We start from the raw sequence: 910259 nt of genomic DNA on the forward strand, positions 1-910259 counted from the left end.
CCCGGGCGAAGACCGAGCCCGAGCCGACGGCGTGGAAGGCGGTCTCCTCGTAGCGGCCGCCGGTGACGTCGTAGGAGAAGATCCGCCCGATCGAGGCGGCCAGGTCGTAGCCGGCGAAGAGCGGCACCACGGCCAGGCCCTGCATGGCCATCGGCAGGTTGTTGCGGATCAGCGCGGCCAGCCGGTTGGCCTTGCCGTCCATGGAGAGCGTCGAGCCCTCGATCTTCTCGTAGTGCTCCAGCTCGACCTGGTAGAGCCGGACCATCTCCACGGCGAGGCCCGCGGTGCCGGCGATGCCGACGGCGGAGAACTCGTCGGCGGGGAAGACCTTCTCGATGTCGCGCTGGGCGATCACGTTGCCCATCGTGGCGCGGCGGTCACCGGCCATCACGACGCCGCCGGGGAAGGTCGCCGCGACGATGGTGGTGCCGTGCGGTGCCAGGTCGCCCGCGCTCGGGGCGCCGGGACGCTGCGGACCGAGGTCGCGCGCACCGGGCAGCAGGTCGGGCGCCTGGTCGGCGAGGAAGTCGGCGAAGGACGACGAGCCCGGGGTGAGGTAGGCCGCGGGCAGGCGCGAGTCGTTCATTCGCCGCCCTTCTGGATGAACGACTTCACGAAGTCCTCGGCGTTCGTCTCGAGGACGTCGTCGATCTCGTCGAGGAGGTCGTCGACCTCCGTGTCGAGGGCTTCCTTGCGCTCGGCGACCGACGACTCGGTCGTCTCCTCGCTCTGCTGCTGCTCCTCGGTCTCCGACGAGCGCCGCGGCTGCTTCTGCTCTTGGGCCATGCTCCGACACTAGCGACTCGCCGGGTGCCGCGGGCCCCACCCCGCAGGTGCGTCCGCCGCGGCGCGAGATCAGCCGGCGAGCTCTCCCAGCAGGGCCTCGGCGGTCTCCGAGCGGTCGAGCAGGTCGCCGACGTGCGCCCGGCTGCCGCGCAGGGGGTCCAGGGTGGGCACCCGCTGCAGGGAGTCACGGCCGGGGAGGTCGAAGATGACCGAGTCCCACGACGCCGCGGCGACGTTCTCGGCGAACTTCTCCAGGCAGCGCCCACGGAAGTAGGCGCGGGTGTCCTCCGGCGGGTCGTGCATCGCGCGCTCGACGGCGTCGTCGCCGAGCAGCCGCTCGATCCGCCCGGCGGCGGCCATCCGGTGGTAGAGGCCCTTCTCGGGGCGCAGGTCGGCGTACTGCAGGTCGATCAGGGCCAGCTTGGCGTCGTCCCAGGCCAGGCCGTCGCGGTCGCGGTACTGCTCGAGCAGCTTCAGCTTCGCGACCCAGTCCAGCTCCCCCGCGCACTCCATGGGGTCGCGGTCGAGGCGGTCCAGCACCGACTCCCAGCGGGCCAGCACCTCGACGGTCTGGGCGTCGGCGTCCGAGCCGAGCCGGTCCTCGACGTGCTTGCGGGCCAGGTCGAGGTACTCCATCTGCAGCTGCACCGCGGTGAGCCGGCGGCCGTCGGCCAGCGTCAGCAGGTGCTGCAGCGACGGGTCGTGGGAGACCGCGCGGAGCGAGGCGACGGGACCGGAGACCATCAGCTCGCGGCCCAGGAACCCGTCCTCGATCATCGCCAGCACCAGCGAGGTCGTGCCGACCTTGAGGAACGTCGAGACCTCGGACATGTTGGCGTCGCCGATGATGACGTGCAGCCGGCGGTACTTGTCCGGGTCGGCGTGCGGCTCGTCGCGGGTGTTGATGATCGGACGCTTCAGCGTGGTCTCGAGGCCGACCTCGACCTCGAAGAAGTCCGCACGCTGGCTGACCTGGAAGCCGTCCTCGCGCCCGTCCTGGCCCCGGCCGACCCGGCCGGCGCCGCAGACCACCTGGCGGGAGACGAAGAACGGGGTCAGGTGGCGCACGATGTCGGCGAACGGCGTCGAGCGGCGCATCAGGTAGTTCTCGTGCGCGCCGTAGGAGGCGCCCTTGCCGTCGGTGTTGTTCTTGTAGAGCACGATCGGCGCGCCGCCGGGCATGCTCGAGGCGCGGCGCGCGGCGTCCAGCATCACCTGCTCCCCGGCCTTCTCCCACCGCACGGCGTCCAGGGGGGTGGTCACCTCGGGCGTGGCGTACTCGGGGTGCGCGTGGTCGACGTAGAGCCGGGCGCCGTTGGTCAAGATGACGTTGGCCAGCCCGAGGTCCTCGTCGGTCAGCTGGCTCGGGTCGGCGACCTGGCGCGACACGTCGTACCCGCGGGCGTCGCGCAGCGGCGACTCCTCCTCGAAGTCCCACCGCGCACGACGGGCTCGTACGGTGGCCGAGGCGTAGGCGTTGACCACCTGCGAGGAGCTGACCATCGGGTTGGCCGACGGCTGCCCGGTGACCGCGATGCCGTACTCGATCTCGGTGCCCATGACCCGACGCACGCTCATGCGCCGAGCCTACGCGCCACCCCCGGCCGGAGCCGGGGGTGGCGCGGGCGGCCGCTCAGAGGTACTGGCCGGTGTTGCTGACCGTGTCGATGGACCGACCCGGCTCGGTGCCCTGCTTGCCGGTCACCAGGGTGCGGATGAAGACGATCCGCTCCCCCTTCTTGCCCGAGATCCGCGCCCAGTCGTCGGGGTTGGTGGTGTTGGGCAGGTCCTCGTTCTCCTTGAACTCGTCCACGCAGGCCTGGAGCATGTGCGAGACCCGCAGACCGCGCTGGTCGTGGTCGAGCAGGTCCTTGATCGCCATCTTCTTGGCCCGGTCGACGATGTTCTGGATCATCGCGCCGGAGTTGAAGTCCTTGAAGTACAGGACCTCCTTGTCGCCGTTGGCGTAGGTGACCTCGAGGAAGCGGTTCTCCTCGGTCTCGTTGTACATCCGCTCGACGGTCGCCCGGATCATGCCGCCGACGCACGCGTCGCGGTCCCCGCCGAACTCGCGGAGGTCGTCGGCGTGCAGCGGCAGGGTCGAGGTGAGGTACTTGGAGAAGATGTCGCGCGCCGACTCCGCGTCCGGGCGCTCGATCTTGATCTTCACGTCGAGCCGGCCGGGCCGCAGGATCGCGGGGTCGATCATGTCCTCACGGTTCGAGGCGCCGATCACCAGGACGTTCTCGAGCGTCTCGACGCCGTCGATCTCGCTGAGCAGCTGCGGGACGATGGTGTTCTCGACGTCGGAGGAGACCCCCGAGCCGCGGGTGCGGAACAGCGAGTCCATCTCGTCGAAGAACACGATCACCGGGGTGCCCTGGCTGGCCTTCTCCCTGGCCCGCTGGAAGACGAGCCGGATGTGCCGCTCGGTCTCCCCGACGTACTTGTTGAGCAGCTCGGGGCCCTTGATGTTGAGGAAGTAGGACTTGCCCTCCGCACCGGTGCGCGCCGCGACCTTCTTGGCCAGCGAGTTGGCGACCGCCTTCGCGATCAACGTCTTGCCGCAGCCCGGGGGGCCGTACAGCAGGACGCCCTTGGGCGGCTTGAGCTCGTGCTCCTTGAACAGCTCGGGGTGCAGGTACGGCAGCTCCACGGCGTCCTGGATCTGCTCGATCTGCCCGCGCAGGCCCCCGATCGACTCGTAGGCGATGTCGGGCACCTCCTCGAGCACGAGCTCCTCGACCTCGGACTTCGGAACCTTCTCGTAGACGTAGCCGGCGCGCGGGTCGAGCAGCAGGCTGTCGCCGGCCCGGATCGTGTCGTCGCGCAGCGGCTGCGCCAGGCGGACGACGCGCTCCTCGTCGGCGTTGGCGATGACCAGGGCCCGCTCGCCGTCGGCGAGCAGCTCCTTGAACATGACGACCTCGCCGACCTGCTCGAACTCCAGCGCCGCGACCACGTTGAGGGCCTCGTTGAGCATGACCTCCTGGCCGCGGCGCAGCTCGTCGAGCTCGACGGCCGGGCTGACGCTGACGCGCAGCTTGCGGCCGCCGGTGAAGACGTCGACGGTGTCGTCCTCGTTGCGCGAGAGGAACGTGCCGAAGCCGGCCGGTGGCTGCGCCAGCCGGTCGACCTCCTCCTTGAGCTTCATGATCTGGTCGCGCGCCTCGCGCAGGGTCCCGGCCAGCCGCTCGTTCTGGGCGGTCACCGTGGCCAGGTTGCGCTGGGCGTCGGCCAGGCGCAGGTCCAGACCGCGCGAGGTGCCCGGCGACTCGCTCAGACGACGCCGGAGCTCACCGATCTCGGACTCCAGGTAGCGCACCTGGTTGGCCAGTCGTTCCTGCTCGCGGCCCGGGGTGTCGGGTCCTGGTTCGCTGCTCGACATGAGCCCACCTCCTGTCCGGTCGACCCTACCTGTGGGACCCGACGCCACGGGGTGCGTCCGGGCGTGGCGCGGACGGATCACCCGCCCGCGGGCGGTTCTCCCAGGTCGGCGACGTCGGCGGGGCGCGGGCCGGTGTAGTCGGGGCCGTACGCGCCGGGCGCCGGGCGCCGACGCTTGCGCGGCGGGCTCTGCCCGGGCGCCATCCGGCGCGCGGTCACCAGGAACGCCGTGTGGCCGATCATCGAGTGGCCCGGACGGACCGCCAGGCCCTCCACGTGCCAGTCGCGCACCAGCGACTCCCAGGCGTGCGGCTCGGTGAAGCCGCCGTGCACCCGCACGGTCTCGGTGAACTTCGACAGCTGGGTGGTGGTCGCGACGTAGGCGCAGACGATCCCGCCGGGCCGCAGCGCGCCGGCGGCCGCGTCGAGGCACTCCCAGGGGGCGAGCATGTCGAGGATGACCCGGTCGTACCGCTCCCCCGAGGCCGGCAGCTCCTCGGCCAGGTCGCCCAGCCGGAGCGACCAGGCGGGGTGGCTGGAGCCGTCCGGGCCACCGAGGAACTGGTCGACGTTGCGGCGCGCGACCTCGGCGAACTCCTCGCGGCGCTCGTAGGAGGTGACCTTGCCGTGGGGGCCGACGGCGCGCAGCAGCGAGCAGGTCAGCGCACCGGAGCCGACCCCGGCCTCGACCACGTCGGCGCCGGGGAAGATGTCGGCCATCGCCACGATCTGGGCGGCGTCCTTGGGGTAGACCACGGCCGCGCCGCGCGGCATGGAGACCACGAACTCAGAGAGCAGCGGCCGGAAGACGAGGTACTCGCCGCCGGCGGTCGAGGTCAGCGTGAAGCCCTCCTCGCGCCCGATCATGTCGTCGTGGTCGACCGAGCCCTTGTTGGAGAAGAACTTCTTGCCGGGCACCAGGGCGAAGTTGTGCTTGCGGCCCTTGGTGTCGACCAGGCGCACCCACTCACCGGTGCGCAACGGGCCGCGGTGCACCCCGCCCCAGGCCTCGGGGGGCACGTCAGGGCTGTCCTGCCGGGGGTCCTGCTCAGGGTCCTGCTGGGGGTCGTGCTGGGGGTCCTGCTCGTTCACCTTGCTCCTCCGGCGCCGCGGACGGCGCGATCGACGTCGGCCAGCGACAGGACGCCGTAGACCGACCCGTCCTCCTGCACCAGCAGGTACTCCCGGGCGGGTGCGCGGTTGAGGGCGGTGACCAGCTCCTCGCCGCGCAGCCCGACAGGGAGGCTGAGACCGGGCTCGAGGCTACGGGCCACGCTGGAGGTCGGCACCCAGGGGCGTCGGTCCTCGGGGGTCGCGACCAGCGCCGCCTCGTTGACCACGCCGACCGGGACCCCCGCGGCGGTCAGGGTCACGATGCCGCCGGCCTGCGCGTCCTGGGCGCGGCGCACCGCCTCGGCGAGCGGCAGGTCGTGCGGGACGCTGAGGGTGCGGCGGGCCAGGCGGCGCGCCTCGAGCGCCGGGAACCGGCTGCGCAGCCGGGCGTTGGCCAGCTCGGCGCTGGCGGTGGTCCAGATGAAGGCGGCCAGCAGGAACGCCACGACGTAGTCGGTGATGCCGGGGCGCAGGTCGAGGACGGCCTCGGCGAGCAGCGGCCAGGCCAGCAGCACGACGGCGGTCGCGCGGCCGGCCCAGGCCGCGACGACGACACCGCGCAGGGCGCTGCCGGAGACCTTCCAGACGGCGGCCTTGAAGACGCGCCCGCCGTCCAGCGGCAGGCCCGGGACCAGGTTCAGCACACCGATCAGCAGGTTGCCGGCGGCCAGGCCGAACAGGAACAGCCCGACCAGGCCCTGGTCGGCCTGCTGGTAGGCCAGCCAGGCCACGCCCCCGACGGCCAGCGACGTCAGCGGGCCGACGACGGCGACCCAGAACTCCTGGCGCGGCGAGCGCGCCTCGCCCTGCACGGCGGTCATCCCGCCGAGGAAGTGCAGCGTGATGGACGGGACCACCGTGCCGAAGCGCCGGGCGACCAGCGCGTGGGAGATCTCGTGCAGCAGGACGGCCAGGTAGAGCAGGGCCGCGAACACCGCCCCGGCGAGGTAGCGCAGCGGGCCGAGCCCGGGGCGTACGGCCTCGACCTGCGGGGCGAGGATCACCGCGAACACCGCCGCGAAGAGCAGCGTCGTGTAGGAGACCAGGATCTGGGTGCCCCCGACGGTGGCCAGCCGTACGGTCCCGACCGGGCGCGGGGCGGACGGCGGGGATGCGGGGACGGACACGTCCAGAACCTACCGGGACGCACGGCGCCGACCGTCGTCGGCGCGGCCTCCTAGGCTCGTCCCGTGACCGCCTCCCTGCCCGCCCCGGCCTCGCCCGCCGAGGCCGTCTCCACCCCGGTCGACGGTGTCGACGTGGTGGGGGCGCTGTCGCCGAGCCGGGCGGTCGACTTCGTGACCTGCCCCCTGCGCTACCGGTTCCGGACCGTGGACCGGCTACCGGAGGAGCCGTCGCTGGACGCCGCCCGCGGGACGCTGGTGCACAAGGTGCTGGAGGACCTCTTCGACGACGCCGCCCCGGACCGGACCCCCGCACGGGCGCGGGGGATGCTCGCGCCGACGTGGGAGGCGCTCGTGGCGGCCGAGCCCGCCCTCGCCGGCCTCTTCGAGGGCGACGGCCCCGAGGTGACGACCTGGCTGGCGTCGTGCGCGACCGTGCTGGACCGGTGGTTCACCCTGGAGGACCCGCGTCGCCTCGAGCCGGCCGAGCGTGAGCTCTACGTCGAGACCGTCACCGCCTCCCGGCTGCTGCTCCGCGGGTTCGTCGACCGCCTCGACGTGGCCCGCGACGGCGCGCTGCGGGTCGTCGACTACAAGACCGGGCGGGCCCCCGGACCGGAGCACGAGGCCAAGGCGCTGTTCCAGATGAAGTTCTACGCCCTGGTGCTGTGGCGCACGCGCGGCGTGGTGCCGGCGGTGCTGCAGCTGGTCTACCTCGGCAACGGCGAGGTGCTGCGCTACCGCCCGGACGTCGACGACCTGCTCGCCACCGAGCGCAAGGTCGAGGCCGTGTGGCGCGCCATCGTCACCGCCCGGGAGAGCGGCGAGTGGCTCCCCCGCCGCGGCGCGCTCTGCCGGTGGTGCTCCTTCCAGGCGCTGTGCCCGGAGTTCGGCGGCACTCCCCCGCCGCTGCCGCAGGACTAGCTGTGATGCCCAGCCAGGTTGTTCAACCTGGTGATGGGTGCGGCCTTCCCGATTGCTGAGTGGGGTCGGTGGTGGTTGTACTGGTGGACCCATGCTGGCAGAGCGGCGAGCCGGGCTGACTCGGAGTTGTAGAACTTCTTGAATGCCCAGTCCTCGGCCAGGGTGCGGTGGAAGCGCTCGATCTTGCCGTTGGTTTGAGGTCGGTAGGGCCGGGTCTTCTTCGGTGTGATGCTGAGTTCGGCGCAGGTCTCGCGCCACAAGTGGGACCTGTAGCAGCTGCCGTTGTCGCTGAGGACCCGTTGGACGGTGACGCCGCGCTGGGCGAACCAGGCGACCGCGTTGCGCAGCACCAGGACCGCGGTTTCCTTGGTCTCGTCGTCGTGGGCCTCGACGTAGGCGACGCGGGAGTGGTCGTCGATCACGGTGTGCAGGTAGCAGGTCCCGATGACTGGGTCGCGGTGCTTGCTGCGTGGTGTGCCGGTGCGCGCCACAGTTGTTGACCGGTTCTTCTGGCCTTGCTGGCGGCCGACGTAGCGCCATCCGCCGCCGTCGGGGACCTTGCCGAGCTTCTTGACGTCGACGTGGAGCAGGTCTCCGGGCTGCTCGTGCTCGTAGCGACGGATCGGCTCCCCGGTGGCACGGTCGATGTGGGTGAGCCGATTGAGGCGGCAGCGGACCAGGACGGCGTGGACGGTCGAGGACGCCATGCCGAGTCGGTCAGCGATCTCGACTGGTCCGAGGCGTTGCTTCCAGCGCAGGTGCACGATCTTGCGGACCACCGGTGCCGGCGTCCGGTTCGGTTGGCGGTGTGGTGCCGAGGACCGGTCGTGCATGCCGTCGGGTCCCTCGTCGCGGTAGCGGTCGGCCCACTTCTTCGCCGTGCGCCAGGAAACGTCGTAGCGCTCAGCAGCACGAACGGGCGGCCATCCCTGGTCGACGATCAGTCGCGCGAGTCGTAGTCGTGCGCGGGGGGTCAGGGCAGCGTTTGCATGGGTAGCGTGGGACACGAAGGCCTCCTTCGGTGGCGGAGCGGTTCCTAGACAGCTCCACTCCACACCGGGGAGGCCTTCGTCCATCTACAGGTCAGATCGTGTCGTCGCAGGATCTCGACCAACGTGCCTGGGCATCACAACTAGCCCGGCCCCGGGTCGACGCGGAAGACCGGCCAGCCGATCACCGTGCGCCAGGCGGCGCTGTCGTCGGTGTCGCGCGGACCGACCACGTAGGTCTCGCGGACGGGGCCGGCGACCGCCAAGGCGTGCTCGGCCACCCAGACGCCGAGCCGCGCGTAGGTCACCTCGATCGTGTCGTGGTCGCCCCGGTGCGTGGTCCGGGCCGTGTCGACCGCCGGCAGCGGCGTGGGCGCCACCCGACCGGTGGTGGGTGGGTCGAGCACGGGCAGGTGGACCAGGGCCTCGCCCCGCCCGGCCGTGAGGAGCGCGTCCTCGAACAGGCCCCCGGGCGGTCCGGTCGGTGCCGGGACGGCGTGGTCGAGCTCGGCCATCGCCCCGGCGTACCAGCCGAGCAGGTCGTCGAGGTCGACCACGGCCCTGACCGCGGCGACGACCTCCGCCGGCTCCGAGCGCAGCTCGACCTCGACGTCCTCCGGCGCGGGGTCCAGGAGCCGGCGCAGGGAGGCGACGGCGGCGCGGGTGCGGTCCAGCTCCTGCTCGAGGCGTCGGAGGTGCCCGGCCACCAGCGCGGCCCGCTCGTCGTGGTCGGTGGTGCGCAGGACCCGCGCGACGTCGGCCAGCGGCAGGTCCAGCCGACGCAGCTGGTGGATGACCTGGGCGGTCGGGACCTGCTCGAGCGCGTAGGACCGGTACCCGGTGACGGGGTCGACGTGCGCCGGCTCGAGGAGGCCCGCGTCGTGGTACCGCCGCAGGGTGCGGACGCTCAGCTGCGTCGTCCGGGCGAACTCGCCGATGGTCAGGGGTGCGGGCACGGCACGACCCTGCACCCTCCCCCGCGGGAGGGTCCAGCCCCTGGACCCTCCCGCAGGGGGAGACCCCACGGTGGTCGGACCCGACCACGCCGCGGTCGACCGATCCCCAGGAGCCCGTCATGGACCACCAGCACCCGCCCGCCGTCACCGCCTACCTGGCCGCCGAGGGCGACGCCACCGCCCTCGCCGCCTGCTTCACCCCGACCGGGGGCGTCAACGACGAGGGCCGCACCCACCTCGGCGCCGACGCGGTCGCGGCCTGGCACGCCGGCGCGTCCACCGCCTTCGAGTACACCTCGACCGTCGTGGGCCAGGAGCGACTCGGCGACCAGGCGTACCGCCTCACCAAGCACCTCGAGGGCGACTTCCCCGGCGGCGTCGTCGACCTCGACCACCTCTTCGCCCTCGACGGGGACAGGATCGCCTTCCTCTTCATCACCGTCCGCCAGGCGGCATCCTGACGACCCGGCCGCTCTCGACTCGTGATCTGGTGCCACCCGCTGACACCTGATCACGACCCGACCGGCCCCGTGGCGCGGCCCACGGGGTGCCACGGTCGATGGGTGATCTGCCTCCACCAGGTGCGTGGAGATCACCCATCGACCCACCGCGCCGGTCTCGTGACGCTCGCTCCTCGACCACCGGGGTCGCCGACTGCCTAGGCCCGGGCGGCGACGTCCTCGGCGGTGAGCTGGTGGGCGGTGATCTCGCCGCGGGCGATCTCCTCGACGTAGTGGCAGGCGACCCGGTGGCCCGGGCGCAGCTCGAGGAGCTCGGGGCGCTCGGAGTCGCAGCGGGTGGGCTGCTTGAAGGGGCAGCGGGTGTGGAAGCGGCAGCCGGCCGGCGGGTCCGCCGGGGAGGGCAGGTCGCCCTGGAGCAGGATCCGCTCGCGGGCGTCCTCGATCTCCGGGTCCGGCACCGGCACGGCCGACATCAGCGAGCGGGTGTACGGGTGCAGCGGCTCGTCGTAGAGGTCGTCGGACTCGGCCTGCTCGATGATCGAGCCGAGGTACATCACCGCCACCTCGTCGCTGACGTGGCGCACCACGGCCAGGTCGTGGGCGATCACCAGGTACGTCAGGCCGAGCTGCTGCTGCAGCTCCTCGAGCAGGTTCAGCACCTGCGCCTGCACGGAGACGTCGAGGGCGGAGACCGGTTCGTCGGCGATGATGAACCGGGGCTCGAGCGCGAGGGCCCGGGCGATCCCGATCCGCTGGCGCTGCCCGCCGGAGAACTCGTGCGGGTACTTCTGCGCCGCCGAGCCGGGCAGGCCGACCTGGTCGAGCAGCTCACCGACCCGGGTCCGCTTGTCGAAGTCGATCTTGTGGGCCTTCAACGGCTCGGTGAGGATCGTCTCGACGCTCTGCCGCGGGTTGAGGCTGGCCAGCGGGTCCTGGAAGACCATCTGCATGTCCTTGCGGGAGGCCCGCAGCTGCTCCCCCGACAGCGCCGAGACGTCCGTGCCGTCGAAGTGCACGGTGCCGGCCGTGATCGGGCTGAGCCGCAGCACCGCCCGGCCGAGGGTCGACTTGCCGCACCCGGACTCCCCCACCAGGCCCAGGCTGGTGCCGGCCCGGACGTCGAGGTCGACGCCGTCGACGGCGCGCACGGCGCCGACCGTACGGCCACCGAAGACCCCGCCCTTGATCGGGAAGTGCACCTTCAGCCCGCGCACCGAGACCAGCGCGTCGCTGGGTGCTCCCGGCGCGTCGGTGTCGGAGGAGGAGGGGGCGGCGCTCACGTGACGGCTCCAGCGGGTCGGGGGGTGGTGGGCTGCTCGACGGGGTGGAAGCAGCGCAGCGCACGCTCGTCGTCGGTCTCGAGCCGCGGCGCACGGCTGCGGCAGTCGTCCTGGACGTGCGAGCAGCGCGGGGCGAAGGCGCAGCCCTCGGTCCACGGCAGCGTCAGGGTGGGCGAGCCCGGGATCGGGGTCAGCGCGGACCCGCGGGGCAGGTCCAGGCGCGGGATGCTGGCCAGCAGGCCCGCGGTGTACGGGTGCCGCGGCCGCTTGAACAGCGGTCCGCGACGCGCCTTCTCCACGATCCGACCGGAGTACATGACGTTCACCTCGTCGCACAGCCCGGCCACGACCCCGAGGTCGTGGGTGATCATCAGCAGCGCGGCGCCCGTGTCGGCCACGAGGTCCTTGAGCACCTCCAGCACCTGGGCCTGGATGGTGACGTCGAGCGCGGTGGTCGGTTCGTCGGCAATGAGCAGCTGCGGCTCGCAGGCCAGCGCGATCGCGATCAGGACCCGCTGACGCATCCCGCCGGAGAGCTGGTGGGGGTACTCCCGCAGCCGGCGCCCCGGGTCGGGGATGCCGACCTTCTCCAGCAGCGCGCGGGCGCGGTCGTCGGCCTCGGCCTTGTCGACGTCCAGGTGGGCCCGCAGCACCTCCCGGAGCTGCACCCCGACCGTGACCACGGGGTTGAGCGACGTCATCGGGTCCTGGAAGACCATCGCGATCTCGCGACCCCGCATCTTCGCCATCGCCTTCGGCTCCAGGGACAGCAGGTCGCGACCGCGGAAGAGCACCTCACCGGAGACCCGGGCCGATCGCTTCGGCAGCAGCCCCATCACGGCCAGCGAGGTCACCGACTTGCCGCTGCCGGACTCCCCGACCAGGCCGACGTGCTGGCCGGGCCGCACCGAGAAGGACACCTCGTCGACGGCGACCACGTCGGGTCGGCCACGGCCGCCGAAGGCGATCCGCAGGTCGCGGACGTCGAGCAGCGGTGCGTCCTGGTCGGGTGCGGCAGCAGGGGCTGGTGTGGACGCGGGGGGCGTGGCGCTCACCGGGGTCACCTCCGGGTCCGGGGGTCGAGGGCCTCGCGCATCGCCTCGCCCAGCAGCGTGAAGCCGAGGGCGGTGATGGCGATCGCGAAGCCGGGGAGCAGGGCGAGGCGGGCGGCGGAGTCGAAGCGCTCCTGGGCGGCGACGAGCATCCGGCCCCACTCCGCGACGGCGGGGTCGGACTCCCCCAGCCCGAGGTAGGACAGGGCGGCGACCTCGATGATCGCGGTCGCGAGGTTCAGCGTGGCCTGCACGATCGTGGGCCCGATCGCGTTGGGCACCATGTGCCCGGCCACGATCCGCCGCTTGCGGAGCCCGAGGGCCCCGGCGGCCAGCACGTAGTCGGCCTTGCCCTGCGAGAGCATCGAGCCCCGCAGCAGCCGGGCGAAGATCGGCACCTGCGCGACGCCGATCGCGATCATCACGGCGTACGCGTTCTGGCCGAGCACGGCGACGATGCTCACCGCCAGCAGCAGGCTGGGCACCGAGAGCATGATGTCGACGAAGCGCATCACCGCGTTGTCGACCCAGCCGCCGATCCGGCCACCGAGCGCGCCGAAGCCGCCGGCGAGGGCGCCCAGCCCGGCGCCCAGGGTGAGGCCGATGGCGGTGGAGACCACGCCGTACAGCAGGGACTGGCGCGCGCCGTAGACGAGCTGGGTCCACATGTCCGAGCCGTAGCGGTCCAGGCCCAGCCAGTGGTCCTCGGACGGGCCCGGCACCGTGAGCGGGGTGACCTGGCCTGCGTCCTCGGCCGCACCCGGCTGGTAGGACGTCAGCAGCGGCGCGAACACCGCGACGAGCACGAAGAGCAGGATGATGACCGCGCCGGCGATGGCCGTCGGGTTGCGCCGCAGCCGACGGAACGCGCCGCGCCACAGGCCGACGCCGGGCTGGTCGGGGGCGAGACCGTTGTCCCCGGCGGGGTCCCCGCCGGGGGTGGCGGCCGCACCGGCCGCGGGGGGCAGGGTGACGCTCACGAGACCCTCACCCTCGGGTCGATGACGCCGTACAGCAGGTCGACGACCAGGTTGATCAGCGAGTAAATGACGGCGATGAAGATGATGAACCCCTGGAGGACCGGGAAGTCGCGGGTGGAGATGGCCTGGAAGAGGTAGCTCCCGATGCCGTTGAACCCGAACACGGTCTCGGTCAGCACCGCCCCCGACAGGAGCAGGCCGGCCTGCAGGCCGATCGTCGTGACCACCGGCAGCAGGGCGTTGCGCAGGACGTGCCGGCGGCTGATGGTGCCCCGGGAGAGCCCCTTGGACTCAGCGGTGCGGACGTAGTCCTCGTGCAGCACCTCGGCGACCGAGGCCCGGGTGATCCGCACGATGATCGCCAGCGGGATCGTGCCGAGCGCGATCGCCGGCAGCGCCAGGTGGAGCATCGCGTCCCACGCGGCGTCCCACTCGCGGGTGAGGAACCCGTCGAGGACGTAGAAGTTGGTGATGTGGGTGGCGTCGATGCGCGGGTCCTGCCGCAGCGCGGTCGGCAGCCAGCCGAGCCAGTCGGCGAAGACCAGCTTGAGCAGGATGGCCAGGAAGAACACCGGCGTGGCCACCCCGAGCAGGGAGCCGGAGACCACCGCGGTGTCGAGCAGCCGCCCCTGGTTGCGGGCGGCGAGGTAGCCGAGCGGGACGCCGACGACGATGGCGAAGACCATCGCCGTCAGCGCCAGCTCGACGGTGGCGGGGAACCGGTCGGCGAACGTGGTGAGCACGTCGGCCCCGCTCTGGATGGAGCTCCCGAAGTCCCCCTGCAGCAGCGCCTTGACGTAGGTCAGGTACTGCTGCAGGAGGGGCTGGTCGAAGCCGTAGGCCTCGTTGACGGCCACGATCGCCTCCGGGGTGGCCCGCTCCCCGAGCAGGGAGCGGGCGGGGTCCCCGGGAAGTGCCCGCACCCAGGCGAACAGCAGCACGGAGAGTCCGAAGAGGACCGGCACCATCAGGGCCAGCCTCCGGAGGGCGAATCGCAGCATCGACGACCTTCGGGTCTAGGAGGGGAGGACGGGGGTCAGCCCCGGGTCACTCCTGCACCGAGACGGCGTTCCAGACCTCGTCCTGCACGGGGCTCTGCTGGTAGCCGTCGACGTCCGGGCCGAAGGCCAGCGACGGGACGGGGTGCGCCAGCGGGACGCCCGGCAGGTAGTCCATGATCTCGGCGTTGATGTCCTCGTACAGCGGCTCCTGCTCCTCGGGGGTCGGCAGGCTGCGGGCCTCGCTCAGCGCGTCGAAGAGCTCCGGGTTGTCGAAGCCCCACTCGTTGCTCTCGGCCCCGAAGAAGACCCCGAGGAAGTTGTCGGTGTCGTTGTAGTCGCCGGTCCAGCCCAGCAGGTGGATGCCGTGCTGGTCGGTGCCCTGGATCTTCTCGAGGTAGTCCGGGCTCCAGGCGTCGGCGACCGGCTTGATCTCCAGGCCGACGGCCTCGAGCTGCGAGCGCACCACGTTGAAGGTGTCCTCGGGCTGGGGCATGTACGGCCGGCTGACCCCGGTCGGGTAGTTGAACTCGATGGTGGCGCCGTCGGCACCGGCGTCGGCCAGCATCTGCTGGGCGAGCTCGGGGTCGTACTCGTACTCGGTGACGTCGTCGTTGAAGCCCATCACGATGTCGGGCACGAACTGCGTGGCCGGCACGGTGCCCTCGGGCATCGAGGCGCTGATGATCTCGGGGATGTTCAGCGCGTGGGCGATCGCCTGGCGCACCATCGGGTCGTCCAGCGGCTCCTGCGCCTGGTTCATGCCGAGGTAGAGCACGTTGAAGGGGTCGCGGTCGACGACCTGGAAGCCCTCCTCCTCGAGCGGGGCGACGTCGGCGGGACCGACGAGGTCGTAGCCGTCAATCTCCCCGCTGCGCAGCGCGTCGGCCCGGGCGGTCGGGTCCTCGATGGCCACGACGACGGCCTCGTCGACCAGGGCCACGTCGCCCCAGTAGTCGTCGTTGCGGGCCAGGGTGACCTGCTGGCCGCGGTCCCACGAGTCGAGCGTGAAGGGACCGGTGCCGGTGGGGCGCTCGGTGGAGTACTCGCTGTTGCGGGGGTTGCCGGCCGCGTCGTTCTGGTACTCCTCGAGCGCCGTGGGGCTCTGCATCGAGAAGGCCGGCAGGGACAGCGCGGCGATGAAGCCGGCGAAGGGCTTGGCCAGGGTGACCGTGGCGGTGAGCTCGTCGTCGGCCGAGCAGGACTCGTAGATGGCGTCCCCGGCGTCTGGGCCGGTCGCGAAGCCGCGGAAGAGCGAGATGTAGTAGTAGGTGAGGTCCTCGGTCTGCGCCGAGCGCGGCATGTTGTACCAGCGCTCGAAGTTCGCGCAGACGGCCTCGGCGTTGAACTCCGTGCCGTCGTGGAAGGTCACGCCCTCCTGCAGGTCGAAGGTCGTGCTCAGGCCGTCCTCGGAGGTCTCCCAGCCGGTCGCCAGCAGGGGCGCGGGGTCCGCGGTGCCCGGCTCGGTGCCGACGAGCCCCTCGAAGATCTGCCGCGAGACGCGGAAGCTCTCACCGTCGGAGGCGAAGAACGGGTCCAGCGTGACCGGCTCGGCGGAACCGGCGAAGAGGAAGGTGCCGCCGCTCTGCTCGCTGCCGCCCTCGCTCTCCTCACGGTCGCTCTGGGCGCACCCGGACAGGACGAGCGCGGTGGCGGCCAGCCCGATCAGGCCGCTGCGCGTGGGAATTGGTGCGAGTCGCACTGGACACCTCACATCTTCGCGTCCCGCCCGGATGACGAGACAGATCCTGCGGGACACTAGTACGAGTGGTGTCCCGGGTCACCAGGCCACCACGCCGCGCCGGGTCGCGGTTCGGCAACGATCCGGCCGCGACCGGCCGGAGTGCTCAGCGGGAGCGGGAGCCGCGGCCGTCGCGGCGCGTCAGCGGCACCAGGTCGGCGGGGCCGATGCCCTGCAGGCTGTCGGCGAAGGAGAGCCTCGAGGCCGGCGGCACCGGCACGTGGTGCGGCACGACCAGCACCGGGCAGCCGGCCGCGGCCGCGGAGGCCGCACCGGTCGGCGAGTCCTCGATCGCCACGCAGGCCCGCGGGTCGAGCCCCAGCAGCGTCGCGGCTCGCAGGTACGGGTCGGGGTGCGGCTTGCCGCGCGGGACCTCGTCGCCGGTCACCACGTGGGCGAAGGACCCGGCCGGGAGCTGCTCGAGGACCGGCTCGACGAAGCGACGCCACGACATCGTGACCAGCGCGCACGGCACGCCGGTCTCCCCCAGGGCGCTCAGCAGCTCGCGCGCGCCCGCGCGCCAGGGCACCTCGCGCGCGACCTTGCGCACGACGCCGTCGAGCAGCAGCTCGACGATCTCGCGCGGCGAGAGGTCGAGCCCCATCCGCTCCCGGATGTAGACGCCCGAGTCCATCAGGTCGCTGCCGACCAGCGCCATGGCGTCGTCGTGGGTCCACGTCGCGCCGTGGCGGTGCGCCAGCTCCTGCTCGGTCTCGATCCAGTACGGCTCGGTGTCGACCAGCGTGCCGTCCATGTCCCACAGCACCGCCGCGGGCAGGGCGACGGTCGACTCAGTCATCGGGGTCGTAGCCGAGGTTGGGCGAGAGCCACCGCTCGGTCTCGGTGACGCTCCAGCCCTTGCGCTCGGCGTAGTCGGCGACCTGGTCGCGACCGATCCTGCCCACCACGAAGTACTGCGCCGCGGGGTGGCTGTAGTAGATGCCGGACACCGAGGCACCCGGCCACATGGCCATCGACTCCGTCAGCGTGATCCCGGTGGCCTTCTCCGCGTCGAGCAGCTCCCAGATCGTGAGCTTCTCGGTGTGGTCCGGGCACGCGGGGTAGCCCGGGGCCGGGCGGATGCCGTCGTACTTCTCGGCGATCAGGTCCTCGGGCGAGAGCCCGGCGTCGTCGGCGTGGGCCCAGAACTCGGTCCGCACCCGCTGGTGCAGGCGCTCGGCGAACGCCTCGGCCAGCCGGTCGGCCAGCGACTCGAGCAAGATGGCGTTGTAGTCGTCCTGGTCGGCCTGGTAGGCCGCGACCCGCTCGCCCAGGCCGATCCCGGCCGTCACCGCGAAGGCGCCGACGTGGTCGGGCAGGCCGGTGGCCAGGGGCGCGACGTAGTCCGACAGCGCGCGGTGCGGGACCCCGGCGCGGTGCTCGCCCTGCTGGCGCAGCTGGTGCAGCACCGCCCGACGCTCCTGGCGGTCCCCGTCGGCCCAGACCACGACGTCGTCGCCGTCGGCGTTGGCCGGGAACAACCCGTAGACCCCCCGGGCGGTCAGCCACTTCTCCGCCACGACCTGGTCGAGCATCTCCTGCGCGTCGTCGTAGAGCTTGCGCGCGGTCTCGCCGGTGGTCGGGTTGTTCAGGATGTCGGGGAAGCGGCCCTTCATCTCCCAGGCGTTGAAGAACGGCTGCCAGTCGATGTACTCGCGCAGCTCGGCGAGGTCGTAGGCCTCCAGCTGGTGCACCCCCGGCGTGCGCGGCAGCGGCACCTCGTAACCGCTCCAGTCGATCGGCGTGGCGTCGGCGCGCGCGTCGACGTACGGCAGGAGCTTGCGGGTGCCCTTGCCGGCGTGGCGGGTGCGCAGCGAGTCGTAGTCGGCCTGCACCTCGCCCATCAGCTTCTCGCGACGCTCGGGGCTGAGCAGGGCGGCCGCGGTCGGCACCGAGCGGGAGGCGTCCTTGACCCAGACCACGGGGCCGTCGTACTTCGGGTCCACCTTGACCGCGGTGTGGGCGCGCGAGGTGGTCGCCCCGCCGATCAGCAGCGGGATCGTCATCCCCTGGCGCTGCATCTCGGTCGCCAGGGTGACCATCTCGTCCAACGACGGGGTGATCAGGCCGGACAGCCCCACGATGTCGGCCCCGACCTCGCGGGCGGTGTCCAGGATCTTCTGCGCGGGCACCATCACCCCGAGGTCGATGACCTCGTAGTTGTTGCACTGCAGGACCACGCCCACGATGTTCTTGCCGATGTCGTGGACGTCGCCCTTGACGGTGGCCATGACGATCGTGCCGTTGGTCTCCTTGGCGGTGGCCAGGGCCGGGTTGTCGAGCTTCTCCTGCTCGATGAAGGGGATCAGGTAGGCCACGGCCTTCTTCATCACCCGTGCCGACTTCACCACCTGGGGCAGGAACATCTTGCCCGCGCCGAACAGGTCGCCGACGACGTCCATGCCCGACATCAGCGGGCCCTCGATGACCTCGATCGGCCGGCCCCCGCGGGCCTCGATCTCGGCGCGCAGCTCCTCGGTGTCGGACTGGACGTGGGCGTCGATGCCCTTGACCAGGGCGTGCGTGATCCGCTCCCCCACCGGGAGCCCGCGCCACTCCTCGGCGGCGACCTCGGCGACCTCGCCCTCCAGGTTGTGCGCCTCGGCGATCTCCAGCAGCCGCTCGGCGGCGTCGGGACGCCGGTTCAGCACGACGTCCTCGATCCGCTCGCGCAGCTCCGGCTCGACCTGGTCGTAGACCACCAGGGCGCCCGCGTTGACGATGCCCATGTCGAGCCCGGCGTCGATGGCGTGGAAGAGGAACACCGCGTGGATGGCCTCGCGGACCGGGTTGTTGCCCCGGAAGGAGAACGAGACGTTGGAGATGCCTCCCGAGACCTTGGCGCCGGGCAGGTTCTGCTTGATCCAGCGGGTGGCCTCGATGAAGTCGCGGCCGTAGGAGGCGTGCTCCTCGATGCCGGTGGCCACGGCGAAGACGTTGGGGTCGAAGATGATGTCCTCGGCCGGGAAGCCGACCTCGTCGACCAGGATCCGGTAGGCCCGCTCGCAGATCGCCTTGCGGCGCTCGAGGTTGTCGGCCTGGCCGTCCTCGTCGAAGGCCATCACCACCGCGGCGGCGCCGTGGCGGCGCACGACGTGCGCCTGCTCGCGGAACTTCTCCTCGCCCTCCTTCATGGAGATCGAGTTCACGATCGACTTGCCCTGGACGCACTTCAGCCCGGCCTCGATCACCTCGAACTTGGAGGAGTCGACCATCACCGGCACGCGGCAGATGTCGGGCTCGGCGGCGACCAGCTTGAGGAAGCGGTCCATCGCCGCGACCCCGTCGATCATGCCCTCGTCCATGTTGACGTCGATGACCTGCGCGCCGTTCTCGACCTGCTGGACCGCCACCGCGAGGGCGGTGTCGTAGTCGCCGTCCCTGATCAGGTTGCGGAAGCGGGCCGAGCCGGTGATGTTGGTGCGCTCGCCGACGTTGACGAACAGGCTGTCGTCCTCGACGGTGAACGGCTCCAGGCCCGAGAGGCGCAGCGCCGGGCGCACCTCGGGCACCTCCCGCGGCGGACGACCCTCGACGGCGCCGGCGATCGCGCCGATGTGGTCCGGCGTGGTGCCGCAGCAGCCGCCGACCATGTTCAGCAGCCCGGCGTCGGCGAACTCGCGCAGGATCGCGGCGGTCTCGTGGGAGGCCTCGTCGTACTCGCCGAAGGCGTTCGGCAGCCCCGCGTTCGGGTACGCGTGCACGAAGGTGTCGGCGATCCGGGACAGCTCGGCGAGGTGCGGGCGCATCTCCTGGGCGCCCAGGGCGCAGTTCAGCCCGACCAGCAGGGGCCGCGCGTGGCGCACGGAGTTCCAGAACGCCTCGGCGGTCTGGCCCGACAGGGTGCGTCCGGAGGCGTCGGTGATCGTGCCCGAGATGACGACCGGCCAGCGGCGGCCCTCGGCGGCGAAGACCTCCTCGATCGCGAAGATCGCGGCCTTGGCGTTGAGGGTGTCGAAGATGGTCTCGACGAAGATGACGTCGGAGCCGCCGTCGAGCAGGCCGTGCATCGCGGTGGTGTAGGCGGCGACGAGGTCGTCGAACTGCACGTTGCGCGCGCCGGGGTCGTTGACGTCGGGGCTGATCGAGGCCGTGCGCGTGGTCGGGCCGAGCGTGCCGGCGACGTAGCGGGGCCGCGCGGGGTCGGCGGCGGTGACCTCGTCGCAGATCCGGCGGGCCAGGCGGGCGGACTCGAGGTTGAGCTCGTAGGCGAGGTCCTCCATGCCGTAGTCGGCCAGCGAGATCGCGTTGGCGTTGAAGGTGTTGGTCTCGACCAGGTCGGCGCCGGCCTCGAGGTACTCGCGGTGGATGCCGCCGACGATGTCGGGCTGCGTCAACGTGAGCAGGTCGTTGTTGCCCTGCAGGTCGCGGTGCCAGTCGGCGAACCGGTCGCCGCGGTAGCCGGCCTCGTCGGGGCGGTCGCGCTGGATCGCGGTGCCCATGGCCCCGTCGACGACCAGGATCCGCTCGCGCAGCACCGCCTCGAGGGCGGCGGTCGGGTCCGGCCGGTGGTCCGGCCGGCTGACGCGGGTGACGGGGACGGTGGTGTCGCTGGCGGTGTCGCTGGCGGTGTCGCTGGAAGGCACCCGAGCTCCTCTCGTGCAGGTCTCACGTGGTGGACCGTCGTCTCACCGCGTGTCCATCGTGTCACCAGGGGCGGCACCGGCCGTAATCCCCGACGCGGTCTCCTAGGCTGTGCCGGTGATCGAGATCTCGCACACCACGGACCTGGTCGACCCGGTGGTGATCGCGGCCTTCGAGGGCTGGAACGACGCCGCCGAGTCCGCCTCCTCCGTGGTCGACCACCTGATGCACGTGTGGGGCGCCCGGGTGGTCGGCGCGATCGATCCCGAGGAGTTCTACGACTTCCAGGTCAACCGCCCCTACGTGGGCACCGACGAGACCGGCTTCCGCCGGCTGACCTGGCCGACGACGCAGATCGCGGTGGCCTCGCCGCCCGACCTGGACCGCGACGTGATCCTGGTCCGCGGCATCGAGCCCAACATGCGCTGGCGCCAGTTCTGCGCCGAGCTGCTGGCCGCGGTCGACGAGCTCGGCGGCGAGCTGGTGGTCACCCTCGGCGCGCTGCTCGCCGACACCCCGCACACCCGCCCGGTGCCGGTCAGCGGCACCGCGACCGAGCCGGAGCTCGTGGACCGGCTCCGCCTGGAGCAGTCGACGTACGAGGGCCCGACCGGCATCGTCGGCGTCTTCCAGGACTCCTGCGTGAAGCTCGACATGCCGTCGGTGTCCTACTGGGCGGCGGTGCCGCACTACGTGGCGCAGCCCCCGTGCCCCAAGGCGACCCTGGCGCTGATCGGTCAGCTCGAGGAGCTGCTCGAGGTGTCCATCCCGCTCGAGGACCTCGCCGAGGAGGCCCGGGCGTGGGAGCGCGGCGTCGACGAGCTGGCCGAGGACGACGAGGAGGTCGCCGACTACGTCCGCAGCCTCGAGGAGACCCGGGACACCACCGACCTGCCGGAGGCCTCCGGCGAGGCGATCGCCCGGGAGTTCGAGCGGTACCTCAAGCGGCGCCGCGAGGACGGCTGAGCGTCCTGCGCGACCGCCGGGTCAGAGGCTGAGGCCGAGCGCGGCGTCGAGCACCGCGTGGATCGTCGAGGACGCCTCCGGGTCGCCGGTGTCGGCGAGCCCCTCGGTGCCCAGGGTCGCGTCGACCCAGCGCTGCACGGCGGCGACGGCGGTCGGGGCGTCCAGGTCGTGGGCGAGCGCGGCGAGCACCTCCTCCACGACCGGCAGCGCGGGGGCGCCCGCACCGAGGGCCAGCGCCCGGCGCCAGGTCGCCAGGGTGTCGACGGCGTCGAACAGCTCGGCGTCGGTCCACTCCCAGTCGGAGCGGTAGTGGTGGCGCAGCAGGGTCAGCCGGATCGCCATCGGGTCGACGTCGCTGTTACGCAGCGCCGAGACGAAGACCAGGTTGCCGCGCGACTTCGACATCTTCTCGCCGTCGTAGCCGACCATCCCGGCGTGGACGTAGGTCTGCGCGAACGGCACGCCCGGGTGGACGACCTGCGCGTGCCCGGCGCACATCTCGTGGTGGGGGAAGATCAGGTCGCTGCCGCCGCCCTGCACCTCGATCGCGCCTCCCAGGTGCTCGGTGGCGATCGCGGCGCACTCGACGTGCCACCCGGGGCGCCCCGGCCCGAACGGGCTGTCCCAGGACGGCTCGCCCGGTCGCTCGGCGCGCCAGACGACCGGGTCCAGCGGATCCTCCTTGCCGGCGCGGTCCGGGTCGCCGCCGCGCTCGCCGGACAGCGTCAGCATGGTGTCGCGGTCCAGGCCGGACTCCTGGCCGAAGGCGGGGTCCGAGCCGACGCGGTGGTAGAGGTCGCCGTCGACGGCGTAGACCGCACCGGCCTCCTGCAGCTGCTCGATCATCGTCACGACCAGCGGGATGGACTCCACGGCGCCGACGTAGGCGTCCGGCGGGAGCACCCGCAGCGCGGTCATGTCGTCGCGGAACAGCTGCGTCTCGCGCTCGGCCAGCGCGCGCCAGTCCGTACCGACCTTGGTGGCGCGCTCCAGCAGGGGGTCGTCGACGTCGGTGACGTTCTGCACGAACGCGACCTCGCGCCCCGCGCTGCGCCAGGCCCTGTTCAGCAGGTCGAAGCCGACGTAGGTGGCGGCGTGGCCGAGGTGCGTGGCGTCGTACGGGGTGATCCCGCAGACGTAGAGGCGGGCGGGGCCGTCGGTCGGGGACGGCGTCTGCAGGCGGCCCGTCGTGGAGTCGTGGACCGCGACCGGCGGGCCGGCGGCGGGCAGGGCGGGCACCGCGGGGGCAGACCAGGAACGCATGGGCGCAGCCTAGAGGTGCCGGATCAGAACGGCGGCCACGGGATGGCGGGGTACTCCCCCCGCGGTGCGGGGAAGCAGCCGCGGTCCAGCAGGCGGCGTGCGCGCTGGTCGACGCAGGCGATCTCGAGGTCGGTGAGGTGGTCGGCCAGGGCCGCGCCGAGCCAGCCGCCGAGGGCCTCGCGCACGCGCAGCACGCCGGAGACCTCCTCGTCGCTCAGCGCGTCCCCGCGCCAGCCCCAGAGCACCGTGCGCAGCTTGTGCTCGTGGTGCAGGGCGACGCCGTGGTCCACGCCGTAGCGGTGACCCCCGGTCATCTCCAGCACGTGCCCGCCCTTGCGGTCGGCGTTGTTGACCAGCACGTCGAAGACGGCCATCCGGCGCAGCGGGGCGGTGTCCTCGTGGACCAGCGTGACGGCGCGGTCCATCTCGTCGAGACCGTCGAAGACCGAGAGGTAGCCGTCGGGCAGCTCCCCCTCGCCGACGATGGTGACGGCGTCCTGCTCGGGGTCCGGCTCCTGCCAGCGCTGCACCATGCCCAGGCCGTGCGGGCCCTCGGCCAGCCAGGTCTGCGGCACCACGTCCCACCCGGTGGCGCACGAGACCAGGTAGGCGGCGACCTCCCGGTCGGCCAGGGTCCCGTCGGGGAAGTCCCACAGCGGCCGCTCGCCGGCGGCCGGCTTGTAGACCACCGGCACCCCGCCGAGGTCGCCGAGGAAGGTGGCGTTCGAGGCCGGCATGATCCGACCGCGGAGCTCGAGGTCCCCCGTCGGGACCGCCTGCTCCTCGGGGGCGCTGCTCACGCGGGGTCGCGGCGCTTGAACCCGTTCGCGCGCACGCACAGGTGGCCGTCGGGGTCCACCGCGATGCCGCAGAACGGGCACGACGGGCGGCCGGCCTCGAGCACCTGCTCGGTGCGCTTGACGAAGGCACGGGCGGTGCCCGGCTCCAGCCGGACCAGCATCATCTCGTCGGGCTCGGGCTCGTCGGCCTCGTCCTGGTCGGGGCCGACGACGGCGGTCTCGACGAACGGGAAGACCTCGATCACCACGCGCTCGTCGTCGGGGTCCCACGACAGCGTCATGGTGCCGGCGCGGAACTCCTCCTCGATCGGCTGCTCGAGCGGGGCACCGTCCTCGAGAGCGACCGGGGCGACCGCGGGCACCAGGCCCTCGGTGCTCTCGCTGGTCATCACCTCGTCGAGCAGCTCGTCGACGCGTTCGGCGAGCGCGGCCACCTGCTGCTTCTCCAGCGCGACGCTGACGATGCGCGGCCCGGACCGGGCCTGGAGGAAGAAGGTCCGCGAGCCCGGCTCGCCGACGGTGCCGGCGACGAAGCGCTCGGGAGGGTCGAAGCCGTGGACGATGGGCATGTCGCTCACCCTATGACGTGCCCGAAGGGTGGGCGCGTCAGGCCGGGCCCGCTCCCCCGCCGACGGCGGCGTCCTGGGGCGCGGCGGCCTCCTCGCCGTCGGCCTGCGGGCTCGGCGCCATCCACGACAGGTCGCCGGCGTGGGTGTTGGAGGCCACGACGTACGGCCGGCTGCCGGTGTAGCGCACGATCGAGACCGACGCCGGGTCCACCGTGATCCGCTGGAACAGGTCGAGGTGCATGCCGAGGGCGTCGGCCAGCACCGCCTTGATCAGGTCCCCGTGGCTCACCGCCACCCACACGCCCCCGTCGCCGTGGCTGGCGGTCACCGCGGCGTCGTGGCGGCGTACGGCGGCCACGACGCGTGCCTGCATCGTCGCCATCGACTCACCGCCCGGGAAGGTCACCGCGGAGGGCTGCGACTGCACCGTCGACCACAGCGGCTCCTTGGCCAGGTCCTTGAGCAGCCGGCCCTGCCAGTCGCCGTAGTCGCACTCCACCAGGCCCTTGTCGGTGCTGAGCGGGACCTCGGGACCGTCGTCCGGGCGGGCGCGCAGGATCTCGCGGGCGGTCTGCTTGCAGCGCTCGAGCGGGCTGCTGACGACACCGGCGAGCGGCACGGGCCCGAGCCGCTCGGCGGTGCGCCGGGCCTGGCCGACGCCGGTCTCGTCCAGACGGACCCCGGGCGTCCGCCCCGCCAGGGTGCCGCTGGCGTTCGCGCTGGTGCGGCCGTGGCGGACGAGGATGACGGTGGCCATGGCCGCGAGCCTAGGGCGCGCCCGGTGGCGTGCCCGCGCGGCCCGGGCCTACCGTGGCCCGGTGATCGTCGACAGCGCCGTCTACCGCGACGGGTGCCGCCAGGAGCTCGACGTCGAGCCGCACGACTACGCGGCGCTGCGCTCGGAGGTCGAGGGCGCCCACGACTTCGTCTGGATCGGGCTGCACGAGCCGACGGCCGAGGAGCTCTCCCACGTCGCCGGCGCCTTCGACCTGCACCCGCTCGCCGTCGAGGACGCGGTCAAGGCCCACCAGCGCCCCAAGCTCGAGCGCTACGGCGACGGGCTCTTCCTGGTCCTCAAGACGCTCTGGTACGTGGATGCCGACGACGCCGTCGAGACCGGTGAGATCAGCCTCTTCGTCGGCGCCCACTTCGTGGTGACCGTCCGTCACGGCGACGGCTCCGGACTGCAGAGCGCCCGCACCTACCTCGAGGGGGAGGAGCAGGTGCTGACCCACGGTCCCTCCGCGGTGGTCTACGCGGTGTGCGACCAGGTCGTCGACGACTACGTGGCCGTGGTCGACGCGCTGCAGGTCGACGTGGACGAGGTCGAGTCCTCGGTCTTCTCCCCCGCCCGTACCGACGACTCGAACCGGATCTACGTGCTCAAGCGCGAGATCAGCGAGGTGCGGCGCGCGGTGCTGCCGCTGCGCGAGCCGATGCGACGGTTCTCGGTGGGCGAGGTGCCCGGCATCCGTCAGGAGGCCTCGCCGTTCTTCCGCGACGTCTCCGACCACCTCGCCCAGGCCGCGGACGCGGTCGACGGCCTGGACTCCCTGCTGTCCACCGCCTTCGACGCCTCCCTGGCCCGGATCTCGGTCCAGCAGAACGACGACATGCGCAAGATCTCCGCCGGCGCCGCCCTGGTCGTGGTCCCGACCCTGATCGCCGGCATCTACGGGATGAACTTCGACCACATGCCCGAGCTGCACTGGACCTACGGGTACGCCTACGCGCTGGCGCTGATGTTCGGCATCGCCGGCGTGCTGTGGTGGTTCTTCAAGCGCTCCGGCTGGCTGTGAGCCTCAGGCGTCGGGGTCGTCCTCGAAGCCGATGAGCCAGGTCAGGCCGTGCCGGTCGACCACCTGACCGTCCCAGGCGCCCCACGGGCGCTGCTGCAGCGCGTCCACCACCCGACCCCCCGCGGAGAGGTCGGAGAACCACTGCCGCAGCGTGGCCGCGGGCGCGGTGCCCAGGAGCGAGAACAGCAGGCCCTCGGCACGGAAGGCGCGCTCGTCGCTCGCGGCGTCCGCCGCGAACAGGGCCACGGGCCCGCCGGTGAGGTACCCGTGGGCGACGGCGTCGTCCGGACCGTCGGTCCTCGACATCTCGGAGAAGGTGTGGACCTGGACCGAGCAGCCGAACACGTCGCCGTAGAAGGCCAGGGCGTCGCGGGCCGTGCCCGGGAACGTGAGGTAGGGCGTGGGGGCGGTCATCCGCCGATGCTAGGCGCCGGGCGGGCTCAGGCCTGGAGCACGCCGAAGGCGACGAGCAGCAGCACGCCGGCGCCGAGCAGCACCCGGTAGACCACGAACGGGGTGTAGGAGCGGGTCGAGACGTAGCGCAGCAGCCAGGCGATGGCGGCGTACCCGACCACGAACGACACGACGGTGGCCAGCAGCGTCGGCCCCCAGCCGTACGGGTTGTCGGAGCCGGGCACGTCCTTGAGCTTGTAGAGACCCGCGCCGACCACGGCCGGGATGGCCAGCAGGAAGGCGTAGCGGGTGGCGTCCGCGCGCTCGTAGCCGAGCGCGCGGCCCATGGAGATCGTGGCCCCGGAGCGGGACACGCCGGGGACGAGCGCCGCGGCCTGGGCGGCGCCCATCAGCACGGCGTGCTTGAGCCCCAGCTTGTTCAGCCCGCGGTCGTTGGCGCCGTAGCGGTCGGCCAGGCCGAGCACGATCCCGAGCACGATCAGGGTGGTGCCGATGATCCACAGGCTGCGCAGCTGGCGGTCGATGGCGTCCTCGAAGAACAGGCCGAGCACCACGATGGGCAGCGAGCCGACGATGATGTACCAGCCCATCCGGGCGTCCAGCTGCCCGCGCAGCTCCGGCTTGACCAGGGAACGCGCCCACGTCGAGCCGATCCGCCAGATGTCGCGGCGGAAGTAGATCAGCACCGCCAGCTCGGTGCCGATCTGCACCACCGCGGTGAAGGCGGCGCCCGGATCACCCCAGCCGAACAGCTCGGGGAAGATCCGGAGGTGGGCGCTGCTGGAGATGGGCAGGAACTCGGTCAGTCCCTGGATCACCCCCAGCACCAGGGCTTCGAACAGGTCCGACACGGTCAGGACCCTAGACCGCGTGCGGGTCGCGTCGGCGGGCGGCGCGCGGATCGCTACGGTTGCGCCCATGCAGCAGCGACGCCTCGGGAGCAGCGGTCTGTCGGTCTCGCGGCTCGGGCTCGGGACGATGACCTGGGGCGCCGACACCGACGAGCACGAGGCTCGCGAGCAGCTGACCGCCTTCGTGGGGGCCGGCGGCACCCTGGTCGACACCGCCGCCGGCTACACCGACGGCGGTTCGGAGACCCTGCTGGGCTCCCTGATCGGCAGGGTCGTGGACCGCGACGACGTCGTGATCGCCACCAAGGCCGGGATCTCCCGTCGCTCCGGCGCCCGCGTCGTGGACACCTCGCGGCGTCACCTGCTGCGCACCCTGGACGCCTCGCTCGCCCGCCTGGGCGTCGACCACGTGGACCTCTGGCAGGTGCACACCTGGTCGGCCTCGGCCCCGATGGAGGAGACCCTGGCCGCGCTGGACCACGCCGTGGCGACCGGGCGCGCGGCGTACGTCGGGATCTCCAACTACGCCGGCTGGCAGACCGCCCGCGCCGCGACCTGGCAGCAGGCGGGCCCGGGACGCAGTCCGCTGGTCTCGACCCAGGTCGAGTACTCGCTGCTGAACCGCACCGTCGAGCACGAGGTGCTGCCGGCCGCCGACGCCCTCGGGCTCGGGGTGCTGCCCTGGTCACCGCTGGGACGGGGGGTGCTGACCGGGAAGTACCGCGCCGGCACGCCGTCGGACTCGCGCGGGGCGTCGCCGGTCTTCTCCGGCTTCGTGGGGGCCTACCTCGACGAGGACAGCGCCCGCGTGGTGGAGGCGGTCGCCCGCGCCGCGGACGGCCTCGGGTGGACCCCGTTGGAGGTGGCCCTGGTGTGGGTCCGTGACCGCCACGGGGTGACGGCCCCGATCCTCGGCTCGCGCACGGCCGCCCAGCTCACGGCCGCCCTCGGCACGGAGGCCAAGACGCTTCCCCGCGAGATCGCGACCGCGCTCGACGACGTCTCGGAGGCCTCGCGGTGAGCCGGGCGGGTCGACGTCCGCCCGGGCGCGCGGTGGAGTGGGAGTTCGACAAGGTCACCTTCGACCGCGAGTTCCCCCGCGGCGTGGTCACCAAGCTGCTGGTCGAGCGGGCCGAGCACGGCGGCTGGGAGCTCGACCGGGTGCGGATCGGGTCCGACGGGACCCGTCGGGTGGTGCTGCGCCGCAAGATCATCCGGCAGCTGCGACCCACGTTCTTCTAGGCCGGCTGCGGCGCTGCGGCGCAGCACCCCCTGACGGGGCGGGGACCAGGCTCAGGCCTGGAGACCCAGGGCGAACGCGACGTTGCCGGCCTCGTCGACGCTGGCGTCGAGCACCTTGTCGTCGAGCTGCGCGCTGGCGATCTCGTCCAGGAAGACCTTCGCCCCGTCCTGCTCGACGACCTGGTCGGTGGCGGCGGGCTGGTCGGCGGCGCTGACCGCGAACGACGGCTCGGGGCCGTCCTCGCCGGAGATGCGCAGGCCGGCCTCGGGCAGGCCCTGGTCGGTCGCGATCTGGTCGTTCAGGTCCTTCACGATGGTGCTGGCGTTCTCGGTGAGGGTGAGCATGTCGCTCTCCTTCCGATGGGGGGCTGGACGTCGTCCACCCTGCCGACCGAGCCCCCGACGTTCAAGTCGGGAGGCCGCCCGCGCGTGTCAGACCTCGTCGAGGAACCGGTCGAGCACCCGCGACCCGAACTCCAGCGCGTCGACCGGCACACGCTCGTCGATGCCGTGGAAGAGCGCAGTGAAGTCGAGGTCGTCGGGCAGCCGCAGGGGGGCGAACCCGTACGACCGCATCCCCAGCCGGGTGAAGTGCTTGGCGTCGGTGCCCCCGCTCATCAGGTACGGCGCGACGAGCGCCCCGGGGTCCTCGGCCAGCAGCGAGCGGCCCATGGCGTCGACCAGCGCGCCCTCGTACGGCGTCTCCCACGGCTTCTGGTGGCTGACGAAGTCGATGTCGACCGTGTCCCCGCACAGCGCGGCGAGGGTGTCGAAGAACTCGTCCTCGAAGCCCGGCAGGAACCGGCCGTCGACGTGCGCGGTGGCCTCCTGCGGGACCACGTTGACCTTGTAGCCGGCACTGAGCATGGTCGGGTTGGCGGTGTTGCGGATCACGGCGCCGAGCATCCGGGCGGCGCCGCCGAACTCCTCGACCAGCGACTCGGCGTTGGCCGGCGTGGCCTCGGTGCCGGCGAGGTCGGCGACCGCGGCCAGCAGCGTCTGCATCGCCGGCGTCAGCCGGACCGGCCACTCGTAGGACCCGATCCGCGCGATCGCGCCGGCGAGGTCGGTGACGGCGTTGTCGTGGTTCATCATCGAGCCGTGGCCGGCGCGGCCCCGTGCGGTGAGCCGCATCCAGGCCATCCCCTTCTCCGCGGCCTCGATCAGGTAGACCCGGCGCCCGCGCACGGTCGCGCTCCAGCCGCCGACCTCCCCCACGGCCTCGGTGCAGGCCTCGAGCTGGTCGGCGTGCTCACGGACGAGGACCTCGGCGCCCTTGTGCCCGCCGGCCTCCTCGTCGGCGGTGAACGCCAGCACCACCGGACGGTCGGGGACCGCGCCGGCGCGGGCACGGGCGCGGACCACCGAGAGCAGCATCGCGTCGAAGTCCTTCATGTCGACCGCGCCGCGGCCCCAGACGTAGCCGTCCTGGACCTCGCCGCTGAACGGGTCGACCTGCCAGTCGGCGGCCTCGGCCGGCACGACGTCGAGGTGGCCGTGCAGCAGCAGGGCGTCGGTGCGCGAGCGGTCCGCCCCGCCCCAGTGCGCGATCAGGGAGGTCCGGCCCGGCTCGGCCTCGACCAGCTGAGAGGAGATGCCGACCTCGTCGAGCAGCGCGGCGACGTGCTCGGCGGCCTTGCGCTCCCCCGGCCCGTCGGCGTCGCCGTAGTTGGAGGTGTCCATCCGGATCAGGTCGCGGCAGGTCTCGACGACCTCCGCCGCCGGGTCGTAGCCCGGGTCGCGGGGGCCCGTCGGGGTGCCGTCGCCGGTCGTCTGGTCGCCGTGGCTGCTCATGGCCTCATCGTGGCACCTGCGCTCCACCCGCCCGATGCGGGACCGGGCCGCGGCCTTTGCTAACGTTGCGCCCGCACTCGTCCGGGTGGCGGAATTGGCAGACGCGCTAGCTTGAGGTGCTAGTGCCCGTATTAGGGCGTGGGGGTTCAAGTCCCCCCTCGGACACCGACGAAGGACCAGGTCATCGGCCTGGTCCTTCTGCCGTCCCGGCCGAGATGACGCTCCCGGACAGCCGAGATGACGCTCGCGGCGCCTCGAGATGACGGTTCCGGACACCTCACCCCAGCGCGGCGAGGTGCTCGAGGAGGCGTACGGCCTGGACGCGGTCGGCACTCCGCTCCCGCCCACCGGCGGGGCGCGGCCGGCGTCAGTCGTGGTCGTGCAGCAGCCGGCCGAGTCGGTGCCGGCCACGGGCGACCTTGTCTGCCAGACCGAACTGGTGGCCTCGGTAGACCTGAAGCGCCGCGCGGACACCGAGTCGAGGGACCACGAAGCGCTGCTGCTCGTGGAGGTCGGCTTCGCCGTAGCCACGGGCGAACGCCTGTCGCGAACCCGGGTCGTCCCACCACAGCCCGTACGCCAGCGCGGACAGGTCGGCGGCGGGCGGGGCCCACCGGGCGTTGCCGAAGTCGATCACCCTCAGCACGTCGTCCCGGTCCACCAGCCAGTTGCCGACGCGGTAGTCACCGTGGCTGGGGACGTTCACGGGCTCCGGCGTCACGTTCAGCTGGTCGGCCCGGGTCACCGCGAAGTCGTGCTCCTCGGGGGTCAGCACGTGCGGGAAGTCGCGCCTCATCTTCTCCAGCACCCCGCGACCGCCGAACTCCGCGGGCCGTGGACGCGCCGGCATCGACCCGTGGAGTCGCTTGAGCAGGGCTCCCGCCTGGTAGTGGTGGTGCGGAGTGGGCACGCTCGGGGGCTGTCCAGGCAGCTCGGAGACGATCAATGCCCGCAGGTCGGAGTCGGCGTCGAGCAGGGACGGGGCGAGGTCACCCAGAGCGGGTACCCACCGGCGGTAGGCACGGACCTCGGCGTCCCAGGCGTGCTGCCGAGGCTCGGACTTCAGGAACCACCGCCGTCGTGCGGCGTCCTCGAGACGGTGCACACCCCGCCCGAGGGCGGACGCCATCCTGGACGACGGCGCCCGACCGACGACCCGCGGCCGGTCCAGCACCCGGTCCGTCCAGAGCCCCAGCGGCTCGGGCAGGCTGGCAAGTCGGTCGGGCGGCGGCGATGACATGGGTCCCCCGTTCGGCACAGATCTGGGTGGGGCCCACCCGGGCGACCCGATTCGCCTCGCGGAGCAGCAGGTGGGTGATCGACCCTATCCACGAGGCCCGGCTGAACGGCGCTCCCGCGCCCTGCACTTCGGTCCCGGCCGAGATGACGCTCCCGGACAGCCGAGATGACGCTCGCGGCGCCTCGAGATGACGGTTCCGGACACCTCACCCCAGCGCGGCGAGGTGCTCGAGGAGGCGTACGGCCTGGGCGCGGTCGCTGCCCGGCGGGTTGCGGTGGTGACCCCTGTTGCCCGGGAGCAGCATCACCAGCCAGAAGGTCGCCAGCAGCGCCCGCCGCTGTGCCAGTCGGGTCGCCGCGGGCCCCGTCAGCAGGCCGAGCCGGTCGAGGTGGGTGCGGAGCCCGTCCTCGGCGAGCAGGCCCGGCAGCACGACCGTGACGTGCTCGACGAGGTCGGCCACCTCGTACGGCAGGTCACCCACGCCGCCGTCCTCGTGGTCGACGACCCGGCAGGTCGAGCCGTCCCAGACGAGGTTGGCCAGGTTCCCGTCGCCGTGGGTCAGCATCAGCTCCTCCGGCGTCGGCGGCGCCACCGGCTCCTTCGAGAGCCAGTCCCCGGCCGCGACGAGCGCCTCACCGACGACGGCGTCACCGGCGTACGACGTCGCGCCCAGCGCGGCGTGCAGGTGCGCCGCCATCTCGACCGGGCCCGAGCGACGCGGTGGCAACGTGGCGAGCACGGCGGGCGGCACGGCCGTACGCATCCGGACCAGGGCGTCGAGGGCGGCGCGCAGCCGTGCCCCCGTCAGTGGTGTGCCGGCGAGCGGCACCCCGGGGACCCTGCTCATGGTGACCCGGACGGCGCCGTCGGCGACCTCGCGAGAGACGGGCCGCGGAGCCGATCCCGGGGCCCAGCGGTCCAGCAGGACCAGGTTGGTCCACTCGCGCTCGGCCTCGTCGCCGTGCCGCAGGGAGAAGGTCTTGACCACCGTCGCGCCGCGGAACCGGACCTGGTGCGTCGACTCGGCCACGCCCCCAGGGTGCCGGAAGCGTGTCCTCGGATGTCCGCGAGCGTCATCTCGGCTGTCCGCGAGCGTCACCTCGGCTGTCCGGAAGCGTCATCTCGGCGGGTGCGGACGGGGCGGACACGGGCGTCGGGGCGGGCCAGGTAGGCGCCGAGGTTGGCGCCGTACGCCGGGTCCTGCTCGCGGCGCTCGACCGCGGAGGAGGCGGCCAGCTCGGACCCGGGGGCGACCGCCCCGAGGGCGCGGGTGACCGGACGGGTCAGCCGGTGCACCCCGGTCCGGGAGTCGTGCACGGGGCCCAGCGGGTCCGGGTCGACCCCGGGCGGGGACAGCGCGTCCGGGTCGAGCCCGAGGCCGCACTCGGTGAGCCGGTCGGCCATCCAGAGCAGGGCCACGTCGGAGAGGCCGTGCCCGGGGTACCCGCCACCGACGTCGCAGTGCACGCCCGCGAACCAGACCTGCTCGACCCGCCTGCCCTCCGCCGCCGCGGCCGGGTCGTCCTGCCACAGCGTCGGCACGAACGGCCTGCGCCGCTCATCGACCGCCACGGCGTGGAAGGCGGCGTCCACCCGGCGGCTCAGGGCCGTGTCGTGGAAGCGCCACCGGCGGTTGACCCAGCGCACGGCCTCCAGGCGGCCCAGCGGGATGCCCAGCGCACCCACGGTGTCCCAGACGCCGACGGCACGGACCCTCGACTCGTGGGAGAACCGGGCCCGGAACTCGGTCGACACCTCACCGCTCGGGTGCTCTGCGCGGTCGCGGTAGAGCGCGTACGCCTCGTCCTGCCGGTCCGCGTGCTCGCGCCGCAGCACGCCGACGTTGCGCACCAGGCCGGCCAGGCTGCGGGCGGTGTAGGCGCCCCGGCTGAACCCGACCAGGAACAGCTCGTCCCCGGGCTCGAAGTGCTCGACGAGGAAGGCGTAGGCGTCCTGGACGTTGGCCGACAGGCCGAGGCCGAACACGCCGCCGACCAGCCGCTCGAGCGGGCGGGTGCCGACGCCCTCGACGTAGTGCCCGCGCTGGGCGACCCCGTCCGGGCCGTGCGCGGCCAGCGCCCGGTGCAGCCGCACCACGTTGGTCGGCGCGGCCTTGCGCGCGGTGTTCCAGGTGCCGTCGCAGCACACCACCAGACGGGTCATCGCCACCTCCACGAGCCGTGCTGCCGAACCTAGGGCACGGTGGCGCCGTCGACCAGCGTCGGAGGACGGCCGCCGGCTCCCGGGGCGTGTCCTAGGCTCGACCGGTGCCCCGTTCCTCCTCCCCCGCGCGTCGCGAGCGGCGCCGGCCCCCGGCGGTCAGGGACAAGCCGCGTCCCCGTCCGCACGAGCAGCCGCGCCCACCGGCCGTCGAGGTCCCCAGCGAGCCCTTCCGGGTCGCCTTCGTGACCGGCTCGACGCCCGACAAGTGGGCGCAGCGGTTCCGCGAGCGCTCCCGCCGCACCCTGGTCCTGGTGCCGGTCGAGGAGGCCGACCAGGAGCAGGTCGTCCGCGAGGGGCGGGCCGACATGGTCCTGGCCCGTCTGCCGGTCGACCGCGACGGCCTGCACTGCATCGCGCTCTACGACGAGCAGCCCGTGGTCGTGGTCGCCCTCGACCACGTCGTGACGGTCGCCGACGAGGTCACCACCGAGGAGCTGGCCGACGAGCAGCTCGTCCTGCCGGAGCGCTCGGGGTGGCGCCCCACGGTCGAGCAGCTGCCCTGGCCCCCGATGGAGGTCCCGGACGCGGTCGAGGTCGCCGCCTCGGGCTCGGGCGTGGTCGTGCTGCCGATGGCCCTGGCCCGCCTGCACCACCGGCGCGACGTCACCTACCGCCCGGTCACCGACCTGCCGCCGACCCAGGTCGGCCTCGTCTGGCCGCTCGACGTCGACGGACCCGACGTGCAGACCTTCGTCGGCGTCGTCCGCGGCCGCACCGCACGCAGCTCGCGCGACTGAGACCGCCACCCCCACCGGGCCCCTGACCGGGGTGACCCTGCCCGGAGGGGTGAGAACTTCAACGTAGATCTACACGCCCTGTCGAAGTACGGTGGTCCCAACACCTTCCCCCGAGGTGCCCGACGGGGCCGGCTGCTGCCGGCCCCGTCACATTTCTCCGGTCCTGGGGCGGCCGTCCGTCATCCCACGCGGACAGGAGGCCACGCTATGAGCATCGAAGACATGAACGACGACGCCACCCTCACCGTCGGCGACCTCGCCGCCCGCACCGGCGTCGCGGCCGGCACGCTGCGGATGTGGGAGCAGCGCCACGGGTTCCCCGAGCCGTCCCGGCTGCCCTCGGGCCACCGGCGCTACCGCGAGAGCGACGTCGCCGCCGTACGCCGGGTGCTGGCCGCCCGCGACCGCGGCGTGCGTCTCGAGCAGGCCGTCGCCGACGCGCACACGCTGCGCCGTGTCGGGGACTCGGTCTACTCGCTGCTGCGCACCCGCCACCCCGAGCTGATGCCGCACCAGATGACCAAGCGCACCCTGCAGTCGCTGTCCCACGCCATCGAGGACGAGTACTGCGCGACCAACGACCGGCGGCGCATCCTCGGCGGCTTCCAGACCACGTCGTTCTTCGCCGGTGCGGCCCTGCGCTGGCGACGTCTCGCCGAGATGAGCCGCTCGGCGGTCGTCTTCGCCGAGGACACCGACGACGAGCTGGAGATGCCCGGGCGGATCCAGCACGTCCCGATCGACGCCGGCAGCCGTTCACGTCGGGAGTGGTTCCTGGTCTGCGAGTCGAGCACCCTGCCGGTGACGATGGCCGCCTGGGAGCTCCCCGGGCAGGACCGCACGCCGGACCGCCAGCGCCGCTTCGAGGTGACGTGGAGCCTGGACCCGGCCGTCGTGTCCGACTCGGTCACCGCCTGCACCGAGATCGCGGCCGCCGCCGGCTACGAGGTCGAGGGCCCCGACCCGGCGCTCGCGGGTGCCGCCAAGGTCACCTCGGCCGGGCTGTTCCTGCGCGCGGTGTCCTACATCGACGCCGACCGGCAGCGCTAGCCCCCGGGCCTCACCAGGAGGTCGCCAGCGGGCGGCCCTCGGTGAACCCGGCCGCCGACTGCACACCGATCAGCGCCCGCTCGTGCAGCTCCTCGAGCGTGCTGGCCCCGGCGTAGGTGCAGGCCGAGCGGAGACCGGAGCAGATCTGGTCGATGAGGTCCTCCACGCCGGGGCGGGCGGGGTCGAGGTACATCCGCGACGAGCTGATCCCCTCCTCGTACAGACCCTTGCGGGCCCGGTCGTAGGCCGACTCCGACGCGGTGCGGTGCGCGACGGCGCGGGCCGAGGCCATCCCGAAGGACACCTTGTACGACCGGCCCTGGCCGTCCTCGACGAGGTCGCCGGGCGACTCGTGCGTGCCGGCGAACCAGGACCCGACCATCACCGAGGCCGCCCCGGCAGCGACCGCGAGCGCGACGTCGCGCGGGTGGCGCACTCCCCCGTCGGCCCAGACGTGGCCGCCCAGCTCCCGGGCCGCGGCCGCGCACTCGAGGACCGCCGAGAACTGCGGGCGCCCGACGCCGGTCATCATCCGGGTCGTGCACATCGCACCGGGCCCGACCCCGACCTTGACCACGTCGGCCCCGGCCTCGATCAGCGCGCGGGTGCCCTCGGCGGAGACCACGTTGCCGGCGACGACCGGGACCTGCGGGTCCAGCCCGCGCACGGCGGCCAGCGCCTCGAGCATCCGGCCCTGGTGGCCGTGGGCGGTGTCGACGACGAGGCAGTCCGCGCCGGCCTCGAGCAGCTCCTTGGCGCGGGTGGCGACCTCGCCGTTGACCCCGACCGCGGCCGCGACCCGCAGCCCGCCCCGAGCGTCGACCGCGGGGGCGTACAGGGTCGCTCGCAGCGCCCCGGTGCGGGTGAGCACGCCGGCGAGCCGGCCGTCCGGGTGCACCGCGACGGCCAGCGGCGCGCGGGCGGCGTCGATCAGGTCGAAGGCCGCCCGCGGGTCCGCGTCGGCGCTGATGGTGGCCGAGGCCGGACGCATCACCGAGCCGACCTGGGCGAAGCGGTCGACGTCGGCGCAATCGGAGGCGGCGACCACCCCGACCGGCCGGCCGTCCTCGACCACGACCGCGGCCCGGTGGGCACGCTTGGGGATCAGGGAGAGCGCCTCGGCCACCGTCTGGTCGGGGCGCAGCTCGATGGGGGTGTCCAGCACGAGGTGGCGGGACTTCACGAACGACACGACGTCGGCGACGACGCCGGTCGGGATGTCCTGCGGGACGACCACCAGCCCGCCGCGACGCGCCACGGTCTCGGCCATGCGGCGACCGGCGATCGCGGTCATGTTGGCCACGACGACCGGGATCGTCGCCCCGGTGCCGTCGCGGGTGGTCAGGTCGACGTCGTAGCGACTGGTGACGTCCGAGTGCCGGGGCACCATGAAGACGTCGTCGTAGGTGAGGTCGTGACCGGGGTTCTCCTGCAGGAAGTCCACGCCCCGACCGTACCCACCGGGCCGCTGCCCCGGGCCGGTCCCGTCCCGGTCAGGTCAGGTCAGGTCGACGCGACGCCGATCGCGCCGGAGCGGAAGGCCTCGACGAAGTGCGCGTGGTCCTCGCGGACCTGGTCGGCGTAGCCGAGACCGAAGTCGGTGACCCAGTCGACCAGCTCGCGCCGGCGGCCCTCGACGCAGTCGGCGACGGCCTGCTCGACCTGGAAGTCGACGAGGTCCTGGTCGCTGTCCTCGTCGGAGGCGCAGTGGATCTTCGCGGTGGCCCGCCCGAGCAGGTCGACGACCCCGGCGATCTCGTCGGGCTCGATCAGCCCGCCCCACTCGAGGTCGACCTCGTAGGGCGACACCTCGGCGACCACGAACCCCGCGCCGTCGAGCGAGGTGTAGCCCAGCAACGGGTCGGTGTGCGCCTGCAGCGCGCGCTGGCTGACCACCGTGCGGTGGCCCTCGTTCTCGAAGTACTGCTCGATCGAGTCGTCCTCGGCGTAACGGCTGACCGCCGGCACGTTGGCCTGCTTCATCGACAGCAGCACGTCGTTCTCCAACGCCTGGCTGTAGCCCTCGACCAGCACGTTGTACGCCGGGAGCCCGGCGCTGCCGATGCCGAACCCGGACTTGCCGACGATGTCGAGGACGTCGTAGAAGAGCGGGCGGTCGTGGCGCTTGTCCGCGGGGATCGTCTCGAGGTACTGCTCGAAGGCGCGAGCGACCTTGGCCCGCTCGGTCTTGGACAGCTGCCGCACCGTGGGGTGCTCGGCGAACCGACGCCCGCCGTCCTCGCCGACCAGCGTCTGGCCGCCGACCAGGCCGCGACGCGTCTGGCCGCGGGCCTCGAGCAGCGCGGCCCGGATCGGGCCCTCGGTGTTGCCGAGCGTGAGCGCGAAGTCCTCGTCGTTCTCCGTGTCGCGGTAGGCGTCGATCTGGGACAGGTAGGCCCGGACGTAGCGACCGATCAGCCGGCGCACGTCCTCCTCGGGCAGCGCCTTCTGCCACCCGGTCAGCGCCAGCGAGGCCGCGAAGCGCTGGAGGTCCCAGGTGAACCGGCCGAGATAGGCCTCGTCGAAGTCGTTGACGTCGAAGACCATCCGGCCGTCGGCGTTGAGGTAGGTCCCGAAGTTCTCGACGTGCAGGTCGCCGTGCACCCAGATCCGGCCGCTGCGCTCGTCGCAGAACGGGTCCGGGTCGCGGGTCACGTCGGCGTAGAACAGGCAGGCCGTGCCGCGGTAGAACGAGTGCGGGTCGGCGGCCATCTTGCGGAACTTCGTGCGGAACGCTGCGGGGTCGCGCTCCATCAACGACGCGAACGCGTCGTTGAGCACCGTCACGATGGTCTCGGTGCGGCGCTCGGCCGTACGGGGGGTCGCCATGGCGCCACCCTGCCACGCGGACGAGCGGTTGTACTCAGCCCACCCGGGTAGGACGACGGGCGCGTGCGCACCCCGCCCGGGGCGAGGGTGGAGCCATGAGCAACCACCACACCTCGTCCAAGAACACCAACGCCTTCTTCGTCCAGGCCGCGCTGTCGTTCGGCGTCGCGCTGCTGGCCATGGTCGTCGCCGTGCTGTACCTGCCGGTCGACCCCTGGGTGCGGGCCTTCCTGGCCCTGGGCACCCTGTTCCTGACCACCTCGGCGTTCACGCTGGCCAAGTGCGTGCGCGACAACCAGGAGAACCAGGCGGTCGTCCACCGCCTCGACGGGGCCCGGGTGGAGAAGCTCCTGGCCGAGCACGACCCGTTCCGCCAGGTCTCCTGACGCGGGAGCGCCCGGGGAGGAGGCCCCATGTCCCCTCCCCGGGCGCGGTCCGGGGACCCCGCGCCGTCGGCGCGGGGTCTCGACGCGTGGTCAGCGCAGCTGGGCGCTGGTCAGGCCCAGCACGCGGCGGGCCACGATCAGCTGCTGGATCTGCTGGGTGCCCTCGAAGATGTCGAGGATCTTCGAGTCCCGGGCCCACTTCTCCAGCAGCTCGGTCTCGGAGTAGCCGATCGACCCGGCCAGCTCGACGCAGCCGAGCGTGACCGCCGAGCCCACGCGGCCGGCCTTCGCCTTGGCCATCGAGGCCTCCAGCGAGTTGGGCTGCTTGTTGTCGGCCATCCAGGCGGCCTGCAGGGTGAGCAGGTACGCACCCTCCCAGTCGGCCTCCATCTCCAGCAGCCGGGCCGCCGCGGCGGACTGGTTCTGTGCGGGCCGGTCGTAGTCGACCTCGACGCCGGCCTGCGCGAGCAGGTCCCGGGTGAGGTCCAGCGAGGCCCGGGCGCAGCCCACGGCCATCGCGGCGACCAGCGGCCGCGTGTTGTCGAAGGTCGCCATCGCGCCGGCGAAGCCCTGCTTGGTGTCCACCTCCGGACTCCCGAGGAGGTTCGCGGCCGGCACCCGGCAGTCCTCGAAGATGATCGTGGCGGTGTCGGAGGCCTTGATCCCGAGCTTGTGCTCCAGCCGGTCCACCCGCATGCCCGGAGTGCCCTTGGGCACCACGAAGGACTTGATGGCGGCCCGGCCGAGGTCGCGGTCCAGGCTGGCCCACACCACGATGTGGTCGGCGCGGTCGCCGGCGGTGACGTAGATCTTCTCGCCGTCGATGACGTACTCGTCGCCGTCGAGGCGGGCGGTCGTACGGATGTTGGCGGAGTCCGAGCCGGTGCCCGGCTCGGTGATCGCCATCCCGGCCCAGACGCCGGCGAAGCGCTCGAGCTGCTCGTCGTCGGCCACCGAGGCGATGGCCGAGTTGCCCAGGCCCTGGCGCGGCATCGACAGCAGCAGCCCCACGTCGCCCCAGCACATCTCGGCGATCGAGAGGACCGAGGCGAGGTTGGCGCCGTTCCTGGTGCCGCCGGTCGAGGTGCGCTTGTCGGCCTTCGCGTCGTCACCGCGCCCGACGCCGTTCGCGCCGGCACCCTCGGCGGCGCCGGACTCCGACAACCCGTCGATCATCGAGGCGAGCATGTCGAGCTCGCGGGGGTACTCGTGCTCGCCCTTGTCGTACTTGCGCGACACCGGGCGCAGCATGTTCATCGCGACCTGGTGGGCCTGGCCGACCAGCGGCCGGAACTTCTTCGGCTCGTCGAGGCTGATCACTAGATCATCACGCTTCCTTCCATGACTCCGACGGCCCGCAGGTCGCGGTACCACCGCTCCACCGGGTGCTCCTTGACGAAGCCGTGCCCCCCGAGCAGCTGGACGCCGTCGAGACCGATCCGCATGCCCTTGTCGGCGCACGCCTTGCGCGCCAGCGCGGTCGAGCGCGCGGCGTCCCTGCCGGCGGCGACGTGCCCGGCGGCCTTGTAGGTCAGCAGGCGCATCGCCTGCAGCTCGATCGCGATGTCGGCGACCATGAACGCGACCGACTGGCGGTGGGCGATCGGCTCGCCGAACGCCTCCCGGTCCTTGACGTAGGGCGTGACGTAGTCGAGCACGGCCTGGCCGGTGCCGACCGCGAGCGCGCACCACGCGATCCGCGACAGGCGCACGCACTCGGTGTAGGTGGAGCCGTCGGCCTCGCCGAGCAGGGCCTCGGCCGGGACCTGCACACCGTCGAGGTGCAGCCGGGTGAGCGAGGCGGCGCGGACGCCCATCGCCGGGTCGGACTCGACGACGAGCCCGGGCGTCGACGACTCCACCAGGAACAGGCACGGTGACCCGTCGAGCTCGGCGCCGACGACGAACAGCTCGGCCTGGGCGCCCCGGACCACGGCCGACTTGAGCCCGTCGAGGCGGAACCCGCCGTCGGCCTCCCGTACGGCGGTGGTCGCCGGGGCCAGGACGTCGAAGAGGACCGCGGGTTCGGTGAGCGCGAGCGCGGCGGCGGGGACGTCGCCGTCGGTGAAGGACGGCAGGTACGTCTGCTGCTGGGCCTCGGTGCCCCACAGGCCCAGCGCGGTCGCGACCGACCCGGGGGCGAGGGCGGCCACGGCCAGGCCCATGTCGCCGTGCGAGAGAGCCTCGGCGACCAGGGTCGCGGCCATGGCGGAGCGTTCCTCGGAGATGCCCCCAGCTCCTCCGGGACGCCCAGCACGGGCAGACCGATCTCGAGGCCGGCCTTGAGGACCGGCCCGGGCGCCTCGCACGCCTCGTCGGCCTCCGTCGCCGCGGGCCGCAGCACCTCGGCGGCGTACTCGGAGACGAGGTCGACCAGCATCTGCTCGTCCTCGGTCGGGGTCAGGTCGAAGACCCCGGTCCGCGGCGCGGGCGGCACCCGGGTGCCCGGACGAGCGGCCGACCCGGCGCGGGCGAACGTCCGGCTCGCCGTGGTGACCGAGCGGAAGCCGGTCCGCGTGACGGTGAAGACGGCCTGCTCGGCCTGCTTGCGCAGTCCGACGCGGTCGAGGAGGTCGCTCTGGGCCAGCCGGTTGAGGCCGGCCACCACGAGCCCGATGGGGTCGCGCGACTCCGAGGTCGGCACCCCGTGACGGCCACCGGGCCGCAGCGTCTGGAGGAGGGACATGGGTTGAATGTAACTCCTAGTTACACTCAGTGCTACAGCGGTTCCCGTTCCCCCGGTCACACCGGCGGCGCCGTCGGCGCACGCGCGCCTAGGATCTGTCCCCGTGACCGAGCAGACCCCGCCCCACGCGCCCCACGGCCCCCTCCCCGACGGCGGGACGGTCCGTCCGATGACCCGCTGGGGCACCCCGGTCATGCACCGGCCCCAGGCCGCGGTCGTCGCCTTCGACGACACGCTGAGGACCCTGGTGGCCGACATGGTGGCCACGATGTACGCCGCCGACGGCGTCGGCCTCGCCGCCTGCCAGATCGGGGTGGACCAGGCGGTCTTCGTCTTCGACTGCCCCGACGACGAGGGCGAGCGCACGGTCGGCGTCGTCTGCAACCCACGCCTGGAGCTGCCCGAGGGCAAGGACCGGCGCCTCGACGTCGACGACGAGGGCTGCCTGTCGTTCCCGGGCGGGTTCGTCGAGTGCGCCCGGCCGGACACCGCCACGGTCGTCGGTCAGGGCGTGGACGGGACCGAGGTCGTCTTCACCGGGGACGGGATGCTGGCCCGCTGCCTGCAGCACGAGACCGACCACACCCTGGGCACGGTCTTCGGCGACCGGCTGCCGACCAAGGCGCGCAAGAAGCTGCAGAAGGCCCACGACAAGGCCGCCGCCGACTTCCCGCCCGACTGGCCGGTCACCCAGCCGTAACCGGACGGGTCAGGCGTAGCGGTGGCTCTTGGCCGAGTGGCCGGCCTCGCGGGTGCAGGTGCGCCCGCTGATCGCCTTGTGACCGCACAGGGCCTCGGTCGAGGTCTCGGCGCCGTCGGCGGCCGGGGCCTCGGGGGCGACCGGCGGTCGCTCCGTGGGGGTGCGGACCGTCTTCTTGGCGCTCTGGGTGGGAGTGGCGCCGGGACGCGGGGGCGTCGCGCCGCCGCGTGCGTAGTGGGCCTCGCGCAGGGCGCGCTGGGCGTCGAGCTTGCTCATCGGGTCATCACATCGCCGACTCTAGGCGCTGCCACCGACACCGGCCCGCAGGCGCTCCGTCGATCACGTGTTCGAAGCGCCACACCGCCCCTTCCCCTGGCGCCGCGGGTGCGCCAGCATGGCGCCATGCCCCTGGTCGACACGGTCGAGGTACGCCAGCCCGCACGCGACGACGTCGTCGGGCGGGCCTTCACCGTCGCGGGGGTCGGCGGCGGGTTCGAGGGGACCCTCCAGGTCCGCGTCACCGCCGGCGACCACGAGGTCGCCCGGGCCTTCGTCACCACCCGGGCCGGGGGTGTCGGCGCGGGCGACTTCACCGGGGAGGTCCGCCTCGACGAGCGGGTGCCCGACGGCACCCGCCTGGTCGTACGCGTCTCCGCCGACCGGGGCGGTCCGGGAGACCGGGACGCCGACCGCGTGGCGGTCACCTGCTTCCCCCGGTCCACCGGCTTCGTGGTGCACGAGGTCGAGCGCGGCGAGACCCTCACCGCGGTGCTGCGCGGCCTGGCCGGCCTGACCTCGGCCACCGTCGACGACGTGGTGGCGGCCAACCCGGCGATCACCGACCCCGACGTGATCGAGGTCGGCCAGCGGCTCACGATCCCGCTGCTGCCCGCCGCGCAGTGACGTAGCAGGCCACCGCGGCCGCGGCGGCCACGTTCAGCGAGTCGATCCCGGCCGCCATCGGGATCACCGCGCGCCGGTCGGCCGTCTCCTGCCACCGCGCCGAGAGCCCCGGCCCCTCCGATCCGAGCACCAGCGCGACCCGGTCCAGCCCGGCCACCGCCTGCTCCACCGGCACCGCGTCGCCGGCCAGGGTCAGCGCGACGGTGGTGAACCCGCGCGCGGACAGCGCCGGGAGCGCGTCGTGCCAGTCGTCGAGCCTCGTCCACGGCAGCGCGAAGACCGCCCCCATCGCGACCTTGACCGCCCGGCGGTAGAGCGGGTCCGCGCAGCGCGGCGAGAGCAGGACGGCGTCGAAGCCGAGCGCGGCGCCGCTGCGGAAGGCCGCCCCGACGTTGGTGTGGTCGACGAGGTCCTCCAGCACCAGCACCGACCGGGCCCCCGCGAGCACGTCGTCGAGCGCCGGCAGGGGCCGGCGCTCGAAGGAGGCCAGGGCGCCGCGGTGCACGTGGAAGCCGGAGACCTGCTCGGCCAGCGCCTCGGACACCACGAAGCACGGGGCCGGCGAGGCCGCCAGCACGTCGTCCAGCCCCTCGAGCCAGCGCGGCGCCATCAGGAAGGACCGGGCCGCGAAGCCGGCCTCGGCCGCGCGCCGCACCACCTTCTCCCCCTCGGCCAGGAACAGCCCGTGCTCGGCCTCGAGGTGGCGGCGCAGCGTGACGTCGCGCAGGTCGCGGTAGTCGGCCAGGCGGGGGTCGGTCGGGTCGTCGACCTCGATCAGCTCGGCCACCGGCTCAGTCCCGGGGCCGCGGGTAGGTGTCGGGACGGGCGACGGCCACGACCTCCCCGACCACGATGATCGCCGGCGGGCGTACGGCGTGGGCCCGCAGGTCGGCGTCGAGGTCCGCCAGGGTCGACAGCACGGTGCGCTCCCCCGGCAGCGTGCCCTCGACCAGGACCGCCACCGGGGTGGTCGGCGCCCGCCCGCCCGTGACCAGCGCGGCCGCGATGGCACCGGCGTTCTCGACGGCCATCAGCAGCACCACGGTGCCGCGCAGCCGGCCGAGCGCGGCCCAGTCGACCAGGGAGCCGGGGTGCCCCGGCGGCAGGTGGCCGGACACCACGACCAGCTCGTGGGCCACACCGCGGTGGGTGACCGGGATCCCGGCCCGGGCAGGCACGGCCAGGGCCGAGGTCAGGCCCGGCACCACCGAGACCGGCACCCCGGCGGCCTCGCAGGCCAGCACCTCCTCGTACCCGCGGCCGAAGACGAACGAGTCGCCGCCCTTGAACCGCACCACCCGCTTGCCCTCGAGCGCCCGGGCGACGATGAGCTCGTTGATCTGCTCCTGGCTGGCCGAGCGGCCCCGCGGCAGCTTGGCCACGTCGACCAGCTCCACCTCGGGCGCCAGCTCGTCCAGCAGCTCGCGGGGCGCCAGGCGGTCCGCGACGACGACGTCGGCGGTGGCCAGGGCGCGCCGGGCCGCGACGGTGGACAGCTCCGGGTCGCCCGGCCCGCCACCGACCAGGACCACGCCGGCCGAGGTGTCGAGCCCGGACCGGGCGGTGAGCCGGCCGTCCTGGAGGCCGTCCATGATCTCGTCGCGCAACCGGGCCGACAGCCGGGGCTCACGGTTGGCGAGCACCGCCACCGTCACCCCGCCGTGCCGGCCGACGGCCGGGGTCCAGGCGCTCGCGGTCGAGGCGTCGTCGGCACGCACGCAGAAGACCCGGCGCTCCTCGGCCGCGGCCAGGACCTCGGCGTTGACGTCCGGGTCGTCGGTGGCCGCGATCGCGTACCAGGTGTCGTCGAGGTCGGCCGCCTCGAACCGGCGCGGCTCCCAGGTGATCTCGGCGGTGAGGCCCTCCAGCGCGGGGGTGACCTCGGGCGAGACCACCACCACGTGGGCGCCGGCGCCGATCAGGGTGGGCACGCGGCGCTGGGCGACGTGCCCGCCGCCGACCACGACCACGCGGCGACCCGCCAGCCGCAGGCCCACGGGGTACGGCGGCGGCGCGGCGCGGTCGGCGGTCTCGAGGTCGTCACCGGGGGCCATGGGACCCAGTCTCTCGCGCACCGGCCCGCCGACCACCCGGCGGGTGGTGACCGGGCACCACCTCCTGGCTAGGTTCCGAGCCATGAGCTCACTCGACCGCCCCGTCAGCCCCGACCCGTACGAGCTGCTGCCCGCCGTGCCGTCCTTCACCGTGACCAGCGAGGATGTCCGCCAGGGCGAGCCGCTGAAGGACGACCAGGTCGCCCACCTCGGCAACACCTCCCCCAGCTGTCCTGGGAGGGCGCCCCGGAGGGCACCAAGAGCTACACCGTGACCTGCTTCGACCCCGACGCGCCGACCCCGAGCGGGTTCTGGCACTGGGTCCTGGTCGACCTGCCGGCCGACTGCACCTCGCTGCCGACCGGGATCGGGTCCGGCGAGGTCGACCTGCCCGGCAACGCCTTCATGTGCCGCAACGACATGGGCAGCAAGGACTTCGTCGGCGCCGCCCCGCCCGAGGGCGACCAGGTCCACCGCTACTACTTCGTGGTGCACGCCGTGACCGCCGACAGCCTCGGCGTCGACTCCGACGCCACGCCGACGTTCGTGTCGTTCAACCTCGTCTTCAACACCGCCGCGCGCGGCATCCTGCAGGGCACCTTCCAGCACTGAGCCCGGCACCCAGCCCGGCACCCAGCCCGGCACCCAGCCCCGTCAGCGCCGTCCCGGGCGTCTGAGCCGTTGTGCTCAGGCGCCCACGGCGCGTCGCGGCCACGATGGGGTGATGGCCCCCCGACCCGTCCTGCTGCGCTGGGCACCGCCCCTCGTGCTCGCGCTCACCGTCGCCCAGCTGGCGGTCGCGCAGTGGGTGCCGGGCATCGAGCGCTTCGAGGGCAAGGCCTTCGGCGCGCGCCTGCTGCTCTACCCCCTGCTGATGCTGGCCGTCCCCGCCGCCTGGTGGTGGCGGGCGCGACGCAGGCCGCCGGCCGACCGCACCGTGCCGTACGCCGCCTTCACGCTGGTCATGCTGCCGTTCCTGGTGGACGTGACGGGCAACAGCCTGGACCTCTACGACGCCGTGGTCTGGTGGGACGACCTCAACCACCTGGTGAACTGGATGCTGCTGACGGCCGGGCTCGGCCTCCTGGTCGGACCGGCCGTCCGGCCCCGGTGGGCGCTCGGGCTGATGCTCACCGGACTGGGTGCGCTCCTCGCGGTCGGGTGGGAGCTCGGCGAGTGGTTCACCTTCATCCGGCACGGCACCGAGCTCTCCGACGCCTACACCGACACCCTGGGCGACCTGGCGCTCGGGACGCTGGGCTCGCTGGTCGCCGCGCTGATGGTGACGAAAGTCCTTTACCGCGCCCCCCTCCGTCACTAGGTTCGGTCCACCGCGCCGGGCTCCCGCCCGTGGCGCCGTCTGGGCGGAGACAGCGATGACCGATCAACGAGCGACGACGGGGGCCGGGAGCGGCACCAGCAGCGGGGCCGGCAGCGGGACCGGGTCGGGCCCGGGCGACGCGGAGTACTTCGAGGAGCGCCAGCTCCAGCGCGGCGCCGCCGGGTGGGTGCTGCTGGCAGGGCTGGGGGTCGCCTACGTCATCTCGGGCGACTTCGCCGGCTGGAACTTCGGCCTGGCCGAGGGCGGCTGGGGCGGCATGCTGGTCGCCACGATCGTCATCGGCACCCTCTACTTCTGCATGGTGCTCGGCCTGGCCGAGCTGTCCTCCACGATCTCCACCGCCGGCGGTGGGTACGGCTTCGCCCGTCGCGCGCTCGGGCCGTGGGGCGGGTTCCTCACCGGCACCGCGATCCTGATCGAGTACGCCATCGCGCCGGCCGCGATCGCGAACTTCATCAGCGCCTACACCGAGTCGCTGTTCGGGATCAGCGGCCCGCTGGTCTTCGCGCTGTTCTACGCCGTCTTCATCGGGCTGCACATCTACGGCGTCGGCGAGGCGCTGAAGCTGATGTTCGTGATCACCGCGATCGCGGTCGTGGCGCTGCTGGTGTTCGTCGTCGCCGCGGCGCTGCAGTTCGACCCGGCCAACCTCACCGACATCCCCGCCGACCCCGACGCCGCGGGGTCGTCGTCGTTCCTGCCGCTCGGGGTGCTCGGGATCTGGGCCGCGCTGCCGTACGCGATCTGGTTCTTCCTGGCCGTCGAGGGCGTCCCGCTGGCCGCCGAGGAGACCAAGGACCCCGCCAAGGCCATGCCGCGCGGGATCATCGCCGCGATGCTCATCCTGGCGGCCTTCGCCGCCATGATCCTGGTCGTCGGCCCCGGCGCCGCCGGTTCGCAGAGCCTCACCGAGTCCGGCAACCCGCTGGTCGACACGCTCGAGACGGCGTACGACGGGTCGACCGCGGTGAGCACGTTCGTCAACGTGATCGGCCTGCTCGGCCTGGTCGCCAGCTTCTTCTCGATCATCTACGCCTACTCGCGCCAGACGTTCGCCCTCTCACGGGCCGGCTACCTGCCGACGGTGCTGTCGAAGACCGGCAGCCGCAAGACGCCGTACCTCGCGCTGATCGTGCCCGGGGTGATCGGGTTCGTGATGGCCGTCTTCAACCAGGGCGACCTGCTGATCCTGGTCGCCGTCTTCGGCGCCACCATCTCCTACGTGCTGATGATGACCAGCCACATCGTGCTGCGCTTCAAGGAGCCCGACCTCGAGCGGCCCTACCGCACCCCCGGCGGGATCGTGACCACCGGCATCGCCCTCGTGCTCTCGCTCGTCGCCGTGGTCGCCTGCTACGTCGTCGAGCCGCGCGTGATCCTGGTGACGGCCGGCGTCTTCGTGCTGGCCATCGCCTACTTCGGGCTCTACTCCCGACACCACATCAGGCAGGGGGCTCCCGAGGAGGAGTTCGCCGCCATCAGCGACGCCGAGAAGGGCCTCAAGTGACCGACCACTCCCCCACCTCCGGGACCGACACCCCCGTCAACGACCGGATGCTCACCCTGGACCGGTTGCGGCACCTCATCACCGGCGGCGAGATCGACACCGTGGTGATGGCCTTCACCGACATGCAGGGCCGGCTGCAGGGCAAGCGTCTGCACGCGGCGTACTTCCTGGACGTGGCGCTAAAGGCCGGCACCGAGGGCTGCAACTACCTGCTGGCCGTCGACGTCGAGATGAACACCGTCGACGGCTACGCCATCTCCTCGTGGGAGCGCGGGTACGGCGACATGGAGTTCGTCCCGGACTGGCAGACCCTGCGGCTGCTGCCGCACCTGCCGGGCACCGCGATGGTGCAGTGCGACCTCGCCTGGCTCGACGGCGAGCCGGTGCTGGAGTCACCGCGGACGATCCTGCGCCGACAGCTGGACCGGGCCCGCGACATGGGGTTCAGCGTCCACGCCGGCACCGAGCTGGAGTTCATCGCCTTCGAGGACACCTACGAGGCCGCGCACGACGCCGACTACCACCGGCTGCGCCCGGTCAACCAGTACAACATCGACTACTCGGTGCTCGGCACGACCCGCGTCGAGCCGCTGCTGCGCGACATCCGCAACCACATGTACGCCGCGGGGATGGACGTCGAGGGCGCCAAGGGCGAGTGCAACTTCGGTCAGCACGAGATCGGCTTCCTCTACAACACCGCGATGGTCACCTGCGACCACCACGTCGTCTACAAGACCGCCGCCAAGGAGATCGCCGCCCAGCACGGCCGGTCGCTGACCTTCATGGCCAAGTACGACCAGCGCGAGGGCAACTCCTGCCACATCCACCTGTCGCTGCGGGGCACCGACGGCGACCTCGTCTTCTGGGACGAGAAGAAGAACGCCCGGACGAAGCTCTACGACTCGTTCGTGGCCGGGCTGCTGTCGACGATGGCCGACTTCACGCTCCTGTACGCGCCCAACGTCAACTCCTACAAGCGGTTCGCCGGCGGCTCCTTCGCCCCGACCGCGATCGCCTGGGGCACCGACAACCGCACCTGCGCGGTACGCCTGGTCGGCCACGGCGCCTCGGCCCGCCTGGAGAACCGGGTCCCCGGCGGCGACGTGAACCCGTACCTGGCCGTGGCGGCGATGCTTGCCGGCGGCCTGCACGGCGTCGAGCAGGAGCTCAAGGGCGTGTCCGAGACCCAGGGCAACGCCTACGAGAGCGGCGAGGAGCTCGTGCCGCGCACCCTGCACGCGGCCCGGGAGCGGTGGGCGACCTCGGAGGTGGCACGATCGGCGTTCGGTGACGCCGTCGTCGACCACTACACCACCATGGCCGACGTCGAGCTCGCCGCGTTCGACGCCGCCGTCACCGACTGGGAGCGCCGCCGCGGCTTCGAGCGTCTCTGACCCCCGCCCCCGCACGACTGGGAGAAGAGCCCCATGAGCACCACCTGCACCGTCGTCGACCCTGCCTCGGGCCACGAGCTCACGGAGGTCGCGATGGCCTCGGTCGCTGAGACCGACGCCGCGATCGAGCGCGCCCACGACGCCTTCGCGGCCTGGCGCGCGGTGTCCCCCGGCGAACGTGCCCGGCTGCTGCGCCGCTTCGGCGACGTGGTCGACGCCCACCTCGAGGAGCTCGCCGATCTCGAGGTCCGCAACGCCGGGCACACCCGCGGCAACGCCCGCTGGGAGGCCGGCAACGTCCGCGACTGCCTGCACTACTACGCCGGGGCGCCCGAGCGGCTGCACGGCCGCCAGATCCCGGTGGACGGCGGCGTCGACCTGACCTTCCACGAGCCGCTCGGCGTGGTCGGCATCATCGTGCCGTGGAACTTCCCGATGCCGGTGCTGGCGTGGGGCATGGCCCCGGCGCTGGCCGCCGGCAACTGCGTGGTCGTCAAGCCGGCCGAGCTCACCCCGCTGACCGCGATCCGGATCGGGGAGCTCGCGCGCGAGGCCGGCCTGCCCGAGGGCGTGCTGACGGTCCTGCCCGGGGAGGGCCCGGTCGTCGGCGAGCGGTTCGTGACGCACCCGCTCGTGCGCAAGGTGTCCTTCACCGGTTCGACGCGGGTCGGCAAGCAGGTGATGGCCGGCTGCGCCGACCAGGTCAAGCGGGTCACCCTCGAGCTGGGCGGCAAGAGCGCGAACATCGTCTTCGCCGACACCGACGTGGCGGCCGCGGCGGCCGCGGCGCCGTACGCGGTCTTCGACAACGCCGGGCAGGACTGCTGCGCGCGCTCCCGGATCCTGGTCGAGCGCAGCGCCTACGACGAGTTCGTCTCCCGCCTCGAGCCGGCCGTGCGCGGCGTGCGGGTGCTGGACCCGGCCGACGAGGCCAGCGAGATGGGCCCGCTCGTCTCGGCCGTCCAGCGGGACCGGGTGCGGGGCTACCTGGACGGCGCCGAGGTGGCCTTCGCGGGCTCGGTGCCCGACACCGACGCCGCCGCCGGGGGCTTCTGGGTCCCGCCGACCGTGGTCACCGTCGACGACCCCGCGGCCCGGTTGTGGCGCGAGGAGGTCTTCGGCCCGGTCGTGGCGGTGATGGCCTTCGACGGCGAGGAGGAGGCGGTCGCGCTGGCCAACGACACCGAGTACGGCCTCTCCGGGTCCATCTTCACCGCCGACGTCGGGCGCGCCCTGCGGGTCGCGCGCGGCGTCGAGTCGGGCAACCTGTCGGTCAACTCGCACGCGGCGGTCCGGTACTGGACCCCGTTCGGCGGCTACAAGCAGTCCGGCCTCGGTCGCGAGCTCGGGCCCGACGCCCCGGCCTCGTTCACCGAGGAGAAGAACGTCTTCATCGCCCACTGATCCCCCACCAGCAGGAGAACAACCATGGCAGGACGCATCCAGGACCGGGTCGCGGTCGTCACCGGCGGCTGCTCGGGCATCGGCCTGGCGACCGTGCAGCGCTTCGTCGAGGAGGGCGCGAAGGTCGTCGTCGGCGACCTCGACGACGAGCGCGGCCACCAGCTGGTCGGCCAGCTCGGCGGGACCGACCTGCTGACCTACGTGCACACCGACGTCACCGACAAGGACCAGGTCGACGCGCTGTTCCGCACCGCCAAGGAGACCTACGGCTCGGTCGACATCGCGTTCAACAACGCCGGGATCTCCCCGCCCGAGGACGACTCCATCCTGGACACCGACCTCGAGGCGTGGAAGCGGGTCCAGGACGTCAACCTGACCAGCGTCTACCTGTGCTGCAAGGCGGCGCTGCCCTACATGCTCGAGCAGGGACGCGGCTCGATCATCAACACCGCCTCGTTCGTGGCGGTGATGGGTGCGGCCACCTCGCAGATCTCCTACTCCGCCTCGAAGGGCGGCGTGCTCACCATGACCCGCGAGCTCGGCGTGCAGTTCGCCCGCGAGGGCGTGCGGGTCAACGCGCTCTGCCCCGGCCCGGTCAACACCCCGCTGCTGCAGGAGCTGTTCGCCACCGACGCCGAGCGCGCCGCCCGCCGGCTCGTCCACGTGCCGATGGGACGCTTCGGCGAGCCCTCCGAGATGGCCTCCGCCGTGCTGTTCCTGGCCTCCGACGACAGCTCGTTCATGACCGCGACCACCTTCCTCGTCGACGGCGGCATCTCGGCCGCCTACGTCACCCCGCTCTGAGCGGGCGCCGGGAGGTGGGTGCACGCGTGGGGGCACCGGTCGTCGGGCTGACGACCTACCGCGAGCAGGCCGCGTGGGGGGTCTGGACCGAGCGGGCCGACCTGCTGCACACGGCGTACGCCGACGCCGTCGTCGCCGTCGGCGGACTGCCCCTGCTGCTGCCGCCCGTCGACACCGGCGACGTCCCGGGCGCCGCCGACGTCCTGGTCGCACGGCTGGACGCCCTCGTGGTCACCGGCGGCGCCGACGTCGACCCGGGCCGGTACGACGCGACGCCCCACGGCCGCACCGCCGGCTGGCGCCCCGACCGCGACGCGTGGGAGCTGGCGCTGCTGGCCGCCGCGGACGACGCGGGCCTCCCCGTGCTCGGCGTGTGCCGCGGGATGCAGGTGATGGCGGTGGCCGCCGGGGGCCGGCTCGAGCAGCACGTCCCGGACCGGGTCGGCCACGAGCAGCACTCCCCCGGCGGCGACGCGTTCGGTGACGTCGACGTCGCCACCCGGCCCGGCTCCCGCGTGGCCGGGCTCCTCGGGGAGCGCCTGACGGTGCGCTGCCACCACCACCAGGCCGTCGCCACCCACCCCGGCTGGGACGTCGTCGCCGAGGCCGCCGACGGCACCCCGGAGGCGATGGAGCGCCCGGGCGACCGGTTCTGCGTCGCCGTGCAGTGGCACCCCGAGACCGCCGCCGACGTCGGCCTGCTGGCCGGCCTGGTCCGCGCCGCCGCGGGCGGCGCATGAGCCCCCTGCGCCGCGCCCGACCGGTCGTCCAGCTCAGCGCCCACCGGTGCGGGGCCGGCCAGGACCGCACCCTGGAGAACACCCGGGTCGCGCTGGACGGGGCGCTGCGGCTCCCGGTGGAGTACGTCGAGTTCGACGTGCAGCGCTGCGGTGACGGCACCCTGGTCTGCTTCCACGACGACTGGGTCTGGGTCGGCGACCGGCGCCGGGACCTGGCCGAGCTGACGTTCGCCGAGTTCGCGGCCCGGGCGCCGCACTTCCTGCGCTACGACGAGGTGCTGCCGGCCCTGGTCGGCCACGCGCGCGCCCACATCGACCTCAAGTTCAGCGACCCCGCGGCCGTGGTCGACGCGGTCGGGCAGGCCGTCGCGGTGCTCGGCGCCGACGAGATGATCGTGACCACCCTCGACGACCGCACCGTCCGGGTGGTGCGCGACTGGGCCGACGAGCACGGCCACGACCTGCTGGTCGGGCTGTCCCTGGGCCGGCGGGTGCGCGGGCTCCCGCTGAACCGCCAGCTCCGGATCCGCGCCTCGGAGCTGCTGCCCCGCGTGCGGATCCTGAACTCGCGCGCGAACCTCGTCGTGGCCAACCACACCCTGGCGCGCCTGGGCATCGCCGCCTTCGCGCGGCGCCGCGGCCTTCCGCTGCTGGTGTGGACCGTCGACACCGAGGACTCCCTGCGCTACTGGCTGCGCCCGGGCCGGGCCTGGCTGGTGACCAGCAACGAGCCGGCGCTGGCGCTGCGCGTACGCGCCGGCCTGGAGCGGTCCCGCCGCGCCGAGCGTCGCCGTGGCCTGGAAGGATCGGAGCCATGACCGAGCCCGACCTCGTGACCGACGTCCTCGGCGAGCCGTGGACCGCGGAGACCATCGCCCTGACACCCGACGACGAGGGCGAGGTGGTCGCCACCCTGGTCCACCACGCCGCCGCCGTACCGTCCGGGCGGGCGGTGCTCTACGTGCACGGGTTCACCGACTACTTCTTCCAGGCCGACTTCGCGGCCTGGTGGGTCGAGCGGGGCTACGACTTCTACGCCATCGACCTGCGCAAGTACGGGCGGTCGATCCGCCCGCACCAGACCCCGAACTTCGTCTCGGACCTGCACACCTACGACGAGGAGCTGGACGCCGCCTGGGAGCGGATCACCGTCCGCGACGGCCACGACCGGGTGGTGCTGACGGCGCACTCGACCGGCGGCCTGATCGTCCCGTCGTGGGCCGACCGCCGACGGCCGGCCGCGCTGGCCGGGATGGTGCTGAACTCCCCCTGGCTCGACCTCCAGGGCAGCGCGCTGCTGCGCCTCGTCGGCCGCCCGGTGATCACCCAGCTCGGCCGGCTCAGCCCGCGCCGCCCGATCAGCCGCGAGGTCACCGGGTTGTACGGCCGCAGCCTGCACCGCGACCACGGCGGGGAGTGGGACTACGACCTCACCTGGAAGCCCGACACCGGGGTCGTCGTGTACGCCGGCTGGCTGCGCGCGGTGCTGCGGGCGCACGGCCGGCTGCACCGCGGGCTGGATGTCCGCGCCCCCGTGCTGGTGCTGTCCTCGGACGCCTCGAGCAGCCCCCGGGGGCTGGACGACGAGCGTCTGCACACCACCGACGTGGTCCTCGACGTGCACCAGATCCGTCGCTGGTCGAGCGCGCTGGGCAGCCACGTCACCTACGCCGCCGTGCCGGGCGCCCGGCACGACGTCGTGCTCTCGCGCGCCGAGCCGCGCGCGCGGGCGTACGACGAGATGGGTCGCTGGGCCGGCGCCTACCTGGACGACCCGGCCCCGGGGACACCGCGGGCTACCGACCAGTAGGGTCCGGCCATGGACCTCGTCACCCCGCTCTCCCTGGGCCGCATCGCGATCGGCGCCCTCAGCCTCACCCGCCCCACCGTCGCCGCCGGGCTGCTCGGTGCCGACCCGGCCGACAACCCGCAGCTACCGTTCATGACCCGGCTGTTCGGGGTGCGCGAGATCGCGCTCGGCGCCGTCACGCTGCTGGCCGCCGGCACCGCCCGCCGCGACCTGGTGGCCGCCGGGGTGCTGGTCGACCTCGGCGACGCGATCGCCTCGGTCGTCTCCTACCGCACCGGCGAGGTCAGCCCGCTCGGGGCGGCCCCGCTGCTGGCCGTCGCCCTCGGCGCCGCGGCCGCCGGCGCGATCGAGGTCAACGCCTCGCCGAGGTGACGCTCGCGGCGGGTCGAGGTGACGCTCGCGGCGGGTCGAGATGACGGTTCCGGACACCTCGGTGGTCCGTACCAAGAGCAGTCGTGTGCCCCAGCACGGTCCCTGGACCGGCGACAGGCACACGACCCGTACGGCCGGCGCCCCGCACCACGCACGAGTCGGGTCGTGGGTCAGCTGACGCGCCCGAGCGCGTCCAACGACCCACGACCCGGCACAACCGGCCGGCGCTGGTCATGCCCGGACCGCTCAGCGCAGCAGCGCCACCAGCGCGACGACGCCGACCACCACGATGACCCCGCGGAGCACCGGCGCGGGCAGGCGACGTCCCACGGTGGAGCCGATCAGGCCGCCCACCACCGACCCGGCGCCGATCAGCGCGACGACGAGCCAGTCGAGGTCGGCCACGAAGACGAACAGCACCCCGGCGACCGAGTTCACCCCGGCCGCGAGCACGTTCTTGACCGCGTTCAACCGCTGGAGCGGCTCGGGCACCCCGATCCCGAGCACGCCCATCAGCAGCACGCCCTGGGCGGCCCCGAAGTAGCCGCCGTAGACCCCGGTCAGGCCGACCAGCGGCCACACCCACCCGGCGTCGCGCGCCTCGGCGGACTCACGCGCCTCCCGCCGGGCCGCGACACGACGTGACAGCGCCGGCTGCACGACCACCAGCAGCACGCCCAGGCCGATCAGCACCGGCACGATCGTCTCGAAGGCCGAGGACGGCAGGGTCAGCAGCAGCACGGCGCCGACGGCCCCGCCGACCACGGAGGCCACCAGCAGCCGCAGCACCCGGGTCGACTGCCCGCGCAGCTCGCGCCGGTAGCCCCACGCCCCGGTCAGCGACCCCGGCACGAGCCCGAGGTTGTTCGAGACGTTGGCGGTCACCGGGGGCACGCCCAGCGCGAGCAGCGTCGGGAAGGTGATCAGCGTGCCGGAGCCGACGATCGTGTTGATGGTGCCGGCCCCGACACCGGCGAGCGCGATGAGGACGGCCTCCCACACCGTCACCGGCGGGTCAGGGCTGGGACGGGGGCGGTACGGCTCCCGTGTCGCCGCCGGGCTCGTCCCCTGTCCCGCTCTGGGCCTTGCGGGCACGGCCCGGGTTGGCGGCCTCCTCGGCCTCCCGGATCGCGGCCTGGACGGCGTCGTTGGCCGCCTTCTTGCTGGCGTCGACGGACGGCACCTCGGGCGAGGTGGAGCCCATGTCGACGCGGGTGCGCGGGCCGGGCAGGTCCTTCGGGATGCCCGACATCTCCGACATCGTCGAGCCCAGGCCCTCGAGGGCGCGGCCGATCTCGCTCGGCACGATCCAGACCTTGTTGGCGTCGCCCTCGGCGATCTTCGGCATCATCTGGAGGTACTGGTAGGCCAGCAGCGACTGGTCGGGCTGGCCGTCGTGGATGGCCTGGAAGACGGTCTGGATCGCCTGGCCCTCACCCTGGGCCTTGAGGATCTGCGACTCCCGGTCGGCCTGGGCACGCAGGATCGCCGACTCCCGGTCGCCCTCGGCGGTGAGGATCGCGGACTGCTTCATGCCCTCGGCCGACAGGATGGCGGACTGCCGCTGGCCCTCGGCGGTGAGGATCGCGGCGCGCTTGTCGCGGTCCGCACGCATCTGCTTCTCCATCGAGTCCTTGATCGACGGCGGCGGGTCGATGCCCTTGAGCTCCACCCGGTTCACCCGGATGCCCCACTTGCCGGTCGCCTCGTCGAGCACGCCGCGCAGGCGGGTGTTGATCTCGTCACGGCTGGTCAGCGTCTCCTCGAGGTCCATCCCACCGACGATGTTGCGCAGCGAGGTCATCGTCAGCTGCTCGACGGCCTGGATGTAGTTCGCGATCTCGTAGGTCGCCGCGACCGGGTCGGTGACCTGGAAGTAGATGACGGTGTCGATGGAGACCACCAGGTTGTCCTCGGTGATCACCGGCTGCGGCGGGAACGAGACGACCTGCTCGCGCAGGTCGATGCGGTAGCGGACGTTGTCGATGAACGGGACGATGATCTTCAGCCCGGCGTCCAGCGTCTGCTGGTACTTGCCGAACCGCTCGACGATGCCGGCGCGGGCCTGCGGCACGATCTGCACCGTCTTGGCCAGCAGGACGACGACGAACGCCAGCAGGATCGCCAGTGCGATGAGCACGGCCATGCGGTTCTCCTCAGGTTGTCCCGCCGTGGCGGGGGTCCGACGGCCTCGCGGGGTCCGGGCCAGGCGTGGGGGTCAGGGCGTGGGGTCAGGCCTGGGGTCAGGCCTCGAGCGTGGGGACGGGGTGGACGTACGCGGTCGCGCCGCGGATCTCGAACACCTCGACGGTCTCGCCGGCGGCGATGGTCAGGTGCTCGTCGTACGGCGCGGCCGACCACTCCTCGCCGCCCAGCCGCACCCGGCCGGCGGTCAGCCCGGTGACGGCCACCGTGACGGTGCCGCGGCTGCCGACCAGCTTGCCGTGGCCGAGGCTGAGCTCGGGTCCGCTCTTCAGGTGCCGCAGCACCGGCGGACGCACGAGCGCGAGCATGCCGACGGCGGTGATCGCGGCGATCACGACCTGCAGCACGACCGGGCCGCCGGCGAGCGCCACGACCAGCCCGCCCCCGGCGCCGACGGCGAGCATCACCAGCACGAAGTCCAGGCTGAGCATCTCGGCCGCGCCCAGCGCGACGGTGAGGCCGAGCCACACCGTCCACGCGTTCTCCGAGAGCCAGTCCATGACTCGATCCTATCCGGGTCGCGAAGCCACGTCCGGGACCTTGTGCTCAGCGGCGCCGTGGCTCACGGCGGGCCGCCCAGCGGTCGTCCTCGTGCCGCAGCTCCAGCGGCATCCCGAAGGTGGCCGACAGGTGCTCGCGGGTGAGCACGTCCTCGAGGGGACCCGCGGCGACGACGGCGCCCTGACGCAGCAGCAGCGCGTGGGTGAAGCCGGGCGGGATCTCCTCGACGTGGTGGGAGACCAGGACGGTCGCCGGGGCGTCGGGGTCCTGGGCGAGCACGGCCAGGGTCGCGACGAGGTCCTCGCGCCCGCCGAGGTCGAGCCCTGCGGCCGGCTCGTCGAGGAGCAGCAGCTCCGGGTCGGTCATCAGGGCGCGCGCGACCTGGACGCGCTTGCGCTCGCCCTCGCTCAGCGTCCCGAAGACCCGGTCGACCAGGTGCGCGGCGCCGACCTCGACCAGCAGGTCGTGGGCCCGCTCGTGGTCCAGCTCGTCATAGGACTCGCGCCAGCGGCCGACCACGCCGTAGGAGGCGGACACGACGACGTCGCGGACCACCTCGTGGCGCGGGATCCGCTCGGCCAGCGCGGCGCTGGTGAGGCCGATCCGGGGGCGGAGCTCGAAGACGTCGACGGTGCCGAGCACCTCGCCGAGCAGCCCGACCACCCCGTCGCTGGGGTGGATCTGCGCGGAGGCCAGCTGCAGCAGCGTGGTCTTGCCGGCGCCGTTGGGACCCAGCACCACCCACCGCTCGCCCTCGCGGACCTCCCAGCTCACCTTGTCGAGCAGGACGGCCCCGCCCCGTCGTACGGTCACGTCGGCGAGCTCGAGGACGGCGGACATGCCGCAACCCTATCGATCGCCGGAGGCCCGCGGTGACCGCCCGGGCGGCGGGCGTAGCGTCGGGCGCCGTGACCGACCCCTCCGTGCTCGCGGCCCCCGTCTCCCTGCGCCTGGCGTGGTGGGGCACGTCCTGGCTGCGGGGGGCCGTGGTGCCGGACCTGGTGCTGGACGCCGTGATCGGCGACGAGGCCACCCACGCCGTCGCGGGCCTCGACGAGGGCGGGCCGACCGAGACCCTGCTGGGCGGCCTGGCCCGGCTGCGCGCCGCCGGTGCCACCGGGCTCGGCCTGGCCCTGCCCCGCGAGGGCGACCCCCTCGGGCTGGGCGGGCCGGCCGGCTTCAACGCCGCGGCGATCGAGGCCGGCGAGGCCGTGGTGGTCGCCGGCGCCGGGGTCGGCCTCGTGCCGGGCGCCACCGGCGCCGCGACGACCTGGGTGGTGCACCCGGCCGGGCGACGCCAGCTCCCGGACGTCGGCGAGGCCGACCGCGGGCTGCGCGCCGCCCTGATCGAGACCGCGACGTCCCTGGCCGCCCTCGACGTGGCGCGCTGGCGCCCGGAGGTCGCCGACCGGCTGATGGACCTGCGCCACGGTCCCCGCCTCACCGGCCCGGACGGGGTGCCGGCGCGCTGCGTCGAGCTGGCCGCCCGGGGCGTGCAGGCCGTCGACATCGTCGACCTGGCGCTGGAGGACCACGGCGGGGCGGTGTCGGCGGCCGAGATCCTCGTGCGCGAGGAGGCCCTGCGCCCGCTGGAGCGGGCCGGGCGGCGGGCGCTGGTGGCGGCGGGCTCACCCGAGGTCTGGCCGCCGGCCTGACCCCGGCTGGACGCCGACCTCGGCCCACACCTCGACCAGGTCGACCAGCCGGCCTCCCAGCACCGAGGCCAGCACCACGACGGCGTGCGTCTCGGCACCGTCGGAGACCCGGGCGCGCAGCACCGCCCGGCCCCCTCCGTCGACCACCTCCTGGGGCTCGAAGCGCCACCGGCCCGGGTAGTCGCGGTTCAGCGCGACGTACGCCGTCGCGTCCAGCTCCTCCCCGGTGTGCTCGTAGCGGACGACCGCGTCGTCGGCCAGCAGCGCCCGCAGCACCGACCAGTCCTCGTCGTCGACGGCGGCGGCGAGGCGGGTGAGCAGCTGGGCGGCGGAGGGCTCCGGGGCGGCGGTCATCGCACCATCGTGGACCGCGCCGCCGACACCCGGCCGTCGCGACTAGCCTGACCTGCGATGACGGCCCCCTCCGCGACCCTGCTCATCACCCTGACCGGCACCGACCGGCCCGGCGTGACCTCCACCCTGCTCGGCACCCTGGCCCACGCCGGGGTCGAGGTGATCGACGTCGAGCAGATCGTGCTGCGCCAGCGGCTGGTGCTCGGGGTCCTGGTCTCCGTGCCGTCCGACACCACCCGCCTGGTGGCGGAGGTCGAGTCCACCGCGGCCGAGCTGGGCATGCAGGTCGAGCTCAGCCGCGGCACCGGCGACAACCGCTCCCGGCCGCAGGGCCGCAGCCACGTCACGGTGATCGGCGACCCGCTCACCGCCGTCGCCCTGTCCGCCATCACCGGACGGGTCGCGGCCACCGGCGCCAACATCGACCGGATCGAGCGGATGGCGCGCTACCCCGTGACCGCCATCGACCTGCACGTCTCCGGCGCCGACCCCGTCGAGCTGCGCGCCGCCCTGGCCACCGAGGCGGCCGCCCAGGGCGTCGACGTCGCGGTGCAGCCCACCAACCTGCTGCGCCACGGCATGCGGCTGATCGTGATGGACGTCGACTCCACCCTGATCCAGGGCGAGGTGATCGAGATGATCGCGGCGCACGCCGGCTGCGAGGACCAGGTCCGCGAGGTCACCGAGCGCGCCATGGCCGGCGAGCTCGACTTCGAGGAGTCCCTGCGCGAACGGGTCGCCCTGCTGGAGGGCGTGCCGGAGAGCGCGCTCGACGAGGTCTACGACGGGATCGTGCTGGCCCCCGGCGCGCGCACGATGGTGCGGACCCTGAAGCGGCTGGGCTACCGGTTCGCGATCGTCTCCGGCGGCTTCACCCAGGTCACCGACCGCCTGGCCGACGACCTCGGCGTCCACTTCGCGCGCGCCAACGAGCTCGAGGTCGTCGACGGACGGCTGACCGGGCGGATCCTCGGCGACGTGGTCGACCGGGCCGGCAAGGCGCGGGCGCTGGAGGAGTTCGCCGAGGCCGTCGGCATCGACGTCGCCTCCACGATCGCGATCGGGGACGGCGCCAACGACCTCGACATGCTGGCCGCGGCCGGGCTCGGGATCGCCTACAACGCCAAGCCGCGGGTGCGCGAGGCCGCGGACGCCTCGGTCAACGTGCCCTACCTCGACACGATCCTCTACCTGCTCGGCATCTCGCGCGAGGAGATCGAGGCCGCCGACGCGGCCGCGGGCGTGGTCACGCCCGCTCCCCCGGTCTGACCCGCCCCGGCCGGGACGGCCTCACCCGACGAGGACGACCCGCTCCCCGAATCCCGGTCGCAGCACCCGCACGCCCGGCGCGCGCCGGCCCATCGCCTCCGCGAACCGTGGGCCCGGCTCGACGAAGAACCGACGGTGCCGCGCGGGCAGCACCGCGCGCAGCCCGACCGGCCAGAAGGTGCCGTGGTGCACGCCCAGCGCGGCCGCGGCCTCCACCGCGGCGACGGCCGACGCGGCCTGGTCGGGGTCGAGGTGCGCCGCACCCAGGGTGGGGCCCCAGCCCCCGATCGGCACCAGCGCCAGGTCGACGGGCGCCACCTCGCCCAGGTCCACCCCGCTGCCGGTGTCACCGGGGTACCACGCGCTCACCCCGTCGACGGCGAGCCGGAAGCCGATCGCCGGCGGCGCCGGGCGGCCCCGCGTGCGCCGCCCGCGCCACGGGTCGCGGGTGCCGGGGTGGTCGGCCGCGTGCACCGCGAGCCGCACGCCCGCCACCTCGACCACGTCCCCGGGCGCCACCTCGACCAGCTCGCGTCCGCCGAGCAGTGCGGAGGTCCAGCGCCCGGCGCCGTCGCGCACCCCCCGGGGCGCGACCACGGGCACAGCCGGGTCGAGCCGGCGCAGCGAGCGGTGGTGCAGGTGGTCGTGGTGCAGGTGCGAGAGCAGGACGACGTCGGCGTCCCGCGCGCGGGCGGCCGGCAGCGGACCGGCGCGCCGCAGGTGGAGCAGGGAGCGGGTCAGCACGGGGTCGGTGAGCACGCGGACCCCGCCGAGCTCGACCGTGGTCGTCGCGTGGCCCCACCAGGTGACGGCGAGGGCGGCGTCAGCCACGCGCGACGTGGAACGCCTCGAGCCGGGCGCCCCCCGCGCCGAGGTCGGCCCAGGACCCGCCGACGGCGAAGACGGCGGCCGCGGCGGTCGGGTAGCCCCGCGCGAGCATCTCCGAGGTCGCCCCGTCGTCCCCCTCCCCGTCGTCGAGCAGGTGCGCGAGGTAGGCCATCGTCGGGTTGTGGCCGACCACGAGCAGGGTCGAGACCTCCTCGGACGTCTCCCGGACCAGGTCGAGCGCCGCCTCCGGGCCGGCGGAGTACAGGCCGGCGTCGTGGGTCACCCCGCCCTCCCAGCCCGCGGCGGCGGCCAGGGCGTCGTACGTCTGCCGCGTGCGCAGCGCCGCCGAGACCAGCGCGGCCCCGCGGGGGGCGCGACCTGCAGGCCCAGGCCGGCCAACCAGGTGCCCGCGGCGGCGGCGTCGGTGCGACCACGCGCCGACAGCGGCCGCTCTGCGTCGGTGGCGGCGGAGGGCTCGGCCTGCGCGTGGCGCAGGACGACGAGACGGCGGAGGCTCGCGTTCACCCGGCCAGCCTCCCAGCCTCCCGCCCGTCACCCAAACGACCGGGCCCGGCCGCGTCCGCGCCATGCCCTAGCGTTGCGCCCATGCCCCGAGGTCCCCTTCTCGTCGTCGGAGGTGCCGAGGACAAGCTGCGCCGACGCACCATCCTCCAGCGCTTCGTCGACCTCGCCGGCGGCCCGGACGCCCGGATCGCGGTGATCCCCACCGCCTCCTCCCTGGGCCCCGAGATCGTCGAGGTCTATGACGCCTTGTTCCGCTCCGCGGGCGCCGGTGAGGTCGTCGCGGTCCGTCCCGAGAACCGTGAGGACAGCCACGACCCGGCGCTGGTCGAGCGCCTCGACTCCTGCACCGGTGTCTTCATGACCGGCGGCAACCAGCTGAAGCTGTCCAGCATCGTCTGCGGCACCCCGGTCGGCGAGGCTGTCCGGGCCGCGCACCACCGCGGCGCGGTCGTCGCCGGCACCTCGGCCGGCGCGAGCATCCAGTCCAGCCACATGGTCGCCTTCGGCGTCGGCGGCACGACGCCCAAGCAGCGGATGACGCAGGTCGCCGCGGGCCTCGGGCTGATCGACTCCACCGTCGTGGACCAGCACTTCGACCAGCGCAACCGGTACGGCCGGCTGCTGATGATCGTGGCCCAGTCCCCCCAGCTGCTCGGGATCGGCGTGGACGAGGACACCGCGGCCGTCGTCGAGCACGTCGAGGTCGACGGCGAGGACCACGAGCTGCTGAGCGTGCTCGGGCGCGGCGCGGTGACCATCTTCGACCCGGCCCGGCTGACCACGAACGCCTACGAGGCCCGCCGCTCGGCCCCGCTGCTGGCCAGCGGCGTGGTGCTGCACGTGCTGCCCGAGGGCAGCCTGTTCGACCTGACCACGCGCAGCCTCGTGCCACCCGAGGCCGTGGTCGACCCCGGCGAGGCCGACGAGCTCGCCGCCGCCGGCAGCGACCTGCGCGCGCTGGCCCGCGACATCGCCGCCGGCGACGCCTCCCCCGGCGCGCTGCGCCGCCGCCGCGCCCGCTCGCAGGTGCGGCCCGCCCCGCGCGACGCCCACGACCTGGCCCCCGACCTGGCCCCCGACCTGGCCCCCGCAGCACCGACCACCGGAGGAGACCCCGCATGAGCGGACGACCCAGCCCCGACCTCGCGATCACCGAGACCCGCGTCTACCGCGGCGCCAACGTGTGGTCCTACGACCGGGCGATCCACCTGGTGGTGGACCTGGGCTCCCTCGAGGAGTTCCCGACCAGCACGCTGCCGGGGTTCACCGACCACATGATGACGATGCTGCCCGGCCTGCGCGAGCACTCCTGCTCCCGCGGTCGTCGCGGCGGGTTCGTGGAGCGGCTGCACGAGGGCACCTGGCTGGGCCACGTGGCCGAGCACTGCGCCCTGGCGCTGCAGCAGGTCGTGGGGCACGACGTGCGCCGCGGCAAGACCCGGGCGGTCAAGGGCACCACCGGCGTCTACAACGTCATCTACGGCTACGACGACGAGCAGGTCGGGCTGGCCGCGGGCCGCCTGGCCGTCCGGCTGGTCAACCACCTGGTCCAGGCCGACCCCGAGTTCGACTGGGACGCCGAGCTGGAGTCGTTCATCCGCCGCGCCCAGCGCACCGCCTTCGGGCCCTCCACCCAGGCCATCCTCGACGAGGCGATGAGCCGCGACATCCCGTGGATCCGGCTCAACCAGTACTCCCTGGTCCAGCTGGGCCAGGGCGTCCACGCCAAGCGGATCCGGGCCACGATGACCTCGGAGACCTCCGCGATCGCCGTCGACATCGCCTCCGACAAGGACCTCACCACCCGCCTGCTCGGCGCGGCCGGTCTGCCGGTGCCCAAGCAGGAGTCGGTGCGCACCGCCGACCAGGCCGCGCGGGTCGCGGTCCGGATCGGCTTCCCCGTCGTCGTGAAGCCGCTCGACGGCAACCACGGTCGCGGGGTCTGCCTGAACCTCGAGAACGAGGGCGAGGTCCGCGAGGCCTTCGAGACCGCCAAGGGCGAGTCGAAGCGCGGCGTGGTCGTCGTGGAGTCGTTCGTGACCGGCAAGGACTACCGCTGCCTGATCATCGACGGCCGCGTGGCCGCGATCGCGGAGCGGGTGCCGGCCTCCGTCACCGGTGACGGCATCAGCACCGTCGAGCAGCTGGTCGACACGGCCAACGCCGACCCGCGCCGCGGCGTGGGCCACGAGAAGGTGCTGACCCGGATCAAGGTCGACGCCGCCGCCGAGGCCCTGGTCGCCGAGCAGGGCTACGAGATGACCGCGGTCCCGCCCGAGGGGCAGGTCGTGAAGCTGGCGCTGACCGGCAACATGTCGACCGGCGGCATCTCGATCGACCGCACCCTCGAGGCGCACCCCGAGAACGCCGAGATCGCCGAGGAGGCGGCCCGGATGATCGGCCTCGACATCGCCGGCATCGACTTCATCTGCCCCGACATCACCGAGCCGGTCCGCGAGACCGGCGGCGCGATCTGCGAGGTCAACGCGGCCCCGGGCTTCCGGATGCACACCCACCCGACCATCGGCGACCCGCAGTTCATCGCCAAGCCGGTCGTGGACATGCTCTTCCCGCCGGGCACGCCCTCGCGGATCCCGATCGTGGCCGTGACCGGCACCAACGGCAAGACCACGACCTCCCGGATGATCAGCCACATCTTCAAGGGCATGGGCCACAAGGTCGGCATGACGTCGACCGACGGCGTCGTGATCGACGAGCGGCTGCTGATCCGCGCCGACGCCTCGGGCCCCCGCTCGGCCCGGATGGTGCTGCAGAACCCCCGCGTCGACCTGGCGGTCTTCGAGGTCGCTCGCGGCGGCATCCTGCGCGAGGGCCTGGGCTACGAGCGCAACGACGTCGCGGTGGTGCTCAACGTCGCCCCCGACCACCTCGGCCTGCGCGGCATCGACACCGTCGAGCAGCTGGCCGACGTCAAGGCCGTGCTGGTCGAGGCCGTCCCCCGCGACGGCCACGCCGTCCTGAACGCCGACGACCCGCTGGTCCGGGCGATGCGCCGGCGCTGCTCCGGCCAGGTCGTGTGGATCTCCATGGACGAGCCCGGCTCCGAGACCCGCGACATGATCGACGCCCACTGCCGCCGCGGCGGCAAGGCGCTCGTGCTCAACCCGTCGGAGCGCGGCGAGATGATCGTGGTCAAGCACGGCCCGCGCGAGATGCAGCTGGCCTGGACCCACCTGCTGCCGTCGACCTTCGCCGGCCGGGCCCGGATGAACGTGCAGAACGCCCTGGCCGCGGCGGCCGCCGCCTTCGCCACCGGCGCCCCGCTGCACGACATCCGCCAGGGCCTGCGGACCTTCTCCACCAACTACTACCTCTCCCCCGGCCGCTTGAACGAGGTCGAGGTCAACGGGGTCAACGTCGTCGTGGACTACTGCCACAACGCGCCGGGCATGAAGATGCTCGGTGACTTCGTGGACCGCACGGGCGACTCCATGGAGTCCTCGCACGCCCTGGCCCGGCCCTCGCGGATCGGCGTCATCGCCACCGCCGGCGACCGGCGCGACGAGGACATGCGCGAGCTCGGCGAGGTCGCCGCCCGCCACTTCGACGTCGTGGTCGTCCGCGAGGACAACCAGCTGCGCGGCAAGGAGCGCGGCTACGTGGCCGACCTGGTCACCGACGGCGTCCGCTCCGCGATGGAGGACGGCGCCCGGTGCAAGCAGGTCGAGGTGGTCCTCGACGAGATCGAGGCGGTCCGGCACGCCATGTCGCGCGCCAACGCCGGCGACCTGCTGGTCCTCTGCGTCGACAAGCACGCGGCGGTGATGAGCGAGCTGGAGAACTGGTCGCCCCAGGCCCAGGCCGGCTCGGGGGTCACCGACGAGTCCTCGCCAGGGGCCGACCCGGACTACTACACCGCCGACGCCTGAGCGGTCGCGGGACCCGGCCGTGGACGGCTTCACGACGTTCGGCACCCAGCACCTGGTGATGCTGGGCGTCGCCGCGGTCGGGCTGGTGCCCGCGGTGCTCGTCGGCCAGACCCGGCCCGACGAGGCGGCACGACGTCGTACGAGCCGGGTGCTGGCGGTCGTCCTGGTCGTCGTGCTGGTGCCGCTGCAGACCCTGGGCTTCCTGGGCGGGCGGTACGACGTGGACACCACCCTGCCGCTGCAGCTGTGCGACCTGGCCAGCCTCGCGGCGGTGGTCGCGCTGTGGACCCACCACCGCTACGCGGTCGGCCTGACGTACTACTGGGGCCTGCTGATGACGACCCAGGGCCTGCTGACCCCGGCGCTGGACACCGGCTTCCCCTCGGTCGCGTTCGTCGGGTTCTGGGCCCTGCACCTGCTGGTCGTCTGGTCCGCGGTGCACCTGACCTGGGGCGTGCGGCTGCCGCCGACGTGGCGGGAGTACGTCACGACGGTGGCCACCACGCTCGTCTGGGCCGGCGCGGTCTTCCTCTTCAACGGCGCCGCCGGCACCAACTACGGCTTCCTGGAGCGCAAGCCCGAGGGGTCCGTGCTCGACGTGCTCGCGGACTGGCCGACCTACCTGGCCCAGCTCGCGGTGATCGTGCTGCTGCTGTGGGCGCTGATGACCCTGCCGTGGACGCTCGTGCGCCGCCGGTCGCGTCAGCCCGCCTGAACCTCCTGGGCGGCCCGGGCGGCCCGGACCTTGTCCCGCAGCACCTCGGTGCCGTCGGGCGTCCCGCCGACCGAGGCGATCCAGTCGTAGCACTCCTGCCGCTCGGCGTGGCACATCAGCCCGACGACGTCGCCCGGGGCGGCCTGCGCGACCAGCGCGACCAGCGACTCGAGCTCGGTGTCGTACGACGCCACGTCGTCGGGCCCGACCCCGACGTGCCCGAGGCCCTCGCGCAGCCAGGCGTCGAGCTCGGCCTGGGTGCGGTCGCGGAAGTACTTCGCCTTGTGCCCGATCGCCACGAGGTCGGCGTCGCGTCCGGCGATCTCGCCGAGGGACTCGATCAGGTCGCGGGTCCGGTCGCCGACGACGCCGAGCCCGAGCAGCACCCGACCGCCGGGGCTGCGCACGCCGCGCATGATCTCGACCATCGCCTCCAGACCGACCTCGTTGTGCGCCAGGTCCATCACGACCGTGACCGGGCCCCGGTCGGTCGGCACCGTGAAGAAGTTCATCCGGCCCGGGTTGTGCTCGGCGTCGGGGGTGAAGTCGCGGAGCCCGCCGACCACGTCGTCGCGGTCGAGACCGGCGGCCAGCGAGGCCGACGCGGCGGCCAGCGCGTTCTCGACGTTGAAGCGGGACAGCCCGCTCAGCGTCATCGGCACCTCGACCAGCTCGACCAGCGGGTCCGGGTCGGCGTCGGGACGCAGCACGCAGATCCAGCCGTCGATCACCGTGGTGACCCGTCCGCCGGCGTCGAGGGTCTCGCGGACCGCGGGCCCGTCGGGGTCCCGGGTGAAGATCCACCACCGCGCGCGGGTGGTCCGCCGCATCGCGTGCACCCGGGGGTCGTCGGCGTTCAGCACGGCCCAGCCGTCCTTGCGCGTGATCCACGGGACCACGGCCTTGACCTCCGCGAGCTGGTCGACGGTGTCGATGCCGTGCAGGCCGAGGTGGTCGGCGGTGACGTTGGTGACCACGGACACGTCGTTGTGCACCAGCCCGATGCCCTTGAGCAGGATGCCTCCGCGGGCGGTCTCGGTGACCGCGAAGTCGACCTCCCGGTGGGCCAGCACCCGTCCGGCGCCGGAGGGACCGGAGTAGTCGCCGGCCTCGACCAGCACCCCGTCGACGTAGACGCCGTCGGTGTTCGACCAACCGACGTGCCGGCCGGCGTGACGGGCGACGTGCGCCACCATCCGGGAGGTGGTCGTCTTGCCGTTGGTCCCGGTCACCGCGACCACGGGGACCCGGGGGCGGATCGTGGTCGGGCGCGGACCGGGCTCCACCCCCCGTACGGCCTCCGCGGCGTCGGCGACCAGGTCCTCCAGCGCGGCGGCGTCGGGCGCCGTGCGGGCCGGGAGCCCGTCGAGCACGCCCGCGACGGCCTCGCCGAGGGCCCGGGCGCGGCTGCGGTCGCGCCAGGGGTAGGCCACCACGATCCGTGCGCTGTCGCTGGTCGGCCGCACCCGGATGCCGAGGCGGGTCGTGCCGGCCTCGCGGGCCACCTGGCGGACCAGCTGCTCGACCACCCGCAGCACCGCGCGCTGGCGGAAGCCGCTGCCGGGCGCCCCGGGGCGGACCCGGGTCAGGCCGACCCGCGTGGCGAGCCGGCGTACGGCGTCCTCGGGGGCGTCGGACAGCACACCGGTGTCCAGGGTCAGCTTGATCGCGGCGCGGGGGAAGTAGAGGTTCGGTCCTTCGAGGACGCGCAGCTCGACGAGGGAGGTCACCGCCCGCACGCTACCGGCGCGGAGCAGGCGGGCGAGGAGGGGTCAGGCACCCATCGCGTGGAAGCCGCCGTCGACGTGGACGATCTCGCCGGTCGTTGCCGGGAAGAAGTCCGACAGCAGCGCGCACACGGCCTTCGCGGTGGGGCCCTGGTCGGTGTTGTCCCACCCGAGGGGCGCGCGGTCGCTCCACATGTTCTCGAGCTGCTCGAAGCCGGGGATCGCCTTCGCGGCCAGCGTCTTCAGCGGCCCGGCGGAGACCAGGTTGACCCGGATCCCCTGCGGCCCGAGGTCGCGGGCCAGGTAGCGCGAGGTCGACTCCAGGCCGGCCTTGGCCACGCCCATCCAGTCGTAGGCCGGCCAGGCGACGGTCGCGTCGAAGGTGAGGCCGACGACCGAGCCGCCCTCGCTCATCAGCGGCGCGCAGGCCACCGACAGCGACTTCAGTGAGTAGGCGGAGACCTGCACGGCCTGGGCCACGTCGGGCCACGGCCCGTCGAGGAACTTGCCGCCGAGCAGCGTCTCGGGGTTGCCGAAGGCGATGGAGTGGACCACGCCGTCGAGGCCGTCGACGTGCTCGCGGACCGCGTCGGGCAGCGCCGCGAGGTGCTCGTCGTCGGTGACGTCGAGCTCGAGCACGGGCGGCTCGACCGGCAGCCGCTTGGCGATGCGCCGGGTGATGCCCAGCGCCCGGCCGAAGTTGGAGATCAGGACGGTGGCGCCCTGCTCCTGCGCGATCCGCGCGGTGTGGAAGCCGATGGAGGAGTCCATGGTCACCCCCGCGACCAGGATCCGCTTGCCCTCGAGGAGTCCCGCCATGTCAGTGTCCCATCCCTAGTCCGCCGTCGACCGGGATCACGGCCCCGGTCACGTACGCCGCGTGGTCGCCGGCCAGCCAGGTCACCGCGCCGGCGACCTCCTGCGGGGAGGCGTAGCGCCCCAGCGGCACCTGCTGCTTGATCGCCGCGCGCTGCTCGTCGGTGAGCACGCCGGTCATGTCGGTCTCGACGTAGCCGGGGGCCACGACGTTGGTGGTGATGCCGCGCGAGCCGAGCTCACGCGCCATCGAGCGGGCCATCCCCACCAGGCCGGCCTTGGAGGCGGCGTAGTTGACCTGGCCCGGCGAGCCGAGCATCCCGACCACCGAGGAGATCAGCACGATGCGTCCGCGCTTGAGCCGCAGCATCCCCTTCGAGGCCCGCTTGACCAGGCGGAAGGTGCCGGTGAGGTTGGTGTCGATCACCGACGACCAGTCCTCCTCCGACATCCGCAGCAGCAGCGTGTCGTGGGTGATGCCGGCGTTGGCGACCAGCACCTCGACCGGGCCGTGCGCCTCCTCGACCGTGCGGAACGCGGCCTCGACCGCCTCGGGGTCGGTCACGTCGCAGCGCACGTCGAGCGTGCCGTCCGGCGCGCCGCCGTTGCGGGTCGTCACGGCCACGCGGTCGCCCTGGGCCACGAAGGCCTCGGCGATGGCGCGGCCGATGCCACGGTTGCCGCCGGTCACGAGGACCGAGCGGCCGGACGGGGCCTCGGGTGGTGCGGGGGTCTCGTCGGTCACAGGCAGCGACGCTAGCGATTACCCGCAGGTAGCCCTAACGGCAGGTCGGCCGAGCCGGGGTCCCGGTCACTCGTCGTCCTCGAGGCGGAAGCCGAGCTTCATCCCGACCTGGTAGTGCTCGACCGTGCCGTCCTTGATCTGGCCGCGGACCTGGGTGACCTCGAACCAGTCGAGGTGGCGCAGCGTCTGGCCGGCGCGCTCGACGCCGTTGCGGATCGCCTCCTCGATGCCCACGGGGGACGTGCCGACGATCTCGGTCAGGCGGTAGGTGCGGTTGCTCATGCGCGGAGTGTAGGCGCGCCGCCGACGGAGGGTGACGCGTCCCACCCCTGAGGGGCCGGGATGGGTGCACGCACCGACGTACTCTCGAGACATGGCCCGAACCCCGCACGACGACGGCGCGGTCCGCATCACCACGGCCGCCACCAGCCGCTCCGCCGACATCGCCACCCGCCAGCGTCGCTACCTCTGGTCGATGAGCCTGCGGTCGGCCTGCTTCGTCGGTGCCGGTCTCGCCGCGCTCGCCGGGATCGGCTGGCTGTGGCCGATCCTGATCGCCGGTGCCATCATCCTGCCCTACATCGCGGTGGTGCTCGCGAACGCGGCCACGACTCGGACCGACGTCTTCGAGCTGCAGCAGGTCATCGCCACCGACCGCCAGCTCGGTCCCGCCGGCCCGCGCGACTGACGGTGGAGCCGGACGTCTGCTCGGCCAAGGGCTGCCGCGCGCCCGCCGAGCACCAGCTGCGCTGGAACAACCCCAGGCTGCACACGCCCGAGCGCCGCAAGACGTGGCTCGCGTGCGAGGAGCACCGCGAGCAGCTCGAGCACTTCCTGGGCTCGCGGGGGTTCCTCAAGGAGACCGTCGCCCACGTGCCCGACGGCATCGAACCCTCCTGAGGAGCGGGCCCTAGCCGCCGATGGCCGACATCGGCCGGTCCGGCTGCAGGAACGTGACGTCGTCGATCCCGTGGCCCGCCGCCTTCGTGCCCATCGCCACGACCCAGCGGTCGGCGATCTCGTCGTCGGTCGCCCCGCTGCGCAGCGCCGTGCGCAGGTCCGACTCGTGGCGCGCGAACAGGCAGTTGCGGACCTGGCCGTCGGCGGTGAGCCGGACCCGGTCGCAGTCGCCGCAGAACGGGCGGGTGACCGAGGCGATGACACCGACCGTGCCGGGTCCGCCGTCGACCAGGAACTTCTCGGCCGGGGCGCTGCCCCGCGGCTCGACGGCCGGGGTGAGGGTGAACACCTCGGCCAGGCGGGCGAAGATCTCCTCGGCGGTGATCATCCCCTCGCGGCTCCAGTCGTGCTGGGCGTCGAGCGGCATCTGCTCGATGAAGCGCAGCTCGTAGCCGCGCTCCAGGCACCAGCCGAGCAGCTCGGCGGCCTGGTCGTCGTTGGTGCCGCGCAGCAGCACCGCGTTGACCTTGACCGGGCCCAGCCCGGCGGCGTCGGCGGCGGCGAGGCCGGCCACGACGTCGTCGAACCGGTCGCGGCGGGTGATCTGGTGGAAGGTCTCGCGGCGCACGGTGTCGAGGCTGACGTTGACCCGTGCGAGCCCGGCCGCGGCGAGCGCGCCGGCGTTGCGCTGCAGGCCGAGGGCGTTGGTGGTGATCGACTGCTCGACGGTGGGGTCGAGGGCGTGCACCTGCTCGACGATGCCGACCAGGCCCCGGCGGATCAGCGGCTCGCCGCCGGTGTAGCGGACCTCGCGGACGCCGAGCTGCTGCACGCCGATCCGGACCAGGCGGACGACCTCGTCGTCGGTGAGCACCTCGTCGGTCGGCAGCCAGTCCAGGCCCTCGGCGGGCATGCAGTAGTTGCACCGCAGGTTGCAGCGGTCGGTCAGGGAGACGCGGAGGTCGCTGGCGACGCGGCCGAAGCTGTCCTCGAGTGCGCGGGTCTGCATCTCCCCACCCTAGGGCCCCGGCGGTTGGTCGTGGTCGCCGCCGGCGCATGTGGGGCCGCTGGATAACCTGGTGCCTGTGAGGTCGCTGCGGTTCCTGCTCAGCCGGCGCTGGGTCCTCCTGGCACTGGCCATCGCCGTCGTCGCCTACGCGACCTGGTGGCTGGGCGGGTGGCAGTTCGACCGCCTCGCGGACCGCCAGGACAGCAACGAGGTGGTCCGGGCCAACGAGGAGCGCGAGCCCGCGCCCGTCGAGGACGTCCTCGCCCCGGGCGGCGACGTCGGCGACAGCGACGAGTGGCGGGTGGTCAGCGCCACCGGGCAGTACGCCGTGGACGACACCGTGATCGTCCGCTACCGCACCCGTGACGGCGCCGCCGGCGTCGACGTCGTGGTCCCGCTGGTGACCGCGGACGGCACGTCGCTGCTGGTCGACCGCGGCTGGCTGGCGACCGAGGCCGCCGGCACCGCGCCGTCCGCGGTCCCCGAGCCGCCCAGCGGGGAGGTCACCGTCACCGGCTACGTCCGCGCCGACGGCGAGGGCGACAGCACCGGCGTCGTGGACCAGCAGACCCGCGCGGTCAACAGCGCGAGGATCGGCGAGGCGCTGGACCGCGAGGTGTACGGCGGGTTCGTCGAGCTCCGCTCCGAGGACCCGGGCCCGGCCACGGCCCTGGAGCCGGTCGAGCTGCCCGAGCTGGACAACGGCCCGCACTTCTTCTACGGCCTGCAGTGGTGGTTCTTCGGCCTGCTGGCCATCGGGGGGTTCGGCTACCTGGCCTACGACGAGTGGCGCGGCGGGGGCCCCCGGGGCCCCCGCCGTACGTCGTCCCGCCCGGGCGCCGACGCCCCGAGCGACGAGCCCTCCCCCGCCGGTCGGGCCGGTCTCAGCGGGCGCTGACGACCTCGTCGGTGGCGAACTGCGTGCGGTAGAGGTCGGCGTACAGGCCGCCACGCGCCAGGAGCTCGGCGTGCGTGCCGCGCTCCACGATCCGGCCCTGCTCGAGCACCAGGATCAGGTCGGCGTTGCGCACGGTCGAGAGCCGGTGGGCGATGACCAGCGAGGTCCGGCCCTCCAGCGCGGCGTCGAGCGCCCGCTGCACGGCGGCCTCGGACTCGCTGTCGAGGTGGGCGGTGGCCTCGTCCAGGACGACCAGCGCCGGAGCCTTCAGCAGCAGCCGGGCGATGGCCAGGCGCTGCCGCTCGCCACCGGAGAGCCGGTAGCCGCGGTCGCCGACCACGGTGTCGAGCCCGTCGGGAAGGCTGCGGATCATCGGCTCGACCTGCGCGGCGCGCAGGGCCTCCCAGATCTCGTCGTCGCTCGCTCCGGGCCGGGCGTAGGCCAGGTTGGCGCGGATCGTGTCGTGGAACATGTGGGCGTCCTGGGTGACGTACCCGACGGCGGCCTCGAGCGACTCCAGGGTGACGTCACGCACGTCGTGGCCCCCCACCCGCACGACGCCCTCGCGGGGGTCGTAGAGGCGCGCGACGAGGTTGGTGACCGTGGTCTTGCCGGCGCCGGACGGGCCGACCAGCGCCACCATCTGCCCCGGCTCGGCCTTGAAGGACAGGTCCTGCAGGACCGGGCCGCTGTCCTCGCGGCCCTCCTTGCGCGCCACCGACTCCAGCGAGGCCAGGGACACCTCGTCGGCCCGGGGGTAGCGGAACGACACGTGGTCCAGCTCGAGGCTCGAGGAGCCGGGCGGGAGCACGCCGGCGTCGGCCTTCTCCTCGACCAGCGAGGGCAGGTCCAGGACCTCGAAGACCCGGTCGAAGCTGACCAGGGCCGTCATCACGTCGATGCGCACGTTGGCCAGGCCCTGCATCGGTCCGAGCAGGCGCAGCAGCAGCGCACCGAGGGCGATCAGGGTGCCGGGCGAGAGCTGCTGCTGGATGGCGAGGTAGCCGCCGACGCCGTAGACCAGGGCGGTGGCCAGGGAGGGCACCAGCGTCATCGCGGCGAAGAACAGCCTGGTCAGCAACGAGATCCGCACGCCCAGGTCGCGGACCCGGTCGGCCTTGGCGGCGAAGAGGACGTCCTCCTCGCTGCGCCGACCGAACAGCTTGAGCAGCATCGCGCCGCCCACGCTGAACCGCTCGGTCATCGCGTTGCCGAGGTCGGCGTTGCCGTCCATCTGGTCGCGGCTCATCCCGGCGAGCCGACCGCTCACCCAGCGCGAGGTCAGCAGCAGCACCGGGAACAGCGCGAGGCAGAGCAGGGTCACCTGCCAGCTCAGCGCCAGCATCGTCACGCCGACCACCACGACCGAGACGGTGTTGGAGACCGTGCCGGACAGTGTCGAGGTGAAGGCCCGCTGGGCGCCGATGACGTCGTTGTTGAGCCGGCTGACCAGGGCGCCGGTCTGGGTCCGGGTGAAGAACGCCAGCGACTGGCGCTGCACGTGGGCGAAGACGCGGGTCCTCAGGTCGTAGATCAGCCCCTCGCCGATCCGTGAGGAGAGGTAGCCGCTGACCACGGACATCGCGGCCGTGAGGACGGCGAAGAGCGCGATGCCGGAGGCCAGCAGCACGACGACGGAGACGTCACCGTCCAGGACCCCGTCGTCGATGACCCGCTGGATCAGCAGCGGCGGCACGACCACCAGGGCGGCCTCGAGCACCGTGAACAGGAGGAAGACCGCGATCAGCCGGCGGTGCGGTCGCGCGAAGCTCACGACGCGGCGCAGGGTCTGCCGCTCGATCTTGCTCTCGACGGCCGACCGGTCCGAGCGCAGGTACCGGAAGGAGGCACCGCCGCCACTGCTCATCAACGACAACACGTCCTCCGGACACGATCGACGACGCCGCCTCGTCGCGGTGTCCTGGTCACAACCCCGTGGGGGGTCTGGTTGTTCCGCACCCGACCTCGGCCGGGGGTCAGCCGGGTCCCCCGGCGCCCAGCGCCCGGAAGCGGCGCACCTGCGCCTCGCGCTCGAGCCGGCACTGCTCGGCGAGCTCGCGGCCGGCGGCGCCCTGGAGCAGGGCCTTGGTCTCCGTGACGACCTCGGGCGCTGGCCCCAGCAGGGCGGCGACCAGCTCCTGGACGGCCGCGTCGAGCGCGTCGGCGGGGACGCTGCGCAGCGCCAGGCCGATCGCGACGGCCTCGGGGCCCTGCACGGTGCGTGCCGTCGCGCACAGCTCGAGCGCGCGGGCGTACCCGACGGCCTCGACCAGCGGCTTCGTGCCCCCGAGGTCGGGCACGAGCCCGAGGACCGACTCCTTCATCGAGAACCCGACGTCGTCGGTCACCACCCGCAGGTCGCAGGCCAGGGCGAGCTGGAACCCCGCGCCGATGGCGTGGCCGTGCACGGCGGCGACCGACACGAAGCGCGGGTCGTGGAGCCAGGTGAACCCGGCCTGGTAGTCGGCGATGGTCGCGGCCATCGCCGCGTCGTCGAGCGCGAAGAGGTCGCCGACGGCCTCGACGCCGTCGGGTGCGCCCCCGGGCAGGAGGAGGCTGCGGTCCAGGCCGGCCGAGAACGACGCACCGGCGCCGCGGAGCACGACCACGCGGACGCTGCCGGGCAGGTCCGCGCCGAGGGCGGCCAGCGCCCGCCACATCGTGGGCGTCTGGGCGTTGCGCTTCTCGGGCCGGTCGAGGGTGACTGTGGCGAGCGCGCCGTCGAGGTCCAGGTCGAGGCGGAGCCCGGCGCGGGCGAGGTCGTCGGGGCTCATGGCCGTGAGTGTAGGCAGCGGCGCCGACATCCCGCCCGGGCCGCTCCTGGCTCAGGCCAGGGAGACCAGGTCGGCGTAGTCCGGGCTCCAGAGGTCCTCGGTGCCGTCGGGCAGGATCAGCACCCGGTCCGGCTCCAGGGCCAGCACGGCACCCTCGTCGTGGGTCACCAGGACGATCGCGCCCTGGTAGGCCCGGATCGCGCCGAGGACCTCCTCGCGCGAGGCCGGGTCCAGGTTGTTGGTGGGCTCGTCGAGCAGCAGCACGTTGGCGCTCGAGACGACCAGCGAGGCCAGGGCCAGGCGGGTCTTCTCACCGCCGGAGAGCACGGCGGCCGGCTTGTGGGCGTCCTCGCCGGAGAACAGGAAGGAGCCGAGCACGCTGCGGGCCTCGGTGTCGGTGAGCTGCGGCGCCGCGGACTGCATGTTCTCCAGCACCGACCGGCTGGTGTCCAGGGTCTCGTGCTCCTGGGCGTAGTAGCCGACCTTCAGGCCGTGGCCGGGCAGCACCTTGCCGGTGTCCGGGGCGTCGACCCCGGCCAGGATCCGCAGCAGGGTGGTCTTGCCGGCGCCGTTGAGCCCGAGGATGACGACCCGCGAGCCGCGGTCGATGGCCAGGTCGACGTTGGTGAAGACCTCCAGCGAGCCGTACGTCCGCGACAGCTCGGCGGCGGTGAGGGGGGTCTTGCCGCAGGGCGCGGGGGCCGGGAAGGCGATCCGGGCCACCTTGTCGTCGGCGCGCTCGGCCTCGACACCGGCCATCATCTTCTCGGCACGCTTGAGCATCGACTGCGCGGCCTGGGCCTTGGTGGCCTTGGCGCGCATCTTGTTGGCCTGGTCGGTCAGCGTCTTGGCCTTGGACTCGGCGTTGACCCGCTCGCGCTTGCGTCGCTTCTCGTCGGTCTCGCGCTGCAGCAGGTAGCGGCGCCAGCCCATGTTGTAGACGTCGATCGTGGTGCGGTTCGCGTCGAGGTGCAGGACCTTGTTGACGGTCTCCTCGAGCAGGGCGTTGTCGTGGCTGATCACCACGAACCCACCCTGGTGGGCCTTGAGGTGGTCGCGCAGCCAGCCGATCGAGTCGGCGTCGAGGTGGTTGGTCGGCTCGTCGAGGATCAGCACCTCGGCGCCGGAGAACAGGATCCGGGCGAGCTCGACGCGCCGGCGCTGGCCACCGGAGAGCGTCTTGAGCTGCTGGTCCAGGATCCGGTCCTGGATCCCCAGGCTGGCCGCGATCGTGGCGGCCTCGGCCTCGGCGGCGTACCCGCCGGCGGAGTGCAGGTCCGCGTCGGCGCGGGTGTAGCGCTTCATCGCCCGCTCGCGGACGTCGCCGTCGTCGCTGCCCATCTCCTCCTCGGCGGCCCGGAGCCGCCGGACGACCTCGTCGAGGCCGCGCGCGGACAGGATCCGGTCCCGGGCCAGGACCTCGGGGTCGCCGACGCGCGGGTCCTGCGGCAGGTAGCCGACGTCGCCGGACGTGGTGACCCGGCCGCCGGCCGGCTGGGCCTCGCCGGCGAGGATCTTGGTCAGGGTCGTCTTGCCGGCGCCGTTGCGCCCGACCAGTCCGACCTTGTCGCCGGGGCCGACGCGGAAGCTGACGTCCTCCATCAGCAGGCGGGCGCCCGCGCGGACCTCGAGCTGGTGGGCGGTAATCATCTGGGTCACTAGTGTAGGGATCCCCGCGCACCGGGCCGGTGCCGCGGGTCGACGTCGCGCCCGAGGTGTGACCCGGGACTCAGGAGACGGCGTGCGGTTCAACCCCAAGGCCCGGCTGGACACGCGACGCGTGCGCGACACCGGCGGCTCCCGAGGGCGAGCGGGAGGTCGTACGGCGGGTGCGGCCCGCGGCGGGTCGGGCCTGCCGGTGTCGCCCGGTGCGCTCGGCGGCGGCGGGATCGGCCTGCTCGTGGTCGTGGGGGTCGTCCTGCTCCTGGTGCAGGTGCTCGGCGGCGGGGGCGGCGGGAGCGGCGCGGTCGACGGTGCGCTGGACACGAGCCGGGTGGGCGGCTCGGACCGGTACGCCTCCTGCGCGACCGGGGCGGACGCCCAGGCCTCCGCCGACTGCGCACGGGTGGCGGTGGAGAACTCGCTGACCGACTTCTGGACCGACGAGCTGGGCTCCCGCTTCCGCGCCGAGGAGGCCCTGGTGACCTTCGCGTCGTCGGTCGACACCGGGTGCGGGGCGGCGTCGTCGGCCGTGGGTCCGTTCTACTGCCCGGCCGACGAGACGATCTACCTCGACACCGACTTCTTCGACGAGGTCCTCGAGCGTCGCCTCGGCGGGCCCGACGGCGGGTTCGTCGAGCCGTACGTGCTGGCCCACGAGTACGGCCACCACGTGCAGAAGGTCCTGGGGACGATGGGGCGGGTGCGGACCCAGCAGGGTCCGACGAGCGACGCCGTACGCCTGGAGCTGCAGGCCGACTGCTACGCCGGGATGTGGGCGTCGGCGGCCACCACGACCGACGACGACAGCGGCGAGGCGCTGGTCAGCGAGCTCACCGAGCAGGACGTCCAGCAGGCCCTCGCGGCCGCGCAGGCCGTGGGCGACGACCGGATACAGGAGCGCACGCAGGGACAGGTGACCGAGGAGACCTGGACGCACGGGTCGGCGGCCTCGCGGATGCGGTGGTTCACCACGGGCTTCGAGCGGGGCTCGCTCGAGGCGTGCGACACGTTCGCGGCCACCAGCCTCTGACGGACGCGACCGCGGGGCGGGTCAGCCGATCAGGGCGTCGACCGCCTCGGACTGGCGCTGCAGCGAGCGCAGGTAGGGCGCGACCGACGGATGGCGGAACTTCCCGGCCAGCGCCCCCTCGCCCGTCGCGACCCGGGCGAGCGCCCAGTCGGCGCGGGTCAGCGCGGTGTAGACGGCGGTGACCCGGGCGCCGAGGAGCACCTCGTCGGCCGTGGCGAGGTCGGTCGGGAGGCCGAGCAGGAACGCGTCCAGGAGCGGGGGCAGGTCCTCGCGGGCCGCGAGGGAGTAGTAGCCCAGGTCGCTGCCGACCGGGCCGGTGCCGAGGCTGCCCCAGTCGACGGCCAGCACGTCGTCGCCGTCGCGGCCGCGCAGGTTGGCCGGCGTCGGGTCGCCGTGCTGCAGGACCTGGGGCAGGGCGTCGACGCGGTCGAGCCACGTGGAGCGCCGCGACCAGAGGTGGTCGGCGACGTCGGACACGGTGGTCCGGGCCAGGGTGGTCCAGCCGCCGCGGGCGGCCACGCGGCCGAGCCGGTCGCGCAGCTGGTCGCGCGCCAGCGGCACCCCGGCCCGGGGCACCGGTGCGCCAGCGAGGCGGCCGAGGGCGTGGGCCACGAACAGCCCGCTGGTGCACGCGTCCTCGACCCACTCCTGGGTCAGGGTGATCCCCTCGTCGTCCTCCTCGACCGCCAGGTGGCCGTCGGCCCGGCTGCGCACCCCGGGCAGCCCGGCGGCCAGGCCGCCGGCGACCACGTCGGCCTCGCGGCGCCAGTAGGCGAAGTGGTGCGGGTCGGCGAGCTCGGGCAGGTCGAGCGGGCCGGGGGCGGCCAGGCGCTTGACGACCAGGGCCCGCTCGGGCGTGGCGGTGCGCCACACACCCACCGTCGAGGGGCCGGCCGCCCCGGGCAGCGGGTGCCAGCCGGGCTCGGGCTGCCACATGCCTGGACGCTAGCCGTCCGGGGCGCCGTCGGGCCGCCCGTGGCGCGGGACACGCCGGGGAGCCGGTCAGGCGTTGACCACGCGGACCAGGGCCGAGGCGGCGCGCAGGGCCGCGTCGCCGAGCACGCCGCGCCGCGGGTCGGGGACGTCGAGCCACGGCTCGTGCACCGTCAGGCGGCGCAGCCGGGCGTCGGCCAGCACCTCCTCCACAGCCGGCCGGTCGCCGCCGACGACCACCGGCCCGCCGTCGCGGGCGATCTCCTCGAGGACACGCGCGGCGTGGTCGGCGGCGGCCTCGTAGGCCTGCCGCGCCTGGTTGTCGCGGCGCCGTGCGAACCGCTGCTGCGACTGCCCTCCCGCCTTGGTGCGGCCCTGGACGTGGCGCTGGCCGACCTTGGAGGCGGCCGTCGAGGTGCCGCGCATCGCCGCGACGGCGAACCCGCCCTTGCGCACCAGCAGCAGGCCCCACTCCCCCGGCACCGCGTCGCGCACGGCGGCGGCGAACGTCCCCGCGTCGGGCGACCCGTCGTACGCCCGGCCGAACGGCAGCCGTGCGGTGAAGGTCGACCCGTCCGCCGCCGACCCCACCAGCGCGCCGTCCTCGACGAGCAGCACCAGCTCGCCGTGGCGCACCCCGACGTTGCCGACCCACCGCTCCACCCGCTCCGGTGGCACCAGCACGGTGGTGGGGGTCGTCATGACGGTGACGCTAGCCGGGGGCTACTGGCCGAAGACCAGCCGGAACCGCTCCAGCACCACCGGCATGTCCGGCTCGAAGCCGCCCGCGGACCCCGCGAAGAACGCGGCGTGCACCTGGCGCCAGTGCGCCAGCGTCCGGTCGCCCTCGCCCTCGTCCCGGGCGTGCTCGTCACCCACCTCGGAGAACGGGACCACCTCGACGGCGGTCGTCTCGACCAGGGCCCGGGGGTGGCCGGCGCCGTCGAGGACGATCCCCATCTCGCCGACCCGGGGCAGCGGCGCGTCCTCGGCGTCGTAGTCCGCGCGGGCGGAGGCGGTCGCGGTCTTGGTCCCGTCGACGACGAGCTGGACCAGCTCGTCGGCCTGGGCGGGCGTGCGCCCGAACGACCACGTCGGCGGGGTCACCGCCTCCAGGGTCGAGGACGGCAGGTAGCCCGGCAGCGTGGTCAGCTTGCCCCGGTGGCAGGCCAGGCCCCAGAACCGCTCGACCGCGCCCTCGTCGGGCGCGGCCGGCTCGCCGGCGTCCGGTGCCTGCGTCACCTCGGCGTGCTCAGACGTTGAAGCCGAGGGCGCGCAGCTGCTCGCGGCCGTCGGGGGTGATCTTGTCCGGGCCCCACGGCGGCATCCAGACCCAGTTGATCGCGACGTCGTTGACCAGGCCCTCGAGCGCGGCGTGCGTCTGGTCCTGGATGACGTCGGTCAGCGGGCAGGCCGCGGAGGTCAGCGTCATGTCGATGACGCAGTTGCTGCCCTCGTCGACGTGCACGGCGTAGACCAGGCCGAGGTCGACGACGTTGATGCCGAGCTCGGGGTCGACGACGTCCTTCATCGCCTCGGTGACGTCGTCCTCGCTCGGCGCGGCGCTGCCGGCCGGCTGCGCGGTCGCGGCCTCCGGCACGGGCGGGAGGTCGGTGTGGTCGGGGACGACCGTGGTCGCCTCGTCGGTCTTCTGCTCGGTCATGCTGACTCCTCCATCACGTTGGCGGTCGCGTCCTTCCAGGCCATCCAGGACAGCAGCGCGCACTTCACGCGTGCCGGGAACTTCGCCACGCCGGCGAAGGCGATCCCGTCCTCGAGGACGTCCTCGTCCGGCTCGACCTGGCCCTTGCCCTGCATCAGCGTCAGGAAGTCCTGGTGGATCGCCAGGGCCTCCTCGACGGGCTTGCCGATGACCAGGTCGGCCATCACCGAGGTCGACGCCTGGGAGATCGAGCATCCCACGGCGTCGTACGAGACGTCCTGCACCACCGGGCCGTCGGGCCCGTCGGTGAGGTGCACGCGCAGGGTCACCTCGTCCCCGCAGGTCGGGTTGACGTGGTGGACCTCGGCCTCGTACGGGTCGCGCAGGCCCGCGTGGTGCGGGTTCTTGTAGTGGTCCAGGATGATCTCCTGGTAGAGCGCGTCCAGGTCGTGTCCGCCGGTACTCGTCGTCATCACTGCCCCAACCGGAAGTAGGAGCGGGTGTATTCCAGGGCCTCGACGAGCGCGTCGACCTCCTGGGGCGTCGTGTAGAGGTACGACGACATCCGCGTCGAGCTCTGCACGCCGAAGCGGGCGTGCGCGGGGCGCGCGCAGTGGTGGCCGGCGCGCACCGCGACGCCGCGCGAGTCGAGCACCTGGGCGATGTCGTGCGGGTGCACGCCGTCGAGCTCGAAGCTGATCGCTCCCCCGCGCTCCACCGCCGGGTCGGTCGGGCCCATCACGCGCAGGCCCGGGACCGTGGCGAGACCGTCGAGGGCGTACCGGGTGATCGCCTGCTCGTGGGCGGCGACGCGGTCCATGCCGAGGTCGCGCAGGTACTCCAGCGCGGCGCCGAGGCCGACGGCCTCGACGATCGGCGGGGTCCCGGCCTCGAACTTGTGCGGGATGCCGGCGTACGTCGAGGCCTCCATCCGGACGGTCTCGATCATCTCGCCGCCGCCGAGGAACGGCGGCAGCTGGTCGAGGACCTCGCGGCGGCCCCAGAGCACGCCGATCCCGGTCGGGCCGACGCACTTGTGGCCGGTGAAGACCAGCACGTCCGCGCCGGAGGCGACCACGTCGACCGGCATCTGCGGCACGGCCTGGGAGGCGTCGACCACGACGAGGGCACCGACCTCGTGGGCGCGCCGGGCGATCTCGGCGACCGGGTTGACGGTGCCGAGCATGTTGGAGACCCAGGTCAGCGAGACCACCCGGGTGCGCTCGGTGATCAGCGAGTCGATGTCGGACAGGTCGAGCTCGCCGTCGTCGGTCAGCCCGAACCACCGCAGCGTCGCACCCGTGCGCTGCGTGAGCAGCTGCCACGGCACGATGTTGGAGTGGTGCTCCATCTCGGTGACCAGCACCTCGTCGCCGGCGCCGAGCGACCCCACGCGTGACGACCAGTCACCCTCGGCCCAGGCCAGGGTGTTGGCCACGAGGTTGAGGGCCTCTGAGGCGTTCTTGGTGAAGATCACCTCGTCCCGCGAGGGCGCCCCGATGAACGAGGCCACCGTGTCGCGGGCCTCCTCGAACGCCTCGGAGGCCTCCGCACCCAGCTGGTGCATCGCGCGCGCCACGTTGGCGTTGTGGTGCTCGAGGTGGTCGACCATCCGGTCGATCACGCACTGCGGCTTCTGCGAGGTGTTCGCGCTGTCGAGGTAGACCAGCGGCTGACCGCCCGCGAGGGTCCGCGAGAGGATCGGGAAGTCCTTGCGGACCACCTCGAGATCGGGGAGCAGGCCTTCCATCAGGTGTCCTCTCGGGTCGGGTGCGGGGGCGTACGGCGGTGGTGCGGGCGTGGCTCAGCCGTGGGCGGCGGCGCTGGCCTTGATGTACTTGTCGTAGCCCTCGGCCTCGAGCTGCTCGGCGAGCTCGGGGCCGCCCTGCTCGGCGATCCGGCCGTCGACGAAGACGTGCACCTGGTCGGGCTGGATGTAGCGCAGGATCCGCGTGTAGTGCGTGATCAGCAGGACGCCCTTGCCGGGCTGGGCACGGAAGCGGTTGACGCCCTCGGAGACGATCTTGAGCGCGTCGATGTCGAGGCCCGAGTCGGTCTCGTCGAGAATCGCGACCTTGGGGTTCAGCAGCTCGAGCTGAGCGATCTCGTGGCGCTTCTTCTCGCCGCCGGAGAAGCCCTCGTTGACCGAGCGGGTGCCGAAGGTCGGGTCGAGGTTGAGCTGCTCGAGCGCGGCGTTGACGTCCTTGACCCAGGTGCGGAGCTTGGGGGCCTCGCCGTCGAGCGCGGTCTTGGCGGTGCGCAGGAAGTTGGAGACCGACACGCCGGGGACCTCAACGGGGTACTGCATGGCCAGGAACATCCCGGCCCGCGCCCGCTCGTCGACGCTCATCGCGAGGACGTCCTCGCCGTCGAGGAGGACCTCGCCGCCGGTGATGTCGTACTTCGGGTGGCCGGCGATGGAGTAGGCCAGGGTCGACTTGCCGGAGCCGTTGGGGCCCATGATCGCGTGGGTCTCGCCGTCGCCGATGGTCAGCGTGACGCCCTTCAGGATCTCCTTGGGGCCGTCATCGGTGGCGACGGAGACCTGCAGGTCCTTGATCTCGAGGGTGCTCATCTGGTGGTTCTCTCTTCCGGTCGGTACGTGAGGTTCAGCTGGGACGGACGCCGTTGAGCGTCGTGGAGGTGTCGACGTAGACGTCGCCGTCGCGGACCTCGGTGGGGAACGTGGCGACCGGTTCGGTCGCCGGGAAACCGGTCGGCCTGCCGGTGCGCAGGTCGAACCGGGAGCCGTGCAGCCAGCACTCGATCTGGCAGTCCTCGACCTCGCCCTCCGACAGCGCCACGGCGGCGTGGCTGCACAGGTCCTGGATCGCGTAGACGTCGTCGCCGTCGCGGGCCACGGCCAGGGTCAGGTCGCCCACCTCGACGGCCAGGCCCTCGTCGGGCTTGACCTCGTCGAGCGCGCAGGCGCGCACGAACCCGCTCACACCGGGACCGGCTCGTAGCCCTTGAGCACGTTCTTGGCGAGCTCGTCCTCGACGGTGGCGGTGAGCCGCTCCTCGATCTGGGGGACGCCGACCTTGCGGATCAGGTCCTGGAAGAAGCCGTGCAGCACCAGCCGGCGGGCCTCCTTGTCGGAGACGCCGCGCGAGCGGAGGTAGAACAGCTGCTCGTCGTCGAAGCGGGCGGTGGCCGAGGCGTGCCCGGCCCCCTCGATCTCGCCGGTCTCGATCTCCAGGTTGGGCACGGAGTCGGCCTGGCAGCCCTCGGTGAGGACCAGGTTGCGGTTCTCCTCGTAGGTCTCGATGCCCTCGGCGACCTGGCGGATCAGGACGTTGCCGATCCACACAGTGTGCGCGCCCTGGCCCTGCAGCGCGCCCTTGTAGAGGACGTTGCTCTTGGTCTTGGGTGCGTTGTGGTCGGCGAAGAGCCGGTGCTCGAGGTGCTGGCCCTCGTCGGCGAAGTACAGACCGAGCAGCTCGGCCTCGCCGCCGGGGCCGGAGTACTCGACGTTGGCGTGCATCCGGACCAGGTCGCCGCCGAAGGAGACGCTGGTGTGGCGCACGGAGGCGTCGCGGCCGACCTGGATCGCGTCGCGACCCAGGTGGACCGCGTCGTCGTCCCAGTCCTGCAGGCTCAGGACGTTGACCTGCGAGCCCTCCCCGGCCAGCACCGAGGTGATCGCGCAGTAGCGCGCCGACCCGGTGTGCACCAGCACGACGGTGGCCTTGCTGTGGTGCCCGAACCGCAGGACCAGGTGGCCCCAGACCAGGTCGTCGACCGACTCGCCGTGCAGGCGGATGATGACGGGCTCGTCGATCTCGGCCTCGGCCGGGACGTCGAGCAGCGTCGCCCCGCCCGAGTTGGCCGCGGCCAGGGCCGCGGGACGGTCGCTGGGGGCGATCTCCCCCAGCTCGCGCGCCTCGGCCTGGCTGATCGTGGTCACCGTGACGCCCTCGGGGACGCTCTGCTCCCAGGTCAGGCGGGTCTCGGAGGCCTCGCCGTCCAGGATCCCGCGCAACCGCTTGAGCGGGGTGAAGCGCCACGTCTCCTCGCGCCCCGTCGGCACCGGGTGGTCGCCCAGGTCGTAGGAGGGCGGGGGGTTCAGGTGCGAGACGATCCGCGGGCGGTCGTCCTGCTCCAGCGCGGACTGCACGCTCTCGCGGGCGGCATCGGTCACAGTCACAGGCGTTCGGTGTCCTTCTGGTTCGGGGGTGTGCGGGGCGGGGCGGGCGGCGTCAGCCGACCGCGCCCTCCATCTGCAGCTCGATCAGGCGGTTGAGCTCCAGGGCGTACTCCATCGGGAGCTCCTTGGCGATCGGCTCGACGAAGCCGCGCACGATCATCGCCATCGCCTCGTCCTGCTCCATGCCCCGCGACATCAGGTAGAAGAGCTGGTCGTCGGAGACCTTCGAGACGCTGGCCTCGTGGCCCATCGAGACGTCGTCCTCGCGGATGTCGACGTAGGGGTAGGTGTCGGAGCGGCTGATCTGGTCGACCAGGAGCGCGTCGCACAGCACGTTGGACTTGGAGCCGTGCGCACCCTCGTTGACCTGGATCAGGCCGCGGTACGACGTGCGCCCGCCGCCCCGCGCCACCGACTTGCTCAGGATCGAGCTCGAGGTGTGGGGAGCCGCGTGGACCATCTTGGCCCCGGCGTCCTGGTGCTGGCCCTCGCCGGCGAACGCGATGGACAGGGTCTCGCCCTTGGCGTGCTCGCCCATCAGGTAGATCGCGGGGTACTTCATCGTCACCTTGGAGCCGATGTTGCCGTCGACCCACTCCATGGTCGCGCCGGCCTCGCAGGTGGCGCGCTTGGTGACGAGGTTGTAGACGTTGTTCGACCAGTTCTGGATGGTCGTGTAGCGGCAGCGGCCGCCCTTCTTCACGATGATCTCGACGACCGCGGAGTGCAGCGAGTCCGAGGAGTAGATCGGCGCGGTGCAGCCCTCGACGTAGTGCACGTAGGCGTCCTCGTCGACGATGATCAGGGTGCGCTCGAACTGGCCCATGTTCTCGGTGTTGATCCGGAAGTAGGCCTGCAGCGGGATGTCCACGTGGACGCCCTTGGGCACGTAGATGAACGAGCCGCCCGACCACACCGAGGTGTTGAGCGCGGCGAACTTGTTGTCGCCGACCGGGATCACGGTGCCGAAGTACTCGGCGAACAGCTCCGGGTGCTCCTTGAGCGCGGTGTCGGTGTCGAGGAAGAGCACGCCCTGCTCCTCGAGGTCCTCGCGGATCGAGTGGTAGACGACCTCGGACTCGTACTGCGCGGCGACGCCGGAGACGAGGCGCTGCTTCTCCGCCTCGGGGATGCCGAGCTTGTCGTAGGTGTTCTTGATGTCCTCGGGGAGGTCGTCCCAGGTCGCGGCCTGCTTCTCGGAGGACCGCACGAAGTACTTGATGTTGTCGAAGTCGATGCCGCCGAGGTCGGAGCCCCAGGTCGGCATGGGCTTGCGGTGGAAGAGCTTGAGGCCCTTCAGGCGGAGGTCCAGCATCCACTGGGGCTCGGACTTGAGGTCCGAGATGTTGCGCACGACCTCCTCGGACAGACCGCGCTTGGCGGTCGCGCCCGCGACGTCGGAGTCGGCCCAGCCGAACTCGTACCGGCCGATGCCCTCGAGCTCGGGGTTGCGCTCGTCGATGGTCGTCATGAGATGACCTGCTCCTTCATGTCGGGTACTGCGGTCGGGATGCACGTGGTGCAGACCCCGTCGCCCTGGGCGATCGTGGCCAGACGCTGGACGTGGTGGTCCAGGACCCGGCTGATCGCCTGGGTCTCGGCCTCGCACAGCTGGGGGAACTCGTGGGCGACGTGGGAGACGGGGCAGTGCTGCTGGCACAGCTGCTCCCCCACGGGCCCGTCGTGGACGGAGGCGACGTAGCCCTCGTCGGTGAAGACGCGGGCCAGCACCTGCGCCGGGCTGAGGTCGGGCCGGGTGTCGCTGACCTCGGCGAAGCGCTCGCCGACGAAGGCGACGCGACGCTCGGCGAAGGCGCGCACGGCGTCCTCGCCCCCGGTCTCGGCCAGGAAGCGCAGCGCCTGGGCGGCCAGGTCGTCGTAGGCCTGGTCGAAGCCGTCACGCCCCTCCGGCGTCAGCGCGAACGCCTTCGCCGGCCGCCCGCGCCCGCGAAGGGCACCGGGGCGGGGGTCGCGAGCCTCCACCGCGCCCTCCTCGACCATCTGGTCGAGGTGGCGGCGCACGGCGGCGGGCGTCAGGGACAACCGTTCGGCCAGGTCCGCCGCGGTGGACGGACCGTGGTCGAGGATGGACCTGGCGACACGTTGTCGGGTCGTCCGGTCGATTTCCACAACGTCAGTGTGCCTTTATTACCTGGAGCCGTTCAAGTAAGGCCACCCTCACTCCCCTCACCCGCCCCCCGGGGGTCAGGACGGTCCGGGCCGGGTCCGCCGCAGCCACAGCAGCCCCAGCACGGGCAGCACCAGCGGGACAAACCCGTACCCCTGCCCGAAGTGCGACCAGACGGTCGGCTCGGGGAAGAGGTCGGTGCGGACCAGGCTGAGCGCTCCGACGGCGACCACCCCGACCAGCTCGACGGTGCAGGCCGCCACCGCGACCCGCCAGGCGCGGGTCCCACCGCGCAGCAGGCTCGCGGTGGCGACGACGTAGACGACGGCGGCCAGGAGCGAGAGGCCGTACGCCAGCGGCGCCCGCCCGGCGTCGGTGGCCAGCTGGAAGACCGAGCGGGCGGTCGCGGCGGCGGCGAAGACGCCGTAGACGAACACGAGCGTGCGGCCGGCGCCGGAGGACAGCTCGGTGCTGCGCGCCATCAGACCCCCGCCGCCCAGATGTCGGCCAGCCGCAGCTCGAGCGCGACCACGGTCAGCGCGGCGAGGAGCACCACGCCGGTGCCGGCCCGGGACCGCTCGGCCAGGGACCAGAACGCCCCGATCGGCAGCGCCACCAGCAGGCCGACCAGGTAGCCGACGAACAGCACCTCGTCGACGTCGTTCTCGGTCACGACCAGCAGCACCACGCCGACGACGAGCTGGACCAGCACGGCGGCCTCGGCCAGGGCGAGGACCGTGAAGGTGCGGTCGCCGATCGGCTGGTCGCGGACCATCTGCACGGCGGCGGCGGCCGCCCCCAGCACCGTGAGCGCGAGCACGGCGACCACGACCCAGGTGTTCACGAGGGCCCAGCCTAGACTCTGGGTGTGTCGGTCCCCGCAGCGTCGCCCCCCACCCCGGGGACCTCGCCGCTGACGTCTGCGCCGGGCCCGGTCGCGGCCTCCGCGGCGGTGGAGGTGCGCGGCCTGGTGATGCGCTACGGCCGCACCACCGCCGTCGACGGGCTCGACCTCGACGTGGGCACCGGCACGATCACCGCCGTGCTCGGCCCCAACGGAGCCGGCAAGACGACGACGCTCGAGACCTGCGAGGGCTACCGCAGGCCGCAGCAGGGCACGGTCCGCGTGCTCGGCCTGGACCCCGTCCGTCAGCGCCGTGACCTGCTGCCGCGGATCGGCGTGATGCTCCAGGACGGCGGCGCGTGGAGCGGTGTGCGGGCGCTGGAGATGCTGCGTCACGTCGCCTCGCTGCACGCGCACCCGCTGCCGGTGGAGCTCCTGGCCGACCGGCTGGGCCTGCACGAGTGCGGGCGGACGCCGTACCGGCGGCTCTCCGGGGGCCAGCAGCAGCGCCTGGGCCTGGCGATGGCCCTGGTCGGGCGGCCCGAGCTGGTCTTCGCCGACGAGCCCACCGCCGGGATGGACCCCGCCGTGCGCCGCTCGGTCTGGACCCTGCTGGAGGAGCTGCGCGCCGACGGCGTGACCGTCGTGCTCACCACGCACTACCTGGAGGAGGCCGAGCGTCTCGCCGACCAGGTCCACATCGTCGACCGGGGGCAGCTCGTGGCCTCCGGCAGCCCGCTGCAGCTGACCCGCGGCGGGCGGGTGGCCACCATCCGGCTCGTCGTGACGCGCCCGTTCCCGCCCGGGGCGCCGGAGTCGCTGCGCGCCGCGCTCGGCGAGGGTGTCGAGGTCCGTCAGCTCGACGAGCTCAGCCTGGTCGTCTCCGGCCCCGCCGACGCCTCCACCCTCGGACGGGTCTCGCGCTGGTGCGAGGACAACGACGTGCTGCCCGAGTCGCTGACCCTGGGCCAGCGCAGCCTCGAGGACGTCTTCCTCGAGATCACCGGACGGGAGATGCGCGGATGAGCCATGCCCCCGTCGGCACCGCCACCGGCACCTGGACCCCGCGTCCCGGCGCCGCACCGGTCGTGCGCCAGGTGCTCGCCCAGGCCCGGATGGAGTCGCGGCTGCTGCTGCGCAACGGCGAGCAGGTGCTGCTGGCCGTGGTGATCCCGGTCGTCGTGCTCCTCGGCGGCGTCGTCGGCGCCGACCGCGTCGGCCTCGACTTCTCCCGCCCCACGGTCGACGTGCTCACCCCGGGGGTGCTGGCCCTCGCGGTGATGTCGACCTCGTTCACCTCCCTGGCCATCGCGACCGGGTTCGAGCGCCGGTACGGCGTCCTCAAGCGACTCGGCGCCTCCCCGCTCCCCCGCAGCGGCCTGCTGGCCGGCAAGGTGCTCGCCCTGCTCGCGGTCGAGACGCTGCAGGTCGTCGTGATCGGCACCGTCGCGCTGATGCTGGGCTGGTCCCCCGCGACCTCGGCCACCGCGGTCGTCGGCCTGGTCCTCGCGCTGGTGCTCGGCACCGCCGCGTTCGCCGGTCTGGGGCTGCTGATGGCCGGCGCGCTGCGTGCCGAGGCCACGCTCGCCGCGGCCAACCTGGTCTACCTGCTGCTGCTCGTCGGCGGCGCCGTCGTCCTCCCGCTCTCCGCGTACGGTGGAGCCGGCGAGCTGGTGCAGTGGCTCCCCTCGGCCGCGCTCGGCGACGCCGTCCGGGCCGCGCTGCTCGACTCCCGCGTGGCCGTCGTCGACGTCGTCGTCCTGTCCGCCTGGGCCGTGGTCTCCGCGGTCCTCACCGCCCGTACCTTCAAGTGGGAGTGACCCCGTGAGCAGCACCGGCAGCACCCGCAGGACCCGCAGCACCGCCCCGGCCGTCGTCCGGCGGGGCCTGGTCCCGCTGGCCTGGGCCAGCCTGGTGGCCAACGTCGTGATCGTGGTGACCGGTGGCGCCGTCCGCCTGACCGCCTCCGGGCTCGGCTGCCCCACCTGGCCGCGCTGCACCGACGCCTCCTTCCGGCCGCACGGCTCGCTGGGCATCCACGGCGCCATCGAGTTCGGCAACCGGCTGCTCACCTTCGTGCTGGTCGCGATCGCGATCGCCACCGTGGTCGTCGCGTGGCGCAGCGGCCGACGCGTGGTGCGACGGCTCGCGGTGCTGCTCTTCCTCGGCATCCCCGCCCAGGCCGTCATCGGCGGGATCACCGTGCTGACCGACCTGAACCCCTGGGTCGTGGCACTGCACTTCCTGGTGTCGATGGCGATGATCTGCGCGGCCGTGCTGCTGGTGCGGGAGGCCCGCCGCCCGGGCCAGGCGCCGTACGCCCCCCGCAGCCCGCTGGCGCCGCTGGCCTGGTCGACGTTCGCGGTCGGCTGGGTGGCGCTCTACCTCGGCACCGTGGTGACCGGCTCCGGCCCGCACGCCGGCGACCTGGACGCCCCGCGCAACGGGCTCGACCCGGCCGCGGCCAGCCAGGCGCACGCCGACGCCGTCTTCGTCCTGCTCGGTCTCAGCGTGGCGCTGCTGCTGGTGGTCCGGATCCGCACCGCCGCCGGCCCGCTGGCCGACGCCGAGGCCCGGCGCTCGGTGAGCGTGCTGATGGCGGTCCTGCTCGCGCAGGGCACCGTCGGGTTCGTCCAGTACGCCACCGACCTCCCGATCGTCCTGGTCGCCCTCCACATGCTGGGCGCGGCCCTGATGGCCGCCGCCATGACGTGGGTGCTGGTGGCGCTGCTGCGCCCCGAGCCCGCGTACGACGCCGCCCCGGTCGTCGACGAGCGCCGGCAGCGCGGCGAGCCGGTCGGCGTCTGACGCGTCCCGCCTGGCCGGGTCGCTGCTTGGCCGGGCGGCCGGGTGGGCCCGCCGGGCCCAGGAGCCCGACCTGACGGGCAGGTTTCGAGCTTGTCAGGCCTTGCAAAGGCCGACAAGCTCAGAAGTCCCCGGCCGACCGGGGACTTCGCGCCCCCGTCGGCCCTCAGCCGATCAGCGGGTCCAGCGCGACGGCGACGAACAGCAGCGACAGGTAGAGGTTGCTGGAGTGGAAGAGCCGCATCGGCTGGATCACGCCGAGGTCCTCGGTGCCGCGGGTGCGGGCGAGCATCCGGTGGGCCTCGAGCAGGAAGCCGGCGCCGAGGACGGTCGCGGCCACCGGGTAGAAGATGCCCGTCCCGGCCACGGGCCACAGCGTCAGCGACACCGCGACCATCACCCAGCTGTAGGCCACGACCTGGCGCGCCACGGTGCGCGCGGGGGCGACGACCGGCAGCATCGGCACGTCCACGCCGGCGTAGTCCTCGCGGTAGCGCAGGGCCAGCGCCCAGGTGTGGGGCGGGGTCCAGAAGAAGACGACCAGGAACAGCACGACCGGCGTCCAGGCCAGCGACCCGGTCACCGCGGTCCACCCAATCAGCGCCGGGAAGCAGCCCGCGAGGCCGCCCCAGACGATGTTCTGGGTCGTCCTGCGCTTGAGCAGCATCGTGTAGACGAGGACGTAGAACGCGTTCGCGCCGACCGACAGCGCGGCCGAGAGCGGGTTGACCCAGACCAGCAGGACGATCGTGGAGATCACCCCGAGGGACAGCGCGAAGACGAGCGCGGAGCGGGGCGCCACGATGTGGCGGGGCAGCGCGCGGCGGCGCGTACGGCGCATCTGCTCGTCGATGTCACGGTCGTAGACGCAGTTCAGCGCCGAGGCGGAACCGGCCGAGAGGGCGCCGCCGACGACGGTGGCCAGCACCAGCCCGAGCGGGGGGATGCCACGCGCGGCGAAGAACATCACCGGCACGGTCGTCAGCAGCAGCAGCTCGATGACCCGCGGCTTCGTCAGCCCGACGTAGGCGGCGGCGACGTCCTTCCAGCCTGCCTTCGACGAGGACGACCCGTCGACGGCCGAGGCCGACTGTCCGACGTGGGTCAACACAAGTCCTGAGGAATAGAAGGGGGCCGCGCGGCGATGCACCTAGGCGGGCGAGGCGAGCAGCCGAGACACCTATCAGTGTACCGGTGACCCTCAGTAGGGTCGTCCTACGCAGGCTCCGGGCGTGCACCCGGCGGTGACCCCGCCCACACGCCAGCCCCGCCACCCCGACATCCCCCGCGAGAGGATCCGCGTGACCATCACGAAGCTGGACTGGACCGAGACCGACGACCGCGCCGTGGACACCGCCCGCGCGCTGGCCATGGACAGCGTGCAGCGGGTGGGCAACGGCCACCCGGGCACCGCGATGAGCCTGGCTCCCGCGGCCTACCTGCTGTTCCAGAAGGTGATGCGGCACAACCCCGCCGACCCGCACTGGCCCGGCCGCGACCGGTTCGTGCTGTCCTGCGGCCACTCCTCGCTCACCCTCTACATCCAGCTCTACCTCGGCGGCTGGGGCCTGGAGCTCGAGGACCTGCGCTCGCTGCGCACCTGGAACAGCAAGACCCCGGGCCACCCCGAGTTCGGCCACACCGCCGGCGTCGAGACCACCACCGGTCCCCTGGGCCAGGGCATCGGCAACGCGGTCGGGATGGCCATGGCCGCCCGTCGCGAGCGCGGCATGCTCGACCCGAACGCCGCCGAGGGCGAGTCGCCCTTCGACCACCAGATCTACGTCCTGGCCAGCGACGGCGACATCGAGGAGGGCGTCAGCTCCGAGGCCAGCTCGCTCGCCGGCACCCAGCAGCTGGGCAACCTCACCCTGATCTACGACGAGAACAAGATCTCGATCGAGGACGACACCGACGTCGCGCTCAGCGAGGACGTCCCGGCGCGCTACGCGGCGTACGGATGGCACGTGCAGGTCGTCGACTGGGTCAACGGCAGCGGCGCCTACACCGAGGACGTCCCGGCGCTGCACGAGGCGCTGCGCAAGGCCGAGGCCGTCACCGACCAGCCCAGCATCATCGTGCTCCGCACGATCATCGCCTGGCCGGCGCCGAACGCCCAGAACACCGGCACCGCCCACGGCTCCGCCCTGGGCGAGGACGAGGTCCGTGCCACCAAGGAGGTCATGGGGATGAACCCCGACCTGACCTTCGACGTGGCCCCCGACGTGCTGGCGCACACCCGCTCGGCCGTCGAGCGCGGCAAGGACGCCCAGCGGGAGTGGGACGCGGCGTTCCAGCACTGGACGACCAAGAAGTCCGCCGACGTGGCGCTCTTCGAGCGGATGCAGACCCGCACCCTGCCCGACGGCTGGGACGCCGACCTCCCCGTGTGGGACGCCGACCTGAAGGGCACCGCGACCCGCAAGGCCTCCGGGGCCGTCATCAACGCCATCGCGCCGCACGTCCCGGAGATGTGGGGCGGCTCGGCCGACCTCGCCGGCTCGAACAACACCACGATCGAGGGCGCGCCCTCCTTCATCCCCAAGAGCCGCTCCACCGACATGTGGAAGGGCGACCCGTACGCCGGGCGGGTGCTGCACTTCGGCATCCGTGAGCACGGCATGGGCGCGATCCTCAACGGCATTGCGGTCCACGGCGGCACCCGCGTCTTCGGCGCGACGTTCCTGACCTTCTCCGACTACATGCGCCCCTCGGTGCGGCTCGCCGCCCTGATGGGCCTGCCGGTGACGTACGTCTGGACCCACGACTCGATCGGACTCGGCGAGGACGGCCCGACCCACCAGCCGGTCGAGCACCTCGCCGCGCTGCGGGCCATCCCGGGCCTCGACGTGGTCCGCCCGGCCGACGCCAACGAGACGGCCGCGGCGTGGAAGACCGTGCTCGAGCACACCGACCGCCCGGCCGGCATCGTGCTCACCCGGCAGAACGTGCGGACCTTCCCCCGCGACGCCGAGGGCTTCTCCGACACCTCCAACGTGCACCGGGGCGGCTACGTCCTGCGCGACGTCGACGGCGGGGAGCCCGACGTCGTGCTGATCGGCACCGGCTCGGAGGTCCAGCTCGCGGTCGAGGCCAGCGACCTGCTCGCCGCCGACGGCGTCCGGGCCCGCGTGGTCTCCATGCCGTGCCGCGAGTGGTTCGACGAGCAGGAGGCCTCGTACCGCGAGACGGTCATCCCGCCGACCGTCAAGGCCCGCGTCTCCGTCGAGGCCGGCATCAAGCTGGGCTGGCGCGAGATCGTCGGCGACCACGGCCGCAGCGTCTCCATCGAGACCTTCGGCGCCTCGGCCGACTACGAGCGCCTCTACACCGAGTACGGCATCACCGCGCGCGCCGTCGCCGACGCCGCGCACGACAGCATCACGGCCGCCGGCTGAGCCACACCCCGGCCCCGGCCCCCGGGGCGCCACCCGCGCCCACCCACCGGTACGACACCGCAGCACGCAGCACTACGCAGCCAGCGGCTGCACGGAAGGAACACCATGAGTGACCGACTGAAGACCCTCGCCGACGCAGGCGTTTCCATCTGGCTCGACGACCTGTCCCGCGAGCGGATCGAGTCCGGCAACCTCGCCGAGCTCGTCGAGACCAGGTCCGTGGTGGGCGTGACCACCAACCCGACGATCTTCGCCGGGGCGATCGCCGACGGCGAGCGCTACGCGGACCAGGTGCGCGGCCTCGTCGCCGACGGCGCCGAGGTGGACAAGGTCATCTTCGAGCTGATCACCGAGGACGTCCGCAACGCCTGCGACATCCTCAAGCCGGTCGCCGACGGCTCCTCCTCCGACGGCCGCGTCTCGATCGAGGTCGAGCCGACCCTGGCCAACGACACCGAGGGCACGATGGCCTCGGCCCGCGCGCTGTGGAAGGCCGTCGACCGGTCCAACGCCCTGATCAAGATCCCGGCGACGCTCGAGGGACTGCCCGCGATCACCGCCGCGATCGCCGAGGGGATCAGCGTCAACGTGACGCTGATCTTCAGCGTCGAGCGCTACCGGTCGGTGATGGACGCCTACCTGACCGGGCTCGAGCAGGCCCGTGAGTCCGGCCTCGACCTGGCCCGGATCCAGTCCGTGGCGTCGTTCTTCGTCTCGCGCGTCGACTCCGAGGTGGACTCCCGCCTGGAGAAGATCGGCACCGACGAGGCGACCGCGCTGCGCGGCGAGGCCGCCGTGGCCAACGCCCGGCTGGCCTACGCGGCCTTCGAGGACGTCGTGGCCTCCGACCGCTGGAAGCAGCTCGCCGAGGCCGGTGCCAACGTGCAGCGGCCGCTGTGGGCCTCGACCGGCGTCAAGAACCCGGACTACCCCGACACCCTCTACGTGACCCAGCTGGTCGCCGACGGCACCGTCAACACGATGCCCGAGAAGACGATGGACGCCTTCGCCGACCACGGCGAGGTCGAGGGCGACACCGTCAGCGGCCGCCGCGAGCAGGCGCAGTCGGTCTTCGACCGCCTCGAGGCGGTCGGGGTCGACCTTCAGGACGTCTTCCTGACGATCGAGCACGAGGGCGTGGACAAGTTCAAGACCTCCTGGACCGAGCTGGTCGAGACCGTCCAGGGGCAGATGGACGGCGCGAAGTGACCAGCTGGAGCCGGGTGTCCTCCACGGACCCGGCGCTCGAGCTGGTGGTCGGCTCCCCGGACGGGTCGGCGTACGACGCCGTGCTGGGGGGCCTGGTCGCCGACGGCGTCGCCTCCGGCATCGCGGCCGGGGACGCCACCCTGTGGGGCCCCGCCGCCGAGGACGAGGCCGGCAAGCGCCTGGGCTGGACGTCGCTCAGCACCCGGTCCCGACCGCTCGTCGACGAGGTCGCCGCCCTGCGCGAGGAGCTGCGCGCCGCCGGCGTCACCCGGGTCGTGCTGTGCGGCATGGGCGGGTCCTCGCTGGCCCCCGAGGTCATCTGCGAGGCCGCCGGCGTCGCGCTCGACGTCCTGGACTCCTCCGACCCCGACTTCGTCCGGGCCGCCCTGGTGCGCCTGGACGAGACCGTCGTCGTGGTCTCCAGCAAGTCCGGCGGGACCGTCGAGACCGACAGCCAGAAGCGGGTCTTCGAGCAGGCGTTCACCGACGCCGGCATCGACCCCGCGGGCCGGATCGTGGTCGTCACCGACCCCGGCTCCCCGCTCGAGCAGTCCGCCCGGGAGGCCGGCTACCGGGTCTTCCTGGCCGACCCCGAGGTCGGCGGGCGCTACTCCGCCCTCACCGCCTTCGGGCTGGTGCCCAGCGGCCTGGCCGGCGTCGACACCGGCCGTCTGCTCGACGAGGCCGAGGCCGTACGCCCCCTGCTCGAGGCCGACTCCCCCGACAACCCGGGCCTGCGGCTCGGGGCACTGCTCGGGGCGGCCAACCGGGCCGGCGCCGACAAGATGGTCCTGGTCAACGCCGGGGCGTCGTACGCCGGCTTCGGCGACTGGGCCGAGCAGCTCGTCGCCGAGTCCACCGGCAAGGACGGCAAGGGCATCCTGCCGGTCGTCGTCGGCCGCGAGGACGCGCCGAACCTGACCGCGAGCACCCGGGACGAGGTCCTGGTCACCTTCGGGCCCGACCACGCCGCCGGCGACGCCGACGCGCCGTCCTCCGGGTGGGGAGCGCACGTCGACGCGACCCTCGGCGCGCAGCTGCTGCTGTGGGAGCACGCCACGGCGGTCGCCGGTCGGGTGATCGGGATCAACCCCTTCGACCAGCCCGACGTCGAGAGCGCCAAGGCCGCGGCCCGCGAGATGCTCGACGGCGGCGGCACCTCGCCGACCCCGCTCTTCACCGAGGGCGCGATCACGGTCTACGCCTCCGAGGGCTGGCTCCCGCCGGGCGTCGACGACGTCGAGCACGCCGTCCGTGCCCTGCTGGCGCACCTCGACCCGGACCACGGGTACGTCGCCGTGCAGGCCTACCTCGACCGGCACCGCGACGCGACGCTGGCCCGGGTCCGCGACGGACTGGCGCGCCGCACCGGTCGGCCGACCACCTTCGGGTGGGGACCGCGCTTCCTGCACTCGACCGGGCAGTACCACAAGGGCGGACCGGACACCGGGGTCTACCTTCAGGTCACCGGCGAGCCCGAGGCCGACCTGGCCGTCCCCGGTCGCGAGTTCACGCTGCACGAGTTCCTCACCGCCCAGGCGGTCGGCGACGGGTCCGTGCTCGCGGCCAAGGGACGACCGGTGCTGCGCCTGCACCTGTCGTCCCCCGCCGAGCTCGACGTGGTCCGGCAGGTCCTCGGCTGATGGCCGACGTGTCACACCGGCCCGAGCCGCTGGTCGAGGTGCAGCCCGACGCCGCCGCCCTGGCGACCGCGGTCGCCGGGGAGCTGCTGAACCGGCTCGCCGACGCCCAGGCCGAGGGACGGGTGCCGCAGGTCGTCCTGACCGGCGGCACCATCGCGACCGAGGTCCACCGCCAGGTGGCCCGCCTCGCCGCCGGCGCGGACGTGGACTGGACCCGGGTCGTGCTCTGGTGGGGCGACGAGCGGTTCGTCGCCCCGGACTCCGAGGAGCGCAACGCCGTGCCCGCGGTCGCGGACCTGCTGGGCCCCCTCGGGGCGACGCAGGTGCACCAGGTCCCGTCGACCCAGGACGTCTCCGACGTCGCGGCCGCTGCGACGGGCTACGCCGAGTCCCTGGCCGCGCACGGACCGGACCGGTTCGACGTGGTCATGCTCGGCATCGGGCCCGACGCCCACGTCGCCTCGCTGTTCCCGGGCCACGACGCGCTGGCGACGACCGGGCAGGCCACCGTCGCGGTGACCGACTCCCCCAAGCCGCCGCCCGAGCGGGTCAGCCTGACCTTCGACACGCTCAACCGGACCCGCTCGGTCTGGGTGGTCGCCAGCGGCGAGGGCAAGGCCGAGGCCGTGGCCGCCGGGCTCGCGCCGGAGGGCACCGTGACCGCCACCCCTGCCCGGGGCGTGCGCGGCGAGGACGAGACGATCTGGTTCCTCGACACCGCGGCGGCGTCGCTGACCTGATCCCGGCACCGGCCGCGACGACAGCAGCGGATCACTGCCACCAGGTGGCAGTGATCCGCTGCTGTCGTCTGGATCCCGGGGGGGCGGGCTGGTCCGCCCGGTGGGGCTCTAGAAGATGATGTCGCCGGACTTGCGGCGCGAGCGCAGCAGCGACAGGGCCTCGTCGAGGATGTCGGCGGCCTCGGCGTCGGAGCGGCGCTCCTTCACGTAGGCCAGGTGGGTCTTGTAGGGCTCGATCCGCGGCGCCGGCGGCGGGTTGGCGGAGTCCATGGACGCCGGCAGCCCGCACTTGGGGCAGTCCCACTGCTCGGGCGCGGTGGCCTCGATCGAGAACGTCACCACCGAGCGGTGCCCGTGGGAGCAGAAGTACGTGATGGCCTGGCGGGCCGCGGCCTCGCCGCGCTCGGCCTCGCCCATCGGTCCGGCGCCGACCCGGCTTCCCCGGATCGCGTTCCCTCCACCTGCCATGTCTGGTCCCCTCGGGTCGGTGCTGCGTCGTGTCGGTGGTGCGTGGTCAAGGTGGAGCGGTGCTGCGGGGTCGAGCAGGTGGTGCAGGTGCGGGTGGTGCGGCCGGCTCAGTAGGCCAGCAGGAGCCCGAGCGCGATGACGCAGGCGAACCAGATCACGCCGATGCCGACGGTGAACCGGTCGAGGTTGCGCTCGGCGACCGAGGAACCGCCGAGCGAGCTCGACACACCACCACCGAACATGTCGGACATGCCGCCGCCCCGCCCCTTGTGGAGCAGGACCAGCAGGATGAGGATGGCGCTGGTGGCCACGAGCAGGATGGTGAAGAGCGTCGTCACGGTCGGTGATCCTACGTCAGGTCGGGGCTGGTCAGAGGACCGGCATGTCGTAGAAGCGACAGATTCCGCTGAACTCCTCGACCTGGAGGCTCGCGCCGCCGACCAGGCAGCCGTCGACGTCGGGCTGCGCCATGGTCGCTGCGACGTTGCTCGCCTTGACCGAGCCGCCGTAGAGCACCCGCAGGCCGTCGGCCGCGGCGTCGCCCAGGGTCTCGCGCACACGGGCGCGGATCGCGCCGCAGACCTCCTGCGCGTCCTCGGGCGTGGCGACCTCGCCGGTGCCGATCGCCCAGACCGGCTCGTAGGCCACGACCAGGCCGGCGACCTGCTCGGCGTCGAGGCCGGCCAGCGACCCGTCGACCTGGGCCAGGGTGAAGGGCACCTGCTCGCCGGCCTGGCGGACCTCGAGGCCCTCCCCCACGCAGACGATCGGCGTGACGCCGTGGGCCAGGGCCGCCTTCGCCTTCGCGTTGACGACCGCGTCGCTCTCGTCGTGGCGCTGGCGGCGCTCGGAGTGGCCGACCACGGCGTAGGAGCACCCCAGCTTGGCCAGCATCGAGGCCGACACCTCGCCGGTGTAGGCGCCCGACTCCTCGGCCGAGACGTCCTGGGCGCCGTAGCGCAGTGACAACCGGTCGCCGTCGACCAGGGTCTGCACCGAGCGCAGGTCGGTGAACGGCGGCACGACCACCACCTCGGACCGCGACGGGTCGTGCCGCTTGTCCGACAGGGTCCAGGCCAGCTTCTGGACCAGGACCACCGCCTCCTGGTGGTTGAGGTTCATCTTCCAGTTCCCCGCCATCAGCGGGGTGCGGGCAGGGGTCGTGGCCACGGGTCAGTCCTCCAGGACGGTGATGCCGGGGAGGGTCTTGCCCTCCAGGTACTCGAGGCTGGCGCCGCCTCCGGTCGAGATGTGTCCGAACGCGTCCTCGTCGAAGCCGAGGGTCCGCACGGCCGCGGCGGAGTCGCCGCCGCCGACGACGGACAGCCCGTCGACCTGCGTGAGCGCCTGGGCGACCGCGCGGGTGCCGTCGGCGAACGCGCCGACCTCAAAGACGCCCATCGGGCCGTTCCAGAACACGGTGCGGGCGTCGGCCAGGGCGCCGGCGAAGGCCCGTGAGGCCTCGGGGCCGATGTCCAGGCCCATCGCGTCGGCCGGGATCTCGCTGGCCGGCACGACCGAGGGCTGCGGGGTCCGGTCGCCCGAGGGGAACGCGGTGTCGACGACGACGTCGCTGGGCAGCAGGATCTGTACGCCGGCCTCCTCGGCACGCCGCAGGTAGGCGCGGCAGACGTCGAGCTGGTCCTTCTCGAGCAGGCTCGCGCCGACCTCGTGACCCTGGGCGGCCAGGAAGGTGAAGACCATGCCCCCGCCGATCAGCAACCGGTCGGTCTTCTCCAGCAGGTTGTCGATGACGCCCAGCTTGTCGGAGACCTTGGACCCGCCGAGGACCACGACGTACGGACGCTCCGGCGACTCGGTGAGCCGGCGCAGCACCTCGATCTCGGTCGAGACGAGCTGGCCCATCGCGTGCGGCAGCCGCTGCGCGACGTCGTAGACGCTGGCCTGCTTGCGGTGGACCACGCCGAACCCGTCGGACACGAACGCGTCCGCCAGGGACGCCAGCTGGTCGGCGAACGCGCCCCGCTCGGCGTCGTCCTTGCTGGTCTCCCCCGGGTTGAACCGGACGTTCTCGAGCACGGCGACGCCACCGTCGGACAGGGCGTCGACGGTGCTCCGCGCGCTGTCACCCACGGTGTCGGTGGCGAACGCGACCGGTGAGCCGAGCAGCTCACCGAGCCGCTCGGCGACCGGGCCGAGGGAGAAGGCCGCGTCGGGCGCACCCTTCGGTCGGCCGAGGTGCGCCACGACCACCACCCGTGCCCCGGCCTCGGCCAGGGCACGGATCGTGGGCACGCTGGCGCGGACCCGGCCGTCGTCGGTGATCCGGGTGCCGTCGAGCGGGACGTTCAGGTCCGAGCGGACCAGGACCCGCTTGCCGGTGACGTCCCCGAGGGAGGCGAGGTCCCCCACGTCAGAGGGAGGTGCCGATGTAGTCGATCAGGTCGGCGAGGCGGTTGGAGTAGCCCCACTCGTTGTCGTACCAGCCGACGACCTTGACCTGGTTGCCGATGACCTTGGTCAGCGGCGCGTCGAAGATGCACGACGCCGGGTCGGTGACGATGTCGGAGGACACCAGCGGGTCGGTCGAGTAGCGCAGGAAGCGGCCGTCGGCGGCCTTCTCGACGATCGCGTTGACCTCCTCGACGGTGGTCTCGCGGCCGGCCTCGAAGGTCAGGTCGGTGGCCGAGCCGGTCGGGACCGGCACGCGCAGCGCGTAGCCGTCGAGCTTGCCCTTGAGCTCGGGCAGGACCAGGCCGATCGCCTTCGCGGCGCCGGTCGAGGTCGGCACGACGTTCAGGGCGGCGGCCCGGGCGCGGCGCGGGTCCTTGTGGATGTTGTCCTGCAGGTTCTGGTCCGCGGTGTAGGCGTGCACCGTGGTCATCAGGCCCTTGACGATGCCGAGGTCGTCGTTCAGCGCCTTGGCCATCGGGCCGAGGCAGTTGGTGGTGCACGACGCGTTGGAGATGACGTGGTGCGAGGCCGGGTCGTAGTCGCCGTGGTTGACGCCCATCACCACGGTGAAGTCCTCGTTGGTCGCGGGCGCCGAGATGATGACCTTCTTCGCGCCGGCGTCGAGGTGCGCCTTGGCCTTGGTGGCGTCGGTGAAGAACCCGGTGGACTCCACGACGACGTCGACGCCCAGCGCGCCCCAGGGCAGGTTGGCCGGGTCGCGCTCGGCGTAGGCCTTGATCTCCTGGGTGCCGACCATGATCGCGTCGTCGGTGGCGCTGACGTCGGCGTCGAGGCGACCCAGGATCGAGTCGAACTTGAGCAGGTGCGCGAGGGACTGGTTGTCGGTGAGGTCGTTGACCCCCACGATCTCGATGTCGAGCCCCGAGGCCCGCACGGCCCGGAAGAAGTTGCGGCCGATCCGGCCGAATCCGTTGATGCCTACCCGTACGGTCACTGCACGCTCCTGAGTCGCTCGTGTGTCGCTCGTGGTCCGAGCCGTCCGGGCCCCCTGCGGGCGCCCGTCTCCGACCCTATCGCTCCACACCGACGCCGACCCGGGCGTCCCGGCGTACGTGCCGGTAACCGGCCGTGCGGCGCTCAGGCCTCGTCGGCGAGCATGTCCTCGGTCAGCGAGGCCTCGGTGTCGGGCAGACCGAGGTCGTGGGCCTGCTTGTCGGCCATCGCCAGCAGCCGGCGGATGCGACCGGCGATCGCGTCCTTGGTCAGCACGGGCTCGTGCAGCTGGCCGAGCTCCTCGAGGGAGGCCTGCTTGTGCTCCAGGCGCAGGTGGCCGGCGAGCTTGAGGTGGTCCGGCACGTCCGCACCGAGGATCTCCAGGGCCCGCTCCACCCGGGCGCCGGCGGCGACCGCGGCGCGGGCGGAGCGACGCAGGTTGGCGTCGTCGAAGTTGGCCAGGCGGTTGGCGGTGGCGCGCACCTCGCGGCGCATCCGGCGCTCCTCCCAGGCCATCAGCGACTCGTGCGCGCCGAGGCGGGTCAGCAGCTGGCCGATGGCGTCGCCGTCCCGGATGACCACCCGGTCGACGCCGCGCACCTCGCGCGCCTTGGCCGGGATGCCGAGCCGGCGGGCCACGCCGACCAGGGCCAGGGCGGCCTCCGAGCCGGGGCAGGTGATCTCCATCGAGGACGACCGGCCGGGCTCGGTCAGTGATCCGTGGGCCAGGAACGCCCCGCGCCAGGCGGCGACGGCGTCGCACGTCCCACCGGAGACGACGGCGGGCGGGAGCCCTCGTACGGGCCGGCCGCGCTGGTCGACCAGGCCGGTCTGGCGGGCCAGGGCCTCGCCGTCCTTGACCACGCGCACGATGTAGCGGCTGCCCTTGCGCAGGCCGTTGGCCTGCACCATCACCACGTCGGACTGGGTCCCGTACACCTCCGCGAGGTCCTTGCGGAGCCGGCGCGCTGCGGCGCCGGTGTCCAGCTCGGCCTCGACCACGATCCGTCCGCTGACGATGTGCAGCCCGCCGGCGAACCGCAGCATCGAGGCGACCTCGGCCTTGCGGCAGCAGGTCTTGGTGACCGGGATCGACGAGAGCTCTGCCTTCACCTGAGCCGTCATCGCCATGGCGCGATCCTGCCACGACCGTCAATCACGTCCGACCACTGGCAGGTGCCGGGCGAGCGGGCCTCAGGCGAGCGGGCCTCAGGCGCGAGGACGGCCGAGCGGGACCTGCTCGGCGGCGCCCGCGAAGATCCGGGCGTACGCCGCGGCCAGCAGCGCCGGGTCGTGGTGCGGCGAGCCGTCGTCGGCGCCCACGTCGTCGACCACGAGCCGGGCGCCCAGGGCCTCGACGGTGTCGGCGAGGTCCTGCTCGTGACCGGCGACCCAGGTCCGGTCGGCCAGCACGGTGTGCACGCGGAGGTCCGGGGCGTGCTCGGCGAGGACCGCGAGGTGGTCGGCCGGGGCGAAGCCGGGGGTCTCCCCCTCCTGCTCGGCCAGGTTGAGCACGACCACCAGCCGCGCGTCGGTCGTCTCCAGCGCACGGCGCAGCGCCGGCACCATGAGGTGCGGGATCACCGAGGTGAACCACGACCCGGGGCCGAGCACCACCCAGTCGGCGCCCGCCAGGGCGGTGAGGGCCTCCGCGCTGACCGGCGGGTCCTCGGGCACCAGGCTGATGGTGTCGATCAGGCCCTCGGTGGTGGCGACCTCGACCTGCCCGCGCACGGTGGTCAGGGCCGAGGGGTCGTCCTGCAGCCCCCGGACGGTGGCGGTGATGTCCATCGGGCACAGCGCCATCGGCAGCACCCGCCCCTTGGCGCCGAGCAGCCGGCCGACCCAGTCGAGCGCCTCGACGGGGTCGCCGAGCTGCTCCCAGAGGCCGACGATGAGCAGGTTGCCGATCACGTGGCCGCGCATCTCGCCGTCGCCCTCGAAGCGGTGCTGGAGGACCTGCGACCAGGTCACGCCCCAGGCGTCGTCGCCGCAGAGCGCGGCGAGGGCCATCCGCAGGTCACCGGGCGGCAGCACCTGGAACTCCCCGCGCAGCCGGCCCGACGAGCCGCCGTTGTCGGCCACGGTGACGACGGCGGTGAGGTCGTCGACGGTCAGGTCGTCGACCAGGAGCCGCAGGGCGCTCAGCGAGGCGTGCAGGCCGTGGCCGCCGCCCAGGGCCACCACGGCCTGCGCCCGCTGGTCACTCACGCCCGAGGTCCCGGTGGACGACGCGGACGTCGTGGCCCAGCGCGGCGAGACGACGCCCGGCCTCCTCGGCCATCGCGACGCTGCGGTGCTTGCCACCGGTGCAGCCCACGGCGACCCGCATGAAGCGCTTGCCCTCGCGCAGGTAGCCCTGGGCCACGGTGTCCAGCAGGGGCACGTAGCCGTCGAGGAACTCCGCGGCACCGTCGCGGCTGTAGACGTAGGCGGCGACCGCGTCGTCGCGGCCGTCGCCCTCGCGCAGCTCGGGCTGCCAGAACGGGTTCGGCAGGAACCGCATGTCCGCCACGAAGTCGGCGTCGACGGGGATGCCGTACTTGAAGCCGAAGCTGATCACGGTGAGCTTCAGCCGCCGGGTGCTGGCGTCGCCGAAGGCGTCGTCCACGCGGTCCGTGAGCTGGTGCACGTTGAGGGTGGTGGTGTCGATGACCAGGTCGGCCTCCGCGCGCAGCTCGGCGACGGCGACGCGCTCGCGGTGGACCCCGTCGAGCAGGCGTCCGCTGCCCTGCAGGGGGTGCGGGCGGCGCGCGGCCTCCTGGCGCCGCACGAGCACCTCGTCGGCGGCGTCGAGGAAGACCATCGAGGCCGTACGCCCGTGGGCGCCGTGGGCGAGCTGCGCGCGCAGGTCGGTGAAGAACGACCCGGAGCGGACGTCGACGACCACCGCGATCCGCTGGGTGGTCCCGAGGTTCTGGTCGACCAGGCGCACCACGTCGGGCAGCAGCGCCGGCGGCAGGTTGTCGACGACGTAGAAGCCGAGGTCCTCCAGCTCCTTGGCCACGGTGCTGCGCCCGGCGCCGGTCATGCCGGTGACCACGACGAGCTCCCCCGGTCCGCTGGCCCCCTCGCGCTCGCTCATGCGTCCTCGATCTCGCCGGTCGCGGTGTTCACGGTTATCCCCACGGGGCCATCCTGCCCGGCGCCGGCCTTCCCGGCCCCGCCCGGTGCCGCGGCCACCGACTCCTTGATCGCGGCAGCGGTCCGGGGGCCGATGCCGGGCACCTGCGCGATCTCCTCCACCTCGGCGGTGCGCAGCTTCTTCAGGGACCCGAAGTGCTTGAGCAGGGTCTTGCGCCGCACCTCACCCAGGCCGGGCACGTCGTCGAGGGCACTCTCGACCATCGACTTCGAGCGGCGGTTGCGGTGGTGGGTGATCGCGAAGCGGTGCGCCTCGTCGCGCAGCCGCTGCAGCAGGTAGAGGCCCTCGGAGGAGCGGGCCAGGATGACGGGGTCCTCCTCCCCGGGGACCCAGACCTCCTCGAGCCGCTTGGCCAGGCCCACCACGGGGATGTCGTCGATGCCCAGCTCGTCGAGCGCCCGCTGGGCGGCGGCCACCTGGGGCGGGCCGCCGTCGACCACGACGAGGCCGGGGGCGTAGGCGAACTTGCGGGGCCGGCCGGTCTCGGGGTCGACCAGCATCGGCCCCTGGTCGCCCTCGACGCGCTCGGACTTCGCCTGCTCGTCGAGCAGCCGCTTGAAGCGTCGGGTGATCACCTCGTGCACCGACGCCACGTCGTCCTGCCCGTCGACGCCGCGGATCACGAACCGGCGGTACTCCCCCTTGCGGGACAGGCCGTCCTCGAAGACCACCATCGAGGCCACGACCTCGGTGCCCTGCAGGTTGGAGACGTCGTAGCACTCGATGCGCAGCGGGACGTCGTCGAGCTCCAGGGCCTGCTGGATCTCCTCCAGCGCACGGTTGCGGGTGGTGAGGTCGCTGGCGCGCTTGGTCTTGTGCAGCACCAGCGCCTGGCCGGCGTTGCGGGCGACGGTCTCCTGCAGCGTCTTCTTGTCGCCGCGCTGGGGCACGCGGATGCGCACCTTCGCCCGGCGCAGGTCGTTCAGCAGCTGCTCGAAGGTCTCGACGTCGGGCGGCAGCTCGGGCACCAGGATCTCGCGCGGCACCGCGTCGGCGTCGCCGGCGTAGAGCTGGAGGAGGAAGTCCTCGACCAGCTCGGGGGTGCCGCCGTCGTCGGTGCGGTCCGCGACCCAGCCGCGCTGGCCGCGGATCCGTCCGCCGCGGACGTAGAAGATCTGCACGGCGACCTCGAGCGGGTCCTCGGCCAGCGCGATCACGTCGGCGTCGGCGCCGTCGGAGAGCACCACGGCCTGCTTCTCCAGGGCCCGGTTCATCGCGCCGAGGTCGTCGCGCAGCCGGGCGGCCTTCTCGAAGTCCATCTCCTCCGAGGCGGCGTACATCTCCTGCTCGATGCGGCGCAGGAACGGGCGGGTGCGACCGCCCATGAAGTCGCAGAAGTCGTCGACGATCTGCCGGTGGTCCTCGGCGCTGACGTTGCCGACGCACGGCGCCGCGCACTTGTCGATGTAGCCGAGCAGGCAGGGACGCCCGATCTGCTGCGAGCGCTTGAAGACGCCGTTGCTGCAGGAGCGCATCGGGAAGACCCGCAGCAGGACGTCGACGGTCTCGCGGATCGCCCAGGCGTGGCTGTACGGCCCGAAGTAGCGGGTGCCCTTGCGCTTGGCGCCGCGCCCGACCATCACCCGGGGGAACTCCTCGCCCGTGGTGACGGCCAGCCAGGGGTACGACTTGTCGTCGCGGTACTTGACGTTGAAGCGCGGGTCGTACTCCTTGATCCAGGAGTACTCCAGCTGCAGCGCCTCGACCTCGGTGTTGACCACCGTCCACTCGACGCCGGCCGCGGTGGTGACCATCGAGGCCGTGCGCTGGTGGAGGTTGGAGATGTCCTGGAAGTACGACGAGAGGCGGGCCCGGAGGTTCTTGGCCTTGCCGACGTAGATCACGCGGCCCGACGCGTCCCGGAACCGGTAGACGCCCGGCTGGGTCGGGATCGAGCCCGGCTCGGGGCGGTAGGACAGGGGCCCGCGGGAGCTGCGCGAAGGGCGGGCGGGAGTCACGGGCCAACCCTACGAGCGGGCTCCGACGCCCCTGCGGGCGGTCGGGCGCCAGGTCTGCCCGGCGGGCCGGTCAGGCGAGGCTGATCTCGCCGCCCTCGACGGTGACCTCGACGGCCGGCAGCGGGGAGCTGGCCGGTCCCGACTCGGGCTCACCGGTGTCGAGGGAGAACAGGCTGCCGTGGCAGGTGCAGCTGATCCCGGCCTCGTCGATGCCGGTCACCGGGCAGCCCTGGTGGGTGCAGATCGACGAGAACGCCTTGAAGTCGCCCTCGGTGGGCTGGGTGAGCACGACGCCCTGCTCCTCGAGGATCACGCCGCTGCCGACGGGCACGTCGGCGGTCGCGGCGAGCGGGCCGTCGGCCTGCGGTGACGGCGCCGCGCTGGCCGGGGAGTCGCCCGCCGAGTCGGACCCGCCGCAGGCGGCGAGCACCGGCGCGGCGAGGCCGAGGGTCGCGGCACCGCTCAGCGCACGGCGACGGGACAGGCAGGGGGGACGGACGGCGTCGGCCACGACGGGCTCCTCGAGGGTTGTGCGGGCACCGGGGACGGTCTGCGGCTGAGCGTAGCCAGCGCCCGGTCGGGCAGACGGTCAGGCCGAGCGGGAGGTGACCTTGGTCGCGGCCCGCTTGCGGGCCGGGGCGGTCGCCCCGGTCGAGGCGGCCGAGGCCTTCTTCTCCGCGGCCGCCTTCTTGGCGGCGGCCTTCTTCCCGGCCTTGGTCTTGGGCTCCGGGGGCGGCGGCGGCTTGCGCGGGGGCCCCGGCTGCGTGGCTCCCCGGCCCTCGATCAACGGGGCGAGGAACTGCCCCGTATAGCTGCCCTCGACCTGGGCGACGTCCTCGGGCGTGCCCTCGGCGACGACCTGGCCACCGCGCGACCCACCCTCGGGGCCCATGTCCACGACCCAGTCGGCGGTCTTGATGACGTCCAGGTTGTGCTCGATCACCAGCACCGTGTTGCCCTGGTCGACCAGCCTGCCCAGGACCAGCAGGAGCTTGCGGATGTCCTCGAAGTGCAGCCCGGTGGTCGGCTCGTCGAGGACGTACACGGTGCGCCCGGTGGAGCGCTTCTGCAGCTCGGCTGCCAGCTTGACCCGCTGCGCCTCGCCCCCGGACAGGGTGGTGGCCGGCTGGCCGAGGCGGACGTACCCGAGCCCCACCTCGACCAGCGTGCTGAGGTGGCGCGCGATGCCGGGGACCGCGGCGAAGAACTCCGCGGCCTCCTCGATGGGCATGTCGAGCACCTCGGCGATGGTCTTGCCCTTGAAGTGCACCTCGAGCGTCTCGCGGTTGTAGCGGGCGCCGTGGCAGACCTCGCACGGCACGTAGACGTCGGGCAGGAAGTTCATCTCGATCTTGATCGTGCCGTCGCCGGAGCAGCCCTCGCAGCGCCCGCCCTTGACGTTGAAGGAGAAGCGGCCCTGCAGGTAGCCGCGGACCTTGGCCTCCTGGGTGGAGGCGAAGAGCTTGCGGACGTGGTCGAAGACACCGGTGTAGGTGGCCGGGTTGGACCGCGGCGTCCGCCCGATCGGCGACTGGTCGACATGGATGACCTTGTCGACGTGCTCGAGGCCGGTGATCTTCTGGTGCCGGCCGGGCACGGCGCGGGCGTTGTAGATCTGCTTGGCCAGCGACGTGTAGAGGATGTCGTTGACCAGCGTCGACTTGCCCGAGCCCGAGACACCGGTGACGGCGACGAAGAGCCCCAGCGGGAAGCTGGCGGTGACGTCGTGGAGGTTGTGCTCCTTGGCGCCCACGACGGTGAGCTCGCGGCCCCGGGTGCGGGGGCGGCGGACCTCGGGCACGGGGATCTCCCGGCGTCCGGAGAGGTAGAGCCCGGTCATCGAGTCGGGGTGGGCGTACAGGTCCTCCACGGTGCCGCTGTGCACGACCTGGCCGCCGTGCTCACCGGCAGCGGGACCGAAGTCGACGACCCAGTCGGCGACCTTGATGGTGTCCTCGTCGTGCTCGACCACGATCAGGGTGTTGCCGAGGTCGCGCAGGCGTACGAGGGTCTCGATCAGCCGCTGGTTGTCGCGCTGGTGCAGCCCGATCGAGGGCTCGTCGAGGACGTACAGCACGCCGACCAGGCCGGCACCGATCTGGGTCGCGAGACGGATCCGCTGCGCCTCGCCGCCCGAGAGCGACCCGGAGGGCCGGTCGAGGGAGAGGTAGTCGAGGCCGACGTCGAGCAGGAAGCGCAGCCGCTCCTGGATCTCCTTGAGCACCTGCTCGGCGATCTGGCGCTCACGGGTGCTGAGCTCGAGGGTCTCCAGGAAGGCGGCGGCCTCGTTGATCGGCAGCGCGCACACCTCGGCGATGTTCATCTCGCCGTGCTCGGTGGAGCCCATCGTCACCGCGCGGATCACCGGCTTGAGCCGGCTGCCCTGGCAGGTGGGGCAGGGCACCTCGCGCATGAACCCCTCGAAGCGGTCCCGGCTGGTGTCGGTCTCGGCCTCGCGGTGGCGGCGCTCGATGTAGGGCCGCACGCCCTCGAAGGCGGCGTGGTAGCTGCGCTGCCGGCCGTACCGGTTGCGCGTGACGACGTGCACCTTGGTGCTGTGGCCGTCGAGCACCGAGCGGCGCGCCTTGGGCGAGAGGTCGTCCCAGGGCGTGTTCAGGTCGAAGCCGAGCTCGTCGCCGAGGGCACCGAGGAGCTTGAGGAAGTAGTCGGCGACGTGCGCGCCGGACCACGGCTGGATGGCGCCCTGGCCGAGGGTGGCGGTGCCGTCGGGCACGACCAGCTCGGGGTCGACCTCCATCCGGGTGCCCAGGCCGCTGCAGGCCGGGCAGGCGCCGAACGGTGAGTTGAAGGAGAACGAGCGGGGCTCGAGCTCGTCGGTGTCGAGGACGTGCTCGTTGGGGCACGACATCTTCTCGCTGAACCGCATCTCGCGCTGCGGGTCGCCGTCGGGGAGGTCGACGAAGTCGAGCAGGACCAGGCCGTCGGCGAGCCTGAGCGCGGTCTCGACGGAGTCGGTCAGCCGGCGCTTGGCCGTCTCCTTGACCGCGAGGCGGTCGACGACGACCTCGATGGTGTGCTTCTTCTGCTTGTCCAGGGTCGGCGGCTCGTCGAGCGCGTGGGTCTCGCCGTTGGTGCGGGCCCGGCTGAAGCCCTGCACCTGGAGCTGCTTGAAGAGCTCGAGGTACTCGCCCTTGCGGCCCCGGACCACCGGGGCCAGCACCTGGAACCGGCGGCCCTCCTCCAGCGTCAGCACCCGGTCGACGATCTGCTGCGGCGTCTGCCGCTCGATCGGGGCGCCACAGGTGGGGCAGTGCGGGTGCCCGGCGCGGGCGTAGAGCAGGCGCAGGTAGTCGTAGACCTCGGTGATGGTGCCGACCGTCGAGCGCGGGTTGCGCGAGGTCGACTTCTGGTCGATCGACACCGCCGGCGAGAGGCCCTCGATGAAGTCGACGTCGGGCTTGTCCATCTGGCCCAGGAACTGCCGGGCGTACGCCGAGAGCGACTCGACGTAGCGGCGCTGCCCCTCGGCGAAGATCGTGTCGAAGGCCAGCGACGACTTGCCGGAGCCCGACAGACCGGTGAAGACGATCAGCGAGTCACGAGGGAGGTCGAGGGAGACGTCCTTGAGGTTGTGCTCCCGGGCGCCCCGGATGATGAGCTGGTCAGCCACGCTGGTCCTTCCGGTGCTCGGTCCGCGCCCGGGTGGGTCACGGGCTGGTCGAACACATGTTCGTCGTCACGACGCCCGGCGCGCAACTCCGCGCGTCGTCCGTGTTTCAGGTTCTCACGGGAGGCCGACACCCCTTCCGGGTGACCGCTCGGTGCAGCACCATGGGCGCGTGAACCCCGCGGACGTCGCACCACCCCCGCCGACGGGGCGGTCCGGGGCGGCCAGGCTCCCCGACCTCGAGGACGCCACCCAGCGCCTGGTGCGCCGCGTCGACGAGCTGCCCGACGAGTCGTACGCCGCCCGCTCGCTGCTGCCCGGCTGGACCCGGGGCCACGTCGTGGCCCACCTGGCGCTGAACGCCGAGAGCCTCGAGGGCGTGCTGCGCGGGGCGGCCGCGGGCGGGGAGCCGGCGATGTACCCCTCGCAGCGCCGCCGCGACCAGGACATCGAGGACCTCGCCGACGCGACGCCGGGCGAGCTGCGCGAGCGGCTGCTCGCCTCGGTACGGCTCTTCCTCGACGCGGTCGGCGACTTCCCGGAGGAGCGCTGGGAGTCCGGGTTCCGCCGGCTGCCGGACTCCCCCGACCTCCTGCCCGCGCACGCCGTGCTCGGGATGCGCCACCGCGAGGTGGAGATCCACCACGTCGACCTCGACGCCGGCTACACGCCCCGGGAGTGGCCCGGGTCGTTCGTGGTCGCCACGGTGGAGGCGCTGCGCGTGCGGGCACCGGGCGTCACGCTGCTGGCCACCGACCTCGGCCGCTCCTGGCACGCCGAGCGTGGCCGGGTGACCGTGAGCGGGCCCGGCCCCCAGATCGCGTGGTGGCTCAGCGGCCGCGGCCGCGGCGAAGGACTGACCAGCAACGGCGGCGACCTGCCGCGGATCCAGGAGTGGTGACATGAACGAGCAGCAGACCGGGCAGGACGAGTACGTCGGGGACGTCGCGCCGGGCGGGCCGGCCCAGACCCGGACGGCCGGGTGCCTGCGGATCACGAAGGTCGCGGTCGACCCGGAGATGAGCAACAACTGCTACCTGCTGCGCTGCGAGGACACCGGCGACCAGGTGCTGGTCGACGCCGCGGCCGAGCCCGAGCGCCTGCTCGAGCTGGTCGGCGACGGCGGCCTGGCCACCGTGATCACCACCCACCAGCACTGGGACCACCACCGCGGTCTGGCCGCCGTGGTGGCGGCCACCGGCGCCGAGGTCGTCGTCGGCTCCCCCGACGCCGACGCCGTGACCGAGCAGACCGGCGTCACCGTGACGCGTTCGGTCGGGCACGGCGACACCGTCGCGGTCGGGTCCTGCTCGCTCGACGTGATCGCCCTGGCCGGCCACACCCCCGGCTCGGTCGCGCTGCTGTTCGAGGACGCCGAGCGCGGCGACGGCCGCGCCCACCTCTTCACCGGCGACTCCCTCTTCCCCGGCGGCCCCGGCAAGACCGCCGGGCCGGCGGAGTTCACCTCGCTGATGGACGACCTCGAGGCGCGGGTCTTCGACCGTCTCCCCGACAGCACGTGGTTCTACCCCGGCCACGGCGACGACTCCACCCTGGGCGACCAGCGCCCGCAGCTCGGCGAGTGGCGCGCGCGGGGCTGGTGACCTGGCGCGGCCACCCAGGCGCAGCTGTAACGCTGTGTTACTTCGTCTCGCGCATCGTCCTGACGTCGGACCAGGTGAAGTAACACAGCGTTACAGCAGGCGGACCCCTCCGCTTGGCCCCCACCGGTAAAAATTGTGCATGAGGATCATGCGCAGTGCCGCCGCGATCGGCGTGGCCCGGAAGCTCTACACCGAGGCCCAGAAGCCGGAGAACCAGCGCCGGATCAAGGAGGCCGTCGAGAAGGTCAAGGCCCGGCGTGGGCAGCGCCCGGTCCGCTAGGACTCATCCCGGCTCCACGGGCAGCCACAGCTCGCAGGTGGCGCTGCCGGCCTCCGGGTCGTAGGCCAGCATCGCCACGATCTCGGGCCCGGGACGCAGGCGCCACGGCTGCGAGGGGAACCACGTGGTGGCCGTCGCGGCCCAGGCCTCCTGGAGGGCCTCGGGGTGCGGCCCCTCGGTCCGGAACACCGCCCAGGTGCCCGCCGGCACGTCCAGCACGTCGAGCCCCGCGGGTGGGGCACCGGTCGTGGCGACGCCGTGCAGGTAGGTGAGCTCGGTGCCCTCCGCACGGTCGGGGTCCAGGTCGTCGCTGACCGCGAGCACCCCCGTCGGCTCGGTGTCGTTGAGCGCTCTGAGACGCGCGGTCTCCTCGGGCGCGATGCCGGCGACGTGCTCGGCGATGCGTTGGTTCACGCCGGTGTGCACCAGCGGGACGCGCGCGGCGTGGCCGACGAGGCGCAGCGCGGGTAGGTCGGTGATGCGGGTGTCCATGGGGACGCTCCCTTCGACGGTCAGGTGGAACCTGATCCGCGGTTGTGTACGTAGTGGACCCCCGTCGCGTCGCGCGTCACCGGGGCCGACGGCGTGCACGGCGCGGAACGCGCGCCCGAACGTCTCGGTGGAGCCGTAGCCGTACCGCACCGCGAGCGTGAGCAGGTCGGTACGCGTCCGCACCAGGTCCGCCGCGGCCAGCGCCATCCGGCGTCGGCGCACGTAGTCCGACAGCGGCATCCCCGCCAGCGACGAGAACATCCGTCGCAGGTGGTGCTCGGTGGTGCCGAGCGCGGCGGCGACGTCGGCCGCGTCGACCGCGACGGACGGGTCGTCCGCCAGCTGTGCCTCGACGGCGTCGACGGCCCGGTTCAGTGCAGCGATCATGGAGTCCTCCTTCCGAGTCCCATCCTGGTCGGGCGGCCCGTCCCCGGACCCGATGATCGCGGTCGGATCCGGTCGGGTCGTACCGACCCGTCCCGCGTCCGACCCGGCGACCTCCACCCTCGCTAAGGTCGATCCCGTGACGGAGGACGGCGAGCAGGTCATCGCGACCACCGGGTTGACCAAGCACTACGGGCAGGTGCACGCGCTGACCGACCTCGACATCGAGGTCGGCAGCGGCGTGACCGGCCTCGTCGGTGCGAACGGTGCCGGCAAGTCGACGCTGATCAAGATCCTGCTGGGCCTCCTCGAGCCGAGCTCGGGCCGCGCGACCGTGCTGGGTCACGACATCGCGTCCGAGGCCGAGGAGATCCGCCGCCTGGTCGGTTACATGCCCGAGCACGACTGCCTGCCGCCGGACGTCAGCGCCAGCGACTTCGTGGTGCACATGGCCCGGATGTCCGGCCTCGGCGCCTCCGCCGCGCGCGAGCGGTCCGCCGACGTGCTGCGCCACGTCGGCCTCGACGAGGAGCGCTACCGCCCGATGGGCGGCTTCTCCACCGGGATGAAGCAGCGCGCCAAGCTGGCCCAGGCCCTGGTCCACGACCCGCGTCTGGTCTTCCTCGACGAGCCGACCAACGGCCTGGACCCGGCCGCCCGTACGGACATGCTGCGCCTGGTCCGCCGCATCGGCAGCGACTTCGGGATCGCCGTGCTGGTGACCTCCCACCTGCTCGGCGAGCTGGAGCAGGTCAGCGACCACGTCATCGTCCTCGACGCCGGCCACCTGCTCCGCTCCAGCGCGACCGGCGACTTCCTCGAGCAGACGGGCAGCCTGCTCGTCGAGGTGGTCGGCGGGTCGACGGAGCGGGACAGGTTCGGGGAGGCACTGGCCGCGGCGGGGCTGCCCTGCCGCCCGCGCGGCACCGCCATCGTGATCGACCCGGCGCCGCAGCTGCCCGTCCACGACCTCGTCCGCGACACCGCCGCCGACCTGGGGCTCGGGCTGATGCGCCTGCAGCCGGACCGCCACCACCTCGAGGACGTGTTCCTCCAGGGCCCCGCGTCCGCACAGGAGGAGGTGGCCCGTGGCTGAGCGCACCGGCGTCATCCACGACCTGGGCTACCGCCGCTACGACGGCCCCCGCGACGGGACCGCGACCATCGCGCGGACGCTCTACGTCACCGGGCTGCGTCACGCCTTCGGCCTCGGCCGGTCCGGCAAGTCCAAGATCCTGCCGTTCCTGCTGCTCGGGCTCTGCACCCTGCCCGCCGCGGTCGTCGTCGGCGTGGTCACGCTGATCAGCCTCGACGAGCTGCCGATCGGGTACGCCTCCTACACCACCCAGACCCAGCTGCTGGTGAGCCTCTTCGCCGCCGCCCAGGCACCGGTGCTGTTCTCCCGCGACCTGCGCCACCGCTCGATCGTGCTCTACCTCGCCCGCCCGCTGCCGGCACCGGTCTTCGCCCTGACCCGGTGGCTGTCGCTGACCAGCGCCCTGCTGGTGTTCACGCTGCTGCCCCTGCTCGTCCTGTACGTCGGGGCGCTGCTGGCGGGCCTCGACGTCTCCGAGCAGACCACCGCACTGCTCAAGGCGGTCGCGCTCCTGCTGCTCACCACCACGGTGGTGGCCGGGATCACCGGCCTCATCTCCTCGGTGTCGCTGCGCCGCGGCTTCGCGATCGTCGGGTCCATCGTCGCCCTGGTGGTCGTGCCCGGCGTGGTCACCGCCGTCCAGGCGATCGCGTCGGCCGAGGGCGCCGACGACGTCGGGGTCGCGGCGGGGCTGGCGTCCCCGTGGTCGCTGCACAGCGGGCTCGCCGACGCGTGGGACGCCGGCGTCACCGTCTTCACCCCGCCGGACGGCGGGTGGGTCGTGGCGTACCTCGCCGTCGCCGTGCTGGTCGCGGCCGTCACCACCGCCGCCCTGGTCCGGCGCCTGATGAAGGTGGCCTCGCGATGAGCACCCTGGTCCTGGACTCGGTGTCCCGCTGGTTCGGCAACGTCGTCGCGGTCAACGACGTGTCCCTGACGATCAGCCCCGGCGTCACCGGGCTACTCGGCCCGAACGGCGCCGGCAAGACGACCCTGATGGCGCTGATGACGGGGTTCCTGGCCCCGTCGGCCGGCACCGTCCTGCTCGACGGGCAGCCGGTGTGGCGGCACACCGAGGCGTACCGGCAGATCGGCCTGGTGCCCGAGCGCGAGCTCAGCTTCGGCTACCTCACCGGCCGCCAGTTCGTGCGGGCCAACGCCGACCTGCACGGGCTCGACGACGCCGGCGCCGCGACCGAGAGGATCCTCGGGGTGGTCGACATGGTCGAGCCCGCGAGCCGGAACCTCGACACCTACTCCAAGGGGATGCGCCAGCGGGTCAAGATCGCCGCCGCCCTGGTGCACGACCCGGCCCTGCTGCTGCTCGACGAGCCGTTCAACGGCGTCGACCCCCGGCAGCGGATGCACCTGATGGACCTGCTGCGCCGGCTCGGCGACGAGGGCCGCACGGTGCTCTTCAGCTCCCACATCCTCGAGGAGGTCGAGCGTCTCGCCCGGCACATCGAGGTCGTCGTCTCCGGGCGGCACGCCGCCTCCGGCGACTTCGGCGCGATCCGCCGGCTGATGACCGACCGCCCGGTGCAGTACGCGGTGACGTCCAGCGACGACCGCGCCCTGGCCACCGTCCTGATCGCCCAGCCGTCGGTCCGGGCCGTACGCCTGCGGCCCGATAGCGGCCTCGACGTCGAGGTCGCCGACCTCGGCAGCTTCGCGGTCGGCCTGCCGCAGTGGGCGCGGGCGCACGGCCTGACCCTGCTCGACCTCTCCCCCAGCGACGAGTCGCTGGAGAGCGTCTTCGCCTACCTGGTGAACCGATGACCGGCCCGATGACCAGCCCGATGACCGGCCCGATGAGGAGTGCCGCGTGAACGCCACCATCGTCCGGCTCGCCGCCCAGGCCCTGCTCGGCCGCCGCCGCTTCTGGCTGCTGCTGGCCCTGCCGGTGCTGCTGGTCGGGCTGACCGTGCTGATCGCGGCGCTGACCGACCGGGAGGCGGCCTGGCCGCTGCTGCCCGGCCTCGGCTACCCGATCGTGCTCCCGCTGGTGGCCGTGCTCGCCGCGTCGTCGGTGCTGGGGCCCGAGGTGGACGACGGGTCGATCGTCTACCTGCTGTCCAAGCCGATCAGCCGGCACGCCGTCGCCCTCAGCAAGTGGGTGGTCGCCTGGGCCGCCACCCTCGTCGCCGGGGCGTTCCCGCTGTTCGTGGCCGCGCTCGTCGCCGGTGGCGGCGACCGTGCGCCGGCGATGGGCCTGGCCGCGGTGGTGGCCGGGACGACGTACTCCGCGCTCTTCCTCGCCGTCTCCGCCCTCACCCGGCACGCGGTGATCGTGTCGCTGCTGTTCGTGCTGATCTGGGAGGGGCTGCTCGGCAACCTGCTCAGCGGCGTCGCCTGGCTCAGCGTCGCCCAGTGGGGCCTGCGGATCGGGTCCGAGGTGTCGGCGGAGCTCCCCGACCCGACGAACCTGGTGTGGGCGGTGCTGGCGAGCGTGGTCGTCACCGTCGGCGGGGTGTGGCTGGCGGGCGACCGGCTGCGGTCGTTCTCGCTGCGCGGCGAGGACTGACGCACTCAGCGGTCGCGTCCGGACCGCCGGCACGGCGTCCGGTCGCGGCTGGGTGGCGGCCCGCCCTCAGGCCCCCGAGGCCGTCCCGGTGCCCTGCCGTTGCGGCATGTCCGCGTCGTCGACGACCGGCCCCCACACCTTGATCGCGATGAGGGCGAGGCTGCCCGTGGTCACCAGGGTGACCGCCAGACCGGCGGTCGCGGTGCCGCCCAGGGCGACGGCGACGTAGCCGAGGGTCGAGGCGACGACCGCCAGGCCCATGTAGGGCAGCTGCGTGGTGACGTGGGTGATCACGTTGCAGCCGGCCCCGGTGGCACTGAGGATCGTGGTGTCGGAGATCGGGGACGCGTGGTCGCCCGCCACCGCCCCGGCCAGCACCGCGCCCAGCGCGGGCAGCAGCAGCTCGGGGGCGTCCAGGGAGTTGATGATCCCGCCGGCCAGCGGGATCAGCAGACCGAACGAGCCCCACGAGGTGCCGGTGGCGAAGGCCATGGAGGCGGCGAGGAGGAACACGATCGGCACCAGCCAGGACGGTGACAGCGCGGAACCCTCGATCAGGCCGGCGAGGTACTCCCCGGTGCCGAGCTCCTCGATCAGGGCACCGAGCATCCAGGCGAGGACCAGGATGCTGACCGCCGGCATCATGGACTTCACGCCCTCGAGCCAGCCGCGGCCCAGCGTGCTGGTGCCGAACCTGGGGTTCTCGGAGGTGTCGCGGACGTAGTAGTACAGCGCCGCGGCCAGACCGAGGACACCGCCGATGATCAGGGCGAAGGTGACGTCGGTCGAGGCCAGGATGTCGACCGCCGACCAGGAGCCGGCGGCCCGCTGCCCGGTCCACACGATGCCGCCCAGCACGCCCACCACCAGCAGGACGAACGGCACGATCAGGGCCAGCTTGGCGCCCGGCCGGTGGACCGGGAGGTCCTGGGCGAGCTGCCCGGGGATGTCGTCGCTCTCGTCGAAGCACCTCCCCTCGAGGATCGCGCGCCGCTCCTCCGCGCGCATCGCCCCCAGGTCGAGCTGCAGGACGGCCACGAAGGCGACCAGCAGCAGCGCCGCGAAGGCGTAGTAGTTCGCCCCGGCCGCCTGCAGGAACGCCGCGATCTCGCTGAGGTCCAGCGACGAGGCCGCGACCTCGGTCCCGATCAGCCCGAGGATGAACGCGCCCCAGCTGGAGAACGGCGCCAGCACCGCCACCGGGGCCGAGGTGGAGTCGACCAGGTAGGCCAGCTTGGCCCGGGACACCCGGTGGGTGTCGGTCACCGGCCGGCTGACCTGTCCCACGGCGAGGGCGTTGAAGTAGTCGTCGACGAAGATCGCCACGCCCAGCCCCGCCGGCAGCAGGGTCGCCCCCCGCCGGGTCCTGATCTTGGTCTGGGCCCAGTCGGCGAAGGCGCGGGTGCCGCCCGACATCATGATCAGGGCCGTGATCACGCCGAGCATGAGCGTGAAGACCAGGATGTAGACCTTGGTGGTGTTCACCGCCCCGTCGACCCAGAAGATCTCGGCGAACGCGCCCAGGACCTGCGTGACGGTGCCCCAGGGCGAGAAGCCCTCGATCAGGAGGGCGGCGGCCACCACCCCCAGACCGAGGCTCAGCAGCACCTTGCGCGTCGCCACCACCAGCCCGATGGCGATCAACGGGGGGACCAGGGTCAGGATCGGGACGGTGTCGACCATGCGAGCTCCTCTGCCGAAGGTGGTCTAGACCCTAGGCCCCGGGCAGCCCCGCCACCAGGATCCCCGGCCCGACGCGTAGTGCTCCCCTGGCTCTGCCCCTCCCTGCGGCGCGAGGACCGAGGCCCTGGACGACCGAGCTCCTGGCGACCAGGGTGACGGGGTGAGCGACCCCTCTGCCGATCATGCGCCGGAGTCCGGTCCGGGCGCGGACGCCTTCGCGCCCGGCTGGGCTGACGACGACCGCCCGCGCATCCCCCGCGTCGCCGGGGAGCGCGAGGCGCTCGCGGCCTACCTGGAGCACTTCCGCGCGACGGTCGAGATGAAGAGCCGCGGCGTGACCGCGGAGCAGGCCCGGAGCCGACCGGTGCCCCCGTCCACGCTGTCCCTGCACGGCCTGGTCCGCCACCTCGCGGACGTCGAGCGGTGGTGGTTCCAGCAGAACTTCGAGCGCCGCGACGTCCCGTCCCTGTTCTTCAGCGACGACCACCCTGACCTCGACTTCGACCCGCCGGCGGACGCCGACTTCGCAGCCGACCTGCGGGCCTGGCGCGCCGACTGCGCCGTCTCCCGCGAGAAAGTCGCGGCCCACGACCTCGACGACACCGCGCGCCCCCTCCACTGGCACGAGGACGTCGACCTGCGGTGGCTGGTGCTGCGGATCATCACGGAGTACGCCCGGCACTGCGGGCACGCGGACCTGGTGCGGGAGAGGATCGACGGGCGGGTCGGGGAGTGACGGGCTAGGCGGAGCCGGCGTCCGTCCCCGCCCAGACGGGCGCGACCTCACGACGGTAGCGACGCCCGAAGAGCCCACCGAGCACGGTCAGGACGGGGCCGGGGACGTGCTCCCGGAGCGCGGCCGAGTCGGTCGACGAGGGGGTGTCCTGCATCCACGCGAAGAAGGTCCCCGCCGTGGCCGGGCCCGAGCGGCGACTGAACCTCCTCCCCATGTCCTTCACCGCGGGATGGCTCTGGTGCTGGACCAGGGGCGCCTCGGTCTCCTGCTCCTCGTGGTCGAGGTGGGTGACCGTCGTGCCCTCGAGCCTCGCCATCGCGACACCGGCAGCGTCGGCGTCCGAGCGGCTGGCCGAGTCCCTCAGCTGCCGCATGACGTCCCCGGCGAGCGCCAGGTCAGCGGCCATCGCGTCGTGCTCGGCGTCGAAGGAGTCGATGGTCGGTCCGGTGACCCCGATCGCGGTCAGTGCCGGCCAGGCGATCTCGTGCTCGCCCTGGTGGTGCTCGGTGAGCTGGGCCTCGAAGTTCTCCCAGGCCCGGTGCAGCGCCGCGGCCCGGTCCCGGTCACCGTCCACGAACGCGGCCAGGGCGCTGCGGAACCGGTGGAGGTCTCGTCGAACGGCCCGATGGATCAGCTTGTTCATGCTCATGCCTGGAGTCGACGGGTCCATCTCAGCACGCTAGGAGCGCGGGGAGACCCGGGGGAAGAGTCGTCGGTCAGGCCCGTCCCGGACGTTGGGCCCCTCGGGCAGGTCGTGGGACACGCGGCGGTCCGTGTGGCGGCACGCCGGGCCTGGGCACAACGGCCCCTGGTCCGCTCGGCTCGGGAACGCGTACATTGCTCGTCGCGAGCCGCCCGGCCCGCCGGCCGGAGAGCGCCGAGCTCCACCCGCTCCGTGCCGCCAGGTCCCTGGGTGGAGATGGGATGCCCGAGTAATACGGCCCCGCAGTCCGCTGCGGAGCCTTGGGGTGAGCTCAGCACGCTGAGCGGGCACCGTCAGCCCGAACCCGACAGGTCACATTCCGCAGGCGTGGACGAAGGGTCCACCCATGTCTGTCGTCACACGCACGCTCGCCGTCCTGCTCGGCACCCTGCTGTTCACCGGTCTGCTGGGCGCACTGCCCGCGGAGCACGGTGGGCAGTCCGCCGAGGCAGCCACCGTCAAGACCACCGAGAAGCAGCGGCTCCGCGCCACCAAGGTCGCGCTCGCCCAGCGCGGCGACCCCTACCGGTACGGCGCCACCGGACCGAACGCCTTCGACTGCTCCGGCCTGACGAAGTTCTCCTACGGCCGGACCGGTCGCACGATCCCGCGGACCACCGACCAGCAGAAGGCCGGCCTCCGCGCGATCGCCAAGTCGAACAAGAGGCGGGGCGACATCATCGTGTTCGTCTCGAACGGCGACGCCTACCACGCCGGCATCTACCTCGGGAAGAACCAGATCGTGCACGCCAGCCGCTCCGGCACCCCGGTCAAGATCGACCCGATCTGGACCTCCTCGTACGTCGTCCGCCGCCCGTGAGGGACTGAGCCGGGCCGCCGGCCCGGCTCAGCGGTGCCCCACCACCGCGTGGGGCACGTACCCGTCGGACAGCTCGGCGACCTCGTCGTCGCCGAGCTCGAGGTCGACCGCCGCGAGGGCGTCGGTGAGGTGGTCCATCCTGGTGACGCCGATGATCGGTGAGGTCACCACGGGCTGGGCGAGCAGCCAGGCCATCGCCACCTGCGCCATCGACACGCCCCGCCGCTCGGCGACCGCACCGACCCGCTGCACCACCGCGGCGTCCTCGTCCCGGTAGAGGGTCGCGCCGAACTCGTCGGTCTCGGTCCGTGCGGTGGTGCTGTCCCACGGACGGGCCAGCCGGCCGCGCGCCAGCGGGCTCCACGGCAGCACTCCGAGGCCCTGGTCGGCGCAGAGCGGCAGCATCTCCCGCTCCTCCTCGCGGTAGAGCAGGTTGTAGTGGTCCTGCATGGACACGAACGGCGTCCAGCCGTTGACCACCGCGACGTGCTGGGCCTTGGCCATCTGCCAGGCCCACATCGACGAGGCGCCGAGGTAACGGGCCTTGCCGGCCTTCACCACGTCGTGCAGCGCCTCCATCGTCTCCTCGATCGGCGTCACGGGGTCCCACCGGTGGATCTGGTAGAGGTCGACGTGGTCGACGCCGAGACGGGTCAGGGAGTGGTCGATCTCGGTCATGATCGCCTGGCGCGACAGCCCGGCGCCGTTCGGCCCGGGCCGCATCCGTCCGTGCACCTTGGTCGCCAGCAGGTAGTCGTCGCGGTCGGCGACGTCACGCAGGATCCGGCCGGTGAACTGCTCGCTGCTCCCGCCGGAGTAGACGTTGGCGGTGTCGAAGAACGTCAGGCCCGCCTCGAGCGCCGCCACCACGATCTCGCGGGCGGCGGCCTCGTCGAGCACCCACGGGTGCCCGCCGCGGGCCGGGTCCCCCCAGCTCATGCAGCCCACCGTCAGGCGGGGCACCTCCAGGCCGGTCCGTCCGAGTCGCGTGTAGTCCATGCCTCCATCCTGCGTCACCCCTCCGGACAGACCTAGGGTCGCGGCATGAGCACCCCCGGGACCACCAGCAACCAGTACGCCCTCGACGACCGGGTCGTCCTGGTCACCGGTGGGGGCAGCGGCATCGGTCGCGCCGTCGCGCACGCGTTCCTCGCCAACGGCGCGCGGGTGGCCGTCGCGGGCCGCCGGCGCGAGCCGCTCGAGGAGACCCTGGCGCCGTACGACGCCGACCGCGGGCTGGTCGTGGTCTCCGACGTGTCCGAGGACGAGCAGGCGGCGGCCATGGTGCAGGCCGTGCTGGAGCGGTGGGGCCGGCTCGACGTCGTGGTCAACAACGCCGCGGCGTACGCCAACGGGCCGTTCGACGAGATCGAGCTGGCGACGTGGGAGACGGTGCGCTCGGCCAACATCGACGGCTTCGTCCACGTCGCACGCCACGCCCTGCCCGAGCTGGAGAAGGTCGGCGGCAACCTGGTCGTCGTCGGGTCGGTCTCCGGGATGCGCGGGGACTGGGGCCAGGCGGTCTACAACGCCACCAAGGCCGCGATCATGAACTTCGTGCAGTCGCTCGCCCTCGACTACGGCCCGCGCGGCGTGCGCCTCAACGCCGTCGCCCCCGCGCTGACCATCACCGGGCTGACCCAGGCCGTCGCCGACGACCCCGAGGCGCTCGCCAAGGCCGAGGACCGGATCGCGCTCGGGCGGCCGGGCCGGCCCGAGGACGTCGCGCCGGCGGTGCTCTGGCTGGCCAGCGACGACGCGGCGTACGTGACCGGGGCGTGGCTGCCCGTCGACGGCGGGACGACCGCCTCGACCGGGCAGGCGCACTGAGGCCCCCGGTGGACCCGGTGGATCCCACACGGCTGCTGGCCGAGCAGGACCTGGTGGATGAGGACCTGCGCGACTGGCGGATGCTGATCGACCGTCTCCACGCCAGCTTCGACACCGGTGACTTGGGCGGCACGGTGCGGCTGGTCGCCGGGCCTCGATCTGGTTCCAGCCCACCGACGCCCACGAGACGCCCCGGCAGCGCTGGCACCTCGACCTGCGGGTGCCGCCGGAGGTCGCCCCGGAGCGGATCGCTGCCGCGGTCGCGGCGGGTGGGGAGCTGGTCGACGACTCGGCCGCCTCGGCGTTCTGGGTGCTGGCCGACGCGCAGGGGAACCGGGCGTGCGTGACCACGTGGGAGGGGCGGTAGCGCGTCCGGGGCGGGTCTCACGACGCTCGCTTCGCTCGCTCCTCGACCACCGCGCCTACAGGACGGCGTCGGCCACCCGGCGTACCTCGTCGGCGCTGCGCAGGCTGAGCAGCAGCGTGGTCACGCCGGTCTCCTCCCACTCGGCGACCTTCTCCCGGACCTCGGCGGGCTCGCCGATGATGTGGAGGTCGTCGACCAGGGAGTCCGGGATGAGCGCGGCCGCCTCGTCCTTCCTCCCGTCCAGGTACAGCTCCTGGACCTCGTCGGCCAGCGCCTCGTGGCCCATCCGCACGAACACCTGCTTGTGGAAGTTCTGCTCCTTGGCGCCCATCCCGCCCATGTAGAGCGCGACGGTCGGCTTCATCGCCTGCACGACCCGGTCCTTCTCGGCGGCGTCGGCGACGACCTGCAGGTGGCAGGAGGCGGCGATCTCGAAGTCGGCGCGGCTGCGGCGGGCGCCCGGGCGGGCGAAGCCCTCGTCCAGCCAGTCGCGGTAGAGGTGCGCGCTGCCGGGCGTGTAGAAGAGCGGGATCCAGCCGTCGGCGATCTCCGCGGTCTGGGCGACGTTCTTCGGCCCCTCCGCGCCGAGCCAGATCGGCACGTCGGCGCGCAACGGGTGCACGATCGGCTTGAGCGCCTTGCCCATCCCGGTCGCGTCGTCACCGACGTACGGCAGCGGGTGGTGCGGGCCGTCGTTGGTCACCGGGCCCCGCCGGGCGAGCACCTGACGGACGATGTCGACGACCTCGCGGGTGCGGGCCAGGGGCTTGGCGAACGGTGCGCCGTACCAGCCCTCGACTACCTGCGGGCCGCTCACGCCGAGCCCGAGCACGACCCGGCCGCCGCTGAGGTGGTCGAGGGTCAGGACGTGCATCGCGATCGAGGCGGGCGTCCGGCCCGACATCTGCACGATCGAGGTACCGAGCCGCAGCCGGCTGGTCTCGCGGCCCCACCACGCCAGCGGCGTGAAGGCGTCCGAGCCCCACGCCTCGGCGGCGAAGAGGGCGTCGAACCCCGACTCCTCGGCGGCGGCGACGAGCTCCGCGACCCCGGTGGGGGGCTGCGCGCCCCAGTACCCCAGCTGCAGACCGAGCTTCATGGCCGCCACCCTGCCAGAGACGCGGCCCCCGTAGGCTGAGCGACGTGATCGAGCTCCGGACCCCCACCCAGATCGAGCAGATGCGACCCGCCGGACGGTTCGTGGCCTCGGTGATCACCGCGCTGGAGGAGAAGGCCGACGTCGGGGTCAACCTCCTCGAGCTGGACGCCCTCGCCCACCAGATGATCCGCGACGCGGGCGCGGAGTCCTGCTACATCGACTACCACCCCTCCTTCGGCGCCTCCCCGTTCGGCAAGGTGCTGTGCACCTCGGTCAACGACGCGGTCCTCCACGGCCTCCCCCACGACTATGCGCTCGCCGACGGCGACCTGCTCTCGGTCGACTTCGCGGTCAGCCTCGGCGGCTGGGTCGCCGACTCCGCCCTGTCCGTCGTCGTAGGGACCCCCCGGCAGGAGGACCTGGACCTCATCGAGACCACCGACCAGGCGCTCGCCGCCGGCATCGCGCAGGCCGTGCCGGGCAACCGCCTCGGCGACATCTCCGCCGCGATCGGCGAGGTCGCTCGCGCGGCCGGCCTCGGCGTCAACCTCCAGTTCGGCGGCCACGGCGTCGGCAAGACGATGCACGGCGAGCCGCACGTGCCCAACGACGGCCGCGCCGGGCGCGGGCTCAAGCTGCGCGAGGGCCTGGTCATCGCGATCGAGCCGTGGTTCCTGCACACCACCGACGAGATCGAGTTCGACCCGGACGGCTGGACCATCCGCTCGGTCGACGGCTCCCGCGGCGCCCACATGGAGCACACCATCGCGATCACCGGCGACGGGCCGCTGGTCCTCACCGCCCGCGACTGAACGTCACCCGGTGGTGCGGTAGCGCCCCCGGTAGAACAGCAGCGGGTCGCCCGGGGCCTCGCCGGCCAGCGTGAGCACCCGGCCGATGACGACGTCGTGGTCGCCGGCCTCGTGGACGTCCTCGATGGTGCAGTCGACATGACCGAGCGTGCCGGCGAGCACCGGCGAGCCGGTGCGCGACGAGGGCCGCCACTCGACCTCGGCGAACTTGTCGACGCCCTTGCTGGCCATCGTGTTCGACACCCACGCCTGGTCGCTGGCCAGCAGGTTCACGCAGAACGACCCGGTCTCACGGATCAGCGGCCACGCCCGTGAGGTCCGCGACGGCACGAACAGCACCAGCGGCGGGTCGAGCGAGACGCTGGAGAACGACTGGCAGGTCAGCCCGACCGGCACGCCGCCGTGGACCGCGGTCACCACCGTGACGCCGGAGGCGAAGCGGCCGAGGACGTCGCGGAACGCGCGTGAGCCCTCGGCGTGGCCGACCGGCTGACCGGCGGTCGGGTCGTCGGAGACCAGGTCGCGCCCGGCGTCACCGAGCCACGCCTCAAACAGCTCGGGGCACGGCTGCCCGCGGTCGACCTCGTACGACGGCCGCGGCCCGCCGTCGGCGGGGTCCGGCTCCGGGAGGGCGGCTGAGCTCATGGGACCCACCGTAGTCCCGCACGGCCCCGTCCCCGGCGGCCGGTCACCCCAACCAGGGGGCCGCGCGGCGGCTGTGCGCGGCCTTCTTCGCCGGGTCCATGCCCTCGTAGGACCGCGCGATCATCGAGCTGCGCGGGTTGCGGGTGAAGACGTCGAGGTGGTCGCGCACGAACGTCCAGTACAGCGCGTCCCAGTCCTCGCGCCACTCCCCCGGCCCGAAGTCGGTCATCTTCTTCAGGTAGTTGCTGCCGGAGACGTACGGCTTGGTGGTGATCATCTCGCCGGTGGCGAACTGGGACATGGCGTAGACGTTGGGCACCATCACCCAGTCGTAGGCGTCGACGAACATCTCCATGAACCACTCGTAGACCGCGTCGGGGTCGGTGCGCAGCAGGCACATGGCGTTGCCGAGGACCATCAGCCGCTCGATGTGGTGGGCGTACCCCCGCTCGAGCACCCGCTCCAGCACCGCGTCGACCGGGTCCAGCCCGGTCTCGGCGGTCCACCACCCGTCGGCCAGGGGGCGGCCGTGGCCGAGGTGGTTGCGGCTGCGCATCTGGCGTCCGTGACGGACGTACGTGGCCCGCATGTACTCGCGCCAGCCGATGACCTGGCGGACGAACCCCTCGACCGACGGCAGGTCGACGTCGTGCTCGTCGGCGGCGGCCAGGGCGCGCTCCAGCACCAGCGCCGGTGACAGCAGCCCGATGTTGAGACCAGGGGTCAGCAGGCCGTGGAAGACGAAGGGGTGCTGGGTCGAGACGGCGTCCTCGTACGGCCCGAACTGGGTGAACCGCTCCTCGAGGAACTGCTCGAGCACCTGCTCGGCCTCGCGGTGCGTGGTCGGCCACGCGAAGGTCACCGGGTCCCCGGGGGCGTCGGGGAAGTGCTCGGCCACCCACGCCACCGCGTCCTCGACCGCGGCGTCCCGCTCGCCGCCGAAGAGCGCGACGTCGGGGACGGGGTGGTTCTTCGGCAGCTTCTTGCGGTTGTCCTCGTCGAAGGACCACTTGCCGCCGACCGGCTCGTCGGACTCGACCAGGACGTCGAGGCGGCGCCGCTGCCAGGCGTAGAAGTGCTGCATCCGCGGCTTCTTGCCGGCCGTGCCGAAGTAGGTGGTGAGGTCGTCGCGGGTGGCCAGGAAGTTGGGGGTGTCCAGCCAGGTGTGACCCGCCTCGGCGTCCCCTCCGAGGGTCAGCCCGGCCTCGTCGAGGGTGGCCTCGACGTCTTGGGAGAGCCAGTCGTCGACCACGTCGTAGGCGCTGACCTCGGTGGCGCCGAGGTCGGCGAGCACGCGGCCGGTGGCGGCGCGGCTGGTCGTGCGCCCGTCGCTGCCGACCAGCTCGACGGCGTGCCCGGCCTCGTGCAGCCGTGCCGCGAAGCGGGCCGTCGAGGCGCGGTGCAGGACCAGCTTGTGGCTGTGGAAGCCGTACTGCCGGAACAGCAGGTCGTGCTCGACCAGGACGAACGTGGTGCCGTCCGGTGCGTCGAGGTGCTCGGTGAAGAGCTGGTGGGGGTAGACCAGCCGGACCGGTACGGACGTCGCCATGCGCGCGAGGCTAGCCACGCCATACTCACCCCCATGACCAGCACCGCGACGCCGCCGGCCCTGGAGGGCTGGACCCTCGGCGACCACACCGACGACGAGGGCACGACCCACCCGACGTACCGCCGCGGCAGCGGGCCCGGCGTCGTGGTGATCCACGAGATCCCCGGCATCACCCCGCAGGTCGCGGCCTTCGCGCAGGAGGTCGTCGACGCGGGGTTCACCGTCGTGATGCCGCACCTGTTCGGCACGCCGGGGCGCGGGATGAGCCCGGCGCACGTGGCGCAGGCCTTCCGCCAGGTCTGCGTGAGCCGGGAGTTCACCAAGCTCGCCACCGGCGAGACGACCCCGGTCGCGGGGTGGCTGCGGAGCCTGGCCCGCACGTTGCACGCCGAGCTCGGCGGACCCGGCGTCGGCGCGCTGGGGATGTGCTTCACCGGCGGCTTCGCGCTGGCGATGATGGTCGACGACAGCGTGGCCGCGCCGGTGCTGTGCCAGCCGTCGGCACCGTTCCCGGTCGGCAAGGCCCGGGCCGCCGACCTCAACCTGTCGCCGGACGACCTGGCGACGGTCAAGCGGCGAGCCGCCGGCGGCTGCTCGGTGCTGGGGCTGCAGTTCGCCAAGGACCCCGCCACGGGCACCCGCTTCGACACCCTCGACCGCGAGCTGGGCGAGGCGTTCCTGCGCGTCGACCTGCCCGGCGTCGGGCACTCGACGGTGACCATGCAGCGCCAGCAGGTCGCCGTCGACCGGGTGCTGGGGTTCTTCGGCGAGAAGCTCAGGGACTGACGGTCTCCTGGGGCGCCTCGAGCACCTCGACCTCGTCGCCGACCGCGATCCGGCCGGACTCCAGCACCCGCAGCACCGACCCGCCCCGGCGGCGCAACGCCTCCTGGGCGCCGCGGCCGATCGTGTCGTCGAGCAGCTTGCAGGGCGCTGCCACCCGGACCACCTCGAGCAGCGCCTCCCCCACCCGCAGCCGGGTGCCGGGCGCGGTCGGGACCGTCCCGGTGTCCACGGTGACGTTGCGCCGGGTCAGCCCCGCCGGCACTGGCGCGCCGAACCGCTCCTCGGCCTCGGCCAGCGCCTCGGCGCTCTGCACGGTCACGTGCCGGTGCCGGCTCCCGTGGTAGCGGTCGCCGACGATGCCGGCGCCGGCCTCGGCGTGCACCTCGGGCACCTCCCGCATCGGGAGCCGACGGCCCTTGGCGACGTGCAGGGACTGGACGCGCGAGCTCACGTGCGGAGCGTACGTAGCCGGAAGGAACGAAGTCGGCGGCGGGTCCGGCCGTCGATCCGGTCGTGCAGGTCAGCCCGGTGCCGCCCAGGAGGTTACGGACTTCGTTCCTTCCCGCTCCGCGTGACCCGGCCGTTCTGTGGCGTGCCAGACCTGGACCCCGAGGGCTGGTTGGATCGACAGGTGTGGCTGAGTGAGGTGGGACCCGACGACGTCGCCGACCTCACCGCGTTCCTCGGCGAGGTCGACCTGACCCTGAGCGGCCTGGACGCTCCGACCGTCCGGCTGTGGGTCGGGCGCGACGCGGAGGGGCGGGTCGTCGCCAGCACCGGCTACGAGGTCAGCGAGGACGGGCGGCACGCGCTGCTGCGCAGCGTCGCCGTCAGCCCCGCGGCGCGGTCGGCGGGGCTCGGCAGCGAGCTGGCCCGGTTCGCACTGGCCCGCGCGGCCGGGGACGGCGCGCGTACGGCCTGGCTCTTCAGCCGCCGGTCGGGGCCGTTCTGGCAGGGCCTGGGGTTCGCGCCGGCGGACCGGGACGAGCTGGCGGCCGTCCTGGCCGCGACGCACCAGGTCCGGCTGTTCGCCGCGACGGGGCAGCTGGCGCGCGAGGTGGCGTGGTCGCGCCCGCTGCCTGTGTGACGGGCGTACACGGACAGGCACAAGTCGGCTCGGGCGTCCCCGCGGGTCGCGGAACCGCAGGTCAGCGAGGCGTAGGCTCACCCCGACGGACTTGTGCCTGTCGGTGTACGCCCACCCCTGGTCCTCGGGGACCCTGTCGAGGCTGGCCTCTCGGACTCCACGATCGCCCGCCGCAGAGGGCCGGGCCCCATGAGAGGAACCTCAGTGAAGATCGTCCTCGCCGCAGCTCTCGCGGCCGTCGTCCTGTTCGGTGGCGGCATCGTCGCCGGAACGACTGTCGGCTCCTCGAGCACGTGGGAGACGTTCCACGGCACCGTGGGCAGGGTGAACGCCCAGGGCACAGCCATCATCCTGGACGACGTCACCGGGTTGGACGCGGACTCCCTCGACGCCGGCTCGCTCGCCGCCGCCCTGGTCGATCCGGCTGGCAAGGCGACCGTCAGCGAGCAGGTCGAGGCCCTCTACGACACCGAGCACGACATCGTCTACCTACCTGCCTGAGTGGCAGGGGATCCCGTCTGGGGACCCGTGACGTCGTGGCAGCACTCCCCCGCGGTGCCAGCTCACCCGACGAACCGTGGCTTGCCGAGCGCGCGAACGGTGCCGGCAACACCCGGGCGTCGTCGGTGCCGCCAGCAGAAGCGGACAGCGTCGACAGGACGATGGCGGACCCAGTCAGGGTCCGACATCACGCGGGCGGTCAGCTCGACATCGAAGTCGCTGATCCCCCGGAGCCCGTGGGCCCGGATCAATCTCCGGTACTGCTGTTCCACCTCGACCACGGGTCGACCTCGGGAGGTCTCCTGCATCCGGACCCAGTCGTCACATGGATCGGTGACCACGTCGCCTCCTCTCGTGCAGACCCCCGGCGCTTCCGGGAGGGCTACCTCATAGACGCACCGAGAGCCGACCTGGTTGCTTGGCGGGGTGGGTCGTCGACGTCCCGATCACTCGACACCGGGGTGACGGGACGGAACGGGGCCTCGCACCCGCACCACGAGGGCCGGCCGCCCGCCTCCCGTCCTTCAGCCAGGCCCGACCGGACGGGTACCGATCCGGGGCCACGGCAGTGCTAGAACATGACCCGTGGCTCTGACGTCCTGCGGCGACCGCTCGGCCGCGGCCTGGCTCCGAGAACCGACTACCCCGTGGGGAACGTTGGTGACGTTCGGTCCCCAGGTGTTCCCGACCTATGCGCGGGTGCGTTTCCTGCCCGACCCGACCGCGCCAGGGCAGTCGGAGAGCGACGTGGACGTCGATGCCCCTGATGACCTCGACGTGGTCCGCGACGTCGTCACAGTTCTGGCCGCGCATACGCGCACTCCTGATGACGTCTACTTCTGCCTGTGGGACGGGTGGGGCACTCCACCAGGACTGGAAGGACGACCGAAGGTGGCGGTACCGAACCGCCTGTTCTTCATGTTCCGGGGCGCACTCGCCGACATCGGCGACTGGGGCACACCCCGGATGGAACACGCCGTGGTCGGACACACGCCTCCGCCGGCGTTCATCTGGCCTGCCGACCACGCCTGGTGCTTCGCGTTCGACGTCGACCCGCACTACGCGGGCATCGGCGGTGCCGCCGCTGCCGTCGCGGATCTGATCGGACATCCGACCCTCGACGCTGTCGAGGCTGACCCCGAGAAGGCGCAGCCGCTCTACCGGTAGCACCGCGGCTGTGGTGAGGGTCTGACAGCATCTCTTCCACCACGGCGAGCGAACACGACACGGATGACCCGTCCTTCGGTCACGCGACGTCTGAGGCGATCAGCGACGGCGACCGCTTGGCTGGACCACTGGTTGGACCGGTCACGAGCGGCACGCATCCGGCTCACAGCGTGGCCGGACGGCACGTGCAGCGGCCACCCACAGCTCACCCGCCCCCCGCCGCCTAGGCTCCCCCGCGTGCCGGAGATGCCCGAGGACCTGCTCGCCCACGCCCGCGCCGCGACCGGGTTCATGCCCGAGGACGAGGGCCTGCTGCTGCACAGCACCGCGCTGGCCCGCCTGCCGCACGGGCCGGTGCTGGAGATCGGGACGTACGGCGGCAAGTCGGCGATCTACCTCGGCGCCGCCGCCCGCGAGGTGGGTGGGGACGCGTGCGTCTTCACCGTCGACCACCACCGCGGGTCGGAGGAGAACCAGGCCGGCTGGGAGCACCACGACACCTCGCTGGTCGACCCCCGCACCGGGCTGATGGACACCCTCCCGCTCTTCCGTCGCACACTGCACGACGCCGGCCTCGAGGACCGCGTCGTCGCCGTCGTCGGTCGCAGCACGACGGTGTCGCGCTGGTGGGCGACGCCGCTGGCGATGGTCTTCGTCGACGGCGGGCACGCCGCCGAGCACGCCCACGCCGACTACGCCGGGTGGGCACGGTGGCTGCAGACCGGCGGGCTGCTCGTCGTGCACGACGTGTTCCCGGACCCGGCGGACGGCGGGCGGCCGCCGTACGAGGTCTACCTGCGTGCCCTGGACAGCGGCGACTTCACCGAGGTCGACGCCCTGGGATCGGTGCGGGTGCTGCGGCGTGACCGCGGCGACGCCGGCGACCCGGTGCGCTGAGCCTGTCGGTCTCGAGACGCTTGCTCCGCTCGCTCCTCGACCACCGGGCGTGCCCGCGAGCGTCGTCTCGGCTGTCCGCGAGCGTCATCTCGGCTGTCCGCGAGCGTCATCTCGGCTGTCCGGGAGCGTCATCTCGGCGGGCGAGGAGGTAGACGCGCTCGCGCTGCTCCCCTCGGGCGGTCACCGGGCCGCGGTGGTACCACTCGACGTCGACCAGACCGGCGTCGGCGAGCAGGGCCGCGACCGAGGCGGGGTCGTGGCGGACGAAGTCCAGGTCGACGTCGGCGTCGAACCACGTCCCGGCGTGCTCCAGTCCGGAGCCGGCGTGCAGTGCGACCACCAGCAGGCCGCCGGGTCGCAGCGGGCGGACCAGGGCGGCGAACGCCTCGGGCAGCTCGGCCGGCACCGAGTGCACCAGCGAGTACCACGCCAGGACGGCCGCCCAGCCGTCGTGGTCGCGGGGCCGGACCAGCCGCCGGAGGTCGCCGACCTGGAACTCGGCGTCCGGGAACCGCGCCCGGGCCTGATCGACCATGCCCGGTGACAGGTCGAGGCCGTGAGCCTGGGCGCCGGCCGCGGCGAGGTACGCCGTCACGTGGCCGGGACCGCAGCCGACCTCGACCACGGGACCGCCGTCCGCCACGGCGTGCGCGGCGACCCGGTCCAGCAGCCACCGCTCGAGGACCAGCCCGTCGAGCTCGTCGGTCAGGGCGTCGGCGTAAGCGGCGGCCACCGCGTCGTACGACGTCCGCACCCGCGCGTCACGCGCCTCCGGCCCGCCCTCCGGCAGCGCCACCTCCGCGACCGCCCCCGCACCGGCACCACCCGCACCAGCACCGACACCACCACCGGCACCGTCGTCGACCGGGCCCAGCAGGTGCACCCAGCGACGCTCCCGCTGGCCGGGGCGTCGCTCCAGCTCGCGGACCACGGGTTCGTCGCGGGAGGCCAGCCGGGCCAGCACCTCCTCGACGTCACGCCGGTCGGCGAAGGCGTGCAGCCGCTCGGACCGGGTCCGCAGCTCCCCGGGTGCCTGCGCACCGCGCAGCAGCAGCAACGTCACGACAGCGGCCTCGTCGTCACCGAGGTCGAGCGCCTCCGTCAGGCGCTGGTGGTAGCGCAGGGTGCGACGGCCCTTCTCCGACCAGACGATCCGCACCAGCTCGTGGTCCTTGAGCCGCCGGGCGACCTGCTCCACCGTCGCGTCGTCGTAGTCGACGACGGGCTCGCGGCTGCTGGTCTGGTTGCAGGCGCTCCGCAGCGCCTGCCCCGACAGCGGGTAGGACGCCGGGACGGTGCGCTGCTTCTCCAGCAGCGCGCCGAGGACGCGCTGCTCCTGGTCGTCGAGCCGGGGCAGGGTCACGCCGCCGACACTAGGCCGTCCCGGGTGCCCGGCGCTCGTGCCCCGCGGGAACGTCGTGGCAGCCGCACTCGAGCAGCAGCTCGGCGAAGTCGGGGGCCAGCGAGGTCCCGCGCATGATGCCCGACCCCGGCGTCGAGTGCCCGTAGGTCTCCCCCAGCGCGTCCACCGCCAGGATCACCGCGGCGCCGGTCCACGCGGTGAGCTCGCGCGGCCAGTAGACGTCGTCGCCGTAGACCCAGCCGGTGAAGTAGGCGCCCGACTCGTGCCGCAGGTGCTGCATGTCGACCAGCAGCGCCCGGGCCCGCTCGTGGTCGCCCTCGGCGTCGAGGGCCATCACCAGCTCGCAGGTCTCGGCCCCGGTCACCCAGGGGTTCGTGTCGACGCAGTGGATGCCGAGCCCGGGCACCACGAAGTCGTCCCAGCGCTCGTCCAGCAGCGCACGGGCGGCCGCGCCGCGCACGGCGCCGCCGAGGACCGGGTAGTACCAGTCCATCGAGAAGGTGCTCTTGTCCAGGAAGAGGTCCCGGTGCTCGCGCACGGCGTGGCCGAGCCGGCCGCCGGCCAGCTCCCAGTCGGGCTGCGGGTCGCCCAGCAGCTCGGCGATCGCGACGCCCGCGCGCAGCGACTGGTAGATGCTGGAGGAGCCGGCGAGCAGGGCGTCGGTGACGTCCTCGTCACCGGTCACCGGGACGCCGTCGACCCAGAACTGGCACCACGCGATGCCGCCGAACGGAAGCTGCCGCGAGACCACCCAGTCCAGCGCGGACCGCACGACCGGCCACATCGCCTCGACGAAGCGGCGGTCCCGGCGGACGAGCCAGTGGTGCCAGACGCCGACCGCGACGTAGGCGGCCATGTTCGCCTCGCCGCGGTCGTCCTCGACGACACCGGCGACCACCTTCCAGGGGAAGGAGCCGTCGGCGCGCTGCTGCGGCGGGACCCAGGCGTACGCCCGCTCGGCCGCCGCGACCTCGCCCCCGACCAGGAGGCCCATCGCCGACTCGACGTGGTTCCAGGTGTCGGTGTGGGCCCCGACGCTCCACGGGATCGCGCCGTCGGGCTCCTGCACCGAGGCCACTGCGGCCGCCGTGGCCGCGACCTGCTCGGGCCCCAGGACGCCGGCGACGAACGGCAGGTCGTGCCGCGCCGTCACGCGGCCGCCGGATCCGCCGCGTCCGGCTTGGTGAGGTAGAGCACCAGGCTCTTGCCGATCAGCGGGTCGAGCACCGCGCCGGCCCAGCGCAGCACCCGGGGCTGCTTCATGATCTCCCAGACCAGCAGCTTGTGGTAGGTCGCCGGGACGGGGTGGTCGTCCTGACGGACCCCGACGGCGCACTTCAACCACCAGTACGGCGTGTGCAGCCCGTGGGCGTACCCGGTGCCGGCGTGCTGCATCCCGGCGTTCTCGAGCTTGCCGACCAGCTCGGCGTCGGAGTAGATCCGGATGTGGCCGCCGGGGTTGTCGTGGTACTCCTTCGACAGCTTCCAGCAGACCATCTCCGGCAGCCACCGCGGCACGGACACCGCCATCGTGCCGCCCGGGCGCAGGACCCGGACCAGCTCGGCGATGGCACCGAGGTCGTCGGGCACGTGCTCGAGCACCTCGGCGGCCACCACGCGGTCGAACTCGCCGTCGGCGAAGGGCAGCGCGAGCGCGTCGCCCTCCTTGGTGTCGGCCTCGGCGCCCGCGGGCACCTCGCCCTCGGCGCGCATCGCGGCGAAGAGGTCACCGACGCCGGCGAGCTCGTCGGCGTCCTGGTCGAAGGCCACGACGTCGGCCCCGCGGCGGTACATCTCGAAGGCGTGCCGGCCGGCGCCGCACCCCATGTCGAGCACGCGGTCGCGCGGGCGCAGCCCGAGCCGGTCGAAGTCAACGGTGAGCACGGGTGGTCCTCCTGGAGCGGGAACGGGGCAGGGAGCGGCGGCGTACGGCGGTGGGCTGCGGGCCGGCGGCGACGGCCCCGGCCAGGACCTCGGCGAGGGAGGCGGCGGCGGCGCGCCAGCTGAAGTGCTCCTCGACCCGGCGGCGCCCGGCGCGACCCATCGCCGCGCGGCGGTCCGGGTCGTCGAGGAGCGCGGCGAGAGCGGCGCGCAGGGCCTCCACGTCACCGGGGGGACGAGGTCGGCGCACTCGCCGTCGGTGCCGACCACCTCGGGGATCGCACCGGCGCGCGAGACCACCAGCGGGGTGGCGCAGGCCATCAGCTCGACCGTGGGCAGCGAGAAGCCCTCGTGCAGGGACGGGACGCAGGCGACCTCGGCGGAGCCCATCAGCGCGACCAGGTCGGGCTCGGACAGGTCGTGCACGAAGCGGACGGACTCGCCCAGGCCGAGCCGCTCGACGAGCTCGGAGGTACGCCCCCCGGGCCGCGTGACCAGCACGAGCTCGACGTCGCGCTCGGTGCGCAGCTTGGCGAAGGCCTCCAGCAGGACCGGGACGCCCTTGAGCGGGGCGTCGGCGCTGGCCATCGCCAGCACCCGCCCCGGCACCCGCGGCGCGGTCGGCGGCACGAACGCGTCGTCCACGCCCAGCCAGGACACCCGGACCCGTGCGGGGTCGACCCCGAACTCGGCGACCACGTCGTCCCGTGACGCCCCGGAGGGCACCACCACGGTGGTCGCGGCCCGCGCCACGCGGGCCTGCATCCCGAGGAACCCGTACCAGCGGCGCAGCGAGAGCCGACGGCGCAGGGTCGGCGCCGCCGCCAGCTCGATCCGACGGTCGAGGGTGATCGGGTGGTGGATCGTGGTGACCAGCGGGAGCCCGTCGGCCTCGACCTCGAGCATGCCGTAGCCGAGCACCTGGTTGTCGTGGGCGACGTCGAAGTCGCCGGCGCGCTCGCGCAGCAGGCGGGCGACGCGGGTGGAGAAGGTCTTGGGCTCGGGGAACCCGCCGGTGAGCATGGTGGCGACCTCCTCGACGTCGACGAGGTCGCGCATCTCGCGCGGGTGCGGCACCCGGAACGGGTCGGGCTCGCGGTACAGGTCCAGGCTCGGCACCTCGGTGAGCAGCACGCCCTCGTCGAGCTCGGGGTAGGGCTGGCCCGAGAAGACCTCGACCTGGTGGCCCAGCCGGACCAGCTCGCGGCTGAGGTGTCGCACGTAGACGCCCTGACCCCCGCAGTGGGGCTTGCTGCGGTACGACAGCATCGCGATCCGCACGGGGGGCAGCCTAACCGGCCGGTAACCGGGACCTGCGTCCAGCCCGGCCGGGCTCGGCGCGCGGCCCGGTCGGCGTCAGGTGCCCGGCGTGTACCGGTAGCCGGAGCCGTCCACGGTGCGGATCCAGTCGCGTCCGGGGGCGGCGCGCCTCAGCTTGCGTCGCAGCGACGCGACGTGCACGTCGACCAGGAAGTCGGACTCCATGAAGTCGCCCTGCCACACCTCGCGCACGAGCTCGGTGCGCCACCACGTCCGCAGCGGAGGCTGCAGCAGGGCGGCGAGCAGGTCCACCTCCGAGGGCGTCAGCGGGAGCGGCTCGCCCTCGAGCAGCGCCACGTGGCGTACCGGGTGCAGCAGCAGGCCGCCCCCGGCGTCCAGGACCCCGGCGACCGGGGCGGGGCCCGGGCCCGGGCCCGGGGGGAGCCGGACGGGGTACGGGACCGGCGCCGGGGCCGGCGCTCCCGCCGCGGCGCGGGTCACGGCCTCCGGCGCGGTGACCGAGCGGGCGACGCCCTGGCGCGGACGCCGCAGCAGGGCCGAGGCCCGCGCGACCAGCTCGCGTGGCGAGCAGGGCTTGACCAGGTAGTCGTCGGCCCCGACCTCGAGGCCGAGCAGCCGGTCCAGCTCGGCGTCCCGGCTGGTCACCATGATCACGTACGCGTCACTGACGTCGCGGATCCGACGACAGGTCTCGATCCCGTCGATGCCCGGCATCGACACGTCGAGCGTGACCAGGTCGGGGTCGCCCAGGTGCACCATCTCGACCGCCTCCTCGCCGCTGGCCGCTGTCTCGACCGCGAGACCGGCGCGGGTGAGGGTCGTGCTCATCAGCTCGCGCTGGTCGGCCTGGTCGTCGACCACGAGCGCGCGGCGCGGGGCCGGCGACGCCGTGCGCCCGGCGCGGTCGTCGTCGCTGACGGGGCGCGACGGGGAGGTCATGGCATCCCGATCCAAGCACAACGCGGCGCCCGGGGGCCGCTCCTCGGAAGACCGGACGAGTTCGCCCGTTCCGGTTGCCGCGACCCACCTCGTCGGTGAGACTGACGTGGACCGGTCGGGGGGCCCGGTCATCCCGCCCCCCGTGCTCCCCGGACAGGACTCCCCCCATGCCTGGTGCCCCCCAGTCCCTCCCCCACGACGCCCACCAGCAGCCCACGCCGCCCGGCCAGCAGGCCACGGTCCACCCGCTGGTGACGCCCTCGGCCCGCGCGCTGCGCGCGGTCGAGGACCAGCGTCAGCGCGCCCTCGACAGCCTCGCGCTCGAGGACTCGGGCCAGCAGGAGCGGTTCGACCGGATCACCCGGCTGGCCTGCCGGTCGCTGTCGATGCCGATGGCCTACATCACCGTGCTGGACCGCGACCGGGCCTGGTGGCCCAGCGCCGCCGGCTTCCCCCGGGCACCCCCTCCTCCGCACCGCGCGACGAGACCCTGTGCGACACCACCCAGGGCCTGGGCGACACCCTGGTCGTCGAGGACGCCCGGCAGGACCCCCGCTTCGCGGACCTGCCCATGGTCGAGGCCGGCATGCTGGTCTCCTACGCGGGCGTGCCGCTGCGCGACTCCATGGGCCACGTCCTGGGCAGCCTCTGCATCTCGGACACCAAGCCGCGCCGCCTCGACGCCGACGACCTCGACACCCTCACCGACCTCGCCCGGTGGGCCGAGCAGGAGCTGACCGCCTCGAGCGAGATGCGCCAGGCGCGCCAGGTGCAGACCTCGATGCTGCCGGTGCTGCCGGTCTCCACCGAGGAGTGGGAGGTGGCCGGGATGTGCCTGCCCGCCCTCGCCGTCGGCGGCGACTTCTACGACTACACCGTCACCGACGACGTGCTGCACGTGATGCTCGGCGACGTGATGGGCAAGGGCACCGGCGCCGCCCTGGTCGGCGCCGGTATCCGCGCGGCGCTGCGCGGCACCACCCCCGCCGTCGTCGCCGGCGTCGACCTCGGGGTGACCACCACCCAGGTGGCCCGCTCGGTGAACACCGACCTCGAGCGCGCGGAGTCCTTCGTGACCCTGGTCCAGGCCGCGGTCGACCTCGACGACGGCACGGCCCGCTACGTCGACGGCGGCGCCGGGCTCGGACTGGTCGTGCACCACGACGGCACCTGCACCCGCCTGTCGAGCCTCGACCGGCCGATCGGGGTGCTGCCCGACGACCACTGGACCGAGCACGAGCTCGACCTCCACCCCGGCGACCGCCTGGTCCTGTTCAGCGACGGCCTGCTCGACCTGCTCGAGGACCCGATGACCTGGTGGGAGCCGGTCGAGGCGATGGTGCGCGAGGCCGAGGACGTCAGCGACCTGCTCGGTTCGGTGGGCCTGCTGGCCAGGCGTCGCACGCCGCTGGACGACGTCACCGCGGTCGGCGTCTTCCGCACCCCCCGGTTCCACGGGCCCCGCCCCGTCCGCCTCGATGGTGGGGCATGAGCCGCCGGCTGCTGCTGATCCGCACCATCGTCCTGGTCACCGCCCTCCTGGGGGTCAACTACGTCACCTGGCGGTGGCTGTTCTCGGTCAACTGGTCTTACTGGTGGATCGCGGTCCCGCTGGTGCTGGCCGAGACCTACAGCCTCGTCGACTCGCTGCTCTTCGGGTTCGGGATGTCCCGCCTGCGCGAGCGCGGTCAGCCCCCGAGGCGCCGGAGGACCTCACCGTCGACGTCTTCATCACCACCTACAACGAGCCGCTGGAGCTCGTCGAGCGCACCGCGGTGGCCGCGCGCGCCATCACCTACCCGCACCGGACCTGGATCCTGGACGACGGCAGCCGCGAGGAGATGCGCGACCTCGCGCAGCGTCTCGACATCGGGTGGATCACCCGCAGCGCGGACTGGGCCGGGCACGCCCGGCACGCCAAGGCCGGCAACCTCAACAACGCGCTGCTCGCCACCGAGGGCGAGTTCCTGCTCATCCTCGACGCCGACCAGGTCCCCTCCCCCGACATCCTGGACCGCACCCTCGGCTACTTCGACGACGAGAAGATGGCGTTGGTGCAGACGCCGCAGTGGTTCGAGAACGTCCCGGACCACGACCCGCTCGGCAGCCAGGCCCCGCTGTTCTACGGTCCGATCCAGCAGAGCAAGGACGGGTGGAACTCCGCGTTCTTCTGCGGCTCGAACGCCGTCATCCGCCGCGAGGCGCTGATGCTGCTCGGCGTCAGCCGCTACGTCGGCGAGGTCGAGGTCGGCGTGCACCGCGCCCTGCGCACCGCGCGCACCGTCGTCCGCAGCGCCCTGCGCGGCCTCGACGAGGACGACGCCGTGGTCCGAGACGCGCTCGAGGCCATCGAGTACGAGGTGGGCAAGGCCCGCCGCCGCCTCGGGCGGGGCGAGGCCCTGTTCGACGTCACCTACCGCTTCCAGGAGCGGGTGGCGGTGATCCGGCGCCGCCTGGTCTCCGCCGACCTGGTGGCGCTCCAGGCCGACCTCGCCGTGATCGCCGAGCTCGAGGGCATCGCCGCCGACCCCGACCTCGACCTGGCGACGGTCGACGAGGACGCCCTGCGCCGGATGTCGCAGCGCGACTTCTCCCCGCTCGGCGCCGTCGACACCGTCGAGGCCCTGGTCCGCGCGGTCGACGTCGACCGCGGCGACGAGGCGCAGGCGATCATGCCGATGGCCACGATCTCGGTCACCGAGGACATGGCGACCTGCATGCGGCTGCACGGCCTCGGCTGGCACACGGCGTACCACGACGAGGTGCTCGCCGTCGGGCTCGCCCCCGAGGACCTGCAGACCATGCTCACGCAGCGGCTGCGGTGGGCGCAGGGGACGATCCAGGTGATGCTGCGGGAGAACCCGCTGACCCAGCGCGGCCTCAACCTGGCCCAGCGGCTCATGTACTTCGGCACGATGTGGAGCTACCTCGCCGGGTTCGCGGCCCTGGTCTACATCGGCGCGCCGGTGCTCTACCTGGCCTTCGGGGTGCTGCCGGTGCAGGCCTTCAGCGCCGACTTCTTCTGGCGGCTGATCCCGTTCCTGGTCTTCAACCAGCTGCTGTTCACGGTGGTCGCCAACGGGCGGCCCACCTGGCGCGGCCAGCAGTACTCGTTGGCGCTCTTCCCGGTGTGGATCCGCTCGGTGACCTCCGCGGTCGGCAACGTGTGGTTGGGCCGGTCCCTGGACTTCGCGGTCACCCCGAAGACCAAGCAGGCCCAGGAGTCCCTTCCGTGGCACCTGGTGAAGCCCCAGCTCTGGGCGATGGCGATCCTGCTGGGCGGCGCGGTGGTCGGCGTCGTCCGGCTCGCCGTGGGCCAGGCCGAACCGCTGGCCACCGGCATCAACCTGTTCTGGGTCGCCTTCGACCTCCTCATCTTCTCCGTGATCATCAGCGCCGTGCGCTACCGCGGGTTCGACCCGGCCGTCCACGGCCTGCCGACCCCGCCGCGCGGCAGCTGCGACGCACCCGACCGGGCCGAGCAGGTCGCCCGGATCGTCCACCAGCACACCGACCAGACCCAGGGAGCCTCATGATCGAGTTCGGAGTCGACACCACCAGCGAGGGGATCGGGGTGGTCACACCGCGGGGACGGCTCAACATGGTCTCGGCGCGCCGCCTCAAGGACCTGCTCGCCGAGCTCGTCGACGGCGGCACCACACGGATCGTGGTGGACATGGGAGAGACCACCTTCCTGGACTCCTCCGGTCTCGGCGCGCTGATCGCCGGGCTCAAGTCGGCCCGGCAGGCCGGCGGCGACCTCCGCGTCGCCCGGCCCACGCCTGCGGTGCACAGCGTGTTCGAGATGACCAACCTGGACCGCGTCCTGCGCGCCCGCGACACCGTCGAGGGGGCGTTCGATGCCTGACCCGGCCCTGGACCCGGTCGGGTCCGAGGAGGGTTCGTCGACCCGGTTCGAGGTCGAGATGGCTGCGCACGAGGGTGCCATCGACCACGCGCAGGACCTCGTCGAGAAGCTGTTCGGCGAGCACCCCGACGTGTCGGGGCGCGACCGCTTCCGGTTCGAGACCGCGGTCGTGGAGGTGCTGGCCAACGTCGTCGAGCACGCCTTCTCCGGTGACGAGGCCTCCGGCCAGCGACGCCTGCGGCTGACGCTCGCGGCGACCCCGACCGAGCTGACCGCCCTGCTCGCCGACAACGGCGAGCCCGCGGGCGTGGACCTGAGCGCGGTGATCATGCCGGGCGAGGACGCGGAGTCCGGACGCGGTCTCGCGCTCGCCCTCGCCGCCGTGGACGACCTGCAGTACCGCCACGTCGAGGGCAGGAACTACTGGGACCTGCGGTGCCACCGCGACACCTGACCACCGCCGGGACCGACCGGACCGGACCTGCGCTCCTGCTGGTCGTCCTGCTGCTCGCCGTGCTCGGCCCGCTGCTGGCCGCGGCACCGGCGGGAGCGGTCGACACCGAGGGCGACCCGTCCCCGACCGCGCCGCCCGCGGCGCCGCTCGGGGCGCCCTGGTTCGGTCCCGGCCTGGACTGGACCGACGACCGCGCCGACGAGTACGCCGACCGCCTCGGCGAGGTGCCCTCCCTGTACGGGCAGCGCGTCCACTACCCGCTGGAGGGAGACGACCGCACCTTCCTGCGCCAGTTCGTCCAGCAGGCCGCCACCCAGGGCGCGGTCGCCGTCGTCGACCTGGAGCCGCAGGTCGCGCTCGACGACCTGACGGCGGCGGACGCCCAGGACCTGGCCGACGAGCTCGCCGGGCTGCACCGCGAGCTCGACACCTACTTCCTGGTCCGCTTCGCCCCGGAGATGAACGGCTCGTGGGTCACCTGGGGCCAGCAGCCGCTGAAGTACGCCGACGCGTTCCGGACCGTGGCCGACGCCGTCCACGCGACCACCGACCAGGTCGCGATGGTCTGGTCGCCGGCGTACGGCTCGGGCTACCCGTTCGGTGACGCCTTCGGCGCCGTCGGCAAGAGCGGTCCCTCGGACACCGCCGCGCTGGACACCGACGGCGACGGGGCGCTGACCGACGCCGACGACCCGTACGGCCCCTACTACCCCGGGGACGAGGCCGTCGACTGGGTGGGCCTGTCGTTGTACTACTTCGGTCAGCGCGGCGCGTTCGGCGACAACGACCTCCCCCGCGACGGCGAGTACGCGGAACGCCTCGACGAGGAGTGGGGCTACGCCACGACGCAGGACCGTGACGTGCGGGAGCCGTTCTACGAGCGCTTCGCACGCGAGGACCAGCCGATGCTGGTCGAGACCGGGGCGCTGTTCAACCCCGACGGCGCGAAGCAGGACGAGACCGCGCTCAAGCAGGCGTGGTGGTCGCAGGTGCTGGCCGAGGCCGAGGACCACCCGCTGGTGGCCGGGATCACCTGGCTCGAGCGGGTCCGGGCCGAGGCCGAGGTCGGCGGGGCCACCGTCGACTGGCGGGCCGCCGAGATCGGCGACCTGGCCGAGGCGCTCGGCGAGGACCTGGCGGCCTCGGACGTCACCCTGGGCCCGATCACCCGGGTGCTCGACCTGGAGACCGGTGCCGAGGCGACCGCCCAGGGACGCCAGCCGGCCGACGTCGGCGCCGAGATGGGCTGGATCGTCTTCTGCGTCGTGCTCGGTGCGCTGCTGTTCCTGCTGGCCGGGGTGGTCGGGCGGCTCGTGCCGTCCTGGCGCTACCCGGACGAGCACGACCCCCGTGACCGCCGCCTGGACCTGTTCCGGGGCTTCATCATCCTGGCCGTGGTGGTCACCCACATCGAGGTGGCCGGGCCCTACACCTACGTCACCCTCAACGCCGTCGGCGCGATCACCGGCGCCGAGATGTTCGTGCTGCTCTCGGGCGTCGTGCTCGGCATGATCTACGAGCCGACCGTCCGCAAGCTGGGCGAGCGGCGTACCGCGGTCGCGATGTGGAAGCGCGCGCGCAAGCAGTACCTGGTCTCGCTCGCGGTGATCGTCCTCGTCTACGTCATCGGGGTGCTGCCGTTCGTCACCACCGCGGCGATCACCACGTTCACCGACCGCGGCACCGGCGAGGACGGCTCCTCGACCGCGGGTCAGGTCTACGACCTCTACGCGAACTTCCCGCGCCTGTTCGACTACCCGCCGCCGTGGTACGCCGTGAAGCAGCTGCTGCTGCTCGAGATGGGCCCGTGGGTCTTCAACATCATGGGGCTGTTCGTGGTGCTGAGCCTGCTGCTGCCGGCCATGATGTGGCTGGTCCGCCGCGGGCTGTGGTGGCTGCTGCTCGCCGTCTCCTGGGTGGCGTTCGTCTACATGGCGCTGAACGAGGTGCACTGGCTGCCGTCGCAGTTCGAGTTCGTCTTCCCGCTGCTCACCTGGCAGGTCGCGTTCACGCACGGCCTGGTGCTCGGCCACTACCGGGCGCGGGTGCAGAAGGCGCTCACCGGACGCTGGGGCGTGCTGGGCTGCACGGTGTTCGTGGTCGGCTACGCGGTCTCGCTCGGCTGGATCTGGCTCGGGCACCGGTTCGGGGTGCCCACCCCGTTCCCGGACTCCTCCTACGCCTGGCTCTACGCCAACGCCTACACCCGGATCTTCCTGCAGCCCGGCCGGCTGGTCGACCTCGCGTTCATGCTGGTCGTCACGTACGCCGTCCTGACCCGGATGTGGAAGCCGATCGACCGGGTCATCGGCTGGCTGTGGATCCCCCTGGGGCAGGCCAGCCTGTACGTCTTCATCGTCCACGTCTTCTTCGCCCTCGCGGTCGCGAACGTGCCGGGCCTGGACCGGGCCGTGTGGTGGCAGGGGCTGGTCGTGCACACCGTCGTGATCGGCCTGGTCTGGGTGATGGTGACGAGGAAGGTCCTGTTCTCGGTCATCCCGCGCTGAGGACCCGCGCCGACCGGCCCCCCGCGCCACGCCTAGGGTCGTGGTCGATGTCGACGACCCCGCGCTCCCCGCTGCGGTCGGTCGTTCTCGTCCTCGCGGTCACCGTGGTGCTGAGCGCCGCGCTCACGGCGGTGCAGGTGCCCTCGCCGGTCCTCTTCGCGGCCGTGATCGGCGGGATGGCGCACGCGCTGACCTCGCCGACACCCCTCGCCCTGCCGGGGTGGGGCGTCGTGGTGGCGCAGGGCCTGATCGGCATCACCGTCGGCGCGCTCGTCGACCTCGCGACCCTGCAGCGTCTCGGCACCGAGGCCGTCCCGGTGGTGCTGGTCGTCGTGGGCACGCTGGCCCTCAGCATCGGCGCGGGCCGGGTGCTGGCCCTGCGCCGGGACGTCTCCCCCACCACCGGCGTGTTCAGCCTGGTCGCCGGCGGGGCGTCCGGCGTGGTCGCGGTCGCGCGGGACCTCGGGGCGGACGACCGGGTGGTGACGGTCGTGCAGTACCTGCGCGTCCTGGTCGTGCTGCTGACGATGCCCGTCGTCACCGCGCTGGTCTTCCACCCGCCCTCCGGCGACGGCACGCCCGGGGAGGCCGGCGCCGGCCTCCCCGCCGACCTCGCCTTCGTCGCGACCAGCCTCGTCCTCGGGCTGCTGGTGGCCCGGCTGGTGCCGGTCAGCACGATGAGCCTGCTGGGGCCGCTGCTGGTGTCCTCCGTGCTCGCGGCCGGCGGTTGGCTCGGACCGGTCTCGGTGCCGACCGCGCTGGAGTGGCTGGCCTTCGCCCTGATCGGGGTCCAGGTCGGGCTGCGGTTCACCCGCGCCAGCCTGGTCAGCATCGCCCGGATGCTGCCGGCCGTGCTGGCGCTGATCGCGGTCGTCGTGGTCGGCACCGCCGGGCTCGGGGTGGTCCTCACCTGGCTCACCCCGGCCGACCCGCTCACGGCCTACCTGCCACCACGCCGGGCGGGCTCTTCGCGGTGCTGGCGATCGCCGCCGACAGCGGCGCCGACGCCACCTACGTGATGGCCGTGCAGCTGCTCCGGCTGCTGGTCATCCTGGCGATCCTGCCGCTGCTGGCCCGCTGGCTCCGCCGCGCTAGCGACTGACCGGGCCGGATCGTCCGCCCCGGACCGCCGAGATGTCGCTTGCGGACAGCCGAGATGACGCTCGCGGCGCCTCGAGGTGACGATTCCGGACAGGGCTGCGGTCGATGGGTGGATCGCGTGCACCCGGTGCGTGCGATCCACACGTCGACGAGGCGGGCGCCCGGTCAGCGCAGGTGAGCGTAGAGCGCGTCGCGGTCGATCACGCGCCGGGCCTTGGCGCGGTAGCGCAGGATCTGGGTCAGCCCGACCGCCCACAGGACGTACTGGGTGCTCATCGCCCACCGGAACGCCTCCGGCGTGTACGCCGTGCTCGGCCCCGGGGTGCGCCAGTCGAGCACGAGCCCGATCGCCACGACCAGCAGCAGGCTGGCCAGGAAGCCGCCGACGTTGATCATCCCGGTGGCGCTGGCGAGCCGGTCGGCCGGGTTGGAGGTGCGGCCGAGGTCGAAGCCGACCATCGACCCGGGACCGCCGATGCCGGCCACGACGACCAGCACCACCAGCATCCACAGCGGCGCCTCGCCCGGCCAGAGCAGGACGACGGTCCACACCGCAACGATGCTCACCACGATGCTGATCACCAGCGTCGAGCGGTGCCACGGGTGGCGGCCGACCATCCAGCCGACCAGCGGACCGGCCGCGGCAAGGGCCAGCACCATCACGGTCAGCAGGGTGCCGGCCTCGGTGGGCGTACGCCCCTCGCCGCGCACCAGGAACGGGTAGCCCCACAGCAGCGCCAGCATCGTGGAGCTGAACTGGGTGGTGAAGTGGACCCAGAAGCCGAGCCGGGTGCCCGGGTGCGCCCAGGACGCCGCGAGGCTGGCGCGCACCGCCGAGAGCGACAGCGCCGCCCCGCTCAGGCTGCGCTGGGCCGGGCTGTCGCGCAGCACGACCAGGCCGACCACCCCGAGCACGAGACCCAACGAGGCCGTCGCGAGGTACGCGGTGGTCCACCCGACGGTGCTCAGCGCCCAGGTCATCGGCAGCGCGGCACCGATCGCGCCGAGCTGGCCGAGCGGTCCGGTGAGCTGCGTGACCAGCGGGATCCGCCGGGGCGAGAACCAGCTGGCCACCAGCCGCAGCACGCACACGAAGGTGAGGGCGTCGCCCATCCCGACGAAGAACCGCGCCAGCAGCGCGAGCCCGTAGGTGTCGGCCAGCCCGAAGGCGGCCTGCGCGGCCGAGAGCAGCAGGACGCCGGACAGCAGCACCCGGCGCGGGCCGAACCGGTCCACCAGGAGACCGGTCGGGATCTGCATGCCGGCGTAGACCAGCAGCTGGAGCATCGTGAACGTCGCGAGCTGGGCGGCCGAGATGCCGAACCGCTCGGTGGCGTCGAGGCCGGCCACGGCCAGGGAGCTGCGGTGGAAGACCGCCAGCAGGTAGATCAGCAGCCCCACGGTCCAGACCGCGAGGGCGGCCCGCAGCGGCGGTGCGGCGACGGGTGCGGGCACGGTCCGCCCGCTCACCGCCCGCTCGCTCGGTCGCCGCGGCTCACTTGGTCGCCTCCATCATCTGGCGGAGCTCCTTCTTGAGGTCCGAGATCTCGTCGCGCATCCGCGCGGCGACCTCGAACTGCAGCTCGGCGGCCGCGCCCCGCATCTGCTCGGTGAGGTCCTGGATCAGCTGGGCCAGGTCGGCGCTCGGCATGCCGGCGAGGTCCTTGGCCTGTCGTCCCGACGCCTCGGCCGACAGCGCCGGCACCGGCTGCTTCGCCTTGACCCCACCGGCGCGGCCCTTCGCGGCGGTCCCGGCCCAGGTCGCCAGCAGCGCCTCGGTGTCCTCGCCCTCGCGGGACAGCATCTCGGTGATGTCGGCGATCTTCTTGCGCAGCGGCTGCGGGTCGACCCCGGCCTCGGTGTTGTACGCGATCTGCTTGTCGCGACGCCGGTTGGTCTCGTCGATCGCCTTCTCCATGGAGGGCGTGATCTTGTCGGCGTACATGTGGACCTGGCCCGACACGTTGCGAGCCGCGCGACCGATGGTCTGGATCAGCGACTTGTCCGAGCGCAGGAAGCCCTCCTTGTCGGCGTCCAGGATCGACACCAGCGACACCTCGGGCAGGTCGAGGCCCTCGCGCAGCAGGTTGATGCCGACCAGGACGTCGTACTCGCCCATCCGCAGCTCGCGGAGCAGCTCGATGCGGCGCAGGGTGTCCACCTCGGAGTGCAGGTAGCGGGTGCGCAGCCCGGCGTCGAGGAGGTAGTCGGTGAGGTCCTCCGACATCTTCTTGGTCAGCGTCGTGACCAGGACCCGCTCGTCCTTCTCGGTGCGGGTGCGGATCTCGTGGATCAGGTCGTCGATCTGGCCCTTGGTCGGCTTGATCACGACCTCGGGGTCGATCAGGCCGGTCGGTCGGATGATCTGCTCGACGGTGTCGCCCTGGACCTTGTCGAGCTCGTAGTCGCCCGGGGTGGCCGAGAGGTAGATGGTCTGCCCGATCCGCTCCAGGAACTCCTCCCAGCGCAGCGGCCGGTTGTCCATGGCGCTGGGCAGCCGGAAGCCGTGGTCGACCAGGTTGCGCTTGCGCGACATGTCGCCCTCGTACATCCCGCCGATCTGCGGGACCGCGACGTGCGACTCGTCGACCACCAGGAGGTAGTCCTCGGGGAAGTAGTCCAGCAGGCAGTTCGGCGCCGAGCCGCGGCTGCGCCCGTCCATGTGCATCGAGTAGTTCTCGATGCCCGCGCACGACCCGACCTGCCGCATCATCTCGATGTCGTACGTCGTGCGCATCCGCAGCCGCTGCGCCTCGAGCAGCTTGCCCTGCCGCTCGAAGACGGCCAGCTGCTCCTCGAGCTCGGCCTCGATCCCGGCGACCGCGCGCTCCATCCGCTCCGGCCCGGCGACGTAGTGCGTGGCCGGGAAGACGTACAGCTCCTGGTCCTCGGTGAGCACCTCGCCGGTCACGGCGTGCAGGCTCATCAGCCGCTCGATCTCGTCGCCGAAGAACTCGATCCGCACCGCGTGCTCCTCGTAGACCGGGAAGATCTCGAGGGTGTCGCCGCGGACCCGGAAGGTGCCGCGGGTGAAGCTCATGTCGTTGCGCGTGTACTGGATCTCGACCAGCTGGCGCAGGATCGAGTCGCGGTCGCGCTCCTCGCCCACCCGCAGCCGCAGCATCCGGTCGACGTACTCCTGCGGGGTGCCCAGGCCGTAGATGCACGACACGGTGGAGACCACGATCACGTCGCGCCGGGTCAGCAGCGAGTTGGTCGCCGAGTGGCGCAGCCGCTCGACCTCCTCGTTGATGGAGGAGTCCTTCTCGATGTAGGTGTCGGTCTGGGGGACGTAGGCCTCGGGCTGGTAGTAGTCGTAGTACGAGACGAAGTACTCGACCGCGTTGTCCGGGAACAGCTGGCGCAGCTCGTTGGCGAACTGCGCGGCGAGGGTCTTGTTGGGCTGCAGGACCAGCAGGGGACGCTGCACCTGCTCGGCCACCCACGCCACGGTGGCCGTCTTGCCGGTGCCGGTGGCGCCGAGGAGGACGACGTCCTCGACGCCGCCCTGGATCCGCTTGGTGATCTCGGTGATGGCCGCCGGCTGGTCACCGGCGGGCTGGTAGTCGGAGACGACCTGGAACGGCGCGACACGGCGCTCGAGATCGGTGACGGGACGCATGGGTCGAGCCTACGTCCGCGCGCCGACACCCCTCGACTACGTTGGGCCGGTGAGGTCGAGCAGGGTCCGGCTGACGGGCCGGGCGGTACGCGTGCTGCGGCGCACGCTGCTGACCGTCTTCGGCGTGCAGGTGGCCCTCGCGCTGACCATGTCGCTGGTCGACTCCTACCGCCGGCGCGGCAAGCGGCCCCAGCCGTTCCCGACCACCGCGCCGCGCACGGTGACCGTCGGCGACAGCGAGGTGACGACGTACACCTTCGGGCGCGACCTCTACGACGACATGATCGCCGCGATCGAGGGCGCCCGCCGCCAGGTCCTGTTCGAGACCTACATCTGGAAGGGCGACGCCACCGGCGAGCGGTTCAAGCAGGCCCTGTCGGACGCGTCGGCCCGCGGGGTCGACGTCTACGTCATCTACGACGGCTTCGCCAACCTGGTCGTCTCCCCCGTCTTCAAGCACTTCCCGGCGTCGATGAAGGTGCTGCGCTACCCCGTCTACTCCGCCGGGTGGCGCTTCTTCGACCTCAAGCGCTACGGCCGCGACCACCGCAAGATCCTCGTCGTCGACGACGACATCGGCTTCGTCGGCGGCTACAACATCGGCTCGGCCTACGAGACAGAGTGGCGCGACACCCACGTGCGCGTGGTCGGCCCCGGCGTGCACGACCTGGAGCGTGCGTTCGCGGACTTCTGGAACCTGCACCGCCGTCGCCGGCTGCGCCACAGCGAGCGGCCCCTGCTGCTCGAGACCGCGGCCACGTGGGAGCCCCGGATCCGCGTGCACCGCAACGTCCCGCGGCTGTGGCTGTTCCCGATCCGCGGCATGTACCTCGAGGTGATCGCCCGCGCCTCGACCCGGATCTGGATCACCCAGGCCTACTTCCTGCCCGACCAGGACTTCGTCGACGCCCTCAAGAACGCCGCCCGCCGCGGGGTGGACGTCCGCCTCCTGCTGCCCCTGAAGTCGAACCACATCGTGGCCGACTGGATCTCGCGCGGGTACTTCTCCCAGCTGCTCGACGCCGGCGTCCGGGTGTTCCGGTTCCGGGAGGCCATGGTGCACGCCAAGACGGCCACGGTCGACGGGGCCTGGAGCACCGTGGGCACCGCCAACATCGACCGGCTGAGCCTCTCGGGGAACTACGAGGTCAACCTCGAGGTGATCGACGCCGGGCTGGCCGAGACGCTGGAGGAGGTCTTCGCCCTCGACGAGTCGCACTCGCTGGAGCTGACCCAGGGCGAGTGGGAGGCCCGGGACCTGCACCGACGCTTCACCGAGGCGTTCCTGCGCCCGCTGCGCGCCCTGCTCTGAGACCGACCGCACCGGGCGGTCCGGCCCTCAGTCGAGGCTGACGCCGGCGTCCGGGTTCCGTCTCTGCGCCCGGCCGAGGTCGACCTGGGCGACGACCTTGGCGTCGAGCTGGCGCGGGGTGAAGTTGACCGCCCAGCCGCCCTCACGCGCTGCGCCGCAGACGACCTGACCCGTCAGGGTCCGCGGGTCGGGCAGGCAGGCGAGCGACTCGATCCTCCGGCCCCCGACCTGCACGCGGGTGGCGCCCTGCTCGCCCACGTAGTCGACGTCGGCGTAGACGGCGTCCACGAAGGCCCGGCCCGCCACGGTCCCCTCGGCGTTCGTGACGCCCTCGAGGGTGTAGGTGAGCGCGACCAGCAGCGAGGAGCGCAGCAGCGGCACCGGCACCGGGTCCGTGCCGATCTGCGGCTCCTCGGGCAGCCGCACCCGCCCCAGGCTGGTCTGCACCTGCAGGTCGGTGACCGACGGCGGGCCGTCCACCTGCAGCGTCGGGTAGGCCGCGACCGTCACCTCGTCGACGCCCTCGGCGGGGCGCAGCCAGTGCGTGACGTCCACCGAGCCGTCCGGCTGGACGACGGCGTCGACGTAGGCGCCGGGACCGGGCAGCCGGACCGGCGCGGACAGCGGGGCGGCAGCGACCAGCTCGGGCTCGTCCGCGGCCGGCGCGGCCTCGTCGTCGCGCCCGCGGAGCAGCACCACCAGCGCGACGACGAGCGCCAGCGCCACCACCGCGACGACCGTGGTGCTGGGACCGGACCGCGAGTCCCCCGACGCGCTCATTGCGCACCTCGCCCGGGCAGCGCGGTCACGACGGCCAGGTTCTGGTACCCGCCCTCGTCGGGCAGGAACGGCGGCGCGCAGGTGACCAGGGTGACCCGGGCCGGGCCGTCCGCCGAGAGGATCCGGGGGTGGGAGCCGAGGTCGTCGAGCGGCACGAACCGGCGCGACGTCACGGCGTACGAGGTGGTGCGACCGCCCGCACGTACCTCCACCTCGTCACCCCGCTCGACCGTCAGCAGTCGGGCCGACGGGCCGAGCCCCTCGTCCTCGGAGTCGACGTGCCCGGCCAGGAGCACGGAGCCGAACGGGTCGCCGACCCGGGCGCTGCCCTCCCACCATCCCAGGAGGTCGACGTCGGAGGGCACGTCGAGCAGGCCGTCCTCGCGGGTGCCGACCGGCACCACCTCGAGCCGGTCGGTGCCGGGGAGGCGTACGGCCGTGGGCACCCGCGCCGTCACCGAGCCCGCCCGGGTGGCCGGCGAGGCCTTCACCTGACGCTGCTCGGGCTCGTCGGGCCGGGCCGCCGCGTCCTCGGCCCCGGTGTCGGACGAGGACCCGCCGTCACCGGCCGGCGCGCACCCGCCCACCACCAGCGCCAGGAGGACCGCCGGGACCGTCGGGTGCAGGACGGTCCACGGACGCGTCCTCGAGGCGGGCACCGGGCTGCGGGGTGGTCGCGGGATCGGTCGGGTCAGCGTCCGCCGACGACCGCGGTCAGCAGGTCGCGGGCGAGGCCGGCCGAGGACCCGGTCTCGATCCGGCTGGGAGCGACGCTGCCGTCGGAGGCGAGGGCCGCGGAGTGGGACACCGCGCGCATGGAGTTGTCCTGGGGCGCGCCCACCGCGTAGACCATGGTGACGGTCTCGGCCGGGAGGTCGACGTCGATCGGGCCGAGGAACGCGCCGCGGTCGGAGCCGCTGGGCAGCAGCGCCACCTCGTGCCCGCCCGAGGGGACGTCGGCCTCGGCGTACTCGCCGTTGGCGATGTTGGTGAAGACCGCCTCGCCGTCGACGTGCACGTCGGCCGGCGGTGCGGTCGCGGTGTGGGCGAGCACCACCCGGGCCTTGTCGGGGCCGATCGGGGCGTCGGGCACGGCGTAGGTGCTGACCACGGGGTCCCCGCCGCGGGCGGCCGGGAGGTGGAGGACGACGTCGGTGGCCGCGCCGGAGGCCACCCGCACGTCGACGTCGATGCTCCAGTCGTCGTTGCTCAGGGTGAGCTCCTGCGCGCCGGCGGGCAGCTCCCACGGGCCGACCACGTCACCGGTCGCGACGCCCTGCTCGACCTGGCGGCCGTCGATCTCGACGGCGATCTCGGTGCCGGGCACGGCCTGCACGAGGAAGAGCTCACCGTCGGGCTTCGCGGCGCTGGCCGGGGCGCCGGGCGCGGCGCCCAGCAGGGCCGTGGCGAGGACCGCGGCGGTGCCGGTCGTGGCGATGGTGGTGCGTCGTCGCTGCATGTCGTCGGTCCCCCAGGCGGCCGGATCCCGACCGCGGGAGCTGCGGTCGGGTGAGCGTGGCCGGTCAGGTGGTGCGCCTCACACCACGCCCCCACGTCGGCCCCGACGATAACAGCGGCGGCCGACACCCCGGCCGCCGTCGGCCTTCTTGCCCAGAATGGGCTAGGGGCGGGTGGTCCGTGAGGGCAGGTGCGTGCGTGGGGCCATCCGGGCGCCGTGCCGCGGCCGGTGCAGCCGCGAGGCCGCGAGCAGGGCCACCACGCGACCTCGCTGGGGCCGCCACGGCTCGAGGTAGGCCCGCATCTCGTCGTCGTCGAACGGCTCCCCGGTCAGCGCCCACCCGACGTCCTTGGCGACGTGGTAGTCGCCGAAGGAGACCGCGTCGGGGTCGCCGAAGGTCCGCTGGCGCACCTCGGCACTGGTCCACACCCCGATCCCGGGCAGGGAGCGGAGCCGCCGCTCGGCCTCCTCGGGGCGAGGGCCACCAGCCGCTCGAGGGTGTCGGCGACGCGGGCCGCCGTGACCACGACCCGGGAGCGGGCCGGGTCCACGTGCATCCGCAGCCACTCCCAGGACGGGACCGCCCGCAGCCGCTCGGGCGTCGGCTGCACCCACAGGTCCAGCGCGGGCCCCGGGCCGGGCGCGGGCTCGCCGAAACGGCGCACCAGCATCCGGAACCCGGCGAACGCCTCCTGGCCGGTCACCTTCTGCTCGATGACCGCCGGCACCAGCGCCTCGAGCAGCAGGCCCGTGCGCCCCAGCCGCAGGTGCGGGTGACGTCGGAGCGCGTCGGCCAGGACCGGGTGTCGCGGCTCGAACCCGGACCAGTCGTCGGAGGCGCCCAGGAGGTCCGGGACGGAGCCGAGCACCCAGTCGGCGCCCGGCCCCCAGGCCGCGGCACGCACCTCGGTGCCGCCGGCCCGCGGCTCCAGGGCGAGCGTCGCGGGCCCCTCGGGCGTACGGATGCCGCGCCAGTGCCGCCCGGCGCCGTCCACCCGGTACGTCGGGTCGCCGCCGCCCCGCCGGTGCAGGCCCAGCACCTGGCGCAGGGAGCAGGGCGTCGCGGAGCGGTGGACCAGCGTGCGGGCCCCACCCGTCTCCTCGTGCACGTCCCGACGCTAGCCGAGGGCGCCGACACGACCCGGGCAGGTGGGCGCGGCTGTCGGCGGCAGCGGCCAGACTCGGGCCATGCTGCTCACCGAGGTCGTCACCACGTCGTCCGCCGTGGCGGCCACCCGCTCGCGCAAGGCCAAGGTCGCCGCGCTGGCCCCGGTGCTCGCCCGGGCGCAGGCGGAGGGCGGCACCGACCTGACCACGGTCGTCGCCTACCTCGGCGGCACGCTGACCCAGCGGCGGACCGGCCTCGGCTGGCGAGGGCTCGGGGCCCTGCCCGAACCGGCCGCGGAGTCGTCGCTGACCGTCACCGAGGTGGACGGGGCCTTCGAGGACCTCGCCGCGCTGGCGGGCTCCGGCTCGCAGGCCGCCCGCGCCGACGCGGTCGCGGCGCTGTTCGGTCGCGCGACCGCCGAGGAGCAGGCCTGGCTCCAGGGCGTGGTCACCGGGGCCGTGCGCCAGGGTGCCCTGGACGCGCTGGTCCAGGAGGCGCTCGCGGTCGCCGCCGAGGTGCCGCTGACCGCCGTGCGCCGCGCCGCGATGCTGGCCGGATCCACCCGGGACGTGGCCGCGCTGGCGTTCGCCGGGGAGCAGGCGCTGGCCGGTGTCGGGCTGGAGGTCGGCCGCCCCGTCCTGCCGATGCTCGCCGGCACCGCCCCCGACGTCACCGCCGCCCTCGCCAAGGCCGGAGGCGGGGAGGTCGCGGTCGACACCAAGCTCGACGGCATCCGGATCCAGGTGCACCGCGACGGCGACGACGTGCTGATCACCACCCGCACCCTCGACGACATCACCGCCCGGCTGCCGGAGGTGGTCGCGGTGGTCCGGGCGCTGCCGGCGACCCGCCTGGTGCTGGACGGCGAGGCGCTGGCCGTGGGGGACGACGGCCGGCCCCGTCCCTTCCAGGAGACGGCCTCGCGCACCGCCCAGGCCTCCGGGGTGCAGGTGACGCCGTACTTCTTCGACGTGCTCCACCACGACGGCCGCGACCTGCTCGGCGCGCCCGGCCACGAGCGGGCCGCCCTCCTGGAGTCCCTCGTCCCGGAGCGGCACCGCGTGGGCAGGGTGGTCACCGACGACCCGGTCACCGCCAAGGACTTCATGGACGCCGCCGTCGCCTCCGGCCACGAGGGCGTGGTGGTCAAGAACCTGGGGGCCACCTACGAGGCCGGCCGCCGCGGGTCCGGGTGGGTCAAGGTCAAGCCCCGGCACACGCTCGACCTGGTCGTGCTGGCCGTCGAGTGGGGCTTGGGGCGCCGCGAGGGCTGGTTGTCGAACCTGCACCTCGGGGCCGCCGACGGCGAGGGCGGGCTGGTCATGCTCGGCAAGACCTTCAAGGGGATGACCGACGAGATGCTCGCCTGGCAGACCGAGCGGTTCCTCGGCCTCGAGACCGGCCGCTCGGGCCACACCGTGCAGGTGCGGCCCGAGCAGGTGGTGGAGATCGCCTACGACGGCGTCCAGCGCTCCACCCGCTACCCCGGCGGCGTCGCCCTCCGCTTCGCCCGCGTGCTGCGCTACCGCGACGACAAGCCGGTCGGCGAGATCGACACCGTCGAGACGGTGCGCGCGGGACTCGGCTGACGGTCCGCAGGCCGCCCGGCGTCCACAGCACGGGCCCACGAGCGGCCGTCCACACCCCCGCACCCACACCCTCCCCCGCCCGCCCCGACCGGGCGACGGTGGAGCCATGGCCCTCGCAGCGATCGAGCACCCGACCCCCGTCCACCTGCTGGCCGACGCCGTCGACCTCCTCCAGGCCACCGCCCGGGTGCGGCCTCGGCCGACCGACCCGGCGACGGTGCGGTGCCTACGCGCGCTGCTGCGGGACCTCCTCGTCGCGGCGGGCGAGCTGGAGGACGTCCTGGCGGCCGCCTCGCCCACCCCCCTGGCCGTCGTGCCGGTCACCGACGCCGGCGAGGGCCGTCCCGTCCGGCCGGGGTCGCTGCAGGTGGTCCCGGCTGGTGCCGAGGTACGGGTGCGGGGCCGGGGGCCGACCGTGGAGGGCGACCTGGTCCGCGCCGCGCTGCACCACCGCGCCGGTGCCACGGGCGGCCCGGCGCAGGAGCACCTCGGCGCGCTGCTCTGGTCGGCGCTGGTGGCGCTGTCCCGCGACGGGCTCGACCCGCCGACCGCGCTGCCCACGCCGCTGGGGGTGGTCGGCCGCACCGGCTGACGCCACGCCGGTGTTGCAACACCCAGTTGCACGAGCCGTACACTCCGCCCATGAGCACGAGCGGGCCCACCGACGGCCGTCGCCGGGCGGCGGTCGCCCGTCGCCGCGCACGCGAGACCGAGATCATCGCCGCGACCCGTCGACTCTTCGACGAGCGCGGGACCGGCGACGCGCAGATCGAGGACGTCGCGCGGGCCGTCGGGATCAACCGGGCGATCGTCTACCGGCACTTCACCGGCAAGGAGGAGCTCTTCGCGCTGACCCTGGTCAGCTACCTCGACGAGATGCGCGAGGCGCTGGCGGCGGCGTCGGCCACGGACGCACCCGCCCCGGAGCGGTTGCGCGCGCTCGTCTCCGCCTTCGTCGGGTACGGCGTGGCCCACCCGGCCTTCGTCGACTGCGCGCAGGCGTTGATGCGCCGTCAGGGAGCCGACCTGCTCGACGAGATCAGCGAGGGGGCGTTGTTCCGGCTCGGTCGCTCGATCTCGTCCTGCCTGGCCACGCTGTCGACGGTCCTCGAGGACGGCGACCGCGACGGCGTCTTCCGCGTGGAGGACCCGACGCTCCTGGCGAACATGCTCTACGCCAGCGGGCTCGGGGCGCTGCAGCTGGCGCGCGTCGGCATCCTGGTCAAGGAGGCCGCACCCGGCATCCCGACCGTCGGCCAGGTCTCGGCCGAGCAGGTGCGCGACTACCTCGTCGGCTCCGCACTGGCCCTGGTCACGCGCCCGGACGCCGCGCCGGCACCGCCCGCCCCCTGAGCCCAGCCGGGCACGAGGTCGGGCGACGCCGGCAGCTCACGCGTCGCGCGCGTCAGGGGCGCTCGAGGATCGCGGTCACGCCCTGGCCGCCCGCGGCGCAGACCGAGATCAGGCCCTTGCCCGAGCCCTGCTGCGAGAGCAGCTTGGCCAGCACGTTGACGATCCGGCCGCCGGTCGCGGCGAACGGGTGGCCGGCCGCCAGCGACGAGCCGTTGACGTTCAGCTTCGCGCGGTCGATCGCGCCCAGCGGGGCGTCCAGGCCCAGGCGCTCCTTGCAGAACACCGGGTCCTCCCACGCCTTGAGGGTCGAGAGCACCTGGGAGGCGAACGCCTCGTGGATCTCGTAGAAGTCGAAGTCCTGCAGCGCGTGCCCCTCGCGCTCGAGCATGCGCGCCATCGCGTAGGCCGGGGCCATCAGCAGGCCCTCCCCGCCGTGCACGTAGTCCACGGCCGCGGTCTCGTAGGCCGTCAGGTAGGCCAGCACGGGCAGACCGCGCTGCTCGGCCCACTCCTCCGAGGCCAGCAGCACCACGGAGGCACCGTCGGTCAACGGGGTCGAGTTGGCCGCCGTCATCGTGGCCGCCGCGCCCTTGCCGAAGACCGGCTTGAGGGTCGAGAGCTTCTCCACCGAGGAGTCGGGACGCAGGTTCTGGTCGCGCTCCAGGCCACGGAACGGCGTGACCTGGTCGTCGAGGAAGCCGGACTCGTACGCCGCGGCGAGGTGCTGGTGGGAGGCGACCGTCAGCTCGTCCTGGGCCTCGCGGGTGATCTGCCACTCCAGGGCGGTCAGCGCCTGGTGCTCCCCCATCGACATCCCGGTCCGCGGCTCCCCGTTCTGCGGGATGCTCGGAACGAGGTCGCCGGGGCGGATCTTCGCCAGCGCGGCCACCCGGCCCTGCAGGCTCTTGGCCCGGTTGGCCTCGAGCAGGACCTTGCGCAGGCCCTCGCCCACGGCGATCGGCGCGTCGGAGGTGGTGTCGGAACCGCCGGCCAGGCCGACCTCGATCTGGCCGAGGGCGATCTTGTTGGCGACCTGGATCGCGGCCTGCAGGCCGGTGCCGCAGGCCTGCTGGATGTCGGTGGCGGGCGTCTCGGCCGACAGCTTCGAGCCCAGGACGGCCTCACGGGTGAGGTTGAAGTCACGCGCGTGCTTGAGCACCGCACCGGCCACGACCTCACCCAGACGCTCGCCCTCGAGCCCGAACCGGGTGACCGCGCCGTCGATGGCCGCGGTCAGCATGTCCTGGTTCGAGGCGGTGGCGTAGACGGTGTTGGAGCGGGCGAAGGGGAGGCGGTTGCCACCGATGACGGCGACGCGACGGGTGCTGGAGATCATGGGCTCATCCTTGTCGGAGCCTGCCCACGAGGGGAAGGCGGTGAGGGGGAGGTCACGCAATGTGGACTCCGAGTTACACATAGAGTTACATGATCGATCCGACCTTGCACGCACCGACCGGAGGACCGCACGCATGAGCGACCGCTACCAGGGCTTCACCAGCACGCCGATCGGGAGGCTGCTGGTCAAGAACCTCGGCCTGCCCGCCCCGATGCGGCTCGACCGCTACACCGAGGGCGACCCGCTGGTCCACGGCACGGTGCTGGTCGGCGGGCGGGGCCGGCTGGCCGAGTCGCTGCCGGGGCTGCTGGCCGAGCTCGACGTCACCACGGCGACGGCCGCGGCCGAGGGTGCCCGGTTCAAGGGCCTGGTCTTCGACGCCACCGGCCTGACCGGCAGCGAGCAGCTGCACGCGCTGCGCGACTTCGTCACCCCGGTGATGCGCAGCCTGGAGTCCTGCCCCCGCATCGTCGTCGTCGGCACCCCGCCCGAGCAGGTCTCCGGTGCCGAGCGCGTCGCGCAGCGGGCCCTCGAGGGGTTCACCCGCTCCCTCGGCAAGGAGGTCGGCCGGGGCGGCACGGTCCAGCTGGTCTACGTCGCCGAGGGCGCCGAGGCCGCGACCCTGAGCACGCTCGGCTTCCTGCTCTCCCCCAAGTCCGCCTACGTCTCGGGCCAGGTCGTCCGGATCGGCGCCCACGGCGCCACCGACGCCGCCCCGGTCGCGGACTGGACCCGCCCGCTCGTCGGTCGGGTCGCCCTGGTCACCGGTGCCAGCCGCGGGATCGGCGAGCAGATCGCCCGGGTGCTGCACCGCGACGGCGCCACGGTCGTCGGCGTGGACGTGCCCCAGGCCGCCGACGGGCTCGTCCGGCTGATGGACGAGCTCGACGGCGACTGGCTGACCCTCGACATCACCGCCAAGGACGCGCCGCAGCGCATCGCCCAGCACCTGGCGGACAAGCACGGCGGGGTCGACGTGGTCGTGCACAACGCCGGCATCACCCGCGACAAGAAGCTGGCCAACATGGACGAGTCGCGCTGGGACTCGGTGATCGCGGTCAACCTCACCGCGCCGGAGCGGATCACCCGCGAGCTGCTCGACCAGGGGGTCCTCCACGACAACGGCTCCGTCGTGGGCGTGGCCTCGATCGCGGGCATCGCCGGCAACGTGGGCCAGACCAACTACGCCGCCTCCAAGGCCGGCGTGATCGGGCTGGTCGACTCCCTGGCCGACGACCTCGAGCGCGGGATCACGATCAACGCCGTCGCCCCGGGCTTCATCATCACCCAGATGACCGCCGCGGTGCCGTTCGCGACCCGCGAGGTCGGCCAGCGCCTGAACGCGATGTCGCAGGGCGGGCTGCCGGTCGACGTGGCCGAGACGATCTCCTGGTACGCCAGTCCCGGCTCGACCGCGGTCAACGGCAACGTCGTCCGCGTCTGCGGCCAGATGATGCTGGGGGCCTGAGGTGGCCACGACCACCGTGGACGGCTCGGCCGGCCTCACCACCCTGCTGCGCGCCGCGCTCCCCTCGCTGCCCGTCGTGGGCGGCCTGCCCGGCGTCCGCAAGGCCTCCGCGGCCGGGTTCGAGGGCCTGTCCTACGACCGGCCGCCGGTCACCGTGCGGCGCGAGGACGTCGACACGTACGCCCGGGTGTGCGGCTTCCCGGTCAAGGACACCGTCCCGCTGACCTACCCGCACCTGCTGGCCTTCGGACTGCACATGGCGATCATGACCGACCCCGCCTTCCCGGCCCCCGCGGTCGGGATGGTGCACGTCGAGAACGCCGTCACCCGGCACCGGCAGCTCTCGGTCGGCGACCGGCTCGAGGTCGGCACCCGGGTCGGCCCTCCCGGGGCGCACCCCAAGGGCACGACCTACGCCTTCACCACCGAGGTCCGCGACGCCGACGGCCTGGCCTGGGAGAGCACGTCGACCTACCTGCGCCGTGGCCGCGGCGACGACACCGCGCCGGCCGGGACGACGTTCCCCGACGCGCCCCCGACCGGGACGGTCTGGCGCCTGCCGGCCGACCTCGGCCGGACCTACGCCGCCGTGTCGGGTGACCACAACCCGATCCACCTCTACCCGCTGACGGCCAGGGCGCTCGGGTTCCCCCGCCAGATCGCGCACGGGATGTGGACCAAGGCCCGCTGCGTCGCGGCGCTGGAGAACCGCCTGCCCGACGCCGTCCGGGTCGAGGTGGCCTTCAAGAAGCCGGTCCTGCTGCCCGGCAGGATCGCGTTCGGCTCGGCCAGGCTGGAGGGCGGGTACGCCTTCTCACTCACCAGCCCGAGCAGCGGTGCACCCCACCTGGCCGGCCGCACCACCGCGCTGTGACACCGACCCTCACCCTCACCCTCAGCCCGAGGTTGAGGGTACGGGTCGGGCCGGGGTGTGGCGGCGACCGAACGACGCGATCGTCGCCGCGCCCAGCAGCGTCAGCCCGGCCGAGGCCACGATGGCGGCGTCGAAGCCGACCCTGACGTCCTCGGGCAGCTGCGCGACGGTGGCGAAGAGCGTGATCCCGCACGCCGCGCCGAGGTAGCGCGCGGTGTTGTTGGCGCCCGAGCCCATCGCGGCCCGGGCCGGCGGGACGCTGGCGACCGCCTCGCGGCCGAGGGTGGCGTTGAGCGCCCCGGTGGCGACGCCGGCCACCACCATCGCACCCGTCAGCTGCCACAGCGCCGAGTCGGCGCTGACGCCCAGGCAGAGCAGCTGCCCGACGGCAACGCCGACCAGCAGCACCGCGATCGCCCGGGGGCCGCTCGGCGCCACCCTCAGCCGCGGCAGCAGCACCGAGGCGGCGACGCTGGTGAGGGACCAGCCCAGGACGGGCACCGTGGCCACCGCGAGCCCGCGGTCGAGGCCGGCGTCGACCAGGGTCGGGAGGTAGGACGTGGTCCCGATGATGCCGAGGCCCAGCACCAGCGACCCCGTGGTCGCGGCCCGGAACCGCGGGTCGCGCAGCAGCGCCGGGTCGAGCAGCGGCGCCGGCACCCGCCGCTCGACGGCCAGGAACCCCAGCAGCGCGGCCACCGCGACGACGCCGAGCAGCACGGTGAGCAGGTCGACCCCACCGCGGCCCTGGGTCAGCGCCGCGACCAGCGCGGTCGCGGCCAGGCTGAGCAGCGCGAGGCCGGGGAGGTCCACCCGCCCGGGCACGCCCGGGGGTGCCGGCACCCCGCGTCGCGTGGGCACGACCGTGGCCAGCACCAGCACGGCGGTCACGGCGTACGTCTCCCGCCACCCGCTGGCCCACGCGGCGTCCAGGTCGAGCGCGAGCGCCAGCAGCGAACCGGCGGTGATGCCGACGCCGACCGAGGCGCCCCACACCGCGGTGGCCCGGGTCCGGGCCGGGCCGGGCTCGGTGGAGCCGGCCAGCAGCGCCAGGCCGCAGGCCAGGACGGCGGCGCCACCGACGCCCTGCACCACGCGAGCACCGACGAGCAGCCAGGGTTCCCAGGCCAGGGCGCAGACCGCGGCCCCGCCGCCCATCAGCACGAGGCCGCCGAGGTAGACCCGGCGGCGGCCGCGGGTGTCGCCGGCCACCCCGGCGGCGAGCAGCGCCGCGGCGAGGCCGACGCTCATCGAGCTCAGGATCCAGGCCCGCGCCGCCGGCCCGGCCCCGAGGTCCGGTGCGCTGCGCGCCAGGGTCGCGATCGGGGTCACGTAGGTGACCAGGACCAGTGCGGTGCCGACGGCGACCCAGGTCAGGGTGCGGTCGCGGCCGACGGCCCGAGTTGGTTTGACTTCCGAACTCACTCGGGTGACGCTAGCAGGCGTGAGCGCCCCGAGCACCCCTCGCCAGGTCCCGCTGGCCGACCTCCCCGGCCGCCCCTGCCCCGCGGCCGCGGCGCTCGAGCTGGTCGGCGAGCGCTGGTCGCTGCTGGTGGTCCGCGAGCTGCTGCTGGGCTCGCGCCGCTTCACCGACGTCCTGCGTGGCACCGGCGCCCCGCGCGACCGCGTCACCGCCCGGCTCCGGTCGCTGGAACAGGCCGGGCTGGTCCTGCGGCGCCGCTACCAGGAGTCGCCGCCGCGCGAGGAGTACCTGCTGACCGAGGCCGGGCTGAGGCTGGCGCCCGTCGTGGACGCGCTGACCACGTGGGGCCGGACGTACGCCGTCGCCCCCGACGACCCCCTGCGCGACGGCTACCGCCGGGTCGGGCTCAGCGGTCCCGACGCGGACGGATGATGCCCTCCTGGGCGACCGTGGCCACCAGGACGCCGTCCGGGGTGAAGACGCGGCCGATCGAGAGGCCGCGACCGCCCTGCGCCGAGGGCGACCACTGGTCGTAGAGCCACCACTCGTCGACCTTGAAGGGCCGGTGGAACCAGATCGTGTGGTCCAGCGAGGCCATCATCACCTGGGTCGGCAGCACGGGGTGCGCGGCCAGGGAGGCGCCGAGCAGGCTGACGTCGCTGGCGAAGGTGAACATCGCCAGGTGCACCGTCGGGTCGGCCGGCAGCTCACCGCGCACCCGCATCCACATCCGGGACTGCGCCGGGTGGGCCGGGTCGCGCTCGAGACCGTGCTCGGAGCTGCCCAGGAAACGCATCTCCATCGCGCCCCACTCGTTGTCGAGCGAGTCGACCTCGGTGTTCCCGGCCCGGCGCATCAGGTCCATCATGTCGACGCCGGCCTCGGGTCCGGGCGTGGTCGGCATCTGGTCCTGGTGGTCGAAGCCCTCCTCGTGCCGGTGGAAGCTGACGGTCTGGTAGTAGATGACCCGGCCGTGCTGGCGGGCCTCCACCCGTCGGGTGAGGAAGGACCGCCCGTCGCGGATCCGCTCGACGGCGTAGATGATCGGCACGCCGTAGTCGCCGGCGAGCAGGAAGTAGGAGTGCAGCGAGTGCACCTGGTAGCCCTCGTCGACCGAGCGCATGGCCGCGATCAGCGCCTGGGCCGCGACCTGCCCGCCGTAGACGCGCTTGCGGCGGGTGACCGGTTGGCTGCCGCGGTGCAGGTCGACGTCGAGGGTCTCGATGTCGAGCAGGCGGACCAGCTCGGCGGTGCGCTCGACTCCGTCGGTGGTCTCGCTCACTGCTCGCCCTCCGGGTTCTCCAGGCCGGCCAGGAACCGTTCGAACTCCTGGCCGATCTCCTCGCCGGTGGGCAGCGGACGGTCGGAGGCCAGCAGGTTCGAGCCGCTCTCCTCGGCCCGCTCGAAGGCGTCGTACTGCCGCTCGAGGGCGGCGACCACCTCGCCGACCTCCTCGTTCTGGGCCAGGTAGTGGTCGATCTCGGTCTCGCGCTGCTCGGCCTGCGAGCGGAGCGCGTCGAGGGTGATGGTCAGCCGCCCGAGCTTCTCGACCTGCTCCAGCAACGTCACCGCGGCCTGCGGGTAGTCGAGCTGGGCCAGGTAGTGCGGGACGTGCGCGACGAAGCCGAGGGCGTCGTGGCCCCACTCCCCCAGGCGCACCTCGAGCAGCGCCTGGGCGCTGCCGGGGATCCGCAGCTCGCCGCGCCACGGGCTGGTGCCGGTCACCAGCTCGGGGCGGTTGGCGTGGTGGGTGACGGTGATCGGGCGGGTGTGCGGCACCGCCATCGGCACCGAGCCCATCCCGACGACGCGCGTGACGCCGAACCGCTCGACGACCTCGCGCACCGCCCGCGCGAACGCCTCCCAGCGGGTGTCGGGCTCGGCGCCGTGCAGGAGCAGGTACGGGGTGCCGCCGCTGTCGTGCAGCAGCCGGACGAGCAGCCGCGGCGCCTCGTAGCCGGCGTAGTGGTCCTGGACGAACGACATCGGGGGCCGGCGGGCGCGGTAGTCGTGCAGCTCGTCGACGTCGAAGGTGGCCACGACCGGGCCGACCGCCGGGTCGGCGCCCGCGGCGCCGGGGCCGTCGAGCGGGCCGGTGTCGCTCGTGCCGGAGGTGTCGGCGCTGGTCTCGGCGACCGGCATCGACGTCACGCCGGCCTCGTCGACCGCGACGAGGTGCCGCGCGGCGAGGGCGGCGGCGTTGCCGGCGTCCAGGAAGCCGTCGAGCACCAGCACCATCGTCAGGTCCGTGACGCCCTCGAGCGCGGGGACGTCGTCGACGATGTGGACCAGGCGTGGGGATGTCACCTCCCCACGATAGTTGCCGGGGCGGGTCAGCCCGCGTCCGCCTCCGCCGTGCGCCGTCCGAGCCGGCTGTGCCTGCGCCCGTAGACGAAGTAGACGACCACGCCGAGGGCCATCCAGAGGCCGAAGCGCTCCCAGGTCTCCCCGGTGAGGTTGAGCATCAGGTACAGGCACATCAGCACCGACAGCGTCGCCACGACGGGCGCGAGAGGCGTCCGGAACGAGCGCGGGAGGTCGGGACGGGTCCGGCGCAGCACGACGACGCCGATGCTGACCAGCACGAACGCGAAGAGCGTGCCGATGTTGACCAGGTCGGCCAGGGTGCTGAGCGGGACGAAGCCGGCGATGACGGCGACCACGACCCCGGTGGTCAGGGTGATCCGCGAGGGGGTGCCGTACCTCGGGTGGACCTTGGCGATGCTGCGCGGCAGCAGGCCGTCGCGGGCCATCGCGAAGGCGACCCGGCTCTGGCCCAGCATGAGGATCATCGCCACCACGACCAGGCCGATGCAGGCCGCGACGGAGATGACGTCGCCGACCCAGCTGACCCCGGCCGCCGAGAACGCGGTCGCCAGCGGCGCAGCGTCGTCGGGGTCGATGTCGCGGTAGTCCTGCACCCCGGTGACCACCAGGCTGACGGCGATGTAGAGGACCGTGACGATGGCCAGCGAGCCGAGGATGCCGATCGGCACGTCGCGCTGGGGGTTCTTGGCCTCTTCGGCGGTGGTGGCCACGACGTCGAAGCCGATGAAGGCGAAGAAGACGATCGCGGCGCCCGCGATCACGCCGCCGAGGCCGAACACGGCCGGCTCGACGCCGAGCAGGGAGGTGATCAGCGGCAGGTCGCGGAACCCGCCGCCGGACTCGGCGACCGGCTGGGACTCGGGGATGAACGGGACCCAGTTGGACGGGTCGACCAGCGAGATGCCGATGACGATCACCGCGGCGACGGCGGCCAGCTTGATGGCCACCACCACCTGGTTGAACCGGCTGGAGAACTTGGTGCCGCGCACCAGCAGGCCTGCCACCACCAGGGCGATCACGACGGCCGGCAGGTTGAGCAGGCCGTCCTCGGCGCTGGCGAGCGCCGTCGGCACCTCGAACGGGGTGCCGGCCAGCAGCTGCTGGAGGTAGCCCGAGAAGCTCGTGGACAGCGCGGCGGCGCCGATCGTGAACTCCAGGACGAGGTCCCAGCCGATGATCCAGGCGACCAGCTCGCCGAGGGTGGCGTAGCTGAAGGTGTAGGCCGACCCGGCGACCGGGACCGTCGAGGCGAACTCGGCGTAGCAGAGCGCGGCGAGCCCGCAGGCGACGGCGGCGATCGCGAAGGACAGCGCCAGCGCCGGGCCGGAGTTGGTGGCGGCGACCGTGCCGGTCAGCACGAAGATGCCCGCGCCGATGACGACGCCGACCCCGAAGACCGTGAGGTCGAGCGCCCCGAGGTCCTTGCGCAGCCTGGTCTCGGGGTCGTCGGTGTCGGCGATGGACTGCTCGACGCTCTTGGTCCGGAACAACCCGGTGTCTCTGCTCACCGGGAGACGGTAGGACACCGGGGCGGCGTCCGGGACGAGGCGCCCGGGGGGCGGGACGTCCCGGGTCAGGCGTCCCGGGTCAGGCGTCCGGGGTCAGGCGGTGGGCTCGACCCGGTCCCGCTCGGCGGTCTCGCCGTCCAGCGCCGAGATGCTCTCCACGATCCCGAGGGCCAGCGCCTGCGGCGTCAGCCCGAGCCGCTCCAGGATCACGCCGCGCTTGGCGTGGCCCAGGAACTCCTGCTCGATGCCGTGCAGCCGGACCGGGGTGGTGACCCCGGCGGCGTTCAGCGTCTGCAGCAGCACCGCGCCGCAGCCGCCGACGACCCCGTTGTCCTCGATGCTGACCACCAGGCGGTGCTCGCGGGCCAGCTCGACGATCGCGGGGTCGACCGGCTTGACCCAGCGCGGGTCCACGACGGTCGCGCCGATGCCCTGGTCGACCAGGCGCTGCGCGACACCGACCGCGGTGGTCGCCATCGAGCCCACCCCGACGAGGAGCACGTCCCGCGCCCCCTCGCGGACGAGGACGTCGGCGCCGCCGGCCTTGCCGACGGCCTCGAGGTCCTCCGGCGGCGGACCCTTGGGGTAGCGCACCACGGTGGGGGCGTCGTCGACCTCGACGGCCTCGTCGAGCAGCTCGCGGAGCCGGGTGGCGTCCCGGGGAGCGGCCAGCCGCAGGCCCGGGACCACCTGCAGGACCGACATGTCCCACATCCCGTTGTGGCTGGCACCGTCGTCGCCGGTGACGCCGGAGCGGTCGAGCACGAAGGTGACGCCGCAGCGGTGCAGCGCGACGTCCATCAGGATCTGGTCGAAGGCCCGGTTCAAGAAGGTGGCGTAGACCGCGAAGACCGGGTGCATCCCGCCCATCGCCAGCCCCGCGGCCGACGTGGCGGCGTGCTGCTCGGCGATGCCGACGTCGAAGGTCCGCTCGGGAAACCGGGCTTGGAACTTGTCCAGGCCGACCGGGTGCACCATCGCGGCCGTCATCGCGACCACGTCGGGGCGGCGGCGGCCGACCTCGACCATGGCGTCGGCGAAGTGGTCGGTCCAGATCCGGCCCTTGGGCGACTCCTGGCCGGTGTCGACGTCGAAGGGTCCCGGGGAGTGGAACTGGTCGGCCTCGTGCCGCTCGGCGGCGTCGTAGCCGAAGCCCTTGCGGGTCAGGGCGTGCACGATCACCGGGCCGTTGAAGCGCTTGGCCTTCGCCAGCGCCTGCTCCATCGCGGCGCGGTCGTGGCCGTCGACCGGGCCGACGTACTTCAGGCCGAGGTCCTCGAAGAGCCCCTGCGGCGCGATCGCGTCCTTGAGGCCCTTCTTCATCGCGTGCAGCGCGTCGTAGGCCGCGGCGCCGACGCCGGGCACGGCGGTCAGGCGCTTCTTGACCTGGTCGAGCAGCTGCTCGTAGCGCGGGTCGGTGCGCAGCGAGGTGAGCGCGGTGGCCAGGCCACCGACGGTCGGGGTGTAGGAGCGGCCGTTGTCGTTGACCACCATCACCAGGCGGCTGTCGCCGGCGACCGCGATGTTGTTCAACGCCTCCCAGGCCATCCCGCCGGTCAGCGCGCCGTCCCCGATCACGGCCACGACGTGACGGTCCTCGCCACGGATCGCGTACGCCTTGGCCAGGCCGTCGGCGTACGACAGCGCGGTGGAGGCGTGGGAGTTCTCGACGATGTCGTGCGGGGACTCCGACTGGCTGGGGTAGCCCGACAGGCCGCCCTCCTGGCGCAGCCCGGCGAAGTCGCCCGCCCGACCGGTGAGCATCTTGTGCACGTACGCCTGGTGGCCGGTGTCGAAGACGACGCGGTCGCGCGGGGAGTCGAAGACCCGGTGCACCGCGATCGTCAGCTCGACCACGCCGAGGTTGGGGCCGAGGTGCCCCCCGCCGCGCGCGCAGGTGCCGATCAGCAGGTCCCGGATCTCGCTGGCCAGCCCGGTCAACTGGTCGTCGGAGAGCTCCCGCAGGTCGCGCGGGCTCTGGATCGACTGGAGGAGGGACATGCCGGCGAGTTTACGGCCCGGAGACACCCCCGACCGGTTCCCGGGCCCCGGGTACGGCCCCCGCGGCGGCCTCGTGTTGCCTGGACCACGTGGACGACCCCCTCGAGAGCTGGCTGCTGACCGGTGCGGAGCGGGGCAACCGGCACACCCGGTTGGTCGACCGCGTCCCGGGGAACGCCTGCACGCCCCTGGTCCACGGGGCGACCTACTTCGCCCGCCTGCTCGCGTGCGTCGAGCAGCTGACCGACGGCGACCGCCTGTTCTTCACCGACTGGCGCGGCGACCCCGACGAGCGCCTCACCGACGCCGGGCCGACCGTCGTGGAGATGATCGGGGACGCGGCCCGGCGGGGCGTCGAGGTGCGCGGCCTGGTCTGGCGCTCGCACGGCGAGAAGATCAAGATGAACCAGGAGAGCAACGAGGCCCTGGACGTCGCCCTCGAGGACGCCGGCGGCCGGGTGGTCCTGGACCAGCGGGTGCACCGGTTCGGCAGCCACCACCAGAAGCTCGTGGTGCTGCGCTCGCCGACCTCGCCGGAGCGCGACGTGGCGTTCGTGGGCGGCATCGACCTGTGCCACAGCCGGCGCGACGACGCGCGGCACCTCGGCGACCCCCAGCCCCTGGCGATGGCCGACGAGTACGGACCGACGCCCCCGTGGCACGACGTGCAGCTCGAGGTCCGCGGACCAGCGGTGGGCGCCTTCGAGACCGTGTTCCGGGAGCGCTGGGAGGACCCCGCCAGCCCCGTCACCGGCAACCCGCTCGCCCGGGTCCGCGACGAGCTCCGCGGCGCCCGCCTGCGTACGGCCCCGCTGCCTGCGGAGCTGCCGGACCCCGCGCCCGCCGGGACGCACACCGTCCAGGTGCTCCGGACCTACCCGGCGGCCCGGAGCGTCTACGACTTCGCACCCCGGGGCGAGCGGTCCATCGCCCGCGGCTACTCCAAGGCGCTGCTCCGGGCGACGCGCCTGGTCTACGTCGAGGACCAGTACCTCTGGTCCGCCGACATCGCCGAGCTGCTCGCCCGGGCGCTGACGGCCAGCCCGCAGCTGCACCTGGTCGCGGTCGTGCCGAAGGTGCCGGACCACGAGGGCGCCCTGGCGGTGCTCCCGAACCGCGTCGGCCAGCTGCAGGCGCTGCAGGTCTGCCGGGCCGTCGCGGCCGACCGCGTCCACGTCTACGACCTCGAGAACGAGCAGGGCACGCCGATCTACGTCCACGCCAAGGCCTGCGTCGTCGACGACGCCTGGGTCAGCGTGGGCAGCGACAACATGAACCGTCGTTCCTGGACCCACGACAGCGAGCTGAGCGCTGCCGTGGTCGACGCCGAGCACGACGGCCGCGCGCCCGCCGATCCGCGCGGGGACGGCACCGGCGCACGTCGCTTCGCCCGCGACCTCCGGCTGCTGCTCGCCGCCGAGCACCTCGGGCTGGATCCCGACCGGCCCGACCAGGTCGCTCCTCTCCTCGAGCCGCAGTCGTTCGTCGACGCCATGGCCGCCTCGGCGGACCGGCTCGACGAATGGCACCGGGGCGGCCGGGTCGGCCCCCGCCCACCCGGCCGCCTGCGCCGGCACGCGCCGCCACCGGTGCCGCGGTCGACCAGGCTCTGGGCGACGCCGGTCTACCGCCTGCTCCACGACCCGGACGGCCGACCGTTCCGGATGCGACGGGCAGGGGAGTTCTGACCCTCCCCGCACCCGCGACGGGCGACGCCGCCTCCCCCGGTCCGCGGCGGGTGGGAGCATGCCGCGTGAGCACCTCGACCCGCCCGGCCCGTACGAACCGCGCGCACCGCATCGTCGGCGGCACCCTGGCACTGCTGCTCGGCCTCGCCGGCCCAGCAGCGGCCTCGGCGGCACCGGCGCCGGCCGAGGAGGCTGGGGCGTCGCCGCTCGCGGTGACCGGCTACGTCATCCAGTGGGCCCGCCCCGCGGTCGTCCGGCGCGACGCGGACGCCCTGACCACGGCGACGGTGGCCGGGGTCGAGATCGCCCGCGACGGGGCCTCGGTCGGCACCTCCACGCGGGCCGCCCGCCGGCTGCTGCGCACCGCACGCGGGTCCGGACTGCGCGCGGAGCTGATCCTGAGCAACTACTCCGAGCGCGTCGGCGGCTTCGACACCCGCGCCGCCGACCGCCTGCTGCGCAGCGCGGAGAACCGTGACCGCGTCGTTGACTCCGTGGTCGACCAGGTGGTGGGCCAGGGGTGGGACGGGGTGAACGTCGACCTGGAGGCGCTGCGGGCCCGGGACGCCCACGGCCTGGTCGCGCTGCTGCGCGCGCTGGACGACCGGCTGCCCGCGGACCGGGAGGTCTCGATCGACGTCTCCGCACGCACCAGCGAGCAGTCCTACCGCGACGCGGGCTACCGCCTGTCCGCGATCGGCGAGGCCGTCGACGTCTTCCAGCTGATGGCCTACGACCTGCACGGCCCGACCTGGTCGCGGCCCGGCCCGATCGGGCCGCTGGACTGGCAGCGGCGGGCCGCCGAGGTCGTCCTGGGCTCCGTGCCGGCCGGGAAGCTCGACCTCGGCGTCGCCGGGTACGGCTACCGGTGGACCGGCCGGCTCACCGGTCGCAGCCTCACCGTGAGCCAGGCACGAGCCGCCGTCGAGCGGGCCGGCGTCGAGGCGCGGTACGACGGGGAGGCCGGCGAGTGGACGGCCACGCTGCCGGGCGGCGACGTCCTGTGGTGGTCCGACGCGCGGTCGTACGAGCTCCGCCGGGAGCTGGCCACGGCGCTGGGGCTGCACGGGGTCGCGTTGTGGCGGCTCGGGTCGGCCGACCGGCTGGTGGCCTGAGGATCCCGCTGGTTCAGCCGAGCCCGCGCGCCTCGGCGACCAGGGCGGCGTACGCCGGGTCGGCCAGCAGCAGCGGCAGCGCCTGCCGCGCCAGCGCCGACAGCGGCAGGTCGCCCAGCGTGCCCGGGTCGACGAAGACGATCCGTCGGCCCTCCCGGCAGTCGACGTCCGCGTCGGTGGCGGTCGTCGCGGCGAGGTGGACGTGGACCGGGTCGGTGCTGGCGTACCCCTCGTGAGAGACGGCCAGCTCCCGCCACGCCCGCAGCGCCCCCGGCGCCGGCCTCAGGCCCGTCTCCTCCTCCAGCTCGCGGTACGCCGCCTCCAGCACGTCCTCCCCCTCCTCGACGTGGCCGCCCGGCAGGCTCCACCGCTCCGGGTCGATCACCGGGTGCTCGTCACGCTCCTGGAGCAGCAGCCAGCCGCGCGCGTCGACGAGCAGGGCACTGGCGAAGCGGCGCACGGGATCTCCTCCTGGTCGAGTGCGACGAGCCTAGGCCCGGCGAGCCCGGTCCCCGCGCACTCGTGTCATGAGACGCAGGCGATCCAGCCCCCAGGACCTGCTTCTCGTGACACGTGTGGCGGGATCAGAGGCGGGCGGCGAAGCGGCGCCCGCGCAGCGCCTCCTCGACCAGGCCCACCGCGCGGCGCAGCCCCTGCAGCCGCGCCTCCTCGTGCAGCCAGGTCTGGACCGCACCCTCGACCGCCGAGGCGTCGACGACCTTCGGCAGGTCGGCGCGCGCCTCGCTGAGCGCCCGGTGGACGGCGTCCCGGCTGGCCTCGACGTGGTGGACGGTGAACCGGGCCAGCACGACCGGCTGGTCGCGCACGGCGCGGTGGCCGCGGTACTCCGGCGGGCACTGGTCGAGCAGCCACGCCGTCGCGGAGCCCACCCAGCCGGGAGCGTCCGGCGGGCGCACCTCGACGGGCCAGCCGGGCGGTGCGACGGAGGAGCTCACGGGTCCGAGCCTACGTCGAACAGGTGTTCGAGCGCCAGCTCGGAAACCCCGGCTCTCAGCCGGCCAGGAAGCTGAACCGGACCTCGCGCTCGGGGTTGTCGACGTTGAGGTCGACCAGGCACACGCTCTGCCAGGTGCCGAGCGCCATCCGGCCGCCCAGCACGGGCAGGGAGGCGTACGGCGGGACCAGCGCCGGCATCACGTGGGAGCGGCCGTGCCCCGGGCTGCCGTGACGGTGGCGCCAGCGGTCGTCGGCGGGCAGCAGGTCCGCCAGCGCGGCGAGGAGGTCGTCGTCACTGCCGGCGCCGGTCTCGAGCACGGCGAGCCCGGCCGTCGCGTGCGGGACGAAGAGGTGCAGCAGCCCGTCTCCCCCGTCGGCTGCGTCGCCGAGGAAGTCCGCGCAGTCGCGGGTCAGGTCGAGGACGACCTCGCGGTCGCCGGTGCGGTAGGTCCTGGTCTCCGACTTCACGTCCCCGATGGTGCCAGCGGCACCCCGGCCCCGCCGCCCCGGGGGCTCACCGCTCCATCGCCCGCTCGAGCCGTTCGACCTTGGCGGTGAGCTGGCCGTCCCAGCCCGGCCGCACGTCGGCCTTGAGGACGAGCGAGACCCGCGGGGAGACCGCCGCGACGGCGTCCACGGCCGCCTTGACCACGGCCATCACCTCGTCCCACTCCCCTCGATGTTGGTGAACATCGCGTTGGTCTCGTGCGGCAGGCCGGAGTCGCGGACGACCCGGACGGCGGCGGCCACGGCCTCGGCCACGCCCCCGCTCTCGTCGGCGGTGGCCGGGCTGATGCTGAAGGCGGCGATCATGTGGTCACGGTAGCCGGGCGGGGCGGGCCTCGGTGATCGTCCCGATGCTCCGCCGGCACCTCCAACCCGGGCAGGTCGCGTCGCAGCCGGGCCAGGGCGTCCCGGGCCTGGGACTTCACGGTGCCGACGGCGATCCCGAGCGCGGCCGCCGTCTCGCGCTCGGTCAGGTCGTCGAAGTAGCGCAGGACCAGCACCGCCCGCTGACGTGGCGCGAGCCGCCCGAGCGCGAGCCGCAGGTCGAGCGCTGCGTCCCGCTCCGGGCCCGCGGCGGCGCGCTCCGGAAGCTCGGAGCGGGACTCCTCCCGCCACCGGCGTCGTCGCCACCTCGAGACGCACTCACGGGCCACGATGCGACGCACGTACGGCTCGGGGTCACCGACCAGCCGTGACCAGTGCGGCACGGCCTTCACCAGCGCCACCTGCACGACCTCCTCGGCGTCGTGGTGGTCGCCGGTGATCAGGGTGGCCGTGCGGACCAGCGCGGGCATCCGGGCCGCGACGAACGCCTCGAACGACGCCCTGCCGTCGGTGCTCAGCTCACGGTCGGACACGTCGCCTCCACAGCACCAGACCAACCAGGCCACCGAGCGTGGCGGCCGCGACGGCACCAGCGAGCAGGCGCGGGTCCGGGTGAGATGCGGCGTCCGGCGCCCGGTAGGTCGGAGCGGCGAGCGCGTCCCGGGCAAGGACCAGGGAGTAGTACGACGGATCGTGCTGCTCGGTCAGCCCGGCGGGGAAGCCGGTGCTCACGTCCAGCGACGCGAACGCCGTGGTCTGCTGGTCGCCCTCACCTGCCCGCGGCCCCATCGTCCGCGAGACCACGACGTGGTTGTCGTCGCGCCACCCGGCCACACCGGCCCAGCTCCCGTCGCCGACCTCCCGCAGACGCACCGTGCTGCCGGGTGGACCCAGCGCCCCGACCAGCACCGTGGCGGGTTCCCCGGTGGACAGGTTGGCGCGACCGTCCGGGTCCTCCAGCACCGCGATCCGGGTGCCGTCCGGAGAGACGTGCACCGGGCCGGAGGTCAACCGGGACAGCCGCCACGCCCCGTCCGGAACAGCACCACCGGTCGGACCCAGGACGTCGAAGCGCCCATCACCCAGGACCAGGCCGCCGTCCGCCCCGGTGGCCCCTCCGATGCCGTTGAGCCGAGGGAACGCGCGCTCCTCCCCGGTCGACGGGGTCCAGGCGACGGATCCGCCGCTCGTGGCGGAGTTGCCGCGCGGCGTCCTGACGGCGTACCAGGACAGCCACAGCCGGTCACCCGACCACACCAGGTCCGCGCCGTTCACACCGTGGTCGGTCGGCACCGGACGTCGGACCACCTCGCCGGTGACGGTGTCGTACACCGCGACACCCGCCAGCACCGGCCCGCGTCGCACCGGCTCCTCCCGGGTCTCCCCGACGTACCAGTAGGCGACCCGGCGCCCGTCGTCGGACAGCGCCGGCACGGTGGAGTCGTCGAGAGAGGAGGAGGTGACCGCCGGGAGGTCGGGGAGGTCGAGGAACGCGTACTCCCCGTGGCGCCGGACACGCCCACGACGCCCGCTCGGTCCCCGCCCCAGAACGCCCCGTCCTGGGTCGGGACGACGGCGACGAGCGGGCCGGGCGGGTCGTCGGCCGTCGGCAGCCACCGGCTGGGCCGGTGGAACGCGTCCGGCAGCCGCAGCGCGGTCTGCGCGTCGGCTGTCGGCAGGTCGGCCGGGTCGGGGACCCGCAGCCATCCGCTGCCCAGCACCGCCAGCACGACGGCGGTGGCGACCACGCCGATCAGCACGGACCCCGCCCGCCGCCGGCGGCCGTACCGCCGTCCGCGTTCCCACAACCCCGTCGGAGGGGTGGTCACGGGCGCGCCCGACACGAGCTTCTCGAGCTGGTCCTGCAACGTGGGCACGGGTCCTCCTGGGGCTCGATCGGGCGCTCTCACCCCTCTATACGCACCCACCGGGACTGGAGGAGGGGTCCGCGCGCCGATCTTCTCGACTCAGGTGGTCAGCAGCACGACGCTGCGCACCAGCAGCACCAGCGCGGAGGCCGCGCAGACGGCGAGGACGGCGGGTCGGACCCGGGCGAGCGGGATCCGTCGGCGCAGCCGGCTGCCGGCGAGGGTGCCGACGAAGAGCATCGGCAGGACGGCCAGCGAGACCCAGAAGTGCGACAGCGACAGCTGGCCGCCGAGGCCCAGCCCGAGCAGGCTGATCGCCGAGCCGGTGGTGAAGTAGACGGCCAGCGTCGTGCGCATCCGCTGGGGCGGGCTGTGCTGGTAGAGGATCGCCAGGGGCGGTCCGCCGACCGAGCTGGCCGTGCCGGCGAACCCGCCGAGCAGCCCGGCGCCGAGCAGCGTCCCCCGGTTGAGGGGGACCGTCACCGCCCGCCAGGTCAGCACGACCGCGGCGAGGACGACCAGCCCGATCAGCACCCCCAGCGCGGCGGGCGAGATGGCGGCCACGGCCGCGACAGCCGCGACCGTGCCGACCAGGCGGGTCGGGAAGGTCCAGCCGAGGCCGCGCCAGTCGATGTCGTCGTGGTCGCGCCACAACGTCACCAGCGGCAGCGCGGTGGCCAGCCAGAGCAGCACGTCGGGCATCAGCTCGGGCGCGACCAGGGTGATCACCGGGGCGGCGACCAGCCCGAGCCCCAGCCCGACGAGGTTCTGCACGACGGCCCCGACGAGGACCGCGCACAGCACGACGGCCAGGACGGTCAGCGGCTCCCCGAGGAGCGTGACCGTCCCGGCCGTGGGCGTGGTGGTGCTCAGCTGTTGCGGAGGTTGCGGAGCACAAACTGCATGATCCCGCCGTTGCGGTAGTAGTTCGCCTCGCCGGGGGTGTCGATGCGCACGACCGCATCGAACTCCACGGTCTCGCCGCCGTCCTTCGCCGCGGTGACCTTGACCGTCTTGGGCGTCCGGCCCTCGTTCAGCTCCGTGACACCGGTGACCGAGAAGGTCTCCTCACCGGTCAGGCCGAGCGAGTCGGCCGACTGGCCCTCGGGGTACTGCAGCGGCAGCACGCCCATGCCGATCAGGTTCGAGCGGTGGATGCGCTCGTACGACTCGGCCACCACGGCCTTGACCCCGAGCAGAGCGGTGCCCTTGGCGGCCCAGTCGCGCGAGGACCCGGAGCCGTACTCCTTGCCGGACAGCACGACCAGCGGGGTGCCGGCCTCGGCGTAGCTCTCGGAGGCCTCGTAGACCGAGGTCACGTCGCCGCCCTTGGCGAAGTCGCGGGTGAACCCGCCCTCGGTGCCGGGCGCGAGCTGGTTGCGCAGGCGGATGTTGGCGAAGGTGCCGCGGATCATGACCTCGTGGTTCCCGCGGCGCGAGCCGTAGGAGTTGAAGTCACGCTGGCCCACGCCGTGGTCGGCGAGGTACGTGCCGGCCGGGCTGTCCTTCTTGATCGCGCCCGCGGGCGAGATGTGGTCGGTCGTGACCGAGTCGCCGAGCTTGAGCAGCACCCGGGCGCCCTCGATGTCGGTGACCGGCTCCGGCTCGGCCGGCATCCCGTCGAAGTACGGAGGACGCCGCACGTAGGTCGAGTCCTCGTCCCACGCGAAGGTGTCGCCCTCCGGCGTCGGGAGCGACTGCCAGCGCTCGTCGCCGGCGAAGACGTCGGCGTAGTCGGAGGTGAACATGTCCGAGGTGATCGCGGAGGCGATGACCTCCTCGACCTCGGTCGCCGAGGGCCAGATGTCCTTCATGAACACGTCGTTGCCGTCGTGGTCCTGGCCGAGGGGCTCGGCGAACAGGTCGACGTCCATCGACCCGGCCAGCGCGTAGGCGACCACCAGCGGCGGCGAGGCCAGGTAGTTCATCTTCACGTCCGGGTTGATCCGGCCCTCGAAGTTGCGGTTGCCCGAGAGCACCGAGACGACGGCGAGGTCGGCGTCCTGGACGGCCTGGCTGACCTCGGGGATGAGCGGGCCGGAGTTGCCGATGCAGGTGGTGCAGCCGTACCCGACGAGGTTGAAGCCGAGCTTGTCGAGGTACGGCGTCAGGCCGGCCTTCTCGTAGTAGTCGCTGACCACCTTGGAGCCGGGCGCCAGCGACGTCTTGACCCACGGCTTGCGGTCGAGACCCTTCTCGACGGCGTTCTTGGCCAGCAGGGCGGCACCGATCATCACCGACGGGTTCGAGGTGTTGGTGCACGACGTGATCGCCGCGATCGTCACGGCGCCGTGGTCGAGGTCGAACTCGGTGCCGTCCTCGAGACGCACGGGCACGGACTTGCTGGGGCGTCCGCCGTCCTTGGGGGCGGCGGAGTGGCGCGGCTTGCCGCTGCCGTTGCCCGAGCTGCTCGACGGGGCGTCGCTGGCCGGGAAGGTCTCCTCGAGCGACTCGTCGACCCCGCTGTCGGAGGTCTCCTCGTCGTGCTCGACGTAGTCGGTGAGCGCGCCGCGGAAGGACATCTTGGCGTCGGAGAGCGCGACGCGGTCCTGGGGCCGCTTCGGGCCGGCCAGGGACGGCACGACGGTGGAGACGTCCAGCTCGAGGCGCTCGGAGAAGCGTGGCTCGGCCGACGGGTCGTGCCAGAGGCCCTGCTCCTTGGCGTAGGCCTCGACCAGCGCGACCTCCTCGGGCGTGCGCCCGGTGAGCTCGAGGTACTTCGTGGTCTCCTCGTCGAGCGGGAAGACCGCGATCGTCGAGCCGAACTCCGGGCTCATGTTGCCGATCGTGGCGCGGTTGGCCAGCGGCAGCGCCGAGACGCCGGGGCCGTAGAACTCCACGAACTTCCCGACGACGCCGTGCTCGCGCAGCATCTCGGTGATGGTCAGCACCAGGTCGGTGGCCGTGGTGCCCTCGGGCAGGTCGCCGTTGAGCTTGAAGCCGACCACGCGCGGGATGAGCATGGAGACGGGCTGGCCGAGCATGGCCGCCTCGGCCTCGATGCCGCCGACGCCCCAGCCGACCACGCCGATGCCGTTGACCATCGTGGTGTGGGAGTCGGTGCCGACGCAGGTGTCGGGGTAGGCCAGCGTGGTGCCGTCGGCGTCCTCACGCGCGAACACGACGCGGGCGAGGTGCTCGATGTTGACCTGGTGCACGATGCCGGTGCCCGGGGGGACGACCTTGAAGTCGTCGAAGGCGCCCTGGCCCCACCGCAGGAACTGGTAGCGCTCGCGGTTGCGCTCGTACTCGATCTCGACGTTGCGCTCGAAGGCCTCCGGGGTGCCGAAGACGTCGGCGATCACGGAGTGGTCGATGACCATCTCGGCCGGCGCCAGCGGGTTGATCCGCGACGCGTCGCCGCCGAGCTCGGTCATCGCCTCGCGCATCGTGGCGAGGTCGACCACGCACGGCACGCCGGTGAAGTCCTGCATGATCACGCGGGCCGGGGTGAACTGGATCTCCTGGCTCGGGTCGGCGTCGGCGTCCCAGCCGGCGACCGCCTTGATGTCGTCGGCGGTGATGTTCTCGCCGTCCTCGGTGCGCAGGAGGTTCTCCAGCAGCACCTTGAGGCTGAAGGGGAGCGTGTCGACGTCGAGGCCGTCACCCTCCACGGCGTCGAGGCGGAAGATCTCGTAGGACTTCCCGTCCACGTCGAGGGAGCTCTTCGCCCCGAAGCTGTCCTTGCTGGCCATGCCCGTCATCTCCTCTGTCACGTCAACCTGCGTCGCGGGACCCGCGCGCCCATCCTGCCGCCGCCGCCCGGGTCGACGGTAGGAAGGTTGCCCTTACCGCGGATCACCCGGGGACCACGAAGTCTCTTGACATCAAGATACATCATCCCTGGGCCAGCTCGGCCACGTCCTGCCACTGCTCCCAGGTGGCGAGACGCCCCTCGTAGTCGGCCCTGGCGATCCCGAGCGGCGCGACGCCCAGGAAGCAGCGCAGCGGCGGCTCGTCGGCGTCGACCAGCCGCAGCACGGCCGCGGCGGACGCGACCGGGTCCCCGGGTCCCGACGTCGAGCGCGCCTTGCGGTCCTCCTCGACCCTGGCCCGGAAGGCGTCGTACGCCGGCAGCGCCTCGCTGTGCCGGGCAGAGGACCCGGACCAGTCCGTGGCGAACCCGCCGGGCTCGATGATCGTGACGTGGATGCCGAAGTCGGCGACCTCCTGGGCCAGCGACTGGCTGAACCCCTCCAGCGCCCACTTCGAGGCGTGATACGCCCCGATCCCCGCGAACGCCGAGATGCCGCCGATGGACGACACCTGCAGGAGGTGGCCGCTGCCCTGCTCACGCAGGAACGGCAGCGCGGCCTGCGTCACCCACATCGCGCCGAAGACGTTGGTCTCCATCTGGTCGCGGAAGTCGGTCTCGCTCAGCTCCTCGGTGAAGCCGAAGTGGCCGTACCCGGCGTTGTTGACGACCACGTCGAGGCGACCGAACGCCTCGTGCGCCCGCGCCACGGCGGCGAAGTCGGCGTCCCGGTCGGTGACGTCGAGCTGCAGCGGCAGGACGGCGTCGCCGTAGCGCTCGACCAGGTCGTCGAGAGTGGACGTGTCGCGGGCGGTGGCGGCGACGCGGTCGCCGCGCTCGAGGGCGGCGATGCTCCACTCGCGGCCGAAGCCGCGGGAGGCGCCGGTGATGAACCAGGTCTTGCTGTCAGCAGAAGTCTCAGCCATGTCGACGACGCTAGTCCGACGGCATTGACCCGCGGATCATCCGGCGCGGACCTGGCCGTGCAGTCGGTCGACGACGGCCCGGTGACGTTGCTGCTGGGGCGCCGAGGGGCGGGAGCGACGAAAGAACGTACAGTGCCCGCTTCCGGTCACCACCCAGTGGACATCGCGCCAGGTCAGACGCCTGTCGCGCTGGCCGACGAGGGCCAGATCGGGCTTGTGTACGTTCTTTCGTCGCCTGGACCCGGTGGCCCGGGGCGGAGCGGTCAGTGGTGGTTCGGCCCGTCGTCGGACCCGTGACGGTGGTGGTTCGGCCCGTCGTCGGACCCGTGCCGGTGGTGGTTCGGCCCGTCGTCGGACCCGTGACGGTGGTGGTTCGGCCCGTCGTCGGACCCGTGGTGGCCGTGGTGGCCGTGGTGGCCGTGGTGGCCGTGGTGGGGGCCGTCGTCGGCACCGTGGCTGGCGAAGGCGGCGGCCGGGGCGAGGGCGATCAGGACAGCGGCGCTGCCGGCGGCGAGGGTGCGACGGATGTTCATGGGGTACCTCCAGGAGACGGGTGGTGCGGACGTGTCGAGCGTCGCCCAGCGGGGGTACCAGCCGACAGCGGACCTTGGGGCTGGTACCTGGGCCTGGCCTCTGGCCATACCTCGGCGGGATCGATCTCGCCAGGGTTGTCGATCTGGGTGGATGCTGTTCGTCGTCTCGGGTGTCAGAGCAGTTCGACCGACCGGGGCGACCCCGGTCGCCACATCCCGAAGGAGACACCCTCATGGCCCAGTACCTCGTCCTGATCTACGAGTCCGAGAACGACTACGCCAACGCCGCACCCGAGGTCTACGGCGAGGTGATCGCAGCGCACAACCGGTTCAGCGAGCGGTGGGGCGACGCCATCCTCGGCGGCAACGCCCTGCAGGGCAGCGACACCGCGACCACCATCCGTGGCGACGTGGTCACCGACGGCCCCTTCATCGAGAGCAAGGAGATGCTCGGTGGCTACTACCTGGTCGAGGCGGCCGACCTCGACCAGGCTCTCGAGATCGGGAGGTCGTGCCCGGCCGGCTTCGGCGGGGTCGAGGTCCGCCCGGTGATGGTCTTCGGCTGAACCGGCAGGACGGGCCGGTGGACCACGGGCAGGAGCAGGAGACCGTGCCGGACGTGGTCCGCCGGGCGCTGGACGACGCGCACCGTCGCGAGTGGGCCTTCGTGCTCTCCGCGACGGTGCGGGTCGCCGGCAGCCTCGACCTCGCGGAGGAGTGCACCCAGGACGCCTACGTCCGGGCGCTCGAGGTGTGGACCCGGGACGGTCTCCCCCGCAACCCCGGCGCGTGGCTCACCACCACGGCGCGCAACCTCGCCACGGACCGGCACCGGCGAGCCGCCGTCCTGCGCACCAAGCTGCCCCTGCTCGCGGGGGACGCCCGGTCCGCTCCCCCGGCCGACATCGACGAGACCACGGCCGACGCCCTCGAGGAGGAGATCCCCGACGACCGGCTCCGGCTCGTGTTCACCTGCTGCCACCCGGCCCTGGCCCGTGAGGCGCAGGTGGCACTCACCCTCCGCCTGGTGTGCGGGCTGACCACGAACGAGATCGCGCACGCCTTCCTCGTGAGCGAGTCGACCATGGCGGCCCGGGTCACCAGGGCGAAGAAGAAGATCGCCGCGGCGCGGATCCCCTACCGGGTGCCGGCGGGCCACGAGCTGGCCGAACGCCTCGATGCCGTGCTGACGGTGCTGCACCTCGTGCTCGCGACCGGGCACACCGCCCCCACCGGCGACCTCCTCCAGCGCGTGGACCTCGTCGACCGTGCGGTCGACCTCACCCGGGCGCTGCTCGGGCTGATGCCCGACGAGCGCGAGCTCCGCGCCCTGCTGGGGCTCGCACTGCTCGGTCGGGCCCGCGCGGTCACCCGGGTCGACGCCACCGGGGCCTTCGTCCCCCTCGAGGAACAGGACCGGCGCCGCTGGGACGGCGCCCTGGTCGCCGAGGGTGAGCGGCTGGTGCGGGACTCGCTGCGCGGTGGCCGACCGGGCCGGTTCGCGCTCCAGGCCGCGATCGCGGCCCTGCACACCGCCGCGCCGAGCGTGGACGACACCGACTGGGACGAGGTGGTCACGGTGTACGACCTGCTGCTGCGGGTCTGGCCGTCACCGGTGGTCGAGCTCAACCGCGCGATCGCGGTCGCCTTCCGCGACGGCCCGGAGGCCGGCCTCGCCGAGCTCGACGCGCTCGAGGACGCACACGGCACGACCCTGGACCGCTACCACTACCTGCCCGCGACCCGGGCCGACCTGCTGCGGCGACTCGGACGGACCGCCGACGCGAGGGCGGCGTACGAGCAGGCTCTGGCCCGGTGCGACAGCGAGCCCGAGCGCGTCTACCTGCGCCGACGCCTCACCGAGCTGGGCCTCAGCCAGGGCAGGCCCTGAGCTAGCCGGACCTCTCCAGCAGCGCCACGCACTCGACGTGGTGCGTCATCGGGAACAGGTCGAGGGCGCGGAGGCTGCGCAGCTCGTACCCGAGCCCGGCGAAGGTGGCGACGTCGCGGGCCAGGGCGGCCGGGTCGCAGGCCACGTACGCCACCGCGCGGGGGCCGCGGGCGACCACCTGCTCCACCACCACCCGGCGGGCACCGGTGCGCGGCGGGTCCAGGACGACCAGGTCGACCTCCGGCGCCGCACCCGTCGCCAGCACCTGCTCGACCGGCCCGGCGTGCACCTCGGCGCCGGGGACGTTCTCCGAGGACAACCGTGCCGCCTCGGCGTCGGCCTCGACCAGGCTCACCAGCTCGGTGTCGCCGACCGCGTCGGCCAGGAACCGGCCGAAGAGGCCGACCCCGGCGTACAGGTCGAGCGCGCGCTCGCCCGACCGCGGCGCCAGCGCGGCCAGCACGGACTCCACGAGCACCCCGGGCGCCCCGGGGTGGACCTGCCAGAAGCCGCCGTCGGCGACGGCGAAGGTGTGCGGTCCGACGTCGTACGACGGGGGCCGGTGCGCGTCGAGCAGGCAGTCCTCCACCTCGACGACCTCGTGGGAGCGGTGCACGCGCATCCCCCGGCGTCCCCCGGGCAGGTCGACGTAGTGGTGCCGGGTGCGCCAGCGCAGGCCCTCGTCGTCCCCGGGCACCGCCTCGACGGTGACGTCCACGTCGAGGCCGGCCAGGCGCGCCAGCTGCTCGCGGACCACGGCCGCCTTCAGGTCGCGCTGCGCCGGGAGCGCCACGTGCTGGAGGTCGCACCCGCCGCAGAGACCGGGCCCGGCGTACGGGCAGGGCGCCTCGACCCGGTCGGCGGACGGCGTGCGGACCTCGACGGCGTCGCCGCGCCAGAACCGGTCGCCGTCGGAGCCCTCGGTGACCACCAGCACCACCTGCTCGCCGGGCAGGGCGTGCCGCACGAAGACCACGCGGCCGGCGTCCTCGCCGGCGCGCGCGTCGAGCCGGGCCACGCAGTGCCCGCCGTGGGCGACGGGGCCGACCTCGGCCTCGAACCGCTCCCCCACCCGGACCCGGCCCTTCGGCGTGCGGGCGCGCGCGGGTCGGGCCCCCGTACGCGTCCCGGGGCGACGTCCGCGGCGGCGGTCGGGCGCGCTCATCGGCGCGACGGCTCGTCGGCTCGACCGCGACGCAGGTCGCCGGGCTGGACGCGCTTGCCCTCGCGCATGACCTTCTCCTTCGCGATCCGCGACGAGCGCAGCTGGTAGGGCACCGAGATGACCATGACGCCGGGCGCGAAGAGCAGCCGGCCCTTGAGGCGCAGCGCGGTCTGGTTGTGCAGCAGCTGCTCCCACCAGCGGCCCACGACGTACTCCGGGATGTAGACCGCGACGACCCCGCGCGGGTTGGCGCGGCGGATCTCCGTGGCGTACTCGACGATCGGCTTGACCAGCTCGCGGTACGGCGAGTGCAGCACCTTGAGCGGGACCCCGAAGTTGCGCTGCTCCCACGCCGCCAGCAGCGCCGCGGTCTCCCGGGCGTCGCTGGAGACGTAGACGCCCTCCAGCACGTTCGGCCGGGTGGCCTTGGCGAAGGCCAGGGCGCGCAGCGTGGGCTTGTGCAGCTTGGAGACCAGGACGATCGCGTGCACCCGGGTCGGCAGGATCTTGTCGGTCTCCTCGGCGGCGAGCTCCTCGGCGACGCTGTCGTAGTGCCGGCGGATCTTGCGCATCAGCGCGAAGAAGAAGCCCATCGCCAGGATGGTGATCCAGGCGCCCTCGAGGAACTTGGTGACCAGGATGATCACCAGCACCACCGCGGTGAGGCTGAGCCCGACGGTGTTGATCGCCCGCGAGCGCAGCATCCGGCGGCGGGCGGCGGGGTCGCGCTCGGAGCGCAGCAGCCGCGTCCAGTGCCGGATCATCCCGAGCTGGCTGAGATTGAACGAGACGAAGACGCCCACGATGTAGAGCTGGATCAACCGGGTCGGCTGGGCGTCGAAGGCGAGGATGAGCACGATCGCCATCGCGGCCAGGAAGACGATGCCGTTGGAGAACGCCAGCCGGTCGCCGCGCGAGCCGAGCGCGCGGGGGGCGAACCCGTCCTGGGCCAGGATCGAGCCGAGCACCGGGAAGCCGTTGAAGGCGGTGTTGGCCGCCAGGACCAGGATCAGCCCGGTCATCACCACCACGAAGTAGAAGCCCGGCGGGAAGTCGCGGAAGATGCCCTCGGCGATCTGGGCCATCAGCGCGTCCTGCCGGAAGCCCTCGGGCACCGGGGTCCCGTCGGCCTGGATGAGCCGGTCGATCTCGGTCGGGTCGACGTAGCGCACGCCCATCTGCTGGGCCAGCACGATCACGCTCATCATCATCGAGATCGCGATCAGGCCGAGGAGCAGCAGCGTGGTGGCGGCGTTGCGGCTCTTGGGCTTGCGGAAGGCCGGTACGCCGTTGCTGATCGCCTCGACCCCGGTCAGGGCCGCACAGCCCGACGAGAACGCGCGGGCCAGCAGGATCAGCAGCCCCATCGTGGTCAGCGCACCGTCGAAGCCGGGGTCCGGCAGGATCGTGAGGTCGGCGCTGGCGACCCGTGGCAGGTTGCCGGTGAGCAGCTGGAGCAGGCCGATCCCGCACATGCCGAGCACCGCGACCATGAACAGGTAGGTCGGCACCGCGAAGAAGGTGCCGGACTCCCGGATCCCCCGCAGGTTCAGCGACATCAGGATGATCACCATCGCGCTGGCCGCCAGCGGCTCGTGGCCGGACAGGAACGGCAGCGCCGCGGCGGCGTACTGGGCCCCCGAGGAGATCGAGACCGCGACCGTCAGCACGTAGTCGACCAGCAGCGCGGAGGCCACGGTCGTGCCGGCCGTCCGGCCCAGGTTGACGCTGGCGACCTCGTAGTCGCCGCCGCCGCTGGGGTAGGCGTGCACGGTCTGGCGGTAGGAGGCGACGACCGCGGTCATGATGATCGCGACCGCGATGCCGACCTTCCAGGACCACGTGTAGGCCGAGACGCCGGCCAGGGACAGCATGATGAAGATCTCGTCGGGGGCGTAGGCCACCGATGACAGGGCGTCGCTGGCGAAGACCGGCAGCGCGATCTTCTTCGGCAGCAGCGTCTCCCCCAGCTGCGAGCTGCGCAGCTTGCGTCCGAGGAGGATGCGCTTAGACACGTCGCGGACACCCACGGTCGGGAGAGTACGGCACCCGGCGCCGCCCCGACGCCGCGCGGGATACGGTGCTCCGGTGCATGTCGTGATCATGGGTTGCGGCCGGGTCGGCTCGACCTTGGCGCGCAGCCTCGAGGACCGGAACCACACCGTCGCTGTCATCGACAGCGAGCCGGACGCGTTCCGACGCCTCGGCCCGGGGTTCAACGGCGACAAGGTGGCCGGGGTGGGCTTCGACCAGGAGGTCCTGGAGAAGGCCGGCATCCGTCGCGCCGACGCGTTCGCGGCCGTCAGCAGCGGCGACAACTCCAACATCATCGCCGCCCGGGTCGCCCGCGAGACGTTCGGCATCGAGCAGGTCGTGGCCCGGATCTACGACCCGGGCCGCGCCGAGGTCTACCAGCGACTGGGCATCACCACGGTCGCCACGGTGAAGTGGACCGCCGACCAGGTGCTGCGCCGGCTGGTGCCGGCCGGCGCCGAGCCGGACTTCCGCGACCCCTCGGGCACGATCCGGGTCGACCAGGTCCCGGTCCCCCTGTCGTGGGTCGGCACGCGCACCCGCGACCTGGAGGAGCAGTCCCGCTCCCGGATCGCGTGGCTGGACCGGCTGGGCGAGGGCGTCCTGCCCTCCTCGGAGTCGGTGGTCCAGGAGGGCGACCTGCTCCACCTCGTCATCCGCGAGGAGAACGCCCAGCACGCCTACCGCGTCATCGAGCGCGGACCCGAGCAGGAGTGAGGAACCAGCCATGAGGGTCGCCATCGCCGGAGCGGGCGCCGTCGGGCGCTCGATCGCCCGGGAGCTGATCGGCAACGGCCACGAGGTCCTGCTGATCGACAAGTACGCCTCCGCGATCCGCCCCGAGCGGGTGCCCGACGCGGAGTGGCTGCTCGCGGACTGCTGCGAGCTGTCGTCGCTGGAGGAGGCGCGCCTGGACCGCTGCGACGTCGTCATCGCCGCCACCGGCGACGACAAGGCCAACCTGGTGACCTCGCTGCTGGCCAAGACCGAGTTCGGGGTGCCGCGCACCGTCGGGCGGGTCAACCACCCCAACAACGAGTGGCTCTTCAGCGAGGCCTGGGGCGTCGACGTCAACGTCTCGACCCCGCGGATCATGTCCGCGCTGGTCGAGGAGGCCGTCACCGTCGGCGACCTGGTCCGGCTGTTCACCTTCCGCCAGGGCAACGCCAACCTGGTCGAGATGACCCTGCCGCCGGAGTCGCCCTACGTCGGCAAGCAGGTCGGCCTGATCCCGTTGCCGGACAACTGCGCCCTGGTGACCATCCTGCGCGACGGCCAGGTGTACGTGCCCGACGCCGAGCAGCCGGTCGAGGCCGGGGACGAGCTGCTGTTCGTGGTGCCCGACGTCGGCGAGGACGAGCTGGAGCGGCTGCTGGCCCCGGCCAACCACCCGGCCGGTGGCGCCCAGCGGCCGGCGGGCCAGGCCTAGGCCCGCCTCAGGACCGGTCAGCCACGGGACCCGTCAGCTCGCCGGGGAACCGGTGGCCTGCTCGATCGGGGTGCGGTCGCGGGTCAGCACCCAGATCATCGCGCTCCAGGACGCGATCCGCAGCGGCCAGCCCAGGCCCAGGCGCAGCACTCCCAGGACCAGCACGGCCAGGTCGATGTCGATCACGCCGGACCAGCCGGCCAGCCAGACGGGGCCCTGCAGCCCGGCACCGATCGCGCCCGGGAGCAGGAAGATCCAGGTGAGCCGGCTGCACAGGCCGACGACCTGGCGGTCGGCGTGCCAGGCGGTCGGGTCCCCCGTGACGCTGCCCAGCAGGAAGCCGACGAACGGCCAGCCGACCAGGCAGGAGCCCGCCATCACCACCGTGTAGCCGGTGGAGACCAGGATGCCGGGCAGGAAGAAGGCCAGCGCCTGCTCGGACTCGCTCCCGCCGGAGGCGGCTGCGAGCCGGACGAAGAGGTAGCCGATCCCGATGGCGAACAGCGCGTTCAGGACGAACTGCACGGTCGAGCGCTGCACCAGCCGGACCACCAGCATCACCACGGTGACGGCGAGGCTGGCGACCAGCGCGACCGGGAGCTCCTTGGTGGCCAGCCAGATCACCGTGAACAGCGCGCCGGGCACGCCGGCCTCGACCATCCCGCGGCGGCCGCCGAGCGCCCGGGCCATCTGCGCGCGGACCAGCGCCTCGACGGAGTCGATCCCCGCGACGCCCGGGGCGTCGGGCGGGCCGGGCGTGCCCGGCGGGGTGCCGCCGACCGGGCCGCTCACGGCAGCAGCTCGTAGCGGGGGTTGTACATCGTCCGCACGCCGCCGTGCCGCCCGACCCGGCCCTGCACGCGCAGGGAGCGGCCGGCGTGGACGCCGGTGATGTGTCGGCGACCGAGCCAGACCACGGTGATCGACCCGGAGCCGTCGGCCAGCTCGGCCTCCAGGGCCGGCACGCCGCCGCGCGGGCGCAGCGTGATCATTCGCAGGTTGCCCTCCAGCCGCACCGGGACCCGGTCGGGGGCGTCGCCGATCCGCTGGACCGGCACATCGACCTCGGGTGTCGCCTCACCGGGCTCGCGCTCGGCGTCGTCACCCCCACGACGCCCGGGACGCTCGGCGTCACGCGAGCGGCGCAGCGACCTCACGGCCGGGGGTCCCCGTCGGGGCCGGTCCCACCCGCGGCCTGCTCTGGCTGCTGCTGGTCGGGCTGCTCGGGCTGCTGCTGGACGGGCTGCTCGGGCTGCTCGGGCTGCTGCTGGGCGCCCTGCTGCTGGGCGCCTTGCTGCTGGGCCAGCGCCTGCTTGGGGTCGGCCGCGGGCCGCTCCACGCGGCGGGCGTTCTCCGGCAGCTTGATCGGCAGCGGCTCGCCGGGCGGGACGGGGTTCTGCCCGCGCCGGACCACGACGCGCTCCAGGATCTCCTCCCAGGCCACGGCGGCCTCGGCGTCGACGGCCGGTCGTCCGATGAAGGTCGCGCGCAGCATCCAGCGCGGGCCGTTGATCCCGACCACGCGGGACTGCTGCACCCCGACGGCGCCGTCGGGGGTCCGTACGCGCACCTCGCAGGCCAGCTCGGGGCCGAAGCGGCCCTCCTGCTCGGTGGCGGTGCCGCCGCGCCGGGCCATGTCGGCCGCGATCCGCGGACGCACCTCGGACCACAGGTCGCCGTTGCGGGAGGCGGCGAACGCGCGGACGTCGAGCGCCCCGTCGCGGCCGGCCAGCACGACCGACTGGACGTCGCCCGAGGCCTCGTCGACCTGCAGCCGCAGGTCGCGGCCGGGCTCGCCCTGGAGGAGCAGCGAACCGAGGTCGACGCGCTCGGTGCCGTCGTCCCCGAGCTCGTCGACGTCCCAGGGCCCCGGGTCGGGCTCGGTCGGCGGTGCGACGTCGACGCCTTGGTCACCGTCGTCGGTGGTGGACTTGCGGCGGAACCTCACTGCTCTTCTCCTCCTCGCGACGCGGGGTCGTGGCCCCCGGTAGAACCGTAGCCTCCGCTGCCGCGCTCGGACTCCGGCAGGCGGTCGACCTCGACGAACCGCGCCCGCTCGTGGCGCTGCACCACCAGCTGGGCGATCCGGTCGCCCCGGCGCAGCCGCAGCGAGGTGACGGGGTCGTGGTTGACCAGCAAAACCCGGATCTCACCCCGGTACCCCGCGTCGATCGTCCCGGGCGTGTTCAGCACCGAGAGCCCGTGGCGCGCGGCCAGGCCCGAGCGCGGGTGGACCAGCCCGACGTACCCGGGCGGGAGCGCCAGGGCGACCCCGGTCGGGACGAGGGCCCGCTCGTGCGGGCCGAGCTCGACGTCGACGGTGGTGCGCAGGTCGGCGCCGGCGTCGCCCGGGAGAGCGTACGACGGCAGCGGCAGGTCGGGGTCGAGGCGGACGAGGGCGATCTCCAGCTCGGGGCCGGGCGTGCGGGACGGCTCGGCCGTCGGGTCGCCCGCAGAGCCGGTGTGGTGGTCGTCGCTCACGGCGGGAGGCTAGCCGGGGGGCCGCGTGCCGTGCCTGGCCCGGGGTGGGACCCTGGGAGGGTGACCGCGCCCTCGACCACGCCGACCCAGCGCCCCGACGGCGCCGCGGGCCACGACGAGCGCCTCGGCGTGCCGCTGCGCTGGTGGGTCCAGGGCACCATGCTCGTCGCGTCCCTGTGGCTGGCCCTGGTCGTGGCCACGCCCGCCGTGGTGGCGTTCGGGGTGGCCGGCCTCTGCCTGGCCCTGCTGGCGGGCCTGCTCATGGCCTACGGCTCCGCGGTCGTGCGGGTCGACGAGTCCACCTTCCGGGCCGGGCGCGCCTCGATCGCCGGCCGCCACCTCGGTCGGGTCGACGAGCTGGACGCCGAGGCGACGCGGCTGCTGGCCGGCCGGGACGCCGACGCCCGCGCCTACCTGCTGCTGCGCCCGTACCGCAAGCGTGCCGTGCACGTCGAGGTGCTCGACCCGCGTGACCCCACGCCGTACTGGCTGGTCAGCACCCGCCACCCCGAGCGGCTCGCGGCGGCGCTGCGCGCGTTGGTGGCTCGCAGCGCCGGCGGCTGAGCCGCCCGTCCCGTCCTGCCTGCCCCAGCCCCTCCGGCCCGTCCGTGCCGCCCCGCGGGGGGTGCCTGCGCCCCGGGCGGGCTCGATAGCCTGGGTCCATGGCATCGGAGAGCTCCAAGATCTGGTCCGTCTTCTCCCTGGCAGCGGCGCTCGGCGCCGCCACCGTGGCGAAGAAGGGCCTCAACACGACCTGGCAGAAGGCGACCGGCAAGCAGCCGCCCGCCAACCCCGCCGACCCGGACGTCGACATCTGGGAGGCGGTGGCCTGGGCCGCGCTCAGCGGCACGCTGATCCAGATCGCGCGGATGCTCGCGACCCGCAAGGCCGCGAACTACTACGCCCGCTCGACCGGTCACATGCCCCCGGGCCTGGGTGCGGACCGGTTCGACCCGGACGCCCCCGAGCCGGCCGCCTGAGCCCTGCCGGACGGCCCCGCACGCACGACGGCCCCGGTCCCCCTGGAGGGGGCCGGGGCCGTTCGCGTGCGTGCGCCGCTGGTCAGGCGCAGTCGCGGCAGATCATCTTCTTCTCGTCCGCCAGCTGGCTGCGGTGGTGCACCAGGAAGCAGCTCATGCAGGTGAACTCGTCGTCCTGCTTGGGCTTGACCTCGACGGCCAGCTCCTCGTGCGAGAGGTCCGCGCCAGGCAGCTCGAAGGACTCGGCGGCCTCCGCCTCGTCCTCGTCGACCTTGCCCGAGTTCTTGTCGTGCCGTCGCGCCTTGAGCTCTTCGATGCTCTCCTCGGACTGGTCTTCCTCGTTCTTGCGCGGTGCGTCGTAGTCGGTCGCCATGTGCCCTCACTCACTCCCTTCGAGATGTCTGCTCGCCCCCTCCGGCGGGGCAGATTGTGCACCATCGCCCCGCCCCGAGGTCCAGGGGGTCAGCAGGTGGTCACCGCGAGGGTGACTCGACACACGCGCCGCGGGCGGCAGTGAGCGGTCAACGCCCCCCGGCCCGAGGCTATTCCCCCGCCGACGGGGTGCCCGAGGGGCCCAGGGCGGGGGCCGCGACGGTGGCGGCGAAGCCCGACTCGTGGACCGCGACCCACAGGTCCTCGAACCCGTCCTCGGGCCCGCACACCACGAGCTCGCGACCACCGACACCGGTCGTGACCTCGAACCTGGCGCCCGCGGCCCGGGCCACCAGCCCGGCGGCGGCGTGGTCCCAGAGCCGGGTGCCCTCCTCGAGGTAGCCGTCGAGGCTGCCGCGGGCCACCAGGCACAGGTCCAGCGCGCACGACCCCAGCCGCCGCACGTCGCGCACCCGCGGCAGCAGGGCGGCCAGGGCGGCGCCCTGGCGGGCGCGGAGGGCGGCGTCGTAGGAGAACCCGGTGCCGATCAGGCGCTGCGCCAGCGGGGCGCGGGCGCGGACGAGCAGCGGGCGGCCGTCGCGGGTGGCGCGGACGACGCCGTCGGCGTCGGGGCGCGCGACGTACTCGGTGCCCGTGGGCACCTCGAGGACCACCCCGGCCACCACCGTCGCGGTGCCCGCGTCGTCGGTCACCTCGGCGGCGATGCTCACCGCGTGCTGCGGGAGGCCGTAGAGGAAGTTCACGGTGCCGTCGATGGGGTCGACGATCCACCGCACGCCACTGGTGCCGGCGAGGTCGTCGCCCTCCTCGCCGAGCACCGCGTCGTCGGGGCGCGCGTGGGCGAGCCGACGCCGGACGAGCTCCTCACAGGCCCGGTCGACCTCGGTCACGGGGTCGACGTCGCTGCTCTTGGTGGCGGCCACGGTGACGCCCTCGGACCGGTCGCGGACCAGCGCGGCCGCCTCCCGGGCGACGTCGAGGGCCAGGTCGGCCAGCGCGCCGACCTCGGCGGGGCTCACGCGTCGCGTCCGCAGAGCGCCGGTCGCGGGCCCTTCCCGTTCGCACAGCACTGCGCGGGGCAGACGTCCCACATCGGGCCGGTCTCCCCCACCGAGGACCGGGCGACGTCCTCGCCCCGCTCCACCGCGGCCCGCTCGGTGAGCAGGTCGCGCACGACGGCCACGAACCGGGGGTCGGTGCCGGCGGTGCCAGCCCGGCGCATCGGCAGGCCCAGCTCGTCGGCGGTCTCGAGGGCCTCGGTGTCGAGGTCGTAGATGACCTCCATGTGGTCGGAGACGAAGCCGACCGGCACGAGGACCACGGCCGGCGTCGCACCCTCCTCGACCAGCTCACGCATCCGGTCGTTGACGTCCGGCTCGAGCCACGGCATCTGCGGCGGCCCGGAGCGCGAGCAGAAGACCAGCTCGTGCGCCCGCTCGACGCCGGTCACCTCGGCCACCCGGCCGGCGACCACGCCGGCGACGTCGAGGTGCTGGGCGACGTAGGCCCCACCGCCCTGCTCGGGCGGGCCGGAGGCGTCGTTCATCGAGTCGGGGATCGAGTGGGTCACGAACAGGATCCGGGCACCGGCGCGGGCGTCCTCCGGCAGGTCGGCCAGTGCGGCCAGGGTGGCGTCGACGACGGGGTCGACGAACCCGGGGTGGTTGAAGTAGTGGCGCAGCTTGTCCAGGCGGGGCGCATCGGGGCCCTCCCGCCCGGCGACGTCCTCCACCGCGTCGTACAGGTTCTCGCGGTACTGCCGGCAGCCCGACCACGACGAGTAGGCGCTGGTGACGAAGCAGGCCGCCCGGGTCACGCCGTCGGCGGCCATCTGCGCCAGGGCGTCGGTCAGGTACGGGTCCCAGTTGCGGTTGCCCCAGTAGAGGGGCAGCGCGATCCCGGCCTCGTCGAGGTCGACGCGCAGCGCGTCGAGGAAGGCCCGGTTCTGGTCGTTGATGGGCGAGCGGCCGCCGAAGGCGTAGTAGTGCTCGCCCACCTCGACCAGGCGCTCCCGCGGGATGCCGCGCCCGCGCGTCACGTTCTCCAGGAACGGGAGCACGTCGTCGGGCCCCTCGGGGCCACCGAAGGAGACCAGCAGCAGCGCGTCGTACGGCGCGACGTCCGCCACCTGCCGATCGGCCGGGGCTGGTGCGGGCGTGGTGGTGTCGTGGCTGGTCACGTCCTCGATCCTAGGAGGGGCCCGGACAGCCCCTCTGTCACCCGTCCGGTGACGTCGCGCAGGCAACGCCGCCGCGCTGGCGTAGGCTCGCCGCACCGTGGGACGACGACGAGCAGGCGCCGGGCACCACGCCCGGCAGGGGAGGTGGGACGCGTGCCGCAGCTGACCCTGGTCGGCGTGAGCGACGACCGGACCCGTCTGCTGCTCGTCGACGACGCCGGGGACGAGTTCACCCTCGCTCTCGACGGACGCCTGCGAGCCGCCCTGCGCGGAGAGACCTCACGCCTCGGCCAGTTGGAGATCACCATGGAGTCAACCCTGCGTCCCCGCGACATCCAGGCCCGGATCCGGGCCGGGGAGTCACCCGAGGCGGTGGCCGAGGCCGCCCAGACCACGGTCGACAAGATCATGGCCTTCGCCGGCCCGGTCATGGCCGAGCGCCAGCACGTCGCCGACCGCGCCCAGAAGTCGTCGCTGCGCCGCGGCGGCGAGTCCTCCGGCGGCGCGCGCACCCTGGGCGAGGCGGTCGCCACCCACCTGCGCACCCAGCAGGTCGACCCGTCCTCCGTGGAGTGGGACGCCTGGCGGCGCGAGGACGGCCGGTGGACGCTGACCGGCACCTACCGCACCACCCGGCGCGAGGGCGTCGCCTCCTTCACCTTCGACGCCCCGGGCTCCTACGTCACCCTCGACGACGACGACGCCCGCTGGCTGGTGGGCGAGCAGGTCACGGCCGCCGCCGCGGCCTCCCCCGCCACCACCGGTCCGCGCAACCCCGGTGACGACCTCAGCGCCGCGCGTGCCCGGCGGCGTGCCACCGGACCGGTCGAGGACGAGCTGCCCCTCGGCGACGACGCGATCGAGCTCGTGTCCGGTCCTGCGCCGGCGATGCCGGTCCTCGGCGACGACGACGACACCGCGACCACCCCGGCGGTCCCCGCCGACGACTCCCCGGTGCCGACCACGGGTGCCGACGCCGACGAGGTGCCGCTGGCCGAGCCGGCCGCCCGGGTCGAGGCCCCCGCCGCGACGCTGCCGCCCGCACCATCCGAGCCGGCCGCAGCCGACGGGCCGGCTGCGGGCGGGCCGGCCGCGGGCGACCAGACGGCCGACCAGACGGCCGACCAGGGGGGCGAGCCCGACGAGGAGGACCCGCCCCGCCGACCGGTGACCAAGAAACGCGGCCGCGCCTCCGTGCCGAGCTGGGACGAGATCATGTTCGGCGGACGCGACCAGTAGCCCGTGACCCGCTAGCCTCCGCCCATGTCGTACTTCGTGACCGGCGCCACGGGATTCATCGGTCGTCACCTCGTCACCGAGCTGCTCGCGAACCGCGAGGGCGACGTCTTCGTCCTGGTGCGTGAGGGCTCCCGGGACCGCCTGGACACGCTGCGACGCGGGTGGGACAGCGACCGGGTCGTGCCGGTCCTCGGCGACCTCGGCCGGGAGGGCCTCGGCGTCGACCCGGCCTGGGTGGCCGAGCACGCCGGGGAGGTCGACCACGTCTTCCACCTCGCCGCGATCTACGACATGACGGCGGACGCGGCGACCAACGAGGCGCTCAACGTCGACGGGACCCGGCACGCCCTCGACCTGGCCGAGGCGCTGGACGCGGGCTGCTTCCACCAGGTGTCGTCGGTGGCCGTCGCCGGCGACTTCCAGGGCCGCTTCGACGAGACGATGTTCGCCGAGGGCCAGCACCTGCCCTCGCCGTACCACCGCACCAAGTATGAGTCCGAGCGGATCGTGCGCGAGGAGTCCTCGGTGCCGTGGCGGGTTTACCGTCCGGCGATCGTGGTCGGCCACTCCGAGACCGGCGTCATGGACAAGGTCGACGGGCCGTACTACTTCTTCCCGGCGCTCAAGGCCCTCCGCGGCGCGCTGCCGTCCTGGGTGCCGCTGGCCGGGATGGACCTGGGCCGCACCAACCTGGTGCCGGTCGACTACGTCGCTGCCGCGATGGACCACCTCGCGCACCTGCCCGGTCACGACGGCGAGGCCTTCCACCTCGTCGACCCCGACCCGCAGCCGGTGGTCGAGGCGTTCAACGCCTTCGGCACCGCGGCCGGTGCGCCCACGTTCCGCACCCCGGTGGAGTCCGGGCTGGCCAAGGTCTCCTCCCGCCCCCTGCTCCCCCGGGCGCTGCGCCCGGCCTCCCTGCTCAACGCGGTCGTCCGCACCGCGCCCGCGCAGGTCCTGCTCGACCAGACGGTTGGCCGCCTCGGCCTGCCGGCCGAGGTGCTCGCGCACACCTCGTTCACCGCCGTCTTCGCCTCCCGACGCACCGAGGAGCTGCTCGCCGGTTCCGGGATCGCGGTGCCCGACCTCGACTCGTACGCCGCCCTGCTGTGGAGCTACTGGGAGGAGCACCTCGACACCGCGACCGCCCGCGACCCGAAGGCGCGCGCGGCGCTCGAGGGCAGGCACGTGCTGATCACCGGCGCCTCCTCCGGGATCGGCCAGGTCGTCGCGCTCAAGGTCGCCCAGGCCGGCGGCATCCCGGTCCTGGTGGCGCGCGGGAAGGACAAGCTGGAGGAGACCCGGGCCGCGATCGAGCTGCGTGGCGGCACCGCCCACGTCTACCCGTGCGACCTCTCGGACCTCGAGGCGATCGACACCCTCTGCGCGCAGCTCGCCGAGGACCTCCCCACGATCGACGTGGTCGTCAACAACGCGGGCCGCTCGATCCGGCGCTCGCTGCGCCTCTCGGAGGACCGCTTCCACGACTTCGAACGCACCATGCAGCTGAACTACTTCGGCGCGATCCGGCTGGTGATGGGCCTGCTGCCCCTGATGCGCGAGCAGCGGTCGGGCCACGTGGTCAACATCAGCTCGATCGGGGTCCAGACCTCACCGCCGCGCTTCTCGGCCTACGTCGCCTCCAAGGCCGCGCTCGACGCCTGGAGCAACGTGGTCGCCTCCGAGCTGGTCGGCGACGGCGTCACCTTCACCGGCATCCACATGCCGCTGGTGCGGACGCCGATGATCGCGCCGACCAAGCTCTACGACAAGTTCCCCACGATCTCCCCCGCCCAGGCCGCCGACCTGGTGATCCGGGCGGTCGTCGACCGGCCGCACGAGATCAACACGCTGCTCGGCAACGCCGGCGCCGTCGTGCACACCGTGGCCCCGAAGGCCGCCTTCCGGGTGCTCAACATGGCCTACCACGTCTTCCCGGACTCGGCCGCCGCCAAGGGGGCCGTGCCCGAGGGCGGCGTCCGCGAGACCGAGCAGATCGTGCTCGCCCGGGTTCTCCGCGGCGTGCACTGGTAGCCGACCGACCGACCGACCGGCCGGGCGGTCGTCAGTCGTCGCGCGCGACCGGGCGGGCGGGGTCGCTGACCCAGTCGCTCCAGCTGCCGGCGTACAACGCGCCGGGGACGCCGGCGACCTCCAGGGCCAGCAGGTCGTGGCAGGCGGTGATGCCCGAGCCGCAGTACGCCACCACGGGTGCGCCCGCCAGGGCGCCGGCCCGGGCGTAGGTCTCCTGCAGCTGCGCCGCCGGCAGGAACCGGCCCTCGTCGTCGAGGTTGGCACCCGTCGGCACGTTCACCGCCCCGGGCACGTGGCCGGCCACGGCGTCGACCGGTTCGTGCCGGCCCGCGTAGCGGGGCTCGTCCCGGGCGTCGACGAGCACGGCGTCCCCGCGCGCGACCTCCGCCGCGTCGGCCACCGGCATCGCCCCCGGGCGGGGGGTGAAGCTCCCGCCGCGCGAGGGACGTTCGGCGGTGGCCGTCCGCTCGACCTCTCCCCCGGCGGCGACCCACGCCGACCAGCCCCCGTCCAGCACGCGCACGTCGCCGTGGCCCAGCCAGCGCAGCAACCACCACGCCCGGGCGGCGGCGCGCCCGGCCCAGTCGTCGTAGACCACGACCGGGCGGCCGTCCTCGACGCCGACCCGACGCAGCGCCTCGGCCAGCCGGTCGGGGTCCGGCAGGGGGTGCCGGCCGCCCCGGCCGTCGGGCGCGACCGGCCCGGCCAGGTCGGTCGGGAGGTCGACGTACGCCGCCCCGGGCACGTGACCGTCGGCGTAGGCGGCGGCCCCGTGCGCGTCCCCGAGCCGCCAGCGGACGTCGAGCACGATGGGGCTGCGCGGTCCTCGGCGGCGGGGGTCGTCGCGGGCGAGCAGCGCCCGCAGCGCGGGGACGTCCAGCAACGGGGTCGGGGGCACCGGCCCCATCCTGCCCGAGTCGGCCCGCGCGGGAGGTCCGTGGGACGATCCCGCCCGTGGCCGAACTGCACTTCTTCACCGGGACGATGGACTCGGGCAAGAGCACGCTCGCACTGCAGACGAACCACAACCACGCCGCCCGGGGTCGCGCCGGGCGGATCTTCACCGCCCACGACCGGGCCGGCGAGGCGACCCTGTCCAGCCGGCTGGGCCTCACGCACGAGGCGATCGAGGTGCAGGCCGACTTCGACTTCTGGCGCTACGTGGTGGACTCGCTGACCCGCGGCGGCCGGATCGACTACCTCGTCTGCGACGAGGCCCAGTTCTACACCGCCCTGCAGGTCGAGCAGCTGGCCAAGGTCGTCGACGAGCTGCAGGTCGACGTCTTCGCCTTCGGCATCCTCACCGACTTCCGCACCTCGCTGTTCCCCGGCAGCGCCCGGCTCGTGGAGCTGGCCGACCGCACCCACGTGCTCCAGGTCGAGGCGCTGTGCTGGTGCGGCAAGCGGGCCACCCACAACGCCCGCACCGAGGACGGCGTGATGGTCCTCGAGGGCGACGTCGTGGTGGTCGGCGACGTCGAGGGCGACGTCGTGGTGGCCCCCGGCCCGGGCGCGCCCGGCGAGCCCGAGGTGGCGTACGAGGTCCTCTGCCGCCAGCACCACCGGCGGCGGCTGACCGCGGCGCGGGCCCGCGCGGTCAGCCTCGGCGTCGACCCGCTGCCGTTCGGCTGAGCCCGGCCAGGCGGACCGGCCCTCAGGCCAGCGCCCGGGGCGGCGCCAGCGGGACCTCCCACCGCACCTCCGTGCCCTGGCCGACGCCGCCGCCGAGGGTGAGCCGGCCGCCGTGGCGCAGGGCGCGGTGGCGCATGTTGCCCAGTCCGCTGTCGCGCTCGGGGTCACCGATGCCCCGGCCGTCGTCGCGCACCACCAGGACGACGGCGTCGTCGCGCACCGTCACCTCGACCCGCAGCGTCGTGGCCTGGGCGTGCCGACCGGCGTTGCTGATCGCCTCGGTCAGCACGGCGAGCAGGTCCGGCACGACCGCGTCGGGGATGCCGGTGCGCACCGGCCCGGTGAAGCGCAGGTAGGGCCGGAAGCCCAGCACCGGCTCCGACCACGCGACCACGTCGCAGACCTGCTCGTGCACGTCGCGCGTCTGACCGGCACGGCGGAGCTGGTGGATCGCCGTGCGCAGGTCGCGGATCGTCTCGTCGATCTGCTCCACGGCGTCGTCGAGGCGCTGCGCGTGCTGCTCGGGAGGCAGCCGTCCGATGGACTCCAGGCCGAGGCCGACCGCGAAGAGGCGCTGGATGACCACGTCGTGCAGGTCGCGGCCGATCCGGTCCCGGTCGCGGAGGACGGCCAGCTGGCGCTGGTCGGCCTGCGCCTGGGAGACCTTGAGCGCCAGCGACGCCTGCTGGGCGAACCCGGCCGGCAGCGCCGACTCGAGCCGGTCGAACCGGTCCCGGTCCACCGGCTCCCAGCCCAGCCCCAGCGCGCCGCGCGCGCCGTCGGCCTGCAACGGGACCACGATGCCCGGTCCGAGCCGCGGCCAGCCGGGGATCAGCCCGTGCCGGGAGACCCGCTGGTCGCGCGAGAGGTCGTCGAGGCGCAGCGGCTCACCCGAGCTCAGCACGCTCCGGGCCATCGACTGGTCCAGGGGCAGGGTCCGCATGTACTCGATGTCGATGTCGGCCCCGGACACCACGCGCAGCTCGAGCCCGTCCTCGTCGGCACCGGAGATCACCCAGGAGACCGTGGCGCCCGCGAGCTCCCGGGCGCGGTCGGCGACCAGCTGCAGCGCGTCGATCTCGGTGGTCTGCTCCAGCAGGCGTGCGGTGATCTCGGCGGTCGCGGCGAGCCACCGCTCGCGGCGCCGTGCCTCGGAGTGCAGGCGCGCGTTCTCGATGGTGACGCCGGCCGCCGCCGCGAGCGCGACGACGATCTCCTCGTCCTCCTCGTCGAACGTCGTCGAGGCCACCAGGCGCAGGTGCCCGAAGACCTGGTCGCCCACGCGGACCGGGACCTCCATCCACGCCCCCGGCACCAGGAGGTCCTCCCCCGGCGGCGGCGCGGTGCCGTGCTCCATGAAGAGCCGTGACGGCTCGACCGAGTCCGGTCCGACGACGCTGAGCACGACGTACCGGGCCCGGACGAGGGACGCCCCGAGGTGCACCAGGCGGGCCAGCAGGTCGTCGACCTGCCCGGTGCGCGCGAGGCCGATGACGGCCTCGAGCAGCAGGCTCCACCGGTGCGTACGGCCCTCTGTCACCGGCTCCCGGTCCGGTCCCTGCTCCACCCGTCGCCCGCGCTGCTCAGGACCGGTCGGGCAGGTTCTTGGTGGCGAAGATGGCGGCCTGGGTGCGGCTGTCGAGCCCCAGCTTGGCCAGCAGCGAGGAGACGTAGTTCTTGACCGTCTTCTCGGCCAGGAAGATCGTCGAGGCGATCTGGCGGTTCGTCATCCCCTCACCGATCAGGGCCAGGATCTTCTGCTCCTGGCCGGTGAGCTGGTCGATCGCCGAGGCCTGCTGGGCGCCGGTGCGCAGCCGCTCGAGGACGGCGGTGGTCACCGCCGGGTCCAGCGTCGACTGCCCGGCCGCGACCCGGCGCACGGTGTCGATCAGCTCGTTGCCGCGCACCTGCTTGAGGACGTAGCCGGCCGCGCCGGCCATGATCGCGGAGAACAGTGCCTCGTCGTCGTCGAAGGAGGTCAGGATCAGGGCGGCGATGTCGGGGTTGGCCGAGCGCACGTCGCGGCACACGTCCACGCCGGACCCGTCGGGCAGGCGACCGTCGAGGACGGCGACGTCGGGTGCCAGGGCCAGGATCTGCTCGACCGCCTCGACCGCCGAGCCGGACTCCCCCACGACCTCGATGCCGGGCTCGGAGGAGAGCAGGTCGCGGATGCCGCGGCGGACGATCTCGTGGTCGTCGAGGAGGAAGACCCGGACGGGTCGCTGCGACCCTGGCTCCGGTCCGGTCACGTCGGGTTCGGCCACGTCGTCACGATAGCCCCACCTGCCCCCCTGACGCGGGAGAACTACTCCCAGAAGACCCGCTCGACCACGGTCCGCACCCGGCGGGCGCTGCGCAGGTAGTCGTTGACCATCGCGTCCGTCGAGGCCGGCGGGTAGCCGAGGACCGCAGCCACGGCCGCCCGTTCGCGCACGTCGCGCGGCAGCTCGTCGCCACCCTTGGCCCGCACCAGCGTCACCGCGTTGCGGGTCCTGCTGGCCAGACGCCAGCCGTCCGCCAGCACCGCGGCGTCGTCGGGGTCCACCAGACCGGCCTCGCTCGCGGCCTCGAGCGCGGCCAGCGTCTGCGGCGTGCGGAGCGCCTGGACGCGTCCGGCGTGGCGCATCTGCAGCAGCTGCACGCTCCACTCGATGTCGGCCAGCCCTCCCCGGCCGAGCTTGAGGTGCAGCCGGGGGTCCGCGCCGCGGGGCAGGCGCTCCTGGTCGATGCGCGCCTTCAGCCGACGGACCTCGAGGACCCCGTCGTCGCTGATCCCGTCCGCGGGGTAGCGAACCGGGTCGATCAGGGCGTGGAACCGGTCGCGCAGCCCCCGGTCGCCGACGACCGCGTCGGCGCGCAGCAGCGCCTGCGCCTCCCACGTCTGCGACCACCGGGCGTAGTAGGCGGCGTAGGACTCGATCGTGCGCACCAGGGCGCCCTGCCGGCCCTCCGGCCGCAGGTCGGCGTCGACCACGAGGGGCAGGTCGGCCCCCGGCTGGGCGAGCAGCCGTCGTACGTCGTTGGCGACCGCCTGGGCGAACCCGGCCGCGGCGGCGGGGTCGGCGCCGGGCACCGGCTCCTGGACGAACAGGACGTCGGCGTCGCTGCCGTAGGACAGCTCGAACCCGCCGTAGCGTCCCATCGCCACCACGGCCAGGCGGGCGGGCTGCTCGTCGAGGCCGCGCTGCGCGGCGACCCCGCGGGCCACGACGTCCAGCGTGGCCTGCAGGGTGGCGTCGGTGAGCCGGGAGAGCCCGCGCCCCACGTCGGCGACGTCGGTGAGGCCGAGCAGGTCGCCGACCGCGATCCGGAACAGCTCACGGCGACGCACCACACGGATCGCGCGCACCGCCTTCTCGCTGCCGTCCTGGCGGGACGCGGTGGCCGCCATCTCGTCGCCGACGTCCTCCGCGGAGCGCGGGGCGAGGTCCTCGAGCAGCATCCGGACACCGCGGGGCTCCCGCTCGAGCAGGTCGGTGGCGTAGCGCGACGTCGAGAGCACGTGCGCCAGCCGCTCGGCGACCTCGCCCTCGTCGCGCAGGGTGGTGAGGTACCACGGGGACTCGCGCAGGGCCTCGCTGATCCGACGGAAGCGGAACAGCCCGGCGTCGGGGTCGGGGCCCTCGGCGAACCAGTGCAGCATCACCGGCAGCAGGGTCCGGCGGATCGAGGCCGTGCGCGAGACGCCGTCGGTGAGCGCCTCGAGGTGGCGCAGCGCGGCCTCGGGGTCGTCGTAGCCGAGCGCGGTCATCCGGGTGCGTGCCGCGGCCGAGGAGAGCCGGACCTCGGTGCCGGGCACCTGCGCCACGGCGGTCAGCAGCGGGCGGTAGAAGAGCTTCTCGTGCAGCCGGCGCACCTCGCGCCGGTGCCCCTGCCAGGCCTTGACCAGGCTCGCCGACGGGTCGTTGAAGTAGCCCATGCTGCGCGCGAGGCGCCGCAGCGCGACCTCCTCGTCCGGCACCACGTGGGTGCGGCGCAGCTGGTGGAGCTGGATGCGGTGCTCGAGGGTGCGCAGGAACGCGTACGCCCGGTGCAGCTGCTCGCCGTCCTCCCGCCCGACGTAGCCGCCCCGGGTCAGGTCGGCAAGGGCGCTGAGCGTGGTGGGGGCGCGGATCGTCTCGTCGGCCCGACCGTGCACGAGCTGGAGGAGCTGGACGGCGAACTCGACGTCGCGCAGGCCGCCCGAGCCGAGCTTGAGCTGGCGCTCGGCGTCCCGGGCCGGGATGTGCTCGACGACCCGGCGGCGCATGGCCCGGGCCTCCTCGACGAACCCGTCCTGGTCGGCCGCGGTCCACACGAACGGCGTGACCACGTCCAGATAGTCCTGGCCGAGCGACCGGTCGCCGGCCACCGGGCGGGCCTTGAGCAGCGCCTGGAACTCCCACGCCTTCGCCCACCGCGCGTAGTAGCCCTCGTGGCTGGCCAGGGTCCGGGTCAGTGGACCAGCCGAGCCCTCCGGGCGCAGGTTGGCGTCGACCGGCCAGATCGTGCCCTCGCCGGTCTGCTCGGAGCAGATCCGCATCGTCTGCGACGCCACCTGGGTGGCGGCGCGGGTGGCGGCGTCGGGAGAGGCGCCCTCGACCGGCTCGTGGACGAAGACGACGTCGACGTCGGAGACGTAGTTGAGCTCGTGGCCGCCGCACTTGCCCATCGCGACCACGGCCAGCCGCGCCAGGGCGTGCTGCTCGCCGACGCGGACGCGGGCCACGGCCAGCGCGGCCTCGAGCGTCCCGGCGGCGAGGTCGGCCAGCTCGGCGGCGGCGTCGTCGACGGCGACGTCGTGGGTCAGGTCGCGGGCGGCCAGGCGCAGCAGCAGCCGGCGGTACTCCACCCGCAGCGCGTCCACGGCCTCGGCGTCCGGTGAGGTCGAGACCGGGAGGTCGTCGCCCGGGTCGGCGCCCACCGACCGCAGGAGGTCCGCGCGCAGCGCCCAGGCCGGCGGCCGGGTCGAGCCCAGGGTCGGGTCGGTGAGCTCCAGGGCGTGCTCGGGATGGCGCACGAGGTGCTCGGCCAGGGCCTCGCTGGCGCCCAGCACGCCGAGCAGCCGCATCGCGAACCCCTCGTCGTCGACGAGCTCGCCGTGCAGCACCCGCCCCCCGCCCTCACGGGCCTCCTCGGCCGCCTCGAGCAGCCGCACCAGCGCGGCGGTCGCGGCGTCGGGGTCGGCGGTGCGTCCCAGGATGGCCAGCAGCGCGTCGGGCGGCGGGGGGCCGTACCGCTCCAGGGCCGCCAGGTCCCGGCGTCCGGCCTCGAGGTCGCTGAAACCGAGGCGTGCCAGCGACCCGCGCCCGCCCGGCGTCCGAGCAGTGGAGGGGCTCATCGGGGCCGGGCTCAGATGACCGGCAGCATCGTGTCGCGCTCGTAGGCGGAGACCTGCCCGCGGTAGTCGGCCCACTCCGCCCGCTTGTTGCGCAGCACGAAGTCGAAGACGTGCTCGCCGAGGGCGTCGGCGAGGAGCTCGGAGTCCTCGGCGATCAGGATCGCCTCCTTGAGGCTCTCCGGCAGCGGGTCGATGCCCAGGCTCTGGCGCTCGCGGTCGGTCAGCGTCCAGACGTCGTCCTCGGCCTCGCGGGGGAGCTCGTAGTCCTCCTTGATGCCCTTGAGCCCGGCCGCGAGCACCACGCTGTAGGCCAGGTAGGGGTTGCACGCGGGGTCCAGGGTGCGCAGCTCGACGCGGGTGGACTGGCCCTTGAGCGGCTTGTACATCGGCACCCGGACCATCGCGGAGCGGTTGTTGTGGCCCCAGCAGATGTAGGACGGCGCCTCGGTGCCGAACATCATCCGCTTGTAGCTGTTGACCCACTGGTTGGTGATCAGGCTCAGCTCGGGGGCGTGCTTGAGGATGCCGGCGATGAACTGACGCCCGGTGCGCGAGAGCTGGTACTCCGCCCCGGCCTCGTAGAAGGCGTTCTGGTCGCCCTCGAAGAGCGACAGGTGCGTGTGCATGCCCGACCCGGGGTGGGTGGTGAAGGGCTTGGGCATGAACGAGGCCCAGATGCCCTGGCTCAGCGCGACCTCGCGGACCACGGTGCGAAAGGTCATGATGTTGTCGGCCGTGCTCATCGCGTCGGCGTAGCGCAGGTCGATCTCCTGCTGGCCGGGGCCGTGCTCGTGGTGGCTGAACTCCACCGAGATGCCCATCGCCTCGAGCATCGTGATCGCCTCGCGGCGGAAGTCGGCGCCCATCGACTGCGCGGTGTGGTCGAAGTAGCCGCTGCGGTCGACCGGGATCGGGTCGACGCCGGGCTCCGGGGCGTTCTTGAAGAGGTAGAACTCGATCTCGGGGTGCGTGTAGAAGCTGAACCCCAGCTCGGAGGCCCGTGCCAGGTTCCGCTTCAGCACGTTGCGCGGGTCGGCGTAGGACGGCGACCCGTCCGGCATCACGACGTCGCAGAACATCCGCGCGGTCGAGGGGCCCTCGTCACGCCACGGCAGGATCTGGAAGCTGGTCGGGTCCGGCTTGGCCAGCATGTCGGCCTCGTAGACCCGGGCGAAGCCCTCGATCGCCGACCCGTCGAAGCCGATCCCCTCCTCGAAGGCCGACTCCAGCTCGGCCGGCGCGACGGCCACCGACTTCAACGACCCCAGCACGTCCGAGAACCACAACCGTACGAACCGCACGTCGCGCTCCTCGAGCGCCCGCAGCACGAACTCCTCTTGCTTGCCCATGGCCGCGAGCCTAGGGCACCCCGCCTCCGCCGAGATGACGCCCGCGGACAGCCGAGATGACGCTCGCGGCGCGTCGAGGTGACGGTTCCGGACAGGGACGGGCCCCGATGGTCGAGGACGAGCGCGCCCGGTGGTCGAGGAGCGAGCGCAGCGCCCGGTGGTCGAGGACCGAGCGTCTCGAGACCAACCTCCGCAGGTCGATGGGTGATCCCCGTGCACCTGGTGAGTGCAGATCACCCATCGACCGAGCTGGGTCGGCCTTAGTCCTCCGGTGGAAGGTGACCTCGTTGTCGGCGTGGACCTTCATGTCGTAGGCGGGGTCGTGGGCTCTGGCGTGGTGGTGGGGGCAGAGCAGGCGTCCGTCCTCGATGTCCGTCTTGCCGCCTTGGGAGAACTTCTTGTCGTGGTGGGCGTGACACAGACCCGGTGGCCAGTCGCACCCTTTGGCGGTGCACGACTTGTCGCGGGCGTGCAGGGCGTAGGTCTGGGCGGCGGTGAACCGGCGTCGGGCCCGGCCCTGGTGCAGGACCTCGCCGTTGCCGCCCAGGACGACGGGGATGATCCGCGCCTCGCAGGCCAGGCGCATGGCCTGGGCGGCGGTCATCGGGGTGCCGTCGTCCAGGGTCGCGGTCCCGAGTGCGGTGGTGAGGAGGTCGAAGGTGGTGGTCGTGATGAACGTGCCGTCGGTGCGCCCCAGCTTCGGGGCGTTTGTGCGGGGGTAGTTCTCGATCAGCTCGCAGAACGCCTCACCCAGCTTCTGGGGTGACGGGCGGCCCTTGACCCACTCCCGCTTCTCCCCTGACTCATCGGGGGTGCAGTTGACGTGGCCGGGGGCAGCGAACCCGTGGAGGAGCTTCTGCAGCATCTTGGCCTGGGCCTCGGGGATGGTGAACCGGCCATGCGCGGTGCCGTGGCCGTCGAACGACAGGCTGAACCGCCGCTTCTGCGCCGCCCTCGCCTCGGCTGCCTCCAGCCTCTTGCGGTCGATCTCCTCCCCGACCTGGGGTGCGATCAGGGTCAGGATGTGGGTCCCGAGCTGCCTCAGCTCGGTGGGGTCGAACTCGACGGCGACCCGACCAGGGCCTCCGCGGCTTGTGTCACCAACCCCGCGTCGAGGTCGTCGGGGAGGTCCTCCAACGCGTTGACCACGACCCGGACCTGCTCCGCGTTCATGGACCCGGCCGCCAGGGCGTCGCGGACCTTCGTCCACCGGGTCTCCAACGCGGTCGCGAGCCTGACCTGGGCCGCGGACACGTTCTTCTGCGACCGGGTCGCGTTCGCGGCCCACACCCCGGTCGAGGTGCACCCGGTCTCGGCGCCGACCTGGACCTCCTCGGCGTGGGCCAGGGCAGCGAGCCTGAAGGAGGCGACCTTCGCTTCCAGCACCGCCAGCGACTGGATGGTGTCCCTGGTGGTGGCGGCGTCCAACGCGAACAGGGGCCGCTCCGCCAACGCCGACACCGAGGCCGACAGGGCGCGGACACCGCACGGCACGGGGTGCCCGGTAGTGGTGTCCTTGTCGGTGGCCATGCATCAATCCAAGCACCCGCCACCGACAGCCCTGGGGTGTTTCCACAGGTCAGAGGCGGCTGTCCCCACCCAGGACGAACACATTCGATCAAGCGTTCAGTAACAGTCGCCGGTGCTGGTCTCGAGACGCTCGCTCCTCGACCACCGGGGCTTCGCTCGCTCCTCGACCACCGGGGCGGTCGGCTCAGGGCGCCGCGGCCTCGGCGACGGCGGCCTCGACGTCGGCGAACGCCTGCTCGAGGTCGCGGCGCGTGTGGCGGCCCCGGGGGATGCCCACCGGGGGCGGCAGGCGGTCGGGGGCGGGCGGCGCCGGCTCCCGGAGCAGCCGGAACCAGGAGCGGACGACCGCGGACGGCTCGGTGGCGTACGCCTCCTGAACCGACCGCACCGCCTCGGCCCGGGTCGCGGGCGTACGAGACAGCCGCCAGCGCTCGACTGCGACCTCGGCGCTCTCGCGCTCGTCGGCAGCCGCACCGCGGACGAGCCGGTCGAGTCCGTCGAGGACCAGCTGCCGGTTCGGGGCCCCGGAACGAGCCGGGTCGCGCGCGTCGGCCAGCAGCCGCGCGAGAGTCGTCCGGCGGCGGACGTCGGCGGGGTTGCGCCCCGGATCGGCGCCGTCGGCCTCCCGCGCCGCGTGCCGGGCGGCGTCGTACCGGCCCGACCGCGCGAGCACGACCGCGAGCTCGGCCCACTCGGCAGCGGCTTCGAGCCACCGCCCCAGCCGCAGGTCGACCTCGACGAGGCGGCGCCACAGGCCGGCATCGGCGGCGAGCGACGGCGTGGCGCCCAGCCACGTCTGGAGAGCGTCGGCGGCCTCCGACAGGTCACCCAGCTCGAGGCTGCGCTGCACCGACGCCGACGCGCACGCGGTGGCGTAGGGGTCGCCGAGAGCCACGCGCAGCTGGCCCTCGTTGTTGAGGCTGAACGGGAGGTGGCGCCGGTAGCCGATCGTGTCGGCGCTCCCCCGCGCCTGCGTCATCAGCTCCACGCACTCCTGGTGCCTGCCCTGCAGGTACTCGCACCCGGCGAGGTCGCTCAGCACGTGCACCTGCCGGACCACGTCGCGCGCCGTGGTGGCCGCGACCAGCGCGGCCCGGTAGCGCTCGGCCGCGGCCCCCGGCTGCCCGGACAGCACCAGGGCCACGGCGAGCGCCGCCGAGGCGCTCGCCCGGGCGGCGGGGTCCGCGCCGTCCTCGGCCCGGGCGGTGAGCGCACGGCCGGCCACCAGCGCGGCCTCCAGGTCGCCCTGGTGGCATCGCGCCAGCACGAGCAGCTCGCCGGCCCGCTGGTAGCGCGCCTCGTCGGTGCCGTCGACCAGCCGCATCAGCTCGGCTGCGACCTGCTCCGTACGGTGCAGCTGCCCGCACGCGTACGAGGCCTCGGCGAGCACGAGGAGCCGCCGCCCGACCGGGCCACGGTCACCCGTCCCCGGGGCCACCGCGCCGGCCCCGGCACCCGCCGCACCCTTGTCGTCGACGGGGAGGTCGAACCGCTCCAGGACCTCGTTCGCCCGGCCGGCCACCAGGAGCACCTCCAGCACCTCCAGCTCGACCCGGTCGAGCGCGGGGCCGTGCACCAGCGGCCTGAGCCGCTCGAGCCACCGGAGCGCGCCGGTCGGGTCCCAGCCGTCTCGTGCGGCGCGCGCGGCGAGCGGGTACCACCGCCTGCCCAGCACCGGGTCGGCCAGCGGCTCGACGTGCTCGGCGACCTCGACCGGGTCCGCGTCCGCGGCGACGAGCCGGTCCACCAACGCACGATGCAGACGCTCGCGCTCGGCATGGCTCGTCGCGTCGTGGACCACGCGCCGCACCAGGTCGTGACCGATCCGGTACGTCTCGTCGGGGCCGTCGGCGCTGGTCACCAGCCGGTCGGCGCTCAGCCGGGTCGCCAGGAGGCGTACGTCCGCCACGTCACGAGCCGCGGGGAGGAGGTCGGCCAGCAGCCGCAGACCGCAGGGACGCCCTGCCACGGCGAGGACCGTCAGCAGCTCGTGAGCGTGCACCGGCAACCGGTCGACCTGGGACGCGACGACTCCCGCGACCGGGCCGGCGAGCACCACGGACGCGGGCGGCGGCTCCCCCGGCCGCCACCGGCCGAGCAGCGCGTGCACGGACGCCTGGGCGACCAGGGGGTTGCCCCCGGCGTGCGGGACCACGATCCCGGCCAGCCAGGCCGGCGGCGTGCCCCCGCCGGCCCGGCGCCACGCCTCCTCCGCCAGCAGGCCGGTCTCGTCGGGGTCGAGCGGGGCGAGGGTGACCACGTCGGTCGGTGCCGCCGAGGGGACCGGGCCCTCCTCCGAGCCCCACGTGACCACGAGCGCCGCCGCGCACCGGCCCGCCGAGGCACCCAGCTCGTGCAGGAGCCCGACCGACACCTCGTCGAGCCGGTCGGCGTGCTCCACGACCACGACCACGGGGCGGCGTCGGGAGCGGCGGACCAGCACACGGCCGACGGCGGTCTGCGCCAGCTCCGGCGCCAGCTGCCCGGCCTCGGGGTCGAGGGGCCGGGGTGTCGCGCCGGCGCCCAGCCCGAGGACGGGCCCGAGGACCGCGGCGTGGTCCGGCAGGTCGGGCAGCGCGCGGGCGAGCGCCTCGATCCAGACCGACCGCGCCGACCCGCCACGGATGCCCAGCAACCCGCCCAGGAGGTCCCGCCAGACGCCGGCAGCACGTCCCCGCGGATGGTCCGCCACATCCACGTGCACCGGGACGAAGCCGCGCGTCCGGGCGCGGTCGAGGGCCTCCCGGGCGACCCGGGACGTCCCGATGCCGGCCGGGCCCTGCAGCGTGAGCACGCCTCCCCGTCCCCCGCGGCACCGTCCAGCAGCTGCTCGACGCGCGCGACCTCCGACCGCCGCCCCACCAGGAGCGGCAGCGGCTCCGCCGCGGGGTGGGACCGGGCACGTCGCCGACCCGCGACCGGGTGGACCAGCACCGGGGCGTCGCAGCCCTTGACCGCGAGCCGCCGGGGCCGCCCCTGGGCCCGCAGGCGTGGCGCCGCCACCTCCCAGGTCCGGTCGTCGGCCAGGATCCGCCCGGCCTCGGCGTGCTGGGCCAGTCGAGCGGCGACGTTGACGACGAGGCCGGTGTGCGTCGGGAACACCCGGGTGGTGGAGCCGAGGACCGCGGCGAACACCGGACCCGTGGCGATCCCGACGGCGACCTGGGGCTCGTGGCGCCGCAGCTCGACCATCGCGTGCGCCGCGCGGGCCGGGTCGTCCGAGTGCGCGACCGGTGCTCCCAGCACGACCATGGCCAGCACCCCCTTGTCGCCGCCCGAGACCTGGACGACCTCGCCACCGCTGGCGAGGACGAGGTCGACGAGCGTGGCCACGCGGTCGAGGAACGGACGCAGCCCGCCGGGGTCGACGGGTGGGTACCGGACGAACGCCACGGTGACCGTCCGGTGGCTGCCCTCCAGCGCCCGCCCCCGGTGCAGCCGCTCGAGCAGGGCCGCCGGGAGCAGGGCGTCGACGGCCGGACGCGTCCCCGACGGCCGGGCCCCGGTCAGCCGGGTCCCGGTCAGCCTCGGACCCACCCGGGTCGGCCCGGTCGCTGCGGCCCCGGACCGCCACGGACCAGCGGAGCCGTCGACCGCGACCGACCCGGTCGCTGCGGCCTCCTGGGCGGCGTGGGCCAGGTCCAGCCCCGGCCCCACGTGCACCGGGAGCAGCCGACCGCCCGACCGCGCGACGGCGGTGGCCACCGCGCCGCGCGCCACCCCCAGGCGTACCTGGAGGCTGAGCGAGCCCCCGGGTACGGCGACGGCCTCGGTCGCGGCGGTGAGCTGCTGGACCCGCTGGGCTGCGTCCAGCGCGGCCCGCACCGTGGTCCGGGGCGGCCCGTCGAACAGGATCGACAGGCTGTCGCCGCCGAAGGCGACCACGTCGCCGCCGGCCTCGACGACGAGGTCGGTGACGCCCTCGAAGTAGCCGCGCAGGACCTGGCTGAGCCGTTCGGTGCCGTGGCTGCCCCAGACCGACAGACGCTCGGTCAGCGAGGTGAACCCGGCCAGGTCCACGGCCATCGTGGTCGTGTCCTGCACCAGGGTGGTGCCCTCGACGAAGAGGTCGTGGGCGAAGCACCGCGCCGGTGCCAGCGCTGTCACGTCCACGCCTGCTCCTCGCCGCCTCTCGACCGGCGGTGCCGGACCCCCCGGGTCAGCCCGAGCACCCCGCGGTGACGATCGGGCTCCGCGCCGAGATGCGCTCGCGGTCACCGGCACGACCGGTGACCACGACGCCGCGGTCGACGCACTGGATGTCGGTGTCGCCCTGGGCGAAGAGGTAGACCCGGTCCGCGCGCCCGTCCCGGTCATGATCGCGGGGGGCGCGGACGGCGACCGGGGCGGCCTCACCGAGACGGACCCGCTCGAGCTGCCGGACCTGGAGGCGCGGGCTGCCGAAGATGCGGACCGGCAGCAGGTCCGCCGCCACGTGGGGCTGGACGACGTTCTCGGTCGAGCCCGGCAGCAGGTCGACCCGGGCGCCGCGGACCGGCAGCCCGCAGTCGACCGCGCGGAGCTCGACGAAGATCCCGCCGCCCGACCCCCGCGGGGCGAGCCCGAGCAGGTCACCGGTGCGGACGCCGGTCAGGGCGACCGAGAAGGGCGCCGTGGTGAACACGTAGTTGTCGCTGCGGCCGGGGTCGCCCCCCGCCGGTCTGGGCGTCTCCACGGCGCTCCGGGCGGGGGTCGTCGCGGACCCCGCGAGCCTGGCCGGGTGGGCAACCCCCTCGGCGTCGGTGAAGACCACACCGCCGGTGTCCTGGTCCAGGGACGCGGAGTCGAAGCCGTCGAACCCGGCCGGGGCCTCCCAGACCTGGTACCTCACCGGGGAGAACGCGTCGGGCGGCACCGGCACCGTCGCGGGGTCCTGGCCGCCCCCGACGTCGACGAAGGTGGCCCACCCGGCGACCGCACGCAGCCGCCCCCGGCACGTGTCCGCGCGGGTGGCGCCGTCCGGCGCGACGACGACCTCGCCCACGGCCGAGTCGTGGAAGCTCCACCGGGCCTCGGCGGGCGGGACCGGGACGGCTGCGGCGACAGCGGCGAGTGCGGTGGAGGCGACGCCGGCGGCGACGGTTCTGCGGAGCTTCATGGCTCTTCTCCCGGGGGTCGGGCACGGGGACCACCCCTCGGGACGACGGTAGGCCGCTCGGGAGGGGAGGTCAACGCACCTCGGTGGCGGGCGTGCGGACCGGGACGGACCGGTCGGCACGCCCCGGTGCTCCGACGCTGCCACCGGGGTCTCCCACGCTCTGTCGCCCGGCCGACACCCCGGACGTCGGCCTGCCGACAGCACGTCGCGTCCTAGTCGTCGAGGCCCGCCCGGCGGGCCAGCACCGCACGGTCGAGCACGGCCAGCTGGCCCCGTCCCCGCGAGACCGCACCCTGGTCGGCCAGCCTCCCCAGGACCTCGTTGACGGTCGCCCGCGACCCACCGGCGAGCTCGGCGATCTCGCGCTGCGCGAGGGGGATGCGTACCGGCCCGCCGGCGCCGTCGTCGTAGACCTTCGCCAGGTCCAGGAGCCGCCGCGCCACCCGGCGGTCCACGCCGACGTACAGCGCCTCCAGCAGCCGGTGGCTGAGCCGGTCGACGTGCTCGGCCAGCAGCTGGGTGAGCATCCGGTCCACCGACGGGTCGGCACGGCGGAGCGCGTCGAAGCTCGTGTACGGCAGTGCCCGCGTCTCGGTCGCCTCGAGGGCCACGGCGGTCGCGGTCCGGGTGCGGTGGGTGACGAGCAGCCCGAGCTCGCCGAAGACCCGGCCCGGCCCCATCACGTCCAGCATGCACAGGTCGCCGGCTGCGGTGGTGACCCGGACGGCCACGGCGCCGCTGCTGACCTGGTGGAGGGAGTCGGCGGCGTCTCCCTCGTGGAACAGCACCTCGCCGCGGGCGAACGTACGCCGGCGGCTGGCCTGGGCGAGGCCCTGTCGCTGGGCCTCGGGGAGCCCGTCGAACAGCGGCCAGTCCACCTCGTCAGTCAACCACCGCTCGGGCTGCCGTCAAGGGCCGCGCGGCACGGCCGTCGCGGTGTCGGGCACCCGACGTCCGTGCTGTCGGCGGGCGGACACCGCCGGCGTCCGCGCGGTCGCAGCATCGACGTAGCGCCCCACCACCACCCGGCGCCACCCGATCCGGACACGAACGGAGCTGAGACAGATGGACACCCTGACCCGCGACCTCCCCCCGCTGGTGCGCCGGCACCTGCGCACCGAGCTGCTCCGCCTCGCCCGGGCCGAGGAGGACGCCGCCGCCGAGGTCGCGGCCACGGTCCGCTACTGGGAGACCTGCCCCGCGACCGTCTCGGGCCACCGCGAGTGCGCCGCCGTCCTCCGGGTCGCGGCCGACGCCGTCGGCACCGGCCCATCTTCCCCGGCCGCGACCGGACCGGGTCCGGGCCGTGCGTAGCGGACCTGCCGGACAGGGCCGCGACCCTCCGCCGACCCGGCCCCAACCCGACCCCCAGCGACACCCCGCACGACCCGCACCACCACCCGCACCACCCGTTCCGCCGCACCCGCGGCGACCACACCAACAGGAGAACGCCATGAACCGCACCACCTTCCGTGCCCTGACCGCTCCGGTCCTCGCCGCCGGCCTGCTGACCGGGCTGGCCACGGTGCCGGCCCACGCCGCCGAGCCGCGCAACGACCTGTTCAGCCGGGCCGACAACCTCACCCCCGAGCGCTGCAACGCCGTCCAGGAGGGCGACAACTTCGAGGCCACCGGACAGACCGGCGAGCCGACCCACTTCGGCGCCGCGTCGCTGCCGGTGCAGTCGGCCTGGTCGAAGTGGGAGGCCCCGAGGAGCCGGACCGTCGTGATGAACACCAACGGCAGCGACTTCGACACCATCCTCGCGGTCTACCGCGGCAACCGCCTGCAGCAGCTGAGCCCCGTCGCGGTGGACGACGACGGCGGCAACGGCAACAACAGCCGGGTCAGCTTCGACGCCTCGCGGGGCGTCACGTACCGGATCGCTGTGGAGTCCTACGGGGCCGCGCAGGGCAACTACGTGCTGAAGGTCATCTGCTGACCTGTCCCGCACGACCGCCGTGACACCACGGCACCCCGTCCCGCAGCCGGGCCGCCCCGCGGTCCGGCTGCGGGCACGTCCGGGTCCCCCGGCGAATCAGCGGCGAATCAGCGGCGAACCGGCGACGGTTCAGCGACGGTCGCCTGCGAGCCGGACCAGCGCCGCCGCGAGCGGCCGCCAGGAGGCGTGCAGCTCGTCGCGGGCGGCAGCGATCCCGGCCAGGGCCTCGTCGACCGGACCGTCCCCGTGGACCGCGCGGGAGAAGGGCGCCCAGGAGGCGACGACCTCCTCGTCGACCTCCGGGTGCGGCTGCACCCCCCACACCGACGGGGCCAGGCGTACGGCCTGCACCTCGCCGCCCGGCGCGCGGGCCAGCACCCGGGCGCCGTCGGGCACCTCGGTGACGACGTCGCTGTTCCAGTGCACGGCGAGGGCGGCGTCGGCGACCGCGCCGAGCAGCGGGTCGGCGGAGGCGTCCTCGGCCCACCCGACGTCGAGCACCCCCATCTGCTGGCCGCGCGGGTTGCGGACCACCGCGCCGCCGAGCGCGACCGTGCACAGCTGGTGGCCCAGGCAGATGCCCAGCGTCGGGACGCCGTCGGCCGCCGCCCGGGCGATCAGCTCCTTGGTCGGCACGATCCACGGGACGTCGTCGTCGGTGGCGCCCATCTCGCCGCCGAGCACGAGCAGCGCGTCGTGGTCGGCCAGGTCCACCGGCAGCGCCTGGCCCAGGTAGGGCCGTCGTACGTCGAGCTCGGCGCCGGCGTCGACCAGCCACCGCCCGACCCAGGCCGCGGGGGCGTCGTCCTCGTGCTCGACGACCAGCACCCGCACGGCCGCACCGGCGCTCACCGCTCGTCCCCGGAGGGCACGCGCGCCTCGATCTCGGCCAGCCAGGCGGCCGGGCCGACGTCGGAGGGCATCCGCCAGTCCCCGCGCGGCGACATGGTGCCGCCGGCGCTCACCTTGGGCCCGTTCGGCAGCGCCGAGCGCTTGAACTGGCTGGCGAAGAACCGCCGGCAGAACACCTGGAGCCAGGCCCGCACCGTCGCGAGGTCGTAGGCCGTGCGCCGTTCCTCGGGGAAGCCCGGGGGCCACTCCCCCGCGGTCTCGTCGTGCCAGGCGTGCCAGGCCAGGAAGGCGATCTTGCTGGGCCGGTAGCCGCGCCGCAGCACGTGGTAGAGCGTGAAGTCCTGGAGCGCGTACGGCCCGACCGTGGCCTCGGTCGACTGGGGCTGCTCGCCCTCGGCGTGCGGCACCAGCTCGGGGGTGATCTCCTGCGACAGCACCTCGCGCAGCACCGCCCCGGTCTCGTCGTCGAACTGCGACGAGTCCGCCACCCAGCGGATCAGGTGCTGGATCAGCGTCTTGGGGACGCCTGCGTTGACGTTGTAGTGCGACATCTGGTCGCCCACGCCGTAGGTGCACCAGCCCAGCGCCAGCTCCGACAGGTCACCGGTGCCCACCACGATCCCGCCGCGGTGGTTGGCCAGCCGGAACAGGTAGTCGTAGCGCAGCCCGGCCTGGACGTTCTCGAAGGTCACGTCGTAGACCGGCTCGCCCCCGGCGAACGGGTGGTCGAGGTCGGACAGCATCTGCCGCGCGGCGGGCACGATGTCGAGCTCCTCGAAGTGCACGCCCAGCGACGTGGCGAGGCGGGTCGCGTACGACTTGCTGGTCCCGCCCGTGGCGAACCCCGGCATCGTGATCGCGTGGATGTCGGTGCGCGGGCGACCGAGGCGGTCCATCGCGCGGGCGGCGACGATCAGCGCGTGCGTGGAGTCGAGGCCGCCGCTGACGCCGATCACGACCTTCGGCTGCCCGATCGCCCGCAGCCGCTGCTCCAGGCCGGCGACCTGGATGCTGTAGGCCTCGAAGCAGTCCAGCGCGAGCCGCTCCGCGTCGTCGGGCACGAACGGGAAGCGGTGGACCGTGCGTCGCAGGCCGACGTCGCCGGTCGGCGGCCCCAGCTCGAAGGGCACCGTGCGCAGGCCGGCCACGCGCTCGGCGTGGGTGCGCCGGTTGTCGTCGAAGGTGCCCTGGCGCAGCCGCTCCTGGCGCAGCCGGTCGAGGTCGACGTCGGCCACGCTGCGCCGCGGGCCCTCGGGGAACCGCTCGGACTCCGCCAGCAGGTCGCCGACCTCGTAGACCATGGTCTGGCCGTCCCACGACAGGTCGGTCGTCGACTCGCCCTGGCCGGCGGCGGCGAAGACGTACGCCGCGGCGCACCGGTGGCTGGCGCCGCGCACCAGCAACCGGCGGTCCTCGGCGCGGGCCACCGTGATCGGGCTGCCCGACAGGTTCGCGAGCACGGTCGCCCCGGCCAGCGCGGCCTCGGCCGACGGCGGCACCGGCACCCACATGTCCTCGCACACCTCGACGTGCAGGACCAGGCCGGTCACGTCCGTGGCGGCGAAGAGCAGGTCGGGCCCGAGCGGGACGTCCTGACCGGCCAGGCGGGTCGTCGCCCCGCGGCGGTCGTCGGCCGGGGCGAACCAGCGGCGCTCGTAGAACTCGCGGTAGGTCGGCAGGTAGGACTTCGCCGCCACCCCCAGCACCCGTCCGCGATGGATCACCACGGCGGCGTTGAGCAGCCGGTGGCCGTCGCGCAGCGGCGCTCCGACGACCAGGACGGGCAGCAGGTCGCGGCTGGCCTCGACCAGGTCGTCGACCGCGTCGGTGACGGCCTCCAGCAGCGTGTCCTGGAGGAAGAGGTCGTCGACGGAGTAGCCGGTCAGGCACAGCTCGGGGAAGACGGCGACGGCGACGCCCTCGGCGTCGCACTCCCGCGCCTGCGCGAGCACCCGTCGGGCGTTCTCCGCGGGGTCGGCCAGCGCCACCGGCAACGTGCAGGCCGCGACCCGGGCGAAGCCGTGGGCGTAGGCGGAGAAGAAGTCCACGCGCTCACTCTAGGGACCGGTACGGGTCGTGCGCCGATGAGTCCGGCGGCCCCGCACGGTCGGTCCTGCCATGACGCGCATCGACACGCCCCTGAGCACCTGCCTGTGGTTCGACGACCGGCTCGAGGAGGCCGTCGCCCACTACACGTCGATCTTCCCGCGGTCCTCGGCCGGGGCGATGGCCCGCAACCCCGACGGCACCGTGCTCGGCGCCGAGTGGGTGCTCGACGGGATGCCGTTCCGCGGCATCAACGGCGGGCCGGTGCACGCGCACTTCAGCGAGGCCGTCTCGGTATCGGTGCAGTGCGCGGACCAGGCCGAGGTCGACCGCTACTGGGACGCCCTGGTCGACGGCGGGGAGGAGTCGCGGTGTGGCTGGCTCACGGACCGGTTCGGGCTGTCGTGGCAGATCGTCCCGCAGCGGCTCTACGACCTCCTCGGCGACCCGGACCCCGCCCGCGCGCAGGCCGCCCTGCGGGCGATGCTCACGATGTCGCGGATCGTGGTCGCCGACCTCGAGGCGGCGGCCGACGCCGCGGGCTGACCGACCACACGGGGGTGTCGGCCGCCCGGCCTACGATCGCGGCATGGTCGTGCGTGCGGGAGTGGTCGTCACCGGAACCGAGGTCCTCACCGGGCGGGTGGCCGACGCCAACGGTCCCTGGTTGGCGGAGCGGCTCCGGCTCCTCGGCGTCGACGTCGGCCGGATCGTGGTCGTCGGCGACCGTCGTGAGGACCTCGCCGGCGCGATCCGGTTCCTGGCCGCCGACCACGCGCTGGTCATCACCACCGGCGGGCTCGGTCCCACCGCCGACGACCTGACCGCCGAGGTCGTGGCCGAGGTCCAGGGCCGCAGCGCCCACCTCGACGCCGCGCTGGAGGAGCAGATCACCGAGGTCGTCGCCTCCCTGCACGCCCAGCGCGGCTGGGGCGAGCCCGGCCGGGCCGCCGCGGTCGGGGTGCGCAAGCAGGCGATGGTCCCCGAGGGCGCCCACGTCCTCGCCCCGGTCGGCACCGCCCCCGGGCTCGTGGTCCCGCCCGCGACCGGCGACGGCCCCCGGTCGTGGTGCTGCCCGGTCCCCCGGGCGAGCTGCGCCCCATGTGGGACGACGCGGTGACCGACGACCTGGTGCGGGCCGCGCTGGCCGGTGCCGCCGAGCTGCGCCAGGCCACCGTACGGCTGTGGGGACCGCCCGAGGCCGAGCTCGCCGAGGTGCTGCGCGCCCACGAGGACGGCCCGAGCGCCGACGGCTTCGCCGACCTCGAGGTCACCACCTGCCTGCGCGACGGCGAGCTGGAGGTGGTCACCAGGTACGCGCCCACGGCGCAGCCGGCCTACGACGCCCTGCTCGCGGCGCTGCACGCCCACTTCGGCGCCCAGGTCTTCTCCGACGACGACCGCACCGTCGACGAGGTGGTGGCCGACCTGCTGCGCGGGCGCGGGGCCACCGTCGCCACCGCCGAGTCCTGCACCGCGGGCCTGCTGGCCGGTCGGCTCGCGGACCGGGCGGGCTCCTCGGCCTACCTGCAGGGCGGGTTCGTGACCTACGCGAACGAGGTCAAGACCTCCCAGCTGGGCGTCGAGGAGGCCCTGCTCCAGCGCGTCGGCGCGGTCAGCGAGGAGGTCGCGGTCGCGATGGCGCGGGGGGCGCGGGAGCGGCTGGGCACCACGTACGGGATCAGCGTGACCGGTGTCGCCGGGCCCGACGGCGGCACCGCGGAGAAGCCGGTCGGTCTGGTCCACGTCTGCGTCAGCGGACCCGACGGGGACGAGCCCCGCGAGCTGCGGCTCGGGGGGTCCCGGGCGCACGTACGGGCCCGCACCGTCGTCAGCTGCCTGCACCTGCTGCGCGAGCTGCTGACGACGGCCGGACCCGTCTGAGCGTCCCTCGGGGGACCTGTCAGGCGACCATGCCGTGCGGGTCGATGACGTACTTCGTCGCGGCACCCGCGTCGAACTCCTGGTAGCCGCGGGGGGCGTCCTCGAGACCGATCGTCTTGGCGTTGACCGCCTTGGCGATGTCGGCCTTGCCGGCCAGGATCATGTTCATCAGCTGCCGGTTGTACTGCTTGACCGGGCACTGGCCGGTGGTGAAGGCGTGCGACTTGGCCCAGCCGAGCCCGAGCTTGACCCCGATCTGCCCCTCCTTGGCGGCGTCGTCGACGGCCCCCGGGTCGCCGGTGACGTAGAGGCCCGGGATGCCGAGCGAGGCACCGGCCCGCGAGACGGTCATGATGTCGTTGAGCACCGTGGCCGGGGCCTCGGCCGCGCCCTCGCCGTGGCCGCGGGCCTCGAAGCCCACCGCGTCGACCGCGGCGTCCACCTCGGGCTCGCCGAGCAGCTCGGCGATCTTGTCGGCCAGGCTGCCGTCCGTCGAGAGGTCGACGGTCTCGCAGCCGAACGTCTCGGCCTGGCGCAGGCGGTCGCCGATCATGTCGCCGACGATCACCCGGGACGCACCGAGAAGCTGCGCCGAGAAGGCCGCGGCCAGGCCGACCGGGCCGGCGCCGGCGACGTAGACCGTCGAGCCCGTGGTGACCCCGGCGGTGTAGGCGCCGTGGTAGCCGGTCGGGAAGATGTCGGAGAGCATCGTGAGGTCCAGGATCTTCTCCAGCGCGGCGTCCCGGTCGGGGAACTTCAGCAGGTTGAAGTCGGCGAACGGGATCATCACGTACTGCGCCTGGCCGCCGAGCCAGCCGCCCATGTCGACGTAGCCGTAGGCGGCGCCGGCGCGGGCCGGGTTGACGTTCAGGCAGATGCCCGTCTTGCCCTCGTTGCACATCCGGCAGCGCCCGCAGGCGATGTTGAAGGGCACCGAGCAGATGTCGCCCTCCTTGACGAAGAGCACGTCGTCGCCGACCTCGATCACCTCGCCGGTGATCTCGTGACCCAGGGTCTGGCCGATCGGGGCGGTGGTGCGGCCGCGGACCATGTGCTGGTCGCTGCCGCAGATGTTGGTGGTGACGAGCTTGAGGATCACCGCGTGCGGGGCGGCCTGCTTGACGCCCATCGCGTCCGCCACCTCCTTCGGGATCTCCAGCTTCGGGTAGTCGACGGTCTCGATGCTGACCTCGCCGGGGCCCTGATAGGTGACGATGCGGTTTCCGGACATGGTGGTCCTCCCTCTGCCCCGCGCACGGGGCCTGACGTGACGTACCTGGCGCCCCACCGTCCCACGCCGCGTGGTCCACGTCACACCCCAGATGGCCTACGTCCCACCTGGTGGCGCGGGGCCCGCCGCGCACTAGCCTGGGACGGTGACGACCAGCCCCCAGGAGACTCCCCCGTACGCCTCCGGCGCGCCCGCCGACGCACCTCACGACGGGCCCGCGCAGCCGGCCCGGCCGCGCCGGGTCCGGACCGCGCACCTGCGGGAGATGAAGGAGCGCGGCGAGCGGTTCTCGATGCTGACCGCCTACGACCAGTACGCCGCCGAGATCTTCGACGAGGCCGGCGTCGAGGTGCTCCTGGTCGGGGACAGCGCCAGCAACAACGTGCTCGGCCACGACACCTCGCTGCCGATCACGGTCGAGGAGCTGCTGCCCCTGACCGCCGCGGTCGCCCGATCGGCACGCCGCGCACTCGTGGTCGGCGACCTGCCGTTCGGGTCCTACCAGGCCTCGCCGGAGCAGGCGTACCTGACGGCGGCCCGTTTCATGAAGGAGGGCCGCGCCCAGGCCGTGAAGCTCGAGGGCGGCGTCGAGATGGTCGGGCAGATCGAGCGCCTCTCGCGCGGGGGCGTCCCGGTGATGGCCCACATCGGCTTCACCCCGCAGTCCGAGCACGCCCTCGGCGGCTACCGCGTCCAGGGCCGCGGCGACGCCGCGGAGCGGGTGCTGGCCGACGCCCGCGCGGTCGAGGCGGCCGGGGCGTTCGCGGTCGTGATGGAGATGGTGCCCGGCGACACCGCCGCCCGGGTCACCGCAGAGCTGACGATCCCCACGATCGGGATCGGCGCGGGCGCCGGCTGCGACGGCCAGGTGCTGGTCTGGCAGGACGCCTTCGGGCTGCGCACCGGGCGGCTCCCCCGCTTCGTCAAGCAGTACGCCGACGTGCGATCGGTGCTCCTCGAGGGTGCCCGCGCCTACGCCGACGAGGTCCGTACCGGCGCGTTCCCCGGGCCCGAGCACACGTTCTGAGACCAGGCCGGTCATTCCCTCCCGGGCGTCGGTCGCCGGGGTTAGCGTGAGCCCATGCGCACCCCCGTCGTCGCCTCGCTCGTCGCCTCGTCCCTGCTCGCGCTGACCGCCGCGCTGCTCCCGGCGACGGGAGCCGGCGCCGAGCCGGCGGTGCCGGTGGGCAGCGGGGCCTCGGCGGTCGGGCCGACGGCGCCGATGACGGCGTACCCGTCCCCGGTGACCGCCCGCGCGCCGCGCCCGTTCCCGGCCCTGCAGGTGACCACGCTCGCCGACGGGCTCGACCACGCCTGGGACGTCCAGGAGCTCCCTGGGGGCGGGCTGCTCGTCAGCGAGCGGGACCGGGCCCGGCTCAGCATCGTCGACGACGGGGGCACCCGCACCCTCGACTTCCCCTCCGACCGGGTGTGGGTCTCGGGAGAGACGGGCCTGATGGGCCTGGCCGTCGACCCGGGCTTCGAGGACAACCGCCGCTTCTACACCTGCCAGGGCAGCAACGCCGCCGGGGACCGGCACGACGTCCGGGTCGTGGCGTGGCGGCTTGGCCAGGACGGCACCACGGTCGGCGGGGCCGACGTGCTGCTGAAGGGCATCCAGGCCACGAGCGGCCGCCACGGCGGCTGCCGACTGCTGGTCACCGACCGAGGCGCCCTCCTGGTCGGCACCGGCGACGCCGCGGTCGGCGCCAACCCGCAGGACCGGACCTCCCTCAACGGCAAGGTGCTGCGGCTGGACCCGCGGACCGGCCGCCCGTCGGCGGCCAACCCGTGGGCCGGCTCGGAGAACCGCAAGAAGCGCTACGTGCTCACCTACGGCCACCGCAACGTGCAGGGCCTCGCCCAGCGGGCCGACGGCTCGCTGTGGTCGGTGGAGCACGGCTCCTACCGCGACGACGAGGTCAACCTGCTGCGCCGCGGCGCCAACTACGGCTGGGACCCGCGCCCCGGCTACGACGAGTCCGTGCCGATGACCGACTTCTCGCTGCCGGGCAAGCAGCGCGCCGCACGCTGGCGCTCGGGCAACCCGACCATCGCCCCGTCGGGGGCGACCTTCATCCGCGGCGCTGCATGGGGCCGCTACCGCGGACGCCTGGCCGTCGCCGTGCTCGGCGGGACGCGGATGATGTTCCAGGCCTACGACGGCAAGGGGCGGCTCACGGACGTACGGGTGCCCCCGGTGCTGCGCGAGCAGGGCCGGCTGCGCTCGGTCACCCAGCTGGCCGACGGCGCGCTGGTCGTCACCACCGACAACGGCGGGGGCGCCGACCGCGTCCTGCGGGTGGAGCCGGTGCGGGGCTGACCACCCCTCACCCCGACTCCCCCGCCGACGCCGCCGACGCCGCCGCTAGATCACCAGGCCCAGGGCGGCCGGGCCGATCGTGACGGTGAAGAGGGTGATCAGCACGGCGCCCATCACGTTGAGCACCGCCCCGCCACGGGCCATCTCGGTGATCTTGACCGTGCCGGTGCCGAAGACGATCGCGTTCGGCGGGGTGCCGACCGGCAGCATGAACGCGCACGTCGCGGCCAGCGCCGCCGGGATCAGCAGGGTCGTCGGGTCCACGCCGATGCCGACCGCCACCCCGCCCAGGATGGGGATGAACGTGGCCGCGGTCGCGGTGTTGCTGGTGACCTCGGTGAGCAGCAGGACCAGGGTGACCACCGCGAGCAGCAGCAGCACGATCGGCAGGACGCCCAGGCCGCCGACCTGGGAGCCGAACCACTGGTCGAGCCCGGAGCCGGCCACGGCGCCGGCCAGGCTGAGCCCGCCGCCGAACAGCAGCAGGACGCCCCAGGGCAGGCCCTTCTCGGCGTCGTGCCACTCCAGGGTCATCGTGCCGCGGTCGTCGGCGGGGATCAGGAAGAGCACGATGCCGGCCCCGACGGCGATCACGGTGTCGTCGAGCGACCCGAGCCACGGCGCGGCGTCGGCCACCGCGCCGACGCTGGAGAGCACCCCGGGGACGATCCACAGGAAGGCGGCGCCGGCGAAGACCGCGAGCACGATCTTCTCGCCGCGGCTCATCGGGCCGAGGTCGGCGATCTGGTCGTTGATCAGCTCCTCGCCGCCGGGCAGCTCGGCGAGGTCGAAGCGGAAGATCACCCGGGTGACCACGAGCCAGGCCAGCGCGAGGAAGACGACCACGATCGGGACGCCGAGCAGCATCCACTGCAGGAAGCCGATGTCGGTGCCGAGCTCGGTGCCGATGTAGCCGGCGACGATCGCGTTGGGCGGGCTGCCCAGCAGGGTCCCCAGCCCGCCGATCGAGGCCGCCCAGGCGATGGAGAGCAGGAGCGCGACCCCGAAGAGGCGGACGTCGCGGTCCTCGACCAGGTCGCTGACGGCGGTGCCGTCGTGCAGCGCCTCGGCGGTGGCGCCCTCCTCGGGCCCGGAGCCCTTCCGGCCGGTGTTCTCGACGACCAGCGACAGCACGCTGATCCCGATCGGGAGCATCATCAAGGTGGTGGCGGTGTTCGACACCCACATCGACAGGAACGCGGTCGCGATCATCATCCCGAGCACGATCCGTCGTGGCTGGGTGCCGACCCGGCGCAGGGTCAGCAGGGCGATCCGGCGGTGGAGGTCCCACTTCTGCATCGCGATCGCGATCAGGAACCCGCCGAGGAAGAGGAAGACGATCGGGTCGGCGTACGGCGCCGTGGCGTCGTCGATCCCCAGCCCGGTCAGGGGCGGGAACAGCACGATGGGCAGCAGGGCCGTGGCCGACAGCGACATCGCCTCGGTCATCCACCAGATCGCCATCAGGGTCCCGACGGCGGCGACCACCCGCCCGTCCGCCGAGAGGTCCGCCGACCCGAGGGCGACGTAGACGGCGCCGGCCAGCACCACCCCGAGCGCCCGGAAGGACCACTGCAGACCCGGGGAACGACCCGTCGCGCTGGCGTCGTCCCCTCCCGCCCCGGTCACCTCGTGCTGCTCGGTCCTGGCGCCGGTCCCGGTCGTGCTGCCGGTGCTGCCGGTGCTGCGGGCACGCTGATCCTGCTCGTCCTGGGCCACGGTGGGTCCTCACGGGTCGGGGTCTGTGACCCGGGTCACCCTAACCGGAGCGGTTCACCAGCCCCCGAGCACCGCGCCGACGAGCAGGACCACGAACCACACCCCCACCGAGACCACCGCCACCAGCGGCACCCGCCGCGGGTGGGGCGTCCACCAGCGCACGCACACCACGAAGGCCGCGACCCAAAGGACGAGGAGCAGCACGACGCCCCACCACGGCGCCACCAGCACGCTGGCGCCGTGCAGGAACAGCGAGGCCGCCATCAGGCCCATGCCCACGAACGGCCACGGCGACGGCGCGTCGGGGGGCCGGGGTGCCCGCCGGGCCGCGCGCCTGGCCTCGCGGGCCGCGTTGCGCCGGCGCGCCACCGGTGCGGTCAGTCCTCGTCGGGCTTCGGGACCTCGTCGTCGTTCCAGTCGGGGTCGCGGTCCCAGGCCTCGGTGCGCTCCGCGGCCTTCTCCAGGGCACGGGAGGCCTCGGCCTCGGAGTCGTACGGTCCGAGGCGGTCCTGGTTGCGGCACCCGTCGCGACCCTCGACCTTCTTGTGGTTCAAGCAGTACCAGAACTCGCTCATGGAGCGGAAACTACACCGCGGACCTCCCCTCCGCGCGGGGCGCAGGCCACCCCGGCCAGCACGACCGCGGCGACCGGCGGGGTCGAGCTGGGTCGTCCCGTCTGACGAGCCGCTAGGCTGCCTCACGGACGGGCTGGTCGGGCGACCGCGTGGACCGGGAGACCGGTCCCCGAGGAAGGTCCGGGCTCCACAGGGCGAGGTGGTGGGTAACACCCACCCGGGGCAACCTGCGGGACAGTGCCACAGAGAACAGACCGCCTCCCCGGCTCCGGCCGGGGCGGTAAGGGTGAAACGGTGGTGCAAGAGACCACCAGCGGTCCGGGCGACCGGATCGGCTCGGCAAACCCCACCTGGAGCAAGGTCAAGAAGCTGCTCTCCGGAGCAGTGCGTGCGCGTTCGAGGGCGGCCCGCCCGAGTGCACGGGTAGACCGCTGGAGGCTGTCGGCAACGGCAGCCGTAGATGGATGGTCGCCCCCGAGGCAGTGATGCCGAGGGACAGAACCCGGCCTACAGGCCAGCCCGTCCACCCCACCGCTCCTGACCTGCGAAAACGCAGTCACCCCACCTCGCCGGGCCGCACACGGGCCACAGGGGGCCCGGAACGGAGTCAATCGCCTGCCTCGTGCGGTCGTCTGAGTCCGGCCGCAGATAGCTGTCGGTGTCGAGCGTCTGGACCGCGGACGCGTTCAGTCGGCGACGGCGACGAGGTCGACCCAGACTTGCTTCAAGCCCCGTGATGCCTTGGCCCGTGGCCGGCCCCATGCGCCGGTAGCGCAGCGGGTGGCGGCGAACCGGGGAGCCGGCGCACGTCCCTGCAAGGACCCGTCTACGCCGTACCGTCGTCTCATGGAACGACCGCCAGGCATCGTGCCGGCTCTTCTGGCCGCGATGGTTCTGCTGGCTGCATGCGGCTCGGACGCCGCCTCCGTCAGCGACCCGGACAGTGCCGAGGCGACTCCGCCCAGCCTGGCCGCGGCCGTGGTCGCCCACTACGACGAGCCGCTGGTCGCTGCCTCCGCGCTGTTGCCCGACGAGTTCGAGGAGCTGCTCAGCGAGGACACGCTGGCCGTCGAGCTGGCCTTCGACCGCCCGGAGGGTGACAACACCCACGTCAGGGTGATCGTCTCGCCCGACGACCCCTTCGCGGGCGATGAGCACGAGTTCCCCGACTGCTCCGTCTTCGAGTGCGAGGACATCAGTACCGGCGAGGTCGAGGCTACGCTGCTTTACGAGAACGGTTCTCCCGAGGAGGACCCGGGCCTCGTGGCGGCCATCGCCGACCAGGGCGACCACGTCGTGTTCGTCCGCGCCTACGGCCCGTTCGTCCCCCTCGAGCGCGACGACCTCGAGCAGGACGCCGAGGTCATGGCACTCGGCGATGCGGTGGGCGACATTGCCACCGACCCTGCGGTCGGGTTCCGCACGAGCGCCGCGTACGCCTCCGGCGGCGAGGGGATCTGCGCCGGCGACGACTGGCTGGACTGGTTCGGCCAGGGCAACGGCTACCCGAGGCCGGACGACTACGTGGACTACTGCTGACGCGCCGGTCGCTCTAGCAGCAGGCCTTGGACTTTGCCGCGCAGGATCCGGTGGAGGTGGGCGACGTGCAGCTGGCGGCCGAACAGCACGTCAGACCTGACCCGGAGCACGTCCCGCGCGCCTCCGCGTAGCGGCCGTTCTGGAGCACTCGATCACCATGACGTGGGCCTGGGCGGAAAGTCCGGAACGGGTGTGTGTTGGCTGTCAGCGCCGAGGCAGCTATCGACTCTCGGGCAGGAACGCCGGCGCAGCGGACTCAACGGTCCCGCTCAGGCAATGGGCGCTCGTGCCCGGACGAAAGAAGCCAGGTCGCGCGTCCCATCCGCGATCGCAACTCGGAGGCCCTCCAGCGCCGCTCCTGTCGGCAGCTGACCCACACGCGCCGCCCGCTCGATGAGCGTGCACTGCTGCGCGAGCAAGGAGAGGCCCAGGCTGGCGGCGCTGCCGCTCAAGGCGTGCGCGTGCAGACCTACCGCAGCTGCGTCACTCTCACGCACGGCCCTGGTCAGCGCGGTGAAGAGATCGATGGCCATCGCCTCGAAACGCTCGGCCATCTGCGCGATGAGACTGAGCTCGATGCCGCCCTCCAGCAGTTCGGCGAGGCGGGTAGAGAGCAGGGATGCCGGTGCCGCCGAGCGAGGTGCTACCCAGCGGTCGAGGACCTCCCCCAGCAGCCGCACGTCGACGGGCTTAGCCAGGAAGTCGTCCATCCCGGCCTCCAGACAACCCTCCCGCTCACCCGACACCGCAGCCGCCGTCATCGCGATGATCGGGGTGCGCACGCCACCGTGCTGGATGGCACGCACCGCGCGGGTGGCGTCGAAACCATCCATCACCGGCATCTGGCAGTCCATCAGGATGGCCACGAACCCGTCCGGATGGTCGGCAACGGCGGCCACACCCGCAGCGCCGTCGTCGGCCATCTGCACCTGAAACCCCAGACGGCGTAGCACCCCCTCGGCGACCAGCTGATTGATCGCGTTGTCCTCGACGACCAGGATCCGCCCTCGGTCCGCAGCCGGCATCAGGTCGGCGCCGACCTCCTGATCAGCGGGGGGTTCCCAGTGGCCTCCCACCGTGGCCAACGTGTCGAGCAGGCGTGAGGCGAGCACAGGCTTGCTCAGGAAACCGTCGATCCCCGCCTTGTTCAGCCAACCCTCGGCCGGCTCCGTCGCCGACGACAGCAGCACGAGCCGGGTGACGTCGTGGCGCAGTTCCGCGCGTACGACGCGGGCCAGCTGCTCACCGTCGGTGCCCGGCATCATGTAGTCGAGGAGCACAACGTCGTAGGGCATGCCGCGGCGCACCGAGGTGTCCAGCTCGACCAGGGCCTCGTAGGCCGACTCGACGGCCGTCACGTCCACCGCCCAGCCGCAGAGTTGCTCGGTGAGGATGAAGCGGTTGGTGGCGTTGTCGTCGACGACCAGGACCCGGAGTCCGGCCACGACCTTCTCCCGCACCCCGTTCCGGCCCGTGGAGTGCTCCTCGGCGGCTGCGCCCAGGGCAGCCGTGAACCAGAACGTGCTCCCCTCGCCCGCCACGCTGCGCACCCCGATGTCGCCGCCCATGGCGCCGACGATCCGCTTGCTGATGGCCAGACCCAGGCCGGTGCCGCCGTACTCCCGGGTGGTCGAGCTGTCAGCCTGGGTGAACGCCTCGAAGAGTCCCTCCTGCGCGTCGGGCGGGATACCGACGCCGGTGTCGCGCACCGACACGCGTACCCGTGAGTCGTCGAGCTCGGCCCGGATCACGACCTCCCCGGTGGCGGTGAACTTCACCGCATTGGCGGCCAGGTTCGTGATGACCTGCCCGAAGCGGACCGGATCACCACGCACCAGCACCGGCATGTCGGCGGCGCTCGAGACCACCAGCTCGAGGCCCTTGCCGCGAGCGGCGTCGGCGACGAGCGCGGCGCTCTGCTCGACCACGGCGCGTGGGTCGAAGTCGACCTCCTCGAGGTCGAGGCGGCCGGCCTCGATCTTGGAGAGGTCCAGGATGTCGTTCACCAGCGCGAGCAGTGTCCGGCCCGCCTGGTCGACGCCTGCGGCGAGCCGTTGCTGGTGGGACGTCAGCTCGGTGCGGCGCAGCAGCTCGCTCAGCCCGATCACGCCGTTGAGCGGCGTGCGGATCTCGTGGCTCATGGTGGCCAGGAAGTCCGACTTGGCCCTCGAGGCGCTCAGCGCGGCGTCGCGAGCGGCAGCGAGCTCCTCGGCCGCCCACTCCCGCTCGGCGACGTTGGCAAGCATGGCCAGCATCTGCTCGAAGACCACCAGGTCGCCTGCCGGCGCCCGATGTCCGGCCTCGGTGTCGGTGACGACCACGCACGCCAACCGCTCTCCCACCTGGACCGGGCCGACCACCAGGACCGTTCCACCAGGTCCCAGACGCTGCACGGTTCCTCGCACCCCTACTGCCTCCCGCACGAGGTCACGGGCGAACTGCAGCATCTCCTCGTCGGCCGCGGCCCAAGCCAGGTCGATGTAGAAGAGGTCGGCTCCGGGGTCGGGCGACCGGGGGGCCGCGACCATGACAGCGGGCCACCGGGCGTAGGGCCGCACCAGCGGCTCCGAGTTGATCAGGACCTCTTGGAGAGTCGTCGCCTCGTTGGCAGCTCGACCCATGGTGCTGAGGAACTGCAACCCCTGCTCGTTGTTCTTGGCCTCGGTGACGTCCTGCAGCGTTCCGCTGATGCGGGCCACCTCCCCGGCGTCGTCACACACGACGCGCCCCCGGACACGAAGCCACTTCTCAGGGCCACCGGCGAGACGACACTCGACGTCCAGTGGCTCGCCTCCGTCGAGCATCTGCGCGTACCGGACCAGGACAAGGTCGAGGTCGCGGGGATCCAGGAGCGCGAGGAAGGAGTCCTCGGCGGGCTCGAAGGTCGCGGGGTCGACGCGACACATCCGGTAGGCCTGCACCGACCAGGACACCACCCCGGTGGCCACGTCGCGCTCCCAGCTGCCGACACCCGCGACGGCCTGGGCCTCGGCGAGCTGGTGCTCGCGGCGTCCCAGCTCGTCGAGCAGGGCGCGCTGCTCGGAGTGGTCCTTCACCCGGTACAGCCAGGCCTGCCGCTCCCCCTCGTCGTCGAGGAGCGGCACGTGGCTGACCAGGGCCCAGAACGCAGAACCGTCGGGACGGTGAAAGCGGCACTCGAGGTCACGGCGCGCCTCCGCCCCGCTATCCCGGATGGCCAGGTGGCGGGCGAGGTCCTCCCGCCCCTGCTCATCGAGCAGAACATCCACGCTGGACCCGACGAGCTGATTGGCGTCCCGACCCACCATCGTGAGCATCACCGCATTGGCGTAGGTCGTCACACCGTGGTCGTCGAACATCCACAACCCGTCCGGCAGCGCACGCAGCACCTGCTCGGCAAACGTGACCTCACGAGCACGCACGACGGGACGGGGAGGGGCCATCTCTCCACCGTGACAGACGCCGCGACCCCAGGGGCGATAAGCCACCACAAGTCGGTGGCCCTCGATCACCGTGCCAACTCGACAAGCTGAACCGGGCGTCCGGACCCAATCGCCGTTCGTTCGCTACCAATATCGGCACCGCACGGGTCCGACACCGCAGCCACGACGACGCAGCCCATGCGGCGACTCGCGTGCCCGACCGGGCCCGACGCCCTCAAGGTCACCGATTGCGGATCCTTCCAAGGTGGTTCGGGAGCGACTTGCGGCGCCAGCGGTCGCTCGACGCATTGCTGGCAGGAGTCAACGGCACGAGAGCGCGGTTATGACCCGAACTCCGTCCACCGGCCCTCGGAGACCACATCGACGGAGCCATCGACGACCCTGATAGCGGTCTGCTCGTCGATGGCGTAGGCCGGGATGCCAATGTCGGCGGCCCACCGCTCCGCGTGGGCAGGGGTGTTCTCCGGGAACGCGCCCAGGTGCGGGAAGATCGAAAAGTCGACGACGCCCAAGGTGCGGTCGTCCGTCGCGTAAGGCCACTCGACGAAGTCCGCTCCGATCCGGGGCGTCAGCACCATGCTCCCCGCACTAACCCCCACCCAAACCGTGTCAGGGAGCGACGACAGCAGGTCGGCCAGCCCGGATTCGCGCATCCAGTGACAGAGGTACGTCGCGTCCCCACCGTCCACCAGCAGCACGTCGGCCTCACGGACCCACGGGATCCAACGCTCCGCGCCAATGGTGGGCAGTGCGGTGAGCTCCAGGACACCGAGCGACGCCCAGCCCAGGCCGGACAGGTGACGGAAGTCGGGCTGGCCGGCAACGAGCCTCCGCACCGACGCCGGCCCACACATCGGATGGCCCCACTGCGCGGTAGGGACACAGAGGGCGTGGCTCTCGGCGATTGGTTTTCCGAGGACCTGCACGAGCGCCGCGTTGATGCTGGGGTTTGTGATGCCGCCCGAGGTGAGCAAGAACTTCATGGTTCCTCCGAACTCGCGCGAGAACGATGAATGTGCCTGACGACTCGCGACCGCACCGAGATTCATCGCAGGTAGAGCAACGTCGTCATGGATCCTGAATCGTCCTGACGTGTTGCTCGATCGGACCTGCGCGCAATCCGCCCCACCCACCGGCACAGGATCGCTCGACCGACCCGATTACTGATCGGACATCTGGATCTCTCGGTCTACTCCGCACGGGACTGTGCCGCTTGACGATCGACTACCGGCATTGCGGATCGCGGCTACCGATCCGTGCGAGCCGGCAGCTGGGGCGACCTTCGGGTAGAAAGGGCGTATGTCTGAATTTCCGCATTTGATGCACACGGCAATCGACACGCCAGACCCTCGCGGACTCGCGGAGTTCTATCGAGAGTTCCTCGGACTGCGCTACCGCCCCGGAGACGAGCCGCCAACTGGGGCGTCTGAGGACGACGTCCATTGGCTTGTACTCGTCGATGACGAAGGCAAACGCAAGATCGCGGTACAACACGTCGATTCGCTGCCGCGACCGACCTGGCCAAGTCATGAGGTGCCGATGCAACTCCATCTCGACTTCTCAGTCAGCACCCACCACGAACTTGAGCGTCAAAAGGATCGAGCCCTCGCTCTTGGTGCGACGATCTTGCTCGACCGCTCGGAAGATCCCGATGTGGGCTGCGTCCTGGCCGACCCCTCCGGTCATCCATTCTGCCTTCTCTCGCGCTAGCAGTGCGGCCGCCCGCCGTCAGCGTGACCCGCCCGATCAGCATCCTGAGAAGCCCAAGCGTCACATCCCGCTCATCGGCGGTGACTGCCCAGCGAGCGAACGGACGGCCTCCCGCGACCCGATCCCGCACTGGATTGGCAGCTTCGACGAGCAACCAGCCGAGCTGCTCACGATGATGGGACCCCAGGGCGAACGCGCCGAAGTCGCCGTCTCGCGCACATAAAACCTCGCCGACGACCCGCAGAGACCGCTGAGCACACTGCGGCGCAGAAACGATCCCGCAACACTGCCCTTCGCTCGCCCCTTCGCGAGGGCGCCAGATAGGGAAGTCGAGTGATCACCCGAAGCACATGGCCCCCTCTACGCCGACGAAGATGACGTCGGTCTGTCAAGAGTGTCACGACGGATGAAAACTGCGGAGAAATTGCCCCGCGCCCATCCCGATCGCACGGCACGGTCCTCAGGAAAACGTCGTCCCGCAAGACGAACCCGTTGCGGTGACGCGCCCGTCGCCGGCGAGCTGAACGTACGAGGGTCGGCGTCCGTTGTTCAATCAGACGGCCAGATCGGCTGCGCCCTCGTCGCTGCGGCGTGGATCGAGTTAGCGTCTATCTGGCTTGTGGTCGGCCCGATGCCGAGCTGAGGCCATTGGCAGACGACCTTCAATGCGCCAGCGGGCGGCAGCGGCCACAGCCAGTAGTTGCGATCGACGGCGGAGGGGCCCCCACCTCCGCCGCCTCCCGAAAGCACTGGATGTGCGGGAGTGTCCTGCGGGTCGATGGAACCCGGCCAGGCATCGACACTTGTCGCGCGTCGCCCGTCTGCGAACTCGAATCCCCACTTCAGGCGGTTCCGTCGCCAGTCGTCGTCCTGGTCGTGTCGATACGGCCCGTCGAACACCTCGTCGTTGAGGTCGAACCGCCTCATGCGCGCTCGAGTGCGCACGAGCAACGTCATGGCCACGCCGGTGGGGAAGGCTCGCAGTCCGGTGAGCATCATGACGGCCTGATCGGAACGACCGATGATGAGTTCAACCGGCACTACTCCCGGAAGCTGGTCGTCCGGCGGGTTCAACCACACCGGTTGTGGGGCCTCCTCCGGCTCGATGGGAGCGTCGGGCGGGTCCGGGAAGAAGTCGCTCATCGCACCATCCTGACGCTTGGAGTGACGCGGCCAGGCGGATACGGCAGGCGCGGACCGAGCTGTCACCGATCGCCGTCGCACCCAACGGTCCAATCCACTGACCGCAAGCGGATCCCTTGCGGGACGGCCGGCGCATGTGTGCGTGACGGGGCGCTGCACGCCGCAGGTGGTTCGCCCTACGGGGCGTCACCACATGCGCATGTCACCTATCCGTGCACTAGACCCCGCCCTCATAGGGTGCCGCCATGTCTCTCGAGCTCGCCCGATCCCTGCTGCTTCTCCTAGGCGTCGGACTGAACATCGCGGTCACGGTCCTTAACAGGAAAGACCGTGACCGCCGCGAATGCGACCTCAGCCCCGGACACCGGCCCCCGATCCGCTACACCCCTCTCACCAAGGTTCTGGCGGGTCTGTCCTGGGCGGCTCTCGGTGGCGTGCTGGTGCTGTTCTTCGTCTAAGCAGCCGGGTGAGTAATCGGCTTCGCTGCTGAGGGTTCGCCCTACGGGGCGTCACCACATGCGGGCTGACGGACCCCGACTGAGGAACTCGCACTGGCACGCTCCGCGAACTGATCGTCGTACGGCGCGGCGATAGACGCGAACACCGGGTGCGCAGTGGCCCTGCTTAGCCCCGCGGCGTCGGGACGGACATCGATGACGCCACCGTGGTCGGGTGTTCAGCCGCATCCGGGTCGTCCGTGCCACGGCGGAGCAGGGCCGGGACCAGGGTGAGGAGCGCTGCGAGCGCGTAGATCAGGCCGAGCATCAGACCCAGGCGGTCCTTGTCGGCGCCGGTGACCATGGTGAAGAAGAAGGCGCCGCCGAAGGCGTTCAGCGTCGCGTGCCAGACCGCTGCGTGGGTCCATGCACCCCCACGGCGACGCATCATCTGAAGCACGATCAGCTGGAAGCCCGCGTTGCCGAGCAGACCGAGCACGACCGGCATGTCACCGGTCATCATCAGGGGCAGGTGCCAGAGGATGCGCAACGGTGCGAGTACCGCGAACGCGCCCCACAGTCCGTGCCGACGCAGGAGCATCGGGGCCGCGAATGCCGTCCAGCCCGCCTCCTCCCCGAGCCCGACCAGGACCAGCATCGCTAGGAAGGTCACTGGCACCTCTGGCCAGGCACCGAGCTGGTCGGCCGTCGGCAGCGGTGCTCCGAACACGTGGTTCATCGCAACGATGAGCACGTGCAGAACGATCGGTGCACCGACGGCGACCAAGTAGAGCCACGGTGATGCCACCCATCTCCGGAGCGTTCGCCCCCAGGCGAAGAGTGCTTTGCGGCCCTGGCAGGAGGTGACGACGAAGGCGGCCATGGCCGGGCCCAGAGGCATGTTCTCTGGGTTGGACCCGATCCCGGCGAAGGCCAGGCCGTAGGCCATCCAGCCGAACAGACAGGCCAGAACGGCGAACGCGGATATCGGGTGTCTCCGGACAAGCTGGGCAAGCGCGGACATGGTCTCTCCCTGGGTTGCGACGTCGCCGGGTGGGGCGTCCAGGACAACGGTGGCCGTGGGCGGTGGTCGGAGGCATCGCCCGCGGGACTCGACCTGCAACGGCACCGGGGACCCGGTCCGCCCGGGCGATCTCCTCCTCCAGACCGACGAGCAAACGACGACGGCAGCCCTAGGGTGAAAGATCACGCGAAGTCAGGACAAGATGACCGCCACCTCCGCACCACGCCAGGACCGTGACCGTCCGGTCCCAGCGCTGTCCCCGCGCCAGACCGGGTTCGACTTGCTGCTGGCCGTTGTGTGTGTCGCGATCACGTTGGCCGTCAACCTCAGCGGTTCAGAGTCTGTGAGCGCCAACCGCGAACCCGACGCGCTGACGGTCGTCCTGACCGTTCTGGCGGTCGGCAGCGTCGCCCTGCGGCGGAGGTTCCCGTTGACGACGCTGGCGTTGGCCCTGGCCGGCGTCCTGGGGCTGGTGCTGGTGAAGGGAACCGTCGGGATGGCCACGATCGGGCCGTTCGTCGCGGCGTACGCAGCCGTCACCTACGGCAGCGCTCGCAACTCCCGGCGTGCGATAGCGCTCGTGATCTTGGCGCTGGCGCTGGCCGTGCTCTTGAATCCCGTCGACCTGAGCCCAGAGGGCGCCATCATCAGCGGTGCGGCGTTCGCCGGCGTCATTCTGCTCGCGACGTCGACCCGGGCCCGCCGAGAAGCTGCCGAGGTCGACGTGCGCGCTGCGGAGCAGCAGGTCACCCTCGAGCGAGAGAGAGCGGACGTCGAGCGGGAGCGGGCTTCCTTCACCGCGACCCAGGAGCGACTCCGGATCACCCGCGAGCTGCACGATGTCATCGGCCACGCCATGAGCGTGATGGTCGTGCAGGCAGGCGCCGCGGGGCGGCTCCTGGACACCGCCGACCCCGCTCGGGCACGGATCGCGGTGACCGAGATCGAGAACACCGGGCGCCGGGCGATGGCCGAGATGCGCCACCTCCTCGGTGTCGTGCGCGACGGCGGGACCGAGGGCGACGGCTCTCCGCGGACGCCGACACCCACCCTGGAGGACCTGCGTCCCCTCGTGGCCCGGGTCGAGCAGGCCGGGCTACCGGCCACCATGGTGATGCACGGTGTGCCGCTCGAGGTGCCCCCCGGGATCGGCCTGGCCGCCTACCGGATCGTTCAGGAGGCGCTCACCAATTGCCTCAAGCACTCCAACGCCAGCACTCCAACGCCACCTGTGCATCCGTCGACGTGACCTGTCGGGTGACCGAGGTCGAGATCCTGGTCACCGACGACGGGACAGGCATGGCCCCCCGCACCATCGAGCCCGGCCCGGGACACGGCCTGGCCGGGATGCGTGAGCGGGTGGCGGCGTACGGGGGTGACCTCACGATCGACAACCGGCCCGAGGGCGGCTGCCGGGTCCGGGCCACCTTCCCGTTAGCCGCGACACCGTGATCCGCGTGCTGGTCGCCGACGACCAAGCGCTGGTGCGGTCCGGCTTCTCCCTCATCCTCGGCGCCGAACCCGGTATCGAGGTGGTCGCAGAAGCGGCGGACGGCGCGCAGGCCCTCGCCGCAGCTCGTCGACACAGCCCGGACGTGGTCCTGATGGACATCCGGATGCCGGGTATGGACGGGATCGAAGCCACCCGCCACATCACCTCGAGCCCGGCTACGACCGGCGTCAAGGTGCTTGTGCTCACGACATTCGCGGCTGACGAATACGTCGTCGCCGCCCTGCGGGCGGGAGCGAGCGGCTTCGTCCTGAAAGACACCGAGCCTGCGGCCCTGGTCCACGCCGTGGAGGTGGTCGCCGCCGGGGACGCCCTTCTCGCGCCCGAGGTCACCCGGCGCATGCTCGACCGGTTCGCCCAGGCAGGTGAGGCGCGCGAACCGCTCGAGCTGCCGCCCCTGACACAACGCGAGCACGAGGTGCTCCTCGCGGTCGCCCTCGGCCTGTCCAACCTCGAGATCGCCGATCAGCTGGTGGTCAGCTACTCGACGGTCAAGACGCACGTCAGCCACCTGCTCTCCAAGCTGGACGCCCGCGACCGCGCCCAGCTCGTCATGCTCGCGCACCGGGCCGGCCTCGGCGGCTGAGCAGTTCCGCCTCCAAGCCCGCGCTCGTTGGCGGCGAGGGGCCCCGCAACCGAGTTCGCGTCCCGGTAAAGGATCCGCTTCCGGGTCACCGCCGCCTGCAGCACCTACGCGCGGTGAGCCGCCTGGTACCGCTCCTTGACGTCGGCAGCGATTCGACCTCGGTCGGACACGTCGATGCCCTCGGTCTTGGCCCATGCGCGGACTGTCTTGGCTGTCGGAACGCCACTCGGCGCCTTGGTGACCGTGCGGTGCGGAACGGGCGGCTTGTCCCTTGGACGGGCGGCTGCGAGTACGGGGGCGAGCAGCTTGTTCAACGCTCTGGCGTCTCGGGCTGAGAGGTCGATCTGGTAAGCCGCCCCGCGGTAAGAGAAGTCCAACGTCTGGGTGGCGCCATCAGCGTCGTCGGCAAGCAAGCGCTCGACTAACACCCGGGTGACGAAGACACCACCCTGCACGAGGTGATGAACATCCTCGCCAACGACTTGAGACGCCTTCAACCAGGTATGAGGGGAAGCAAGCATGATGGTGTTGAGCGTGCCAGAACTGGCGTCGTGAGAGCCAATTCCGGCGGGATGCAGGTGGGTGTCTGGCCCTGGAGGTACCTCCGGCCTAAGCGGAGTCCTTGAACGCCCCGCTCGAAAGTCACCGGTTGCCGTTCCTTTAACGGGACGTACTCCAGCGCCGGTACTCCTGCAATCATTCCGTCATGGTGACTGCGCTCAACCTACGAATCCTCAAATTGTTAGGCCTCATCCTTCAGCCCGCTTCCACCGCCCACGTCCGGCCGGCTCGGTCATCGTGAGCCGCTCGGACCTTCCTCCTGACCCTTCGCCCTCAGACCGGTGGTTTCAGCGCAACTTGCGCTCGATTCAACTGGGTCTGGTCCTCCTTGGAGTGGTACTGCTCGCGGTCTCGATCTGGCTACAGACTCTGGTTTTCGTCCCCCTTACCGTGCTTGCGTGGGCGAACATCTGGATCCTCGGACGGAGCGCCGCTCGTCAACGTCGACAATGGCGCAAGCATGGCTTGGAGTTGTGAAGCAACTGCTTCGCGCGCGTACCGCGTGACGATCGGTCACTGGCACGCTCCGCGAGCCGATCGATGACCGGAACCACGTTTGCCCATCCGCTAGGGGTTGCCGGCGGGGCGAGAGCCACAATCGGTGGCCCGGGTGCCTTCGGGCGGCCCTCATATGGTGCCGCCATGTCGTTGCAAGTTGTCCGCTCACTACTGATCATCGTGGGCGCCGGACTCAACATCGGTGCGCTGGTCCTCAACGCCAAGGACCGAGACCGCCGAGAGCGGGCCACCCGCGAACGGCCGCAACCCCTCCAGTACACACGTGAGGCGAGGATTCTTACGGGCTTCTCCCTCGTTGCGCTTCTCGGAGCCGTCGTCCTGTTCCTTGTCTGACCCGCCCGGGTGAGGATCCGCGGGCTCTGCCCTCGAACCCATCGGATCCAGCACCCCCAAATGGCGTTCTTGCCTGCCGACAAAGGCGGCGATCCCTGGGCTCGATACGCCGGACAGTTCGGCCGTGTAGCTCGACCGGGGGGCAGCAGGTTCGTACACCCAGGCCCATCCCGCCTTCTCCCGGCGACCGATGACATGGGCACGCTGGTGTCCGGTGACCGATCGGCGAGCCGATCCGCATTCGGTGATGTGCGTTGTCGACTCCAACATCGCCAGGTGTCGTGCTCGTAGAGTCAGACCATGAGCAGCGCCCGATCGCGAAGATCCAATGCTCGGCGTTCAGGCCGGCGACCATAACGAGACCACGCAGCGGCGCGCGGTGTTCCTGGAAAGTTGCCCAGCCCGGCGGTGACTGCACTCAGATCCTAAGAGCGGCTGCAACGCCTCATGGATCGGTTCGCGCACACACCTCACGTCACCTCGTGCGCGAGCGCGAGCGCGCAGAGTTCTGGTAAGCGTCCCAGCACGCCCAATCCCTGAACGGGTGTGCCGTGAACGGATCGGGCGCTGGCGCGTGGTTGGGAGCCTGCGCGAGCGACCGCCACCAATGCCAATCTCTGAACGTGAACCAGCCAACTAACGGTCGCGACGATCCGGCAGCGTCTCTCACCAGCTCGCTTGGTTTGTGGCTGCATCGGATTGCCCTCGTCGTATTTCCGATCGGAACGGTGATCTGCTTGCTCGTGCTGGCACTGGGTGACCCCAATGACCCGTCGAGATTGGGCTTCACCACGACGCTGAGCGCGCTAGCAACATTCTTCGCGGTCCGCACTGAACTCCGCCATCGCAAAGTGGATCGGCAGTCCCACCTGCCCTAGTAGAAGAACCCGCCACGGCGACCTACGCACGATGGTCGGATCCGTCCTGGTTTTCCCAGCAGCCGATCGGCTCGCGGAGCGTGCCAGTAGCCGATGGGCACGCGGAGTGTGCCGGTGACAGATTGACCTCAAGAAAGGCCTCAACTGAAGCAAGTGGTCGATCAACCGAGCCGCTGCCACAAGGCAAAACCGCCGATGGCGAGAAAGCCGAGTCCGACGAGGCGGGTCCGCGCCTTCGACGGATTCTGATTGGCGATTTTGGGCCGCAGGATCTTCGGCCGGTGACCATACTTCTCTCGTGCTCGCGCCGAACGCGCTCGGTCGCGCTTGGTGGCTTGGTCTGCGAACACCAATAAGTACAGACCGATCACCCCGGCTGCGACGACAAAGAACCATACGAAGTCCCGCTCACTCATGACCCGGGACAGTACGTGGGACCTAAGACCGCGCCGGACCAGGCCTGGCCCGGCCTGGCCTGGCCTGGCCTGGCCTGGCCTGGAACGAAGGACTGCGAGCGGGGCAGCCACCAACTTGTAGTCGCCGAGGCTGACCGCATCGGGTTCGTCGCAGCCCTTGCCAAGAAGCAGCAGGCGCGGCGACATAGCCGTTGCACTCTTGCCGTCAAGACCACTGGCGCCAGCAACCTTCCCGCGGCAGGAAGGTCTTCCGGTTGAACGAACATCGGGGTGTCGGTCTCCGTCATCATGGCAACGTGGCTGCTCAGATGACATGCCCTTTCTGCGAGCTCACGGGGTCAGAGACCGTTGCCGAGATCGGGCCGTGCCTGGCGATCTGGACGAACGAGTCTCCTGCCGGGTCCGTCATGGTGCTGCCCAAGGCGCACCGGCGGGCCCCGTGGGACCTGACGACGGAGGAATGGTCCGCCACCCAGGAGCTGCTGAAGGTTCTGGTGGGCAGACTTCGCTCCACTCATCAGCCCGACGGCTGGAACGTCGGTTGGAACGTGGGGCGAGTCGGTGGCCAGTCGGTCGACCACGTGCACTGCCACCTACTACCCCGGTACCGGCACGAACGCTATGCCGGGAGGGGTTTGCGGTGGTGGTTCAAGCAGCCGGAGAACGAGGTCCCGACGGGTCTCAAGACCGACTGACCAGGTCGCGGTAGATCGTCCCGCCGGAAGCCGGACCCTCGACTGCAACGACATCGGTCACCTACGGCCAGAGATGTCAGTTCCCGCAGCACCCGTCCGGTGACGGTTCCGGGACAGGGGCCTGATCCGGCCAAGCCGATGTGGAGCCGGAATGAGTGGTCGTCGCGCCCGGTGAGACCGGGTCGCGTGGCCTCACTCCCCCGTGATGACGGATCAGTTGCTCATTGAGCCGCCGGCCGACATAGGCGCCAGAACCGTCGTCGCTCTGCCTGTTCAGCTCGGCTCCGGTCGCGGAGGTCCCCACGCACCCCGCTGATCCGAGAGCGCTCCTGGGCCGCTACACCGCCGATGGTGCGGGGGCGGTTGCTGCAGCCGGTCACCCGCCCGGTGGGCGGCGGGGCAGCCGGGCCGTGAGGGCGGCCACGACGAGGCCGAGCAGGAGTGCCAGGGTGATGCGCAACAGTGTCGGCATGGGTCCCCGGTCCGGGTCGCCGGCCGGTCGGACCTCGAGATCGCTGAGCAGTGCCGAGGCGAGCTGGAAGGTCTGGACGCCGTAGCTCGATGTGCCCTCGACGCGGGTGAGCTCCCGCACCTCCCCGCCGTCGAGGGCGTAGGCGAGGAGCCGGGTGGTGTCGTCGTCGTGGGTCTGGAGAAGGGCGACCTCACGCTCGCCGGTCCAGCCGACCAGTGCCTGGCCGTACGGCCACTGGACGCTCAGGGTGCGCGGGCTGGACTGCGCAGGTGCGCCGAGGTCGCGGAACGCGAGCTCATCGTCCTGCCGGATGGCCAGAAGCTGCCCGTCGGGCGACCAGGCGTCCGGGCCGGCCAGCTGGCCTCCCTGGGAGCGGAGGATCCCGGCGTCGCGACGTTGCTCTGATCTCGTCGGCGAGGTGGGCTGCGGGAGGTTCCGGGTCGTCGCGGAAGCCAGCTCGAGGATCGCGATCCCGGGGTCGCGACCATGGCGCTGGACCGCGAGCTGGAGGCCGTCGGGCGAGAAGGCCGCCACCGATACCTCGTCGCCCACGGCCATCGGGGTGACCTCGCCGGAGTCGGCATGCAGGACGAACAGGTCGCCGACCAGCGCCCGACCCGAGTAGGGGTCGGTCGCGTCGTCGCGCGCGAGGTAGGCCACCTGGCTGCTGTCGGCGGACCAGGCGATGGGGCGCACGCTGCGCGCCGGCGGCAACGGGTGCCGGGCCACCTCGCCGGAGCTGAGGTCGACGACCTCGATGTCGGCCCCGGAGAGGTCGTGGTCGCCGATCGCGACCCGGCGCCCGTCGGGGGAGAGCAGCATCGGGGCCGGGTCTCCCTGGGTCTCCGGTCCGGCCCGGTCCTCGGCGACGTCGAGTCGCCGGTAGACGTCGGTGTCGGCGGCCAGCACCACGGCCTGGGGGAAGTCGAGGAACTCGACGCCGAACCCGTGCTGGTAGAGCGCGAGGGCCCGACCAGGGGGCGCGTCGGAGACGTCCCCGGTCCGATAGGAGTAGTCGGCCAACCGGTGGGGCAGGGCAGCCGTCGTCCCCGGGTCCCTGGCCCCCTCGACAGCGAGGGGGAGGAAGACGAGCGAGGCACAGGCGGCCCCGAGGGCGAGGCCGCGCCACCGGGTGGGTCGCATGCCCGGAACGTAGCGCCTGCGTCGTCGACCGGGCACGTGTTCTTGCGGCGGGGGTCTGGGGAAGAACCGATCATCCGGTCACGTGACGGATCCGCCCTCCGCACTCGTCACCGCTGGGGGCCCGACCAGATGCCGGGTGGTGCCCTTCCCCCGGGTCAGGGGTCCCGGCCACCCCACCCCGCGATGCCCGAGAGTGCGCTCGACCCGGCGGCCGCAGAGTGCGCGCAGCGGCCCGCTCGACCCCCCGCCCACCGGCGGTCCCTCCGCAGGTCGGGACCTGCCGACGAGGGCCCTGACCTGGTAATCTCGGTCACTTCTCGCTGAGCGTGCGGAGTCATCTGTGAACCCTGTTGTCGCGTTCGTCGTGGTCATGCTGGTGTGGACGATCAGCGATTTCGTCGCCAAGAAGACCCAGTCGCTGCTGTCGTCGCTCTTCGTCGCCTCGATCATCTTCCTGATCGGGTTCCTGAGCGGAATCTTTCCCGAGGACCTCCTGGCGAGCTCCTCGCTGCTGGCCCTGGCCGGGGTCGTCGTCGGCTTCATCATCGTGCACCTCGGGACGATGATCAGCCTGGACGACTTCAAGAAGCAGTGGAAGACCCTCCTGGTCGGGATCGCGGCGGTGCTCGGGATCGGGATCGCGCTCCTGGTCGCCGGCCTGATCTTCGGCGACCGGATCAGCGGCAGCGCCGCGGACGGCTACGCCCAGCAGATCGACTTCGTCGTCGCAGGGACCGGCGCGCTGAGCGGTGGCACCATCTCGGTCCTCATCGTCCAGGAGGCCGCTCTCGGGGTGGGGCTGACGAGCATCGCCGTCTTCCCGGTCCTCATCGCGGCCCTGCAGGGACTCATCGGGTTCCCGCTCACCTCGCTGATCCTGCGCAAGGAGGCCGCCCGGCTCCGCGACGAGTACCGCGCCGGCGCGCTCGCTCCTGTCGTCGTCGAGGAGAAGGAGGACGCGGCGACCTCTCTGCTGCCAGACGCGCTGCGGACGACGGCCGGGACGCTGTTCGTGGTCGGGCTCGTGGTGCTGGCCAGCCTGGGGATCAACAACCTGACCAACGGGGTGCTGAACACCTTCGTGGTGGCGCTGGTGTTCGGGATCGGGTTGCGGACCTTCGGGGTCTTCAAGCCGTCGGTGCTGAGCGGCATCGACTCCTTCGGGCTGATGATGATCGCCATCATGATCCTGGTCTTCGGCCCGCTGGCGACCGTGGAGCCCTCGGATGTCCGGGAGCTCGCCCTGCCTCTGCTGCTGGCCTTCGTGTTCGGGGTCGCCGGCATCGTCGGGTTCGCCACCCTGGTCGGGAAGCTGCTCGGCTACAGCGTCCCGATGTCGGTGGCCATCGGCCTCACGTCCCTCTACGGGTTCCCGGGCACGATGATCCTGTCCCAGGAAGCCGCCAAGGGCGCGGGCGAGACGCCCGAGGAGGTCGCCGCCATCGAGAACCAGATTCTGCCCAAGATGATCGTGGCCGGGTTCTCCACCGTGACGATCACCTCCGTGGTCGTCACCAGCATCATCGCGGGGCGCATCGGGACCGGCTGAGCCTCGCCGCGTGCCTGCGTCCCCCGCTACCGTGTGGCGATGACGCAGGACATCGTCTTCGGCACCCTGGCCCTGCTGGCCGGCGTCCTGCTCTGCTTCCGCGGCTACGCGGTCCTGCGCCTCGCCATCGCGGTCTGGGGCGCCTTCGTCGGGTTCAGCCTCGGCGCCGGCCTGGCATCGGCCCTGACCGGTGACCGCTTCCTCGGCACCGTGCTCGGCTGGACGCTCGGCGTGGCGCTCGCACTGGTCCTCGCGCTCCTCGCCTACCTCTACTACGCCGTCGGCGTGGTCATCGCGACGGCGTCGGCCGGTTTCGCACTGGGTGCGGCCCTCATCGTCGCGATCGGCGTGGACTGGAGCTGGGCGATCGTCCTCGCCGGCCTGCTCGTCGGTGCCCTGCTGGCCCTGCTGGCCGTCCTCGCCGACCTGCCGACGCTCCTGCTCGTCGTGGTCGGCGCCCTCGCCGGGGCCAGCGTCACCGTGACCGGGCTGATGCTGCTGTCCGGCGTCATCGAGTCCGCGGACTTCGACGACGCGGCCGCGACCGGTCGGATCCAGGACGACTGGTGGTGGTACCTGCTCTTCCTCGTCCTGGCGGTCGCCGGCGTCGCGGCCCAGTCCCGCGACGCGGCCGACCGCCGCGGCACGCAAGGCAGTCGACCCTGACCGCGTCCCGAGGCACGCGCGTGGTCAGGTGGCCGCCCGGGGAGGACTCGAGGGCGCGGTCGACCCCGGGGCCTCGAACCGCATGGCGAGCTCGATGAGGAGCTTGGCGCCGAACCCGCTCGCTCCCTTGTTGCGCCAGGTGCGCGGCGCCGGTTGCTGGGCGGTGCTCGCGATGTCGACGTGGGCCCAGGGAACCTCACCGACGAACTCCTCGAGGAACAGCGCCGCCGTGATCGACCCGGCGTTCGGGCCACCCATGTTCGTCATGTCGGCGATGGTCGAGGACAGCTGGGACCGGTAGGGGCGGTGCAGCGGCAGCTCCCAGACCGGTTCGTCGGAGATCGCTCCCGCCGTCCGCAGCTGGTCGACCAGGACCGGCGCGTTGCCCATGACACCGGCGAGCTCCACACCCAGGGTGCGCAGGCAGGCCCCGGTCAGGGTGGCGATGTCGACGACGGCGTCGACGCCGTCCTCGACGGCCAGGCACAGACCGTCGGCCATCACCAGGCGGCCCTCGGCGTCGGTGTTGAGAACCTCCACCGTGGTGCCGTTGCGCATGGTGAGCACGTCGCCCAGCTTCATGGCGGAGCCGGACGGCATGTTGTCGGTGCAGCACAGGTAGGCGGTGACCGCGGTGGTGCAGCCCAGGGCCTGGAGTGCGGTCATCGCCCCGAGGATGGCGGCGGCGCCCGTCATGTCGTTCTTCATCTGCGCGTGCGACTCGTCGCTCGGCTTGAGGCTGATCCCGCCGGAGTCGTACATGATGCCCTTGCCGACCAGGCCGAGGTGACCGGTCGGTGCGGACGGCAGGTAGGCGAGCCGGACGAGCCGCGGTTCGTCGACGCTCCCGAGGTTGACCCCCAGGATCCCCCCGCACCCCATCTCGATCAGCTCCTGCTCGCCGAAGGCCTCGACGACCAGGCCGGCCTCGGACGCCAGCTCTTCGGCGACCTCGCCCATGCGCGCGGCCGTCAAGGTCGTCGCAGGACAGTTGGAGAGGTCTCGACTGATCGCGGCCGCCCGCGCGACCGCCCGACCCCGGGCGACCCCGGCCGCCACGTCCTCGCTGACGGCGTCCGGGGCGACGATGACCAGGTCGGTGAGCGTCTGTTCCCCGTCGTCCTTGCCGACGAAGAAGCGCCACCGAGCCAGGAGGACCCCCTCGACGACGGCCTGGGCGAAGTCGGCCGCGGAGATCGCGAGGTCCGTCGCAGGCAGCTCCACCGCGAGGCTCCGGTGCTGGGGCACCGCGCGGGCGAAGTCGGCGGCCACGTCACGCACCAGCGTCATGTCGACCCGCTCCGGCTCGCCGACGCCGATCGCGACGAGGGCACGACCGTCCGGTCCTGGCAGGACCGCCGTCTGACCGGCCCGACCGGTGAACCCGGTCACCGCGAGCCCGGCGGCGTCCAGGCCCAGGTCGGCAGGAGGTTCCGCACCCACCTGGACCGGGACGGCGAGGGCCGCGGCCTCGGTCACCGGTGGCAGCACGGCAGCGATGCTGACGCGGGCCGGACTCCTGGTCGACGGGATCGGATCGAACTCACCGCGTGCCGGGTTGCCGCTCATCAGGGCCTTCTTCCAGCGTCGTTGTCCTCGTCGGAGTGTGGCAGGGATTCCGGTCCTGGTCACCGGGCCGAAACACCCGGGTGCGCCACCGTCTGACCCGGGCAGGCAGAAGGTCCCGTCGCGGGCGCGACCAAGGACGCACGGGTCCGGGCCCCGAGGACGAGGCTCCCCGAGGAGCGCGTTCGCGAGTATGTTCGGGATCGACGGAGCCGCGTTCCCGTCCGACTGGCGCGGCGGCGAGCAGCACGAGGCGGACGCTGATCCGGCTGCGACCGCGGGCGTGAGTCCGCTCCGTCGCCGCCGAGGACCGAGGCCGGATGACCGACTCCACCACCAGCCTGGTGATCCTCGCGGTCGTCATCGGGCTCTTCGTCTGGAACCGGCTCTCGGTCGGCCTGGTCGCCGTCCTCACCGCGCTTGGTCTGTACGCCACCGGGGTGCTGGACGCCGACCAGGCGCTGGCCGGGTTCGGCGACCCGGTGGTGGTGTTCATCGCCGCGCTCTTCGTCGTCAGCGAGGGCATCGACTCCACGGGCGTGACCGGCTGGCTCGGGCAGGTCCTCGCCGACCGGGTCGGCGGCGGAGTCCGTGCGCTGAGCACCGCGGTGATGCTGCTCTGCGCACTACTCACCGCCCTGATCAGCCTCAACGGCTCGGTCGCGGCGCTGCTGCCGATGGTGGTCGTGGTCGCCATGCGGGTCACCGTGCCGCCGGCGCGGATGCTGATGCCGATGGCCTTCGCGGGCAGCGCCGGCTCCTTGCTGGCCCTGACCGGCAGCCCGGTCAACGTCCTCGTCGCGGCCGCCTCCGACGACAACGGGGCCGGCGGGTTCGCCTTCTTCGACTTCGCCGTGGTCGGGGTGCCGATCCTCCTCGGGACCGTGCTCATCGCCCTGGTCGCCGGTCCGCGGCTGGTCCCGGAGCGGGAGTCGACGCACCTCCCGCCCGACCTCAGCGGGTACGCGGCCACGATCGCCCAGCACTACGCCCTGCACGACGGTCTCTACCGGCTCCGTGTGCGCACCGGCTCCCCCGCCGTCGGGCGGCCTGCCCCCGAACTCGACCTCGCCGCCTACCCGGGCACCGTGCTCGTCGGCGCCCAGCGTGCGGGCGTCCCGCTCGGGGTGACCGACTCGCCCCTCGCCGTGGACGACGTCCTGGTGCTCACCGGCCCACCCGCGGAGATCGGCCGGCTGGTGGTCGAGCAGGATCTCGCCGTGGGGGCGCAGCCGGTGACGGCAGATCCCGCCACCCCGCTGCTGGACCGGGAGCTCGGGGTGATCGAGGTGGTCGTCCCACCGACGTCGTCGCTGGTCGGACGCACCGTGTTCCCGGGCCTGGCAGCCACGGACCTGGTGATCCTCGGCGTGCGGAGGCTCGGCAAGGACCGGGGGAACGTGCGGACCGAACTCGCCGCCGGTGACCTGCTGCTCCTCCACGGCACCTGGCCGGACATCGACGCGCTCATCCACGACCGTGACGTCCTGGTCGTGGACTCCCCCGACCTGGTCCGCCGCCAGGCCGTGGCACCGGGGGCACCGGCCGTCCGGGCCGTGGTCGTGCTGGTCGCGATGATCGTGCTGCTGGCCACCGGCGCGGTCCCACCGGCCGTCGCCGCACTCACGGCCGCTGCCACGATGCTGCTGCTCCGGGTCGTGTCGCCCGACCAGGCGTACCGCGCGATCTCCTGGCAGACCCTCGTCCTGATCGGCGGTCTGATCCCCCTGTCCACCGCCATCCAGACCAGCGGCGCGGCCGACCAGGTCGCCGACGTCCTGGTCGCGGCGGTCGGCGACGGCAGCCCGTACCTGCTGATGCTCGCGCTCTTCGCACTCACCGCGATCCTGGGACAGATCATCTCCAACACGGCGACCGTCCTCATCGTGCTGCCCATCGCCGTCGCTGCCGCCGCCGAGACCGGGGTGTCGGTGCAACCGGTCCTGATGCTGATCGCCGTCGCGGGCGCAGCCTCTCTGCTCACCCCCATCGCGACGCCCGGGAACATGATGGTGATGGGCCCCGGCGCCTACCGCTTCGGCGACTACTGGAAGCTCGGGCTGGTGACCATGACCTGGTGGCTGGTCGTGTCCCTCACCGTGATCCCCCTGGTCTGGAGCTTCTGAGCCCGGACCCGGGGCGGGGTCGACTCACTGGAGGGCCGCGGTGAGCCTCATGACGTTGTCGAGGTAGCGCAGACGGGGCTTGCGTCCCGACCACTCCTCCAGGAGCAGCTCGCGGGACACCTCGCGGTAGCCGTCCTCGACCGCCTGGATCCGTCGGACCACCTGGGGTCCCAGCATCATCAGCGAGATCTCGTAGTTGAGCGCGAAGGAGCGCATGTCCATGTTGCTCGAGCCGATCACCGCGACGGCGTCGTCGACCGAGAGGTGCTTCGAGTGCAGGATGTAGGGGTCCGGGTAGAGGTAGATCCGCACCCCCGCCTCCAGCAGCGCCCGGTAGTACGACGCCTGGGCGTGGCCGACCATGAACTGGTCCGGCAGCTCGCTGACGAACAGCTCGACGTCGATCCCGCGCTGCGCCGCCGTCGTCACGGCGTAGAGCAGGGACTCGTCCGGGACGAAGTACGGGCTGGTGATCGAGATGCGTCGGGTCGCCGAGTACACCAGCGTGGTGAACAGCCGCAGGTTGTTCTCGGCGACGAACCCCGGGCCGCTGGGCACCAGCTGGCAGCTCACGCCCGCGACCACCTCGGGATGGTCGTCGAGGATCGCCGGGTGGACCTCCACCGCGAGCACCTCGTCGGTCTCGGCGTACCAGTCCATCGCGAAGACCGAGTCGAGCGTCGCCACGATGTGGCCCTGGACCCGGACCATGCACTCGACGTACAGCCGGCCGAGGCGGTGGTTCTTGGGCTTGTTGTAACCCCGTTCGGTGACGTTGAACGACCCCGTGAAGCCGACGAGGCCGTCGGCGACCAGCATCTTGCGGTGGTTGCGCAGGTCCGGGCGACGAAAGCGGCCCCGGAGGGGCTTGATCGGGAGCATCGGGTGCCACTGGATGCGGGTCTGCTCGAGCCGGGCGATCATCTGCCGGTAGCCCGGCACGCTTCGGCACCCGATGTGGTCGAAGAGGAGCTTGACGTCCACACCGAGCTCGGCGGCGTCGGCCATCGCCTCGAAGAACGGCGCGGTCAGGGCGTCCCACGCGACGATGTAGAACTCGACGTGGACGTAGGAGCGTGCCGCGGCGACCGTGCGGGTCATCGACCGGATCACCTCGTCGTAGTCCTCGATGACCAGCACGCAGTTGTCGTGGACCAGGGGCAAGGAGCCCAACCGGTCGTTGAGCGCGATCACCGACGGCAGGAGCGCCGGCAGGTCGTCGCGCGCCTCCGCCGCCGGGAACTCCTCGGCTCGCGCACGGACCCGGGCCTTGGCACGCAGCTGGCGGGCGTGCCGGTCCCTGCCGAGGTCCGTGCGCCCGAACAGCAGGAAGGCGACGAACCCGAGGACCGGCAGGACCAGGATCAGCAGCAGCCACGCCATCCCGGTCGACGGCTTGCGGTTTCCCGGGATCACCCCCAGTGCGACCACCCGGAGGGTGACGTCGACGACGGTCACCGACCACCCCACCACCAGGGTCAGCACCGTCCAGTCGAGAGCAGACATGGTCGGACGCTAGGTCACGCCGGCGCGGGTGGAGAGGCGCCACCACGTCACCGCGACCATGCCGAGGACGAGGGGCGCTCCGATGGTGACGACGCGCCAGATGATGAGGGCGGCGACCAGCGACGCCTCCACCTCCTGGCCCGCGCGGGCGACGAGGGTCGCGATCACCACGGCGTCGAGGAGACCCAGCCCGCTGAACGGGAAGAGGGTCAGCGGGTAGGCGACCAGGAACGCCGTCAGGACCCACACCGCCGGGAGGTCGACCCGCGACGCACCGACGAACCGGACGCTGAGCACGATCAGGCCCGCGTCGACGACCACCATGCCGACCAGCGCCGCGACCGACAGCGGCAGGGTCCGCGCGATCCGGTCGACCACGGTCCCCCGGAACCCCAGCACCGACTCCGCCCACACCCCCGGGTCGACCGACGACCGCACCCGGCGGGCGAGGAGCCCCGTACGGCGTCCTGTCGACGCCGCGAACGCGGGGCTGCGGAAGGACAGCCACACGACGACCAGCAGCGCGGCGCTGACCGCCCCCGAGGCGAGCGCCGTCCAGAGCTCGCCGCCCAGGAGGTCACCGGTCACGGCCATGACGAGGACCCCCAGCAGCGGGGCGGCGAAGCGCACCACGTAGAAGGACACGGTGTTCATCACGGTGCCGGCGAGCCCGGCCGAGCGGGAGATGCCCCACGAGCTGAACATCGCCAGCCGTACCACCACGTCCGAGGGTGGCGGAGCGATCGTGGTCATCAAGATCGCGGCCTGGTCGTTCGCCACCGCCCGCAGGGGCCCGCAGCCTTCGATGTAGACCGACAGCGGCAGCGCGTTGAGGAGCTGTCGGAGCAGCAGGCCCAGCACCAGGACCGGCAGCTGCCACCACGCGAGGTGGTCGAGCGCCGCCCGGACCTGGGACCAGTCGATGTCGCCGACGAAGCCCTCCACGAACCACACCGCCGACCCGACCACCACCACGACCAGCACCGGCCGGAGGAGCCGTCTGCTCGACGACCGGGGTGGGGGCTGCGGTGGGGGCTGCGGTGGGACGACCTCGACGCTCGACATCCGGGCTCCTCCTTCGAGACACCCGAGGTCGGCATGACGCGCTGGCAGGATACCGCCGGGAGCTGGACGGCCGGACCTGGACGGCCGGCACCGGTCTCAGGCGGGCGGGGCGAAGAGCTCGAGGGCGATGCCGTCGGGGTCGCGGAAGGACAGCCCGCTGCCGTAGTGCGCGTCGACGACACCGCCGTGGGCGATGCCGAGCTCGTCGAGCCGACCTGCCCAGGTCTCGAGCTCGGCCCGGTCGGCGCAGGCGAAGGCGAGGTGGTCCAGGCCCGTACGCCGCTCGTCGAAGCCGCCGTCGGCCCGTTCGGGGTGGCTGTGGATGCCGAACAGCTGCCCGCCCTCGAGCGCCCACACCGTGTGGTGGTAGCCGCCCGCGGTCTCGTCCTCGTCGAGGACCGGGTCGGTCCCGAGCAGCGCGGTGTACCACCGGGTGCTGGCCTCGAGGTCGCTGACGGTGAGCGCGGCGTGGCCGATCGGGGGAACGTGGGCATGGGGTCTCCTGGGGTCGTCGCGACGGTGCGAAGGGCTGCGCCTCGTTCCTACCAACGACCCCGGGACCGGCGGACCTGATCGTTCGGGCAGGACGACGGCCACGACGGGCAGGGGGACTCGCGCTCGCGCGTCGCGAGGACCGCCATCCACCCCTGGGTGCCGGGTGTCGCGCTAGCGTCGACCCCGAGGATCGCGCCGTCCGGCCACCTCCTGTCCCGTCGTCCCGGCCCCCGACGACTCACCAAGAGTCCGAGGACCCGCATGACCCCACCTGAGCCGCACGCCGTCGTCTCCGAGCGATCCGGTCCGGGCACCACCGCCCGTACCAGCCCGCGCACCACCGCCCGTACCACCGCGCGCACGTCGGCCGCGCCGTTCACCGCCCTGGCTGCCGAGGTGCGGGACAGCGGGCTGCTGCGGCGCCGCTACGGCTACTACGCCGCGCAGGTCGCGGCCTGCGTCGCAGCCCTGGTCGGCGTCGCGGTCCTAGTCCTCGTGCTGGGTGACACGTGGTGGCAGCTGGTCCCGGCCGCGGTCCTCGGCCTGGTCGTCACGCAGCTCGGCTTCCTCGGGCACGACGCGGCGCACCGGCAGGTCTTCGTGGGCGCACGTGCCAACGACTGGGCCGCACGCCTGCTCTCCGGCGCCGGGGCCGGGCTGAGCTACGGGTGGTGGCGCGGCAAGCACAACCAGCACCACGCCGCCCCCAACCAGGAGGGCCGCGACCCCGACATCGCCCCGGGCGTGCTCGCCTTCACCGCCGAGATCGCGGGTGCGCGGGACACGGGGCCGGCCGGGTGGTTCGTCCGGCACCAGGGGTGGCTCTTCTTCCCGCTGCTGACGCTGGAGGGAGCCAACCTGCACTGGGCCAGCGTCCGCACCCTCCTCGGCCGGGCTCCCGTACGGCACCGGTGGGCCGAGCTCGCGCTGGTGACGACCCGCCTCGGCGGGTACGTCGTGGCGCTGTTCCTGGTCCTGCCGCCCGGGAAGGCCGCGGCGTTCCTGGCCGTGCAGATGGCCGTGTTCGGCGTCTGCCTCGGCGGCTCCTTCGCGCCCAACCACAAGGGGATGCCGATCGTGCCGCGCGGGGCGCGCCTGGACTTCCTGCGGCGCCAGGTGCTGATGTCCCGCAACGTCCGGGGCGGCCCCGTCGTCGACGTCGCGATGGGTGGGCTGAACTACCAGATCGAGCACCACCTGTTCCCGAGCATGCCGCGCCCGAACCTGCGACGGGTGCAGCCGCTGGTCCGCGCCCACTGCGCCCGCCACGGCATCGCCTACACCGAGGTCGGGCTGCTCGAGTCGTACGCCATCGTGGTCGGCTACCTCAACCACGTCGGGCTCCGGGCGCGGGACCCGTTCCAGTGCCCCCTGTCCGCTGCCCTCCGCGAGTCCGGTCCCCCCGGTGCCGGCTGAGGCCCCGACCCCCGGTGGTGCGCCCCCCCGGGGTGGGTGTCGCCGTGTTGGCCCGCGGCTACGGTGAGTGCTGACGCCCGGGCCGCCACGCGGCCCACCGGCCAGGAGGAGGCGGGGACCACGCGCGCCGTACGCACCCTGTCCACGCTGCTCGGGGCCGCCCACCCGGGCCCGGCCCTGGCCGTCACGCTGCTCGCGGCGCTGCTCTGCCTGCCCGCGGACCTCTCCCCCGGCCGCGCCGCCGTGGTCGTGCTCGCGGTGCTGACCGGGCAGCTGACCATCGGCTGGTCCAACGACCTGCTGGACCTGGCCCGCGACCGGGCCGTCGGGCGCACCGACAAGCCGTTGGCCTCCGGGGCGTTGTCGGTCCGGCTGGTCCGCGCCGCCATCGTCGCAGCGCTCCTCGCCACCGTCGTGCTCTCGCTCTCCTGCGGGCTGGTCGCCGGCCTGCTCCACCTCGTCGTGGTCGCCGCGGGCTGGGCCTACAACCTCGGCCTCAAGTCGACCGTCGCCTCGGGGGTCCCCTACGCCGTCGCCTTCGGCGCGCTCCCGGCCTTCGTCTGGGCCGCCGGCGACACCACCGCCCCGGCCTGGGTCGTCCTGGCCGGGGCCCTGCTCGGCACCGGCGCGCACCTGCTCAACGCCGTTCCGGACCTCGCCGACGACGCGGCCACCGGCGTCCGCGGCCTGCCGCACCGTCTCGGCGAGCGCGGGTCCCGGACCGGGGCCGCCCTGCTGCTGGTGCTGGCCTCCGCCGTCCTGGTGACCGCCACGACCACCCTGCCTCCGTCCGTGCGGGTGCTGGCCCTGCTGCTCGCGGTCGGCCTGGCCGCCGTCGCCGTGCGCGCCCCGGGCCGCCACGGCTTCCGGGCCGCGGTCGGCATCGCCGTGGTCGACGTCGTCGTGCTGGCGGCCGCACGATGAGCGGGTCTCGCAGGGACGAGGGCGGGGCGTACGACCTGGTGGTCGTCGGCGCGGGCCCGGCCGGCGCCACGGCGGCCGTGGCGGCGCTCGAGGAGCGGCCCGGCCTGCGGGTGCTGCTGCTGGACCGCGCCGACTTCCCGCGCGACAAGTGCTGCGGCGACGGGATCGCCGCGCAGGCCGTCGACGTGCTCCGCGCGCACGGGATGCAGGACGCGGTCGAGGGCTGGTCGCCGCTGCGCCGCCTCGAGCTGGCCGCCGGCGACACGGTGGTCGACGGCCGGATGTCGCGCGACGTGCACGTGGTGCCCCGGCGGGCGTTCGACGCGCGCCTGGTCGAGCACGCCGTCGACCGCGGCGCCGAGCTGCGCCGGTCCCGGGTCCGTCAGGTCGAGGTGCGCGAGGACCGGGTGGTCCTCGACACCGGTGACGCCGAGGTGACCGGCGCGGTCGTGCTCGGCGCCGACGGCGCCCACTCCCGGGTCCGCGCGGCCCTCACCGGCCGCCACCACCTCACCACGCCCCGCCGCGCGCTCGCCCTGCGCGGCTACACCCCGACGCCGGGCTGGCTCGCCGGCCGCCAGGTCATCCGCTGGGGGCCGGGCCGGCAGCCGTCGTACGCCTGGGCCTTCGACCGCGGCGACGGCCTGGCGAACATCGGGTACGGCGAGCTGGTCGACGACGGCCCCGGGCCGACCCGCGCCCGGATGCTCGACGCGCTCGACGGCCTGCTGCCCGGCCTCGTCGACGACGCCACGGACTGGCGCGGCCACCCGCTCCCGCTCTCCGGCTTCCGGTGGCAGCAGCCCGACGGTCGCTGCCTGCTGGCCGGCGACGCCTCCGGCCTGGTGAACCCGATGACCGGCGAGGGCATCTACTACGCCGTCGCGACCGGGTCCCTGGCCGGACGGGCGGCGGCCGCGGCCGTCGCCGACGGCCGGCCCGCGAGCGCCGGGCGCCGCTACCGCCACGACGTCCGGCGGCTCCTGGCCGGCCACCTGCGCCACACCTGGACCGCCGGCACGCTCGCCCAGCGCCGGGGGGTCGTGGCCGCCGGCGTCCGCGCCGCCCGCGGCGACCAGCGGGTCTTCGACGACCTCGTCGAGATCGGCCTCGGCGGCGGACGGATCACCCCGCGCCTGGGCCGCTCGCTGGCCGTGGAGCTCACCCGTCAGCTCGTCCGCTCGACCGCCTGACACCCCCACCTGACACGCTGCTGCCCAGACCGCCCGACGAAACGGACCACCATGCAGATCCTCACCGCCCGCGGCGCCCTGCCGGAGCACCGCTACCCGCAGGACGAGATCACGCAGGCCTTCTCCGAGGTCATCGCCCAGGGACGCCTCGACGAACGCGTGCTGCGCCGCTTCCACGCCAACGCCGGCGTCGAGCACCGGCACCTCGCGATGCCCCTCGAGCGCTACGGCACCCTCGACGGCTTCACCGAGGCCAACGACACCTTCATCGCCGAGGCGGTACGCCTGGGCGCGCGCGCCGTCGAGGACGCCCTCAAGGACGCCGGGCTGACCCCCAGCGACGTCGACCTCGTCATCTCGGCCACCGTCACCGGACTGGCGGTGCCCTCGCTGGACGCGCGGATCGCCGCCGTCACCGGGATGCGGCCGGACGTGCGCCGGATGCCCCTGGTGGGGCTGGGCTGCGTGGCCGGGGCCGCGGGCGTGGCCCGGCTGCACGACTACCTGCTCGGTCACCCCGACCACGTCGCGGTGCTGGTGGCCGTCGAGCTCTGCTCGCTGACCGTCCAGCGCGACGACACCTCCGTGCCGAACCTCGTGGCCAGCGGTCTGTTCGGCGACGGCGCCAGCGCGGTCGTCGCCGCCGGCTCGCAGCGGACCACCCCGGACGCCTCCCCCGTCCGCGTGCTCGACAGCCGCAGCCGCCTCTACCCCGGCACCGAGCGGACCATGGGCTTCGACGTCACCGGCGGCGGCCTGCGGATCGTCTTGGACGCCGAGGTGCCGGCGCTGGTCGAGCGGCACCTGCGCGGCGACGTCGACGGCTTCCTGGCCGACCACGGGCTCACCCGGGACGACATCGGCTTCTGGGTCTGCCACCCCGGCGGCCCGAAGGTGATCGAGGCCCTCCAGGCGGCGCTCGAGGTCCCCCGCGAGGCGCTCCAGCTGACCTGGGACTCCCTGGCCCGGGTCGGCAACCTGTCGTCGGCCTCGGTGCTGCACGTCCTCGAGGACACCCTGCGCGACCGGCCGCCGGTCCCCGGGTCCCTGGGCGTGCTGATGGCGATGGGCCCCGGCTTCTGCTCCGAGCTGGTCCTGCTGCGCGCGGAGGACGCCCGGTGACGTCGCTGACCGCCTTCACCGTCCTGGTCGTCCTGGTCGCCCTCGAGCGGCTCGCCGAGCTGGTCGTCTCGAAGCGCAACGCCGCCTGGAGCGCCGAGCGCGGCGGCCGGGAGACCGGGCAGGGGCACTACCCGTTCATGGTCGTGCTGCACACCGGGCTGCTGGTCGCGATGTTGGTCGAGGCGTTCGTCGTCCGCCCGGACGTGCCCGGGGCCCTGGCCTGGTCGATGCTGGTGCTGGTCCTGGCCGCCCAGGCCCTGCGCTGGTGGTGCATCAGCACGCTGGGCCGCCGGTGGAACACCCGCGTGATCGTGGTGCCCGGGCTGGCGCCGGTGACCGGCGGGCCGTACCGGTTCTTCTCCCACCCCAACTACGTCGCCGTCGTCATCGAGGGCGTGGCGCTGCCCCTCGTGCACGGCGCCTGGGTGACCGCGCTGGTCTTCACCGTGCTCAACGCCTTCCTGCTGCGGGTGCGGCTGCGGGTCGAGGACGAGGCCCTGGCCACGCTGCCCGCGCCGGACGCGGACAGCCGGGCGACCGCGGGAGGTCCTCGTGCGTGACCTCGTCGTCGCCGGCGGCGGACCGGTCGGCCTCGCCGTCGCGCTGCACGCCGCGGCGGCCGGGCTCGACGTGGTCGTCCGCGAACCGCGCACCGGCCCGGTCGACAAGGCCTGCGGCGAGGGCCTGATGCCCGGGGCCCTGGCCCGTCTCGCCGCGCTCGGCGTCGACCCGGCCGGGATCGACCTGCACGGCATCCGCTACCTCGACCCGCGCCACGAGGCGGTGGCCCGGTTCCGCGCCGGACCCGGTCGCGGCGTGCGTCGTACGACGCTGCACACGGCCCTGGCCGAGCGGGTGGCCGCCGCCGGCGTGCCGGTCGAGCAGCGCCGGGTCGGGTCGGTCGAGCAGCACGCGGACCACGTGGTGGTCGACGGCGAGCCCGCCCGGCACCTCGTCGCCGCCGACGGCCTGCACTCCCCGCTGCGCCGCTCGCTCGGCCTCGACGACCCCGGCCCCGCCGCCGGTCGCCGCTACGGCCAGCGCCTGCACGTCGCCACCGCGCCGTGGAGCGACCTCGTCGAGGTGCACTGGGGCCCGCGCGCGGAGGCGTACGTGACCCCCGTCGCCCCCGACCTCGTCGGCGTGGCCGTGCTCAGCGCCGAGAAGGGTCCGCTGGCCCGGGTGCTCGGTGACTTCCCGGCGCTGGAGGAGCGGCTCGGGAGCGCCGACCGGACACCGGTGCGCGGCGCCGGACCCCTGCGGCAGCGCTCGACCCGCCGGGTCGCCGGCCGCGTGCTGCTCGTCGGCGACGCCGCCGGCTACGTCGACGCCCTGACCGGCGAGGGCATCGCGCTCGGGCTGGCCGAGGCGCAGGCGGCGGTGGACGCCGTCGTCGCGGGCGACCCCGGGTCGTACGAGCGCACCTGGCGGCGGCTGCGGCGGCGGCACGAGCTGCTGACCCGCGGCCTGCTCGGCGCGACCCGCCGGCCGCTGCTGCGGCGTGCCCTGGTGCCGGCGGCGAGCGCCGTACCGGCCTTCTTCGGCCTGGCCGTGGACCAGCTGGCGAGGCCGGCATGAGTGCCCTCGAGACGCACGGGGCCGTCGAGCAGGTGGTCCTGCTCGACGAGGACGGGCGCGCCGTCGGGCGCGCCGACAAGGCGACCGTGCACCACCGCGACACCCCGCTCCACCTGGCGTTCTCCTGCTACGTCTTCGACCGGCGGGGCCGGTTCCTGCTGACGCAGCGTGCCGCGTCGAAGCGGACCTGGCCGGCGGTGTGGACCAACTCCGCCTGCGGCCACCCCGCACCCGACGAGCCGTTCCTGGACGGCGTGCGCCGCCGGGTCGGTCAGGAGCTCGGGCTGGACCTCGCGGAGCTGCGCCTGGTCCTGCCGACGTTCCGCTACCGCGCGGTGATGGCCGACGGCACGGTCGAGAACGAGATGTGCCCGGTCACCGTGGCCGTCACCGACGACGAGCCGCGCGCCGACCCCGACGAGGTGGACGCCGCGGTGTGGGTCGACTGGGCGGAGTTCCGCGCCGACGTGCTGGCCGGGCGGCGCGAGGTCAGCCCCTGGTGCGTCCAGCAGGTCGAGGCGCTGCCGGCCGACCCGCTGGCCGCCGCGGACCGGGACCCCTCGATGCTGCCCCCGGCGGCCCGCCCGCCGGGCTGACCTGCGCCGGAACCGTCACCTCGACGCGCCGCGAGCGTCATCTCGGCTGTCCGCGAGCGTCATCTCGGCTCGAAGCGGACGCGGCGGTCGGCGACCGAGGCCTCGACCAGGCGCACCTGCACCTGCTCGCCCAGCGGCAGCGGACCGGCGCCGGTCACCCGCGCCTCGACCGCCGGGTCGGCCACGGTGACGGTGCCCGTGGTGGGGTCGTCGTCCTCCACCTCGACCACCACGGCGTCGAAGACCTCGCCCACCCGGTGCGACAGCAGACCGGCCTCGACCAGGTCCAGGACCGCGTTCTCGTAGCGGCGCGACAGCTGCCCCGAGCGCTTCAGCGCGACCGGGAGGTCCGGCAGCGCCTCGAGCACCCATCCCGGCACGGGACCGCCGGCGCACAGCGCCACGCAGACCTCGCCGGCGAAGCGGTCGCCGAGGCGGCGCAGCGGCGCCGTGACGTGGGCGTACTCCGAGGCCAGCGCGGCGTGGTCGGGGTCGGCGGGCACCTCGCCGTCGAAGGCGACGTAGCCGCTGCCGCGCAGCAGCCGCGTGCAGGCCACGACCATCGCCGCCTCGGCCGGCACCGACGGGTCCAGGCCGCGGATGAAGTCGGGGTAGAGCATCTCGGCCGGCCAGTCGATGCCCAGGGCGCGCGCGGTGCGGTGCAGGCGCCGCACGTCGCGCGGGTCCGCCGGGGGCAGGGTGCGCAGCAGCCCGACCCGCGCGTAGACCATCAGCGAGGCCGCGCCGAAGCCGGTCAGCAGGGAGACCTGGGCGTTCCACTGCTCGGCCGGCAGCTGGCGGCGGAAGCTCAACGACCAGGTGTCGCCGGCGACGTCGACCTCCTGCTCGGGCAGCGGCAGCGACACGCCCCCGCGGGCGGCCTCCCGGGTCAGCCGCAGCTCGCCGACCTCGCGCAGCAGCCGGAGCGGCTCGTCGGCGGTGCCGTCGTCGACGGCGGCCTGCACCTCGTCGTAGGTCAGCTGGCGCCGTGAGCGGACCAGCGCCCGCTCGACCGTGACGTCCGTGCCCTCACCGCTCGCGTCCACCCGGATCGTCCACAGCAGCGCCGGGCGGACCCGGTCGGGCAGCAGCGAGGCGGCGTCCTCGGACAGCACCGGAGGGTGCAGCGGGACCTTCGAGTCGGCGCCATAGAGGGTCTCCCCCCGCCGGCGCGCCTCGACGTCGACCGGGTCACCGGGGGCCACGAGGGCGGCCACGTCGGCGATCGCGTACCGCACGACGTAGCCCGACGGGTCCTGCGGGTCGCGCTCGAGGTGGACGGCCTGGTCGAGGTCGCGGGCGCCCGGCGGGTCGATCGTCACGAACGGCACGTCGGTGCGGTCGAGGTCGGGCAGCCGCGGCGCGGCGGCCGCGCGCCGGGCCGCCTCGTCCACCTCCGCGGGGAACGCCGGGGTCACCTCCAGCTCCGCCTGCAGGCGGCGTACGCCCTCGCGCAGGAGGTCGTCGGTGCCCTCCGGCACCGGTCGGACCCGGACCACTCGACTGCTCGCCATGGTGGGAGCCTAGGGCCCGTGCTCGTCCTGCTGCCCCCCAGCGAGGGGAAGTACGCGCCCCGGCGCGGCGCCCCCCTCGACCTCGACGCCCTCCGCTCCCCCGGGCTCGGCCCGGCCCGCCGCCGCGTCCTCGACGCCCTGGTGGCGGTGTGCCGCGACGACCCGGACGCCGCGGCGGCCGCGCTCGACCTGGGGCCCACCCAGCGCGACCTGGTCTCCCGCAACGCCGGCCTGGCCACGGCCCCGACGGCCCGCGCCGACCGGGTCTACACCGGCGTGCTCTACGACGCGCTCGACCTCGCCTCGCTCGACGCCGGCGCGAAGCGGCGGGCCGGACGTCGGGTCGCCGTCGTCTCCGCGCTGCTCGGCCTGGTCGCCCCGGGCGACCGGATCCCGGCGTACCGGCTCTCCGGGCAGAGCGTCCTGCCCGGCCTCGGCCCCGTGGCCGGGGTCTGGCGCGAGGCGCTCGGCCCGGCCGTCCGCGACGCCCTGGGCACGGGCCTGCTGGTGGACCTCCGGAGCTCGGCCTACGCCGCGTTCTGGCGGCCCGAGCCCGACCTGGCCGGGCGGACGGCGACCGTACGGGTGCTGCACGAGCAGGACGGCCGCCGCTCGGTGGTCAGCCACTTCAACAAGGCCACCAAGGGCCGGATCGTGCGGGCGCTGCTCGAGCACGGCGCGGACCCGAGGACGCCGGCCGCCCTCGCGGGCACCGTGCGCGACCTCGGCTGGACGGTCGAGGAGCACGACCAGGGCGCCCGGGGCACGCGCCTGGACGTGGTCGTCCGGGCGCTCTGAGCCGACCGCGCTGCGGGACGGCTACCAGCCGGCGGGTCCGCCGGCCTCCGGCGGGCGCGCGTTGAACAGCCGCATCGAGCCGCGGTGTCCCTGCGCGGCGTCCTCGTGCGGCCACCAGGCCGTGACGCTGACCGACGCCGGGGCCAGCTCCATCCGGAACAGCGCCTCCAGCGGCGCGCCGAGGGCGTGGGCCAGCAGCACCTTGATCGGCGTCACGTGGCTGACCACCACGACCGTCCGGCCGGCGTGCTCGGCCAGGACGCGGTCGAGACCGGTCAGCACCCGGTCCTGCACGCCGCGCATCGACTCACCGGTGCCGCCGCCGGCGGCGACCTCGGTCGAGCCCAGCCACGTCGTGAGCTCGTCGCCGTCGCGCTCACGGACCTCGCCGAAGGTGAGCCCGTCCCAGGCGCCGAACTCCATCTCGGCGAACGCGGCCTCCTCGCGCAGCGGGACGCCCAGCACCTCGGCGACGAGGTCGCCGGACTCGCGGGTGCGGCGCACCGGGGAGGCCAGGACGACGTCGACGGTCCCGCCCAGCGGGGCCAGCCAGTCCGCCGTCGCCCGTACCTGGTCGCGGCCCTCCTCGGTGAGCCCGGGGTTGCTGCCACCCAGGCCGCCGGAGAACCGCTTCTCCGCGGTCATCGGCGTGACGCCGTGCCGCACGAGGACCAGGGTGGTCGGCTCCTGCAGGGCGTGCCCGCTCCAGCCCTGCTTCGGCGCCGGGCTCGCGGCGGCCGGCTCCGCGGCGGGTGTCTCGACCGGCTCGGCCGCCGCCGGAGCCACGGTCACGCCGTCCCGGGTGCCGTCGAGCGCCTCGTTGGCCAGCCGGTCGGCGTGGGCGTTGCGCGCCCGCGGCACCCAGGTCCAGGTGGTGCGCGCCGGGACCAGCGCCCGGGCCTCCTCGACCAGCGGCACCAGCCCGGCGTGCTTGACCTTCCACCGCCCGGCCATCTGCTCGACGACGAGCTTGGAGTCCATCCGGACCTCCAGCGCCGCACCGGGGGCGAGCTCGGCGGCCAGCCGGAGGCCCCCGATCAGGCCGCGGTACTCCGCGACGTTGTTGGTGGCCCGCCCGATCGTGGTGCCGTCCTCGGCCAGCACCTCACCGGTGTCGGCGTCCTTGAGCACCGCGCCGTAGGCCGCCGGCCCGGGGTTGCCCCGCGAGCCGCCGTCGGCCTCGACCAGCACCGCCCGCGGAGCGACGCTCACAGCCCGCTCTCGTCGGTGCGCACCAGGATCCGCGTGCACTCCTCGCAGCGGACGACCTCGTCGGCCGGCAGCGCTGCGATCCGGGCCAGCTCGAGGTTGTCGATGCCCAGCCGGCACCCGGTGCACTGGCGCTGGCGCAGGAGGGCGGCGCCGACCCCGCCGCGCTGGGCGCGGACGCGGTCGTAGACCTTCAGCAGGTCCGCCGGGACGTCCTCGGCCGCCCAGGCGCGGGTGCCGGCGACGTCCGCGGTCTCGCCGTCGATCTCGGCCCACGTCGCGTCCCGCGACTCGCGCAGCTCGGCGGCGCGGCGCTCGGTGCCCTCGAGCTCCTGCTCGACGTGGTCCAGTCGGCCCTGGGCCTCCTCGAGCCGGCCCATCACCTCGAGCTCGTCGTCCTCGAGGGAGGAGATCCGGCGCTCGAGCGAGACCACCTCGTGCTGGATCCGCTCGAGGTCCTTGGGGCTCACGCTGCCGGCGTCCATCTTCTGCTGGTCGCGGGCCCGGCGGGCCTTGACCTGCTCGACGTCGGCGTCGATCTTCTGCTGCTCCGCGGTCAGGTCGGCGACCTCGATCCGCGCGTCGCGGGCGACGTCGACGAGCCGGGCCCGGGAGGCCTGCAGCGCGACGAGATCGGGGATCTCGGGCAGGTGGGCGCGGCGGTGGGCGAGCTGGTCGGTCTTCGCGTCGAGCTCCTGGAGCTCGAGCAGCTTGACCTGGGCGGACGGGTCGGCCTTCAGGGCGGTCTCCTGGTGCGGTTCGGTGGTGCGGGGTCGTGCTGGGGCCGGGCGGGCGTCAGCGCGGGGCGTCGACCCGGAAGGTCCAGGGGTCGGTGACCAGGGTGCTGACGTGGGTGTCCACCGTACCGCCCAGCGCCTCGGTCAGCCGCCGCCGCAGGACAGGCAGCCAGGTCCACTCCGCCGCCCAGTGCGCCACGTCGACCAGGGCCGGGCCGTCGTGCTCGAGGAACTCCGAGGCCGGGTGGTGGCGCAGGTCGCTGGTGACGTAGACGTCGGCGTCCGAGGCCCGCAGCCCGTCGAGCAGGAAGTCCCCGGCGCCGCCGCAGAGCGCCACCCGGCGCACGACCCGGTCGGGGTCGCCGCCGACCCGGACGCCGTGGGCGGTCGCCGGGAGCGCCGCGGCGACGGTCGCGGCGAACGCGCGCAGCGTCGTCGGCTCGACGTCACCGACCCGACCGGTGCCCGTCGGGGCCAGGCCCGGGTCGGCGAGCTCGACCACGCCGTAGGCCGGCTCCTCGTACGGGTGCGCGGCCACCATCGCGGCCACCACCGCGGCGCGGTCGCGGCGCGCGAGCACCACCTGGACCTGCTCCTCGGCGACCTCCTCGGCCCGGCCGACCGTGCCGATGGTGGGGACCGCGCCGTCGAGGGGGCGGAACCGGCCGGACCCGGCCACCGAGAACGAGGCCTGGTCGTAGTCACCGATCCGCCCCGCGCCGGCGGCGGCCAGCGCCGCGCGCAGGGCGGGCGCGTCGGGCGCCGGCACGGAGACGGTCAGCTGGTCCAGGGCGGGCGCCGGCAGCGGTCGCAGGGGCTGCTGGTCGCGCAGGCCGAGCGCGTCCGCCAGGGCGTGGGAGACCCCGCCGTACGCCTGGTCGGCGTTCGTGTGCGCGGTCAGCAGGGCGCAGCCGGCGCGCACCAGGGCCGTCACGCTGCGCCCCTTCGGCGTGGTCGTGGCGACGCCGTGGACGCCGGCCAGCAGCAGCGGGTGATGCACCAGCAGCAGGTCCGCGCCGGCGTCGACGGCCTCCGCCACGACGGCCGGGGACGGGTCGACGGCCAGGTGGATCCGCCGCACCTCCTGGTCCGGGTCGCCGGCGACCAGGCCGACCCGGTCCCAGGAGTCGGCCGTGCCGGGCGGGAACCACGCGTCGAGCAGGGCGACGACCTCGGAGAGCACAGGCATGGTGCGAGCCTAGGGTGAGGCGTCGCGGCCGTACGCTCCCGGAGTGCTGCTGATCTTCGGGTTCAAGTCCTACGCCTCCGTGCTCGCGATGCTCCGCGTGCCGTGCCCCCAGGGACACGAGCTCGCCGCGCAGCGCCTGACCCGGGTCAGGCGGCGGTTCACCCTGTTCTGGGTGCCGCTGGTGCCGGCCGGCACCCGCTACCAGCTCGACTGCACGTGGTGCGGGCTGCAGCGCCGGCTCGACGAGCGCGAGGCCGACGAGCTCCAGCGCCGCGGCTGACCGGGACGGGGCCTAGTTGACCAACCGGTCCCGGCCCTCCCAGTACGGCGCGCGCAGCTTGAACTTCTGCAGCTTGCCGGTCGCCGTGCGCGCCAGGTCGTCGCGGAACTCGATGGACGTCGGCGCCTTGTAGCCGGCCGCCTTGTCCTTGCACCACGCGACCAGCTCGGCCTCGGTCGCCTGCTGCCCCTCGACCAGGACCACCAGCGCCTTGATCGTCTCGCCCCACTTCTCGCTCGGGACGCCGATCACGGCCACCTCGGAGACGGCCGGGTGGGAGAACAGCACGTCCTCCACCTCGATGGAGGAGACGTTCTCGCCGCCGGTGATGATGACGTCCTTCTTGCGGTCGCTGATCGTCAGGTAGCCGTCCTCGCCGATCGTGCCCCCGTCACCGGTGTGGAACCACCCGTCGGCCAGCGCGACCGCGGAGGCGTCCGGCTGGTCCCAGTAGCCCTCGAGCACCACGTTGGAGCGGGCCAGCACCTCGCCACCGGCGCCCTCCTCGCCGCCGCTCTCCGAGATCGAGAGCCGGACGCCGATCGCCGGCGCACCGGCGCGCACCAGCCGGGCGGCCCGCTCCTCGGCCGGGAGGTCGTCCCACTCGGCGCGGGTGCGGTTGACCGTGAGCAGCGGGGAGGTCTCGGTGAGGCCGTAGATCTGGATGAACTCCCAGCCGAGCTCCTCCTGGACCCGTACCACGGTCTTCGTGGGCGGCGGCGCCCCGGCCATGATGATCCGGACCTTGTCCCGGCCGGGGATCTCGCCCTCCCAGTCCTGGGCGGCGTCGAGCACCGCCGCGGCGACCGCCGGCGCGGCGCACATCACGGTGACCCCGTGCTCCTCGACGCGGCGCAGGATCTCGGCGCCGTCGATCTTGCGGATGACGACCTGCTTGACCCCGAGCCCGGTCATCGCGAACGGCATGCCCCAGCCGTTGGCGTGGAACATCGGCAGCGTGTGGAGGTAGACGTCGCGGTCCGTGACGGCCGTGTGCAGCGCGAAGGTCGTGGCGTTGACCCAGATGTTGCGGTGCGTGATCTGCACGCCCTTGGGCCGTGCCGTCGTGCCGGAGGTGTAGTTGATGCAGGCCGTGGCGTTCTCGTCGGGCTCCCACGGCACGGGGTCCGCGACGTCGGCGGGGGCGTAGAGGTGCTCGTCCTGGCCGAGCACGAAGCGGTGCTCGGCGGTGACCTCGGCCAGGGACTCGTCCAGCTCGGGGTCGACGTAGAGGACCCGGGCGCCGCTGTGGCTGACGATGTAGGACACCTCGTCGGGGCGGAGCCGGAAGTTGACCGGCACCAGGACGCGGCCCGAGCCGGACACGCCGAAGAACGCGGTCAGCAGGCGGGCGCTGTTGTGGCTGACCACCGCGACCCGCTCCCCCACCCCGATCCCCAGCTCGTCGAGCCTCGCTGCCAGGCGGCGGGCGAGGTCGCCGATCTCGGCGTAGGTCGGCGAGCCCAGGCTCGGCGCGGGCTGGTCCGGCTCGTCCACCACGCCGACCCGCTCGCCGTACACCTGGACCGCGCGGTCGATGAAGTCGTTGACGCTGAACGGGACGAGCACAGGTCCTCCTGGCGGGCGACGGAGCGGGGTGTGGTGACCCCCGTCACCCTAGTCGCGTCCGCGTTGGTGCACCGTTGGCCGTCCGTCGACGGTCCGCTTGCATGAGAGCCCTCTCATCCGGCTCTCACACCACCCCCACGATCGGCCATGATGCTCGGACCGTGTCCACCCTCGTCAAGGCCCTCGTTACCCTCGCCGTCCTGCTGCCGGTGGGGGGCTTCGTTGCGGGCACGCTCGCGGCCAACGACACCACGGGCAGCCCCCGCGAGACCATCGTGATCAGCGAGAGCTCGGACCGGGGGGCCGGGCCGGCGACGACCCCCGTGACCGGTGCCGAGGTGCGCCCCGGCAGGCGCTTCCTCCGCGATCCGACACCGACGCCCGACCCGACACCGGTCCCCCCGGTGGCCGACGACGACGATGACGACGACGACGGGCCCGAGCCGGTCATCCCCCAGCCGGTGGACGTGGACGACGACGATGACGACGACGACGGCGGGGACGATGACGACGACTGACCCGACCGAGCCTCGCCGGTGACGGTGACGGGCACCGACGACGACACCCGGGCGAGGCGCCCGGGTGTCTCCGTGCGGACCCGGTTGACCCTGGCCACCGCGCTGCTGGTCGCCCTCGCCCTGGCCTCGGCCGGGCTGCTGGTCTACTCGTTCGAGGACCAGCGCCGTGCCGAGGAGGTCAGCGCCGAGATCGACCAGGAGTTCGCCGAGCTCGACGGGTTGCGCGACGGGCGCAACCCGAACAACGGCAAGCCCTTCGCCAATCCCGAGCAGCTGCTGCGAACCTTCCTGGCCCGCAACGTGCCCGACGACACCGAGCTGCTCGCGGGCTGGTGGGACGGCGCCACCCGGAGCGTCTCCTTCGGCAACGACGAGGTGGTCAACGACCCGTCCTTCGACGCCGCCGTCGGCCCGCTGCTGGCCGACAACGGGACGACCGTCATCGACACGCCCGAGGGTCGCCTCCAGCTGGACGTGCAGACCGTCCGGTTCGGGGCGGACGGCGGCGAGGGAGCGCTGGTGGTCGGCACCTTCCTCGACCGGGCCCGGTCTGGCCTGCTGGAGACCATGCGCACGTACGCGCTGGTCGCGCTGGTCCTGCTGCTGCTGGTCACGGCCGTGGCGGCCTGGCTGTCGGGCCGCCTGCTGGCGCCGCTGCGCACCCTGCGCACCACGGCCGAGTCGATCGGCGAGACCGACCTGTCGCAGCGCATCCCGGAGCGCGGCAACGACGACATCACCGCCCTGACCCGGACCGTCAACGGGATGCTCGGCCGCCTCGAGACAGCGTTCGCCGCGCAGCGGCAGTTCCTCGACGACGCCGGCCACGAGCTGCGCACCCCGCTGACGGTCCTGTCGGGCCACCTCGAGCTGCTGGACCCCGAGGACCCGGCGGAGGTGCGCGAGACCCAGGAGCTGCTGCTCGACGAGATCGACAGGATGAGCCGCCTGGTGCGGGACCTGATGCTGCTGGCCAAGAGCGAGCGGCCCGACTTCCTGCACCCCGAGCCCGTACGCCTGCACCGGCTCGTCTCGGCCACCCTGGCCAAGGCCACCGCGATGGGGCCCCGGGACTGGCGCCTGGACGCCAGCAGCCGGGAGAAGGTCGTGCTGGACCCGCAGCGGATCACCCAGGCGCTGCTGCAGCTGGCCGACAACGCCGTCAAGCACACCGCACCCGGTCAGGTCGTCGCGCTCGGCGCGGACACCGACGGCGCCCGGGCTCGGTTGTGGGTGCGCGACACCGGGCGCGGCGTCCCCGCCGGTGACCGGGACCGCATCTTCGAGCGGTTCGGTCGCTCCGTCGTCCCCCGGGGCGACGAGGGCTTCGGCCTCGGGCTCTCCATCGTCGGCGCGATCGCCGCGGCGCACCACGGGTCCGCCCACGTCGAGGACGGCGCGGACGACGACGGCGAGCCGTGCGGTGCCCGCTTCGTGATCACGCTGCCCCTCGTGCAGCCCGAGGACGGCGGCGACGACAGCCGCGACCACACCGGCGACACCCGGACCGAGGCGACCGGCGACGACCTCGACACCGCCGAGCCCACCCGGGCCATTCAGACCACCCAGCCCATTCAGACCACCCAGCCCATTCAGACCACCCAGCCCAGCAAGGAGACCGAGGAGACATGGCGAGGATCCTGATCGTGGAGGACGAGACGAGGATCGCCTCGTTCCTGGACAAGGGGCTGCGCGCGGAGGGCCACCTGACGACGGTGGTCGGCGACGGCAAGCAGGCCCTCGAGCTGGCACTGGACGACGACCACGACCTGGTGGTGCTCGACCTCGGGCTGCCCGGGCTCGACGGCATCGACGTCCTCGACCAGCTGCGCGCCCAGGGCTCGCGCGTCCCGGTCATCGTGCTGACCGCCCGGGACTCGGTCAACGACACCGTCTCGGCGCTCGAGGGCGGCGCGGACGACTACATGGCCAAGCCGTTCCGCTTCGCCGAGCTGCTGGCCCGCGTACGGCTGCGCCTGCGGCAGGCCAACGACGCTGCGGCCGGGCCGCGCGAGGAGGCCCTCGAGGCCGGGGGCGTGCGCCTCGACCTCCGCACCCGCCGCGCCTCCGTCAACGGCCGCGCCATCGACCTCTCGGCCCGCGAGTTCCTGCTCGCCGAGATCTTCATGCTCAACGCCGGCCAGGTGCTCTCCCGCGAGCAGCTGCTCGACCACGCCTGGGGCTTCGACTTCGACCCCGGCTCCAACGTCGTCGACGTCTACGTCGGCTACCTGCGCAAAAAGCTGGGCTCCGGCGCGATCAGCACCGTCCGCGGGATGGGCTACCGCTTCAGCCCCTGACGCCCCGCCGAGATGACGCTCCCGGACAGCCGAGATGACGCTCGCGGCGCGTCGAGGTGACGGTTGCGGACAGGTGGGTACGCCCGGGGTCGAGGAGCGAGCGCGCCCCGGCGGTCGAGGGCGTGCGTCAGCCCCGGGTGGTCGAGGAGCGAGCGAAGCGAGCGTCACGAGACCAGGCCCGCTCGGTGGTCGAGGAGCGAGGGAGGCGAGCGTCTCGAGACCAGTCCCCGCAGGTCGATGGGTGATCTGCGTTCACCTGGTGAGTGCAGATCACCCATCGACCGGGCGCGGCGTCCCGGTGGTCGCGGAGCGAGCGCGTCCCGGTGGTCGCGGAGCGAGCGCGCCCCGGTGGTCGCGGAGCGAGCGCGCCCCGGTGGTCGCGAAGCGAGCGCGCCGCCCAGGTGGTCGCGGAGCGAGCGCAGCGAGCGTCTCGAGACCAGTCCCCGGTGGGTCGATGGGTGATCTGCGTGCATCGGGTGAGTGCAGATCACCCATCGACAGGCCGCGGCGACCCAGGTGGTCGCGGAGCGAGCGCGTCCCGGTGGTCGCGGAGCGAGCGCGCCCCGGTGGTCGCAGAGCGAGCGCGCCCCGGCGGTCGAAGGCGTGCGTCAGCCCCGGGTGGTCGAGGAGCGAGCGAAGCGAGCGTCACGAGACCAGGCCCGCTCGGTGGTCGAGGAGCGAGGGAGGCGAGCGTCACGAGACCGGTTCCGGGTGGGTCGATGGGTGATCTGTGTGCACCTGGTGAGTGGAGATCACCCATCGGCCGGGCGGCGTCGGGCTTATGTCCGTCGGTGGAAGGTGACCTTGTTGTCGGCGTGGACCTTCATCTCGTAGGCGGGGTCGTGGGCCCGGGCGTGGTGGTGCGGACACAACAACCGACCGTCCTCGATGTCGGTCAGGCCGCCCTGGGAGAACAGGGTGTCGTGGTGGGCGTGACACAGACCCGGCGGCCAGTCGCACCCTTTGGCGGTGCACGACTTGTCGCGGGCGTGCATCGCGTAGGTCTGGGCGGCGGTGAACCGGCGTCGGGCCCGGCCCTGGTGCAGGACCTCGCCGTTGCCGCCGAGGACGACGGGGATGATCCGTGCCTCGCAGGCCAGGCGCATGGCCTGGGCTGCGGCCATCGGGGTCCCGTCGTCGAGCGTCGCGGTCCCGAGTGCGGTGGTGAGGAGGTCGAAGGTGGTGGTCGTGATGAACGTGCCGTCGGTGCGGCCGAGCTTGGGGGCGTTGTTGCGGGGGTAGTTCTCGATGAGCTCGCAGAACGCCTCACCCAGCTTCTGCGCCGACGGCCGACCCTTGACCCACTCCCGCTTCCCACCCTCGGGGTCGTCGCTGGCGGGGGTGCAGTTCACGTGGCCGGGGGCAGCGAACCCGTGGAGCAGCTTCTGCAGCATCTTGGCTTGGACCTCGGGGATCGTGAACCTGCCGTGCGCGGTTCCGTGGCCGTCGAAGGACAGGGTGAACCGCCGCTTCTGCGTCGCCTTCGCCTCAGCGGCTTCGAGACGTTTGCGGTCGATCTCCTCCCCGACCTGCGGTGCGATCAACGTGAGGATGTGCGCACCGAGGTGCCTCAGCTCGGTGGGATCGAACTCGACGGCGTAGGCGACGAGAGCCTCCTCGGCCTGGTCGAGCAACTTCTTGTCGAGGTCGTCGGGGAGGTCCTTCAACGCGTTGACCACGACCCGGACCTGGTCGGCGTTCACGACACCTGCCGCCAACGCGTCCCGCAGTCGGTGCCACCGCGACTCCAACGCGGTCGCGAGCCTGACCTGGGCGGCGGACACGTTCTTCTGCGAGCGGGTGGCGTTCGCTGCCCAGACACCGGTGGAGGTGCACCCGGTCTCGGCGCCGACCTGGACCTCCTCGGCGTGGGCGAGGACGGCGAGCTTGAAGGAGGCGACCTTGGCTTCCAGCACCGCCAGCGACTGGATGGTGTCGCGGGTGGTGGCGGCGTCCAACGCGAACAGGGGCCGGTCCGCCAACGCCGTCACGCTCGCCGACAGGGCGCGGACACCGGCCGGCACGGGGTGTGCGGTGGTGGTGTCCTTGTCGGTGGCCATGGATCCATCCAAGCACTCGCCACCGACAGTCCTGGGGTGTTTCCACAGGTCAGAGGCGGTTGTCCCCACACGCCACGGCTACATTCGATCAAATGTTCAGTAACACCTCTAGTGGTGCTCTTGTGACGCCCACCGGGGCCACTGCGCTCGCCCCTCGACCATCGGGGCACTGCGCTCGCCCCTCGACCATCGGGGCACTGCGCTCGCCCCTCGACCATCGGGGCACTGCGCTCGCCCCTCGACCATCGGGGCGCTGCGCTCGCCCCTCGACCACCGGGCGCTGCGCTCGCCCCTCGACCACCGGGGCGCTGCGCTCGCCCCTCGACCACCGGGGCACTGCGCTCGCTCCTCGATCACCAGAACCGCGCTCGCGGCTCAGCCGCGGACGGAGAATGTCAGGCGTACCGGGGGCTGCGCGGCCAGCACCGGCTCGAGTGCGGCCGAGACCTCATGGGGCTCGGGGCGGTCGGCGGGGCGCTGCTCGAGCGCGGCGTGGATGATCGAGACGACCGCCGGAGGGGTCCGGTCGGGCAGCGGCGCGGGGCGGTCGACCAGCTGGGGGTACTGCTCCTCCGGCTCGCCGGCCGACGGTCGGGGGTCGGCGAAGGCCCGGTGGCCTGCCACCGCCTCGAACAACGTCGCGCCGAGCCCCCAGACGTCGCTCGCCGGACCCGGGGTGCCGCGCGAGCCGGGCTCGCACTGCTCGGGCGACATGTAGGCATCGGTCCCGATCCGCCCGGTCAGCGCCGCGGCCGCCGCCGTCGTACGGGCGACCGAGAGGTCGATCAGCCGTGCCGGGGCTCCCATGATGATGTTGCTCGGCTTGAGGTCGAGGTGGACCACGTCGACGTGGCCGAAGTAGTGCAGCGCCGAGGCCATCTCCACCGCCAGCGGCAGGTACTGCGCCTCCTGCAGCGGCCCGTGCCGCCGTACGAGGCTGGACAACCGGGGCCCGTCGAGGTGTTCGAGCACGACGTGCGGACGCTCGCCCGCGAGCTCGTGGCGCAGGCCGCGCATCACGGCCGGGTGGTTCACCGTCGCCAGGGTGTCGACCTCGCGGCGCAGCCCGCGCAGGCTGTGCGGGTCCGCGACCTGGTGCGGCCGGACGACCTTGACGACGACCGGCCCGTAGGTGATCTCGTCGAAGGCGAGATACGCCTCGTAGGCCGACCCCCCGCCGAGCAGCCGCACGGCGGTCAGCTCGGCGGTGATCCGGTCGCCCTCGCGGAAGCGCCAGCGATCGTCGCGGCCCGTCACGTCCTCGTCCTCCGTCGTCCTGCGGCCGTCAGTCGTCGTCGCCGGTCTGGTCGCCGTTGGTGACGTCGTTGGTCTGGTCGTCGTTGGTCTGGTCGTCGTTGGTCTGGTCGCCGTTCGTCTGGTCGCGGTTCGTGACGTCGCGGTTCGTCTGGTCGTTCGTCACGCCGTTGGTGCGGTCGTTCGTCAGGTCGTCCGCGCGCTCGTCGCGCGTCACCTGGGTGAGGTCGCGGTCGCCGGTGAGGTCGCGGTCGCCGGTGAGGTCGCGGTCGCCGGTGTCGTCGTCGTCCTCGTCGTCGACGAGGACCACCTCGGCGGCCTCCTCGTCCCGCTTGAGCAGGTCGTCGGCGGTGGCGGAGGCGGCGCCGGACAGCGGGAAGGCGAGCACGCCGGCGGCGACGAGCCCGGCGGTGAGGGTGGTGCCGACGGTCAGGGTGGAGCGCTTCATGGTGGTGTCCTCTCACGGAGTGGGACCCGGGTGCGGGGATGCCTCCCGGGCGTGGACACCACTGTGCTGGCCGGCGGTGAAGCCGGCGTGAGACACCGATGAGAGGCCTCTCACCGTCGCTGGGCGACGGCGGGAGGCCCCTCACGGATGGTGCGGGTGCTGCTCAGGCGGGCCAGTCGAGCGACGTGACGTGGCCACCACGGACCGCGGCCTCGAGCACGACCGTGGTCGTGCCCTTCGGCACCAGGCGGTAGGAGCCCTCGCGCAACGCGGGGTACACCAGCGCCGGCACCTCCCGCCCGGGACCGAGCGGGCGTCGTACGACCGCGACGTGCAGCGGCGCCCCGTCGTGACCGTGCCCGTGACCGTGCCCATGACCGTGACCGTGCTCGGCCTGCGGGCCGGTCGGGTGCTCGCCGTCGGCGAGCACCTCGACCTCGTGGCCCACCAGGTCGGCCGGCATCACCACGATCAGGGCACCCACGTCACCCCCGATGTCGAGCAGGACCATGCCCTGGCCGGCGTCGGGGTTCTCCGGGGAGTCCGGGGGACGCGGGTGCTCGGTCAACGCTGTGCCGCCGAGCCCTGGCCGCCGCCGGGGTTGGTCGGCTCGGCGGTCGTCGTGCCGGGCACCGTCTGGTAGCCGCCACCCGGCAGGCCGAGGAACGGGAAGTCGTCCAGCAGGTCGGCGTTGGTGTTCTCCGTGCCGTCGGTGAGCGCACCGGCGGCGCCGTCCGGCTCGTACGTCGGGTCCACCAGCGGGATGGTGACCCCGGCGACGGCCCGCAGCTCGATGGCCACGACCTCGTCGTCGATCCGACGACCGTTGGGGAAGCCCGACAGGTCGCCCCCGACCACGCCGAAGTTGCTGTAGCCCTCGTCCCCCGGCTGCAGCGGCGGGATCGCCACGTTCAGCCGCAGGAGGTCGGCCGGGTTCGGCCCCGTGTAGTTCTGGAAGCCGGGGACGACGCCGGAGGGGATGCCGGTCATCAGGATCGCGTCGAGGTCGGCCCGGGGCTTGTCGTACGCCGCGAGGTTGGGGAAGACGTCCGGGTAGAGCACGGGCAGCAGCCCGGCGAGCTCGGGCTTCTGGACGTACTTCCGGAACGGCGCGTCCTGCGCGGGGGCCACGGCGTTCCAGCGGTCCTTCTCCCCCATCGGCACGATGACCTCGTTGAACAGCGGGTTGGCCAGGCGCGAGACCTGGACCCAGGGACCGGTCCCGTCGTACGCGCCGCGGCTCGGGTTCCAGGTACGGCCACGGCGACGGCTGGCCGTCGCCCAGACCCCGATGACCGACTTGCGGGCGTTGACGCGGGTGGGCGTCGACCCGTCGCGGGTCAGCTCGCTGATCGGCACCTCGAGGGCGATGGAGTGCACGTTGTAGGACTGCACCGAGTTGATGCCGTCCATGTTCGCCAGCGGGAGCAGGTGGTTCTCGTTGAACGGGCGCAGGGCACCGAGGTCGAAGATGCTGCCGAGGTCCACGTGGAAGGCGTCCGCGCGCTGCCCGGCGAAGAAGCGACGACCACGACGGACGTGGGTGGCCTGCTGGGCCAGCGCCGCGTAGTCGCCGGTGCTCCGCGTGCCCACGTTCACGGGCGGGGTGGGCAGGCGGTCGGCGATGACCCGCCGACGACCGTCCTTGACCTGGGTCACGGTGTAGAACTGCGGGCGGTTCCAGTTCGGGCTGTCGACCGACTCGATCGGGCCGGTGTTGTAGAGGAAGGACTCGCCCTTGACCTCGGTCGTGAACTTGAACTCGTAGGTGATCGCCGCCTCGTGGTCGTTGCGGTTCGAGACCTTGATCTTGTAGAGGACGTCATCGCCGAACTCGTAGAAGTTCGGGCCGCCGTTGGGCTGCTGCAGCGGCAGGAAGTTCGCGATCAGGACCACGTTGTCGGGGCGGTTCGGGTTGCGGAAGGCGTAGACGTCGGTGCCGTCGGCCACCGGGTCCTTGCTGATCTCCGGTGCTTCGCGGTGGCTGCTCATCGGGTGCCTCCTGCGGCGTTGAGGATGCGGGTGACCAGGTCGCGGTCGCGGACGACGACCTCGTCCTCACCTACGAGCAGGGTGACGACGTCGCCCTTCGGGTCCTCGACGAGCGCGAGCACGCGCTCGCGGGCCGCCTTCGTGCTCGGGGAGGCGGTGGCGGGGGTGGCGCCCACGAGGGCTGCGCCCCCGGCGGCGGCCGAGACCCCGGTGGCCGCGAGGAACTTCCTTCTGCTGGTGTCGCTCATGCGTGTGTCCGTCCTGGAGGAGGGTGGCTGCGAGTGACTCGCATCACGCTGCGTTCGACACCGACGGCGGGCCGGATTGGTCCGTGGACGGACTTTCTTCCTGGTGGTGGGCGCAGAGGGGATCGAACCCCCGACATCTTCCTTGTAAGGGAAGCGCTCTACCGCTGAGCTATACGCCCCGGGCCCGGGCCTGCACGTGGCGGCCGACGGGCGCGGACAGACTAGCGCCTGCCGGGCGGGGGACGGAGACGGACCGCTGGCGTCTCGGGTCGCCAGCGGTCCGACGTGGCCGACCCTAGGACCGCGGGGCCGGCACGCGGAAGGCCCGGCCTAGTCCAGGGCGTGCAGCTGGCGCAGGTGCTCGTCGAGGTCGCGACCCTCGGGCATCGCGTTGTGCACCGACCAGCGCACCGTGCCCTGCCGGTCGATCACGTAGGAGGAGCGCCGCGGCGCCCCCCGGGTCTCGTCGAGGACGTCGTAGGCCCGCGACACCTCGCCGTGCGGCCAGAAGTCCGACAGGAGCGGGAAGTTGAGCCCGTCGGTGTCGGCGAAGGCCCGCAGGGCGTAGAGCGGGTCGCAGGAGATCGCGAGCACCTCGGAGTCGAAGGTCACGAACTCGGCCAGCCGGTCGCGCACCGCGGTCAGCTCACCGGTGCAGACGCCCGAGAACGCGTACGGGTAGAACAGGATCGCCACCGCCTTGTGACCCCGGTACGACGACAGGGTGACGTCCTGCCCGAACTGGTCGCGCAGGGTGAAGTCGGGGGCCGGTCCACCGATGCGCAGGCCCTGCTCGCTCACGTGTCCCCGTCCTCCCCGCTGCCGTCGTCGGACCCGTCCTGGTCGGCCAGGTCCTTCTTGAGGATCTTGCCGGTCGCGTTGCGCGGCAGCTCGTCGATCACGATGATCTCGCGCGGCACCTTGTAGCGGGCCAGGTTCTTCTTCACCCAGGCCTTGAGGTCGTCCTCGCCGGTCGACGCCCCGTCGCGCAGGACGACGTACGCCCTGAGCCGCTTGCCGAAGTCCTCGTCGTCCACCCCGATCGCGGCGGCCTCCGCCACGTCGGCGTGGTCGGTCAGGCACCCCTCGACCTCCTGCGGGAACACGTTCTCCCCGCCGGAGACGATCATCTCGTCGTCGCGGCCCTCGACGTAGAGCCGGCCGTCGTCGCCGAAGCGGCCCACGTCACCGCTGGACATGAGCCCCTCGACCATGTCCTTGTGGCCGCCGCCGGTGTAGCCCTCGAAGAGCAGCCCGTTGCCGACGAAGATCCGCCCGGAGCTGCCGTGCGGGACCTCCTGGTCGTCCTCGTCGAGGATCTTGACCACGGTGGCGTGCGGCGGTCGACCGGCCGAGGACGGCGCCTCGCGGAGGTCCTGCGGCGTCGCGATGGAGGCCCAGGCCACCTCGGTCGATCCGTAGATGTTGTAGAGGTTGTCGCCGAACTCGTCCATCCAGGTCACGGCCAGGTCCCCGGGCAGGGCCGAGCCGGAGGCTGCGACGACCTTGACCCGCGCCAGGTCGTAGCGGGACCGGACCTGCTGGTCCAGACCGAGCATCCGCTGGATCATCACCGGGATGACCACCAGGGAGTCGCAGCGCTCCTCCTCGGTGGTCCGCAGGCACTGCTCGGGGTCGAAGGAGCGGCGCAGCACGATCGTCGAGCCCAGCAGCATGGCCAGGGCGAAGTGCGCGAAGCCCCACGTGTGGAAGAGCGGGGCGGCGATGTGGGTGCGCCACCCACCGCGCAGCGGCATCCGGCTCAGCAGCGACACGGCGGCGTCGATGCCCGCCTCGGAGCGCGGGGCGCCCTTCGGCGTGCCGGTGGTGCCGGAGGTCAGGATCACGATGCCGCCGTGCCGGCTCGGCGGGTCGAGGTCGTGGTCGTCCTCGCCGACGATGAGCCGCTCGAGCACGTCGGCGCCGCCGAGGTCGTCGGGGTCGCCGTCGACCCAGGCCACCACCCGCTTCTCGACGTGCGCCTCGGCCAGCAGGTCGGTGAACTCCTCGTCGTGGATCACCACGACCGGGCTCTCCCGCTCGAGCACCTCGACCAGCTGGGGCCCCGCGAAGGCGGTGTTGAGGTAGAGGATGTCGGCCCCGAGCTTGGCCACCCCCACGGTGGCGTCGACGAAGCCGCGGTGGTTGCGGCACATCAGCGCGACGGAGTCGCCCTCCCCCACGCCCCGGGCCCGCAGCGCGCGGGCCAGCGCGTTGGAGCGGCGGTGGATCTCGTCGAAGGTCAGGCAGCCGAGCTCGTCGACGAGCCCGATCCGGTCAGGCTCGCGCAGGGCCAGCGTGGCGAAGCCGCCCGCCGGGCCCGTCCCCCACCCCTTCAGGGTGGTGAGCAGCCGGGCGAGCACCACCGGCGAGTACGGCTTGATGACGCCGGCACCGGCCAGCACCTTGAGGCTGACGGCCGCGTTGCCGGCACGGAGGGCGAGGTTCTCGAGCACGGGCGGTCCTTGGCGTCGACGGGAGGAGGGAGCAGCAGCAGAGCCTGCCACGTCCCGGACGACGTCCGCGTCCCCCGCAGCGGGGGTCCGGTGGCGTGTCGGCGCCGGCTGTCAGGCCGGGGGCTTGGGAGCGACCAGGCGGGTCGCGGCCCAGTCGCGGCTCACGGTGGCCGACGTGGTCTGCGCGAGGCCGGCGATGGGTGCCGCCTCGGCGATGTCGGCGGCGTCCACCGACCGGGGTCGACCGACCTTGGGGGTCAGCAGCCAGATCACGCCGCCGCCGACCAGGTCGGTCAGGGAGTCGACCAGCCCGTCGACGAGGTCGCCGTCGTCGTCGCGCCACCACAGCAGCACCGTGTCGACCACGTTGCCGTACTCGCCGTCGACCATGTCGGCGTCGAGCGTGTCCTCGATCGAGGCGCGCAGCTCCTCATCGACGTCGTCGTCCCAGCCCAGCTCCTGGACCACCATCCCGGACTTCAGTCCCAGCCTCTCGGCGGGTCCGGTGGTGGGGCCTGTCTGGGTGGACCCGCCACCCGCGGTCGAGCTCACTGGTGCCTCCTGTCGGCGTGGTGCCGGACTACGTGTGGTGCGTGGTGGCCGCGGGTGCTGTCTCGCTGCCGGTGTCGTGGAGGACCGGGTTCTGGGCCCGGCCCGATGGACAGTCCAGCGGAGTTGGCCCGCCCGCGCAACCCCGCGCGCCGCTGACCTGCCGTGACGTGCGCCGCGTGGGCACCGCCAGGGCGCCGACGGCGTACTGGTCGGTAGATTCCGTGCGCTCCGCGCGCGTGCGACGATGGGCCGGTGACCGAGCAGAAGACGACACCTGACACCGACGCGGCGCCGGAGGCGGCCACGCGCCCCGAGCGGGTCTCGGTGATCCACGAGGGCCTGCCCACCCAGCTCCCCGACATCGACCCGGAGGAGACCCAGGACTGGATCGACTCCTTCGACTCCATGCTGGGCGAGCGGGGTCGCGACCGCGCCCGCTACGTGATGCTGCGCCTCCTCGAGCGCGCGCGCGAGACGCAGGTCGGCGTGCCGGCGCTGCGCAGCACCGACTACATCAACTCGATCCCGCCGGAGCGCGAGCCGTGGTTCCCCGGCGACGAGGAGGCCGAGCGGCGCATCCGCGCCTACATCCGCTGGAACGCCGCGGTGATGGTCTCGAGCGCGAACCGCAAGGGCCTCGAGGTCGGCGGCCACATCGCCACCTACCAGTCCTCCGCCTCGCTCTACGAGGTCGGCTTCAACCACTTCTTCCAGGGCAAGGACGCCCCCGGTGGCGGCGACCAGGTCTACATCCAGGGCCACGGCTCCCCGGGGGTCTACGCACGCGCCTTCCTCGAGGGCCGCCTCGACGAGCAGCAGCTCTACCGCTTCCGCCAGGAGGTGCAGCACGGCACGGGCCAGGGCCTGCCGTCCTACCCGCACCCCCGGCTGATGCCGGAGTTCTGGGAGTTCCCCACGGTCTCGATGGGTCTGACCGGGATCAACTCGATCTACCAGGCCCGGTTCAACCGCTACCTGCACAACCGCGGCATCAAGGACACCGACCAGCAGCACGTCTGGGCGTTCCTCGGTGACGGCGAGATGGCCGAGCCCGAGTCGCTGGGCGCCATCGGCGTGGCCGCGCGCGAGGAGCTCGACAACCTCACCTGGGTCATCAACTGCAACCTGCAGCAGCTCGACGGTCCCGTCCGCGGCAACGGCAAGATCATCCAGGAGCTGGAGTCGACCTTCCGGGGCGCCGGCTGGAACGTCATCAAGGTCGTCTGGGGCCGCGAGTGGGACCAGCTGCTGGCCCGCGACGTCGACGGCGTGCTGGTCAACCGCATGAACAGCACCCCCGACGGCGCCTTCCAGACGTACTCGGTCGAGACCGGCGACTACGTGCGCGAGAACTTCTTCGGCGCCGACCCCCGCCTGCGCAAGATGGTCGAGCACATGAGCGACGGGCAGATCCAGAAGCTGCCCCGCGGCGGTCACGACTACCGCAAGGTCTACGCCGCCTTCGACGCGGCCAAGAAGCACGCCGGTCAGCCGACGGTGATCCTGGCCAAGACGATCAAGGGCTGGACCATCGACGGGCTGGAGGGCAAGAACGCCAGCCACCAGATGAAGAAGCTGACCCCGGACGACCTCAAGAAGTTCCGGGACCGGCTCTACCTGCCGATCTCCGACCGCGACCTCGAGCGGTCCTACGACGAGACCGGCGCGGCGCCGTTCTTCCACCCCGGCAAGGACTCGGACGAGATCCAGTACATGCTCGAGCGCCGCAAGGCCCTCGGTGGCTCCGTCCCGCGTCGGGTCAACCGCGCGACGATGCTCGACCTGCCCGGCGACAAGATGTACGCCGAGCTCAAGCAGGGCTCGGGCAAGAACAAGGTGGCCACCACGATGGCCTCGGTGCGGCTGCTCAAGGACTGGATGAAGGACCCCGCGATCGGCCAGCGGATCGTCCCGATCGCGCCCGACGAGTACCGCACGTTCGGGATGGACTCGATGTTCCCGAGCGCGAAGGTCTACAACCCCGGCGGCATGCGCTACGAGTCGGTGGACCGCAAGCTGCTGCTCTCGTACAAGGAGTCCAAGCAGGGCCAGATGCTGCACGAGGGCATCTCGGAGGCCGGCGCGATGGCCTCCGCGACGGCGGCCGGGTCGGCGTACACCACGCACGGCGAGCACATGATCCCGTTCTACATCTTCTACTCGATGTTCGGCTTCCAGCGGACCGGCGACTCGATCTGGGCGATGGCCGACCAGATGGCGCGCGGGTTCCTGCTCGGCGCCACCGCCGGCCGCACCACGCTGACCGGCGAGGGCCTGCAGCACGCCGACGGCCACTCGCCGCTGCTCGCGGCGACCAACCCGGCGGTCGTGCACTACGACCCGGCGTTCGCCTACGAGGTCTCGCACATCATGCGCAGCGGCCTCGAGCGGATGTACGGCAGCACCGAGGAGCACCCCGACGGCGAGAACGTCATCTTCTACATGACGGTCTACAACGAGCCGGTCTCGCAGCCCAAGGAGCCCGAGGACCTCGACCACGAGGGCCTGCTCCGCGGCATGCACCGGATCACCGCCGCCGAGGGCGACGGCCCGACCGTGCGCCTGCTGGCCTCCGGGATCGCCTACCCGTGGATCGAGAAGGCCGCGCGCCTGCTCGCCGAGGACTGGGGCGTCAGCGCCGAGCTGTGGTCGGTCACCTCCTGGAACGAGCTGGCCCGCGAGGCCGTCGCCACCGAGGAGCACAACCTGCTGCACCCCGGCGACGAGGCCCGTACGCCGTGGGTCGCGGCCAAGCTGGGCGACGCCTCCATGCCGACGGTCGCGGTGACCGACTTCATGGCCGCGGTGCCGTTGCAGATCGCGCGCTGGGTCCCCGGCGACTACCGGGTGCTCGGCACCGACGGGTTCGGCTTCGCCGACACCCGCCCGGCCGCCCGGCGGTTCTTCCACGTCGACGCCGAGTCCGTCGTCGTGCAGACGCTGCAGGCGCTCGCCGACGCCGGCCAGGTCGACCGCGGCCAGGTCGAGAAGGCGTTCGCCGAGTACCGCATCGACGACCCCACCGCGGTGTCCGACGTCAAGCAGGAGGGCGGCGACGCCTGAGGCGTCGGCTCCCCCGGGCGACGGCCGGGTCCCCGCACGGGGGCCCGGCCGTCGTGCGTCCCGGGTGCCCCGGGGTCAGGCGGTCTCGACGCTGGTGAGCGTCGGCGGCGGCGCGGCGTCCAGGCCACCGCGCAGCAGGGCCCGCCACTTGGCCCGGGAGTAGGTCGCGGGCCGGGTGCTGCGGACGAACTCGTCGACCGAGCGGGCGAAGCGCTCCGGGTGGTCCTTGTGCGGGAAGTGCCCGGCTTCGTCCAGGACCTCGACACGCGACTTGGGGGCCAGGGCGGCGACGTTCGCGGCGTGGCGCACGGGGATGACCTGGTCGTCGCGGCCCCAGATGACCGCCATCGGCATCGCGTCGGTGAGGTACGCCCGGTCGGCCATCGTCACGATCTGGCCGCGCCAGTCGACCACGGCGCGGACCACGTGCCGGATCGCGTGCCGGGCGTGGGGGTCCTTGAAGGTCTCGTAGATCGCGGCCACCTCGGCCAGGTCGCGGGTGTGCCGCGACCCGGTCGCCTTAAGCAGGTGCAGCCCGGCCTTGCCGACGTGTCGCACGCCCGGCATCGTCAGCACGCCCATCGCGTGGTGGTAGCCCGGCGTCGTGATGGCCCGGATCACCGGGCTGACCTCGGGCCCCAGTCCCCCGGAGGAGACCAGCAGCAGCCGCTCGGTGCGCTCGGGGAACTGGTAGGAGAACTGCATCGCGACGCCGCCACCGAAGCTGTGGCCGACCACGGTGACCTTGTCGATGCCCAGGACGGTGAGCAGGTCGCGCATGCCGTTGGCGTAGCCGCCGAGGCTGTAGTCCGCGCGGGGCTTGGCCGACTGCCCGTGACCGAGCAGGTCCGGGGCCAGCACCGTGTAGCGCTCGGCCAGCCGGTCGATCACCGGCTCCCAGGTCGTGTGGTCGCAGCCGAGGCCGTGCAGCAGCAGCAGGACGGGTCCCGAGCCCACCTTCACGTAGGCGCGCCGGTGACCGTGCACGGTCACGAGCTGCACCTCGTGGCGCGAGGCGTGCTGGGTACGGGGCACGGGGCCTCCTGGGAAGGGACTGGTCTCGGATTCAACCACGACGGCCCTGCGGATTCCGCAGTTCGCCCACTTCTCTGCTGCCGGTGGTGACCGACCGGTCCCAGTGTGACGGACCGGGGTCGGCCCACCGTCGACCACCCCGGGGCAGCGGCGGGCTAGGGTCGCGGGGTGCCAGCACCGCAGGGGCCCGCCACGGCGCGGCGTACCGAGTGGCGCGAGCGCTGCGCGAGCGCGGTGTCGCGGTCCACGGGGGCGCTGAGCAGCGCCGCGGTCACCCGGATGGAGGCCGAGCACGCCTGGTTCGCCGACCTCGACGCCGAGAACAGGTCCTGGGTCGGCCTCATCCTCCAGGCCGGCGTGCGCGGGTTCGCCGACTGGCTGCGCCGGGGCGAGGCCACCGCCGGCGCCCCGGACCAGGGCGGGCACGGGCCGGCGCTGGCCGCGTCGGTGTTCGGGGCCGCGCCGCGGACCCTGGCCGGCATCATCACCCTGGCCCAGACCGTCGACCTGGTCCGGCTCACCATCGAGGTGGTCGAGAGCAACGTCGACGCCATGGTCGACCCGGCCGACGCGCCCGACCTGCAGGTGGCGGTCTCGCGCTACGCCCGGGAGGTCGCCTTCGCCACCGCGGAGGTGTACGCCCGCGCCGCCGAGGCCCGCGGCGCCTGGGACGCACGGCTCGAGGCGCTGGTCGTCGACGCCGTGCTCCGTGCGGAGGCCGACGAGACCGTGCTCTCCCGCGCCAGCGCGGTGGGCTGGGAGGCCCGAGGCGAGGTCGCGGTGGTCCTCGGCGACGTCGCGGCCGGCGTCGGCGACCCGGCTGCCGAGACCGGGTTGTTCGAGGAGGTCCGCCGGTGCGCCCGGACCGCCGGCCTCGACGCGCTGTGCGCGGTCCAGGGCGAGCGGCTCGTCGTGCTGCTCGGCGGGGTCCGCGACGCCCGTGCCGCCGCGGCCGCGGTGACCCCGACCTTCGGACCCGGGCCGGTGGTGGTCGGCCCCGTCGTCGCCGACCTGACCCGGGCCCACCTGTCGGCGCGGGCGGCCCTGTCCGGCTACCGGGCCGCGACCGGGTGGCCCGGGGCCCCCCGACCGGTGACCAGCGTGGAGCTGCTGCCGGAACGGGTCCTCGCCGGCGACGGTCACGCCCGCCGGCACCTGGTCGAGGACGTCTACCGCCCGCTGGCGGCCGAGCGCGACATCCTGGTGACCACGCTCGCCGCGTGGTTCGCCCACGCCGGCTCCACCGAGGCGACCGCGCGCGGGCTGTTCGTCCATCCCAACACCGTGCGCTACCGGCTGCGCCAGGTGGCCGAGGTGGCCGGTCTGGACCCGCACGACCCCCGCGACGCGCTCACCCTCCAGCTCGCCCTCGTCCTCGGCCGGCAGGCCGACTGAGGCGCAGGCGTGCGGCGACCTGACACCGCAGCCCCGAGTGTCCAGAACTTGTGGGAACCCGACAAAGACCTCCCGGTGATCTTCGTCCGCGCCGGAGGCGACACCGAGGGGCCGGTACCGGGACAGTGGTCCTCGTGCTCGTCATCGTCGCCCCCGGACAGGGTGCCCAGTCCCCCGGTTTCCTCCGCCCCTGGCTCGAGGACCCGACCTTCGCGTCGCGCCTGGAGTGGTTGTCGGTGGTGGCCGGGGTCGACCTGGCCCACTACGGCACGGAGGCGGACGCCGAGGCGATCCGTGACACCCGCGTCGCGCAGCCCCTCCTGGTCGGCACCGGCCTGGTGGCCGCCCTCGAGCTCTTCCCTCACCCGCACGACGCCTTCGACCAGATCGGGGCGGTGGCCGGGCACAGCGTCGGCGAGCTCGCGGCCGCGGCCGGCGCCCGGGTGATGACCGCCGAGCAGGCGATGGTGCTGGTCCGTGAGCGCGGGCTGGCCATGGCCGAGGCGGCCGCGGCCACGCCGACCGGGATGACCGCCGTGCTCGGGGGCGACCGCGAGGACGTCCTGGCCACGCTCGAGCGGCACGGCCTGACCCCGGCCAACGACAACGGCCCCGGGCAGGTGGTCGCCGCCGGCACCACCGCCCAGCTGGCCGCCCTGGCCGACGACCCGCCGACCAAGGCCCGGCTGACGTCGCTCTCGGTCGCCGGGGCGTTCCACACCCACCACATGTCCCCCGCCGTCGACCGGCTGGCGCACCTGGCCCGCTCGGTGTCGGTGCACGACCCGCGGACCGCGGTGATCAGCAACCGCGACGGCCAGGTCGTCCACGACGGCACCGAGGTGCTGCGCCGGATCGTGGGTCAGATCGCCAGCCCCGTGCGCTGGGACCTGTGCCTGGAGACGATGAGCGACCTCGGCGTGACCGGCGTCCTGGAGATGCCGCCGGCCGGCACCCTGACCGGCATCGTCAAGCGCAACCTCAAGGGCGTGGAGACCTTCGCGCTCAAGACGCCCGACCAGCTCGACGACGCCCGCGCCTTCTGCGCCCGCCACGGCGAGGGCTCCCTGATCGCCTCGACGCCGACCTGGCGGATGGTCGTCTCCCCGAGCAAGGGCCTGTTCTACCGCGCCGCGGAGGCCGACGTCGACGACCTCCCCGCGGGCACCGTCATCGGCCGGGTGGCCAGCACCCGCGACTCCGTCGACGTGCCCGCCGCCCACGGTGGCCAGGTCGTCGAGTGGCTCGTCGAGGACGGCGACCCCGTCGCCCCCGGTCAGCCCCTGCTGCGCCTGCACCCGACCGGGAGCGCCTCGTGAGCGGCCCGGTCGAGCTGCGCAGCAGCCAGGGCGCCCCCCACGCCGCCATCCTGGGGCTCGGTGCCTACCGGCCCTCCCGCGTGGTGCCGAACTCCGAGATCGTCGGGCGCATCGACTCCACCGACGAGTGGGTGCAGCAGCGCTCCGGCATCCGCGAGCGCCGCTGGGCCACCGACGACGAGACGGTGCAGTCGATGTCGGTCGCCGCCAGCCGCGTGGCCCTGGAGCGCGCCGGGATCGACGCCACCCAGATCGACTGCGTCGTGGTGGCCACCATCAGCCACATGATGCAGACGCCCGCGGTCGCCACGCTGGTGGCCCACGAGCTCGGCACCGAGCAGGCAGCCGCCTTCGACGTGTCCGCGGCCTGCGCGGGCTTCTGCCACGGCGTCGGCATGGCCGCCGACTTCATCCGCGCCGGGAGCGCCCGGCACGTGCTCGTGATCGGGGTGGAGAAGCTCTCCGAGATCACCAACCCCGACGACCGCGGCAGCGCCTTCATCTTCGCCGACGGTGCCGGTGCGGTCGTGATGGGCCCCAGCGACGTCGCGGGCGTCGGCCCGGTCGTCTGGGGCTCCGACGGCGAGCAGTACGACCTGATCCGTCAGCGCGAGGACTGGCGTGAGGTGATCGTGGCCGACGAGCCGGTCATCCCGCACCTGGTGATGCAGGGCAACGCGGTGTTCCGCTGGGCCTCCTTCGCCATGGCCAAGATCGGCCGGGAGGCCCTGGACCGCGCCGGGGTCAGCCCCGAGCAGCTCGACTGCTTCGTGCCCCACCAGGCCAACATGCGCATCACCGACGCCATGGCGCGAGCCATGAAGCTGCCTCCCGGGGTCCGGATCGCCCGCGACATCGCCGAGCAGGGCAACACCTCCGCGGCCTCCATCCCGCTCGCCCTCGAGCGGATGTACGACGAGGGCGACGCGAAGAGCGGCGACATCGCCCTGCTCGTCGCCTTCGGCGCCGGCCTGGCCTACGCCGCCCAGGTCGTCCGGCTGCCCTGACCGGCGACCGGCCGCGACCGACCCGCGGCGCACCCCGCGGCGCACCCCCGCGCCGCCCACCGAGTTCCCGCACGACCCCCACCACGAAGGAGACACCAGAGATGGCCACCACCGAAGAGATCCGCGCCGACCTCGCCGAGATCACCAACGAGGTCGCCGGCACCGACACCGCCGACGTCCAGCTCGACAAGTCCTTCATCGACGACCTCGACGTCGACTCGCTGTCGATGGTCGAGATCGTCGTGGCCTGCGAGGAGAAGTTCGGGGTGACCATCCCCGACGAGGAGGTCAAGAACCTCAAGACCGTCGGTGACGCCGTCGCCTACATCGAGCGCGCCCAGGGCTGACGCCCTGCCGGACCGTCCCACCATCCCTCTCACCAGCAGCACCACGAGGAGTCGACGAACCATGAGCCGCACACGTGTCGTGGTCACCGGGATGGGGACCACCAGTCCCCTCGGCGGTGACGTGGCCTCCACCTGGGAAGGCCTGATGGAGGGACGGTCCGGCGTCCGCGCCCTGACCGAGGAGTGGGCCGAGGAGCTCCCGGTCAAGATCGCGGCACGGGTCGCGGTCGAGCCGACCGAGGTCCTGGAACGCGTCAAGGCGCGACGCTACGACCGCTCGACCCAGCTGGCGATGGTCGCGGCGATCGAGGCCTGGCGCGACAGCGGCCTCGAGGACGCCGAGATCGACCACGACCGGCTCGGGGTGGCGATGGCCTCCGGGATCGGCGGGGTCAACACCCTGCTGTCCAACTACGACAGCCTGATCCAGAAGGGCCCGCGGCGGGTCTCCCCGCTCGCGGTGCCGATGCTGATGCCCAACGCCCCGGCCGCCAACATCAGCCTGTACGTGGGCGCCCGCGCCGCGGTGAACACCCCCGTGTCGGCGTGCGCCTCCGGCAACGAGGCGATCAGCCTCGCGGTGGACCAGATCCGCCTCGGGCGGGCCGACGTCGTGCTCGCCGGCGGCACGGAGGCCGCGATCCACCCGCTGCCGATGGCGGCGTTCGCCAACATGATGGCGCTGTCCAAGAACGCCGGCGACCCGACCACGGTCTCGCGCCCCTGGGACACCGGACGCGACGGGTTCGTCCTCGGCGAGGGTGCCGGCGTGCTGGTGCTGGAGAGCGAGGAGCACGCCCGGGCCCGCGGCGCCCGCATCTACGCCGAGGTCCTCGGCGCGGGCATCACCGCCGACTCCCACGACATCGCCCAGCCCGACCCGGCCGGCCGGGGCGGCTCGCGCGCCATCCTGCGCGCGCTGCACGAGTCCGACGTCGACGCCGAGTCGGTCGTGCACGTCAACGCCCACGCCACCTCGACGCCCAAGGGCGACATCGCCGAGGGCCTGATGCTCCACGCCACCCTGGGCGCCCACGCCTCGGAGGTCGTCGTGACCAGCACCAAGTCGATGACCGGCCACCTGCTCGGCGGCGCCGGCGCGCTGGAGGCGATCGCCACCGTGCTCGCCCTGCACCACCGCACCGTCCCCCCGACCATCAACCTCGACGACCTCGACCCCGAGGTCGACCTCGACATCGCCACGAAGCCCCGGGACCTGCCCGTCGGCGACGTCGCCGCCCTGAACAACTCCTTCGGCTTCGGCGGCGCCAACGTGGCCGTCGTCTTCGGGAGCATCTGATGACGCAGGTCGCCGACCCCGCCCCCGCCCCGAGCGGCAAGGCGCCGCGGCTGCCGCGCGAGGAGGACCCCCGCCACCCGCTGCTGCGCCTGGAGGCGCTGCTCGACGACGGGACCTGCGAGCTGCTCTCGGACGTCGACGAGTCCGGGATGCTCGCCGCGCGTGGTCGGGTCGACGGCACCGACGTCGTCGCCTTCTGCTCCGACGCCACCGTGATGGGCGGCGCCATGGGAGACGACGGCTGCCGCGTCGTGGTCGACGCCTACCACCGCGCGATCACCGACGGCGTGCCGATCATCGGCCTCTGGCACTCCGGGGGCGCCCGGCTGGCCGAGGGCGTGCTGTCGCTGCACGCCGTGGGCCGGATCTTCGCGGTGATGACGCAGGCGTCCGGGGTGATCCCCCAGATCTCGGTCGTCCTCGGCCCGGCTGCGGGCGGGGCCGCGTACGGGCCGGCGCTCACCGACGTGGTGATCCTCGGGCCCGAGGGCCGGATCTTCGTGACCGGCCCCGACGTGGTCCGCTCGGTGACCGGCGAGGCCGTCGACATGCTCCGTCTCGGCGGGCCCGAGCCGCACGGTCGCCGTTCCGGTGTCGTGCACGTGCTCACCGACTCCGAGCGCGAGGCGCTGGACAAGGCGCGCGTCCTCGCCCACCTGCTCGGCACGCAGGGCAGCCTGCGCGTCTCCGACGTGGTCGACCGCGACCTCGAGGCCCTGCTGCCGGAGTCCCGCAAGCGCGCCTACGACGTGCACCCGCTCGTGGACGGCCTGCTCGACGAGGGCACGTCCCAGGAGCTGCACGCGCGCTGGGCGCCGAACATCGTGACCACCCTGGGCCGCCTCGGCGGGCGCACCGTCGGCGTCGTGGCGAACAACCCGCTGCGCCTCGGTGGTTGCCTGGACTCGCTGTCGGCCGAGAAGGCCTCCCGGTTCGTGCGGATGTGCGACGCGCTGGGCGTGCCGCTGGTCGTGCTGGTGGACGTGCCGGGCTACCTGCCCGGGGTCGGCCAGGAGTGGGACGGCGTCGTGCGCCGCGGGGCGAAGCTGCTGCACGCCTTCGCGGAGTGCGTGGTGCCCCGGGTCACCCTCGTCACCCGCAAGACCTACGGCGGCGCCTACATCGCGATGAACGCGCGATCCCTCGGCGCCACCCGCGTCCTGGCGTGGCCCGGCGCCGAGGTCGCCGTGATGGGTGCCGTGGCCGCCGTACGCATCCTGCACCGCCGCAAGCTGGCCGAGGTGGCACCGGACCTCCGCGCCCAGGTCGAGGCCGAGCTGGCCACCGAGCACGAGCGCCTGGCCGGCGGGGTCGACCGGGCCGTGGAGATCGGCGTGGTGGACGAGGTCGTCGACCCGTCGCTGACACGGTCGTCGATCGCGCAGGCCATCGACGCCGCGGTGCAGGCCGACGGGGTCCGACGCGGCCACCACGGCAACATCCCGCTCTGACCCGGCGGGCCGCACGCGCCGGGGGGCGCCCCTAGACGACCTGGTGCAACCAGCGGACGGGAGCGCCCTCACCGGCGTGGCGGAAGGTCTCGAGCTCGTCGTCCCAGGGCTTGCCGAGAAGCTTGTCCACCTCGAGCTCGAGCGTCGTCTCGCCGAGGGCGGACTTGACGACGGCGGCCTTGAGCCGGTCCTCGGGGATCAGGATGTCGCCGTGCACGCCGGTCACGGCGTGGAAGACGCCCAGGGACGGAGTCGAGGAGTACCGGGCACCCTCACCGCCCGTGGTCGCGTCCTCCGTGACCTCGAAGCGCAGGTGGTCCCACCCCCGCAGCGCGGACACCATCCGCGCGGCGGCGCCGACGTCACCGGTCCACGAGAGCTCCGCCCGGTGGGTGCCGGCCTGCGCCGGCTGGGGCGTCCACGAGGGGTTGACTGCAGCACCGAGCACGCCGCCGACGGCCCACTCGATGTGGGGGCACAGCGCCGAGGGCGCCGAGTGGACGTAGAGCACGCCTCGGGCAGGCACCCGCACTGAGCTGGATGTCGTCATCGCTGTCCTCCATCGGTCACGGTGGGAGATCTCCCACCTCGGCGCGAGGAACGCCTTCCCCAGCGGACTCGCACGACCTGGTGGTTCGAATGACGACCATGTAGTTGTGGGTCCATTGTGTCCCATGCGCCCCATGCGCGCCAGTGGTCTCGACCAGTGCGCGCCGGGGACCCTGCGCTCCGAGCGTGGCCTAGCCTGCCGCTGTGGAACCGCCACCGTCCCTGCGACTCGCTCGCCGCTCCCAGACCCTGGGGGTCGTGCTGCCGATGGTGCTGGTCGCCCTGGCGACGTCGGCCGGCTACTACGTGACGAACCCCCCGCCTCTGACGGTGCGAGACTCCCCCGTCACCGCCACGGTGCCCTCCGGCCAGCCGGTCTACCTCGGCGTCTACGAACCGGACGAGGACGCTGGACGAACCCTCGACCTCCGTGGCGTGCAGGTCGACGTCACCAGCACCCGGGAGATCGCCGTCCAGCCCCTCGTGTGCGTCGGTGGGAGCGTCGACGTGACGACCGCACCGGACACCACGTGCACCGACATCGTGGACCCGGCCGGTGCCGACCTCGGCCCCGACGACGACCTGATGCTCCAGGTCACCGGCAGCGGGTCGACGGTCGCCGTCGTCGAGCCCGTCACCATCAGCTTCGTCGAGGGCGTGCGCCGCGGCACCCACCAGGCGGGATCGCCGGCGCGGGTCCGCGTCCTGCCCGTCAGCTCTCCCCGCTGAGGGGCGGGCGGGGTCCGGTCAGTCCTCGGTCGCCACCGGGGGCCGGCCGGTCTCGTCGTCGCGTCGACGCTCGAGCTCGGCCGCCCGCGCCTCGGCGTCGGTGAGCTGGTCGGCGTCGATCGCGTGGGTGCGGTGGAACCACTCGAGGGCCTCGCGCTGCTGACCAGCGGTCACGAGCGTGTCAGCGTAGGCGTACCTCAGCCGCACCACCCACGCCGAGCGGTTCTGCGAGTTGATCGGGGCCTGCTCGAGCACCCGCAGCGCGGCATCGAGCTGGCCCATGTCGCGGCGGGCGCCGGCCTCGACGATGGTCATCTCCGCCCGCGCCTCCGGGGCGAAGTTCGCGACCCCGGGGCTCTTGGAGAGCTTGAGGGCCTGCTCGGGCTGGCCGAGGGCGCGATGGCAGTCCGCCATGATCGGCAGGTAGGCCGTCGCACCGTTGAGGCGCTTGGCGGCACGGAGGTCGGAGAGCGCCTCGGCGTAGTGGCCGGCAGCGTAGGCCGCCTCGCCGGCGGCCTCGCGCACGACCGCGATCCGCGGGGCGCGGGCACGTGCCGCGAGGGCGTGGCGGTACGCCAGCTCGGGGTCGTCGTCGATGACCATGCCGGCGGCGGCGAGGTGACGCGCGACCCTGGCGGCCAGCTTCTCGGGGAGCCCCTTGAGCTGCCCGGTCACGGACCGGTCGAGCTCCTTGCCCGTGACGCTGTCGGGCAGGTCGGGACCGTCGTAGATCGCCTGGTCCTCGGGCGTCCTCCGGATCCGGGCCGGCTTCTCCTCCGGCCCCTTGCGGTCGTCGGACCGCTTGTCGCGGTTGCCGGTGGGGCGCTGACCGCCGCCACGGCGGTCGTCGCTCGGACGCCCACGCCGATCGTCGGCGGGCCGACCACGACGGTCCTCGGGACCGCGCCCGGACCGTGCGCCGGAGTTGGTGCTGCCCGATCGCGGGCCGCGTCGTTGCTCGACCACGACGTCTCCTCTGTGATGTTGGGTGCTGCTGTGTCCAGATGTGCCGAAATGCGCAAGAGGCCACCGGTCGCCCGATGGCCTCTTGCTGAAAAGTTGTCCGGCGGCGTCCTAGTCTCCCACAGCCTCGCGGTTGCAGTACCATCGGCGCTGAGAGGCTTAACTTCCGGGTTCGGGATGGGACCGGGTGTTTCCCTCTCGCTATGGCCGCCGTAACTCTATGACCCCTCCGGGACACGGTGTCCGCCAGTGGTGTTGCACCTGGTGGTGGTGTCGGGGGGTGGATTGTGTGGACGCAAGGACCCAGGTTGTTGGGGGTGGTCACCGTTCGGGTGGCCACTACCAGCGTGGGTCTCTCATATACGCGTAGTCGTTGTTGTCATGGTTGAGGGTTTGTGAAGACAAGCCCTCGGCCTATTAGTACCGGTCGGCTAGGCATCACTGCTGTACACCTCCGGCCTATCAACCCCATGGTCTGTGGGGGGCCTTACCCCATAACGGGTGGGAAACCTCATCTTGAAACGTGCTTCCCGCTTAGATGCATTCAGCGGTTATCACTTCCGAACGTAGCCAACCAGCCCTGCACCTGGCGGTACAACTGGCACACCAGAGGTTCGTCCATCCCGGTCCTCTCGTACTAGGGACAGCCTTTCTCAAGTTTCCTACGCGCGCGGCGGATAGGGACCGAACTGTCTCACGACGTTCTAAACCCAGCTCGCGTGCCGCTTTAATGGGCGAACAGCCCAACCCTTGGGACCTACTCCAGCCCCAGGATGCGACGAGCCGACATCGAGGTGCCAAACCATCCCGTCGATATGGACTCTTGGGGAAGATCAGCCTGTTATCCCCGGGGTACCTTTTATCCGTTGAGCGACACCCCATCCACATGGTGGTGCCGGATCACTAGTTCCGACTTTCGTCCCTGCTCGACATGTCTGTCTCACAGTCAAGCTCCCTTGTGCACTTACACTCGCCACCTGATTGCCAACCAGGCTGAGGGAACCTTTGAGCGCCTCCGTTACTCTTTAGGAGGCAACCGCCCCAGTTAAACTACCCATCAGGCACTGTCCCTGATCCAGATCATGGACCTAAGTTAGACATCTAGTACGACCAGAGTGGTATTTCAACGTTGACTCCACCCACACTGGCGTGTGGACTTCACAGTCTCCCACCTATCCTACACAAGCCGAACCAAACACCAATACCAAACTATAGTAAAGGTCCCGGGGTCTTTCCGTCCTGCCGCGCGTAACGAGCATCTTTACTCGTAGTGCAATTTCGCCGAGTCCATGGTCGAGACAGCGCCCAAGTCGTTACTCCATTCGTGCAGGTCGGAACTTACCCGACAAGGAATTTCGCTACCTTAGGATGGTTATAGTTACCACCGCCGTTTACTGGGGCTTAAGTTCTGAGCTTCACCCACAAGTGGGCTAACCCGTCCCCTTAACCTTCCAGCACCGGGCAGGAGTCAGTCCGTATACATCGTCTTACAACTTCGCACGGACCTGTGTTTTTAGTAAACAGTCGCTTGGGCCTGGTCTCTGCGGCCCTTCACGCTTCCCCAGCAAGTGGGTACACGATCCGGGCCCCCCTTCTCCCGAAGTTACGGGGGCATTTTGCCGAGTTCCTTAACCATGGTTCGCTCGATCGCCTTGGTATTCTCTACCTGATCACCTGAGTCGGTTTGGGGTACGGGCGGCGCGTAGCTCGCTAGAGGTTTTTCTCGACAGCATAGGATCACCCACTTCAGCCAACCGGCCTCGGCATCACCTCTCAGGCACGACATCGAAGTCAGCGTCCCGGATTTCCCTGGAACACACCCTACGGGCTTACCCGTGGACAACCATCGCCACGGTTGGGCTACCTTCCTGCGTCACCCCATCGCTTGACTACTACCGGATCGGTTCGTGCGCTCCACCATCACGCCATCCACCCGAAGGTGGACAGTCACGCGGCTTCGGGCACTTAGCATCACCGGGCTCGTCATGGGCGCTACTTTGCCGGTACGGGAATATCAACCCGTTGTCCATCGACTACGCCTGTCGGCCTCGCCTTAGGTCCCGACTTACCCAGGGCAGATTAGCTTGACCCTGGAACCCTTGATCAATCGGCGCACGGGTTTCTCACCCGTGATTCGCTACTCATGCCTGCATTCTCACTCGTGTCGCATCCACACCTGGATCACTCCGGCGCTTCACTCGCGACACGACGCTCCCCTACCCATCCACACACCTGAACACACCCAAGGGTGCGCTAGATCGGACATCAAAGTCCATGTGAATGCCATAGCTTCGGCGGATGACTTGAGCCCCGCTACATTGTCGGCGCGGAATCACTTGACCAGTGAGCTATTACGCACTCTTTCAAGGGTGGCTGCTTCCAAGCCAACCTCCTGGTTGTCAGTGCGACTCCACATCCTTTTCCACTTAGTCACCGCTTAGGGGCCTTAGCTGATGGTCTGGGCTGTTTCCCTCTCGACTACGAACCTTATCGCCCGCAGTCTCACTGCTGCGCTCTCACTTACCGGCATTCGGAGTTTGGCTAACGTCAGTAACCTGGTCGGGCCCATCGGCTATCCAGTGCTCTACCTCCGGCAAGAAACACGCAACGCTGCACCTAAATGCATTTCGGGGAGAACCAGCTATCACGAAGTTTGATTGGCCTTTCACCCCTATCCACAGGTCATCCCCTCAGTTTTCAACCTAAGTGGGTTCGGTCCTCCACGCGGTCTTACCCGCGCTTCAACCTGCCCATGGATAGATCACTTCGCTTCGGGTCTAGATCGTGCGACTCAACCGCCCTATTAGGACTCGCTTTCGCTACGGCTTCCCCACACGGGTTAACCTCGCCACACAACGCTAACTCGCAGGCTCATTCTTCAAAAGGCACGCCATCACCCACCGACACGCAAGCGTGTCCCAGGCTCTGACGGATTGTAGGCACATGGTTTCAGGTACTATTTCACTCCCCGCCAGGGGTACTTTTCACCTTTCCCTCACGGTACTTGTCCGCTATCGGTCATCGAGAAGTATTTAGGCTTAACGGGTGGTCCCGCCAGATTCGTACAGAATTTCAGGGGTTCCGTACTACTTGGGAGTAGACCAACGGAGACACGTACGTACACCAACGGGGCTCTCACCCTCTACGGCGCTGCTTTCCAACAGACTCAGGTTTAGCAACGTGTTTTCTTACTCCGCCGCACGATGGCAGTCAATGCGAAGATCTATCCCACAACCCCGTACACGCAACCCCTGCCAGGTATCACACGCGCACGGTTTGGCCTGATCCGATTTCGCTCGCCACTACTCTCGGAATCACTCTTGTTTTCTCTTCCTACGGGTACTGAGATGTTTCACTTCCCCGCGTTCCCTCCACACACCCTATACATTCAGGTGCAGGTGACTGGACATGATTCCAGCCAGGTTTCCCCATTCGGACACCCCCGGATCACAGCTCGGTTGCCAGCTCCCCAGGGCTTATCGCAGGCTCCAACGTCCTTCATCGGCTCTCGATGCCAAGGCATCCACCATGTGCCCTTTGCAGCTTGCCAACACAAACACTCAACAAAAACAACAAAGACACAAATTAACACTACAATATGAAAACATCACAACCACACACAAAACTAGCCCCTCACCAACGTGAGGCGACCTGTGCGGCTTTGATGCTCGCGTCCACTATCCAATAATCAAACACCATGAAGGCAACCAGCCCGCACCCCTCCACCAAGGAGGAGCCGACCAGCAGCTCCGGGTCAGAGGCGTGATGCCTCAGAACCCCAACAGCGTGTCTTGAATCCACCCCCACACCACAGTGCGGGAGAACATCGATGAGATCCACTAGTGAGCAACATCGGGGCCGAACACTCGCCGGCCCACCGTGCGTGCTCCTTAGAAAGGAGGTGATCCAGCCGCACCTTCCGGTACGGCTACCTTGTTACGACTTCGTCCCAATCGCCAGCCCCACCTTCGACGGCTCCCCCCACAAGGGTTGGGCCACCGGCTTCGGGTGTTGCCGACTTTCGTGACGTGACGGGCGGTGTGTACAAGGCCCGGGAACGTATTCACCGCAGCGTTGCTGATCTGCGATTACTAGCGACTCCGACTTCATGGGGTCGAGTTGCAGACCCCAATCCGAACTGAGACCGGCTTTTTGGGATTCGCTCCGCCTTACAGCATCGCAGCCCTTTGTACCGGCCATTGTAGCATGCGTGAAGCCCTGGACATAAGGGGCATGATGACTTGACGTCATCCCCACCTTCCTCCGAGTTGACCCCGGCAGTCTCCCATGAGTCCCCAACACCCCGAAGGGCTTGCTGGCAACATAGGATAAGGGTTGCGCTCGTTGCGGGACTTAACCCAACATCTCACGACACGAGCTGACGACAGCCATGCACCACCTGTACACCGACTAAAAGGGCACCTATCTCTAGGTGTTTCCGGCGTATGTCAAACCCAGGTAAGGTTCTTCGCGTTGCATCGAATTAATCCGCATGCTCCGCCGCTTGTGCGGGCCCCCGTCAATTCCTTTGAGTTTTAGCCTTGCGGCCGTACTCCCCAGGCGGGGCGCTTAATGCGTTAGCTGCGGCACGGAACCCGTGGACGGGTCCCACACCTAGCGCCCAACGTTTACGGTGTGGACTACCAGGGTATCTAATCCTGTTCGCTCCCCACACTTTCGCTCCTCAGCGTCAGGTAATTCCCAGAGAACCGCCTTCGCCACCGGTGTTCCTCCTGATATCTGCGCATTTCACCGCTACACCAGGAATTCCGTTCTCCCCTGAATACCTCTAGTCTGCCCGTATCGGAAGCCAGCACCGAGTTAAGCCCGGTGTTTTCACTCCCGACGCGACAAACCGCCTACGAGCCCTTTACGCCCAATAATTCCGGACAACGCTCGCACCCTACGTATTACCGCGGCTGCTGGCACGTAGTTGGCCGGTGCTTCTTCTCCCCCTACCGTCACTTTCGCTTCGTCGGAGGTGAAAGAGGTTTACAACCCGAAGGCCGTCATCCCTCACGCGGCGTTGCTGGATCAGGCTTCCGCCCATTGTCCAATATTCCCCACTGCTGCCTCCCGTAGGAGTCTGGGCCGTGTCTCAGTCCCAGTGTGGCCGGTCACCCTCTCAGGCCGGCTACCCGTCGAAGCCTTGGTAGGCCATTACCCCACCAACAAGCTGATAGGCCGCGAGCACATCCCCCACCGAAAAACTTTCCAGCAACCCACATGCGTAGGAAGCTCATATCCGGTATTAGACCCCGTTTCCGAGGCTTATCCCAAAGTGGAGGGCAGATTACTCACGTGTTACTCACCCGTTCGCCGCTCGTGTACCCCCGAAGGGGCCTTACCGCTCGACTTGCATGTGTTAAGCACGCCGCCAGCGTTCGTCCTGAGCCAGGATCAAACTCTCCATTGAAAGCCAAACCCGACAAAAAACAAACCCTGACCAAATTGCTTTGACCAGAATCATTGCCGAAAAAACAAACCCAAACAAAAAGTAAGGGCATACAAACTAATTCTCATCGACTAACAAGACACACTGTTGAGTTCTCAAACATCACGCGCACCCGCCGCTTCATCCTCTCGGACTTGCTTCGGGGCAACCCGGTGAAACTTACCGGTCCTTCCCGGCTTCCGCAACTCCGGGGCTTCCCGGTGCTGCTCGGCCTGGACCGATCCGCTGCTGCGCTGGTCCACCCCGCTCTGATGGGCCGAAGGCCCCGAGCCGGGCGCTTTTCGCGCCGCAACAAGAAGAACGTTAGCAGCGGGTTACGGGGGCATCAAATCGGGGGGTCGGGCGGGGGCTGCAGGGGTGTGGCGCGGGGGCTGCGGCGGTAGGCCGAGACGCTGCGCTCCCCCGCCAGCCAGTAGCGCCACGGCCGGTCCGGCGCCCCGGTCAGTCCCACCCGCGGGCCCTGCGCCACCCGGGCGTCGGGCGCCGTCGGCGCTGTCGGCGCCAGGGACAGCACCACGGCCGACGCCGTGCCCAGCAGCTCGGTCCCCCCGTGGTGCAGCCCGACCCCCAACGCTCGGCAGAGGTTCGCCGGCCCCCGGGCGAGCTCGTGGTCGGGGCGGTCGCCCCGGCGTACCCGGGCCTCGGCCAGCCCGTCGACGACCTCGCCCCCGCGCAGCAGGACCGCGGACGCCCTCCCCTCGGGACCGGTCACCACGTTGGCGCAGACGTGCATCCCGTAGGAGAGGTAGCAGTAGAGCCGCCCGGCCGGGCCGAACATCACCGCGTTGCGCGGCGTCCGACCCCGGAAGGCGTGCGACCCGGCGTCCTGGTCACCGTCGTAGGCCTCCACCTCGGTCAGCCGCACCACCACGCCGCCGGCGGTGACCGTCGCCCCGAGCAGGCGGGGTGCGACCTCCTCCACCGGACCGGCGAGGAGGGCGGCTGCGGCAGCCGGTGTCATCGCAGCGTCAGGCCAGCGCCTCGCGCAGCGCGGCCGCGCGGGTCCCGACCTCGGCCAGCTGCTCGCGCACCCGGACCGCCGCGGTGCCGCCGCGTCCCGAGCGGGAGGAGACGGACCCCTCGACGGTCAGCACGTCGCGCACCCCGGGCGTCAGCAGCGGCGAGACCGCGGCCAGCTGCTCCTCGCTGAGGTCGGCGAGCCCGACGCCGAGCTCCTCGCACCGCCGCACGCAGGCGCCGGCGAGCTCGTGCGCGACGCGGAACGCGACCCCCTCCCGCACCAGCCACTCCGCGACGTCGGTGGCGAGCGAGAACCCCTCGGGGGCCAGCTCGGCCAGCCGGTCGCGGTCGAAGACCAGGGTCGCGACCATCCCGCTCATCGCCGGCAGCAGCACCTCGAGGGTGTCCACGGAGTCGAAGACCGGCTCCTTGTCCTCCTGCAGGTCCCGGTTGTAGGCCAGCGGCAGCGCCTTCAACGTCGCCATCAACCCGGTCAGGTTGCCGATCAGCCGTCCGGCCTTGCCCCGCGCGAGCTCCGCGATGTCGGGGTTCTTCTTCTGCGGCATGATGCTCGACCCCGTCGACCAGGAGTCGTGGAGCGTGACGAAGGCGAACTCCCTGGTCGCCCAGAGGATGACCTCCTCGGCGAGCCGGGACAGGTCCACGCCGACCTGGGCGGTGACGTAGGCCAGCTCGGCGACGAAGTCGCGGGCGGCCGTGCCGTCGATCGAGTTCGCGCTCGACCCGGTGAACCCCAGCTCCGCGGCGACCGCCTCCGGGTCCAGGCCCAGGCTCGACCCGGCCAGCGCGCCGGACCCGTACGGCGAGTCGCCCGCCACGCGGCGGTCCCAGTCGGCCAGCCGGTCGACGTCGCGCAGCAGCGGCCAGGCGTGGGCGAGCAGGTGGTGGGACAGCAGCACCGGCTGGGCGTGCTGCAGGTGCGTGCGTCCCGGCATCACGGTCGGCCGGTCCCCCAGGTGCGCGTCCGCCTGCGCGACGAGGACGTCGACGAGGTCGAGCAGCTGCGACGAGACGACGCGGACGTGGTCACGCAGGAACACCTTGAACAGCGTGGCGATCTGGTCGTTGCGGCTGCGGCCCGCCCGCAGCCGCCCGCCGACCTCCGGCCCGACCTCCTCCAGCAGCAGCCGCTCGAGCGCACCGTGCACGTCCTCGTCGGAGGGGTCGGGGTGCAGGTCGCCGGCGGCGTACCGCTCCCCCAGCGCGTCGAGCCCGCCGAGGAGCACCGCCAGCGCCTCGTCGTCGAGCAGGCCGGCGCGGTGCAGGGCCCGGGCGTGCGCCCGGGACCCCGCCAGGTCGTACGGCGTGAGCCGCCAGTCGAAGTGCGTCGAGCGCGACAGCGCCTCGAGCTCGGGGCTGGGACCGTCGGCGAACCGGCCGCCCCAGAGCGCTCCGCGCACGGTCGGGCCGGTCGGGCCGGTCGGACTGGTCGGGCCGGTCGGGCTGGTCACGCCGCCCACCCTGTCAGTCCAGCGCGCGGCCGACCGCACGGGCCCGGATGTCGGGCGCGGCCAGCCGTTCGGCGTTGGCCGTGAGGTCGTCGCCCTCGGACTGCGACTCCCGCTCCGCGGCGACCCGCGCCTCGTACGCCGCGACCTCGTCGGAGATCCGGTCGGCGTCCCAGCCGAGCACCGGCGCCACCAGCTCGGCGGTGTCCCGGGCCGCGACGATCCCGCGGTCGGGGCTCTCGATCGAGATCCGCGTCCGGCGGGCGAGGAGGTCGTCGAGGTGCAGCGCCCCCTCGTGGCTCACGGCGTAGACGAGCTCGGCGCGGAGGTACTCCTCGGCACCGGGCACCGGCTGGAGCAGCGACGAGTCGCCCTCGGCGACGTGCAGCACCTCGGTGAGCAGCGAGCCGTACCGGTCCAGCAGGTGCTGGACGCGCCACGCCGGCACGCCGTGCTCGCGGGCGAGCCGCTCGACCTGGTTGGCCAGGGCCTGGTACCCCTCGGCGCCGACCAGCGGGACGTTCTCCGTCACGCTGTCGACCACGCCCGGACCGAGGTCCTCCTTGGCGGCGTCGACCGCGTCGGCGGCCATCACGCGGTAGGTCGTGTACTTGCCGCCGGCGATCGAGATCAGGCCGGGCTGCGGCCGGGCGACGGCGTGCTCGCGGGACAGCTGCGAGCTGGCCTCGGACTCCCCGGCCAGCAGCGGGCGGAGACCGGCGTACACGCCCTCGATGTCGTCGTGGGTCAGCGGGGTCGAGAGCACCTCGTTGACGTGGTCGAGGATGTAGTCGATGTCCTCGCGGCTGGCCGCGGGGTGCGCCTTGTCGAGGTCCCAGTCGGTGTCGGTGGTGCCGATGATCCAGTGGGTGCCCCACGGGATGACGAACAGCACGGACTTCTCGGTGCGCAGGATCATCCCGGCCTCGGCGTTGATCCGGTCGCGCGGGACGACGATGTGCACGCCCTTCGAGGCGCGCACCCGGAAGCGGCCCCGGCCGCCGGCCATCTCCTGGACGTCGTCGGTCCAGACGCCGGTGCAGTTGATGACGACGCGGGCGCTGACCTCGTGGCTCTCGCCGGTCTCGACGTCGGTGACGCGGGCGCCCACGACCCGCTCGCCGGCGCGGAGCAGCTCCTCGACCTTCGCCGAAGTGAGCACGGCCGCGCCGTACGACGCGGCGGTGCGGGCGACCATCATCGTGTGCCGGGCGTCGTCGGCCTGGGCGTCGTAGTAGAGCAGGGCGCCGGTCAGCGCGTCCTTCTTCAGCGCCGGGACGATGCGTCGCGCCATCGTCCGCGTCAGCTGGCGGTGGCCGGGCACCGAGCGTGCGCCGCCCATCCGGTCGTACAGCGTGAGGCCGGCGGTGACGTAGGGGCGCTCCCAGATGCGGTGCTTCAGCGGGTACAGGAACTTGACCGGCTTCACCAGGTGGGGGGCGAGGCGGGTCAGCATCAGCTCCCGCTCCTTGAGCGCCTCGCGCACCAGCACGAAGTTCATCTGCTCGAGGTAGCGCAGCCCCCCGTGGAAGAGCTTGGAGCTGCGGGAGGACGTGCCGGAGGCCAGGTCGCGCTGCTCGACCATGGCCACCCGCAGGCCCCGTGTCGCGGCGTCGAGCGCGACACCGGCGCCGGTGACGCCGCCACCGACGACCAGGACGTCGAGCTCGCGGGCACCGAGATCCTGCCAGGCGCGGGCGCGCTCCTCGGGTCCGAGACGGGCTGCTGTGACCATGGGGACATCCTTCTCTCCGTGCGGATGGTGCCGGACTTTCCAGAGTAAGCGCGTGGCGAGCCTGGCGCTCCCCCGCCAGGGTGTCTAGCGTGACCCGGGTCACGCCGCGTCGACACCGTCGACGACGTCCCGGGCGCCGGCGGCACCACCAACGAGAGGGTCAGCCTTGCTCACCGACATCTTCATCCCAGAACTCCTGGGGACCGCCACGCTGCTGCTGCTCGGCTGCGGCGTCGTCGCCAACGCCGTGCTCCCGAAGACCAACGGCAACGCCGGCGGCTTCCTGATGATCAACTTCGGGTGGGGGCTGGCGGTCTTCGCCGGCGTCTACGTGGCCGTCAAGTCGGGCGCGCACATCAACCCGGCCGTCACCGTCGGCCTCCTCTTCGCCGGGGACTCCGGCCTGTCGTTCGGCGAGGTGCTCACCTACTTCGCCGGCCAGCTGCTCGGCGCCTTCCTCGGCGCCGTGCTGTGCTGGGTGGCCTACAAGAAGCACTTCGACGAGGCCGACGCCCTGCCTGCGGACAAGCTGGGCGTCTTCAGCACCGCGCCCGGGATCCACGCCCCCGTCTGGAACGTCCTCACCGAGGTGATCGGCACCTTCGTGCTGGTCTTCGTCATCGTGGCCTTCGGGGCGACCCCGTCGGGCCTCGGCCCGCTCGCCGTGGCGCTGCTCGTCGTCGGCATCGGTGCCAGCCTCGGTGGTCCCACCGGTTACGCGATCAACCCGGCCCGTGACCTCGGCCCCCGCATCGCGCACGCGCTGCTGCCCATCTCGGACAAGGGCCCGAGCGGCTGGGGCTACGCCTGGGTGCCGATCGTCGGCCCCCTCATCGGCGGCGCGCTCGGCGGCTACGTCGCCCAGCTGATGGACTACGCGTCCATGGTCTGAGGCCCGCCCACCACCTGCACCTGACTCGCACGCACACCGACCGAAGGAACCGCACATGGCTGACAAGACCTACGTCCTCGCGATCGACCAGGGCACCACGAGCACCCGCGCGATGATCTTCGACCACGCCGGGCAGGTCGTGTCCAGCGACCAGGTCGAGCACGAGCAGATCTTCCCGCGCGCCGGGTGGGTGGAGCACGACGGCCTCGAGATCTGGGGCAACACCCGCAAGGTCATCGGCGGCGCGCTGTCGAAGGCCAACCTGAACTCCGGCAACATCGCGGCGGTCGGCATCACCAACCAGCGCGAGACCGCGCTCGTCTGGGACCGGCACACCGGGCAGCCGGTCTACAACGCGATCGTCTGGCAGGACGTGCGTACCCAGAAGATCGTCGACAAGCTCGCCGCGGACGGCGGCGAGGAGCGGTACAAGGACGTCTGCGGCCTGCCGTTGGCGACCTACTTCTCCGGGCCGAAGATCACCTGGATCCTCGACAACGTCGAGGGCGCGCGGGAGAAGGCCGAGGCCGGGGACCTGATCTTCGGCAACACCGACACCTGGGTGCTGTGGAACCTCACCGGCGGCGCGGAGAACGACGGCGAGCACGTCACGGACGTCACCAACGCCAGCCGCACCATGCTGATGGACCTCTCCACGCTGACGTGGGACGAGTCGATCGCGGCCGACATGGGCATCCCGATGTCCATGCTGCCGACGATCAAGTCCTCCTCGGAGATCTACGGCGAGTGCAAGCCCGGCGTCCTCAAGGGCGTCCCGGTCGCCGGCATCCTCGGTGACCAGCAGGCCGCCACCTTCGGGCAGGCCTGCCTGGAGAAGGGGATGGCCAAGAACACCTACGGCACCGGCAACTTCATGCTGCTCAACACCGGTACCGAGCAGGTCCCGAGCGAGAACGGCCTGCTCACCACGATCTGCTACAAGCTCGGCGAGGAGCCCGTGGTCTACGCCCTGGAGGGGTCGATCGCGGTCACCGGGTCGCTGGTGCAGTGGGTGCGCGACAACCTCGGCATGATCTCCTCGGCCCCCGAGATCGAGGAGCTGGCCAAGAAGGTCGACGACAACGGTGGCGCGTACTTCGTCCCCGCGTTCTCCGGCCTCTTCGCCCCGCACTGGCGTCCCGACGCCCGCGGCGCGCTGGTGGGGCTGACCCGCTACGTCAACAAGGGCCACATCGCGCGGGCCGTGCTCGAGTCGACCGCCTTCCAGACCCGCGAGGTCTCCGACGCGATGGACGCCGACTCCGGGGTCCCGCTGACCGAGCTCAAGGTGGACGGCGGCATGGTCGTCAACGAGACGCTGATGCAGTTCCAGGCCGACATCCTCGGCGTGGACGTGGTGCGCCCGAAGGTCGCGGAGACCACGGCGCTCGGGGCCGCGTACGCCGCGGGGCTCGCCGTGGGCTACTGGGCCAACACCGACGACATCACCAAGAACTGGGGCGAGGACAAGCGCTGGAGCCCCTCGATGGAGGACGGCGAGCGGGAGCGGCTGATGCGGAACTGGAAGAAGGCCGTCACCAAGACCCTCGACTGGGTCGACGACGACGTGGAGTGAGACCGCGGAGGCCGTCAGCCTCCCGAGCGCGACAGCAGCGGATCACTGCCACCTGGTGGCAGTGATCCGCTGCTGTCGTCGGCGGCGGGTGGCGTCTCCCGGAGGACGCGCCGCACGGCGGCGCGACAGAGCAGCAGGACGACCACGAGCCCGGTCACCGAGAAGAACCCCCCGAGGCTGACCGCGTCACCGAAGAGCAGGTCGACCGCTTCGAGCACGACGATCTTGCTGCCGACGGCCAGCAACCAGAGCAGCAGCGCAGCCAGGAGCCTGCCCCGGGGCGTCTCGCTGGACCTCATCAGGGTGCGCACCCGCCCCTTGACCAGGACGACCACCTCGAGGACGACCTTGAGCAGGAGCGCGGTCAGCAGCGACAGCGTGAACCCCTCGCTGAGCACCGAGGGGACGTGCTCGACCGCGAGGTTGAGCACCACGACGTAGACGAACAGGTCGACCACGTCGACCGCCCGCACCGGGGCGCGCCCCGCGAGGCGTCGCCGCGCCTGGGCGGCGTCTCCTGCCGTCATCGCAGGGCGGCGTCACCGGCGGTGCTGCCGCTCGCGGGCACGCTCCGGTGCCGGCGCACGAGGAGCGCGAGGCCGAGGTGGGCGGCGCCCCACAGCACCATCGAGACGCCGAACCAGAACGCCAGGGCGATCGCGCTGCGTCCCGGGTTCGTCACCAGCAGCACGCCCACCAGCATCGACAGGACGCCGCTGAGGACCAGCAGCCAGCGCGAGGTGTCCCCCGCGGCGCCGAAGGCGCCGGCCAGCTCGACACCGCCGCGGAGCAGCAGCCACAGCCCGACGGCCCAGGTGGCGGCGACCGCCGTCATCGCGGGCGTCACGATCGCGAGGAAGGCCGCCACCAGGCCGAACAGCCCGAGCAGGCCGAGCCACATCCGGCCGGTGGTGTCCGAGCGCAGCGTCTGGCCGAGCGACCCCAGCGAGTCCACGAGCACCCAGAACCCCCAGAGCATCACGAACGCCAGGCCGGAGGTGATCGGCCACACCATCACCATCACGCCGAAGGCGATGCCCAGCACTCCGCGCGCCAGCAGGCCGGTCGGGCTCAGGGTGTACCAGTCCTTGGACATCGCGTCTCCTCGCCGTGACCGAGACCGTGGGCGGCCTGGGCCACCGGGATGGACCGACGCTAGGACCGGCACCGTCGGGACCGCCAGGGGCCGACGTCGTGCTCCGGGGTGGCGCAGGCCCCTGCCGGGACAGGTCCGGAGTCCCGACGTCCGAGGTCCGGAGGCCCCACCGGCGGGGGGCGCTGCTGCCGGAGAGTCGGGTGGCCGGGAGCGCCCGGGCACCACCACCACTCACAGAATCGACACCGACATGGACAGCTTCTGGGACTTCTTCTGGCTCCTGCTCTCGGCGTTCTTCTTCCTCGCCTACCTCGTCGTCCTCATCCAGGTCCTCGGGGACCTGCTGCGCGACCGTGAGCTGTCGGGGTGGTGGAAGGCGGTCTGGGTGGTGTTCCTGATCGTCGTCCCGGCCCTCACGGCGCTGGTCTACCTCGTCGTGCGGGGTCGGGGGATGGCCGAGCGCGGCGACGAGGCCGCGGCCCGGGCCCGGGAGGCGTACCGGGGAGCGTCGTCGGGACGGACCCCGGTCGACCAGATCGCCACGGCCAGGACGCTGCTGGACAGCGGAGCCATCGACGAGGCGGAGTACCGCACGCTCAAGGAACGGGCCCTCGCCTAGGTGGGCGGGCCCGGTCCGCCCGCCGCTGCCGTCACGGCAGGACGACGATCTTGCCCACATGGTCCCGTCGCTCGAGCGCGGCGTGGGCCGCGTGGAGCTCCTCCAGCCGGTAGGTCGCGGCCACCCGGGGGCGGAACCCGCCGGCCAGGGCCTGATCCACGAGCACGGCGAAGTGGGCCGGGGTGTGCATCGTCGACCCGACCAGGCGCAGGTCGTGCAGGTAGAGACGGCGCAGGTCGAGCTGCACGACCGGTCCGGCGACCGCACCCGCGACGATCCACCGCCCGCCGGGTCGCAGCCGTGGCAGGAGCCGGTCGAGCTGCGGGCCGGCCACGACGTCGACGACCGCGTCCAGGCCGTCCGGGGCGAGGTCCCCGAGGCCGGTCGCGTCGCGGTCGACCACCGCGGTGGCTCCGGCCTCCCGGACCAGGTCGGCCTTGTCCGGCGTGGTCTGGGCGACCACGCGTGCACCGCGGGCCGCGGCGAGCTGCACGGCCGCCAGGCCGACGCCGCCGGAGGCGCCGGTCACGAGCACCAGCTCACCGGCCCCCACGCCGCCGCGCTCGAGCATCCCGGTGGCGGTGCCGTAGGCGATCGGGAGGCAGGCCAGCTCGGGGTCGGTGAGCGGGGAGGCGGTGACGTCGTGGACGCGTGCGAGCGGCACCACGACGAGCTCGGCGAAGCCGCCGTCCTCCTCGCTGCCCAGCACCCCGGTCAGCCGGGGCGGGTCGGTGGTGACGTCGAAGGTGCCGGGGTCGACCAGCACCCGCCGACCGACCCACCCGGGGTCGACGCCGTCCCCGACGAGGTCGACCCGGCCGACCACGTCGGCGCCCTGGATGCGCGGGAAGGCGACCGGGCCGAGCCAGCCGGCCAGCGCGCCGGGGTCGCCCGGCAGGCCGTACGCGCCCTCCCGCGTCCAGACGTCGGTGTTGTTGACGGCCGCGGCGGTGACCTGCAGGCGTACGCCACCCGGGCCCGGGAGCGGGTCGGCCACGTCGCGCAGCTCGACCGCGTCGGGCCCGCCGAACCTGGTCAGCACGGCTGCGCGCACGATGTCCTCCCTCGGTGGACGGTGTCCGGACCGGATCAGTCGGTGCCGGACTCCATGGCGACGTCGTCGAGCCAGCGGTCGCTGGCGTCGCCCTCGGCGGCGGGGTTGCGCGAGATCCGCTCGGCTCCCCCGCGCTCCAGCTCGCCGTACAGGGTCCCGTTCTCGACCAGCACCTGGCCCTGGTCCAGCGGCTGGGCGGCGTACAGCTCGAGCTTGGCGCGCGAGTCGGCGATGTCGAGGTTGCGCATCGTCAGCTGCCCGATCCGGTCGACCGGGCCGAACGCGGCGTTGTCGGTGCGCTCCATCGACAGCTTGTCGGGGTGGTAGGAGAACGCCGGGCCGTCGGTGCGCAGGACGGTGTAGTCCTCGCCGCGGCGCAGCCGCAGGGTGACCTCGCCGGTGACCAACGAGGCGATCCAGCGCTGGATCGACTCGCGCACCATCAGCGCCTGCGGGTCCAGCCAGCGGCCCTCGTAGAGCAGCCGGCCGAGCTGGCGGCCCTGGTCGTGGTAGGAGGCGATGGTGTCCTCGTTGTGGATGGCGTTGACCAGCCGCTCGTAGGCGATGTGGAGCAGCGCGATCGCCGGGGCCTCGTAGATGCCGCGCGACTTCGCCTCGATGATCCGGTTCTCGATCTGGTCCGACATGCCGAGGCCGTGGCGGCCGCCGATCGCGTTGGCCTCCATCACCAGCTGGACCGCGTCGGGGAAGGTCCGCCCGTTGATGGCGACCGGGCGGCCGGCCTCGAAGCGCACCGTGACGTCCTCGGTCTCGATGGCCACCGAGGGGTCCCAGAACTTCACGCCCATGATCGGCTCGACGGTCTCCAGCGAGACGTCGAGGTGCTCGAGGGTCTTCGCCTCGTGGGTCGCGCCCCAGATGTTGGCGTCGGTCGAGTACGCCTTCTCCTTGCTGTCGCGGTAGGGCAGGTCGTGCTCGGTGAGCCACTGGCTCATCTCGTCGCGCCCGCCGAGCTCGGTGACGAAGTCGGCGTCGAGCCACGGCTTGTAGATCTGCAGCTCGGGGTTGGCCAGCAGGCCGTAGCGGTAGAACCGCTCGATGTCGTTGCCCTTGAACGTCGAGCCGTCGCCCCAGATGTCGACACCGTCCTCGTGCATCGCGCGGACCAGCATCGTGCCGGTCACCGCGCGGCCGAGTGGGGTGGTGTTGAAGTAGGCGCGGCCGCCGGAGCGGATGTGGAACGCGCCGCAGGCGATCGCCGCCAGGCCCTCCTCGACCAGCTGGGTCCGGCAGTCGACGGCGCGGGCGATCTCGGCGCCGTAGAGCAGCGCACGGTCGGGGACCCCGGAGATGTCGGGCTCGTCGTACTGGCCGATGTCGGCGGTGTAGGTGCACGGCACGGCACCCTTCTCGCGCATCCAGGCCACGGCGACCGAGGTGTCGAGGCCTCCGGAGAACGCGATCCCGACGCGCTTGCCGGTCGGGAGGGAGGTCAGAACCTTGCTCACTTTAGTTAGCCGTCCTTCGTGGGGTGGGGGTCTCGGGCGGGGTGTGGAGGGGGTCGGTCGGGTCGGGGTGGGCCAGGTCGAGGAACCGTCGGGCGAGGTCGTCGCCGCCCTGCGGGTCCCGCCCGATGACCAGCACGGTGTCGTCGCCGGCGATGGTGCCGAGCACCTCGGGCAGCTCGGCGCGGTCGAAGGCGGAGGCCAGGAACTGCGCCGCGCCCGGCGGGGTGCGCAGCACCACGAGGTTGGCGCTGGCCTCGGCGCTGACCAGCAGCTCCCCGCACAGCCGGGCCAGCCGGGCCGCCGAGGCCGCGGACTCGGACGGCAGCGACGGTCGGCGGTCGCCGCCCTCGGCCGGGACTGCGTAGACCAGCGACCCGGCCGGGGTGCGGACCTTGAGAGCGTCGAGCTCGACGAGGTCGCGCGACAGCGTCGCCTGGGTGACGTGGACGCCGGACTCGGCCAGCAGCGCGGCCAGGTCGGCCTGGGACCGCACCTCGTGGTGGGTGACCAGGTCGATGATCCGCTGGTGGCGGGCGTTCTTGGTGGTGGGGCGCAGGGCCGACTCGGTCATGACGCCGCCAGCCCGGAGCGGGTCACGAGCCAGGCCAACACGGCCTTCTGGGCGTGCCGGCGGTTCTCCGCCTCGTCCCAGACCAGGCTGCGCGGGCCGTCCAGCACCTCGGCGTCGATCTCCTTGCCGCGGTAGGCCGGCAGGCAGTGCAGCACCACGGCGCGCTCGGCGGCGTGGGAGAGCAGGTCGGCGGTGAGCCGGTGCCCGCCGAAGACCTTCTCGCGGGCCACCGACTCCGACTCCCGACCCATGGAGACCCAGGTGTCGGTGACGACGACGTCGGCCCCGGTGACCGCGGCCACGGGGTCGGCCACGGCGGCGACGCTGCCGCCCGTACGGGCCGCGATCGCACCGGCCCGGGCGAGCATCTGGTCCGTCGGGACGTAGCCGTCCGGGGCGCTGACCCGCACGTGCATGCCGGCGGTCGCACCGGCCAGCAGCCAGGAGCTGCCCATGTTGCAGGCGCCGTCGCCGACGAAGGCCACGCTCAGCCCGGCGAGGGTGCCGAACCGCTCCCGGACCGTGAGCAGGTCGGCGACCAGCTGGCAGGGGTGGAACTCGTCGGTGAGCGCGTTCACGACCGGGACGCCGGCGTGCTCGGCCATCGCGGCGAGGTCGTCCTGGGCGTAGGTGCGCCACACGATGGCGGTGACCTGCCGTCCGAGCACGCGGGCCACGTCGGGCACCGACTCGCGACGCCCGATCGCGGCCAGGGCACCGTCGATCAGCATCGGGTGCCCGCCGAGCTCGGCGATGCCCGCACCGAAGGAGACCTGGGTGCGCAGGGTCGGCTTGTCGAAGACCATCGCGACCGAGCGCGGGCCGGCCAGCGGCTTCGCGTCGTACGGCGCGGCCTTGAGCGCGGCGGCCAGGTCGAGCACCTCGGCCTGCTCGGCCGGGTCGAGGTCGTCGTCGGCGAGCAGGTGCCGCAGCCCGGGCCGGGGCGTGGTGGCGGGCGCGGCGGCGGGGGCGGCGACGCTCACGCCTGGGCCCCGTCGAGGATGTCGGGCCAGGCCGCCAGGAACGCCTCGGCGTCGGCCTCGGTGAGCACCAGCGGCGGCGCGAGACGGACCCGGTCCGGCGTGGTGGCGTTGACGATCCAGCCGCGCTCCTGCGCCGAGGCCACCACCTCGGGGGCCTTCTCGGTGCTCAGCGAGACGCCGATCAGCAGGCCCTCGCCGCGTACCTCGGTCACCCGGTCCTCGGCGGCGAGACCGGCCCGCAGGCGGCGGCCGACCCGGTCGGCGTGGGCCATCAGGTCGTCGCCCTCGATCGTGGCGATGACGGCCAGCGCGGCCGCGCAGGCCACCGGGTTGCCACCGAAGGTGGTGCCGTGGTTGCCGGGCTGGAGCAGGTCGGCGGCCGCGCCGGTCGCCACGCAGGCCCCGATCGGGAAGCCGCCGGCCAGGCCCTTGGCCACGGTCACCAGGTCGGGGCGCACGTGCGGGTCGCCGCCGATGCCGGGCAGGTGGTGGGCGAACCAGGCGCCGGGCCGGCCCATGCCGGACTGGATCTCGTCGAGCCACAGCAGCGCGCCGTGCTGCTCGGTCAGCGCCCGGGCGTGGGCCAGATAGCCCTCGGGCGCGACGTTGACGCCGGCCTCGCCCTGGATCGGCTCGAGCAGCACCGCGGCGGTCTCGTCGGAGACGGCGGCGTCCAGCGCGGCGCTGTCGCCGTACGGGACGAAGGTGACGTGGCCCGGGAGCGGCTCGAACGGCTCGCGGTAGGCCGCCTTGGAGGTGAGCGCGAGGGCGCCCATGGTGCGGCCGTGGAAGCCGTTCTCGGCCACCACGACGTGGGTGCGCCCGGTGCGCCGGGTGAGCTTGAAGGCGGCCTCGACGGCCTCGGTCCCGGAGTTGGCGAGGAAGACCTTGCCCTCCCCGGCGTCGACCAGGCGCAGCAGCGTCTCGGCCAGCTCGACCTGGGGGCCGGTGGTGAAGAAGTTGGAGACGTGCCCGAGCGTGCTCATCTGCTCGTGGACGGCCCCGACCAGCGCCGGGTGGGCGTGGCCGAGCGCGTTGACGGCGATCCCGCCGAGCAGGTCGACGTACTCCTTGCCGTCGGCGTCCCAGACGTGCGCGCCCTCGCCGCGCACCAGGGTCAGCTTGGGCGGGCCGAAGGTGTTCATCACCGCGTCGGCGTAGCGCGCGGTGAGGTCCTCGGTGGGCAGCGGCGGGGTTAGCGTCATCACGCCTCCTTCGGCTGGGGCTTGTGGCGGGCCTTGCGGTACTTCGTCTCGACGCCGGGCAGCACCTGGGTGCCGACTCCCTCGTCGGTGAACAGCTCGAGCAGGACCGCGTGCGGCTCACGGCCGTCGACGACGGTGGCGCGCGGGACGCCGTCACGCACCGCCAGGTGGCAGGCCGCCATCTTGGGGACCATGCCGCTGGCCAGCGTGGGGAGCAGGTCGTGCAGGTTCTCCGGGCTGATCTCGTAGATCAGGTCGTCGCTGGCCGGCCAGTCGCGGTAGAGGCCCTCGACGTCGGTGAGGACCAGCAGCTTCTCGGCGCCCAGGGCGACGGCCAGCGCGGCCGCCGCGGTGTCGGCGTTGACGTTGTGGACCTGTCCGTCGACGTCGGGGGCCACCGACGAGACCACCGGGATGCGGCCGGCCTCGATCAGGTCCTGCACGGCCTCGGGGCGCACGGACGCGACCTCGCCGACCAGGCCGAGGTCGACTTCCTCGCCGTCGACCACGGTGTTGGTGGCCTCGGCGGTGAAGAGCCCGGCGTCCTCGCCGGAGAGCCCGACCGCGAGCGGCCCGTGCTCGTTGATCAGCCCGACCAGCTCGCGCTGGACCTGCCCGACGAGCACCATCCGGACGACGTCCATCGCCTCGGGGGTGGTCACCCGCAGGCCGCCGCGGAACTCCGACTCGATGCCGAGGCGGTCGAGCATCGAGGAGATCTGCGGGCCGCCGCCGTGCACGATGACCGGGCGGAAGCCGGCGAAGCGCAGGAAGGCGATGTCCTCGGCGAAGGCGCGCTTGAGGACGTCGTCGGTCATCGCGTTCCCGCCGTACTTCACCACCACGACCTTGCCGTGGTAGCGCTTCAGCCAGGGCAGGGCCGCGGCGAGGGTGGTGGCCTTCTCCGGGTCGGCCGGCTGCATCTCGGAGAACACCATGCCGGCGGGGTCGAGGCGCGGGTCGGGCTGAGTGTCGTCAGGCGGGGTCTGCTCGTTCATCGTGGGCTCGCTCATGAGGAGTAGGCGCTGTTCTCGTGGACGTAGGCGTGGGTGAGGTCGTTGGTCCAGACCGTGGCCCGCTCGCCGCCCGACTTCAGGTCGATGGTCACCGTGACCTCACGGGGATCGAGGTCGACCTCGGTGGGGTCGGCCGCCGGGGTGCTCTCGCGGCAGACCCAGACCCCGTTGATGGCCACGTCGAGGTCGCCGGGGTCGAAGGTCGCCGCCGTGGTGCCGATGCTGGCCAGCACCCGGCCCCAGTTCGGGTCCTTGCCGAAGACCGCGGCCTTGAACAGGTTCGACCGGGCCACGCTGCGGCTGACCTCGACGGCCTCGTCCTCGCTGACCGCGCCCAGGGTGGTGATCGCGATCTCGTGGTCGGCGCCCTCGGCGTCCTTGAGCAGCTGCAGGGCCAGGTCGGTGCAGGCCTGGGTGAGGGCCTCGGTGAAGTCCGGCAGGGCCGGGGTGATCCCGCTGGCCCCGCTGGCCAGGACGGTCACGGTGTCGTTGGTCGACATGCACCCGTCGGAGTCGAGGCGGTCGAAGCTGACCCGGGTCGCGGCGCGCAGGGCCTGGTCGAGGTCGGCCGCGGGGACCACCGCGTCGGTGGTGAGCACGACGAGCATGGTGGCCAGCTGCGGCGCGAGCATCCCGGCACCCTTGGCCATCCCGCCGACCGACCAGCCGGCCCCCTCGACGACGACCTGCTTGCTGATCGAGTCGGTGGTCATGATCGCGTGCGCCGCGTCGTCGCCGCCCTGGGCGGCGAGGGCGTCGTACGCCGCGTCGGCGCCGGCGAGCACCGTGGCGCGGTCGTTCGTCAGCCCGATCAGGCCGGTGGAGCACACGACGACGTCGCCGGCGCCGATGCCGACGTGCTCGGCGACCCGCTCGGCCACCGCGTGGGTCGTGGCGAAGCCCTCCGGGCCGGTGTAGCAGTTGGCGCCGCCGGAGTTGAGGAAGACCGCCCGGACGACGCCGTCCTTGACGACCTCCTGGCTCCACAGGACCGGGTTCGCCTTGCAGCGGTTGGCGGTGAAGACGCTGGCCGAGTCGTGGGTCGGGCCGTCGTTGACCACGAGGGCGACGTCGCGGGCGCCGGTGCTCTTCAGCCCGGCGGCGACGCCGGCCGCCCGGAAGCCGGCGGGGTGGGTGATGCTCACGGGTTCGTCCTCTCGGGCCTGCGGTCGTCTCGCTTGCGGTCGTCGGAGCGCCGCTCGGGCCGCTCGGGCCGCTCGGGCCGCTCGGGCCGCTCGGGCCGCTCGGGCGCGGTGGGGGCGGGGGCGTCGACGACGTCGAGCCCCAGCTCGGTCCACTGCTCGGCGACGACGTCGACCGCGTCGACCGGCACCAGCAGCCAGTCGTGGTCGACCGTGCCGACGACGCGCACCTCGGCGTCCTCGGGCAGGGCGGCCAGGGCGGTGGCCAGCGCGGCGGGGCGGGCGGTCCCGGCGTCGGGGACGACCTCGTACGCCGCGAACGGGCCCTCGGGCCGCGCCTTGCGCGGGACCGCGCCGGCCGAGCAGACGACCGTGGTGGAGTCGGCGGTGGCGGTGATCGACATCAGGGTCGCCGAGCTGACCCAGGACGGCAGGTCGGCGCCGGCGCCGAGGCGCGCGACGGCCAGCTGCTCGACGTGGCGGCGCAGCTCGGCGCTCACGGCGCGATCCCGACCGTGGTCAGCCCGAGGGTCTCCTCGAGGCCGAGCGCGATGTTCATGCACTGCACCGCGGCGCCCGCGGTGCCCTTGGCCAGGTTGTCGACGGCGCCGACGGCGACCAGGCGCCCGGCGGTCTCGTCCACGGCCACCTGGAGGTGGACCGCGTTGGAGCCGATCACCGACTTGGTCTGGGGCCACTGGCCGTCGGGGAGGAGGTGGAGGAACGGCTCGTCGGCGCAGGCCGCGGCGTACGCCTCGCAGACCTGCTCGGCGGTGACGCCGGGGCGTACGGGCGCCGACGCGGTGGCCAGGATGCCGCGCGACATCGGCACCAGCACCGGGGTGAAGCTGACCCGGACGGCGGCCGGGTCGACCGAGCCGTCGGCGGCGAGCAGCCGGGAGAGGTTCTGGGTGATCTCCGGCGTGTGCCGGTGGACGCCGCCCACGCCGTAGGCGGAGGCGTTGCCCATCGTCTCCGAACCCATCAGGTGCGTCTTCGGCGCCTTGCCGGCGCCGGAGGTCCCGGACACCGCGACCACGACGACGTCCGGCTCGACCAGGCCGGCGGCGACCGCCGGGACCAGGCAGAGGCTGGAGATCGTCGGGTAGCAGCCGGGCACGGCCACGCGGGTCGTGCCGCGCAGGGCCTCGCGGCGACCCGGGAGCTCCGGGAGGCCGTACGGCCAGGTGCCGGCGTGGTCGCCGCCGTAGAACTTCGCCCACTCCCCCGCGTCCTCCAGCCGGAAGTCGGCGCCGCAGTCGACGACGAGGACGTCGTCGGCCAGCTGGGCGGCGAGCGGTCCGGACTGGCCGTGCGGCAGGGCGAGGAAGACCACGTCGTGGCCCGCGAGGGTCTCGGCGGAGGTCTCGACGAGGCGGCGGTCGGCGAGCGGGACGAGGTGGGGCTGGAGCGGGCCGAGCAGCTCACCGGCGTTCGAGCCGGCGGTCAGGGCGCCGATCTCGACCTCGGGGTGCCCGAGCAGGAGCCGCAGCACCTCTCCCCCGGCGTACCCGCTGGCGCCGGCAACGGCGATGCGTGTGGTCATGTCGCATGACTATACACACGAACGTATGACTATGCGAGCCGAGATGACGCTCGCGGACAGCCCAGATGACGCTCGCGGCGCCTCGAGATGACGCTCGCGGACACGCCGTCGGGGGCCTAGCGTGGCAGCGGTGACCTCCCCGCGACTCACCCACCCGGCGCACCTGGACCACCTGCGACACGAGACCTCGCGGTTGCGGGAGGTGCTCGCGCACGCCGACCCGGCCGCGCCGGTCCCGGCCTGCCCGGCCTGGACGGCCGCCGACCTGCTCTGGCACCTCGGTGGCGAGGTCCAGCACCAGTGGGCGTGGGTGGTCGAGCACCGCCCGCGCGACCCGGGTGCCGGGTACGCCCCGCCGACGCGACCCGACTCGGTCGCCGGGCTGCTGGACGTGCTCGACGACGCCTCGGCCCGGCTCGTGGCCGCGCTCCGCGACGGCGACCCGGCGGAACCTGCGTGGACGTGGGCCGACGACGAGGCCGACCGGACCCTCGGGTTCATCGCCCGCCGTCAGGCCCTCGAGGCGCAGGTCCACCGCCTGGACGCCGAGCAGGCCGTCGGTGACGTCCGCCCGCTGGATCCTGCGCTGAGCGCCGACGGGGTGGAGGAGGTGCTCGCGGTGATGTACGGCGGCTGCCCGCCGTGGGGGCGGTTCGAGCCCGGACCGACCTGGGTCCGCTGGGACCTGACCGACACCGGCGACGAGCTGTGGACACGGCTCGGGCTCTTCAGCGGCACCTCGCCGGACGGGACCCGTACGTATGCCGACGAGGACGACCTCGCCCTGAGCGAGGAGCCGGGACCGGCCGCCTCGCTCGTGGTGAGCGGCACGGCGGCCGGCCTCCAGGCCTGGCTGTGGCACCGGGCCGACGACGCCGGCGTCACCGTGTCCGGCGACGAGGACGCCTACGCCCGGCTGGCCGGGATCTTGCGTCAGCCGATCGACTGACGGCGCCGCAAGCGTCACCTCGATGCGCCGCGAGCGTCATCTCGGCTGTCCGCGAGCGTCATCTCTGCTAGCGCTGGACGGCGCCGCACTCCGCCGTGGCGACCGCGACGGCGGCGTCGCGGGCCGCACCGGTCTCCTGCTCGGTCAGCGTCCGGTCCGGGGCGCGGAAGCGCAGCGCGAAGGCCAGCGAGCGCTTCCCCTCCCCCACCTGCTCGCCGGTGTAGACGTCGAAGAGCCGCAGCGACTCGAGCAGCTCCCCGGCGCCGCGGCGCAGCGCGTCGGCCACGTCGGCGGACGGCACCGTGTCGTCGACCAGCAGCGCGACGTCCTCCTTGGCCACCGGGAAGTCCGAGAGGACCGGGGCCGGGACGACGTCGACGGCGTGGGCGAGCAGGACGTCGAGGTCGACCTCGGCGGCCACGGTGCGCGCCGGCAGGCCCAGGTCGCGGCAGACCCTCGGGTGCAGCTCGCCGGCGTGCCCGACCGACGTCGAGCCGATCAGCAGCTCGGCGCAGCGGCCGGGGTGCCACGGCGCCCGCTGGGCCGCCCGGGCGACCAGCTCGAGCCCGAGGGCGTCGGCGACGGTCCGCACCGACGCGACCGCGTCGGACCAGTCGGCGACCCGGCCCGGGCCCCACCAGCCCTCGCGCTCGCGACGACCGGTCATCGCCACCGCGAGGTGCAGCGGCTGGCGCGGCAGGGCGGCGTCGAGCGCGGCGACCTGCTCGGGGGTCGGTCGGTGGTCGACGCCGTGGATCGGGGTCGGCCCGCCGCCGCCGGGCAGGGTGACGGTCCCGGTCTCGAAGATCGCGAGGTCGGTGGCACCGCGACCCAGGTTGCGGGCCACCGTCTCAAGCACGCCGGGCAGCAGCGTGGTCGACATCGCGGGTCGCTCGGCCGAGAGCGGGTTGGCCAGCCGGAGCACCGTGCGGCGCTCGTCGTCGGCCGGCAGGCCCAGCCGGTCGAGGTCGACCTGGCCGAGGAACGGGAAGGTGATCACCTCGACGTGACCGGCACCGGCCAGCGCCCGTCCGACGCGGCGTCGCAGCCGCTGGCCGCGGGTCAGGCCGCGCCCGGCCGGCGGGGTCGGCAGCACCGACGGCACCGTGTCGTACCCGACGACGCGGGCGACCTCCTCGACGAGGTCGTAGGGGTCGGTGAGGTCCGGGCGCCACGGCGGCGGGACGACGCTGAGGACGCCGGCGCCGTCGGCGACCTCGCAGCCGACCGCGCGCAGGTGCGTGGCCGCTGTCGTCTCGTCGACGTCCATCCCGGTGACCCGGGCCGCGAGGTCGCGGGCCATCGTGATCGGCGGCGCCTGCGGCGCCTTGCCGACGACGGTGACGCCGGGCTCGGCGGTGCCGCCGGCGTACGTCGTGAGCAGCTCGACCACCCGGTCGGCCGCGGCCTCGCAGATCGTCGGGTCGACGCCGCGCTCGTTGCGCTTGCCGGCCTCCGAGGTGATCTTGTGCCGGCGCCCGGTGCGGAACATCGAGGTGGCGTCCCAGTGCGCCGACTCGACCAGCACCCGGGTGGTGGTCGCGGACATCTCGGTGGTCTGCCCGCCCATCACGCCGCCCAGGCCGATGATCCCGGAGTCGTCGACGACGACGAGGTCGTCGGTCGCCAGGGCCCGCACGGTGCCGTCGAGGGTGGTCAGCCGCTCGCCCTCGCGGGCGCGGCGCACCCCGACGGTGCCGGTGAGGCGGTCGGCGTCGTAGCCGTGGATCGGCCGACCGGTCTCGAGCATCACGTAGTTGGTGACGTCGACGGCCACCGAGACCGAGCGCATCCCGGCCAGGGCCAGGCGCCGTGCCATGAAGGTCGGGGTCGGGGCGGTCGGGTCGATCCCGGAGACCGTACGGGCGACGAACACCGGGCAGCCGACCTCGTCCTCGACCCGCACCGGGTGGCCGGCGTCGTCGGCCGGGGGCACCTCGCGCAGGCACGGGTCGTGGAACGCCGAGGCCGGCAGGTCGTAGGCCAGCGCGGCGTCGCGGGCGACCCCGCGCAGCGACAGCGCGTAGGCGCGGTCGGGGTTGATCTCGAACTCGATGACCTCCTCGTCCAGGCCGAGGAGCCCGCGCGCGTCCTGGCCGGGCTCACCGGCACCGGCCGGCAGGACGACGATGCCGTCGGCGGAGCCGAAGGACTCGGCCGGCAGGCCGAGCTCGGCGGCCGAGCAGATCATCCCGGCGGAGACGTGCCCGTAGGTCTTCCGGGCGGCGATCGCGAAGTCGCCGGGCAGCACCGCCCCGGGCAGCACCACGACCACGAGGTCGTCGACGCCGAAGTTGTGGGCACCGCAGACGATGCCCTGGGGCTCGCCGGTGCCGTTGGCGTCGCCGACGTCGACGGCGCACCAGTTGATCGTCTTGCCGTTCTTCTGCGGCTCGGGATCGGCGGACAGCACACGACCGACGACCAGCGGGCCGGTGACCTGCTCGCCGGGACGCTCGATCGCCTCGAGCTTGAGCCCGAGGGCGGTGAGACGCCGCGCGAGGTCGTCGGTGGTCACGTCGGCCGGCAGGTCGACGTGCTCGCGGATCCAGGAGACGGGGGCCTTCATCGGTCCTAGAGCTCCGTTCCGAACGCGGCGGAGTACCGCACGTCGCCCTCGAAGATGTCGCGCAGGTCCTCTGCGCCGTGGCGGAACATGAACGACCGGTCGATGCCCATGCCGAAGGCGAAGCCGGTGTAGACGTCGCTGTCGACGCCGCAGGCGGTCAGCACCCGCGGGTTGACCACGCCGCAGCCGCCCCACTCGATCCAGCCCTCGCCCTTGCAGGTGCGGCACGACGACACCGCGGGCTCGTCGCCGCGGCACACGAAGCAGACCAGGTCGACCTCGGCCGACGGCTCGGTGAAGGGGAAGTACGACGGCCGGAAGCGGGTGGTGATGCCCTCGCCGAACAGCTGGGTCGCGAAGTGGTCGAGGGTGCCCTTGAGGTGGGCCATGGAGATGCCGCGGTCGACCACGAGCCCCTCGACCTGGTGGAACATCGGGCTGTGGGTGGCGTCGTACTCGTCGGTGCGGAAGACCCGGCCCGGGCAGATCACGTAGATCGGGGGCTCGCGGGTCAGCATCGTGCGCGCCTGGACCGGTGAGGTGTGCGTGCGCAGCACCACGTGGTGGTCGGCCGGCTCGGTCCAGAAGGTGTCCTGCATGGTGCGGGCGGGGTGGTCCGGGCCGAGGTTGAGCGCGTCGAAGTTGAGCCACTCGGCCTCGACGACGGGGCCCTCGGCGACCTCCCAGCCCATCGCGACGAAGAGGTCGCCGATGTGCTCGCTCATCAGCGTGATGGGGTGCCGGCCCCCGCGCGCGGCACGGTCGGCGGGCAGCGTCACGTCGACGGCCTCCTCGACCAGGGCCCGCGCCTCGTGGGCGGCCTCGAGCTCGGCGGTGCGGGCGGCCAGCGCCTGGTTGACCGCGCCGCGGGCCTGCCCGACCCGGCGCCCGGCATCCTTGCGGGCCTGGGGCGGCAGTGCGCCGATCTCCCGGTTGGCCAGCGCCAGCGGCGACCGGTCGCCGGTGTGGGCGGTCCGGACCGCCTTGAGGTCGTCGAGGTCGGTGGCGGCGGCGATGGCGACCAGGGCGGCCTCGCGGGCCTCGTCGACCTGCTCAGCGCCCAACGGGGTCACCTCCACGGGGTCGTAGTCGGTATTGGGTCCGGACATGGTCAGGAGTCTAGGAAGCCGCCGCCCCGCGCCGCGACCGGGTTGTCCGGCCGACTCCGTCGCGCACTCAGCCGGCGGCGTCCTCGTCGTACGCCGGCCAGCGCACCACGAGCCGGGCGCCGCCGCCGGGTGCGTCTCCGATCGTGACCGAGCCGCCGTGCGCACGGGTCAGCCCGTGCACCAGGTAGAGGCCCAGCCCGGACCCGCCGCCGGCGCCGCCCTTCCAGAACTTGGTGAACACCTGCGGCCGCAGCACCGGCGCGATCCCGTCGCCCTCGTCGTCGACGACCAGCACCACGCCCGGCGCGTCGCCGTCCGCGGCGGTGAGGCCGACGCGCACGGTGCCGGCGCCGTGCCTCACAGCGTTCTCGACCAGGTTGGTGACGACCTGGGTCAGCTTGTCGGGGTCGGCCAGCACCGCCGGCAGGTCGTCGCCGACGTGCAGCTCCACCGGGGTCGCGGTGCCGGCGTGCACCGACTCCACGACCCGGGTGACGAGCACCTCGGCCTGGCAGGGACGGACGTGCAGCTGCAGGCGGCCGGTGTCGATCCGGGCGACGTCGAGCAGCTCGGTGATCAGCCGGCTCAACCGGTCCGCGTCGCTGCTGACGGTGTGCAGCATCAGCTTCTTCTGCTCGTCGCCCAGCTTGTCCCAGCGGTTCAGCAGGGCCTGGACGAAGCCCTTGACGCCGGTCAGCGGGGAGCGCAGCTCGTGGGCCACGGTGGCGACGAGGTCAGACCGGTCGCGGTCGAGGCGGGCCCGGCCGCGTCCGGAGCGCAGCACGACCGCGACCTCCTCGACCGGTGCCCCGCGTGCGGCCCGGTGCAACCGGGCGGTCACCAGGACCTCCTCGCCGTCGGGGAGCAGGACGGAGCGCTCGGGCACGCCGGTGCGGGAGCCGAGGCCGTCGTAGGGCCGGCAGCAGGCGTACCAGTCGCGACCGTCCGGGTCGCGCAGGCCGAGCACCTCGGCCAGCTCCAGGCCGACCAGCGAGGCCGCGTCGCGGCCGAGCATCCGTGCCGCGACGGCCGACACGGCGCTCACCCGGCGGTCCGCACCAGCCAGCACCACCCCGTCGGGCAGCAGGTCGAGCGGGTCCGTGGTCGCCACGGCGCCCACCCTAGGAGCCCGTGCGCCCCCGGCCGGCCCCTACCGCCGCTGGGCCGTCGCCGAGGCGTAGAGGCACAGGGTCGCGGCGGAGGCGAGGTTGAGGCTCTCGGCCCGGCCGTGGATGGGAATCCGGACCCGGTGGTCGGCCAGCGCGGCCAGGGCGTCGTCGAGGCCGTGGGCCTCGTTGCCGAGCAGCCAGGCCGTCGGCCGGGCCAGCAGCGCCCCGCCGGACCCGTCGCGGCCGCCGTCGCGGGCCGCGTCACGGGCGGCGTCCTCGAGCTCGGCGAGGTCCAGCTCACCGGCGCCGTCGGCGGCCAGCACCGTCAGGCCCGCGGCGCGTGCGGCCTCCACGGCGCGCACCGGGTCGGGCTCGAGCGCCACGGGCACGTGGAAGGCCGAGCCCGCGCTGGCGCGCAGGGTCTTGGGGTTGTGCAGGTCGACGGCGTCGCCGGCCAGCACGACGGCGTCGCCGCCAGCGGCGTCGGTGGTGCGCACGATGGTGCCGGCGTTGCCGGGGTCGCGGACCTCCGCGCAGAGCGCGACCAGGCGCGAGCCGGGCACGACGTGCTCCAGCGGGCGGTCGAGCAGCCGGCAGACGGCCACCAGGCCGGCCGGGGACACGGCCTCGGTCAGCGAGGCCAGCGCCCGGTCGTCGACCAGCGTCACGGTCGTGCCGACGGCGCCGCCGAGGAGGGCGTCGAAGCGGCGTACGGCCTCGGGCGTGGCGAAGACCTCGACCACGCGGCCGTCGACCGCGAGCGCGGCCTCGACGGCCTGGGGGCCCTCGGCGAGGAACAGCCGCCGCTCGGTGCGTACCGAGCGGCGGCTGAGCCGACGTGCGTCCTTGACCCGCGCGTTGCCGGCGGCCAGGGGGGTGGTGCTCAGGCCGAGGCCTCGGCGCGCGGCGCGTTCACGTCGTCGGGCAGCGCCTCGCGGGCGGTGGCGACGAGGGCGCTGAAGGCGGCCGGCTCGTTGACGGCCAGCTCGGCGAGGATCTTGCGGTCGACCTCGACACCGGCCAGGCCGAGGCCCTGGATGAAGCGGTTGTAGGTCATCCCCTCCGCGCGGGCGGCGGCGTTGATCCGCTGGATCCACAGACGACGGAAGTTGCCCTTGTTCTTGCGGCGGTCGTTGTAGCTGTAGACCAGGGAGTGGGTGACCTGCTCCTTGGCCTTGCGGTAGAGGCGCGACCGCTGGCCGCGGTAGCCGCTGGCCCGGTCGAGGGTGGTACGGCGCTTCTTCTGGGCGTTGACTGACCGCTTGACGCGTGCCATGAGGGTGCTCCTTAAGTTCTACGGTGGCCGGGTCGGGGACGGACCCGGCCGGTGGGGGCGAGGGTCAGAGACCCAGCAGCTTCTTGGCGCGGGGGACGTCGTTCGCCGCGACCTCGGTCGTGCCGGACAGGCGTCGCGTCACCTTGGAGGACTTCTTCTCCAGGTTGTGGCGCTTGCCGGCCTTCTCGCGGCGGATCTTGCCCGAGCCGGTGACCCGGAACCGCTTGCTGGCGCCCGAGTGGGTCTTGTTCTTCGGCATGGTGCTTTCTCCTCCAGGGGTAGCAGGCGTGGTGGTGCGCGCCTGTCTGGCCGGGAAACGCCCCCGGCCGGTGGCTGTGTGTGCAGTGTGTGGTCGAGGACCGGCGGTCCTCAGGCCTCGATCTCGGGGTCGAGGTTCTCCGAGCGCCCGCGCTCCTTGGCGACCGTGCTCCGCCCGGCGTTCGCGGCGGTCCGCTCGGCCTTGTCCTCGGCCTCCTCGGCGGCCCGGTCGGCCATCTCCTTCTCCTTCTCGACCCGCAGCTGGTTCTTGGCCTCGGCCTTCTTGCGGTGCGGGCCCAGGACCATGACCATGTTGCGGCCGTCCTGCTTCGGCGAGGACTCCACGAAGCCGAGCTCGGCGACGTCCTCGGACAGGCGCTGCAGGAGCCGGAAGCCCAGCTCGGGGCGGTGCTGCTCACGGCCGCGGAACATGATCGTGATCTTGACCTTGTCGCCGGCGGCCAGGAAGCGGACCACGTGGCCCTTCTTGGTCTCGTAGTCGTGACCGTCGATCTTGGGGCGGAGCTTCATCTCCTTGATCACGACGTTGGTCTGGTTCCGTCGTGCCTCACGGGCCTTCTGGGCGTTCTCGTACTTGAACTTCCCGTAGTCCATGAGCTTGCAGACCGGCGGGCGGGCGGTCGGCGCGACCTCGACCAGGTCGAGGTCGGCCTCCTGGGCCAGACGCAGGGCCTGGTCGGTCGGCACGATGCCGACGGTCTCGCCGTTGGGTCCGACGAGGCGGACCTCGGGTACCCGGATCCGGTCGTTGATGCGCAGCTCGGTGCTGATGAGTCCTCCAGTGGGTCAGGGGCACGGAGGCTCTCCCCCGTCACCGGCGCACGCGGAGGGCGTACGGCCCGGAGACGAGAAATGGCTCCCGCTCGGACCAAGCGGAAGCCAGTGACCACACCGACACCCGGAGGTGCCGCGACCGGTCGGGAGGGACGCTGGTGCGTCCCGGCTCGACCGAGCCGGTGGACCGGACCCGACGACCTGGGCGGTGGTGGCCGCGTGCGGTCGGTGCGGGTGGGAGTCGGTGTTGCCGTGACCCCGCTTGTAGATCGTCGTGGTCGGCAGCTCGCGCTGCTTCCCACATCGATCGGTCAACGCAAGACCTTAGCGGATCATTCCGGCACCGGCGAATCCTCCGCGCCGTCCGGGGAGGCGCCGACCCACGCCAGTCTGCCGTCGACCCGCACCAGGCGCCAGCCGGCGGCGACCGCCTCGAGGTCCTGGCCGGTCAGGACGTACGACGCGGGGCCGGCGAGGTCGACCGCGAGCGCCGCGGCACCCTCCTGCAGGGCGGCCGTCGCCGCGGTCGCGGCGGCGACCGGCACCGGACGCGCCTGCGGGTCCCAGGCGGCCATCGCGTCGGCGCCGGTGAAGGCGAGCAGGGCCGTACGCCCGTCGGCGCCGGCGACCAGGACCGCCGCCATGTCGCTGGACTTGTCGTGGGCCAGCCCCCGCTCGTCGAGCTCGACCTCGCCGAGGACCGCGACCACGGGGACCAGCAGCCGGGCGCCGGCCAGGGGGCCCAGCACGTCGCCGGTCGTGCCGCGCCCCTCCGCCCGGGCGAGCATCGCCGCCCGCAGGACGGGGTCGGGCGCGCCGTCGTCGTCGGCGAAACCGGGGTCGGGGAGCTCGCGGGAGGTCACCGGAGCAGTCTCCCCGGGGCGTGCGCCGCGCCGACGCCGACCCCGGCGACCGGTGATCCGGACCACTTATCTACCCAATGTCGAGTGTCTTACTTGTATTTGATCCGCCTGCCCCGTAGAACTGGCGCCCATGTCCACCTCCCAGACCGTCGTCGCGACCCCGACGACCGACCGCCGGGACCGCGACACCCGCCGCGGTCCCCGACTCTCGTCCCTGCGCCGCTGGGTCTCGCCGCTGGCGATCATCGCCACCTGGCAGGTCCTGAGCATGACCGGCGTGCTCCCCGAGGACACCCTGGCCGCCCCCACCACGATCTTCGCCGGCGCCGTCGAGCTGGCCCGCACCGGCGAGCTGCAGTCCGCCACGCTCGTCTCCCTGCGACGGGTCGGCCTCGGCTTCCTGATCGGCGCGTCCGTGGCGCTGGTGCTGGCCGTGGTGGCCGGGCTCAGCCGGATCGGCGACGACGCCGTGGACCCGCCGATGCAGATGCTGCGCACGCTGCCCCACTTCGGCCTGATCCCGCTCTTCATCCTCTGGATGGGCATCGGCGAGGCGCCCAAGCTGGCGCTGATCGCGATGGGGGTCTGCTTCCCGCTCTACCTCAACACCGTGGCCGGCATCCGCAGCGTCGAGGCCAAGATGCACGAGGCCGCGCGGTCGATGGGACTGAGCTGGTCCCAGCGGCTGCGCCACGTCGTGCTGCCCAGCGCGCTCCCCCAGGTGCTGGTCGGGCTGCGGCAGAGCCTGGGCATCGCCTGGCTCTCGCTGATCGTCGCCGAGACCGTCAGCGCCGGCGACGGGCTCGGCTACCTGATCAACCGCGCCCGGGAGTTCTCCCAGACCGACGTGATCGTCGTCGGCCTGGCCGTCTACAGCCTCCTGGGCCTGCTCACCGACGCGATCGTCCGCCTGCTCGAGAGGAAGGCCCTGACATGGCGCGCCTGAACCCGTTCACCCGTACGCCCCCCGCCCCCACCACGACCACCGGGGTGGGCGCCGACGACGCCGCCCACCCCGGCCCAGGACCCCGGCCCGGCCCGCCCGTGGCCCGCGTCCGCGGTCACCACCGCTCCTTCGGCACCCTGCAGGTCCTGCGCTCGGTCGACCTCGACGTCGCCCCGGGCGAGTTCGTGGCCCTGCTGGGCCGCAGCGGGTGCGGCAAGTCGACGCTGCTGCGCAGCCTGGCCCACCTCGACCCGGTCCCGGCCGGCGAGGTCGAGGTCACCGGCCGCTCGGCCGTCGCCTTCCAGGAGCCGCGGCTGCTGCCGTGGCGCAGCGTCCACGAGAACGTCGCCCTGGCCCTGCTCAACGGTGAGCAGCGGGCCCACCGGCACGAGCTGGCCGCCGCGACCCTGCGCGAGGTCGGCCTGGAGGAGAAGGCGCAGATGTGGCCCCGGCAGCTCTCCGGGGGCCAGGCCCAGCGTGCGTCGCTGGCCCGGGCCCTGGTCAGCAACCCCGACCTGCTGCTGCTCGACGAGCCCTTCAGCGCGCTCGACGCCCTGACCCGCATCGAGATGCACCAGCTGGTCATCCAGCTCTGGCGCCGGCACGCGATGGCGGTCCTGATCGTGACCCACGACGTGGACGAGGCGCTCGCGCTCGCCGACCGCGTCGTCGTGCTCGACGGCGGCCGCGTCGCCGACACCTGGTCGGTCGACCTGCCCCGCTCCGAGCGCACGCCCGAGCACCCCGAGATCGCCCCCCTGCGCGCCGAGGTGCTGCAGACCCTGGGCATCCGGCCCACCCCGCCCAACCCCCACCGCACCACCGAGCCGGCGTCCGAGGACGCCGACGACCACACCCGAGGAGCAGCATGAGCACCCGCCCGTCCCCCGCCCGTCCGTCCCCCGCCCGTACGGCCGGCCGGCGACCGACCATGCTGGCCGGCGGCCTCGCCGCCGCCCTGCTCTCGGGCCTCGTCGCCGGCTGCTCGGCCAGCGCCACCGGCAACGAGGACGCCGTCAACGAGGACGGCTCGGTCGACCTGTCCCAGGTGACCCTGATCGTGGGCGACCAGCGGGGCGGCTCGAAGGCCCTGCTGACCGCGGCCGGCCTGCTCGACGACGCGGAGTACGACGTCGAGTTCAAGGAGTTCACCTCCGGCCCGCCGCTGCTCGAGGCGCTCGGCGCCGGGTCGGTGCACGTCGGTGGGGTCGGCAACACCCCGCCGCTGTTCGCCGCCGCGGCCGGCCGCGACTTCGAGGTCGTCCAGGCCGCCACCTACGGCGGCCGCGGCGACGCGATCGTGGTCCCGGAGGACTCCGACGTCGACGAGGTCGCCGACCTCGACGGCGCCACCATCGCGGTGGCCGAGGGCAGCTCGGCCAACTACCACCTCGTGGCGCAGCTCGAGGCGGCCGGCATCGACTACGACGACGTGGAGATCAAGAACCTCCAGCCCCCCGACGCCCTGGGCGCCTTCGAGGGCGGGTACGTCGACGCCTGGGCGATCTGGGAGCCGTACACCTCCCAGGCCGAGCAGGACGCCGGCGCCCGGGTGATCGCCGACGGCGGGACGCTGGCCAACGGCTACAACTTCCAGGCCGCCTCCACCGAGGCCATCGAGGACGAGGCCACCGCGGCCGCGCTGGAGGACTACGTCGCCCGGATCGCCGAGGCCCAGGTGTGGGCCCAGACCCACGAGCAGGAGTGGGCCGACGCCTGGTCCGCCGAGACCGGGCTGGCGCCCGAGATCACGCTGGCCGCGGTGAAGAACCGCGACGTCGAGGTGGTCCCCATCGACGACGCCCTGATCGCCTCCGAGCAGGAGATGGCCGACACCTTCGACGCCGCCGGGCTGATCCCCGAGCAGGTCGACGTCGCCCCGTACTTCTCCGACCGCTACGACGACACGAGCCTGGCCGCAGCCGAGGGGGCCCGCTGATGGCGGCCTTCCACTGGTTCCTGCCGACCTCCGGCGACAGCCGCTCCCTGGTCGGCGCCGGGCAGGGCGTCCCCGGTGACGTCCGCACCGGCCTCGCCGAGACCCTGGACCCGCAGGGCGGGTTCCGAGCGCCGTCGATCGACTACCTCGCGCAGGTCGCCCGCACCGCCGAGGACCTCGGGTTCACCGGCGTCCTCACGCCCACCGGCACGTTCTGCGAGGACGCCTGGCTGACCACCGCCGCGCTGCTGCGGGAGACGACCCGCCTGAAGTTCCTGGTCGCCTTCCGACCCGGGGTGGTCAACCCGGTGCTGGCCGCGCAGATGGCGGCGGCGTACCAGCGCATCTCCGGCGGCCGGCTGATGCTCAACGTCGTCACCGGCGGCGAGCCGCGGGAGCAGGCGCGCTTCGGTGACTTCGCCTCGAAGGACGAGCGGTACGCCCGGACCGGGGAGTTCCTCGACGTCGTGCGCGGCAGCTGGGAGCAGGCGCCGTTCGACTACGACGGCGCGCACTTCTCGGTGCGGGGAGCGATGGTCAGCGGGGGGATCGACCCGGTGCCGCCGGTCTACTTCGGCGGGTCCTCGGAGCCGGCCGGCGCGGTCGCGGCCCGGAGCGCCGACGTCTACCTGACCTGGGGCGAGCCCCGGGAGCAGGTGGCCGCCAAGATCGCCTGGATGCGCGAGCTCGCGGCGCGCGAGGGCCGCACCCTGCGGTTCGGGCTGCGGATCCACACGCTGTCGCGGGACACCCACGAGGCGGCCTGGGCCCACGCCCAGGGCTGGCTCGACGGACTCGACCCGGCAGCGGTGGAGAAGGCGCAGGCCGCCCTCGCGCAGAGCGAGTCCACCGGCCAGCAGCGGATGTCGGCGCTGCGCGCCGGCCGCCACGACGCGCCCGGCGACGCCCGTGACCTCGAGGTGGAGCCGGGCCTGTGGGCCGGGGTCGGCCTGGTCCGCGGCGGGGCCGGCACCGCCCTGGTCGGCAGCCACGACGAGGTCGCCGAGCGGCTGGCCGACTACCACGCGCTCGGGATCGACGAGTTCATCCTCTCCGGCTACCCGCACGTGGAGGAGGCGTACTGGTTCGCGGAGGGGGTGATGCCACGGCTGCGCCGCCGTGGCGTCCTCGACCGCGAGCCCGCGGGGCTGGCCGCCGTCGGCTGAGCCCGGAGCCGCCGGCCGTCGTCGTCGCGAGCGGCACCAGGCGGGTGGGCTGGCAAGGCGGAGTGCCGAAGGCGGGCCGGAGGCCCGTCGAGGTGCGACGACGCAGCCAGGGTGCCCGCATGGTGCCGCGCAGCAGGCGAAAGGCCGGTGGGTCCGGGCTGTGCCGCCCACCGGGTCGTCCGGGCGCGGGGCTGGGGAGCCCCGCGCCCGGGCGGCCGTTCCTGCGCGCGGCTCGCAGCACCGCCCGTGCGCCCGCCGCTGTGCCACGCTGGAGACATGGACAACGCGACGTGGCTGGCACTGACCGTGACCCTGACGCTCGTCGGGGCTGTCGCCACCTGGGTGGCCTACCGGCGCCGCGGGCTGCCTGCCGCGATGCTCGCCGCCGGCGTGACCGTGCTCGTGCCGGCGGCCTACCTGACGCGGACGCTGCGGATGCTGACCGAGGTGGCCGACGCGGTCGCCGGGTGGGCCACCTCGATGGTGCTGTCCCCCACCGTGTGGACCGGGATCGTGCTCGCCGGGATCGGCGCGCTGCTCATCGCCGGCTCGCGCGCGCTCGCCGCCCGCGGCGTCGGGGCCCGGCGCCGGGGCGTCCCGCTCGGCGCGACCGCCCCGACCGGTGCCGCGGCCGCACCGGCAGGCCGGGAGCGCCCCCAGGTCCGGGCCGGCCGGAAGGCCGAGCCGGCCGCCGCGGAGGACGACGACCTCGCCGACATCGAGGCGCTGCTGAAGCGTCGCGGCATCTCCTGAGGCCCCGACCCCCAGCCCCGGGCCCCAGCCGTGGCCCGGCCCGCGCTCAGCGGTCGATGACCGCGCGCAGCTCGCGGACGGCCCGGCGCGAGCGCGCCCCGTCGCTGCCCTGGATCGCCAGCAGCGAGACGGTGCCGCCGTCGGAGAGGTCCAGCACCGCCCACGGCGCGCCCGGCGCGAGGTGGATCCCGACGACCTGCTCCCACACCAGCCGGTGCCGGCGGTAGCCGTTGACGACCGTCAGGCCCTCCTGGTCGGCCTGCACCCGGCTGCGCGTCAACGAGAAGATCGTGGCCAGCGCCAGCAGCGTCAGCGCGATCACCGTCCCGCGCTGGAAGAGGGTGAAGGAGGCGCGCGTCGGGTCGTCGAAGGAGAACCACGCCCCGGCGCCGATCGCGAGCAGCGCCGCCATCGCCACCAGGCCGGCGATCCGCGGACCGAGCGGGCGGTAGGTCCGCGGCAGCGTCGGGATCGCAGGGGTGGCCATCAGAGCCGGCAGGCGTGGATGTCGGTGGTCAGGATGCCGCGGGCGCCGAGGCCCCACAGCTCGTCCATCAGGCGCTGGGCACCGGCGCGCGGGACCATCGCCCGGACGGCGACCCAGCCCTCCTTGTGCAGCGGCAGGACCGTCGGGCTCTCGATGCCGGGCGTCAGCGCGACCGCCGCGTCGACGTGGGCGTCCTCGATGTCGTAGTCCATCATCACGTAGCTGCGGGCCATCAGCACGCCCTGCAGCCGGCGCCGGAAGATCTCGGAACCGTCGGCGCGGTGACCGGGGCGGGTCACCAGCACCGCCTCGGACTCCAGGATCGGCTCGCCGAAGGTCTCCAGCCCGGCCTGGCGCAGCGTGCTGCCGGTCTCGACCACGTCGGCCACGACGTCGGCCACGCCCAGCGCGATGCTCGACTCGACCGCGCCGTCGAGCCGGGTCACGGTCGCCTCGATGCCGCGCTCGGCGAGGAAGGCGCCGACGACCCCGGTGTACGAGGTCGCGATCCGGGCCCCCTGGAGCTGCTCCACCGCGGTGAAGCGGCCGATCGGGCCTGCGAAGCGGAAGCGGCTGCGGCCGAAGCCCAGCGCGAGCAGCTCCTCGGCCTTGGCGCCCGAGTCCAGCAGCAGGTCGCGGCCGGTGATCCCGATGTCGAGCGTGCCCTCGCCGACGTAGAGCGCGATGTCGCGCGGTCGCAGGTAGAAGAACTCGACGCCGTTCTCGATGTCGGTCAGGGTCAGCTGCTTGGAGTCGTCGCGCTGGCGGTAGCCGCACTCGCGCAGGATCTCGGTCGCCGACAGCGACAGCGAGCCCTTGTTGGGCACGGCGATCCGCAGCGGGACGCCCTCGGTGGTGGTCGACATGGGGGTGCGGGTCCGTCCTGGCGTCAGAGGTGGGTCAGCGGTGGGTCAGAGGTGGGCGTAGACGTCGTCGAGGGTCAGTCCGCTGGCCAGCAGCAGCACCTGCGCGTGGTAGAGCAGCTGGCTGACCTCCTCGGCGGTGCGCTCGGGGCCCTCGTGCTCGGCGGCCATCCACGACTCCGCGGCCTCCTCGACCAGCTTCTTGCCGATCGTGTGGACACCCGCGTCCAGCTCGGCCACGGTGCCGGAGCCGGCCGGTCGGGTCCGGGCCTTCTCGCTGAGCTCGGCCCACAGGCCCTCGAAGGTCTTCACGGCGGTCCAGACTACGGCGTGCCCCCCACCACCCGGGACCTGGGCGATGATCGTGCGGTGACCGACCCGGACGGCCCCGACCTGACCGCCCTCGCCTGGCCGCGGGCCACCGCGCGGCTCCGGCTGCGCCCGCTGGAGCCGGCCGACGTCCCCGCGCTGCACCGCTACCGCAGCCGCGAGGACGTGGCGTGGTGGCTGGGGGCCACGGCCGGCACCACCGAGGACCTCGCGGCCCGGTTCCTGGACCCCGACCGGACCGGCGCCACCCTCGTCGTCGAGCACGAGGGCGTGGTGGTCGGGGACCTGATGCTGCGCGTCCAGGACGGCTGGGGGCAGGCCGAGGCGTCCGCCGCCGCCGCGTCGACCGAGGCCGAGCTCGGGTGGGTGCTCGACCCCGACCACGGCGGCAGGGGCCTGGCGACGGAGGCCGTACGGGCGCTGCTCGACGTGGCGTTCGACGGTCTCGGCGTACGCCGGGTCACCGCGTCCTGCTTCGCCGCCAACGTCGCGTCGTGGCGGCTGATGGAGCGGGTCGGCATGCGGCGCGAGGGCGAGCACGTCGCCGACTCCCTGCACCGCGAGCTCGGCTGGGTGGACGGGCTCGTCTACGCCCTGCTGGCCGACGAGCCCCGCCCCTGACGCCGCCGCGCGACGGCTCAGGCCCGGTCGAGCCCGCGCAGCACGATCGCGGTGGTCAGCGCGGCCGCGGTGGCCTCGTACCCCTTGTCCTCGCTGGAGCCCTCGAGCCCGGCCCGGTCGAGGGCCTGCGCGTCGGTGTCGCAGGTCAGCACGCCGAAGCCGACCGGGACGCCGTGGTCGAGGGAGACCCGGGTCAGGCCCTCGGTGGCTGCCTGGCAGACGTAGTCGAAGTGCGGGGTGCCGCCGCGCACGACGACGCCGAGGGCGACCACGGCGTCGTACCCGCGACCGGCCAGCGCACCGGCGACCACGGCCAGCTCGACCGTGCCGGGCACGCGCACGACGGTGGCCTCGAGACCGGCGTCGGCGGTGGCGCGGGCGGCGCCGGCGAGCAGGCCGTCCATCACCTGCTCGTGCCAGGAGGCGGCGACGACGGCGAGGCGGAGGCCGCGGGCGGCCTCCGGGTCGACCTGCTGGGTGGTGGGGGCTCCGTGGCCGCTCATGTGGGGTCTCCTTCGGTCAGCGTGCCGCCGCCCTGGTCGACGGCGGGGAGGTCGGGCAGCGCGTGGCCCATCCGGTCCCGCTTGGTCAGCAGGTAGGCGAGGTTGTGGTCGTTCGGGCGGGTGGTCAGCGGGACGACCTCGGCGACCTCGATCCCGAAGTCCTCCAGGTTGCTGACCTTGTCGGGGTTGTTGGTCATCAGCCGGACCCGCTCGACCTTGAGGTCCTTGAGGACCTGCGTGGCGGTGCCGTAGTGACGGGCGTCGGCGGGCAGGCCGAGGTCGAGGTTGGCGTCGATGGTGTCGCGGCCCCCGTCCTGAAGCTGGTAGGCCTGCAGCTTGGCGACCAGGCCGATCCCCCGGCCCTCGTGACCGCGCAGGTAGACCACGACGCCGCGGCCCTCGGCCACGACCCGCTCGAGCGCCTCGTCGAGCTGGGGGCCGCAGTCGCAGCGCTCGGAGCCGAGCACGTCGCCGGTCAGGCACTCCGAGTGCACCCGGGTCAGCACGGGCTCGGGGCCGGTCAGGTCGCCGTGGACGAGCGCGATGTGCTCGGAGCCGTCGACGGTGACGCGGTAGCCGTACGCCGTGAAGTCGCCGTGCCGGGTCGGCAGGCTGGTCTCGGCGACGCGCTCGATCAGGCTCTCGTGGCGGCGGCGGTGGCGCACCAGCGCGTCGATGCTGATCATCGCCAGACCGTGCTCGTCGGCGAACGCGCGCAGCTCCGGCCCGCGCTTCATGGTGCCGTCGTCGTTGACGATCTCGACCAGGACGCCGGCGGGGGTCAGCCCGGCCAGGCGGGCGAGGTCGACGGCGGCCTCGGTGTGCCCGCGGCGCACCAGCACCCCGCCCTCGCGGTAGCGCAGCGGGAAGACGTGCCCGGGCCGGGTCAGCTCCCACGGCTCGGTCGCGGAGTCGGCCAGGACGCGCACGGTGTGGGCCCGGTCGTGCGCGGAGATGCCGGTGCTGACGCCGTCGCGGGCGTCGACCGAGATCGTGTACGCCGTGCGCAGCTTGTCGCGGTTGTGCGGGGTCATCAGCGGGATCTCGAGCCGGTCGAGCATGGCGGCCGGCATCGGGGCGCAGATGACGCCGCTGGAGTGGCGGACGGTGAAGCCCATCAGCTCGGGGGTGGCCTTGCTGGCCGCGAAGATCAGGTCGCCCTCGTTCTCGCGGTCCTCGTCGTCGACCACCACGACCGCGCGGCCGGCGGCGATGTCGGCCACGGCGCGCTCGACGCTGTCGAGACGGACCCCGCCGTGCGGGCCCGGGGACCCTGCCGGGGCGTCGGGGGCGTGCTGCTCGGTCATGACTTCTCCTGGTCCTGCGCGTAGACGCGCACGAGCTTCTCGACGTGCTTGGCGATGACGTCGACCTCGAGGTTGACCCGGTCCCCCACGGCGCGGGAGCCCAGGGTGGTGCGGGCGAGGGTCTCGGGGATGAGGCTGACGGTGAAGGACTCCTCGCCGGCCTCGACGACGGTGAGACTGACGCCGTCGACGCTGATCGAGCCCTGGTCGACGAGGTAGCGCGCCAGGTGCGGCGGCAGCGAGACCTCGACCAGCTCCCAGTGCTCGCTGGGCGTGCGGGCGAGGACCTCGCCGACGCCGTCGACGTGGCCCTGCACCACGTGGCCGCCCAGGCGCTTCTCGGCGGTGACCGCGCGCTCGAGGTTGACCCGGTCACCGGGCGTCACCCCGGCCAGGCTCGTCATCCGCAGCGTCTGGTGCATGACGTCGGCCGACCACTCCTGCCCGTCGTGCTCGACCACGGTCAGGCAGCACCCGTTGACCGAGATCGAGTCCCCGGGCGCCGTGCCCTCCAGGACGAGCGGGCCGGAGACGCGCAGGCGTACGGCGTCCCCCTGGTCGGTGAGGTCGGCGATGGTGCCGAGCTCCTCGATGATGCCGGTGAACATCAGGTCTCCCTCGGGTCGAGCGTGAGTCGTACGTCGGGCTGCTCGCCGTCCAGCCCCGGCAGCACGGTCACGTCGGTGACCCGGGGTCGCAACGCGCGGCTGATGGTGGGGATTCCGAGGTCGCCGACCGCGGCGCGACCGGCGCCCAGCAGGACGGGGGCGACGTAGCAGACGATCTCGTCCACCAGCCCGTCGGCGAGGAACGCCGCGGCCAGCGTGGGCCCGCCCTCGAGGAGCACCCGCTGGCGGTCCCTGACCCACAGCTCGGCCAGCGCCGAGCGGGGGTCGCGGGTGCGCAGGTGGACGGTGTCGGCCTCGTCGTCGAGGACCCGGGCGCCGACGGGCAGGTCGCGCAGGCCCATCACGGCGCGCAGCGGCTGGACCGGGGCCGGACGGTCCTGCTCGTCGCGCACCGTGAGCCGGGGGTCGTCCTCCAGCACGGTGCCGGTGCCGACGAGCATCGTGTCGCAGGCCGCGCGCAGCCGGTGGGCGTCGCGCCGCGAGGCCCGGCCGGAGATCCACCGCGACGTGCCGTCCGCGGCGGCGCTGCGGCCGTCGAGGGTGGCGGCGAGCTTCCAGGTGACGTACGGGCGCTGCTGCTGCTGGGCGCGGCGGTAGACCGCGGCCAGCGCGGCCGCCTCGTCGACCAGCAGGCCGGCCTCGACCTCGATCCCGGCGGCCTCGAGACGGGCCCGGCCCCCGGCGGCGACGGGGTTGGCGTCGGTCTCGGCGAACACGACCCGGCGCACCCCCGCCGCGACCAGCGCCTCGGTGCAGGGGCCCGTCCGCCCGGTGTGGTGGCAGGGCTCGAGGGTCACCACGGCCGTCGCGCCGCGGGCGGCCTCGCCGGCACGGGCGAGGGCCGCGGCCTCGGCGTGCGGGGTGCCGGGCCCGCGGTGGTGGCCCTCGGCGACCGTTCGGCCCTCGGCGTCCAGCAGCACGCAGCCCACCCGACGGGTGTCGGCGACCATCGGCACGCCGGGGGTGGCCGCGAGCGCGAGGGCACGGCGCATGGCGGCCTGCTCGGCCGCGCTGGTGCTGCCTGCGGTGCTGTCCACTGCGTCCTCCGCCCGGTGCCGGTCGCGGCCCGGGGAGGGCAGGAGGCGGGCGGAGCCGTCCGGGGTCGGCGCTCGTCGGGGCGGCAGCGCTCGTCCGGACGACTGCGTGCGCTTCCCATCCGGACTCTCACCGTCGGTCCAGGAGTTCCACCTGGTCAACCGGCCACTGGACGTGGTCGGGTCGCGGACTGTCACCGCCGGCTCGGACTTGCACCGATCCCAGAGCACGCGAGTCGTTGAACTCGTCTCCCGCCAGTCTGCCACAGGCCCCGCCGGGTGCCGGGTGAGTCCGACCACACCGCCGCTGCTCGGATGAGCGCTCTCTCATCGCCGTCTCACCGACACCTCACCACCGCGGCGCAGAGTCCTTCTCACAGCCCCGGAAGAGGATCCCCGATCGACAAGGAGCACCACCATGGCCAGGTCCGGCATCTTCACCGCCCTCACCCCCGCCGTCGCCGCCCGCGGCGACAACACGAACTCGCGCAGCCGGGACGGTCGCCGTCGGCGCCGCAACCGCCGCCGTCGCAACCGCCGCAGCCGGTCGCGCTCGCGCACCAACTGACGCCCCGGCGCAGGGCCGCCCGACTCACCTCAGGAGCCGGACGCGCGGCCACCACGCAGCGGTCGTACCCCACCGGGGTGCGGCCGCTGTCGTGCGTGCGGGTCAGGCCTACGGGGCCGCGGTCCCGGCCGCGGTCTCGGCGGCGCTGCGCAGGGACGCCACCATCGCGTCCGGGTCGTCGGCGCCGAAGACCGCCGAACCGGCGACGAACACGTCGGCCCCGGCCTCGGCGCACCGCTCGATGGTCTCCAACGACACCCCGCCGTCGACCTGGAGCCAGGTCTCGACGCCGTGCCGCTCCATCAGCGCGCGGGCCCGGCGGATCTTCGGCAGGACCAGGTCGAGGAACGACTGGCCGCCGAAGCCCGGCTCGACGGTCATCAGCAGCAGCATGTCGAGCTCGGGCAGCAGGTCCTCGTACGGCTCGACCGGGGTGGCCGGGCGCAGGGCCATGCTGGCCCGCCCCCCGGCGGAGCGGATCTCGCGAGCCAGGCGTACGGGCGCCGCGGCGGCCTCGACGTGGAAGGTGACCGACCCGCAGCCGGCCTCGACGTAGGCCGGCGCGTGCCGGTCCGGGTCGTCGATCATCAGGTGCGCGTCGAGCGGGACCGGGCTGACCCGGGCCAGCGCCTCGACCATCGCCGGCCCGAAGGTCAGGTTCGGCACGAAGTGGTTGTCCATCACGTCGACGTGCACCCAGTCGGCGCCGGGGATGCGCCCGACCTCCGCGCCGAGGGCGGCGAAGTCGGCGTTGAGGATGCTCGGTGTGATCTGGATGCCCACGGGTCGAACCCTAGGGCCCGGGCGGCCGCGCCGGGGCGGTGGTGGGTGCCGGCGTACGGGCCCCGGGCCCGCCGGTCAGGCGTCGGGGTCGACCGGGGACTCGGCGCCGGCGCGGTCGTCGCGGTCGGCCCACTCCAGCAGCGGCGTGAGGTCGAAGACCTCGTCGTCGATCCGCTCGTGCAGGTCGCCGAGCTCGGCGAAGCGGGCCGGGACGGTGAAGATGGTGAAGTCGTGCGGGTCGCAGTCGTCGACCTCGTCCCACCGGACCGGGGTCGAGACCCGGGCGTCGGGGAAGCCCCGCACGGAGTAGGCCGCGGCGATCGTGTGGTCCCGGGCGTTCTGGTTGTAGTCGACGAACAGCTTGGCCGGGTCGCGGTCCTTGCGCCACCAGGTGGTGGTGACGTCGCCGGGGGTGCGGCGCTCGACCTCGCGGGCGAAGGCCAGCGCCGCGCGGCGTACGCCCTGGTGGTCGTGGTCGGGGCGCACCCGGACGTAGACGTGCAGCCCGGAGCCGCCGCTGGTCTTGGGGAAACCCACCGCGCCCAGCTCGTCGAGCACCTCGTGCACCACGCCGGCGACCCGCTGGACCTGGGCGAAGTCGGACTCGGGGCCGGGGTCGAGGTCGATGCGCCACTCGTCGGGATGCTCGGGGTCCTCGCGACGGCTGTTCCAGGGGTGGAACTCGACGGTGGACATCTGCACCGCCCAGATCACGCTGGCCAGCTCGGTCACGCACAGCTCGTCGGCGGTGCGGTCCCACCGCGGGAAGTGCAGCCGCACGGTCTCGACCCACTCCGGCGCTCCCCGGGGCAGCCGCTTCTGGTGGATCTTCTCCCCGGCCAGCCCGGTCGGGAAGCGGTGCAGCATGCACGGCCGCTCCCACAGCGCGTTGACGATGCCGGGCCCGACCGCGAGGTAGTAGTCGACGAGGTCCCGCTTGGTCGCCCCGCTCTCGGGGAAGTAGACCCGGTCGGGGTTGGAGACCCGCACGACACGGTCGTCGACCTCGATCTCGACCGACGGGGACGTCGACGCCATCGTTCAGACCTTCCGCAGCAGGGCCAGGAACATCGCGTCGGTGCCGTGCCGGTGCGGCCACAGCTGGGCGGTGCCGGGCAGCCGGCCGGCCGCGTCGGGCATGCCCGCGGGCAGCAGCGGCAGCAGGTCCTCCACGACGACGTCGGGGCGCTGGGAGACGGCCGCGACGACCTCGTCGGTCTCGGTCAGCACCGGCGAGCAGGTCGCGTAGACCGCGACCCCGCCCGGACGGAGCAGGTCGAGCGCCGAGCCGAGCAGGCGCCGTTGCAGCAGCACCAGCGGCAGCACGTCGTCGGGCCGGCGCCGCCACCGCGACTCCGGGCGCCGTCGCAGCGCCCCCAGCCCCGTGCACGGCGCGTCGACCAGGACCCGGTCGACGGAGCCGGGCAGCAGCGGGGGCCGGGTGCCGTCGGCGGCCAGGACGGCGTACGACGCCCCGACCGCGCGGGTCGGGGCCAGCGACCGCGCCACCAGGCGGGCGCGGTGCTCCTGCCGCTCGACGGCGACCACGCGGGCGTCGCGCTGCGCGGCGAGCGAGGTGAGCAGCGCGGCCTTGCCACCCGGGCCGGCGCACAGGTCGACCCAGGTGCGGTCCCGGCCCTCCACCGGCGCCGTGGCCAGGAGGTGCGCGACCAGCTGGGAGCCCTCGTCCTGCACCCCGGCACGCCCCTCGGCCACCGCGGGCACCCCCGACGGCGCACCCGCGGCCAGCACCACGCCGTACGGCGACCACGGCGTCGGCTCCCCCGGCAGCTCCTCGCGCGTGGCGAGGCCCGGCCGGGCCACCAGGGTGACCCGCGGCGCGACGTTGTCGGCGCGCAGCAGGTCGTGCAGCTCCTCGTCGCCGAGCGCCCGGCGCAGCTCCTCGACGATCCAGCGCGGGTGGCTGAAGGCGATCTCCTCGTAGCGGCTGGACCGCGGCGTGGCCGGCGGCGCCAGCGTCGCCACCCAGCCGTCGAGGTCGTGGGCGGTGACGCCGTGCAGCACCGCGTTGGCGAAGCTGGCCGCACCGGAGCTGGCCCGGTCGCGGACCAGGTCGACGGTGGTGCTGATGGCGGCGTGCGGCGGCACCCGCATCGAGAGCAGCTGGTGGGTGCCGAGCCGCAGGGCGTCGAGCACCTTGTCCTCGACCTTGCGCAGCGGACGCTGCACGCAGGCGCCCAGCACGGCGTCGTACGTCCCCCGCAGCCGCAGCGTGCCCGAGGCCAGCTCGGTGGCGAAGGCGGCGTCGCGCCCCTCGAGCCCGAGCCGGGCGAGGACGGCCGGGAGCACGAGGTTGGCGTAGGCGTCGTCGACGCGCACGGTCTTCAGCACCTCGTAGGCCGCCAGCCGCGCCGGGTCGACCCGCGACGAGCCGGCCGCGGGGCGCGCCGACGGACGGCGCGCCTGCCCGGACGCCGAGCCGGACGCCGCGCCGGACGCCGGACCGCCGGCGCCGGGTCGGCGCGGACGGCCGGGGCGTCGCGACTCAGCCACGCGCGTCCCCGGCCGCGGCGGAGGGTGCCTCGCCGATCGGCCCGCCGAGGCGGGCCCCGGGGCCGGGTCGGGCGCCACGGGCCCAGTCGGCCGCGGCCATCCACCCCTTGCCGACCGGCTTGACCCGGCCCAGGCGCAGCGTGCCGCGGGCGGTGCCGACGTGGACGTCGCGGCGCCCCACGACCAGCTCGCCGGGCGCCGGGGGCCCGCCCAGCAGGGCGGCGCCCTGGATCTCGACGTCGCGCTCGAGCTCCACCGGCTCCAGCTTGAGGCGCTCGCCGTCCCAGGTGGTCCAGGCTCCGGGAGCCGGGGTGCAGGCACGGACCAGGCGGTCGATGCCCACCGCCGGGTCGGTCCAGTCGACCTCGGCGTGCGCGACCTCGATCTTCGGCGCCACCGTGACGCCCTCGACCGGCTGCTCGCGCGCGTCGATGCTGCCGTCCTCGAGCCCGTCGAGGGTGGCGACCATCAGTCCGGCCCCGCCCTCGGCGAGCCGGGCGAGCAGGTCGCCGGCGGTGTCGCGGGGGCGGACCCGCTCGGTCATCACCCCGAACGTGGGTCCGGCGTCGAGCGCCTTGACGATCCGGAAGGTGGTCGCCCCGGTGACCTCGTCGCCGGCGAGCAGCGCGTGCTGCACCGGGGCGGCGCCGCGCCAGGCGGGCAGGCAGGAGAAGTGCAGGTTGACCCACCCGTGGCGCGGGATGCCCAGCACCGACTCCGGCAGCAGGGCGCCGTAGGCCACGACCGGGCAGCAGTCCGGCTCCAGGGCGGCGAGCTCCTCGGCGAAGCCGGGGTCGCGGGGGTGCGCCGGCTTCAGGACGGGCAGCCCGAGCTCCTCGGCGGCGCGGCCCAGCGGGCTGGCCACCAGGCGGCGGCCGCGGCCGGCCGGGGCGTCGGGCCGGGTCACCACGCCGACGACGTCGTGGGAGGAGGCCACCAGGGCCTCGAGGGTGGGCAGGGCGACCTCGGGGGTGCCGGCCAGGACGACGCGCACGGCCCTAGAACCCGAGTCCGCGGGTGGCGTGGGGCGAGACCTTGACCCGGGGCTGCTCGGCTCCGAACCAGTCCGACTCCCGGATCTCGCGCATGGCGAGCTTGCGCGCAGCCGGGTCCAGCCGGTCCAGGAAGAGCACCCCGTCGAGGTGGTCGGTCTCGTGCTGGACCGCACGGGCCAGCGTGTCGGAGCCGACCAGCCGGACCGGCTCGCCGTGCATGTCGAACCCGGTGGCCACCACCGACAGCGCGCGCCGGCAGTCGATGACGAGGCCGGGGATGGACAGGCAGCCCTCCGAGCCGTCCTGGGTCTCCTCGGACAGCTCCAGCTCGGGGTTGACCAGGTGGCCCACCTCGCCGTCGACGTGCCAGGTGAAGACCCGCAGGCCCACCCCGATCTGCGGCGCCGCCAGGCCGGCCCCGGGCGCCTCGAGCATGGTCTCCGTCAGGTCCGCGACGAGGGTGCGCAGCTCCTTGTCGAAGTCGGTGACCGGCGTCGCGGCGCGCCGCAGCACCGGGTCACCGAACAGGCGGATGGGCTGGACTGCCATCGGGGGTGGGTCCTCCTGAAGGGGGTACGGGGGCCGGCCGGGGGCCGGGGCGGCGTGGGGACCGGCCGCGCCCGCCCATCCTAGGAGGCCGGACCCGGGACGCCGGTGCCCGTCGGTGTCCCCGTCGGTATCCCCGTCGGTGTGCCCGTCGGCGGGCTCAGAGCGTCGGGGGGTCGACCTGGACGCGGACGGGGTCGAGCTTGCGGGCGGACCGGACCCGCTGGAGCTCCCCCAGCGCGCGGGACAGGGCGACCCCCTCGCCCCGCGGCACCCGGACGACCACGCGCTCCCGGCCGTCGGCGACCGGGGCCGGGCCGAGGACCTCGGCCGAGCCCGGCGGGGCGAGCAGGGTCAGCGCGTCGTCGAGCGCTCCGGGCTCGGCGGTGAGGCTGGCCAGCCGGGAGGACGGGGGCAGGTGGGCCTCGCGGCGCTGGTCCACCTCCCGCTCGGCGTGGCCGGGCTGGTCCCAGCGCACCAGCGCCTGCACGGCCGGGTGGGCGGGGTCGGCGACCACGACAGCGCGGGCACCCGGGCGGGCCAGGGCCACCGCGTTGCTCCAGCGGCGCAGCGCCTCCTCCTCGGCGCGCAGGTCGACGCGGTCCAGGAGCAGCCACGCGTCGAGGAGCAGCACCGCGGCGTAGCCGCCCTCGGCGACCGGTTCGGCGCCGGGCGTGGCGACCACGACCTGGGGGGTCGCGTCGACGTGGGCCAGGACGCGGTCACCGGCCGAGGTGCGCACCCGGGCCCGCGGGAAGGCCCGGCCGAGCTCCTCGGCGGTGCGGACGTCGCCGACGACCGGGGCCCGCAGGCCGTGCCCGCCGCACTCCGGGCAGGTCCACGCCTGCGCCGGGGTCGCGCACCAGCGGCAGACCGGCGGCTCGAGCGGGCCCACCAGCGCCAGCGGGCCGGTGCACCGCGGGCAGCGGCACGGGGTGCGGCAGCGGTCGCAGGCCAGCGCGGCGGCGTACCCCCGGCGCGGCGTCTGCACCAGGACGGGGCCCTGCTCCAGGCCGGCGCGGAGCACGGCGTGGGCGGCTGCGGGCACCCGCGCGCCGCGCCCGTGCGGGTCGCGCTCCCGGGCGAGGTCGGTGGCGCCGGCCACCTCGACGCGCACCCGGTCGCGCACGGTCGCCCGGGTGGCGCGCAGCGGCCGCGCCCACCCGGTGCGCAGCAGGTACGCCGCCTCGGCCGTGGCGCCGAACCCGCCGACCAGCGCTGCGGTCCCCTCCCGGGCGGCGCGCAGCAGCAGCACCTCGCGGGCGTGGGGGTAGGGCGCGCGCGGCTCGGCCAGCAGGTCGTCGCCGTCGTCCCACACCGCCACCAGCCCCAGGTCGTGCACCGGCGCCAGGGCCGCGGCGCGGGTGCCGACCACGACCCGGCGCACCCCGCGGGAGACGGCCAGGAAGTCACGGTAGCGCGCGGCCGGGCCGGCCTCGGCGGTCAGCGCGACGTGGTGGCCGGGGCCCAGCACGTCCTCCAGCGCGGCCGAGACCCGCGCGACGTCGCGCCCGTCGGGCACGCAGAGCAGGGACCCCCGGCCGCCGGCCAGGGTGGCCGCGGCGGCGTGGGCCAGCGAGCGCGGCCAGTCGGTGCCGGGGGCCGGGTGCCAGGCGGCGCGGGGGGCGCCGCCCTCGCGCAGGTGGCGCAGGAACGCCTCCCCCGTGTCGTGGTCGGCCCAGGCCGCAGCGGCCGCCTGGGCGTCCCAGCGGGCCGGCTCGGCCGCGGGGACGGTGGGCTGCTTCTCGGCCGCCGCGTGGCGCGGTGGGACCGCGAGGCGGAGCACGTCGGCGCGGGTGCCGGCGTACCGCTCGGCGACCTCGGCGGCCAGCCCGGCCACGACCGGTGAGAGCACCGGCTCCGCCCCGACGACGCGGCGCAGCGGGGTCAGCGTCCCGCCGTGGGCCGAGCTCGCCGTCCGCTCCAGGACGTAACCGTCGGCCTCGTGCCCAGCGAAGCGGACCTTGACCCGCACGCCCGGACGGGCGGCCTCGGACATCGACGCCGGCACCGAGTAGTCGAAGTCGCGGTCGAGGTGGGCCAGCGGGGCGTCGACGAGGACGCGGGCCACCGGGTCGACCTCGGCGGTGGCCGCCGCGGCGGCCTTGCGGGCCCGGGTCTCGCGGGCGCGGGCCTGGGAGACGCGGACCTCCTGGCGCACCAGGCCGGGCAGCAGCTCGGGGTCGGGACCGGCGTCACCGGTCCCCCGCTCGAGCTGCTGCCGCGTGCTGCCATGTCCCGGTGTCTACCAGCCCGCGGCGACAGGCCGCGGGCCGGCAGACGGGCCGGTGGACGGGCCGGTGGACGGCCCGGGGGTGGGCAGGATCAGGCGCCGACGGCCGCGCGCAGGGCGTCGGCGCGGTCGGTGCGCTCCCAGGTGAAGTCCTCGTGCTCGCGGCCGAAGTGGCCGTACGCCGCGGTGCGGGCGTAGATCGGGCGCAGCAGGTCGAGGTCCTGCACGATGGCGGCCGGGCGCAGGTCGAAGACGTCGAGCACGGCGGCCTGGATCTTCTCGTCGGGCACGGTGCCGGTGCCGAAGGTCTCGATGAAGACCCCGACCGGCTGCGCCTTGCCGATGGCGTAGGCGACCTGGGCCTCGCAACGACGGGCCAGACCCGCGGCCACGACGTTCTTGGCCACCCAGCGCATGGCGTAGGCCGCCGAGCGGTCGACCTTCGAGGGGTCCTTGCCGGAGAACGCGCCGCCGCCGTGGCGGGCCATCCCGCCGTAGGTGTCGACGATGATCTTGCGGCCGGTCAGGCCGGCGTCGCCCATCGGGCCACCGACCACGAAGCGCCCGGTCGGGTTGACCAGCAGCCGGTAGTCGGCCGAGGGGATGTCGAACTGCGCGAGCACGTGGTCGATGACGTGCTTCTTGATCTCGGGCTCGAGGGTGTCCAGCTCGACCTCCTCGGCGTGCTGGGTCGACAGCACGACGGTGTCGACGCGGACCGGGCGGTTGTCGGCGTCGTACTCGATCGTGACCTGGGTCTTGCCGTCGGGGCGCAGGTAGGGCAGCGTCCCGTCCTTGCGCACGGCCGAGAGCCGCTCCGAGAGCGTCTGCGCGATCTTGATCGGCAGCGGCATCAGCTCGGCGGTGTCGTCGCAGGCGTAGCCGAACATCAGGCCCTGGTCGCCGGCGCCCTGCTTGTCCATGGCGTCGACGGAGCCCGTACGGGACTCGTGGCCGGTGTCGACGCCCTGGGCGATGTCACCGGACTGGCCGCCGATCGCGACCATGACGCCGCAGCTCTCGCCGTCGAAGCCCTTGTCGGAGTGGTCGTAGCCGATCTCGAGGATCCGGTCGCGCACGACCTGCTTGATGTCGACGTAGCCGGTGGTGGTCACCTCGCCCGCGACCACGACCAGGCCGGTGGTCAGCAGGGTCTCGACCGCGACCCGGCTGTGCGGGTCCTGGGCGAGCATGGCGTCGAGGATCGAGTCGCTGATCTGGTCGGCGATCTTGTCCGGGTGACCCTCGGTGACCGATTCAGAGGTGAAGAGACGTCCAGGCACTGTTGCTCCGTTCGGGCAGGTTCATAGACACGACCGGGGTGCTCCCGGACGGGGGAAGGCTAGACCCGCCGCGCGGGCGATCCCGAATCGCGGGACGCTCGTCCCGGTCCGTGGTCAGCCACGCCGCGGCGTCCCGGCGTCCGGGTGGCGTCCGGGTGGCGTACCGGCGGGCGCGCTGTCACGCTCTGTTACTCCGTCTGGTGCACCGTCACGACGCCGCACCAGGTGAGGTAACACAGCGTTACAGCTGGCGGGCGGGCGCGTCGGCGGCGGGCGGGGCTGCGAGCCGGAGCGCGACCTGGTCCCACACCACGTGGGCCAGCGCCGACTTCGGTCCGCGGGGCACGTCGACCTCGGCGCCGTCGGCGGCGAGCACGACGGCCTGGTTGTCGGCCTGGCCGAAGACCGCTCCCCCGCTGACGTCGTTGACCACGAGCAGGTCGCACCCCTTGCGGGCGAGCTTGGCGCGGGCCAGGTCGAGCACGCCCGTGGCGTCGTCGCCGGTCTCGGCGGCGAAGCCGACCAGCACCTCGCCGGCGCGTCGGGTCTCGGCCAGCTCGCGCAGGACGTCGGGGTTCTGGGTCAGCTCCAGGACCGGCGCGGAGCCGTCGGCGGCCTTCTTGATCTTGTGCTGCTCCTCCCCGACCGGGCGGAAGTCGGCGGGGGCGGCGGCCATCACCACGGCGTCGGCGCCGTCGCGGGCGGCGAGCACGGCCGCGCGCAGCTCGGCGGTGGTCTCGACGTGGACCACCGAGACGCCGGCCGGGTCCGGCAGGGCGGTGTTGGCGGCGACCAGGCGGACCCGGGCGCCCCGGGCCGCGGCGGCGCGGGCCAGGGCGTAGCCCTGCAGGCCCGACGAGCGGTTGCCGAGGAACCGGACCGGGTCGATGCGCTCGCGGGTGCCGCCGGCCGACACCACGACGGTACGCCCGGCGAGGTCCGGGGCGGCGACCCCGCGGGCCAACACCTCGAGGGCGACGGCGGCGATCTCGGCCGGGTCGGGCAGGCGTCCCTTCCCGGTGTCGGCGCCGGTCAGCCGGCCCTCGGCGGGCTCGACGACGACCACCCCGCGCGAGCGGAGCGTGGCGACGTTGGCGCGGGTGGCGGGGTGCTCCCACATCTCGGTGTGCATCGCCGGGGCGAGCACGACCGGGCAGCGCGCGGTCAGCAGGGTGTTGGTGAGCAGGTCGTCGGCCAGGCCGTGCGCGGCCCGGGCGAGCAGGTCGGCGGTGGCCGGGGCCACGACGACGAGGTCGGCCTGCTGGCCGAGCCGCACGTGGGGCACCTCGTGCACGCCGGACCACACGTCGGAGGCGACCGGGCGCCCGGAGAGCGCGGCCCAGGTGGGCGCGCCGACGAACTCCAGCGCCGCGGCGGTCGGCACGACGGTGACGTCGTGGCCCGTCTCGGTCAGGCGGCGCAGCAGCTCGCAGGCCTTGTAGGCCGCGATCCCGCCGGCCACGCCGAGGACCACCCGGGGGGCCGTCGACCCCGACGGGGTCGACGGCGCGGCGCTGGTCAGGATCAGCCGTTCTGCGCGGTGGCCGCGGCGTCGGCCTGCGCCTGGGCGGCGGCGGCCTCCTCGGCGGCGAGCTCGGCGGGGTCGACCGCCTCGCAGGTCAGCAGGTCGCCGTCGATCTCGCGGAGCGCGATCGAGAGCGGCTTCTCCTGGACGTGGGTCTCGACGAGCGGGCCGACGTACTCCAGCAGGCCCTCGCCGAGCTGGGAGTAGTAGGCGTTGATCTGCCGGGCGCGCTTGGCGCTGTAGAGCACCAGCTGGTACTTGCTGTCGGTCTTGGTCAGCAGGTCGTCGATGGGCGGGTTGGTGACACCCTCGGCGCCGATGTTGGGGCTGGACACGCGTTGGCCTCGCTTGGGTCGGGGGCGGTGGGGCGGGCTCCGGGGGCGGATCCGGTCGGGATCCGGCCGGGCGCGCCGCTCAGGCGGGGGTGGGCCCGCTCATCAAGGCTACCAACTCGTCCGCCGCAGCGTGAATCTCACGGTTGACGACGGTGACGTCGAACTCCGACTCGGCGGCCAGCTCGTCGCGGGCCGTGGCCAGCCGGCGCTCGCGCTCGGCCTCGGTCTCGGTCCCCCGGCCGACCAGGCGGCGGACGAGCTCCTCCCAGGACGGCGGCTTGAGGAAGACGAACAGCGCCTCGGCCATGGTGCGGCGCACCTGGCGCGCGCCCTGCAGGTCGATCTCCAACAGGGCCGACCGGCCGGCGGCCAGGGCGTCCTCGACCGGGCCGCGCGGGGTGCCGTACCGGTGGGTGCCGTGCACGACGGCCCACTCCAGCAGGTCGCCGCGCGCGATCATCGCGTCGAACTCCTCGGGCGTGACGAACCAGTAGTGCTCGCCGTGCCGCTCGCCGGGGCGTGGCGCCCGCGTGGTGGCCGAGATCGAGATCCAGACCTCGGGGTGGCGCTCGCGCACGGCGGCGGCCACGGTGCCCTTGCCGACCGCCGTCGGCCCGGCCAGCACGACCAGCCGGCTGCGGGACCCCGACGGGTCCCGGTCACTCACCCGCGGCGAACTCGCGCTGCAGCGCGGCGACCTGCTTGGTGCCGAGCCCGCGGACGCGGCGGGACTCGGCGATGCCGAGGCGCTCCATGGTCTGACGGGCCCGGACCTTGCCCAGGCCGGGCATCGACTGCAGGAGGTCGACGACCTTCATCTTGCCGATGACCTCGTTGCTCTGGCCCTGGGCGAGCACGTCCGAGATGGAGGCCCCGAGTTCTTCAGACGGTTCTTGACCTCGGCGCGCTCCCGGCGGGAGGCCGCCGCCTTCGCGAGGGCGGCTTGGCGCTGTTCGGGCGTGAGCGGGGGCAGAGCCACTGCAGATCCTTTTCGTCGGTCCGGCGGTGGGGACACACCACCGTCCGGTGCAATCTAGTCAGACCCGCCCCGGTCGGCAATCGGGACCCCGGGCCCGAGGGCCCTGGAGAGTCCTACAGGGTGAGCGAGGTGCCGCAGACGTCGCGGGCCTGCTGCTGCACGGCCTCGAGGGCGCGGACCATCTCCGGGGTGGCCAGCTGGCGGGCGGCGGACTCGACGGCGGTCCGGTCGTCCTCGCCGAGGTCGTCGGCCTGCTCCTCGGCGTCGTACGTCGCGGGGTCGACGCCGGCCTGCGCCAGCGCGTCGTCGAGGGCGGTGAGGCGGCCCACCACCACGTCCCAGTCGTCGCGCAGGTCGGTCGGCGAGGCCCCCTGCAGCTCCTCGAAGGCCGGCAGCGCCTCCAGCAGCGCGGTGGGGCCCCCGCGTCCGCGACGTCGCTCAGCGGCTGTCGCTGGTCCTCGACCTCGGCGCAGTACTCCTCCACGGGGTCCCCGGAGCAGGCGGCGAGCAGCCCGGGACCGAGCACGACCCCCGCCAGCGCCCCCGCGACCCGGCGCCTCGTGCGGCGGCCCGTACGGCGGCTCGTCACGCGTCGGCCCCGTCGGCGAGCGCGTCGGCGAGCTCGTCGTTGCCGCGGCGGACCGCGTCGCGCAGCGCGACGGGGTCGGGGCCGTGCCGCAGCAGGTCGCGGGAGGTGGAGGCCAGCACGGCGTGCGCGGAGGCGCCGAAGATCCGGCGCAGGTCGGCGGGCGTCCCGCCCTGGGCGCCGTAGCCGGGGGCCAGCACCGGGCCGTTGAAGGCGAGGTCCTCGGTGGTCTCGCCGATGGTGGCGCCGACGACCGCACCGAAGGAGCCGAGCGGCTGCACGCCGGCGTTGAGGGCGCGCAGGTGGTCGAGCACGACCCCGGCGACGCTGCGCCCGTCGGGGGCGCCGGGCTCGGGGCCGACGGCCCGGGCGTGCTGCACCTCCGGGCCCTCCTTGTTGGAGGTCAGCGCGAGCACGAAGACGCCCGCGCAGTGCCGGCGGGCGCTCTCGATCATCGGGTCGAGGGAGCCGAAGCCGAGGTAGGGGCTGGCGGTGATCGCGTCGGCGGCCAGCGGCGAGGCCGGGTCGAGGTAGGCGTCGGCGTAGGCCTGGGAGGTCGAGCCGATGTCGCCGCGCTTGACGTCGAGCAGGACCAGCGCGCCGGCCTCGCGGGCGGTCGCGACGACGCGCTCCAGGACGGCGACGCCGCGGCTGCCGAAGCGCTCGTAGAACGCCGACTGCGGCTTGACCACCGACGCCTCGCCGGCCACCGCCTCGACCGCGGTCATCGCGAAGCGCTCCAGGCCGCCCACGTCGTCGGGCAGGCCCCACTCGGCCAGCAGCCCGGCGTGCGGGTCGATGCCGGCGCAGAGCTGGCCGCGGTCGGCGAGCGCGGCGTGCAGCCGGGCACCGAAGGACGTGGGGGCACCGGCCGGCCCACCGGTCTGGGCGCCGGTCTCGTCGCCTGTCTGGGGGCGGGTCGTGGTCATCGGGTCTCCTCGCGCAGCGCGGCGGCCAGGCGGGCGGCCGTGGTGGGGTCGTGCAGCAGGGCGGTGCCGACGCCGACGGCCCGGGCCCCGGCGTCCAGGAACGCCCGGACGTCCGTGGGCGTCGCGACGCCCCCGACGCCGACGACGTCGACGTGGGGCAGCGCGGCCACGACCCGGCGCACGCAGGCCAGCGCGACCGGGCGGACGGCGGGCCCGCCCAGCCCCCCGGCGCGGCCGTCCGGCAGCACCGCGGACAGCCCGTCGCCGACGACCACGGCGCCGGCGCCGGCGTCGACGCAGGCCCGGGCGACGGCCACGACGCGGTCGGGGTCGTTGCGCACCTTGGCCCAGACCGGCAGGCCGGGGGGCAGCTCGCGCGCGACCGCGCCGACCATGCCCGCGGCCTGGTGCGGCTCGAGGGCGGCGAACAGGTCCTCCTCGTCGGGGTCCTCGGCGTGGCCGCCGGGCGGGGCCAGCGCGAGCTCCACGGCGCTCACCCCCGGGGCACGGGCCAGCCGGCGGGCCAGCGCGGAGGCGTCGGCGGCCGAGGTGACCGCGAGCGAGACGACCACGCGGACGTCCTGGGCGACCAGGCCGGGCAGCTCGGTGGCCAGGAAGTGGTCGAGCCCCGGGTTCGGCAGCCCCGTGGCGTGGACCAGCCCCGAGGGGCTCTCCACGACGCGTCCGGCGGGCGCGCCGGGCCGGGGGTCGGAGGTGACGGTGCGGGTGGTGAAGGCGCCCAGGTCGGCCAGGGGCGCGTACGCGGCCAGCTCGCGCCCGGTGCCGCCGCAGCCGGCCGCCACCAGCACCGGCGAGCGCAGCCGGAGCCCGGCCACCTGCACCTCGGTGCCCGCGCCGCTCACAGGTCGGCCCACCGGACGCGGTCGCCGCGCAGGACCGGGCCGTCGACGCAGGCGCGGGCCGACCGGGGGGTCCCGGCCTCCCCCACCACCGGGACCTGGCAGCCGAAGCACAGGCCGGTGGCGCACGGCGACGGCACCTCGAGCGCGACCTGGCTCCAGGCGCCGTGGTCCTCCGCGGCGGCGGCGACGGCGTGCAGCAGCGCGGTGGGGCCGGCGGCGTAGACGACCTCGGCGCCGCTGGAGGCCAGCGCCTCGGGCAGCGCGTCGGCGGTGCGTCCGGCCCGGCCCACGGAGCCGTCGGCGGTCACCACGGTGACGGCCCGCGCCGTGCGGCGGGCCTCCAGGGCCGACATCAGGTGCGCCTCGTCGCGGGCCCCGAGCAGCAGGGTCACCGCGCAGCCGCGCTCCCGCAGGCGCAGGGCGAGCGGGAAGATCGGCGCGGCGGCGTACTCCTCGGCCACCAGCAGGCAGGCCACCGGCTCCTGCGGGAGCGCGAACGGCCTGCCGAGGGGCCCGGTGAGCTCGAGGGGGGTGCCGACCGGCGCCTCGGCCAGCCACCGCGACCCGGCGCCGCGCGGCTCCACGACCAGGCCGACGGCGAGGCCGCGGCCGCCGACCGGCTTGACCTCGTGGATCCAGTAGCTGCGTCGTGCCAGCCGGCTGCGGGAGACCGGGTGCCCCACCGACACCGCCACGGCCGTGCCGGGACGGAAGCGCTCCCCGATGCCGGGGGCCAGCACGCTGAGGTGGACCAGCCCGCCGCTGGCCCGGGAGGCGAGCAGCTCGCCGCCCACGTGGACCGGTCGTCGGTCGGTGCTGCTCACGCCCCCAAGCCTCGCACGACACGGCGCGCCCAGGCGGGACCCTCGTAGACGAACGCGGTGTAGGCCTGCAGGAGGTCGGCGCCGGCGGCCAGCCGCTCGCGCGCGTCGGCGGCGGTGGTGATCCCGCCGACCCCCACCAGCACCGGACCGGGACCGAGCCGTCCGCGCAGCAGCCGGGTGACCTCGAGCGCGCGGGCGGCCACCGGGGGCCCGGAGAGGCCGCCGGCGCCGGCCGCCTCGACGGTCGCGGCGGCGGTACGCAGGCCCGTGCGCCCCGTGGTGGTGTTGGTGGCCACGACCCCGTCCACGCCGTCGTCGCCGCGGACCAGGTCGGCCACGGCGAGGACGTCGTCGTCGGCGAGGTCGGGGGCGATCTTGACCAGCAGCGGCACCCGGCCCAGCCCGGCGGCGTGGCGGACCTCGTCGGCGCTGCGCCGCACCTGCGCCAGCAGCGGCTCGAGCCGCTCGACGGCCTGCAGCGTTCGCAGGCCCGGGGTGTTGGGCGAGGACACGTTGACCACCAGGTAGTCCGCGTGCGGCGCCAGCAGCCGGGTGCTGGTGTCGTGGTCGGCCGCGACGGCCGCCGCGTCGTCCTCCGGCACGACCTTGGACTTGCCGAGGTTGACCCCGAGCACCGGCGAGCCGGGCCCCGGACGGCGGGCGGCCAGGCGGGCCGCGACGGCCGTGGCGCCGGCGTTGTTGAACCCCATCCGGTTGACCACGGCGCGGTCCTCGGTGAGGCGGAACAGCCGCGGGCGCGCGTTGCCCGGCTGCGGCAGCGCGGTGACGGTGCCGACCTCGACGAAGGAGAAGCCGAGCGCGCCGAGCGCCTCGACCCCGCGGGCGTCCTTGTCGAAGCCGGCGGCGAGCCCGAGGGGGTGGGCGAAGCGCAGCCCCATCGCGTCCACCGGGCCGACGCCGGCCGGCACCCGTACGGGCCGTCGGCGCAGGACCGGTCCCCCGGCGCGGACGGCGGCGAAGCCGAGGTGGTGCGCCCGCTCGGGGTCGACGCGGGTCAGGGCGCGGTCGAAGAGCAGGCGGTAGGTCACCGGCCCGCCCGGTCCCGGGCCCAGTCCTGCAGGCTGCGCACGCCGATGTCGCCGCGCCGCATCGCCTCGATCCCCTGGACCGCGGCGCCGAGGCCCTGCACGGTGGTGATGCAGGGGACGTTGGCCATCACCGCCGCGGTGCGGATCTCGTACCCGTCGAGGCGGGCCTGCCCGCCGGTGCCCGCGCCGTACGGGGTGTTCACGATCAGCTGGATCTCGCCGTCGCGGATCAGGTCGACCGTGGTCTTCTCCCCGTCCGGGCCGACGCCCTCGAAGTGCTTGCGCACCACCCGGGTCGCCACGCCGTTGCGGCGCAGCACCTCGGCGGTGCCCTGGGTGGCGAGGATCTGGAAGCCGAGGTCGGCCAGCACCTTGACCGGGAAGATCATCGAGCGCTTGTCGCGGTTGGCCATCGAGACGAAGACGCTGCCCGCGGTGGGCAGCGGGCCGAACGCCGCGGTCTGGGACTTGGCGAAGGCGGTGCCGAAGTCGGCGTCGAGGCCCATCACCTCGCCGGTCGACTTCATCTCGGGGCCGAGCACGGTGTCGACCTGGGCGCCGTCGGGGGTGCGGAACCGGTTGAACGGCATCACCGCCTCCTTGACCGCGATCGGCTGGTCCGGCGGCAGGCTGCCGCCGTCGCCGGTGGCCGGCAGGACGCCGGCGGCGCGCAGGTCCGCCACGCTCTCCCCGAGCATCACCCGGGCCGCGGCCTTGGCCAGCGGGGTCGCGGTCGCCTTGGAGACGAACGGGACGGTACGGCTGGCGCGCGGGTTGGCCTCGAGCACGTAGAGGATGTCGGAGCCCAGGGCGAACTGGATGTTGAGCAGCCCAAGCACCCCCACCCCACGGGCGATCGCCTCGGTGGCCTCGCGGATCCGGGCCACCTCGCGCTCGCCGAGCGTGATCGGCGGCAGCGCGCAGGAGGAGTCGCCGGAGTGGATGCCGGCCTCCTCGATGTGCTCCATCACGCCGCCGAGGAAGAGCTCGTCGCCGTCGAAGATCGCGTCGACGTCGATCTCGACGGCGTCGTCGAGGAACCGGTCGACCAGCACGGGCGCCTCGCGGCTGATCATGCCCTCGGCGACGTAGCGCTCCAGGTAGGTCTGCAGGGAGACGTCGTCGTAGACGATCTCCATCCCGCGCCCACCCAGGACGTAGGAGGGCCGCACCAGGACCGGGTAGCCGATCTCATGCGCGATCCGCTGCGCCTCGGGGTAGGAGGTCGCGGTGCCGTGCTTGGGCGCGGTCAGGCCGGCCTCGGCGAGCACCCGCCCGAAGGCGCCGCGCTCCTCGGCCAGGTCGATGGCGTCCGGCGACGTGCCGACGATCGGCACCCCGGCCGCGGCCAGGCCCTGCGCCAGGCCGAGCGGGGTCTGCCCGCCGAGCTGGCAGATCACCCCGGCGACCGGCCCCGCGGCCGTCTCGGCGTGCACGACCTCGAGCACGTCCTCGAGCGTGAGCGGCTCGAAGTAGAGCCGGTCGGAGGTGTCGTAGTCGGTCGAGACGGTCTCGGGGTTGCAGTTGACCATCACGGTGTCGTAGCCGACCTCGGACAGCGCCAGCGAGGCGTGCACGCAGGAGTAGTCGAACTCGATGCCCTGCCCGATCCGGTTCGGACCGGAGCCCAGGATGATCACCGCCGGCCGCTCGCGCGGGCCGACCTCGCTCTCCTCGTCGTAGGAGGAGTAGTGGTACGGCGTGGCCGCCGCGAACTCGGCCGCGCAGGTGTCCACGGTCTTGAACACCGGCCGGATGCCCAGCGCGTGGCGCACGCCGCGGACGACGTCGGGGGTCATCCCGCGGATCTTGCCGACCTGGACGTCGGAGAAGCCGTGCCGCTTGGCCCGGCGCAGCAGCGCCGGGGTCAGCTCGGGGGCGGCGGTGACCTCGGCGGCCACCTCGTTGATCAGCGCCAGCTGGTCCACGAACCACGGGTCGATGCCGGTGGCGTCGTGCACCTCCTCGACGCTCGCCCCGGCGCGCAGGGCGTCCATCACCACCTTCAGGCGGCCGTCGTGCGGGACGCCGGCGCGGGCCAGCAGCGCGGCCTTGTCGAGCTCGACCCACTCCTGGTGCCAGTCGAAGACGGCGTCCTTGGACTCCAGGCTGCGCAGCGCCTTCTGCAGCGCCTCGGTGAAGCTGCGCCCAATCGCCATCGCCTCCCCGACCGACTTCATGTGGGTGGTCAGCACCGGGTCGGCGCCGGGAAACTTCTCGAAGGCGAACCGCGGCACCTTGACCACCACGTAGTCGAGCGTCGGCTCGAAGCTGGCCGGGGTCTCGGCCGTGATGTCGTTGGTGATCTCGTCGAGGGTGTAGCCGATCGCGACCTTCGCCGCGATCTTCGCGATCGGGAAGCCGGTGGCCTTGGAGGCCAGCGCGCTGGACCGCGAGACGCGCGGGTTCATCTCGATCACGACCAGCCGGCCGTCGGCGGGGTTGACGGCGTACTGGATGTTGCAGCCGCCGGTGTCGACGCCGACCGAGCGGATGATCCCGATCGCGAGGTCGCGCATCTTCTGGTACTCGCGGTCGGTCAGCGTCATCGCCGGCGCCACGGTGATCGAGTCGCCGGTGTGCACGCCCATCGGGTCGACGTTCTCGATCGAGCAGACGATCACCACGTTGTCGGCGGTGTCGCGCATGACCTCGAGCTCGTACTCCTTCCAGCCGAGGATGGACTCCTCGAGGAGCACCTCGGTGGTGGGGCTGAGCGACAGGCCGGTGCCGGCGATCCGGTGCAGGTCGGCCTCGTCGTGGGCCATGCCCGACCCGGCGCCGCCCATGGTGAAGCTGGGCCGCACGACGACCGGGTAGCCGAGGTCCTCGACCGCGGCCAGGCAGTCGTCCATCGAGTGGCAGATCGCGCTCCGGGCGGACTCGCCGCCGAGGTCGTCGACGATCTTCTTGAACACGCTGCGGTTCTCGCCGCGGTCGATCGCCTCGATCGAGGCGCCGATCAGCTCGACGCCGTACTTCTCGAGCACCCCGGCGGCGTCGAGGGCCATCGCGGCGTTGAGCGCGGTCTGCCCGCCGAGGGTGGCCAGCAGCGCGTCGGGGCGCTCCTTGGCGATCACCTTCTCGACGTACTCCGCGGTGATCGGCTCGACGTAGGTGGCGTCGGCGAACTCGGGGTCGGTCATGATCGTGGCCGGGTTGGAGTTCACCAGGACCACGCGCAGGCCCTCCTCCTTGAGCACCCGGCAGGCCTGGGTGCCGGAGTAGTCGAACTCGCAGGCCTGGCCGATGACGATCGGCCCGGAGCCGATGACCATCACGCTGGCGATGTCGGTGCGCTTGGGCATCAGGCGTCCTTCCGCTCGGACATCAGGTCGCAGAACCGGTCGAAGAGGTACGCCGCGTCGTGCGGGCCGGCCGCGGCCTCGGGGTGGTACTGCACCGAGAACGCCCGCAGGTCGCCCTCGGGCGAGCGCAGCTCGAGGCCCTCGACCACGTCGTCGTTGAGGCACACGTGGCTGACCCGGGCCTCGCCGTACGGCGTGGTCACCGGCTCGTCGAGGCCGACCCCGTCGGGCCACGCGACCGCGAAGCCGTGGTTGTGCGCGGTGACCTCGACCTTGCCGGTGGTCCGGTCCATCACCGGCTGGTTGATCCCGCGGTGGCCGTAGGTGAGCTTGAAGGTGCCCAGTCCCAGGGCCCGGCCGAACAGCTGGTTGCCGAAGCAGATCCCGAAGTACGGCACCCCCTGCGCCAGCGCGGCCTGGAGCAGCGCGACCTGGTCGGTCGTCGCGGCCGGGTCGCCGGGCCCGTTGGAGAAGAACAGCCCGTCGGGGCCGTCGTCGCCGACGGCCAGGACGTCCTCGAGCGTGGCGGTGGCCGGCAGCACGTGGGTCTCGATGCCGCGCTCGGCCATCCGGCGCGGCGTCATGGTCTTGATCCCGAGGTCGATCGCGGCGACGGTCGCGCGCCTCTCGCCCCAGGGGCCCGGCTCGGCCGGCACGACGTACGCCTCGCGCGTGGAGACCTCGGCGGCCAGCTCGGTGCCGGCCATCGACTCCTGCTCGCGCACCCGCGCCAGCAGCCGGGCCGGGTCGGTCTCGACCGTGGAGATGCCGACGCGCATCGCGCCACGCTCGCGCAGGTGCCGCGTCAGCGCGCGGGTGTCGACGCCGCTGATGCCCACGACGCCCTGCTCGCTCAGCGCGTCGTCGAGGGTGCCGGTGGCCCGCCAGCTCGACGAGCGGCGGGCGGGGTCGCGCACGACGTAGCCCGCGACCCAGATCCGCCCGGACTCCACGTCCTCCTCGTTCACGCCGGTGTTGCCGACGTGCGGGGCGGTCATCACCACGACCTGGCGGTGGTACGACGGGTCGGTCAGCGTCTCCTGGTACCCGGTCATCCCGGTGTTGAAGACGGCCTCGCCGAAGGTCTCGCCCTCGGCGCCGTAGGCGTCGCCGTGGAAGGTGCGCCCGTCCTCCAGGACCAGCATCGCCGCGCGGGGCGGGGTCCGGACGGGGGTGGGCTGCGGGCCGGTCTGGGGGTCTGTCTGCGGGGTGGACGGGGAGTCCGCCGCGGGGGCATGCAGGGGCACGCCGTACCTCCTTCTCCGCCTCACGGGACGGATCGTTAAAGGATGTCGAGCGGGGCCGAGCCTAGCAGCGGGCGGGCCCCCCGCCGCGCCGCGTCCGCGCCGCGACCGCACCCCGTCCGGGCCGCCGGCGGGTCGCTGGCCGGTGGGCAGGCCGGTGGGCAGGCCGGTGGGCAGGGCGGTCGTCCACAGGCACTGCGACGTCGTTGACACCGCTCGCAGGTCGCCGGGGCCTGCGGACCTGCGTGCGGTGTCAACGACGTGCCGAGCCCTGTGGACGACGGTCAGGGACGGGGACGGCGGGGGCGGCGGGTCGGGGGCGGCACGCCCTTCCCCTCGCGCCCCGGGACGAGGATGCTCGGACGGTGGCGGAGGCGACCGCGGGGTCGACGGGCGTCCCTGGTCGGGAGCCCGGGATCGGACGCGTCCTGGCGTGGCTGGACGCGCGGGCGGGTGGTGCCGCCGACGCCCCGCCGGTGCTCCTGGTACGCCTCCCGGCCGGGCCGGACGGCACCCGCCAGGCCGGCCGGCTGAGGTCGGCGGCGAGCCGGCCCGTGCCGGACGGGGCGCCGCCGGTGCTGTTCCTGGAGGACCTGCAGCACCAGGGCAGGCCGACCCTGGACCTCCTGGTCGAGCTGGCCGGCCGCTCGGGGGCGGCCGCGGTCAGCGTCCTGGGGAGCTGCGGCCCCGCGGACCTGCCGCCCGGCCACCCCCTGGCGCAGGCCCGGGACCGGCTGCGCGAGGACGGCCTGCTCCTCGAGCTGGCCATCGACCCGGCCCTCGACCCGGCCCGCGACCCCGACCGTCCTGTGGCGCCGGTCGACGTCCCCGGCCGGCCCGGGGACGCGCGGCGGTGGGAGGCCACCGGCGAGCACGCTGCCGCCGCGGCGGCGCTCGCCGTCCTGGCCGACCGCGCCGGCGCCGCGGGCCGCCCCGGGGAGGCCGGCGACCTGCTCTCCCGGCTCGCGGTCCAGCAGGACCTGCTCGACCGTCCCGGCGAGGCGCTGCTCGCCCGGGAGCGGGCCGCGGCGGCCCACGACGCGGCCGGCCGGCCGGGTGACGCGGCGCAGGAGCGGCTCACGGTCGCCGTGCAGCTGCGCGCCGGCGCCGCGTTCGGCGAGGCCCTGGAGACCCTCGACCTCGCCGAGTCCGGGGCGCAGGAGGCGGGGCGCGCCGACCTGCTGGTGCGGGTCGCCGCCCTGCGCGGCAACCTGCTCGCGCGGTCCGGCCAGGGCGCCGCCGGGGTCGCCGGCGTCCGGGCCGCGCTCGACCGCGCCCTGTCGGACGGGTTGTGGTCGGCGGCCGGGGAGGCGTACCAGCGGCTGGCCGACTCCCTCGAGCACACCGGCGACTACCGGGCCGCCGGCCGTGCCTACGAGGGCGCGCTGCAGCACTGCGCCCGGCACGACCAGGACGCCACCGGCCAGGTCTGCCGGGCCTGCGCCGCCGCGGTGATGCTGACCCGTGGGCTGCTGGACCGCACGCTCGCGCTCTGCGCGGAGGTCACCGACGACCCGGACGCCCCGCGGACCGCCCGGGCGGTGGCGACCGGCGTCGGTGGGCTGGCTCTCGCCCTGCGCGGGCGGGCCGGGCCGGCCCGGGAGTCGCTGCTCCGCGCCCGGGTGGTGGCGGTGCGTCACGACCTCGTGGCCGTCGACGTCCTGACGGCCTGGGGCCTGGCTCTCCTCGACGAGGAGGCCGACGCCGACCCGGCCGCGCTGCGCGGCTACCGGGGGGTCGTGGACCTCGTGGCCCGCACCCAGGAGCGCCACTACTGCCTGCCGGTCCTGATGAGCGCGGCGACCGCGTTCGCGCGCCACGACCGCCCCGGCGACGTCGCCGACGTGGTCGCGGTGCTGGGCCAGGCCGCCTCGACCGGGCTGCCCGAGGCGGTGGCCGCGTACGCCGCGGCGCTCGGTGAGGCCGCCCTCCTCGCCGACGGTCCCGGGGCCGCGCTCCCCCACCTGCGCCACGCGCTGGACGTGCTCACCGCGCCGGACAGCCCCGGCGTACCGGTGGTGGAGGTCCTTCTCCGGCAGCGGACCGCGGCCCTGCTGGCCGCGGGCGGGGCCGACCGGGGCGGCGGAGCGGACCGCGAGCCGGCGGTGGCCCAGCTCCGCGCCGCCGAGGACGTCGCGCGCCGGCTGCGCGCGGGCCTGCTGCTCCGCCGGCTGCACCGCGACCTGGCCGGCCTCGGCGAGACGCCGGCCGCGGCGGCCGGACGCTCGGTGCGCACCGGCCTGACGCCTCGCGAGGAGGAGGTGCTCCGCCTCGTGGCCGAGGGCCTCAGCAACCGCGAGGTGGCCGCCCACCTGGTGCTGAGCGTGCGTACCGTCGAGATGCACGCCGCCCACGCCGTGCGCGCGCTCGGCTGCCGCTCGCGGACCGACGCGCTGCGCACCCTCGCCGCCCTCGACCGCAGCCGCGTCGGCGTACCCCCGGGAACCCCGTAGTCCTCCGGTACCGCACCCCCGGCCGCGTCCCTAGCGTCGTGGACGTGCCGCCGCCCGGCGGCCACGGACCCCGGGAGGGCCTGATGAGCCAGACCACCGAGCAGCAGCACCGTCCCACCGACCCCGCCGACCCGGCGGACACCGCGCTCAAGGCCCGGCACCGGGCGATGTGGGCGCTCGGCGACTACCCGGCGGTGGCCGCGGAGGTGATCTCCGCCCTCGGGCCCCGCCTGGTCCGCGCGGCCGGGGTCGGGCCCGACGACCGCGTGATCGACGTCGCGGCGGGCTCGGGCAACGCCTCGCTGCCGGCCGCCGCGACCGGCGCGACCGTGGTGGCCGGCGACCTGACCCCCGACCTGCTCTCCGCCGGGCGCCGGGCGGCCGCGGTCGCCGGGCTCGACCTCACCTGGGAGGAGGCCGACGCCGAGGCGCTGCCCCACCCCGACGCCTCCTTCGACGTGGTGCTCTCCTGCGTCGGCGTGATGTTCGCGCCCCACCACCAGGTGGCCGCCGACGAGCTGGTCCGGGTGTGCCGCCCCGGGGGGCGGATCGCGCTGCTGTCCTGGACGCCGGCCGGCTTCATCGGTCGGCTGTTCGCCACGCTGCGCCCGTACGTCCCCGCACCGCCCCCGGGCGCGTCGCCGCCCCCGCTGTGGGGCGACGAGGCGCACGTGCGGGCCCTGCTGGGCGACCGGGTGGAGCACGTCGAGGCCGTCACCGAGGAGCTGCCGGTGGACCGGTTCGCGACGGGCGCTGCGTTCCGTGACTTCTTCCGCCAGCGGTACGGCCCCACCGTCGCGGCCTACCACGGCCTCGGCGACGACACCGACCGGGTGCGTGCGCTCGACGAGGCGCTGGCCGAGCTGGCCGACGAGGCGCTCACGGGCGACCCGGCGACGATGGGCTGGGAGTACCTGCTGCTGGTCGCGCGCCGCGCCTGAGGCGACGACGCGAGACGGTGGTCGAGGAGCGAGCGCCAGCGAGCGTCTCGAGACCCACCAGGTCTCGAGGCTCGGGCCTGGCGGCCCCCGCACCTCGACCGCCGAGCACCGGTCCGCTCAGGGACGCGGGCGGCGGGGGGCGGCGCGGCGGGTCGGGGGCGCGGTCCACGGGTCCTCGGGCCAGGGGTGGCGGGGGTAGCGTCCGCGCATCTCGGCCCGCACCTGCGGGTAGACCTCGTCCCAGAACGACCGCAGGTCGGCGGTGACCGCCAGCGGGCGCTGGGCCGGGGAGAGCAGGTGCAGCAGCAGCGGCACCCGGCCGTCGGCCAGCAGCGGCGAGGCCTCCCAGCCGAGCACCTCCTGGAGGCGGACGGCCAGCACGGGCTGGTCGCCCGCGTAGTCGACCCGCACGCTCGACCCGCTCGGCACCCTCACCCGCTCCGGGGCCAGCTCGTCGACCCGACCGGCCTCGGGCCAGGGCAGGAGGCCGCGCAGGGCGGCGACCAGGTCCGTACGCCGGGGGTCGGCGCCCAGCCACAGCTCGGCCGTGGCGGCCAGGCCGGCGTCGGAGACGTCGGGCCACGGGTCGCCCAGGGTGCGGTGCAGGAAGTCCAGCCGGCGGCGCAGCGAGCGTGCGGCCTCGCCCCACGGCAGCGCGTCGAGGCCCTCACGGCCCAGCCGCTCGCGCCAGGCGGTGGCCAGCGCCCCGGGCGGCAGCGTGCTCAGCGGGGCGGAGGACAGCTCGATGGCGCCGAGCCGGGTGACCCGGCGGGCCGTGACCCGGTCGCCGCGCCAGCCCACGTCGTCGGTCTCCTGCCAGCGGGCCGCGGCCGCCTCGAGGGCGAGGTCCTCGGTGAGCGGCGCGGCGGCCCGGACGGTCGCGTCGCCCGCGCCGGGACGACGGTCGAGGTCGGCCACCGCCAGCCACTCCAGCGCGCCCAGACCCGATGAGCCCGAACCGGTCGTGCCTGCGTCGCGGTCGCCGGCGCGCGGCAGGGCGGCGCCGGTGCCGCCGACGGTGAGGTAGGAGGTGCCACCGGGGCGGCGGCGCGCCACCCGGTCCGGGTGGGCCAGGGCGACCACGAGGCCGACCGCGACGTCGTCGGTCAGCCGCTCCGACGGCGCACCGGCGCCGCCGACCAGGCCCTCGAGCCGGCGCGCGGTCGCCTTCCAGCTCGCGGTGCCGGGTCCGCCGCGGCGTACCGCCCGGAGGGCCGCGACCAGGTCCGCGCCGGGGGCGCGGACGTCCTCGGCCAGCAGCGCCACCACCTCGGCGGCGCGTCGGGCCCCGACCAGCGGCGCCCCGTCGAGCAGGGCCCGGGCCAGCCGGGGGTCGGTCGGCACCTGCGCGAGCGCGCGGCCGCGGGCGGTGACGGCCCCGCCGTCCTCGGGCGTCTCGACCGCGCCGAGGTCGGCGAGCACCGCCCGGGCCGCGGCCAGGGCGGGCGCCGGCGGGGCGTCGAGCAGCGCCAGCCCGGCGCCGTCCGGGGCGCCCCACACGGCGAGCTCGAGGGCGAAGCCGGTGAGGTCGGCCGTGACGACCTCGGGCTCGGGGTGCGCGGGCAGGTGCGGCTCCTCGGACTCCGACCAGCAGCGGTGCACCACGCCCGGCCCCTCGCGACCGGCCCGCCCGGCGCGCTGGTCGGCGCCGGCCCGGCTGACCCGGACCGTGACCAGCCCGGCGAGGCCGCGGCGGTGGTCGGTGCGGGGCTCGCGGGACAGCCCGGCGTCGACCACGAGGCGTACGCCCGGGACCGTCAGCGACGACTCGGCCACGGCCGTCGAGACCACCACGCGCCGCTCCCCCGGCGCCCCCGGCGCCAGGGCCCGGTCCTGCTCGGCCGACGGGAGCCGGCCGTGCAGCGGGTGCACGTCGGCGGCGACGGTGCCGCGCAGGCGCCGGACGACCCCGTCGACCTCCCCGGCCCCGGGCAGGAAGACCAGCAGGTCGCCGGCGTCGCGGGCCAGCGCGGCCCGGGCGGTGGCCGCGACGTGGTCCAGGAAGGCCGGGGTGGTGCCCCGGTCGTCGAGCCGCTTGACCCCGCCGGGCAGCGGCACCCACCGCCGCTCGACCGGGTGCAGGGCGCCGGGCACGTCGACGACCGCGACCGGCTCCTCGCCGCCGGACAGCGCGGCCGCGGTGCGCTCGGCCTCGACGGTGGCCGACATCGCGACCAGCAGTAGGTCCGGGCGCAGCGCGGACCTCACGTCGACCGTGAGGGCGAGGGCCAGGTCGGCGTCCAGGGCCCGCTCGTGCACCTCGTCGAGGACGACCGCGCCGACGCCCGGCAGGTCCGGGTCGCGCTGCAGGCGGCGCAGCAGGATGCCGGTGGTGACCACCTCGACCCGGGGCTCCGGGCCGACGACGCGCTCGCCGCGCACGACGTAGCCGACGCTGCGGCCGACCGGCTCGCCGAGCAGGTGGGCCAGCCGCCGGGCGGCGGCCCGCGCCGCGATCCGCCGCGGCTGGGTGACCACGACCCGCCCCCCGCCGGGGCCGAGGAGGTCGGCCAGCACCGGCGGCACCAGCGTGGTCTTGCCGGAGCCGGGCGGCGCCTGCAGCACCGCCGCGCCGCGCTCGCCCAGGGCGGACCGCAGCGCGTCCAGGCCGTGCCGGACCGGGAGGTCGGGCGGGTCGGCGAGGAGCCGTCGTACGGCGTCCTCCCCCGCGCGGCCTCCCCCGGCCGGCGCGCTCACCGCGCGGCCGGGTCGACCAGCTCCCCGTCCAGCAGGGTCGGCCGGCCCCGCAGGACGGTGGCCCGGACCTCCCCGGTCAGCCGGCGGCCGTGCCAGGGGTTGTTGCGCGAGCGCGACACCGAGGCGTCGCGGTCCACGACCCGGGTGGCCGTCGGGTCCACCAGCGTCAGGTTGGCCGGGGCACCGGCGACGAGCTCCGCACCGTGGCCGGGCAGGCCGGCGATGGCGGCCGGTGTGGTCGACAGGACGCGGGCGACGTCGGCCCAGGTCATCCGGCCCGTCTCGACCATGGTGGTGGCCACGACCGGCAGCGCGGTCTCGAGGCCGACCATCCCGAAGGCGGCGTCGACGAAGGCGTGCTCCTTGTCGTGCCGGGCGTGCGGGGCGTGGTCGGTGGCCACCGCGTCGATGGTGCCGTCGGCCAGGGCCGCGCGCAGGGCCTCGACGTCCTCGTCGGGGCGCAGCGGCGGGTTCACCTTGAAGGTCGGGTCGTAGCCGGACAGCAGGTCGGTGGTGAGCAGCAGGTGGTGCGGCGTGACCTCGGCGGTGACCGCGATCCCCTGCGCCTTGGCCCACCTCAGCACCTCGACGGTGCCGGCGGTGGAGACGTGGGCGACGTGCACCCGGGAGCCGGTGTGCCGGGCGAGCATGACGTCGCGCGCCACGATCACCTCCTCGGCCACCCCGGGCCAGCCGGGCAGCCCGAGCCGGCCGGACAGCTCGCCCTCGTGGCAGCAGGAGGCCGGCCCGGCGAGGTCGGGGTCCTGCGCGTGCTGGCTGACCACGCCGCCGAACGCCTTGACGTACTCCAGCGCCCGGCGCATCACGCGGGCGTTCGCCACGCAGCGGCCGTCGTCGGAGAAGACCCGGACCCGCGCCCGCGAGCGGGCCATCAGGCCGAGCTCGGCGAGCTCCTCGCCGGCCAGGCCGTGGGTGACCGCACCGACCGGCTGCACGTCCACCAGGCCGGCGGCCCGACCGAGGTCGAGGACCCGCTCCGCGGCCTCGGCGGTGTCGGTGACCGGGCTGGTGTTGGCCATCGCCAGGACGGCGGTGAACCCACCGGCCGCCGCGGCCCGCGAACCGGTGAGCACGGTCTCGGCGTCCTCGCGGCCGGGCTCGCGCAGGTGGGTGTGCAGGTCGACCAGGCCGGGCAGGGCGACCAGCCCGTCGGCGTCGATGACCTGGGCGTCGCCGGGCGCGAGGGACCGGCGCTCGCCGACCTCGGCGACGACGCCGTCGCGCAGCAGCAGGTCGGCGGTGCGCTCCCCGAGCAGCGAGGCGCCGCGGACGAGCACGGGACGGGTGGCGGTCTCGGGCATCAGGAGTCCTCTCCGGCGAGCAGGTGGTAGAGGATCGCCATCCGCACCGCGACGCCGGCCGAGACCTGGTCGAGGACCAGCGACTGGGCGGCGTCGGCGGCGTCGGCGGCGATCTCGAGGCCGCGGTTCATCGGGCCGGGGTGGCAGATCGGGACGTCGGGGCCGAGCACGTCGAGCCGGTCGCGGGTCAGCCCGTACCCGACGGTGTACTCCCGCGCGCTGGGGAAGTAGCCGCCGGCCATCCGCTCGCGCTGGACGCGCAGCATCATCACCGCGTCGGCCTTCGGCAGGACCTCGTCGAGGTCGTAGGACGTGGTGAACCCGGCCTCGCGCGACCACGCCTCGACGCCGCTGGGCATCAGCGTCGGCGGCGCGACGACGGTGACCTCGGCGCCGAGCTTGGTCAGGCACTTGACGTTGCTGCGGAAGACGCGGCTGTGGGTCAGGTCGCCGACCATCACCACGTGCCGGCCCTCAAGGGCGCCGATCCGCTGCTGGAGCGTGTAGGCGTCGAGCAGCGCCTGGCTGGGGTGCTCGTGCGTGCCGTCGCCGGCGTTGACCACCGAGGCGTCGACCCACTGCGCGACCTGCTGGGCCGACCCGCTGGCGCCGTGGCGCATCACCAGGGCGTCGACACCCATCGCCGCGATCGTGCGGACGGTGTCGCGCAGGCTCTCGCCCTTGGACGCCGAGCTGCCCTTGCCGGTGATGTTGACGGTGTCGGCCGAGAGCCACTTGCCGGCGATCTCGAAGCTGGACCGGGTGCGGGTGGAGTCCTCGAAGAACAGGTTGATCACGGTGCGCCCGCGCAGCGCGGGCAGCTTCTTGACCTGGCGGCGCTGCACGTCGTGCATCTCGGTGGCCGTGGCGAACAGGGCGGCGATCTCGTCGGCGTCGACGTCGTCGACCGACAGCAGGTGGCGGCGCATCAGCGCTCCTCCCCCGGCCCGGCGATCCGTACCTCGTCGTGGCCGTCGAGCTCCTCCAGGCGCACCATCACCCGCTCGGTGCGGGCGCTGGGCAGGTTCTTGCCGACGTGGTCGGCGCGGATCGGCAGCTGCCGGTGGCCGCGGTCGACGAGCACGGCCAGGCGGACGACCTCGGGGCGGCCCAGGTCGTTCATCGCGTCGAGCGCCGCCCGGACCGTACGCCCGGAGAACAGCACGTCGTCGACCAGCACGACCGTACGGCCGTCGATCCCGCCCGGCGGGACCTGCGTGCGCTGCGGGCCGCGGGTCGGCTGCTGGCGCAGGTCGTCGCGGTAGAAGGTGACGTCGAGCGCGCCGACCGGCACCTCGACGCCCTCGGTCGCCGCGATCCGGGCGGCAACCCGGCGGGCCAGGCCGACGCCCCGGGTCGGGATGCCGAGCAGCACGAGGTCCTGGGGCCCCTTGTTGCGCTCGAGGATCTCGTGCGAGATGCGGGTCAGCACCCGGGAGATGTCACGGGCGTCGAGGACGACGCGGCCGGCGGCGTCAGCGGCGGGGCTGTCGGTGGGCGTGTCGTCGGGGCTGTCGGCGGGGGTCTGCGGGGTGGGCACGAGGGCGCCGGACCTCCTTCTCCGCCTCACGGGACGGCTCGTTAAAGGATGTCGATCGCGGCGACCCTAGCAGCGCCGGACCGGCCCACCGGCCCCCGCCGCGGGCCCCGGGCCGGCTGTAACGCTGCGTTACTTCATCTGGTGCAGCGTCACGACGCCGCACCAGAATGAGTAACACAGCGTTACAGCGGCGCTCGGCGGCCGCCGCGCGGGCTCAGCCCTCCGCGACGTCGAGCAGCGCCTTGCCGACCAGGCCGGCCTCGACGGCGTCCTGGGCGGCCCCGACCTCGGCCAGCGCGTAGTGGTGCAGCGGCAGGCCGGCCTCCTCGCCCACGCGCAGCGCGCCGTCGAGCACGGCGGCGCTGACGTCGGTGACCGCGAGCGAGAGCAGGGCCGGGTCGAGGGTGTAGAGGATGATGAACTGGTAGCGCAGGTTGCGGCTGAACGTCTCCCGCAGCGGCAGCGTGAGCTGCTCCCCGCCGTTGTTGGCGTAGACCGCGATCGTGCCGTGCACCCGGGTCACCGCGAGGTCGAGCGCCTGGTTCGGCGCCGGCGCGACCTCGACGACCAGGTCGACGCCGTCGGGGGCGAGGTCGAGGATCTCCGCCTGGGCGTCGCCGTGCACGTAGTCGACGACGTGGTGGGCGCCCGCGGCGCGCGCCAGGACCGCCTTCTCCTCGCCGCTGACCGTGGTGATCACGGTCGCGCCGGCCCAGCGGGCGAGCTGGATCGCGGCGTTGCCCACGGCGCCGGCTCCCCCGGCGACCAGCACGACGTGGTCGTCGAGCGTCCCCGGCGCGAGCCGGTTGACCTCGCCGGAGGTCAGCGCCCGGTGCGCGGTGATCGCGGGCACGCCGAGGGCGGCCCCCAGGTCGTACGACGTCTGCGCGGGCAGGTGCACCACGCGGTCGGCGGGCTGCACGGTGTGCTCGGTGGCGGTGCCGTACGCCGTGCCGTGCTGGGCGAGGTAGACCCACACCCGGTCGCCCACGGCGAGGTGCTCGATGTCGGCGCCGACGGCGTCGACGACGCCGCTGCCGTCCATCCCCGGGCTGACCTCGTCGTGGCCGCGCATCGCCCCGGCGCGGAACTTGTGGTCGGTCGGGTTCACCCCGGAGCGCACCACGCGGACCCGGACCTCGCCGGGCCCGGGCTCGGGCAGGTCCCGCTCGACGGGCTGCAGGACGGAGGAGGGACCGGTCTCGGTGTAGACGACTGCTCGCATGCCGGCGACGCTAACGGCCGCCGTACGCGCCGCTGGTCACCCTCCCGTGCGACCGGGACCGCTACAGCGTGTCGGTCATCCCCGCACAGGCCCGCAGCCAGGCGCGGCGCGTCTGGCTCGAGAGCTGGGCGTACGGCACGACCGAGCCGGTCACCAGCGCCGGGTCGTACGGCACCCGGTAGACCGCCCGGGTGCGCTGCTCGTAGACCTCGGTGAGGTCGCGGACCAGCCGCTCGTCGACCTTCGGGGCGGGGTCCGAGAGCACGGTGACCGTGCGGCGCTTCAGGTCGGCGTGGCCGGCGTCCTGGAGGGCGTCGAGCATCCACAGCCCGCTGTAGCCGGTGTCCTCGCGCACGGTGGTGGTGACCACGAGCAGGTCGGCCTGCTCGGCGGCGGCCAGCCAGTTCTCGGCGCGCATGTTGTTGCCGGTGTCGACCAGCACCAGCCGGTAGAACCGCTCCAGCAGGCCGTGCACGGCCGCGAAGTCGTCGGCGTGGATGGTGCCGGTGACGTCGGGACGCTCGTCGGAGGCCAGCACGTCGAAGTGGGCGTCGCCCTGGGAGCGGACGAACGCGCCGAGGTCGCCGATCCGGGACTGGTAGACGTCGCTGAAGCGGCCCAGGTCCTCCAGCAGCTCGCGGGTGGTGTTGCGGTGCGCGCCGCGGGCGCCCCGGATGCCGAGGGTGCCGCGGGTCTCGTTGTTGTCCCAGGCCACCACGCCTCCGCCGCGCACGGTGCCGAAGGTGTGGCCGGCGGCGAGCACGCCGGTGGTCTTGGCCGCGCCGCCCTTGGGGTTGACGAACACGATCGTCCGCGGACCCTCGAAGTCGCGCTGGACCGAGGACCGCTGCTGCTCGTGCTCACGCTCCGGCCCGCCGGCCGGCAGTCGCAGGACGCCGCCGCCGACCGTGTTGAGCAGGCCCCGCCAGCCCCAGGTCGCCGGGCCCGGCTCCTGGTCGTGGCGACGGCGGTCGAGGAAGTCGGTGGCGGTGACGAAGCGGCGCGGCTCGACCGGCTCCCCGGGCTGCCCGGTCGGCGCCGGGGCGACCCGGCGCCCCACGGCTGCCTCCGGCACCGCGTACGGCTGCGCGGCGGAGGCGGGCTGCTGGACCCGTCGGCCGGGGGCCGGCAGCGGGGCGCCGTCCGTGATCGGGTCGGCGGGGTACGGGTCGTGGCTGGTCATGGCGCTCCGTCGGGGTGCGGTCGATGACGCCCCACCCTCCCACGGCCCGGGGTCGCGGTCGCCCGTCCGATGGTCCCGGGACCCGGGGTCGGCGGGACCGGGTTCGGCGGGACCGGGTTCAGCGGGAGAGGTGGCGCGCGCGGGCCAGGCAGAACACGCCGTACCCGGCGATGCCGACCGCGACCAGGCCCAGCAGGTAGCGGCCGTACGGCTGCTCGAGCACCTGCTGCAGGGCCTGGTCCATGCCCCCGGACTTGGAGGCGTCGTGCGAGATCGCGGCGTAGGCGAACAGACCGCCGATGATGGCCACGGCCACCGCCTTGGCGGCGTAGCCGAGCTTGCCGGCCAGGACGTAGAAGCGGCCCGCCGTGCCCTGCTTGCCCTCGGCGGTGAGGTGCTTACGGAAGTCCTCGGTCACGGCCTGCTTGGCCTGGACCCCGGCGTAGGCCAGGACGCCGAGGGCGACCACGCCGACGATCAGCTGGCCGCCGGGCAGCTGCAGGACCCGTGCGGTGGGGCCGTCGGTCCCGTCGCTGCCGCCGCTGCTCCCGCTGCCGGTGGCCACCTGGAAGGCGCTGAACCCGACCACGGCGTAGAGCACGCCCTTGAGCAGCGACACCACTCGCTTCTTCACGCGGTCCGACCCGCTCTCGGAGCGGTGCCCGGCCACGGCCTCGAGGACACGCCAGGCCACGAGAAGCAGCATCCCGACCACGACCAGCCACAGCGCGACCTGGCCGAACGGCTGCTGGGCCAGCTCGGTCATCGCACCGTCGGTGTTGGTCGACCCGGTGCCCTGGCCCAGGGCCAGCTGCAGCGCGAGCCAGCCGACCAGGAGGTAGACCGCGCCGTAGGCGAGCATCCCGAACCGGACCGCGTGGTCGACCCAGGAGTGGTTCTCGGCCTCGGCCAGGGACCTCGGCGCGCGTTCGGACGTCCCACCAGTGCTCATCAGAGGAGGGTAGGGCCCCGGCCGGGTGCCGCGCCCCGACCCGCGGGGGGTAGCGGCCGGGACCGGCTCACTCCTCGGCGAGCTCGCCCAGCGCGGTCTCGATCGCGCGGTGGAAGGTCGGGTAGGCGTAGATCATCGTGCGCAGGGTGTCCACCGGCACGGCGGCGTGCACCGCGAGCGCGAGCAGGCCGAGCACCTCGCCGCCGCCGGGCCCGGCGGCGGTCGCGCCGACCAGGACGCCACGGTCCGCGTCCTCGACCACGGTGATCAGGCCCCTGGCCCCGGGACCGTGGGTGAACCCGCGCGAGGAGCTCTCCATGGCCGTGCGCCCGACGCGGACGCGCAGCCCGGCGTCGCGCGCCTGGCGCACCGTCATGCCGACCCCGCCGACCTCCGGGTCGGTGAAGGTCGTGTGCGGGACCGCGTGGTACGCCGCCGGCGGTCCGTCCTGGCCGAGCACGTCGCGCAGCGCGACCGCCGACTGGTACATCGACACGTGCGTGAACGCGCCCTTGCCGGTGACGTCGCCGACCACCCAGAGGCCCTCGACGGGCCGGCCGTCGACGGTGGCCCGCATCCGCTCGTCGACCTCGATCGTGCGCGCGGACGGGTCGAGCCCCACGGTGTCCAGCCCGAGGCCGTCGAGGTTGGGGGTGCGGCCAGCGGCGACGAGCAGCTGGTCGGCGTGGAGCGTCTCCGTCGCCTCGCCGTCCTCGCCGGTGCCCACGGTGAGGGTGAACGTGCCGTCGGCGTGGGCGACCTCGCTCAGGTCCGCGCCGGTCATCACCCGCAGCCCCTCGCCGGCCAGCACCTCGGCCAGCAGCTCGCCGGCCTCCGGCTCGTCGCCCGGCAGCAGCCGCGGACCGTGCTGGAGGATCGTGACCCGCGCACCGAAGCGCGCGAAGACCTGCGCCATCTCGCAGCCGATCGGCCCGCCGCCCACCACGACCAGGCTCGCGGGCACCCCGGTGGCCTGCACGGCCTCCCGGTTGGTCCAGTACGGCGTGCCGGCCAGCCCGGTCACCGGCAGCTCGGCCGGCCGGGTCCCGGGGTTGAGCACCACGCCGACGCGGGCGGCGTACGCCACCACGGACCCGTCGGGCAGGGTGACCTCGACCGCGCGGGGGCCGGTCAGGCGGCCGACGCCGTGGTGCACGGTCGCCCCGGCGTCCTCGAGACGCCGCACGGCGACGGCGTCGTCCCAGTCGGTGGTGGCCTCGTCCCGGATCCGGGTGGCCACCGGCGTCCAGGACGGCGTGACGGCCACGTCCCCGGCCAGGGTCCCGGCCCGGGACGCCTCGGCCAGCGCGTCGGCGGCGCGCACCATCATCTTCGACGGGATGCACCCGTAGTAGGGGCACTCCCCGCCCACGAGGTGGCGGTCGACGACGACGACCGACAGCCCGCCCGCGGCGGCGCCGGAGGCCAGCGCCTCCCCGCCGGGGCCGGCGCCGACCACGACGAGGTCGACCTCGGTGACGTCCTGGGTGCTGGTCTGGCTGGTCTGCTGGGTGCTCACGCCCCCAGGGTGCCACCCCCCGGCTCGCCCGGAGGGCGGGTGGACTACCGGGTGAGCGTCTCCTTCTCGCGCGCGATCCGCGCGAGCAGGCCGTTGACGAACTGCGGGGAGTCGTCGGTGGACAGGTCGCGCACCAGCGCGATCGCCTCGCTCACCGCGACCTCGTCCGGCACGTCCTCGGCCCACAGCAGCTCCCACACGCCCAGGCGCAGGGCGTTGCGGTCGACCGCGGGCATCCGGTCCAGGGTCCAGTCGGTGGAGTAGGTCGACAGCACCTCGTCGATGCGGGTGCGGTGCTCGACCACGCCGCGCACGAGCGTGGCGGTGTAGTCGTTGGTCGGTCCCTCCCCGGCGTCGATCGCGCGGTCGAGGGCGACCACGGCGTCCTCGGCGCGCAGGTCGGAGGCGTACAGCACGTCGAGGGCCCGCTTGCGGGCCTTGGAGCGGGCTCCCACCGGGCGCCCGCTCAGCTCTTCACGCGGCCGAGGTAGGAGGACTCGCGGGTGTCGACCCGGACCTTCTCGCCCTGCGTGATGAACAGCGGCACCTGAATTTCGTGCCCGGTCTCCAGCGTGGCCGGCTTGGTACGCCCCGTGGCGCTGTCGCCGGCGACCCCGGGCTCGGTGAAGGTGATCTCGAGCTCGACCGAGGCCGGCAGCTCGATGTAGAGCACGCGGCCCTCGTTGGTGGCCACGAGCGCCTCCTGCTGCTCGAGCAGGAAGTTGGCGGCGTCGCCGACGATCTCGGGGGCGACCTCCAGCTGCTCGTAGTCGTCGGTGTCCATGAAGACGTAGGAGGTGCCGTCGTTGTACAGGTACTGCATGTTGCGCTTGTCGACCGAGGCCACGTCGACCTTCACGTCGGCGTTGAACGTCTTGTCGACGGTCTTGCCGGACTCGACGTTCTTCAGCTTCGAGCGCACCACGGCGCCGCCCTTGCCGGGCTTGTGGTGCTGGAACCAGATGACCTGCCAGAGCTGGCCGTCGAGGTTGAGCACCATGCCGTTCTTCAGGTCGTTGGTCGTTGCCATGCGCGCGTGTCAGCCTTCGTGGTCGGAGACGGGGTGCGGCACCACCCGGGCCGTCCCGGCGGTGGCCGGGGCGCGGGGCGCCAGCGCCCGAGTCTAGCCGTTCGCGAGGTGGGCGAGCGCCACGCGGTAGCCCTCGACGCCCTGCCCGGACACCACCAGCGCGGCGTGGGGGGTCACCACCGAGTGGTGGCGGAACTCCTCGGGCCGCTGCAGGGGGTCCGAGAGGTGCACCTCGACCAGCGGCGCCTCGAGCATCGCGCAGGCGTCGAAGAGGGCGTAGGAGTAGTGCGTCCACGCGGCGGCGTTGAGCACCACCGGCGTCCGGTCGTCGGCGGCCGTCCCGAGCCAGTCGAGCATCAGGCCCTCGTGGTTGGTCTGGCGCACCTCGACCTCGAGCCCCAGGTCGACCCCCCAGCCGACGCAGCGCTCGGCGAGCTCGGCGTGGGTCGCGGTGCCGTAGACCTCGGGCTGGCGGCGCCCGAGCCGTCCCAGGTTGGGGCCGTTCAGGACCAGCACCCTCACGGCTGCGGGTCCTCGTCGGTACGCGGGTCACCGGGGCCGACCAGGGTCGGCTGGAGGCCGCGCACCACGTCGTACGCCGCGCGCAAGTCGGCCTCGTCGGGACCGGCGAGCACCTGCGGACGACCGAGCCCGCCGAGGACGACGAACCGCAGCTGGGAGCCGCGGGCCTTCTTGTCGACGCGCATCGCGGCGAGCAGGTCCTCGAAGTCCGCGCCGGCATAGCCGACGGGGAGCCCGACGCGGGCCAGGACGTCGCGGTGCCGGTCGGCCAGGGCGTCGTCGATCGCGCCGGTGCGCCGCGCCAGCTCGGCGACGAACACGCAGCCGACCGCCACGGCGTCGCCGTGGCGCAGCGCGTACCCCTCGGCCCGCTCGATCGCGTGGGCCAGCGTGTGGCCGTAGTTGAGCGCCTCGCGGCCGGGGTGGCCGGGCTGGTCGGCGCGACCGCCGGTCTCCTTGAGGTCGGCCACGACGACGTCGACCTTGACCGCGATCGCCCGCTCCACGAGCTCGCGCAGCACCGGCGAGGTCGGGGTCAGGTCGGCGGGGTCGGTCGTCTCGACGAGGCGCAGGATCTCGGGGTCGGCGATGAACCCGCACTTGAGGACCTCGCCCAGGCCGGCCACGAGGTCGGCGCGCGGGAGGGTGTCGAGCAGCGCCAGGTCGCAGACGACCCCGGCCGGCTCGTGGAAGACGCCGACCAGGTTCTTGCCGGCGGCGGTGTTGATCCCGGTCTTGCCGCCGACGGCGGCGTCGACCATGCCCAGCAGCGTGCTCGGCACGTGCACGACGCGCACCCCGCGCAGCCAGGACGCCGCGACGAAGCCGCCGAGGTCGGTGGTGGCGCCGCCGCCGAGGGTGACCACGGCGTCGGAGCGGGTGAACCCGCGCTCCCCCAGCGCCTCCCAGCAGTCGGCGGCGACCGCGGCGGTCTTGGCCTGCTCGGCGTCGGGCAGGCCGAGGGCCAGCACGTCGTAGCGCTCGACGAGCCGCTCGGCCAGGGCCTGGGCCTGCTCCCCGAGCTCGCCGGCGAAGAGCAGCGCGACCCGGGTGGGGCCGTCGCCGAGCAGGTCGGCGACGCGGTCCAGGACGTCGCGGCCGACCACGACGTCGTACGGCGACGCGCCGCGCACCGCGATGGTGCGGGCCGGCGCGCTCATCGGTCCTCCCCGGAGTCGGTCCCGGACAGCAGCGCGTCGACCTCGTCCGCGACGTCCTCGGGGGTGCGGCCGTCGGTGTCGACGACGTGGCGGGCCACGGACTCGTACACCGGGGTGCGCTCGTCGAGCAGCGCCTTGATCCGGGCGCGGACGTTGCCCAGCAGCATCGGCCGGCCGACGCCGAGCCCGACCCGCTTGACGGCGTCGGTCAGCCCGACGCGGAGGAACACGACCTGGTGCCCGGCGAGCACCTCGCGGGTGCCGGCGTCGACGACGGACCCGCCGCCCAGCGACAGCACGCCGTCGTGCTCGGCCAGCGCCGTCGCCACGGCGTTGCGCTCCAGGTCGCGGAAGTGCTGCTCGCCGTCCTCGACGAAGATGTCGGAGACGGCGCGGCCGGTCGTGGCCTCGACGTCGGCGTCGGTGTCGCGGACCGCGACGCCCCACCGCTCGCCGAGCAGGAGTCCGACGGTGGTCTTGCCGGCGCCCATCGGGCCGACCAGCACGACGCGGGGGCGGACGTGCGGCGGGCGGCCGCTCGTGCGGGTCACCGGTACCTCAGCGCCTCGAGGTAGGACTGGACGTTGCGGCGGGTCTCGTGCACGGCGTCGCCGCCGAACTTCTCGATGACGGCGTCGGCCAGGACCAGCGCCACCATCGCCTCGGCGACGATGCCGGCGGCCGGCACCGCGCAGACGTCGGAGCGCTGGTGGTGCGCCCGGGTCTCCTCGCCGGTGGCGACGTCGACGGTGCGCAGGGCCCGCGGGACGGTGGCGATCGGCTTCATCGCCGCGCGCACGCGCAGCACCTCGCCGGTGGTCATCCCGCCCTCGGTGCCGCCCGAGCGACCGGTCGAGCGGCGGATGCCGTCGGGACCGGTGACGATCTCGTCGTGCGCCTGCGAGCCGGGCGTGGCCGCGGTGACGAAGCCGTCGCCGACCTCGACGCCCTTGATCGCCTGGATCCCCATCAGGGCGCCGGCCAGGCGGGAGTCGAGCCGGCGGTCCCAGTGGACGTACGACCCGAGGCCCGGCGGGAGGCCGTGCACGACGACCTCGACGACGCCGCCCAGGGTGTCGCCGTCCTTGTGGGCCTCGTCGACGCGGGCGACCATCGCGGCCGACGCGTCGGGGTCCAGGCAGCGCACCGGGTCGGCGTCGAGGCGCTCGACGTCGTCGGGCTCCGGCACCGACCCGGCCGGCGCCGGGACGCCGCCGAGCTCGACGACGTGGGAGACCACGCGAGCGCCGGTGGCCTGCTGCAGGAAGGACGTCGCCACGCAGCCGAGCGCGACCCGGGCCGCGGTCTCACGGGCCGAGGCCCGCTCCAGCACCGGTCGGGCGTCCTCGAAGTCGTACTTCTGCATGCCGGCAAGGTCGGCGTGCCCGGGGCGCGGGCGGGTCAGCGGCGCGTTGCGGCCGAGCCCCTCGAGCGTCTCGGCCGGCACGGGGTCGGCCGACATCACCTGCTCCCACTTGGGCCACTCGGTGTTGCCGACCTCGATCGCGACCGGCCCGCCCTGGGTGAGCCCGTGGCGCACTCCCCCGGTGATCGTGACCTGGTCCTGCTCGAACTTCATCCGGGCCCCGCGGCCGTAGCCCAGACGACGACGGGCCAGGGCGTCGGCGACGTCCTCGCTGGTCACCGCCACGTGGGCGGGCAGGCCTTCGAGGATCGCGACGAGGGAGGGTCCGTGGGACTCACCCGCGGTCAGCCAGCGCAACATGCGCCCAGTCTCCCACCCGCCCCGCGCACCCCCACGACCCGCCCGACGGGCGGGCGGCGGGGCCGTCGCGGCCGGTCGGGCTGGCAGGACGGGTCGTGGGTCAGCGGACGCGCCGGAGCGCGTCCGTCGACCCACGACCTCACCGTGGGGGCCGGCCGTCCCTCAGGCCCAGCCGAGCGCCCCGGCCACCACGTCCCCGAGGAGGACGCCGAGCAGGGCGCCGAGGAGGAGGAACGGGCCGAAGGGGTACGCCGCGCGCAGCAGCGAGCGGTCGCGGCGCACCAGCGCCCACAGCGCCCCGGGCACCCCGAAGACCAGGAAGCCCGCGTAGAGCCCGACCAGCACCTCGGCCCAGCCCAGCTGCCCCAGGCCGGCGCCCACCATCGCGGCCAGCCGCACGTCGCCGAAGCCGAGGCCGGCGGAGCGGACGAACCACAGCAGCCAGTACGCCGTGCGCGCCGCGACCAGGGCGACCAGCGACCGGACCAGGGCGTCGGTCTCCGCCGGGCCGCCGAGCAGGGCCGCGACCGCGGCCACGGCCACCAGCCACGCGGTGGCCGGCAGGACGAGCACCTTCGGCAGCAGCCGGGTCCGCAGGTCGACCGCGCCGAGCGCGACCGCGACCGGCACCACCGCGACCAGGCCGACCAGGGCCGGCTCGGCCCCGACCGACCAGGCCAGCAGCCCGGCCGCCAGGGCGCCGACGACCGCCGTACGCCGCGCCAGCCCGGGCGCCGCGGCGACCTCGGCGTAGGTCGGCGGCGGGTCCTCGCCCTCGGGCAGGTGCAGCGACGCGGGGTCGGGCTGGGGCAGCCGCCGGACCAGCGCCGGGACGGCCGCGCCGCCGGCCCCGCCGAGCAGGGCGCAGCCGAGCACGAGCAGCAGGCTCACGCGGACACCCTCACAGCGGCGCCCTCACGCCGACACCTCACGCCGGCGTCCTCACGACCGCGCCGCACGCGCCGCGAGCTCCCGCTCGCCGGCGCCGCGCAGCAGGTCGACGTCGACGTCGAGGCCGGTGAAGGCACGGACCTGGAGCACGGCCTGGTGGACCAGCAGGTCGAGCCCCGAGACCAGCACCCCGCCCCGGTCGAGCACGGACGCCGCCAGCGGGGTCGGCCACGGGTCGTAGATCGCCTCGAAGACCAGCCCCGCGCCGGACCACGCCGCGACCAGCCGCGGGTCCTGGGCCGACGCCGGCACGGTGCCGACGACCACGTCGGGGTCCCAGGGGTCTGCGTCGAAGCCCGTGACCCGCACGTCGGGCCGGTCGGGGTGTGCCCGGACCAGCGCCGCGGTCGCCGCGGCGCGCGCGGGGTCCCGGGCCAGCAGGGTCACCCGCCGCGCGCCGAGCTCGCAGAGCCCCAGCAGGATCGAGGCGGCGGTGGCGCCGGCCCCGAGCACGACCACGTCGTCCACGGGCCCGTGGTGCCGCTCGCGGACCGCCGCCGTGGCGCCCGGCAGGTCGGTGTTGTCGGCGTGCACGCCGTGCTCGGTGAGCACGAGGGTGTTCGCTCCCCCGGCCAGCCGGGCGCGGCCGGTGGCCCGGTCGGCCAGGGCCAGCGCCTCGCGCTTCAGCGGCGCGGTGACCGACAGGCCCCGCCACGGCGGTCCGCCGTCACCGGCCCGCAGCCGGGCCACCGTCCCGGCCAGCTCGCCACCGGCGGCCCGGACGGTGCCGTAGGTCCAGGCCAGGCCGAGCCGGTCGTACGCCGCGGCGTGCAGCACCGGGGACAGGGAGTGGTCGACGGGGTCCCCGACGACGGCGCAGCGCACGACGTCCGCCCTCAGCAGCGGTCGGACTGCGTCGCGCAGTACTCGTCGAGCTCGGCCCGGAAGCCGAGGAACTCCTCGTAGCTCTCGGTGAACTTGGTCTCGCCCGTCTCCAGGTTGACCGTCGCGTAGTAGTACCAGGGACCGTCGGCCGGCGCGGCCGCCGCGGCGATGGCCGCGTCGCCCGGTGCCTCGATCGGGCCCGGCGGCAGGCCGGGCTGGGTGTAGGTGTTGTACGGCGAGTCGGACACCGACTCGATCTGGTCGGTCGTCAGCCGCGCGATCGGCTCCCGGCCGAGCGCGAAGTTGACGGCGGCGTCGATCTGCAGCAGCCCGTTCGTGCCCGACGTGTCCGGGTTCTCCAGGCGGTTGTAGATCACCCGGGCCACCTTCGGCATGTCGTCGCCGCGGCCCTCGGCCTCGACCAGGCTGGCCACGGTCATCAGCTCGTGCGGCGTGTAGCCGAGCGCCTCGGCGGCGGCCTCGAGGTCGGCGTCGTCGGCGGCCTGGCGCCACCGGTCGACCATCGCGGTCAGCATCGTGAGCGGGGTGTCCTCGGGGCTGAAGGCGTAGGTGGAGGGGAACAGGTAGCCCTCGGGGTCGCCCCCGGCGTAGTCCGGCAGGCCGATCCGGCCGGGCTCGTCCAGCACGGCCTCGAACCGCTGCCGGGGGAACTCGGTCTCCTCGGCCAGGATGTCGACCACGTCGACGACCCGCAGGCCCTCGGGCACCGTCACGGTGGTGTTCACCAGGTTGCCCGGGTCGACCAGCACCGACAGCGCCTCGGTCGACGCCATCTTCCGGCGCAGCTCGTAGTAGCCGACCTGGATGCCCGTCGCCCGGTCGTCGCCGTTGGCCGTCTCGATGAACGCCTCGACCGAGGCCACCACGTCCTGGTCCTTCAGCTTGCGCCCGATCTCGGCGACCGTGTCGCCCTCGGCGACCTGGAAGGCGACCTCGCCGCGGCCGGGGCCGCTGTAGTCGGCCGGGTCGGCGAAGTAGTCCTCGAGGGCCTCCTGGCCCTTGGTCACCCCGACGTAGCCGAGACCCACGATGATCGCCAGCACCACCAGCACCGGCAGGCAGCCCGACAGCCGGGGGCCGCGCCGGCCCCGCGCACCGCCACGGGCCTCGTCGTCCCGGGTGATCTGCGCGAGGTCGCCCTCGGGCTCGCTCATCGGGTCTCCTTCTCGTCGGGTGCGGCGTCGGGTGCGGCGGCGTCAGCGGGGGCGTCGGCAGCGTGGTCGGTGGGGCCCGGGACCAGCTCACCGGGAGCCTGGCCGGTCCCCCGCTCGATGTCGAGCGCATGCTGAAGGATGACGACCGCGGCGGCCATGTCGACCACGGCGCGCCGGTCCTGGCCGTGGCGACCGCGCGAGCGGAGCGTCGACTCGGCGCTCACGGTGCTGAGCCTCTCGTCGACCAGGCGGACCGGCACGGGGCTGAGCCTACGGGCCAGCCGGTCGGCGAACTCGCGGACCTTGACCGCCGCGGGTCCCTCGCGACCGGACAGCGAGCGCGGGAGTCCGACGACGACCTCGACGGCCTCCGACTCCTCGGTCAGGCGGCGGATCCGGCGGACGTCGTCCTTGCCGCGGCGCACCGTGTCCAGGGGCGTGGCGAGCATGCCGGAGGGGTCGCTGCGGGCCACCCCGATCCGCGCGTCGCCGGGGTCGAGGCCGAGCCGTACGCCGTGGCGCACCCGCTCAGCCCGCCACCGCGGCGGCGACCACGCGGCGCACCTCGGCCAGGGCCTCCTCGACGCGGGTGGCGTCGGCGCCCCCGCCCTGCGCCACGTCGGCCTTGCCGCCGCCGCGCCCGTCGACGAACGGGCCGACCGCGCGGACGAGGTCGTTGGCCGAGAGCCCGCGGGCGCGGGCCTCGTCGGTGGTGGCGGCCACGACCGCGACCTTCCCGCCGTCGACGCCGACGACCACCACGACCCCGGGCACCGCGGCCGGCATCCGGCCGCGCACGTCGAGGGCCAGCTGGCGCACGTCGCCCGCGGCCGCGCCGTCGACGCGGTGCGCGACGACCTTGACGCCCGCGACGTCCTCGGCGGCCGCGGCCAGCTCACCGCCGGAGGACAGCAGCGCCGCCACGCGGACCTTGTCGATCTCCTTCTCCGCGGCACGCAACCGGGTGACGAGGTCCTCGACCCGCTCGGGCAGCTGCTCACGGCGCACCTTCAGCGCGTCGGTGAGCTGGTTGACCAGGACGTTCTCGCGGGCCAGGAACCGGTACGCGTCGCCGCCGACCAGCGCCTCGACCCGGCGCACGCCGGAGCCGATCGAGCTCTCCCCGAGCAGCTTGACGACCCCGAGCTGGCCGGAGCGGCCGGCGTGGGTGCCGCCGCAGAGCTCGCGCGCCCAGTCGCCGACCGAGACCACGCGCACCTGGTCGCCGTACTTCTCGCCGAACAGCGCCATCGCGCCGGAGGCGACGGCCTCGGCCTGCGTCATCACCTCGGCCTCGACCGCGAGGTCGTCCAGCACGACGTCGTTGACGCGGGCCTCGACGTCGGCCAGGACCGAGGTCGGCACGGCGCCGGTGGCGGAGAAGTCGAAGCGGAACCGGCCGGGGGCGTTCTCGGACCCGGCCTGGGTCGCGGTCTCCCCCAGCGCCTCACGGAAGGCCTTGTGGACCATGTGGGTCGCGGTGTGGGCGCGCGAGATCGACCGGCGGCGCTCGAGGTCCACGACGCTGTGCGCGCCGAGCCCGACGCTGACCTCGCCGGACAGCACCGTCGCCCGGTGGACGACCAGACCGGTGACCGGGCTCTGCACGTCGCGCACGGCCAGCCGGGCGCCGTTGTCGAGCTCGACGACGCCCTCGTCGGCCAGCTGCCCGCCGCCCTCGGCGTAGAACGGGGTGCGGTCCAGGACGACCTCGACCTCCTCGCCCACCGAGGCCGAGCCGACCGCGCCGCCGGCGCTGATCAGACCACGCACGGTGCCCTCGGCGACCACGTCGGCGTACCCGACGAACTCCACCGGGCGGCCCAGGTCGTCGGCCACGGCGCGGTAGGCGGTGGCGTCGCGGTGCGCGCCCTTCTTGGACCGGGCGTCGGCCTTGGCGCGGTCGCGCTGCTCGGCCATCAGCCGGCGGAAGCCGTCCTCGTCGACGGCCAGGCCCTGCTCGGCGGCCATCTCCAGGGTCAGGTCGATCGGGAAGCCGTACGTGTCGTGCAGCGCGAAGGCCTGGTCGCCGGGCAGCTGCGTCGCGCCGCTGCCGCGGAGCCGGGCGCTGGCCTGGTCGAAGATCGTGGTGCCGGCGCGCAGCGTCGAGCGGAAGGCCTCCTCCTCGGCGTAGGCGACCGAGGAGATCCGCTCCCAGTCGCGCACCAGGTCGGTGTAGGTCTGGCCCATCTTGTCGCGGCTGACCGGCATCAGCTCGGGCAGCGCGGGGTCCTCGTAGCCGAGCAGGCGCACCGAGCGGACCGCGCGGCGCAGCAGGCGGCGCAGGACGTACCCGCGGCCCTCGTTGCCGGGCACGACGCCGTCGCCGATCAGCATCATCGAGCTGCGCACGTGGTCGCCGACCACGCGCAGCCGCACGTCGTCGACCGGGTCGGCGCCGTAGGTCTTGCCGGCCAGCTCGGCGGCGCGGTCGATGACCGGGCGCATCACGTCGATCTCGTACATGTTCTCGACGCCCTGGAGGAGCATCGCGACCCGCTCCAGGCCCATCCCGGTGTCGATGTTGCGCTGCGGCAGCGACCCGGCGACGTCGAAGTCGGACTTGCTGCGTACGGCCGACAGGTCGTCCTGCATGAAGACGAGGTTCCAGATCTCGACGTAGCGGTCCTCGAGCTCGGTGGGCATGTCGGGGCCGAGGGCGGTGAAGTCCGCCTCGGGCCCGTACGCCGGCCCGCGGTCGTAGAGGATCTCCGAGCACGGGCCTCCGGGCCCGGGGACGCCCATCGACCAGTAGTTCTCCTTCGCGCCGAGCTTCACGACCCGCTCGGTCGGCAGGCCGGTGACCTGGCGCCACAGGTCGACGGCCTCGGGGTCGTCGACGAACACGCTCGGGTAGAGCCGCGACTCGTCCAGGCCCCAGCCGCCGTCGGCCAGCGGCTTGGTGACGAGGTCCCAGGCCAGCTCGATCGCCGTCTGCTTGAAGTAGTCGCCGAACGAGAAGTTGCCGCACATCTCGAAGAAGGTGCCGTGCCGGGTGGTCTTGCCGACGTCCTCGATGTCGGGCGTGCGCACGCACTTCTGGATGCTGGTGGCCCGGTCGTACGGCGGGGTCTCGTCACCCAGGAAGTACGGCTTGAACGGCACCATGCCGGCGTTGACGAACAGCAGCGTGGGGTCGGCCGCGAGCAGCGACGCCGACGGGACCACCGTGTGCCCGGCGGCCTCGAAGTGGGCCGTGAAGGCGGCGCGGATCGCGGCGGTGTCCATCGGGGTTCAGTCCTCCTGCTCGGGGTGCTGCTCGGGGTGCTGCTCGGGGTGCTGGTCTGGGTGGTCCTCGGCCGGGCCTGCGGCGGGCGCGGCCAGCTCGGTTCGGGCGGTGGTGCTGCGCAGCGTGCGGTGGTGCATCTGCTCGCGCAGCTCGTCCTCGCGCTCGGCCTTGCCCGCGGCGACCTCGGCGCCCATCATCCGGGCGCCCAGGACCGCGGCGTTGACCCGGTCGCGGAGGCCGTCGGCGGTCAGTGCCTCGGCGGCGCGGCGCCCACGGACCATCCCGTAGATCCCGGCGCCGGCCCCGGCCACGAACCAGAGCCCGCGGCTCATGCCGCGCTGCCCTCGTCGAGACCCGGGTCCTCGGAGGCCACCTCGGCGCGGCGACGCGCCTCCCAGTCCCGGCGGGCGGCGCGCAGGTCGGTACGGCGCTGCTTGCGGGCGCGCTTGACGTCGCGCTTCATCTCCAGGCGCACGCGGTGGCGCACCTCGGGCGCCAGCGCCCGACGGACGCCGGCGGCCAGGGACGCCGCCTGCACCACGGACTCGCGCAGGACGAGGTCCGCGAAGAGCGGTGCGGCGACCACCGGCCGGTCCGCTGGTGGTCTCGAGACGCTCGCCGGCGCTCGCTCCTCGACCTCCGGCGGGTCGTCGCCGACCCGGGTGATGACGTAGTCGGACGGGGTGGTCGGCGGGACGGTCGGGGCGCGCTGCTGCTGCTCGAGCACGGCCACCACGTCGCGCAGGGCGCCGACCTCGGCTGCGGTGGCGGTCGCCCGTCGCCCGGTCCGACCGACCCGCACCGCGAGGAGCAGGACCGCGACGAGCAGGGCCAGCCCGACCACGACCGGCAGCAGGACTGCCCAGGCGGGGAGGGTCCACTGCTGCGTCATGGGTCACGACCCTACCTGGCACGGACGGGGGTGACCGGCCGCTACCCCTGCCCCCGGATCAGGCGGCGCACCCGCTCCCACCGCTCGCGCACGGCGCCCTCGGCCCCGAGCCGGGTCGGCCGGTAGTAGGTCGCGTCGGCGACCACGTCGGGGGCGTACTGCTGCTCGGCCACCCCGAACGGTGCGTCGTGGCTGTAGACGTAGCCCTTGCCGTGGCCGAGGTCCTTCGCGCCCCCGTAGTGCGCGTCGCGCAGGTGGGAGGGCACCGGGCCGACCTTGCCCGCGCGCACGTCGGCGGACGCGGCGGTGATCGCGGTGGTCACCGCGTTCGACTTCGGCGCGACGGCCAGCGCGATGGTGGCCTGGGCGAGGGTCAGCCGGCCCTCCGGCATCCCGATCAGCGCGACGGCCTGGGCCGCGGCCACGGCGGTGGTCAGGGCGGTGGGGTCGGCCAGCCCGATGTCCTCGCTGGCCAGGATGATCAGGCGCCGGGCGATGAACCGCGGGTCCTCCCCGGCCTCCATCATCCGGGCCAGGTAGTGCAGGGCCGCGTCGGCGTCGGAGCCGCGCACGGACTTGATGAAGGCGCTGGTCACGTCGTAGTGCTGGTCGCCCTGCCGGTCGTAGCGCACCGCGGCCTGGTCGACGGCGAGCTCGGCGGTGGCCAGGTCGACCACGTCGCTGCTCTGGGAGGCCGCGGCCCCGGCAGCGGCCTCGAGGTAGGTCAAGGACCGGCGCGCGTCGCCCCCGGCCAGGCGGACCAGGTGGTCCAGGGCGTCCTCGTCGACGGACACCGCGCCGGCCAGACCCCGCTCGTCGGCGACCGCGGCGAGCAGCACCCGGCGTACGTCGTCGTCGGTCAGGGACTCCAGGCGCAGCAGCAGGCTGCGCGAGAGCAGCGGGGAGATCACCGAGAAGAACGGGTTCTCGGTGGTGGCCGCGACCAGCGTGACCCACCGGTTCTCCACGCCCGGCAGCAGCGCGTCCTGCTGGGCCTTGCTGAAGCGGTGCACCTCGTCGACGAAGAGCACGGTCTCCCGTGACTCGGTCACCAGCCGGCGGCGGGCGGCGTCGATGGCGGCACGGACCTCCTTGACGCCGGCGGAGACCGCGGAGACCTCGACGAACACGCGGTCGGTCTGCATCGAGACGATCGAGGCGATCGTGGTCTTGCCGGTGCCGGGCGGGCCCCACAGCAGCAGCGACATGGACTGGTCGCCCTCGACCAGGCGGCGCAGCGGTGAGCCCGGCGCCTGGAGCTGCTCCTGGCCGACCAGCTCCTCGAGCCGGCGGGGTCGCATCCGCACCGCCAGCGGCGCGGAGGCGTGGTCGTTGCCGGCCAGGCTCCCGCCCCCGACCGGTGCGGTCGGGGTGCGGGAGTGCGCCGGTGCTGCGACCTGCGGTTCAGCCGGGGCCGCCGGCGACGCGAACAGGCCGTCGAGGTCGTCGCCGGTGTCGTCCACGGGGGACGAGGCTACGCGCCCGGGCGGGGCGTGCTGGTGATGGTGCGGGCCTCGAGGTCGTACCAGGTGGGCCCGAAGCCGGGCCGGTCGTCGATCTCGGCCGGGGTGGCCCCGGGGTCGGGGGCGCCGGCGTCGTCGGTGCCGAGCAGGCGCGCGGTGATCGGGCGGTCCGGTGCCTTGCCGAGCTCGCCGGGGAAGTGGCAGGCGACCTTGTGCGTGGGGCCGATCTGCAGCAGCGGCGGCTCGACGCGGGCGCAGATGTCCTGGGCCAGCCGGCACCGGGTCCGGAACGAGCAGCCGGACGGCGGGTTGATCGGGCTCGGGACGTCGCCCTCGAGCATGATCCGCTCCCGACGGTGGCCGGCCGCCGCCTGCGAGACCTCGGGCACCGCGGAGAGCAGCGCCTGGGTGTACGGGTGGTGCGGGCGGTGGTAGAGCGTCTCCCGGTCCGCGACCTCGACGATCCGGCCGAGGTACATCACCGCGACCTCGGGGCAGAAGTGGCGCACGACGGCCAGGTCGTGGGCGATGAAGAGGAACGCGATGCCGAACTCGCGCTGCACGTCCTGGAGCAGGTTGATCACCTGCGCCTGGATCGAGACGTCCAGGGCGGAGACCGGCTCGTCGGCCACCAGCAGCTTCGGCTGCAGCGCCAGGGCGCGGGCGATGCCGATCCGCTGGCGCTGCCCGCCGGAGAACTCGTTGGGGTAGCGGTTGTAGTGCTCCGGGTTGAGCCCGACGATCTCCAGCAGCTCCTGGACGCGCGGCAGGATCTTGTCCTTGGCGACGACCTTGTGGACCTCCAGCGGGGTGCCGACGATCGTGCCGACGGTGTGCCGCGGGTTCAGCGAGGAGTACGGGTCCTGGAAGATCATCTGGATCTCGCGCCGGATCGGCAGCATCTGCTTGTTGGAGAGCTGCCCGATCTCCTGGCCCTCGAAGTCGATGGTGCCCGCGGTCGGCTCGTAGAGCCGGGTGATCAGGCGGCCCAGCGTGGACTTGCCGCAGCCGGACTCCCCCACCAGGCCCAGGGCACGCCCGGACTCGACGGTGAAGGAGACGCCGTCGACGGCCTGCACGTTGCCGACCGTGCGGCGCAGCAGGCCCGAGGACTTGACCGGGAAGTACTTCTTCAGGTTGCGGACCTCCAGCAGCGGCTTGCCGTCGGAGGTGGCGTGGTGCGCAGCGCTCGAGACGGTCCGGGTGCTGGGGCCGCCGCCGGTCGTGCGGGGGGTGGTCGGGCTCGCGTCGCTCACCGCGCGTCCTCTCCGGTCGTGGGGGCGTGGGGGTCGTGCCCGGCCGACGTCAGGAGCTCGGCCTGCTTGGCCTCGAAGACGGCGTCGGGGTCGGGCAGGTGGCAGCGCTTCTCGTGGCCGGGGCCGCGCCCGCCCGGGACGAGCGGCGGCAGCTCGGTGCGGCACAGGTCACCGGGGACCTGGTCGCGGAAGGTGCACCGCGGGTTGAACGCGCAGCCGGACGGCGGGTTCAGCAGGCTGGGCGGGGTGCCCGGGATCGGGACCAGCGGGACGTCGACGTCGCCGGTGACCTCGGGGATGCTCGACAGCAGGCCCCACGTGTAGGGCATCTCGGGGTGGGTCAGGATCTCCTTGCAGGGGCCCTTCTCCACCGCGCGACCGCCGTACATCACCAGCACGTCGTCGGCGACCTCGGCGATCACGCCGAGGTCGTGGGTGATCATCACGATCGCGGAGTCGAACTCGCGCTGGAGGTCCTGGAGCAGGTCCAGGATCTGGGCCTGGACGGTCACGTCGAGCGCGGTGGTCGGCTCGTCGGCGATCAGCAGGGTCGGGTCGTTGACCAGGGCCATCGCGATCATCGCGCGCTGGCGCATGCCGCCGGAGAACTGGTGCGGAAAGTCGTCGACGCGCGACTGCGGCTGCGGGATGCCGACCCGGTCGAGCACCTCGATGGCGCGCTTGCGGGCCACCGACTTCGACACCTTGTGGTGGATCCGGTACGCCTCGATGATCTGGCGCCCGATCGAGTAGAACGGGTGCAGCGCGGTCAGCGGGTCCTGGAAGATCATCGCGACCTCCTGCCCGCGCAGCTCCCTCAGCGTCGAGGACGACGCCCCGATGATCTCGCGGCCGTTGATCCGGATGGAGCCCTCGAGGCGGGTCTGCTTCGGGTCGTGCAGCCCGAGCACCGCCATCGAGGAGACGCTCTTGCCGGAGCCGGACTCCCCCACGATGCCGAGGGTCTGGCCCCGGCGCACCGTGTAGCTGAGGTCGGTGACGGCCTGGACCAGGCCGTCGTGGGTCGGGAAGCGCACCGACAGGCTGCTCACCTCGAGCAGCGGGGCGCCCGCGGTGGCCGAGGTGGTGGGGGTGCTGGTCACGAGATCCTCACTCGGGGGTCGAGGAAGCCGTAGACGATGTCCACGACCAGGTTGGCCAGGGTGATGATGATCGCCACCACCAGCACGGTGGCGATGACCACCGGGAAGTCCAGCGGCGGCCGGGTGACGGCGTCGAGCGCCCACAACCCGATCCCGTCGATCTGGAAGATCTTCTCGGTGAAGATCGTGCCGCCGAGCAGGGCCGCGAAGTCGAGGCCGAAGATCGTGACGATCGGCACGATCGCGGCGCGCAGGCCGTGGCCGAAGACCACCTTGTTCGGGCTGACGCCCTTGGCCGAGGCGGTGCGGATGTAGTCCTCACCGAGGGTCTCGACCATCTGACCGCGGGTGAACCGGGCGTAGTTGGACGAGGAGAACAGCCCCAGCACCAGCCAGGGCAGCAGCATCGCGAAGAACCACGCTCCGACGCTCTCGGTGATCGGCAGGTACCCGGTCTCGTCGAAGATCGGTGTCTTCAGGACCAGGAAGATGTAGGCCATCAGGCAGAACAGGTAGTACGGGATCGAGCTGACCACCAGGCTGGAGCTGACCAGCAGCCGGTCGGTGGCGGTGCCACGCACCTTGGCCGCGAGCACCCCGAGGGTCACCCCGACGACCAGGTAGATGATCGAGGCCCCGATGGCCAGCGAGATGGTCGCGGGCAGCCGCTCGACGAGCTCGTCGGTGATCAGCCCGCGGGTGCCGTACGAGACGCCGAGGCACGGCGCCGGGCAGTCGTACGCGGTCTCGCCGAAGCTGACCGTGCGCCCGGCGAAGACACCCGTCGCGAACTCGCCGTACTGCGTGAGGATCGGGTCGTTGAGACCCATCTGCTCCTCGATCGCGGCCAGCCGCTCCGCGGTGCAGCGGCCCTGGGCGTCGCAGACCGGGCCGGCCGGGTTGGCCACGCCCTTGTACAGGAGCACGAAGACGAAGATCGACGTCAGGAGGACGACCAGGAGCGCCGTGAGCACCCGGCGCACGATGAAGCCCAGCATCGGGGCACCTTTCGTAGCGGAAGAGGAGGGGGTGGGGCCGCGGGAGCGGGGCTCGACCGGGGCCCGGGTGGCACGGGCGGTCCGATGGGGCGGGTCCGGGTGGACCCGCCCCATCGGCTCGTCAGGATCGGACGGACGTCCGGATCAGCAGGGGCTCAGCCCTGGTTGACCCACATGTCCTTCCAGGTCGGCATGCCCAGGTTCTGGTCGACCTGCATGCCCTCGATGGCCGAGCCGTGCGCCATCGCGGTGCCGGTGTAGGAGTACGGGATCACCGGCATGTATTCCTCGGCGATGTACTGGTCCAGCTCGTTCCACAGACCGGGCTGGTCCTCGATCGGCGAGCCCAGGATCTCCTGGATCCGGTCGTCGACGTCCTGCTCGCTGAACACGGCGTAGTTCGAGCCGAGGCCCTCCGCGTTCAGGTTGGTCGACTGCAGGGTCGGCGGGAACCACGAGCCGCCCGACGGCCAGTCGGAGCACCAGCCGGCGGTGCGCAGGTTGATGTCGGCGTCGGGGTCGGCGCGGACGGTGGAGAGCTCGGCCAGGGTGGTGGCCTGCGGGCTGGCGGTGAAGCCGGCGTCCTCGAAGGCCCGGACGAGGACGTCCTTGGCGGCGACCGCGTTGGGGTCGTCGTTGGCGAAGAGGAACTTCAGCTCGAAGCCGGTCTCGCCGGCCTCCTCGAGGATCTGAGCGGCGCGCTCGGCGTCGGTCGTGCCGGGCTCGTGCTCGGGGATCGGGTTGTACTCCTCGCGCCCGGGGATGCCGGGGGGCATCAGGTTGGTCGCGTCGATGATCCGCGTCACGTCGATGATGTAGCCCGCGGCCGTGGTGGCGTCCTCGTAGGGGTAGGCCCAGGCCAGCGCCTCGCGGATCTCCTTGGACTCGATCTTGCGGTAGTCCGGCGCCAGGTAGTAGGTGCACGGCGCGCCGCCCTCGACCAGACGGTCGGCGGCGTCGGACTGGAAGGTCGGGTAGTTCGAGGCCTGCACGTTGTCGTAGGTCAGCGTGCTCTGGCCGTCACCGGAGTCGTTGAGGATGATCTCGTCGATCTGCGCGCTGTCGCGCTGGAAGTCGAAGACGTACTCGTCGGGGTACTGCGTGCGCCCCGGGTCGGTGTTCGGGTCCCACTCCTCGTTGCGCACCAGGGTCAGGCTGCGCTCGGGGTTGTACTCGTCGAACTTGTACGGGCCGCTGGCCAGCGGGCGCTGGGCGTACTTGGCCGGGTTCGACTCGGGGCCCTCGGGGATCGGACCCATCGCCGGGAAGGTGCCCCAGTAGGGCATGTCCGGGAACGGGGTCGCCATCTGGATGGTGATGTCCTGGCCGTCGACCTGGATGGCGTCGAAGTCGGTGCTGCCACCGGTGTAGGGGCCCTCGTACTCGGCGCCGCCCTCGAAGTAGTCGTTGGAGAACGCCGGGCCCTCGGGGAACGCGGCGCGGTCCATCGAGCGGAGCATCCCGAACTTGATGTCCTCGGGGGTGATCGGGTCACCGTTCTCGTAGGTCACGTCGTCGCGGATCGTGAAGGTCCACTCGGTGAAGTCCTCGTTGGAGGTGCCCAGGTCGGTGGCGAGGTCGGGGACCAGCACCTGCTGGCCCGACTCGGCGTCGTAGACCAGCTGGGTCAGCGACCGGGTCACCAGGCCCTGGAGGATGGAGGAGGTGTTGGTGTAGTACGCCTCGCTCGGGTCCAGGCTGTTGGCGCCGTTGACGCTGAGCACGTCGACCGTGCCGCCCTCGGTGGCGCCGTCGATCTCGACCGGGCCCTGCCGCTCGGGGTCGGTGGCGTCGCCGGTGTTGGCGAGGTTCTCCCGGTCGACGTTCTCCGAGCCGGTGGTCGGCCCGTCGCCGCTGCCACCGCAGGCCGCCAGGGACAGCAGGCTCACGCTGGTCAACGCAATGAACGGCTTCTTGAACCGCATCGTGTCTCCACCCTTCCTAGATGGGTCGTGCTTCCTCGGGTGGGGGTCACCGTCGGGGTCGTGCCACCTGCCGGTGAGGGTCACCGGCGGGTTCGGGGGTCGAAGGCGTCTCGTACCGAGTCGCCGAGGAGGTTGAGGGCGAGCACCAGGACGGCGACCACGCCCACCGGCACCCAGAGGTAGATGCCGTAGGTGTTGTAGAAGCCGGTGGCCCGCAGGATGGTCTGACCCAGCGAGGGCTGCCCGGTCAGGCCGATGCCCAGGTAGGACAAGCCGGCCTCGGCGGCCACGTAGGCCGGCAGCGAGAGCGAGGTGGCCACCACGATCGGGGCGACCATGTTGGGCAGCAGCTCCTTGAACAGGATCCGCCGGGTCGGCACGCCGATCACCTGGGCGCTCTGCACGAACTCCCGCTCGCGCAGGGAGAGCACCTGGCCACGGATCAGGCGGGCCAGGGACATCCAGCCGAAGATGACCAGCACCGCGATCAGCCCGAGCAGCTGCGCCCGGTTGAGCGCGTCGAGGTCCGTGCTGAACCGCGAGGTGATGATCGGGGCCAGGGTCAGCGCGCCGAGCAGGAACGGGAACGAGAGGAACAGGTCGATCACGAAGGAGAGGAACCGGTCGAGCCAGCCGCGCGAGAACCCGGCCATCAGGCCGATCGCGATGCCCACGAGGGTCGAGACGATCGTGGCGAGCGTGGCCACCAGCAGCGAGGTGCGCAGGCCGTAGAGCAGGTTGGACAGGTTGTCGACGCCCGTGTTGGGGGCGATGCCGAGCGGGTGGTCCCAGGTGAACCCGAAGTACGGCGGGCCGACCTCGGGGTAGTTGAACTGGTCCAGCACCTCCGAGGGCTTCGGGGCCCCGGGACTGTTGATCTCGGGGTAGATCCCCATCGCCCGGCTGATCAGCGGGGCCGCCAGGGCCAGCACCACCAGCAGCAGCAGGATGGCACCGCAGACGACCGCGACCTTGTCCTGGCGCAGCCGCTGCAGCGCGATCTGGGTGGGCGACTTGCTGGCCGGGGTGCCGGTCGACTCCCGCGGAGCACGACTCGTGTCCTCGGGCTCAGCAGGTGCGCCGGGCTCGAGACCGGACTGCAGGGTCATGCCCACCTCTGTTTCGACGGGGATCTGAACGGCACGGGACGGTGGTCCGACAAACCGCTTGACGGCACGTGGACAACGGGTGTGTGACCCGCACCGCTCGGGAGCCTATGTCAGGTCTAGCCCGGATCCGATGAGGGAGCCGTAACGGTTTGGTTGCGGAACACCCTCCGAGGTGGGCGGCCGCGGACCGCAAGGTCCGCGGCCGACCGGCCTCAGGCCGGGACGTCCTTGCCCGGACGGGCGTCCACACCGGCATCCTTGCGCTGCTCGGCGGTGATCGGGGCCGGCGCCGCAGTGAGCGGGTCGAACCCGCCGCCGGACTTCGGGAAGGCGATCACGTCGCGGATCGAGTCGCTGCCGGCGAGCAGCGCGCAGATCCGGTCCATGCCGACCGCGATGCCGCCGTGGGGCGGCGCGCCGAACGCGAAGGCGTCCAGCAGGAAGCCGAACTTCTCCTGCGCCTCGTCGGGCGAGAGCCCCATGACGGCGAAGACCCGCTCCTGCACGTCGCGCTGGTGGATCCGGATCGATCCACCGCCGAGCTCGTTGCCGTTGCAGACGATGTCGTAGGCGTAGGCCAGCGCGCTGCCGGGGTCGGTGTCGAAGGTGTCGACGAACTCGGGCTTCGGGCCGGTGAAGGCGTGGTGCACCGCGGTCCAGGCGCCGGAGCCGACCGCGACGTCGCCGCTGGCGACCGCCTCGGAGGCCGGCTCGAACATCGGGGCGTCGACGACCCAGGTGAAGGCGAACGCGCTCTCGTCGATGAGGCCGCCGCGGCGACCGATCTCGAGGCGGGCGGCGCCCAGCAGGGCGCGGCTGGACTTGGTGGCGCCGGCGCCGAAGAAGATGCAGTCGCCGGGCTCGGCGCCCACGTGGGCGGCCAGGCCGGCCTTCTCGGTCTCCGACAGGTTCTTGGCCACCGGGCCGGTCAGCTCGCCGTCGGGCTGCACCAGGACGTACGCGAGTCCCTTGGCGCCGCGCTGCTTGGCCCACTCCTGCCAGGCGTCGAGGACCTTGCGCGGCTGGCTGGCGCCACCGGGCATCACCACGGCGCCGACGTACTCGGCCTGGAACACGCGGAACGAGGTCTCGGAGAAGTACTGCGTGCACTCGACGAGCTCCTGGCCCATCCGCAGGTCGGGCTTGTCGGAGCCGAAGCGCGCCATCGCCTCGGCGTAGGTGATCCGCTGGATCGGGCGCGGGACCTCGACGTCGATCAGGGCCCACATCGCGGCCAGGACGTCCTCCATGAGGGCGATCACGTCCTCCTGGTCGGCGAAGCTCAGCTCGATGTCGAGCTGGGTGAACTCCGGCTGCCGGTCGGCGCGGAAGTCCTCGTCGCGGTAGCAGCGCGCGATCTGGTAGTAGCGCTCCATGCCGGCGACCATCAGCAGCTGCTTGAACAGCTGCGGGCTCTGCGGCAGGGCGTACCAGCTGCCGGGCTGCAGGCGCGCGGGCACCAGGAAGTCCCGGGCGCCCTCGGGCGTGCTGCGGGTCAGCGTCGGGGTCTCGACCTCGACGAAGTCGTGGCGGTCCAGGACGTCGCGGGCGGCCTTGTTGACCTTGCTGCGCAGGCGCAGCGCGGCGGCCGGGCCGGCGCGGCGCAGGTCGAGGTAGCGGTGGCGCAGGCGCGCCTCCTCCCCCACCTCGCCGGCGCCGTGGCCGGACTCGTCGATCGGGAACGGCAGGGTCGCGGCGGCGTTGAGCACCTCAACCTCGGTCGCGATGACCTCGATCTCGCCCGACGGCAGGTTCGGGTTGGCGTTGCCGTCGGGGCGCAGCGAGACCTCGCCGACGACCTTGAGGCAGTACTCGTTGCGCAGGGTGTGGGCCACGGCCTCGTCGCGCACGACGACCTGGCAGACGCCGCTGGCCTCGCGCAGGTCGAGGAAGGCGACGCCGCCGTGGTCGCGGCGGCGGGCGACCCAGCCGGCGAGGGTGACGGTCTGGCCGACGTGCTCGGCGCGCAGGGCGCCGGCGTCGTGGGTGCGGATCATGGTTGCTGCTCCTCGGTCAGGACCCGCGCTCGCAGGTCCTCGGTGGGGGTGTCCAGGTGGCGGGGTCGGCGGCGACCTGCTCGCCGGAGCGGATGTCCTTGACCTCGTGGGTCAGGGCGCCCGCGGCGTCGGGCTCGCCGCCGTCGGGATCTCGCCGCGAGAACCAGACGTACGGGATCCCGCGCCGCTCGGCGAAGCGGATCTGCTTGCCGAACTTCGCGGGGGTGGGGGCCACCTCGCAGGCGACCCCCCGGGCACGCAGGGCCGTGGCGACGCGCTGCGCCGCGGGGCGGGACTCCTCGTCGGTCAGGGCGACGAGCACGGCGCTGGGCACCGGCCGGCTGCCGGCGAGGACGCCGTCGGCCATCAGCGGAAGCAGGGTGCGCGAGACGCCGAAGGAGACGCCGACGCCGGGGTAGGTGGTGCGGCCGTCGCTGGCCAGGGCGTCGTACCGGCCGCCGCCGCCGACCGACTTCAGCCGCTCGTAGCCGGCCATGAAGATCTCGAGCACGGTGCCGGTGTAGTAGTCCAGGCCGCGGGCGATGCGCAGGTCGACCTCGACCGAGACCCGGTCGGAGACCACGTCGGCGCAGCCCTCGACGACCGCGGCCAGCTCGGCCAGGCCGGTCTCGAGGAGCTCGTCGGTGACCCCGAGGGCGCGTACCCGCTCCACGAAGGAGGTGTCGGCGACCCGGATCGTGGCCAGCTCCAGGCAGCGCTGCGCCTGCTCCTCGGTGGCGCCGGCCTGCTCGACCAGCTGGGCGGCGACGACCTCGGCGGGCAGCTTGTCCAGCTTGTCGATGACGCGGATGGCCGTGGTGACGTCCTCGATGCCCAGCCCGCGGTAGAAGCCCTGGATCAGCTTGCGGTTGTTGACGCAGAACGTCAGCGGCGGCAGCGGCAGCGCACCGAGCGCCTCGACCATCACGCGGACCACCTCGACGTCGTGGTGGAAACCGAGCTCGTCGCGCCCGACGATGTCGATGTCGGCCTGCGTGAACTGGCGGTAGCGGCCCTCCTGGGGCCGCTCGCCGCGCCAGGCCGGCTGCACCTGGAAGCGCCGGAACGGGAACTCGAGGTGACCGGAGTTCTCCAGCACGTAGCGCGAGAACGGCACCGTGAGGTCGAAGTGCATGCCCAGCGTCGCGTCGGCGGCCGTCTGGTCGGGTCCGGCCTGCAGGCGCTGCAGGACGTAGATCTCCTTGTCGATCTCGCCGCCCTTGGCCAGCACGTCGAGGGGCTCGACGACCCGGGTCTCGATGTTGGCGAAGCCGTGCAGCTCGAAGACGCGCGAGAGCGTGGCGATCACCTCGCGCTCGACGACGCGCTGGGCGGGCAGCAGCTCGGGGAACCCGCTGAGCGGGGTGGGCTTGGGCACGGGGCTCAGCGCTCCTGGAGGTCGAGCAGGTACGGGTTGGTGGCGCGCTCGCGGCCGATCGAGGTCTGCTCGCCGTGGCCGGGGAGCACCACGACGTCGTCGGGCAGCGTCAGCACCTTGCTGGTCAGGCTGCGCAGCATCGTCGGGTGGTCGCCGCCGGGCAGGTCGGTGCGCCCGATGGACCCCGCGAAGAGAAGGTCGCCGGCAAACATGACCTCGGAGACGTCGTTCGAGGCGTCGTACGGCGCGCGGAAGGTCACGGACCCGGCGGTGTGGCCGGGGGTGTGGTCCACGACGAACCGCATCCCGGCCAGCTCGAGGTCCTGGCCGTCGGCGAGCTCGCGCACGTCGTCGGGCTCGGCCCACTCGTGCGCGCCGCCGAGCAGCATCTGCGTGGTCTCGGGCGACATCCCAGCCATCGGGTCGGTGAGCAGGTGCCGGTCCGCGGGGTGCACCCAGGCGGTGGCGTCGTAGGTGCCGGCGACCGGGGCGACGCACCACATGTGGTCGACGTGGCCGTGGGTGACCAGCACCGCGACCGGCTTGAGGCGGTGCTCGCGCACCAGCTCGACGACCCCGGCGGTGGCGTCCATCCCGGGGTCGACGACGACGCACTCGCTGCCGGGACCGGTGGCGGCGACGTAGCAGTTGGTGCCCCACGGACCTGCGGGGAAGCCGGCGATCAACACCCCCGCAGGCTAGCGTCCCCCGCCGGGCCCGCCGCCCGGCGGTGCGCCCACTAGCATGCTGACCGGCGACGCCAGCACGAGACGACCGCGACGAAGAGGATCGGCAGTGACGAGCAGCGAGTGGGGCCGGGTCGACGACATCGGCACCGTGTACGTGCGGACCGCGACGGGCGAGGAGCGTGTCGTCGGTCAGTACCCCGAGGGCACCCCCGAGGAGGCGCTGGCCTTCTACGCCGACCGCTTCACCGCCCTCGAGACCGAGGTGCACCTCCTGGACCAGCGGGTCCGCTCCGGCGTGCTGTCGCCGGAGGAGGCGACCGAGCGGGTGAAGACCGTGCGCGCGTCGCTGGTCGAGGCCAGCGCCGTCGGCGACCTGGCCTCGCTGACGGCCCGCCTGGACTCCCTCGGCCCCGTGCTCGCGCAGCAGCGCAGCGCCAGGAAGGCCGAGAAGGCGCAGCGCAACGCCGAGGCCAAGAAGGCCAAGGAGGACCTGGTCGAGGTCGCCGAGAAGGTCGCGGCCGGCAACGACTGGCGGCACGGCTCGACCCGGCTGCGCGACCTGCTCGAGCAGTGGAAGGCGCTGCCCCGCATCGACCGCCCCTCCGACGACGCCCTGTGGAAGCGGTTCTCCGCGGCCCGGTCGGCGTACGGCAAGCGCCGCAAGCAGCACTTCGCCGAGCAGGACGAGAAGCGCGGCGGCGCCCAGGTCGTCAAGGAGCGGCTCGTGGTCGAGGCCGAGTCGCTGGCCACCAGCACCGAGTGGGGCCCGACCTCGGGCCGCTACCGCGACCTGATGCGCGACTGGAAGGCCGCCGGCCCCGCACCGAAGTCCGTCGACGACGCGCTGTGGAAGCGGTTCCGCGGCGCGCAGGACCAGTTCTTCGGCGCCCGCGACGCCGCCAACGCCGAGCTGGACCAGGAGTACGCCGCCAACGCCGTGGTCAAGGACGAGCTCATCGCCCAGGCCGAGGCGCTGCTGCCGGTGAAGGACGCCGAGGCCGCCAAGCGCGCCTTCCGCGACATCGCCGACAAGTGGGACGAGGCCGGCAAGGTCCCCCGCGACCGGGTGCAGGAGCTCGAGGGCCGGATCCGCAAGGTCGAGCAGGCCATCCGCTCGGTCGAGGACGAGAAGTGGAAGCGCTCGGACCCCGAGAAGTCCGCCCGCGCCGACGACATGGTCGCCAAGCTCGAGGCCGCGATCGCCGGTGTCGAGGCCGACCTGGAGAAGGCCCGCACGGCCGGGGACGACAAGCGCGCCAAGCGCCTCGAGGACGACCTCGCCTCCCGTCAGGCGTTCCTCGACATGGCCCGCCGCGCCGCTGCCGACTACTCCGGCTGAGCCGCCCGGGCCGGTGCGGGTGGGGTTGTCGCAACGACAGCTCGCCCGCCGTCGGCGGGCAGGACCGGCCCGCTACTGCGTGACGCGGTAGGCGTCGAAGACGCCGGGGACCGTACGCACGGTGCGCAGCACCTGGTCGAGGTGCTTGGTCTCGGCCATCTCGAAGGTGAAGCGGGAGGTGGCGACGCGGTCGCGGCCGGTGCTGAGCGTGGCCGAGAGGATGTTCACGTGGGCGTCCGAGAGCGCCATCGTGATGTCGGAGAGCAGCCGGGCCCGGTCGAGGGCCTGGACCTGGATGTTGACCAGGAACATCGACTGCGCCGTGGGCGCCCACTCGACCTCGAGCACCTTCTGCGGCTGCTTGCGCAGCGACGAGGCGTTCGGGCAGTCCTGGCGGTGCACGGAGACGCCGCTGTCCTTGGTGACGAAGCCGAGGATCTCGTCGGGGGGCACCGGGGTGCAGCACTTCGCGAGCTTGACCCACACGTCGGCGGCGCCCTTGACCACCACGCCCGAGTCGCCGCCGCTGGAGGCCTTGGCCCGGCCGCGGCCGCGGCGCCCGGTGATCGTGACGGCCTCGGCGAGGTCCTCCTGGGCGCCGTCGTTGCCGCCGTGCAGGTCGAGCACCCAGCGCACGACGGCCTGGGCGGAGATGTTGTTCTCCCCCACCGCGGCGTAGAGCGCGGAGACGTCGTTGAGGTTGAAGTGGCCGGCCGCCGACAGCAGGGACTCGTGGGTCAGCAGGCGCTTGAGGGGCAGGCCCTCCTTGCGCATCATCCGCGTGAGCTGGTCCTTGCCGCGCTCGATGGCCTCCTCGCGGCGCTCCTTGGTGAACCACTGCCGGATCTTGGAGCGGGCGCGCTGCGACTTGACGAAGCCGAGCCAGTCGCGTGACGGGGCGGCGTCGGCGGAGCGGGAGGTGAAGACCTCCACCACGTCGCCGTTGTCCAGGGTCGACTCCAGCGGCACCAGCCGCCCGTTGACCCGCGCGCCGATCGTGTGGTGGCCGACCTCGGTGTGCACCGCGTAGGCGAAGTCGACCGGGGTGGCCCCGGCCGGCAGCGCGATCACGTCGCCGCGCGGGGTGAAGACGTACGTCTCCGCGCGGTTGATCTCGAAGCGCAACGACTCCAGGAACTCCCCCGGGTCCTCGACCTCGCTCTGCCAGTCGAGCAGCTGGCGCACCCAGGACATGTCGTCCATGTCGCCGCGCTTCTCGGTCTCGAGGCCGGCGCGGCCGTCCTCCTTGTACTTCCAGTGCGCCGCGACGCCGTACTCGGCGCGGCGGTGCTGGGCGAAGGTGCGGATCTGCATCTCGACCGGCTTGCCCGACGGACCGATCACCGTGGTGTGCAGCGACTGGTACATGTTGAACTTCGGCATCGCGACGTAGTCCTTGAACCGCCCGAGCACCGGGTTCCAGCGCGAGTGGAGCACGCCGAGCACGGAGTAGCAGTCGCGGTCCTCGTCGACCAGGACGCGGATGCCGACCAGGTCGTAGATGTCGGAGAACTCGCGGCCCCCGACGATCATCTTCTGGTAGATCGAGTAGTAGTGCTTCGGCCGGCCGGTCACCGTCGCCTTGACCTTGGCCTCGCGCAGGTCGTTCTCGACCTGGCTGATCACCTCGGAGAGGAACTGGTCGCGCGAGGGCGCGCGGACCGCGACCATCCGGACGATCTCGTCGTAGATCTTGGGGTGCAGGGTCGCGAACGCGAGGTCCTCGAGCTCCCACTTGATGGTGTTCATGCCCAGCCGGTGGGCCAGCGGGGCGTAGATGTCGAGCGTCTCGCGGGCGACCCGCTCCTGGGTCTCCTGGCGCACGTAGCGCAGGGTGCGCATGTTGTGCAGCCGGTCGGCGAGCTTGATCACCAGCACCCGGATGTCGCGCGACATCGCGACGATCATCTTGCGGATGGTCTCGGCCTGCGCCGAGTCGCCGTACTTGACCTTGTCCAGCTTGGTCACGCCGTCGACCAGGCGCGCGACCTCCTCGCCGAAGTCCCTGGTCACCTGCTCGAGGGTGTACGGGGTGTCCTCGACGGTGTCGTGCAGCAGCGCCGCGCACAGCGTCGCCTCGGTCATCCCGATCTCGGCGAGGATCGTCGTCACCGCGAGCGGGTGGGTGATGTACGGGTCGCCGCTCTTGCGGGTCTGGGTGCGGTGCAGCTCCTCGGCGGTCGTGTACGCCCGCTCGATCAGCGCGAGGTCGGCCTTCGGGTGGTTGGCCCGCACCGCGCGCAGCAGCGGCTCGAGGACCGGGTTGCCGGGCTGGTTGCGGGTGCCCATCCGGGCCAGGCGGGCGCGCATCCCGCGCGCCGACGGCGGGGAGGCGGTGACGCTGCCGCCCTCGGGCCGGGCCGGCTGCGACGGGTCCGGGGCAGCGTCGTCGGCGCGGTCACGCGTGACGGTCTGCTCGTCCTCCATCACCCCATCCTAGGGGGTGCCGGCACGGGGCTCAGACCGGACGGAGCGCCGTGACCGGGACCCCGGCCACCGCGTCGCGGCCCGGCAGGAAGGTCAGCTCGAGCAGGACCGCCACGGCGACCACCACTCCCCCGCACCGCTCGACCAGGTCCCGGGTCGCCGCGGCGGTGCCGCCGGTGGCCAGCACGTCGTCGACCAGCAGCACGCGCTCACCGGGGCGTACGGCGTCGCGGTGCAGCTCGAGGGTCGCCTCGCCGTACTCCAGGGCGTAGGTGACGGCGTGCGCCTCGCGCGGCAGCTTGCCGGCCTTGCGGACCGGGACGAACCCGACGCCGAGGTCCAGCGCGACCGGGGGCCCGAGGATGAACCCGCGCGCCTCCATCCCGACCACCTTGTCGACGTGGACGGCCCCGTCGGCGTCGCGCCCGGCGGTGGCCAGGCCGCCCACGACCGCGACCAGCGCGTCGTGGTCGGCCAGGACCGGGGTGATGTCCTTGAACACGATGCCCGGCTGCGGGTAGTCGGCGACGTCGACGATCAGCCGGTCCAGGGCCTGCCCACCGCGCTCGACGGCGCTCACGTGTCGCGCTTCGAGCGGGGCCGGCGGGTGGGCTGGGGACGGCCGGAGGTGCCGCCCTCGGAGACGGGCCCGCGCGAGGGCGGGACCGTTCGGCCCTTGCCGGCTGCCTCCGGGCGGCGCGGCGGTGCGGTGCGCGGAGCGGCGGGCGCGCCGGCGGCCTCCTGGCCACCGACCGCGGGCTCGCCGAGGTCGTCGCCCTCGGGCGCGTCGGCGACCGGCATGTCCTCGACGTAGGTCGGCACGGTGGCGTACGGGTCCGCGGCACGCGCGCGGGCCTTGGCGCGCTGCTCGGCCTGCACGATGTCGGGCTCGTTGCGCTTGAGCTGCACCGCGAGGGGCGTGGCGATGAAGATCGAGGAGTACGCCCCGACCGCCATCCCGATGAACAGCGACAGGGACAGGTCCTTCAGCGCCCCGGCGCCGAGCTGGACCGCACCGATGTAGAGGATCGCGCCGACCGGCAGCAGCGCCACGATCGAGGTGTTCACCGACCGCACCACGGTCTGGTTGACCGCGAGGTTGGCGCCCTGGCTGTAGGACATCTTCAGCGCCGGCAGGTTGCGGGTGTTCTCGCGCACCTTGTCGAAGACGACCACGGTGTCGTAGAGCGAGAACCCGAGGATGGTGAGCAGGCCGGTGACGCTGGCCGGGGTGACCTCGAAGCCGACGATGGCGTAGATGCCGATCGTGATCACGACGTCGTGGATCAGCGCGACCAGGGCCGCGACCGACATCTTCCACTCACGGAAGTACGCCCAGATCATCAGCGCGACGAGGACCAGGAACACCCCGATGCCGAGCAGCGCCCGCTCGGCGATCTCGGCGCCCCAGCTGGGGCCGATCTCCTCCTGGGAGATGTCGGCGGGGTTGGTGCCGGTCGTGTCCAGGATGACCTGGACGACCTCGGCGCTCTCCTCGTCGGTGAGCGTCTCGGTCTGGACCTGGACCGCCTGGTCGCCGGACGTGGTCACGATCGGTGACGACGCCTCGGGGATCCCGGTGCCGGCGACGGCCTCGCGCAGGTCGTCGGCGGTGTCCTGCGTGGCGTCGGCGGCCGGCAGCGACACGGTGTACTGCGCACCGCCGGTGAACTCGATGCCGAGGTTGAGGCCCCGCACCAGCAGCCCGCTGATCGCGATGGCCAGCAGGACCGCGGAGACGGTGTACCAGAGCCACTTGCGGCCGACGAAGTCGTACGAGCGGCGCCCGGTGTAGAGGTCGTGGCCCAGCCGTGAGTACTTGCCCATCAGGCTCTCCCTCCCACGCCGACGGCGTGGTCGCGCTCAACCGGCGCGGTGGTGGTCGTGTCGAGACCGAGCGTCTCGTCGGACAGCCCGGAGAACCGGTGGCCGGTGTTGAAGAACTTCAGCCGGGCCAGCGAGGAGACCATGGGCTTGGTGAAGAAGAAGAACACCACCAGGTCGATGATCGTGGACAGGCCGAGCGCGAACGCGAAGCCCTTCACCACGCCCGCGGCGAAGATGTAGAGCACCACCGCGGCCAGGATCGACACCGCGTCGGCCGCCACGCAGGTGGCCCTGGCCCGCGGCCAGGCGGACTCGACGGCGACCCGCATCGACTTGCCGTCGCGCATCTCGTCGCGGATCCGCTCGAAGTAGACGATGAACGAGTCCGCGGTGATGCCCACCGCGACGATCAGCCCGGCGATGCCGGGCAGGGTCAGCGTGAAGCCGGCCGCCTCGGCGAGCAGCAGCACGCTGGAGTAGGTGACCGCACCGGCGACGAGCAGCGAGGCGATGATCACCAGCCCGAGACCGCGGTAGTAGAGCATGCAGTAGATCATCACCAGGCCGAGGCCGATCAGGCCGGCGAGGATGCCGGCGCCGAGCTGGTTGCCGGCCAGGGTCGGGCCGACGTTGACCACGTTGGGGTCGTCGCCGAACGAGATCGGCAGGGCGCCGTACTGGAGGCTCGTGGTGAGGCTGGTCGCGGTGACCTCGTTGAAGTTGCCGCTGATCTGGGCCTGGCCGTTGGGGATGACCCCGTCCATGGTGGGGGCGGAGATGACCGACCCGTCCAGGACGACCGCGAACTGCTCGCCGGTGCCGACGAGCTCGCGCGAGATGGTGGCGAAGGTGCCGACGGCGTCGCCGCCGAGCTGCAGGCTCACGACCCACTGGAGCTGGCCCTGCGGGATGCCCGCGGAGGCCTCGGTCAGCGAGGTGCCCTGGATGACGGCCTCGGAGAGCAGGTACTTCTGCGCCGGGACGTAGTCGGTGCTGCCGACCGAGCCCTCGGGCTCGGAGCAGGCGACCAGCGGCTGCGTTGAGTCGTCGGGCAGCCGGGTGGGCTCGCCGTCGGAGTTCAGCAGGACGCCGTCGTCGCGGCAGGTGTAGGAGTTGAACGCCTCCACCGCCGCGGGCGTCGGGCTGTTCATGAAGGCCAGGGCCTCCTGGACGTCCTGGACCGCGTCCGGGTCGGCCGGCGCCTCGGAGGCGGCGTCCGAGGGGCTCGCGGACGGGTTCTCCGCCGGGCTCTCGGAGGGGCTGGCGGCGTCCGACGGGCTGGCCTCGCCGGAGGGGGCCGGCGTGGTGTCGGAGAACCCGACCGGGGCGCGGTTGGCGTTGCCGCCGTTGCCGGTGTCGTTCCCGCCGGCGTTGCCACCGTTCCCGCCACCGTTGCCGCCGTTGCCGGCGCCGTTGCCGCCGCCGGGGGCGGTGTCGGGGATCAGCGAGTCGGCGCCGCCGGGGACCGGGGCGTTCGAGGGCGCGCCGCAGGGGTTGGAGTCCGAGCAGGCCACGAGGCGGAAGCGGAGCTGGGCCTGGCGGCTGACCGTCTCGACGAGGTCGCGCTGGTTCTCACCCGGGACCTCGACCACGATCTGGTCGCCGCCCTGGGTGGTGACCTCGGCCTCGGCGACGCCGGAGCCGTTGACGCGCTGGTCGATGATCGCGCGGGCCTCGCTGAGGCTGTCCCCGCTCGGGTCGCCCTCGGCCTGCAGGGTGATCTGGGTGCCGCCCTGGAGGTCGAGCCCGAGCCGGGGGCTCCAGCTGGCGGCCACGGCCACCAGGCCGTAGGACAGGGCGACGAGGACGAAGAAGACCGTCAGCGTGCGCAGCGGGCGGGGCTTGCGACGCGCCACCTCAGACGTCCTCGGGACGGGCGGTGTCCGCCGGTCCGTCGAGCGTGGCGGTGGTGCGGGCCGCGATGGAGCCGCGGACCACGGTGACGTGGACGCCGGGGGCGACCTCGATCTGCGCGCGGTCGTCGTCGAGCGAGCGCAGGGTGCCGATCAGGCCGGAGCCGAGCAGCACCTCGTCGCCGGGCGTCAGCGACGCCTGCAGGGCACGCATCTCCTTCTGGCGCTTCTGTGCGGGGCGCAGGATCAGCAGCCAGAAGATGAGGACGAGCCCCACGATCGGCAACAGGTTGACGAGCTGTGACACAGCACAACCTCTCGAGGTCGTCGGGTACGGGTGGTCCGACCCGCGCCGAGGGGCGCCGAGGGCCGACAGGTCACTCTAACGGCAGCACCCAGACGGGTGACCCACTAGTCCTCGAAGAGTGTCGGCGCGGCGGCCGGGGCGTCCGCAGTCGTGCCCGGGGCGTCCTCGACGGCCTCCGGCATGCTCGAGGCCGGGGGGACGAGCCCGAGGTGGCGCCAGGCGGCGGCGGTGGCCACGCGCCCGCGCGGCGTACGGGCCAGGAACCCGATCCGGACCAGGAACGGCTCCGCCACCTCCTCGACGGTCTCGCGCTCCTCCCCGACGGCGACCGCGATGGTGGAGACGCCGACCGGTCCCCCGCCGAAGCGGCGGCACAGCACGTCGACGACGCCGCGGTCGAGCCGGTCCAGGCCCAGCTCGTCGACCTCGTAGAGATCGAGCGCGCGCCGGGAGATGTCGTGGGTGACCACGCCGTCGGCGCGGACCTGGGCGTAGTCGCGCACCCGGCGCAGCAGCCGGTTGGCGATCCGGGGGGTGCCGCGGGAGCGGGAGGCGATCTCGGCGGAGCCGTCGACGGCCAGGTCAACGCCGAGCAGGCCGGACGAGCGGCGCAGGATCTGGTCGAGCTCGTCGGGCTCGTAGAACTCCAGGCGTGCGGTGAACCCGAACCGGTCGCGCAGCGGCCCGGGCAGCAGGCCGGCGCGGGTGGTCGCGCCGACCAGGGTGAAGGGCGGTATCTCCAGCGGGATCGCGGTGGCGCCGGGGCCCTTGCCGATGATGACGTCGACCCGGAAGTCCTCCATGGCCATGTAGAGCATCTCCTCGGCCGGGCGCGACATCCGGTGGATCTCGTCGACGAAGAGGACGTCGCCCTCGTTGAGGCCCGACAGGATCGCGGCGAGGTCGCCGGCGTGGGTGATCGCGGGGCCGCTGGTCAGCCGCAGCGGGGAGCCCATCTCGTGGGCGATGATCATCGCCAGGGTGGTCTTGCCCAGGCCGGGCGGCCCGGAGAGCAGGACGTGGTCGGGCGGCTTGTCGCGCATCCGGGCGGCCTCGAGGACCAGGCCGAGCTGCTCGCGCACCCGGGACTGGCCGACGACCTCGTCCAGGGAGCGGGGGCGCAGCGCCGCCTCGACGGCACGCTCGTCGCCCTCGGCCTCCGCGGCGGTCAGCGCGGACCCGCCGGTCATCCGCGCCAAGTGCGCCTCCTCGAGCGCGCCGAGCTCGTCCTCGCCCACGTCAGGCCCTGCTCAGGGTGCGCAGGGCGGCGCGGAGGAGGGCGGCGACGTCGGGCGTGGGTCCGGCGTCCGGGGCGACGGCGTCGACGGCGCCGTCCGCGTCGCGGGCGGGCCAGCCGAGCCCGACCAGACCCTGGTGCACCTGCTCGCGCCAGGCCTCGGCCGGGGCGGGGGCGAGCGCGGGGCGTACGCCGGTGGGCCCGCCGAGGCGGTCCTTGAGCTCCAGGATGATCCGCTGCGCGCCCTTCTGACCGATGCCCGGCACGCGGGTCAGGGTCTTGACGTCCTCGGTGGAGACGGCGCGGCGCAGGTCGTCGGGGGCGAGCACGGCGAGCATCGCCTGAGCCAGCTTCGGGCCGACACCGGAGGCGGTCTGGACGAGCTCGAAGACCTGCTTCTCGTCGGCGTCGGCGAAGCCGAAGAGGGTCAGGGAGTCCTCGCGGACCACCATCGAGGTCGGCAGGTGCGCGGTCTGGCCGGCGCGCAGCCCGGCCAGCGTGCCGGGGTTGCACATCAGCTCGAGGCCGACCCCGCCGACCTCGAGGACGGCGCTGGTCAGGCCGACCTCGGCCACCTGGCCTCGGACGAAGGCGATCATCGGGTCCTCCCGGGGGCTCGTGCGGGGGTGCGGGCGGGGGTGCGGGTGCGGGCCGCCGCCGTGGCGGTCGCGGCCGCAGCGGCGGCGGCCGCGAGGCGGGCCTGGGCGCCGCCGCGCCAGATGTGGGTGACGGCCAGCGCGAGGGCGTCGGCGGCGTCGGCGGGCTTGGGCGGGGCGTCGAGGCGCAGGATGCGGGTGATCATCAGCCCCACCTGCTGCTTGGTGGCGCGGCCGTTGCCGGAGACCGCGGCCTTGACCTCGCTCGGGGTGTGCAGCGCGACGGGCAGTCCCATCCGCGCCGCGACGACCATGGCGATGCCGCTGGCCTGGGCGGTGCCCATCACGGTGCTGACGTCGGAGCGGGCGAAGACCCGCTCGATGGCCACCGCGTCGGGGCGGTGCTCCTCGATCCACGCCTGGACGCCGCGCTCGATGGTCACCAGCCGCTGGGGCACCGGCAGGTCGCTGGAGGTGCGCAGGACGTTGACGTCGACCAGGGTCAGCGGCCGGCCGGTCTCGCCGTCGACGACACCCATCCCGCAGCGCGTCAGGCCGGGGTCGATCCCGAGCACCCGCACCTGCCCACCTCCTGCCGTCCGAACGTGTGTTCGCACGGCACGCTATCCGGCGGCGCCGACGGGGCGTACGCCGACACGCCCGCAGCACGCCGGCGGCGGGTCGGGTCCTGGGGGTCAGGCGTCCTGCAGCTGCTCCATGACCTCGTCGGCGATGTCGAAGTTGGCGTAGATGTTCTGCACGTCGTCGAGGTCCTCGAGCACGTCGACCAGGCGCAGCACCTTGCCGGCGGCGTCGCTCTCGAGCTCCACCTGCATGTCGGGGCGGAACTCCGCCTCGGCGGAGTCGTAGTCGACCCCGGCGGCCTGCAGCGCGGTGCGGACCGCGATCAGGTCGGTGGGCTCGGAGAGCACCTCGAAGACCTCGCCGAGGTCCGAGACGTCCTCGGCGCCGGCCTCGAGGGTGGCCTCCAGGACGGTGTCCTCGTCGACCTCGCGGCCCTCCTGGTGCACCGGCACCACGACGACGCCCTTGCGGTGGAACAGGAACGACACCGAGCCGGGGTCGGCCAACGAGCCGCCGTTGCGGTTCATCGCGGTGCGGACCTCCATCGCGGCCCGGTTCTTGTTGTCGGTCAGGCACTCGATGAGCATCGCGACGCCGCCGGGGCCGTAGCCCTCGTACATGATCGTCTGGTAGTCCGCTCCCCCGGTCTCGGCACCGGAGCCGCGCTTGAGCGCGCGGTCGATGTTGTCGTTGGGGACCGAGGCCTTCTTCGCCTTCTGCACCGCGTCGTAGAGCGTCGGGTTGCCCGACATGTCGCCCCCGCCCATCCGGGCGGCGACCTCGACGTTCTTGACCAGCTTGGCGAACATCTTGCCGCGCTTGGCGTCGACGATGGCCTTCTTGTGCTTCGTGGTCGCCCACTTGGAGTGGCCTGACATGCGGTCCCTCTTCGGTCCTCGGGGTGGTGACGGCGCCTAGGGCTCGTCCGATGACGGTGGCGGCCCGGAGGCCGGGCCCCGAGCCTACCGCCGACGGGCGGTCAGGCCAGAGCCGCGACCCCGTCGAGGAACACCCGGTGCACCCGCAGGTCGCCGCCGACCTCGGGGTGGAACGACGTGGCCAGCAGCGGGCCCTGGCGTACGGCGACCGCGTGGCCGGCCGCCCGGGCCAGGACCTCGACCCCCGGACCGACCTCCTCCACCCACGGGGCGCGGATGAACACGGCGTGCACGGGTTCGGCCAGGCCGCTCATCGTCACGTCGGTCTCGAAGGAGTCGACCTGACGGCCGAAGGCGTTGCGGCGCACCGTCACGTCGAGCCCGCCGATGGTCTGCTGGCCCGGCTCGCCGTCCAGGACGCGGTCGGCGAGCAGGATCATCCCGGCACAGGTGCCGAGCACGGGCATCCCGCCCGCGATCCGCTCGCGCAGCGGTCCAAGCAGGTCGAAGGTGCGGGCCAGCCGGGCGATGGTCGTCGACTCGCCCCCGGGCAGGACCAGCGCGTCGCAGCGGTCGAGCTCCTCGACGCGGCGCACCCGTACGGCGGTCGCGCCGAGCGCCTCGAGGGCCACGACGTGCTCGCGGACGTCGCCCTGCAGGGCCAGCACGCCGACGGTGAGGCCGTGGGTGCCGGCGGAGGCGGGGGGCTGGGACACGGGCCGATCGTAGGAGAGGGTGGCGTCGTGCGATGTCGCCCGGTCCCCCGCCTGGTACCCCGCCTGGTACTCCGGCTGGTCCCCCGCCTGCGTCACGGCGCGGTGGCGCTCGTGCTGGCGTGCCTGGCCGGGACGACGGGGTGCGGCGGCGCCGAGGACGGCACCGAGGAGCCGCGCTCCTTCGTGTCCGTGTGGACGACCTCCCCGTCCCCCTCCCCGCTCGCCTCCTCCCAGGCGCCGGCGGCCGACGACCCCGACGGGCCCGCGGCGGCGTACCGGGCCTGGCTCGGAGCCCTGGCCGCCCGCGACGCCGCGCGGGCGTGCGCGCTGCAGGCGCCGGAGCTGACGATCGAGCTGCGGCAGCGGGCGATCCTCGAGGACCGCGCCGAGCAGGGCGACCCGTGCGTCGGCTTCGAGGCGCTGCTGTGGGAGGACCCGGTGCGCGAGACCGACCCGCGCGGCGTCGAGGTCACCCAGGAGACCGCGGAGGACGCGGTGCTCGCCGTCGACCTGGCCGGGGTCGACCTGACCGTACGGATGGTGGTCGCCGACGCCGCCTGGCACGTCCTCGACGAGTCACCCCGGGCGGCGGCCGGGAGTGCCGCGGACACCGGGCGCTGGGTGCGGGCGTGGTGCTCGCTGGAGGTCGGGTCCGGGCTCGACGAGGTGGTGCAGGCGATGGGCGGACCGTCCGGGGTCTACACCGTCTCGGACGGGGGCGAGCCGCAGCTGTGGTGGGCGGCGGGACAGTACGACTTCCGCGCCTACCTCGACGGCGACGGAGCCGACGCGCGGGTGCTGGACCTGGTCGGCGACTACGACGCGCTGGGCGCCGCCGACCGCGCCCGGCTGGACTGCCCGGAGCTGCGGTAGTCGGGTCGGGCCGGCAGCCCGGGCCGGCCGGGCCCACAGCGCGCTGTAACGCTGTGTTACTTCCTCTGGTGCGGCACCGTGACGCCGCACCAGGTCAAGTAACACAGCGTTACAGCGCCGGGTGGGTCGTCGCCGCCGCCGCCGCCGGTCCGCCCCGCGGGGGAGTTGGTGGGCCGAGCCGGCCCGGGCCGCCTACCAGCCGCGCTGCGCGAGCCGGTGCGGCTCGGGGAGCTCCTCGACGTTGATCCCGACCATCGCCTCACCGAGCCCGCGGGAGACCTTGGCGATCATGTCGGGGTCGTCGTGGAAGGTGGTGGCCTTCACGATCGCCTCGGCACGCTCGGCGGGGTTGCCGGACTTGAAGATGCCCGAGCCCACAAACACGCCGTCGGCACCGAGCTGCATCATCATCGCGGCGTCGGCGGGGGTGGCGATGCCACCGGCGGTGAAGAGCACCACGGGCAGCGAGCCGCGCTCGGCGACCTCGCGGACTAGGGCGTACGGCGCCTGCATCTCCTTGGCGGCGACGTAGAGCTCCTGCTCGTCGAGCCCGGCGAGCCGGCGGAGCTCGCCGCGGATGGTGCGCATGTGCATCACGGCGTTGGAGACGTCGCCGGTGCCGGCCTCGCCCTTGGAGCGGACCATGGCCGCGCCCTCGTTGATCCGGCGCAGCGCCTCACCGAGGTTGGTCGCCCCGCAGACGAAGGGCACGGTGAACGCCCACTTGTCGATGTGGTGGGTGTAGTCGGAGGGGGTCAGCACCTCGGACTCGTCGACGTAGTCGACGCCCAGGCTCTGCAGGACCTGCGCCTCGACGAAGTGCCCGATCCGCGCCTTGGCCATCACCGGGATCGACACGGCCGCCTGGATGCCCTCGATCATGTCGGGGTCGCTCATCCGGGCCACGCCGCCCTGGGCGCGGATGTCGGCCGGCACGCGCTCGAGCGCCATCACCGCGACGGCGCCGGCGTCCTCGGCGATCTTCGCCTGCTCGGCGGTGACCACGTCCATGATCACGCCGCCCTTGAGCATCTCCGCCATCCCGCGCTTGACGCGGTCGGAGCCGGTCGTGGGGGTGGTGGCGGCGGGGTCGTGCTGGGTCGCGGACATGCCCCGATCGTACGTCCGGCGCCTCACCGCAGGTCCCACCGGGCCGGGGGTCCCAGGCCCCCGGGATCCGCAGGTCAGACGCAGGTCAGACGGTCGCCGGCCCGGCGTCGGCCGCGACGGCCTGGCGGTGCACCTTGCGGATCCGAAAGACCACGGTGGCGGTGTTGGCCACGGCCAGGATCCACAGCGCGACGTAGGTGAACCACTCGAGCCCGAAGATCGCCCCGAGCCCGGTCGCGACCAGGATCAGCACCAGCCGGTCGGCGCGCTCGGCGACGCCGCCGCGGGCGTCCATGCCCAGGGACTCGGCCCGGGCGCGGGCGTAGGAGGTGACCGCGCCCATCACCACGCAGTACAGCGACAGGCAGAGGTAGAGGTAGTTGTCCCCGGGGCCGGCGAAGTAGAGGACCAGCCCGCCGAAGACGGCGCCGTCGCCGATCCGGTCCAGCGTGGAGTCCCAGAAGGCGCCGAACTTCGAGGTACGCCCCGACAGCCGCGCCATCTGCCCGTCGACGAGGTCGCTGAACACGAACGCGGTGATGAACAGGACCCCGGTCAGCAGCATCCCCTGCGGGAAGAAGATCAGCGCCCCGGCCGCGACCCCGAGGGTCCCCACGAGCGTCACCGCGTCCGGGCTGATGCCCAGGCGCAGGAAGAGGCGGACGAACGGCATCAGCACGACGCCCTGCCAGAAACCCTTGAACCGCTCCAACATGGTGCCCGCAGGCTAGCGGTCCCCCGGGCCCGGACGGACCGCCGGCCCGCGCGCGGGCGCCGCCCGGCCCGAGGCGGCAGGCGTAGTGTCGGTGGACGGGGCCATCCAGGCCCTCCACCGACAGGACTGCCATGAGCGACAAGTCACCGCGCCAAGCCATGTCCAAGAAGTCCGGCGCCTCTCTCAAGGAGAAGCGCAGCGCCAAGCGCGACAAGAACGACGCCGCCTCGCAGGCGATCAGCGCCGTCGAGAAGGTCGTCAGCAAGAAGAAGAAGTAGCCCGCCCCGGCCCCCGCCGCCGACCGGGAGCACCACGGCGCGGCGGGTGCCGGGTCAGCGCCCGCCGACCGGCGGGGTGCCGAAGGTGACCTCGTCGAGGCTCGCCACGGTACGGACGTCGCGCGCCCGACCGTCTCCGCTGCGGTCGACGAGGACCGCGTCCAGACCCGCGCGCAGCGCCCCGCGGACGTCCTCCTCGAGGCTGTCGCCGATCATCAGCGCCTCCTCGGCGTGGGCGCCGATCCGGGCGAGGGCCCCGCGGAAGGCACGCACGTCGGGCTTCCCGGCAGGCAGCGACGAGGCCGCGACGAGGACGTCGACCTCGTCCTCCAGCCCGACCAGGTGGAGCTTGCGCCGCTGCTGCTCCTCGTCACCGTTGGTGAGGACCGCGACGACGAGCCCGGCGGACCGTGCGCGCCGCAGCGCCGGACGCGCGTCGTCGAACAGTCTCCAGCCGGCCTCGTACCGCCTCAGGTACCCGGTGAAGAGGTCGTCGGCGTCGGCGTCGGCGACCTCGAGCGAGAGGAGCTCGCGCACCCGGGCCCGCCGCTGGTCGGCGAAGGACAGCTCGCGACGCTGGTAGCGCCCGTAGTGGACTTCCGAGACGGCCGCCCACCGCCGGCGCACCCCCGGGTCGTGGATGCCGTGCTCCGCCGCCCAGGCGACCGCGGCCGCGTCCGCCGTGCCCTGGTGGTCCACGAGGGTGTCGTCGAGGTCGAGCAGCACCGTCCGAGCAGGTCGTGCCGCGGATGCCCCGGTGTCGCGCACGTCCCGCGACCGCACCCCTAGCCCCAGGCGTCGGCCAGCAGGCCGCGGGTGTCGGTGAGCAGCTCGGGCAGCGTCTTGGTGCGCCCGATCACCGGCATGAAGTTCTGGTCGCCCGGCCACCGCGGCACGACGTGCTGGTGCAGGTGGGCCGCGATCCCGGCGCCGGCGATGTCACCCTGGTTCATGCCGACGTTGAAGCCGGCCGCGTTCGAGACCCGCCGCAGCGTGCGCATCGCGGTGCGGGTGAGGTCGGCCATCTCGGCGGCCTCGGCGTCGGTGGTCTCGGTGTAGTCGGCGATGTGGCGGTAGGGGCAGACCAGGAGGTGCCCGGGGGCGTACGGGTAGAGGTTCAGCACCGCGAAGACCAGCTCGCCGCGGCGCACGACCAGGCCCTCGTCGTCGGGCAGGGACGGGATGCGGCAGAACGGGCAGGTGCCGGACGTGTCGTCGTCGGGCTTGTTCTCGCCGCGGATGTAGGCCATCCGGTGCGGGGTCCACAGGCGCTCCAGGCCGTCGGGCTCGCCGAGCCCGTCCTGGTGCAGCACCTCGGTGCCGTCGGTGCCGTCGGTGCCGTCGGGCGTGCTCACTGCTCTCCCTCGTCGTCGGTGCTCATCGCGGGCGTGCCGCCCGGGGCCGGCTCGTCAAAGGCGTCGGCCAGCAGCACCTCGAGCGGCACGTCGCGCTCGAGCACCACGCCGCGGGTCGCGGCGAGGCCGGCGATCTGGTGGAAGATCGCCTCGCTGAGCCGCTCGACGAACGCCGGGGCGGCCGGCTCGCGCACCGCGCGGCCCATCCAGCGGCGTACGGCGGTGAACACCGCCCCGACCATCCCGAAGACCAGCGGGTCCAGGGACTGCCGGTCGTCGTCGTCGAGGCGGACCCCGAGGACCTGCACGGCCATCGAGAACAGGTCCTCGATCTGCTGGGCGATCTGGGCGATCGCCGCCTCCATGTGGGAGCCGCCGCCGTTCGGCGGCTCCTGCTCGGCGAAGCGGTGCAGCGCGGGGTGGGCCGCGGCCCAGCCGACGTACGCCGCGATGATCCGCTTCACGATGTCCAGCGGCGTCCCGTCCAGGGACACCACGGGCTGGACCTCGTCGCGGATCTGCTCGACGATCCGCTCGCGCACGGCACCGTCGAGGTCGGCGCGGTCGTCGAAGTGGCGGTAGACGACGGTCCGGCTCAGGCCGGCCGCCACGGCGACCTCCTGCACCTTCACCTCGACGCCGGGGCCGACCTCCTCGAGCACGTCGAGGGCGGCGTCGAGGATGTGCCGGCGGCGCACGAGGTTGTGGCGGTCCCAGCGGGCCTGGCGCCCGTCGGTGCCCTTGCCCCCCGTGCCCGCCATGTCATCCCCGTCCGACTGCTCGTCTCCCCCGCGCGACGACCGCGCCGGAAGTCTGCACAGCGTAGTCGCGCACGGACCGGTCGCGACCGCCCCTGGCCACGGCCGCCGCCTCACCCGGGTCGAGCACCTTGACCCGCGGCCGCCCGAGCAGCGCGCCGCGGCGGCGCTCCTCGGCGTCGAGCCGGCGCCAGGCGGCGAGGTCGAGCGCGCCGGACTCGCGGCGCAGCCGGCGTCGCAGGTCGGTACGCCGGGCCCGGGCCGCGGCCTCGTCGACCGCGTCGGCGCGGTGGCCCGCGTCGAGGTCGTCGAGCAGCACCCCGACGGTCTCCTGGGCGTCGGTCTTGTTGGTGCCGATGAACCCGGTCGGGCCGCGCTTGACCCACCCCGCGACGTAGACGCCGGCGCGGACCCGGCCGCGCTCGTGCGGGACGGTGCCGGTCGCGGCGTCGTGCGGCAGGTCGGGCACGGGGTGGCCGCGGTAGCCGACCGAGCGCACCACGAGCCCGGTCTCCAGGTCCTCGGTGAGCCCGGTGGGCACAGCGGCGACCCGGCCGTCGGCCTCGACCAGCCGGGTGCGCTCGACGCGCAGCCCGGCGACCCGTTCGCCGGCGGCGTCGCCGAGCACCTCCACGGGCCGGGTCAGGAACCGCAGGACCACCCGCGGGGTGCCGGCCGCCGGGCGGGGCAGCGCGGCGATCTCGGCCAGCACCCGTTCGCGGGGCGTGGCCCCGAGCACCTCTCCCCCGGTGTCGACGACGACCTCGAGCCGACCGGCCTCGGCCAGCCCGCGCAGGCCCACCAGCTCGGGCACGGTGAAGGCGGCCTGGGCCGGCCCCCGCCGCCCGAGGACGACGACCTCCCGCACCCCGCCGGCGCGCAGGACCTCCAGGGCCTCGGTCGAGACGTCGGTGCCGGCCAGCACGGCCGGGTCCAGGGTGAGCACCCGGGCGACGTCCAGGGCGACGTTGCCGTTGCCGACCACCACCGCGCGCTCGTGGGAGAGGTCGACGGCCAGGCCGCGCCGGTCGGGGTGGCCGTTGTACCAGCCCACCAGGTCGGTGGCCGCGAGCGAACCGGCGAGATCCTCACCGGGCACGTCGAGGCGCTGGTCGGCCGAGGCGCCCACGGCGTAGACCACGGCGTCGTACGCCCCGGCGAGCTCGACCAGCCGGACGTCACGCCCGACCTCGACGCCGAGCAGGTAGCCGAACCCCGGCTGGTCCTCGATCATCGCGAACAGCCGCTCGACCTGCTTGGTCGCCTGGTGGTCGGGGGCGACGCCCGAGCGGACCAGCCCGTACGGCGTGGGCAGCCGGTCCAGCACGTCGACCGTGACCTCGGGGTGGCGCAGCAGCTCGTCGGCGACCTGGAGGCCGGCCGGTCCGGCGCCGACGACCGCGACCGCGAAGGTCCCGTCGGCGCGCAGCCGGCGCTGGCGCGGAACGACGGCCAGCGGGGTGCGGTCGCGGTGCGGGAAGACCGCGAAGTAGTCGGCGTTGAGCTGGCGGAACGGCTCCTGGTCGGGCGTCAGCGCGGTGTGCGGGACGACCGCGTCGACCGGGCAGGCCGTCGCGCAGGCACCGCAGTCGACGCAGGAGTCGGGGTCGACGTAGAGCATCTCGGCCTCGGCGAAGCCGGGCTCGCCGGGGGCCGGGTGCAGGCAGTTGACCGGGCAGGCGACGACGCACGAGGCGTCGGCGCAGCAGGACTGCGTGACGACGTAGGGCACGGGGTGGCCGGGTCGGTGGGGTCGGCGATCAGTGCGCGGCGGAGGCCGGTTCGCTGCGGTAGCGCGAGCGGCGGCCGTCGATCTTCAGCAGCCGCCACAGCACCCGCGAGAGACGGTTGGTCAGCCCGGCCTCCTCGGCCAGCATCCGCACGTCGGCGAACAGGTCGCGCAGCAGCTTGCGCGACTCCGGGCGCCGCCACCACAGGTCCCGGACGACGTGGCGCGGGATGCCCATCTCGCGCTGCGCGCGCCGGCTCGGGACGAGGATCTGGTCGCACAGCACCCGCATGATCACCGGGAAGGCGAGCGACAGCCAGAAGCGCTGGACGAAGCCGAGCTGCGGGGCCTTGTGGGTGATGAACTCGTGGGCGAAGCCGATGTGGCGGGCCTCTTCGGCGACGTGGATCTGCATCACGCGGCTCAGCAGCGGGTGCAGGTCGTCGCCGGAGCGGAGCATCGACTTCTGCACGTGGTCGATCGGCTCCTCCCCGGCGAGCACGCCGACGAAGAACGCCACCGGCAGCCAGCGGGCGAACAGCGGCAGGAACGGCGCCAGGACCCGGAAGCCCCAGGTGCCGCCGGTGACGTCGGCGCCGGTGCGGTTCACCAGCTCCTGGAACATCTGGGTGTGGTGGCACTCCTCGGTCGCCTCGTGGGTGGCGTACCGGAACTCGGGGGAGCCGTTGGGCCGGGTGAAGGCGTAGTTCATCAGCCCGGCGACCAGGATCTGCTCGAACTGCAGCCCCACCTTGGCCACGTTGGCCTGGCGGTAGCGGCCGACCTCGACCTGCCGGTCGTGCGGCAGCGCCTGGTACCACTCGTGGCCGCCCAGGGTGTCGATCGCCGGGAGGACCCACCGCGGGTCGTCGGGGCGGACCTCGTTCTCCGGGGCGTCCCAGGCGATGTCGGCGAACGCGTCGAAGTGCTGGGTGACCGACGCCTCGCTCAACGTGCGGAGACGGGCCTCGTACGCCGCCCGGCGCGCGTCGGCCTCGAGGTCCTGCCGTGCGTGCTGCGAGTGCTGCGTGAGCGTCATGGCCATGCCTCTCGCCGGGGGTGTGGTGCCGGTCACTCACGTTAGTGCGACGCCCTGTCACGTGTAAAGAGGTGAGTGCGACAGCGTGTCGCGACATCTGGACCGGACTTGTCGGCGCGCTCGGCGCTCGATACGCGCCCCACCCGGACGCCCGACCCCCGCCACGAGCAACGAGCAGGGAGCAGGAGCAAGGAGCAAGGAGCAACGAAAGAACGTACAGAGGGCCGATCTGATCGAACGCACACCTCGCTGACCTGCGACGACGCAGGGCCTCTGGGCCGAAAACACCCTTGTGTACGTTCTTTCGTCGCGCGGCGCGGGCCGGCCGACGGTCAGGCGGTGGTGAAGGCGTCGATCACCAGCTCGGCGGTGGCGCGGGCGCGGGACAGCTGGTCGTCGCCGGGCTCCCGCAGGCGCATCGCCAGGCAGCCGGTGACCACGACGAGCAGGTGCGCACCCAGCTCCTCGGCACGCTCCTGCGCACGCTCGCCCTCCCCGACCACCGGACCGGCGAGCGCGACCAGGCGGTCGCGGAGCAGGGCGGAGTCGCGGCGTACGGCGTCGGCCACCGCCTCGTCCGAGGTCGTGCCCTCGGCGGCGGCGCCGAGGAAGCTGCACCAGCGGGTGCGGCCGTAGGCCTCGCCGAACGAGTCGAGCGCGTCGAAGACGGCGAGCAGCCGGCCGCGGTCGCCGTCGGCCTCGTCGACCGCGGTGGCCCAGGCCTCGTCCCAGCGGGCCAGGCGCCGGTCGAGGGTGGCCGCGAGCAGCCGGTCCTTGCTGCCGAAGTGGGCGTAGAGCGTCGCCGGCGCGACCTCGGCCCGGGCCAGCACGACGTCCACGGGGGTGGCGGCCCAGCCGCGGGCTGCGACGAGGTCGTCGGCGGCGTCGAGGAGCCGGTCGTGAGCGGGTGGGCGGGCGGGTGAGCGGGGAGCCATCACTCGACTGTAACGTGCGTTCTATGAAACGACCGTTTCACTCCCTGTCCCTCGTCCTCGCCGGCACCGCCCTGGTCGCGGCCACCTACGGCCTGGTCCGCGGCGCGTACGGCCTGGTGCTCCCGGCCGTCCAGCAGGACCTCGGGCTGACCTCGGTCGACGCCGGCGTCGTGTCCGGCCTGACCTCGTTGGCCTACTGCGTCGCGGCCTCGCTGTCGCTGCTCACCTGCCAGCGCCACCCGCGCGCGGTCGTCCTGACCGCCGGGGTGGCCGGCACGATCGGCGCGGCCGGGGTCGCCGCCGCACCCACCGTCGGCTGGTTCGCCGCCGCGGTCGTCCTCGGCAGCGGCGGCGCCGGTGCCGTGTCGCCCGCCCTGGTGGTCCTGGTGGCCCGGGCGGTGCGCGGTCCGCGGTCCGCCGGCGCGCAGTCCCTGGTCAACGCCGGCCCCGGCCCGGGCCTCGTCGTGGCCGGGCTGCTGGCCCTGGCGGTCGGGCAGCAGTGGCGTACGGCGTGGGTGGTCGCCGCCGTCGTCACGGCGCTCGCCACGGCGTGGACCCTGCACGCCTCCCGCCGCCTGCCCGCCCCCGACCCGGACGGTGACGACCACGACCACGACCACGAGCACGGCGAGGCCGTCGACCTGTCGGCCGCCTGGGTCGCCCCGGCCCTGGGCGCGTTCGCCTTCGGCGTCGGCAGCGCGGCGGTGTGGACCTACGGCCGGACGGTGCTCCAGGACGCCGGCGTCGCACCGACCGACGCGATCCTGGCCTGGGTGGCGCTCGGCGTCGGCGCCGCGCTGTCGGCGCCGGTCGCCCCGTGGCTGCTGCGCCGCGGCCCGCACCGCGGGTGGGTGGCGTGCCTGGCGATCACCGCCGCCGCGACCACCCTGCTCGCGGTGGCCGACGACCGGTGGACGGGGTGGGCGGCGACGCTGCTGTTCGGGCTCGGGTTCAACGCCGGCACGACGGTGCTGATCGCCTACGCCGTGCAGGTCTCGCGCACGCCCGGCCCGGCGGCGTCGGCGTTCTTCGTCGCCGCGCTGCTCGGTCAGGCCGCGGGCGCGCCGCTGGTCGGGCGGCTGCTCGAGACCGGCCCGCTCCTCGCCTTCGGCGCCGCCGCGACGGCGACGCTGCTCGGCACCCTCTCGGCCGTCACCCGCCCCCGCGACCGCCCCCGCGCGCAGGAGGAGGAGCCGTCAGCGCGGGTCGGCGAACCAGCGGCCCAGGTCGGCTGAGACGCCGGGGCAGGTCACGTTGTGGTCGCGGGAGTCGGCCAGCCACTGCCCCATCACCGGCTCCCCGCCCTGGATCGACGACTCGGGCCCGCACCGCGCGAGCGCCTCGGCCCGCGAGGTCTCCCCCGCCGCGCGCCACTCGGGCAGGCCCAGCTCGAGGTCGCCGACGATCTCGGCCCACAGGTAGGCCGTGGAGTAGATCCCGACCTCGTAACCCGCGTCCTCGTAGCCGCGCACGACCCCGCGCACCACCGCCGCGTTGGCGTCGAGGTCGCTGCTCCACTCGAAGTCGGCGACCGGCTCGACGTCCACCCACACCACGGGGGTCTCCAGGCCGGTGCGCTCCATCTCGGCCACCCCGAACGCGGCCTGCTGATACCCGGTGTTGGCCAGCGCCCCGCCCGCGGTCGACCCGTCGTACGGGCCGTCGTCGCCGACCGCCTCCAGCGCCTCGTCGTCGGGGTAGCTGGTCACGGCGTACGACGCGAGCAGCCGCCCCGAGGAGCGGACCGAGGCCACCTGGTCGGCCAGGCACGGGTTCTCGGTGAACGCGGGGCCGTTGGTCAGGCCGATGATCACGTACTCCGCCTCGGGCAGCGGCGGCGGCAGGCCGAGCGTGGGGCGCTCGGGGATGCCCAGCCCCTTCGGGCACTGCGGCCAGGAGATGTCGGCGCCGAGGACGATGCCGGTGCGGGCCAGGTCGTCCTGCTCGCGCGCGCTCTGCTCGGCCAGCTCGGCGAGGTCGCCGAGCGCGTCCTCGTCGATGGACGGCGCGGACTCCGGGATCTGCGTCGGCGCGTCGGAGGCGTCACCGCCCGGCGCCGGACCCGGCCGGTCGTCCTCGACCGCCGGCGCTGACGAGACGGCCTCCTCCACGGCCGTCTCCTCCGGGCCCGACCCGCACCCGGCGAGCAGGAGCGCCGCCGCCGACGCGGCGACGGCGACCCCCCGTGCGTACGACACCCGAGCGCGCCGGGTCAGACCTGCGCGCGGGAGGCGACCGCGTCGACGACCCGCTGGATCGCCTCCTCGATCGGCACCCCGTTGTCCTGGTGGCCGTCGCGGTAGCGGAAGGAGACCGCGCCGGCCTCGACGTCCTGGTCGCCGGCGATGACCATGAAGGGCACCTTCTGCAGCTGGGCGTTGCGGATCTTCTTCTGCATCCGGTCGTCGGAGTCGTCGACCTCGACCCGGATCCCGCGCGCCTTCATCTGCCGCGCCACGTCGTAGAGGTGGTCGGCGTGCCTCTCGGCGATCGCGATGCCCTGCACCTGGACCGGGGCCAGCCACGGGGGGAAGGCGCCGGCGTAGTGCTCGACGAGCACCCCGAGGAACCGCTCGATGGAGCCGAACTTCGCCGAGTGGATCATCACCGGGCGCTGCCGCGAGCCGTCGGCGGCCTGGTACTCGAGCTCGAAGCCGCGGGGCTGGTTGAAGTCGTACTGGATGGTCGACATCTGCCAGGTGCGCCCGATCGCGTCGCGGGCCTGCACCGAGATCTTGGGGCCGTAGTAGGCCGCCCCGCCCGGGTCGGGCACGAGCTCGAGACCGGTGTCGGTGGCGACCTTCGCCAGCACCTCGGTGGCCCGGGCCCACTCGTCCTCGTCGCCGACGAACTTGTCCGGCTTGGAGTCGTCGCGGGTGGACAGCTCGAGGTAGAAGTCGTCGAGGCCGAAGTCGCGCAGCAGGCTCAGCACGAAGTCGAGCAGGTGCTTGATCTCGCCCGGCGCCTGCTCGGGGGTGACGTAGGAGTGCGAGTCGTCCTGGGCGAAGCCGCGCACCCGGGTCAGGCCGTGGATGACGCCGGACTTCTCGTAGCGGTACACGTGGCCGAACTCGAACAGCCGCAGCGGCAGCTCGCGGTAGGAGCGCCCGCGGGAGCGGAAGATCAGGTTGTGCATCGGGCAGTTCATCGCCTTGAGGCGGTACTCGTTGCCGTCCAGGCCGAACGCCGGGAACATCCCCTCGGCGTAGTACGGCAGGTGCCCGGAGGTGTGGAAGAGCCCCTCCTTGGAGATGTGGGGGGTGCCGACGTAGTCGAAGCCCTCCTCGATGTGCCGGCGGCGGACGTAGTCCTCCATCTCCCGCTTGATCACCCCGCCCTTGGGGTGGAAGACGGGCAGGCCGGAGCCGATCTCGTCGGGGAAGCTGTAGAGGTCGAGGTCGCGCCCGAGCTTGCGGTGGTCGCGGCGCTCGGCCTCCTCGATGCGGTGCAGGTGGGCGTCGAGCTCCTCCTTGGAGGGCCACGCGGTGCCGTAGATGCGCTGCAGCTGCTTGTTCTTCTCGTCGCCGCGCCAGTACGCCGCCGCCGAGCGCATCAGCGTGAACGCCGGGATCCGCTTGGTGGTCGGCAGGTGCGGGCCGCGGCACAGGTCGCTCCAGGCGACCTCGCCCTTGCGGTTGACGTTGTCGTAGATCGTCAGCTCGCCGGCGCCGACCTCGACCGACGCCCCCTCGGCGGCGTCGTCGCTCTTCCCAGAGCCCTTCAGGCCGATCAGCTCGATCTTGTACGGCTCCTCGGCCAGCTCGGCCAGCGCGTCGGCGTCGGTGGTGACCCGCCGGGAGAACCGCTGGCCCTCCTTGATGATCTTGCGCATCCGGGTCTCGATCTTGGCGAGGTCCTCCGGCACGAACGGGGTCTCGACGTCGAAGTCGTAGTAGAACCCGTCGACGACCGGCGGCCCGATCCCGAGCTTGGCGTCCGGGAAGAGGTCCTGCACGGCCTGGGCCATCACGTGCGCGGCCGAGTGACGCAGGATGTCGAGACCGTCGCGGCTGTCGATCGCGACCGGCTCCACCTCGTCGCCGTCGACGAGGTCGTAGGCCAGGTCCTTCAGCGCGCCGCCGACGCGCGCGGCGATGACCTCGGGCTCGTCGGCGAAGAGCTGCCAGGCCTTGGTGCCGTCGTCCACCTGGGTGGTGGTCGTCTCCCGCTGGCCCTCACGCTCGGCGTGGGCGCGGACGACGTGGATCTCTGGCACCGGGTGCTCCTCGGTTGATCAACTCGGACGGTCCGCCCGGACGGTCGGCCGGGCGGGGGCGCGGCGCAGGGGCGCGCCGCCCGGCGATCGTAACGAGGACCGGCGACGCCGCGCGCCCCGGTTTGCCTCACATGTCGCGGTAGCGCTTGGACTCGGCGAGCTTCGCGCGGATCCGGTCGGCGTCGGCGGCGATCGGGTGCTCCCAGTCGTCGCCCTCGACGTAGGTGCCGACGTACGCCGCGGTGTCCCGCTGGAAGCGCCACGACTCCTCGAGCGTGCCGCCGTCGAAGGTGTCGTAGCCGATCGAGTCGAGGAACTCCGCGACCGTGCGCTTGGCCGGCATCTCGTCGCCGGCGATGATCAGCGTGGTCCGCTCGGGGTCGCTGTCGGGGCGGGCCATCGTGGCGAGGTGCTTGAAGAAGATGTTGTTGAACGTCTTCACGACGTGGCTCTCGGCGAGGTGGGCCTGGACCATCTCGCTGGTGGTCGTGGTCTCCTCGTCGAGCGCGGCGACCTGGCCGTCCCGCTCGGGGTAGTAGTTCAGCGTGTCCATCACGACCTTGCCGGCCAGCTGCTTGGCGGGGAGGTCCGCCAGCGCCTTGAGCGGCACGGTGACGACGGCCAGCTCGGCGGCCTCGGCCGCCTCCGTGGCGGTGGCGGCGCGGGCGCGGGGGCCCAGCTGCTCGATCAGGTCGGCGAGCGTCTCCGGGCCGCGGGAGTTCGCGATCACGACCTCGTGCCCGCCGTCGATCGCCAGCTTCGCGACCGTGCTACCGATGTTGCCTGCTCCGATGATTCCGATGGTGGTCATGGGAGGGGAACGGACCACCCGCCGTCGTCATTCCTGGCGGCGCCCGGCCCGGGTCGGCGCAGGACCGGCCGGGCGACCTACGGCGCGGCTGGTGGACGGGGGTGCGGCCTCAGGCCAGGGTGGGGCGACTAACACCGTCGAGCCCACGAAGAGGTACCCCCATGAACACCCGGACCATCGCCATCGCAGCCCTCGTCATCGCCGTGATCCTGCTGCTGTTCTTCCTGCTCTGAGCGACCGCTGACGTTCGATGCCCCGTCACCGTGAGGTGGCGGGGCATCGTCGTCTCGTCGACCTCAGGCGGCGTTGCACTCCTCGACCGCGGCCTCGTACTCGGCCGACCCGGCCGACGCCTCGGTGATCTCGCCGCCGAGCACGGCGAAGAACCGGTCGTCGTAGGTCGTGAACTGGTCGCCGGACTCGCAGGTGACCACGCTCGGCAGCTCGGGCTGCCCGTCGACGCTGCAGCCCTGGTAGCCGGCGTCGAGGGTCTCGCCGTCGATCCAGACGTCGGCGCACTCCCCCAGCTCGTCGGCGCGGCCGGCCGTACCGGACTCGTTGTTCTCGGTCTGGTCCGAGCAGGCGACGCCCGTGGCGGCGAGGACGAGGGCGGAGAGGCCGAGAGCGATACGCATGCTGCGACGGTACGGGCGCCGGCGGTCACCCCCTGCCACCCCTGCGGGCGGCTCACGCAGCCCGCGCTCCGGCTCCCGGGACTGCTACTCCCGGCGCTCGTAGCGCGCCGGCTTCAGGCGGTCCGGGGCGTCGTGGGCCTCGACGAAGTCGCAGGTGAACTCCCCGTCGTAGCCGAAGAGGAACCCGAAGACCGGGTTCGACACCACGAGGTCGATCCGGAAGACGCCGGCCGCGTCGTCGTAGCTCTCCCGGAGCACCGCCCGCCCGCTGAACGCCATCGGGAAGCGGAACCCGACGGCGCGCTCGTAGAACCGCTGCGCGTGCGAGGTCAGCAGCAGGCTGCCGTCGGCCTCGACGCGCAGGTCGAGGTCGACGGCGAGGTGCTGGTGGGTGCCGAGGTAGTCCAGGACGCGGCCGTCGGCACCGGCGGCGACCATGGTGGCGTCGAAGCGACGCGTCCGCCCGCGCAGCCGGTACTCGCGCACGAACGTCACCGCCTCGCGGCCGTACGGGTCCCGGTAGGGGTAGTTCTCGATTGTGAACGGCACGTCCGTGCCGGTGTCGGGGACCAGGATGTTCCGCATCCGACCCAGCTGCAGGAACGGCACCGTCCACCAGGGCCCGCGCCGGATCCGGTGCATGGTGCCGCGGCCGGTGCAGGCGTACCCGGCCTCCAGCCCGACGCCGAACCGGCGCTGCAGCATGGGGTGCAGGCGGGCGAAGTCGTCCCCCATGGCGGCCTCGAAGATGCTGGTCACGGTGCCTCCAGGGTGTCGAGGGTGGCCGGTGCGGACTCCATCACGCGGCCGTCGGACGCGCTACGGCGGCAGCGGCCGGCCCGCGGTCGCTCGGGGCGCCACCACCACAGCACGGAACGGACCGGCCACTGCTCGGGCTCGGCGCCGTCCTCGGCCCAGATCCGGAGCCGGTCGAAGCTCCACGCGGTCAGCCAGCCGATGAACCGGCGCAGCACCAGCCGGTCGACCAGACCGCCCCAGCCGGGCCGGTAGTCGTACCCGGTGGTGAACCGCACGCCGCCGTCGAGGGGCTCGTAGCGCCAGTACCCCCGGCCGTCGCCGAGCGGGCTGAGCCGGTCCGGCGTGGTGAAGCGCAGCGCCGAGGTACGGGTGCCGTCGGGCCGTCGCTTCTCGCCGATGGTGGTGCCGGTGCCTGCGAGCAGGTGGCCCGGGAGGCGCAGCTCGTAGCGGAACCGTCGGCCCCCGCCGGGCAGGTCCTCCACCGGCTCGATCGTGCTGAAGCGCAGGTCCCAGCGGGAGTGGAGGCTGGTGTCCTGGGTCAGCCGCCAGACCTCGTCCATCGGCGCCGCGATGTCGACCGAGACGTAGATCGGCGGACCGCCCCGTGCCGGCACGCTCACGCCTCGTCGAGCGTGGACTCCTTGTGCGCCGCCTTCGAGCCGGACTTCGACGACTCCACGATCCAGTACGGCTCGTCGTCGCTGGCCTTGAACTTCTGGTTGTCGTGCTGGAACTCGGAGGTCTTCTTCTCGACCGCCGTGCCCTCGGTCGTGCCCTGCGGGGTGTTCCAGGTGACCTTGTCGCCCTTGCTGATAGCCATGCGTCGGAGAGTAGGGCGCCCTCAGGCCGGGGTCCCCCGCCCACGGGGGTGACGGGCCGCGAGGGCGCGGGCGCCGTTGCGGTGCACCAGCATCCCGCCGACCACGAGGAGGACGCCGAATGCCAGGAAGCCGAGGTCCCACGACAGCGGGGCTCCGAGGTCGTCGCGCAGGTGGTGCACCCCGAGGATCTGGTGGTTGATCAGGCCCTCGACGAGGTTGAAGATCCCCCACCCGGCGGCGACGAGGCCGAGGTGGAAGCGCCAGGTCGGCGCGAGCCGGCCCTGCTGCCAGGCCCGGATCGCCAGCAGCGAGGCGGCCAGCAGGAACAGCCAGGTGGCGACGTGGAAGAACCCGTCGGCCAGCGTGTTGGCCTCGAGCCCGGCGACGGTGGTCGTGGGGTAGCCGTCGACGTCGCTGACCATGTGGTGCCACTGCAGGATCTGGTGCAGCACGATCCCGTCCACGAACCCGCCGAAGCCGATGCCGTAGAGCAGGCCGAAGGCCTTGGTGGGCGGACGGGCGTCGGGATCCGCCGTGGTGCGGGCCGGGGTCGCGGGCGCGGACGTCATGCGAAAAGGTAGCCCGCGACAACCCCTCGCCGCGTCTCCCCCCGCCTCCCTCCGCGTCTCGCCGGTGGGACCGGAACCGGGGCGAAGGGCCAACCCATGGGTCCTTGGTCCTCATCTGAGGGGTGGAACCTCCCGTGATCGGCGCCTGCCCCGGTAGCCGGCCGGATCTGTGGTCCTCTTGACTTCCCCCACGCAGGAGATCGGCCCCCCATGGATGATGTCGCGCTCGACCGACCCTTCCCCCTCGCCCGACCCTTCACCTTCGACGACCCCACCCCGACGGTCCTCGACGCCGGGCGGCTGCGGGCGCTGCGCAACACGGGCCTGCTCGCCCTCGGGCGGCACCCCGCGCTCGACGCGATCACCCGGCTCGCGGCCCGTGCGACCGACTCCCCCACCGCCCTGGTGTCGTTGATCGACGCCGAGCGTCAGGTGTTCCCCAGCCGGCACGGCTGGACCGACGACCTCGCGGACGTGACCAGGGAGACGCCGCTGGCCCTCTCGTTCTGCAAGTACGTCGTCGCCAACGACGCCCCGCTGGTCGTGGAGGACGCCCGGGTGCACCCGACCCTGGCCACCAGCCCCGGAACCCTCGAGGGCGGCGCGGTGGCCTACGCCGGCGTGCCCCTGCACGACCCGTGCGGGCACGTGCTGGGGGCGTTGTGCGTGACCGACGTGGTGCCCCGGCAGTGGAGCGAGCAGCACCTCGAGGGTCTGCGCGACCTGGCGACCGCGGCCGAGACGAAGATCGCGCTGCGGTTGAGCACCCGCGAGATCGAGCTCGACCGCGAGCGGCTGATGCACGTGCTCGACGGGGCCGCGAACACAATGGTCGTCATCGCCGCCGCCGACGGCGTGATCACCACGATGAACGAGCAGGCGGCCGAGCTCCTGGGGCACGAGGCGTCGGCGTTCGTCGGCTCCGCGACACTCCTGGACCTGGCGGCGCTCGCCGACCCGACCGTCCCCAAGGCCGCGCGCGGCGAGGCCCAGGACTGGACGGTGGCGACGGCTGACGACGGACCGCGCGTCGTCTCGGTGCGCACCAGCACGCTGCTGGACGGTGTCGGGGACGTCGAGGGCTACGTCGTGATCGGCGACGACGTCAGCGCCCACCGGCAGGCCGAGCAGGTGCTGCGCGACACCGTCTCCCGCCAGGCCGAGGCCGTACGGCGCCTCGAGGCGCTCGAGGTGGCGCGCAACGACTTCATCGCGACCGCCAGCCACGAGCTGCGGACACCCGTGACCAGCATCAACGGCTTCACCGAGCTCCTGGCCGAGGGGATCGTCGGCGAGCTCACGCCGCCCCAGCGCGACCTCGTGGCACGGATCGGGCGCAACAGCCGGCGGCTGCTGCACCTGATCGAGGACCTGCTCAACCTGACCCGCCTCGACGCGACCGTCCCGGACGTCCGCACCGACGTCGCGGTCGGCCCGCTCGCCCTCCGCGCCTGGGAGAGCATCCAGCCCGAGCTCGCGGCCCGCGACCTCGAGACGGCCCTCGAGGTCAGCGCCGGAGACGTCGTCGTGCAGGGCGACCCCGTGCAGCTCGAACGGGCGCTGCTGAACCTGCTCACCAACGCCGTGAAGTTCACCCCCGACGGCGGCGCGGTCGCCCTGTCGGTGCTGCCCCACGAGGCCGGCGTCATGTTCGAGGTCGCCGACACCGGCCGCGGCATCGCCGCGGACGAGCAGGCCCACGTCTACGAGCCGTTCTTCCGCACGCGCGACACCCACGAGAAGGCCGTGCCCGGCTCGGGCGTGGGACTGACCGTGGTCAAGCGTGTGGTCGACGCCCACGGGGGGCAGGTGCTCCTGGACTCCGAGGTCGGGCGCGGGACGACGGTACGGGTCGTGCTCCCGGTCGACTAGCTCCAGCGGCCGAGGAACTCCACCGTCGCCGCGTTCACCACGTCGGGGTCCGAGGCGCTGAGGAAGTGCTGGCCGCCCTCGACGACCCGCAGCTCGGTGTCGGCGGCTTGGGAGAACCGGCCGATCTCGTCCTCGGCGTTGGCCACGGAGTAGACCGCGTCGGCGGTGCCCTGCATCCACAGCACCGGGCAGCGCACGCCGTCCAGCCGACCGTGCAGGCCGTCGCGGTCACGCAGGTTGATGGTGCTGACCCGGAGCCGGTGCCGGCCGGCGTCCCCGGTGTAGTTCTGCTGGTAGGTGGTGTGCCAGAACGCCCGCTCGTCGTCGGTGACGGCCTCGCCCAGACCGGCACCCAGGACGGCGTCGACGAACTCGCCCGGGACGACCCAGTCGTCGCCCACGGGCTCGGCCAGGGCGTCGATCGACGGCGTGCAGAAGTCGAGGCCGTCCCAGCACCCCAGGTCGCGGCTGCGCTGGCTCTCGTAGTCCATCGAGGTGCCGAGCGGGACGATGCCCTGGATGACGTCGGGCGCGAGGATCGCCATCCGGGTGGCCACCCAGCCGCCCTGGGACGTGCCCAGCACGAACGCCCGCGGGATGCCGAGCGCCTCGAGGACCTGCAGGTTGGCGATCGCGCTGTCCCAGTAGGTGAACTGCTCGTACGCCGCCCGCGTCGCGCCGTGGCCGTACAGCTCGATGGCCAGCAGGTTGGCGGCCTCACCCAGCCCGGCGTGGGCGAACTGCGGGCGGTAGAGCTCCACCGAGGTGCTGAACGAGTTCACCATCACCAGCGTCGGGAGCGCGGGGTCGTACGGCTTGCCGAGCTTGTAGCCGATGGTGGACCCGCCGAGGTGCGGGACGGTGACTGTCTGGGCGCCGTTGCTCATCGCGTCTCCTGTGGTCGTGGGGAGGGTGATGTTGCTCCGGCGCCCGGCACGCGTCAACGGAAGCGTGCTGTTGGTCCCGGCTGATGTCAGTCGGCGAGCTCGTGGTCGCCACGCAGGATGCAGAACTGGTTGCCCTCGGGGTCGGCCAGGACGACCCAGCCGGTCCCCGGGCCGTAGATGCCGCGGTGGTCGGCGACCTCCGTCGCCCCGAGGCCGAGGAGCACCTCGAGCTCCTCGTCGCGGGTGCGCTCGGTGGGGCGCAGGTCGAGGTGGATCCGCTTCGGGATCGACGTGTCGAAGCCGGGCACCTCGAGGAAAAGGACGTGCTCCCCCGTCGTCGGGGAGAGGATCATGCACTCCTCGTCGCCGGGGCCGTTGGGGTCCTCCTCGACGTCGACGAAGCCGAGGACCTGCTTCCACCACTCCGAGAGCTCGTAGGCGTTGACGCAGTCGATGCTGAGGTGCGAGATGCGGGCCGTCATCACGGCATCCTGGCAGGCACCGGCTCCCCCAGCCCGAGGAAACCACCGAGCTCGAGCAGGCCGTGCGTGCTCGTCGGCATGAACGCCGTCAACGACCTCGACCGGACCACGACCGCCTTCCACTGCGCCCGGGACACCGCGACGTTCACGCGGTTGCGGTTCAGCAGGAACTCCATCCCCCGAGGGACGTCCTCCTGCGACGACGCCGTCATCGACACGACGACCACCGGCGCCTCCTGGCCCTGGAACTTGTCGACGGTGCCGACCCGTACGGCACCGAGCCCCGCCTCGGCCAACCGCTCGCCCAGCAGGACCCGCTGGGCGTTGTACGGCGCGACCACCAGCACGTCCGCCGCCCCGAGGGTCCGTGACGCCGCGCCGTCGTGCCACCGCGCGCCCACGTGGCGCCGGACCTGCTCGACGACGACCGCGGCCTCCTCCAGGCTCGACACACTCCGCCCGCCGTGGTCGACGAGGACGATCTCGACGCCGGGGTCGACGCCCTCGAGCGACCTCGCGCTCGCGGCGTCGGCGGCGTGCAGCTTGCCGTCGTAGGACAGCCGCGACACGACCTCGCAGACGGCCGGGTGCATCCGGTAGGACGTCTCGAGGAAGTAGCCGAGGTCCTCGGGGAGCGTCGCGCTGGCCCCGATCACCCAGCTCAGCGCCGAGTCGTCCACCGGCTCCCCGTGGCACCCCTGGCTGACCTGGGGCAGCTGCTGGGGGTCGCCGAGCAGCAGGAGCCGCTGCGCGGCGGTCGAGACCGCGAGGGTGTTGGCCAGGCAGAACTGTCCGGCCTCGTCGACTACCAGGAGGTCGAGACCCTCGGGTTCGACGGCGTTCCCGACGAAGCCCCACACGGTGCCGCCGACGACGTACCCGGCCGTCTGCTCGGCCTTCCACGTCGCCAGGGAGGCCGGGCTCAGACCGACCCACGTGGCGGCCTTGTTCCGCTTGTCGCGCTTGGCGACCACCGCGGGCGAGAGCCCCTTGCCGACCACCGCGTCCAGGAGGTTCTCGACGACGGCGTGCGACTGACCGACGACCCCGATCCGCCAGCCGTGCTCCTCGACCAGCCGCTTGATGACCAGCGAGCCGAGGTACGTCTTGCCGGTCCCGGGCGGGCCCTGGACGGCGAGGTACGACCGGTCCAGCGCCAGCAGCGTGGACACGAGGTCGGACTCGCGTTCCCCCGTCCGGGCGACGCCGGGGAGACCGACCAGCCGCGGCCCGCGCCGGGCCAGGACGTCCACCGCCGGCTGCGCGGGCAGGGCATCGCCTTCGGCTGCCCGCTGGGCCAGGGAGCCGATGGTCGCGGCGATCTGCGCCGTAGGCGGACCGGGCGTCGGCGCGAGGGCGAGCGGCAGTGCCTCCCAGGTGCTCTGCCCCTTCCTCACCACCTCGACGACGGTCACCGTCACCGTGCCGTCGGCGTGCTGCTCGACGTCGGTGAGCTCCATGTCGCCGGTCGCCCCGTGGAGGCCGCGGGCCGGGACGACGACGCCGTCCGGAGCGGGGGCGGCGTACACGCACCGGACCGAGCCCGGTGCGGCCAGGGTGCTGCCCGGTCCGGGCCGGCCGGTCAGGCGCAGCGTGCGCCGGCGGTTCTTCTGCTTCCCGGTCGTGCCCCAGTCCTCGACGACCTCGGCGGTCTGCACGAGGACGACGTCCTTGGTGTCGGCCCACTCGTCCGGCTCGTGCATCAGCCGGTCGAAGTGCGCCCACCAGAAGGGCTTGTCCTCCCGCCGGTGGTAGTCCAGCGCGCCCTCGAGCAGCGCCCACGCCTGCTCCTCATCGGTCCTCTCGGAGCGCAGCTCGGGCCCGGAGCGCGCCAGGAGGTCGCGGGAGAGCGCGACCCGCTCCGGGGGTTGCTCCCGGACGACCTGCCCGGTCAGCTCGACGTCGTCGTCCGGCCCCGCAGCGTGAGCCCCCGGCGGCAGCTGGTTCAGCAGCCAGTCCCGCAGCTCCAGGGTCGACTCGCAGTCGTAGTGGTTGTACTGCAGCAGGTCGTCCCGCTCCGCCGATCTACTCGGGTCGTCGAGCGCGAGCTTCTCGCGGTAGATCCCGTACTGGACGATCGAGTCGTCCCCGGCGGCCAGCCCCTCGCGCTCGTGATCCATGTAGAGCGGCTCGAGCTTCTTGATGCTGTAGGACGGCTGCGAGACCCGGACCGACCCGCGGACGGTGGCGTAGAGGTCGACGAACACCCCGTGGCGGAGCAGGTCGTCGAGCTCCTCCTCGTGCGTCTTGAACTCCGCGACCAGGCGCTTGAGCGCGGAGACCTCGTAGGCCGCGTAGTGGTACACGTGCATCCCCGGGTACGCCTCGCGCAGCGCGGCCACCGTGTCCAGGAACGTGACCAGCGCGGCCCGCTCCTGCACCCGGTCGTCGGCCCACAGGTGCCAGAACTCCCCCAGCGACCCGTCGGCCCTGCGCGCGGTCTGCACGCCCCAGAGGTATTCCAGGCCCCACCGCTCGCTGCCCGGCTCGTGGTGGATCGGGTCGCCCTCGAAGTCGAAGAACAGGTCGCCCGGCGTCGGCTTCGGCAGCGCCCGGATCGGCAGCGGGTCGAACACCTCGAACCGGACCCCCTCGTCGGCGAGCTGCGCGGCCTGGAGCGTTGCCTGGGCGACGAGGCGGTCGAAGACGCCGTGGTTCATCCCGGTGGGGCAGGTCCCGGCAGCCGCGAGGTCAGTCATGGTGTGGATCCCGGCGTCCTTGAGGCGGGCTCGCTGCGAGCGGCGGAGGTTGGCGACCTGCAGGAGGTCGTCGGTGTCGGTCACCGCCGTCGCGCAGTCGTCGCAGGACCCGCAGAAGACCAGCCCCGGGGTGTCCCACGCCGCCTTCCCCGGGCTCGCGCGATGCTCCGTGATCAGGTCACGCAGCCGCGCCCGGCGCTCGCGGAAGACCGCCATCAGGTCGGCACGGGGGAAGGAGACCGTGTCGCCGGTGCCGAGGATCAGCCTCACCTCCGGGGCGACGTCGAACCCGAGGCGCTCGAGCTGGTCGGCGTACGCCGCGACCTGCAGCAGCGCGGTCGTCTTCGCGCGCCGCGCGATCTTGGAGTCGGCCACGACCCAGCCGTCCGGGGAGGCGAGCAGGAAGTCGGCGTACCCGTGGAACTCCCCGTCGGCGAACCCCGCCTGGAAGACGACGTCGGCGCCCGACCCCAGCGCGTCCGTGGTGCGGCGCACCAGGTCGGCGAGATCCGCAGGAGCCTTGCCGGTGGCGCGGGCGACGGTGACGACGCCGTCGCCGTGGGTCGCGACGAGATCGTCCAGGACCTGCCGCTCGTGGCGGTCCCCGGCGGCGGAAAGCTGGTCGCGCAGCGGGCTGGGGGTCGCGTCGGCGACGTCCGTGGGGTCCGTCAGGCGGTCCAGCGACCGCAGCAGGGCGAACTCGCAGGTCGCGGCGGAGGCGAGGTCGGAGGCGCTCCAGTGCACCCCGGTCTCGTTCTGGAACACAGGACTCCTCGGGGTCACGGGCGTGGTTTACGCCGACGGACCGGGGCCGCTGGCGGGGCCAGTGTGCAAGGTGCACGGCGTTGTCGCAGCGACTCGGCGGGTTCGGGGTGTGCCGGAAGGAACGAGATGGTGGAGTAACCGCGACAGAGGCGGGATCAGCAGACCCATCAAGTCCGGTCGGAGGCGTACGCGCGTGTGGGAGTGGTTGCTCAAGGCGTTCGGCGTCGCGGACGAACCCCTCATCTCGCCCACGCCCGTCCCGGCCCGCATGACGCCCTCCCTGGCCCACGAGGCGCTCCTGATCTGCGTCCACCCGGTCACCGGCACGCTGTGGGACCACACCCGGCACATCTGGTCCGCGGCGCTCCTCATCGAGCTCGCGCACGAGGGGCGGTTGCAGGTGACCGGGTCCGGGAAGGCCACCCGCCACACCCTGGTCGGCTCCTCCCTGCTCGGGGACCCTGAGCTCGACATGACCCTGACGCGCCTGGAGCTCTACCGGCCGGGATGGAAGACGGTGGGCCAGGTGGACTTCCTGCCGGGTCCCGAGCACCTGGTCGAGCGGCTGGTCGCCGAGGGCCTGGTCGTGGAGGAGGAGCGGGTGACCGGCGGGCTCTTCAAACGTCGCCGCCTGCACCTCACGGCGGCCGGCCGCGACGAGCCGGCTGCCCGGGTGCGTGCGGCCCTGCTCGGTGAGGCGGTCCCGGACGAGCGGACGGCGCTGCTCGTCGCGGCGCTCAACGTCGCGATGCCGACGAGGCTCCTCGTCCCGAAGGACAGGGTCAAGGAGGCCGACCGCCGGATGAGGGAGATCGTCGCGGGGGTCGGCGAGGCCGAGCGAGCCCTGATCTCGGCGGTGCGGGCGGCGCGGGCCCGCAGCGAGGGCGGTGGCGACGGGGGTGGTGGCGACTAGTGCTTGGCCGAGTTGTCGCAGAACTGGGGCAGCGGGGAAATGGCCCTTGTCAACGTCACCCCGCGGCAGAGGGTAAGCCTCGCGTCAGTCGTTGCCCCCGAGACCTCGGACGGCAATGAGGCGCCCCGCTCGTCACGGGTTTCTGCGCCACGTGCGTCCGGGCCCCGTCCCTCTCGCGGCTGAGCGAGCTAACTTTACTCAGCGATACCGGACGACTGTTCTGGTCAGGGTGTCTGCGAACTCGCGGTTCGGTAGGCCGATCGAGGTGTACGCGGTCTGCTTGCCCACACCTTCTCCGAGGCAGGCCTGCGGGACGCGTACTACAAATCGGTCCTGGTCGAGCTTCCATGTGGCGCGAAGGCCACTGCAGTTCAGTCGGTCCCAGGTGCCGCCGCTCCGGCTGTACAACACCTTCGTTCTTGCGCCGCCACGCGCACGCTTGGCGTAGACCTCGAACTGGGAGTTCCTGCGTTTCATCGCGGGGGTCGCGAAGCTGACGCGGACCTGGGTCGTCACGTTCTGCAGGTTGGCGACCTTGGCATTGACGCTGAAGGCCTGCGCGCTGTTGACGTACTTCCCCGACAACAGGTCGTACTTGGCGGCCGCATCGCCACGCGGATCGGTGCGCGTGGCGTCAGCAGCACTCGTGGGAGGGGCCAAACCCAGGACGAGTGCTGAGGAAGCGCCGAGGATGAGCGCACGCATCGCAGTTGCCATGAGGCAGACCTTAGATCGAATCGTGCGGACCGAGACCTTTTTCCGAGGCCTTGCCTTCTCTTGCTCACGACGGGTGGTTTGAGGCTTACTCGACGGCGCGTCGGCCGACCGCGAACCGGTCCGACAGCACGGCTGAGGGAAACGAACGGCTGAGGGTGGCAGGCAAGGCCAACCCTGCATTGGTCGGCTGGGAGCGGTACGAGGCTGCTCGGATCGAGGTCACCGACATGAAGACGGGCGACGTCGTGCCGGAGTCCGTGGGGCGGCCGCCGATCCTGCCGCACCACAGAGGCCTGTAGTTCCCAGCCGAGGAACCCGGGACGCCTTCGCGTCGGCCGCCTTCTTGCCAGAGCCTGGGTCTCGACGACGTCCCCTTGACGGGAGGATCGTCTTAGAGGCGCGCCAGCAACTCAGTCTTCTTCGCCACGAACTCGTCTTCGGTGAGCACACCTTGGTCGCGGAGTGCAGCGAGTTTCGCGATCTGCTCGGTGAGGTCCGGCACCGACGTCGGCGGGGCCGGAACAGCCATCGGCTGGGGAAAGTCCTGGGTCCGCGCGGCGGGCTCGGGCGGCGGCGCGGCGAGCAACGCTTGGCGGTCTTTCAATACGATCGCGAGGTGCGTGAACAACTTCTCCGGCAGTTGGATCAGGGACTGATCCCCGTCGGCCCAATCGATCCGAAGGGTGCGAGCCGGGCGCATCGTATCGACCGTGGAACCGATAGCGGCTGAGGCCAGCTTACCGACAAGTCCTGGCAAGACAGCGCCCGCCATCGCTTGACCGACGGCACCGACGGCACCGGCAGCACCGGCCCGCGTTTCCGTGTTGAGCTCTTCCCAAGCCAGAACTGTTTCCCGATTAAGCGGCACCTTCCTGAACTTGAGAGGAACCTGCAGGGCGAGTTCGCCCTTAGGGGTCAGCAAGACCATTGCGGTCATATACCGGCCGCCGACCACTTTCCCGTTTGCCATGGCGCCACATTACGGGTGTTGACACACCGGAGTTGGTGGACTGACCAGCCCCGCCGACGTCCACCGAACGGATGCAGGATGCCGCCACCCAGAGTTGCCGCACGAACGGGTCCCCGCGCCCGTCCCGGGCGGGTACAGCCGTGATTACCCAGCCCTGCCACCCGCGACCCTCGAGCGGAGGGCGCCACGCCAGCAGGAGCCCCGGCGCGACGTCTTCGCCCCAGCGGCCGGTGAAGCAGACCTCGACGCGCTCGGCACGCTGGTGATCAAGGCCGGTGAGGTTACGACCCGGGCGCCGACGAGGGGAGCGTTCGGGCCGGTCCCCGCCCCTGGCAGGCCAGGTTTCCGGTCCGGAAACGGACCTCAGATCAGGTCTCGGACCTTGTTGTTGGCCTGAGCAGTATCGCTAGCCAGGGCACGGACCTTCTTTGCGGCGGCCGGGTCACACCTGTCATAGAGGGCACAAAGCGACAGTTCGTAGTTCATCTCGGTCAGCGGAACCATGGTCCGCTGGACAGCTCGGTACAGCTCCTTGGAGCAGAGAACGCTCATTTCGCTGTCCAACGCCCGGAGGTTGTCCAGGTTCACAGTCTCGGCAAACGCTGGTGCCGTCGTGGAACCGTCGAGGGAGTGCTCCCCGACCCGGTCAGTCCAGGTCGCGGCCGCGACGCGACAGTCGTCGCTCTCACCTTCGGGTGCCGGCTCCTCGCTCGGAGATGGCGGCGCCTCGGTCGACGGTGCGGACGTGGACTCCCCCTCGGACGAGTCGTCTCCGCACCCGGCCAGCACCACCGCCAGCGCGGGCAAGAGCAGCAGGATTCGAGACGGCATGGGCACAGTGTGGGGGCTCCGGACCGTCCATAGTCCGTTTCCTCAGGTAAGTGCTGCCCGTCGTGCTATCCCTCCGCATCCGTCCGGATAACACGTGGGTAGCACGAAGGCAGGTCCTCGCGAAGCAGAACCAGCCCTGACCTGCGCAAGTGACGGTGGGCGATACTGGGTTCGAACCAGTTTCCGACGTACTTGGCGTCACTGGCCCTGACCTGCTCAAACCCGGTCGTGACCTGCGAACACTCGGAACAGTAGCGCGGTACGTAGCGGAACACAACGGAACAGACTGCTAAACTGATCTGGCATGCTGGTGGCACGACACGGAGGTCAGATGCCCAACACCAAGGGGAGCCGGACCGGCTTCGGCAACACCCGACGACTCCCCTCGGGCCGCTGGCAAGCGCGGTACACCGGCCCTGACGGTCATTCGCATAAGGCTCACGTCACCTTTGACACCAAGGGCGACGCAGAGTCCTGGCTGTCGACAGTCCGCACTGACATCGTGCGCGAGACATGGCGACCACCGACCGGGGCGCCGGGAGCCAAGGTGCTGACGTTCGGTGACTACGCCGAGGCGTGGATCGCGGGCAGGTTGGTGCGGGGCCGACCCCTGGCTGATCGCACCCTCGAGCACTACCGGACGCTGCTGGACACCTACATCCTGCCCACGTTCGGCGGGACTCCCCTGCGCTACATCACGCCTGAGCTCGTCGACCACTGGTATGCCGTAACTGCCGTCGGGAAGCCGACCACCCAGGCACACGCCTACTCCCTGCTGCGGACCATCCTGGGCACTGCGGTGGACCGAAACCTCATCACGACGGCCAACCCGGCCAAGGTGCGCGGAGGTGGCTCGACCCAGCGCGTGAAGAAGGTCCGGCCGGCCACGCTCGGCGAGCTCGAGGCCATCGTCGCCGCCATGCCCGAGCGGTATCGGTTGATGGCTCTGCTGGCGTCCTGGTGCGCCCTGCGGTTCGGCGAGCTGACCGAGCTGCGCCGCGAGGACGTCGACACCAAGACCGGCACGCTTCGCATCCGTCGTGGCGTCGTGCGTGCCGCAGGGCGGACGATCATCAAGGCGCCCAAGAGCGACGCGGGCAGCCGTGACGTGGCGATCCCGCCCCACTTGATGCCGCTGGTGCGCGAGCACCTGTTGCAGCACGCCGAGCCGGGTCGTGGCGGGTTGCTGTTCCCAGCCAAGGGCGGTGGGCACCTGGCCCCCTCGAGCCTCTATCGCGTGTTCTACCGCGCCCGTGACGTCGCTGGACGCCCGGACCTCCGATGGCACGACCTTCGGCACACCGGAGCCGTGCTGGCCGCGCAGACCGGCGCCACGTTGATCGAACTGATGGGCAGGCTGGGGCACTCGACGCCGGCAGCGGCGCTGCGATACCAGCATGCCGCGCAGGAGCGTGACGTCGAGATTGCACGGCGCCTGTCGGCCATGGTGGAGGTGAGTGAGTAGTGGGAGGCGAGCTTCCCGAGGGCCACATGATCCAGTGGGCCTACGACAACGACTACCTGATTGTCGGCGGCAAGATTGTTCCGATCGGCAAGTCGGTCGCGCCGGAGTTCGCGTACCGAATACTGAGCGAGGAGGAACCGCCAGAAGGTGGCTGGACTGACGAACAACTGTCGGCTGCGGCCGACTTCCACTGGTACCGGATCACATCGCACTTCGACCCGTCACCCATGATGAATCCGGAGTTGCACGCCCCCCGCGACCAGGCCGTGATGTGGCGTCTCGACTGCCCGTCCTGCTCGGCCAAGATGGCCTTGTTCGGAATTGACGCGGAGGCGGTCAAGTTTCGACAGGATGCGGTCTGGATTCATACCTACCGCCGCGTGGGGCAGCAGTACCACGGCCTGAGCGAGTCCTTTAGTGAGGGTGAGTACGAGGCCTTTACCCAAGTGCGACTGACCTGCGGGACGCCGAAGTGTCGCGGGTTCGAGAAGTATCGAATCGAGACGGTGGTCAACCGGATGCACCGGCTGAGGCTGGCATACGAACCGGGCAAGATCGTGACCGGCGCACTCCCTTCCAGTTGATGTAGGATGGTTCCACCAGCAGCTCCATTCGGGGTTGGCGGATGACAGGATGAACTTGCTCCTTAGGCAAGGCTTAATTGCCATGCCCAAGGAGCTTTTGCATGTCCATCAGAATCACCGACCGCCGTTGGCTTAGCCAGCAGGAGGCCGCCGACTATCTCGGCGTGACCGATCGCACGGTTCGCAACTACATCTCCCGCGGCACCCTCGACGGCCACCGCGTCCGTGGCTCTCGTCTAGTCCGTATCGACCGCGCGGACCTCGATGCCCTAATGCGTCGCATCCCGGCCGGGGGGTCCGCCTGATGGCCCGCCGGCTGAACCAGTCGGACCCGACCGCCAACAGGGCGGTCGCCAACGTCGATCGCGAGGCGAAGGCTGCCCCCAAGCGCAAACTGCTCCACGAGTTTCCTGAGGTCTTCGATGACCTCAGCGACTACGGCTGCCGCTTCGTCGCGTTCCGCGCCCTCGGTCTCGCCGGGGACAACGTCTGGGCTATCCGGCTTGAGCACCTTGAGAAGGCCCGAGCGGAGTACGGGGCGCAGGCATGAGGCGCCGGCGCACCCTCGAGGTGGAGATCGACCGGCACCAGAGCATCCTGCGCGGCCGCGGAAGCCGCGAGATCCTGATCCAGATCACGGGCCGAGCTCCAGTCTGGGTCGCCAGCGCACGCGGCTGGAGTTGTCAGGAGCGTTCGGCTCGGTCATCGATCGCGCTCGCCGAACACCTTGGCTACGACATCGAGGTGATCGGCAGACGATCGGCACGAGCCCGTGCGATTGACGCGTTGCTGGCCGCGCCCGCCCCTCGCTTCCCCGAGCAAGCTGACCCGGGTGGTGGTCGCTGGTGACGCCGGAGCAGCAGGACCACGTCGAGCACTTCCGCGCACGGGTCCTCGCCCAGGCCCTGCTCGACGGGTGGAGCATCCACAACGAGCGGCAGGCCGCACGCTGGGCCGCCGCACGACCCCGAGCAGACGACTACCTCGGCCAGTCGACCCTCGAGCAGCAGCGTGAGCGCTACTACCGGATGACTGCGGTCGCCTCGGCGTACCGCAACCGGTCGACGATCGTCCCGTTCGTCGAGCTGGTCGACACCTTCGACTCATTGTGGGAGGCGTCTTGAGCAACCGCCGCACCTACACCGAGCGCCGGACCTACTCCGCGCGCGTCATGCAGTTCCGCAAAGCCGTCTACGCGGACCGCGAGCCGGTCGAGGTCGTCGTTGAGAAAGGGAAGCGGCGCGGTCAGGTGGAGTCAGTGGCGATGACCAATGGGGCTCGGCTGCTGCTCCTGCGCCTGTCTGACGACATGAATGCGAACGGCATAGTCTCTGTGCCCAGCGGCGAGCTGGCCAAGCACTTCGGCGTGGCTCCCGCGCGGATCTCGGAATGGATCAAGGCGGCGCGTGCGCACCGGTTCCTCGACCCAGTGACCCGTCCTCGCCAGGGCCACACCGCGGTCTACCAGGGCCTGAATCCAGACAAGCGAGATGTACGCGAGAGCCGTCATCTCGATGTACGCCCTGGCGTACATCTCACCGAACAGGAGCACGGTGAGATGTACGCCCTGGGGGGTAGCCACGAAGAAGCAGTAACCGCACCGGAGGCGCACATCGGTCCGGAGGCCTCTACTCGCCGTCGCCGACGAGGCAGAGAAGAAGGGACCCAGCACGACCCGGTGGCCTTCCATCTCGCGGTCTGCGCGGCTCACGGCGATCTCGCCTGCACTTCCTGTCGCACAGACCAGCGCGAGGTGTCGTGATGACCGCAACCGTCATCCCATTCCCCAGCCAAGACCGCGACCCCGCGCCCTGCCGATGCCCGCGCTGCGAGCTCGACGCCCTAGCCGACCGCGTGCGAGCAGCTCTCGACCAGACCGAGGGCGAGTTGCTGATCTCGCGAGACGAGCTCGGCATTGCCTACGCCGACCTGCTGGCCACGACTGACCGGCTGCTGCCGACCGAGAGGAACACCAAGCCATGACCGTCCTCGACCAGCAGGTAAGCAACCACTACCTCCCAGCCTGGGCGCGGGTGTGGGTCTGGGCTCTGGCCAACGCCGACAGACACGGCCACGCTCGGGCCTACCCGGGTCAACTGCGCGACGTGCTGGATACCCGTGACTCACGGCAGGTAAGCCGGGCTATCAAGCTCGCCCGCGAACGCCGCGTCATCGACGGGTGCAGCAGCGCCGGGTGTCTGGTCCTGCCCGGCCACGCCGGCCACCCGTGTCCTGCCATCCACCGGGGTGGCGCATGAGCGGCAGTTGGTCAGGACGCAGGGTCACCACCGCACGCACCATCGTGGGTGCATGGCTGCCGGTGCAGTGCGGGCGCTGCCCCCGCATCGTGGACGGCACCGAGCCCTGGGTCGTGGGCCACCGGGTCAGCCGCGTGATGCGGCCCGACCTGATCGACGACCCTGGCAACTGGCAGGCCGAGCACCGGGGGTGCTCCGACGCCAGCGCGCAGGCAGCCGTGATCGAGAAGGCCCGAGCAGAGGGCGCACGCGCCGCACTGAGCGATTTTCCCCACGACGACGGCCCCGGGCAGCCCCCGCTCCTTCCGACACACACACGGGAGGCCTCAGTGCCGCTCGTCGAGGCTCGAGACGGTCTCGCGTGGGCCGATCTCTGCCGGGACGCACCGCAGTGGCTCACGCCGTACCTCGACGTCCCTGGGGATGGTGCTCCACCGCTGTGGGTCACGGGCGTTCACCCCGATGCGGTCGGCAGCATGGGGCCGGCGGCCATCGAGTGGATGGAGTCCAACGTCATGGAGCGCGGTCGGCCTCTGCGTCTGCGCTGGTGGCAGAAGCTGGCGATCGTCCTTCAGCTTCAGCACCGCGCGGACGGCACGCTGTGCTGGCGGGTCATCCTCGAGTCGGGGCCGCGGCGGATCGGCAAGTCGGTTCGCCTGCGTGGGATGGCGTTGTGGCGACTGGCGAACGGCCCGACGCTCTTCGAGCCCGAGCAGCTGGTGCTGCACACCGGCAAGGACCTCGCGATCGTGCGTGAGGTCATGCGCAAGGCGTGGGCGTGGGCGCAGCCGCTGGAGGACTGGGACATCAAGCGCGGCATGACCGAGCCGGAGGTCTCCTACCTCGGCGTGAACCGCTGGGTCGCCCGCAGCAAGGACTCCACGACCGGGTACGACGCCTGCCTGGCGCTGTGTGACGAGGCGTGGGACGTGCCGCCCTCCAGCATTGACGACGACCTCGAGCCGACGATGCTGGAGCGGCAGTCACCGCAGCTCGTGCTGACCTCGACGGCGCACCGACGGGCGACCAGCCTGATGCGTGGGCGGATCCTCGACGCTCTGGCTACCGACGACGGGGAGACGCTGCTGCTGGTCTGGGCGATGCCTCCTGGTGCGGACCCGGGTGATGAGACGGCTTGGCGCTCAGCGTCGCCGCATTGGTCGGAGGATCGCCGTCGGATGGTCGGCAGCAAGTACGCGAAGGCGCTGGCCGGCGAGGCCGACCCGGAGGCAGACGACCCCGATCCCATGCAGGGTTTCATCGCGCAGTACGGCAACGTCTGGCGCTTCCGGGAACGTCGTCAGCAGCGGGGCGAAGGGATCACCACCGAGACCAGGTGGGGCGCCCTTGTCGAGACCGCAGGTGTAAATACACCCGACGGCGCTGCGATCGAGTCCTGGTTCGGCCGCGGGATCAGTCTTTCGCTGGTCTGGCGCCTCGACGAGCGCCTGGTGGTCTCGGTCTCCGACCATGCCGACTTCGACTCTGCGGTCGACGCTCTGCGGGCCACCGGCTACCGGGGGCGGACCCCGCTGGGTGCCTCGCTGATGACGGAGCCGGCAGCCAGGCGCGTCAACCGCACGAAGGGCGAGAGCCGCACCGCCACCTCGGTCAACGACCTCTCCCGGATGCTGTCTGAGGATCTGGTGCGCCACGACGGAGGGCAGCACCTCACCGATCAGGTGCTCGCCGTGCGCACGTTGCCGGGAGCCGACGGGCCTCGCATGGTCTCCTCGAGCAGGGCCGATGCGATCAAGGCCGCGGTCTGGGCGATCCGCGTTGCCAGAGCTCGAATCGGCAAGCCGCGCGTGGTGGTGGCCAGTTCCTGACCGTGGGGTCGGCCAGGACTGACAACGCAGCCCCGCGCGGGCGCGACGCCCGACACGGTGGTGCTCGTGGGGTGGATGTGGGATGCGCTCCGGGCTGGTCCTCCGGCAGTAGACACGGACTCGGCGTCGACCTTCGCGGTCGACGCCGAGTCAGTCCCGCCCTCAGTGATCGGCCTGGAGTCCTACGCCTCCGCCACCGCGATCGCTCCCCGCGTCTCGCGCCGTGAGGCCATCCAGGTCCCGGCCGTCAAGCGGTCCCGCGACCTGATCGTTGGCTCGCTCGGCCAGCTCCCGCTCAGCGTGGTCAAGGCCGATCTCAGCATCGAGTCCGCCTCCTGGCTCCAGCAGCCCGAGCGCAACGTCCCCCGCTCGGTGACCATGTCCCGCCTGGTCGAGGATCTCCTCTTCGAGCAGGTCGCCTGGTGGCGGATCATCGAGTCCGACTACCGCAACTTCCCGGCCCGCGTGAAGCGCCTCAAGCCCGACGAGGTCTCCCTCGACGAGGATCAGGGCAAGGTCTACGTCGGCGGCAAGCACGTCCCTGACGACGAGCTGATCCGCTTCGACTCCCCGAACGACGCGCTGCTCGTTGCCGGCGCCCGCGCGATCCGTCAGTGCCTCCTGCTCGACCAGGCCGCTCAGCGTTACGCCGACGGTGCGCCTCCCGGTGACTACTTCACCCCGGCCGAGGGCGCCGACCCGTTCGACGACGACACCGAGGCCCAGTCGCTGCTGCTCGACCCTTGGGCGTCTGCCCGGAAGCGCCGGTCGACCGCATGGGTCCCGGCCGCGGTGAACTACCACACCGCCACCTTCAATCCCGAGCAGCTCGAGCTGGCCGACCAGCGCCAGCACGCCGTGCTCGAGATCGCCCGCGTGGCCGGCGTCGACCCCGAAGAGCTGGGCGTCTCGACCACCTCGCGGACCTACGCCAACCAGTTCGACCGCCGCAAGAACTTCCTCGACTTCACCCTCGGCAGCTACCGCGCCGCCGTCGAGGACCGCCTCTCGATGGGCGACGTCACCCCGCGCGGCTCGCTGGTGCGCTTCGACCTCGACGGGTTCCTGCGCTCGTCTGCCAAGGAGCGTTTCGAGGCTTACAAGCTCGGCCTGGAGGTCGGCGCCATCGGGCCCGAGGAGATCCGGCCCGCCGAGGGCAAGCCGCAGTTGATCGCTGAGCGCCCCATCGCTCCCGTGCGCGCGATCGGCAGCACGCCCACCCAGCGCACCGAGGAGACCGCATGAGCGAGACCGTGACCATGGACGTCGCCGCACCCGCCGGGACTGTCTTCGCCGTCGACGTCGAGAAGCGGATCATCCGCGGCCGAGCCGTCCCCTACGGCGTGCAGGGCCTCAAGGACGGCAAGCAGTTCCAGTTCAGCAAGGGCACCATCCGCCCCCGCGAGGGGATGAAGGTCAAGCTGTGGGCCCTCCACGACAAGACCCAGGCCGCTGGGGTCGTCACCGAGTGGGACGACAACGACGAGGGCCTCGACGTCGCCTTCCGGGTCGCCCGTGGCGCCGACGGTGACCGCGCCCTGTCCCTTGCCGAGGACGAGGTCTGGGACGGCCTCTCCATCGGCCCCAGCGAGGGAGCCAAGTACGCCATCCGTGGCGGCGTCTACCACGCCGTCGACATCCCGATCCACGAGATCAGCCTCACGCCTGCGCCGGTCTTCGGCGGGGCGCGAGTTACCAGCGTCGCTTTCGACACCGAGGAGAACCACATGACCGACACCACGACCGAGCCGGTCGTCGAGGCCCCCGGTCTCGACTTCTCGGCGCTCACCGACGCCCTGAGCGCCGGCATCCAGACCGGCTTCGCGAACCTCCAGGCCCCGCAGGGAGGCCGCGAGAGCGTCTCGGCCACCGAGGGTCTCGAGGTCACCGAGGCCCTGCCGTACCGCTTCGACGGCCTCGCGGGCGACCACAGCCTGGTCGAGGACATGCGGGCGGCGCAGAACGGCGACAGCGTTGCCAAGCAGCGTTTCGAGACCTTCGTCGAGGAAGCCTTCGCGGTCACCACGACCAACACCGGCACGCTGAACCCGACCAAGAACCGGCCCGAGCTCTACGTGCCGAACCTGACCTACGCGACGCCGCTGTGGGACTCGGTCTCCACCGGCACGATCGATGACCGCACCCCGTTCACGGTGCCCAAGTTCTCCTCAACCTCCGGCCTGGTGAGCGTTCACACCGAGGGCGTCGAGCCCACCCCCGGCGCCTTCGCGGCGACCTCGCAGACCATCACCCCCGGCGCACTGTCGGGCAAGATCGAGATCAACCGCGAGGTCCTCGACCAGGGCGGCTCGCCGCAGGCCGACGGGATCATCTGGGGCGAGATGCTCAACGCCTGGTTCGAGGCGCGAGAGGCCCGCGTGGCCGCCGTCCTGGCCGCCGTTCCCACCGCCGAGCTGAACCTCGCCAGTGCCGTCGACGCACCCCTGATCAACGCGCTGACCGACTACTTCGCCGGCCTCCAGTTCGTCCGAGGCGGCAACCGCTTCACCCGCTTCGTCGCCGACGGTCAGCTCTTCCCCAAGCTGGTGTCTGCTGCCGACTCGACCGGCCGCAAGCTCCTGCCCGTCCTCGGCGCCACCAACGCCCAGGGCACCGTCGACGCAGGCTTCGACCGAGTCCAGCTCGGCAACCAGACCATGCGCGCCGCGTGGGCCCTGGGTGCGACCGCGGCCAGCAAGTCCTACTCCTTCGTCCCCTCCAGCGTCTACGCCTGGTCCTCGGCCCCGAAGCGGTTCACCTTCGAGTACCAGGTCAAGTCCGTCGACATGGCGATCTGGGGCTACGCAGCCGGCGCAGTGCTCCGCGACTCCGACGTCAAGCCCATCGACTACACCACGGCGGATGCCTGATGGCCCGTCAGCGTCGCACCGTCGAGACCGACGACGGCGAGACCCGCACCGCTCCCACGGCTGAGGAGCGCAAGGGCATGCGTGCCCACGACGACAACGGCAACGTCCGCCCGGCCGATGGCCGCTGGGACCTGCACGAGCCGGCCGAGGAGTCGGTCCACGTGCGCACCTCGAAGGGGAACGAGTGATGGCTGAGACCGAGAAGAAGACGACCTACAAGGTCGGCGACACGATGGCGGTGAAGCCTGCTGGGATCGTCATCCGCCCCGACGGCTCGACGCACATCGTCATCCGCGGCACGTTCTACCTCGACCAGCCCGGCAAGTTCCTGGTCGACGGCACCGAGGTCATGGTCAAGTGACCGCGTCGGTGCCCGAGGCCTCTGACGTCGCGATCGCCCTCGGCAGGGACGCGTTCGTGATCCAGGACGTGTACGAGGCCGAGGTCGCCGACCAGTCCCGCCGATGCCGCGTCGAGCCGTACAACGCGGCGCTCGCCTCTGCGCTGGTGCGCCGGGTCAGCCGGTCTCTGGCCATGCGCAACCTGCCGCTCGGCGTGCTCCAGGACGAGACCGGCGCAACCCGCGTCGGATCGGTCGACCCGGAGGTTCGTCGGCTCGAGGCCCCCTACCGCAGGGTCGTGATCGGGTGAACGGCCGAGGCGACATCGCCGCCGCGGCCAGCTCGGTCCCAGGCATCATCGGCCACGAGTACGTGGTCGGTGAGACCGACCCGGGCACGGTCTACCCGCGCCTGGACCGCATCGAATATCCCAACGCCTTCGGCGGGGTCGCGCACTGGAACGTCGTTCTCGTGCTGCCTCAGGACCTTGCCGAGGCCGAGCGTTACGCCGAGGACACGCTGCCCGTCCTCAAGGCCGCGCTCGACCCGCACCTCGTCATCACCGCCGTGCTGCTGCAACGGCTCCAGCTCGACGGCGTCGGCACTCTGCCGGTCGCCTTCATCAACGGACACAGAGAGGCGGATCTGTCATGACCGCACTGGGAACCCGACTGCTCACCCTGACCATCGGCGGGGAGGAGTACGCCGCGCAGGTCTCCAACTGCCGCATCACCACGGGCGAGGCCGACTCCGACTTCGTCTCCTTCGCACAGGCTGCGGCCGGCGGTGGCCGGGAGTACAAGCTGGCCTTCACCGCCGTGCAGGACCCCGACGCCGACACGATCTGGGACCTGGTGTGGACCCAGGCCGGCTCCACCGTCGCCGCGGTCATCAAGCCCAACGGCGGCACCGTAGCGGGCCCCGCTACACCGCACTTCACGGGCAACGTCGTCATCACCGAGCCTGACGGCGACATCCTCGGTGGGGAGGCGAACGCCTCGAGCACCGCCAAGTTCACCTTCGAGGCCGAGTGGACCTACACCGCCAAGCCCGTCCGCGTCATCGCCTGAGCGCCCGGTCACGATGCACCTGTCGCGGCGCTCGCTCACCCTGACCGTCCACGGGACTTCGCGTACCGCGGACGTCAGCAACTGCCGCATCGTCAGCGGAGCGATCCCCGCGACCGAGAGGCGGTTGTGCGGGCCCACGCGCCAGTACCGACTCCAGGGCACGGCCGCGCAGGACCCCGGCAAGGACTCCTTCTGGGACCTGGTCTGGAGCAATGCCGACGAGCACGTCGACATTGCCCTGCGCCCTGCCGGCGGAGAGGTCCCGACCGACGAGCAGCCCTGGTTCATCGGAACGGTGCTCATCGGAGAGGCCGACGGAGACCTGCTCGGGGGTGAGGCAGACGCAGCGCCGGGCGCCCGCTTCGTGTTCGGGTTCGACTGGGCATTCACAGCCAAGCCGACCCGCGTGACGGACCCCCAGGACGAGGCGCTGCTGTGAACCGCGTCGGCTTCCGAGTCCAAGGCCTCACCCAGGTGGTGCGGGCCCTGCAAGACCTGGGCGTCGACGTCGAGGACCTCAAGGGCGCCTTCTCTGCCATCGCAGCCAAGGGCGCAGGCCTGGCCTCCGACTTCGCGCCGAAGAAGTCCGGCCGCCTCGCCAGTGACATCCGGGGCAACCGCGCCAAGTCCAAGGCCGTCATCACCGCCGGACGGTCCTCAGTGCCCTACGCCGGCCCCATCAACTACGGGTGGCCCAAGCGCGGCATCGAGGCCGCCGGCTTCATGCAGCAAGCCGACCAGGCCCTCCAGCCCACCGTGCTCAGCGAGCTGGAGAACGAGATCAACGACCGCATTCGAGCCAGAGGACTGAACCAGTGACCAAGACCCAGGACAAGACTCAGCCCACCACCCCGCTGACCGTCAACGAGTACGTCGAGTCGCTGACCGGGTACGAGGAGGACGGCATCCTCAAGCACTTCGGAGCCGAGGTGCTGGACCTGCTGACCACGCGGCCGATCAAGGCCGGCCGCGGCCTGATCTACGTCGACCGCAAGCGCGGGGGCGACAACGACACCGACGCCGTCAAGGCCGCCATGAGCCTGTCCATGCGAGACGTCGACGCCTACTTCACCCCCGAGCCCGTCGAGGTCGACCCCGACGAGCCGGAGACGCCTGAGGGAAAAGACGACTCGCAGGCCGCCTGAGGGCTGAGGAGCAGGCCGCGTGGTGCCTGCTGACCGGTCAGGCACCTGAGGTCTACCGGAGCCTCACGCGGCTCGAGCGGGACGCATTCGTAGACGTAGCAACAAGGAAGAGGTGACCTGATGGCCGGGCCGATCCGTATCTCCGTACTGGCCAACGCCTCGCAGGCGCGTCGGGAGCTCGACTCCACCGGACGGGCCGCAAGCGGGATGGGTGACAAGTTCGCCCGAGCAGGCCGCGCGGTCGCCATCGGAGCCGGAGCCGGTCTGGCGATCGCCGCCGTCGGTATTGCCAAGCTGGGCATCGCCTCCACCCGGCTGGCATCGGACGCTGAGCAGTCGCTCGGCGCCACCGAGACCGTGTTCGGCCGCTACGCCGACAACGTCACCCGCGCCAGCAACAAGGCCGCAACGTCGGTCGGGCTGAGCGCCAACGAGTACCGCGAGAGCGCGAACCTGATCGGCTCGCTGCTGGGCAACCAGGGCGTGGCCACCGACCAGTTGGCCGGCAAGACTGACCGCCTGGTCAAGATCGGCGCTGACCTCGCGGCCACCTTCGGCGGCACGACCCGCGAGTCCGTCGAGGCGCTCGGGTCGGCCTTCAAGGGCGAGTTCGACCCTCTCGAGCGGTACGGCATCAGCGTCAAGCAGTCCACGGTGAACACCGAGGCGCTGCGCGTTGCCAACGTCAAGAGCACCTCGGCCTTCGAGTCACTGAGCACGGCCCAGCAGACCGCCGCCAAGCAGCAGGCCACCACCAACCTGATCCTGTCGCAGTCCTCGAAGGCCTCCGGTGCGTTCGCCCGCGAGACCGACACCCTCGCCGGGCAGCAGCAGCGCCTGACCGCGCAGACGCAGAACCTCGGCGCAACGATCGGCACCGGGCTGACCCCGGGCCTGACCACCCTCGGCAAGGTCGTCAACCGCGACGTGCTGCCCCCGCTCCAATCCCTGGCCGAGGAGTACGCCCCCAAGGTCGGCCAAGCGTTGGGCAACCTCGCCGAGCAGGCAGGGCCGAAGCTCCAGCAAGTCCTGACCAACCTCCCCGCCGCCTTCGACCGCTTCCGCAGCAGCAACGCCGCCGGCACGGTCGGTCAGATCGCCGGGAGCCTTGCTCAACTGCGCCCGGTCGCCGAGGCCACCCTCCCGATCCTCGCGGACGGCCTCCAGGTCACCGCGACCGTCCTGCGAGTCGCAGCAGCGAACTCCGACGTCCTCGCCCGTGCGCTGCCGGTGCTCGCTGCCGGCTACGTCGCGGTCAAGACAGCCACCGTCGCCAGCAACATCGCCAAGGCCGCCGAGGTCGCCCTCAACCGCTCCGTGGCCGCATCCTCGACCCAGGTAGCCGGCGCCCACCGCGCAGAGACAGCCGCGATCAGCAAGATCGGTCTGGCCGCCCGAGGTGCTGCCGGTATCGGCGGACTGGGTGCCCTGGCAGTAGGCGCCAGCACGTCGAACGACGCGCTGAGCACGCTCGCCAACGTCGGCGGTGGCGCACTGACCGGGTTCGCCGTCGGAGGCCCCATCGGAGCCGCGATCGGAGGTGGCGCCGGGCTGCTGCTGTCCCTGGCCACCAACACCGACAGTGCCGCAGACTCGTTGGCCCAGGCGCAGCCCCCGGCCGTGACGTTCGCCGACTCCCTCGACCAGGTCTCCGGCGCGGCACAGAGCAGCACCCGCTCCCTGGTGCTGATGCGCCTTGAGCAGCTCGGCGCGATCGAGTCGGCGTCCGCGCTCGGCGTCTCCACCCGCGACCTGGTCTCCTCCACCCTCGGCAATGCCTCCGCGCAGCAGCGCGTGCGTGCCGCCATCAAGGGCGCCCCGAGCGAGGTGCAGCTCACCGCCGGCGCCTACGGCAGCCTGGGGTCCGCGTACTCCGTCGCGAACAAGGATGCGACCGCGCTTGCCAAGGCTCTCGGCATCACCAAGGGCGAGTTGCGCGCCCAGCAGGCCGAGACCAGGTCGACTGCGCTGGCCACCGCCAACCTCGGGCAGGTCTACCGCGGCGTCCCGAAGGACGTCATCACCAAGATCCGAGCCCTCGGCGGCGAGGTCACGCGTCGCCAGCTCGCCGATCTGGCGCGCAGCGCGAACCTCACGCCCAAGGAAATCCGCATCATCATGCGGGCCAACAACATCAAGGGCACCGTCAAGGACATCCGCGGAGTCGGCGACACGATCCGTGAGGTCGACGAGACCCGAGCCAACCTGAAGGCCTACAGCGACAGCACGCAGCGCGGCGTCAACCTCGCAGACCGCAACGCCCGGCGCGGCGTCACCGACCTCACCCGCACCCTCGAGGGCGTCCAGCGATCCCGGGCGAACCTGAACCCGTTCCTACAGGGCGTCAACCAGGGGATGTCTCGGTCGACGTCGTCGGCGAAGAAGGGCAGCGACAACATCCGCCAGGCCGCCGAGCGCGGCCCCAGAGAGGCTCGGGCAAACCTTTCGGGCATGCAGTCCTCGGTCACGTCCGGACTGGCCGGCGTCCGCGGCGCAGCGGCGTCGGGAGGGTCCTCGGTCGGCGTCGCGCTGAAGCAAGGCATCGAGGGCGGGTTCTCCGGCGTCGTGTCATCGCTGGTGAATACCGCAGCGTCCGCAGTCAACGCCGCCGTCGCAGCCGCGAGGCGCGCGGCCGAGTCCCGGTCACCGTCGCGGAAGATGATGCGCGTTGGGCGGGACCTCGGCCTCGGCGGAGTCATCGGCATGGACGCCGAGCGCCACCGCTGGTCCCGCGCTGGTGGCGACCTCAGCCGGGGCGCCCTGCGCGGCGCCCAGGACGCACTCAAGCGTCAGCCCGCGCTGCGGTTGGGGCTGGACGAGACCTATGCCCGTTCCCGCGGAGGACGGTCGCAGTACGTCGAGGGCATCTCGTCGGCTGCCGCTGACCGTGTCGCCGGCAGGCGCGAGCGAGGCATCAGCGTCACCTTCGAGCCCGCCGTCATCGACCTCCGCCTGCCCGACGGCCGGACCCAGCGCGCAGAGATCCGCGCGATCGCCCGCCAAGAGTTCGCATCCATCGAGCGTGACGACGAGAGGGAGTTCCGGTGACCGGTCTAGGAGTGGCACAGATCGCCGAGCTGGCCTGGGGCTACACAATGGCCGACATCGACAGCATGTCGTTCAAGGCGGCTCGCCGATCCCGCGGCGGGTGGACCCTGGACTTCAAAGATAAGCAGGAGACTGCCTGGGGAGCCATCGTCGAGATGCTCTATACCAGCACCGACCAGCCCGCCTACTTCACGCTCCTCACCTGTGGGACCGACGCCGTCGACCGCGAGGCCCGACACGTCAACAGAAGTCACGGCGTCAGGGAGGGCAGGCCGGGCGACGACGAGAAGCCGCGGTTTCTCCAGTACTGGTTGCCCGTCATCGGACCCATGAGCGACTTCACCGACAAGATCTGCGAGCGCGAGGCGCTGCCGCAGATCCTCTCGAAGCTGACCCCAAGCGAGTACGAGACCATCGTGACGCTGGCCGCTTACGGCACCCAGAAGGCGGCAGCCGAAGCACTCGGCCTAAAGCTCCCCACCTACAGCGCCCGGCTGTGGAACGCCCGTATGCGGCTGTGGCGCTTCTGGTTCGAAGGCGAGACCCCGCCCCCGAAGACCAGGTCGTCCGCCACGACTTGCCGGTACGGGCACCTGCGCTCCGAGTACGGCTTCATCAACAACCACGGCAGCCAGTCGTGCCGGCGATGCTCACGAAACAGGACCAACAAGCACTACGGGAAGAAGCGCGACGACCGCCTCAAACTGGACCTTGACGACTAAGAACTTAGTGCGACGATAAAGCATGGACGTCACGTACAGCGCCAGCAGCGAGGCCATGCAGCGCGAAATTGTGAAGGCATTTGATCGAGAGGGTTACCGAACCTCGACGCGCATGATCCTCCGCAATCATCGGTGGACGGTCCGCGTCTGGCGGGTCGAGCCAGCCAACGAACAGACCGTGATTGACCTGATCCAGTCGACTGACCCGCAGTCCAAGCCGGTCATCCCGAAGCCGTCCTACGCATTCGGCTGACGGCCGAGAAGCCACCAAGCGAGCTCGAGCGTTAGGGCGCATCGCCGTAACGCGCCGAATGTGGGTCATTCAGTTCGCACTCGGGGTTCAGGCACTCTCTCGCTCGCATGACGGACGGCTCGCCATCGCCGCGCACATTGCCCCCAACGACCTTCCAGCAGACTGGTTTTTTGCAATAGCTGCACGGCGGTTCGCCTGCGGCGGGTTCGCGATGGCTGGGGCGAAGAGGTTCGGCCATAGTCCAGCCTGACACACAGAACCGCCCCGGCCGGTTCTTGCGGCCGGGGCGGTCTGCTGTCTTCTCGCTGGTCAAGTTCTGGCATACCAACTTTGACCCGACTGGAGTTCAGCCCGCCAGGTTGGTTGAAGCCATGGTCCCGTGGAGACCTAGGTTTCGAAGTTCACCAACCTGTACTTCGACTGGTCCACTCCGTACCAGTTCAGAATGGACGGGCGAGCTTCCAGGTCTGGAAGACGGTCGCACCGGTCTTCCAGTGGGTCTGGACGACCGATGGCAGATGACCGCTGCAATCCAGCCATCATGACCTCACGAGTCCTGCAGGCCTGCCTCTGCTCGCCGTAGGCACACCTTGCAGTCCCGCGACTTCGACACGACCATCAGTCCGCCGACGACTGGCAGGTCACGCTGGGTCCGCGGTGACGTGACGCGCTTCGAGTACCTGCCACAGAGGTACGGGGTGGGGAGACCGACCGACTCGGCCAAACGGGCCTGCGCAGCGACGTAGTAGTGGGTGACCTTGGTACGTCGGGCGATGTCGGGGTGGTCGAGATCGGTCAACTTGGCGTTGCCAACGCCGAGTTGAATCATCACGCCTCCTGGCTGGTCGGCGCGAAGGCGGACGTGGGTGACGGCTTGATCAGCCCGTAGCCCCCCGCGTCAACGCCCAGCAGGAACGCGTTGCGCTCGTGCTCATGCATGGTGCTGCGGCGCACCAGGACGACCGGCAAGCGGTCGGCCGTGTGGTCTGCCAGCGCGTTCCAGCACTCCCGCGCCCAGGCCCTCACTGGCGGGCCTCCAGACGCTCGATGCGCTCCACGAGGCCGGTCAGGTGTTCCCGCGTCTCCTGCAACCCGCGGTCAATCTCCCTCAGCAGCTCGAGGCACTGAGCGGTCACGTCGCGCTCGTCCGTCGCGGCGCTCACTGGTGGGCCTCCGCACGGTCCGCGCCATCGAGCAGCAGGCGTGCCAGCTCGCGGGCCTCGGTGGGCGTGAGGTCGGCGGGACCGTCGTGGCCGTCCACGAAGATCTCGACCACGGCGGGACGCATTGTGCGATCGGCCTGCTCGACGGAGCAGACCTCGACACCGACGCATCGGACCGTGACCGGGTCCTCGCAGTGGTCGCGAAGAGTGGCGTCGTCGGTCTCGTACCAGTGCTGGTAGCCCTCTCCGTCGTGGCCGGCGCACCAGGGCGGGCAGATGGCCTCTGTCGGGCGCTGGGTGGGGTGGGTGGTGATGGTCATGGGCGGTTCCTCTCAGGGAGGGCCGCGTACCTGTCTGGCACAGACATGGCACGGGGCCGGGTTCCTTGTCGGAAACCGGCCCCTGACCTGCAACGATGCTGGTGGGCGATACTGGGTTCGAACCAGTGACCTCTTCGGTGTGAACGAAGCGCGCTACCACTGCGCCAATCGCCCGTCCCCGGCGTGAGCCGGTGCGGTCGCAGACTCTAGCCCATGGGGCGCCCAGGACTCGCATCAGCCTCGTCGGAGGCTGCTACCGCCCCAGCATCTCGGGCTCGCGACGCTTCCAGGTCTCTTGCGCGTCCCAGGTGACGGGACCGGGGGCCGGCAGGGCGCGGTCGTCCCAGGACGAGACCGCCTGCACGTCGCGGGTGGTGGAGACGAGGAAGACCTCGGTTGCCTCGGCCACCACCTCGATCGGCTCGTCGACCTCCCGGCCGCCGACCCAGTCGAGGACCAGCCCGCGGGTGACGCCGGCCAGGCACCCGCTGGCCAGGGACGGCGTGCGCAGCTCGCCGTCGACGACGTAGAAGACGTTGGTGCCGGTCCCCTCGCACAGGTGGCCACGGGTGTTGGCGAAGATCGCCTCACTGGCCCCGCGCCGCTGCGCCTCGGCGAGCGCGATCACGTTCTCGGCGTACGACGTGGTCTTCAGTCCGGCGGTGGCGCCGCGCTCGTTGCGCGGCCACGGGACGGTGGCCACGGTGGTGACGTCGGGGGTGGGCGCCATCGGGACGGCGACCACGGCCAGGCGGGGCGCTCCCCCGCTGCGCCCGGACCCCAGCGGCGCCGACCCGGCGGTCAGGGTGACGCGCAGCCGACCCAGTGGGAGGTGCTCGGCTCCCAGTACGGCGCGCACGCCGGCGCGTACGGCGTCGAGGTCGGGCGTCGCCAGGCCGAGGCCCTCGGCGCTGCGGACCAGCCGGTCCAGGTGCAGCCCCAGCGCGAACGGCTGCCCGTCGACGACCTTGACCGCCTCGAAGACGCCGTCGCCGACGGTGAACCCGTGGTCGGTGACGGGGACGACGGGGGCCTCGGGGTCGGCGAGGAGCTCGCCGTCGATCCAGGTGTGCATGAGATGAACCCTAGGTAGCGGGGGGTCGGTTTTGCCCTCCGGTGGGCGTGGGCTAATGTTTCGACCGCACCGCAGGTCAGCCTGGGGTGCAGGCGGACGTAGCTCAGTTGGTAGAGCGCAACCTTGCCAAGGTTGAGGTCGCGAGTTCGAGCCTCGTCGTCCGCTCGGAGAGGTACCTCATGGTTTGGCCTCCATGGTGGGTTGGCCGAGAGGCGAGGCAACGGACTGCAAATCCGTGTACACGGGTTCAAATCCCGTACCCACCTCGACACCACCACACAACTCCACACCCGGGCGATTGGCGCAGCGGTAGCGCGCTTCCTTGACACGGAAGAGGTCACTGGTTCAAACCCAGTATCGCCCACCACGTTTGTGCAGGTCAGAGGCTTGTTTTAGCGATCAGGACCGCAGCGGGGAACATTTGGGGAACAGGGGGCCTGTTCTGGCTGACCTTGTGCCGACCACATCGTTCTCGGCGACGTCGCACTCCTCGGCGCCGCCAATCGCCTGCGGCGGCTTCTGCATCGACGTTTGCGATTCTCTGTGGTGACCGTTGGCCACGAGGCGTCCGTCCAGGTCTGTCGCCCAAGCGCTGGCTGCGGCGGCCCTCCGGGTGCGAGTCAGCAGCGCCACCCTGCCCCAGGCGGCAGCGCGCCGCACTTCGATCTGCGTCGGCCGATTCGGCTCGTCTGACATCCCTCGCTCAGCAGGACGATAGGTTTACGTGGCCGCCTGCCGCATGTCGATGGGGGTTGCCCGTGCTGGCCGAATCTGAGGATGTGGATATGCCCTTGAGCGAATCGCTGGCGAGTGAGGTGATGGAATCCCAAGTCCATCACCTCGATGACGGTCACGTCGTTGACTTCCTCAGGAACATTCCGGTTAGGGACACCCCCAAGGAACAGGTCCGGCAACGGATCATGCGCGTGCTGTTCCACGAGTACCAAATCACCCCAGAGGACATGGAGGCCGACTTCCCGATCAGAGCCAACGTGAATGGCAAGGCCCGGACGAAAAAGGTCGACATCGCGATCTTCGCGCCCGGCCAAGAACACACCGCGGAGAACTTGCGTCGGGTCGTGACATGCAAACCCGAACCCAAACGCGCCAAAAATGTCGTCAAGCTCCGCACCCTTGATGAAGCCCGATCTGAGATGGACGAGCTCCAGGCCCTACTCGGTGCCGAAGATCAACCCGAGCGCAACTACGGGATGTGGACCGACAACGTCGACTTCTTCTTCTTGCAGAAGGTCAGCACCCGGTTCGGCGCCGACTATCTTGTGCGCCACGACTGGCCGCTGGCCGACGGCACAATCGGCAGCGGCCAAGCGGCCTCGAACACACAGCTGCGCCGCGCCGAGCCGGAGATGCTCAAGATCACCTTCCGGCGGTGTCACAACTACATCCACGGCAACGAGGGGCGATCCAAGGATGCCGCCTTCTGGCAGGTCCTCTACTTGCTGTTCGCCAAGATGTACGACGAGCGCGCCGCTCGCCAGGGACGGCAGCGCCGCTTTTATGTCTCCATGACGGAGCCTTATGACGACGAGGGCCGTGCTGCTATACGTGAGCGGATCACTGATCTCTTCGAGGACGTCAAGAGGCAGTACGCCGACTCCGGCCTATTTAAGGCCAACGACGAGATTTCCCTCTCCGACCGCGCCCTCGCCTTCATTGTCAGCGAGCTTGCTCCCTACGACCTGGGCCTGACTGACATCGACGCCAAGGGGCTTGCCTACCAAGAGATCGTTGGGACGAACCTGCGTGGAGACAAGGGGCAGTACTTCACACCCCGAGGCGCGGTGAAACTGATGATCGACATCCTCGACCCGCAGGAGGACGAGACAGTCCTTGACCCGACATGCGGCACGGGCGGGTTCTTGCACGCCACCCTTACCCACCTTCACCACAGGATGCAGGCTGAAGACGAGACCCTAGGCTTGCCCGACTCGCCCGAGCAGTCCGAGCGCTACCGCGACCGGTTGCGCAAGTACGCGGACGAGCACCTCTTCGGAGCTGACTTCGACCCGGATCTGGTGCGAGCTACCGCGATGAACATCATGACTCTGGCCGGCACCCCAGGGAACGTCTATTACATGGACTCGCTCGGATTTCCGCGTGGGCACCTCTCAGGTGTCGCGGAGGCGGGCAAGCGGATCCCTCTGGCACGGGACGGCCACCCCGGTGTCGTCGATGTCGTCCTCACGAACCCACCCTTCGGCGCCGACATCCCCATCAGCGACGAGTCCGTACTCGGCGACTTCCGGGCCGGCGTTGCCAAGTCGTGGTCGCGCGACAAGAGAACCGGTCAACTTGTCGAGAGCGCCAACGCGCCAACCTCGATGTCCCCCGAACAGCTCTTCGTCCAGCGCGCCATCGAGTGGCTCAAGCCCGGCGGGCGACTCGGCATCGTCCTGCCCAACGGCATCCTCTCCAACCCCGGCCCCAGCGATGAGGGACTTCGCCGGTTCATCCTCAAGGAGTGCTATGTGCTGGCCAGTGTTGAGCTGCCCGTGGAAACCTTCATCGTGGACGCTAACGTGAACATCCTCACCACACTGCTCTTCCTCAAGCGGAAGACCACCGACGAGAAAATCGCCGAAGAGCTCAACGGCCCCGTCTCTTACCCGATCTTCATGGCGGTTGCCGAGAAGGTCGGATTCGACCGCCGCGGCAACGACCTCTACAAACGCCACCCGAACGGCGACATCGTGATGGAGACATACGAAGAGACCGAGTACATCACCCGCAAGGGCGTGCGCCACACGAAGGTGATCAAGCGCAACCGTCCGGAGATCGACAACGACCTGCCAGTCATCGCCGAAAAGTACGCGGACTTCCGGAGCGTTTATCCGATCCCCGGCATTGACCTGCGGGCCGTCAGAAAGGCTGGGGCATGAGAGTCGCCAGCCTCGATAATCCTGTACGGGTCGACTGGTTTTACGATCAACGCCTGCGGCTTGACCCAGCGCCGTACATTTCTGGTGCACTCGAGGCGCGCAAGCGGCTAGAAGCGTTCCCGAACACCGTCCGCCTTGACAGCGTTACTGCAGGCCACAACGGCGGCATCTTCAACGGGCCGATCTTTCGCCGAATCTATCTCTCCGATCCGGAACATAGTGTTCCATTCCTTGGCAGCAAGGACATGATGACCAGCGACCTCACAGGGCTGCCGCGCCTGAGAAGATCTGACGCCGAATCTGGCAGTCTCTCCTACCTCCGACTGGCGCCCGGGATGACGCTCATCTCATGCTCGGGGTTCTACGCGGGACGGAGATCCTACGTGCGGCCCGACATGGCCAACATCTGGTCCTCGCAGGACGTTCTCAAAGTCGATCCTGACCCAGAAAAAATCAGGTCTGGGTACCTTTACGCGTTCCTCGAAAGCCGATTTGGTGAAGCATTCATCAAGGCTTCAGTTTACGGGTCAGCGGTGAAGCATATCGAGCCGCACCATCTCGCAGACCTGCCCGTGCCGCGATTCGGTGGAGACCTCGAGCAGCAGATCCATGATTTGGTCGAGGAAGGCGCACACCTGCGTGCTGCATTCCAAGCTGGCCTCGATACCGCCACCGAGGACTTGTTTCACAGTGTCGGTCTTCCCGAGCTCATCGACCACCGCTGGCACGACACAGAGCGGGAACTTGGCTTCGCCGAGTCACGCTGGAGCTCGGTTTCGCTACGTGCCCTCAATTACTCGCCCCGTGTGCGGCGTCTGCTTGACGCGATAGGTTCTGTCGAACATACGACCCTTGGCGAGGTTTGTGAGACTGGGCAGCTCGCATCTGGCGTGCGCTTCAAAAGGATCGATGCTGACCCGGACCACGGAGCACGACTGCTTGGTCAACGACAGGGGTTTTGGGCTCGTCCGGAAGGGCGGTGGATCAGCCTGGCGGCGGCTCCGGCCGGTGTCCGCGCGGAGGACGAAACGGTCATGATCGCTTCACAAGGCACTCTCGGCGAGCGCGAGGTCTTTTGCCGCCCAATTTTCGTGACAGGATCGTGGCTCGATCACGTCTATTCGCAGCACTTTCTCCGGGTCGTTAGTGGTGATCCAACCGTGACGGGCGCCTACCTGTTCGCTTTCCTGCGGTCGGAGATCGCGTTCCGGATCCTACGTTCAATGAGCACCGGCGGAAAGCAGCAAGACATCCACGAGAGATTGCGACGCGAGATCCCAATTCCATTGGCGTCACTTGCTGATCGTGAGCGGATCGCCGAGACGGTCCGTCAGGCATACCGCGACCGTGATCGAGCGGATCTGTTGGACGATGAGGCGCGGGACCTGCTGACGCAGGCGGTCGAGGGAGCCGACGCCTGATGGCGAGGATCGTTGCGGTCAGTCCGCCAGTAAACGATGCAGAGCGACGGGTAATCGCACACCTGCGCGACGAGGCACCTGCCGACTGGACGGTCCTGCACTCCCTGGAGATTCCAGACTCCCGGGGCAACCTTTTCGAGGTGGACCTGGTGATTGTCACCGGCCACATGGTCTACGTCATCGACGTCAAGGGCACTTTCGGCCGCATCGACGTGCACGGCAGTCGATGGATGCCTGCGGGTAGGGCCGGCTTTCACACGCCACTGCCGAAACTGCGGGAGAACGCCAAGCGACTTAAGGGACTCCTGGAAACCGCGCACGCTCAACTCTCACGAGTATACGTCGATGCGGCCGTCGTTTTGCGAGCGCCGAATGCACGTCTCGTCGACCACAACACCCCGCAGCGCGACGCCGGGGCGACGGTCAACCTCCAACACCTAGTCGCGCTACTCTCCGACGTCTCCCGGGTCCCGACCGGTGCGTTCGCGGTCGACGACGACATCGAGCGTCATCACGACACGATCGTGGAGGCGGTCGAGAACATCGCGCAGGTGCCGTCAGGACCGCTGCAGTTTGGCAATTGGCTGGTTCTCGAGACCCTCAGCGAAACACAGCACGCCCCGGGCGTCGATGTGGTCGCCGAGTACCGGGCGAAGAACGCCAACGCTGTCCAGGGCTCCGGCACGGTGCGGCTCGTCGTCCGTCGGGCCGACCTGTACGCGGAGAAGGCCGACCGCGACAAGCAGCAGAAGCAGATCGGTGTCGCCTACGAGGCACTCGGCAAATTACCGCCGCACCCCACCATCGTCGGGGTGCGTGACTTCTTCCCCGATCCCGAGGATCGCGGATTCGTCACTGTCTACGACGACATCCCGGGCCAGGCGCTTCGGCTGCACCTAGGTGAGAACGGGACCGAGCCGCTCACCAACGACCGCATGCTTCTGATTCTGCGACAGCTCCTGCTCGGGCTTGCCCACGCCCAGAGCCGCCGTCTCGTACACCGGGCGCTTAGCCCTGCCACCGTCTTGCTGAGTCAGGACGGGCGGGCGATGCTCACCGGTTTCGACTACGCCAAGACGGCTCAACTCCGAACCCACACCGTCGCGCTCGATGCCCACGCTGCTGCTGATAACGCGTACCTCGCCCCGGAAGCGATCGCGAGCCCGAAGAGTATGACTGCGAAGGCGGACATCTACGCCCTTGGTGTGATCGGGTTCGAGATGTTCACTGGGCACCGGCCGTTCTCCTCGATCACCTCCCAGGTGCAGGTCGGCGGGGTGCTGCCGGACAAGGACCTGATCGAGGCCGATGTCCCCGCTCCGCTGCGACACTGGCTTTCCCTGCTCTGCGCCACTAAGCCGGAGGAGCGCCCGGACGCCCGGGAGGCGTTGCGTCGCTTTGACCTCGCGGTCGGTGAGGTGAGCCGACCCAGGCGCAAGGTCGCTGGCGGTGGGGGAAAGCCCCCGACGCCGCCCTCCGGTGGTGCGGTCGCGGCGGACGACGGTGAGGACCGGCGAAATGACCCGAACTACTGGCGTCGGCTGGGGCGGGACTTCCCACTGGGCAGCAAGTACCTGGTCCAGAACAAGCTCGGCAATCCCGGGGCTACGGGGGTCGCGTACCGGGTCTTCGACACGATGCGCAACGTCGACCGAGTCATCAAACTGATCCTGCAAGACGACAACCATCCCCGCGAGCGGGCCCGGCGTGAGGCGGCCGTGCTGGAGCGGCTGCGCGGATCTAGCCATCCCAACGTGGTCACCATGCTGGACGTCGATCTGTTGCCGCCGCCGTACCCGCACCCCTACCTGGTCTTCGAGTTCGTCGCAGGCAAGGATCTCAGCGAAGTCATCAAGGCCGGCACGCTCACGGCGGCCGACGTTCTCCGGATCGGGCTCGACGTCGCCGCCGGGCTCAAGCATTTGCACGAGCTCGACGTGTGGCACTGCGACATCAAGCCCAGCAACCTGCTGTGGACTGAGAGCGGGGTCATGATCCTTGACTTCGGGATCGCCAAGACTCCGGAGACCACCCAGGGCCACACCTCCAACACGCCGCGTTACACCCCACCCGACCTCGATCACGTTCCCGCCAATGCCGCCGGCTATGTCGACCGCGACCTCTACGCCCTCGGCATCACGATGTACGAGGCGCTCACCGGTGCATACCCCTGGGACGGCACCAACACCCCGCCGCCCGCGCGGCCCGCCGAGGACCCGCGCGCACGGTTCACCCTGCCCGAGGACGTCCCGACCAAGCTGGTCGAGACAATCCTCAAGGCGATCGCCGAGCAACGTGGTGAGCGGTTCGGCAGCGCCGAAGAACTCCTGACCGCGCTTCAGGCCGCGGCGCAGCCGGCTCCGGTCGTCACACCCCAGCCGGCGGCCACCCAGCCGCATCCCGGCCTCGAGCCGAAGCGTGTCAACGAATCGACTACGGGGACCAACCCGTTCGTTGCCCATCTGCAGACCCTCTACAGCCAGTCCCGACGCAGTAATCGCGGTACTCGCGGCATGGATGCGGAAGAGTTCCGGGTCTACGTGCCGACCGCCCTCGACCTCGCGCTTACCAAGGCGGTGCTCGACGGGGCGCATTCACTGGTGATCGTCACCGGCAACGCAGGCGACGGGAAGACCGCGTTCCTGGAGAATCTCGCCTCCGAGGCGAGGACGCGAGGTGCAGTCTTCACCTCGGAACGGCCCAACGGCGCCGACTTCGAGCTCGACGGGCGCCGGTTCCGCACCAACTACGACGGCAGCCAGGACGAGGATGGTGTGGTCAGCGACGTCGTCCTGGAGGACTTCTTCACGCCGTTCGCCGGCCGCGACCAGGTGGGCATCCTGACCGGTGAGACCCGATTGATCGCGGTAAACGAGGGCCGCCTCATCGACTTCCTTAGCCATCGCCCCGACAAGTTCGGCGCTCTCGCCACCCAGGTCGACGCCGGCCTGTGCGGCGAGGCCGAGCCCGATGTCGTCGCCGTGGTGAACCTCAACCTCCGCGATGTCACCGTCCGGCCCGCCGACACCGCCAACGGAGAAGGATCCGACGACTCCATCCTCGAGCGCATGCTCGACTCGATGACCCGGCCCGAGTTCTGGACCGGCTGTAACGGATGCGAGCTCTTTGACTCCTGTTACGCACGGCGCAACTCCGCCGCCGCGGCGCAGCCGGTGCTTGGCGACCAAATTAAGGAGCGGCTGCGCCGGGTCTACGAGGTGGCCCAGTTGCGCGGCCGGCTCCACATCACCCTGCGTGACCTGCGCTCCGCCCTCGCCTACACACTCACCTCGGGGCGGGACTGCGGCGAGATCCATGAGCTCTACGTCGCCGGCGATCGTGACGAGATCCTCGCCGGCCATTACTTCAACGCCTACCGCGGTGGCGACCCCGCCCTGGAGCGTGACCGTTTGCTGGTCCAGCTTCGGCAGGTCGACGTCGCCCGACTGCCGCAACCGGTGCTTGACCGCCGGCTAGCCAGTGAAGGGCTGCTCGACCAGCTGCTCATCACTACTAACGGGCCGGCGCCCGAGCGGGAGCTGCTGGACCTTCTTTACGCGGCGGCCTCGGCTCCTGACGCCGCGCCGGGCGCGATGCTTCCGTTCGTGTCGACCGCACGCCGGCTGTCCTACTTCGAGATGCGAGACCCGTCAGACGCGCTGCGGATGCTGCCCTACGCCTCGGTCCAGGCTTTCCTCGACCAGCTCGACGGCCCGGGGCCGGTGCGCACCGGGCAGTTCCTCGCCGCGCTGAACCGCAGCGAAGGCGTGGTTTCCTCGGCAGCCACCGGCGACGGACTCGTGACCCAGGTCCGCGACGTCAACCGCGGCACGGTCCGCAGTCTGCGCCGCTTCCTAGGCGCAGGGTTCCGGTCCGGAAGGGTCGGCACCAACTCGCACCCGTACTTGGAGACCAGGGCAACCGCGCTCCGACTTTCCTACACCGATCCCGACCGCCCCGGCGCCCCCACGGCGGAGCTGCGGATCGGACTCGACCTGTACGAACTCATCGAGCGGTTTCGCCGTGGCTACCAGGCATCGGTCGATGACGACCAGGGCTACGCGCTGGCTTTGACCGTCTTCAAGAACCAGCTCGCCGCTGTCCCTTACCAGGAGGTGCTCCTCACCGTCGACGGCTCGGCGATGCATACCGTGCGTCGCACCGAGGACGGCGTACTCCACCTGACCGCTCACACCGGCCGGGCCGAGACCGAAGAAGACATACACGACATCGTTGCGACCGAGGAGACCGAATGGCGCTAGACAGCAAGGACCGCGCCTTCCGCTGTGACGCGATCAGCCGCATCGACTACAAGACCCTCACCATGGATCGCGTACTGACCGCGTTTCTCGGCCGACTCTGGCACCATGGCGTGCCCAGCCGAATGGCGCGAGCGAACGAGCTCACCGTTGACGACTACGTCTACCTCCTCACCGACGAGGCGTACCAAGACAAATTCGACGGGTTCAACAACAATGAGGACATCTCTCGGCGCTGGGCGGCCACTCACCTGCTCGACCTCGTCAACCGTGGTCGGGTTACCGAAGGGGTCGCTGGCCCACGGCCGCTGCACGGCTTCGCCTACCGGCTGCGTAACAGCCGCCGCTCCCGACCCTACGGCGCCGACGAACAGCTGTACGAGCTTCTCGCCGTTAACGGGACAGCCGTTGAAATGCTCCGGTCGTTCTTCTTCGCCGACATCGACCCCGTCACCGGAAAGCCGGTGCCCGGTCCTGACATCGACGTCGAATCGCAGGCGCTGCTGAGCATGGTCGCCGCCACTCGAGGCGACGCCCAGGACCGTGCCGAGACCACACCGCGAAAGGAGCAGCACCAGCCCTGCCGTCAACCGGCCGACCTGCTCGCAGAAGACGTGCTGCGCCTGCTGCTGCACCGCGAGTTCATGCCGCGGACCGTGCTGGTCGAGCACCTCAAGGTCCTGCTCTCCTTCCATATGGCCCTTTATCACTTGCGGATGTTCAAGCTCATCCCGGCGGCAGTGCGAGGCGCAGCGGTCGACCCGTCCTGCCGGTCTGGCCACCAGCCGGGGGGCAGTGTCCCTACTTGCCACACCTTCTAGTCGACGCCGTCGACTCCGAGGACAGCCCTGCGGCGGCGTACGCGGTCAAGAGCGCCGAGGTGTGGTACGGCCGGATCCCGCAGTTCGTCCGTGGCACCTTCGCCGTACTCAAGCTCACCGACTTCGCGACCGACCTCTCGCGGCACGGCAAGTTCACCATGCGTCGGGCCAAAGAGGATCTGGCGGTTACCGAGGCCGTCGCGCTTCTGGGCGAAAGGTACGCCAAGGACCGCGAGACCTTCTTCGACATGCGGGTACGCCGCATCCTCGACGACGAGGCGGAGCCGCTCGCGCCCGAGCTGCAGACCATCGTCGACCTCGGTCTCGACCGGTTCGACACCTACCTCGAGTTGATCATGCACTACCGCGGTACGTTCCAGCGTAAGTATCTGGTCGACTGCATGGACTCGTTGCTGATGAAGAACCGGCCCGGCCAACTGGTGGCGCAGCCTCGAGGCAAGTCGGGTCTCCGACGCTTCGTTCTGGACTCGCGGCTGCTAGAGGTGCTGCTCCAGGTGAGTCTGGTCCAGCCCGACGAGTCAGGCACGATGCGGACCAAATCGATGCGGGTCGACGAGGTACTCGACCTGCTGCGAACTCGTTACGGCCTCTACATCGACACCCTGCCCGAGGCCGACGGCTTCCACGGCCCCGATCTACTCGACCAAGCCGCCCTGCGCGCCAACAGTGCCGCCTTCGTCGAGCGGCTGAGAGAGATCGGGTACTACCGCGACATGTCGGATGCCTACCTAACCCAGACCGTCACCCCGCGCTTCACCATCGGCGCCACCCGGGAGAGGAGCGGACGATGACGGCAGCATCCATCGGGCTCGTCGAGCCCACGCCCGCTGACCAACGCAGCGCCCTCGAAGATGTCCTGGTCCCCTACCTGCTCGGCCTCCTCACTGACCGGCAGGCGGGACACTGCATGCGGGTCACCGAGCTCGACGAGAACCTCGCCGGCCGGCTCGTGCACCGACTGCGCACCGCGACCCTCCCAGGCACCGTGGTTTGCCTACTCGCCTCCGACCAGGACGCCGCCAGCAAAGAGGACGACGCACTTGTCAGCAGCACCCAGCTAGTCGAGCTACGCAACCGACCGGTCGAGGAGTCCTCCGGCCCGTTAATGGTCTTCGTCCCGCCTGGGTTACGAGCCAGCGCCGAAGACTCCTTCGGGGTGGCGACCTTCGAAGAGGTGGAGATCCGCGACGCCTACGCCCGGCTCCACGAAGAGTTGTTGAACCGGGTGCCCGCTGCTTTACGAGATGGCCTCGACCGTCTGCGTGAGCTGTTGAAGCAGAAAGGTGACGGCCGTGGCAACGACCAGGCTTGGGTGTTCTACGTGCTGACCATCGCCGCCAACGGTTACGAGCCCGAAGCCGCCGGCGCTGCGATCTACTGCTTCGGGCTGGTGCCCGATCTCGGCCTCTTCACCTCCGGCGAAGAGGTCGCCGACCGCGCTAGCCGTAACCGCCTCCAGGTGGACGACCTCAGCCGCACCGAGCTCGATGAACGCCAGCGGGTCCTAGGTCTCGGACTCTCCGATACCAGTTTCACAGCCAAGCTCGCCCGCTTCGCCGGTGAGATCGGTTTGGAAGACCGCAACGTCTGGACCCGGCGGATCATCACCGACCGCGCCAACCGCGACCTCACATTCGACCAGTGGCCCGCCCGCCGCCAGGAAGAGGCGCTCCTGGGCATCGACGTGCGACTCCTCGACCTCCCACACGTCGGCGACAGCGCCGAGCACCTGACGACCTACCCGGTGTTGGAGTCCCTCGCCGGGCAGCCTTACCTCGTCGCCGGTGTCAACGGTGTCAAGACACTGGTCAGCCAGATCGCCGTAGAGCCGGCTCTCACTCCGAACGATGGGCTTCTCAAGCTCCGCGTAGAGGTCGTCTCCGAAGACGGCGGCCCCACCAGCCGGGCGGTCAACGTCGCCGCTGGCGTACGGCCGAGGAGCGATTACAAGGCCACGCTCCGCAACCTCCACAAGGCCGACCTCGACGAAGGGTGGCACTACTTAGAGGTCACCCCGGTAGCCGACGCTGATCGCAGGATCGGCGTCAAGGCCGGTACGGGCCGCAGCGCCGCCTTCTACGTCGTCAAGGCCGACGAGAGCGAGGAACCGCCCGAGACCCGGGCCACCCGCTTCGACAGCGTCGCCCACGCGATAGAGCACTTCGCTTTCGGCCGTATCGCGGAAGGCCGGCGCGCTCGCGACGTGGAGCCAAGTGAGACCAGCTGGGCCGGCACATCTCGCAGCGGCGGATACCTCAGTGCGAACGTCCGCGTCACCGGCGGCGGCAGCGCCGAGATTCGTCTCTCTCGGACGCTTGCCGACATCGAGCGGCAAACCCTGCTCGCTCCACGCGAACTCGGGCTGTGGCAGCTCGGCCTGAGCCAAGGCGGCGCGCCGACCCCGGCGGTCCGGGACGAGGCGGAGTGGGTGGTCGGGCTCGGCGGCGACGCCAAGTCGCGCTTCGCTGACTTCATCACCGCCCGCGACCGACTCTTTGTCGCAATCACGGGTGATCCCGGCGAAGACCCTGAAGCGCTCACTAACCTCGTCGAGACCCGCGATCTCGCGACCCTTGGACCCGACATCAATGCCTACGCTCGTAGCTACCTTGGGCTGATCGAGGCGGGGGCGACCTGGGCCGAGCAATGCCCCCCAAGCGAGCGCGGGGCGTCGCTGAAGGCCCTTGCTGGACTTCAGCAGATCGACGCGATCGCCGTGCGGTACGTCGACGCCCTCGGCTCCTATCACCGACTCCTCCTGGTCGGACCGACGCACCCGCTCCGCCTGCTCTGGTTCTCGGTCTGGGCCGCCGTTGGATCGCAGTGGCGCTCCGACCTTGACGGGCAGGGCAAAGACGCCGCCCAGAACGCGAAGGCCAGCTTCTTCAGCCGCCTCGACTCGCTCGGCTTCCCCTTCGCAGTCCCGCGGCAGAACCGGAACCTCATGGCGACGGTCGGCAACCTGACACCGTTCTGGGCGGCGTTCGTACCTAGCGGGACCGCCGACTCCCACGGGCTCGCCACGCGCGTGGCCGCTGCGCTCGGAGTGCCCGAGACTCCAAGCGGCGGCTCGGGCAGCGACCAGACCGCCCAGATCCTCGCCGACCGCATCGCACGCTACGTCGAGCAGCACTCATACGTGCGCAGCCTTGTGGTCAACGTAGTGAATCCCGGCGACGGGATGCTCCTGGTCGAGGTGCTCCTCGACCTACAGCGCCGCACGCACACCAAGGAACTCACCTACGACCTGCGGCTCTGCGTCCAGGACACCGCGATGCCCGGCATAGGGGAGGCGCTAGCCGACCTAACCAAGTCCGACAGCCGGTTCACCAGTGATGAAGCCGAGGCGTTCGGCGCACGTTTAGGCCACGGGATCCCGAAGATTGCCTACTCGGTGCGCTCCACCCAGGAGTTCGAGCAGAACCCCGACGAGTTCGAAGCACACCTCACCATCTTGATCGACGCGTTCTCGGGCGAGCAGCACGACTCCGGGCCGTTGCAGGAGATCCGCCAGGCACCGGCCCACGGGCTCATCCAGCAGGCAGCCACGGTTTTCGAGACCGATGAGGACGGTGCCGGCGTCACCTGGCGAAAGACCCCTCTATTCGCGCCCGAGCCCGCGATCCTGCGTGAATCCGGCGAACTCGTCGCTGCTCTTGCGCGAACGCTAGCCTTGGCCTCCGCTTCTGTTGCAACCGGCGGCGCCGCCGGACGGTTGCCGACCACATCACTCAGCCTGGACGCCAGCCAGCGCTCGCTACTCCACCAGGCGCATGACACCAGCGACTGGGTCGTCATCATCGACCGCACCCTTGGTCTGGAGTACTTTGACCGAGCCGACGAGCACGGCAGCAACGACTACGTCATCGACTACGTCGCCGGCAAGGTCGGACTCGGCCGTCAGGTGCTGGTCAGCTCCCGCAAGGTCGAAGAATTGCATGCCTTGCTCGGTCCCGTCGTGGTCGATCATGGGATCTCGGTCGACAAACAGCACCTGCGCACCTTCTTCGAACAGATGCGGCTGTTGTCGGGCAGCCTGGCGTTCAAGCTCGCCTCCGCCGTGCGGTCCCAACGCTCGGAAGTGCTCGGTCTCGCGCTGGCGCGGCTCTATCTCGACGGGCAGCGTGCTCTCGGCGACCAGATCGTCGTACCGCTGGACGCCCACCAGAACCTGTACAGCGAGGTCCGGCGCCGCTCCGGTGCGGAGAAATCCCTGCGGCGTACTGACCTTGCGCTGTTCAGCTTCGACGCCAATTCTCGCACCATCACGTGTCGGCTGGTGGAGGTAAAGGGCTATACCTCCGTGCCCGACCTGACCGCGCTGGAACGCCTCCAGAGGACGATCGAGGAACAAATCCGTACCTCCGAGGAGGTGCTTACCGCCCAGTTCGACCCGAACTTCCACGACCCCGATCGGGTCGACCGGTCGGTGAAGAACCTGGAGTTCTCAGCACTCCTCCGCTTCTACCTAGAGCGATCCGAGCGCTACAAGATGGTTGAGCGCTCCGTCAGCACCCACGCTCGGCGTCTGCTGGACACCCTCGACGACGGATTCACGCTGACCTTCCGCAGAGTCGGTCTCATCTTCGACCTGCGAGGCACGGGCAGCGACCCGCACAAGATCGACGGCGTCGAGTTCCACCACATTGGCCGTGACGAGATCGACGAGCTCCTCGACGCCGTGCCGACGGAGCTCGACAGGCCGGGCGACCAGACAGAGCCGTATGCGATTAGCGCCCCGGCACTCACTCGCACCAGGCGCGAGGATGCGGCCTTCAGAGCGCCCAGTCTCGACTCGATCGAAGACGAGCCGGGTGCTGACGAGGCTGACGGGTCTTATGTCTCCCCGACTGTCTCGCCCGAGGTTCCGTCCAAGCCTACGAGTGCAACTGCGGAGGTAATGCCAAGCGACTCTAAAGCAGACGCCATGGACTCTCCTCACGAAGTCAGTGCGACTGGAACTAAAGCGCACCGCGCTCATCCCTCAGACACCGTCTCTGGTGATGCGGCCAGCGAGTTGCATACCGCCCCGCCCATCATGGTGGGCACGACTGGCACATCACCCCAATGGGCGGTGCTCGGTGAGGTCGCCGGTGGGCGGAAGACCGGTCTCGACCTCAACGAGACCCACACCATCAGCCTCTTCGGTGTCCAGGGCGGGGGGAAGAGCTACACCCTCGGCTCCATCATCGAAGGCGCCACTCTGCCCGCCACCGGCATCAACCACCTGCCTAGGCCGCTGGCGACCATCGTCTTCCACTACAGCCGAACCCAGGACTACGCCCCAGAATTCACCTCCATGATCACCGCCAACGACCACGAAGGGCAGTTGGTGCTGCTCCGCGAGCGCTACGGCGCCGAGCCGAAGGCGCTCAAGGACGTCGTATTGCTCGCCCCGGTTGCCCAGGTCGATGAGAGACGCGCTGAGTTCCCTGACATCGACGTACAGCCCTTGCTCTTCGGCTCGGCCGAACTCCAGGCCGCGCACTGGTCCTTCCTCCTCGGTGCTGTCGGCAACCAGGCGATGTACATTCGCCAGCTCAAGCAGATCTTCCGAGCGAACCGGAAATCGCTCAGCCTCGACTCCATCCGCCACGGCGTGAACGCTTCCACGATGGCGGACAGCATGAAGGACCTCGCCTACCAACGCCTCGATTTGGCAGCGGAGTACATCGACGACTCGGTCCGGATCTCTGACTACGTCCGGCCCGGCAGGGTCATCATCGTCGACCTCCGCGACGAGTACATCGAGAAGGATGAGAGCCTCGGCCTCTTTGTCGTCCTCATGCAGCTCTTTGCCGAGGCACAGGACGAAACGGGTCGCTTCAACAAGCTCGTTGTCTTCGATGAGGCCCACAAGTACATCGACAGCTCCGACCTCGTCGAGGTGCTGGTCGAGTCGGTGCGCGAGATGCGACACAAGGGCATGAGCATTCTGGTCGCCAGTCAGGATCCGCCTTCCGTCCCTGTCTCACTCATCGAACTCTCTGACGTTGTGGTGATGCACAAGATGACCTCTCCGGCGTGGCTTAAGCACATCCAGAAGGCCAACTCGGCGCTCTCGACGCTTCGGCCGGAGCAGCTCGCGCGGCTACAACCGGGAGAGGCGTACGTGTGGTCCGGGAGAGCCAATGAGTCTGCGCTCACCCACTCCGCAGTACGAGTCACTCTGCGCCCGCGGGTTACCAAGCACGGTGGCCAAACCAAGACAGCGACTGCTTGATGACAGTGATTCACCGCGCCGAACAGTCAAGTCCCTCGCAGCTCCGTTGGACGCCGCTCAACCAGCTCATCCTCATCGCGCGCAACATCGATCCCGACAAGTGACGAGCAGGGCCGATTGTGGAAAGCCGTGCCCAGAACCGTGCAACGACGATTCCAAACTGAGCGGCACGCATGCTACGAAGGTCCGTAGATCGGTCCGCCCCTCGGGGCGGGCCGAACGTCGTTTCAAGGCTAGGTGACGACGGCTGACGGGCGGTGACGAGGCGTGCACGGTGGGGTCAAGTTCTACCGCGGCTCCCCTTCCGCGGCGCGCTCCTACGTGGAAGCTGACCGCTCCCGGGTCGACGACTACTACCTCGCCGAGGGCACCGGGGTCGCGACCAGGTACGTCGCCACCGCTCCCCCGGCGGTGGGGGGACGCAGCATCGCCGCAGTTCAGGACGGGGGGACGCTGGACGGGGACGCCTACGAGCGGTGGGTCGCGGGCTACGACATCGCGACCGGTGCCGCGAAAGGTCGGCTCCGCACGGACGAGCGGGGTTTGCGGTTCGTCGAGGTCGTGGTGAACGGTCCGAAGACCTGGTCGCTGGCGGCGACCTTGCACCCGGAGATCGCCGCCGCCTACGACGCATCCCAGGACCGTGCCGCGACCGAGATCATCGCGTGGCTCGCCGAGCACGCCACCACCCGGGTCGGGCCCCGGGGCCGGCAGGTGCAGGTGCCGGTCGAGCAGCTCGAGGCCGCCGTGGTGCGGCACTACACCTCCCGTGCCGGAGACCCGCACCGCCACCTCCACCTACAGATCAACGCGCGTGTCTTCGCCGCCGGCCGGTGGCGGGGGCTGCACTCAGTGGGCGTGGTAGACAGCATCGAGGCGATCAACGGGATCGGGCACGCCGCCGTCGCGTGCGACCCCCAGTTCCGCGAGACCCTCACCGCCCACGGCTACACCCTCGACCCCAAGTCTGGTGAGATCACCCAACTCAAGCCTTATGCCGGCGCCTTCAGCGCCCGCGCCGCGCAGATCGGCCGCAACATCGACCGTCACGAGGCCGCCTGGCGCACCGAACACCCCGGCGAGGAACCCGGCCCGCAATTACGTCGCGCGTGGGATCGCCGAGCCTGGGCAACAGCGCGACCCGACAAGGTCATTCCCACCGACGGCGCTCAGCTGGCCGAGCGGTGGCGCGACGAGCTCCGTGGCCTCGGGTTCACCCCACCCCACTCCCCCACTCAAGACGGCCACCGACCGTGGGCCGCGATAGGTCGTGTCAACCGCACCGCAGTGGCCGACCTCGTGCTGACGAGGCTCGGGGCCCGGCGGTCGGCCTGGAACGCAGCCGACATCCGGGGCGAGGTCGAGCGAATCATTGCCGTCGCCGGCATCGTCACCCCGGCGCCAGTACGGCGCGAACTGGTTGAGGACCTGACCAGCCGCACCGTCGACCGCTGCGAACTCCTCCTGACCCGAGAAGACGTACCCGAGCACATCCGCGCCCTCACCTCCCACGACGTGCTCGACGTCGAGACCGAGCTGGTCACCCGCCTCGCCGCGCGCGCCGAGCAACCCGCGACCCCCTCCTGGATCGGCCTCCTGGCCTTCGGACGCGAACTGGACCCCGCACAACGGCGCGTGGTGGCCGCGTTGACCGGCACCGGGCCACTCCTGGTGATCGAAGGTGCCGCCGGAGCGGGCAAGACCAGCACCCTGGACGTGGCGCGACGACTCGTCGAGATCCGGTCGCACCGACTCGTGGTAGCGACACCGACGCTGAAAGCCGCCCGGGCAGCCGAGGCACAGCTCGGTACCGACGCGTTCTCTGCCGCATGGCTTGTCCACCAGCACGGGTACCGCTGGGACACCGACGGCCGCTGGACCCGCACCAACGCGCAGCCGGACACGCGGGCTCGGTTGCGGCCTGGAGATGTACTACTCGTCGACGAGGCCGGCATGCTCGACCAGGACACCGCACGCGCCCTGCTCACCATCGCCGACCAGGCCGACGCTCGCGTCGCGTTCGTCGGCGACCGCCACCAGCTCCCCGCCGTCGGCCGCGGCGGAGTACTCGACCACGCCGCCCGCTGGGCACGCCCCGAGGCATGTCTCGCCCTGGACACCGTGCACCGGTTCAGCGATCCCGAGTACGCCGCCCTCAGCCTGCTCATGCGCACCGGGCAGGACCCCGGCACGGTCTTCGACGCGCTACACCGACGCGGCCAGATCGCCGTCCACCGCAGTGAGGTCGAACGCCTCGCTGCCGTCGCCGAGACCGCCCAGGACGGCGGCAGGATCATCGCCGACACCCGCGAACAGGTCACCGCGCTCAACGCCGCGATCCGCGACCAACGCGTGGCCACCGGCCAGACCGTCTCCACCAGAGCACTCATCACTGCAGCCGGCGAACCCCTCGGCCTCGGCGACCACATCACCACCCGCCGCAACGATCGCAACCTAGGCGTGGCCAATCGCGACCAATGGACAGTGACCGGCATGCACAACGACGGAGGACTCCGTGTGCATGGACGCGGCGTCGAGCGAATACTGCCCGCGCCCTATGTCCGCCACCATGTCGAACTCGCGTACGCCACCACCGTCCACGGTGCCCAAGGCGAAACGGTCGACCACGCCCATCTACTCATCGGTGAAGCCACCGGCGCCGCTGGGGCGTACGTCGGCATGACCCGAGGCCGTCGCACCAACACCGCCCACCTCGTCGCGGAGAACAGCGACGACGCCCGCGACCAGTGGACAGCTGTGTTCGCGCGCGACCGCGCCGACCTCGGACCAGCCAGCGCGCGTGAACGCGCCCTCGAGAACATCGGTCGCCACGGCCCTCACGCATCCACCCGCCAACAGCTGCGCGACGAGCATCGGACCGACGAGCACCGCGAGGAGCGTCTCCGGCCGCCGTCAGCGCCACCCGCCCACGGATTCAGAATCTGACAGGAGCCGCACGTACGTCGCTCTCCGGGCAGTGCATCGGGCCGCCACGTCCTGGCATCCCTTCCGAAGGCGCGCACATGACTTGAGTACACACGAAGCTCCCCACCCTGCCGCCAGGCAGGGGCGAGAGGCCCGGAGCATCACCCGCCAGCGTTCGACTCCTAGTGCATCTCAGGGACACCGGCAGTCCACCGCTGACCACGATCGACCGGCCGCGGTTGATCCCACCAGTACCCGTACAGACATCAGTGGGCACACGCATAGCGAAGGAGACGCCCGTGCAGCCCATCCAGATCCCGCCCGAGTGGAACGACAACGGCCTGCTCACCTTCGAGGACTTCTGCACCCTCATCCACACGCCCCAACGCACTGTCCGCGACTGGCGACGGCGCAGCGTCGGACCTCGCTGGGCGCGTCTGGACGGCTGCGGCCGGCTCTACATCACCGTCGCTGAAGCACGCCGCTTCCTCACCTCGGCAACAACCGACCACTCGAACCCCACGACGCGCGAGGCCGATGCATCATGAGCAGGAAAACGGAACTCCCGGTCTATGTCAGTCTCGAAGAGGCCGCCGAGATCATGTCCCTCTCCACCAGGACTATCCGACGCCGCATAAGCGATGGCACCATTCCCGCCTACCAGTGCGGCCGACGTCCCATCCGCATCCGTCTCGACGAGCTGGAGGCCGCGTTACGGCCTGTCCCCTCGGCACGGCGCTGACGAACCCGGGGTGCTGCACTTCGCCCACAATGACGCTGCCATACCCGGTAAGTCGAGATGCAGGCTGTTCCAACACTGGCAGTGCGCGCGCGTCCTACCCAAGCATGCGGGCAATCTGCGACACCCACATTCGAACCACACTTCGGTCGCCATGCTTGAAGTGCCGCATATGAGACAATCTATTACGAACTGGAATCACATCTTGGCCAAATTTCGTCCACACGACTGGCGCGAGGCCCAAGTTGTCGAATTGATTTGATGTAACGATTTCGATGAGTTCCCCCAGGCTCAACCATTCAATTGGATCTCGCAATTCCTTCGAAGATTTTATTGATACGGAACCATCAATCATCGCGCGTCCCAAAACCTTTCCATTGAGATCGCCGTGAAGCACACTACCCCGCCACTTGTTCCCAAATTTAATTACCGCAGCACTGCGCAACGCCAATCGGATGGTACGTTCGATCGTCCAAAGATCACTAGCGATCTCGTCTAGCTCGGATTGCGGTTCGAGTTGTTCCGCTAGCGTCGTTGCTAACTCCTCTCGAAGCTCCCCAAACCGCAACGGCGCGGTTAATGCGTATGGATCCCCCTCGCAGCACAGCGCAATTCCGGCACCACGTAACGCCTCAATCTCGCGAGCGTCAAGAACGTCAAAGATTGCAGATGGTCCGAGTTGTCCGTCGTACATCGCACGATCAAGTGACGCAAGCACTGCCACCCCCAACTCGGTTAGCGATGTTCGATATACGGCACTCAATGACGCGCCTAGTTGAACCGCCGGGTAGACGGACTCTGGATCTTCGTTGGTTGCCGGCAACGTTTCCAAGAAAAATGGTGACGCGTCATCAATCAATGAACTTCCGGGTACTGGCGCGAATGCGACACGAGGAGCCGACGACCAAAGACACACTTCAACACCGCGGCTGAGCAACTCGGAAACTGTTTGTCGCAGCCTACCGAGAGTCGGTTCGATGAACTGACGCGTCGCGTACCGCTCTAGTCCCGTGACGTGGATTTGCCTATCGGTTGACTCTGGATCGAGGCTGCCGACGTCAACAACAACTGAGGACATTTCCCAGACGCGCTCCGTTAGGCCTGCAAACGCGGCGCCGTGCTGCACGAATACTAGTTTGTGACGCCTCAGTCGCTCTTGCAGTTCGAGGCGCGTCGCCCCTGCGTGATTTTCGATACTCATAAGAACTGCAGTACTGGCGTGAGTTCGAACTGCTGACCTCGCCGCTCGACCAATCCAAGGCTGAGAAGGTGACCCAAGGCCGATGGCAGCTCATCCGCAAACGCGGCGAAGTCGTCGTTGTTCGTCTCGAGCACCTCAAGCAGGAACGCCTCGTCCGGGTAATATCTGCGAACGTGGTTCACCATCTCCTGCATGTGGCCGGCTATGACTAGACGCCAGTCCTCTAGCGCCTTAAGGACGTCGACTCGGTCCATCTGCCGGTGAAACACGTCGAGCGGCAATCGAAGCACGACATTCGACGCTAAGTGCCTGTACAGGTACGCATGTCCACCAGTGGCTTCGTATAGAGCTTCTAACGCTCCCTCAGAAATACCGATTCCCATGCGCCTTCCAACTGATAGCGCAAGCTCATCCGCCTCGTACCGCTCAAAAGGTGATACGAAGTTGGACTTTGCCCAAGAGAAGAGCGGATTCGGACGTCCAAACAGCCGACCGCTTTCTGTGATTGCGCTCGTCAAACCGGACAGCACGAAGGTGAAGTTGGAGTTTTCCTGAACCAGACTGCGGAGAATGCCCAGGAATTGAGCAACGGAGGTCATGTCGCCCTCCTGAACGTCAATCCGGTCTGAGGGAGTGAGATATTCGATCTCATCTAGCATTAGGACCACACGCACACCATCATCCGCATTTCCACGAAGAATCTTTTGCAATGCACGTTTAAAGTCGGTCATTGAGGCGTCGGCAGCGAGGCTGCCCAACTCCTTCGTGCGTAGTTGCCGCGATCGGAGTTGGTCCAGGATGTCCAGCCGCAGATCTCGAATGAGTTCGGGTATGGGATCGTCTGGCGGCGAGGGTAGACTTTCTAAATCTCGTAGAACCACAATAGAAGTGGGACTCTCAAGGACTTCTGCTAATTCTGTGAGGACGCTCGTTTTTCCTGCCTTACGCAGCCCGTAGAGACCCGTAACTCGCTGGTTCTGAATATCATCCTTTAAGGACTGCAAAAGTTTGCGCCGCCCAAAGAACCGTTCACCTCTGACGGGCGTGGTCTCGTAAAATAAGTCTCTCGAGAAGGTATAGTCGCGGAGAAGCGAGACAAAGCTCACCGGGTCATCAGGATCTGCCAGGATCAACGGAATAGTCAAGAACCCGCCAGTTGACCAATCGTCGACTTTCTCTCGAAGTCGCGGGTCTGGTGACCAAAAGAACATTATGTCGGGTGTTACCTCGCGCGGGAACTCCTTTAGTGCGCTTCGAGCGGCTTTGAACGTGCGAATTTGCAGGTCCTTATGGCGGCTATAGAAGAACATCACCTCACGCGTTAGACCAAAAGCAGCCTCAATAGCGCCACTGAACCTAACCAATGCTACATAACTGTCCTCAAATGAAGGTACCTTGCAGGGACCAGCATAGAAAAACTGCGACCCGAGTCGCGTTAGGGCTTGCTGGTGTTGTGCAGCGACCGGGAAGTCGCGTACCAATCGAGAAACGTTTCGTAGAACATCCTCATGGGAGGGCGCACGAACGGCGCCAGCATTCCACCCTACAACTCTTGAGGATGACGAACCCTTGAGTCGGTCTCCCAAGTCCCCGTAAGCCAGCAAGACGCGCTCTGCTACATCCGGTCGCACACTCGTACTTGCGCTTCGGGCAAACTCGCCGAGCTCAGCCAATTTCCTGATCACGTCACTCGACGTGACCCCCAGTTGCTTTGCCAACTCGTGTACACGGACGGTCATGGAGCCCCCTTTGGTGGCGATAGTCTCGCACGAGGTCATACAACGAAGTCGACATTGACGCGCTCGGCAACTATCCATGACGTGCAGTCCAGTCAGAGGGGGCGCATCGGACGTGCCGATAGAGCACCCTGTCGGCCGGTGGCAAGCTCGCGCAGACCGCGGGGCGGTCTGGAATGGCCAGTGCATTCCACCCCGGGTGCCCCCTCGGGCTGTAACGGTCAAAGGTGCATCCAGTGTGTCGTTGCACCAGCGACTGGTGCAGCGAGCCGACCCGGCGTCGCCGCCGAGACGACCATGCCAACCCAGGCCGTTCACGCGTCCATGGCCTACCCCATCCAGGTAGCCGGCTGCGAGGTACGAGGTCGTGAATGGTCGTTTGGCCCTTCGTTCGAGCCCGCCATGACCCCGACCCAGTTAGCCGCGGTCTCCTTCGATGGGCCCCACGGGCCGCCCAGCGAGCTCCGGCCCACCATCATTCCGGATCCCGGCGGAAGTGGGCAAGGTTCGTCCGATCGGTCCGACGCCGAGGTGAGCCTAGTGCGCCAGCTGTCTTGCCGCGATGATGGACGCGGGCTGGTGGTTCGCGGAGGGGGAGCAGTGAACGAAGAGGATTACACCGCAGCGCTCAACGAGCTCTACAGATCAATCGGGGAACTTGATGAGCCAGATCTTTTGCAGAGCGTCGTCCTGGCGAGCACGGAGGGACGCACCGGACGGATCAGAATGCTGCGAGCCATGCAGGCCTTGCGACGCGAGTACGAGACTCGGTCCGCCCGCGCTGAGAGGGTCTTATCCCGGTTGAATGAGGTGGTCAGGACCGACGCGGGCGGTGAGGTCCAGGGCATCTCCATTGTTATCGACGAAGATGTGAAATCCCCTCTCGCTCGATCCGTCGACGTGACGGCCGAGGGTCGACAGTTGGACGAGATCGTCGATCTGCTGACCGACCTGATGAATGACGTTGAGGCCGACGATGACTCTCGATGAGAAGGCGTTCCGACGGAAGCTGAACGGCCTCCTGCGCACCATTCCCGGGGGTGGTGGGCGCAGTGTCATTCCCCCCGAGCGCTCAAGGGCAAGTTGTACGAAATTTGGGTGGCGATCGAGATCATGGATCAGCTCCACAAACTAGAGGGCTACGTCCCAACTATGCGCCGCGGCACCCGTCTCGTTCTGCGCAACAAAGGCGGTGGCATCAGCATGGCGTACACGAGTTTCAAGCTCACGCATCCGACTGAGACCGACCTCGAGCTCTGGACGGACATCGAATTCGTTGCCATGAGTCACACTCAACTGGGCTATAACTACCCACCCGCGCCGGCGTTCTACCACGAGCTTGACCTCGTGATTGTGGAGGCGGGCACGACCGGGCGCCCCCGCCACGATGAGATCGTCCTTGCGGTCGAGTGCAAGAACACGTCGACCTTTGAGAAGCGGATGGCTCGGGAAGCCTTGGGCCTACGCCGCGAGCTGAGTCTCCTCGTCGCGGCGTCAACTCGCTTTCAGCAATGGCCATATCACGACGTGCACGCGGAGCCCGCGTCAGCCCTCCTCGTCTATGCCGACGACCCCGCCGTAACCAACTTCAACGGCCCTGGTCTTCTATACGGCATTCACTTCGCGCACCTCGCTGCACCCTAATCCGATGATGGCGCCAGCCACTTAACTGGGCCGGTCAGGTAAAGCATCTCGCCGAATCTCTCATCAAATCGGATGCGCCTCGGTTACCAATGGTGAGCAAAACTTCGATGGCGACCGCCGGACTCAAGTTTCGTGGGGGGTGGCGGACTTGGCCCCTACAAGGCCTGTTTCCTACCGCCGCTAAGCGGCGTAACTGCTGTTGCGTCCGCGCAGGCACGCTACGGGTCGATGACGGGGGCCACTGGCCAGCTCTTCGCGATATCGAGTCACAAGGTTGACGACAGCCAGAACAACGCCTCCACGAGGCCGTTATGAGGACGCACGTGACTCCTCACTCAGACGGCGGTCACACGGTTGTTCGCAGTTTCACGCAAGAGACCACTTTCCCGTTCACGAGGCGAGACCACGCGAATTGAACTATTGCATCAAGTGATGTCCTCGATCCACGCGGACGGGCGTTCCCGGCGGGGTGCCGTCGCGGAGGTTCAACCCGATCCCCATTGCTCCGCGAAGGCCGTCCTAACTCAGGGACTAGTTCACGCGGTTCCGCCGTCGGCGGACGTTGACCGGCCAACGTCACACCCTCCCGTCCCCAAGAGGCATTCGCTGGTCTGAAGCATGGTTAGAGAGCCTGGACTAAGGCAACGGCGACCCGATGCGGCCAGCCCTTATACTGAGGCCGCTGTTCGATGGACTGAAGGCCTTCGCCCAGGAGGCGAAGTGGCGAGACGCCCAAGGTGCCGGAAGTTCAAGTGAGCGGCCGAGGCGCGGTGGGTCCTCGTTAGTGAGGGCTCGCCCCCGAGTCGCGCTCGGGTTGGAGCGCCGCCCCCGTCTAGGCGCGGGCCATGATGATGGCCCCACCTAGGCGGGGGCCCGCCCGGTGAGAAACTCAGTCCAGGAACGGCGACTCTGCCGGGGGCCTTAGAAGTGCCATGTTTACGCGAAGACCCGCCCGGTTGAGTTCCGCGGCGAAGTCCCGCAGATCCTCGCGAGTCTTGACTGGGGCACCCTTCGACATGTCGAAGGTTCGCCCCTTCGGGGATGCCAATTGGAGCGTCTTTTTGTTGTTGGCCAGGAACTTCCAACCTTGCGAGACCGCGTTGTCGAAGAGCAGTTCGAGTTCTTGGTGCAGCACCTTGCTCTCCAGCCCGTCCGATTGAATAGCCGTCCGGCGCCCCGTCCTCGCCGATCGTGAGCCAGAACCGGCAGTCTTGGCCGTCTTTGTCTTTGGTCGCGAGGCGACCACACCAACGTCGTGCCCACCGTTTGGCTCGTCCAATGTGATGGCCTCGCCGCCCCGGTTGGTGCGCCCGTGTTTCAAAATTGCCCGCTCCACCGAAAGCACCGCGCTGTTCAGGGCAGCAGCGATGTTGTTGTCACTCCGCTCGGTGTAGTGCAACCGGGTAAGCCCGAAAACGTCGGACGGCAACCTCAACTCGGAACTGGTGGCGAGCAGGAAGGTGCGCTCCAGCCCGAGTGCGCCAGCGAAGAGCCCGAACTCCAAGATGACGTTGTCGCGCACGGCGGCCGACTCCGCGCCGCGGCTCACTGTCATGTCGTCTGGGGTGGCGATCAGGACGGCGTAGTCAACGTCGCGCGCTACTTCGAGCAGCGACGGCAGCGCATACCCGGACGGTTCAAAGACGTGCTGCCAGAGGACAACCTCGCATATCCTACGGGTCTCCAACTGGTCCTGCAGGTTGGCCGCGACCCGCTGCCCCTCCGAGGATGAGCCAATGAATAGTCGGACGGGGCGAGTGGGAGCAGGCACCGTCCAACCCTAGGCGAGCGCCCCTTCAACCGCCCGAGCGTCTTGCGTTTCGCAGGCGAACCATGCCAAGACAGCTCGTACGGGACTGCCCCAGGTTTGGTTGACACTCGGGGTTGATGGTTCTCAGGCCGCGTCTGCGGCTGCGTAGATCATCTCAAACTCGATCGGGGTGAGCTTGCCGAGGGCTCGTTGGCGACGGCGGCGGTTGTACTTCGTTTCGATCCAGCTGACGATCGCGAGGCGCAGTTCTTCGCGGCTGTCCCAGCGGCGGGTGTCGAGGACGTTCTTCTGCAGCAGCGAGAAGAAGCTCTCCATGGCTGCGTTGTCACTGCTCGATCCGACTCGGCCCATCGAGCCGCGCAGCCCGTTGTTCTTCAGCAGGCGAACCACCTTCTTGGAACGGAATTGAGATCCTCGGTCGCTGTGCACGATGGTTCCCTCCGGTGAGCGCAGGGCGATCGCGTTGCGCAGCGCGGCGGCAGCGAGTCCGGACTTCATCCGTGAGTCGATGGAGTAGCCGACGATCTTGTTGGAGTAGCAGTCCTTGACCGCACACAGGTAGAGCTTCCCCTCCCTGGTGGGGTGCTCGGAGATGTCGGTGAGCCAGACCTGGTTCGGGCCGGAGGTCGCCCCCACGAAGTCGTGGCTCACCCGGCCCTCCTCATCGACGCTCGCGAGCAGGTCGTCATGGACAGCCGGACCGGGCTTGCCGGCCTTACCCCGACGACGGTGGTGGGAGGCGAAGACCCCTGCGGTTGAGCACAGTCGCCACACCCGGTTCTCGCTGGCGGTGATGCCGACGTCGGCAAGCTCGTCGGCGACGAACCGGTAGCCCAGGGTGGGGTCATCGGCGTGGATGCCCAGCACGACGTCGATGACGTGTGCGTCATCCCAGTCCCGTTGGGACACCGGGTCTTTGAGCCACTTGTAGTACCCCTGGGGCGACAGCCCCAGGACCCTGCACGCCACCGCGACCGGCACCCTGATGCGGGCACCGGTCGCGGCCATCTCACGGACGAGCGGGAAGACTATTTTCCCGGCAGGTTCGCCTGCGACAGATAGGCAGCTGCCCGGCGCAGGACCTCGTTCTCCTGCTCCAGCAGCCGGATCCGCTTCTTGGTCTCACGCAGCTCGACACGCTCAGCGTCGGTGAGGCCGGGACGGTGACCGTCCTGGACATCAGCACGCTTGAGCCAGTTCGACAGCGTGCCTTCAGAGATCCCGAAGTCCTTCGCGATCTGGGACAACGGAGCCTGACCCTTACGGGCCACTGCCACGACATCGTCGCGGAACTCCTTCGGGTATGCCTTCGCCATGGTCGACATCCTTCCAGCGAGGACGGATCCTCACAGGTCAGGTGTCAACCAAAGTCTGGGCAGACCCTACAGCAGCGACTGGCCACCGTGAACCGGTACTAGCCAAGACCTATCGCCGCCTCAGGGACCCGGGACGCTCCACACAGATCCGCTCCTCTCGCGTGTGCATCTTTGTGACCTTGATGTTGCGACGGTGGTCCGAATGCGCCACGTAACCCACCCGTCACCAGGGGGTGCGGATTCAGCCGGCAGCAACAGCCCCAATCCGCCAGCGACGTCGGACCTCTCTGGCACTCTCGGGCACATGCCAGGCGCCGCTCATGACGCAGCCACCCTCGCCGCCTTCCAATCCGGCGAGGAGAGACTCGTCTACGCCCGTTTCCGGTCACGACCGAGTGCCGCGCCTTACTACTTGACTGAAGGTGGAGCTGCCGTTGTCGGTTTCCGCGCTTGGGTGACAGAGCATCTCGAGTGCCTTATGCCCAGTTGCTCCGATCGCCGACTCGTCCTCGTGAATCGCGCAGCTTCAGGACGTCGCGACGGCTTCAGTCATCGCGCAGGGTCGGGTGGACACGCACCGGAAAGTCTGTTCCACCAGCAAGGTAAGGCAGCCATCTTGGCCTGGGTCTCGAGTCGGTATCCGCATGTCGTCGCAGCCGCCGAAGTCCCTCTGCCGCAGCGATCGCGGGTCGCCGACGTGATGCTCACTTGGCCAGATGGCGCTCAGGTTGCCGTTGAAATCCAGTACGCGCAACTTGGAATTGAGGAATGGACCCAACGGAATCAGGCGTACCTGACTGCTGGCGTCACGCCGGTCTGGCTTTTTGGCCACCATGGCGCACAGATGCGGACCAGCGCGACGACCGAAGGGGCAACCCTGGTCAAGCTGTCCACCCTCCACCAACACATGCTCGGCCAAGGCGCTCAGCCGCTGTGGATCAACCCGATCGACGCAACCCTCGGCACGCCATGGGCCCGCGTCGCTCATCCAGATGGTGGTGCAGAAGGCGCCCTAATCAACAGCTTTCAAGTCCATTGTCCGTTGGGGACCACGGCAGCTCGGTTTGCTGTGACCTGAATCGCCCCGGGTTTCGTGGAGGCTCGGTTACGTGGAACCAGCCCCGGTCGGGACGGGTAGCTGAGGGTAGTTCTGCGGCGTGATCTGGGACCAGTGGTTGGTCTCGAACTCGGCCGGCGGGACGAGTCCGATCTCGCCGTGCAGGCGTCGGTGGTTGAACCAGTCGACGTACTCGGCAACCGCGATCTCGATGTCGCCGACGCTCTTCCAGCCGCCCTTGGGGCGCATCACGGGGTTGCGGATGCACTCGGCCTTGAACAGCGAGTTCAGCGCCTCGGCCATCGCGTTGTCATACGAATCGCCGCGGCTGCCCACGGACGCGACGGCCTCTGCTTCGGCGAGCCGCTCGGTGTAGCGAATCGCTCGATATTGGACCCCGCGATCTGAGTGATGGATCAGCCCGGTGACGTCCTGGCCGGCGCGCTGGCGGGCCCACAGGCCCATATCGAGGGCATCGAGTGCCAGATCGGTACGCATCGAGGTCGAGACCTGCCAGCCCACGATCATCCTGCTGAAGACGTCCAGGACGAACGCGACGTAGGTCCATCCCGCGTGCGTGCGGACGTAGGTCAGGTCGGCCACCCACAGCTGATTCGGTCCGGTCGCTGCGAACTTCCGCTTCACCAGGTCCTCGGGCCGCTCGGTCTCCGCACCGTCGCCGAGCGTGGTCTTGCGGGTCTTCTCCCGAGGGATCCCGCGCAGGCCCTCGGCGCGCATCAGCCGCTCCACGGTGCACCGCGCCACCTTCACGCCCTCGCGGTTGAGCTCGGCGTGGATCTTCCTCGCACCGTAGACACCCAGGTTCGACCGGTGCGCGATCTTGATGTCGCCGACCAGCTCGGCATCGCGGACCGTGCGCGCCGAGGGCGGCCTGGTCCTGGCCGCGTAGTAGCTGTTTGGGGCGATCTGCACGCCGGCCTTCTTCAGCACAGCGCAGATCGGCTCGACCCCGACCGCGCGCCCATCGACCACGTCGTGTCGATGGGCCTCGAGGTAGGCCACTACCTGGTGGTGGGGCGGTCGAGCTCCGCCGCGAAGAAAGCCGAGGCTGTCCTCAGAATGTGGTTGGCCCGGCGGAGCTCGCGGTTCTCTCGCTCCAGCTCGGCCAAGCGCTGAGCATCCGTGGTCGTGGTGCCAGGACGAACGCCACCGTCGACCTCGGCCTGCCGGACCCAGTTGCGCAACGTCTCGGGGTGCATCCCGAGCTGCTCGGCAACCCGAGGGATCGCGCCCTGCCTCGTATCCGGATCCGACCGCAGTTCCACCGCCATCCTGGTGGCCCGCTCACGCAACTCGTCGGGGTACTTCCTGGGTGCTGCCATGACTCTCATCCTCCATCGGTTGAGAGCCTCCACCAGACCCGGGGCGATTCAACCGCCCTATGTGAGGCGTCTTTGGACTCCACACGGGGCATCGTTACCGCGACCAGTTCCAAGCTTGATCTAGCGGGTGCCGCCCTAGATCAAGCCGTGGCTGAATCTCGCGAGAGAGCGGAGCGTGAGGAGGCGGAATGGCGTCTTCGTGTGGCCCGGGGGCGTCGACGGGCGCGCCAAGAGCGTCTCCGCGCCGATGCCGTAGCCGCCAAAACTCCGTCGAGCGGCGCTTCGGGGCCACCTTGGTCCCACTGCCTTCGCTGTGGGCTCAAGCTTGATGAAATTCTCTACCGGCGCGGTTACCACTTTGGCTGCGAGTCGCTCGGCCGCAAGGCTCCTTCTCTGGGCCTCGCTGAGTGCGATCCGGGGGAAACACTCTTCTAGCTCGTTGGGAATCCTGAGTGCCGGGCCAGTAACCGCGTCATACCACCGCCAATGCCGAATGGCCAACGCAACTGTTCAGCACAAGACAGCCGTGCTGGCGATCTCGGCCTGCAGACGCAGCGCTACGTGCGAGCGACGCTCAGCATTAGCACGCTGTGCGGGTCTGCCATGAACGCGTCGAACACCTCGAGGCTGGCGAACAACGGGGTAGCGGCGAATTCGTCTGCGACGGCAGCTAGAGCGAGAAGCTGAGTATCAGGGTCCCCCTTCTCAACCGATGAGCCAGTCCCGGAACCCGATGCCTTGGTGCCAGCCGTGCCGGCTCCCCATGCCATGTCGAGTCTCTCGAGCGCAGGAAGGACACGGTCAGTGAAAGCGATGCGGTGCTGCTGGCCGAGAGCGTGGAGTTCCTCGCTCTCGGCCGCACATGCTTCCTCAAGGGCGGCCGTTTCCTCGAGCAGCGCGGCGTACCTCTCGTCCCATCGTGGGTCAGGGTCTCGACCGATGATGGCCACACGCAGGCCATACATGATGAGCTGGCTGCCGTACTGGCCGACGATGCCGCCGACCAGTGCAGCCACCTCAGCGTCACCAATATTGCTGCGCACCGCGGCTGTGCAGACCCAGGTGATGGCAGAGCGCACAACGGCTTCTGCCGTCGCCTCGGCAGCCTCAGCCGGGGTCAGCCGGTCGGTTGCCAGTCCATGGATGATGCCCGCGATGTCGATAGCCGCCTGGGTAAGGGCGGGGCCATGGTCCCCATGGGCCCACGAGGCCTGGAAGAGGTTCGCCGAGCCGTCGGCCACCGCACTCTCACCGGCCGTGCGCAGGAACGTGCCGGCTGCCGCAGCCGCCATGGTGGCCGCGCTCGTCCGTGCTCCGGCGACACTCGCTTGGGCCCAGTCGAACCCTTCAAAGGTGCGCTCGTTGTAGAGATGAGCTACGAGGTCCGTGGCCAGCGAGGTCACCACAGCGGCGCCGCCCGCTGCAACCGCGGCGTTGACTGTCCGTTTCAGTTCGATGTCATCGGCTACCCGCTGGAGGTGACCCGATGGATCGTTGGCGGCCTTGGTGAGTTGACCGGTCGTGATCGGGTCAGACGAGACCCCGTCGTACGAGACCACGTCGCCCAGACGTGCCCTGGCGTCTTCGTATCGCTCGCGGTTGACTGCTGTCGCGGGCCGTTCGCCCACCCGATCGAGAAACGCGTGGGTTGGCCCAACGTGATCCGTGGGAACGACCAGGTCCATCCCTTCGTACTTGTGGTCGATCAGCCCGTTGAACGGCCCGACGCGATGCGATTTCGACTCGACGACCTTCATCTGCGCCTCCCGCACAACTGTGCCGCCAGAGGTCTGCACCACGACGTCTGCAGGATCGGCTGGCCTCCCGAGATGCTCCGTTACGTAAGCCCGATGGGATGAGTCCTTGGCGATCGCGTCGAGGTTGAAGCCCAGCGCTTGGAGCCATTCGAAGTGAAAGCCCGCCTTTACGCGCTGATGTGCAGCGCCGCAGCGCTTGGCCAGGCGCTCGATGAACTCGGGCTGCTGCGCCAAGTAGGCCAACTGCTCGCGTTGCACGGTGGTGTTGATCTGCCCGACCACCCACGACACCGCCGGGGCCGAATCGGAGCCCGGGTTCCGCTGCCTGGCACACCGGGACACGACTCGCCTCGCAGCGTCCAGAACTGGGGCCTGGTCGTCTTCCAGCCCCTGCGAGGCGGGCGCATCCACGGAGGCGGCGATAACTGCGGCGACGGTCTGTGCCAGGCCGGCGAGCTCGGCCACCAGCAACCGGCCTGCCTTATCGTAGGTTTCGTACTCGGCATTAGCGGCTACCAGGGCACGCAGCACCGGGAGGCGGTTGAGACCGAGGTCCACCAGTTGCCTCAGCGTCTCGGTGGCTTCCTCGGCTCGCGCGGTGGCGAAATGCAGTCGCTCGAGGTTCAGGGCCTCGAGCATCTCGAGGCGGCGGGCCTCGAGCTCGCGCCGTTTCTGTTCGCGTTCTGCTTCGAGCTTCGCTTCCTTCGCGGCCACTTCGTCGCGCCAGATCGCCAGCATGGTTCCGATCGCCACGACACTGAGAGTGCCGACGATGACGACCATCTTGTTCTTGCTCAGGTTGCGGTTGGCCTGGCGGAACAGGGCCTCGGATCGCGGGAGCGCTTCGCGGCCCTTAGCCATGCCTTTCGTCCAGACCTCAGAGGTGTCCGCCGTCAGGTTCCCTGGCCGGAAGTGGACAGCCGTGCGACCGACATTCGGGCTCTTCGCGGCCGTCTTGATTCCCAGCATCAGTGCCGCCTGCAGCATCCGACCGGTGCCGCCGTTAACCAGCTCGCGCAGCACTTCCGTGGCCATCTGACGGGCCTCGGTATCGATGTCTTCGAGCTCGGGCACGGCTTCCTCGGCTGCTACCTGCACGAGAGTCACCGCATGCAGCTGCCCGAAGGTCTGCGCGAAGGGCTTCAGGTACTTCTCGAACGCATCCGTGCTAATTGCGTCCAGTGCATGGTTGGCATCCCGGAAGCGCTGCTCGAGAGCAGAGCTCCCGAGAGCGCTCTCATCGGGTGTGGTCACCCCGTGAATCTAGCCGCCACCGCCGACACATCCGTTGGGAGTTCTCCGATCCCGCCCGCTCCTGCGACCCAGCAAGTTGAAGCGCCGACCGCCATGCGACCTGCCTCATTCCGCCGCTTATCCCCTTCCCTGCTGTCGGGGCGGGGCGGTAAGCGGCTCCATATGCAAGTCGAGCGTTTGCCGAGTGTGCGAACCTCGCTCTCCTGCCACGATGATCGTCCGCCTCCCGACCGCAGCCTTAGGAGCCCCACGTGCGAGCGATGCTGTATTACCCCTTCGTCCAACCGCCACGGGATGTCTTGGCGCAAGGCGTCTTGTACTGGGATCAGATGGGGAGCATCGTGCCCAAGCACTACCAGCTCCCTGACTACCTACAGCAGATCTCGGATCGCGGTCTCTATCGGCCGCTTAGCGTTGACGAGTATGTGAGTGACGTTTCGCTCGACCGCCTCGTTGGGGAAGTAGAAGGTCTACTAACGGAGCTTCCGAGAGGAGCCCTCGCGCTGCCCCGGGACCCGCTGACATCAGCGACTCGACTGCACTACGGGAAGCTGCCCTACGAGTTGGAGTTCCGCCTGAAAAACGCTGGCTTGCTCCGGGATGTCGCGACGTCCTACCAAGCCTCGGAGGCTCTCCTCGGCCCGCTCCTGACTTTATTGGCCCGGGCCGTCGCCGATGGCGAGCGCGACCCGACCATCGGATGGGTGTGTCATACCAACGTCGCTCGTGCTGCCGCCATGGCCTTCGAAGGTGCAAGCGGGACCGGCGCACCTGCCTGGCGGCTCAAGATGGGTTGGATCTTCAAGGTCCCGCCGCCGGGCACTCCGCTCGAAGAACTCTTAGACTTCCGCGCGCGCTATGAGGATGAGCGCATTGAACTGCTCAGGGCGGTCGACAAGCTGGCTGTCGCGTCCGGAGGTCTCGCCGCTCCTGACCTCCTACCGCAGATCGCGGAGGAGCTCGACTACGCGATGAGACAAATCGATAAGGCGGCGAAGGGCCGCGGGCTCAAACTGAGAAAAGCGGCGAGCTACGGAACCCTGACCGCAGGAGTTGGCGCCGCGGCCACAGCAGCTGAGGCGTTCGGCCCAGTGGGCGCGGCCGCTAGTGCTGGGGTCTTCGGCGTTCTCGGATCACTGCTCTTAGGCGCGACGCAGACCTTCGTCAGGCCCGAGGTGGCGAGCCCGTACAACTACTTACATCGTGCGCGCGCCCAGTTCGGCGACTAGGCGAGTCGAACAACGACGTTCTCACGCTGGTCACCGACAGAACGGCAGGGCGATTGCAGCGTCATTCCGCCGCGATTAGACGGGCAGCAGTCGTAGCAAACCCTCCGAAGCCAGCCCGCCGGGACGGGATGGTTGAGCACGTCGTCGTGCGTGCTTGATTGCGATACTTTCGTCGCACCGCAGGAGCCCGCTGAACATCAACAAGGGTGGTTGCTAGTTGGTCGCTCGGTCTGATCGTCCAGGTGACACGCGGTCACCGTCGGGAACTGCGATTCGGGTCGTCCCCGTCTCGCTCATCATTGCTCCGAGCGAGCTCCGACAGTCGTCTCGCTATCTCGGCGTCTCGATCCGCAGCGGCGTGCTGGTAGCGCATTGCAGCACCCGGAGTCGTATGGCCAAGGCGGCCCATCAGTTCTGCGAGCGTGGCGCCGGTTTGAGCGGCAAGGACAGCACCGGTGTGGCGGAGATCGTGCCACCGCAGATCCGGGCGGCCGGCCGCCCTCCGAGCCGGGTAGTAGACCTTGTAGAGCGTCGACGGCGCCATGTGGTGGTCGCTCTGGTCGGCGGCTGGGAAGAGCAACGCATCCTTGCCAGGCCCGGTGAAGTCCTTCAGGTGCCGCTCGACTGCGGGCAGCAGGTGCGGCGGGATCGCCACGTCTCGGATGCCGGCGTCGGACTTGGGCAGGCCGACGACAAACTCGCCGTCGGCCCGGACAACGGCCCGACGGATCTTCACTCTGTGGGTGCGCAGATCGATGTCGCCCCGGCGAAGCTCGGTGAGCTCACCGAATCGCATCGCGCACCACGCCGCCAGAAGGGCCATCGTCTTGTAGCGAGGAGGCAGTTCGTCGACGATCGTCTCGAGCTCCTCCAGCGACGCCGGCTGAACCTTATGGACGCGCTTGGTGTTGCCGGCCCCGCGGATGTGCGCCGGGTTGTACGGGATCAGCGGGTATGGACGCTCCGAGGCCGCAGTTGTCAAGATGGTGCGCAGCAAGCTGTAGGCCTGTGCGCGGATCGCCTCTCGGCCCGGCGCCAAGGCGTCGTACCACTTGTTCACGTCGTCGACACTGATCCGGTCGATGCGCTCGTCGCCGAAGGCCGGGTAGACGTAGGTGTCCAGCAACATCCGGTACTGCTGCAGCGTGGTCGGACGGAGCTCGCGACCGCGGGTCCTCCGGTTCTTCAGCCACAGGTCGGCATAGACCTGAAGCGTCGGTGTCGCCTTGCGCTCTGCTCCCCGGGTTGCGGCATCAGGCGCCCAGATCTTCATCTCGATCTCTGCTCGGCGCGCGGCGAGCCAAGCCACGGCATCGTCTCTGGTGTGAAATGTGACGGGAGCCCGATAGAGCAGGCCATCAGGACCTACGTACGCAGCTCGATAGCGACCGGACGGACGCCTCTCGATCCGACCGAATCCTCGGCGGGTTCCCGCCTGTTCCCTACGCATAGCCTGCTCCTCTTACCACCGAACTTCGGGGAACATACGGGGAACAAGGACGACCTCTTGTGTCCAACCCTGTCCGTAGGTGTCGCAGCACCGCATGCCCTCTGACCTGGCACTTTACAGCAAAGCTGGACGTCGACGAGGTCACGTGGTAGCTCGGTTCTCAAAGGTTCAAACCCAGTATCGCCCACAGTGTTATCGCAGTTCACGGGCCGGTTTCCCGAAAAGAACCTGGCCCCGTGCCATCCGTGCCAGACAGGTACGACCCTGAGGTCGACCTGAGACATGAAGAACCCGTTTCAGAAAAAGAAGAACTCAATTCTTTGAGCCAAGACGCCGCTCTAGTCATCGCACTGACCGATGCTCGAGGTGGTTGACCAAACGATGCGAGCGTGCTCGTCTGAAATGGAACAACAGAAAACTGTTAGTCGCGTTGCGCGCGATTCTCGCGGCATGCGTGGCCGATTCTCGACCATCCGAGCACCAATAATGGAGAGAGAGATCGCACATGTCGACGATGACTATTTTTCGCCGGACGGGGCTGGCTGCTGCCCCGCTGGCTCTTGCGCTAGCAGTGGGTGGGATGACGACCGCCTCGGCGGCGACCCAAGCCCCCACGGGAGTAGAGGGCAGCAAGGCCGTGGTGTGTGCAAGCCCAGGTCTCAGCGCAGGCCCGACGACCAACATGACGCAGGTCGACGGCCACAGGGCCCGCAACCTGACCAGGGCGGCCCTTGCTGAGGTGAAGAGCGGTGGCCTGGCTACCCATGCTCCGCGGCCGGCTCTGTCCTTCGGGCAGGCCAAGGTCTACAGCGTGGACTCCGACGGCCCTGCGTACTCGTCTGTCACCGTCCCCATCAGTGGGGGCTACAGCATGGTCAGCAACCTCACCATTCTCTTCAATGACAGCGGCGAGATCACCCAGTCCGGTGAGACCCTCATCAGCGAGAACGAGGCAGGGAATTTCAACATCTCCAAGTTCAGTGACGGTGAGCTGGTGAAAAGCAAGGACACCAACCGGCCGTTCATGACAGACGCCCAACTGAGGCAGGACGCTCAGCGAGGCGCAGCCGGTGCTGACACCGTGGCCGCGCAAGGGGCCGGGAGTACCGTGGCCTGTGTCGCAGCGGTGCTCGGTGTGAGTGGCGCAGTCGCGTATCTCATCGTGGGTGCTTGTGCCGGCGCGTGCACGGTTCCGGTCGTGGGCACGGCCATCTGCGTCGCCTGCATCGGTGCCTACGCCGCGGTCGGTGGTTCGTCCATCGCCGCCGTTGCCAGTTGTTTCTGAGGAGTGAGGTAGATGAAGAGCACGAAGCTGTTCGTGGTCAGCCTGCTCGGATTGGCAGTGTCAGCCGCCGTGCTGATCCTGCTCATCCCGTCGCTCTTCGGGTCGGGTGAGCACGCAGATACCTGGCTAGTCGTCGGGCTCGCACTGGTCGCCGCCGCTTTTGCCGTGGGGACGCGGTACTGGCGTCCCCCGACGCGGACCTCCGAGAGCCGATAGTCCAGGACGACCACAAGGTCCCGGCAGAGCCGAGACGCTCCGCTTCCTACTCGACCAACGAGACGGCTCCCGCCTCGTTGGTCGAGCTCGCCCTTGTCCTGTAGCCCAGGCTCACACCAGGTCGGCCTCGCGTACGCCCATCCTGTCTGCTGTCTGGGGCAGTGTGGGTGGACCTCCGTCCTGGTGGAGGTGCGACGGGTAGTCCCTCTCGCCTGACGGGAGAGCACCCGGGTCGAGGCCGTCCTGGGGGGGGAGCAGCCGGGCCCGGGTCTCGGAGAGCTGACTGAGAATCCGCCCGTCGACCAAGCCGCAGGCGGCGTGTCACCGGATCACTGGTGCAGCAACGCCCACGCGGGTCTCCCGAGCTGGGCGCTCTCCCCTTGAAGGGCAGCACCATGTCGTCCACTCCCCGCTTCACCACCCGCAACCGCCGCGGTCTCGCCGCTCTCGCCACCGTCGGCCTGTTGGCCGGCCCGCTCGCCGCGTGCAGCACGCAGAGCGACGCTGCGCCCGCGTCCCCCGCCTCCTCGAGCTCGTCGTCCTCCGACGAGGCCCAGACTCCGCCTCAGCCGGTCGCCGCGATCGACGCGCTCACCGGCCAGGACACCAAGATCGCCCTGGACAAGGGCTTCGTCGACGCCCTCACCCAGCTCAAGCTCACCCCGGGCGTCACCGGGGACGCCACGCTGACCGACGACTCCCTGGTCTTCCCGATCACCGGCGGCAACGTCACCGTGTTCGAGCCCGGCCAGGTCTCGCCCTACGTCATCGGCCAGGTCCAGCACGAGGGCTCCGGCCTCTCGCTTTCCGCCGGGGACACCACCGTCGAGCTCACCAACCTCAACGTCGACCCGGGCGTCTCGCGGGTCTACGGCGACGTGACCGTCAACGGCGAGTTCGCCGTGACCAGCGCGTACCTGTTCAAGCTCGACGGCAGCACCCTGAAGCCCCTCCAGCCCCAGGGCAACAAGGCGATCCTGCAGGGCACCGAGGTCCAGATCTCCGACGTCACCGCCCCGCTGCTCAACGACACCTTCGGCACCGACGCCGTCGAGCCCGGCCTGCTGGTCGGTACGGCCACCATCACCGTCAACACCAAGTAGGGGCCCGGGACCGAACCCGACGGCACCTCTCCGATCAGCCGCTGCACCGAAGGCCTTGGGGCGGCGGCGAGGGACCCCGGTCGATTCCTGCTCCTACGCAGCGACCGGGGCCCCGTCCGAGAACAGGGGCTCGGATGACCTGCTCCCCGGCTGAGTCCAGCATCCTCCGCGGCCCGCGGACACAGCTCAGACATCGCCGCCGTCGAACACGACGAGGCTGATCTGTTCCCCGGCGGGTGTCGTGACCCCGAGGTCCCTGCCGGTGGTTCCGCGGCGGGCGAGCCGACCCGCCGCGACGACGAGAGCCCGATAGCGTCCGGCGATGCCGAGCCGCCGTCCCCCCAGCGCTCGTCTCCGCCGCGCGTCACCGCGCCGGACCTCGACGCCGCAGCGGCCGTTGCCGACCGTCGGGCCGGGCGAGCGGCTGTGGGTGCTCGACGTCCCCTACGGGACCCAGGTCGACGGCGCCACCTGGCACCCGGCGGTCCCGACAAGTCCGGCCTGTCTCTTCCTGCGCCGGCCTCCTCAGCGAAGAGCTTGCAACCGATCCTGAGAGCGCGGACCCTCCAGACCGGCATGCCCGATACTCGGTGAGTGCTTCGTCATCTGTGGTGGGTTCTCGGTCTGGTTCTCATGGTCGGCGGCGTCGTCCTCGTCCTCGTCACCCGGCCCGACCCGGCGGAGTTCGGCTGGTTCGCCTACACACCGTTGAGCGAGGACCCCGACTGGGCCATGGGCTGGGAGGACTCCAGCAGGTCGACCCTGATCGTCTCGTGGTGGCAGCTGGCTGGCGCTGCACTGGCAGCCGTCGGGCTGCTGGTCCTTGCTGCAAGCGTCGGCTTCCGGCTGGGCCGGCGCCGCACCTGACGCAGGTCCGCGGCGGCACCGAGACGCGTCAGAGCCGGCGCTCGAACCCCAGGTGCGTGCTCTCGTACCCGAGCCGCCGGTAGAACGCATCAGGACGATCCCGCGCAGAGTCGGTGCTCGCTTGGGCAACCGACGCCCCGCGCACCCGTCCATGGGTGTGCGCCCACTCGAGCATGGCGGCGGCCAGACCCGTCCCGCGCTCCTCAGGAGCCACGCGCACGCCCTCGACGTGCAGCCGGGTGGTGCCGCCGCGGGACAGACCCGGGATGACCGTGAGCTGCATCGTGCCCACGATCCGGTCGGCCTCGTCGCGCACCGCGGCGAGGTACTGCGCGGGGTCGCGGCTGATGGCGTCGTACGCCGCCTCGTGGTGCGCCAGGTCAGCACCCTCCGCCGGCCGGCCCTGCCCCACGGAGCCCGCGTCCTCGTCGGCCAGCAGCGCAGCCAGTGCCGCGACGTCGGCGCGGGCGGCCCGCAGCACCCGGAACACCCGGTCGCCGAGGACCAGCCGGCCACCGACCGAGGCGCGGGCGGCCTTACGCAACCGCGCGACCAGGGCGTCGAGCCAGCCGCCCACGCTCTCTCTGGCCTGCACCGTGTCGGGGTAGCGGCAGCGCAGGTGCAGGCCGGACTCGTCCAGCACGAACCAGAGCATCACCCCGTCGGTGTGGATCGCGGCCCCGACGTACTGCGCCTCCAGACCCGTGGCGTCGATCCGGACGGGGAGGCGGCGCAGGTCGAGCCAGGAGATCGCGAACATCCCGGGCGCCTCGGGCATGCCGCCCCAGGGGGCGAGGAGATCCTCGAGCGCCCAGGAGCCGAGCCCGATCGCCTCCTTGAGCGCGGCCGCGCACGCTCGGGGCGCTGGGTCGGTCGACTCGAGCACGGAGTTGGTGATGAACCAGCCCACCGAGTCGTGCCACGTCGCGTCGTACCTGCTGTGCACCGGGAACACCGCGCGCAGCGGCGTCTGCGCGAGGTCCTGGGTCACAGCAGTCATCGCGGAGACGACGAGGGTCAGGGTCGAGACGCCGTCGTCGCGGGCCTGGGCCGAGAAGGCGGCGCTGTCGTCCACGTCGAGGACGTCGCGCACCTCGACCCGCTCGCGCTGCGGCGTCGTGACGTCGCCCAGCGGCATCGGGAACCGCGGCATCACGTCGCCGCAGGCGCCGAGGATCTCCGCCCACCGCGCGCGTACCTCCGGCGGCGCCGCGGGCCGCTCCCTCAAGGACGCGGTGTGCTCGGCGAACGCCGGAACCGCCCCGACCGCGGGCGCGCGACCGGTCCCCACCGCGCCCAGAGCCCCGAGGAGGTCGCGGGCGACGACGAGCATCGACCACAGGTCGGTGTGGGCGTGGTCGGCGGCGACGACCACCGTCGGCCCGGTCGCCGTCTCCAGGACGCAGAGCCGGTGTGAGGGGCGCCGGTACGGCGAGCACGCCTCGTCAAGCACCTCCCGCACCGCGTCGTTGGGCGCCTGACCCGGGGCGATGGCGTGCTCGACCCACCCGCCGGGCCCCACCTCCACCTGGTGCAGGACCGGCCCGTCCGCGCCGGGCGAGAACACCGACCGCAGCGTGCCGTGCCGCGCGACCACAGCGAGCCACGCCGCCGCGAGGTCCTCACGGTCCACCGGCTCCGTCAGGCGGAACGACAGCGCCATCCACGACCCGGGGCGGTCCCCGCTCCCGACGTGGCGCCGCTGGTCGAAGGAGACCGGGAGCTCGGCACCGGTGTCGCCGACGGCCAGGTCGTAGCCCCACAGCCGGCCGAACGGCAGCCGCAGCTGCGCCACGTTGGTAAGCCGCACCCCGATAACCTAGGGCCTCACCCGAGCCTCCGAGGAGCACCGTGCCGACCTTCACCGTCCCCGGTGCCGAGCTCGACGTGGAGCTGAGTGACGAGGGCGGGCACCCCGTCGTCCAGCTGCACGGCCTCACCTCCAGCCGCCGGCGCGACCGCCTGCTCGACCTCGACCTGGGGCGCGGGCTCAGCGGGACCCGCCTGCTGCGGTACGACGCCCGCGGTCACGGCCGCTCCACGGGTCGTACCGTCGCCGAGGACTATCGCTGGTCGGTGCTCGCCGAGGACCTGCTGCGCCTGCTGGACGAGTTCTTCCTCGGCGAGCTGGTGCACGGCGTGGGTCCGTCGATGGGCACCGGCACCCTCCTGCACGCGGTGGTACTCGACCCCGCGCGCTTCGCAGGGCTCACCCTCGTCGTGCCGCCCACCGCCTGGGCGACCCGGGCCGCGAAGGCCGCGGACTACCTCCAGGCCGCCGACCTGGTCGAGCGCGACGGGATCGACGCCTTCGTGGAGGCCGGTCGCCTCGCGCCGCGGCCGCCGGCGACGGCGGACACCCCCGACACGCTGCCCGAGGTCAGCGAGGAGCTGCTGCCCTCGCTGCTGCGCGGGGCCGCCCTCGCCGACCTCCCGGCCGCGGAGCAGCTGGCCGAGGTCGCCGTACCGACGACGATCCTGGCCTGGACCGACGACCCGGCCCACCCGGTCTCCACCGCCGAGGCGCTGGCGGACCTGCTGCCGCACTCCCGGCTGGAGGTCGCGCGCACGCCCGCCGACCTGGCCACGTGGCCGGAGATGCTGGCGGCCGACGTGGCGCGACACGGCTGACCGGGTGTGGTCGCGTTGACGCGGGAGTCGTCCCGGCCTGCGGACGCGACGCGCACTTGAGATGGGCTATCTCACGACGGTGAGCGGGCCTTCGTCCGGCGTCGGTGCCTCGAAGTGGTCGAAGTACTGGGCGACGAGGTCTTCGGTGAGCACGAAGTCGTCGGAATGGCTGCCCCGCCTGGCTCGCATGCGTCTCAGGACGGTTTCGCGATCGGTCGCAAGGTAGATCGTCTCGGGCACGACGCCCGTCGGCTCGAGCAGCTTGCGGTAGTCGTCGCGCATGCGTCGCGACCAGAACGAGAAGTCGAGGACGACGTCGGTGCCGGCCGCGACAAGCTGCAGCAGCCGAGCCCGCAGGTCACCCTCGATCTCGTCGCGCACGTGCGGGGGCAGGGGCACCGCCGAGATCCCGCGACGCCACATCTCCACGTCGAACGAGAGCCGCGCCATCCCGTCGCTCTCCAGGCGCTGGGCGTGGGTCGACTTCCCGGCCCCGGAGGGCCCGCACATGAAGATCACGCGGCTCACGCAGAGACCGTACGTCGATCTTCGGTGAGCTCGAGCGCTGAGCGTTCCGGCGACGCAGGGTCGTCCGGTCATCACTGCAACAGGGCCCCGACCAGGGGTCAGGTGAACAGCACGCCGCCGTCGATCAGCGGCGACTGCCCGGTCATGTAGTCGGAGTCCGGCCCGGCGAGGTACGACACGAACGCCGCGACGTCCGAACCCTGCGAGACCCGGCCCAGGGTGATCCCCGCCGCCATCGCCTTCATCGACTCCCCCTCGCCCACGGCGTTGATCGCGCCCAGGTCGTGGTCGATCTCGACCCACATCTGGGTGTCGACGATGCCGGGGCAGTAGGCGTTGACGGTGATCCCGTGCTCGGCCCACTCCTGCGCCGCCGCCTGGGTGAGCGCGCGCACCGCGAACTTCGACGAGGAGTAGACGCCCAGCAGGCCGAAGCCCTTGTGGCCGGCGATGGAGGAGGCGCCGATGATCTTGCCGCCGTGGCCCTGCTTGATCATCTGGCGGGCGGACTCGGTGTAGCAGAGGAAGACGCCGAGACCGTTGACCCGGTGGACGTGCTCGTACTCCTCGGGGGTCACGTCGAGCAGGGCCTTGGTCTGGGCCACCCCCGCGTTGGCCACCATCACGTCGAGCGATCCGAGCTGATCGGCCGTGTCGGTCACGAGCCGGCGGACCGAGGCCGGGTCCGAGACGTCGCCGTGGAGGGCGACGGCCCGTACGCCCCGCTCCTCGATCTCGGTCCGGGTCTTCTCGAGCTCCTCAGCCATGCCGGGCAGGTCGGACACGGCGATCGCGTGCCCGTCGGAGGCCAGGCGCAGGGCGATGGCCTTCCCGATCCCGCGGGCGCCACCGGTGATGTGTGCGACGGTCATGTCGTTCCTCCGTGCTGTGGAGTGCTGTGGGGTGGGACGGGCGTCTCGCGCGGCCGGTCAGGGACGGACCAGGATCTTCACGTTCTCCTCCTTGTTGTTGATCAGCTCGTCGAAGCCGGACGTCACGATGTCGTCGAGGTCGATCCGGCCGGTGATGAACTGGAACGGGTCGACCTTGCCGCTCGCGACCATCTCGATGGTCGCGGGATGGTCGTCGGCGTAGGCGAGGCTGCCGAGCACGTTGACCTCGCGGAAGACGAGGTCGTTCATCGCGACCGACGCCTCGTGCCCCCAGATCGCGACGTTGACGCAGGTGCCGCCCACGCGGGTCGACTGGATGGCCGCCTTGAGGACCTGGTCGATGCCGGCGCACTCGAACGACACGTCCGCACCGCGTCCCTTGGTCAGCTCCATGACCTCGGCCACCACGTCGGTGGCCGTCGGGTCGAGGACGTGGTCGGCCCCGGCGACCGGCGCCTTCGCCTTCCGTACGTCGGCCGGCTCCACCACGATGATCTGCTCGACGCCCCGGGCGCGCAGTGCCGCGGTGGTCACCAGACCGATCGGGCCCGCGCCGAACACCAGCGCGGTGTGGCCCGGCTGGGCGTGCGACAGCCGTACCGCGTGATAGGCCACGGCCAGCGGCTCGATCAGCGCGCCGACGTCCGTGCCCAGGTCGCCGAGGGGGTGGATCCAGCGGCGCTCGGCCACCACGAACTGGCTGAACCCCCCGCCGTACCCGGACAGACCCACGAAGCCGAGGGTCCGGCAGACGTTGTACTTGCCCTGCTGGCAGGCGTCACAGGTCCCGCAGACGATGTACGGCTCGACCACCACCCGGTCCCCGACCCGGAGGTCGGTGACGCCCTCGCCGAGCTCGTGCACCACGCCGGCGAACTCGTGCCCGAGCGTGATCGGCACGCTCTCCCCGGTCAGCGGGTGCGGCGCGTCCGCCGTCGGCGCGAAGATCGGTCCGTCGACGTACTCGTGCAGGTCGGTCCCGCAGATGCCGCACCACTCGACCTCGACCTTGACCGTCCCCGGCCGGGCCTGCGGCTCGGGGACGTCCTCGACCCGGATGTCACCGGGTCCGTAGAAACGTGCTGCCTTCATGAGGTCATCTCCTCGGTACGGGTGCGGGTTCCCGGTCGGTGCGCCATTGACTCCACTTTCGTCCCGCTGTGTGATGGAGCACACACCGTGGACACGGGGGTGCGGAAGCGTTGCACCGCGTTGCAACGGCGCTGTCGAAGGAGTGATCCATCAAGCAACGTGAGCTGGGTCTGCGGAGGGTGCGCGAGGCGAGCCTCAGCGGCGTGGCGCCGGGCGCATCGGCGCCGGGCGGATCGGCGCCGGGCGCCGGCCCCCGTACCGAGATCGCGGCCTCCTGGCGCCGTACGGCCGCCCGCGGGCTCGACCCCGGCGCCGACCCGCAGGTCGCGCTGCTGACCGAGTCGGAGCTGGAGCGGCGGCGTGCCGACAGCGCCCTGGCCCCCCTCGTGCCGCAGCTGCTCGCGTCCCTGGTCTCCGTCGTCGACGCCGGTCAGATGGTGGTCGTCGCCGACACCGACGGGCGGGTGCTCTGGCGCCACGGCAAGGCCGGCGTCCGCCGCGAGGCCGACCACCTCGGCTTCGTCGGCGGCTCCGCGTGGACCGAGGGCAACGTCGGCACCAACGCGATCGGCACCGCGCTCGTGCTCGGCGAGCCCGTGCACATCCAAGGAGCCGAGCACTACCTCGACTCCCACACCCGCTGGGGGTGCGCGGCGGCGCCGCTCCTCGACCCCTGGACCGGACGCACCCTCGGTGTCGTCGACATCAGCGGCCCGTCGCGGTCACTGCATCCCGCCGAGCTCGCGATCGTGCAGATGGCCGCGCGACTGGCCGTCCTGGAGATCCGGGACCAGCACGCGGCGCGGCACGAGCGGCTGCGGTCGGTGGCCGCCCCGATGATCGCGCGGATGGACGGCCACGCCCTCGTCGTCGACCGGTCCGGGCACGTCGTCGCGGCCTCGGGGACGACCCCGCCCACCCGGATCAGCCTTCCGGACGCGATGTCCGTGGGGACGATCTGGCTGCCCGACCTCGGCGTCGCGACCGCCGAGGTGCTGCCGGGCGGCTGGCTGCTCCGGTTGCAGGACCACGACGGCGGCGAGCCGGCCACCGACCTGGTCGTCGACCTCTCCGGTCGTACGCCGCAGCTGCGCGTGACCGGACCGAGCGGCTCGTGGCAGCAGGCCCTGACCCCCCGCCACGCCGAGATCCTGGTCTCGCTGCTGCGCGCCGAGCACGGCCGCACCCCGGCCGAGCTCGCCGCGGACCTGTTTGCCGACACCACCCGGATCGTCACCGTCCGCGCCGAGATGTCACGGCTTCGCAAGGTGCTGGGCGCACTGCTCGAGGGCCGTCCCTACCGCCTGGCGGACGGCGTACGCGCCCTGCTTATGCTGCCCGAGGACCCGACCACCGTCCTGCCGGGGTCGAGCGCGCCGGTGGTCGTGGCACTGGCCCAGGAGCACCCCGGCAGCTAGCGACTGGGGTCAGCTCACAGGTTGATGCTGATGTCGGCGTCCTCGGTGAGCCCGTCGACCAGCGACTGGGCGACGCGGCCCTGCTCCTCGGAGACCGCCTGGTCCTTCAGCTGCGAGCGCACCTGGGCGAACGGCGGGAGAGCCTGCCCGGCCTGCTGGCCCGACTGGGCCTGCTGCTGCTTGACCTGCTGGTAGAGGGTGCGCAGGTCCTTCTCGGTGGGGTCGATCTCCCCGCCGGCCTCGTCGGCGACGAGACCCTCCAGCAGCACCTGGGTCTCGACCTGGGTCCGCACCTCGTCCTCCGAGGTGCCCTGCTCCTCGAGGGCGTCGAGGAACGCCTGGGCGGACGGCAGCTGGTTCTGCTCGGCGAGCGTCGTGAGCTGGTCGTTGATCGCCTGCTCGGAGGCCTCGATCCCACGCGCCTCGGCCTCCTGGCGCAACAGCTCGGTGTCGACCAGGCCCTGGGCGGTCTGCTCCCGCAGGGCGTCCTCGTCCGGCTGCTCGCCGCCGGCCTGGGCCTGGGCGGTCGCCTGCTGGACCTGGGCGGTGTAGGCCGGGACGAACTCGGCGCGGGTGATCTCCTCGCCGTTCACCTCGGCCACGACCTCGGGGACGTCCGCCACGTCGGGCTCGGCCCCCGCGGACTCCGCGGCCTCCGAGGACCCGGACGAGGCCGAGGACCCGGTGTCGGGCTCCTCCTCGGCCCCACCCCCGCAGCCGGTCAGCAGGAGCAGCGCGGCGGTCAGGCCGGCGAGAGCGGTTCTGGAAGACATCGTCGTACGCATCTGATCGACGGTACGGGCCGGACCTGATCGGATCCTGAGCGCCGGGAGCCGCGCCTGGTCGCCGCAGCCCTAGGTTAGACCCATGACGGACGGGCCGAGCGAGAAGAACGTCGAGCAGCGCGCCAACCGCCTCCCCGAGGAGCAGGTGGCCGGCCCCGCGGACGACCCCGAGGCCCAGGCCCGCGCCATCCTCGAGGAGTCGCAGGAGCGCACGGACGACCCGGAGGGCACCCGGGACGACTCCCCGCAGACCCCCGGCCCCTAGGTCCGGTACCTAGTCGTCGGCGGACCGGTCCGACGTCGGGACGCCGACGATCCGGCTCGCCAGCTGCTCGTCGCTGAGCCCCGCTGCCCGGGCCGTGCGCTGCAGCCGGACGATCGCGGTGTCGACGGCGATCCCGTCCCGGGCGGCCACCATCGCGGCCGCCTCGAAGACGTCCGGGCTGCTGGAGGAGCCGCTCACCATCTGTCCATGGTGCCGACATGGCGCCGTCCCCGGATCCACCCGTAGGCAGGATTGCGGCGTCCGGGAGCCACCCCTCGGCGGGAGCGTGCCTCGACGGCGAGACCTCCTCGGGAAACGCCACGGCGGGACGGGTCCGGCCACTACCTTGCGGGGATGCCGAGCATGGGGTGGTGGCGGTCGCTCAGTGCCGTCCTCGCACTGACGGCTGCTGCCTGCGGGGTGGTGGTCTACGGCTGGGTCGACCCCGACGGGGTGCCGGCCGCTGTCGCCTACGTGCTGGTGGTGACCGGGGCCAGCGTGGGTGCCTGGATCGCGGCCGCTCGTGCCCCGCGCGGGCAGCGGGTGGTCCCGCGCCTGATCGCCCTCGGGGTGTCGCTGACGTCCGTGGGCGAGGCGGTGTGGTTCACCCTCGACCTCGTCGGCGCGAGGACCGACGTGTCGATCGCGGACCCGTTCTGGTTCGCCAGCTACGCCGCCCTGTGCGCCGCGCTGTGGATCGTGCTCGCCCGAGGACCGGGCCGCGCCGGCGCCCGCGTCGACCTGGGCTTTACCCTCGACCTGCTGACCATCGTGGCCGTCAGCGTGCTGCTGTGCTGGAGCTTCTCCCTGCAGTCGATCCTGACCGACTCCAGCCTGCCGCCGCTGGTGCGGGTGGTCTCGGCGGCCTACCCCCTCGCGGACGCGATCCTGCTGGCGCTCGTGGTGCGGGTCGTGGTCAGCAGCACGGCCCGGGCCAGCCTCGGCGTCCCGCTGGTGACCGGCGCCTGCCTGTGGCTGGTCGCCGACGTCGCGTACGTGCTGTCCTTCGAGGGCGACGTTGCGACGACGCTGACGGGCGTGGCGTGGATGGTGGCGACGGTCTCCCTGGCCATCGCCGCCGGCCGGATCGGCACTCCCCCGCCGCACCCCGGTCACCCCGGCCACCCCGGCCACCCCGGTCACCCCGAGGCCCGGTCGGCGTTCCGGAGCCCGGCGGCGCAGCTCACCGTCGCGCTGGGCCCCCTCGCGGTGCCGCCCGCGCTCGAGCTCGCCCGGGACCTGCGCGGCGAGCCGGACAGGCCGCTGCAGCTCCTGGCCGGCACCGCGGTCCTGATCGCGCTGGCCGCCGTCCGCACGGCGCGGCTGATCCGTTCGGAGGAACACGCGCGGCGCCAGCTCGAGGCGGCCCGGGACGCCGCGCTCGAGGCCTCTCTGGCCAAGTCGATGTTCCTGGCCAACGTGAGCCACGAGCTCCGGACCCCGCTGACCACCGTCGTCGGCATGGGCGAGCTCCTCGCGGACACGGAGCTCGACGACTTCCAGTCCGGCCTGCTCCGGCGGCTGAACCGCTCGGGGACGCGGCTGCGCGCGCTCGTGGAACGGACCCTGGACTTCTCCCGCATCGAGGCCGGGCGGGTCGAGCTGGACACGACCGAGTTCGACGTCCACGCGATGGCCTCCGACGTCGCCGAGCTCTACGCGCCCCGCGCGGCCACCGCCGGCGTCACCTTCCAGTGGCACGTCGACCCCGCCGTGCCGCGACTGGTGGTGGGTGATCCGGGTCGGTTGTTCCAGGTGGTCACCAACCTCCTCGACAACGCCCTGAAGTTCACCGAGGAGGGTCAGGTCGGACTGCACCTCCGCGTCGCCGCGTGCCCCGCCGGGGGCCCGGAGGCAGGTGACCAGCTGGAGCTGGTCGTCTGGGACACCGGCATCGGGATTGCCGAGCAGGACCTGGAGTCGGTCTTCGAGTCGTTCACCCAGGTGGACGACTCGATGACCCGGCGCTACGACGGCACCGGCCTCGGGCTCGCGATCTGTCGTGAGCTCACCGGCCTGATGGGCGGGACCGTGACGGTCCAGAGCACCCTCGGGGTCGGCAGCACCTTCACCGCCCGGATCCCGGTGCGCCGCCCCGACGAGGACGACGCCCCGGTTCCGCACCCGCCCCCGCCCCCGCTCCGTCGGCGACGAGAGAGCATGGCCCGATGACCTCCACCCGACCGGTCCCTCCGCCCGCGCGGGCTGCCCTGGGCGCCGACCTCGTCGCACTCCTGCGCTCCGGGGCGACCTGCTACCTGGCCACGACCATGCCGGACGGCTCGCCCCAGCTGACCCAGACGTGGGTCGACGTCGACGCGACCGGCGAGCACGTGCTCATCAACACCGTGGTCGGGCACCAGAAGGCGAGGAACGTCGAGCGCGACCCCCGCGTCAGCGTCGCCGTCTCCGACCCGGCCAACCCCAGCAGGTACCACGAGATCCGCGGCCGGGTCAGCCGCGCCAGCACCGACGGGGCGACCGAGCACATCGAGGTCCTCGCCCAGCGCTACCTCGGCGCCCCCTACCCCTGGTACGGCGGCCGCGACCAGCAGCGGCTGCTCCTCACGATCACCCCGGAGCGCCTGCACTCGATGGGCTGAGGCGCGGGCCGGGCGGGCCGGGCTCGGTCCACCGCGCCCCCGCCGGGAGCCTGATGCCGTGGGTGGCCGCGTCGGCCAGCATCGTGACCAGACCGGCCACCGCGGGGGCCACCGGGCGGCGCGGGTCCCGCAGCAGGCGTACGGCCCGACGCCCCACGGGGTCACGCAGCGGGACGGCCACGACGTCGGCGAAGCCCGTCATCGGCAGCACCAGGGCCGGGACGACCGACACACCCAGACCGGCCCCCACCAGGCCGGCGACCGACCCCACGTTGCGGGCCTCGGTCACCGGGCCGAGCGGGACCTGCTCGCGCACGAGCACGCGGTCGGTGAACGTACGGATGCTCGAGGCGTGGTCGAACGCGACGAAGGGCTCGCCCCCGAGGTCCGCCCAGGTCACCGCCGGCCGGGTGGCCAGCGCGTGGCGCGCGGGCACCAGCAGGAAGTAGTCGTCCTCGGCGATGGTCACGGCCTGCAGCGCGGCCGGCAGGTCGTCGGCCACGGTGAGCGCCAGGTCGACCGCTCCGCTGAGCACCAGCGCGGTGACCTCGGCCGCCAACCCGTCACGCACCTCGACCGCCACGTCGGGTCGCGCCGCCCGGTAGGCCGCCAGCACCGGCGGCAGCAGGGTCGCGGCCAGGGACGGCAGGACGGCCACCGACACGGTCCCGCGCTCCCCCCGCAGGAAGCCCTCGAAGTGAGCCAGCGCCCGGTCGTGCTCGGCCAGCACCCCCGCGCGAGCAGGCAGAACTCCGCGCCCTCCCGGGTCGGCACCACCGAGCGGGTCGTGCGCTCGAAGAGCCGGACCCCGATCCGGCGCTCCACGTCCTGCACGGTCCGGCTGAGCGAGGACTGGGCCGTGTGCAGCCGGGCGGCGGCGGCGGAGTACCCCGACTCGTCCGCGACGGCGACCACGGCCCGGAGGTGACGGATCCCGACATCGATGCCCATGACGCATCAATCTATCGCGAACGGATGTTGGACCCGCACGTATGGCGGCCGTCACAGTGAGCGGGTCCTGCCCACCTGATCGGAGACACCGTGCTGACCTTCCTGGGGTTCCTCACCATCGGCGTGATCCTCGCCCTCCTGCTGACCAACCGCGTGGCCGCCGTCGTCGCCCTCGCCGGCGTCCCCGTCGTCACCGCCCTGGTGGCCGGCAACACCCCGGCCGAGATCGGCACCTACGTGTCCGAGGGCCTGGCCGGCGTGGTCGGGGTGACCGCCATGTTCGTCTTCGCGATCGCCTACTTCGGCGTGGTGCGCGACGCCGGCATGTTCGACCCGATCATCCGCCGGATCGTGGCCTTCGCCGGCGACGCCCCCGTGACGGTCTGCCTGGCCACGACCACGCTGGCGATGGCGGCGCACCTCGACGGCGCCGGGGCCACCACCTTCCTGATCACCATCCCCGCGATGATGCCGCTCTTCGACCGGCTCGGCATGAAGCGCCTCACGCTGACGGTCTGCGTCGGCATGGGCGCAGGCGTGATGAACCTGCTGCCCTGGGGAGGCCCGACCGCGCGGGCGTCCACCACCTCCGGGGTCGGGGTGAACGAGCTCTGGGTGCCCCTCATCCCCGCCCAGGTCGCCGGCATGCTCGGTGCGCTCGCCATCGCCTACTTCCTCGGCCGGCGCGAGACCAAGCGGCTCGCCGAGACGGCAGACGACCGGTCGCTCAGCACGGTGGGAGGCCCCGACGCCGCCTCCGGCGGCACCGGTGCGGCCGCACCCTCGGGCGACGACGCCCCGTCCGGCCCCGGGCACGAGCTCACCGAGGAGGAGGCGGCGCTGCGCCGTCCCCGCCTGTTCTGGTTCAACATCGCGCTGACCGCGCTCACCATCGCCGGCCTCGTCACGACGCTCGCGCCCCCGGAGCTGTTGTTCCTCGTCGCGCTCGTGGTGGCGCTCGTCGTCAACTACCCCGGCCTGAAGGAGCAGACGGCCCGCATCCAGGCGCACGCCGAGGGCGCGATGCTGATGGCCTCCACCCTCCTGGCGGCCGGGGCCTTCCTCGGGATCCTCGACGGCTCCGGCATGGTGACCGCGATGGCGACCAGCACCGCCGAGGTCGTGCCGGCCTCCTGGGCCCCGGGCCTGCCGCTGCTCGTCGGCGTGCTCGGCGTCCCGCTCAGCCTGCTCTTCGGCCCCGACGCCTACTACTTCGGCGTGCTGCCGGTGCTCCAGGGCCTGGGCGCCGAGTTCGGCGTCGCCAACGCCGACCTGGCCCGCGCCTCCCTGGTCGGCCAGGAGACCGTCGGGTTCCCGATCAGCCCGCTGACCGGCTCCTTCTTCCTCCTGGTCGGGCTGGCCGGCGTCGACATCGGGCGCCACATCCGCGCCCTGTTCGGCTGGGTCTGGCTGCTCAGCCTGGTCATGCTCGTCGTGGCCGTCGCCACCGGTGCCGTCCCGCTGTGGGCGTCGTGAGCGCGCGGCGTACCAGCGTCCGGCTCGGCGCCGGCGCGGGCTTCGCCGGCGACCGGCTCGACCCCGCGGTCGACCTGGCGGTGCGGGGCGAGCTGCAGTACCTGGTCTTCGAGTGCCTCGGCGAGCGCACCGTGGCCGAGGGCCACGCCCGCCGGCGCCGCGACCCCGCCCTGGGGTACGACCCCCTGCTGGAGCGACGGATGGCCGCGGTCCTCGCGCCGTGCCGCGCCTCGGGGACCCGGGTGGTGACCAACGCCGGCGCCGCGAACCCCGGCGCGGCCGGGGAGGCGGTCGCCGGCGTCGCACACGACCTGGGGCTGCGCGGCACGCGGATCGCGGTCGTCTCCGGCGACGACGTGCTGGACGCGGTACGGGCCGCCGACCCGGTCATCTGGGAGACCGGCGAACCGGTCTCGGCCGGCCCCCCGCTGATCTCGGCCAACGTCTACCTCGGCGCCGACCCGGTGGTGCACGCGTTGGAGCAGGGCGCCGACGTCGTCGTCACGGGGCGGCTGGCCGACCCCTCCCTCTACGTCGGGCCGCTGCGCCACGAGCTGGGCTGGGACCCGGAGGACGACCACCTCATGGGCGTGGCGACGATGACCGGCCACCTGCTGGAGTGCGCCGGTCAGCTGACCGGCGGCTACTTCGCCGACCCCCTGACCAAACCGGTCCCCGGACTGGCCCGCCTGGGGTTCCCGTACGCCGATGTCAGCGCGACCGGCGAGGTGCACCTGGGCAAGCTGACCGGCACCGGCGGCCGCCTCGACGCCCGCACCTGCGCCGAGCAGCTGCTCTACGAGGTCGACGACCCCGGGGGCTACCTGACCCCGGACGTCACCGCCGACTTCACCGGCGTCACCTTCACCGAGACCGGCCCCGACCGGGTGCGGGCCGCCGGCGCGACCGGCCGGACCCGGCCGGACCAGCTGAAGGTCACCCTGGGCCAGGACGGCGGCTGGCTGGGCGAGGGGCAGATCTCGTACGCCGGTCCGCGGGCGCTCCAGCGCGCCGAGCTGGCCGCCGAGGTCGTCCTCGAGCGGCTGGTCGCCGTGCACGGCCTGCCCCCGAGCGCCGCGGAGGTCGAGCTCATCGGCACCGGCGCCGCGTTCCGCGGCCTCGCCGCCCCCGCCGTCGACCCGCCGGAGGTGAGGCTGCGCGTGGCCGCGCGCGTGGCGAGCGAGGTGGCCGCCCACGCCGTCGGCTGGGAGGTCGAGGCGCTCTACACCAACGGTCCCGCGGGCGGTGGCGGCGCGCGTACCGGCGCCCGGCCCCTGGTCGCGGTGCGGTCCTGCCTGATCCCCCGCGACCTGGTCAGCACCGGCGTCGACATCATCGAGGTGGCCTGACATGAGAGTGGACGACGTGGCCGACGTGCGCGCCGGCGACAAGGGCGACACCCTGATCCTGGCGGTGCTGCCGCGCGACGCCGCAGGCTGGGACGTGGTCCGTGACCGGCTCACCGCGGCGCGGGTCGCCGAGCACTTCGGCGCGGGGGTGCGGGGCGAGGTGCTGAGGCGCGAGCTCCCGCACCTGCCCGGACTGGTCTTCCGTGTCCCCGGGGTGCTGACCGGCGGCGTCACCGGTGCGGTCACGCTGGACGGCCACGGCAAGACGCTGAGCTACCACCTGCTCGCCCTCGAGCTCGGCGACTGACCGACCGGACGAGGAGCGCCCGCCCGTGGGACGACGTTCCTGATAGTCGGCTGAGATTGCGCGGGGGACCAAGCGCTCGGCGGCGCCGCGCCGAACTAGGGGTGCAGCAACGCCCACGGGGGTCTCCCGAGCTGGGCGCTTCCTTATGAAGGGCTCCACCATGCGCTCCACCACGTTCTCCACCCGTACCCGCCGCGGCCTCGCCGCTCTCGCCACCGTCGGCCTCCTCGCCGGCCCGCTCGCCGCGTGCAGCAGCGACAGCGAGGCAGCAGCGCCCGCCTCGTCGAGCTCCGCGAGCTCGTCGTCCAGCGAGGCCCAGACCCCGCCTCAGCCGGTCGCCGCGATCGACGCGCTCACCGGCCAGGACACCAAGATCGCCCTGGACAAGGGCTTCGTCGACGCCCTCACCCAGCTCAAGCTGACCCCGGGCGTCACCGGGGACGCCAAGCTGACCGACGGCTCGCTGGTCTTCCCGATCACCGGCGGCAACGTCACCGTCTTCGAGCCCGGCCAGGTCTCGCCCTACGTCATCGGCCAGGTCCAGCACGAGGGCTCCGGCCTCTCGCTCTCCGCCGGCGGCACCACCGTCGAGCTGACCAACCTCAACGTCGACCCGGGCGTCTCGCGGGTCTACGGCGACGTGACCGTCAACGGCGAGGTCGCGGTGACCAGCGCGTACCTGTTCAAGCTCGACGGCAGCACCCTGAAGCCCCTTCAGACCCAGGGCAACAAGGCGATCCTGCAGGGCACCGAGGTCCAGATCTCCGACGTCGCCGCCCCGCTGCTCAACGACACCTTCGGCACGGACGCCGTCAAGCCCGGCCTGCTGGTCGGCATCGCCACCATCACCGTCAACACCAAGTAGGGGCCCGGGACCACCACCCGACGGCACCTCCCCCGAGCAGTCGTCGCACCGAAGGCCTTGGTGCGGCGGCGAGGGGCTCCGGCCGATCCTGTTCCTACGCAGCGACCGGGGCCCCGCCCCGAGAGGACGAGTTCTCGCCATGACCTCCATCCCGACCGAGTCCGCCGTCCGATCCGGCACCGTGCCCGGCACCGTGCCCGGCACCGACGGCGACGGCGTGCACCACTTCGAGGCCGACCTGACCTTCGGCGGGTGCCGTGACCCGCGCTGCCCGACCGGCTCGGTCGAGCCCACCGTCGACATGTCCTGACCGGCCTGTCGGGCCGGCCTAGAGGCTCGTCGCCACGCGTACGAACGCGGCGAGGACGGTCGACCGGCTCTGGCGCGGCCAGGCGATCAGGGTGGCGGCGCGCGGTGCGTCGACGAGCGGTACTGCGACCACGCCCCCGCCGAGCTGGGCCCGGGCGGAGTCCGGGACGGTGAGGTAGGTCCGCCCCAGGGCGATCAGCTGGAGCAGCTGGGTGTGGTCGCGGACCGCCGGCCCCGGCCCGTCGGGGTAGGTCCCGTCGCGACGAGGCCACCGGGGCGCGGGCAGATCCGCCAGGTCCTCCAGGTCGGCGAGCCGGAGGTCGACGCGGGTGCTCAGCGGGTGCCCCGCCGGCAGCAGCACCACCTGCTCCTCCGACAGCAGCACCTCGGTGTCCAGCCCGGTGGTGTCGTCGTACGGCAGGTGCAGGACGGCGACGTCGGCCCGGCCGTCGCGCAGCGTCCGCTCCTGCTCCCCCGGTCCGCACAACAGCACCTCGACCGGCACCGCGCCCGGTTCGGCGGCGTACCGGTCCAGCAGCTTGGCCACCACCTCGTTGGCGGCACCGGCCTTCGACGCCAGCACCAGGCCGGCCCGTCCCTCCGGGGCCGCCGCGGCCCGACGGGTACGTCGCTCGGCCGCCGCCACCGCGTCGAGGACCGCGCGGGCCTCGGCCAGGAGCACCTCGCCGGCCGCGGTGAGCGAGACCGTACGGCTGGTCCGCTGCAGCAACGTCGCCCCGAGCCGCCGCTCCAGCTGGCTGATCGCGCGCGACAACGGCGGCTGCGCCATCCCGAGCCGCTCGGCGGCGCGGCCGAAGTGCAGCTCCTCCGCCACCGCGACGAAGTACCTCAGCTCCCGCGTCTCCACCGTCGACCACCTCCGCTCGCGACTCTGATACCGACAGGGTATCGCCGCCCACCCAGGCGGTGTTGGAGCCGGCCGGGACGCGGAGCGAGCATCGGCCCCATGACACAGACGAACGAGCAGACCCACGAGCAGGCCGACGGACGGACCAGGATCGCGCTGGTCACCGGCGCCAACAAGGGCATCGGGTACGCGATCGCGCGGGGGTTGGCGGCGGAGGGCTTCCGGGTCGGAGTCGGCGCCCGCGACGACGGTCGCCGCGACGCCGCCGTCGCCGCGCTGCGGGACTCGGGTGCGGACGTGTTCGGCGTTCCGCTCGACGTGACCGACGACGACAGCGTCCGGGCGGCCGCCGCGCGCCTCGAGCAGCTCGGCGGCCTCGACGTCCTGGTCAACAACGCCGCCATCACCGGTGGGATGCCGCAGGCGCCCACCCAGGTCGACCTCGACACGATCCGCACGGTGCTCGAGACCAACGTCCTCGGCGTCATGCGCGTCACCAACGCGGTGCTGCCCCTGCTGCGCCGCGCTCCCTCGCCGCGCATCGTGAACGTGTCCAGCGGGGTCGGGTCCCTGACCCGGCAGTCCGCCGCCACCGACGAGCTCTCCGTCGGCCCGGTCTCGGCGGCCTACTCGGCGTCGAAGACCTTCCTGAACGCGGTGATGCTCCAGTACGTCCGCGAGCTCGCCGGCACGGGCATCCTGGTCAACGCCGCCTGCCCGGGATTCGTCGCCACCGACCTCAACGGGTTCCGGGGGACCCGGACCCCCGAGCAGGGCGCCGCCACCGCCATCCGGCTGGCGTCGCTGCCCGATGACGGACCCACCGGCGGCTTCTTCGAGGACGCCGGGACGATCCCGTGGTGACGCTGTCCTGACCGCACCGTGGTGGGGCTGTGACCCGGCCTGAGGGGTCTTTGGTCCCGAGGAGGCCCGCCGTTCCTCCCCGACATGGGGGAGCCCCACGACAGGGGCCCGTCGCGCACGTACTGTCGCGAACGCGGCGGCGGAACACGATGGCCAACTGGAACCACCCGGTCTCCGACCATCTCCCGCCCGCCGTCGTCCCCACCGGGTCGGACAACCTCAGACGGAGGCGCGATGAGCGCTCCCCCAGTCCCCGCCCCGCTCCTGCTCGGCCAGATCGTCGAGGTCTCCGCTGACGCGATCTTCAGCGAGGACCTGACCGGCGTCATCACCAGCTGGAACGCCGCCGCCGAGCGCATCTACGGCTGCTCGCGCACCGTCATGCTCGGCCGTTCCGCCCAGGACCTGCTCCCGGCGGAGACCACCCGTCAGCTGCAGGCCGTCCACGCCCTCGCCCTCACCGGCGAACGGGTCGAACGGTTCGACACCTGGCACCGGCGTCCCGACGGTCGCCGGATCGCGGTCTCGCTGACCGTCTCCCCCCTGCGCGGGTCCGACGGCCTGGTGGTCGGGCTCGCCACGAGCGTCCAGGACGTCTCCGACCGCGTGCAGCTGACCGCCGAGCTCGCCACGCTGCGGCGTACCCAGGAGCGGGCCAACGTCGCGCTGGCCCGCTCCAACCGGGACCTGGAGCAGTTCGCCTACGTCGCCTCCCACGACCTGTCCGAGCCGCTGCGCGCGATGGCGGGCTTCGTCCAGGTGCTGGAGAAGCGCTACTCCCCCGTCCTCGACGAGCGCGGGCTGCGCTACATCGCCCACGTCGTCGACGGTGCCGCGCGGATGCGTGCCCTCATCGACGACCTGCTCGAGTACTCCCGCTACCTGCTCGTCGAGCCCGCCGAGTCCCGCGTCGACACCGCGGCCACCGCGCGGCAGGTGGTCACCGCCCTCGTCGCCGCCGACGCCGACGTGGACGTGGAGGTCGGCGCCCTGCCGGACGTCTCCTACGACGAGGCGTCGGTACGCGCGGTGCTGAGCAACCTGATCAGCAACGCGGTCAAGTTCCACCGCCCCGACACCGTCGCCCACGTCGAGGTCACCGGACGGCTCGAGGACGGGCGGGTCCTGCTGTACGTCGACGACGACGGCATCGGGATCGACGACGACTACCGCGAGCGGGTCTTCACGATGTTCACCCGCCTCCACGTCCGCGAGGCCTACTCCGGCACCGGGATCGGCCTGGCCATCGTCCAGCAGGTCGCCGAGCGCTCGGACGGCGCGGCCTGGGTCGAGACCTCGCACCTCGGCGGCAGCCGCTTCTGCGTCTCCCTGCCCGCGGCGGACCCACCGACCGCAGGCGACGCCCAGGAGGCGACCCGATGACCAGCACCGCGGCCCCTATGCAGATCCTCCTCGTCGAGGACAGCCTCGCCGACATCGACATGACCCTGGACGCCCTCACCGACGCGACGGTGGCCAACGAGGTGACCGTGATCCGCGACGGCGCCGCCGCGCTCGCGCACCTGCGCGCCCACCTCGACGACGCCCCCGACCTGGTCATCCTGGACCTGAACCTGCCCTGCCTGTCCGGGCACGAGGTGCTCGAGGCGATGCAGACCGACGAGGTGCTGCATCGGATCCCGGTCGCGGTCCTCACCACCTCGGCGGCGGAGTCCGACGTGTCGAGGACCTACGACCTCGGCGCCAACTGCTTCCTGACCAAACCGGTCGACCTCGACCAGTTCGTGCACGTCGTCCGGTCGATCGACGACTTCTGGCTCGGCCTCGTGAGGTTGCCGTCGTGACGTCCGTGGCGGAGCGGTCCGCCCGCGACCACCGCTCGGGCGGCGTGGTCGCGCTGGACCACGACACCCGGTTGAGGTTCCTGCTCATCGAGGACTCCCCCAGCGACCGCGAGCTGGTCCAGACGCTGCTCGAGGACGAGTTCGCCAACGGCGACATCGACGTCGCCCGCGACCTCGGCCGGGCGATGGCGCTGATCGCGGTCACCGAGTACGACCTGATCCTCGCCGACCTGACCCTGCCGGACGCGGACGGCGGGACCGTCGTACGGACCATGCGCGAGGCGTGCCCGCAGACCGCGCTGATGGTCCTCACCGGCCGCAACGACGGCACGCTGGCGCTGTGGGCGCTGGCCGAGGGCGCGCAGGACTACCTGGTCAAGGGCGAGCACGACGGGCCCCGGCTGGCCGACGCACTGCTGCGCGGGCTCCAGCGCAGCCGCGCCGAGAAGCTGACCAACGAGCTGCTGGTCGCGGCGCTGCGGCAGGAACGTCGGAGCGCGGAGCAGCTGCGCGAGCTCAACCGCGCCACCGACGAGTTCGTCGCGACGGTGAGCCACGAGCTGCGTACGCCCCTGGCCAGCATCTCCGGCTACGCCGAGGTGCTGCAGGACGAGGAGTCCTTGACCGAGTCCCAGCACGCCTGGGTGGACGCGATCGCGCGCAACGCCGGCCGACTGACCTCGCTCACCTACGACCTGCTGCTGCTCTCCGGGTTCAACAGCGGCGAGGTGCAGATGGAGGACGAGGAGGTCGACCTCCGCGACGTGGTGACCCAGGTCCGCGACATGGTCGGCACCCTCGCCGCCGGGCTGCGGCTCGACGTCTCCTTCGACCTGCCCGACACCCCGGTGCTCGTCCGCGGCGACACCGGGCAGCTCGAGCGGGTGGTGCTCAACCTGGCCGGCAACGCCATCAAGTTCAGCGAGGCCGGCGGCTCCGTCGTCTGCGGGGTCTCCGAGGACGACACGCACGCGGTGCTCGAGGTGACCGACACCGGGATGGGCATCCCCGAGGACGAGCTCGAGGCGCTGTTCACCCGCTTCTTCCGCGGGTCCTCCGCCCGCCGGCGCGCGATCCAGGGCACCGGGCTGGGGCTGCACATCGTGGCCACGATCGTGGACAACCACGGGGGGCGGGTGGGCGTACGGTCCGTCGTCGGCGAGGGCACCCGCTTCACCGTCCACCTGCCGCGCCTCGGGTGACCCGCGCGGGCCGCCGTCAGGACCGCAGCACCTTCTCCATCGCCTTGCCCCTGGCCAGCTCGTCGACGAGCTTGTCCAGGTAGCGGATCTTCTGCATCAGCGGGTCCTCGACGTCCTCGACCCGCACCCCGCAGACCACGCCGGTGACCTTGTCCACGTCCGGGTTGAGCGTGGCCTGGTCGAAGAAGTCCGCGAACGTCGTGCCGGCCTCGAGGTGGGCGGCCAGGGCGGCCTCGTCGAAGCCGGTGAGCCACGCGATGACCTGGTCGACCTCGGCCTGGGTGCGCCCCTTGCGCTCGGCCTTCGCGACGTAGTGCGGGTAGACCGAGGCGACGCTGGTGGTGAAGATGCGGTGCATCCTCGGCAGGTTAGCGGGCGGGGGCGGAGTCGTGGGTCGTCCGACGCGCTCCAGCGCGTCATCCGACCCACGACCCCCGTCCGGTGGCTACCTCAGGGCGTGGGCACCCGGAACGTCCCCGCCGGCAGGTCGCCGCTGCCGATGGTGTTGTCCTCGAGGTAGCGCGCGAGCCAGGGCGACTCGGCGCCCTGCGTGGCGACGTCGTCGGCGGTCGACTGGGTCGACAGCCGCACGGTCGCGTCCCTCACCGTCACGACCCGCCCGCTGGGCAGGGGGCGCCAGCTGCCGCCGGTGATGGTGCCGACGCCGATGGCCATCCGGTGGCCCTGCGCCAGCGTCCAGTCCATGCCCTTGAGGTCGAAGGCACGGCCCCGGGCACCCAGCTCGGCGACGTTCTCGTTGATCAGGGTGGCGGTCTGCGCCTCCGGGTCGACGTCCCACATCGTGACGTGGACCTGGCCCTCGCCCCGGGTCGTCAGCGTGACCCGCGGCGTCCCGGTGACCCGGGTCTCCTGGCGGACCGGTCGCGACCAGGTCTGGTACGACGTGGGGAGCAGGCCGGCCACAGACAGCTCGGCGTCGGCGCGCTCGGCGGCGGTGCCCAGCGAGCTGCGGACCTGCTGGTCGACGTCGCCGTCCCGGCGCTCCACGGTCGTCGGCGGGACCTGCAGCTCAGCCACCCGCCGGGCCTGGGCCGCGCTGAGGCCGGTGCCGGTGGCGTCGCCGCGGCGTACGGCCGCCTCGACCGGGCCGGCGTCGACGTACCGGCCGGAACCGATCGAGACGGCCCTCGTGGTGTCGGCGACCGGCCAGGTGCGCTGGGCGCGCCACTGACCGACGTTGTCCTGGATCGCGAACGCCGGGTCCTTCGCCGAGCGGATCCCCTTGAGGTGGCGGTCGTAGAAGCGGCCGACCTCGGCGAAGAACCCGGACCTGCCCTGGGACAGCTCTCCGGTGCGCGGGTCGACCTCGTTGCCGCGCACGTGCTCCCACGGCCCGAGCCAGCCGCGCGTCGGCCCGACGTGGTTGCGCAGGTACTGCTCCATCTGCTCGGGCTTGGTGTTGCTCTCGGTGAACCCCTGGGTCACGAACAGCGGCGTCCGCGCGCCCGTGGCCTTGGCGGCCTGGTTGCGCAGCGCCCAGTACGGGTCCCGCTGGCTGGTGTTGCTCACGTTGTCGCGCAGGTTGCGTGCCAGGCACTCGGGGTGCTGCTGCTCGTAGGCCGCGGCCTGGTTGTAGCGGTCGGTGTCACCGCTGGTGCCACCGAGGGAGGCGATCGAGTTGTAGGCCAGCGGGGTGCCGGTCTGGTTCCCGCGCGGGACGTCGTTCGAGTAGAGGTACGGGTACATGTTCCACAGCGGCTCCTGCGCCACCACGGCCTCGAGCCCCCGCGGGTCGAGGTCGGCGCCCCAGAGGCCGGTGACGGCGTCGTACGACTTGCCGTACATGCCGACCTTGCCGGTCGACCAGGGTCGCGAGGCCGACCAGCGCACGGCCTTGCGCACGTCGGCCTGCTCGCCGGCGCCCATCCAGTCCAGGCAGCCGGTGCTGGCGCCGAAGCCGCGGTTGTCGACGAGCACGACGGTGTAGCCGCGCTCCATCAACGAGGCGCCGTCGATCAGGTCGTCGAAGCGCGAGCTCGGCTGGACCTCGTCGGTCTCCTGGCCGGTCTGGCCGGCGTGGTTGAAGTAGGGACCGACCGACAGGATCACCGGGGTCTTCTCCGTGGGCGCCAGGCCCTCGGGCCGCAGCACGTCGGCGTGCAGCGTGACCGTGGTCGGCGACCCGGCCTGGGCGGCCCGGAAGTAGTGCTCGGTCCACGACGCCCCGACGGGCACGCCGGGGTTCTCGTCGTTCGTGACGCCGTCGGCGATCGAGCCGGCGGCGGGTGCAGCAGGTGCAGCAGCCGCGGGTGCGGCGGGTGCGGCGGAGGTCGGTGACGTCAGCGCGGACGCGCCGAGCGCGGCCGCGACCACCGAGGTCCGGATGAGGGCTCGCTTCATCAGTGTGGTGCCTTTCCCGAGAGCGCCGGCCCGTCGCGGGCCGGACGGGGCCAACGTACGTCGGGTCGGCGCCCCTGGGAACGGGTCGTGTGCCTGGGAACGGTCCAACAACCGTTCCCGGGCACACGACCCACCTGGCTCTCAGCCGGCCCTCACGCGTGGAGCTGGGCCGGTGCTCGCGCGGGTCGGCTCAGAAGCGGCCGTACGAGCGCGCGACGTCCCAGATCGGGGCGTACTGCACGGCGCCGCCGGTGCCCGGCGCCTCCCAGACCATGCCGTCGCCGGCGTAGATCGCGACGTGCGAGACCGAGCCGCCCGGGGAGTAGAACACCAGGTCGCCGGGCTGCAGGTTGCCGGCCGAGACCGGGGTGGCCGCGGCGGCCTGGGCCGACGAGGTGCGCGGGATGGTCTTGCCGACCTGCGCGAAGACGTAGCTGGTGAAGCCCGAGCAGTCGAAGCCGGACGGGGTGGCGCCGCCGTAGACGTACGGCACGCCGGCGTACTGGCTGGCCGCCTCGACGACGCCGGACGCGGCGCTGCTGGGCGCGGCGGACGGGGCCGGGGCCGAGGAGCCGCCCGACGACGAGCCGCCACCGGTCTGCAGGGTCTGGCCCGGGTAGATCATGGTCGGGCTGGACACGACGTCGCGGTTGGCGGCGTACAGGTTCTGCCACGACGTGCCCATGCTCTGCGCGATCGAGGACAGGGTGTCACCGGACTTGACGGTGTAGTCGGCGGCGCTGGCCGGGCTGGTGAGCGCGGGCCCGGCGGCCAGGCCGGCGGCCAGGGCGACGGTGGCCGCCGCGCGGCGGCCGTGGTGCGTGACCTCGGCGCGGTGCTTGCCGGGGCGCTGGGTGCTGCTGGTGCGAACGAGAGACATGTGTTCCTCCGGACGCCTACGAAGTGAGCTGACGGGTTCGGGCCTGGAGGTGCCCGGCCGCCGGTGGGCCCTGGTGGGGCCCGGTGGCGGCTTCACCCCGGTGGCACCGCGTCGCGGCGCCACGATGGTTCCTCCGCACCCGCCGTCGTGTCATTGCTGGCACTCCGACGCGGCGGGTCTCGGCGACGGCGGAGTGCGGCCCACCTGCTGGTGGGCCGCGGGAGAACGTAGGAGACGGCGGGGCTGGATCAAAACGGGCGCGCGGCCCGGATCCAGGGCATGTCTGCCCGTCGTCGGGGCGGATCGGGCGCAGGGAGTGCCTTGTGCACCTGTGCGGTCCAGACCTGTGTGTTAGATCACGTCGGTCGCGCCACCCGTGCCCCCGAGAGGCGATCGGACTGTCCGCCCTGCCGCTGATCGAACACATGTTCTACCGTGGGTCCATGCCCGTCCTTCCCCGCGCCCAGCACGTCTGGGTGTCGCTCACGGGCGTGTGGGCCGACGACCGGGTGCCGGGGCTGCTGCTGTCGTGGCGGTCGACACCGCAGGGCTGGGAGGGCTGGGTGATCTCCGCCCAGGCGGGCGTCGGGGCGCGGGGGACGGGCCGTACGTGCGGCAGAGCTGGCTGCCGGCCACCGCGATCCGGCCTCTCGGACCCCTCCCCCAGGCGCCGCCGCACCGACCTCCGGGGCCGCGCGGAGCACCGTAGCGGACTGTTGGCGAACGTTTATTCTACTGTTGCTCTGTCGTGGGTGGATAACCCCGTTTCAGCAGCACTGATGTCGGCGGCGAGTGCTTGAGTAGACCCCATGACCACCACCACCGACAGCGACCTAGGTTGGGACACCGACCTGGGGTGTGAGGGACCGTGGGTGCCGGCTCCGGCGCCGGTACGTCCCGGGGTCCGTGTCACCGGTGCCCTGCTCGACGCCCGGGGTGCGGTGTCTGCGGCAGCCGGGGTCTCGACCACGGCGTTGTCGAACACAGACCTGACCACCGCCGCCCACGAGATCACCGCCCTGGAGTCGCAGGTCGCGGCCTACAAGCTCGCCGTCCTCGCCGAGGCGCGCGACCGCGGCCAGCAAGGCCCCGTGGGCGATGAGGCAGACCCCGACCCCGCGGCGTGGTTGGCGAAGCTGACCGGCGACCCCACCGAGGTCCTGCGCGGCGGACTCTGGATCGCCCGCCTGCTCCAGACCAAGTACCACCACACCCGCCGTGCGCTGGAGGCCGGAACCCTGCGTCTCTCGCAGGCCAAGGTCCTCGTCCGTGCCGCAGAGCGCGCCCCCAGGGCCCTGACGGCCGAGCAGATCACCGCAGCCGAGGAGTCCCTCGTCCTCACCGCGACCGGCGAGTCGTCCCCCACGAACACCAAGGGCCGACCCATGACCGCGGCACGGCTGCGTGACGAGGCTCGGCGGGTCTTCGCGAACATGCTCCCGGCGAAGGAGGAAGCGGACGCCGCGGAAGGCGACGATCTGGCTGCTGAGGAGGACGACGCGGCCCGGGAGTGCTACCTCTCGCTGAACGACCGGGGTGATGGGACCTTCCGTGGGACGTTCGTGATCCCCACCCTGCACGGCAGGATCCTGCAAGCAGCCCTCGAGCGCCTCACCGCCCCCCGCCGCCACACCAAGGACTCGACCGGGGCCCCGATCACCGATGAGTCCGCCCAGCACGGCACCTCCTACGGCGAAAAGATCGGGGCCGGGTTCTGCGAGCTCATCGAACACCTTTCCACCACCGGTTTCGACCACGGCAACACCATCGGCCTGCTGATCACCGCCACCCTCGACAAGATCGCCGCCGGGACCGGGACCGGGACCCTGGCCACCGGCGAGACCATCTCCATCCGCTCGATCCGGCGCCTGGCCTGCAACGCAGGCCACCTCCCGGTGGTCCTCGGTGGCGAGTCGATGCCCGTCGACGTCGGCAGGTCGCGGCGCAGGTTCACCCGCCACCAGTCCCACGCCCTCGCGGTCCTGCACGACACCTGCGGGGTCGCGGGTTGCGAGAGACCCTTCGCGTGGTGCGAGCTGCACCACCTCACCGAATGGTCCCGCGGCGGGCCCACCGACCTGGCCAACGCCCTCCCGCTGTGCGGACACCACCACCGCAGAGCACACGACCCCGCCTACGAGATGCGCCGGCACCGAGGACGCGAGTACGTCCTGAAGAAGATCAGACGGTGAGGAGCCGCGAGCGACGAACGGACGGATGACGGCCGGGCGGAACGGTGCATGGGGTCACGTTCCGCGCCGGCCGCCCTTCGGAGGGACAAGAGCTCCCGGTCCGTCCGGTCCAGCGCGACCAGGATGCCGCGCCGGGCGCACTGGCGACCAGGACCGAACGGCCTGTCCACTCGTCCTAGGACCTACGGCACTCAAGGGTGAGCCATCGAGGGGCGGGGACCGGGCTACAGTCCTGCTCGTCGAGTGACTCGCCACGCCCGGGTGGTATGTCCACCTGATTCGGGGTGATCGACGATCCGCGATCTGGTCCGGGTAAGTGACCAGATCGCGGGCCATAGAACGCTGCGCTTGCCGTCGTCCCCTCGGGACGACCCGCAGCAGTCCCCCGAACGTACGCCTGTTGCGGCTGCTTCGCGACTTCTCCCGAGCCGGCAACCAAAGACGCCGCGGCCGCGTCTGACAGGACGAGGCCCGCACCAGGGCCCGTACCCGTCTCGGAGGACCGCGTGACCCGACCGCAGCACCGCACCACCCGTACCACCCGTACCGGACGTACGGGCCGCCCCACTGCACGCCCCGCCGGGTCCGCGACCGTCCGGGAGCGCGGGGCGTCCGACGCGCAGCAGGCCGTGGCCGTGCTGGTGATCGTCGCGCTGGGAGCCGTGGCGGCCGCGGTGCTCCAGCACCTCTGAGTCGCACCGGCCCCGGCGCCGGCGCGGTCCCGGCGCGGTCCCGGCGCGGTCAGCCCTCGACGAGCTTGAGCCCGGCGATGCAGCCGATCAGCCCGACCAGCAGCAGCGCCTTGAGCACCGACACCGACTCCGCGCCGGTCACCATCGCGAAGGTCACCGTCGTCACCGCACCGATCCCGACCCACACCGCGTAGGCCGTGCCGACGGGCAGCTCCCGCAGCGACCACCCCAGGCCGGCCATGCTCATCACGAGCGCGACCCCGAAGACGACCGTCGGAGCGAGCCGGCTGAACCCGTCCGACCGGTCCAGCGCGGTGGCCCACACGGCCTCCAGCAACCCCGACACCACGAGCACGATCCACGCCATGACACACCTCTCCCAGGTCGCCGTCTTGTCGCGTTCCGGGTACGGCGCCGCTCGTCCGGGAGCCGGGAGGGCTCGCGCCCATCCTCTCAAGTCCGGGACCGGACGTCACCTTCGCGACGATGCCCAGCCCGAAGGGACTTCCGGCCCTGTGCGGACCCCTGCCCCGCCACGGCACAGTCGGAGGCAGGTCAAGGGTGGGCGCCACACCAATGACCGGTTCGGTGTGGTGGCGGGGGCGACCCCGCCGCCGCGCCGCCGAACGTCCTCGGATGCCGATCGCACCGATGTCGAGACCGCCCGGACGGTTCCGTCCCAGGGGTGAGCGCGACCACGATGGGTCGCACACCCCGAGGAGGACCACCATGGCCAAGTACCTGCTGCTCAAGCACTACCGCGGCGCCCCCACCGCCCCCAACGACGTCCCGATGGACCGGTGGACGCCCGACGAGGTCTCGGCGCACCTCGGCTTCATGGACGACCTGGCCGACCGGCTGCAGGCGTCCGGTGAGCTGGTGGACGCCCAGGCGCTCGCGCCCGAGGGCACGTGGGTCCGCTACGACGGGCCCGGCCGCCCGGCGGTCACCGACGGGCCGTTCGCGGAGACCAAGGACCTCGTCGCCGGATGGATGGCCATCGACGTCGACACCCACGAGCGCGCGCTCGAGGTGGCCGCCGAGCTGTCGTCGGCCCCCGGCGCCGGGGGCGAGCCGATCCACGAGTGGCTCGAGCTGCGCCCGTTCCTCACCGCGCCCCCGACCATCACCGAGTGACCGCCGGTGGGCACCGACGACCACCGGGTGATCGCCGACGAGGCGCTGCTACGCAGCCTCGTGCCCCGCGTCACCGGGATCCTGGTGCGCCGCGGGGCCGACGTCGCGGCGGCCGAGGACGCCGTCCAGGACGCACTGGTGGAGGCCACGCGCACCTGGCCGACCGACCCTCCGCAGGACCCCATGGGCTGGCTGGTGACGGTGGCGTGGCGCCGGTTCCTCGACGCGACGCGGTCGGAGACCTCGTGGCGCCGCCGGGAGGAGCGGGTCGCCGACGAGCCGGCACCGGTCCCGCCGGCCGGGGCGGACGACACGCTGCAGCTCTACTTCTTCTGCGCGCACCCCTCCCTGACGCCGTCGTCCGCCGTCGCCCTCACGCTGCGGGCCGTCGGCGGGCTGACCACGCGCCAGGTCGCCGAGGCCTACCTGGTGCCGGAGGCGACGATGGCCCAGCGGATCAGCCGGCCCAAGCGCACCATCGCCGGCGCCCGCCTCGACCAGCCGGGCGACGTCGCCCGCGTGCTGCGGGTGCTCTACCTCGTGTTCAACGAGGGTCACTCCGGTGACGTCGACCTGGCCGCCGAGGCGATCCGGCTGACGCGTCAGCTCCTGGCCGCGGTCGACCCCGCCCACGACGCCCACCCGGAGGTCGCCGGCCTGCTGGCGCTGATGCTGCTGCACCACGCGCGGCGCGGCGCGCGTACGACCGCCGACGGCGCCCTGGTCCCGCTCGCCGAGCAGGACCGGGGCCGCTGGGACACCACGCTGGTCGCGGAGGGCGTCGCGGTGCTGCAGGAGGCGCTGGCCCGCGACCGGTTCGGCCCGATGCAGGCCCAGGCCGCGATCGCCGCGCTGCACGCCGACGCCCCGAGCGTCGAGGAGACCGACTGGGTGCAGGTCGTCGAGTGGTACGACGAGCTGCTCCGCCTCGGCGACACCCCGGTCGTCCGGCTGAACCGCGCGGTGGCCGTCGGGGAGGCCGACGGGCCGCGGGCCGGGCTGGCGGCGCTCGCCGACGTCGACGCCTCGGTGCCCCGGCACGCCGCGGTCGAGGCGCACCTGCGCGAGCGGGACGGCGACCTCGGAGCCGCGGCCCGGCTCTACGCCGAGGCCGCGCGTGCCGCGTCGAGCACCGCCGAGCGGGACCACCTCGTGCGGCAGGCGGCGCGGCTGAACGCGCGGTGACGAGTCTCGAGACGCTCGCTGCGCTCGCTCCTCGACCACCGGGCGTCAGCCGGCGACCAGGCCCCGGTAGATCCCCACCGTCGTCTCGGCGATCGCGCCCCAGCTGAAGGACTGCTCGGCACGCACCCGCCCGGCCCGGCCGTACGCCGCCGCGACCTCGGGGTCCGAGACCGCGCCGACCAGCGCCGCGGCGAGGTCGGCGACGTAGCGCTCGGGGTCCAGCGGGGTGCCGGTGCCGTCGTCGGCCTGCTCGATCGGCACCAGCCACCCGGTCTCCCCCGGCACGACGACCTCGGGGATGCCGCCGGTCGCGGTGGCCACCACCGCGGTCTCGCAGGCCATCGCCTCGAGGTTGACGATGCCCAGCGGCTCGTAGATCGAGGGGCAGGCGAAGACGGTCGCGGCGGTCAGCAGCGCCACCACGTCCGGGCGCGGCAGCATCTGGTCGATCCACACCACGCCGTCGCGCTCGGCGGCCAGCCCGGCGACCAGCGACTCGACCTCGGTCATGATCTCGGGGGTGTCCGGGGCGCCGGCGCAGAGCACCAGCTGCACCTCGGGCGGCAGCGCGGCGGCCGCGCGCAGGAACAGCGGGAGCCCCTTCTGCCGGGTGATCCGGCCGACGAAGATCACCGACGGGCGGTCCGGGTCGACGCCGAGCTCGCGCACCCGGTCGGGGTCGACCACCGGGGACCAGGACGTGGTGTCGATGCCGTTGTGGACCACGTGCACCTTGCCGGGGTCGACGTCGGGGTAGCTGCGCAGCACGTCGTCGCGCATCGCCGCGCTGACCGCGACGACGCCGGCCGCGGCCTCGTACGCCGTCCGCTCGACCCAGCTGGAGACGGCGTACCCGCCCCCGAGCTGCTCGGCCTTCCACGGCCGCATCGGCTCCAGGCTGTGAGCGCTGACCACGTGCGGCACGCCGTGCAGCAGGGAGGCCAGGTGGCCGGCCATGTTGGCGTACCAGGTGTGGGTGTGGACCAGGTCGGTGCCCGCGCAGCCGGCGACCATCTCCAGGTCGACCCCGAGGGTGCGGATCGCGGCGTTCGCCGACGCCAGCCCGGGCGGGTCCGCGTACGCCGTCGTGCCGGCCTCCTGGCGCGGCGCGCCGAAGCAGTGCACCCGCGCGTCGACGTCGCCGCGGGAGCGCAGCGCCCTGACCAGCTCGTCGACGTGCACCCCCGCCCCTCCGTAGACCTCGGGCGGGTACTCGCGGGAGCAGACGTCGATGCGCATGGGCGCGAACCTACTGCCAAGATCGGGGACGGGCACCCCTCCCGCACCACGCGTCACGCGGTCTAGGTTCTCCCCATGACTTCAGCGTCGAAGCGCCGCAACGTGCTCGCCATCGTGCTCGCCGGGGGTGAGGGCAAGCGGCTGATGCCGCTGACCGCCGACCGCGCCAAGCCGGCCGTGCCCTTCGGCGGCATCTACCGCCTGATCGACTTCGCCCTGTCCAACGTCGTGAACTCGGGCTACCTCAAGGTCGTCGTCCTCACGCAGTACAAGAGCCACAGCCTCGACCGCCACGTCACCACCACCTGGCGGATGTCGACCCTCCTCGGCAACTACGTCACCCCCGTCCCGGCGCAGCAGCGCGTCGGCAAGCGGTGGTACCTCGGCAGCGCCGACGCGATCTACCAGTCCCTGAACCTGCTCAACGACGAGAAGCCCGACATCGTCGTCGTGGTCGGCGCCGACCACGTCTACCGGATGGACTTCGCCCAGATGGTCGACCAGCACGTCGAGTCCGGCGCGGCCTGCACGGTCGCGGCGATCCGGCAGCCGATCGAGCTGGCCGACCAGTTCGGCGTGATCGAGGTCGACCCCGAGGCACCGTCGCGGATCTCGGCCTTCCGCGAGAAGCCGAGCGACCCCCAGGGCCTGCCCGACGCCCCGCACGAGGTCCTCGCCTCGATGGGCAACTACGTCTTCGACGCCGAGGCGCTGCGCGAGGCCGTCACCCGCGACGCCGACTCCGACTCCTCCCACGACATGGGCGGCGACATCGTGCCGTGGTTCGTGGCCCGCAACGAGGCCGGCGTCTACGACTACCAGGACAACGACGTGCCCGGCTCGACCGACCGCGACCGCGGCTACTGGCGCGACGTCGGGACGATGGAGTCCTACTACGCCGCTCACATGGACCTCGTCGCGCCGCTGCCGGTCTTCAACCTCTACAACTCCGACTGGCCGATCTACACCAGCTACGGCCCGCAGCCGCCGGCCAAGCTCGTCGCCGGCGAGGGCGGCGCCCAGGTCACGGCCTACAACTCGATCCTCTCCCCCGGCACCCTGGTCACCGGCGGCTCGGTGAACAACGCCGTGCTGTCACCGGGCTGCTACGTCGACACCGGCGCCGAGGTCAGCGACTCCGTGCTGCTGCCCGGCGTCCGCGTCGGGGCGGGCGCGGTCGTGCGCAACGCGATCCTCGACAAGAACGTCTGGGTGCCGCCCGGCGCCCGGATCGGCGTCGACCACGAGGAGGACCTCGCGCGCGGGTTCGTGGTGCAGGACGGCCTGACCGTGCTCGCCAAGGACCAGGTCGTCCCGGACCGGGCCACCACCCCCACCACCGAGCAGGAGCAGGCGTGAGCAGCGACCGCGCGGGCACCCTGGCCCGCCCCGAGGACCTCGTCGACGTCGCCGCGCTGGTCACGGCGTACTACACCGAGCAGCCGGACCCCGAGGACCCCGACCAGCAGGTCGTCTTCGGCACCAGCGGCCACCGCGGCAGCAGCCTGCGCAAGGCGTTCAACGACGCCCACATCGCCGCCACCACGCAGGCCATTTGCGACTACCGCCGCGAGCAGGGGTACGACGGGCCGCTCTTCCTCGGCGCCGACACCCACGCCCTGTCCACCCCCGCCTGGACCACCGCGGTCGAGGTGCTGGTGGCCAACGACGTGACCGTGATGGTCGACGACCGCGACGGCTACACGCCCACCCCCGCGGTCTCCCACGCGATCCTGCGCGCCAACCGCGGCAAGGACCTCACCGGCGGCCGCCCGGGCTCCGGGCTCGCCGACGGCATCGTGGTGACGCCGTCCCACAACCCGCCGGGCGACGGCGGGTTCAAGTACAACCCGCCCCACGGCGGGCCTGCCGACTCCGACGCCACGAAGGTGATCGCCGCGCGGGCCAACGCGCTGGTGCGCGCCGGGCTGGCGGGCGTACGCCGGGTCCCGATCAGCCGCGCCCGCGGCCAGGTGCACCGCTACGACTTCCTCGGCACGTACGTCGACGACCTGCCCTCCGTGCTCGACCTGGACGCCGTGCGGGAGGCCGGGCTGCACGTCGGCGCCGACCCCCTCGGTGGCGCGGCCGTGCACTACTGGGGCGAGATCGCCGAGCGGCACCGCCTCGACCTGACCGTGGTCAACCCGCTGGTCGACCCGACCTGGCGCTTCATGACGCTGGACTGGGACGGCAAGATCCGGATGGACTGCTCCTCGCCCTCGGCGATGGCCTCGCTGATCGGGCGCAAGGACGAGTACGACCTCGCCACCGGCAACGACGCCGACGCCGACCGGCACGGCATCGTCACGCCCGACGGCGGCCTGATGAACCCCAACCACTTCCTGGCCGTCGCGATCGGGCACCTCTTCGGAGGCGCCCGCCCGGACTGGCCGACCACCGCACGGATCGGCAAGACCCTGGTGTCGTCCTCGATGATCGACCGGGTCGCCGAGGACCTCGGCCGGCCGCTGGTCGAGGTGCCGGTCGGGTTCAAGTGGTTCGTGCCCGGGCTGGTCGACGGGTCGTTCGGCTTCGGCGGCGAGGAGTCGGCCGGCGCGTCGTTCCTGCGCCGCGACGGGTCGACCTGGACGACCGACAAGGACGGCATCCTGCTCGCCCTGCTGGCCTCCGAGATCCTGGCCACGACGGGGAAGACGCCCAGCCAGCACTACACCGAGCTGACCGCGCGGCACGGGGAGCCGGCGTACGCCCGGGTCGACGCCGCCGCCGACCGGGACCAGAAGGCGAAGCTGGCCGCCCTGTCCCCCGACGACGTGTCGGCCACCGAGCTGGCGGGCGAGCCGATCACCGCCAAGCTCACCGAGGCGCCCGGCAACGGCGCGGCCATCGGCGGGCTCAAGGTGACCACGGACTCGGCCTGGTTCGCCGCCCGCCCGTCGGGCACCGAGGACGTCTACAAGATCTACGCCGAGTCGTTCCGCGGGCCCGAGCACCTCGCCGAGGTCCAGGCCGCGGCCCGCGAGGTGGTCTCGGCGGCGCTCGAGGCCTAGAACCGGGACCACGGCCCCGGCCCTGGGAGGACGTTGGTCCTCAGATGAGTCCGGATGCCGGTTTCCTGGGGAGAACCGGTGCCGTCCTCACCACAGGCCGTCTACAGTTGGTCTTGACCGAGCCGCTGGTGACCCGAGACGCCAGCGGCTCGGTCTCTTCATGTCCGGAGCAGGCCGGTCCGGCGGGCCCGTCCAGCGGCCCCGGCGGCCGCGGCGGGTGGACTCAGTCCTCGTCGGAGGCGAAGTCCTCGTTGTGCGTGCCCGGTCGGGCCGCCCACGGCTTCTCCTTCGCCGGCCGTACGACGACCAGCCGGTCGCCCCGCGCGAGCTGGGTGACCGTGGGGTCGAAGTAGCGGAAGACCTTCTCGTCGCGCACGACCGCGATCACCTGGTCCGGCAGCGACTGCGGCTGGGCGCCGACCTCGCCGACCAGCAGCTCCCGCTCGGCGACCTCGAGGCCGTCGCCGTAGGTGAGCAGGTCCTCCATCACCGAGCCCAGGGTCGGCGACAGCGACGACAGGCCGAGCAGCCGCCCGACGGCGTCCGAGGAGGTGATCACCGAGTTGGCGCCGGACTGGCGCATCAGTGGGGCGTTCTCCTGCTCGGTGACCGAGGCGATGATGTAGGCGTCGGGGTTCAGCTGGCGCACCGTCAGCGCGGCCAGCACGTTCGAGTCGTCGCGACCGGTGGTGATGATGACCTGGTCGGCGGTGGCCACCCCCGAGCGGCGCAGCACCTCGCGTCGGGTGGCGTCGCCGGTGACGACCGCGAGCCCGTCGGCGTGGGCGTCGGCCAGCGCGACCGAGCTGGGGTCGACGATCACGAAGCTCTCCCGCTCGACACCGTTGCTGACCAGGGTGTCGACCGCGCTGCGGCCCTTGGTGCCGTAGCCGACGACGACGACGTGGTGGCCCATGTGCTTCCTCCAACGTGAGATGCGCAGGGCCTCGCGACCCTGCGAGGCCAGCACCTCCAGGGTCGTGCCGATCAGCAGGACCAGGAAGGCGATGCGGGCGGGGGTGACGACGAACGCGTTGACCATCCGCGCGGTCGGGGTGACCGGGGCGATGTCGCCGTAGCCGGTCGTGCTCAGCGTGACGGTCGTGTAGTAGATCGAGTCCAGGAAGTCGACGCTGCCGTCGGCGTTGTCGCTGTAGCCGTCGCGGTCGAGGTAGACCAGGAGCACGGTGCCGACCAGGATCGCCAGGGCCAGCAGCAGCCGCCGGGTCAGCGCCCAGACCGGGCTGCGGGTGCGCTCGGGAAGGCTGACCCTGCCCCGCCGCATCGCCCCGACGTCCGAGACGGAGCTGAAGGGGGCGCGCCCGGCGTCCTGCTGCTCGGTCGGCTCCTGCACGCCGAGAACCTAGCCCACGTCCCGGCCGGCGCCGCCGCCGACGCGGTCGCGCCACCGGGCGCTCAGCGCCGAGCGGGCGCGCACGGTGCTCTGCTGGGGGAAGACCTCGTCGAAGGCGGCGTTGACCGCGGCCCCGATCAGCACCGCGATCGCGACGACGTAGAGCCACAGCAGGACCGCGATCGGCGCCGCCAGCGGGCCGTAGATCGACGCCGAGTCGTCGGAGGTCACGGTGAGCACCCACCGCAGCACGTACGACCCGACGATCCACGCGACCAGCGAGAAGCAGGCGCCGGGGAGGTTGAAGCGCCAGTGCGTCCGCACCGGCACCGACACGTGGTAGAGCGTGGCCAGGAAGCACACGCACAGGACCACGACCAGCGGCCAGTAGAACGCCAGCAGCGGGTCGAGGCCGTCGGGCAGCACCCGGCCGACCATCTGCGGGCCGGCCACCACCAGCGGCAGCGCGACGATCCCGATCAGCATCGCCAGGATGTAGAGGAAGAACGACAGGGCACGGGTGGCCACGATCCCCCGCTGCCCGCCGAGCCCGTGCATGATCGTGATGGTGTCGACGAAGACGTTGAGCGCGCGCGACCCCGACCACAGCGCGAGCACGAAGCCCAGCGAGATCACGTCGAAGCGGCCGCCCTCGAGCACCGAGTCGATGGTCGGGTCGATCACCTTGCCGACGGCCGGCTCGGTCAGGAACCGCGACGACAGGTCGATCACCGCCGCCCGGATCTCCTCGACCTGCGCCGGGGTGAACCGCTCGGTGACGTAGCCGACCGCCCCGGCCAGCGCGAAGACCAGCGGGGGCACCGAGAGCACCGCGAAGAACGCGGCCTCGGCGGCCAGCCCGGTGACCCGGTTGCGCAGGCAGGAGGCGACGGCGGTGACCACGATCCGCCAGACGGGGTGCAGGCGACGGCCGAGCAGCGCGACGTACGTCGCCAGCGCCGCCGTGCCGGGGCGGCGCTGCTCCGCGGCCTCGGTGGGGTGGTCGGGGTCGGGGTCGAGGGGGTCGGGCGTCGCGGGCTGGGGGGCAACCGCAGCCGGGGTGCTCGCCGGCGGCGGATGCCGCTCGGTGGGCGCGACCATGGCGCCTAGGTTACGTCCATGGCTCCTGCGAACAGCCCAGCCGACGGGCGCGCCGCGCACCGCGTCGCCACCAACCAGGCCCCGCCGCTGACCGGGCACGACGTCGTCGGCGGGGACGCCGCCCTGAGCGAGGCGGTCCTGCGGCACGCCGACGAGGCCACCCTGGCCGGGCTGCTGCCGCTGGGTCGCGAGGCCGGGTCGGCCGAAGCCCGCGAGCACGGCCGGCTGGCCAACGAGCACCCGCCGCGGCTGGTGCCGTACGACCGCTACGGCACCCGCGTCGACGAGGTCGAGTTCCACCCGTCCTGGCACTGGCTGATGGGCCGCGCGGTCGGGCACGGGCTGGCGGCGGCGCCGTGGGAGTCCGACGACCCGCTCGCGCACGTGCGCCGGGCGGCCGGGTTCCTGGCGTGGTCGCAGACCGAGCCCGGGCACGGCTGCCCGGTGTCGATGACCTACGCCGCCGTGCCCGCGCTGCGCGCCGACGACGCCGTGGCGAAGGAGTGGACGCCGCTGCTGGCCTCCACGTCGTACGACCCCGGCCTGCGCGCACCCGCCGCCAAGCGCGGGGCGCTGGCCGGGATGGGCATGACCGAGAAGCAGGGCGGCTCCGACGTCCGGGCGAACCTCACCGAGGCGCGCCCGACCGCGACCGACGGCGAGTACACGCTGCACGGGCACAAGTGGTTCACCTCCGCGCCGATGAACGACGTGTTCCTGGTGCTGGCCCAGGCCGGGGGCGGCGTGACCTGCTTCGTGGTGCCGCGGGTGCTGCCCGACGGCACGCGCAACCAGCTGGACGTGGTGCGGCTCAAGGACAAGCTCGGCAACCGCTCGAACGCCTCGGCCGAGCTGGAGCTGGACGGCACCGTCGCGCGGCGGCTGGGCGACGAGGGCCGGGGGGTGCGCACCATCATCGAGATGGTCGCCGCGACCCGGCTCGACTGCGTCCTCGGCTCCGCCTCGCTGATGCGGCGCGCGGTGGCCGAGGCGTCCTGGCACGTCGCGCACCGCGCCGCCTTCGGCCGGCGCCTGGCCGACCAGCCGCTGATGCAGAACGTGGTCGCCGACCTGGCCCTGGAGTCCGAGGCCGCGACCGCGCTGGCCCTGCGGCTGGCCGCCGCCGTCGACGGCACCCCCGACCCGCACGAGGCCGCGCTGCGCCGGCTGGCGCTGCCGCTGGCCAAGTTCTGGGTCTGCAAGCGCACGCCCGGGATGGTGGCCGAGGCGCTGGAGTGCCTGGGCGGCAACGGCTACGTCGAGGAGTCCGGGATGCCGCTGCTCTACCGCGAGGCGCCGCTGAACTCGGTCTGGGAGGGCTCGGGCAACGTCAACGCCCTCGACGTCCTGCGCGCGCTCGGCCGCGAGCCCGAGGCGCTCGACGCCTGGATCACCGAGGTCGGCCTGGCCCGCGGCGGCGACCCCCGCCTCGACCGCGCGCTCGAGGACACCCTGGCGATGCTCGGCTCGCTGATGGCCGAGCCGACCTCGATGGAGCGCTCCGCCCGCCGCCTGGCCGGTCGGATGGCGCTGCTGCTCCAGGGCTCGCTGCTGGTGCGGTACGCCCCGCCCGAGGTCGCCGACGCGTTCTGCGCCTCCCGCTTGGCCTCCCCGCACGACGGGGTCTACGGCGCGCTCGAGGGCGGGGAGCTGCGGGCGCTGGTCGAGCGGACCACGCCGACGGTCCCGGCCGGCTGAGCGCGGTGGTGCGGTTCCGACGCCTCGACGCCCCAGAGACGCCGCTGTAACGCTCTGTTACCTCATCCTGTGCAGCGTCGTGACGCCGCGCCAGATGGAGTAACACAGCGTTACAGCGGCGCGGGGCCGCACCGACCGCCACGACCGCCGCCGGGCCGCGCAACGGTCCGACCCTGAGGTCGACGACGAAAGAACGTACACAAGCCGTGATCCGGCCCGCGTCGCCCGCCTTGCACGCCGCTGACCTGCGGTGATGCGTGCGGTCAGCGAGCGGCGGCCGGCACTGTACGTTCTTTCGTCGCCGTCAGGCGTCAGGACAGCTCGAGGCCCGGGTACAGCGGGTGCTTGTCGAGCATCTCGGCCGAAGCGTCCTTCACCTTGTCGGCGATGCCGTCGGCCAGGACGTAGGCGGCCTTGGAGGGGCCGCCGGCCTTGGTGGTGCCGGGCTGGGTGTTCTCCAGGACCATCGTGATCAGCTCGGCGGTCCGGTCGAACTCGTCGTGGCCGAAGCCGCGGGTCGTCAGCGCCGGGGTGCCCAGGCGGATGCCGGAGGTGTACCAGGGGCCGTTGGCGTCGGCCGGGACCGAGTTGCGGTTGGTGACCACGCCCGCGTCGAGCAGCGCGGTCTCGGCCTGGCGGCCGGTGAGGCCGTAGCGGCTGACGTCGAGCAGCACGAGGTGGTTGTCGGTGCCGCCGGTGACCAGGTCGCCGCCCCGGCTCAGGAAACCCTCGGCCAGGGACTTGGCGTTGTCGGCCACGGCCTGGGCGTAGGTGCGGAACGAGTCCTGGCGGGCCTCGGCGAACGCGACCGCCTTGGCGGCCATCACGTGGGCCAGCGGGCCGCCGAGGACCATCGGGCAGCCGCGGTCGACGCTGGGGGCGTACTCCTCGGTGGCCAGCACGATGCCGCCGCGCGGGCCGCGCAGCGACTTGTGGGTGGTCGAGGTGACCACGTGGGCGTGCGGGACGGGGTCCTCGTCGCCGGTGAAGACCTTGCCGGCGACCAGGCCGGAGAAGTGCGCCATGTCGACCATCAGCGTGGCGCCGACCTCGTCGGCGATCTCGCGGACCTTGGCGAAGTTCACCCGGCGCGGGTAGGCGGAGTAGCCGGCGACGAGGATCAGCGGCTTGAACTCGCGGGCCTTGGCGGCCAGGGCGTCGTAGTCGAGCAGGCCCGTGGTGGGGTCGGTGCCGTACTGCTGCTGGTGGAACATCTTTCCGCTGATGTTGGGACGGAAGCCGTGGGTCAGGTGGCCGCCGGCGTCCAGGCTCATCCCGAGCAGGCGCTGGTCGCCGAGCGTGCGGCGCAGGGTCTCCCAGTCGGCGTCGGAGAGCTCGTTGACGTTCTTGGCACCGAGCTCGGCCAGGGCCGGGGCCTCGACGCGGTGGGCCAGGATCGACCAGAACGCGACCAGGTTGGCGTCGATGCCGGAGTGCGGCTGGACGTAGGCGTACTCGGCGCCGAACAGCTCGCGGGCGTGCTCGGCCGCGATGGACTCGACGGTGTCGACGTTCTGGCAGCCGGCGTAGAAGCGGTGCCCGACGGTGCCCTCGGCGTACTTGTCCGAGAGCCAGGTGCCCATCGTGAGCAGCACGGCCGGCGAGGCGTAGTTCTCGCTGGCGATGAGCTTCAACGAGCCCCGCTGGTCGGCCAGCTCGGCGGCGGTGGCCTGCGCGATGCGCGGCTCCACGGCCGAGATGACCTCGAGGGCCTGCCGGTAGGCGCTGGAGGCGAGGCTGGTCTGGTGGGCCTGGTCCGCGGCGTTCATGGGCTCAGCGTAGGACCGTGGCCGCCCGGACGCCCTCTCCGCGCGGCCGCGGATCTGCGGCGGCACCGGGCGCGCGCTGTGACGTGCACCTCACCACCCGCGGGACCCGCAGGTCAGCGTCTCGACCCCCGGACAAGCGTCTCACCACATGGGATCGGCGTTTGTGGGGGCGTGGTCCACAGGGTGAGACTGACTGACGTGATGACCGTCGGGACCCCCCTCCACCTCGTGGTACGCCGCCACGTGGACCTCGGGCGCACCCGCAGCTGCCTCTGTCGGACTCGCTGAGCGACCCGCACCCGGCCCCACCGCGCCGGCGCCCCGCCCGAGCCCCACGAGAAGGACCGCTCCCCCATGGCTGACATGCGCTTCCAGGCCGAGAAGGCCGCCCACACCGAGATCCCGCGCCCCAAGCGCGCCGAGGGTCAGTGGGCGCTCGGCTACACCGAGCCGCTGAACAAGAACGAGCAGTCCAAGAAGGACGACGACCCGCTGAACGTGCGGGACCGCATCCTCTACACCTACTCCAAGCGCGGCTTCGCCTCGATCGACCCCGCCGACCTGCGCGGGCGCTTCCGCTGGATGGGCCTCTACACCCAGCGCGCCCCCGGCTTCGACGGCGGCAAGACCGCGACGGTGCCCGAGGAGGAGCTCGACGACTCCTACTTCATGCTCCGCGTGCGCTCCGACGGCGCGCTGCTCGACCACGAGGCCGTCCGTGCGCTGGGCACGATCGGCGTGGACTTCGCGCGCGGCACCGCCGACGTGACCGACCGCGAGAACATCCAGTACCACTGGATCCGGATCGAGGACGTCCCCGCGATCTGGGAGCGGCTCGACGCCGCCGGCCTGAGCAGCCTCGAGGCGTGCGGCGACTCCCCGCGGCCCTTCCTCGGCTCGCCGGTCGCCGGGGTGTCCAAGGACGAGATCATCGACGGCACCGCCGCGCTGGACGAGATCAAGCGCCGCTTCATCGGCGACCCGGCCTTCTCCAACTTCCCCCGGAAGTTCAAGACCGCGCTGACCGGGCACCCCGGCCACGACGTGTCGCCGGAGACCAACGACATCTCCTTCGTCGGCACCGTCCACCCCGAGCACGGTCCCGGCTTCGACCTGTGGGTCGGCGGCGGTCTGTCGACGAACCCGAAGCTGGCCGCCCGGATGGGCGTGTGGATCCCGCTCGACGAGGTGGCCGACGCCTGGGAGGGCGTGGCGTCGATCTTCCGCGACTACGGCTACCGCCGGCTGCGCTCGCGGGCGCGGCTGAAGTTCCTGGTCGCCGACTGGGGCGTGGAGAAGTTCCGCGAGGTGCTCGAGAAGGAGTACCTCGGCCGCACGCTGGTCGACTGCCCCTCCCCCGAGACACCCACCGGGCACCGCGACCACATCGGCGTCCACGAGCAGAAGGACGGCCGGTTCTACGTCGGCCTGGCCCCGACCGCCGGCCGCGTGTCCGGGTCGATGCTGGTCGAGCTGGCCGACGCCATCGAGGCGCACGGCGCGGCCGGCGCGCGGCTCACGCCGTACCAGAAGATCGTCGTGATCGGCGTCGACGCCGACCAGGTCGAGCCCCTGGTGGCCCGCATGGACGCGATCGGCCTGCAGGCCCGGCCGTCGAACTGGCGGCGCAACACGATGGCCTGCACCGGCATCGAGTTCTGCAAGCTGGCGATCGTCGACACCAAGGACCGCGCCCGCGACCTCGTCGACGAGCTCGAGCAGCGCCTGCCCGACCTCGACGTGCCGATCACCGTCAACGTCAACGGCTGCCCGAACGCCTGCGCGCGCACCCAGGTCGGCGACATCGGCCTCAAGGGCCAGCTCGTGATGCACGACGGCGAGCAGGTCGAGGGCTTCCAGGTGCACCTCGGCGGTGCGCTCGGCCTGAACGCCAACTTCGGCCGCAAGCTGCGCGCCCACAAGGTCACCAGCGCCGGCCTCGGCGACTACGTCACCACCGTGGTCGGCAACTACCTGGTCGACCGCGCCGACGACGGCGAGGACTTCGCGACGTGGGTCGCCCGGGCCGAGGAGGACCTGCTGCGCGGCGAGAAGTCGCTCGAGGCCGCCGAGCCGGGCGGCGTACGGTGACCGGCCGCGGCGTCCCGTACCACTGCCCCTACTGCGGCGACGAGGACCTCTGGCCGCACGAACCGACCGACGGCAGTGCCGGTCACGGCGCCTGGGAATGCCGGTCGTGCCTGCGCGCCTTCTCCTTGAAGATGCTCGGTCAGGTCGCGGCACCCGCCTCCGTGGCGGCCGAGCGCGACCGGAGGAGCAGCTCATGACCACCGCCACCACCGACGCCGCCCGCAGCTTCCGCGGCGCCACCGCCGGCAACCGCTCGCCCGAGGAGCTGCGCGAGCTGGTGTCCCACTGGGGCGCCGAGCTCGAGCTGGCCCCGGCCGAGACGATCATCGAGTGGGCCGCGGCGACCTTCGGCGAGAAGTTCTGCGTGACCTCCTCGATGGCCGACGCGGTCCTGTCCCACCTGGTCTCCAGCGTGGTCCCGGGCATCGACGTGGTCTTCCTCGACACCGGCTACCACTTCGCCGAGACCATCGGCACCCGCGACGCCGTGGCCGCGACCCTGCCGGTCAACCTGCTCTCGATCACCCCGGTGCAGAGCGTGGCCGAGCAGGACGCCGCATGGGGCAAGGACCTCTACAAGACCGACCCCGACCAGTGCTGCGCCCTGCGCAAGGTCGTGCCGCTGGCCGAGGCCCTCGCGGGCTACGAGGCGTGGGCCACCGGCCTGCGCCGCGCCGAGACCAAGAACCGCGTCATCGCACCGGTCCTGGGCTGGGACGCCAAGAAGGGCAAGGTCAAGGTCTCCCCGCTCGCGCGGTGGAGCGACGAGCAGGTCGAGCAGTACGTCGTGGACAACAACGTGCTGGTCAACCCGCTGGTCTACGACGGCTACCCCTCGATCGGCTGTGCTCCCTGCACCCGCCGCGTGGCCCCGGGCGACGACCCGCGCAGCGGCCGCTGGGCCGGCACCTCCAAGACCGAGTGCGGGATCCACACGTGACCCCTGCTCCTGCTCGCACCCCTGCCCGCACCACCCGCACCACGAGCCGTCCTCCGAGGAGGTCCGCCTGATGTCCGCTCCCGCGCTCGTCGCCCTCGCGCCCGGTGGGCGCGACCCCCAGGCCGTCGCCACCGTCACCGCGCTCGTCGCCGAGGTCCGCGCCCTGCGCCCGGACCTGCGGGTCGAGGTCGCCTTCCTCGAGCGGGCCCGACCCTCGTTCGACACCGTGGTCGACCGGCTGGCACGGGCCGGGCACGACGAGGTCGTCGTGGTGCCCCTGCTGCTGACCAACGAGGGGTCCGCGAGCGGCGACGTCGCCCGCGCCGTCCTCGCCGCCGGCGAGCGGCACCCGGGCCTGCGGATCAGCGCCTCCGAGGTCCTCGGGGTCTCCCCCAGCTTCCTCGGGGTGCTCGACGAGCGGCTGCGCGACGCGCTGCGGGTGCACCGGGTGCGGGAGCTCGACGCCCTCGTCCTGGCCGGTGAGGGCTCGGGCGACGCGCTGGCGAACCAGACCGTCGCGCGCCTGGCCCGGATGTGGGGCGCACGCCACCACCTGCCGGTCACCGCGGCGTACGCCACCACCGCCCCGCCGGCCACCGGCGAGGCCGTGCGGGCCTTCCGCGGCCAGGGCCGCCGCCACATCGCCGTGGGCTCGCTCTTCCTCGCCCCCGGCGCGCTGACCTCCCGCGCCGCCGAGCTGGCCCTCGAGGCCGGCGCCGTCGCGATCTCCGAGCCGCTCGGCGCCCACCCCGAGGTCGCCCGCGGCGTGCTCGCGCGGTACGCCGTCGGCGCCGTCGAGCTCGTCCCCGTCTGAGCCGCGCGCCGGCACGTCATGACAGCAGCGGATCGCTGCCACCTGGTGGCAGCGATCCGCTGCTGTCATGCGCTCACTCGCAGGTGCGTGCCACCAGGGCGGTGAGCGTGGCGGCCGGGTCGGTCGTCGTCCCGCCGTGCACCGGGCCCGGCTGCAGCACCGTGCTCCGCGGTGCCTTGAGGTAGCCGAACCGCTGCGTCAACGGCTGGGCCGCGACCGCGCCCGCGCGGGGGTCGCCGGCCGCGACGGCCTCCACGAACGCCATCGCCTCCAGCACCCGCTCCACGTCCAGGGCCGGCCAGAGCGCCTCGAGGCGCGCCGCGTCGATGCACCCCTCCGCGGCGAGGTGGTCGGCGCCCTGGCAGTAGAGCGCGACCCCGACGTTGACGAACTCCTCGCGGTCCGCGCGCGGGACGCAGCGCAGGACGACGTACTGGTAGGACAGCTCCGGGGCGCTCACGCCTCGGCCCCCGGCAGCCACTGGCGCGTCTGCAGCCGGGCGCTGAGGAAGGCGGTGTACGCCTCGCGCAGCGCCGCGGGCGTCTCCGCCCCCGGTACGGGCTCGAGCCAGGCGTCGGGCACCTCGTCGAGCGCGTCGACGACGGCCTGCTCGTCGAGCAGCGGGGCCACCCGGGCCTCGGCCTCGCCGAGCCGGTCGGCCCAGGCGCCGAGCACGTGGTCGGAGGCGTCCCAGCGCTGGGCGGCGAAGCGGGCGGGGTCGGTCACGCCGCCGGCCCAGGCGTGGTGGAAGTAGAGCGAGGCGCCGTGGTCGATCACCCAGAGGTCGTCGTGCCAGACCAGCAGGTTGGGGTTGCGCCAGGACCGGTCGACGTTCGCGGTGAACGCGTCGAGCCACAGCACCACGGCGGGGTCGAGCGGGTCCCCGGGCGGGTCGCCGTCGTAGCCGAAGGCGCCGGGCAGGAAGTCGATCCCGAGGTTGAGCCCCACGCTGGCGGTGAGCAGGTCCTGGACCTCCTCGTCCGCCTCGTAGCGCGCGATCTCCCGGGTCAGGTCCAGCGCGACCAGGCGGGGCGTCCGCAGCCCGACCCGGCGGGCCAGCGCGCCGACGACGACCTCGGCGACCAGCACGCGTACGCCCTGGCCCGCGCCGCGGAACTTGCAGACGTAGGTGCCGAGGTCGGAGCCCTCGACGACGCCGGGCAGGCTGCCGCCCTCACGCAGCGGCGTGACGTAGCGGGTGACGCGGACCGTCTCGAGCGGTCGGCTCACGCCGGCTCCGACTGCAGCCGCCCGCGCTGCTCCTCCACGTCGAAGTCCGCGGAGGGCCACTGCGGCGCCATCCGTTCCAGCTCACCGAGCAGCAGCCGGCCCACGGCGAGGTTGCGGAACCACTTGCGGTCGGCCGGGACCACGTGCCACGGCGCGAGCTCGGTGCTGGTCCGCTCCAGGGCGATCTCGTACGCCCGCTGGTAGTCGTCCCACAGACCGCGGTCGTCGATGTCGCCGGGCGCGAACTTCCAGTGCTTCGTGGGGTCGTCGAGGCGGGCGAGCAGCCGCTCCCGCTGGGTGGCGCGGGAGACGTGCAGCATCACCTTCAGCACGTGCACCCCCGAGGCGACCAGCTCCTGCTCGAAGTCGTTGATCGCGTCGTAGCGCCGCTCGAGCTCCTCCTGGTCGACCAGCGCCCGCACCCGGCCGATCAGGACGTCCTCGTAGTGGCTGCGGTCGAAGACCCCGATCTTCCCCGGCTCCGGCACGCCCTTGCGGATGCGCCACAGGAAGTCCTGCTCGAGCTCCTCGGGCGTCGGCGCCTTGAACGAGGTGATCCGGACCCCCTGGGGGTCCACCAGCCCGACCGTGTTGCGCACGACGCCGCCCTTGCCGGAGGTGTCCATGCCCTGCAGGACCAGCAGCACCGACCGCTCCCCCGCCCCCGAGACGCCCTCGGCGAAGAGCCGCTCCTGCAGGTCGCCGAGCGGGTCGCCCAGCTCGCCCAGCAGCCGCTTGCCCTCCGCCTTGTCACCGTCGAAGCCCGGGGTCGTGTCGGTCGGCCAGGCGGTGAGGTCGACCGGGCCCGGGGGCACGCGCAGCGCGGCCGCGAGGTCGGAGGCGGTGGTCGTACTGTGGGTGCTCACCGGGCCATCATGGCCCATCGGCGCGGACTCAGGCGGGCACGGAGCCGGTGACCACGGCCTCGACCGAGGACCACGGGAAGTCGATCCACCGGTCGGTACGGCGCCAGGAGTAGTCCGGACGCACCACCGACCCCGGCTTGTCGTAGAGCACCGCCACCCTGACCTCGGCGGCGTGGGGCGCACACAGGTCCCGGACCGCCGCGAGCGTACGGCCGGTGTCGGCCACGTCGTCGGCGACCAGCACCCGACGGCCGGCCAGGTCGGCCGGTGACGGCCCGGGGCCCAGCACCACCGGCTCGTCCAGGCGCGCGTCGACCCCGGTGTAGAACTCGACGTTCAGCATGGCGCAGGCCTTGACCCCGAGCGCGTACCCGAGCCCCATCCCGAGCGCGAGGCCGCCGCGGGCCACGCTCAGCACCAGGTCCGGTCGGTACCCGTCCGCCGACACCTGGCCGGCCAACTCCGGCACACACCGGCCGAAGGTCTCCCACGTCAGCACCTCGCGCTCGTCCACGTCGACGATCGTGCCCCGCCACTGTGTCGTCCGTGTTTCGTGACGCGGCGGGGCGGCCGTGCCCTACAGGTCGTCCGGCGCCTCGGGGAAGGCGTCCTCGTCGGCGTCGAGCTCCTCGCGGACCACCGACCAGGCCACGCCGGCGCCGTAGCCCTTGCGGGCCAGCATCCCGACCAGCCGACGGGTGGCGGTGGTCTGGTCGACGCGGGTCAGCGTGCGCATCTTCTTGCGCACGAGCTGCCGCGCGGCGTCCCGCTCCTGGTCGGGGTCGACCTCGTCGAGCGCCTCGCGGGCGACCTCGTCGTCCACGCCCTTGCGGCGCAGCTCCTGGGCCAGGGCGCGGCGGGCCAGGCCCTTGCCGGACTGGCGCTGCTGGACCCAGGTGGCGGCGAAGGCGGCGTCGTCGACCAGGCCGACGTCGGTGAACCGGTCGAGCACCCGGGTGGCGACGTCGTCCTCGACGCCCTTGGCGGCCAGCTTGTCGGCCAGCTCGCGGCGGCTACGGGCCCGACCGACCAGCTGGTCGAGCAGGATGGTGCGCGCGGTCTGCTCGGGGTCGGCGTCCGGCTCCGGCGGACGCTCGGCCGACGGGCCGCGGCCCGTCGAGCCCGACCTGCCGCCCGACGTGCTGCCCCGGCGACCGCCCTGCCGACCGCCCTGGCGGCTGCCCGACCTGGTGCCCGACCGTCCCGGTCGCGTGGGGCGGTCGGCCCGCTCCGGCTTGGGCACGGCCCGGCCCCGGGTCCAGGCGGCGACGCCGTCGGCGACGTCGCCGCGCCACGGGTCCGGAGCAACGGGGTCCGGACCAGCAGGATCCGACTCAGAAGTCATTGATCCCGATGGGCTCGTCCGACAGCTCGGAGGCCTCGGCGTCGACCTGCGGGCCGACCCCCAGCTTCTCGAGGATCTTCTTCTCGAGCTCGTTGGCGAGGTCGGGGTTGTCGCGCAGGAAGGTCCGCGCGTTCTCCTTGCCCTGGCCGAGCTGGTCGCCCTCGTAGGTGTACCAGGCGCCGGCCTTGCGGACGAGGCCCGCCTCGACGCCCACGTCGATCAGGCCGCCCTCGCGGGAGATGCCCTTGCCGTACATGATGTCGAACTCGGCCTGCTTGAACGGCGGCGCGACCTTGTTCTTGACGACCTTGCAGCGGGTCCGGTTGCCGACCATGTCGGTGCCGTCCTTGAGCGTCTCGATGCGACGCACGTCGAGGCGGACCGAGGAGTAGAACTTCAGCGCCCGACCACCGGTGGTGGTCTCGGGCGAGCCGAACATGACGCCGATCTTCTCGCGGAGCTGGTTGATGAAGATCGCCGTCGTGCCGGAGGAGTTCAGCGCACCGGTCATCTTGCGCAGCGCCTGGCTCATCAGGCGGGCCTGGAGGCCGACGTGGCTGTCGCCCATCTCGCCCTCGATCTCGGCCCGGGGCACCAGCGCCGCGACGGAGTCGATGACGATCAGGTCGAGCGCGCCGGAGCGCACCAGCATGTCGGCGATCTCGAGCGCCTGCTCACCGGAGTCGGGCTGCGAGACCAGCAGCGCGTCGGTGTCGACGCCGAGGTTCTTGGCGTAGTCGGGGTCCAGGGCGTGCTCGGCGTCGATGAAGGCCACGATGCCGCCGGCGCGCTGGGCGTTGGCCACCGCGTGCAGGGCGACCGTGGTCTTTCCCGAAGACTCCGGGCCGTAGATCTCGACCACCCGGCCGCGGGGCAGGCCGCCGAGGCCCAGCGCGACGTCGAGGGCGATCGAGCCGGTCGGGATCACCTCGAGGGGGGCGCGCGTCTCGTCGCCCAGGCGCATCACCGAGCCCTTGCCGAACTGCTTCTCGATGTTGAGCAGCGCCGTGTCCAGCGCCTTGTCGCGGTCTCCGCCAGCCATGGTCAGTCTCCGTCCTCAGCGGGCCGGTCAGGCCCGTGGTCAGTGCGTGTGTGGGGTTCGTGAAGTGCTGTCGACGACGTTAGGGCGACCCGCCGACAACGGTCCTGACCTCGCGCCGGGCCTGGGGACGACGGGGCTCGTACCCCCGCCTGTGCACACAACCTAGCCCGAACACCTGTTCGACGCACGGAGGCGCTACCGCGTGTCCCCCGCGTGTCGCCGACGGCGCAGCACGGCCAGCACCACGGCCACCACGACGAGGGCGGCGAGCACCAGCCAGCCGGTGGTGTAGTCGCGGTCCAGCAGGGTCGGGTTGTCCTCGCGGGCCCCGAAGCGACCCAGCACCGGCACCGCCAGCAGCGTCACCGAGCCGAGCACCACGAAGCCGCCGGCGAGGGGTCCGGAGACCGTCCACGGCAGCACGCGCTGCGCCGCGGCGCCCAGCGCCAGCTCGAGCCCACCGATCACGACGTCGTGCAGCAGCAGCGCCGCCACGGTCCACACGGCCACGTCGAGCACCTGGGAGAGCTCCTGGCGCGAGAGCAGCAGCCACGCGCCGTACAGGCCCACCAGGACGCCGAGGCCGCCCACGACCAGCCGCCCGGCACCCACACCGCCGGCACCCACGCCGCCGGCACCCCCGCCGGCCGCGCCGCTCCCGCCGGTCACGTCGACACCTCGAGCCGGGTGACCCACTTCGTCTGCAGCACCCCGGGCCGGTTCGGGGCGATCACCCGGCAGGGGAACCCGTGGTCGAGGGACAGCTCCTCGCCGTTGAGCCTCAGCGCCAGGAGCGTCCGGTCGTCCTCGACGAAACCGCCCTGCATCATCGTGGTGGAGAACGCGCCGAAGCGCTGCAGCGAGGTGACCACGACGTCGGGCCCGCCGGTCGCGTCGACGAGCGCCATCAGCTCGGAGACGCGGACGCCGGTCCAGGTCGCCGTCGCGCTCCACCCCTCGACGCAGGCGATCGGGAGCTCCTCGGTGTGCTGGGTCATCGCCTCGAGGTCGGCGCGGTCCAGGGTGAGCGAGGTGGCCCCGTTGACGAGCTCCAGGGCGTACGCGCCGGGAGCCACCGCCGCGGTCGTGACGCCGGCGGCCTCGGCCGAGCGGTTGATCGGGATCCCCTGCGGACCGTCGCCGGTGCGCACCGCCAGGACGGAGACCTGGCGCAGCCAGGCGACGCTCCCCCCGGCCGTGGCCAGCACCGCGACTCCGGCCGCGGCCCAGGTGGTGCGCAGCAGGCCCCGGCGGCTCAGCGCGCCCTCGCGCGTGGCCGAGGGCCGGTCGTGGGTGGTGTCCTCGACGTCACCGAGCAGGGCGTCGCGGATGACCGGCAGCTTGACGGCCACGTGCACCAGCAGCGCGCCGATCGCCACCCACGCCATCGCGTAGTGACTGGGGCGGAAGGAGAACGACCAGGGGTACCACTGGGCCGCGTTCATGATCCCGGAGACCAGCTGGAACAGCGCCGCACCGACCAGCACCGCGATCGAGACGCGCTCGAGGCCGTGCAGGACCAGTCGGCGCAGGTCGCCGAGCGGCACGGCCTGGAACAGCCGGGGGAAGACCGTCCAGAGCTTGACCAGCAGCAGCGGGACCGCGGCGTACCCGCTGATCACGTGCAGGCCCTGGGTGACCCGGTAGCCCCAGGCAGGGCTCGTGGGGAACGGGACGGGGTGGTCGACGTTCTGGGCGTAGTGGCTGATCAGCCCGGTGACGAAGCAGGTGGTGAAGGCCACCGCCAGCCACACACCGATCCGCGCGGCCACGGCGGGGCTGCGCAGGCGGCTGGTGAAGCGCTCCTCGGTGGGGACCGGGAGCGTGCGGGTCATCTCTGCTCTTCCAGCACGACCGACCAGCGGTCCTCGCCGTGGCGGTGCGTCGAGGCGACGCCGAACCCGACCGCGGCCGCGATGTCGCCGACGTCGTCGACACCGACGACCGACCAGCGGAAGGGCCGGCTGCGGGTGCCGGCGCACTCGAGGGCGGCCCAGTGGGTGGTGAACGGGACACCGGGCGGGGCCACCTCGACGACCACCCGGCCGGTCGGGTCGAGCAGCTGGCGGACCCGCTTCAGCAGCGCCTCGGGGTCCCCCCCGATCCCGACGTTGCCGTCGGCCAGGAGCGCGGAGCGCCAACGGCCCTCGCCGGGCAGCCGGTCGAAGACGTCACGACGCAGGGCGGCGACGCCGCGCTGACGGGTCTGCCCGACGGCCTCGTGGACCACGTCGATGCCGAGCACGACGTGGCCGTTCTCGGCCAGCGCCGCGCTGAGGCGCCCCGGGCCGCACCCGATGTCGAGGGTCGAGCCCACGCACTGAGCGATCAGCGACTGGTCGAGCGAGTCGGCCTCCCGGGTCCAGTCGGCCATCGGGAGGTGCTGGGGCTCGGGTCCGAGCCCGACCACGTGGCAGGGCTCGCCGCGCAGGGCGTGGGAGAAGACGGTGGTGAAGGACGCCTGGCCGTCGTCGTCGAGGGCCTCCAGCACACCGGCGGGCGGCTCCAGCGGGGAGAACGGGTCCTCGGCGGGCTCGACTGACAGCTGCTCCTCGCTCATGCGGGGTCCTCCTCGACAACGCCCGGGCCCGAGCCCGGGGTGGTGACGTGCGCCGCGGACCAGGCCGTGGCGAAGTGGCTGCCGGGGGCCAGGGCGGCCACGGCGTCGGCGTCGTCGACCTCGTCGACGTCACGCAGCATGACGGTGGTGCCCACCCGCCACCCGGCGCCGACGAGGGCGTCGCGGGTGTCGGCCCCGGTGCGGTCGGTGGACATCTCGACGCCCGCGAGCACGGCGGCCACCGCGGGGTCACGCCGCGCCAGCACCCACCAGCCGCCGTCGTCGGCCGGGCCGAGCACCGCGTCGTACGCCGGCTCGTCGGCCTGCAGCGGCGCGGCGGCGGCGGCCAGCAGGTCGGCGCTCGCGTGCGGGGTGTCCATGCCGACCTGCACGACGAGGCCGGGGCCGGCGTCGGCGTGGGCGGCCACCAGGCGCTCGGCGAACCCGTCGCCGCGCTGCGGCGTGACGGTCCAGCCGGCGAGGGCCGCGCGCAGCTCGGGGGCACCGACCGCGTCGTCGAGGTCCCCGTCGAGGGCGAGGTGGCAGCCCTCGGCGCCCGCGGCTGCGGTGGCGGCCTCGAGGGTGTCGAGCAGGGCCGCGGAGGCGATCCGCGCGGCGGCGTCGTGACCGACGTCGACGCCCAGCCGGGTCTTGACCCGACCGGCGACGGGCGCCTTGGCCATCACCAGCACCCGGAAGCTCGCCCCGGTCTCGTCCCCGGTCGTGCCCGCGCGGGCCCCCGCGTCGTCACGTCGGGTCACGCGAGCACCCGCCAAAAGTCGCGGGCGGTGCGCAGGGTGCCCTTGACCGAGCCGGACACCTTCGACTTCGTGCCCTCGGCACGCGGGTGGTAGCCCACGTCGCGCTCACTCACCCGCCAGCCGGCCATCGTGGCCTTCTGGAGCATCTCGACGGGGTAGCCGAAGCGGCGGTCCTGCACGTCGAGGTCGAGCAGCGCCTGACGGCGGCAGACCCGCATCGGGGCGATGTCGTGGGCGTCCATCTTGATCCGCCGGCGCAGCCAGGCCACGATCAGCGCGTTCCCGGCGCGGGCGTGCCAGGGCCACACGCCCGAGCGGACGGGCCGGCGGCGGCCCACCGCGAGGTCGGCGCGACCCGAGCGGACGTCCTCGAGCAGGGGCAGCAGCTCGGCGGGGTCGAAGGACCCGTCGCCGTCCATGAACGCGACGTACTCGTGGGTGGCGGCCAGCAGGCCCGTGTGGACCGCGGCGCCGTACCCCGGTCGGGACTCGGAGACCACCAGGGCGCCGAGGCCGCGGGCGATCTCGGCGGTCCCGTCACGGGACCCGTTGTCGGAGACGACGACGGCGAAGTCGGCCGGGACCCGCGGCAGCAGCGACCGCAGGGCCGGGCCCTCGTCGCGGCACGGAAGCACCAGGTCGCACGTCGTCACGGGTCGACCCTAGGGCTTGACACCCAGCGAACCGGAATCAGACGGCGCGGAAACGCCGGGGGCGTGAGCACGCCCACCCCTCTGACGTCGTCCGGGTCCGTCCGCCCGTGTCCGGCGAGGGTGCTTTCCGTACCCTCGGCGCCATGGCGACCCCCTCCGTGACACGTCCCGCCGCCGTCCCGGGACCCGGTGCCACGGTCGCCGAGACGCCCGCCGGCCGCTGGCCCTGGGTCGGCCTCGCCGTCGTCCTGCTGCTGGTGGTCGCCGCCACCGTCGTCCCCCCGCTGGTCGGCTGGGACGTGCTGGCCCGCGACGACGACCGCGGCACCCCGCCGACCCACGGCTTCGTCGACGTCAAGGTCGGCCTCGGCACCCTGCCGGCGGTCGTGCTGGCGCTGCTCGCCTGGCGGTACGCCGCCGGCCTCGCCGCCCGGCTCCCGTGGCGCGCGTTGCTGCTGGTCTCGTTCCTGGCCGGGCTGGCCTGGATGGTCTCGCTGGCCCTGGTGGACGGCGAGGCCGGGCTGACCCGCGTGCTCGGCAACCCCTACGAGTACCTCCCGACCGCACGCGAGGTCGACAGCGTCCCGGTGATGCTCGACGAGTACGTCGACCGGATCCCGTACGCGCACCCGGACAACTGGGTCGTCCACGTGGCCGGGCACCCCCCACTGGCGCTGCTGTTCTTCGTGGGCCTGGTGCGGATCGGGCTCGGCGGCGACCTCGCCGCGGCGCTCGTGGTGGTCGTGCTGGCCGCCACCACCGCCGTCGCGGTCCTCGTCGCCCTGCGGGCGCTGGGCGCCGAGGCCGCCGCCCGCCGGGTCGCCCCGCTGCTGGTGCTGGCACCCTCCGCGGTCTACATGGCGGTCTCCGCCGACGCCCTCTTCGCCGCGGTCGCCGCGTGGGGGCTGGCCGCGCTGGCCCTGGGCGCGACCGCCCGCGACCGCGGCCGCCCGACCGGCGTGGTCGTGGCCTGGTCGGTGCTGGCGGGGCTGCTGCTGGGCTGCTGCGTCCTGCTGTCCTACGGACTGCCGCTGCTGGGCCTGCTCGCCGTCACCATCCTGTTCCTGGCGCGGTCCTGGCTGCCGCTGCCCGTCGCGGCCGTGGCCGCGCTGGTGCCGGTCCTGCTGATGGCCGCGGCGGGCTTCGCGTGGTGGGAGGCCTACCCGGTCCTGCACGAGCGCTACTTCGACGGGCTCGGCGGGGAGCGCACCGCGGCGTACTGGGCGTGGGGCAACCTGGCGGCGCTGGCGTTCGCCACCGGCCCCCTCGTCGGCGCCGGGGTCGCCCGCCTCGCCCAGCTCGGCGTCACGCGACGCGCGCGTACGGCGCTGGCGGCGACGCCCGACCGCGTGGTCGCCGGGCTCGCGGCCGCGGCGCTGGCGACCATCGCGGTCGCGGACGTGTCGGGGATGAGCAAGGCGGAGGTCGAGCGGATCTGGCTGCCGTTCATGCCGTGGCTGCTGCTCTCGCTGGCCCTGCTGCCAGCGCGGTGGCGCAGCCTGGGCCTGGCGCTGCAGCTGGTCTGCGCGCTGCTGGTGCAGCACCTGCTCTACACCAGCTGGTGACCCCCGCCGGTCGGGTCAGTCGCGCAGCGGCGCCGTCGCGAACTCGCGCAAGCCGACGTCGGGGCTGATCGCGGCGGTGAAGCCGAGCTCCTCGCTCGCGCGCCGCGGCGAGGCCACGATGTGGCGGACGTCGCCGAGCCGGTAGCCGCCGGTCACCTCGGGGTCGATGTCGACGCCCGTGCCCGCGGCGACGGTGCGCGCGACGTCCAGGATCGAGACGGGCTGCCCCGAGCAGACGTTGTAGGCGACGTGGGTGCCGGTCGGGGCGGCCACGACGGCGTCGATCGCGGCCACGTTGCAGCGGGCCACGTCGGCCACGTGCACGAAGTCGCGCATCTGCCCGCCGTCCTCGTAGACCTTTGGCGCCTCGCCCCGCTCGAGCGAGGAGCGGAACATCGCCGCCACCCCGGAGTACGGGGTGTCCTTGGGCATCCGCGGGCCGTACACGTTGTGGTAGCGCAGCGAGACCGCCGCCGAGGCGGCCTGGCGGGCCCAGGCGAGGGCGTAGTGCTCCTGGGCGAGCTTGCTGGCGGCGTACGCGCTGCGGGGCTCCAGCCGCGCGTCCTCATCGACGACGTCCCAGCCGAGCACCCGGTCGCAGACGGGGCAGTGGTTCTCCACGTCGCCGGACTCGAGCGCCTCGACGCTGCGCGAGCCGGGCGGCTGGTCGCCGTGCTCGGGGCAGGTGTAGCGGCCCTCGCCGTAGACCACCATCGAGGAGGCCTGCACCAGCCGGGTCAGCCCGTGCTCGGCCATCGCGGCCAGCAGCGCGGCGGTGCCGAGGTCGTTGTGGGCGGCGTACGCCGGCAGGTCGGCGACCGTGACACCGGCACCGACCAGCGCGGACTGGTGGCACACCACGTCGACACCGCGGAGCAGGTCGGCCCACTCGCTGCTGGTGGCGGCGTCGCGGACGTCGAGGCGGTGGGTGCCGCCGGGCAGCGCGGCACCGGCGCCGTGGGCGTTGGGCAGCATCCAGTCGACGCGGACGACCTCGTCGCCGCGGGCCGTGAGCGCGTCGTCGACCGCGCTGCCGATGAAGCCGGCGGAGCCGGTGAGCAGGACCTTCATGCGCGGACCCCCGAACCGGCGCCCGGGACGTCGTAGGTGAGCTCGAGCCCGTCGGACCAGGTCGAGCAGCCGCAGCCGGCCGGGTCGGGCGCGGTGGCGATGACGTCGGAGAGCAGGCCGGTGAGCCGCTCGAGGTTGGCCTTGAACAGCGCGAAGACCTCCTCCTGGCCGACCCCGTCACCGCTCTCGGCGCCGGCGTCCATGTCGGTGACCAGCGCGATGGCGGAGTAGCACATGCCCATCTCGCGGGCCAGCGCCGCCTCGGGTGCGCCGGTCATGTTGATCAGGGTCCAGCCCTGGTCGGCGTAGTTCCTCGACTCGGCACGGGTCGAGAACCGCGGACCCTCGACGACGACCATGGTCCCGCCGGTCTTCACGTCGGGGGCGGCGGTGCTGATCGCGCCGGAGAGCCGGGGGCAGTACGGGTCGGCGAACGGCAGGTGCACCGCGCCGGACTCCACGAACGAGCCCACGCGGCGGAAGGTGCGGTCGACCAGCTGGTCGGGGACGACCACGTCACCGGGGGCGACCTCGTGGCGCAGCCCGCCGACCGCGCACGGCGCGAGGACCTGGCGCACGCCGAGCGAGCGCAGCGCCCACGCGTTCGCCCGGTACGGGATCCCGTGCGGCGGGTGGTCGTGGTGCGGCCCGTGCCGCGGGACGAAGGCGACCGAGCGGCCGGCCACCGTGCCGACCGAGATCGGCGCCGACGGGTCGCCGTACGGGGTGGTCACCGCGTGCTCGACGGGGTCGTCGAGGAAGGAGTAGAAGCCGGTGCCGCCGATGACGGCGATCTCGGCGACGGGGGCCTCGGGGACGGCGGGCTGCGCGGGTGTCGTGCTCACCGGGGCAACTGTGCCAGCCCGTCGCGGTCGCGGTCGGGGTGGGCCGCGGTGCGTACGGCGGCCAGCAGCACCAGCCCGGCGAGCAGCACCGCCCCCAGCGCGAGGGCGGGGTAGCCGGCGACACCGACCACGACACCGGCGAGGCCGCCGGCCGCGGCGGCCGCGACGTTCATCAGCAGGTCCGAGGCGCCCTGGACGTCGGTGCGGACCTCCAGCGGCGCGAGGTCGGCGACCAGGGTGGAGGCCGCGACGGTGGCCAGCGACCAGCCGACGCCGAGCAGGAACAGCCCGGCCGTGATCCGGGCCGAACCGCCCTCGGGCGCCGCACCGCACAGGGCGAGCGCCAGCAGCAGCACCGCTCCCCCGGCGCCGAGCACCGTCGACCGGCCGAACCGGTCGGCGAGCCAGCCGACCACCGGGGCGAAGGCGAACATGCCGAGCACGTGGATGCTGATGACCAGGCCGATGACCCGCAGGTCGGAGCCGCCGTGCTCCATGTGCAGCGGGGTCATCACCATCACCGCGACCATCGCGGCGTGCGCGCCGGCGAGCCCGGCCACCGCCCACCCGAGCGCCGGCGTCTCGGCCACCGCGGCGCGCACGCGCGACCACGACGTGCCGGTGGGCGGGCCGACGGGCGGGCCGGCCGCGGCGCGGGCCAGCAGCAGCGGGTCGGGCCGCAGCAGGACGCCGATCACGAGCGCCGCGACCAGCATGCCGGCGGTGGCGACCAGGAACGGTCCGGTCAGCGCCGGGAGGCCCAGCGCCGTGGCCAGGCCGGCGGCGGGGCCGGTCAGGTTCGGCCCGGCGACCGCGCCGATGGTGGTCGCCCACACCACCACGGCCAGCGAGCGGGCCCGCCGGTCGGCGACGGCGAGGTCCGTGGCGGCGTACCGGGCGCCGCTGTTGGCGGCGGTGGCCGAGCCGAGCAGCACGGCGCCTGCCAGCAGGAGCAGCATCGAGCCGACGGCGCCGGCCACGACGACGACCGCGCCGCCCGCGGCACCGAGCAGCCACCCGCTGACCAGGCCGATCCGGCGCCCGCGGCGCGACATCAGCCGCGCCAGCAGCCAGGACGCGACCGCGGCACCGAGCACCTGGAAGGTCTGCGCGAGCCCGGCCAGGCTGTCGCGGCCCGACAGGTCGCGCGCGAGGAGCGAGGCGGTGGCGATCCCGATCGTGATCCCGACGGCACCGAGGGCCTGAGCGAGGACGAGGACCCGCAGGGTGCGGGTCTGGGCGCGTGTCACCTCCTCGGCCGAGGGCGCGGTGCGTTCCCGGTTGTCGGGGGCGAGCGGCGCGCTCATCGGTCGCGGTCGGGCAGCTCGAGCACGGCCCAGACCGCGCGCCAGACCCGGCGCGGGTCCTCGCCGGCGTCGAGCGCCTGCTTGGGCGTCCGCCCGTCCAGCTCGCCGATGACCTGCTGGTCGGCCCAGACCTTGTAGTAGACCGGCCCGAGCGCCTGCTCGAGACGGTCCCAGAACTCGGTGTACCTCACCTGCAGAAGCGTCTCACGCCGGCGACGACGAGCCAGCGGTCGGCACGGAGACCGGCCCGGCGCTCCAGCCGGTCGACGGCCCACCCGGCGTCGGCGAGCGCGGCCCGCAACGGCCCCTCGCGCCAGTAGGTGAAGAACCGGGGCTGCGCCACAGCACCGTGGGTCGACCACCCCTCCCCGTCACCCTCCTTCAGCGAGAGGTGCAGCCGCCCGCCCTCACGGGTCGCCGCGGCCCGAGCCGCTGCCGATCTCGAGCACGCGCGCGCCGGCACCCAGCACCCGGCCCCACTCCCCCGTCACGGGTCCGAGGTGGGTCGGCAGCGCGGCGGTCGCGTCGCGGTAGGCCCGGGCGGCCGCGTCGTACGCCGTACCCGGAAGGACCGAAGTCTCAGCGGCTGCATGACGCACCTCGCTGACCTGGGACGATCCAGCTGCACGGTGGTCGCGAACCGACTTCGTTCCTTCCGGGTACGAGTGCCGGGACGACGACCCCGGCTCGCGCCGGCCCCTGCGGTCGTCCTAGGTTCGTGCCACCCCCGAGATGGAGGACCGATGGCGCTGTCCGCGACGCCCCCCACGCTGTCCCCGGCGTACCTGACCGACCGCTACGAGCTGACGATGCTCTCGTCCTGGGTCACCGAGGGCACGGTGGAGGACCGGGCGGTCTTCGAGTGCTTCGGGCGCCGGCTCCCCGAGGGGCGTCGCTACGGGATGGTCGCCGGGCTCGGGCGGCTGCTGCCGATGATCGAGGACTTCCGCTTCGGCGAGGACGACGTCACCTGGCTGGAGGAGCAGGGCGTGGTCAACGCGGCCGGCGCCGACTACCTGCGCGGGTTCCGGTTCACCGGCGACGTCGACGCCTACCGCGAGGGCGACCTCTACTTCCCCGGCAGCCCGGTGCTCACCGTCAGCGGCACCCTCGGCGAGTGCGTCGTGCTGGAGACGCTGGCGCTCTCGGTGCTCAACCACGACAGCGCCGTGGCCAGCGCGGCGGCGCGGATGGTCGACGCGGCGGGCGGGCGGCCGCTGATCGAGATGGGCTCGCGGCGCGCGCACGAGCAGGCCGCGGTGGCGGCGGCGCGCGCGGCGTACCTCGCCGGGTTCTCCTCCACCAGCAACCTCGCCGCCGGGCGCCTGCACGGCGTGCCCACCGTCGGCACCGCCGCGCACGCCTTCACCCTGGCCCACGCCACCGAGGCCGAGGCGTTCCGCAGCCAGGTCGAGGCCCAGGGCGCCGGGACCACGCTGCTGGTCGACACCTACGACATCGCTCAGGGCATCCGCACCGCCGTCGAGGTGGCCGGGCCCGGGCTCGGCGCGGTCCGGATCGACTCCGGCGACCTCGCCGAGGAGTCGGCACGCGCCCGCGCCCTGCTCGACGAGCTCGGCGCCACCAGCACCCGCGTGACGGTCACCAGCGACCTCGACGAGTTCGTGATCACCGCGCTCGGCGACGCCCCGATCGACGGGTACGGCGTCGGCACGCGGCTGGTCACCGGCTCCGGCCACCCCACCGCCGGCCTGGTCTACAAGCTGGTCGCCGTCGGGGACGGCCCGGACCCGGACGCCCCCCTGCGCCCGGTGGCCAAGAAGTCCGCGTCCAAGGCCTCGGTCGGCGGTCGCAAGACCGTCTGGCGCGAGCACGACGCCGACGGGCTGCTCCGCTCCGAGCACTACGCCGCCGACGGCCGCGCGGTGCCCGAGGGCGCGAGCGCGGTCCAGGTGCCCGTCGTGCGCGGCGGCGAGGTCGTGCACCGCCCCGACCTCGCGGACGTACGCCGGCACGCCGCCGCCTCGCTGGCCTCGCTCCCGGCCGCGGCCCGCCGCGTGACGGCCGGGCCGGCGTACCTCGAGGCCACCCCCGTCACCCACTGAAGGAGGAACCATGGACACCCCATCCACCGCTCCGCGGGCCCTGGTCGTCGTCGACGTCCAGGTCGACTTCGTCGAGGGCGGCTCGCTCGGCGTCGAGGGCGGCCACGCCGTCGCCGAGGCCGTGACCCACCACCTCGCCGCGCACCGCGACGCCTACGCCCTGGTCGCGGCCTCCCGCGACTGGCACGAGCCGCACGGCACCAACGGCGGCCACTTCGCCGAGCCCGGCACGGACCCCGACTTCGTCGACACCTGGCCCGCGCACTGCCTGCGCGACGAGGGCGGCAGCGACTACGCCCCCGGGCTCGACACCGCCGCGGTCGACGTGCACCTGCGCAAGGGCGTCGGCGAGCCGGCGTACTCCGCCTTCGAGGCCGTCGACGACGACGGCCGGCGCCTCGCGGACCTCCTGCGCGCGGCCGGCGTCGGCGACGTCGACGTCGTCGGGATCGCCACCGACCACTGCGTACGGGCCACCGTGCTCGACGCCCGCCGCGAGGGCTTCGGGGTGCGCCTGCTGGACGGCCTGCACGCCGGGGTGGCCCCGGCGACCACCGAGGCGGCGCTGGGCGAGATGCGCGCCGCCGGCGCCGTCACCGGACCGTGGGGCCCGGCGTGAGCGGCCCCGAGCAGGTCTCGGTCGCCGTCGACCTGGCGGTGCTGACCATCCGCGACGGCACGCTCGCCGTGCTGCTGGTCGAGCGGGGCTCGGAGCCGTACGCCGGCACCTGGGCGCTGCCCGGCGGGTTCCTCGAGGCCGGCGAGGACGCCGAGGACGCGGCCTGGCGCGAGCTGCGCGAGGAGACCGGCGTGGAGCGGTTCGCCGGCCACCTGGAGCAGCTGCGGACCTACTCGGCCCCTGAGCGCGACCCCCGCGGCCGGGTGGTCTCGGTGGCCCACGTGGTGCTCGCCCCGGACCTGCCGGAGCCCGTCGCCGGCTCCGACGCCGCCGGCGCGCGCTGGTGGGCCGTCGAGGACGTCCCCTCGCTCGCCTTCGACCACGCCGAGGTGCTCGCGGACGCCGTCGAGCGGGTGCGGGCGAAGCTGGAGTACACGACGCTGGCCCTGCAGTTCGTGCACGAGCCGTTCACCCTGCCCGAGCTGCGCCGGGTCTACGCCGCCGTGTGGGGCACGCCGCCCGACCTCGGCACCTTCCGCCGCAAGGTGCTCGGCACCGCCGGGTTCGTCGAGCCGGTCGAGGCGTCGTCGGGCGACGGCGGGTCCCTGCTCTACCGGCGCGGCAGCGGCCGCGACGTGCAGCCCCCGCTGGTACGCCCGGCCGGCTGACGCAGCCCCGCCCGACCGGACCCGCAGGGGTGTCGGCGGCGTCGGCAAGACTGACCGGGTGAGCGACCCGACCCCCGACTCCGCCCTGGCCCGCTTCAGCGCGCCGTCGCGGGCCTGGTTCGAGGCCGCCTTCGCCGCCCCCACCCCGGCACAGGCCGGCGCCTGGGCCGCGATCGGCGAGGGCCGCCACGCGCTGGTCGTCGCGCCGACCGGCTCCGGCAAGACGCTCTCGGCGTTCCTCTGGTCGCTGGACCGGTTGATGACCAGCCCGCCGCCGGAGGAGAAGGCGCACCGCTGCCGGGTCCTCTACATCTCCCCCCTCAAGGCGCTGGGCGTCGACGTCGAGCGCAACCTGCGCGCCCCGCTGACCGGCATCCGCCACACCGCGCACCGGCTCGGCACGCAGGTGCAGGACGTCCGCGTCGGCGTCCGCTCGGGCGACACCAGCGCCGCCGACCGGCGCAAGCTGTCCACCGCCCCGCCCGACATCCTGATCACGACCCCCGAGTCGCTGTTCCTGATGCTCACCAGCGCCGCCCGCGAGACCCTGCGCGGCGTCGAGACGGTGATCATCGACGAGGTGCACGCCGTCGCCGGCAGCAAGCGCGGCGCCCACCTGGCGCTGTCGCTGGAGCGCCTCGACGCGCTGCTCGACAAGCCCGCGCAGCGGGTCGGCCTCTCGGCCACCGTGCGCCCGCTGGAGGAGGTCGCCCGGTTCCTGGGCGGTGCCGCCCCGGTCGAGATCGTGGCCCCGCCGGCCGAGAAGCGGTGGGACCTGACGGTGGTGGTCCCGGTCGAGGACATGACCAACCCGGAGGCGTACGTCCCGGTGGAGGCGTCGACCCGCGAGCCCGTCGGCGCCGGCGCCCCGGTGGGCCGGTCCGGCGGTGGGCCCGCAGGCGGGTCCGCCGCGGGCGCGTCCCCGTTCGTGCCCGACCCGCCGGGCGGTGCGGTCGCCCTGGCAGACCCGCCCGCCGATGGACCCGAGGTGGTGGGGCTGGCCGACGACGCCGACGCCGGCGGGACCGACGCCCCCGACGGCGCCGACCTCGACCCCTTCGCCGACGACTTCTTCGGCGACACCGCCGACCGTCGCCCCGAGCGCTCCACCTCGATCTGGCCGCACGTCGAGGACGCGGTGGTCGACCTGATCGAGAAGCACACCTCCACCATCGTCTTCGCCAACTCGCGTCGCCTGGCCGAGCGGCTGACCGCCCGGCTGAACGAAATCGCCTCCGAGCGCGCCGGGCTCGACCCGGACGACCCCGAGGCCGGTGGCGGCGACGGCCCGCGCACCCCCGCCCAGCTGATGGGCCAGGCCGGCTCGTCGGCCTCCCCCCGCTCCGCGGCCGACGAGAAGACCCCGGTCGTCATCGCCAAGGCCCACCACGGGTCGGTCTCCAAGGAGCAGCGGTCGCTGATCGAGGACGACCTCAAGCGCGGCCGGCTGCCCGCGGTGGTCGCCACCAGCAGCCTCGAGCTCGGCATCGACATGGGCGCGGTCGACCTCGTCATCCAGATCGAGTCCCCGCCCAGCGTGGCCAGCGCCCTGCAGCGGGTCGGCCGGGCCGGCCACCAGGTCGGCGAGGTCTCCCGCGGGGTGCTGTTCCCCAAGCACCGCGGCGACCTCGTGCAGACCGCGGTCTCGGTGCAGCGGATGCGGACCGGCGGGATCGAGGCGCTGCGGGTGCCGACCAACCCGCTCGACGTGCTGGCCCAGCAGGTGGTCGCGACGACCGCGCTCGAGGCCGTCGACGTGGAGGAGCTCTTCGCGCTCGTCAAGCGCAGCGCCCCCTTCGCCGCCCTGCCCCGCTCGGCGTTCGACGGCACCCTGGACCTGCTCAGCGGCCGCTACCCCAGCGACGAGTTCTCCGAGCTGCGCCCCCGCGTGGTCTGGGACCGGGTGGCCGGCACGATCACCGGCCGTCCGGGCGCGCAGCGGCTGGCGGTCACCTCGGGCGGGACCATCCCCGACCGCGGTCTCTTCGGGGTCTTCCTCGCCGGCGGCGAGGGCCCGGGGCGTCGGGTCGGCGAGCTCGACGAGGAGATGGTCTACGAGTCGCGCGTCGGCGACGTCTTCGCCCTCGGTGCGACCAGCTGGCGGATCGAGGACATCACCCACGACCGGGTCCTGGTCAGCCCGGCGCCCGGCGTCCCCGGCCGGCTGCCGTTCTGGCGCGGCGACTCGCTCGGCCGACCGGCCGAGCTGGGCGAGGCCGTCGGCGGCTACACCCGTGAGCTGGGCTCGATGCCGCGCGAGAAGGCGGTCGAGCGGGCCCGCGACGACGGGCTCGACGCGTTCGCCGCCGGCAACCTGGTGACCTACCTCCACGAGCAGCTCGACGCGACGTCGGTGCTGCCGTCGGACACCACGCTGCTGGTCGAGCGCTTCCGCGACGAGCTCGGCGACTGGCGCCTGGTGCTGCACTCCCCGTACGGCACCCCCGTCCACGCGCCGTGGGCGCTGGCGATCAACGCCCGGCTCCGCGAGCGGTACGGCGTCGACGGCCAGGCCGTGGCCTCCGACGACGGCATCGTGGTGCGGATCCCCGACACCGAGGCCGAGCCGCCCTCGGGCGAGGTCGTGGTCTTCGACCCCGAGGAGATCGAGCAGGTCGTCACCACCGAGGTCGGCGGGTCCTCGCTGTTCGCCTCCCGCTTCCGCGAGTGCGCGGCCCGGGCCCTGCTGCTGCCGCGCCGCGACCCCGGACGCCGCTCGCCGCTGTGGCAGCAGCGGCAGCGCTCGGCGGCGCTGCTCGAGGTGGCCTCGAAGTACCCGTCGTTCCCGATCGTGCTCGAGGCCGTCCGCGAGTGCCTGCAGGACGTCTACGACCTGCCCGCCCTGACCACGCTGATGCGCAGGGTCGAGCGACGCGAGGTCTCGGTCGTCGAGGCGTCCACGACCAGCCCGTCGCCGTACGCCCGCAGCCTGCTCTTCGGCTACGTCGCCCAGTTCGTCTACGAGGGCGACTCCCCCATCGCCGAGCGCCGCGCCGCCGCGCTCTCCCTCGACCAGGGCCTGCTGGCCGAGCTGCTCGGCCGCGCCGAGCTGCGCGAGCTGCTGGACCCCGCGGTGCTCACCGAGGTGGAGGCCGAGCTGCAGCGCCTGGCCGAGGACCGCCGGATCCGCGACGCCGAGGGCGTGGCCGACCTGGTCCGGGTGCTCGGCCCGCTCTCGACCGCCGAGCTGCGGGAGCGGACGCGGCCCGACCTGGCCGAGGCCGTCGAGGAGTGGACGGCCGCGCTCGGGACGCAGCGGCGCCTGGTCGCGGTGCGGATGGGCGGGGAGGACCGGTGGGCGGCCGTCGAGGACGTCGGCCGGCTGCGTGACGGGCTCGGGGTGCCGGTGCCGCCCGGCACGCCCGACGTCTTCGCCGACACCGTCGAGGACCCGCTGGCCGACCTGGTCGCCCGCCACGGGCGTACGCACGGGCCGTTCACCGTCGACGACGTGGCGACCCGGCTGGGGCTCGGCACCGCCGTCGTCCGGCACACCCTCCAGCGGCTCGGCAGCCAGGGGCGGATCGTCGAGGGCGAGTTCCGCCCCGGCGCGAGCGGCCAGGAGTGGTGCGACGCCGAGGTGCTGCGCCGGCTGCGACGGCGCAGCCTGGCCCGGCTGCGGCAGGAGGTCGAGCCGGTCGACCCGGCCGCCCTGGGCCGCTTCCTGCCGGCCTGGCAGGGCGTCACCACCACGAAGGGCCCGGGCGGGCGCCACCGCGGCGTCGACGGCGTCCTCGCCGTCGTCGAGCAGCTGGCCGGGGCGCCCGTGCCGGCCTCGGCGCTCGAGTCGCTCGTGCTGCCGGCCCGGGTGCGCGACTACGAGCCGGCCTTCCTCGACGAGCTGACCGCGACCGGAGAGCTCGTCTGGGCCGGGCACGGCACGCTGCCCGGCAGCGACGGGTGGGTCTCGCTGCACCTCGCCGACCAGGCCGCGCTGACCCTGCCCGAGCCCGACGACGAGCCGCCCACCGAGCTGCAGCAGGCCGTGCTCGACGCGCTGGCCCCCGGCGGCGCCTGGTTCTTCCGTCAGCTGGCCACCACGGTCGGCCAGGTCCTGCCGAAGACCGCCGACGGCGCCCTGGCCGACGCGCTGTGGGGCCTGGTCTGGTCGGGCCGGGTCACCAACGACACCCTGGCCCCGCTGCGCTCGCTGACCCGCGGCAGCGCCGGGACCCACCGCACCCGCCGCGCGCCCGCCCGTACCCGCCGCGCCGGGTCGGCCGGGCGCGCGATGCCCTCGCGCACCGGACCGCCCCAGGCGGCCGGGCGCTGGTCGGTGCTGCCCGAGCTCGACACCGACGTCGTGCGCCGCGGTGCCGGCACCGCCGAGCGGCTGCTCGACCGGCACGGCGTGGTCATCCGCGGTGCCGTCGTCAACGAGCGCATCATCGGCGGCTTCGCCGCGGTCTACCGGGTGCTGTCGACCTTCGAGGAGTCGGGCCGGTGCCGCCGCGGGTACTTCGTCGAGGGCCTCGGCGCCGCCCAGTTCGGCACCGCCGGCGCGATCGACCGGCTGCGCACCTTCAGCGAGGTGGGGCCCGACGCGGCCCCCGTCGCGGTCGCCCTGGCGGCCACCGACCCCGCGAACCCGTACGGGGCCGCCCTCCCCTGGCCCGAGCGCGACGCCGAGGCCCAGGGGGGTGCGGGTGAGGGTGGCGACGCCGAGGGCGGCAAGGGCCACCGGCCCGGACGCAAGGCCGGGGCGCTCGTCGTCCTCGTCGACGGCGAGCTCGTGCTCTACGTCGAGCGCGGCGGGCGGACCCTGCTGACCTGGACCGACGACGACCGCCGGCTGGGCCCGGCGGCCACCGCCCTGGCCGCGGCCGCCACCCGCGGGTCGCTGGGCCGTCTCACCGTGGAGCGCGCCGACGGCGCGCAGCTGCTCGGCCGCGGCACCACCCCGCTGCGGACCGCGCTGGACGGCGCCGGGTTCGTGGCCACGCCGAAGGGGCTGCGGCTGCGTGCCTGAGGGGGACACCGTCTGGCGCACCGCCCGGTCGCTGCACCGCGCGCTGTCCGGGCGGGTGCTCGAGGTCGCCGACCTGCGGGTGCCGCAGCTGGCCACCGTCGACCTCATCGGCGCGCACGTCGTGCGTACCCGCTCCCGCGGCAAGCACCTGCTGACCCGGCTGCGCCACAAGTCGGGCGACTGGACCCTGCACACCCACCTGCGGATGGAGGGTTCCTGGCACCTCCTCCGCCCGGGACAGCGGTGGGGCCGCCCGGCGCACCAGGCCCGCGTCGTGCTCGGCACCGACGCCGTCACCGCGGTCGGCTTCTCCCTCGGCGTGGTCGAGCTGGTGGCCACCGCCGACGAGGACAGCGTGGTCGGCCACGTCGGGCCCGACCTGCTGGGGCCGGGCTGGGGCGAGGCCGACCGGGACGAGGCCGTACGCCGGCTCGGTGCCGCCCCGGAGCGGTCGATCCACGAGGCCCTGCTCGACCAGACCTGCGTGGCCGGGATCGGCAACATGTACGCCGCCGAGATGCTGTTCCTGCGCGGGATCGACCCGACCACACCGTTCTCGCGGGTGCCCGACCCGCCCGGGCCGTCGGGCCTGGTCGACCTGGGCCACCGGCTGCTGGTGATGAACAAGGAACGCGCCACCCAGGCCACCACCGGCGACCTGCGCCAGCCGCTGTGGGTCTACGCCCGCGGCGGCCAGCCGTGCCGGCGCTGCGGCACCCGGGTCGAGGTCGGCGACCTCGGCCCGGTCGGGCGCGAGCGCGTCACCTTCTGGTGCCCACGCTGCCAGCCGAGATGACGCTCGCGGACAGCCGAGATGACGCTTGCGGACAGTCGAGTTGACGTTTCCGGGCACCTCGGCGGCAGGTGGAACCTCCCGCCGCCCCGAGACGTCACAGGTGTGTGTCGACGACGAGGTGGGGGCGTACGGGGGTGGCCCTGCTCGTGGCCCTGACGGGCGCCTGGTCGCCCGGGTGCGCCGTCACCGGGGGGACGGACGGGCGAGAACCCGCACCCTCGCGTCAGATCCGTTCGTCCGGTGCCCCGGCTCCCGACGGGTGCCTCGACACCGCCGAGGCGACGCGGGAGAGCATCGACGGCACGCCGCTCTGGGCGAGGTTCTGTCCCGGGCCCGAGGGACGGACGGCCCCGGCAGAGGTGCCCTCCGACGCCCTGACCACGCACGCGGAGGACCTCACCGTCCTGACCGAGCTCGCCGAGCGAGACCTCCCGGCATCGGCCCGCTGCGGCAGGTTCTTCGGCCGCACCTACCGGGTCCAGATCGGGTACGCCGACGGAGGTGTCACCACCGTCGTCGGGCACACCGACCAGGACTGCGCCGCACAGGTGCCGACCAGCGGAACGTGGGTCGGCGGCCCCGACGCGCTCGGGGTGTACGGGACGTTGATGGCGGCGTTCGGGCGCCAGCACGCCGACCAGCTCGAGGACGCCACCAGCGGCCTCCCGCTCGTCTGCCCGGAGAACCCGCGTAGGCCCGACAGCGTCGACGTCGACGGTCCGTCAGCCTCGCTCGACACCGGCTACCTGCTCGGTCGGCGCGCCCCGATGGTCATGCCGCTGCCGGCAGTACGCGGGATCCTCTGCACCTGGCCGCGCGGCGCCGAGGACGACGAGCCGAGTGTCCGGGACCTGACCGTCGAGGAGGCCGAGCGTGCTCGCATCGGGCTGCACGCGATCACCGGCGGCATGGTCGACTGCGCGGGCAGCCCCGACCCGACCTACACCGCCGTCGTCGAGGACCGGACCGGCACCCGCCGCGCGGTGACGATCATCGACTCGGAGTGTTCGACGATCATCCGCAGCGACCGGGGCTACGGCCTCGGATTCGCCTGGCTGGACCGGTGACGCAGGGAGGGACCCCGACCGGCATCGATCGCGCCGCGAGCGTCACCTCGGAGCGCCGCAACCGTCATCTCGGCTGTCCGCAACGGTCATCTCGGCTGTCCGCGAGCGTCACCTCGGCGCGCCGCGAGCGTCAGTTCAGGGTCAGGCGGCGGAGGCGACCACGTCGGGCGTGCCGCCCGGGGCGGGGACGCGGACCGGGACCTTGACGGTGACCGGCAGCGGCACGGGCCGGGTGGCGGCCTCCTCGAGCACGATCGCGTCCGAGACGTCGCGCAGGACGTCGGAGAGCGGCAGGTCGAGCGCACCGCAGAGCGAGGCCAGCAGCTCGGAGGACGCCTCCTTCTGGCCGCGCTCGATCTCGGAGATGTAGCCGAGGCTGACCCGGGCCTCCTGGGAGAGCTGGCGCAGGGTCAGCCCCTGGTCGACCCGGTGTCCGCGCAGGACGTCCCCGAGGAAGCGTCGGAACAGGACCATGGCGTTCTCCCTCGGATCGTCGGCGGGCTGGGCTGCGGTGACCGGCTCGTGGGTCTCAACGCTACAAGGTCCTCCGTTCTTCCTGCTCGCCCGGCTCACCCCCGGACCCCGAGGGACGGGCACCGGACAGCCCACAGGGGGCCGGCGCGGACGCCGACCCCCTGCTGGTTGCTGCTCGATGCTGTGCGGTGCCGGTCTAGCGGCGCACCCGCACGGTGTGCACGACGACGCCGCGGGCGACGTCCTCGTCCCCGAGGTAGACCACCCGCACCGCCTTGGGTCCGGTCCGGGCGAAGCGGCCCAGGCGGGTCACGGCGCTGCCGTCCTCGTCGAGGTCGACCAGGCGCGCGGTGCGGCCCCGGACCTTGACCCGGACCTGGCCGCTGGCCTCCGCACCCTCGGCGGTCACGTCGACGAGCAGGCGGGCCCGCGTCCGACCGGCGATCACGGGCTTCGGCTGGTGGTCGACCGTGATGGTCGGCGTGGCCGGCTCGCCCGGCTCCCCGCCGTCACCGGTGACCTGCACGGGGACGACCACCTCGGTGCCCGTCTGCTCCCCGACGACCGTCAGCTCGGCGGCACCGGCCTCGACGGCGTCGGGCAGGGTCACCTCCGCGGTGGCGGTGCCGGCCTCGTCGAAGCCGGGCAGCGCCTCCTGGACCTGCGTGGTGACCGGCGCGGTGGCCAGCTCGGCGCCGTCGAGCAGCACCGTCACCTCGTCGTCGGTCACGTCGCCCTGGCCGGTCATCGACAGCGACGACAGGTCGAGGGTCAGCGTGTCGCCCGGGGCGACCTCCTCGGCGGACAGCTGGGTGCCGACCGCGCGCTGGGAGTAGTCGACCGGGAGGGGCTCCTCGGAGGCGAACTCCTCGAGGAAGTCCACGGTGGCCTGCAGGTCAGTCACGCCGGTGTCCTGCGGGCTGCCGGTGGTCGCGGCCTCGCTGAAGGCGGCGAAGTCGTCACCGCCGCCGGCCAGGAAGGAGTTGACCGTCACCGAGTACGACGCCGACAGGTCGACCGGCTCGCCGTCCAGGCGCATGTCCAGGACGTGCTCACCGCGCGGGGCGTCGGGGTCGTAGGTGTAGGTGAACCCCTCCGAGATCCCCAGCTTCAGGAACGGCCGCGACGCGCCGTCGGGCTGCCACTGCTGCTCGAGGGCCGCCTTGATCTGCTCCCCGGTCATCTGCTGGTTGACCAGCGTGTTCGCGAACGGCTGCACGGTGGCGGCCTGCTCGTAGGTGACCGGGCGGGGCGAGCCCTGCTCGAGCAGACCGGTGAGGTCGGCCCGCAGACCGCCGGGGTTCATGAACGCGACCTGCGCGCCGCCCCGGTTCTCGGCCTCGGTGGCCCACTGCTGGATCTCGGCGACCAGGTTGCCCAGGGTGGACTCGCCACCGCGGTTCTCGGTGGTGCCGTTGGCCAGCTTCGCGCGGCTGAAGGTGTCCTCGATGTCCCCGAGCTGCTCGGCGCCGAGGACCTTGGCCTCGGCGACGGCGTCGGCGACGATCTTCGTCACGGCCGGGTCGGCCGGGTAGTTGCCGGCGAGCGGCAGGAGGTCCTGCTCGACGTCCAGCAGCCGACCGGTGAACGAGTCGACCTCGAACCGGATCCGGTTGAGGTTGGTGCCGTACTGACCGGCCGAGACGACGGGACGCTCGGTGACCTCACGGTCCGCCCAGCCCTCGACGGGCAGGGAGCAGTCGTAGGCCAGGTGCGTGTGGCCGGAGACGATCGCGTCGACGTCGTCGTTGACGCCGGTCACGATGCTGCCCCACTTCGAGGACGGGTCGTCGTCGAAGGTGGTGCAGTCGGTGCCGGGCGCGCCCTCGTGGACGAGCAGCACGACGACGTCGGCGCCCTCGGCCTTGAGGTCGGCCGCGGCCGCGTTGGTCTCCTCGACCACGTCGGTGATGTCGAGCTGCTCGATGCCGGTCGGGGAGACGAGGGACGGGAGGTCCTCGGTGACCGCGCCGACGAAGCCGATCTCGGTGCCGTCGAAGTCCTGGATCCAGGTGGCGTCCAGGGCCGGGGAGCCGGTGTCCTTGAAGCGGACGTTGGCCCCGAGGTACTTCCACTCCGCGCCGCCGTTCGGGTTCTGGGCGGACTCGGGCTCGAGCACGCGACCGGTGAGGTCGTCGTAGCCCTGGTCGAACTCGTGGTTGCCCACCGCGGAGACGTCGAGACCGGCCTCGTTGAGGGAGTCGATCGTCGGCTTGTCCTCGGCGATGAAGGAGGCGAAGGTCGACGCGCCGATCAGGTCACCGGCCGCGGCGAACACCGTGTTCGGGTTCTCCGAGCGGAGCTGCTTGACGGCGCCCGAGAGCACGGCGGCACCCGCGACGGTCCCGTCGGCCTGGATCCGGCCGTGGAAGTCGTTGGTGGCCAGGAGCTGGACCTCCGTCGCGGTGGTCGGGCTCGCGCTGAGGCCGACGACCTCGGGGTTGTGGTCCGAGGCGGCGAACACGTCGCGGCTGAACAACTGGGCCGCGTTGTAGTTCCGACGGCTGTACTGGAAGGCTACCGACTCGTTGGCGTTGGTCTCCCAGATGTCGACCCCGGTCACCATCCGCCGGGCGGCGGGGCTGGCCAGGACGTGGTCCAGGGAGCCCGAGAGGCCGCTGAAGCTGTAGCTCCACTCGTCGGGGGTGTCGGACTCGAGCTTGCTGAAGCCCTCCCCCTCGAGCAGCTGGATCGGGTCCTCCTCCGAGTAGGAGTTGAAGTCGCCGGTGAGGAACACCTTGCGGGTGCCGCGGTCCACCGAGAACTCCTTGGCGAAGTCGGCCAGCGCCGCGGCCTGGGCCACGCGCTCGTCGTTGGCGTTGCCCTGCCCGTCGGGGTCCGGGGTCCCGGAGCCCTTGGACTTGAAGTGGTTCACGATCACGGCGAACACGTCGGCCCGGCCGGCGCCGGCCGGCTTGAAGGCCTGGGCCAGCGGCTCGCGCGCGTTGGCGAAGGCCTCGGAGCCGACGAGCACCTCGGAGTCACCCACCGGGCGCACCGCGGACGGGTCGTAGATGAACGCGGTACGGATGACGTCCTGCTCGGCCAGCGGCGGTAGGTCGGCGGCGGCCGGGGAGGCGACGTAGGCCCAGCGGCGGGTGCCGGCGTCGGTGTTCAGCGCGTCCACCAACGCCTTGACGGCGTCGTCCCGGTCGGTCTCGGTCAGGAGCTTGACCGAGTTCTCGATCTCCTCCAGGGACACGATGTCGGTGTCCATGGTGTTGATCGCCGCGACGATCTTGGCCTGCTGGCGGCGGAAGTCGCCGAGCTCGGCCGCGCCGCGGGGCCCGTCGGGCGTGCACGAGTTGACCGACACGGGGTCGTCGTCGCGGTCGAGGTAGTAGGTGCACTCGCCGCCGTTGGCCTCGAACTGCGCGCCGGTGGTGTTGAAGTAGTTCAGCACGTTGAAGGTGCCGAGCGACAGGTCGCCGCCGACGTCGGCCGGCTCCGCGTTCTGCGGGCGGGTGTTCTCGAAGGTCGCGACGTCGCGACCCTCGTCGGTGACCTGCTGCTGGGGCTGCAGCTTCCAGGTGTTGTTGCGGTAGTCCAGGACGACCGGGGCGACCAGCTCGGCCGCCGCACCGACGCGGACCGGGTTCTGCTGCGAGAGCCAGGGCAGCGGGACGTCCTGGTTGTCGCCGCCGTTGAACGGCAGGAAGTCGATGCTCGCGCCGTCGTCCAGGACGACGCCGCGGGCGGCGTTGTCGGCCGCCACCGCGTCCGCCTCGGGGCTGCCGGCGTCGGCGACCTCGGTCGGCTGGATGAGGGGGCGGTCGCCGGTGGCCAGGCCGATCTCGGCGTACCGGTTGGTGCTGAAGACGTTGGTGACCGTGAAGTCGTCGGTCGGCGCGAGCAGCTCGCCCTCGTGCGCCTCGCGGTCCGCGGTCGTCGTCGGGTACGCCGCGGCGAGCGGGGTGACCGGCGTCAGCGCCGGGCTCACCGGCGTGATCGCGTCGGCGTCGACGCTGACCTGGGTGGCCCCGCCGAACTCGGCGACCTGGCCGGTGACCTCGACGGAGTCGCCGAGCGCGAGCCCGGCCCCGTCGAAGTCCGGCCCGCCGTAGACGAAGACGGCGTCGGAGGCGCCGGGGGTGGCGTCGGTGGCGCCGCCGGTGCCGGCGGTCTGCAGGAAGAAGCCGTTGTAACTGCCGTCGTAGAGCGCGGTGACGACGCCGGAGGTGGTGACCTCGCGGCCGACCAGGGGGCTCTGGGCGCCGGTGCCCTGGATCTCGGCGATCTCGACGTCGCCGAGCGGCGGCGGGGGCTCCGGCTCGCCGCCGGAGGAGACCGGTGCGACCGTGCCGGCGGTGAAGTCGGCCCCGTTGACGTCGGTGTCGGTGCCGTCGGCGTCGCGCGAGGCCGAGGTGGTGTTGCTCAGACCGGGAGCGTCGACGTCACCCTCGGAGACCGCGGCGCTGCCGTAGCCGACCAGGTCCACCAGCGGCCCGCCGGTGGGGGCGGTCGGGCTCAGCGTGACCGGCTCGGTGCCGCGCACCAGCGCGACGGTGCCGGAGCCGCCGGCCATGGACTGGGTCCCGGTGGCGTCCGGGCTCGGCAGCGGGGTGCTGCCGCCGCTGCCCTGCGACTCCTGCACCAGGTAGTAGCCGCCGGGGGCGACCGACCCGGTCAGCGCCGTGGCGCCGGCCCCGGTGTTGCCGCTGCTGCGGTACTGCACCGACAGGCCGTCGACGTCGATCGCCGCGTCGGTCGGGTTGTAGAGCTCCACGAAGTCGTGGGTGTAGGTGGCGCCGGAGTTGCCGCCACCGCCGTACACCTCCGAGATGACGAGGTCGTCACCGAGCGGGCTGGCCGCTGCCGGTGACGAGAGGCCCAGGACGAGGGGGGAGACGGCGACGCTGAGCCCGGTGACCGAGGCCACCAGCCCCCGCCTTCGACTCGGGTGACGCGGGGTGCGCGAGGACACAGTGAAGAGACCTTTCGGTCGGACAGAGGGGTGAGGGGCGAAGCGGTAGGACCCTAACCCGGTCTGGACCGCACGGGAACAGCCCGCGCGTCAACTCCACGTGAACGTGATGTGGCCGGCTCCCGCGAGAGCTCAGACGGTGGTGGAACGCGGTCCGCGGAGCTCGTGGCGCTGCTGCCAGACGCCACGGAAGAACTCGAACCCGGACCACAGCGTGAGCGCCACGGCCACCACGAGGCACGCCTGGAAGGCGTAGAAGAGCACCTCGCCCGGTGTCTGCAGCCAGTCCACCAGGTCGGGGTCGCGCAGCGGCAGGCACAGCCCGCCCAGGGCGAGCGCCTGGAAGGTGGTCTTCCACTTGCCCAGGTCGGCGGCGGCGATCACCACGCGCTTGAGCACCGAGAGGCGCAGCAGCGTCACCGCCCACTCGCGGAGCAGGACCACGACGGTGACGGCCCACCAGATGTCGCCGAGGATCGACAGGCCGATGAAGGCCATCCCGGTCAGCGCCTTGTCGGCGATCGGGTCGGCGATCTTGCCGAAGTCGGTCACCTGGCCGCGCGCCCGGGCGATGTCGCCGTCCACCTTGTCGGTGATCATCGCGACCGCGAACAGCACCCACGCCACGCAGCGCCAGAGCACGGAGTCGCCGCCGTCGACGAGCAGCGCCCAGGCGAAGAAGGGCACCATCAGGATCCGGAACGTGGTCAGCGCGTTCGGCAGGTTCCAGTTGCTGACCCCGGGCGTGGTGGTGCTCATCGCACCGTCCCCGCGGAGGTCACGACCAGGTCGGCGCCCTCGCTGGCCACGACCGTGCCGGTGACCAGGTCGCCGACGCGCAGGTCGCCGGGGTGGCCCTGGACGCGGCACAGGCCGTCGACCTCCGGACCCTGGTGGGCACCGCGGCCCTCGACGACGACCTCGCCGTCCTCGACGGCGACGTGCTCGACGAGGACCTCGACCACCTCGCCGAGGCGCTCCTCGGCGCGCTGCGCCGTGAGCTGCTCGACCAGGTCGGTGACGTGGGCCAGCCTCGCGGCGACCTCGTCCTCGTCGTGCTTGTCGGTGAAGGACTCGGCCTCGGTGCCGTCCTCGTCGGAGTAGCCGAAGACGCCGACGACATCGAGGCGCGCGGCGACGAGGAAGTCGGTCAGCGTCTCGAGGTCCTCCTCGGTCTCGCCGGGGAAGCCGACGATCACGTTGGAGCGGATCCCGGCCAGCGGCGCGTGCGAGCGCACCTGGTCGAGCAGCCCGAGGAACGACTCGGGGTCGCCGAAGCGGCGCATCCGGCGCAGGACCGTGGCGCTGGCGTGCTGGAAGGACAGGTCGAAGTACGGCGCGACGCCCGGCGTGGTCGCGATCGCCTCGACCAGCCCGGGGCGGGTCTCGGCCGGCTGCAGGTACGACACCCGGACCCGCTCGACGCCGTCGGTGGCGGCCAGCGTCGGCAGCAGCGACTCGAGCAGGCGCAGGTCGCCGAGGTCCTTGCCGTAGGAGGTGGAGTTCTCGGAGACCAGGAAGAGCTCGCGGGCGCCCTCGCCGGCCAGCCACTGCGCGTCGTGCAGGACGTCGCTGGGGCGGCGGCTCACGAAGCTGCCGCGGAAGGACGGGATCGCGCAGAAGGTGCACCGGCGGTCGCAGCCGCTGGCCAGCTTCAGCGAGGCCAGCGGCCCGGTCTCGAGGCGGGTGCGCTCGACCCGGGCAGGGGCCTCGGCGGCCCGGTCGACCGGGCTGATCGGCAGCAGCCGGCGCCGGTCGGCCGGGACGTGCGCGGCCGGCCGCTCCCCCGCCACGATCCCGCGCAGGCGGGCGGCGATGTCGGGGTAGTCGTCGAAGCCGAGGACCGCGTCGGCCTCGGGCAGGGAGTCGGCGAGGTCGGCGCCGTACCGCTCGGCCAGGCAGCCGACCGCCACGACGGTGCTCGGGCGGCCGTTCTCCTTCAGGTCCGCGGCCTGCAGCAGGGTGTCGACCGAGTCCTTCTTCGCGGCCTCGACGAACCCGCAGGTGTTGACCAGGACGCTGTCGGCGTCGGCCGGGTCGGAGACCAGGCGGAACCCGCCCTGCGTCAGGCGGCCGGCGAGCTCCTCGGAGTCGACCTCGTTGCGCGCGCAGCCGAGGGTCACCACGGCGACGGCGTGCAGCTCGGGCTCGTCGGCCGGCGGGGCAGGGGCGACCGCAGGGGCGGTGGTGGGCGTCGTCATCGTCCCCGAGTATGGCGCGCCCACCCCCCCGGGACCGAACCCGCGCCCCGTGGGCCGGTCCCCCGGCGTGACGTTCAGCCGCGTGCCGGGGTCGCCTGGCCGGGCTTGACCGCCAGCACGGGGCAGTCGGCGGTGAGCAGGACCCGCTGGGCCACGCTGCCCATCAGCAGCTTGCCGACCGGGGTGCGCTTGCGCATCCCGAGCACCACCAGCGAGCCGCCCACCTCGGTGGCGACCGCCAGCACCTGCTCGGCCACGTCGGCCCCGGTGGACTGGCGGACCTCCACGTCCCGGCCGGCGACGCTCTCGCGGAGCCGGCCCACCGCGTCGTCCGAGGCGTAGCGGGGGTCGACCAGCGCGTCGCCCTTGGTCGCGTTGACCACGACCACCCGGCTGCCGCGGTCGGCGGCCTCGGCCAGGCCGTGCTCGAGCGCCACGGCGCCGAACTCGTCGGGCGTCCAGGCGACCACCACCGGGCCGGGCTGCGTGCTGTCGGTGCTCATCGGGACACCCTCTCCTCGTCACGGTCGGTCGGGTCGGTGGGGTCGGTCGGGTCGCTCGGGCGGGTGAGGTCCGGCGGGGTGGTGCCGCGGGCGGCCGCCCGGCGCTTGGCCAGCGGCGGGAGGACGACCAGCACCGCGATCAGGACGTACACGCCGATCCCGAGGGGCTCGGCGAGCAGCCCGCTCCAGGCGCCGTCGGACAGCGAGAGCGCCTCGCGGAGCTTCTCCTCCATCAGCGGGCCGAGGATGACGCCGAGGATCAGCGGGAGCACCGGCAGGCCGAAGCGGCGCACCATCAGCCCGAGCAGGCCGAAGACGAGCAGCAGGCCGATGTCGAACGGGTCCAGGTTGGTCGCGTAGGCGCCCAGGCAGGCGAAGAACAGGATCCCCGCGTACAGCTGGGGACGCGGGATCCGCAGCAGCCGCGCCCAGACCGGCGCCAGCGGCAGGTTCAGCACCAGCAGCAGGAAGTTGCCGATCAGCAGGCTGGCCAGCAGCGTCCAGACCAGGTCGGCCTGGTCGGTCATCAGCTGCGGGCCGGGCTGGATGCCGTAGCCCTGGAGCGCGGCGAGCATCACCGACGCGGTCGCGGTGACCGGCAGGCCCAGGGCGAGCATCGGCACGAACATCCCGGCCGCCGAGGCGTTGTTGGCGGCCTCCGGCCCGGCGACGCCCTCGATGGCGCCGTGGCCGAACTCGTCGCCCTTGGCCAGCTTCCGCTCGGTCACGTAGGACAGGAACGTGGGCAGCTCGGCGCCGCCGGCGGGGATGGCCCCGAACGGGAAGCCCAGCGCGGTGCCGCGCAGCCACGGCTTCCAGGAACGGCCCCAGTCGGCGCGGCCCATGAACGGGCGACCGACCGGGACGATCTGCAGCGGCGTGCGACGCAGGTGCGCCGCGACCCAGAGCGCCTCGCCGAGGGCGAAGATCCCGACGGCGACCACGACGATGTCGAGGCCGTCGATGAGCTGGTCCTGGCCCAGGCTGATCCGGGCCTGGGCGGTGTTCGGGTCGAGCCCGACCAGGCCGATGGTCAGCCCCAGGAACAGTGCGACGAAGCCGCGCAGCACCGACGAGCCGAGCACCGCGGTGGTCATCACCAGCGCCAGCACCATGATCGCGAAGTACGACGGGGCGCCGATCTCCACCGCGACCTTGGCCAGCGGCGGGGCGAAGAAGGCCACCAGCAGGGTGCCGATGGTGCCGGCGACGAACGAGCCGACGGCCGCGGTGGCCAGGGCCTGCGCGGCCCGGCCCTTCTTGGCCATCTTGTTGCCCTCGAGCGCGGTCATCACCGAGGCGGACTCGCCGGGGGTGTTCAGCAGGATCGAGGTCGTCGACCCGCCGTACATGCCGCCGTAGTAGATGCCGGCGAACATGATGAAGGCCTGGGTCGGCTCGAGGCCGAAGGTGACCGGGAGCAGCAGCGCCACGGCCATCGCCGGGCCGATGCCCGGGAGGACGCCGACGAAGGTGCCCAGCAGGACCCCGATCGCGGCGAACATGAGGTTCTCCGGCGTGGCCGCGGCCGCCAGACCGCCGAGCAGGAGGTCGAAGTCACCCATCAGAGCACCCCGTCCAGCAGGCCGGGCGTCAGCGGGATGCCGAGGCCGACGTAAAAGGCGTACCAGCTGCCGACGGCCAGGACGAGGCCGACGATGACGTCGCGCACCAGGGTGCGGCTGCCCAGCGCCCAGGCGCCGCCGGCGAAGAGCACGGCGCCGGTGATCGCCCAGCCGAGGAGGTCGACGGTGGCGATGGTGAAGGCGATGACCCCCACCAGCTTGGCCACGGTGACCCAGTCGGAGCCCTGGGCCAGGTCGACGTCCTCGCCGCCCTCCAGCTCCCCGACCGAGCCGCGGGCGGTGGCCAGGGCCAGCAGGACGCCGAGCACGGCCAGGACGGTGCCGACGACGTACGGGAAGGCGCGGGGCCCGACCGGGTCGCCGAACCCGATGCGCAGGGTGGTGGCGTCGTAGACGGTGTAGAGGCCGACCACGACCAGCAGCGCGGCCAGGCCGTACTGCGCCTTGTCCACCCCGCCCGTCGGCGCGGGCGCCGGGTCGTCCGTGCGTGGTTCGTCGATGTGGGTGCTCACAGCAGGTCCAGCTCCTCGAGCGTCGACGCGACGCGTTCGTCCTGCTCCAGCAGGAAGGCTTCGAAGTCGTCCCCGGTGCGGAAGGCGTCGATCCAGCCGTTGTCGGCGAGGGTCTGCTGCCACTCCGGGGAGTCGTGCATCTCGGTGAGGTACGCGATCAGCTCGTCGCGCCGCTCCTCGGAGATGCCCGGCGGGGCGAGGACGCCGCGCCAGTTGATGAAGATCAGGTCGATGCCCGACTCGGTCAGGGTCGGCACGTCCGCGACGGCCGCGCCGTCGAGGCGCTCCTCGCCGGAGACGGCCAGCACGCGCAGGTCCCCCGCGGCGATCTGGCCCTCGAACTCGCTCAGCCCGGAGAACCCGACCTGGATCTTGTTGCCGAGCAGGGCGCTGGTCAGCGGCCCGCCGCCGTCGTAGGTGACGTAGCGGACCTCCTGCGGGTCGATGCCGACGGTCTCGGCCAGCTGCATCGGGAACAGGTGGTCGGGCCCGCCGGGCGACGACCCGCCGCCGACGACGACCGAGGACGGGTCCGCGACCCAGGCGTCCACGAGGTCGTCGATGGTGCGGAACGGCGACTCGGCCGGGACCAGCACCCCCTCCTGCTCCTCGATCAGCTGCGCCACCGCCGTGGCGTCCTGGGGCCGCGCGTCGGCGGCGAAGGAGTACGTCGAGCCGACGACGCCGAGGCCGATCGTCATCAGGATCCGCTCGTTGCCCTCCTGGCCCATCAGCTGCGTCATCGCGGCTGCGCCGCCGGCGCCGAGGATGTTGGTGACCTGGAAGTCGCCCCCGGTGATCTTCTCCTGCTCCATCACGCCGACGGCCGCGCGGCCGGTCTGGTCGTAGCCGCCGCCCGGGCTGTTGGGGATCCACATCTCGAGGTCGGCGCTGTCGTCGCCGCGGGTCACCCCGCAGGCGGAGGTCAGCAGGGCCAGCGCGGCCAGTGCGGCGGCCGCGCCACGCAGGCGACGGCGACCGCGGGGTCGTCCGGCGCGCCCGGCGCGGCGGCGGGTCGGTGGTGCAGGGAACATGTCTCTCCCGGAGGTGGTGCACGGTGGTGCAGCGAGTGGACGTGTCGATCGTCACGCACGCTGTGGCGCCGGTCACGGTTAGGCAAGCAAAGGAGGTTGTGGACGTTGTGGTCACGCGGTGAGCCGGACGGGACCGGCGGCGGGCGGGGCAGGCGCCCGCGCCCGGGCCGGGGACGCGTGCCGCTGCCCCGGACCCTCGCGGGCCAGTTCCTGCTGCTCCAGCTGGTCGTGCTGGTGCTGGTCGTCGCGGTGACCAGCGTGGTCTCGGTGCGCCAGAGCGACGCCGACTTCCGCGACACCCGGGGCGCGCGCCTGCGCGCCGCCGCGGCCGTCCTGGCCAACACCGCGGCGGTGCAGGACGCGCTCGCCGCGAGGGACAGCGGCCGTGGCGCGCCGCCCACGGGCTCGCTGGCCTTCTACGTCACGCAGCGCCAGGACGACGTCGGCGCGACCACGGTCTACCTCACCGACCCGGTCGGCGTCGTCGTGGCCTCCACCGACCCGACCCGGGAGGGCGACACCCTCGTGCTCGGGGACGGGTCCGCCGCGCGCGGCAGCACCTGGATCGGCGACCTGGTGGACCGCGGGTCCCGGGTGATCGCGGCGGCCGTGCCGGTCTACGGGGGTGCGCGGGCGTTCACCCCCCGGCGGCCGGGACGGCCGCCGCGCCAGGTCGGCATCGCGGTGGTGACCGAGACCTATCCCCCGTTGACCGAGCGGCTGTCGGCCACCCGTACCGACGTGCTGGTCGTGCTCGGCAGCGGACTGGCCCTGGGGCTCGCCGGCTCGGTGCTGCTGTCGCGCCTGATCCGGCGTCGCACCCGCGGCCTGGAGCCGGCCGAGATCGCGGCGCTGGCCGACCAGCGCGAGGCGCTGCTGACCTCGATCCGCGAGGGCGTGGTCGCGGTCAACGACGAGGGCGTGCTGACGGTGGTCAGCGACAGCGCCCGCGACCTGCTGCGGCTGCCGCCGGACGCACAGGGCCGCGCGCTGGCCGACCTCGACGTGGCGCCGACGGTGCGCGAGGTGCTGGCCGGCACCGACGACCTGCTCGACGTCGTGCTGGTGGTCGACGGGCGGACCCTGGTGACCAACCGCAACCGGGTCGAGGCCGGCGGGCGACGGATCGGCACGATCACCACGCTGCGCGACCGGACCGACTGCTCGCGCTGCGCAGCGAGCTCAGCGCCCGCGAGAGCGTGACCGGGACGCTGCGGGCCCAGACGCACGAGTTCAGCAACCAGCTGCACACGATCTCGGGCCTGGTGCAGCTGGAGGCCTACGACGAGCTGGGCGCGTTCCTCGGCACCCTGAACCGCCGGCGCGCCGAGATCAGCGACCGGGTCCTGGCCCGGGTCGACGACCCGGCCGTGGCGGCGCTGCTGATCGCCAAGACCAGCCTGGCCGCCGAGCGTCGCGTCGAGCTCGTCCTGGACCCCGCGACCGCGCTCCCCCGGCTCGGGGCCGACCTGTCGGCCGACGTCGGCACGGTGCTCGGCAACCTGGTCGATAACGCCGTCGACGCCGTCGCCTCCTCCCCCGACGCCCGGGTCGAGGTGCTGCTGCGACGCGAGGAGGCCGGCCCGGACGGGCCCGCCGCCGTGGTCGTCCGCGTCGCTGACTCCGGGCCCGGGGTCGCCGAGGCCGATCGTGACCAGGTCTTCCACCGGGGCTTCTCCACCAAGCCGACCGAGGAGGGCGGCCGCGGTGTCGGCCTGGCCCTGGTCCAGGTCGTCTGCGGGCGGCGCGGCGGGAGCGTCGCGGTGCACAATGCGGGCGGCGCGGTCTTCGCCGCGCGCCTGCCCGACCTCGAGGACGTCACCCCGTGAGCACCCCCGACGCACCCCCGCCACCGCCGCCACCGCCGGCACCGCCGTCGGGCGGGCGCGAGCTGGGCGTGCTGGTGGTCGACGACGACTTCATGGTCGCCTCGATCCACAGCCGGTTCGTGGAGCGGGCCGTCGGCTTCCGGGTCGTCGGCGTCGTGGCCACCGGCGAGGGGGCGTTGGCCGAGGTCGAGCGACTGACCCCCGACCTGGTGCTGCTCGACGTCCACCTGCCCGACGTGGACGGCATCGAGGTGCTGCGCCGGCTGCGCGCGGCCGGCAACGACGTGGGCGTGGTGATGGTGACCGCCGCCCGCGAGGCCGACACCGTGCGCGCCGCGGTGGCCGGCGGGGCCGCGCACTACCTGGTCAAGCCGTTCGAGGCCGACGACCTGCTGTGGCGCCTGGAGGCCTTCCGGGCGGCCCGCGCCGCGCTGGAGGGGGCCGTCCGCCCCGCGCAGGAACAGATCGACGCGGCGTTCGCCCCCGGGGGGCGTACCTCCCCGGCTCCCCTGCCCAAGGGCCTGAGCCGGGAGACCGCCGGCACCGTCCTGGCCGCCCTGGACGGCGGCGCCGAGCGGTCGGCCGCCGAGTGCGCCGAGCTGGTCGGCGTCTCCCGGGTCAGCGCCCGCCGCTACCTGGAGCACTTCGTGGCCGACGGCCAGGCGCTGGTGCGCCTGCAGTACGGCGGCAGCGGCCGCCCCGAGCGGCGCTACCGCCGCGCCTGATCCGCCTGATCCGCCCGGCGCGAGGCGTCGTGCCGCGAGCCGGCCGGAGCCCACAGCTCCCCCGGGTCAGGGGACGAACACGTCCTGGGCCTCCTGGCCGGTCTCGCCGAGCGGGCCCTCCTCGGTCCCGTCCACGGTCACCAGCAGCCCGCCGTCGGTGGAGCTGATCCGGACGGGCGGGGCGACGTCGAGCTGGATGGTCTGCATGAACGCCAGCTGGTCGTCGAAGACGACCTGCGAACCGCTGCGCACGATCACCTGGGCGCCACCACCGGCGGCGGTCAGCTCGACCGGCACCGCGGCACCGGTGCCGGTCGCGACGCCGTTGTCGACGCCGCCGCTGCTGTTCAGGCGCGGGGTGGGCGGAGCCAGGTCGGACGGGCGGTCGACGACCAGCCGGGCGACCGACCAGACCAGGATCACCGTCATCGCCGCCGCGACCAGGACCGACCAGTTCGGACCGCCGCGGGTGCCGCGGATCGAGCCGCCCGCACCGGTCGCCAGCTCGGCCTCGAAGACCCGGCGGGCGTCGATCGGCGCGTCGGCGTAGTGCTCGTCGTAGGCGGCCAGCAGCGGGGCCGAGTCGGTGCCCAGCACGCGGGCCAGGGTGCGCAGGTGCCCCTTGGCGTAGAAGTCCCCGCCGCACGGCGCGAAGTCGTCGACCTCGATCGACTCGATCACGTGCGGACGGATCCGGGTGCGGTCGGCCAGCTGGTCGACGGACAGACCGAGCCGGGTACGGGCCGCGGCCAGCTCGGGGCCGATCACCGGGTCGGTCACCGGCAGCGGCGCGTAGTCGTCGAGGACCAGCGGGTCGACGGCCTCGCCGGCCCGGGCGATCGGGCGGACCCGGTCGCCCCACACCGAGGTCTCCTCGACCAGGTTGACGCTGCCGTCGCGGCGCAGCTCGCGCGCCTCGGGCAGCCGGGAGCGGTCACTGTCGTCGTCGGTCTCCGAGGGGTCCAGGCGCAGCGCGGCCGCGCCGAGCACCACGTCGGCGCGGGTGCCGCTGGACAGGTCGCGCCACGGCAGCGGGGTGCTGCTCGCCACGACGGTCGGCGTCGGGGCCGGCAGCCCCGCGTCGTCGTGCCGGGACCGGGTACGGCCGGTGTCCGCGACCTCGGCGCCCTCGTCCTCGTCCTCGTCGTCGGCGTCGGCGTCGGCGAGCTCGGCGCGCTCGGCCCGCGCCGCGCGCCGCTCCTCGACCCACCGGCCCAGCCGCGCGGCCAGGCCCTCGCGGGCCTCGTCGTCCTCGTCCAGCTCGTCCTGCTGCTCGTCGACAGGCTCGTCGACCGGCTCGTCGACCGGCTCAGCAGCCACCGGCACCTCGACCGGCTCAGCAGCCACCGTGACCCGCCCGGCGTCGACCACCTCGGTCGCACCGTCGGCCAGCGCGCGCAGGGCGCCCGGCAGGTCGTCGGTGCCGACCACGCGGGTGGTCAGGCTCAGCGGCACGGTCAGCGGGTCGTCGTCGGCGGCCACGCCCACGAAGGACAGCGACCCGTCGCGGACGGGCCCGCGGCGGGGGCGGTGCTCGACGCGGTCGACCTGGTCCCAGGTCAGGCCGTGCCAGGTCTGCCCGCGGCGCACGCGCACGCCCTGGTCGTCGGCCACGAGCACCGGGGTGCGGGCGTCGACGAAGGCGAGCAGGTTCACGACCCCGACCGCGCCCATCGCCAGGCAGAGCGCCCAGTCCAGCGGGGCGCCGGAGGCCATCGCCCGTGCCAGCCAGGCCAGGGCGACCAGGCAGCCGGCGACGCCGACCCCCCCGGTCACCGCGCCGCGGCGGCGCACCTCGACCTCGGCACGGTCGTGGCCGTCCTCGACCCCGGACTCGATCAGCTGCACGTCGTTCACTGTTCCCCCTGGATGATGGCGATGACGCCGTCGACCTCGTCGGGCTTGACCAAGACGTCGCGGGCCTTGGACCCCTCGCTGGGACCCACCACCCCGCGACTCTCGAGGATGTCCATCAGGCGCCCGGCCTTGGCGAAACCCACGCGCAGCTTGCGCTGGAGCATCGAGGTCGAGCCGAACTGCGTGGAGACGACGAGCTCGATGGCCTGGACCACGAGGTCCAGGTCGTCACCGATGTCGTCGTCGAGGTCACGCTTGGCGGCCGCGGGGGCGGTGACGTCCTCGCGGTAGGTCGGCTGCAGCTGGGTCTTGCAGTGGGCCACGACCTGGGCGATCTCGGCCTCGGTCACCCAGGAGCCCTGGATGCGCGCGGGCTTGGAGGCGCCCATCGGCAGGAACAGCCCGTCACCCTGGCCGACCAGCTTCTCGGCGCCCGGCTGGTCGAGGATGACCCGGCTGTCGGCCAGCGAGGACGTGGCGAAGGCGAGCCGCGACGGCACGTTGGCCTTGATCAGGCCGGTCACGACGTCCACCGAGGGGCGCTGGGTGGCCAGCACCAGGTGGATGCCCGCGGCGCGGGCCAGCTGGGTGATCCGCACGACCGCGTCCTCGACGTCGCGCGGGGCGACCATCATCAGGTCGGCCAGCTCGTCGACGATGACCAGCAGGTAGGGGTACGGCGAGAGCACCCGCTCGCTGCCCTCGGGCAGCTCGACCTTGCCGGCCCGCACGGCCTTGTTGAAGTCGTCGATGTGGCGGAACCCGAAGTTCGCCAGGTCGTCGTAGCGCAGGTCCATCTCGCGCACGACCCAGGCCAGCGCCTCGGCGGCCTTCTTGGGGCTGGTGATGATCGGGGTGATCAGGTGCGGCACGCCCTCGTAGGCGTTCAGCTCGACCCGCTTGGGGTCGACCATGATCATCCGCACCTCGTCGGGCGTGGAGCGCATCAGCACCGAGGTGATCATCGAGTTGATGAAGGAGCTCTTGCCCGAGCCGGTCGCGCCGGCCACCAGCAGGTGCGGCATCTTGGCCAGGTTGGCGACCACGAAGCCGCCCTCGACGTCCTTGCCGAGCCCGGCGACCATCGGGTGGTGGTCGTTGCGGGCGACGGTCGAGCGCAGGACGTCACCGAGGGAGACGATCTCCTTGTCGAGGTTCGGGATCTCGATGCCGATCGCGGACTTCCCCGGGATCGGGCTCAGGATCCGCACGTCGGCCGACGCGACGGCGTAGGCGATGTTCTTGCTCAGCGCGGTGACCTTCTCGACCTTGACCGCGGGGCCGAGCTCGACCTCGTAGCGGGTCACCGTGGGGCCCCGGGTGTAACCGGTGACCTGGGCGTCGATCGCGAACTCGTCGAGGACCTGGGTCAGCCGGTCGACGACCGCGTCGCTGGCCTTGGAGCGGGCCTTGTGGACCGAGCCGGGCTTGAGCACCTCGCTGGTCGGCAGGCTGTAGACGACGTCGCCCGACAGCGCGAGCTGCTCGACGCGGGCCGGGAGGTCGGCGTGCGGCGGCGCGGCCAGCTCGACCTGCTCGGGCTCGGGGTCCGGGGCGGGCCGGCGGCGCGGGCTGCGCGCGGCGGGAGCCTCGTCCGGGACGGGCGCCATCCCGAGCTGGGTGTCCTCGGAGTCCGCGTCGACGTCGTACGGCGCGTCCTCGGCGGGCGCGGCCTTCCTCGCCCGCTTGCGGATCTCGCGGTCGGAGAGGACCGGGCTGTCGTACGGCGGGTCGCCCGCGTCGGGGTCGACCTCGTCGGCCGGCCGGCGGGTGCGGATCGGCTGGGTGGGGGCACCGTCGTCGAGGGAGTCCTCGTCGTACGGCGCCCGGCCCAGGAGCAGGTCGCGCAGGTCGGCGAGCCGCTCGGGGACCCGGTAGACGGGCGTGGCGGTGATGACCAGGACGCCGAAGAGGCAGAGCAGCAGCAGCACCGGCACCACGACGAAGGGGGTGCGGAGCAGGTCGAGCAGGAGCGAGGCGACGACGTAGCCGACCGCTCCCCCGCCCTGGCGCAGCGGCGAGGTGTCGCCGGCCAGCGGCTGCGGGTCGCCGGCAGCGACGTGGACGATCCCGAGCACGCCGAACGACAGCGCGGACCAGCCGATCACCTGGCGGCCGGCGGGACCGTTGCGGACCGGGTCGCGCATGACGCGCCACCCCGCGACGACCAGCGCCAGCGGCACCAGCCAGCCGACCTGCCCGACGCTGCCGGTGACCAGGGTGCGGGCCAGCTCCATGGCGCCACCGGGCACCTCGAACCAGACCGCGGCGGCCGCGACCAGCGCGAGGCCGAGCAGGACCAGGCCGGCACCGTCGCGACGGTGCTCGGGCTCGAGGTCGCGGGCGGTGTGCCCGATCCCGCGGGCAGCGGCGCCGACGCCGCCGGCGACCGCGCCCCAGGTCGCCGCGACCCCGCGGGCCCCGACCCCGGCCACGCGCACCACCGGGCTCGGCCCGGAGCGCACCGCGCGGGGCGCGGGCCGCTTCTTCGGGGTCGAGCGGGAGGTCGAGCGGGAGGAGGGGCTGGGGGGCTTCCGCGTGCTCCGGGTACGAGGAGTCGAGGAGCCCTTGCCGCCCGTGGACCGGCTGGCGCTGGTCGACGTGGACGAGGACGTGCTCTTGCTCCGCGACCCCGGCGGGGAAGACGTACGGGTCGCCATGGTCGACACCCTAGTTCTGTGCCACATGCGTCCCACGGACCACAGCAGTGCGTGTCTTGGGGCCGACCGGACGGCCCGGGAGCCCACCGATCCGTCCACGCCCGCCCCACAGGGCGACCACGCGACGGTGTCGTCGGGTCGACGTGGCGGTGACGCCAGGGTGACACCGAGTTGTTACGCAGAGGTCTGGACCAATCCCGCCCCCGTCCTTAGGGTGCGACAGGCGGGACGGCCACCCCGGACCGCACACCACACCCACTCGGAGGGAACAACACGTGAAGATCCTCAGGCAGGGCTTGGCCCTCGCCGTTCTCGGGGCAGGGCTCACGGCGGTGTCGCCGCTCTCGGCCACCGCGGCCCCAGCCGCACCCGACCGCACGCTCGTCCAGCGGATGCAGGACGACGCCAGCGGCCAGGTCCGGGTCTCGGACGAGCGCGCCACCGGCAAGATCAGCTTCATCCGCGCCACCGGCTCCGGCAGCGACCTGCTGCCCGGCACGGCCGCCGACTCCGCGGCCTCGGCCGTGGACAAGGCCGAGGCCTACGTCGACGAGTTCGCCCCGGCCTTCGGTGCCCCGAGCGAGCAGCTGGTGCGCGAGGGCGTCACCCGCGACGAGCTCGGCACCGTCGTGACCTGGACCCAGGAGTACGACGGCGTCCCCGTCTTCGGCTCGATGCTCAAGGCCCACCTCGACGACCAGGGCGACCTCACGGCCGTCAACGGCGAGCTGGTGCCGGTCCAGGGCCTCAGCACCGACCCGGCGATCTCCGCCGCCGAGGCCGGTCGCGCCGCCGTCGCGATGGTCAAGGCCCAGCCCCCCACCGACGACGAGGGCAAGGCCGGCTCGGTCGCCGGCATCGAGGCCAAGGACCCGTCCCTGCTGGTCTACCGCTCGGGCCTGGCCCAGGGCGTGGCCGGCGGCGAGAACGAGCTGGCGTACTCGATCGAGGTCGGCAACGACGCGAACGTGCGCGACATGGTCTTCGTCGACGCCCAGACCGGCAAGATCCTCAACCGCTACTCCCTGGTCCACGGCGCGCTCGAGCGCGAGCTCTACGAGGCCGACCAGAACCGCAACCTCGAGCTGGTCTGGCAGGAGGGCGACCCGCTGCCCGGCGACCTGAACACCGACCAGGAGAACCTGGTCCGCTCCACGGGTGAGTCGTACTGGCTGTTCAAGAACGCCTTCGGCCGCGACAGCTACGACGGCGCCGGCGCGGTGATGCGCACCATCAACAACGACCCCGCCATCGCCTGCCCCAACGCGAACTGGAACGGCACGACCACCAACTACTGCGACGGCGTCACCTCCGACGACGTCGTGTCCCACGAGTGGGGCCACGCCTACACCGAGTACACCCACGGCCTGATCTACCAGTGGCAGCCGGGTGCGCTCAACGAGGGCTACTCCGACGTCTTCGGCGAGACCCTCGACCTGATCAACGGCCGCGAGGACGAGGGCGAGGGCGACATCAGCTCCCCGCGCCCGGTCGACACGTGCTCGACGAACTCCCCGGCCAAGCCGGTGCTGACGATCAACGCGCCCGGCTCGATCGCCCGCGACTGCCTCACCGGCGGCGCCTCGTTCGGTGAGCAGCTCACCGCCGAGGGCATCACCGGCGACGTCGTCGCCCCCACCGACGAGGTGGAGCCGGGCGGCGGGACCGCCCTCGACGGCTGCTCGCCCTACGAGCAGGACGTCACCGGCAAGATCGTGCTGGTCGACCGCGGCCTGTGCGCCTTCACCGAGAAGGCCGAGATGGCCACCGAGGAGGGCGCGGCCGCGCTGATCATCGGCAACCGTGACGACGCCCCGATCGGGATGTCCGGCGACGACCAGAGCCTGGTCGCCACCGTCTCGATCGGTCTCACCGACCGTGAGGCCATCCGTACCGCGCTCACCGGCGGCGAGACCGTCAACGTGACCATGAAGGACGCCGGCGGCGAGCGCACCAGCTCCTTCCGCTGGCTCGTGGGTGAGAAGTCCGGCGCCTTCGGCGGCGCGATCCGCGACATGTGGAACCCCACCTGCTACGGCGACCCGGGCAAGGTCAGCGACGCCGAGTACAAGTGCTCCACCGACGACAACGGCGGCGTGCACTCCAACTCCGGCGTGGTCAACCGCGGCTACTCGCTGCTCGTCGACGGCGGCGACTACAACGGCGTCGAGGTCGGCGGCATCGGTCTCGACAAGTCGCTGAACATCTACTACAAGGCGATGCTCGACTACCAGACGCCGGCCAGCGACTTCGTGGACCACGCGAACTCGCTGGAGGCCTCCTGCGCCGACCTGACCGGCAAGGCCATCAACGAGCTGTCCACCGAGCCCAACGACGTGGTCCGGGCGGTCGACAAGATCACCGCCGACGACTGCGCCCAGGTCGCGGCGATGGCCCAGGCCGTCGAGCTGCGGCTCGACCCGACCGACAAGTGCAACTTCGAGCCGCTGCTCGCCCCGGGCGACCCGGGCACCTGCGGTGAGGGCTTCACCGGCACCGAGGTCTTCTCCGAGGACTTCGAGAACGGTCTGGACGCCTGGACCCTCGAGGGCGACAACGTCTACGGCGGGGAGACCTTCCCGTGGACCACGACGCGCACCTACCGCGGCGACCACGAGTCCACGGTGGCCTTCGCGCCGGGGCCCGACGAGGGCGACTGCTCCGCTACGGCCTCCGACATCTCGTCGGTGGACTGGATGACCAGCGGTGACATCGAGCTGCCCGCGGACGGCACCACGCCGCGGATGTCGTTCGAGCACTACGTGGCCACCGAGCTCGGCTTCGACGGCGGCAACGTGCAGGTCGCCGTCGACGGCGGCGAGTTCGCGCCCGTCCCGGCGGAGGCCTTCGCCTTCAACGCCCCCGACCAGATCTCGACCGAGGCGGAGGGCAACACCAACCCGCTCGCGGGCCAGCCGGGCTTCACCGGCACCGACGGCGGTTCGGTCTTCGGCAGCTGGGGCACCTCGGTCGTCGACCTGGGCCAGGCCGGCGTCGCGCCGGGCGACACCATCCAGGTCCGCTTCGCGATGGGCCGCGACGGTTGCGGCGGCTCCAGCTTCTTCGGCTGGAACGTCGACAACATCGCGGTCGCGCTCTGCGAGGAGGTCCCGGCGGAGCCCGTCGCGACCACGACGACCTTCCAGCGGACGATCCCGCAGCCGGTGCGTACCGGCAAGCCGTTCGTGGCCAAGGTGAAGGTCGTCGCCGAGGACGGCAGCGTCCCCTCCGGCCAGGTCGCCCTGCGCTCGCGTGGGCGCATCGTCGGCACCGACGGGGTCAACGCCCGCGGCGTCGCGCTGATCGAGTCGACCAGGCGCTTCGCCAGGCCCGGGACGCCCACGATGACGGCGGTGTTCCAGGGTGGCGAGCTGCTCGAGAAGAGCTCGGACCGGTTCACGGTGCGCGTCGTGCGCCGCTGAGCCAGCACCCCCGCGGCACCGCAGCACCGCACCAGGCAGGGCCCCGTCGGACATCGTCCGGCGGGGCCCTCGCCGTTGCGAGGTGGCTCTCAGCCGCGCCCGCGGGGCAGACAGACCCGGAACGTGCTGCCGACGCCGAGGTCGGAGCGCACCACGATCCGCCCGCCGTGCAGGTGCACGATGCGCCGTGAGATGGCCAGCCCCAGCCCGGATCCCGGCAGCGACAACGCCTCGGGGTTGGTCGAGCGGTGGAAGGCCGAGAACAGGTGGACCTGGTCGGCGGCGGAGATGCCCAGGCCGGTGTCGGTGCACTCCAGCCAGACCCCGCCCGCGTCGTCGGACCCGACGCCGACGGTGACCTCGCCGCCGCGGGGGGTGTACTTGACCGCGTTGCCGAGCAGGTTGTCCACCACGGTCCCCAGCTCGTCGGGGTCGGCGTCGACCGGCACGGTCTCGCTGGGCACGTCGAGGTTGAGCACCAGTCCCCCACGCTCGGCCTGGACCGCGATCAGCTCGACGCTGGCGGCCGCGAGCACGCGCAGGTCGACCGGGCGGGGGACGTGGACCCGCGACTCCTGCAGGGCGGAGTAGTCCAGCAGGTTCTGCACGAGCCGGTCCAGCCGCCGGGCGTTGCGGGCGATCGCCTCGACCGACCCGATGCCGGTCTCGAGGTCGGTGAGCAGCTCGGCGTGGCCGACGATCGAGCTCAGCGGGGTCTTCAGCTCGTGGGAGATCGTGGCGATCAGCTCACCCCGGTACCGGTCGAGCTCCCGCAGCTCCCCCACGAGGTGCCGCTCGCGCTCGAGGACCCGGGCGTCGAGGACCACCCGGCCCAGCAGGCGCCCGATCTCGCCGACCGTCTCCTGCTCCAGCTCGCTCCACGTGCTCGTCCCGGGCCGTCGGGCCACCAGCAGGTAGCCCGACGTGTCGCGCTCGCCCACCGGGGCGAGCAGCAGCGTGGCGTCGCACTTCTCCGGGGCCAGCCCGGAGACGCGCGTGAGCTCCGTCGGCCCCAGGACGGCGGGATGGCCGGAGCGGGCCGCCCCGACCGCGAGCCCGGCGGCGACCCGGGCCAGCGTCAGCGAGCCCCCGGGGTGGGTGGCGAAGAAGTGGGAGTCCTCGAGGTTCTCCAGGTCACCGGAGGTGACGCAGCGGATGGCCACCTCGTCGACGCCGAACCCGTCCGCCACGGCACGTCCGACCCCTTCCAGGGTCAGGTCGAGGTCGGCGAGCCGGGCCGCCGCCGAGGCGGCGCTGAGGACCTCGCCCATCCGGACCTGCGTGGCCAGCCGGTCGCGCTGCTGGGCGTTGTCCATGGCCAGGCCGGCCTGCACCACGAACATCTCCAGCAGCTCGCGCTCGAGCTCGCCCGGCACCATGCCGTCGGCCGGCAGGTCCACCGACATGTTGCCCAGCAGCCGGCCGGTGGCCGACCACAGCGGGGCGTACAAGGTGTCCAGGGGGTGCCAGGCGCCCTCGACCGGGCTGGGCTCGAGGTCGGGCACCCAGGCGGCCTCCTCGAGGGGCGCCGGGAGCCGGTCGTGCGGCAGGAAGCGCAGCACGCCCCACTCGTCGGCGAGGTCGAACTCGTTGACCAGCGAGGCCACGGGCGTGCGCCGGCCCAGCAGGAGGTCGCGCACGTGCGGCGGGGCGGCGACGTTCGTCATCACCAGCGTGTCGGTCTCGAGCCGGGAGATCGCGGCCACCCCGAAGCCGAGCACCTCGACGACGCCGTGGGCGACCTCGTCGAGCACCTCGGAGAGGTCCGCGGAGGCGTTGACCCGCTGCATCAGCCGGTAGAGGCGACGCAACGCCTCAGGTCGCGAGGACGCAACGACGTTCATCGGACGGGCTCCCGAGGTGTTCTGGTCCACCGAGGACCGAGGCGGCATCCCGGAGTCTAGGCACCCGGACCCGCCTGTGGGCGGGATTGAGGCGACCGGTCAGGCCACGACCACCACGGGCACGATCATCGGACGCCGTCGGTGGGTGCGGCTGACCCACCGACCGAGGGTCCGGCGGAGCACCTGCTGCAGCTGCTGGACGTCGGTCGTGCCGTCGGCCAGGGCCTCGGTCAGCGCGGCGACGACCTCCGCGCGGACGTCGGTGAAGTCGACGCCCTGGAGCGCGTTGCCCCGGGCGTGCACCTCGGGCGCGGCCAGCACGGCGCCGCGCTCGAGGTCGAGGACCGCCACCACCGAGAGGAACCCCTCCTCCCCCAGGATCCGGCGGTCCTTGAGGTCGGACTCGGTGACCTGCCCGACCGAGGACCCGTCGACGTAGACGTACTCGCAGGGCACCCGGCCGACCACGTCGGCGCGCCCGTCGACCAGGTCCACGACCACGCCGTCCCCGGCGACGACGACGTCGGGGACCCCCGTACGCCGCGCCAGCTCGGCGTTGGCGCGCAGGTGACGGACCTCGCCGTGCACCGGCATCACGGCGCGCGGGCGGACGATGTTGTAGCAGTAGAGGAGCTCGCCGGCGCTGGCGTGGCCGGAGACGTGGACCAGCGCGTTGCCCTGGTGCACCACCCGCGCGCCGAGCCCGGCCAGGCCGTTGATCACCCGGTAGACGGCCGTCTCGTTGCCCGGGATCAGGCTGGAGGCCAGCACCACCGTGTCCTCCTCGCCGACCTGGACGAGCTGGTGGCTGCCCTGGGCCATCCGGCTCAGCGCGCTCATCGGCTCGCCCTGGGAGCCGGTGGAGACCAGCACCTGGCGCTCCGGCGGGAGGCCGGCGAGCTCCTTGGCCTCGACCACGACACCCTCGGGGACGCGCAGGTAGCCCAGGTCGCGGGCGATGGCCATGTTGCGCACCATCGAGCGGCCGACGTAGCCGACCTTGCGCCCGTGCGCGACCGCGGCGTCGAGGACCTGCTGCACGCGGTGGACGTGGGAGGCGAAGCAGGCCACGACCAGCCGGCCCTGCGCCCCGGCGAAGACCTGGTCGAGGACCGGGGTGATGCTGGTCTCGGCCGTGGTGAAGCCCGGCGTCTCGGCGTTGGTGGAGTCGGTGAGGAAGAGGTCCACGCCCTCCTCGCCCAGCCGCGCGAAGGCCCGCAGGTCGGTGAGCCGGCCGTCGAGGGGCAGCTGGTCCATCTTGAAGTCGCCGGTGTGCAGCACCAGCCCGGCGGTGGTGCGGATCGCGACGGCGAGCGCGTCGGGGATGGAGTGGTTGACCGCGACCAGCTCGAGCTGGAACGGGCCGAACGAGATGGTGTCGCCCTCGGCGACGACGTGCTGGACGCTCTGGCGCAGGCGGTGCTCGCGCAGCTTGGGCTCCAGCAGGGCCAGGGTCAGCCGCGAGCCGACGAGCGGGATGTCGGGGCGCTCCCGCAGGAGGTACGGCGTCGCGCCGACGTGGTCCTCGTGGCCGTGCGTCAGCACCAGCGCCTCGACGTCGCCGAGGCGGTCGCGGATCCAGGAGAAGTCGGGCAGGACCAGGTCGACGCCGGGCTGGTGGTCCTCGGGGAAGAGCACGCCGCAGTCGACGAGCAGCAGCCGGCCCTCGTGCTCGAAGACGGTCATGTTGCGACCGATGTCGCCCAGGCCGCCCAGCGGGACGACGCGGAGTCCGCCGGGTGTGAGCGCAGGCGGGTCGGAGAGCTCGGGGTGGGGCACGGGGACCTCTCGGTGAGGGTCGGTGGGGCGGCTGCTCAGAGGACGCCGGCGGCCTCGAGCCCGGCACGCAGCGCGGACACCTCGTCGTCGTCGAGGGCGGCCAGCGGGGGGCGCACGCGCCGGTTGTCCAGGACGCCCAGCAGCTCGAGCGCGGCCTTCGCGGTGGTGGCGCCGTAGTTCGCCGGACCCATCACGGCGTCCACGGCGGGCTGCATCGCCGTGTGGAGCTCCAGCGCGCGGACCGGGTCGCCGCCGAGGAAGGCGCGCACCATCTCGGCCAGCTGGTCGCCGACGACGTGGCCGGCGACGCTGACGACGCCGGCGGCGCCGTGCGCCAGCCAGGCGAGGTTCATCGGGTCGTCGCCGGAGTACACGGCGTAGCCCAGCCGTCGCAGCCGCAGCCCCCGGGCGAGGTCGCCGACCGCGTCCTTGACCGCGACGACGGGGTCCCAGGCGATGGCCTGCTCGTAGACGTCCATCGGGATCGTCGTGGCGGTGCGCCCCGGCACGTCGTAGAGCATCACCGGCACGTCGGTGGCCTCGACGACGCTGCGGAAGTGCAGCAGCACGCCGGCCGGCGACGGCTTGTTGTAGTACGGGGTGACCAGCAGCAGCCCGTCCGCACCGATCTCGGCGGCCTGGCGCGCCAGCTGCACGGAGTGGGCGGTGTCGTTGGTGCCGACGCCCGCGACCACCACGGCCCGGTCGCCGACCGCGTCCTTGACCGCGGCCAGGATCGCGCCGTCCTCGCGCACCGTGGTCGTCGGCGACTCCCCCGTGGTGCCGGAGACGACGACGCCGTCGTGGCCGTGGTCCACCAGGTGCACCGCGATCCGCGCGGTGGCCTCGAGGTCGACCCCGCCGTCCTCGTCGAACGCCGTGGCCATCGCCGTGAGGACCCGGCCGAACGGGGCCGCGGGGGTGGAGGTCATGGCGGCACGTTATCGCCCGAGCAGGCGCTGGTAGAGCACGAGGTGCGCGCGCGCCGCGCGCTCCCAGGTGTACGACGCGGCCACCGCGCGTCCGGGGGCCGGGTCCGGCGGCGTCGCCAGCACCCCGGCCAGCGCCGCCGCGGTCCCCGGTACGTCCGCGGCGTAGGCGACGGCGTCGCCGAGCACCTCGCGCAGCACCGGGAGGTCCCGCGCGACCACCGGCACGCCCGCGGCCAGCGCCTCCATCGCGGCCAGCCCGAAGCCCTCCTTGGTGGAGACCATGGCCAGCGCGTCGGCCTGCGCCACCAGCGCCGGCAGCTCGTCCTCGTCGAGCGTGCCGAGGACCACCGGCTCCACGTCGAGCTCGGCGCAGCGCCGGTCGAAGGCCGCGCGGTAGTCGCGGTAGTCGAACAGCGTCTCGCCGCCGCCGAGGACCAGCCGCCGCCCGGAGCGGAGGGCGGGCGGCAGCGCGGCGTACGCCTCGAGCAGGTCGAGGCTGGCCTTGCGCGGCTCGATGCCGCCGAGCGCCAGGACGTAGCGGCCCAGCCGGTCGGCCCACTGCGCCCGGCCGGGCGCGTCCTGCGCCCCCGCGGCGAACCGGGCCGCGTCGACGCCGTTGGGGATGACGGTGGCCGCACGCCCCCACCCGTCGCGCACCTCCGCGGCGACCGCGGCCGAGACGCAGACCAGGTCGCTCGGCGCCGCGACGGCGCGGTCGTGGCACGCCGCCAGCTCGGGCGTGGTGAAGGTGTCGAGGTGGTGCACGGTGCGCACGCACGGCAGCGCGGCGTTGGCCGAGATGCAGTCCTGGGCGTGCACCACGTCGTACGCCCCGCGCGCGGCGTCGAAGGCGTCGCGCAGGACGGCGATGGACCGCACGATCCGCTCCCCGACCCTCTCGTCGGCGACCTCGGGGAAGGCCACGGCGCGGACGCCGACCCGCGGGTCGACGGGGCGGAAGAACGTGGCGTCGCCGCCGCGCGCCAGGGTCCAGACGTCGACGCGGACGCCGAGCGCGACCAGCGCCTCGGCGAGGGCGAGGGTGTGCACGACGCCGCCGCGGGGCCGGGTGGAGTAGGTCAGCAGGGCGACCCGGGGCAGCGCGGGGGCGGACGAGGGGGCGGGGACGGTCACGGCCGCCCCTCGGCGACCGGCACGCGGTAGGCCGCGGGCACGAGCTCCTCGAGGTGGTGCAGCACCCGCCGGGCGCGCGCGACCTCGGCGGCGACGTCGACCTCGGCGACCGCGAGGCCGCCCTTGGCGCCGGTCCGGGCCAGCACGTCGCCGCCCGGGCCGACCACCTTGGCCTGGCCCAGGAACCTCAGCCCGCCCATCACGCCGGTCTGGTTCGACGAGGCCCACACGACCTGGTTCTCCGCGGCCCGGGCCTGGTCGTAGAGGTCGAACAGGCGGGCCTGGCGGTCGCGTGGGAGCCGGGAGGCGCGGTCGGTGACCGAGGCCGGCCAGGCCGAGAGGCAGGCGACGGCCTCCGCGCCACCGAGGGCCAGGGCGCGCGCGGTCTCGGGGAAGGTCTTGTCGTAGTCGATGAGCATCCCGAGCCGGCCGACCGGGGTGTCGAAGGCCCGGAAGGCGTCCCCGGCGGCGTAGACCAGGGCCTCCCCCGCCGGCTGGTGCACCTTGTGGTGCCGGCCCAGGACGCCGTCGCCGTGCACGCACACCGCGGCGTTGTAGAGCAGCGTCGAGCCACCGTCGGCGACCTCCTCGGCGTACCCCAGGCAGACCACCATGTCGCGGGCGGCCACGCGTACCCGGCGCACCTCCGGGCCGTCCTCGGCCAGCCCCGGCGGCAGCGAGTCGGGGTCGGGCCGGCGCAGGTCGGAGAGGTAGCCGCCCAGCGTCGCGTCGGGCAGGACCAGCAGGCCGACCCCGGCCTGCCGGGCCGCGGCGACGATGCCCTCGACCTTGTCCAGGGCGCGCCCCACGTCGCGCCCGAAGTGCCCGGCGACCGCGCCGATCCGGAGCGCGGGCACGCCCTCAGCCGACCCGCGCCGGTGCGCCCAGCGGCGCCCGGCGGGACCCGGTGACGCAGGAGACGACGTGCTCGGCGTCCTCGGCGACGCCCAGGAAGCGGCCCGAGCCCCAGGTGTGCAGCCAGGGCAGGCCGAGGAAGAAGAGCCCGGGCACGGAGGTGACGCCCCGCGTGTGCGTCGGGCGGCCGTTGCCGGCGAAGACGCCCACGTCGACCCAGCGGTAGTCGGCGCGGTAGCCGATCGCCCACACGATGCTGGTGACGCCCTCGGCCACCAGGTCGAGGGTGGCCGGGTCCTCCGCGGGCGCCCAGACGGGCTCGTACGACGACGGCGGTGGCGCGTCGATGCCCTCCCGCTCGACGAACCGGTCGATGTCGCGGTTGATCGAGCGGTACGTCTCGTCGGCCGCGTCGAGCGCCGCGGTCAGCGTGGGCCGGAACCGGACCTGGGAGTCCTCGCCGCCCTCGAGCAGGCCGTAGAGCCGCATCCCGTCGGCGGCGAACGCGCGCAGGTCGATGTCGCGGCCGCCGTCGCGGCCGGTGACGTAGTGGTTGGTCTTCTCCCGCGCGGCGAGCCCGCCGGGGTAGGAGGCGACCGGCGTGTCGTAGAGCCCCATGTCGCACAGCCAGGTCATCACGTCGCGGCCGCGGTAGCGGCGCGCCACCCGGGGCGCGTCGCCGACCGCGAGGTGCACCCGCCGACCGGCCAGGTGGAGGTCCTCGGCGATCTGGGCGCCCGACTGCCCGGAACCGACGACCAGGACGGCGCCGGCGGGCAGCTGGTCGGGGTGGCGGTAGTCGGCCGACTGGAGCTGGGTCACGGCCGGGTCGAGGGCCGGCGCCCACGCCGGCACGATCGGCAGGTGATAGCCGCCGGTCGCGATCACGACGTGGTCGGCGGTCATCGTGGCCGGGCCGTCGGGACCCTGGGTGGTGAGCACGAACCCGCCACCGTCCCGCTCCGTCAGCCGGGTCACCGCCGTGTGCTCGCGCACCGGCGGACCGAAGGTGGCGGGGTAGCCGGCCAACCAGGCCACGACCTCCTCGCGGGTCATGAAGCCGTCGGGGTCCGGGCCGTCGTAGGCGTAGCCCGGCAGCCGGCACTGCCAGTTCGGCGTGACCAGGGTGAAGGAGTCCCAGCGGCTGTCGGTCCACTCGTGGGTCAGGGTGCGGGCCTCGAGCACGACGTGGTCGACGCCGTCGCGGGTCAGGCACCAGCTGGTGGACAGCCCGGCCTGGCCACCGCCGACGACGGCGACCTCGTGGTGCTCGGTCTCGTCGTGCTGGGACGGGTACGGGGTCATCTGGTCTCCTCCGGGAGCGGCGGCCACATCGCGACCACCTCGACGAGGGCGGTGGGGTCGTAGGACGCGGCCGAGCGGCGGACCTGGGCGACGGTGGCGGCCGCGGAGGTGCAGGCGAACCCGTACCGCTCGCGGACGCGGTCGCTGGCGGTGGCCATCGCGCGGGCGGCCCGGTCGGTCAGCTCGGTGACGGTGTAGGTCGCCCCGGCGGCGAGGTGGTCGTGGACCACCAGCGACGGCGAGTAGCACTCCTCCACCCGGCCGTCGGGCCAGCGGACGGCGAAGCTCATCTCAGGCATGCGCGGCCACCCGGTCGTAGTCGTAGAGCTCCGGTCGGCGGTCGCCGAGGTGGAACATCGAACGGCGCGCGGTGCCGAGCACCTCGTCGACGTCGAGGGTGGCCACGGCCATCCCGGCGTCGGCGCCGGTGGAGGCCAGCACGTCACCGCCCGGGCCGACGACCTTGGCGTGGGAGACGAAGCGCAGCGAGCCGAAGGTGCCGACCTGGTTGGAGGCCAGCCACACGACCTGGTTCTCGAGCGCGCGGGCCTGGTCGAAGATGTTGAACCGGTGGGTCCACCGGTCCTCGGCGATCGAGCCGGCGGTGGCGGTGCGGGAGGCCGGCCAGGCCGAGATGCAGGCGATGATCCCGGCGCCGTCGAGCGCCAGCGCGCGGGCCGACTCGGGGAAGGCCTTGTCGTAGCAGATCAGCGCCCCGACCCGTCCGGCCGGCGTGTCGAAGGCGCGGAGGTCCTCCCCCGCCGCGTAGTGCAGGTCCTCGCCCAGCGGCTGGTGCACCTTGCGGTGCACGCCGAGCACGCCCTCGCCGCTGACCACGGCCGCGCTGTTGTAGCGCAGCGGGCCGTCGGCCTCGCAGAACCCCACCACCACCGTCATCTCCCGCGCCGCCGCGGCGACCCGGCGCAGCTCGGGCCCGGCGAGGTCGAGGACCGGGGGCAGCGAGTCGGGCTCCTCGTCGTGGGTGCCGTCGCGGCCGCGTCCCAGGGCGGAGAGGTACCCGCCCAGGCAGGCCTCCGGCAGCGCCAGCACGGACACGCCGCGGGCCCTGGCCTGGGCGGTGAGGGTCTCGACCTGGGCCAGGTCGGCGTCCAGGTCGCGGCCGAAGCCGGCGGCCACGGCCGCCACGCTGGTGCTCATCGGTGGTCCTCTCGGTGGGGGTGTCGGTCGGGTCGTCGGTCGGGTCGTCGGTCGGGGGTCGTTCGGCCGGCCGGGCCGAGCCCGGTGACCCCGGCGGCCACGGCCTCGGTGACCACGCCGTCGGGCCAGCGCAGCCCGACGCCGGCACCGGCCTCGAGCGCGCCGCAGGCCGCGGAGGTGAGGAAGCCGGGGAGGGCCTCGCCGGGCGTGCGCGAGGGCGCGTCGGTGGTGACGACGGCGAAGCCGGGGAAGCAGGTCAGCCAGTCGCCGGCCGCGGCGTCGGCCGGGGCGGGGACGTCGGCGACGTCGAGCACGGCGCGGCAGCCGCTGGCCTCGGCGAGCATGCCCACGGTGCCGACGAGGCCGGCCATGGAGACGTCCTTCGCGGCGGCCGGGGCGAGGGCGGGCACGACGCCGGCCAGCGCCTGGAGCTCGGCGGAGGTGCGGTGGGAGGAGGAGTCCCACTGGGCGCCGGTGTAGCCCGGCCTCCAGGCGCCGCCGAGGTCGGCGGTGACCCGCACCGCGTGGCCGGGGCGCCCGCCGGCACCGGGCACGGGCGCGGCCGCCCGGCCCAGGGCGGTCACCGACAGGGCGGCGGGGACACCGGTCTGGGTGTGCCCGCCCAGGACGGGGACGCCCCAGGCGCGGGAGGCCTCGCCGAGCCCGCGCAGGATGCGGCGGGTGAAGGAGGCGTCGCGCCCGGCGACGGCGTCGAGCAGCCCGACGGGCGTGGCGCCCATGGCGCACAGGTCGTTGACGTTGACCAGGACCGCGCACCAGCCGGCCCACTCCGGGTCCCGCTCGACCATCGCGGGCAGGATCGCGTCGCAGGCGGCGACCAGGTCGCTGCCGGGCACGGGCGAGGCGTCGTCGCCGAGGAACCCGGCCGGGCTGGTGACGAGGCCGTCGAGCAGGCCGCCGAGCGCGGCCTTGGTCGAGGCCACCAGCCGTTGGACCCGCGCGAGCGGCCAGTCGACCTCGACGTGCGGGTGGCCGTGCAGGTGGGTGCGGCCGCGGACCTGCCAGCCGAGACGGCGGAACAGCACCTCGTTCTGCGCCTGCACGGTGGCGTCGAAGCGCAGGGCTCCGGCCGACTCGGCCTCGGCGCAGGCGGCGCGGACCAGGGAGGCGCCGACGCCCAGGCCGACCCGGGCGTCGGGGGCGACGACCAGCCGGGAGCCGCGCCACCACCCCGGGTCGTGTCCCGGGGCGACCGCGGGGTGGTGGGCGGGGTGGACCCGGACGCCGCCGAGCACGTCGCCGTCCGGGGACCGGGCGACGAGCACGCGGGTGCGGGGGTCCTCGTCGACGTCGTCCGCGTCGGTGGTGGCGAAGAGGCCCTGCTCGGCCACGAAGGCGTCGTGGCGCAGCCGGCGGTAGGCGGCGAGGTCGGCGCCGGCGGCGGGTACGACGACGTACGCCTCGGGGTCGACGGCGGCGGGAGTGCGCGGGCGTCCGGTGAGGACGACGTCGCCGACCAGCCCGGTCACGACGCCTGCTCCGCGGCCGACGGGCAGGCGCCGAGCGCCGAGCAGGCGCCGCAGGCCGCGCAGCCCGCGGCCTGGTCGGCCCCGGCCATCCCGGCCTCGCGCAGCGCCTCGGCGACACGGGAGGTGGCGTCGTAGACCAGCTCGTGCGGCGGGGCGCCGACGCCGTCGACGTCGGTGGCCAGGGTGCCGGCCAGCGGGCGGAACGGCACGACGAAGGGGTAGACGCCGGTCGCGATCAGCTCGCGGGCGCCGGCGACGAGCTCGTCGGGGTCCTCGCCGAGACCGATCAGCAGGTAGGTCGAGACCTGGTTCCAGCCGAAGACGCGGACGGCCTCGGCCCAGGCCGCGCGGTACTCCGCCATCGGCACGACCCCCTTGGAGGGCATCCACCGGCGGCGGACGTCGTCGTCGAGCGACTCGACGTGGATGCCGATCGAGCGGGCGCCGGCGTCGTACAGCTCCTGGAGGGTGGCGAGGTCGCCGGGCGGCTCGCACTGCACCTGGATCGGGAGGTCGGGCAGCACCTCGCGGACCGCGCGCACGCAGCGGGCGAGGTGGGTGGCGCCGCGGTCGCGGCCGTTCGAGGTGCCGGTGGTCATCACCATCTGGCTGATGCCGTCGAGCTCGTACGCCGCCTGGGCGACCTCGGCGACCTGCGCGGGGGTCTTGACCGCGACCGTCGAGCCCTGGCGCAGCGACTCCTCGATCGCGCAGAAGCGGCAGCGCTCGGCCTCCTCGTAGCGCACGCAGGTCTGCACGACCGTGGTGGCGAGCACGTGCGCGGAGTGCAGGCGGGCGAGCTTCTCGTACGGCACGCCGTCGGCGGTGGTGAGGTCGTAGAACCGTGGCCGGGCCACCGACTCGACGCCCATCCCGGTGTCGGCCCCGTCGAGCAGGAGCCGCCCGCCGGCCACGGAGTACGGGCTGCGGGGGTTGAGCGGGACGGCCGCGCCGACGCCGTCGAGGAGCACGTGCCCGTCGTCGCTGGGGCCCGCGCCGGCGCGGCGCGCGACGGGCGCGTCGAGCAGGCGGATGCCCTGGATCGCGACGTCGACACGGGTCGAGCGCGGGGACGGGGTGTGCGGCGCGGCCATCTCGCGCCTCAGAGGTTGTAGACGGAGTTGATGATGGCGCCCTTGTTGGCGTAGTGGATGACCGCGTCCTGGACGTCCAGCGGGTGGCACGGGATGACGCCCTCGATCACGTCCTCCTCGCGGCAGCCGTGCAGTGCGAGGCCGAAGCGGCAGCAGAAGACGGTGCCGCCCTCGGCGATGAAGGTCTTCACGGAGTCGTTCATGTTCTGGTTGCCGGGGAAGGCCACGTCCCCGGTGGTCGGGAAGCCGCGGGTGTCCATGCAGGCCAGCGCGCCGGGGCCGTAGAAGTAGAGCGCCGAGTCGAAGCCCTTGCGCAGCGCGCGGGTGGCCTGGAGGACGGCCACGAAGCTGACCGACGACTCGTGCGGGATCCCGTGGACGAGCGTGAGGTAGCTCTGGCCCTCGGAGGCCTGGTAGTCGGGGAAGATCTTGGTCGAGCCGTAGAGGTTGGTCCCCTTGGCCTGCGAGGGGTGCGGGATCTCCCCGACGGACTTCTCGATGTTGGCCATGATCTCGTCGTCGAACGCGGGCATCGCTTCTCCTGTGGGTCGGTCGGGTGGTGCGGGTGGGTGGTGCCGGTCGTGCTGCTCTCAGCCGTAGAGGGCCTCGAAGTTCTCGGTGAAGAAGGCGCGGGACAGCTCACCGTCGCCGGCGGCCGCGCGCAGCCGGGCGTGCTCGCCGGCGAAGTCGCCCCAGGGGGTGTCGGTGGCGAACAGGACGCGCTCGTGACCGACCCCGCGCCGCTCGATCTCCGCCACCAGCCAGGTGGGCGCGAAGCCGATGGCCCACGAGGTGTCGGTGTAGACCTGCTTGCCGGCCTCGATCCAGTCGAAGAGCCGGCCGCCGATGAGCTTGAGGTGCCCGCTCATCCCGCCGCCGAGGTGGACCAGGTGGATCTTGGTGTCGTCGCCGTACCGGTCGACGAGGTGGCCGATCCGGTCGACGTCGGACGCGGCGCCGGGACTGGTGTGCACGTGCACGACCAGGTCGTGCGCGGCGGCGGTGGTGAAGATCCGGTCCAGTTGCTCGGCGCAGTCCGGGTCGTCGGGTGCGCCGCCGAGCAGGAAGCTGGTCTTGAGGGCGGCCACCCCCTCCTCGCCGACGAGGGCGAGGGCGCCGTCGTTGCGCGCCGCGTCCGAGGCCTTGGGCGAGACCCACAGCCCGCAGCGGACCCGCTCGTCGGCCTGGGCGGCCTCGAGCGCGAGCGGGTTCAGGTCGAAGGCGACTTGCGGGTCGGGCACGCCGTAGTTCGGCAGCACCAGCGTCCGCTCGATCCCCTCGGCGTCGAGCGAGGCCAGGAAGTCCCGGACGGTGGCCCGGGCGGTGGTGTCCGGCCGGACCGGCGGCCCGCCGTAGAACGGGTACGCCGGCAGCACGCCGATGTGGCGGTGCGCGTCGTCGATGTGCTGCTTCCCCATGCCGACGAGCCTGCGCGTCCGTCGTTTCGGAATGGTTTCGACAGGAATGCGGAGCCGGACCGGGGAGGTAAGGATCGTGTGACCTGTCCCGGCCCCACGTTTCCGGCGGCTACCGGGTGGGCGGTGGCTGGGACCGCCCAACGGCACGGTGGTCGAGGAGCGAGCGCCGGCCCCGGTGGTCGAGGAGGGAGCGCCGGCGAGCGTCTCGAGGCCCCCTCCACAACCCCCACACCGACCTAGCGTTCGAACGCGTGTTCGAGTATACTGGATGCATGACCACCACCCCCCACACCGACGACGACAGCACCGGGCCCGACCCGACGCTCGACGTCCCGGTCGAGGCTGCAGTGCAGGTCGAAGCCGTGATGTCGCCGGACCCGTCGTTCTGGGAATGGGTCCACGCCCTCGACACCACACGTGAGGCCACCCGGGCCGCCCTGCTGGCCGAGGTCAAGGACGCGAAAGCAGTCCGTGCCGCCGCCGAGGTCCGGGTCCTGCAGACCATCGTGGGCTGGTGCGTGGCCAACGAGGCCCTCACCGACGACGAAGCGATGTGGATCGCCGGCTACGGCGACCACGGCCTCGCCCTCGGCGGCATCGGCTGCCCCCTGGTCCGCGAGTCCGCCGTCATCGAGCTCTCCGCCGTCCTCGGCGTCTCCACCCGGTCCGGTGCCAACCAGGTCGCCATCACCCTCGAGCTGCGGTACCGGCTACCCCGGTTGTGGGAAAGCGTCACCTCCGGCGCCTGCCCGGTGTGGCGGGCACGCCAGGTCGCAGAGAAGACCATGAGCCTGTGCGAGGACGGCGCCGCCGAGGTCGACCGACTCGTCGCCCCCTTCGCCCACTCCATCTCCTACGCCCAGCTGACCCGGATCACCGACGAGGCCCTCCTACGCTGGGACCCCGAAGCGGCCGAGGAGAAGCGGAAAGCAGCCGCTGACGGCAGGTACTGCCGCATCGGGCTGAGTGGGCACGTCGATGGCACCGTGCAGCTCGACGCCGGACTCGACCTCGCCGACGCGATCGCCCTCGAAACAGCCGTCAGCGACCGGGCGAAGACCCTCGCCGCCGACGGGTCCACCGAGTCGTTGGACGTCCGCCGCTCCCAGGCCCTCGGCTCCCTCGCCCTCGGCGAACAGACCCTCCCCGACGGCCAGGAGCAGGCGTCACCGGCGACCGGCAAGCACCTGGTGCTGTACGCCCACATCCCCGGCGCCGTCTTCAACCCCCTGTTCTGCACCACCAGCCCTACCAGCGCGTCCCAGCTCTCCCGCCTGGACCACCGCCACCCCGCCAAGGGACCGATCACCACCGCCCAGGTCCGCCAGTGGGCACAGACCGCCGCCTCGATCACGATCCGGCCGGTCATCGATCTCGCCGAGTCCATCCATTGCGACTCCTACGAGTGCTCCGACCGCCTCAAGGAACAGACCGCCCTACGCGATCTGACGTGCGTGTTCCCCTGGTGCACCAACCCCGCCGTCTACTCCGACATGGACCACGTCATCCCCCACCCCGAAGGCCCCACCGAGACAGGGAACGTCGCCCCCGCCTGCCGCCAGCACCACCGCGCGAAGACCCACATGGGATGGCACTACGACGTCCTCGGACCCGGGCTCTACCGCTGGCGAAGTCCCGCCGGCCAGCGGTACCTCAGGTCCCACGCCGGGACCCATCCCCTCGACGAGCTCCCACCAGGGCCACCACCCGACCCACTGCCCGAGCAACCCGACACCACCCCGTACCAGGCACCGCCCCCGGTACCGGACGATCCCGACGGCGCCGCCGAGCCTCCACCCCGCAACGACACCCCACCCTTCTGACCCACCCACCGCTGACACCCCAGCAGCAGCCGTACCGCCGGACCAGGCACGCCCACCGGCGGTACCGGCACGCCCACCCCAGCCCCGTCGACGTGTGATCTGCACGCACCAGATGCATGCAGATCACACGTCGACCACCGCACCGGGTCCCGAGACGCTCGCTGCGCTCGCTGCTCGACCACCGAGTCACCGCAGCAGGCCTCGAGACGCTCGCTGCGCTCGCTCCTCGACAACCGGACCCGCGGCGCTCGCTCCTCGACCACCGGGCCCCGCAGCAGGTCTCGAGACGCTCGCTGCGCTCGCTCCTCGACCACCGAGAGAACCGGCGCTCGCCGCTCGACCACCGGACCGATCTCGCTAGGGCTGGCGGCGGGTCCACCACACGCGGTCGAAGCCGTCGAAGGCCTCGCGGCGCACCTCGTGCCACACCGCGCGGTCGATCTCCGGGTAGTGCACGTCGCCCGGCGGCGACTGGCGCACCTCGGTCAGCACCTGGGCGTCGGCGACCGGCATCGTGGCGGCGTAGACCTGCGCGCCGCCGGCGACCATCACCTCGACCTCGCCGCCGTCCGGGCCCGGTCCGGCGACGCCGTCGGCCAGGACCAGAGCCTGGTCCACGTCGTGGGCGACCAGGACGCCGTCGGCGGTCCAGGCCGGGTCGCGGGTGAGCACGACGGTGGTGCGGCCGGGCAGCGGGCGGCCGATCGACTCGTACGTCGTGCGTCCCATCAGCAGCACGTGGCCGAGCGTCAGCTGCTTGAAGGTGGCCTGCTCCCCCGGGACCCGCCACGGGATGTCGGGGCCGTCGCCGATGACGCCGTTCTCCGCCACGGCCGCGACCAGCACGACCCGCCTGCCGCCGGGCGTCATACCGCGATCGGCGCCTTGATCCCCGGGTGCGGGTCGTAGCCCTCGACGGCGACGTGCTCGAGGTCGAAGCCGTCCAGCGTGGTCACCGACGGGTCCAGCCGCAGCGTCGGCAGCGGGCGCGGCTCGCGGGTCAGCTGCAGGCGGGCCTGGTCGAGGTGGTTGGAGTAGAGGTGCGCGTCGCCCATCGTGTGCACGAAGTCGCCCACCCGCAGCCCGACGACCTGCGCGACGAGGTGCGTGAGCAGGGCGTACGACGCGATGTTGAACGGCACGCCGAGGAACACGTCGGCCGAGCGCTGGTAGAGCTGGCAGGACAGCCGCGCGGGCCCGCCGTCGTCGGCCGGCGCGACGTAGAACTGGAACAGCGCGTGGCACGGCGCGAGCGCCATCTGCGGGATGTCGGCGACGTTCCAGGCCGACACCACGTGGCGCCGGGAGTCGGGGTCGGCCCGCAGCTGCTCGACGACGCGGGCGAGCTGGTCGACGTGGTGGCCGTCCGGGGTGGGCCAGCTGCGCCACTGCGCGCCGTAGACCGGGCCGAGGTCGCCGTGCTCGTCGGCCCACTCGTCCCAGATCGAGATGCCGCGGTCCTGGAGCCACTTCACGTTGGTGTCGCCGCGCAGGAACCAGATCAGCTCGCCGAACACCGAGCGGGTGTGCACCTTCTTCGTGGTGACCAGGGGGAACCCCGCGGTCAGGTCGAAGCGCATCTGGTGGCCGAAGACGCTGCGGGTGCCCGTGCCGGTGCGGTCGGACTTCTCGACGCCCTCGTCGAGCACGCGCGTGAGGAGGTCGAGGTAGGCCTGCATGCGTCCGAGACTACGTCGCCGGGAGCTCCGGGCCGCCCAGGTCCACGTGACCGGCCACGGTGGTCCGCGTCGCGCCGCCGACCCGCACGACGTCACCGACCCGGTCGACGTGCACCCGCCCGCGGCGCCCGAGCACGGTGCCCTGCGAGGCGACGTACGACGCCGGCAGCACGCCGCCGGCGAGCCACTGCGCCAGCCCGGCGTTCAGGCTCCCGGTCACCGGGTCCTCCACGACGCCCAGCCCGGGGCAGAACGCGCGTACCTCGACCGCGGCCTCGGAGCCGGGCGGGTACGCCCCCACCACCCCGACGTCGAGGTCGCCGAAGACCGACCAGTCCGGGTCGACCGCGAGCACCTCCACGGCACTGCCCAGCAGGACCCCGACCCATCCCGGGCCGTTGTCGACCCACGCCGCGTCGACGACGGCTGCCTCGTCGAGCCGCAGCGCGCGCCGTACCCGGGCCAGGACGTCGGCCGAGACCGGGCCCGACCGCAGCAGGGGCGGCGCCTCGAAGGCCAACCGACCGGCGGCGTCGTGCAGCGTGACCAGCCCGGCGCCGCACTCCTGCACCACCCGGCCGGGCACGGCCGGCTCCCCGCCGGCCTCCCGCCAGGCGTGCGCCGACCCGAGCGTGGGGTGACCGGCGAACGGCAGCTCGGCGCCCGGGGTGAAGATCCGCAGCCGGTAGTCCGCGCCGGCCGCGGTCGGCCGCAGCAGGAACGTCGTCTCCGACAGGTTGGTCCACCGCGCGAACGCGGCCATCTGCTCGTCGGTCAGGTCGTCGGCGTCGTGCACCACGGCCACCGGGTTGCCCAGCAGCGGGGCGTCCGAGAAGACGTCGACCTGGGAGAAGCGGTACGACCCCACGCGCGCGTCCCTGCTCGTCCGGGCCCGGCTCAGGGGTGCAGCGACATCGGGCCGTACACCCGGCGCTGGTCCTCGAACAGGGTCACCGCGTCGACGCCCTCGGCGGCCAGCTCGGCGAACACCTCACCGACCCACGACTCGGCGTCGCCCTGGTTGGCGAAGCGCTGACCGGCGTACGGCTCGGGCACGTCGACCTCGGCCCCGGCGGCGTCCTCGCAGCGCCACCACCACGCGAGGTCGCCCTCCTCGGCGGGGCGGAAGGTCGCGGGCTGCTCGGGCAGGTTCATCAGTCCTCCCGGACCGTCGTGGCCACGAAGGGCGGGCGGACCACGTCGAAGACCTCACGACGACCGCGGACGTCGACCCCGACCTGGCTGCCGTCCTCGACGACCGTGGACAGAAGCGCCAGCCCGACGCCGGTGCGCAGGGAGGGCGAAAACGTGCCCGAGGTGACCTCACCGAGGAGGACGTCGGGGGTCAGCGAGACGCCCATGCCCGGGCGCGGGATGCCGCGGCCGGTGGCCCGCAGTCCGTACAGGCGCCGGCGGGGTCCGGCCTCGCGCTCGGCGAGCAGCACGTCGCGGCCCCAGAACGCCTCCTTCTTCCACCCCACGGCCCAGCCCAGGCGGGCCTGCACCGGGGTGATGTCCATCGAGACGTCCTGCCCGTGCAGGGGGTAGCCCATCTCGGTGCGCAGGGTGTCGCGGGCGCCGAGGCCGCAGGGCGTGATGCCGTACGCCTCCCCGGCCGCCAGCAGCGCGTCCCACAGGTCGCCGGCGACCTCGTTCGGCGCCACCAGCTCGTACCCGCGCTCGCCGGTGTAGCCGGTGCGGCAGACCGTGACCGGGCCGCCGGCGAGGTGCTGCTCGCCGAAGCTCATGTAGGGGAAGCCGCCGAGCAGGCCGACCGCGGCCAGCACCTCGTCGCTGCGCGGGCCCTGCAGCGCCAGCACGGCGTCGTCGCGGTGCCGGTCGGTGACCACGACCCCGTCGGGTGCGGAGGCCCGCAGCCGGCGCACCACCTCGGCGGTGTTGGCGGCGTTCGGCACCAGCAGGAGGTCCTCGTCGCTGCGGTAGTAGACGATCAGGTCGTCGACCACGCCCCCGGTCTCGTCGTCGCAGCACAGCGTGTACTGCGCCCGGCCGGGCCCGATCCGGCCCAGGTCGTTGCTCAGGGTCGCGTTGACGTACGCCGCCGCGCCCGGCCCGGTCACGGTGGCCTTGCCCAGGTGGCTGACGTCGAAGAGGCCGACGCCGGTGCGCACGGCCGTGTGCTCGGCGACCACCCCGGTCGGGTACTCCAGCGGCATGCTCCACCCCCCGAACTCGGAGAGCTTGGCACCCAGGGCGAGGTGCCGGTCGTGCAGCGGGGAGTGCAGGGACGCGTGGTCGGACATGCCCGGAAACCTAGCGCAGCGCACACCCCCCGGAGCCCTGCGGCGGCGCAGGAGGTCCCGGCTATCCTGCGTCGGTGACGACCTACACCCTCCGCTCCGCCAGCCCCGCCAAGACCCGAGCCGACGTCGTGGTGATCGGCCTGGTCCAGGGCGACGACCGCCCCGCGGTCGCCCCCGGCGGTGAGGACGTCGCCAAGGCCTGGGGCCGCAAGCTCAGCCCGATGCTGGCCTCCCTCGGGGTCACCGGCAAGGCCGGGGAGGTCACCCGGATCCCCACCGCGGGCACCCTCTCCTCCCCCGTCCTGCTGCTGGTCGGCCTCGGCACCGAGGTCTCCACCACCGCCCTACGAGCCGCCGCCGGCAGCGCCGCGCGCGCGGCGACCAACGCCGCCTCGCTGGCCCTGGCCCTGCCGGCCACCAGCCCCGCCGAGGTCCGCGCGGTCACCGAGGGCTACCTCCTCGGCGCCTACGCCTTCACCTCGTACAAGGGCACCGGCAAGGACGGCAAGGACACGACGAGCGACGACCGTCCCGCCGACGTGGTCGTGCTGACCGCCGACGCCCGCAAGAAGCCGACCGTCGCCGCCTTCGAGGAGGCGCGCGTCGTCGCCGCGGCCGTGGCCACCGCCCGCGACTGGGTCAACACGCCCCCCGGCGACCTCCGCCCGCCCGCGTTTGCCCGCGCCGTCGAGACCGCCGGCAGCGACTTCGTCAAGGAGCACGCCCACGGCCGCGGCACGCCCAAGGTCGGGGTCACCGTCTGGGACGAGGAGCAGCTCGCCGCCCAGGGCTTCGGCGGCCTGATCAGCGTCGGACGCGGCTCCTCCGAGCCGCCCCGCCTCGTCGAGCTGAGCTACGTCCCCAAGGGCGCCACCACGCACCTGGCCCTGGTCGGCAAGGGCATCACCTTCGACTCCGGCGGGCTGTCCATCAAGCCGGCCCAGGGCATGCACGAGATGAAGTCCGACATGGCCGGTGCCGCCGCGGTCGTCGCCGCCACCCTCGCGGTCGCCGCGCTGCGGCTGCCGGTGCGGGTCACGGCGTACGCCGCGATGGCCGAGAACATGCTCGGCTCGGACGCGACCCGTCCCGGTGACGTCGTGACGATCTACGGCGGGCGCACCGTCGAGGTCCTCAACACCGACGCCGAGGGCCGGATGGTGCTGGCCGACGCGCTGGTCAAGGCCGGCGAGGGCGAGCCCGACCTCGTCGTGGACGTCGCCACCCTCACCGGGGCCATGGTCGTCGCGCTCGGCGACCGGGTCGCCGGGGTGATGGGCGACGACGAGGTCGTGGCCCGGATGCGCGCGGCCGCGGTGGCCGCCGGCGAGGAGTCCTGGCCGATGCCGATCCCCGAGGAGATGCACGAGCGGGTCCGCACCAGCAAGGTCGCCGACCTCGCCCAGGTCGACTGGGTGCGGTGGGGCGGCGGGCTCTACGCCGCGGCCTTCCTGCGCGAGTTCGTTGCCGGACGCCCGTGGGCGCACCTCGACATCGCCGGGCCGGCCTTCGGCAGCTCGGCCCACGGCCACGTCACCGCCGGCGGCACCGGGTACGGCGTCTCGACCCTCGTCGAGCTGGTCCGCGGCCTGGCCGACCAGGCCTGAGCCCCGCCGGCTCGGCCGTCACAGGCCGAGCTGGCGGCGCTGCTCCTTCTGACGCTGCTTCTCCCGCGAGTTCCAGTCGCGCATCCGCTGCGGGATGCCGACCAGCCCGGCGTCGTACGACGGGACCTGGTGGTGGTTGCAGAAGTCGTGCGCCCACCCGATCGACGGCACCCGGCGCCGAGTCCACTCGCCGTCGTGGGCCACGAGGAGCAGCGTCACGTCGCTGACGGCGGTGCGGGGCTCCACGAAGCCCTCCACGCCGTGCCGCGCGGTGACGAACTCGAGCAGGTGCTGCTCGTCGACGCGGGTCGCCGCGCGCACCCGGGTCGAGCCCGTGCGTGCGCCGTCCTTGGCGGGCCTGCTCATCCTCGTACGCCCACCGCCGCGGAAGCGGTCCCAGATCGCCATGCCCCCAGTCTGCCCTGCCGCCCCAGGTCACCCGGGCAGGACGCGGCACGCCACACCCCTGCGGCCCCTGGCCAGGACCCTGGTGGGAAGTGCAAGGATGGGCCCGCCGACCCTGGCGGCCGGCGCCCACCGCCCGCAGCGAGAGGACCAGCGTGCCCGGACCGGACTTCGACGTGCTCGTCCTCGGCGCGGGCTCGGGCGGGTACGCCTGTGCCCTGCGCGCCGCCCAGCTCGGCCTCACCGTCGCCCTGGTCGAGAAGGACAAGGTCGGCGGCACCTGCCTGCACGAGGGCTGCATCCCCACCAAGGCGCTGCTGCACGCCGCCGAGGTCGCCGACTCCGCGCGCGACGCCGGGCAGTTCGGGGTGCGGGCCACGCTCGAGGGCATCGACGTGCCGGCGGTCAACGCCTACCGCGACGGCGTCGTCTCCCGGCTCCACAAGGGGCTCACCGGCCTGGTCAAGAGCCGCGGGATCACCACCGTGGCCGGCACCGGTCGGCTCACCGGCCCGCACGAGGTCACCGTCGACGGCACCGCCTACACCGGGCGCCACGTCGTGCTGGCCTCCGGCTCGCGACCCCGGGTCCTGCCCGACCTCGAGGTCGACGGCGTCCGGGTGCTGACCTCGGAGGACGCCCTGCGCCTCGAGCACGTGCCGACCTCGGTCGTGGTCCTCGGCGGTGGCGTGATCGGCTGCGAGTTCGCCAGCGTCTGGCGCAGCTTCGGCGCCGAGGTGACGATCGTCGAGGCCTTGCCGCGGCTCGTGGCCGGCGAGGAGGCCGCGTCGTCGGCCGCGCTGCAGCGCGCCTTCCGCAAGCGCGGGATCACCGTCCGCACCTCGACCCCGTTCCAGAGCCTGAAGGAGACCGACGACGGCGTCGCGGTCACCGTCGAGGGAGGTGACGTGATCGAGGCCGAGCTGGTCCTCGTCGCCGTCGGCCGCGCCCCCGTCACCGAGGACCTCGGCTACGAGGAGCACGGCGTCACCCTCGACCGGGGCTTCGTGGTCACCGACGAGCGCTGCCGCACCGGCGTCGAGGGCCTCTGGGCCGTCGGCGACATCGTCCCCGGCCTGCAGCTGGCCCACCGCGGCTTCGCGCAGGGCCTCTTCGTGGCCGAGGAGATCGCCGGCCTCGACCCGGCCCCGGTCGACGAGCTGGCCGTGCCCCGCGTGACCTACTCCCACCCCGAGGTCGCCTCGGTCGGTCTCACCGAGCAGCAGGCCGTCGAGCGGCACGGCGCCGACGGCGTCGAGACGCTGACCTACGACCTCGGCGGCAACGGCAAGAGCCAGATCCTCAAGACCCAGGGCTTCGTCAAGCTCGTCCGCCGCACCGACGGGCCCGTCGTCGGCGTCCACCTGGTCGGCGAGCGCGTCGGCGAGCTCATCGGCGAGGCCCAGCTGATCTACGGCTGGGAGGCCCACGCCGAGGACGTCGCACCCCTGGTGCACGCCCACCCCACCCAGAACGAGGCGCTCGGCGAGGCCCACCTCGCCCTCGCCGGCAAGCCGTTGCACGCGCACGGCTGAGCCACCGCCCACCCGACCGCCACGAGCCACCCGTACCCACTGCACCGAAGGAACCCCATGGCCACCGAAGTCAACCTCCCCGAGCTGGGCGAGTCCGTCACCGAGGGCACCGTCACCCGCTGGCTGAAGCAGGTCGGTGACGAGGTCGCCGTCGACGACGCGCTCCTCGAGGTCTCGACCGACAAGGTCGACACCGAGATCCCCTCCCCCGTGGCCGGCACCCTGCTGGAGCAGAAGGTCGCCGAGGACGACACCGTCGAGGTCGGCGGGCTGCTCGCCCTCGTCGGCGACTCCGACGAGGCGTCCTCCTCCGACGACGGCGGGTCGAGCGACCCGGAGCCCGAGCCGGAGCCCGAGCCGGAGCCCGAGCCGGAGCCCGAGCCCAGCACCGAGGAGCCGCAGGCCTCCGCGGACGAGGCCGACGAGCCCGCCGAGGAGCCCGCCCCGAAGCCGTCCGGTGGCGGCAGCGGTGGCGGGGACGCGACCGTCGTCAAGCTGCCCGAGCTCGGCGAGTCCGTCACCGAGGGCACCGTCACCCGCTGGCTGAAGCAGGTCGGTGACGAGGTCGCCGTCGACGACGCGCTCCTCGAGGTCTCGACCGACAAGGTCGACACCGAGGTCCCCTCGCCCGTGGCCGGCACCCTGCTGGAGCAGAAGGTCGCCGAGGACGAGACCGTCGAGATCGGCGCCGAGCTGGCGCTGGTCGGCTCCGGTGAGCCCGCCCAGAGCGAGCCCGAGCCGGAGCCGGAGCCGGAGCCCGAGCCCGAGCCGGAGCCGGAGGCCGAGCCGGAGGCGAAGGAGACGCCGCAGGAGAAGGCGCCCGAGCCGGAGCCGGAGCAGAAGAAGCCGGCCACCGAAGAGGCCCCCGCCCCGACGAAGCAGACCGAGCAGTCCGAGCCCGCCGCCGAGAAGCCCTCGCGCAGCGAGGACCCGGGCCAGTACGTCACCCCGCTCGTGCGCAAGCTGGCCGCCCAGCACGACGTCGACCTGTCCTCGGTGACCGGTTCCGGCGTCGGCGGCCGGATCCGCAAGCAGGACGTCCTGGACGCGGCGAAGAAGGCCGAGGAGCCCGCCCCCGCGGAGGCGCCCGCCGCCCCGGCCGCCGCCTCCGCCCCGGCGGCGTCCGGCGCGAAGCCGACGCCCTCCCCGCTGCGCGGGACGACGGAGAAGATCACGCGGCTGCGCAAGATCATCTCCGAGCGGATGCTGGACTCGCTGCACACCTCGGCCCAGCTGACGCAGGTCGTCGAGGTCGACGTCACCAACATCGCGCGGCTGCGCGACGCGGCGAAGGCCGACTTCCTGGCCCGCGAGGGCGTGAAGCTGTCCTACCTGCCGTTCTTCGCCAAGGCCTCGATCGACGCGCTCAAGGAGCACCCGAAGCTGAACGCGACCATCGACGCCGAGAAGGGCGAGGTGACCTACTTCGACCGCGAGAACGTCGCGTTCGCGGTGGACACCGACAAGGGTCTGCTGACCCCGGTCGTCAAGGACGCGGGTGACCTCTCGATCGCCGGGCTGTCGAAGAAGATCGCCGACGTCGCCCAGCGCACCCGGACCAACAAGATCGGCCCGGACGAGCTGTCCGGCGGCACCTTCACGATCACCAACCTGGGCAGCGTCGGGGCCCTGTGGGACACCCCGATCATCAACCAGCCCCAGGTCGCGATCCTCGGCCCGGGTGCGGTCGTCAAGCGACCGGTCGTCATCGACGACGCCAACCTGGGCGAGACCATCGCGGTGCGCCACATGGTCTACCTGGCGCTGACCTACGACCACCGTCTCGTCGACGGCGCCGACGCCGGCCGCTTCCTGGCCGACGTCAAGGCCCGCCTCGAGTCCGGTCAGTTCGAGGTCTGAGATGCCGCTGCGCGTCGTCCTCGCCGGGGGCTCCGGCTTCCTCGGCACCCAGCTCCGCGAGGCGCTGACCACCCGGGGCCACACGGTCACCCGGCTGGTCCGGCGCCCCGCGGAGGGGGCCGAGGAGTCCACCTGGGACCCGTACGCCGGTGAGGTCGACGCCGCGGTGATCGCCGCGTCCGACGTGGTGGTCAACCTCGCGGGCTCGCCCACCGCCGGCAACCCGCACTCCAAGAAGTGGGCCCGCGAGCTGCGGGAGAGCCGGATCACCACGACCACGGTGCTGGCCGAGGCCGTCGCCGCGGCGGCCGCGGGCGGCGGCGCTCCCCCGGCCTTCCTGGCCGGCAACGGGATCTCCTACTACGGCGACCACGGCGACACCCTGCTCACCGAGTCCTCGGACTCGCGCGGGCACGGGCTGCTGACCGAGGTCACCCGGGAGTGGGAGGCCGCGGCCGAGCCGGCCCGGGCGGCCGGGTCCCGGGTGTGCGTGCTGCGCACGGCCCCGGTGATGGACGCGGCCGCGCCGCCGCTGAGCCTGCTGAGGCCGTTGTTCAAGCTCGGCCTCGGCGGGCGCCTGGGCAGCGGACGCCAGCACATGGCGATGGTCTCGCTGCGCGACTGGGTGGGCGCGGTGGTCCACCTCGCCGAGCACGACTCGGTCTCCGGTCCGGTCAACCTGTGCTGCGTCGAGACCCCGACCAACGCCGCGTTCACCAAGGCGCTGGCCTCGGCCCTGCGCCGGCCGTCCTTCGCGGCCGTCCCGGCGCCGCTGCTCAGGGTCGGCGCCGGCGACCTGTCGACCGAGCTGCTCAACTCGCTCAACGTGCGCCCGCAGGCGCTGCTCGACAGCGGCTACTCGTTCGCCGACCCCGACGTCACCGCGGTGGTCGGCAGCGGGCTGGCCCGGCGCCGCTGACCCGGCTCGACCTGCGCCACCCGGGTCCGGCCGGGACCGTTCACGCGGTCCCGGCCGGCACCACCCCGGCCACCTGCCAGGTGCCGCCGTCACGGCGCAGCTCCACCACCCGCGTGCTCGGACGGTCCCGGCCCAGCCGCAGCACCCCCGGCGCGCCCTCGGCCACCGCGTCCACCCGCAGGCGGTCGGTGACCTCCAGGACGACCCGCCGCCGGTCGAGGGCGACGACGTCGAGCGTCTCCACCCGCAGCCGCAGGGAGCGGACCTCGACCCCGGCCGACCTCCACCGCTCCATCAGCTCGGCGTCGCGCTCCCCGGCCGTCGACCCGGCGACGTAGAGCGCCGCGAGGGCGCCCGGGTCCGCGGCCTGCCAGGCCCGCTCCCGGGCCCGGTCCCACGCCCTCAGCAGCCCCGCCGACCACCGCACGGCGCCCGGGGCCGCGGCCCCGCCGGGCGGTGGTGCGCGGACCGGTGCCGGGCCGGCGGCGAGCGCCTGCTGCGCGTCGGCGTCCTCCCCGCTCTCGGGCGTGCCCGGGGCCGGGGCGCCCGGGGTGGCCAGCCGGGGCTCGGGGTCCCCCGGACCGAGCCCGAGGAGCTCCCCACCGCCCGGGGCCCCGGTGGCGGACAGCAGCGCCACCGCAGCCAGCAGCAGCGCGGCGAGGCCGGAGCCGACCGCCGCGAGCCGGGGCACCCGGGACCGCACGTGGGTGCTCGGACGGCGGTCGAGGTGGCGCATGCCCTGTTCCTACCCCGGACCCGCCCGACGCCGCTCCGGCTGTCCACAGGCCCCGTGGGCGCTGCTCGGGGCGGAGTAGCCTCGACCGACGTGAGCACCCCTGCGTACCTCCGCGACGGCCTCGGACCCGACGCCGTGGACTACCGAGCCGCCTGGGACCGGCAGCGCGCGCTGCACGCCGCCGTCGTCGACGGGTCGCGGCCCGACACCGTCTGGCTGCTGGAGCACCCGCCGGTCTTCACCTGCGGCAAGCGCACCGACGAGCACGAGAAGCCGGTCGACGCCGGGGGCGCCGACGTGATCGACGTCGACCGCGGCGGCAAGATCACCTTCCACGGACCGGGCCAGCTGGTCGGCTACCCGGTGGTGCGGCTGCCCGACCACGTCAAGGTCGTCGACTACGTCCGCCGCGTCGAGGAGGCGCTGATCCGCGCCTGCGCCGACCTCGGCGTGACCACGGCCCGCATCCCGGGCCGCAGCGGCGTCTGGCTGCGCGCCGACGACCGCGGCCCCGAGCGCAAGGTCGCGGCCCTCGGCATCCGCGTCTCGCGCGGGGTGACGATGCACGGCTTCTCCCTCAACGCCGACGTCGACCTCGGCTGGTACGACCGGTTCGTCCCCTGCGGGATCGCCGACGCCGGGGTCACCAGCCTGACCCGGGAGCTCGACCGGCACGTCGGTGTGGACGAGGTCCTGCCCCACGTCGAGCGGCACCTCAGCGAGCTGCTCGCCTGGGGTCCCTACGAGTCGACGCCCGACTACGAGCCGCGGCCCGAGCCCGGTCGCGGACCGCGGGTGCAGGTCCTCAGCCTCTGACCCCCTCCGTCCGCGCGTCGCACCGGGACCAACGGCGCGGGGCTGCTTGACTCTCGCCGACCCGGGTGCGCGCCCGGGCGGGACGGAGCAGCCGTGAACGACCCTCGTGCCGCCACCGAGCCGGGTGCGGCCCGGGACCTGGTGATCGCCACCCGCGGCCTGCGCAAGGAGTTCCGCAGCATCCGGCGCGGGAACCACGTGGCGGTGCAGGACCTCGACCTCGCCGTGCCCCGGGGCGGTGTCCACGGCTTCCTCGGCCCCAACGGCTCGGGCAAGACCACCACGATCCGGATGCTGCTCGGCCTGGCCCGACCCACCGCCGGGTCGATGAGCCTGCTCGGGGAGCCGGTGCCGAGCCGGCTGCCGGTCGTGATGGGCCGGGTCGGCGCGGTGGTGGAGTCGCCGAAGTTCTCCCCGGGGTTCACCGGGCGCCAGAACCTGCTGCTGCTCTCCCGCGGGATCGGCGCCCCCGACCGTCGCGTCGACGAGGCCATGGAGACCGTCGGCCTCGGGCGTCGCGGCGCGGACCGCTACCGCGGCTTCTCGCTGGGCATGAAGCAGCGCCTGGCCATCGCCGCGACCCTGCTGAAGGAGCCCGAGCTGCTGATCCTCGACGAGCCCACCAACGGCCTGGACCCCGCCGGCATCCGGGAGATCCGCGAGACGATCCGCGACCTCGGCAGCAGCGGGGTCACCGTGCTGCTGTCCAGCCACATCCTGGCCGAGGTCCAGCAGGTGTGCGACGCCGCCACCATCATCGGCCGGGGACGGATGCTGGCCAGCGGCCGTGTCGACGACCTGGTCGCCGGCACCGGCACCTCGACCTGGCGGGTGCGTGCGGCCGCGACCGACCGGCTCGACCGGGCCCTGGCCGCCGGCGGCTTCACCGCCCGGCCCGACACCGACCCCGCGGCCCGGGTCGTCGAGGCCGACGACCCCGGCGCCCTGAACCAGGCGCTGGGCGGGGCCGGGGTGTGGCTCACCGAGCTGGTCCCGCTGCGTCGGGACCTGGAGACGGTGTTCCTCGAGCTGACCTCGGGCGACACGCTGGGTGGAGCGCAGGACGGGGTGGCCTCGTGATCCGCGCGACCCGGGTGGAGCTGACGCGGCTGCGCTGGCGCCGCGCGATCGTCCTGCTGCTCCTGACCGCCGTCGTCGTCCCGCTGGCGATCGCGGTGGTCATCGGCTGGCAGACCCGGCCGGTCACCCACGCCGAGCTGGAGCGTGCCCAGCAGCAGGTCGAGCGCGAGGTCGACCAGCCGTACTACCAGCGGCAGCTCGAGCGCTGCGCCGAGCGTCCCGAGCGGTACGGCGTCCGCCCCCGCGACACCGACCTCGACGACCCGGCCGCGGTGGCCGCGGCCTGCGAGGAGCAGAGCCTGCCCCAGGTCGACTGGTTCCTCCAGCGCAGCCCGCTCGACCTGGGACGGGTCTACGAGGACACGGTCGGGGTCGCGGTCGTCACCGTGATGGCCCTGCTGATGATCCTGGTCGGCGCCACCTTCGCCGGCCACGACTGGAACACCGGCTCGATGGGCAACCAGCTGCTGGTCGAGAGCCGGCGCGGCCGCACCTGGGCAGCGAAGGGGCTCGCGGTGCTGCTGGTCGGCCTGGTCCTGGCCGCCGTCGTGCTCGCCGCGTTCTGGGGCGGGCTGGCCGGCCTGGCCTCGCTGCGCGGGGAGCCGGTCGGCGACGCCGTCCCCGGGCTGGTGTGGGCGCAGTCGTGGCGCGGGGTGCTGCTCGTGGCCGGCGCCGCGCTCGGCGGCTACTTCCTGACGATGCTGATGCGCAGCACCGTGGCCACGCTGGGACTGCTCTTCGTCACCGCGGTCGTCGTCCCCCTGCTGCTGTCGATCAGCGGGATCGACGGCAACGAGTGCCTGCAGCCGCAGTACCACGCGGTGGCCTGGCTGACCGGACCGCTGTCCTTCCCGCAGTACGACCTGTCCTGCCAGAACCTCCGCGGCGACCGGGAGGCCCGGATCGAGGCGGGCTGCCTGGTCGTCGTGGACCGCACCGACGCGGCGGTCTACCTCGGCGGGCTCCTCGTCCTGGCCGGCGGCGCGTCGCTGGTCTCCTTCGGTCGGCGCGACGTGGCCTGAGTCCGCGCCGAGGGTGGTCGGGCCCCCGGCGTACAGTTGACCGACGTGACGACCCCTCCCACCGCCCCCGACGGTCGCAAGCTGCTTCGTCTGGAGGTGCGCAACGCCGAGACCCCCATCGAGCGCAAGCCCGAGTGGATCAAGACCAAGGCCTCGATGGGCCCGGAGTACACCGAGCTGAAGAAGCTGGTGAAGTCCGAGGGCCTGCACACGGTGTGCCAGGAGGCCGGCTGCCCCAACATCTACGAGTGCTGGGAGGACCGCGAGGCCACCTTCCTCATCGGCGGCGACCAGTGCACGCGCCGCTGCGACTTCTGCCAGATCGACACCGGCAAGCCCCAGGCCCTGGACCGCGACGAGCCGCGCCGGGTCGCGGAGTCCGTGCAGACCATGGGCCTGCGCTACGCCACCATCACCGGCGTGGCCCGCGACGACCTGCCCGACGGCGGCGCCTGGCTCTACGCCGAGACGGTCAAGCAGATCCACGAGCTCAACCCCGGCACCGGCGTGGAGAACCTGATCCCGGACTTCAACGCCGTGCCCGAGCAGCTCGCCGAGGTCTTCGAGTCCCGCCCCGAGGTGCTCGCGCACAACGTCGAGACCGTGCCGCGGATCTTCAAGCGGATCCGTCCGGCGTTCCGCTACGAGCGCTCGCTGGGGGTGCTGACGTCCGCGCGTGACTTCGGCCTGGTCACCAAGTCCAACCTGATCCTGGGCATGGGCGAGACCCGCGAGGAGGTCTCGCAGGCGCTGCGCGACCTGCACGAGGCCGGCTGCGAGCTGATCACGATCACGCAGTACCTGCGCCCCTCCGCGCGCCACCACCCCGTCGAGCGCTGGGTCAAGCCCGAGGAGTTCGTGGAGCTGGCGACCGAGGCCGAGGAGATCGGCTTCTCGGGCGTCCTGTCGGGCCCGCTCGTGCGGTCGTCGTACCGCGCCGGACGGCTGTACCGTCAGGCGATGGACGCCCGCGAGGGCGCCTCCGTCTGACGCCCGGCCCGACCGGCCGGACCGACCCCACCCGCGCGAGGAACACGAGGACCAGCCCGACCATGGCCCGCAAGAAGAAGCAGAAGCAGGCGTACGACCCGAGCGACCCGTCGACGATGAGCCGTCGCCAGCAGCTCATGGCGACCTACTCGATGACCAAGCAGACCGACCCGCGGATCGGCCTGTGGCTGCTCGGGTCGTTCCTGCTCGCCGGCCTGGTCGGCTTCGCGATCTTCTGGCTGCTCCCCGGTGACGGCACGATCAGCACGGTCTTCGCCGTCATCGGCGGGATCCTGCTCGGCATCCTCGGCGCCCTGCTCGTCTTCGGGCGGCGCGCCCAGGCCGCCGCCTACGCCCGGATGGAGGGCCAGACCGGGGCCGGCGCCAGCGCGCTGACCATGCTGCGCAAGGGCTGGAAGACCGACCCGATGGTGGCCTTCAACCGCCAGCAGGACGTCGTGCACCGCGTGGTCGGCCCCCCGGGCATCGTCCTGGTCGGCGAGGGCAACCCCACCCGCCTGCGCGGGATGCTCACCGAGGAGCGCCGCAAGCACGAGCGCGTCGCCGCCGGGACGCCCGTGCACGAGCTGCAGTGCGGCGACGCCGAGGGTCAGGTCCCGCTCCCCCAGCTGGTCAAGAAGGTCAGGAAGCTCGGCCGCCAGGTCAAGCCGGCCGAGATCACCGACGTGCTGCACCGCCTCAAGGCCCTCGACGCCCGCCGCTCGGCCGTGCCGATGCCCAAGGGCCCAGTCCCGCAGAACATGAAGGGCATGCGCGGCAACATGCGCGGCCGCTGATCCCTCGCGGTTGAGCCCGCAGCGCCCCGGAGGTCGAGGAGGGAGTGCCAGCGACCGTCTCGAGACCACCGTCAGGCGCGACCGACGCCCAGGCCGCGGTACGTGTCCAGCGTGATGGTGCAGGTCCCGGCCGCCAGGTCGTGCAGACCGCGACCGTCCGGACGCCACACCAGCGGCGGCACGACGAGGACCACCAGCACCTGGCGCAGGAGCAGCCGCAGCGGGTTCATCGGGCGCGTACCCCCGCCGGCCCACACGACCCGCAGCCGCGTGGCCAGCTTGCCGAAGGACCCGCCCGCGAGCCAGGTCAGCAGCGTCGTCTCGGCGACGTAGAGGCCGAGCACGGCGAAGCTGGCCGTGCTGCCCGGCTCGGTGTAGGCGTCCAGGCCCACGACGCCGATCACCACGAGCGTGCAGGCGAGCCAGTCGACGAGCAGGGCGAGGATCCGGCGCCCCCAGGAGGCGGTGGGGAAGGGCGGGGTCTGGACGGGCACGTCGCCAACCCTAGTGAGGCCGTCCCACCCCCGGACGACCTGTAACACGGGCGAAACAATGACGATACGGTCGAGAAACCACCCGTACCTAGGTTCGGGCTCCTGCCCGGGGCACGAGCCGCCCGGGTTCCCCACGAACTCATCCACCGGTCGTCGCGCGCGCGCCGACCAAGGAGGCCGAATGTTCCAGAACAGCGAAGAGCTGCTCAAGTTCGTCAAGGACGAGGGCGTCGAGATGGTCGACGTCCGTTTCTGCGACCTGCCCGGCGTCATGCAGCACTTCACCGTGCCGGTGTCGTCGTTCGACCAGAGCGTCTTCGACGACGGTCTGAGCTTCGACGGGTCCTCGATCCGCGGGTTCCAGGCCATCCACGAGTCCGACATGTCGCTGTTCCCGGACCCGACGACGGCCTACCTGGACCCGTTCCGGACCGCGAAGACGCTGATCGTCAACTTCTTCATCCACGACCCGATCACGGGCGAGGCCTACTCGCGCGACCCGCGCAACATCGCGCGCAAGGCGATGTCGTACCTCACCACGACCGGCGTCGGCGACACCGCCTTCTTCGCCCCCGAGGCCGAGTTCTACGTCTTCGACGAGGCGCGCTTCGAGACCAAGCAGAACAAGGGCTACTACGAGCTCGACTCGATCGAGGGCGCCTGGAACACCGGCGCCGAGGGCAGCCTGGGCTACAAGACGCCCTACAAGGGCGGCTACTTCCCCGTCGCGCCGACCGACCACTTCGGTGAGCTGCGCGACGAGATGGTCATCGAGCTGGAGAAGTCCGGCCTGCACGTCGAGCGCGCCCACCACGAGGTCGGCACCGGCGGCCAGGCGGAGATCAACTACCGCTTCGCCGAGCTGCTCCAGGCCGCCGACGACGTGATGAAGTTCAAGTACATCATCAAGAACGTGGCCTGGCGCAACGGTCGCTCGGCGACCTTCATGCCCAAGCCCCTCTTCGGCGACAACGGCTCCGGCATGCACTGCCACCAGTCGATCTGGAACGAGGGCGAGCCCCTGTTCTACGACGAGACCGGGTACGGCGGGCTGTCCGACATGGCGCGCTGGTACATCGGCGGCATCCTGAAGCACGCCCCGTCGCTGCTGGCCTTCACCAACCCGACGGTGAACTCCTACCACCGCCTGGTGCCCGGCTTCGAGGCCCCGATCTCGCTGGTCTACAGCCAGCGCAACCGCTCGGCCTGCGTGCGCATCCCGATCACGGGCGCGAACCCGAAGGCCAAGCGCATCGAGTTCCGCTGCCCCGACCCGTCGGCGAACCCGTACCTCGCCTTCTCGGCGCTGCTGCTGGCCGGCCTGGACGGCATCAAGAACAAGCTCGAGCCGGCCGCGCCGATCGACAAGGACATCTACGAGCTCCCGCCGGACGAGATGGCCGACATCGACCAGGTCCCGACGTCGCTCAACGCCGTGCTCGACAACCTCGAGCGCGACCACGAGTTCCTGACCGTCGGCAACGTCTTCACCCCCGACCTGATCGAGAACTGGATCGAGTACAAGCGCACGAACGAGATCCTGCCGGTGCAGCTGCGGCCGCACCCGCACGAGTTCGAGCTCTACTACGACATCTAACCGGGCCTCCGGCTGCGGTCATTCAGCAACGCCGAAAGACCGCAAAGAACAGCCGCTGACCTGCGCAAACGCCGCCGAGCGACCTTTTGGTCGCTCGGCGGCGTTTGCTGTTGGTAGCCGCTCGTCTGTTACAAATCCGGTACAAATTTGGGTGGCGTTATCCCTTGCCACACGGTCCTCAGGAGGCGCTCCGGGCAGATCGTGGCCCGGGTCGGTTGCTCGAGCCACCAGGCTGGCATCGCACAGTTCGGCGACCATCGCCGCGATGCCCGAGCCATCTTGCTGCCACATCATTTCCACCGACGTGATCGCTCCCATGCTGCCGTCGGACATAGGTGCCCGTAGACCAACTGTCCGTCAACGCCGCAAGGAGGGGCTTGATGATGGCAACGAACTCGAACGTACCTGCCATGGAACCGGGAACCTTTGGGGCGCGGCGGCGCGGAGGTCGCGGCAGCCGGGCACCCAGACTGGTCGATGCCCAAGAGCTGTGGGACATCGACGATGTCGCGTCCTACCTTGGCGTGACCAAGCAGACCATCTACTCCTGGCGGACGACGGGCTACGGCCCGGCCGGCTTCCGTGTCGGAAAGCACCTGCGCTGGCGGGCAGCAACCGTGATCAATTGGACGGTGCAACTCGAGGAGAATCAGTGATATCGAGAGGCCATCAGCCTCAGGCCGAATCGGTTCCCGAGTCACCAGGGCGCACGTGCTCGTCAGCATCGCTGGTCACCCGGTCGGAGTCTGCCAAGGACAGCCATGGCCAGCGTTAGTCCCGGTAGGCCAGCGGACGACGGGAGCCCTCGTTACGTTGTGAACTATCGAGATCCCGAGGGGCGGCAGCGCCGCAAGACCTTCAGACGCAAAGCCGAGGCGGTCGCGTTCCGCAACACGGTTGAAGCGGACAAGCTCCGTGGGACCTACCTTGATGTCGACGCCGGCAGGATCTCGTTTCGGGCCTATGCCGAGGAGTGGCTCGACAGCCGGACCTTCAGCCCACTGACCTATGAGGCGACGGAGTTGCGACTCAGGCTCCACGTGTTCCCGACGCTGGGACACCTCGAACTGCGACAGATCAAGCCGTCGACGATTCAGAAGCTCCTGCGATCGATGGAGATGGCGGAGACCTACCGGCGCGTCATCTTCTCCAACGTGTCTGCCATCTTCTCGGCTGCGGTCGACGACGACATGATCGCCAAGAATCCGTGCAAGGCCAGTTCAGTCACAAGGCCCGCAACGTCGCGCCGCAAGGTGGTGCCTTGGCCGTCCGAATGGGTCTCCTCGATGCACGACGCACTTCCGCCCCAATACAGGATCGCAGTCACGTTAGGTTCTGGGCTGGGACTACGCCAAGGCGAGGTATTTGGGCTAGCGGTCGAGGACATCGACTTCCTCCGCGGGGTCGTCGAGGTCAGGCGACAAGTCAAGGTGTTCGGAGGAAACCGCCTCGTCTTTGGGCTGCCGAAGGGTGATAAGACCCGCACCGTCCCCCTGCCCGAGAGCGTCGCAACGGAACTCAGCGGCCACCTCGCCACCTACCCGCGGCGTAGCGTCGCGCTGCCCTGGGGAACACCCGAGGCGGACAAGAAGTCGAGCGCAGGACTCATCCTCACGACGCGCGAGCGTTCTGCCCTCAACCGCAACTACTTCAACACACGGCTCTGGAAGCCCGGGCAAGCCCATGTGGGCATCGAGCAATCGCGTGACAACGGCATGCACGCCCTACGCCACTGGTACGCCTCCGTGCTCCTAGACGCCGGTGAATCGATTCGCGCTGTGTCCGAGTACCTAGGCCACAGCGACCCCGGCTTCACGTTGCGCACCTATACCCATCTCATGCCCAGCAGCACGGAGCGAACCCGGGCAGCAGTGGATGCGGCCTTTGCAGCCGGGCGCCACGTGGGAGAAGAGGTCGACAGAGAACTCGAGCAACCCTCTCGGGGCTAGCGGACGCCAGCCCGAACCAACGGCTCGTCTTGGAGCCGCCGGTCCACTGCCCGTCACCGCCGCTCCCGCCCAACGATCAGACAACGTGCCCAGCTCCCACGCCCGTCGCGATCGGCGCTGACGCCCCTTAGCACCTCGATGGCAGAATCCCGGTGATGACTACGCCGGACCCCTACCCCACTGCGGCGGGCTGATCGGGTGGCTGCACGATCCTGGCGCGACAAGCGCATCGACGACCTCCTGGCGGCCGTCTCCGACCTCGGCATGACGATGTCGCGCCCCGCTGCCGGCGACTTGCTCGACGAACGGGTTCAGTTCGTCGCCGAGCAGATGCGTGTCACGGCCAGCACCGCCCGCCGCTACCTCACCGACGACGCCCTCGCCGGCATGGCCAGTGAGATTGTCTTCGGCTTCGTCGAAGAGACACCGGGTGCGGACCTGATGAGCGCACCGCGGACCGCCGCGGTTCCCGTGAGGTTCGCCGGAAGGGTCTTCGCGGGGTTGGGCGAGGTCGTCCGCATCCTCCTCGTCGAGCGCGACGATCTCGAGCACACCCGCGATCGGGTGGCTCAGATCGCACACGCGCAGAGCTATCTCGGATTGCTGGTCCACGACCAGGTGGCCACCACAGGCTTCTACGACGAGCCGTCGGTCCAGATGCCCCCGGCGCTTCTCCTGCGCATTGCGCGCATCCTGGAGACCGCCGCCGACCTGGTCGAGGATGGCCTGATCGGCTACGAGGCCGATCCGGAGGAGAGCGCCGGGCTCCCATCAGCATTCCGCCGCGACGTTCGCCTCATGCGCACTATGGCCGAGCAGGAGTCGAGCGCGTGACCGAGACTCAAGCACGAGTCCTCACCCTGTTCGCCACGATGCAGGAGATACCGCCCGACCACCGCGGCGGTTACACCCTCGGCCGAGACGAGTTGACCGTCGAGGACACCGACTACGACCAGGCGCACGCGGCCGCCCGATGCCGCGTTCCTGACGGGTGGCGAATCATCGCCCTGCGAGTCGAGCGCAACTAGCAGGGGATCCGACGCCGCCCCTGCCCCCTCCGCCGGTGTGCTGCGCGTTCTGCGGCAGGACGACGGCGAGCCTGTCGGCCGCCGCCCGCTGCCGAGCTGCGAAAGCCCTGTCACAGCTGATCGCTCCCAAGGTCCGGGATCACTTAGGTGACCAAGCAGAGGAGGACCCAATGAGCACTTCACCCGCGGAGCAGCCGGGCTCCGGCATCGTCACCTTCACTCAGCAGGGCGAACGCGCCCTCGATCGCCTCGCCGCCGACCTGGTCGACCACTGCGACGGCTCCACCGCCAGCATCGCCGACATCCTCGAGCAGGTGCTGTCGGCCGACGTCGCCGAGCTTGCCGACAAGCTCGGCGAGTCCCTCGTCGCCGGCGAGGCCGGTCCTGCCCACGAGAGTCCCGACCATGCAGCCCGTCGACGCCTCGGCGCCGACCGGTCCACTGCCGGCGGCGCTCCTCTCCCGCAACCCCGGATCGGCCGTTGACGCGCCGGTCACAAGCGCGAGCGCTCCTCCGATCGAGTGAGCCGACTGCCACCTATACTGACCTAGAAAACCCTCTAATTCTAGGTGAGTCTAGGAAGTTGGCGCTGGTGGATAAGAGCCCGTACACGCCCGGTGCTGGCCACAACCCGCCCGTCCTGGCAGGACGCGACGGCCTTCTCCGTGACTGGCACTTGGTGCTCAACGACATTGTCGCTGGCGGCCGCGTCCGTGCCCAGGACATGATTCTTTCCGGCCCGCGCGGCGTGGGGAAGACCGTCACGGTGAGCGCGTTCGCGGACCTTGCTAAGGAGCAAGGCTTCGAAGTGGTCAACCTCCAGGCTGTCTCGGGCCACGCTGGTCTGGTAGAGGCGCTGCTCCAGCGCGCTCGCACCCGTATGGCTGAGGAGGCGGGCCCGTGGCAGCGCGCCCGCAAGGCCTTCGAGCGGATCGGTGGGGTCAACCTCAGCATCGCGGGCATCGGTGCTGGGATCTCCACTCACCAATCCGACGCCGCAGCACCAGGCTTGGACGCGGGGACGCTCGCTGACGCCCTGGCCACGCTGGCGTCCGAGGTCCGCAAGGACGCCCACAGCGGCGGCCTGCTGATCACCGTCGATGAGCTCCAGGTCGCATCTAGGCCCGACCTCGCCCTGCTCGCGGCGACGCTGCACCGACTCAACGTCGACCACCCCTCCGCGCCGGTCCTCTTCGCCGGCACCGGACTGCCCTTCACCCCCGATGCGCTCCGCAAGGCTGGCGTGACCCACCCTGACCGTCTCTTCGTGCTGGAGCCCATCCCCCTGACCCTCGAACCCGATGACGCCCGCTACGCCGTGGTAGAGCCAGCACGCCAGGCCGGTGTCGCGTGGACCCCCGAGGCGGCGGCAGCCGTCGTCGAGGCCAGCAATGGCTACCCGGCGCACCTGCAGCTGTTCGCCCACGCCATCTGGACATCCGCGCCCGGGCCTGACCAGATCACCCTCGGCGACGTCGAAGCCGCACTCCCCCAGGTCGCCGACATGCTCGAGCGCCGCACCCTTGGCCCCCGCTGGGACCGAATCAGCGATCGACAGATGGAGTTCCTTGCCGCCCTCGCTCTGCACGGCGGGCGCGCCTCGACAGCGGCGATCGCCAAGACACTCAGTCGCTCCCAGCAAGAGCTGTCCTGGCTCCGCGAGGAGCTCATCGAGGAAGGCGACGTATACGCACCCAAACGCGGCCAGCTGGCAATGGCGGTCCCGCTCTTCAACCGCTACGTTCTGAGCCACTACGAACGCACGCGGCCCGAGGCAGCGACCGAACTGCTCAGCCTGCAGAAGATGATCGCGAACGCCGGTCTGAATCCCTCAGCTGCGCACGCGGGTCGGGACATGCTGCGCCGAAGCGAGCAGAACGAAACCCGCCAGTTGCCACCGCCCGGCGGCGGATCTGCGCGGCCGCATTCCTGAGAGGCGGCGCGCACCGCTACCGAACGGTTGTGCATACATTCCGTTACACAACGCAGCTGTGTAACAGTTTGAAGCGGGCTGACATGGACCGCGACAGCCCGCGCGGCGCTAGAACTGGCGGCAGGCCCTCCGCAGCAGGGCCCTGTCACTTCGGGCATCAGCGCAGCAAGGGGCTACGCCGGCGCGACGTCGGCCAGCCTGTCGAGCAACTCGGACTCGTCTGCCGCCAGTGTCTCCATCGTCGGGCAGTGGGCGTTCCACTCGCCGACCGCCGCGGCGAGCAGGCGATAGGCCTCGACATCCTGTGGGGCGTTGAACCACGCGGCGGCGGACATCGCGACGCGCCGCGCGATCAGGGCCGCCTTGTCGTCCATGACTGCTCAGTCTTCAGCCGCGCACGCGAGGAGGGACCCATTCGCCCGTTGTCCACAGGCTCGACGCCGGCGGCGAACGCTGGCCGGTGAGATCCGCGAGACTCAAGTCCTATCCTCTCGGCAGGAAGGCACCTGGTGGACGATAACGACCAGCTCGAAGCAGGCGGACACGCGACGGCTGCCCGCGAGCACGTGTACGGCTTCAACCGCGCCACGATGTGGGAGCGCGACCAGATCCCGGCCGAGGCCTCAGACCAGCTGGCGGAGTTCGCCGACCTCGCGGCCGCACTCCCCCAGGCGTTCTCGCAGCTGTCCAGCACGCTTGAGCAGGCCATCGCAAACCAGGTGCTCAGCATGGATGCGATGACCGACGAGTCGGACCCGGCGATGGCGATCGGCGTCGCGGGCCTCCACCTGGAGGAGGCCCGCGGTCTCGCGGTCGACCTCCACAAGCACCTCAACGCCGCGCGGAACGCCACCGCGCACATCATCAGTCAGGGCGTCGACGACGGCCACGGGTCGATGCCCTGGGACCAGCCCTGACCGGACCCCGCTGAGCATTCGCGCGATTTCGTCGCGTCTGGTGATCGCCCCGGCGGGTCGACCTTCCTTTGGTGACTGAGAGATGACCCCGGTCCACCAAGGAGCTGCACGTGAGCACGCCCACCGACTCCCCGTCCGCCGCGCCCCACCGTGACCCGGTTCAGGAGGCCCGCGCCCACCTCGAGCAGGCCATGGCTGCGCTCGATCGACTCCGCGAAGTTCTGCCGCCGCCCACCGCTCCCCCGCCCGAAACCGCAGGCGGTGAGTCGGCATGACCACCGACACCACCCTGAGCGCCGCCGAAGCCATGTTCGAGGCCGAGCAAGCCGTGAGCAGGGCCCGCTGGGTCGTGGAGGAGCTCCAGGAGACGATCACCTGCGCGCTCCGCGTGCTCGACGACGCCGAGCTCGACTCGGCCAAGGCCAAGCTGTCCGAGCGCGGCTCCTTCTACCTCGAGGCCGCCGGCGAGCACCTAGGACGATTGCGCACGCGGTGCAACGACATCCTTGAGTTCACTCACGACCTGTTCGTGCACCTCAACCGCGCATCGCAGTCCGTCACCGACGCCCGCACCCTCCTCGACCTGGCGGACACCTCCGATCCCGTCGTCGCCAGCGAGGTCGCGCAGCTCAAGCCGCGCATCGCGGTCGTCGGCGAGATGGTCGCCCTGGCCAAGCCGGTCGCCCAGCTGGCTGCCAAGCACGTCGAGACCGCGCACCTGGCAAGCCGGGACGTCACTGCCCTGGGCCTGCTGGAGCCGGTCAGCCTCGAGCGAAGCACCGCGATCGCCGGCAAGGAGCTCGGCCGCGCCGACGAGGACGTGCGCCTGCTCGGCAATGTCGTCGACCGCGCCGCGGCCAGCGCCCGGGAGTCGGCCAGCATCGCCAGCGAGATCACCGACAACGCCCGCCGGCGGATGTCCGAACAGAGCCGGGACCCGATCACGAGCGCCTCACTCCCGGCGCCCAGGTCCCCGGGTCGGTAGGGGAGCTATGGACCTCGATCAGGGCGGCCGCCACGCCGTGGTAGCGGCCGCCGCGGCCTCCAACACCACGCCCGAGGTCCTCCTAAGTGCCGACCGGAGCGGGGTGTCCGCGGACGCCCGGGCGGTGGCCATGACCGCCGCCCGCCTGCACGGCCACAGCCTGCCCACGATCGCCCGGTACTTCGACCGCGACCACACCACGGTGCTGCAGGCGACCCGGCGCATCGAGAAGACCCCGCCGCTGCGGGATCTGGCCGCGAAGATCGCGGGGATCTCCCCGAGCAGCCGGCAGGCGCCGTTCGGCTCGACGGCGACGAGCAGGTCTTCATGAGCGGCTACCGCTCCCCCGGGCTGCGCGTACAGCAGCATGCGGTCCCTGTTGCCGGCCCGCGTCCGCAGTTGAGGGTCGCCCTGTGAAGGCCCTGATCGGCCTGGCCGCGGCCGCGCTCCTCACGCTGACCGCCGGCGGGATCAAGGCCGCCCTGCCTGGAGCCCGGCCAGTCCCCGAACCAGCCGATGGCAAGACCAGCCAGGTGCGCGTGACCGCGGTCGTCGACGGCGACACCATCCGCGTCGAGACCCTTGGTGGCCGCCAGCTCGGTCGAGTCCGGCTGCTCGGGATCGACGCCCCCGAAGTTGACCACCCGCCGGAGCCGGCCGAGTGCTATGCCGAGGAGGCCACCGGTTTGCTCGAGCGACTCGCGCCGGTCGGTAGCACGGTCGAGCTGGTCACCGACATCGCCCTGCCCAACCGCGACCGGTACGACCGGCTGCTGCGCTACGTCGAGCACGACGACGCCGACGTAGCTCGCGAGCTCCTGGCCAGCGGCGCCGCCCGCCGCTACGAAGCCGACCAGGTGCTCGCGCGCGAGGCGTCGTACTCCACGGCCACCGACGATGCCCAGGGCGCTGAGCGCGGCCTGTGGGGCAACTGCTGAGAGCCAGGGAGGCAGGTCGTGGACGAGCAGCTGACGACGGCCGCGAAGACGCTGGCCCGATGGTGCTACGCCCGTGGCGTCGACGAACGCGTCCTCGGCTGCGGTGAGAAGCTGCTCAAGGCCGCGGTCGAGCAGGCGCTCGGCCGACCGGCTCCGGCGCACCTCGAGCAAGCGCTGTGGCAACGGACCGCCGCGCTGCTGGGCCAGCGGCGCGACTGGGACCGCGCACACCAGGTGTCCGGTCGCGCGCCCGCCAAGTGCCTGCTTTGCGCGTTGGCCCGCGACCGCTGCCCCGAGCACACCCGGCGCCGCTGCCGCGTGTGTGCTGGCCCGCTGCATCGGATCGTCGTCGAGGAGGGATTCGAGACCCACCCGTGCTGCGACCGCCCCGGTGAGAACGGATCGTTGGTCGTCCTCGAGCGCACCGCGCAGCTGCTGGGAGCCACGTTGCTGGCACAGCCGGTCTGAGAGCGCCCGGGGCGGACAACACGGCTCAGTCGAGGTGATCGCTCCCACCTCTGGTCCGCACTTAGGAGACCAAGGAGGACTGGCGCAGCCGGTGCCGGTCCATGGGATCCATGGGAATTCACATGAGTGACGCCGCTCGCGAGGAAGTCGCGCTCGAGGAAGATGCCCGTCAGCGCGCCGAGGAGATCAGGGCCACCGAGGAGGCCGCCGCCCAGGCCGCGGCCGCCGACACCGGCCCCTTCCCCGACGCCGAGATCGCGCAGGTCCACCGATCCGGCCGTCAGCACGACCACACCGACACGGCCGCCTATCAGCGGCCTCAGCTCGGCCGCCGCCGCGGCCCGCGCCGCTAGGAGGTCGCGATGACTACCGCACTCGCATCAGCGGACGCCAGCCGAATCGCCGGCCGCACGACGGTCCGCTGGGTCGACTGCTCCCACAAGCTGGGGCCGCTGCCGTGCATGAACCACAAGCCGCACAAGGGGAACGGCCGCGGCTGCGTGCACCACTCAACGTCCGGCTTCCAGGACGACGAGTAGCCCGCGGACCCTGTAGCAGAGAGAGCTCCTCAGCCGTGCACCAGGTGCAGCTGCGGTCGCGGCTGCTGCTCGATGGCTGTCTCCAGGCGCTGCAGCCGCTCCAGCGTCATCGGATGCCCATGACGCCGGAGCAGACCAGCCAGCACGGAGCCCAGGCCGAGGGAGACCACCAGCTGGTCGGCCGCGGCCTCCAACCAGGCCTCGATCCGCCGGTTGGCCGCCGGCACCAGGTAGGTCAGGGCGATCACCGCGCCGCCCAGGATCCCCGGAGCGGCCCGGCCCTCAGCGACCGACTGCACGATGCAGATCACCCCGACGAAACCCCGCAGCGTCCACGCCAGCCGCATGAACGGAAGCCAGGCGAAGGCTCGACCCACGCCACGGAACGTCGCGACCACCAGCCGCCACGGCGTCGTCGCGGCGAGCGCAGCGAGTTCCAGCCGTGGCCGGATCGCTCGCCGCCGGCCGACGGCATGAGCCATCGCGGCGGCCGCTTCCGCAGCGGTCACTCCCCCGCGGTATCTGGCGGCGACCAGTCCGGGGGTGACCACGACGGCGCGATCCGCGATCGCCACAGCCACCGGGGTGCTCGGACCCTGGCGGCGGCGCACGAACACGGCGTCGACGCCGACGTCGCGGCCACCCAGCTCGGCGAGCACGGGCGCCATCACCTGGAGCTCAGCTGCGGTCGCGGGACGCGACCGGGTCAGCGTCGCGATCGCCGGCACCTCGAACTGGCCGAGCGCCAGCGCAACGAGCAGGCCGGCTGCAACCAGGAACGCCACCAGGCCAAGGGCCGGCGGGAGCAGGGCGCACACCACCACGGTGAGGACAAAGCTCACCAGCAGCGCCGGCGCCAGCGTCACCACCCTCAGCACGGTCATCGGGAACCTCATCATCACGACCCTCCTCCATCTGTCAGCACTAGTGCATCTCTTGACTTTGCTCGCGGTGATCGTCCGGCGACCGCCGTACGACATAGGCGAACGAGACCAGTTTGTGCCCAGCCGCCGACACGACCCCGAGTTATCCACAGCCCGCCGCTCAGCGGAGCGAGGACCAACCGGGACGTGGGTTCATGGGCCAGACCGACCTCCGACCGAAAGGAACACCCGTGGACACCCTCAACGCTGACGGCACTTGGGACCGCCTCGGCTCGATCGCCCTCCTGCTGCACCAGGCCGCCACCCAGGTGTGGAGCGACGCCGACCGGTCCGCCGCCGACTCGCCGCTGCACGACCTCGGCCTCGGCGTCTATCTCGCGCACTCCCAGGCCAGCGCCCTGCTCCCCGACGACTACGAGCTGCCCGAAGTCGACGAGGACGCGGAGCTCGAGGAGCGCACGCCCCTGCAGCTGCTCACCGAGGCCGAGGAGCTGACCCGTCCCCTGCCGCTTCACCGGCCCGACCTGGTGCACGGTTCCCAACTGGTCGTCGACCTGTGCGACCTCATCCGGGAAGCCCGCGGCCTTGGCTACTGACCCGCGGCTGGCGTACGCCGACATCGACGAGGAGCTCTTCGACGTCGACCAGATCCCGATGACCTCGCGTGACATGCGCAGCGTCGGCGAGATGCTCTTCGACGTCGACTACCTGGCGCGCCAGCTGCTGATGGACGTCGACGGAGACGCCGCCGGCACGCTGCTGCGCAGTTGGCCGACGATGGTCGCGGCCGCCGAGGACCTGTGGGCATCCCTGCCCGGTCGACGACCTGGCGTCGACGAGCGCGACCGGCCCATCACCAGCCTCTCCGCCCAGGCCGCCACCATCGAGACCAGCCTCTCCGGCCGCACGGCCTGGCCAGGGCAAGGCCCGACCAGTCCCCGCATCGACCAGATGACCCAGACCTTCCTCAACGCCGCCTCACTGGTCCGCCGCTACGGCGCCGAGATCCCCCACGAGCAACCCCACGTCCACCGCGACCTCGAGGCAGCACGCACCCGGATCATGCACGGGCTCTACATCACCGCCCACGCCGTCAACGTCGCGCTCCACGAGCATGGCCGCGACCGCGTCAACGACGCCCGCGGCGCCGGCCGACGGATCCACCTGGCACAGCACCACTCCCCCTACGCGATAACGCCCACCGGTGTCTGGATCGACCGGATGTCCGCCTGCGAGAACACCGCCCGCAGATACCTGACCGACCGGTTCACCCAAGCCCTCGCCGGCGAAGCGATGCGACCCGCAGACGACCCCGGCCGGCTGGCGCAAGCACTGGCCAACTGGGACATCCAGACCCACCGCGCACTGGCCCGGGACCTCGAACCGTCCAACATCCTGCTGATCACCCGCACCCAGGGGCTGATCGCCGGCGCGAGCATGCTCCTCGTCGACGCGGCCGCGACCGCAGGCGTGCTCGAGCGCTCCGAGCGCCTGGTCCCCGCCATCGCCGAAGCAGGTCGGTCCTGGAGCAACCTGGCCAGCCGCTGGGGCGACCTCGCTCCCCCAGGAGCCCGCCTCGAGGAGCCGCTGGCCCGCGCGGCCGAGGAGGTCCGCGCCGCGTACCGCCAGATCACCCACGACAAGACCACCCTGGCCAGCCCCGAGGTCATCGCCGGACGCCCAGGGCTCCCCCAAGCCGTGCCCGCAACGCTTCGCGCGATCGAGGCCGGGGCCGAGCTCGCGATCGTCCTCGCCGAGAAGGCCGACGCACCCGACCTCATCGGGCCGGCCCGGGCCCTGTCCCGCCGGGCGCACAACGACGTCGAGGCCGGCCTGGCAACGGCGCCGGCACTCGACCGCGACGTCGTCTGGGTCTCCCCCGCCGACATCCTCGCCAAACGACTAGTCCCTGTCCCGGCACCAGTCTCGGAGGCAATGCGCGCAGCCAGTAGCGCCACCAGTGCTGCCGCGATCGCCGCTTCCGCGGTCGCGGCGCTGCATGGTCTGGGGGAGGAACGTCGCCTGTCGGTTCGGGTAGACGGGGCGGCTCCTTTCTGGGGTCCAGCGTAGGTGTGGGGTCTGTCGGTGCAGGGCGGCATGATGACCGCCACGAGCACCGGGAAGCTGTGACGGAAGTGGCAGGTGGGTCGTACGGCGGTTCGGCCTCGCGGCTCGAGCGGCTCCCGATACGCTCACCGAGATGAGAGGGTGATGACGTGGCCACGAACAGCGCGATCGAATGGACCGAGGTCACCTGGAACCCCGTCACCGGCTGCGACCGGGTCGCGGCCGGCTGCGACAACTGCTACGCGCTGGCGCTCGCGAAGCGCCTCAAGGCCATGGGCGCGGAGAAGTACCAGAACGACGGCGACCCCAGGACATCGGGGCCCGGCTTCGGGGTGACGGCCCACCCACGGGCCCTGACCGAGCCGTACCGCTGGCGCACACCGAAGGTCGTGTTCGTAAATTCGATGAGCGACCTGTTCCACGCCAAGGTGCCGCTCGACTTCATCCGCGACGTGTTCGACGTGATCCGCGAGACCCCGCAGCACACCTACCAGGTGCTGACCAAGCGCGCGCACCGCACGGCGAGGATCGCTGACAAGCTCGACTGGCCGAAGAACCTCTGGATGGGCGTCTCGGTGGAGTCGTACGACGTCGTCGACCGCATCGACCATCTGCGAGCCGTCCCTGCTGCGACGCGGTTCCTGTCGTGCGAGCCGCTACTGACGGCGCTTCCCGGGCTGAAGCTCGACGGCATCGACTGGGTCATCGCCGGCGGCGAGTCCGGGCCCCGTGCGCGCCCGATGGACCCCGCGTGGGTGGAGGACATCCGCGACCAGTGCGTCGAGGCCGGCGTGGCGTTCTTCTTCAAGCAGTGGGGCGGCCGGACGCCGAAGGCGAACGGTCGCGAGCTCGACGGGCGGACCTGGGACGACATGCCGCAGCTGGCTGCAGCGCTGGGCTAGCCCGCGGCCTTGCGGATGACGTGCTGGTGGGGCTTCGTGCCCTTTGTCACGAACTCGACCTCGCCCGCCTTCACCAGTGCGCGGAGCGCCGCTGTGAACGCGGTTTCCTTGGCCTCGCCGTAGAGGTCGCCGTAGACGCCCTGGACGTGCTGGACCACCGCCTTCGGCTGCCCGTCAGCGGTCAGGCGGCGTAGGTTGTCGGTGACGTGCTCGATCGCCTTGACGTGTTCTCGTTCGAGCTGGTCGGCCACGGTGTCCCACAGCATGCCCTCGCGCTCGTCCGGGTCCGGGCCGAGGAAGTCGATCCACTTCTCGCGTGCCTTGGCGGCGGCGACGCCAAACACCCAGAAACCGTGGGGGTCCTGGGTGAGGAACGTCAGGTAGTAGACGGGCTGGTGGTGGACCTGCCGGCGTACCGGCGCGACGACGAACCCGTACTTGGTGCCGTCGGTGAGACGTCGGGCGTATTCGATGGCGACGGCTTCGGCCGCTGACTCCCAATCCTGTCCGCCAGAGGCCTTGTGTGCCTGGACGGCGACGTCCCGCCACCACTCGCCGCCGCACACGGCGTCCGCCTTGGCGACGCCGCCGAGGTCGAGCTGACCCTTCTTCAGCTGGCCTCCGGCACGCCGGATCAGGTCGGCGCTGAAGTTGAGCAGCACCTCGGTCCGCGGCCACGCGCCGCGCTTGCGGAGGACGCCCTCGATCGAGTCCATCGGCAGCACGGCACCGCATGGGTCGAGGAAGACGAACAGGCTCGCCCCGGCGGCGAGCTGCAGCGCGTCGTCGAGATGGTTGCCGCAGTCCCCGTTGTGGCTCGCGATTGTGATGCCGCGGGCGCGGTACTCATCGGCGACCTTGTCCAGGCTCGCGTAGTCCTCGCGGGCCTTCTCCACTAGGAGCAGATCGATCTGGGTCGTCGCCTTGACCTTCTGTGCGGCGATCATCATGTGCTCGGCGGAGCCCGCTTCACCGGTGTCGAAGCGCCCGCGCCCGGCGAATCCGTCGAAGAGCACCGCCCGCTTGGGGTTCAGCTTGCTGGCCGTCATCGTCGCAAACCGGATGACGTACTGCTCGAGGATGCCGTGCTTGTAGACCGACTGCGGCTTGGGGCTGTCGAGCAGCCCTCCGTCTGTCCCCGTGGGCATCGCTACCTCGGATTCCCTGCCACCGGACTACCGGTTGCCCTTGGCGCGGTTGTGGGTCACGCAGAGCATTGTCAGGTTGGCCAAACTCGTCGAGCCGCCCTTGGACCAGGCGGTCACGTGGTCGGCGTCCATCTCGTTCTGCTTGTAGATGCGCGCCTTGTTGTTGTCCCCGCCGATTGCGCACAGCGGGCAGTTCGACTCGCCGGCGGCCTTGGCCTTCTTGGTCTGCTGCTCGTAGGCGACGCGCTTGTCCTTGTCGTCGAACAGCCGGATCGCCAGCAGCTGCGGCTGCTTCTCGCCGCCAAGCAGGAACTCGTAGATCCCCTTGCTGCTGGTGACCGCGGGGTCGCCGCGCAGCTCGTTCACGCGGCCTTCGATCGTGGCCGCGCTGTACGACGTCGAATGGTGCTCCTCGTAGAGCGGGCCCCACTCGAGGCCCCGCATCTCCTTGTCCGGCGGGCGGATGAAGACGCTGCCGACCCAGTCGATCACGGATGTGAAGTAGGTCTTCAGCTGGGCGATGTCGGTGTCGTGGCGGTGCTGCGCGAGGTAGGCGTCGACGCCCTTGCCCTGGGACGATGCGACCCAGTCCAGCGCGACGGCGAGGACCTCCTGCCGCTTGGGGTCGCCCTTGACGTACGAGGACCACTTCTGCATGTTGGCGTTGTTCGAGTTGCTGTACTCGGCCTTCGCCTTGGTGATGAAGGGCCCGGAGTAGATCGCGTTGAGCAGCTCCTGCTTGTTCAGCGGGACGCCGGCGATGTTGATGGTCTGGAACCACTCCTTGATCTCGGACTCGGTGCCCTGGCACTCGTAGACCAGCAGCGGGCTCTTCCTCAGCAGCGCCTGGTCCTCGAGCGGCAGCGAGGAGAACGTCTGCTCCTTGCCCGCGACCTGGATCGCGAATTTGCCCGTGATGAACCGTCCGATGCTGGTGATTCGCTGCTGTCCGTCGAGGACCTCGAGCTGGTCGTTGTCGTCGTCGACGTTGAAGTAGATCAGCCCGAGCGGGTAGCCCTTGAGCAGCGAGTCGATGACGGCGACGTCGCGCTTGCCGTCGTTGTAGATGTAGTTGCGCTGGAACTCCGGCTGGATGACGAGCTTGCCGTCGAGCCCGAACAGACCCTTGCCCTCGAGCTCGTTGTAGACGAAGCCCTTGAGGACCTCGTCGGCGGTGTACTCCTTGAGAGTGGTCTCCACTACGCGTCCTTCCGCCGGATGAACAGCCGCTTGTAGATGCGCTTGACCGGGTAGCCCACGTCGAAGTACGTCCCCTCGCCGAACGAGTCGGTGCGGACGAAGCAGCCGAGCGTTCCGGTGTTCGACTTCATCCGGACCCCGTCGACGACCCGCTCCTTCGGTCCGTAGGTCCGTGTCGGGGCGAAGTCGCCCTCGCTGCTCCCGACGATCTCGAACTGGTCGGGGTTGTACTTGTCAAGGAAGGTGATCGGGACGCCCATCAGGCCGTCGTGATCGCTGGGGATCGCGTCGACGAACGGCACCTCGATCGCCGGGAAGTTGTCGTAGGTCGGGTAGCCCCGCCCGCGAACCTCCTTATGCTTGCTGAACTTGACGTTGTCCGCCTTGGTCATCAGCTGCAGAGGCTCGTGACGGCGGCCGTGGTCGATATTGGTAAACCAGCAGGAGTTCCCGAGCCGCGTGTAGTCGCGCTCGTCGTCCGAGGGGTAGCCAAGCTTCTCGGCCTTGAGCCGGTCGGCGTCCGACACCTTCGCGCCCTTCGGCACGCCGAACACCATGTCGGTGCTGTTGGCCGTCGCGCCCTTCCAGAGCTCGTTCGCCATGATGTGTGGGAAGACCTCGTTGTAGGTGATCGCGTTGTTGTTGCCGATCACGGAGCACTTCCGTCCGCCGCCTACGACCCAGGTCATGAACGGGCGGAACAGGCTGAAGGGCGGATTCGTGATGACGAAATCGGCCTCGTCGCGCAGCGCCGTCACCTCCTCGCTGCGGAAGTCCCCGTCGCCCTCCAGGTACTCCCACTGGAGGTCCTCGATGTTGACGACGCCGTCGTCGTTGATGTCCTTCGGCTCGAGCACAAACTTCTTGCCGTTGGCGTGCGTCTTCGTCTCGTCGAACTTCGGGTCGCCCATCTCGAAGAGCGTGGGCTCGTACGAGAACAGCGCCGGGTTGCTGTCGGGGGCGTACGACGTCGAGATCAGCTTCTTCAGGCCGTAGTCCATGAAGTGCAGCGCGAAGAACTTCGCGAAGTTCGACCACTCCGGGTCGTCGCACGGCAGCAGGACCACCTTGTCGCGGAAGACGTCGGGGTCGTACTCGAGGTAGGCGTTCATCTCCCGCTCGATGTCGCCCCACTGCGTGTAGAACTCGTCGTTCTTCGCGGCCTTCGCCGCGCCAAGATGACTGTTCGCCGACTGCGTGGTCGTCATCGTGCCCCTGTCCTCAGCCTGATTGCACCGCCGAGAGTGGGGCGCGCCTTGCGGGGAATCCTATCGGCGCGCGGGGACAGTTGTACGCGGGACGAGGCGACACGGCCGCGTAGGCCGAGCCGCTGCGGCGGGCGAGCTCGATCAGTCTTTCCTCAGCCGCTCGAGCTCGGCTTCAGGGCGCTCGGGTGCTCATTCCTGGCCTCCCCACAGCAGCTCGAGATCCGGTTCGTGGATGACGTCCAGGCGCTTGTCGAGGGCGTAGGCCGCGGGCTTGGGCACGACCAGGCGGCGCAGCTGCCGCTCAGTGGTGCTGTGCTGCACCGGGGTGTCGTCGTCGTGATTCATCGCGGTCCCCCTCAGCGGCCCGGGGCCATTCGGTCGGTCTCTGGCTGCGTGCCCGGGATGTCGCGCTGCTGGCCGGGTGGCTTGGGGACGAAGGACTCGTCCAGGTCGGCGGCGATGTCGCGCATCTGGGTCTGGCATCGCTCCCACTCGCGGGGGTGGATGCCGTTCTGCAGGGCCGAGGCGACGATGGCGGCCATGGAGTAGGGCCGGTCGGCGGGCACCTGGTCGAGCGCGCACCAGGCCTTGGTACCGTCGCCGTGCAGCCAGCTGGCGAAGCCAGACATGGAGGCCGGCGCCGCGCGGACCTCGTCCGGGCCGCGGCGGGTGAGGTCGGTCCAGATAGCCATGTGGGAGGTGGAGTTCTCCCGGCTCATGTCCTCCCAGAGCGCGTCGCGGGTGCTGATCGTCTCCAGTGCGACGAGCATCCGTGCGCCGTCGACGTCGGAGAGCCGGTTGCCGTCGGTGTGGAACTGCTCTAGCCGGTCCAGGGCCCAGTCCCGCTCTGCAGCGGGTGTGCTGGCCTCGGCTGCGGCTCGGGCCGCCGGGATCAGCTCGGCGATCGGCTCCCGGTCCCCGACCATGGACGCGGCCAGGGACTCGCGGCTGGCGGCCGGCTGGGCGGCGCCGGTCAGCACGGTCGCGGCCGCGATCCGTTCAGCGGTCGACGGGGTCTGCAGCCCGGTCTGGCCGGTGTTGAACTCGCGCCAGCGCTCGCCGTCGGACCACAGCCTGATGTCGGTAGTGATGCCGACGTCCTGGAGCCGGTTCGACAGGTGCTGACTGGCCAGCTCGGCGCTGCGTCGGTCTTCGGTGATGCAGATGATGGCCAAGCGGGCACCGGGCCGGGCGTGGCGGCCGTACGGTCCGCTGAGCGCGTCCCAGACCTCCTCGCGATCGGCGGCCGTCCTCGGCAGGTCGACGCGGGTGATCGGCAGTCCGGGCCGAAAGGGCACCAGGACGATCGACTCCTCGGGCTTGAAGCCGAGGACGTGCGGCACCGCGGCGAGAAGCTCATCCGGGGACTGAACGACGAGATCCATGGGAGCGAACCTCCTCAGCTGGCCTGGGCCGCGTGCGGGCCGCGGTCGATGCGCGCGGACACGTACTTGAGCGAGATGCCGACCTCGCCGAAGCGGTTGTCGACAACCACGACGTCCTTGGTGCGCTTCTCGCCGGTCTCTTTGTCCGGCCAGCTCTCGGTGCTCTGGAGGCCGTGGACGAAGATCGGGTCGCCGGATCCGCAACTGTCCTGCATGTGGGTGGCGGCGCAGCCGAAGACCTTGACGTTGTGGGCGGTGGGCTCGTCGTTGACCCACTCCCCCTGGTCGTTCTGGATCCGGCGGTTGACCAGGACCCGGCAGCTGACGAACGGCTTGTTCTCGCGGGTGTAGAGCAGCTCCGGTGCCTCGGCCAGGTTGCCGGCGAAGGTGACGGTGGTGGACATGGCTTCCTCCTAGGTGACTGCGAGACGTTGATCGGTCCCGCAGTCACCTAGGTGTCTTCCAAGCCCGGCAGCGATCACATCGGCCGAAGTCGTTTGCACCGCTCGAGCTCGGCTGGCGGCGCGGCAGGAGATCACCCGGGGCACGCAGTAGCGCCCCGACTGGCTCTCGGTACCGGATCGGGGCGCTGGGAAGCACGCTAGGACGAGGTGCCGACACAACTGCCGGCGTCGGCCTCGTCGGCTACCGGGCAGTCCGGCGCCGCGGCGGTCGATTGCTGAGCTTCTGCGGTGGCGGCGGCAGGTCGCGGCCCAGCCGCCGGCGGGCCTCCTCGGCCGCGGCGATCACTGCCTCCTGGGCGAACGCCGAGCGGGCGAGCATCCGGCCGAGCTCCTGACGGTCGGCCACGAGCGCGTCTTCGACCGCCTCGATGGTCGAGGCGGTCAGGTCGTGCTTCTTATTGAAGCTCTTGCGGGTCACGCTGACCAGGGCGGGATGCTTCTCACCCGCGGCCGCGAGTTCGGACCGCTGCTGCGGTGAGCGCCGGGCATGGAGCTCGAGCGCCTGGGCGAGCCAGCCGACGAACGAGCCGGGTGAGTCGGCGTCGGTGTCCAGGTCTGCGATGTAGGCCGATCGTGCGAGGTCCCAAACGCCGGGCTTCCAGTAGATCCCGACCGGGATCGTGGTCTGGCTCGTCACCTGATCACTCCCCTGGTCTCGTCCGCCTGCGTCGAGCTGCAGCGGCTAACACCAACGCCGCTGCATTCCCGGTCGGGGCCCTGCGCAGCCGTTCCCACCCTCGCTCGATTCCTTCCGTTCCAGCCAGCTACGAGGTGCGGCTGCGCCAACGCCGCCGCAGCAGAGTCCGCGCCCGTGAGGTCGGGGATATCCCCACCCTCACCGGGTGCCCACCTTTCCACAGGTCCGCCCTGTGCCCCGGTAGGCGTCGGCTCCCCGCTAGGAGACTGAGTCCTGTCAGTTCTTTCTATTCTACTTACGGAGGACAGCCGCATGAGCGACACCATCCAGACCACCGCCGACACCGCCGCCGACGAGGCCACCCACGACGGCGTCCAGGCCGAGGAGTTCCTGAACCTCGACCCCGCCGACATCATCATCGGCACCAACGTCCGGGCCGACCTGCGACCCGACCACAAGGAGTTCCGCAAGTCGATCAAGGAGCGCGGCGTGCTGGAGGCCGTCACCGTCTACCGCAACGAGGACGGCCAGTACGTTCTGCTGCGCGGCCAGCGCCGCACCGTGACCGCCGCCGAGGTCGGCACCCCCACCGGCCTGATCCCGGCCCGCGTCGTGCCCCAGCCCGCCGACGCCGACCGGATCGGTGACCAGATGGTCGAGAACATCCACCGCGCCGGGATGCGCGAGGCCGAGATCGTCGCGGGCGTGGAGCAGCTGGCCTTGCTCGGCGTGAGCGCCGCGCAGATCGCCAAGCGCACCAGCATCGACCGCCCCACCGTGAACGCCGCCCTGGCAGTCACCAAGGCCGACCAGACCCGCAACCGGCTCAACTCCGGAGACCTGACGTTGGAGGAGGCCGCGATCTTCGCCGAGTTTGAGCACGACCCCGAGGCCGTGCAGCGCCTGGAGAACAACAAGCGGTGGGGTCGCTCGCTCGCCCACGAGTCCCAGCGGCTGCGCGACGAGGCAGCCGAGCGCGACGCCGACGCCGCCGAGGTCGAGCGACTGCGCGCCGAGGGCCTGCCGGTGCTGAGCGCCGAGGAGGTCGCGGAGGCCGACGAGGTGCTGCGCATCGAGCGGCTGGTCACCGAGGACGGCGAGCCGCTGCCCGAGGAGGAGTGGCCCAACGTTCCCGGCGCTCGCGTCAATGTCGTCAAGGAGTGGGTCTACCCCGAGGACGCGTACGACGAGGAGAGCGAGGTCGGAACCGACGAGCAGAACGACGACTACGAGCCCGCCGAGCCCTACCAGCAGTACATGCCGGTGTGGGTCGTAACCGACCTCGCCGCCTCCGGCCTGCGTCGTCGCGGCGGCGGGTCCGGCAGAAGCACCACCACCACCGACAGCGGGGACGAGGGCGAGAGCGAGGAGGAGGCCGAGGCGCGGCGTGAGGAGCGCCGCCGCGTGATCGCCAACAACAAGGCCTGGGCGAGCGCAGAGACCGTGCGCCGGGAGTGGCTGACCGGGTTCGTTGCTCGCAAGACGGCCCCGAAGGGTGCCGAGGCCCTGATCTGCGAGGCCGTCGTCACCGGCCACCACTCGCTGATCAAGGCGATGGACCACCGACACCCGATGCTCTTCACCCTGCTCGGGATCGACGTCCCGACCGGCTACTACGGCGCGGGCCACGACGAGTGCCACAAGATCGCGACCAAGGCGAGCACGCCGAAGGCCGCGACCATGACCACGCTCGCCGCCGTCGTCGCCGCGTGGGATGCCACGACCGGCAAGCACTCGTGGCGCAACCCGACCGCGTGGGACGCCCGCGTGCTCGGCGCGCTCGTGGAGTGGGGCTACCAGCCCAGCGAGGTCGAGCGGATCCTGCTCGGCGAAGAGCCGCAGTCGAGCACCGAGGCCAGCGACGAGGCCAGGGACAGCGCCGCCTGATCGGCCTACCCTCCCCCACTGAGGGCGGTTCTTCCCGGCAGCCAGAAGGCGGCCCGTAGCGCTCTCCGCTGCGGGCCGCCTTCTGCGTCGGCACGCTCTCACCAGAGCGTCAGTTGCTCGCCCAGCAGTTCCTGCAGCCGCGCGAGGTCGTCGGCCACCAGCTGCGGGTCCTCACGCGCCAGGTCGCGCAGTTCCCGCGCACGCCGACGCGGTCCGCGCGGGTCGGCCAGCGGGCTGTCGGGCAGCCGTCGCTGCACCGACCACTCCCGGCGATTCTGCGCCGCGCTCGACACCACGACGTGGTCCGGCGAGATCCGCTGACACAGCGGGTTGTGACAGCGGTGCCCGAGCAGCCGCGCCTCCGCGAGCGCCTCCACGCCGTGCATCACCGCGAACGCGAATCGGTGCGCGATGATCACCCGCCCCGGCGCGTACCAGAACCGGCCATGGCCACCACCGTCCGTGCGCTCGCGCTCAGACCGACCGGACACCGCGCCGGTCCACCACAGGCACTCACTGCCCGGAACCGTGGCGACCTTCGCCCGGTACCGCAAGAGCACCCCCGGATCTCTGATCGCAGCCGCGACCGCCGTGATGCCGGCGTCATCCAGCCGACGAACCGGCACCCGCTCCCCCGCTCCCAGCGGTCGCCAGCGCCGCGCCGTCGCCGCCCTGGTCGCCGTCGTCGGCCTGGGGCTCGCTGGCGAGCCGCCGCAGCCGCGTCGCCTCGCGCACGGTCACGGTCTCGCCGCACCACTCGACGGCCTCGCCCAGCGACAGGCCCTCAGCCTCGGTCAACTCTCGCAGCGCCTCACCGGCGCGCTTCTCGGTCTCGGCCACCGCCGCGTCGCGCTCACCGATCGCGACCATGACCTGCTCGGCCAGGTCGATCACCCGGCGCTCTCGCTCTTCGCGCTCCTTGCGCCGCTTCTCGGCCATCTCCCGCGCCGTACGCCGCGCCTGCTGCTTGATCGTCTGCTGACTCATCCGGTCCTCACTCGTGTCGACATGGACTCTGACATTCACCTACGACATTCCCCGGACCCCGAGCGATCACCGAACCCAAAAGCGTTCAAACCGCTCCCTCAGCCGATCCAGCGCAGCCCGTCCAGCCACCTGATCCGAACCCGACGCCCCAGCCGTCACCGACGCCCCTCAGCGTCCCCCCAGATTTCCGCGAACTCCCAAGTGCCACACACCTCTTGCATTCTCGGTACGCCGAATAGAAAGAACACAACAAAAATCCGGCCGGAAGTGATCGCACAGCACGCCCGCGTGCACGTAGGTGACCGTGACGATGAGCCTCCACAAGCTGACGGCGGGGTCGGGGTACGACTACCTGACCCGCCAGGTCGCAGCGATGGACGCCACGGACAAGGGCCACACCGGGCTGGCGAGCTACTACACCGAGAAGGGCGAGACCCCCGGCGTGTGGGTCGGCTCCGGCATGGAGGGACTCGAGGGACTCGACGCCGGCGACGTCGTCACCGCTGACCACATGCAGAGCCTGTTCGGCTCCGGTCACCACCCGCTGGCCACCCAGCGGACCAAGGACCTGGACCTGCGCATCGGCCGCGACGGCGTCGACCGGCCGACCGACGCGGACTACAAGACGGCCCGCCAGCTCGGCACGCCGTACAAGGTCTACGACAACGACATCAGCCCGTTCCGGATCGAGGTCGCCAAGCGCATCGCGGCCATCAACGAGGCCGCCGGCCTGCCGGGTGACTGGCCGGTCCCCGCGGCCGACCGGGCGAAGGTCCGTACCGAGGTCGGCACCGAGTTCTTCCGTGCTGAGCACGGCCGCGAACCCGCCGACGCACGCGAGCTGGCCGCCGCGATCGCCAAGCACTCCCGACCGAAGACCAACGCGGTGGCCGGCTACGACCTGACCTTCTCCCCGGTCAAGAGCGTCTCGGTGCTGTGGGCGATCTCCGACCCGAAGACCGCCGCGGTGATCGAGTTGGCCCACCAGGCAGCGATCAAGGACGCGCTGGACTTCATCGAGTCCAAGGCACTGTTCACCCGCCGTGGCACCAACGGCGTCCGCCAGGTCGACGTCCGGGGCCTGGTCGCCACGGCGTTCACCCACCGCGACTCCCGCGCCGGGGACCCTGACTTGCATACGCACGTCGCCGTGGCGAACAAGGTCCAGACGCTCGACGGCAAGTGGCTGGCCATCGACGGCCGGCCGCTGCACAAGGCGGTCGTCTCGGCCTCGGAGACCTACAACACCGCGCTCGAGCGGCACCTCGTCGACGCCCTCGGCGTGCGGTTCGAGGAGCGACCGAACGAGGACGCCCGCAAGCGGCCCGTGCGCGAGATCGTCGGCGTCGACCCCGAGCTGAACCGCCGCTTCTCCAAGCGCCGCGCCAACGTCGAGGACCGCCGCAAGGTCCTCGCGGCCGCGTTCCAGGCCACCCACGGCCGGCCACCCACACCGGTGGAGACCATCCAGCTGTCCCAGCAGGCGACGCTGGAGACCCGCGAGGCCAAGCACGAGCCGCGCTCGCTGGCCGAGCAGCGCGAGACCTGGAGCCGTGAGGCCATCGAGGTGCTGGGCACCCCTCAGCGGGTCAAGCAGATGGTCCACGGCGCACTGAACCCGAAGGGCGCAGCGCGGTCGCTGGCCGACTCGGCCTGGTTCGCCAAGACCACCGACCGGATCGTGGCGACGATGGAGGGCAGTCGCAGCACCTGGCAGTACTGGCACGTCTACGCCGAGGCCCAGCGGCAGGTCCGGGGCGCCAACGTACCCACCAACCAGGTCTCCCAGGTCGTCGAACTGCTCGTCAGCGAGGTCCTAGACGGCCGCTCGGTGAGCGTGGCCCGACCCTGGGACACCATCAGCGAACCGGCCGAGCTGCGGCGCGCGGACGGGGCCTCGGTCTACACCCAGAGCGGCGCCGAGCTGTTCACCTCGGGCAAGGTACTCGCCGCCGAGCAGCGCCTGGTCGAGGCCGCCGGCCGCCACGACGGGTACGCCGCCGAGGCGTCCTCGGTCGACCTGGCGCTGCTCGAGTCGACCGCCAACGGCATCACCCTCAACGCCGGACAGGCCACGCTGGTCCGCGGGATGGCCACCTCCGGCGCCCGGCTGCAGCTGGCGATCGCGCCCGCCGGATCCGGCAAGACCACCGCGATGCGAGCCCTGGCCAGCGCCTGGGCTGATGGTGGCGGCACCATCATCGGTCTGGCTCCCTCAGCGGCGGCCGCAGACGCGCTCCGCTCGCAGATCGACACCCAGACCGACACCCTGGCGAAGCTGACCCACTCCCTCGAGCAGGCCCGCGAGACCGGCGCCGCGATGCCCGCCTGGGTTGCCGGCATCGACTCCTCCACCCTCGTGGTCATCGACGAGGCCGGGATGGCAGACACCCTCTCGCTGGACGCGGCGGTGTCCTACATCCTCGAGCGCGGCGGCAGCGTCCGCCTGATCGGCGACGACCAGCAGCTCTCGGCGATCGGCGCCGGCGGAGTGCTGCGCGACATCCGCGCCACCCACGGATCCCTGCAGCTGACCGAGCTCGTCCGGTTCAAGGACCCCGCTGAGGGCGCCGCCTCGCTCGCGCTGCGCGAGGGCAAGCCCGAGTCGCTCGGCTTCTACCTCGACCGCGACCGGGTCCACGTCGGCGACCTGGCCACCATGACCGAGGACGTGTTCGCGGCCTGGCAGGCCGACCGCGCCGAGGGCCTGGACTCGATCATGCTCGCCCCGACCCGCGACCTGGTCAGCGAGCTTAACCAGCAGGCCCGCGCCCACCGGCTCGAGGGGATCGACCCGGCCGACCCCGACTACGAGGCCGCCAGTGGCCCGGTCCGCCGGCTCGCCGACGGCAACGAGGCGTCGATCGGCGAGCTGATCATCACCCGCGAGAACGATCGTCGCCTGCGTACTTCGGCTACCGACTGGGTGAAGAACGGCGACCGCTGGAACGTGCTGGAGATCCACGACGGCGGCGAGCTCACGGTCCAGCACACCCAGCACGGCCGCACCGTGCGGCTGCCCGCTGACTACGTCGCCCGGTCCACCGAGCTCGGCTACGCGTGCACCGTGCACACCGCCCAGGGCGTCACCGCCGACACGATGCACGGCCTGGCCACCGGCAGCGAGTCGCGCCAGCAGCTCTACACGATGATGACCCGCGGCGCGCACGCGAACCACGTCTACCTCGAGGTCGTCGGCGACGGCGACCCGCACTCGGTGATCCACCCGACGCTGGTCCGACCGCTCACGCCGACTGACATCCTCGAGTCGATGCTGGCGCGCGACGACACGCAGCGGTCCGCAACCAGCCTGCTGCGCGAGCTGGCCGATCCGGCCACCCGGCTCGGCGAGGCGTCCCAGCGCTACCTCGACAGCCTCTACGTCGCCGCAGAGGATCTCCTGCGCCATGACCACGTTGGCCAGGACGCCAACGGCGCCCCTATCAACGTGGTCGACGCCTTGGACAACGCGGTCGAGACGCTGGTCCCCGGACTCTCGGAGGAGGCCGCCTGGCCGACCTTGCGTGCCCATCTGCTGCTGCTCGGCGCGGCCGGCGAGAACCCTGTCGACGCGCTGCGGGCCGCTGCCGGCGACCGGGAGCTGGAGAGCGCGCACGACCGTGCGGCGGTCCTCGACTGGCGCCTGGACGCCTCCGGGCTGCGCAACGCCGGCTCCGGGCCGCTGCCGTGGATGCCCGCGGTCCCGGCCCGCCTGGCTGAGGACCCGCACTGGGGCACCTACCTCGCCCAGCGCGCGCACCTGGTCGAGCAGCTCGCCGGCCAGGTCCGCACGCGAGCGACCGACCAGGCCGCACTGCCGGCGTGGGCACAGAACGGTCTGCGGCCGGAGGCCGCCACGGTCGCCGACGTCGAGGTCTGGCGGGCCGCCATGCAGGTCCCGGTCGACGACCGGCGACCGACCGGTGCACCGCAGTTGCAGAAGGCCTCCGCGACCTGGCAGCGGCGGCTCAACCGCGCCGTCACCGGCGACCACACGCCGGCGCTCAAGGAATGGCGCCAGCTGCTCTACTCGCTCGCCCCGCAGGTCCGCGACGACGAGTTCACCCCGTTGCTCGCCGAGCGACTCGCCGCGATGTCGCGCGCCGGCGTCACCGCCCACGAGCTGCTGCGCACCGCCACCGCGGCCGATCACCCGGCCGGGCCGCTGCCCGACGAGCACGCCGCTGCGGCCGTGTGGTGGCGCATGGCCCGTCAGCTCACCCCGGCCGTTGCCTCCCAGATCGGCGACGGCTCCCACGGTGAGAGCGTCACCAGCGAGTGGACTCCGCGGCTCGCGGATCTGTTCGGTCCCGAGCGCGCCGCGAGCATTCAGGCCAGCACCTGGTGGCCCGCGCTCGTCGCGAACGTGGACCACGGCGTGCAGCGCGGCTGGCAGGTCGAGGCTCTGCTGGGTGCCGGGCGGGCGATGCCGAGCGACGGCTGGGATGGCGTCGACGATTGCCAGGCGCTGGTCTGGCGGACCTCGATCGCGTTGGAGACCGCTCCCGACGAGCACGAGCACGAGTACCACTTCGACGAGCCACCCGCAGACCTGTGGGACGGGATCGAGCCGGACCCGGCAACGCTCGTCGACCACGTCACCGACCCCGACTGGGGCGACTGGCCGCTCGCCGAAGACCCCCGCCCGTACGACGAGCACCTGGTCGACGCCGTCGCCGACGACCTGGTCGACGTCGACGAGGACAAGTTCGTCGAGCCCGACCTGACGCTGGCCGCCTACATCCGCGACCTGGGCGGCAGCCGACTGGAGCCCACCGACACCGACCTCCGGCTCGTGTATCAGCGGGCCGACGAGTGGCACTCCTCCCCCGTCTCGCGTGAGCGCATGCTCGAGATCAACGACATGGCACAGGCCTTCTTCGAGGCCCGGTTCACCGACTCGTGGGGCCGCGACTACCTCACCGGACGGTTCGGCATCGACCTCGCCGGCGACGAGCGGTTCCGTCCCGGTCAGGCGCCAGCCGGGTGGACCAACCTGGTCGACCACCTGCGCGGCCGCGGTTTCAGCGACGCCGAGATGGTGGCCACCGGGGTCGCGACCGAGGCCAGCACTGGCCGGCTGATCGACCGGTTCCGCGACCGGGTGATGTTCCCGGTGATCCACCAAAGCGAGGTCCTCGGCTTCGTCGGCCGCCGCCGGCCCGACCTCACCGACGCCGACAAGGACGGCCCGAAGTACCTCAACACAGCCGACACCCCGCTGTTCCACAAGGGCGCCCAACTGTTCGGTGTCGTCGACGAACTGCTCACCGAGGGTGCGGTCCCGGTGATCGTCGAAGGCCCGATGGACGCCGTGGCCGTCACGATCGCCAGCGCCGGCCTCTACCTCGGGGTGGCGCCGCTCGGCACGTCGCTGACCCATGAGCAGGCCGCCCAGCTGGCAGCCGTCGGCCGCGACCCGATCGTGGCCACCGACGCCGACCTCGCTGGCCAGGTCGCGGCCGAGCGCGACTTCTGGATGCTCACCCCGCACGGCCTCGACCCCGGCTTCGCGCGGTTCCCCGACGGCCTCGACCCCGCCGACCTGCTCGCCCAGCGCGGCCCCGCCGCGCTCACTGCCGCGGTGGCCAGCGGCCAGCCCGCCTTCCGCTCGCTCGGTGACCAATTGCTCACCGAGCGGCTGGACAACCTCGCCCCGGAGCAGGCCCAGCTGGCCGCCATGCGGGTCATCTCGGCACGTCCCAGCCGCGCCTGGGAGCCCGGCGCCAACCAGGTCCGGGCCCGCCTGCAACTCTCCCAGTTGCAGGCGCGACGCGACCTGCGCGACGCGATCAAGACCTGGGATGCCGACCCGCGGAAGGCGGCACTGGCCGAGCTCCACAAGAGCAGCGAGGTTCGCGCACGGCTCTCGGCCGCGGCCGAGACGACCCCGGCCGAGCTGTGGGCCACCTTGGCTCGCGAGCTCGACCCGCGGCTGCTTGAGCAGGGCGACTGGCCGGCCACCGCCGCAATGCTGCAGCAGGCCCACGAGCAGGGTCACGACGTCGGCGCCTCCACGCGCGGCCTGGTCGCTGAGAAGCCCCTGGGCGACAGCCCAGCGCGTGACCTGCGCTACCGGATCGTGTCCCGTCTCGAGATCCCGGTCGACACCGGCGAAGGCACCCCGGCGCCGACCCAGTCGCCGGGCGTGGCACGAGATCGGCAGGACGTGAACCGTCCGCGGCCGCCCCGCCGCGGTACCCCACGCCGCTGACCCGCTCCGGAAGGCCGCAAGCTGGTGTCACGGCAAGCCCAACTGCACGATCCTGTGGTCGTGGTGACAGCGATCCCGCCAAGATCCCAAACGGGGCCAGACGAACGCAACTTCACAATGCCCTGGCGTTTGGTCGATCGTCGCAGAAGACGCAGTAGGCCGAGTCGAAGCCGAGAGTGCGGGCGACATCTACGTAGTGCTGCGTCCCCTCATCCCGGTCCTCTGTGAACCATCGGCCGATGACTAGAAGAGCGACCGCAGTGGCGCCCACGTCGAGGAGGCTAAGCGCCGCGCTGAGGCCATTGGTGCCGCGGGTCCAGGTGTCGTCGACGACAAGCACTCGCTGCCCGCACGCGTCCCGGTGCGCATGAAATCGGTCTGCGCGCGGGTCTTGGTGAGCCTCGCCCGCCCCTCCTGACTGAAGCAGTTCGACGAGGCGACCATTCGCCCATCGGGTCGAGTCGAGAATTTCCACAACGGGGTGCTGGCCCGGCCTCGCCTTGCTGCTCGGCACCCAAGTGACGGAGTCGAACCGATTGACACCCGCCTCGCGCGCCAGACATGCACCGTGACGCCAGCCAAAGTCGTCGAGTAGCGCCGCCAAGTCGTCCGCATATAAATCGGCGCCATCCCACTCCTTGTACCGCCACAACGCGTTCGTCAGCGCCTGGCCGTTTGACGCGAGTGAGATCGGCAGCACGGGCACGGCTTGAAGGGACTCGTTGCGTTGCAAAGCTTCTTTGCAGGGCCAGCAGCGCGTGAACGAACCCGCAGGCTGATGGCACGTGTGGCATACGCCCGCCTGAGCCGGGAGCATCGGCAAAAGATCGGTCGGGTCGAATGCCACCTTTGCAACGTACCGACGGCCGATCGCGCCCGCAGACGAATGCGGCTACTCCTCGACGAGCCTGAGAAGGAGGCTCACCACATCGTCGTGGCCCCGAAGCGCGACAGCCTCGCCGCCCGCCTCGCGAGTCAACGACAGGCTGCCCGCGTTGGTCTCCGAAGCCCGTTCAGCCTCGTCGCTAGGAATCGGCACGGCCAGGATGCGGCCTTGCTCGACTGCGAACTTTGCGGTGCTCAAGGTGCCCGACTTCGGCGCGCACTGGATCACGACTGTCGCGGCCGATAGCCCGCTCTGGATCCGGTTCCGGGCGACAAGTGATCGCGGACTTGGCGGCATTCCGGGAGGCTGCTCAGACACCAACGCTCCACCCTCGTCGAGGATTCGCTTGGCGTCAGCGAGATGTTCCTTGGGCGATGGCACGTCTACACCGGACCCGAGAACAGCAATCGTTGCACCGCCAGCGCCAATGGCGGCACGATGCGCGGCGATGTCGATGCCCAAGGCGAGACCAGAGACGACACAAATCTGGTGCGCAGCAGCGCCGGCTGCGACGTACGACGCGGTCGACCGGCCCCACTCCGTGGTCGCGCGGCTGCCCACGATCGCGAGGCGTCGCGCGGGGTCGGGAATCGCGCCGCGCACCCACAGAACGGCAGGCGGGTTCTTGATGCGCCGTAGCGCCATCGGATAGGCCTTATCGAACCACCCGATCAGGTGCATTCCCTCGCGAAGCTCGGCGAAACTGGGCTTGCCGACGGCTTCGACCTCAACGCGGGCGACTGCCTTGCGCGCGTCCGGCGACGCATCGAGCAGAGCATCCCAGGACTTGAAGGTCTCAGCGACTTTGATCGCCCTCGCTGCGCCAACGCCCGGAAGGTCCATGAGCGCGACAAGCGATGCCGCGTCCAACAAGTCGGTCGAGCCGCTGCCGGGCTCCTCCGCCTCGTCGAACAGGGTGGTCTCCACATCATCACCATCTCACGGTCAGAGGGCGTCAGGCGTCGTTCGACCTGCTGCCAGAACCGCATGCGAATGCGGCGACGGATCTGTCCGAACGCTCGGCCACGCCAGGGCGCCCATGATCGCAAACTCACGTCGGTTGCCGGAGGCGGGACGTTCGCGACCAGCGGCGACGGCGGCCATCGCCGCGGCAGCCGGCTGCTGCAGCACGACGTCAACCGGGCTTGTTTGCCCGCTGGTGCGCCAGCTGACTGACCAGGCGAGCAGGGCCTTCGCAAGCGCCACGATCGACAGAACGGGCCCGCCGAGGTAGGCGATAGCCACCACGACGAGGAGCGCTGAGGTCACCTGATCCGGCATCAGTTCTTCGCCTGGGATGTCGACGGGGCGAGAACGCTCAGAATGGCTCTCCCACAACGAAGCGGTGTGTGACTACCCGCTGGCAGGGGTTTCGTTCTCTCAGCGGCGTTCTGACGCCGTTTTGAGCCCGTCGTGCCCACTTCATCGCGATGCAGTGGGCGCGAGCTCCACGTCTGGGATCGCCGACGTCGACGGGATTGCGCGGTCCTCGGCCGCTCGGCCGCGGGCGGCTGTCGCAGGCTCCTCGAGGTCCTCGGTCGCCTCGACCATCTGACGCTGCTCCTCTGTGCTCGGTACACCGTAGCGGCGCTCGGCCATCGCCTCGACCTGCGCTACCGCGTTCCACACGTACTCGCCGGAGCCGTGGGAGTAGCAGGCGTTGACGTGTTCGCGCGCGTGGCCGAGCTCCTTCTTGCGTGAGCGCGGATGCTCGCCGAGAGCCTTGAGGGCGCGCTGGGCTCGGCGGATGGCCTCGGAGCGTTCGTTGATCTGCATCATTCGCGGGGTCCCTTCTCCGTTCGGGTGCGCGGCTGAGCGCCGCCCATCTCGTCGTCGTGGATCTCGCCCGTGTCGAGGTCGACGAGGCCGAGCCGCGGCGGACCAGCCGGCGGTTGTTCGTGTGCCCGCCGGTTGACAGGCAGAGCGTCGATGTCGTGGGCGAACGTGTTCTCGCGGCGCTGGCGGCTGACGTCGGCCAGGTGCTCGTTGTGGCGCGGCTTGGCCGGCCAGCTCTTGTGCTCGTCGTCGCAGTGGGCCCGCAGCCGGTTGCGCAGGCGGTCGGTGAACGCCGGCAGGCAATAGCGGTGCCACTCCTCGAGCGCGTCGCTGGTCATCGCCAACCCGGCCCGCCGGCGCTGGTCGGCCAGGACGGCGATCTCGTGGACCAGGTGCGGGTGCAGGGGCCAGCAGCTGGGGATGAGCCCGGAGACGTCCCAGGTGTACTCGCGGTTGAGCCAGATCACGACGTCCTCGAGCCACTCCCAAAGGTCGTGACGCACCTCGGGGTCCAGGCAGGTCGCCGGCTCCCAGGGTCGCGACAGCAGCGCGTGGTTGCCGAGGGCCTTCTTCTCCTCCTCGGTGCCGTTGATGGCGATGTGGAGCTCGCGGTAGGCGAGCCGGACGTGGTCCCCGGGGACGGGGAAGGGGAAGACCATCAGCGTGGGTGCCGCCCGGCGGGTCTGCTGCTCGGTGGTCACAGTTCACTCCTTACGTGGTCGTTCTCGTCGTCGACGAAGCCGAGACGGCGCGCCTCGACGAGCGCGGCGGTGGCTCGGGCTTCGGGGGTGATGACCATGCGCCGGTCGTTGGTGAGGCGCTCGCGCAGCGCCCGCTGGTCGGCCAGCAGTCGTTCGCCGGCCTTGCCTTCGACGCAGCGGTGCAGCTTGGCGATGATCGGCTTGCCGTTCTCGGCGATCACCAGGGCTTGGCGTTCGGGCAGTTGCCGGACTTCCTCGGGCCGCATGATCGGGATGTCGTCGCCGGAGAAGTTGCGCCCACCGCCACTGGCTCCGCCGGTGGAGTGGGTGACCCGCCCGATGCGGACCGTTCCGAGGAGGTCCGAGATCTCCTGGTTGAAAGCGACGTCCTTGGAGCCGCCGAACATCACCAGGGCGTTGGTGAGGCCGAGCAGTGCTCGGGCCTCGTGCTCGCCGAAGATGCTGGTCAGCTGGGGGCGGGTCTGGGCAGCCCAGATGAACGAAAGCCCTAGCGCGCGCTCGTTGGCCATCCGGGTGCGCAGCGTCGGCAGCGGTGCGGTCGACGGCAGCTCGTCGAGCACCGAGACCAAGGGTGGGCACAGCCGGCCGCCCCACGGGGAACTGTGGGCCAGCAGCAGCCCGGTGTCCAAGACGTGCTCGGCCACGGCGGTCATCAGCGGGCTGGCCGAGGCGTAGGGGTCCTCCCTGCCGAGCAGGTAGATGGTGCCGCGTCGACGGATCACGTTGGCCAGGTCGGTGGCGGGGCGTCCGTGGCTGGGAATGCAGCGGCGGCGGATGTCGGCTTGGAAGAACAGCGACACCGCCTGCTGCACCGTGGTGACGGTGTTGCCGGCGGTGCGGTCGTCGCCGTTGAGTGCACCGTGCAGGAGACCGTGCCAGAACGGCTCGGCGTGCGGGTGCCGACGCAGGATCTCCATCGGCTGCGTAGCGGCGGTTGGGTTGGCCACCCACTGCAGGACGTCCTCGAGGGTCTTTCCGGTCAGGGCCGCGGCGTGGAAGTAACCCTGCAGCACCTTCGCCGACTCCGCGGCGTAGAACCGCGCAGCATCGTCGCCGGTGCCGCCGGTAATAGCGCCCTTCACGGTGCCCGCGGTGAACGCCTTGGCGCGCCGCTCGGCCACCTTGGGGTCCACGCAACCGGCGATCGGATCCCAGATCAGCTCGTCGACGACGCCCTCGGCCAGGCCGAAGGGGTCGAGCACCACGCACGGCCGGTCGTCCCGAGAGCGTTCGGTGAGGCTGAGCAGCAGGTCCTCGACCTTCGTCAGGGTCACCAGGGCGGCACCCGGAGCGCCGAGCAGCGCCGGGGTGAGCAGGTCGAGGGTCTTGCCGGATCCCTGCGGTCCGATCACGCCGGCGGTGCGGTCCCACGGCACCCACAGCTCGCCGCCTCGCGGCTCATGCGCGTCACCGATGCGCCAGCCCACGTCCCAGGGGTCGAACCTCAGCTTCATCGCTCTTCCTTCGTTCGGCGGCCGTCCAGGAGCCACGGGCTGAGGCCGTGGCTCAGCTGCGGGCCGGGTTGTTCGGTGAGGTCGCCGGCGGCGCGCTGGACCGGTGCCGGCGTGGCCGCGGCGTGCTTGCCGTAGAGGTCCGGGCGGACGATGTCGGCGACCTTGCGGAGCCGGGTGACGCCCAGCAGCTTCTCGGCCTCGGCTGTGGTCGCCATGCCGCGCATGCGGCCCGGGCCCCAGCGCTGGTAGGCCCACGCGCCGAGCCAGATGGTCGCGGTCAGCAGCGCGACCTCGGTCAGGGCGAGGCTGACCCAGACCAGGCCGCGGCCGGCCAGATCGTCGGGGGTCGGGCTGGGCAGCCCGGCATCGGCGTGGCCGCCGACCACGCCGAGAAGGCTGGTCCAGAAGGCGGTGCCGATGGGTGACGGGAACGCGCCGGCGTTGGCGTCGGGCCAGGTCCATCCGGCGCCGGCGAGCAGGTTGGCGACTGATCGGCCGAGCTGGATGCCGATGACGATGACGAACAGGGTCGCCAGGACCACGGCTACCGGGATCTCCCAGGTCCACGGGTAGGGGTCTCGTCGTCGCTCACGCTGCATCGGTCTGGCCACCTCCAGGCGGTCGTGGGTCGTTGGGCCTTGCTGGTCACCTATGTGCGCTCAGGGCTCCGGTGCGATCACACGGCGCGACTCGGGCGTGATGCGTGCTCTGCGAGCCAGGTCGAGGGGTCGACGTTGTCGGGGCCGTAGATGGAGCCGTTCTTGAGGTGGACCTCGAAGTGGAGGTGGCAGCCGGAGACGTTGCCCTCCTTGCCGACCTGGCCGATCGGCTCGCCGGCGGCCACGGTCTGGCCGCGGCTGACGTTGACGGTCTGCATGTGGGCGTACCAGGTGGTCAGGCTTCCGGGGCCGGTGGTGACCTTGACCAGCTGCGGCCCAGCCCAGGAACGCTGTGTGGTGTCGATCTCGATGGTGCCGGCGTGGGCGGCGTAGACGGTGGTTCCGCAGGGTGCGGAGAAGTCGGTGCCGGTGTGCCACTTGGACCAGTAGGGACCGGTCTCGTGCCAGTTGTGGTTGTCGGTGCCGATGTACTGCGCGGGCACCGGGTAGACCACCTCGTCGCAGGAGGCGCCCTCGAGGCCGACCGGCTGGACCGAGGCGCCGGGCTTGACGTTGATGTGCACGTGGTCGAGGTGGTTCTCGGTAGCGCTCCCCCGGTCCTCCATCGGCCGCCAGCCCTCGCCTGCGCGGGCGACCGACCAGATCCGCTGGTACCAGATGATGTAGTCGATGCCGAGCTTCTGGGCATTGGCCTTGGCGTAGGCGGCGAGACGGTCGCCCTGCGCACGGCCCGCCGCGTTGAGCGGCACCATGAAGTCGGCCGCGAGCCCGGCCGGGTGGCCGTTGGGGTCGGTGGCGCTCTCGCGGTAGCCGCCGACGGTCTTGATGTCGAACATGGGGCCGAGGATGTTGACCAGCTGGGTCAGCTGCGGCTTGACCGGGCCGAGGTTGTACTTGGCCTCCGCTGTACCGGAGTCGACTGCGCACCCGGCGCTGCTGCCGGCGGTGGTGGCGGTCACCAGCGGGTGGTCGGCGATCTTGCTGGCCTGGGTGCTGGTGTCGACCTCGGCGCCGGCCCAGGTGAGGTTCGTGCCGTAGACGTGGTCGATCGGCGCGTCCTGCTTGGGCTTCTTGCAGGGCTCGGCAGAGCCGCCGAAGGCGTTGCTCAGCTCAGGGGTCAGTGCGCAGTGCGAGGCGTTGCTGCCGTCCTTGCCGTCGTTGAAGTCGCCCAGGATCACCGCAGGGGTGCCCGTGCCGGCGAGCTCGGTCATCGTGGCCAGCTGGCGACGCAGCGCCTCCTGGCGGTGCCCTGCGGCGTTTCCTTGAGTGTTGGCCGGGTTGTGGATACTCCAGACCCAGATCACCTGCCCGGTGGTCGTCGAGGTCAGCTGCACCAGGGGCATGCCGACGTCCTTGCCGCCGAAGTACGGGATGTCGACGAGGCGGTCGTCGGTCTGCTCCCACTCGTTGCGGTCCCAGATCACCCGGTTCTGTGCCTTCCCGCTGGCCGGGTACATCCCCCACTTGGCCGCGTACTGGTTCTCCAGCGCCTGGGCCTGCGGGCCATGCACCTCCTGGAGGCCGGCGATCGTGACGCCGGCGTTCTCGATCGTGCGCATGGCGCCGGGCAGTCGCTTGTCCCAGGTGTCGTACCCGGGCCGCTCCCCTGGCTTGTCGGTGTGGCCGGCGCCGAGCAGGTTGAGGGTGCCGACGGTGACGGGGTTGACGGTCTCGCCCTGGCAGGTGGCGACGTTTGTGGTGGAGCCGTCGTCGGGCAGGTCCGGCAGGTCGCCGCCGAGCAGATCGGTGATGTCGCCGGCGACGTTCTCCCACTGGGCGTAGGCGTCGGGGTAGCCCGAGCGCTGGACTGCCTGCGCGGCCTGGGTGAGCGGCATGTTCTGCCAGCCGGGGATGTCGAGGAGCCCGGGGTTGCCGGTGTGCTGGGCCTGGCCGAAGAACGCGCGGGCCGCGAGGACGGCGTTGGTGATCTCGGCCCGGCTTCCCCAGCCGGCCGAGGGGCGCTGCTGGAACAGGCCGCCGGAGTCGCGGTCACCTCCGGTGAGGTTGACCAGCTTGGACTCCTGGATCGCGGCGGCGATCGCGATCTGCAGCCCGTAGCGGGGAATCTCGAGATCGCGGGCGACCTGGGCGATGGTGATCGCGTTGCGGGCCTGCTCGTCGGTCATGGTCGCGTAGTTGGACGCGAACCGCAGCCGCATCAGCTGGGCGAGCACGTCGCCGGCCGGCGGCTCGGCTGACGTCCGGGCGGTGGTCGCCGCGGGCACGACCCCGTTAGTCGTGGTGGTGGTCTCGGGCGCGCTCTCCGGACCGGCGCCGTTCATCGCGATGCGAGCCGAGAGCCAGTGGTGGTCCGAAACCATCGTGCCGTCCCAGCCCTGCTCGAGCCGGGCGCCCTGGTGGTGCGGGAAGAAGATGAAGTCGACGCCGTGGTTGTGCCATCCGTTGCCGGCGGCCTTCATCTTCGCGGCCGCCGTCCAGGGGATGTCGGTGTAGGAGGCCAGGGTGTTCATGTCGCCGCCGATCAGCACCGGACCGTGGGCGGCGAGGGAGTTGCGCAGCTGCAGCAGGATGTCCATGCCGGCGCCGTATTGCTGGGGCCGGGTCAACGGCGGGTTGCCGTGCTGCTTCGGCCAACGGTGCGGGTTGGTCATGTGGTGGGTGGAAACCACCGAGACCACGGAGCCGTCGGCGCGGCGCAGCATCACCCATGTCGCGAAGCGATCCCACGTGACCGGACGACCGTCGTAGAAGGTCTTGTCGTCGTCGACGAGCTGGACCCGGCCGCCGTTAACCTTCGTCCAGGTCGAGCTCTTCCAGAGCACGACGTTGCCCATGGCCTCCTCGGCGCCGGTGCCGGTGCCGGCCGGGGCTGCCACCCGGAAGGCTGAGTAGCCCGGCGTGGCGGCTTCGATCTGCTCCAGGCTCCAGCCGCTGGCCTCGTTGAGGGTGACGAACTCCGGGTTCTTGGACAGGACCTTGGGCATGGAGGCCCGGAACCCGTCGAGGCCGGAGCGGCGCGGGATGTTGGCCTGCGCCATAGTGATCTTGCCGTTGACCGGGCCGCCCACCGGGCCGTCGATGGCTCCGAGGTCACCGAGCTCGGTAGGCGCGGTGCCTTGGCTGCTCTGGGTGCGGCACTCGGCGGCCGCGGTGGTCGTCATCACCACGATCAGCGTCACGAGGAACGGCAACCCCATGAAGATGATCAGGACGGGCAGTCCCGCGAGCAGCAGCTTCTTCATGACAGGTCAGTCCCGAGGTCGCGCGCGCGCTCAGGCGGCGGACTCGATGGCCTCGTTGGTGTAGTAGAGCTTCTTCTCCAGCGGGTGGAGCACCGTCTGGACCTTGTAGGTGGCGTCGCCGATGCACCACAGGGCGCGGCCCTTGTCCTGCATGGCCCACCCGGAGACGAGGTCCTGGGCGATCGGGCCGAGTCCGAGCATGGAGTCGAGCTCGCGGGCGACACGGGGCTTCTGAGCACCGAGGATCTTGATGTCGGCCAACTCGAGGAGGTCCTTGGCGATCATCGCGGCCTGGGAGTCGGCGTCGCCCACCGAGAGCAGGTCGGAGGGCTTGTGGAGGTTGCAGAACTGGATGTCGCCGCCCTTGCCGGCCATGCCGCGTGAGAGCCGCAGGTCGGCGTCGAAGCTCGCCACTGCGGCGGTTCCGAGGCGCATCTGCTTCCAGACCTCGTCGCGCACCACGATGCGCAGGTCGCCTGGCTCGGCGATCTCCCGCAGACCACGCCCCCAGGAGTTCATGCACAGCAGCGCGATGCCCACGGCCTCATCGCCCAAGCCGTCGAGCCGGGAGAGGCTGAACGACTGGATCGGGGCCCGCCAGTCGACCTCGATGTTGGTGAAGTCGTCGAAGAGGCCGGCGAGGGTGCCGGTGACCAGCTCGCCGAGCGCGTTGCGCAGCAGCCGGGTCTCGTCGAGGAACTGGCGGGTGTTCGCGTATTCGCAGGCCCGGACGAGCTCCTCGGTGGGGTTGCGCAGCAGGTCCCACAGCCGCGGGATGGTCGTCTCCTGCAGGACGCTGTTGCCGGCGGCGTAGCCGGTGAGGATCGCCAGCGCGTTGCGCACGACGTCGGATTCGTCGGGGCCGAAGGGCACCCGGCGCTCGTCGTCGATCTTCATGCTGCCGACCAGGCCTCGGACCAGGACGAGCCACCGCTTGAAGATGATCGTGGCGCGGCGCTGCGCCTCCTCGGCCGAGAGCTTCTCCCACCCGTCGCCGAGCGGCCCCATGGACAGCGGGTTGACCCGGGCCCAGAAGCCGGGGGCGATAACGAAGGGGTCGACACCGAGCGCGCGGCACAGCGACTCGTACTCGTCCTTGACGTCGCCAGTGACCAGGGTGCGGTAGCCGAACGGCATCATCCGGGTGCAGAACGCTTTGGTGGTGCCAGACTTGCCACTTCCCGGCTTGGCGAACTGGAAGATGTTGGGGTTGGTCGCGGGTACGTCGTCGCGCAGCACCCACCCGAACGGGTCGCAGTAGAAGCTGCCGCCGGAGAGCTGGTCGACGCCCATCTGGGCGCCCGTCGGGGGCAGGGCGGGAGCGGAGACGAAGGGCCAGAACACCGGGGCCTGGTCGCTGGTCATCCGCCAGGCCATCGCCGGCGCGGTGGCGGCGGCCCAGCCTCGGCCGCGGCGGGTGGCACCGCGGCGCGACGCGTAGCGGAAGAGCCGGGGCTCCTTGGCCTCCGGGGCGAGCGTGGGGATCGTGGGCAGGTCGTGCCCGAAGTCGGAGAGCAGGGCGGCCATGTCGCGGCCGCCGCGGCGGTTCCGGCGGGGGGTGGTGGTCATCAGGCGTCTCCGCTCCGGGTCAGGCTCGTGCCGAGGGGGATGGTGGACGCGGCGAACCCGACGTCCTGGGCGAGGTCGAGGCGCAGCGGTGCGAACCCGGCGCGTCGGACCGAGGCGTCCAGGCGGCGCCCGAACTCGGTGATCCGCATCGACTTGGGGACGGTGACCGTGCACACGCCGTAGGGCCGGGTCAGCGAGTTGCCGCGGGCCAGCTTGGCGTCCAGGCCGCGGGCCTTGTGGGCCTCGTCGCGCTGCTTGGCGCGGGTCTTGCGGCCGAGCTTCTCGTTCATCCCCTCCGCCAGGTCGGCGGCCCACTCGGCGTTGCCGGACTGCCGGTCGGCCTTGGATTGGGAAACGATCGGGTACGCGACGACGAACGATCGCCGCTCACCGAACTCGCTGGGGGTGAGGATCGGTGCCAGGGCACCCATCGCGACGCCGCGGGTGGGGAGCTTGATGGTGGCGCTGACCGAGTTCCAGGCGTCGTGGCTGTAGTGCCGCACCGTGGCGTCGGCGCCCGAGGGGCCGGCCATCGCCCACGGGACGTCGGCGTTGACGCTTGGGTCCTTCTCCCGCAGCGAGAGGGCCTCGACGATGCCGGCGCGGTCGCCGGGGGCGAATCCGGTCCGGCAGGCCAGCGCGAGCTCGGGGCTGGTGAGCCAGCGCACCGTCGTCATCCCCATCGGGCCGCGCAGCTGGGCCTCAATCTCGGCCATGAGCAGGTAGAGCTCGCGGCAGCGGCCCTCGAAGCCGCCCCCGGACTCTTTGGCCGACCTCGCGATCCGGGTCTCCGGGACCAGGATCGTCACGAACTGCTCGGTGCGCACCGATGCCTGGGTGAGGCCGTGGGCCAGGTCGCTGTTGACGACCTCCGACAGCTCCGGGCCGTTGGGGCGGCGGTGGCGGTTGACCCACAGGTCGCGCTCGGCGCCGTCCTCGGGGACGGTGCGCACCATGAAGAGGATCTCGTCGACCTTCTCTGTGCGACCGGCGACGTCGAGCAGCCCGGCCAGCGCCTCGCCGTAGCCGGCGCGCTCTTCGGTGTCCTTCATGCCGATGCCGGGGTGCACGATCGAGGCCGTGACCGCCCAGGTCTTCATGGCGTGGTCCTCGATGATCGCTACGCGCTGCAGCTGCGAGCCGTGCGGCGGGCCGTCGTGGATCTGGACGCCCTGGAGGACCCCGGGCAGGTCCGGGGTGTCGAGGTCGTCGCCGCGGCCCTGGGTGGCCTTGGCGCGGAACGAGGTCCAGCCGAACAGGCCGCCGACGGCGTACATCGTCGAGGCGAACACCCAGCCGGTAGCCGAGCGGCCGCGCACCGGGATCACGGTGATGGCCAGCAGGAACACCCAGACCAGGGCGAACAGAAGCGCGGAGAACCACGCTCCGCGGCTGATTGCCCAGAACGCCGGCAGGCTGGCCAGCGCCAGGAACATCAGCTGGCCTCCGGAGAGGCCGAAGAACCAGCCGATGCGGTCGCGCTGGTAGTCGGCGTAGGTGGTCATCGTCGGCTTCCTTTCTGGTCAGTGAGGTCGGTGGGTGTCGATCGGTGCTCGAGGTGGGGCGGTCGGCGCATCGGTTACACCGCCACCGGTGGGATGCCGCCAGCTGCCGCGCCGGCACCGCCGGCCGCTCCCCCACCGCCGGCGGCCGGGGTCTTGGGAGCTGCCTCAGCTCCTCCGCCGCCCTGGCCGCCTGAACCGCCGCCGGGGCCGCCGCCGGTGGGCAGCGTCGGCGGGGTGGGCGGCGCAGGAGGCGTGGGCGGGGTCGGCATCGACGAGTCCTCGTCGCTCTGGTCGCCGTTCTGCGACCCGGGGTGGGTCCCGCCCTGGCCGCCGGACTGGCCACCGGACTGCCGTCCACCCAGGCCGCTGAAGTCGGGGCCGTAGGTGCTCTGGCCGACACCGGCCTGGTTGGTCTCGTCCGACATCAGAGAGGTCGCCTTCGCGCCGGCGGAGTTGATCCAGCCCATGCCGGTCGACAGGGCCTGGCCGACTGGGCCGAAGCTGCCCAGGGCGCCCTGGGTCGACTTGCTGAACCGGTCGCCGGTCGAGGCTTCGGCGCTCTGCTCGCCCGAGGAGCGGCCGTTGGCGTCGGTCGTCGACGCAGCGGACGAGCCGCCACCTGCGCCGCCGGCGCTGAGCAGGCCCTGGAGGCCGCCCTGGATGGCCATGCCCTGGCGGAACGACGCGCCGCTGGGGGTGCCGGGGTCGACGAAGGCCAGGAGCTTGAACAGGGACAGCGGGGCGACGACGCTGATCAGGATCGTCATCACGGCCGGCAGCGCGGTGCCGAACGCCTTGGCGGTGTCTTCGGCGAGGTGGGCGGCGACTCCGTTGGCGAGCTGCACGCCGATGCCCAGCACCATCACCATCAGCACCGGGGTGAACGCCGCGGCGTGGAACCAGCGCAGCGACTTCCAGAACCAGGAACGGGTGAACTCCGAGACCAGGCCGGCGGCCGCGAGCGGCCCCGTGGCGGTGAGCACCAGCAGGGACGCCGCGCGGGCCAGGTAGACCAGCACGTGCCCGATGGCGGCCAGCCACAGGAAGATCCCGAGGAAGGCAAGAGCGGTGGCCACGCCGGCGTCGGTGATGTCGTCGATGCCGAGTCCGCCGAGCGGGTCCCAGTCGGGCCAGGTCTGCACCTTGAGCAGCGACTTCATCAGCGCCTTGGTCAGCGCCCCGCAGGCCGCGATGATCATGACGCAGTACCCGAACCAGCAGGCGCACACCAAGACGAACTGGCCGGACCCGATGAAGGCCCGGGCGAGGCTCTTGCCCTCGCGCTTGAAGGCCGCGGCGCCGAGCTGGATCATCGCCAAGATGACCACCAGGGCCAGCGCCAGCCACAGGGTGAAGGCGTAGACGTCCTTGCCCGGGCCGTCGGCGCTCAGGTCCGGAGTCAAGAACAGCTCACTGAACGTGAGCACGATGCGCAGCACGAACAGGCCGGAGTTCCAGATCGCGAGCATGGCCGCGGTCCAGGCGTCGGCCGCGGCTTTGGCGATGACGTCACCGATGGCCTCGAACGGGTTGGGGATGTCGCCCAGTCCGGGGATGCCGCCGCCGAAGAGGTCGCCGACGTTCGGCAGACCGGGGATCCCGGGCAGCCCAGGGACGCCCGGAAGCCCGGGCAGCCCGCCGATGTTGCCGCAGATCGCGTCGAGGATCCCGCAGCCGTCGGGGAGCAGATCTCCTGCGCCGTCGAGCAGGTCGCCGGCACCGTCCTTCACATCGCCGGCGGCGTCCTTGCCGCAATCGATCGGGGCTTTGGCGCAGTCGACGGCGTCGCCGCCGAGATCGCACAGGGCGTCGGGCCCCGGGCAGCCCATCTTGAGGTTGCGGGCCGGCAAAGTGCCGCTGGTCGACACCGGGGCGACTGGAGCGAGGTGCGCCGTGCTGACGGCTGGCGCGCTGGCCGCTGCGGCGGGCGGCTGGAGGGTCGAGGCAGCTCCGAGGAGCGTGGTGAGCACCAGGAGCGCCAGGGCGGCGATACCGAGTCGGCTCGCCCCGCGCACGGCGGTGATGACGGTGCTCACTGGGGAGCTCCGTTGATCCGGATCCAGCCGGCCTTCTCGAACTCGGGGGTGCCGGGCGCCACCGCCTGTGGTTGGCCCTCCGAGACCAGGTGCTCGATGTCCGCTTCGCTGCCCTGGACCAGTCGCCAGTCACCGTCGAGCCACCGCATCAGCTGGGTGCCGGCGTAGAGGCTGTCCTTGACCTGGCCGTCTGCGGTGGTGAGGGTGACGTAGCTGAGCAGGTTCACCGCGTAGTAGCCGGTGTCGAGCTCCTCGAGGGTGTAGGCGACCGGGGTGACGGCGTACGACGCGGGGGCGGGCACGGCGCCCTCCTTCGCGACGCCGGCCTGCTGGCGGCGCAGCGCGACCGCGGCGCGGGAGCGCTCCTCGAAGACGGCCTTGTCCTCGGGGTTGGCGTAGAGGCGGGCAACGGTGACGGCCTGGTCGTAGTCGAACCCGAGCTGTGCCTTGGCCAGCTCGACCTGAAGCGCCACGGCGCCCAGGTCGGTGGCCGGGAATCCGGTCGGGTAGCCGTCGACCTGGTCGTCGCCGGTCGGGATCACGACGCCGTCGGTCGGCGCGGTGTCCGGTGCGACCTGCTCGACCGATGCGTTCTCGACCGTCTGGCTCGAGTTGTCCCCGCCGGTGGTGTCGGGGCCGCCGGAGTCGTCGTCGGCCCGGGTGCGAGCACCGAGCCAGACTACGGTGGCCACCATGCAGGCGATCGCCACCAGGATGCCGATGCGCACCAGGGTGGCCCGCGAGTCGTCGTTGCCGGTTGTCAGGTTCTTCATCAGTGGTCCCCTTCGATGTGGTCAGGGTCAGTGGTGTCGTCGGTCGACCAGGTGCGCCAGCCGGCCTCGTGGGCGAGCTGCGTGCCGGGCCAGGTCGCGGGGGCGGGTGCGGGCGGGGCGCCGGGGGCGACCATCCAGCGACCGCCGACCCACTGCATGCGCTCGCAGTGGGCGAAGGCGATCTGGCCTTCCTGCTTGTAGGAGGCGGTGACCTTCATCAGCACGCAGACGGTGGTCCAGTCGGGCCCGTCGGTGCCCTTCACGAGCGCGGCGGCCGGCTCGAGGGAGACCGAGGAGCTGGGGTCCTTGACCTCGCCCATTCCGGTGCTGGTCAAGAAGGCCTGGACGCTGGCGGTGATCCACCACTCCTCGGCGCGGACCCCGCCGGGCAGGGCCCAGGCGTTGTAGACCTCCGCGGCCGTGGTCAGGCTCATCGACTGCAGCACCGCGAGGTCGATCTGCGCGAGCTGCCCGATCGCGCCCTCGGGGGTGTGCGGGAACCCGGTCATCACGAACGCCGGTCCGTTCACACCGGTGCCAGCCGGGATCTTGATGAGGGGCACCTTGGCGCTGGTGGTCTCGGCCGGGAAGGCGGCGTTCTCGGGAACGGCCAGCATCGGCTCGGCCGCTACCTGGTCGCGGTGCACGGCACCCTGGGCCACCGTCGAGCGGTCGGTCTCGCCGGTGGCGACGTCGGTGTCGGCGCTGGCTTCCTCGCCGATCCCGGCGACGGCCAGGTAGACCGCGTAGGTGAGGCCCCCGAGCAGGAGCGCAGCCACGACGAGGGCGGCGACCAGGATTCCGAGCAGGCGGCGCCGGCCCCACTCCGTGGCGCCTTCGGCCTTCTTCGTGGCTGCGCGACGCATCAGATGCAGCCCTTGCCGAGGATCCCGTTGAGCATGCCGGGCAGGACCAGGTAGGCGATCGCGCAGGCGAACACGACCACCACAGAGATCACCCCGACCTTGGAGGCGTGCGGCAGGGAGAACACGCGGCCGGCGATGATCGCGCCGATGGCGATCACGATGCCGAGGCCGAACAGGACGATGACGCCCCAAAGCACGTAGCTGGTGATCTCGTTGGTGGGTCCGACGGCACCCGGCGGCGCCTTCGGACAGACCTGGGCGGCCATCGGGAGGAGAGCGGTCATGACGTCCATGGGTGGACTTCCTTTCTGGGTTTGCTGACCCGGTGCGGGTCAGGCGCTTTCGCTGGTGTCGGTGGGTAGGTGGGCGGGCTCGAGCAGCTGACGGGCTGCCGAGATGAGGGGGGCCGGGACGGGCCGGGAGTCCAGGCCGTTGACCGCGAGCTCGTGGTCCTCGGGGATCTCCACGCACCGGTCCGCGACCAGGGCGCGGCGTACGGCGGGGCCGCCGGCGTGCTCGAGGCCCCGGGGCCACTTCTTGCGGCGCGGCCCACGCACGGCGAGGGCGATCTGCTCGGGCTGCCAGTGGTTGGCCAGCAGCTCGAGGGCGACCGAGGCGCGGCGCATCCCGGGGACGGTGGCGGTGGTGACCAGGACGATCTGGTCGGCGGTGCGGACGGCCTCGGCGAGCCAGCAGTCGGTGGCCAGCAGCTGGCCGGCTTCCCAGCCGACGTCGAGGATGGTCAGCTGGGTCTCGTTCTCTGCGTCGATCGGCAGCGGGATCTCGTCGACGCCGGCGAGGACCTCGCTGGCCCGCTCGAGCAGGACGTGGTCGCGCTTGCCCTGACGCCAGTCGGTTGGGTGAAGGCCGAGCTCGGCGGTGCTTGCCGCGGCGAGACCGGAGGCGGTGACCGAGCAGCACTCGATCACCCGGACCGGGGCGGCGGCGGCCAGTCCGGCTGCCAGGGCGATGGTGCTGGCTCCGACCGACCCGGCGCATCCGATCACGGCGATGGTGTGCTCCCCCGCGGCTGGCGACCAGTCGTCCGCGGTGGCGGTGCCGCGGCCGCGGGGTCCCTTGCTGGCGCCGGCGCCGGTGCGGAACTCGCCGGCGTTCACGGCGTCCCAGGCTCGCTTGAGCTCGTCGACGCCGACCGGGCGGCTCGAGGTCTGGGTGCTCACTTGGCCTCCCCGATACCGCCGCGGCGGAACTCGAGCGCGGCACGGACCTCAGCCGGGGTCAGGCTTGCCAGCTCTGCCTTGGCGGCCTGGACTTCGTGCAGTTGGGCGACCCAGCCGGTGAGCTGCTCGATCGCCTCGATCTCGCGGCCGGCGATCGCGAACAGGTCGGCGATCTTCTCCGGCGTCCGGCACTCGCCGTCGTCCTGGGTGTTTGTCATGGGCTTCACCACCTCCAGTCGCCTATGTGTCGTGGGGCGGTGGGAGCGATCACGGTTGCGGTCATTCGTCATGGCCGAACTTCCTCGGGACGGCCGCGGCGAGGGCGCGCATGCTGCGCGAGCCGTGGCGACGGACGGTCGCCTCGGACACCCCGACCCGCGGCGCGACCCGGCTGGACACCTCGTTGCTGAGCAGGCCGCCGTAGCCGCGAGCGAGGTTGCGGGTCTCGACTCGGTCGGCCTCGTCGACCAGGCACAGCAGCAGGTACCGGTCGGCCGGGCTGATCACCTGGTTCTCGCAGGCCCACGCCAACAGCTCGAGGAGCTCCTCGGTAGCCGACGGCTCCTCCTGCTCGGGACCGGCGTCGGCGAGGATCTCGGGACGGTGGAACAGGGCGCCGGCAACCCGTTCGGTCGGCATCGCGGCGGCGCTCCACGCTCCTGCGTCGCCGTCGGCCAAGTCGCCGGACGAGAAGGACTCCACGAGGGTGGTGTTCGCCCACGTGCGGTCGGCCCGGGAGACGTAGAAGAAGTCACCGACCTCACGGAGGACGCCGACGCGGGTGTTGATCAGGATGTTCGCGGCAACCTTGCGCAGCCGGCGCCACTTGAAGGTCCGGACCTCGATCCACAGCTGGGAGGCCACGAGCTCGTCGATCCGCTCGACGGCCGACCAGGAGCCTGCCGCGACGGGCTGGCTGTCGCGAAAGACCTCGCGGGGAGGGAGGGTGCTCAGCCAGCCGGCCAGCCGACACGCGCCGGGCAGTAGGCACTTGGCGAGCGCGGCCGCAGCGGCGATGTCGTCGCCGCCCTCGGGAGCCGCCAGCATGGCCAGCGCCAAGAGGACCTCGTCAGAGGCTGCGCTGCCCACCGAGGGCAGCCAGGCCCGGAGGTCGTCGAACTCCTCGACGACTCCAAGCCGTGGATCCGCGGCCACCCAGGCCGGCCACTTCTGGCGGGCCTGGTCGAGCAGTTCGCTGTTGTCGTCGAGGCCGAGCTGGTCACCCACACTCATCGCACTCGCTCCTTTCGTCCGTGGCTGTGCACGGCAGAAAGGTCGCGAGCGGGCGTCCCCGCATCCGTCCCCCCAAACCCCTGATTTGGAGGGGGGACGCAGAGGGGGGACGCGCGTTTCCGCAGGTCAGAGGGCGTCCCCCCGAAAGTTGTAGAAAATTCTTGACCAGGGTGGCGCGACGCCTGTTTGTCGAGATGCGCCGAACGTTTCCAACCGCGACGCACCTACCTCCTCAACACCGAACCGGTAGGGATTCGCTCCGCGGCAGCGCCCTGGTGACAGGCGGACGGGTGACCGCGCGGTTCGACCACGCCGTGTCGCTGCGCGTTGCTACCTTGAGCCGTCCGTCGAACAGTGGAGTCGTCCGTGAAGCACCAGCTGCAGTTGTTGAGCCCCGGTGCCTTTCAGTCGATGGCCGCTGCGCTGGCGATCGCCGAGTTCGGCCCAGGTGTCCAGGTCATGGGCGCTGGCAAGGACGGCGGCCGCGATCTGTACTTCGAGGGCAACCTGAAGTTCGCCTCAGCACTCGAGTCCTCAGCAGACACCTTCAGCGGTTACACCGTCTTCCAGGTCAAGCACCACGACAAGATCTCCGACTCGGAGACCACCAATGCCTCGTGGTTGTGGGGAGAGGTCAAGAAGGAACTCGACGCCTGGGCTGAGTGGGATAAGAAGGACCCGCGCGATCCCCTGCCCGATCAGCTCGTCTTCATCACCAACGTCGCACTCACGCCCGTTCAGAACACGGGCGGCCACGACGCCATCCGCAGGAACATCAGGGCCTACCGCGACAGGCTCAACGACCCCAGCCGCGACATCGACGATCAGGATGCAATTCTCGATAGGGTCCAGCGGCGCAAGCGGATCGCGCACATCAAGACGATCCGATTCTGGGACGGCAACCAGCTCGATGCTCTGTTGAGCACGCAGGAAGGCGTGCGCCGCCGGTTCGACGCCTTCTTGACTGCCAGCGACGTCTTCACCTTCATCTCTGAGCTCACGGGCAACATCGCCGTTAAGGACAGCGAACCGGTTCTGCTCGACCAGGCACGCACCGAACTCCTCTCAGACGGGCTGGTGTACTTCGACGACGCCGGTGACCGCGAAAACCGCGGCATCCCGGTGCACGAGGTCGCCATCGATCTCCCCGTGACCTTCCCGGGCGGAGGCCACAGGAGCACCGTGCTGCGGCATGTCTTCGAGCGGGGAGACAACCTCCTAGCCCGAGACATCACAGCTGTGGACGGGCCGCGCCACGTCGTCCTCACCGGCCAGCCGGGCAACGGGAAGACCACGATCTCCAAGCTGATCGTGCAGGCATACCGGGTTGCAGCGCTCAAAGGCTCCACGGCACTAGCGGCCAACCACGACACCGTGATCACCGGGACCGAGGACGTGCTGCGGAGGCTGGGGCACCAACTCCCGCGGCACCGGCGCTGGCCGCTGCGCATCGACCTCGCCGACTACGCGGAGGAACGAGGCCACAAGCTCGACGAATCGCTGATGCGATACGTGGCCGAACACATCAGCAAGAAGTCGAACCATGGCACCGTCACTCCCGCCACGTTGACCTCCTGGCTGCGCGCTTGGCCCTGGCTAGTCGTATTCGATGGCCTGGACGAGGTCACCGAGCCAGAGACGCGGCGCACGGTGATCGAGCGCGTCGTGGAGTTCGTCAACAACGCAGAGGGGGACCGATGCGACCTACTTGCCGTCATCACGACCCGCCCGGTTGGCTACACCGAAAACATCGACCCGACGTCGTTCGAAACCGTCGGACTCGACGACCTGACACCCGCTGAGGCCGTCGCCTTCGGAACTAAGGCCGCCCAAGTACGCCTTAGCGGCGACGAGGAGCGGATCGGCAAGGTCGTCACGGCCCTTCGGAACGCTGCGCAGGATGAGAACCTCGTCAAACTGCTGCGGACGCCGCTGCAGGTCCTCATCCTCTCGATCATCGTCGACGGCGCGGGGACCATCGCACCAGACCGGTATAGCCTCTTCTGGAGCTATTACGACACCGTCGTACGACGAGAGCGCAACAAACCGACGATGGTCCGCACGCTCCTGACCAAGTACGAGCCGTTCATCCACCAGCTTCACGAGCGCGCCGGCTTCGTGCTTCAACAGCGCAGCGAGACGGCCGACCACTCCACGGCCGTCCTAACAGAGCCGGAGCTGCGCGAAATCGTCTGGCACATCCTCAACGACGCCGAGTTCAAGCCCGACGGGCACCACTCCGACGTCCTGGACTCGATCATTAGGTCTGCGACACAGCGACTGGTCCTGATCGCGCCCCGGAACGACGGCTTCGGTTTCGACGTGCGCTCACTCCAAGAACTCATGGCGGCCCGGCGAATCAGCGACGCGCCCCTTGAGACCCTGATCAACCGGCTACGTCTCCTGGCCCCCAGCCCACATTGGCGCAACACCTGGTTGTTCGCGACAGGAAAGATGTTCGCGGAACCTCGCGCCCACGAACACCAGGCCGTGGTCGAGCTCATCGAGACGGTCGACCAGGAAGCTCCCGAACGATTCGGATCGCATCTACCGATCGGCCCCGAGGTAGCTCTCGACGTCCTCGACGACGGTATGGCGCGCGCATGGCCGAACTGGAGCCGCCGCATCTTGGCTCACGGGCTCCACGTACTGGACGCGCCCTCTGCGTTCAACCTGGACCGGTCGCTACGCATCCTTCTGCGCTACGCCGACAGTGGTGCCGAACAACGAGACGCAGTAGCGCGAATGATGCGTGCGGGCGTCACAGCCACCGCAAACCGTCTGACGGTCGCCAGCGCGGCCGAGATGGTGTCCGCCATCGAGCACGATCTGCAGGTCAACGAGCGCACACTGGGACTCGGCTTGGTCCTGAACCAGCTGGCCAGCACTCCCCACCCCTGTCCGCCGGGCGTGGACTGGACCGCCTTCGACGACGAGCTCGACACCAGCCCCCACCCCGCCGCTCTCGACCCTGTCATCCGTGGCGCTGCCGCCGCGATGAAGGCAATCAAGGACGAGGTCTTCGTCGAGCAGCACGAAGCCGACCTCATCGCCTGCCTGAACATCCCCGAGGCGGCAGCAGTACTGAGCGCAGCTGTCGCTCACGTGCTCCCCGGCGACGTGTCACTGTTCCTCCAACTCAGATCCGTGCTCTCGCAGCGCTTCCGCGCCCCACTCGCCGACTGCATCCTCGCCTGACTCCCTGCCGGACCACGCGGCCGTCAGGCCACGCTGTGTCGAGGGCGAGCTCGCAGATCGGCGGACCCCAGACCGCCAGGAGGGCGGCACCCAGGTCACGTGACGGGCCACCTGGCACCCCGACGGCGAGCGTCTAGGTCCGCGCGATCTTCTATTCATCAGCGCAGGCGAGCCACCCCATGTCTACTTCTCACAAGCCCCAGGTGACCCGAGACGCCTGGGGCTCTTTCACGTCCAGCAGCGGCAGCACGAGCAGCTCCGCTCGGCGGGCCCGGTGCCTCGGGGCGCGCTCGGGCAGCGAACGACACAGGTCCCCTTGCTGCTGTGAGGACGGGGACCTGTGTCGGTGGTCGGTCGGCTAGTACAGGGTCACTGGGTCAGCACCTGGGCCTCCCCGATGCGGATCGGGAGGGGCTCTGTGGCCAGGTCGAACTCGATGGTTCCGGACTGCCCGCCACCGGTCCACTCGACCACCCAGTGACTGGCCGCGGTGACCTGGTACGCACCCTCGGGCTGGTCGGTCGACATCTTCGCGTAGCGGTGCCCGCAGGTCGGGGAGTCCTGCTTGCCGTAGTGATCGGCGTACGGCGTCCCCTTGCCGGTGCAGGTCACCTTGGTGCCGTCGCCCATGTTCCACACGATGCTGGAGACGCTGGCGGTGGCGCTGACCGAGACCGGCCCTTCGCTGGCGGACGCGGTGATCGGTCCGAACGTGTCATCGGTCGGGCTGTCGACCCACATCCACACCGGCAGACCAACGAGTCCGACACGGTTGGGGCCAGGCTCGGGAACGATGCCGATCCTGATCGGATCCAGGTCCATCGATGCGATCGCGCGATTGGCGAGAACCACCGGGTCGATCGTGACCGTGCCGTTCTGGATCCAGACCGGATTCCATGAGGAGCCTGGGGGCGGCCAGTAGCAGATGTGCCACGCACCATCCTCATTGGTCTGTCCAGGGGGCGGCAGTGGGCCCTCCCCACCCGGATCCCAGACGTCGCCGACCCAGCACTGATGGCTGCTGCTCCATACCGACCCGCCGGGGCCAGTGCACGGGATCTCCCTACCGTCCGAGGTCGAGCAAGTCGACGAGCCACCGGTGTCACCGCCGTCACCGCCATCGTTGCCGCCATCCTCGTCGTCACAGACAACTTCGCCGGTCACCGGGTCCGCTGTGCAGTCAGCGCTCGCGGCGGAGGCGGTGACGAACACGATGACGAGCGACCCTGCCAACGCCACCAAGAGGGCAATGAGTCTCCTCAGCATGGCTGGTCCCAAAGCAGGTCCGAGTCGGAGACCTTCCAAGCACCCTTGTCCTTGACGAGCGTGTACTCAACCGGGGCGGGGTTGCGGAGCGGGTCTCCGTTGGGGTCCGTGAAGTCCGGTTGCCGGATCGCCCCGTCGTTCTTCCAGGTGACCTTGGTGCGGTCCTCGCAGTCGACTATCAGAATCGAGGTCCCGCGATTCCGCGGCTCGTCGAGCGTATGTGCGTACTCCCCGGTCACCGTGACGTTTTCATTCATCATGCTCGCGACGGTGTGCTGCAACTGCAGAAACTCCTCACCGGTCGCGACCGGGTTGAGCGCCTTGAAGTTGATGTCCCGCTTCCGGTAAGCGAGGTCGCGTACCTCGAGGTACATCGCCAGCTGGGCCGCCGCCTTCTCCTCGGGGGTCTGCGGCGTCGGCGCAGTGCTCGTCGGGCTCGAGCTCGGCGTAGCGGTCGGGGTGTCCTCGGCCTCGGGGTCGGTGCCGTCGTCCGAGCAGCCCGTGAGGGTGAGGGCGAGGGCGAGGGCGAGGGCCACTCCCCCGAGTGCGGAGTGGTGCTTCCTCATGCGGTGTCTCCTCCTGTGTTGGGCGGCGCCATGACTGATCGCTGGCTGACGTCGGTGGCGATGTGCTCGAGGTGTTTTTCGGCGGCGTCGACGAGCTCGGCCAGCGAGCCGTTGTCGGCGGGGTCGATGCCGAATCGCTTGTCGGCGTCGTAGAGGGTGCGGACGGTGTCGCGGACGAAGACGGCTCTGGCGACGCGTCGGGCGTCGAGGTCGGGGCGGTCGCCGCCGGCCGCGACGTAGCGGCCGGTGAGCTCCTGGTTGAAGGTGGTCATGTGCTGGTGCTCCCTTCCCGAGTCAGCTCGCGAGCCAGCCGTGGGTACTGATGATGGTCTTCGTGCGCTCCGACAGTTCCATGGGGGCGTCGCCGTCGTCGGACCGGTTGCAGATCTCCTCGCGGAGGATCCGGTCGGCCTCGAGCTGGTCGCCCTCGGCCTTCATGACGTGGGCCAGGCACAGGCGGGTGCTCTCGCCGTCAGGGTCGGCCCGGTTGGCGACGTAGGCGGCGGAGCGGGCCTTGACCAGATCGCCTGCGGCGAGAGCCTCGGTGACGACGATGAGGGCGACGTCGGCGATCCAGCCTGAAGCCATGAGGTCGACGCGGTCGGGCTCGTTGACGAGCCAAGACCATCCCTCTTCACGCAGCTGGCTGAACGGCTTCGCCTCGCCGACCAGCTCGAGCGCGGTGCAGAGGTCAGCGACGCCTTCCGCTCCGCCCCGGGCCTGCCCGCGCTTGCGCAGCCGGAGAAAGAGGTGGAGATCGACCAGGAGACCGTCGTCGACCTGGTAGACGTTAACGCCGCGGAGCTTGGTGGCAGGGGCCTTGTCGGCGTGGGGCAGGTGGGGCTCTCCAGCGGTGGCGTTAGTGCCCAGCCACTCGCGGACGGTGTTGGTGTAGTCACGCACCTTGCCGGGGGTGATCCCGAATGCCTCGCCGATCTCCTCGCGGGTGGCTCCGTGCTTGCGGTGCATGGCCAGGTACGCGAGCAGCTCGGTGAAGTAGGGCCTGCGCTTGGCCAGCGCCTTGCCGTGGGTGCGCGCGGTGACCGGGCCGAGCAGGCTGAGCCTTGGACGGTCGCAGTTGGTCGAGAACCAGTCGGCGATGTCTTGGTCGAGAGTGGGGTCGCTCTGTTCGACCTCGGCTCGGACGTGCTCGGGCACCTTCGGCGCCAGCGTCTCGAGGTCCTCCTTCACGATCGCGCTCTGCCGGATGTAGTCCTCGTCGTCGCCCTCCAGGAGGGAGGAAAGCGGCTCGTCGACGGTGTCCGCGAGGGTGTTGCGCGGCAGGGTGTACTCGCGGCGCAGTGCCCCGGACTGGTCGGTGTAGGCCTCCCAGCCGTCGGTGGCGGTCTCGTCGACCGGAACAGGTACGTCCTCGGTGACCTCGCTCTGTCCGTAGACCAGTGCGCAGCCGCGGGCTTCGTCGCTGGTGAGGCCGACGGCGATGAGGTTGAGGCCGACGTGCTCGAGGACGACGCGACCGGTGTTCGTCATGTGCAGGACGGCGCCGGGCGTGTTGGGGCGTTCGCCGGCGACGACGATGGAGGTGGCGGACTGCCCGACGTGGTCGTTGACCAGCTGCAGCAGCTGCTCGAGGTCCTCGGGGTCTCCGGTGGCCGCGTCGAGCAGCAGCATCCGGGCGGGCCAGGTGTCGTCGTCGACGCTGCCGGTGCGGGCCGTGGACACGTCGGTGTTGTGTCGCTGGGCTCGGTCGACCGTGGTGACGGCGGCCGCGAGGGCGTCGGCGGCCGCGGGCGACCCAGCTGCTCCGGTCGGGTAGTAGCTGATCCGCTCGTCCATGACGACGGCTTCCTCAGCCACGCCGATGCAGTCGACCTGGACGCGCCGCGACCACGGGTTGACGGCCAGCTGCGCGGCGAGGTGGCGGGCGAAGTCTCGACCGTAGGTCGGGTCGCCGCTGATCGTGAGGGTGGACAGCTCCTCGCAGTTGAGCAGCCATGTCTCGCCGGTGCCGCTCATCCCAATGGTGGCCAGGAGCGGGTAGGGCGGCTCGACATTGCCGGTGTCAGGGCCGAGCTCGTCGGCGGCGGTGTCCGTGCTGACGTGCCAGTGGGTCTGGTCGGGGCTACCCACCCACGGCGCCGGGACGGCGGCCGGCGCGCTCAGGTGAAGCGTCAACTTGCCGTTCGCGAGTTCCACGGCAGCGAGCGGCGGCATCGTGGTGCCTTGCGCGCCGACGGCGGCCGCGAGCCGGCGCAGCGCCTCGTCGGCGAACTCCACGGTGGCCGCAGCCGCAGCACCGGTGGCGTTCAGGGTCATCTCGACCGGCGCGAGCTCCGGAGGCGGGGCGGCGATCGCGCGGCCTGGTGTCCGGTTCCGGTAGCCGGCGCGGCGGCGGGACCGCAGGGCCATGAGCAGTGCTCCGGACAGCAGGACGCCCCCGCCGGTCAGACCGGCGAGCACCCACGGCGCGTCGAGGATCGAGTCGTCAGCGTCGTCGACTTGGTCGACGTCGGCCGCGGGCGCCGACGGCTCCTCGGCCTGGGGCGGTGCGACGTCGGGCGCGGCCGTCTCGGGCACATCGGACTCCGGGGCGACAGGAGGCTCCTCCTCGGCCGGCGGCTCTTCTTCGGCCGGCGGGTCGACCAGCTGCTGGTCCTCCGGGGTGCCGGGCGTCTCGGCGCCGGGGATGTTGAGCTTCCAGCCGATGTCGATGATGTCGGGGTCGGTCAGCTGGGTCCCGCCGGGCTGGGTGATTCCGGTGGAGGCCTGGTAGATCTCGGGCCAGCGGTCGGCGTCGCCGAGCTGCTCTTGGGCGATCTCGCTGAGGGTGTCGTTGGGCTGCACGGTGTAGTCGTGCGCCGGTGCCCCGCCGTGGTGCGCGGGCAGCTTGAGGACCCACCCGGGCTCGAGGAAGCTCGGCTGCGTGCCGAGGAGGTCGCGGTTAAGGTCGACGAGCTCCTTGTAGCGGGCGCCGTCGCCGAAGTGGTCCTCGGCGATCGACCACAGGCTCTCCCCCACCTTCACTGTGTGGTCGGCGGTCTCAGGACCCTTGCGCTCCTGCTTCGTCTCGACCTTGACGTCCTGCTGGGCAGGCGCCTGGTCGACGGCACCGGCGGTGACGTGTCCCACCGCCACCGGGGCAGCAGCGGCCGAGCTGATCGTGGCTGCCTGCGCGGCGATGGGCGCGGCGATGAACAGCAACGCCGCAAGGCCGATCAGGCCACGGGCTGCGGCCTGCGGCCGACCCAGGCCCGGCAGCTGGGGCGCCTGGACCTTACGGAGCCGTGCGATGGCCTCCACGACCAGGCTCAGCGCCATGAAGGCCCACGCGACCCAGCCGATCACCTTGAACAGCCCGAGCATTAGCGTGCCGTCGTCGGGCGCCAGGAGCGCGTTCTTGATGCCGTCGAGGGTCGGCACCTGGTCCGGGATCGGGCTAGCACCGATCGCGAGGAACAGTGCGGGCAGCCCGAGGACGATGCCGAGCACGGCGACCGAGGCCGCGAGGCCGGTGAGTCGATGGCCCAGGGGGGATGGGTGGGCGTAGTCATCTCTCGATGCCTCCTTCGGCGCGGATGAGCCGCGCGGACGCCTCCCCGGTGACCTGCATGGTGTCCAGGCCGATGATCCCGAGGAACTTGCTGGTGTAGGTGTCGGTGGTGGTGACGATCAGGGTGTCGCCGTCGACGACGCGCGCGGTTCCCTCCACGCCGGCGGCGTGGAGGTAGTCCAAGGCAGCCGCCTTGGCGGCGTAGATGTCGACGCGGAGGTCCTCGCCGCGCACCGCGGTCGAGCCCTGGACCTCCTGGGCGCCAGTGCGGGCGGCCTGGGATGCCGCGCTGCGGGCCTGCTGCTGGGTGTGGACCTTGCCGCCTAGGTCGACGGCCATCCCGACGAGGATGATCATCGCGAAGGACGCAGTCGCGAACCAGACGCTGATGGAGCCGCGCTCATCGCGCGAGCGCCGCGTCGTGAGGCTTCGGATGCGGTGGCTCATCATCGACGCTCCCGGTAGGCGTCGACGGGGCTGCTGGCGGTCGCGGTGATCGTCCGAGTGCCGGGGAGGCCGGGGATGCTCAGGTCCGCGACGTCGACCTTGCAGGTCACTGTGGCGGTCACTTGACCGGTGGTTCCCAACGGGGCGTTGAACGCCGCGGCGTTGACCGTGATGTTGGTGGTCGTGCACTGAAGACCCTGGTCGTTCAGGCTGCTGGCGGCCGCGGACTTTCCGGAGCTGATCGCCTCACTCTGGGTCCGCTCGATCGAGGCCGCGCGGGCTGCCTCGAAGGCGGCTGCGTCCACTGCCTGGTTGGCGATCTCCACGCGGCCGCCGAGAATGATCATCGCCACGAAAAGGCCGAAGGCCGGGAGGCCGATCGCGGCCTCGATGGCCACCGATCCGCGCTCGTCCCGGCGCCGTCGTCGGGAATCGTGAACCCACGAGATCATTCCGTCAGCCTTTCGACCGGGACGCTGGCGCTCTGGGTGACGGTGACGTGCCAGCCGGGGATCACGCTCATGGACTTGCCGGTGACGGTGATCGTGGCGGTGGTCGTGGTCCGTGATCCGGAGACGGTGGTGGAGGTCATCACGTCGGATCCGCCGGCGTCCTGGAGGAACGTGTTCGCCGTAGACACACCGGCGTCGCGGGTGCCGGTCTCGCTGCCTGCCTCGCGGGCGCCCTCTTGCGCGGCCGCGAGCGCTACCTGCTTCGCGTGGTAGTACAGGGCGCCCTGGAGGCCGAGGAACATCACCAGGAAGAGCGCAGGCATCAGGAAGACCATCTGGATGGTCACTGATCCGCGTTCGTCCCGGCTGCGGCGGTGGAAGCTGGCGAACATGGCGGCCTACTTGATCTTGGCGGACTCGCTGGTCACGAAGAACTTGATGGCCGCGACGACGATGCCGACGATGACGATCACGGCGCCGGCCCAGATGACCTGCTCGATCGTGACGGAGCCGCGCTCGTCGCGCTGCCTGGTGACGCGGTCCTCGAGGGAGGCGAGCGTGGTCAGCGCTGCCATCTGGAGGGCGATGAAGAGCTTCAACATCGGGTTCTTCCTTCCTGGTTTGTTCGGGTGTTGCGGTCTGGGTGACCCTGGTTGTTGGGGTCGGTGTTAGGTCGGTCGGTCAGGTGGTGAAGCGGAGCATCGAGGGGGCGACGAGGATCGCCATGAAGACGACGCCGAGCAGGCTGGCGGGGATGTACATGCGCTCGGAGGTGGCGTTGGCCTTGCCGACCTCGGCGCTGAGCATTGCTGAGCGGAGTGCGGCGGCGCGGGCTCGGAGGTTGTTGTAGATCTGGGCTCCGTCCTGGCCGGATTGCTGCATGATGTCGGCGAGGTCGTCGAGCTCGGGGACGGCGAGGTCGTCGGCCAGACCGTGCAGCGAGTCCCACGGCGCACGGGTCATGTACCGGGCGCGGCGCAGCTCGCTCTCGATCCGCTTGAACACCCAGGTGTCGCCGACCTCCGCCGCGGAGCGCAGTGCCTGCTGGCCGCTGGATCCGTCGCGCACGCCGGTGGCGACCATGTCGATGTAGGCGCCCAGGGCTCGGCTGAACTCGATGTGGGCCTTCTTGGCGTCGTCGGCGGCGTTGTAGTTGGGCATAAACCAGAACAGGGCGGCCAGGGCCAGCGAGCCGAGCGTCGGGATGGCAAACGGCAGCGGCAGGCCGATCAGCATGAAGAAGGCGGCCAGCAGTGGCGGCATGACCAGGCCGAGCAGTGCCCAGACGACCTTCTCGCCGTAGAACCGGGTCTCGCTGATCTGCAGGATGGCCAAGTCCTTGCGGGGCGTGTGTGCCCAGGCGCCGCCGGGCAGGTTCTTCAGCGCCCACAGGCCAATCCGATCGACCGCCGAGCCGGTGCCGGCGTCGACGTCGGGGCCGGGAGTGTTGCGGCGGGGCACGACGTAGTCAGGTGAGAGACGGTCCAGGGCGTCGGCCAGGTCGGGGTCAGACGGCGCGAGGCGCCATACGAGCAGAGCGAGGGCCAGCCCTAGGAGGGTGCCGCTGGCGAGGGCGATCTGCAGGCCGGTCATGCGAGTGCTCCTTGGTTCTCGACCGGTGCCGTGCTTTGGGCGGCGCGGTGCGCGTTGCGGGCCTGGAGGTCGAGGAACCGCGGGAGCGGCTTGGCGACGGCCATCCGGCGCATCCACAGCAAGGTGGCTACGTAGGCCGAGAGCAGGACGGCGAGGATGACCTGGCCCAGTGGGGAGCCGTAGGGCTCGATGTAGTCGCCGGTGAAGGCCAGCATGCCGAGCACACCGAGGGTGATCACGGTGACTGTGCGGGCGGTGGTGCGGGGCTTGGCCTGGTCGGCGGCGATCTGGCGGCGGGCGCGCACGTCGGAGGCGACGGTCTCGGCGAGCGCGTCCAGCGCCTTGGACAGTCCGGCCTGGCCGCGGCCGCTGGCGGCGAGGATCAGTTGGCTGGCCACGACGTCGCCGGTGGAGTCGTTGAGGTCCTCGGCGAAGGCGCGTAGTACGTCCTCGGTGCTGGTGGTGTTGTTCCACAGCCGGGAGACCATCAGTCCGACCTCGCGCTGGATCGGCGCCGGCGCGGACTGCAGGGACTTGATGAGCGCCGAGCGCAGGGACTGGCCGGCGGTCAGTTTGCCTGAGAGGGACCGCGTCCACTCCTCGAGTGCCTCGAGCTTCTCGATGCTCGCGGCCGCCGGCGGGGGCGTGAGCAGCAGCGGGATACCGATGATCCCGGCCGGGACGAGCACGATCGCGATCACCCAGCCGCTCACCAGTGCGACCAGGAGGCCGGCCACGGCACCGCCGACCATCAGCATGCGGGTGCGCCGGTCGAGCCTGATGAACCAGTTTCCCAGTCGCCCGAACGGGGTGCCGGTCCGGGCGGGCCGTGGCGGCTTGGGCGGCGCGGGGGTCAGCGCGTAGACCATCCCGATCAGGCCGATGACGATGAGGGCGCCGAAGACGGCGGGCAGGAACGCGTTGGTCATGAGGTGGCCACCCCCGGGTTGGCCTGGGACTCGGCCTTGTACGCCTCGAGGTCGAACCCATGCCGCGCCAACTCCTGGGCGAGGAAATTGTCGAGCTTGCCGGTCGCGACGGCCTGGGCGAGCTGGTTAGGGGCGAATATCGGGGTGGCGGCGTATCCCCTGGCGGCGTCGATGCTGGGCTGGACGACCAAGACCTCCTCGACCCAGCGCTGCTTGCGGAAGGTGCCGTCGGGATTCGCGACGACCTCCGAGCGCAGGTACATCACGATGTCGATCGCCGCGGCCAGCTTGCTGATCGCCAGCTCGCGGGTGACCTGGGGGCCCTTCTCCATGGCGCAGGAGACGAGCTTCTCAATAGTGTGCTCGGCGCTGCGGGCGTGGGTGGTGCTGATCGAGCCCGGCCCGGACTCCATGGCCTTGAGCATGTCCCAGACCTCCGGGCCGCGGACCTCACCGACGATCTGGCGGGCGAGGTTGAACCGGAAGGAGTGGTGGATGGCCTCCTCGAGGCTGAACTCACCGGCCTGACGGCCGTCGATGCCGACCTCGCCGGATCCGGGGCGGTGCTCCCAGGCGTGGACGATCTTGTGGCGGTCGACGAGCTCGTGCAGGTGCAGCTCGAACTCGGTCTCGAAGGTGCCGATCATCTCCCAAGGAGGGATGCACGAGCACAGGGCGCGGACCCAGGTGGTCTTGCCGCTGCCTTGGACGCCTGAGACGACGATGCTCTTGCCGGCACGCACGCAGGTTGCGACGAAGTCGGCCAGGACCGGGCTACATGCCTTGCGGTCGTAGACCATCTCGTCAATCGACACTTCGCGCATGCTGTGGCGCCGGATCACGACGGAGGTGTAGGCCATCACCCAGGAGCCGGCCGCGAGCCGCGCTCCCCCGGGCAGCCGGAGGTCCAGGTGTGGCCGGGCCTCGGTGAAGGGCCGGTTCTGCCGTGCGCCTAGGTCGGAGAGGAGCTCGCGCAGGTCGTCCTCGGAGTCGGCGATCGGGGCGGCCTCCACAAGGGTGCCGTCGACCAGCTCCAGCCACACGGAGCAGACCGGGCCGCGGGCGATGACGATGATGTTCTCGACGTCCTCGCGCTCGACCAGGGGCTGCAGGCGGCCGAGTCCGAACAGGGCGGCGTGGAGGGCGGATTTGAGTGCCTTCTCGTGGTCCTTAGTCCACGGCGGCCGACCGGTGGAGACCAGCGTCTCGGCCTCGGATTTGATGAGCTCCTCGATGACGTCGAGGCCCATCTGCTCGCGGTCCTCTTCGGTGACCCGGCCACCTTCCTTGTCGAGCCGGGCGGTCAGTCGCGACGAGATCTCGGCGCGGTACTGCGCGATCAGCTCCCAGTCCAACTCGACCTCGCCATCCGCGCCGCGGGTGTCGTGGAGCTCCTCCGGTGCGGGCGCCACCAGCGGGCGCAGGCTGAACTCCGAGCGGGCGCGGCCAGGCAGCTGGCCCTGGCCTTCGCTGGTCCAGGCGCCGGCGAAGATCGGCAGCGAGGTCGGGTCGTGGTCCTCGAGGACCGGCGCCGGGGGCGGCGGGGTGCCGCTGGTGCCGCGGCCGCGGGCAAAGGGCGAGGTCTGCTCGCGGTTCGCGGCATGGCGGGCCTCAAGCCACTCGTCTGCGCGCAGCGGGTCGCGGCCGTTGGTCTCCGAGTTGTGTCCGTTGGTGCTCATGCGTGGCCTCCGTTCGTGGAAGCGAGGGCGACCTGGTTGGCGCCGAGGATGGACTGGATGGCGGCGGTGCTGCCCCGGTAGCCGCGCAGCAGCCCGGAGGACTCGAACTTGCGAGGCTTGCGGGCGCCGTGGGAGTAGACCTCGGCCACCTCGGGCTCCCAGTCCACGGAGGCGACCACGGGGATCTGGAGGGCCTTGGCGATGTGGCGTGCGGCGTAGGGCCGGACTCGGGCGCCGGTGGGAAGCGTGGGCCAGCGTCGCTCCTCGTCGACGAGGAGGCCCCCGAGACGGGAGAGCCCACCGACCGCGGCGAACTGCGCCCGCAGGGTCTTGGCCCAGCTGGTGGCACCGGCCAGAGCCGGCAGCGAACTTCGGGTGACGAGCAGGGTTAGGTCGGAGGCAGCGATCAGCGGCAGGGGCCAGCCGGCGAGGCCGAGTCGTCCGGCGTCGACGATGACGTCCTGGCCGTTGCGGTCGAGGGCGCGCAGTTGCTCGGTGAGCGGTTCCCACAGCGGCAGCAGGCTCGGGGCCTGCTCGTGGGCCCGGATGCCGGGTAGGAACCAAGCAGACCGCTCGGCCGGCGCCTCGGGGTCCAGCAGCAGCGTCTCGCGGGGCAGTGCGTCCGCCAGCGTTCCCTCGCGCAGGGAGAGAGCGAGGTTGATCAGGCCGCCGGTCGGCTCCTGGGCGCCCTGGAAGTAGCCGGCGAAGACCGAGGAGGATCCGGTCGGGTCTGCGTCGACCAAGAGCACGGGTCGGTGCCAGTTGAGGGTTAGCCCGAGCGCCGTGGTGGACACGCCGGGCGAACCGCTCGCGGAGGCCAGGACGATCACCGCCATGCCTCAGCGCTCCCGCGCATCCAGAACGAGTGCGACCCGTCCGGTGGCAGCCCGGGCAGCCAGTTCGGCCGCTTCGGCTTCGGGCACCGAGACGTCGACGACGGTCTCCCCCGTCTCCTCGACCCGGTTAAGACCAACGACGGTGGCCTCGATGGTGACCGGCTCCCTGTCGGTGATCTCGCCCTGGTCGCCGGGCGTGGTGACGATCCGGACGACGTCGCCGCCGTAGAGCGGCTCCGACGGCATCTGGGCGGGAGTAAGGCTGATGCCCACCAGGGACTCTCCCTCCCCCGGCACCAGGTTGTCGGTGACTGCCTGCGCGGTGAGCAGGGTGCCGGCCCACAGGTCGACGGCAGCGCGGCTGCCCTCGAGCTCGGCCTTCTGGCTGCCGGGGACCGGAGTCAACGCCGGGTCGACGCTGACCCGCACCACGGCGAGGTCGCCGGCCTCGATGGTCTCGCCGCGCTTGATGTCGTTGCTGACGACGAGGACCTCTTGGGTGTCGTTAACCGAGGTGAACGCGAACGCGGTCCCCAGGCCGCCGGCAGCGACAAGAGCCGCGCAGAGTGCCAGGACCCAACGTCTGCGGCGGCGCCTCAGCCGTGGGAAGTGGTTGTGGTCGGGAGGTGCCTTGATACTGGCGCCAACGTCGTCCCGTGCTTGTTGAGCAGTGTTCATCGACATGGATCCCCGAGTCCTCTCTGGTCTCGATCACCTACGTGTCAAGACGTGCCGGGAGCGGTCATCGCACAACCGACTCGATAGGAACACACTAGTGTATTTCTATCGAGGGAATCGTTGTCCACAGCTGACCGATTCCGAGATGTCATCGCCCGAGTCCTGACCGGAAGTGGTTGCGTGGCCCAATCCCCCGATGGGACTGAGCGCCTGCACGCACCGAACGTCCGGGTCAATGGGACCACAAATCATGCGGACTTTTCGGGGGGAATTTCTCCTTGTGGATTACGGTCAAACTCGGCGCCAGGCGCGCTCGTCTACGGCGCTAGACCTGCCCGCGCCGCAGGCGCTGCTGCCGGGCTTCCTGGAAGGCCGCGACGACGACGTCGACTGTGTCCGTCAGCCCACGCGCGAGACTCTCAACCTGCTGGGCTGCTGGGAGTCGGGTCCAACGGCCTTGCTCCCAGGCGTAGTAGGTCGGCACAGCCACGTTGACGGCCGCAGCCAACTCGGGCACCGTCAGCCCCGCCTTCAAACGCAGTGCTCTGAGATCAGGAACCTCACCCTCCATGTGAATTAGACGAAGGGTCGGGATGTCGAGGGCTCTAGCAAGCTTGACCAAGAAGTCCGGCCGAGGAACCGACGCGCCGAGCTCCCAACGAGATATGCGCTCCCCACCGGCGGCACCAACTAGACGCGCCAACTCATGCTGGGTCAGGCCCGCCTTCTCGCGAGCGGCGCGCAGCACTGAGGGGTCGATTCCGGAAACCATCGCTGACAGACACTAGTCGGAGCCAGCGGGAGCCGCCGCCGCGAAGCTCCTCACCAGTTGAGCGATATACGTGATAACCGCGCGGGCAGGAGGCGCTGGGACACGCCGCTGACTCGAGGTGGAGCGTGACAACGACGATGCCTACCGGTCCTCTCGAAAGGCGGTGGGCCTCATCAAATCCGGACGCCCGCAGGTAGCACCGCCTCTGAACCGCGCCTGCCTCGTACTGTCGGTGGCGACTCGTACCCTCAAAGAGCCGAGGCTCTCGAGATTCCTCGGCAAAAGCGAGGTGACCGGGTGGGAAGCGGTAAGCAGGTCAGCCGCAGCGCGCACATCGGCGATGCTGGTATTGCCCTTATCCCCCAGCGAGTCAGCGCCATGGATCACGTCTGGCACGAGCGCACAGTCGACGCCGGGATCAATGGCACGATCGAGCTGCGCGACCCTGCGACCGGCGAAGTCAGCAACTGCCCCTTCCAGGTGCAAAGCAAGGCCAGCGACAACGACTTCCCCGGTGAAACCGCCGACCGGTTCCACTACGACTGCGACGAGCGCGACCTGGACTACTGGATGAAGTCTTCAATGCCCGTCCTGCTGGTCTGCTCACACCCCAAGCGGGGCGAAGCCTGGTGGGCGCACATCCAGCCTACTTCGCGGATCCCGCCCGTCGCGCCAGCGGAGGTGTGGACTTCAACAAGATCACCATGTCCCTTGAAGGGGACGTCTCCGACCGGCTGTTCGCGGTTGCGGATCCTCACGGCCGCGCGCACACGCCCTTCGCTGATCTGCGTGATGAAACCCGGGAGTCGAACCTGCTGCCTGTGACGACGCATGGATCCGGTCCATGTCGCGGCCCGCGCCGACGGCGGTGGGCGGCCTGCCCTCGCACTCCCCCACCTGCGCGGGATGTGGCGAAGAGAACCCCGCCGGCCTAGCCCTGGAGGTCGACGCCACCGAGCACGGCGTGAGCGCCGTGCACCGCTTCGACCATCGCCAGGGTCAGACGACGGCCGCCGTGGGAAGCGGTCGGCCTTCGGCGGAGTGCGCGGGACAGGAGCGGTCGCGATGTCGCTAGCGAAGGAGTACGGAGGCGGGGTGCGCCCGACATTAGGCACCGGGCTCGCGCTGGCTGCGCCGAGGGATGCCGTTGGACGGCTCCTGCTGACGCGGGATCGGGGGCCGCGGGGGCAGCTCCTGGCCCTTCTCCGCCTCGAGCTCGTCGGTGTCCTTCTCCTCGGACATGTCGATCGGGCCGACCCGCTGGGCGTTGAAGAACTGCCGGACCACCGGGTCCTCCGATGACAGCAGCATCTCGCACGGGCCGAACATCGCCAGGTGCCTGTGGTAGAGCAACCCGATGTTGTCGGGGACCGTGCGCGCGATGTTGACGTCGTGGGTCACGATCAGGAACGTCGCGTCGATCTGCGCGTTGAGGTCGATGATCAGCTGGTTGAGGAACGACGTAAGCACGGGGTCGAGGCCGGAGTCGGGCTCGTCGAAGAGCACGATCTCGGGGTCCAGCACCAGGGCGCGGGCCAGGCCGGCGCGCTTGCGCATGCCTCCTGAGATCTCGCCGGGCAGGGGTAGTGGCGCGATTCGGAGCCTGGGACACGACAGCGGGCCCGCGCGTCGGGTGGGCCAACAGACGGGACCTCAGGATGCGCGGGCGGCCTTGAGCTGGGCCCGGTCGACGTCGAGCCCCCGACTGATCACCTGCCTGGCCTCCATGAAGTCCCGCGGTCGATTCACGCAGTCCGCGGCCAGCAGCCGGCCCTGCTCGAGGTAGTAGCAGGTGAAGTCGCGATCACGGGTGGGGTCGCCACTCAGAACGAGCTCGTCGTAACCGGTGTTCAACCCCGCTATCTGCAGCTTGAGGTCGTACTGGTCGGACCAGAACCACGGCAGCGCTGCGATAGGGCGCTCCACACCGCACAGCGTCGCGGCCGCCGTCTTGGCCTGTTCCCCGGCACTGGGCACAGACTCCAGCCTGACCAGTCGGCTGTAACGAGCCATGCGGTGACTGGCACAGTCACCGGCGGCGACGATTCGAGGGTCGCTGGTGCAAGCCAGGTCGTCAATCACGATTCCGTCCTCGACTAGCAGGCCCGCATCGGCGGCCAACTCGGTGTTGGGAACCAGGCCCACACCGACGATCACGAGGTCGGCAAGGATCCGCTCTCCACCCGCCAGAATCACTTCACGGACGCGGTCGTCGCCGGCCATGGCCTCGACAAGGGCGCCCGTCCGGACAACCACACCGGCATCGCGGTGAACGCGCTCGTAGAACGCCGAGACCTCAGGTGCCGTGACCCGCTCGAGCACGCGCTCAGCGGCCTCCAGCACCGTCACCTCCAGACCGAGTGCCCGCAGGGACGCGGCTGTCTCCAAGCCGATGTATCCACCGCCGACGATCACGGCGTGGCGACCCGGGGCCGCCCAAGCCCGGATCGACGCGACGTCCGCGAAGGTCCGGAGGTAGAAGATCCCCGGCAGATCGATGCCGGACACGGACAGGCTGCGCGCCCGGCCCCCCGTGCACAGGGCGAGACCGGCGTACGCCATCGTCGTGCCGTCGCTCAGCACCACCTGTTGCGCCGCACGATCGATCTGCGTGACCGTCCCCTGCACGAGGCGGATGTCGCGCTTGTCGTAGAACTCCGCCTTGCGGATGGCGAGCTCTTCCAGGCTGCTCTTGCCAGCGAGGTAGGCCTTGGAGAGAGGAGGACGTTGATAGGGCAGCGCCGGCTCGTCACCGACCACGACGATCTCTCCTGCCCAACCCTCCTGCCGGAGTCCGGCCGCCACCTGGACACCGGCATGGCTGGCACCGACGACCAGCGCCCTCCCCTCGGTCACGCGTCGGTCTTCGGCGTCAGCTGGACCATCAGCCTGCTGATGCCGCGCACGAAGTTGGACTGGACGTACTCCGGTTCGTCGACGACCTCGATCTTGTCGAAGCGCGGCAGCAGCTCCTCCCACAGGATTCGCAGCTGCATCTCCGCCAGTCGGTTGCCCATGCACCGGTGGACACCGAAACCGAAGGAGATGTGGTTGCGAGCGTTGCGTCGGTCGATGATCAGGTCGTCCGGCCGGTCGAACACGCGCTCGTCGCGGTTGCCCGAGGCATACCACATCACGAGCTTGTCTCCCTTGCGGATGAACTGTCCGTTGAGCATCGTGTCCTTCTTGGCCACGCGGCGCATGTAGGCCAAGGGTGTCTGCCAGCGGATGATCTCCGAGACCATGTTCGGGATGAGGTCGGGGTTGGCCTTGAGCTTCTCGAACTGGTCGGGGAACCGGTTCAGTGCAAGGACACCGCCGCTCATGGAGTTCCGCGTGGTGTCGTTGCCGCCGACGATGAGCAGGGTGAGGTTGCCCAGGAACTCCATCGGACGATCGATCAGGTCCTTGGTGTCCTCGTTGCTCTGCAGCATCGTGATCAGGTCGAAGCCCGGCTCCTCGCCGGCCGCGAGCCGCGCCTCTTTGTCGCGCCACAGGGCACTCAGCCCTCGCGCTGCGTCGACGAACCCGCGGAACACCTCATCGTTGTCCGAAGGACCGCCGTTGGCCTGCTCCATAGAGCTAGCCAAGTCTGACCACTCGACGAGCTTTCGGCGCTCCTCGTAGGGGAAGTCCAGCAAGGTTGCCAACATGCGCGCAGTGAGCTCGATCGAGACGCGGTCGACCCAGTTGAAGGGCTCACCGATCGGGAGATCGTCTAGCACCTCTTGGACGCGCGAGCGGATCAGCCCCTCCATCTCCCGCAGATTCTTGGGAGCCACGACGCCCTGGACGGCAGCGCGCTGGCGGTCGTGCTTGGGCGGGTCCATCGCAATGAACATGGCGACATCCATGAACCGCGGGGGCTCGCCGATGATAATGAAGGGCTCCGCCGAGAAGGTCTCATGGTCCTTGTCGACTGCGACGATATCGGCGTGCCGGGTGACCGACCAGAAGGGACCGAAAGGGCTCTTGGCCTGAAAGTGCACGGGGGCCTCGTTGCGCACCCGCTCGAAGTACTCCTGCCACCTGCCCTGCCGGTACAGGAACGGGTTGCTCAGGTCGATATCGGCGAGGGCGACCTCCTCCACGGGGGGATGGGCTCCTCTACGAAGATCTTTTGTCCATTGGTCCGTGTCACGAAACGACGGGTCTTGTCGTATAGGTGCGCCCCACGGATCTGCATCTGCATAGGGACGACGGACTGAACTCGCTCAGTCACGGCGTCGGTCACGGTAGTCACGGTCGTCATGACGCGGTCTTCCTCTCGACGGTCACATCTGGAATTCGGGGAGTCGAACGACGAGGCCGTCCCAGTTCTCGCTCACGCGCATCTGGCACGCCAGGCGAGACGCCGGATCGCGCTCGGGGTTCATGGCGAGCATCTCCTCCTCGACCGAACCCGAACGGCCGACCTCGGCGACCCACTGGTCATCGACAATCACGTGGCACGTGCCACACGCAGCCTCCCCGCCACAGTCGCCGTCGACCCCGGGCACCATGTTGTCGACCGCGACCTGCATGAGGGACGCACCCTCCTCGAGGGGTGCCTCGTGCTTCTCCCCGTCATGGGACATGAAGGTGACAACTGACATAGAACATCTCCTTGCTTGAACGTGTTTCAAGTGTTTGTGCTCCGTTGCTGCTGTGGCTATGGTCACCCGAGTCAATATGTTGTGATTTGGGCTCAGGAGGCAGAGTGAAGGCTCACGAGCCAGGGGTGCCGCCGCTCGCGTTCGTGCAGCTCTTGAATAGCGACGCCCTCGAGCCCGACGCCGTGGCCCACTTCCGTCGGATCATCGACCTCCATGACACCTCCGAACTGGAGCTGGTCCGGCACGACCGACAGGTGCCAATTCGGTGGTTTCGCGAGGTTTACCCCGACCTCGACCCCGAAGGCGCCACCCATCTAGGACTCGCGTTCGCCGAGAGTGCCCAGCTGACCTCATTCGGCCCCTTAAGCCTTCCCTTGGTTAGCGCTGGATCCGTGGCCGAGGTCTTCGAACTGCTCGGGTACCTGCCCGTCATCTCCGGGGCCCTTCGTCCCCACTTCCACCAGGGCCAGCGCAGCCTGACGGTAGGCCTCAGCGGCCACACCGACGACCCCGATCTCGACTGCCTGGTCATCACCTACGGTGGCGCGGCTTTGCTTCGACTGCTCGACATGCTGGCCGGCACGCTGCCAGGCGTAACACTGCACCTGGCCTGGAAGGCCCCCCAGTTTCCGGAGGGCCACATAGATCTCCTGACCGGACGTCTGGCTTTCGACGCGCACGCATCCTTCATCGACGTGCCCGCCGAGACGCTTCAGGCCCGCTGCCGATTCCCAGACCCGCTTGCTTACCGCCTGGCCATCGCCGAGCTGAGCCGCACCCTTGAGCGGAACACCAGTGCCACCAGTGTCACGGAGAGCGTGAGGCGACTGCTCGAGGAGGATCCCGGGCGTAGCAGCAGCCAGGAGGTCGCAGCACTCCTCGGCGTCTCCACCAGCACCATGAAGAGACGACTTGACGACGAGGGGACGACCTTCCGGGAGGTTCGACAATCCCTACTACGCGAGAGGGCCATCGTCCGCCTGCTCGACCACTCCCTGACGATCAGTCAGACCGCCGTCGATCTCGGCTACAGCGACCTGGCGAACTTCTCTCACGCCTTCAGGCGCTGGACCGGGCAGTCGCCAAGCGAGTTCCGCAAAGTGGGTCGACGCGGACCGGGGTGAGGTTGCAGTTGAGTCCTCAATAGTGGGGTATCGCGGTCGACGTGATCGTTGCCCCGCATGTCGCCGGGACGTAGACGCGGCCACCGCGTGATTCTTCGGGTGAGCCGTCTACAGCACTCTGGAGAGGATCATCACGATGACCGCTCCGCCAATTCTCACCCTGCCCAGCTGCTCGACAACGGCCTGTCGGCCGCGTCGCAGGATCTGATCTGGGACCTGCTCAACACGGTGATCAACGCGTTGATGTCAGCCGAGGCCGACGCGGTCTGTGGCGCCGAGTACGTCCGTGACTCGCCGGAGCGGGTTACCTTTCCCACAGCTACCGGCACGGGGATACCCGGGCCGGCACCATCGACGTCGCGATCCCCAGACTCCGCCCGGGGACCTACTCCCCCGAGTGGCTGCTCGAGCGTCGCAAGCAGGCCGAGGCGGCGCTGATCAACGTGGTCGCGACCTGCTAACTGAACCGCCTGGAGTTTCCGGTCTCCGGACATCCCGGGGCGGTTCAAACCGAGTCGCGCCAGCGTCCTGCACGCGGTCATCGACGCCATGCTTGCCCGAAGGGACGGGCAGATCCCCACCGAGATCACGGACTTCGACACCCTCTTCGAGCGTATCGACGACCTCTCGAACGCGCTACTCCTAACGTTGGTACACCCGCCTGATCGCATCGCTGGAACGCGGACCCCGCCCCGGGTCAACGCGGTCGAGGTCGTCTGTGTCCGATGACGAAGGCTGCATGCGGCAGCGGCCCATCGCCTTGGTCTGCGATTTTAAGCCTGCAGCTTCCCTTTGCGACATCATCCTTGCGCATACCGGCCGGACGCACCCGCTCGACACGTAGGCAGACGTCTCGCGAAGGTCGCACGAAGCGACGCGACCACGGTGACGGCCAACCCCGCCGTCAGCCAACCCGCAAATACGTCGGCGACGTAGTGCTCGCCGGTGTAGACGAGCGTGACTGCCATCGCCAAGGCATACGCCAGCAACAGCAAACGCCACCGCGGGCCGACCGACGGCCACAGAAACAGGGCGACGAGCAGGGCGGCGCCGGCGTGCAGCGACGGCATCGCGGCGACTGGGTTGCTGCCGTCCTGGGCGGAGGCGACCAGCGTCCCGACGAGATCGAGGTGGACGGGCTCCCAGCCGAGGTTCGAGATGCGCTCGACCGGGCCGATCGCCCCCTGCTCCGACGCCATCCAGGGCGGCGCGGCGGGGTAGGCGACGTAGCCCGTCACCCCGACGGCGGTGAACGCGAGGACCCTCGCCACCCAGACGGCGAAGCGCTCGCGCAGGCGGAACCACAGGACCGCCGTGAGCAGCGGGATGGCGACGAAGTGTGTGACGTAGACCAGCGCGGCGGCGACGTCGTACCAGTGCGGCGACCCGTCGACGAGGCGCGCCTGGAGCCAGACGGTCGGGACTTCGCCGAAGACGGCCCGGTCCGCGTCGGCCGGCCCGGTGACGTGCAGGCCGAAGCCGAGCCGGTTGGTCGCGGCGCCCGCGCTCAGCGGCGCGCTGATCCACTGCGCGACCCAGTAGACGAGCAGGATCGCGCCGAGCGGCGCCCAGGCGATGAGCAGCTGGGCCACCGGCCCGTGCCGGGGGTTCGAGGGCCGCAGCAGCGACGGCGGCCGCGTTGCGGTGGCCGTGCCGCCGGAGGAGCGGGCCGACCCGGGGGCGGTGTCGCGGGACGTCATGCGTACCGCCGCTCGAGCAGCGACTGGATGCGGAACCGGTTGTAGCGCTGGATGAGGATGAACGGCAGGTTGACCAGCACGCCGTACGTGACGAGGAGGCCCGCGGCGAGCGGCGGGTTCCACAGCACGAAGAGCGGCCCGCACGCCATGCACCACCAGTGGGTGAGCTCGGCCCGTCGCGTCTCGCGCGCGAAGAGCCGCAGCCCGGGTCCGTCGTACGACGGCAGCTCGCGCTTGCTGAGGCCGCCGGTGAAGAGGGCCCCCGCCTCGGGGAGCCGGTCCTTCCAGCGGTGGATCCGCAGGCGGCGTCGGTACCAGCGGCCCCCGTCCTCGAACCCTCGCTCCCGCAGCAGCCAACCGTCGCTCTCCAGGCGCTCGTCGCGCAACCGGTGGGCGGCGTAGCCGGTCGCGGCGTGGAACGTCCCCCACGCCACGATGTCGACGAGGATCGTCACGCCCTGCGGGATCAGCAGCCTCAGCATCAGGCGCCTCCCTCGACCGAGCGGTGCCGCAGGTCGACCGCCCGGCCCCGCCACCTCACCGAGCGGCGCAGCGCCGTCTGAGCGGCCGAGCGCGCGAAGACGAGGTCGAACGCGAGCAGGGGCACGGGGAACACCGCCCACGTCCACCACCGGAACGAGCCCACCCGCGCGAGCAGGGACCGCAGCTGCCCCGCGGCCACGACCCAGGCCACGGCCCAGACGAGCGGGTGCCCGTAGGACAAGGCGGCACCCCACCCGGTGACCGCCTCGACGAGCGCGAGGAGCGCGCCGACGGCGACGGCGTGGTGGGCGCTGATCCACAGCACCGTGCCGAGGGTCGGGCCGGGCGCAGCGGCGGAGGCGCCCGAGGCGATGTTCTTGGTCCAGCCGCTGACGAGCTGGCCGAGCCCGCCCGGGTAGCTGCGCATCCGGAGCCGGTCGCCGCCGACCCAGCACCGGACGGGGAGCCCGGCGCGGTGGTAGGCCACCGCGAGCTCGACGTCGTCGAGGATCGCCGACCGGACCGAGCCGTGACCGCCGGCCCGCTCGTAGTCCGCCCGCGAGGTCAGCAGGCACGGCCCGAACGCCATCGGCCGGCGTCCCCCGTCACGCGTGAAAGCGCCGCTGGCCAGCACCGCGACCACGTTGAAGTACGCCGACACCTGCTCGTGCGGCCGCTCGACGGCGTGGAACGGCTGCACGGACACCAGGCCGCCGTGCCGGTCGTGCAGGTCCACCAAACCGGCCAGCGCGTCCGGCGCCAGCACCGTGTCCGCGTCGAGGAACAGCAGCAGGTCGGACGTCGTCGCCTCCGCACCCACGTGGCATGCCCACGCCTTGCCGGTCCACCCGGGCGGCGGCGTCCCGGCGGCCAGGACTCGCGCTCCGGCGGCTCGTGCCACCGACGCCGTGGCGTCGCGGGAGTCGTCGTCCACCACGACCACGTCCACGCCCAGCCCGTGCAAGGAATCCAGCACCGCCGGGAGCGTCGCCTCCTCGTCGCGCGCCGGCACGACGACGGCGAGCGAGGGGACCGACCGAGTGGCTCCCCCGACGATGGTCCGGAGGTCGGCGGCGAGCCACGCTGCGGCACCGCCCGCGAGCAGGAGCACGACGACGAGCACGAGGTCTGTCATGCCGGTACCCGGAGGCGGGTGACGACGAGCGGCATGCCACCGCGGGGATGGACGGCGACCTGCGCGGCCGCCTGCGGGCGGGACCAGTCCGGTGTCACGTCGATCCGGTACGACGGCAGCAGCCGGCTGAGGACGAGGACCATCTCCCCCAGGGCGAACTCGCGTCCGATGCAGAGCCGGGGTCCCTGCCCGAACGGCAGGTAGCCCGAGCGGACCGCGCCCTCGCCGAGGAACCGCTCCGGCCGGAAGGCCAGCGGGTCGGGCCACGTGTCGGTGCGCCGGTGCAGGAGCCAGGGGCTGATGATGACGAGCGTGCCGGCCGGGACCTCACAACCGGCGACCACGTCGGGCTGCTGCGAGCGGCGGGAGAGCGCCCAGGCGGGCGGGTAGAGGCGTAGCGCCTCGTCGACGACGGCCCGGGTCCACGGCAGCCTGTCCCGGTGGCCGACGAGCGGCACCGGTCCCGGGTGTGAGGCCAGCTCGGTGCGCACCCGGTCCTGGGCGGGCTGGTCCTCGGCGAGCAGCATCAGCGTCCAGGCGAGCGCCGCGGCCACCGTCTCGTGCCCGGCGATCACCATGGTCACCAGCTCGTCGCGGATCTCGTCGTCACGCAGGCCGCTGTCGAGCAGCAGGCCGAGGAGGTCGTCGCCGTACGAGTCCCCGGAGTGGCCACGCACCCGCCGCTCGGCAATGATCTGCGCGGAGATGACGTCGAGCCGGCGCCGCGTCGCGCGCAGCCGGACCTTCAGCGGTGTCGGCACCCGGTCGGGGATCGGCAGGATCGCCCGGCCGGCGCGGACGACCAGCTCGGCCGCCTCGCTCGTGGCGTCCAGCAGCTCCTGGGCGTGCCCGGTGAGGTCAGCGGAGAAGAGCGCGCGACCGACGGCGTCGAGCCCGATCCGGTGCGTCAGCGCCGCCACGTCGACGACCGCGCCGTCCTGCACCGAGCTCCGCGACAGCCCGGCGGCGATGGCGCCGTCGGCGGCAGCGCGCACCTGGTCTCCCACCGCCTCCAGCCGCTGGTGGTGGAACGCGGGGGCAGCGAGCCGGCGGTGCTCGATCCAGGTCGGCTCGGCGGAGGCGAGGAGGCCGGGGCCGGTGACCCGGGCCAGCGCGGCGTACTGCACGGTCTGCTTGCCCCAGTGCCGCGCCGACGTCTGGAGCACGTGCCGGGCGGCGTCCGGGTCGTTGACGAGCAGCGCGGGTGGACCCGGCACCGGGAAGGAGACGAGGTCGCCGTGGCGCTCCGCGACCTCGACGAGGAAGGACAGCGGGTCCGCCCGCACCGACCGGAACGCCCGCGCCATGTCGAGGCTGCTCGGGCCCGGGACGCCGATGTCGGTGGGCTGCATCGCGTCGAGGCGGGTCCGGAGCGCGGCGCTGTCACCCGGGTGCGCGCGACCCAGCGGTCCAGCGCGATCGTCGCCAGCACCGCCACCACCGTGAGCGCCGTGTAGGTCATCACACCTCCTCGCGGCGTCGAGCGCTCCGGGGCGTGTTGCCGCGGACCACCTTCACCGCCTCGTACGTCAGCACCGTCACGACCGGGATGACGACGAAGAAACCCACCTCCTCGAGGGGAATGCCCGCGACCCGCCACGGCAGCGTCTGGGCCGGGTCGAAGTGCCAGTGACGGGCGTGCGTGGCGTAGAGGTCCCAAAGCAGGAACGGCGACCCGGCGGCCAGCACGGTCAGGAGCAGCCGGCCCGGCTGCCGCAGCACCCGCAGCCGGAACGCCGGCACCAGCGGCAGCGTGCCGGCCAGGCAGAACGCCAGCATCGCGACGTACGACCAGCGCTCGAGGCCCATCAGGACGGCACCGGCAGCGCCGACCGGTCGCCCGTCAGCCGCTTGAGGACGAGCTCGGCGCTGATCAGGCACATCGGCAGCCCCACCCCGGGGACGGTGCTCGCTCCGGCGTAGAGCAGCCCGTCCACCTTGGCGGAGGCGTTGCCGGGGCGGAGGAACGCGCTCTGACGCAGCGTGTGCTCGAGGCCGAGCGCGCCACCCCGCCAGGCGTTGTAGCGCCGCTCGAAGTCCGCCGGCCCGACGGTGTGCCGCACCAGGACGCGCCCCCGCAGGTCGCTGACCCCGGCCCACGTCGCCACCTGGTCGATCGCCGCGTCCACGGCGCGTTCGACAGCCTCCGACCCCCGCCCGTCGTCGCCCCCGCTGCCGATCTCCACGTCGGCGGGCACCGGCACGAGGACGAAGAGGTTCTCGCACCCCTCCGGCGACACGGTGCGGTCGGTCGCCGACGGCTTGCAGACGTAGATCGACGCGGGCTCCGGGACCCTGGCGTCCGGTCCGAAGATGTCGCCGAAGTTGCTGTCCCAGTCGGACACGAAGAACAACGAGTGGTGCGCGAGCTCGGGGAGCCGGCCCTCGATGCCGAGCATCGCCAGCACGGCGCCGGGGCCCGCTGACCGGTGCCGCCACGCCGGCTCGGGGTGGGTCTGCAGCGCGGCGGGGAGGAGCGCGGTCTCGAGGTGGTGCAGGTCCGCGGCACCGACGACCACGTCGGCCGGGAGCGTACGGCGACCGCCGCCGGCCACCTCGTGCTCGACCCCCGTCACCCGTGCACGGCTGCCCCGGGCGCCCCCCTCGGTGAGGATGGCCGTGACGGGGGTGCCGGTGCGCAGGCGGGCGCCGTGCCGCTCTGCCAGCGCAACGATGACCTCGATCAGCCTCGTGAACCCGCCCTGCGGGTAGAGCACTCGGTCACCGAGGTCGAGGTGGCTCATCAGGTGGTACATGCTCGGCGTCCGGCTCGGCGACGACCCGAGGAACACCGCGGGGTAGCCCAGCACCTGGCGGAGCCGGTTGTCGGAGAACCGGGCGGCCACGTGGCTGCCCAGCGACCGGGTCAGCAGCCGCCCGAGCTTCGGGCTCCGCCGCACCACGTCGGGACGCAGGAAGGCCGCGGGCGAGTCGAAGCTGTTGTAGAGGAAGCGGCGCAGGGCGACGTCGTAGGTGTCCTTGGCCGAGCGCAGGTAGGCGTCGAAGCGTTCCCCGGCGCCCGGCTCAAGCGACTCGAACACCGCCCGGTTGTGGGCGCGGTCGGGACGGATGTCGACCGGGTCGGGGTGCCCCTCGAAGAACACGCGGTAGCTCGGGTCGAGCACGGTGAGGTCGAGCTCGGCGGCCGCCGTGGTGCCGAGCAGGTCGAAGAAGTGCTCGAAGACCTCGGGCATGAGGTACCACGAGGCGCCCGTGTCGAAGCGGAACCCGTCCCGCTCGACGCTGCCGACGCGACCGCCCAGCTCGTCGTTCTGCTCGAGGAGGTCGACGCTGTGCCCACGCGACGCGAGCAGCGCGGCGGTGGCCAGCCCGGCGATGCCGCCGCCGACGACCACCACGCGACGGCTGCCGCGCTCGGGCTCCGTCGTACCCCCGAGCAGTCGGTGGTGGGGCAGGAGCGACGTCACGACCGGCCGCCGTACAGCGCGCCGGCGGCGATCCGGACCTTGACCGCGTCCGGGACCCGCACCCGCTGACGCCGGATCTCGGCGGCGGGCGTCGCGCGCAGCCGCGCGGCGAGCTCGGCGAACGTCGCGTGGGCCGCTGCCGCCGCGCGGCGGCTGCTCGGCGGCAGGTCGGGCACGACCAGGGCCGCCGCCGCGAGGTCGGCGTCGATGTCGATGAGGATGCGGTCGCGGTCGGCGTCGCAGAAGCGGTCGACGACGAGGCCCGGGAAGTAGGCACGACCCAGGAGGTCGTAGTCCTCGGCGAGGTCGCGCAGGAAGTTGAGCTTCTGGAAGGCGGCACCGAGCCGCCGGGCCCCCGGGGCGAGCCGGTCGTGCTCGGCGTCCCGCTCGGGCCCCGCGGGCCGGTCGGCGAGGAAGGCGCGCAGGCACATGAGGCCCACCACCTCGGCCGAGCCGTAGACGTAGCGGTCGAAGGTCTCCGGCGTGTGGGTCGAGGTCTCGAGGTCCATCTGCATCGACGCGAAGAACGGGTCGATCACGTCGTCGGTGATGCCGCAGGCGATGGCCGTCCGGGCGAACGCGTGCACGACGAGGTTGGCGCTGTACCCGGTCCGCAGGGCGTGGCGGACGTCCTCGTGGAGCCAGCCGAGCATCCGGGCGCGGGACTCGACGCCGAGGGACAGGTCCGGGTTGTCGACAATCTCGTCGGCGATCCGGACCAGGGCGTAGATGTTGCGCACCCGGCCCCGGACCGGGCCCGCGAGCAGGCGGGACGCGAGCCCGAACGAGCTGGAGTAGGAGCTGATGACGAGCGCGGCACTGGCCTCGGACACGCGGTCGTAGAGGCGCTGCACGGGTCGGGTCTTGACGAGGAAGAGGCTCATGCCGCCACCTCCGCGCCGGCGGCGAAGGCCGCCGGGTGCACTTCGACCACATCGAGCAGGGCGACCGGGATTCCGAGCCGGACGAGCACGTCCCGGGCGGCGGCGAGGTGGGCCTCGACCAACCCCTCGACGTAGTGGCGTGACCCCGACCGCACCAGGAGGTCGCGGACCTCGTCGAGCTCGCGGTCGTCCAGCTCGCGACCGACGTGGCCGAGGATCTGCCCCCACTCCGGCGTCGACCGCGCGTGGACCAGGAGCGGGGTCTGCTTGCGCGTGCGCAGGTCGCTCGTCGCGCTCTTGCCCGTCCGGCCTGGGTCGCCGAAGACCCCCAGGAGGTCGTCCACGAGCTGGAAGGCGATCCCGAGCGAGCGGCCCGCGTCCCCGAGGTCGGCGACCGTGCTGTCGTCGGCGCCGGCGAGGAGCGCACCGGCCTGGAGGGGCAGCTCGAAGGAGTACGCCCCGGTCTTCTGCTCGGCCATGGCCAGGCTGCCGCCGAGCGACGACGGCGCGGTGCCGATCGACAGCTCCACGTCCGCGAGCTCGCCGGCAGCCGTGGTGTGCAGGGCCGCGTCGAAGAGGTCGAGCAACCGCCCGACGACCGCGGTCGGTGCCCCGCAGGTGGCCACCGCACGGATCGCCGCGGCGAGGGCCAGGTCGCCGGCCAGGATGCCGGCCGTCCGACCCAGGTCGACCGCGTCCTCGGGCGACGCGCCGCTCTCCAGGGCCAGCGCGCGGAAGGTGCCGCTCACGTTCGGACGTCCCCGTCGCACGTCGTCGCCGTCGATGACATCGTCGTGGATGACGAAGGCGGTGTGGAGCAGCTCGACCGCCGCCCCGACCTCCAGGGCTGCCGCGGTACGGCGCCCACCGAGGGCGTCGTGCGCCGCGACCACCAGGGCAGGCCGGAACCGCTTGCCACCTTCCGTCGCCAGGGCCAGCGCGGCCCAGAGTCGGGCGTGCTGCGCCGTGACGGCGGCGCGCGCGGCACCGGCGTCCAGCAGCCGACTCAGGGCGTCATCCGTCGTGCGTGGGGTCACCGCGTCCTCCTGAACCTCGACCGTGTTCCCACAAACTATGCAATACTTCAAAAAATATCTAGGCAACGTGCGGAGGTTTCGAGTGACCAGCCCGGACCACACGCACCTGTTGACCATCAGCGACCTGTCGGACCGCACCGGTGTCCCACCCGCGACGCTGCGCAGCTGGGAGCTCCGCTACGGGTTCCCACGTCCCGCACGATTACCCGGTGGACACCGTCGGTACACGGAGCAGGACGTCGCCGCCGTGCTCGAGGTCCTCCGACACCGCACCGCCGGGCTCGCTCTCGGGGCCGCCGTACGGCGCGTCGGGACGGACGGCCCCCCATCGCTCGCCCTGCGGTCGCGGTCGGTGTACGCCGAGCTCCGCCGCCGCCACCCCGAGCTCATCCCGCAGCGGTTGTCCAAGGCGACCCTGGTCGCGCTGAGCCATGCCATCGAGGACGAGTGCTGCGCCCGCGCGGAGGAACCGGTGCTCTTCGGCGGGTTCCAGCGCGCGATGTTCCTCGAGCAGGCGCGCGCCCGCTGGACCGAGCTCGCCCGCACCGCGCGCGCCGCCGTCGTCTTCGCTGCCCTCGCCGAGCCCTCACTGTCACGCCCCGGCGCCCTCACCGAGGTGGCGCTGCCCCGGGAGGCGCCGCTCAACCGCGAGTGGTTGCTGGTGTGCGACGCCGACGACCTCCCGGCGTGCATGGCCGCGGTCGAGCGACCCGGCCAGGACACGACGCGCGACGCGCAGCGACGCTTCGACGTCGTCTGGACGGTCGATGCGCAGGCCGTACGGCACGCCGGCCGGGTCGCGACCGCGCTGGCCGACGAGTACCGCCCGGACTGGCGCGCGAGCCGGCTGCCGCTGCTGGCGGACGAGCCCCCTCCCGCGTCGGCCGACCTGCACCGAGCCTCGCAGTTGCTGAACCGGATGATGGGCTACCTCGACGCCAGTCATTGAGCTCCGAGGCGCCAAACGGCAGGAGACTGCTGGACGCACCACGCGGGTGCCGGAACCAGCGAGCGGTCAGCGACACGCGCTCAGCGACGGGACTCGGCTACCGCCGGCCGACGAGGCTGGTACGGATAACTCAGCCGTGGACTCATTCATTCACGCGGCCGCCAACCTCTCGGGCTGACGACCGCCTCACGAGTGAGTGGGCTGCCTCAACCGACGTGGACGCCCTCGGGGCCGTCGGTGGCCAGTTCCTGGTGCTTCACGTCGAGGAAGATCCAGATCACCGCGGATGCCGCGAGCATCAGGATCGAGCCGACCAGGAAAGCCTGGGTCGAGCCCTCAGTAAAGATCTGCTGCTGGACGAGGACCTGCATCCGCTGCATGACCTCCGCTGACGGGGCCTCGCCGCCCGCAGCGGCGCCGGCCCGGGCCAGCTCGGCGCCCCGGTCGGTGAACGTCTGTGTGGCGACCGTGGCCAGCACTGAGAGGCCGAGCGCGCCGCCGACCTGCTGCATCGTGTTGAGCACCCCGGACCCGATGCCGGACTCCTCCGAGCGGAGGTGGTGGACCGCCGTCAGGGTGACTGGCACGAACGTCAGGCCCATGCCGACCGCCATCAAGACGGTGTACGGCAGGATGTTGGCGACATAAGTCCCCGTCACGTCGCTCACCGGGAACTGGGTGTCGAATGGGATCCGGGAGAAGCCGAACAGGGCGCCCGCGGCGAGCAGCGTGCCGACTCCCGAGATGTAGCGGGGGTCGATCCGGTTCACCAGGTTGGAGGCCAGACCGGCCCCGAACACGATGCCCACCGTGAACGGCAGGAACGCGACACCGGTCTTGAGCGGGCTGTAGCCCATGACGTTCTGCAGGTACTGGCTCAGGAAGTAGAACATCGCGAACATCGCCGCGGGCGCGAGGAACATCGCCACGAAGCTCGACGCCCGGGTTCGGTTGGTGAAGATCCGGAACGGGAGCAGCGGGTGCGCCACCCGGCTCTCGACCAGCCCGAAGACGACCAGCAGCGCCACGCCGACCACCAGGCTGGCGACGGTGATCGCGTCGCTCCACCCCTCGGTGCCGGCGCGGGACAGGCCGTAGACGATGCCGACCAGCGCCAGGGTGCCAGTGACGGCGCCGGGCAGGTCGAGCTCGCCCGGGTGCGACTCGGACTCGTTGAGGAAGCGCGGCGCCAGGGCGGCGGCACCGAGGCCGATCGGCACGTTGATCAAGAAGGTGAGGCGCCAGCCGTCGACCACCATGCCGAAGAGCTCCGGCGACGTGCCGGTCAGCCAGCCACCGAGGATCAGACCGACGGCCGCACCCGCGCCGGACATCGCGGCATACACCGCGAAGGCCCGGTTGCGGGCGGGGCCTGCGGGGAACGTGGTGGTGATCAGCGCCAGGGCGGCCGGGGAGGCGAGCGCGGCACCGAGGCCCTGCAGGCCACGGGCGGCGAGCAGCAGCGGCTCGTTGGTCGCGAGCCCGCCGAGCAGGGAGGCGACCGCGAAGATGCCGAGGCCGATCATGAACACCTTGCGGCGGCCGTAGAGGTCACCGAGGCGGCCGCCAAGCAGCAGCAGGCTGCCGAACGCCAGGGCGTAGCCGGTGACGATCCACGTCAAGTTGGCGTTGCTGATGTTGAGGTCGACCTGGATGTAGGGCAGCGCGATGTTCGCGATGGTGGCATCGAGGACGACCATCAGTTGGGCGATCGAGATGAGGACCAGAGCCCAGCCGAGGTGGAGCTCGCGCTGTGGGGCGGCCATGCGGGCCGCGTCGGGTGGGGTGGCGCGGTCGATGTCAGTCAAGACGGTTCCTTGTCTTCGCGGGGGTGTGGGTTTGCGGGCGGCAGGCCGGGATGATGATCTGGTCGATCAGGGCGGTGATCAGGTCGGGGGTGGCGTGCTCGCCCATCAGAAAGATTCGGTGCAGGACCATCCCGGCCAGCGCCGGTGTCACCAGGTCGATGTCCAGGTCGGCGCGGATCTCGCCGCGGGCCTGTGCTCGCTCGTAGACGAGTCGACCGATGGCCACCTTGGGTCCGATGAAGTCGCGCCGAAATCGCTCGGCGAACTCGTCGTCGAGGTTGAGCGCGGTGATGATGCTGGCCAGCATCCCGAGCGGCTTCGCGTCGGTGAGGCCGCCAGCCCCGCAGCTCATCTCGATGAGGTCCTGGCGGAAGCTACCGGTGTCAGGCGAGGTGGCCGGGCCCTTGTGGAGCATGACGGCCTCAATCACCAGCTCAGCCTTCGAGTGCCACCGGCGGTAGAGGGTGGCCTTGGAGGCCTTCGCGCGAGACGCGACGGCGTCCATGGTGAGACGGTCGTAGCCGACCTCGGCTAGCACGTCGAGCGTCGCGAGCAGGATCTCCTGCTCGCGCTCACCTTCGATGCGGGGCCGGACGGCCGCCTCTTGTGGTGTCACGCGGGGTGTCTCCTGATGCTCGGTCGAAACGGAACAGTTTCGTTTCAGCCACAACTGCAAGCAGGTCAGCGGAATTCCCGCGAACGAGAAAGATCTCGCGGGCCCATCTAGTCCACAGTCCGAGAATGACCTCAAACCTTGCGACCACACCGACCGAGCTACCCAGGTGATCGCTGCTAAGGCCCGCACCCGTACCCCGGGCGAGTACGAGCGTCTCCCGCGCTGCCCGCCCAGCACCGGCTGATGGTCGAGACCCTGATCGAGGCCGGACTGCGGTGCGGCGAGCTGATCGCGCTCGAGCCCCCCGATCGACGTCCTCCGCCGCACGCTGGCCGTCGAGGAGACCATCGTGAGGTCTCCAAGGAGCACTCCCCCACAGGGCGCCTCGCGTCCTGGCCCGACACCCGAGCCCTCGCGTTGCTGTCCCCGAGGCCGACGCCTTGTATCCGATAATGCCAGTGACTACTTCTCCGCCGGCCGGACGCGGTGACTTGACCGCCTGTGGTGACGATGTGTGTGGACCTCGCTCTGGTGATCGGTGCCGCGTCCTCCCTCTCGCTCGCGCTACCGGACATCGCCGAGAGCACCGGGCCACGCAGACCGAGCTGACGTGGGTGGTGAACGTCTAAGCCCCTGGCCTCTGCGGCGTTGCTGCTATCGATCGGGATCGCAGCCGACCGGTGGGGACGTCGACATAGGTTGCGAGCCTACCCTTGTTCGCTGTCGCATCGCTGGCGTCCGGGCTGGTGGAGCAGCCGGGGACCCCCCATTGCGCTGCGAGGCCTGGCAGGTATCGGCGCCTCCGCGGTGATGCCGGCGACTCTCTCGGCCCTGGTCGATGCCTTCCCCGACGCGCGGCGACCGCAGGCCGTCGCGATCCGGGCAAGGCGTCTCGGGAGCAGGCACCATGGTGGGAATCCTGATCTCGGGCATCCTGTTGGAGCACTTCTGGTGGGGGGCCTATTCATCAGCGCGTCGGCGCCAGTGAGTCCTTCGCGAGAGCGGGTGGGAGTTGCCGATCCACCGTTGAGGCTGAGCCGATCGGTTCTGAGGCCGGCCTTCCGTCCGACTCCCGTGAGTTTCTTGCCTGGCGAGGTAATCCTCGAGCACGCGACAGCCCCGACGTACGTCTCGTCGTAGCCGCAGCTCAGCCGCCAACCTGACTCGGGGAGCCGGCGTTTCGCACACCCGTTCTCGTACACGTTGGCGCCCACGTACCAGCAGCTTCCACCGGCAAGGAGGCCACCGACGAGCCACCACACGAGGTAGCGAATCACGTCGAGGAAGGTTCCGGCCAGGTAGTGCCATCCGAGTCCCGTGGAGGTCCGCAGAACGCACAGCCCTCTCCCGGACTGGCCGGGCAAGACGGTAGGTCCGGCGGCGGCCAAGTGCGTAACGAAGACGCGGGGCTGACACTACGCCGAGCTACATAGGAATGAAACGGGCAATCGTGACTCAGGCAAGTTCCGAGACAAGATCAATGATGTGACGCAGCAGCGGGACCGCGATCGACTGCTCCTCGGCGGTGAGGGATGTCCAGGCCACCGCCAACCGGTCGGCAACCAGGCCGCGCTTGGCGGCCAGGAGCTGCTCCCCGCGTTCGGTGAGCGTGAGTACGCGTCGGCGTCGATCGTCCGCGGCTGGGATGCGGCGCAGCAGGCCGGCCGCTTCCAGCCCGGCGGCCTGTTGGGTCACCGTGGGTTGGCTCAGCAGCGTGTATGCCGAGATGGCGGCGATGCCCTCGCGACCGCAAGCCTGCACGGCGTCCAGCAGCACCAGCTGTGGCACGGTGACGTCGTCGAAAAGCGGCTGAAGTCGGCCCCTGGTCCTTCGAGCGACTGCGAGCAGGGCCAGCACCGCATCGGCGAACTGTTCCCCGTCAGTCGTCGTCTGGTTCCGTGCGCGGTCGACGCCGACCGCTTCGCCATCAGCACCCATACGCGCTCCCCTAGGTCGATGCCGCCGACTGACAGGACCGGCCGCCGAAGGCGGATCGGCAGTCGCGTGTGCCGTCACGCTACCGGCCGCCGGCGGCGGCTACCGCTCAGCAAGGCGTCGGGCGAATGTCTGCGTGCTCACTGGGCAATGTTGCTCATTGGGCAGGCCCGGTCATACTGAGGGAGTGGATCGTGGGTTGCGGGACCTCAAGCGGGAGGCGACGGCACAGGCGCTGGCTGAGGCGGCCTTCGAGCTGACCCGTGAGCGCGGGCTGTTCGGGTTTGTCACTGCGGACGTCGTGGAGCGGGCGGGCTACTCCCGGCGCACCTTCGCGAACCACTTCTCCTGCAAGGAGGAGGCCGTCGCCGCGGTCGCGTTCGGGGGTGTCGACGACGCCAGCGCGATCCTCGCCGACCTGCCAGAAGACCTGCCACTGCTCGATGCCCTGTTGTCCGTCATGAGGGATCAGTTCACCGCGGACACCTTGGTGAGGATGCGCGAGCTGATGGCCATGGCACGGCAGTACCCAACCCTCGAGCCCTACGTCCTCAGCGTTCAGCAACGCATGCGCCACACCGCCCAAGAACTCCTGGGATCCGCAGCCGGGGACCGCTATCCCGCCATCTACGTGCCACTGCTGTTCGGCGCCGTCTATGGCGCCGTGATGGCCGCCTTGGAGGGAACTCTCGACGTGCACCTGGACGGCGAGAACGACGCCACCCCCGCATCGATGGACTACGCCTCGTTCCTCGACCTCACCTTCGACTACCTGCGCCACGGCCTCTAGCCACCGCCGCCCCGCCCCTCAAGGAGACCCACAACCCATGTCCACATTCTTGTACCGGCTCGGACGAACCGCATTCGGCCGGCCGTGGCTGTTCATCGCCGGTTGGGTGGCGGTCCTCGCCGCGGTCATCGGTGCCGTGGCCATCAACGGGGTGAACGTCAGCTCCGAGATGAAGATCGAGGGCACCGAGGCCCAGACCGTGCTCGACCGCGTGGCCGATGAGCTTCCCGCGGCGTCGGGAGGCCAGGCCAGCGTCGTGTTCACTGTGCCGGGCGGTGAGCGCCTCGACACGCCGGAGCGTCTTGCGGTGATCAGCGGCACCGTCAGCGACGTCTATGACCTGGAGAAGGTCGTGAACCCCCTGGACGCCGCTCTGGGTGCCGGGGAGCAGGGCGGACCGGGCACTGATCAGGAAGGTGCACCGGCCGATCCCCCAGCCGGGTCGGAGCAGGGGCAGGCGCCTCCCTACCAGCCGCTGGTGGTGGACGGGGCCCCGGTGCCGGGCGTGTTGGTGTCCTCGGACGGGCAGGTCGCGCTGTTCCAGTTCCAGTTCACGGTCGCCTCGACCTCGTTGACCGATGACGACGTCACCTCGGTGGTCGAGGTGGTGGAGCGTGCCGAGCAGGGAACCGGGATCACCGTGCTCCCGAGCGACTCGCTCAAGGCCATCGAGATCCCGGTCGGTATTGGTGAGGTGATCGGTCTCGCCGTCGCCGCTCTCGTGCTGGTGCTCACCCTGGGTTCGCTTATCGCGGCCGGTCTGCCCCTGATCACCGCGCTGGTCGGCGTCGGCATCGGCGTGGGTGGCGCGTACGCGCTCTCCACGGCCGTCGAGATGAACTCCGCCACCCCCGTCCTCGGCCTCATGGTCGGCCTCGCCGTCGGCATCGACTATGCGCTGTTCGTCGTCAACCGGCAGCGACGGCTGATTCTCGATCGGGGACTCAGCGCGCAGGAGGCAGCGGGCAGAGCGGTCGGCACCGCGGGCAGTGCCGTGTTCTTCGCCGGCCTGACCGTCCTCATCGCGCTGACCGCTTTGACCGTGATCGGCATCGCCATGCTGTCCACGATGGCACTGGTCGCGGCGTCCACGGTCGCCCTGGCCGTGCTCATCGCCCTGACCCTGCTGCCCGCGCTGTTGGGGCTGGTCGGGGAGCGGATCTGCTCCGACAAGGCCCGATCCCGGCGCCGCGCCAAGGTGGAGGCGGAGTCCCACAGTGTCGCCGACCACTGGGTCAAGGGCGTGATCAGGTTCCGGTGGCCCGTCGTCGCAGGAGTGGTCGCGATCCTGGGCGTGATGGCGATCCCCGCTGCCAGCATGAACCTGGGGATCCCAACCGGTGCGACCGCGAACCAGGACACCGCTGCCCGGCAGAGCTACGAGGCCGTCTCCCAGGGCTTCGGTGAGGGATTCAACGGCCCCCTCCTGGTCACCGCAGAGCCCACCGGCTCCACAGACCGCGTCACTCCCGAGCTGACCGCGAAACTCCTCGCCGAGTTCCAGGGCCGAGACGACATCGTGCTGGCCGCGCCCGTCGGCGTCAACGAGGCCGGCGACCTGGCCGTGTTCAGCGTCATCCCCACCTCCGGCCCCAGCGACGAGGCCACCAGCGACCTCGTGAAGTCGCTGCGCGAGCCCGACAACGACATCGCCCAGACCAATGAGGTGGAGCTCGGCGTCACCGGGTTCACCGCCATCGGCATCGACATGTCCGACAAGCTCGCCGACGTCCTACCGCTCTACCTCGCCATCATCATCGTCCTGTCCGTCCTGATCCTGATGCTGGTCTTCCGCTCAATCATCGTCCCGATCAAGGCCACGGCCGGCTTCCTGCTCAGCATCCTGGCCACCTTCGGCGCCACCACAGCCGTCTTCCAGTGGGGCTGGCTCAGCAGCCTCTTCGGGTTCGACACCGGCGGCCCGCTCATGAGCTTCATGCCGATCATCGTGACCGGCATCCTCTACGGCCTCGCCATGGACTACGAGGTCTTCCTGGTCTCCTCCATGCGCGAGGCGCACATCCACGGCCAGCCAGCCCGCCAGAGCGTCGTCCACGGGTTCGACCAGGCCAGCCGCGTCGTCGTCGCAGCCGCCATCATCATGGTCGCGGTCTTCTCCGGCTTCATCTTCAGCCACGACATCATGATCAAGCAGATCGGCTTCGCGCTGGCCGCCGGCATCCTCATCGACGCCTTCATCGTCCGGCTGACCCTCGTCCCGGCCCTCATGGCCGTCTTCGACGAGCGAGGATGGTGGCTGCCCCGCTGGCTCGACCGCCAGCTGCCCGACCTCGACATCGAGGGCGACAAGCTGCTGACCATGCTCAACCAGCAGGCCGAGGCCACCGACCGACAAAGCATCGAGGTCCGCAACTGACCCGACTGGAGCGTCCAGAGCCGCCCCGGTCTACCGCCAAGGCCCGAACGCGATCGACCACCAACCCCTGGCGCCTCGATCACCGAGGATCGCTCATCCAAGATCGCGGCGGCACTCGACCCAGCGCCCGAGCATGCCCTCCGTCTCGCCGCGCAGGAACGCAATGAACTCCGTCGCCTCGGCCAATCGGTGGCCACCGCCGCGCGCGCCCAGCTCGACGGCGGCGGACTCCACCACGGACTCCCACTGCTTGAGAACCGGGATCCAGGCGGCCACGGTCACGCCGCACACGTCGCCCTCACAGACCCGGTAGAACTCCGCCCTCCTCCCGGGTTCCCTCTCCTTGACCACCATCCGTGTCGCGGTGAGATAGCGCACGGCCCCGGAGATTGCGGCCGGACTGACCCGGACCCCGTCCGCGAGCGCGGCGGCGGAGTAGCGGTCAGCGTCGACGGCGAGCATGTAGGCCAACACCCTGGCGGGCATCCGTGGGATCCCGGCTTCGTTCAGGATCAGGGCAATGCGCTCGACCACGCGAAGCAGCGCCTCGCTCTCGTCCTGCCAGCGGCTCGGCATCATCTGCTCAGCATCGCTCATCGAGCCAGGCCCATCCGCGTGTGCCCGTTGGGATACCGATCGCGGCCCGCTGGGGTCTCGGCGTGGCGTCGATAGCGTGACCGCACCCGGGATTGTCCGTGTCTGGCGCGGTCGCGGACGCCGGGCGTCCGGAGGCGGCCGGAGCATGCATCCTCCGCGTCACCTGAGATGCTGCGCGTCCAACTCCCCCACGGGAAGGAGCTCCGCCCCTTCGTGTGGCTTTCTTCCCCGGGCGCTCCAGCAACCCCCGGGCCGATTGGCCGCGAGCCGGCGTGGTGGCGTCGGCCTCCCGAACCAGGCACGGCCGACCGTGGTCCCAGCCGTCGAACGGTCCGGGATTCGGGGCAGCCCTCAGATAACCGCCTGCGAACCGCAGATCCTGGAGCCGTTCGGGCTGTCGGGGCCTGTTTCAAGGTCTGTGCCAGCCCCGGCGCCTCCAGGTCCGGGACCGGCCGGAACGGGCAGGCCCGTCGTCGAGCTGCGCTGCATTGCGTTCGCGGAGGTACTCCTCAAGGTCGCCCAGCCCGCGGGCGATGTCTCGACGCAGCCTGCGTTCGGCCAAGAACCGCAGGCGGGGCGCAGGATGGTCGCGAACCCACTCCGTATACATGAACTGCCCCATGCACCAGCATGCACCGAACGCGACGCTGCCAGCCACCAGCGTCCACCACACGACTGCCAAGACATCCCACAGGGCGCTCCCCAGCTGTTGCCATGCCGGGCCGTACGGATTCCCGTATGTCACCTCACCCACCTCCAGCCGTGGCGGCCGAACCCGGGGATCGCGATCACCCGTAGGTAGCGGTCGGTGCCAGCCTACGCCGAAATACATAGGAGGAAAAGGGTAGATGCAGAGGGTCCAGCCGCCCACGGCGCTACGCCTCCCCTGCACTGGCATGCTGTTGGATACCGATGGCGTTCATCGCCGGGCGTTGCCGCGTCTGGCTGAGCGAGTTCGGGAAACCACCAAGAATCGGCGCACCCCAGCAGTGTCGTCTCCGCTTTGAGTCGTCGTTGCCCCGATGTCGTGGGGACCACCTATGCGGCCTCGTTGCCCTTTGAGCACCATCGTCCGACACTGTCAGGATGACGGCACCGGCCTCGAGGCGGTGACGCGGTCGCTGACCAGCGACGCACAGGCTGGACTTCATGAGGAGTGCCACGCCACGGCGCGTGTCCGCTCTCCGAGCCCCCAGCCCTTCGACGGCGGCCTTTGGACGGAAAAGCTAGGCAGGTGGGGTATGGAGCAACCTTCTGGTGGAACGGCGGCAGTGGAGCGGCGGCCGTGAGCCCGGTCCCAGGACGACCAGGGCGCCGGCCGGGGCACAGTTCGACACGCGAGGAGATAGCTCGGGCAGCCCGCGAGCAGTTCGCCGCTGGAGGCTACGATCGCGTCACGCTGAGGGCGGTCGCAGCACAGGCGGGCGTGGATGCCGCCCTCGTGGCGTATTTCTTCGGCTCGAAACGAGAGTTGTTCGACGAAGTCGTCAACCCTTTTTCTGATTCGTCCGCGCTCATGGCTCGACTCCTGGACGGGGACCCGAGGCTCGTCGGCGAGCGCTTGGCAAGACTGGTGATCGAGGCACTCGATGATACGGGCCGGCGAGAGCGCATCCTCGGAACCATCCGCACCGCGGCGGTCGAAGCCGACACCGCTCGCAAGGTTGGCGAGAAGTTCACCACTGAGCTGCTGGAACCGGTCGTGTCCCAGCTCGGGGTCGCGCAGGCGCCATTGCGCGCCGCGCTCGTGATGTCGCAGATCCTTGGCCTCGCCTTGGCTCGCCACGTCGTCGGCCTCGAGGATCTGACCTCTGCAAGCCAGGACGAGCTGGTGGCCGCGCTTGCTCCCACGTTGCAGCGCTACTTGGTTGGCGACATCCCCTGACTGGCGTCCGGCCGTCCCCACACATCGCCCACTTGCGATCTGCATCGGGTGGAACTGCTGTGCCGCTACACCTGGAGCAGTAGCGCTTATCCCGGCGTCGCTCCGGGCTCTGGCCACGCGAGACTTCACGGGTGGGTGCGCTCGCCGTCGCCAAAAGCGTTATGGTTGGTACATGCAATCAGTTGGATCGGAGACCGACCTGGCCTCGGTGGAGTCCATCGAGCAGGAGCTAACCCTGTTGGTGCGTCGTGCCCAGAAGGTGCACTTGCGCGGCGGCCCGACAGAGCAGGTCGTGGAGAGGGCCGCCTACGGGATCCTCGCGTGGCTCCATGACACCGGCCCACTGCGGTCCAGTGAGCTCGCAGCGCACTTCCACCTGGACGCCTCGACGATCAGCCGACAGGTCGCGGCCCTAGAGCAGGCCGGCCTGGTCACGCGCGAACCGGACGCCGATGACCGGCGCGCTCTCCGGCTGCGGCTCACCGATCGAGGCCGAGGCGTGTTGACGACGACGCGGGCGGAACGACGCGGCGTCGTCCGGGACCTGCTGCGGTCGTGGTCGCCCGAGGATCTGGCGCGCTTCGCGTCCCTGCTCGCCGCGTTCAACGCCGGCCTCGACGAGCATCTGACCGGGGATCCGCACACCGCGGAAGGGGGCCAGCGATGAGTACGGCATCCTCCCCCGGAGCCGGTGCCCCCGGGGCACCCGGCGAGCAGGTGATGCCGGAGCTGACGCACCGGCAGATCCTCACCGTCCTGGTCGGGCTCATGCTCGGCATGCTGGTCGCCGCCCTGTCCCAGACGATCGTGGCCACCGCGCTGCCCACCATCGTCGGTGAGCTCGGCGGTCAGGACCAGCTGGCCTGGGTCGTCTCGGCCACCCTGTTGACCTCGACCGCCTCCACTCCCATCTGGGGCAAGCTGTCGGACCTGTACGGCCGCAAGATCATGTTCCAGTCCGCGATCGGGATCTTCCTGGTCTCCTCACTCGCCGCCGGGTTCGCCCAGAACATGGGGCAGCTGGTGGGGTCCCGGGCCGTGATGGGACTCGGCGTCGGCGGGCTGATGGCACTGTCCCAGGCGATCATCGGCGACGTCGTCAGTCCCCGCGAACGCGGCCGCTACCAGGGCTACATCGGCTCGGTCTTCGGCCTGGCCACCGTCGCCGGGCCCCTGCTGGGTGGCTTCCTGGTCGAGCACCTCTCGTGGCGATGGACCTTCTGGGTCGGGATCCCCATCGGCATCGTGGCCCTGGTGGTGACCGAACGCGTCCTGAAGCTTCCGTTCCCACGCCGCCGGCACGCTATCGACTGGCTGGGGGCGTTCTTCATCGTCGCCGGGATCAGCGCGCTGCTGCTAATGCTCTCGCTCGGCGGGAAGGAGTTCGCCTGGAACTCGGCCTGGACCTACGGGTTGACCGCGGTAGCTCTAACCATGCTGGCGCTCACGGTCTGGCAGGAGCGCCGGGCCGACGAACCGATCATGCCGCCGCGGCTGTTCGCCAACCACACCTTCGTCATCACCAGCCTGGCCGGCTTCGTCGTCGGGGTCGCCATGTTCGGCGCCATCATCTTCTTGCCGCAGTACCTGCAGATCGTCAAGGGCGAGTCCCCCACCGCCTCCGGCCTGCTGACCCTTCCGCTGATGGTCGGCCTGCTGGCCACCTCCATCGGATCGGGGCGGCTGATCACCCGCACCGGCCGCTACAAGATCTTCCCCGTCGTCGGCCTGCTGGTCGCCGCCGTCGGCCTGACGCTGATGAGCCGGCTGTCAGTGGACACCTCGCTGTGGCTGGCCGGCGTTTTCATGTTCATCACCGGCGCCGGCATCGGCATGGTGATGCAGGTCCTCGTGCTGGCGACCCAGAATGCGGTGCCCCACGCCGACCTCGGCGTCGCCACCTCCGGAGCCACGTTCTTCCGCTCCCTGGGCGGTGCGATGGGAGTCGCCGTCTTCGGCGCACTGCTCACCCACCGGCTCCGCGACACCATCCCCGCGCAGCTGACGGCGGCCGGGGTGAGCGCCGACCAGATGCCCGCCGGCTCGGCCACCCAGGGCAGCCCCGAACAGATCGCGGCGCTGCCCGAGCCCATCCACCTCGCGGTCACCACCGGGTTCGCCGAGGCGCTACAGACCACGTTCCTCGCCGCCGTACCGTTCGCGATCCTCGGCTTCCTCATCCTGCTGTTCCTGCGAGAGACCCCGCTCCGCGAGACCCGGGGACACACCTCGGGCGAGGACCTCGCCGCCGCGTTCGAGACCTCCGTCGACCCCGACGCACATCTCACCGACGACGAAGACGCCCCACGGCCCGAGAACCCCCCGCCCCCGGAGAGACCACCCCACCGTCGCTAGGCAGGCCCGGTCCCCCCGGCGTCCGCGCCCCCGTCGACCGCGAGGATGCGCAGCGCCTCGTCCGCATGGGCCTCCATCCGCAGCTCACTACGGATCACTCCCCGCACGCGCTGGTCGGAGCCGATCACGAAGGTGCTCCGCCGCGGCGGCAACCCGGGAAGATTCCGCTGCGCACCGTAGGCGGCAGCCACGGCCCCTCGGCGTCGGAGAGCAACCGATACCCCAGGTCATGCTCGGCGGCGAACTGACGCTGACGAGCCACGGAGTCGCGGCTGATCCCGACCCTGGTCGCACCGGCCGCCTCGACTTCCCAGCCAGGTCACGGAAATGGCAGCTTTCCGCGGTGCAGCCTCGACTCATCGCCTACGGGTAGAAGAACAACACCACCGGCCCGGCCGCGAGCAGCCGACTCAACCGGACCGGAGTCTCATGCTGGTCGGACAGTTCGAAGTCCGGGGCAAGGTCACCGACTCGCAGCCCAGTCATCGACGACTCCCTCCGGTCCGGGCGCTTCGGTCGGGTCGTGGTGCAACGGCGGGCTCAGTCGAGGTCGAACAGCGGGTCGGTCAGGGTGAGGCCCAGGTCCGGGCCGGCCCAGCCGAACAGGACCAGCACCATCAGCGCCGCCCCGGCCAGCGCCAGGTCCTTGAGGAACTGGGTCTGTTCCATCATCCGCTGCTGAGGATCTTCGACGCCCCAGGGGCCGTGCATGATCACGGCCGTGGGAACCAGGAAGACCACCAGGAACAGGGCGCCCAGGTCGCCCCAGGCGCCCAGCAGGACCATCAGTGCGCCGGCCACGATCAGCAGCCCCGTCCCGAAGACCGCTGCCGGGGCGAGCGCCTGGGGAACCCCGCGAGAGGCGGTGTACTGAGCCATCATCTTGGTCTGGGTCAGGTGCCCGAATCCCGACATCAAGAACAACATGGCGAACAGGATGCGCCCCACCAACACGACTACGTCCACGCTCAGCCACCAGACCTTCCACGCCGGGTGCGGAGCAGGACGACGGCCGCCTGCCCCAACTCCTCCATCCTAGATCAGAGACGTACGAATAGTAAGTACTTCTCGTAAGTACTCTGGGATGTGTCCGTCGTGGCCGCGACATGACTCCAGCGAGCGTGGTTGTCCGACCGAAAGGTTCCTCGCGACGAACCGAAACGTCATGATGGACGGGTGACCGAGCAGAGCGGCACCTCCGGACAATGGCCGCCCGGCCACTGCCTCGGCCTGCAGCAAGCGCTGGAGCTTATCGGTGGCAGATGGACGGGCAGCATCCTGCTCGCAGTGCTCTCGGGATCTCGGCGGTTCAGCGACATCCGCGTCGCCGTTCCTGGCGTCTCGGATCGGCTGCTGTGCGACCGGCTGCGCCGGCTCGAGGCCGAGGGACTCCTCGAGCGTCACACCACCACGGAATCGGGCCTGGTCGGCTATGCCCCGACCGAGGCGGCGCAGGCGCTCGTGCCCGCGCTCCACGCGATCTTGGACTGGACCACGCGATGGAGGGATGACACCGGGCATCAATCCGACGCCGGCAACGACCGCTGAATCCAGCCCCACCCTAGGTGTACCTAGGGTGGGGCCGCGCCGCTCACGTCGTTAGCGACCGCTAGGGCGACTCGACCCAGCAGAATCCGGCCCACTCGGTGAGGGGTCACGCAACCCGCCCGCGCCGCAGTGGCCCGCCATCCGATGCGGATAGTCCGTAAGAACCCTCCCATGGCCTCACCTGCCTCGCGAACGCGCTATCACCGTGCAGCGGCGATCCATACCCGTCTTACATACATTCGCGCATGCATGTAAGGTCTCAGTGTGCCCACCCAAGCCAGGCGACAGGAGGAACGCTCCGCAGCCACTCGTCGCGTGCTGCTGGAGGCCACCGTGGCGTGCCTGGTCGAGCTGGGCTACACCGGCACCACCAGTGCCGCGGTGGCCGAGAAGGCCGGCTTGTCACGAGGCGCACAGCTGCACCACTTCGGGACCCGAGACCAGCTGGTGGTCGCGGCGGTTGAGCATCTGGCGCAGAAGCGCCTGCGGCGGGTGCGCGAGGCGTTGGCCGACCTGTCCCCGGCCACGACTCAAGGGGCGAAGCGGCCTCGGAGTCGGATCGAGCCGCAAGAGGCTGCGCTCGGGCTGCTGGCAGAGGCGCTTTCGGGTCCGCTGTACGCCGCCACCCTGGAACTGTGGGTGGCCGCACGCTCACATCCCGATCTGCGAGCCCAGTTGATCCCAGCCGAGGAGCGCGTCAACGACGAGCTTGCGCAGATCTGTCGCACCTACCTCACCGCCGACCCGGTCAAGATCCGACTCACCCTCGACCTCCTCCTCGGCAGGGGGGTCAGCGGCCTGCTCACCTCCCACCCAGGCCACCGCCAAGAGCAGGTCCTCGCCGCCTGGGCCCAACTCCTGAGAGGCCGTCCATCCCATGACTGACCTGCCATCGATGCTTGCCACGTGGGCTGAGAAGTTCCGCCCGCACCGGGAAGGAGTCGACCTGCCGCCCCACCACGAGCAGTGCCTTGGCTGCGGACCCGACAACCCGCACGGCCATCACCTCCAGGTTCGCCGCCATGGCGACGGCGTCGTGGCCGACCACACCTTCGACAACCGGCACGTCGGCGCTCCCGGCATCGCCCACGGCGGCGCAGTCGCCACGGTCATCGACGACCTTTACGGATTCCTGCTCTACCTCGTCGGGACACCAGCCGTCACGCGCCAGTTGACGGTCGAGTATCGAGCTCCAGTGATGATCGGCATCTCCTACCGACTGCAGGCACAAGTGCAGCGCCACGAGGGGCGAAAGTTGTTCCTCGTCGCCAGCATCGCCGGGCCTGGTGGGTCCGTAGTAGGAACATCAACGGCGGTGTTCGTCGCGGTGGGCATCGATCACTTCACCCGGGAACGGCAATGACCGCAAGGGTCGAGGGGGGCAACCAAGCGATCGCCCCCCTCGACAACGGGCCACGGGAGACGGCGCCTTAGGAACGTCTGGCTGGTCAGCATCCATCGACACATGGTGAAGGGTGGGAAGTGACATGACCTGGGTCGCGAAGGAACGCCGCTCCTTCGCAGCTAGTTTCCGCGATGCAGATCCCGATGCGCCGACGCTCTGTGACGGGTGGACGACGCGACACCTACTCGCACATGTGGTCCAGCGCGAGCACGCGATCCTGCGCAACATCTGGGACCAGGTGACCACCAACTCGCCGGGCGAGGAGCGCTTCATGCGGTCGCTGGTCACCAAGGCCGGCAGCCCCCACGGATATGCCGCCCTGGTCGACACGTTGGAGGCAGGACCATCCCGACACTCGTTGATGGGTCGGTTCGATGAGACCTTGAATCTCCTCGAGTACGTCGTCCACCACGAGGACCTGCGCCGCGGATCCGGTCCGGTGCCGCGTCGCACGCTCCACGAGGAGGAGGTCCGGGAGCTCTGGCGCCGTGCAAGGCCGATCCTCACGAGGGCCTACCGGAAGGCGCCCGTCGCTGTCCGGCTCGAACCGGACGACAGCGCGCTCACCGCGATCGGTAAGCACTCGAGCGGAGTCGTCCTCTCGGGCGCGCCCCTCGAGCTCGTCCTGCACGCTTTCGGAAGGCGCCAGGCTGCGGACATCGGGATTCAGGGCTCAGCCGACGCAACGCGCTCCTTCGCCGAGTGGTCAGCGCAAAAGTGAGGTCCAGACGATGACGCGCGACCGCAGTGACGCCGTGGTCATACCGAATGGTCCTTGGGGGTAGCGAACTAGGCCGGAGAAGGGCCTGGATCTGCCAGAGCGCGGTCTTCCGTACTTCCATCACTTCGCGAACTGGCGAAACGGGTCGACTCCCGGGCACTTACGACCAGCGAACCCATTCCCTTCAGCGGGCTGTTCAACAGCGCTCGGCAAGGTCCGTTGAACACTCACGGGCAATCCGGTGTGAGCGAGCCCGCGATACGACACGCCGGCGGGAGCCACACCTGCAGGCGTCGTGTTCACCGTCCGTGCCAGCGCGAAGTCCCGTCAACGCGCCCATGGTCCAGACAAGTTGACCATCAGTTCTCCCTCTGACTGTCGAGGATCGCCATGTGGTGCGGATCCGGGAGGCCACCCCACATGGCAGCCCACTGGGCTATGGACTCGATCACCGGCGTCAGCGACTGGCCCTTGGGCGTCAGCATGTAGCGCGGCACAGGTCCAGCGGCCGCCGTGACACGCTGCACCACACCCTCGCGCTCCAGCTCGCGAAGCCGTTGGGCGAGCAGCCGGTCCGTGAGCCCCGGAATTCTCGAGCGGATCTCACCAAAGCGCTCTGCTCCGTCGAGCAGTGCGCGGATGATCGGGCCGTTCCAGCGCCGCCCAATCAGCTCGACCGCGCGGTGAAAGACCGGACAGTAGTTCTCCCTCTCGTCCACGCTCTCCAACCCCCTTTCGTCGACGCCGGCTCCCAGAACCCTTGCCATGCCGTTCCCGGAATGGTAGTCCTAGAGTCACTTACAAAGAGTAAGTAAGGAATGGACACCAGGGAGCTCTCATGGACGTTCTGGTTCTCATCGTCCGGATCCTTTTCGCGCTGCTGTTCCTGGGCGCCGGGATAGCTCACTTCAGCCAGCGCGAGATGATGGCCGGCTACGCGGTCAGCAAGTGTATTCCGGCAGCCGGGCTGATGGTGGACATCTCCGGCGCGGTCATCATTCTTGGTGGCCTCATGGTGGCCGTCGGTGTCTGGCCCGACCTGGGGGCCCTACTGCTGGTCGGCTTTCTGGTGCCGACAGCGTCGCTGATGCACGACTTCTGGCGCGAGACCGACCCTGCGAGCAAGGTGAACGCGCAGACCCAGTCCCTCAAGGAGCTATCCCTCACGGGCGCCGCGCTTGCCCTGTTCGCCTTCTTCGCCTCCCCGGGCGACGAGCTCGACCCGCTGGTGCCCGGCTCGGTGCTCACGCCGTGACCGGCTCGCTGGCAGACCTGGCCGACCTCCCCGCTCGAGGCGGTGTCAGGCCGCGCACCACGCCGAGCAATCCGCACACCCAGCTCGACCAACAGCCTCACGACGATCGGCCGCGCAGCCTGCTGGAGAAGCGGCTCGCTCAGTTGCCGGGGGTGGTCTGGCGCCCCAGCATGATCTCGGTGCCGGGAGCCCGCGCCCTGACCCTGCCGCCGGAGGCCGCGCATGGGCCACCCGAGGCCTTCATGATCGGCACCGAGTTCGCCCACCTGCACCCCGCACCGGACCAGTCCCTGCACCTGGTAGTACCGCCCGATGTTGCTTCCGGCCTGATCCAGGCAGGCTGGGCAGAGCTGCACCCGGTCGCCCGCCGCGGCCTGATCACCTCCGGTGCCGTGATGGTCTACGCACCCCGCGACGAGGAGGAGGCAGAGGTAGTCTCCCAGATCGTGACCGCGTCCTTTGAGTACGCGAGGGACGCCCCGGCCTGACCGGTCATCATGACAGAGGACCGGTGTGCCCGGCATCCGGGCCGGTCGGACCCGCGCCCAGCCGAACGAAGCTGGCTTAGGCCCAGCCCGAACGAAGATCGGAGTCGACCATCATGCGCATCCACGAGCTTGGCCACCTGGTGCTCTACGTCCGGGACCTGGAGCGCTCACGGCGGTTCTACCGAGACGTGCTCGGCTGGGATGAGGTCCGCGGGGAGGTGCCACTGCCGGTCCCCGCGGCGGCGTTCTCCTCCGGCCGTACCCACCACGAGCTGCTGCTCATCGAGGTGGGCTCCGCCGCGGCGGCGATGCCCCCGGGACCCCGGCTGGGCCTGTACCACTTCGGCCTGAAAGTCGGCGACAGCGACGACGAGCTGCGCGAGGTCGTGCAGCACCTCACCGAGCACGGAGTAGACATCAAGGGCGCCAGCGACCACACGATCACCCACTCGCTCTACATCGCCGACCCCGATGGGCACGAGATCGAGCTCTACGTCGACGTGATCCCGACCGAGGAATGGCTCGCCGACCCCTCGTTGGTCTTCGCCCCGATCCGTCCGCTACGCCTCTGACCTTCCCTGAATGCCTGAAGCATCGCGGCACCAGCCGCACACGAGCGCACGTCACCCAGCCTGCGACCGGGTCGCCACGTTTGCCGGGTCAGCCTTGAGCGCTGTGAGTTCCCCGCCCGGCGGCCTTGTCGCTCATTGTCCGCGGCCGGTCGCTGTGCTGTCTCACGTGACCTTGTGACCCCTCGCAGACCCTGTCGTCTCCGAGCGAAAGCTATCGGGCATCAGCGGCCCTGTATCAAGCCGCTTGGCGTCGGAGGTGTTGAAGGGCGTTGTGCCTGGCGAGGTCACAGGGGGCGATTCGCCCAGGGACTCCAATAAGCGGCAGAGTTGGCTAGCAATGCCCACTCCGCGGGGCTGCGTCCAGGTCATGACTCGTTACAAGCGTGGTACAAATAGTTCCTCAACTCCGACGTTTGCGCAGGTCAGCATGGGTCAGTCAGTCAGTACTACGACATCTGAGTCACGTCCACGACGAGGCCCCGCCGAGCACTGCTCGGCGGGGCCTCCGTACGTCCGCCCCGCGCCCGCGGCCGACTCCAGCGGTACGACTGTGGGGCGACACGCCGGTGGCACGACCCACGAACGTACCGCCGGGGCGCGGATGCCCCGCGACGGCAGGTCAGGCCTCGCAGGCCGTGCCGTCGTCGTCGCGGTCCAGCGGGCCGTTGTTCGTCCGGTAGACGGCGCGCGCCCGGTCGCCGTACGCGGGCCGGTGGTAGCCGTCCCGGACCTGCTTCTGGGCGGCGGCCTTGGACCTGGCCACGCCGTACTTGAAGTCGCGGTGCAGCGCGTCGCAGTTCGAGTACTTCTTCGCCGCGTGCGCCGGGGCGGCGGTCATGGCGGTCACGGCGAGGGGGCTGACCACGATAGTGGCGGCGAGCAGGGCGGACTTGGCCTTGGTGAACCCGAGGACTCCAGCTGGTCGAGGATGTCCGCGCACCGTAGGTCGCCGGACGACGGCCACAGCGCGATGTTGCCCGGACCGACGAGGCGTACGGGTTCCCACCGCGCTCCGGGCAAAGCTCCTCCCCCGTCCCCCCGTCGGCTGCAGGATGAGCGCCATGCGAACCGCGCAGTGGGCCACGTGAGGCACGAGTGGAGCTGGCGCGCGCTGGCGGTCACGGTGACCGCGGTGACCGCCGTCGCCACCGGGTGCTCGGTCGAGGACGGCGGGCGCCCGGAGCGGGCCTCGTCGTCGGGCGACCGCGCCGCACGCGGCGAGGCCGGGGCGGACGCAGCGGAGCGGTCCGCAGAGCCGCAGCCGAGGACCCGGCCAGGCACGCCGCGTCGTACCGCTCCTCCCCCGGCACCCAGCCCGACCGCCACCCCCAGGCCCCGACCCACCTTCCTCGTCGCCCGAGTCATCGACGGCGACACCCTGGAGCTGGGGAACGGCGACGGCGTGCGGCTGGTCGGCATCGACACCCCCGAGCGCGGCGAGTGCGGCTTCGACGAGGCCACGGCCAACCTCGTGCGCCTGGTCGAGGGCAGGAACGTCACCCTGACGATGTCGGACGAGGACACCGACCGCTACGGCCGGCTGCTGCGCTACGTGAACATCGGCACCACCGACGCGGGCCTGCGCCTGATCAAGAACGGTCGCGCCGTCGCCCGCTACGACTCCCGCGACGGCTACGGGTTCCACCGACGAGAGCCCGCCTACATCGCGGCCGACCGGGACACCCCCCGGGCTCGCTGCGCCCGAGCAGCCCCCACACCGTCCACCCCGGCACCCGCAGCACCCGCCGGGGACTGCGCGGCCGGATACTCACCCTGCGTACCGGTCTACCCGCCCGACGTCGACTGTCCCGACGTCGACGGGCCCGTCTCCGTCTCGGGCACCGACCCGCACGCCCTGGACGCCGACGGCGACGGCGTCGCCTGCGAGTAGCCGGCCCGTCGGCGACCGATGTGGTCACCGAGCCCGCCCGAGGCGGCCTTCTCCCACTCGTGTCACCAGGTGCAGGTCCCGGAGCCCTGCACACCTGCATCTCATGACACGAGCGGACCGGGCGCGGCCGGCACCACTCAGCGCATCGTCGCCCGGAAGCTGTCCAGCACGACCATCGGCGCCGTGCCGGCGGCGCCCGCACCGGCCGCACCGGCCGGGTCCCGCAGGAAGTCGGTGTGCCCCTCGAGCCCGAGGCCGGCGGCGTCCGCGCGCCGGAAGCCCATCGTCCAGCCCGGGAACACCCGCTCCTCGACCTGCTCGTCCAGCACCACCAGCAGGCCCCGGTGCCGCTGGTCGGCGCCGATCCGGTCGAAGACCTGCGCGACCTGCTCGTCGGGGCCCTCGACGGCCTGAATGAAGTTGCCGCCGCTGTAGAGCAGCATCCCGGTCAGTCCCCGCGCGTCGTTCCACGCCCGGGCCGAGGCGAGGAGCTCCTCGAGCTCCCCCTCGCTCCACTGCATACGGGCGGAGCTGACGTAGGTGAGCGAGCGCATCGGTGGTCTGGACCTTCTCCTGGACGGCAGCGGGTGAGAGCGCATCCTCGCCCGCGCGCCCGGACCCGCGCAGCAGAACGGCCAGACCGGGGCGACCACCTCGGCTGGGAACCCCCTGGGGGGTTCTGCTACCGTCCTTCGTATAACCCCCCTGGGGGTTACCGAACACTCCTGCCGGACCAGGAAGGACACCCCCATGCGTGAGATCGACATCGACCAGCTCGCCGCGGCGCTCGACGAGGGCGCGACGCTCGTCGACGTCCGCGAGAGCACCGAGTACGCCGAGGCCCACGTCCCGGGGGCGGTGAACATCCCGATGGGACGGCTGACCTCCCGGCTCGACGAGCTCGACCGCACCTCGCCCGTGCACGTGATCTGCGCCAGCGGCAACCGCAGTGCGGCGATGACCGAGGTGCTGCTCGCGCAGGGCTTCGAGGCTGTCGACGTCGTCGGCGGCACCAGCGCCTGGCTCCGCTCCGGGCGCCCCGTGGTCCGCGGCGCGGCGGTCGGCACCGGGGCGGGAGGGACCCGATGAGCGCCCTGACCGTCGTCCCGGTCGAGACCCCGACCCTCGGCGACCGCAGCTACCTCGTCCACGACGGCGAGGTCGCCTTCGTCGTCGACCCGCAGCGCGACATCGACCGGGTGCTGGCCCTGCTCGCCGAGCACGACGTACGCCTCACGCACGTGCTCGAGACCCACCTCCACAACGACTACGTCACCGGCGGGTTCGCGCTCGCCGAGGCGACCGGGGCGGCGTACCTCGTCAACGGCGCCGACGACGTCACCTTCGACCGCACGCCCGTCACCGACGGCGAGAAGGTCGAGGTCGGCGACCGGATGCTGCTCACCGCGCTGGCCACTCCGGGACACACCTACACCCACCTGTCGTTCGCCCTGCGGGACAGCGCCACGGGCACCGACGTGGGCGTCTTCTCCGGCGGCTCGCTGCTCTTCGGCGCCACCGGCCGTCCCGACCTGCTCGGCCACGACCACACCGACGCGCTGGTCCACCACCAGCACGCCTCGGCACACCGGCTGGCCGCGCTGCTGCCCGACGACGCCGCGGTGTTCCCCACGCACGGCTTCGGCTCGTTCTGCTCGGCCACCCAGTCCGACGCGACGTCCTCGACGATCGGTCGGGAGCGTCGGACCAACCCGGTCCTCACCCAGGACGAGGAGACCTACGTACGCGACCTGCTCGCGGGCCTCGGTGCCTGGCCGGCCTACTACGCCCACATGGCCCCGGCCAACGCCGCGGGGCCCGCAGCACCCGACCTCAGTCCCCCGGAGCGGGCCGACGCGACGGAGCTGCGCCGACGCCTCGAGGCCGGCGAGTGGGTCGTCGACCTGCGCGACCGCACCGCGTTCGCGGCCGGGCACGCGCCCGGCACGCTGAACTTCGGGCTCGACGGCGGCTTTGCGACGTACCTCGGCTGGCTCATCCCGTGGGGCACCCCGGTCACGCTGCTCGGCTCGACCGCCGACGACGTCGCCGAGGCGCAGCGCGAGCTGGTCCGGATCGGCATCGACCGCCCCGCCGCCCACGCGACGGGCTCACCGGCCGACTGGACCGTCGGCGAGCCGACGGGGTTCGCGACCGCGACCTTCGCCGACCTCGCCCAGGTCCGCCACCACCGCGACGTCGTGGTCCTCGACGTGCGCCGTACGGAGGAGCACGACGCCGCCGCGATCCAGGGCGCCCTCAACGTCCCCCTCCACGAGCTCTGGGCCCGCCTCGACGAGGTCCCCACCGGCGAGGTCTGGGTGCACTGCGCCGGTGGCTACCGCGCCTCGATCGCCGCCTCGATGCTCGACGCCCGTGGTCGCCGACCGGTCGCCATCGACGACTCGTTCGCCCACGCCGAGGCCGTGGGGCTGCACCTCGTCGGACCCTCGGCGTGACCCTGGCCCTCGCCGTCCTCGCCGGCGCGTCGATCGGGCTCAGCCTGGGCGCGCTCGGCGGCGGCGGCTCCATCCTGGCCGTGCCGGTCCTGGTCTACCTGCTCGACCAGTCCCCCGCCCAGGCCACGACCGGCTCGCTGGTGGTCGTCGGGACGACCTCGCTGATCGGGGCGGTCGCCGCCCACCGGGCAGGGACCGTCCTGCTCGCCCGGGGCGCGACCTTCGGGCTCGTGGCCACCGGGGGCGCCGTCCTCGGGGCGAAGGCCTCGGCGCACGCCGACGAGGACGTGCTGCTCGCCGCCTTCGCCGTGCTGATGCTGCTGGTCGGCGCGCTGATGGCGTGGCGACTGCTCCCCCGCGACGTCGACGGGCCCGCCCACGCCGCACGGCCGACGTTGGACGACGCGATCCTCACCTTCAGCCCGACCTTCGCCTGCGCCTGCCCCCGCGCGCTGAAGGTGCTCGTCACCGCCACCCTCGTCGGACTGCTCACCGGGTTCCTCGGCGTGGGCGGCGGGTTCCTCGTGGTCCCCGCACTGCTGGTCGCGCTCGCGCTGCCCGTCCGGTACGCCGCCGGCACCTCGCTGGTGGTCATCACGATCACCAGCGCAGCCGCCCTGGCGACCCGGGCCGGCGTCGGCTCCGCGCCGGACTGGGGCGTGGTGCTGGTCCTCACCCTCGCCTCGGCGATGGCCGCCGTCGGCGGCGCCCGGCTCGCCCACCGGGTCGACACCCGCCACCTCACGGCAGCCTTCACCGTCCTCGTCCTCGCCGTCGCCGGCTACACCGCTGCCCGGGCCCTGCCGGCCCTCCTCTGATGCCCACCCACGACCCGTCCCACCCCACCCCACCCCACCAACAGAAGGAGCACCACCATGTGTCGAGCAGTCACCTGCACGAAGTGCGGCAGGACCACCTGGGCCGGCTGCGGCCAGCACGTCGACCAGGTCCTCGCCCGCGTCCCCCGCGCCGACCGGTGCGAGGGACACCCCCGCGAGGCCGGCCGCGGCCTGCTCGACCGCCTGCGCGGCAGGAGGTCGTGACACCTGAGAACGATCCCCCCAGGGGGATGTAGGATGGCCTCGCCCCGCCGCTCCCGCAGCGGCCACCAGCCCGAGGAGGACCCGCCATGGCGGACTACACGATGCGTACGACCGTCCCCCGCCCCTACGAGGAGACCGTCGCGGCGGTCCGCGCGGAGCTGGTCGAGGCCGGGTTCGGCGTGCTGACCGAGATCGACCTCCGCGCGACGCTCAAGGCCAAGCTCGACGTCGACGTCGCGCCGCAGGTCATCCTCGGCGCCTGCCGGCCGCAGCTGGCGCACCAAGCGCTCCAGGTCGAGCCGTCGATCGCCGCGATGCTGCCGTGCAACGTGGTCGTGCGCGGCGTGGACGAGACGACGACCGTCGTGGAGGCCTTCGACCCGGACGTGATGATGTCCTTCGCCGGTGACGGCGAGGCGGGCGAGGCCCTGCGGAGCGTGGCCACCGACGCCCGCGCCCGGCTGACCGCCGTGCTCACCGCGCTCACGACGCTCGACGCCGTCGAGGTGGGGGCCTGATGGAGCTCGAGCCGACCGACATCAAGCCGATCATCACCCGGATGAAGCGGGCCAACGGCCACCTCGCCAGCGTCATCCGGATGATGGAGGAGGGCTCCGACTGCGAGGCGGTCCTCACCCAGCTCGCCGCGGTCAACAAGGCGCTCTCCCGCGCCGGGTACGCGATCGTGGCCACCGGGCTGCAGCAGTGCCTCACCGAGACCGACGAGGGCCTCGACGGCGTCGACGTCAAGAAGATGGAGAAGCTCTTCCTCGCCCTGGCCTGACCCCGTCGACCATCCAGCGGCCCAGGGCGACCGAGACCACGGCGATCACCAGCCCGGCGACGTCGTCGACCACGAAGTGCCAGCCGACGTAGACCGTGGCCAGCACCGTCCCGATGAGGAAGACCGTCATGAACCGGCTGGTCCACCGCAGCCCGTAGTACCGGGCCATCAGCAGCATCATGCAGGTCACCGCGACGTGCAGGCTGGCGAAGGCCGAGACCTGGTTGAGCGCACCGGCGGCCCCCGGGTCGGCCAGGAACGCGGCCCGCTCGGCCAGGAACCGGGTCTGCGTCTCCGTGACGATCGTGGGCGGCAGGTCGGCGAACTGCCCGGGGTCGGAGGTGAACGGGCCGAGGGAGGGGATCAGGTAGTACGAGCCGACGCCGAGGATCCACACCCACGCCGCGGAGGCGAGGAAGACGTACCCGTCCTTGACGCGGGTCGGGAACACCACCGCGGCGACCACGGCGAGTCGGACCAGTGTCGTGAAGGACTGATAGATAGCGATCAGGACGTACGCCGACAGCTGCACGCCCAGCAGGTCGTGCAGCAGTCCCGCCGGGCTGTGCCCCAGGAACAGCCAGCGGTCCCACCGCAGCAGCATGGCGTCCTGCGGCTCCTCGAAGGCGACCCAGCTCTTGAGGTTGCGGTAGCTGGAATACACCACCCAGTAGCCGGTCAGCCCGGTCCCGGCCAGCAGCAGACGACGACGGGGCCAGCGGGCTCGCAGCACCTCGACGGTACGCCGCACCGACCGCTCGCCGGCGTCGGTGCGGCGGTAGGCGTCGACCAGGGCCAGCAGGGCGAACAGGGCGATCGAGACCAGGATCCGCCGGGTGAACCAGACGCCCCCGGGGTCGCGGATCGGCACGCCGGCGCGGACGGAGCCGAGGACCGCGACCACGGCGAAGGCGACCACCACCGCCCAGAAGGCGACCAGCCAGCGGCGGTCCCCGGCGGCCTCGCCCCCCGCGGGTCGAGCCGGTGCTGTCTCCTCCATGGGTCCACCGTCCTCCCCCCGTCCGGCACCGGCGTCGGCGCCTCCGTCCGCGTGCCGTCGGCCTACCCGGTGGCCGTGCGGGCTGCGTACGCTGGCAGCACCGTGACCCCTCCGACAGACGAGCCGCGTGGGCGCCCGCTGCTGCTCGCGGTCGACGCCCCCTCGCTGCTGCACCGCCACCACCACGCGCGGGCCTCGACCGACCTGCGCGACCGCGGCGGCCGGCCGGCCTGGGCGCTGCACGGGATGCTGCTGCAGATCCTGGAGACGGTCGAGGGGTTCACGCCCGACGCCGTCGTCTTCGGCCTCGACGACCGGGCGGCCTCGGTGCGCCGGGAGGCGTACCCCGACTACAAGGCCGGGCGCGCGGAGAAGGACGCCACGCTGGTCGAGCAGCTCGAGCGGGCGGGGCCGCTGCTCGGGGCCCTGGGCCTGCGCGCGGTGACCCCGGCGGGCCTGGAGGCCGACGACGTCAGCGCGTCGGCCGCCGCCTGGGCGGAGGCACGCGGCTGGCGGTGCGTGGTGGTCACCTCCGACCGGGACGCCTTCGCGCACATCAGCGAGCACACCCACGTCCTGCGCCTGATCACCGGCGGCGTCGACGGCTCCCCGCTGCTGACCCCCGCCCGGCTGCACGCGATGTACGGCGTGCACGCCGAGCACTACCTCGAGTACGCCGCCCTGCGCGGCGACGCCAGCGACAACCTGCCGGGCGTGCCCGGGATCGGCGAGAAGGCGGCCGCCCTGCTGATGGCCCAGGTGGGATCCATGCAGGAGGTGTGGGCCGACCTCGAGCACTGCGCCGGGGCCACCGTCGCCGCCGCCGTCGACGACCAGTGCCTCGAGGAGGGCCGTCGCCGCGCGGGCGCGGGGCTGGTCCGCAAGCTGGCCGCCGACGGCGCCCGGGCGCGGTTCGACTTCAACGTGGGGATCATGGCCGGACGCGCCGACGTCGACCTGGGGCTGACCCCGGAGGTGCCCGGCTCCCCCGGGCTGCTGCCCGTGGCAGCCGACCGCGTGGCCCGCGCGGTCGACTACCTCGGCGTGCCCTCCACCACCGACCTCGCGGTCCGGGTGCTGGCCGGTGGCGGGGCTCAGAGGATGTAGAGCATCTCCTGGTAGGTCGGCAGCGGCCACAGGTCGTCGGCGACCAGCGTCTCGAGGGTGTCGGCGGCCGTGCGGACCGCGGCCATCGCCGGGAGCACGGTGTCGCGGGAGAAGCTCGCAGCGGCGAGCGGGTCCTCGGGGTCGACCACGTGGTCCTGGGCCAGTGCCTCGCCCAGCACGACCAACGCGGCCCGCATCTCCCCGATCGGCGCCGAGACCGTCTCCAGCGTGCTGCGGTCGGCGTCGACGCCGGCGGCGAGCAGCGCGGCGACGTTGCCGGCGAGCTCGGTCTGGTAGCGGATCGCGGCCGGGAGCACGGTCGTGGTGGCCATCTCCAGGGTCAGGTTGGCCTCGACGGCGACCGCGAGGACGTACTGCTCGATGCCGACCTCGAAGCGGCTGTGCGCCTCGTGCGCGTTGAAGACGCCGTAGGTGCCGAACAGCTCGACGGCCTCGGGGGTGATAAGCTCGGGCAGGGCGTCGACGGTGGTGCGGAGGTTCTTCAGGCCGCGCTGCTCGGCCTCGACCGGCCACTCGTCGGAGTAGCCGTTGCCGTTGAAGATGACCGCGCCGTGGTCGGCCACGATCGAGGCCAGCAGCGTCTGGACGGCCTCGTTGAAGTCCGTCCCGCCCGCCACGGCCTCCTCCAGCGTGGTCGCGCAGTGGTCGAGCGCCTCGGCCATGATCGTGTTCAGCACCACCATCGGCCCGGCCACGGTCTGGTTCGAGCCCGGCGCGCGGAACTCGAAGCGGTTGCCGGTGAAGGCGAAGGGGCTGGTGCGGTTGCGGTCGCCCGGGTCCGTGGTCAGGTCGGGCAGCGTGTCCACGCCGATCGTGAGCGTGCCCCTCTCCTTGGACCGGGTCGCACCGCCCTTGGCGATCTGGTCGAAGACGTCGGCGAGCTGGTCGCCGAGGAAGATCGAGATGATCGCCGGCGGCGCCTCGTTCGCCCCGAGGCGGTGGTCGTTGGAGGCCGAGGCGACCGAGGCGCGCAGCAGCCCGCCGAAGCGGTGGACCGAGCGGATCACCGCGGCGCAGAAGACCAGGAACTGGGCGTTGTCGTGCGGGGTGTCGCCGGGCACCAGCAGGCTGCCGAGCGCGGCGTTGCCGAGCGAGAAGTTCACGTGCTTGCCCGAGCCGTTGACACCGTCGAACGGCTTCTCGTGGAACAGGCACTCCATGCCGTGCTTCCTGGCCACCGACTTGAAGGTCGTCATCAGCAGCTGCTGGTGGTCGGAGGCCTCGTTGGCGCGCTCGAACATCGGCGCCACCTCGAACTGGCCGGGGGCGACCTCGTTGTGCCGGGTCTTGGCGGGGATGCCGAGCTTGAACAGCTCCCGCTCGGTGTCCATCATGTAGCCGAGCACCCGCTCGGGGATGGCGCCGAAGTAGTGGTCGTCGAACTCCTGGCCCTTCGGCGGCTTCGCCCCGAACAGCGTGCGGCCGGCGTTCAGCAGGTCCGGGCGGGCCAGGAAGAAGTGCGAGTCGACCAGGAAGTACTCCTGCTCGGCGCCGCAGTAGGCCACCACGTTGTCGGGGCCGGTGTGGCCGAACAGCTCCAGCACCCGGCGCGCGTGCACCGACATGGCCTGCTGCGAGCGCAGCAGCGGCGTCTTGTGGTCCAGCGCCTCGCCGGTCATCGAGATGAAGATCGTGGGGATGCACAGCGTGTTGCCGTTCGGGTTCTCCAGGACGTACGCCGGGCTCATCACGTCCCAGGCCGTGTAGCCGCGGGCCTCGAAGGTGTTGCGCAGCCCGCCGTTGGGGAACGAGGAGGCGTCCGGCTCGCCCTGGACCAGGGTCTTGCCGGAGAACGAGGCGAAGGCGGTGCCGTCGCCGACCGGGTCCAGGAAGCTGTCGTGCTTCTCGGCGGTCAGGCCGGTCAGCGGGTAGAACACGTGCGCGTAGTGCGTCGCGCCCTTCTCCAGCGCCCAGTCCTTCATCGCCGAGGCGACCGCGTCGGCCACGTCGGGGTCGAGCGGCGCCGACTTCTCGATCGTCGAGAGCATCGAGCGGTAGACGTTCTTCGGCAGCCGCTTCTGCATCACGGTGAGGCTGAACACGTTCTCGCCGAAGATCGAGCCCGGCTCCTCGCCGGGGTCGAAGCTGATCGGCGGGGCGACGCGCGCCTCGACGGCGGCGATGGCCTGCTGGCGGACGGCGTTGGCGGTCATGGGGCTCCTCGTACGGACGCGGCGCCGCCGGGCGCCGACGCTCGACCGCGACGCTAGGCGGCTCCGGTGTCGGACGTGTTTCGTCGCGGTGACACCGGACCGCCGGCTCCGCGTGCCTACGCTGGTCCGGTGAGCACCGTCGCCCCCACCCCCCTCGACCTGCACCTCGAGCACCGCTTCGCCGACGCCCTGCCCGAGCTGGCCATGGCCTGGCAGGCCGAGGACGCCCCCGCGCCGACGTTGCTGACCCTCAACGAGGAGCACGCCGTCGAGCTCGGCCTCGACCCGGCCCACCTGCGGAGCCCGGCCGGGCTGGGCCTGCTGACCGGGACCGTGGTGCCCGCGGGGGCGAGCCCCGTGGCGCAGGCCTACGCCGGCCACCAGTTCGGCGGCTGGTCCCCCGCCTCGGGGACGGCCGCGCGCTGCTCCTGGGCGAGCTGACGCTGCCGGACGGCCGGCTGCGCGACCTGCACCTCAAGGGCTCGGGCCGCACCCCCTTCGCCCGCGGCGGCGACGGGCTGGCCGCGGTCGGCCCGATGCTGCGCGAGCACGTCGTCAGCGAGGCCCTGCACCACCTCGGCGTCCCCACCACCCGCGCCCTGGCGGTCGTCGCCACCGGTCGCGACGTGCGCCGCGAGACGCCGCTGCCCGGGGCGCTGCTGGCCCGCACCGCCGCCAGCCACCTGCGGGTCGGCAGCTTCCAGTACGCGCGCTCGCTCGGCGACCCCGCCCTGCTCCGGCGCCTGGCCGACCACGCGATCGACCGCCACCACCCCGACGCCCGCGCCGCCGAGCGGCCGTACCTGGCCCTGCTCGAGGCCGTCACCGCCGCCCAGGCCGCCCTGGTCGCGCAGTGGATGCTGGTCGGCTTCGTGCACGGCGTGCTCAACACCGACAACGTCACGATCTCCGGGGAGACCATCGACTACGGGCCGTGCGCCTTCCTCGACGCCTACGACCCCGCGACGTCGTTCAGCTCCATCGACGAGGGCGGCCGCTACGCCTACGGTCAGCAGCCCACCGTGACGCTGTGGAACCTCGCCCGCCTCGCCGAGGCCCTGCTCCCCCTCATCGACGACGACGAGGAGCAGGCCGTCGCCCTGGCCACCGCCTCGCTCGAGACCTACAGCCCCACCTACACCGCGCACCTCGACGCCGGGATGCGCCGCAAGCTCGGCCTGCCCGACGGCCTCGCCGACGACGTCGCGAACGCCCTGGCCGCGGACCTGCTGGCCCTCATGCGCGAGACGGGCGTCGACCACACCTCCTTCTGGCGCCGGCTCTCGGCCGCCGCCCGCGGCGACGCCGAGCCGGCCCGCGCGATGGTGCTCGACCTGGCCGCGTTCGACGCGTGGTGCGAGCGGTGGCGCGCCGTCGGCCCGGACCCCGCGGCGATGGACCGGCACAACCCGGTCTACGTCCCGCGCAACCACCTGGTCGAGGAGGCGCTGACCGCAGCCACCGAGGGTGACCTCGGCCCGGTGCGCACGCTGCTGGACGTCCTGGCGTCGCCCTACGACGAGCGCCCGGGACTCGAGCGGTACGCCGAGCCGGACCCCGACGGCGGTGCCGGGTTCCGGACGTTCTGCGGGACCTGAGCCGGTCTCAGCGTCCCCACAGCAAGGCGGTCCATGATCAGGGCATGTTCGACCACCCGCTCGTCGTCCACGCGGTCGTCGTGCTGCTCCCGCTGGCCGTCCTCGGGACCCTGGCCCTGGCCCTGCGTCCCGCGTGGCGCCTCCGGTACGGGTGGCTGCTGGTCGGCGTGACCGCGGTCGCGACCGTGCTGGTGCCCGTGGCCACCTCCTCCGGCGAGGCCCTCGAGCGGCGCGTGGGCAACCCCGGGGAGCACGCCGAGCTCGGCGACACCCTGATCTGGTTCGCGGCGCCGCTCCTGGTCCTGGTGCTGGCGATGGTGCTGCTCGAGCGCCGACGCTCGGGCGCGACCCGGGACGGCGACGGTCCGGGCGCTCCGGGCGGCCCGGGACGCGGCCTGGCCACCGGGGTCGCCGTGGTCGCGGTGGTGGTGGCGCTCGGCACCGCGGTCCAGGTCTACCGGATCGGGGACAGCGGCGCCCGCGCGGTGTGGGGCGGCTCGGTCGGCGCCTCCTCGGCGCGCTGACGTCGGGGCGCGGGGGTCAGCCGGCCGACGACGCCGACGGCGGGGTGCGGTCCTCGAGGACCCGTCGCACACGGTCGGGCTCGAAGCCGTGCGAGAGGCCCCAGATCACGGCCTGGGGCCGGGTGGTGGCCCCGATCTTGCGGTAGGCCGAGCGGATGTAGGTCTTGACGGTGTTGATGCCGATGTAGGCGCGCTGCGAGATCTCGACGTTGCTCAGGCCCTGGCAGATCAGGGCCAGCACCTCGGACTCGCGTGCGCTCAGCCCGTGCTCGTCCCCGGGCCACCGGCCGAACAGCTCCCCGCGCTCGGGGGCGTCGTCGTCGCCCGGCGTGACCCGCTCGCCGCGGTGGACCCGCTCCACGGCCTCGACCAGCTCCTCGGCGCTGCAGGCCTTCGAGACGTAGCCGTGCGCCCCTCGCTCCAGGGAGGCCCGCACCTGGTCGGGGTCGGTGTTCCAGCTGAAGACCAGGAACCGCGCCCCGGCGCCGACCAGCCGGGCGGGGTCGCACGACGCGCCCTGCGGCTTGCCGAAGGTGTCGTAGAGCACGACGTCGACGTCGCTCACGACCGGCTTGCGGCTGTCCAGCTCGACGACCTCGACCCGGTCGCTGAAGGGCTCCAGGACCCGCGCGGTCCCGGCCACCACGATGGCGTAGTCGTTGACCACGGCGATGCGGACGGGCGAGGCAGACATGCCGCCATCCTACGAGAAGGACGGCCCCCTCGGTCCCGGGCCGTCACCCGTGCGGGTGTTGGGTGGCGACCGCCCGCCTGGTGACGTGGGGTGGCACGACCATCCACCCTCGTTCTCAGGAGCACTCCTCGTGGCACAGCTCGACGGCAAGACGATCGCATTCCTCATGGCCGGCTCCGGCGTCGAGCAGGTCGAGCTGACACAGCCCTGGGAGGGCCTGCAGGCGGCCGGCGCCACCTGCGTCCTGGTGGCGCCCGAGGCCGGCACCGTCCAGGCGTTCAACAACGACGTGGAGAAGGGCGACACCTTCGACGTCGACACCACCGTCGCCGACCTGGACCCGACCACGGTCGACGCCCTCGTCCTTCCCGGCGGGACCACCAACCCCGACCAGCTCCGCCTGGACGAGGGCGCGGTCGCGCTCGTCCGCACGCTGGTCGACGCCGGCAAGCCCGTCGCGGCGATCTGCCACGGACCGTGGACGCTGGCCGAGGCCGACGTCCTGCGGGGCAAGACGCTCACCAGCTTCCCCAGCATCCGCACCGACCTCAAGAACGCCGGCGCGACCTGGGTCGACGAGCAGTCCTTCACCTGCCCGGCCAACGGCTGGACCCTGGTGACCAGCCGCAACCCCGGCGACCTCGACGCCTTCGTCCAGGCGTCCGTGGAGGCGTTCTCCGGCTGAGCCGGGCTGGCTAGGGTCGGGCCATGGTCAGCACCGGGATCGGGCGTCTACGACAGGGTCACGTCTACCGCCAGGGCGCGCTGGGTCGACGGCCGGCGGTGCCGACCGACGACGCCGCCCTCGAACGGGCCGCCCGGCGGGCGATGAGCGCCCGCGCCTGGGCCTACGTCGCCGGCGGCGCCGGCCAGGGTCGCACGATGGCCCGGAACCGACAGGCCTTCGACGCCTGGGGCGTGCTGCCGCGGATGGCGCACGGCCACGCCGTGCGCGACCTGTCCCTCGACCTGCTCGGCCACCGCCTCGCCGCGCCCGTGCTGCTGGCCCCGGTGGGCGCCGCCGGGCTGGTGCACCGGGACGCCGACCTCGCCGTCGCCCGGGCCGCGGCGGCGACCGGGACGACGTACGTGCTGTCCAACCAGGCCAGTAGCCCGATGGAGGACGTCGTCGCCGAGCTCGGTGGCAGCCCGCACTGGTTCCAGCTGTACTGGAGCAAGGACGAGGGCCTGGTCGACAGCCTGATCGGCCGGGCCGAGGCCACCGGGGCGCAGGCCCTGGTCGTCACGCTGGACACCACCGTGCTGGGGTGGCGCCCGCAGGACCTCGACCTCGGGTCGCTGCCCTTCAGCCGGGGCATCGGGATCGCCCAGTACACCTCCGACGACCGCTTCGCCGAGATCGTGCGGGACCGCGTCGCGGCTGCGGCCCGGGACGGGCGTGAGGCGGTCGAGGTCACCCTCGGGGCCGTGCGCACCCTGCTCGACATCGCCCGCAACCATCCCGGCGCGTTCCGCGACAACCTGCGCACGCCCGAGCCGCGGGCCTCGGTCGAGACCTTCCTCGACGTCTACTCCAACCCCGGCCTGTCCTGGGACCACCTCGCGACGCTGCGCTCGCGCACCTCGCTGCCGGTGGTCCTCAAAGGGATCCTGCACCCCGACGACGCCCGCCGTGCACTGGACCTCGGCGCCGACGCCCTGGTGGTCTCCAACCACGGCGGTCGGCAGGTCGACAACGCGGTGGCGTCGCTCGACGCGCTGGTCCGGGTGCGCGACGCGGTCGGGCCGGAGCCCACGCTGCTGCTGGACAGCGGGGTCCGCACCGGCGCCGACGTGTTCGTCGCCCGGGCGCTGGGCGCCGACGCGGTGCTGCTCGGCCGCTCGCCCATCTACGGCCTGGCCGTGGCCGGCCAGCGGGGGTGGAGGAGGTGCTGGGCAACGTCGTCGCCGAGCTCGACCTGACGATGGCCCTGACCGGCACGCCCGACCTGGCCTCGATCACGCCCGACGCGCTGGTGCCGCAGCGCCCCTGAGGCCCCGCGGGGCGGGCCCGGACGGTGGTGCCGGCTGCTAGCGGCCCCGTCGCTCGACCTCGTCGACCACCGACCGGGCCAGGTCGGTGAGGCGGACGTGCCCGGCCCGGGCCCGACGCCGGAGCACCTCGAAGGCCGCGTCGGGCGTGCTGCCCATCTGCTGCGCGAGCACCCCCTTGGCCTGCTCGAGCACGATCCGGCTGTTCAGCGCGCCCTGGAGCTGCTCGGTCACCGCGCCGGCACGCGAGAGCTGCCGCTCCTGCAGCAGCGCGATCGTGGCGACGTCGGCCAGCGCCTGTACCAGGCGCACGTCGGCGGGCTCGAAGGTGCCGTGCGCACCCCCGAGCAGGTTGAGGGCACCGATGGACCGGTCCCGCAGACGCATCGGGAAGGCGTGCACCGACTGGAACCCGGCGTCGAGGGCGGCGCGGGCGAAGGTGGGCCAGCGGTCGGTGGCCGCCGCGAGGTCGGCGTTCACCACGGCCTCCCCGGTGCGCGAGCAGTCGAAGCAGGGCCCCTCCTCGGTCTGCAGCTGCAGCAGCTCGAGCATCCGGGCGCTCTCGGAGGTGGAGGCCATGTAGCGCAGGACGTCGTCCTGGTCGAGCATCATCAGCCCGACCGCGCTGGCGCCGCTGACCGTGGCCGCGTGCTCGGTGAGACGGTGCAGGAAGTCGAGCAGGTCGAACTCGTCGACCAGGGTGTCGGCCACGTCGACGAAGAGCTCGGGGATGCGGTGGAGGTCGATCATGACGCGGTCCTCTCGATCGTGGTCATCGGGTGCCGTCCCGGGACAGGGCGACACGACCGGCGACGATGTCGGCGGCCACGGACGGGAGGTCCCGGCCGGCCGCGAAGGCATGGGCGCGCATCCGGGCGAGAGCCTCGGCCATGGTCACGCCGAGCGCGGCCATCACCATCCCCTGGGCCTGGTAGACCTCGATGCGCAGGTCCAGCTCGTCGCCGAGGGCCGCCCCGCCGGCGCCGCCCTCGGTCTCCGCGGCGCGGTCGAGCAGCAGCTCGGTGGTCAGCGCGGCGAGCGCGACCCCCAGGGCGGCGACGGTCGGCACCAGCGCGAACGGCCGGCCGTGGAAGGCCGCCAGGGCCCCGAACCGCGCGGCGCCCAGCTGGAGCGGGAAGGCGTGCACCGCCCCGATGCCGAGGTCCCGGGCGCGGGAGTCCCACGCCGGCCAGCGCCACCCGCCGGAGGCGCCGACCTCGGGCACGAGGACGGGGTGGCCGTCGTGATGTGCCTGGGTGACTGGCCCCTCCCCCAGGTCCAGCTCGACCTCGGCGGCACGCCGGAAGAGGACGTCGGAGGACCCGGCCACCACCTGCGCCTGGGCGGCGTCGTGGTCCAGGCCCCGGGCCGGGACGAGGGTGATGGCGGCACCGTCGGAGGACAGCGCCTCCATCGCCGCGCAGCACACCCGGTCGAGCTGGGGCGGCAGGCCCGCCCCGACCGGTGGCGGCTGGGCGTCCAGGACGGCGCGCGCGCGGGTGCGGGCGTCGGGGGTGTGCGCGGGACGGTCGATGTGGTGCCTCCGGTCGGTGCTGCCCGGGTGTCACCGGACCAGCGCCGATCCTAGCGTCCCGGCGCCCCGGCCCGGTCGTGCGACGACGTACGACGACGTACGACGACGCCGTCCGGCGCCGCGGGTCGCTTCCTCCCTCAGTCGATCAGGACCGGGATCAGCATCTCGTCGGGCGTCAGCGACCCGTGCAGGCCGACCAGCCGGGACTCGTGGGACCAGCCGACGGTGGAGACGACCGACGCCCGGTCACGGCACGCCACCAGCACGTCTCCCAGCCGGGGCACCACCGTGGAGGAGACCGGCCCGAACCAGCCCCGGGCCACGGCCTCCTCCCGGGTCAGCACCTCGGCGGCGTCCCCCAGCGTCCCCCGCCAGGCGGCGACCACGTCGTCGACCGCGCCGCGCTGGCAGTAGAGCTGGCGGAAGCGGGCCTCGCCACCCAAGAGGCTGACCCCGGCGGACAGCTCCGGCAGCGCGTCGACGTCGAAGCGCTGCGCCGGGTCGGCGTCGACCATGCCGTGGTCGGCGACCACGAGCAGGCGTACGGAGGCCGGCAGCGACTCGCGCAGCTGCTCGGCCTCGCTGTCGATCATCGCCAGCTGCTGGAGCCAGGCCGTCGAGGCGACACCGTGGCGGTGCCCTGTCCAGTCGAGGTCGCCGTCGTAGAGGTAGGTCAGCGACGGGGTGCGCGCCGACACCCGCTGGGTGGCCGCGATCCGCTCCCCCACCTTGTCGGCGCCCACGAAGTCGGCGCCGCGGTGGGCGGCCTCGGTCAGCCCGCTGCCCTCGAACTCGCGCTTGTTGACCACGGTCGTGGTGACGCCGGCGGTCTGGAGCCGGGTGAAGGTGGTCGGGTGCGGCTGCCACTCGCGGGGGTCGACCGCGGCGTCCCAGCCGAGGGCGAACAGGAGCCGGTCGGTCCCGGGGATCCGGGAGCTGTAGCCGACGACCCCGTGCGTGCCCGGCGTCAGCCCGGTGCCCAGCGAGGTCAGGCTGGTGGCCGTCGTGGACGGCACCCCGGCGGTGGCGGCCGCGTCGACGACGCGCAGCGAGGACAGGTACGGCGCGGCGTGCTCGTAGCGGGCCAGCTGGCGGGCGCCGAGCCCGTCGACGAGGAACAGCACGTACGCCTCGGCGTCGGGGAGCACGAGCCCGGGCGCGCCCGCGACGCCCCGGTCGGGCGCGGTGCCGGGGTCGAGCGGTCGGCCCAGGGCGCGGGCGACGGCCGGGACGACGTCACCGAGGGAGCGGCGGCCGTACTCCGGCTCGAGCAGGGTCACCGCAGGTGGGTGCGCGCCGAGAGGGACTCGGCGAAGGAGAGCAGGCCCGCGACGGCGTCGGGGCCGTCGGCGGTGGCCGAGACGCGCAGGGTGAAGTCGTCGGCGGTCATCGAGCCGGTGTAGCCGTGGTCGGCCTCGCACTCGGGGTCGCTGCAGCCGGCCGGCTCGAGGTCGAGGCGGCCGACGCCGCCCCAGCCGATCGTCATCACGGCCTCGGCCGCCGGGGTGGGGCCCTGGGTCGGGTTCGCGACCATCCGGGTCACCACGACCGAGCGCACGGAGTCCAGCCGCACCGACTCCGTCGACGTGGAGGTGTAGGGCTCCGGGAGCAGGTCGTCGGGGGCGTGCTCGTCGGTGTGGGCCAGCACCAGCCGGCTCGGCGTCAGCACGACCACGCTCTGGTGGCGACGCACCTCGTCGTGCTCGAAGGTCGGCTCGTGGTGGACGTAGTAGGAGACCACCTGCTCGCCGGCCACCGCGGCGGCGACGCCGTCGGCGACCACCTCGGGGTAGTACCCGGTCTGCTCGATGGCCCCGAGCAGCTCGCGGGTACGGTCGCGGTCGTCGGTGCGGGTGCTGCGCATGCCACGAAGTCTCGCACGGGTCGCGGCAGGCACCAGGAGGGCGCCTAGAACTCGTAGCCGAACGCCTCGACGTCCCGGGCGAAGACCTCGGCGACCCGGTCGCGCATCGCCGGGGTGTAGGCGTCGCGGTAGTCCACCGGCTCGTCGTCGGCGTTCCACCGCCCGCCCGCGTGCGGCGGGAGGCCGCACCGCTCGGCCAGGACCCGCAGGTCCGTCTCCAGCGTCTCCTGGCGACCGACCAGGTCGGCCCGGCGACCGGGCGCCCGCAGGTACGCCACCTGTGGTCGTCGCAGCCGGGGAACCTCGCGGGTGCCCCGCAGCACGAAGTCCTCGAAGTCCGGCAGCTCGCGGGCCACCCGGCGGGCGAAGGCGTTGCCCCGGAAGTGGGACAGCGACGCCAGCGGCTCGCCGTCGGGCACCTGCGCCACCCAGCGCCGCACCATCCGGTGCCAGGAGTGCATCCGGGACCACGGGTTGCGCACGAAGCCCACCACGAGGTGGTCGCCCAGGCCCGGCTCGGCCTGCAGGATCGTGGTGAGCCCGGCGTGCCGGTGGCACCCGGGCACGGGCCGGGCGTCGGGGGTGACCTCCTCGAGCCAGCGCTGCACGGTGGTGCCACCGGTCTTCTGCACGTGGACGAAGAGCAGACCGGTGGTGTCGGAGACGATCACCGCACCCCGCTCAGGACTGGCCGGTGTCGCCGGGCAGGTCGGGCATCCGTCGGGCGTAGAGGTCCGAGCGGGGCGTGGCCACGCGCTGGACGCGCGCCGTGGCGGTCAGCACCGAGAGGTGGTCGGCACCGACGACCACCAGGCCGAGCTCGAGGGAGGCCACCTCGGGGAAGTCCAGTTGCAGCTGGGAGACCTGGCCGATCAGCTGCTCGATCAGCGCCACGTCGACGGCCTCCGCGCCGCGGTAGCCGAACAGCATCGGGGAGCTCTTCACCTCCCGCACCATCGCCCGCGCGTCCCGCTCGCCCAGCGGCGGGATCCGGTAGGACAGGTCGGACAGCAGCTCGATGACGGGCCCGGCGATCCCGAACGAGACCACCGGCCCGAAGAGCGGGTCCTCGATGCTGCGGATCGAGACCGGCACGCCGGGCTGGGCGGTGCGCTGGACCACGAAGTCCGGCTCGGCCACGGAGTTCACCGAGTGCGCCAGCGAGCCCCACGCGGTGGCCATCTCGTCGGCGTCGGCGATGTTGCGCCACACGTGGGCCAGGTCGGGCCGCTCGCGCAGCGGCTCCGCGGTCGCCTTCAGCACGACGTCGTGGCCGGCGGCCCAGCCGAGGTCCTGCGCGGCGTCGCGCGCCTCGTCGAGCGTGGCGACCCGGCGCACGGGCCACAGGTCGATGCCGTAGGCGGCGAGGAGCTCGCGCAGGGCGTCCTCGCCGAGGTTGACCCCGTCGGGGTCGGCCTGCAGCGCGCGCCGCACGACGGCCCGGGCGGCCGGCTCGTCGCTCTGCGCGGGGTCCGGCGGCGGCCCGTCGGGGGTGCGCAGCCAGACCGCGTAGTCCACCACCCGCGCCAGGGCGCGTACCGCCGACTCGACCGCCGGGTAGGACGGCACCGACCCGCGACCGGCGGTGGAGCCGGCCACGTCGGGCACGCGGAGCAGCTCGGGCACGCCCTCGGCGCCCAGGAAGGTGGAGACCAGGGGCTTGTCGGACTGCTCGCCCACGGCGGCCAGCACGTTGGCCACGTCCTCGCCGGAGACGTTCAGCGGCGGGATGTAGACCGCCATCACCGCGTCGACCTCGGGGTCGTCGATGGCGGCGTCGATGGCGTCCTCGAAGTCCTCGGCCCCGGCGTCGGCGCCCAGCGCGACGGCCCGGGTGACCTCGAGCCCGACCGGTGCGGCCGCGTCGGCCGCGAGGAGGCCCAGGGCGTCGGAGTTGCCGACGATCGCGACCCGGCGGCCCCGCGGGAGCGGCTGGTGGGCCAGCAGCTGGGCGACGTCGAACATCTCCTCCAGGGTGTCGACCTGGATCACCCCGGCCTGCCGGAACATCGCGTCCACGGCCTGCGGCGGGGCGCCGATCCGGCGCACCGTGTGGCCCATCGGGACGCCCTGGGTGCTCCGACCGGAGCGCACCGCCACGATCGGCTTGCGCAACGAGACCCGTCGCGCGATCCGGGAGAACTTGCGCGGGTTGCCGATGGACTCCAGGTAGAGCAGCACGACCTCGGTGGAGTCGTCCTCCTCCCAGTACTGCAGGAGGTCGTTGCCGGACACGTCGGCGCGGTTGCCGGCGCTGACGAAGGTCGACAGGCCGAGCCCGCGGTTCTGCACCTTCTCCAGGATCGCCGAGCCGAGCGCGCCGGACTGGCAGAAGAACCCGGCCCGCCCGCGCGGGGGCATCACCGAGGACAGCGAGGCGTTGACCGAGACGGCCGGGTCGGTGTTGATGATGCCCAGGCAGTTCGGGCCGATCAGCCGCAGGCCGTAGGACCGCGACAGCCCGACCAGGTGCCGCTGGCGCTGCCGGCCCTCCTCGCCGGTCTCGGCGAACCCCGAGGAGATCACCACCAGCCCGTGCACGCCCTTGGCCGCGCAGTCGAGGACCACGTCGGTCACGGCCTCGGCCGGGACCGCGACGATGGCCACGTCGACCTCGTCGGGGATGTCGCCGACGCTCTGGTAGGCCGGCAGCCCCGAGACGGCACCGGCGCTGGGGTTGACCACGTAGACCCGGCCGGTGAAGTCGCCGGTGACCAGGTTGCGCACCAGCTGCTGGCCGATGGTGTCCTGGCGGCGCGAGGCCCCGATCACCGCGACCGAGCGCGGGTTGAAGAACCGCTCGATCGAGGCGGCCTCCGCGCGCTGCTCGCGCCCGCGCATCACCCCGATCGCGGTGTCGGTGGCGTCGATCGGGAACTCCAGGGTCAGCACGCCGTCCTCGTAGCCGCTGGCCACCCGGTAGCCCGCGTCGCGGATGGTCTGGATCATCCGGTGGTTGTCGGGGAGCACCTCGGCGGTGAACCGCTCCAGCCCGCGCTCGCGGCCGGCGGCGGCGAGGTGCTCCAGCAGCAGCTGGGCGATGCCGCGGCCCTGGTGGCGGTCCTCGACCAGGAAGGCCACCTCGGCCTCGCCGTCGCCGAGGCCCTCGAAGCGTCCGACGGCGATCATCTGGCCCTGCAGCAGCATCACCAGCGCCACCCGGCTGACGTGGTCGACCTCGGTGAAGCGCCGCACGTCGCGCGCGCTCAGCGTCGGCATCGGGCTGAAGAAGCGGTAGTACTTCGACCGGTCGGAGACGCGGGCGTAGAAGGAGACCAGGAGCTCGGCGTCCTCGGGCACGATCGGGCGCACGTGGGCGGTCCGGCCGTCGCGCAGCAGCACGTCGGCCTCCCAGTGCAGGGGGGCGGGGGTGGGGGCGGGGGCGGTCGTGTCGGTCGGGGCAGCGGTGGAGGGGGTCCGGTCCGACGCGGACTGCTCGGAACCGGGAGCGGTCGTCACACGGGCAACCTACCGGGCGGGCGGGACGGCGTGCCCCCTCCTCGGCGCACGGGGCGGAAAGGGGATGATGCGCCCCATGGCCCGGCGCACCCCCACCCCTCCCCCGCCCGACGAGGTCGAGGAGCACGTCCTCGACATCGACGTCGGTGAGGAGATGCGCACCTCGTTCCTGGAGTACGCCTACTCCGTCATCTACTCCCGGGCGCTGCCCGACGCCCGGGACGGCCTGAAGCCGGTGCAGCGCCGGATCCTCTACACGATGCAGCAGATGAACCTGACCCCCGAGCGGGGCCACGTGAAGTGCGCCCGCGTGGTCGGCGAGGTGATGGGCCGGCTGCACCCGCACGGCGACACCGCGATCTACGACGCCCTCGTGCGCACCGCCCAGCCGTGGTCGATGCGGCTGCCGATGGTCGACGGGCACGGCAACTTCGGCTCGCCGGACGACTCGCCGGCCGCCATGCGCTACACCGAGTGCCGGATGGATGCGCCCGCGGTGGCGATGACGGCCTCAATCGACGAGGACACCGTCGACTTCCGGCCCAACTACGACAGCCGCGAGCTCGAGCCGTCGGTGCTGCCGGCCGCCATCCCGAACCTCGTCGTCAACGGCACCACCGGCATCGCGGTCGGGATGGCCACCAACATGGCCCCCCACAACCTGGTCGAGGTCGTCCAGGCGCTGCGCCACCTGATCACCCACCCAGCGGCCGGCACCGAGGACCTGATGCGGTTCGTGCCCGGGCCCGACCTGCCCACCGGCGGCAAGATCGTCGGCCTGGCCGGGATCCGCGACGCCTACGAGACCGGGCGCGGGTCGTTCAAGATGCGCGCGACCGCCCGCGTGGAGCCGGTCGGGCGGCGCAAGGGCATCGTGGTGACCGAGCTGCCGTACGGCGTGGGCACCGAGAAGGTCGTCGAGCGGATCAAGACCCTGGTGCAGGGCAAGAAGCTGCAGGGCATCGCCGACATCAAGGACCTCACCGACCGCGAGCACGGCCTGCGGCTGGTGATCGAGGTCAAGAACGGCTTCGTGCCCGAGGCCGTGCTCGAGCAGCTCTACAAGTCGACGCCGCTGGAGGACTCCTTCGGCATCAACGCCGTGGCGCTGGTCGACGGCCAGCCGCGCACGCTGGGCCTCAAGCAGATGCTCGAGGTGTTCCTGGCCCACCGGTTCGAGGTCGTCCGCCGTCGCTCGCAGTTCCGCCGCGACCGCAAGGCCGACCGGCTGCACCTCGTCGACGGCCTCCTCGTGGCGCTGCTGGACATCGACGAGGTGATCGCGGTGATCCGCTCCAGCGACGACGCCGGCGCGGCCCGCGAGCGGCTGAGCACGGTCTTCGACCTGTCGCGGGCCCAGGCCGACTACATCCTGGAGATGCAGCTGCGCCGGCTGACCCGCTTCAGCCGGATCGAGCTGGAGAAGGAGCAGGAGCAGCTGCGCCGCGAGATCGAGGAGCTCGACGCGATCCTGGCCGACGACGCCCTGCTGCGCGGGGTGGTGTCGGCCGAGCTCGCCGACGTGGCGGCCACCTACGGCACCCCGCGTCGTACCGTGCTGCTCGAGTCGGCCGGGGCGCCGGCCGCCGCGGCCGCCGCCGGCGCGCTCGAGGTCGCCGACGAGCCGTGCCTGGCCCTGCTGTCCTCGGCCGGCCTGCTGGCCCGCACGGCCCCGCTGGACCCGGACGCCGCGGGCGGCGGGGTCTCCGGGGCCGCCGACGGCAGCGACGCCCGCCGGGCCCACGACGTCGTGGTCTCCTCGGTCCGCGCCACCACGCGCGGCGAGGTCGGGGTGCTCACCTCCGCCGGCCGCCTCCACCGGCTCGGGGTGCTGGACCTCCCGGCACTGCCCCCGTCGAACTCCCACCCCGACCTCCAGGGCGGGGTGCCGCTGACCGAGCTGCTCGTCCTCGAGCCCGGCGAGCGGGCCCTGGCCCTGTGCTCCCTGGCCGAGGACGGCCCCGGCCTGGCTCTCGGCACCCGCACCGGCACCGTCAAGCGGGTCAACCCCGAGGTGCTGAACCGCGACGCCTGGGAGGTGGTCCGCCTCGCCGACGGCGACGAGGTCGTCGGCGCGGTCGAGCTGACCACGGGCGCCGAGCAGCTGTGCTTCGTCTCCAGCGGCGCCCAGCTGCTGCACTTCGGCGCCGACGCGGTGCGCCCCCAGGGCCGTACGGGCGGCGGCGTCGCCGGGATCAAGCTCGGCGCCGGGGAGCGGGTGCTGTTCTTCGGTGTCACCGACCCCGCCGCACCGCACGGCCACGAGGTGCTGACCGTCTCGGGCGCCTCCACGGCGCTGCCGGGCACGGAGGTCGGGGCAGCCAAGCTGACCCCGTTCAGCGAGTACCCCGCCAAGGGCCGCGCCACCGGCGGGGTGCGCTGCCACCGCTTCCTGCGCGGCGAGGACACCCTGCTGCTGGCCTGGGTCGGCCCGGCCCCGGCGCGCGCCGCGGCCGCGAGCGGCGCACCCATCGAGCTGCCCGCCCCGACCGGTCGTCGCGACGGGTCCGGGGTGCCGCTGGCCCAGCCCGTGGCGGCCTGCGCCGGGGCCCTGGGCGCCTCCCCCGCGGCCCTCGGGGCCGGGACGGGCCCGCTGCCCGACGCGGGCTCCGAGGACGGTCCGGCGACCGACGGTGTGGGAGGCTGAGCGCATGCTCCGCCGCGCCCTCCGACCGCGTCCGCGCGCGTCCTCCCTGCCCTCGGCCGCCCTCGCCGCCGCCCTGCTCGTCCCGGTCGGCCTGCTCGCCGGATGCTCCGGCGACCAGGGCGCCGGCTCGAACTCCGAGGCCGACGCCGACGACGACGGGGAGGCGACGCCCGAGGAGGTCCTGGCCCTGGCCAAGACCACGCTCGACGACACGTCGGGCGTCCAGCTGTCGCTGACCACCGACAACCTGCCCGACGGCACCACCGGGATCACCAGCGCCACCGGCGTCGCCACCGCGGCGCCCGCCTTCGAGGGCGAGATCGCGGTCAGCCTGGCCGGCAACTCCGTCGAGGTCCCCGTCGTCGCCGTCGGCGGCGAGGTCTTCGCCGAGCTGCCGCTCGTGCCCGGCTTCCAGACCATCGACCCCGGCGAGTACGGCGCCCCCGACCCGGCGGAGCTGATCGACCCCGAGCTGGGCGTCTCGACCCTGCTGACCGCGACCGAGGAGCCCACCGAGGGCGAGACCGTCCGGGGCGGGGCCGACAACAGCGAGGTGCTGACCGAGTACTCCGGCACGGTCACCGACGACGTGATGACCAACGTCATCCCCTCGGCCGAGGGCGACTTCGACGTGGTCTACACGATCACCGAGGACGGCGAGCTGCGCTCAGCGGAGCTGACCGGGGTCTTCTACCCCTCGAGCGCCGAGATGACCTACACCGTCGACCTGACCGACTACGGCACCGAGCAGGACATCACCGCACCGTGAGCGGTCCGGAGCGGGTCGCGACCCGCTCGCGGGTGCTGCTGGCCCTGGCCGCCGTCGCGGTGGCGTTCGCTGCCGCCGACACCTACGTCGTCGTGCTGGCCCTGCCCGACATGGTCGCCTCGGTCGGCATCTCGGCCGAGGAGCTCCAGCGGGCCGCCCCGATCATCTCCGGCTTCCTGCTCGGCTACGTCGCGATCCTGCCCCTGATCGGCCGGATCGCCGACCTGCGCGGACGCACCCCCGTGCTGGTGGGCTCGCTGGTGGTCTTCGCCCTCGGCTCGCTGGTCACCGCGCTGGCCTACGACATGCCCAGCATGGTGGTCGGCCGGTTCCTGCAGGGCCTCGGCGGCGGCGGCCTGGTCCCGGCCACCCTGGCGCTGGTCGCCGACCTCTACCCCGCCCACCGGCGCGGGGTGCCGCTCGGGATCGTCTCGGCGGTCCAGGAGGCCGGGTCCGTGCTCGGTCCCCTGCTCGGCGCGGTGGTGCTGGCCGTCGCCGACTGGCGCGCGATCTTCGTCCTCAACCTCGTGGTCGGCGTCGTCCTGGCGCTGGCCGTGCGTGCCCTGGCCCGGCGCGACCCGGCGGTCCGGGCCGGGCCGCCCGGACGACGGCGGCCCGACCTCGTCGGGCTGCTCCTGCTGCTCCTCGCCAGCGCGCTGGCGCTGCTGGTCGTGCTCCGGCCCTCGGCCCTGCTGCGCGACCTCACCTGGGGCCAGGTCTTCGTCGGGCTGGTGCCGGGCGGTCGCTGGCTGACGCCGGTGGGCCTGGCCGCGATGGTGGTCCTCGCACTGCTGGTGGCGTGGTGCCTGGTGGCGCGCCAGCCGCTGCTGGACCTGCGCGGGTGGTGGCGCACGGCCCGGGCCGCCGACCTGGTCGGCGCGACGTACCTCGCGGTCGCCCTCGGCGGGGTGATCCTCGCCTTCGCGACCGCGGACCCCGCGATCGAGCTCTTCGCCGAGCAGGGCTGGTGGTACCTCCTCGGCTCCGCCCTGGCCACCGTGGCGCTGGTGGTGCACCTGCGGCGGGCCAGCGACCCGCTGGTACCCCGGGGGGCGCTGCGGGCCCGCGCGGCCTGGGGCGCGGCGGTGGTCAGCCTCTTCGTCGGAGCAGCCCTGATCGCGGCGGTCGTGGACATCCCGCTGTTCGCGCGCACCACGACCTACCAGGACTCCCAGCTGATGGCCGCGCTGGTGCTGGTGCGGTTCTTGGTCGCGCTGCCCGTCGGCGCCGTCGTCGGGGGCTACCTCGTGCGCCGCCTGCCGGCCGGCGTGATCACCGCCGCCGGGATGCTGCTCGCGGCAGCCGCCTTCGCGGTGATGAGCACCTGGGGCGTGGACAGCCTCGAGAGCCTCTCCTCCGACGTGGTCCTGGTGGCCTGCGGGTTCGGGTTCGGGCTGGCCCTGGCCCCGGTCAACGCCGCCGTCCTGGCCAGCACCGACGCCGCGGTGCACGGCCTGGCCAGCGCCGTGGTCGTCGTCGCGCGGATGGTCGGCATGCTGGTCGGCATCTCGGCGCTGACGGCGATCGGGCTGCGTCGCTACTACGCCGCGCTGGAGGACGACCCCATGCCCGCCGCGGTCGACGTCTGCGACGGGCGCACCCGCTGCCAGGCCTACACCGACCTGCTGGCCGCGGCCAGCATCCCGCAGGAGCAGGCCGTCTTCGCCGGGGCCGCGGTCTGCGCCGTCGTCGCGGCGGTGCTGGCCCTGTGGCTCTTCCACGGTGCGCGCACCCGCGAGGTCGACCCCCGCGATGTGGTCCTCACCTCAGGCTGACGACGCCACCCGCCCATCGGGGATAGGTTGCGGCCCGTGGACTCCTTCGACGACCTGATCGCCGCCAACGAGGCGTACGCCGCCGCCCACGACGTCTCCGGGTTCGACGGTGTCGCCCGCGCCGGCGTGGCCATCGTGACCTGCATGGACTCCCGCATCCAGCCGCTGGAGATGGTCGGTCTCGGCCTCGGCGACGCCAAGATCTTCCGCAACCCGGGCGGCCGGGTCACCCCGCAGGCGCTCGAGGCGCTGGTGCTGGGCGTGCACCTGCTGAACGTCTCGCGCGTCCTCGTGGTCCCGCACACCCGCTGCGCGGTGGCCAGCAACACCGAGGCCGAGCTGCGCCGCCGCGTGGCCGAGTCGGCCGGGGGCGACGCCTCCTGGCAGCCGATCCACGTCGTGGCCGACCAGGACGAGGCGCTGGCCGAGGACGTCCGCAAGGTCCGCACCCACCCGCTGATCCCCGACACCGTCCAGGTCGGCGGGTTCGTCTACGACGTCGACACCGGCCTCCTGGACCAGCGCCTCTGAGCCGAGATGACGCTTCCGGACAGCCGAGATGACGCTCGCGGCGCCTCGAGGTGACGGTTCCGGACAGGGTCCGGGCTAGCAGCCGCGGCGTGCGACGCCGTCGACGGCGACCGGGAGCCGGCCGGGCGCCCGCGCCTCACCGGTGAGCACCCGCAGCAGCGCGGTCATCGCGCCCGGCGTGGTGCCGTAGGTCGCGACCTCGACCGGCGCGTCGGCGTACCCGAGCAGGTAGGGCGAGTCGGTCGCGACCAGCACCCCGGGCGCGCCCGGCCCGGCGGTCGTGCCGAGGCGTACGGGCGTCCCGTCGACGACCGTGCTCGGCGGCGCCGCGCGCCACGCGTCGAGCGCGCGGGCGTCGGCGCGGCCGCGGCCGGTCGGGGTCGGGCGGGGCGGGCGCGTCTGGGACACGGAGCCGAGCGGGACGCCGGCGGCCACGGCGGCCGTACGGAAGGCGCCCACCGCGGCGGCGTCCCCCATCGGCACCAGGGGCCCGCGGACCAGCGGACCCCGGCAGGCGCCGGTGGCGACGGTGACGGCCGCCGCCGACAGGGCGCGGGCCGGTCCCGCTGCGCTCGTCGGGCCACCACGGCGGGGCGCCGCGGCCTGCTGGTGGAGCAGCATCGCGCCGACCCTGGCGGCGGCCTGCTCGAGGCGGCGTCGGTCCAGGTCCCCGCTGCGCACGGCGGCCAGGATCGAGGCGCGCGTCGCCGCCGGGTCCGGGGGCAGCAGCACCAGGTCGCCGCCGGCGCGCAGGAAACCGACCGCGGGCCGGTCCACGCCGTCCAGCGCGGCCATCTCCAGCGCGTCGCTGACCACGACGCCGTCGAAGCCGAGTCCGTCGCGCAGCAGACCGGTCACGACGGGTCGCGAGACGGTCGCCGGCACGCCCGGGTCGACCGCGGTGACGGCCAGGTGCCCGATCATCACCGCTGGCAGGCCCGCGTCCACCGCGGACCGGAACGGCACCAGGTCGGTGTCACGGAGCTCGGCGCGGCTGCGCCCCTGCACCGGCAGCGCGAGGTGGCTGTCGGTCGTGACCGAGCCGTGGCCCGGGAAGTGCTTGACGACGGGCAGCACGCCGCCCGCGAGGTAGCCGCGCGCCGCCGCCACCGTCTGCTCGGCGACCAGCGCGGGGTCGGAGCCCGCCGAGCGGGAGCCGATCACCGGGTCGGAGGGACCGACGGTGACGTCGGCGTCGGGCGCGAAGTCGGTGGTGAACCCGAGCCGGCGCAGCTCCGCGCCGGCGGCGGCGTACGCCTGCAGCGTCAACCGCGGCCGGTCGGCCGCCCCCGCGGTCATGAACGCCGGGAACCGGGTGACGCCGGTGGTGAGCCGCTCGACCAGCCCGCCCTCCTGGTCGACGCCCACGAGCAGCGGCCAGGGGCGGCGTACGCCCCGCTGCAGCTGCGTGGTGGTCCGGCGGACCTGCTCGGCCGAGACCACGTTGTCCTCGAACATGATGACGCCGCCGAGGTCGAGGTCCTCGACCATGGCGGTCGGGGTGGTGGTGCCCGACCAGCGGGCCACGATCACCTGCCCGGCGAGCTCGGGCAGCGTCATCCGACCCACGGCCCGCGCGGCGCGGTCCAGCTCGGCGCGGGTCGGGCCCCACCCGGGCTCGAGGCCGAGCCGCTCGGAGGCGGTGGGGCGTACGTCCTGTGATGCCTGCGCGGCCTTCCCCGCCGGGTCGTCGCCCCCGGGCTCGGTCGGGCCGCTGCAGCCGGCGGCGAGGGTCGCGGCGGCCGCCAGCGAGGCGACCAGGGCGGTCAGCCGGACGGGGGTGCGCATCGGGGCCATGCTGCCACCCGTCGGGGCACGCGCCGACCAGGCTGCCGGCCCGGGAGGCCCCGTCACGTGGGGAGCGAGCGCCCCAGCACCACGGTCCCCTCGCCCACACCGGGGTCGAGGACGCCCCACCCGAGCGACCCGTAGAGCCGTCGTGCCGGGTCGGTCGGGTCCGCCGTGGTCATCAGCAGCCACCGCCGGTGCGGCAGGTCGTGCGTGAGCTCGGTCATCAGCCGCCGTCCGAGCCCCCTCCCCCGCTGCCCCGCGCCGACGGCCAGGCTCACGAGCTCGAAGTGCCCGCCCACCCAGTCCGCGACCACCGCCGGGTCCAGGACCCGCGAGACCTCGTCGTTCCACCACTGACCCGGGGCGCCGGTGTAGCCGTAGGCGAACCCCACGACGACGCCGTGGTCGACGGCTCGGACCGACCGGAACCCGCCCCGGGCGGCGTGGCGGTCCCAGACCTCCCCGCGCCAGGCAGCCTCGTCGTCCGCTCCGCCCAGGGTGTCCCGGGCCACCGCCCACACGCCGGCGACCTCCGCCTCGGTCGGTGGTCCGCTCACGAGGTCCATCGCCCCATCCTGGCGTGGGACGTCAGACGGAGCGAGCACCCGTCTGCACTGATCGCATGACGTCCCGCGGTCGGGAACCGGCCCGCGCCGGCTCGCGGTCGTCGAGGGCGGCCGAGCGCCTACGGTCGTCGCATGGACTGCAACGAGTACCAGCGCGCCGCCCTGCGCACCGCCCGCGACGTCGACGCCCCCGACGAGTTCATGCACCTCGTCCTGGGCCTGGTCGGTGAGGCCGGCGAGGTCGCCGAGAAGGTCAAGAAGCTGGTCCGTGACCACGACAGCGACCTGGACCGGCTCGACCGCGACGACATGGCCGCCGAGCTCGGCGACGTCCTCTGGTACACCGCCGTCCTGGCCAGCTTCCTGGGGCTCTCCCTCGACGACGTCGCGGAGCGCAACGTCGCGAAGCTGGCGGACCGTCAGCGCCGGGCCGCCCTGGGCGGCTCCGGCGACCACCGCTGACCAGGGCCTGACCGGCCCGGGAGGTCATGCGGAGCGAGCACCCGTCTGCACGGGACGTATGACGTCCCGCGGACCGCGCCCGAGACCCGCCCCGACCGGCTCCGACCCGTACGGGCCGCCCCGTCAGGCGTCGAGCATCTCCACGTCGACCTCGTAGGCCCCCTGGACGATGAACTCCTTGCGCGGCGCGACCTCCGAGCCCATCAGCAGCTCGAACACCGTGGCCGCCGCGTCGGCGTCGTCGACCGTCAGCTTGCGCAGGGTGCGGTGGCGCGGGTCCATCGTGGTCTCGGCCAGCTGGTCGGCGTCCATCTCGCCGAGCCCCTTGTAGCGCTGCACCGGGTCCTTCCAGCGCACGTTCTTCTTCTTCAGCTCCGCCAGCTTCCGCTGCAGCTCGTCGTCGGAGTAGGTGTAGACGTACTTCTCCATGCCCTTGCGAGGGTTGGTCAGCTCGATGCGGTGCAGCGGCGGGACGGCGGTGTAGACGCGGCCGCTGGTGACCAGCTCGGGCATGTACTTGAAGAACAGCGTGGCCAGCAGGCAGCGGATGTGGGCGCCGTCGGAGTCGGCGTCGGCCATGAAGATGATCCGGCCGTAGCGGCACGCCTCAAGGTCGAAGGTGCGCCCCGATCCCGCCCCGACGACCTGGATGATCGAGGAGCACTCGGTGTTCTTCAGCATGTCGCCGACCGAGGCCTTCTGGACGTTGAGGATCTTGCCGCGGATCGGCAGCAGGGCCTGGAAGGAGGAGTCGCGCGCGGACTTGGCGGTGCCGAGCGCGGAGTCGCCCTCGACGATGAAGAGCTCGGTGCGCTCGTTGTCGGAGTCGCGGCAGTCGGAGAGCTTCGCGGGCAGTGCCGAGGACTCCAGGGCGTTCTTCCGGCGCTGGGTCTCCTTGTGCTGACGGGCCGCGATCCGGGTGCGCTGGGCGCCCACGACCTTCTCCATGACCAGCTTGGCCTGGGCCTTCTCGACCCGCTTGGTCGAGGTGAGGAAGTCCTTGAGCTCGGCGGCGACCACCTTGCGTACGACGTTGCGCGCCGCGGGCGTGCCGAGGATCTCCTTGGTCTGCCCCTCGAACTGCGGCTCGGCCAGGCGCACCGTCACCACGGCGGTCATCCCCTCGAGCACGTCGTCCTTGACCACGTCCTGGTCGTTGACCTTGAGCGCCTTGGTGGCGCGCATCACCTCGTTGAAGGTCTTGGTCACCGCCTGCTCGAAGCCGCCGACGTGCGTGCCGCCCTTGGGGGTGGCGATCACGTTGACGAAAGAGCGGACCTCGGTCTCGTACCCGGTGCCCCACCGCACCGCCACGTCGACGCCGAGCTCGCGCTCGACCTCCTGCGGCGTCATGTGGCCCTGCTCGTCGAGCATCGGCACGGTCTCGGTGAACGTGTCGGTGCCCTGCAGGCGCACGATGTCGGTCACGGCCTCGTCGTGGGCCAGGAACTCCGCGAACTCCGCGATCCCGCCGTCGTGGCGGAAGCTCTCCTCCACCGGTACGTCGCCGCGCTCGTCGCGGATGACCAGCTCGAGCCCCGGGACGATGAAGGACGTCTGCCGGGCCCGGCCGAGGAGCCCCTCCAGCTCGAAGGCGGCGTCGGCGGTGAAGATCTGGCGGTCGGGCCAGAACCGGATCCGGGTGCCGCTGCGTCCCTTGGGCACGCGACCGGCCTTGCGGCTCAGCCCGGACCCGGCCTCGAAGCCCGCGGCCGCGCCGTCGCCGTCGAAGACGCCCGGCACCCCGCGGCGGAAGCTGAGCCCCTGCCGGCTGGGGGCGCGCTCGACGTCGATGTCCATGCGTGAGGACAGGGCGTTGACCACGGACAGCCCCACACCGTGCAGGCCGCCGGTGGCGGCGTACGACCCGCCACCGAACTTGCCGCCGGCGTGCAGCTTGGTGGCCACCACCTCGACGCCGGGCAGCCCGGTCTTGGGCTCCTTGTCGGTCGGGATGCCGCGACCGTCGTCGTGGACCTCGACGGAGTCGTCGGGGTGCAGCGTCACCTCGACGCGGTGCGCCTCGCCGGCCAGCGCCTCGTCCACGCCGTTGTCGATGATCTCCCACAGGCAGTGCATCAGCCCCCGGGTGTCGGTGGAGCCGATGTACATGCCGGGCCGCTTGCGGACGGCCTCGAGACCCTCGAGGACCAGCAGGTGCGCGGCGTTGTACGTCTTGTCGATCGGAGGCTCCCGGGTCGCGGCTGGTCTGGACGACCCGAACCTACCGACGACACGCCCACGGCCGGTGCGCGGCACGCCTGCCCGCGCGTACCGCCTGCCCAGTAAGGTCGAGATCAGCAGTCCAGCCCCACCGCAGCACCGACCGACCGGACGACGTGGCCCGGCCAGTCACCCTTCAGGATCACCACCCGCGTGGTTCGATCACAGTGTGGTTCGCCACGAACGGCTGAGGAACAACAGGTTCTCTCGCTACGTTGTGAACAGCACCGACCGACCAAGAGATGAGGCCGTTGTGACTACTGCAGTTGCTACCAGTGCTCCCCTGACTGCCGAGGACCGTTGCGACCGCTGCGGTGCGCAGGCCTACCTTCGTGTGGCCCTGCAGGCCGGGGGCGAGCTCATGTTCTGCGCGCACCACGCCCGCGAGCACGAGGACAAGCTCAAGGAGGTGGCCGTGACCGTCGTGGACGAGACCCACAAGCTGCACGGCACCCCCGCTCCCGACACGGAGCGCTGAGCACCACCCACCACAGACTCCCTCGACGGCCCCGGACCTCTGGTCCGGGGCCGTCGTCGTCCTCCGGGCAGCGGGCCCCGGGGTGTCCTGCGTACGCTCGGCGGCCGTGACCGCCCTCGGCCTGGCCCTCGTGGCCGCCCTCACCTACGGCCTGTCCGACTTCGTCGGCGGCGTCGCCTCGCACCGCGCGTCGGCCTGGGCGGTGGCCCTGCTGTCCCAGCTCGGCGGGGCCGGCACGGTCCTGGTCGTGGCCCTCGTCGTCGGCGGCACCCCGGAGCCCTCCGACTGGGCGTGGGCCGCCCTGGGCGGGGTCGGCAACGGCGTCGGGACCGCCTTCCTCTACCGCGGCCTGTCCTCGGGGCGGATGGGGGTGGTCGCACCGCTCTCCGGCGTCGGAGCGGCGGTGGTGCCGGTGGCTGCCGGGCTGGGGCTCGGCGAACGCCCCGGGCTGCTGGTCGCGGTGGGGCTGGTCCTGGCGGCGCCGGGCATCTGGCTGGTCTCGCGCGAGCCCGCCGACGACCCGGCCCCGGCAGCACGGGGCGGGAGCGGTACGCCGGCCCGCGCCGCCGTCGTCGACGGCCTGCTCGCGGGCGCCGGGTTCGGCACGCTGTTCGCGGCCCTGGCGCAGGTCGGTGAGGACGCCGGGCTGATGCCGGTGCTGCTGAACCAGCTGGTCGCGGCCGTCGTGGTGGTGGTCGTGGCGGCTGGGGTGCGCGCGCCCTGGCTGCCGCGGCGGCCCGCGGCGTACCTCGGCCTGGTCTGCGGCGTCCTCGGTGTGACGGGCACGCTGCTGTTCCTGCTGTCGGCCCGCGCCGGCTACCTCGCCGTCGCGGGCGTGCTGACCTCGCTCTACCCCGCGGTCACGGTCCTGCTGGCCGCGCTGCTGCTCCGTGAACGGGTGCACCGGGGCCAGGGAGTGGGGCTGCTGCTGTGCGCCGCGGCCGTGACCTTCGTCGCGTGGGGGTGATCCTGCGGGCGTGGGGGGCGCCACGCCCACCCGTGGGTGCACCGAGGGGTGGAGGCGGGTGCGGTAAACCTGGACCATGAGCAACCCCACGCCCACCCCGCCGGGTTCGACCCCCGGACCCGACCGCGGCGCGCAGCCCGGCGGTGCCCCCGCCGCCGACCAGCCCGGCACGTCGGGCAAGGCCGCGAAGCCCGGCAAGGGCGGCGCGCCCGCCACGAAGGGCTCGGACAAGCAGTCCGACCCGCTGCGCCGCTCCCGTGCCGGCGGCCTGTACGTCGGCGTGATCGCGCTCGGCATCGTGCTGATCCTGCTGATCATCTTCGTGGCCCAGAACACCGACCCGACCACGGTGCGCTTCCTGGGCTGGCAGGCCGAGATCCCGGTCGCGGTGGCCCTGCTGATCGCCGCGGTCGCCGGGCTCTTCCTGGCCGGCATCGCCGCCAGCCTGCGGATCTTCCAGCTGCGCCGTCGGGTGAAGCACGACCGCAAGGCCTGAGCGCTCCTGCTCGACGGGCCCGTCACCGCTGCCGCGGTGGCGGGCCCGTCGTGGGTCGTACCGGTCCTCAGTCCCGGCGCTCGGCGAGCACCGGCGTCCGCGCCCCGGCCGTCGGCGCCGCCGGCTCCTCGTCCTCGGGCGGGGACACCCGCCGCGACGGGCCCGTACGGGCGTGGGTGGTGTACAGGGTGAGGCCCACGAAGGTCAGTCCGCCGACCAGGTTGCCGACGACGGTCGGGATCTCGTTCCAGAGCAGGTAGTCGCCGACCGAGAAGTCGCCGCCGAGCAGCAGGCCCGAGGGGAACAGGAACATGTTCACGATGGAGTGCTCGAAGCCCATGTAGAAGAACAGCATGATCGGCATCCACATGGCGATGACCTTGCCGGGGACGCTGGTCGACATCATCGCGGCCACGACACCGGTCGAGACCATCCAGTTGCACAGCACCCCGCGCACGAAGAGCGTGAGCATGCCCGCGGCGCCGGCGTCGGCGTACCCGACGGTCCGGGCCTCGCCGATGGTGCCGATCTGCTGGCCGACGGCGTCCGGGGAGGTGCTGAAGCCGGTGGTGAAGATGATCGCCATCAGCACCGCCACGGTCATCGCACCGGCGAAGTTGCCGACGAAGACCCAGCCCCAGTTGCGCAGCATCAGCCGCACCGTGACGCCGCGACGCTTGTCGAGCACCGCCAGCGGGACCAGCGTGAAGACGCCGGTGAGCAGGTCGAAGCCCATCAGGTAGAGCAGGCAGAACCCGACCGGGAACAGCACCGCACCGAGCAGGGGCTCCCCCGTCTGCACGGTGACGGTGACGGCGAAGGCGGCGGCCAGGGCCAGGACCGCCCCGGCCATGAAGGACCGGATCAGCGTGTCCCGGGTGGACATGAACGCCTTGGTCTCCCCCGCGTCGACCATCGCGGTCACGAAGTCGGGCGGCTTCACATAGGACATGGCGGCTCCTTGGAACGGGGGCGGGCTGGACCTCCACCCTCCCCGCCGCGGGTTTCCCCCGGGTGACACCGGCCGCAGACCGGTGTCACCACCACCTCACGGACTCACGTCCCGGGGCGTTCCGGGCACGCTCGTGCATCGGTCGGGTCACGGACCGGCCCCACCCTGGCCCACAGCCCGGTGGATGGGCATCCTGGGCCGCGACGGCGCCGGCTCCCGGCGGCGCCCCGAGACGAGGAGCACCCGTGACCCCGATCATGACCAAGCAGGACGCCGCCCGGCACGTCGACGCGGCCCGCGTGCGCAACGGCCTGACCTGGGCCACCGTGGCCGACCACCTCGGTACCCCGCTGGTGTGGACGACGGCCGCGCTGCTCGGGCAGCACCCCGTGCCCGCCGAGACCGCGCGGGCCGCCTGCGCGCTGCTCGACCTGGGCGACGACGTGGCCGAGGCGCTGCGCCAGCAGCCCACCCGTGTCGCCGACCCGGCGGTGGCCACCGACCCGACCGTGTACCGCTTCCACGAGGCGCTCGCGGTCTACGGCCCGGCGCTGAAGGCGCTGATCCACGAGGAGTTCGGCGACGGGATCATGAGCGCGATCAACTTCCAGGTCGACATCGCGCGGCGCCCCGACCCGGACGGCGACCGGGTGGTCGTCACCTTCGACGGGAAGTTCCTCGACTACCGCTGGTGAGCCGACCACCTGGTGCCCCGCTCAGCGCAGGGTGCCGCCCACCGTCCGCACCCGCACGTCGTCGGCGCGCACATAGGCCATCCGGTGCCCGAACCACACCATCAGGTAGTCGTCCGCGCCCTCGACCTCGGTGCAGTCGTCGACGGTCGTCGCGCACTGGAAGCTCTTGGCGTAGTAGTAGTCGGTCTCCGGGTCCGCGTCGGCCACGACGTAGCCCTGCCCGCGGTCCATCGTGTACTGCAGCGGGACGACCTCCTGGACCGGGATCGAGGCGGGGTAGGCCGACTCCTCCGGGTACGCGCGGCCGTACACCGGCACGTCGTCGCGGCGGGGCACCACGACCCGGGCCCGGTCGGGCACGACCACGGGGTCCTTGCGCGGGCTGTGCATCCACGCCAGGTCACCGAGGTACCAGACACCGAGCCAGGCGCCGCGGCGCTCGGCGACCCGGAAGCGGTGCCCGGCCGTCGCACGGGCGCCGATGTCGGAGACCTGGGTGGTCGACGGCGAGCCGTCGGGTCGGAGGCCGGCGTCGGCCACCAGCGGCGAGCCCCAGCGGGGCCGCTGCTGGAGCGGCACGAAGTTGGTGGCCTGCGGGCGGCAGGCGCCGCTCTCGGTGCAGCCGGACAGCGGCTGGCGGTTGCCGCGGAAGCCCGGGGCCACGGTGACCACCCTCGCGTCGCGGGCCCCGCGCCCGCGGGCCGCGGCACCGGTCTGGTCGATCGGGGCGCGGAGCAGGTCGAAGTAGTGCTCCCAGTCCCAGTACGGCCCCGGGTCCCAGTGCATGCCGCGCACGGTGGCCGGCGTCGTCCCGGGCACCTGGTCGTGGCCGATGACGTGGCCGCGGTCGAGGGGGATGTCGTAGCGCTCGCCGAGGTGGCGCACGAGCCGGGCCGAGGTCCGGTACAGGTTCTCGGTGTACCAGCTGGCCCCCTCGGCGGCGAAGCCCTCGTGCTCGAGCCCGATCGAGTGCATGTTCACGTACCAGTTGCCCGCGTGCCAGGCGGGGTCGTCGACGGGCACGTGCTGGGCGATGTGGCCGTCGGCGGAGCGCAGGGAGTAGTGCCAGGAGACGTACGTCGGGTCGGTGACCAGGTCGAGGGTGGTGTCCCAGGTGGCCTCGGTGTCGTGGATGACGAGGTAGTCGAGGTCGAGGTCCTCGGGCCGGTCGGCGAGGTCGTGGTTGCCGTACTCGCCCGGCGTCTCCCCGTACTGCTCGTACGGCGCCGGGACCGAGGCGCAGGCCAGCCGGGCGTTGCAGTCGGCCGTCGCCGGGCCGGCCTGGGCCAGGTCGAGCGCCGCGACCGCGGCCGGGTCGACGCGGGCGGCGGTGGCCGGCAGCCGCACGCGCTCGCCGTCGTTGGTGCGCCGCGCCTCGCCCGAGCGGATGACGGCGAAGACGTCGCGGGCGAACCGCAGCGCGGTGGCCTCGTCGGCCGCCCTGCTGTACGCCGCCACGGCCGCCGACCAGTCGCCGAGGTCGCGCGCCTCGACGCCCGAGGCGCGCTGGTCGGCGGCCAGGAGGGCCGCGCCGCCGCAGATGTTCGCGACGTCGTCGGCCTCGAGCCGGTCGGCGGGCAGTCCGGTCAGGTCCGCGGCCCGGTCGAGGGTGCGCAGCTGGGTGTCGTCCATCCGCGAGGTGGTCATCTCGCGCGACCCGGGCTCGGGGCCGCCCTCACCCTTGCCCAGCGGGTCGGGGTCGGTCAGCGCGGCCGGAGTCGACTCGACCGCGGTGAGGTGCAGCGGGCCGTACCCGCCCGAGGTGCTGGGCGACGTGCCGTGGTCGTCCCACCGCGACTGCAGGTAGGAGACACCGAGCAGGACCTCCTCAGGCACGCCGCTGACCTCGGCGGCCCGGGCGAACGCGGCCTGGCGGGACGGCGCGGGCGCGGCGCAGGCCGCCCAGTCGGCCGTCGACGGGCCGGCCGCGGCCGAGGGGCCCGGCGCCGAGGCCAGGGTGACCGCGCCGAGGGTGGAGGCGACGAGGCCGGTCAGGCCGAGGCCCACCGCCGTACGCCGTCGTGCCGAGTGCAGACCTTGCGAGCGCGGCGAGCCGAGCATCGGACCTCCCGAGAGTGTGCGGACCGGAGGCCCGACCCTAGACCCGGGCGCCGGTGGCGGTCGAGGGTCCGGCGCCGCGGCCGGTGCTCAGCGCTGGGGGCGCTGCAGGGCGACGACACCGAGCGCCACCACGAGCCCCGAGAGCAGGCCGTCCAGGCCGGCTCCCTCGGAGCCGTCCCTGTTGATCTGGAGGGCCACGAAGAGCGCCACCCCGGCCAGGACGAGCAGCACGCCGAGGGCGACGCGCCAGCGCGGTCGGGGGCGCGGGGTGCCGGGGCTGCTCACGCGGGCGAGCCTACGGGGACGGGCCCTAGAACAAGGTGGACACGGCAACGACCATGACCAGGGTCAGCAGCACGGTCGCCAGCACGACCGCCCAGTTGCGGCCCAGGAAGTCGTGCAGGCGCATCCGCGCCGGGAGCTCGTCGTCGACCACCTCGTCAGCCTAGCGACGACGGGCGCATGCCGATGCGGACCACCAGACGACAGCGGCTCGTCCTAGCCGACCTTTCCGCGCGACTTCTTCAGGTAGTAGGTCATCACGAACGAGCACGCGTCGCACACGTAGTGCCGCATGACGTGCGACCCGGCGCCCCACTTGGTGGCCTGGCGGGTGTCCTCCTCGGTGAACGCGCGACCTGAGCAGCTCAGGCAGCTGGTCGGCGGTGCGTGCTCGCGCTCCTGCGCCATGGGTCTGTCCTGTCGTGTGGGGGCCTGACGTCGTTCCGGCCATCACCTTCACACGGCGGTCGACTCCCTGCGTGGTCCCACGCCATCCTCGAAGGCCGGTCACAGACCGCCGACGGCGCCGCCCCTGTTGATCCGGCGTTGCGCCTCCGACTGCTCGTGGGCCGCCCGGCTGCGCCGTGCGTCAGGGCCGGGCGGCTCGACCTGGTCTCGCCTGCCGGTCCGCAGGTCCTGGGCGACCAGGACGAGGAAGGCCGTGGCGCACGCGAGCACGAACAGCACGCCGGCGACGGTGAGGACGGTGGCCATCATGACGGTCTCCCCTCCGTGTCGCCCTCGGGTGAGGGTGGGGGTGGAGCATGACACGCCTCTGCCCCGTGGACCAGGTCCGGCCGGGACCACCAGGAGCGCTGCGCGCGCACCGGGGAGGGCGGGTGACGACGATGCCGCGGACCGGTGCGAGATGCTCGCACCGATCCGCGGCATGGTGATCGCCGGCGGGCCGTTCCTCAGTCGAGGTAGTCCCGGAGGACCTGCGAGCGGCTGGGGTGGCGCAGCTTCGACATCGTCTTGGACTCGATCTGGCGGATCCGCTCGCGGGTCACGCCGTAGACCTTGCCGATCTCGTCGAGGGTCTTGGGCTGGCCGTCGGTCAGGCCGAAGCGCATCGACACCACACCGGCCTCACGCTCGGAGAGCGTGTCGAGGACCGCGTGGAGCTGCTCCTGGAGCAGGGTGAACGACACGGCGTCGGCCGGGACGATCGCCTCGGAGTCCTCGATGAGGTCACCGAACTCGGAGTCGCCGTCCTCGCCGAGGGGCGTGTGCAGGGAGATCGGCTCGCGGCCGTACTTCTGGACCTCGATGACCTTCTCGGGGGTCATGTCGAGCTCGACCGCGAGCTCCTCCGGCGTGGGCTCGCGGCCCAGGTCCTGGAGCATCTGGCGCTGCACGCGGGCCAGCTTGTTGATGACCTCGACCATGTGGACCGGGATCCGGATGGTGCGGGCCTGGTCGGCCATGGCGCGCGTGATCGCCTGGCGGATCCACCAGGTGGCGTAGGTCGAGAACTTGTAGCCCTTGGTGTAGTCGAACTTCTCGACCGCACGGATCAGGCCGAGGTTGCCCTCCTGGATCAGGTCGAGGAAGAGCATCCCGCGACCGGTGTAGCGCTTGGCCAGGGAGACCACGAGCCGCAGGTTGGCCTCGAGGAGGTGGTTCTTGGCGCGGCGCCCGTCCTCGGCGATCCACTCCAGCTCCTCGTGGACCTTGGCGGAGATGCGACCGCCCTTGGCCAGCTTCTCGTCCGAGAACAGGCCGGCCTCGATGCGCTTGGCGAGCTCGACCTCCATCTCGGCGTTGAGGAGCGGGACCTTGCCGATCTGCTTGAGGTAGTCCTTGACCGGGTCGGCGGTCGCGCCGGCGACCATGACCTGCTGCTCGGGCTCGTCGGTGTCGTCGGCGGAGGAGACGACGAAGGAGGCCTTCTTCTCGTCCTCCTTGATGGTCGGGTCGACCTTGACGTCCTTCTCGAACTGCTCGTCGGGCAGGTCCGGGAGGATCTTCTTGCCGTCGGGGCCGATGACCGGCGCCACGTCGGGCTCGAGGACGACCTCGGTGACCGACGGCGCCGCCGCGACGCCCTTGGTCACGGCCTTGGCCGCGGTCTTCTTGGCCGGCGCGGCCTTCTTGGCGGCGGCCTTCCTGGCCGGCGCGGCCTTCTTCGCTGGGGCCTTCTCGGCGGAGGCCTCCTCGGCGGCCGCCGGGGCCTTCGCGGTGGCGGTGGCGCTCTTGCGGGTGCCGGTCGCGGCGGCGGCGCGGGCGCCGACCGGCAGCGCGACGCTGATGCCGAGGCCGCTGAGGTGGGCCATCAGCGACTTCAGGTGGCGGGGCTCGACTGCTGCCTCGTCGCTGGCGCGGCGGATGTCGTCAGGGGTGACCTGTCCGTCCGGCGAGGCCTGCTCGATGAGGGCCGTGACAGCCGGGTGCGAGAGCACCTCGGCAGGAATCTTGCGCGCGGTCGAGGACACGAACACCTCTCGTCATGCTGGTAGACAATGTACGGCGGAGCAGTCTCATGGCATACCAAAGGCCGGTGTCGTCAAGAGCCGCTGGTCTCATCATGCCACGGGACCGGAGGAACGCCGACCACGACGGGGACCCCAGCGGCGCGTTGAAGCCTGTGCAGGTTCGTTGTCGAACATCGGCGGGTCAGGTGCCGCCGGCCTTGGCCGCCTTGGCCGCGGCCTTCTGCTCCTTCTTGTGCTCACGCACCTTCTGCAGCGACTCCGACCCGGTCACGTCGGCCACCGAGCGGTAGCCGTCGAGGGCGTAGTCGCCCACGGCGGCCTCCCACCCGTCAGGGCGCACGTCCAGCTGCTTGGCCAGGAGCGCGACGAAGATCTTCGCCTTCTGCGCACCGAACCCCGGCAGGGCCTGCACCCGCCTCAGCAGCTCGCGGCCCGTGCTCGCCCCGGTCCAGATCGCGGCGGCGTCGCCGTCGTACTCCTGCTCCACCACCCGGGCCAGCTCCTGGAGCCGCGCGGCCATCGAGCCCGGGAACCGGTGGATCGCGGGCGTCCGGGCGCACAGCTCCGCGAGCTCCTCGGGATCCGCGGCGGCGACCGCCGCCGGGTCGAGCGAGCCGAGCCGGTCGAGCAGCTTCGAGGGACCGCGGAAGGCGTGCTCCATCGGGTACTGCTGGTCGAGCATCATCCCGACGAGCAGCGCGAACGCCGACTCGTCGAGGACGCGGTCGGCGGCGGGGTCACCGGTGATGTCGAAGCCCATGGCCTCATTCTTGCTCACCTGGCGGCGCACCCGCTGCCCGTGCCCGGGGTTCAGCCGAGGACGGTGACCGCGGCGTCGTAGTCCGGCTCCTGGCCGATCTCCGGGACCAGCTGGGAGTGCAGCACGGTGCCGTCGCGGTCGAGGACCACGACCGCGCGGGCCAGCAGGCCCGCGAACGCGCCGTCGACGAGGCGCACGCCGTAGTCGTCGCCGAAGGTGGAGCGGAACGACGACGCCGCCACGACCCGGTCGAGCCCCTCGGACCCGCAGAACCGCGCCTGGGCGAACGGCAGGTCCTGCGAGACGCACACCACGTCGGTCTCGGGCAGCCCGGCCGCGCGCTCGTTGAACTCGCGGACGCTGGCCGCGCACACGCCGGTGTCGACGCTGGGGAAGATGTTGAGCACGGTGCGTCGCTCGTCGCTGCGCACGACCTCCCCGAGGTCCGCGCCGGTCAGGGAGTACGCCGGGGCCTTCGTGCCCGGGGAGGGCAGGTCGCCGACGAGCGAGACGGGGGTGCCACCGAGGGCGGTCGAGGTCATGCGGCCCATTCTGACCCCCCGGGCCCTCCTTGGCACCCCGGGGTGGCTGGAGGGCGGTGTCGGCGCGAGGGCTACGGCTTGACGGTGAGCACCGGGCACGGGGCGTCGAGCAGGATCCGCTGGGCGCTGGAGCCCAGGATCAGCTTGCCCAGCGGCGAGCGGCGCTTGAGCCCGATCACGATCAGGTCGGCGGCGGAGGCGACGTCGACGAGGTCCTCCGCCCCGTCCACCCCGCCCGGGCCCTCCCGCACGTCGAAGGTGACCCCGCTGGACGTGAGCCGCTCCCGGGCCGGGGCCAGGTCGGCGCCCTCGTCACCGGTGCGACGGCGCACGTCGACGACGAGCAGGTCGGACTCACGCAGGCGGGCCTCGCTGATCGCGCGGTCGAGCGCGGCGTCCCCCTCCGGGTTGGGCACGTAACCCACGACGACGGTTCCCATGCCGCTCACCGTACCGACGCACCCGCCCAGTCGCGCCACCTGTGGAGGACGCCGGGCACCACGGGCCCGTCTCGGGCACCCTCACGGGGTGTCCACCACACGAGGCACCACACGAGGCGCCGCACCGGCACCGCCGGACCCGGTCGGCCCGTTCGGGCCCCCGGTCGCGGCAGCGAGGGCCCGGCAGCTCCGGGCCCTGGTGCTGGCCCACCTCCACGCGGAGCCCCGACGCCGCTTCCCCGCGGTGCTGCACGTGGGTCGACCCGGGGGCCCCGAGGCCGTGCGTCCCGCCCTGGACCCCGCCGACGACCACGCCCTGCGGGTCGAGGTGCTGGAGGCGATGCTGCGCCGGGTACGAGCGCTGCCCACCGACCTGCCCGCCGACCTGCCCGCCGACCTGCCCGCCGCCCCGGCCCTGGTCTGGCTCACCCGGCCCGGACCCCTGGTGCTGCAGGACGTCGACGCCGCCTGGGGCGCGGCGACGCGGGCCGCCGCTGCGGAGCTGGGGACGGACCCCCTGGCGCTGGTCGTGGTCACCCGGGCGGGCTGGTGGGAGCCCGCCGCCGGCTCGGGCCGGCGCTGGCGCAGGCTCCGGGTCCGCCCGTGAACCGGCGTGCCGCGACCCGTGCGGCCCGTCCGGCCAGACCGGCGGGCCCGGGCACCTACCAGGTGTGGACCGGCTCGTTGGTGTGCATCCGCTCGCGGTACTCCCCCGTCACGGCGCGCAGCGCGTCGTAGCGGTCCTGGCCTGCGCGCTCGGCCATCCGCCGCACGAACCACTCGGCGCCGTTGACGCCGGCCAGGCAGCGTCCCTCGATCACGCCGAGCAGCCGGTCGCTGTCCTCGCCCGGGACGCCCCAGGCGTCCAGCCCCTGCCGGGCCATCGGCAGCAGCCGCCGCAGGACCAGCTCGGTCGCGGGGACCTGCCCGATGCCGGGCCAGAACACCTGCGCGTCGATGCCGTGCAGCGCGGCGGTGTGGAAGTTCTCCTCCGCGGCGCTGAACGACATCGCCGACCACAGGGGCCGCTCGCTCTCGGCCAGGGACCGCACCAGCCCGAAGTAGAAGGCGGCGTTGGCCATGGTGTCGACCACCGTCGGGCCGGCGGCGAGCACCCGGTTCTCCACCCGCAGGTGCGGCACCCCGCCCGCGATGTCGTAGACCGGCCGGTTCCAGCGGTAGACCGTGCCGTTGTGCAGGCGCAGCTCGCTGAGGTTGGGCGTGCCCCCGCCCTCGAGGACCTGGACGGGGTCCTCGTCGTCGGTGATCGGCAGCAGCGCCGGGAAGTAGCGCACGTTCTCCTCGAACAGGTCGAAGACCGAGGTCACCCAGCGCTCGCCGAACCACACCCGGGGCCGGACGCCCTGCACCTTGAGCTCCTCGGCGCGGGTGTCGGTGGCCTGCTCGAAGAGCGGGATCCGGGTCTCGCGCCACAGCTGCTTGCCCAGCAGGTAGGGCGAGTTCGCGCCGAGGGCCAGCTGGATGGCCGACACGGCCTGGGAGGCGTTCCAGTAGTCGGCGAACTCCGAGGGCGAGGTCTGCACGTGCAGCTGGGTGCTGGTGCAGGCCGCCTCCGGCAGGATCGTCCCGGCGGTCGTCTCGACCTGCTCCGAGGCCGGCGGGAGACCCTGGATCGACAGCTCGATGTCCTCGCCGCGTGCGGCGAGGATCTGTTCGCTGAGCAGCCGGTAGCGGGGGTTCCCGCTCAGGCTGCCGGGCCCCATGTGCCCCTCGGCCAGGGTCGGCAGCACCCCGATCATCACCAGGTGCGCGCCGATCTCCGCCGACTTCGTCTCGGCGTCGTTCAGGCTGCGTCGCAGGTTGGCCTCGAAGTCGGCCAGCCCGCCCTCGCGGAGCCGGGCGGGGGCGACGTTGATCTCGATGTTGAACTGGCCCAGCTCGGTCTGCCAGGCCGGGTCGGCGATCCGCTCCAGCGCCTCGGCGTTCTTCAGCGCCGGGTCGTTGGCCTCGTCGACCAGGTTGAGCTCGACCTCGAGCCCGACCATCGGGTCGTCGGTGTCGAAGACCGAGTCGCGCAGCATCCGGGCGAAGACGTCCAGGCAGCGCCGCACCTTCTCGCGGTGACGCGTGCGGTCGGCCCGGGTGAACTCCTGTGCGTCGACCTCTGCGCCCATGGCCAGACCCTAGACCCGGCGGGGCCCGCGGGGCGCTCACCCGGCGGAGGCGCCGCGAGGGTCCTCGCCGAGCGCGTCGGGCACGCTCGCTGACAATGCCTCGGCAGGGTCGAAGGAACCGGGCCGGATCGCCGCGGTGAGCAGGTGCGCCACCAGCCCGGTCAGCGTGTGGGTGGGGTCGGCCTCGTCGGCCACGTCGATCGCGCACCATGCCAGCGCCCCGTTGCCGCTGTTCCAGGCGGCGTACGCCAGCAGCGCCGCCGCAGGGGCCCGCCACCGTCGGGGGCAGCGGCGCACCACCTCGGTCCACAGGTCGGCGGCGTCGCGGGCGGCCTCGGCGGCCTGGGCGGGCGGGGTCGTCGCCCAGACGGCGTCGCGCACCGCGAACGACCCCAGCCCGACCACGAGCCGGGCCAGCGCGGCGGGCTCCGGGACGGTGCGGTCCCGGACGTGGTCGCGGACCAGGGCGACGGCCCACCTCCGCTCGGCCGAGGCCCACGCCGGCTCGCGTGCCGCGGCGGCCGCCGCAGCCACGGACGCCAGCGCCCCGACCTCGTCGACCGCTGCGGCGACCGGCTTGAGGGTGTCGACCAGGGCCTCCCGCGACGGCAGCGTCACCCGCCCGTCCACCACGGCCTGCGCCGCGAACGGGTGGGCCGCGGCGTCGTAGGGGACCCCCCACTCCGGGACGCCGGGACGGCGACCCCGCGCCGGCCACCACCACCCCTGGTGCGCCCGGAGGCTGTCGAGCACGTCGACGCGGGCCCTGCTCAGCCCTCTGCCCAGGGCGCCCGCGACCGACCGCGCCAGGGTCGCGTCGGAGGTGAACAGCAGCACCGCCGCCCGGGAGACACCGTGGTGACGCACGGGGTCGAGGAGCATCGTGACGAGGTCGTCGACGCCCTGCGGGTCGCCGCGGGCCGGGAGGTCGGCGCGGGCGTGGAACGAGCCCGGCCCGAAGGTCAGCAGCACCAGCGAGTCGGTCGGGGTGAAGCCGAGCACCACCGGCGCCAGCGCCAGCAGGTCCTCGGGCGTGCGCACGGTCAGGGACGGGGTCTCACGGGCTCGGGGCATGCGACGAGACTGACCACCCGCGGGCGCCCGTGGGTGGCGGTGGCGCCGGCCTGGGGAGGACGGCTCCGGGAGCCCCGCCTGTGGACGCGGGGCGGCCCGGGAGGGCCCCGTACGGCGGGTAGCGTGCCGGACGTGCGCGCCACGGCCTCGGTCCTCCACCTGGACCTCGACGCCTTCTTCGCCGCCGTCGAGCAGCGCGACAAGCCGTCGTTGCGGGGCAAGCCGGTCGTGGTCGGCGGCACGGGCGGCCGGGGCGTCGTGGCCACCGCCTCCTACGAGGCGCGCGTGCACGGCGTCCGCTCGGCCATGTCGACCCGGGAGGCGCGCTCGCGGTGCCCCCACGCCGCCTACCTCGCCGGCCGGTTCCCGGCCTACCGGGAGGCCAGCGTGGTGGTGATGGAGCTGCTCCGCTCGCTCTCGCCGCTGGTGGAGCCGCTGTCGCTCGACGAGGCGTTCGTCGACCTGGCCGCCGCCGGGCTGCCCGACCTCGAGGTCGACACCGTCACGGCGGTGGCGCAGGAGGTGCGCGCCGAGCTGCACCGCCGTACGGGCGGCCTGACCGCCTCGGTCGGGCTGGCCACCTCCAAGTTCATGGCCAAGGTGGCCAGCGACCTCGACAAGCCCGACGGGCTGGTCGTCGTCCCGCCCGGCTCCGAGCCCGAGCTCCTGCGCCCGATGCACGTCTCCGTCATCCCCGGCGTCGGCCCGGCCACGACCGAGCGGCTGCGCCGCGCCGGCCTGCACCAGGTGGCCGACCTGGAGCGGGTCAGCCTCGAGGAGCTCGTCCGCCTGGTCGGGCGCGCCCACGGCACCTCCCTCCACGAGCTGTGCCGGGCCCAGGACGACCGGCCCGTGGTGGCCGAGCGGGAAGCCAAGTCGGTGTCGGTGGAGGGCACCTACGAGACCGACCTGACCGACCGGCGGCTGATGGAGGGCCTGCTGACCCGTCAGGCCGGCGAGGTGGCCGCCCGCCTGGCCGCCGGCGGGCAGTCCGGTCGCACAGTCTCGATCAAGGTGCGCCTGCACGACTTCACCACCCTGTCCCGCTCGGCCACCCTCGACTCCCCCACCGACCGCCCGGCCGTCGTCGCCCGGGTCGCCCGGGCCCTGCTGGCCGACCTCGACACCTCCGGCGGCGTACGCCTGCTCGGCGTCGGCGTCTCGGGGCTGGCCGACTGGGTCCAGGACGACCTGTTCGGCGGTACCGGGGTGACCGGCGTCGACGAGGAGGTCGTCGACCTGCCGACCGAGGTCCCGGTGGACCCGCGGCGACACCGCACCGCGTGGGCCCCCGGCGCCGACGTCGTGCACGACCACCACGGCCGGGGCTGGGTCTGGGGGTCGGGCCGCGGGGTGGTGACGGTCCGGTTCGAGACCGCGGAGACCCCGCCGGGCCCGGTGCGCTCCTTCGCCGTCGACGACCCGGCCCTGCGGCACTGGACCCGCCCGGACCCGCTCGACCCCGCCGACGGGGAGACCACGGCCGCCGAGGCACCGACCGCCGTCCCGACGGAAAACCCCTCGCCAGCACCGACCCCTCCCTCCTAGCCTCAGCGGGTGGAGATCCGCCCCGTCGACCTGGCCGACGACGCCCTGATGGCCCAGCTGCACGGCGTCTCCGAGCGCGCCCTGCGCCTCGGACGGCCCGACGCGCCCGTGTGGTCGCTGGCCGACTTCCTCGGCGCGATGCGCTCCCCCGACTCCGGGGAGAGGTCCTACCTGCTCGCCGCCCGCCTTCCCGGGGACCCGGACCGGGTCGTCGGCTGGGGCGTGCTCTACCTGTTCCTGCTCGACAACCTGGAGAAGGCCTACCTGGAGGTCCAGGTCGACCCCGCCCACGCCCGCCGGGGCGTCGGCACCGCCCTGGTCGGCGAGCTGGAGCGGCTGGCGGTCGAGGAGGGCCGCACCCTGCTGCTCACCGACACCAAGCTCCCGGCCGACGAGCAGGAGTCGCACGGCTACCGGCGCTTCCTGGAGCGGCTCGGCTACTCCTTCTCGAACGTCGAGGTGGTCCGCCACGCCCCGCTGCCGGTCCCCGACGCCGACCTCGACGCCTGGGCCGCGCAGGCTGCCCGCAAGGCCGGGGGCTACGAGGTGCGCACCCTGGTCAACGAGGTGCCGCCCGAGCTGGCGGCGTCCCTCGGCGAGCTGATGGGCCTGCTGGCCGTCGACGCCCCGACCGGCGCGGTCGACTTCGAGGCCGAGACGATGACGCCGGAACGGCTCGACGAGCGGCTGGCGGCGTCGCGCGCGATGGGCCGCGACCTCTACGAGACCGTCGCGCTGGCCCCGGACGGCACGGTGGCGGCCCAGAGCACGCTGTCGGTGCCCACCGACGGCACGACGACGGCGTGGCAGTGGGGCACCTTCGTGCACCGAGAGCACCGCGGTCGGAGCCTCGGCCTGGCGGTGAAGACGGCCAACCTGCGCGCGGTGCAGGCCGACCACCCCGAGCTGCGCCGGGTCACCACGCAGAACGCCGAGACCAACGAGTGGATGATCGCGATCAACGAGCTGATGGGGTTCCGCCCGGTCGAGGTCTCCGCGGAGTTCCTCAAGCACGCCTGACCCGGGGGCGGTCGGGGCGTGCGACCCGGGAAGTAGGTTCGCGACATGCCCGACCCGTCCACACCCCCGTCCGCACACCAGTCCGCTCCCCGGGCCGCCGCCCGTCCCGTCACGACGACCCACCACGGCCAGGAGCGCGTCGACGAGTACGACTGGCTGCGCGACAAGGACTCCCCGGAGGTCCTCGCGCACCTGGAGGCGGAGAACGCCTACACGCAGGAGCAGACCGCGCACCTGGCGCCGCTGCGGGCCCGCCTCTTCGACGAGATCAAGGCCCGGACCCGCGAGACCGACCTGTCGGTGCCCACCCGCAAGCGCGGCCACTGGTACTACGGGCGCTCCTTCGAGGGCCGGGAGTACGGCGCCTCGTGCCGCGTGCCGGTCGTCGACCCGGCCGACTGGTCCCCGCCCCGCCCGGCGGAGGACGCCGCCCCCGACCAGCCCGCGCTGCCCGGCGAGCAGGTGCTCCTCGACCTCGACGCGCTCGCCGAGGGCCACGACTTCTTCTCGCTCGGCGGGTCCTCGATCAGCCCGGACGACACCCTGCTGGCCTACGCCGTCGACACCACCGGCGACGAGCGCTACACCGTCCGCTTCCGTGAGCTGGCCGGCGAGGCGCTGCGCGACGACGTGCTCACCGACGTCATGGGCGGCGTCACCTGGCACCCGGACGGGGAGCGCTGCTACTACGCCACGGTCGACGAGTCCTGGCGGCCCGACAAGATCTGGGAGCACCGGCTCGGCACCGCCCAGGCCGACGACACGCTGGTCCACCACGAGACCGACGAGCGGTTCTGGACCGGTCTCGGCCGGACCCGCTCCGAGCGCTTCCTGCTGGTCGCCAGCGGCTCCAAGACCACCTCGGAGTACCGCTTCCTCGACACCGAGGACGAGGCCGCCGGGTGGCAGCTGTTCACCCCGCGCCGCGCCGACCTCGACCACCACCTCGAGCACGCCGTGATCGCCGGGCAGGACGTGTTCCTGGTCCACCACAACGGCACCGGCCCCGACTACGAGATCGCCACCGCGCCGATCGCGCCGACCGCCCCGGAGGACTGGGTCCCGCTGGTGCCGCACGACCCGGCCGTCCGCCTCGAGGACGTCGCCGCGTTCGCCGGCCACCTCGTCGTCGAGCAGCGCAGCGCCGGCCAGACGCAGCTGCGCGTCATCGAGCTCGGCCCCGCGGGACCGACCGACGACTACCTGGTCACCTTCGACCGCGAGCTGGCCACCGTGGGCGCCGGCAGCAACCCCGGCTTCGACCAGCCGGTGATCCGGCTGGGCTACACCTCCCTGGCCGTGCCGTCCTCGGTCTACGACTACGACGTGCGCACCCGCGAGCTGACCCTGCTGCGCCGCCAGCCCGTGCTGGGCGACTTCGACCCCGACGACTACGAGGAGCACCGGCTCTGGGCCACCGCGCCGGACGGCGAGCAGGTCCCGATCTCGCTGGTCGTGCGCCGTGACGCCAGCCCCGCCCGCGACGGCGCCGGCCCGGTGCCGCTGCACCTGTACGGCTACGGCGCCTACGAGGCCTCGATGGACCCCGGCTTCTCCGTCGCGCGGCTGTCCGTGCTCGACCGGGGCGCGGCCTTCGCGATCGCCCACGTGCGCGGCGGCGGCGAGATGGGCCGCCGGTGGTACGACGAGGGCAAGCTGCACCACAAGCAGCACACCTTCGACGACTTCGCCGCCTGCGCCCGCCACCTCGTCGACACGGGCTGGACCACCGTCGAGCACCTCGTCGGCGAGGGCGGCTCGGCCGGCGGGCTGCTGATCGGCGCGGTCGCCAACCAGGCCCCCGACGCGTTCGGCGCGCTGGTGGCGGGCGTGCCCTTCGTGGACACCCTCACCTCCATGCTCGACGCGAGCCTCCCGCTGACGGTCACCGAGTACGACGAGTGGGGCGACCCCACGGGCGACCCGCAGGCCTACGCCGACATCGCGGCCTACGCGCCGTACGAGAACGTGCGCGCCCAGCACTACCCGGCGATCCTGGCCGAGACCTCGCTCAACGACACCCGGGTGCTCTACGTCGAGCCGGCCAAGTGGGTGGCCCGGCTGCGGGCGGTGGCCGACGCCGACGTGCTGCTGCGCTGCGAGATGCAGGCCGGGCACGGCGGGGTCTCGGGCCGCTACCGCGCCTGGCACGACCGCGCCTTCAGCCTCGCGTGGATCCTGGACCGGATGGGCCTCGCCGAGGTCTGAGCGCCGCCTTGTGCCACGCGTACCGCTGAGTCCGAGACCGCCCGCCGGGGACCGCCACCCCGGCGGGCGTGGTGGTCTGAGAGTTTTCTGAGAAGTCTGCTCCTACGCAACTCTGCAGCCTCGCTGGACGTCGTTCTAGTTGAAGGCAACAGGGAATCGGCCCTCCGCCACCCCCACCCCGCAGGGGTGACCTGCTGGGGAATCGGTGGCCACTCCCCCGTGTTGTGACAGATGACGAAGGAGGGGTTCGCATGGCGACCAGCACCACCACCCGCGCCACGGCACGACGCTCTGGAGGGCGCGAGATCGAAGGACGTGACTCCGTCGGGCTCTACCTCGACGAGATCGCACGCACGCCCCTCCTCGACGCCGCGACCGAGGTCGAGCTGTCCAAGACCATCGAGGCCGGCCTGATGGCCCAGGCCCTGCTGAACGAGGGCCGGGTGGGTCGCCGCAAGGGCGGTGCCCCGATGTCGGCCAACCTCGAGGAGCTCGAGTGGCTCGCCGCCGAGGGCGAGAAGGCGGTCCAGACCTTCATCACCGCCAACCTGCGCCTGGTGGTCTCCATCGCGCGCAAGTACGGCCGCGCCCAGATGCCGATGCTCGACCTGATCCAGGAGGGCAACACCGGCCTGATCCGGGCGGTCGAGAAGTTCGACTACACCAAGGGCTACAAGTTCTCGACCTACGCCACGTGGTGGGTTCGCCAGGCCATCACCCGCGGCATCGCCCAGCAGGCCCGCGTCGTCCGCCTGCCCGTGCACGTCGTCGAGGAGCTCAACCAGGTCGGCGGCGCCCGCCGTACCCTGGAGCGCCAGCTGGGTCGCGACCCCGACCCGCAGGAGATCGCCATGGAGCTCGGTCTCGACGTCGACCGGGTCCTCGACCTGATGGCGTGGGGCCGTGAGCACGTCAGCCTCGACACCCCGGTCGACGAGGACGGCGACACCTCGCTGGGCGACCTGATGGCCCAGGAGACGGCCCCCGGGCCGGACCTGACGGTCCTGGACACCGAGGCCCGCGAGCGCCTGAACGCCCTCGTCGGCAACCTCGACGACCGCGCGGCCGACATCATCCGGTCCCGCTACGGCCTGGTCGACGGACGCCAGCACAAGCTGGCCGACATCGGCACCAAGCACGGCATCTCCGCCGAGCGCGTGCGCCAGCTCGAGCGGGAGGCGCTGCAGAAGCTGCGTCGCCTGGGCGACCCCGACCTGGCGGCCTGAGACCGGCGTCGCGCCCGACCCGAGACGGGCGCGACGCCTCCGAGCACCCGGCCCCGACCTGGACCCGAGACCAGGTCGGGGCCGTGGTGCGTCCGGGACCGTCGCGGGGCGGGCGGCCTGGCACGATCGAGACATGGACGAGCCGGTCGTACGCCGCGCGGCGCCCGACGACGCCGCCGCGATCGCGCGGGTGCACGTCCGCGGGTGGCAGGTGGGCTACCGCGGACTGCTGCCGGACGCGGTGCTGGACGACCTCTCGGTGGCCGAGCGCTCCGTCTCCTGGCGCGAGCGCCTCGCCCACCCCGTCGCGGGCGGCGCGACCACCTGCGTCGCCGTCGACGGCGACCGGGTGCTGGGCTTCTGCTCCGTGGGCCCCTCCCGCGACCCGGACGCGGCGCCCGGGACCGCCGAGCTGTGGGCGCTCTACGTCGACCCGGACCGCTGGCGGCACGGCGCCGGGCGGGCGCTCGACGCGGCGGCGGCCGCCCAGCTGACCCGGGACGGCGTCCGCTCGGCCACGCTGTGGGTGCTGAGCAGCAACACCCGGGCCCGGGCCTTCTACGAGCACCAGGGGTGGCGCGTCGACGGCGCGACCCGCGTCGACCGGCGCGAGGGACCGGTCCCCCTCGACCTTGCCGAGACGCGCTACGCGCGGGAGGTCCTGCCGAGCTGAGGCCTCACCCCCGGGCGCCCCGGCGGTGCGGTCAGCCGGACGCGAGCCCGGCGTAGAGCTCCTCGACCACGCGCCGCAGGTCCTCGCGCGAGCCGGTGTTGTCCAGCACGTGCGTGGCCACGGCGAGCCGGTCCTCGCGCGAGGCCTGGGCGGCGATCCGGGCCCGGGCGTCCTCCTCGGTCCAGCCGCGGTCGGAGACCATCCGCGCGAGCTGGACCTCCTCGGGCACGTCGACCACGACGACCACCTCGAAGCGGTCCCCCTGGCCGGTCTCGACCAGCAGCGGGATGTCGTGGACGATCAGCGACCCGTCCGGTGCGGCGTGCTCGACCTCGGCGGCCCGCGCGCGGACCAGCGGGTGCACGATGCCCTCGAGCCGGCGGCGGGCGTCGTCGTCGCCGAAGACCAGGCGGCCCAGCGCCGGCCGGTCGAGCGACCCGTCGGAGGCCAGGACCTGGTGCCCGAACTCGCCGACCACGGCGGTGAGGCCCGGGGTGCCGGGGGCGACCACCTCGCGGGCGATCACGTCGGAGTCGACGACCACCGCCCCCAGCTCGTCGAGGACCGCCGACACCGTGCTCTTGCCTGAGGCGACCCCACCGGTCAGTCCGACGCGCATCGGGCCAGGCTAGTGGACCGGCTGCCGGACGGCCCCCCTGCTCGGCGGTGGCGCGCAGGACCTCCGCCCACGGCGTCGGGGAGAGCGAGAGCGCCGCCTCGGAGGCGGCCGAGTCCAGGACGTACGGCTGCTCGAACTGGCCCACCGTCTCCCTCATCTCCCGCAGGAACGGCACCACCGTCCCGCCCAGCGTGAGCATCGCGCGTGGCCAGGACCTGACCCGCACCGGCGCCACGCCGGCCGCCCGACAGACACCGGCCACGGCCTCGGCCTGGGACACCGGCGGGTTGGTGGGTGCGTGCCAGACCCGGCCGTGCGCCGCCGGTGTCGTCGCCGCGGTCACCAGGGCCGTCGCCATGTCCCGGACGTCGGTGAAGGAGTGCAGGGCGTCGGGGTCCCCGAAGACGCGCACCGCCCGGCCCCGCAGCGCGCGGGGCACCACGACGGGGACGTGCGCCTGGCTCACCCCGGGCCCGAGGTAGTCCGAGCCACGCACCTCCACGGCCCGTGCCCGGCCGGCGCGGTGCGCGGCCATCGCGTCCGCCGTCATGGCGGCGCGCAGCCGCCCCTTCGCCCCGGAGGCGTCGTCGGGACGCCCCTCCACCATCGGCGTGCCGTCCACGGCGTAGGGGTACAGGCACGACGCGGTGGCCAGGACCGCTCCGCTGTGCTGGGCCGCCGCCGACAGCGCCTGCGCGACCGGCGGCCACCAGGTGCCCCAGACGTCGTAGGACGGCGGGTTGGCGGCGTTGTAGACCACCTCCGCGCCGGCGCAGAGCGCGGTCAGGCCCTCTGCCGATCCGGCACCGCCCAGGTCGAGAGCGACCCGGCGGGCCCCCTCCACCTCCTCCCCGGCCCCGAACGGCTCACCAGCACCACGTCCCCGGCCCCGCGTCGTACCAGCTCCCGGGCCACGGCCCGGCCCACCGGTCCTGCTCCGACCACCACGTGTCGTTCGCTCATCGGTCCTCCTCGGACGAGAATGCGAGAGCACTGCTCTCGCTGGACCCCCAGCGTGGCACGGGTCGCCCCCGCTGACAAGAGCGGTGCTCTCGTCCTGGACCACCGCTCTCGGCACGTGGCAGGATGGACCGGTGCCCGCCGAGACCTCCCCCCGTCCCGCACCCGCCCCCCGGACCGCCCGCGCCGTCGCCCGCACCGAGCTGACCCGGGCCATCCTGGACAGCGCCGGCCGGCAGCTGGCGGCCGTCGGCCCGGCGGCCCTGTCGCTGCGGGCCGTGGCGCGCGACCTCGAGATGGCCTCGTCCGCGGTCTACCGCTACGTCGAGAGCCGCGACGCGCTGCTGACCGCGCTGATCGTCGAGGCCTACGACGAGCTCGGCGAGGCCGTGGAGCAGGCCGATGCCGAGCGGGCCCGCGACGACCTGGCCGGACGCTGGCGGGCCCTGGCGCACGCCGTGCGCGACTGGGCCGTGGCCCACCCCCACCGCTACGCCCTCACCTACGGCAGCCCCGTGCCGGGTTACGCCGCGCCGTACGACACCGTCGGCCCGGCGACACGGACCAGCCGGGCGCTGCTCACGCTGCTCAGCGACGCGGAGCGGGCCGGACGGACACCGCTGGCCGGGGGCGCCGGTGTGTCCCGGGCCGAGCAGGAGGCGGTGGCGCCGGTCGCGGAGCTGGTCGACCCGGCGCCGGGCACGGCGTACGTCGTCGCCGGCCTCCAGGCGTGGGCCACGTTGGTCGGGCAGGTGTCGCTGGAGCTCTTCGGCCACCTGCACCGCGGGGTGCTGGACCACGACGTGCACTACGAGACGGTCGTGGGCCGCGTGGGCGAGGAGCTCGGCCTGGTCTGAGGCCTCCGCTGCCCTCGCCCCCGCGAACGGCGACGACCCGCCGCGACCGAGGTCGCGACGGGTCGTCGTGGGTGCTGCGTGCGGGTCAGGCGCCCCCGCCGGTGAGCTTCTCGCGCAGGGCCTGGAGGGCCTCGTCGGAGGCCAGCGAGCCGCCGGTGCTCTCCGTGGCGCCCGAGGACGCCTGCTGCGTGGAGCCCGACGCGGTGTTGCCCGCGTTGCCGGTGTCAGAGGAGTACGAGGTGGCCTCGCCGGCCTCGACCTCCGCCTTGGCGGCCTCGGCCTGCTGCTTGACGTGGGCCTCCCAGCGCTCGTGGGCGGTGGCGTACTGCTGCTCCCACACCGCGCGCTGGTCGTCGTAGCCCTCGAGCCACTCGCCCGTCTCGGGGTCGAAGCCCTCGGGGTAGACGTAGTTGCCCTGCTCGTCGTAGGTGGCCGTCATGCCGTAGAGCGTGGGGTCGAAGTCCTCGACGTCCGTGGCGGCCGGGTTCTCGTTGGCCTGCTTCAGCGACAGCGAGATGCGGCGACGCTCGAGGTCGATGTCGATGATCTTGACCATGACGTCGTCGCCGACCTGCACGACCTGCTCGGGGATCTCCACGTGGCGCTCGGCCAGCTCGGAGATGTGCACCAGGCCCTCGATGCCCTCCTCGACACGGACGAACGAGCCGAAGGGCACCAGCTTGGTGACCTTGCCGGGCACGATCTGACCGATCTGGTGGGTGCGGGCGAAGTGCTGCCAGGGGTCCTCCTGCGTCGCCTTGAGCGACAGCGAGACGCGCTCGCGGTCCATGTCGACGTCGAGCACCTCGACGGTGACCTCGTCGCCGACGGCCACGACCTCCGAGGGGTGGTCGATGTGCTTCCAGGACAGCTCGGAGACGTGCACGAGACCGTCGACGCCGCCGAGGTCCACGAACGCACCGAAGTTGACGATGGAGGACACGACGCCCTTGCGGATCTGGCCGCGCTGGAGCTGCGTGAGGAAGCTGTGGCGGACCTCGGACTGGGTCTGCTCGAGCCAGGCACGGCGCGACAGGACCACGTTGTTGCGGTTCTTGTCGAGCTCGATGATCTTCGCCTCGAGCTTCTGGCCGACGTACGGCTGGAGGTCGCGCACACGGCGCATCTCGACCAGCGACGCCGGCAGGAAGCCGCGCAGGCCGATGTCGAGGATGAGGCCGCCCTTGACGACCTCGATGACGGTGCCCTCGACGACGCCGTCCTCCTCCTTGACCTGCTCGATCGTGCCCCAGGCGCGCTCGTACTGCGCGCGCTTCTTGGACAGGATCAGGCGACCCTCCTTGTCCTCCTTCTGGAGGACCAGGGCCTCGACCGCGTCGCCGACCTCGACGACCTCGTGGGGGTCGACGTCGTGCTTGATCGACAGCTCGCGGGAGGGGATGACGCCTTCGGTCTTGTAACCGATGTCGAGCAGGACCTCGTCCCGGTCGACCTTGACGATGATGCCCTCGACGATGTCACCGTCGTTGAAGTACTTGATGGTCGCGTCGATCGCGGCGAGGAAGTCCTCCTCGGACCCGATGTCGTTGATCGCGACCTGAGGCGCGGCATCGGCGGGAGGGATGATGGTGCTCGTCATAAGGGAAGTGGAACCTTCGGTCGGATGGAGTCGTACGGCCACGCGTGAAGTCCTTGTTCACTACCTCCGGCTGACCGGCTGGCACCCTGCGGCCTCTGACGGGCCGGCGGAGGGTGCCGATCGATAGCGATCCTCGTCCACTCGGTATGGGACCCGGCGGACTCCACTCGCGTAGTGAAGCGTACGCCTGCCTCCGGACGAGGTCCAACCGCGACCACCCCCGGGCGACCGCACGGACCGGCTGTCTCGGCTGCGAGAACTTTTCCGTCCCGGGGTCCCGGTTCCGCGGTGGCGGGATATCAAGGTGGTGCGGCCCACCCAGGCCGCACCAGCCTCCCTCCACCCGTCTCCCTCCCCCTTCGGAGCCCCCCAGCCATGAGTCCCTTCAAGCGACCGGTGGCGTGCGGTCTCGTCGTCTCGACGGCCGCGCTCTTCACCCTCACCGCGGTCCCCGCGCCCGCTCTCGCCGACGTCACCGACCAGCCACTGACCAGCTCCGCCTCCGCCCAGGTCCTCGGGCTGGACGCGCTCCGGCTGCCGGGGCTGCCTGCCGTCGCTGCCGCCGGTGTCGCCACCTCGGAGGGCACGGTCACCACGACGGTCACCGACGGTCAGTCGGCCACGGCGGACGCCCGCAACCTCGATGCCTCCGTCCTCGGCGCGGGCCTGCCGGGCCTGCTCGCCGAGGCGAGCCAGACGGCACCGCCGGACAACGCGCAGCCCACGGTGGACGGCGGCGCCCCCGGCACCGTCCCGGGGCTGCTCTCGCTCGGCATCTCGGAGGCCGAGGCCCACGCCCGCGCCGTCACCGGGGGGTGCCCGACTGGCCCCCTGACGTCCTCGGCGGTCTCGACCGTCGGGTTGTCGCTGCTGCCCGTGCCGACCCTGGGCACCCTGCTGGCGCTGCCCGACACCGTCTCGACGTCGCAGAGCACCGGACTGGTCGAGGTGGACGGCCCCGACACCCAGGGCGTGGCCAGCTCGGCCCGCGGCAGCATCGCCTCCCTGGACCTGCTCAGCGGGTCGGTCCAGGTGCGCGTCCTGTCCGCGCCCGAGCTGACCGCGACGGCCACCGGGCAGGAGGGCGCCGACGGCGCGAGCGTCGCCTACGACGCACCGGTCGTGGAGGTCACCGCCGACGGGCGGACGCGCACCCTGCCGGTCGACGGCAGCCCGCTCAGCTTCACCTCGCCCGACAACCCGCTGCTGCAGCTGACCCTGCGCGCCGGCCAGCTCGACGTGTCCGCGGACGCCGCCGACGGTACGCAGGCCGCGGGCTCGGCGTCGGTGCTCGAGGTGCGCGCAGCCGTGCTGGGCGCCGTGCCCGTGCTCGAGACCGAGCTGTTCCCGCTCGAGGCCTCGGCCACCGCCCCCGTCGGCGGGATCGACTGCTCGCTGGTCCCCGGCGATGACACCGACGGCGACGGCCTGACCAACGCCGAGGAGACCACCCAGACCGGCACCGACCCCCGCGACACCGACTCCGACGACGACGGCACCACCGACGACGCCGAAGACCCCGACGGCGACGGGCTCACCAACCTCGAAGAAGTCGACGGCTCGCAGAACGACGCCTACGACAACGCCCCCACCGACCCCCGCGACGACGACACCGACGGCGACGGACTCACCGACGGTGAGGAGATCGACGTCGAGCTGACCGACCCCAACACCGCCGACACCGACGGTGGCGGCGTCCAAGACGGCGCCGAGGTCGACAACGGCACCGACCCCCTCGACCCCGACGACGACACCCCCCTCGACCCCGCAGCCGACGCCGACGGCGACGGCCTCACCAACGGCGAGGAGACCACCCAGACCGGCACCGACCCCCGCGACACCGACTCCGACGACGACGGCACCACCGACGACGCCGAAGACCCCGACGGCGACGGCCTCACCAACCTCGAGGAAGTCGACGGCTCGCAGAACGACGCCTACGACAACGCCCCCACCGACCCCCGCGACGACGACTCCGACGACGACGGACTCACCGACGGTGAGGAGATCGAGCTCACCGGCACCGACCCCAACACCGCGGACACCGACGGCGACGGCACCGACGACGCGGGCGACGACTCCGACGGCGACGGCCTCACCAACCTCGAAGAAGTCGACGGCTCGCAGAACGACGCCTACGACAACGCCCCCACCGACCCCCGCGACGACGACTCCGACGACGACGGACTCACCGACGGCGAGGAGATCGAGCTCACCGGCACCGACCCCAACACCGCCGATACCGACGGCGACGGCACCGACGACGCGGGCGACGACTCCGACGGCGACGGCCTGACCGACCTCGAGGAGGTCTCCGGCTCCGAGAACGACGCGTTCGGCGGGGAGCCCACGGACCCGCGCGAGGACGACAGCGACAACGACGGCCTCACCGACGGCGAGGAGGTCTCCGGCTCCGCGAACGACGCGTTCGGCGGGGAGCCGACCGACCCCAACGACGCCGACACCGACGGTGGCGGGGTGCCCGACGGCACCGAGGTCTCGGGCAGCCCCGCCGGCGACCCGAACGACGCAGCCGACGACGCGGTCACGACCGACCCCGACGCGGACGACGACGGGGACGGGCTGACCAACGGCGAGGAGGTCGAGCAGACCTTCACCGACCCGGCGGACCCCGACAGCGACGGCGACGGCACCACCGACGACGCCGAGGACCCCGACAACGACGGCCTCACCAACCTCGAGGAGGTCTCTGGCTCGGAGAACGGCGCCTACGACAACGCGCCCACCGACCCCCGCGACGACGACACCGACGGCGACGGTCTCACCGACAGCCAGGAGATCGAGCTCACCGGCACCGACCCCGCCACCGCGGACACCGATGCAGACGGCACCACCGACGACGCGGAGGACGCCGACGACGACGGGGTGACCAACCTCGAGGAGGTCTCGGGCTCGGAGAACGACGGGTACGGCAACGCGCCCACCGACCCCCGCGACGACGTCTCCGACGACGACGGACTCACCGACGGTGACGAGGTCGACGTCGAGCTGACCGACCCCAACGTGGCCGACACGGACGGGGGCGGCGTGGACGACGGCGCCGAGGTCGAGGCCGGGACCGACCCGCTCGACCCGCTCGACGACACCCCCGTGGTGGACCTCGACTCCGACGACGACGGACTGACCGACGCCGAGGAGCTGCAGCTCGGCACCGATCCCCGTGACCCCGACACCGACGACGACGGCCTCACCGACGGCGCCGAGGTCGACCAGCACGCGACCGACCCGTTGCGGGCCGACACCGACCGCGACGGCCTCACCGACGGCCGCGAGGTCAACCGCACCAAGACCAACCCCCTGCGCAAGGACACCGACCGCGACGGCCTCACCGACGGCCGCGAGGTCAACCGCACCAAGACCAACCCGCTGCGCAAGGACACCGACCGCGACGGCCTCACCGACGGCCGCGAGGTCAACCGCACCAAGACCAACCCGGTGCGCAAGGACACCGACCGCGACGGCCTGACCGACCGGGTCGAGATCAAGCGTCACCGGACCAACCCCTGCGACCGCGACACCGACAACGGTGGGGTCAGCGACGGTCGTGAGGTCGCGGCCGGAAGCGACCCGCTCGACCGCAAGTCGAGCCCCCGCAACCCGTAGAGCAGCACCGCACCTGCTCCACGGCCTGACGACGCCGCCCGGGACCCCCCACCCGGGCGGCGTCGTCAGGTCCGGACCACGGACGACGACACCTGCGACACGATGTCGCAGCAACCCCTCCTCCCGCCCCCTCCGGGCGCTACCGTCGCGGGATGGTCTCCCCCGCCCTCGCCGTCGTGCCCGCACCCGTGCGGTCGCGCGTCACGGCCCTCGCCGCGCTCCCCGTCGACCTGGCCGTCGCGGCCACCCGCGCCACGCTCGCCGTCGGCGTCCTCGCCGCGCCGGACGGTCCGATCCGACGCCCGGGCGGGTACGCCGACCTGCTGCTGCGGGTCATCGGCGACGGCGGGTACGCCGAGCAGCTGGTCCGCGCGCTCTCGGACCGCGAGGGCCCGGTGCGCCTGGCCCACACCCTCAACGAGCTGACCGCCCCCGATCGTCCGCTCGGGCGTCTCCTCGAGCGCGGCGGGACCCTCGACCGGCTGCTGGCCGAGCGCGGCGGCCTGCTGACGCTGCTCGCCGAGGACGGCCCGCTGGACCGCCTGGTCGCCGAGGACGGCGCCCTGGACCGGCTCCTCGCCGACGGCGGACCGCTGGACCGACTGGTCGAGGCGGACGGCGTGCTCGAGCGTCTCCTCGCCCCCGGCGCCGCGCTCGACCGGATCACGATGACGGACGGGCTGCTGGACCGCCTCGTCGCGCCGGGCGGGCTGCTCGACCGGATGCTGCTGGAGGACGGCTTCGTCGAGAAGCTGGTCGCCGACGGCGGCACCCTCGACCAGCTCGTCGCGCTGGGCGACACCCTCGAGCAGATCCAGCCGAGGCTGGAGTCGCTCGCCGAGCTGATCCCGTCGTTGGAGACCGCGGCCGACGGCCTCGGCCGCGCCGTGGGGCCCCTCGGTGATCTCGCCGGCCGGCTGCCCCTTCGCGGGCGGCGCGCGGTCGACGCGGGCTGAGGGAGCCGCTCACCCGGGTACGGCGTGCCAGTCGCGCCGACGGGCCACGGCCAGCAGCAGCGCGTGCGCCCGGTCGGCCTCGGGGTTCGCGCCTCGCCGCGCGGCGAGGTCGACCAGCGCGACCAGGTCCGCCGCCCGTGCCCGGTCGAGCAGGTCGGCGCCCCCCTCCGTGACCGGGACCCGGTCCCGGTACGCCGCGAGCACCGCGTCGACGTACGCCGGCCGGCGGTCGTGGCGCAGCAGGTTGCCCAGGTCGGTGACGGGGTGGCCGGCGTGCGCGAACTCCCAGTCGAGGACCGCGACCACCTCGAGCGTCCCGGGAGCCACCAACACGTTCTTCGGGTTCAGGTCGCTGTGCACCAGGCTGCGGCGGCGTACGCCGGCCAGCACCTCGTCGGCACGCTCGGCCACCTCCTGCAGCCCGGCCCGCTCGTCGCCACCCCAGCCGTCGTCGGGGTGCAGCCGGTCGAGATGGGCGGCGACGACCCCACCGACGTCGGCCTCGTCGCCGAACGACCCGACCCGCAGGTCGCCGTCGACGAACGGGCCGGTGCCCGGCTGGGGCATGCAGGCGAGCAGGCCTGCCACGTGCCCCAGCCCGTGGCCGAGGCGGCCGAGCGCCTCGTCGTCCTCGGCCGAGCCCAGGGCGAGGTCGCCCCGCACCCCCGGCACGAACGCGGTGACGAGCATGCCCGGCGAGCCGGACGCCGGGTCGGCGCGGCGGACCTCGAGCACGTCGGGCACCGGGAGCAGCCCGCGTACGAGCGTCAGCACCGCCGCATCGACCTCGGGGGCCGCCGGTCCCCGGGCCAGCGAGCGGCCGCCGTACAACCGCACGACCGTGCGCTCGGCGCCGGCACGGGCCAGGAAGGTCTCCCCGGACCAGCTCCCCGGGAGGGGTTCCAGGGTGTAGCCGTCCGTCCCGGCGGTGGTCACCGCAGCCTGAGGCGGGCTCGCACGGTGTCGACCGTCGACCCGTCGACCGCGCGCGCCGCCAGGCGCACCACCGCGAGGTCGCCACGCCGCGCCGAGCGCCTCGGCTCGACCGTGACCCCGACCGTCCAGATCCCGCCGGGCGCCAGCACCGGTGAGCGGCGGCGCCCGTCGGGGTAGCTCAGCGCGAGCCGGAAGTCGCGGGACGGTCCTGTCGTGGCGAGCACGAAACGCGACGGTGCGCTCCCGTCGTTCTCCACCCGGACCTGGACCGTCCGACCAGCGCGACGCAGCGGTCCGGTCACGCTCTGGCGTGCCGGCCCGCCGTAGACGTCGTCACCGACCAGCGTGCGACGCGAGAAGCCGATCAGAGCGTCGGGGCGGTCCCCGGGCGCGACCACGTCGTAGTCGCACTGGACCACGGTCGTGTTGCCGGCGCCGTCCGTCGCCGTGAACGTCACCACGCGCCGACCGGGGGTCGTGGTGTCGACCGCGGAGACCTCGCACGCGTGCAGGCTCGAGCCGCCACGATCCGTGCACCGCGCACGAGGGACGACCCGGTCACCCACGGTGTAGGTGGCGCCGTCGGCCGGCATGGGCGTCATGACGTCGGGCGGGGTCGCGTCCGGCACCGGGGCCTTGTGCGCGCGGTAGCTGAAGTACCGCGGGCGCTCGGTCGCTCGCAGGTCCCACAACAGCTCGCCGCCGGGGCCGAGCTCGCTGGCCACGGCCTCCGTCGACGAGGCCCAGCCGATCATGGACCTGTCCCCGTCCAGGGGCTGCACGGACCCGGCGAAGATCGCGTACCGGTCGCCCACGACCTGCTCCTCGACCACCGTCGCACTGCCGTCGGTCTCGTCCAGCCGGAACTGCGCGATCCGCGTCGGCGTGCGGGCCACGGTGTCGCCCGCGGGATCGGCGGGGTCGATGCAGAGCGGGTTCAACGACCACGCACCGTTGTCGAAGACCTGGATGTCACCGTTCGGGAGCTCGTGGGCCGTGTGCTGCGCGCAGGGACCCCCGTCCGGTGAGCCGTCAGGATCCCTGACCGTGAAGTCGCTGGCCCGGCCCCCGAGGCGCCACACCACCTCGCCGGCCGCGAAGCCGTCGTGGGCCGTGCGCGCCACCTTGAGCACGGAGCTGAGGTGGCGGAAGGACAGCAGGAGGTCCCCGTCCTGCATCACCTCGACCGAGTTGATGTGCGCGTAGTCCGGGTCGTCCACACCGACGACGGTCTCGGCCTCCACGTCGACGTGGTCGGCGCTGTTCCACTCGAACAGCACCGAGCCGTCCGCCGCGACGTGCTGGACGACCGCGTCCGTCAGCCCGGTCCGGGTGTTCGGCTCGTAGGCCAGGAGGTACCGGGTTCCGTCCTCCTCGAGGATAGCGTCGTGGCCGTCCGTGTGCTGGAGGCCGACGGTCCGGTAGCGACCGACCTCCCGCAGCTGCTCGTCGAGCTCGACGACGTCGGCCCCACCCTCGGCCCGCCCCCTGGCCACGCTGTAGTGGCCTCCCGGGGCCGGCTTGAGATCCATCGAGTTCGCCGTGCTGACGACGAACGCCGGGACCCCGTTGGCGTCGACGGCCGTCTCGAAGAACGGTGACGGCTCGGTCCAGAGGCCGAGGGTCAGCAGCACGTGCCCGGGCGAGGGCGTGTCCAGGCTCGGCCCGTCGGTGTCGCGCTCCAGCACCGGGAACTGCGGCGGCAGGTAGAGGAAGGAGTGCACCGCGGAACCACGGTCTCCATCGACCAGGACGGCGACCTCGTCGCCGGGCTCGAGACCGTCGACGGTGCGCTCGCCCCCTCTCAGCGGCAGGCCGTCGACGGTGATCCGTGCGGTCGGGTCCGTCGTCGAGGCGCGCACGGTCACGGCGCCCCCGGTGTCCGACGCCGTGTCGATGGCATACCGCTCGACCTGCGGGTCGAAGGCCGGCCAGGTGGTGACTCCGACGCCCGTGACCTCGATCTGCACCCTTGCCCGGTCGGCTGCGGCCGACGGGGTCGTGCCGGCGGCCCCGACGGCCGGGGCGAGCGCGACGGCCAGGGCCAGAGCCAGTGCGGCAGCCGGGACCGCCCTGCGAGAGGTCATGGGCCGCAGGGTACGGGTCGGTCTGCCCCGCCGGGCAGGATCGCCGGACTCTCCCGGCGTAGGGTCCAGGGGTGGCCGAGCAGGACTTCCCACCGCCCGCCCCGGTCGTGGTCGAACGACGCACCGTCGACGAGGCCGAGTCCCGCCGGGCGAACGGCCCCGACTGGGACCGCTACGCCGACGAGTACCAGGCCACGCACGGCGCCTTCCTCGGTGACGCCGGCTTCGTGTGGGGCCCCGAGGGCCTGACCGAGGACGACGCCGGGGTGCTCGGCGACGTGGCCGGGCGTGACGTGCTCGAGGTCGGGTCGGGCGCCGGGCAGTGCTCGCGCTGGGTGCGGTCCCGCGGGGGGCGTGCGGTCGGCCTCGACCTCTCCTACCGCCAGCTCCAGCACTCCCGGCGCCTCGACGAGGCCACCGGCGTCGCCGTGCCCTCGGTGCTCGCCACCGCGACCGCGCTGCCGTTCGCCGACGCCTCCTTCGACGTCGTCTTCTGCAGCTTCGGCGCCCTGCAGTTCGTCGCCGACCTCGACGTCGCGCTGGCCGAGGCCGCACGCGTGCTGCGTCCCGGGGGCCGGCTGGCGTTCTCGATCACCCATCCGACGCGATGGATGTTCCCCGACGACCCGGGCCCCGACGGCCTGACGGCCGTCTCCTCCTACTGGGACCGCACGCCGTACGTCGAGGTCGACCCCACCACCGACGAGGTGGCCTACGTCGAGCACCACCGCACGCTGGGCGACTGGGTGGCGCTGCTGCGCGCCGCCGGCTTCGTGATCACCGACCTGCTCGAGCCGCGCTGGCCCGAACACCACGACCGGGTCTGGGGCGGCTGGTCGCAGCTGCGCGGCCGACTGACGCCGGGCACCGCGATCGTCGGGGCGGACCTGCGGGGCTGACCTGAGGGACCGCCTGGGGGACCGACCTGGGACGTGTCATGAGATGCAGGTCCGGGAGCCTTGAGAACCTGCATCTCATGACGCATGTGGCTCTCTCGCCACGGGCGGGGTACGCAGCACGGCCCCGGTCCGGGGACCGGGGCCGTGCTGGCTCGTGCTGGTGGGTGGTGCCGGTGACTCAGACCCCGGCGCCGGCCATCGGCCGCGAGTCGCGACCGCTGTGCGTCGCCGACCTGTTCCGTCCGCCCACCAGCAGGAGGACCAGGCCGCCGAGGAGCAGCAGCGGGCCGCCGATGAAGCCGATCAGCGGCACGGTGCGCATCAGGAGGTCGAGGCTGGATGCGTTGTCCTGGGCGTCCGCGACGTTCGTCGCGACCTGCTCGTCGGTGAAGGCCAGCTCGAGGTCGAGAGCCTGGGTCCCGTCGTCGAAGAACCGCTGCTGCTGCTCGGTCTGGTTCACGATCGCTCCGGTGCGGGGGTCGACGTAGATCTCCTTGACGTCGTCATAGGTGCCGTCGATCTCCTCGGAGAGCCCGCTGACCAGCACGGGTGCGTCCCGCACCTCGATCCGGTAGACGTTCGTCTCGAGGCCCTCGATCTCCTCGGTGCGGTCGAAGACGGCGTCGACGGCCACCTGCGCGGTGCTGTCCCAGTAGGGATAGGTCTCCTGTTCGGCATCGAAGGGCCACTTGTTGATCAGGCCCTCGTGCTCGACGGGCTCGAGGTCGGTCGGCACCGCCAGGGCGGTGCTCCGGTCGGTCGCCGCGACGTCGGTCGGGCTGACCGTGACCACGAAGTCCTCCTCGGCGGGGCTGTAGCACTCCCGCGGCTGGCCGAGGTCCTCGTTCAGGCACGTGTTCGTGGTGAAGACCACCGTGTCGTCGGTGGAGGCCTCGGTGTCGGACTTCGTGATCGACAGCGCGTAGACGTCACGCGTCTCCGAGAGCTCCTGCGTCTCGGTGTCGAGCGTGGCGACCTGGCCCTCGAGCTCGGTGGTGGTGTCGATCTCGATCGGGGTGCGCTGCACCTGCCCCGGCACCCAGGTGACCGCGACGATCGCCGCCACCAGCAGGAAACCGCCAATTCCGATCAGTACCGCTCCGACGATCTTGCGCACCGTGTGTCCTCCCAGACCTCGCGTCAACCGCCAGAAGGTAGCGCACGTCACACCCTCGGGACGCACCGCCGTGCCCGTAAGTTACCGACCGGTTACCCAAGGCCCGGGCAAGCACGGACCTAAGTCCCGACGCGGGTCACCCATGGCGTAGCGCTCGACGGCACCGGGCTCGGCCGCTGTGCCATCATCGCCGTCGTGAGCGGGGCGGCGGGCGGGTGAGCAGGTCACCCGACGAGCACCCCGAGCAGCGCACCCGCGTCACACTGGTGGCCGTCGGCGTCGTCACCGTCGCTCTCGTGCTCCGGGGCTGGGCCCTCTACCCGTCGTGGTTCTACCTCGATGACCTGCAGATGCTCGACGACGCGGCCCGAACCGGGCTCGGGACCGACCTGCTGCTCACGCCGTACGACAGTCAGCTCATGCCGGTGGGCCGGTTCCTCGCCTGGGTGGTCACGACCGGCGGCCTCGTGGACTGGCCTCTGGCGGCGACCCTGACCCTGGCCCTGCAGCTGGCCGCGTCGGCGTGCTGCTGGTGGATGGTCACCACGCTGGTCGGGGTCCGGTGGGGCGCGCTCGCCCCGTTGACCTTGTACCTGGCCTCGGCGATGACGCTGCCGGCCTTCATGTGGTGGGCCGCGAGCCTGAACGCGCTTCCGCTCCAGGTCTGCTTCTTCGCCGCGGTCGCGGCCTGGGTCCGCTACCTGCGTGGGCAGGGCAGGCGGTGGCTCGCAGTGACGCTCCTGGTGCTGGTCGTCGCGCTCGCCTCGTACGTCAAGGCACTGGTCCTCTTCCCGGTGCTGGCAGTGCTCACCCTCGGCTGGTTCGTGCCGGGTTCGCCCCGCGACCGCGTCGTGAGCGCGGCACGACGCTGGTGGCCTGCCCTCGTCCTCGGCGTCGGGCTCGCCACGGCCTATCTGACGTACTACCTGGTCACGGTCCCGCAGCTCACCACCGACTCCACGTCCTCGTCCGACGTCGCGGTCCCCCTGGCCGGCACGATGCTCGGACGTTCGTTGCCCCTCGGACTGGTGGGCGGCCCCTGGACCTGGTCCCGCATCAATCCCCCGGTCGGGGTCGTGGACGCCCCCGGGTGGGCGTTGATGCTGAGCTGGGTCGTGCTCCTCGGCCTGGCTGCGTACCTCGCTGCGACCCGGGTCCGGACCGGACGGGTCTGGTTGCTGCTCGGTGGCTCCGCCGCCCTGTCGTACGCGTTGCTGCTCGTGACACGCGCTCCCGTGGTCGGGTCCATCGCCGGCCTCGAGTACCGGTACCTGAGCGACGTCACCTGCGCCGCCGTCCTCACCCTCGCTCTGCTCACCATGCCGCTGCGCGAGGGCGAGGGCGGCACCGAGCCGCGAGCAGACCCCCTCATCGCGCTGCCGACCCGGCGGGTCGGGGTCGTCCTCACCGTCGCCCTCGCCCTGTCGGGCACCGTCAGTGCGGTCGGGTACGCCAGGATCTGGCACGAGGACAACCCGGGGCGGGACTACCTCCGCGCCACGCAGGACTCGCTCCGCGACGGCGGGCCGCAGGACTTCGCCGACACCGTGGTCCCCGACGACGTCATGCCCGGCTTCCTCTTCCCGTTCAACACCACCCCGAGGCTGCTCCCCCTGGTCGTCGACGACGTCTCGTTCCCCCAGGTCACCGACGACCTCCTCACCCTCGCTCCCGACGGCGCAGCCCGACGGGCCTTCCTGGACCCCGCCACCAGGAGCGAGCCGGGACCTGACGGCGCGTGCGGGTGGCGGGTCGGGACGGGGCCGGTGTCGATCCCGGTGCGGCGGACCACGCTCGACTTCACGTGGTGGTTGCGCCTGGGCTACCTGTCGTCGGGCGAGGCCTCGATGACCGTCGCCGCCGCCGGGGAGACCGCCGAGGTGCCGGTCCGCAGCGGGTTGCACAGTCTCTTCATCGAGGTCGAGGGCCCGGTCTCCTCGGTCGACCTCAGCGACCTGACCCCCGGAACCACGGTGTGCGTCGACGTCGTCGAGGTCGGCACCGTCCAACCAGGAGGCCCCCTGTGACCCCGTCCTCGCACCTCGGCGACCACCTGGTCCCGGCGCCTCCCCGCTCGGGCCCGCGCTTCCCGGCGCTGGACACCCTTCGGCTCGTCGGAGCCCTCTGCGTCCTCACCACCCACGTGGCCTTCTGGTCGGGCGACTACACCCGTCACGGCGTCTGGGGAACGTTGCTGGCCCGTCTCGACGTCGGGGTCGCGATCTTCTTCGTCCTGTCGGGGTTCCTCCTGGCGCGGCCCTGGATCATGGCGGGGCTCGACGCTGCGCCTCGCCCGGACCCCCTGTCGTACCTGCGCCGTCGCTGGTGGCGGATCGCGCCGCTCTACCTCCTCACGGTGGCCCTCGCGCTCGCCCTCGTCGAGGACAACCGTGGGCTGGGCTGGGGCGAGCGCGTCAGCACGGTGCTGATGCTGGACACCGTCACCAGCACCTCGTTCCCCGCGGGCCTCACCCACATGTGGAGCCTGGCCGTCGAGGTGTCCTTCTACCTCCTGCTCCCCCTGCTGATGCTTCTGCTCCTCGGCCGCACCGGGCGTGGACCCACCTCCACCCGTCGCATCTGGACCGGTCTCCTCGCGATGACCGTGGTCTCGGTGTGGTGGCACCTCGACGGGGCGGCCCGGGTCGGCTCCTCGACCGGTGGCAGCCCGACCCAGTGGCTCCCGGCCTTCCTGACCTGGTTCGCGATCGGCATCGCCCTGGCACTGCTGCAGGTGCTGCTGGTCCGAGGACGCAGCCCCCGAGCGGCCGGTGCGGTGCACGCCCTCGCCCACCAGCCCGGCGCCTGCTGGGCGCTCGCCGCGGGCCTCCTGCTGGCCTCGGCCACGCCGGTCGCGGGCCCGGCCATGTTCGCCGCTCCCACGCCTGCCCAATCGCTGACGAAGCACCTGCTCTACGCGGCGGTCGCCCTCCTCGTGGTCCTGCCCAGCATCCTGGGGCGCCGCGAGCACAGCCGGTACGACACCGTGCTCTCGGCCACCCCGCTGCGGCGGCTGGGCTGGATCAGCTACGGCGTGTTCTGCCTCCACCTGCCGGTGCTCCACCTGGTCATGTGGGCCACCGGATGGGAGCTGTTCGCGGGCCGCGGGCTGCAGATCTTCGTGGTCACGGTGCTGCTGAGCCTGCTGGCCGCAGAGGCGGCCTACCGGTTCGTCGAGCTGCCGGCGCTGGCCCTGGGACGACGCCCGAGCAGGTTCACCCGGAACCGGGGCACGCGCACCGGGCCGTCCGCCGCGGACGACGACGCCAGTGCCAGCGCCGCGAGCGCCGGGACGCAGAGGTAGGCCGGACCGCTGGCGGCACCGGCCCAGCCCGTGGCACTGCCCCAGGGCAGGACCGCGTACCAGGCGGCCGCCCCCAGCAGTGGCACGGCCGGCAGCCAGGCGCCGATCTCGGCGTCGGCACGTGTGCGTGCCAGCAGGAGCAGGGTGGCCACCGCCCCCGCAGCGACGACCGCGGCGATCCACCCCGCGACCAGCCCGGGGACGACCACGGCCACCGGCAGCGCCGCCCACCACGGCAGGGCGCGCTCACCGTCGACCGGTGGTCGGGGCGTCACCCGACGACGGGGCGGGAGCGCGAGGACCACCAGCAGCAGGAGGGACAGGACGGCGCCCCCGAGGAGACCGCCCCGGTAGGCGGCATCCGGGCCGAACCGGACGGCCATCGGTGCAGCCGACCCGCCCGGGGCGCCGGGGTCCACCCACCAGCCCTGCTGCCAGCCGTCGACGACGACCGGTTCCGCGTCGACGCCGCCGACGGAGGCCGACCACCCGGCGTTGGAGTTCTGCCGCAGGGCGACGAGGTCGTCACCCGAGGACGGCACGAGCTCGCGCCCCACCGGGTCCGTCCCCGACCCGATCGCCTCAGCCGGGTGGGGGACGGCGAGCCCGGGCACGGTGCCGCCGCGCCGGGTCAGGACGACGGTCGCGCCGGTCGTCGCTCCCCTCCCCCCGAACCCGATCCGATGGGTGCCGTCCGCCAGGACCAGCCCCCCACCGTCCGGCTCAGCGGCCCTGGACCCCCGGGCGCAGGGGACGGCGGGCACCGGCACGCCCCGGTGGAGGGCGTCCGGCGAGGCGGTGAGCTCGGTGCGGGTGCGATCCCCGTCGACCACGAGGTCGGGACCGCTGCCGCAGCCGAGCGTGGTCGGATCGATGGGGAACGTCAACGGGAAGAAGGGCACGCCGCGCAGGCGCACCTCCCCCACACCTACCGGCACCTCCGAGGCCTGGGCCGCGAAGTCGAGGTCGGTCGCGGGCTCGGCCTCCAGCACGTGGATCTCGAGCTGGTCCGTCCGGATCCCCGGCAGGCGCACGCGACCGTCGTCGAGCTCCACGACGGTGCGGCCGCCGGGCCAGACGACCCGGACCTCGGTCGGGAGGCGGGCCGCGGTGCCGCGGGCGACCCGGAGGTCGAGACCGCGCACCGTCCGCTCGCCCAGCCACGCCAGACGCAGCACCGGTCGGATGTCGGCGGCCGCGGCCAACCAGGTCGTCCCGAGGTCGCCGTCGACGGTCGACGACGGGGCGGCCCGGGGGTCCTCGGACCCCGAGGTGGACGCGAGGACCGAGCCCGGCTGACCTCGCTGCACCGCCTGCTCCAGCGCGGCCCCCGCCCGGGGCCGGGCGCTCAGCGTCACGTCCCAGGTCGCCGCGCCGCCGAGGTCGACCCGCCGATCGAGGCCACCGGGTTCCTCGGAGGACGGGTCGCGACCCAACCGGCAACGCACGTCAGCCCCGACCTCGGCGCACCCGCGCCGTGCCTCGAGGTCCGCTCTCAGCACCACCGCGTCCGGTGGTCCCCAGGCGCTCGGCAGCGTCGGGACCGCCAGCGTGCGCTCGACCGTGAGGCCGTCGACCTCCACCTCCGCCAGGGCGACCTGCTGGCCGGCCGTGACTCCGACGACCCCGACGACCTCGGTCCACCGCTGGTCCCCCGGCACCGACACCACGACGGACTCCCGCGGCCCGAGGTCCAGCACCTCGCTGGTGTAGTCGTCGAGCACGATCCTGACCCGTTGGTTCAGCGGCGCGGAGCCGCCTCCGGTCACCCGGACCTCGTCCACCGTCCGTCCACCGTCGAGGCCCACCTCCCAGCGTGCGGCGGCGGTGTCCGAGCCCGAGACCCACTCGGAGCCCATCGAGCCGTCGACGGCGGCGAAGGGAAGGGTCCCGCGGTCGCTGCCCCCCGGGGTCCCGGCGTCCGACCGCGACGAGGTGGCCGACACCGTCCGTGCCCCCTCGAGCTGCGCCGAGGTCGTCCATCCCTCGGCGGCCTCGGGGAGGTAGTCGGGGACCGGGCTCGTGGTGCGTCGGGAGTCGCCGGGGGTCACCACGGCCGAGGCGCCGTCGTGCAGGCGGCCGAAGGCGCGCTCCCGGGCGCGCAACCCGTCGGTGAGCACCACGGACCCCGGTGGTCGGCGGTCACCCAGGTCGGTGGCCAGGATGCTCGGGGCCTCACCGAGAAGCCCGAGGTCGACCAGGTCCAGGAGGTCCTCCGGGCCTCCGGCGACGACGCTCGGGGCGGCCGTGGACACCGCCGACGGCACGTCGGAGCCACCCACACCGAAGACCTCGACCGCGGGGTAGCTGGCCTGCCACCCTCCGTTGACCAGCACCCGCTGACCGTCCCGCTCGAGCTCGGGCTCGCCGCCCACGACCGGCCCGAAGTCCGCCACGCGCGTGATGCCCGGCGAGGTCGCCAGCGCCTGGTGCACCAGCACCGGGTCGGGCACGTCGTCGGAGGGCGCCAGGTCGTTGCGCACCAGCAGGTACTCGATCCCGGCGCGACGCAGGTAGGTCGTCAGACCGGCCGATCCCCGTCCCTCGTCGAGACGCGCCTCGACGGCGTCGAGCATCCGGATGTTGCCCGGTGGCGTCAGCGGCACCACGTTGCGCACGGCCCACCGCGACCCGGCCAGCCACTGCATCGGCTCGTCCCGCGGCCTGCCCCAGAGGTACTCGCCGAACGCCGAGCCGGGCACGACCAGGGTCGCGGCGTCGGAGGAGTTCTCGTCCAGCCACGTCGCCGCCTCGGCCCAGTAGGCGGGCGTTGCCAGGAAGGCGCCCGCCGGCGCGACGCGCCCCTGCAGCACGGGCAGGCTGGTGGCCACCACCGCGAGCAACGTGGAGGCCAGCACGACACCCCGGTTGACCCGGAACGCCAGCGGCGGCGGCTCCGCCGCGTCGTCCGCGTGGTCCCGCCGACGCAGCAGCAGCCGGTCGAGGCAGAACCCCACCCCCAGGACCAGGGGCAGCCGCAGCACGAGGTCGAACTTGTGCACGTTGCGCAGCGGCGACAGCGCGCCGTCCAGGAGCGCCTGCACCTCAGGGGCGAACCAGCCCTGCACCACCCCGGTGTGCCCGGCGGCGACGAGCACCACGCCGACCAGCGCACCCAGCGCCAGGAACGCCCGGTGGGGCGTGCGGTGGTGGGCGAGCCCGGCGACGCCGACCACGAGCAGGATCCCGCTGTTGAGGGCGACGGCCGGGGTGGAGATCAGGACGTTGCCGCCCACCGACCCCGGGTCCAGGTAGGGGATCCAGTTGCTCGTGCCGCGCAGGGTGTCGAACAGCGTCGCCGGGAACGTCGTCACGGCACCGGTCTCGATGAAGTCGAGGAAGGGCGGGCTGTAGGCGCCCATCAGGAACAGCGGGACCAGCCACCACGCCGTGGCCAGCGCCGTCAGCGCCGGCCACCACAGCATCAGGGCCCGCCGACGGGGACCCGGGCTGCGGGTGAGCAGCCAGATCACGCCGAGCGGGAGCACGGCGGCGGTGGCGGCCGCGTTGACCCCGCCGACCATGCCCACCGCCAGGGCGGCCAGGGCCGCCGCCCGGCGGGGCGAGCCCCGTCGGGACCCCAGGACCAGCGGGAGCAGGACCCAGGGCGCCACGGCGGCCGGCCACGCCTCGATCGAGATCGGGCCGAGCACCGTCAGCATCCTCGGTGAGAGCGCGTAGGCGAAGCCAGTCACCAGGCAGGCGAGATCGGTCCGCACCCCGAGCGCCCGCGCGAGGACCACGGCGCCGGTCAGCGCCACCGACAGGACCAGGCCCCACCAGAGCCGCTGGACCACCCAGTCGGGGGCCGTGAGCTGGTCGCCCAGCCAGAAGAACGGACCCATCGGCCACCAGTAGCCGTACGCCTGGTTCTGCAGCTGACCCAGCGCACCCTGGGAGTCCCACAGGTGCGCGGCCCGGCCGAGGAACGCCCCGGGGTTGCCCGACAGGTCGACCTTGGTGTCCGACACGACGAGTCCGGGGGCCTGGACCATCACCGCTCCGACGAGCACCGCGCACGCGGCCAGGACCCGGATCCACAGCTGCGCGGTCATGCGTGGCTCGTCCGCGCCAGGTGTCATCGGCGGCGGACCACGAGGACCAGGTTCCACGTCACGAGCTCGCCGAGCACCGGGACGCGGGCCACCCACCAGGCCCAGCGCGGGTGGTAGCGCGGGAGCACGGCCACGACCTCCACGTCGCCGCGTCGGGCACGCGACGCGGCCCAGCGACGGCCCGCTGCCGCCGTGACGGCGAAGAGGGACTCCCCGAAGCGGTTCTTCGGCTCGTGACCGTGCTCGCGGGCGTAGCGACGGCGGGCACGCCCACCCCCCAGGTAGTGCCAGGGGGACGTCTCGTGGCCTCCCCAAGGTCCCCACCACAGCGTGTAGCTGAGGAAGACGAGGCCGCCGGGGCGGGTCACCCGGACCATCTCGTCGGCCATCAGCCAGGGGTCCGGCACGTGCTCGAGGACGTTGCTGGAGTAGCAGACGTCGAGGCAGGCGTCGCGGAACGGCAGGGCCATCCCGCTGCCGATGACGGTGCCGGAGGCGGCGCGCCCCAGACCCGTCAGCTCGCCGACGTCCGCGTCGAGCGCCAGGTAGGTCGCACCCCGGGCGGTGAAGGCGTCGCGGAAGTAGCCCGGCCCGCCCCCGACGTCCAGCAGCAGGGCCCCGTCCAGCGGGGCGAACGAGGCCAGCTGGACGGCCGAGTCGCGCGCCAGCGAGCCGTAGAACCGGCCCGGGTCGTCCTGCTCGTGACGGAAGTCGCGCAGCAACCCGACCGAGCGTGCCAGCGTCGCCCGGAAGCGCGTGTCGGGTCGAGGCTGGGCTGGCACGCGGTGGAGCGTACCGCCGAGTAGCCCTGGCCCCGTGACGGGCGCCACCTGCCGTCGGAGCGCCCGGGGCGGGGTCTACCGTGTGCGCGGTGCGCCCCCTGACCGACCGCCCACCGCTGGACCCCGAGGAGCTCACCGGGCGATCGGTGGTCTTCCTGAGCTGGCGCGACACCCGCAACCCCGAGGGTGGCGGCGCCGAGCGGTTCCTGGAGAAGATCGCCGCCGGCCTCGTGGTCCGGGGTGCCGAGGTGACGATCTTCTGCGCCGCCCACGACGCCGCCCCGGCGGAGGAGGTCGTCGACGGCATCCGGTTCGTCCGTCGCGGCAGCAAGATGGGGGTCTACCCGGCCGGGCTGCGCGCCCTGCGTCGAGGCGACCTCGGCCGCCCCGACGTGGTCGTCGACGTCCAGAACGGCATGCCCTTCCTGGCCCGCCTGGCCACCCGGGCGCCGGTGGTCGTCCTGATCCACCACGTCCACCGCGAGCAGTGGCCCGTGGTCTACCCGGGCCTGGTCGGACGGGTGGGGTGGTGGATCGAGCACCGGTTGGCGCCGCTGGTCTACCGGGCCTCGCAGTACGTCGCGGTCTCGCGCGCGACCCGTGACGAGCTCCTCGGGCTCGGGGTGGCGCGCGAACGGGTCGCGGTCGTCCACAACGGGACCGACCACCCGCTCGCGGTCGAGGGCGGGCCCTCACCGACGCCGCTGGTCGCCGTCGTCGGCAGGCTGGTCCCCCACAAGCAGGTCGAGCACGCGGTCGACGCGGTCCTCGCGCTGCGCGAGGTGCACCCGGGGATCCGCCTGAGCATCGTCGGCAGCGGGTGGTGGGAGGAGGACCTGCGTGCCTACGTCGCCGAGGTGGGCGCCACGGACCTGGTCGACTTCGAGGGTCAGGTGGACGAGGCGCGCAAGCACGAGATCTACGAGCGCGCGTGGGTGCTGCTGCTGCCCTCCCTCAAGGAGGGCTGGGGACTGGTGGTGGGTGAGGCGGGCATGCACGCCACCCCGACCATCGCCTACCGGTCCGCCGGCGGCACCCGGGAGTCGATCGAGAACGGCGTGTCCGGGCTCCTGGTCGACACGCAGGCCGAGCTGACGCAGGCGCTGTCCGAGGTGCTGGCGACGCCGGACCTGCGGGCCGGGCTGTCGCGGGGGGCGGTCGAGGTGAGCCGCCGGTTCACCTGGGAGCACGCCCAGCACTCCTTCGCCCTCGTCCTGGCCGAGGTGCTCCGGGGCAACCGGGTCGATGCCGCCGACCCCGAGGACGTCCCGGGCTGAGCGCGGACCCGACCGGGTCCGGGGTTCAGCGCGTCGGGCTCAGGGTGCGGTGCCGTAGGTGACGTCCGAGACCTCGGACTGGCTCACCGACGTCGGGGAGTCCTCCGGGGCGGCCGTCTGGCTGTTGACCAGGCTCACCACGGTCACCGTGGCTACGACGCCTCCCGCCACGACACTCGCGATCGTGCTGAGCAACACCGTCAACGTCACTGGGGCCTCCTAGCCGTCGGCTGCCCTCGCAGCCGGGACGGATCATAGCCCAGGTGTGGCGGCAGTCACGACTCGACGCGGCGACGCCGACGCGCGGTCCAGACGGCGGCCGGACCGGCGAGCACACCAGCCGCGACGGCCGCCGTCCACGCCGCCCACGCGAGCCCCATCACCACGACGTCGACGCGCGGCACGTCCTGCCGTGCCGGCCCCGGGACACGGGAGACCCGCAGCCCGTCCGGTCCGTCCTCCACCACCACGCCGACACCCAGGTCGGCCAGCCCCGACGCGCGCTCGTCGGCGTCCGGGGAGGCCAGCACCGCGGCGGCCGCACGCGCGCGGGGGTCCTCGCCGTCGACCGCGGTCTGCGAGACGAGGAGATCGTCGGAGAAGACGGCCTCTCGGCGGAGGTAGCGGGGCAGGGGGTCCAGCACCTTCCGGTCGTCGTTCCACCCGGGCTGGCGGTAGCTGGAGAACGGCAGCACGAGCACGTCCCCGGGCAGGCCGGCGACGGTCCCGCGGGCGGCGGCCCAGCTCGCCGGGTAGGTGCTGGGCGACAACCGTCCCCCGACGCCGAGCGCCGCCTCCGGCATCAGCGCCACCGGCCACGCGAGCAGGACCAGCCCGACCACGACGCCGGGGGCCGGTCCCATCCCGCCACGCTCGGCGAGACGCCGGGCCGCGGCGTGCACCGCCCCAGCACCGGTCGCGGCGAGCACCACGACCAGGGGCACGCACAGCACCAGGCTGCGCGCGCCGTCCCTCAGCACCCCGACTCCGGGCACCTCGGCGCCGAGCCAGCCGATCGCGCCGGGGGCCAGCCAGGTGAGCAGCGCACCGGCGTACCCCACGACCCAGGCGAGGAGCGCGGGCCGCAGCAGCCGACCCAGGTCCCGGCCCGGGCGACGCGCGGCCGCCGCACCCGCAGCGACGAGGAGCAGCAGGACGACGGTCGCGGCGACCCCGAGCGCCCCGGTGCGGGAGGCCGGGACGACCTCGACGTTCCAGATGCCTCCCAGTCCGAGCGCGGCGATCGGAGCCGGGAGGAACCCCTCCCCCCGCAGCGCGAAGACCTCGGCCGCTGCGGGGTCGGAGGTCGCCGCGCCGGCGTGCAGCAGGCCCGCCGCCACCCACGGGAGGTTCCCGACCACCACGAGGGCGGCCCGCCGGCGCCAGGACGTGGCGCGGCCCGCCACCAGCAGCACGACCGTCGTCATCAGCCCGGCGCTGGCGCTGAGGCACCCGAGGGGCACCAGCACCCACAGCCGACGGGCGGGCCGGTCGCCCGGACGGGCGGCCCAGGTCGCGGCCGCGACCCAGGGCAGGACGGCGTACCCGACCAGCAGGGGCCAGTGCCCGATCAGCAGACGCTCGACCACCAGCGGGTTCCACACCCAGAGCGTGACCGCGACCAGTCGCGCGAGGGCACCGCTCGACCGGGGCAGGAGCCGCGCGGCGCCGACGCCGCCGAGGGCCAGCGGGAGCAGCAGCACGAGCACCTGCAGGAGCCCCCCCGGGACGACCTCGTCGAGGACGGCGACGACGGCGTCCGAGGGCACCGCCCGGGGCAGGCCCGACCCGAGGCCGAGCGCGGTCGGGGTCAGCGCCAGGTCGTCGACCCACACCATGTCGTAGGACAGCACGAAGCCACGGCCGACGGAGGCGCCCGCCACCGGCCCGAGCACCACGAGGGCGAGCACCCACGACCACGCCGCCGGCAGCCACGCACGCCACCGCCCGGTCTCCCCCACGCCCCCCATCATCGCGTGACCTACGCTCGGCCCCGTGACCGCGACCCCCCAGGCGCCCGAGCGGAGCCTCGGCACCCGCCTGCGCGACGCCACCCGCGACGGCGGCGCGATCGCAGCGGCGATCGTGATGATGAACGTCGCGACCTACGCCTTCCAGATGGTCGCGGCCCGGGTCCTGGGCCCCGAGCAGTACGGCGGGGTGTCGGCGCTGATGGCGCTCTTCCTCGTCGTGGCCGTCGTGCAGCTGGGCCTGCAGGCCACGGCCGCGCGGCGGATCGCCGCCGACCCCGACGACGTGGAGCAGATCGAGCGGGTGATGCTCAAGGTCACCTACCGCGCCGGGTGGCTGGTCGGCGCGGTCCTGCTGCTGCTGTCGCCGGTGGTCTGGCAGGTCCTGCGCCTCGACAGCATCGTGCCGGCCCTGCTGCTGGCCGCCGGCGCCGTCCCGCTGACGATCATGGGCGGCCAGGCCGGGGTCCTCCAGGGCGAGCGCCGCTGGGTGCCCCTCGCGCTGGTCTACCTCTCCCTCGGCGTCCCGCGGCTCGTGCTCGGCACGGCCGCCATCCTGATCCGTCCCACCGAGGGCGCGGCGATGGCCGGGGTCGCGGCGGCGATGGTCGTGCCGGTCGCGGTCGGGTGGTGGGCCCTGCGCGGCACCCGCAGCCCGGGTGCCGACAACGACCACAACCGGATCCGTCCGACGGTCCGCGAGGCTGTGTCGGGCTCGCTGGCCCTGATGGCGTTCTTCGTGCTGTCCAACGTCGACATCGTGATCGCGCGCAACGTGCTGCCGGCCCAGGAGGCCGGCCTGTACGCCGGCGGGCTGATCCTGACCAAGGCGGTGCTGTTCCTGCCGCAGTTCGTGGTCGTGGTCGCCTTCCCCGCCATGTCGACGGTGGCTGAGCGGCGGCGTGCGCTGCTGCGCAGCCTCGCCGCCGGCGTGGTGCTCGGTGGCGGCTGCGTGCTCGGCGCCCTCGTGCTGGCCGACCTCGCGACGTTCTTCGTCGGGGGGTCGGAGTACGCCGAGGTCAGTGGTCGGCTCTGGGCCTTCGCAGCCGTCGGCACCCTGCTGGCGCTGCTGCAGCTGCTGGTCTACTCGGTGCTGGCCCGGCAGGGCACCGCCTCGACGTACCTGACCTGGGGTGCCGCGGTCGTGCTGGTCGGCATCGCGCTGCTGCAGGACACCGTGAACGGGCTGCTGCTCACCGTCGCGGGCGTCGACGCCGTCCTGCTCGTCGTGCTGCTGGCGATGAGCCTGCGGCACATGAAGCACGACCAGGCCCCGGCCCCTGCTCCTTAGTGAGCGGCCTCGTGCCAGCTGCGACCCGTGCCGACGGACACGTCGAGCGGGACGGTCAGGTCGGCGGCGCCGCCCATCTCCCTGCGGACCAGGGCGTCGAGCTCGTCGGCCTCACCGGGGGCGACCTCGAAGACCAGCTCGTCGTGGACCTGCAGCAGCATCCGTGACGACAGCCCCGCCTCCCGCAGCGCCGCGTCGACGCGCAGCATCGCCAGCTTGATCAGGTCGGCCGCCGAGCCCTGGATCGGCGCGTTCAGCGCCATCCGCTCGGCCATCTCACGCCGCTGGCGGTTGTCGCTGGTGAGGTCGGGCAGGTAGCGGCGACGACCCCAGATGGTCTCGGTGAACCCGGTGCGCCGGGCCTCCTCGACCACGCCGCCGAGGTAGTCGCGGATCCCGCCGAAGGTCTCGAAGTACTCGTCCATCAGCTCCCGCGCCTCGCCCGGGTCGATCGAGAGCTGCTGGCCCAGGCCGTAGGCGGACAGCCCGTACGCCAGGCCGTAGTTCATCGCCTTGATCTTCGCCCGCATCTCCGAGGTGACCGCGTCCGCGTCGGTGTCGAAGACCCGAGCGGCGGTGATCGAGTGGAAGTCGCGGCCGGAGCGGAACGCCTCGATCAGCAGGGCGTCCTCGGAGAGGTGGGCCATGATCCGCATCTCGATCTGGCTGTAGTCGGCGGTGAGCAGGGACTCGTACCCCGGGCCCACCACGAAGCCCTCCCGGATCCGGCGGCCCTCCTCGGTGCGGACCGGGATGTTCTGCAGGTTCGGGTCGGTGCTCGACAACCGGCCGGTCGCGGCGATCGTCTGGTTGAACGTGGTGTGGATCCGCCCGTCGGGCGCCACGGTCTTGAGCAGGCCCTCGATGGTCTGGCGCAGTCGGATCACGTCGCGGTGGCGCAGCAGGTGCAGCAGGAACGGGTGCTCGGTCTTGACGTAGAGCTGCTGGAGGGCGTCGGCGTCGGTGGTGTATCCGGTCTTGGTGCGCTTGGTCTTCGGCATCGCCAGCTCGTCGAAGAGCACCACCTGCAGCTGCTTGGGCGAGCCGAGGTTGATCTCCTTGCCGATCACGGCGTACGCCTCCTCGGCCGCCTGCGTCACCTCGGCGCCGAAGTGGGACTCGAGCGACTCCAGGTGCTCGATGTCGACGGCGATCCCGGTCTGCTCGAGACCTGCGAGCAGGTCGACCAGCGGCAGCTCGACGTCGGCGAGCAGCTCGGTGCCGCCGTGCTCCTCGACGGCCGCGTCGAGCGCCTCGGCGAGGTCGAGCACGGCGCGGGCGTGCAGCATCGCGGTCTGCGCGACCTCCTGGTCCTCGTCGAACAGCATCCCCTGGTCGCCCGCGTCCTCGCCCTTCAGCTCGCGGCGCAGGTAGCGCAGGGTCAGGTCGGCGAGGTCGTAGGAGCGCTGGTCGGGTCGCACGACGTAGGCCGCGAGCGCGGTGTCGCTCTGCAGCCCGCGCAGGGTCCAGCCCTGCGCCGCCAGCGCCAGGCCCGGGCCCTTCGCGTCGTGGAGGACCTTGGGGCGTCCGGCGTCGGCCAGCCAGCCGGCCAGCGCGGCGTCGTCCTCGGGCGTGAGGGTCTCGGTCGAGACGTAGGCCGCGCGGCCGGTGCCGCTGGCCAGCGCGAGCGCGTCGACGCGCCCGGTGCCCGCGCCCCAGGCGCCGCGCACGTGCACCCCGACCGTGCCGGTCGGCAGGTCCGCGAGCCAGGCCGCGACCTCGCCCGCGCCGAGCACGTGACCGTCGAGGTCGAAGCCGGTGCCGTCGACGTCCTCCTCGGACTCCAGGGTCTCGAAGAGCCGGTCGCGCAGCACCCGGAACTCGAGGCCGTCGAAGAGGGTGTGCACCTCCTGCCGGTCCCACGGGCGCAGCGCGAGGTCACCCGGGGCCGCGGTCAGCTCCAGGTCGCGCACCAGGGCGTTGAGGCGCCGGTTGCGCAGCACGTCGTCGAGGTGCTCGCGCAGCGACTCCCCCTTCTTGCCGGTGATCTTGTCGGCGTGGGTGATCACGTTGTCGAGACCGTCGTAGGTCGCCAGCCACCGGGCGGCGAAGCCGGGCCCGACCCCGGGCACCCCGGACAGGTTGTCGGAGGTCTCCCCCACGATCGCGGCCAGCTCGGGGTAGCGCTCGGGCCGCACGCCGTACTTCGCCTCGACCGCCTCGGGCGTCATCCGCGCCAGGTCGGAGACGCCGCGCATCGGGTAGAGCACCGTGGAGCGCTCCGTGACCAGCTGCAGGGCGTCCCGGTCGCCGGTGAGGATCAGCACCTCCATGTCGTCCTCGGCCAGCGCCTGGGTGGTCAGCGTCGCGATGATGTCGTCGGCCTCGTAGCCGGGCTTCTTCACGTACGGGATCCGGAGCGCGTCGAGGACCTCCTCGATCAGCGGCAGCTGGCTGCTGAACTCGTCGGGGGTCTTGTTGCGCCCGGCCTTGTACTCGGCGTACTCCGCCGCCCGGAAGGTCTGCCGCGAGACGTCGAAGGCGACCCCGACGTGGGTGGGCTGCTCGTCGCGGAGCACGTTGATCAGCATCGAGGTGAAGCCGTAGACGGCGTTCGTGGTCTGCCCGGTGGTGGTGGAGAAGTTCTCCACCGGCAGCGCGAAGAACGCGCGGTAGGCCAACGAGTGGCCGTCGAGGAGCAGCAGTCGGGGACGCGGGGGGATCACGGAAGCAGCCTCGGGCACGGTCGCGACTCTAACCGCCGCCGGTGACACCGTCGCGGTGGGTGAGAATGACCGGCATGAGCCACGACGACGACGCGACGCCCGACCTCGACGCCTTCCTCGCAGCGATGCCGGCCGGCGCGCTGAACGAGAAGATGCACGTCGAGATCGTCGAGGTCAGCGCCGAGCGGGTCGTGGCCACGATGCCCGTGGAGGGCAACACCCAGCCGTACGGCCTGCTGCACGGCGGCGCGTCGGTGGTGCTGGCCGAGACCCTCGGCTCGGTGGGGGCCGCCCTGCACGCGTGGCCGGACAAGGTCGCCGTCGGTGTCGACATCAACGCCACGCACCACCGCGCCGCACGGGCCGGCACCGTGACCGGCGTCGCCACGCCGGTCCACCTCGGCCGCTCGATGGCCAGCTTCGAGGTCGTCATCAGCGACGAGCAGGGGCGGCGCGTGTGCACCTCGCGGATCACCTGCGCCCTGATCGACGCCCCGCCCGAGGCCGGCTGATCCTCAGCGGGTCGGCTCGCCCTCCGGCGAGGGCCGCTGCTCCTGGGCACGACGCAGGGACCGGCGCGCAGCCAGGACGCTGCCGATCGAGCGCGCGCCGGTGGCGGGATCGGTCCGCGGGCCCCCGACCCGGGAGCGCACCAGCGCCGTCGGCGCGGTCCGGTACGTCGCGCGCTGGCTGAACCCCAGCCGGGCCATGAAGCGGTTGGCCTCCCGGGAGCCGGCCTCGGCGGCCGTCGCGACGTGGCCGGCGTCGAGCTCCTCGGCGAAGACCACCGCCGCCTCCATCAGCGCCCTGCCCACCCCGTGGCGCCGCAGGTGGGGCAGCACCGTCGGGACCAGGACCTGCACGACCGGGTCGAGGTCCACCGGGGACAGCGTCGTCAGCCGCAGCAGCACCGCCCCGGCCGGCTCCCCCGCGTGCTCGGCCACCATGACCCGTTCCTCCTCGAGCCGCTCGGCCCGGGCCAGGACCGCCGCCACGTCGCGCAGGCGGTCGGCGTCCTCCCCCCGTCGCAACGAGGCGTGCCAGACCTCGGCGAGGAACGCGACGTCCTCGGGGGTCGCGTCGCGCAGCACCACCGCGCTGCGGGGCGTGCGGGCCACGGCCACTCCTCCTCGGGTCCACCGACGACCGGTCCGGGGTCGGACGGCCGGGCGCACACTACGCTCGGCGCGCGTCCGAGGGGTCACCGAGAAGGCGCATCGAGCAGGAGGAGGACCATGGTCCCGGGTCTGGGAACCCTCGTGAACGTCGTTACCGTCCTGGTGGGGGCGGGTCTCGGCCGCGTGCTCGGGGACCGGTTGCCGACGCGTACGCGGGACCTCGTCACCGACGCGCTCGGCCTGGTCACCCTGCTGATCGCGGGCACGTCGGCCGTCGCGGTCCTCGACCCCGCCCTCGCGGAGCGGGTGGGCGACAGCGCACCGATGCTCATCGTCCTGGGCGCGGTCGTCGGCGGCGGCATCATCGGCTCGGCGCTGCGGCTCGAGCTGCGCCTGGAGCAGCTCGGCGGCTGGCTGCAGCGACGCCTGACCCGCCGCGCCTCGGCCGACCGCGAACGGTTCGTCGAGGGGTTCGTCGTGGCCTCGCTGCTGTTCTGCACCGGCCCGCTGACCATCCTCGGCTCGCTGAACGACGGGCTGGGCAACGGCGCCGACCAGCTCTACCTCAAGGCGGTGCTCGACGGGTTCGCCGCGATGGCCTTCGCGGCCTCCTTCGGCTGGGGCGTCGCGGCCAGCGTGGTGACCGTCGTGGTCGTCCAGGGCAGCCTGACCCTCCTCGGGGTCCTGCTCGGCGACGTCCTCCCGGCGGCCGAGCTGGCCGCCACGACCGCGGTCGGCGGGCTCGTCCTGGTGGGGGTCGCGCTGCGGCTGCTGCGGATCCGGGAGGTGGCGGTGGCCGACCTGCTGCCGGCCCTCCTGCTCGCCCCGCTGCTGGTCGCCGGGGTGGGCGCGCTGCGCTGACCGCGTGCACGCGATCGGCGTGAGGACGGTCACGACACGGGACTGTGGCCTTCTCGTGACCTCCGACCCGGGACCGCCGCACCCCGGAGGACGTACGCTCCGTGACGCCTCGCCGACCTGCGCGACCCGCTCGGGGGCTACGATCCGGCGACCACACCGCCGCCTGTGACAGGAGACACATGCCTCACGGCCCCGCTTCGCCGCGGCCCGCACCCGACCTCCGGGCCGGTCCACGCGCCGCTGCTCTGCTGCTGACCCTCGTCTCCGGGGTGCTGCTCGCCCTGCTCTCCGTGACCGCGCCCGCCTCGGCCTCCGGGAGCGGCGGTGAGGAGGAGAACAGCAACACCGTGTCGGGCACGCTCACCAACACCGCCACCGACGGCAGCCCCGTCGCCGGCGTCGAGATGATCGCGCGCAACGCCGCCGGTGAGGAGTTCACCGACACCACCGCCGACGACGGCAGCTGGTCCATCGAGGTGCCCGGCGAGGGCGGGATGGTCGAGATCGAGCTGAACGTCGACACGTTGCCCGAGGGCGTCGAGCTGCGCCAGGAGGACAACGTCCGCGACCTGAACCTGCTGCCGGGCCAGAGCCTGCCGGTGCTGTTCGCGATCGGCCCGGACGACCGCGACGTCGAGACCGCCTGGGACCGCGTCCCCGGCCTGGTCTACAGCGGGCTGCTGTTCGGCCTCGTCCTCGCGCCGGCCGCCCTCGGACTCTCGATGGTCTTCGGCACCACGGGCCTGACGAACTTCGCCCACGGCGAGCTGGTCACCTTCGGGGCCCTGATCACCTACCTGTCCAACTCCGTGCTCGGGATGCCGTTCGTGCTCTCGGCCGTGGTCGCGGTGGTCGTCGGGATGGCCTTCGGCTGGGCGCAGGACGCCGGGCTGTGGCGCCCGCTGCGCCGCCGTGGGACCGGCCTGATCGCGATGATGATCGTCTCGATCGGCCTGCAGTTCTTCCTGCGCAACATGTACCAGTACTTCACCCAGGGCCGGCTCCTGAACTACGACGAGTACCTCACCCCGGCCGGCCGGGACGTGGGCGGCTTCTTCGTCTTCACCAGCCGTGACCTGATCATCGCCGTCACCAGCATCGTGGTGCTCGCGGCGGTGCTGCTCGCCCTCTCCTACTCCCGGCTCGGCCGGGCCACGCGGGCCGTCTCCGACAACCCCGCGCTGGCCTCCGCCACCGGCATCGACGTCGACCGCGTCATCTCGGTCGTCTGGATCCTCGGCAGCGGACTGGCCGCCCTGGCCGGTGTCTTCCTGGGCTTCCAGCTCGGCGTCACCTTCCAGATCGGCCAGCTGATCCTGCTGCTGCTCTTCGCCGCCGTCACCCTCGGCGGCCTCGGCTCGATCTGGGGTGCGGTCATCGGAGCCCTGCTCATCGGCATCCTGATCGACGTCTCCACCCTGGTGGTGCCGGCGGACCTGAAGAACGCCGGCGCCCTCCTGCTACTCATCGTCATCCTCCTGGTCCGTCCCCAAGGCCTGCTCGGCCGCCGGGAACGGGTCGGCTGAGGCCGGAGAGGACACCGACATGGACCTGATCATCAGCCCCCTCCACGACGCCTTCACCCCGACCGCGATCTCCTTCGTGCTGGCCGCGATCGGCCTCAACATCCACTTCGGCTACGCCGGGCTGCTCAACTTCGGTCAAGCCGCCTTCGCCGCGGTCGGCGCCTACGGCATGGGGGTGGCCATCGCCTCCTTCGACCTGCCCCTCGTGGTCGCGATCCTCATCGGACTGATCGCCGCCGCCCTGCTGGCGCTCGTGATGGGCGCCCCGACCCTGCGGCTCCGAGCCGACTACCTGGCCATCGTCACCATCGCGGTGGCCGAGATCCTGCGACTGATGTTCTCCACCACGTTCAAGGAGTACTTCCGCGCCCGCGACGGCGTCAGCGGCTTCACCGGCAGCTTCCGCGACCTGAACCCCCTCCCCGAGGGGATGGGCAGCTTCCTCAGCTTCAGCCGCAACGACCTGTGGGTGATGATGGTCGGGTGGCCGCTCGTCGCCCTCATCCTGCTGTTCGTCTGGGCGATCATGCGCTCGCCCTGGGGCCGCGTGGTGAAGTCGATCCGCGAGGACGAGGACGCCGTGCGCTCGCTGGGCAAGAACGTCTACAGCTACAAGATGCAGGCGCTGATCCTCGGCGGCCTGATCGGAGCGGTGGGCGGGTTCGTCGGAGCGCAGGGTCTGGCCTCCGTACAGCCGGACTCCTACAACCTCGACTTCACCTTCATCGCCTTCACCATGCTGATCCTCGGCGGCGCGGCACGGGTGATGTCGCCGGTGGCCGGCGCGGTGATCTTCTGGGCGCTGCTGTCCTTCCTGGGCGAGCTGCTGAGCGAGCTCTCCAGCGGTGACAACCCGATCATCCCGCCCCAATTCATGACGCCCGACCAGGTCGGCAACATCCGCTTCGCGTTCGTGGGCCTGGCCCTGATGCTGCTGATGATCTTCCGTCCGCAAGGCCTGTTCGGCGACAAGAAGGAGATCGCGCTCGATGCCCGCTGACATGGACAAGACCGACGCCTCGGTCGGCGCACGCGCCGGCCTGCAGGGCCTGGCGACCGAGCCCGGGGTCAAGAAGCCCGACCCGATCCTGGTGGCCACCAACGTGAGCCGCAGCTTCGGCGGCCTCAAGGCCGTCGACGTCGACCACCTGGAGGTCCAGCGCGGCGTCATCACCGCGCTGATCGGGCCCAACGGTGCCGGCAAGACCACCTTCTTCAACCTGCTGACCGGGTTCGACGAGGCCGACTCGGGCGACCGCGCCTTCAACGGCAAGTCCCTGAACCGGGTCTCGGCCTCCAAGGTCGCCCGGATGGGCATGGTCCGCACCTTCCAGCTGACCAAGGTGCTCTCCAAGCTGACCGTGCTGGAGAACATGCGACTGGGGGCCACCGGGCAGAAGGGCGAGAAGTTCTGGGCCGGCCCGTTCGCCTTCCTGTGGCGCAAGGAGGAGGAGGCCAACAGCGACCGTGCGCGGGACCTGCTGCGCCGCTTCAAGCTCGACGCCAAGGAGGACGACTTCGCCGGCTCGCTCTCCGGCGGACAGCGCAAGCTGCTCGAGATGGCGCGGGCGCTGATGGTGCGCCCCGAGCTGGTGATGCTCGACGAGCCGATGGCCGGGGTCAACCCCGCGCTGAAGCAGTCGCTGCTGGGCCACGTGAAGTCGCTGCGCGAGGACGGCATGACCGTGCTCTTCGTCGAGCACGACATGGACATGGTCCGCGACATCTCCGACTGGGTCGTGGTGATGGCCCAGGGGCGCATCATCGCCGAGGGCCCGCCCGACTCGATCATGTCCGACCAGCGCGTCATCGACGCCTACCTCGGCGCCCACCACGACACCGACATCACCGAGCTCGACAAGGCCGTCGTCGAGGCGGAGATCGCCGCCGAGATCGACACCCTGCACAAGGAGAAGTGATGAGCGAGGCCAGCAACGCCGATCCCGCTGCCGACAAGCACAACCAGGACGCGCGTGACACGCACCTGCGAGCCGCCGACGGCGCCGTGCTGCGCGCCGACAACCTGATCGCGGGCTACCTGCCCGGGGTCAACATCCTCAACGGCGCCGACCTCTACTGCCAGCCCGGGGAGCTGGTCGGCATCATCGGCCCCAACGGCGCCGGCAAGTCGACCTTCCTCAAGGCGCTCTTCGGCCTGGTCAAGATCCACACCGGCACCGTCACCCTGCGTGGTGACGACGTCACCAACCAGCGCGCCGACACCCTGGTCACCAAGGGCATCGGCTTCGTGCCGCAGAGCAACAACGTCTTCCCCAGCCTGACCATCGCCGAGAACCTGCAGATGGGCTGCTACCAGGCACCGAAGAAGTTCACCGAGCGCTTCGACTTCGTCACCGGCATCTTCCCGGCCCTGGCCTCGCGCAAGAACCAGCGCGCGGGCTCGCTGTCCGGCGGCGAGCGTCAGATGGTGGCGATGGGACGCGCGCTGATGATGGAGCCGTCGGTGCTCCTCCTCGACGAGCCGTCGGCCGGCCTCTCCCCCGCGATGCAGGACGAGGTCTTCGTGCAGACCCGGGAGATCAACAAGGCCGGCGTCTCGGTCGTCATGGTCGAGCAGAACGCCGCCCGCTGCCTGCAGATCTGCGACCGCGGCTACGTGCTCGACCAGGGCCGCAACGCCTACACCGCCACCGGTCGCGAGCTGGCCACCGACCCCAAGGTCATCGAGCTCTACCTCGGCACGCTCGCCAAGAAGGCCTGAGCACCACTCGCCCCCAGGTGCGTCCTCTCAGCGGCGCGGACCCCACCGGGTCCGCGCCGCTGCGACGTTGTCGGCCAGCGCGAAGAGGTGCGCCCAGCTCCCGGCGTCGAGCTCGTCCCGGTCCCTGACGTGGGCCAGGAACCACCCACCGACGTACTCCGCGTCGCCCCCGTGGTCCCGGTCGGTCAGCAGGGCGACGACACGGTCGGAGAACAGCACCGTGGCGCGCTCGTCCGTCCGCAGGCCGCCCGCGCGCAACGAGCAGGGCCGCCCCTGCAGCAGGTCCGGCCCGCGCCGCTCCTCGGCGAACGCCGGGCCGTGACGCCCGCACCGGAAGGTCAGGTCCGGGAGGTCGAGGTCCAGGCGGACCGCGAGGTAGCGGAGCCGGACCGCGTTGGGCACGGTCCCGGTGCTGCCGCCGTGGTAGGTGGCGCTCTCGGCGCTGGCCCCGCCCACCGACCAGGTCACCCTGTTCCAGGCCGTCGCGTGCACGTCGGGGCGGAGCGCGCCCGGCAGGTCGCTGGCCGGGCCCCTCGGGTCGTGGTCGAGGCCGTTGGCGTGCGCGAAGGCCGCGAGCCGGGCCGTACGGCCGTCGCCGCGGCGGTCCTGGAGCCGCGCGAGCAGACCGACCAGCAGACCGATGAGCGCGCCGCAGCCGGTCATGACCAGACCGAGCGCGACGTCGCCGTCGCCACCGAGCACCCCCAGCAGGGTCGTGACCGCCCCCACGACGACGAGCAGCCCCCCGACCATGCCACCGGCCAGGGTGCTCCCCCGGGGGCCGGGGGCCCGTCCCGCCTCCTGAGGGTCTCGCGAGGCAGGTCGCGACCTGAGGGGCTGGTAGTCGATGGCGGCGTCCGGCACGAGCGTCAGCCTAGGGCGCCGGGATCGTCATCTCGGCTGTCCGCGAGCGTCATCTCGGCGGAGCACGAAGGCCCCGGGTGCGCGGTGCGCGCCCGGGGCCTCGTCTGGTGCTGTCGTTCAGGTGGTGCTGTCGTTCAGGTGGTGCTGGTGGAGCGGTGGTGCTGGGTCAGCTGTTCTGGCCGACGCCCGCACGGATGAGCTCGGGCACGATCTTCTTCGTCTCGTCGAAGGCGATCAGCACGATGGCGTCGGGGTCCTCCGAGGCCAGGGACTGCACCTCGGCGTTGAAGTTCGGCGCCTCGGGGCTGTAGGTCTGGTAGGAGACCACGGTGCCGCCGGCCTGCTCGTAGAAGTCGCGCACGTTCTCCGCGAGCGCCTCGCCGTAGGAGTCCTGGCGGGCCAGGATGGCGATGTTCTGCTTGCCGTCCGCGATCAGGGTCGAGGCCATGACCTGGCCCTGCAGCACGTCGGACGGCGCGGTGCGGAAGTACAGCCCCGCGTCGTCGTAGGTGTCGAACTCCGTGGAGGTGTTCGCCGGGGAGATCTGGGCGACGCCCGCCCCGGTGATGCGGTCGATGACGCTGAGCGAGACCGAGGACGAGGCCGCACCGACGATCACGTCGGCGCCGCCGCGCAGCAGCTTGTCGGTCTCGGACGGGGCGATGAGCGGGGTGCCGTCACCGGAGTCGGCGGAGACCGACTCGACGTCCTTGCCGTTCACGCCGCCGGCCGCGTTGATCTCCTCGACGGCCAGGTCGACGCCCGCGATCTCCGGGGGGCCGAGGAAGGCGAGGTCACCACTCTGCGGGAGCAGGGTGCCGACGGTCAGCGTGCCGTCACCGGCGGGGATGTTGCCGCTGATCTCCTGGCCGGCGGCGACGTTGTCGACGTCGGGGATCTCACCGGTGATGTACTCGACCGGGGCGTAGGTGTTGTCGCTGCCGTACTCGAAGATCCCGATCGTCGCGGCGGACGGGCTGCCGGTGGAGTTCAGGTCGATCGGGCCGGAGACGCCGTCGTAGTCGATGTCGGTGCCGTCGGCGAGGAGGTCGAAGCACTGCTGGATCTCGGTGCACACCTCGCCCTCGGTGGTGACGTTCTGCAGCTCGGAGCCGATGGCCTTGCCCGAGTCGGCGCCGGCGGCGGTGGCCGCGAGGGCCGCGATGACGGTGGCGTCGTAGGACTCGGCGCCGTAGGTGAAGTCCTTGAGCTGGGGGTCCACGCCCAGGAGGCGCTCGCGGAAGTCGTCGTTGAGCTCGGAGCCCGGGTAGGTCGCCTTGACACCGTCGAGCGTGCCCGGGTCGAAGTCCTCCGAGTAGTCGGCGGTGTTGCCGTCGACGAAGTAGAGCTGGGTCCCCGAGGCCTCCTCGGCGGCGCCGGAGCTCTCGCTCGAGCCCTCGGAGGGGCTGGAGCCCTCGTCGGAGGAGGTGTCGCTGCCGCACGCGCTGAGCGTGAGCCCCGCGACGGCGAGCACCGCGATCACGGTACGACGGATGGGGATGGGGCGGGTCATGGGACCTCCATGGGTACAGGCCGGGCCCGGACTCGGTCCCGGGCCGCTGCGACGTGATCGGAACTGTAGTGGCGGGAGGCCGTGCGTCCAGGGGCCTGAGACCCGGTTGACCCAGACGTGCCTCAATTGTGACCCGTCAGGGTGAGGGGAGACCGTGTTAAGACCCGCGAGACCGGTCCGTGACCGCAGGACGTCCCGTCGGCAGGACAGGCTGACGTCAGGACTGCGCGAGCCCCGGGCCGTGGGACACGACGCCCTCGGCGACCTCGCGCATCGACAGGCGGAGGTCCATGGCGGTCTTCTGGATCCACCGGAACGCGTCCGGCTCGGCCAGGCCGAGCTGCTGCTGGAGGATCCCCTTGGCCCGCTCGACCGCCTTGCGGGTCTCCAGCCGGTCGCTGAGGTCGGCGACCTCGTGCTCCAGCGCCGACAGCTCGGCGTACCTGCTGACGGCCATCTCGATGGCCGGCACGAGGTCGGACTGCGAGAACGGCTTGACGAGGTAGGCCATGGCGCCGGCGTCGCGGGCCCGGTCGACGAGGTCGCGCTGCGAGAAGGCCGTCAGGATGACGACGGGGGCGATCCGGGCCGCGGCGATCCGCTCGGCCGCGGCGATGCCGTCCAGGACCGGCATCTTGACGTCGAGGATGACCAGGTCCGGGCGCAGCTGCTCGGCCAGCTCGACCGCGCGGGCCCCGTCCCCGGCCTCGCCGACGACCTCGTAGCCCTCCTCGGAGAGCATCTCGGCGAGGTCCATCCGGATCAGGGTCTCGTCCTCGGCCACGACGACGCGTCGGGCGGGCGGGCTGACGGCGTCGGGAGCGGACGGCTGGTCGGTCACGGGCCGAGGGTAGCGGGCGCCCGCGCCGGGGAGGTCGGCTAGGGTCTCCGCCGGCGGCCCCGGTATCCCAACGGCAGAGGAAGCGGTCTCAAACACCGTCCAGTGTGGGTTCGAGTCCCACCCGGGGCACGGTCGCCCGTCCCGTTCGACCACCAGGCCGCACCACCACTGCCGGCCGGGGACGGGGCTAGGACTGGCGGTAGGCCGGGGCCATCTCGTGGATCGCGTCGCCCATCCGGTGGATGCGCAGCGCGTTGGTCGAGCCCGGGATACCCGGGGGGCTCCCGGCGACGATGACGACCAGGTCGCCCTCGGCGACGCGACCGATCCGCAGCAGCTGCTCGTCGACCTGGCGCACCATCTCGTCGGTGTCCTGGACCTCGGAGGTCTTGAACGTCTCGGTCCCCCAGGACAGGGCCAGCTGGGAGCGCACGCGAGCCTCGGGGGTGAAGGCCAGCAGCGGCATGCTGCTGCGCAGCCGGGAGAAGCGGCGCGCGGAGTCCCCGCTCTGCGTGAAGGCCACCACGAGCTTGGCCTCGACCCGCTGCGCGACCTCCTCGGCCGCCTTGGCGATGACACCGCCCCGGGTGTGGGGGTCCCAGACCACCTCGCGGATCCCGCTGAGCTCGGCGCGCTCGTGGGCCCGTCGCTCGGTGGCCGTCACGATCCGCGCCATCGTCTCGACCACGTGCACGGGGTGCTCCCCCACGCTGGTCTCACCGGACAGCATCACGGCGTCGGCCCCGTCGAGCACGGCGTTGGCCACGTCGCTGGCCTCGGCGCGGGTGGGCGAGGGGCTGGTGATCATCGACTCGAGCATCTGCGTGGCCACGATCACCGGCTTGGCGTTGATCCGGGCCTTCTCGATGACCTGCTTCTGCAGGAACGGCACGTCCTCGAGCGGGCACTCCACGCCGAGGTCCCCGCGCGCGACCATGAAGCCGTCGAAGGCGGTGACGATGTCGTCGAGGTTCTCGATGGCCTGGGGCTTCTCGATCTTGGCGATCACCGGCAGCCAGATGCCCTCCTCGTCCATCACCGCGCGGACGTCGTCGACGTCCGCGCCGTCGCGGACGAAGGACAGGGCGATGAAGTCGACGCCGAGGTGCAGCGCGAAGCGCAGGTCCTCCACGTCCTTCTCCGACAGCGCCGGCACCGAGACCGCGACCCCGGGCAGGTTGATGCCCTTGTGGTTGCTCACCGGCCCGCCGGTCAGCACGTCGCAGTGCACGTCCTGGCCCTCGACGGAGGTGACCCGCAGGCGCACCTTGCCGTCGTCGATCAGGATCGGGTCGCCCTCGGCCACGTCGCCGGGCAGCCCGGCGTACGTCGTCGAGGCGATCTCGGTGTCGCCCGGGACGTCGCGGGTGGTGATCGTCCACTGCTGGCCGCGACGGAGCACGACCGGACCGTCGGCGACCTTGCCGAGCCGGATCTTCGGGCCCTGCAGGTCGGCCAGGATGGCCACGCCGTGACCGCTGGCGTCGGAGGCCGCCCGCACGTGGCGGTAGGCCTCCTGGTGGTCGGCGTGGGTGCCGTGGCTCATGTTCAGCCGCGCGACGTCCATGCCGGCGTAGACCAGCTCACGGATCCTCCGCTCGCTGCTCGTCGCCGGACCCAGGGTGCACACGATCTTGGCTCTCCGCACACCACCGAGCATAGCGCGTTTGAACGTTCCAACACCCTCGGCGACCCGACGGCCGTCTCAGACGGTCAGGGGACGCTCCGTGGGCTTGATCGGCGACGGCAGCGTGGTCGAGCCCGTCAGGTGGGTGTCGACGGCGGCCGCGGCGGCCCGGCCCTCGGCGATCGCCCACACGATCAGGGACTGGCCGCGCCCGGCGTCGCCGGCCACGAAGACGCCGGGGACCGACGAGGCGTACGTGTCGTCGCGCGCCACGTTGCCCCGCTCGTCGAGCTCGACCTCGAGCTCCTCCACCAGGCCGGGCTTCTCGGGCCCCGTGAAGCCCATCGCGAAGAGCACCAGCTGGGCCGGGAGCTCGCGCTCGGTGCCCTCGATCTCCTGCGGCCGACCGTCCTTGAACTCGACGTCGACCAGCAGCAGGGCGCGCACGCGGCCGTCCTCGTCGCCGAGGAACGCCTTGGTGCTCACGCCGTAGACGCGCTCGCCGGCCTCCTCGTGGGCCGAGGACACCCGGAAGGTCATCGGGTAGGTCGGCCACGGCTGGCCCGCGGGGCGCGAGCCCGGGGCTCCGGCATGATCTCCAGCTGCGTGATCGAGGCGGCGCCCTGGCGGGTGGAGGTGCCCAGGCAGTCCGCGCCGGTGTCGCCGCCGCCGATGATCACCACGTCGAGGCCCTCGGCCGTGACCTGGTCCTCGACCGGGTGACCCAGCGCGGCCCGGTTGGCCTGCGGCAGGAAGTCCATCGCCTGGTGCAGGCCGTCGAGCTCCCGGCCCTCGGTCTGCAGGTCGCGCGGGACGGTCGAGCCCATCGCGAGCACCACGGCGTCGTAGCGGTCGCGCAGGCTCTCCACGGAGAGGTCGCGGCCGACCTCGACGCCGGTCCGGAAGACCGTGCCCTCGCGGCGCATCTGGTCCAGGCGCCGGTCGAGGTGCTTCTTCTCCATCTTGAACTCGGGGATGCCGTAGCGCATCAGGCCGCCGACCTCGTCGGCGCGCTCGAGGACGACCACGGTGTGACCGGCGCGCGTCAGCTGCTGCGCGGCGGCCAGGCCCGCGGGCCCGGACCCGACGACCGCGACGGTGCGGCCCGAGAGCCACTCCGGCGGCTGCGGCCGCACCAGGTTGGACTCCCACGCCCGGTCGATGATGGAGACCTCGACGTTCTTGATCGTCACCGGGTCCTGGTTGATGCCGAGCACGCAGGAGGTCTCGCACGGCGCGGGACACAACCGGCCGGTGAACTCCGGGAAGTTGTTCGTGGCGTGCAGCCTCTCGATCGCCCCCGCCCAGTCGTCGCGCCAGACCAGGTCGTTCCACTCGGGGATGAGGTTGCCCAGCGGGCAGCCCTGGTGGCAGAACGGGATGCCGCAGTCCATGCAGCGCCCGGCCTGGGGGCTGATGATCGGCAGCAGCGCCCGGCCGACCCCGTCGGGGTAGACCTCGTTCCAGTCGTGGACGCGCTCCTCGACCGGTCGGCGCTCCGCGCCCTCGCGGCCGGTCTTCAAGAATCCCTTGGGGTCACCCATGGTGCGTCATCCCCTCCATGCTCGGGCGGCGGACGCCGCGGTCGGCTGACAGGTGCCGGTGGAGCCGCTCAGCCATGGAGCGCCTCCATCATCTTGGTCGCCGTCTCCTTCTCGTCGAGCCCGTCGGCCTCGGCCTTCGCCTTGGCCTCGAGCACGATCCGGTAGTCGCGCGGCATGATCTCGGTGAAGCGGGTCAGCGAGGTCTCCCAGTCGGCGAGCAGGGCCTCGGCCACCGTCGACCCGGTCTCCTCGTGGTGGGTGCGCACGAGCCACTCGAGCTCCTTGGCCGCCTCCTCGGTCACCGGGCCGAGCTCGACGAGCTCCTTGTTGACCCGGTGGTCGGCGAGGTCGAGCACCCAGGCCACGCCGCCGGACATGCCGGCGGCGACGTTGCGCCCGGTCGGCCCGAGCACGGCCACGCGGCCGCCCGTCATGTACTCGCAGGCGTGGTCGCCGACGCCCTCGGTGACCGCCCACGCGCCGGAGTTGCGCACGCAGAACCGCTCCCCCACGCCGCCGCGGACGAAGATCTCGCCCGACGTGGCGCCGTAGCCGATGACGTTGCCGGCGATGATCTGCTCGTTCGCCTCGAAGACCGCCGTGCGCTCGGGGCGCACCGCGATCCGGCCGCCGGAGAGGCCCTTGCCGACGTAGTCGTTGGCGTCGCCCTCCAGGCGCAGGGTCATCCCCGAGGGCACGAACGCGCCGAACGACTGCCCGGCCGACCCGGTGAAGGTGAGGTCGATGGTGCCGGCGGGCAGCCCGTCCCCGCCGTACTTCTTGGTGACCTCGTGACCCAGGATCGTGCCGACCGTGCGGTGCACGTTGCGGATCGTCACCTGGGCGCGCACCGGCTCGCCCCGCTCGAGCGCGTCCTGCGCCAGCGGGAGCAGCTCGGTGACGTCGAGGGAGCGGTCCAGGCCGTGGTCCTGCGGCTGGGTGCGGCGCCGGTCCTGGTCCTCGAACGAGCCCAGGCCCGGGTCGTGCAGGACCGGGGCCAGGTCCAGCCCGGCCGCCTTCCAGTGGTGCACGGCCTGGTCGACGTCGAGCGAGCCGACCTGGCCGACGGCCTCGTCGAGGGTGCGGAACCCGAGCTCGGCGAGCAGCTCGCGGACCTCCTCGGCGATGTAGGTGAAGAAGTTGACGATGTACTCGGCCTTGCCGGAGAAGCGCTCGCGCAGCACGGGGTTCTGCGTGGCGACGCCCACCGGGCAGGTGTCGAGGTGGCAGACCCGCATCAGGATGCAGCCCGAGACCACCAACGGCGCCGTGGCGAACCCGTACTCCTCCGCCCCCAGCAGGGCGGCGACGACGACGTCGCGACCGGTCTTGAGCTGGCCGTCGGTCTGGACCACGATCCGGTCACGCAGGCCGTTGAGCAGCAGGGTCTGCTGGGTCTCGGCGAGGCCGAGCTCCCAGGGACCGCCGGCGTGCTTGAGGGAGGTCAGCGGCGCCGCGCCCGTACCGCCGTCGTGGCCGGAGATGAGCACCACGTCGGCGTGGGCCTTCGAGACGCCGGCCGCGACCGTGCCGACCCCGACCTCGGCGACGAGCTTGACGTGCACCCGGGCCGAGGGGTTGGCGTTCTTCAGGTCGTGGATCAGCTGGGCGAGGTCCTCGATCGAGTAGATGTCGTGGTGCGGGGGCGGGCTGATCAGGCCGACGCCCGGGGTGGAGTACCGGGTCTTGGCCACCCACGGGTAGACCTTGTTGCCGGGCAGCTGGCCGCCCTCGCCCGGCTTGGCGCCCTGGGCCATCTTGATCTGGATGTCGTCGGCGTTGGTGAGGTACTCCGAGGTCACCCCGAAGCGGCCGGAGGCCACCTGCTTGATGGAGCTGCGGCGCTCGGGGTCGTAGAGGCGCTCGGCGTCCTCGCCGCCCTCGCCGGTGTTGGACTTGCCGCCGAGGCGGTTCATCGCGATCGCCAGCGTCTCGTGCGCCTCGCCGCTGATCGAGCCGTAGGACATCGCGCCGGTGGAGAAGCGCTTCACGATGGCCTCGACGGGCTCGACCTCGTCGAGCGGCACGGGGGTGCGGCCGGTGGCCGCGGCGTCCTTGAAGCGGAACATCCCGCGCAGGGTCATCAGCCGCTCGGCCTGCTCGTCGACGCGGGCGGTGTACTGCTTGAACACGTCGTAGCGCCCGGTGCGGGTCGCGTGCTGGAGGCGGAAGACCGTCTCGGGGTCGAACAGGTGCGGCTCGCCCTCGCGGCGCCACTGGTACTCGCCGCCGATCTCGAGCTCGCGGTGCGCCGGGGCGATCCCGCCGCGCGGGTAGGCCGAGGCGTGCCGGGCCGCGACCTCGTCGGCGATGGTGTCGAGCCCGATGCCGCCGAGCTTGGAGGTGGTGCCGGTGAAGTAGCGGTCGACGACCTCCTGCGAGAGCCCGAGCGCCTCGAAGATCTGGGCGCCGGTGTAGGAGGCCACCGTGGAGACGCCCATCTTCGACATCACCTTCAGCACGCCCTTGCCGAGCGCCTTGACCAGGTTCTTCACCGCGGTCTCGGGGTCGGCCTGGACGTAGTAGCCCTCGCGGGCGAGGTCCTCGACGGACTCCATCGCCAGGTACGGGTTCACCGCCGCGGCGCCGTAGCCGACCAGCAGCGCCACGTGGTGCACCTCGCGCACGTCGCCGGCCTCGACGACCATGCCGACCTGGGTCCGGGTCTTCTCGCGCACCAGGTGGTGGTGCACGGCGGCCGTGAGCAGCAGGGACGGGATCGGGGCCATCTCCGCGGTGGAGTGACGGTCCGACAGCACGATCACGCGGGCGCCCTCCGCGATCGCCGCGCTGACCTCGGCGCAGATCTCCTCGATCCGCGCGGCCATCGCCTCGCCGCCGCCCTCGACGGCGTAGAGCCCGCGGGCGACGTGGGTGGTGAAGCCGGGCATGTCGCCGTCACGGTTGATGTGGCGGATCTTGGCCAGCTCGTCGTTGTCGATGACCGGGAACGGCAGCACGACCTGGCGGCAGGACGCCGCCTGCGGCTGGAGCAGGTTCGACTCGGGGCCGATGGAGCCGTTCAGCGAGGTGACGAGCTCCTCGCGGATGGCGTCCAGCGGCGGGTTGGTGACCTGGGCGAAGAGCTGGCTGAAGTAGTCGAAGACCAGCCGTGGCTTGGCCGAGATGGCCGCGACCGGGGTGTCGGTGCCCATCGACCCGATCGGCTCGGCGCCGGTGTTGGCCATCGGGGTCAGCAGCACCCGCAGCTGCTCCTCGGTGTAGCCGAACACCTGCTGGCGCCGGGTGACCGAGGCGTGGGTGTGCACGATGTGCTCGCGCTCGGTGACGTCCTTGAGGTGGATCAGGCCGGCGTGCAGCCACTCCCCGTACGGGTGCTCGGCGGCGAGGCCGTGCTTGATCTCCTCGTCCTCGATGATCCGGTGCTCGTCGGTGTCGACGAGGAACATCCGCCCGGGCTGCAGGCGGCCCTTGCGCACGATCGTGGCGGGGTCGAGGTCGAGCACGCCGACCTCGGAGGCCAGCACGACCAGGCCGTCGTCGGTGACCCAGTAGCGCGAGGGGCGCAGGCCGTTGCGGTCGAGGGTGGCGCCGATCTGGGTGCCGTCGGTGAACACCACGCAGGCCGGGCCGTCCCAGGGCTCCATCATCGTGGAGTGGAACTCGTAGAAGTCCCGCTGGTCCTGCGACATCTCGGCGTGGTTCTCCCACGCCTCCGGGATCATCATCAGCACCGCGTGGGGCAGCGAGCGCCCACCCATGTGCAGCAGCTCGAGGACCTCGTCGAAGGAGGCGGAGTCGGACGCCCCGGGCGTGCAGATCGGGAAGATCCGGTCCAGCTCGCCGGGGATGAGGTCCGAGCGCAGCAGCGCCTCTCGGGCCCGCATCCAGTTGCGGTTGCCCATCACGGTGTTGATCTCGCCGTTGTGGGCGATGAACCGGAAGGGGTGCGACAGCGGCCACGAGGGGAACGTGTTGGTGGAGAAGCGCGAGTGCACGACCGCCAGGGCCGAGGCGACGCGCTCGTCGACCAGGTCGGGGTAGAAGTTGTCGAGCTGGTCGGTGGTGAGCATCCCCTTGTAGGCCAGGGTGCGCGCCGACAGCGAGGGGAAGTAGACGTCGGTCTCGTGCTCGACGCGCTTGCGCAGCACGAAGGCCAGCCGCTCGAGCGCCATCCCGGTGACCCGGGTGCCGGCGCCGGCGAGGAAGACCTGGCGGAAGGTCGGCATGACCCCGCGCGCGGTGCTGCCGAGGATCTCGGGGTCGATCGGCACGTCGCGCCAGCCGAGGACCGCGAGGCCCTCCTCGGCGGCGATCTCCTCGACGCGGGCCACGGTGGCCGCCACCTGCGCGTCGTCGCCGGGCAGGAAGGCGGTGCCCACGGCGTACGCCGAGGTCGGCGGCAGCTCGAAGCCCAGTCGCGCGGTCTCCTCGCGCAGGAACGCGTCGGGCACCTGCATCAGGATGCCCGCGCCGTCCCCGGAGTTCGGCTCGGCGCCGGCTGCGCCACGGTGGTCGAGGTTGCGCAGCGCGGTGAGGGCCTTGGCCACGATGTCGTGGCTGGCCTCACCGGTCAGGGTGGCGACGAACGCGACCCCGCAGGCGTCGTGCTCCCGCGTCGGGTCGTAGAGCCCCTGGGGCGGCGGGAAGGCGTGCGAGTAGGTCACCGGAATGACTCCCGTCGTCGTGCGAGTCCTCATGACGTCGGCCGCGGAGGGCCGGGACGCACGGGACGACCTTGGCCCACGCGGCTATGCCAGGAAGATTACCACCGGGTTTCACGACCCCCGGTGGCGGCGACGCCTGTTGGGACCGGACCCGTCGCCGGGACCCTCGGTCTCGGCCACCTCGGACGGCTCGCCGGGCTGCTCCTCCGGCTGCGCGACCTCGTCGTGCTCGGGCCCGCGACCCTCGTCGTAGACCGACTCCTCACGCCCGGGGTGGCGCCGGCCGGCCCACACGAAGTACGCCGTGGCCGCGACCAGCAGCACCAGCGAGGTCCACACGTTCAGCCGCAGCCCGAGGACGTCGTTCAGCTCGACGTCGTCGATGCGCAGGTTCTCGATCCAGGCGCGGCCCAGGGTGTAGGTCATCACGTAGAGCGCCAGCACCCGGCCGTGGCCGAGGCGGAAGCGGCGGTCGGCCCAGATCACCACGGCGAAGGCGGCGAGGTTCCAGAGGAACTCGTAGAGGAAGGTCGGGTGGAACAGCGTCTCCGGCGTGAGGCCGAGGGTCTCGGCGGCGCCGGAGGGCCAGTACGAGGGGTCGATCTCCAGGCCCCAGGGCAGCGTGGTGGGGCTGCCGTACAGCTCCTGGTTGAACCAGTTGCCCCACCGTCCGATCGCCTGGGCGACCAGGACCCCGGGGGCCATCGCGTCGAGGACCGGCAGCAGCCTGATCCCGCGACGCCGGGCGCCGATCACGACGCCGACGGCGCCGAGGGCGATCGCACCCCAGATCCCGAGCCCGCCCTGCCACACGTAGAGCGCCGCCCACGGGTCGCCGCCCTCGCCGAAGTAGCGGCCGGAGTCGGTGATGACGTGGTAGAGCCGGCCGCCGACCAGACCGAAGGGGACCGCCCAGACGGCGAGGTCCGAGATCTCCCCCGCCCGGCCGCCGCGGGCGACCCAGCGGCGCTCGGCGATCCAGATCGCGGCGACGATGCCGAGGATGATGCACAGCGCGTAGCCGCGCAGCGGCAGCGGGCCGAGGTACCAGGTGCCCTGGTCGGGGCTGGGGATGGCCAGCAGGGTGAGGCTCACGCGGGGCTCCTGGTCGGGCGGGTCCGGCCGGGGCCGGTGGGCGGTCCTAGCTGTTCAGCAGGGTGTGGATGTCCGCGGCGTACTCGGTCGCGGTGGTGTCCTGGGTCCACAGCACGGGGACCTCGTCGGTCCCGTCGATGCCGAGCACCTGCGTGGAGTGGGTCACCTCGTAGCCGCCGCTGGGCAGCCGGTCCTCCTCGGTGAACCCGACCGCCATCGAGGAGGCCACCTGCTCGATGGTGCCGAGGTCGCCGGTCAGGCCCTCGAAGGAGGGGTCGAGCCGGTCGAGGTAGCTGCGGATCACGCCCTCGTTGTCGCGGGCGGGGTCGGTGGTGACGTAGACCATCTGGACGTCCTCGCGGTCCGCGTCGTCGAGCTGCTGCACCGCCGAGGCCAGCTGGGCCATCACCACCCCGCAGATGTCGGGGCACTGGGTGTAGCCGAAGAAGACCAGCGTCAGGCGGGCGTCGGTGTCGTCGACCAGCGAGAAGCTGCTGCCGTCGGTGGCCGTCAGCGGGGCCGGGTCCACCTGGTACGGGTTGTCGAGCACCGTGCCGGCGAAGGCGTCGTCCCCGGAGGCCGGGCCCCCGCAGGCCGAGACGACCAGCGCCAGCGACGCCAGGGCCCCGGCCAGGGTGGTGCGCCGGGCGCGGCCTGTCCTGCTCCCGCGCTCAGCCACGACGCACCCCGTCGGCGAGGTCCTCGGTCAGCGCGCGCAGCGCGGCCAGGCCGGCCGTCCGGTCGTCGGCGTGGTCGAGCAGGGTGCGCACGAACGCGGAGCCCACGATGACGCCGTCGGCGTAGGCCGCCACCGACGCGGCCTGGTCACCGCTGCCGACGCCGAGGCCGACGCCCACGGGCAGGTCGCTGACCGCGCGGGTGCGGGCCACGAGCGGACCGGCGAGGTCGCTGGTGGTGGTCCGGGCGCCGGTCACGCCCATCACCGCGGTGGCGTAGACGAATCCCCGGCAGGCGGCCGTGGTCATGGCGATCCGCTCGTCGGTGGAGGACGGGGCGACCAGGAAGATCTTGTCGAGGTCGCGGGCGTCGGCCGCCGCGATCCACTCGGGGGCGAAGTCGGGGGTGAGGTCGGGCGTGATCAGGCCCGCTCCCCCGGCGTCGGCGAGGTCCTGGGCGAACCGGTCGACGCCGTAGCGCTCGACGGGGTTCCAGTAGGTCATCACCACGGTCGGGACCCCGGTCGCGGCCACCGCCTCAACGGTGCGCAGGACGTCGCTGGTGCGGGTGCCCTGCTCGAGCGCGACCTGGGCGGCCGCCTGGATCGTGGGGCCGTCCATCACCGGGTCGGAGTAGGGCAGCCCGACCTCGATGACGTCGCAGCCGGCGTCGACCATCACCTGCAGCGCCTCGATCCCGCCGGCCACGTCGGGGAAGCCGGCCGGCAGGTAGCCGACCAGGGCCGAGCGGCCCTCGGCGCGGGCGGTGGCGAACGCGGTGGCCACGCCGGTCGTGGTCGTGGCGCTCACAGCTGCTCCCCCGCGCCGCTGCCCTCGCCCTGGGCGACGTCGACCCCGCCGCCGGCGTCGGTGCGACCCACGGGCTCCTCGGTGACCCGGTCGGGGTCGCCGAGGCCGAAGTACTCGATGGCGGTGCCCATGTCCTTGTCACCGCGCCCCGACAGGTTGATCAGCACCGTCGCCTCGGGGCCCTTCTCGGCCGCGAGCCTCTCGGCGACCCGCAGGGCACCGGCCACGGCGTGCGCGGTCTCGATCGCGGGGATGATGCCCTCGGTGCGGCTGAGCAGCGCCATGGCGTCCATCGCCTCGGCGTCGGTGACCGGCACGTAGGTGGCCCGGCCGATGGCCGACAGGTGCGCGTGCTGCGGCCCGACGCCGGGGTAGTCCAGCCCGGCCGAGATCGAGTGCGACTCGACGGTCTGGCCGTCGTCGTCCTGCAGGACGTAGGTGCGGGCGCCGTGCAGCACCCCGCGCGCCCCGGCGTGGATGGTCGCGGCGTGCCGGGGGGTGTCGACGCCCTCGCCCCCGGGCTCAAAGCCGTAGATCGCGACGTCCTCGTCGTCGAGGAAGGCCGTGAACAGGCCGATCGCGTTCGAGCCGCCGCCGACGCAGGCCGCGATCGCGTCGGGCAGCACGCCGTACCGCTCGAGGCACTGCGCCCGGGCCTCGTCGCCGATGCCCCGGGTGAAGTCGCGGACCATGGTCGGGAACGGGTGCGGCCCCGCGGCGGTGCCGAAGAGGTACGCGGTGTGGTCGACGCTGGCGACCCAGTCGCGCATGGCCTCGTTGATGGCGTCCTTCAGGGTGGCGCTGCCGGACTCGACCGGCACGACCGAGGCGCCGAGGAGGTGCATCCGGGCCACGTTGAGCGCCTGGCGTCGGGTGTCGACGGCGCCCATGTAGACGGTGCAGTCGAGCCCGAAGTACGCCGCGGCCGTGGCGCTGGCCACGCCGTGCTGGCCGGCCCCGGTCTCGGCGATGACCCGCTTCTTGCCCATCCGCCTGGTCAGCATCGCCTGGCCGAGGACGTTGCGGATCTTGTGGGCGCCGGTGTGGTTCAGGTCCTCGCGCTTGAGCAGGACCCGGCAGCCGACCCGGGCCGAGAGCCGCTCGGCCTCGTAGAGCGGGCTGGGCATCCCGGCGTAGTCGCGCAGGACGGCCTGGAACTCGGCGACGAACGCCGGGTCGGCCATCGCCTCACGGCGGGCCTCGTCGAGCTCGTCGAGCGCCGCGACCAGGGCCTCGGGCATGAACCGCCCGCCCCAGCCGGTCTCGGACCCCCCGAACCAGCCGAGCCCGTCGGCGTCCCAGCGGGTGGCGGCGCCCGGGACGGCGTCGGCGGGGACGGCGTCGGCGGGGACGGCGTCGGCGGGGACGGCGGCGGCGGGGACGGCGGGGTGCTCGGTGGTGGTCATGCGTCTGCTCCTGTGCGGGCGGGGAGGAGACCGGTCATCGCGGCGACGGTCTCGCGGGGGGCGCCACCGCGGACGAGGGCCTCGCCCACGAGCACGGCGCGGGCGCCCAGGTCGGTGTAGCGCTGGACGTCGTCGGGCCCGGTGACGCCGGACTCGGCGACCAGCACGCGGTCGGCGGGCAGCTGGGTCACGAGTCGACCGAAGGCGTCGGGGTCGACCTCGAGGGTCTTCAGGTTGCGGGCGTTGACCCCGATCAGCTCGGCGTCGAGGGCGAGGGCCCGCTCGGCCTCGGCCTCGTCGTGCACCTCGACCAGGACGGTCAGTCCGAGGCCGCGGGCACGGTCGTGGAGGCGGGACAGGGTGTCGTCGTCGAGCGCGGCCACGATCAGCAGCGCCAGGTCGGCGCCGGCGGCGCGGGCCTCGACGAGCTGGTAGTCGGTGACGATGAAGTCCTTGCGCAGCAGCGGGGTGTCCACCGCGGCGCGCACGGCGCGCAGGTCGGCCAGGCTGCCCCCGAAGCGGCGCTCCTCGGTGAGGACGCTGATCGCGGCGGCGCCGCCGGCGGCGTACTGCGCGGCCAGGGCGGCCGGGTCCGGGATGTCGGCGAGGTCGCCCTTGCTCGGGCTGCGGCGCTTCACCTCGGCGATCACGCTCGACCCGGTCGAGCGCAGGTGCGGCATCGGGTCCCGCGGGCCGGGGGCGTCGGCCGCGGCGGCCTCGACCTCGCGCAGCGGCAGGGCGGCCTCACGCCGGTCGAGGTCGAGCCGGACGCCGGCGACGATGTCGTCGAGGACGGTCATGTCGGGCGGGACCTCCCGGTCGTGGGGGCTGTGCGTCAGTGGCTGCTGCGGTTGAGCACCTTGTCGAGCGCGAAGTACGCGACCAGGGCGACGAGCGCGATGGCCACGCCGATCCAGAACACGGTCATGTTGACCGGCGAGAACATCAGCCCGACCCCGCCGACCACGAAGCCGACCAGACCGAGCACCACGGCCGTCCAGGCGGCCGGGGTGTTGCCGTGGCTCGAGTCAGACATCAAGGCTCCTAGGTGGTGGGTCCCGCTGGAGCCCCCAGTCTAGGGGGGAGGCGGTCGCCTCAGGTCGTCGGGTCGCGGCCCTGGTCGAGCGACTTCCACAGCTCGAGGTTGCTCGTGTCGGCCCCCGCCTCCGGCGCCGCGACGGCTGTGCCGGGGGCGTCGTACCGTCGTCCCATCTCGGGCCAGGACGGCGCCCAGCGCACGGCCAGCACCGCGGCGGCCAGCGCCGCCAGGGCCCCGACGCCGGTCAACCAGAGCGAGGCGGTGAACCCCACCGTGGGCTCGCCCTGACCCAGCACGGCCACGGCGTCGCGGACGTCCTGGCGCACTCCCTGCGCCCCGACGACGACGGTGGCGAGCACGCCGCCGGCGGCCGCCGCGGCGAGCAGCGCCAGCAGCCGACGCACCCGGCCGCGGGTCACCAGGAGCACGCCCCAGCAGGCGAGCGCGACCAGGGCCAGCGCGCCGGCGAGCGGGACCTCGCCGCTGCCGGCGACCACGGCGGACGAGCCGAGCGCGTCGACGGCCTGCGGCGGGGCGGCGTCGTCGGCCGACGCCCACGCCCGGCTGCCGCCGAACGCGGCCAGTCCGGAGCCGGCCAGGCCGAGCAGGAGCACCGGGCCGAACGTCCGCCGCGGGCTGCGGGCGGCGCCACGGGTCGCGGTGCGGGTCGACGAGCGGGTCACGGGGTCACCGGGCCCGTCCCCAGCGGGAGGAGGTCGGCGTCGAAGCACGTGTGGTCCCCGGTGTGGCAGGCCGCGCCGACCTGGTCCACGCGCAGCAGCAGCGTGTCGCCGTCGCAGTCGAGGCGGACCTCACGGACGTGCTGGACGTGACCGGAGGTGTCGCCCTTGACCCAGTACTCCTGGCGGGACCGGCTCCAGTAGGTCGCCCGGCCCGTGGTCAGGGTGCGCTGCAGGGCCTCCTCGTCCATCCAGCCCAGCATCAGCACCTCGCCGGTGTCGTGCTGCTGGACCACCGCGGGGAGCAGGCCGAGCGAGTCCGGGCCGGTGCGCTTGAGCCGGGACGCGAGGCCGGGGTCGAGGGAGGAGGTCACCGCTCCAGTATGGCCGCCCGGGGGGAGGGTGCCTCAGGCGCCGTGCTGGGCGGTCCAGGACGCGTGCAGCCGGGCGTACGGGGTGCCGGGCTGGGCCACGAGGGCGGCGTGCGGGCCGCGCTGGACGACCCGGCCGGCGTCGACGACCACCACCTCGTCGGCGTTCTCGGCGGTCGAGAGCCGGTGGGCGATGGTGATCGAGGTGCGCCCCGACATCAGCCGGTCGAGCGCGCGCCCGATCCGCATCTCGAGCGCGGGGTCGACGGCGCTGGTGGCCTCGTCGAGGACCAGCAGGTCGGGGTCGGCCAGGTGGGCACGGAGCAGGGCGACCAGCTGCCGCTCCCCCGCCGACATCGCCTCGCCGCGCTGGCCGACGCGGGTCTCCAGGCCCAGCGGCAGGGTGGCCAGCCAGTCGCCGAGGCCGAGCTCCTGGGCGCTGGCGGTGATCTCGGCGTCGGTGGCGCCGAGCCGGCCGTAGCGGACGTTCGCAGCCAGGGTGTCGTCGAACAGGAAGCCCTCCTGCGGGACCAGCACCACGCCGCTGCGCAGCGAGCGGGGCGCCACCTGGCGCAGGTCGACGCCGTCGAGCAGGACGCGTCCCTGGGTGGGGTCCATCAGGCGGGTGACCAGCTTCGCGATGGTCGACTTGCCCGAGCCGGTCTCGCCGACGACCGCCACCCGGCTGCCGGCGGTGATCGTCAGGTCGACGTCGCGGAGCACCGGCGGGCCCCCGGGGTAGGCGAAGGTGACGCCGTCGAGGCGGACCTCGATCGGGCCCCGCGGCAGGTCGACGCCGTCGGGGCCGGGGTCGACGAGGTCGGCGGGGGTGTCCAGGATGCCGATCACCCGTCGCCAGCCGGCGATGGCCAGCTGGGCGTCGGTGACGATCTGGGTGCCCATCTGGACCGGGCCGACGAACAGCGAGACGAGGAAGGCGAAGGCGAGCACGCGACCGGCGGTGAGGTCGCCGGCCAGGCCCAGCCAGATGCCGACCACGATGACGCCGGCGTTGGCCAGGCCGGCCGAGAGCCCACCGAGGGAGAAGGAGAAGGCGGTGAAGCCCTGGGCCCGCACGCTGGCGGCCTGGTGGGTGGCGATGGCCTCGTCGATGCGGGCCTGGGTGCGCTCCTGGACGGCGTAGGCCCGCACGACCTCGGCACCCACGACCGGCTCCGAGACGGCCGACAGCAGCACCCCGACCTGGCGGCGCACCACGCCGTAGGCCAGGGACAGCCGCCGCTGGAAGTAGCGCAGGGACAGGAACAGCGGCGCGAAGCAGACCCACACCACGATCGCCAGCGGCCAGGAGTAGAACGCCATCACGACCGTGGCGAGCAGGACCTGGCCGACGCTGACCACGAACAGCAGACCGCCGAAGACGAGGAACTGGCTGACCTGGTCGACGTCGCTGGTGACCCGCGAGACCAGGGCGCCACGGCGCTCGGTGTCCTGGGTCAGCAGCGGGAGGTCGTGGACGTGGCGGAACGCCTTGACCCGCAGCGTGGTCAGGCCCCGCTCGGAGGTGGTGAACAGCCGCCGCGTCATCGCGTACGACGCCCAGCCCGTCAGCACCACCGCGAGCCCGGCCAGCACCGCCATCAGCGTGGTGTACGCGACGTCGACGCCGCCGGGGGCGCCGAGGCCGCGGTCGAGGGTCTGCTGCACCGCGATCGGGACGACGACCTGCCCGGCCGAGGCCAGCACCGCCAGGGCGAAGGTGCCGCGCAGGCCGACCTTCAGCTCCGGCGAGTGGTGCAGCCCCCGCCGGATCGTCTCCATCGGGCGCATCTCCTCGCCGCTGACCATCACGCTCACGGGGCGCCCACCCCCTGCGCGGCGGGCTCGGCCCGGTCGTCCTCGTAGGCGTTGACCAGGGCGGCGTACGACGGGGAGCGGCGCAGCAGCGCGGCGTGCGGGCCGCGGTCGGCCACCACCCCGTCGTCGAGGTGCAGCACCTCGTCGGCCAGGGCGATGGTGGCCTTGCGGTAGGCGACGACCACCAGGGTGGTGGCCTCCGCCCCGCCGCCGGGGGCGGTGCCGTCGCGCAGGGCTCCGAGGATGCGGGCCTCGACCTCGGGGTCGACCGCGGAGGTGGCGTCGTCGAGGACGAGCAGCCGCGGCCGCCGCACCAGGGCGCGGGCCAGCGAGATCCGCTGCCGCTGCCCTCCCGACAGGCTGGTGCCGCGCTCGCCGAGGCGGGCGTCGAGCCCGTCGGGCAGCGCGGACACGAAGCCGTCGGCCTGGGCGGTGCGCAGCGCGGCCCAGACGGCGTCGTCGTCGACGTCGAGACCGAGGGTGACGTTGCCGCGCACGGTGTCGTCGAAGAGGAACGCCGACTGCGGCACGACGGCGATGGTGCGGGCCAGCTCGCCCGGCGCGAGGTCGCGGAGGTCGACGCCGTCGACGCGGACGGCGCCCGCACGCGGGTCGACCAGGCGCGTCAGCAGGCTGGTCAGCGTGCTCTTGCCGGACGCGGTCGCGCCGACCAGGGCCACCGAGCGGCCGGGCTCGACGGTGAAGTCGACCCCGCGCAGCAGGGGGCGGTCGGCGTGGTGGTGGTGGACGAGGTCGTCCACCTCGAGGCGCACCCCGGCGCCTGCGGCGGAGGCCGGGACCACCGCGTCGCCGTAGGACATCTCGCCGGTGGCGTCCAGGACCGCGCGGACCCGCTCGTAGCCCACGACGCTGCGCGGGAACTCCCCCAGCACCCAGCCCAGCGAGCGGATCGGGAAGGACACGATGGTCAGCAGGTAGGCCACCGTCACCACGTCACCGGCGGCCGTGGCCCCGGACAGCACCCGGGAGACGCCGACGGTCAGCACGACCAGGACGCCGAGGCTGGGCAGCGCGGCCAGGACCGGGTCGAAGCCGGCCCGGATCCGGCCGACGCGGATGTTGGTCTCCCGCAGCTCGCGGGCCTTGGCCTCGAAGCGGGCGGTCTCCTCGCCCTCGCGGCCCAGGGTCTTGACGACCATGGCGCCGTCGAAGGACTCGTGCGCGACCTCGGAGAGCTCGGCGCGCAGCCGCTGGGCCTGGGTGGCCCAGCCCTGCGCGCGGCGCTGGTAGACGACGTTGACGAGCAGGACGGCGGGGAAGACCAGGATGCCGACCACCGCGAGCACGAGGTCGGCCAGCAGCATCTGCACGACGGCGATCGCCATCATCGCCAGCGTCCCGACGGCCATCGGCAGCGGCGCGATCGGTGACCAGGCGGCCTCGACGTCGGCGTTGGCGTTGGAGAGCAGCTGGCCGGTGGGGTGCCGCTGGTGCCACTCGAGCGGCAGCCGGAGGTACTGACGGGTGACCGCGCGGCGGGTCCGCGCCTGCATCCGGTACTGCATGATGCCCGCACCCAGCCGCCGGGCGACGATGCCGACGGCCCGCAGGATCGCCACCCCGACGAAGAGCGCCAGCACCGCCCACAGCATCGCGGTGTCGGTCTCGCCGGTGCGGAAGGCCGGCAGCACGACCTCGTCCGTGGCCCATCCCAGCACCCACGCGTCGGCCACGGTCAGCGCCCCGAACAGCACGCTGCCGAGGGTGGAGAGGGTGAAGATCCAGGGCTCGCGACGGATCGCCACCCCGACCACCTTCAGGCCCGCGGTGGTCGATCCGCGTCCCTCCGGGGCAGTCGTGCTCACGCTCGTCAACCTACGTCGGGGCGCCGACACCCCGGCGTACCGGGGCCGGACGCCGCACGCCCCCGACGACCTCGCGGTCGACGGGGGCGTGGCTGGTCCGGTCGGGGGATCCGGCTCAGCTCGGGGGCACCGGGGTGCCGTTGAGGACGAACGGGCCGCCGACGTTGTAGAACTCCGGACCCTCCGGGGCGGTGTTGCCCTCGACGGTGAGGCCGGTGGCGGTGATGCTGCCGGTGTCGCTGTTCCACAGCCCGCCGCCCTGCGCCGCCGCGTCGTTGCCGGTGACGGTGCCGCCGGTCCAGAGCACGGTGGCTCCGGCGGTGACGTGCAGCCCGCCACCGTTGCCGGGGTTGGCGCCGGTGTCGTTGTTCGTCGTGTCGACGTTCGTCAGGGTGACCTGACCGACGTTGGTCTCGATGCCGCCACCGGCGCGGACGGCGCTGTTGCCGTCGAGCGTGGTGCCGGACATGGTCAGGGTGCCGTTGACGTTGAGCACGCCACCACCGGAGCCGGCGGCGCCGTCGGCGGTGTTGTCGTCGATCGTGGAGCCGTCGACGGTCAGCTGGCCGCCGTCGTTGTAGAGGCCACCGCCGCCGGCGTTCGCCTCGGCGCCGCTGGCGGTGTTCCCGACGATCTCGGTCGCGGTCACCGAGAGGGTGCCGGTCGCGGAGTTCCACAGACCGCCGCCCTCGTTGCTGGCGGTGTTGCCGGTCACGCTGCTGTTCTCCACCGCGACGGTGCCGGCGCCGGTCAGGTGCAGGCCGCCGCCGTTGCCCGGCGTGGACCCCGTGCTGTTGCCGTCGAGCAGCGACTGGGAGACCGTGGTGTCACCGATGTCGGCCTCGATCCCGCCGCCGGCCCGGACGGCCGTGTTGTCGGTGATGTCGGTCTGGGTGACCTCGAGGGTCCCCCCGTCGGTCAGGATGCCGCCGCCCGAGCCGTTGGTACCGTTCGCGACGTTGCGGTCGATGTCGGAGCGGGTCACCTGCAGGGTCCCGCCGTTGTTGAACAGCGCGCCGCCGCCGTTGTCGGCCTCGTCACCCTCGGCGACGTTCTCGGTGAAGACGCTGCCGCGCACCTCCATGGTGGCGCCCGCGCTGTTCCACAGGCCCCCGCCCTCGGAGGAGGCGGTGTTGCCGGACACCCTGGACCGGAGCACCCGGACCTCGGAGGTGGCGGCCGTCGCGTGCAGGGCGCCGCCGTTGCCGGGAGCGGACCCGGTGGAGTTGCCGACAAGCTCGGACCTCCACACCTCGACCACGCCGTCGGCGACCTCGATCGCCCCGCCGGCGCGGGGCGCGGTGTTGCCGACCAGCTCGGAGTTCTCGACGCGGACGTCGCCGGCGCCCACCGCCAGCAGGGCGCCGCCGGACCCGGCCGCGCCGGTCGCCTCGTTGTTCATCATCCGCGAGTCGCTGACCGTCAGCGTGCCGCCGTCGTTGTAGACGGCCCCGCCACCGTTGGTGGCCTCGGCGCCGGCCGCGGTGTTCCCGCCGAGCTCGGTGCCGGTGACGGTGAAGTCGCCGGTCGCGGAGTTCCACAGCCCGCCGCCCTCGGCCGAGGCGGTGTTGTTCTTCACCCAGGAGCCCGTGACGGTGACCTCACCGGCGCCGGTGAGGTGCAGCGCACCGCCGTTGCCGGGGGTGGCGCCGGTGTTGTTGAAGTTCATCCGCGTACCGAGCACCACGGTGGTGCCGAGGTTGGCCTCGACGGCCCCTCCGGCGCGGGTGGCGGTGTTGCGCAGCAGCCGCGACCGGGCGACGGTCAGCAGGCCCTGGTCGTTGACGATCGCGCCACCCGAGGCGCCCTCGCCGCTCGCGGTGCTGTCGAGCACCTGCGAGCCACGGACGGTGACGTCGCCGCCGGTGCTGCGGATCGCGCCGCCGCTCTCGGTCTCCGGCGCCTGGCCGTTGCGGAGCACGACGCCACGCAGCCGGAGGGTGACGCCGTCGCGCACGTCGAAGATGCGGTCGACCTGGTTGGCGTCGATCGCGTTGCCGCGGCCGCGGACCACCAGGTCGTCGGTCAGGTCGAGGTCCCCGCGCAGCGCGCCGCCGCGGGTCGGCCGGTCGGGGCCGAAGCCGATCGAGCTCGCGAGCCGGATGGTGGCCGTCCCCTCGACACGGTTGGCCTTGAGGACCGCGCGGCGCAGCTGGCGCTCGTTGCGGACGACGGTCGTCCCGCCTGCCTGCGGGGCGGCGGCCGCGGCGGCCGCGGTGGCCGTCGTCGCGGTGGCGCCGGTGGCGGGCGCGGCCGAGGCCGTCCCGGGCAGGACCGTCAGGCCGGCCAGGGCCAGGGCCCCCACCGCCGAGGCTGCCAGCGAGGGGACCTTGCGGTTCCGGGGTGAGCTCATCGAGGGTCTCTCTTCCGTCTCGTCGTGCAGGTTCGTTGCTCCGCAGCCGTTGCCACGGCCACCGCTGGCCCCATGCGCCCTCGGTGGACGGGGGTGGATACGGCGCCGCCCCCGGTGACGTTCACCACCCTCGGGACCCCGGTCGCAGTCGGTCCGGACCACCCGGCGGTCGACCCATCCGTTCGGCCCCCCGCGCCGAACCTCCTTGACGGCCCCGTCCCGGGCCGGCACGCGCAGGCACCGGTGAACGCCACGTCCGCGGGCCACGTACCCAGGACGACGGGCGACGCGACGAGGGCCGGAGGCCGACGTGGACGAGGTGGACGACCGGCACGACGCCGGCTCCCCGGGAGCCCAGGGAGCCCAGGGCGCCCTGGACTGCCCCGTGACGGCCGGGTTCGACAGCGAGGAGGCCGTGCACGCGGCCTACCTGCTGCACGGGGCCGAGATCTACCGGTTCCTGCTGCGCGGCCTCGGGGACCCGGGCGCCGCCCAGGACGTCACCCAGGAGACCTTCCTCAAGGCCTGGCGCGCCGGGCACCGCTACGACCCGACCCTGGCGTCGCTGCGGGTCTGGCTCTTCGGCATCGCCCGGAACGCGATGATCGACCACGCCCGCGCCTCGCAGGCACGGCCCTGGCAGCAGCGGCTGGTCGACCCGCCGACCGCCCAGGAGAGCGCGCGCACCGTGGCCGACCCGTCCGAGGAGATGGTGGGCCAGTGGCTGGTCGAGGAGGCGCTGCGGCGGATCTCCGAGCACCACCGGGTCGCGATCGTGCGCACCCACCTGGAGGAGCGGCCCTACGACGAGGTGTCCGCCGAGCTGGGGATCCCGGTCGGCACCCTGCGCAGTCGTGTGTTCTACGGATTGAAGGCGCTGCGGTCGGCCATGGACGAGATGGGGGTGGTCCCGTGACCTCCCGTGAGGAGCACCAGACGCTGCGGGAGATGCTGGGGTCCCTGGCGCTCGGACACCTGACCGCGGCCGAGGCCGACCGGGTCCAGGCGCACCTCGACGGCTGCGCGGAGTGCCGCGCGGAGCTGGCCGAGGTGGCCTCGGTCGTGCCCCTGCTGGACCGCGTCGACCCGGTCACCTTCGCCTCCCCCGCGTCCCCGCCGGCCGACCTGGGCGCACGGATCCGGGCCGCGGTCGCCGCCGAGCCGCCGCGGACCGACGACCTCGCACACCGGCGCACCTCCCGGCACGCCCGCCCCGGGCGTACCCGCTCCCGGCTCGTCGTGGCCGCCGCGGCCGTCCTGGTGGTCGGCGTGGGCATCGGGGGCGTGGTCGGTCGTGCCACCGCGCCGCCGGAGCCGGCGGCGGCCCCGGGGCCGTACGAGCCGATCACGCTCGAGGAGGTCGGCGACGTGGACCTCGTCGTCGACGAGGCCGGGCTGGTCCCGCACACCTGGGGCGTCGAGCTGGCGATGGACGGGGCGGGCTTCACCGAGGGCGCGGTCTACCGCGCGAAGTTCCGCGACGAGCAGGGCCGGCTGCAGCCGGCCGGGCGGTTCCTCGGCACCGGCGCCGCGGAGATGAGCTGCAGCCTGCAGTCCGGGGTGCTGCGCGAGGACGTCCAGGAGGTCGTCGTGGTCGACGAGCAGGGGCGGACGGTGCTGCGCTCCGCGCTGTGAGGATCTGGTAGACCTCAGCCATGCGCCTGCTGCGGACCTCCGACACCCTGGCCCGGCGCGAGCGCCGTGCGCTGTGCGACACCGCGATCCTGGTCGGCTCGGACGCGCCGACCCTGTGCGGCGGGTGGACGGCGCGGGACCTCGTGGTCCACCTGCTGGTCCGGGAGCGGCACCCGCTCGGTGCGCTCGGGATCGTCGTCGGCCCGCTGGCCGGCCTCACCGAGCGGGCGACGCAGCGGGAGGGCCGCGCGGACTTCCCCGTCCTGGTGGAGCGGGTGCGCTCGCCGTGGCCGGTCCCGTTCGGGCTGGCACCGCTGGACGCGCTGGCCAACACCGCCGAGATGTTCGTGCACCACGAGGACCTCCGCCGCGGCTCGAGGGGCTGGGCGCCGCGGGCCCTCCCGCGCGCCGACGAGGACGTGCTGTGGCGGGTCCTGACCATGGCGGGCCGCTCCCTGGTGCGGCCGGCGGGCGTACCGGTCCGCGTCGAGCGTGCCGACGCCGCCGGGTCGGCCACCCTGGCCACCGGGTCCGGCGACCCGGCCGTGCTGACCGGCCGCCCGAGCGAGCTGCTGCTCTTCGTCTACGGCCGCAGCCAGGTCCGCGACGTGCAGGTCGAGGGGCCGGACGAGGCCGTCGCCGCGCTCCGGGCCGCCGACCTCGGGCTCTGAGGGGCGGGCTCGGCCGGCGGGCCGGACCGGGCGGGCTGACCGGCGGCCGGCGCGCCGGCGACCGACAGGCCCGCTGTCACGCTGTGTTACTTCCTCTGGTGCGGCGTCACGTCGCCGCGGAGGATGATGTAACACAGCGTGACAGCAGAGGTGGCGTGGGCGGGCCGGCCGGGTGGGTCAGACCGGCGGCGCGGTCGCGGTCTCGCGTCGTACGGGGTGGCCCGCGGCGGCCAGCGAGTCCTTGACCTCACCGACCCGCATGGTGCCGAAGTGGAAGACCGTGGCCGCCAGCACCGCGTCGGCCCCGGCGTCGACCGCGGGGGGGAAGTGCTCCAGCCGGCCCGCACCGCCCGAGGCGATCACCGGGACGGTCACCGCCCGGCGCACCGCGGCGATGAGGTCGAGGTCGAAGCCGTCCTGGGTGCCGTCGGCGTCCATCGCGTTGAGCAGGATCTCCCCCGCCCCGAGCTCGCAGGCCCGCGCGGCCCACTCCACGGCGTCGAGGCCGGCGGACTTCCTCCCGCCGTGGGTGGTGACCTCGAAGCCGGAGCCGCCGGAGCCCGCCCCGCCCGCTCCGTCCACCGTCCGGCGGGCGTCGACGGAGAGCACGAGCACCTGGTTGCCGTAGCGGTCCGCGATCTCGGCGACCAGCTCCGGGCGGTGGATCGCGGCGGTGTTCACCGCGATCTTGTCGGCGCCCGCGCGCAGCAGCCGGTCGACGTCGGCGACCGAGGAGATGCCTCCGCCGACGGTCAGCGGGATGAAGACCTGCTCGGCGGTCGCCGAGACGATCTCCATCGTCGTCGCCCGACCCTCGTGGGAGGCGGAGATGTCGAGGAAGGTCAGCTCGTCGGCGCCCTCGGCGTCGTAGGTGCGGGCCAGCTCGACGGGATCGCCGGCGTCCCGCAGCTCGAGGAAGTTGATCCCCTTCACCACCCGGCCCCCGTCGACGTCGAGGCACGGGATGACGCGCACGGCGAGGCTCATGCGCCCGAGCCCGCCCGGTCGGGCCAGGTGAGCGCGAGGGCGTCCTCGAGGGTGAAGCGACCCTCGTAGAGCGCGGTGCCGACGATGGCGCCCTCGACGCCGTCACCGACCAGGCCCGTCAGGGCCTCGAGGTCGGCCAGCTCGGTGATCCCGCCCGACGCCACGACCGGGCGGTCGGTGGCGGCGCAGACCTCGCGGAGGAGGTCGAGGTTGGGGCCCTGGAGCATCCCGTCCTTGTTGACGTCGGTGACCACGTAGCGCGCACAGCCCTCGCCGTCGAGGCGGGCGAGCACGTCGTAGAGGTCCCCGCCTTCACGCGTCCAGCCGCGGGCGGCCAGCGTCCGGCCGCGCACGTCGAGGCCGACGGCGACCCGGTCGCCGTACGTCGCGATCGCCCGGGCGCACCACTCGGGCTGCTCGAGCGCGGCGGTGCCGATGTTGACCCGACGGCAGCCCGCGGCCATCGCCGCCTCGAGCGAGGCGTCGTCGCGGATCCCGCCGCTCATCTCGACGGCGATGTCGAGCTCACCGACGATCCGGGCCTGCAGCTCGCGGTTGTGGCCCCGGCCGAAGGCGGCGTCCAGGTCGACGAGGTGGATCCACTCCGCCCCGGCCTCCTGCCAGCGCAGCGCGGCCTCGACCGGGTCGCCGAACCTCTTCTCGGAGCCGGCCACGCCCTGTACCAGCTGGACGGCCTGGCCGCCGGCGATGTCGACGGCGGGCAGCAGCTCGAGGCGTCGGGCGGGGGTCTGGCTCATGCGTGCTCCTGGGTCGGGGTCTGCGGTCGTACGGGCGGGGGTGCGGGTGGGCTGCTCGGCCGGCGGCTCAGAGCGCGCGGACCCAGTTGCGCAGCAGCGCGGCGCCCGCGTCGCCGGACTTCTCGGGGTGGAACTGGGTCGCCGCGAGCGGCCCGTTCTCGACGGCGGCGACGAACCGGTCCCCGCCGTGCTCGGCCCAGTGCACCAGGGGTGCGCGGGTGCGGCCGTCGGTGCGCAGCGTCCAGTCGCGCACGCCGTAGGAGTGCACGAAGTAGAAGTGCTGGTCCTCCAGGCCCTCGAACAGGGTCGTCGCGGTCTGCGGGGACTGCTCGACCTCGACGGTGTTCCAGCCCATGTGGGGCACCACGGGGGCCTGCAGCCGCTCGACCACGCCGGGCCACTCGTCGCAGCCCTCGGTCTCGACGCCGTGCTCGATGCCGCGCTCGAACAGCACCTGCATCCCGACGCAGATCCCCAGCACTGGCCGCCCGCCGGCCAGCCGGCGACCGATGGCGCGCTCGCCCTTGATCGCGCGGATGCCGGCCATGCAGGCGGCGAACGCGCCGACCCCGGGCACCACGAGGCCGTCGGCCTCCTGCGCGGTCGCCAGGTCGGCGGTGAGCGTCACCGAGGCGCCGGCCCGCTCCATCGCGCGCACCGCGGAGCGGAGGTTGCCCGAGCCGTAGTCGAGCACCACCACCTCCGGGCGCCCGCCGGAGTCGGTGGCGCCGGTGGCGCTCAGAGCGCGCCCTTGGTCGAGGGCACGCCGCTCTCGCGGGGGTCGATCGCGACGGCGTCTCGGAAGGCCCGGGCGAAGGCCTTGAACTGGGTCTCCACCAGGTGGTGGGGCTCGCGGCCGGCGAGCACGCGCACGTGCAGCGCGAGGTGGCCGTGGAAGGCGATCGTCTCGAAGACGTGCTGGGTCAGCGAGCCGAGGTAGGCCACGCCCCCTCCCCCGCCGCCGAGCGAGACGTACTGCTGGCCCTCGGGCTCGCCGGTGTGCACGCAGTACGGGCGCCCGGACACGTCGACGACGGCCTGCACGAGGGCCTCGTCGAGCGGCACGGTGGCGTCGCCGAAGCGGCGGATCCCGCGCTTGTCGCCGAGCGCCTCGCGCAGCGCCTGGCCGAGCACGATCGCGGTGTCCTCGACGGTGTGGTGGGCGTCGATGTGGGTGTCGCCCTCGCTGTGCACCGTCAGGTCGACCAGGGCGTGCCGGGCGAAGGAGATCAGCATGTGGTCGTAGAAGCCGACCCCCGTACGGACGTCGTGGCGCCCGGAACCGTCGAGGTCGACCTCGACGAGCACCTTGGACTCGCTGGTCTGGCGCTCGAGGCGCGCGGTCCTGCTCATGCCGGGACTCCTTGGTCGGTGGTGCTGGTGGTCGGGCCGGCCGGGCGGTCGGCGAGACGGTCGAGGGAGGTCAGCAGGGCGTCGCGGAAGGCCACCATCTCCTCGGGGGTGCCGATGGACACGCGCAGCCAGCCGTCGGGGCCGGTCTCGCGGATCAGCACGCCCTGGTCGACGAGGTCCTGCCACAGGGCGTGCCGGTCGGCGAAGGTGCCGAAGAGCACGAAGTTGGCGTCGCTGTCGGCCACCGTGAGCCCCTGCTCGCGCAGCCAGCCGACGCACGCGTCGCGCTCGCGACGCAGGTCGTCGACCCGGCCCAGGAGCTCGGGGGCGTGGCGCAGCGCGGCCAGCGCGACGGCCTGCGTGACCGCGGAGAGGTGGTACGGCAGCCGGACCACCCGGATCGCGTCGCAGATCGCCGGGTCGGCCGCGAGGTAGCCCACCCGGCCGCCGGCCAGCGCGAACGCCTTGCTCATCGTGCGGGTGACCACGAGGTTGCGGTGCTCGGGCAGCAGCTCGAGCGCGCTGGGCGTGCCCTCGCGGCGGAACTCGGTGTAGGCCTCGTCGACCACGACCAGCCCGTCCCCGGCGGCCTCGCACAGCATCCCCACGGCCTCCGGCGGTAGGGCGGTGCCGGTGGGGTTGTTCGGGCTGGGCAGCAGCACCACCGAGGGCCGCTCGCGCTCGACGGTCTCCCGGGCGCGGTCCAGGTCGAGGCTGAAGTCCTCGGCCCGGTGGCCCTGGACCCAGTCCGTCGAGGTGTCGCGGGCGTACTCGGGGTACATCGAGTAGGTCGGGGCGAAGCTGAGCGCGCGGCGTCCCGGGCCGCCGAAGGCCTGGAGGAGCTGCAGCATCACCTCGTTGGACCCGTTGGCCGCCCACACCTGCTCCACGCCGATCTCGAACCCGCGGGTGGGCACGGTGTCGCGCGAGAGGTAGGCCGCCAGGGCGGTGCGCAGCGCGACGTGCTCGCGGTCGGGGTAGCGGTTGAGGGTGGTCGTGGCCTCGCGGACCGCGGCCGCGACGTCGTCGGCACACGCCGCGGAGGGCCCGTACGGGTTCTCGTTGGTGTTGAGCGCGACCGGCACGTCGAGCTGCGGCGCGCCGTACGGCTCGATCCCGCGGAGCTCCTCGCGGATCGGGGGGAACGTCACCGGGCCCCTACCGGTCGAAACGGACGCGGACGGCCGCGCCGTGGCCGGGCAGGTCCTCGGCCTCGGCGAGGGTGACCACGTGGTCGGCCACCTCGGCCAGGGCGTCGCGGGAGTAGTCCACGACGTGCACGGAGCGGGTGAAGGCCCGCACCGAGAGCCCCGAGGAGTGGCACGCGCAGCCGCCGGTGGGCAGCACGTGGTTGGAGCCGGCGCAGTAGTCGCCGAGGGAGACCGGCGCGTGGGGCCCGACGAAGATCGCGCCGGCGTTGGTGACCCGCGCGGCCCACCCGGCGGCGTCCTCGGTCTGGATCTCGAGGTGCTCGGCGGCGTGGGCGTCGACGACGGCCAGGCCCTGCTCGAGGTCGTCGACGAGCACGACCGCCGACTGCACGCCGGTCAGCGCGGTCCGCACCCGCTCGACGTGGCGGGTGGCGAAGACCTGCTTGTCCAGCTCGAGCTCGACCTCGTCGGCCAGGCGCTCCGAGGGCGTCACCAGCACGGCGGAGGCCAGCGGGTCGTGCTCGGCCTGGCTGACCAGGTCCGCGGCGACGTAGGCGGCGTCGGCGGTGTCGTCGGCCAGGATGCCGATCTCGGTGGGGCCGGCCTCGGAGTCGATGCCGACCAGGCCCTTGAGGAGTCGCTTGGCGGTGACGGTGTAGATGTTGCCGGGCCCGGTGACGAAGTCGACCCGGGCGCAGGGGCCGGTGCCGTAGGCGAACATCGCGATCGCCTGGGCGCCCCCGACGGTGTAGACCTCGTCGACGCCGAGCAGGGCGCACGCGGCCAGGATCGTGGGGTGCACGCTCCCGCCGAACTCCTTCTGCGGCGGGGAGGCCAGGGCGATCGACCGCACGCCGGCGACCTGGGCCGGCACGACGTTCATCAGCACGCTCGAGACCAGGGGGGCGATGCCCCCGGGCACGTAGAGCCCGACCCGGTTCATCGGCACCTTGCGATGGGTGACCCGGGCGCCGGGACCGAGGTCGGTGACCGCGTCGGTCTCGAGCTCGGCCTCGCAGGTCAGCCGCAGACGCCGGATCGACTCCTCGAGGCCGGCGCGGATCGCGGGGTCCAGGTCGTCCAGGGCGGCCTGCGCCGCACCGGCCGGGACCCGGATGTCGTCGGGCCGGACCCCGTCGAAGCGCTCGCAGTAGTCGAGCACCGCCTCCAGGCCACCGGTGCGCACGCCCTCGCAGATCGCATGCACCGCGGGCACGGCGGCCTCGACGTCGAAGTCGGCGCGCGGCACGGCGGTCCGGTAGTCGAACGGCTCGCCGGACGCGCGGCCCGTGGCGGCGCTGCGCAGGTCGATGCGGCGGATCATGGGCCCGAGTCTACGGTCGTCGGCCCCCACCCGCCGCACCGGCGGTGGGGGCCGGACGGCGCAGCAGTGCGGGCAGGTAGGCCGCACCGGGTGGGTCGGCCCCGGCCGCCCGGTCCCCCGGGTTGGCCACGCCGCACCGGGCCAGCGACAGGCACCCGCACCCGATGCAGGAGTCGAGGTCGTCGCGGAGCCGCTCCAGGGCCTCGATCTGCTCCTCGAGACGGCCGCGCCACGACGCGCTGATGCGTCCCCAGTCCGCGGCGGTTGGGGTGCGCCCGGACGGCAGCCGTCCGAGCTCGGCGCGCACCTCCTCCAGGGACAGGCCCACGTGGGTGGCGGCCCGGACGAACGCCAGCCTCCGCAGGACGCTGCGCCGGTAGCGGCGCTGCCCGCCTGCCGTCCGGGTGGCCTCCACCAGGCCCTGGGCCTCGTAGTAGCGCAGCGCGGAGGCGGCGTACCCGCTGCGTCGGCACACCTCGCCCACGGTGAGCTCGTCCCGCCCGTCCACCGGACCTCCTCCTTGACCTCAAGTCGACTTCAACTTACACGATGGGCCGCTCCTCCCCACCGACCCAGGAGCCCTCATGACGGCACCCGCCGCACCCGCCACACCCACCGCCGCACCGACCCCGCCGGTCGCCGTCGTCACCGGCGGCAGCGCCGGCCTCGGCCGCGCCCTCGTCACCGCCCTCGCGGCACAGGGCTGGACCGTGGTCACCGACGGCCGGGACCCCGCCGCCCTGGCCCCGCTCGCCGAGCTCCCTGGAGTACGCCCGCTGGCGGGTGACGTCGCCGACCCCGCGCACCGCGAGCGCCTGGCCGCGGCCGTCGCCGGAGCCGGGCGCCTGGACCTGCTCGCGCACAACGCCAGCACCCTCGGGCCCCTGCCGCTGCGGCGCCTGCGCGACCTCGCCCCGCCCGACCTCGACGCCGTGTGGGCGGTGAACGCCGCGGCGCCCCACGCCCTGACCCGGCTGCTGGTGGACCACCTGCGCGACAGCGGGGGCGTGCTGCTCTCCCTGTCATCGGACGTGGTGAGCGGGCACCACCCCACCTGGGGCGGGTACGCCGCCACCAAGGCCGCCCTCGACCACCTGACGCTGACCTGGGGAGCCGAGGAGTCCGTCGCGGCCTACGCCGTCGACCCCGGGGACATGCGGACCCGGATGCATCAGGACGCCTTCCCCGGCGAGGACGTCAGCGACCGACCCGACCCCGCCACGGTCGTCCCCCGGCTGCTCGCCCTGCTGTCGCACCGACCTCCCAGCGGGCGCTACCGCGCGGACGACCTGCCGGCACCGGCCAGCGAGCCGGTGGCCCGGTGAGCCGCCTCGACGTGAGACCGACGACGCGCTTCCCGGTCTCCGCCGCCGCCACCGCCCCCGCGCCGGTGGAGCACCGCGGGGGCGTGCGGGACCTCGTACGGCTCCTCGTGGCCACGCCGGGTGGCGTCACCCACGCCCGCTTCCGCGACCTGCCCGACCACCTCGACCCCGGAGACCTGCTGGTGGTCAACGACTCCGCGACCACCGCCGCCGAGGCCGACGCCGTGCTGGTCGGACGCGGCCCGGTCGTGCTGCACGTCGCCGCGGGACGCACCCCCGCCGAGCCGCTGGTCGAGCTGCGCACCGCACCCGACGCCGCCCGCCCCGTCCTGGACGCGGCCGCCGGCGACGTCGTCCGTGCCGGGGGCGTCGGCCTGGTCCTGGTGGCCCCGAGCGACGGCCGACCGCCGGCGGACGGAGCGACACGGCTCTGGCGCGCCCGGGTCGAGGGCGACCTGGTCGCCCACCTGCGCGAGCACGGACGACCGGTGGCCTACGGCTACCTCGACCGCGGCTACGCGCTGGACGACTACCAGACCGTCTTCGCCTCGCGTCCCGGCAGCGCCGAGATGCCCTCGGCCGGTCGGCCGTTCACCTCCGACCTGGTCCTCCGGCTCCTCCTGCGCGGCGTCGCCGTCGCCCCGGTCACCCTGCACACCGGCCTGTCCTCCCAGGAGGCCGGCGAGGGCCCGGCCCCCGAGTGGTTCTCCGTACCGGCCACGACGGCACGGCTGGTCGCCGCCACCCGGTCCGGGGGCGGGCGCGTCGTCGCCGTCGGCACGACGGTCACCCGGGCGCTGGAGTCGTCCACCGACCTGTACGGGCGCGTGGTCGCGGCGCAGGGGTGGACGCACCGTGTTGTCACCCCGGCCGACCCGCCCCGCGTCGTCGACGGCCTGGTCACCGGCTGGCACGACCCCCTGGCCTCCCACCTGCTGCTGGTCGAGGCGGTGGCCGGCGCGGCGCTGGCGCAGGAGGCGTACGACGCCGCCACCGCCGCGGGGTACCTCTGGCACGAGTTCGGCGACAGCGCCCTGCTCCTGCCGCACCGTGAGGGTGGCCGGCACGGGTAGGTTCGGCGCGTGTCCCCCACGCTGCCGATGTTCCCGCTGGGCTCGGTGATCTACCCGGGCCTCCAGGTCCCCCTCACCGTCTTCGAGGACCGCTACCGCGCCCTGGTGCACCACCTGCTGCGGGTCGAGGACCCCACCGAGCGGTTCTTCGGGTCGGTGGCCATCCGCGAGGGGTACGAGGTCGGCGACCACGGCGCGCAGTCGCTCTACCGGGTCGGCTGCCGGGTGCGCCTCACCGACGTCGAGGCGCACCCCGACGGCACCTTCGACGTGGTCGCGGTCGGCGTCGACCGGTTCGAGCTGCAGCACCTCGACACGACCGGCGAGTTCCCCGTCGGCCACGTCGTCGACCGGCCGGAGGGCACCGCCCCGGTGGCCGACGAGCAGCTGGTGCGTGCACGCGCGATCTTCACCGCCTACCGCGAGGCCCTCTCGCAGATCCGCAGCGACCCGTACGAGGGCACGCTCCCCCGTGACGCGACCTACCTGTCGTGGACCCTGGCCGCCTGCGCCCCGCTGCCCCTCTCGGAGCGGCAGGCGCTGCTCGAGGCCGAGGACACCGCAGCACGGCTGACCATGGTCACCGACCTGCTCCGCGCGGAGCTGCGGGCGATGAACGTGATCCCCTCATTGCCGGCCACCGACGTGGCCCGCACCCGCTGGTCGCCCAACTAGGCCCGTGGCGCGCAGGCGGGGCGGGGGCACCCCGGCGACCGTCGTGCTCGACGCCGCGGGGTCGAGCACACGCTGCACCCCTACGAGCACGACCCCCGCGCCGCCTCCTACGGGCTCGAGGCCGCGGACGCGCTCGGGCTGGACCCCGCCGTCGTGCTGAAGACGCTCGTCGCCGAGACCGACGGGGTGCTTGTCGTCGCGGTCGTCCCGGTGACCGGCGAGCTCGACCTGAAGGCGCTCGCCCGGGCGGTCGGCGCCTCCCGGGCCCGGATGGCCGACCCGGTCGCCGCCGAGCGCAGCTCGGGGTACGTCCGCGGCGGGATCTCGCCGCTCGGCCAGCGCCGCCGCCTTCGGACCGTCGTCGACGCCTCCGCGCTCGACCACGACCGCGTCTACGTCTCGGCGGGTCGCCGCGGCCTGGACGTGGGCCTCGCCCCGGCGGACCTGGTCCGGCTCACCGGCGCGACGGTGGCCCCCGTCGGCCGCTGACGCGCGAAGCGGCCCCGGTGGTCGAGGAGCGAGCGCAGCGAGCGTCTCGAGACCTCCCGAAACTGTTACTGAACGTTTGATCGAATGTAGCCGTCTAGGTCGTGCAGAACCGCCTCTGAACTGTGGAAACGGCCCAGGGCTGTCGGTGGCGAGTGCTTGGATTGATCCATGGCCACGACCAAGGACACCAGCGGGCACCCCGTCCCGTGCAGTGTCCGCGCCCTCGCGGCGAGCCTGACGGCGTTGGCGGAGCGGCCGCTGTTCGCGTTGGACGCCGCCACCACCCGGCAGACGATCGTGGCCCTGTCCGAGCTGAAGTCGCGCCTCGCGGCCTACGAGTACGCCGTCCTCGCCCACGCCGAAGAGGTCGCCGTCGGCTCCGACACCGGGTGCACCTCGGCCGGCGTCTGGGCCGCGAACGCCACTCGGTCCCGCAAGAACGTCACCGCCGCCCAGGTGAAGCTGGCCACCGCCCTGGAGTCCCGGTGGCATCGTGTGCGGGACGCGTTGGCCACTGGTGTGATGAACGCCGACCAGGTCCGGGTCGTGGTCAACGCACTTGAGGACCTCCCCGACGACCTCGACGCAGCCCTCCTGGTCCAGGCCGAGGAGGCACTGGTCGCCTACGCCGTCGAGTTCGCTCCCACCGAGCTCAAGCAGCTCGGCGCGCACATCCTGACCCTGATCGCACCGCAGGTCGGCGAGGAGATCGACCGCAAGAGGCTCGAGGAAGCCGAGGCCAAGGCCGCCCAGAAGCGCAGGTTCACACTGTCCTTCGACGGGCACGGATCAGCCCACGGCCGGTTCACCATCCCTGAGACCCAGGGGAAGATGCTGCAGAAGCTCCTCCACGGGTTCGCTGCCCCTGGCCACGTCAACTGCACCCCCGCCAGCGACGACCCCGAGGGTGGGAAGCGGGAGTGGGTCAAGGGCCGCCCGTCGGCGCAGAAGCTGGGTGAGGCGTTCTGCGAGCTCATCGAGAACTACCCCCGCACGAGCGCACCGAAGGTCGGCGGGACGTCCGCGACGGTCGTGGTCGCGACGTTCCTCAAGGATCTCCAGGACGGCCTCGGGACCGCCACCCTGGACACCGGTGGGGAGATGACGGTCGCGCAGCTGCGGCGTCTGGCGTGCGAGGCCGAGATCATCCCGGTCGTCCTCGGCGGCGACGGGGAGATCCTCGACCTCGGCGACGGCAAGCGGTTGTTCTCCACCCCGCAACGGATCGCGATCGCGCTGCGTGACACGACGTGCACCGCCAGAGGCTGTGACTGGCCCGCCTACCTGTGCCATTTCCATCACGACACCTGGGTCTCCAAGGGCGGCAAGACCGATCTCCAGGACCCGACAAGTCATTAAACAACCCTCTCATTCTTCCAATGTCGATCGAGACAACTTGACGGGCCAACAACTACGATCGGCCCCGGAAGTGACTGTGAGCGATCTTGGGGGCGTCTTGAAATCAGTAGTGGCCGAGTCGGCGCCGGATGCACCCGCGACAGAGGGCGCCTCTGTCGTTGTCAAAGAGCCAGCCGTCCCGGGCAAGGCGTTCGCGGCGAGGCAGGGACTAGTTATGTTGCGAACTGACTGCAACGACTTACGAGGAACTGAGGAGATCCTCGGCAACCTCTGCGATGCACTAAAATTGGATAGTCGAGTAAAGGACTTCGACCGCCCGCCTCATCGTGCACACGCTTCGCAGAGGTCGGATAAGTACCCCCGGGTTCGCTCGGATTCCCAGGCTGAAGAGGCCCTGTATGGCAGCGACCACTTTCATTCCGTGAACTTCTCCGATCCAATCTATTTTCAAGTAGCCGTCTCTAGGCAGGCTCAGAAGGAATTCAGTGGAGAAACTGACTTCCCGTCTGGAAATTACTACGTAGCCTGGGATGGTGTTTTCCTGCTTGTAATGTGGGAGCAGCAGTCCGATAAGCGAGTGTCCAGGGCAGCCGGTCGCGTAGTAGCAGAAATTCTCACCGAGGCTGCTGAGAAGTGCGCAGCCGACGTCTACGTTCAAGCATGTAGTCCTGGCTGCCAGAATCTGTTCACCCACACAGATGCACTCCATGTGAAGTCCAGCGATCAGCACCGAACCACCGGTCACGGCTTGCTAGTTGTCGATCACGATGAACTGCAGTCCATCGATGACGAGCTTGCTTCGTGGTACCGCCGTGCTCACTACTACTTCTGGCTCTTTGCTGAGTACAAGAATAATGCGCGCCGAATTCGGGACCTGTCCTCCATAACAAACAGCAGGCTTTCGTCAATGCTGGCAATGCGCCAGAAGCATCACTCAATTCCTGTCCTGAAATGGCGGGAGCAAATGCGACGGCGGCTCGCCATGCGTGGTTGGAGGAAAAAGAGCCGGAAGGCGATGGGGGACGTTTGGCTGTCAGTTGCGGCAATCGAGGTGATGCGGCAAAGTTGGGACGAGGATAGGCGGCGTTTTAAAGATCGCATCCGAGATAACCCCATTGAGCCCCTGTTTCAGTATGATTACTCCGATGATGAAGCGGCCATCGATGCCATCGATTCGACATTGGCGCGCGAGGCTCTCGCTGACGCATCATCTCGGTTCGACACGCGGGTGATTGCGGTAGTCACTGCTGCCTCGGGCGTGTCGGCACTCGTTGGGGCTATTGCCGGAGGCCTCGTCGGCGCCGCTTGACTTGAAGTAGCAACGTAACTCGGGTGACCTCAGTTCGCCTCCGAGGTGGGTGGCGGCCCGGGTGGGTGGGGGCGGCTCTCGGGTCGCAGGGGCCCCGGGCGCGCGACGAAGGAGCGCGGTTGGGGGTGCGTGCCGCCCTGCCCGGGCCGCCAGCCGCCGGTCTGCAGTTTCGGACGGCCTCGTGACACGGCAGGCTGGCTGTGGTTATGGTCTGGTCGTCCGAAGGCATGCGGGAGAGCCGCAATGGGGTGAGCGACCGGGGATTTTCGCCCCCGGCGTCGCACGGGTCAGCCAGCAGCAGGCCCGTGATTACGGCGAGTGGTGCAGCTGGACGGGACTTCCTAGTCCCTCCACGCCTTCGGAGCTCTCAATGCCGCATGGTTCTTCTGATTTCTCGTTCCTGACCCGTCCCGACGCTGGGTGGGTGCTGAACCTGTACCCGACCGCCGGTGAGGCTGGCGGGTCGTTCGTTCCCTCGTACCGTCCGGCGTCGGCCTGGGTGCCGCCCGGGGCTGCTGCTGATCCGGACAGGTCCCGTGTCGAGGCCGGGCGCAGGGCGAAGAAGAAGCTCCGCACCTACTGCGCCCACAGCCGTCTGAACCGTCTCGGGACGCTGACCTATCGCGGGTCGGGGTGTCACGATCCGGCGCAACTCCGCTTGGACGTCGCTGAGTTCTTCCGCAAGCTCCGCGCGAGCCTGGGTGGTGACCCGCTGCCGTATGTGTGGGTGCCGGAGTGGCACAAGAGCGGCCACGGGCTGCACGTGCACTTCGCGGTCGGCCAGTTCGTCCCACGCTCGATGATCAACGAGGCCTGGGGTCGCGGATTCGTCCATATCAAGCGTCTCTCAGACCTCTCGGTCGGCACGACGACCTGGCAGGAGGCCCGGGTCGCTGCCGGGTACCTGTCGAAGTACGTGACGAAGACGTTCGGGTCCGATTCAGCCGAGCGGCTGCTGGGGCTGCACCGCTACGAGGTGGCGCAGGGGTTCCAGCCTCCGGTGATCCGGCTGAGTGGGCGCACGTCGTACGAGGCGCTGGCTAAGGCCGTGGAGATCATGGGTTTCGCGCCGTCGGTGTCGTGGTCCTCGGATGAGGCTGAGGAGTGGAAGGCTCCGCCGGCGGTCTGGTTCGCGTGGGGCTGAGCCAAGTCCCACCGGAGCTGTTGGCGTCCTGGGTGGCTGCGTCCTGTGCTGCGCAGGGGGTGCCGGTGAAGGTCACCGATCCCACAGTGCTGCGGCGGGTCGGGGTCCTGCTGGGTTCCGGGCCGGTGGAGGGACGGGGGCGCAAGCGGAGCGGCACCCGCCCCTCCACCGGGGCGGTCCCAGCTAGCTCAGTGTCGCCACTGCACGCTGATCCGGTGGGGGTCGACGGCACGGGCGCCGGGTTGCCCGGGGCCGATCGTGAGGCGGTCGACCAGGGCGGCGACGATCGCGTTCTGCCGTCCGAGGTTGAGGGTGTCCCACGTTCGGCGTAGCTCGGCGCCGTCGCCGACAATCCCGGTCAGGGCGCTGGTGCGGGTGACGGCGGCTAGCTGACGTTGGGTGGCCTCGAGTCGCTGGGTGATGGGCTTCTTGGCGGTCATCCATTCCCGCATGGAGATGTCGCGGTTGGCGTAGGCCAGGGCCAGGTCCTCTAGCTGCTGGGTGTCCGCGTCCAGGGCGGTAGTGAGTTCCTGGGTACGGGCATCGGCGCTGGATCGTCCGGCGAGGGTGTCGGCCAGCTCGGGGGTGTCGAGGCGGTACAGCACGAAGTTCGCAATCAAGTCCTCGACGGGGGCTGCGGCGATGGTGAGTTTCCCGCAGCCCCCGTGGTCGGGACCAGAGGAACAGACGTAGCGTCGCGTGGTCTTGCCGCGCTCGGTCCTGGCGCTGGAGAACAGGGTGTTGCCGCACTTGCCGCACCGCAGCATCCCGGACAGCAGGTAGCGCTGGGGCACCCGTCTGCCGCTGGTCTTCTTGGCCGCAAACTTGGCCAGGATGCGGCGGTGGTCCTCGTCAGTAATGAGGGGTTCCCACACGGCGCGTCCGACGACGGTCCCTCGGTGGGCGCGTAGACCGACATAGCGGGGGTTGATCAACATCCCCTTGATCGTGGTGGTGGTCCACGTCTTGCCGGTCACGGTGGGGATGCCCTGGTCGTTGAGCCAGTTTGCGAGCGACCGGGTCGATTCCCCGGCCAGGAACCGCGCCACGAGCTGCCGGTACACCCCGGCCTCGGTCTCTCGGATGCCGATCTTGTCGTCCTCGTAGCCAAACGGGCGGGCTCCGCCGTGGGGCCGTCCCTGGGCTGCGACTTCCTCGACCTTGCGGCGTACCCGGCGGCTGATGTTGGCCGACTCCTTCGCAGCGAACGCGCCCAGGATGCGTGTCTGTAACAGACCGTCGTCGGTGAGCATGTTGGCCTCACCCGTCACGAACTGGACGTGGGCGACACCTGCTGCCTGGATCGCGTCATGGAACGTCTCTAGCTCGCTGGGGCGTCTGGTGAGGCGGTCGAGGTTGTAGACGACCACGGCGTCGAGGAGCCCGTCGGCCAGGTCGGTCATCATCCGGGCGTACTCGGGGCGGTGCTTGCCGGAGTAGGCCGACAGGTCGTTGTCGACGTACTCCCCACCGATGCCCCAACCCAGGGCTTCGGCTTTCTTGCGGCAGTCTGTGAGCTGCCGCTCGACCCCGGCATGGGTCGCTCCGGGGTCGCTGGAGATCCGGGCGTAGATCGCTGCCGCGCGAGGGGTCGTCACGAGGGGTCACATTAGCGACGTAACAGCGACGGACGCCTGCTCTGTCCCCACCACCACGCCCGGGCCCACGACCCCGCCTACGAGATGACCATCAATCCCGACAACAAGGTCACCTTCCACCGCAGGACATAGGCCGACCCGTTCGGCGGGCCGGGGTCTCGTGACGCTCGCTTCGCTCGCTCCTCGACCACCGGTTCCGCGCGCCGTCGACCACCGGGTGCTGCGCGCCCTCGACCGCAGGGTCGCGCCCTTGACCGCAGGGTGCCGCACGCCGCGTCAATGGGTAGATCGCACTCACCTGATGGCTGCGATCTACCCATCGACCCCACCGCCCCGGTCTCGTGACGCTCGCTTCGCTCGCTCCTCGACCACCGGCGACGCTTCGCTTGCTCCTCGACCTCCGGGCACCGTCCTGTCCGCGAGTGTCATCTCGGCTGTCCGCGAGCGTCACCTCGGCTGTCCGGAAGCGTCATCTCGGCGGGGCCGGACGCACACCGGCCCACCGGTGCGTCCCGGGTGGGGGACGTCGGTGGGCCGGTGGTGCGGCCGGTGGAGCGGGGTCAGTCCGTGGTGAGGCGCACCACGGTGTGGGAGACCTCGTCGTCGGCGTAGGCCGAGACGCCCAGCCCGCTGAGGGGGGCGAGGTTCTCGGTGACCATCGGGTCCCCGCCGGAGAGCGCCTCGGCGACGGACTCGAGCCCGTCGAAGTTCACGAAGAGCACCGCGCCGGCCTCGTCGACGTTCGGGACGACCTCCTCGAAAACCTCCGACCCGCCGAGGCCGCCGTCGCCGACGACGTCGGCGCGGTAGTCGGCGTTCGGGCCGACGACCAGGGCGTCGCCCTCGGCGTCGCTGGCCAGGAAGGTCTCCGCGGCCGGCTCCCCGCCCGCGGCCGAGCGCAGCTTCTCCAGCACCTGCTCGATCTCGTCGGGCTCACCCTGGACCTTGACCGCCACGGGGAGTGCGGAAAGGTCCTCGCTCGCGAAGACCGACGCCAGGTCGGCACCGCTGCCCAGCGAGACCGTGGCGGAGTCGCCGAAGAGGGTCTCGACGTCCTCCGGCAGGGTCAGGCCGGTCGCCTCCTCGGCGGCCTCCAGCTGGTCGCTGACCGTGCTGCCGCCGTCGGAGATCACCTCGTCCGCGTAGGCCACGACCTCCTCGAACCAGCCGTCCTGGAACCCGACGCCGAAGGCGGCGACGGTGTCCTCGGGCAGCGACGACATCGCCGAGGCGCCCCGGTCGTTGCCGAGCATCGCCGCGGCCGGCGACGCGCCGCCGTCGACCGCGGTCTCGACCTCCACGGCGCCGTCGGAGAACCGCACGGTCATCGCCGCGCCCTCGAAGTCGGCCAGCGCCTCGGTGAGCTGGGGCGGGACGCCGGGCGTCACCGCCAGCGCGGACGGGTCCGCGGCAGGGTCGGACATCGGGTCGCCGAGGGCCTCGGCCGGGATCGCGCCACCCTCCTCGGCCAGCTTCGCCAGCAGCGGACCCGCCTCGGGGGCCAGGTAGCCCGAGATGACGCCCGGCTCGCCGGCCTCCTCGGTCCAGCGGGTGAAGTCCTCGTCGTCGGCCAGGGAGCCCTCGCCGGTCAGGGCCAGGACCTCCTCGGCGGTGTCGTCGTCCTCGGCCAGCAGCGCCCAGTCGCCGTCGACGGCCAGACCGCCCTCACCGTCGGCGCACTCCTGGATCGCGGAGCCCAGCGCGGACTCGGCCTCGCCGGCGTCGGAGACCTGCATCACCACAACCGGCGAGGGGGTCTCCTCGCCGAGGTCGACCGCCGCGACGGCGAACCGCTCGCCGATCCACGGGGCCACGTCGTCGTCGTAGTCCAGGCCGCACTCGTTCTCGGCCAGGACCTCCTCACCGATCACGCGGCGGAGGTCGTCCTCGGAGTCGATGTCGACCTCGTCGGTGAACGCCGGGAACTTCTGCAGCGTCCGCAGCGCCTCGAGCTTCTGCTCCCCGCTCGGGTCGAGGTCGACCGAGAGGTAGCCCACCGTGCTCGCGGGCAGCGCCTGGGCGGCCTGGTCGCCGGTGCCGAAGAAGCTCATCGCGGCCCAGGTGCCGCCGCCGGCCAGCGCCAGCGCGGCCACGCCGCCGACGCCGAGGACGGCCAGCCTCTTGCGGCCGCCGGAGGAACGGGTGGGTCCCACCGGGCTCCCGGCGCCCTGCTCGAGGGTCTCGCCGCGCGGCGGGGTGGGGCTGTCGGAGGGCGGGGTGCTGGACACGAGGTGCTCCCGGGCGGGTCGGTGACGAGGTGCGTGACGCACTGGTCAGACGAGGCTACCCAGCCGACGGCGTCCGCGGGGTGCTCTCGGCACGACCTGCGTCGGGCGAGAGGAAGAACACCGCCGCCAGGCCGGCCAGCGCGGCGGCCGGCAGGGTCAGGAACGGCGTCGACCCGGTGACCGTGAGCGCCCCCGGCACGCTCGTGCCGTCGGGCGCGTCCGCGGCCACCACCGCGGGGTCCGCGGGGCCCAGCCAGGTGCCGACCTGCCACATCACGTAGGCCGCCAGGGCGCCGCCCAGCACCACCGCGAGCAGCGTCAGCAGCTCGTGGCGGGTCCCCACGAGCGCGGCCAGCACGCCGAGGACGAGCCCGCCGGCCGCGGCGACCAGGACGTACGAGCTGGTGCCCCGCGTCTGCAGCGACAGCGCCCGCTCGTCCAGCGGGAACCACTGCCCGCCCTGCACCGTGCCCGGCGGAGGGGTCCAGACCAGCTGCCCCCAGACCACGCCCAGCACCGCCCCGGCGAGCACGAGACCCACCAGGACCGCCAGCGGTCGCCACGCGCCACGGCTCATCCGGTCAGGCACCCCGGTCCGAGCAGCGCCTTGAGGTCGGCGAACAGCGCCGAGCTCGGCGTCACGCGGAGCCGGTCGTCGAGCCGCATCACGGTCGTGGCCTCCCGGGTCAGCAGCCGCAGGCGTACCTCGGTCATCCCGGGGTGGGTGCCCAGGACGTCGCGCAGCTGCTCGACCACGGGGCCGGTGCAGCGGGTGGAGGGCATCGAGATCACCACGGGCCCGGCCGGGCCGTCGTCGAGGTCCGGGACGCTGACCTCCTGCCCGTGCAGCTCGGGCTGGTCCTTGCTGCGCGAGAGCCGTCCGCGGACGGTGAGGATCGCGTCCTGCACCAGGTGCGGGCTCGCGAGCTGGTAGGAACTCGGGAACAGCAGCACCTCGATCGCGCCGTCGAGGTCCTCCAGCGTGATCATCGCCCAGGCGTCGCCCTTCTTGGTGATCTTGCGCTGGACCGCGGTGACCAGGCCGCTGACGGTGACCGTCGAGCCGTCGGCGCGCTCCTCGTCGAGCATCAGCTGGCCGATCGAGCAGTCCGCGCCGCGCTGCAGCACGTGCTCGAGGCCGAGCAGCGGGTGGTCGGAGACGTACAGCCCGAGCATGTCGCGCTCGTGGCCGAGCAGCGTCATCTTGTCCCACTCGTCGATGTCGGGCAGCGCGACGCTGACGCCGAACCCGCCGTCGGCGTCGTCGAGGCCCCCGAAGAGCGAGTCCTGGCCGATCGCCTCGTTGCGCTTGATGTCGACGTACTGGTCGACGGCACCCTCGTGGACCGCGACCAGGGCGCGCCGCTTGTGCTTCATCTCGTCGAAGGCGCCGGCCTTGACCAGCGACTCGATGACCCGCTTGTTGCACACGTGCAGCGGGACCTTGTCCAGGAAGTCGGCGAAGTCGGCGTAGCGTCCCTTCTCCTCGCGGCCGGCGACGATCCCGTCGACGACGTTGGCCCCGACGTTGCGCACGGCGGTGAGGCCGAAGCGCACGTCGGTGCCGACCGGGGTGAAGTCGTGCGCCGACTCGTTCACGTCGGGCGGCAGGACCTGGATCTTCATCCGCCGGCACTCGTTGAGGTAGATCGCCGACTTGTCCTTGTCGGACTGCGTCGAGGTCAGCAGCGCGGCCATGTACTCGGCCGGGTAGTGCGCCTTCAGGTAGGCCGTCCAGTACGACACCACGCCGTAGGCCGCCGAGTGCGCCTTGTTGAAGGCGTAGTCGGAGAACGGCAGCAGGATGTCCCACAGGGTCTTCACCGCGGCCATCGAGTAGCCGCGCTCGGTCATCCCCGCGGAGAACCCGGCGAACTGCTTGTCCAGCTCGGCCTTCTTCTTCTTGCCCATCGCGCGGCGCAGGATGTCGGCCTGGCCCAGGCTGTAGCCCGCGAGCTTCTGCGCGATCGCCATCACCTGCTCCTGGTAGACGATCAGGCCGTAGGTCTCGCCCAGGATGTCGGCCAGCGGCTCGGCGAGCTCGGGGTGGATCGGGTCCACCGGCTCGCGGCCGTTCTTGCGGCGGGCGTACTTGTTGTGGGAGTCGGCGCCCATCGGGCCCGGCCGGTAGAGGGCGCCGACGGCCGAGATGTCCTCGAAGGCGTCCGGCTTCATGCTGCGCAGCAGCGCCCGCATCGGGCCGCCGTCGAGCTGGAAGACCCCGAGGGTGTCGCCGCGCTGCAGCAGCTCGTAGGTCAGCGGGTCGGTCAGCGGGAGGTCCTCGAGGACGACCTCCTCGCCGCGGTTCGCCCGGATGTTCTTCACCGCGTCGTCGAGGACCGTGAGGTTGCGCAGCCCCAGGAAGTCCATCTTGATCAGCCCGAGCGCCTCGCACGTCGGGTAGTCGAACTGGGTGATCATCGCGCCGTCGGCCGGGCGCCGCAGCAGCGGGATGACGTCGGCCAGCGGCTCGCTGGACATCAGCACCCCGGCGGCGTGCACGCCCCACTGGCGCTTGAGCCCCTCGATGCCGATCGCGGTGTCGACCACGCGCTTGACGTCCTGGTCGGCCTCGTAGAGCGAGCGGAACTCCCCGCCCTCGGAGTAGCGGGAGTGCCCGGGGTCGAAGACCTCGGTCAGCGGGACGTCCTTGCCCATCACCGCGGCCGGCATGGCCTTGGTGATCCGGTCGCCCATCGCGAAGGGGTACCCGAGGATCCGGCTGGAGTCCTTGACGGCCTGCTTGGCCTTGATCGTGCCGTAGGTGACGATGTAGGAGACCCGGTCGTCGCCGTACTTCTCGGTGACGTAGCGGATCACCTCGCCGCGACGACGCTCGTCGAAGTCGATGTCGAAGTCGGGCATCGAGACGCGGTCCGGGTTCAGGAAGCGCTCGAAGATCAGGCCGTGGACGAGCGGGTCGAGGTCGGTGATCCGCATCGCGTACGCCACCATCGAGCCGGCGCCGGACCCGCGGCCCGGGCCGACCCGGATCCCGTGGTCCTTGGCCCAGTTGATGAAGTCGGCGACCACCAGGAAGTAGCCCGGGAACCCCATCTGGGTGATCACGCCGATCTCGAACTCGGCCTGCTTGCGCGAGGCGTCCGGCACGCCCCCGGGGTAGCGCGCGGCGAGGCCGCGCTCGACCTCCTTGACCAGCCAGGAGTCCTCGTTCTCCCCCGGCGGGCAGGGGAAGCGGGGCATGAACGTGCCGTTGCCCTCGGTGAAGGAGACGTCGCAGCGCTCGGCGATCAGCAGCGTGTTGTCGCAGGCCTCGCGCAGGTCGTACTTGTCGGCCCACAGCGAGCGCATCTCGGCCGCGGACTTCAGGTAGTAGCCGTTGCCGGAGAAGGCGAACCGCTGCCCGGGCCCGTCGCCGGCGGGGATGTCCATCGTCGAGCCGGAGTTGATGCACAGCAGGTGCTCCTGGGACAGCGAGTCCTCCTGCATCACGTAGTGCGAGTCGTTGGTGGCCAGGAACGGGATCTTCAGGTCCCGGCCCAGCCGCAGCAGGCCGTCGCGCACGCGGTTCTCGATGGACAGTCCGTGGTCCATCAGCTCGAGGAAGTAGTTCTCCTTGCCGAGGATGTCCTGGTACTCGGCGGCGACCTGGCGGGCGGCGTCGTAGTTGCCGTAGCGCAGGTGCACCTGCACCTCGCCCGAGGGGCACCCGGTGGTGCCGATGATGCCCTTGCCGTGCCGGCTCAGGAGCTCCTTGTCCATCCGGGGCTGCTTGAAGAACCCCTCCCGCCAGGCGCCGGTGGTGAGCCGGAAGAGGTTGTGCATGCCCTCGGTCGACTCCGAGAGCAGCGTCATGTGCGTGTAGGCACCGCGCGCCGAGACGTCGTCGGGACCGCCGTCGTAGAGGTTGACCCCGCGCCGCTCGGAGCGCGGGATGCCCGGGGTGAAGTACGCCTCGATGCCGATGATCGGCTTGACTCCGGCGGCCCGGGCCTTGGAGTAGAACTCGTAGGCGCCGAAGACGTTGCCGTGGTCGGTCATCGCGACCGCCGGCATCCCGAGCTCGGCGGCCCGCTCGGTGAGCTGGGTGAGCCGCGCGGCCCCGTCCAGCATGGAGTACTCGGTGTGGACGTGGAGGTGGACGAAGGAGTCCCCGGATCCGCTCGTCATGGGTGGCGTGGTGCTCCTCACCGGGTCGTCAGGGCGTGCGGCAACGGCGCGACCGGACCGGTCGGGCACCGCTGGGGAAGACGGTCAGCCTAGTTCACCACGCGGCGCCGACAGCCCCCGGACCGCGGACGCTCCCGCGGCCCGCAGCCGTACGTCGGGCTCGTGCTCCTCGTTGTCGGACCCGTCGGTCGAACCCACCTCGACGAGCCCGTGGCGGCGGTAGAACGCCCGGGCCGGGGCGTTGCTGGCGAAGACCCACAGGTCGAAGCCGCCGGGCCGCACCGCCCGGGCGAGGTCCAGCAGCGCGCCACCGATGCCCTGGCCCTGGTGGGCGGGGTCGACGTAGAGGTCGTCGAGCCAGGTGTCGGTCAGCAGGGCGTAGCCGACGACCCGGTCACCGACCTCGCCCAGCCACAGGTCGCACGCGGTGAGGTCGGTGCGCCCCAGGTGGGCGCGCACGGCGTCGTCGTCGTGCACCGGGGGCGGCATCGCCGGCACCGCGGCCCGGCGCGCCCGCAGGTGCACCTCGGCCACCGCGGCCAGGTCCCCGGTCGTGCCGGGACGCAGGACGAGGTCGGGGGTCACAGCCCGCGGACCACGTCCAGGGCACTCTCCAGGTCGGCGGGGTACTCGGTCGAGTACTCGACCTGCTCCCCCGTCGCCGGGTGCTCGAAGCCGAGGCGGACGGCGTGCAGCCACTGGCGGCGCAGCCCCAGCCGCTGGGCGAGCACGGGGTCGGCGCCGTAGGTGAGGTCCCCGACGCACGGGTGCTTCAACGCCGACATGTGCACCCGGATCTGGTGGGTGCGGCCGGTCTCGAGGTGGACCTCGAGCAGGCTGGCGAAGCGGTGCGCCTCGAGGGTCTCGTAGTGCGTGACGCTCGGCCGGCCGTCGGCCACCACGGCGAAGCGGTGGTCCGAGGTGCCGGGGTGCCGCCCGATCGGGGCGTCGACGGTGCCCTCCAGCGGGTCCGGGTAGCCCTGGACCAGCGCGTGGTAGGTCTTGTCGACCGTGCGCTCGCGGAAGGCGTTCTTGAGCAGGGAGTAGGCCCGCTCGCTCTTGGCGATCACCATCACGCCGGAGGTGCCGACGTCGAGACGCTGGACGATGCCCTGGCGCTCCGAGGCGCCGCTGGTGGCGATCCGGAAGCCCGCCCCGGCGAGGTGGCCCACGACGGTCGGACCGCTCCAGCCCGGGCTCGGGTGGACCGCGACCCCGACCGGCTTGTCGATGACGACGATCTCGTCGTCGTCGTGGACGATCCCGATCCCCTCGACGATCTCCGGCACCACCAGCAGGGGGTCCTGCTCGACCGGGAAGGTGACCTCGAGCCGGGCGCCACCGAGGACCCGGTCGCTCTTCGCCGCGGCGCCGCCGTCGAGCTCGACCAGGCCACGGGCGATCAGGTCGGCTGCCCGGCTGCGCGAGACGCCGAACAGCTGGGCCATGACGGCGTCGACGCGCTCGCCCTCCAGGCTGTCGGGCACGTCGAGCGTGCGGTGGTCGGCGGTGCTCACGCGGTCCCGTCCCGGTCCCCGGCGTCGACCGGCTCGCCGTCGACCCGGACGTTGCGGAACGCCTGGACCAGGATCAGCCCGGCGGCGACGTTGATCGCGATGTCGGCGAGGTTGAACACCGGCCAGCTCGGCAGCTGCAGGAAGTCGATGACGTGCCCCCGCAGCGGCGACGGCTCGCGCAGCAGCCGGTCGGTCAGGTTCCCGACCACGCCGGCCAGCAGCAGGCCGAGCGCGGTGGCCCACACGAGGCTGCCCACACGTCGGGAGACCCACAGCACGACCAGCGTGGCGAGGATGGCGAAGCAGCTGAGCGCGACGGTGTACTCGGTGCCGGTGCTGAAGGCCGCGCCCGGGTTGCGGACCAGGGTCAGGTTCAGCACGCCGTCGACGACGCTCACGTCGCCGTCGGCGAGCCTGGCCACCGCCAGGGCCTTGGTGACCTGGTCCGCGGCGTACCAGGTGGTGGCCAGCGTCACGAGCAGGACGACCGAGGCGACGCGTCGTCGGCGGGAGGGCACGGAGGGCGACACGGGGCCCGGGGACCCCTGCTCGTCGCTCAGCGACGTTCCTCGCGCTGCTTGCATGTCAGGCAGAGTGTCGCACGCGGGAACGCCATCAGCCTCATCTTGCCGATGGCCTCGCCGCAGGACTCGCACCGCCCGTAGGTGCCGTCGTCGATGCGCGCGAGCGCGCGGTCGATCTGGGCCAGCTTGTCGCGCTCGTTGTTCAGCACGGTCAGCTCGTAGTCCCGCTCGAAGCTGCTCGCGCCCACGTCGGCCTGGTCGTGACCAGCGCCGTCGCCGGAGTCGCGCAGCAGCCCTTCGAGCTCCTCGGACTGGTCGTCGAGGATGCCCTGGCCGTGCTCGCGCTGCTGGTGCAGCTCGGTGAGGACCTCCTCGACCTCGGCGGCGGTCCAGGCGTCCTCACCCTCCTTCACCACGAGGTCGGCGACGGGTGCCTGCTGGGCCGCGGTGGCGGCCGAGGTCTTCTTCACGGGGACCAACTTCATCGTCGTCGGGCTGCGGGGTGGCCATGCTCGCGCGAGGCGGTCCGGACGGTCGGCCCGGCCGGTGTCGCGGCGCTGCACGGAGGTTATCCGGTGCTCCCTCACCCTCCAACCCGAGGCCCGGACGCACCGGAGGCCGGCCCCGTGCGGGACCGGCCTCCGGTGGTGTGCTGCGGGGAGCTGCTCAGCCCTCGTCCTCGCCGAGGATCGAGCGGAGCCGCTTCGGCGGGACCTGGTCCTCGTCGTCAGGCGCCTGGGACTCCCCGGCTCCGTCGAGGGACTCGAGCTGCTGGGTGAAGTAGCTCTTGAGGCGGGAGCGGTACTCGCGCTCGAAGGAGCGCAGGTTCTCCACCTCGGCGTTGAGCTTGTTCCGCTCCTTCTCGAGGTCGCCGAAGAGCTGGGTGCGGCGCTCGGCGGTCTCGGTGTCAAGCATCTCGGCGCGGGTACGGGCCTCGGACTCGGTGCGGTCGGCCTTGGTCTTCGACTCGGACTCGAGGCGCTCGGCCTTGGTCCGGGCCTCGCCGACGATCTTGTCGGCCTCGTTCTTGGCCTCGTCGACGAGCTCGTCGGCGTTGCGGGTGGCGAGCTCGAGCAGCCGGGCCGCGGCGTTGGACGCCTCGGCGACGTTGGCCACCCGGGGCTTCTCGACCGGCGCCGCGGGGGCTGCAGCCGGCGCCGGGGCGGACGAGGACTCCGCGGCGGGCTCCGGGGTCGACTCCGGCGCGTCCTTGGTGGTCGCGGCCGAGGGCGTGGCCTGCGTCGGCGGCTCGAAGGACCCGCCCTGCGCTGCGGAGAGCTTGGCGCGGAGGTCGTCGTTGTCCTTGGTGAGACGGGCCAGCTCGGCCTCGACCTCGTCCAGGAACTGGTCGACCTCGCCCATGTCGTAGCCCTCACGGAGCCGGACAGGCGTGAAGCGCTTGTTGCTCACGTCCTCAGGCGTCAGCGGCATGACGTCACCCAATTCGTTCTCGAAGCTCTGTTGTCGGGGCCGGGGGGCCCGCGGTCGGCGTCGTCACAGGTCGCGGCGGACACCTCGCCAGACAATAACGTCTGGCTGGGGCCGGTGTGACCAGGGAGTCAGGAGAGCAGCAGCGAGCGGTTCAGCGACTGCAGGATCAGCGCGCTGATCAGCACGATGATGAACGACAGGTCCAGCGCCACGCTGCCCAGCCGCAGCGGCGGGACGACCTTGCGCAGAGCCTTGATCGGGGGGTCGGTGATGGAGTAGACCACCTCCAGCGCCACCAGCAGGGGGCCGCTGGGCGACCACGAGCGGGCGAACACCTGCACCCAGTCCACGACGAACCTGATCCACATGCACGCGATGAACAGCCAGAGGACGGTCTCGATGACCTGTCCGACGATCTGCAAGGAACAGCCTCAGCTCTGGTTGAAGAACCCGCCCTCGGCGATCCGCTGCTTGTCCTCGGCAGCGACCGAGACGTTGGGCGGGGAGAGCAGGAACACCTTGTTGGTGATGCGCTCGATGCTGCCACGCGTGGCAAAGACGAGCCCGGCTGCGAAGTCGACCAGGCGCTTGGCGTCCGAGTCGTCCATCTCCGAGAGGTTCATGATGACCGGGGTGCCGTCGCGGAAGTTCTCCCCCACGGTACGGGCCTCGTTGTAGGTGCTGGGGTGCAGCGTGGTGATCACCGACAGCTCCGCGACCGTCCCGACCGGGGCGCCGACGGGGCCCGGCGTCGCGACGGGGCCACGGCCCCGGCGCTCGGACAGGTCGGCGACGGCGGCCGGACGGAACTCCCGGGTACGGCTCGGGCGACCGGCGCCCACGGCGGCGGTCTCCTCGGCGTGGCGGTCCTCGAGGTCGTGCTCGTCGTACCGACCGGTGTCCTCGAGCAGGCCGAGGTACTCGCCGATCTTCCGCATTCCGCCGCTCATGAGATGAACCTTCCGCTACGTCGGTCGCGCCAGACGGCGGCGCTCCCAGGTGGTGTGGACACTACGCGACCGACGGCCGCGATCCGAGGATGGCCGAACCCACGCGTACGCGTGTCGCTCCGGCCATCACGGCGGCCTCGAGGTCGCCGCTCATCCCGGCCGAGAGCTCCTCGGCGCGGGGGTGCTGCTCCCGCAGCCGGGCGTGCAGCCCGGTCAGCAGGTCGAAGGCGCGGGCGGGGTCGCCGTCGTTCGGTGCGACCGCCATCAGCCCGCGCAGGCGCAGTCCCTCGGCGGCCTCGACCGCGTCGGCGAGGGCCGGCAGGTCCTCGGGGTCGGCGCCGGCGCGCTGGTCGGCACCGGGCGGGTCCAGGGAGACCTGGACCAGCACGTCGATCTCGCGGCCCTCGCGCTCGGCGCCCCGCGCCAGCGGCGCGACGAGCTTGGCGCGGTCCACGGACTGCACCACGTCGGCCCAGCTCGCCAGGGCGGCGGCCTTGTTGGACTGCAGGCCCCCGACGAAGTGCCACCGCAGCCCGAGGTCGAGCAGCTCCTCACGCTTGGCCTGCGCCTCCTGGTGCCGGTTCTCGGCCACCTCGGTCACGCCGAGGCCGGCCAGCAGCCGCACGTCGGAGGCCGGGAAGAACTTCGTGACCACGGTCAGGGCCACCCCGGCGGGGTCGCGCCCGGCGTCACGACAGGCCCCGGCCAGGCGCTCGCGCACCCGGTCCAGGCCTGCGGCCAGCTCGTCTCCGCGCGCACTCACGAGAGCCACACCAGACCGGCCAGCCGGCCGGAGCCGGCACCGTCGCGCCGGTAGGACGGCAGCGCCGGCTCCTCCCGGGTGCAGCCGCCGACGTCGACGACCTCGACGCCGGCCCGGTCGAGCTGGGTCCGGACACCCCGGCCGACGTCGACCGAGGGCGTGCCCCAGCTCGTCTCGGCCCACGCCTCGGGGACGACGGCACAGACCTCGTCGCGCATCGCGGCCGGGACCTCGTAGCAGGAGCCGCAGACGTGCGGCCCGACCCAGGCGTGGAGGTCACCGCGGGTCGCCCCCCGGGCCTCCATGGCCTCGACCGCCCGGGTGGTCACGTCCAGCACCATCCCGCCGCGCCCGGCGTGGACGGCCCCGACCACCCCGGCGACCGGGTCGGCGAGGACGACCGGGACGCAGTCCGCGGCACGCACCATCAGCCCGACGCCCGGGGTCGTGGTGACCAGGGCGTCGGCCGAGGGCACCTGGTCGGGTGCCGGGGCCTGGTCGACCGCCACCACCTCGTCACCGTGCACCTGGCTGAGCCGGGCGAACCGGACACCGCACGCCTCCTCCAGCCGACCGAGGTGGTCGGTGAAGCCGGGACGGAGCCCCTGGAGGTCGAGGGTGGCGTCGGTGAAGGCGACGTCCACGCGCACCCCGCCCTCCACCGACCCTCGGAACCAGAACACCGGACTACTTCAGGAAGTCCGGGACGTCGAGCTCGTCGTCGTCGAACTGCACCGGCCGCGGGGCCGGGCGCGCGGGCTGCTGACGCTCGGGCTGGCGGTCCTGCTGCCGGTCCTGCTGCCGGTCCTGCTCGCGGTCCTGCTGGCGGTCCTGCTGGGCCGGGGCCGGCGGCGCGGTGCGCTGCTGGCCCACGCCCACCGGCTGCGGCTGACGGGGCTGCTCGGTGCGCTGCGGGCCCTGCTCGCGGCTCGGTGCGGGCGCCCGCACCTCGGCCGGCTGCGCCTTGGGCTCGCGACGCAGGACGGTGCCCTCGTCGCGACGCTTGGGCTGCCCGCCGTCGAACCCGGCGGCGATCACCGTCACCCGCACCTCGTCACCGAGGGCGTCGTCGATGGTCGCGCCGAAGATGATGTTGGCGTCGGCGTGGGCGGCCTCGGCCACCAGCGCGGCGGCCTCGTTGATCTCGAACAGGCCGAGGTCGGAGCCTCCCGCGATCGAGAGGAGCACGCCGTAGGCGCCGTCGATGGAGGCCTCGAGCAGCGGGCTGCTCACCGCCATCTCCGCCGCGGCGACCGAGCGGTCCTCGCCGCGGGCCGAGCCGATGCCCATCAGGGCGGAGCCGGCGTTGGCCATGACCGACTTGACGTCGGCGAAGTCGAGGTTGATCAGGCCGGGGGTGGTGATCAGGTCGGTGATGCCCGAGACGCCCTGGAGGAGGACCTGGTCGGCCTGCTTGAAGGCGTCGAGCACCGAGACGTTGCGGTCGCTGATCGACAGCAGCCGGTCGTTGGGGATCACGATGAGGGTGTCGACCTCCTCGCGGAGACCGGCGATGCCCTCCTCGGCGGAGTTGGCCCGACGGCGGCCCTCGAAGGCGAACGGGCGGGTCACCACGCCGATGGTCAGCGCGCCGAGCGACCGGGCGATGCGCGCGACGACCGGCGCGCCGCCGGTGCCGGTGCCGCCGCCCTCGCCGGCGGTGACGAAGACCATGTCGGCGCCCTTGAGCACCTCCTCGATCTCGTCGGCGTGGTCCTCGGCGGCCTGTCCCCCGACCTCGGGGTTGGCGCCGGCGCCGAGGCCGCGGGTGAGCTCACGGCCGATGTCGAGCTTGACGTCGGCGTCGCTCATGAGCAGGGCCTGGGCGTCGGTGTTGATCGCGATGAACTCGACACCCTTGAGGCCGATCTCGATCATGCGGTTGACGGCGTTGACCCCGCCACCGCCGATGCCCACGACCTTGATGATGGCCAGGTAGTTCTGTGCAGCTGCCACGGCGGCTCCACCTCTCGTGGTTGCTTGGGTGCTGGGGACGGACGATGCTGGACCTTGCCGACGAGGACCGGGGAAGCCTGCAGCTGACAACCTTGACCCTCAGGTGGAGGGTTATAGTTATGTCAACCTCGTCGTGGTGAAGAACCTAGGCAGGGCGAGGACCCGCCACGCGCAGACACGCCGCCGTGTCGACATATTTCTTCCCCGGCGACGGACGCCCCGTCCGGGACCGGTCGGGTCAGCCGCGGGTGGTGGGCAGGCCGGGCACGCTGACGTCGTACTCGGCGGCCTCGCCCTGGCGCAGCAGCGCGGCGAGCACGGCGGCCTTCTGCTCCGACTGCGCGGCGCTCCCCCACCGCACGAGCGCGCCGGCGCGCAGCTCCAGGGTGATCTGGTCCACGGTCTCGACCTCGAGGTGGTCGACGGCCGCGGCGAGGTCGTCGGGCATCGCCCCGACCACGCCGGCGGCCTCGGCCAGCGCCTCGGGCCCGACCTCGCGCGAGGTCTCGACCCGCGGCAGCCCGGAGTCCGGGCCGACCGGGGTGAGCACGGTGCCCTCCTCGTCGAGGCCGCGCACCTCCTGGCCGACCGCGACCGCGGCGACCGGCTCCCGCTCGACGACGTCGATGACGACGGTGTCGGGCCAGGAGCGGGTCACCTCGACCTCGCGGACCAGGGCCAGGCTGCCGACGCGCAGGCGGACGGACTCGAGGTCGGCGGTGGCCAGCGGGCCACCGGTCGGCACGGCCGCGGCCTCGGTGACCTGGGCGGCCGACAGGGTCTGCTCCCCGCGCACCTCGACGTCGGACACCGCGAGCCAGGAGGAGAAGTAGACGGCGTGGACCGCACCCGCGACCAGCGCGGCGACCACCAGGAACGCGAGCACCAGGCGCCACACGCGCCAGCGACGACGCCACTGGCGGCGGGCGAAGCGGCGGCGGCTGCGCTCGACCTGGCGGGCCCGACGCGCCTGCTCGGGCGAGGGGGCCACGGCACGGGCGGCGGTCTGCGTGCGGTCGCTGACGTCGGTCACCGTGCGTCCTCCCCGAGCCGTGCGAGCACCTGCGGCCCGAGCCGGGTGACGTCGCCGGCGCCGAGGGTCAGCACCAGGTCACCCGGGCGGGCGGCGGCCACGACGGCGGCCACCGCGGCACCGTGGTCGGGCTCGAAGTGCACGTGGTCGGAGGGCAGCGGCACGGCGTCGGCGACCAGGGCGCCGGTCACGGCGGGGTCGGCGTCCTCGCGGGCGAGGTAGACGTCGAGGACGACCACCTCGTCGCCCGCGCCGAGCGCCTCACCCATGGCCGCGCCCAGCAGCCGGGTGCGCGAGACCAGGTGGGGCTGGAAGACGACGAGCAGCCGGCCGGTCCCGGCCACGGCGCGGGCGGCCTCGAGGTCGGCGGCGATCTCGACGGGGTGGTGGGCGTAGGAGTCGTAGACCCGGACCCCACCGGCCTCCCCCTTCGGCTCCATCCGGCGCTGCGTGCCGGTGAAGGAGGCCAGGCCGCGGGCCAGGGCGTCGAACGGGTGCCCCAGGCGCAGGCCCACGGTGAGCGCGGCCAGCGCGTCGACGACGTAGTGCCGACCGGGGATGGCCAGCACGACCCGGCCGAGCTCGACCCCGCGGTCGACCACGGTGAAGGCCGAGGTGGTGCCCTCGAGGACGAGGTCGGTCGCCCGCACCTCCGCGTCGGGGTGCTCGCCGACGGCCACCACCCTGCGCCCCTGGGCGCGCTGGCGCTCCGCGAGCCGGGCGGCGCCGGCGTTGTCGACGCAGGCGACCAGGAAGCCCTCGGGGTCGACGCGGTCGGCGAACTCGTCGAACGCCGCGGCGTACGCCTCCTCGGTCCCCCACTGGTCGAGGTGGTCGGACTCGACGTTGGTGACCAGCGCGGCGTACGGGTGGTAGACGAGGAACGCGCCGTCGCTCTCGTCGGCCTCCGCGACGAAGTCCCCGCCGGAGCCGTGGTCGGCGTTGCGGCCGGTCGCCGAGAGCACCCCGCCGACGGTGTAGGACGGGTCGGCCCCGGCCTCGAGCATCGCCACCGTGAGCAGCGAGGTGGTCGTGGTCTTGCCGTGCGTGCCGGCCACGGCCAGCAGCCTCCGGCCCCGCAGGACGGACTCGAGACCGGCCGAGCGCGGCAGCAGCAGCAGGCCGCGCCGGCGCGCCTCGAGCACCTCCGGGTTGTCCTCGCGGGCGGCCGTGGTCACCACCACGGTGTCGGCGTCGCCCAGGTGCTCGGCGGCGTAGCCGTGGTGCAGCCCGACACCGACCTCGCGCAGGGCCGGCAGGAAGGGCGTGTCCTGGTCGTCGCTGCCCGTCACCGGGAGGCCCCGCTGGGCCATCACCCGCGCGATGGCCGACAGCCCGGCACCGCCGGCCCCCACGAAGTGGACCCGGCCGAGGTCCTCGGCAGCCGGCACGTTCTCCGGCACGGGCAGCCTCATGCGCCGCCGCCCCCGCGGCCGGCGGAGCCGCCGGCGGCGACCTCGAGCACGATCCTGGCCAGCCGCTCGTCGGCGTCGGCGGGCACCAGCGTGGACGCGGCCCGGCCCATCACGGCCAGCTTGTCGGGGTCGGCCAGCAGGCCCGGGACCGTCGCGCTGACCCAGCCGGCGTCGAGGTCGGCGTCCTCGACCAGGAGGGCTCCCCCGGCGCTGACGACCGGCTCGGCGTTGCGGCGCTGCTCGCCGTTGCCGATCGGCAGCGGCACGAACACCGCGGGCAGCCCGACCGCCGCCGCCTCGGCCACGCTGTTGGCGCCGGCCCGGCAGATCATCAGGTCCCCGGCGGCCAGCAGCAGGTCCATCCGCTCCACGAACCGCTCGACGACGTACGCCGGGCCGTCACCACCGTCGCGCCGCGACGTCCTGGCCACCTCGTCGGGCACCTCGCCCTTGGCGCCGATGACGTGGAGCACCTGCACACCCGACAGCCCGAGCAGCTCGGCGGCGCCGGACACGGCCTGGTTGATCCGCCGGGCGCCCTGCGAACCGCCGGTGACGACCAGGGTCGGCACGTCGGGGTCGAGGCCGAAGAACCTGCGCGCCTCCTCCCGGACGGCGTCGCGGTCCAGCCCGGAGATCATCCGGCGCAGCGGCAGCCCGACGACCTCGGCGTGCCGGAGGTCGGTGCCGGGGAAGCTGACCGCGACCCGCTGCGCGACGCGTGCCCCCACCTTGTTGCCGAGACCGGGCAGGGCGTTCTGCTCGTGGACGACCACGGGCAGCCGGCGGCGGCGGGCGGCGAGGTAGGCCGGCACCGAGACGTAGCCGCCGTACCCGACGACGACGTCGGGGCGCACCCGGTCGAGGACCTCCCCTGCGGCCTTGGACGCAGCACGGACCCGGCCCGGCACCCGGAGCAGGTCGACCGACAGCGACCGGGGAAGCGGTACGGGCGGGACCAGCTCGAGCGGGTAGCCGGCGGCCGGGACCACCTGGTTCTCCAGGCCGCGCGGCGTGCCGAGGCAGGTGATCTCGACGCTCGGGTCGAGCCTGGTCAGCGCGTCGGCGGTGGCCAGCAGCGGCGAGGTGTGGCCGGCGGTGCCGCCACCGGCGAGGAGGATGCGCACCACGCTCACCGCCTCGCCATCAGGCCAGAGGAGGCACGGCGCCGACGCGCGGCCAGGGCCGCGGCGGCCTCGGGCTCGCGGCGGGCGAAGCCGACGAGCAGGCCGAGCGCGGCCAGGGTCGGCACGAGGCCGGAGCCGCCGTAGGAGACCAGGGGCAGGGGGATCCCGATCACGGGGAGCAGGGCGAGCACCATCCCGACGTTGACGATCATCTGGCCGATCAGCCAGACCACGATGCCGAAGGTCGCGTAGCGCACGAACGGGTCGGTCGTTCGGCGCGCGATCCCGAGGGCGGCCCAGGCCAGGGCCAGGAACAGCCCGATCACGAGCAGGGTGCCGACCAGGCCGAGCTCCTCGCCGAGCACCGCGAAGATGAAGTCGGTGTGGGCGGCGGTCAGCGTCCCCCACTTCTGCTGGCTGGCGCCGATCCCCTCCCCGAACCAGCCGCCGCTGGACATCGCGTAGAGGCCGTGGGCGGGTTGCCAGCCGGCGTCGTAGTAGTCCTGGAAGGGGTCCAGGAAGTTGGTCAGCCGCTTGAGCCGCTCGGCGTTCGTGGCCGCGAGCACGCCGGCCACCACGCTGACGAGGCTGAGGGAGAGCACGAAGAGGCGGGCCGGCGCCCCGACCACCCAGAGCATGCCGAGCAGGATCGCGAAGAAGACCATCGCGGTGCCGAGGTCGCGGCCGAGCACCACCAGGCCGGTGGCCAGCACCATGCCCGGGACCACCGGCACCAGCACCTCGTGCAGGCTGCCGAGGCGGCGCTCCTTGTTGGCGTAGATGTGCGCGGCCCACAGCACGAGCGAGAACTTCGCGATCTCGGAGGGCTGGATCAGCAGCGGGCCGACGGCCAGCCAGTTGGTGTTGCCGTTGACCTCGACGCCCAGGAAGGCGGTCATCAGCAGCAGGACCAGCGAGAAGGAGAAGGCCGGGTAGGCCAGGTTGCGCACCAAGCGGTGCGGCAGCCGGCTGGCCAGGAACGCCACCGGCAGGCCGACCGCGGCCCACATCAGCTGGCGCCGCACGATGGCGTACGAGTCCCCGGTGTCGGCGAAGGCCTGCACGCTCGAGGCCGACAGCACCATGATCAGCCCGATCGTGAGCAGCAGCGACGCCGACCCGATCAGCACGTAGTAGGTCGTCAGCGGGCGGTCCATGGCGTCGCGCAGCGACCGCACCCACGGCACCCACGGCGCGCGCCGCAGCGGGCTGCGGACGCGGTCGCCCGACGGGCCGCCGGCAGGGGCGGTGGCCGAGGGACGCTCCGGCTCCACGGTGGTCATCGTGGGGCCTCCTCGTCGTCGGTCTTCTCGGCCCGGTCTCCCCGGCCTGGTCTGGTCAGCGGTCCTCGGCGGCGAGGGCCCGTACCGCGGCGGCGAACGCGTCGCCCCGCGCGGCGTAGGAGGTGAACTGGTCCATCGAGGCGCATCCCGGTGCCAGCAGCACCGTGTCCCCGGCGACGACCAGGTCGGCCGCCGCGGCGACGACCCGTCCCATCAGGTCCGCTCCACCGTCGTCTCGCGTGGCCCCATCCTCGCGGGCCTCCACCTGTCGGACCGGCACATCCGGAGCGTGTCGCGAAAGGGCCTCGGCGATGACGGCGCGGTCGCGGCCGATCAGCACCACCCCGCGCAGCCGGTCGCGCACGGTGCGCACCAGCTCGTCGAACTGGGCGCCCTTCGCGAGCCCCCCGGCCACCCAGACCACGGGCTCGTAGGCCATCAGCGAGGACGCGGCGGCGTGCGGGTTGGTGGCCTTCGAGTCGTCGACCCACACGACGTCGCGGTGCCGGGCGACCTCGGTGATCCGGTGCCCGTCGGGCCGGAAGGCGCGCAGCCCGTCGCGCACCGCCGCCTGGCTGACGCCGTGGGCCCGGGCGAGCGCGGCCGCGGCCAACGCGTTCGAGACGTAGTGGGGCGCGGCGGAGGCGAGGTCGCCGACGGTGCACAGCTCGGCGGCGCTGGTGGCGCGCTCGGGGATGAAGGCCCGGTCGACCAGGATGTCCTCGACCAGGCCGAGCATGCCCACGGCCGGCATCTCGAGGCCGAACCCGACCGCGCGGGCACCCTCGACGACGTCGGCGTCGCGGACCAGCTGCTCGGTGAGCGGCTCGGCGGTGTTGTAGACGCAGGCGTCCCGCACGTGCTCGTAGACCCGACCCTTGTCGGCGGCGTAGTCGGCCATCGAGGAGTACCAGTCCAGGTGGTCCTCGGCGATGTTCAGGACCACCGCGGCCTGCGGGCTCATCGAGCGCGTGTAGTGCAGCTGGAAGCTGGAGAGCTCCACGGCGAGGACGTCGTACGGCTCGGGGTCCATCACGGCCTCGACCACCGGGAGCCCGACGTTGCCGACCGCCAGGCTGCGCAGGCCGGCGGCGCGCAGGATGGTATCGAGCATCTGGGTGGTGGTGGTCTTGCCGTTGGTGCCCGTGACGCACAGCCACGGGGTGTCGTGCTCGGGGTGGCGCAGCCGCCAGGCCAGCTCGACCTCGCCCCAGACCGGGATGCCACGGGCCCGGGCCTGCGCCAGCAGCGGCGCGCTCGGCCGCCACCCCGGCGAGGTGACGACGAGGTCGACGTCGGGCGGCAGCTCCGCGGTGGAGCCGCTGCCGAGGCGGACCTCGGCGCCGAGGATCTCCAGCAGCTCGGCCTTCTCGGCGCGCTCCTGGTCGCCCTCGGACTCGTCGACGGCCAGGACCGAGGAGCCGAGGTGGGTCAGGTTGTCGGCGGCGGCGAAGCCGGAGACGCCGAACCCGGCCACGACCGTCCGCACGCCCTCCCAGGAGTCCAGGCGGCCGAGGTCGGTGGGGTCACGGGGCGCGGCGCTCACAGGCGGGCCACCCACTCGGCGTAGAAGATCCCGAGCCCGGTGGCCACGAAGAGGCCGGTGATGATCCAGAACCGGACGACCACGGTCACCTGCTCCCAGCCGAGCATCTCGAAGTGGTGGTGGATCGGGGCGATCCGGAAGACCCGCCGACCGGTGCCGGTGAAGCGCTTCGTGGTCTTGAACCAGGTCACCTGGATCATCACCGACAGCGTCTCCAGCACGAAGATCCCGCCGAGGATCACCGCGAGCAGCTCGGTGCGGGTCAGGATGGCCAGCCCGGCCAGCGCGCCGCCGAGCGCGAGCGAGCCGGTGTCGCCCATGAAGATTGCGGCCGGTGAGGCGTTCCACCACAGGAACCCGAAGCACGCCCCCGTGATCGCCGCGGCCACCACGGCGAGGTCGAGGGGGTCGCGGACGTCGTAGCAGAACGAGCCGGGGTTGGACTCGCACAGCTGGTTGTTCTGCCAGATGTTGACCAGGGTGTAGGCGCCGAAGACCATCACGCTCGCGCCGGTGGCCAGGCCGTCGAGGCCGTCGGTGAGGTTCACGGCGTTGCTGAAGCCGGTGCTGAGGAGCCAGATGAACAGGACGGCGATCACCGTCGGCAGGACCAGCCACTCGAGGTCGCGCAGGAAGCTGACGCTGTGCGAGGCGGGCGTCCGGCCGTAGTCGTCCTCCAGCCACGGCGAGAGCGCGAGCACGCCGAAGACCAGGGCCACCGAGGTCTGCCCGATCATCTTGGCCTTGCTCCGCAGGCCCAGGCTGCGCTGGCGGTAGATCTTGATGGCGTCGTCGAGGAAGCCGACCGCACCCATCCCGACGAAGAGGAACAGCAGCAGCAGCGCGGAGGCCGACGGCGCTTCCAGGGTGATCAGCTTGGCCAGTCCGTAGCCGACGACCGTGGCCAGGATGATCACCACACCCCCCATCGTGGGCGTCCCGCGCTTGGTGTGGTGCGTGGTCGGTCCGTCGTCGCGGATCTCCTGGCCGTAGCCGCGACGGGTCAGCAGCGTGATGGCGACACGGGTGCCGAGCAGCGAGATCAGCAGCGCGAAGCCACCGCCGAGCAGGATCGCTCTCATCGGGCGCTCATCGGGGCGGGCCCCTCTCCGGTCGGGTCGTGGGTGCCGACGACCGCCGGGTCGGGCCCGACGAGCGCAGCGGCGACCTCCTCGAGCGCGGCGCCGCGGGAGGCCTTGACCAGGACGGCGTCCCGGGCACCGGCATTCTCCCTCACCCAGGCGGTCGCCTCGTCACGGCTCTCCGCGAGCACCACCTCGCCCGCCCAGCCGGCCACCTCGCGGGCGCCGTCGGCCAGGGCGGGGGCGCCCACGACGAGCAGCACGTCGGTGCCGCGCTCGGCGGCGGCCCGGCCGACGTCGCGGTGGGCCTGCTCGGCGCCGGGGCCGAGCTCGAGCATCTCCCCCAGCACCGCCACCGCGCGCCGCCCGGTGCGGCGGCGGATCGCGGCCAGCGCGTCGAGCGCGGCGACCATGGACGCGGGGTTGGCGTTGTAGGCGTCGTTGAGGACCACGAGGCCGTCCTCGCGCTCGGTCAGCTCCATCCGCCAGCGCGACGCGGCGCGGGCGGTCGCCAGCGAGCTGGCCACGGCCTCCAGGGGCACGCCGACGGCCAGCGCCATCGCGGCGGCCGCGGTAGCGTTGGCCACCTGGTGCGCGCCGACCTGGGCCAGCCGTACCGCGGCGCGGTCCTCGCCGTGGGCCAGCACGAAGGCGGGTCGCCCGAGGTCGTCCAGCTCGACGTCGAGACCGGACACGTCGGCCCCGGGCCCGCCGAAGGTCAGCACGCGGGCACGCGTGCGCGACGCCATCGCGGCGACCAGCGGGTCGTCGGCGTTCAGCACCGCGGTGCCGGCGGCCGGCAGCGCCTCGACGATCTCGCCCTTGGCGACCGCGATCGCCTCGGCGCTGCCGAACTCCCCGATGTGGGCCGTGCCGACGTTCAGCACGGCGGCGACCGTCGGGGGTGCCACCTCGCAGAGGTAGGCGACGTGGCCGATGCCCCGGGCGCCCATCTCGACCACGAGGTGCTCGGTGCCGGCGTCGGCGCGCAGCGCGGTCAGCGGCACCCCGAGCTCGTTGTTCAGGTTGCCGCGGGTGGCGACCGTCGGGCCGTGGTCGGCGAGGACGTGGGCGAGGTAGTCCTTGGTGCCGGTCTTGCCCTGCGAGCCCGTCATCGCCAGCGTCGGGACGCGGAGGCCGTCCAGGACGTGGCGCGCGAGCCTCCCCAGCGCGACCACGGGGTCGTCGACCACCACGGTGGGGGCGTCGGTGGGCCTGCTGCCGAGCACGGCATGGGCGCCACCGGCGTGGACGTGGCCGTCGACCCGCTCCCCGACCACGGCGACGTAGAGGCCGCCCGGGACGGGGTCGCGGCTGTCGAGGTAGGCCGGGGCGTCCACGACGACGCCGTGGTGACGGGGGTCGGCGACGGTGCCGCCGACGACGCGGGCCAGCTCCTCGAGGCGCAGCCGGATCACCGGTCGCCCCCCTGCACGACCCGGGGGTCGGCGAGGAGCTCGCGGACGACGACGCGGTCGTCGAAGGGGTGCACGGTCCCGGCGACCTCCTGGCCGGTCTCGTGGCCCTTGCCGGCGACCAGCACGACGTCGCCGGGGCCGGTCCGGCCCAGGGCCAGGGCGATCGCCTCGCGCCGCCCGGCCACCTCGACCACCTCGGCGCTCGCGCCCGCGGCCCCGTCGAGCACGGCGGCGCGGATCGCGGCGGGGTCCTCGGAGCGGGGGTTGTCGTCGGTGACCACGACCAGGTCGGCCAGGCGGCCCGCGGTCTCCCCCATCAGGGGCCGCTTGCCGCGGTCGCGGTCGCCCCCGGCCCCCACCACGACGACCAGCCGGCCGCGGGTGAGCGGGCGCAGGGTGCCCAGGGCGGCCTCGAGCGCGTCGGGCTTGTGGGCGTAGTCGACCAGCACGGTGCGGCGGCCGGCGCCACCGTCACCGACCTGCTCGAAGCGGCCGGGGACCCCGTCGGTGGTCCCCAGCGCCAGGGCCAGGGGACGCGGGTCGAGGCCGGCCTCCCCCGCCGCGGCCAGCGCGGCGAGGGCGTTGGCCACGTTGAAGGCGCCGGGCAGCGGGACCGTCGTGGGCTGCGCGAGGCCGCCCGGGCCGCGCAGGACGAAGGTCGACGAGGCCGGGTCGGCGCGGACGTCCTCGGCCCACCAGTCCGCCGGCGCCCCGGTGGCGGAGAAGGTCGAGACGGCCACGCCCCGCTCGCGGCACAGGTCGACCAGGCGGCGCCCGTGCTCGTCGTCGACGTTGACCAGGGCGCGGTGGGCGCGATCGGGGGCGAAGAGCGACGCCTTGGCGGCGAAGTACTCCTCGACGTCGGCGTGGAAGTCGAGGTGGTCGCGACCGAGGTTGAGGAAGACCGCGACGTCGAAGACGACGCCGTCGACCCTGCCGAGCACCAGCGCGTGGCTGGAGACCTCCATCGCGCAGTCGGTCACCCCGCGCTCGCGCATCAGCGCGAACAGGGCGTGCAGGTCGGGCGCCTCGGGCGTGGTGAGGGCCGTGGGCACGTCGACGCCGTCGACGCGGGTGCCCACGGTGCCGACGACGCCGGCGTGGCACCCGGAGGCCTGGAGCGCCGCCTCGAGCAGGCGCGTCGTGGTGGTCTTGCCCTGGGTTCCGGTCACCCCGACCAGGCGCAGGGCCGCGGCGGGGTCGCCGTGCAGCCGGGCGGCGAGCCGGCCGAGCACGCGCCGCGGGTCCGTGGTGACCAGCAGGGGCAGGTCGTCCGGCAGCCGGTCGGACAGCTCCGCGGCGGCGCGGGCACCGGCGGGGTCGGTGAGCACCGCGACGGCGCCGGCGGCCACCGCGTCGGGCGTGAAGGCGATGCCGTGCGCGCGGGCGCCGGGCAGCGCGGCGTACAGGTCACCGGGGACGGTGCGCAGCGAGCTCAGCGTCAGCCCCGTGACCAGCGACGCCCCGCCGTCGGCGGGCAGCCGGGTGGCCGGGTCGAGCGGACCGGCGAGCTCGGCGACCCAGCCGGCGACCTCGGCGGGAGAGCGGGGCGTGACCCCCGCGGGGCGGGCTCCGGACGTGGCAGGAGGAGACGGGGTCACCGGGCGAGGTTATCGTCGCCCGGACCCCACTCGGTGGCCACCTTCTCCGGCTTCGACCCGGTCGGCGGGATGCCGTAGTGGCGCAGGGCGACGCCCATGATCTTGGCGAAGGCCGGCCCGGCGGTGGAGCCGCCGCCCGAGCCGGCGCGGGGGTCGTGCACCGCGACGTAGACGGTCAGCCGGGGGTCGTCGGCGGGGGCGAAGCCGCCGAAGGAGACGGTCGTCGAGCCGTCGTAGAAGCCCTCCTCGTTGACCCGCTGGGCGGTGCCGGTCTTGCCGGCCACCCGGTAGCCGGGCACCGCCGCGGCGGGGGCCGACCCCTCCTCGGGGTCGAGCACCTGCTCCATCATCAGCGAGGTCTGGCGGGCCGCCTCCTCGCTGACCACGCGGCGGCTGGTGGCCTGCTCGGTGCCGACGGTCGCGCCGCCGTCGGTGACCGCGGAGCCCTCGATGACGCTGGGGTCGACCCGCACGCCGCCGTTGGCGATCGTGTTCACGGCCGCGGTCATCTGCAGCGCGGTCACCGACAGGGACTGGCCGAATGCGACCCGGGCCGCGGTGGCGTCGGTCCACTGCGCGGCCGTCGGCAGCAGGCCGGCCTGCTCGCCGGCCAGGCCGACCCCGGTCTTGCGGGTGATCCCGAACTGCTCGAGGTAGGAGCGCAGCTGGCCCTTGGCGAAGTACTCCGACGCCAGGACCGTGCCGACGTTCGAGGACTTGGCCACGATGCCGGCGGTGGTGAGCCGGAGGACGCCGTGCTCCCAGTAGTCGTGCACGACCGTGTCGTCGGTCGCGAGCTCGCCGGGCACCGAGAACCTGGTGTCCATCGTGAGCTTGCCGGCGTCGATGAGCGCCGCCATGGTCAGCACCTTCTCCACCGACCCGGGCTCGTAGATGTCGGTGACGGCGCGCGACTTGTAGAGCTCCTGGTCCGGGGTCGCCTCGGGGTCGCTGGCGTCGTACGTGGGGTGGTCGGCCATCGCGAGCACCTCGCCGGAGCTCGAGTCCATGACGATGGCGATCCCGGACTCACCGCCGGCCTTGCGGACGGTGTCGCGCAGCGCACGCTGGACGTACCACTGCAGGTTCGAGTCCAGGGTGGTGGTGAGGTCCTGGCCGTCCTCCGGCTCCTGCAGCCTGCTCTCACCGAGCGGGAGCCGGTTGCCGTCGCCGACCTGGTAGCGGGCCTCGCCGTCGTGGCCGGCCAGCCAGTCGCCGAAGGTGGCCTCCAGACCGGCCAGCGGACGGGCCCGGCCGGACTCGGAGGGGCGGCCCAGGAAGCCGAGCACGTTGGCCGCGACGTCCCCGGCCGGGTAGGTGCGGATCGGGTCGTCGCGGGTGGTGAGGCCGACGAAGCCGGCCTCGGTGGCCTCGTCGACGACGCGCTGGGCCTGCGCCGCGGGCAGCTGACGGGCGACGTACTGGAACTGGCTGTCCGGGACCCGCAGCCGCTCGAGGGTCTCGACGTAGTCGAGGTCCAGGCGGCGGGCCAGCAGGGTCGCCAGCGCCGGGGCCTGGGCGGCGGTCAGCCCGGGGTCGGCGATGATCATCAGGCCCGCGACCGAGTCCGCGAGGGGCTCGCCGTCGCGGTCCAGGATCTCGCCGCGGGTCGCGGGCAGCGCCACGACCGCGGTGCCCTCGGCGGCGGCCATCGCGGCGTACGAGTTGGGGTCGAGGCCCTGGAGCTGGACCAGGCGGCCGGCGAAGACCGAGAGCACGACCGCGATCACCAGGAAGCCGATGCGCAGCCGGAACGGGCTCGACCCGCGACCGCTGCCCAACCGGGGCCGACCCGCCCGCGGGCTGCTCGTCCGGGTCCGTCGCACGCGTCCGCTCCTGTCCGCGCCGCTCACCGCTGCGCCCGCTGTCCCTGCCGGTCCTCATTCGTACCGCCCGAGGCACGGGTCGGGCCGGACGCCGCGCCGTCGGCCCGGGGGTCGGCGTCGCCGGTCCGGTCCGGCGCCTGCCCCAGCACCTGCCCCGGTGCGGCGGCGGAGGGCAGGCCGCCGTACGGGTTCGGGGCCGGCGCCGGCTCGATCGAGAACCGGTCGGTCTCGGCGGCGGCCACGCGCTCGCCGCGGACGTCGCCGCCCAGGGTCAGGAAGGTCGGGACGGTCGGGATGACCATGCCCATCCGCTGGGCGCGCTGGGCGATCTGCTGGGGGTCGCGCTGCTCGGCGATGTCCATCCGCAGCGCCTGCTCGCGGGCGCTGAGGGTGTCGGCCTCGGCCTCGAGCGCGGTGGCCGCGAAGGACGCCTGCTGCAACGAGGTGTTGAACAGCAGCAGCCCGACGACCCCGGTCAGCAGGATCAGGCTGACCAGCCCGATGAACGGCACCCGCGCCGGCGGCCGGGCCGTGCGCGGCACCACCCGGAGCCGGGCGCGCTCGACGGCGTCGCCGGCCAGGCGCGGCAGGCGCTGCCGACCGGTGGGCTGCCGGGAGGGACCGTGCGGTGCTGGGCTGCTCATCGGGGTGCTCCGTGGGTCGGGGGCGTACGTCGGGCGTCGCGCGGGTGGCCGGTGGTGGGCCGGTCGGGGTGGACGCGCTCGGCGGCGCGCAACCGGACCGAGGCGGCCCGGGGGTTGGCTGCGTGCTCCTCGTCGTCGGCCTTCTCGGCCCCGCGGGTCAGCATCCGCAGCGGCGGCTCCTGGCCCTCGGGGACGAACGGCAGGTCGTCGGGGACGTCGAGGCGGGTGGCGGCGGTGAGGACCTGCTTGACGAGGCGGTCCTCCAGGGAGTGGTAGGACTCCACGACGATCCGGCCGCCCACGACGAGGCTGGCGACCGCGGCGGGCATCGCGCGGCGCAGCACGCCGAGCTCGTCGTTGACCTCCATCCGCAGCGCCTGGAAGGTGCGCTTGGCGGGGTGCCCGCCGGTCCGGCGGGCCGGGGCGGGGATCTCGCGGTAGAGCAGCTCGACCAGGGCCTGCGAGGTGGTGAACGGCGCCTGCTCGCGCTGCCGGACGACCGCGCCGGCGATCTTGCGGGCGAACTTCTCCTCGCCGTAGTCCCGCAGGACCCGGGTGAGCTCGCGGGCGTCGTAGCCGTTGAGCACGTCGGCCGCGGTGGGCCCGGTCGAGGCGTCCATCCGCATGTCGAGGGGCGCGTCGACGGCGTAGGCGAAGCCGCGCTCGGCCCGGTCGAGCTGCATCGAGGAGACCCCGAGGTCGAACAGCACGCCGTCGGCGCCCGCGAGGCCGAGCTCGGCCAGGACGTCGGGGACCTCGTCGTAGACCGCGTGGACGCCGGTGAACCGGTCCCCGAACGGGGCGAGTCGCTCCCGGGCCAGGTCGAGCGCGTCGCGGTCCCGGTCCACGCCGACCACGCGGGCCTGCGGGCACCGCTCCAGGACGGCCTCGGTGTGCCCGCCGGCGCCGAGGGTGGCGTCGACGAGGACGGCACCGGGCCGGGCGAGGGCGGGCGCGAGCAGTGCGACGACCCGGTCGAGCAGGACCGGGGCGTGGGCGGGGGCGGCCATCGTCGCGGTCAGCTGCCCGGGGCCAGCAGGACGGAGACGAGCAGGAGAAGCAGGGCCAGGCCCAGCGAGGTGCCGAGCGAGAAGACCATCAGGGTCACCGCGTCGCGCGCCTGGTGCCGCACGCGGCGCACCTCCGGCGCGGCCGGACCGGCCACGGGGGTGAGGCGTGTGCTGCTCATGATCTCGACCCTGCTGCTCGGTGACGGGGATGCGGGTGGTGCTGGTGGTGCGGGGTGCTGCTGGTGGAGCCGCAGGGCCAGGTCTCCTGTCCGCCTCGGCGGGGAAGCGGCAGCGCGCCTGGAGCCGGGGAAGGTGCCCCAGGAGGTGCTGCCGGGACCGGGGCGGACCAGAGACCTGGCCCTGCGGTTCGGGTGTGGAGTTGTCGTGGTGGTGCGGGGGTGGGGCGTGGGTGGGGAGCTCAGCGCAGGGAGCGGGTCACTCGTCGTCCTCGTCGAGGTCGACGTACTCGGGGAGCGCCTGCTGCTCGTACTCACGCCAGCGCTCGGGGTTCCAGATCTCGAGGCGGTCCCGGGCGCCGATGACCACGACGTCGCGGTCGAGCCCGGCGAAGTCGCGCAGCGTGGTGGGGATCGAGATGCGTCCCTGCTTGTCCAGCGCACCCTCGGCGCCGCTGGAGAAGAGCATGCGGGTGTAGGCACGTGCCGACTTGCTGGTCAGGGGGCGGGAGGAGACCCGGTCGGCCTCGGCGTCGAAGACGTCCTGGGGCCAGACCACGAGGCACTGCTCCTGTCCCTGCGTCACCACGAGCCCCTCCGCGAGCCGGTTCCTGAACTTGGCCGGGAGGAAGAGCCGGCCCTTCTCGTCGAGCTTCGGGGTGTAGGTGCCCATGAAGTGCATGAGCAGTCCTCCCCGGTCGCCCCACGAACGTGGCCTCTTCCTCCACTTCGCTCCACACTACTCCACTTTGCCCCACCGTCAACCACTCTTCCCCACTTCCGCACCCCCCTCACCCACCGCGCTCCCCCACCGCCCCGCAGCCCGTCCCCCGGGCCCGTCGCGGGCGACGCGGGACACGGGTTGAGGCCACGCCCTACGGTTGACCTCACCTCGCTCCAGCCCCGGCCCGACCCGGGCCGCACCCGGAAGGACCCCGCGTGGACCCCGCTCCCTCCCCTGCCGCCACCGGCCCCCGACCCACCTCGTCGGCGGACCTCGCGACCGTCGCCGCGGTGGTGGGGCGGATCCGCGCGAACATCGAGCGGGTGATCGAGGGGAAGCCCCAGGTCGTCGCCTCGGCGGTCACGGTGCTGCTGGCCGAGGGCCACCTCCTGATCGAGGACGTGCCCGGCGTCGGCAAGACCATGCTGAGCAAGGCGCTGGCGCGCAGCATCGACTGCAGCGTGCGGCGCATCCAGTTCACGCCCGACCTGCTGCCCTCCGACGTCACCGGCGTCTCCGTCTTCAACCAGGACACCCGGCAGTTCGAGTTCCGCCCCGGCGGGGTGTTCGCCAACGTGGTCGTCGGCGACGAGATCAACCGGGCCTCGCCGAAGACGCAGTCGGCGCTGCTGGAGTGCATGGAGGAGCGCCAGGTGACGGTGGACAACGCCACCTACGCCCTGGAGGCGCCGTTCATGGTCATCGCCACCCAGAACCCGGTGGAGATGGAGGGCACCTACTCGCTGCCCGAGGCGCAGCGCGACCGCTTCATGGCCCGCGTCTCGATGGGCTACCCCGTGGAGGCGGCCGAGATCGCCATGCTCGACTCGCACGCCGGGCACTCCCCGCTCGAGGACCTCGACGCCGTCACCGACGCCGCCGAGATCCGCAAGCTCTGCGAGATCGTCGCGGGGGTGCACGTCTCGGCCCCCGTCCAGCGCTACGCCGTGGCCATCACCGGCGCGACGCGACGCAGCGACCACCTCGTGCTCGGCGCGTCGCCCCGCGCCACGCTGCACCTGGTCCGGGCCGCCAAGGCCGTGGCGGCCATGGACGGTCGCGACTACGTGCTGCCCGACGACGTCCGCACGCTGACCGGGCCGGTGCTCACCCACCGGCTGATGCCCAGCGTCGAGGCGTCGATGACCGGGCGCTCCGTCGGGCACGTCCTGGCCGACCTCGTCGACGCCGTGCCGGTGCCCCGGGGCGGCGGCGGTGCGTGAGGCCCTCTCCGGGCTGACCGTGCGCGGGCGCGCCTTCCTGGCCGCGGGCGTCACCGCCGTGGTCTGCGCGGTGCTCCTCGACCAGCGACCGCTGAGCCGGGTCGGCGTGCTGCTCGTGGCGCTGCCCCTGCTCGCCGCCGTGGTCCTCGCCCGCACCCGCTACCGGCTCTCGCTGGTGCGGGAGGTCTCCCCGCGCCAGGTCGTCGTGGGTCAGCCGGCCCAGGTCGCGCTCACCCTGACCAACGACGGTCGTACGCCCAGCGGGCTGCTCCTGCTCGAGGAGCAGGTGCCCTACGAGCTCGGCGCCCGGCCCCGCTTCGTCCTCGAGGGGATCGGCCACGGGTGGAGCAGGCACGCGGCCTACCAGGTGCGCTCGGACCTGCGCGGGCGCTTCGAGGTCGGACCGATGTCGGTGCGCGTCACCGATCCCTTCGGCCTGCTCGAGCTGGGCCGCGCCTTCCGCTCCACCGCCACCTTGACGGTGGTCCCGCGCACCGTGGACCTCCCGGCCGTCCCGCTCGGCCAGGGGTGGACCGGCTCCGGCGACGAGCGGCTGCGCGCCGCGGCCACCGGGTCGGCCGAGGACGTCACCGTGCGCACCTACCGCCGCGGCGACGACCTGCGCCGGGTGCACTGGCGCAGCTCCGCACGGACCGGTGAGCTCATGGTGCGGCGCGAGGAGCAGCCCTGGCAGGCCCGCGCCACCGTCTTCCTCGACGACCGGGTGGTCGCCCACCGCGGCGCGGGTCCGACGTCCTCCTTCGAGACCGCGGTGACCGCGGCCGCCTCGGTGGCCACCCACCTCGCCCGGCGCGGCTACACCGTGCGCCTGGTGACGGCCACCGGTGAGGACCCCGCGTCCGCCCGGCACGACGCCGCGCACGGTCCGGACGCCGCCCGGCTGCTGGAGTCGCTGGCCGTCCTGCGCCTGCACGCGGCCGTCCGGCTCGACCAGGGCTGGCTCGCCGACCACACCGCCGGGGTGACGGTCGCCGTCGTCGGCCTGCTGCAGGCCGCCGACGCACCGGTGCTGCGCCGGATGGCCCACCCCGGACTCTCGCTGGCCATGGCCCTCGACCTGGACGCGTGGGGCAGGTCGGCCGGCGGACCCGGCGGGCCGGCGGCCCCGGTGCTGCTGCACCAGGGCTGGCGGGTCGCCTCCGTCGGGCCGGGCGACGACCTGGTCACGGCGTGGCAGGAGCTCGGCCGCGGCGGGGCGCGCCCCGCGGTGCGGACCGGTCTCGGCGAGCCCGTCGGGGGTGCGTCGTGAGCACCCGACCGACCGGGTCCCGGGTCGGCCTGGCGCTGACCGGGGTGCTCACCGTCTGGGTCTCGGCCCTGTCCTGGCGGGGATTCACCGAGGCGTGGCCGGCCGCCCTGGTCCCGCTCCTGGGCATCGGGGCCGTCATCGCGCTCAGCGGTGCGCTCCTGCGCCGCCTCGCGGTGCCCGGGGTGCTCGTCGTGCTCGCCCAGGTGCTCCTCGGCGTCGGGACCTCGAGCCTGGTGCTGACCGGCTCCCCGGTGCCGCTGGGGGCGGCCGGCAGCGACCTGGCCCTCTCGTTCACCCAGGCGCTCGACTCCTCCACGAGGTACGCCGCCCCCGTCCCGGCCGGTGTGCCGGGCATCGAGCCGCTGCTGATCGTCGGCGGCCTGGGCTGCCTGCTGCTGGTGGACGTCCTGGCCTGCACGCTGCGCCGCGTGCCGCTGGCCGGGCTGCCGCTGCTGGCGGTCTACAGCGTCCCGGTCGGGATCCTCGGCACGGGTGCGAGCTGGTGGGTGTTCGTCGCCGCGGCGGCCGGCTTCCTCTTGATGCTCCACCTCGACGCCGGGGACGCGGTGACCCGGTGGGGCCGTGCCCTGGCCGACCCCGAGGACGACCGGGCCGCCGACTCCGCCGGCTTCGGCGTGCGCACGGGTGCCGCCACCGCGGGCGCGGGCGCGCTCGGCGCCGGCGCGGTCGCCCTGGCCGTGGTGCTGCCGCTCGCGCTGCCGGCGCTCGACCTGGACCTGCTGGGCGGCGGCACCGGCTCGGGCGGGGACGGTGAGATCCTGGTGACCAACCCCATGGTGGACCTGCGACGCGACCTCAAGCAGGGCAGGGACCTCCCCCTGGTCCGCATCCGCACCGACGACCCGGACCCGGCGTACCTGCGGATCTCGGTGCTGGCCAACTTCACCGAGAACGAGTGGACCGCCGGGGACCGCAGCGTCCCCGGCAACCAGGTGGCCGACGGCGCCCTGCCCCCGCTCGAGGGCCTGGACCCCGGGGTGCCCCGGGAGGCCTACGGCTACGAGGTCCAGGTCACCGACGCGCTCTCCTCGACCTGGCTGCCGACCCAGGCCCCCGTCTCGCGGGTCGAGGCGCCCGGCGACTGGCGCTTCGACACCAGCACCGTCGACTTCATCGCGGCCTCCGACGACCTGACCACCTCCGGCCTGAGCTACGAGATGACGGCGGTGGAGCCGCAGGTGGAGGCCGCCGAGCTGGCCGAGGCCCCCGCCGAGCGCGGCGAGGTCGACTCCCGGTTCCTCCAGCTGCCGGCCGGCCTGCCCCCCGTCGTCGGGTCGTTGACCAACGACGTCACCGCGGGCCTGGCCAACAACTTCGACCGCGCGGTCGCCCTGCAGGACTTCTTCCGCACCGACGGCGGCTTCACCTACAGCCTCGCGCAGTCCGAGAACGGCAACGGCGCCGACGAGCTCGCGGCCTTCCTGACCCCGGGTCCCGACGGGAGGGTGGGCTACTGCGAGCAGTTCGCCTCCGCCATGGCCGTGATGGCCCGCCAGGTCGGGATCCCCTCCCGTGTGGCTGTCGGCTTCCTGGCCCCCAGCCGACTGCCCGACGGACGCTGGGAGTACAGCTCGCGCGACCTGCACGCCTGGCCGGAGCTCTACTTCCCCGGCGCCGGCTGGACCCGCTTCGAGCCCACGCCGCCCCAGCGCGCCGCGGACGTGCCCGACTACACCGCCGGCGACCAGGCGCCCGAGCAGCTTCCGGAGGCCCCGGAGGCAGGTCCCGACGCCGCTCGCGGCGACGAGGCCGACCGGGCCGAGAACCGGCCGCAGCCGGAGGTGGCCGAGCAGCCCGCCGCGGCCCCCGCGGCGGAGTCGTCCGGCCCGTGGCGCGCGGTCGGCCTGGTCGGGCTGCCGGTGGCCCTGGTCGCGCTGGTGCTCCTGGTGCCCGGTGCCGTACGCCGCCGCCGGCGCGAGCGACGCCTGGCCGGGGACGTGGTGGAGGGGTGGGACGAGCTGCGGGACACCGCGGTCGACCTCGACGTCCCCTGGCCCGACGACCGATCGCCGCGCGAGGTGCGGGCGGCGGTCTCGCGCCACCTCGGGACGACCACGGACCTCGACGTCGTCGTGGCGGCGGTGGAGCGCGCGAGCTACGCCTCCCCGGGTCCCGGGGGGAGGCGACCGACCCCGGGGTCGCCGCCGCCGTCCGTGCCTGCCTGGACACCCTGCAGGAGCGCTCGACGACGCGCCGCAGGCGCCGCGCCCGGTGGTGGCCGAGGACCGTGGTCACCCGCCGTGGACGGCGCCGGGGGAAGAGCACAGACGGCGACCAGTCCGCCGACCGCCCCCTGGCAGAGCAGCTGCGCTGACCTGGCCGTGCGGTCCGGGCGCCCGGACCCGGAGGTCGAGGACCGTCAGAAGCCGTTGCCCTCGCGGCGACGGCGCCAGCGCTGCTCCATGCGCTCCATGAAGGAGCCGGACGGGCGCGAGGCGCCCTTGCCGGAGCCCGGCGTACGCCCGCGGGACTTGCGCGGCTTCAGCGAGCGACCGCCGTCGATGACCGCGAGGCCGGGGCTGCCGGCACCGGGTGCCGCGCCGGAGGCGTCGTCGGGCACCCGGACCTGCGGCTGACCACGCAGCGACGTCAGCGCGAGGGTGGCGCTGCCCAGCATGACCACGAAGCCGACGATGCCCACGACGACCTGGTTGGTGATGGCTCCGGTCATCAGCACGACGACCCCGACCACGAACACGACGGCGGCGAGCAGCGCACGGCGACGGGCTGTCCTGCGCATCGAGGTGCCCCGCAGGGTCGAGGCGAACTTCGGGTCCTCCTCGACGAGCGCGCGCTCCATCTGCTCGAGCAGTCGCAGCTCTTCTTCCGAGAGCGGCACCGGGTCCTCCCAGGGTCGGTCGTGCCCGGTCGATCCGGGCGTTGGTCGAAAGTCTAGGCAGGCCGCTCCACCGGCGGTAGGGACACCGGCGAATTCGCCCCACCCCCGAGCAGGCTGGCAGGCCGCACGGCCGCCGAGCCGAACCGCCGCGCGGCCTGGTCGACCGCCCGGTCGGCCTCCGCCCAGCCCACCTCGCGCTCCCCGAGGACGTGCTGGTGGTGGATCCCCGCGCGGGGTCGCAACCCCTCCACCCGCACCCCGACCAGCCGCAGCCGCTCACCGCGCAGCCCCAGGGCGTCGTGCAGCGCGACGACGGCAGCGAAGACCTCCTGGGTGGCGTCGGTGGCCTCCCCCAGCGTCCGGGAACGGGTCAGGGTGGTGAAGTCCGAGAAGCGCACCGTCAGGGCCACCGTGCGGCCCGCGACACCGGCGGTCCGCATCCGGCCGGTGACCGAGGTGGTCAGGCGCAGCAGCTCGCGCAGCACCACGGCACGATCGGCCGTGTCACGGCCGAAGGTCGACTGGGCGCCCATGGACTTGTCCGGGTCCTGGGTGACGCCGGCGAAGACGGGGGCGTGCCGCGAGCGCACCTGTCGCCGGTCCGCGCCCCACGCCAGGGTGTGCAGGTGGGGGCCGAGGTGCTCCCCGAGGTCACGGCGCAGCACCTCGACCTCGGTCCGCGCGAGGTCGCCCACCGTGAGGTAGCCCCGACGGCGCAGCCGGTCCCGGGTCTTCTCCCCCACCCCGTGCAGGTCGCCGACGTCGCGGTGGTGCAAGAAGGCCGCCACCTCGTCGGGAAGCACCACCCGCACGCCGTCCGGCTTGGCGCGGGTGCTGGCCAGCTTGGCCACCGAGACGGTCGCGGCCACCCCGACCGAGCAGGTGATCCGCTGCTCGTCGGCGATCCGCGCCCGGAGCTGCTCGGCGATCGCCAGCGGGGTGCCCAGGAGGCGGACGGCGCCCGAGACGTCCAGGAACGCCTCGTCCATCGAGACGCCCTCCACCAGCGGGGTCACCTGCCGGAAGGTCTCCATCACCGCGGCCGAGACGGTGGCGAACACCGCGTGGTCGGGCTTGAGCACCACCGCGTCCGGGCACAGCCGCAGGGCGCGCGACCCGGGCATCGCCGAGCGCACGCCGTGGGCCCGGGCCAGGTAGTTCGCCGACAGCACGACCCCGCGGTGCCCGCCACCGACGAAGACCGGGGTGTCCTGCAGGTCCGGGCGGTCCCGCAGCGCGACCGAGGCGTAGAACGCGTCCATGTCGACGTGCAGCACCGGGCAGGCCCGCGAGCGCTCGTAGGCGTCCGGGACGCTCACCGCGCGACCCCGGCCGTGACGGCCGGCCGGACCGGCCCGGGACGTGTCTCAGCGGGCGAGCAGGTGGAGCTGGGTCGCCAGCGGGAGGTACTCCGGGCGCGAGGCCACCGCCCGCTCCAGGTCGAGCAGCGCGGTCGTCGCCCCGGGCTCGGCGTCGAGCAGGGCCCCGGGGACCAGGTCGGCGAAGACCCGGACGGCGTGCACCTCCCGGTCGGCGAACCCCGCCGTCGCGACGAGGTCGTCCAGCTCGTCGTGGGTGAAGCGGCGTCCGGCGCGGTCGAGCGGGGCGCCCGGCTCGAGCGCCTCGCGCGCAGCCACGAAGTGCCCGGCCATCGCCCGGGCCAGCACCGCGGCGTGCCGCTGGGCCACCAGGAGGCTGAGCGCGCCACCGTCACGCACGACCGCACGGAGGGTGTCCAGGGCCGTCCCCGGGTCGTCGACGACCTCGAGCACGCCGTGGCACAGCACGAGGTCGGCCCCGTCCGCGCCGAGGACGTGGAGCGTCGTGGACAGGTCGCCCTGCACCGCGGCCACCTCGACCCCGCGCTCGCGGGCCCGGCGTGCCAGCGAGGCCAGGGCGTCGGGGCTCGGGTCGACCACGGTGACCCGGTGCCCGCGCTCGGCGACGGCGACGGCCGAGCCGCCGGTCCCACCGCCGATGTCGAGCACGTCGAGGGGCCCGGCGTCGAGGACGGGCCGCAGCGCGTCCCACACCACGGCCGTGCGGATCGCGCTCCTGCGCTCGCTGGGTCGCTCCGTCGCCGGCATGACGCACACCCTAGGAGACCGCCGCCCGATCCGCCCCGCCGCGCCCCGCGGGTCGCGCCCGACGAGGCCGCCGTACGCCGGACGGACGCCCCGGCGCTGCTCACCCCGCGTAGCGGGTCGGGGCGGGCTGGCACGCAGCCCACGACGACGGCACCGCGGCGTGCGGGACCAGGCCCAGCATCTCCTCCACCACCGCCAGGAACCGGTCGGCGTCGCGGACCAGGTCGTCGGCCTCGCGCTCACCCACCGCGCGCGAGGACCCGGCCTCGGCCGCGGCCCGCTTGCCGGCCCCGGCGGCGAAGAACGTCGCCCACTCACCGAGCTCCGGTGCCACCTCGCTCAGCAGGACCCAGGCGTTCTTCTGCCGGCGCCCCCGGGACGGCTCGGGACGAGCACGCGCGGCGAGCAGGGCCGCCGCGGCGCGCAGCGCGGCGACGTGGGCGCAGGCGTAGCGCGTGGCGACGTCGGTGCTGCCGACCGCCTCGCTGAGGGACTCGGCGGACCGCCCGAGGTAGGAGTGGGTCGTGGCCGGCAGGCTCACCGGTCGCTCGACCACCGCGGTCCCCCGCCCGTGCTGCTGCCCGTGCTGCTGCCCGCGCCGCTGCCCCGTCCGGTCCTCGCGTCGTGCCGCCATGTCGCGTCCCCTCGCCGTCCGTCGAACACGTGTTCGAACGACTCGAACGGTACACCGGTCCGCCGACACCCCGTCAAGACCTGTGGCTCACCCGGCGCGTGCTAGCGCGTGACCCCAGGCCGCTCGGAGTCGGCGACCCGTCGCAGGAAGAGCGAGACCGGCGGGCGCCACAGCGCCACCAGCGTCGCGACCTCGACCACCAGGCCGACGACCGACACCACCACGAACGACGTCGGCGGCGACGTGCGGAGGGCGGCCACGGTGGCCAGCACCACGAAGGCGATGATCGCGGCCAGGCACCACCGCGCCCAGCCGTGCCCCGCACGGAGGAAGGCCAGCATCAGCAGCGCCGAGCCGACGAAGGTCCCGCAGCACACCAGCGCCACCGGGACGAACGACAGCGGGGCGATGGTGCTGTCGGGCGGCTGCCCGGCCGTCCAGGCGTCCATCAGGGGCTCGCGCTGCACCACCACCAGGGCCGCGGTGAGCACGCCCACCAGGACCTGGGCCCACACCCCGCGAGCCACCCAGGTCAGGGCCCGCGAACGGGGCGGGCCGGTCGTCGCCGAGGTCGGCTCCGCTGCTGTGCTCACGTGCTGGTCTCCCGCCGGGGCCGCGCCCCCTGCTCCGCTGTGCCCCCGGCGCCACGGCCGGGTCCGCTGGTCGGTCCGGGACGCCCGCACGCCGCCCGTCTAGGGTCCGGGCATGACGTCCGAGCATCCTGGTGTCACCCGGTTCCGAGCCGCGCACGCGGAGCGCGGCGGGACCGGTGAAGTGGTCATTCTGCCTGACGCCGCCCACACCGCCGTCCTCGCCGCCGCCGCGCTCGGCTGCGAGGTGGGCGCGATCGCCAACAGCCTGCTCTTCGAGGTCGACGGGCACCCCGTCCTGGTGCTGACCAGCGGCGCCCACCGGGTCGACACGTCGGCGGTGGCCGCCCGGATCGGCACCGGCCCGCTGCGTCGCGCCTCCGCCGAGCTCGTCCGGGCCGCGACCGGGCAGGTGATCGGGGGCGTGTCCCCCCTCGGCCACCCCACGCCGGTGCCCACCTACGTCGACACCTGGCTGCGCCGGCACCCCCGGGTCTGGGCGGCCGCCGGCCACCCGGCCGCGGTGTTCTCCACCGACGCCGACGAGCTGGTGAGGATGACCGGTGCCCACGAGATCGACGTCGAGCGATCCTCCGGGCCCGGCCGGACCTAGGGTCGCGCCGTGGCACGCGTGGTGGTGGTGGGGGGCGGGCTCGGCGGTCTGGCGGTCGCCCTGCGGCTGGCCAAGCAGGGCGAGCAGGTCACCCTCGTCGAGCGCGCGCCGACCCTCGGGGGCGCCCTGCGCCCGGTCGAGGCCGACGGGTGGTCGTGGGACGGGGCCGTCACCTGGACCATGCTGCCCGCGGTGGTGCGCGACCTGGTGCACAAGACCGGTCGGCCGCTCGAGCGCGAGCTGGACCTGCAGCCGGTGCCGGTGCTGCGCGAGCACCGCTTCGTCGACGACACCCGGCTGCTGCTGCCCGGCGGGTCGCGGCAGGGGCAGCGCCGTGCGTTCGAGGCGCTCGGCGCCGGTCTCGGCGACCAGTGGCTGGCCCACACCGACGCGTACGCCCCGGTCTGGGAGACCCTGCGACGCGGCTACCTCGAGCCGTGGGAGACCACCGGCACCGGGCCCTCCCAGGAGGCGCTGGCCCTCCTCGGCTCGCGCGAGACCCTGCGTCGGCGGCTGCGCGGGTCGCTTCGTGACGACCGTCTGGCCGACGTCGCGGCCCACCCCCTCGTGGTCGACGGCCACGCCCCGCGTGACGTGCCGGCCTGGGCCGGCGTCACCTCCTGGCTGGAGCAGTGCTTCGGCGGCTGGCGGTTCACGGGCGGCACGGCCCGGTTGCTCGACCTGCTCGTCGACCGGCTCGCGCTGCGCCGGGTCGGGGTGCACACCGGCACCGACGTGCTCGACGTCGTGGTGCGCTCCGGGCGCGTCGCCGGCGTGGCCACGACCGCGGGCGTCCTCGACGCCGACGTGGTCGTGTGCGCCGTCGACCCCCGCCGGCTGCCCACCCTGGCCCCGCTGGTGCGGGCCACCGTGCCGGCGCTGCCCCCGGCGCTGACCCACGTCGGGCTCCACGACCCCCCGCCGCTCGACCACGAGCTCGTGCTGCACGGCGACCCCCTGGTCGTCGTCCGCCCCTCCGGCCCGGGCGCCTGGACCGTGCTCGGACGCGGACGCGGCGCCTCGGACCCCCTCGCCGACCTGGCGCGGGCCGGCCTCGACGTGCGCGACCAGGTCGCGGTCCGGGTCGACCGCTCCCCCCGCGCCCTCGTCGAGGAGTGGGGCGGCTCGCCGCTGGGCGTGCTCTGGCAGGGCCGGGGCACCGTGCGCCACCGGATCGGCCCGCGCACCCCGGTCCCGGGCCTGTACGCCGCCGGGGCGCACGCCGTCCCCGGTCCCGGGGTCCCGTTCGTCGGGATGTCGGCGGCGCTCGTGGTGCACGCCGTGCTGGCCGACCTCGGCCGGCCGGTGGAGCCCTGAGCCCCGGGCCGGACCGGGTCTGCAGCCGGGTCTCAGGCCCGGTCTGGGACCCGGGTCAGACCCGGACGTCGAGGGCGGAGAAGATCTCCAGCGTCGCCTTGGACCGGTTCAGCGTGTAGAAGTGGAGCCCCGGGGCGCCACCGTCCAGCAGGTCGCGGCACAGCTCGGCCGCCATCGCGACCCCCTCGGCCCGCATCGCCGCGGCGTCGCCCGCGTGCGAGGAGATCCGGTCGACGACGTCGCCCGGCACCGTGGTGCCGATCAGCTCGCCCTGCTTCTCGATGTTGGCCAGGTTCAGGATCGGCATGATCCCGGGCAGCACCGGGAGGTCGCAGCCGCGGTCGCGGACCCGCTGCACCAGGGAGAAGTAGTCCTCGGCGCGGAAGAACATCTGGGTGACCGCCCACTCCGCGCCGGCGCGGGCCTTGGCCACCAGCACGTCCGCGTCGTGGTCCAGGGACGCCGACGACGGGTGCTGCTCGGGGAAGGCCGCCACCCCGATCCGGAAGTCGCCGCGGGCGCGGGCCAGCTCGACGAGCTCCGTGGCGTGGTCGAGGCCCCCGGGGGTCGCCGTCCACGGGGCCCGCGGCCCCTCCTCGGGGTCGCCGCGCAGGGCGAGCACGTGGTGCACGCCGGCGGCGGCGTAGGTGTCCAGGATCGCCTCGAGCTCGGTGCGCGTGTGGCCGACGCAGGTCAGGTGCGCGATCGGCACCATCGAGGTCTCGTGGGCGATCCGGCTGGTGATCCGCACCGTCGAGTCACGGCTCGACCCGCCCGCGCCGTACGTCACCGAGACGAAGGTCGGCCGGTACGGCTCCAGCTCGCTGATCGCCCGCCAGAGCTGCTCCTCGCCGGCCTGGTCCTTCGGCGGGTAGAACTCGAAGGAGAACGACCGCCCGCCCTCCGCGAACAGCTCCGCCATGCTGCGCCCAGGCCCCGTCGACATGCTGCCGAGCGTAGGCGGGGCGCTCCCACCCCTCCCAATCCCGGCCGCACCCGCCCAGGGCCTAGCCTCGAGGCGTGAGCCCCTCCTCCGAGCCTGGCGCGCGGACGCCGTGGGACGCCACCGCCTTCCGCGCCGGGGTGCAGCACGCCCTCGACTCCTTCCTCGACGAGCAGGCCGTCCGTCTCGCCCCGGTCGGGCCGGACGCCGACCTGCTGGTCGAGGAGGCGCGTCGGTTCGTGCGCGGGGGCAAGCGGTTGCGCGCGTCGTTCTGCTGGTGGGGCCACCTGGCCGTCGACCCCGAACCGGCCGACGAGGCCGCGCTGCTGCGCGCCTGCGCCGCCCTGGAGCTCCTGCACGCGAGCGCGCTGCTGCACGACGACGTCCTGGACGCGTCCGACACCCGGCGGGGGTCCCCCACCACGCACCGCATGCTGGAGGCACGGCACCGCGCTGCGGGGTGGACCGGCGGCGCCGCGGCGTACGGCGAGGCCGGCGCGATCCTGCTCGGCGACCTGGTGCTGTCCTGGGCCGACGAGCTGCTGCGCCGCTGCGGCCTGCCGGCGGACCGCGTCGCGGCCGCGATGGCCGTCTACGACCAGTGCCGCAGCGAGGTGATCGCCGGGCAGTTCCTCGACGTGTCGGTGCAGGCCCGTGGCCGCGCCGACGTCGACGCCGCGATGACCGTGCTGCGCTACAAGTCCGCGAAGTACTCCGTCGAGCGTCCGCTGCACATCGGCGCCGCGCTGGCCGGCGCCGGACCGGACGTGCTGGCCGACCTCTCCCGCTTCGGCCTCCCCCTCGGCGAGGCCTTCCAGCTGCGCGACGACCTCCTCGGGGTCCTGGGCGACCCGGCCGTGACCGGCAAGCCCGCCGGCGACGACCTCGTCGAGGGCAAGCGCACCGTGCTGGTGGCGCTGGCCCTGGACGGAGCCCCGCCGGCCGACCGCGCGCGTCTCGACGCGGCCCTCGGCACGCCGCTGGGACCCGACGACGTGGCCGACCTGCGCCGCATCATCGTCGACTCCGGCGCCGCGGAGCAGGTGGAGGAGGTCATCGGGGCGCTCTCGCAGCGGGCCCGGGAGGCCCTGGACCGGGCGCCGCTCGACGGGCACGCGCGCGCCGTGCTCGGTGACCTCGCGACCGCGGCCACCCAGCGCACCCTCTGACGGTCAGCGCCGGTCCAGCAGGGGCAGGCCGAGGTCCGGGCCGTCGCCCAGCAGCAGCACGACGGTCGGGGCCTCCTCGTGGGCGGTGACCACGCGCAGCGCCCCCCGGGTCGCCCGGGGGTGCTCGGCGGCCAGGTCCGCCCAGTCGTCGCAGACCACCAGCAGCGGCGGGCGCGCCGGCAGCGCGCGCACCCGCTCCTCCAGGGCGTCCAGGTTGTGCCCGTGCAGCCCGGAGACCTCCAACGCGTCGCCCAGGGACGCGACCAGGTCCGCTCGACCCCCGAGACCGCCGGCGACCAGCCGGGTGGCGCGCCACCCGGCGCGACCGGCGACGCGGACCACGCGGCCGGCGTCGTACGACGGGGGCGCCGTGGGCCACCGGTAGGCGCCGGGCGGCGTCGCGCCGGCGAGGAGGCCGGCCAGCGCGGTCATCGTCGCGCCGTCACGAGATGATGCGCTCGAAGGAGTCGTAGTGGTCGGCGGTCCAGAACAGCTCGTCCGGCTCCCCGGCCACGACCCGTCGCGCCCCGCGGTCCGACGAGCCGGGCGTCGGCACGGTGTACTCGGTGTAGTAGCCGTCCTGGCGGTCGGGCAGGATCCCCTCCCGGTTGTAGAACGTGCCGCCGTCCTCGTCCTCGGGGAACGGCCCGCCGTCGGCGATCAGCTCCACGGTGGCGAGGGCCTCGGGGGGAGCTCGTCCAGGGAGACCCAGGTCAGCCCGGTCTCGGGGTCGACCTCGCCGCTCTGCGGCACGGAGGCGGCGCCGCCGTCCGGGCCACCGTCGACGTCGTCCGCGGTCGAGGCGAAGCCCGGCGGGCTCCCGCTCCCGGTCGGGGTCCCGGGGTCGCCGCCGCTGACGAACCAGACGCCGACGACGACACCGACCACCAGCAGGATCGCCAGCAGCCCGGAGGGGTTCGGCTTCCACCCGGGCTCGCGGGGCGGCGCGGGCATCACCACGGCGCGAGTCCTAGAACGCCATCGCCTGGGCGCGCCGCTTGGCCTCCGAGCCGCGGTTCTCGCGCAGCGCGTCGATCGGGCGGCCGGGCAGGTCGAGGTCGAGGTAGAGCCAGGCGATCGCCTCGCGGTCGTCGTAGCCGCCGTCGTGCAGGACGGTGAGGATGCCCGGCAGGCCCTTGACGGGCAGCATCTCCTCGTCGTCGACGAAGTCGGCCGGGACCTGCTGCCCGGTGCCGGGGACCGGCACGGCCGCCGCGAGCTCGTGGTCGCGGATCATCGTGCGGACCTTCGCCGGCGTGACGCCCAGGCGCTCGGCGGCCTGCGCCCAGGTGAGCCAGGCGGGCACGAGCGCTGCCAGGTCCTGGTCGGCGAGGCGGACGGGGGTGGACTCGCTCATGGCCGCATCGTCTCACCGTCGGCGCTCACCCGCCACGCCGGGAGCGGGCGTGGCCCGGGCCCCCGCGGCCCCGCCACCTACGATGTGGGTCCCGGGCCCTCCCCGCCCGGACGCAGGAGGCCCACCCGTGCACACCGACCAGTCGGCACCCAGGCCGGCGCGCCGGCCCCGGCCGGGACCCGGTGCCGGACCTGTCGACCCCTTGCACGGCCGCTTGCTGGACGGGCGCTACCGCGTCGGGCCCACCATCGCCCGTGGCGGCATGGCCACCGTCTACGAGGCGACCGACCTGCGCCTCGACCGGACCGTCGCGGTCAAGGTGATGCACGCCCACCTCGTCGGGCACGGTCACGACGGCGGGGTCGGCGACGACGTCGCGATGCGGTTCGTGCGCGAGGCCCGCGCGGCCGCCCGGCTCTCCCACCCCCACGTCGTGGCGGTCTTCGACCAGGGCGACGACGACGGCGTGGTGTTCCTCGCCCTGGAGATGGTGCGCGGCGGGACCCTGCGCGACGTGCTGGCCGCCGAGGCGCCGATGCCTCCGTCGCGTGCGCTGGCCCTGCTGGAGCCCGTGCTCTCGGCGCTCGCCGCAGCCCACCGCGCCGGGCTCGTCCACCGCGACGTCAAGCCGGAGAACGTCCTGATCGCCGAGGACGGCACCGTCAAGGTCGCCGACTTCGGCCTGGCCCGCGCCGTGGGCGCCGACACGCGCCACACCGCCACCCAGGGCGTCCTGATCGGCACCGTGTCCTACCTGGCCCCGGAGCTGGTCGTGGAGGGTCGTGGCGACGCGCGCGCCGACGTGTACGCCGCCGGGGTCGTGCTCTACGAGATGCTGACCGGCGCCAAGCCGCACGAGGGCGAGAGCCCGATCCACGTCGCCTACCAGCACGTCCACGCCGACGTCCCCGCGCCGAGCGCACGGGTCCCGGGCCTGCCGGCCTACGTCGACGCACTGGTCGCCCGGGCGACGGCCCGGGACCGGGCGCAGCGCCCCGCCGACGCCGACGTGCTGCTGCGCCAGGTGCGCCGGGTGGCCCAGGCCCTGACCGACGGCGTCCCGGAGGACCCGGAGCTGGTGCTGGACCTGCGCCCCGTCCCGACCCCGACCGTGGCCCCGACCACGGCCCCGGACACGTCGCCGGAGGACGCCGACACCGGGCCCGTCGCACCCCGCGCGCCGGTGGTCGAGCACACCACCGCCTACGCCAGCCACGCCAGCCACGCCGCGCCTCCCGCGAGCGCGGCGTCGGCCCGCCCCGCCCGGCCCCGGGCCTCCGCGTCCCCGGCGGCACCCGCGCGCCGTCGGCGCGGCCTGCTGCTCGTCCTCGGGCTCGTCCTGGCCCTCGTCGTCGCCGGCGGCGGCTACTGGGTCGGCTGGGGGCGCTACACCGCCGCCCCCGCGGTGCTCGGCGTCGGCGTCGCCGCGGCCGAGGACCGGCTGGCGTCGGCCGGCCTCGAGCTGGACGTCGTGGACGAGACCTTCTCCGAGACCGTCGCCGAGGGGCGCGTCATCAGCACCGACCCCGGGCCCGGGGACCGGGTCCTGCCCGGAGGCACGGTGGAGGCCGTGGTGTCCCTCGGGCAGGAGCGCTACGACGTGCCGGCGCTGGCCGGGCGCGGGGTCGACGAGGCCCAGGACGCCCTGCTGGGCCTGAACCTGGACCCGGACGACACCGTCGAGCGGTGGTCCGAGGAGGTGCCGGAGGGCACCGTGGTCCGGACCCGACCCGCCGCCGGCACCACCCTGCGCTCCGGCTCCCCGGTCGACCTCGTGGTCAGCCGCGGCCCCCGGCCCCGGCAGGTCGGCGACTGGGTCGGTCAGGACTACGACACCGCGGCCGCGGCGCTCGAGCAGCGCGGCCTGCAGCCGGTGGTCGGCGGCGAGGCCTTCGACGACACGGTGCCCGAGGGGGCCGTCATCTCCCAGGAGCCCTCGGGAGGCACGCTCTTCCAGGGCGGGACGGTCACCTTCACCGTCTCCCAGGGTCCCGAGCTGGTCGCCGTGCCCGGCGTGCTGGCCGCCGGGATCGACTCGGCCACCGACACCCTCGAGGCCGCCGGGTTCGAGGTGGAGGTCGCCAACGACGACTCCTTCGTCGGCCTCGGCTTCGTGGTCGGCTCCGACCCGGGCGAGGGCGAGATGGTCCCCCGCGGCAGCACGATCACGCTCTACGTGGTCTGAGCGGGCCGCACCGCCCGGGCTGCGCGGGCTACGGGGACCCGACCCACTCCTCGGTGCCGTCGCCGAAGGCCTGGTGCTTCCAGATCGGGACCTCGTCCTTCAGGGTGTCGATCAGGTCGCGCGAGGCGTCGAAGGACGTGCCGCGGTGGGCCGACGCGGTCGCCACCACCACGGCGAGGTCGCCGATGGCCAGGGTGCCGACCCGGTGCACGGCGGCGAGCCCCGAGACGTCGTGACGCCCGGCCACCCGGTCGCAGACGTCCTGCAGGCGGGCCAGCGCACTGGGATGGGCCGAGTACTCCAGCCCGTCGACGCCCTTGCCGCCGTCGTGGTCGCGGACCCGGCCGACGAACAGCGTCAGCCCGCCCGAGGAGTCGTCGTCGAGGGCGTCGACGACCTCGAGGACGTCGAGCGGGGTCTCACGGATGTCGACGAGCCGGACGGCGGGATGGGGCACGGGCGCAGCATAGGAGACCGCTGGCGCCAGGACGTAGCCTGGAGCCATGAGCGACAAGCCAGGCGACCCGTCCGACGAGGGCTCCGAGCAGGGCCAGAACCCCTTCAAGGGCACGCCCTTCGAGCAGCTGTTCTCCGCCTTCGGTGGAGGTGGGGCGTCCGGTGGCGCCGGAGGGGCCGGTGGCGCGGGCGGCTTCCCCGGGATGGCCGGCCTCGGTGGCCCGGGCGGCTTCGACCTGAGCCAGGTGCTCGGGCAGATCCAGTCCCTGATGCAGCCCTACGACGGCCCGCTGAACTGGGAGGTCGCCGCCGACCTGGCCCGCAAGCAGGCCGCCTCCTCCCCCGACCCGACCCCGACCCGGAAGCAGTCCGACGCGGTGGCCGACGCGGTCCGCCTCGCCGACCACTGGCTCGACACCACCACCGACCTCCCCTCCGGCGTCACCTCCACCGCGGCCTGGAGCCGCGCCGAGTGGGTCGTGCACACCCTCGACGGCTGGAAGGTCCTCGTCGACCCCGTCGCCGAGCGCTCGGCCTCCGGCCTGGCCTCGGCGCTGCCCGAGGAGGCCCGCGCCGCGGCCGGGCCGATCCTCGGCTTCCTCGGCAAGGCAGTCGGCGCGATGCTCGCCACGCAGGTCGGCTCCGGCCTGGGCGCGCTCGCCGGTGAGGTGCTCAGCGTGTCGGAGGCCGGCGTACCCCTGGGGGAGCCCGGCCGCGCCGCGCTCGTGCCGGCCAACGTCGCCGTCTTCGCCGAGGGCCTCGACGTCGGTGAGGACGACGTGCTGCTCTACCTCGCGCTGCGCGAGGCCGCCCACCAGCGCCTCTTCGCCAACGTCCCCTGGCTGCGCGAGCACGTCGTCGGCGCGGTCACCGACTACGCCCGCGGCCTCGAGGTCAACGCCGAGGGCATGCAGCAGCGGATGCAGGAGCAGCTCCAGGGCATCGACCCCTCGAACCCGGAGTCGTTGCAGCAGCTGATGGAGGGCGGGCTCTTCGACGTCCCGAGGTCCCCCGCCCAGGAGCAGGCGCTGGAGCGGCTCGAGATCGTCCTGGCCCTGGTCGAGGGCTGGGTGGACGAGGTCGTCGACCAGGCCACGGTCGAGCGGATGCCCTCGGCCGGCAAGCTGCAGGAGGCCTTCCGGCGCCGTCGCGCGACGGGCGGTCCCGCCGAGCAGGCCTTCGCCGCGCTGGTCGGCCTGGAGCTGCGCCCGCGCCGGCTCCGCGACGCCTCGACCCTGTGGGGCTCGCTGCGCACCCGCCAGGGCGTGGAGGCACGCGACGGGGTGTGGACCCACCCGGACCTGCTGCCCACCGCGGCCGACCTCGACGACCCGCTCGGCTTCCGTGAGGACGCCGCCGCCCCCGAGGCGCTGTCGGAGGACGACTTCGACGCCGAGCTCCGGCGCCTGCTCGACGGGCCTGGGGACGCGGCGCCCGAGGACGCGGCACCCGAGGACGACGGTCCCGCCCCGACCGCGACGTGAGCCTGCACGCCGACGCCCTGGCCTCGTTGGAGGCCTGGGCGGCCCCCGACCGCGCCCAGGAGGCGCTGCGCGCCCGGTACGCCGCGCACCTGCGCGACCACCCGGACGGCCTCGACCGGGGGTGCCGGCCCGACCACCTCACGGCGAGCACGCTCGTGCTCGACCACGACCGCTCGCACGTGCTGCTGACGCTGCACGCGAAGGCGCGGCGCTGGTTCCAGCTCGGCGGCCACTGCGAGCCGGGTGACGAGACCCTGGCCGGCGCCGCGCTGCGGGAGGCCGTGGAGGAGTCCGGTCTCACCGGCCTCGACCTCGACGGCGTGCCCCTCGCGCTCGACGAGCACGAGGTGCCCTTCTGCGGGCCGGGCCCGGACGCGGAGCCGGACGGCCTGCTCGTGCACCACCTCGACGTGCGCTACGTCGCCGTCGCCCCGCCCGGGGCCACCCACGCGGTCAGCGAGGAGTCGCTCGACCTGCGGTGGTGGCCGGTCGACGCGTTGCCGGCGAGCGCCGGGGAGCTGGCCCCGGTGGTGCGTCGCGCCGTGGCGAGGGCTGCGGCGGGGGCGGGGGCGGGGGCGGCCCCGGGTCAGTCCACGTGGTCCGACGGGGGCGGCTCGACCCGGGACGCGGCCGACCAGCCGAGCAGGTAGCCCTTGGCCTTCTCGGCCTGGGGGTAGGTGTCGACCCAGGCCCAGAAGCGCTCGTCGTGCCCCGGCTCGAGCAGGTGCGCCAGCTCGTGGACGAGGACGTAGTCCACCACCCACGAGGGCATGCCCTGCAGCCGCGACGAGAGCCGGATGCTCCGGTCGCCCGGCGTGCAGGAGCCCCACCGCGACTGCTGGTTGTCGACCCACCGCACTGAGTCCGGGGCGGCGAGGCCGCCCAGCCAGCGGTCGCTGAGCAGTCGGGCCCGCTCGGCCAGGTCGTCGTGGGACCACGTGGGGCGCTGCTCGGCACGGCGTACCCGGGCCACCATCTCGCGCACCCACCGGCGCTCCTCGCCCCGGCTCATCCCCGCGGGGACGAGCACCACGATGCGGTCGCCGTCGCGGCGGGCCGAGACCGTGCGCCGGCGCCGCGTGGAACGGCGGATCTCGACCTCGGGCTCGCCACCGGCCGGGTCGTCGGCGTCGGCGAGCGGGCTCACAGCCGCGAACCTATCCGTTCGCCCACGTCAGCAGCCGCTCCCGCGGCCAGGTGTTGACGATCCGTTCGGCATCGATCCCGGCGGCCTCGGCCCGCTCGCAGCCCAGCACCGGGAAGTCCAGCTGCCCCGGGGCGTGGGCGTCGCTGTCGATCGAGAACAGGCAGCCGGCGTCGCGGGCCTGCTCCAGCAGCCGGGTCGGCGGGTCCCGACGCTCGGGCCGGGCGTTGATCTCGACCGCGACGCCCTCCTCGGCGCAGGCCGCGAAGACCGCGGCCGCGTCGAACTGCGACTCCGCCCGCGTGCCACGGCCGCCGGTGACCAGACGCCCCGTGCAGTGGCCCAGCACGTTGCTGCGCGGGTGCCGCACCGCCGCGACCATCCGTCGGGTCATCGCGTCCGCGTCCATCGCCAGCTTGGAGTGGACGCTGGCGACCCGCAGGTCGAGGCGGGCCAGCATCGCGTCGGTCTGGTCCAGGCCACCGTCGTCGAGCACGTCGACCTCGATGCCCTTGAGCAGCGTGAAGGTGTGGCCCCCGGCCGCGAGGTGGTCGTTGACCGCGTCGACGACGTCGAGCTGGCGCGCCAGCCGCTCCGCGCTGAGCCCCCGGGCGACCTTGAGCCGCGGCGAGTGGTCGGTCAGCACGAGGTAGTCGTGGCCGAGCTCGAGCGCGGTGAAGGCCATCTCCTCGATCGGGGAGCCGCCGTCGGACCAGTCCGAGTGCGAGTGCAGGTCGCCGCGCAGCGCCGCCCGCAGCTCCCGGCCCCCGCCGGTCAACGGACCACCGTGCTCCCGCTCGGCCCGCGCCAGCCGCTCGGGCAGCACGCCGCGGACGGCGTCGGCGACGACCGTCGCCGAGCTGGCGCCGATCCCGGGCAGGTCGGTCAGCGACCCCTCGTCCACCGCCCGGGCCAGCTCGTCGGCCGACAGCGTGAGCACCGCGGCGGCCGCGCCGCGGAACGCCTTGACCTTGTAGGTGTCCTCCCGCGCCCGCTCCAGGAGGAAGGCGATCCGGCGCAGCGCCGCCACCGGCCCCCCGTCGTACGCCGTCCCGGTGCCCGCCATCTGCCCGTCCCTTCGTCGTCCACACCCTGTGGAGAGGGATCCTCCCAGGTCACGCCGCACGTGCCCGCCTCCCTCCGGGCGGTCGTGCACAGCCTCCTCCCCAGGTCCTCCACCGCTGGGGGCGCGAGTGCACAGGATCGTCCACAGCTCTGTCCACACCGCCGTCCGCCCGGGTGACCGGGACCGTTGACCCACGACGCCCGCGGTCCTACCGTCGGTGCGGACGGGGCCTCCGGGCCACCGACCACCGCGGACTTGGGGAAGGCTCGCGGTGCGAGGTGGGCGGGGGCCTCCTCGTCGTCCCGGTGACGCCGACACGCGCCCGTGCCGCGTCCCGGCTGCGGATCTCGCCGGTGCCCTAGGCTCCGGGCACCGTCCGACGGCACCCGCCCTCGGACACCCACGGGCCAGGACCGACGGCGACGTCGTGACGACCGCCCGGCAGCGACGAAGGAGTCCGTCATGGCCGAGACCTGGAGCGGCGAGTTCTACTGCGTGAAGTGCAAGGAGAAGCGGGAGGCCGAGGGCGAGGTGCGCGTGAACGACAAGGGCACCCGGATGGCCAAGGCCCAGTGCCCGGTCTGCTCCACCAACCTCAACCGGATCCTCGGCCGGGCCTGAGACCGGTCCACAGGCCCGGACCGGGCCTGTGGACCGCGGCCGCCGCAGGCCGCCGCGGCGTGCCAGGCTGGCGGCATGCCCGATGCCGCGCGCACGCCGCCCTGGTCGCGGCTGCGACCGGGCGCCCCGGTCCTGGTCCGTGACGCGGGCGTGCTCCAGGTGGGGCTGGACCAGCCCGCCCGCGCCCTGCTCGCCGACACCCCGGCGGTCCGCGCGCTGCTGGCTCGGTTGCGGACCGGGGGGCCGCCTCCCCCGCTCGGACCCGGGTCGGACCCGGACCTGGTGATCGCCTGGCAGCGCCTGGACCAGGCGCTGCTCCTCGTGCCGGGCCCGGTCGGCGGGGCCGGGGCGGACGGCGCGGGCACCCTCGCCGCGACGGCCGCCTGGGCCGGGCCCCGGGCCGCCGAGCGCCTGGCCGCGCGTCGCGGCACCCTCGTCCGCGTCCTCGGACCGGCCTCCCTGGTCGAGCCGGTGGCCCGGCTCGGGCAGCTCGGCGGGCTGCGGGTCGACCCGGCCGGTGGCACGGTGCAGGACGACGACCCGGCCCTGGTCGTCGTCCTGCACGAGGGCGAGGCCCGGCGCCGTCAGCACGACGACCTGCAGGCCGCCGGACTGGCGCACCTGCCGGTGTGGTGGCGCGGCGGGCTCCCCCACGTCGGTCCGCTGGTGGTGCCGGGGACGACGGCGTGCCTGCGGTGCCTGGACGCCCACGACTCGGAGACCGACCCCCGCCGACCGCTCCTGGTCGAGCAGGCCGGCCGTGAACCCGCCCCGCCGCACGACCCGGTGCTGCTCGCGCTGGCCGTGGCCTGGACGGTCCGCGAGGCGCAGCGCTGGGTGGAGGGCGCGACCCCGACCAGCTGGTCGGCGACGGTGCGTCTGGGACCCGACGGCCCGCCCCTGGTCACCCCGTGGGCGCGGCACCCGTACTGCGGCTGCGCGTGGGACGCGCCGGCCGCCTGACGCCCCACCCGTCCCAGGAACCGATCACCAGTGCTCGGGGTCGAGCCTGGCCTCCATCGCCCGCAGGTGCTCCCGCGAGCAGGGACCGCAGCAGCGGTGGGGACGGCCGCGCTCGACCGCCGTCGTCCAGGTGAGCAGCACCGCGGGGTCGCTCTCGGTGCGGCCACAGAGGTCGCAGGTCGACACGGTGGGTGGCTCGCCGCTCATCCGGTCAACCTACGACGTGCAGGTCGGTGCAGGTCGGTGCATGGCCCGGCGCACGCGGCAGGACCCGGGACGACGACGTCGTCCCGGGTCCTGGTCGGGGTGCTGCTCGGGCGCCTAGAGGGCACGGGCAAGGGCGAGCCTGGCCTGCTGCGCGGCCCGCTCGGCCTTGCGGCTCAAGCGGCGGGCCCGCGCGAGCTGGCTGCCCGCGCGCAGCTGCTGCGCCTCTCCCTGGCGTGCGGCCATCCGGGCCCGCGCGAGGTCTTCGTGCATGAGGTTCATCGTGGTGCTCCTGGTCGTGTGGGTGGGTCTGCTGAGGGTGGACGGGCCGCCGTACCGGGCGCCCGACACCCGCCGCACGGCGGGTGTCAGGCGACCGCGTCCTTGCGAGGACGGCCGCGGGGGCGCTTGCGGGGGATCACTGCTCCCTGCAGGAACAGCTCGCCTCCCCAGACGCCCCACGGCTCGCCCCGGTCGAGCGCGCCGTCGAGGCACAGGCGGCGGACCGGGCAGTCCTGGCACAGCGCCTTGGCGTCCTCGACGTCGCTGGGCGACTCGGCGAACCACAGCTCCGGGTCGTAGACCCGGCACGGCAGCGTCTCTCGCTCCGCCTGGTCGGCGCTCTCGTGGAGCATGCCCAGGGTGGGTTCGAGGGTGCTGGTGGTCATGGGGCCACCTCTCTCGGGTGTGTCCTTCGACGGATGGGTGAACAGGTCCGGCGCGGTGCGCCGGGAGCGGGAGGGGCCGAGGGCCTCTGCGTCCGGTCCGGATCAGGTCCGAGGAACACAAAAGGCCGCGGATCCCGGTGTGGGGATCCGCGGCCTGGAGGTGCCGAGCTGAGGTGGACTCAGGTCGGTGGGCTCCAGGCAGGGGTCCCCGCAAAACCGGTGGCGTCGGCGCCGAGGCGCACGTGTCCCGCGGACATGGCCGTGGTCGGCGCGACGGCACGCTCACGGGCGCCCGGCTCGGTGATGACCGCGGACGGGTAGGTGGCGACGACGCGGGTGGGCACGCCGATGCGCACGGCATCCGTGGCCGCGGTGATCGTGGTGAGGTTGATCGTCATCGTGTGGCACCTCCTCGTGTGCGTCGTGCGCCGGGATCGTCAGGCCCGTGGTGCGCGGTGGTGCTGCCTCGACCGAGGCAGTGCGTGCACGCTATCGCCGGGCGTTCGGGGGCGGCAACCGAATTAACGGCCGCCACTCGGGCCCCGGTCCGAGCGACCGACGCCCGGCACCGTCCACCAACGCTCTGACCTGCGAAGACGGCGTCTCGCACTGGTCTGGACCAGTTCCGAAATCTGTCGCAGAACCCGGTCCCTGCGGGGTCAGCCGACCAGGCCCAGGACGTCCTCGCCGTAGCGCTCGATCTTCGCCGGCCCGACGCCGCTGATCGCTCCGAGCGCCTGGGGCGTGCGCGGACGGTGCTCGGCGATGAGCTCGAGCGTCGCGTCGGTGAAGACCACGAACGCCGGGACCTCGTCGGCCGAGGACCGCTCCTTGCGCCACGCGCGCAACCGGTCGTACAGCTCCTCGTCGTAGGCGACCGGGCACCCGGCGCAGCGCCCGCGCTTCTTCTCGGCCGCCGACCCCAGCGGCGTGCCGCAGGTGCGGCAGGTGACCGCCTTGCGTCGGGTACGGCCCGGCGCCGAGGCCCGCGCGGTCTCCTCGGGCAGCAGCGCGTCGAGGAACCGCGACGGCTTGCGCTGCCCGCGACCCCCCGGTTGTCGCGCCGCCGCCCAGGACACGGCCAGCTCGCGGCGGGCGCGGGTCATCCCGACGTAGAGCAGCCGGCGCTCCTCCTCGATCGCCTCCGGGGTGTCGGCGTAGGTGATCGGCAGCGTGCCGTCGTGCACGCCGGCGCAGAAGACGACGTCCCACTCCAGGCCCTTGGCGGCGTGGAAGGTGGACAGCGTGACGCCCTCGGCGGTGGGCGCGTGCTGCTCGGAGGCGCGACGGTCGAGGTCGGCCACGAACAACGACAGGTCGGCGGCCGGCTCCTCGGCCACCAGGGCGGCGGCCTGGTCGACCAGGGCCTGCCAGGACTCCCAGCGGTCCCGGGTCTGCCCGCGGGCGGTCGGCGCCTCCGGGGACCAGCCCATCCCGGCCAGGGTGGCGCGCACCAGGTCGACCAGCGCGCCGTCGTCCTCGCCACCGCGGGCCGCGCCGCGCAGCCGGGTCACCGCCTCGCGGACCTCGGCACGGTCGAAGAAGCGACCGGCGCCGCGCACGACGTACGGGACCCCGCGGGAGGCCAGCGCCTCCTCGTAGGCCTCGGACTGGGCGTTGATCCGGAACAGCACCGCCACCTCCGACAGCGCCTGGCCCTCCGCACGCAGGGCGGCGACGCGGGCGGCGATCCGCTCGGCCTCGGCGACCTCGTCGGGGCTGCCCTCGTAGTGGACCTCGGGCCCCGCCGGTCGCTGGGCACGCAGCTCGACGCTGCGGCTGGGCGTGCCGCGCAGCAGGTCGTTGGCCGCGGTGACCACCTGGGGCGTCGAGCGGTAGTTGCGCACCAGCTCGACCGCGGTCGCGGTGGGGTGCTTGCGGGTGAAGTCGCGCAGGTAGGAGGCGTCGGCCCCGGCGAAGGAGTAGATGGTCTGGGCGGGGTCGCCGACCACGCAGATCTCGTCCCGTCCCCCGAGCCAGAGGTCGAGCAGCGCCGACTGCAGCGGCGAGACGTCCTGGAACTCGTCGACGACGAAGAACTTGTACTGCTGGCGCACCTGGGCCGCCACCCGCTCGTCCTCGGCGAGCAGGCCGGCGTCGAGCAGCAGCACGTCCTCCATGTCCATCACGCCCTGGTCGCGCTTGACCTCCTCGTAGGCGCCCAGGAGGCGGGCCACGGTCTCGGCGTCGACCCCGGTGACGTCACGTCGCCGGGCCGGCGCGATCCGCGGGTAGTCGTCGGGGTGGACGTTGCTGACCTTGGCCCACTCCACCTCCCCGGCGAGGTCGCGCAGCAGCGCCTGGTCGGGCCGGAGCCGCTGCCGCCGGGCCGCGGTCGCCACCAGGCCCAGCTTGGAGTCGACCAGCCGGGGCAGCTCGGTGCCGTGCACGTGGGGCCAGAAGTAGCGCAGCTGGCGCAGCGCGGCGGAGTGGAAGGTACGGGCCTGGACGCTGCCGGCGCCGAGGGCGCGCAGCCGGCCGCGCATCTCCCCCGCCGCCCGGGTGGTGAAGGTGACCGCCAGCACCTCGGTCGGGGCGTAGACGCCGGTCGCGACGCCGTGGGCGATGCGGTGGGTGATCGCACGCGTCTTGCCCGTCCCGGCCCCGGCGAGGACCCGGACCGGGCCGCGCAGGGTCTCGGCGACGCGTCGCTGCTCGGGGTCGAGCGCGTCGAGCAGCTCGCTCACTGCGTGATCACTGGTGGGCCCTCCCAGGGGAACAACTGCTGCGCGACGGTGGTTCGATCGGGTGTACGTCCGACCCTAGACCGCGGAGGCGACACCCCCGATGAGCACCTTCACCATGTACAGCACCCCCTGGTGCGGCTACTGCCACCGGCTCAAGAGCCAGCTCGACCGCGAGGGCATCGCCTTCGACATGGTCGACATCGAGCAGGAGCCGTCGGCGGTGCAGATCGTGGAGACGGCCAACAACGGCAACCAGACGGTGCCCACGCTCGTCTACAGCGACGGCTCCTCCCAGACCAACCCGTCCCTGGCGCAGGTCAAGGAGAAGCTGGCCAGCCTGGCCTGAGTCACCAGGAGCCCGGCAGCGGGCCGCCGTACCAGCCCTCGATCAGCGCCCGGCTGATCGAGATCGGTCCCGGCAGCACCACCCGGCCGGCCTCGGCCTCGGTGCGCAGCTCCTCGCGGGTGAACCACCGCGCGTCCTCGATCTCGTCCTGGTCGACCGTGATCTCGGTGGTCGTCGCCCGGCCGACGAACCCCAGCATCAGGCTGGCCGGCAGCGGCCAGGGCTGGTTGCCGACGTAGGTGACCTCGCCGACGGTGATCCCGACCTCCTCGGCGACCTCCCGGCGCACGGCGTCCTCGAGGGTCTCACCGGGCTCGCAGAAGCCGGCGAGCGTCGAGTAGCGGCCCTCGGGCCACACGGACTGGTGCCCGAGCAGGCACCGCTCGTCCGCGCTGCCGGGCTCGCCGCTGGTGACGGTCATGATCACCGCGGGGTCCGTCCGGGGGAACTGGCGGCGGCCGCACCGCGGGCACTGCAGCTCGTGGCCGGCCGCCACCGGCTCCAGGCCCGCTCCGCAGCGCGGGCAGAAGCGGGTGGAGGCCATCCACTCGGCCAGGCCGAGGGCGTGGAAGACCATCGGTGCGTCCTCGGCGGCCTCGCCGGACAGCACCGGGAGCAGGTCGCGCAGCGCCAGCCACCCGTCCTCGTCCCGGGCCCGGGTGGAGGGCGCGACCACGGCCGCGTACGTCGTGCCGGCCCGCTCGCCGAGCAGGACCCGGACGCCCTCGGGGGCCTCGCCGGGCGCCACCCACGCCGGCCGCCCCGCGACGGGACGCACCCGGGTGCCGGAGACGACCAGGACCCGGGTCGCCGGGTCCTCCCAGCGCTCGGCGAGCCACGACCCGTCCCGGCGCCGGACCCCGAGCCGGTCGTGGGGGTCGGCGGCCATCTGCTCGTAGGCGTGGATCACGTCGGCGAGGCTAGCCCGCCCGACCGGGGGGTTCGGGTCGGGCCGGGACTACGGCGGCGGGGCGTGGTGTTGTGACCGACGTGGAGGTGGTGGACGCGGTCGTCGTCGGGGCCGGGCAGGCCGGGCTCTCGACCTCCTTCCACCTGCAGCGACGCGGGGTGCCGCACGTCGTGCTGGACGCCGACGCCGCCCCCGGTGGCGCGTGGCGGCACCGGTGGGACTCCCTGACGATGCGCGACGTGCACGGGGTGGCCGCGCTGCCCGACGCCGAGGAGCCGACCGGGGCAGGACCGGCCAACCTGGTGGTGCCGGCGTCCTTCGCGGCCTACGAGCGCGACCACGACCTGCCCGTCGAGAGGCCGGTCACGGTGCGCCGGGTCGAGGACGCCGCCGACGGCAGCGGGCTGCTCGTGGTGCGCACCGACCGCGGGGACCGCAGGACCCGGACCCTGGTCAACGCGACCGGCACCTGGACGCGGCCGTTCGTCCCGGCCTACCCCGGTCGCGCCGACTTCACCGGCCCCCAGTGGCACACCCACGACTACCCCGGGCCCGAGGCGTTCCGCGGGCTGCGCACCGCGGTCGTCGGTGGCGGCGCCTCGGCGGTGCAGCTGCTCGGCGAGGTCGCCCTGGTGACGCAGACCCTGTGGTTCACCCGGCGCCCGCCGGTGTGGCGCACCGACGACTTCACCCCCGAGGCCGGCCGGGCCGCGGTGGCCCAGGTCGAGGAGCGGGTCCGTCGCGGGCTCCCGCCGGCCAGCGTGGTCAGCGTGACGGGTCTGGCGCTGCGCGAGCAGGAGCGTGCCGCCGCCGACCTCGGGGCGTACCGGCGCCGGGCGATGTTCACCGCGCTCGAGGCCGGCGGGGTGCGCCTGGCCGACGGCACCCGGGAGCCGGTCGACGCCGTCCTCTGGGCCACCGGCTTCCGGCCGGCGGTGGGCCACCTCGCGCCCCTGCGGCTGCGCAGCGCGCTGGGCGGGATCACCCTCGACGGCACCACCGCGGTCGCCGACCCCCGGGTCCAGCTGGTGGGCTACGGCCCCTCGGCCAGCACGATCGGCGCCACCCGCGCCGGTCGGGCCGCCGCCCGGGCGGTGGTCGCCACGCTGGAACACCGCGGGGACGGCCTCAGCCGGACGGGCTGAGCAGGGCCTCCAGCTCCGGCCGTCCGGGCAGGTCCGGGGGCTCCACCAGCCGACCGGTGCGGACGTAGAAGAACGCGGCACGCACCTGCGCGGGCTCCATCCCGTGCAGCTCGGCCCAGGCCAGGCGGTAGACCGCGAGCTGCAGCGGGTCCGCGTTCGGCGCGCGGCTGGTCTTCCAGTCGACCAGCAGGAACCCGGGCCGGCCGTCGACCTCCTCGGCGTAGACGGCGTCGATCCGTCCGCGCACGACCTGTCCGGCCAGCACCAGCGCGAAGGACGGCTCGACGGCGTGCGGGGCCCGCTCGGCGAACTCGCTGCGCTCGAAGGAGGCCGCGAGCGCGGCCAGGTCCGCGTCGTCCTCGATGTCGCCGTCGGCCCGACCGGGGAGGTCGTCGGGGTCGAGCAGGAGCTGCTGGCCGAAGCGCGCCTCGACCCAGGCGTGGAACCGGGTGCCGAACCGGGCCTCGGGGGCCGGTGGGCGGGGCATCGGTCGGGCGAGGTCGCGGGCGAACGCCTCGGGGTCCTCCCGCAGCCGCCCGAGCGAGGTCGCCGACAGCGACGACGGCAGGGTCACCTCCCGGGAGCCGGCGCGCGCGGAGCGCGCCTCGGTCAGCAGCCGCTCGATCTCGTCGTCCCACTCCGCGATCCGGGCGGCCTCGATCACGTCGGGCTCCGCGCCCGGCGGGGGCGCGGCGGAGCGGTGGCTCGCCTCCCGCACCGCCTGCACCCGCGCGGCCGCCTCGAGGCGGAGCGCCGTCTCGGCGCCGCGTCCGGCGTGCGGCCACGGGACGCTGGTGTCCACGTCGGCGTACGGGTTCGGCTCCCCCTTCGCGGGTTTCTCGCGCCAGGACGCGACCTCCAGGCCACGCTCGGCGAGCAGCTCGCGCACGGTGCGCTGGTAGGCCGACGGACCGAACGGGGTGGAGCGCGACCCCCAGCAGTAGGACGAGACGTGCTCGCGGTGCTCGGCGCGGGTGAGCGCGACGTAGGCCAGCCGCAGCTCTTCTTGGGCGTCGTGGTCGCGGGTGGCCTGCCGGTACGCCTCGAGCGCCTCCTTGTCGTGCCCGGCCAGCTGGGGCAGGTCGTCGGCGTCGCCGCGCAGCGGCGCGGGCAGGACCGCCGGCGAGGAGGTCCACAGCGTGCGGGAGCGGTTCGAGGGGAAGCGGGTCTCCCCCACCCCGACCAGGAACACGGTCGGCCACTCCAGTCCCTTGGAACGGTGGACGGTGAGCAGCTTGACCGAGTCGGCCTCGGTCGGGGTCGCCAGGTCCAGGCCGGCGCCGTCCTCCTCGGCGGTGAGGTAGGCCAGCAGCGCCGGGAGGGTCACCTCGCCGTCGACGCCGCGGAAGTCGGCGACGGCCTTCACGAAGAGGTCGAGGTTCTCCCGGCGGGTCGCTGCCGCCGGCCCGACCGCCGAGGCCAGCTCGACGTCGACGCCGGAGGCGTCCATGATCCGCCGCACCAGGTCGAGCAGCGGCTCGCCCACGTGCCCCCGCAGCGAGCGCAGCTCGTCGACGAGCAGCGCGAACCGCTCCCGCGCGGCGGGTGAGTAGCCGCCGGGGCCCGGGTCGTGCAGCGCGTCGTCGAGCGCGGCCACCTCGGCCGGGTCCACCCCGTCGGCGATCGCCAGCAGCTGCTCGCCGATCCCGGCCGCGGCCTCTGTCGGGCGACCGCGGCCGCCGGCGAGCTCGGCGGCCCGCTGCTGCAGCAGGCGCAGGTCGCGCGGGCCCACGGCCCAGCGGGGGCCGGTCAGCAGGGTCAGCAACGCGGCGTTGGCGGTGACGTCCTGCATCAGGTGGAGGGTGGCCACGACCTCGGCGACCTCGGGCAGGCGCAGCAGGCCCGACAGCCCCACGATCTCCACCGGCACGTCGGCGCCGGAGAGCGCGTCGAACACCTCCGCGGCGTGGGAGTTGTCGCGCACCAGCACCCCGACGTCGGACCAGGCCCGTCCGTCGTCGTGCTCGGCACGGACCGCGCGGGCCAGCCAGGCGAGCTCGTCGGCGTGGGTCTCGTGGACGTGCAGGCCCACCTCCCCCGGGGCCGCCGTCGGGCTCGGGAGGAGCTGCTCGACCTCGTCGTAGAGGTCCATCAGGGGCGCCGCGACGCGGTTGGCCACGTCGAGCACCAGGGTGTCGGAGCGCCGGTTCACCGACAGCGGGAAGCGCTGCGCCGTCCCGGTCGCCGGCGGGAAGGAGCGGGCGAACCCCAGGATGTTCGACACCGACGCGCCCCGCCAGCCGTAGATGGCCTGGTTGGGGTCGCCGACGGCGGTCACCGCGTGACCCCGCCCCCGGGCCGGGTCGGGTCCGGAGAAGAGGCGGGACAGCATCAGCGCCTGGGCGACCGAGGTGTCCTGGTACTCGTCGAGGAGCACCACCGCGAACCGGCCGCGCTCGCGCTCGCCGACCTCGGGCCGCTCGTCGGCGAGCCGGGCGCCGAGCTCGATCTGGTCGGAGAAGTCCATCAGCCCGAGGTCGGCCTTCAGCCGGCGGTACGCCTTCACCAGACCCAGCAGCTCGTCGCGGCGGTCGATCGCGTGGATCGCCTTCTCCACCGCCTCGCGGTGGCCCTTGCGGTCCTTGCCGGCCACCTCGGCGTCGCGGGCACGCACGAACGCCGCGCGCGCCTCGGCGTCGACGCGGCGCACGTCGTCGGCGTCGCGGAGGTGCTCGCTCATCGACCCGTCCAGGGCCAGCAGGTTCTGGATGGCGGTGGGCGGGTGGTCCGTGAGGTGCTGCACGTCGCCGGGGAACCGGTCGACGACCCGCCCGCCGAGCTGGAAGCGCGCCGCGTCGGTGACGACCCGGGTGTCGGGCTCGTGGCCGATCAGCAGGCCGTGCTCGGTGAGCAGCTGCGCGGCGTAGGCGTTGTAGGTCAGCACGGTCGGCTCGACCGGGTCGTCGGCCCCGTCCGGACCGTCCGGACCGTCCGGACCGTCCGCGCCGGGCGGCGGCGCGGCCGTGACGGCGCCCGGCGCCGGCAGCGCCCCGGCCGCCACGAGCGCGTCCCGGATGCGGGTGCGCAGCTCGGCGGCGGCCTTGGTGGTGAAGGTCAGGCCGAGCACCTGCTCGGGGCGGACCTGCCCGGTCAGCACGAGGTAGACCACCCGGGCCGCCATCAGCGTCGTCTTGCCCGACCCGGCCCCGGCGATGACCACGGCCGGGGCCAGCGGAGCGGTGATGGCCGCCCACTGCTGGGGGCTCGGCGGGTGCTCGGTGCGCATCGCGCGCTGGAGCTCCTCGGGCGTGTCGATCCGGCGGGGGGTCACTGCTGCACCACCGCCCCGGCGCTGCGGGCCGGGCAGATCGCCACGAACGGGCAGTCCCGGCACTGCGGCCCCGGCGTCGCCGGGAACACCTCGCTGCGCAGCACCTGCGCCGCCGCGCCGAGCCGCTCGCGCAGCGCGGCCCGTTCGGGGGCGTCGGCGTCGTGGGCGGCCTGGCGCTGGACGGTCGCCCCGGTGCCGTCGGCCAGCCCGAGCTGCACGAGCTCGGCACCGCCGGACCCCGCGTCCTCGGCGACCGGTGGCTCCTCGGACCGCGGCTCGGGCACGGACTCGGTCAGCGCCGGTCGCAGCCCGCCCTCGTCGACGGCGTACTGGTACAGCGCGAGCTGGACGTGGCGCGCGACCTCCGGGGCGCTCGGCTTGGTCTTGCCCGTCTTGAGGTCGACGACGACGAGCCGGCCGTCGCGGTCGACCTCGAGCCGGTCGGCGTAGCCCCCGAGCCGCACCCGCTGGCCGTCGTCGAGCACCACCTCGGCCTCGAACCGGGCCTCGGTGGCCACCAGCCGCCGCGGGTTGGTGCGCGACCAGTGCACGAACCGCTCGAGGGCGAGCCGGACCCGGGCCTTCTCCCGGGCCGAGGACCAGGGCGTGCGGAAGCTGAGCCGGCCCCACACCTGCTCGACGTGCTCCATCAGCTCAGCCACGAGAGCGGGCTCGCCCTCGGGGTCGGTCGGGTCGGCCGCGACGTCGCCGCGGCCCACCCGCTCGGCGAGGGCGTGCACGACCTGACCGAGGTTCGCGGACTGGTGGGAGGCCGCCGACCCGCCGGCCTCGCGCTCGAAGAACCAGCGGGCGGGGCAGGTGGCCAGCGCGTCGAGGACGCTGGCCGAGAGCGGCACGGCCCGGTCGGGGTCGCGCAGCGGGACCTCCGAGCGGGACGCCGCCCGCGTGCCCCACCAGGTGCCGGGGTCCGCGGCCGGCACCAGGGCACGGGATCCCTGGGTCTCCCCGGCCAGCCGGGCCAGGCGTACGGCGGCCGCGTCGCGCAGGGCCGGCGGCGACGCGGGGTCGGCGAGGGTGCGGCGGAGGTCGCCGACCAGGCCGGTCATCGACAGCGGCCGGCGGGGGCGCCCCGTCGTGCGGCGCACCTCGCGGCCGAGCTCGGCCAGGAACGGCGAGGGCTGCTCGCCGTCGTCGTCGTCGGAGGCCACCGCAGTGACCACCAGCCGCTCGCGGGCACGGGTGCAGGCGACGTAGAACAGGCGCCGCTCCTCGGCGAGGAGCTCGCGGGTCGTCACCGGCGGGAGCAGCTCGTCGCGCCCGATCCGGTCGGCCTGGAGCAGCGTGGCGCGGCGGCGCAGGTCGGGCCACCCGCCCTGCTGCACGTGCGCCACGACGACCAGGCGCCACTCCAGGCCCTTGGCCCGGTGCGCGGTGAGCAGGCGCACCGCCGAGCCGCGGGCACCCCGCTCGGCCAGGGTGTCGCCGGGGATCTGCTGGGCCGTCAGCTGCTCGAGGAAGGTGACGACCCCGGTGTGGTCGCGCTGCTCCTCCACGCGGCCGGCCTGCTCGAAGAGCGCGACCACGGCGTCCAGGTCACGGTGGGCGCGCCGGGCGGTGGAGCCGCCCTGCTCGGCGGCGCGACGGAGCCGCCGGGGCCAGTCCGTGCCGGACCAGAGGGCCCAGAGCGCGTCCTCGGCCGAGGCCCCGTCGGCCAGCGAGGTGCGCACGCCGGCGACCAGGTCGCGCAGCGCCCGGGCGGCCGCCGCCTCGGGGCCCGCGAGCCCGTCGAGGAACCCCTCCTCCACCAGGACGCAGCGCAGCAGCGAGCGCGAGGTGCGAGGCGTTCGTCCGTCCTCGTGCGCCAGCTCCTTCTCCCGCTGACGCAGCGCCCGCCCCAGCCGCCGCACCTGGCTGGCGTCCATCTGGCCGAGCGGTCCCGTGAGCAGGGCCTCGGCCCGCGCCGCGTCGAGGTGGTCGGTGCGCTGGGGGTCCTCGACGTGCAGGTCGACCGCGGCGCGCAGCGCGTCGAGCAGCGGCAGCACCGCGGGGTCGTGCACCAGCGGGAGCTCGTCGGCGGCCACCTCGACCGGGACGCCGGCGGCGCCCAGCGAGCGTCGCAGGCCCGGGATCGAGCCGCGCCCGGAGCGCACCAGCACGGCCATCTCGTGCCAGGGCACGCCGTCCTCGAGGTGGGCGCGGCGCAGCAGGTCGGCGAGGTGCTCGGCCTCGGCGCGCTCGGAGTCGTAGGTCGTGACCTCGACCGAGCCCTGACCCAGCCCGGGCGGCGGGTCGGCCACGGGGTGGCGGAAGGCCTCCATCGCCTCCGCCGGCAGCGTCCCGGGCAGTCCCAGGCGGCCGGCGACCCGCTGCCCCGCGATCAGCAGCCGGGGCCCGAACCGGCGGGTGGTCCGCAGCGCCACCACGTCGGCGCGCGCACCACCACGCTGCGGGAACTGCGTGGGGAACTCCAGCAGCCCCCGCACCTCGGCGCCCCGGAAGGCGTAGATCGACTGGTGCGGGTCGCCGACCACGACCAGGTCCCGGCCGTCGCCGGCCAGCTGCCGCAGCAGCGCGACCTGCCCGGGGTCGGTGTCCTGGTACTCGTCGACGAAGACGTGGGAGACCTGCGCGCGCAGCTCGTCGCGGTGCTCGGCCGCCTCGATCGTGGCGCGCCGGATCAGGTCGGCGTAGTCGGTGGCCCCGAGGTAGTCCATCGTGGTCAGGTACTGGTCGAGGAACGCTCCGGCCGCGACCAGCTCCGGGGCGTCGTGGGCGTGTCCGAGGCCCGAGAGCTGCTCCCCGTCGAGGCCCTTCTCGCGGGCCCGGGCCAGCACCGCCCCCACCTCGCGGGCGAAGCCGCGGGTGCCCAGCGCCCGGTCCAGGGCCGGTGGCCACGGCACCGCCTCCGGGGTGCGCGCCAGCAGCTCGCGCAGCAGGACGTCGGACTCCGGGGCGGACAGCAGCCGCAGCGGCGCCTCGTAGAGCTCGGCCGGTGCGTAGCGGCGCAGGAGGCCGTAGGCGAAGGAGTGGAAGGTCGAGCTCAGGGTGGTCGCGGTGGTGCGACCCAGCCGGGCGGTCACCCGGTCGCGCAGCTGCTCGGCGGCCTTGCGCGAGAACGTCAGGGCCAGCACCGACTCCGGGCTGGCGCCGCGGTTCTCGACACGGTCCACGATGGCCTCGACCAGCGTGGTCGTCTTGCCCGTGCCGGGCCCGGCCAGGACGAGCAGCGGACCGCCGTCGTGGTCCACGACGCGCCGCTGGTGCTCGTCGAGGGTCGGCACCGTCGGCGGCGCGGCGGGCGGGGCGAGCCGCCAGGCCGGGTGGTGACGGGCGTCGGTCGAGGGCACGGCCCCATCCCAGCACGAGCCGCCGACAGGCTGCTTCACTGGAGCCGTGGACGACCAGGGGCGGCCCGGGCAGGACCCGGCCGAGGCGGAGCGGGTGGGGACCGTACGACGCCTGCTCGCCCGGGAGCTGCGCGAGCTGGGGGACGGCCCGGGCGCGGCGGTGCGGCTGCTGGTCCTGGGGGCCGGGGACGGCGGCGACGTGCTGCCGGTGCTGGCGGGGTCCCCCGCGACCGTGCGCGCGACCCTGGTCGAGCCCGACCCCGACCTGGCGGCGGCCGCCCGGAGCACGGCGCGCGACCTCGGTCTCGACGTCGACGTGCGCTGCGCCGACCCCGGCACCACCGACGCCTACCTCCGCGTCCTGCCCGTGGCCGTCCTGCTGCTGGACGGCGTGCTCGACGACCTGGCCGAGGCCGACCTCGCCGGCGCCGTCGCGGCGCTGCCGGGGCTGCTGGACCTCGAGGCCCTGGTGCTGTCGACCTCCGGCGGCGGCAGCCACGACCCGGTCCCCGCCGTGCGGGAGGCGCTCCTGGACGGTCCGTTCGACGAGCTCGCGGACGCGGGCCCCCGCGTCGGCGCCCACCGGTTCAGCGGCGACCCGGAGCCGGCCGAGCCGGGGCTGCGCCTCGTGGACCCCCTCTGAGCGCGCACGCCCGGGGGCTGTGAGCGGCGTCACGCCGACGCTAGCGTGCCCCCATGAGCCGCGAGATCACCACCGTCCTGTCCGGCATGAGCTTCCTGGAGTGCCCGCGCTGGCACGAGGACCGGCTGTGGATGGTCGACTTCTACACCCACCGGGTGCTGTCGGCGACCGAGCACGGCGAGGACCTGAGGGTCGAGGCCGAGGTCCCGGCGCAGCCGTCCGGGCTGGGCTGGCTGCCCGACGGGCGGTTGCTGGTGGTCTCGATGAAGGACCGCCGGGTCCTGCGCCGCGAGCCCGACGGCACGCTCGTCACCCACGCCGACGTGTCGGCGTACGTGACCGGGCACCCCAACGACATGGTCGTCGACGCGGAGGGCCGTGCCTACCTCGGCAGCTTCGGCTTCGACCTGATGGGCGGCGCCGACCTCGAGACCGCCGACCTGCTGCGCGTGGACCCCGACGGCACGGTCACGGTGGTGGCCCGCGACCTCTGGTTCCCCAACGGCAGCGTGATCACCGACGACGGCGTGCTCGTGGTCGACGAGACGCTCGGCAACCGCGTCTCGGCCTTCGACATCGCCTCCGACGGCACCCTCGGCCCGCGGCGCGACTGGGCGACCTTCGGGGAGCTGCCGACCTCACGCACCCAGGCCGAGGGCATCGGCCAGCTCTCGCTGGCCCCGGACGGGTGCTGCCTGGACGCCGAGGGCGCGCTCTGGACCGCCGACGCGCTCGGCGGCCGGGTGGTCCGCGTGGCCGACGGCGGGCGGGTGCTCGAGGAGATCAGCACCGGCACGGGAGTCTTCGCCTGCATGCTCGGTGGCGCCGACGGCCGCACCCTCTTCCTGTGCTGCGCGCCCGACTTCGACGAGCACGCCCGCAGCGCCGCCCGGGAGGCCGAGATGCGCGCCGTCCGGGTCGAGGTCCCCCACGCCGGTCGGCCCTGAACCACGGCCGGGCGGTCAGGTCGCCGCGGACCGCTCGTTGTAGCCGGGTGCACGCTCCTGCCCGCTCAGCGCCGCGATCGCGTCCATCACCTCGTCGGTGAGCTCGCGGCGGGCGCGGCCCAGCGGCACGCCCTCGAACCGGCCGGCCGTCGTGATCGGGGCGCCGAAGGCCACGGTCACCGGCACCAGCCGGGGCAGCCGCGACCCCACCGGCTGGAGGTCCTCGGTGCCGGTCAGCCCGACCGGGACGACCGGGACGCCGGTGGTCAGGGCGAGGTGCGCGGCCCCGGTGCGGCCGCGGTACAGCCGCCCGTCCCGCGAGCGCGTGCCCTCGGGGTAGATCCCGAACGCGTCGCCCCGCTCGAGCACCTCCTGGGCGATGCCCAGGCTGGCCAGGGCGGCGTTCGTGTCGTCCCGGTCGACCGGGAGCATGCCCAGCGACTCGAACCAGGCACGCGTGGCGGCCCCCTTGGCGCCGGTGCCGGTGAAGTAGTCCGACTTGGCCAGGAAGACGACCCTGCGGGGCACGACGACCGGGATCACGACCGAGTCGATGAAGCTGAGGTGGTTGCTGGCCAGCAGCACGCCACCGGAGCGGGGCACGTGCTCGAGCCCCGTCACCGTCGGTCGCCACACCGCCTTGGCCAGCGGCGGGACGACCGAGTGGAGCGCGGAGTAGAGCACGGGGTCAGTGTGCCGGACCCCGCGCCGGCGGGGCGGGCTCGACGAAGGCCGAGACCAGGTCGACCGCCCCCGACGGCCGCAGGGGCGTGCCCTCCGCGGCGTACGCCTCCCGCGCGCGGGCGTCGTGGCTGGGCGGCAGCGAGCCGTCCGCACGCACCACCCGCCACCACGGCACTCCCCCTCCGTGCTCGGCCATCACGTTGCCGACCCGCCGGGGCCCGTAGACGCCCACCGCCCGGGCCACCGCGCCGTACGTCGTCACGCGACCGGGCGGAACGGACTCCACGACCGTGAGCACGTCCTCGACGTAGTCCTCCGGGTGCCGCACCGGGTCAGTCCCCCGCGGCGGGGACGGCGGGTGCGGCGCCCCCGGGACCGACCCAGGGCGTGCTGGTGGTCACGGCGACCAGGCCGGCGCGCTCCAGGATCGGGCGCGACATCGGCGAGCAGTCGCTGTGCAGGTAGGTGACGTCCTGGGTCAGGCACCACGCGGCGCGGGCGGCGACCAGCGCCCGGTAGACGCCGCGGCCCCGCCAGTCCGGGTGCGTGCAGCCGCCCCAGAGGCCGGCGCAGCCGGTGCCGGGGACGACCTCGAGCCGGCCGGCGCTGACGACCTCCTCCCCCACGGCGGCCACCCACATCCCGGCGCGGCCCTCGTTGCGGTCGAACCGGGCGAGCACCTCGGCGTCGCTCGGGCCCTGTCCGAACACCCGCCGCTGCAGGGCGGCGGCCCGGCCGACCCAGGTCTCCCGCTCGGGGCCGACGTCGGCGCGGCGGACCTCGACACCCTCGGGCAGGTCGACGGGGACGGCCAGCGCGGCCGCCTCACCGATCATGATCGTCTCGAGCTCCTCGGGCCGCAGCCCGGCGGCGCGCAGCCGGTCGGCGAGGTCCGCGGGCGCGTCGTGGCCCCGGGTCTTCCACTCCCACTCGGTGACCTCGGGGTCGGCGGCCCACCGGGCCGCGACGTCGGCGACCAGCGCGTCGAGCGCGTCGCCGGTGAGGCCGTCGAGCGTCCGGTAGGTGACCAGGCCGTGCCGGCCGTACCGCGCCAGCCAGAGCGGGCCGTGGGGCGCCGACCAGCCGGCGGAGGCCACCTCGGCCTCGCCGCGGAGCCGGTCGTCGTAGACGGCGAGCAGGTCGTCGGCGAGCGTCACCGGGCCATCGTGGCAGATCAGGGGATCGGGACCGCCGGGTCGAACGCCTCGGTGCCGCGGACCAGCCGCAGGCCGTCGATGCCGGAGTGCCGCTGGGCGAACCGCAGCTCCTTGCCCAGGTCGCCGATGTTGTTCGACGCCGGCAGCGGCGCGAGGCCGAGCGTGGACAGGGTGCCGACCGCGGTGCCGCCGGCGGTCAGGAAGCCCGAGCCGGAGTCGCCGGGGATGCCGGGCGTGACGGTGTAGAGCGGGTGCGACCAGCCGCCGTCCGCGGGCGCGTCGCCGAGGGAGGCGCCCACCTTGGGCGAGAGCACCTCGAGGCCGCCGCGGATGCTGGAGTTGCCGTACGAGAAGACCCGGTCGCCCCTGGCCGTGCCGTCGCGGTCGATGCCGGTCGGGCCGCCGAAGAACGGCACGCTCGGGTTGACCGACCGGGCGTCGTCGCGGTCGACGCGGACCAGCGCGAAGTCGTTGTAGGCGCACGGGTTGGCCGCGGTGGTGCCGATCCGGTCCATCGTGCGCCAGGAGGAGTACGCCAGCGTGCCCCGCCCGACCCGCGTCCCGCCGTCGACCAGCGAGCCGCCCTCGGTGAAGCTGACCCGGGTGCCGAGCGGCAACGACTCGGCCTGGCAGCCGTCGGTGTCGGTGGCCTCGCCGAGGCCGGCGCAGTGCGCGGCGTACCCGACGTAGGTCCGGTCCCGGGCGTCGGTGAAGACGAAGTTCGCCGTGCACTGCGCACCCCGGGTGTACATCTGCACGCCCGGGTGGATCCGGGCGATGTCGGCCGGGGCCCAGCGTCCGCCGGCCTCGGCCGTGGCGGGGGCGGCGGTGACGGCGGTGGTCGCGGCGGCGGCGCCCGAGGCGAGGACGAGGGCGGCCAGCGTGCGGGCGACGTGGGTGCGGCGAGGGCGGGTCATGCAGGTCACAACGGCCCCGCCGCCGACGGGTTACGCCGGGGACGGGGCCGTTCGCGGGTCGGGCGTCAGTAGGACGGCTGGCTCGGGTCGATCTGGTTCACCCAGGCGACCACGCCGCCGCCGACGTGAACGGCGTCGGAGTAGCCGGCGCCCTTGAGCGCGGCCAGGGCCTCGGCCGAGCGCACGCCGGACTTGCAGTGCAGGACGACCGGGGTGTCCTGCGGCAGCTGCTCGAAGGCGTTGCCGTTGAGGAACTCGCCCTTGGGGATCAGCACGGAGCCGGGGATCTTGTTGATCTCGAACTCGTTCTGCTCCCGGACGTCGACCAGCGTGAAGTCACGGGTGCCCTCCGCGCGCTCCTTCAGCATGTGCTCCAGCTGCACCACCGAGATGGTGGAGCCGGCGGCCGCGTCGGCGGCCTCGTCGGAGATCGCGCCGCAGAACGCGTCGTAGTCGATCAGGCCGGTGACGGTTGCGTTCTCACCGCACAGCGCACAGTCGGGGTCCTTGCGCACGCGCAGCTTGCGCCACTCCAGCTCGAGGGCGTCGTAGATGACGAGCTTGCCCACGGCCGGGTCGCCGATGCCGGTGATCAGCTTGATGGCCTCGTTGACCTGGATCGAGCCGATCGCGGCGCAGAGCACACCGAGCACGCCGCCCTCGGCGCAGCTGGGGACCATGCCGGGCGGCGGGGGCTCGGGGTAGAGGCAGCGGTAGCACGGGGCGTCGTCGGCCAGCGAGGGCGCGAAGACCGAGGCCTGGCCGTCGAAGCGGTAGATCGAGCCCCACACGTACGGGATGCCCAGGAAGTAGGCCGCGTCGTTGACCATGTAGCGGGTCGCGAAGTTGTCGGTGCCGTCGACGATGAGGTCGTAGCCGCGGAAGACGTCCATCACGTTGTCGTTGTCGAGGCGCTCCTCGTGCAGCACCACCTCGACGTACGGGTTGGCCTCGGCGATCGACTCCTTGGCCGACACCGCCTTGGACTTCCCGATGTCGGACTGGGTGTGGATGATCTGGCGCTGCAGGTTCGACTCGTCGACCTCGTCGAACTCGGCGATGCCGAGCGTGCCGACGCCGGCCGCGGCCAGGTAGAGCAGCGCGGGCGAGCCGAGCCCGCCGGCGCCGATCACGAGCACCTTGGCGTTCTTCAGCCGCTTCTGGCCGGCCATCCCGACGTCGGGGATGATCAGGTGCCGGCTGTAGCGACGGACCTCGTCGTTGGTCAGCTCGTCGGCGGGTTCCACCAGGGGGGCCAGGGACACGGGTCGCTCCGATCGGTGAGGCGTGGATCGCGGTTCGGGGATGTCTGTCGTCGTACGAGAGCACAACGCCCCCGCCCCGCGCCGTGTTCCCGGGCTCGTCCCGTCATCCGGACGCTCCGGGCACCGGGATAGGCTCCCCGGGTCCGGCGACCGGCCGGGCGCACGCACCGGCGCACGACGTCCCGACGAGGAGGGTCCCCCGTGGTCATCGGCCAGCACGACGTGGAGGAGGGCCGCCCGCGTGGCGGACGCCTGCCGCGCAGCGAACGACGCGCCCAGCTGCTCGACGCCGCGCTCGGCGTCTTCGTCGCGCAGGGCTTCCACGCCGCGGCGATGGACGACATCGCCGACCGGGCCGGGGTGTCCAAGCCGGTGCTCTACCAGCACTTCCCGGGCAAGCTCGAGCTGTACCTCGCGCTGCTCGACACCTCCTGCGACGCCATCATCTCGGGCTGCCGCGAGGCCCTGGAGGCCACGCAGGACAACAAGCAGCGGGTGGCGGCCACCGTCGACGCCTTCTACACCTACGTCGCCCACGACGCCGGCGCCTTCCGCCTCGTCTTCGAGTCCGACCTGACCAACGAGCCGGCCGTGCGCGAGCAGGTCGACCGGGTCACCGCCGACTGCGCGACCATGATCGCGGCCGTCATCGCCGACGACACCGGCCTGCCTGCCGGCGCCTCGCGGCTGCTGGCCGTCTCGCTGGTCGGGATGGCCCAGGTCAGCGCCCGCTTCTGGCTCACCGAGGCCGGTGGGCTCGAGCGCCAGGAGGCCGCCGCCCTGGTCGCCGGGCTGGCCTGGCGCGGCATCCGCGGCTACCCCAAGACCGAGGAGCACTGAGCTCCTCCGCTCCACCGCACGGATCCCCGTGCACCCCCCGACCACCAGCAGAGGAGACCATCGTGGAGGTCAAGATCGGCGTCCAGTACGCCGCCCGCGAGCTCGTCGTCGACAGCGCCGAGACGCAGGAGAACATCCAGCAGGCCGTGGCCGACGCCGTGGCAGGCGACGGCGTGCTCACGCTCACCGACACCAAGGGCCGCACCGTCGTGGTGCCGGCCACCAAGCTCGCCTACGTCGAGATCGGCACCAGCAGCACCGGCGCCGTCGGCTTCCGCGGCTGACCCGACCCACCGCACGACCCGCACCACCGCACCACCGGTACGCCGGGCGACGGTGCTGCTCAGCTGTCGAGGCCGAGCAGCGCCATCCGCTCGGCGTGCCGCTCGGTCAGCCGGGTGAACATCCTGCCCAGCGCGGCCAGGTCGAGCCCGGGGCGGTCCACGCCGCCGGCCAGCAGCGCCGACAGCGCGTCCCGCTCGGCCGCCACCCGCTGGGCCTGGATCAGCGCCTCCCCCATCAGCCGGCGCCCCCAGAGCGCGAGCCGGCCGCCGACCCGGGGGTCCGCGGCGATCGCCGCGCGTACCCGGTCCACCACGAAGGCGGCGTGCTCCCCGCCCTCGACCGAGGTGACCACCAGGTCCCGGGTGCCGGGGTCGAGGTAGGCCGCGACCTCGCGGTAGAAGTCGTTGGCCAGGCCGTCGCCGACGTAGGCCTTGACCAGGCTCTCCAGCCAGTCGGCGGGCGCGGTGTGGCGGTGGAACTGCTCGACCGGCAGCCGGAACGGCGTCATCGCCTCGAACGGGTCCCCGCCGAAGGTGCGGACCCGGTCGTGGATCGCGGCGACCTTGGAGAACTCCGCGGTGGCCATCGCGGCCAGCGCGACCTTGTCGGCCAGGGTCGGGGCGAGCTTGGCGTCCTCGGCGAGCCGCTCGAAGGCGGAGATCTCGGCGTAGGCGATGACCCCCAGGAGGTCGACGACGGCCTCGCGGTAGCCGGGGTCCTCGAAGGCCACCGGGACGTCGGGGCCGGTGGTCGAGGTCGCCGCACCCTCGTGAGATTCAGCCATGTCGGCACCCTAGCGATAGGGTGGCCCTGTCGAGCGCCTCGCCGACGCCGTCCTCTCCTGCTCCCGCAGGGCCCCGGGGACCCGGCACTCCGCGGCGCTCGTGCATGTGCGCGGTCGGCGCCCGATCGGCCGCATCCGACCTCCGGCGACCGGTCCTCCGGGTGCCGCGCCGGCAGACGAAAGCGACGCACGCATTGACCACCTTCCGTGACCTCGGGGTCCACCCCGAGATCGCCGACGCGCTCGAGCGCGGCGGCATCGTGACCCCCTTCCCCATCCAGGAGATGACCCTCTCGGTCGCCCTGATGGGCACCGACCTCATCGGCCAGGCCCGGACGGGCACCGGCAAGACCCTCGCCTTCGGCATCCCGGTGCTGCAGCGCAGCGTGGCCCCGCACGACCCGGCCTACGCCGACCTGCCCGCGGGCAAGCCGCAGGCGCTGATCGTGGCCCCGACCCGCGAGCTCGCGCTCCAGGTCTCCAGCGACCTGCACCTGGCCAGCAAGGACCGCGGCCTGCGGGTGCTGACGATCTACGGCGGCGTCGGCTACGAGCCGCAGCTGGAGGCCCTCGAGGCCGGCGTCGACATCGTCGTCGGCACGCCCGGACGCCTGCTCGACCTGGCCAACCGCAAGGCGCTCGACCTGGGCCACGTGCACGCCCTGGTCCTGGACGAGGCCGACGAGATGCTGGACCTCGGCTTCCTGCCCGACGTCGAGCGGATGCTCCGGATGACGCCGGAGACCCGGCAGACGATGCTGTTCTCGGCCACCATGCCGGCCGCGATCGTGTCCCTGGCGCGCACCCACATGCGTCACCCGATGAACATCCGCGCGGAGTCCTCCGACGACGGCCAGACCGTGCCGGCGACCGCGCAGTTCATCTACCAGGTCCACGACCTCGACAAGCCCGAGATCCTGGGCCGCGTCCTGCAGTCCGAGGACGCGGAGAAGATGATCGTCTTCACCCGCACCAAGCGCCAGGCCCAGCGGATCGCCGACGACCTCGCCGAGCGCGGGTTCGCCTCGAGCGCCCTGCACGGCGACATGCAGCAGGCCGCCCGCGAGAAGGCGATGACCCGCTTCCGCGAGGACAAGCTCAAGGTCCTCGTCGCCACCGACGTCGCCGCCCGCGGCATCGACGTGCGCGGGGTCAGCCACGTGGTCAACCACAACTGCCCCGAGGACGAGAAGGCCTACGTCCACCGGATCGGTCGGACCGGGCGCGCCGGCGCGACCGGCACCGCGATCACCTTCGTGGACTGGGCCGACCTGCACCGCTGGAAGATGATCAACAAGGCCCTCGACCTGCCGTTCGAGTCGCCCCCGGAGACGTACTCGACCTCCGAGCACCTCTTCCACGACCAGGGCATCGCCCCGGGCACCCGCGGCCGCATCGTCGACCCTGCCCCGGCACCCCCGCGCGAGCGTCCCGAGCGCGGCCGTCCCGACCGCGGCGGCTCCGAGCGGTCCGGCTCCGAGCGGTCCGGCTCCTCGGAGCGTCCGGCGCGTGAGCGCAGCCGCCGGCGCACCCGCTCCGGCGACGGCGCGAGCACCGGCGCCGGCAGCGGTCCCGCGACGAACGGTGCCACCGCGACCGAGGCCGCCCCGGCCGGTGGCGAGGCCACCGAGGGAGGCGCCCCCCGCAGCCGCAACCGTCGTCGCCGCCGCTCCTCGGGCGGTCGCGACACCGGCTCCGCCACCGCGACGGCCCCGGCCTCCGACGGCTGAGCGACCCCGCACGCGCACGACGACGGCCGGTCCCCCCGGGGGCCGGCCGTCGGTGCGTCCGCGGTGGTCGCGGGGCGCGATCAGGCGGTGACGACGACGGTCGTGCCGAGCGGGGCGAAGTCCCACAGGGCCTTCGCGTCCGGGGTCCGCTGGCGGATGCACCCGTGCGACAGGGGCGTGCCCAGCTCGTCGACGCCCTGGACCCTGCGGCCGTCGTCGACCGGGATGTCGTGGAAGCCGATCGCGGCGTTCTCGCCCTGGGTGAACCGGACGAACCACTTCATCGTGCCCGAGTCGTCGATCCCCCAGGCCTGCTCCGAGCGGGAGTAGACCTCGTAGGTGCCGGGGTCGAGGTTGTCGTAGACGCTGCCGGAGACCGGGTAGGTGCGCTGCGGGCCGCGGGTGCCGACCAGCCACACCCGCTGCCGCGACTCGCTGTAGACCACCCGGCGACCCTCACCGGAACGGGCCGGCAGGGCGGTGTCCTCCACCGGCTCGGCGGTGACCTCGTCCGCGGCGTCGGCTGTCGGGTCCGGCTCGGAGGTCGGCTCGGAGGTCGGCTCGGAGGTCGGCTCGGAGGTCGGCTCGGAGGTCGGCTCCTCGGCGGGCGTCGCCGCGGGGGTCGCGGCGGCCGCGGCCGGGTCGACCGCGGAGGCGACGGGGACCGGCGCGTCCTGGTCGTCGTCGGCCGGCAGCACGCCCGCGCTGCCCAGGAACGCCACGGCGGTGACGGCCACGGAGACGCCGAACGTGGCGATCCGCCCGTACCGGGGCCGGCCGGGCGGGCGGTGGCTGCTCACGCCCGGGTCAGCCCTTCGCGCCGGCGCGGACCCGCTCGCGCAGGTTGACCGCGACCTCGCGGTAGGCCTTGGCGCCCTTGCTGCTGCGGCTGGTCGCCAGGATCGACCGACCGGCGGCAGGGGCCTCGGCGAACTTGATGGTCTTGGGGATGGGCGGCTCGATCACCGCGAGGTCGTAGGTCTCGGAGATCGTCTCGAGGACCGTGCGTGCGTGGTTGGTGCGTCCGTCGAAGAGGGTGGGCAGCACGCCCCACACCTCGAGGTCGCGGTTGGTGAAGCGACGGACGTCGTGGACGGTGTCGAGCAGCTGGCCGACACCGCGGTGGGAGAGGGTCTCGCACTGCAGGGGCACGACCACCCCGTCCGCCGCGGTCAGGGCCGCCACGGTCAGCACGCCCAACGACGGCGGGCAGTCGAGCAGGACCCAGTCGTAGTGGCTCCCGGCCGCGGCCAGGTCCTCGATCATCCCGCGCACGACGTGCTCGCGCCCGGTACGGGTCAGCAGGTCGGCCTCGGCGCGGGCCAGCTCGATCGTGGCGGGCAGCAGGTGCACGCCGTCGTCGGTCTCCAGCACCACCTCGGTCGGGTCCAGGCCCTTGGTCAGGACGTGGTGCACCGACAGCTCGAGGTCCTCGGGGTCGATCCCGAGGGAGAACGTCAGGCAGGCCTGCGGGTCGAGGTCCACGAGCAGGACCGCGTCACCGAGCTCGGCGAGCGCGGCGCCGAGCGAGGCGACCGAGGTGGTCTTGGCGACGCCGCCCTTCTGGTTGGCGATCGCGAGGGTCGTGGTCATCGCCTCCCATCATGCCGCACCACCCCTCCCGCTGCGGACCACGCGGTGCTTGACTCGCGGCATGTCGTCGTCTGCCCCCGGCCCCGCCGCGTCCCGCCCGACCGCCCTGGTGACCGGGGCCACCGCGGGCATCGGCCACGAGTTCGCCCGGGCGCTGGCCGAGCGCGGGCACGACCTGGTCCTGGTGGCCCGGGACGGCGCCAGGCTCGAGGAGGTGGCCGCGACCCTGCGCGCCGACCACGGCGCCGCCGTCGAGGTGCTCGTCGCGGACCTGACCGACCGCGCCAGGCTGCGTACGGTCGAGGCCCGCCTCGCCGACCGCGACCGTCCGGTCGACCTGCTGGTCAACAACGCCGGGTTCGGTCTCAAGCAGCGCTTCGGCGACAACGACGTCGAGGCCGAGCAGGCGATGCTCGACGTGCTGGTCACCGCGGTGATGCGGCTCTCGCACGCCGCCCTCGGCCCGATGGGCGAGCGCGGCCGGGGCGGGATCATCAACGTCTCCAGCGTCGCGGCGTTCCTGCCCCGCGGCACCTACGCGGCCGCCAAGGCCTGGGTGAACAGCTTCAGCGCCTGGGCGGCCACCGAGTACGCCCCGCGCGGGGTCACCGTCACCGCGCTGTGCCCGGGCTTCACCCGCACGGAGTTCCACGAGCGGATGCAGGTCACCCCGGGCACCGGGATGTTCTGGCTCGACGTGCGCCGGCTCGTGGACGACGCGCTGGCCGACCACGCCCGCGGGCGGGCCCTGTCGGTGCCGAGCCCGCAGTACAAGGTCGCCGTCGCCCTGGCGCGGGTCGTCCCGGGCAGGGCGCTGCAGCGTCTGCAGTCCATCGGGCGCCGCTAGCGTCACCTCGGCTGTCCGGAACCGTCATCTCGGCTGTCCGGGACCGTCACCTCGGCCGGACGACCTCCGGGGTGTCGCGGCCGCTGGCGGCGGAGGCGGCCGCGGCGCGGGCGAGCAGCCGCTCGTACTCCTCGGGGTCGGTGGTGTGGCAGCCCAGGTCGTGGTCGACCTTGCCGGTGCCGTGGTGGTCGCTGGAGCCGGTGACGACCAGGTCCAGGTCCGCGGCGACCTCGCGCAGCCGGGCCCGGTCGGTGTCGTCGTGGTCCTGGTGGTCGACCTCGATCCCGGCCAGACCGGCGGCGGCCAGCACCGCGATCTCGTCCTCGGGCAGCGCGCCGCGCCCGCCGCGGCCCCACGGGTGGGCGACCACGGTGACGCCACCGGCCTCGCCGACCGCCTGCACCATCTCGGTCACCGACGCCGCCCAGCGGTCCACGAAGCCCGGTCGGCCGGCGTCCAGCCAGTCGCGGAAGGCCTCGTCCCGGCTGGCCACCACGCCCAGGCGCACCAGGGCGTCGGCGACGTGGGGGCGCCCGGTGGCTGCGGTGCGGGAGCCCTCCCGGTCGAGGTCGGCCTGCTCGATGGCGACCCCGGCCTCGCGCAGCTGCGCCAGCATCGCGGGCACCCGGCCGCTGCGTCCCGCCCCGATGCGCGCGAGGAGGTCACGCAGGCCGGGGTGGGTCGGGTCCGGCAGGTAGGCCAGCAGGTGCAGGCCCCGGCCCTGGTGGGTGCAGCTGATCTCGAGCCCGCGGACCAGGTCGATGCCGACCTCGCGGGCCGCCTGCTCGGCCTCCGCCCAGCCCAGCGTGGTGTCGTGGTCGGTCAGCGCGACGACGTCGAGCCCGGCGGCGGCGGCGTCGCGGACGACCGACGCCGGCGGGGCCGTCCCGTCGCTGACGTCGGAGTGGGTGTGCAGGTCGATCCTCATCCGGGGATCCTAGGAGGGGCGCAGCTCACCAGGGTGGGCGCGGACCGCCGAAGGGCACCTCGACGAGGACCGGACCCAGCTCGGCGGCGTCGCGCAGCACCTGGTCCTCGCGCAGCAGCAGGATGGCCGAGGCCGGACGCAGGACCAGCCACAGCCAGCGGCCCAGCGCCTCCCCCACCAGCACCGACCGGTCGAGCTCGGGCCCCGCGCCGCTGGTCGACAGCGACCACAGCGGCACGGACTGTTGGCCCAGACGGACCCGCGCGGCGGGCGGGCCCTCCCCCAGCTGCGGTCCGGGCTCGTGCTCGCCCACGCCGGCGCACCGGGCGCCGAGACCGACCCCGGCCTCCTCCGCCACGACGAGGACGTCGACGGGCCCGTCCAGGGCGCTCGGTCCCGAGCAGCAGGTCAGCGTCGCCAGGGTCCGCCCGTGCTGCGGGCCACCGCCGACCCGGGCGTGGTCGGTGACCGTCCAGGCCGGGCCCATCGGCCACGGCAGCAGCGTGGGGTGCTCGTCCGTGGCCTGCAGCTGCGCCACGAACCCGGCGTACCCGACCTCGACCGGGCGCCAGAGCGGGGTGACCCGGCCGTGCTCGTCGCACCGCCAGGCCGGCCCGTCGGGGACCGGCTGCGACAGGCAGCGGGGGCACCCCGGCGGGAGGACCGGGTCGACGCCCGCGGTCACCGCGTCAGCCGTTCCACCGCAGCACCACCGGGCTCTCACGCTCGAAGCCGAGCTGCGAGATGGTCGCGGTGTCCAGCCGGAGCAGCCGGCCGTCGCGGACGTCCAGCCCGAGCCACCGCGCCGCCAGGGCCCGCAGGGAGTGCCCGTGGGCGAAGACCAGCACGTCGCCGTCCACCTCGCGCACCCGGGCGACCACGCGGTCCAGCCGCGCGGCGACCGCGGCCGCGGCCTCGCCGCCAGGCACCGGGTGGGACCACACCGTCCAGCCCGGCACCGTGCGCCGGATCTCCTCGGTGCTCACGCCCTCGTAGTCGCCGTAGGCCCACTCGGCGAGGTCCTCGGTGATCTCGGGCTCGGCGAAGCCGGCCAGGGCCGCGGTACGCCGGGCCCGCTGCCGCGGGGAGGACAGCACCAGCGCGAACGACTCCGAGCCCAGCCGGGGGGCCAGCGAGCGGGCCGTCTCCTCCCCGTCCTCGGTGAGGGGGAGGTCGGTGGTCGAGGTGTGCCGACCGTCGCGGCTCCACTCGGTCTCACCGTGCCGGACCAGCCACAGGCGCGTCATTGCTGCAGGTTCCCATCCCGACCGGGGTCGGGTCGACCCCGGAGCGCTGCGACCTCGGCCCGCAGGGCCCGCACCTCGCGCAGCAGCTCGGCCCCCGGGTCCCGCGCACCGACGGCCGCGACCTGCGCAGCCTCCTCCGCAGCCTCCTGCGCAGCCTCCTCCGCGGCCTCCTCCGCCTCCTCCTCGGCGACGGCCTGCACGAGCCAGGCGGCCGCCGTGGCGGTCACCGCCCCCAGCAGCGCCACACCGGCCACCATCAGCCCGACACCGATCGTGCGTCCGAGCGGCGTCACCGGGTACGTGTCGCCGTACCCGACGGTGGTCATCGTCGTGCAGGCCCACCACACGGCGTCGCCGAAGCCGGTGATGGTCGCCCCCGGGGCGCCGCGCTCCGCCTCGAGCACCGAGAGCGCCGCCACCAGCCCGACCAGGACGCTGCCGGCGCCGACGTAGACCCCGACGCGGCCGCGGAGGCTGACCGCGCCGCCGCGGTTGATCGCCCGCAGCAGGGTCAGCAGGACCAGCAGCCGCAGCGGTCGCAGCACCGGCAGCACGAGCAGGGCCAGCTCGAGCAGGTGGCCGCGCACCCACCGCGCCCGGGCCGGCGCCGCGGCGACGCGGAGCGCGAAGTCGGCGCCGAAGGCCACCCAGACGACGACCTGGGTGAGCCGGCAGGCGCGCTCCCAGCCCGGGTCGAGCCCGGGGTCCAGGATCGGCCAGGCGTAGGCGCCCAGGAAGAGCAGCGCGAGCACCCCGAGGACGACCTCGCGGCGCTCCTCCCAGCGCACCGGGGTCCCCGCCTCAGCCGTCGGCCACGGGCCGCTCGGCGAGCGGTCCCGGCCAGTTCCGGTCCGGGACCGGGACCGGCCGCCCGGGCTGCTCCCCGCCGCGCTGCTCGAGGTAGGACTGCTTGGGCACCATCACCCTGCGCCGGAAGACGCAGACCACGGTGCCGTCCTGCTTGTAGCCGATGGTCTCGACGTGGACCACGCCCCGGTCGTCCTTCGAGGCCGACTCCCGCTTGCCCAGCACGGTGGTCTCCCCGTAGAGCGTGTCACCGTGGAAGGTCGGGGCGACGTGGCGCAGCGACTCGACCTCGAGGTTGGCGATCGCCTTGCCGGAGACGTCGGGCACCGACATCCCGAGCAGGATCGAGTAGACGTAGTTGCCCACCACCACGTTGCGACCGAACTGCGTCGTCTCGCTCGCGAAGTGCTCGTCCATGTGGAGCGGGTGGTGGTTCATCGTCAGCAGGCAGAAGAGGTGGTCGTCGTACTCGGTCACCGTCTTCCCCGGCCAGTGACGGTAGGTCGCTCCGACCTCGAACTCCTCGTAGCTGCGTCCGAACTGCACCGTGGGCTCCTCCGTGTCGTGACGCCGCGGCTCGCGGCGTCGGGTCCGGGGCCATCCTGCCCATCCCCGGCCGCCCGGGCGCCGCGGCCCTCCGCTCCGCGCGTCGCCGGCTGACACAATCGCCCGGTGACACGCCGCGCCTTCCTCCACGTCGGCTGCCCCAAGACGGGCACCACCTACCTCCAGAGCGTGCTGTGGGCCTCGCGGCCCGCGCTGCGCGGACAGGGGCTGCACCTGCCGATGGCCCTGTCCGACCACTTCCGGCTCAGCCTCGTGCTGCGCGACGCGATCGACCCCGCCACCGACGACGTGGACCCGCAGGAGGTGCTCGACTCGTTCGCCCGGGAGGTCGAGGACACAGACCTCGACGTGCTGATCACCCACGAGCTCCTCTCCTCGGCCACCCCGGACGGCGTCGCCCGGTTGCGGGACCTGCTCGTCGACCTCGAGGTGCACGTGGTGCTGACCACGCGCGACTGGCAGCGCCAGCTCCCCGCGGAGTGGCAGCAGGGCGTCAAGACCCGGTGGGTCGGCGACTACGACGACTTCCTCGACACGGTCCGCACCCACCCCGAGGACCCGCGGTGGGCACGCCAGGACGTCGTCCGCGTCGCCGCGCTGTGGGGGGCGGGCCTGCCCCCGGAGCAGGTCCACGTCGTCACCGTCCCCCCGCCCGGCTCCCCGCCCGACCTGCTGCGCGACCGGTTCTGCTCCGTGCTCGGCATCGACCCGGACACGCTGGAGGAGGTGGACGGCCGCCGGAACCCCTCCCTCACCCTTGAGGCCACCGAGGTGCTGCGGCGGGTCAACGCGGCCCTCGGCGACCGGCTGCCCCGGCCGCGGTCGGGGTACAACCGGGTCGCCCGCTTCTGGTTCGCCGAGAAGGTGCTGACCAGCACCGCGGGCACCCCGCTCACGCTGCCCCCGGAGCACCGGGCGTGGTGCACGGCCGGCTCCGAGGCCCAGGTCGCGGCCCTGGACGAGGCGGGTTACGACGTCGTCGGCGACCTGGCCGACCTGGTCGGTCGCCCCGACGACGCGGGTGGCCCGGCGCCGGCGGCCCCTGACGACGCGGCCCTGCTCGACGTCGCCGCCGCCGGCATCGCCGCGGCCCTGGACCAGCGCCTCCAGGACCTGCAGACCATCGAGCGGCTCCGCGGCGAGCTGCGCCGTGCCCGGCAGGACCTCCGCGCCTCCCGGCGTGCCGCCGAGAAGGCGCAGGAGCAGGAAGGCGTCGCCGGACCGCCTGCCGGGCGGTGGGCGGGCCTGGCTGCTCGACTGGGTACGCGGCTGGCCGGGCGACGGCGTCCGACGCCCGGGGACCGCGCTGTGTAGCATCCGCGCCATGTCCCAGCGACCATCGGTGGCGGCCGTCACCGTCGTGAAGGACGAGTCCGTGATGCTGCCGTTGTGGCTGCACCACTACGGCGAGCGCCTCGGGCTGGACCACCTGGTGGTGCTGGACGACCAGAGCACCGACGGGTCGACGGAGGGCATCGCCGCCGAGGTCCAGCAGCTCGGGGGGCTGCCCGGCGGCACCGACTTCGAGCGGGGGCGGCTCAAGGCCGCCAACCAGACCGCGCGTCGCCTGCTCGACACCTTCGACTGGGTGGTGTTCACCGACGCCGACGAGTTCCTGGTGCACGACCCCGCGCGGCACGACTCGCTGCGGGACCTGCTGCCCTCGGCGACCACCCCGGCGATCGGCCCCCTCGCGCTCAACGTCGTCCAGGACCTCGAGGCCGAGCAGCCCCTCGACACCACCCGCCCGATCCTGGACCAGCGCTCCTACGGCTACTTCGCGCCGAACATGTGCAAGCCGAGCACCAAGCGGCGCCGGGTGTCCTGGGTGGTCGCCTCGCACGGGATCCGCTCGCGGTTCGAGGTGCGTGACGACCTCTTCATGCTGCACCTGAAGTTCGCCGACCTCGAGCGGCTCAAGGTGACCGCGGCGCACCGGCGCGGCCTCAACGCCCAGGACGGGCGCGGCGGCGGGAGCTGGAACCGCGACGACGTGGCCCAGGTCTTCGAGCGCCGCATGCGTGCCACGGACTTCGGCGCCGCCGCCGAGTTCGACCCGGGCCAGGTCGACCGCGGCTCGTTGAACGTCCAGACGCCCAGCGGCAACGCGTGGCGCACCACGAAGATGTCCCAGCTGTCGAGCATGCGTGACAATCCCGTGGTGAGGATCCCCGCGCGCCTGCGCGGCCTGCTCTGAGGGCACCGGGCCCGGTTCCGCCCGGGCGGAGGACTAGGTCGAGGACTGCGCCGCGGTCGAGTTGGGCCCGTGGGGCTGGGCCACGGTGGCCCGCATGGCCTCGAGCAGCTCCGTCGGCACCGGGTCGCCGGTGACGAACTCCCCCAGCGCGACGAGCTGACGGTCCTGGACCGCCTGGTCCGCCGCGGTGACCGCCTCGTAGGCGACGTCGAGCACGCGTTCGGGACGGGTCTCACGGAGGAACTGCTGGATCTCCTTGATCGCCTCGACCCGCTGCGCGGCCACGTCGTCGTCCACCCGCCGCCAGAAGCCGGACTTCAGGACGGCCTCGGGGTCACGGGTGTTGAGGACGTAGCGGGCTCCGGGGAACGCCGCGTCCATCATGTCGAAGAAGCCGGCGACCTCCTCCGGCTCGACGCGGTGCCACTGCACCTCCTTGAAGCCGAGCCGGTCCACCGAGGACGGGTCGACCGGGCCGAGCACGCTGTCCTTCACGATGCCGCGGACGGCCCGGTGGAAGTATCGCTCCTTGGTGTGCCGCACGCCGAAGAAGGCCGACGACGGCGCCCGACCCCGGTACTTGTCGTGGCGGCTGCGGAAGCGCCGGGAGTCGGCCAGCGCCCGGTACAGGTGCACGAGGTACAGGCCGTTCTCCCCCCGCACCAGCGTCCGCGGCAGGGTGTTCAGCAGCCCCTGCACCAGGGTCGACCCCGAGCGTCCGTAGGTGACCACGAAGACGTACTGGAACCTCCTGTGCCGCTGCCGCTGCCGTTGCCGCCGCCGCTGGCGGGCGGCCGGTGGGGCGGCCGGTGGGGCGGCCGCGGGGGCAGGGCGGACGGCGGGCTGCGGGCCGGTGCGCCGCCGGACGACGGAGCGCACCCGACGAGCGAGCCGCCGGAGCCTGCGAGGACGGGACGGTACGGGGGGCGTCGTCATGATCGCCACGAGAATACGCGCCGCCACGACCGCCGCGGCGACCGGCCGGAGGGCGCCGCCGCGTCCTGGGACCCGGGGCGACCGGTGCGTGCGCCGTGCCGCTCGCGCTCGAGACGCACCACGCGGGACAGTGCGGTGACCGCGGCCTCGGCGACCTCGTCCTCGGCGAGGTCACCGGGCTGACGCCCCTGGGCCGGCTCGACGCCCGGCACGAGGTCCTCGAGCCTGCCCACCACGTGGTACGAGCGCCCGGAGAGCTCCTCGACCATCGCCGCCGCCCGTTCGCGCGCCCACGGCCAGACGTCGGCCGGCAGGACGATCCGCTCCGGGTCCTGCGACCGCATCACGTTCTCGGCGAAGAACCCCTTGAGCAGCCGCTCGGTCGTCTTGTCGATCCCGTCGGGGCCGAGGCGGGCGGTCACCCGGCGCATCGTCTCCGCCTGGGCCAGGCCGAGGGACTCGTTGCCCGAGGAACGCGGTGCGGTCATGCCCTCCCCGTCGACGCCGGTGAGGCCGCACAGGGCGTCCCAGAGCCAGGTCCGCGGCCCGCCGGGACCCGGCAGCACCACCAGGTGCACGCGCTCGTCCGGGATGCCCACCGACCAGCGGTCGAGGACCGCGGGGACGTCCTGGACCCGCCAGAAGTTCGTCGCCGACCCGTCCTGCACCGCGGTGAGGAAGGTCGGGAAGGTCTGCGAGCGGCCGTGCTTGGTGCGCTGCTGCCACTCGGCGGGCAGCTGGCGGGCCAGGTCGCGCGCGGTGAGGACGACGTGCACCTCGTCGGCCACCGACCGCAGCTGCTCCAGGGCGCCCTCGGCACGTCCGGCGTCGGCCGGGCTGAAGAGCTCGTGGCTCAGCAGCACGTCCCCGTGCCACGCCGCGGTCTCCTCGAGGACCCGGTCCCACGCTCCCCGCCCGCGGGCGGGGAGGCTCTCCAGGAGCCGCTCGTTGCCCCGCACCACGCAGGAGGCGTGGAAGTGCTCGTGGACCCCGGCCCCGGGCAGCAGGAGACCCTGCTCGCGCAGGGCGTCCCGGTTGGCCCACCACACCGACTGGAGGAACGTGGTGCCCGACTTCGGGGTCCCCACGTGGAGGAACACGCGTCCGGCCACCGCTCAGTCACCCCGTCCGTCGTCGTGGTGGTCGGCGTCGTCGTCACGCTCGTCGTCACCGGGGTCCTCACCGTCCAGGTCCTCCGAGCCGTCCCCGTCGTCGAGGGGACCACCCGCCGCGAGGACGGCGGTCTTCTCCGCGGCGTCGCGGTCCACGCGCTCCTCCAGGGCCCAGGCGAGCGCGTCGAGGGCGGCCTCGGTCACCTCCGCGTCCGCGATCGTCGACGGGTGGACCCCCGGGACCTCGACCGGGACCAGCTCCTCGAGGTCGCCGACGACCTCGACGCCGATCCGGTTCAGCGCGTTGCGGGTGCGGCGGGACTGGCCGACGACCCACTCGGCCACCGGCAGGCCGGTGACCGGCTCCTGAGCGCGCCGGGCGGCGAGGACCTGCTTGGCGAGCAGCCCCTTGCGCAGGTGCGCGCTCTGCCGCTGGTCCACCCCGCGGGCGTCCAACAGCTCGTTCAGCCGTCGCAGGGCCAGGGTCGAGGCCGCGCCGATCGACTCGTTCGAGGCCCGGGCCGGCTCCAGCCCGACCGGGTCGACGCCGACCGCCTGCGCGAACCGCTGCCAGAGCAGGTCCCGGGCCGCCCCGGGGTGCGGGACGGTGACCAGCGTGAGCCGCTCCGTGCCCACCACCTCGGCCCACGTGCGCACGATCCGTGCGATGTTCTGCTGGCGCCAGAACGTCCGACCTGCGTCGGTCTCCTCCTGGCCGTCGCGGTGCCCCGGACGCCACCGCTTGATCGCGTCGCGGTACTCGTCCCAGCCCCAGGTGCGTCCGTTCTGGACCGTCTCCTGCCACATCGCGGCGATGCTGCGGTTGAGGTCCCGGGCCGTCACCACGACCCGTACGTCGGAGACGGGCAGGCTCTCCACAGCACGGCGCACGACGGCGGGTCGCATCGGGCCGAGGAACTCCATGGAGACCACCGACGTGCCCGGGTGCTCCCCCACCTCGGCGCACAACCGGTCCCACGAGTCGCCCTCGCCGGTGACCATGCTGCGGACCGCGCGGACCTGGAAGGCCCACCTCGGTCCGGGCAGCAGGATCCCCCGCTCGAGCAGCAGCTCCTTGTTGGCGAACATCAAGGACTGCAGGAAGCTCGTCCCCGACTTCATCGCCCCGACGTGAAGGACGACCCGCTGCGTGGTCACGTGTGAGGGCTCAGGCCTTCAGCGCGTAGTCGGCCAGGACCCGGCGTCCGATGATCATCTTCTGGATGTCGGAGGTGCCCTCGCCGATCAGCATGAAGGCGGCCTCGCGGTACAGCCGCTCGATCTCGTACTCCTTGGAGTAGCCGTAGCCCCCGTGGATGCGGAAGGACGCCTCGACGACCTCCTTGCAGTACTCGCTGGCCAGGAGCTTGGCCATGCCGGCCTCGACGTCGTTGCGGTGGCCCTCGTCCTTGGTCCGCGCCGCCCGCACCATCATCGCGTGGCTGGTCTCGACCTTGGTGGCCATCTCGGCCAGGCGGAAGAGGATGGCCTGGTGCTGGGCGATCGGCTTGCCGAAGGTCTCGCGCTGCTGGGCGTAGGCCACCCCGAGCTCGAAGGCCCGGTGGGCGATGCCCACGGCACGGGCGGCCACGTTGACGCGACCCACCTCGACCCCGTCCATCATCTGGTAGAAGCCCTGGCCGGGCTCGCCGCCGAGGACCTGGTCCGCCGAGATCCGGTGACCCTCGAAGATCATCTCGGTGGTGTCGATGCCCTTGTAGCCCATCTTGTCGATCTTGCCGGGCACGGTGACGCCCTGGGCGGTCTCGCCGAAGCCGGGCGTCTTCTCCACCAGGAAGGTGGTCATGTTCTTGTAGACCGACTCCGCGCCCTCGTCGGTCTTGGTGAGCACCGCCACCAGCGTGGAGGAGCCACCGTTGGTCAGCCACATCTTCTGGCCGGTGATCTCGTAGCCGTCGTCGGTGCGGGTCGCCTTCGTGCGGACCGCCGAGACGTCGGAGCCCAGGCCGGGCTCGGACATCGAGAACGCGCCCCGGACCTCGCCGGTGGCCATCCGGGGCAGGTACTTCGCCTTCTGCTCCTCGGTCCCGTGCTTCATCAGCATCCACGCCACGATGAAGTGCGTGTTGATGACGCCGGAGACGCTCATCCAGCCGCGGGCGATCTCCTCGACGCACAGGGCGTAGGTCAGCAGGGACTCACCGAGGCCGTCGTACTCCTCGGGGATCATCAGCCCGAAGACGCCGAGCTCCTTGAGCCCCTCGATGATCTCCGTGGGGTACTCGTCGGCGTGCTCCAGCTCCTGGGCGACCGGGATGATCCGCTCGTCGACGAACTGCTCCACGGCCTTGAGGATCGCGTTCTGGTCCTCGGTCAAGCCCTCGGTCATGCACAGACGACCCATTGTCCCTCTTCCGTCGACGACGTCGCGGACGATCCTATCGGAGTGGGGCTCCGCCGAGCATGACCGATGTCACGCCCGGGGAACCCCACACCGGCGCCGCCGGCACGGCGCGGGTCAGCGGTACTGGAAGGCGGCCACCGCGGCGGCCAGGCTGCTCGACCGCGTCGTCGACACCGCGCGGGCGGCACGCTGGACCATGCCGGCACGCATCCGCCGGGTCGACGAGACCGTCGAGCGCGGCGTGCCGTCCACCCTGCTGACCAGCACCACGCTGGGCATCTGGTGGGTGCGCCACTGCGCGGCGCACGAGGCCGTGCACTGCCGGAACGAGCTGCCGGCCGAGGCGCGCAGCCGAGCCGCCAGCAGGGCCTCGTGCTCGCTGAGCCGTGACCCACGGGTCACGTAGCGGACCTTGACGCCCCGCTCCACCGCCGCCAGCAGGTCGCGGTAGACCGCCCGCAGCGTCAGGCCCTGCGTGGCGACCTGCACCAGGCCGCCCACCGGCGCGGAGCGGATCTCGCGCAGGTTCTCGACCACCACCGCGCGCTGCTGCGCGACCTCGCCGCCCGGGTCGTTGCG

At 72.7% G+C, this 910259-nt stretch carries 850 protein-coding genes, 7 tRNA genes, 3 rRNA genes, 1 other RNA gene, 17 pseudogenes and 3 riboswitches (2 of these 881 only partly in view); of the genes and pseudogenes, 336 read left to right on the plus strand and 542 right to left on the minus strand.

From position 1 onward, the window contains the following. The 6 genes from prcB to ENKNEFLB_RS11975 form a co-directional block, all read right to left on the minus strand. Positions 1-586, minus strand: the 5' portion of a protein-coding gene (prcB, locus tag ENKNEFLB_RS11950) for a proteasome subunit beta (RefSeq protein WP_214055639.1). Its footprint begins 287 nt before the window's first position; only the first 586 of its 873 coding nucleotides appear in the window; its start codon is at positions 584-586; the stop codon falls past the left edge of the window. Further along, positions 583-786: a ubiquitin-like protein Pup gene (locus ENKNEFLB_RS11955; protein ID WP_160007628.1), complete on the minus strand. Its 204-nt coding sequence runs from the start codon at positions 784-786 to the stop codon at positions 583-585. Before ENKNEFLB_RS11955 ends, prcB begins: the two co-directional genes overlap by 4 nt. Before the next feature lie 69 nt (positions 787-855). After that, the gene (gene dop / locus ENKNEFLB_RS11960) at positions 856-2364 is read right to left on the minus strand and encodes a depupylase/deamidase Dop (protein WP_275955889.1); all 1509 of its coding nucleotides are present in this window, start codon (positions 2362-2364) and stop codon (positions 856-858) included. A gap of 55 nt (positions 2365-2419) precedes the next feature. Further along, positions 2420-4174 (minus strand): proteasome ATPase, encoded by a 1755-nt coding sequence (arc, locus tag ENKNEFLB_RS11965; protein ID WP_214055640.1) that lies wholly within the window; start codon positions 4172-4174, stop codon positions 2420-2422. 77 nt (positions 4175-4251) lie between these two features. Further along, complete coding sequence (locus tag ENKNEFLB_RS11970) at positions 4252-5169, minus strand: tRNA (adenine-N1)-methyltransferase (RefSeq protein WP_214059444.1); 918 nt, start codon at positions 5167-5169, stop codon at positions 4252-4254. Between the two features lie 92 nt (positions 5170-5261). Beyond that, on the minus strand, positions 5262-6413 hold the full coding sequence (locus ENKNEFLB_RS11975) for a site-2 protease family protein (RefSeq protein WP_214055641.1): 1152 nt from the start codon (positions 6411-6413) through the stop codon (positions 5262-5264). A 63-nt stretch (positions 6414-6476) separates the two neighbouring features. Between ENKNEFLB_RS11975 and ENKNEFLB_RS11980 the strand changes: the two genes are divergently transcribed. Beyond that, positions 6477-7334, plus strand: coding sequence for a RecB family exonuclease (locus ENKNEFLB_RS11980; protein WP_214055642.1), 858 nt, complete (start codon positions 6477-6479; stop codon positions 7332-7334). On the opposite strand, the gene ENKNEFLB_RS11985 is transcribed toward ENKNEFLB_RS11980, so the two are convergent. Continuing rightward, positions 7331-8341: an IS481 family transposase gene (locus ENKNEFLB_RS11985; protein WP_214055643.1), complete on the minus strand. Its 1011-nt coding sequence runs from the start codon at positions 8339-8341 to the stop codon at positions 7331-7333. The two genes, ENKNEFLB_RS11980 and ENKNEFLB_RS11985, sit on opposite strands and share 4 nt — an antisense overlap. A gap of 125 nt (positions 8342-8466) precedes the next feature. Beyond that, the gene (locus tag ENKNEFLB_RS11990) at positions 8467-9279 is read right to left on the minus strand and encodes a MerR family transcriptional regulator (protein ID WP_246535501.1); all 813 of its coding nucleotides are present in this window, start codon (positions 9277-9279) and stop codon (positions 8467-8469) included. A gap of 119 nt (positions 9280-9398) precedes the next feature. Here ENKNEFLB_RS11990 and ENKNEFLB_RS11995 point away from each other — a divergent pair, with 119 nt between their 5' ends. Continuing rightward, a complete protein-coding gene (locus tag ENKNEFLB_RS11995) occupies positions 9399-9740 on the plus strand; it encodes a hypothetical protein (protein ID WP_214055644.1) in 342 nt (113 codons plus the stop codon). Between the two features lie 197 nt (positions 9741-9937). Here ENKNEFLB_RS11995 and ENKNEFLB_RS12000 read toward each other — a convergent pair whose 3' ends face one another. From ENKNEFLB_RS12000 to metH, 7 genes are all read right to left on the minus strand, one after another. Continuing rightward, the gene (locus ENKNEFLB_RS12000) at positions 9938-11020 is read right to left on the minus strand and encodes an ABC transporter ATP-binding protein (protein WP_214055645.1); all 1083 of its coding nucleotides are present in this window, start codon (positions 11018-11020) and stop codon (positions 9938-9940) included. Next, on the minus strand, positions 11017-12075 hold the full coding sequence (locus tag ENKNEFLB_RS12005; protein WP_214055646.1) for an ABC transporter ATP-binding protein: 1059 nt from the start codon (positions 12073-12075) through the stop codon (positions 11017-11019). The genes ENKNEFLB_RS12000 and ENKNEFLB_RS12005 overlap by 4 nt, the downstream gene beginning before the upstream one ends. Positions 12076-12080: 5 nt before the next feature. Beyond that, positions 12081-13052: an ABC transporter permease gene (locus ENKNEFLB_RS12010; protein WP_246535502.1), complete on the minus strand. Its 972-nt coding sequence runs from the start codon at positions 13050-13052 to the stop codon at positions 12081-12083. Continuing rightward, positions 13049-14053 (minus strand): ABC transporter permease, encoded by a 1005-nt coding sequence (locus ENKNEFLB_RS12015; RefSeq protein WP_214055647.1) that lies wholly within the window; start codon positions 14051-14053, stop codon positions 13049-13051. The genes ENKNEFLB_RS12010 and ENKNEFLB_RS12015 overlap by 4 nt, the downstream gene beginning before the upstream one ends. A 46-nt stretch (positions 14054-14099) precedes the next feature. Beyond that, on the minus strand, positions 14100-15752 hold the full coding sequence (locus ENKNEFLB_RS12020; protein WP_214055648.1) for an ABC transporter substrate-binding protein: 1653 nt from the start codon (positions 15750-15752) through the stop codon (positions 14100-14102). Positions 15753-15897: 145 nt separating this feature from the next. Further along, positions 15898-16590 carry an HAD family hydrolase gene (locus ENKNEFLB_RS12025; protein WP_214055649.1) on the minus strand — a complete coding sequence of 231 codons (693 nt, stop codon included), beginning with the start codon at positions 16588-16590 and terminating at the stop codon, positions 15898-15900. Beyond that, complete coding sequence (metH, locus tag ENKNEFLB_RS12030; RefSeq protein ID WP_214055650.1) at positions 16583-20377, minus strand: methionine synthase; 3795 nt, start codon at positions 20375-20377, stop codon at positions 16583-16585. Before metH ends, ENKNEFLB_RS12025 begins: the two co-directional genes overlap by 8 nt. A gap of 115 nt (positions 20378-20492) precedes the next feature. Between metH and ENKNEFLB_RS12035 the strand changes: the two genes are divergently transcribed. Next, complete coding sequence (locus tag ENKNEFLB_RS12035; protein WP_214055651.1) at positions 20493-21341, plus strand: PAC2 family protein; 849 nt, start codon at positions 20493-20495, stop codon at positions 21339-21341. Positions 21342-21362: 21 nt separating this feature from the next. Here the strand turns inward: ENKNEFLB_RS12035 and mshC are convergent, their stop codons facing one another. Genes mshC through ENKNEFLB_RS12055 form a run of 4 tightly spaced genes read right to left on the minus strand, consistent with a single transcriptional unit; the run spans position 21363 to position 24730 of the window. After that, positions 21363-22604 (minus strand): cysteine--1-D-myo-inosityl 2-amino-2-deoxy-alpha-D-glucopyranoside ligase, encoded by a 1242-nt coding sequence (gene mshC / locus ENKNEFLB_RS12040; protein WP_214055652.1) that lies wholly within the window; start codon positions 22602-22604, stop codon positions 21363-21365. Between the two features lie 23 nt (positions 22605-22627). Further along, entirely contained in the window at positions 22628-23404 is a 777-nt protein-coding gene (locus tag ENKNEFLB_RS12045) for an SCO1664 family protein (protein WP_246535503.1), read from the minus strand. Further along, positions 23401-23973 carry a DUF3090 domain-containing protein gene (locus ENKNEFLB_RS12050; protein WP_214055653.1) on the minus strand — a complete coding sequence of 191 codons (573 nt, stop codon included), beginning with the start codon at positions 23971-23973 and terminating at the stop codon, positions 23401-23403. The genes ENKNEFLB_RS12045 and ENKNEFLB_RS12050 overlap by 4 nt, the downstream gene beginning before the upstream one ends. A 37-nt stretch (positions 23974-24010) precedes the next feature. Further along, entirely contained in the window at positions 24011-24730 is a 720-nt protein-coding gene (locus ENKNEFLB_RS12055) for a histidine phosphatase family protein (protein ID WP_214055654.1), read from the minus strand. Between the two features lie 61 nt (positions 24731-24791). On the opposite strand from ENKNEFLB_RS12055, the gene corA reads away from it, so the two are divergent. Continuing rightward, a complete protein-coding gene (gene corA / locus ENKNEFLB_RS12060) occupies positions 24792-25772 on the plus strand; it encodes a magnesium/cobalt transporter CorA (protein ID WP_214055655.1) in 981 nt (326 codons plus the stop codon). A 3-nt stretch (positions 25773-25775) separates the two neighbouring features. Here the strand turns inward: corA and ENKNEFLB_RS12065 are convergent, their stop codons facing one another. Both ENKNEFLB_RS12065 and ENKNEFLB_RS12070 read right to left on the minus strand, forming a co-directional pair. After that, entirely contained in the window at positions 25776-26186 is a 411-nt protein-coding gene (locus ENKNEFLB_RS12065; RefSeq protein ID WP_214055656.1) for a VOC family protein, read from the minus strand. A 26-nt stretch (positions 26187-26212) separates the two neighbouring features. Further along, entirely contained in the window at positions 26213-27037 is an 825-nt protein-coding gene (locus tag ENKNEFLB_RS12070; RefSeq protein ID WP_246535504.1) for an undecaprenyl-diphosphate phosphatase, read from the minus strand. Positions 27038-27104: 67 nt separating this feature from the next. Here ENKNEFLB_RS12070 and ENKNEFLB_RS12075 point away from each other — a divergent pair, with 67 nt between their 5' ends. Both ENKNEFLB_RS12075 and ENKNEFLB_RS12080 read left to right on the plus strand, forming a co-directional pair. Continuing rightward, positions 27105-28058: an aldo/keto reductase gene (locus ENKNEFLB_RS12075; RefSeq protein WP_214055658.1), complete on the plus strand. Its 954-nt coding sequence runs from the start codon at positions 27105-27107 to the stop codon at positions 28056-28058. A gap of 32 nt (positions 28059-28090) precedes the next feature. After that, a complete protein-coding gene (locus tag ENKNEFLB_RS12080) occupies positions 28091-28279 on the plus strand; it encodes a DUF5703 family protein (protein WP_160011118.1) in 189 nt (62 codons plus the stop codon). 51 nt (positions 28280-28330) lie between these two features. Here the strand turns inward: ENKNEFLB_RS12080 and ENKNEFLB_RS12085 are convergent, their stop codons facing one another. Together ENKNEFLB_RS12085 and ENKNEFLB_RS12090 are read right to left on the minus strand one after the other, a co-directional pair. Beyond that, a complete protein-coding gene (locus ENKNEFLB_RS12085) occupies positions 28331-28624 on the minus strand; it encodes a Fe-S cluster assembly protein HesB (RefSeq protein WP_214055659.1) in 294 nt (97 codons plus the stop codon). An 87-nt stretch (positions 28625-28711) separates the two neighbouring features. Continuing rightward, positions 28712-30073, minus strand: a complete 1362-nt coding sequence (locus ENKNEFLB_RS12090; protein WP_214055660.1) for a M20/M25/M40 family metallo-hydrolase — start codon at positions 30071-30073, stop codon at positions 28712-28714. A gap of 79 nt (positions 30074-30152) precedes the next feature. Here ENKNEFLB_RS12090 and ENKNEFLB_RS12095 point away from each other — a divergent pair. Next, positions 30153-30238 (plus strand) — tRNA-Leu (locus ENKNEFLB_RS12095). A 202-nt stretch (positions 30239-30440) separates the two neighbouring features. Here ENKNEFLB_RS12095 and ENKNEFLB_RS12100 read toward each other — a convergent pair. The 3 genes from ENKNEFLB_RS12100 to ENKNEFLB_RS12110 form a co-directional block, all read right to left on the minus strand. Further along, the gene (locus ENKNEFLB_RS12100) at positions 30441-31313 is read right to left on the minus strand and encodes a phosphotransferase enzyme family protein (protein WP_214055661.1); all 873 of its coding nucleotides are present in this window, start codon (positions 31311-31313) and stop codon (positions 30441-30443) included. Between the two features lie 205 nt (positions 31314-31518). Continuing rightward, a complete protein-coding gene (locus tag ENKNEFLB_RS12105) occupies positions 31519-32343 on the minus strand; it encodes a phosphotransferase (RefSeq protein WP_214055662.1) in 825 nt (274 codons plus the stop codon). A gap of 65 nt (positions 32344-32408) precedes the next feature. Then, on the minus strand, positions 32409-33476 hold the full coding sequence (locus ENKNEFLB_RS12110) for a DUF2235 domain-containing protein (protein WP_214055663.1): 1068 nt from the start codon (positions 33474-33476) through the stop codon (positions 32409-32411). 104 nt (positions 33477-33580) lie between these two features. Between ENKNEFLB_RS12110 and ENKNEFLB_RS12115 the strand changes: the two genes are divergently transcribed. Both ENKNEFLB_RS12115 and ENKNEFLB_RS12120 read left to right on the plus strand, forming a co-directional pair. Then, on the plus strand, positions 33581-34273 hold the full coding sequence (locus tag ENKNEFLB_RS12115) for a LysR family transcriptional regulator substrate-binding protein (protein WP_246535505.1): 693 nt from the start codon (positions 33581-33583) through the stop codon (positions 34271-34273). A gap of 207 nt (positions 34274-34480) precedes the next feature. Next, on the plus strand, positions 34481-35323 hold the full coding sequence (locus ENKNEFLB_RS12120) for a DICT sensory domain-containing protein (RefSeq protein ID WP_214055664.1): 843 nt from the start codon (positions 34481-34483) through the stop codon (positions 35321-35323). A 10-nt stretch (positions 35324-35333) separates the two neighbouring features. Here the strand turns inward: ENKNEFLB_RS12120 and ENKNEFLB_RS12125 are convergent, their stop codons facing one another. Next, the gene (locus tag ENKNEFLB_RS12125; protein WP_214055665.1) at positions 35334-36767 is read right to left on the minus strand and encodes a GuaB1 family IMP dehydrogenase-related protein; all 1434 of its coding nucleotides are present in this window, start codon (positions 36765-36767) and stop codon (positions 35334-35336) included. A gap of 59 nt (positions 36768-36826) precedes the next feature. Then, positions 36827-38152, minus strand: coding sequence for a DUF2252 domain-containing protein (locus tag ENKNEFLB_RS12130; protein WP_214055666.1), 1326 nt, complete (start codon positions 38150-38152; stop codon positions 36827-36829). A 95-nt stretch (positions 38153-38247) separates the two neighbouring features. Between ENKNEFLB_RS12130 and ENKNEFLB_RS12135 the strand changes: the two genes are divergently transcribed. Continuing rightward, positions 38248-38538 carry a YiaA/YiaB family inner membrane protein gene (locus tag ENKNEFLB_RS12135; RefSeq protein ID WP_214055667.1) on the plus strand — a complete coding sequence of 97 codons (291 nt, stop codon included), beginning with the start codon at positions 38248-38250 and terminating at the stop codon, positions 38536-38538. Positions 38539-38628: 90 nt separating this feature from the next. Here ENKNEFLB_RS12135 and ENKNEFLB_RS12140 read toward each other — a convergent pair whose 3' ends face one another. The 3 genes and pseudogenes from ENKNEFLB_RS12140 to ENKNEFLB_RS23185 all read right to left on the minus strand — a co-directional run. Further along, positions 38629-39858 carry an acyl-CoA dehydrogenase family protein gene (locus ENKNEFLB_RS12140; protein ID WP_214055668.1) on the minus strand — a complete coding sequence of 410 codons (1230 nt, stop codon included), beginning with the start codon at positions 39856-39858 and terminating at the stop codon, positions 38629-38631. Next, the gene (locus tag ENKNEFLB_RS23180; RefSeq protein WP_420830552.1) at positions 39858-40355 is read right to left on the minus strand and encodes an acyl-CoA dehydrogenase family protein; all 498 of its coding nucleotides are present in this window, start codon (positions 40353-40355) and stop codon (positions 39858-39860) included. The genes ENKNEFLB_RS12140 and ENKNEFLB_RS23180 overlap by 1 nt, the downstream gene beginning before the upstream one ends. A 12-nt stretch (positions 40356-40367) precedes the next feature. Beyond that, positions 40368-40918: pseudogene (locus ENKNEFLB_RS23185) on the minus strand (acyl-CoA dehydrogenase family protein); the annotation flags it as partial. On the opposite strand from ENKNEFLB_RS23185, the gene ENKNEFLB_RS23190 reads away from it, so the two are divergent. Beyond that, the gene (locus ENKNEFLB_RS23190) at positions 40821-41189 is read left to right on the plus strand and encodes a hypothetical protein (RefSeq protein WP_420830560.1); all 369 of its coding nucleotides are present in this window, start codon (positions 40821-40823) and stop codon (positions 41187-41189) included. The pseudogene ENKNEFLB_RS23185 and the gene ENKNEFLB_RS23190 overlap by 98 nt on opposite strands. A gap of 204 nt (positions 41190-41393) precedes the next feature. Continuing rightward, the gene (gene def, locus ENKNEFLB_RS12150; RefSeq protein WP_214059449.1) at positions 41394-41924 is read left to right on the plus strand and encodes a peptide deformylase; all 531 of its coding nucleotides are present in this window, start codon (positions 41394-41396) and stop codon (positions 41922-41924) included. Positions 41925-41933: 9 nt separating this feature from the next. Here the strand turns inward: def (ENKNEFLB_RS12150) and ENKNEFLB_RS12155 are convergent, their stop codons facing one another. Beyond that, entirely contained in the window at positions 41934-42200 is a 267-nt protein-coding gene (locus ENKNEFLB_RS12155) for a hypothetical protein (protein ID WP_214055669.1), read from the minus strand. 126 nt (positions 42201-42326) lie between these two features. Between ENKNEFLB_RS12155 and ENKNEFLB_RS12160 the strand changes: the two genes are divergently transcribed. Next, entirely contained in the window at positions 42327-42827 is a 501-nt protein-coding gene (locus ENKNEFLB_RS12160; protein WP_214055670.1) for a Gmad2 immunoglobulin-like domain-containing protein, read from the plus strand. Here ENKNEFLB_RS12160 and ENKNEFLB_RS12165 read toward each other — a convergent pair. Then, positions 42796-43614, minus strand: coding sequence for a TrmH family RNA methyltransferase (locus tag ENKNEFLB_RS12165; RefSeq protein WP_214055671.1), 819 nt, complete (start codon positions 43612-43614; stop codon positions 42796-42798). The two genes, ENKNEFLB_RS12160 and ENKNEFLB_RS12165, sit on opposite strands and share 32 nt — an antisense overlap. A gap of 4 nt (positions 43615-43618) precedes the next feature. Next, positions 43619-44881 (minus strand): uroporphyrinogen-III C-methyltransferase, encoded by a 1263-nt coding sequence (gene cobA / locus ENKNEFLB_RS12170; RefSeq protein WP_214055672.1) that lies wholly within the window; start codon positions 44879-44881, stop codon positions 43619-43621. A gap of 82 nt (positions 44882-44963) precedes the next feature. Here cobA and ENKNEFLB_RS23035 point away from each other — a divergent pair, with 82 nt between their 5' ends. The 11 genes from ENKNEFLB_RS23035 to ENKNEFLB_RS12220 all read left to right on the plus strand — a co-directional run bounded on the left by ENKNEFLB_RS23035 (position 44964) and on the right by ENKNEFLB_RS12220 (position 54254). Continuing rightward, a complete protein-coding gene (locus tag ENKNEFLB_RS23035; protein WP_338040907.1) occupies positions 44964-45155 on the plus strand; it encodes a hypothetical protein in 192 nt (63 codons plus the stop codon). Beyond that, positions 45152-45493 (plus strand): YbhB/YbcL family Raf kinase inhibitor-like protein, encoded by a 342-nt coding sequence (locus tag ENKNEFLB_RS23040; RefSeq protein WP_338040908.1) that lies wholly within the window; start codon positions 45152-45154, stop codon positions 45491-45493. Before ENKNEFLB_RS23035 ends, ENKNEFLB_RS23040 begins: the two co-directional genes overlap by 4 nt. Before the next feature lie 112 nt (positions 45494-45605). Next, a complete protein-coding gene (locus tag ENKNEFLB_RS12180) occupies positions 45606-46202 on the plus strand; it encodes a DUF2238 domain-containing protein (protein WP_214055673.1) in 597 nt (198 codons plus the stop codon). A gap of 55 nt (positions 46203-46257) precedes the next feature. Next, entirely contained in the window at positions 46258-47730 is a 1473-nt protein-coding gene (gene eat, locus ENKNEFLB_RS12185) for an ethanolamine permease (protein WP_214055674.1), read from the plus strand. After that, positions 47727-49124: a glutamine synthetase family protein gene (locus tag ENKNEFLB_RS12190; protein ID WP_275955890.1), complete on the plus strand. Its 1398-nt coding sequence runs from the start codon at positions 47727-47729 to the stop codon at positions 49122-49124. Before eat ends, ENKNEFLB_RS12190 begins: the two co-directional genes overlap by 4 nt. 33 nt (positions 49125-49157) lie before the next feature. Next, a complete protein-coding gene (locus ENKNEFLB_RS12195; RefSeq protein WP_214055675.1) occupies positions 49158-50528 on the plus strand; it encodes an aldehyde dehydrogenase family protein in 1371 nt (456 codons plus the stop codon). 24 nt (positions 50529-50552) lie between these two features. After that, positions 50553-51332: a 3-oxoacyl-ACP reductase gene (locus ENKNEFLB_RS12200; protein ID WP_214055676.1), complete on the plus strand. Its 780-nt coding sequence runs from the start codon at positions 50553-50555 to the stop codon at positions 51330-51332. Positions 51333-51358: 26 nt separating this feature from the next. Then, positions 51359-52072 (plus strand): gamma-glutamyl-gamma-aminobutyrate hydrolase family protein, encoded by a 714-nt coding sequence (locus ENKNEFLB_RS12205; RefSeq protein ID WP_214055677.1) that lies wholly within the window; start codon positions 51359-51361, stop codon positions 52070-52072. Continuing rightward, positions 52069-52890, plus strand: coding sequence for a glycerophosphodiester phosphodiesterase (locus ENKNEFLB_RS12210; RefSeq protein ID WP_214055678.1), 822 nt, complete (start codon positions 52069-52071; stop codon positions 52888-52890). Before ENKNEFLB_RS12205 ends, ENKNEFLB_RS12210 begins: the two co-directional genes overlap by 4 nt. After that, complete coding sequence (locus tag ENKNEFLB_RS12215) at positions 52887-53882, plus strand: alpha/beta hydrolase (RefSeq protein WP_214055679.1); 996 nt, start codon at positions 52887-52889, stop codon at positions 53880-53882. Before ENKNEFLB_RS12210 ends, ENKNEFLB_RS12215 begins: the two co-directional genes overlap by 4 nt. A gap of 9 nt (positions 53883-53891) precedes the next feature. Beyond that, positions 53892-54254, plus strand: coding sequence for a DUF4267 domain-containing protein (locus tag ENKNEFLB_RS12220; RefSeq protein ID WP_214055680.1), 363 nt, complete (start codon positions 53892-53894; stop codon positions 54252-54254). 246 nt (positions 54255-54500) lie between these two features. On the opposite strand, the gene ENKNEFLB_RS12225 is transcribed toward ENKNEFLB_RS12220, so the two are convergent. From ENKNEFLB_RS12225 to ENKNEFLB_RS12240, 4 genes are all read right to left on the minus strand, one after another. Beyond that, positions 54501-55262 (minus strand): sulfite exporter TauE/SafE family protein, encoded by a 762-nt coding sequence (locus ENKNEFLB_RS12225; RefSeq protein WP_214055681.1) that lies wholly within the window; start codon positions 55260-55262, stop codon positions 54501-54503. Between the two features lie 7 nt (positions 55263-55269). Continuing rightward, on the minus strand, positions 55270-56400 hold the full coding sequence (locus ENKNEFLB_RS12230) for an SPFH domain-containing protein (RefSeq protein ID WP_214055682.1): 1131 nt from the start codon (positions 56398-56400) through the stop codon (positions 55270-55272). Positions 56401-56497: 97 nt separating this feature from the next. Next, positions 56498-56959, minus strand: a complete 462-nt coding sequence (locus ENKNEFLB_RS12235; protein WP_214055683.1) for an NfeD family protein — start codon at positions 56957-56959, stop codon at positions 56498-56500. A gap of 46 nt (positions 56960-57005) precedes the next feature. Next, entirely contained in the window at positions 57006-57800 is a 795-nt protein-coding gene (locus tag ENKNEFLB_RS12240) for an ABC transporter ATP-binding protein (protein WP_214055684.1), read from the minus strand. 68 nt (positions 57801-57868) lie between these two features. Here ENKNEFLB_RS12240 and ENKNEFLB_RS12245 point away from each other — a divergent pair, with 68 nt between their 5' ends. Then, positions 57869-58615, plus strand: a complete 747-nt coding sequence (locus tag ENKNEFLB_RS12245; protein WP_246535507.1) for a hypothetical protein — start codon at positions 57869-57871, stop codon at positions 58613-58615. On the opposite strand, the gene ENKNEFLB_RS12250 is transcribed toward ENKNEFLB_RS12245, so the two are convergent. Then, positions 58589-58969 carry a nuclear transport factor 2 family protein gene (locus ENKNEFLB_RS12250; protein WP_214055685.1) on the minus strand — a complete coding sequence of 127 codons (381 nt, stop codon included), beginning with the start codon at positions 58967-58969 and terminating at the stop codon, positions 58589-58591. The two genes, ENKNEFLB_RS12245 and ENKNEFLB_RS12250, sit on opposite strands and share 27 nt — an antisense overlap. Positions 58970-59026: 57 nt before the next feature. On the opposite strand from ENKNEFLB_RS12250, the gene serB reads away from it, so the two are divergent. After that, on the plus strand, positions 59027-60238 hold the full coding sequence (gene serB, locus ENKNEFLB_RS12255) for a phosphoserine phosphatase SerB (protein ID WP_214055686.1): 1212 nt from the start codon (positions 59027-59029) through the stop codon (positions 60236-60238). Between the two features lie 21 nt (positions 60239-60259). On the opposite strand, the gene ENKNEFLB_RS12260 is transcribed toward serB, so the two are convergent. Both ENKNEFLB_RS12260 and ENKNEFLB_RS22590 read right to left on the minus strand, forming a co-directional pair. Next, the gene (locus tag ENKNEFLB_RS12260; protein ID WP_214055687.1) at positions 60260-61069 is read right to left on the minus strand and encodes an MBL fold metallo-hydrolase; all 810 of its coding nucleotides are present in this window, start codon (positions 61067-61069) and stop codon (positions 60260-60262) included. Beyond that, positions 61062-61349 (minus strand): hypothetical protein, encoded by a 288-nt coding sequence (locus ENKNEFLB_RS22590; protein WP_246535508.1) that lies wholly within the window; start codon positions 61347-61349, stop codon positions 61062-61064. Before ENKNEFLB_RS22590 ends, ENKNEFLB_RS12260 begins: the two co-directional genes overlap by 8 nt. Before the next feature lie 323 nt (positions 61350-61672). On the opposite strand from ENKNEFLB_RS22590, the gene ENKNEFLB_RS12270 reads away from it, so the two are divergent. Genes ENKNEFLB_RS12270 through ENKNEFLB_RS12280 form a run of 3 tightly spaced genes read left to right on the plus strand, consistent with a single transcriptional unit; the run spans position 61673 to position 66196 of the window. Then, positions 61673-62713 carry a cyanophycinase gene (locus ENKNEFLB_RS12270; RefSeq protein ID WP_214055688.1) on the plus strand — a complete coding sequence of 347 codons (1041 nt, stop codon included), beginning with the start codon at positions 61673-61675 and terminating at the stop codon, positions 62711-62713. Then, a complete protein-coding gene (gene cphA, locus ENKNEFLB_RS12275; RefSeq protein ID WP_214055689.1) occupies positions 62710-65481 on the plus strand; it encodes a cyanophycin synthetase in 2772 nt (923 codons plus the stop codon). Before ENKNEFLB_RS12270 ends, cphA begins: the two co-directional genes overlap by 4 nt. Positions 65482-65500: 19 nt before the next feature. Further along, positions 65501-66196 (plus strand): YwaF family protein, encoded by a 696-nt coding sequence (locus tag ENKNEFLB_RS12280; RefSeq protein WP_214055690.1) that lies wholly within the window; start codon positions 65501-65503, stop codon positions 66194-66196. Here the strand turns inward: ENKNEFLB_RS12280 and ENKNEFLB_RS12285 are convergent. The 4 genes from ENKNEFLB_RS12285 to ENKNEFLB_RS12300 form a co-directional block, all read right to left on the minus strand. Beyond that, positions 66184-67926 carry a Mur ligase family protein gene (locus ENKNEFLB_RS12285; protein ID WP_214055691.1) on the minus strand — a complete coding sequence of 581 codons (1743 nt, stop codon included), beginning with the start codon at positions 67924-67926 and terminating at the stop codon, positions 66184-66186. The genes ENKNEFLB_RS12280 and ENKNEFLB_RS12285 overlap by 13 nt on opposite strands. A gap of 42 nt (positions 67927-67968) precedes the next feature. After that, complete coding sequence (gene fabI / locus ENKNEFLB_RS12290) at positions 67969-68742, minus strand: enoyl-ACP reductase FabI (RefSeq protein ID WP_214055692.1); 774 nt, start codon at positions 68740-68742, stop codon at positions 67969-67971. A 1-nt stretch (position 68743) separates the two neighbouring features. Further along, positions 68744-69484, minus strand: a complete 741-nt coding sequence (locus ENKNEFLB_RS12295; protein WP_214055693.1) for a beta-ketoacyl-ACP reductase — start codon at positions 69482-69484, stop codon at positions 68744-68746. A gap of 66 nt (positions 69485-69550) precedes the next feature. Next, the gene (locus ENKNEFLB_RS12300) at positions 69551-69766 is read right to left on the minus strand and encodes a dodecin (RefSeq protein WP_214055694.1); all 216 of its coding nucleotides are present in this window, start codon (positions 69764-69766) and stop codon (positions 69551-69553) included. Between the two features lie 91 nt (positions 69767-69857). On the opposite strand from ENKNEFLB_RS12300, the gene ENKNEFLB_RS12305 reads away from it, so the two are divergent. Further along, complete coding sequence (locus ENKNEFLB_RS12305; RefSeq protein ID WP_214055695.1) at positions 69858-70172, plus strand: DUF3099 domain-containing protein; 315 nt, start codon at positions 69858-69860, stop codon at positions 70170-70172. A gap of 2 nt (positions 70173-70174) precedes the next feature. After that, positions 70175-70384, plus strand: coding sequence for an acetone carboxylase (locus tag ENKNEFLB_RS12310; RefSeq protein WP_246535509.1), 210 nt, complete (start codon positions 70175-70177; stop codon positions 70382-70384). A gap of 10 nt (positions 70385-70394) precedes the next feature. On the opposite strand, the gene moaA is transcribed toward ENKNEFLB_RS12310, so the two are convergent. Next, positions 70395-71393 (minus strand): GTP 3',8-cyclase MoaA, encoded by a 999-nt coding sequence (gene moaA / locus ENKNEFLB_RS12315; RefSeq protein WP_214055696.1) that lies wholly within the window; start codon positions 71391-71393, stop codon positions 70395-70397. Positions 71394-71469: 76 nt separating this feature from the next. Between moaA and ENKNEFLB_RS12320 the strand changes: the two genes are divergently transcribed. Beyond that, positions 71470-72291 carry an SURF1 family cytochrome oxidase biogenesis protein gene (locus ENKNEFLB_RS12320; protein WP_214055697.1) on the plus strand — a complete coding sequence of 274 codons (822 nt, stop codon included), beginning with the start codon at positions 71470-71472 and terminating at the stop codon, positions 72289-72291. Here the strand turns inward: ENKNEFLB_RS12320 and ENKNEFLB_RS12325 are convergent. The 3 genes from ENKNEFLB_RS12325 to ENKNEFLB_RS12335 form a co-directional block, all read right to left on the minus strand. Then, the gene (locus tag ENKNEFLB_RS12325; protein ID WP_214055698.1) at positions 72278-74158 is read right to left on the minus strand and encodes an ABC transporter ATP-binding protein; all 1881 of its coding nucleotides are present in this window, start codon (positions 74156-74158) and stop codon (positions 72278-72280) included. The genes ENKNEFLB_RS12320 and ENKNEFLB_RS12325 overlap by 14 nt on opposite strands. A gap of 109 nt (positions 74159-74267) precedes the next feature. Continuing rightward, positions 74268-75065: an enoyl-CoA hydratase/isomerase family protein gene (locus ENKNEFLB_RS12330; protein WP_214055699.1), complete on the minus strand. Its 798-nt coding sequence runs from the start codon at positions 75063-75065 to the stop codon at positions 74268-74270. Between the two features lie 51 nt (positions 75066-75116). Beyond that, entirely contained in the window at positions 75117-76715 is a 1599-nt protein-coding gene (locus ENKNEFLB_RS12335) for an ABC-F family ATP-binding cassette domain-containing protein (RefSeq protein WP_214055700.1), read from the minus strand. A 91-nt stretch (positions 76716-76806) separates the two neighbouring features. Between ENKNEFLB_RS12335 and ypfJ the strand changes: the two genes are divergently transcribed. Next, positions 76807-77757 (plus strand): KPN_02809 family neutral zinc metallopeptidase, encoded by a 951-nt coding sequence (gene ypfJ / locus ENKNEFLB_RS12340; RefSeq protein WP_214055701.1) that lies wholly within the window; start codon positions 76807-76809, stop codon positions 77755-77757. 21 nt (positions 77758-77778) lie between these two features. Here ypfJ and ENKNEFLB_RS12345 read toward each other — a convergent pair whose 3' ends face one another. From ENKNEFLB_RS12345 to ENKNEFLB_RS12405, 13 genes are all read right to left on the minus strand, one after another. Further along, a complete protein-coding gene (locus ENKNEFLB_RS12345; RefSeq protein ID WP_214055702.1) occupies positions 77779-78693 on the minus strand; it encodes a phosphotransferase in 915 nt (304 codons plus the stop codon). A gap of 66 nt (positions 78694-78759) precedes the next feature. After that, positions 78760-79392, minus strand: coding sequence for an acVLRF1 family peptidyl-tRNA hydrolase (locus ENKNEFLB_RS12350; RefSeq protein WP_214055703.1), 633 nt, complete (start codon positions 79390-79392; stop codon positions 78760-78762). Positions 79393-79413: 21 nt separating this feature from the next. After that, complete coding sequence (locus ENKNEFLB_RS12355; RefSeq protein ID WP_214055704.1) at positions 79414-79932, minus strand: ASCH domain-containing protein; 519 nt, start codon at positions 79930-79932, stop codon at positions 79414-79416. A 10-nt stretch (positions 79933-79942) separates the two neighbouring features. After that, positions 79943-80353, minus strand: coding sequence for a metal-sulfur cluster assembly factor (locus ENKNEFLB_RS12360; protein ID WP_214055705.1), 411 nt, complete (start codon positions 80351-80353; stop codon positions 79943-79945). Continuing rightward, a complete protein-coding gene (sufU, locus tag ENKNEFLB_RS12365) occupies positions 80350-80826 on the minus strand; it encodes a Fe-S cluster assembly sulfur transfer protein SufU (protein ID WP_214055706.1) in 477 nt (158 codons plus the stop codon). The genes ENKNEFLB_RS12360 and sufU overlap by 4 nt, the downstream gene beginning before the upstream one ends. Further along, positions 80826-82103, minus strand: coding sequence for a cysteine desulfurase (locus tag ENKNEFLB_RS12370; RefSeq protein ID WP_214055707.1), 1278 nt, complete (start codon positions 82101-82103; stop codon positions 80826-80828). The genes sufU and ENKNEFLB_RS12370 overlap by 1 nt, the downstream gene beginning before the upstream one ends. Positions 82104-82157: 54 nt before the next feature. Further along, complete coding sequence (gene sufC, locus ENKNEFLB_RS12375) at positions 82158-82928, minus strand: Fe-S cluster assembly ATPase SufC (protein WP_160007493.1); 771 nt, start codon at positions 82926-82928, stop codon at positions 82158-82160. 34 nt (positions 82929-82962) lie between these two features. After that, positions 82963-83301 carry a non-heme iron oxygenase ferredoxin subunit gene (locus tag ENKNEFLB_RS12380; RefSeq protein ID WP_214055708.1) on the minus strand — a complete coding sequence of 113 codons (339 nt, stop codon included), beginning with the start codon at positions 83299-83301 and terminating at the stop codon, positions 82963-82965. Next, complete coding sequence (gene sufD / locus ENKNEFLB_RS12385; RefSeq protein WP_214055709.1) at positions 83298-84500, minus strand: Fe-S cluster assembly protein SufD; 1203 nt, start codon at positions 84498-84500, stop codon at positions 83298-83300. Before sufD ends, ENKNEFLB_RS12380 begins: the two co-directional genes overlap by 4 nt. A 52-nt stretch (positions 84501-84552) precedes the next feature. Then, positions 84553-85971, minus strand: a complete 1419-nt coding sequence (gene sufB, locus ENKNEFLB_RS12390; RefSeq protein ID WP_214055710.1) for a Fe-S cluster assembly protein SufB — start codon at positions 85969-85971, stop codon at positions 84553-84555. Further along, on the minus strand, positions 85968-86630 hold the full coding sequence (locus ENKNEFLB_RS12395; protein WP_214055711.1) for a helix-turn-helix transcriptional regulator: 663 nt from the start codon (positions 86628-86630) through the stop codon (positions 85968-85970). The genes sufB and ENKNEFLB_RS12395 overlap by 4 nt, the downstream gene beginning before the upstream one ends. A 75-nt stretch (positions 86631-86705) precedes the next feature. Next, positions 86706-87110 carry a hypothetical protein gene (locus ENKNEFLB_RS12400; RefSeq protein ID WP_214055712.1) on the minus strand — a complete coding sequence of 135 codons (405 nt, stop codon included), beginning with the start codon at positions 87108-87110 and terminating at the stop codon, positions 86706-86708. Further along, positions 87110-87472, minus strand: coding sequence for a hypothetical protein (locus ENKNEFLB_RS12405; RefSeq protein ID WP_214055713.1), 363 nt, complete (start codon positions 87470-87472; stop codon positions 87110-87112). Before ENKNEFLB_RS12405 ends, ENKNEFLB_RS12400 begins: the two co-directional genes overlap by 1 nt. 24 nt (positions 87473-87496) lie before the next feature. Between ENKNEFLB_RS12405 and ENKNEFLB_RS12410 the strand changes: the two genes are divergently transcribed. The 3 genes from ENKNEFLB_RS12410 to ENKNEFLB_RS12420 are packed head-to-tail and all read left to right on the plus strand — an operon-like array spanning position 87497 to position 90280. Next, complete coding sequence (locus ENKNEFLB_RS12410; protein WP_246535510.1) at positions 87497-88498, plus strand: ABC transporter ATP-binding protein; 1002 nt, start codon at positions 87497-87499, stop codon at positions 88496-88498. Next, complete coding sequence (locus ENKNEFLB_RS12415) at positions 88495-89292, plus strand: ABC transporter permease (protein WP_214055714.1); 798 nt, start codon at positions 88495-88497, stop codon at positions 89290-89292. The genes ENKNEFLB_RS12410 and ENKNEFLB_RS12415 overlap by 4 nt, the downstream gene beginning before the upstream one ends. A gap of 4 nt (positions 89293-89296) precedes the next feature. Next, a complete protein-coding gene (locus tag ENKNEFLB_RS12420; protein WP_246535511.1) occupies positions 89297-90280 on the plus strand; it encodes a COX15/CtaA family protein in 984 nt (327 codons plus the stop codon). A 163-nt stretch (positions 90281-90443) separates the two neighbouring features. Here the strand turns inward: ENKNEFLB_RS12420 and ENKNEFLB_RS12425 are convergent, their stop codons facing one another. Next, positions 90444-91385, minus strand: coding sequence for a heme o synthase (locus ENKNEFLB_RS12425; protein WP_214055715.1), 942 nt, complete (start codon positions 91383-91385; stop codon positions 90444-90446). Between the two features lie 262 nt (positions 91386-91647). On the opposite strand from ENKNEFLB_RS12425, the gene tkt reads away from it, so the two are divergent. The 4 genes from tkt to pgl all read left to right on the plus strand — a co-directional run bounded on the left by tkt (position 91648) and on the right by pgl (position 97267). Beyond that, complete coding sequence (gene tkt / locus ENKNEFLB_RS12430) at positions 91648-93675, plus strand: transketolase (protein ID WP_215906435.1); 2028 nt, start codon at positions 91648-91650, stop codon at positions 93673-93675. 105 nt (positions 93676-93780) lie between these two features. Beyond that, on the plus strand, positions 93781-94884 hold the full coding sequence (gene tal / locus ENKNEFLB_RS12435) for a transaldolase (RefSeq protein WP_214055716.1): 1104 nt from the start codon (positions 93781-93783) through the stop codon (positions 94882-94884). 14 nt (positions 94885-94898) lie between these two features. Next, entirely contained in the window at positions 94899-96527 is a 1629-nt protein-coding gene (locus ENKNEFLB_RS12440; protein ID WP_214055717.1) for a glucose-6-phosphate isomerase, read from the plus strand. Beyond that, positions 96527-97267 carry a 6-phosphogluconolactonase gene (gene pgl, locus ENKNEFLB_RS12445; protein WP_214055718.1) on the plus strand — a complete coding sequence of 247 codons (741 nt, stop codon included), beginning with the start codon at positions 96527-96529 and terminating at the stop codon, positions 97265-97267. Before ENKNEFLB_RS12440 ends, pgl begins: the two co-directional genes overlap by 1 nt. Before the next feature lie 108 nt (positions 97268-97375). Here pgl and ENKNEFLB_RS12450 read toward each other — a convergent pair whose 3' ends face one another. The 11 genes from ENKNEFLB_RS12450 to uvrA all read right to left on the minus strand — a co-directional run bounded on the left by ENKNEFLB_RS12450 (position 97376) and on the right by uvrA (position 109838). Next, on the minus strand, positions 97376-97735 hold the full coding sequence (locus tag ENKNEFLB_RS12450) for an RNA polymerase-binding protein RbpA (RefSeq protein ID WP_160007469.1): 360 nt from the start codon (positions 97733-97735) through the stop codon (positions 97376-97378). A 107-nt stretch (positions 97736-97842) separates the two neighbouring features. Next, positions 97843-98073 carry a preprotein translocase subunit SecG gene (gene secG, locus ENKNEFLB_RS12455; RefSeq protein ID WP_160007467.1) on the minus strand — a complete coding sequence of 77 codons (231 nt, stop codon included), beginning with the start codon at positions 98071-98073 and terminating at the stop codon, positions 97843-97845. Between the two features lie 31 nt (positions 98074-98104). Then, entirely contained in the window at positions 98105-98875 is a 771-nt protein-coding gene (gene tpiA, locus ENKNEFLB_RS12460) for a triose-phosphate isomerase (protein WP_214059456.1), read from the minus strand. A gap of 33 nt (positions 98876-98908) precedes the next feature. Then, entirely contained in the window at positions 98909-100108 is a 1200-nt protein-coding gene (locus ENKNEFLB_RS12465) for a phosphoglycerate kinase (protein WP_214055719.1), read from the minus strand. Position 100109: 1 nt separating this feature from the next. Then, the gene (gap, locus tag ENKNEFLB_RS12470) at positions 100110-101105 is read right to left on the minus strand and encodes a type I glyceraldehyde-3-phosphate dehydrogenase (RefSeq protein WP_214055720.1); all 996 of its coding nucleotides are present in this window, start codon (positions 101103-101105) and stop codon (positions 100110-100112) included. 143 nt (positions 101106-101248) lie between these two features. Further along, a complete protein-coding gene (whiA, locus tag ENKNEFLB_RS12475; RefSeq protein ID WP_214055721.1) occupies positions 101249-102235 on the minus strand; it encodes a DNA-binding protein WhiA in 987 nt (328 codons plus the stop codon). A 78-nt stretch (positions 102236-102313) separates the two neighbouring features. Continuing rightward, positions 102314-103315: a gluconeogenesis factor YvcK family protein gene (locus ENKNEFLB_RS12480; protein WP_214055722.1), complete on the minus strand. Its 1002-nt coding sequence runs from the start codon at positions 103313-103315 to the stop codon at positions 102314-102316. After that, on the minus strand, positions 103308-104189 hold the full coding sequence (gene rapZ / locus ENKNEFLB_RS12485) for an RNase adapter RapZ (RefSeq protein ID WP_214055723.1): 882 nt from the start codon (positions 104187-104189) through the stop codon (positions 103308-103310). The genes ENKNEFLB_RS12480 and rapZ overlap by 8 nt, the downstream gene beginning before the upstream one ends. Then, entirely contained in the window at positions 104186-106207 is a 2022-nt protein-coding gene (gene uvrC / locus ENKNEFLB_RS12490; RefSeq protein ID WP_214055724.1) for an excinuclease ABC subunit UvrC, read from the minus strand. Before uvrC ends, rapZ begins: the two co-directional genes overlap by 4 nt. A gap of 70 nt (positions 106208-106277) precedes the next feature. Further along, positions 106278-106718: a Rieske (2Fe-2S) protein gene (locus ENKNEFLB_RS12495; RefSeq protein ID WP_214055725.1), complete on the minus strand. Its 441-nt coding sequence runs from the start codon at positions 106716-106718 to the stop codon at positions 106278-106280. Between the two features lie 78 nt (positions 106719-106796). Further along, positions 106797-109838 (minus strand): excinuclease ABC subunit UvrA, encoded by a 3042-nt coding sequence (uvrA, locus tag ENKNEFLB_RS12500; protein WP_214055726.1) that lies wholly within the window; start codon positions 109836-109838, stop codon positions 106797-106799. Positions 109839-110007: 169 nt separating this feature from the next. On the opposite strand from uvrA, the gene ENKNEFLB_RS12505 reads away from it, so the two are divergent. From ENKNEFLB_RS12505 to ENKNEFLB_RS12515, 3 genes are all read left to right on the plus strand, one after another. Beyond that, a complete protein-coding gene (locus ENKNEFLB_RS12505; RefSeq protein ID WP_214055727.1) occupies positions 110008-110736 on the plus strand; it encodes a maleylpyruvate isomerase family mycothiol-dependent enzyme in 729 nt (242 codons plus the stop codon). A 1-nt stretch (position 110737) separates the two neighbouring features. Next, on the plus strand, positions 110738-111439 hold the full coding sequence (locus ENKNEFLB_RS12510; protein WP_214055728.1) for an MBL fold metallo-hydrolase: 702 nt from the start codon (positions 110738-110740) through the stop codon (positions 111437-111439). A gap of 139 nt (positions 111440-111578) precedes the next feature. Beyond that, on the plus strand, positions 111579-111719 hold the full coding sequence (locus ENKNEFLB_RS12515; protein WP_214055729.1) for a hypothetical protein: 141 nt from the start codon (positions 111579-111581) through the stop codon (positions 111717-111719). Between the two features lie 3 nt (positions 111720-111722). Here ENKNEFLB_RS12515 and ENKNEFLB_RS12520 read toward each other — a convergent pair whose 3' ends face one another. Continuing rightward, complete coding sequence (locus ENKNEFLB_RS12520) at positions 111723-112598, minus strand: AraC family transcriptional regulator (RefSeq protein ID WP_214055730.1); 876 nt, start codon at positions 112596-112598, stop codon at positions 111723-111725. A gap of 136 nt (positions 112599-112734) precedes the next feature. On the opposite strand from ENKNEFLB_RS12520, the gene ENKNEFLB_RS12525 reads away from it, so the two are divergent. The 4 genes from ENKNEFLB_RS12525 to ENKNEFLB_RS12540 are packed head-to-tail and all read left to right on the plus strand — an operon-like array spanning position 112735 to position 116215. After that, on the plus strand, positions 112735-113691 hold the full coding sequence (locus ENKNEFLB_RS12525; RefSeq protein ID WP_246535512.1) for an ABC transporter ATP-binding protein: 957 nt from the start codon (positions 112735-112737) through the stop codon (positions 113689-113691). Then, positions 113684-114559, plus strand: a complete 876-nt coding sequence (locus ENKNEFLB_RS12530; protein ID WP_214055732.1) for an ABC transporter permease — start codon at positions 113684-113686, stop codon at positions 114557-114559. The genes ENKNEFLB_RS12525 and ENKNEFLB_RS12530 overlap by 8 nt, the downstream gene beginning before the upstream one ends. Then, complete coding sequence (locus tag ENKNEFLB_RS12535; protein WP_214055733.1) at positions 114556-115470, plus strand: ABC transporter ATP-binding protein; 915 nt, start codon at positions 114556-114558, stop codon at positions 115468-115470. Before ENKNEFLB_RS12530 ends, ENKNEFLB_RS12535 begins: the two co-directional genes overlap by 4 nt. Before the next feature lie 46 nt (positions 115471-115516). After that, positions 115517-116215 carry an ABC transporter permease gene (locus ENKNEFLB_RS12540; protein WP_214055734.1) on the plus strand — a complete coding sequence of 233 codons (699 nt, stop codon included), beginning with the start codon at positions 115517-115519 and terminating at the stop codon, positions 116213-116215. Between the two features lie 66 nt (positions 116216-116281). Here ENKNEFLB_RS12540 and ENKNEFLB_RS12545 read toward each other — a convergent pair whose 3' ends face one another. Beyond that, positions 116282-117898: a Na+/H+ antiporter NhaC family protein gene (locus tag ENKNEFLB_RS12545; protein WP_214055735.1), complete on the minus strand. Its 1617-nt coding sequence runs from the start codon at positions 117896-117898 to the stop codon at positions 116282-116284. A 160-nt stretch (positions 117899-118058) separates the two neighbouring features. Here ENKNEFLB_RS12545 and ENKNEFLB_RS12550 point away from each other — a divergent pair, with 160 nt between their 5' ends. Continuing rightward, on the plus strand, positions 118059-118634 hold the full coding sequence (locus ENKNEFLB_RS12550) for a DinB family protein (RefSeq protein ID WP_246535513.1): 576 nt from the start codon (positions 118059-118061) through the stop codon (positions 118632-118634). A 4-nt stretch (positions 118635-118638) separates the two neighbouring features. Here the strand turns inward: ENKNEFLB_RS12550 and ENKNEFLB_RS12555 are convergent, their stop codons facing one another. Further along, positions 118639-119283 (minus strand): hemerythrin domain-containing protein, encoded by a 645-nt coding sequence (locus ENKNEFLB_RS12555; RefSeq protein ID WP_214055736.1) that lies wholly within the window; start codon positions 119281-119283, stop codon positions 118639-118641. 400 nt (positions 119284-119683) lie between these two features. Between ENKNEFLB_RS12555 and ENKNEFLB_RS12560 the strand changes: the two genes are divergently transcribed. Next, a complete protein-coding gene (locus ENKNEFLB_RS12560) occupies positions 119684-120157 on the plus strand; it encodes a C40 family peptidase (protein ID WP_214055737.1) in 474 nt (157 codons plus the stop codon). Between the two features lie 27 nt (positions 120158-120184). On the opposite strand, the gene ENKNEFLB_RS12565 is transcribed toward ENKNEFLB_RS12560, so the two are convergent. Beyond that, the gene (locus ENKNEFLB_RS12565; RefSeq protein ID WP_214055738.1) at positions 120185-121156 is read right to left on the minus strand and encodes an aldo/keto reductase; all 972 of its coding nucleotides are present in this window, start codon (positions 121154-121156) and stop codon (positions 120185-120187) included. Positions 121157-121201: 45 nt separating this feature from the next. On the opposite strand from ENKNEFLB_RS12565, the gene budC reads away from it, so the two are divergent. Further along, complete coding sequence (gene budC / locus ENKNEFLB_RS12570) at positions 121202-121987, plus strand: meso-2,3-butanediol dehydrogenase (RefSeq protein WP_214055739.1); 786 nt, start codon at positions 121202-121204, stop codon at positions 121985-121987. Between the two features lie 151 nt (positions 121988-122138). Beyond that, positions 122139-122354, plus strand: a pseudogene (locus ENKNEFLB_RS12575) (VOC family protein); the annotation flags it as partial. A gap of 55 nt (positions 122355-122409) precedes the next feature. Here the strand turns inward: ENKNEFLB_RS12575 and ENKNEFLB_RS12580 are convergent. Then, positions 122410-123453: an LLM class F420-dependent oxidoreductase gene (locus ENKNEFLB_RS12580; protein ID WP_214055740.1), complete on the minus strand. Its 1044-nt coding sequence runs from the start codon at positions 123451-123453 to the stop codon at positions 122410-122412. Positions 123454-123497: 44 nt separating this feature from the next. On the opposite strand from ENKNEFLB_RS12580, the gene map reads away from it, so the two are divergent. Then, a complete protein-coding gene (map, locus tag ENKNEFLB_RS12585; protein WP_214055741.1) occupies positions 123498-124265 on the plus strand; it encodes a type I methionyl aminopeptidase in 768 nt (255 codons plus the stop codon). 3 nt (positions 124266-124268) lie between these two features. Here the strand turns inward: map and ENKNEFLB_RS12590 are convergent, their stop codons facing one another. Together ENKNEFLB_RS12590 and ENKNEFLB_RS12595 are read right to left on the minus strand one after the other, a co-directional pair. After that, on the minus strand, positions 124269-124910 hold the full coding sequence (locus ENKNEFLB_RS12590; RefSeq protein ID WP_214055742.1) for a flavin reductase family protein: 642 nt from the start codon (positions 124908-124910) through the stop codon (positions 124269-124271). Between the two features lie 43 nt (positions 124911-124953). Continuing rightward, positions 124954-126459 (minus strand): cryptochrome/photolyase family protein, encoded by a 1506-nt coding sequence (locus tag ENKNEFLB_RS12595; protein WP_214055743.1) that lies wholly within the window; start codon positions 126457-126459, stop codon positions 124954-124956. A gap of 33 nt (positions 126460-126492) precedes the next feature. On the opposite strand from ENKNEFLB_RS12595, the gene ENKNEFLB_RS12600 reads away from it, so the two are divergent. Next, entirely contained in the window at positions 126493-127245 is a 753-nt protein-coding gene (locus tag ENKNEFLB_RS12600; protein ID WP_214055744.1) for a dienelactone hydrolase family protein, read from the plus strand. Here ENKNEFLB_RS12600 and ENKNEFLB_RS12605 read toward each other — a convergent pair. Further along, the gene (locus ENKNEFLB_RS12605; RefSeq protein ID WP_214055745.1) at positions 127235-127696 is read right to left on the minus strand and encodes an MOSC domain-containing protein; all 462 of its coding nucleotides are present in this window, start codon (positions 127694-127696) and stop codon (positions 127235-127237) included. The two genes, ENKNEFLB_RS12600 and ENKNEFLB_RS12605, sit on opposite strands and share 11 nt — an antisense overlap. 180 nt (positions 127697-127876) lie before the next feature. Here ENKNEFLB_RS12605 and ENKNEFLB_RS12610 point away from each other — a divergent pair, with 180 nt between their 5' ends. From ENKNEFLB_RS12610 to ENKNEFLB_RS12625, 4 genes are all read left to right on the plus strand, one after another. After that, positions 127877-128332: a GNAT family N-acetyltransferase gene (locus ENKNEFLB_RS12610; protein ID WP_214055746.1), complete on the plus strand. Its 456-nt coding sequence runs from the start codon at positions 127877-127879 to the stop codon at positions 128330-128332. Positions 128333-128536: 204 nt separating this feature from the next. Then, the gene (locus ENKNEFLB_RS12615; protein ID WP_214055747.1) at positions 128537-128833 is read left to right on the plus strand and encodes a hypothetical protein; all 297 of its coding nucleotides are present in this window, start codon (positions 128537-128539) and stop codon (positions 128831-128833) included. Positions 128834-129511: 678 nt separating this feature from the next. Then, complete coding sequence (locus ENKNEFLB_RS12620) at positions 129512-130000, plus strand: hypothetical protein (RefSeq protein WP_214055748.1); 489 nt, start codon at positions 129512-129514, stop codon at positions 129998-130000. Positions 130001-130246: 246 nt separating this feature from the next. Beyond that, positions 130247-130897: a class I SAM-dependent methyltransferase gene (locus tag ENKNEFLB_RS12625; protein WP_214059459.1), complete on the plus strand. Its 651-nt coding sequence runs from the start codon at positions 130247-130249 to the stop codon at positions 130895-130897. A 106-nt stretch (positions 130898-131003) separates the two neighbouring features. Here the strand turns inward: ENKNEFLB_RS12625 and ENKNEFLB_RS12630 are convergent, their stop codons facing one another. From ENKNEFLB_RS12630 to ENKNEFLB_RS12650, 4 genes are all read right to left on the minus strand, one after another. Then, positions 131004-132260 carry a DUF480 domain-containing protein gene (locus ENKNEFLB_RS12630; protein ID WP_214055749.1) on the minus strand — a complete coding sequence of 419 codons (1257 nt, stop codon included), beginning with the start codon at positions 132258-132260 and terminating at the stop codon, positions 131004-131006. A 10-nt stretch (positions 132261-132270) separates the two neighbouring features. Further along, positions 132271-133413 carry a glucosidase family protein gene (locus ENKNEFLB_RS12635; protein ID WP_214055750.1) on the minus strand — a complete coding sequence of 381 codons (1143 nt, stop codon included), beginning with the start codon at positions 133411-133413 and terminating at the stop codon, positions 132271-132273. Beyond that, entirely contained in the window at positions 133410-135422 is a 2013-nt protein-coding gene (locus tag ENKNEFLB_RS23195) for a glycosyltransferase (RefSeq protein ID WP_420830502.1), read from the minus strand. The genes ENKNEFLB_RS12635 and ENKNEFLB_RS23195 overlap by 4 nt, the downstream gene beginning before the upstream one ends. 75 nt (positions 135423-135497) lie before the next feature. Continuing rightward, positions 135498-136361, minus strand: coding sequence for a response regulator transcription factor (locus ENKNEFLB_RS12650; protein ID WP_214055752.1), 864 nt, complete (start codon positions 136359-136361; stop codon positions 135498-135500). On the opposite strand from ENKNEFLB_RS12650, the gene ENKNEFLB_RS12655 reads away from it, so the two are divergent. The 6 genes and pseudogenes from ENKNEFLB_RS12655 (at position 136360) to ENKNEFLB_RS12680 (ending at position 144292) form a co-directional block, all read left to right on the plus strand. Then, positions 136360-137853, plus strand: a complete 1494-nt coding sequence (locus tag ENKNEFLB_RS12655; RefSeq protein ID WP_275955892.1) for a PP2C family protein-serine/threonine phosphatase — start codon at positions 136360-136362, stop codon at positions 137851-137853. The two genes, ENKNEFLB_RS12650 and ENKNEFLB_RS12655, sit on opposite strands and share 2 nt — an antisense overlap. Before the next feature lie 283 nt (positions 137854-138136). Then, a complete protein-coding gene (locus tag ENKNEFLB_RS12660) occupies positions 138137-139897 on the plus strand; it encodes a glycosyltransferase family 2 protein (protein WP_246535515.1) in 1761 nt (586 codons plus the stop codon). After that, complete coding sequence (locus ENKNEFLB_RS12665; protein WP_214055755.1) at positions 139894-140229, plus strand: STAS domain-containing protein; 336 nt, start codon at positions 139894-139896, stop codon at positions 140227-140229. Before ENKNEFLB_RS12660 ends, ENKNEFLB_RS12665 begins: the two co-directional genes overlap by 4 nt. Next, complete coding sequence (locus tag ENKNEFLB_RS12670) at positions 140222-140683, plus strand: ATP-binding protein (protein WP_214055756.1); 462 nt, start codon at positions 140222-140224, stop codon at positions 140681-140683. The genes ENKNEFLB_RS12665 and ENKNEFLB_RS12670 overlap by 8 nt, the downstream gene beginning before the upstream one ends. After that, complete coding sequence (opgC, locus tag ENKNEFLB_RS12675; protein WP_214055757.1) at positions 140665-143190, plus strand: OpgC domain-containing protein; 2526 nt, start codon at positions 140665-140667, stop codon at positions 143188-143190. Before ENKNEFLB_RS12670 ends, opgC begins: the two co-directional genes overlap by 19 nt. A 47-nt stretch (positions 143191-143237) precedes the next feature. Then, positions 143238-144292, plus strand: a pseudogene (locus tag ENKNEFLB_RS12680) (AbrB family transcriptional regulator). A 164-nt stretch (positions 144293-144456) separates the two neighbouring features. On the opposite strand, the gene ENKNEFLB_RS12690 reads toward ENKNEFLB_RS12680, so the two are convergent. Then, a complete protein-coding gene (locus ENKNEFLB_RS12690; protein WP_246535516.1) occupies positions 144457-145746 on the minus strand; it encodes an MFS transporter in 1290 nt (429 codons plus the stop codon). 40 nt (positions 145747-145786) lie between these two features. Then, entirely contained in the window at positions 145787-147913 is a 2127-nt protein-coding gene (gene uvrB, locus ENKNEFLB_RS12695; RefSeq protein ID WP_214055760.1) for an excinuclease ABC subunit UvrB, read from the minus strand. 49 nt (positions 147914-147962) lie between these two features. On the opposite strand from uvrB, the gene ENKNEFLB_RS12700 reads away from it, so the two are divergent. Continuing rightward, positions 147963-149225, plus strand: a complete 1263-nt coding sequence (locus tag ENKNEFLB_RS12700) for a phospholipase D-like domain-containing protein (RefSeq protein ID WP_246535517.1) — start codon at positions 147963-147965, stop codon at positions 149223-149225. A gap of 27 nt (positions 149226-149252) precedes the next feature. Here ENKNEFLB_RS12700 and ENKNEFLB_RS12705 read toward each other — a convergent pair whose 3' ends face one another. From ENKNEFLB_RS12705 to ENKNEFLB_RS12720, 5 genes are all read right to left on the minus strand, one after another. Next, positions 149253-150005 (minus strand): hypothetical protein, encoded by a 753-nt coding sequence (locus tag ENKNEFLB_RS12705; RefSeq protein ID WP_214055762.1) that lies wholly within the window; start codon positions 150003-150005, stop codon positions 149253-149255. Continuing rightward, positions 150002-150664, minus strand: a complete 663-nt coding sequence (locus ENKNEFLB_RS12710; RefSeq protein WP_214055763.1) for a class F sortase — start codon at positions 150662-150664, stop codon at positions 150002-150004. Before ENKNEFLB_RS12710 ends, ENKNEFLB_RS12705 begins: the two co-directional genes overlap by 4 nt. 32 nt (positions 150665-150696) lie before the next feature. Continuing rightward, a complete protein-coding gene (locus ENKNEFLB_RS12715) occupies positions 150697-151464 on the minus strand; it encodes a DUF4397 domain-containing protein (RefSeq protein ID WP_214055764.1) in 768 nt (255 codons plus the stop codon). 162 nt (positions 151465-151626) lie between these two features. Next, on the minus strand, positions 151627-151875 hold the full coding sequence (locus ENKNEFLB_RS22600; RefSeq protein ID WP_246535518.1) for a DNA glycosylase family protein: 249 nt from the start codon (positions 151873-151875) through the stop codon (positions 151627-151629). Continuing rightward, on the minus strand, positions 151794-152573 hold the full coding sequence (locus tag ENKNEFLB_RS12720; protein ID WP_246535519.1) for a DNA-3-methyladenine glycosylase family protein: 780 nt from the start codon (positions 152571-152573) through the stop codon (positions 151794-151796). Before ENKNEFLB_RS12720 ends, ENKNEFLB_RS22600 begins: the two co-directional genes overlap by 82 nt. A 79-nt stretch (positions 152574-152652) precedes the next feature. Here ENKNEFLB_RS12720 and ENKNEFLB_RS12725 point away from each other — a divergent pair, with 79 nt between their 5' ends. The 3 genes from ENKNEFLB_RS12725 to ENKNEFLB_RS12735 all read left to right on the plus strand — a co-directional run bounded on the left by ENKNEFLB_RS12725 (position 152653) and on the right by ENKNEFLB_RS12735 (position 155514). Continuing rightward, positions 152653-154161: an ATP-dependent DNA ligase gene (locus tag ENKNEFLB_RS12725; protein WP_214055765.1), complete on the plus strand. Its 1509-nt coding sequence runs from the start codon at positions 152653-152655 to the stop codon at positions 154159-154161. A gap of 106 nt (positions 154162-154267) precedes the next feature. Continuing rightward, positions 154268-154753, plus strand: a complete 486-nt coding sequence (locus ENKNEFLB_RS12730) for a hypothetical protein (protein ID WP_214055766.1) — start codon at positions 154268-154270, stop codon at positions 154751-154753. Positions 154754-154803: 50 nt separating this feature from the next. Continuing rightward, the gene (locus ENKNEFLB_RS12735) at positions 154804-155514 is read left to right on the plus strand and encodes a TetR/AcrR family transcriptional regulator (protein WP_214055767.1); all 711 of its coding nucleotides are present in this window, start codon (positions 154804-154806) and stop codon (positions 155512-155514) included. Between the two features lie 52 nt (positions 155515-155566). Here the strand turns inward: ENKNEFLB_RS12735 and ENKNEFLB_RS12740 are convergent, their stop codons facing one another. Next, positions 155567-156850: an acetyl-CoA C-acetyltransferase gene (locus ENKNEFLB_RS12740; protein WP_214055768.1), complete on the minus strand. Its 1284-nt coding sequence runs from the start codon at positions 156848-156850 to the stop codon at positions 155567-155569. Between the two features lie 133 nt (positions 156851-156983). Here ENKNEFLB_RS12740 and ENKNEFLB_RS12745 point away from each other — a divergent pair, with 133 nt between their 5' ends. Together ENKNEFLB_RS12745 and ENKNEFLB_RS12750 are read left to right on the plus strand one after the other, a co-directional pair. Beyond that, on the plus strand, positions 156984-158318 hold the full coding sequence (locus ENKNEFLB_RS12745) for a 3-oxoacyl-ACP reductase (protein WP_214055769.1): 1335 nt from the start codon (positions 156984-156986) through the stop codon (positions 158316-158318). A gap of 1 nt (position 158319) precedes the next feature. Next, positions 158320-159192 carry a MaoC family dehydratase gene (locus tag ENKNEFLB_RS12750; RefSeq protein ID WP_246535520.1) on the plus strand — a complete coding sequence of 291 codons (873 nt, stop codon included), beginning with the start codon at positions 158320-158322 and terminating at the stop codon, positions 159190-159192. 21 nt (positions 159193-159213) lie between these two features. On the opposite strand, the gene ENKNEFLB_RS12755 is transcribed toward ENKNEFLB_RS12750, so the two are convergent. Continuing rightward, positions 159214-160617, minus strand: coding sequence for an MFS transporter (locus tag ENKNEFLB_RS12755; RefSeq protein WP_214055770.1), 1404 nt, complete (start codon positions 160615-160617; stop codon positions 159214-159216). A 19-nt stretch (positions 160618-160636) separates the two neighbouring features. Between ENKNEFLB_RS12755 and ENKNEFLB_RS12760 the strand changes: the two genes are divergently transcribed. Beyond that, positions 160637-161047: a winged helix-turn-helix transcriptional regulator gene (locus ENKNEFLB_RS12760; RefSeq protein ID WP_246535521.1), complete on the plus strand. Its 411-nt coding sequence runs from the start codon at positions 160637-160639 to the stop codon at positions 161045-161047. On the opposite strand, the gene ENKNEFLB_RS12765 is transcribed toward ENKNEFLB_RS12760, so the two are convergent. The 4 genes from ENKNEFLB_RS12765 to dxs form a co-directional block, all read right to left on the minus strand. Continuing rightward, a complete protein-coding gene (locus ENKNEFLB_RS12765) occupies positions 161022-161897 on the minus strand; it encodes an acyl-CoA thioesterase (protein WP_214055771.1) in 876 nt (291 codons plus the stop codon). The genes ENKNEFLB_RS12760 and ENKNEFLB_RS12765 overlap by 26 nt on opposite strands. Beyond that, on the minus strand, positions 161894-162922 hold the full coding sequence (locus ENKNEFLB_RS12770) for a proteasome assembly chaperone family protein (protein WP_246535522.1): 1029 nt from the start codon (positions 162920-162922) through the stop codon (positions 161894-161896). Before ENKNEFLB_RS12770 ends, ENKNEFLB_RS12765 begins: the two co-directional genes overlap by 4 nt. Positions 162923-162948: 26 nt before the next feature. Next, positions 162949-164451, minus strand: a complete 1503-nt coding sequence (locus tag ENKNEFLB_RS12775; RefSeq protein ID WP_246535523.1) for an amino acid permease — start codon at positions 164449-164451, stop codon at positions 162949-162951. A gap of 93 nt (positions 164452-164544) precedes the next feature. After that, entirely contained in the window at positions 164545-166452 is a 1908-nt protein-coding gene (gene dxs, locus ENKNEFLB_RS12780) for a 1-deoxy-D-xylulose-5-phosphate synthase (protein WP_214055772.1), read from the minus strand. A gap of 89 nt (positions 166453-166541) precedes the next feature. Here dxs and ENKNEFLB_RS12785 point away from each other — a divergent pair, with 89 nt between their 5' ends. Together ENKNEFLB_RS12785 and ENKNEFLB_RS12790 are read left to right on the plus strand one after the other, a co-directional pair. Continuing rightward, entirely contained in the window at positions 166542-168140 is a 1599-nt protein-coding gene (locus ENKNEFLB_RS12785) for a phospholipase D family protein (RefSeq protein WP_214055773.1), read from the plus strand. A 65-nt stretch (positions 168141-168205) separates the two neighbouring features. Beyond that, positions 168206-169255 (plus strand): glycosyl hydrolase family 18 protein, encoded by a 1050-nt coding sequence (locus ENKNEFLB_RS12790; RefSeq protein ID WP_214055774.1) that lies wholly within the window; start codon positions 168206-168208, stop codon positions 169253-169255. A gap of 13 nt (positions 169256-169268) precedes the next feature. On the opposite strand, the gene ENKNEFLB_RS12795 is transcribed toward ENKNEFLB_RS12790, so the two are convergent. From ENKNEFLB_RS12795 to ENKNEFLB_RS12840, 10 genes and pseudogenes are all read right to left on the minus strand, one after another. Then, entirely contained in the window at positions 169269-169715 is a 447-nt protein-coding gene (locus tag ENKNEFLB_RS12795; RefSeq protein ID WP_214055775.1) for an NUDIX domain-containing protein, read from the minus strand. A gap of 124 nt (positions 169716-169839) precedes the next feature. After that, positions 169840-170211, minus strand: coding sequence for a ubiquitin family protein (locus ENKNEFLB_RS12800; protein WP_214055776.1), 372 nt, complete (start codon positions 170209-170211; stop codon positions 169840-169842). A 55-nt stretch (positions 170212-170266) separates the two neighbouring features. Beyond that, positions 170267-170680, minus strand: a complete 414-nt coding sequence (locus ENKNEFLB_RS12805; protein WP_214055777.1) for a YjbQ family protein — start codon at positions 170678-170680, stop codon at positions 170267-170269. A 46-nt stretch (positions 170681-170726) separates the two neighbouring features. Then, a pseudogene (locus tag ENKNEFLB_RS12810) lies at positions 170727-171025 on the minus strand (thiamine-binding protein). Further along, positions 171022-171576, minus strand: a complete 555-nt coding sequence (locus tag ENKNEFLB_RS12815) for a SigE family RNA polymerase sigma factor (protein WP_246535524.1) — start codon at positions 171574-171576, stop codon at positions 171022-171024. The pseudogene ENKNEFLB_RS12810 and the gene ENKNEFLB_RS12815 overlap by 4 nt, the downstream one beginning before the upstream one ends. Then, positions 171563-172477, minus strand: coding sequence for a hypothetical protein (locus ENKNEFLB_RS12820; RefSeq protein WP_214055778.1), 915 nt, complete (start codon positions 172475-172477; stop codon positions 171563-171565). The genes ENKNEFLB_RS12815 and ENKNEFLB_RS12820 overlap by 14 nt, the downstream gene beginning before the upstream one ends. A 533-nt stretch (positions 172478-173010) precedes the next feature. Then, the gene (locus tag ENKNEFLB_RS12825; RefSeq protein ID WP_246535525.1) at positions 173011-173715 is read right to left on the minus strand and encodes a sulfite exporter TauE/SafE family protein; all 705 of its coding nucleotides are present in this window, start codon (positions 173713-173715) and stop codon (positions 173011-173013) included. 65 nt (positions 173716-173780) lie between these two features. Next, positions 173781-176606, minus strand: a complete 2826-nt coding sequence (locus ENKNEFLB_RS12830) for an aconitate hydratase (RefSeq protein WP_214055779.1) — start codon at positions 176604-176606, stop codon at positions 173781-173783. A gap of 142 nt (positions 176607-176748) precedes the next feature. Next, the gene (locus ENKNEFLB_RS12835) at positions 176749-177591 is read right to left on the minus strand and encodes an SDR family oxidoreductase (RefSeq protein ID WP_214055780.1); all 843 of its coding nucleotides are present in this window, start codon (positions 177589-177591) and stop codon (positions 176749-176751) included. Between the two features lie 263 nt (positions 177592-177854). Next, positions 177855-178124, minus strand: coding sequence for a hypothetical protein (locus tag ENKNEFLB_RS12840; protein WP_214055781.1), 270 nt, complete (start codon positions 178122-178124; stop codon positions 177855-177857). 233 nt (positions 178125-178357) lie between these two features. Here ENKNEFLB_RS12840 and ENKNEFLB_RS12845 point away from each other — a divergent pair, with 233 nt between their 5' ends. Next, positions 178358-178690, plus strand: a complete 333-nt coding sequence (locus tag ENKNEFLB_RS12845) for a YciI family protein (RefSeq protein ID WP_214055782.1) — start codon at positions 178358-178360, stop codon at positions 178688-178690. 17 nt (positions 178691-178707) lie between these two features. Then, complete coding sequence (locus tag ENKNEFLB_RS12850; RefSeq protein ID WP_246535526.1) at positions 178708-180015, plus strand: RNA polymerase sigma factor; 1308 nt, start codon at positions 178708-178710, stop codon at positions 180013-180015. A 1-nt stretch (position 180016) separates the two neighbouring features. Here ENKNEFLB_RS12850 and ENKNEFLB_RS12855 read toward each other — a convergent pair whose 3' ends face one another. Both ENKNEFLB_RS12855 and ENKNEFLB_RS12860 read right to left on the minus strand, forming a co-directional pair. After that, positions 180017-181180 (minus strand): class I SAM-dependent RNA methyltransferase, encoded by a 1164-nt coding sequence (locus ENKNEFLB_RS12855; protein ID WP_214055783.1) that lies wholly within the window; start codon positions 181178-181180, stop codon positions 180017-180019. Further along, the gene (locus tag ENKNEFLB_RS12860) at positions 181177-183210 is read right to left on the minus strand and encodes an APC family permease (protein WP_420830503.1); all 2034 of its coding nucleotides are present in this window, start codon (positions 183208-183210) and stop codon (positions 181177-181179) included. The genes ENKNEFLB_RS12855 and ENKNEFLB_RS12860 overlap by 4 nt, the downstream gene beginning before the upstream one ends. Before the next feature lie 58 nt (positions 183211-183268). Between ENKNEFLB_RS12860 and ENKNEFLB_RS12865 the strand changes: the two genes are divergently transcribed. Next, positions 183269-183931, plus strand: coding sequence for a potassium channel family protein (locus tag ENKNEFLB_RS12865; protein WP_214055785.1), 663 nt, complete (start codon positions 183269-183271; stop codon positions 183929-183931). Between the two features lie 10 nt (positions 183932-183941). Continuing rightward, positions 183942-184643 carry a potassium channel family protein gene (locus ENKNEFLB_RS12870; RefSeq protein WP_214055786.1) on the plus strand — a complete coding sequence of 234 codons (702 nt, stop codon included), beginning with the start codon at positions 183942-183944 and terminating at the stop codon, positions 184641-184643. A 33-nt stretch (positions 184644-184676) separates the two neighbouring features. Here ENKNEFLB_RS12870 and ENKNEFLB_RS12875 read toward each other — a convergent pair whose 3' ends face one another. Genes ENKNEFLB_RS12875 through dut form a run of 4 tightly spaced genes read right to left on the minus strand, consistent with a single transcriptional unit; the run spans position 184677 to position 187052 of the window. Further along, positions 184677-185435, minus strand: coding sequence for a DUF3159 domain-containing protein (locus ENKNEFLB_RS12875; RefSeq protein ID WP_246535528.1), 759 nt, complete (start codon positions 185433-185435; stop codon positions 184677-184679). Continuing rightward, positions 185432-185800 carry an OB-fold nucleic acid binding domain-containing protein gene (locus ENKNEFLB_RS12880; RefSeq protein ID WP_246535529.1) on the minus strand — a complete coding sequence of 123 codons (369 nt, stop codon included), beginning with the start codon at positions 185798-185800 and terminating at the stop codon, positions 185432-185434. Before ENKNEFLB_RS12880 ends, ENKNEFLB_RS12875 begins: the two co-directional genes overlap by 4 nt. After that, complete coding sequence (locus ENKNEFLB_RS12885; RefSeq protein WP_214055787.1) at positions 185797-186591, minus strand: DUF3710 domain-containing protein; 795 nt, start codon at positions 186589-186591, stop codon at positions 185797-185799. Before ENKNEFLB_RS12885 ends, ENKNEFLB_RS12880 begins: the two co-directional genes overlap by 4 nt. Next, positions 186588-187052 carry a dUTP diphosphatase gene (gene dut, locus ENKNEFLB_RS12890; protein ID WP_214059469.1) on the minus strand — a complete coding sequence of 155 codons (465 nt, stop codon included), beginning with the start codon at positions 187050-187052 and terminating at the stop codon, positions 186588-186590. The genes ENKNEFLB_RS12885 and dut overlap by 4 nt, the downstream gene beginning before the upstream one ends. A 132-nt stretch (positions 187053-187184) precedes the next feature. Here dut and ENKNEFLB_RS12895 point away from each other — a divergent pair, with 132 nt between their 5' ends. Both ENKNEFLB_RS12895 and ENKNEFLB_RS12900 read left to right on the plus strand, forming a co-directional pair. Then, positions 187185-187688 (plus strand): DUF3093 domain-containing protein, encoded by a 504-nt coding sequence (locus tag ENKNEFLB_RS12895; protein ID WP_214055788.1) that lies wholly within the window; start codon positions 187185-187187, stop codon positions 187686-187688. Between the two features lie 98 nt (positions 187689-187786). Then, entirely contained in the window at positions 187787-188104 is a 318-nt protein-coding gene (locus tag ENKNEFLB_RS12900) for a DUF4235 domain-containing protein (RefSeq protein ID WP_214055789.1), read from the plus strand. A gap of 82 nt (positions 188105-188186) precedes the next feature. Here ENKNEFLB_RS12900 and ENKNEFLB_RS12905 read toward each other — a convergent pair whose 3' ends face one another. From ENKNEFLB_RS12905 to ENKNEFLB_RS12915, 3 genes are all read right to left on the minus strand, one after another. Then, entirely contained in the window at positions 188187-188477 is a 291-nt protein-coding gene (locus ENKNEFLB_RS12905; protein WP_214055790.1) for a DUF4193 domain-containing protein, read from the minus strand. A 169-nt stretch (positions 188478-188646) separates the two neighbouring features. Next, a complete protein-coding gene (locus ENKNEFLB_RS12910) occupies positions 188647-189516 on the minus strand; it encodes an inositol monophosphatase family protein (protein WP_246535530.1) in 870 nt (289 codons plus the stop codon). Continuing rightward, positions 189513-190676, minus strand: coding sequence for a ferrochelatase (locus ENKNEFLB_RS12915; protein ID WP_420830504.1), 1164 nt, complete (start codon positions 190674-190676; stop codon positions 189513-189515). Before ENKNEFLB_RS12915 ends, ENKNEFLB_RS12910 begins: the two co-directional genes overlap by 4 nt. A 153-nt stretch (positions 190677-190829) precedes the next feature. On the opposite strand from ENKNEFLB_RS12915, the gene sepH reads away from it, so the two are divergent. Together sepH and ENKNEFLB_RS12925 are read left to right on the plus strand one after the other, a co-directional pair. Then, entirely contained in the window at positions 190830-191915 is a 1086-nt protein-coding gene (sepH, locus tag ENKNEFLB_RS12920; RefSeq protein WP_214055791.1) for a septation protein SepH, read from the plus strand. Positions 191916-191939: 24 nt separating this feature from the next. After that, positions 191940-193949: an SDR family oxidoreductase gene (locus ENKNEFLB_RS12925; RefSeq protein ID WP_214055792.1), complete on the plus strand. Its 2010-nt coding sequence runs from the start codon at positions 191940-191942 to the stop codon at positions 193947-193949. 31 nt (positions 193950-193980) lie between these two features. Here the strand turns inward: ENKNEFLB_RS12925 and ENKNEFLB_RS12930 are convergent, their stop codons facing one another. Then, positions 193981-194856 carry a sulfurtransferase gene (locus tag ENKNEFLB_RS12930; protein WP_214055793.1) on the minus strand — a complete coding sequence of 292 codons (876 nt, stop codon included), beginning with the start codon at positions 194854-194856 and terminating at the stop codon, positions 193981-193983. Between the two features lie 47 nt (positions 194857-194903). On the opposite strand from ENKNEFLB_RS12930, the gene ENKNEFLB_RS12935 reads away from it, so the two are divergent. After that, complete coding sequence (locus ENKNEFLB_RS12935) at positions 194904-195581, plus strand: thymidine kinase (RefSeq protein ID WP_214055794.1); 678 nt, start codon at positions 194904-194906, stop codon at positions 195579-195581. Positions 195582-195603: 22 nt separating this feature from the next. Here the strand turns inward: ENKNEFLB_RS12935 and ENKNEFLB_RS12940 are convergent, their stop codons facing one another. The 9 genes and pseudogenes from ENKNEFLB_RS12940 to ENKNEFLB_RS12975 form a co-directional block, all read right to left on the minus strand. Beyond that, on the minus strand, positions 195604-197148 hold the full coding sequence (locus ENKNEFLB_RS12940; RefSeq protein WP_214055795.1) for a GAF domain-containing sensor histidine kinase: 1545 nt from the start codon (positions 197146-197148) through the stop codon (positions 195604-195606). Between the two features lie 16 nt (positions 197149-197164). Then, the gene (locus ENKNEFLB_RS12945; RefSeq protein ID WP_246535532.1) at positions 197165-197848 is read right to left on the minus strand and encodes a response regulator; all 684 of its coding nucleotides are present in this window, start codon (positions 197846-197848) and stop codon (positions 197165-197167) included. A gap of 41 nt (positions 197849-197889) precedes the next feature. Then, positions 197890-200904 (minus strand): bifunctional [glutamine synthetase] adenylyltransferase/[glutamine synthetase]-adenylyl-L-tyrosine phosphorylase, encoded by a 3015-nt coding sequence (locus ENKNEFLB_RS12950; protein WP_214055796.1) that lies wholly within the window; start codon positions 200902-200904, stop codon positions 197890-197892. An 11-nt stretch (positions 200905-200915) separates the two neighbouring features. Beyond that, complete coding sequence (locus tag ENKNEFLB_RS12955) at positions 200916-202253, minus strand: glutamine synthetase family protein (protein WP_160006765.1); 1338 nt, start codon at positions 202251-202253, stop codon at positions 200916-200918. 10 nt (positions 202254-202263) lie between these two features. Beyond that, positions 202264-203783 (minus strand): annotated as a pseudogene (locus ENKNEFLB_RS12960) (HNH endonuclease signature motif containing protein). A 184-nt stretch (positions 203784-203967) separates the two neighbouring features. Continuing rightward, entirely contained in the window at positions 203968-206793 is a 2826-nt protein-coding gene (locus tag ENKNEFLB_RS12965; RefSeq protein WP_420830553.1) for an AAA family ATPase, read from the minus strand. Next, positions 206790-207809 (minus strand): annotated as a pseudogene (locus tag ENKNEFLB_RS23200) (adenylate/guanylate cyclase domain-containing protein); the annotation flags it as partial. The pseudogene ENKNEFLB_RS23200 and the gene ENKNEFLB_RS12965, both read right to left, overlap by 4 nt. A 133-nt stretch (positions 207810-207942) precedes the next feature. Beyond that, on the minus strand, positions 207943-208881 hold the full coding sequence (locus tag ENKNEFLB_RS12970; protein ID WP_214055799.1) for a Sec-independent protein translocase family protein: 939 nt from the start codon (positions 208879-208881) through the stop codon (positions 207943-207945). Between the two features lie 212 nt (positions 208882-209093). After that, a complete protein-coding gene (locus ENKNEFLB_RS12975; protein WP_214055800.1) occupies positions 209094-209759 on the minus strand; it encodes a Crp/Fnr family transcriptional regulator in 666 nt (221 codons plus the stop codon). Between the two features lie 187 nt (positions 209760-209946). Between ENKNEFLB_RS12975 and ENKNEFLB_RS12980 the strand changes: the two genes are divergently transcribed. Together ENKNEFLB_RS12980 and ENKNEFLB_RS12985 are read left to right on the plus strand one after the other, a co-directional pair. After that, positions 209947-210195: a hypothetical protein gene (locus tag ENKNEFLB_RS12980; protein ID WP_214055801.1), complete on the plus strand. Its 249-nt coding sequence runs from the start codon at positions 209947-209949 to the stop codon at positions 210193-210195. Between the two features lie 139 nt (positions 210196-210334). Then, positions 210335-210823: a hypothetical protein gene (locus tag ENKNEFLB_RS12985; protein ID WP_214055802.1), complete on the plus strand. Its 489-nt coding sequence runs from the start codon at positions 210335-210337 to the stop codon at positions 210821-210823. Positions 210824-210952: 129 nt separating this feature from the next. Here ENKNEFLB_RS12985 and ENKNEFLB_RS12990 read toward each other — a convergent pair whose 3' ends face one another. Next, positions 210953-211675, minus strand: a complete 723-nt coding sequence (locus ENKNEFLB_RS12990) for a type 1 glutamine amidotransferase (protein ID WP_214055803.1) — start codon at positions 211673-211675, stop codon at positions 210953-210955. Continuing rightward, positions 211672-213723 (minus strand): NAD(+) synthase, encoded by a 2052-nt coding sequence (locus tag ENKNEFLB_RS12995; protein WP_214055804.1) that lies wholly within the window; start codon positions 213721-213723, stop codon positions 211672-211674. The genes ENKNEFLB_RS12990 and ENKNEFLB_RS12995 overlap by 4 nt, the downstream gene beginning before the upstream one ends. A 70-nt stretch (positions 213724-213793) precedes the next feature. On the opposite strand from ENKNEFLB_RS12995, the gene ENKNEFLB_RS13000 reads away from it, so the two are divergent. Genes ENKNEFLB_RS13000 through ENKNEFLB_RS13010 form a run of 3 tightly spaced genes read left to right on the plus strand, consistent with a single transcriptional unit; the run spans position 213794 to position 215605 of the window. Next, on the plus strand, positions 213794-214267 hold the full coding sequence (locus ENKNEFLB_RS13000) for a VOC family protein (protein ID WP_214055805.1): 474 nt from the start codon (positions 213794-213796) through the stop codon (positions 214265-214267). Positions 214268-214310: 43 nt separating this feature from the next. Further along, a complete protein-coding gene (locus tag ENKNEFLB_RS13005; RefSeq protein WP_214055806.1) occupies positions 214311-214841 on the plus strand; it encodes a molybdopterin-binding protein in 531 nt (176 codons plus the stop codon). Continuing rightward, positions 214823-215605 carry a nicotinamide-nucleotide amidohydrolase family protein gene (locus ENKNEFLB_RS13010; RefSeq protein WP_214055807.1) on the plus strand — a complete coding sequence of 261 codons (783 nt, stop codon included), beginning with the start codon at positions 214823-214825 and terminating at the stop codon, positions 215603-215605. Before ENKNEFLB_RS13005 ends, ENKNEFLB_RS13010 begins: the two co-directional genes overlap by 19 nt. A gap of 19 nt (positions 215606-215624) precedes the next feature. Here ENKNEFLB_RS13010 and fdhA read toward each other — a convergent pair whose 3' ends face one another. Then, entirely contained in the window at positions 215625-216836 is a 1212-nt protein-coding gene (gene fdhA / locus ENKNEFLB_RS13015) for a formaldehyde dehydrogenase, glutathione-independent (protein WP_214055808.1), read from the minus strand. 145 nt (positions 216837-216981) lie between these two features. On the opposite strand from fdhA, the gene panB reads away from it, so the two are divergent. Further along, positions 216982-217863: a 3-methyl-2-oxobutanoate hydroxymethyltransferase gene (gene panB / locus ENKNEFLB_RS13020; RefSeq protein ID WP_214055809.1), complete on the plus strand. Its 882-nt coding sequence runs from the start codon at positions 216982-216984 to the stop codon at positions 217861-217863. Between the two features lie 54 nt (positions 217864-217917). Next, positions 217918-219159, plus strand: coding sequence for a PQQ-dependent sugar dehydrogenase (locus ENKNEFLB_RS13025; protein ID WP_214055810.1), 1242 nt, complete (start codon positions 217918-217920; stop codon positions 219157-219159). A 45-nt stretch (positions 219160-219204) separates the two neighbouring features. Here ENKNEFLB_RS13025 and ENKNEFLB_RS13030 read toward each other — a convergent pair whose 3' ends face one another. The 3 genes from ENKNEFLB_RS13030 to ENKNEFLB_RS13040 are packed head-to-tail and all read right to left on the minus strand — an operon-like array spanning position 219205 to position 221453. Then, complete coding sequence (locus tag ENKNEFLB_RS13030; RefSeq protein ID WP_214055811.1) at positions 219205-220878, minus strand: SLC13 family permease; 1674 nt, start codon at positions 220876-220878, stop codon at positions 219205-219207. A 54-nt stretch (positions 220879-220932) separates the two neighbouring features. Then, a complete protein-coding gene (locus tag ENKNEFLB_RS13035; RefSeq protein ID WP_214055812.1) occupies positions 220933-221247 on the minus strand; it encodes a hypothetical protein in 315 nt (104 codons plus the stop codon). An 8-nt stretch (positions 221248-221255) separates the two neighbouring features. Then, positions 221256-221453, minus strand: a complete 198-nt coding sequence (locus tag ENKNEFLB_RS13040; protein ID WP_214055813.1) for a hypothetical protein — start codon at positions 221451-221453, stop codon at positions 221256-221258. Between the two features lie 129 nt (positions 221454-221582). On the opposite strand from ENKNEFLB_RS13040, the gene rnpB reads away from it, so the two are divergent. Both rnpB and ENKNEFLB_RS13050 read left to right on the plus strand, forming a co-directional pair. Beyond that, an RNA gene (gene rnpB / locus ENKNEFLB_RS13045) (RNase P RNA component class A) lies at positions 221583-221979 on the plus strand. A gap of 320 nt (positions 221980-222299) precedes the next feature. Beyond that, the gene (locus ENKNEFLB_RS13050) at positions 222300-222992 is read left to right on the plus strand and encodes a hypothetical protein (RefSeq protein ID WP_214055814.1); all 693 of its coding nucleotides are present in this window, start codon (positions 222300-222302) and stop codon (positions 222990-222992) included. A gap of 269 nt (positions 222993-223261) precedes the next feature. On the opposite strand, the gene ENKNEFLB_RS13055 is transcribed toward ENKNEFLB_RS13050, so the two are convergent. Beyond that, on the minus strand, positions 223262-226414 hold the full coding sequence (locus ENKNEFLB_RS13055; RefSeq protein WP_214055815.1) for a PAS domain-containing hybrid sensor histidine kinase/response regulator: 3153 nt from the start codon (positions 226412-226414) through the stop codon (positions 223262-223264). A gap of 320 nt (positions 226415-226734) precedes the next feature. Then, entirely contained in the window at positions 226735-227397 is a 663-nt protein-coding gene (locus ENKNEFLB_RS13060; RefSeq protein WP_214055816.1) for a Type 1 glutamine amidotransferase-like domain-containing protein, read from the minus strand. A 316-nt stretch (positions 227398-227713) separates the two neighbouring features. Here ENKNEFLB_RS13060 and ENKNEFLB_RS13065 point away from each other — a divergent pair, with 316 nt between their 5' ends. Next, positions 227714-228124 carry a VOC family protein gene (locus tag ENKNEFLB_RS13065; protein ID WP_214055817.1) on the plus strand — a complete coding sequence of 137 codons (411 nt, stop codon included), beginning with the start codon at positions 227714-227716 and terminating at the stop codon, positions 228122-228124. A gap of 549 nt (positions 228125-228673) precedes the next feature. On the opposite strand, the gene ENKNEFLB_RS13070 is transcribed toward ENKNEFLB_RS13065, so the two are convergent. Continuing rightward, a complete protein-coding gene (locus tag ENKNEFLB_RS13070; RefSeq protein WP_214055818.1) occupies positions 228674-229267 on the minus strand; it encodes a hypothetical protein in 594 nt (197 codons plus the stop codon). A gap of 245 nt (positions 229268-229512) precedes the next feature. Between ENKNEFLB_RS13070 and ENKNEFLB_RS13075 the strand changes: the two genes are divergently transcribed. Then, a complete protein-coding gene (locus ENKNEFLB_RS13075) occupies positions 229513-229725 on the plus strand; it encodes a hypothetical protein (RefSeq protein ID WP_214055819.1) in 213 nt (70 codons plus the stop codon). Between the two features lie 166 nt (positions 229726-229891). On the opposite strand, the gene ENKNEFLB_RS13080 is transcribed toward ENKNEFLB_RS13075, so the two are convergent. Continuing rightward, on the minus strand, positions 229892-230728 hold the full coding sequence (locus ENKNEFLB_RS13080) for a CPBP family glutamic-type intramembrane protease (RefSeq protein ID WP_214055820.1): 837 nt from the start codon (positions 230726-230728) through the stop codon (positions 229892-229894). Between the two features lie 202 nt (positions 230729-230930). On the opposite strand from ENKNEFLB_RS13080, the gene ENKNEFLB_RS13085 reads away from it, so the two are divergent. The 3 genes from ENKNEFLB_RS13085 to ENKNEFLB_RS13095 are packed head-to-tail and all read left to right on the plus strand — an operon-like array spanning position 230931 to position 232824. Further along, positions 230931-231977 (plus strand): sensor histidine kinase, encoded by a 1047-nt coding sequence (locus ENKNEFLB_RS13085; protein ID WP_420830505.1) that lies wholly within the window; start codon positions 230931-230933, stop codon positions 231975-231977. An 8-nt stretch (positions 231978-231985) separates the two neighbouring features. Further along, entirely contained in the window at positions 231986-232180 is a 195-nt protein-coding gene (locus ENKNEFLB_RS13090; RefSeq protein WP_214055822.1) for a sensor histidine kinase, read from the plus strand. A 5-nt stretch (positions 232181-232185) separates the two neighbouring features. After that, positions 232186-232824, plus strand: coding sequence for a response regulator transcription factor (locus ENKNEFLB_RS13095; protein WP_476703686.1), 639 nt, complete (start codon positions 232186-232188; stop codon positions 232822-232824). Positions 232825-232928: 104 nt separating this feature from the next. On the opposite strand, the gene ENKNEFLB_RS13100 is transcribed toward ENKNEFLB_RS13095, so the two are convergent. Next, complete coding sequence (locus ENKNEFLB_RS13100; RefSeq protein ID WP_214055824.1) at positions 232929-233345, minus strand: histone-like nucleoid-structuring protein Lsr2; 417 nt, start codon at positions 233343-233345, stop codon at positions 232929-232931. Between the two features lie 1931 nt (positions 233346-235276). Further along, positions 235277-235531: a hypothetical protein gene (locus ENKNEFLB_RS13105; RefSeq protein WP_214055825.1), complete on the minus strand. Its 255-nt coding sequence runs from the start codon at positions 235529-235531 to the stop codon at positions 235277-235279. A 296-nt stretch (positions 235532-235827) separates the two neighbouring features. Here ENKNEFLB_RS13105 and ENKNEFLB_RS13110 point away from each other — a divergent pair, with 296 nt between their 5' ends. Beyond that, positions 235828-236226 carry an HIT family protein gene (locus tag ENKNEFLB_RS13110; protein WP_214055826.1) on the plus strand — a complete coding sequence of 133 codons (399 nt, stop codon included), beginning with the start codon at positions 235828-235830 and terminating at the stop codon, positions 236224-236226. A gap of 376 nt (positions 236227-236602) precedes the next feature. Here ENKNEFLB_RS13110 and ENKNEFLB_RS13115 read toward each other — a convergent pair whose 3' ends face one another. Beyond that, positions 236603-237841 (minus strand): TolB family protein, encoded by a 1239-nt coding sequence (locus ENKNEFLB_RS13115; RefSeq protein ID WP_214055827.1) that lies wholly within the window; start codon positions 237839-237841, stop codon positions 236603-236605. A gap of 340 nt (positions 237842-238181) precedes the next feature. Here ENKNEFLB_RS13115 and ENKNEFLB_RS13120 point away from each other — a divergent pair, with 340 nt between their 5' ends. Together ENKNEFLB_RS13120 and ENKNEFLB_RS13125 are read left to right on the plus strand one after the other, a co-directional pair. Next, positions 238182-239390, plus strand: coding sequence for a hypothetical protein (locus ENKNEFLB_RS13120; protein ID WP_214055828.1), 1209 nt, complete (start codon positions 238182-238184; stop codon positions 239388-239390). A gap of 39 nt (positions 239391-239429) precedes the next feature. Then, complete coding sequence (locus ENKNEFLB_RS13125) at positions 239430-240056, plus strand: DUF4203 domain-containing protein (protein WP_214055829.1); 627 nt, start codon at positions 239430-239432, stop codon at positions 240054-240056. Positions 240057-240080: 24 nt separating this feature from the next. On the opposite strand, the gene ENKNEFLB_RS13130 is transcribed toward ENKNEFLB_RS13125, so the two are convergent. Beyond that, positions 240081-241625 (minus strand): leucyl aminopeptidase family protein, encoded by a 1545-nt coding sequence (locus ENKNEFLB_RS13130; RefSeq protein ID WP_214055830.1) that lies wholly within the window; start codon positions 241623-241625, stop codon positions 240081-240083. Positions 241626-241942: 317 nt separating this feature from the next. On the opposite strand from ENKNEFLB_RS13130, the gene ENKNEFLB_RS13135 reads away from it, so the two are divergent. Next, positions 241943-243748 carry an SLC13 family permease gene (locus ENKNEFLB_RS13135; protein ID WP_214055831.1) on the plus strand — a complete coding sequence of 602 codons (1806 nt, stop codon included), beginning with the start codon at positions 241943-241945 and terminating at the stop codon, positions 243746-243748. A gap of 24 nt (positions 243749-243772) precedes the next feature. Here the strand turns inward: ENKNEFLB_RS13135 and cls are convergent, their stop codons facing one another. The 3 genes from cls to ENKNEFLB_RS13150 form a co-directional block, all read right to left on the minus strand. After that, positions 243773-245254, minus strand: coding sequence for a cardiolipin synthase (gene cls / locus ENKNEFLB_RS13140; protein WP_214055832.1), 1482 nt, complete (start codon positions 245252-245254; stop codon positions 243773-243775). A gap of 9 nt (positions 245255-245263) precedes the next feature. Then, positions 245264-246238, minus strand: a complete 975-nt coding sequence (locus tag ENKNEFLB_RS13145) for a lysylphosphatidylglycerol synthase domain-containing protein (protein ID WP_214055833.1) — start codon at positions 246236-246238, stop codon at positions 245264-245266. A gap of 177 nt (positions 246239-246415) precedes the next feature. Then, a complete protein-coding gene (locus ENKNEFLB_RS13150; RefSeq protein ID WP_246535534.1) occupies positions 246416-246916 on the minus strand; it encodes a VOC family protein in 501 nt (166 codons plus the stop codon). 159 nt (positions 246917-247075) lie between these two features. On the opposite strand from ENKNEFLB_RS13150, the gene ENKNEFLB_RS13155 reads away from it, so the two are divergent. From ENKNEFLB_RS13155 to idi, 7 genes are all read left to right on the plus strand, one after another. Continuing rightward, positions 247076-248230: a fatty acid desaturase family protein gene (locus ENKNEFLB_RS13155; protein ID WP_214055834.1), complete on the plus strand. Its 1155-nt coding sequence runs from the start codon at positions 247076-247078 to the stop codon at positions 248228-248230. A gap of 63 nt (positions 248231-248293) precedes the next feature. Continuing rightward, positions 248294-249154 carry a UbiA family prenyltransferase gene (locus ENKNEFLB_RS13160; protein ID WP_214055835.1) on the plus strand — a complete coding sequence of 287 codons (861 nt, stop codon included), beginning with the start codon at positions 248294-248296 and terminating at the stop codon, positions 249152-249154. Continuing rightward, positions 249151-250347, plus strand: a complete 1197-nt coding sequence (locus tag ENKNEFLB_RS13165) for an NAD(P)/FAD-dependent oxidoreductase (protein ID WP_214055836.1) — start codon at positions 249151-249153, stop codon at positions 250345-250347. Before ENKNEFLB_RS13160 ends, ENKNEFLB_RS13165 begins: the two co-directional genes overlap by 4 nt. Positions 250348-250398: 51 nt before the next feature. Further along, positions 250399-251469, plus strand: coding sequence for a type III polyketide synthase (locus tag ENKNEFLB_RS13170; protein ID WP_214055837.1), 1071 nt, complete (start codon positions 250399-250401; stop codon positions 251467-251469). Continuing rightward, complete coding sequence (locus ENKNEFLB_RS13175) at positions 251466-252029, plus strand: isoprenylcysteine carboxyl methyltransferase family protein (protein ID WP_214055838.1); 564 nt, start codon at positions 251466-251468, stop codon at positions 252027-252029. Before ENKNEFLB_RS13170 ends, ENKNEFLB_RS13175 begins: the two co-directional genes overlap by 4 nt. Then, positions 252022-253047 (plus strand): NAD(P)/FAD-dependent oxidoreductase, encoded by a 1026-nt coding sequence (locus ENKNEFLB_RS13180; RefSeq protein ID WP_214055839.1) that lies wholly within the window; start codon positions 252022-252024, stop codon positions 253045-253047. Before ENKNEFLB_RS13175 ends, ENKNEFLB_RS13180 begins: the two co-directional genes overlap by 8 nt. Then, complete coding sequence (gene idi / locus ENKNEFLB_RS13185) at positions 253044-253643, plus strand: isopentenyl-diphosphate Delta-isomerase (RefSeq protein ID WP_214055840.1); 600 nt, start codon at positions 253044-253046, stop codon at positions 253641-253643. The genes ENKNEFLB_RS13180 and idi overlap by 4 nt, the downstream gene beginning before the upstream one ends. A 59-nt stretch (positions 253644-253702) precedes the next feature. On the opposite strand, the gene ENKNEFLB_RS13190 is transcribed toward idi, so the two are convergent. After that, positions 253703-255157, minus strand: coding sequence for an RNB domain-containing ribonuclease (locus ENKNEFLB_RS13190; RefSeq protein WP_214055841.1), 1455 nt, complete (start codon positions 255155-255157; stop codon positions 253703-253705). Positions 255158-255175: 18 nt separating this feature from the next. On the opposite strand from ENKNEFLB_RS13190, the gene yaaA reads away from it, so the two are divergent. Continuing rightward, the gene (yaaA, locus tag ENKNEFLB_RS13195; protein ID WP_214055842.1) at positions 255176-255955 is read left to right on the plus strand and encodes a peroxide stress protein YaaA; all 780 of its coding nucleotides are present in this window, start codon (positions 255176-255178) and stop codon (positions 255953-255955) included. 21 nt (positions 255956-255976) lie between these two features. Here the strand turns inward: yaaA and ENKNEFLB_RS13200 are convergent, their stop codons facing one another. Genes ENKNEFLB_RS13200 through ENKNEFLB_RS13210 form a run of 3 tightly spaced genes read right to left on the minus strand, consistent with a single transcriptional unit; the run spans position 255977 to position 259090 of the window. After that, entirely contained in the window at positions 255977-257167 is a 1191-nt protein-coding gene (locus tag ENKNEFLB_RS13200) for a bifunctional RNase H/acid phosphatase (protein WP_214055843.1), read from the minus strand. After that, on the minus strand, positions 257164-257904 hold the full coding sequence (locus ENKNEFLB_RS23205) for a zinc ribbon domain-containing protein (RefSeq protein WP_420830554.1): 741 nt from the start codon (positions 257902-257904) through the stop codon (positions 257164-257166). The genes ENKNEFLB_RS13200 and ENKNEFLB_RS23205 overlap by 4 nt, the downstream gene beginning before the upstream one ends. A 55-nt stretch (positions 257905-257959) precedes the next feature. Then, entirely contained in the window at positions 257960-259090 is a 1131-nt protein-coding gene (locus ENKNEFLB_RS13210) for a Nif3-like dinuclear metal center hexameric protein (protein WP_214055844.1), read from the minus strand. Positions 259091-259133: 43 nt separating this feature from the next. Between ENKNEFLB_RS13210 and ENKNEFLB_RS13215 the strand changes: the two genes are divergently transcribed. After that, positions 259134-259370 (plus strand): zinc-ribbon domain-containing protein, encoded by a 237-nt coding sequence (locus tag ENKNEFLB_RS13215; RefSeq protein ID WP_214055845.1) that lies wholly within the window; start codon positions 259134-259136, stop codon positions 259368-259370. Between the two features lie 12 nt (positions 259371-259382). On the opposite strand, the gene ENKNEFLB_RS13220 is transcribed toward ENKNEFLB_RS13215, so the two are convergent. Continuing rightward, positions 259383-260939: an AMP-binding protein gene (locus ENKNEFLB_RS13220; protein WP_214055846.1), complete on the minus strand. Its 1557-nt coding sequence runs from the start codon at positions 260937-260939 to the stop codon at positions 259383-259385. 161 nt (positions 260940-261100) lie between these two features. Here ENKNEFLB_RS13220 and ENKNEFLB_RS13225 point away from each other — a divergent pair, with 161 nt between their 5' ends. The 3 genes and pseudogenes from ENKNEFLB_RS13225 (at position 261101) to ENKNEFLB_RS13235 (ending at position 263757) form a co-directional block, all read left to right on the plus strand. Further along, positions 261101-261457 carry a hypothetical protein gene (locus ENKNEFLB_RS13225; RefSeq protein WP_214055847.1) on the plus strand — a complete coding sequence of 119 codons (357 nt, stop codon included), beginning with the start codon at positions 261101-261103 and terminating at the stop codon, positions 261455-261457. Between the two features lie 72 nt (positions 261458-261529). Next, positions 261530-263101, plus strand: a pseudogene (locus tag ENKNEFLB_RS22910) (sensor histidine kinase). Further along, the gene (locus tag ENKNEFLB_RS13235; RefSeq protein WP_214055849.1) at positions 263086-263757 is read left to right on the plus strand and encodes a response regulator transcription factor; all 672 of its coding nucleotides are present in this window, start codon (positions 263086-263088) and stop codon (positions 263755-263757) included. Before ENKNEFLB_RS22910 ends, ENKNEFLB_RS13235 begins: the two are co-directional and overlap by 16 nt. Before the next feature lie 779 nt (positions 263758-264536). On the opposite strand, the gene ENKNEFLB_RS13240 is transcribed toward ENKNEFLB_RS13235, so the two are convergent. From ENKNEFLB_RS13240 to ENKNEFLB_RS13285, 10 genes are all read right to left on the minus strand, one after another. Then, positions 264537-265817 (minus strand): HNH endonuclease signature motif containing protein, encoded by a 1281-nt coding sequence (locus ENKNEFLB_RS13240; protein WP_214055850.1) that lies wholly within the window; start codon positions 265815-265817, stop codon positions 264537-264539. A 375-nt stretch (positions 265818-266192) separates the two neighbouring features. Further along, a complete protein-coding gene (locus ENKNEFLB_RS13245; protein ID WP_214055851.1) occupies positions 266193-267074 on the minus strand; it encodes a serine/threonine-protein kinase in 882 nt (293 codons plus the stop codon). A 28-nt stretch (positions 267075-267102) separates the two neighbouring features. After that, positions 267103-267519 (minus strand): hypothetical protein, encoded by a 417-nt coding sequence (locus tag ENKNEFLB_RS13250; RefSeq protein ID WP_214055852.1) that lies wholly within the window; start codon positions 267517-267519, stop codon positions 267103-267105. Positions 267520-267682: 163 nt separating this feature from the next. Continuing rightward, on the minus strand, positions 267683-268087 hold the full coding sequence (locus ENKNEFLB_RS13255) for a hypothetical protein (RefSeq protein ID WP_214055853.1): 405 nt from the start codon (positions 268085-268087) through the stop codon (positions 267683-267685). Continuing rightward, positions 268084-269511, minus strand: coding sequence for a DUF4331 domain-containing protein (locus ENKNEFLB_RS13260; RefSeq protein ID WP_214055854.1), 1428 nt, complete (start codon positions 269509-269511; stop codon positions 268084-268086). The genes ENKNEFLB_RS13255 and ENKNEFLB_RS13260 overlap by 4 nt, the downstream gene beginning before the upstream one ends. Beyond that, positions 269508-269759, minus strand: coding sequence for a twin-arginine translocation signal domain-containing protein (locus tag ENKNEFLB_RS13265; RefSeq protein WP_214055855.1), 252 nt, complete (start codon positions 269757-269759; stop codon positions 269508-269510). The genes ENKNEFLB_RS13260 and ENKNEFLB_RS13265 overlap by 4 nt, the downstream gene beginning before the upstream one ends. 104 nt (positions 269760-269863) lie before the next feature. Beyond that, a tRNA-Val gene (locus tag ENKNEFLB_RS13270) sits at positions 269864-269938 on the minus strand. Positions 269939-270089: 151 nt separating this feature from the next. Then, on the minus strand, positions 270090-270560 hold the full coding sequence (locus ENKNEFLB_RS13275; RefSeq protein ID WP_214055856.1) for a peroxiredoxin: 471 nt from the start codon (positions 270558-270560) through the stop codon (positions 270090-270092). Next, on the minus strand, positions 270557-272215 hold the full coding sequence (locus tag ENKNEFLB_RS13280) for an AMP-binding protein (RefSeq protein WP_214055857.1): 1659 nt from the start codon (positions 272213-272215) through the stop codon (positions 270557-270559). Before ENKNEFLB_RS13280 ends, ENKNEFLB_RS13275 begins: the two co-directional genes overlap by 4 nt. Before the next feature lie 111 nt (positions 272216-272326). Next, the gene (locus ENKNEFLB_RS13285) at positions 272327-272767 is read right to left on the minus strand and encodes a DUF3052 domain-containing protein (RefSeq protein WP_214055858.1); all 441 of its coding nucleotides are present in this window, start codon (positions 272765-272767) and stop codon (positions 272327-272329) included. 252 nt (positions 272768-273019) lie between these two features. Here ENKNEFLB_RS13285 and aceE point away from each other — a divergent pair, with 252 nt between their 5' ends. After that, a complete protein-coding gene (gene aceE / locus ENKNEFLB_RS13290) occupies positions 273020-275830 on the plus strand; it encodes a pyruvate dehydrogenase (acetyl-transferring), homodimeric type (protein ID WP_214055859.1) in 2811 nt (936 codons plus the stop codon). 75 nt (positions 275831-275905) lie between these two features. On the opposite strand, the gene ENKNEFLB_RS13295 is transcribed toward aceE, so the two are convergent. Continuing rightward, positions 275906-276865 carry an alpha/beta fold hydrolase gene (locus ENKNEFLB_RS13295; RefSeq protein ID WP_246535537.1) on the minus strand — a complete coding sequence of 320 codons (960 nt, stop codon included), beginning with the start codon at positions 276863-276865 and terminating at the stop codon, positions 275906-275908. Between the two features lie 168 nt (positions 276866-277033). On the opposite strand from ENKNEFLB_RS13295, the gene ENKNEFLB_RS13300 reads away from it, so the two are divergent. The 6 genes from ENKNEFLB_RS13300 to ENKNEFLB_RS13325 all read left to right on the plus strand — a co-directional run bounded on the left by ENKNEFLB_RS13300 (position 277034) and on the right by ENKNEFLB_RS13325 (position 283684). Continuing rightward, positions 277034-278260, plus strand: a complete 1227-nt coding sequence (locus tag ENKNEFLB_RS13300) for a PucR family transcriptional regulator (RefSeq protein ID WP_246535538.1) — start codon at positions 277034-277036, stop codon at positions 278258-278260. 134 nt (positions 278261-278394) lie between these two features. Further along, positions 278395-279579 (plus strand): acyltransferase domain-containing protein, encoded by a 1185-nt coding sequence (locus tag ENKNEFLB_RS13305; RefSeq protein ID WP_214055860.1) that lies wholly within the window; start codon positions 278395-278397, stop codon positions 279577-279579. Then, positions 279576-280586: a beta-ketoacyl-ACP synthase III gene (locus ENKNEFLB_RS13310; protein WP_214055861.1), complete on the plus strand. Its 1011-nt coding sequence runs from the start codon at positions 279576-279578 to the stop codon at positions 280584-280586. The genes ENKNEFLB_RS13305 and ENKNEFLB_RS13310 overlap by 4 nt, the downstream gene beginning before the upstream one ends. Positions 280587-280687: 101 nt before the next feature. Further along, positions 280688-280933 (plus strand): acyl carrier protein, encoded by a 246-nt coding sequence (locus tag ENKNEFLB_RS13315; protein ID WP_214055862.1) that lies wholly within the window; start codon positions 280688-280690, stop codon positions 280931-280933. A gap of 61 nt (positions 280934-280994) precedes the next feature. Next, positions 280995-282233 (plus strand): beta-ketoacyl-ACP synthase II, encoded by a 1239-nt coding sequence (gene fabF, locus ENKNEFLB_RS13320; RefSeq protein WP_214055863.1) that lies wholly within the window; start codon positions 280995-280997, stop codon positions 282231-282233. Continuing rightward, positions 282233-283684: a carboxyl transferase domain-containing protein gene (locus ENKNEFLB_RS13325; RefSeq protein WP_214055864.1), complete on the plus strand. Its 1452-nt coding sequence runs from the start codon at positions 282233-282235 to the stop codon at positions 283682-283684. Before fabF ends, ENKNEFLB_RS13325 begins: the two co-directional genes overlap by 1 nt. Before the next feature lie 31 nt (positions 283685-283715). Here ENKNEFLB_RS13325 and ENKNEFLB_RS13330 read toward each other — a convergent pair whose 3' ends face one another. Then, complete coding sequence (locus tag ENKNEFLB_RS13330) at positions 283716-284234, minus strand: DUF3145 domain-containing protein (protein WP_246535539.1); 519 nt, start codon at positions 284232-284234, stop codon at positions 283716-283718. Positions 284235-284437: 203 nt separating this feature from the next. On the opposite strand from ENKNEFLB_RS13330, the gene ENKNEFLB_RS13335 reads away from it, so the two are divergent. Continuing rightward, positions 284438-284962, plus strand: coding sequence for a hypothetical protein (locus ENKNEFLB_RS13335; RefSeq protein WP_214055866.1), 525 nt, complete (start codon positions 284438-284440; stop codon positions 284960-284962). 18 nt (positions 284963-284980) lie between these two features. Here ENKNEFLB_RS13335 and ENKNEFLB_RS13340 read toward each other — a convergent pair whose 3' ends face one another. From ENKNEFLB_RS13340 to glpD, 7 genes are all read right to left on the minus strand, one after another. Next, positions 284981-285928, minus strand: coding sequence for a tetratricopeptide repeat protein (locus ENKNEFLB_RS13340; protein ID WP_246535540.1), 948 nt, complete (start codon positions 285926-285928; stop codon positions 284981-284983). Positions 285929-286023: 95 nt separating this feature from the next. Next, positions 286024-286140 (minus strand): 5S ribosomal RNA (gene rrf, locus ENKNEFLB_RS13345). 182 nt (positions 286141-286322) lie between these two features. Continuing rightward, positions 286323-289475: ribosomal RNA gene (locus tag ENKNEFLB_RS13350) — 23S ribosomal RNA — on the minus strand. A 344-nt stretch (positions 289476-289819) separates the two neighbouring features. Beyond that, positions 289820-291341, minus strand: a 16S ribosomal RNA gene (locus ENKNEFLB_RS13355). Together the 16S, 23S and 5S rRNA genes form the textbook arrangement of a ribosomal RNA operon. A gap of 364 nt (positions 291342-291705) precedes the next feature. Then, positions 291706-292341: a DNA-3-methyladenine glycosylase gene (locus ENKNEFLB_RS13360; protein WP_214055867.1), complete on the minus strand. Its 636-nt coding sequence runs from the start codon at positions 292339-292341 to the stop codon at positions 291706-291708. A 7-nt stretch (positions 292342-292348) separates the two neighbouring features. Continuing rightward, positions 292349-293812, minus strand: coding sequence for an argininosuccinate lyase (gene argH, locus ENKNEFLB_RS13365; protein ID WP_420830506.1), 1464 nt, complete (start codon positions 293810-293812; stop codon positions 292349-292351). A gap of 13 nt (positions 293813-293825) precedes the next feature. Beyond that, positions 293826-295544 carry a glycerol-3-phosphate dehydrogenase gene (gene glpD / locus ENKNEFLB_RS13370; protein ID WP_214055868.1) on the minus strand — a complete coding sequence of 573 codons (1719 nt, stop codon included), beginning with the start codon at positions 295542-295544 and terminating at the stop codon, positions 293826-293828. Positions 295545-295710: 166 nt separating this feature from the next. On the opposite strand from glpD, the gene ENKNEFLB_RS13375 reads away from it, so the two are divergent. Continuing rightward, positions 295711-296436, plus strand: coding sequence for an MIP/aquaporin family protein (locus ENKNEFLB_RS13375; RefSeq protein WP_214055869.1), 726 nt, complete (start codon positions 295711-295713; stop codon positions 296434-296436). Between the two features lie 55 nt (positions 296437-296491). After that, the gene (glpK, locus tag ENKNEFLB_RS13380; RefSeq protein WP_214055870.1) at positions 296492-298012 is read left to right on the plus strand and encodes a glycerol kinase GlpK; all 1521 of its coding nucleotides are present in this window, start codon (positions 296492-296494) and stop codon (positions 298010-298012) included. Between the two features lie 14 nt (positions 298013-298026). Here glpK and ENKNEFLB_RS13385 read toward each other — a convergent pair whose 3' ends face one another. Both ENKNEFLB_RS13385 and ENKNEFLB_RS13390 read right to left on the minus strand, forming a co-directional pair. After that, on the minus strand, positions 298027-298539 hold the full coding sequence (locus ENKNEFLB_RS13385) for a hypothetical protein (RefSeq protein ID WP_214055871.1): 513 nt from the start codon (positions 298537-298539) through the stop codon (positions 298027-298029). Beyond that, entirely contained in the window at positions 298536-299108 is a 573-nt protein-coding gene (locus ENKNEFLB_RS13390; protein WP_214055872.1) for an HdeD family acid-resistance protein, read from the minus strand. Before ENKNEFLB_RS13390 ends, ENKNEFLB_RS13385 begins: the two co-directional genes overlap by 4 nt. Before the next feature lie 250 nt (positions 299109-299358). On the opposite strand from ENKNEFLB_RS13390, the gene ENKNEFLB_RS13395 reads away from it, so the two are divergent. Beyond that, positions 299359-299727, plus strand: a complete 369-nt coding sequence (locus ENKNEFLB_RS13395; RefSeq protein ID WP_214055873.1) for an SHOCT domain-containing protein — start codon at positions 299359-299361, stop codon at positions 299725-299727. 31 nt (positions 299728-299758) lie between these two features. On the opposite strand, the gene ENKNEFLB_RS13400 is transcribed toward ENKNEFLB_RS13395, so the two are convergent. From ENKNEFLB_RS13400 to argC, 9 genes are all read right to left on the minus strand, one after another. Continuing rightward, positions 299759-300781, minus strand: a complete 1023-nt coding sequence (locus tag ENKNEFLB_RS13400; RefSeq protein ID WP_214055874.1) for a zinc-binding dehydrogenase — start codon at positions 300779-300781, stop codon at positions 299759-299761. Positions 300782-300816: 35 nt separating this feature from the next. Next, a complete protein-coding gene (argG, locus tag ENKNEFLB_RS13405) occupies positions 300817-302250 on the minus strand; it encodes an argininosuccinate synthase (RefSeq protein ID WP_214055875.1) in 1434 nt (477 codons plus the stop codon). A 1-nt stretch (position 302251) separates the two neighbouring features. Beyond that, the gene (locus tag ENKNEFLB_RS13410; protein ID WP_214055876.1) at positions 302252-302821 is read right to left on the minus strand and encodes an arginine repressor; all 570 of its coding nucleotides are present in this window, start codon (positions 302819-302821) and stop codon (positions 302252-302254) included. Continuing rightward, positions 302818-303804, minus strand: a complete 987-nt coding sequence (gene argF / locus ENKNEFLB_RS13415) for an ornithine carbamoyltransferase (protein ID WP_246535541.1) — start codon at positions 303802-303804, stop codon at positions 302818-302820. The genes ENKNEFLB_RS13410 and argF overlap by 4 nt, the downstream gene beginning before the upstream one ends. After that, on the minus strand, positions 303801-305009 hold the full coding sequence (locus tag ENKNEFLB_RS13420; protein ID WP_214055877.1) for an acetylornithine transaminase: 1209 nt from the start codon (positions 305007-305009) through the stop codon (positions 303801-303803). The genes argF and ENKNEFLB_RS13420 overlap by 4 nt, the downstream gene beginning before the upstream one ends. Continuing rightward, positions 305009-305947: an acetylglutamate kinase gene (gene argB, locus ENKNEFLB_RS13425; protein WP_214059480.1), complete on the minus strand. Its 939-nt coding sequence runs from the start codon at positions 305945-305947 to the stop codon at positions 305009-305011. Before argB ends, ENKNEFLB_RS13420 begins: the two co-directional genes overlap by 1 nt. A gap of 71 nt (positions 305948-306018) precedes the next feature. Beyond that, entirely contained in the window at positions 306019-307170 is a 1152-nt protein-coding gene (gene argJ / locus ENKNEFLB_RS13430; RefSeq protein ID WP_214055878.1) for a bifunctional glutamate N-acetyltransferase/amino-acid acetyltransferase ArgJ, read from the minus strand. Next, positions 307167-307667, minus strand: coding sequence for a hypothetical protein (locus tag ENKNEFLB_RS13435; protein WP_214055879.1), 501 nt, complete (start codon positions 307665-307667; stop codon positions 307167-307169). The genes argJ and ENKNEFLB_RS13435 overlap by 4 nt, the downstream gene beginning before the upstream one ends. Next, positions 307664-308713 carry an N-acetyl-gamma-glutamyl-phosphate reductase gene (gene argC, locus ENKNEFLB_RS13440; RefSeq protein ID WP_214055880.1) on the minus strand — a complete coding sequence of 350 codons (1050 nt, stop codon included), beginning with the start codon at positions 308711-308713 and terminating at the stop codon, positions 307664-307666. The genes ENKNEFLB_RS13435 and argC overlap by 4 nt, the downstream gene beginning before the upstream one ends. Before the next feature lie 130 nt (positions 308714-308843). Here argC and ENKNEFLB_RS13445 point away from each other — a divergent pair, with 130 nt between their 5' ends. Continuing rightward, a complete protein-coding gene (locus tag ENKNEFLB_RS13445) occupies positions 308844-309662 on the plus strand; it encodes a maleylpyruvate isomerase N-terminal domain-containing protein (RefSeq protein WP_214055881.1) in 819 nt (272 codons plus the stop codon). A gap of 67 nt (positions 309663-309729) precedes the next feature. On the opposite strand, the gene pheT is transcribed toward ENKNEFLB_RS13445, so the two are convergent. From pheT to ENKNEFLB_RS13485, 8 genes are all read right to left on the minus strand, one after another. After that, on the minus strand, positions 309730-312231 hold the full coding sequence (pheT, locus tag ENKNEFLB_RS13450) for a phenylalanine--tRNA ligase subunit beta (RefSeq protein ID WP_214055882.1): 2502 nt from the start codon (positions 312229-312231) through the stop codon (positions 309730-309732). Positions 312232-312236: 5 nt separating this feature from the next. Then, positions 312237-313340 (minus strand): phenylalanine--tRNA ligase subunit alpha, encoded by a 1104-nt coding sequence (gene pheS / locus ENKNEFLB_RS13455; protein ID WP_214055883.1) that lies wholly within the window; start codon positions 313338-313340, stop codon positions 312237-312239. A 67-nt stretch (positions 313341-313407) separates the two neighbouring features. Continuing rightward, positions 313408-314451 carry a sensor histidine kinase gene (locus ENKNEFLB_RS13460; protein ID WP_246535542.1) on the minus strand — a complete coding sequence of 348 codons (1044 nt, stop codon included), beginning with the start codon at positions 314449-314451 and terminating at the stop codon, positions 313408-313410. Between the two features lie 39 nt (positions 314452-314490). Then, the gene (locus tag ENKNEFLB_RS13465) at positions 314491-315336 is read right to left on the minus strand and encodes a TrmH family RNA methyltransferase (protein ID WP_214059482.1); all 846 of its coding nucleotides are present in this window, start codon (positions 315334-315336) and stop codon (positions 314491-314493) included. Further along, positions 315333-315725 carry a 50S ribosomal protein L20 gene (gene rplT, locus ENKNEFLB_RS13470; RefSeq protein ID WP_160007973.1) on the minus strand — a complete coding sequence of 131 codons (393 nt, stop codon included), beginning with the start codon at positions 315723-315725 and terminating at the stop codon, positions 315333-315335. Before rplT ends, ENKNEFLB_RS13465 begins: the two co-directional genes overlap by 4 nt. Positions 315726-315789: 64 nt before the next feature. Further along, on the minus strand, positions 315790-315984 hold the full coding sequence (rpmI, locus tag ENKNEFLB_RS13475) for a 50S ribosomal protein L35 (RefSeq protein ID WP_160007975.1): 195 nt from the start codon (positions 315982-315984) through the stop codon (positions 315790-315792). 110 nt (positions 315985-316094) lie between these two features. Next, entirely contained in the window at positions 316095-316775 is a 681-nt protein-coding gene (gene infC / locus ENKNEFLB_RS13480; protein ID WP_160011200.1) for a translation initiation factor IF-3, read from the minus strand. Between the two features lie 335 nt (positions 316776-317110). After that, positions 317111-317641 (minus strand): SseB family protein, encoded by a 531-nt coding sequence (locus tag ENKNEFLB_RS13485; protein WP_246535543.1) that lies wholly within the window; start codon positions 317639-317641, stop codon positions 317111-317113. 130 nt (positions 317642-317771) lie between these two features. On the opposite strand from ENKNEFLB_RS13485, the gene ENKNEFLB_RS13490 reads away from it, so the two are divergent. From ENKNEFLB_RS13490 to ENKNEFLB_RS13510, 5 genes are all read left to right on the plus strand, one after another. Further along, a complete protein-coding gene (locus ENKNEFLB_RS13490) occupies positions 317772-318587 on the plus strand; it encodes an ABC transporter permease (protein WP_214055884.1) in 816 nt (271 codons plus the stop codon). Next, complete coding sequence (locus ENKNEFLB_RS13495) at positions 318575-319459, plus strand: ABC transporter ATP-binding protein (protein ID WP_214055885.1); 885 nt, start codon at positions 318575-318577, stop codon at positions 319457-319459. The genes ENKNEFLB_RS13490 and ENKNEFLB_RS13495 overlap by 13 nt, the downstream gene beginning before the upstream one ends. After that, entirely contained in the window at positions 319456-320526 is a 1071-nt protein-coding gene (locus ENKNEFLB_RS13500; protein ID WP_214055886.1) for an ABC transporter substrate-binding protein, read from the plus strand. Before ENKNEFLB_RS13495 ends, ENKNEFLB_RS13500 begins: the two co-directional genes overlap by 4 nt. After that, complete coding sequence (locus tag ENKNEFLB_RS13505; RefSeq protein WP_214055887.1) at positions 320526-321692, plus strand: LLM class flavin-dependent oxidoreductase; 1167 nt, start codon at positions 320526-320528, stop codon at positions 321690-321692. Before ENKNEFLB_RS13500 ends, ENKNEFLB_RS13505 begins: the two co-directional genes overlap by 1 nt. Positions 321693-321968: 276 nt before the next feature. Further along, positions 321969-322445 carry a hypothetical protein gene (locus ENKNEFLB_RS13510; protein WP_214055888.1) on the plus strand — a complete coding sequence of 159 codons (477 nt, stop codon included), beginning with the start codon at positions 321969-321971 and terminating at the stop codon, positions 322443-322445. A 46-nt stretch (positions 322446-322491) separates the two neighbouring features. Here ENKNEFLB_RS13510 and ENKNEFLB_RS13515 read toward each other — a convergent pair whose 3' ends face one another. The 3 genes from ENKNEFLB_RS13515 to ENKNEFLB_RS13525 are packed head-to-tail and all read right to left on the minus strand — an operon-like array spanning position 322492 to position 324107. After that, positions 322492-322932 (minus strand): PH domain-containing protein, encoded by a 441-nt coding sequence (locus ENKNEFLB_RS13515; protein WP_214055889.1) that lies wholly within the window; start codon positions 322930-322932, stop codon positions 322492-322494. Next, positions 322932-323798 (minus strand): ATP phosphoribosyltransferase, encoded by an 867-nt coding sequence (gene hisG / locus ENKNEFLB_RS13520; protein ID WP_214055890.1) that lies wholly within the window; start codon positions 323796-323798, stop codon positions 322932-322934. Before hisG ends, ENKNEFLB_RS13515 begins: the two co-directional genes overlap by 1 nt. Before the next feature lie 45 nt (positions 323799-323843). Then, entirely contained in the window at positions 323844-324107 is a 264-nt protein-coding gene (locus ENKNEFLB_RS13525) for a phosphoribosyl-ATP diphosphatase (protein WP_214055891.1), read from the minus strand. Positions 324108-324164: 57 nt separating this feature from the next. On the opposite strand from ENKNEFLB_RS13525, the gene ENKNEFLB_RS13530 reads away from it, so the two are divergent. Further along, entirely contained in the window at positions 324165-324746 is a 582-nt protein-coding gene (locus ENKNEFLB_RS13530; RefSeq protein ID WP_214055892.1) for a GNAT family N-acetyltransferase, read from the plus strand. A gap of 17 nt (positions 324747-324763) precedes the next feature. Here the strand turns inward: ENKNEFLB_RS13530 and ribH are convergent, their stop codons facing one another. Genes ribH through ribD form a run of 4 tightly spaced genes read right to left on the minus strand, consistent with a single transcriptional unit; the run spans position 324764 to position 328177 of the window. Continuing rightward, on the minus strand, positions 324764-325249 hold the full coding sequence (ribH, locus tag ENKNEFLB_RS13535) for a 6,7-dimethyl-8-ribityllumazine synthase (RefSeq protein WP_214055893.1): 486 nt from the start codon (positions 325247-325249) through the stop codon (positions 324764-324766). Continuing rightward, positions 325246-326556 carry a bifunctional 3,4-dihydroxy-2-butanone-4-phosphate synthase/GTP cyclohydrolase II gene (locus tag ENKNEFLB_RS13540; protein WP_214055894.1) on the minus strand — a complete coding sequence of 437 codons (1311 nt, stop codon included), beginning with the start codon at positions 326554-326556 and terminating at the stop codon, positions 325246-325248. The genes ribH and ENKNEFLB_RS13540 overlap by 4 nt, the downstream gene beginning before the upstream one ends. After that, positions 326553-327164 (minus strand): riboflavin synthase, encoded by a 612-nt coding sequence (locus ENKNEFLB_RS13545; RefSeq protein ID WP_214055895.1) that lies wholly within the window; start codon positions 327162-327164, stop codon positions 326553-326555. Before ENKNEFLB_RS13545 ends, ENKNEFLB_RS13540 begins: the two co-directional genes overlap by 4 nt. After that, on the minus strand, positions 327164-328177 hold the full coding sequence (ribD, locus tag ENKNEFLB_RS13550; protein WP_214059484.1) for a bifunctional diaminohydroxyphosphoribosylaminopyrimidine deaminase/5-amino-6-(5-phosphoribosylamino)uracil reductase RibD: 1014 nt from the start codon (positions 328175-328177) through the stop codon (positions 327164-327166). Before ribD ends, ENKNEFLB_RS13545 begins: the two co-directional genes overlap by 1 nt. A gap of 147 nt (positions 328178-328324) precedes the next feature. Then, a riboswitch (FMN riboswitch) is annotated at positions 328325-328454 on the minus strand. A gap of 183 nt (positions 328455-328637) precedes the next feature. Here ribD and ENKNEFLB_RS13555 point away from each other — a divergent pair. Next, positions 328638-328787: a hypothetical protein gene (locus ENKNEFLB_RS13555; protein WP_214055896.1), complete on the plus strand. Its 150-nt coding sequence runs from the start codon at positions 328638-328640 to the stop codon at positions 328785-328787. A 108-nt stretch (positions 328788-328895) separates the two neighbouring features. On the opposite strand, the gene rpe is transcribed toward ENKNEFLB_RS13555, so the two are convergent. From rpe to carA, 18 genes are all read right to left on the minus strand, one after another. Then, positions 328896-329570 carry a ribulose-phosphate 3-epimerase gene (rpe, locus tag ENKNEFLB_RS13560; protein ID WP_214055897.1) on the minus strand — a complete coding sequence of 225 codons (675 nt, stop codon included), beginning with the start codon at positions 329568-329570 and terminating at the stop codon, positions 328896-328898. Positions 329571-329645: 75 nt separating this feature from the next. Further along, the gene (ligD, locus tag ENKNEFLB_RS13565) at positions 329646-330608 is read right to left on the minus strand and encodes a non-homologous end-joining DNA ligase (RefSeq protein WP_214055898.1); all 963 of its coding nucleotides are present in this window, start codon (positions 330606-330608) and stop codon (positions 329646-329648) included. Positions 330609-330611: 3 nt separating this feature from the next. Further along, on the minus strand, positions 330612-332084 hold the full coding sequence (locus ENKNEFLB_RS13570; protein ID WP_214055899.1) for an RsmB/NOP family class I SAM-dependent RNA methyltransferase: 1473 nt from the start codon (positions 332082-332084) through the stop codon (positions 330612-330614). Next, the gene (gene fmt / locus ENKNEFLB_RS13575; RefSeq protein WP_214055900.1) at positions 332077-333078 is read right to left on the minus strand and encodes a methionyl-tRNA formyltransferase; all 1002 of its coding nucleotides are present in this window, start codon (positions 333076-333078) and stop codon (positions 332077-332079) included. Before fmt ends, ENKNEFLB_RS13570 begins: the two co-directional genes overlap by 8 nt. Before the next feature lie 4 nt (positions 333079-333082). Next, entirely contained in the window at positions 333083-333628 is a 546-nt protein-coding gene (gene def, locus ENKNEFLB_RS13580; RefSeq protein ID WP_214055901.1) for a peptide deformylase, read from the minus strand. 157 nt (positions 333629-333785) lie between these two features. Next, complete coding sequence (locus ENKNEFLB_RS13585) at positions 333786-335786, minus strand: primosomal protein N' family DNA-binding protein (protein WP_246535545.1); 2001 nt, start codon at positions 335784-335786, stop codon at positions 333786-333788. 164 nt (positions 335787-335950) lie between these two features. Next, positions 335951-337141: a methionine adenosyltransferase gene (gene metK / locus ENKNEFLB_RS13590; RefSeq protein WP_214055902.1), complete on the minus strand. Its 1191-nt coding sequence runs from the start codon at positions 337139-337141 to the stop codon at positions 335951-335953. Between the two features lie 241 nt (positions 337142-337382). After that, entirely contained in the window at positions 337383-338615 is a 1233-nt protein-coding gene (coaBC, locus tag ENKNEFLB_RS13595) for a bifunctional phosphopantothenoylcysteine decarboxylase/phosphopantothenate--cysteine ligase CoaBC (RefSeq protein WP_214055903.1), read from the minus strand. Positions 338616-338665: 50 nt separating this feature from the next. Then, on the minus strand, positions 338666-339001 hold the full coding sequence (gene rpoZ, locus ENKNEFLB_RS13600) for a DNA-directed RNA polymerase subunit omega (RefSeq protein WP_160008011.1): 336 nt from the start codon (positions 338999-339001) through the stop codon (positions 338666-338668). Between the two features lie 79 nt (positions 339002-339080). Beyond that, positions 339081-339668 carry a guanylate kinase gene (gene gmk / locus ENKNEFLB_RS13605; protein WP_214055904.1) on the minus strand — a complete coding sequence of 196 codons (588 nt, stop codon included), beginning with the start codon at positions 339666-339668 and terminating at the stop codon, positions 339081-339083. Further along, on the minus strand, positions 339661-339858 hold the full coding sequence (mihF, locus tag ENKNEFLB_RS23275; protein WP_275955894.1) for an integration host factor, actinobacterial type: 198 nt from the start codon (positions 339856-339858) through the stop codon (positions 339661-339663). Before mihF ends, gmk begins: the two co-directional genes overlap by 8 nt. Positions 339859-340093: 235 nt before the next feature. Further along, positions 340094-340315, minus strand: coding sequence for a hypothetical protein (locus ENKNEFLB_RS13615; RefSeq protein WP_214055905.1), 222 nt, complete (start codon positions 340313-340315; stop codon positions 340094-340096). A gap of 250 nt (positions 340316-340565) precedes the next feature. Then, positions 340566-341495, minus strand: a complete 930-nt coding sequence (gene pyrF / locus ENKNEFLB_RS13620; RefSeq protein WP_214055906.1) for an orotidine-5'-phosphate decarboxylase — start codon at positions 341493-341495, stop codon at positions 340566-340568. Beyond that, positions 341492-342358, minus strand: coding sequence for a beta/alpha barrel domain-containing protein (locus tag ENKNEFLB_RS13625; protein WP_214055907.1), 867 nt, complete (start codon positions 342356-342358; stop codon positions 341492-341494). Before ENKNEFLB_RS13625 ends, pyrF begins: the two co-directional genes overlap by 4 nt. Beyond that, the gene (locus ENKNEFLB_RS13630) at positions 342355-343182 is read right to left on the minus strand and encodes an iron-sulfur cluster-binding protein (protein WP_214055908.1); all 828 of its coding nucleotides are present in this window, start codon (positions 343180-343182) and stop codon (positions 342355-342357) included. Before ENKNEFLB_RS13630 ends, ENKNEFLB_RS13625 begins: the two co-directional genes overlap by 4 nt. After that, positions 343179-344231, minus strand: coding sequence for a quinone-dependent dihydroorotate dehydrogenase (locus tag ENKNEFLB_RS13635; RefSeq protein WP_214055909.1), 1053 nt, complete (start codon positions 344229-344231; stop codon positions 343179-343181). The genes ENKNEFLB_RS13630 and ENKNEFLB_RS13635 overlap by 4 nt, the downstream gene beginning before the upstream one ends. Next, positions 344228-347539: a carbamoyl-phosphate synthase large subunit gene (gene carB, locus ENKNEFLB_RS13640; protein ID WP_214055910.1), complete on the minus strand. Its 3312-nt coding sequence runs from the start codon at positions 347537-347539 to the stop codon at positions 344228-344230. The genes ENKNEFLB_RS13635 and carB overlap by 4 nt, the downstream gene beginning before the upstream one ends. Next, on the minus strand, positions 347539-348684 hold the full coding sequence (gene carA, locus ENKNEFLB_RS13645; RefSeq protein WP_214059486.1) for a glutamine-hydrolyzing carbamoyl-phosphate synthase small subunit: 1146 nt from the start codon (positions 348682-348684) through the stop codon (positions 347539-347541). The genes carB and carA overlap by 1 nt, the downstream gene beginning before the upstream one ends. Before the next feature lie 464 nt (positions 348685-349148). Here carA and ENKNEFLB_RS22625 point away from each other — a divergent pair, with 464 nt between their 5' ends. Both ENKNEFLB_RS22625 and ENKNEFLB_RS13655 read left to right on the plus strand, forming a co-directional pair. Beyond that, positions 349149-351236, plus strand: coding sequence for a helix-turn-helix transcriptional regulator (locus tag ENKNEFLB_RS22625; protein ID WP_246535546.1), 2088 nt, complete (start codon positions 349149-349151; stop codon positions 351234-351236). An 83-nt stretch (positions 351237-351319) separates the two neighbouring features. Further along, positions 351320-352177, plus strand: a complete 858-nt coding sequence (locus ENKNEFLB_RS13655) for a class I SAM-dependent methyltransferase (protein ID WP_214055911.1) — start codon at positions 351320-351322, stop codon at positions 352175-352177. 117 nt (positions 352178-352294) lie between these two features. Here ENKNEFLB_RS13655 and hrpB read toward each other — a convergent pair whose 3' ends face one another. The 30 genes from hrpB to ENKNEFLB_RS13805 all read right to left on the minus strand — a co-directional run bounded on the left by hrpB (position 352295) and on the right by ENKNEFLB_RS13805 (position 386043). Continuing rightward, positions 352295-354874, minus strand: coding sequence for an ATP-dependent helicase HrpB (gene hrpB, locus ENKNEFLB_RS13660; RefSeq protein WP_214055912.1), 2580 nt, complete (start codon positions 354872-354874; stop codon positions 352295-352297). Beyond that, positions 354871-356196 (minus strand): dihydroorotase, encoded by a 1326-nt coding sequence (locus tag ENKNEFLB_RS13665; protein WP_214055913.1) that lies wholly within the window; start codon positions 356194-356196, stop codon positions 354871-354873. The genes hrpB and ENKNEFLB_RS13665 overlap by 4 nt, the downstream gene beginning before the upstream one ends. Beyond that, positions 356196-357125 carry an aspartate carbamoyltransferase catalytic subunit gene (locus ENKNEFLB_RS13670; RefSeq protein WP_214055914.1) on the minus strand — a complete coding sequence of 310 codons (930 nt, stop codon included), beginning with the start codon at positions 357123-357125 and terminating at the stop codon, positions 356196-356198. Before ENKNEFLB_RS13670 ends, ENKNEFLB_RS13665 begins: the two co-directional genes overlap by 1 nt. Further along, entirely contained in the window at positions 357125-357736 is a 612-nt protein-coding gene (gene pyrR, locus ENKNEFLB_RS13675) for a bifunctional pyr operon transcriptional regulator/uracil phosphoribosyltransferase PyrR (protein ID WP_214055915.1), read from the minus strand. The genes ENKNEFLB_RS13670 and pyrR overlap by 1 nt, the downstream gene beginning before the upstream one ends. A 214-nt stretch (positions 357737-357950) precedes the next feature. Continuing rightward, positions 357951-358961 (minus strand): NADPH:quinone reductase, encoded by a 1011-nt coding sequence (locus ENKNEFLB_RS13680; RefSeq protein ID WP_214055916.1) that lies wholly within the window; start codon positions 358959-358961, stop codon positions 357951-357953. A 61-nt stretch (positions 358962-359022) separates the two neighbouring features. Then, positions 359023-360144 (minus strand): MinD/ParA family ATP-binding protein, encoded by a 1122-nt coding sequence (locus tag ENKNEFLB_RS13685; RefSeq protein WP_246535547.1) that lies wholly within the window; start codon positions 360142-360144, stop codon positions 359023-359025. 118 nt (positions 360145-360262) lie between these two features. Then, complete coding sequence (locus ENKNEFLB_RS13690) at positions 360263-361096, minus strand: DUF1206 domain-containing protein (protein ID WP_214055917.1); 834 nt, start codon at positions 361094-361096, stop codon at positions 360263-360265. A 67-nt stretch (positions 361097-361163) separates the two neighbouring features. Then, positions 361164-362615, minus strand: coding sequence for a dihydrolipoyl dehydrogenase family protein (locus ENKNEFLB_RS13695; RefSeq protein WP_214055918.1), 1452 nt, complete (start codon positions 362613-362615; stop codon positions 361164-361166). Between the two features lie 44 nt (positions 362616-362659). Further along, positions 362660-363070, minus strand: coding sequence for a transcription antitermination factor NusB (gene nusB / locus ENKNEFLB_RS13700; RefSeq protein ID WP_214055919.1), 411 nt, complete (start codon positions 363068-363070; stop codon positions 362660-362662). Between the two features lie 11 nt (positions 363071-363081). Beyond that, entirely contained in the window at positions 363082-363645 is a 564-nt protein-coding gene (gene efp / locus ENKNEFLB_RS13705) for an elongation factor P (protein WP_214055920.1), read from the minus strand. A 93-nt stretch (positions 363646-363738) separates the two neighbouring features. Further along, positions 363739-364167: a type II 3-dehydroquinate dehydratase gene (locus ENKNEFLB_RS13710; protein ID WP_214055921.1), complete on the minus strand. Its 429-nt coding sequence runs from the start codon at positions 364165-364167 to the stop codon at positions 363739-363741. Then, a complete protein-coding gene (gene aroB / locus ENKNEFLB_RS13715) occupies positions 364164-365327 on the minus strand; it encodes a 3-dehydroquinate synthase (RefSeq protein WP_214055922.1) in 1164 nt (387 codons plus the stop codon). Before aroB ends, ENKNEFLB_RS13710 begins: the two co-directional genes overlap by 4 nt. Continuing rightward, positions 365324-365878 carry a shikimate kinase gene (locus ENKNEFLB_RS13720; protein ID WP_420830507.1) on the minus strand — a complete coding sequence of 185 codons (555 nt, stop codon included), beginning with the start codon at positions 365876-365878 and terminating at the stop codon, positions 365324-365326. Before ENKNEFLB_RS13720 ends, aroB begins: the two co-directional genes overlap by 4 nt. Next, positions 365875-367053 carry a chorismate synthase gene (aroC, locus tag ENKNEFLB_RS13725; RefSeq protein WP_214055923.1) on the minus strand — a complete coding sequence of 393 codons (1179 nt, stop codon included), beginning with the start codon at positions 367051-367053 and terminating at the stop codon, positions 365875-365877. The genes ENKNEFLB_RS13720 and aroC overlap by 4 nt, the downstream gene beginning before the upstream one ends. A gap of 162 nt (positions 367054-367215) precedes the next feature. Further along, on the minus strand, positions 367216-367944 hold the full coding sequence (locus ENKNEFLB_RS13730; protein ID WP_214055924.1) for a prepilin peptidase: 729 nt from the start codon (positions 367942-367944) through the stop codon (positions 367216-367218). Between the two features lie 51 nt (positions 367945-367995). Then, positions 367996-368829, minus strand: a complete 834-nt coding sequence (locus ENKNEFLB_RS13735; RefSeq protein ID WP_214055925.1) for a shikimate dehydrogenase — start codon at positions 368827-368829, stop codon at positions 367996-367998. 11 nt (positions 368830-368840) lie between these two features. Continuing rightward, positions 368841-370004, minus strand: a complete 1164-nt coding sequence (mltG, locus tag ENKNEFLB_RS13740; RefSeq protein WP_214055926.1) for an endolytic transglycosylase MltG — start codon at positions 370002-370004, stop codon at positions 368841-368843. Beyond that, positions 370001-370528 (minus strand): Holliday junction resolvase RuvX, encoded by a 528-nt coding sequence (gene ruvX, locus ENKNEFLB_RS13745; RefSeq protein ID WP_214055927.1) that lies wholly within the window; start codon positions 370526-370528, stop codon positions 370001-370003. The genes mltG and ruvX overlap by 4 nt, the downstream gene beginning before the upstream one ends. Positions 370529-370532: 4 nt before the next feature. Then, positions 370533-373232, minus strand: a complete 2700-nt coding sequence (gene alaS / locus ENKNEFLB_RS13750) for an alanine--tRNA ligase (protein WP_214055928.1) — start codon at positions 373230-373232, stop codon at positions 370533-370535. A 6-nt stretch (positions 373233-373238) separates the two neighbouring features. Next, positions 373239-373565: a DUF6167 family protein gene (locus ENKNEFLB_RS13755; RefSeq protein ID WP_214055929.1), complete on the minus strand. Its 327-nt coding sequence runs from the start codon at positions 373563-373565 to the stop codon at positions 373239-373241. Next, complete coding sequence (locus ENKNEFLB_RS13760; RefSeq protein ID WP_214055930.1) at positions 373562-374125, minus strand: hypothetical protein; 564 nt, start codon at positions 374123-374125, stop codon at positions 373562-373564. Before ENKNEFLB_RS13760 ends, ENKNEFLB_RS13755 begins: the two co-directional genes overlap by 4 nt. 41 nt (positions 374126-374166) lie before the next feature. After that, positions 374167-375588 carry a replication-associated recombination protein A gene (locus tag ENKNEFLB_RS13765; protein ID WP_420830508.1) on the minus strand — a complete coding sequence of 474 codons (1422 nt, stop codon included), beginning with the start codon at positions 375586-375588 and terminating at the stop codon, positions 374167-374169. An 11-nt stretch (positions 375589-375599) separates the two neighbouring features. Continuing rightward, complete coding sequence (locus ENKNEFLB_RS13770) at positions 375600-376844, minus strand: ABC transporter ATP-binding protein (RefSeq protein WP_214055931.1); 1245 nt, start codon at positions 376842-376844, stop codon at positions 375600-375602. Continuing rightward, a complete protein-coding gene (locus ENKNEFLB_RS13775) occupies positions 376841-377947 on the minus strand; it encodes an ABC transporter ATP-binding protein (protein WP_214055932.1) in 1107 nt (368 codons plus the stop codon). The genes ENKNEFLB_RS13770 and ENKNEFLB_RS13775 overlap by 4 nt, the downstream gene beginning before the upstream one ends. Continuing rightward, positions 377944-378945, minus strand: coding sequence for an ABC transporter permease (locus ENKNEFLB_RS13780; RefSeq protein WP_214055933.1), 1002 nt, complete (start codon positions 378943-378945; stop codon positions 377944-377946). Before ENKNEFLB_RS13780 ends, ENKNEFLB_RS13775 begins: the two co-directional genes overlap by 4 nt. Before the next feature lie 155 nt (positions 378946-379100). After that, entirely contained in the window at positions 379101-380870 is a 1770-nt protein-coding gene (locus tag ENKNEFLB_RS13785) for an ABC transporter substrate-binding protein (RefSeq protein WP_214055934.1), read from the minus strand. A gap of 80 nt (positions 380871-380950) precedes the next feature. Further along, a complete protein-coding gene (locus ENKNEFLB_RS13790) occupies positions 380951-381979 on the minus strand; it encodes an ABC transporter permease (protein WP_214055935.1) in 1029 nt (342 codons plus the stop codon). Between the two features lie 212 nt (positions 381980-382191). After that, positions 382192-383976, minus strand: a complete 1785-nt coding sequence (aspS, locus tag ENKNEFLB_RS13795; RefSeq protein WP_214055936.1) for an aspartate--tRNA ligase — start codon at positions 383974-383976, stop codon at positions 382192-382194. Positions 383977-383992: 16 nt separating this feature from the next. Then, positions 383993-385354: a histidine--tRNA ligase gene (gene hisS, locus ENKNEFLB_RS13800; protein WP_214055937.1), complete on the minus strand. Its 1362-nt coding sequence runs from the start codon at positions 385352-385354 to the stop codon at positions 383993-383995. A gap of 5 nt (positions 385355-385359) precedes the next feature. Continuing rightward, a complete protein-coding gene (locus ENKNEFLB_RS13805; RefSeq protein ID WP_214055938.1) occupies positions 385360-386043 on the minus strand; it encodes an MBL fold metallo-hydrolase in 684 nt (227 codons plus the stop codon). 106 nt (positions 386044-386149) lie between these two features. Here ENKNEFLB_RS13805 and ENKNEFLB_RS13810 point away from each other — a divergent pair, with 106 nt between their 5' ends. Then, positions 386150-387382, plus strand: a complete 1233-nt coding sequence (locus ENKNEFLB_RS13810; RefSeq protein WP_246535548.1) for a DUF349 domain-containing protein — start codon at positions 386150-386152, stop codon at positions 387380-387382. A 72-nt stretch (positions 387383-387454) separates the two neighbouring features. Here ENKNEFLB_RS13810 and ENKNEFLB_RS13815 read toward each other — a convergent pair whose 3' ends face one another. The 10 genes from ENKNEFLB_RS13815 to pdxT form a co-directional block, all read right to left on the minus strand. Next, entirely contained in the window at positions 387455-389809 is a 2355-nt protein-coding gene (locus ENKNEFLB_RS13815) for a RelA/SpoT family protein (RefSeq protein ID WP_420830509.1), read from the minus strand. 31 nt (positions 389810-389840) lie between these two features. Beyond that, positions 389841-390389 carry an adenine phosphoribosyltransferase gene (locus tag ENKNEFLB_RS13820; RefSeq protein ID WP_214055940.1) on the minus strand — a complete coding sequence of 183 codons (549 nt, stop codon included), beginning with the start codon at positions 390387-390389 and terminating at the stop codon, positions 389841-389843. Continuing rightward, positions 390386-391636, minus strand: coding sequence for a protein translocase subunit SecF (gene secF, locus ENKNEFLB_RS13825; RefSeq protein WP_214055941.1), 1251 nt, complete (start codon positions 391634-391636; stop codon positions 390386-390388). The genes ENKNEFLB_RS13820 and secF overlap by 4 nt, the downstream gene beginning before the upstream one ends. After that, positions 391636-393492, minus strand: a complete 1857-nt coding sequence (gene secD / locus ENKNEFLB_RS13830; RefSeq protein ID WP_214055942.1) for a protein translocase subunit SecD — start codon at positions 393490-393492, stop codon at positions 391636-391638. Before secD ends, secF begins: the two co-directional genes overlap by 1 nt. Before the next feature lies 1 nt (position 393493). Next, entirely contained in the window at positions 393494-393796 is a 303-nt protein-coding gene (yajC, locus tag ENKNEFLB_RS13835; RefSeq protein WP_214055943.1) for a preprotein translocase subunit YajC, read from the minus strand. 104 nt (positions 393797-393900) lie between these two features. Beyond that, entirely contained in the window at positions 393901-394986 is a 1086-nt protein-coding gene (ruvB, locus tag ENKNEFLB_RS13840; RefSeq protein WP_214059491.1) for a Holliday junction branch migration DNA helicase RuvB, read from the minus strand. A 49-nt stretch (positions 394987-395035) separates the two neighbouring features. After that, complete coding sequence (gene ruvA / locus ENKNEFLB_RS13845; protein WP_214055944.1) at positions 395036-395632, minus strand: Holliday junction branch migration protein RuvA; 597 nt, start codon at positions 395630-395632, stop codon at positions 395036-395038. Further along, the gene (locus ENKNEFLB_RS13850; RefSeq protein WP_246536023.1) at positions 395629-396168 is read right to left on the minus strand and encodes a crossover junction endodeoxyribonuclease RuvC; all 540 of its coding nucleotides are present in this window, start codon (positions 396166-396168) and stop codon (positions 395629-395631) included. The genes ruvA and ENKNEFLB_RS13850 overlap by 4 nt, the downstream gene beginning before the upstream one ends. Before the next feature lie 156 nt (positions 396169-396324). Next, a complete protein-coding gene (locus ENKNEFLB_RS13855; RefSeq protein WP_214055946.1) occupies positions 396325-397092 on the minus strand; it encodes a YebC/PmpR family DNA-binding transcriptional regulator in 768 nt (255 codons plus the stop codon). Between the two features lie 101 nt (positions 397093-397193). Then, a complete protein-coding gene (pdxT, locus tag ENKNEFLB_RS13860; RefSeq protein ID WP_246535549.1) occupies positions 397194-397808 on the minus strand; it encodes a pyridoxal 5'-phosphate synthase glutaminase subunit PdxT in 615 nt (204 codons plus the stop codon). Positions 397809-397910: 102 nt separating this feature from the next. On the opposite strand from pdxT, the gene ENKNEFLB_RS13865 reads away from it, so the two are divergent. Then, positions 397911-398681, plus strand: coding sequence for a hypothetical protein (locus tag ENKNEFLB_RS13865; RefSeq protein ID WP_214055947.1), 771 nt, complete (start codon positions 397911-397913; stop codon positions 398679-398681). Between the two features lie 192 nt (positions 398682-398873). Here the strand turns inward: ENKNEFLB_RS13865 and pdxS are convergent, their stop codons facing one another. Continuing rightward, a complete protein-coding gene (gene pdxS / locus ENKNEFLB_RS13870) occupies positions 398874-399791 on the minus strand; it encodes a pyridoxal 5'-phosphate synthase lyase subunit PdxS (RefSeq protein WP_214055948.1) in 918 nt (305 codons plus the stop codon). An 85-nt stretch (positions 399792-399876) separates the two neighbouring features. Next, the gene (gene pgsA / locus ENKNEFLB_RS13875; RefSeq protein WP_214055949.1) at positions 399877-400506 is read right to left on the minus strand and encodes a phosphatidylinositol phosphate synthase; all 630 of its coding nucleotides are present in this window, start codon (positions 400504-400506) and stop codon (positions 399877-399879) included. A 131-nt stretch (positions 400507-400637) separates the two neighbouring features. On the opposite strand from pgsA (ENKNEFLB_RS13875), the gene ENKNEFLB_RS13880 reads away from it, so the two are divergent. Then, positions 400638-400784 carry a hypothetical protein gene (locus tag ENKNEFLB_RS13880; RefSeq protein ID WP_214055950.1) on the plus strand — a complete coding sequence of 49 codons (147 nt, stop codon included), beginning with the start codon at positions 400638-400640 and terminating at the stop codon, positions 400782-400784. A gap of 54 nt (positions 400785-400838) precedes the next feature. Here ENKNEFLB_RS13880 and ENKNEFLB_RS13885 read toward each other — a convergent pair whose 3' ends face one another. The 6 genes from ENKNEFLB_RS13885 to ENKNEFLB_RS13910 form a co-directional block, all read right to left on the minus strand. Continuing rightward, entirely contained in the window at positions 400839-401510 is a 672-nt protein-coding gene (locus ENKNEFLB_RS13885; RefSeq protein WP_214055951.1) for an HAD family hydrolase, read from the minus strand. Positions 401511-401569: 59 nt separating this feature from the next. Continuing rightward, positions 401570-402139 (minus strand): HIT family protein, encoded by a 570-nt coding sequence (locus ENKNEFLB_RS13890; RefSeq protein WP_246535550.1) that lies wholly within the window; start codon positions 402137-402139, stop codon positions 401570-401572. Next, complete coding sequence (locus tag ENKNEFLB_RS13895; RefSeq protein WP_214055952.1) at positions 402136-402900, minus strand: TetR/AcrR family transcriptional regulator; 765 nt, start codon at positions 402898-402900, stop codon at positions 402136-402138. Before ENKNEFLB_RS13895 ends, ENKNEFLB_RS13890 begins: the two co-directional genes overlap by 4 nt. Position 402901: 1 nt before the next feature. After that, positions 402902-404629, minus strand: coding sequence for an FAD-dependent oxidoreductase (locus ENKNEFLB_RS13900; protein ID WP_246535551.1), 1728 nt, complete (start codon positions 404627-404629; stop codon positions 402902-402904). Between the two features lie 28 nt (positions 404630-404657). Continuing rightward, positions 404658-405665 (minus strand): AurF N-oxygenase family protein, encoded by a 1008-nt coding sequence (locus tag ENKNEFLB_RS13905; protein WP_214055953.1) that lies wholly within the window; start codon positions 405663-405665, stop codon positions 404658-404660. 332 nt (positions 405666-405997) lie between these two features. Then, positions 405998-406600, minus strand: a complete 603-nt coding sequence (locus tag ENKNEFLB_RS13910) for a TetR/AcrR family transcriptional regulator (RefSeq protein WP_214055954.1) — start codon at positions 406598-406600, stop codon at positions 405998-406000. Between the two features lie 23 nt (positions 406601-406623). On the opposite strand from ENKNEFLB_RS13910, the gene ENKNEFLB_RS13915 reads away from it, so the two are divergent. Next, positions 406624-407835 carry an MFS transporter gene (locus ENKNEFLB_RS13915; protein WP_214055955.1) on the plus strand — a complete coding sequence of 404 codons (1212 nt, stop codon included), beginning with the start codon at positions 406624-406626 and terminating at the stop codon, positions 407833-407835. Here ENKNEFLB_RS13915 and ENKNEFLB_RS13920 read toward each other — a convergent pair. From ENKNEFLB_RS13920 to ENKNEFLB_RS13955, 8 genes are all read right to left on the minus strand, one after another. Continuing rightward, positions 407797-408798 carry a glycoside hydrolase family 25 domain-containing protein gene (locus ENKNEFLB_RS13920; RefSeq protein ID WP_214055956.1) on the minus strand — a complete coding sequence of 334 codons (1002 nt, stop codon included), beginning with the start codon at positions 408796-408798 and terminating at the stop codon, positions 407797-407799. The genes ENKNEFLB_RS13915 and ENKNEFLB_RS13920 overlap by 39 nt on opposite strands. 14 nt (positions 408799-408812) lie before the next feature. Then, positions 408813-410807 (minus strand): threonine--tRNA ligase, encoded by a 1995-nt coding sequence (gene thrS / locus ENKNEFLB_RS13925; protein WP_420830555.1) that lies wholly within the window; start codon positions 410805-410807, stop codon positions 408813-408815. A 136-nt stretch (positions 410808-410943) separates the two neighbouring features. After that, on the minus strand, positions 410944-411627 hold the full coding sequence (locus ENKNEFLB_RS13930; protein WP_214055957.1) for an NADPH-dependent F420 reductase: 684 nt from the start codon (positions 411625-411627) through the stop codon (positions 410944-410946). Between the two features lie 296 nt (positions 411628-411923). Then, the gene (locus tag ENKNEFLB_RS13935) at positions 411924-412262 is read right to left on the minus strand and encodes a hypothetical protein (protein WP_214055958.1); all 339 of its coding nucleotides are present in this window, start codon (positions 412260-412262) and stop codon (positions 411924-411926) included. Between the two features lie 84 nt (positions 412263-412346). Next, a complete protein-coding gene (locus tag ENKNEFLB_RS13940) occupies positions 412347-413021 on the minus strand; it encodes a DUF4166 domain-containing protein (protein ID WP_214055959.1) in 675 nt (224 codons plus the stop codon). Then, positions 413018-413641: an SRPBCC family protein gene (locus ENKNEFLB_RS13945; RefSeq protein WP_246535552.1), complete on the minus strand. Its 624-nt coding sequence runs from the start codon at positions 413639-413641 to the stop codon at positions 413018-413020. Before ENKNEFLB_RS13945 ends, ENKNEFLB_RS13940 begins: the two co-directional genes overlap by 4 nt. Next, entirely contained in the window at positions 413638-413841 is a 204-nt protein-coding gene (locus ENKNEFLB_RS13950; RefSeq protein ID WP_214055960.1) for a hypervirulence associated TUDOR domain-containing protein, read from the minus strand. Before ENKNEFLB_RS13950 ends, ENKNEFLB_RS13945 begins: the two co-directional genes overlap by 4 nt. Positions 413842-413862: 21 nt before the next feature. After that, complete coding sequence (locus ENKNEFLB_RS13955; protein ID WP_214055961.1) at positions 413863-414411, minus strand: DUF2243 domain-containing protein; 549 nt, start codon at positions 414409-414411, stop codon at positions 413863-413865. A gap of 210 nt (positions 414412-414621) precedes the next feature. Here ENKNEFLB_RS13955 and ENKNEFLB_RS13960 point away from each other — a divergent pair, with 210 nt between their 5' ends. Continuing rightward, a complete protein-coding gene (locus ENKNEFLB_RS13960; RefSeq protein ID WP_214055962.1) occupies positions 414622-416283 on the plus strand; it encodes an ATP-binding protein in 1662 nt (553 codons plus the stop codon). On the opposite strand, the gene ENKNEFLB_RS13965 is transcribed toward ENKNEFLB_RS13960, so the two are convergent. The 3 genes from ENKNEFLB_RS13965 to ENKNEFLB_RS13975 all read right to left on the minus strand — a co-directional run bounded on the left by ENKNEFLB_RS13965 (position 416280) and on the right by ENKNEFLB_RS13975 (position 421116). Next, positions 416280-417170 carry an alpha/beta fold hydrolase gene (locus ENKNEFLB_RS13965; protein ID WP_214055963.1) on the minus strand — a complete coding sequence of 297 codons (891 nt, stop codon included), beginning with the start codon at positions 417168-417170 and terminating at the stop codon, positions 416280-416282. The two genes, ENKNEFLB_RS13960 and ENKNEFLB_RS13965, sit on opposite strands and share 4 nt — an antisense overlap. A gap of 86 nt (positions 417171-417256) precedes the next feature. After that, positions 417257-417652 carry a VOC family protein gene (locus ENKNEFLB_RS13970; RefSeq protein WP_214055964.1) on the minus strand — a complete coding sequence of 132 codons (396 nt, stop codon included), beginning with the start codon at positions 417650-417652 and terminating at the stop codon, positions 417257-417259. Next, complete coding sequence (locus tag ENKNEFLB_RS13975) at positions 417652-421116, minus strand: TM0106 family RecB-like putative nuclease (RefSeq protein WP_214055965.1); 3465 nt, start codon at positions 421114-421116, stop codon at positions 417652-417654. The genes ENKNEFLB_RS13970 and ENKNEFLB_RS13975 overlap by 1 nt, the downstream gene beginning before the upstream one ends. A 193-nt stretch (positions 421117-421309) precedes the next feature. Here ENKNEFLB_RS13975 and ENKNEFLB_RS13980 point away from each other — a divergent pair, with 193 nt between their 5' ends. Further along, on the plus strand, positions 421310-422029 hold the full coding sequence (locus ENKNEFLB_RS13980) for a GOLPH3/VPS74 family protein (protein ID WP_214055966.1): 720 nt from the start codon (positions 421310-421312) through the stop codon (positions 422027-422029). A gap of 198 nt (positions 422030-422227) precedes the next feature. Here ENKNEFLB_RS13980 and ENKNEFLB_RS13985 read toward each other — a convergent pair whose 3' ends face one another. From ENKNEFLB_RS13985 to ENKNEFLB_RS13995, 3 genes are all read right to left on the minus strand, one after another. Further along, on the minus strand, positions 422228-422746 hold the full coding sequence (locus tag ENKNEFLB_RS13985; protein ID WP_214055967.1) for a hypothetical protein: 519 nt from the start codon (positions 422744-422746) through the stop codon (positions 422228-422230). Positions 422747-423137: 391 nt separating this feature from the next. Beyond that, positions 423138-423716, minus strand: a complete 579-nt coding sequence (locus tag ENKNEFLB_RS22630) for an SHOCT domain-containing protein (protein WP_246535553.1) — start codon at positions 423714-423716, stop codon at positions 423138-423140. A 363-nt stretch (positions 423717-424079) separates the two neighbouring features. Next, on the minus strand, positions 424080-424547 hold the full coding sequence (locus ENKNEFLB_RS13995) for a hypothetical protein (protein WP_214055968.1): 468 nt from the start codon (positions 424545-424547) through the stop codon (positions 424080-424082). Positions 424548-424878: 331 nt separating this feature from the next. Between ENKNEFLB_RS13995 and ENKNEFLB_RS14000 the strand changes: the two genes are divergently transcribed. The 22 genes from ENKNEFLB_RS14000 to ENKNEFLB_RS14100 all read left to right on the plus strand — a co-directional run bounded on the left by ENKNEFLB_RS14000 (position 424879) and on the right by ENKNEFLB_RS14100 (position 440132). After that, positions 424879-426012, plus strand: a complete 1134-nt coding sequence (locus ENKNEFLB_RS14000; RefSeq protein WP_214055969.1) for a tyrosine-type recombinase/integrase — start codon at positions 424879-424881, stop codon at positions 426010-426012. Next, entirely contained in the window at positions 426012-426596 is a 585-nt protein-coding gene (locus ENKNEFLB_RS14005; RefSeq protein ID WP_214055970.1) for a hypothetical protein, read from the plus strand. The genes ENKNEFLB_RS14000 and ENKNEFLB_RS14005 overlap by 1 nt, the downstream gene beginning before the upstream one ends. A gap of 101 nt (positions 426597-426697) precedes the next feature. After that, a complete protein-coding gene (locus ENKNEFLB_RS14010) occupies positions 426698-426901 on the plus strand; it encodes a helix-turn-helix domain-containing protein (RefSeq protein WP_214055971.1) in 204 nt (67 codons plus the stop codon). Next, entirely contained in the window at positions 426901-427146 is a 246-nt protein-coding gene (locus tag ENKNEFLB_RS14015) for a hypothetical protein (RefSeq protein WP_214055972.1), read from the plus strand. The genes ENKNEFLB_RS14010 and ENKNEFLB_RS14015 overlap by 1 nt, the downstream gene beginning before the upstream one ends. A gap of 20 nt (positions 427147-427166) precedes the next feature. Beyond that, entirely contained in the window at positions 427167-427445 is a 279-nt protein-coding gene (locus ENKNEFLB_RS14020; protein ID WP_214055973.1) for a hypothetical protein, read from the plus strand. Further along, positions 427442-427720, plus strand: coding sequence for a hypothetical protein (locus ENKNEFLB_RS14025; protein ID WP_214055974.1), 279 nt, complete (start codon positions 427442-427444; stop codon positions 427718-427720). The genes ENKNEFLB_RS14020 and ENKNEFLB_RS14025 overlap by 4 nt, the downstream gene beginning before the upstream one ends. Continuing rightward, positions 427717-428358 carry a hypothetical protein gene (locus ENKNEFLB_RS14030; protein WP_214055975.1) on the plus strand — a complete coding sequence of 214 codons (642 nt, stop codon included), beginning with the start codon at positions 427717-427719 and terminating at the stop codon, positions 428356-428358. The genes ENKNEFLB_RS14025 and ENKNEFLB_RS14030 overlap by 4 nt, the downstream gene beginning before the upstream one ends. A 92-nt stretch (positions 428359-428450) precedes the next feature. Further along, a complete protein-coding gene (locus tag ENKNEFLB_RS22920; protein ID WP_275955895.1) occupies positions 428451-428579 on the plus strand; it encodes a hypothetical protein in 129 nt (42 codons plus the stop codon). A 364-nt stretch (positions 428580-428943) separates the two neighbouring features. Then, positions 428944-430683 carry a phage terminase family protein gene (locus ENKNEFLB_RS14035; protein WP_214055976.1) on the plus strand — a complete coding sequence of 580 codons (1740 nt, stop codon included), beginning with the start codon at positions 428944-428946 and terminating at the stop codon, positions 430681-430683. A gap of 165 nt (positions 430684-430848) precedes the next feature. Next, positions 430849-431928, plus strand: a complete 1080-nt coding sequence (locus tag ENKNEFLB_RS14040; RefSeq protein ID WP_214055977.1) for a phage portal protein — start codon at positions 430849-430851, stop codon at positions 431926-431928. Continuing rightward, the gene (locus tag ENKNEFLB_RS14045) at positions 431925-433553 is read left to right on the plus strand and encodes an HK97 family phage prohead protease (protein WP_214055978.1); all 1629 of its coding nucleotides are present in this window, start codon (positions 431925-431927) and stop codon (positions 433551-433553) included. Before ENKNEFLB_RS14040 ends, ENKNEFLB_RS14045 begins: the two co-directional genes overlap by 4 nt. Next, on the plus strand, positions 433553-433741 hold the full coding sequence (locus ENKNEFLB_RS14050; RefSeq protein WP_214055979.1) for a hypothetical protein: 189 nt from the start codon (positions 433553-433555) through the stop codon (positions 433739-433741). Before ENKNEFLB_RS14045 ends, ENKNEFLB_RS14050 begins: the two co-directional genes overlap by 1 nt. After that, entirely contained in the window at positions 433741-433914 is a 174-nt protein-coding gene (locus ENKNEFLB_RS14055) for a hypothetical protein (protein WP_214055980.1), read from the plus strand. The genes ENKNEFLB_RS14050 and ENKNEFLB_RS14055 overlap by 1 nt, the downstream gene beginning before the upstream one ends. Next, positions 433911-434204 (plus strand): hypothetical protein, encoded by a 294-nt coding sequence (locus ENKNEFLB_RS14060; protein WP_214055981.1) that lies wholly within the window; start codon positions 433911-433913, stop codon positions 434202-434204. The genes ENKNEFLB_RS14055 and ENKNEFLB_RS14060 overlap by 4 nt, the downstream gene beginning before the upstream one ends. Continuing rightward, a complete protein-coding gene (locus ENKNEFLB_RS14065; RefSeq protein WP_214055982.1) occupies positions 434201-434548 on the plus strand; it encodes a hypothetical protein in 348 nt (115 codons plus the stop codon). The genes ENKNEFLB_RS14060 and ENKNEFLB_RS14065 overlap by 4 nt, the downstream gene beginning before the upstream one ends. Next, positions 434545-434964 carry a hypothetical protein gene (locus ENKNEFLB_RS14070; protein ID WP_214055983.1) on the plus strand — a complete coding sequence of 140 codons (420 nt, stop codon included), beginning with the start codon at positions 434545-434547 and terminating at the stop codon, positions 434962-434964. The genes ENKNEFLB_RS14065 and ENKNEFLB_RS14070 overlap by 4 nt, the downstream gene beginning before the upstream one ends. A gap of 124 nt (positions 434965-435088) precedes the next feature. Then, entirely contained in the window at positions 435089-435403 is a 315-nt protein-coding gene (locus ENKNEFLB_RS14075; protein WP_214055984.1) for a hypothetical protein, read from the plus strand. After that, the gene (locus tag ENKNEFLB_RS14080) at positions 435400-435783 is read left to right on the plus strand and encodes a hypothetical protein (RefSeq protein ID WP_214055985.1); all 384 of its coding nucleotides are present in this window, start codon (positions 435400-435402) and stop codon (positions 435781-435783) included. Before ENKNEFLB_RS14075 ends, ENKNEFLB_RS14080 begins: the two co-directional genes overlap by 4 nt. Continuing rightward, positions 435780-436109, plus strand: a complete 330-nt coding sequence (locus tag ENKNEFLB_RS14085) for a hypothetical protein (protein WP_214055986.1) — start codon at positions 435780-435782, stop codon at positions 436107-436109. Before ENKNEFLB_RS14080 ends, ENKNEFLB_RS14085 begins: the two co-directional genes overlap by 4 nt. Positions 436110-436229: 120 nt before the next feature. Further along, positions 436230-439157 (plus strand): hypothetical protein, encoded by a 2928-nt coding sequence (locus tag ENKNEFLB_RS14090; protein ID WP_214055987.1) that lies wholly within the window; start codon positions 436230-436232, stop codon positions 439155-439157. An 11-nt stretch (positions 439158-439168) separates the two neighbouring features. Next, positions 439169-439879 (plus strand): hypothetical protein, encoded by a 711-nt coding sequence (locus tag ENKNEFLB_RS14095; protein ID WP_214055988.1) that lies wholly within the window; start codon positions 439169-439171, stop codon positions 439877-439879. 22 nt (positions 439880-439901) lie between these two features. Then, a complete protein-coding gene (locus ENKNEFLB_RS14100) occupies positions 439902-440132 on the plus strand; it encodes a hypothetical protein (protein WP_214055989.1) in 231 nt (76 codons plus the stop codon). Between the two features lie 828 nt (positions 440133-440960). Here ENKNEFLB_RS14100 and ENKNEFLB_RS14105 read toward each other — a convergent pair. The 5 genes from ENKNEFLB_RS14105 to ENKNEFLB_RS14125 all read right to left on the minus strand — a co-directional run bounded on the left by ENKNEFLB_RS14105 (position 440961) and on the right by ENKNEFLB_RS14125 (position 442690). Beyond that, positions 440961-441158, minus strand: a complete 198-nt coding sequence (locus tag ENKNEFLB_RS14105) for a hypothetical protein (RefSeq protein WP_214055990.1) — start codon at positions 441156-441158, stop codon at positions 440961-440963. After that, positions 441155-441295, minus strand: a complete 141-nt coding sequence (locus ENKNEFLB_RS14110; protein ID WP_214055991.1) for a hypothetical protein — start codon at positions 441293-441295, stop codon at positions 441155-441157. The genes ENKNEFLB_RS14105 and ENKNEFLB_RS14110 overlap by 4 nt, the downstream gene beginning before the upstream one ends. Then, on the minus strand, positions 441292-441615 hold the full coding sequence (locus ENKNEFLB_RS14115; RefSeq protein WP_214055992.1) for a DUF6907 domain-containing protein: 324 nt from the start codon (positions 441613-441615) through the stop codon (positions 441292-441294). The genes ENKNEFLB_RS14110 and ENKNEFLB_RS14115 overlap by 4 nt, the downstream gene beginning before the upstream one ends. 99 nt (positions 441616-441714) lie before the next feature. Further along, a tRNA-Val gene (locus ENKNEFLB_RS14120) sits at positions 441715-441789 on the minus strand. A 79-nt stretch (positions 441790-441868) separates the two neighbouring features. After that, a complete protein-coding gene (locus ENKNEFLB_RS14125; RefSeq protein WP_214055993.1) occupies positions 441869-442690 on the minus strand; it encodes an aminotransferase class IV in 822 nt (273 codons plus the stop codon). A 92-nt stretch (positions 442691-442782) separates the two neighbouring features. Between ENKNEFLB_RS14125 and ENKNEFLB_RS14130 the strand changes: the two genes are divergently transcribed. From ENKNEFLB_RS14130 to ENKNEFLB_RS14185, 12 genes are all read left to right on the plus strand, one after another. Further along, a tRNA-Gly gene (locus ENKNEFLB_RS14130) sits at positions 442783-442855 on the plus strand. A 30-nt stretch (positions 442856-442885) separates the two neighbouring features. Continuing rightward, positions 442886-442956: transfer RNA gene (locus tag ENKNEFLB_RS14135), tRNA-Cys, on the plus strand. Positions 442957-442982: 26 nt separating this feature from the next. Continuing rightward, positions 442983-443057 (plus strand) — tRNA-Val (locus ENKNEFLB_RS14140). 391 nt (positions 443058-443448) lie between these two features. Further along, positions 443449-445590 carry a methylation-associated defense system DNA methyltransferase MAD2 gene (gene mads2 / locus ENKNEFLB_RS14145; protein WP_214055994.1) on the plus strand — a complete coding sequence of 714 codons (2142 nt, stop codon included), beginning with the start codon at positions 443449-443451 and terminating at the stop codon, positions 445588-445590. Continuing rightward, positions 445587-447011, plus strand: a complete 1425-nt coding sequence (gene mads5 / locus ENKNEFLB_RS14150) for a methylation-associated defense system restriction endonuclease subunit S MAD5 (protein WP_214055995.1) — start codon at positions 445587-445589, stop codon at positions 447009-447011. The genes mads2 and mads5 overlap by 4 nt, the downstream gene beginning before the upstream one ends. Next, complete coding sequence (mads6, locus tag ENKNEFLB_RS14155; RefSeq protein ID WP_214055996.1) at positions 447011-451273, plus strand: methylation-associated defense system protein kinase MAD6; 4263 nt, start codon at positions 447011-447013, stop codon at positions 451271-451273. Before mads5 ends, mads6 begins: the two co-directional genes overlap by 1 nt. Continuing rightward, positions 451264-452091: a methylation-associated defense system protein MAD7 family protein gene (locus tag ENKNEFLB_RS14160; RefSeq protein ID WP_214055997.1), complete on the plus strand. Its 828-nt coding sequence runs from the start codon at positions 451264-451266 to the stop codon at positions 452089-452091. The genes mads6 and ENKNEFLB_RS14160 overlap by 10 nt, the downstream gene beginning before the upstream one ends. Continuing rightward, on the plus strand, positions 452076-452903 hold the full coding sequence (locus ENKNEFLB_RS14165) for a methylation-associated defense system protein MAD7 family protein (RefSeq protein WP_476703687.1): 828 nt from the start codon (positions 452076-452078) through the stop codon (positions 452901-452903). Before ENKNEFLB_RS14160 ends, ENKNEFLB_RS14165 begins: the two co-directional genes overlap by 16 nt. Then, complete coding sequence (gene mads8 / locus ENKNEFLB_RS14170) at positions 452900-458335, plus strand: methylation-associated defense system ATP-binding protein MAD8 (RefSeq protein WP_214055999.1); 5436 nt, start codon at positions 452900-452902, stop codon at positions 458333-458335. Before ENKNEFLB_RS14165 ends, mads8 begins: the two co-directional genes overlap by 4 nt. A 321-nt stretch (positions 458336-458656) precedes the next feature. After that, on the plus strand, positions 458657-461281 hold the full coding sequence (gene mobF / locus ENKNEFLB_RS14175; protein ID WP_246535554.1) for a MobF family relaxase: 2625 nt from the start codon (positions 458657-458659) through the stop codon (positions 461279-461281). 278 nt (positions 461282-461559) lie between these two features. Beyond that, positions 461560-461808 carry a hypothetical protein gene (locus ENKNEFLB_RS14180; protein ID WP_214056001.1) on the plus strand — a complete coding sequence of 83 codons (249 nt, stop codon included), beginning with the start codon at positions 461560-461562 and terminating at the stop codon, positions 461806-461808. Beyond that, on the plus strand, positions 461805-462002 hold the full coding sequence (locus tag ENKNEFLB_RS14185) for a helix-turn-helix domain-containing protein (RefSeq protein ID WP_214056002.1): 198 nt from the start codon (positions 461805-461807) through the stop codon (positions 462000-462002). The genes ENKNEFLB_RS14180 and ENKNEFLB_RS14185 overlap by 4 nt, the downstream gene beginning before the upstream one ends. A gap of 94 nt (positions 462003-462096) precedes the next feature. On the opposite strand, the gene ENKNEFLB_RS14190 is transcribed toward ENKNEFLB_RS14185, so the two are convergent. The 3 genes and pseudogenes from ENKNEFLB_RS14190 to ENKNEFLB_RS23050 all read right to left on the minus strand — a co-directional run. Further along, positions 462097-463125 (minus strand): hypothetical protein, encoded by a 1029-nt coding sequence (locus tag ENKNEFLB_RS14190; protein ID WP_214056003.1) that lies wholly within the window; start codon positions 463123-463125, stop codon positions 462097-462099. 71 nt (positions 463126-463196) lie between these two features. Then, complete coding sequence (locus ENKNEFLB_RS14195; RefSeq protein ID WP_246536025.1) at positions 463197-464510, minus strand: AAA family ATPase; 1314 nt, start codon at positions 464508-464510, stop codon at positions 463197-463199. A gap of 291 nt (positions 464511-464801) precedes the next feature. Then, a pseudogene (locus ENKNEFLB_RS23050) lies at positions 464802-465125 on the minus strand (translation initiation factor IF-2 N-terminal domain-containing protein); the annotation flags it as partial. A gap of 213 nt (positions 465126-465338) precedes the next feature. Here ENKNEFLB_RS23050 and ENKNEFLB_RS14200 point away from each other — a divergent pair. Beyond that, the gene (locus ENKNEFLB_RS14200; RefSeq protein ID WP_214056005.1) at positions 465339-465926 is read left to right on the plus strand and encodes a hypothetical protein; all 588 of its coding nucleotides are present in this window, start codon (positions 465339-465341) and stop codon (positions 465924-465926) included. Between the two features lie 108 nt (positions 465927-466034). Further along, positions 466035-466580 carry a hypothetical protein gene (locus tag ENKNEFLB_RS14205; protein ID WP_214056006.1) on the plus strand — a complete coding sequence of 182 codons (546 nt, stop codon included), beginning with the start codon at positions 466035-466037 and terminating at the stop codon, positions 466578-466580. Positions 466581-467469: 889 nt separating this feature from the next. On the opposite strand, the gene ENKNEFLB_RS14210 is transcribed toward ENKNEFLB_RS14205, so the two are convergent. Continuing rightward, positions 467470-468351, minus strand: a complete 882-nt coding sequence (locus tag ENKNEFLB_RS14210; protein ID WP_214056007.1) for a TIR domain-containing protein — start codon at positions 468349-468351, stop codon at positions 467470-467472. Positions 468352-468474: 123 nt separating this feature from the next. Beyond that, positions 468475-469667, minus strand: a protein-coding gene (locus ENKNEFLB_RS14215; protein ID WP_246535555.1) for an IS3 family transposase whose coding sequence is annotated in 2 segments (ribosomal slippage) — positions 468475-469386 and positions 469389-469667 — 1191 coding nt in all. Because the reading frame shifts where the segments join, the coding sequence is not laid out codon by codon here. Positions 469668-470178: 511 nt separating this feature from the next. Here ENKNEFLB_RS14215 and ENKNEFLB_RS14220 point away from each other — a divergent pair. Beyond that, on the plus strand, positions 470179-470745 hold the full coding sequence (locus tag ENKNEFLB_RS14220) for a competence protein CoiA family protein (RefSeq protein WP_214056008.1): 567 nt from the start codon (positions 470179-470181) through the stop codon (positions 470743-470745). 27 nt (positions 470746-470772) lie between these two features. On the opposite strand, the gene ENKNEFLB_RS14225 is transcribed toward ENKNEFLB_RS14220, so the two are convergent. Beyond that, positions 470773-472067 (minus strand): IS3 family transposase gene (locus ENKNEFLB_RS14225; RefSeq protein WP_246535556.1). Its coding sequence is split into 2 segments (ribosomal slippage): positions 470773-471788 and positions 471788-472067, totalling 1296 coding nucleotides; the frame shifts between segments, so codons are not numbered across the junction. A gap of 557 nt (positions 472068-472624) precedes the next feature. Then, entirely contained in the window at positions 472625-475078 is a 2454-nt protein-coding gene (locus tag ENKNEFLB_RS14230) for a hypothetical protein (protein WP_214056009.1), read from the minus strand. A 251-nt stretch (positions 475079-475329) separates the two neighbouring features. Between ENKNEFLB_RS14230 and ENKNEFLB_RS14235 the strand changes: the two genes are divergently transcribed. Then, entirely contained in the window at positions 475330-476307 is a 978-nt protein-coding gene (locus tag ENKNEFLB_RS14235; protein ID WP_214056010.1) for a hypothetical protein, read from the plus strand. A 253-nt stretch (positions 476308-476560) separates the two neighbouring features. Here ENKNEFLB_RS14235 and ENKNEFLB_RS14240 read toward each other — a convergent pair whose 3' ends face one another. Next, complete coding sequence (locus ENKNEFLB_RS14240; protein WP_476703688.1) at positions 476561-477757, minus strand: tyrosine-type recombinase/integrase; 1197 nt, start codon at positions 477755-477757, stop codon at positions 476561-476563. A 682-nt stretch (positions 477758-478439) separates the two neighbouring features. Here ENKNEFLB_RS14240 and ENKNEFLB_RS14245 point away from each other — a divergent pair. The 4 genes from ENKNEFLB_RS14245 to ENKNEFLB_RS14260 all read left to right on the plus strand — a co-directional run bounded on the left by ENKNEFLB_RS14245 (position 478440) and on the right by ENKNEFLB_RS14260 (position 481228). Continuing rightward, on the plus strand, positions 478440-479042 hold the full coding sequence (locus ENKNEFLB_RS14245; RefSeq protein WP_214056012.1) for a hypothetical protein: 603 nt from the start codon (positions 478440-478442) through the stop codon (positions 479040-479042). 12 nt (positions 479043-479054) lie between these two features. Next, positions 479055-479258 carry a hypothetical protein gene (locus tag ENKNEFLB_RS14250; RefSeq protein WP_214056013.1) on the plus strand — a complete coding sequence of 68 codons (204 nt, stop codon included), beginning with the start codon at positions 479055-479057 and terminating at the stop codon, positions 479256-479258. Positions 479259-479653: 395 nt separating this feature from the next. Beyond that, a complete protein-coding gene (locus tag ENKNEFLB_RS14255; protein WP_214056014.1) occupies positions 479654-480361 on the plus strand; it encodes a hypothetical protein in 708 nt (235 codons plus the stop codon). A gap of 633 nt (positions 480362-480994) precedes the next feature. Next, positions 480995-481228 (plus strand): hypothetical protein, encoded by a 234-nt coding sequence (locus tag ENKNEFLB_RS14260; RefSeq protein ID WP_214056015.1) that lies wholly within the window; start codon positions 480995-480997, stop codon positions 481226-481228. 28 nt (positions 481229-481256) lie between these two features. On the opposite strand, the gene ENKNEFLB_RS14265 is transcribed toward ENKNEFLB_RS14260, so the two are convergent. Next, a complete protein-coding gene (locus ENKNEFLB_RS14265; RefSeq protein WP_214056016.1) occupies positions 481257-483038 on the minus strand; it encodes a GNAT family N-acetyltransferase in 1782 nt (593 codons plus the stop codon). Positions 483039-483079: 41 nt separating this feature from the next. Between ENKNEFLB_RS14265 and ENKNEFLB_RS14270 the strand changes: the two genes are divergently transcribed. Further along, complete coding sequence (locus ENKNEFLB_RS14270; protein WP_214056017.1) at positions 483080-483859, plus strand: alpha/beta fold hydrolase; 780 nt, start codon at positions 483080-483082, stop codon at positions 483857-483859. A gap of 66 nt (positions 483860-483925) precedes the next feature. Here ENKNEFLB_RS14270 and ENKNEFLB_RS14275 read toward each other — a convergent pair whose 3' ends face one another. The 3 genes from ENKNEFLB_RS14275 to ENKNEFLB_RS14285 form a co-directional block, all read right to left on the minus strand. Next, a complete protein-coding gene (locus ENKNEFLB_RS14275; protein ID WP_214056018.1) occupies positions 483926-484387 on the minus strand; it encodes a P-loop nucleotide/nucleoside kinase family protein in 462 nt (153 codons plus the stop codon). 98 nt (positions 484388-484485) lie between these two features. Beyond that, positions 484486-485259 (minus strand): SDR family NAD(P)-dependent oxidoreductase, encoded by a 774-nt coding sequence (locus tag ENKNEFLB_RS14280; protein WP_214056019.1) that lies wholly within the window; start codon positions 485257-485259, stop codon positions 484486-484488. A 57-nt stretch (positions 485260-485316) separates the two neighbouring features. Further along, entirely contained in the window at positions 485317-486372 is a 1056-nt protein-coding gene (locus ENKNEFLB_RS14285) for a 2,3-butanediol dehydrogenase (RefSeq protein WP_214056020.1), read from the minus strand. A gap of 203 nt (positions 486373-486575) precedes the next feature. Here ENKNEFLB_RS14285 and ENKNEFLB_RS14290 point away from each other — a divergent pair, with 203 nt between their 5' ends. Beyond that, positions 486576-487790 (plus strand): GAF domain-containing protein, encoded by a 1215-nt coding sequence (locus tag ENKNEFLB_RS14290; RefSeq protein ID WP_214056021.1) that lies wholly within the window; start codon positions 486576-486578, stop codon positions 487788-487790. A gap of 14 nt (positions 487791-487804) precedes the next feature. Here ENKNEFLB_RS14290 and ENKNEFLB_RS14295 read toward each other — a convergent pair whose 3' ends face one another. Then, positions 487805-488563: a SurA N-terminal domain-containing protein gene (locus ENKNEFLB_RS14295; protein ID WP_214056022.1), complete on the minus strand. Its 759-nt coding sequence runs from the start codon at positions 488561-488563 to the stop codon at positions 487805-487807. 94 nt (positions 488564-488657) lie between these two features. On the opposite strand from ENKNEFLB_RS14295, the gene ENKNEFLB_RS14300 reads away from it, so the two are divergent. After that, entirely contained in the window at positions 488658-488840 is a 183-nt protein-coding gene (locus tag ENKNEFLB_RS14300; RefSeq protein WP_214056023.1) for a hypothetical protein, read from the plus strand. Positions 488841-488849: 9 nt separating this feature from the next. On the opposite strand, the gene ENKNEFLB_RS14305 is transcribed toward ENKNEFLB_RS14300, so the two are convergent. Further along, positions 488850-489041: a hypothetical protein gene (locus tag ENKNEFLB_RS14305; protein ID WP_214056024.1), complete on the minus strand. Its 192-nt coding sequence runs from the start codon at positions 489039-489041 to the stop codon at positions 488850-488852. Between the two features lie 153 nt (positions 489042-489194). Here ENKNEFLB_RS14305 and ENKNEFLB_RS14310 point away from each other — a divergent pair, with 153 nt between their 5' ends. Together ENKNEFLB_RS14310 and ENKNEFLB_RS14315 are read left to right on the plus strand one after the other, a co-directional pair. Continuing rightward, positions 489195-491012, plus strand: a complete 1818-nt coding sequence (locus tag ENKNEFLB_RS14310) for an ATP-binding protein (protein ID WP_214056025.1) — start codon at positions 489195-489197, stop codon at positions 491010-491012. Then, positions 491009-491443: a PPOX class F420-dependent oxidoreductase gene (locus ENKNEFLB_RS14315; RefSeq protein ID WP_214056026.1), complete on the plus strand. Its 435-nt coding sequence runs from the start codon at positions 491009-491011 to the stop codon at positions 491441-491443. The genes ENKNEFLB_RS14310 and ENKNEFLB_RS14315 overlap by 4 nt, the downstream gene beginning before the upstream one ends. Here ENKNEFLB_RS14315 and ENKNEFLB_RS14320 read toward each other — a convergent pair. After that, on the minus strand, positions 491412-492173 hold the full coding sequence (locus ENKNEFLB_RS14320; RefSeq protein WP_246535557.1) for a LysR substrate-binding domain-containing protein: 762 nt from the start codon (positions 492171-492173) through the stop codon (positions 491412-491414). The genes ENKNEFLB_RS14315 and ENKNEFLB_RS14320 overlap by 32 nt on opposite strands. 86 nt (positions 492174-492259) lie before the next feature. Further along, positions 492260-492394 (minus strand): annotated as a pseudogene (locus ENKNEFLB_RS23210) (LysR family transcriptional regulator); the annotation flags it as partial. Positions 492395-492484: 90 nt separating this feature from the next. Here ENKNEFLB_RS23210 and ENKNEFLB_RS14330 point away from each other — a divergent pair. From ENKNEFLB_RS14330 to ENKNEFLB_RS14350, 5 genes are all read left to right on the plus strand, one after another. Next, complete coding sequence (locus ENKNEFLB_RS14330; protein WP_214056028.1) at positions 492485-493870, plus strand: CitMHS family transporter; 1386 nt, start codon at positions 492485-492487, stop codon at positions 493868-493870. Continuing rightward, complete coding sequence (locus ENKNEFLB_RS14335; RefSeq protein ID WP_214056029.1) at positions 493858-495219, plus strand: acyclic terpene utilization AtuA family protein; 1362 nt, start codon at positions 493858-493860, stop codon at positions 495217-495219. The genes ENKNEFLB_RS14330 and ENKNEFLB_RS14335 overlap by 13 nt, the downstream gene beginning before the upstream one ends. Before the next feature lies 1 nt (position 495220). Further along, positions 495221-495526 carry an AtuA-related protein gene (locus ENKNEFLB_RS14340; protein WP_214056030.1) on the plus strand — a complete coding sequence of 102 codons (306 nt, stop codon included), beginning with the start codon at positions 495221-495223 and terminating at the stop codon, positions 495524-495526. A gap of 160 nt (positions 495527-495686) precedes the next feature. Next, the gene (locus ENKNEFLB_RS14345) at positions 495687-496391 is read left to right on the plus strand and encodes a hypothetical protein (protein WP_214056031.1); all 705 of its coding nucleotides are present in this window, start codon (positions 495687-495689) and stop codon (positions 496389-496391) included. Positions 496392-496530: 139 nt separating this feature from the next. Next, positions 496531-496701 carry a hypothetical protein gene (locus ENKNEFLB_RS14350; RefSeq protein ID WP_214056032.1) on the plus strand — a complete coding sequence of 57 codons (171 nt, stop codon included), beginning with the start codon at positions 496531-496533 and terminating at the stop codon, positions 496699-496701. Positions 496702-496719: 18 nt separating this feature from the next. Here the strand turns inward: ENKNEFLB_RS14350 and ENKNEFLB_RS14355 are convergent, their stop codons facing one another. Beyond that, positions 496720-497568: a LysR family transcriptional regulator gene (locus tag ENKNEFLB_RS14355; protein ID WP_214056033.1), complete on the minus strand. Its 849-nt coding sequence runs from the start codon at positions 497566-497568 to the stop codon at positions 496720-496722. A gap of 99 nt (positions 497569-497667) precedes the next feature. Here ENKNEFLB_RS14355 and ENKNEFLB_RS14360 point away from each other — a divergent pair, with 99 nt between their 5' ends. From ENKNEFLB_RS14360 to ENKNEFLB_RS14375, 4 genes are all read left to right on the plus strand, one after another. Next, positions 497668-498432 (plus strand): SDR family oxidoreductase, encoded by a 765-nt coding sequence (locus ENKNEFLB_RS14360; protein WP_214056034.1) that lies wholly within the window; start codon positions 497668-497670, stop codon positions 498430-498432. A 234-nt stretch (positions 498433-498666) separates the two neighbouring features. Further along, on the plus strand, positions 498667-499815 hold the full coding sequence (locus ENKNEFLB_RS14365; protein ID WP_214056035.1) for a sensor histidine kinase: 1149 nt from the start codon (positions 498667-498669) through the stop codon (positions 499813-499815). Next, entirely contained in the window at positions 499812-500237 is a 426-nt protein-coding gene (locus tag ENKNEFLB_RS14370; protein ID WP_214056036.1) for a response regulator, read from the plus strand. The genes ENKNEFLB_RS14365 and ENKNEFLB_RS14370 overlap by 4 nt, the downstream gene beginning before the upstream one ends. After that, positions 500234-501439, plus strand: a complete 1206-nt coding sequence (locus ENKNEFLB_RS14375) for a sensor histidine kinase (RefSeq protein WP_214056037.1) — start codon at positions 500234-500236, stop codon at positions 501437-501439. The genes ENKNEFLB_RS14370 and ENKNEFLB_RS14375 overlap by 4 nt, the downstream gene beginning before the upstream one ends. 16 nt (positions 501440-501455) lie before the next feature. Here the strand turns inward: ENKNEFLB_RS14375 and ENKNEFLB_RS14380 are convergent, their stop codons facing one another. The 3 genes from ENKNEFLB_RS14380 to ENKNEFLB_RS14390 form a co-directional block, all read right to left on the minus strand. Further along, positions 501456-501797 (minus strand): DUF2200 domain-containing protein, encoded by a 342-nt coding sequence (locus ENKNEFLB_RS14380; RefSeq protein WP_214056038.1) that lies wholly within the window; start codon positions 501795-501797, stop codon positions 501456-501458. A 92-nt stretch (positions 501798-501889) separates the two neighbouring features. After that, positions 501890-503800, minus strand: coding sequence for a CocE/NonD family hydrolase (locus tag ENKNEFLB_RS14385; protein WP_214056039.1), 1911 nt, complete (start codon positions 503798-503800; stop codon positions 501890-501892). Positions 503801-503990: 190 nt separating this feature from the next. Then, complete coding sequence (locus ENKNEFLB_RS14390) at positions 503991-504680, minus strand: C40 family peptidase (protein ID WP_214056040.1); 690 nt, start codon at positions 504678-504680, stop codon at positions 503991-503993. After that, positions 504679-504875: riboswitch (cyclic di-AMP (ydaO/yuaA leader) on the minus strand. It overlaps the preceding gene by 2 nt. Positions 504876-505489: 614 nt before the next feature. Between ENKNEFLB_RS14390 and ENKNEFLB_RS14395 the strand changes: the two genes are divergently transcribed. Both ENKNEFLB_RS14395 and ENKNEFLB_RS14400 read left to right on the plus strand, forming a co-directional pair. Next, positions 505490-506872 (plus strand): HNH endonuclease signature motif containing protein, encoded by a 1383-nt coding sequence (locus ENKNEFLB_RS14395; protein ID WP_214056041.1) that lies wholly within the window; start codon positions 505490-505492, stop codon positions 506870-506872. Between the two features lie 506 nt (positions 506873-507378). Next, entirely contained in the window at positions 507379-507564 is a 186-nt protein-coding gene (locus ENKNEFLB_RS14400) for a hypothetical protein (RefSeq protein WP_214056042.1), read from the plus strand. Between the two features lie 49 nt (positions 507565-507613). Here the strand turns inward: ENKNEFLB_RS14400 and ENKNEFLB_RS14405 are convergent, their stop codons facing one another. Continuing rightward, positions 507614-507931 carry a DMT family transporter gene (locus ENKNEFLB_RS14405; RefSeq protein ID WP_214056043.1) on the minus strand — a complete coding sequence of 106 codons (318 nt, stop codon included), beginning with the start codon at positions 507929-507931 and terminating at the stop codon, positions 507614-507616. A gap of 14 nt (positions 507932-507945) precedes the next feature. Beyond that, a riboswitch (guanidine-III (ykkC-III) riboswitch) is annotated at positions 507946-508010 on the minus strand. A 283-nt stretch (positions 508011-508293) separates the two neighbouring features. On the opposite strand from ENKNEFLB_RS14405, the gene ENKNEFLB_RS14410 reads away from it, so the two are divergent. Together ENKNEFLB_RS14410 and ENKNEFLB_RS14415 are read left to right on the plus strand one after the other, a co-directional pair. Then, positions 508294-508701: a YciI family protein gene (locus ENKNEFLB_RS14410; protein WP_214056044.1), complete on the plus strand. Its 408-nt coding sequence runs from the start codon at positions 508294-508296 to the stop codon at positions 508699-508701. Positions 508702-508707: 6 nt separating this feature from the next. Continuing rightward, complete coding sequence (locus tag ENKNEFLB_RS14415; RefSeq protein WP_246535558.1) at positions 508708-509886, plus strand: RNA polymerase sigma factor; 1179 nt, start codon at positions 508708-508710, stop codon at positions 509884-509886. Between the two features lie 45 nt (positions 509887-509931). On the opposite strand, the gene glgA is transcribed toward ENKNEFLB_RS14415, so the two are convergent. Then, positions 509932-511125: a glycogen synthase gene (gene glgA / locus ENKNEFLB_RS14420; RefSeq protein ID WP_214056045.1), complete on the minus strand. Its 1194-nt coding sequence runs from the start codon at positions 511123-511125 to the stop codon at positions 509932-509934. A 75-nt stretch (positions 511126-511200) separates the two neighbouring features. Between glgA and glgC the strand changes: the two genes are divergently transcribed. Then, positions 511201-512484, plus strand: coding sequence for a glucose-1-phosphate adenylyltransferase (gene glgC / locus ENKNEFLB_RS14425; RefSeq protein ID WP_214056046.1), 1284 nt, complete (start codon positions 511201-511203; stop codon positions 512482-512484). Next, a complete protein-coding gene (pgm, locus tag ENKNEFLB_RS14430; RefSeq protein WP_214056047.1) occupies positions 512481-514139 on the plus strand; it encodes a phosphoglucomutase (alpha-D-glucose-1,6-bisphosphate-dependent) in 1659 nt (552 codons plus the stop codon). Before glgC ends, pgm begins: the two co-directional genes overlap by 4 nt. 223 nt (positions 514140-514362) lie before the next feature. On the opposite strand, the gene ENKNEFLB_RS14435 is transcribed toward pgm, so the two are convergent. Next, entirely contained in the window at positions 514363-515424 is a 1062-nt protein-coding gene (locus tag ENKNEFLB_RS14435) for a potassium channel family protein (protein ID WP_214059499.1), read from the minus strand. A gap of 78 nt (positions 515425-515502) precedes the next feature. Next, entirely contained in the window at positions 515503-516594 is a 1092-nt protein-coding gene (locus ENKNEFLB_RS14440; RefSeq protein ID WP_214056048.1) for a YihY/virulence factor BrkB family protein, read from the minus strand. Between the two features lie 18 nt (positions 516595-516612). Between ENKNEFLB_RS14440 and ENKNEFLB_RS14445 the strand changes: the two genes are divergently transcribed. Then, a complete protein-coding gene (locus tag ENKNEFLB_RS14445; protein ID WP_214056049.1) occupies positions 516613-518292 on the plus strand; it encodes an acyl-CoA dehydrogenase family protein in 1680 nt (559 codons plus the stop codon). A gap of 311 nt (positions 518293-518603) precedes the next feature. Here the strand turns inward: ENKNEFLB_RS14445 and ENKNEFLB_RS14450 are convergent, their stop codons facing one another. Next, positions 518604-520061 carry a glycine hydroxymethyltransferase gene (locus tag ENKNEFLB_RS14450; RefSeq protein WP_214056050.1) on the minus strand — a complete coding sequence of 486 codons (1458 nt, stop codon included), beginning with the start codon at positions 520059-520061 and terminating at the stop codon, positions 518604-518606. A gap of 354 nt (positions 520062-520415) precedes the next feature. Here ENKNEFLB_RS14450 and ENKNEFLB_RS14455 point away from each other — a divergent pair, with 354 nt between their 5' ends. The 3 genes from ENKNEFLB_RS14455 to ENKNEFLB_RS14465 all read left to right on the plus strand — a co-directional run bounded on the left by ENKNEFLB_RS14455 (position 520416) and on the right by ENKNEFLB_RS14465 (position 523906). Continuing rightward, entirely contained in the window at positions 520416-522152 is a 1737-nt protein-coding gene (locus ENKNEFLB_RS14455; RefSeq protein ID WP_214056051.1) for a nitrite/sulfite reductase, read from the plus strand. A gap of 193 nt (positions 522153-522345) precedes the next feature. Beyond that, positions 522346-523092, plus strand: coding sequence for a phosphoadenylyl-sulfate reductase (locus ENKNEFLB_RS14460; protein ID WP_214056052.1), 747 nt, complete (start codon positions 522346-522348; stop codon positions 523090-523092). Between the two features lie 70 nt (positions 523093-523162). Beyond that, positions 523163-523906: a sirohydrochlorin chelatase gene (locus tag ENKNEFLB_RS14465; protein WP_214056053.1), complete on the plus strand. Its 744-nt coding sequence runs from the start codon at positions 523163-523165 to the stop codon at positions 523904-523906. A 73-nt stretch (positions 523907-523979) separates the two neighbouring features. Here ENKNEFLB_RS14465 and ENKNEFLB_RS14470 read toward each other — a convergent pair whose 3' ends face one another. The 11 genes from ENKNEFLB_RS14470 to ENKNEFLB_RS14520 form a co-directional block, all read right to left on the minus strand. Then, positions 523980-524366 (minus strand): DUF3037 domain-containing protein, encoded by a 387-nt coding sequence (locus tag ENKNEFLB_RS14470; RefSeq protein WP_214056054.1) that lies wholly within the window; start codon positions 524364-524366, stop codon positions 523980-523982. Continuing rightward, positions 524363-525136 (minus strand): hypothetical protein, encoded by a 774-nt coding sequence (locus tag ENKNEFLB_RS14475; RefSeq protein ID WP_214056055.1) that lies wholly within the window; start codon positions 525134-525136, stop codon positions 524363-524365. Before ENKNEFLB_RS14475 ends, ENKNEFLB_RS14470 begins: the two co-directional genes overlap by 4 nt. Further along, the gene (locus ENKNEFLB_RS14480; protein WP_246535560.1) at positions 525133-526002 is read right to left on the minus strand and encodes a polyphosphate kinase 2 family protein; all 870 of its coding nucleotides are present in this window, start codon (positions 526000-526002) and stop codon (positions 525133-525135) included. The genes ENKNEFLB_RS14475 and ENKNEFLB_RS14480 overlap by 4 nt, the downstream gene beginning before the upstream one ends. Positions 526003-526030: 28 nt before the next feature. Further along, positions 526031-526516 carry a phosphoribosyltransferase gene (locus ENKNEFLB_RS14485; RefSeq protein WP_246535561.1) on the minus strand — a complete coding sequence of 162 codons (486 nt, stop codon included), beginning with the start codon at positions 526514-526516 and terminating at the stop codon, positions 526031-526033. A 63-nt stretch (positions 526517-526579) separates the two neighbouring features. Continuing rightward, the gene (locus ENKNEFLB_RS14490; RefSeq protein WP_214056057.1) at positions 526580-527347 is read right to left on the minus strand and encodes a regulatory protein RecX; all 768 of its coding nucleotides are present in this window, start codon (positions 527345-527347) and stop codon (positions 526580-526582) included. After that, positions 527337-528389 carry a recombinase RecA gene (recA, locus tag ENKNEFLB_RS14495; RefSeq protein WP_160007191.1) on the minus strand — a complete coding sequence of 351 codons (1053 nt, stop codon included), beginning with the start codon at positions 528387-528389 and terminating at the stop codon, positions 527337-527339. Before recA ends, ENKNEFLB_RS14490 begins: the two co-directional genes overlap by 11 nt. A 195-nt stretch (positions 528390-528584) precedes the next feature. Next, a complete protein-coding gene (locus ENKNEFLB_RS14500) occupies positions 528585-529058 on the minus strand; it encodes a hypothetical protein (protein WP_214056058.1) in 474 nt (157 codons plus the stop codon). Beyond that, complete coding sequence (locus ENKNEFLB_RS14505; RefSeq protein ID WP_214056059.1) at positions 529055-530224, minus strand: molybdopterin-dependent oxidoreductase; 1170 nt, start codon at positions 530222-530224, stop codon at positions 529055-529057. Before ENKNEFLB_RS14505 ends, ENKNEFLB_RS14500 begins: the two co-directional genes overlap by 4 nt. Further along, positions 530221-530949, minus strand: a complete 729-nt coding sequence (locus ENKNEFLB_RS14510; protein ID WP_214056060.1) for a class I SAM-dependent methyltransferase — start codon at positions 530947-530949, stop codon at positions 530221-530223. The genes ENKNEFLB_RS14505 and ENKNEFLB_RS14510 overlap by 4 nt, the downstream gene beginning before the upstream one ends. Next, complete coding sequence (locus ENKNEFLB_RS14515; protein WP_214056061.1) at positions 530946-531710, minus strand: TIGR04282 family arsenosugar biosynthesis glycosyltransferase; 765 nt, start codon at positions 531708-531710, stop codon at positions 530946-530948. The genes ENKNEFLB_RS14510 and ENKNEFLB_RS14515 overlap by 4 nt, the downstream gene beginning before the upstream one ends. After that, positions 531707-532363 (minus strand): glycosyltransferase family 2 protein, encoded by a 657-nt coding sequence (locus ENKNEFLB_RS14520; RefSeq protein WP_214056062.1) that lies wholly within the window; start codon positions 532361-532363, stop codon positions 531707-531709. The genes ENKNEFLB_RS14515 and ENKNEFLB_RS14520 overlap by 4 nt, the downstream gene beginning before the upstream one ends. A gap of 143 nt (positions 532364-532506) precedes the next feature. Here ENKNEFLB_RS14520 and ENKNEFLB_RS14525 point away from each other — a divergent pair, with 143 nt between their 5' ends. Beyond that, positions 532507-533928: a hypothetical protein gene (locus tag ENKNEFLB_RS14525; RefSeq protein ID WP_246535562.1), complete on the plus strand. Its 1422-nt coding sequence runs from the start codon at positions 532507-532509 to the stop codon at positions 533926-533928. A 15-nt stretch (positions 533929-533943) separates the two neighbouring features. On the opposite strand, the gene ENKNEFLB_RS14530 is transcribed toward ENKNEFLB_RS14525, so the two are convergent. The 6 genes from ENKNEFLB_RS14530 to ENKNEFLB_RS14555 form a co-directional block, all read right to left on the minus strand. Then, complete coding sequence (locus ENKNEFLB_RS14530; protein ID WP_214056063.1) at positions 533944-534999, minus strand: NAD-dependent epimerase/dehydratase family protein; 1056 nt, start codon at positions 534997-534999, stop codon at positions 533944-533946. After that, entirely contained in the window at positions 534996-535844 is an 849-nt protein-coding gene (locus tag ENKNEFLB_RS14535) for an S-methyl-5'-thioadenosine phosphorylase (RefSeq protein ID WP_214056064.1), read from the minus strand. The genes ENKNEFLB_RS14530 and ENKNEFLB_RS14535 overlap by 4 nt, the downstream gene beginning before the upstream one ends. Further along, positions 535841-537151 (minus strand): MFS transporter, encoded by a 1311-nt coding sequence (locus tag ENKNEFLB_RS14540; RefSeq protein ID WP_214056065.1) that lies wholly within the window; start codon positions 537149-537151, stop codon positions 535841-535843. The genes ENKNEFLB_RS14535 and ENKNEFLB_RS14540 overlap by 4 nt, the downstream gene beginning before the upstream one ends. Next, complete coding sequence (locus ENKNEFLB_RS14545) at positions 537148-537342, minus strand: DUF3046 domain-containing protein (protein WP_214056066.1); 195 nt, start codon at positions 537340-537342, stop codon at positions 537148-537150. The genes ENKNEFLB_RS14540 and ENKNEFLB_RS14545 overlap by 4 nt, the downstream gene beginning before the upstream one ends. Beyond that, complete coding sequence (locus tag ENKNEFLB_RS14550) at positions 537339-537494, minus strand: hypothetical protein (protein WP_214056067.1); 156 nt, start codon at positions 537492-537494, stop codon at positions 537339-537341. The genes ENKNEFLB_RS14545 and ENKNEFLB_RS14550 overlap by 4 nt, the downstream gene beginning before the upstream one ends. Before the next feature lie 64 nt (positions 537495-537558). After that, complete coding sequence (locus ENKNEFLB_RS14555) at positions 537559-537750, minus strand: hypothetical protein (protein ID WP_214056068.1); 192 nt, start codon at positions 537748-537750, stop codon at positions 537559-537561. A 144-nt stretch (positions 537751-537894) separates the two neighbouring features. Between ENKNEFLB_RS14555 and ENKNEFLB_RS14560 the strand changes: the two genes are divergently transcribed. The 6 genes from ENKNEFLB_RS14560 to ENKNEFLB_RS14590 all read left to right on the plus strand — a co-directional run bounded on the left by ENKNEFLB_RS14560 (position 537895) and on the right by ENKNEFLB_RS14590 (position 547336). Beyond that, complete coding sequence (locus ENKNEFLB_RS14560; RefSeq protein WP_214056069.1) at positions 537895-539217, plus strand: nicotinate phosphoribosyltransferase; 1323 nt, start codon at positions 537895-537897, stop codon at positions 539215-539217. A gap of 10 nt (positions 539218-539227) precedes the next feature. Continuing rightward, complete coding sequence (locus ENKNEFLB_RS14565; protein ID WP_214056070.1) at positions 539228-539836, plus strand: isochorismatase family protein; 609 nt, start codon at positions 539228-539230, stop codon at positions 539834-539836. After that, positions 539833-540504, plus strand: coding sequence for an NUDIX hydrolase (locus ENKNEFLB_RS14570; protein WP_214056071.1), 672 nt, complete (start codon positions 539833-539835; stop codon positions 540502-540504). Before ENKNEFLB_RS14565 ends, ENKNEFLB_RS14570 begins: the two co-directional genes overlap by 4 nt. A 58-nt stretch (positions 540505-540562) precedes the next feature. Beyond that, the gene (locus ENKNEFLB_RS14580; RefSeq protein ID WP_246535563.1) at positions 540563-545473 is read left to right on the plus strand and encodes an Lhr family ATP-dependent helicase; all 4911 of its coding nucleotides are present in this window, start codon (positions 540563-540565) and stop codon (positions 545471-545473) included. After that, a complete protein-coding gene (locus tag ENKNEFLB_RS14585) occupies positions 545466-546269 on the plus strand; it encodes a DNA-formamidopyrimidine glycosylase family protein (RefSeq protein ID WP_214056072.1) in 804 nt (267 codons plus the stop codon). The genes ENKNEFLB_RS14580 and ENKNEFLB_RS14585 overlap by 8 nt, the downstream gene beginning before the upstream one ends. A gap of 359 nt (positions 546270-546628) precedes the next feature. Then, on the plus strand, positions 546629-547336 hold the full coding sequence (locus ENKNEFLB_RS14590) for a hypothetical protein (RefSeq protein WP_214056073.1): 708 nt from the start codon (positions 546629-546631) through the stop codon (positions 547334-547336). Positions 547337-547477: 141 nt separating this feature from the next. On the opposite strand, the gene ENKNEFLB_RS14595 is transcribed toward ENKNEFLB_RS14590, so the two are convergent. The 8 genes from ENKNEFLB_RS14595 to ENKNEFLB_RS14630 form a co-directional block, all read right to left on the minus strand. Continuing rightward, a complete protein-coding gene (locus tag ENKNEFLB_RS14595) occupies positions 547478-547810 on the minus strand; it encodes a helix-turn-helix domain-containing protein (protein WP_214056074.1) in 333 nt (110 codons plus the stop codon). A 196-nt stretch (positions 547811-548006) separates the two neighbouring features. After that, positions 548007-552689, minus strand: a complete 4683-nt coding sequence (locus tag ENKNEFLB_RS14600; RefSeq protein ID WP_214056075.1) for an ExeM/NucH family extracellular endonuclease — start codon at positions 552687-552689, stop codon at positions 548007-548009. 177 nt (positions 552690-552866) lie between these two features. Beyond that, positions 552867-553493, minus strand: coding sequence for a CDP-diacylglycerol--glycerol-3-phosphate 3-phosphatidyltransferase (pgsA, locus tag ENKNEFLB_RS14605; RefSeq protein WP_214056076.1), 627 nt, complete (start codon positions 553491-553493; stop codon positions 552867-552869). Next, positions 553490-554935 carry a 30S ribosomal protein S12 methylthiotransferase RimO gene (rimO, locus tag ENKNEFLB_RS14610; RefSeq protein ID WP_214056077.1) on the minus strand — a complete coding sequence of 482 codons (1446 nt, stop codon included), beginning with the start codon at positions 554933-554935 and terminating at the stop codon, positions 553490-553492. The genes pgsA (ENKNEFLB_RS14605) and rimO overlap by 4 nt, the downstream gene beginning before the upstream one ends. Positions 554936-555009: 74 nt before the next feature. Further along, positions 555010-555438, minus strand: a complete 429-nt coding sequence (locus tag ENKNEFLB_RS14615; RefSeq protein WP_246535564.1) for a universal stress protein — start codon at positions 555436-555438, stop codon at positions 555010-555012. Continuing rightward, positions 555435-557003, minus strand: coding sequence for a tripartite tricarboxylate transporter permease (locus tag ENKNEFLB_RS14620; RefSeq protein ID WP_214056078.1), 1569 nt, complete (start codon positions 557001-557003; stop codon positions 555435-555437). Before ENKNEFLB_RS14620 ends, ENKNEFLB_RS14615 begins: the two co-directional genes overlap by 4 nt. Next, positions 557003-557536, minus strand: coding sequence for a tripartite tricarboxylate transporter TctB family protein (locus tag ENKNEFLB_RS14625; RefSeq protein ID WP_214056079.1), 534 nt, complete (start codon positions 557534-557536; stop codon positions 557003-557005). Before ENKNEFLB_RS14625 ends, ENKNEFLB_RS14620 begins: the two co-directional genes overlap by 1 nt. Beyond that, a complete protein-coding gene (locus ENKNEFLB_RS14630; protein ID WP_214056080.1) occupies positions 557533-558570 on the minus strand; it encodes a Bug family tripartite tricarboxylate transporter substrate binding protein in 1038 nt (345 codons plus the stop codon). Before ENKNEFLB_RS14630 ends, ENKNEFLB_RS14625 begins: the two co-directional genes overlap by 4 nt. Positions 558571-558747: 177 nt before the next feature. On the opposite strand from ENKNEFLB_RS14630, the gene ENKNEFLB_RS14635 reads away from it, so the two are divergent. From ENKNEFLB_RS14635 to ENKNEFLB_RS14645, 3 genes are read left to right on the plus strand one after another with little or no spacing between them, the layout of a single operon-like run. Further along, a complete protein-coding gene (locus tag ENKNEFLB_RS14635) occupies positions 558748-559773 on the plus strand; it encodes a hypothetical protein (protein ID WP_214056081.1) in 1026 nt (341 codons plus the stop codon). Continuing rightward, entirely contained in the window at positions 559770-560399 is a 630-nt protein-coding gene (locus ENKNEFLB_RS14640; RefSeq protein WP_214059504.1) for a sensor histidine kinase, read from the plus strand. Before ENKNEFLB_RS14635 ends, ENKNEFLB_RS14640 begins: the two co-directional genes overlap by 4 nt. Continuing rightward, on the plus strand, positions 560396-561124 hold the full coding sequence (locus ENKNEFLB_RS14645; protein ID WP_246535565.1) for a response regulator: 729 nt from the start codon (positions 560396-560398) through the stop codon (positions 561122-561124). The genes ENKNEFLB_RS14640 and ENKNEFLB_RS14645 overlap by 4 nt, the downstream gene beginning before the upstream one ends. A 66-nt stretch (positions 561125-561190) precedes the next feature. Here ENKNEFLB_RS14645 and ENKNEFLB_RS14650 read toward each other — a convergent pair whose 3' ends face one another. Further along, positions 561191-562972, minus strand: a complete 1782-nt coding sequence (locus ENKNEFLB_RS14650; RefSeq protein ID WP_214056082.1) for a helix-turn-helix domain-containing protein — start codon at positions 562970-562972, stop codon at positions 561191-561193. Positions 562973-562977: 5 nt separating this feature from the next. Then, a complete protein-coding gene (locus ENKNEFLB_RS14655) occupies positions 562978-565641 on the minus strand; it encodes an FtsK/SpoIIIE family DNA translocase (RefSeq protein WP_214056083.1) in 2664 nt (887 codons plus the stop codon). 275 nt (positions 565642-565916) lie between these two features. Here ENKNEFLB_RS14655 and ENKNEFLB_RS22925 point away from each other — a divergent pair, with 275 nt between their 5' ends. Beyond that, complete coding sequence (locus ENKNEFLB_RS22925; protein WP_214056084.1) at positions 565917-569063, plus strand: M4 family metallopeptidase; 3147 nt, start codon at positions 565917-565919, stop codon at positions 569061-569063. 89 nt (positions 569064-569152) lie between these two features. Here ENKNEFLB_RS22925 and ENKNEFLB_RS14665 read toward each other — a convergent pair whose 3' ends face one another. The 12 genes from ENKNEFLB_RS14665 to ENKNEFLB_RS14720 form a co-directional block, all read right to left on the minus strand. Beyond that, positions 569153-570907 (minus strand): sensor histidine kinase, encoded by a 1755-nt coding sequence (locus tag ENKNEFLB_RS14665; RefSeq protein ID WP_214056085.1) that lies wholly within the window; start codon positions 570905-570907, stop codon positions 569153-569155. Between the two features lie 99 nt (positions 570908-571006). Beyond that, positions 571007-572686, minus strand: a complete 1680-nt coding sequence (locus tag ENKNEFLB_RS14670; protein WP_246535566.1) for a ribonuclease J — start codon at positions 572684-572686, stop codon at positions 571007-571009. A gap of 35 nt (positions 572687-572721) precedes the next feature. Then, positions 572722-573618, minus strand: a complete 897-nt coding sequence (dapA, locus tag ENKNEFLB_RS14675) for a 4-hydroxy-tetrahydrodipicolinate synthase (RefSeq protein WP_214056086.1) — start codon at positions 573616-573618, stop codon at positions 572722-572724. 9 nt (positions 573619-573627) lie between these two features. Further along, positions 573628-574752: an MSMEG_0565 family glycosyltransferase gene (locus ENKNEFLB_RS14680; RefSeq protein ID WP_246535567.1), complete on the minus strand. Its 1125-nt coding sequence runs from the start codon at positions 574750-574752 to the stop codon at positions 573628-573630. After that, positions 574749-575609 carry a carbon-nitrogen hydrolase family protein gene (locus ENKNEFLB_RS14685; protein WP_214056087.1) on the minus strand — a complete coding sequence of 287 codons (861 nt, stop codon included), beginning with the start codon at positions 575607-575609 and terminating at the stop codon, positions 574749-574751. Before ENKNEFLB_RS14685 ends, ENKNEFLB_RS14680 begins: the two co-directional genes overlap by 4 nt. A 4-nt stretch (positions 575610-575613) precedes the next feature. Continuing rightward, entirely contained in the window at positions 575614-576912 is a 1299-nt protein-coding gene (locus tag ENKNEFLB_RS14690) for an MSMEG_0569 family flavin-dependent oxidoreductase (RefSeq protein WP_214056088.1), read from the minus strand. Next, the gene (locus ENKNEFLB_RS14695) at positions 576909-577211 is read right to left on the minus strand and encodes an MSMEG_0570 family nitrogen starvation response protein (protein WP_214056089.1); all 303 of its coding nucleotides are present in this window, start codon (positions 577209-577211) and stop codon (positions 576909-576911) included. Before ENKNEFLB_RS14695 ends, ENKNEFLB_RS14690 begins: the two co-directional genes overlap by 4 nt. Next, positions 577204-578070 carry a carbon-nitrogen hydrolase family protein gene (locus tag ENKNEFLB_RS14700; RefSeq protein ID WP_214056090.1) on the minus strand — a complete coding sequence of 289 codons (867 nt, stop codon included), beginning with the start codon at positions 578068-578070 and terminating at the stop codon, positions 577204-577206. Before ENKNEFLB_RS14700 ends, ENKNEFLB_RS14695 begins: the two co-directional genes overlap by 8 nt. Next, positions 578067-579560, minus strand: a complete 1494-nt coding sequence (locus tag ENKNEFLB_RS14705) for an MSMEG_0567/sll0787 family protein (RefSeq protein WP_214056091.1) — start codon at positions 579558-579560, stop codon at positions 578067-578069. The genes ENKNEFLB_RS14700 and ENKNEFLB_RS14705 overlap by 4 nt, the downstream gene beginning before the upstream one ends. Continuing rightward, the gene (locus tag ENKNEFLB_RS14710; RefSeq protein ID WP_214056092.1) at positions 579557-580654 is read right to left on the minus strand and encodes an MSMEG_0568 family radical SAM protein; all 1098 of its coding nucleotides are present in this window, start codon (positions 580652-580654) and stop codon (positions 579557-579559) included. Before ENKNEFLB_RS14710 ends, ENKNEFLB_RS14705 begins: the two co-directional genes overlap by 4 nt. Before the next feature lie 8 nt (positions 580655-580662). After that, positions 580663-581187, minus strand: coding sequence for an MSMEG_0572/Sll0783 family nitrogen starvation response protein (locus ENKNEFLB_RS14715; RefSeq protein ID WP_214056093.1), 525 nt, complete (start codon positions 581185-581187; stop codon positions 580663-580665). A 57-nt stretch (positions 581188-581244) separates the two neighbouring features. Then, the gene (locus ENKNEFLB_RS14720) at positions 581245-582072 is read right to left on the minus strand and encodes an amidohydrolase family protein (RefSeq protein WP_214056094.1); all 828 of its coding nucleotides are present in this window, start codon (positions 582070-582072) and stop codon (positions 581245-581247) included. Between the two features lie 272 nt (positions 582073-582344). Here ENKNEFLB_RS14720 and ENKNEFLB_RS14725 point away from each other — a divergent pair, with 272 nt between their 5' ends. Beyond that, the gene (locus tag ENKNEFLB_RS14725) at positions 582345-583895 is read left to right on the plus strand and encodes an HNH endonuclease signature motif containing protein (RefSeq protein WP_214056095.1); all 1551 of its coding nucleotides are present in this window, start codon (positions 582345-582347) and stop codon (positions 583893-583895) included. Positions 583896-584252: 357 nt separating this feature from the next. Here the strand turns inward: ENKNEFLB_RS14725 and ENKNEFLB_RS14730 are convergent, their stop codons facing one another. Genes ENKNEFLB_RS14730 through gcvT form a run of 5 tightly spaced genes read right to left on the minus strand, consistent with a single transcriptional unit; the run spans position 584253 to position 587838 of the window. After that, positions 584253-584765, minus strand: a complete 513-nt coding sequence (locus ENKNEFLB_RS14730; RefSeq protein ID WP_214056096.1) for a dihydrofolate reductase — start codon at positions 584763-584765, stop codon at positions 584253-584255. Beyond that, positions 584762-585574 (minus strand): thymidylate synthase, encoded by an 813-nt coding sequence (locus ENKNEFLB_RS14735; protein WP_214056097.1) that lies wholly within the window; start codon positions 585572-585574, stop codon positions 584762-584764. Before ENKNEFLB_RS14735 ends, ENKNEFLB_RS14730 begins: the two co-directional genes overlap by 4 nt. Positions 585575-585584: 10 nt before the next feature. Continuing rightward, positions 585585-586442, minus strand: a complete 858-nt coding sequence (locus tag ENKNEFLB_RS14740) for a PhzF family phenazine biosynthesis protein (protein ID WP_214056098.1) — start codon at positions 586440-586442, stop codon at positions 585585-585587. A gap of 29 nt (positions 586443-586471) precedes the next feature. Next, positions 586472-586729, minus strand: a complete 258-nt coding sequence (locus tag ENKNEFLB_RS14745) for a hypothetical protein (RefSeq protein ID WP_214056099.1) — start codon at positions 586727-586729, stop codon at positions 586472-586474. Beyond that, positions 586729-587838, minus strand: a complete 1110-nt coding sequence (gcvT, locus tag ENKNEFLB_RS14750) for a glycine cleavage system aminomethyltransferase GcvT (RefSeq protein ID WP_214056100.1) — start codon at positions 587836-587838, stop codon at positions 586729-586731. The genes ENKNEFLB_RS14745 and gcvT overlap by 1 nt, the downstream gene beginning before the upstream one ends. Before the next feature lie 74 nt (positions 587839-587912). On the opposite strand from gcvT, the gene ENKNEFLB_RS14755 reads away from it, so the two are divergent. Continuing rightward, entirely contained in the window at positions 587913-589445 is a 1533-nt protein-coding gene (locus ENKNEFLB_RS14755) for a leucyl aminopeptidase (protein WP_214056101.1), read from the plus strand. Between the two features lie 18 nt (positions 589446-589463). Here the strand turns inward: ENKNEFLB_RS14755 and ENKNEFLB_RS14760 are convergent, their stop codons facing one another. Next, positions 589464-589853, minus strand: a complete 390-nt coding sequence (locus ENKNEFLB_RS14760) for a hypothetical protein (RefSeq protein WP_246535568.1) — start codon at positions 589851-589853, stop codon at positions 589464-589466. 152 nt (positions 589854-590005) lie between these two features. On the opposite strand from ENKNEFLB_RS14760, the gene lpdA reads away from it, so the two are divergent. From lpdA to ENKNEFLB_RS14775, 3 genes are read left to right on the plus strand one after another with little or no spacing between them, the layout of a single operon-like run. Beyond that, positions 590006-591385 carry a dihydrolipoyl dehydrogenase gene (gene lpdA / locus ENKNEFLB_RS14765; protein ID WP_214056102.1) on the plus strand — a complete coding sequence of 460 codons (1380 nt, stop codon included), beginning with the start codon at positions 590006-590008 and terminating at the stop codon, positions 591383-591385. Between the two features lie 57 nt (positions 591386-591442). Next, on the plus strand, positions 591443-593245 hold the full coding sequence (sucB, locus tag ENKNEFLB_RS14770; RefSeq protein ID WP_214056103.1) for a 2-oxoglutarate dehydrogenase, E2 component, dihydrolipoamide succinyltransferase: 1803 nt from the start codon (positions 591443-591445) through the stop codon (positions 593243-593245). A 1-nt stretch (position 593246) separates the two neighbouring features. Then, a complete protein-coding gene (locus ENKNEFLB_RS14775; protein WP_214056104.1) occupies positions 593247-594164 on the plus strand; it encodes a TIGR01777 family oxidoreductase in 918 nt (305 codons plus the stop codon). A 40-nt stretch (positions 594165-594204) separates the two neighbouring features. Here ENKNEFLB_RS14775 and ENKNEFLB_RS14780 read toward each other — a convergent pair whose 3' ends face one another. Then, positions 594205-594900, minus strand: a complete 696-nt coding sequence (locus tag ENKNEFLB_RS14780; RefSeq protein WP_214056105.1) for a hypothetical protein — start codon at positions 594898-594900, stop codon at positions 594205-594207. A 90-nt stretch (positions 594901-594990) separates the two neighbouring features. Between ENKNEFLB_RS14780 and lipB the strand changes: the two genes are divergently transcribed. From lipB to ENKNEFLB_RS14805, 5 genes are all read left to right on the plus strand, one after another. Beyond that, positions 594991-595716 (plus strand): lipoyl(octanoyl) transferase LipB, encoded by a 726-nt coding sequence (gene lipB, locus ENKNEFLB_RS14785; RefSeq protein ID WP_214056106.1) that lies wholly within the window; start codon positions 594991-594993, stop codon positions 595714-595716. A gap of 93 nt (positions 595717-595809) precedes the next feature. After that, a complete protein-coding gene (locus ENKNEFLB_RS14790) occupies positions 595810-596796 on the plus strand; it encodes an ABC transporter ATP-binding protein (protein WP_214056107.1) in 987 nt (328 codons plus the stop codon). Beyond that, entirely contained in the window at positions 596793-597818 is a 1026-nt protein-coding gene (locus ENKNEFLB_RS14795) for an ABC transporter permease subunit (protein WP_214056108.1), read from the plus strand. The genes ENKNEFLB_RS14790 and ENKNEFLB_RS14795 overlap by 4 nt, the downstream gene beginning before the upstream one ends. A 45-nt stretch (positions 597819-597863) precedes the next feature. Further along, positions 597864-598808, plus strand: a complete 945-nt coding sequence (gene lipA, locus ENKNEFLB_RS14800; RefSeq protein ID WP_214056109.1) for a lipoyl synthase — start codon at positions 597864-597866, stop codon at positions 598806-598808. Positions 598809-598870: 62 nt separating this feature from the next. Continuing rightward, positions 598871-599605, plus strand: coding sequence for a DUF4191 domain-containing protein (locus tag ENKNEFLB_RS14805; protein WP_214056110.1), 735 nt, complete (start codon positions 598871-598873; stop codon positions 599603-599605). Positions 599606-599676: 71 nt separating this feature from the next. Here the strand turns inward: ENKNEFLB_RS14805 and ENKNEFLB_RS22655 are convergent, their stop codons facing one another. After that, positions 599677-600099, minus strand: coding sequence for an RDD family protein (locus tag ENKNEFLB_RS22655; protein WP_246535569.1), 423 nt, complete (start codon positions 600097-600099; stop codon positions 599677-599679). 181 nt (positions 600100-600280) lie between these two features. Here ENKNEFLB_RS22655 and glnA point away from each other — a divergent pair, with 181 nt between their 5' ends. Then, entirely contained in the window at positions 600281-601696 is a 1416-nt protein-coding gene (gene glnA / locus ENKNEFLB_RS14815; RefSeq protein ID WP_214056112.1) for a type I glutamate--ammonia ligase, read from the plus strand. 18 nt (positions 601697-601714) lie between these two features. On the opposite strand, the gene ENKNEFLB_RS14820 is transcribed toward glnA, so the two are convergent. Then, entirely contained in the window at positions 601715-602029 is a 315-nt protein-coding gene (locus ENKNEFLB_RS14820) for a hypothetical protein (RefSeq protein WP_214056113.1), read from the minus strand. Between the two features lie 47 nt (positions 602030-602076). On the opposite strand from ENKNEFLB_RS14820, the gene ENKNEFLB_RS14825 reads away from it, so the two are divergent. From ENKNEFLB_RS14825 to ENKNEFLB_RS14850, 6 genes are all read left to right on the plus strand, one after another. Further along, a complete protein-coding gene (locus tag ENKNEFLB_RS14825; RefSeq protein WP_214056114.1) occupies positions 602077-602352 on the plus strand; it encodes a helix-turn-helix transcriptional regulator in 276 nt (91 codons plus the stop codon). Between the two features lie 159 nt (positions 602353-602511). Next, complete coding sequence (locus tag ENKNEFLB_RS14830) at positions 602512-603645, plus strand: site-specific integrase (protein ID WP_246535570.1); 1134 nt, start codon at positions 602512-602514, stop codon at positions 603643-603645. Positions 603646-603843: 198 nt separating this feature from the next. Beyond that, positions 603844-604479, plus strand: coding sequence for a hypothetical protein (locus tag ENKNEFLB_RS14835; RefSeq protein ID WP_214056116.1), 636 nt, complete (start codon positions 603844-603846; stop codon positions 604477-604479). Then, positions 604476-604673 carry a hypothetical protein gene (locus tag ENKNEFLB_RS14840; RefSeq protein WP_214059688.1) on the plus strand — a complete coding sequence of 66 codons (198 nt, stop codon included), beginning with the start codon at positions 604476-604478 and terminating at the stop codon, positions 604671-604673. Before ENKNEFLB_RS14835 ends, ENKNEFLB_RS14840 begins: the two co-directional genes overlap by 4 nt. A gap of 170 nt (positions 604674-604843) precedes the next feature. After that, positions 604844-605158 (plus strand): hypothetical protein, encoded by a 315-nt coding sequence (locus ENKNEFLB_RS14845; RefSeq protein WP_214056117.1) that lies wholly within the window; start codon positions 604844-604846, stop codon positions 605156-605158. A 107-nt stretch (positions 605159-605265) separates the two neighbouring features. Further along, complete coding sequence (locus ENKNEFLB_RS14850; RefSeq protein ID WP_246536027.1) at positions 605266-606606, plus strand: ATP-binding protein; 1341 nt, start codon at positions 605266-605268, stop codon at positions 606604-606606. Between the two features lie 173 nt (positions 606607-606779). On the opposite strand, the gene ENKNEFLB_RS14855 is transcribed toward ENKNEFLB_RS14850, so the two are convergent. Continuing rightward, positions 606780-606980 carry a hypothetical protein gene (locus ENKNEFLB_RS14855; protein WP_214056119.1) on the minus strand — a complete coding sequence of 67 codons (201 nt, stop codon included), beginning with the start codon at positions 606978-606980 and terminating at the stop codon, positions 606780-606782. A 135-nt stretch (positions 606981-607115) separates the two neighbouring features. Between ENKNEFLB_RS14855 and ENKNEFLB_RS14860 the strand changes: the two genes are divergently transcribed. The 7 genes from ENKNEFLB_RS14860 (at position 607116) to ENKNEFLB_RS14890 (ending at position 610453) form a co-directional block, all read left to right on the plus strand. Further along, positions 607116-607523 (plus strand): hypothetical protein, encoded by a 408-nt coding sequence (locus tag ENKNEFLB_RS14860; protein ID WP_214056120.1) that lies wholly within the window; start codon positions 607116-607118, stop codon positions 607521-607523. Between the two features lie 271 nt (positions 607524-607794). Next, entirely contained in the window at positions 607795-608508 is a 714-nt protein-coding gene (locus tag ENKNEFLB_RS14865; RefSeq protein WP_214056121.1) for a hypothetical protein, read from the plus strand. A gap of 7 nt (positions 608509-608515) precedes the next feature. Continuing rightward, positions 608516-608839, plus strand: a complete 324-nt coding sequence (locus ENKNEFLB_RS14870) for a helix-turn-helix domain-containing protein (protein WP_214056122.1) — start codon at positions 608516-608518, stop codon at positions 608837-608839. An 82-nt stretch (positions 608840-608921) separates the two neighbouring features. Then, positions 608922-609446, plus strand: coding sequence for a thermonuclease family protein (locus ENKNEFLB_RS14875; protein ID WP_214056123.1), 525 nt, complete (start codon positions 608922-608924; stop codon positions 609444-609446). Between the two features lie 18 nt (positions 609447-609464). Then, positions 609465-609914, plus strand: coding sequence for a hypothetical protein (locus ENKNEFLB_RS14880; RefSeq protein ID WP_214056124.1), 450 nt, complete (start codon positions 609465-609467; stop codon positions 609912-609914). 122 nt (positions 609915-610036) lie between these two features. Beyond that, on the plus strand, positions 610037-610267 hold the full coding sequence (locus ENKNEFLB_RS14885; RefSeq protein ID WP_214056125.1) for a hypothetical protein: 231 nt from the start codon (positions 610037-610039) through the stop codon (positions 610265-610267). Between the two features lie 9 nt (positions 610268-610276). Continuing rightward, entirely contained in the window at positions 610277-610453 is a 177-nt protein-coding gene (locus ENKNEFLB_RS14890; RefSeq protein ID WP_214056126.1) for a hypothetical protein, read from the plus strand. Positions 610454-610482: 29 nt separating this feature from the next. On the opposite strand, the gene ENKNEFLB_RS14895 is transcribed toward ENKNEFLB_RS14890, so the two are convergent. Beyond that, on the minus strand, positions 610483-611433 hold the full coding sequence (locus tag ENKNEFLB_RS14895) for a hypothetical protein (RefSeq protein ID WP_214056127.1): 951 nt from the start codon (positions 611431-611433) through the stop codon (positions 610483-610485). 134 nt (positions 611434-611567) lie between these two features. Here ENKNEFLB_RS14895 and ENKNEFLB_RS14900 point away from each other — a divergent pair, with 134 nt between their 5' ends. The 3 genes from ENKNEFLB_RS14900 to ENKNEFLB_RS14910 all read left to right on the plus strand — a co-directional run bounded on the left by ENKNEFLB_RS14900 (position 611568) and on the right by ENKNEFLB_RS14910 (position 614306). Continuing rightward, positions 611568-611933, plus strand: a complete 366-nt coding sequence (locus ENKNEFLB_RS14900) for a hypothetical protein (protein ID WP_214056128.1) — start codon at positions 611568-611570, stop codon at positions 611931-611933. Further along, entirely contained in the window at positions 611923-613407 is a 1485-nt protein-coding gene (locus ENKNEFLB_RS14905; protein WP_214056129.1) for a hypothetical protein, read from the plus strand. The genes ENKNEFLB_RS14900 and ENKNEFLB_RS14905 overlap by 11 nt, the downstream gene beginning before the upstream one ends. A gap of 146 nt (positions 613408-613553) precedes the next feature. Then, positions 613554-614306, plus strand: coding sequence for a DUF5131 family protein (locus ENKNEFLB_RS14910; RefSeq protein WP_214056130.1), 753 nt, complete (start codon positions 613554-613556; stop codon positions 614304-614306). On the opposite strand, the gene tcmP is transcribed toward ENKNEFLB_RS14910, so the two are convergent. The 7 genes from tcmP to ENKNEFLB_RS14945 all read right to left on the minus strand — a co-directional run bounded on the left by tcmP (position 614303) and on the right by ENKNEFLB_RS14945 (position 620348). Next, positions 614303-615454 carry a three-Cys-motif partner protein TcmP gene (tcmP, locus tag ENKNEFLB_RS14915; RefSeq protein WP_214056131.1) on the minus strand — a complete coding sequence of 384 codons (1152 nt, stop codon included), beginning with the start codon at positions 615452-615454 and terminating at the stop codon, positions 614303-614305. The two genes, ENKNEFLB_RS14910 and tcmP, sit on opposite strands and share 4 nt — an antisense overlap. 27 nt (positions 615455-615481) lie before the next feature. Beyond that, complete coding sequence (locus ENKNEFLB_RS14920) at positions 615482-616654, minus strand: HNH endonuclease family protein (protein WP_214056132.1); 1173 nt, start codon at positions 616652-616654, stop codon at positions 615482-615484. Then, positions 616654-617862 carry an adenine-specific methyltransferase EcoRI family protein gene (locus tag ENKNEFLB_RS14925; RefSeq protein ID WP_214056133.1) on the minus strand — a complete coding sequence of 403 codons (1209 nt, stop codon included), beginning with the start codon at positions 617860-617862 and terminating at the stop codon, positions 616654-616656. Before ENKNEFLB_RS14925 ends, ENKNEFLB_RS14920 begins: the two co-directional genes overlap by 1 nt. 189 nt (positions 617863-618051) lie before the next feature. Next, on the minus strand, positions 618052-618207 hold the full coding sequence (locus tag ENKNEFLB_RS14930; protein WP_214056134.1) for a hypothetical protein: 156 nt from the start codon (positions 618205-618207) through the stop codon (positions 618052-618054). Positions 618208-618218: 11 nt separating this feature from the next. Next, positions 618219-619247 carry a DUF4192 domain-containing protein gene (locus tag ENKNEFLB_RS14935; protein ID WP_214056135.1) on the minus strand — a complete coding sequence of 343 codons (1029 nt, stop codon included), beginning with the start codon at positions 619245-619247 and terminating at the stop codon, positions 618219-618221. Between the two features lie 14 nt (positions 619248-619261). Next, the gene (locus ENKNEFLB_RS14940) at positions 619262-619651 is read right to left on the minus strand and encodes a single-stranded DNA-binding protein (protein WP_214056136.1); all 390 of its coding nucleotides are present in this window, start codon (positions 619649-619651) and stop codon (positions 619262-619264) included. A 241-nt stretch (positions 619652-619892) separates the two neighbouring features. Continuing rightward, complete coding sequence (locus ENKNEFLB_RS14945; protein WP_214056137.1) at positions 619893-620348, minus strand: hypothetical protein; 456 nt, start codon at positions 620346-620348, stop codon at positions 619893-619895. Between the two features lie 312 nt (positions 620349-620660). Between ENKNEFLB_RS14945 and ENKNEFLB_RS14950 the strand changes: the two genes are divergently transcribed. After that, positions 620661-622235, plus strand: coding sequence for a ParB/RepB/Spo0J family partition protein (locus ENKNEFLB_RS14950; RefSeq protein ID WP_214056138.1), 1575 nt, complete (start codon positions 620661-620663; stop codon positions 622233-622235). A gap of 98 nt (positions 622236-622333) precedes the next feature. Here ENKNEFLB_RS14950 and ENKNEFLB_RS14955 read toward each other — a convergent pair whose 3' ends face one another. Together ENKNEFLB_RS14955 and ENKNEFLB_RS14960 are read right to left on the minus strand one after the other, a co-directional pair. Next, entirely contained in the window at positions 622334-622861 is a 528-nt protein-coding gene (locus tag ENKNEFLB_RS14955) for a hypothetical protein (protein WP_214056139.1), read from the minus strand. Next, entirely contained in the window at positions 622839-623222 is a 384-nt protein-coding gene (locus ENKNEFLB_RS14960; protein ID WP_056886530.1) for a hypothetical protein, read from the minus strand. Before ENKNEFLB_RS14960 ends, ENKNEFLB_RS14955 begins: the two co-directional genes overlap by 23 nt. 310 nt (positions 623223-623532) lie before the next feature. On the opposite strand from ENKNEFLB_RS14960, the gene mobF (ENKNEFLB_RS14965) reads away from it, so the two are divergent. After that, positions 623533-629436: a MobF family relaxase gene (gene mobF, locus ENKNEFLB_RS14965; RefSeq protein WP_214056141.1), complete on the plus strand. Its 5904-nt coding sequence runs from the start codon at positions 623533-623535 to the stop codon at positions 629434-629436. A gap of 112 nt (positions 629437-629548) precedes the next feature. Here the strand turns inward: mobF (ENKNEFLB_RS14965) and ENKNEFLB_RS14970 are convergent, their stop codons facing one another. From ENKNEFLB_RS14970 to ENKNEFLB_RS15050, 17 genes are all read right to left on the minus strand, one after another. Continuing rightward, positions 629549-630283: a hypothetical protein gene (locus tag ENKNEFLB_RS14970; protein WP_214056142.1), complete on the minus strand. Its 735-nt coding sequence runs from the start codon at positions 630281-630283 to the stop codon at positions 629549-629551. Positions 630284-630328: 45 nt separating this feature from the next. Then, positions 630329-631249, minus strand: coding sequence for a DNA-processing protein DprA (locus tag ENKNEFLB_RS14975; protein ID WP_214056143.1), 921 nt, complete (start codon positions 631247-631249; stop codon positions 630329-630331). 18 nt (positions 631250-631267) lie between these two features. Next, complete coding sequence (locus ENKNEFLB_RS14980; protein ID WP_214056144.1) at positions 631268-631603, minus strand: hypothetical protein; 336 nt, start codon at positions 631601-631603, stop codon at positions 631268-631270. 141 nt (positions 631604-631744) lie between these two features. Continuing rightward, positions 631745-632101, minus strand: coding sequence for a hypothetical protein (locus ENKNEFLB_RS14985; RefSeq protein ID WP_214056145.1), 357 nt, complete (start codon positions 632099-632101; stop codon positions 631745-631747). After that, positions 632098-632799 (minus strand): hypothetical protein, encoded by a 702-nt coding sequence (locus ENKNEFLB_RS14990; RefSeq protein WP_214056146.1) that lies wholly within the window; start codon positions 632797-632799, stop codon positions 632098-632100. The genes ENKNEFLB_RS14985 and ENKNEFLB_RS14990 overlap by 4 nt, the downstream gene beginning before the upstream one ends. Beyond that, complete coding sequence (locus tag ENKNEFLB_RS14995; RefSeq protein ID WP_214056147.1) at positions 632796-634274, minus strand: type IV secretory system conjugative DNA transfer family protein; 1479 nt, start codon at positions 634272-634274, stop codon at positions 632796-632798. Before ENKNEFLB_RS14995 ends, ENKNEFLB_RS14990 begins: the two co-directional genes overlap by 4 nt. Next, positions 634271-634873, minus strand: coding sequence for a hypothetical protein (locus ENKNEFLB_RS15000; protein WP_214056148.1), 603 nt, complete (start codon positions 634871-634873; stop codon positions 634271-634273). Before ENKNEFLB_RS15000 ends, ENKNEFLB_RS14995 begins: the two co-directional genes overlap by 4 nt. Positions 634874-634950: 77 nt before the next feature. After that, the gene (locus ENKNEFLB_RS15005) at positions 634951-638097 is read right to left on the minus strand and encodes a VldE C-terminal domain-containing protein (RefSeq protein WP_214056149.1); all 3147 of its coding nucleotides are present in this window, start codon (positions 638095-638097) and stop codon (positions 634951-634953) included. Positions 638098-638127: 30 nt separating this feature from the next. After that, entirely contained in the window at positions 638128-639666 is a 1539-nt protein-coding gene (locus ENKNEFLB_RS15010; RefSeq protein WP_214056150.1) for an ATP-binding protein, read from the minus strand. Then, positions 639666-641171 carry an SCO6880 family protein gene (locus ENKNEFLB_RS15015; RefSeq protein WP_214056151.1) on the minus strand — a complete coding sequence of 502 codons (1506 nt, stop codon included), beginning with the start codon at positions 641169-641171 and terminating at the stop codon, positions 639666-639668. Before ENKNEFLB_RS15015 ends, ENKNEFLB_RS15010 begins: the two co-directional genes overlap by 1 nt. Positions 641172-641245: 74 nt before the next feature. Next, on the minus strand, positions 641246-643207 hold the full coding sequence (locus ENKNEFLB_RS15020) for a type IV secretion system protein (RefSeq protein WP_214056152.1): 1962 nt from the start codon (positions 643205-643207) through the stop codon (positions 641246-641248). Beyond that, complete coding sequence (locus tag ENKNEFLB_RS15025) at positions 643204-643980, minus strand: hypothetical protein (RefSeq protein WP_214056153.1); 777 nt, start codon at positions 643978-643980, stop codon at positions 643204-643206. The genes ENKNEFLB_RS15020 and ENKNEFLB_RS15025 overlap by 4 nt, the downstream gene beginning before the upstream one ends. Next, positions 643980-644846 (minus strand): hypothetical protein, encoded by an 867-nt coding sequence (locus tag ENKNEFLB_RS15030; RefSeq protein ID WP_214056154.1) that lies wholly within the window; start codon positions 644844-644846, stop codon positions 643980-643982. The genes ENKNEFLB_RS15025 and ENKNEFLB_RS15030 overlap by 1 nt, the downstream gene beginning before the upstream one ends. Next, on the minus strand, positions 644846-645139 hold the full coding sequence (locus ENKNEFLB_RS15035) for a hypothetical protein (protein WP_011755687.1): 294 nt from the start codon (positions 645137-645139) through the stop codon (positions 644846-644848). The genes ENKNEFLB_RS15030 and ENKNEFLB_RS15035 overlap by 1 nt, the downstream gene beginning before the upstream one ends. A 39-nt stretch (positions 645140-645178) precedes the next feature. Beyond that, the gene (locus ENKNEFLB_RS15040) at positions 645179-646027 is read right to left on the minus strand and encodes a hypothetical protein (protein WP_214056155.1); all 849 of its coding nucleotides are present in this window, start codon (positions 646025-646027) and stop codon (positions 645179-645181) included. Further along, entirely contained in the window at positions 646024-646257 is a 234-nt protein-coding gene (locus tag ENKNEFLB_RS15045; protein ID WP_214056156.1) for a hypothetical protein, read from the minus strand. Before ENKNEFLB_RS15045 ends, ENKNEFLB_RS15040 begins: the two co-directional genes overlap by 4 nt. Positions 646258-646306: 49 nt before the next feature. After that, positions 646307-647260, minus strand: coding sequence for a hypothetical protein (locus ENKNEFLB_RS15050; RefSeq protein WP_214056157.1), 954 nt, complete (start codon positions 647258-647260; stop codon positions 646307-646309). Between the two features lie 366 nt (positions 647261-647626). Here ENKNEFLB_RS15050 and ENKNEFLB_RS15055 point away from each other — a divergent pair, with 366 nt between their 5' ends. Further along, positions 647627-650458 (plus strand): NACHT domain-containing protein, encoded by a 2832-nt coding sequence (locus tag ENKNEFLB_RS15055; RefSeq protein ID WP_214056158.1) that lies wholly within the window; start codon positions 647627-647629, stop codon positions 650456-650458. Between the two features lie 369 nt (positions 650459-650827). Here ENKNEFLB_RS15055 and ENKNEFLB_RS15060 read toward each other — a convergent pair whose 3' ends face one another. From ENKNEFLB_RS15060 to ENKNEFLB_RS15125, 14 genes are all read right to left on the minus strand, one after another. After that, complete coding sequence (locus ENKNEFLB_RS15060; RefSeq protein ID WP_214056159.1) at positions 650828-651724, minus strand: hypothetical protein; 897 nt, start codon at positions 651722-651724, stop codon at positions 650828-650830. Further along, the gene (locus tag ENKNEFLB_RS15065; RefSeq protein ID WP_214056160.1) at positions 651718-652290 is read right to left on the minus strand and encodes an IseA DL-endopeptidase inhibitor family protein; all 573 of its coding nucleotides are present in this window, start codon (positions 652288-652290) and stop codon (positions 651718-651720) included. Before ENKNEFLB_RS15065 ends, ENKNEFLB_RS15060 begins: the two co-directional genes overlap by 7 nt. Continuing rightward, entirely contained in the window at positions 652287-652562 is a 276-nt protein-coding gene (locus ENKNEFLB_RS15070) for a hypothetical protein (protein WP_214056161.1), read from the minus strand. The genes ENKNEFLB_RS15065 and ENKNEFLB_RS15070 overlap by 4 nt, the downstream gene beginning before the upstream one ends. A gap of 22 nt (positions 652563-652584) precedes the next feature. Then, entirely contained in the window at positions 652585-655740 is a 3156-nt protein-coding gene (locus tag ENKNEFLB_RS15075) for a LysM peptidoglycan-binding domain-containing protein (protein WP_214056162.1), read from the minus strand. 58 nt (positions 655741-655798) lie between these two features. Continuing rightward, positions 655799-656248, minus strand: a complete 450-nt coding sequence (locus tag ENKNEFLB_RS15080; protein ID WP_229662554.1) for a TadE/TadG family type IV pilus assembly protein — start codon at positions 656246-656248, stop codon at positions 655799-655801. Continuing rightward, a complete protein-coding gene (locus ENKNEFLB_RS15085; protein ID WP_246535571.1) occupies positions 656248-656646 on the minus strand; it encodes a TadE/TadG family type IV pilus assembly protein in 399 nt (132 codons plus the stop codon). Before ENKNEFLB_RS15085 ends, ENKNEFLB_RS15080 begins: the two co-directional genes overlap by 1 nt. Positions 656647-656696: 50 nt before the next feature. Further along, positions 656697-657092, minus strand: coding sequence for a TadE/TadG family type IV pilus assembly protein (locus ENKNEFLB_RS15090; RefSeq protein ID WP_214056164.1), 396 nt, complete (start codon positions 657090-657092; stop codon positions 656697-656699). A 6-nt stretch (positions 657093-657098) separates the two neighbouring features. After that, positions 657099-657302, minus strand: coding sequence for a hypothetical protein (locus ENKNEFLB_RS15095; protein WP_214056165.1), 204 nt, complete (start codon positions 657300-657302; stop codon positions 657099-657101). Positions 657303-657381: 79 nt separating this feature from the next. Then, on the minus strand, positions 657382-658293 hold the full coding sequence (locus ENKNEFLB_RS15100; RefSeq protein ID WP_214056166.1) for a type II secretion system F family protein: 912 nt from the start codon (positions 658291-658293) through the stop codon (positions 657382-657384). Next, entirely contained in the window at positions 658290-659222 is a 933-nt protein-coding gene (locus ENKNEFLB_RS15105) for a type II secretion system F family protein (RefSeq protein WP_214056167.1), read from the minus strand. Before ENKNEFLB_RS15105 ends, ENKNEFLB_RS15100 begins: the two co-directional genes overlap by 4 nt. Next, positions 659219-660901: a TadA family conjugal transfer-associated ATPase gene (locus ENKNEFLB_RS15110; protein ID WP_214056168.1), complete on the minus strand. Its 1683-nt coding sequence runs from the start codon at positions 660899-660901 to the stop codon at positions 659219-659221. The genes ENKNEFLB_RS15105 and ENKNEFLB_RS15110 overlap by 4 nt, the downstream gene beginning before the upstream one ends. Beyond that, a complete protein-coding gene (locus tag ENKNEFLB_RS15115; protein ID WP_214056169.1) occupies positions 660898-661737 on the minus strand; it encodes a CpaE/TadZ family protein in 840 nt (279 codons plus the stop codon). Before ENKNEFLB_RS15115 ends, ENKNEFLB_RS15110 begins: the two co-directional genes overlap by 4 nt. Positions 661738-661740: 3 nt before the next feature. Further along, positions 661741-662421, minus strand: coding sequence for an SAF domain-containing protein (locus ENKNEFLB_RS15120; protein ID WP_246535572.1), 681 nt, complete (start codon positions 662419-662421; stop codon positions 661741-661743). Between the two features lie 319 nt (positions 662422-662740). Then, a complete protein-coding gene (locus ENKNEFLB_RS15125; RefSeq protein ID WP_214056170.1) occupies positions 662741-663187 on the minus strand; it encodes a helix-turn-helix domain-containing protein in 447 nt (148 codons plus the stop codon). Positions 663188-663484: 297 nt separating this feature from the next. On the opposite strand from ENKNEFLB_RS15125, the gene ENKNEFLB_RS15130 reads away from it, so the two are divergent. Continuing rightward, a complete protein-coding gene (locus tag ENKNEFLB_RS15130; protein ID WP_214056171.1) occupies positions 663485-664012 on the plus strand; it encodes a DUF4365 domain-containing protein in 528 nt (175 codons plus the stop codon). A gap of 282 nt (positions 664013-664294) precedes the next feature. Here ENKNEFLB_RS15130 and ENKNEFLB_RS15135 read toward each other — a convergent pair whose 3' ends face one another. From ENKNEFLB_RS15135 to ENKNEFLB_RS15150, 4 genes and pseudogenes are all read right to left on the minus strand, one after another. Next, positions 664295-664744, minus strand: a complete 450-nt coding sequence (locus ENKNEFLB_RS15135; RefSeq protein WP_425543627.1) for an AAA family ATPase — start codon at positions 664742-664744, stop codon at positions 664295-664297. A 96-nt stretch (positions 664745-664840) separates the two neighbouring features. Further along, positions 664841-666043 (minus strand): NAD(P)/FAD-dependent oxidoreductase, encoded by a 1203-nt coding sequence (locus ENKNEFLB_RS15140; RefSeq protein ID WP_214056172.1) that lies wholly within the window; start codon positions 666041-666043, stop codon positions 664841-664843. A gap of 11 nt (positions 666044-666054) precedes the next feature. Then, a pseudogene (locus ENKNEFLB_RS15145) lies at positions 666055-667439 on the minus strand (cytochrome P450); the annotation flags it as partial. A gap of 22 nt (positions 667440-667461) precedes the next feature. Further along, the gene (locus ENKNEFLB_RS15150; protein ID WP_214056173.1) at positions 667462-667782 is read right to left on the minus strand and encodes a 2Fe-2S iron-sulfur cluster-binding protein; all 321 of its coding nucleotides are present in this window, start codon (positions 667780-667782) and stop codon (positions 667462-667464) included. Positions 667783-667886: 104 nt separating this feature from the next. Here ENKNEFLB_RS15150 and ENKNEFLB_RS15155 point away from each other — a divergent pair, with 104 nt between their 5' ends. Beyond that, complete coding sequence (locus ENKNEFLB_RS15155) at positions 667887-668906, plus strand: helix-turn-helix domain-containing protein (protein WP_056888915.1); 1020 nt, start codon at positions 667887-667889, stop codon at positions 668904-668906. Positions 668907-669042: 136 nt separating this feature from the next. After that, positions 669043-669364, plus strand: a pseudogene (locus ENKNEFLB_RS22660) (transposase); the annotation flags it as partial. Positions 669365-669706: 342 nt separating this feature from the next. Here ENKNEFLB_RS22660 and ENKNEFLB_RS15165 read toward each other — a convergent pair. From ENKNEFLB_RS15165 to ENKNEFLB_RS15200, 8 genes are all read right to left on the minus strand, one after another. Next, positions 669707-670606: a phosphatase PAP2 family protein gene (locus ENKNEFLB_RS15165; protein ID WP_056888917.1), complete on the minus strand. Its 900-nt coding sequence runs from the start codon at positions 670604-670606 to the stop codon at positions 669707-669709. Next, a complete protein-coding gene (locus ENKNEFLB_RS15170; RefSeq protein ID WP_056888918.1) occupies positions 670603-671088 on the minus strand; it encodes a glycosyl-4,4'-diaponeurosporenoate acyltransferase CrtO family protein in 486 nt (161 codons plus the stop codon). Before ENKNEFLB_RS15170 ends, ENKNEFLB_RS15165 begins: the two co-directional genes overlap by 4 nt. Continuing rightward, complete coding sequence (locus tag ENKNEFLB_RS15175; protein WP_082600716.1) at positions 671088-672224, minus strand: glycosyltransferase family 2 protein; 1137 nt, start codon at positions 672222-672224, stop codon at positions 671088-671090. The genes ENKNEFLB_RS15170 and ENKNEFLB_RS15175 overlap by 1 nt, the downstream gene beginning before the upstream one ends. Continuing rightward, the gene (locus ENKNEFLB_RS15180; RefSeq protein ID WP_214056174.1) at positions 672221-673576 is read right to left on the minus strand and encodes a cytochrome P450; all 1356 of its coding nucleotides are present in this window, start codon (positions 673574-673576) and stop codon (positions 672221-672223) included. Before ENKNEFLB_RS15180 ends, ENKNEFLB_RS15175 begins: the two co-directional genes overlap by 4 nt. A 109-nt stretch (positions 673577-673685) precedes the next feature. Then, on the minus strand, positions 673686-674033 hold the full coding sequence (locus tag ENKNEFLB_RS15185; RefSeq protein WP_056888922.1) for a lycopene cyclase domain-containing protein: 348 nt from the start codon (positions 674031-674033) through the stop codon (positions 673686-673688). Next, a complete protein-coding gene (gene crtI, locus ENKNEFLB_RS15190; RefSeq protein WP_200956497.1) occupies positions 674033-675652 on the minus strand; it encodes a phytoene desaturase family protein in 1620 nt (539 codons plus the stop codon). The genes ENKNEFLB_RS15185 and crtI overlap by 1 nt, the downstream gene beginning before the upstream one ends. Continuing rightward, positions 675649-676536 (minus strand): phytoene/squalene synthase family protein, encoded by an 888-nt coding sequence (locus tag ENKNEFLB_RS15195; RefSeq protein ID WP_214056175.1) that lies wholly within the window; start codon positions 676534-676536, stop codon positions 675649-675651. The genes crtI and ENKNEFLB_RS15195 overlap by 4 nt, the downstream gene beginning before the upstream one ends. Then, a complete protein-coding gene (locus ENKNEFLB_RS15200; protein WP_082600717.1) occupies positions 676533-677690 on the minus strand; it encodes a polyprenyl synthetase family protein in 1158 nt (385 codons plus the stop codon). Before ENKNEFLB_RS15200 ends, ENKNEFLB_RS15195 begins: the two co-directional genes overlap by 4 nt. On the opposite strand from ENKNEFLB_RS15200, the pseudogene ENKNEFLB_RS23215 reads away from it, so the two are divergent. Both ENKNEFLB_RS23215 and ENKNEFLB_RS15205 read left to right on the plus strand, forming a co-directional pair. After that, positions 677611-677808: pseudogene (locus tag ENKNEFLB_RS23215) on the plus strand (MerR family DNA-binding transcriptional regulator); the annotation flags it as partial. The gene ENKNEFLB_RS15200 and the pseudogene ENKNEFLB_RS23215 sit on opposite strands and share 80 nt — an antisense overlap. A gap of 12 nt (positions 677809-677820) precedes the next feature. Next, positions 677821-678522, plus strand: a complete 702-nt coding sequence (locus tag ENKNEFLB_RS15205; RefSeq protein WP_246535574.1) for a DICT sensory domain-containing protein — start codon at positions 677821-677823, stop codon at positions 678520-678522. A 206-nt stretch (positions 678523-678728) separates the two neighbouring features. On the opposite strand, the gene ENKNEFLB_RS15210 is transcribed toward ENKNEFLB_RS15205, so the two are convergent. The 3 genes from ENKNEFLB_RS15210 to ENKNEFLB_RS15220 form a co-directional block, all read right to left on the minus strand. Continuing rightward, on the minus strand, positions 678729-680330 hold the full coding sequence (locus ENKNEFLB_RS15210) for an MFS transporter (protein WP_246535575.1): 1602 nt from the start codon (positions 680328-680330) through the stop codon (positions 678729-678731). After that, on the minus strand, positions 680323-681294 hold the full coding sequence (locus ENKNEFLB_RS15215) for a TetR/AcrR family transcriptional regulator (protein ID WP_214056177.1): 972 nt from the start codon (positions 681292-681294) through the stop codon (positions 680323-680325). The genes ENKNEFLB_RS15210 and ENKNEFLB_RS15215 overlap by 8 nt, the downstream gene beginning before the upstream one ends. 1107 nt (positions 681295-682401) lie before the next feature. Then, positions 682402-682884: a MarR family winged helix-turn-helix transcriptional regulator gene (locus tag ENKNEFLB_RS15220; protein WP_056888927.1), complete on the minus strand. Its 483-nt coding sequence runs from the start codon at positions 682882-682884 to the stop codon at positions 682402-682404. A gap of 196 nt (positions 682885-683080) precedes the next feature. Between ENKNEFLB_RS15220 and ENKNEFLB_RS15225 the strand changes: the two genes are divergently transcribed. Next, complete coding sequence (locus ENKNEFLB_RS15225) at positions 683081-683671, plus strand: TetR/AcrR family transcriptional regulator (RefSeq protein ID WP_214056178.1); 591 nt, start codon at positions 683081-683083, stop codon at positions 683669-683671. Between the two features lie 37 nt (positions 683672-683708). Continuing rightward, on the plus strand, positions 683709-686048 hold the full coding sequence (locus tag ENKNEFLB_RS15230; protein WP_214056179.1) for an MMPL family transporter: 2340 nt from the start codon (positions 683709-683711) through the stop codon (positions 686046-686048). Between the two features lie 93 nt (positions 686049-686141). Here ENKNEFLB_RS15230 and ENKNEFLB_RS15235 read toward each other — a convergent pair whose 3' ends face one another. Continuing rightward, positions 686142-686645 carry a GbsR/MarR family transcriptional regulator gene (locus tag ENKNEFLB_RS15235; RefSeq protein WP_214056180.1) on the minus strand — a complete coding sequence of 168 codons (504 nt, stop codon included), beginning with the start codon at positions 686643-686645 and terminating at the stop codon, positions 686142-686144. Positions 686646-687930: 1285 nt separating this feature from the next. On the opposite strand from ENKNEFLB_RS15235, the gene ENKNEFLB_RS15240 reads away from it, so the two are divergent. The 3 genes from ENKNEFLB_RS15240 (at position 687931) to ENKNEFLB_RS15250 (ending at position 690885) form a co-directional block, all read left to right on the plus strand. Beyond that, positions 687931-688530 (plus strand): TetR/AcrR family transcriptional regulator, encoded by a 600-nt coding sequence (locus ENKNEFLB_RS15240; protein ID WP_214056181.1) that lies wholly within the window; start codon positions 687931-687933, stop codon positions 688528-688530. Positions 688531-688738: 208 nt separating this feature from the next. Beyond that, positions 688739-689197, plus strand: coding sequence for a MarR family winged helix-turn-helix transcriptional regulator (locus ENKNEFLB_RS15245; RefSeq protein WP_214056182.1), 459 nt, complete (start codon positions 688739-688741; stop codon positions 689195-689197). Further along, positions 689194-690885, plus strand: coding sequence for an MDR family MFS transporter (locus tag ENKNEFLB_RS15250; RefSeq protein ID WP_214056183.1), 1692 nt, complete (start codon positions 689194-689196; stop codon positions 690883-690885). The genes ENKNEFLB_RS15245 and ENKNEFLB_RS15250 overlap by 4 nt, the downstream gene beginning before the upstream one ends. A 363-nt stretch (positions 690886-691248) precedes the next feature. Here ENKNEFLB_RS15250 and ENKNEFLB_RS22930 read toward each other — a convergent pair whose 3' ends face one another. Both ENKNEFLB_RS22930 and ENKNEFLB_RS15260 read right to left on the minus strand, forming a co-directional pair. Further along, a complete protein-coding gene (locus tag ENKNEFLB_RS22930) occupies positions 691249-691371 on the minus strand; it encodes a redoxin domain-containing protein (RefSeq protein WP_275955896.1) in 123 nt (40 codons plus the stop codon). A 54-nt stretch (positions 691372-691425) separates the two neighbouring features. Beyond that, complete coding sequence (locus ENKNEFLB_RS15260; RefSeq protein ID WP_214056184.1) at positions 691426-691851, minus strand: DoxX family protein; 426 nt, start codon at positions 691849-691851, stop codon at positions 691426-691428. A 210-nt stretch (positions 691852-692061) separates the two neighbouring features. Here ENKNEFLB_RS15260 and ENKNEFLB_RS15265 point away from each other — a divergent pair, with 210 nt between their 5' ends. The 4 genes from ENKNEFLB_RS15265 (at position 692062) to ENKNEFLB_RS15280 (ending at position 694559) form a co-directional block, all read left to right on the plus strand. Continuing rightward, positions 692062-692433 carry a winged helix-turn-helix transcriptional regulator gene (locus ENKNEFLB_RS15265; protein WP_199907606.1) on the plus strand — a complete coding sequence of 124 codons (372 nt, stop codon included), beginning with the start codon at positions 692062-692064 and terminating at the stop codon, positions 692431-692433. Positions 692434-692748: 315 nt separating this feature from the next. Continuing rightward, entirely contained in the window at positions 692749-693318 is a 570-nt protein-coding gene (locus tag ENKNEFLB_RS15270; RefSeq protein WP_214056185.1) for a TetR/AcrR family transcriptional regulator, read from the plus strand. Continuing rightward, a complete protein-coding gene (locus ENKNEFLB_RS15275; protein WP_214056186.1) occupies positions 693311-693796 on the plus strand; it encodes a PaaI family thioesterase in 486 nt (161 codons plus the stop codon). The genes ENKNEFLB_RS15270 and ENKNEFLB_RS15275 overlap by 8 nt, the downstream gene beginning before the upstream one ends. Before the next feature lie 124 nt (positions 693797-693920). Next, on the plus strand, positions 693921-694559 hold the full coding sequence (locus ENKNEFLB_RS15280; RefSeq protein ID WP_107766947.1) for a maleylpyruvate isomerase family mycothiol-dependent enzyme: 639 nt from the start codon (positions 693921-693923) through the stop codon (positions 694557-694559). 359 nt (positions 694560-694918) lie between these two features. Here the strand turns inward: ENKNEFLB_RS15280 and ENKNEFLB_RS15285 are convergent, their stop codons facing one another. Then, complete coding sequence (locus ENKNEFLB_RS15285; protein WP_214056187.1) at positions 694919-695278, minus strand: winged helix-turn-helix transcriptional regulator; 360 nt, start codon at positions 695276-695278, stop codon at positions 694919-694921. A 119-nt stretch (positions 695279-695397) separates the two neighbouring features. Here ENKNEFLB_RS15285 and ENKNEFLB_RS15290 point away from each other — a divergent pair, with 119 nt between their 5' ends. From ENKNEFLB_RS15290 to ENKNEFLB_RS15300, 3 genes are all read left to right on the plus strand, one after another. Next, a complete protein-coding gene (locus tag ENKNEFLB_RS15290; protein ID WP_214056188.1) occupies positions 695398-695814 on the plus strand; it encodes a DoxX family protein in 417 nt (138 codons plus the stop codon). Further along, positions 695811-696302 (plus strand): luciferase domain-containing protein, encoded by a 492-nt coding sequence (locus ENKNEFLB_RS15295; protein ID WP_068119904.1) that lies wholly within the window; start codon positions 695811-695813, stop codon positions 696300-696302. Before ENKNEFLB_RS15290 ends, ENKNEFLB_RS15295 begins: the two co-directional genes overlap by 4 nt. Positions 696303-696415: 113 nt before the next feature. Beyond that, positions 696416-696874 (plus strand): VOC family protein, encoded by a 459-nt coding sequence (locus ENKNEFLB_RS15300; RefSeq protein WP_056888940.1) that lies wholly within the window; start codon positions 696416-696418, stop codon positions 696872-696874. A 619-nt stretch (positions 696875-697493) separates the two neighbouring features. Here ENKNEFLB_RS15300 and ENKNEFLB_RS15305 read toward each other — a convergent pair. Further along, positions 697494-697721, minus strand: coding sequence for an excalibur calcium-binding domain-containing protein (locus ENKNEFLB_RS15305; RefSeq protein WP_214056189.1), 228 nt, complete (start codon positions 697719-697721; stop codon positions 697494-697496). Between the two features lie 237 nt (positions 697722-697958). Between ENKNEFLB_RS15305 and ENKNEFLB_RS15310 the strand changes: the two genes are divergently transcribed. Next, on the plus strand, positions 697959-698765 hold the full coding sequence (locus ENKNEFLB_RS15310) for a thermonuclease family protein (protein ID WP_214056190.1): 807 nt from the start codon (positions 697959-697961) through the stop codon (positions 698763-698765). Between the two features lie 137 nt (positions 698766-698902). Here the strand turns inward: ENKNEFLB_RS15310 and ENKNEFLB_RS15315 are convergent, their stop codons facing one another. Then, positions 698903-699319 (minus strand): BLUF domain-containing protein, encoded by a 417-nt coding sequence (locus tag ENKNEFLB_RS15315; protein WP_214056191.1) that lies wholly within the window; start codon positions 699317-699319, stop codon positions 698903-698905. A gap of 196 nt (positions 699320-699515) precedes the next feature. Here ENKNEFLB_RS15315 and ENKNEFLB_RS15320 point away from each other — a divergent pair, with 196 nt between their 5' ends. The 6 genes from ENKNEFLB_RS15320 to ENKNEFLB_RS15345 all read left to right on the plus strand — a co-directional run bounded on the left by ENKNEFLB_RS15320 (position 699516) and on the right by ENKNEFLB_RS15345 (position 703051). Then, the gene (locus ENKNEFLB_RS15320) at positions 699516-699854 is read left to right on the plus strand and encodes a rhodanese-like domain-containing protein (RefSeq protein ID WP_214056192.1); all 339 of its coding nucleotides are present in this window, start codon (positions 699516-699518) and stop codon (positions 699852-699854) included. After that, positions 699851-701224 (plus strand): MBL fold metallo-hydrolase, encoded by a 1374-nt coding sequence (locus tag ENKNEFLB_RS15325; RefSeq protein ID WP_214056193.1) that lies wholly within the window; start codon positions 699851-699853, stop codon positions 701222-701224. Before ENKNEFLB_RS15320 ends, ENKNEFLB_RS15325 begins: the two co-directional genes overlap by 4 nt. Continuing rightward, complete coding sequence (locus ENKNEFLB_RS15330; RefSeq protein ID WP_214056194.1) at positions 701221-702042, plus strand: sulfite exporter TauE/SafE family protein; 822 nt, start codon at positions 701221-701223, stop codon at positions 702040-702042. Before ENKNEFLB_RS15325 ends, ENKNEFLB_RS15330 begins: the two co-directional genes overlap by 4 nt. Positions 702043-702099: 57 nt before the next feature. Further along, on the plus strand, positions 702100-702267 hold the full coding sequence (locus ENKNEFLB_RS15335) for a hypothetical protein (protein ID WP_214056195.1): 168 nt from the start codon (positions 702100-702102) through the stop codon (positions 702265-702267). A gap of 86 nt (positions 702268-702353) precedes the next feature. Continuing rightward, the gene (locus ENKNEFLB_RS15340) at positions 702354-702785 is read left to right on the plus strand and encodes a DUF302 domain-containing protein (RefSeq protein ID WP_214056196.1); all 432 of its coding nucleotides are present in this window, start codon (positions 702354-702356) and stop codon (positions 702783-702785) included. Next, the gene (locus tag ENKNEFLB_RS15345) at positions 702785-703051 is read left to right on the plus strand and encodes a metal-sensitive transcriptional regulator (protein ID WP_160007103.1); all 267 of its coding nucleotides are present in this window, start codon (positions 702785-702787) and stop codon (positions 703049-703051) included. The genes ENKNEFLB_RS15340 and ENKNEFLB_RS15345 overlap by 1 nt, the downstream gene beginning before the upstream one ends. Here ENKNEFLB_RS15345 and ENKNEFLB_RS15350 read toward each other — a convergent pair. Beyond that, on the minus strand, positions 703014-704051 hold the full coding sequence (locus tag ENKNEFLB_RS15350; RefSeq protein ID WP_214056197.1) for a phosphatase PAP2 family protein: 1038 nt from the start codon (positions 704049-704051) through the stop codon (positions 703014-703016). The two genes, ENKNEFLB_RS15345 and ENKNEFLB_RS15350, sit on opposite strands and share 38 nt — an antisense overlap. Before the next feature lie 102 nt (positions 704052-704153). On the opposite strand from ENKNEFLB_RS15350, the gene ENKNEFLB_RS15355 reads away from it, so the two are divergent. Beyond that, positions 704154-705158 (plus strand): 5'-3' exonuclease, encoded by a 1005-nt coding sequence (locus tag ENKNEFLB_RS15355; RefSeq protein ID WP_214056198.1) that lies wholly within the window; start codon positions 704154-704156, stop codon positions 705156-705158. Here ENKNEFLB_RS15355 and ENKNEFLB_RS15360 read toward each other — a convergent pair. Further along, positions 705146-707332: a glutamine synthetase III family protein gene (locus ENKNEFLB_RS15360; protein WP_214056199.1), complete on the minus strand. Its 2187-nt coding sequence runs from the start codon at positions 707330-707332 to the stop codon at positions 705146-705148. The two genes, ENKNEFLB_RS15355 and ENKNEFLB_RS15360, sit on opposite strands and share 13 nt — an antisense overlap. Positions 707333-707536: 204 nt before the next feature. Here ENKNEFLB_RS15360 and ENKNEFLB_RS15365 point away from each other — a divergent pair. Continuing rightward, positions 707537-708930: pseudogene (locus ENKNEFLB_RS15365) on the plus strand (protein adenylyltransferase SelO). Between the two features lie 44 nt (positions 708931-708974). Beyond that, on the plus strand, positions 708975-709454 hold the full coding sequence (locus tag ENKNEFLB_RS15370; RefSeq protein ID WP_214056200.1) for a DUF2231 domain-containing protein: 480 nt from the start codon (positions 708975-708977) through the stop codon (positions 709452-709454). A gap of 16 nt (positions 709455-709470) precedes the next feature. On the opposite strand, the gene ENKNEFLB_RS15375 is transcribed toward ENKNEFLB_RS15370, so the two are convergent. Continuing rightward, positions 709471-710148, minus strand: a complete 678-nt coding sequence (locus ENKNEFLB_RS15375) for a response regulator transcription factor (RefSeq protein ID WP_214056201.1) — start codon at positions 710146-710148, stop codon at positions 709471-709473. A 130-nt stretch (positions 710149-710278) separates the two neighbouring features. Here ENKNEFLB_RS15375 and ENKNEFLB_RS15380 point away from each other — a divergent pair, with 130 nt between their 5' ends. The 3 genes from ENKNEFLB_RS15380 to ENKNEFLB_RS22665 are packed head-to-tail and all read left to right on the plus strand — an operon-like array spanning position 710279 to position 712142. Beyond that, on the plus strand, positions 710279-710833 hold the full coding sequence (locus tag ENKNEFLB_RS15380; RefSeq protein ID WP_246535578.1) for a type 1 glutamine amidotransferase domain-containing protein: 555 nt from the start codon (positions 710279-710281) through the stop codon (positions 710831-710833). Between the two features lie 23 nt (positions 710834-710856). Beyond that, positions 710857-712071 (plus strand): alpha-hydroxy-acid oxidizing protein, encoded by a 1215-nt coding sequence (locus ENKNEFLB_RS15385; RefSeq protein ID WP_246535579.1) that lies wholly within the window; start codon positions 710857-710859, stop codon positions 712069-712071. Further along, on the plus strand, positions 712038-712142 hold the full coding sequence (locus tag ENKNEFLB_RS22665) for an alpha-hydroxy-acid oxidizing protein (RefSeq protein WP_246535580.1): 105 nt from the start codon (positions 712038-712040) through the stop codon (positions 712140-712142). Before ENKNEFLB_RS15385 ends, ENKNEFLB_RS22665 begins: the two co-directional genes overlap by 34 nt. Positions 712143-712179: 37 nt before the next feature. On the opposite strand, the gene ENKNEFLB_RS15390 is transcribed toward ENKNEFLB_RS22665, so the two are convergent. From ENKNEFLB_RS15390 to ENKNEFLB_RS15415, 6 genes are all read right to left on the minus strand, one after another. After that, positions 712180-712890: a GAF and ANTAR domain-containing protein gene (locus ENKNEFLB_RS15390; RefSeq protein ID WP_214056203.1), complete on the minus strand. Its 711-nt coding sequence runs from the start codon at positions 712888-712890 to the stop codon at positions 712180-712182. Between the two features lie 22 nt (positions 712891-712912). Next, the gene (locus tag ENKNEFLB_RS15395; RefSeq protein WP_214056204.1) at positions 712913-713554 is read right to left on the minus strand and encodes an ANTAR domain-containing protein; all 642 of its coding nucleotides are present in this window, start codon (positions 713552-713554) and stop codon (positions 712913-712915) included. Between the two features lie 257 nt (positions 713555-713811). Next, entirely contained in the window at positions 713812-714954 is a 1143-nt protein-coding gene (locus tag ENKNEFLB_RS15400; protein WP_214056205.1) for an alkaline phosphatase family protein, read from the minus strand. Next, positions 714951-715538 (minus strand): DUF5998 family protein, encoded by a 588-nt coding sequence (locus ENKNEFLB_RS15405; RefSeq protein ID WP_214056206.1) that lies wholly within the window; start codon positions 715536-715538, stop codon positions 714951-714953. Before ENKNEFLB_RS15405 ends, ENKNEFLB_RS15400 begins: the two co-directional genes overlap by 4 nt. 44 nt (positions 715539-715582) lie before the next feature. Beyond that, entirely contained in the window at positions 715583-716209 is a 627-nt protein-coding gene (locus tag ENKNEFLB_RS15410; protein WP_214056207.1) for a sulfotransferase family protein, read from the minus strand. Positions 716210-716219: 10 nt separating this feature from the next. Next, positions 716220-718997, minus strand: a complete 2778-nt coding sequence (locus ENKNEFLB_RS15415; RefSeq protein WP_214056208.1) for a bifunctional acetate--CoA ligase family protein/GNAT family N-acetyltransferase — start codon at positions 718995-718997, stop codon at positions 716220-716222. A gap of 76 nt (positions 718998-719073) precedes the next feature. Here ENKNEFLB_RS15415 and ENKNEFLB_RS15420 point away from each other — a divergent pair, with 76 nt between their 5' ends. Genes ENKNEFLB_RS15420 through ENKNEFLB_RS15435 form a run of 4 tightly spaced genes read left to right on the plus strand, consistent with a single transcriptional unit; the run spans position 719074 to position 724719 of the window. Then, positions 719074-721644, plus strand: a complete 2571-nt coding sequence (locus tag ENKNEFLB_RS15420) for a DNA gyrase/topoisomerase IV subunit A (protein ID WP_214056209.1) — start codon at positions 719074-719076, stop codon at positions 721642-721644. A gap of 4 nt (positions 721645-721648) precedes the next feature. Beyond that, entirely contained in the window at positions 721649-722413 is a 765-nt protein-coding gene (locus ENKNEFLB_RS15425; RefSeq protein WP_214056210.1) for an LppX_LprAFG lipoprotein, read from the plus strand. Continuing rightward, positions 722410-724188, plus strand: coding sequence for an MFS transporter (locus tag ENKNEFLB_RS15430; protein WP_214056211.1), 1779 nt, complete (start codon positions 722410-722412; stop codon positions 724186-724188). The genes ENKNEFLB_RS15425 and ENKNEFLB_RS15430 overlap by 4 nt, the downstream gene beginning before the upstream one ends. A 36-nt stretch (positions 724189-724224) precedes the next feature. After that, positions 724225-724719: a beta-class carbonic anhydrase gene (locus ENKNEFLB_RS15435; protein WP_214056212.1), complete on the plus strand. Its 495-nt coding sequence runs from the start codon at positions 724225-724227 to the stop codon at positions 724717-724719. 75 nt (positions 724720-724794) lie between these two features. On the opposite strand, the gene ENKNEFLB_RS15440 is transcribed toward ENKNEFLB_RS15435, so the two are convergent. Then, complete coding sequence (locus ENKNEFLB_RS15440; RefSeq protein ID WP_214056213.1) at positions 724795-726507, minus strand: glycoside hydrolase family 3 protein; 1713 nt, start codon at positions 726505-726507, stop codon at positions 724795-724797. Positions 726508-726569: 62 nt separating this feature from the next. Then, positions 726570-727076 carry a GNAT family N-acetyltransferase gene (locus ENKNEFLB_RS15445; protein ID WP_214056214.1) on the minus strand — a complete coding sequence of 169 codons (507 nt, stop codon included), beginning with the start codon at positions 727074-727076 and terminating at the stop codon, positions 726570-726572. A gap of 132 nt (positions 727077-727208) precedes the next feature. Between ENKNEFLB_RS15445 and ENKNEFLB_RS15450 the strand changes: the two genes are divergently transcribed. Next, on the plus strand, positions 727209-727538 hold the full coding sequence (locus ENKNEFLB_RS15450) for a nucleoside triphosphate pyrophosphohydrolase family protein (protein ID WP_214056215.1): 330 nt from the start codon (positions 727209-727211) through the stop codon (positions 727536-727538). 123 nt (positions 727539-727661) lie between these two features. On the opposite strand, the gene ENKNEFLB_RS15455 is transcribed toward ENKNEFLB_RS15450, so the two are convergent. Next, positions 727662-729695: a DNA gyrase/topoisomerase IV subunit B gene (locus ENKNEFLB_RS15455; protein WP_246536029.1), complete on the minus strand. Its 2034-nt coding sequence runs from the start codon at positions 729693-729695 to the stop codon at positions 727662-727664. A 319-nt stretch (positions 729696-730014) separates the two neighbouring features. Between ENKNEFLB_RS15455 and ENKNEFLB_RS15460 the strand changes: the two genes are divergently transcribed. From ENKNEFLB_RS15460 to ENKNEFLB_RS15470, 3 genes are all read left to right on the plus strand, one after another. Further along, on the plus strand, positions 730015-730239 hold the full coding sequence (locus tag ENKNEFLB_RS15460) for a DUF7455 domain-containing protein (protein ID WP_214056217.1): 225 nt from the start codon (positions 730015-730017) through the stop codon (positions 730237-730239). Between the two features lie 106 nt (positions 730240-730345). Further along, a complete protein-coding gene (locus ENKNEFLB_RS15465) occupies positions 730346-731206 on the plus strand; it encodes an EamA family transporter (protein ID WP_214056218.1) in 861 nt (286 codons plus the stop codon). Between the two features lie 76 nt (positions 731207-731282). Beyond that, on the plus strand, positions 731283-731702 hold the full coding sequence (locus tag ENKNEFLB_RS15470; RefSeq protein ID WP_214056219.1) for a LapA family protein: 420 nt from the start codon (positions 731283-731285) through the stop codon (positions 731700-731702). 67 nt (positions 731703-731769) lie between these two features. Here the strand turns inward: ENKNEFLB_RS15470 and ENKNEFLB_RS15475 are convergent, their stop codons facing one another. Next, positions 731770-732654 (minus strand): formate/nitrite transporter family protein, encoded by an 885-nt coding sequence (locus tag ENKNEFLB_RS15475; RefSeq protein ID WP_214056220.1) that lies wholly within the window; start codon positions 732652-732654, stop codon positions 731770-731772. Between the two features lie 245 nt (positions 732655-732899). Between ENKNEFLB_RS15475 and cynS the strand changes: the two genes are divergently transcribed. Beyond that, a complete protein-coding gene (cynS, locus tag ENKNEFLB_RS15480; protein WP_246535581.1) occupies positions 732900-733349 on the plus strand; it encodes a cyanase in 450 nt (149 codons plus the stop codon). A 21-nt stretch (positions 733350-733370) separates the two neighbouring features. Here cynS and ENKNEFLB_RS15485 read toward each other — a convergent pair whose 3' ends face one another. From ENKNEFLB_RS15485 to ENKNEFLB_RS15520, 9 genes are all read right to left on the minus strand, one after another. Beyond that, positions 733371-735410 carry an N-acetylmuramoyl-L-alanine amidase gene (locus tag ENKNEFLB_RS15485; protein WP_214056221.1) on the minus strand — a complete coding sequence of 680 codons (2040 nt, stop codon included), beginning with the start codon at positions 735408-735410 and terminating at the stop codon, positions 733371-733373. 87 nt (positions 735411-735497) lie between these two features. Then, positions 735498-735695, minus strand: a complete 198-nt coding sequence (locus ENKNEFLB_RS15490; RefSeq protein ID WP_214056222.1) for a hypothetical protein — start codon at positions 735693-735695, stop codon at positions 735498-735500. Between the two features lie 25 nt (positions 735696-735720). Beyond that, complete coding sequence (locus ENKNEFLB_RS22935; protein WP_275955897.1) at positions 735721-735846, minus strand: hypothetical protein; 126 nt, start codon at positions 735844-735846, stop codon at positions 735721-735723. Between the two features lie 62 nt (positions 735847-735908). Next, positions 735909-736100 carry a hypothetical protein gene (locus ENKNEFLB_RS15495; RefSeq protein WP_214056223.1) on the minus strand — a complete coding sequence of 64 codons (192 nt, stop codon included), beginning with the start codon at positions 736098-736100 and terminating at the stop codon, positions 735909-735911. A 99-nt stretch (positions 736101-736199) separates the two neighbouring features. Then, positions 736200-736409: a hypothetical protein gene (locus tag ENKNEFLB_RS15500; RefSeq protein WP_214056224.1), complete on the minus strand. Its 210-nt coding sequence runs from the start codon at positions 736407-736409 to the stop codon at positions 736200-736202. 197 nt (positions 736410-736606) lie between these two features. Then, on the minus strand, positions 736607-737968 hold the full coding sequence (locus ENKNEFLB_RS15505; RefSeq protein ID WP_246536030.1) for an RNA polymerase sigma factor: 1362 nt from the start codon (positions 737966-737968) through the stop codon (positions 736607-736609). 340 nt (positions 737969-738308) lie between these two features. After that, a complete protein-coding gene (locus ENKNEFLB_RS15510; RefSeq protein ID WP_214056226.1) occupies positions 738309-738887 on the minus strand; it encodes an HhH-GPD-type base excision DNA repair protein in 579 nt (192 codons plus the stop codon). Between the two features lie 50 nt (positions 738888-738937). Then, a complete protein-coding gene (tpx, locus tag ENKNEFLB_RS15515; RefSeq protein ID WP_214056227.1) occupies positions 738938-739429 on the minus strand; it encodes a thiol peroxidase in 492 nt (163 codons plus the stop codon). A 71-nt stretch (positions 739430-739500) separates the two neighbouring features. Continuing rightward, on the minus strand, positions 739501-739869 hold the full coding sequence (locus ENKNEFLB_RS15520; RefSeq protein ID WP_214056228.1) for a universal stress protein: 369 nt from the start codon (positions 739867-739869) through the stop codon (positions 739501-739503). 88 nt (positions 739870-739957) lie between these two features. Here ENKNEFLB_RS15520 and ENKNEFLB_RS15525 point away from each other — a divergent pair, with 88 nt between their 5' ends. Beyond that, positions 739958-740476 (plus strand): hypothetical protein, encoded by a 519-nt coding sequence (locus ENKNEFLB_RS15525; protein ID WP_246535582.1) that lies wholly within the window; start codon positions 739958-739960, stop codon positions 740474-740476. A gap of 55 nt (positions 740477-740531) precedes the next feature. Here the strand turns inward: ENKNEFLB_RS15525 and ENKNEFLB_RS15530 are convergent, their stop codons facing one another. After that, positions 740532-742004: a glutamate-cysteine ligase family protein gene (locus ENKNEFLB_RS15530; RefSeq protein ID WP_214056229.1), complete on the minus strand. Its 1473-nt coding sequence runs from the start codon at positions 742002-742004 to the stop codon at positions 740532-740534. Between the two features lie 36 nt (positions 742005-742040). Next, positions 742041-743078 (minus strand): DUF4192 domain-containing protein, encoded by a 1038-nt coding sequence (locus ENKNEFLB_RS15535; RefSeq protein ID WP_214056230.1) that lies wholly within the window; start codon positions 743076-743078, stop codon positions 742041-742043. A 132-nt stretch (positions 743079-743210) separates the two neighbouring features. Here ENKNEFLB_RS15535 and ENKNEFLB_RS15540 point away from each other — a divergent pair, with 132 nt between their 5' ends. The 5 genes from ENKNEFLB_RS15540 to ENKNEFLB_RS15560 all read left to right on the plus strand — a co-directional run bounded on the left by ENKNEFLB_RS15540 (position 743211) and on the right by ENKNEFLB_RS15560 (position 749753). Further along, positions 743211-744626 carry a DNA polymerase IV gene (locus ENKNEFLB_RS15540; RefSeq protein ID WP_214056231.1) on the plus strand — a complete coding sequence of 472 codons (1416 nt, stop codon included), beginning with the start codon at positions 743211-743213 and terminating at the stop codon, positions 744624-744626. A gap of 9 nt (positions 744627-744635) precedes the next feature. Beyond that, entirely contained in the window at positions 744636-745646 is a 1011-nt protein-coding gene (locus tag ENKNEFLB_RS15545) for a GNAT family N-acetyltransferase (protein ID WP_214056232.1), read from the plus strand. 45 nt (positions 745647-745691) lie between these two features. Continuing rightward, positions 745692-747854, plus strand: coding sequence for a S9 family peptidase (locus ENKNEFLB_RS15550; RefSeq protein ID WP_214056233.1), 2163 nt, complete (start codon positions 745692-745694; stop codon positions 747852-747854). Between the two features lie 251 nt (positions 747855-748105). Further along, the gene (locus ENKNEFLB_RS15555) at positions 748106-749080 is read left to right on the plus strand and encodes a sigma-70 family RNA polymerase sigma factor (protein WP_214056234.1); all 975 of its coding nucleotides are present in this window, start codon (positions 748106-748108) and stop codon (positions 749078-749080) included. A 133-nt stretch (positions 749081-749213) separates the two neighbouring features. After that, a complete protein-coding gene (locus tag ENKNEFLB_RS15560) occupies positions 749214-749753 on the plus strand; it encodes a GNAT family N-acetyltransferase (protein ID WP_214056235.1) in 540 nt (179 codons plus the stop codon). Between the two features lie 31 nt (positions 749754-749784). On the opposite strand, the gene coaE is transcribed toward ENKNEFLB_RS15560, so the two are convergent. Both coaE and ENKNEFLB_RS23220 read right to left on the minus strand, forming a co-directional pair. Beyond that, positions 749785-750372: a dephospho-CoA kinase gene (gene coaE / locus ENKNEFLB_RS15565; protein ID WP_214056236.1), complete on the minus strand. Its 588-nt coding sequence runs from the start codon at positions 750370-750372 to the stop codon at positions 749785-749787. Positions 750373-750739: 367 nt separating this feature from the next. After that, positions 750740-751549: pseudogene (locus ENKNEFLB_RS23220) on the minus strand (Rossmann-fold NAD(P)-binding domain-containing protein); the annotation flags it as partial. On the opposite strand from ENKNEFLB_RS23220, the gene ENKNEFLB_RS15575 reads away from it, so the two are divergent. Continuing rightward, entirely contained in the window at positions 751467-752189 is a 723-nt protein-coding gene (locus ENKNEFLB_RS15575; RefSeq protein WP_214056237.1) for a TetR/AcrR family transcriptional regulator, read from the plus strand. The pseudogene ENKNEFLB_RS23220 and the gene ENKNEFLB_RS15575 sit on opposite strands and share 83 nt — an antisense overlap. A gap of 85 nt (positions 752190-752274) precedes the next feature. Here the strand turns inward: ENKNEFLB_RS15575 and rpsA are convergent, their stop codons facing one another. Then, positions 752275-753789, minus strand: a complete 1515-nt coding sequence (gene rpsA, locus ENKNEFLB_RS15580) for a 30S ribosomal protein S1 (protein ID WP_214056238.1) — start codon at positions 753787-753789, stop codon at positions 752275-752277. A 375-nt stretch (positions 753790-754164) separates the two neighbouring features. Here rpsA and ENKNEFLB_RS15585 point away from each other — a divergent pair, with 375 nt between their 5' ends. Beyond that, the gene (locus ENKNEFLB_RS15585) at positions 754165-757413 is read left to right on the plus strand and encodes a hypothetical protein (protein WP_214056239.1); all 3249 of its coding nucleotides are present in this window, start codon (positions 754165-754167) and stop codon (positions 757411-757413) included. A gap of 152 nt (positions 757414-757565) precedes the next feature. After that, positions 757566-758369 (plus strand): hypothetical protein, encoded by an 804-nt coding sequence (locus ENKNEFLB_RS15590; RefSeq protein WP_214056240.1) that lies wholly within the window; start codon positions 757566-757568, stop codon positions 758367-758369. 9 nt (positions 758370-758378) lie between these two features. On the opposite strand, the gene ENKNEFLB_RS15595 is transcribed toward ENKNEFLB_RS15590, so the two are convergent. Together ENKNEFLB_RS15595 and ENKNEFLB_RS15600 are read right to left on the minus strand one after the other, a co-directional pair. Next, entirely contained in the window at positions 758379-759305 is a 927-nt protein-coding gene (locus ENKNEFLB_RS15595; protein WP_246535583.1) for a phosphotransferase, read from the minus strand. Continuing rightward, positions 759302-761392, minus strand: a complete 2091-nt coding sequence (locus tag ENKNEFLB_RS15600) for an aryl-sulfate sulfotransferase (RefSeq protein WP_214056241.1) — start codon at positions 761390-761392, stop codon at positions 759302-759304. Before ENKNEFLB_RS15600 ends, ENKNEFLB_RS15595 begins: the two co-directional genes overlap by 4 nt. Positions 761393-761463: 71 nt before the next feature. Here ENKNEFLB_RS15600 and ENKNEFLB_RS15605 point away from each other — a divergent pair, with 71 nt between their 5' ends. Beyond that, entirely contained in the window at positions 761464-762291 is an 828-nt protein-coding gene (locus ENKNEFLB_RS15605; RefSeq protein WP_246535584.1) for a class I SAM-dependent methyltransferase, read from the plus strand. A gap of 178 nt (positions 762292-762469) precedes the next feature. On the opposite strand, the gene pgfA is transcribed toward ENKNEFLB_RS15605, so the two are convergent. Next, positions 762470-763408, minus strand: a complete 939-nt coding sequence (gene pgfA / locus ENKNEFLB_RS15610; protein ID WP_214056242.1) for a cell envelope lipid trafficking protein PgfA — start codon at positions 763406-763408, stop codon at positions 762470-762472. A 215-nt stretch (positions 763409-763623) separates the two neighbouring features. Between pgfA and ENKNEFLB_RS15615 the strand changes: the two genes are divergently transcribed. Both ENKNEFLB_RS15615 and ENKNEFLB_RS22670 read left to right on the plus strand, forming a co-directional pair. Beyond that, positions 763624-765435, plus strand: coding sequence for a hypothetical protein (locus ENKNEFLB_RS15615; protein ID WP_214056243.1), 1812 nt, complete (start codon positions 763624-763626; stop codon positions 765433-765435). Continuing rightward, positions 765432-766712: an acyltransferase family protein gene (locus tag ENKNEFLB_RS22670; protein WP_338040914.1), complete on the plus strand. Its 1281-nt coding sequence runs from the start codon at positions 765432-765434 to the stop codon at positions 766710-766712. The genes ENKNEFLB_RS15615 and ENKNEFLB_RS22670 overlap by 4 nt, the downstream gene beginning before the upstream one ends. A 914-nt stretch (positions 766713-767626) precedes the next feature. Here ENKNEFLB_RS22670 and ENKNEFLB_RS23225 read toward each other — a convergent pair. Then, a pseudogene (locus tag ENKNEFLB_RS23225) lies at positions 767627-770794 on the minus strand (DUF3367 domain-containing protein); the annotation flags it as partial. Further along, on the minus strand, positions 770791-771549 hold the full coding sequence (locus tag ENKNEFLB_RS15625) for a class I SAM-dependent methyltransferase (protein WP_214056245.1): 759 nt from the start codon (positions 771547-771549) through the stop codon (positions 770791-770793). The pseudogene ENKNEFLB_RS23225 and the gene ENKNEFLB_RS15625, both read right to left, overlap by 4 nt. 89 nt (positions 771550-771638) lie before the next feature. On the opposite strand from ENKNEFLB_RS15625, the gene ENKNEFLB_RS15630 reads away from it, so the two are divergent. Continuing rightward, positions 771639-772826, plus strand: a complete 1188-nt coding sequence (locus tag ENKNEFLB_RS15630; RefSeq protein ID WP_246535585.1) for a glycosyltransferase family 4 protein — start codon at positions 771639-771641, stop codon at positions 772824-772826. 39 nt (positions 772827-772865) lie between these two features. Here the strand turns inward: ENKNEFLB_RS15630 and ENKNEFLB_RS15635 are convergent, their stop codons facing one another. Then, on the minus strand, positions 772866-773036 hold the full coding sequence (locus ENKNEFLB_RS15635) for a DUF2613 family protein (RefSeq protein WP_214056246.1): 171 nt from the start codon (positions 773034-773036) through the stop codon (positions 772866-772868). Between the two features lie 65 nt (positions 773037-773101). After that, the gene (locus ENKNEFLB_RS15640) at positions 773102-774787 is read right to left on the minus strand and encodes an MmpA family trehalose lipid delivery protein (RefSeq protein ID WP_214056247.1); all 1686 of its coding nucleotides are present in this window, start codon (positions 774785-774787) and stop codon (positions 773102-773104) included. A 34-nt stretch (positions 774788-774821) separates the two neighbouring features. On the opposite strand from ENKNEFLB_RS15640, the gene ENKNEFLB_RS15645 reads away from it, so the two are divergent. Then, on the plus strand, positions 774822-776087 hold the full coding sequence (locus ENKNEFLB_RS15645) for a lipopolysaccharide biosynthesis protein (protein WP_246535586.1): 1266 nt from the start codon (positions 774822-774824) through the stop codon (positions 776085-776087). Here ENKNEFLB_RS15645 and polA read toward each other — a convergent pair. After that, positions 776084-778753: a DNA polymerase I gene (gene polA / locus ENKNEFLB_RS15650; protein ID WP_246535587.1), complete on the minus strand. Its 2670-nt coding sequence runs from the start codon at positions 778751-778753 to the stop codon at positions 776084-776086. The genes ENKNEFLB_RS15645 and polA overlap by 4 nt on opposite strands. A gap of 65 nt (positions 778754-778818) precedes the next feature. Between polA and ENKNEFLB_RS15655 the strand changes: the two genes are divergently transcribed. After that, positions 778819-779265 carry a hotdog fold thioesterase gene (locus tag ENKNEFLB_RS15655; RefSeq protein ID WP_420830510.1) on the plus strand — a complete coding sequence of 149 codons (447 nt, stop codon included), beginning with the start codon at positions 778819-778821 and terminating at the stop codon, positions 779263-779265. A 3-nt stretch (positions 779266-779268) separates the two neighbouring features. On the opposite strand, the gene ENKNEFLB_RS15660 is transcribed toward ENKNEFLB_RS15655, so the two are convergent. Further along, on the minus strand, positions 779269-779871 hold the full coding sequence (locus tag ENKNEFLB_RS15660; protein WP_214056249.1) for a GNAT family N-acetyltransferase: 603 nt from the start codon (positions 779869-779871) through the stop codon (positions 779269-779271). 141 nt (positions 779872-780012) lie between these two features. Between ENKNEFLB_RS15660 and ENKNEFLB_RS15665 the strand changes: the two genes are divergently transcribed. From ENKNEFLB_RS15665 to ENKNEFLB_RS15685, 5 genes are all read left to right on the plus strand, one after another. After that, a complete protein-coding gene (locus ENKNEFLB_RS15665) occupies positions 780013-780732 on the plus strand; it encodes a DUF554 family protein (RefSeq protein ID WP_246535588.1) in 720 nt (239 codons plus the stop codon). A gap of 179 nt (positions 780733-780911) precedes the next feature. Continuing rightward, entirely contained in the window at positions 780912-782258 is a 1347-nt protein-coding gene (locus tag ENKNEFLB_RS15670) for a branched-chain amino acid ABC transporter permease (RefSeq protein WP_214056251.1), read from the plus strand. A 19-nt stretch (positions 782259-782277) separates the two neighbouring features. After that, a complete protein-coding gene (locus tag ENKNEFLB_RS15675; RefSeq protein WP_214056252.1) occupies positions 782278-783258 on the plus strand; it encodes a branched-chain amino acid ABC transporter permease in 981 nt (326 codons plus the stop codon). Beyond that, positions 783248-784177, plus strand: a complete 930-nt coding sequence (locus ENKNEFLB_RS15680) for an ABC transporter ATP-binding protein (protein WP_214056253.1) — start codon at positions 783248-783250, stop codon at positions 784175-784177. The genes ENKNEFLB_RS15675 and ENKNEFLB_RS15680 overlap by 11 nt, the downstream gene beginning before the upstream one ends. Then, entirely contained in the window at positions 784177-784980 is an 804-nt protein-coding gene (locus tag ENKNEFLB_RS15685; RefSeq protein WP_214056254.1) for an ABC transporter ATP-binding protein, read from the plus strand. Before ENKNEFLB_RS15680 ends, ENKNEFLB_RS15685 begins: the two co-directional genes overlap by 1 nt. A gap of 27 nt (positions 784981-785007) precedes the next feature. Here ENKNEFLB_RS15685 and ENKNEFLB_RS15690 read toward each other — a convergent pair whose 3' ends face one another. From ENKNEFLB_RS15690 to ENKNEFLB_RS15700, 3 genes are all read right to left on the minus strand, one after another. Beyond that, positions 785008-785733, minus strand: coding sequence for an immunoglobulin domain-containing protein (locus ENKNEFLB_RS15690; protein ID WP_214056255.1), 726 nt, complete (start codon positions 785731-785733; stop codon positions 785008-785010). Positions 785734-786010: 277 nt separating this feature from the next. After that, a complete protein-coding gene (locus ENKNEFLB_RS22675; protein WP_246535589.1) occupies positions 786011-787357 on the minus strand; it encodes an ABC transporter substrate-binding protein in 1347 nt (448 codons plus the stop codon). 217 nt (positions 787358-787574) lie between these two features. Then, positions 787575-788198: an ANTAR domain-containing response regulator gene (locus ENKNEFLB_RS15700; protein WP_275955898.1), complete on the minus strand. Its 624-nt coding sequence runs from the start codon at positions 788196-788198 to the stop codon at positions 787575-787577. 56 nt (positions 788199-788254) lie between these two features. Here ENKNEFLB_RS15700 and ENKNEFLB_RS15705 point away from each other — a divergent pair. Next, positions 788255-788327 (plus strand) — tRNA-Leu (locus ENKNEFLB_RS15705). Between the two features lie 58 nt (positions 788328-788385). Here ENKNEFLB_RS15705 and pyk read toward each other — a convergent pair. From pyk to ENKNEFLB_RS15775, 14 genes and pseudogenes are all read right to left on the minus strand, one after another. After that, on the minus strand, positions 788386-789846 hold the full coding sequence (pyk, locus tag ENKNEFLB_RS15710) for a pyruvate kinase (RefSeq protein WP_214056256.1): 1461 nt from the start codon (positions 789844-789846) through the stop codon (positions 788386-788388). A 57-nt stretch (positions 789847-789903) separates the two neighbouring features. Continuing rightward, a pseudogene (locus ENKNEFLB_RS15715) lies at positions 789904-791369 on the minus strand (glutamate synthase subunit beta). A gap of 68 nt (positions 791370-791437) precedes the next feature. Next, on the minus strand, positions 791438-796030 hold the full coding sequence (gene gltB, locus ENKNEFLB_RS15720; RefSeq protein ID WP_214056257.1) for a glutamate synthase large subunit: 4593 nt from the start codon (positions 796028-796030) through the stop codon (positions 791438-791440). A gap of 78 nt (positions 796031-796108) precedes the next feature. Continuing rightward, a complete protein-coding gene (lgt, locus tag ENKNEFLB_RS15725) occupies positions 796109-797092 on the minus strand; it encodes a prolipoprotein diacylglyceryl transferase (protein ID WP_214056258.1) in 984 nt (327 codons plus the stop codon). 46 nt (positions 797093-797138) lie between these two features. Further along, the gene (locus ENKNEFLB_RS15730) at positions 797139-797771 is read right to left on the minus strand and encodes an SCO family protein (RefSeq protein ID WP_214056259.1); all 633 of its coding nucleotides are present in this window, start codon (positions 797769-797771) and stop codon (positions 797139-797141) included. Continuing rightward, positions 797764-798579, minus strand: a complete 816-nt coding sequence (gene trpA, locus ENKNEFLB_RS15735; RefSeq protein ID WP_214056260.1) for a tryptophan synthase subunit alpha — start codon at positions 798577-798579, stop codon at positions 797764-797766. Before trpA ends, ENKNEFLB_RS15730 begins: the two co-directional genes overlap by 8 nt. Continuing rightward, the gene (gene trpB, locus ENKNEFLB_RS15740; RefSeq protein WP_214056261.1) at positions 798576-799985 is read right to left on the minus strand and encodes a tryptophan synthase subunit beta; all 1410 of its coding nucleotides are present in this window, start codon (positions 799983-799985) and stop codon (positions 798576-798578) included. The genes trpA and trpB overlap by 4 nt, the downstream gene beginning before the upstream one ends. Next, positions 799982-800785: an indole-3-glycerol phosphate synthase TrpC gene (gene trpC, locus ENKNEFLB_RS15745; protein ID WP_214056262.1), complete on the minus strand. Its 804-nt coding sequence runs from the start codon at positions 800783-800785 to the stop codon at positions 799982-799984. The genes trpB and trpC overlap by 4 nt, the downstream gene beginning before the upstream one ends. A 35-nt stretch (positions 800786-800820) precedes the next feature. After that, positions 800821-801021: an HGxxPAAW family protein gene (locus ENKNEFLB_RS15750; RefSeq protein ID WP_214056263.1), complete on the minus strand. Its 201-nt coding sequence runs from the start codon at positions 801019-801021 to the stop codon at positions 800821-800823. A 59-nt stretch (positions 801022-801080) separates the two neighbouring features. After that, positions 801081-801707, minus strand: a complete 627-nt coding sequence (locus ENKNEFLB_RS15755; RefSeq protein WP_214056264.1) for a Trp biosynthesis-associated membrane protein — start codon at positions 801705-801707, stop codon at positions 801081-801083. After that, positions 801704-802078: a phosphoribosyl-AMP cyclohydrolase gene (hisI, locus tag ENKNEFLB_RS15760; protein WP_214056265.1), complete on the minus strand. Its 375-nt coding sequence runs from the start codon at positions 802076-802078 to the stop codon at positions 801704-801706. The genes ENKNEFLB_RS15755 and hisI overlap by 4 nt, the downstream gene beginning before the upstream one ends. A gap of 33 nt (positions 802079-802111) precedes the next feature. Next, a complete protein-coding gene (locus ENKNEFLB_RS15765) occupies positions 802112-803884 on the minus strand; it encodes an ABC transporter ATP-binding protein (RefSeq protein ID WP_214059520.1) in 1773 nt (590 codons plus the stop codon). Positions 803885-803889: 5 nt separating this feature from the next. Continuing rightward, positions 803890-805719, minus strand: a complete 1830-nt coding sequence (locus tag ENKNEFLB_RS15770) for an ABC transporter ATP-binding protein (protein WP_214056266.1) — start codon at positions 805717-805719, stop codon at positions 803890-803892. Between the two features lie 115 nt (positions 805720-805834). After that, positions 805835-808072, minus strand: coding sequence for a beta strand repeat-containing protein (locus ENKNEFLB_RS15775; RefSeq protein WP_214056267.1), 2238 nt, complete (start codon positions 808070-808072; stop codon positions 805835-805837). A 310-nt stretch (positions 808073-808382) separates the two neighbouring features. Here ENKNEFLB_RS15775 and ENKNEFLB_RS15780 point away from each other — a divergent pair, with 310 nt between their 5' ends. From ENKNEFLB_RS15780 to ENKNEFLB_RS15790, 3 genes are read left to right on the plus strand one after another with little or no spacing between them, the layout of a single operon-like run. Then, positions 808383-808988, plus strand: coding sequence for a sigma-70 family RNA polymerase sigma factor (locus ENKNEFLB_RS15780; protein WP_246535591.1), 606 nt, complete (start codon positions 808383-808385; stop codon positions 808986-808988). Beyond that, the gene (locus ENKNEFLB_RS15785) at positions 808985-809707 is read left to right on the plus strand and encodes a zf-HC2 domain-containing protein (protein ID WP_214056268.1); all 723 of its coding nucleotides are present in this window, start codon (positions 808985-808987) and stop codon (positions 809705-809707) included. The genes ENKNEFLB_RS15780 and ENKNEFLB_RS15785 overlap by 4 nt, the downstream gene beginning before the upstream one ends. A gap of 20 nt (positions 809708-809727) precedes the next feature. Continuing rightward, a complete protein-coding gene (locus ENKNEFLB_RS15790; RefSeq protein ID WP_214056269.1) occupies positions 809728-810378 on the plus strand; it encodes a TIGR03085 family metal-binding protein in 651 nt (216 codons plus the stop codon). Between the two features lie 177 nt (positions 810379-810555). Here ENKNEFLB_RS15790 and hisF read toward each other — a convergent pair whose 3' ends face one another. The 7 genes from hisF to soxR form a co-directional block, all read right to left on the minus strand. Continuing rightward, positions 810556-811365 (minus strand): imidazole glycerol phosphate synthase subunit HisF, encoded by an 810-nt coding sequence (gene hisF / locus ENKNEFLB_RS15795; RefSeq protein ID WP_214056270.1) that lies wholly within the window; start codon positions 811363-811365, stop codon positions 810556-810558. Further along, on the minus strand, positions 811362-812123 hold the full coding sequence (priA, locus tag ENKNEFLB_RS15800; protein ID WP_214056271.1) for a bifunctional 1-(5-phosphoribosyl)-5-((5-phosphoribosylamino)methylideneamino)imidazole-4-carboxamide isomerase/phosphoribosylanthranilate isomerase PriA: 762 nt from the start codon (positions 812121-812123) through the stop codon (positions 811362-811364). Before priA ends, hisF begins: the two co-directional genes overlap by 4 nt. A gap of 67 nt (positions 812124-812190) precedes the next feature. Beyond that, positions 812191-812823, minus strand: coding sequence for an imidazole glycerol phosphate synthase subunit HisH (gene hisH, locus ENKNEFLB_RS15805; protein WP_214056272.1), 633 nt, complete (start codon positions 812821-812823; stop codon positions 812191-812193). A gap of 38 nt (positions 812824-812861) precedes the next feature. Next, positions 812862-813476 carry an imidazoleglycerol-phosphate dehydratase HisB gene (hisB, locus tag ENKNEFLB_RS15810; RefSeq protein ID WP_160008087.1) on the minus strand — a complete coding sequence of 205 codons (615 nt, stop codon included), beginning with the start codon at positions 813474-813476 and terminating at the stop codon, positions 812862-812864. Further along, positions 813473-814627 carry a histidinol-phosphate transaminase gene (locus tag ENKNEFLB_RS15815; protein ID WP_214056273.1) on the minus strand — a complete coding sequence of 385 codons (1155 nt, stop codon included), beginning with the start codon at positions 814625-814627 and terminating at the stop codon, positions 813473-813475. Before ENKNEFLB_RS15815 ends, hisB begins: the two co-directional genes overlap by 4 nt. A gap of 7 nt (positions 814628-814634) precedes the next feature. Then, the gene (hisD, locus tag ENKNEFLB_RS15820; protein ID WP_214056274.1) at positions 814635-815951 is read right to left on the minus strand and encodes a histidinol dehydrogenase; all 1317 of its coding nucleotides are present in this window, start codon (positions 815949-815951) and stop codon (positions 814635-814637) included. 10 nt (positions 815952-815961) lie between these two features. Beyond that, positions 815962-816459: a redox-sensitive transcriptional activator SoxR gene (soxR, locus tag ENKNEFLB_RS15825; protein WP_214056275.1), complete on the minus strand. Its 498-nt coding sequence runs from the start codon at positions 816457-816459 to the stop codon at positions 815962-815964. Positions 816460-816535: 76 nt separating this feature from the next. On the opposite strand from soxR, the gene ENKNEFLB_RS15830 reads away from it, so the two are divergent. The 7 genes from ENKNEFLB_RS15830 to ENKNEFLB_RS15860 all read left to right on the plus strand — a co-directional run bounded on the left by ENKNEFLB_RS15830 (position 816536) and on the right by ENKNEFLB_RS15860 (position 823325). After that, positions 816536-817276, plus strand: a complete 741-nt coding sequence (locus ENKNEFLB_RS15830; protein ID WP_214056276.1) for an SDR family NAD(P)-dependent oxidoreductase — start codon at positions 816536-816538, stop codon at positions 817274-817276. 11 nt (positions 817277-817287) lie between these two features. After that, positions 817288-818349: an S-adenosylmethionine:tRNA ribosyltransferase-isomerase gene (locus ENKNEFLB_RS15835; RefSeq protein ID WP_214056277.1), complete on the plus strand. Its 1062-nt coding sequence runs from the start codon at positions 817288-817290 to the stop codon at positions 818347-818349. Between the two features lie 9 nt (positions 818350-818358). Further along, complete coding sequence (locus ENKNEFLB_RS15840; RefSeq protein ID WP_214056278.1) at positions 818359-819024, plus strand: LON peptidase substrate-binding domain-containing protein; 666 nt, start codon at positions 818359-818361, stop codon at positions 819022-819024. Positions 819025-819096: 72 nt separating this feature from the next. After that, positions 819097-819513: a Cys-tRNA(Pro) deacylase gene (ybaK, locus tag ENKNEFLB_RS15845; RefSeq protein WP_214059522.1), complete on the plus strand. Its 417-nt coding sequence runs from the start codon at positions 819097-819099 to the stop codon at positions 819511-819513. Positions 819514-819681: 168 nt separating this feature from the next. After that, positions 819682-820872: a DUF222 domain-containing protein gene (locus ENKNEFLB_RS15850; protein ID WP_214056279.1), complete on the plus strand. Its 1191-nt coding sequence runs from the start codon at positions 819682-819684 to the stop codon at positions 820870-820872. Between the two features lie 421 nt (positions 820873-821293). Then, positions 821294-822181, plus strand: coding sequence for a hypothetical protein (locus ENKNEFLB_RS15855; RefSeq protein WP_214056280.1), 888 nt, complete (start codon positions 821294-821296; stop codon positions 822179-822181). 424 nt (positions 822182-822605) lie between these two features. Next, positions 822606-823325 carry a rolling circle replication-associated protein gene (locus tag ENKNEFLB_RS15860; protein WP_214056281.1) on the plus strand — a complete coding sequence of 240 codons (720 nt, stop codon included), beginning with the start codon at positions 822606-822608 and terminating at the stop codon, positions 823323-823325. 188 nt (positions 823326-823513) lie between these two features. On the opposite strand, the gene ENKNEFLB_RS15865 is transcribed toward ENKNEFLB_RS15860, so the two are convergent. The 27 genes from ENKNEFLB_RS15865 to mraZ form a co-directional block, all read right to left on the minus strand. Next, on the minus strand, positions 823514-824923 hold the full coding sequence (locus ENKNEFLB_RS15865) for a recombinase family protein (protein WP_214056282.1): 1410 nt from the start codon (positions 824921-824923) through the stop codon (positions 823514-823516). A 560-nt stretch (positions 824924-825483) separates the two neighbouring features. Beyond that, positions 825484-827151 carry a DUF3352 domain-containing protein gene (locus ENKNEFLB_RS15870; protein WP_214056283.1) on the minus strand — a complete coding sequence of 556 codons (1668 nt, stop codon included), beginning with the start codon at positions 827149-827151 and terminating at the stop codon, positions 825484-825486. A 55-nt stretch (positions 827152-827206) separates the two neighbouring features. Continuing rightward, on the minus strand, positions 827207-827728 hold the full coding sequence (locus ENKNEFLB_RS15875) for a hypothetical protein (RefSeq protein ID WP_214056284.1): 522 nt from the start codon (positions 827726-827728) through the stop codon (positions 827207-827209). Next, on the minus strand, positions 827725-831282 hold the full coding sequence (gene dnaE, locus ENKNEFLB_RS15880) for a DNA polymerase III subunit alpha (RefSeq protein ID WP_214056285.1): 3558 nt from the start codon (positions 831280-831282) through the stop codon (positions 827725-827727). The genes ENKNEFLB_RS15875 and dnaE overlap by 4 nt, the downstream gene beginning before the upstream one ends. A gap of 84 nt (positions 831283-831366) precedes the next feature. Next, positions 831367-831867, minus strand: coding sequence for a GNAT family N-acetyltransferase (locus ENKNEFLB_RS15885; RefSeq protein WP_246535592.1), 501 nt, complete (start codon positions 831865-831867; stop codon positions 831367-831369). Then, a complete protein-coding gene (locus ENKNEFLB_RS15890) occupies positions 831864-832799 on the minus strand; it encodes an RluA family pseudouridine synthase (protein ID WP_275955899.1) in 936 nt (311 codons plus the stop codon). The genes ENKNEFLB_RS15885 and ENKNEFLB_RS15890 overlap by 4 nt, the downstream gene beginning before the upstream one ends. Continuing rightward, a complete protein-coding gene (gene lspA, locus ENKNEFLB_RS15895) occupies positions 832796-833329 on the minus strand; it encodes a signal peptidase II (RefSeq protein WP_246535593.1) in 534 nt (177 codons plus the stop codon). Before lspA ends, ENKNEFLB_RS15890 begins: the two co-directional genes overlap by 4 nt. Positions 833330-833355: 26 nt before the next feature. Next, entirely contained in the window at positions 833356-833808 is a 453-nt protein-coding gene (locus ENKNEFLB_RS15900) for a TraR/DksA family transcriptional regulator (RefSeq protein ID WP_214056287.1), read from the minus strand. A gap of 181 nt (positions 833809-833989) precedes the next feature. Beyond that, on the minus strand, positions 833990-834754 hold the full coding sequence (locus ENKNEFLB_RS15905; RefSeq protein WP_214056288.1) for a DivIVA domain-containing protein: 765 nt from the start codon (positions 834752-834754) through the stop codon (positions 833990-833992). A gap of 128 nt (positions 834755-834882) precedes the next feature. Beyond that, entirely contained in the window at positions 834883-835176 is a 294-nt protein-coding gene (locus ENKNEFLB_RS15910; RefSeq protein ID WP_214056289.1) for a YggT family protein, read from the minus strand. Positions 835177-835185: 9 nt separating this feature from the next. Then, positions 835186-835704, minus strand: a complete 519-nt coding sequence (locus ENKNEFLB_RS23280) for a cell division protein SepF (RefSeq protein ID WP_214056290.1) — start codon at positions 835702-835704, stop codon at positions 835186-835188. A gap of 61 nt (positions 835705-835765) precedes the next feature. Next, complete coding sequence (locus tag ENKNEFLB_RS15920) at positions 835766-836467, minus strand: YggS family pyridoxal phosphate-dependent enzyme (RefSeq protein WP_214056291.1); 702 nt, start codon at positions 836465-836467, stop codon at positions 835766-835768. After that, entirely contained in the window at positions 836464-837150 is a 687-nt protein-coding gene (gene pgeF, locus ENKNEFLB_RS15925; RefSeq protein WP_214056292.1) for a peptidoglycan editing factor PgeF, read from the minus strand. The genes ENKNEFLB_RS15920 and pgeF overlap by 4 nt, the downstream gene beginning before the upstream one ends. Positions 837151-837154: 4 nt before the next feature. Continuing rightward, a complete protein-coding gene (ftsZ, locus tag ENKNEFLB_RS15930; protein ID WP_214056293.1) occupies positions 837155-838423 on the minus strand; it encodes a cell division protein FtsZ in 1269 nt (422 codons plus the stop codon). A 238-nt stretch (positions 838424-838661) separates the two neighbouring features. Then, positions 838662-839456: a cell division protein FtsQ/DivIB gene (locus ENKNEFLB_RS15935; RefSeq protein WP_246535594.1), complete on the minus strand. Its 795-nt coding sequence runs from the start codon at positions 839454-839456 to the stop codon at positions 838662-838664. Further along, positions 839453-840871 (minus strand): UDP-N-acetylmuramate--L-alanine ligase, encoded by a 1419-nt coding sequence (murC, locus tag ENKNEFLB_RS15940; RefSeq protein WP_214056294.1) that lies wholly within the window; start codon positions 840869-840871, stop codon positions 839453-839455. The genes ENKNEFLB_RS15935 and murC overlap by 4 nt, the downstream gene beginning before the upstream one ends. Continuing rightward, entirely contained in the window at positions 840868-841998 is a 1131-nt protein-coding gene (gene murG, locus ENKNEFLB_RS15945; RefSeq protein WP_214059526.1) for an undecaprenyldiphospho-muramoylpentapeptide beta-N-acetylglucosaminyltransferase, read from the minus strand. The genes murC and murG overlap by 4 nt, the downstream gene beginning before the upstream one ends. 5 nt (positions 841999-842003) lie before the next feature. Further along, a complete protein-coding gene (ftsW, locus tag ENKNEFLB_RS15950) occupies positions 842004-843281 on the minus strand; it encodes a putative lipid II flippase FtsW (RefSeq protein WP_214056295.1) in 1278 nt (425 codons plus the stop codon). Between the two features lie 55 nt (positions 843282-843336). After that, a complete protein-coding gene (gene murD / locus ENKNEFLB_RS15955; protein WP_214056296.1) occupies positions 843337-844827 on the minus strand; it encodes a UDP-N-acetylmuramoyl-L-alanine--D-glutamate ligase in 1491 nt (496 codons plus the stop codon). Then, positions 844824-845909: a phospho-N-acetylmuramoyl-pentapeptide-transferase gene (mraY, locus tag ENKNEFLB_RS15960; RefSeq protein ID WP_214056297.1), complete on the minus strand. Its 1086-nt coding sequence runs from the start codon at positions 845907-845909 to the stop codon at positions 844824-844826. The genes murD and mraY overlap by 4 nt, the downstream gene beginning before the upstream one ends. Further along, positions 845906-847318 (minus strand): UDP-N-acetylmuramoyl-tripeptide--D-alanyl-D-alanine ligase, encoded by a 1413-nt coding sequence (locus tag ENKNEFLB_RS15965; protein ID WP_420830556.1) that lies wholly within the window; start codon positions 847316-847318, stop codon positions 845906-845908. The genes mraY and ENKNEFLB_RS15965 overlap by 4 nt, the downstream gene beginning before the upstream one ends. Before the next feature lie 5 nt (positions 847319-847323). Next, the gene (locus tag ENKNEFLB_RS15970) at positions 847324-848928 is read right to left on the minus strand and encodes a UDP-N-acetylmuramoyl-L-alanyl-D-glutamate--2,6-diaminopimelate ligase (RefSeq protein WP_246535595.1); all 1605 of its coding nucleotides are present in this window, start codon (positions 848926-848928) and stop codon (positions 847324-847326) included. Further along, positions 848925-850754: a peptidoglycan D,D-transpeptidase FtsI family protein gene (locus ENKNEFLB_RS15975; protein ID WP_246535596.1), complete on the minus strand. Its 1830-nt coding sequence runs from the start codon at positions 850752-850754 to the stop codon at positions 848925-848927. The genes ENKNEFLB_RS15970 and ENKNEFLB_RS15975 overlap by 4 nt, the downstream gene beginning before the upstream one ends. Before the next feature lie 23 nt (positions 850755-850777). Next, positions 850778-851398: a cell division protein FtsL gene (gene ftsL / locus ENKNEFLB_RS15980; RefSeq protein ID WP_214056299.1), complete on the minus strand. Its 621-nt coding sequence runs from the start codon at positions 851396-851398 to the stop codon at positions 850778-850780. Continuing rightward, on the minus strand, positions 851395-852408 hold the full coding sequence (gene rsmH, locus ENKNEFLB_RS15985; protein WP_214056300.1) for a 16S rRNA (cytosine(1402)-N(4))-methyltransferase RsmH: 1014 nt from the start codon (positions 852406-852408) through the stop codon (positions 851395-851397). The genes ftsL and rsmH overlap by 4 nt, the downstream gene beginning before the upstream one ends. 8 nt (positions 852409-852416) lie before the next feature. Continuing rightward, entirely contained in the window at positions 852417-852587 is a 171-nt protein-coding gene (locus ENKNEFLB_RS15990) for a hypothetical protein (RefSeq protein ID WP_214056301.1), read from the minus strand. A gap of 256 nt (positions 852588-852843) precedes the next feature. Next, on the minus strand, positions 852844-853266 hold the full coding sequence (gene mraZ / locus ENKNEFLB_RS15995; RefSeq protein WP_160008137.1) for a division/cell wall cluster transcriptional repressor MraZ: 423 nt from the start codon (positions 853264-853266) through the stop codon (positions 852844-852846). A gap of 257 nt (positions 853267-853523) precedes the next feature. Between mraZ and ENKNEFLB_RS16000 the strand changes: the two genes are divergently transcribed. The 3 genes and pseudogenes from ENKNEFLB_RS16000 to ENKNEFLB_RS22680 all read left to right on the plus strand — a co-directional run. Further along, positions 853524-854531, plus strand: a complete 1008-nt coding sequence (locus ENKNEFLB_RS16000) for an AAA family ATPase (RefSeq protein ID WP_214056302.1) — start codon at positions 853524-853526, stop codon at positions 854529-854531. Next, positions 854524-855801, plus strand: coding sequence for a DUF58 domain-containing protein (locus ENKNEFLB_RS16005; protein WP_214056303.1), 1278 nt, complete (start codon positions 854524-854526; stop codon positions 855799-855801). Before ENKNEFLB_RS16000 ends, ENKNEFLB_RS16005 begins: the two co-directional genes overlap by 8 nt. Positions 855802-855845: 44 nt before the next feature. Further along, a pseudogene (locus tag ENKNEFLB_RS22680) lies at positions 855846-857447 on the plus strand (transglutaminase TgpA family protein); the annotation flags it as partial. A gap of 734 nt (positions 857448-858181) precedes the next feature. Here ENKNEFLB_RS22680 and ENKNEFLB_RS16010 read toward each other — a convergent pair. The 5 genes from ENKNEFLB_RS16010 to ENKNEFLB_RS16030 form a co-directional block, all read right to left on the minus strand. Further along, positions 858182-858661: a DUF3040 domain-containing protein gene (locus ENKNEFLB_RS16010; protein ID WP_214056304.1), complete on the minus strand. Its 480-nt coding sequence runs from the start codon at positions 858659-858661 to the stop codon at positions 858182-858184. 53 nt (positions 858662-858714) lie between these two features. Then, positions 858715-859980 (minus strand): DNA polymerase IV, encoded by a 1266-nt coding sequence (gene dinB / locus ENKNEFLB_RS16015; RefSeq protein ID WP_246535597.1) that lies wholly within the window; start codon positions 859978-859980, stop codon positions 858715-858717. Positions 859981-860028: 48 nt separating this feature from the next. Next, complete coding sequence (locus ENKNEFLB_RS16020) at positions 860029-860748, minus strand: methyltransferase domain-containing protein (RefSeq protein ID WP_214056305.1); 720 nt, start codon at positions 860746-860748, stop codon at positions 860029-860031. A gap of 100 nt (positions 860749-860848) precedes the next feature. After that, the gene (locus ENKNEFLB_RS16025; protein ID WP_214056306.1) at positions 860849-861382 is read right to left on the minus strand and encodes an SAV_6107 family HEPN domain-containing protein; all 534 of its coding nucleotides are present in this window, start codon (positions 861380-861382) and stop codon (positions 860849-860851) included. Between the two features lie 101 nt (positions 861383-861483). After that, positions 861484-861975 (minus strand): hypothetical protein, encoded by a 492-nt coding sequence (locus ENKNEFLB_RS16030; protein WP_214056307.1) that lies wholly within the window; start codon positions 861973-861975, stop codon positions 861484-861486. A gap of 112 nt (positions 861976-862087) precedes the next feature. Here ENKNEFLB_RS16030 and ENKNEFLB_RS16035 point away from each other — a divergent pair, with 112 nt between their 5' ends. After that, positions 862088-862585 (plus strand): YbaK/EbsC family protein, encoded by a 498-nt coding sequence (locus tag ENKNEFLB_RS16035; RefSeq protein ID WP_214056308.1) that lies wholly within the window; start codon positions 862088-862090, stop codon positions 862583-862585. 9 nt (positions 862586-862594) lie between these two features. Then, positions 862595-863902 carry a phytoene desaturase family protein gene (locus ENKNEFLB_RS16040; protein WP_214056309.1) on the plus strand — a complete coding sequence of 436 codons (1308 nt, stop codon included), beginning with the start codon at positions 862595-862597 and terminating at the stop codon, positions 863900-863902. A 55-nt stretch (positions 863903-863957) separates the two neighbouring features. Here ENKNEFLB_RS16040 and metF read toward each other — a convergent pair whose 3' ends face one another. Further along, positions 863958-864848, minus strand: a complete 891-nt coding sequence (metF, locus tag ENKNEFLB_RS16045) for a methylenetetrahydrofolate reductase [NAD(P)H] (protein WP_214056310.1) — start codon at positions 864846-864848, stop codon at positions 863958-863960. Between the two features lie 74 nt (positions 864849-864922). Here metF and ENKNEFLB_RS16050 point away from each other — a divergent pair, with 74 nt between their 5' ends. Next, on the plus strand, positions 864923-866014 hold the full coding sequence (locus tag ENKNEFLB_RS16050; protein WP_214056311.1) for a polyprenyl synthetase family protein: 1092 nt from the start codon (positions 864923-864925) through the stop codon (positions 866012-866014). Positions 866015-866017: 3 nt separating this feature from the next. On the opposite strand, the gene ENKNEFLB_RS16055 is transcribed toward ENKNEFLB_RS16050, so the two are convergent. Genes ENKNEFLB_RS16055 through ENKNEFLB_RS16070 form a run of 4 tightly spaced genes read right to left on the minus strand, consistent with a single transcriptional unit; the run spans position 866018 to position 867371 of the window. Beyond that, a complete protein-coding gene (locus tag ENKNEFLB_RS16055; RefSeq protein WP_214056312.1) occupies positions 866018-866446 on the minus strand; it encodes a barstar family protein in 429 nt (142 codons plus the stop codon). A 10-nt stretch (positions 866447-866456) separates the two neighbouring features. Continuing rightward, positions 866457-866684, minus strand: a complete 228-nt coding sequence (locus ENKNEFLB_RS16060) for a guanyl-specific ribonuclease (RefSeq protein ID WP_214056313.1) — start codon at positions 866682-866684, stop codon at positions 866457-866459. Then, positions 866675-866974, minus strand: a complete 300-nt coding sequence (locus ENKNEFLB_RS16065; RefSeq protein ID WP_214056314.1) for a hypothetical protein — start codon at positions 866972-866974, stop codon at positions 866675-866677. The genes ENKNEFLB_RS16060 and ENKNEFLB_RS16065 overlap by 10 nt, the downstream gene beginning before the upstream one ends. A 10-nt stretch (positions 866975-866984) precedes the next feature. Continuing rightward, entirely contained in the window at positions 866985-867371 is a 387-nt protein-coding gene (locus ENKNEFLB_RS16070) for an Rv2175c family DNA-binding protein (RefSeq protein WP_214056315.1), read from the minus strand. Positions 867372-867633: 262 nt separating this feature from the next. On the opposite strand from ENKNEFLB_RS16070, the gene ENKNEFLB_RS16075 reads away from it, so the two are divergent. After that, complete coding sequence (locus tag ENKNEFLB_RS16075) at positions 867634-869556, plus strand: Stk1 family PASTA domain-containing Ser/Thr kinase (protein WP_246535598.1); 1923 nt, start codon at positions 867634-867636, stop codon at positions 869554-869556. Between the two features lie 28 nt (positions 869557-869584). Here the strand turns inward: ENKNEFLB_RS16075 and ENKNEFLB_RS16080 are convergent, their stop codons facing one another. Beyond that, the gene (locus tag ENKNEFLB_RS16080) at positions 869585-870013 is read right to left on the minus strand and encodes a molybdenum cofactor biosynthesis protein MoaE (RefSeq protein WP_338040915.1); all 429 of its coding nucleotides are present in this window, start codon (positions 870011-870013) and stop codon (positions 869585-869587) included. Between the two features lie 46 nt (positions 870014-870059). Here ENKNEFLB_RS16080 and ENKNEFLB_RS16085 point away from each other — a divergent pair, with 46 nt between their 5' ends. Both ENKNEFLB_RS16085 and ENKNEFLB_RS16090 read left to right on the plus strand, forming a co-directional pair. Beyond that, positions 870060-871496 (plus strand): zinc-dependent metalloprotease, encoded by a 1437-nt coding sequence (locus ENKNEFLB_RS16085; protein ID WP_214056318.1) that lies wholly within the window; start codon positions 870060-870062, stop codon positions 871494-871496. Then, on the plus strand, positions 871493-872146 hold the full coding sequence (locus ENKNEFLB_RS16090; RefSeq protein WP_214056319.1) for an NUDIX hydrolase: 654 nt from the start codon (positions 871493-871495) through the stop codon (positions 872144-872146). Before ENKNEFLB_RS16085 ends, ENKNEFLB_RS16090 begins: the two co-directional genes overlap by 4 nt. On the opposite strand, the gene ENKNEFLB_RS16095 is transcribed toward ENKNEFLB_RS16090, so the two are convergent. Beyond that, positions 872083-872643 (minus strand): M48 metallopeptidase family protein, encoded by a 561-nt coding sequence (locus ENKNEFLB_RS16095; RefSeq protein WP_246535599.1) that lies wholly within the window; start codon positions 872641-872643, stop codon positions 872083-872085. The two genes, ENKNEFLB_RS16090 and ENKNEFLB_RS16095, sit on opposite strands and share 64 nt — an antisense overlap. A gap of 10 nt (positions 872644-872653) precedes the next feature. Then, a complete protein-coding gene (locus ENKNEFLB_RS16100) occupies positions 872654-873706 on the minus strand; it encodes a PHP domain-containing protein (RefSeq protein ID WP_214056320.1) in 1053 nt (350 codons plus the stop codon). Positions 873707-874168: 462 nt separating this feature from the next. On the opposite strand from ENKNEFLB_RS16100, the gene ENKNEFLB_RS16105 reads away from it, so the two are divergent. Further along, positions 874169-874327: a DUF5679 domain-containing protein gene (locus tag ENKNEFLB_RS16105; protein WP_201300072.1), complete on the plus strand. Its 159-nt coding sequence runs from the start codon at positions 874169-874171 to the stop codon at positions 874325-874327. Between the two features lie 75 nt (positions 874328-874402). Continuing rightward, positions 874403-875290 carry a hypothetical protein gene (locus ENKNEFLB_RS16110; protein WP_214056321.1) on the plus strand — a complete coding sequence of 296 codons (888 nt, stop codon included), beginning with the start codon at positions 874403-874405 and terminating at the stop codon, positions 875288-875290. Between the two features lie 24 nt (positions 875291-875314). Here the strand turns inward: ENKNEFLB_RS16110 and ENKNEFLB_RS16115 are convergent, their stop codons facing one another. The 5 genes from ENKNEFLB_RS16115 to ENKNEFLB_RS16135 all read right to left on the minus strand — a co-directional run bounded on the left by ENKNEFLB_RS16115 (position 875315) and on the right by ENKNEFLB_RS16135 (position 878849). Continuing rightward, positions 875315-875497, minus strand: a complete 183-nt coding sequence (locus tag ENKNEFLB_RS16115; protein ID WP_214056322.1) for a hypothetical protein — start codon at positions 875495-875497, stop codon at positions 875315-875317. Positions 875498-875611: 114 nt separating this feature from the next. Further along, the gene (locus tag ENKNEFLB_RS16120) at positions 875612-875776 is read right to left on the minus strand and encodes a hypothetical protein (protein WP_201300071.1); all 165 of its coding nucleotides are present in this window, start codon (positions 875774-875776) and stop codon (positions 875612-875614) included. A gap of 86 nt (positions 875777-875862) precedes the next feature. Further along, on the minus strand, positions 875863-876162 hold the full coding sequence (locus tag ENKNEFLB_RS16125) for a WhiB family transcriptional regulator (RefSeq protein ID WP_214056323.1): 300 nt from the start codon (positions 876160-876162) through the stop codon (positions 875863-875865). Positions 876163-876341: 179 nt separating this feature from the next. After that, positions 876342-876560, minus strand: a complete 219-nt coding sequence (locus ENKNEFLB_RS16130) for a hypothetical protein (RefSeq protein ID WP_214056324.1) — start codon at positions 876558-876560, stop codon at positions 876342-876344. A gap of 261 nt (positions 876561-876821) precedes the next feature. Next, positions 876822-878849 carry an ATP-dependent DNA helicase UvrD2 gene (locus ENKNEFLB_RS16135; RefSeq protein WP_338040916.1) on the minus strand — a complete coding sequence of 676 codons (2028 nt, stop codon included), beginning with the start codon at positions 878847-878849 and terminating at the stop codon, positions 876822-876824. Between the two features lie 100 nt (positions 878850-878949). On the opposite strand from ENKNEFLB_RS16135, the gene ENKNEFLB_RS16140 reads away from it, so the two are divergent. Then, positions 878950-879195, plus strand: coding sequence for a mycoredoxin (locus ENKNEFLB_RS16140; RefSeq protein WP_160006022.1), 246 nt, complete (start codon positions 878950-878952; stop codon positions 879193-879195). A 1-nt stretch (position 879196) separates the two neighbouring features. Here the strand turns inward: ENKNEFLB_RS16140 and nudC are convergent, their stop codons facing one another. Further along, positions 879197-880105: an NAD(+) diphosphatase gene (gene nudC / locus ENKNEFLB_RS16145; protein WP_214056325.1), complete on the minus strand. Its 909-nt coding sequence runs from the start codon at positions 880103-880105 to the stop codon at positions 879197-879199. A gap of 71 nt (positions 880106-880176) precedes the next feature. On the opposite strand from nudC, the gene ENKNEFLB_RS16150 reads away from it, so the two are divergent. Then, positions 880177-881250, plus strand: a complete 1074-nt coding sequence (locus tag ENKNEFLB_RS16150; protein ID WP_338040917.1) for an NAD(P)-binding domain-containing protein — start codon at positions 880177-880179, stop codon at positions 881248-881250. Here ENKNEFLB_RS16150 and ENKNEFLB_RS16155 read toward each other — a convergent pair. Both ENKNEFLB_RS16155 and ENKNEFLB_RS16160 read right to left on the minus strand, forming a co-directional pair. Further along, on the minus strand, positions 881234-884521 hold the full coding sequence (locus ENKNEFLB_RS16155) for a UvrD-helicase domain-containing protein (protein WP_246535600.1): 3288 nt from the start codon (positions 884519-884521) through the stop codon (positions 881234-881236). The genes ENKNEFLB_RS16150 and ENKNEFLB_RS16155 overlap by 17 nt on opposite strands. Then, positions 884518-887829 carry an ATP-dependent helicase gene (locus ENKNEFLB_RS16160; RefSeq protein WP_214056326.1) on the minus strand — a complete coding sequence of 1104 codons (3312 nt, stop codon included), beginning with the start codon at positions 887827-887829 and terminating at the stop codon, positions 884518-884520. Before ENKNEFLB_RS16160 ends, ENKNEFLB_RS16155 begins: the two co-directional genes overlap by 4 nt. 46 nt (positions 887830-887875) lie before the next feature. Here ENKNEFLB_RS16160 and ENKNEFLB_RS16165 point away from each other — a divergent pair, with 46 nt between their 5' ends. Both ENKNEFLB_RS16165 and ENKNEFLB_RS16170 read left to right on the plus strand, forming a co-directional pair. Beyond that, positions 887876-888472, plus strand: coding sequence for a class I SAM-dependent methyltransferase (locus ENKNEFLB_RS16165; RefSeq protein ID WP_214056327.1), 597 nt, complete (start codon positions 887876-887878; stop codon positions 888470-888472). Positions 888473-888525: 53 nt separating this feature from the next. Beyond that, entirely contained in the window at positions 888526-889419 is an 894-nt protein-coding gene (locus ENKNEFLB_RS16170; RefSeq protein ID WP_214056328.1) for an SMP-30/gluconolactonase/LRE family protein, read from the plus strand. 15 nt (positions 889420-889434) lie between these two features. On the opposite strand, the gene ENKNEFLB_RS16175 is transcribed toward ENKNEFLB_RS16170, so the two are convergent. The 5 genes from ENKNEFLB_RS16175 to moeZ all read right to left on the minus strand — a co-directional run bounded on the left by ENKNEFLB_RS16175 (position 889435) and on the right by moeZ (position 893442). Beyond that, positions 889435-890103: a lysophospholipid acyltransferase family protein gene (locus ENKNEFLB_RS16175; RefSeq protein ID WP_214056329.1), complete on the minus strand. Its 669-nt coding sequence runs from the start codon at positions 890101-890103 to the stop codon at positions 889435-889437. Positions 890104-890107: 4 nt separating this feature from the next. Then, complete coding sequence (locus ENKNEFLB_RS16180) at positions 890108-890431, minus strand: MGMT family protein (RefSeq protein WP_214056330.1); 324 nt, start codon at positions 890429-890431, stop codon at positions 890108-890110. Positions 890432-890435: 4 nt separating this feature from the next. After that, on the minus strand, positions 890436-891260 hold the full coding sequence (locus ENKNEFLB_RS16185) for a GNAT family N-acetyltransferase (protein WP_214056331.1): 825 nt from the start codon (positions 891258-891260) through the stop codon (positions 890436-890438). Positions 891261-891277: 17 nt separating this feature from the next. Then, a complete protein-coding gene (locus ENKNEFLB_RS16190; protein ID WP_214056332.1) occupies positions 891278-892177 on the minus strand; it encodes a hypothetical protein in 900 nt (299 codons plus the stop codon). A gap of 65 nt (positions 892178-892242) precedes the next feature. Further along, the gene (gene moeZ / locus ENKNEFLB_RS16195; protein WP_214056333.1) at positions 892243-893442 is read right to left on the minus strand and encodes an adenylyltransferase/sulfurtransferase MoeZ; all 1200 of its coding nucleotides are present in this window, start codon (positions 893440-893442) and stop codon (positions 892243-892245) included. A 201-nt stretch (positions 893443-893643) separates the two neighbouring features. On the opposite strand from moeZ, the gene ENKNEFLB_RS16200 reads away from it, so the two are divergent. After that, positions 893644-894282: a TetR/AcrR family transcriptional regulator gene (locus ENKNEFLB_RS16200; protein WP_246535601.1), complete on the plus strand. Its 639-nt coding sequence runs from the start codon at positions 893644-893646 to the stop codon at positions 894280-894282. A 62-nt stretch (positions 894283-894344) separates the two neighbouring features. Then, positions 894345-894566, plus strand: a complete 222-nt coding sequence (locus ENKNEFLB_RS16205) for a DUF3107 domain-containing protein (RefSeq protein WP_214056334.1) — start codon at positions 894345-894347, stop codon at positions 894564-894566. Between the two features lie 59 nt (positions 894567-894625). Here ENKNEFLB_RS16205 and ENKNEFLB_RS16210 read toward each other — a convergent pair whose 3' ends face one another. Then, positions 894626-895351, minus strand: a complete 726-nt coding sequence (locus tag ENKNEFLB_RS16210) for a ferritin-like fold-containing protein (RefSeq protein ID WP_214056335.1) — start codon at positions 895349-895351, stop codon at positions 894626-894628. Between the two features lie 194 nt (positions 895352-895545). Here ENKNEFLB_RS16210 and ENKNEFLB_RS16215 point away from each other — a divergent pair, with 194 nt between their 5' ends. Next, entirely contained in the window at positions 895546-897081 is a 1536-nt protein-coding gene (locus ENKNEFLB_RS16215) for a DEAD/DEAH box helicase (RefSeq protein ID WP_246535602.1), read from the plus strand. Between the two features lie 80 nt (positions 897082-897161). Here the strand turns inward: ENKNEFLB_RS16215 and ENKNEFLB_RS16220 are convergent, their stop codons facing one another. Next, positions 897162-897881, minus strand: coding sequence for a L,D-transpeptidase (locus ENKNEFLB_RS16220; protein WP_214056337.1), 720 nt, complete (start codon positions 897879-897881; stop codon positions 897162-897164). A gap of 7 nt (positions 897882-897888) precedes the next feature. After that, positions 897889-898674: a ParA family protein gene (locus ENKNEFLB_RS16225; RefSeq protein ID WP_214056338.1), complete on the minus strand. Its 786-nt coding sequence runs from the start codon at positions 898672-898674 to the stop codon at positions 897889-897891. A gap of 61 nt (positions 898675-898735) precedes the next feature. Here ENKNEFLB_RS16225 and ENKNEFLB_RS16230 point away from each other — a divergent pair, with 61 nt between their 5' ends. Then, the gene (locus tag ENKNEFLB_RS16230) at positions 898736-899521 is read left to right on the plus strand and encodes an SDR family NAD(P)-dependent oxidoreductase (protein WP_214056339.1); all 786 of its coding nucleotides are present in this window, start codon (positions 898736-898738) and stop codon (positions 899519-899521) included. A gap of 46 nt (positions 899522-899567) precedes the next feature. Here ENKNEFLB_RS16230 and ENKNEFLB_RS16235 read toward each other — a convergent pair whose 3' ends face one another. From ENKNEFLB_RS16235 to ENKNEFLB_RS16255, 5 genes are read right to left on the minus strand one after another with little or no spacing between them, the layout of a single operon-like run. Then, positions 899568-900449: a PHP domain-containing protein gene (locus ENKNEFLB_RS16235; protein WP_214056340.1), complete on the minus strand. Its 882-nt coding sequence runs from the start codon at positions 900447-900449 to the stop codon at positions 899568-899570. Between the two features lie 25 nt (positions 900450-900474). Further along, entirely contained in the window at positions 900475-901134 is a 660-nt protein-coding gene (locus ENKNEFLB_RS16240; protein ID WP_246535603.1) for a DUF6758 family protein, read from the minus strand. Positions 901135-901138: 4 nt separating this feature from the next. Next, positions 901139-901696 carry a histidine phosphatase family protein gene (locus ENKNEFLB_RS16245; protein ID WP_214056341.1) on the minus strand — a complete coding sequence of 186 codons (558 nt, stop codon included), beginning with the start codon at positions 901694-901696 and terminating at the stop codon, positions 901139-901141. Beyond that, positions 901693-902484, minus strand: a complete 792-nt coding sequence (locus tag ENKNEFLB_RS16250) for a potassium channel family protein (RefSeq protein ID WP_214056342.1) — start codon at positions 902482-902484, stop codon at positions 901693-901695. Before ENKNEFLB_RS16250 ends, ENKNEFLB_RS16245 begins: the two co-directional genes overlap by 4 nt. A 13-nt stretch (positions 902485-902497) precedes the next feature. After that, on the minus strand, positions 902498-903049 hold the full coding sequence (locus ENKNEFLB_RS16255; protein ID WP_214056343.1) for a MaoC family dehydratase: 552 nt from the start codon (positions 903047-903049) through the stop codon (positions 902498-902500). A 126-nt stretch (positions 903050-903175) separates the two neighbouring features. Between ENKNEFLB_RS16255 and ENKNEFLB_RS16260 the strand changes: the two genes are divergently transcribed. Beyond that, positions 903176-904384, plus strand: a complete 1209-nt coding sequence (locus tag ENKNEFLB_RS16260; RefSeq protein WP_214056344.1) for a hypothetical protein — start codon at positions 903176-903178, stop codon at positions 904382-904384. 10 nt (positions 904385-904394) lie between these two features. Further along, entirely contained in the window at positions 904395-905267 is an 873-nt protein-coding gene (locus ENKNEFLB_RS16265; protein ID WP_214056345.1) for a glycosyltransferase family 2 protein, read from the plus strand. Between the two features lie 33 nt (positions 905268-905300). On the opposite strand, the gene ENKNEFLB_RS16270 is transcribed toward ENKNEFLB_RS16265, so the two are convergent. The 5 genes from ENKNEFLB_RS16270 to ENKNEFLB_RS16290 all read right to left on the minus strand — a co-directional run. After that, positions 905301-905999 carry a sulfotransferase gene (locus tag ENKNEFLB_RS16270; protein WP_214056346.1) on the minus strand — a complete coding sequence of 233 codons (699 nt, stop codon included), beginning with the start codon at positions 905997-905999 and terminating at the stop codon, positions 905301-905303. A 200-nt stretch (positions 906000-906199) separates the two neighbouring features. Then, positions 906200-907303 (minus strand): hypothetical protein, encoded by a 1104-nt coding sequence (locus ENKNEFLB_RS16275; protein WP_214056347.1) that lies wholly within the window; start codon positions 907301-907303, stop codon positions 906200-906202. Positions 907304-907318: 15 nt separating this feature from the next. Beyond that, positions 907319-908473 (minus strand): hypothetical protein, encoded by a 1155-nt coding sequence (locus ENKNEFLB_RS16280; protein ID WP_214056348.1) that lies wholly within the window; start codon positions 908471-908473, stop codon positions 907319-907321. A 10-nt stretch (positions 908474-908483) separates the two neighbouring features. Then, on the minus strand, positions 908484-909680 hold the full coding sequence (locus ENKNEFLB_RS16285) for an acyl-CoA dehydrogenase family protein (RefSeq protein WP_214056349.1): 1197 nt from the start codon (positions 909678-909680) through the stop codon (positions 908484-908486). A 114-nt stretch (positions 909681-909794) separates the two neighbouring features. Further along, a protein-coding gene (locus ENKNEFLB_RS16290; protein ID WP_214056350.1) for an endonuclease/exonuclease/phosphatase family protein crosses the window boundary here: on the minus strand, positions 909795-910259 show its end. Its footprint extends 924 nt past the window's final position; the window shows 465 of its 1389 coding nt (coding positions 925-1389); its start codon lies off the right edge, out of view; the stop codon is at positions 909795-909797.

The sequence above is a fragment of the Nocardioides aquaticus genome (genome assembly GCF_018459925.1).
In the GTDB taxonomy this organism is placed as follows: Bacteria; Actinomycetota; Actinomycetes; order Propionibacteriales; family Nocardioidaceae; genus Nocardioides; species Nocardioides aquaticus.

Bases quoted from the DNA above. Each gene is read 5' to 3' on its own strand.
- ENKNEFLB_RS11955 (WP_160007628.1), bottom strand. From the start codon at position 786: ATGGCCCAAGAGCAGAAGCAGCCGCGGCGCTCGTCGGAGACCGAGGAG.
- dop (WP_275955889.1), bottom strand. From the start codon at position 2,364: ATGAGCGTGCGTCGGGTCATGGGCACCGAGATCGAGTACGGCATCGCG.
- arc (WP_214055640.1), bottom strand. From the start codon at position 4,174: ATGTCGAGCAGCGAACCAGGACCCGACACCCCGGGCCGCGAGCAGGAA.
- ENKNEFLB_RS11995 (WP_214055644.1), top strand. From the start codon at position 9,399: ATGGACCACCAGCACCCGCCCGCCGTCACCGCCTACCTGGCCGCCGAG.
- ENKNEFLB_RS12015 (WP_214055647.1), bottom strand. From the start codon at position 14,053: ATGCTGCGATTCGCCCTCCGGAGGCTGGCCCTGATGGTGCCGGTCCTC.
- ENKNEFLB_RS12025 (WP_214055649.1), bottom strand. From the start codon at position 16,590: ATGACTGAGTCGACCGTCGCCCTGCCCGCGGCGGTGCTGTGGGACATG.
- mshC (WP_214055652.1), bottom strand. From the start codon at position 22,604: ATGCGTTCCTGGTCTGCCCCCGCGGTGCCCGCCCTGCCCGCCGCCGGC.
- ENKNEFLB_RS12050 (WP_214055653.1), bottom strand. From the start codon at position 23,973: ATGCCCATCGTCCACGGCTTCGACCCTCCCGAGCGCTTCGTCGCCGGC.
- ENKNEFLB_RS12055 (WP_214055654.1), bottom strand. From the start codon at position 24,730: ATGGCCACCGTCATCCTCGTCCGCCACGGCCGCACCAGCGCGAACGCC.
- ENKNEFLB_RS12065 (WP_214055656.1), bottom strand. From the start codon at position 26,186: ATGACCGCCCCCACGCCCTACCTCACGTTCCCGGGCACGGCCCGCGAC.
- ENKNEFLB_RS12075 (WP_214055658.1), top strand. From the start codon at position 27,105: ATGCAGCAGCGACGCCTCGGGAGCAGCGGTCTGTCGGTCTCGCGGCTC.
- ENKNEFLB_RS12085 (WP_214055659.1), bottom strand. From the start codon at position 28,624: ATGCTCACCCTCACCGAGAACGCCAGCACCATCGTGAAGGACCTGAAC.
- ENKNEFLB_RS12090 (WP_214055660.1), bottom strand. From the start codon at position 30,073: ATGAGCAGCCACGGCGACCAGACGACCGGCGACGGCACCCCGACGGGC.
- ENKNEFLB_RS12100 (WP_214055661.1), bottom strand. From the start codon at position 31,313: ATGTCATCGCCGCCGCCCGACCGACTTGCCAGCCTGCCCGAGCCGCTG.
- ENKNEFLB_RS12110 (WP_214055663.1), bottom strand. From the start codon at position 33,476: ATGACCCGTCTGGTGGTGTGCTGCGACGGCACCTGGAACACCGCGCGC.
- ENKNEFLB_RS12120 (WP_214055664.1), top strand. From the start codon at position 34,481: ATGAGCATCGAAGACATGAACGACGACGCCACCCTCACCGTCGGCGAC.
- ENKNEFLB_RS12130 (WP_214055666.1), bottom strand. From the start codon at position 38,152: ATGGCGACCCCCCGTACGGCCGAGCGCCGCACCGAGACCATCGTGACG.
- ENKNEFLB_RS12135 (WP_214055667.1), top strand. From the start codon at position 38,248: ATGAGCAACCACCACACCTCGTCCAAGAACACCAACGCCTTCTTCGTC.
- ENKNEFLB_RS23180 (WP_420830552.1), bottom strand. From the start codon at position 40,355: ATGGGCGTCCGCGCCGCCTCGCTCACCCGGCTGCACCTCGACGGTGTG.
- def (WP_214059449.1), top strand. From the start codon at position 41,394: ATGACCCGCTGGGGCACCCCGGTCATGCACCGGCCCCAGGCCGCGGTC.
- ENKNEFLB_RS12155 (WP_214055669.1), bottom strand. From the start codon at position 42,200: ATGAGCAAGCTCGACGCCCAGCGCGCCCTGCGCGAGGCCCACTACGCA.
- ENKNEFLB_RS12160 (WP_214055670.1), top strand. From the start codon at position 42,327: ATGCCCCTGGTCGACACGGTCGAGGTACGCCAGCCCGCACGCGACGAC.
- cobA (WP_214055672.1), bottom strand. From the start codon at position 44,881: ATGGCCCCCGGTGACGACCTCGAGACCGCCGACCGCGCCGCGCCGCCG.
- ENKNEFLB_RS23035 (WP_338040907.1), top strand. From the start codon at position 44,964: ATGAGCTCACTCGACCGCCCCGTCAGCCCCGACCCGTACGAGCTGCTG.
- ENKNEFLB_RS12180 (WP_214055673.1), top strand. From the start codon at position 45,606: ATGGCCCCCCGACCCGTCCTGCTGCGCTGGGCACCGCCCCTCGTGCTC.
- eat (WP_214055674.1), top strand. From the start codon at position 46,258: ATGACCGATCAACGAGCGACGACGGGGGCCGGGAGCGGCACCAGCAGC.
- ENKNEFLB_RS12195 (WP_214055675.1), top strand. From the start codon at position 49,158: ATGAGCACCACCTGCACCGTCGTCGACCCTGCCTCGGGCCACGAGCTC.
- ENKNEFLB_RS12200 (WP_214055676.1), top strand. From the start codon at position 50,553: ATGGCAGGACGCATCCAGGACCGGGTCGCGGTCGTCACCGGCGGCTGC.
- ENKNEFLB_RS12210 (WP_214055678.1), top strand. From the start codon at position 52,069: ATGAGCCCCCTGCGCCGCGCCCGACCGGTCGTCCAGCTCAGCGCCCAC.
- ENKNEFLB_RS12215 (WP_214055679.1), top strand. From the start codon at position 52,887: ATGACCGAGCCCGACCTCGTGACCGACGTCCTCGGCGAGCCGTGGACC.
- ENKNEFLB_RS12220 (WP_214055680.1), top strand. From the start codon at position 53,892: ATGGACCTCGTCACCCCGCTCTCCCTGGGCCGCATCGCGATCGGCGCC.
- ENKNEFLB_RS12230 (WP_214055682.1), bottom strand. From the start codon at position 56,400: ATGGCCGTGCTCATCGCACTGGCGATCCTGCTGGCGTTCGTCGTCGTC.
- ENKNEFLB_RS12235 (WP_214055683.1), bottom strand. From the start codon at position 56,959: ATGGACTGGCTCTCGGAGAACGCGTGGACGGTGTGGCTCGGCCTCACC.
- ENKNEFLB_RS12240 (WP_214055684.1), bottom strand. From the start codon at position 57,800: ATGTCCGCCGTCCTCGAGCTCGCCGACGTGACCGTACGACGGGGCGGG.
- ENKNEFLB_RS12250 (WP_214055685.1), bottom strand. From the start codon at position 58,969: ATGACCGCCGCCCCGGAGCCCTCCGCCGCCCAGCTGCTCACCCGCCTC.
- serB (WP_214055686.1), top strand. From the start codon at position 59,027: ATGACGGCCCCCTCCGCGACCCTGCTCATCACCCTGACCGGCACCGAC.
- ENKNEFLB_RS12270 (WP_214055688.1), top strand. From the start codon at position 61,673: ATGCCCCGAGGTCCCCTTCTCGTCGTCGGAGGTGCCGAGGACAAGCTG.
- cphA (WP_214055689.1), top strand. From the start codon at position 62,710: ATGAGCGGACGACCCAGCCCCGACCTCGCGATCACCGAGACCCGCGTC.
- fabI (WP_214055692.1), bottom strand. From the start codon at position 68,742: ATGGCGGGACTCCTCGAGGGCAAGCGGATCCTGGTCGCGGGGGTGACC.
- ENKNEFLB_RS12300 (WP_214055694.1), bottom strand. From the start codon at position 69,766: ATGAGCAACCGCACCTACCGCCTGACCGAGATCGTCGGCACGTCCCCC.
- ENKNEFLB_RS12305 (WP_214055695.1), top strand. From the start codon at position 69,858: ATGGCCCGAACCCCGCACGACGACGGCGCGGTCCGCATCACCACGGCC.
- moaA (WP_214055696.1), bottom strand. From the start codon at position 71,393: ATGCAGACCCGCGCACTCGAGGACAGCTTCGGCCGCGTCGCCAGCGAC.
- ENKNEFLB_RS12325 (WP_214055698.1), bottom strand. From the start codon at position 74,158: ATGAGCAGTGGCGGCGGTGCCTCCTTCCGGTACCTGCGCTCGGACCGG.
- ENKNEFLB_RS12330 (WP_214055699.1), bottom strand. From the start codon at position 75,065: ATGAGCCCCGACGACCTCGCCCGCGCCGGGCTCCGCCTCGACCTGGAC.
- ENKNEFLB_RS12335 (WP_214055700.1), bottom strand. From the start codon at position 76,715: ATGATTACCGCCCACCAGCTCGAGGTCCGCGCGGGCGCCCGCCTGCTG.
- ENKNEFLB_RS12345 (WP_214055702.1), bottom strand. From the start codon at position 78,693: ATGTGGCAGCCCGAGCCCGGCTGGCACCCGCTGCCCGGGGCGGCCGGC.
- ENKNEFLB_RS12350 (WP_214055703.1), bottom strand. From the start codon at position 79,392: ATGACGACCCCCACCACCGTGCTGGTGCCACCGGAGCGGGTGGAGCGG.
- ENKNEFLB_RS12360 (WP_214055705.1), bottom strand. From the start codon at position 80,353: ATGACCGAGCAGAAGACCGACGAGGCGACCACGGTCGTCCCCGACCAC.
- sufU (WP_214055706.1), bottom strand. From the start codon at position 80,826: ATGACGACGAGTACCGGCGGACACGACCTGGACGCGCTCTACCAGGAG.
- ENKNEFLB_RS12370 (WP_214055707.1), bottom strand. From the start codon at position 82,103: ATGGAAGGCCTGCTCCCCGATCTCGAGGTGGTCCGCAAGGACTTCCCG.
- sufC (WP_160007493.1), bottom strand. From the start codon at position 82,928: ATGAGCACCCTCGAGATCAAGGACCTGCAGGTCTCCGTCGCCACCGAT.
- sufB (WP_214055710.1), bottom strand. From the start codon at position 85,971: ATGACGACCATCGACGAGCGCAACCCCGAGCTCGAGGGCATCGGCCGG.
- ENKNEFLB_RS12400 (WP_214055712.1), bottom strand. From the start codon at position 87,110: ATGGCGCGCAGCACCGAGCTGTCCTCCGGCGCCGGCCGCACGCTCGTG.
- ENKNEFLB_RS12415 (WP_214055714.1), top strand. From the start codon at position 88,495: ATGAGCCATGCCCCCGTCGGCACCGCCACCGGCACCTGGACCCCGCGT.
- tkt (WP_215906435.1), top strand. From the start codon at position 91,648: ATGGACAGCGTGCAGCGGGTGGGCAACGGCCACCCGGGCACCGCGATG.
- tal (WP_214055716.1), top strand. From the start codon at position 93,781: ATGAGTGACCGACTGAAGACCCTCGCCGACGCAGGCGTTTCCATCTGG.
- pgl (WP_214055718.1), top strand. From the start codon at position 96,527: ATGGCCGACGTGTCACACCGGCCCGAGCCGCTGGTCGAGGTGCAGCCC.
- ENKNEFLB_RS12450 (WP_160007469.1), bottom strand. From the start codon at position 97,735: ATGGCAGGTGGAGGGAACGCGATCCGGGGAAGCCGGGTCGGCGCCGGA.
- tpiA (WP_214059456.1), bottom strand. From the start codon at position 98,875: ATGGCGGGGAACTGGAAGATGAACCTCAACCACCAGGAGGCGGTGGTC.
- whiA (WP_214055721.1), bottom strand. From the start codon at position 102,235: ATGGCGATGACGGCTCAGGTGAAGGCAGAGCTCTCGTCGATCCCGGTC.
- rapZ (WP_214055723.1), bottom strand. From the start codon at position 104,189: ATGAGCGAGCGCGAGGGGGCCAGCGGACCGGGGGAGCTCGTCGTGGTC.
- ENKNEFLB_RS12510 (WP_214055728.1), top strand. From the start codon at position 110,738: ATGAACGAGCAGCAGACCGGGCAGGACGAGTACGTCGGGGACGTCGCG.
- ENKNEFLB_RS12515 (WP_214055729.1), top strand. From the start codon at position 111,579: ATGAGGATCATGCGCAGTGCCGCCGCGATCGGCGTGGCCCGGAAGCTC.
- ENKNEFLB_RS12520 (WP_214055730.1), bottom strand. From the start codon at position 112,598: ATGATCGCTGCACTGAACCGGGCCGTCGACGCCGTCGAGGCACAGCTG.
- ENKNEFLB_RS12535 (WP_214055733.1), top strand. From the start codon at position 114,556: ATGAGCACCCTGGTCCTGGACTCGGTGTCCCGCTGGTTCGGCAACGTC.
- ENKNEFLB_RS12545 (WP_214055735.1), bottom strand. From the start codon at position 117,898: ATGGTCGACACCGTCCCGATCCTGACCCTGGTCCCCCCGTTGATCGCC.
- ENKNEFLB_RS12555 (WP_214055736.1), bottom strand. From the start codon at position 119,283: ATGAGCATGAACAAGCTGATCCATCGGGCCGTTCGACGAGACCTCCAC.
- ENKNEFLB_RS12560 (WP_214055737.1), top strand. From the start codon at position 119,684: ATGTCTGTCGTCACACGCACGCTCGCCGTCCTGCTCGGCACCCTGCTG.
- ENKNEFLB_RS12565 (WP_214055738.1), bottom strand. From the start codon at position 121,156: ATGGACTACACGCGACTCGGACGGACCGGCCTGGAGGTGCCCCGCCTG.
- budC (WP_214055739.1), top strand. From the start codon at position 121,202: ATGAGCACCCCCGGGACCACCAGCAACCAGTACGCCCTCGACGACCGG.
- ENKNEFLB_RS12580 (WP_214055740.1), bottom strand. From the start codon at position 123,453: ATGAAGCTCGGTCTGCAGCTGGGGTACTGGGGCGCGCAGCCCCCCACC.
- ENKNEFLB_RS12590 (WP_214055742.1), bottom strand. From the start codon at position 124,910: ATGAGCTCAGCCGCCCTCCCGGAGCCGGACCCCGCCGACGGCGGGCCG.
- ENKNEFLB_RS12595 (WP_214055743.1), bottom strand. From the start codon at position 126,459: ATGGCGACGTCCGTACCGGTCCGGCTGGTCTACCCCCACCAGCTCTTC.
- ENKNEFLB_RS12600 (WP_214055744.1), top strand. From the start codon at position 126,493: ATGACCAGCACCGCGACGCCGCCGGCCCTGGAGGGCTGGACCCTCGGC.
- ENKNEFLB_RS12625 (WP_214059459.1), top strand. From the start codon at position 130,247: ATGCCCGAGGACCTGCTCGCCCACGCCCGCGCCGCGACCGGGTTCATG.
- ENKNEFLB_RS12655 (WP_275955892.1), top strand. From the start codon at position 136,360: ATGGCATCCCGATCCAAGCACAACGCGGCGCCCGGGGGCCGCTCCTCG.
- ENKNEFLB_RS12650 (WP_214055752.1), bottom strand. From the start codon at position 136,361: ATGACCTCCCCGTCGCGCCCCGTCAGCGACGACGACCGCGCCGGGCGC.
- ENKNEFLB_RS12665 (WP_214055755.1), top strand. From the start codon at position 139,894: ATGATCGAGTTCGGAGTCGACACCACCAGCGAGGGGATCGGGGTGGTC.
- ENKNEFLB_RS12670 (WP_214055756.1), top strand. From the start codon at position 140,222: ATGCCTGACCCGGCCCTGGACCCGGTCGGGTCCGAGGAGGGTTCGTCG.
- uvrB (WP_214055760.1), bottom strand. From the start codon at position 147,913: ATGCGTCCCGTCACCGATCTCGAGCGCCGTGTCGCGCCGTTCCAGGTC.
- ENKNEFLB_RS12705 (WP_214055762.1), bottom strand. From the start codon at position 150,005: ATGAGCGCGTCGGGGGACTCGCGGTCCGGTCCCAGCACCACGGTCGTC.
- ENKNEFLB_RS12715 (WP_214055764.1), bottom strand. From the start codon at position 151,464: ATGCAGCGACGACGCACCACCATCGCCACGACCGGCACCGCCGCGGTC.
- ENKNEFLB_RS12725 (WP_214055765.1), top strand. From the start codon at position 152,653: ATGCTGCTCACCGAGGTCGTCACCACGTCGTCCGCCGTGGCGGCCACC.
- ENKNEFLB_RS12730 (WP_214055766.1), top strand. From the start codon at position 154,268: ATGGCCCTCGCAGCGATCGAGCACCCGACCCCCGTCCACCTGCTGGCC.
- ENKNEFLB_RS12735 (WP_214055767.1), top strand. From the start codon at position 154,804: ATGAGCACGAGCGGGCCCACCGACGGCCGTCGCCGGGCGGCGGTCGCC.
- ENKNEFLB_RS12740 (WP_214055768.1), bottom strand. From the start codon at position 156,850: ATGATCTCCAGCACCCGTCGCGTCGCCGTCATCGGTGGCAACCGCCTC.
- ENKNEFLB_RS12745 (WP_214055769.1), top strand. From the start codon at position 156,984: ATGAGCGACCGCTACCAGGGCTTCACCAGCACGCCGATCGGGAGGCTG.
- dxs (WP_214055772.1), bottom strand. From the start codon at position 166,452: ATGTCCCTCCTCCAGTCGATCCAGAGCCCGCGCGACCTGCGGGAGCTC.
- ENKNEFLB_RS12830 (WP_214055779.1), bottom strand. From the start codon at position 176,606: ATGGCCAGCAAGGACAGCTTCGGGGCGAAGAGCTCCCTCGACGTGGAC.
- ENKNEFLB_RS12835 (WP_214055780.1), bottom strand. From the start codon at position 177,591: ATGGCTGAGACTTCTGCTGACAGCAAGACCTGGTTCATCACCGGCGCC.
- ENKNEFLB_RS12840 (WP_214055781.1), bottom strand. From the start codon at position 178,124: ATGAACATCCGTCGCACCCTCGCCGCCGGCAGCGCCGCTGTCCTGATC.
- ENKNEFLB_RS12845 (WP_214055782.1), top strand. From the start codon at position 178,358: ATGGCCCAGTACCTCGTCCTGATCTACGAGTCCGAGAACGACTACGCC.
- ENKNEFLB_RS12855 (WP_214055783.1), bottom strand. From the start codon at position 181,180: ATGAGCGCGCCCGACCGCCGCCGCGGACGTCGCCCCGGGACGCGTACG.
- ENKNEFLB_RS12870 (WP_214055786.1), top strand. From the start codon at position 183,942: ATGAGGGTCGCCATCGCCGGAGCGGGCGCCGTCGGGCGCTCGATCGCC.
- ENKNEFLB_RS12900 (WP_214055789.1), top strand. From the start codon at position 187,787: ATGGCATCGGAGAGCTCCAAGATCTGGTCCGTCTTCTCCCTGGCAGCG.
- ENKNEFLB_RS12905 (WP_214055790.1), bottom strand. From the start codon at position 188,477: ATGGCGACCGACTACGACGCACCGCGCAAGAACGAGGAAGACCAGTCC.
- ENKNEFLB_RS12925 (WP_214055792.1), top strand. From the start codon at position 191,940: ATGTCGTACTTCGTGACCGGCGCCACGGGATTCATCGGTCGTCACCTC.
- ENKNEFLB_RS12930 (WP_214055793.1), bottom strand. From the start codon at position 194,856: ATGGGGCCGGTGCCCCCGACCCCGTTGCTGGACGTCCCCGCGCTGCGG.
- ENKNEFLB_RS12950 (WP_214055796.1), bottom strand. From the start codon at position 200,904: ATGAGCCCCTCCACTGCTCGGACGCCGGGCGGGCGCGGGTCGCTGGCA.
- ENKNEFLB_RS12955 (WP_160006765.1), bottom strand. From the start codon at position 202,253: ATGGGCAAGCAAGAGGAGTTCGTGCTGCGGGCGCTCGAGGAGCGCGAC.
- ENKNEFLB_RS12970 (WP_214055799.1), bottom strand. From the start codon at position 208,881: ATGAAGCTCCGCAGAACCGTCGCCGCCGGCGTCGCCTCCACCGCACTC.
- ENKNEFLB_RS12980 (WP_214055801.1), top strand. From the start codon at position 209,947: ATGGACACCCTGACCCGCGACCTCCCCCCGCTGGTGCGCCGGCACCTG.
- ENKNEFLB_RS12985 (WP_214055802.1), top strand. From the start codon at position 210,335: ATGAACCGCACCACCTTCCGTGCCCTGACCGCTCCGGTCCTCGCCGCC.
- ENKNEFLB_RS13000 (WP_214055805.1), top strand. From the start codon at position 213,794: ATGACGCGCATCGACACGCCCCTGAGCACCTGCCTGTGGTTCGACGAC.
- ENKNEFLB_RS13005 (WP_214055806.1), top strand. From the start codon at position 214,311: ATGGTCGTGCGTGCGGGAGTGGTCGTCACCGGAACCGAGGTCCTCACC.
- ENKNEFLB_RS13010 (WP_214055807.1), top strand. From the start codon at position 214,823: ATGTGGGACGACGCGGTGACCGACGACCTGGTGCGGGCCGCGCTGGCC.
- fdhA (WP_214055808.1), bottom strand. From the start codon at position 216,836: ATGTCCGGAAACCGCATCGTCACCTATCAGGGCCCCGGCGAGGTCAGC.
- ENKNEFLB_RS13025 (WP_214055810.1), top strand. From the start codon at position 217,918: ATGCGCACCCCCGTCGTCGCCTCGCTCGTCGCCTCGTCCCTGCTCGCG.
- ENKNEFLB_RS13040 (WP_214055813.1), bottom strand. From the start codon at position 221,453: ATGAGCGAGTTCTGGTACTGCTTGAACCACAAGAAGGTCGAGGGTCGC.
- ENKNEFLB_RS13050 (WP_214055814.1), top strand. From the start codon at position 222,300: ATGGAACGACCGCCAGGCATCGTGCCGGCTCTTCTGGCCGCGATGGTT.
- ENKNEFLB_RS13055 (WP_214055815.1), bottom strand. From the start codon at position 226,414: ATGGCCCCTCCCCGTCCCGTCGTGCGTGCTCGTGAGGTCACGTTTGCC.
- ENKNEFLB_RS13060 (WP_214055816.1), bottom strand. From the start codon at position 227,397: ATGAAGTTCTTGCTCACCTCGGGCGGCATCACAAACCCCAGCATCAAC.
- ENKNEFLB_RS13065 (WP_214055817.1), top strand. From the start codon at position 227,714: ATGTCTGAATTTCCGCATTTGATGCACACGGCAATCGACACGCCAGAC.
- ENKNEFLB_RS13070 (WP_214055818.1), bottom strand. From the start codon at position 229,267: ATGAGCGACTTCTTCCCGGACCCGCCCGACGCTCCCATCGAGCCGGAG.
- ENKNEFLB_RS13075 (WP_214055819.1), top strand. From the start codon at position 229,513: ATGTCTCTCGAGCTCGCCCGATCCCTGCTGCTTCTCCTAGGCGTCGGA.
- ENKNEFLB_RS13080 (WP_214055820.1), bottom strand. From the start codon at position 230,728: ATGTCCGCGCTTGCCCAGCTTGTCCGGAGACACCCGATATCCGCGTTC.
- ENKNEFLB_RS13085 (WP_420830505.1), top strand. From the start codon at position 230,931: ATGACCGCCACCTCCGCACCACGCCAGGACCGTGACCGTCCGGTCCCA.
- ENKNEFLB_RS13100 (WP_214055824.1), bottom strand. From the start codon at position 233,345: ATGCTTGCTTCCCCTCATACCTGGTTGAAGGCGTCTCAAGTCGTTGGC.
- ENKNEFLB_RS13105 (WP_214055825.1), bottom strand. From the start codon at position 235,531: ATGAGTGAGCGGGACTTCGTATGGTTCTTTGTCGTCGCAGCCGGGGTG.
- ENKNEFLB_RS13115 (WP_214055827.1), bottom strand. From the start codon at position 237,841: ATGCGACCCACCCGGTGGCGCGGCCTCGCCCTCGGGGCCGCCTGTGCC.
- ENKNEFLB_RS13125 (WP_214055829.1), top strand. From the start codon at position 239,430: ATGACGCAGGACATCGTCTTCGGCACCCTGGCCCTGCTGGCCGGCGTC.
- ENKNEFLB_RS13130 (WP_214055830.1), bottom strand. From the start codon at position 241,625: ATGAGCGGCAACCCGGCACGCGGTGAGTTCGATCCGATCCCGTCGACC.
- ENKNEFLB_RS13135 (WP_214055831.1), top strand. From the start codon at position 241,943: ATGACCGACTCCACCACCAGCCTGGTGATCCTCGCGGTCGTCATCGGG.
- cls (WP_214055832.1), bottom strand. From the start codon at position 245,254: ATGTCTGCTCTCGACTGGACGGTGCTGACCCTGGTGGTGGGGTGGTCG.
- ENKNEFLB_RS13155 (WP_214055834.1), top strand. From the start codon at position 247,076: ATGACCCCACCTGAGCCGCACGCCGTCGTCTCCGAGCGATCCGGTCCG.
- ENKNEFLB_RS13165 (WP_214055836.1), top strand. From the start codon at position 249,151: ATGAGCGGGTCTCGCAGGGACGAGGGCGGGGCGTACGACCTGGTGGTC.
- ENKNEFLB_RS13170 (WP_214055837.1), top strand. From the start codon at position 250,399: ATGCAGATCCTCACCGCCCGCGGCGCCCTGCCGGAGCACCGCTACCCG.
- idi (WP_214055840.1), top strand. From the start codon at position 253,044: ATGAGTGCCCTCGAGACGCACGGGGCCGTCGAGCAGGTGGTCCTGCTC.
- ENKNEFLB_RS13190 (WP_214055841.1), bottom strand. From the start codon at position 255,157: ATGGCGAGCAGTCGAGTGGTCCGGGTCCGACCGGTGCCGGAGGGCACC.
- ENKNEFLB_RS13210 (WP_214055844.1), bottom strand. From the start codon at position 259,090: ATGCCTGTGCTCTCCGAGGTCGTCGCCCTGCTCGACGCGTGGTTCCCG.
- ENKNEFLB_RS13235 (WP_214055849.1), top strand. From the start codon at position 263,086: ATGGCGAGGATCCTGATCGTGGAGGACGAGACGAGGATCGCCTCGTTC.
- ENKNEFLB_RS13240 (WP_214055850.1), bottom strand. From the start codon at position 265,817: ATGGCCACCGACAAGGACACCACCACCGCACACCCCGTGCCGGCCGGT.
- ENKNEFLB_RS13250 (WP_214055852.1), bottom strand. From the start codon at position 267,519: ATGAAGCGCTCCACCCTGACCGTCGGCACCACCCTCACCGCCGGGCTC.
- ENKNEFLB_RS13260 (WP_214055854.1), bottom strand. From the start codon at position 269,511: ATGAGCAGCCACCGCGAAGCACCGGAGATCAGCAAGGACCCGGTGGCC.
- ENKNEFLB_RS13265 (WP_214055855.1), bottom strand. From the start codon at position 269,759: ATGAGCGACACCAGCAGAAGGAAGTTCCTCGCGGCCACCGGGGTCTCG.
- ENKNEFLB_RS13315 (WP_214055862.1), top strand. From the start codon at position 280,688: ATGGCCACCACCGAAGAGATCCGCGCCGACCTCGCCGAGATCACCAAC.
- fabF (WP_214055863.1), top strand. From the start codon at position 280,995: ATGAGCCGCACACGTGTCGTGGTCACCGGGATGGGGACCACCAGTCCC.
- ENKNEFLB_RS13325 (WP_214055864.1), top strand. From the start codon at position 282,233: ATGACGCAGGTCGCCGACCCCGCCCCCGCCCCGAGCGGCAAGGCGCCG.
- ENKNEFLB_RS13330 (WP_246535539.1), bottom strand. From the start codon at position 284,234: ATGACGACATCCAGCTCAGTGCGGGTGCCTGCCCGAGGCGTGCTCTAC.
- ENKNEFLB_RS13360 (WP_214055867.1), bottom strand. From the start codon at position 292,341: ATGACACCGGCTGCCGCAGCCGCCCTCCTCGCCGGTCCGGTGGAGGAG.
- glpD (WP_214055868.1), bottom strand. From the start codon at position 295,544: ATGGTCACAGCAGCCCGTCTCGGACCCGAGGAGCGCGCCCGCGCCTGG.
- glpK (WP_214055870.1), top strand. From the start codon at position 296,492: ATGGCTGACAAGACCTACGTCCTCGCGATCGACCAGGGCACCACGAGC.
- ENKNEFLB_RS13385 (WP_214055871.1), bottom strand. From the start codon at position 298,539: ATGACGGCAGGAGACGCCGCCCAGGCGCGGCGACGCCTCGCGGGGCGC.
- ENKNEFLB_RS13390 (WP_214055872.1), bottom strand. From the start codon at position 299,108: ATGTCCAAGGACTGGTACACCCTGAGCCCGACCGGCCTGCTGGCGCGC.
- ENKNEFLB_RS13395 (WP_214055873.1), top strand. From the start codon at position 299,359: ATGGACAGCTTCTGGGACTTCTTCTGGCTCCTGCTCTCGGCGTTCTTC.
- ENKNEFLB_RS13410 (WP_214055876.1), bottom strand. From the start codon at position 302,821: ATGACCGAGTCGGCCCTGCGCCCCACCACCAAGAACGCCCGCCACCAG.
- ENKNEFLB_RS13420 (WP_214055877.1), bottom strand. From the start codon at position 305,009: ATGACGCTAACCCCGCCGCTGCCCACCGAGGACCTCACCGCGCGCTAC.
- argB (WP_214059480.1), bottom strand. From the start codon at position 305,947: ATGGTGTTCTCCGAGATGCAGCCGGCCGACCCGGAGAAGGCCACCACC.
- argC (WP_214055880.1), bottom strand. From the start codon at position 308,713: ATGACCACACGCATCGCCGTTGCCGGCGCCAGCGGGTACGCCGGGGGA.
- pheT (WP_214055882.1), bottom strand. From the start codon at position 312,231: ATGAAGGCCCCCGTCTCCTGGATCCGCGAGCACGTCGACCTGCCGGCC.
- pheS (WP_214055883.1), bottom strand. From the start codon at position 313,340: ATGTCCGGACCCAATACCGACTACGACCCCGTGGAGGTGACCCCGTTG.
- rplT (WP_160007973.1), bottom strand. From the start codon at position 315,725: ATGGCACGCGTCAAGCGGTCAGTCAACGCCCAGAAGAAGCGCCGTACC.
- rpmI (WP_160007975.1), bottom strand. From the start codon at position 315,984: ATGCCGAAGAACAAGACCCACTCGGGCGCCAGCAAGCGGTTCCGGGTC.
- ENKNEFLB_RS13490 (WP_214055884.1), top strand. From the start codon at position 317,772: ATGTCCACCTCCCAGACCGTCGTCGCGACCCCGACGACCGACCGCCGG.
- ENKNEFLB_RS13495 (WP_214055885.1), top strand. From the start codon at position 318,575: ATGGCGCGCCTGAACCCGTTCACCCGTACGCCCCCCGCCCCCACCACG.
- ENKNEFLB_RS13500 (WP_214055886.1), top strand. From the start codon at position 319,456: ATGAGCACCCGCCCGTCCCCCGCCCGTCCGTCCCCCGCCCGTACGGCC.
- ENKNEFLB_RS13505 (WP_214055887.1), top strand. From the start codon at position 320,526: ATGGCGGCCTTCCACTGGTTCCTGCCGACCTCCGGCGACAGCCGCTCC.
- ENKNEFLB_RS13510 (WP_214055888.1), top strand. From the start codon at position 321,969: ATGGACAACGCGACGTGGCTGGCACTGACCGTGACCCTGACGCTCGTC.
- ENKNEFLB_RS13515 (WP_214055889.1), bottom strand. From the start codon at position 322,932: ATGGCCACCCCTGCGATCCCGACGCTGCCGCGGACCTACCGCCCGCTC.
- hisG (WP_214055890.1), bottom strand. From the start codon at position 323,798: ATGTCGACCACCACCGAGGGCGTCCCGCTGCGGATCGCCGTGCCCAAC.
- ribH (WP_214055893.1), bottom strand. From the start codon at position 325,249: ATGAGCGGCCACGGAGCCCCCACCACCCAGCAGGTCGACCCGGAGGCC.
- ENKNEFLB_RS13540 (WP_214055894.1), bottom strand. From the start codon at position 326,556: ATGACCGAGCAGCACGCCCCCGACGCCCCGGCAGGGTCCCCGGGCCCG.
- ENKNEFLB_RS13545 (WP_214055895.1), bottom strand. From the start codon at position 327,164: ATGTTCACCGGCATCATCGAGGAGCTCGGCACCATCGCCGACCTCACC.
- ribD (WP_214059484.1), bottom strand. From the start codon at position 328,177: ATGCGCCGTGCCCTCGCGCTCGCGGCCACCCCCGGCGTGCCGATGGTC.
- ENKNEFLB_RS13555 (WP_214055896.1), top strand. From the start codon at position 328,638: ATGGCCAGGTCCGGCATCTTCACCGCCCTCACCCCCGCCGTCGCCGCC.
- ligD (WP_214055898.1), bottom strand. From the start codon at position 330,608: ATGGCGTCGACGTCCCCGTCGGTCGAGATCGAGGTCGACGACCGTGTC.
- def (WP_214055901.1), bottom strand. From the start codon at position 333,628: ATGGCAGTCCAGCCCATCCGCCTGTTCGGTGACCCGGTGCTGCGGCGC.
- pyrF (WP_214055906.1), bottom strand. From the start codon at position 341,495: ATGACCACGACCCGCCCCCAGACAGGCGACGAGACCGGCGCCCAGACC.
- carB (WP_214055910.1), bottom strand. From the start codon at position 347,539: ATGCCCAAGCGCACCGACATCGCCAGCGTGATGGTCATCGGCTCCGGG.
- carA (WP_214059486.1), bottom strand. From the start codon at position 348,684: ATGCTGGTCCTGGAGGACGGGCGCACCTTCCACGGCGACGCCTACGGC.
- ENKNEFLB_RS13655 (WP_214055911.1), top strand. From the start codon at position 351,320: ATGAGCCAGACCACCGAGCAGCAGCACCGTCCCACCGACCCCGCCGAC.
- ENKNEFLB_RS13665 (WP_214055913.1), bottom strand. From the start codon at position 356,196: ATGCCCGAGACCGCCACCCGTCCCGTGCTCGTCCGCGGCGCCTCGCTG.
- ENKNEFLB_RS13670 (WP_214055914.1), bottom strand. From the start codon at position 357,125: ATGCGCCGCCACCTGCTGTCGGTCGACGACGTCGACGCCGACGAGATC.
- ENKNEFLB_RS13680 (WP_214055916.1), bottom strand. From the start codon at position 358,961: ATGCGAGCAGTCGTCTACACCGAGACCGGTCCCTCCTCCGTCCTGCAG.
- ENKNEFLB_RS13685 (WP_246535547.1), bottom strand. From the start codon at position 360,144: ATGACCAGCCACGACCCGTACCCCGCCGACCCGATCACGGACGGCGCC.
- ENKNEFLB_RS13690 (WP_214055917.1), bottom strand. From the start codon at position 361,096: ATGAGCACTGGTGGGACGTCCGAACGCGCGCCGAGGTCCCTGGCCGAG.
- efp (WP_214055920.1), bottom strand. From the start codon at position 363,645: ATGGCAACGACCAACGACCTGAAGAACGGCATGGTGCTCAACCTCGAC.
- aroB (WP_214055922.1), bottom strand. From the start codon at position 365,327: ATGAGCGCGCCGGCCCGCACCATCGCGGTGCGCGGCGCGTCGCCGTAC.
- aroC (WP_214055923.1), bottom strand. From the start codon at position 367,053: ATGTTGCGCTGGCTGACCGCGGGTGAGTCCCACGGACCCTCCCTCGTC.
- mltG (WP_214055926.1), bottom strand. From the start codon at position 370,004: ATGAGCGAGCCCGAGGGCGACCTCGCGCAGATCACCCGGGACGACGAG.
- alaS (WP_214055928.1), bottom strand. From the start codon at position 373,232: ATGGACACCGCCGCGATCCGCGCCGCCTTCACGGCCCACTTCGAGGCC.
- ENKNEFLB_RS13755 (WP_214055929.1), bottom strand. From the start codon at position 373,565: ATGAGCCGCGGGCTCTGGTTCGTGGCCGGGGCCGGCGCCGGGATCTAC.
- ENKNEFLB_RS13760 (WP_214055930.1), bottom strand. From the start codon at position 374,125: ATGACGCAGCAGTGGACCCTCCCCGCCTGGGCAGTCCTGCTGCCGGTC.
- ENKNEFLB_RS13780 (WP_214055933.1), bottom strand. From the start codon at position 378,945: ATGCTGGGCTTCATCGTGCGCCGGGTGCTCACGGCGCTCCTGGTCGTC.
- ENKNEFLB_RS13785 (WP_214055934.1), bottom strand. From the start codon at position 380,870: ATGCGGTTCAAGAAGCCGTTCATTGCGTTGACCAGCGTGAGCCTGCTG.
- ENKNEFLB_RS13790 (WP_214055935.1), bottom strand. From the start codon at position 381,979: ATGACCCTGCAGTCCGGTCTCGAGCCCGGCGCACCTGCTGAGCCCGAG.
- aspS (WP_214055936.1), bottom strand. From the start codon at position 383,976: ATGATCCGCACCCACGACGCCGGCGCCCTGCGCGCCGAGCACGTCGGC.
- ENKNEFLB_RS13815 (WP_420830509.1), bottom strand. From the start codon at position 389,809: ATGGAGGACGAGCAGACCGTCACGCGTGACCGCGCCGACGACGCTGCC.
- secF (WP_214055941.1), bottom strand. From the start codon at position 391,636: ATGGGCAAGTACTCACGGCTGGGCCACGACCTCTACACCGGGCGCCGC.
- ruvB (WP_214059491.1), bottom strand. From the start codon at position 394,986: ATGACCGGCGGGTCCGCGCTGACCGCCGCGGAGGCCGAGGGCGACGAG.
- ruvA (WP_214055944.1), bottom strand. From the start codon at position 395,632: ATGATCGCCTTCGTCCGAGGCCAGGTGGCCGAGGTCGGCCTGACCAGC.
- ENKNEFLB_RS13850 (WP_246536023.1), bottom strand. From the start codon at position 396,168: ATGGGTGTCGTCGACGGCGAGACCGGCCGGCCGCTGACCCTGGTCGAC.
- ENKNEFLB_RS13855 (WP_214055946.1), bottom strand. From the start codon at position 397,092: ATGTCAGGCCACTCCAAGTGGGCGACCACGAAGCACAAGAAGGCCATC.
- pdxS (WP_214055948.1), bottom strand. From the start codon at position 399,791: ATGTCCGCGACCCAGCACGACCCCGCCGCCACCACCCCCACGACCGGC.
- pgsA (WP_214055949.1), bottom strand. From the start codon at position 400,506: ATGTTGGAGCGGTTCAAGGGTTTCTGGCAGGGCGTCGTGCTGATGCCG.
- ENKNEFLB_RS13880 (WP_214055950.1), top strand. From the start codon at position 400,638: ATGAGCGACAAGTCACCGCGCCAAGCCATGTCCAAGAAGTCCGGCGCC.
- ENKNEFLB_RS13895 (WP_214055952.1), bottom strand. From the start codon at position 402,900: ATGGCGGGCACGGGGGGCAAGGGCACCGACGGGCGCCAGGCCCGCTGG.
- ENKNEFLB_RS13905 (WP_214055953.1), bottom strand. From the start codon at position 405,665: ATGACGCTCACGCAGCACTCGCAGCACGCACGGCAGGACCTCGAGGCC.
- ENKNEFLB_RS13910 (WP_214055954.1), bottom strand. From the start codon at position 406,600: ATGGCTCCCCGCTCACCCGCCCGCCCACCCGCTCACGACCGGCTCCTC.
- ENKNEFLB_RS13915 (WP_214055955.1), top strand. From the start codon at position 406,624: ATGAAACGACCGTTTCACTCCCTGTCCCTCGTCCTCGCCGGCACCGCC.
- ENKNEFLB_RS13930 (WP_214055957.1), bottom strand. From the start codon at position 411,627: ATGACCACCATCGGAATCATCGGAGCAGGCAACATCGGTAGCACGGTC.
- ENKNEFLB_RS13935 (WP_214055958.1), bottom strand. From the start codon at position 412,262: ATGCGTATCGCTCTCGGCCTCTCCGCCCTCGTCCTCGCCGCCACGGGC.
- ENKNEFLB_RS13950 (WP_214055960.1), bottom strand. From the start codon at position 413,841: ATGGCTATCAGCAAGGGCGACAAGGTCACCTGGAACACCCCGCAGGGC.
- ENKNEFLB_RS13955 (WP_214055961.1), bottom strand. From the start codon at position 414,411: ATGACGTCCGCGCCCGCGACCCCGGCCCGCACCACGGCGGATCCCGAC.
- ENKNEFLB_RS13960 (WP_214055962.1), top strand. From the start codon at position 414,622: ATGGATGATGTCGCGCTCGACCGACCCTTCCCCCTCGCCCGACCCTTC.
- ENKNEFLB_RS13965 (WP_214055963.1), bottom strand. From the start codon at position 417,170: ATGAGCAACGGCGCCCAGACAGTCACCGTCCCGCACCTCGGCGGGTCC.
- ENKNEFLB_RS13970 (WP_214055964.1), bottom strand. From the start codon at position 417,652: ATGACGGCCCGCATCTCGCACCTCAGCATCGACTGCGTCAACGCCTAC.
- ENKNEFLB_RS13985 (WP_214055967.1), bottom strand. From the start codon at position 422,746: ATGGCAACTGCGATGCGTGCGCTCATCCTCGGCGCTTCCTCAGCACTC.
- ENKNEFLB_RS22630 (WP_246535553.1), bottom strand. From the start codon at position 423,716: ATGGCAAACGGGAAAGTGGTCGGCGGCCGGTATATGACCGCAATGGTC.
- ENKNEFLB_RS13995 (WP_214055968.1), bottom strand. From the start codon at position 424,547: ATGCCGTCTCGAATCCTGCTGCTCTTGCCCGCGCTGGCGGTGGTGCTG.
- ENKNEFLB_RS14000 (WP_214055969.1), top strand. From the start codon at position 424,879: ATGCCCAACACCAAGGGGAGCCGGACCGGCTTCGGCAACACCCGACGA.
- ENKNEFLB_RS14010 (WP_214055971.1), top strand. From the start codon at position 426,698: ATGTCCATCAGAATCACCGACCGCCGTTGGCTTAGCCAGCAGGAGGCC.
- ENKNEFLB_RS14015 (WP_214055972.1), top strand. From the start codon at position 426,901: ATGGCCCGCCGGCTGAACCAGTCGGACCCGACCGCCAACAGGGCGGTC.
- ENKNEFLB_RS14045 (WP_214055978.1), top strand. From the start codon at position 431,925: ATGAGCGAGACCGTGACCATGGACGTCGCCGCACCCGCCGGGACTGTC.
- ENKNEFLB_RS14050 (WP_214055979.1), top strand. From the start codon at position 433,553: ATGGCCCGTCAGCGTCGCACCGTCGAGACCGACGACGGCGAGACCCGC.
- ENKNEFLB_RS14055 (WP_214055980.1), top strand. From the start codon at position 433,741: ATGGCTGAGACCGAGAAGAAGACGACCTACAAGGTCGGCGACACGATG.
- ENKNEFLB_RS14070 (WP_214055983.1), top strand. From the start codon at position 434,545: ATGACCGCACTGGGAACCCGACTGCTCACCCTGACCATCGGCGGGGAG.
- ENKNEFLB_RS14090 (WP_214055987.1), top strand. From the start codon at position 436,230: ATGGCCGGGCCGATCCGTATCTCCGTACTGGCCAACGCCTCGCAGGCG.
- ENKNEFLB_RS14100 (WP_214055989.1), top strand. From the start codon at position 439,902: ATGGACGTCACGTACAGCGCCAGCAGCGAGGCCATGCAGCGCGAAATT.
- ENKNEFLB_RS14115 (WP_214055992.1), bottom strand. From the start codon at position 441,615: ATGACCATCACCACCCACCCCACCCAGCGCCCGACAGAGGCCATCTGC.
- ENKNEFLB_RS14125 (WP_214055993.1), bottom strand. From the start codon at position 442,690: ATGCACACCTGGATCGACGGCGAGCTCCTCGCCGACCCCGAGGCCCCC.
- mads5 (WP_214055995.1), top strand. From the start codon at position 445,587: ATGAGAGTCGCCAGCCTCGATAATCCTGTACGGGTCGACTGGTTTTAC.
- mads6 (WP_214055996.1), top strand. From the start codon at position 447,011: ATGGCGAGGATCGTTGCGGTCAGTCCGCCAGTAAACGATGCAGAGCGA.
- ENKNEFLB_RS14160 (WP_214055997.1), top strand. From the start codon at position 451,264: ATGGCGCTAGACAGCAAGGACCGCGCCTTCCGCTGTGACGCGATCAGC.
- mads8 (WP_214055999.1), top strand. From the start codon at position 452,900: ATGACGGCAGCATCCATCGGGCTCGTCGAGCCCACGCCCGCTGACCAA.
- ENKNEFLB_RS14185 (WP_214056002.1), top strand. From the start codon at position 461,805: ATGAGCAGGAAAACGGAACTCCCGGTCTATGTCAGTCTCGAAGAGGCC.
- ENKNEFLB_RS14195 (WP_246536025.1), bottom strand. From the start codon at position 464,510: ATGTTCTTCTATAGCCGCCATAAGGACCTGCAAATTCGCACGTTCAAA.
- ENKNEFLB_RS14200 (WP_214056005.1), top strand. From the start codon at position 465,339: ATGACCCCGACCCAGTTAGCCGCGGTCTCCTTCGATGGGCCCCACGGG.
- ENKNEFLB_RS14240 (WP_476703688.1), bottom strand. From the start codon at position 477,757: ATGCGTAGGGAACAGGCGGGAACCCGCCGAGGATTCGGTCGGATCGAG.
- ENKNEFLB_RS14245 (WP_214056012.1), top strand. From the start codon at position 478,440: ATGACGCAGGTCGACGGCCACAGGGCCCGCAACCTGACCAGGGCGGCC.
- ENKNEFLB_RS14250 (WP_214056013.1), top strand. From the start codon at position 479,055: ATGAAGAGCACGAAGCTGTTCGTGGTCAGCCTGCTCGGATTGGCAGTG.
- ENKNEFLB_RS14255 (WP_214056014.1), top strand. From the start codon at position 479,654: ATGTCGTCCACTCCCCGCTTCACCACCCGCAACCGCCGCGGTCTCGCC.
- ENKNEFLB_RS14260 (WP_214056015.1), top strand. From the start codon at position 480,995: ATGGTCGGCGGCGTCGTCCTCGTCCTCGTCACCCGGCCCGACCCGGCG.
- ENKNEFLB_RS14280 (WP_214056019.1), bottom strand. From the start codon at position 485,259: ATGACCGTCGCACACATCACCGGTGGCGCCCGCGGGATCGGGAAGGCC.
- ENKNEFLB_RS14285 (WP_214056020.1), bottom strand. From the start codon at position 486,372: ATGAAGGCAGCACGTTTCTACGGACCCGGTGACATCCGGGTCGAGGAC.
- ENKNEFLB_RS14295 (WP_214056022.1), bottom strand. From the start codon at position 488,563: ATGTCTTCCAGAACCGCTCTCGCCGGCCTGACCGCCGCGCTGCTCCTG.
- ENKNEFLB_RS14300 (WP_214056023.1), top strand. From the start codon at position 488,658: ATGACGGACGGGCCGAGCGAGAAGAACGTCGAGCAGCGCGCCAACCGC.
- ENKNEFLB_RS14305 (WP_214056024.1), bottom strand. From the start codon at position 489,041: ATGGTGAGCGGCTCCTCCAGCAGCCCGGACGTCTTCGAGGCGGCCGCG.
- ENKNEFLB_RS14310 (WP_214056025.1), top strand. From the start codon at position 489,195: ATGCCGAGCATGGGGTGGTGGCGGTCGCTCAGTGCCGTCCTCGCACTG.
- ENKNEFLB_RS14315 (WP_214056026.1), top strand. From the start codon at position 491,009: ATGACCTCCACCCGACCGGTCCCTCCGCCCGCGCGGGCTGCCCTGGGC.
- ENKNEFLB_RS14340 (WP_214056030.1), top strand. From the start codon at position 495,221: ATGAGAGTGGACGACGTGGCCGACGTGCGCGCCGGCGACAAGGGCGAC.
- ENKNEFLB_RS14345 (WP_214056031.1), top strand. From the start codon at position 495,687: ATGCGCTCCACCACGTTCTCCACCCGTACCCGCCGCGGCCTCGCCGCT.
- ENKNEFLB_RS14350 (WP_214056032.1), top strand. From the start codon at position 496,531: ATGACCTCCATCCCGACCGAGTCCGCCGTCCGATCCGGCACCGTGCCC.
- ENKNEFLB_RS14360 (WP_214056034.1), top strand. From the start codon at position 497,668: ATGACACAGACGAACGAGCAGACCCACGAGCAGGCCGACGGACGGACC.
- ENKNEFLB_RS14365 (WP_214056035.1), top strand. From the start codon at position 498,667: ATGAGCGCTCCCCCAGTCCCCGCCCCGCTCCTGCTCGGCCAGATCGTC.
- ENKNEFLB_RS14370 (WP_214056036.1), top strand. From the start codon at position 499,812: ATGACCAGCACCGCGGCCCCTATGCAGATCCTCCTCGTCGAGGACAGC.
- ENKNEFLB_RS14380 (WP_214056038.1), bottom strand. From the start codon at position 501,797: ATGCACCGCATCTTCACCACCAGCGTCGCCTCGGTCTACCCGCACTAC.
- ENKNEFLB_RS14385 (WP_214056039.1), bottom strand. From the start codon at position 503,800: ATGAAGCGAGCCCTCATCCGGACCTCGGTGGTCGCGGCCGCGCTCGGC.
- ENKNEFLB_RS14390 (WP_214056040.1), bottom strand. From the start codon at position 504,680: ATGTCTCTCGTTCGCACCAGCAGCACCCAGCGCCCCGGCAAGCACCGC.
- ENKNEFLB_RS14395 (WP_214056041.1), top strand. From the start codon at position 505,490: ATGACCACCACCACCGACAGCGACCTAGGTTGGGACACCGACCTGGGG.
- ENKNEFLB_RS14405 (WP_214056043.1), bottom strand. From the start codon at position 507,931: ATGGCGTGGATCGTGCTCGTGGTGTCGGGGTTGCTGGAGGCCGTGTGG.
- ENKNEFLB_RS14410 (WP_214056044.1), top strand. From the start codon at position 508,294: ATGGCCAAGTACCTGCTGCTCAAGCACTACCGCGGCGCCCCCACCGCC.
- glgA (WP_214056045.1), bottom strand. From the start codon at position 511,125: ATGCGCATCGACGTCTGCTCCCGCGAGTACCCGCCCGAGGTCTACGGA.
- glgC (WP_214056046.1), top strand. From the start codon at position 511,201: ATGACTTCAGCGTCGAAGCGCCGCAACGTGCTCGCCATCGTGCTCGCC.
- ENKNEFLB_RS14435 (WP_214059499.1), bottom strand. From the start codon at position 515,424: ATGCGGCGGGGCAGGGTCAGCCTTCCCGAGCGCACCCGCAGCCCGGTC.
- ENKNEFLB_RS14440 (WP_214056048.1), bottom strand. From the start codon at position 516,594: ATGGTCGCGCCCACCGAGCGGCATCCGCCGCCGGCGAGCACCCCGGCT.
- ENKNEFLB_RS14445 (WP_214056049.1), top strand. From the start codon at position 516,613: ATGGCTCCTGCGAACAGCCCAGCCGACGGGCGCGCCGCGCACCGCGTC.
- ENKNEFLB_RS14450 (WP_214056050.1), bottom strand. From the start codon at position 520,061: ATGAACGCCGCGGACCAGGCCCACCAGACCAGCCTCGCCTCCAGCGCC.
- ENKNEFLB_RS14455 (WP_214056051.1), top strand. From the start codon at position 520,416: ATGGCTGACATGCGCTTCCAGGCCGAGAAGGCCGCCCACACCGAGATC.
- ENKNEFLB_RS14460 (WP_214056052.1), top strand. From the start codon at position 522,346: ATGACCACCGCCACCACCGACGCCGCCCGCAGCTTCCGCGGCGCCACC.
- ENKNEFLB_RS14465 (WP_214056053.1), top strand. From the start codon at position 523,163: ATGTCCGCTCCCGCGCTCGTCGCCCTCGCGCCCGGTGGGCGCGACCCC.
- ENKNEFLB_RS14490 (WP_214056057.1), bottom strand. From the start codon at position 527,347: ATGACTTCTGAGTCGGATCCTGCTGGTCCGGACCCCGTTGCTCCGGAC.
- recA (WP_160007191.1), bottom strand. From the start codon at position 528,389: ATGGCTGGCGGAGACCGCGACAAGGCGCTGGACACGGCGCTGCTCAAC.
- ENKNEFLB_RS14505 (WP_214056059.1), bottom strand. From the start codon at position 530,224: ATGACCCGCACGCTCCCGGTCCCCACCGAGGAGCGCTTCACCAGCCGC.
- ENKNEFLB_RS14510 (WP_214056060.1), bottom strand. From the start codon at position 530,949: ATGAGCGAGGAGCAGCTGTCAGTCGAGCCCGCCGAGGACCCGTTCTCC.
- ENKNEFLB_RS14525 (WP_246535562.1), top strand. From the start codon at position 532,507: ATGGCGACCCCCTCCGTGACACGTCCCGCCGCCGTCCCGGGACCCGGT.
- ENKNEFLB_RS14530 (WP_214056063.1), bottom strand. From the start codon at position 534,999: ATGAAGGTCCTGCTCACCGGCTCCGCCGGCTTCATCGGCAGCGCGGTC.
- ENKNEFLB_RS14540 (WP_214056065.1), bottom strand. From the start codon at position 537,151: ATGAGCGCGCCGCTCGCCCCCGACAACCGGGAACGCACCGCGCCCTCG.
- ENKNEFLB_RS14560 (WP_214056069.1), top strand. From the start codon at position 537,895: ATGGCGCTGTCCGCGACGCCCCCCACGCTGTCCCCGGCGTACCTGACC.
- ENKNEFLB_RS14565 (WP_214056070.1), top strand. From the start codon at position 539,228: ATGGACACCCCATCCACCGCTCCGCGGGCCCTGGTCGTCGTCGACGTC.
- ENKNEFLB_RS14595 (WP_214056074.1), bottom strand. From the start codon at position 547,810: ATGGTCCTGTTCCGACGCTTCCTCGGGGACGTCCTGCGCGGACACCGG.
- pgsA (WP_214056076.1), bottom strand. From the start codon at position 553,493: ATGAGCACCACCACGCCCGGGGTCAGCAACTGGAACCTGCCGAACGCG.
- rimO (WP_214056077.1), bottom strand. From the start codon at position 554,935: ATGACGACGCCCACCACCGCCCCTGCGGTCGCCCCTGCCCCGCCGGCC.
- ENKNEFLB_RS14615 (WP_246535564.1), bottom strand. From the start codon at position 555,438: ATGAGCACCGACAGCACGCAGCCCGGCCCGGTGGTGGTCGCCTGGACG.
- ENKNEFLB_RS14620 (WP_214056078.1), bottom strand. From the start codon at position 557,003: ATGGGTGACTTCGACCTCCTGCTCGGCGGTCTGGCGGCCGCGGCCACG.
- ENKNEFLB_RS14630 (WP_214056080.1), bottom strand. From the start codon at position 558,570: ATGTTCCCTGCACCACCGACCCGCCGCCGCGCCGGGCGCGCCGGACGA.
- ENKNEFLB_RS14655 (WP_214056083.1), bottom strand. From the start codon at position 565,641: ATGGCGACCCGTACGTCTTCCCCGCCGGGGTCGCGGAGCAAGAGCACG.
- ENKNEFLB_RS14665 (WP_214056085.1), bottom strand. From the start codon at position 570,907: ATGAACGTCGTTGCGTCCTCGCGACCTGAGGCGTTGCGTCGCCTCTAC.
- dapA (WP_214056086.1), bottom strand. From the start codon at position 573,618: ATGACCTCCACCCCCGCGGCCCCGTTCGGCCGGGTCCTCACGGCGATG.
- ENKNEFLB_RS14690 (WP_214056088.1), bottom strand. From the start codon at position 576,912: ATGACCCCGTACCCGTCCCAGCACGACGAGACCGAGCACCACGAGGTC.
- ENKNEFLB_RS14695 (WP_214056089.1), bottom strand. From the start codon at position 577,211: ATGCCTGAGATGAGCTTCGCCGTCCGCTGGCCCGACGGCCGGGTGGAG.
- ENKNEFLB_RS14700 (WP_214056090.1), bottom strand. From the start codon at position 578,070: ATGAGCACCAGCGTGGCGGCCGTGGCCGCCGGCTTCGGCCGCGACCTG.
- ENKNEFLB_RS14710 (WP_214056092.1), bottom strand. From the start codon at position 580,654: ATGGCCGCGCCGCACACCCCGTCCCCGCGCTCGACCCGTGTCGACGTC.
- ENKNEFLB_RS14715 (WP_214056093.1), bottom strand. From the start codon at position 581,187: ATGCCCGCGTTCGACGACGAGATCATGGCCAACATCGAGAAGTCCGTC.
- ENKNEFLB_RS14720 (WP_214056094.1), bottom strand. From the start codon at position 582,072: ATGGGGAAGCAGCACATCGACGACGCGCACCGCCACATCGGCGTGCTG.
- ENKNEFLB_RS14725 (WP_214056095.1), top strand. From the start codon at position 582,345: ATGACCACCACCCCCCACACCGACGACGACAGCACCGGGCCCGACCCG.
- ENKNEFLB_RS14730 (WP_214056096.1), bottom strand. From the start codon at position 584,765: ATGACGCCCGGCGGCAGGCGGGTCGTGCTGGTCGCGGCCGTGGCGGAG.
- ENKNEFLB_RS14735 (WP_214056097.1), bottom strand. From the start codon at position 585,574: ATGCAGGCCTACCTCGACCTCCTCACGCGCGTGCTCGACGAGGGCGTC.
- ENKNEFLB_RS14745 (WP_214056099.1), bottom strand. From the start codon at position 586,729: ATGAACCTGCCCGAGCAGCCCGCGACCTTCCGCCCCGCCGAGGAGGGC.
- gcvT (WP_214056100.1), bottom strand. From the start codon at position 587,838: ATGTCCGACCACGCGTCCCTGCACTCCCCGCTGCACGACCGGCACCTC.
- ENKNEFLB_RS14760 (WP_246535568.1), bottom strand. From the start codon at position 589,853: ATGGCGATCTGGGACCGCTTCCGCGGCGGTGGGCGTACGAGGATGAGC.
- sucB (WP_214056103.1), top strand. From the start codon at position 591,443: ATGGCCACCGAAGTCAACCTCCCCGAGCTGGGCGAGTCCGTCACCGAG.
- ENKNEFLB_RS14775 (WP_214056104.1), top strand. From the start codon at position 593,247: ATGCCGCTGCGCGTCGTCCTCGCCGGGGGCTCCGGCTTCCTCGGCACC.
- ENKNEFLB_RS14780 (WP_214056105.1), bottom strand. From the start codon at position 594,900: ATGCGCCACCTCGACCGCCGTCCGAGCACCCACGTGCGGTCCCGGGTG.
- ENKNEFLB_RS14805 (WP_214056110.1), top strand. From the start codon at position 598,871: ATGGCCCGCAAGAAGAAGCAGAAGCAGGCGTACGACCCGAGCGACCCG.
- glnA (WP_214056112.1), top strand. From the start codon at position 600,281: ATGTTCCAGAACAGCGAAGAGCTGCTCAAGTTCGTCAAGGACGAGGGC.
- ENKNEFLB_RS14820 (WP_214056113.1), bottom strand. From the start codon at position 602,029: ATGTCCGACGGCAGCATGGGAGCGATCACGTCGGTGGAAATGATGTGG.
- ENKNEFLB_RS14825 (WP_214056114.1), top strand. From the start codon at position 602,077: ATGATGGCAACGAACTCGAACGTACCTGCCATGGAACCGGGAACCTTT.
- ENKNEFLB_RS14845 (WP_214056117.1), top strand. From the start codon at position 604,844: ATGAGCACTTCACCCGCGGAGCAGCCGGGCTCCGGCATCGTCACCTTC.
- ENKNEFLB_RS14855 (WP_214056119.1), bottom strand. From the start codon at position 606,980: ATGGACGACAAGGCGGCCCTGATCGCGCGGCGCGTCGCGATGTCCGCC.
- ENKNEFLB_RS14865 (WP_214056121.1), top strand. From the start codon at position 607,795: ATGACCACCGACACCACCCTGAGCGCCGCCGAAGCCATGTTCGAGGCC.
- ENKNEFLB_RS14870 (WP_214056122.1), top strand. From the start codon at position 608,516: ATGGACCTCGATCAGGGCGGCCGCCACGCCGTGGTAGCGGCCGCCGCG.
- ENKNEFLB_RS14885 (WP_214056125.1), top strand. From the start codon at position 610,037: ATGAGTGACGCCGCTCGCGAGGAAGTCGCGCTCGAGGAAGATGCCCGT.
- ENKNEFLB_RS14890 (WP_214056126.1), top strand. From the start codon at position 610,277: ATGACTACCGCACTCGCATCAGCGGACGCCAGCCGAATCGCCGGCCGC.
- ENKNEFLB_RS14895 (WP_214056127.1), bottom strand. From the start codon at position 611,433: ATGTCGTACGGCGGTCGCCGGACGATCACCGCGAGCAAAGTCAAGAGA.
- tcmP (WP_214056131.1), bottom strand. From the start codon at position 615,454: ATGCCCACGGGGACAGACGGAGGGCTGCTCGACAGCCCCAAGCCGCAG.
- ENKNEFLB_RS14925 (WP_214056133.1), bottom strand. From the start codon at position 617,862: ATGACGACCACGCAGTCGGCGAACAGTCATCTTGGCGCGGCGAAGGCC.
- ENKNEFLB_RS14930 (WP_214056134.1), bottom strand. From the start codon at position 618,207: ATGAATCACGACGACGACACCCCGGTGCAGCACAGCACCACTGAGCGG.
- ENKNEFLB_RS14935 (WP_214056135.1), bottom strand. From the start codon at position 619,247: ATGGATCTCGTCGTTCAGTCCCCGGATGAGCTTCTCGCCGCGGTGCCG.
- ENKNEFLB_RS14940 (WP_214056136.1), bottom strand. From the start codon at position 619,651: ATGTCCACCACCGTCACCTTCGCCGGCAACCTGGCCGAGGCACCGGAG.
- ENKNEFLB_RS14950 (WP_214056138.1), top strand. From the start codon at position 620,661: ATGAGCGACACCATCCAGACCACCGCCGACACCGCCGCCGACGAGGCC.
- ENKNEFLB_RS14960 (WP_056886530.1), bottom strand. From the start codon at position 623,222: ATGAGTCAGCAGACGATCAAGCAGCAGGCGCGGCGTACGGCGCGGGAG.
- mobF (WP_214056141.1), top strand. From the start codon at position 623,533: ATGAGCCTCCACAAGCTGACGGCGGGGTCGGGGTACGACTACCTGACC.
- ENKNEFLB_RS14980 (WP_214056144.1), bottom strand. From the start codon at position 631,603: ATGCCGGATCAGGTGACCTCAGCGCTCCTCGTCGTGGTGGCTATCGCC.
- ENKNEFLB_RS14985 (WP_214056145.1), bottom strand. From the start codon at position 632,101: ATGATGCAGATCAACGAACGCTCCGAGGCCATCCGCCGAGCCCAGCGC.
- ENKNEFLB_RS14995 (WP_214056147.1), bottom strand. From the start codon at position 634,274: ATGAAGCTGAGGTTCGACCCCTGGGACGTGGGCTGGCGCATCGGTGAC.
- ENKNEFLB_RS15000 (WP_214056148.1), bottom strand. From the start codon at position 634,873: ATGCAGCGTGAGCGACGACGAGACCCCTACCCGTGGACCTGGGAGATC.
- ENKNEFLB_RS15005 (WP_214056149.1), bottom strand. From the start codon at position 638,097: ATGAAGAAGCTGCTGCTCGCGGGACTGCCCGTCCTGATCATCTTCATG.
- ENKNEFLB_RS15010 (WP_214056150.1), bottom strand. From the start codon at position 639,666: ATGACCACCACCCCCCGCCGGAACCGCCGCGGCGGCCGCGACATGGCC.
- ENKNEFLB_RS15015 (WP_214056151.1), bottom strand. From the start codon at position 641,171: ATGACCACCTACGCCGACTACCAGCGCGACCGCATCGGCTGGTTCTTC.
- ENKNEFLB_RS15025 (WP_214056153.1), bottom strand. From the start codon at position 643,980: ATGAAGAACCTGACAACCGGCAACGACGACTCGCGGGCCACCCTGGTG.
- ENKNEFLB_RS15030 (WP_214056154.1), bottom strand. From the start codon at position 644,846: ATGCGTCGCGCAGCCACGAAGAAGGCCGAAGGCGCCACGGAGTGGGGC.
- ENKNEFLB_RS15035 (WP_011755687.1), bottom strand. From the start codon at position 645,139: ATGGACGTCATGACCGCTCTCCTCCCGATGGCCGCCCAGGTCTGTCCG.
- ENKNEFLB_RS15050 (WP_214056157.1), bottom strand. From the start codon at position 647,260: ATGAGTGTGGGTGACCAGCTCGGCCTCGACGACAACAGCGAACTGCTC.
- ENKNEFLB_RS15060 (WP_214056159.1), bottom strand. From the start codon at position 651,724: ATGCTGAGGAGACTCATTGCCCTCTTGGTGGCGTTGGCAGGGTCGCTC.
- ENKNEFLB_RS15065 (WP_214056160.1), bottom strand. From the start codon at position 652,290: ATGAGGAAGCACCACTCCGCACTCGGGGGAGTGGCCCTCGCCCTCGCC.
- ENKNEFLB_RS15070 (WP_214056161.1), bottom strand. From the start codon at position 652,562: ATGACCACCTTCAACCAGGAGCTCACCGGCCGCTACGTCGCGGCCGGC.
- ENKNEFLB_RS15080 (WP_229662554.1), bottom strand. From the start codon at position 656,248: ATGAGCCACCGCATCCGAAGCCTCACGACGCGGCGCTCGCGCGATGAG.
- ENKNEFLB_RS15090 (WP_214056164.1), bottom strand. From the start codon at position 657,092: ATGTTCGCCAGCTTCCACCGCCGCAGCCGGGACGAACGCGGATCAGTG.
- ENKNEFLB_RS15095 (WP_214056165.1), bottom strand. From the start codon at position 657,302: ATGTTGAAGCTCTTCATCGCCCTCCAGATGGCAGCGCTGACCACGCTC.
- ENKNEFLB_RS15100 (WP_214056166.1), bottom strand. From the start codon at position 658,293: ATGACCGGCCTGCAGATCGCCCTCGCCAGCGGCACCCTCCTAGGGCTG.
- ENKNEFLB_RS15105 (WP_214056167.1), bottom strand. From the start codon at position 659,222: ATGACCAACGCGTTCCTGCCCGCCGTCTTCGGCGCCCTCATCGTCATC.
- ENKNEFLB_RS15110 (WP_214056168.1), bottom strand. From the start codon at position 660,901: ATGAGCACCAACGGACACAACTCGGAGACCAACGGCCGCGACCCGCTG.
- ENKNEFLB_RS15115 (WP_214056169.1), bottom strand. From the start codon at position 661,737: ATGGCGGTGATCGTCCTGGCCTCCGCGAGCGGTTCGCCCGGCGTGTCC.
- ENKNEFLB_RS15120 (WP_246535572.1), bottom strand. From the start codon at position 662,421: ATGTCGATGAACACTGCTCAACAAGCACGGGACGACGTTGGCGCCAGT.
- ENKNEFLB_RS15125 (WP_214056170.1), bottom strand. From the start codon at position 663,187: ATGGTTTCCGGAATCGACCCCTCAGTGCTGCGCGCCGCTCGCGAGAAG.
- ENKNEFLB_RS15135 (WP_425543627.1), bottom strand. From the start codon at position 664,744: ATGCGCAAGCGCGCCGGCCTGGCCCGCGCCCTGGTGCTGGACCCCGAG.
- ENKNEFLB_RS15150 (WP_214056173.1), bottom strand. From the start codon at position 667,782: ATGTCAGTTGTCACCTTCATGTCCCATGACGGGGAGAAGCACGAGGCA.
- ENKNEFLB_RS15165 (WP_056888917.1), bottom strand. From the start codon at position 670,606: ATGACGTCCCGCGACACCGCCCCCGGGTCGGCCCGCTCCTCCGGCGGC.
- ENKNEFLB_RS15170 (WP_056888918.1), bottom strand. From the start codon at position 671,088: ATGCTGAGGCTGCTGATCCCGCAGGGCGTGACGATCCTCGTCGACATC.
- ENKNEFLB_RS15175 (WP_082600716.1), bottom strand. From the start codon at position 672,224: ATGACAGACCTCGTGCTCGTCGTCGTGCTCCTGCTCGCGGGCGGTGCC.
- ENKNEFLB_RS15180 (WP_214056174.1), bottom strand. From the start codon at position 673,576: ATGCAGCCCACCGACATCGGCGTCCCGGGCCCGAGCAGCCTCGACATG.
- ENKNEFLB_RS15185 (WP_056888922.1), bottom strand. From the start codon at position 674,033: ATGGGCCTCGAGCGCTGGTCGTACGTCGCGATGCTGGCGTTCTGCCTG.
- ENKNEFLB_RS15195 (WP_214056175.1), bottom strand. From the start codon at position 676,536: ATGAGCCTCTTCCTCGTCAAGACCCGACCCGTGCAGCGCCTCTACGAC.
- ENKNEFLB_RS15200 (WP_082600717.1), bottom strand. From the start codon at position 677,690: ATGGTCAACAGGTGCGTGTGGTCCGGGCTGGTCACTCGAAACCTCCGC.
- ENKNEFLB_RS15215 (WP_214056177.1), bottom strand. From the start codon at position 681,294: ATGGTCTCCTCGACGGCCAGCGTGCGGCGGAGGACGTCGATCGGGGGG.
- ENKNEFLB_RS15220 (WP_056888927.1), bottom strand. From the start codon at position 682,884: ATGGGTGCTGATGGCGAAGCGGTCGGCGTCGACCGCGCACGGAACCAG.
- ENKNEFLB_RS15230 (WP_214056179.1), top strand. From the start codon at position 683,709: ATGTCCACATTCTTGTACCGGCTCGGACGAACCGCATTCGGCCGGCCG.
- ENKNEFLB_RS15235 (WP_214056180.1), bottom strand. From the start codon at position 686,645: ATGAGCGATGCTGAGCAGATGATGCCGAGCCGCTGGCAGGACGAGAGC.
- ENKNEFLB_RS15250 (WP_214056183.1), top strand. From the start codon at position 689,194: ATGAGTACGGCATCCTCCCCCGGAGCCGGTGCCCCCGGGGCACCCGGC.
- ENKNEFLB_RS22930 (WP_275955896.1), bottom strand. From the start codon at position 691,371: ATGACTGGGCTGCGAGTCGGTGACCTTGCCCCGGACTTCGAACTGTCC.
- ENKNEFLB_RS15275 (WP_214056186.1), top strand. From the start codon at position 693,311: ATGACTGACCTGCCATCGATGCTTGCCACGTGGGCTGAGAAGTTCCGC.
- ENKNEFLB_RS15280 (WP_107766947.1), top strand. From the start codon at position 693,921: ATGACCTGGGTCGCGAAGGAACGCCGCTCCTTCGCAGCTAGTTTCCGC.
- ENKNEFLB_RS15290 (WP_214056188.1), top strand. From the start codon at position 695,398: ATGGACGTTCTGGTTCTCATCGTCCGGATCCTTTTCGCGCTGCTGTTC.
- ENKNEFLB_RS15300 (WP_056888940.1), top strand. From the start codon at position 696,416: ATGCGCATCCACGAGCTTGGCCACCTGGTGCTCTACGTCCGGGACCTG.
- ENKNEFLB_RS15315 (WP_214056191.1), bottom strand. From the start codon at position 699,319: ATGCGCTCGCTCACCTACGTCAGCTCCGCCCGTATGCAGTGGAGCGAG.
- ENKNEFLB_RS15320 (WP_214056192.1), top strand. From the start codon at position 699,516: ATGCGTGAGATCGACATCGACCAGCTCGCCGCGGCGCTCGACGAGGGC.
- ENKNEFLB_RS15325 (WP_214056193.1), top strand. From the start codon at position 699,851: ATGAGCGCCCTGACCGTCGTCCCGGTCGAGACCCCGACCCTCGGCGAC.
- ENKNEFLB_RS15335 (WP_214056195.1), top strand. From the start codon at position 702,100: ATGTGTCGAGCAGTCACCTGCACGAAGTGCGGCAGGACCACCTGGGCC.
- ENKNEFLB_RS15340 (WP_214056196.1), top strand. From the start codon at position 702,354: ATGGCGGACTACACGATGCGTACGACCGTCCCCCGCCCCTACGAGGAG.
- ENKNEFLB_RS15345 (WP_160007103.1), top strand. From the start codon at position 702,785: ATGGAGCTCGAGCCGACCGACATCAAGCCGATCATCACCCGGATGAAG.
- ENKNEFLB_RS15350 (WP_214056197.1), bottom strand. From the start codon at position 704,051: ATGGAGGAGACAGCACCGGCTCGACCCGCGGGGGGCGAGGCCGCCGGG.
- ENKNEFLB_RS15360 (WP_214056199.1), bottom strand. From the start codon at position 707,332: ATGACCGCCAACGCCGTCCGCCAGCAGGCCATCGCCGCCGTCGAGGCG.
- ENKNEFLB_RS15370 (WP_214056200.1), top strand. From the start codon at position 708,975: ATGTTCGACCACCCGCTCGTCGTCCACGCGGTCGTCGTGCTGCTCCCG.
- ENKNEFLB_RS15375 (WP_214056201.1), bottom strand. From the start codon at position 710,148: ATGTCTGCCTCGCCCGTCCGCATCGCCGTGGTCAACGACTACGCCATC.
- ENKNEFLB_RS15385 (WP_246535579.1), top strand. From the start codon at position 710,857: ATGGTCAGCACCGGGATCGGGCGTCTACGACAGGGTCACGTCTACCGC.
- ENKNEFLB_RS15390 (WP_214056203.1), bottom strand. From the start codon at position 712,890: ATGATCGACCTCCACCGCATCCCCGAGCTCTTCGTCGACGTGGCCGAC.
- ENKNEFLB_RS15395 (WP_214056204.1), bottom strand. From the start codon at position 713,554: ATGGAGGCGCTGTCCTCCGACGGTGCCGCCATCACCCTCGTCCCGGCC.
- ENKNEFLB_RS15405 (WP_214056206.1), bottom strand. From the start codon at position 715,538: ATGCGCAGCACCCGCACCGACGACCGCGACCGTACCCGCGAGCTGCTC.
- ENKNEFLB_RS15420 (WP_214056209.1), top strand. From the start codon at position 719,074: ATGGCCCGGCGCACCCCCACCCCTCCCCCGCCCGACGAGGTCGAGGAG.
- ENKNEFLB_RS15425 (WP_214056210.1), top strand. From the start codon at position 721,649: ATGCTCCGCCGCGCCCTCCGACCGCGTCCGCGCGCGTCCTCCCTGCCC.
- ENKNEFLB_RS15440 (WP_214056213.1), bottom strand. From the start codon at position 726,507: ATGCGCACCCCCGTCCGGCTGACCGCCCTGGTCGCCTCGCTGGCGGCC.
- ENKNEFLB_RS15445 (WP_214056214.1), bottom strand. From the start codon at position 727,076: ATGGACCTCGTGAGCGGACCACCGACCGAGGCGGAGGTCGCCGGCGTG.
- ENKNEFLB_RS15450 (WP_214056215.1), top strand. From the start codon at position 727,209: ATGGACTGCAACGAGTACCAGCGCGCCGCCCTGCGCACCGCCCGCGAC.
- ENKNEFLB_RS15470 (WP_214056219.1), top strand. From the start codon at position 731,283: ATGAGCAACCCCACGCCCACCCCGCCGGGTTCGACCCCCGGACCCGAC.
- ENKNEFLB_RS15475 (WP_214056220.1), bottom strand. From the start codon at position 732,654: ATGTCCTATGTGAAGCCGCCCGACTTCGTGACCGCGATGGTCGACGCG.
- ENKNEFLB_RS15485 (WP_214056221.1), bottom strand. From the start codon at position 735,410: ATGCTCGGCTCGCCGCGCTCGCAAGGTCTGCACTCGGCACGACGGCGT.
- ENKNEFLB_RS15495 (WP_214056223.1), bottom strand. From the start codon at position 736,100: ATGGCGCAGGAGCGCGAGCACGCACCGCCGACCAGCTGCCTGAGCTGC.
- ENKNEFLB_RS15500 (WP_214056224.1), bottom strand. From the start codon at position 736,409: ATGATGGCCACCGTCCTCACCGTCGCCGGCGTGCTGTTCGTGCTCGCG.
- ENKNEFLB_RS15505 (WP_246536030.1), bottom strand. From the start codon at position 737,968: ATGGCCCACCTCAGCGGCCTCGGCATCAGCGTCGCGCTGCCGGTCGGC.
- ENKNEFLB_RS15510 (WP_214056226.1), bottom strand. From the start codon at position 738,887: ATGGGCTTCGACATCACCGGTGACCCCGCCGCCGACCGCGTCCTCGAC.
- tpx (WP_214056227.1), bottom strand. From the start codon at position 739,429: ATGACCTCGACCGCCCTCGGTGGCACCCCCGTCTCGCTCGTCGGCGAC.
- ENKNEFLB_RS15520 (WP_214056228.1), bottom strand. From the start codon at position 739,869: ATGGGAACCGTCGTCGTGGGTTACGTGCCCAACCCGGAGGGGGACGCC.
- ENKNEFLB_RS15530 (WP_214056229.1), bottom strand. From the start codon at position 742,004: ATGGGCGCAGAGGTCGACGCACAGGAGTTCACCCGGGCCGACCGCACG.
- ENKNEFLB_RS15535 (WP_214056230.1), bottom strand. From the start codon at position 743,078: ATGCCCCGAGCCCGTGAGACCCCGTCCCTGACCGTGCGCACGCCCGAG.
- ENKNEFLB_RS15550 (WP_214056233.1), top strand. From the start codon at position 745,692: ATGCCCGACCCGTCCACACCCCCGTCCGCACACCAGTCCGCTCCCCGG.
- ENKNEFLB_RS15555 (WP_214056234.1), top strand. From the start codon at position 748,106: ATGGCGACCAGCACCACCACCCGCGCCACGGCACGACGCTCTGGAGGG.
- ENKNEFLB_RS15560 (WP_214056235.1), top strand. From the start codon at position 749,214: ATGGACGAGCCGGTCGTACGCCGCGCGGCGCCCGACGACGCCGCCGCG.
- coaE (WP_214056236.1), bottom strand. From the start codon at position 750,372: ATGCGCGTCGGACTGACCGGTGGGGTCGCCTCAGGCAAGAGCACGGTG.
- rpsA (WP_214056238.1), bottom strand. From the start codon at position 753,789: ATGACGAGCACCATCATCCCTCCCGCCGATGCCGCGCCTCAGGTCGCG.
- ENKNEFLB_RS15585 (WP_214056239.1), top strand. From the start codon at position 754,165: ATGAGTCCCTTCAAGCGACCGGTGGCGTGCGGTCTCGTCGTCTCGACG.
- ENKNEFLB_RS15590 (WP_214056240.1), top strand. From the start codon at position 757,566: ATGGTCTCCCCCGCCCTCGCCGTCGTGCCCGCACCCGTGCGGTCGCGC.
- ENKNEFLB_RS15600 (WP_214056241.1), bottom strand. From the start codon at position 761,392: ATGACCTCTCGCAGGGCGGTCCCGGCTGCCGCACTGGCTCTGGCCCTG.
- ENKNEFLB_RS15655 (WP_420830510.1), top strand. From the start codon at position 778,819: ATGACCGGCATGAGCCACGACGACGACGCGACGCCCGACCTCGACGCC.
- ENKNEFLB_RS15670 (WP_214056251.1), top strand. From the start codon at position 780,912: ATGCCTCACGGCCCCGCTTCGCCGCGGCCCGCACCCGACCTCCGGGCC.
- ENKNEFLB_RS15675 (WP_214056252.1), top strand. From the start codon at position 782,278: ATGGACCTGATCATCAGCCCCCTCCACGACGCCTTCACCCCGACCGCG.
- ENKNEFLB_RS15680 (WP_214056253.1), top strand. From the start codon at position 783,248: ATGCCCGCTGACATGGACAAGACCGACGCCTCGGTCGGCGCACGCGCC.
- ENKNEFLB_RS15685 (WP_214056254.1), top strand. From the start codon at position 784,177: ATGAGCGAGGCCAGCAACGCCGATCCCGCTGCCGACAAGCACAACCAG.
- ENKNEFLB_RS15690 (WP_214056255.1), bottom strand. From the start codon at position 785,733: ATGGTCGGGGGGCTGCTCGTCGTCGTGGGGGCGGTCACGACCCTGCTG.
- ENKNEFLB_RS22675 (WP_246535589.1), bottom strand. From the start codon at position 787,357: ATGACCCGCCCCATCCCCATCCGTCGTACCGTGATCGCGGTGCTCGCC.
- gltB (WP_214056257.1), bottom strand. From the start codon at position 796,030: ATGAGGACTCGCACGACGACGGGAGTCATTCCGGTGACCTACTCGCAC.
- trpB (WP_214056261.1), bottom strand. From the start codon at position 799,985: ATGACCACCACCGAGCACCCCGCCGTCCCCGCCGCCGCCGTCCCCGCC.
- trpC (WP_214056262.1), bottom strand. From the start codon at position 800,785: ATGACCGTCCTCGACGACATCGTCGCCGGCGTCCGGCTCGACCTCGAC.
- ENKNEFLB_RS15750 (WP_214056263.1), bottom strand. From the start codon at position 801,021: ATGTCTGACTCGAGCCACGGCAACACCCCGGCCGCCTGGACGGCCGTG.
- ENKNEFLB_RS15765 (WP_214059520.1), bottom strand. From the start codon at position 803,884: ATGGTCAGCGGCGAGGAGATGCGCCCGATGGAGACGATCCGGCGGGGG.
- ENKNEFLB_RS15775 (WP_214056267.1), bottom strand. From the start codon at position 808,072: ATGAGCTCACCCCGGAACCGCAAGGTCCCCTCGCTGGCAGCCTCGGCG.
- ENKNEFLB_RS15790 (WP_214056269.1), top strand. From the start codon at position 809,728: ATGCGCCTGCTGCGGACCTCCGACACCCTGGCCCGGCGCGAGCGCCGT.
- hisF (WP_214056270.1), bottom strand. From the start codon at position 811,365: ATGAGCCTCGCCGTGCGCGTCATCCCGTGCCTCGACGTCGACGGGGGC.
- priA (WP_214056271.1), bottom strand. From the start codon at position 812,123: ATGAGCCAGACCCCCGCCCGACGCCTCGAGCTGCTGCCCGCCGTCGAC.
- hisB (WP_160008087.1), bottom strand. From the start codon at position 813,476: ATGAGCAGGACCGCGCGCCTCGAGCGCCAGACCAGCGAGTCCAAGGTG.
- hisD (WP_214056274.1), bottom strand. From the start codon at position 815,951: ATGATCCGCCGCATCGACCTGCGCAGCGCCGCCACGGGCCGCGCGTCC.
- ENKNEFLB_RS15830 (WP_214056276.1), top strand. From the start codon at position 816,536: ATGACGGCACCCGCCGCACCCGCCACACCCACCGCCGCACCGACCCCG.
- ENKNEFLB_RS15850 (WP_214056279.1), top strand. From the start codon at position 819,682: ATGGCCACGACCAAGGACACCAGCGGGCACCCCGTCCCGTGCAGTGTC.
- ENKNEFLB_RS15875 (WP_214056284.1), bottom strand. From the start codon at position 827,728: ATGAGCCGTGGCGCGTGGCGACCGCTGGCGGTCCTGGTGGGTCTCGTG.
- dnaE (WP_214056285.1), bottom strand. From the start codon at position 831,282: ATGACGAGCGGATCCGGGGACTCCTTCGTCCACCTCCACGTCCACACC.
- ENKNEFLB_RS15900 (WP_214056287.1), bottom strand. From the start codon at position 833,808: ATGAAGTTGGTCCCCGTGAAGAAGACCTCGGCCGCCACCGCGGCCCAG.
- ENKNEFLB_RS15905 (WP_214056288.1), bottom strand. From the start codon at position 834,754: ATGCCGCTGACGCCTGAGGACGTGAGCAACAAGCGCTTCACGCCTGTC.
- ENKNEFLB_RS23280 (WP_214056290.1), bottom strand. From the start codon at position 835,704: ATGAGCGGCGGAATGCGGAAGATCGGCGAGTACCTCGGCCTGCTCGAG.
- murC (WP_214056294.1), bottom strand. From the start codon at position 840,871: ATGAGGCTGCCCGTGCCGGAGAACGTGCCGGCTGCCGAGGACCTCGGC.
- ftsW (WP_214056295.1), bottom strand. From the start codon at position 843,281: ATGACCACCGTGGAGCCGGAGCGTCCCTCGGCCACCGCCCCTGCCGGC.
- mraY (WP_214056297.1), bottom strand. From the start codon at position 845,909: ATGAGAGCGATCCTGCTCGGCGGTGGCTTCGCGCTGCTGATCTCGCTG.
- ftsL (WP_214056299.1), bottom strand. From the start codon at position 851,398: ATGAGCAGCCCAGCACCGCACGGTCCCTCCCGGCAGCCCACCGGTCGG.
- rsmH (WP_214056300.1), bottom strand. From the start codon at position 852,408: ATGGCCGCCCCCGCCCACGCCCCGGTCCTGCTCGACCGGGTCGTCGCA.
- ENKNEFLB_RS15990 (WP_214056301.1), bottom strand. From the start codon at position 852,587: ATGAGCAGCACACGCCTCACCCCCGTGGCCGGTCCGGCCGCGCCGGAG.
- mraZ (WP_160008137.1), bottom strand. From the start codon at position 853,266: ATGCACTTCATGGGCACCTACACCCCGAAGCTCGACGAGAAGGGCCGG.
- ENKNEFLB_RS16020 (WP_214056305.1), bottom strand. From the start codon at position 860,748: ATGCCGGCGACGGAGCGACCCAGCGAGCGCAGGAGCGCGATCCGCACG.
- ENKNEFLB_RS16025 (WP_214056306.1), bottom strand. From the start codon at position 861,382: ATGGCGGCACGACGCGAGGACCGGACGGGGCAGCGGCGCGGGCAGCAG.
- ENKNEFLB_RS16035 (WP_214056308.1), top strand. From the start codon at position 862,088: ATGACGTCCGAGCATCCTGGTGTCACCCGGTTCCGAGCCGCGCACGCG.
- metF (WP_214056310.1), bottom strand. From the start codon at position 864,848: ATGTCGACGGGGCCTGGGCGCAGCATGGCGGAGCTGTTCGCGGAGGGC.
- ENKNEFLB_RS16055 (WP_214056312.1), bottom strand. From the start codon at position 866,446: ATGACCGCGCTGGCCGGCCTCCTCGCCGGCGCGACGCCGCCCGGCGCC.
- ENKNEFLB_RS16070 (WP_214056315.1), bottom strand. From the start codon at position 867,371: ATGAGCGAGTCCACCCCCGTCCGCCTCGCCGACCAGGACCTGGCAGCG.
- ENKNEFLB_RS16075 (WP_246535598.1), top strand. From the start codon at position 867,634: ATGGCCACCGTCTACGAGGCGACCGACCTGCGCCTCGACCGGACCGTC.
- ENKNEFLB_RS16085 (WP_214056318.1), top strand. From the start codon at position 870,060: ATGAGCGACAAGCCAGGCGACCCGTCCGACGAGGGCTCCGAGCAGGGC.
- ENKNEFLB_RS16100 (WP_214056320.1), bottom strand. From the start codon at position 873,706: ATGGCGGGCACCGGGACGGCGTACGACGGGGGGCCGGTGGCGGCGCTG.
- ENKNEFLB_RS16105 (WP_201300072.1), top strand. From the start codon at position 874,169: ATGGCCGAGACCTGGAGCGGCGAGTTCTACTGCGTGAAGTGCAAGGAG.
- ENKNEFLB_RS16110 (WP_214056321.1), top strand. From the start codon at position 874,403: ATGCCCGATGCCGCGCGCACGCCGCCCTGGTCGCGGCTGCGACCGGGC.
- ENKNEFLB_RS16115 (WP_214056322.1), bottom strand. From the start codon at position 875,497: ATGAGCGGCGAGCCACCCACCGTGTCGACCTGCGACCTCTGTGGCCGC.
- ENKNEFLB_RS16120 (WP_201300071.1), bottom strand. From the start codon at position 875,776: ATGAACCTCATGCACGAAGACCTCGCGCGGGCCCGGATGGCCGCACGC.
- ENKNEFLB_RS16125 (WP_214056323.1), bottom strand. From the start codon at position 876,162: ATGACCACCAGCACCCTCGAACCCACCCTGGGCATGCTCCACGAGAGC.
- ENKNEFLB_RS16130 (WP_214056324.1), bottom strand. From the start codon at position 876,560: ATGACGATCAACCTCACCACGATCACCGCGGCCACGGATGCCGTGCGC.
- ENKNEFLB_RS16140 (WP_160006022.1), top strand. From the start codon at position 878,950: ATGAGCACCTTCACCATGTACAGCACCCCCTGGTGCGGCTACTGCCAC.
- ENKNEFLB_RS16170 (WP_214056328.1), top strand. From the start codon at position 888,526: ATGAGCCGCGAGATCACCACCGTCCTGTCCGGCATGAGCTTCCTGGAG.
- ENKNEFLB_RS16190 (WP_214056332.1), bottom strand. From the start codon at position 892,177: ATGACCCGCCCTCGCCGCACCCACGTCGCCCGCACGCTGGCCGCCCTC.
- ENKNEFLB_RS16210 (WP_214056335.1), bottom strand. From the start codon at position 895,351: ATGGCTGAATCTCACGAGGGTGCGGCGACCTCGACCACCGGCCCCGAC.
- ENKNEFLB_RS16225 (WP_214056338.1), bottom strand. From the start codon at position 898,674: ATGACCACGACCCTCGCGATCGCCAACCAGAAGGGCGGCGTCGCCAAG.
- ENKNEFLB_RS16230 (WP_214056339.1), top strand. From the start codon at position 898,736: ATGTCGTCGTCTGCCCCCGGCCCCGCCGCGTCCCGCCCGACCGCCCTG.
- ENKNEFLB_RS16235 (WP_214056340.1), bottom strand. From the start codon at position 900,449: ATGAGGATCGACCTGCACACCCACTCCGACGTCAGCGACGGGACGGCC.
- ENKNEFLB_RS16245 (WP_214056341.1), bottom strand. From the start codon at position 901,696: ATGACGCGCCTGTGGCTGGTCCGGCACGGTGAGACCGAGTGGAGCCGC.
- ENKNEFLB_RS16265 (WP_214056345.1), top strand. From the start codon at position 904,395: ATGTCCCAGCGACCATCGGTGGCGGCCGTCACCGTCGTGAAGGACGAG.
- ENKNEFLB_RS16285 (WP_214056349.1), bottom strand. From the start codon at position 909,680: ATGGGTCGTCTGTGCATGACCGAGGGCTTGACCGAGGACCAGAACGCG.